Here is a 922,746-nt window from a genome sequence, read left to right on the forward strand (position 1 = left end):
GCTCAGCGCGTCTGCTAACGCATTTTTCGGTTCAGATGATGGAATGAGACTTGGCTACCTAGTTAAACAACCTGAGGAACCTTGGTTCCAAACCGAATGGTCGTTTGCAGAAAAAGCCGGTAAGGATCTCGGCTTTGAAGTGGTTAAGATGGCGGTGCCTGATGGCGAAAAAACCCTTAATGCGATTGATACTCTTGCGGCTCAAGGTGCAAAGGGCTTCGTTATCTGTACGCCAGATCCGAAGTTGGGTCCTGCGATTATGGCCAAAGCAAAAAGCTATGACCTGAAAGTGGTTACCGTGGATGACCAATTCCTAAATGCTAAAGGTGAGCCGATGACAAATGTTCCGCTTGTCATGATGGCGGCGACCGCAATCGGTGAGCGTCAAGGTAACGAATTGTACAAAGAAATGCAGAAACGTAACTGGGATGCTTCTACAACAGGTGTCATGGCAATTACAGCCGATGAGCTTGATACAGCACGTCGCCGTGTAGACGGTTCTATTTCTGCTCTAAAAGCTGCTGGCTTCCCTGAAGGGCAAATCTATCGTGTACCAACCAAAACCAATGATATTCCTGGTGCATTAGATGCAGCAAACTCACTGCTGGTTCAATACCCAGATGTCAAGCAATGGCTTGTGGTTGGCATGAACGATAACACCGTGCTTGGTGGTATTCGTGCGACAGAAGGTCAAGGTTTTGGTGCTGACAACGTAATCGGTATCGGTATTAATGGTGTGGATGCGGTGAACGAGCTAGCGAAATCTCAGCCAACTGGTTTCTACGGTTCATTACTCCCTAGCCCAGATGTACATGGCTACAAGAGTATCGAATCGCTTTACAAGTGGGTGAAAGATGACGTTGAACCAGAGAAATTTGTTGAAGTGACGGACGTGGTTCTTATTACACGTAAAAACTTCAAAGACGAACTGGCGAAAAAAGGGCTGTAAGTTCACCTTGGGTGACGGCTACGTTGGCCGTCACCAATTGATTTAACGGAGAGAATGTCATGGCGAAGTCCCCCTCTTACCTAGAATTTCGAAATATCTCGAAGCACTTTCCAGGTGTTAAAGCTTTGAACAACGTTAGTTTTCGCGCAGATGCGGGCAGTGTTCACGCTTTAATGGGTGAAAACGGTGCGGGTAAATCGACTCTGCTCAAAACGTTAAGTGGCTTTCACCAGCCTACCGAAGGTCACATCGCTATTGATGGTAAAGAAGTGGCTCTAAACTCCACCAATGATGCACTTGATTATGGCATCGCGATTATTTATCAAGAGCTGAACCTTGTGCCAGAACTGACGGTTGCTGAAAATATTTACCTTGGTCAACTACCGACCAAAGGTGGTCGTGTTGATACCGAAACCCTCAACAATAATGCCCGAGTTCAGCTAGAGCGTTTAGGTGAAACCTTTGATCCGTCTTGCCAGTTAAAAGAGCTGTCAATCGGTCAATGGCAAATGGTTGAAATTGCAAAAGCACTTAGCCGTAACGCGCAAATTATCGCTTTTGATGAGCCCACCAGTAGCCTATCCCAGCGTGAAATTCAGAATCTATTCAAGGTCATTCGTGAATTGCGAGACTCTGGAAAGATCATTATGTATGTATCACACCGTATGGAAGAAATATTTGACTTGTGTGATGCCATTACCATTTTTAAGGATGGTCAACATGTTCAGTCGTTCCACGATATGTCGGAACTGACTCATGACCGCTTAGTTGAACTCATGGTTGGTCGTGAAATTAATGATATTTACAACTATCGCTCTCGTAATCTAGGCAAAAGTGGCCTGCGCTTGGACAATTTCGAAGGGCCGGGGCTCACTGCACCAGTCTCTTTGGATATCAAGCAAGGTGAGATACTGGGTCTATTTGGCCTCGTAGGCGCTGGCCGAACAGAGTTAACTCGCTTGATTTTTGGTGCGGACAGAAAAACGGGTGGTGACCTTTACTTGCATGATGTCAAGATTGGCATCAAAACCCCCCAAGATGCGATTCGTGCCGGCATTACACTCTGTTCCGAAGACCGGAAAGCTGACGGTATTGTTCCTATTATGTCGGTACAAGAAAACACCAATATCAGCGCTCGTCCTTGGAATTTAAAACTCAAGAGTTTGATCAATTTTGAGTGGGAAAATGCAAACGCCACTAAACAGAAAAAGGCGTTAAATGTAAAAGCGTCTTCATTAGATCAACCCATTGGCAAGTTATCCGGCGGTAACCAGCAAAAAGTGATTCTTGGACGTTGGTTATCAACGGCAATGAGTGTCATTTTATTGGATGAGCCGACGCGCGGTATCGACGTGGGTGCCAAATCTGAGATTTACGAACTGATTTTTAAGCTGGCAGAAAACGGAGTCACGGTACTCGTCGTTTCCAGCGATTTACCGGAAGTGTTGGGTATCTCTGACCGTGTTCTTGTCATGAAAGAAGGAGAGGTCACTGGTGAACTACAACGCGACGAATTTAATGAACAAACTGCGCTTCGCCTAGCAATGTTAGATAAAGAAGACTCAGCAGCCGCTTAAAACGAAGGAATATCATTATGTCTGTTACAACCTCTACAAAAGTACTAGAAGAAAAGGGCGCTAAGCGTTCGTGGAATTTTGCTGGGATTTGGGACCGATTCGGTATGCTGATGGTGTTCGCGGGTCTGTTTTTATTGTGTGCGTTCTTCGTACCTTACTTTGCTACTTTCATTAACATGAAAGGTCTTGGCTTGGCTATTTCGATGAGCGGGATGGTGGCATGTGCCATGCTATTCTGTTTGGCATGTGGCGACCTTGACTTATCTGTCGCTTCCATCATCGCTTGCTCTGGTGTCGTCACCGCCGTTGCAATCAATGCCACTGGCAGTGTTGTGCTCGGTGTCGGTGCTGGCCTGCTATCTGGTGTTGCTTTTGGTTTGCTTAATGGTTTTGTGATCGCCAAACTGCAAATTAACGCATTAATAACCACTCTGGCGACAATGCAAATTGCGCGTGGCCTTGGCTACATTATCTCCGACGGTAAAGCGGTTGGTATCACAGAAGAAAGCTTTTTCGCTTTAGGTAATTCTTCTTTGCTTGGCATCCCGACACCAATCTGGCTAACGATTATCACTTTTGCGGTGTTTGCTTTTTTGCTGAATCGTACGGTTTATGGCCGCAATACGCTGGCGATCGGCGGTAACGAAGAGGCAGCGCGCTTAGCGGGTGTGAATGTTGTTAAAACTAAGATGATCATTTTCACGGTGTCTGGCTTCATCTCTGCTCTTGCTGGTGTAATCTTAGCTGCGCGTATGACCAGTGGACAGCCAATGACATCGGTCGGTTTTGAGCTGGTGGTTATCTCTGCTTGTGTATTGGGTGGTGTGTCGCTAAAAGGCGGTATCGGTAAAGTCTCTTACGTTATTGCGGGTGTGCTTATTCTGGGAACGGTAGAGAATGCGATGAACTTACTGAATATGTCGCCATTTGCTCAGTATGTTGTACGTGGTGCAATCTTACTAGCCGCGGTAATATTTGACCGTTACAAACAGGGTTCAAAAGCATAATTTTAAATATCGGGAAAATACCTAAATTTATTATTTGGTTCGCTATTTAGTTTCAAAGGCTCCTTTACTTAAGGAGCCTTTTTTTATTATAGAAACAGAGCTAAATAGACATTGCGCTCACAGCTCGAAATCTTAGTTCAAGACCATTTTATAGCAGAAGTTATTTCTTCTTAACCAAGCAAATAGATATTGGAAATAGTGTTTATTTTCGTGTATTCGTTCGAACTAGACCTTGGTTTGATTGAAAATGAATCTATTGGTGAGTGTTTTTAAAATAAATCATTAATTTAATTGCTATTAAAATGGATTTTTTTGCTATCGAAAACTCAATGTGACCAAGATCTAATCTGATCATATAAATGTGTCCTAACCTCTGAATGTATAAGAAATATACATTCATGCAGTACCTTTCCAATAATTAAATGTGAATTATAAATAACAGGTAGAGAACGATTATGCTAAAAAAACTGACCCTAGCAACGGCAATCGGTAGCCTTTGTATGTCTGCTTCCGTATTTGCTAGCTCCCTGACAGTAGGCTTCTCACAAATTGGTTCAGAATCTGGATGGCGAGCAGCAGAAACCGCCGTCTCAAAAACTGAAGCGGAGAAGCGCGGTATTAACTTAAAAATTTCTGACGCTCAGCAGAAACAAGAGAACCAAATCAAAGCGGTTCGCTCCTTCATTGCACAGGGCGTGGATGCCATTTTTATCGCCCCTGTGGTTCAAACTGGTTGGGGACCGGTACTGGAAGAAGCAAAAGATTATGATATACCAGTGTTTTTGCTCGACCGGGGTATTACCGTCGATGACGATTCTCTTTATATGACCGCAGTGACAGCGGATAATGTACTTGAAGGCAAAGTCGCAGGTGAATGGTTACTTAATACCGTCAAAGACAAGCCTTGTAACGTGGTTGAATTGCAGGGTACGGTAGGCGCGAGTGTCGCTATCGATCGTAAAGAAGGCTTTAACGAAGCGATCAGCCATGCTGACAATGTCAAGATTGTACGTACGCAGTCAGGCGAATTTACCCGGAGTAAGGGTAAAGAAGTCATGGAAAGCTTCATTAAAGCAGAAGATGGCGGAAAGAGTATTTGTGCCGTATTTTCGCATAACGACGATATGGCGATAGGTGCAATACAAGCGATTAAAGAAGCCGGTTTAAAACCGGGTGAAGATATTTTAGTTGTCTCTATTGATGCGGTTCCGGATATATTTAAAGCAATGATTGACGGAGAAGCAAATGCAACTGTTGAGCTTACGCCAAATATGGCAGGTCCTGCATTTGACGCGCTTATTTCATTCAAAAATGATGGCGTGACCCCACCGAAAAAAATAGTGACAGAGTCCAAGCTTTATTTACCTAAAGATGCGCAGTCGCAACTTGAAATGAAAAAAGATTTGGGTTACTAAAAATTAGCTAAAAACCTCTCACTGACTATTAGTGGGAGGTTTTGGAGTTTGTATGTCTTCTGCTCAACCTAACGATGACTACGTCTTACGTGCCGAAGGAATTAGTAAACACTTTCCTGGCGTAAAAGCACTGCAAAATGTCGATTTCTCGCTAAAAAGAGGGGAGATTATGGCATTACTTGGAGAAAATGGTGCAGGTAAGTCGACTTTAGTCAAAACGCTCACCGGAGTTTATCATCGCGATGCGGGTGATATTTTCCTAGAGGGGCAATCTATTTCTCCACAAAATACCGCACATGCACAGCAATTAGGTATCGGTACGGTATATCAAGAAGTCAACCTGTTGCCTAATATGTCCGTCATGGACAATTTATTCATCGGTAACGAGCCGAAAAAATGGGGATTTGTTGACCGAAAAGCAATGACGCAACAAGCCACCCAGATCATGTCCAGTTATGGTCTTCACTTAGATGTGACTCAACCCTTAAATAGCTTTTCGGTTGCTATTCAGCAAGTTATTTCCATTGCTAGGGCGGTGTCCCTGTCAGCCAAAATCCTTATTCTTGATGAGCCCACCGCGAGTTTGGATAGTAATGAAGTCGAGATGCTGTTTGGCATCATGCGTGATTTGCGTGAGAAGGGCATTAGTCTGGTATTCATTACGCATTTCCTCGACCAAGTGTATGCAGTGAGTGATCGGATCACGGTTTTACGCAATGGCGAGTTAGTGGGGACTCGTGAAACCAGTGAGCTTCCTCAGATCGAGCTGGTTAAGATGATGCTAGGACGTGAACTCGAAGACAACGCACTTAAGCGGGCGGGTAAAACTCAACTAAGTGTTGAGCCCACGGTTGAGTTTTCTCAATATGGAAAAAAAGGCACGATCGAGCCGTTTGACCTCAAAGTTCATGCAGGTGAAATCGTCGGTCTTGCGGGGCTGCTAGGCTCAGGCCGGACCGAAACGGCAAAAGTGATTTTTGGGATTGATCCCAGTGACAGTGGTAGCTGTAAACTGAAAAGTCGGCCAATCAAAATCACGTCTGCTCGCCAAGCGTCACAACATGGCTTTGGATTTTGTCCTGAAGACCGCAAAACGGATGGCATTGTGGGCGCGGCTTCGGTTAGAGAAAATATCATTTTGGCCTTGCAAGCTCAGCGGGGTTGGTTCCGCCCAATACCTCGATCAGAGCAAGAAGAGATGTCTGAGCGTTTTATCAAGCAACTGGGTATAAAAACCCCGGATATTGAGCAGCCGATAGAGTTTCTTTCTGGAGGTAATCAGCAAAAAGTTCTGCTTGCTCGCTGGTTGTTGACCAAGCCACGTTTTTTAATTTTGGATGAGCCTACTCGGGGCATCGATGTTGGGGCGCATGCGGAAATAATACGTTTAATTGAATCTCTATGTGCGAATGGTCTTGCGTTGTTGGTGATTTCATCTGAGCTGGAAGAGCTGGTGGGCTATGCCGATCGAGTCGTTGTACTCCGAGACCGAAAACAAGTCGCGGAAATCCAGACCGAGGATCTTTCCGTTCCTGCGATCATGCAAGCAATAGCGATGTGAGGCTCCGATGACAACAATTAATCCTTCAACTCAGGGAAGTGCACGACCAAAGTCGAGGTTTAGCCTCCCTAAAGGTGCACCTCAGATATTGGCACTTTTGTGTCTGTTTTTAGTAAACGCGATAATCGCTGATAATTTCTTTTCGATTCATATTCAAGATGGTCGTTTATTTGGCAGTGTTATCGATATTTTTAACCGTGGTGCGCCTGTTGCGCTCTTAACGATTGGAATGACGTTAGTGATCGCGACTGGCGGAATTGACTTATCTGTTGGTGCGGTCATGGCCATTAGTGGGGCAGTGATGGCAAGTATGGCAACACAAGGCTACGCGCCAGAAACCATTTTAGTTTGCGCCTTGTTATCAGGTGTCGCATGCGGTTTGTGGAATGGCTTTTTAGTTGCGGTATTTAAGATCCAGCCAATTGTCGCCACCTTGATATTAATGGTTGCAGGGCGAGGTATTGCACAGTTAATCACGCAAGGACAGATTGTGACCTTTGATAACGACACCTTAGCTTGGTTTGGTAGCGGATCGTTCATGTTGCTGCCGACACCGATCATATTGTTGATTATTGCTATGCTTGGCATCTGGTGTTTAACCAAAAAAACCGCACTCGGGCTGTTCATTGAATCTGTTGGTATCAATATTAAAGCGGCCAAAAACGCGGGGATAAATACCCCGATCATCGTGATGTCTGTGTATGCGTTGAGTGGTTTGATGGCCGCGCTTGCGGGTATTATCGTCGCAGCAGATATTAAAGGTGCAGACGCAAACAATGCGGGCTTATGGCTCGAAATGGATGCGATTCTTGCCGTGGTGATTGGCGGAACGTCTCTGATGGGAGGGCGCTTTAATTTATTCTTAGCATTGATTGGGGCATTTATTATCCAGAGTATTAACACGGGTATCTTGCTTTCTGGCTATCAGCCTCAGTGGAACCACATCGTTAAATCCGTCGTGGTACTGACTGTTCTAGTGATGCAGTCTCCAGCCGTGATTCAAGCTCTCAAGAGGAAATTCCATCATGATTAAACGTAACTTTCCTCTGTTTATTACGATTTGTGTTTTCTGTATTGGTTATGTCTTTTGTGCGCTTGAGTTTCCTGCGTTCATGACGACCCGAGTGATCTGTAATATTCTGACTGATAATGCCTTTTTGGGAATTCTTGCCGTTGGCATGACGTTTGTGATCCTCTCTGGCGGTATTGATTTGTCTGTGGGGTCCGTCGTGGCGTTTACGGGCGTATTCATGGCAACCATGATCGGTGAGTGGGGCTTTGACCCGTTCTTTGCCATGGGCATTGTGCTGATCATGGGTATGCTGTTTGGTGGCTTTATGGGCTGGATCATCGATACATTGAAGATCCCTGCGTTTATCGTCACTCTGGCTGGGATGTTCTTTTTACGTGGGGCTAGCTTTTTGATTTCAGAGCAATCCATTCCTATTCAAGATCCGGTGTTTAAAGAGCTTTCCCGTACCGCTTGGCATATATGGGGCGGGGGACGTTTAAGCCTGATGGCGGTGATCATGCTGGTTGTTGTAGTCGCGGGGATCTTGCTCGCCCACCGCACCCGCTTTGGTAACAATGTCTATGCCGTTGGTGGTAATGCGACCTCGGCTGGATTGATGGGCGTGCCAGTGCGCAGAACAGTCATTGGCATTTATATGCTCTCTACCTTTTTGGCGACTTGTGCTGGTATTGTGTTCTCTATCTATACTTCTGCGGGTTACCCACTCGCTGGGGTTGGGGTTGAACTGGATGCCATTGCCGCGGTTGTAATTGGTGGGACGTTGCTCTCCGGTGGGGTCGGCACGGTGCTAGGCTCGCTGTTCGGCGTGCTCATTCAAGGCTTAATTCAAACCTACATTACCTTTGACGGTACATTGAGCTCTTGGTGGACAAAAATCATTGTCGGCATTTTGCTGTTTGGCTTCATTGGGCTGCAACGTTTACTCCTCGTAATGGGAGAACGACGTAAGCAAGTCGCGAGCTCTGCGGAGTTGAAATCTGTTCCCAGTTAATATGCCTCTGTGAACAGAGCCATGCAGCAAGTGTTTACGCACCCTTGATAATAAAAAACCCCGTGATGACTCAGCGGGGTTTTTATTATCGTTGATTTATCGTGCTGGTATTAGGATAACTTAAATGTCGCTACTTTTGAGTTTAGGCTTTCTGCTTGGGATTTGAGCTCGGAAGATTGGCTCATCGAATCTTCGGCTCCCACGACAAGCTGATCGGTGACATCTTTAATCGATGTCACGTTTTGCGTAATCTCATTGGTCACGTGTGTTTGTTCCTCTGCGGCCGTTGCGATTTGCGTTGCCATATCACTGATCAGTGCGACCGCGGAATTGATTTCATCCAGTGCAAGCGCTGCACGATCGGCATCTTCTACCGAACCTTGGGCCAGTTCAGAGCTCTTTTCCATAATAGTTACGGCTTTTTGTGTGGTTTGTTGCAGTGTCTCGATGGTTGTGCGGATCTCTTCAGTCGACGTATGGGTTCGTTGAGATAGAACGCGAACTTCATCCGCCACAACCGCAAAACCACGTCCTTGTTCCCCTGCGCGGGCCGCTTCGATTGCCGCGTTAAGAGCCAATAAGTTGGTTTGTTCTGCGATGTCTCGAATCGTAGACAGTACGGTAGAAATGTCCTGCGCGTGCTGATTCAGATCGCCAATGACCATGCTGGCTTCATTTACCTCAGACGACAGGTTGTTGATTGATGATTTCGTATTGATCACCAACTCATGACCGTTCTGAGTACTTGATGAGGAATCTTGCGCAGCTTTCGCGGTTTGTTCTGCATGAGACGCTATCTCTTGAGTTGCTGATGCCATTTCTGTTACGGCAGTCGCCACCATCGCAATTTCTTGTTGCTGGTGGTTTAAATCCGTCACCGATTGGTTTGCACGAGTTGTACTATGTTCCGACTGTTGGTTGAGTTCTTCTGCTTGTGTTCGAATATGACCGATCAGTTGATGCAAGCTTTCGACAAACAAGTTAAAGTTTTCTGCCAACTTGCCCACTTCATCATGATTCTCTACCTGAATACGCTGGGTGAGATCCCCACTACCGTTAGCGATTTGAGATAAAGCGTTAGACACGTTGTACAATGGACGGAACAGGATATTACACAACAAGTTAAACAGTGCCACACAGATGATCACTACGATACTGGTTGCGATAATTTGGTCCCAAACGGCATCGTATATTGGCTTCACCAACGAGCTGTGATCGACGACGGTCACCGTTGTTAGTTTTGTTCCCTTGATCGGTTTTGAGTAGATGACGTAGTCTTCCCCATTGATCGTAACTCGGTGACTGATGCCGGCCCCTGACGCCGATTTAAGGTCGTTGCTATTTAAACCAAGCTTGCTCAAAGGTTGGTTAAGCAGTTTAGTATTATTGTGCGTAAAGATATTGCCGTCTTGGTTGGCGATAAACATATAGCCTTTACCAGGAAGGATGACTTGGTTAAGACTGTTGAGGATGTCCGTGATCTCAACGTCAGCACCCAGTACCACGGTTTGACCATGCAACTGCAATGCTTTCCCTAGGGAAACGACATTGGCCCCGGTCGCTGCCGCGACAGTCGGATTATCCATAAACACGGAACTAGGGTCCGCTTTAGCGTTGATGTACCAACCCCACTTACGAGGATCATTGTTTCCTGGCGGTAAAATCACACCGTTAGCGTTTTTTTGTGACCCGTCCGGATAGGCCAAAAATACATTATCAAAGGCGCCAGAATCTCGAACTTGTTTTAAATGGGTCACAAGTGATGAAGGCTCTGCGTCTTGAGAAAGTGCCGTCAGTGCACGTTCTTTAGAGGTTAGCCAATCACTTACATATTGATTGTAAGATGTGCTGGTGCTTTCTAAGCGCTGTGCGACTTCGATATCGAGTCTTTGCAGAGAGTCTCTGAAAGACAACCCTTCAACCAACACTCCCCCGAGGATAATGGCAGCACTGGCGGAGATCGCCAGTTTGTTTTTTAGTGACAAGTTCTTAAACATATATGCCCCATGATTAATCGATGCTTATTGTTGTTCATATTCCCCCTGCGTTGCTTAGTCTATGAGCATGCTCTCTCTGACTGAGCCAACACTGGTAAGGTCGCTATATGAGCTTATTTATTGTTTTTGTTTTTATTGCTTACTTTAGAAGTTTCGACTGATATGACCAAAAACTTGAGTCGATTCTCGTTGCTATGACCAATAAATTTCAGTCACGAAATTAATGCAGGAATCGGACCCTTTTGTCAGAGTATTCTTACTTTTTTATTTATTATTTAAAAACATGGTGTTGGAAGAGGTAGGCAGGTTTAGCGTGCGATCATTGCGGTCTTTCTATCAAATCTTAGCGTGATGATCGCTAAAGAAATCAACACCTAATTGTGGGTAAAGAGGCAGGGAATTGCCGTCTGGTTTTGAGGGGGAAAGTTCGATAACTGTGCCGTTCTCATATTGGCAAGGAATGTTAATTCAGGACTTATCGATTTGCTTGGAAAAAGTTGTGCAATGAGACCAACCATCTTATCGATGAGTATCGCGTCAACAATCATGTATTTGTTCTATACTTTTTCCTAATATAGCGAATCACCTTGGGAAATTAATGCTGTGAGAGTCTCAACTTTAGCACTAAGCCTGTGCACTATCAGCTTTACTGCGTTTGCCTCAAGCCCAGCCAAACCTTCTGCAGACACCATTTATATTGGCGGCGATATTATTACTGTTAACGACTCTGCACCAATGACAGAGGCGTTAGCGGTTAAGAATGGTCGAATTTTGGCTGTGGGTTCAGAGTCAGAATTGATGGGATTACGTGACGACAAGACTCGCGTGATTGATTTAGAAGGTAAGACGATGATCCCTGGTTTTATTGATGGTCATGGACATGTGTTTAACACGGGCATTCAAGCGTTATCGGCTAATTTACTTTCTGCCCCAGATGGTAACGTGAATAGTATTGCTGCATTGCAACAAGAACTTAAAAGCTGGGTGGCTAAGCCGGAAAACAGTCAGCATGGTATTATTTTGGGATTTGGTTACGATGATTCGCAACTCGAAGAGCAACGACATCCAACACGGCAAGAGTTGGATGCGGTCTCTGAAGATGTTCCGGTATTGATTATTCATCAATCCGGTCACTTAGCCACTCTGAATACCAAAGCTTTAGAGTTGGCAGGTTGGACGGCAGAAAGTTCCGATCCTGATGGAGGGAAAGTACGCCGTGAGCTCGATGGTAAAGCGCCAAATGGTGTGTTGGAGGAAACGGCTTTCTTTGGAACATTGATTCCATTATTCTCAAAACTCAACGAGCAAGAAAATGAGGTCATTTTCAAAGCGGGTATGAGCCTCTACTCTAGTTTTGGTTATACCACTGCACAAGAGGGCAGAGCGTCGACTTCGGCAGTAAAAACCATGTATGGTTTGGCACAGCGAGGAAAACTACCCATCGATGTCGTGGCTTACCCTGATATACAGATTGCTCAAGAAGTCATTGCGCCCCCTTATTATTCTGATGACTATACCAATGGGTTTCGGGTGGCGGGTGCGAAACTCAACCTAGATGGCTCTCCACAAGGCAAAACCGCATGGCTAACTGAGCCCTATCTCATCCCTCCTGTTGGGCAAGAGAAAGGTTACAAAGGTTACCCAAGTATGAGTGATGAAAAGGCCGCGGAGTATATTGAGTTAGCCCAAAAAAATGGATGGCAATTGCTTACTCATGTTAATGGTGATGCCGCCATCGATCAGCTCCTCAAAGCGGTAGAAGCGAGTGAGAAAAAGCATGGCATACCTGATCGAGGTTTTATCGCGATTCATGCTCAGACCGCGCGTAAAGATCAGGTGGAAAGCTTCAAACGATTAGGGGTATTTCCCTCATTCTTCCCGATGCACACTTTCTATTGGGGGGATTGGCATATGAATTCTGTTCTAGGCAAAGATCGAGCAGAAAACATCTCACCTACTGGATGGGCTCGAGATTTAGGAATGATATATACCTCTCACCATGATTCTCCGGTTGCTCTGCCTAACTCAATGCGAGTTTACTCTGCGACCGTTAACCGTGTAAGCCGTACTGGTCAGGTTTTGGGACCAAAACAGAGAGTGTCGGCACTTGATGGGTTAAAAGCGCAAACATTATGGGCAGCCACACAATACAAAGAAGAGAAAAATAAAGGTTCGTTGGAAGCCGGAAAACTGGCTGATCTGGCCATCTTGTCTGCCAATCCATTAACGGTAAAACCGGAAGAGTTAGCGGATATCAAGGTATTGGAAACGATAAAAGAAGGCCAAACTGTCTATTCAATTGATCAACACGTGGCCGCTGACAGTTGCGTGAAGTCCTCGCGCTGCCAGGCCATTGCGACAACAGCCATGATTTCTTCGGGTTTATTGCATCATACCCACTAAGTCATGAGGTATAGTAAACCCTGAGTTATAGGTAGGAAGCTGATATGCTTCCTACTTGCTATACACACGTGTTAATCAATACCGTTCAACGCTGTGAATAGCGTCCTCTTCAGTAGGCTAGACTTGAGCCGTCACCCAGTCTATCAGCAATTTCGCAGCTTCGTGGTTACCTGTGCTGGATTCCGCCAAAAAGTAAGCTTTGTCTTCATATTCTACAGTTGGTGTTAGGGCGACGAGTTGGCCAGACTCAAGTAAATCTTGGGCGTGCCACTCTGTTACGAGCGCAATGCCACCATCATTAATAGCCGCTTGCATTACTGCGACTTGGTCTTCCACAAAAAGCACATCATCAGAAATGTTGTATTCAACACCTAATTTTTTGCATAGTGATTCCCAACCCTCCCAGATAGGCAGTTCTTCTTTAAGCATGATCTTGGGTTGCTTAAGGATGTAGCTTAAATCTGAGTTAGTGAGTCGTGAGTTCACAAAGTTGGGGCTGGCGGCTAATAACCCTCGGTCGTGAAACAGCAAATAGTTATCACGATTCGACGTATCGACTTTTGAGTAAAAAAAGGCGACATCATACGCATCATCTGTGTTGGCTTCTGTGCGTTCATTATTAACGATCAGATTTATCTGAATATTCGGATAGTGTTGGCGAAAGCTGTCTAATTTTGGTAGTAACCAAAAGTGAAGGAAGCATAGGCCTACTTCCACGTTTAATACAGAAGTTGCTTCATCTACGTCAACATAGTGATTCGCTTCATTTTCTAATATTTGCAATGCTTTTGATGCTGACTCCAGATAGCGCTCACCTTGGCTTGTCAGTGTGACGCCTGACTTACTTCGGTTAAATAACTGAATATTAATCGCTTCTTCAATGGTTTTTATTTGCTTGCTTATCGCAGCAGTGGTCACACAAAGCTCTTCAGACGCTTTGGCGAAGCTACCAAGCCTAGCGGCTGTTTCAAACATGATCAGGCTGCTTGTATTTGGAATTAACTTGCGATTAAAGGGCATGTTCTTACTCTGCGTTAACTTTTAGTTAAGTATACCTTAACTATTTAACGATTTACGGATGAACCTCAAAGCTTAAGATAAAAGTGATCAATTTGTTAATAGTCAAGGAGACTGAATGAAAGTCGTTAAAGAGATTCACCACGATTGGCTGACTTTACCTGATGGAATTCGTTTGGCGTTTCGAGCGTGGATGCCGGAAGATGCTGAATCAAATCCTGTACCGGCGATTCTGGAATTTTTACCATATCGAAAAAATGACGGAACAGTGATTCGTGATGAAATAACCATGCCTGAAACTGCCGCTCACGGTTACGCGTGTATTCGTGTCGACTTAAGAGGCTGTGGTGAGTCCGACGGTTTATTTGACGATGAGTATTCAGCCCAGGAACTACAAGATGGTTGCGACGTTATTAACTGGATTGCTGAGCAAACTTGGTGTGATGGCAACGTCGGTATGGTTGGCATTTCATGGGGTGGGTTTAACTCGCTACAGGTTGCGGCACTTCAGCCTCCTGCGCTTAAAGCCATTATCACTCAGTGCTCAACCGATGACCGTTACCGAGATGACATTCATTTTTTAGGGGGGTGTCTGCTAAACGACAATATGGATTGGGCCGCTTTCTTTTGGGCATATGCTCAGGCACGCAGTCCGGATGCCAACTTAGTTGGGGAAAACTGGAAAGAAATTTGGCTTGAGCGTCTCAATCAGATGCCATTCTTAGCCAAACCTTGGATCAGTCATCAAACGCGCGGTGACTACTGGAAACATGGTTCGGTGTGTGAAGACCATTCAAAGGTTCAAATTCCTGTCTACGCCATTGGTGGTTGGGCTGATAATTATCGTAATACCGTTTTTTCTCTGCTGAGTAACCTTTCTGGACCGAAGAAGGGCTTGATTGGACCTTGGGCACATAAATATCCGAACATTGCTTATCCGAATCCTAAAATGGATTATGTGACGGAATCCGTTCGCTGGTGGGATCGTTGGTTGAAAGGTATTGAGAACGGCATAGAGAAAGAGCCTGAGCTTCAGTATTACTTGCAAGAGAGCGTATTGCCACGCAGCGACTATGATGCTCGATCAGGAAAGTGGGTCAGTGAGCCAACATGGCCATCGCCTGATACCCAGTATCGTACTTATTATTTAAATGATAAGTCCCTAGCGGATGCACCTGCGGGGAACGCCCCGCTTACGATTCGTTCACCTCAAGATGTCGGTCTTGATGGCGGTCGCTTGTGTGTTGGTATCCGTCTGGAAATGGAGCAGCCTAGTGATCAACGTCATGACGATGCGGGATCACTGTTATTTGAAACCGAAACGTTGAGTGATGATCTGCCGATAGCAGGACAGATCAAAGCTAAACTGTCTCTGGCCAGTTCTGCACCCAATGCTCATGTTGTGGTTCGTGTCTCTGATGTCCACCCAACAGGAGAAGTAACACGCGTAACGCATGGAATTTTGAATTTAGCACACCGTGATAGTCATGAATTCCCAGAAGCGATGGAACCAGGGCAAGACTATGACGTGGAAGTCCCGCTCTATCACATGGCTTATGTTGTTCCTAAAGGACACAAGCTGCGCGTAGCAATATCTACTGCGTACTGGCCTTTGACTTGGCCGTCTGAATATGATGCGACATTGACGCTTAATACAGCACAATGTTCGGTTGAACTGCCACTTAACTACACTCAAACGCCAACAGATCGAGTCCCGGCTTATAGCCGAGCCGTGAGCTTTAATGGTGAGCAACGCAGACCCACGAACAGTCAACGTGTCGTGCATCGTGACTATAAAACCGGAGTGACGACGCTGGAAACGTTTGATGACTTTGGTTGCCAGTACTTCCATTCGGCGCAAAGTGAAATTGATTTTGATATTCATCAGTTCTTATCTATTCACCCAGAAGATCCTCATAGCGCAAAGAATGATATTCGCCTGCGAGTCGACATGGGGCGTGATGGCTGGCGTACAGGCATTGAAGCCCAATATGTTATGACTTGTGATCAGGACAACTTTTATATCAAAGCGCACTGGAAAGCCAAACATGATGATGAGGTGATTTTCGAAAAGAGCTTTGATGAAACCATCAAACGTAATTTCATGTAATTGGATATTCAGGGAAGGAAAATGTTTAAAGCTTTACGACCGTTGGTGTTTTATCCAACCTTTTTGATTCTTGTAAGTGCGCTTATCCTCAGCTTGGTGGATTTAGAACACTTTACTGCCGTTACCAGCGCATTGAATAGCAAGGTATTGGAACTGTTTTCTTGGTTATTTAGCCTCGGCAGTTTTTATCTGCTGGTCTTGGTCGCTATTACTTATTTTTCGAAACTCGGTGATATTCGTATCGGTGGTGAAAACAGCACGCCGCTCATCACCAAACCGCGTTGGTTTATGATCGTACTGTGTACCACGCTTGCGGTAGGGGTTTTGTTCTGGACCACAGCTGAGCCGATTTATCACCTGCATACGCCACCAGAAAGTTTGGGAATCGAAGCGAGTAGCCCAGATGCATCACTGTTTGCACTTTCTGCGATGTTCCTCCATTGGGGACCGACGCCTTACGCTATTTACTGTGTACCTGCGCTGATTTTTGCCTTGGCGTTTTATAACTTAAAGTTACCATTCTCTATCTCAAGTTCGCTTCGTCCTGTGTTTGGTAAAGCGTTAACACCACGCGTTGCAGATATTATCGATGCCTTGGCACTCTATTCACTGGTAGTAGGCATGGCTTCGTCGTTGGGTACTGGCGCTCTAACTTTGCTTGGCGGCGTGAGTCAGTTTATCGATATTGAGCGGAATGCGATCACGTTGGGTGTATTTATATTACTTATCGTCGCGACGTTTGTAATGTCTGCTGCAAGCGGCTTAAACAAAGGTATTGCGCGCTTGTCGAAAGCGAACTTTTGGATGCTGATCGCGCTGTTTGTATTTGTTTTGGTTTGTGGGCCGACGGTGTACATGTTATCGATTGGTGTGGAAGGTTTGGGGTCATATCTACAGAACTTCTTCCGATTGAGCTTATTCACTGGTCAAGCAGCGAATGACCCGTGGCCTCAGTGGTGGAGTGTATTCTATTGGGCTGTTTGGTTTGCGTGGGCTCCGATCACTGCGATGTTCCTTGGTAAAATTGGACGTGGTTATACCGTCAAAGAGTTTATTCAGGTCAATTTGATGTACCCAAGTCTGTTTATCTTGTTTTGGGTATCAGTATTTGCAGGTACAGCGCTATACTTGGATACCACTTCAGGTGGTGCGCTATACGAAGTATTGAATAATGGTGGTGTTGAGCAGCTTCTGTATTACATCATGGATGAAATGCCGTTGAGTGGTGTGACTTCATTTTTCCTGATTTTGGTGGCGTTTATCTCTTATGTGACGGCTGCGGACTCAAGTACGGATGCGATTGGTGACTTATGTACTAAAGATTTCACCTCTGAATCAGACGAAGGCACGGCACTGCCGATTAAAATCCTATGGGGAACCCTGATTGGCTTGGTGGCGTGGATAATGGTCAGTACAGTAGGAATAAATGGTGTTAAGCAGCTCTCCAACTTAGGTGGTTTACCAGCGACACTGATTATTCTAGCCTGTAGTTTGACTTTGATTCGATGGTTAAGAGACCCATCACAACTTAAAAAATAGTCACCAGTAAACGTGACCGATATTTACAGCTGACTTAATTGTCGTTTGATATATCGGTCTCTTTTTATACCCAACATCTTTAGTCGGTATTATTGCTATCTCTGGGGAAGTCGCACTCGCTTATCTACAGGTGTTTTTTCAGCCCGATTCGGCTATGACCTTTGGGAAAATCGTCTAAACGAGCAAACTCTTCAAAGCCCAGTCGTTGGTAAAAAACAGGTGCCTGCCAGCTTTGCGTCCAGAGCCATAAACCGGATAACTCGAGTGTTTTCGCATGCGTCTCTGCTTGAACCATTAACTGTTTCCCCATTCCGGTCCCGCGACAGCTGTCGTCAACCCAAAGCTCATCGATATAAAGCCAATCCCAGAGTAAATCAGCGGTAAGTACCGCAATGAGATTGCCTTGTTCATCCTGAACCGTCCAGTTGAACCGTTCTTTGTGATAAGGAGGCGCGAGTTGGGTTTGGCTATGGGACTCAAAGCCAGCGGTCAATTGATTTTGCTGGTGAGCGGTGAGATTGCCTTTCGAAAACTGTATTGGTGACATGTGCTTCTCGACTCGTTGAACAAGGAGACAAGAATACAGCATATACCCAAACAACCTCAAACCACTCAGCGTTTATACCAATCCGGATGAGATTGGTATTCAACGGGAAGAAGCAAGCGAGTTATCAAACCTCCTCACCGGCTTCATCTTCTTCCACAATGTCGGTTTCTAAACTCGCTTGTTGCAACCACGGTTGCAGCGATGCACTGGTCAACACTTTGCGTTGGTAAGCGCTCGCACTTTCGGAAAGCTCAATACCATAGGTTTGAAAACGCAGTGCTACTGGTGCGTACATGGCATCGGCGATAGACCATTCGCCGAATAGCCATCCTTGCGGATACTGTTTGGCTTGCTCTGACCAAATCGCGTCGATACGAGCAATATCCTTCATCGCGCCTGCACTGAGTGTTACGTTTCTGCGAGCTCGGATATTCATCGGAAGCTCATTCCTGAGGTCGGTAAAGCCGGAATGCATTTCCGATGCTATTGCCCGTGCTTTTGCTCTTTCTGCCGCATGACTTGGCCACGCTTTTCCTTGTAGCAGTTGTTCGTTCACGTACTCCAAAATCGCGAGTGAATCCCATACTGTGATATTGTTATGAACTAGGGTTGGGACTTTAGCGGTTGGTGTGATGCCTTCCAAGGTTCGGTAGAAATCTTCAGTGAACAGTTTCAGCTTGGTCACTTCCACATTTAGATCATATTGAGAGAAGATCAGCCAGGCACGCAGTGACCAGCTTGAGTAGTTTTGATTACCAATAAACAATTGCATTTGAGCCTCCATGCGATGGGTTGTTGCGAAGAATGAAATAACAATATCTGATTGTTTTCCCGGGAACTAACGGATAGTTTTGATGGAATACTTTCACAAAAACGATGGATGAACTTTCGACATGGATATCGATGCATTACGCAGTTATCTTGCTTTCGTAGAGACAGGCAGCTTTACCCGAGCCTCCCGACAAATCAATCGCACCCAGTCTGCGTTTAGCGCTCAAATGCGTAAGTTAGAAGAGGAACTCGGAGTAAGCTTATTTGAGAAAAATGGTCGTAACCTGGTCTTAAGTGAAGCTGGGTTGGCCCTTCGTTCCCATGCGGAGCAACTTGTTAGGTTACACAATCAAGCGCTCAAGCAAGTAAAGCGGTATGAGAATAAACGCCCATTCCGGTTGGGTTGCCCAGAAGATTACAATGATAATATTTTGCCGCATGTGATTCGTGTTCTACAGCAAGCGGAGCCGACATGTTCTATTCATGTGTACAGTGAACCTAGTATCAGCCTGAGAGAGAAACTGGATCAGGGAAAACTGGATGCGGCGATTGTGACTCGAGCGCCGGACAGTGAAGAAGGCTACTGGCTTACCAGCGATAAAGGTGTGTGGATTTGCCATCCCGATTTCACATTCAATGACGCCGAGCCTTTGCCTTTGGCATTATTTCAGACTGACTGCAAGTACCACGCCGCAGCGATTGATAGTTTAACCAAGCGAGGCACGGCCTATCGATTGCTGGCGTGTAGCAATACTGCCTCTGCTCAGCGAGCGATTGTCCGTGCAGGAATGGCTGTCGGAGCGATGGGCAGGATAAGTGTCACTAGCGATCTAAAGATTCTCGATAATATGCCTTCATTGCCTGCCGTCGATATTGTTTTGATTACCGGCATTGAGCCTCATCCGGTGCTTGATACGGAGAGCATAGGAAAATGGTTCGAAGCAATGCCAGAATATAACGTGTGATCACGCGGTGGTTTTCTCACTCAGCATTTTTGTCATAAATCGACTCATGGGATCTTCTGTATATTCGGCAAAAGGCTCGCAATAGTAAAACCCAAACTTTTCGTACAAGTTACGTGCGGGTTTAAAAAAAGCTTGGGAACCTGTTTCTAAGCTCACTTTTCGATAACCATTTTCAATCGCGGTGTTGAGTGCATGAGTTAGGATTGCACTAGCCACACCCGAGCGTCTCGCCAAGGATGACGTTCTCATCGATTTTAACTCTATGTGCTCTGGGGTCAGTTGTTTTATGGCTAGGCAGCCTTGTAATTCACCTCCTATCCAGGCACTAAAAAAGGTAATGTCGGGTGACTTAAGGCTTTCGACATCTAGAGCATGAACACTCTCTGGTGGCGAGTTGGCATACATGTCTGCAAGGTGCTCTTCCAACAAGTGGATCACTTCACCACCGGATAAATCATCAATCACGATGTCCATATCTTCACTTTCCTTTATTCATGTGTATTGAGAGAACCGTTTTTTGTTTTTATACCAATTAGTTTAAATTATAAAAACCTCGAAAAGTGTGTGTTTTCTCCTTCTTCATGATGGAGCCCAATGTCTTTTCGGATATGAGGTGTGAGATTCGTAACCTGATTTCGATTCCGACGAAATAACAATTTTAAGCATATGTTTTTCAGTATATTAAAGAGTTTTCCCTTTTGGGTTAGCCTAAAGTTTAACATTCGTCGAGCCTTGATTCTGGATTAGATACCTTTATTATCAAGACTATGAAGACCAGTTACGAACAACCATTTATTACGGGAAGTATAAGTACAGCTTATGGACAACCGACTTCGTTTCCTTTCGGCACTTCACTATTTTGAATCTGCCTCGCGACTAAAAAGCTATAGTAAAGCAGCTGAAGAGTTACACGTAACCCAAGCTGCGATTAGCCAAAAATTACGTCAGCTTGAAGAGCGTTTAGGGTGCAAATTGTTTATTCGTCGCGGACGAGAAATGCACCTGACTGACAAAGGGAAAATCCTTCAACATCATGTTAATGATGGCTTTAAACACATCATTACTGGGCTGAATAGAATTCAGAATGAACCTTTGGAAGGCATACTCAATGTGAGTGCTCCGCGTTCATTCTCAACGCGTTGGTTGATGCCTAGGTTGTGGAAATTCACGATGGCGTTCCCACACATCCCGATTCGAGTGCAAACCGTCAAGGATATTGATATTCGGCATACTGAAACCGACGTATTAATATGGCAGGGAGATGAGCGTGTCGAACACCTAGATTTAGAGCAAGAGTCATTGTTTGAAGAAGCGATCTATCCTTATTGCTCGCCCCAACTTGCCGAGTCCATCAACTTTGTTCGACCAGAACAATTGCTCAACTGTTGGTTGATTGACTTTCACTCGGCATCGTTTAGCTGGGAGCAATGGTTTCAAAGTGCTAATGTCAGCACGAAAAGAGAAGTGCTTCAATGGATGGAAGTGAGTACCTTTGATATGGCAATCAACGCTGTTGTCGCTGGACATGGGGCTTGCCTAGCGACGGAAAGCATTTCGGCAGATTTTGTCGAGCGCGGCTTGCTAACCAAGCCTTTTGATATCGGGTTGAATCCAGGTATTCGATATACTGTCATTAGCGATCCTGCTTCTTCACGCGCGCTAAGAATTAATGCATTTAAATCTTGGCTTCATAAAGAGCTCAACTTCGACTAATTAACCTCGATTATTACTAACAGGTATTATTGGTTGCGTTGATCCCGTTTCTCACAGTAGAGCCAGCCTTATCTGCGGTATCGCAAATAGAGAAGCCAATTGCGATATTTGGCCCGTTTGTGAAGAAAATATCGGAAGCAGAGCATTTCATTCGATCAGTAAGATCAACTATTTACAGCGTTTGAGATAATGTTTGTAAGACATCGTTTCTGGCTTCGATACAATGCGTGTATATTCAAACACTCGACCATCAGTAAGAATGCCGACTGATGAGATGCACATCAAGGGTTTGTTCTTATCTACTCCTAATATCTCACACATGTGTTGAGTGGGCATAATGGCCTCAAAGTCTTGATATGCACCATCGATTTCAAAACCAAGTTCGTTTTCTAAGTAGGCGTATTTAGACCCTTCTAGAGACATAACCTTCATTTTGGGGTACATCGCCATTGCCATATATGAGTCTTCGTAGACAGAAGGCACGCCATTGATTAGTTTGAAACGACGGATAAAGTAGACTTTTTCACCTCTTTCTAACTGTAAAATCTGTGCTAACTCTTCGTCGGCATCAATAACAGTAAACTCAACGATCTTGTACTCAAGGCTGCTACTTGAATCAGTAAAGTATTCACTTGTACTTTTTAATTCCAACATTGAGCCAACCATCGTTTTACCAATGATGGTTGTTCCGGCCCCTTGGCGCTTTTCTACTAAGCCTAGCTTCACCAGTTCATCAATTGCTTTTCGAATGGTAATACGACTAACTGAGTATTGTTCAACCAAAGCTTTTTCCGTCGGAAGCGTATCACCAATTGCAAATTCATCTGAATCAATACGGTTTTTTATCTCCTGCATGATTTGTTTATACAGCATAAGTTACCTCTCTAATTACTGACGAAATTATCACATCGCAGATAATACAAATCAATGACCTTTGTCGCTCTGTATCGCATTTATGCGGTTTTTAAGTGCATATAAAACCCGTAAAGGTTATTTATAGGTTATGCAATGTGACCTGAATCTCAATGGTTGTTCTTTATTTGTATCAGATCACAAATTAATTGTATTTAATTTGTATTGTTTTGGGCGCGGGAGTAATTTGACAGTGTCGAAAGACGGAACACTGTGAAGATGAATAAATAATAAATTAAGGATCCTGCCATGTTGAGTGCGATACAACGTTTAGGCGGAGCAATGTTTACCCCTGTTTTACTATTTCCGTTTGTCGGGATATTAGTAGGACTAACCATTGTTCTCAAAAACCCGATTTTTGTTGGTGATTTGGCCGATAAAAGCGGCCTTTATTATCAAGTGTTACAAGTGATTGAAGAAGGTGGCTGGACCATCTTCCGTAATATGGCGCTATTGTTTGCGGTTGGATTACCAATTGGTTTAGCAAAAACCGCCCATGCCAGAGCAGTCATGGTGGTGATGGTTTCATACTTAACCTTCAACTACTTTATCGGTGCAATGGGAAGTGTTTGGGGGGAATTTTTTGGTGTCGATTTTTCTCAATCCATTGGTGGAACTTCAGGGTTAACTGAAATTGCAGGTATCAAAACCATCGATACTGGTATTTTTGGCGCAATTATTATTTCCGCTTTGGTGACTTATATACATAACCGCACCTTTGAAAAGCAGCTACCTTCATACTTAGGCATTTTCCAAGGGGCCTCTTTCGTCGCGATGCTTTCGTTCTTCGCTATGCTTCCTTCAGCTTGGTTAACGTTGTTCATTTGGCCTTCAATTCAACATGGGATTCTGAATTTACAATACTTTATGGTTGAGTCTGGCTCGTTTGGAGTTTGGTTATATACATTTCTTGAACGCATCTTAATCCCAACAGGGTTACATCACTTTGTATATGCTCCGTTCGTGTTCGGTAATGTGGCGACGCCAAATGGTATTACCGTTGACTGGTTTACCAATCTAGAAGTGTTCACTCAGTCTAGCCAAGCGATGAAAGACCTTTTCCCAGCAGGTGGATTTGCATTGCACGGTAATTCCAAGATTTTTGGTTGTACAGGTATTGCGCTTGCGATGTACCACACAGCAAAACCAGAAAACCGTAAAAAAGTTGCAGCGTTACTTATCCCGGCCACATTAACCGCAGTGCTGGTTGGTATCACTGAGCCACTCGAGTTCACGTTTCTTTTTATTGCACCTTGGCTATTTGCTATTCACGCATTGCTTGCAGGCACTATGGCAATGGTGATGTACAGCTTTGGTGTGGTAGGCAATATGGGCGGTGGCTTGATTGAAGTTGCAACGGGGAATTGGATTCCATTACTTGGCAATCACACCAGTATGGTGACCACACAAATCGCAATTGGCTTATGTTTTACCGTCCTTTACTACTTCGTATTCAAGTACCTAATCATTCGGTTTGATGTGCCAATTGCAGGTCGAGGCAAAGGCGAAATGAAACTGCATACCAAAGAAGACTTTAATAAAAAGTACGGGATTACCAGTAAAGACAATCAAGGTACTAGCCCACTACAAATCCAAGCATTTGAGACTATTCATGGCTTAGGTGGTGTCGTAAATATTGCAGATTTAAGCAACTGTGCCACTCGCTTACGTGTGACCGTGGAAGATGCAAGCAAAGTCAATCCTGCTGAATATTTTATAGATACTGGCGCGGTGAACTTAGTAAAAAATGGCAATGCTGTACAAGTGATCATCGGCTTGAATGTGCCCCAGCTACGTGAGGAGTGCGAAAAGATTATTAACGAATATAAGTCAGAGCAACGAACGGAAGAATTAACGCTTAGCTCGGCTAATTAGAAGCAAATTAGAAGCAAATAACTTTAAACAATTATTGTAGCGGCGGCGAAAGCGTTGCCCGAAAAAAGAGAGGCATATTATGAAAAAAGAATTCTCAGTTGTTATTGCAGGCGGCGGTTCAACATTTACTCCTGGCATCGTAATGATGCTGCTAGAAAACCAGGAGCGTTTTCCTATTCGCAAACTGAAATTCTACGATAACTTTGCGGCACGCCAGGAAACCGTGGCTGAAGCTTGTAAAATCTTACTTCAAGAACGAGCGCCGCATATCGAATTTTCTTACACAACTGACCCAGAAGAGGCGTTTAGTGACATCGATTTTTGCATGGCTCACATCAGAGCAGGACTTTACGCCATGCGCGAACAAGACGAGAAGATTCCACTTCGTCACGGCTGTGTGGGACAAGAAACATGTGGCGCTGGTGGTATGGCTTATGGCCTGAGATCGATTCCTGCTGTTATGGAATTAATTGATTACATGGAGAAATACTCGCCAAATGCTTGGATGTTGAACTACTCAAACCCAGCCGCGATTGTAGCTGAAGCTTGCCGTGTTATGCGTCCAAACTCAAAAGTACTGAACATCTGTGATATGCCAATTGGTATCGAAACTCGTATTGCAGAGATTTTAGGTTATGACGATCGTAAGCAGTTCGACATCATGTACTACGGTCTTAACCATTTTGGTTGGTGGAAAGAGTTCAAAGACAAGGCAACCGGTGAAGATCTCATGCCGCGTATCAAAGAATATATTAAACAATATGGATATTTGCCACCAAGTGCGATGAATGGTGCTCAGCACACCGATGAATCTTGGAAGGAGACTTTCATTAAAGTACGTGATGTGTATGCACTTGATCCTGAGACTATTCCGAACACATACCTAAAATATTACATGTATCCTGATTACGTCGTAGAACACTCTAACAAAGAGTTCACCCGTGCAAATGAAGTCATGGATGGCCGCGAGAAGGAAGTGTTTACCGAATGTCATCGTATCATCGCCAATGGTACTGCGAGAGATACGACGATCGAAGTGGAAGAGCACGCTTCATATATTGTTGATTTGGCGACAGCCATTGCGTTCAACACCAAAGAACGCATGCTACTTATAGTGCCCAACAATGGTGCGATTAATAACTTTGATCCAACAGCAATGGTTGAAATTCCATGTATCGTTGACAACACGGGCGCTAAGCCGCTGCAAATTGGAGAAATCCCTGAGTTTCAAAAAGGGATGATGAATCAGCAAGTATCGGTAGAAAAACTGGTTGTTCAAGCGCACGTTCAGGGTTCTAAACAAAAACTATGGCAAGCGCTGACGCTGTCCGCAACCATCCCTAGTGCCAAAGTAGCAAAAGAGATTTTGGAGGATTTACTTGAAGCAAACAAAGAGTACTGGGTAGAAATGAAATAATGACTCACAATTGATAATGCCCTGCTCATGCAGGGCATTTTTTTATCGTTGAAACGTATTTTGAGTATGCGAGTTTTGGCTTTAAGCTCTCTCGGTAGTATCAATGAGAACAAACTGTGACTTTGTTTTCTTCATGATTAAACGCATTATAGGCATTTGGCAAAGAATATTAATAGTGAGTTAAATGAGTATAGCGATACATACAGAGCGATTGATATTAAGGCAGCTGTCAGATAATGACTGGAATCTATTTCAACGCCTTCACTCAAACCCTGATGTCATCAGCTTATGTTTTGATGAGCCAAGTGTGGTAGAGATAAAAGATAGGTTTGAGTCTCGGCTGCCACCATGGTCAATCGGCTCGGAGCATTGGTTGTGTTTAACGATCATCGAGATAGAAACAGGCAAGAAGGTAGGAGTAACAGGGTTGCGTCTATCCGATGGAGTTGCGGAGGTTGGTTACCTATTCCTCCCAATGTTTCATGGTAAAGGGTACGCTACTGAGTCACTTCAAGCGGTATTGAGGTGGTCAACTTCTTTTGGCGTAATTTCTCGCTACAAAGCCGTAGTGACAGAAGGCAACGTTGCCTCGGAGAAAGTGCTCGAAAAGTGTGGATTTTGCCTCTCAAAGGTCGTAAAGGACGCTTATGTGATTCGAGGAAGTGTTTTTGACGACCATATCTTTACAAAGTGTATTACGGCACAATGAATTAGGCTAGGTGGCCGGCGTTGCTCACTACATCCGTTAGGCGCAATATATGCCATACATTGACGTAATAAGTGTAATACCACCAATATTATTCTATGCATATCAGGTCTATAATAATTCATACGCACGTCGCAGATATTATTGTCCCATTCCTTTTATAGAACCCACATGTTGAGAAAGTGATTTGGCAAAGAAGAAGCCAGTAACATAACTTACTGGCTTTAATTAAAAGACTTTCAACGTATTTTGGAACGACAAATCCACTGACAAGAGATGGTTCAGCAACAAAAAGTCTCATGACAAACTAAATGATGAAGCTGAATTTTGCCTATCAATTTAGGCCTGAGGCGCTGCCATCAAAGGCTTCTGGATCAATAGGTTATTAATGTATTGTAGAGAGACATAAGTAACCACAATTGTCGCAACAATCAACTCCAACCCTGCTAAACCACGAACTTGGTGGACATAGTCAGCCGATAGACCGTGCGCTTCCATCCAATTGGCCATTTTAAACAGTGCCGTTGCTCCAATGACCATCGGGAAAGTAAACGCTGCATAACCAGGACTAAATGGCAGCCTTAACAATTTGAAGAAGGCTAAGTAGATGATGGCTGTCATCAAGACTGAGATACCAAATAGTAGAGCAAGAATCACGGGAGATGGTGTAGCTGTAACGGTTAAGTAACCAGCCAACGATAGGCTCGCTGGCGCCGCTAAAATTGCCATGGTTGGTTTAGCCTCATCTGGGATCTCATGAGTAAACATAAAGCGGTAAATCATCATTGGTAACATCACCGCGTAAGCGAGCATACCAAACACCAATGCACCATGCGCAATTGGCGCAAGCAACAGATTTCCAGAGAACGAAACATCAGCCACAATAATACCAACAGGGGGTACAAACCAACTTGGTACCATGTGGTGAAGCTCGAAATTTTTCGCACGATGGTACAAAAAAGTCACCAAGAACACTATGTGTAACAACACTGCAAACAACCAAAGTGCATCACCAGCAATCGGGAAAAAGTGTCCTAATGAATTGGATACCACCATAGTTCCCATCACAAAAGTTGGAACAACGCTGCCAACCACAGGATGGGCAAGATCTTGTCTCAACAGATGATTGTGAAAAAGAAATTTAACCGCCAATATGCCTAGCAATACACTGGCAATACCTGCGCTAATCCACTGTCCATAGCCATGTAATTCAGCGAAGTTTTCCCAACTCCAACCTAAGCTCGCAATACCAAGTGCTAAGCCCGCCATTGGCGTTGGTGCACCCATTACTTTTGCTTTTGTTCTTTGAATCATGACGACCTCTAAGTCTGGCTAATTTTCTATGAGGTGTATCTTACGCCTGAGATTCGTTTTAATATATCTAGTTATTTAGAATGTACGTTCAAAATTTCTTAACGAAAAATCATAGCCAGTCATTTATCTCTTGATATATAGGTTACCTCTATCATCAGTTACATGTTTGATGATAGAGCGAACGCATCAAGCCATCAGTATTACTCGCAAGTCACACGTTGTATCACACCACTTCAATTTACATGTTATGCTCTTGAATCGCGGCAGGGAGAGGCTCAAAGTTTCTAGCAGTAGTTAAAACAACACTTGGGATAAAGCACAGTGATACAAGCAGCAATTTTTGATATGGATGGTTTATTGATTGACTCTGAACCACTTTGGCAACTCGCGGAACGAGAGGTATTTTCTTCCCTTGGTGTGAAAGTAACTGACGAGTTAGCTGCGCAAACAGCTAAGATGACAACGAGAGAGGTTACACAGTTCTGGTTTAAACTCTATCCTTGGTCTGATCTGCATCTTGATGACGTGGAGAATGCTGTCATAAATAGGGTCGAAGCTTTAGTTGAAGAAAGGGGGAGCGAGTTACAGGGTGTAAGTAGAACTCTTTCCTTGCTCAGAAGCAAAGGTATGAAGATAGGACTTTCAACAAACTCGCCGTATCAACTTATCCCTGTCATATTGAATAAGTTAGGTATAGCGAGTTTCTTTGATGCAATATCTTCTTCTGACGATGTCAAAAAAGGCAAACCCGAGCCAGATGTCTATTTATCGACAATCAATAAGTTAGGTGTTGAGGCCGCTCACTGTATTGCGTTTGAAGACTCGTACTCAGGAATGCTCGCAGCAACGAGAGCGAATATCAAAACCATCGTTGTCCCCCATCCAGACAGATATCAGCAAGATTTTTCTGAATCACACCTAAAATTACAGAGTTTGTCTGAATTCAATGAGAAACACTTAGCGGCCTTAATGAGCTAGATGATGTAGATAGCTCAAATTTGCCCTATTCGGTGTTACTAACTTCAATTGCTTAGCTTGAATTCCAGATTCACTGACCAAATTTATCTAATACTCAGGATGTGAGTAGCCTATAGAAAAAGAAGGAGCTGTCAGTGATCACCTGTTACGTTAGATACGTTATTGACCCTAAGAAAATCCCTGAATTTGAACATTATGCCCGTATGTGGATTCCACTCGTTGAACAGTTTGGTGGTATACATCATGGGTATTTTTTACCGTCGGAAGGAGCGAATAACATTGCAATGGCATTGTTTTCATTTCCATCTTTATCCGACTATGAAAAATACCGTCATGACTCGGCATCAGACGAAAATTGTAAAGCTGCATTCAAGTATGCAGAAGAAACGGACTGCGTAGTGAGTTATGAACGTAGCTTTTTCCGTCCAATTCTTACTGAGTGATTCTGTGTCAGCACCGATAAGTTCTGACACTAGTTTGCCTATCATTGAGTCAGCCAATAGTGAGCTGACTCATTTATGCCCCATTTCAATTCAGCCCCTTCACTCACCAACACATCTTCAGGATGACGAGGCTTGTAGTCCTTCAGCAAGTTAGGGTATTTTTTCATCCAATGTCGACTATTTATCGTCTTCGTAAAACTACGCTTAGGTTTAACGCGCACTTGTTCGTCACGTAAGTAATCAAAGAGTGCATCTCTACCTAGCTTGATTCCTTCTTCTTGCAGCTTTGGTTTGAGTAAGGAATACAATTTTCTAGTATCTACTCGAGGCATTGATAAAGAAAAAGCCAGTAACATAAGTTACTGGCTTAATTAAAATACGACAATATTCAGTGTATTAACGATTCTTCTCGGTAAAGCCGAGTACAAGTTGGTTAATTTCATCTGGTTTATCAAGCTGCACCCAGTGAGTTGCATCATTCACACGAGCAAATTCAAAGCTGGCTTTTTCACCAATGAAATGCGAAGAGTCCTTCATTTGCTTTTCACCTAAATAGTAGTCATGCTCCGACCAAATACCGAAACAAGGTGCTTGAACTAGGCCAAGGTCTTCCGCTTTCATTGGGCTTTCTAGGTTTAACGCATTGCGATACCAGTTAAGGCCTGGGATGATATCTTTTCCTTCTTTAAAAGCTTCTTTCCAATGTTCCCATTCAGGATGGTTTCGGATCCACTCTTTAAATAGTTTCCAATCTTCAGCAGCGAGCAGGTCTTGCGCCATCGGTAATTGGAAGAAGAAGAAATACCATGACATTTCACGCTGTTGGATATCAGGCATACTAAGTATACCGAGTGGATGACCAGCCGAAATTGCAGTCAGAGATTTTGTCGCTTGTGGGTAAACACCGGCAAAAGCCCAAGACACAACCGAACCCCAGTCATGACCCACAACATGAGCCTTCTCTATATTAAGGTGATCGAGAACAGCTTTCACATCCGAAGCAAGCATCGTGATGTGATAATGTTCTTTTTCCATTGGCTTAGATGTTTTACCGTAGCCACGCATGTCCAAAGTAATGACACGGTAACCAGCACTGACAAATGGGTCAACTTGGTGACGCCAAGCATTCGCTGAGTCAGGGAAACCATGAACGAAAACAATAACCTTTTTCATAAGCCTGAATGGTAATGTCACCATTTATTACTTGGAATTCACGACCTAGATGTGACATATCTGTATTCATATTTTTTCCTTCTTATAATCAGTAGTCGCCAGTGGCGACTACTGAAAAAATGACAACGAATTATTTTTCAGACTGACCAAGCATTTTTGCTAGAGCTTGTAAGCCTTTATCGTTTTTCCAATCATAAATAGGGTCAAATAATCCCATTAGCTGAGAGGCTTTATCGTTACCACCTTGAGTGACTTTAATCTTGCCAGCTTTTAGCAGGTCATCAAAAGTCGCGATGTTATTGTAAATTTCAGCCCAAACTTCTGGTTTCATTTGTACGGTCACATCTGATTCAGCTTTACTCATTTCAGCATTATCAAGGTAATTGACTACCGCTCGGCTGATTTCAAGTCCGTAAACGTGACTGTCACCAAAATCGAATTTGATGGTTGCCTGAGTATCACCTGAACGTTCTGGGTTGATACGAATACGGTAGTAGTCAACGTAATCGTTGATATTTTTCATGATAGCTGCAGGTAATGCTGGAACGTTCTTAATGATATTCACTTGTCCACGAAGTTCAGCCGCTTGTGCCATATAGAAAGAACGAGAGTTAGTTGATGTTGCACGGTAACCCATCTGTTCAAGAGCGTCAGCTTTTAACTCTTTGTTTTCTTTAGTCGGATTGATCTTGACCAGAAAATCAGAAAGTTGCGCCGACCATAAATAGTCGCCGTTATCGAAGGCGGTTTTCGCTAGATTGTAAACTTTCTGTTCGCCGCCCATTGCCGCGATCATACGTGTCGCTTCGTCTTGTGGGTGCAACTTGTTCAAATGTGCTGCATTACGATCAAATTGACCAAATAGTGCAGTGAAAATACGTGGACCCATGATGGATACTTCACCGTAGTTTTGTACAAGAATTGGTGATTCTTCCAAGTATTTAGGTAGTTTTACGCTATAACGAAGCTCGTCCGGACCTTGACCTAATGCAATATGTTTCAATGATTGGTCAAGAACAAACGCTAAACCATCGTGGTAATCTTTCAGGCGCTTATTAATTTTGTCATTACCAACCATTGAAGTTGAATGCGTTGACATGACGATTTCTGGTTTTAGTTCTTTGATTTTCTCTACCGCATTCATCCACTCATTTGGATTGCGGTAACGTCCACCACGAGCACTGTAGATATTCGGGAACCATCCCCAAAGAACGTTGTTCACTACTGCTTTTTTACTTGGAATATAAGACATTAGCTGATTTGCAGTATCAGTAGCGATACCGTCCATGTAGAACACAATGTCTAAGCCTGCAACATTAATGGTTTGACCATCACGAGTTGGCGATAAGTTCACAGGCACGAAACCACTTTGGTCTGGCATGATGGTGTTCTTGTATGCAGCATTGTCACCTTTCTCTGGTGTTGCATAAGCATTAAATTGCTCAATACTACGACCGATTGTTATGCCACTAGTTTCTGGGTGGATGGATGCGGCACCGCCATTTTTAGCGATCGAGGCATTGGTATTATGGTGTCCGATGATTTTGATATTGTTGTTGCCACGGGCTGCTTCTTGTTCAACGAAGTAACGCGCCCCGAAAACATAGTGCTCGTGAGAATATACGATTGCAGCAATAGGCTTATCTGTTTCTTTACGCAGCATGGCATAGAACTCTGCTGCATCATGCCCATTGTCACCAGTATCAAAAACAATCAAACCTTCAGGTGCTTCAATGACACTTACATTCAAAATTGAACGAGTGGCAAAAGTCCAAATACCATCGGCAACGTTTATTGTAATTGGGTCATCGTAAGAAGCACGCTGCGTGCTGTTCACGTCTAAGTTCCAGTATGCGGCAGTTTCTTGATTTACTTTTGCTTTATTACCGTTTTCTGGAAGGTGGGTTAGTGGCGTATCTTTCGCATTCATGTAGGGAGAGTTGAAATCAGCATTATTAGCTGCAAATGATGATGTTGCTGTTAACGCCATGATAGAGGCTAGCGCTAGAGTCAGAGTTTTCACTTTCATATTTATAACCTTAGTGTGGTCAATTTCATATGATAATGCCCTTGTAAAAAACATAGTTAAAGTTAAGATTGACTTGCGTTTTTTGCAAGAAGGTAGCAAAGCATGGAATTACAAAATCGTTATGTAGATTTGCCATTAGAGCTAATGAAAACGATGGTTCTGCTCTATCACAACCCGAGTCTTAAGAAAGTCGGGGACATTCTTAACAAGTCTGAAAGTGCCGTTAGCCGAGATATCACTAAGCTGCGTGAAAAGTTGAATGATCAGATTTTTATTCGAAGTGCTCAGGGTATGGAGCTGACGCCTTTGGTTCAACAACTCGCTCCGCAAGTGGAGCAACATTACAATCAAATAGCGAACGTATTGAAGCAAGCTGCGACTTCCCATACTGATTTTTCGCAATATACCCAGCCTATTGTGATCGCGCTTAATTCTTATATTTATCAGTATGCCGCGGCAAAATTGACAAGAGTTTTGCTTCAACATTTTCCGCAAGCGACAGTTCATATCCAACGTTGGGGGAAGAACTCCCTTGATGGTATTGATTTGGGGGACATAGATATTGGTGTGCACTTTAGCGACTTTGAAACCAATAAAAGCATCACTCAAAGGCATATTTGCAAATACCATGTCTACTTAGCGTGCCATCCCGATGTGCAAATTACTCAATTAGATGATGTGCCTGATAATTTGCTGATTATGTCCAGATTACCTTCCTGGAATGAACATCGTTATCGCCTTTTAGAGAAGCTAAAACTTGAACCTAAAAAAGTGGCATATGTTGATTCGTTATCTACGGCTTACGAAGTTGTTCAAACCGTACCATCGGTTTCATTTTTACCTGACTTTATGTATGACAGTTCAAAAGTGACAGCCGTAAAACTAGGTGACGATATAAGCTATTCTCTCTCATCTTTTTTTAAACAGAGCCACAAGCGGGAGCCATTTACGATGTGTCTACATGAGCTAATACAATCAGTTATTTTGCCGGAACAGTCTGCATTCTAATTTAAGAAGACTGGAGTCTTATTAAGCGTGATTCACCACAATAAGAGTATCGCTATCAATACTGAACACCAAGTTATCCCACTTTCCATGCTTTGGATTAATTATTCTAATACCACTGATATGATATGAAGTTTTTATCTAGTTGGTAGCTGTACAATGTGTGCTTTTGTCATTGCTGGTCTAACTAATCCGAAAACAGCTGAATATCAAAAACTAGCATCTAATATAATTAATAATAAATAGACACACTTAAAAAGAGAGCGATAGGTGAAATAGACTACCTATATCGCTCTCTTTTTTACATTCAAGATAAATACATAACTGTATAAACATCGAGTATGGATTTATAATAACCATGAAGGTGTTAAAAATTATATAGGTAATTTAATTAAAGTTTTAATTTATGAGGTTTCGATATTAATTTTTCAATCCATAATTGATTGGAAATAGTGGGGAATTCGAATCATGAGGTTTAGCTGGATCTTGTGATAAAACTGACTGCATGGTTCTCGGAAGTTCGAATGGAGTTTTAGCGCTATAATTTTCATCTGATGTTAATCGCTTAAATAACATTTCATCGCTCACGCCAAAGTTGGCAATTAAGGCATCGGAATCTTCTATCACGTTGGTCATAATCGCTGGGCGATCAAGGTAAATAGTCACGATAGTCGGTATATGCTTCGACGCTTCTTTAATCGCTAAGTAATCCTTATTATCAGGTTTGAAATCCAAAGCACCTTCATTATGCTTTTTACCGAAGTAGTAATTTTTGTGAGGTCTTTCAAATGGTGTCGTTGCTCTTATAAGCGCAATATCTGCTTCTTGGACTTTATCAACAACGTGAAAACCAGAGTTCTCGGCCACTTCTTTGTTCACACCGTGTAACCAAACTTTAAGGCCAGTTTTAAGTGGTAGAACGTTATCGTTTTTCAACAATACCAGTGACTTAAATTGAGCAATATTGGCTAAAGCAGAAAACTCTTGATTGCCAACGATGTCAACTGCTTTCTTAACATCTACATAAGGGTTTTCAAACAGACCAACCTTAAATTTTTGTTCCAGCAAACGGAGCACAGAATCATCCAAACGTTTTTCTGTTACCTTTTTGTTGTTAAAAGCATTTACGATTATCTGTGAATCAACTACACCGCCGAACTGGTCCACACCAGCGTCGATAGCTCTTACAAAACGCTCTTCTACGGAGAGATCTTCAACGCCCCAAGGCATACCTCTTGGTAGGACTTTTTCTCCTTCTTTGAAACCGTTTATGCAGTCGTCTTTACAGTCTCTTGTTATCAGCCAATCGCTCAAGACAACGCCTTTGAAACCATGAGTATCTCGCAATAGATCTTGCAGGAGATAATGATTATAACCTCCGCCGACTTGTGGGAGCTCTTTTCCATTATGCATAGCCCCCTGCAGTATTGAATATGTAGGCATAATACCTGCTGGATTTGCTTTAAATGCTTCTACAAACGGAGCAATATGTGTTTCTAACGATGTTGATGTGAAATCTGCAAATTTTCCGTAGGAGTTGTGGCTATCCCATCCGTCTTTAGCCGCACCGTATCCAACCCAGTGCTTCAGAATCGTAATAACACTGTCTTTATTAATCCCTTCTGAGCCAGACTGCATACCAGTAATATAACTTCGTGTCATATTACCAACCACTTCAGGATCTTCACCAAAAGTACCACTAATGCGAGGCCAGCGAGGTTCACTGGCAAGATCTGCTTGAGGTGATAAAGCCTCTGTAATACCTACAGCGCGGTATTCTTGACGTACGGTATCTGCGTATTTTTCAGTTAGTGCTTCATCGTTAATCGCTGCAATACCTAGCGTTTCAGGCCATTTACTGAATTTACCAGAAGCGATAGAGGCTCCTTCGAGATATTGGAATGAGTTTCGTGGGTCTGAACTGATGGTAATTGGAATCCCTAAACGAGTCGCTTCCGCGATTTTCTGTAATATGTTGTTTTGCTCAGCCAGATGGCTAGGGACGTCCCCTTTAAGTGGTGTGATGAAATAGGAAACATGATTGTTTTCAATGAGTTTTTTGGCTTTCTCTTGGTCGTAACTTGAACCGCGCCCTAAGATTCCTGAACTCGGTGCAGAACCGTGCATCATCAGTCCAGCTTTTTCCTCTACTGTCATTAACGACACTAGGTTTCTAGACCTTTCTTCTGGAGGAAGACGCCAGTCTTCATACGGCTCCAGCTTGCCATTTTTATTTAAATCTTTAAAAGACTTTCCATCAACATTTAGTATTTTTACACTATCACTACCCAATTTCACATCCTTATTAGCAAATGCAACCATTGGATAAATAGCTAGCACTAAAGAAGAGCTAAGTAAAATCTTATGCTTAAAAATATCCATTTTGTGTATCTCGTGGTTATTAATTTTATGGTTAAATGTATATATAAAATTAATTTTAGAATAGAAATAATTTATTCGTATTATTGAAAATGTGAAGGGTGTTCACTAAAAATAGAGATGTAAAAAATCAATATACAGATTACTAATATTTATATATAACAGATTTTATAATTTAACATTCCTGTATTAATAGTGAGTAGTCACTAAAAATTTGGACTACGACAACCTTGATTTACCCAAAAACATATAGCCTCTATCCAGCAACTTATGTGCGATATATCCCTAAAGGGATAGTAGGTTAATTTATCGGGTAATAATATGGTTGAGGAACACTTGGAAAAGCTCACTGAGGGATGCCACCCGTAATTGAGCATAGATACGCTTACGGTGATTTTTATCCAGATTGGTTTCCAATTTGTTTTCTTCTGCACCTGTCAGATAGATATTCAGTTAAACGGTTTTGCCATACTTGATCATATTCGTATTTTGCTAGATTAATCAGAAACCCTAAAACGCCCTGTGGGACTATGGGCGCATACGTAGAATCAAGTAGCGCAATAAGCGCAGGACTGGAAATGCATTGCCCATTGTTGTTGTGGCACATATCGGATTGCCAATCTGCCTATTCATATTAATCAAGATGCCTAATGCAAGTTGGTGAAGCTCGTGTGGCGTATCTTTAAATATGCATCGCCAAAATCGTATTATTCTATTTTAGAAGGTAAAAACGCGGAAGTATGCGAGAGATGCCATAAACGCGGTGCGCCGCTTGTTCCTTGAAAAACTAAGTAACAATAAGTTAATCCAGTCGTGTTCGTGGTGAAAACAAATCGATTACTAAAGCGCTAGGAGAGATAAAGCACGATACGAGTAGTAGTAAACCGCAACAAACTGACGGTGTTAACACACTAGGTGAAAGCATTTCGTATCAATACAGCCCGTCAGTCGAGAAACCAGTTAGTAGCATAAATCACTAAAACCACTAGAGTGACTAGAAAGACTAGTATCATTGCCATCTTTTTCATGTAGCTTGACCTATCAAATACAACGCCTTCTTCTTCTCTCACTCTCGCCTCTTCATCAAAATGCCATTTAATAGCTAAGTAGCCTCCAATACCCAATACAATAAGCTTAAAAGCTCCAGCAAAGTACGGAAAGAAGTTAGCCCAACTGCCGTTCATTCTCTATCTCCATCAAATTAAATATCGATTTTGCGTTAGCATAATCAAAGGTTCATGTTTAATGTGCACCCAAAGTCAGGCGTTCTAGCTAGCGCAAGCCTAGCTGTCCATAACTTTCTTTGCAATACTTCCAGTTATTGGTGGTCGGCTACATTAGTAAAAGCACGGGTACATTTTTGTCCAGAGACGTGCCAGCACGAGCACCGCTAGCACATTTATGCCCCATTCTGCGTTAACGCAATTACTCAATGGCAGATCGTGACACCGGAATCACCTTACTTTTCTTTATGTCGGCTGTCATGAGGCCGATCTCGAAAACTCCCAACTCCATCCTGTAACAATCCATGCCGTTTCTCATAATTGCATAGGTATCCTGCTGCAACTGATGCGAAACATGGTTAAGAATCGAATTGTCTTCGATAATGTTGGAGTTCAAAGGTGTGCCTAATTGGGTAACTTGATTGTATCGGTTGTACTAATTTTGATAATTTCATGGACTACTACAATTTGGGTTAGCATTGAATTTGATACTGAAGGAGCAAGGATGACGCCTTAGCTTAATATAAGACCTTACTCCTCTCTTACAAATGTCTGCTTGTGCTAAGTGCGTCGATGAGCAAACCAAAATGTTGCAAGAGCGATTGTCCAAAAATTACCTGAGTGAATGAAGATATTTGTCCACGATTAGGTGTTAGAGAATGGGCCGTTTAATGCCGAGATGTAACTAGGAAAATAATGAAATAAAGTGAAATGGAATTTATATGCGAGACGATAAGCAACTTGGTTCGTAAATAACATTAATTATTTCTAAAATCATACTTCCAATGTCAGTCAAGGAAGAAAATATGAACAAAACGTTTCTAATATTATGCGCGATATTGTTCTCAATATCGGCTCATGCAATTGACAAAATAACATGGTCTACTGATTTTCTGGATATCAATATCGGTCAAGGCCAGGCACAACAGATAAAGTTAGAAGTGGCAAATGGGGCTGATGTGGAAGGCATAAAGCTTTATGTTGTCCCAGAGTTGCAGAGGTGGGTGAGTATAACTCCTAGTATTATTGAAGACACACTATAAACTAAATCATATGAAATAACAGTGACCGTCAATGTTCCTTTAGACGCTCCTATGGAACAATTCAAGTTCGAGAGTTAAAAGCTGGTAAGTCTAAAAAGTTCTCCCTTCACCTTTATCGGCAATTCTAACAATTTTGGAAAACCCATTAATCACTCACCTTCCACCAGATCCTGGCCCGGGAAATGATATGACGTTGGCGGGTATCGACTCAGATGGGGACGGAGTGAGAGATGATATTCAAAGATTCATAACCATCAACTATATAGACCAAGAAGCCATGAGATTGGTTTTACTCCAAACAGCTAAAGTTAATCAGTTAAAGCTAACCCAAGCAAATGATAAAAAAGCGTCAAGAAATAATGCACGCCTCTCATTGAGAGCGATTGAGTGCTCTATGTGCATTGGCGGTGAGGAGGCATTTAAGTACACAAATAAAATAACAGCAATGCAAATGAACACTCGTGAGCGTTTAAAAGCTTATGATTTGTTCCATGAGCAGATCGCTGGGGCGATAACAATGGGGCGAAGCTATAAGGAACACCAAAAGTCGTGCAACTTTGAGGTGCAAGCTGTTATGGGAGGGCAATAATGATGAAGAAGCTCTTGATATCAATACTAGCGTTAACTCTACCAGTGAAAGTTATGGCTTTCGATAGAGCGGTGTGTACCCCCCCTGAATTGAAGGTATTTTTGGTAATGGCATGATGAATCCTATAGCCGAATAAGAGGTGACAATTGTAGTTAATAGACACTGTTAGATCTAGCCGAATATAATTTCATCACCAATGTTTATACTTCTTGGGCAATTCCCAATGACATGAACAGTTCCTGGTTGTTCTGGCTCAAGTTGGCCATCAAACTTTATTGTTATATGGCCCAGGTTGGCTAAATTTTGACTCACTGCGCTTCCAACCGCTGTAACAATAAAATCATTTTCAGCAATCAATAAAGTGCTTTGTGTGCTTATAACTCCGGCATCTATTCCTTGATCGTGAATGAAGCAATACTCCTTAACATCTTCTGGCGCACTTTGATTGAACAGAATTAGCATGTTCTCTTCTAATGACTCATTCGCTAAGGTGCCGATATCTATTATGGTGGCTTTAAATTGTAAAGACATTGAGATCACTTAGTGGTAAATGAACATAGAAACGAACCATGCCAACAATACTGTTGGAGCACCAGTGATAAATCTAGAATACAGTACGGAAGGAACCCCAATCTCTATAGTTTCTTGTTTAGCTTCTGCAAGTCCTAATCCTACAGGGATAAAATCGCAGGCTGCTTGTGAGTTAATAGCAAACAATGCAGGTAGTGCCAAATGAGGAGGAATCGCACCTGCTCCTATTTGAACACCTACTATTACGCCAATCACTTGAGCAATAACAGCACCGGGGCCCAAAAAGGGAGAAAATAACGGAAATGAGCAGATCAATGCTAACAAGACTAATCCAACTGGGTTGGTGGACAAAGGACTAAGCAAATTTGCAATGATGTCTCCTAGTCCAGAAGCAATGATCACACCTATTAACATTGAAACAAACGCCATAAAAGGCAGTATAGTCTTGAGCACGGTATCAATGGTGTCTCGCCCAGCTTGATAAAATGTGGACATGATATTGCCCATCGACATACCAACTTGAGCTATCACACCTCCGCTCTGTTCACTGAGTTTTTTAGTCGTATCATAGGATATAGCCTGATTTTTGGATTGCGCCGGTTTGTGCGTTGTATGCTCTTCACTCTCTTTTGCCGACTCATTGTTTACATCAACAAGAGTGACACAAGCTTCGTTAACCGATGACACATAGATGCTTTCATGAATGAATTGAGCAAGTGGTCCCGATTTCCCGGTCGCATGGATATTAAGGGTATATAGGTTTTTCTTCGGGTATAAACCACATCGAAGAGTTCCACCACAATCAATGACGACTAAGGCAACATCTTCATCCGCAATAATATTTTTAAATCCATCAACGGACTCAAGCCCAGTAATTTGGCAGATATAATCTACAACGGTAGGCTTAGACCCTCCAGTGATATAGAGTACTTTTTTTCCGGAAATAATAGGGATGTAAAGTGGGCCACCCCAACCGTTATTTCCTGCAATGACCTTTAACGATTGTTTCATGCCTGATTACCTTTTACAGAAAAATCCACGGTATCCGAAAGAGCCTTACCTTGCTGCTTAGATATCATGGCAGTAGTAAAATCAGTGACCCAGCCTCTAAAAAAATTTGAAACTAAACCAACTAGTAAATACCCCATAGCCAGCGGAGCTAAGGATAAGCCAAGTTGGCTAAGCCCATTAGCCACACCAAGGTAAATGAATAACTCACCAGGATTTACATGAGGAAACATACCATTCATGGTATGGCAGCTAAAGGAAGCAGAAGCATAGTAAGAAGGTTTATAACGTTCAGGAAGAAACTTTCCTAAACTAAGTGTCATTGGGTTACAAAAAACAAATGTTCCCAAAAAAGGAAGAATGAGGTACCGGGTTACTGGATTGCTAGCACATTTCGCAGCCAGTTTTTCAATTCTGTGTTGGCCGATAAAACGTATTAACGAATTCATGGCAACCAACAAACAAATGAGTAGCGGCAGGATGTCGGTCATCATGTCTAAAAGGACTTCCCCGCCTTTGTGAAAAAGCCCGAAAAACCACTCAGCGCTGAGAGTGAAATACTCCATAAAGTTCACACATAAACTTGTACATCATAGGAGCTATTTTGATACAGAATTGCTTTTTAAACAGAAGTAGTGTTTTGAATTGTGATTTCAATCATCAAAGAAATTTTCAAAATAAAAAATATCACACAAGATGAACGGTAATATCTTTATCTTTTAGTCCCAGTAAATGTTCTTCAGACAGTTCATCGTCAGTCACGACAACATCAATCAAATCAATTGGTACAACAATATTCGGACTTTTACGGCCAAATTTTGATGAATCGAGTACGACAATAATTTGATTTGCAGACTTACACATAGCTTGACTGACTTGGTAGGCCTCATTGTAAGTCGTACAACCTTGCATCAAATCAAAACCATCAGCGCCAATAAACAGTTTATCGAATGTAAAATGACTAAAAGCACTTTCAGCTAAAGTGCCGTGAAATGAAGCTGAACGTTTGCGATAAGTTCCGCCGGGCATAATAACAGTATGCTCGGAGTTCAACTCATTCATGGCCTGCACAATATCCATGCTATTTGTCATTAAAGTCAATGACATAATTTTATCGAACTCAGGAACCATTTGTAGAGTGGTACTTCCACAGTCTAAGATAATGGAGTCTCCATCGCGTACTAACTCGGCTGCTTTTTTTGCTATTCGGATTTTTTTGTTCAAATTCAGAGTTTTCTTTTCATCCATAGCAATATCTTCAGAAACACTGACGTTGGAATGATTAGATTTAATCGCTTCTGCACTGCCATACCGCCTTGCAACGATGCCTTTTTCCTCTAAAGATCTTAAATCACTTCTAATGGTTGCCCCTGAGGTCTGAAAGATGGATGCAAGGTCATTTACGGCTGTTTTGCCATGTTGTTGAAGGTATGAAACCAACTGATTTTGTCTGCTATCTATACTCATCATTCTGTCTGCCGATTAGTTTTAAACCATTTTACACTAGAACCTTAACGATTTGAAAGTGATTTGAAAGCTTTTTATTCATTCTGAAAGGCCACGTCAATCGCTTCTATAGTGCCTTGGCTAAGTCCGTGCAACCGTTTTTTATCCAACGGAAAAGCATAACCAATAAGCTCGGGTAGTGCTTTGGGACGGGCAAAGACCGTCATTCCATTGAGTACTCTAGCATCAATAATCGCGCCATCATTTCCTTCCACTAAAACCACAATTGTTCTGGCTTTCCAGCGACTTTTAGTTCGTCCGATCTTAACGTTGCCTTTTTTTGCCATTGATTGAATCATTCTGTTAAAAGCACGAACTTGAAAAAAACTCATACCTATCTGTGCAGCCCAGGCAACAATAGCTACGATGATTAATAAAGAAGTCGGTTCCATAGGTCACCTTTATATTATGGCTGCATGCATTGGTTGATAAAAGTAATGATAGAAAGTCCGTGTCATTACTTTTAGTATGATCAACACATTCTACTGATTATTGATGTGGTTTTCTTTTGTTTTTACCTTCGGCGTGATTCTCATATAGTTTAGAAATAATCTTGTTCCCAAACACATGATGAGTAGAAATCCAACGGTAAGTATTATATTCATGAGGTGAAGGCCCTAAATTACTTAAATGTAAGGAGCTTTCCAGCCCCTTACATACCAATGGGTAGACATTAGAACATTACTTGACCACCGGTAATGTTAATGGACTGCCCAGTGCAGTATTTAGCACCTTCGCTAATGTAGAATTTAAGGACATTTAAAACATCGTCGTATCCACAACCCGCTTTTAGTGGCACTTTATCAATGTAATGTTTCATGACTTCATGTTCTTCAAGTCCGAGCTTTTTCGCGTATTGCGGAATCAGGCTCTGGAACATCGGAGATTCAAGCAAGTTGCCTAACATCAGGCTATTCACCGTTATTTTGTCATCCGCAAGATCAAGTGCAATAGATTGAGTTAAGCCAACCCCACCAAATTTAGCAGAGCTATAACCAGCATTATGTTTGCTGCCCACTTTTCCTGACTTACTATTGATTTGAATAATACGTCCGCCATTTCCTTGCTCTACCATGTAGCGTGCAGCTTCACGTGCACACAAGAAGTAACCGTTTAGATTTACGTTCACATTAAAATTAAAATCTTGAAGTGTAAAATCAGTAATTTTTGTCGCTTTGGCTACACCTGCGCTGTATACCAATACATCGATACTACCAAGTTTGTCTTTAATGGTTTTAAATGCCTCTGCTACGCTTTGTTCGTCAGTGGCGTCAACTTTCACTCCAACAGACATCCCTTCACCTTGCAATGTACAGATATCATCTGCCACTTTTGATGCATTTTGTGCATTGATATCAGCCACACCGACTTTGTATCCTTCTCCAGAAAGACCTTTGCAAAGATATTCACCCAGAGTTTGACCACCACCTATAACGACTGCTGTTTTCATAACGAATCTCCTTAAAAGAGGAGGTGCTAGAGACGCACCTTCCAAAAAATTAATTAAAGCTAATAGTTGAACCAACGCTCAGTGTATTTGGCTGAGCTCCGGCTAAATGAAGGCTGCCAACGAAATCAGCTTGACTCGCTGAATCAAATCGCAACGTAATGTGTCCCAAATTCCCCAGATTTTGATTAACAGCGTCACCGACAGCGGTTATCGGGTAACTTGTGTTATCAATCACAACTTCGCCACCTACAGTGATTTCACCTTTTAATTCATCGTGGGTATGTACAAAGCAAAACTCCGCTGCATCAGCAGGTACAGAGTTGTTAAATAAGATAAGCATATCGTCTTCTAATGCTTCCAAAGCACTGTTACCAACTTGAACAATCTCAACGTTATATAAGCTCATTTTTATATCCCTAGTTGTAAATAAACATTGATGCAAACCATGCTAGTAACACCGTCGGTGCACCTGTTAAGAACCTTCCATAAAGAACAGAGGGAACGCCTACTCGAACAGTTTCTGGTTTTGCTTCAGCAAGGCCTAAACCTACTGGAATGAAGTCGCAAGCGGCCTGAGCATTGATCGCGAACAGTGCTGGTAGTGCGAGGTGTGGCGGAATGTTTCCGAGTCCTATTTGTGTACCGATCAAGACGCCAATAACTTGAGCGATGACTGCGCCAGGCCCTAAAAAAGGAGATAAAAATGGGAACGAACATATCAACGCAAGGATAATCAAACCAACAGGGTTGGTTGCTAGTGGTACGAGTACATGAGCAATGGTATCCCCGATGCCGCTCGCTAAAATTATCCCGATGAGCATAGAAACAAATGCCATGAATGGAATAATGGTTGAAATCACAGTGTCAATAGTGTCGCGGCCTGCCTGAAAAAATACGGCCATGACATTACCCATCGCCATACCGATACGAGCCAGTAAACCATCAGACTGTTCGGTTAACTTTTTATTGGTATCAATAAAATTACCTCCACTGAGGGTCGCGCCGCCGCTCGAATCGATTGAAACCTCACCTGACATTTCAGATGCAGTTTTGGTGGCCGTTTCAGATTCATCTGCAAGGCTGACACAGTCGACATCTACATTAGACACATAGTTGTTTTCGTTGATGTATTTTGCCATGACACCGGACTTACCCGTAGGCATAACATTTAGAGTAGGGACGTTGTTTTTAGGATATAACCCACAACGCATTGAACCGCCGCAATCAATAACCGCTACAGCCATATCTGAGTATTCACAGCCATCTGCAAATCCATCGACAGCTTCGAGTCCAGTTAATTCAACCAAACGGTCAACCAGAGCTGGGCGTGTTCCGCCAACCATGTACATGATTTTTTTGTTTTTTGGAAAGTCGACAATAAGCTCTTTACCCCAGCCGCCTTTCCCTGCTTTAATTTTTAATGTGGTAGTCATTATCATTTCCTCATTAATCGAAATGTACTTCACGGTCTAATTGAATATTCTGCTGTTTTTCAACCATCATGGTTGTAAAGTCTGTTACCCAACCTCTAAAGAAATTCGAGATAACGCCAACAATCAAATAAGCGACAGCCAGAGGTGCCAAGGGCAAACCTAATGTTGTAATTCCGCTAGCGATACCGAGATAAACGAATAGTTCACCTGGGTTTACATGTGGGAAAAGACCATTCATAGAGTGGCAGGAATAAGAACCCGCAGCGTAATAGCTTGGTTTGTAACGCTCAGGCAAAAATTTACCTAATGAAAGCGTCATCGGATTACAAAAAATGAAAGTGCCCACTACCGGTAGAATTAAGTAACGGGAGACAGGGTTGTTCGCACATTTACCGGCCAGTTTTTCTACTCGATGTTCACCAACAAACGCAATAAGCGCATTCATTGCACAAAGCAGTGAAATCAAGAGTGGAAGGATGCCTGTCATCATACCCAGCAATGTTTCTCCACCCTTCTGAAACAGTCCTATAAACCATTCCGCTCCTAAAATTATTGTATCCATTTGTTTCACCTTTTCGTTATTTGGTGACGAGATTATGCACACTAACTTTTACTTTGAAAGTGATGTTGCTCACATAGTGAAAATAAATGAAATCAAAATGAAAGTAATGAAAATTTAAGTTAATTTATTAATCTATTAAAAACAATAAGTTATGATTGTATTTTTTGTGTGAACTAACAATGAAAATTTTTAGGCGATTGAAATAGGAATAAAATGAATATATTTTAAAAAAATAACAGGGGTAAATACAAAAGAGCTTTCAAAGTGAAAGGTTGTTTAAAGAATGGAAGAAATAAATATTACTGAAACAGTACTCTCTACTGCTCTTAACATCATTCGAGAAGAGCTAGACCAAGCAAGTAAACTCATAAACACGGTAGACAATAATTTAGTCACCATTTGTCAAGCGATACTGGATTGTAAAGGTAAAGTCATCATTTCTGGGATCGGGAAGTCGGGGCATATTGGGAAGAAAATCGCAGCTACCTTTGCATCAACCGGAACACCTTCATTTTTTATTCATATGAGCGAAGCTTTGCATGGTGATTTAGGGATGGTTGAATCTTCTGACATGATGATCTTTATGTCGAATTCAGGGGAAGCACAAGAATTCAAAGTAATGTCACCTATCTTGACAAAAAAAGCTGTTGCTACAGTTGCGATAACACAAAACCTCAATAGCTTTTTAGCCAATCAATGTACCTATCGTATATCAACGGCTGTCGATAAAGAGGCTTGTCCATTAGGGCTAGCTCCAAGTGCGAGTACGGTTAACACTTTGATTCTGGGTGATGCTATCGCTCTTACAGTCATGACAATGAGAGGGTTTAGCAAACATGATTTTGCCTTATCACATCCAGCGGGAACTTTAGGTAATACTTTGTTACTCACTATGGATAGATTAATCGGCGATAGGCAGCAACAGTCATTTTGTAGTCTTAATACAAAAATTGCTGATGCGATATCCTTAATGTGTAATACCGGGCTGGGGTTGATCGCAATCGTATCAGAGACCAACGTCGTTGGGGTTTTTACTGATGGTGATTTACGCAGAACGATTCACCTGGGATATGACTTAATGCTGCCAATTAGCGACGTTATGACAGCAAGTTTCAAATATTCTTTCTCTGACCAATTATGCAGTCAAGCCATAGACGATATGCATAAACACTCGATTACCGCGCTACCCGTTATTGAGAGAGATAGTAAAGTCTTTTTAGGTGTTGTGAATATTAGCTCTATTCATCAAGCTGGTATTTATTAGTTATTTAAAACTTATTATACGCTAATACAGGTTCCCCCTTGCTCCTTAACACCTGTATTAGCCTTTTTACATTTAATTGGAGAAATTAAATATGGCTATTTATCTTGATACCAGTAATGTTGAACAGATCAAAACACTATCAGATTTTTTACCTATCTCAGGGGTAACAACTAATCCTACTATCGTGGCGAAATCGGGAGAAAAGATGGCAACACTACTCCCCAAAATTCATGAAGCTTTGAGTGGCAATGGATTGATTTTTGGTCAGGTACTCAGTCAGAACTGTGATGAAATGGTAGAAGAAGCACGTAAGCTTAATCAGATAGTCGACAATTTTGTGGTGAAAGTTCCTGTCACTATGCAGGGAGTAAAAGCGATCAAAGTACTAAAAAAAGAAGGAATTATTACATTAGGTACAGCTATATACTCTTCACAACAAGCGATTATGGCGGCGTTCGCAGGGGCATCATTTGTCGCTCCTTATATTAATAGAATTGATATGCTTTCCGGAAATGCAATCGAAACGGTTAATAGTATTTCTCATTTACTTTCCAATCATGCTCAATTGTGTCAGGTTTTAGGTGCGAGTTTTAAAAATACGAAGCAAGTTATTGATTGTCTGAGTGTTGGCAATTCAAGTGTAACTATTCCTGTTGATATCGCTTATAAAATGATGACTAATTCGTGTGTCGATGAGGCTATCAATCAGTTTCAACAAGATTGGACCGAGTGTTTTGGTTCATTATTACACGAGGTTTGAGTGCTAGCTAAACATAAAAGGTTTATTGGCGAAGATGTTTACTGCTAGTTCAATCCGGTCGGATGTGATTTATTTACTTCACGAGTTGGTACACCAACCTCGAGGCAATATGGAATTATCCGAGGTGAGGAAGAGGCATGTATCATGGCTAACTTCTGATCCTAGAATAGTTTTAATGTATTGTGATAAAAATTCATTTATCAGTTTGGTGCATAATAAGATTCAATTAACAGAGCTAGGTTTAAGTTATTACTTGGCGAATTTTAAGTGTGTGTTCTAACGATATAAAATAACTTTTAATGTTATTCTAATTTATACCTGTTTTTATTGAAGATGCTTGATTTTCGATGAAATCAGAATCATGCTACGCGCCATGAAAATAATACTGATTCCTCAACAGAAGCAGCAACTCGAAGAAGTGCACGAATCGACTGTTGCTCGTCATCTCAGTGATATGTTCTCTCTGAAAAACTTAAACCTGAAAATGGTAATGTTTACCATCAAAACTGCGCACTGAATTAAGCGACTTCCCATACCTGTAGTTATTCATGAATCGCTAATTTAGCAAAGTTGCTGGCAAACTTTTGTTCATCAACGTGTCAGCGAGCTCTCGGCTGGCACGAAACTGTCCCTAAGCTTCTCAGGTCAATCAAGTTACATCTTTGAGCACTTCGGCTTTGAACGAATTAATTTCTAATGTCAGTTATGGTAAAGGGATAGAGTTTTTAAAAGATTATTGTTAGATTAAAGGCATGATATATATTTCAATGACTACATCATTCTTCTTCTGGTGGCGCTCTATTTAGAGCGGCACAGAATTCTTACATTCTTTAGCTGCTGGTAGGTAGCTAAGAATGTAATCTCTTTTGTATCTCCAGTAGCGTTCTGTTTTAACTTGGAGGTATCTTCATGAACACAAAACCAAATACGGATAAGCCAGAAATCATCTTGACCGGTGATAGAGCTACGGGCCCGTTGCATCTAGGTCACTATGTCGGTTCTTTAAAGCAGCGCGTCGCTTTACAGTCCATGCACGAGCAAACGATCCTTGTTGCTGATATGCAAGGTCTAACTGACAATGCTAATGCTCATAATCCTAAAAAAGTATCATCCAACATTCTAAATGTCGTTGCTGATTATCTAGCTGTTGGTATCGATTGCTCTAAAACAACTATTTGCCTTCAGTCACAACTTCCTGCTCTTGCTGAATTGACTATGTATTACAGTAATCTTGTAACCATCAGTCGGTTAGAGCGAAATCCTACAGTAAAAAGTGAAATCCAGAACAAAGGGTTTGAACGATCTATCCCAGCTGGTTTTTTAACATATCCTATATCACAAGCTGCTGATATAACTGGGTTTAACGCCTCCTTGGTTCCCGTTGGAGATGACCAGTTGCCAATGCTTGAGCAAACTAATGAGATAGTGAGAAAAGTTAACTCTCTAGCAGGACGTATTGTTTTAAATGAGTGCAGACCTTTACTAAGTAATGCATCGCGGCTTCCTAGTACTGATGGAAAAAATAAGATGTCTAAGTCGATGGGTAACACCATTAATCTTGGTTCTACTGAAAAAGAAATCTCGGCAGCTGTAAAATCGATGTATACCGATCCTAACCACCTACAGGTTGAAGACCCTGGCAATGTTGAAGGGAATGTTGTGTTCACTTACCTTGATGCCTTTCACCCTGATGAGGACTATATCAACCGGCTAAAAGAGCACTATCGGCGTGGGGGGCTTGGCGATGGTGCAACGAAGAAAGTACTGGAAGAGTGTTTGCAAGAATTGCTACGCCCCATAAGAGAGAGAAGAGTTGAGTTTCTAAATGATAAGGCTCAACTGGTTGATATCTTAGCTAAAGGAAGCAAAATTTCACGGGAGAAGACGGACAAAGTCCTGTTTGATGTGAAAGATATCTTTGGGCTCAATATATTGTGAACGACTTACTTTCAAAATCCAATAAGAGTCAGCGTAATTTCGCTGGCTCACCTTTGCTCCATTGTGTGTCAACCTAAGATTTAGGACACACTTCTTTTGTCAAATTAAGCCTAAGGGAATACAACGCTCAGGTTGGCGAGGCTAACGCAATGGTCAAAGCGTTGAACAAAATCTTGTGGGGCTAAGTATGCCTGAAACTCAGTATGTCGTTTAAGAATTAAGCACTATGGGACTTACAATGAAATTTATTTATCGTTTTCTCAAAGCTTAATTCGATAAACGATTATAAAGGCTGTCACCTATAGACCCAAAAATTGATATAAAAATAAATGATATGTACATCATCAATCAAGGAAGTAATGCTCATCGAAAAAAACAATGTACGTTGGCAAAAGGTATGAATTCATATCTAAGAATAATTACTATTACTCTTCAATATTTGGTAAAAAGCAGGCAATCGATGCGTCTATTTATTTTTTTAGGGGGGATACTCGCTTTCCTTAGTCATGCAAAATAGTTTGATACTGATTATATACCTCCTGAACTCCCAAAACCTGGTGACGGTTGTGGTGGAAGTGCGTTTTGCCAGCTTTTGCGTTCGCTGCATACTTGATTTGTAAAAGCAATTCTGGTGAATAATAAAATATGAATGAGATTAAACTGAACGAAATTAGTCCAAAGACAATACAGAGTAAAGTAAATAGAAATGGTGGATTTTATGTCTCTTTAAGTAGACGTAACTTTAAAAGGACTCGAAAATTGATGGAACTTTTTGGAAGGCTCGGAAGATAAAAAATCAGTTTTATCGTGATTATGACCCGAGTCTTGGAAGGTATATCCAGTCAGACCCAATCGAGCTTCAAGGTGGGTTGCTTCATACCCTGATAGATCGTGAAGCCAAGATCACTTCAGGGCGAGACCACCGTTTTTGTGCAGAGGCTGGTTCAAACCAAATCTAAGATCTTCCTGATGGCGTGGCTGTCGCTTTGAATATGATGTATTGTAAGCCATATCTTTTCAATCAAGTCCCTCGGCGAACCGGGAGATTTCTGCCTTAGAAATGCCGGCCGTGAAGTGTGATCACCAAGCAATCCTGTAGTACTTTAACTACCAACCGACGTTGTCGGATTTTAAAGACATAAACCAACAGGTTTACGCCATTGGTTTGCTGAATTCCCTAAATAAGATACAATCAACCATGTGAGTCAACTTTCCAGTCATTCGATAGGCGCGGAAATTAAAAGCTATTAATATCAGCGCCTTAAAGGTACGAAGAGTCGTTAATCTAGGGTTCAAATCCCTATCTCTCCGCCACTTTTAAAAATTAAACCGCTGTTCTTACAGCGGTTTTTTTCGCCTAAAAAAAGAGCTAAAGTCGGGTTGATGACAAGTAGATGTGTATATTTATGAAGGGTGTTAATGAAGTTATTGTACTTATTAGATGAATGGTTAACCCTGTCCCACAAAAAGCAGCAAATCAGACTACCGATCACTGGCGCAGATCTACTTGATGATGTCTTTGTTAAGTATGAATTCGTCGATCTTACTAAGCCACTAATTTTCACCTTCTCTCCTTCCGGTACTGATATACAGGAACAGGACCTAGATGCGGATTTCAAACCTTGGGGTTATCAGTTAATCCAGTCATTTAACGTCAATATTATCTCCTTCCAACACTTAGGGAAGAACAACTGGTTCCGTAGTCGCAATTTGATTTTCTTTCTAGAGCAGTTATCTGAATTGTTGGGATCTTTTAATTGTCGTCTGGGTTATGGCCAGAGCTTGGGTGGTTTTGCCGTAGGTGCATTTTCCAAGCTACTCAAACTTAACCATATCCTGCTAGTTTCTCCTGTTAGTACTAAGAATAAGACGTTGGTGCCTTGGGATGATAGACCCAGCACAGAGCTGGCGCAAAAGTATGACTGGGAGAGCGATTATAGTGATCGAGCGTTGGGAAATGCGAAGGGCTATATTATCTATGATCCAACCAATCAAATCGATCGTCTGCATGCTGAGCGTTACCCAGAGTTAATTCATCTCAGGGTTATCGGTATGGGACACGGCACACAAACTGTACAAGGAAATAAATCGGATTTTTTTAACCTGGTGGCGGAGGAGTTCATCCGCCATCAACAGATAGATATTGCCCAATTTAATGAGCAAACAACGGCTTTGTTTTTAAAAGAGGATGAGTATCAGGGTTCCTGTTTCAAGGAAATCACACACACTAAAAACTAGATTTTTAACACAATTGCTAGGCGCAATTTAGATGGAGGATAAATGAAGTTACTGTACTGGTTGGATGAATGGTTGACACTTACTCGAGAAGACCAACAAACCAGCTTACCGATGACTGGGGAAGACTTACTTGATGATGTCTTCGTTAAATATGAATTTGTCGATCTCAATAAACCGTTATTGTTTACATTTTCCCCTGCCGGTACGAATTTTCAAGTACAGGACTTACACTCGGATTTCGCGCCTTGGGGCTACAAACTAGCCCAAAAACAGCATGTTAACGTTATATCTTTTCAACATCTTGGTAAAAGCAATTGGTTTCGCAGCCGAAATTTGATTTTCTTCCTTGAACAACTTTCAACATTACTGGAACCTTTCGAGAGCCGTCTGGGCTATGGGTTAAGTCGGGGAGGTTTTGCAGTTGGTGCTTTTGCCAAGCTGCTTAGGCTGGATCAAGTGTTATTGTTTCATCCTGTGAGTACGAAAAATAAAGATATCGTCCCGTGGGATGACCGTTCGAGTACAGAACTGGCGCAGCAGTTTGATTGGAAGGGTAATTACCACGATCTCGACCTTGGTGATGCTAAAGGTTATATCATTTATGATCCAACAAATGATATTGATAAACGTCATGCAAAACGCTATCCAGAGCTAAAGCATCTTAGAGTGTTTGGAATGGGTCATGGTACTCATGCAACGTATTTGAGTAAGTTTGGGTTTTATAAGCAAGTGGCTGTCGACTTCATCCGTCACCAGCAAATAGACATTGCCCAATTCCGCCACCAAACTAAAACACTACGCTTAAAAGAGGATTATTATCAAAGCCTCAACGAAGCGAATGGTTATTCTAAACATCGACTTGGGCTCCTGAGTAAGGCTCACAAGGTGTTGCGTGAAGAGAAAAAAGAGCACGTAAAGGAGCATCAAGCGCAAATTGATATTCAGCCTTTAGTGGATATTGCTATCAAGCATCAGGAAGAAAACCCTAAGGATGCGGTAAAGCTACTGGAAGTCGCGCAACAATTAGCGCCAGGCGATCCTGTTGTAGAGCACAAGCTACAGCAGTTGTCATAAATATTTATGACGGATAAATCACCGTTGGTAGAAGCAATGGTGAGTATTGATGAAGTGCATTGAACACAGTTATTTATACCAATCGTAGTAAATAACTGGTCATTCTAGCTTGTTAAAATACTCGATAACTTCGTTGCCTTTTTCGTTTATAAAGTAGGTTGATTGTAGAATAACTACTTATCGAAAAATAGCGCCTTGTTCTCAAGCATTTTTCCTACGCTATTTCTGATCACTTATTTACTGTGATTGGTATTAGCTAATGAGACAGAAAGCATAGGCATCTCACTTCGGAACTTCGAATACAAAAAAGCCCAAGCGTCACGTAGCTTGGGCTTTCTAATATGCGAGTATAGAACAGTGTTGTTAGAACTCTTTTGGAGCAAACCCTGTCATCACATCTAGACGCAGTTCTTTGCCAACTTTTGTCAGCGGGTGAACAATCACAAGGCCGCGAACGCGCTTCTTGAGCTTACCAATATCCGCCTGTTCTTCTTTGGTTATTTCACGAGAAAATGGCATATCTAACAGGCTCTTACGCTCTTTATTTAGCTCGTAACTCTGCTTATGTTTCAATTGATTAAGCTTTTTCGTTAACTGCTCAACTTCGTCAGTAAACTTAGAAATCATTTCGTGATCACCGCGAGTCCGAGCTGCATCGAGTTTACGTTGGCAGTTATCTACGCGGTTGTGCAGCTTTTGAATATCAGTTTTAATGCTCATGGTAATTTGACTCAATTCTTAAATAGTGGCGGATTATAGCATAGCTAAAATTCTTCGCTCTATTATCCTATATTTAGTTGATCAATTCATTCCCTGAGGTTTGCCCAGAGAAGTACGCTTCTACGTTATTAAGTGTTACAGTCGCGATGTTATGCAAGGCTTCATGTGTTAGGAACGCTTGATGTCCAGTAAACAGGACGTTGTGACAAGCAGATAAACGACGGAATACGTCGTCTACAATGACATCATTGGATTTATCTTGGAAAAAGAGTTCTTTCTCATTGTCGTATACGTCTAAACCGAGTGCCCCTATTTTACCTTGCTTGAGAGCCTCAATGGCTGCCAGTGAATCGAGTAGTTCTCCTCGACTGGTGTTAATGATCATGACACCATCTTTCATCTGTTCAAAGGCTTTAGTATTGAGCAAATGGTAATTTTCCTTACTCATAGGACAATGTAGAGTAATAATGTCGGCATTGGTATACATCTCTTCAAGAGAGCAGTAGCGTACACCTAATTCTTTTGCTTGAGGGTTTTCATAAGGGTCATGGCACAATACCTCCATGCCAAGGCCTTTAAAAATACGAATAGCCGCGACGCCAATTTTCCCGGTACCTATCACACCAACCGTTTTACCGAAGAAGTTAAACCCGACCAAGCCTTCTAGTGAAAAATTGGCATCACGGGTACGTTGATATGCTTTGTGCAGTCGACGGTTTAAGCACATCATTAGCCCGACTGCGTGCTCTGCTACAGCTTCAGGAGAATAGGCTGGAACACGCACAACTTGTATTCCTAGCGCTTTTGCGGCTTGTTGATCAACTTTGTCGAAACCCGCGCATCGCATTGCTATGAGCTTGGTACCTCCCAACGCCAATTGCTTTAACACTTGCTCAGATAAATCATCGTTAACGAAGGCACATACGACTTCACATCCGTGTGCCATCTTGGCGGTTTTTTTGGTCAAGCGGAAGTCGTGATAATGAAATTCAAAATCTCGGTCATTTTTTGCTTTATTAAACGAGTGTTCGTCATAAGACTTAGCACTAAAAAAGGCAATGTTAATCATAACTTTCTCTCTATTTTTATAAATTTATAAACGGATTTACACTGGTTATCGTTCAGCATCTTTGTGCTTCTACACGGAGAAGATAACTCTTTTTACGTTGATTCTTGATAATCAGTTTGCTTTGTTATCACCAACTGACTAGCATAACGACTTCTTGTATTTCCTTTTAGCTTGTTTGATTAGGCGTTCTGACAATGTCGGTAAAATGGTGTTCTTTACTTTTGTGTTGTGCATTTGTATCTGGTGCTCATGCCGCTGTCGATCTCGTAAAAGTTGATAAATCGAAACGCAGAATGTATTTGATGGATAATGGTGTCACTATTAAAGAGTACCGTATCGCATTAGGTGCAAATCCGAAAGGGCACAAACAAGAGCGTGGGGATAATCGCACGCCAGAAGGAAGCTATACACTCGACTACGTGTTCGATGATTCTGCTTACTATCGTTCTGTGCATATTAGCTACCCAGACGCCATCGATCGCCTCGAGGCGCACCGCCAAGGCGTTGACCCTGGTGGAGATATCAAAATTCATGGCCTAAAAAACGGCGAAACTCAAGACCCTAACTTTATTCAAAGCTTTGATTGGACTAACGGTTGTATCGCCATTACTAACGAAGAGATGGATGAATTCATCAAACTCGTCAAAATGGGAACACCAATTGCTATCGAGTGGTGATTGTGTTGCTGACAGCCCCATTAACGTGATGCCCGCTACAGGAATCGATCGGGATAATCGGTAAAAAAGCCATCTAGTTGCGGGAGATGCTTCAGCTTGTTTGGATTGTTAACGGTGTAACACATCACTTTGACCCCTGACTGTTGCAGTTGCTTAATTTGGCGTGCGCGAATCCAATTAATGTTTAAGTTGCAGTACTCGGCACCTACATCTTCTAACAGTCTTTTGTCTTTTCTGGTTAAAAATTCACTAAGCACAGCTAAGCGGTAGTCGTTACAGTGTTCGTGGAGTGCTCTAATCACGTCATGACTAAAGCTCGAAAGAAGAATTTTTTCGTGTGAAAGAGGACCGTCGGCAAGAACTTGCTTGAGGATTTGGGCTACTTCCTCTGTTGGATGGCGATCCACTTTGACTTCAATATTCAAATTGAGGTCATGTTTGGCCGCTAATTCCAGCAGTTCTTTAAGGGTCATAATCCGCTCACCTGAAAACGCACGATCAAACCATTGACCAAAATCGAGAGTGCATAATTCATCCAGCGTAAGTTCATCGACTCGTCCCTTTCCATTACTGCAACGGTCTACGGTATGATCATGGCAAACCACTAAAATCTTATCTTTAGTGGGTTGTACATCGACTTCTACCCACGTTAATCCAAGATCAATGGCTGCTTGAACACTGACTTTGGTGTTTTCTGGGTAGTGCCCTGCGACTCCGCGGTGACCTATCAACAGCGTATTCATTAGACTATTCTTATTCTTTGAATGATGAACAGATTGTACGCCTTATTTTCTCTTTAAATAACCTCAAAATTCATAGTGTAAATGGTTGCTAGCGATACGCCTAAAGCTTGGACTTACGTTAGTATCCATCAGGAAGTGAGGCAGCAAAGTACGCTTGTATGTGATGGGCGCGTATTAAGAATGAGCAGAGTAGGTCACTGGCCTATTATGTCGAATAAAATTTCTGGCTTGGTAAAGAATTCTAAGTAATATAAATGAATTGGACATTTATGCTCTTATTGTTCACTTGTTTGGGTAAAACGGTGAACTGTTTTTCAGGGGCAATGAAATTATCAGGGAGAGGAAAATGAAAATCGGTGTCATTGGTGCTGGAGCGGTAGGTGTCGGCGTGTGTAACTACTTGCTGACATTAGGTAGCCTGAGCGAGTTGGTGTTGTTAGACCAAAATTTAGAACGAGCGGAAGGTGAGGTGTTTGACTTTCGTCATACAACGGCATTAACGTTTTCAAAAAATACCCGTATTGTGCCCTCGAACGACTATCTCGATTTGTTGGGAGCCGACATTGTCGTTATCACCGCTGGGGCTCAAATCAAACAAGGTCAATCGCGTTTAGATATAGCGGAAATTAACGCAAATATTGGCGTAGATATTGCACGTAATATTGAGAGAGTTGCTCCTAAGGCTGTGCTTATCGTTGTCTCCAACCCTTGCGACATTGTGACTCACTTTATCACTGCTAACACAAGCTTTGCATCAAGTAGAGTGATCAGCAGTGGCTGCGTTATAGACACGGCTCGTTTAATGAGCATCGTTGCTAACCGAGTTGACTTGGATCCGAAGAATATTTTCGGTTACGTGTTGGGCGAGCACGGTAGCCATTGCTTTACCCCAAAAAGCTTGATTTCTATCGCTGGACAGCCTGCCGATTATTATTGCGATACGCACAATATCAAACGTATTGACGCTGATGAGCTGTTAGAGTCAGTCAAGCAGGCGGGATTTGAAATATTTCGTCGCAAACAAAATACTGTGCATGGTATTGCGGCGAGTGTATTTAGAATTATTCAAGCGGTGATGATCAACGAACGCTCTGTTTTGCCTGTGGGTACAATGATGTCAGGTAAGTATGGTCTAAGTAATGTCGTGCTAAGTTTGCCGACTGTTGTTGGAAAAAATGGGGCCGAATCGGTTCTTACTCATCCGTTTACGGGGGATGAGCTTAAAACACTCCAATCAATAAGTCAGAATTTGAGACAGGTTGTTGAAGATGTCGCGAAATCAACCGGATTAAGTTGCTAAGCAGGAAATCATTACGAGAGTACAGCAGTACCTAGACATATCTGTTTGCGAGCTCACTCTCGGAATCGCTCAATATTCAGACCCTATCTCTCCATTAAGCTTGGATGAGCGACAGAGAGCGCAAATACGCCAATGTCCTCATCCGATTCCAAGATCCTATTACATGCATCGCACTCATATAAAAAGCATACAATATTTAGTTGTTCAATCTATAAATGAGTAATAAAATGCAAATCGTTTTTATTTGCATTTTGGTTTGTTATGTCGCGAGTTTTGATCATAGATGACAATGCTTCTCTTTGTGAGCTATTGGAAGCCGTTCTTCAGGATGAAGGCTATACCGTACATGCAATGCATTGTGGTGAAAGTGCCTTGCAGTATATGGAAAAAGCCCCAGTAGACTTGGTGTTACTGGATGTCATGCTTCCCAACTTGAGCGGAATGCAGGTTGCACGGCGAATATGTCAGCGGTTCGCTACACCTATTTTAATGCTTACTGCACTCAATGATGAAGATTCGATGCTAGATGGTTATCAGGCGGGAGCGGATCAATATATCGGCAAGCCATTTAACGTTGCAGAGCTATTGATGCGCATCAAAGCAATGCTTCGACGGGTTGGCTTAGAGCGACAAAGGCAAACCATCAGTAATACTGTTCAATGCATGAGTGATAACTTGGATAGTTTACCGTTGACGAGTACCGAAGCGGATTTATTAAGTTATTTAGTCAAAAACCAAGGTATTGTCGTCTCCAAAGCGGAGCTACAAACTGAAGTGCTGAAAAAAGACCTTAGCCCGTTTGATCGCAACTTAGACATGCATATCAGCAACATACGCAGAAAATTAGTCGAAGCCGGCCTGTCTAAACAACGTATTAAAACCTTTAGGGGTAAAGGCTACAGCTATTTAGATGCCGTAAACATCTAATGATTCGATTCTACACGGCTTATATTGCACAGCGAAAAGATCGTTTAGCTTTCAAACTATTTAGTTATATGTCCGTCATTGTGATCAGTATTTTGCTCCTTCAAGCATTGGCTGAGCAAGCAATGGTTAAAGCTATGCTAAAAGTACCGGATAGCCTTAAAATTGAAATGCTCGATCTTGCTCATCAGGCCAATGTTCTCATTCGGTATGGGGACATGGATGAGCTTGCAGATTGGGCACGCGCTCAGAAATTTCGTGTTTTTGTTCTTGATGACCAATTACAGCCACTCACTCACCGCCAAATGCATCCTCACTTTGAGTTTAAGCTTCAATTTAGAAGAAGTCTCGATACACAATTAGAAGGAAGAGTTAGTCAACCTATCATCAGCATTCCCTTAGTAAACAACAATAATTTAGCGATTCAAATTCCTCACCAACTGCATCCTGCAAACGATTTTGTGCTGTACTTTTCTATTATAAAAGTCGTTATTGCTGCCGTTATTTTAGTGCTGTTTTCATTACTGATGGCACGCAACTTACAGCAACCATTGGACCGATTGAGAGAAGCGAGTAAAAAGTTATCCAACGGCGACTTTAATGTCAGCGTAGTGAAGGAGTTGAAGTCGACGACGACTGAGTTCAACGAGCTTGCTCAAGATTTTGATCACATGACAGAACAAATTCGACTTCTGACCAGAAAACAAAGGCTTTTGATTCGTGACGTGTCTCATGAGCTCAGAACGCCACTCGCAAGGCAGAATCTAGTCTTACATTTGCTTAAAAAGCGTGTCGGGTTAGAAGAGCAAGCCTTAGTACATCGACTTGAAGAAGAAGCAGAAGATCTGAATAGTTTGATACGCGAGATCCTTGAGTTCAGTCGGCTTGAAAATACTTGCTACAACAATACCGGAGCAGTGATTGATTTAGAAAACCTTATCACGCCACAAGTCGAGCGTTACAAAGTCGATTTAAAGCCACAGCAAACACTGACCTTAATTTCAGACGTTTGTGATACAAACGTATATTGTGATGAATTATTGGTCGTACGTTGTATGAATAATGTGATTGCTAACGCGATCAAATATTCGGGAGAGCAAGCCGAGATAGTGGTGTCATTAGCCAATCATGTCAACGACGGGCAACATTATGTTGTGTTGTCGGTCTCCGATGATGGACCTGGGATTCCCGAACATAATCTGCGGGATATTTTTGACCCCTTTACGCGTTTAGATCAATCGAGAAACAAAAAGTCAGGTGGTTATGGTTTAGGTATGGCGATTGTTAAGGAATCGATGCGTATTATGGGAGGGCAGGTTTTGGCTCGAAACCGCTCGAAAGGCGGATTATGTATTTCACTTTTATTCAAACAAAAATAGTGAACGACCAACTCTTTTTTGTGATTTATGTCACAGTGAGAGACTCTGTTTATCGAGAGTGCTTTACAAAAGTTGGCAAATGCAAAGAATGTAAATTTAATGCAAATGGTAATAATTATCACTTATATTCACCCGCGAAATAATTGAGCGGATATACATCAAGGGAGATGTGTATTTCGAAAAAATTCGGAGTGAAAGGATATGTTAACTAAGAGCCACCTGGCGTTAGTGATCGGTGCGGTGCTGGCAGCACCTGTAATGGCTGAAGTTCAAACAGATGAACATCTTGTGGTCGAAGGCCGAGAGTTCGGTTACAAGGCGGATACAAACAGTACCGCAATGCGTATGGAGATGACGCAACTTGAAACCCCGGGGCAGGTTGCAGTGATTGATGAAACTGTGATTGATGAACAACGAGCAAGCACACTGGGTGGAGTACTACGCAACGATGCAAGTGTTAGCGCTGGTGGTACAAGTCGAAACCGCGAGCGGTTCTCTTTACGTGGGTTTGAATTGAGCAGCTCGGATGGTTTCTTAAAAGATGGACGTCAACATTGGTCTCATTACCGCCAGCCGATTGAGCTCTTGGAGCGAGTTGAAGTGCTTAAAGGTCCATCTGGATTGCTTTATGGCAAGTCTGAGCCCGGTGGTCTGGTTAACATGGTATCGAAGAAGCCGACCGCGAAAACTCAAGCTAGTTTGAGTCAAGATCTTGGATCTCATGATCGTTCTCGTACTGTATTGGACGTTAGCGGTGCATTAAACCAAGACGAAACCCTAAGAGCTCGCGCTATTTTCGCCAAAGAAAGTTATGGCTCTTCACGCCGATATGGGGATGGTACAGAGCCTGAAACAGACCGTATGGTCGGTGGCGTAATGGTTGACTACGATGTTACCGATACCATTATGGTATCCGCCCATTACGATCGTACTGAAGACAAGGGTAACGTGGATTCGGGCGCTTATGTTATTGGTGACAAAGCGGTTCGCGGTGATAAGTATATTTGGGATGCTCAGTGGTCGAAGATTGACAACGAAGTAGAAAACTATGGCGTTGATATCAATGCGCAAGTCACGGACAACGTAAACGTTAAAGCGGGTGTCAACCGCCAAGATTTTAAGCGCTTTGATGTTGAGTCTTACCCACGTTTTGGCCAATATGAAGAAGCTGGAACAATAACGCATAAAGGCAACGAACGTACTGATAACTGGGTGTTTGATACCGCGTATATTGATGTCACGACAAACTATTCAATTTTGGGGACAGATAACACACTTCTCATTGGTGCTAACTACCTTGATTACAAGTATGACCGTTTTATGGCGTTCCACGATGGTGAAGATGTTGCGGCTGGGCAAACGGTAACGCGACCAGAACCGACCAGTTCGCGTAAGTGGCCGACGAGTGAGTACGATACCTGGGGTATCTACGCACAGAATATGATGACCATCAACGATTACTGGCAGGTATTAGCGGGCGTTCGTTACGACGAAAGAAGCACTGACGAGCTGACTGAAAATCAAGTATCACCAAAGTTTGGTTTGATTTTCCATCCAAGCAATAACGGTTCTGTCTATGTACAGTACTCTGAAAGCTTCATGCCACAGGGTAAAGTCAATGATGATAGATATACAAACGATGGTGAAGAGCTTGATGCTGAACGTGGTATCTCTTATGAAATTGGTACCAAGTGGGAACTGTTCGATCAGCGTTTGTTTGTGTCTGGTGCGCTATTTGATATCACACTAGAGAATATTGCTCTTGACGTAGAAGACGGTTTTGATGTTGCTGGTGACTTAATGTACAACAGAACTCAAGATGGTGAGCAAGTTCATAAAGGCGCTGAGTTTATTGCGCAAGGTTTTGTTACAGAGGCGTTATCGTTAACCGCTTCTGCTATGTACTTGGACGCTGAAATTAAAGAGAGTGCAGAATACAAGGGTAATCGTCCTGCTGACGTTCCTGAGTTTGCCGCAAGTCTTTGGTCTAGCTACAAAGTCCAAGAGAATACCAATGTGAATCTTGGTTTGATTTACGAAGGTGAGCGCTACGGAGACGCAGCGAACACATTTAAGAAAGACGGGTATGCGCGTGTTGATATGGGCGTGTCATACAAACACCAGTACGATGAAAACTTGGATATCGTGACTCGGTTCAATGTTGAGAACCTGTTCGACACCGACTACCTAGCGGGTGGCGGTAGCACGAATAGCCAACAAGATGGAGCAAGCGGTGTAGTGATTGGCGAAAGCCGAAATTACATGGCGACGATTCAGTTTAAGTACTGATAACAAATTGGCTTAGCGAAGGGGAAGGGCATCTTCCCCTTTGATCGTTTTTAGGAAATTACATTAAAACTCGTATGAATCTAATGAAATCAAGTATCGCACTATTGATCTCATCGGTTTTGATTCCTGTTCACGCGGAGAATCTCAACGATGCACAAGCAGTGCAGAGCAAAACTAACCAAGCCTCTGCGGTCAGCCAGAACCGTATTGATGCAAGCGCAGAAAAAGCGTTGACGTTAGAGTCTGAAATTGAGCAATTGCAAGAAGAAGTGAGCAACTTAGAAATCTATCGAGACCATCTTGCAAGTCTCGTAGAAAACCAAAATCAGGAAGTTGAAAACTTAAATGAGCAAATTGATCAGATAGCTCATACGCGTCAGGGTGTTGTACCACTGATGTATCACATGCTTGATGGTTTAAAAACGATTCTGGCGAATGATAAGCCAATTCGAAAAGCGCAACGTGAAGAGCGTATCGCTAAACTCGATGAAATGATGACTCGCGCAGATGTCGCCGATGCAGAAAAATTTCGCCGTATTCTAGAGGCGTACCAAATAGAGATGGACTACGGAACGAAACTTGGTGTGTATCAAGGGAAGATCGAACTCGCGGCCAACGAACGGGTTGAGGCAGACATCTTATATTTAGGTCGTGCAACTTTAGTGGCACGGAGTCTATCAGGAGAAACCTTCTGGAGCTGGTCCCAGCAGCAGCGAGAGTGGCAGCCAGTCTCCACCGATCAAAAAGTGGAATTGGACAAAGCATTTGCGATGGCAAACAAGCAAATTGCGCCTGATATTCTTACCTTACCGGTATCGCTGAGCATTGCGGAGGGCAAATAAATGATGAAAAGACTATTATCGATTGCTTTGATTTCCACCGCAGTAATGACTTCTCATGCATCATTTGCTGATTCGCTAGTACAGAAAGCTCAACAAGAAAGTCGTCAACAACGCACGCACAACGCGGAACGAGAAGCTGGCTTCAAACGAACAGAGCAGGAACTACAAGCGCTTAAAAACCGTCTAGTATCAGAGCGCGCTGCGATTCAAGCTGAAGCAGATTCTTTGAGTACATCTTTCAGTGAGAATGAAGCGCAGCTAGCCCAACTTGAAGAAAAGCTCCGTTTAGAGTCAGGTAGTTTGGGTGAGTTGTTTGGGGTCGTACGTCAAAGTGCCAAGGAGCTAGATTCTGAACTAAAACAATCTGTTACTAGTGTAGACGCAAACTCTTATCAGGACGATATTGACGCAATAGTTACCGCTAAATCTCTACCGACGCTCCCTCAGTTGAAGGCAATGTGGCACAGCATGGAAGAGCAAATTAAAGCCAGTGGTGAACTTGCTCATGTCTCTTTTACTTTGTTAGATGGCGAAGGCAGAGAGCAAACCGTTGATGGTGTGCGTCTAGGTGCGATGGCACTATTGAGTGACAATGGATACGTGAACTGGAACGGACAACGTGGTGATGCAGTGAACTACCTTCGCCAGCCAGACAATGGCCCAACCGCTCAGACATTGAGTTCGGGTGACGTTGATGCGATTGTCATCGACCCATCGCGCGGCACGCTATTAGAGCAATTAGCTCACTCTCCGACATTACAAGATCGCATTAGCGCTGGTGGTGTCGTGGGTAAAATTATCCTTGGTTTGCTTGCTATTGGTTTAGTGATTGCTTTGGTTCGCGGAGCATCGCTAGTTATTGCACGGCAAAAAATTGCAAAACAGTTGAAGACCCCGGAGCAGGCCGGTGATAACCCACTTGGTCGAGTACTGAGCGTTTATCAAAAAGACAAGCACCGCAGTGTTGAAGCGTTAGAATTACGCCTGCTTGAAGCTGTGGTTGATGAGCAAACGCATTTGGAAAAAGGCCTTTCCATGCTCAAGTTGCTTGCTGCGCTTGCGCCAATGCTGGGTTTGCTTGGTACCGTAACGGGTATGATCGAAACGTTCCAAGTGATTACTCAGTTTGGCAACGGGGATCCGAAAGTCATGGCGGGTGGTATTTCAATGGCCTTGGTGACGACAGTGCTTGGTTTGGTGGCTGCGATGCCATTGCTTCTAGCGCACAACGTCTTGAGCTCTCAGGCAGAAAGTATTCGCAATATTCTTGAGAAGCAAGGTATTGGGTTGGTTGCCGAGCAGGCAGAACAGGACCTACCGCAAGACAGAAATAATGCGAACAACAGAGCGGAGCACGCAGCGTAATGGAGCAGATCCTACTCAACACATTGGGTTTGATCAGTCAGGATTGGGCCACGACTTTGATGAGCTTTATGCAGCAAGGTGGCCAAATTCTCTGGTGGTTGGCAGCGGTTGTTGCAGTGTGCTGGTTACTGGTAATGGAGCGTGTGATCTATCTTACCTCCGTATTTCCTAAGGTAAAAAAGCAGCTCCGCGAGCAATGGCAATTGAGATCTGATCACCACTCTTGGTACGCGCATCAAATCCGCGAAGGATGGGTGGCAAAAGCGAAGATTGAACTACGCCAAAATCTGTCAACCATCAAATTACTCGTGGCAATCTGCCCAATGCTTGGCCTACTTGGGACCGTTACCGGAATGATTACCGTTTTTGATGTCATGGCTTCTCAGGGAAGCAGCGATCCCAAATTGATGGCATCGGGTATTTCTCTTGCTACCTTGCCGACAATGGCCGGAATGGTAGCCGCGTTAGCGGGTATGTTTATTCATGCTCGTTTAAGCAAAGTATGTGAGCGCAGAGCTATTCAACTAGAACAATCTTTAAGGAGTCAGAAGTGAGACTCGGACGCAGACCTAATCAACAAGACGAAGCACAAGTCGATTTAACATCCATGTTGGATATCGTCTTTATTATGTTGATTTTCTTTATTGTTACTAGCTCATTTGTGCGTGAATCTGGGGTCGAAGTGAATCGCCCACAAGCATCAAATGTCGTGAGCCAGAAAGAGGCAGGTATCTTTATTGCTGTAACAGCAGCGAATGATATTTATATCGATAAGCGATTGGTGGACGTTGAACGTGTCGAGGCTTCGATTGAACACTTATTGCTTGACCAGCCCGACGCGACATTAGTGATTCAAGCGGATGAGCATGCCTATAATGGTACCGTTGTGAAAGTGATGGATGCGGCAAAAGGCGCGGGTGTGAAAAATATCGCGTTGGCGGCGGAGGCTCCTTAATGGCAAGGCTGTTTATTGCGCTACCACTGTCCTTATTGATTTCAGTGAGTCTGTTTAGCTTCATGGCATGGATGGTCGACAATGGCAACAAACGAGTGCCAGAGGCAACAGAGGCGGTGCGTTTTGACATGGTGATGGTTGAAAATGAAGCCGAACTTCAGCGCCGTCAACGCTCTGTGCCTGAACAGCCCAAGCCGCCACAAGCCCCAGAACCTATGGATCTCTCTCAGGCGCAAACGCAAGTTGAAGCGATGAGTCAGGTTACGCCAATCAGTGCTTTAGGTTTAAACACCGCATTAGATGGCGTCGCAATCAGCGCCCCAAACCTAAAAGGTACGATGAGCAATCAGCAGGCTATGCCTTTGCATCGTGTTGAACCTCGTTACCCGAGCCGGGCATTAAAACGCAAGGTCGAAGGTTATGTTGTGTTGCGCTTTACAATCGACGAGGCTGGACGTCCAAGAGATATCGAAGTGATTGAAGCTGAGCCAAGTCGTATGTTCGAGAGAGAGGCGATACGTGCCGTCAAAAAATGGAAATATCAGCCAAAAGTTGAGAATGGTGTGTCAATTGAGCAGTTCGGACAAACCGCAAAAGTGGAGTTCAAGTTAGCAAAATGATGAAAAAATTCTTAATCGCTGCGCTGTTGATCGTCAGCACTTTTACCTCGGTCGCGGATGAGTTGAGTCAGTATACCGCAGTGCGCGTTCAGCGGGCATACAACATGGCTCAAGAAGACAATCTGAAAGAAGCCATTTCAACACTTGAGGCGCTCGAATTATCGAGAGCTTATGACAAAGCGTACGTTGCGCGTATGCTTGGGATCTTTTATTGGCAAGCGCAGCGGACTCAATCTGCGATTAAGCAATTGCGCCAAGCGGTTGACAGTGAGTTACTGCAAGATGATCAAGCTTGGCAAACGCGCAAAATGTTGGCCGATATTTTGTTGAACGAGCAGGCCTATTCAAAAGCACTGCCACACTACTATGCGTTGAGCCAATCCATACCTAAGGGCCAAAAAGGCGATGACATTTGGTTACGCATTGCTCAGTCTCATTATCAGCTAAGTCAGTGGCAGAAAGTGCTATCTGCCATGGCGCGCTACGACAAATATGGAAAACGAGACGAGTTAGGTCCGCTGTCAATTAAGCTGTCTGCTGAAATGGAACTGAAAAAGTGGAAGCCAGCCATTGGTACCATTAAGCGTTTGATTGCGATTGACCCTGAAAAGCTTGCGTGGTGGCGTCAACTCGTTGCATTAAATATGCGTATTAATGACAACAAGCGTGCACTTGATGCGTTGGCTTTGGCTAAGCTAAAAGGTTTGAACCTAAGTCAAAATGATCTAAAACTGCTTGCTCAATTGTACGGGAATCGTGGGATACCGGAGCGGGCGGCGTTAGTGATGAATGAGCTTGTCGATGTAAACTCCAATAGCGCACTTAAAGCGCAGCAAGCCACGTATTGGCAAATGGCAAAAGAGTGGGAGAAATCGATTGATAGTTGGCAAGTCGCTGCCAAACTTAACTCAAAGTACTACTGGAATTATTCCCAATTGCTAGTGCAAGAAGGGCACTATAAACAGGCGCTTGCTGCATTAGACAATGTTCGTGGCCGTCGAGCTGATGTGGCGTTAGTCAAAGCTCGCGCATACTATAAACTGAAACGCTTTGATGATGCACTCGCAAACGCGAAAAGAGCGCATGAGATTAAACCTTCTGACCAAACACAAAGCTGGGTGAAGTATTTGACCCAACTGCGTAAAGTAGGTGGAACCCAAAATTCGTAATACCTAATATTAAGTCACTGTTTCATCGAGACCTGAGCATTCGCTCGGGTCTTTTTTTTCTAACATTCGAACCTGCATCTCCTCAATGTAAACAATGTAAATTAAATGCCAATACGAATAGTTATCATCTAAATTGGCTTCTAAATTTTTGGCTGATGACTCTTTATGTTGCTAAAAAGCAAAGGTGTCCAGACTTGGGCTAGACGCTTACATATCTATATTTCGATGGCGTTGCTATTAGTCACTCTATTTTTTGCGATAACAGGGATTACTCTAAATCGTTCTGAATTGTTTGAACGGAATGAGCCTATTGTTCAGCAGCATGCATTAGTTATCCCCGCAGCAAGCTTATTTTTATCTTCAACTAGTTTTCAACCGAACCGTTCAGAAGTGATCGCGTACTTAAAGCGAGAAGTGCAACTCAGTGGTATGCCCTCGGCCTTGGATGTCTATACCGAAGTGGAAGCGGGCGAACTGCTCGTGGGTGAACTATCAATGGACTTTAAAGGTCCGGGCTATAACGCAACGGTGTTCGTCGATATGACCACAGGCGAGGCAGAAGTGGAAACGACGCACTACGGTATTGTCGCACTGCTTAATGATCTACACAAAGGACGCAATAGCGGTGATGTATGGAAATGGTTTATTGATGCCACTGCGCTATTGATGGTGTTTTTTGTGTTAACTGGTGTGTGTTTGTTGCTGCCGAAGAAAAAGACATTAAGAACGTCATTGCAATGGATGGGTTTTGGTACGGCTTTGTCGCTCATTGTTTATATTGTCGCTGTTCCATAACAGCTTATGCAGAGAAAAATACTATGTTGATCCAAAAAAACATGTTGATCAAAAAAAACATGTTGCTTACCGGCCACTGTTTTTGTCGTCGTTTTTTACGTACTGCTACTTTGGTGATAGCACTCTCTCCGTTGTCACTGCTGGCCGAACCGTTGCCGGATAATGCGAGAATCGATGTTGAGTTTGAACTGCCTAAAATCGACACATCTATGTATGCACGTCCTTATGTTGCTGTGTGGGTTGAAGATGAAAAGCGCAAACCGATCAAAACGATTGAGTTATGGGTTGGCAAAGACGAATGGCTCAAGGATCTACGCAGTTGGTGGCGCAAAGTTGGTCGTTACGATAGTGAATTGGTGGATGCGGTGACATCGGCCACTCGCCCCGCTGGTCAATACCGATTTGTTTGGGATGGCACCAACGATCAGGGGATTCGCATAGACCAAGGGGATTACACCCTATATATCGAAGTCGTACGTGAGCACGGCGGACGTAACTATTTACGTCAAAAAATGACGTTAGCGGATAGCGAAATGCGCTACGAGATCGAACCAACTCAAGAGACGGGGGCTATCACCGTCAACTACCAAGTGAAGTGATAAAGGACGCAACAATGATAAACAAAGTGAAAGCCACGACGTTAGTCGGTGTGCTAGCTGTGGGGTTAGCTGCAACAACAGTACAAGCACATCCACGCTGGGTTTTACCTTCTCATTTTACGGTATCAAAAGAAGGTGGGGATTGGCTGACGTTCGATGTGACCGCTTCTCATGGCACATTTGTTTTTGATAAGCCAGCAGGGAGTGATCAGGCGTTTGTGATCATGCCGGATGGCAGAAAAGAGCGCCCTAATTTTGTTGTACGTGGTAAACGCCGTTCTATGTTCGACTTCTTTTTTACTGAACAAGGAACGCATAAAGTTGCGATCAATAATCAACCGAGATACTTCACGCAGTACAAAGCGGGTCGTCGCGATACCGTGAAGTGGTCGCCAGCGAATAAGGTCGAACGTGCCGAACTGCTACCAGAACAAGCACGCGATGTGGTCACAATGCTGAGCTACACACGAGCGGAGAGTTACATCACGGTGGGCATGCCGACGGACAAAGCATCCGAGATTGAAGGTAAGTTTCTTGAGATGAAGCCCGTGACGCACCCGTCAGACATTATTGAAGGCGAGCCTGTGACCTTCCAGTTCTACTTCAATGGAAAGCTTCAAAGTGGTGTGACTGCGGAAATTACTCGTGAAGGTACCTTGTATCGTAATCATCAAGAGCAGATTGAGGTTGTGAGTAATAGCAACGGTGAAGTGACGTTTACGCCAGAGGTGGCGGGTCGCTACCTTATGAAAGCGAACTACAAAGGGGACTTAATGGGTGATCCTTTAGCGGATAAAGCAAGCGCTAATGTGCATTTGACGTTTGAAGCTCAACTGAATTGATAAGCCCGTATCACGGATAAACCTCACTAATAAACAAGAGGGCTCGGATACACGAGCCTCTTTGGAATTGCGATGAACAACATTTCTCTCTCAAAAAAAGCCAACCTTTTAACCACCGCGATACTTTGCAGTGGATTTATCCCCTTAAAAGCTTTTGCTCACTTTCCTCTTATGAGTTGCTATTTCGAGCAGAATACTGTGGTTTGTGAGGCCGGTTATTCTGATGGTTCAAAGGCGGTTAGTTATGAAGTAGAAATGTTCGACTACGACGATAACTTGATTGCAAAAGAGACCACCGATAAGCGATCCATCGCCACATTCTCCCACCCTGAGACGGACTTCTATTTGGTGTTTGATGCTGGCCATGAAAGCCCAGTTGAAGTTGATGTTGTTGAGATCAACGAGAAATGACAACCCAAACCGTTCATCCAGACAATGGGAGTCGAGAAGGCAAGTGGGTCGCGTTAATGATCATTGTGATTCTTGCGTTTGCAGCCACATTATTACCTCATCATCAAGTGTCGACCAATGAAACTCAACTAGAGCCTTACCAAGTACATATGTCTGATTTGAATCAAGAGCAGATCGCGTTTATTGCTGATATCAAACTCGCGCATGAAGAAATTAGGGACCTGTACTTGGAATCAGGCGTTTGGCCAGAAATTAAACAGCTGGAAGCGCTTTGGATCGCTCCGTTTGTCAAAGATCAAGGTTGGAAACGGAAAGGCTCGCACCAATGGCAACGACTAAAGGATGGTGTCTATTTAGGTATTAAACACGATGAGCAAGGAGCCAGTTCGGTGCTTTTAGACAGTCATAATGCGGAGGCAGACATCTGGTTTTCTGATCTGGATGATGGGCTAAGCATATCGGACGTAAGTGACCTTACTCAGCGTCAAGGTAATGGCTGGCGGCAGATAGTCACGACTCAATCAACTTCTCATTCTCACGCCCACTAAGTGATCATTTATGATATTGACTAACAAAACCTCGTATCTTCTACGTCGCGTGTTTGCCGTGGCTGCTTTGCTTGTTGTTTCCTCTTCTGGCTATGCAGCGGACAAACTCCGTGTCGGTATTACCCTTCAACCTTATTACAGCTACGTTGAAGCTGTTGTCGGTGATAAGGCGGACATTCTCCCGCTGGTGGATGCAGGCTTTAACCCGCATAACTACTTACCACAACCAAACGATCTCAAACGCCTAAGTGAAATGGATGTCATCGTTGTGAATGGCATTGGTCACGATGATTTCGCTTTAAAAGTCATTCAAGCATCTCAGCGTGAAGATTTGGTTGTGATAGAAGCCAATAAAGATGTCCCTTTATTGCCAGCAATGGGTCAATCTGTGGGGCAAGGGGCGGTGAATCCACATACCTTTGTTGGTTTATCTACGACGGTACAAAAAGTTTATACCATCGCCAGCGAACTGGGTAAGGTTGATCCCGACAATGCGGCTTTTTACCGCCAAAATGCCCGCCAATATGCCAAGAAGTTCCGCTTGATGAAGCGCGATGCCATGATTTCTCTAGGCGAGTTGGACACTGCAGGAATGAAAGTTGCCACGACCCACAATGCTTACGGGTACATTCTGCAAGAATTTGGTGTGGATGTTGCGGCCGTCATTGAGCCCGCTCATGGTGTTGAGCCAAGCGCAAGTCAGTTGCAAGATACGATCGAAAAGATCCGCGAGTCCGGCATTGACGTGTTGTTTTATGAGCTCAATATGCCAAACCGATTTGTGGACACCATTGAAGAAGCGACCGGTGTTCGACTTTACCGTTTTTCGCACATGACTCACGGTGATTACCAAGCCGAAAAGGTCGAATTGGAGATGCGCGAAAATGTAGAAACATTGATTGAAGCCATGAAGTTTGTTGCGCGTAAGCGTTCTCAGGAGGTTACCTAATGACGGGGCCCTCTATCATATTGAACAGCGTCAGTTTACGCTACGGTGAACATGTTATTTTACAAGATATTACTGCTCGGTTTGAGGCGGGAAAGTGTCATGTCGTGATGGGGCCAAATGGTGGAGGAAAGACGTCTGTTCTGAGATCTGTTTTAGGCTTAACACCATTTAAGGGAAGTATTTCTTTGGATTGGGCCGGTGACCAACTAAACGCAAGCCAAATTGGCTATGTGCCGCAAAAAGCCATGTTTGAGTCCAGCTTGCCACTGACCGTAATGGACTTTGTCCTTCTTAATCAGACTCGCGTGCCGTTGTTTTGGCGAAGTAAAACCAAGCAGAGCCAAAAAGCGTTGGCGCTACTAGATCGAGTTGGCATGGCGACGCGTTGTGACCGTCGTATGGGACAACTCTCTGGGGGTGAGCAACAACGCGTACTGCTTGCTCAGGCCTTATTGGATGATCCGCGTTTATTGGTATTAGATGAGCCAGCAACAGGGATGGATGAACAAGGGGTTCGCTATCTTGAAGGGCTCATTCGTGATGTGGTTCGAGAAGGGAAAACGGTTCTGGCGGTGCATCATGATGTAACGGCTGTGCGTCGATTGGATGCGCATGTTCATGTGGTCAATCGTCGAATTATCGACTCTGGTCATCATTCACAGGTACTTCAACCGGATCGTATTGAGTCGCTGTTTAAGCACTATACCGGAGGGGTTGAAGCCGCATGATGGATTGGCTACGTGCGCTAGCAACCAATGGCGTTGAAGCAGGTTGGTTGAGCGACAGTTTTTCATACGCATTTATGGTGAATGCGATTGTTGCGGCATTCATACTAGGACCGTTACTCGGTGGGCTTGGAACCTTGGTGATTGCGAAACGACTGGCCTTTTTCTCAGAGGCCGTGGGGCACGCGGCATTAACGGGCATCGCGATAGGTGTCTTACTCGGTGAATCACCTGAGAATCCCATCATTGGTTTGTTCAGCTTTTGTATGATTTTCGCGCTGCTGCTGCATTTTGTGCGCAACAGAACCAATGTGCCTTATGACACGTTAGTGGGCGTTTTTCTGGCTCTTGCCTTAGCGGTGGGGGCTGCGTTATTGATGTACGTGGCGCGTAAAATCAATATTCACATGCTGGAAAACGTGTTGTTTGGCTCGATTTTGACGGTCACCGACAGAGACATCACCATACTTGCGGTCAGTTGCCTGATTATATTGCTTCTGCTGATCCCAACCTTCAATCGAATATTGCTGACCTGTATCAGCCCTGACATTGCGCGGGTACGAGGGTTTAATACCGGATTCTACGATTACTTGTTTGTCATGATGATCACGCTTGTGACCATCGCGGCGGTAAAAATTATCGGCGCGGTATTGGTTGGGGCACTGTTATTAATTCCTGGTGCAACGGCTAGGTTGCTGACTGAGCGTATGGGTAGTTTTGTTTTGCTTTCATCGCTATTGGCGACGGTTGCGTGTTTGGTTGGCACCGTTCTCCCTATGGAGTTACAGCTGCCAGTACCATCAGGTGCTTCGATCATCATTGTTTCTGCCCTCTTTTTCTTAACCGCTACGGTTTACCGAATTATGCATATACCCAAATAACCCTCTATAAGTCATCAATTTTGAGTCAGCAATTATGAAGAAAAAAATACGGACGATAAGTTTAATGGCGCTGGCCTTATGTGCATCGTTAGCAAACGCGAAAGATATCATTACCAGTACACCCGTAACCTACATGTTGGCAGAACAGCTCATGAAAGGTACGAGTGTGGAAACGCGTTACTTACCGCCAAAGCGTTACGGTATCGAGCGTTTAGTGAATTGGTTTTCGGATAAAGGAGCCACGACGGTTAAAACCGCGGGGCAAGAAGCGACGGTAGCGATAACCCTGAGTGCGATCTGGGAGCAAGATCCGACTTATATTTACGCTCGGCAGGGAAACATTCGTTTAATAGAAATTGATGCGTCACAAGCGCTCTCACCGCGTGCTCAAGGTGTGGCAACATTGACGTTAGGCAACGGAACCCGGTCTAAATACGCTTGGCTAAATCCAACTAACTTGATCCGAATGGCGGGTATTGTTGGTGACGACCTACAAAAAGTATACCCACAACATGCACAAGTGATTGAGCGCAATCAACAACGACTCATGTTGAATGTACGGACGCTCATCAACCAACAGCAGTCGATTATTTTTGATAAGGGGATTGATTCAGTCGTGTTAATGAGTGAAGCCTTAGAAGACTTTGCTTCCGGTAATCAGCTGTTTGTTGTCGGCCGTCAATTCAAGCCAGAATTTGAGTGGACGGAACACGACCAGCGTGCGTTGAAAGCTCAGTTTGAGCAAGATGAAACGCTGTGGTTAGTCACCGATAAACGACCTTCAAAATTACTCACGTCTCTGATTGGCGCTGAACGCATATTGCAAATAGATGCGATTGACCGTTGGGGAAGTCAAGGTGTTGATAGTGAACACCCACTTTCCCGTTGGGGTTTGTAATCTCTGTGCGCTTACTAGGGAGAAAAATACCCGCTAAATCGCGGGTATTTTTTATAGGGACAAGGCTAACCTCATCATTATGTTATTGCGTATTAAGTAAGTCCAAAAAGAATGCATATTCCAACGCGTCTTCTTTTATTCGTTTGAAGCGACCAGAGGCGCCACCGTGGCCGGCTTCCATATCAGTTTTGAAAACGAGGACATTGTTATCCGTCTTCATTTCACGTAATTTCGCCACCAACTTCATTGGTTCAAAATATTGGACCTGTGAATCGTGTAGGCCTGTCGTCACCAACATGTTGGGGTAATCTTGGGCTTTGACATTATCGTAGGGTGAGTAGCTCAGCATATAGTTGTAGTAAGCTTTGTCGTTCGGGTTGCCCCACTCATCATACTCATTAGTGGTTAATGGAATAGATTCATCCAGCATCGTGGTCACTACATCCACAAATGGGACATGAGCGGCGACACCGCGATACAACTCAGGTGCTTGGTTAATCACCGCCCCCATCAGAAGTCCGCCAGCGGAACCGCCAACCGTAAATACTTTGTCTTTGGCTCCGTAACCTTGTTCGACGAGTCCTTCCGTTACGTCAATAAAGTCGTTGAAAGTGTTTTGTTTAGTTAACTTTTTACCATCGTCATACCATGGGCGACCTAGCATTTCCGAACCACGAATATGGGCAATGACATAGACGAAACCACGGTCAAGCAAGCTTAAGCGAGTTGAACCAAAGGTGGGCTCGATAGTTGAACCGTAAGAACCGTACCCATATTGATAAATTGGATTGGTGCCATCTTTGTTAAATAAGTCTTTACGATAAACCAAAGAAACGGGGATTTGCTTGCCGTCGCGTGCTTTGATCATGATTCGTTCAGATTGATAGTTATCAGCACTAAAATCGCCAAGTACGGGCGTTTGCTTCATAATTTCTGCTTTGCCCGTCTTGAGGTCAAAGTCAAAGTAGGTTCCCGGTGTCGTCAAGCTACTGTAGTAGAGACGGACCTTCTTATTATCTAACTCATAGTTCCCCGTTAGATAGGCGGCAAATGCCGTGTCATGAAACTCCAGTGGAAATTCCTTACCCGTAGATAGTTCGCGCACGGTGACCGTTGACAGGCCATTGCTGCGTTGTTCATACACTATATGATCATCGAACAGTTCGAAGTCGACGAGCTGAACATCATCATCCGCAGGAATGACATCTCGCCACTTGGAACGGTCGTGAATGTCTTGCTTGCGCACTTTCATCAGTCGGAAGTTCACCGCTTGTTCATTGGTGTAGATGTAATACCAGTGGTTTAATTTCGCAATGCTGTATTCGACGCCTTCTTTCAATGGCAAAAACAGTGTTGCTTTCGACTTAGGATCGTTGGCATCAATAATGGAAACACCACTGGTTTCGGTACTGGAGTGCCAAATATAGATTTCTTCGCCATCTTTACTCTTACTAATGTGCGTGTAGTAGGCGGTATTCGTCTCTTCATAAATCAGTTCATCTTTACTTTGTGCAGTGCCTAATGTGTGGCGATAAACTTGATAACCTAATAGGGTTTGCGGATCTTTTTTAATGTAGTAAAACGCTTGGTTGTCATTTTGCCAAGCGATGGCACTCGATGCGCCTTCAATCTCATCTTTAAGATAGTTTCCGGAGGTTAAATCTTTAACTTTTATGGTGTAAATACGACGACTTAACGTATCTTCCCCGTACGCCAACAAGTTCTCGTTAGGACTGACATACAACCCACCAATATTGAAGAACTCATGCCCCTTAGCAAGCGCATTTACATCCAAGATGACTGACTTATCAGTGCCAGCGAAATCCCTAGAGCGCAGATGAACTTCGTATTCGTTGTCGCCAGAAACCTCACTCGAATAGAAATAGCTTCCTTTACGAACGGGCACGGAATTATCGTCTTTAGCTATTCGGCTTTTAATTTCTTCAAACAACTCTTTTTGCAATGCTTCGGTGTGTTTAAGCACCGTATCCGCGTATTGGTTTTCTTGTTCGAGGTGCTGCAAGACTTCTGAATCTTTACGCTCATCATCACGCATCCAGTAATAGTTATCGATGCGAGTGTCTCCATGTATGGTCATAGTGTGGGGGATTTTTTTCGCCACAGGAGCCAGCGTTTGTTGGGCAATAGTTTGCAATTGAGACTGATGATTCATGGTCGAATTTCCTTGATGACTGCATCCACTGGCCAGTACTAATGATATGGTTGACATAGTAAGAGTGAAACGCATCGGTGAGTCCTTATATCTGATCACTTCATATCTGATGACTGAACTACTGTGATTAATGGTATTACTTGTAGCAAGCATTAGTCTGAATATGAAATCAACATTACTTGTTATGAGAACAGGATATACGAGGTGGCAAAAAAAAGGGCATACTTTCGCATACCCTGATGTTATTTACGGTGAAACCTAGATCACTTGTGGTATCTCGTTGGTATGGTCTGGCCTACGATTGATCCAACGAAGCCCCAGCATAGCAATGAACGACATCGCCATCATCAGTAACCCTAAAGGCATTTGATTATGCGCTGGGAATAGAGAGGCGAGGAGGGTAGCTACACCCGCTCCTAAGTTTTGCATCCCGCCGAGCGCTGCCCCCGCCGTCCCCGCATGGCATGGGAATGGAGAAATTGCGCCCGTTGTTGCTGCAGGAAACAAGATGCCCGCACCTAAAAAATAGATCGTGGCTCCGCCGACTAAGGTTAAAGCGGTCGTAAGTCCGAACAGGCCAGGTACTAATATCGTCGCGGAACCAATAAAAATGGCCACCAAACCGACGTTCAGCGCGCGGCGCATGGATCGGCGTCGTGCAATATAGCTCGACAACCCCGAGCCAACTAAGTATCCCGGGATCGGTATAATAAACAGTAAGCTTACCGTGGTCGCAGGTAAAGCTAAGACACCACCTAAGAGCACACCAGCTGCAGCCTCGAAGACGCCAACGCCAGCGAACGTCGCGACGAGACAGATCAAAAAGCCTTGGAAACGTCGGTCAGACAATACGTATTTGTAGCTTTGTGTGACGGCTTCATAATGGCGTTTCTCTTTAGGTAGTGTCTCCATCATGCTCGTCATCATGGTGATCACAACTGCCACGCCGAATAATGCTAGGAACAAGTAGCTGGATCGCCAACCAAATGCTTCAGTTAAATAACCGCCTAAAAGTGGCGCCATCAATGGTGAGAACAGTATACACATGCTAATCAAGCTGTTAGCTCGATGGAGTTCGGCACCGTCAAAACAATCGCGGGTTAAGGTTCGTGCCATTGCACCACCGCAACCAATACCAAGCCCCTGGATAAAGCTGCCAACCAAGAACCATTCAAATTGATGGGCAAATAAAGCCACTAACGTACCCGCAAGGTAAATCAACAGACCGGAAACAATGATCGGTTTACGGCCAAGACGATCAGACAATGGACCATAGATGAACTGCGATAAGCCGTATGGGATCAAATAGCACGCCATCACAGCCTGCAAAGATGAAGCAGAAACAAAAAACTCATTTGCCATATGACCAATGGAAGGGACATACATGGTCTGAGTCATTTGACCCACCGCTGTTAATAGAGCAATTAAAAGAGTAAGTTTGACTAATGGAAATGAAGCTGACATTTACGAAAATCTCCAAAAGTTTAAGACGTAAAATAGCTGAGTCCTCCGAATGGAGTACTATTTTTTTTCTAGAAATACTGGGTGGTATGGGCGAGATATTAATTCTTGGCCCAATAATTAGCAATTGAAATAAGCAGCGTTAAGCAAGATAAAAATCTATGATTTGGATTAGTAAAACTAATCCAAAATGGGCGTGGGATGCGTTTAGGGAACTGGGGGAGATGAGCGACTTTGCGCTCACCTGGAGTTAAGATGCCAGTAAGTGAGACTGACTAGGATCGACCAATACTTTGTCTGACATCGCCTGACGCCCTAATAGCATCATGTAGGTCATGTTCTCACGGTTGGTTAGAGTAATGTCGATTGGCCACTGCTGATCTTTCATACGCATCATCGTCGTGATGACGCAACGATGCTCAAACGTGCCATTGGAGGACTTTACTTTGCGATTAGCTTTTAATGGCGCTGTACAGCGTACGATTTGCTCTAGATGGTAAATATCCGGATGCAGATCGAACTCGACATAAAAACGGCCATCTTTCTTAAAGCACTCTATGTTATCGACATGCAGTGAGGACGTTTTTGCGCCCGTATCGATACGTGCTTCTAAGTGAGTAATGCCTAACTCCGGCAAACAAATCGCTTCCGCATTGCCAATGATTATTTTATTGTTCATGTTTTTGTCTTCCTAGCGGAGACCAACGAATGGTCCCCATACTATTTAGGCGTTATCACCCTTTACCACGAGTGCGGTTTGCATTTGGTTTCGCGTTCTTTTCGATAAAATCGAAAATCATTCCGGCCACATTTTTTTTCGTTGCCAGTTCGATTCCTTCAAGACCTGGAGATGAATTGACTTCCATGACCACAGGACCATTTTTCGATTGAAGAATATCCACACCACATAAATTCAGCCCCATAACTTTGGCTGCGTTGATTGCAGTCGCACGCTCTTCCTTGCTCAATCTTACCAGTTGCGCAGAGCCACCGCGGTGAAGGTTAGAACGGAACTCCCCTTCTTTTGCTTGACGCTTCATCGCTGCAATGACTTTATTTCCGACCACGAAACAACGAATGTCAGCCCCTTTTGCTTCTTCGATAAACTCTTGCACCATGATGTTGGCTTTGAGCCCCATAAACGCTTCAATGACACTTTCTGCCGCTTTATTCGTTTCAGCCAGTACTACGCCAATACCTTGTGTTCCTTCAAGCAGTTTGATTACCAGAGGAGCCCCTCCTACATTTTTGATAACGTCTTGGATGTTGTCTGGGTGATGAGCAAACCCTGTACGTGGCAAGCCAACGCCTTTACGCGACAAAAGCTGCAACGAACGAAGTTTGTCACGTGAGCGGCTGATTGCTACAGACTCGTTGACACAAAATGTACCCATCATTTCAAACTGACGGACTACGGCTGCACCGTAAAATGTAATTGATGCGCCAATACGAGGAATGACCGCGTCGTACTCTGGTAACTCTTCACCCTTATAACGAATTTTGGGGTTATTACTCGTAATGTCCATGTAGCAGTGGAGCGTATCAATCACATCAATTTGATGTCCGCGCTCTTCGCCTGCTTCTTTGAGGCGCATGGTTGAATACAAATTCTCATTACGAGAGAGGATAGCAATACGCATGGCAATTCCTTAGTCAGTCAGTACCAAAATAAAAAACATTAAGTTTAAGTATAGAATGTCGTAGGCAGATGATCCTGATATGACAGGATCTACTTACTTTAAATGCTTTATACCCAAGTATTTTTTGAGGATGGTGGGTATAGAAAAGTAGCAGAGTAACCACTTTGTCAGAGGTGCGAACCTTAGGTGGTTTTATAAAGAGAAGAAAGAGAAAAATACGCGTCGTAACGACAAAAAACTTTTATCGATACTCGGCGGCTATTCGTGACGAAAGGTGTTCTCGCTAAAATAAAACCCCGCCTGGTTTCCCAGACGGGGTCTATTCTTTTTCGCAGCAATCCGGCTACTATAGGTGCTCCCTGCATCTATCCTTGATTGTGGCTAATTCCTTTAACCGATTTCCCTGTTCATCGCCTTCCTAGCGGTGTCCATTCTGGCCTGTCATCCTGACGGGCGAACTCTATCCTAGAGCGTGTAACTTCCTTGCTGATAGCTCATCCTAAGCCATCAAATCTTCGTCCTGAAGATACCTAATCCATTAGGCTTTTTCCTGTTCCTGCCAACATCCTGTCGACAACTGCAGTATTGATGCTTTGACGATTTCGCTCAATTACCCTCTGAAAAATATTTTTTAGCCCTGTTTGTGTCTCTGGTGTTAAGTTATTAATTTTCAGTCAGTTAAAATAAAAACAAGCCTGCTTCTTAATCACGTCTGGTCTTTTTGCTTACACTATTTGTAAGAGATCTCGCACAACTTTAGTAGTGAATATATTCATCAATGGCGTTTTACGTTTGGCAAACGTTTGCTTTGGATCACAGTTTAATTGCGGAAAAAATACTGTTGTGAAGAATGAGAAAATAATTACATTTAACGCTAGACTTTTGAATTGTAATTGTGGTAATAGTTTACTTTCACTTCGTAAGTTCTTATGAAGTTTCAATGACAGGGACAGACGGGAACTTGATTGACATTTTTCTGTCATATCTGTTGAGTAGTTTGATCGTGTCTCGCAATCTTTCGTGCATTTGCATAGAAACAAGGACTCAAAAGGCGTCTATTTTGTCGCTGTCCTGTGAAAAAAATCATGGTTAAATTACTGATTCCTATGTAGATTCAATAGGAAAAATAACCTTAGACAATAAGCTCACCAAGAGCGTTACTTATACAAAATGAGGGAGAATCACTATGAAAAAAATGAGAAGAGCTCAGTTACATCGTGTTCGTATCCAATACTGGAAAGATACGAAAGACACACCAGCTAAAAAATCATAACCGTAAAATTCATAGTTCTAAAAATCTTAGTTAAAAAATCAGTGGTTAATAATTAGCGCAATTCGTTAATTATAAGCACGACACAGAGCTGGCAAAGTGAGATCGACTTCCTTGTTCTGCCAGCTCAAGAACGTCCCCGTATACAGTTCCCAACTTTTTAAACAGTTTTTCGAATTAAAACAATTGTCGTGTTTTAATTCGCTCTACTGATCTACAAATGTTTTCTCTGTAATTCACCGGTAAGCTTATTTAGCGCTATTGCCCTCTAACTCTCAACTAAGGGTGCCGTGCCAAATACTGCTTACGCTATAGGGTTGTTTGCACTCATAGATAGTTTGCGTCAACTAAGTCACTTGCTTGTGCGCTTTTCACTTCAGGGCGAGCTTGTAGCCAAGCAACGACTTGAGCTTTTTGCTCTTCTGTGGCGCTACCGTAGCGCTCTGTTGAGCATAGAAAGCCTTCAAACAGCTCTAGTCCACCACCGCCGAAGCATAAGCCCAAACCGTCAATGTAGTCGACAAACTCATCAACGAATACATCATAACGGTCAAAGTCAGTGATGTCGGTTTCACAACTCACCTCAAATCCTAAAATAGCGAATTCTCCCAGAAACAGTTTCTTGCGAATACGGCGACTTTTATTTTCAATTCTATCTAATTTCATGATTATCTCTTTGAGTAGGTAGGTTTGCTGCCCCTTATACATTTAATGCAACCACAACCCAAGTAAAATCCTAATGAACATGCACATGTGATGATTATTTGTTCGAATAAGTTTTAATTAACCGCTAACGCTCTCGAGACTCACAAGCGGCGATGTAATATTTGAGCAATATAACTTTCATTGTTGTCGATCATTTCTGTCATATTTTTTCGCCAAAATTCTCCTCGCTCAATTATTTATAAAAGTCATTATTCATAAAATAAATGATTAAAAACTAAATTTAACATTAGGAAAGTAAAACCATGAGTAAGGAAACCTTTGACGCGACGCGTTATAACCAGAGCAACAACAAACCTTTTGAAGATGTATTAGAAGCGAGCCTATCTCGACGCAGCATTCTTAAAGGTGGTTTAGGTATCAGTGCAATGACGGCATTCGGTGCCTTTGGATTAGCAGGTTGTAACTCATCAAGCTCAGGCTCATCAACAGCGAAAGGTGCAAGTGCTTCAAGAGCCGTACTGAATTTTGATTCAATTCCAGGTTCGTTAACTGACGCGGTTTCTATTCCTTCAGGCTATCAGGCTCAAGTATTGGTACCTTGGGGCACCCCGTTAAATGCTCAAGGTGGCGCATGGAAGAGTGACGGTACAAATACGGGAAATGATCAGTTAAACGCGCTAGGAATGCACCACGACGGCATGCACTTCTTCCCATTAAATGACAGCACAACCGATGGTTTGCTATGTATTAACCATGAATACATCGACCAAGGAGCATTGCATCCAAATGGTCCTACGGTGGAAAATGGTGTTCGCACTATCGTTGATGAAGTGCGTAAAGAGATTAACGCACATGGTGTTTCTGTTGTGCGCATTCAGCTCGAGAATAATCAATGGAAGCTGGTTGATGCTGACCCGCTTAACCGCCGTTATACGGGCGCAACGGTCATGGACTTATCTGGTCCAGTCGCGCATACCGCATTAACCGCGACACGTTTCTCACCAGACGGAAGCCAAGCGCGTGGTACATTGAACAACTGCGGTAATGGATATTCACCTTGGGGGACTTACTTAACCTGTGAAGAAAACTGGCCGGGCTATTTTGTTAATGCAGGGACGCGCACGGAAGATCAAGATCGTATTGGTGTTGATGCTCAAGGCACCCGTTATGGTTGGGATACCTTAGCAGGTAACGCTGAAGAGCGTTTGGAGGAATTCACTCGCTTTAATGTCGCCCCAACTGGCGCATCAGCAACGGATGATTACCGTAACGAAGCGAATGGCCACGGCTACATCGTTGAAATCGATCCTTATACACAAAACTCGCGTGCGAAAAAACGTACAGCGCTTGGCCGCTTCCGTCACGAAGGTTGTGCGTACGGTAAATTGGAAGAGGGCAAGCCAGTGGTATTCTACTCTGGTCACGACTCTCGCTTTGAGTACTTGTACAAGTTTGAATCTGCAGCAGCATGGGATCCAGCGGATGCGAATCCAAGTAACCGCCTTGCGACAGGTGACAAGTACATGGATGAAGGCACACTATACGTGGCGCACTTCAACGAAGATGGCTCAGGCACTTGGTTGCCACTGACGTTGGATAGCGTAACGACAAACGGTGGGACACTTGCGGATCATTTTGATTCATTGGCTGCTATCATCATTAACACCGCTGGCGCTGCTGACCTTGTTGGTGCAACACCAATGGACCGCCCAGAGTGGTGTACCGTAGATCCGTTTACTGGCACGGTATACCTGACATTGACCAACAATACAAAGCGTACTTCAGATACAAACGCGGCAAACCCACGCTTAAACAACAAGTTTGGTCACGTGATTCGTTGGGATGAAGGTGAAACATCAACGGAATTTACTTGGGATATCTTCGTCTTTGGTGCGCCTGCAAATGGTGACGCAGATACCAACCGTTCAAGTTTAACTGAGCTTAACCAGTTTGCGAGCCCTGATGGTTTATCATTTGATTCACGAGGTATTCTCTGGATTCAAACTGATAATGGTGCCGATGAAGTCACTTCGTACACCAACGACCAAATGCTCGCGGTTGTACCTTCGACTTTGACTGACGAAGATGGAAACCCAGCGGTAATTAGTGCCGATAACCAAGCGCAACTCAAACGCTTCTTTGTGGGACCAAATGGCTGTGAAGTCACTGGGTTTACTATCAGTCCAGATCACAAGTCTTTGTTTGTGAACATCCAACACCCAGGCAACTGGCCATACAGTGATGATGCTGCCGAGGAAACGCCTGCTGGAACCACGGTTCGTCCGCGCGCGTCTACGGTGGTGATTCGTCGTGAAGATGGTGGCGAGATCGCGGTGTAATATCTGTCTATCTGCTGTCGATTTCTAGAAACAAGGCCCTGATCACGATCAGGGCCTTTTTACCTCTGTCTCGTTTCCTTACTATGATTCACATACCTATTGATTTTTCGTTAATCGATTACAGAGGCGCTATGAATTCAGTCTATGACTACGTCATCGTTGGAGGCGGCATCGTCGGCGTGTCGACGGCATGGCAATTACAACAACGTTATCCTGACAGTACGATTTTGCTGGTGGAAAAAGAGCCGCGGCTTGCTCAGCATCAAACGGGTCACAACAGCGGTGTGATCCACGCAGGGGTTTACTACGCGCCTGGGAGTTTAAAAGCCGATTTTTGTAAGCGCGGCGTCGACCGTACATTGGCATTTTGTGCCGAACACAATATATCGGTAGAAAACTGTGGCAAACTTCTGGTCGCGACTAACGATCAAGAAGTGGAACGGATGCACGAGCTTTATCAGCGTTGTCAGGTCAATGAGATTGACGTCGAGCTATTAGATCAAACACAGTTGAAACTCGCAGAGCCGAATATAACTGGGTTAGGCGCTATTTACGTAAAATCCACCAGTATTGTCGACTATCAACAAGTGACCAAGCACATGGCGCATGAATTTCAAAATCTTGGTGGAAAAGTTAGCTTGAGAACGAAAGTCTCAGCAGCCAAAGAGCAGGATGAACATGTGTTGCTGACTTGTTATTATGATGGGCAACCCGTGAATATCAATGCCAAGTTCCTGGTCACATGCAGTGGCTTAATGGCCGATCGCATGACCAAAATGATGGGTATTAAGACGGATTTTCAAATCATCCCGTATCGAGGTGAATACTATCGACTGGACAGCAAGCACAATCACGTAGTTAATCACCTTATTTATCCCATTCCCGATCCGGATTTACCGTTTTTGGGTGTTCACTTAACTCGAATGATTGACGGTTCAGTTACCGTTGGGCCAAATGCCGTACAAGGTTGGAAACGCGAGGGTTATGCTAAGATTAATTTCAGTCTTAGAGATACGCTGCAAATGCTCAGTTTCTCGGGATTTTGGAAAGTTACTCACAAGCACCTTCGTACGGGAATCGCTGAGTTTAAAAACTCGTGGTGGAAGCCCGGTTATTTAAAGTTAGTGAATAAATACTGCCCAAGCATTCGAGCTCAGGATCTAAAACCGTATCCTGCAGGCATTCGAGCACAAGCCGTCCTATCTGACGGTACACTGGTTCATGATTTTTTATTTGCTGAAAGCGCAAGAAGTTTGCATGTCTGCAATGCGCCTTCACCTGCCGCCACATCTGCCATGCCTATCGGGGAATACATTTGCAATAAAGTAAGAGATAAATTGGACGCGCAAGTAAATATAGGTGAGGAGGCAGAAACCGCTTGAGCTGAATTGTGCTATAGCAACTATGCTAATTCTAGAGTGATACGCACAAACTGCTCATCTTGGTATTGCACTTCATAGTTAAAAGTACCACTGGCGTAAATGCTGCCTAAGAACAGAGAACGTTGACTCATCGGGCCGCGGAACAGCATCGAAATCGGTGTGATGAGCGCGTTATTATCGTCAAAGTGCTGGTTCAAATTCTCCGACAATACACACAGCAGACAGCCATGCTGGTCGTGTGATAAATCCACATCTTCAGGGCGTGAGAGCATAACGGTTGTGCCAAGTTTCTTCTCGATTTCATTAATCAGCAATAGATAGCTGTCCAAATGTGGTTGAGGGTTACTCGGCTTGTCTGCTCCTACACAGCGTTCAAGTAGGGCTTCGAGATTACCATTTTCCCCTTTCGCCTGTTGAGTGATCGACTTTAACGGCTTTTTAATCAGTTTGTAACGATTGCTTTTCAGCTTAGGCTTAAGCCATTTTTGCAGTAGATCGTTGCGCGCTTTTAAAGGAAGGGCTTGAGAAGAGGCATGGATTTTAAAGTGAAGATGCAGTAATGCATGTACAGCAAGCTCACTTAGAAGCTGGTTAGCATCAGCGGATTGTCTTACCTGCTTAGAACTTTGCATTACACTCAAACGACTTTGAATAAGAAAGGATATGGTGCCGAGAGAGGGACTCGAACCCTCACACCAAAGGCACTAGCACCTCATGCTAGCGTGTCTACCAATTTCACCATCTCGGCATCATGATGCTCTGCATAAGCAGAGGCCTCGTAAGAAGCAATCGAATTGTATAACCAAACTCTATCTTTTGGCGAGTCAAAAATAGCGCATTTTTCGCATTTCGAGTTTGATTGCGTATTTATTGGCCATTTTTACGTGTTAATAAGTAAAAGAGTACTAATATCCTTACTTAAACTGCAGGTAAGAGCCATTTGAATTCACCGCACTATGGCTTATGACCAAACTCTTTCTCTATCAATCCATAAGGCACGGATTTAAACGCTTTTGGGGTGTTTTGGGTTGTGGGTGCTTGGTTAACCCCTTGCCAATCGAGTAGCATAATCGCCAGTACGTTGCGATGTTCACCATATTCCAACTCAAAGTCACCATCGATAGACGGGATCATGCCTTGGTCTGGGTCAATTGCTTTTCTGATAGCTTGTCTCGTTTTCTCGACAACAGGGTCGTTTTCCAAGCCTGCGAGTAAGAATGAGATCCCCACTTCTGCAATCACATCCTCTTTTGCACGCAATAATATGGTGTCGATATTGTTACGAAAGTAGTCGTAAATCCATTGGTGCTGAGTTTCACTGACTGATTTTTGGTAGTACTGAGAGTCAGCAAATATAATGTGCGTCATGCCATAGAGCTTGTTGCCGTATTGTTGAGCTGAGAGTTTTTTGTCTTTTTCATCAGGGTACGTCTCACGGAACGCTTTTGTGAAATCGTCAACCACGTCTTGCTCTCCAAGTTGGCGCAACCAATACACTTGATTGGCTAACTGTGCGGCCCACGCTTCGATCATTTCACGATCGGTGGCATAGCGTGTGAAGTCATAGCGTTGAATTACGCTTCTTAACGTTTTATCGTTTTTATGTTTCAGACCGTATTCATCAGCTCGCGCCATTGCACCCAACAAGTCAATACCAAGGTAGAGATATTCGGGATGATGTTTGGTCACCGTATAGCGGCGCTGACTGCGTTCGTCATCTTTGTTTTGGTATTGTGCAAGTCGCTGAGAAGAATACAAAACCACATCTTCTGGTGTGACGACTTCGTTTGCGATGTAGTTTAAGCGGCTGGCCACTTGTGCCATATCGGTCCAAATGGCAGCAAGATATTGGTCATCAAGCGTTTGTCGATACATACGCAGGCCAAAGTGGCCTTCTTTAAAGGCCGAAAAAGTAAACAGTTCGCGTTCGTAAGTCTCTTTAATTAATTGTGCTGATTGAGAATAGCTTAGGCTAGATGTTTCATTTTGAGCAGCGTGAACATTGAGAGCCAGTGAACAGGAGAGTAATACTGCCAGAGATAGAGGTTTGATTTGCATAGCATATTCCCATAGAGCCATTGAGTAACTTAACGTACCACTAACTTATAAAATCTATGTAAAGCTCCGGTAAAACAATCGACGGATCTTATTAAGAAATATAGCGAAAAGTGAGATTGATGCGCTCACCTTTTGGTTTTGCTGTTTTTGGGACACTGTGCTTCCAATGGTGCTGCAGCTCGCCTGCCATGATCAATAGTGAACCATGAGAAAGTTCATATTCTATCTGCGTTTTACAATGTAAATTTCTTAATAAGAATCGGCGAGTGGCTCCCAAGTTTAAAGAAGCAATAACCGGGTTGGTTCCCAATTCTGGTTCATTGTCTTGATGCCATCCCATCGAATCTTGTCCATTGCGGTATAGATTGGCCAATACGGAGTTGAATGGCACTTGAGCGATAGCCTCACAGCGTTGCTTGAGTTCTTTGAGTTCGGGTGTCCAAGGGGTTGGGGGCATGGTTAGCCCTGAGTATGTGTAGGATGCATCACCATGCCATGCTTGTAGACGAGGTTGCATTACCGAGCGCCCAAACAAGGTGATGGACTTTTGCTGCCAAGGCAAGGTTGCTCGTAGCGTCGTAAAATAATCATCTGCTTCCAATGAGCTCAGAAAGCTTGGATGATAGTATATTTTGCCTTGATCCACTGCTCGCCAATGTGGCTGTTCACATAAATGGTTTTCTTTTTGCACCTAATGTTTCCTAGTTCATAAAAAAACTCAGATTAAGATTACCTTTATTACAATGTTTGAGTATTCTTAAATGACGATTTTAACAATAAATTATAAAAGCTCGCCACAAGAGTGAGTCTGTGAATCAGTAGGACACCAATGCGCTATTCACCCAAAAAGCCGTGTTATTTTGTATCTTTTTTTCTTACTTTTTTCGCTTCGTGTGTAGGGATTATTGAGCTGGTTCACCACGATCAGCAAAACGTTTACCAAAGACGCGATCAAATTGAGGCAAAAGATCAACTGTCAGTCATTCGCTCTAATTTAGAAGCGATTCTCATGGCAGATATTTATAAAGTGAGCACCTTAGCTACATTGATCTCCTTGTTGCCAAACCGTGATGAACGAGATTTGAGAGTGGCTGCCGAGCGAATACAGCGCAAGAGTAAACATATTTCGACTATCGGGATTGCACCAAATGACGTGGTTAGTCACGTTTTTCCGTTGCAAGGAAATGAAAGTGTGCTCGGGTTGGAGTATCGACATTTTCCTAACCAGTGGTCGCAAGTGAAAAAAGCGCGAGAGATACAAGAAATCTTTATTGCTGGACCTACTTCATTGGTTCAAGGCGGACGTGGCTTGATTGCCAGATTACCGGTTTTTAGTGATGCGCCGCTCAACGAGAACTATTGGGGCGTGATCAGCGCTGTCATCAATTTTGACTCGCTACTCCAAGATGCTGGAGTGTTCGACTTTTCTTATCGTTACCCTTTAACCATACGAGGTTATGATAGCAGTGGGGAGTTCGGGGACATTTTTTTTGGTACCGCAAATGACCCAAGCAAATTGTATGCGAAAGAGGTGGTCCATTTTCCTTATGGTGGATGGAGCATGGCTGTGTTTTCTGGGGATAAACTCAAAGAACAGTTACCGTGGTACGAGGTGAACATCGTGAGATTGATTGGTTATCCGATGTTATTGGTGCTAAGCATTGCGATCATCGTGATTTACCGACTGTACATCATCGCTAACCAACGAGCGTTGCACGATGAGCTGACTCGTTTGCCTAATCGTCGGAACTTTATGCATTCATTCAAGCGACAATTTGAAATTGCTCAACGTTACCAACAAGACTATAGCTTTGCTTTGATTAATATCGATCTGGACCGATTTAAAAGCATCAATGACACCTATGGGCACAATGCTGGTGATAAAGTATTGATCGCGGCAGCTGAGCGTATTTTAGGCGGCTTACGAAAGTCTGATATTGTTGCTCGTATGGGGGGGGATGAGTTTTTAGCTATCGTGCATAACCCTCAATCTGAACAAAGTTTGGAAGCGTTAATCTTTAAGCTAAAAGGTGTTTTGAGTAAAACTCCTATCATTTATGACGGGCATCTTATTTATTTAGAGGTCAGCATTGGCTACGCGATGTTTGATCCGAAAATGCTCTCGCCAGAGCAAATGTTAAAAGTGGCAGATGAAAAGATGTATCAACAGAAGCACAAAAGTCGAGCTTAACAAGTTTCACTGCATTGAGTGGCTTATTGGTTTTTTTTTGCATTTTGCATTTGCGTATTGCAAATAAACTGATTGGCAAAGCAACGATATGCACCAATAACCGTTTGAATGACACATTTTAAATGTTGGCACGCATAATGCTAGATGTTAGGTGACCCTTATTAAGCCGAGGGTCACCTAGCCAACTGACGTTGTTAGTGAATACATTTTGTTCACATTTATCTATCGCCAATCACGTTTATTGTGATTGGCGTTTTTTCTTTTAGTATCCGCTATTTTTCTACTGCTAGTGTTACATATCAAGTAAGTTAACTTGATCGCCTAAATTGTCCGCTTGATTGCAATTGCTCTCGCCGCTATGGCTGTAGCAGCTTGGTTGTCTTGGACAGACGGCTCCTCGAGAACAGATTAATCTCGCTTCTGTTTGAATTCCGCGCTCTATCCAGTTGATATTTAAGATCTTCGCGATAGTTGTTAAGTCTTTTTTAATATGTCTAGGGATGACACTGCTCCCTCCAGATGACACGCAGAGTGATTTCAACTCTTCTGCGATGGATATTGCATCACCGCCTTGGGCAGAGATCGCAGGATTCAGATCGATGCCAGCACATAATACGCGGTTGTTACCCGCAGGGTCGGCAACATTAATCGATTCGCAACAGTAAATGCGTGGCTCATTACCCACGTTGAGAATTGAAATTTGTGCGGAACTGGTATCCAACGGTTGTGCTAAGCGTCGGAAAACCGCCCAGTGTTGACAAGGGTCGTTCACTTTACGCATGTTGCCCCAAGGCAGCGGAATGCCATTCCCTCTGTAAACAGCTTTGAGTTTACCTGGTCCATATGCATCGAAATAGTGCCAGTGAGGGTAGGGAGACACGACGGTCATTCTACGCATCGCGACCGACGGGGAAACACCTGCCTTTTTATGGACACTGATCTCGTACCCTGATCGGTCTAGGAGTTGTCGGAACGGAACTTTGGGGCATAACAATGCACCGGCAAAGAAGCTGGATTCGAAATCACGCCAAGCTTGCAAAATGTCTTGCGAATTAAGTTCTGAGTTGGAGAACTGAGTTTCAGTTTGTTCCCAGTTGTGCTGGTGTCCGATAGAAAGCACATTGTTCATTGCGTCACTGCTATGTAAAACTCGATGACCAATGTACACCGCCAAATCGTACTTGAGTCTTGTTGGATAGTCACGCATGCGTGTATTTAGGTAAATAGTATTGGGCGCTTCCATAAAAGACGTCACCAGTTGCTTTGCACTCACTCCAAGTTCATCGATCACATCTTTTGGTGCGCGGTCAATCCAACGAATGTCTAGCCCCATACTTTTGGCAATGTCGATCAAATCTTCTACCGACAGATTTAAGCGCTTTAGACCAATTTCTTCAGCGGCACGTTCTAAATCAGGGAAATGGTTTTGATGGTTTTCTTGATGAGCTCGAATTAACAAGTGGGCAAATTGACGTCCTGTGATACCGGTTTGGGACAGCATTTCCGGAATGGCGATTTGGAGGATGTCGTTGGAAAATAGGAAGCTCGGTTCAAGCGCCATGCCGTTGATTCCGCCTCGATTGCCCTTGTTGGGTGTGATGGCGTCGAGCTCTGGTTCATCATCTAGAAACCAAGCTGGATCTTTCTGAAAAACTTCAGCGATCACTTCTAGCATATCGATGCTTGGCACGCGTTTACCGCGTTCTATCATTGAAAGATAAGACACAGACGGAGCGTACTCTGGGTTGATTCTAACGCAGCGCGCAGACAAGTCTTCCATTGTTAAATGGTTATTCTTCCTCAGGTTACGAATTTTTGTACCTAGAAAGTGAGACTGACGAATAAGGCTTTTTGACACAGACATTTGTAAAATTCACATTGTAAAATTTTTGTTGTGAAATTGTAGTCAATTTTTCGCTAGTCTACATAATAAGCAGGCAAGAAAATTAACCATCAACTTCACAGATTTGCCTGAAACTTAAACGAGAGTATTAAGTTTTTACTCTAAAAGAGTGTTCAAGTACGAGGATATGACGATGAATATGCTGAACTTCGATAATAAAGAAATGACACAACAACAACGCCCATTTATCGCTGAAGCTGTATTTGCCGTCGAAGCGGTAAGTGCATCTCAGCAAAACGAAAAGCAAGGAAAAGCTAAGCAGTTGCTCGACCGTATGTTTCCTTTAGAAAACGGATCCCACCAAGATGTTTCTAGCTATGTTATCGATTACCGTCATGTGTTGGCGTATTTTAAAGATGGCACACATAGCGGTCTGAAAAGCCCAAAACATTTTGTTGCATACACAGGTGAAAAAGAAGATCCGAAATCAATTTTATTTAAAGACGATTCGGGCAACCATGTTGAAGTGCTGTTTGGTTGTCACAAGGGGACAGGTTGTGTTGAATTGATGGACATTGATGACATCCAACTTGAAACTCGGACAACGTTTTCGCCAGAACTCACAGGCAATGCACCTACGGCAATGCGTCACTGGATAAGTTTGGTGAAAGGTGACCAAAAGGGTAAACCGATGGCATGCAGTGAAGATAAAGAATACACCGCGAAAAACGGTGACGACTATACGCTGAGCTACTGTTACCGGGTGGGTTGAGAGGCGTATCATGGACCATTATATTGGTCGCTTACAACCTGTCACTGGACGTGAAAAAAATAAACCCTGTCTCTGTGAGAGCAGGGTTTTTGCTTATCTATCGGCACTAAACTCACGAAAATCGGAATTCATCTCACGACATCAAAGTGGCATCACTCGATTACGACCAAGTTGCTTGGCGTCGTAAAGGTGCTCATCCGCCTTAAATATTAAAGACTCGGCAGTGTCACCGCTCTCGAACTCGGCCACACCAAATGAGGCGGTAATATTGTGGATTTGTGTCCCGGTGCGCTTATCTGTAACACGTAACTTTTCTAGCATACGGCGTAAGGTGTCCGCATATTGGCGTGCAATACGCAACGATTTATTGGGAATGATGAGTGCAAATTCTTCTCCGCCAAAGCGATAAGCACACGCGCCGTCTCGACAACTTTGTTGCAGTCTTTTTGCAATGGCTTTGAGAACATTATCACCAAAAAGATGGCCATAACTGTCGTTAAATTCTTTGAAATGGTCGATATCAAGCATGATGATCGACATGTCTTGATTTGCTTCAATTAGTGTAGTGATGTCTTTGTTGAATGCGCGCCGATTGTAAAGGTTCGTTAAACCATCGAACAATGCTTCTTTTTGTACTTCTTCAAGTTGCTTTTTAAGGCGAGCAATTTCACCACTGGCATTGTTGAGCTGGCGGCTTAGAAAGGCCGTTGAATGACGAATGTCATGTGATTCCGAAACCAGTTGACGAATAACTACCATCACGTCTTCAAGATTTAGGTTGCCATCTTCCACTTTTTCTAGTTTATCAAAGCTTTTATTTACCATCTCGGAGAAGGACGCGGTATCTGAGAGGGTATCGCACATTGTGCTTGAAGCTTCGTTCAGGATGACGCTTATGTTAGCCCGTAGATCGTCAAGACTGGTTTCTGATTTGTTTGCTACGTAGGTACTGTATAGACGCGTTGTCGCTGTTGGTGGGCAAATACCATAATCTTCCAGTACTTTGTCTAGCTCAAAGTTGAGTTCTGGGATGGTGTTATCGACATACGTATACCACAACGCATAGTTGGCTGGCGTTGTCGCTACGTAGTTTTTTATCATTAATGGCACCGCTTTCTTTAAATTCGCGGTCGATTTCTTAAACTCGTCGTTCATTCCTGACATGGCAATAGAATAAAGGGAATGACTTTAGATTAACGGATTTTCATGATAATCGCTTCAATTTTATTACTTTTGTTGAATTTATGCGTGTCTAAAATGAATTTAAGAGGTCTGGTTCAAATTGTTTCAATGTCAGTACGCCATTTTTGTTGAACCAAGCGCGATGAGGTGGTCGAGGCGAGGTTTATCGTATGAAAACACGGTTACATCCTTCGGTTTTGTATTCAAGAAGGCACCTGCAATCGATCGATTTAAAGACCCATTCCGTATATGACCACGTGGAAAGAGAACGATGGGACGAACCGTTGATTGAGATGATGGCAAAGAGAAAACAAGTGGGGAGTGTCGAATGCGTTATAAAACGGTACGATTGATTTTGGGCGATCAACTCAACAGTGATCACTCTTGGTTTCAGTCAGTCGATGATAACGTGATCTACGTGATAGCAGAGCTCAAGCAAGAGAACACCTATGTGACGCATCATATTCAGAAGGTATGCGCTTTCTTTTCTGCGATGGCAACGTTCGCTAAGGAAAAGCAAAGTGAAGGACATCATGTGTTGTATCTTTCGCTAGACGATACTGCTCCCTTCGAGAATCTCGAACACTTACTGAAACATTATGCTCGCGAGGTAGGCGCGATAAAGTTTGAATATCAAAGACCAGATGAATATCGGCTGCTAGAGCAGCTCGCTCAACTGAAAATAAATGATGTCGTCATACGTTGTGTTGATAGTGAACATTTCTTGTTGCCTTTTGAGGAGATAGAAACGCAGTTCCCTCAAGGGAAGCACGTCATGATGGAACATTTTTATCGCCGCATGAGGAAACGGTTTAACATTTTAATGCAGGATGGTAATCCTATCGGTGGTAAGTGGAATTACGATGCAAACAACCGCAATAAGTTAAAGCGCAAAGATATTGAGGAACTACCCGCCCCTTTGATGTTCAGTTCAGATGTGAATGACGTCGTGAAACGATTGCAAAGGCATAACATTCAGACCATTGGTCGGATGGAAGGCGAGCTTCTTTGGCCTATAAGCCGCACGCAAAGCTTGTCACTACTCGCACATTTCTGCCAAGTTTGTTTGCCAAATTTTGGGCGATTTCAAGATGCGATGACGGCGGAGCATGGAGCAAAGTGGAGCCTGTATCATAGTCGTTTATCTTTTTCGCTCAACAGTAAATTACTCCACCCACAAGAAGTCATTAATGCCGCATTGAGCACCTTCAATTCAAACCCGGCTGTAGACATTGCCCAGGTGGAAGGGTTCATACGTCAAATCCTAGGTTGGCGAGAGTTTATCCGCGGCGTGTATTGGGCCAATATGCCACAGTATCCCATAAAGAACGAACTGGGTGCTGCGCGCCAACTTCCGAGCTATTTTTGGACGGGTAAAACCAAGATGGCGTGCATGAAAAATGCGATTGGTCAGTCTCTAGACTACGCCTATGCTCATCACATTCAACGCTTAATGGTGACCGGTAATTTTTGTCTGTTAACCGAAATAGACCCCGACCAAGTAGATGAGTGGTATCTCGGCATTTATGTTGATGCAATTGAATGGGTGGAAATGCCTAACACACGTGGCATGGCGCTGTTTGCTGACGGTGGAATTGTGGGGACAAAGCCTTACGCGGCGAGCGGTTCATACATCCATAAAATGAGCGATTACTGCAAAAACTGCCATTACGATAATAAAGCCCGAAGTGGCGAAGATTCTTGCCCATTCAATAGTTTGTATTGGCGTTTCATGCACAAGCACGAGCAGCGTTTGGCCCACAACCCTCGCATCGGGATGATTTTTCGGGCTTGGGACAATATGGAAACCGCACAACGCAACGCTATTTTACAGACGGCTGAGCACTACATCGCTAATTTGGAGAGCTTATAATGAAAATTTTAATCGTTGGCGGCAATGGGGGGATTGGCTTGGCTATGGTGCAAGAGGCCGTTAAACGTTTCCCTAATGCAGATGTACACGCCACATATCATACAGAAAAACCAGCTTGGCAGGCTCTGCGTGTTGTATGGCATCAATTAGACGCGAGCAACGAATCTCAAGTTCAACTGCTCAGTGAATCGATTGAAGATATCGACTGGGTGATTAATTGTGTTGGTCTGTTGCACACCCCTGAAAAAGGACCAGAAAAAAACCTAGGTGCGTTAGACCCAGACTTTTTCATGCGCAATATCACCGTGAATACTTTGCCCAGTCTATTGTTGGCAAAATATTTCACTCCTCAGTTAAAGCGCAGGCAAGCCCCTAAATTTGCGGTTATATCTGCGAAAGTGGGTAGTATCGCCGACAATCGATTAGGGGGCTGGTACAGTTATCGCGTATCAAAAAGCGCTCTCAATATGTTTCTTAAAACGATGTCGATTGAATGGCAACGAACTGTAAAAAAGGGTGTCGTATTAGCTTTCCACCCCGGGACAACCGATACCGCGCTATCCGAGCCATTTCAGGACAATGTGCCAGTCGGTAAGTTATTCACACCACAACACGTCGCGGAGGATTTGCTTGGCTTGCTGGAAAAAGCTACCCCGCAAGATAGCGGGGCATTTTGGGCGTACGATGGTGAAATACTCCCATGGTAAAACCATGCTTCAAGCCTTAAGGGTAGGCTTCTTTTTCGGCTTGCTGCTTCGGCAGCGTGTAGAGCAGTACACCACATCTTGCCAATTTTTCGCCCACTTCTTTCGCCAAGAGAAGGGGCGCGCACAAACGGGACAGATTTTCGTCGGTAGATGAGTTTTAAAACCTTTCATGCTCAAATCCACTCATCGCCGCCCGGTTTATTTGCCAAAGAGGTACAAGTATTCCTCATAACCTTGTTTCGCCATTTGATCGACGGAGACAAACTTCATAGCAGCGGAGTTCATGCAATAACGTAACCCGGTTGGTTTTGGGCCATCTTCAAACACGTGACCCAAATGAGAGTCGCCAAATTTGCTTCGGACTTCGGTTCTTGGGTACAACAGTTTGTAATCGGTTTTTTCCACGATGTAACCTGGATTTATTGGTCTAGTGAAACTTGGCCAACCTGTCCCTGACTTGTACTTGTCTGTCGAGGAAAATAGCGGCTCACCGGTGACAATATCAACGTAGATACCAGCAGCTTTATTGTCCCAATACGCATTGTCAAAGGGCTTTTCTGTTCCGTCTTCCTGAGTTACGTAATATTGCAATTCGGTGAGATTGGACTTTATTTCCGCTTGTGAAGGCTTTTTGTATGGCTTCACTTTCTTCAGCAGTTTTTTCTCATTAATAAGCTGACGTAATGTTTTAGGATGCTCTTTTCGATCATCGCCAAACACTTGGTCCAGATACTTATCGCGCCCTGATGCATAGCGGTAGTACTTGTACTTCAAGCTGCTCTTTTTGTAATAATCTTGATGGTACTCTTCGGCTGGATAGAAAGTCTCAAATTTGATGAGCTCTGTTTTCAGTGGTTTGGGATAGATCATCGCTTGGTCGATTTCCATCATGAACTGTTCGGCAATGTGTTTTTGCTCAGCATTGTGATAGAAAATTGCTGGACGATATTGCGGTCCTCGGTCAACAAAAGATCCTTTATCGTCGGTTGGGTCGATATGGCGGAAGAAATAATCTAGCACTTGCTCGTAGCTTACGACGCTTGGATCGTATTTGACTTCGACCACTTCGATATGGCCAGATTTTCCTGAGGATACTTGGCGATAGGTTGGATTTTTCACATGTCCTCCAGAATACCCAGAGATGACATCGACAACCCCGTCAAGTTGCTCTAAATCCGACTCTGTACACCAAAAACAGCCTCCTGCGAGTGTCGCGACCTGCAGGTCTTTTTTTGTGTCCATCTTGTCCATCGTGTCAGCACTGCTCGTCTGGCTCACCAGTAGTAATACCGGAAGTACGAGAGAGAGCCCAATCAACAGTTTAGATATTACTTTCATAACTACCTCAAACCTTATCTTCAGTTGTTTGTTTTCCTTTGATATGTAATTAGAAAGGTTGTAGAACGAAAAAATTACACCGAGTCCAAAAATTTGTTTGCCCTTTACTTTGATAAAGCTACAGTATCGGCATAGAACACAATGGCTGATGAGTCACTGTGACGAGTACTCAATGAGGTAAACCATGCAAGCAGAAGTAAAATGGATCGAAGATTTTAAATTCCTAGGTCAGTCTCAATCTGGTCACGCTATCGTAATGGATGGTAATGGTGGTGCAACCGCACCAAGCCCAATGGAAATGGTCTTAATGGCTGCGGGCGGCTGCAGTTCCGTAGATGTCGTAGATGGTTTAAAAACAGCAGATCAAAAAGTTACATCGGTTAGTGCGAAGTTAACCACAGAACGTCGTGAGACAGCACCACGTATTTTTACCCAAGTTAACATTCACTTCGAGGTGTCTGGTGATGATCTGAATCCTGATGTGGTGGCCAAAGTCGCAGCGGATTCCTTGGAGAAGTATTGCTCAGTTTGTTTAATGCTTAGTGAAGCGGTTGAAATGACCCACAGTTGGGAAATTGTTTAAGCCATTGAGGTAAAAGCATCTGTTGTAGAAACGCCTAGAACTCTTGCGGCGTAATATTCAGAAAATAGGAAAGAGAAAAGCGTGTGCTTTTCTCTTTTTTTATTCCCTGGTTCACGTACTGTAGACGTCGTTGAGAGATATAGGGGGTTCCTATGACAGAGTTAGAAAAAATGATGTCAGGTCAATTGTTTAATGGTATGGACGAATCGATTGATTCTATACGCATTCATGCCAAGCATGCACTGCGAGCGTTGAACAATAACTTGGATGAGTGTCAACGTGACGAGCTGCAGAAGGCGCTGTTTGGTAAAGCTGGTTTGTGTATTGTTCAAGCTCCATTTCATTGTGAGTTTGGTAAAACCATTGAAATTGGAGATCAGACCTTTATTAATATGAACGTTGTGATGCTTGATGGTGCCAAAATCACCATTGGCAATCATGTGCTTATCGGTCCGAGTGCGCAATTTTATACCGCGTCTCACTCGCTTGATTATCGTCGTCGCCGTGATTGGGAAACCTTTTGCCAACCAATCACAGTGGAAGACGATGTTTGGATTGGAGGGAATGTCGTCATCAACCAAGGCGTGACTATCGGTGCACGCTCGGTGATTGCCGCGAACTCTGTCGTTAATAGTGATGTTCCACCGGACAGCCTGTATGGCGGTACGCCAGCTAAATTGATTCGTCGATTAAATGAGGAAACATAAACGTATATTCTGAACCAGCTAGCTCGGTTGTGCAGATTCTAGCGGGTCTGCTTGTTAGTGGACAGAACGTGAGCGCTAACAATAGAAATCGCGCATTTTGCAACTCACGTTTTGTCGTCATTTTCACTATTCAAATTAAGACTGAATAATAATTTGATCGCCATCAGCCATGACTAGGCTTGCCTTATTTTGTTTAATAAGTTGTGCTGCGCAAGGAGGCGTGACTGCTTGAATATCACCTTTTATTTTTAGTGTTGATGTTTCCCAAGCTTGATCTCGATATTTGCCCGATTGAGTATATTGAATAAGTACTTTCATATCGTTTTCCTTGATGTATGTTGAGTCTTATACTCAAGTGACTTCAAGAGAATTTCTCGCTGAACAAACACCTTAAGGTTACTTGAGTATATTAACATTAACGGGCTTTTTGCTGTTACGCAGTGGTTAAAAGTGAAACATTAGTTTAACCAAATGGTGCTGTTCTTTATGCTTTATAGGCGGTAAATTCTTTGATTTAGATCAACGTTTTATTTCGGGCTTGTGTCGAGGTTACTTATCATAACGGTCCCAGTAAGGCATGTCTGTCCCTAACTTTTCACTGATAAAGTCAATAAACACTCTGACTTTTAACGGCATGTGTTTTCGTTCTGGAAAGACAGCATAAACCGCGTGTTCTGGGAGGTCATAGCCTTCCAATATCGGCTTGAGGTTGCCAGCAGCAATATCGCGAGAAGCGATAAAAGTAGGAAGTTGAGCAACTCCGGAACTTTTCAGCAGCATCTGGCGGATCGCTTCACTGTTATTGACGACAAAGTTTCCCCGCGGTAGTACCTTGTATTCATTACCATTGTGAATGAATAGCCATTCTACTCCGCCGCGGAAATAAGAATAGAGGAGGCAATTATGCATGACCAAATCACTTGGTTTTTGAGGCGTTCCGTGTTGCTCCAGATATTGTGGTGAGGCACATAGCACACTCTTACATGGCGCAAGACGCTTTGCTACCAAGTTTGAAGAATCTAACTTGCCAATTCGAATCCCCAGATCAAAGCCGTCTTTTACTAAGTCGACCATTTTGTCTTCAAGATGCAAGTCCACTTCAATTTTAGGGTATCGAGCAAGAAACTCGCTGATTAAAGGTGCGATGTGCAAAACACCAAACGACATCGGTACGGTAAGCTTAAGTATGCCTTGCGGAGAGCCTTGTAGCTCCGATACGGCATCGATGCCTTGCTGAGCGAGGTTGACAGCCTGGGAAGCATATTCAAAATATCGTTTCCCCGCTTCGGTCAGACTCAACTTGCGTGTAGTGCGGTTAAGCAATCGGATGCCGAGTTCGTCTTCAAGTTGATTGATGCGTTTGCTGATAGCAGATTTGGTAAGATTGAGCTGTTTTGCGGCAAGCGAAAAACTGCCGCACTCAACCACCGCCACAAATATCGGTAGAGAGGCGAGTGTATTCACACAAATTTCCAGTGATTGTTGAATTTAAAGATACAATTAATTTCCTATTATAGAGATTATCTTCAGGAAGAAAACAATCTAAACTGGGCTCTTATTAACATGGTCTGATATAGAGATGAGAAAATGAAGTACGATTGGATTCTATTTGATGCTGACGAAACCTTGTTTCACTTTGACGCCTTCAAAGGTTTGCAGTTGATGTTCTCACGCAAAGGTGTCGACTTTACCGAACAAGACTTTACTCACTACCAACAAGTGAATAAGCCTCTGTGGGTCGATTATCAAGACGGTAACGTGACCGCGGATGAATTAAAACATCGTCGTTTTACTGAATGGGCAGAAAAGCTCAATACCACCACGGCAGAACTTAACAGTGCATTTTTAGACGCCATGGCTGACATATGCCGTTTATTGCCGGGTGCTAAAGAGCTGATGGAATCGCTCCAAGGTAAGGCTAAAATGGGGATCATCACCAATGGTTTTACAGAGCTTCAAGCTATCCGACTTGAACGCACTGGCATGGCGCACTACTTTGATCACGTGGTTATTTCTGAGCAGGTGGGGGTTGCAAAGCCAGATTTGGGCATATTTGAATACGCGATGCAGCAAATGGGGCAACCGTGTAAAACCCGCGTATTGATGGTCGGGGATAATCTGCATTCTGATATTCTTGGAGGAAATAACTTTGGGATTGAAACGTGTTGGCTCAACACTGCGGGCGCAAGTGTGGATGAAAAAATCACTCCGAGTTATACCGTTAAGTCTCTTTGCGAGTTAAAGAATATTTTGGTCGCGTAGCTCATTCGCAGTACAGTAAGCGTAGTGTACGACGATAAAATATAAGTCTAAAAAAGCAGGGAAAACCATGACAGATATAAAGACGTTAGACAGTAAAGTCGTTTATCAGAATAAATGGATGACCGTTCGTGAGGACAAAATTCAACGTCAAAGCGGTGCCGAAGGTATTTATGGTGTGGTAGACAAGCCAGACTTTGTCGCAATTCTGGCTGTCGATAATGGCATGATTCATTTGGTTCAGCAGTATCGTTACACGATAAGCCAACGTTGTTGGGAAATTCCTCAAGGGTCTTGGGAGTCGAATCCTGATGTTGATCCTCTCGAGCTCGCCAAAGGAGAGCTACGTGAGGAAACGGGTATGCTTGCGGGATCAATGGAGTACGTGGGTGCGCAGTTTACTGCTTATGGTTTCTTAAATCAGACTTGCCATGTTTACTTCGCAACTCATCTTACTGAAGTAGGGAATCAGCTAGACAGCGAAGAAGAGGATCTGATTACTCAGGCGTTTACTGTTAAAGAGTTCGAGCAGATGATGCTAGATGGCACCATTAAAGACAGTGTCACTATCGCCGCCTATGGGTTAGCGAAGCTGAAAGGTTTGATTTAAAAAAAGCCCTAATAAACAGTACTATAAAGAGCTTTACTATTCAGGGCGCTGTACCCAAGCAAGTCTTAACTGCTTGGGTACAGAGGCAAAGCAAGTGCTGAAGGTTATTTGTCTACCTTCTTACCTAGGATTTCGACTTTTGCTTTTTTAGTTACGCCTGCGACTTGCAGCGCAGTATTACCAACCGATTCGTAGCCCAATTCTATCTTGTCGATTTTTGCATCGTCTTTGGTTGGTAGGCTCAGACTTCTTGATGACATACCTTTGGTAAGAACCCCTAGGCTATCGAACGTTTTCTCCTTTCCATTACTCATGATTACCTTGATGCTTTTCAAGTTTACGGTGCCTTGGGTGCACTTTATCTTGATATGGCTAAAACGTGTTTTTGCAAAAGGTGATAGAGGGTTCACGGTATCGGTTTCGGATTTAAAGCTGACGGTTTTATCGGCAATGGTATTCCAATCACTATCACTGGCGATCGATTGAAAAGATGCAACAGCGATCAATAGGCAGAGAGTTATGAGTTTTAACAGTTTCATATGTGTCCCTTAGCTTGATGAAGCGTAATGCGATGACTTTATATTTCGCTTTGTTAACATCGTACGATAATAGCTGAACTTTTGGATTTAAGTGCAATTTATTGCGTAATTGTTTGCGTGTTACTGACGCCGATTCTGCAGTCTATTCAAAAGTCACTTACAAGACACTAGTGGTAATTTACTTATCTTTACGACTCCTCACCTTGTGCCTATACGTTCATTAGCAGTATAAAATAGTAACAACTATTTACTTCTCAATTTCTATGAATCATAAGAAAAAATGGCTATTTTTGTGCGGGATTATTCTCGTTGGTGCGGCTGTTGGCTACTTTTTACAACGTCCCGAACCTGTCGCAGGATATGCGACAGAACCCGTGCGAAAGGGTCATATCGAAAAAGCCGTTCTTGCCAATGGGATGCTCCAAGCATCGAAGCTCGTCAATGTGGGCGCTCAGGTGTCTGGTCAAATCCAGAGTTTAGCGGTCAGTCTGGGTGACGAGGTTGAGCAAGGTGATCTTATTGCCCAAATTGACAGTTTGACGCAACAAAACAGTTTGAAAGAAGCCCAGGCGTCACTCAATAGCCTCAATGCACAATACACAGCCAAGCAGGCTCAAATTAAACAAGCTCATTATGAATATATACGTCAGAAAGGCATGTTAGCCGCAAATGCGAGCTCAAGAGCTGAGTATGAAAAAGCGGAAGCATCCTTAACTATCTACAAAGCGGAATTGGCGCAGCTTGAGGCGGAAATTGAAAAAGCCAAAATAAATGTAGACAGCGCTCAAGTTGATCTTGGTTATACAACGATTAACGCCCCAATGGACGGTACCGTGGTTTATACCGCCGTAGAACAAGGTCAAACGGTCAACGCCAACCAGACCACACCAACTATTATTGAACTGGCAAAGCTCGATACAATGACGGTAAAGGCCGAGATCTCTGAAGCGGATGTCATCTTTGTTCATCCGGGTCAAACTGCCGTGTTTACTATTCTTGGTAAGCCAAGTCAAAAATTTGAAGGCACGTTACGTGCGATTGAGCCGGGTCCAACCATCATGGATGGTGACGACAGTGATTTAGCCATTTCTGATAGCGATGCAATTTATTACAACGCTGTGTTTGATGTCGAGAATCCCAACCGGATCTTGCGCATAGGTATGACTGCTCAAGTCTCAATTGTTTTGCAAGAGTCTCAAGATACATTACTTATCCCAGCACAAGTATTGCAAAAAGCGAGTGGCAAAGAGGCTTACACGGTTCCGGTTCTCGAAAATGGGCAAGTGTTACAAAAGCCAGTCAAAGTCGGTATCAACAATAAAGTGATGGTAGAAGTTCTTTCTGGTTTGAAAGAAGGAGAGCAGGTGGTTCTTGGCTCAACGTTGGATGCTAGCTCATCTGGCCGTGGTGGCCGACCTAGGATGAGGTTCTAGCATGAGTCAGGTGCTATTAAAGGTCGAAGACTTAACGCGAAGCTTTGTTTCTGGTGATGAGTCACTCACTGTGCTTAACCACATCAATTTAGAGATTAAACGCGGTGAAATGGTAGCAATCGTGGGAGCTTCCGGTTCAGGCAAATCGACGCTAATGAATGTGCTGGGTTGCTTAGATAAGCCTACCAGCGGGCGTTACTTCATCAATGGACAAAATGTATCGGCACTCGGTTCGGATGAACTGGCGCAACTAAGACGCGAATATTTTGGTTTTATCTTTCAGAGATACCATCTGCTCAGTGATTTGACCGCGGTGGGTAATGTTGAAGTGCCGGCGGTTTATGCTGGCGTGCCTTATCGTCAACGCACTGAGCGCGCAGAGTTTTTACTTTCACGACTCGGTTTGGGAGAGAGACTAACGCATAAACCGAATCAGTTGAGCGGCGGGCAACAGCAGCGGGTCAGTGTGGCTCGTGCTCTAATGAATGGCGGTGAAGTGATTCTGGCGGATGAACCGACTGGTGCCTTAGACAGCCATAGCGGAGAGGAGATGATGGCTCTGCTTAGAGAACTTCACCAATTGGGCCACACGATCATTTTAGTGACGCATGATATGAGCGTGGCAAATTTTGCTGATCGTATTATCGAAATCAAAGACGGGGAAATCATCTCCGACAAACATAATACCCAAACCAATCACCAGCAGCAGGCGCAAACGGCGCAAACAACCAACAAGCAGAGTCATCAAGACGCCAGTAAGTGGTGGAAATTGGATAGTTTTGTTGATGCGCTAAAGATGGCGTTGCTTGCTATGTCCAGCCATAGAATGCGTACCTTTTTAACTATGTTGGGCATTATTATCGGCATCGCTTCTGTCGTATCTGTGGTTGCATTGGGTAACGGTTCTCAGCAGCAGATTTTATCTAATATTGCTTCCATGGGGACAAATACCATCGATATTCGGCCCGGACAGGGATTCGGTGATCGTCGCTCTGGAAGGGTTAGAACGCTAACGGCGGCCGATGCTGAATCATTAAAGAACCTACCATTTGTTGACAGTGTGACGCCTTCATTATCTAACAGTGTCACGGTACGGTATGGCAATCAGGATGCCTCAGCCTCAGCGGAAGGGGTTGGGGAAGACTACTTCCGTGTACGAGGCTATGAAATCTCACAAGGGCAGTTTTGGGACGAAGACAGTGTTGGCTCACTGGCACAAGAAGCGGTGATAGATGACAATACTAGAAAAGAGCTTTTCGCTGATCGTAGCCCAATAGGCGAAGTGATTTTCCTTGGCTCGCTGCCAGTGCGCATAGTTGGCGTCACGCAGAAGAAAAATGATGCATTTGGGAACAGTGAAGCCCTGAAAGTTTGGGTGCCATACACGACCATGTCTGGGCGCATGATGGGACAGAGATACCTGAATGGAATCACAGTGCGGATTGATGAAAATGCCCCAAGCAGTGCGGCGGAACAAAGTATCATCAAGTTACTCAAAATGCGTCATGGTACGCAAGACTTCTTTACTATTAACACGGATACCATCCGCCAAAATATCGAGAAGACTACGGCAACGATGACGTTGCTTATCTCTGCGATTGCAGTGATTTCTCTTATCGTTGGTGGTATCGGTGTTATGAACATTATGCTGGTTTCGGTTACTGAGCGGACCAAAGAAATTGGTGTGCGAATGGCGGTCGGTGCAAGGCAGGCCGATATTCTACGACAGTTTTTGATAGAAGCAGTGCTGGTCTGTTTATTCGGCGGAGTAACGGGCATTGGCTTAGCGTTTCTGGTTGGTTTTATATTTAGTTCGTCCGGCAGCAGCTTCCAAATGATTTACTCGATGAACTCTATTCTTTGGGCGTTTATCTGTTCAACACTGATTGGTATTGCGTTTGGCTTTTTGCCAGCGCGCAACGCAGCAAAACTCGATCCCATAGAAGCATTAGCGAGAGACTAACATGACTAAGACACTGAAATTTAACGCACGCTGTGTTGCGATGACAATAGTTGCGCTTTTCCTGTCTGGCTGTGGTTCTTTGATGCGCACAGAATACCAGGCTCCAGAAGTTCAAGTGCCGACCCACTGGCAACAGGTTCAGGTTACCAGTGACGTTGCCGTTGATCCTTGGTGGTTGGTGTTTAACGATTCAAATTTGAACCGCTACATCAATCAGGTTCTTGCACAAAACAACGATATGGCGCTGGCGACATTGACCTTAAAGAAAGCGCGTTTGCAGTTAGGGTTAGCGCAAGATGATTTGTTCCCAACCTTCAACTCATCGACATCCGGGCAAGTTGCAAAGTCGTTAGACTCAGGCGAATCAACCGATAGTTACAGTACCAATTTGTCTGTCAGTTATGAGCTTGACCTGTGGGGGAAAATATCTGCTGATATTGATCAGGCGAAATGGACGGCAATGGCAAGTCAACAAGATCGTGAAGCCACTGCTCAAAGTTTGGTGGCTACAACGGCATCGCTCTATTGGCAAATTGGGTACCTGAAGCAGCGTTTGCAGTTAGGTCGACATAACATTGACGATGCGCAGCAAACGCTGAATCTTATTCAGAAACAATATGAGTTGGGGGCGGTTGATCAGCTTGATGTGTTGGAAGCGAAAAGTGCACTGGCGAGCCTTAAAGCCCAGCAAAGCGCGTTTGAGCAAAGCTTGGTAGAAGCCAATAATGCGTTTGCTATCTTGTTCAATCAGCCACCACAGACAATGAGTGACAACATTCGAATGTTACCTGAGGAGCATATTCCATCGTTAAATGTCGGTGTACCAGCCGATTTGTTAATTCGTCGCCCGGATATCAAAGCCGCGATTTATAAAGTGAAATCGGCGTTGGCAAACAAAGATGCTGCTGATCTTGATTATTTACCCGAGTTAACTCTCACGGGAGCTCTAGGAGGGTCTTCGGAAGCTCTGAAAGACTTGCTATCAAACCCGATTGGCAGTTTGGGGGCGGATATTACCCTGCCATTTCTCCGATGGAGTGAGATGGAGAACAACAAAGCGATTTCGGATATTGATTATCAAACTGCGATCGTTAATTACAGAAAAGTGTTATACACCGCATTTCAGGATGTTGAAAATGCTTTGTCGGAACGTGAAAAGTTGATCTATCAGTCAAATCGCTTACAAGAGCAATACGATGCAGCCAGCGCAGCCGAGAAGATTTATGCGGCGAGATACCAGTACGGTTCAACGTCGATTATGGATTACTTGAACGCGCAAGAAAGCACAAGAAACGCACAAGCTTCACTGCTTGAAAATCGATACAACCAATTTATTACCCAGGTAACCCTATATCAATCGCTAGGCGGCACAGACATCGCGCCGAACGATACCTAAACACTGGGATAAAAATAGGCAAAATATTACCAACGAGTTTCGGCAAAATATTCTGATAGATAATCAATCAGTGTACGGACAGTGGGTGACATGTACTTTCTGGAAGAATAGAGAGCATAAATGGTTAGCTCTTCTGGTTTCCAACTTGGCAAAACCTGCTGAAGCTGACCACTTTTGATGTATTGATTTGCGAGATAAGTTGGCTGAATAGCTATACCTGCGCCACACAATGCAGCGTGCAGTAAGGTTGTCGCTTCATTTGCAGTCAGATTGCACTTAACTTCTATTGATTGTTGCGAACCCTCTTTTGTCAAATGCCAGATATGTTGCTGGAAATTTTTATATCCAAGACAAGTATGACGCATTAAATCGAGTGGCCTTGAAATGGTACTGCTAGTGGCCAAATACCCCGGTGAAGCCACTATAACTGACTCACATACTGAGATAGGTTTACCTATTAGGGACGGATCAGGTGCTGAGGCAATTCGGATAGCAAGATCTATCTGCCTTTCAGTCAAGTCGGCGACTGAGTCTTGCAAGTCGATATCGATATTTACATCGGGGTGCTCCGACATAAAGGCTTGAATAGCTGGCACCAATTGAGCATAACCAAATGACATGCTGGTTGCCAACCGAACTGTTCCCGACAATTTACCACTGATGTCTGCCAGCCCGCTTAGGCTTTCTGCTTGCCCAAGCCATTGTTTAACTTCTTCCAGACATGTTTCGCCCGCTGTTGTCAAAGAAACTTTTCGTGTAGTTCTATGTAACAAGCGGGTATTCAGCCAAGATTCCATAGTCTCAATGTATCTCGTTACCATGGGACGAGACATATTCAGTCTGTCTGCTGTAGAGGTAAAACTGCCAGTCGTTGCGACATCAACAAATACAGTTGCAGCTGTTAGCCTATCCATATATTTGATCGTTTTAAGAAATAATAATGTTCAGTTTGGTGTATTTAAATGAACATGTCAATTCCTTATTATCCTTTCCGTCCCCAAACACATTGAATGAGAACGGTATGAAAAAATTAACTTTAATGGCTGCATCTATCTTACTGGCTGCAAACGTAACTGCAGCAGAAAACACACCACTCACTTTTGATATTTATAACGCTGACGAGAACAGCTTCCACATGACCTCAACATTAGTCATCGGTGAGAGTGAGGTTATGGTGGTCGATACAGGCTTCACCAAAGCAGATGCTCTACGTATTGCCGCAAAAGTTCTTGATAGTGGCAAAGAACTCAAGACTATTTTTATTAGTCAGGCTGACCCTGATTATTACTTTGGTGCAGAAGAACTACATGCACTATTCCCGAATGCACAAGTGCTGAGTACGCCAGCAGTTGTAGAGACAATTAAGAGTAAGCTAAAAGGTAAATTAGCTTATTGGACGCCAATAATGGGCACTAATGCGCCCGTTGAACCCTACGTTCCACAAGCTATTGAAAACAACACTTTGACAGTCGACGGACACAAAATCGAAATTCGTGGCACTCAAGGCGAGCAAGCTCATCGTCCTTATTTGTGGATCCCATCTAGCAAAGCTATTCTGGGTAATGTTGCTGTATACGGCAATCTGCACCTATGGATGGCGGACGCACAGTCTGACGAGAGTCAGAAAGCATGGGCTGTACAGTTAAAAGAAATGCAAAGTCTGCACCCAGAGTTGGTCATTCCAGGGCACATGAAAGCGGGAACTAAGCTTGATGCCAGCACGATCAGTTATTCGCTAAATTATCTGGCAGACTTTAAGAAAGTGAAAAAGAATAGTAAGAATAGCATTGAAGTGATAGACAAAATGACCGAACGCTATCCTGATGCAGGGCTGCCGATGGCTCTACAGATTGGTGCGAAAGTACATATGGGAGAAATGAAATGGTAAAAGTACACTACTTTTTCGATCCGATGTGCGGTTGGTGCTATGGGGCGACTTCTCTGTTAGCCGCAATGGCAGCTAACTCTGAAGTTCACTTGGAGTTTCACCCTGGCGGCATGATTGACAACAAGGCTATCGATCCCTCTTTTCGTAAGCATATCCTCGAGCATGACGAACGCATTGCTAAATTGACGGGAGCGACATTTGGAGATGGTTATGTTCAGCGAGTGCAAAGTAACGAAGAAGTGGTTTTGGACTCCTTTATCACAGCACGAGCCATTCTTACGGCAGAACAATTGGGCCTCTCGCCGTTAGAAATGTTGAAAGCCATTCAGCATGCTCATTATGTTGAGGGTAAGCAGGTCAATCATCCTGAAGTGCTCAAGGAACTAGCAGTTAACTTAGGACTAGAAGGTACACAGTGGCATAAAGCGATGAATGCAAATGTAGGTATTGAGCAGGAAGAAATAAATAAAAGCCAACTGCTGATGCAGAAGCTACAGGTTTATGGGTATCCAACGTTGATCCTTGAAGTTAACAATAAGTTGATAAAACTTCCTCACACTGAGTTTTACGGCAAGCCTGATGAGTGGCGACAGCTTGTTGATAGCTATATCCGAAGCAGCTCAATGAATCCCTAGGCAAAAAATTTTGCTGTGCCATAGAACGCAAAAGAGTTGCCATCTGGCAACTCTTTACTAACTGTATATTCAATTTGATCAAATTTTTTTAGTGTTTGATTCGCACTTTTTTAGCTTAAACCAGATCTTCTTTCTACTGTTATTTCTCAAAGTAATTCCTCCAAAACAACACCTGTTTCACCATTGGCAATCCTTTGAAGAAAGCTATTCATTTTTATTCTGTTATTGATTATAGTTTTTTTATTTCGAACAGAATCATTTCTATTAATTCTATTCTGATTTTTAAATGTTTGATTAGGCATATCATGCTCCTTATTAAATTTAAATTAAGGTGCGCTGAACATAAGTATTATTTTAGGATAGCGAATTAAGGGAGATTACAGAGAGAAACTTGCTAGGGATGACGCTGGAAAACTTTCTTATATTTTATCTTGAAACAACTCTTTGTTAGAGCAACTACCTTGCCACAAAATGACAAGGTAGTTTAAATTCAACTTTAAGGCTAAATGGTCGTTACATTTTCAGCTTGAAGACCTTTTGGTCCTTTGCCTACAATAAAAGAAACCTTATCACCTTCAACAAGTTTCTTAAAACCATCGCCTAAAATGCTTCGGAAATGAACAAATAGATCATCACCATTTTCTTGAGAAATAAAACCGAAACCTTTTGTTTCGTTAAACCACTTTACTGTACCAATTACTTGATTAGACATATTATGCCCCTTATGAAATTAAAATTAAGGTGCACTGAACATAGGTATCATTTTAGGATAGCGAATTAAGGGAGATTACAGAGAGAAACTTGCTAGGAATGACGCTGGAAGACTTTCTTTATACTTTATCTTGAAACAACTCTTTGTCAGAGCAAGAGCCACTATACAGACTTATTTAATTAAAGATAGCTTTATTTTCAATTTAGTTCATCCATTCAAGTTTAAAGTTTTTGTAACAATTTAGCTTAGAATCTGTAGATGGAAGAGTATGTCCAATTCCTTCTATCTAAAGTTCTTCAGTTTATCTATGGAGAGCTATCTATGGAGTATGGAGAGGGACGCACCAATTCATTAAGTACGTTTCAACCATTACTCAAATTCATAACCATCTCTAAGTAAGGAGTGAAGTCGGGAGTGGCTTATCTAAAGTCGAATTCATTATTCTTTAAGGGGTGCAGGAATGAATAGGTTCCGTTCCATGAAGCGCATACTTGATGTGATAGGCATCTATATATTGATAGTTCAGAAAAGTATAACTATGACAATCTTCTCATTTTCCGTCGTTCTAATTGACATTAATGCTGGATTGTTTAATTTACCATCATAAAACATGGTAACGATTTCATAGTGTGTATGGCAACGATAAAAGAAGTGGCAAACTCTGCAGGATTATCGGTAACAACCGTTTCCCGCTACCTGAATAATCATCCTTATATTTCGGATGAAAAGAGGCTGAAAATTGAAAAGGCAATGGCGGATCTGGACTATCAACCAAGCGCTGTTGCACAGCAAATGCGTGGGGTAAAGGCTTTTCATATTGGTGTTCTAGTTTCCCGTATTACTAACCAATATTACGCTGGATTAATTGATGCTCTTGAAGTAACCGCGCGCAAGTTTGGCTATTCCATTTTAATTATTCAAAATCACAATAGTGAAGGGGAAGAAAAACGCGCTCTTGAGTTGTTGAAGAAAAAAATTATTGATGGTTTGGTTTTATGCACTGTAGAAAGCGATATAGATACTCTAGAAAATTATGTTAAGCATGGCCCAATAGTCTTATGCAACACTCATTTATATAATACCAATATTCCATCTATCCATATAGATGATGAGCAAGCAACAGAAGAGGCGATAAACTATTTAACCGGAAAAGGGCATAAAAGAATTGCTTACTGTACCGGAGGTGATTTCACATCACAAAGCCATGGTGCTCGTCGGAATAAAGGCTTCAAAACCGCGATGCGAAAAGCAAATCAGAATATTGATTATGACCTAATATTTCGCCATGTTCATACACTTGAAGATGGAGAGAAGATCGGATCACAACTAGCTAGTATGAAAAATGAGCAGCGTCCTTCTGCCGTTTTTACAGGCAGTGATGAAGTGGCCTGTGGGGTTATCAACATACTAACAAAGTCAGGCATTAACGTACCCGATGATATTGCTGTAATGGGGTTTGATAATCAGAAGATTTCATCCCTAATTTCTGTGCCAGTTACCACGGTACATCAGCCTGTAGATGTGCTAGGGAAGTTTACGATGGAATATCTATTAGCGGCAATTGAAGGAAAAAGTTACGTTTATGATACAGGTATGCTTAAAACCAATATGGTTATAAGAAACTCAGCCTAAATGAATTGAGTCCTTTTGCTTAGATGTATGATATCGATATCATGAGCTTTTTCTTGCTTGTGTGGTATCGATATCATATTTAACGTGAAAATATGATATCGATACCATATAGTAATAAGGAATGATAAATGTGTAAAAACGAGACGGAAACATCTGTTTGGTGGAAAGAGGATGTTATTTATCAAATCTATCCTAAGAGTTTTCGAGACAGCAATAATGATGGAATTGGCGATATAACAGGTATCATAGAGAAGCTTGATTACCTTAAAGATCTTGGCATCACTATGCTTTGGGTATCACCTTTTTATCGTTCACCAATGGCGGATAATGGGTACGATATTTCAGACTATTACGATATAAACCCTGATTTTGGAACGATGAGTGACTTTGATGTACTGATCGAGAAGGCAAAATCTAAAGGAATAAAAATCATGGTTGATCTGGTTATCAACCACACTAGTGATGAGCACGAGTGGTTTCAAAAAGCGATCAGTAACCCTTCATCAAAATACCGAGATTACTACATCATTAAACCAAGTAATAATGGGTTACCACCAAATAATTGGCGATCAATTTTTGGTGGAAGTGCTTGGACGAAAATTGAGGGTGAAGATAACTATTACCTGCATGTTTTTGATAAGAAACAACCTGACCTAAATTGGGAGAACCCTGCCCTGCGTCAGGAAATTTATCGTATGGTGAACTGGTGGCTTGATAAAGGTATTGCAGGTTTTCGTATTGATGCCATTACTTTTATCAAGAAAGATCAGGACTTTGCTTCAATACCTGTTGATGGGGCTGATGGTTTGGGCAGCATAAAATATAAGTCAAGAAATCGTCCAGGCATCGAGGAGTTTCTATTAGAGCTTAGAGAGAATACCTTTGATTGTCATCCTTGCGTTACTGTTGGTGAGGCTCCCGGTGTATCAAAAGATGATTACGGCAAGTTCATCGGCCAAGATGGCTTTTTCAATATGATATTCGACTTCCATGCTGCTGATCTTGATGTAGAAAGTGGAACGGAGTGGTTTAAAAGAACTCAGTGGCAAACCAAAGATCTGAGAGAGCATTTGTTTTCTACTCAACATGCGTTTCAAACTCACGGTTGGGGAACAACATTTATCGAAAATCACGACCAACCTCGTGCACTGTCTAAGCTAATAAAAAATGCTAACTATCGTGATCAAACCGGTGCAAAATGTTTGGCTGTTTTATACTTTTTCTTACAAGGCACACCATTTATATATCAGGGACAAGAGATTGGAATGACTAATTTCAAGCGCGAGTCCATCGACGAGTTCGATGATATTTCAAGTATCGATAACTATCATCGCTCAGTACTTGAGGGATATAGTGAAGCAGAAGCGTTAGAGTTTGTTAATCTTCGTTCCCGCGATAACAGCAGAACACCGATTCCTTGGGAAAATACAATTAATGGTGGGTTCAACAAAGGCTACCCAACTTGGCTTGGACTTTCGCATTCAGAATACACCATCAATGTAGAAGACCAAATAAAAGACCCAGAGTCGGTACTTAACTTCTATAAATCGATGATAAAAATTCGTAATCATCAATATCCTGACACATTGATTTATGGAGAGTTCGTGCCTTTGGATACAACAGAAAATATTATTGCTTATAAGCGATTAGGAAGTAAAGAGACATTCTTTATCATTACTAACTTAAGTGACGAAATAGTGCCATTTACCATCCCAGATGGAGATATACTGCTTAATAACTATAAAGAAGTACATTCGAAACTACAACCTTACCAGACTTTACTCATTAAGGGATTATAAAATGAAAGATTATCAAAGTACTGCTGAAGAAATCATACGAGAAATAGGGAAGGATAATATTATTTCAGCTGCACATTGTGCGACCCGACTAAGAATTCAAGTTAAAGATCGAAATATTATTTGTGATGAAAACGTGCAAAAAATTGATCAGGTTAAAGGAGTGTTTTATAACTCCGGACAATATCAGGTTATTTTAGGTACAGGCATCGTAAATAAAGTATACGAAGCGTTTATGGATGTCACACAAACTAAAGAAGTAGATCATAAAACGGTTGCTAACAATGATGCAGGTAAATTAAAAACAGCACTAAGAAACCTTTCTGACGTTTTTGTACCTATTGTTCCAATATTGGGAGCGACAGGTCTCTTCTTAGGACTTAAAGGCGTGTTATTCAACGCTACCGTCTTAGGAATGATGGGAATGAGTCTACAAAATGTCCCTGAAAGTTTTACCACAATAATGACTATTCTCTGCGATACAGCATTTGCCTTTCTCGCGGCATTTATTTGTTGGTCAGCTTTTAGAAAATTCGGAGGTACACCTATTATCGGCTTTCTCATTGGTCTAATGCTAGTTTCGCCAGCTTTACCCAATGCATATGCCGTAGCATACGGTAGCGCAGAGCCTATTTATGTATTCGGATTTATTCCTTTAGTGGGGTATCAAGGGTCTATATTGACAGCCCTCATAACAGGATATATTGGTGCTAAGCTTGAGCTTTACTTCCGCAACATTATGCCACATTCAATGGATCTGATTTTCACCCCTTTTGTCGTTATCATTCTGTCGGTGGCCTCTGCTTTATTAGTGATGGGACCATTAGTTAAAGGGTTTGAAAGTGTTGCAATTGAAGCTATTCAAGGCTTTTTACAATTACCTTTTGGTATCGGTGGTCTTGTGATCGGTTTCCTTTATCCAATTGCAGTGCTGACGGGGATGCACCATATGTTCATCATGATTGAAACTTCTTTAATTGCAGGCACAGGCTTCAATCCGCTAATAACAGTTTGCGCTATGTATGGATTTGCCAATGCTGCGGTTTGTTTAGCTATTTCTCTTAGAACAAAAGATACGGCTTTTAAAACAGCAGGGATCTCTGCAACAGTTACACAGTTGTTAGGGGTATCCGAGCCTGCTTTATTTGGTGTGGTTTTGCGATCCGGTATGACTCCACTGTGCATTATGTTGTGTGGCTCTGCTCTGGGTGGAATGGTCTTATCACTACTTTCGGTTAAGGCTAACTCATATGGTCTTGCGGTACTACTTTCTCCACTCATGTACATTTATGATAGCTATCAAGTACTCGCTTATATTACTGTGGGAATATTGGTGTTTGCGTTCTCATTCTCTGTAACTTATATGGCTGATAAGTTATTTGTCTTCAATAAGAAAAGTAATGGAAAAGTAAATACGGTAATTTGATAGTCAGTTAAAGAAATCTAGTAATCATATTTCATAATTAAAAATTAAGACGTAACAATTAAGGGTTTTATCGAGTATCACCCTTGGCCTCTCTACACCTAAAAAACGTTAATTAATGTTAAAATATAAAATGGAAGAACAATGATGAATATTTTAAATATAACTACAGCTAGTCTTTTAGCTTTATCCTCTATGAATTCATTTGCGGATGTAAAAGTTATAGATAACGAAAAAGGTAACTTTTCAATTGGTGGTAATGTCGAAATTAATGTGAATTTCCAGGACCGAGAATCTAACGAAAATAACGACACTGAATTTAACCAAGATGGTCGTGTTCTCATAGAGTTTTCTGGAGAGAAATATACGAACAAGAATTATTATGTTGGTGTTAAAGCACAACCCCTGTTTGAGAGTACCGGTAATATCGCCTTAGATGATGCTTATTTTGAGTTTGGTAAAAAAGATATTTGGTCCATTAAAGCTGGCCGCTTTGAGACTTACGATATGTTTCCTGTAGGATTGGATGTCTTCTTAGACTATTCAGGGGATACTGCCAATGACTTGTACACAGATGGCTCGGCATATTTATACCAAATGAAAGAAGCACGTGGCCGCGGTTCAGATGGTCAAATAATGTATAACCATAAACTCGGTAACATCTATGTTGAAATCGGTGCAATGCTGGGGGATCGTTCAAACTTATTTGACGGAGGTGTTGGTGGGTACTACCACGGCCAACAGATAGACTCAGCAAAAGATACTATACTACTTCGACCTGTATTAGCTTATCAAATGGGTGATTTTCGTCTGGCAGCTTCATTCGAAAAAAATTTAGTTTCCAATTCAATTATGGCTAATGGCATTGATATCTCAGACCGTACAGGTTATGGCTTAACTGGTAATTGGACTAGCGGCGATTGGGTCGTAAATACAAACATTGCATACTTAGATGCCGTCGATGAAAACAACTTATCATTAGGTGCTAACGTACTTTGGAATGACCTAGGCTTAGGTTATGTATACACAACTAACCAATATGAAAACAAAGATTTCTCAGCTTGGGCTACTGGTGACGTGAACGTGTCCACTGTGTATGCATCCTATGCAATTCGCAACGTGCTAGAAGTAACGGATTTCTCCATTTTAACGGGTACTTACTACTCTATGGTGGATAACAAGTTGTCACAACAAGCAAGTACATCTTCATTTACTGAAAGTGACGATTTCGGTGTGCGTGTTCGGCTGTTCTACGTATTTTAGTGTGCTCGTGTTTTAAAATTATAAAGTGAGTAACGATAAATTTAATACTATCAGACAGGTGATATTATAAAAAACGGTCTGGCGTACCATTGCCGGACCGTGCGCAAAACTCAATGAGCCTTATCCTTGCCATGCAACTTTAGAACTAAGTTAAGAGATTTTTCTATATCTGAGATAATCCATAATATGTTAATTTAGCAAAGTCACTGACACATTACTGTTCCTAGATCTGCCAGCGTGACCAAAGCTAGTGCGTTTTCGTACCCATGGTTCGTTAGAGCTGGGACTCATTAACAAACAATACCAGTGAAATCTTAATATACTTTCTTGAGGTTATTTCTATAACACTTCAGTCAACGTGACTAGAGGTACGCGAGGTGATACAGCATTCAACGCAACTTTATGAATCATCGCGTCAGTAGTTGTACAACAATCTTCAATAATTGAAACTTTATATTTTTCTGCTTTCTTTGATATAGCAGTATGCGTGACACAATTTTGTGTCATCATCCCACATATCAGTAACTCATCAATATCAAACTTTTCCAATGATTCCCCTAAATGAGTTTGATAAAAGCTGTCTGCATGCTGTTTTTGTATGACTTCAGCATTAGGGCATATCGCCACTATTTCTGGGTGAATATTCGCTCCTTCACTACCTTTTTCAAAGAAAGGTGCCATTCCTTTAGGGGCCGAAGATAAATGTTGGATAAGAAAGACCGGAACATCCTGCCGGTTAGCTTTAGCAATTAATTCTTTAATGTTTATCAGGGTTTTATCTGTATTCCATAATGGAAATTTACCTTTAGGGAAGTAATCACTTTGTATATCAATGATAAGTAATGCAGTTTTGTGCATTTTTGATTTCCTGTTGCTTTAACTTTTGGTTAAGGAAAATTATGAGCAACTTGCTGTACTCTTTTTAGAGGTTAAAATGACATAAAAAGGGCAAAAACCGACAAATGTAGAGAGTCGTATGACCAAAATATCCATTGGAATTTGTGAGTATCCTTCAGTATTGAAGTCAGCAGTTTATGGCCTTGAAGAGATGTTTTTGCTTGCAAGTAGAGTTTGTCGGGAACAGGGGGTTGAGGTCCTATTTGAGCCAGTCATTATTCCACATGATGACCTGATAGAAGATAGTTATACGGTTGTTTTGCTACCGCCAGCTTCAATAGATGATTATTACTTAGCCCCTGAAGCCAAACTTATTGACTGGCTTAAAAAGCAGTACTCCAAAGGTACCGTTCTATCATCTGCTTGTGCGGGGGTATTTATTCTGGCCGCAACTAACTTGCTTGGTACGAGAGAAGTGACAACCCATTGGGCGCTAGCAGACACATTTGCCAGAATGTTTACGGAGATTCCTCTTAACAGCAACAAGATATTGATTGATCACGGTGACATAGTGACGGCGGGCGGTATGATGTCGTGGTTAGATCTCGGGTTTGAACTTATCTCTAAATATTCATCTCCTAGGGTTGTAAGCCAACTTGGTAAAACACTTGTTATAGACACCGCGCAGAGAGAACAGAGCTATTATCAACAATTCAAACCATCGTTCGCTCATGGTGATTTGGTGATTGTTTCGGTTCAACAAATCATGCATCAAAGTTATACGGCACCGTTATCGATACATCAGTTAGCGAAGCAAGTAAATCTTACTGAGCGTACTATGCAAAGACGGTTTCTAAAGGCCACGGGATACAACCCAAATCAATATTTGCAGCGTCTCAGAGTGCAGAATGCGTGTGACTACCTGGAAAGTACAAACCGTTCATTTGAATGGATAGCTAATCAAGTCGGTTACGAAGATATCAGTGCATGTCGAAAGGTTTTTATCAATATTGTTGGATTAACTCCACGAGAGTTTCGAAAGAGGTTTTCCTGATTCTTGGTGAATAGAATCTGCTCCTTGCTGATCTTGCGCAACAAAATGGTGAGTAATCTGCGCTAGAAACTGTAACCCTCCCCAAAAACTATCCAACATATATGTCAGGCAATGTCCCAAAGCGCCTTGATTTTTTGTTCATAAACTTGCGCTTCTTCCAGCTCATCCTATGCCATCTTTTACAAGTTCCAGCTTGGGTACTTCGTCTTCGCTACTCACAACAGATTCAATATAGCAGCCTAACTTAGCGTTGAGAAAATCATCAAACGCGCAGTAATACCCCATTGTAATCCAAGTGCTTGGGAGAAGAATTTATTGGGTTCGATTAGAACCATAAAGTGTTTCAGACCTTATGGCTTTAATCGTTTTACCTGTAGATGAAGGCCAATAACTACGAGAGACAAAGCCACTTAAAGCACTAAAAAAGCAGTTTCCCCTACAACAATTTTTGTTGTTGAAGCCCACGAATTTGTTGTGGACACACGAGCCTTCTTAAGCAATTTTCCACATGCGATATGAGGCATTATCTGTGTATTGATTGCCTCAATCTTATACCAGAATTGAGAGGTGTGGTGGTTGGCAAAAAGCTTTTTTTGCAGTTTCGGGCTGTGCTTTTAACCTCATGTTGGCTTCTGCACCTTTCAAGCTTTTCAAAAATTCTTTCATTTTAGTTGTTGGCTTTTTGATTATATATGCACAGGAGTAATAGTTCTGATGTAAATAAGTCATTTTACTCATACATTTATTTCCATGATATTAGTGCGGTTATTTAAGCCCGAAAGTTTTCATATTAAACAGGCTAATGCGCACAAAATCTTGGGTGGTTGGCGCGTTTGATATGAGAATTAATCTATTAGAGGAACAATCTATGACTAAGCTAACCGATGACATCGTATTCCAGTCAGGAGGCAAGCTTCATAACCGAGTCGTCATGGCTCCAATGACCATTCAATCTGCGTTTTTCGATGGTGGTGTAACGGATGAGATGATCAATTACTACGCTGCTCGCTCAGGTGATGCTGGTGCGGTAATCGTCGAAAGTGCGTTTGTTGAAAAATATGGCCGAGCATTCCCTGGTGCACTTGGTATCGATACTGATAGCAAAATAACAGGCTTAGGTAAGCTCGCTGAAGCAATTAAAGCCAAAGGCTCAAAGGCTATTTTGCAGATATACCATGCGGGGCGTATGGCAAACCCAGAGTTCAACGGAGGACATCAACCTATCTCTGCCAGTCCAGTTGCAGCTTTGCGTGATAATGCGGAAACGCCATTGCAAATGACCCAAGAGCAAATCGAAGAGATGATTGAACGCTTTGGTGATGCCGTGAATCGAGCGATTCTTGCTGGTTTTGATGGTGTCGAAATTCATGGCGCAAACACTTATCTAATCCAGCAGTTTTTCTCTCCGCATTCAAACCGCAGAACCGACAAGTGGGGTGGAGATATTGAGAAACGCACGACGTTTCCGTTAGCCGTACTCGCAAAGACAAAAGAAGTTGTTCATGCTCACGGTAACCCCGACTTTATTATTGGTTACCGATTCTCTCCAGAAGAGATTGAACAGCCAGGTATCCGCTTTGATGACACTATGTACCTGTTAGATAAGCTTGCGACATGTGGCTTGGATTATTTGCATTTCTCTATGGGGAGTTGGTCACGTAACTCAATTGTGACCCCAGAAGACCTAGAGACGCTAATCGACAAGTACCGTCATCTGCAATCTGAGACTTTAGCGAAAGTGCCAGTGATTGGTGTTGGTGGAATTGCTCAGCGCAGTGACGCTGACAAAGCCATTGAACAAGGCTATGACATGGTAGCGGTGGGTAAAGGCTTCTTGGTTGAGCCAACTTGGGCAGATAAAGCGCTTAACAACGAGTCGTGTGCCGAGTTTGCAGACATCGCGCAACAAGAAGAGCTGAAAATCCCAACCCCACTATGGGAAATCATGGACTATATGATTGTCGATAGTGCAGCCGAGGCTATTAAGCACCAGCGAATTAAAGAGTTGCAGAGCGTACCTATCAAGTTTAATGCAGGTGAATACACTGCGTATGGCCGTGGTCATAATGATGACTTACCGGTTAAAGTCACCTTCTCTGAAGACAAAATCCTCAATATCTTTGTCGATTCATCAAAAGAATCTGATGGTATTGCAAACCCTGCATTTGAGCGCATCCCTCAACAAATTCTAGATGGTCAAACTCTAAATATTGATGTTATTTCAGGTGCAACAGTTAGTAGCCAAGCTGTGCTTGATGGTGTTGCAAACGCAGTTGATCTCGCTGGTGGTAACTCTGAAGCTTTACGCTGTAAGGCAAGAGAAGCGGTAGAGTGGTCAACAAAGACTATTGAAGAGACGGTTGATATTGTAGTTGTTGGTGGCGGCGGTGCTGGTTTAAGTGCAACATTAACCGCATTGGATAAAGGAAAGTCGGTCATTTTACTTGAGAAGTTTCCTGCTATTGGTGGTAACACAGTACGTACCGGTGGCTGGGTAAATGCTGCTGAGCCAAAGTGGCAAGGTGATTTCGCTGCATTACCAGGTGAAAAAGAGACCTTAATGCAGCTGGCAAATACACCTGAGTCTGAATTTGTTGAAGAATATTTAGCAGACTTTAGAACGTTGAAGTCTCAGTTAGATGACTATTTTACGGATCTAGAGAAAGGTAAACCGTATCTATTCGATTCAGTTGAATTGCACCGTATTCAAACCTATCTGGGCGGTAAACGTACCGATCTAAATGGTGAAGCGATTTATGGTCAATATGATCTTGTAGAGACGTTAACGTCTCGTTCAATGGAATCGATCGATTGGCTAACTGAGAAGGGCATTGATTTTGACCGCAGTGTCGTTGAAATCCCAGTTGGAGCATTATGGCGTCGAGCACATAAACCAAAACGTCCGAAAGGTGTTGAGTTTGTTGACAAGCTATCAAAACGTATTCAGGAGCAGAACGGTCGAATTATCACTGATACTCGTGCGACTGATCTTATCATTGAAGATGGCAAGGTCGTTGGTATAAAAGCGGTACAGGCGGATGGTACAAAGCTTACCCTGCATGTGAATAATGGTGTAGTAATGGCTTCTGGCGGCTTCGGTGCAAATACGCAGATGATCAAGAAGTACAACACATATTGGAAAGACATTGCTGACGACATCAAAACGACTAACTCACCAGCACTAGTAGGTGACGGTATTGAGATTGGCGAAAAAGCGGGGGCAGAGCTAGTCGGTATGGGCTTTGTTCAGTTGATGCCAATTGGTGATCCAAAATCGGGCGCCTTGCTGACGGGCTTGATCGTGCCACCTGAAAACTTTGTGTTTGTTAACCAACAAGGTCAACGTTTCGTTGATGAGTGTGGTAGCCGAGATGTGTTATCTGAAGCCTTCTTCGATAACGGTGGTCTCGTTTATATGATTGCAGATGAAAATATTCGTCAAACTGCAGCAAATACTTCAGATGAAACTATCGAGCGAGAAATCAAAGAGGGAATCATTATTAAAGCGGACACCATTGAAGAGTTAGCAGAAAAAATTGGTGTGCCTGAGGAAGCATTGTCGAACACCATCTCGCAATACAATCATTACGTAGAGCAAGGGAATGACCCTGAGTTTAATAAGAGTGCATTTGGCCTAAAAGTGGCTAAGGCTCCATTTTATGCGACACCACGTCAACCGTCAGTCCACCACACTATGGGTGGCTTGAAGATTGATATGCAGGCGCGTGTAATTGGTAAAGATGGAAATATTATCAAAGGCTTATACGCAGCAGGTGAAGTCGCAGGTGGTATTCATGCTGGTAACCGTTTAGGTGGCAACGCACTGATTGATATCTTCACCTATGGTCGTATTGCTGGTGAAAATGCAGCCAATCTTGTGTAACAGCATATCGGTACATTAGGCCAGACAGAGGGAAGCTTTGCTTCCCTCTTTATTTAACACTCAATGACGATATGACCATGAAAAGCTATAGCGCAAGATTCGAAATGATGGGGACCTTTATTGATTTGGTGGTTCACCATCAAAACGGTGAGCAGCTCATTAAAGATGCGTATATTCAATTAAAGGATTACGCGACTCGATTTACGGTAAATCAAGCAGATTCTGAGTTGATGCGTGTCAATCTTAACGCAGGTATCGCGCCTATCGTTGTTGCCCCCGATCTGTTTGAGCTTATTAAACTAGGTAAACATTATAGCGAAGATGTCAGTACCCCCTTCAATATTGCAATTGGCCCTTTGGTGAAAACGTGGCGTATTGGGTTCCAAGAAGCGACGGTACCGTCGCAAGATGTCATTAACGAAAAGCTGGCCTTAGTCGACCCAACTCAGATCATTTTGAATGAGCAACAGTACTCGGTGTTTCTCAGCCAAAAAGGAATGGAAATAGACTTAGGCTCGATTGCAAAAGGTTATTTTGCTGACCAAGTCATGCAAAGGCTGACAGAAGCTGGTGTGGATAACGGTTATATAAGCTTGGGAGGCAATGTGCTAACGATAGGACATTCACCAAACAACCCTAATAAAGCGTGGAACGTGGGTATTCAGAATCCATTGTCCCAACGGGGGGATGTGATACGTATCGTACCGTTGCAAGGCATGTCGATGGTAACGTCTGGCATCAATGAACGTTTCTTTGAATCCAATGGTCAGCGTTATCACCACTTGCTGGATGGGAAAACGGGAATGCCGATTTCAACGGATATCGCGAGTCTAACGATTGTTTCCAAGAAATCCGTTGATGGAGAGATTTGGAGTACTGCCGGTTTTCTTCCTTCGGCTTCACAATCGATCAGCTATCTAAACACTATTGAAGGTATCGAGGCTGCAGTTGTCTCGACACGAGGGGATGTAATGACGACGGATGGATTAATAGACATACCGATCAACTCCACTCTGCTGTTTGCTGGACAGTAATCAACGCTTACCTCACCGGAAAACGAAAGCGAAGATTTTGGCTTTACGGTGCGGGTGTTTGTTATTTACTTCTACTTAGCCACAGTTTTAATGGGGAAAGTCGATTGTTACGTCTGGTTGATTTGGAAAGCGGGCTTGGCCACGGGCGTTTCCGCTGGCTGGTGTTACCATTGTGCTGGCTCTACTCTTAGATTGGTTACTGGTAAGCCGAATCTCCAAGCTGAAAGTTGCATTCAGTTAAGTGAGCGACCCAGTAAAGAAAGGATATAGGTCAGACTTCGTCTGGCCTTTGTTCGTTCATAATGTAAAGAGATGACTATTTTCTGGATTCCTTACCCAATCATGCTACTTCTTGAGACGTGCTCTGGTCACGAAAGTGTCGTTGGAATGATTGGTGCAGTTGATAGTTGTAACTGTGCAGTACATTTGCTCCTTTAGCAACAACACCCTAATTATTAGCAGTAACCATTTACTGCTTTAGTTCTAGAGTCACATATTTGCTTGTTTTTTTATCTGCTTTCGGATGTGATTTCTAATTTCACTCAAAGCTTCAAAACCGAAAAAGTTTACTGACTGATATACCGTGATGACGCAAGAAACGATTGATGAATATGTGCGAGCATTAAATCTGAAGCTTCGTGGGCCATGCCTTTTAACACAGCTTTGACGATTTCTCCGTGTTCGACATAAGAAGATTTGGCCCTGTCGGCGAGCTTAAATTGTGCTCGGCGATAGGGCGCGACTTTTGCTCGCGCACTGAGCACCGCTTCTTCCACATATCGATTGTGACAGCCGTGAAACAAAGATTCGTGCAGTTTGATGTTTGCTTTGTCGTAGGCATCGATATCTCCTGAGGTTACGTATTTGTGGCTGTCGAGGTGAATCGCGAGCAGAGCTTCACGTTCTTGTTGGGTCATATTGATCGCAGCAAGACGGACACACAACGCTTCCATTTCCGCAACGTATTCGAACATCTCTGCCAACCTAGAAACGGGGACTTCGCTGACAAAAACCCCACGTCTATGGTGATGCTCTGCTAAGCCACTCGCGGCAAGTTGTTTCAGGGCTTCTCGAATCGGTGTGCGCGAAACCTCAAAGCGACTGGCGAGCATGGTTTCGTCCAAGCGAGTGCCAGCAGCGATCACCCCTGCTAGGATGTCATCAGATAGTGCTACTCGGATGCTGTCCGCTAACGGTTGTTCATTCTCGAGCAGCAATAATGTAATGGATTGGTGTTCTGTCATAGTGCGTTTTTTCGATTTCTTTTATACGTTTAGCCTGCGATGCCTGGCATTACAACACTTGGAAGCCATAAACTGATGGCTGGAAAAGCATTGATGAGTACTAAAACAATGAGTGCAAGCCAGACTAGAGGCAGTGAGCCACGTACCGCTTCACCGTAACTGACGTTATCGAGGCTGCTGGCGACAAATAGGTTCATACCAAATGGTGGAGTGAACATACCAATCGCACAGTTCACACACAGAATAACTCCGAGATGAACCAGATCAATACCTGCTGACTGAGCGACTGAAATGATCAACGGCACCAGAATAATCACGATAGAGTTTGGATCAAGGAACATACCAGCAACCAGTACAATGCAGTTAATAATCAGCAATAGTATCAGTGGGTTGTCGCTAAACTGAGACAGTGATGCGGATAGTGAATCGGTCAGACTTGACGTTGTCAAATACCAAGAAAATGCCGCTGCTGCAGAAACAATGATCATGACCTGAGTGGTCACGACGCTACTATCAATACAGACTTTCCAGATGTCTTTCGGTGTAAGATCCCGATAGACAAATAAACCAACGGCGGCTGAATAGATCACCGCAACAGCCGCGGCTTCTGTCGGAGTAAACAGGCCGCTGTATATCCCACCCAGAATGATAACTGGTATCGCTAGCCCCCAAATGGCTTCTCTCAGGGCCACTATTAACTCGGAGCGATTTGGAAACGGCTGTGGTTGCATACCTGCACGATGAGCTCGATAGTAACAATAAGCGAGGAAAACCGTACCATAAACGGCACCGGCTCCAATACCTGCCATGAACAGGGCGCCAATCGAAACACCAGCCATTGCACCGTACACGATCATGAAAATACTGGGGGGAATGATGATGCCAAGCGCGCCCGTTGCCATCAGAAGTCCAACACTGAACTGTCGGTCGTAGCCTTCTTTTATCATTGATGGCAGGATTAAGCGTCCAACCGAGACCACTGTCGCTGGACTGGAGCCTGAAATCGCACCAAAAAACATTGACCCAGTAACTGTGGTCATTGCCAATCCGCCACGGAACGGGCCAACCAGCAATTGTGCGACTTTCAGTATTCTAGCCGAGAGACCACTGGTACTCATAAGGTTGCCGGCCAGGATAAACAGCGGAATGGCCATGAGAGGGAAGCTGTCCAGTCCGGAGAACATCCGTTGGATGATGAGCATTAATGGCGTGCTACCGCTCAGATGTAAGCCAACAAAGACTACAAGGATCAACGCGACAAAGATAGGTAATCCTAATACCAATAGGCCGGAGGTTAATGCAAAAAAACTGTAGCCCATGATTATGCTCCTACGTAGACGGTGTCGGTCTCTGTTTTGGGTTTTCTAAACAGTGCCAATAAAGATTCGCTTATGCGGATAAACATACAGGCTGAACTCACAGGAATGGCGAGATAAAACCAGTACATTGGCAGTTCCATCGCTGACGAGAGTTGGCCAAACATCATCATGCGTGAAGTCAGTTGCCAGCCGAACCAGGTGAGCAAGAAGGTCGTTGTTAGACAGATCAAACAAATAAAAACCTGAAAGGGCTTTTTCAGTGCCTTGGGAATGATCTGCTGGATGACGTCAATGCTGATGTGCGCGTTATTACGAAAGGCGATACTGCTTGCCATGAAGACCATCCAGATAATGGCGTACCGCACGCTTTCTTCTGCCCAGCTAAACGAAGTATTAAACACCGCGCGAGCCATAATTTGGGTGAATAGCATCACGGACGAGTAGATAATGAGTATACCCACCGTCGTGTTTTCGAATAATGCCAGCAGGCGACTGAGTTTATTCCACATAAGCGTTCTCCCGGGATCGCTCCCGGGATCCTTGTCGTCGGTTAAAAGACGGATAGTTGATAATTGGATACCGGTTTATCAATGAATAAATTTACAGTTCCGATAATTCAGAAAGTTCGTTCTGAGCGCGAGCCAACAGGCCTTTGCTTAGCTTGGCGCCAAACTCTTTATATACAGGTGACATCGCATCGCGGAACTCACCTAATTGTTCCGGTGTGAGTGAAGTGACCTGAGTACTACCAGCCTGTTTAATATCGTTCAGGTAGATTTCTTCACGAGCAATTGAGCGTTCACGCTGGTATTTACCTGCTTCTTGTGCGGCTGTTATCAATAATTTTTGATTGTCAGCAGACTGGCTGTCGAACCAGATTTTGCTGAAAACGAAGGCAGTGCCGAGATAGCCGTGGTTGGTTAGCATCAAATCTTTTTGAACTTCATAAAACTTCATTTGTGAAATCGATACCAAAGGGTTTTCCTGACATTCAACAACGCCTTGTTGTAGTGCTGTGTAGGTTTCGCTGAACGCGATTGGCACAGGATTTGAGCCTAGAGCTTTGTACTGAGAAATCAGCAGTGGGCTCTCCATAACACGCACTTTTCGGTCTTTCATATCCGCAGGAGTGGTGACAGGATCATTACAAGTCATTTGTTTAAATCCACTCTCCCAAAACATGGCAGGTTCGAAACCGGAAGATCGCAGGCCGGAAAGTACTTCTTTACCAATTTCGCCATCAAGAAACTCGTAAGCAACCTCGCGGTTTGGGAATAGAAATGGCATATCTATCAACTGTAGGTCCTTATCAAAACCACTCAGCTTCGCGGTCGGAATAGGTGCGGCCTGTACCGCACCGAACTGCATTTGCTGCGCGACTTCAACGTCATTACCAAGCGCATTGTTCGCGTAGATTTTTACTTCATAATCACCGTTGGAGCGTGCTTCAACCAACTCCTTAAAGCGCTCAATCCCTTCTTGTTGCGCGCTATCTTCAGTCATGTCGCTGTGTACTTTAATAAGCGTTGCTGAATAAGCATTCATGCTCATTGCGGATAATGAAATAGCCAGAGTGCTGAACATAAATTTGAATGTCTTTTTCATGTGATTCCTCATACCTGTCCTTGGTTCGTGTCTTGTATACAAAAGCAATATGAGTGCCATTTAAAAAAGTTGAATATATTCAATGATTTGGTTTAGTTGTCGCGTTGGTTTTGCACTGATGATGTGCATGTGTTGTTTTTTGTATACTTATTTTGGGGCGAAAGTGTGTTTATGGTGGACGAGTAGAAGTAGACATCAGAAGTAGAGCAACGTTGAGTTTTAGCTTTTGGTGCGAGACCATAGGGATCAAAAATAACAGTGGATCTGCTCAGTAAGAGTAGGTCAATCACGCTGTTTCAAAGTGACGATGTGACTTCCTGTGAACATTACGATAAGTAGGAAAACTATCAATTACATCCCGAGAAGCGTAAAGACAAAATTCTTTTGCAATCATAGATTTCACTCTATTACAACGATGTTGTTCGAGATTAATATTGTGATTCTTAAAAACGTTACTTGATGGAATAAGGAATCATTATGAACAAGTCACTCATCGCGTTGGGCTTATCTTTGCTGTGCGCAGGTTCTGCGAATGCGGCTCATTGGAGTTATGAAGGCAATCACGGTCCTGAGCATTGGGGAGAGTTCGCGCCAGAGTGTTCTAAGGGAAAAAACCAGAGCCCGATTGATATTCAGTCAACGACAAAAGCGGAGTTAGCAACACTTCAGTTGAATTATCAAGGAAAAGCAGTCTCACTCACAAATAACGGTCATACGTTACAAACCAGTATCGAAGGTGAAAATAGCCTTACGGTAGATGGTAAGCAGTTTGATCTTAAGCAATTCCATTTCCATACACCGTCAGAAAACCATGTAGACGGAAAGTCTTACCCACTGGAAGCGCATTATGTACACGCGGATGAACAGGGAAATCTAGCGGTTGTTGCGGTCTTTTTTAAACGAGGAGAAGCCAACCCGGCCCTTGCCAAGTTGTTAGAAAACGTTCCGGTTAAAGACAGTAACGTGACGATTAAAGCGCCATTTGACGCCAGCGCGTTAATTCCAAGCGGCCAGGACTATTATCGATTTAATGGATCATTAACCACTCCTCCGTGCTCGGAAGGTGTGCGCTGGTTAGTGCTTAAAGACGCGCAATCGATCTCCGCAGACCAAATTCAACAATTTGAAAAAGCGATGGGTGCAAACAACCGTCCAATCCAAGCATTGAACGCTCGTATGATCTTAACCCAGCAATAGTGTTGTTTCAGAAGCAATATGGCTAAAGACCAGATAGCAAAAGCCCACTCACTAAAACAAAAGTGAGTGGGCTTTTTATACGTTACCTAGTCCTTGCTATAACTACGTCAATAAACATTAAAAACCATGGTCGTCTTGATCGGCAGCGTTGGTCATTTGGATAGGGTCCAATTTCAAAGTCTGAGTTGGGAAAGCAATGTCCGCATTATGTGTTTTGATGATATCGATCACTTGCAACAGCACATCTTGTTTAACTTCATGATAGCGAACCCAGTTCACCGTTTTGGTGAAGGTATAAATAAAGAAATTTAAAGATGAAGGCCCAAAGGCATCAAAGTTGACGATAAGGGTTTGGCGTGCGTCGATATCTTTATGATTCTTTAGCATTTCCCTCACCGCCGTGATGATTTCAGGCATCTTTTCTGCGTCGCTGTAGCGAAGCCCTATTTTTTCGTAAATCCGTCTATTCAGCATGCGAGATGGGTTTTCGACAACAATGCTACTGAACACTGAATTGGGGACATACAATGGTCGTCTATCAAACGTGCGGATAATTGTCATACGCCAACCAATGCGCTCCACAGTGCCTTCTATCTCTCGATCCGGCGAACGTACCCAGTCACCGACTTTAAATGGTCGGTCAAAGTAAATCATCATTCCGCCGAAGAAGTTAGACAGTAAGTCTTTGGCGGCAAAACCAACAATTAAACCACCGACTCCGCCAAAAGTGAGTAAGCCTGATAACGAAAGACCAAAGGCTTGCATCACCGTTAATACGCCGAGTGTGACAAAAAATAATCGTGTCACTTTGGCAACTGCTTGTACTGTGGTTTCGTCTCGCTTCTTGTTCTCTAGAACATACTCTTCCACATTGGTGATCAGACCCATGACAATCCAGATTAACACGCTGATGACAAGAATCAGTTTGAGTGTGCTTAACCAGTTGAAATGACTTTTCATTTCACTTTCTAACACTATGCCAAGTGAGACAGTAGCGGGCCAACACCAGATGAGAGTACTGATAGGAGTCTTTAATGCGTCGAGCAACATGTCATCCCAATGGAATGGGGTTCTCTCGACGATTACTTGTAAACGAGAATGGAGCAGCCGCCAGACTATCCAAGCTAAAAAGCTAGCGATGGTGATGAAAAGAACACTGCCACTCCAGTTTTGGCTATGAACGTGGATGAAGCTTTCTAATTCGGTAAACCATTGTGTCATAAGTAAGTTTCATTTGTGACGAATCATGGAAGGAAAGGTAACAGATATTATCGGTTCACCCCAGTTATTTTACTTTATTGTCGCGGTGTTATTTCTGGACGTGAGTCGCAGTGCAGGCATGAAATTTTACTTATACCCAAATGACTTCAAGATACAGGATTCAGAGCATTGTCACTGGCATGAGTTCAAGGAAGATAACGAAGCGGAATAGCGGGCTCTTTCCGAGTTATGTGACGATGAAATCTTGTCAGTGACATGCTCCCGAAGGGCGAGTTGACTTGCCTCACCGCCTTTGTTAACGATTTTTGATTTAGAACCACTAGATCTTCAAATCGTTGCCGCGTCTGTGAACCAAGTCATTCTCGCTGAACCTAGCATCTTGAGGTTATTTGGGTATACAACAAGTAATTATAATTTCTCTGACTTATCGCTAACATTCTCGTAAAGTAAGTGTGAGAGGGTAACGCGACTGATTTTATGGGAGGAAAATATGGAATTTAGTGAGCAGGATAGAAACGCGCTCTATGACATTTGGATGTCACAAAAAGCCAAGATGCATATCACTCAAATGGAAATGGCGAAACGCCTAGGTTTGAGCTTACATGAATTTTCTGGTTTTTTACGCGGCAACTCTCCGCTGACGCTAGGTTTTATTAAACAGCTATGCGAGCAACTCCATGTTCGTCCTAGCCAAGTGATTCCTTCGTTGACAGAGCGAGATTTATCTGTCGCTGGCAGTGTATATTTGCAGAACAGAGTGACCGTGGATGGTGACATCAGCAACGTGTTTGTTGAAGGTAACCAAGTGGTTATTGAGTACGTTCATCAGGTTGCTTAATCACTTACGCTAAACAGAAACCTTACCCAATGCTCTATGTCTTTTCGTTACATGATTTGCGTTACCCTTTTTAGTATTGGATTTAAACGGTAAAAAAACGAGCCAAAAGATGGCTCGTTTTTATTTTTTATCCGTATCAACTTGAGTGTTCGAGTTAATTGAACGCGTTTTTATGATGGTATTTTTACTAGAGACTCTGACGAAAGATCTGAAATACGCTTTGCGCCGGTTAATGTCATCGCGACTCGCATTTCTTTGTCGTATAGATCGAGTAAGTTCTCAACGCCTGCACCGCCTTGAGCCGCCAACGCATAAACAAATGAACGGCCCAGCAGAGTACAGTCAGCACCCAGAGCAAGCATACGAACAACGTCCAATCCGGTGCGAATGCCAGAATCCGCAAAGATCTTTAGATCGCCTTTTACTGCGTCTGCGATACTTGGTAAGGCCTTTGCGGTAGAGAGGACACCGTCTAACTGACGCCCACCGTGGTTGGAAACCACAATGCCGTCGGCCCCAAATCGTACTGCGTCTTTTGCATCTTCTTCATCCAGAATGCCTTTAATGACCATCGGACCGTCCCAAAAGTCACGAATCCACTCTAAATCTTTCCAAGAGATGGAAGGGTCAAAGTTCGCACCTAACCAGCCGATGTAGTCTTCCAACTTGGTCGGTTCACCGCGATACGTTGAAATGTTCCCTAAGTCATGAGGTTTACCCAATACTCCGACATCCAATGCCCAGCTTGGATGAAGCATGGATTGCAATACGCGGCGCATTGCGGCATTCGGCCCACTCATACCAGAATGCATATCACGGTAACGTGCGCCTGGTACGGGCATATCAACAGTGAACACTAGCGTTGTCACTCCGGCGGCTTTGGCACGTTCCAACACGTTTTTCATGAAACCGCGGTCTTTCAATACGTACAGTTGAAACCACATTGGGCGTTCGATAGCTGGCGCGACTTCTTCAATCGGGCACACCGAAACGGTAGACATGGTGAACGGGATGCCTTTTTTCTCAGCGGCCATTGCGGCTTGCACTTCGCCGCGGCGGGCATACATACCTGTTAAGCCAACAGGCGCAAGTGCAATCGGCATCGCCAGTTTCTCACCAAAAATTTCGGTTTCTAGACTCAAGTCTGCCATATCACGCAGAACACGTTGACGCAGTGCGACGTCACCTAAATCATCCGTGTTGCGCTTAAGTGTGCGTTCGTCATACGAGCCACCATCAATATAGTGAAAAAGAAAGGGTGGTAGTTTCGCTTTAGCGGCCGCGCGATAATCGGTAGAAGCGGAAATAATCATAGTAAAGTCCTAGCGTTTGTTCTGAATAAACCAATTGATAAACCGTTTATTCATTTGTTCGTTTATTCACTTGTTCATTGACACAACCATCTCAAGTGAACGATGTATTGTTAACGATGGTTGTGTCTAAATTTGATGCAAAGTGATAATGCTCAGTGTTTGAGTTAATTCAACAGGGTATTAAGACACCATTAAGGCGTCGCTAATTTGGAATCCGTATATCAAGACCATGCCTATAATTCCCGTCATTACAATGTAGTAGAAAGTTGGAATGACCGTTTTGCGTAACGTTGCTCCCTCTCTTCCTAGCAGGCCTACCGTCGCAGATGCGGCAACCACATTGTGAATCGCAATCATGTTGCCAGCCGCTGCGCCTACAGCTTGCAGTGACACGACCATTGCGCTTGAGATAGACAAGGTTTGAGCGACTTCAAACTGGAATTGACTAAACATCATGTTTGATACGGTGTTAGAGCCGGCGATAAATGCGCCCAGTGCTCCCACCGTGGCACTTAATGCAGGAAATGCAGCACCAACAAGATCAGAGGCAAAGTTCGCGGTGGTGACGGGCATGCTGGTAAGGTCTGCTCCATTAATGCCTGAGTTGATGAAGATACGTACCATAGGGATAGTAAATATCAGGACAAAACCTGCGCCAATCAGTGTCTTGCTGGATTCGCCGAAAGCGGCACGCAGCGGCTTAGCACTGCCGTTTTGCAATACAGCGGCAAGAAGAGCGCAGAACACTAAAATGCCACCAGGTAAGTACAAAGGTTGAATAGCGGCGCTTACGCCCATTTCACCGAGAATGTTGTTGAATGAGATGCTGATGCTTTGTAGAAAGCCTTTAAACTCTGGGCTCACACGGCTGGCAACAAGAATGACGGCTAGCATGACATAAGGAATCCACGCTTTCACCAAGCTCATTGGCTTACCAGGGTTATCTTGTATGTCGATTTTGAGCGAGCCTAACCATTCAGCTGGCCACTTATCTTCGCTTTCAAAATTCCAAGTTGATTTTGGAACCAAAAAGCCTTTTTTCGCTGCAGTTACGACAATGGAAAGCCCAATGAGACCACCAATCAACGATGGGAATTCAGGACCGAGCAATACACCGGTCAGTGCGTAAGGCACGGTAAAGGATACGCCAGCAAAGAGGGCAAATGGTAAAATATCCAGACCCTCGCTCCAGCTTCTGTTTTTGCCAAAGAAGCGCGTCAGCATCATCGCCATGAGCACTGGGATCATAGTACCGACTACCGCGTGGATAACGGCGACATTGGCGGTTATCTGTTGTAAATACGCCTCCCACGAAGAGCCTTGCGCAAGTAGGTTCTCAGTAATGTTATGCGAATCCAGCCCTTTGTTTACACCGACGATAATCGGCGTTCCGACCGCTCCGAATGACACGGGCGTCGATTGAATCATCATTCCCATCAAAACTGCGGCAAGCGCCGGAAAGCCAATCGCGACTAACAAAGGTGCCGCGATCGCAGCAGGCGTGCCAAAGCCAGATGCGCCTTCAATGAATGAACCAAAACACCATGCAATAATGATCGCCTGAACGCGACGATCGGCAGAGATATCGGTAAATCCATTGCGGATAGTGGTGATCGCGCCAGTGTGCTTTAAAGTGTTGAGTAAGAAGATGGCTCCAAACACGATCCAGAGTACAGAAACAGTAATACCTAAGCCTTGGAATACGGAAGCCAGCACACGCGTGACTGACATATCCCAAAACAGTAAGGCGATAGCGACGGTAAGACCGAACGCAACTGGCATGGCTTTTTTTGCTGGCCAGTTGAGACCAACCAATAAGATGGCGGCAACAACAATTGGCGAGAATGCCACTAGGGCAAGTAGGGTTTCACTCATTGGTACTTCCTTTGTCCACAGACCTATCAAGCAGAATGAATCTGTTGTAGAGGTGACTTTTGTTGTAATGGTTTTGTTAACGTGGCGTGAATCTACCCCTTTATTTTTTGTTGATATAGGGAAATAATGAAAATAATTAATTCCAAAAGTGACATAATAGTATGCGAGCAGACGACTTAATCCTGTTTTCACAGGTCATCGAACTAGGCAGCTTTAGTAAGGTTGCAGAAGTAAATGATCTTACAAATTCGGTAGTTAGCAAAAGAATTGCAAGATTAGAAGAAGAGATTGGGACTCAGTTATTATATCGAACAACGCGTAAATTGACCTTAACGGAAGCTGGAAAAGCTTTGTTACATAGTGCGAAAAATGTGAAGCAAGCCACTCAGGAAGCCAAAGACGCTGTGGCTGGGTTCGGTGAGAATGTGAGTGGACACATTAAGATGTCTGTCCCAACCATTTCTGGCGATTTGATTCTTGCCGATGCGGTGGCGGAGTTTTGCAACCTGCACCCCGGATTAACAGTGGAAATGTCATTAGACAATCGCTTTGTTGACCTTGTCGCTGATGGCTACGATCTTGTTATTCGAACCGGATACCTCGAAGATTCCAGCTTAATCGCTCGGCATATATTGGACTCGCAATGGGTAGTATGTGCCTCACCTTCTTACATTGCAAAGAATGGTAAGCCGATTAAACCAACGGATTTAACCAGCCATAATTGCTTGCAATACGCTTACCAAACGACGGGCGCATCAGAGTGGGAATTTAAAGGTCGCGAGGGCAATTATATTGTTAGGGTCTCGGGATGTTTTTCTACCGACAATGCAACAGCATTGCGTAAGGCTGCGATGGGAGGACACGGTATCGCTTATGTGCCTCGATGCTTGGTGTATCACGATATTCGGAGTGGGCAGTTGGTGGATATTTTTCCGGAACTGGTCGGTAAAAAACTCGGTGTTTATGCCGTCTATCCATTTACTCGACAGCCTCCGAACAAAGTTAAACTACTGATTGAGCACATTCGTGAGCGCTATTTGACCATCTCTCATTACTTCTAGACAGATCAGATATTTACAAATGTTTCAATCTTTTCGTTGAAAACAAAGAGGTGTCACTTAAAGTATGGGTTGAGAGTGAATCTCAACTAACCTAACTCTTCACTATTAAAAACAAATAACCGGAGTGACACGGACGTTATGCATTACCCAAAAACACGTAAAGATTCTGTTGTGGACACCTATTTTGGCCACGATATTGCCGACCCTTATCGGTGGTTAGAAGACGACAGAAGTGAAGAAACTGCCCATTGGGTTTCGAGCCAAAATGCGGTCACATTTGATTACCTAGGTCAGATCCCATACCGAAGTAAAATTCGTGAACTTGTGGCCAAAAGCCAGAACTATGAAAAATATTCTCAGCCTTTTATTCGCGGAGATTATACCTACTTTTATAAAAACGATGGCTTACAAAACCAGAGCGTACTTTACCGTCGTAAAGGTGAAGACAATAAGGCGCAGGTCTTCCTTGATCCCAACACGTTTTCTGAGGACGGAACCACTTCGCTGGGCGACGTAAGCTTTTCTAAAGACAATCGATACGTTGCCTATTCTATTTCTGAAGGCGGTAGTGATTGGCGAAAGATTTTTGTCATTGATACAGAAACGAAGGCGCAGATCGAACCCGAAATTGTTGATGCAAAGTTTACGGGCATTTCTTGGTTAGGTAACCAAGGCTTTTACTACGCGAGCTACGATAAGCCGAAAGGCAGTGAACTTTCGGCACGTACCGAACAACATAAACTTTATTACCATCAGCTAGGGACACCGCAGTCGGAAGATAAAGTGATTTTTGGTGAGTTGGACTCACAAATTCACCGCTACGTTTCCGGCAGAATCACCACCGATGATCGCTATTTGATCATATCCGGAGCGGAATCTACGTCGGGTAATCGCCTGTTTTGTATCGACCTTGAAGACGCATCTCAAAACATTGTGACACTGAGAGAGACAACGCAAGGGGATACTTTCCTTGTCGACAACCAAGGCAGTTCATTATTGCTATACACCAACCTCGACGCTCCAAATGGTAAAGTTGTGAGTTACGATACTCAAACCTCACAATGGGCAGAGGTTATTTCGGAGCAGGAACAGCCGCTAGAAATCAGTAAAGGTGGTGGCTATCTATTTGCAACTTACATGGTGGATGTCCAGTCAAAAGTACAACAATTTAACTATCAGGGTGAGCTGGTTCGTGAGTTGGCGTTGCCAGGGCAAGGTACGGTATATGGCTTGTCTGGAAAAACTGAAGAAACCACGCTCTACTACACGTTCACCAATTACGTGACGCCACCTACGATATTCTCTTTTGATACCGAAACCGGAAAATCTGAGCTTTATCAGGAGTCCAAAGCGCCCTTTGAACGTAGTGAATATCTGTCTCAACAGGTGTTTTACACCTCCAAAGATGGGACACAAGTCCCGATGATCATCGCTTATAAAAAAGGCATAAAGTTGGATGGTCAAGCGCCAACCATACTCTATGGTTATGGTGGTTTTAACATCAGTTTAACCCCCATGTTTTCTACTAATGTTGCAAATTGGCTAGAGTTGGGCGGTATCTACGCAGTTGCGAATATGCGCGGTGGCGGTGAGTACGGGAAAGAGTGGCACGACGCGGGTACTCAGCAACAAAAGCAGAATGTATTCGATGACTTTATTGCGGCGGCTGAATACTTGATAGACCAGAACTATACCAGCCCCAAGCGTTTAGCCATCCGTGGAGGATCCAATGGTGGCTTGTTAGTTGGCGCATGTATGACTCAACGTCCGGACCTGTTTAAGGTTGCGCTTCCTGCGGTTGGCGTTCTAGATATGCTGCGCTATCACACGTTTACGTCGGGTGAAGGCTGGAAGTATGACTACGGCACGTCTGAGCAAAGTGAAGAAATGTTTCAGTATTTAGTTGGTTATTCGCCACTACATAACGTCAAGGAAGGCGTCACTTATCCGGCGACGTTGATTACTACGGCCGATCATGATGATCGCGTTGTCCCCGCACATTCGTATAAGTTTATCTCCGAGTTGCAAGAGAAACAGCGTGGTGAAAATCCGGTCTTAATTCGGATTGATGTCAATGCCGGGCATGGTGCAGGTATGCCGCTGAGTAAGCAAATTGACCTGACGACGGACATGTATGCGTTCACGCTCCATAACATGGGCGTTCAGTTACTCTGATTGGGCTTCACATCAGCATCTGTTATGGATTGCCGAAATGAAAAATGCCGCGACAGTGTCGCGGCATTTTTCTGGTTGGGGGGAACTCAAGCCCAATCATCTCAACGATGGAGGGAATGTCAGGTTGACTAAGCCTAACTCTTGAACCAACCGTCTCGGCGGCCAAACCGAATGGCAGCTATACCATTTTCGATAATACTTATTAAACTCTAGCTTATGATTGTTAAAATTGGATGAACGTAGGCGCGGTTGACTCGATTTTCATGACTTTCACTCTCAAATCAAATACTAATCACTATTCTATTCAGTTGTAAAACTGAGTGTTGTGCTGTTCTGCAGCACTCATCATTTGCAAATATAAAAATTTTTCGTGCGCACGGGTAACCTGATCCAGCTCGATCATCCACGTTGCATGACGTTGAGCCGCGCAAAATGCCGCCATGTGTGCAAGCAGATCTTCGCTGTGCTTGGCGAGATATTGTTCGGTACGACGAACCAGTTCATGGTTTTCTAACTGCAGGAATTGGAATAAAGCGTACGTTTGATTCAGTGTTGAAAAAGCAGCACGTTTTAGGCCTAACCGGTTGAAGAGATCCGATTGAGCGATGCTTGCATCTCGTAGTCCGCTAATCAGGCAGACAAATTGACATGGCTTGGTATGGTTATCTTCTAAGGCATGATGAACGTGATTGGGTAAGTGCTCAAGGACGTCTTCATACAACCTCTGGGCTTCTGGCCAGTGGCCTTGGTGCATCAATTCCTGTGCTTTTATATATCGCATCCAACACTGCTCAATATCCATGTCCATATCCACTCTTTTGATTTGTTTTAGATGTTAAATGAAATTGATTATCAATTGCAAGTGTATTTTATGGTTACTTTTATACACTGGCATTGGCTATAAATTGTCCAATCAAACTGGGGTGTAAGGTAAATCACTTAAAATTAAACAAATAATCTCTAAACTCAATGGACGACAATAAAAAAAGGAAAATGGATATGGCAATACTAAAATTGGAACGTAGTCAGCTATATTCTGTCGCGGCATTAGACAATATGCCGTGTAAATCGACCAAAGAGTTACCGCCTATCGATGAAATTGTGGGTCAGGAGCGCGCGCAAAAAGCGGTCGAATTTGCAATGTCCATTAAGGAAAAAGGTTACAACATCTACGCTATAGGCCAAAACGGACTCGGCAAGCGTACGATGATATTGCGGTATCTAAATCGTCACAAACATGATGCAAACTCACTGTTTGATTGGTGTTATGTCGCAAACTTTGAAGATATTCGTACCCCCAAAGTTCTCAAACTCCCTTGTGGGGTGGGACACAAGCTCCGGGTTGATATCGAGACCTTGATGGGGAAATTACTTAACGCCTTACCTTTAGCTTTTGATAATGAGATGTACTTTAGTCGTGCAGAGCGATTAAAAAATCAGTTAGCCAGTAAGCAACAGAATGAACTTGAACGTATTAGTCGGGAGGCGAAGGAAAAAGATATCAGCCTGACAATTACCCCTCAAGGCGATTACCAATTTGTCGCGATGAATGGTGATGAACTACACACGGAAGAATCGTTTGATGAGCTCAGCAAAAAGGAGCAAGAACAATTCAGTGACAGCATTGATGAACTCGAAGTCAGTTTGCGCTCTATGGTTCGAGAGCTAACGGAATGGGAAGAGGCATACAGTGACAAAATCAAGAAACTTAATGATGAAGTCACGCTTGATGTGATCACTCACTTTATTAAAAAGCTTAAAGAAGATTACGCTCGTTATCCAGAAATCAAAGCTTATCTTACTGAGTTGCAAAAGGATATTGTCGAAAACGCGGATATTTTTCTCGACGAAACGGGTGAGCAAGGCGAAATTGCTGCCGCGTCATTAGACAAAAAATTACCACGCCGATATAAAGTCAATGTATTGGTCAGTCGTAGTAACAGCGATTTTCCAATCGTTGTAGAAGAAAACCCCAATTATCACTCCTTGTTTGGTTCTATTGAAACGGCGACGTTTAAGGGCACGGTATTTACCGATTTCTCTCTCATTCGTGCAGGCAGTTTACACAAAGCGAATGGCGGAGTTTTACTGATGGATGCGCAGAAAGTACTGGAACAGCCTTATGTGTGGGATGGTTTGAAGCGTGCTATTCGTTCACGCCAACTTAGCCTCACATCGCTTGAGAAAGAAGTCACCTTAACCGGCGCTGTCTCTTTAGATCCTGAGCCGATCCCACTCGATATCAAAATTATCCTATTCGGCGACTACCGAACCTATCAGTTGTTACAGCACTACGACCCGGAGTTCAGTGAGCTGTTTCGCGTCACGGCAGATTTTGAAGATGAAATGAAGCGAACTCCTGAGTCTGAGCTGCATTATGCAAGATTTATTTCTAGTGTTGTTAATGATAACAACATGCTGCACTGCGACAAAAAAGCCATTGCGCGGATTATTGAGTACAGTTCGCGCCTATCCGGCGATCAAACCAAGTTATCACTGCATTCGGCCAATATCGCGAATCTGCTGAGAGAATCCAATTACGTCGCGCGTCAAGCAAACTCTAATATGATTCGTACTGGTCATGTAGAAGAAGCGATGAAGAACCAAGAAATGCGTGTGAGTCGATTACGCGATAACGTGATGGAGACCTTTGTTAATGGCACGACACTGATTCGTACCGAAGGATCAGCGATAGGGCAAGTGAATGCTCTCTCGGTATTGAGTACCAGTGATTATATGTTTGGTGCACCAAACCGGATTACGGCTACTTCGTGCTACGGTGACGGCGATGTTATCGATATTGAGCGCAGCGTTGAACTCGGTGGCAGTATTCACTCCAAAGGGGTCATGATTTTGTCCGCGTACTTATCTGCTGTATTTGGTAAAACCGCTCGGGTTCCACTTACAACGACCATTACGTTTGAACAGTCTTACGGTGGTGTGGATGGCGATAGTGCGAGTATGGCAGAGCTGTGTGCGGTAGTGTCTGCATTTTCAAAGCAACCCAATCGGCAAGATATTGCTATCACGGGGTCTATGAACCAGTTCGGTGAAGCTCAGCCAATTGGTGGGGTGAATGAAAAGATTGAAGGTTTCTTCGACGTTTGTGCCATCAAAGGGCACCATGACGGTCAGGGCGTCATCATTCCGCGATCTAACGTGCATAATTTAATGTTGAGAGCAGACATTCTGAAAGCAGTGGAAAGAGGGGAGTTTCACATTTGGGCGATTGATCATGTTACTGAGGCCATTGAATTATTTACTGGTAAAGTAGCGGGTGAGCCAACGGAAGAAGGTACCTATCCCGTACATAGTATTTTTGGCCTTGCTCAAGCCAAGCTCAATGCATTGAGGAAGTAGTCAATATTGAAGCGTGCCATGGTGCGCGTATACCCCGCTTACTATTTGGTATTGGCGGGGTATTTCTGATATCGCTTTTTTGCAAAGGCTTATGGCTTAAGCATCAGTTATAGCTTGAGCGACAGCTTGGTACCATCGAACTTGAGGTGGCTAAGTAAACTTTTTGCGTTTTCCTTGCCCGCCTCATCAAATTCTACCCCGTACCGTGCGTAGTGTGTTGACTTTTGAAGGTTACAAATACGTCCCCCTATAGGCGCAAATACGAGATTAGTTTTTGGTACTACCAACTCCAATAGCACTTTATCGTCAACTTGAAGCGGGCGGCTCATAGGGTTGGTGACAAAGCGGCAACCACTGCGGGAAACATCACGTAATTCACACTCAACACGGTAGTCGTCGATGTGCGCATAGGCTTGTAAATTGACCTCATAGCGCACTTCTTTTCTCAGTTGATAGACCTGCATTGTCGAAGGTAGGCTGAGTATTAAAATTGGGTAGGGGTCACTCAATCGGTGTTGGAGCTGAGCTCGAAAAGGAATAACTGCACCTTCACCTCTTTGTGAGTATGCTTTAACGGTAATCCAAAATCCTTCCTGAAAATAAAATTTCAAGTCTTCGTCCGATATATTTGGGACTTCTATTAATGCGGTATGATTGGTATGACAGCCGATAAAGGTGCTAGTGGTGATGAACTTTGTGCCTACGGGGGTGGTCACATTTAATGAGACTTCACTGCCGTGTTCCACCATTGCCATTGCATCCGTGCTATTTAGCGTGGTGGCCTGACGTTCCTGAGTCTGCTTGCTGTGCAGTGCTCGTTTACCATCTCTGGTATTGATAATCGTATTTCTCATTATTATTGTCGTTATTTGTTAGTTGACTGATATGACGTCGCATCCTAGCGCCCGATTTATTTTATTCAGTGATATAGTTTGTTTCAATAAATCTCAACAAAAAAGGTGATTGAAGTTATGCAAAAAGTGGCCCATGACGTTAAAAATTACTGCTTTTGGGTTGGACTTAATCCAGAATATAAGGCAAAAGTTGAATACAAAATGGTAAATGGTGTGATGCATATCACATCGACTTATATTCCCGAGCCGATGAGAGGAAAAGGCTGTGGCAAGATCATGATGGAGGCAGTTCTGCCAGAAATTGAGGCGCTAGGGTACAAAATTTATCCAGTTTGTTCTTACGTTGCGCACTATATTGAGAACAATAAACAGTGGGCAGAACTTTTAGCTCCGGAGGCTTGAGGATCCGTTCTTTGTATCAAAATATTGGTGATGAACTAAATCTAGGTAAGTTCATTTGCAGTCAAGTTATTCAGTCACTTTGGGGTGGGTATGGTGAACTGGTTAGGTTACGCTTCTCTAAATGTTCGGTGATTGTGAAACATGTAAAACTACCCAAACCATCTCAACATCCGAAGGGCTGGAATACCAATCGCTCACACCATCGAAAGCTCCATTCTTATCAAGTGGAAGTCAGTTGGTATGAACATTTTAGCCAGCCTATTGACGAGCGCTGTCGAATACCAGTGGGATTGAAATGTTTTCAGACAGACCATGAGTGGTTAATTGTGATGGAAGACTTGGCACAAGCGGGCTATACCAAAGTGATCCAAAACGCGACCCAAACCCATTTACATGCTTGTCTGTATTGGTTGGCGAATTTCCACGCGCGTTATATCGGGGTTCGTGGCGAGTGTTTATGGCAGATTGGTACGTACTGGCATCTCGCTACTCGCCCTGATGAACTAAACGCATTGGAAGATAGGAAGCTAAAAGAGACGGCTGTTTTAATTGATCACACCCTTCAACAGGCGAAATACACCACTATCGTGCACGGTGATGCCAAGTTAGCAAATTTCTGTTTTGACGACGAAGAGACGTCAGTCGCCGCCGTAGATTTTCAATATGTTGGACATGGTTGTGCAATGAAGGATGTTGCACTGTTTATGAGCAGTGCAGTCGCTCCCGAAGCTTGCGCTGAAATGGAAGACTGGGTACTTAATACGTACTTCTCCGAGCTGAACCAAGCACTCCAAATCTATCAACCTCATCTTAATCCGGTAGACGTTGAGAGAGCTTGGCGTCCACTTTTTGCTGTCGCTTGGGCTGACTTTCAACGTTTTATCAAAGGTTGGAGTCCTGAACATTGGAAAGTTAACCCCTACACTGAAGCCTTAACGATGAGAGCGATTGAGAGTTTGACAAAGTAGTATCAGTGAATAGATGAGACAGCCTATCTGCAAGTGGTTGAAATACGTTGGACGTTGCGAGTTTGTTGCATATAGAGCTATCATGATGACTTCATCATTCAAGGAATCAACATGAATACCTCATCTCAAGGTTGGAGAACACCACATAATTTTCTGTTATTGGTTTCTATTATCGTACCGATAGTCTTTTCTACATGGATGGCATTACTCAATAACTTCGTCATTGAAAAAGCCAATTTTGATGGTGCAGATATAGGATTGTTGCAAAGCGTTCGCGAAGTGCCAGGGTTCTTAGCGTTTACTGCTGTGTTTGTTTTGCTGTTTATTCGTGAGCAACGTTTTATGTTAGTCGCGTTGGCGATGCTAACATTGGGGACTGCGATGACGGGGTATTTCCCCACGCTGTACGGATTGCTGTTTACTACATTGCTTATGTCTACGGGCTTTCACTATTTTGAAACGCTTAAGCAGTCACTATCGTTACAATGGCTTTCGAAAGATGAAGCGCCAGAAATGCTCGGTAAGCTGATTTCGGTGGGTGCGCTTGCATCTTTGTTTACCTACGGCGCGCTGTGGGTGATGTTGGAGCAACTCAAGTTTGAGTTTAAAACCGTTTATCTATGTGCTGGTGGATTGGGTTTTGTACTGATTCTGGTTATGGCATTTGCTTTTCCTCAATTTAAAGCGACCGTGCCACAAAATAAGAAGTTGGTACTTCGCAAACGTTATTGGCTTTATTACGCATTGACCTTTATGAGTGGTGCTCGTCGTCAGATATTCACCGTGTTTGCCGGATTTTTAATGGTTGAGAAGTTCGGTTATTCAGCCGCCGATATTACGTTGCTATTTTTGATTAACTATCTATTTAATTTCCTGTTCGCAAAGCGTATCGGCCGTATCATTGGTGTGGTTGGTGAGCGTAAAGCGTTAATGTTTGAATATGTGGGGTTGATTTTTGTCTTTGTCGGCTACGGCTTGGTGCAAACTGCAGAATGGGCTGCGGCACTTTATGTGGTTGATCATCTCTTTTTTGCATTGGCGTTAGCTATCAAAACCTATTTCCAAAAAATCGCTGATCCTGCTGATATGGCATCCACGGCAGGAGTGGCTTTCACCATTAACCATATTGCTGCGGTTGTGATTCCTGTTACTTTTGGTGTCATTTGGTTGGTGTCACCTTCAAGTGTTTTCTATATTGGTGCCGGTATGGCAGCAATAAGTTTGTTGTTCTCGCTCAATATTCCGGCAAAACCAGAGGAAGGCAATGAAACTCGCGTTTTGAAGTGGAGCTAGCCTATACGAGAAGCCGATGACGCCTTAGAGAAGTCGTCTACAGGGATTCGGGTACAAAAAATAGAAGGAGCTGAAAACCGCTCCTTCTATTTTTATGTTTGGATAAACCGTTTTATGGTTGGATAAACAGCCTTAACTAGTGATCGAGGTATAGGTAGTTTTGCCAGCTCTTCATACGAATGAGTACTTTACGCATGATAGCAACGTGATGGAAACTGTCAGAATAAACCGCGACTTCAACAGCGGTACCCAGAGGTAGGTGATACTCGCTTAAATCATCGGTTATTTTTAGTTTGACGAAAACACGTCCACTGGTGCGAAGCGCATCTGTCCCTAACAGGTTTCCTCGAGCCTGGAATTGGCTTTCACCAATCGCAGGAATGACCTCGACTACTTCGCCTTTAAACACCTTGCCAGGAATCGCTCGGAACATGAACTCTGCCTCGAAACCGGCCTTTAAACGCTGCAACGAGTTTTGTCGAAACGCTGCGGTATAAACAATGTCTTCTGTGTGAACAAAGGTCATCGCTGGTGCAAGTGGTAGAGGGACGGCCATGACACCGGGACGTAGAGCAAGTTGAGTAACGTAGCCGTCAGTCGGTGCGCGAACCACCGTCTGTTCTAAGTTAAACTCTGCTTTGCGTAGCTCTGCCAATAATTGAAGAACTTGGGTGTTCTCTCCACCAATTTCTGAGTCAAGTGCAATTTGTGCTTGTTCTTCTCGTTTGTTAGCGACTTCAAGCATCGCCTGTGCTGACTTAAAGGCTTGGCGTCGAGTATCTAAATCTTGTTCAGTAAAGGCACCGCGATCAAATCCACGTTGGTAACGATTGAATTCACGTTGTGCTTTATCTCGGTCTGCAATGGCTTTAATCACGGCAGCTTGAGCCTCTTGTACATCTGACTCCAGTGATAGTGCACCTTGACTCGCCTCTTTCACCTTCGCTTTTAGTCGTTCTACTTCCGCTTCAAAAGGCGTTGGATCAATTTTGAATAGTATATCTCCGGTTTTAAGCGGTTGGTTGGCCTCGACAGGGACCTCGATCACACGCCCGCGAACACCAGAAACAATTGGAGTTGTAGGGTAGACTTGAGTGCCTAACTGAGTGAACGGATGGTTGTAGTTCATCAAAAGAACCAATGTGCCAATCAGCACGACACCGCCTAATACTGCGGTCGGAACTGTCCATTTGTTAAGAGGAATTTTAAAGATTTTAAAAATGGCAATACAGATAGCGGTATAAGTCAGAATGAGTAATAAATCCATTATTCTTCCTCTTTACTCTTTTCAGCATTTAGCTTTTGCTGACTTTGTTGTTTTAACGTCGATACTTCATTTTTTAGCTCGTCAACTTGGTCGATAAGCTCTTCAAGGCGATGATGAATATCGTGCGTTTCTTGTTCTAATTGTTTAAAGCCCCAACCGCGTTCTTTCCGCCATAATGTGGCCCAAATCCAAAGAAAAGGCCAGAGAGCATGAAATGTAAACAAGCTTACCCAACCTGCGTAGTGAATGGCGTCCTGGTGTGGGTGCTCGCGCTCTTTAGCTATTTCATAAGGAATGTCGTGGATAACGATGACACCGTAGAAAATAACTAAAGCAACGAAAATGAGAACGCCAAGTGCAAAATAGTCTAAAAACATCTTTCTTACCTGTGGTGGTTGCTAATTGGAAAAAGTTACGTAAATTAACTATTTAAGTATTTGTGAGAACAAAAGATGAATCAAGTTATTTTCTGATTAAAGTGGTTTGTTGTTTAAGTGGCACGCAATGGTCGACGAGATAGGGGAAAATGGTGGAGTATTTAGGTGAAACAGCAGCCATTGGTGCAGCAGTCGTGTGGTCTATTGCAACTTGGGTGTATAGTCAATTCAGTCATCGTTTCTCTGCCATGCAACTCAATATTGTCAAAGGAATCATCGCTTCAATGATGATGTTGGTTGTTTTGCCAATGCTCCCCAATGACATACCCACCAATATCGAGCCTAATTATCTTATCGTTTTGGCTATCTCGGGCATTGTTGGCATTGCGATAGGAGACTCGGCCTATTTTGCTTCCCTTAAACGCATCGGCCCGAATAAGACGTTATTATTAGAGTCTTTGGCTCCGCCATTGTCAGGTCTATTAGCTCTGGTCTTTCTTGGTTCAGAACTGACGTTGCAAAGTTGGCTCGGTGTTATTGTCACTACCATTGCGGTGACGTACGTCGTATTTCAACCTTCTGATTCAGGTGGTCCTACCAACTGGGCTGGTGTCAGTTTTGGGTTGTTAGCCAGCGTTTGTCAGGCCACCGGTGTTGTTATTTCGCATTATGCGCTAGTGGCTGGAGACCTGCCGCCTCTGCTCGGCGCATTGATTCGTCTTAGCATTGGCGTGATCGCGGTCAGTATTGTGGTCAAAGTCGTTGAACCTAAACCATTTTCAAATATTAAACTGCATCTCAGAGAAATGGGAGGGCGAGCAAGGGGCTGGTTATTGCTGGCAATTTTTCTAGGGACCTTTCTCGCACTTTGGTTGCAGCAAGTTGCGTTAAAGCATGCGAATCCTGCCATTGCTCAAACACTCATCGCGACAAGTCCGCTATTTATTTTAGTTATTTATATTGTTCGAGGTGAGCCAGTTGGTTTCAAAAGTGTACTGGGGACGCTAGTCGCACTTATCGGCATTTCACTGTTTTTTATGTAATATATCGACATTTATCTCACGTTGTCTTAACTTTGCGATAGCAAGTGTTTTACGAAGCGAATTACAATCACGCAGTTTTACATCAATAAGAGTAAGGAAATCGGATGGCTTCGAAAGTGGCTGGAATATCGGCACTGAGTTTATTGGTCGCCCCATTTGCGATGGGAGAACCCGCCAGCGCGTACGAGTTATGTTTGTTAGACGCAATTAAACAGGGCAGTGGAGAAGAAACCATCGCCAACATTCGTGAACAGTGTGAACTGGATGCGATAACAGATACTGTGGCAGTTGAGTCTGAAACCACGATAGCGGAAGCACCTCAAGATAACTTAGCCGAGAAACGGTTGGAAGCGGAAAAACAAACCGCGTTTGAGCCTTTCAGTTTGGTGGCCCATCGGATTAACTATATCCTGCCGATCACATATAGCGATCGCGTCAATAAAAAAGCTTACGAAGATACGAAGTACGGGGACGAAATCCGTAAAGAAGAGGCTGAATTCCAAATCAGTTTTAAAGTACCAATGAACTACAACGATTTATTGTTTGATGGCGATAGCCTTTTCTTTGGTATTACGCTCAAATCTTTTTGGCAGGTGTACACTGGATCGGCATCTCGCCCGTTTCGTGAAACCAACTATCGGCCTGAGATCTTTTATTACACTCCAACCGAATGGAAACCATTTGATGGCTCGACTTGGCTGGGTTTTGGCGTAGAACATGAATCTAATGGTCAGAAGCAAGACTTATCACGTAGTTGGAACCGTGTTTACGCCAACTTCACCTTTGGTAAAGAAAATTTCGTAGCAACGTTTCAGCCTTGGTGGCGTATCCCTGAAGACGAGAAATCATTTGCTGATGATCCAAATGGTGATGATAACCCAGATATTGAAGACTATATGGGGCACTTTGAGTTAACCAGTGCTTACAAATGGAATGGATATGAGTTCACTTTCTTAGGTCGTCAGAACTTTGAAACGCACAAAGGTTTTGCTGAATTAGGTGTGCTTTTCCCGATTTGGGGCAAAGTTCAAGGGTATGCACAATACTCGACGGGTTACGGCAAAAGCTTGATCGACTATAACCATGACCAGCAACGTATTGGTCTTGGTATCGCTATCAGCGGTGTGTTGTAGACACTCGTTCGAAAAACCTCCCGTAACAAGGAGGTTTTTTAATTCATAAAGATGTTGTTAGTTGACGGAGGCTGACTAAGCCGCTGCCATGACGAGTAAAAATATCACCCAATCATTAATAATGTGCGCGCCAGTGGATACCCAGATATTTTTGGTTCTGATGTACGCTAACGAAAGAATTAAACGAGCACTGCCGATCACAACAATACACTGTGCCCAGTTCCAGTTATACGAAGGCAGGTGAACAAGCCCGAACACCAACGAAGACAGGAACCATGCAAGCAGAACGGACATCCTTCTCGACAAGCCAAGCTTGCTATAGCCCACATAAAGGAATGCAAGGAACGGCAGTATCGTCAACACTTCTTCGCCAAACAGCTGCGGAATGCTTTGCAGTAAAAAGAGCAAACGTTGCTGTAAGTCTTGGTCTTTCAACGCCACAAGCGCGGCGTTTGATTCCGCGCCCAACGTATTAAGAAAAATAGCACCAATAGATACGGTCACGACTAAATTTAGCAGTGCAATAAAGAACATTACGCCAACGCTACGCCAAGATAGTTTACGAAAAATAGCGTGAAAAAATGGCTTGGCAACCAAGTGGTAGACTACTAATGGAATTGCGAAGAACAATATTGAACGGATCACCCCGGCAAATTCACCTTTAAGAAGCGGCATGTCAACAGTTAACACGGTGAAGCCGATAGCAACGCCCAGTAATATCACCAGCCAGTTCTTAGTGTCTATGTGAGTCGGAGAGTCGTTGTAAAAAGGAAAATCGTCTCCAGCTCTTTCTAACCACGAAATGTGATGAGAAGTATATTCAGTCTTACTCATTAAGGTTTGCCTCTTAATTCATCTCAAGCGTATGTAACTGGCTCTTTTCAAAATAGTGGACACCGAATGCCATGCCACCACTCTTGGCTTTTCCTGTCGGATCGCCCGGAATTCTAATTGTAAGTGAAGAACCCTTATCGTCGATGATTTGTGCATTGCTATATGCCAAAACATTGGGGCTGACTAAGCCGGAAATTTTACTGCCAACAATAAACAAGCTGCCAACTTTTGCAGAAGTTCCTTTTTTAGGTAATTTCCCACGTATATCTCGGCTGATAATCTCGAGAAGCTCATGAGCGCCGACACGCAACTCTTTTGCCACTGTATCAAGCGTTGCTGGAGAGGGGGCTTGGATATGTTCACTTTGGATCGTCGTCGGTAAATGGTAGTAGTAGCGGCCTATCCAGTCATCTTTTTCCAACTGTAGTGCTAACGATAAACGATAAACGTCATCATAGCACTCTTCGATAAAAACAATCGGGTAGAGCGTATAGCCGAATTTGTTGTCGCCGTTAGCGGCTTGTTGTAAGTCATCATGTGTTGCCAATTCACCCTCCACGATGTCGTAAATGCGCAATGGTTGCATTTGTTTTTCGTATTTTTCCGCAGCGCTGTCTTTCACGTAGTCGACCACCATGTCGGTCACGAATGGAACAGGAACAACTAAGCTGGCGAAGAACTCGGAGGTTTGATCTGCATGCACAAAGAATAAGTGTGAATGGCTAAATTGTGCAGAGCCATCAGGCAACTTTGTAGGAAAATCCTCTGCCACTTCAATCTTGGTGATGTCATTTTGAGGGGGAGGGGTTGGGGTTTGAATTGAGACACAGCCGCTAACGCTCAACACAATAATCATAAGTAGTAACTTCAAGGACGAACTCCATCGTTAAACATACAATGTGAGATGCTCTTTTCCTTTTCACTGACTCGCTGTCCCTAACCATTCCAAGAGTAGTCTCGCAAGGTATTGGTATAAAAGCAGAGTAGTGCTCAATAAGAAATACTCACAGTAATTAAATTTAATAATCATTATTTGTAATTAAATCAATTAGTTGATTTTTATGATGAATGGTTGAACCAAGTATTCTCCGACTTTTAGTCGACAAAAAGCCACTGTAAATATTGTCTTGAATGGCATCAGTGATTAGGCGATCAACCCTGCATCTAGATTGCACCATCATGGTTCGGTTCTGCACCAGTAGTTTTGATTGACGCAAGGTTAAAAATAGTCAAATTAGTCGGCTGTTTAACTAACTATTTGAAAATAAATAATATTTAATTTGCGGCTCGGGTTGGCTCAATCGTTGCAAAGGTTTGATTAAATGTTTCAAACGTTTCATCGTTAAAAGGAGATTTACCATGAAATTTTTCGCAGCGGTATCAAGTGTGGTGATGTCAGCTTGTCTGATGTTCGGTGCCAATACAGCTCATGCTGATCAGTTAGAGTCGATACAACAGAAAGGAGTGCTTAAAGTTGCTGTCCCTCAAGACTTTCCCCCTTTTGGTTCAGTTGGGACCGATCTAAAACCTCAAGGTTACGATATTGATATGGCCAGCTACCTGGCTGAAAAACTGAACACTAAGCTGGAACTGATCCCGGTCACTAGTGCAAACCGTATTCCCTACCTACAAACTGGGAAAGTGGATTTGGTAATTTCGAGTATGGGCAAAAATGCCGAGCGTGAAAAAGTGATTGATTTCAGTTCTGCGTATGCTCCGTTTTATTTAGGTGTCTTTGGTGCCGACGGAGAAGCGGTGAGTAACGCTGAAGACCTCAGCGGTAAAATCGTTGGTGTGACTCGTGGCTCAGTAGAGGACTTGGAGTTAAGCAAAATTGCTCCTAGTGATACGACGATTAAACGCTTTGAAGACAACAACGCTACGTTGTCGTCTTTCTTGTCAGGTCAAGTAAGTTTGATAGCGACGGGCAATTTAGTGGTGACTGAAATTGCAACGCGTTACCCTGCCAAAGCACCACAGACTAAGTTCTTACTCAAGAATTCACCGTGTTACGTCGGTGTCATGAAAGGTGAAGACGCGCTACTGAAAGAAGTGAACCGTCTTATCTCAGAGGCGAAAAACGACGGTGTATTAGAGAAATTCTCTCAAAAATGGCTAAAAGCCCCATTCCCTGCCGACCTCGGCGCTTAACTTAAGGATGAAGAATGAGTTATCAGTTGGACTTTAGCGGTTTGACGCCTTACCTGCCACAATTTATGGCAGGTTTGGGTACCACCGTCGAACTGACCTTGATCTCAACGCTTGGTGGGCTGTTACTCGGAACACTGTGTGCCGGTGCAAAAACCAGTCAGGCAAAGTGGTTGAAGTTTGTATGTACTTGTTACATTGAAGTGATTCGAAATACTCCCTTCATTGTGCAGTTGTTCTTTATTTTCTTTGGATTACCTGCATTGGGAATCAAATTATCGGCATGGCAGGCTGGCGTGATCGCTATGGTGATTAATCTTGGTGCGTACTCAGCAGAAATCATTCGAGCAGGTATTGAGGCAACGCCTAAAGGGCAATGGGAAGCAGGCAGAACGTTGGGGTTAACGCGTATGCAGATTTTTACTCGCATCGTTATTCCACCCGCTTATCAGCGAGTTTATCCAGCAATTGTAAGTCAATGTATTATTGTTATGTTGGGCTCAGCGGTTGTGTCTCAAATCTCGGTAGAAGACCTAACTTTTGCAGCGAACTTCGTTCAATCCCGGAGTTTCTTGAGTTTTGAGTCTTACATGGTAACGGCTGCGATTTATTTAGCTCTCGCCATTATTATGCGCCAGATGTTTGCACTGGTGAAGCGCATCACATTTAAAAACCCTTCATTGTAGGAGCGCAAACTATGGTTCAGTTTACTGATTGGGATATTTTCCGAAGCCTGTTAATGGCCGCACGCTGGACAATAGCGTTATCATTGATTGCCTTTGTCGGTGGTGGGTTATTGGGGCTATTTATCACTCTGCTGAGAAATACACGACACTCCATTTTTACTGGGGTCATAAAACTTTATGTCGAGATATTTCAAGGCACACCGTTGCTGATGCAACTATTCTTAGCGTTTTTTGGCTTGTCATTGTTAGGGATAGAAGTGAGCGCATGGACTGCGGCGGTCTTGTCACTGACTTTGTTTAGTAGCGCATTTTTCCACGATATTTGGCGTGGTTGTATCGAGTCTTTACCAAAAGGTCAATGGGAAGCATGTCGGACGTTGGGTTTAACTTACCTACAAACAATGCGATACATCATAGCCCCACAGGCGGCAAAGTTGGCGATTGCCCCTACCGTTGGTTTTTCTGTTCAGATCGTAAAAGGAACGGCACTCGCATCCATTATCGGTTTTGTTGAGCTTACAAAAGCGGGCACCATGCTCAATAACGCCACCTTCCAGCCGTTCAAAGTGTTCGCGCTGGTTGCTCTACTTTACTTTGCTATTTGCTTTCCTCTTTCTGCGTTAGCCCGATACTTGGAGAATCGAAATAATGTCGCTCGTTAGTGTTGAACAAGTCCATAAATATTATGGTGATAACCACGTACTAAAAGGTGTTGATCTTAAAATCAACCCAGGTGAAGTTGTATCGATCATCGGCCGAAGTGGGTCGGGAAAGAGTACGTTACTACGTTGTATGAATGGTCTCGAAGACTACCAAGAAGGTGTCATCATTGTTGATAGTCAATCCGTCGAAAATGACGATTATAAACTGCGCTTGTTAAGTCGTAGTGTCGGCATGGTGTTTCAGAGTTTTAACTTGTTTCCGCATATGACGGTCGGAGAAAACGTCATGCTTGCGCCGAAACTGGTGTTAAAAAAATCCCCTAAGGAGTGCGAAACGTTAGCGAAAGAGTTGTTGGAAAAAGTCGGATTGGCCGATAAATTTGATGCGTTTCCGACCAATTTGTCCGGTGGTCAACAGCAACGTGTTGCCATAGCTCGTTCTTTGGCAATGAACCCAAAAGTTCTTCTATGTGATGAAATTACCTCCGCGCTCGATCCGGAGCTGGTAGGCGAAGTCCTTAAAGTACTCGAACAACTCAAAGCTGAAGGCATGACACTGATTCTGGTTACACATGAGATGAACTTTGCTCGTGATGTGGGTGATCGAGTGGTGTTCATGAACCAAGGAAAAGTTTGGGAAACTGGTTTAAGCGAAGAAGTATTTGCTGCGCCTCAAACGCCTGAACTAAAGAGTTTTCTCTCTGCGGTTCGTTAGTCTAGCTTGTTTTTATTCCGGTGAGAACAATTCAAAATGGAGTCAGCATGACCAATACTTATCACTTACTGAGTGAGCGTATTACACAGCAGTATTCACGTTTAACCGAGAGTAGTCGACGGGTTGCCGATTATCTGCAGCTTAATCCAGAAAAAATATTGATATTGTCGACTTCGGAGATCGCAGAATCTTGCTCTGTATCTAAAGCCAGTGTTAGCCGCTTTATTCGGCAGCTTGGTTATGATGATTATGTTGCACTCCGTCAAGAGTTGATGCAAGCGCGAGACAAGGGAGTGCCAGTAATGACTTCCAAAATCGAAAACCCGGAAATTCAGCATGACATGAAAGCGATCGAGCAGTTGTGGTCGCAGTTATCCAGTCTAGATATCAGTGAGCTGGTTGACTCCATCGCCAGCGCAAAATGTGTGAAAATTATTGGTTTTCGCAACAGCTACCCGTTGGCGATGCACTTTAGGCAACAGTTGATGCAGTGCCGTGATCATGTTCAGCTCCTGCCTCTGCCGGGTCAAACCCTTGGGGAAGATCTGGTTACGCTATCTGGTGATGACTTCGTCATTATCATCGGCATTCGTCGACGCATTGCGAAGTTTGACAAAATTATTGAGCATTTAAAGGGGAAACGCTGTTTGCTGATTACGGATCAATCAGGACAAAAGTACACAGAATCTGTGACCCATTCTTTGATTTGCCATATGAATAACCAAGTGCCTTTAGACAGTTACGCGGTTCCAATGAGTCTGATTGCGTATTTGGTCAATCATGTCTATCGCTACTTAGGTCCAAGCGCTGCGGCACTTAGCCGCAGCATTTCATTAAGCTACTCAGAAATGAATGAAGTTGAGTAGTAGTTGACGTTGAGTGCTGGTTATACCTTCAACTCAATTGATTGGAGATAGACATCGTTTATTGAACGTTGGACTCCGATACGTTAGTCAACTCCTCATTGACCCAGTATTTTGAACCAGAAACGTTTGCATCAATGAGCAAGCCTTTAGAGTTGAGTTGATAAACTGCGACACCATTATTGAAATGTGCGGCTAGCGATTCTGCTTCTTCACCTGCTACTGCCGATGCTTTGCTCGATGCTTCCCAACCGTCATTAATAAAAGAATCGAAGTCAGCCTTGTTTTCAAACAAAACCACTTGCTGATAAAACTCGCCGCCAGCACCCAGCGCAACACCCATACCAAACATGTTCATGTAGGTCCGTTGGCTGGTCTCTTTGTTGACCGCAACACCGGATCCTGAGTTTGTGTGAAATAACAAAGACAAGGCGCGTGAATCAAACACGGCGTAACCATAGGCGCTGTCGTAAATGGCTTTTGCTTCCGGTTGTTCGTTGAACAGTTTGAAAAGGGTACTGTCTGCCATCAAGTCAACTGCTTGGCGGGCTTCTTCCGGTGTATCGCTCTTCATCAACTGATCTATCTTTTTGTCCGCGATATCGATCCACTCTTTACTTTTTTCAATGCTGGCATCCGTCCACTCACCAGCGGTGTTGATTGCTTCTTCGGACCAGTTCATGAAGTCTTGCCATGCTTGTTTGGAGAACGTCTTCGTGTTGTCCCATGCTTCTTGCGCACCTTCTGCAACCGCTTCACCGAGCTCCGACATTTTTTCAGAAATCTTGTCCCAATCTGCATGAGCAGGAGAGGAGAGTAATATCAGCGTGGTTAAGGCAACGATTGTTTTTTTCATCGACTCAGTCTCTAGTGGAATGGATTTATATTTATTCTAGGTGAAAATAGCAGCGGAAACATGGATTACATTTTCACTATGACAAAAAAATCACGTACTTACGTAGTTTTGACACGTAAAGATAAAACGAAAAAGCCTTCAAACCGAAGTTTGAAGGCTTTGTTTCTATTTGGCTTTTTCTACCAGAGAATTACTTAAGTGATTACTTGCTTACTTTGCCAAGCTGTAGCCATGTATCAATTACGGTATCTGGATTGAGCGACACTGAGCTGATGCCCTGTTCCATTAACCATTCGGCTAAATCTTCGTGGTCAGAAGGACCTTGACCACAAATACCCACGTATTTGCCAGCCTTGGTTGCCGCGTCAATCGCCATTTGCAGCATAACTTTAACCGCAGGGTTGCGCTCATCAAATAGGTGAGCAACATCGCCAGAATCACGATCTAGGCCAAGCGTTAGCTGAGTCATATCGTTTGAGCCGATTGAGAAGCCATCGAAGTACTTCAAGAACTCATCAGCAAGTACTGCGTTTGAAGGCAGCTCGCACATCATGATGACTTTCAGACCTTGGTCGCCACGACGTAAATCGAATTTTGCCAGTAAGTCGATGACCGATGCGGCTTCGCTTGGCGTACGAACAAATGGGATCATGACTTCAACGTTCTTCAGACCCATCTCATTACGAACACGTTTGATGGCTTGAGTTTCTAACTCAAAACAGTCTTCAAACACTGGTGAAATGTAACGAGACGCACCACGGAAGCCCAACATTGGGTTTTCCTCATGCGGTTCGAATGCTTTTCCGCCAACCAAGTTGCTGTACTCGTTCGACTTAAAGTCCGACATACGAACAATCACGCGTTTTGGCCAGAATGCCGACGCGATGGTGGCAATGCCTTCAGTTAGCTTGCTGACGTAGAAATCGATTGGATCGTTGTAGCCACGGATACGCTGCGTGATTTCCGCTTTGAGTTCATCGCTCTGAGCATCAAAGTTCAACAGCGCTTTCGGGTGAATACCGATCATTTTGTTGATGATGAATTCAAGACGTGCAAGACCAACCCCTTCGTTTGGAATTTGTGCAAAGTCGAAAGCGCGATCCGGGTTGCCCACGTTCATCATGACTTTGGTCGGTAGTAGAGGCAGTTCTTCTACCGAAGAACGTTTCACTTCGAAATCCAAGTCGCCTTGATAAACGTAACCTGTTTCTCCTTCAGCACACGATACGGTGACAGTCGTGTTATCGCTCAGCTTGCTGGTAGCATCACCACAACCTACGATTGCTGGGATGCCAAGTTCACGTGCAATGATCGCAGCGTGGCACGTACGACCACCACGGTTGGTTACGATCGCAGAGGCTTTCTTCATGACTGGTTCCCAGTCTGGGTCTGTCATGTCAGTCACTAATACGTCACCGTCTTGAACCAATGACATTTGGTCCAGAGAATCGACTAAACGTACGGGACCTTTACCAATACGTTGACCGATAGCTCGACCTTCAATTAATACGTCTGCTTTGTTATTGAGCTCATAACGTTCAATAACGTTCTTCTCGTTTTGAGAACATACAGTTTCTGGACGAGCCTGCACAATGTACAGCTTGCCATCAATACCATCTTTGGCCCACTCAATATCCATTGGACGTTGGTAGTGCTTCTCGATGATCATCGCTTGTTTTGCCAGCTCTTTGATTTCTTCATCGTTGAGAGAGAACGTATTACGCTCTTCATCCGAAGTATCGATGATGTCGACTTGTTTACCGATCTCTTGATTGGCGGAGTAAATCATTTTGATCTGTTTAGAACCAAAAGTTTTCTTCACTATCGGATGAGCACCGGCTTCCAGCATTGGTTTGTGAACGTAAAACTCATCTGGGTTGACGGCACCTTGAACGACCATTTCACCGAGGCCCCAAGATGACGTAATGAAAACAACTTGATCGAAGCCTGACTCGGTATCTAGCGTAAACATGACGCCCGACGACGCTTTATCAGAGCGGACCATGCGTTGAATACCGGCTGATAGAGAGATACCACGGTGGTCAAACCCTTGGTGTACACGGTAAGAGATAGCACGGTCATTAAACAGAGAAGCGTAAACGTGTTTCGTCGCTTCCATTACCGCATCAATCCCTTGGACGTTTAGGAAGGTTTCTTGCTGACCAGCAAAAGAGGCGTCTGGTAAGTCCTCTGCGGTAGCAGAAGAACGTACAGCAACTGAAAGTTCCGGGTTACCTTCAACCAATTCTTGGTAGTTTTCGCGGATTTCTTGTTCGAGATCCGCAGGGAAAGGCGCGTCTAATACCCATTGACGGATTGTAGCGCCTGTCTTACGCAGAGCGTCCACGTCGTCAACGTCCAGTTCATCGAGTAGTTGGTGAATACGCTCATCCAAACCTTCATAATCAAGGAATTGATTAAACGCATAGGAGGTTGTCGCAAAACCGTTTGGAACCGAAACGCCAACGTTAGCAAGGTTAGATACCATTTCACCAAGCGAAGCGTTCTTACCGCCGACTTTGTCGACATCATTCATGGATAGACCATTGAACCAGAGGGTGTTCTTTTGCATGTCTTTCTCCAGCAACATTGCAGCTTTTGTAGGGGACTTAAAACAACCTAAACACGTACCCGCTCGCTATATAGTTATAAAATTCACAGACAGTGTGACAACAGATTGTGTAACCAGAGTAACGAGTTACAGTAACCCATAATTCACTATGTGCGACTTTTACAGCACAATTTTCGACCAGTCACGTTCCAGGTTGAGTTCAAAGGCAAACGATTACATTCTGGCTAAAAAAATTCGGGGGAATTTTCAAAGCTGTGGGGAACCTAACTGAAAGCCAAATCAATTTATTAATATTATGTTGTCCATCCTACTCAAATGAATTTTAAATATTAAACAAAAATGCAAAAAAATAACCAAAGTCGTGATGTGTTCTATGTTTCTGATGGAACGGCCATAACATGTGAGACATTGGGCCATGTTGTCCTGGGTCAATTTCCGTTTGTTCCGAGTGAAAAAACCTTTCCTTTCGTAGAAACGCCAGACAAAGCGTTGGATGTTATCAAACAAATTGAAACTTCCTATCGCCAAAATGGTGTCAAACCTTTGGTGTTTTTCTCTATTGTGGTTCCACAGGTACGGGAAATGCTGCTGGCTACCCCAGCGTTTAGTTATGATGTATTGGAAAGCATCGTGCAAAAAGTGCAAGACGATATTCAGATGGCACCAAAACCTAAGTTGCAGCGTTCGCGTAGTGTGGGTAAAGATTCCGATACTTATTTCGACCGTATCGCTGCAATCGAATACACTTTGGCGCATGATGACGGCATTACGCTTAAAGGTTTGGAGCAAGCCGATATTATCCTGCTGGGTGTTTCTCGTAGTGGTAAAACGCCAACGAGCTTGTATATGGCGATGCAATTTGGTTTGCGCGTTGTGAACTATCCGTTTATTGCAGAAGACGTGAAGATGCTTCGTCTTTTACCAGAATTTGAAATCTATCGGCACAAGTTGTTTGGATTAACGATTAACCCAGAACGTTTGACTGAAATTCGTGAGAATCGCTTATCAGGCAGTGATTACGCGAGTCAAGAGCAGTGTAAATTGGAGTTGGATACGGTTGAAGCGCTGTTCAGAAGGGAAGCAATCCCTTATATCAATACCTCGTCCTTGTCGGTAGAAGAAATTACCACGCGTATATTAGAAAAGGCAGGCATGAAGCGTCGATTATTTTAACTGTCTCGACAGCCCAATTTTCTCTACAGAGTAAGGGACACAAAAAAAGCGGCTTTACCCCGGAAAAGATAAAAGCCGCTTGCCAACTGACGAGTTAACGTCTTATTGCATAATCACTTATCGCATAATCATTTGTTCGCGGCCTGGGCCGACAGAAACCATTTTCACTGGAACGCCCATTAGCTCTTCAATGCGCAGAACGTATTTCTGCGCAGCTTGCGGTAATTCTTCAAATTGACGACATCCCGTAATATCTTCACTCCAGCTTTCCATTTTTTCGTAGATTGGTGCGAGTGAAGCCGTTTGAGGCCAAATTGGGTTTTCACTGTGATCGCCTTCGTAGCCGACACAGATTTTCAGATCTTTTAGGCCAGTCAGACAGTCAACTTTGGTCAGCGCGATTTCAGTTGCGGCTTGCAGTTCTACGCCGTTCTTCGTTGCTACTGCGTCAAAGTAACCCATGTCACGCGGACGACCTGTGGTTGCGCCAAACTCACCAGCGAGTTCACGGAAAGCGTCTTGCTCTTCCATCGCTGTGATCAACGTGCCAGTGCCAACTGATGAGCTGAATGCTTTTGCTACTGCGATAACACGCTCAGGACGAAGTGCTGGTAAACCGCTACCGATACCAGCATACATAGACACAACGTTTGACGAGGTTGTCCACGGGTATTCACCGTAAACAAGGTCACGACCCGCGCCTAACTGTGCTTCGAACAACAACGTTTTGTCTTGTGCTTGTAGATCTTTTAGTGGCAAGGTCACGTTACAAATAGAGTCGCGCCAAGGTTCAGACACTTCTAACAGCCAGTCAGCGAGTTCTTGGGCTGTTTGTTCGAATTCGAACGTAGGGTAGAGCGCGCGAAGTTGTGGCAGTTTCCAATCCATCATGAATTGAAGACGTTCAACCAACACTTCAGGTTGTTGTAGCCAACCGACAAGGATGCCTTTTTTCATCACACGGTCACCGTATGCAGGTGCAATACCTTGACGAGTAGAACCGTATGCTTTGTCGCCTAAGCGTTGTTCTTCTAGTGTGTCTTCTAGAGAGTGAAGAGGAAGACACAGGGTAGCGCGATCTGAGATACGCATATTTACGCTCACGCCCGCTTCTTGGACTTCTGCGATTTCCTGAGATAGCAGGGCAGGGCTAATCACCATGCCTGGACCTAAAACAGCAATACAATCTGGGTTAAATACGCCGCTAGGGAGTTGGTGCAGTTTGAACGTGCCTAGGTCATTCACCACGGTGTGACCCGCGTTGTTTCCACCTTGGAAACGAATGCTTGCAGAAGCTTGCTCTGCCAAAAAGTCTACGATTCGGCCTTTGCCTTCATCACCCCAGTTTGCACCTACAACAACAATTGACGACATAATTTACCCTCCAAAAACTGATGCAAAAATCTTAAGGTGTTCGCCATGATAAGAGAAATTAATTATACTGATTAAGTTGATAAGGTTTTCATATGAGGAGTGGCAAAACATGTTGGATCTTAATTGGCTACGCACTTTTGTCACCCTAGCTGAGGTGAAGCACTTTGGTAAAACCGCAACAGAGCTGCATATGACTCAGCCTAATGTAAGTCTTCATATCAAGCAGTTAGAGCAGGCGACTCGCACTAAACTGATTGAGCGCAACCCGGTACAATTGACTCAGGCAGGAAAACGACTGCTGTACACTGCGCAAGATATGCTGAATGAACTACAAATTTGTCAGTCTGATATAAACGCAATCAATGATCTGACTCAGGGGACACTGTCTATTGCAGCCAGTGACATTGTTTCGCGCTTGTTATTGATTAAGCCCTTCCAGAAGTTTAAGAATGAGTACCCGGGGATTGATTTAGCCTTGTTTAATACCACGTCTTATCAGGCGGTTGACTTGGTAAAAAGCGCTCGCGCAGATATCGGGTTTGTGATCGCGCAGAAAGAAAGCCAGCCATTGCACTTTACACCCCTCACGCAGATCCATTGGTGTGCCTTTGGCGACAATATTTTTGAGTGGCAGGAAAACAAACAGGAAAACCAGACCTTAATTTTGTTAGGTCATGACACGCGCACTCGAGAGTTGATTGACGCGTCCTTACCTGAGTTAGGTCTGCCGAAGCATCGAGTCATGGAAGTGGGGAGTGTGGAAGCTCAGATCGATTGGGCGGAAGCCGGGTTCGGTACTGCGATCGTTCCAGACTTTTCTCTCGACCCGAGACTTAAACTATCGCGAGTGCTCACACCGTTGCCAAGCTTTCCCAACACAGATTTTGGCTATATTGTTCGTCAGAATCAGGTGCTCTCCAAAGCGGCCAAACAGTTGTTGCTTTGGGTAGGAGAGAATGTCTCGGAAGTCAGCTAGGCGTACTGATTGTTTGGGAATATCTATTGTTTAGAAATGGCCGTTAGTTAGGAATATCGGCGGTTATCTGGGCACTCTGTTCAGATAACCAAGTCGCAAACTTGCCGACCATCGTATTGTCTTCATGTTTGGGGAGTAGCAAATGATAGCTGTTACCTGACGCGACATAACTGTCGAAAGGTCGAACTAATCGTTTGAGTTTTAAGTCTTGTGCGGCGAGGGTGATGTCGCCGATTGCGATGCCAAACCCTTGCTCAGCGGCATTGACGGCTTGGTCTAATGTAGCAAAAGTTTGATTCCCCCTGCCTTGGATATTGTGATGACCGCGAGCTGCCAACCACATCGACCAGTCCGATTGTTCGGTGTTCGCATGTAACCAAGTACAACGCTTAAGAATTGCAATCTCATCTAACCCTTCTTGCTGGGCTTTCTTCGTCATGTTTTCCCACCATTGCGGTGCGCAAACTGGCGCAAGCACTTCATCAAACAGCACGACTTGGTCCATTTTTCTGCTTCGAATGGGCTTGCCGTAGGTAATGAGCAGATCGAAGCTGTCGAAATTAGGAATCACTTGGTGTTTGGTGGTCGACGTTAATTCAATGTTTACGTCGGGATACGCTTGCTGAAAGTTAGCAATATGGGTGAGTAACCATGAAGTGATACAACTTGGGGCGCTGAGTTTGATTCGGTTCGCGCTATCGATAACTTCACGAATCGAGGCTTGTAAGCGTTGAATAATATCTTCAGCTAGTGGAATAAACTTTTCGCCTTCTGGGGTGAGTGCTAGGCCTCGAGCTTGACGATAAAATAGAGTCACACCCATCAAGCTTTCAATCGACTGGATTTGTCTACTGATGGCACCCTGAGTCATATTGAGGGCTTCGGCAGCATGCGTGAAATTCAAGTGTTGTGCCGTGGCTAAGAAGGCTTGCAGATTTTTTGTGGAAGGAAGTCTCGTGTTCATGTTCATACCCATGCATTTTTTGCATGGCTAGTATGCCTTTATTTCGATTTAATCCAAAGTGCTTTTTGACTATTTTATTACTCAAAGAGATATTTAATTTACATTGGTCGCAATGTAATGACTATTTATTCAGTAAGAGGTTGTGGTTATTATGTCATTAGCTGAGAAGCTTGCTCCTGAGAACATAAAAAAATTAATACCATACCAGTCCGCAAGACGTATTGGTGGCACGGGACATTTATGGCTTAACGCGAACGAACTCGAAGAGCCTTTATTGTTTAAACCTCATCAGTCGCCATTGAATCGCTATCCTGACTTTATGCCTCATGATATTGCCTCGGCTTATCAGGCTTACTGTCAAACGCGACAGCCCACGTTGGCGGTGCGTGGTGCCGATGAAGCGATAGATTTACTTGTGCGTACGTTTTGCCAGCCGGGTAACGACGGCATCGTGACGTGCAGCCCGACTTATGCGATGTATGAGTTTTGCGCCGAGTCATTAGCCGTTGAAGTGATCGATTGCCCATTGCTTTTACCCGACTTTGAGCTCGACGTGGATAGTGTGGTTAAAGCCGCTGAGCAAGCGAGTATTGTGTTTTTATGTTCGCCAAACAACCCAACTGGCCAGTTGTTGAGTCGTGAAAAGGTGATAGCAGTGCTGGAACAAACCCAGCAGAGTGCGCTTGTGGTTGTCGATGAGGCGTACATTGAGTTTGAGCTGAGCCAAAGCATCGTTGATCTGGTTGAGCAATATCCAAACTTAGTCGTCATACGTACTTTGTCGAAGGCATTTGGTCTTGCGGCGGTACGATGCGGTTTCATTATCGCTCAACAACCAGTGATGGATTTTGTCAGTAAATTGATACCACCTTATCCAATGCCAGACAGCTCTGCAGAAATCGTTCTGCAAGCTTTAAGTCCAGAGGGGCTGGAGAAGGTAGCGAGCCACACCGCCACCTTAATTGAATCTCGCCAACGCTTTATTGAGAGAATTCAACATCTTGAATGGATAGATACCATTTATCCTTCGGATACTAACTTTGTGTTAATTCGTACTCTGCCGGATGTTGATCTTTTTGAATATTTACGTCAACAAGGCATCGTAACACGTAATCAAACCCATGAACCAAGCTTGCAAAACTGTGTCAGAATTACGATTGGTACTGAACGAAGTATGCAAGAGGTGGCCCATGCAATTTGTCGTTACACCTGCGAACTGACACCATCTACTGAACAATAATAGGGACATTACACATGAACAAACTGCTTAGCGTTTTTGCTTGTACCGCTGCACTTCTTTCTACGCCTTTGATGGCAAAAGAAGTGCGTTTAGCTTCTGATTTTACGTATCCGCCATTTAACTATAAAGATGCGAGCGGGACTCCGGTTGGCTTTGATATTGAAATTGCTGACGCACTTTGTAAAGAAGCAAAGTTAGACTGCACTTGGGTATCACAAGGTTGGGATTCCCTGATCCCGAGTTTGCTTGCGCGTAAATCCGACGTGATCATGGCTTCTATGCGAATTACGGAAGACCGTAAAAAGCGTGTGTTGTTTACTGATAAATACTACCAAACACCAGCACGATTTGTGGCGAAAGCAGACAGCGGTATTGAAATCACCAAAGAGGGCTTGAAAGACAAAGTCATCGGAGTGCAAACCGGTACGATTCATGACATGTACGTGACGGACAAGTTCGGCTCAGTTGCCACTATCAAGCGTTATTCTGGTCAGGATGAAGTCTATCTTGATATGGCGAATGGTCGTTTGGATGTCACGTTTGGCAACTCGGATCAACTTGCACTGGCATTCTTGGACAAAGAGGTGGGTCAGGGCTTTGATTTTGTTGGTGCAGCAGTCACAGATAAGGCCTACATCGGTGAAGGTACAGCGCTAGCACTACGCAAAACAGATAAAGAATTAGCGGAGAAGTTTAATCAAGCGATTAAAGCGATTCGTTCTAATGGCACCTACGATAAGATCGCAGCGAAGTACTTCTCTTTTGATATTTATGGTGAAGAGTTGTAAATACTTACTATCACTGCTTACCTAAAAGATGAATTGAACAAGCCTATCTTGCTTAGCAAGGTAGGCTTTTTTTGCGTCGTTTTTACTCGTATTGATATTACGAAATCGGCTCAACTGATGAAAAATCGAAACGCAGCGTCTAAAATGGTTCTCCATGTTTGTTGGTAGTAAGCCTTCTATGAGTTCAAATACACTAACTATCCCATTGCCTTCATTGATCCACCGTATTGGTGGGGAACACGCCAAGCGAGCGAAAGTCATTGCGCTGGAGAAAGGGTGTGAGTTGAAGCGAATTCGGCGATCCAGAAACTGGCAAATTTCTGGTGAAGCTCTGAATTTGAAGAGGGTGCTTGATCACCTCAGCGTGGAAGAGTCAGAAGCGTTCGGATTTATGATCAGTAAACTGGAAGTTGGCTTGTCAGCGCACCAAGACAAACTGGAACCGCTAGAAGAAAAACTGGTGCGTTTAGTATTGCAGAACTCGAATATTACCCTGGCTGAGTTAATGGCTGAGACCAATTGTACGATTGCTCAAGCTCGTAGCGCGCGTTTTGAAGCAGAATTGCTCTAGTTCTCGAGGCGTTTGCAAATCCATGCCTTATAAATAAACGCACGACTCCAAATGATGAGTTCATCACCGGAGTCGCGGTCAAAATATTTTTCTACGTCACTTTACACAGCTTACTTTTCTAATGCGGGTTTTGACAGTCGGCCTTTTGCCGCGTTATTTTTAGCTTCAGGGTTTTCACTTTCGGCTTCTGGTTTTGGTAGTACTAAAGTCATGACAATCGCTGCAATACCACTGGCGGTGACTGGTGACCCTAATACGCTTTGCATGATCTTAGGCATGCCTTCGAGAATTTCAGGCACTAACATCACGCCAAATCCGATACCGAATGAAACAGCCAAAATCATCAGGTTTCTGCGGTCTAGTTCTTCATTTGAGATGATCTTAATACCGGCTGCCGCTACGGTGCCAAACATGACGAGTGTTGCACCGCCAATGACGGGTTTAGGAATGGTTGTGAGGATTGCTCCGATGAGCGGGAACAAGCCAAGTACACACAAAATCAACGCAACAAAATAGCCTACATAACGGCTCGCAATGCCTGTTAGGTGAATCACGCTGTTGTTCTGACTGAACGTGGTGTTTGGGAAAGTATTAAACACAGCGGCTATCAACGAATTGACGCCATCACCTAAAATGCCAGCTTTGATGCGTTTCAAGTACTGTGGACCAGAAACAGGCTGTTTAGTGATAATACAGTTCGCTGTAATATCGCCAGCTGACTCAATCGCTGTGATGGCATAAATGACAGCGATTGGCACAAAGGCAATCCAGTCAAAGTCGAAGCCATACTTAAATGGTATCGGCACACTGACCAAAGGTTGATTGAATGCACCGTCAAAGTTCACCATCCCCATCGCTGCGGCGATGACGTAACCTAAGACCATTCCAATCAATATGGAAGAAAGCCTCACCATCAGGTTTTTAGAGCGGTTTAAAACAATGATCGTCGTGAGTACGACTGTCCCTAAAGCAAGGTTGTTCCAAGAACCAAAGTCGGGCGCGTTAAAACCACCCGCTAAGTCCGTCATCCCTACTTTAATAAGAGAAATACCGATGGTTGTTACCACGATGCCTGCAACAACGGGTGTGATGATGCGTTTGAGTTTGCTGATAAACTGAGAAAGAATGATTTCGATAAAGGCACCGACAAAGCAAACACCAAATATCATTGCCAAAATCTCTTCCGGTCCACCACCTTGAGATTTAACAATGAAACCTGCGGCCAGTACGGAACTGAGAAAAGCGAAACTGGTCCCCTGAACACACACTAACCCAGCGCCAATCGGGCCGATACGGCGTGCCTGAATAAACGTACCCACGCCCGATACGATTAACGCCATACTAATCAGATACGGGACATGCTCTCCCAGTCCGAGTACCCCACCGATAATTAGAGTAGGGGTGATGATGCCGACAAAGCTTGCGAGAACATGCTGTAAACCTGCATAAAGTGCCGCGCCTGTGTTGGGTTTGTCTTCCAACTCGTAAATAAGGTCGCTGGATTCTTGTTGAGACATACTGACTTCCTTGTATTCATTATTGTGTCCTATTATGAATACAATTGAGCAATCTTTGTGCCACAAGTTTCTTGACTGTCTAGTCAAGTTATTACAGGGGGTTAAGTTGTCCGCTCTCAAATCCTGTGGGCATTTTTGTATCGAAATGGTGCAGTTTCATTCAATATAGTGCACTGATCACCTTAAATATCTAGCTAAGTTAGGTTTCATCCATAAAAAAGCCACCTAGGATATAGGTGGCGATAAGTCTCTGAATGATAGGTCAGTTAGCGTCTGAGGCCGATCAGTTCAGCACCTCTTTTAAACGCTTTCTTTCTTCCTCTGTCATTTCTGTTTTATTCAAAAATGGCATGTCGGCACTTTCAACAGAACGGGCCAGAATCCGGGATTTCCAGCGTTCGATATCTTCCCAGCTATCAAAGACAGCGCCACTCGGTGCAACTTTGAATATATCATCGGTGGGCGTAGAGCTGTGGCATTGGGTACAGCGTTCCGTGATGATTTGCTTTGCGATTTTTTGATCATCAGTCAGCGATGCTTGCGAGGTGGCTACTGCTGAATTCTCCGCAACACTGGCGACCGTCTGTTGTACCACGTTGCGACTTGTTGATTGCCAACTTACAGCAACGGCTAAGACTAACATCGCCGCGGCACCGCTAAGAATGACACTCGGTTTATTTTTTCCAACATGTTTAAGGTTAAAGTAGTGACGAATGTAAGCACTGATGATCAGAACAAAGAAGCCAATTAACCAGTTAAGCGGGTGCTGGTAAATCATGGGGTAATGGTTGCTGATCATCAAAAATATCACGGGTAGGGTGAAGTAGTTATTGTGGATCGAGCGTCGTTTGCCTTCTAAACCCGGCGCCGGATCAACGGTTTCACCTGCGGTCACTTGTGCAACCATTTTACGTTGGCCGGGAATGATTTTGTGGAATACGTTGTTGACCATAATCGAGCCAATTAAAGCACCCATATGGATAAAGGCACCACGCCCACTAAATAATTGGGTAAAACCGTAGAAAAATAGCGCGCCAAACGCGAGTAACGCTGCGCTAAACATCACTGTATTTCGGCTTAGAGGCGAGCGCATTAAGGCTTCATAGACCACCACACCAAGTAGAATTCCGCCCACGCCGACACCGACTGCTTGAAGCGAAGTGAGCTCCATCACTCGCGGATCAATCAAATAAGCTTGCGCGTTAAAATAGTACATCCAAATCATCAACGCGCTACCTGTTAGCCATGTGGCGTAAGCTTCCCATTTAAACCAATGCAGTTTTTCAGGGATTTTTTCCGGCCCTACTTGGTACTTGGCAACTTCGTAAAACCCTCCTCCATGGACTGCCCACAAATCGCCTTTGATACCTTTATCTTTTTTCCATTTGGGTGGTGTTTCTAAGTTGTTATCCAACCAAGTAAAGTAAAAGCTAGCACCGATCCAGGCAATGCCACAGATCACATGAAACCATTTGATAAATAGGGCTAACCATTCGTAGAGTTGTGGCCACATCATAATATTCCTTGTTAACTAAAATCCTTGAACTTCATTCTGCTAATGTTGGGTTGTGCTTTGCGGGCTTAGCTAAAGTAGCCTCACTTAAGAACAAGCCGATCTTCTATTAACTGCCTCTGTAACTCGAATAGGAGAAAGGAGACAACAGAAGAGGGATGTGGTAATTACCATCGTCGTTTACGGTGAAGTTCACGTCGATGAGCGGAAAAAAAGTGCTGCCGAATTGCGCATCGCAATAGGGAGCGACGAGAAAACGTAGGGTGTAGTGTTGCGTTTCTAAAGTGACTTCGGAAAACTTCGCTCGGCCATCTTGGTCTGTCGTTGTTTCACCAAGGCAAGTTTGATCGTTGAGACGAAATAGCTGTACTTGAATACCGGCTGCGGGCTTTCCGTTTGCTGTATCCAAAACGTGGCAACTGAGTTTTTTCATAGTAAGGCTTCCATCCTAATTTGACTGATTTTCTGTTGTTCTAGCGCGGCTTGGTGTAACTCTTCTTCTCGCGAACGATTGATTCTCGCTTTGAGTAAGTCGAGCATCTCTGGGGCCGTCTTGTTGGTGGCACACACGATAAAGATGAATCCAAATTTATCGTGGTATTCTCGGTTGAGGTTCAGCAGTTCTTGCAACACCTCTGTGGAGGCTTGCTGAACATTCTTTTGCTCTTTTTCGCTGAGGTCTTTGCCCTGTGAATATTTTTTTTCTAGGCTTTTAAGATCGCCAATCATTGGGTGGCCAGCGAAGGCTTCCAGCCAGTCGTTTTCTTCTAATTGGGCAAACGCGCTTTCGAAACCCGAGAACACCGCCTGAGCGGAATCAAACGGCATGGCGTCTATCATCGCTTGCTGCCAACGTTGGCTGGTACAAATTCGCTCTAATTGTTCATTACTCAAGCTGATCGCATGGTTCGCTGCACTCATTTATGGCTTTCCTTTATCGTCTTACGTGCTTGGTTGGCTTGCTGCCATTGGTGTTCGTTTGTTTGATCACGATTTTTCGGCAACGGTTTTTGCCGTGTTTTAAATAGCGCCATCAATTCTGCTGTGACAGAGACCGCGACCTCCATGGGTAGCTTGCCTGTAATGTCTGGATGGCCAATAGGGCAAGTGAGTTGGTCGAGTAAGGAAGCGTTGGTCAGTTGCTCTTTAAGGCGGAATCGAAAACGCTGATTTTTACCCTCTGAGCCAATCAGGCCGATATAAGCAAATCGTTGGCTTTCAAGTGTGTGTTGAGTTAGCTCAAAGTCCAAACCATGATCTTGGGTCATGATCAATACAAATGCGTTGTCTTTGATGGCTTCTATCGCATCGATAGGGTGAGCATGTAGCTCGGTTTCGATGCCTTTTTCAGACAGCGGTTCTAACCACTCCGGACGGCTATCAATGACTTTTACATGGCAAGGTAGCGCATGCAGCACAGTGGTCAGCGCTTGGCATACGTGTCCTGCGCCAAAAATCACGACTTGCGGAGTTTGGGTTTGAAAGAACTCAAACATCACCTGCACTGCACCACCGCAGCATTGACCAAGATCGGCAGACAGCGCGAAACGTTCAATCAGTGGTTCATCACGCTGAAGCGTGAGGTTCTCACGTGCTTTGGCAATCACTTGGTATTCCAAATTGCCACCACCTAATGTATCGAATTGTCCCTGAGAAGAAATCACCATTTTCGCACCACTTGAGCGTGGAACTGAGCCAACATAAGTCAGTACAGTGGCAATACAGTATGCTTGGCCCTGCTGTTCAAGCTGTTGGCACGCAGACAACCAATTCATAGAACTATCGGACAAATAGGTATTACTCTTCGACAGCATAAGGTACCTCCTGAGTTACTTGCTCTGCCAGCCACTGTTGCTGGTGCTCACAAGCATTAAGGATTTCTTCGCCAGTCGCAGGCGCATGCAGTGCTGGTGCGCATTGGTGTTCACTGATAGAAGCAACAGCATCATAAATGGCGCACCAAACGCTGTTTGCGTGCATGAACGGTGGTTCACCCACTGCTTTGGAGCGATAAATGCTGTATTCCGGGTTTTCTTGATCGTACAGATCAATAGTCAGTTGTTTCGGGTAATCGCCAATGGTTGGTATCTTGTAGTTCATTGGGCTGTTACTCAGCAGTCGTCCATTATCATCCCAGACTAACTCTTCGGTGGTTACCCAGCCGAGACCTTGAATGAATGCACCTTCAATTTGACCTTTATCTATCGCAGGGTTAAGGCTATTACCGACATCGTGAAGGATATCAACCTTATCTACGCACATTTCTCCGGTTAGTGTGTCGATCGTGACTTCTGAACAGGATGCGCCGAGTGCAAAGTAGAAGAATGGACGCCCGCTTGCACTTTTGCGGTCATAACCGATTTTCGGTGTCTGATAATAACCTGCAGCTGAGAGAGAAATTCGGTTCATATAAGCAAGCTGAACCAATTCCGCCCAAGACACAGGGTGTTGGTAGTGAGGCGAAGATTCGATACCTACGAGTGTGCCGTTGACGATGTCTGCTTCTTCCACCTGATAATGCTGACACGCGAAATTCAGTAGGCGTTGTTTAATTTCCATCGCAGCGTTATGTGCCGCCATACCATTGAGATCGGCACCGGAAGACGCGGCAGTTGGTGAGGTGTTAGGAACTTTGTCGGTACGCGTTGATGTCACTAACACTTTTGCCATATCAATACTGAATGACTGGGCAACAATTTGCTGGATTTTGGTGTGCAAGCCTTGGCCCATTTCCGTACCGCCATGCGATACCTGAAGTGTTCCATCCGTATAAACATGGATCAGTGCGCCTGCTTGGTTAAGGTGAGTGGCGGTAAAAGCGATGCCGAATTTAACGGGAGTCAATGCCAACCCTTTTTTTAGCACTGGATGACGTTGGTTCCAGTCGTTGATGGCTGCACGTCGAGTACGGTAATCACTCTGTTCTTCAAGCTGACGCATAATGTCGAGCATGGCGGCATGTTGTTCCACTTCCATACCATATGGTGTCGTCTTCGCTTCGTCTCGATACAGGTTTTTATAGCGTATATCCAACGAATCTTGATCCGTTTTGATCGCCAATTCTTGCATCGCTTTTTCAATCACGATCATACCTTGAGGACCACCAAAACCACGAAATGCAGTGTGAGATACCATATCGGTTTTGAGTCTGTTACCCACCACACAGGCTTGACCGAGTGAGTAAGCATTGTCTGCATGGAACATGGCTCGGTCGACAATCGCGTCTGAGAGATCAGGTGAGTGACCACACAAACCGTTCACTTCAATATTTGCAGCGGTTATCAAGCCTTGTTCGTCTGCGGCCAGTTGATAACGGTTAAAAAATGGATGACGTTTACCCGTACTTGTCATGTCCACAGAGCGAGGTAGGCGCATTTTTACTGCTCGTTTTGTGTGATGTGCACCAAGTGCGGCCAAACATGCCCACTGAGCGGCTTGGCTTTCCTTCCCCCCAAAACCACCGCCCATACGACGCATATCAACCGTGACGTGGTTGAAACTAATGGCCAGTACTTCGGCGACCAACTTTTGAATCTCAGATGGGTTTTGAGTTGAACAGCGAATGAATATTCCCCCGTCTTCGGTGAGTTCTGCAAGGCTAACTTGACCTTCTAAATAGAAGTGTTCCTGCCCACCCACACGGATGTTGCCCTCGACACAAATAGGTGATTTTTCAAAGACGGTGTGATCAACTTTAGTTCCCATCTGATGAGAGGGTAAAAGGGGATCTTGAACAGCAGATTTCGAATAGCTCATCGCTAAATCATCGCTTTCTTCATACTCGATCTTTGCGAGGTGTGCGGCTTTCCAAGCCAGATCATGACTGGTCGCTAGAATCAAAACAATGGGTTGTCCGAAATACTTAATCTCGTTGTCTATTGTTAATAAAGGGTCGCCTTTAAAGATCGTTCCGATGTCTTTTTCTCCTGGGATGAAAGTCTCAGTTAGCACTTTGATGACGCCTTCAGCACGTTCCACATCCGTGAGATCGAGTTGCGTAATGTGGCCTTTGGCGATTGTGCTGGTAACGACGGCCGCATGTAAGCACCCTTTTGGTGTGGCGTAATCGTCTACATACAATGCTTCGCCACTGACTTGTTTGTCTGCGCTCTCGTGCTTGTACGACTTCCCTACAACTTGTTTGGATTCAGGGAGTAGGGTTTGCCCTGATTCAATCTGAGTTAATTTACGCATCGTGCACCAACCTTGTCTCAATGCTTTGAGACGCTAAGTAAAAACGTTTAAGCAGGTTTTGAACCAACTTGATTCGGTAGGTATTGCTACCTCGAACATCGCTGAGCGGGTTAATAACCTCTGGCACCTTATGTTGCGCATGCTGCACGACAGAAATAGAAAGAGGACGACCAATAAACAGGGCTTCAAGCTCAGTCAGACGAACAGACTTCGCAGCGACACCGCCAGCAGAAATGATGCATTGGCTCACACACTGTTTATCATCAAACGCCATGTTGAGACCTAGAGTGACCGTCGCGATGTCATCTTCATAACGTTTACTGACTTTATAGATCGCATGACGTTCGTTGTTTGCCAGTTGAGGCAAGTGAATGGCACTGATCCATTGGTTGGATTTAAGGGCGGTCTGGCGATAGCCGGTAATGTAGTCTTCTGGCGCCAGCAGTACTTTATCCTCACCATCGTCCAGCTCGATCAGACCATGCAAACTGATAAGCAGAGGAGCAATATCACCAATAGGCGATGCATGACCAAGGCTTCCACCTAATGTTGCTCTGTTACGTATGGTTAAGCTTCCCAAGCGCTCAACCACTTCATCTGCGGTAGGGAAGTGCTGTTTAAAAAACTGATGTACTTGCGTCATCGGAACGGCTGCACCAATACGCCAGCCCGAAGAGGTTTCCGTGATAGTCAACAGATCATCAACGTGAGAGAGATCGATCAGTTGCGCAAGCGATTTATGCTGTTGGGTCACTTCTAGTGATAGGTCGGTACCACCTGCGATGATTTTTGCTTGTGGCATGCTTTTGATGGCTTGCGCAAGTTGTTGTCTATTTTGCGGGCGGGCATAATTCGGTTCGTCTACAGACTTAACGGACTCTAGCCATTGTTTCACTTCGGCTTCATTGGCACTTAACGGGTCGTCAATTTGGCTTTGAGCAATTTCGTCAGCGACAGTAATCAGTGGGCCATAGCCCGTGCAGCGGCACAAGTTGCCTGACAGATACTGTTTAGGGCTCTCTGGTGTTTTTTGTTGCTTCGATAGGGCATACAGCGACATCACAATTCCGGGTGTACAAAAGCCACATTGTGAACCGTGGTGGTTGACCATCGATTGTTGTACTGGGTGGAGTTGCTTGCCTTGTTTTAGATGCTCGACGGTAATGATCTGCTTACCATGTAAAGCGTGAATCGGTGTAATGCAAGCATTGATCTGTCTATAATTCAGTTGTTGTTCGTTGTCGAGATCAACCACAACAACCGTACACGCGCCACAATCGCCGCTCGCACACCCTTCTTTGGAGCCTGTCATGTGCCTTTCGTCACGCAAGTAATTGAGAAGCATCGTGTCTGCTTTTGCTGATGTCACTTGAACGACATCATTGTTAATCATGAGCTCTAGCATAACTTCCTCTGTTCATTATTATTAAAAACCTGTCCATATGGTCAACTCACAATCCTTAAAGTGCTTTTGCTGACGTATCGAAAGCATAAGCTGAGGTGAATCCGGTATTTGTTTAGCCCTTTTACGGCTTAATCCTTTTATGGGATCGAGAACGTCTTGTTGGCAATAGGTTCAATGGCTTGTAATAGGGTTAAAGCAAAAACCTGACCAATTGGTCGTATTTTAAAAAATAACTTTCCATTTTTAGCTTGAAGGCTTATACCTCAAGCATAATAGGCGTGCTAGAAAACCCCAATTTTTGCTAGGCTTTTAGTTGGGAGCTTGGGTTGTGTACAATTTTGGTGCTAACTCTTGTATACATTGCACTCATTTGATGCAGTTAGAGTTTTGTGCCTGACGCGATACCTGTTGCCAGTAAGGAAGGTTATAAAAAAAACAGGGTTGGCGCGCATCTTGTTTAGTGTGTAGGAAAAACGTGAAAAGAGACCAAGGAGTGAACTTGACGGTAGAAGTAGGGCAAACAAAGCGAGCGAATGTTGGAGAAATCAGACGGCGTAATGAAGAGTTAATTCTTCAAGCGGCGGCGGATGAGTTCGTCAAACATGGTTATAAAGGCACATCTGTACAAGCGATTGCGGACAGAGTGAATTTGCCCAAGGCCAATCTGCTATATTACTTTAAGTCAAAAGCAGGCATCTATAAGGCACTGTTAAAAGACATACTCACACTATGGAATGATGGCTTTTCAGAACAAGCCGCCATGCTGCCGCCAGACGTCGTGTTAAGAAATTACATCATTGGAAAGATGCAATACAGCCGTACTCACCCCAAGGAGTCGAAGATCTTTGCTCAAGAGATCATTCAAGGCGCCCCCATTATTGCGGATTCCATCCAGTTCCCGATGGTCAATTGGGCGGCAGGCAAAGCCACCATTATTCAATCCTGGATTGATCAGGGGCTGATTCGCCCAGTAGAGCCGCTACACCTTCTGTTTTTAATCTGGGGAGCAACGCAGTTTTACGCCGACTTTGATACTGAAATCCAATTGATTAAAGGCGCACCAATGTCGGATGAAGAATTCGAAAATGCTAAGGAGTTTGTCGTGGATATGGTATTGCGGGGGTTACAAGTCACGGATGCGCAACGCATCAATTAGGCTATCGGGTCTCGTCTTTAAACACTAATGAGTTAATAACATGAATTTTCTTCATGTTGAACATTACGTAATACCATTGTTATTCATGTATCCAAATCATTATAAATTACTTAACAAATAATGATAATCGGATTCGACCTCAGCTCGGCTTTGCCATCAATCGTGGAATGATACACGCTCATCGTATCAACGCTTAGCTCAGGTTAATCTCAGAAAATGGATATAAAGTCACCATGAATACGGATTTTGCCTTTAAGATTAAGAGTCTTTGTCTCGATGAAAATTATCGACCATCAGACAATACACGCATCACAACCAATTTCGCCAACTTGGCTCGAGGGGAGCATCGTCAAGCCAACCTAAGAAACGCATTAACCATGATTAACGATCGTTTTAATGCATTAGCAACTTGGGATAACCCAACCGGGGACCGTTACGCTGTCGAGTTAGAAATCATTTCGGTGGACATCGATCTTGAAGGACGTGGTGACGCTTTCCCGTCGATTGAAGTGTTAAAAACCAATATTGTTGACCGAAAAACCAATCAGCGTATTGAAGGGATTGTCGGCAACAACTTCTCTTCATACGTTCGTGACTACGATTTTAGTGTGCGCTTGCTTGAGCACAATAAAGGGCAGTCGAATTTCAGTATTCCTGATGACTTTGGTGATTTGCACGGGAAGATTTTTAAGGCTTTTGTTAATTCACAGAGCTACAAAAACAACTTTAGTAAGCCGCCAGTCATTTGTTTAAGCGTATCGGATAGTAAAGTCTATCAACGGACGGAAAACGAGCATCCGGTGTTAGGTTATGAATACACGCCGAACGAATCATCGTTAACGGAGCAGTATTTCAAAAAGATGGGCTTACAGGTTCGTTATTTCATGCCAGAAGGCAGCGTCGCGCCTTTCGCTTTCTACTTCTTTGGTGATTTACTCAACGATTACTCTAACCTTGAGTTGATCAGCACCATTAGCACAATGGAGACATTCCAAAGAATTTACCGACCAGAAATTTATAACGCGCATGAGGTTGCAGGAGAGCGCTACCAACCTAATTTGAAAAACCAAGCGCATTCATTAACTCAAATTGTTTACGACCGTGAAGAACGCAGCAGATTGGCGGTTGATCAGGGTAAGTTTGCTGAAGAGAACTTCATCAAGCCTTATCAATCGGTATTAGAGCAGTGGTCTGCTACCTACGCTTAACCGTTAGCCAAGCTTCATTTTTCCAAACAGCTAACAACTAACAGCTAACAATAAACAGAATTAACGGTCTAAACTATGAAAAAACTATTTCCTACTTCAACGGCAGGCAGCCTGCCTAAGCCAACGTGGCTTGCTCAACCTGAAGTACTTTGGTCTCCTTGGAAACTTGAAGAGCAAGCGCTCATTGACGGCAAACAAGATGCATTACGCGTAGCGTTACAAGAACAACAGCATGCAGGCGTCGATATTGTCAGTGACGGCGAGCAAACCCGCCAGCACTTTGTGACTACGTTTATTGAGCACTTAAACGGCGTTGATTTTGAAAACCGCAAAACAGTGAAAATCCGTGACCGATATGACGCAAGTGTCCCAACGGTTGTGGGGCCTGTTTCTCGCCAAAAATCGGTGTTTGTCGAAGACGCCAAATTTTTACGCCAACAAACTAAGCAACCCATCAAATGGGCATTGCCTGGTCCTATGACAATGATCGACACACTCTACGATGAACACTACCAAAGTCGTGAAAAATTAGCTTGGGAGTTTGCCAAAATCCTCAACCAAGAAGCCAAAGAATTAGAGGCGGCGGGTGTGGACATTATTCAATTTGATGAGCCTGCATTTAACGTGTTCTTTGATGAGGTCAACGATTGGGGCATCGCGACGTTAGAACGAGCGATAGAAGGGCTTAAATGCGAAACCGCAGTACACATTTGTTATGGGTATGGCATAAAAGCGAATACCGATTGGAAGAAAACGTTGGGTACGGAATGGCGTCAGTACGAAGAAGTTTTCCCTAAGCTACAAAAATCGAATATCGATATCATTTCTCTCGAGTGCCACAATTCTCGCGTGCCAATTGAGTTGCTTGAACTGATTCGCGGTAAAAAGGTGATGGTTGGGGCGATTGATGTTGCAACCAACACGATTGAAACGCCAGAGGAAGTGGCCGAAACATTACGAGAAGCCCTTAAGTATGTCGATGCCGATAAGCTTTATCCTTGTACTAACTGTGGTATGGCGCCTTTATCGCGTGATGTCGCAAGAGGAAAGCTCAATGCGCTAAGTGCAGGTGCCGAAATCTTGAGAAAAGAGCTTTCAGCCTAAGACCCTAGGATTTGGGAGTCTCTGAGTGTTGACTCCCAAACGATTTGCTGTACTCGATACGAAAGTAAACCTAAACAACCGCTGGTGGTCTGGACTGCCCGCTTATGCGCCTGAGACGTGACAACGCTTGATCTCTTCAATCAGAGCCTTAGCTAATGGTGAGGCTGAATTGTTTTTCAGTGTAATCAGCATCACAGGGATCTGATAAGTGTATTTTTCAGGCAGGATCGGTTTAAACAATCCCTTTTCGACCCAACTGCTGGCGTAGTGCTCAGGCAGATAACCAATAAATGCGCCTGATAAAATCAAATGTGCAATCCCTTCATCGTGATAGGCGGTGGCGCTGTTTTGATAGTTTAGTGCATCGTTACGGGTCTCTTTATCTCGCATGTAGTTACTGGTGATGACTTCTGCTTGTTGTAACAGTGTTTCCGTCTCTGATGGCTGACAATCAAACAGAGGATGACCTTTACCACAATATAAATAGTTCGTTTCATTATGCAGCGGAAAGTAGTCCAGTCCGCGTAGTTGATGACGACTGACTCCGATCCCCGCCAGCGAGCGCCCATTAACAACCGACGTTTCCACTTCTCGCGCTTCACATACGTTGATATCAAACTGTAAGTTATCGCTTCGGCTTTTTAGTGCTGAAATCACTTGTGGGACATGACAACGCGGGTCATTGACCAGCGTATCAATCATGGCAATGGTTACACGACCTGATAGTTCGTGTTTAGAACTCGCAACGGTGGCAGCAAACGCGTCACACTGTTGAAGCAATTCTAATGATGCTTGATAAGTGACATGTCCCGCCTCTGTCACCTCAAACCCACTTCGACCACGTTTACACAGTTTCAGCCCAAGCCGTAGTTCGAGATCAGACAGGTGCGAGCTGATGGTCGAGCGTCCGATGTTTAAGCGAGATTCTGCCGCCGACAATCCACCACATTCCACAATGGCAACAAAAACCCTCAACATACGTAAATCCACATCTTGAACCTGCATGGTGTGACCTCTTCTCTTTAGTTCGATAAATCCGGAATAAACTACGAACATTATGCTTTTATAAAACTTACAGAGCAAGTTAGCATAGGAACATAATAAGCAGTCTGATAGTCGATTATCAGCAAGTTAGGAGAAAAGTGATGTTTAGATATGGTGTAGACCGACTAAACCTAGATATTGTAAACGGAATTGCTGATGGCAGCATCAAAGCGGAATTGTGTGAAGAAGCATTGGATAAAATCAACGCAAGCCGTCGTAACGTAGAGATCATCGCGTCTTCGGACAAAGCGGTGTACGGCATCAATACGGGATTTGGCCCTCTATGTGATACTCAAATTTCGCCTCAAGAAACGCACCTGCTACAAAAAAACTTGCTGATTACTCACGCAGTTGGTGTTGGGGAGCCGATTGCCAAACCTATTTCCAAGCTTATGCTGATCACCAAAGTTCACGCTTTAAGTCAGGGATACTCAGGTATTCGTCTAGACGTGATTCAACGTATGTTGGCGTTTATCGAACTGGATCTTATTCCTGTTGTTCCTGAGCAAGGCTCAGTGGGCGCATCAGGTGACTTGGCCCCTCTTTCTCACTTGTTTTTGCCATTAATTGGCGAAGGTGAGTTTTGGTTAGGGGACACTATCGTTCCTGCGGCACAAGCGCTGCGTGAAAACGGCTTGGAGCCATTGGAACTGCATGCCAAAGAAGGTTTGGCATTGATCAACGGAACACAGTTTATTCTCTCTCATGCCATTACCGCACTCACCAAAATGCGTTACTTACTTGATTTGGCCGATCTTGCGGGCGCAATGAGTATTGAAGGTATGCAGGGCAGTGGTTCTCCATTTAGAGAAGAGCTCCACTTAACACGTGCATTTGCGGGCAACATTGAAGTTGCAGCGCGCATGAGACGATTCTTTAAAGACTCAGAAAACATGGCTTCTCATGCCGATTGTGTTCGGGTGCAAGACCCATATTCATTGCGCTGTATTCCTCAGGTACATGGTGCCTCTCGCAATGCATTCAACCATTTGAAAGAACTCGCAGAAATCGAGATGAACTCGGTGACCGATAACCCAATAGTGATCAGTGCAGAAGAAGCGATTTCTGGTGGTAGTTTCCATGGTCAACCACTCGCCATGGTGTTGGACTATGCTTCTATTGCCGCTGCCGAGCTTGGCAATATTGCGGATCGTCGTTGTTATTTATTACTTGAAGGTCAGCACGGTTTGCCGCGTCTATTGACATCTTCTGGCGGTCTTAACTCTGGCATGATGATCCCACAATACGCAACGGCCGCATTGGTTACTGAGAACAAATCGCTTTGTTTCCCACCATCTGCGGACAGCGTGCCAACATCGATGGGACAGGAAGATCACGTTTCCATGGGTAGTATCTCTGGGAGAAAACTGAATCAGATCTTGGGCAACCTAGAAAAAATCTTAGCTATCGAATTAATGTATGCCGCACAAGCGCTCGAGTTTAGACGTCCAAATAAATGCTCAGATCTGATTGAAGAAAACTTCCAGATCATTCGTGAAAAAGTGGCGAAGCTCGAAGAAGATCGTCTATTGAAGCCAGACATTGATGCGATGATTACTCTGGTAAAAACACAAGCATTTAACGTTAACTAAGGGAGCCTCGAAATATGGAAACGGTATTGGATTTTCAACAACAAATTAAACAAGGCATTCCTAGTACTTTGCCGGAAGCGAAGCCATATCCGGCAGGAGTAAACCGCGCTCCTAAGCGTAAAGACATTCTAACCGCAGAAGAGAAGCAGTTGGCGATTCGTAATGCGTTGCGATACTTCCCGAAAGAATGGCATCACGAACTGGCAGAAGAATTTGCTCAGGAACTGAAAGACTTCGGTCGCATCTACATGTACCGCTTTAAGCCAAACTACAGCATGAAAGCGCGCTCTATTTCTGACTACCCTGCGAAGTGTGAGCAAGCGGCGGCGATCATGTTAATGATTGACAATAACTTAGACCCAGCGGTTGCTCAGCACCCAGAAGAGCTGATCACCTACGGTGGTAATGGCGCGGTATTCCAGAACTGGGCACAATATCTGCTGACGATGAAATACCTCAGCGAAATGGAAAGTGACCAGACTTTGCATTTGTACTCGGGTCATCCTATGGGGCTGTTTCCATCATCGGAAGATGCCCCTCGCGTTGTGGTCACGAATGGCATGATGATTCCGAATTACTCAAAGCCTGATGATTGGGAAAAATTTAACGCATTAGGTGTGACTCAATACGGCCAGATGACGGCTGGCTCGTTCATGTACATTGGTCCACAAGGTATCGTACACGGCACGACAATCACGGTAATGAACGCATTCCGTAAGGTTCTGGAAAAAGACCAAAGCCCGAAAGGTAAAATCTTCCTGACTGCTGGCCTTGGCGGCATGAGTGGAGCGCAGCCAAAAGCCGGTAATATCGCAAACTGTATTACCGTGTGTGCAGAAGTGAACCCGAAAGCAGCAACCAAGCGTCATCAGCAAGGTTGGGTGGACGAGTTGATCGACAATATGGACGCGTTAGTCGCACGCGTTCGCGAAGCGCAAGCGAACGAAGAAGTCGTATCGATTGCCTTTATTGGTAACGTGGTTGATGTTTGGGAAACGTTCTATGAGCAGGACATCTTCATTCACCTTGGTTCGGATCAAACGTCGCTGCATAACCCTTGGTCAGGCGGCTACTACCCTGTCGATATCAGTTATGAAGAATCGAATCGTCTTATCCGCGAAGAACCTGACTTGTTCAAGACAAAAGTCCAGGACACGTTGAAACGCCACGCTGATGCGGTAAACAAACACACCGCTCGTGGTACTTACTTCTTTGATTACGGTAATGCCTTCTTGCTTGAAGCATCTCGTGCTGGTGGCGATGTGATGGCAGAAAATGGTATCGACTTTAAATACCCATCCTATGTACAAGACATACTTGGTCCTATGTGTTTTGACTATGGTTTTGGTCCTTTCCGTTGGGTATGTACGTCAGGTAAGCCGGAAGACCTTGATAAAACCGATGCGATTGCCGCCGATGTGCTGAAGAAGATCATGGCCGAGTCGCCAGAAGAAATTCAACAGCAGATGCAAGACAATATCACTTGGATCCAAGATGCGAAGCAGAACAAGCTCGTCGTCGGTTCACAAGCGCGAATTCTTTATGCAGATGCGCAAGGTCGTATGGAAATTGCGAAAGCGTTTAACGATGCGATTGAACGTGGTGAAATTGGTCCTGTGGTCCTTGGTCGTGACCACCACGATGTTAGTGGTACCGACTCGCCGTTCCGTGAAACGTCAAACATCTACGATGGCAGTCGCTTTACGGCGGATATGGCGATTCACAACGTGATCGGCGATGGCTTCCGCGGTGCAACCTGGGTGTCAATCCACAACGGTGGCGGTGTTGGTTGGGGTGAAGTGATCAACGGCGGTTTTGGTATGCTACTTGACGGTAGTGAAAGCGCGGAGCGTAGACTCAAGTCGATGTTGCTGTTTGATGTTAACAATGGTATTGCACGTCGTAGTTGGGCACGCAATAAAGAAGCGAACTTTGCTATCCAACGTGAAATGGAGAGAACACCGAAGCTTAAGGTGACGTTAGCGAATCAAGTTGACGATGACATCATCAATGACCTGAAATTCTAAGCCATCCAATCAACAAACCGATGACTCTAACCAAGCAACGTTAGAGTCATCGACTACCTGGTCCTGTGATCGAACCTTTCTATCTAGAAAAGCTGAGGGCCGGAACCAGCTACCGTTTTTTGAACCCGATAGAGTCGCCAGCGTGGATCTCTTGCGTGTTAAACTTCACGCGTAAATGCTCGCCGATTTTTATTGATAGACGACCTTAAAATGCTCTAACACCAACAACATGTCCTCTGTTGGTTCAATATCCAATTCTTCACACTCTTGGCTAAAAAATTGCCAATGTGCTTCTCTCCACCACTTAAGCGACTTATCGCCTTCTCCCTCTTCTGCGGCAAACTCAGCGGTTACTTCGCGAAATTTACATTGGCTCACAGAGGTGATTTCGATAATGCATCTCGGATTGCCGTCCCAGTCCGTCACGACTTGCAGGTGACCGACTTCTGGCATCACTTCCCCTTTATTGCTGTACCAATACGCCATACTGCACGATGCGCGCTTCTCGCCACGTACGATGAGATCGGCACAGACATTTGCGTTGTACTCATCGGCACAAAAATAGTCTGCACTAAAAGAGGTATATTTTTGTGCGATATCAGAAGGTAACGAACCTAAATACTCATTTAAATAAGATTGACTTTTTCCTTCCATGACTCTTCATTTCCACGTTATATGAACCGTTCTTAATTCTATTTCACGTCATTGTACTTGTTGGTAAAGTGGCACGTATACGGTGAGCGACAAATTATCTTAATCTTTGTTGTTGAATGAGACGTTTCCCTGCAAAGATATGAAATGTAGCTGCATTTTAAATCTAAAACGAAATAGAATGACGCTACATTTAGTGGCCAATGGATATGGATAAAACCATGAATAAACAAACCAATACTTATCTTGGCGTGACATTCAATGTTATCGGCTCCGCGCTATTTGCGGCAATGTTTGCTTATGCCTCATTACTGGGAGAAATAGGCAGCCAAGAGGTTTATGGATGGCGTATCCTGTTTACTATTCCCCTGTTGACCATTTTTATTTTAAGTAATGGTTACTGGACTCAGGTCCAAGATATCGTTAGCCGCTTGTTTCGCGAACGCTATTTCTTGCTCACTCGTTTGCTTTCTTCTTTTTTAATTGGCATTCAATTGTGGTTGTTTATGTGGGGCCCCGTTAACGGCTATGGATTAGCGGTGTCATTGGGGTACTTTATAATGCCTATCACCATGGTAGCAGTGGGTTGGGTCGCGTTTAAAGATAAATTGTCACGGTTTCAAAAATTGGCTTGTCTGTTTGCTGTCGTTGGCGTTTTAAATCAGTTGGCGATTTCCCAAACGCTAAGCTGGCCGACACTGGTGGTGTGCTTGGGGTACCCAATTTATTTTTGGTTACGCCATAAAACAGGCACCAATCATATTGGGGGTATCTGGTTTGATATGTTGCTGAGCCTGCCATTTAGCGTCTACTTTATCGTTAACGGTGGCCACGTTCTGTATACGCTTCCAACAAGTTACAACGCACTTTGGCTGGTGTTTGGACTGGGTATCATCAGCGCACTCGCCCTCGCGTTTCAGTCGTTGTCGGCACCACATCTAAACTTAAGCTTATTCGGGCTGTTGGTGTACGTTGAGCCCGTGATGCTGGTGTTGGTGGCCATTTTATTAGGAGAAACCATCGCTCCCGCCGAATGGCCGACATACATTGCAATTTGGTTGGCTGTGATTGTTTTGATCGCTGAAGGATATGTAAGCTTGAAGAGAAGGCCAAGGACAGTGAAGTAACTTCATTTCGGAGCAGTCAAACAAAGTTAAACAAAAAAGCAGCGAATCGCTGCTTTTTATATTTCAGATGATTTCAGACCGTGTAGTCTTTGTTTACCACATCAGATCGTCTGGTACGACGAACTCTGCATATGGGTCGTCTTCTGCTGGAATATCGGCTTCAGGTTCTTTCTGATCAATGATCACAGATTCGTCACGTTGGGCGATTTTGTTTGCTACACCACGAGGAATCACGACGTAGCTCTCACCGACAGCCACGATGGCTAAGATACCTTTGATTAACTGATCTCGAACTACTGAGTCCACGTAAAGTGATTTCACCAGAGTGCCGTCGGTAAAATTGTATTTGATGTCGCCATCTTTCAAATCAATCTTGTTCATATCAATCAGTTGATTAATTTGCGCTCTGAGCTCTTTACTCAAACGTTCGGCGTTTTGTTGCTGGCTCAACTCTTTGTCTCGTTCTAACTGCTGGCGTTTACTTTCTTCAACCGCAGCTTTCACTTCGCGTGCTTGTACGCGGGATTTTTTTGAGCCTTTCTTGGCTTTCTTTAGTTTTTTCTCATTCACTAAGCCAGCTTTCAGCATTTGTTCTTGAAGGGTTAGTTTTGCCATGTTCCATCCAGTTAGTACGCAATTTTGGCTATTTTAACCAGTCCTTATCAGCAAGGAAAGGGCAGGGAAGAGAAGTGATGACAATATCTTATGGAAATACCAGCTTTGAAAGTTAAAGCTGGTATTCTCTGGCTAGATTTTATGTTTACTGTGGTTATTTAGCGTTCCACTGTTTCGACGTGACTAGGTTATCCATCACTTTGTTGATGGCTCGATGTGCTTTATCGATGATGGTATCGACGTCATGACGAGTGGTAATCAGTGGTGGTGCAAAGCCAAGAATGTCACCATGCGGCATAGCTCGCGCAATCAGGCCTACGTCCATACATGCGGCGGAGATCTGCGGTCCGACTTTTAAGTTAGGGTCAAAGTGTGCGCGACTCAGTTTGTCTGGCGAAAACTCCAGTGCGTGCAACAAGCCAATACCACGAGAATCACCAACGAGTGGGTGATCTTCAAAAGTTTCCCTCATGCGTTGTTGCAAGTAAGCGCCCACATCTGCTGCGTTTTGTACTAGGCCTTCGCGCTCAATAATGTCTAAGTTGCAGTTTGCTGCCGCTGCGCCCATCGGGTGACCAGAATAGGTATAACCGTGGCCGATAGCTCCCCATTGGTCGGTGCCGTTTTCAAGTACATTCCATACTTTTTCTCCGACAATCACCCCTGATAGCGGTTGGTAAGCTGAGGTTAACCCTTTAGCTACGGTGATTAAATCGGGTTTCATATCATAGTGAATAGAACCAAAATCCGCACCTAAACGGCCAAAACCACAGACGACTTCGTCCGCGATCAACAGAACATCGTATTTATCGAGGACTTTGCGAATGGCTTGCCAGTAACCTTCAGGAGGTGGCACGATACCACCCGTTCCGAGAACGGGTTCGGCGATCATCGCAGCAACGGTGTCTGGACCTTCTGCCAGGATCATGTCTTCGAGCTGATCCGCACAGTACTGAGAAAACTCAAGCTCTGACATGCTGTCGTCTTCGCGGCGGTAGTAGTAGGGGGCCATTGTGTGTTTGATACGCTCTAGTGGCAAATCAAAATGGGCATGAAAGAGTGGTAGCCCAGTCATGGAGCCCGATGCGATGCTCGAGCCATGGTAGGCGCGATCACGAGAGATGATTTTTTTCTTTTCTGGCAGACCGCGAACATTATTGTAGTACCACACCAGTTTGAGCTGAGTTTCGTTGGCATCGCTGCCGGACATGCCGTAGTACACTTTGCTCATGCCTTCGGGGGCCATTTTTATAATGCGGTCTGACAGTTTCACCAGAGCTTCGTTAGTATGTCCAACATAGGTGTGATAATAAGCCAGTTCCTTTGCTTGTTGGTAAATGGCATCGGCCATCTCTGTTCTGCCATAACCAATATTGACGCAGTATAATCCCGCAAATCCGTCGATCAGTTCAGTACCTTCTGAGTCGGTAATACGTATCCCGCTTGCACTGGAAATTATTCTGCCTGGTAGCTCACCAGCAGCATACTGCTTTAAGTGGGTTGAAGCATGAAATACGCGCTGACGGTCAATCTCTAATAATTGCTGGGTTTTATTACTCATAAGCCTTCTCCTTTCGCATCTTATTTCATTTCAACTGCCACTTGCACTGGGTAAGTTACCCAAGCAGCAGTACTTTATTTCGCTAAATTCTTCAAAGCCGTAGCGGCTGCCTTCTCGCCCAAGTCCGGACTGTTTTACTCCACCAAATGGGATGGGATGCCCAGTCATCTTGACGGAATTGACGCTCACCATGCCAAATTCCAAGCCGCGTAGGCATTGCCAGATCTGATGAATATCATGACCATAAACGTATGCGGCTAATCCATACTCGGTGTCATTACTCATCTCAATTACATGGCTTAAATCTTGGTAGGGAAGCACGCCCGCGACTGGGCAAAAGTTTTCTTCCCGATACACGGCCATATCAGGTGTTACGTCGGCAATGAGAGTGGGGGCGAAGAAGTTTGGCCCTGGCACCAACTCCTGATCGCCTGCTACCAGTGTTGCGCCTTTATCGAGTGCGTCACGCACTAAATCATGGGCTTTTTCGACAGCGGATCGATTGATCAATGGTCCCATGGTGGCTTTTTCGTTCAACCCGTTACCTAGTACAATCTTGTTCATTTCATCGCGAAAGGAATTGAGAAAGTCTTGGTATTTATGCTGGGGGACAAAAATACGATTGGCGGCTAAGCAGTCTTGACCCGCGGTTTGAAACTTAGCCTCTACTGCTGCTTTGGCCGCAAGCTCGACTTCCATATCTGGTAATACAATAAACGGTGCATTGCCACCGAGTTCCATACTGCATTTTTTTACGGTTTGCGCTGCATCTCGCAGGAGCAATTTGCCAACGCGTGTGGATCCCGTAAAAGACAGCGCTTTGACTTTGTCTGAACAGCAAAGTGTTTGCGAAATCATGGCTGCATCGCCTGTGACGACATTGAAAACGCCGGGCGGAACGCCCGCGCGGTCCGCAAGCTCTGCCAAAGCAAGAGAGGAAAAGGGGGTCTCGCTCGCTGGCTTGATGATTACTGGGCACCCAATCGCTAATGCAGCAGCCGCTTTTCGTGTCACCATGGCGTTAGGGAAGTTCCAAGGCGTAATTAGTGCGGCAACACCGATGGGCTCTCGAATTGTAGAGAGTTGCGCGTTCGGTATGTGGCTGGGAATGGTTTCTCCGTAGCTGCGCCTCGCTTCTTCGGCAAACCAACGAATGAATGAGGCTCCGTATTCAATCTCGCCTATTGCATCGTTTAAGGGTTTTCCCTGTTCCATTACCATTAAACGGGCTAGATCGGGTTTGGCATTCAGAATCAGATCATGCCAACGCATCAGTATGCTGGCGCGTTGCTCAGCTTGCATTTTCCGCCATAGCTGAAAAGCACGATCAGCATCATCAATCGTCTGGTATATCTGTTGCTGGGACAGTCGGGTCGTATAACCAATCACGGTATTATCTACGGGATTTGTCACCGGATGGAAACGATTTCCACTTGTCCATTTACCGTTGACGTAAGCAAGCCCTCGGACTAAACGTACATCTTTCATGATAGCCATCATGTCGTGCGATGCTTTCATTTCGTCTTTCGGGTTGAGTTTGTCGCTATTAAAGCGGTGAAGTGCTGCCATAAATCCTTCTCCCTGCGTTATCGTCCATAAATAAACTGTAGTGGAGGAGGGGGAGGATTAATTTCTGATGCATGGCGCTGTATCGTGAAGTTTTTCTGTTTAGTCCGGTGATAGATGGTGATTTTTCTTGTTGAGTGCGCAGGGAGACTTATGTCAATCACAGCGATTATTCAAAACCCGGCGTTCTGCTTAATCTCTAACGAATCTGAATCTCGTTTGATGGTTTTGGTCACGATATAAGTAAAGTAGCGTTCAATGCCCACTTCAGAGTCGAGCCATTTGTCGATAAGTCTTTGGTATTGGTCGATGTCTTCCGATTGAATTTTAAGAATGTAATCCACACCACCACCAGTGGCATAGCATTCAGTCACTTCGGGGGTATGTTTCACCAACTCTTCAAACCGTTTAAACGCTTGTGCATTGTGTTCTTTTAAAGACACTTCGACCATGACCGAGGTTTTCTTAAGTAAAACGTCGGTATTTACCTTGGCACTATATCCTTGGATGATGCCCGCTTGTTCAAGTTTCTTTACGCGCTCCCAGCATGGACTTACCGACAGATTAATTTCTGCTGCTAGGTGAGATTTGGTGATACGACCGTTGTTATGAAGGATCTGTAGAATTTTAACGTCGTAGCGATCAAGGCGCATGGGGCTCTCCGTATTACATCGTTTGGGACAAGTCTAGCGAATTTGTGCTTAACACGTTTAGTTAACGCATCAGCTTTCAGATAATCTAGGTTGTGTAAATCGTGGTTAATGACTCAATGTTTAACGAATAAATGTCGTGGGAAGTCACACAAGGTTTTTGCTCCGAGTCGGGTAATCACAATGCTTTCTGTCGTTTCTAAACCCCAATCTTTAAACCAAAGACCGGGCATGAAGTGGAAGGTCATGCCTTCTTGCAGAACGGTTTTGTCGGTATCTCGAAGGCTCATGGTTCGCTCACCCCAGTCGGGAGGGTAGCTCAGGCCAATTGGATAACCACAACGCGCCCCTTCGCGTGAAAAGCCTGCTTTATCGAGGACTTTGTTTAATGCATTAGCGATATCGGCGCAGGTGTTGCCGGGTTTGGCGACTTCTAACCCAGCCTCTAGGCCGCGTGTTAGTGCTTCATCGGCTCGCTTAAACTTATCATCGGGTTCACCTAAGAAAATGGTACGAGAGAGAGGGCAGTGATAGCGACGGTGCGCTCCTGCGATTTCAAAAAACGTCCCTTCTCCTTTTTTAAACGGCTTATCATCCCAAGTTAAATGGGGCGCGGATGCGTCTGCTCCGGAAGGTAACAAGGGGACGATCGCAGTATAGTCGCCAAAATGATCCTCGTAACCTAGCACTGCCTGACGATTGATTTCCGCAACCAAATGATGCTTAGGCAATCCGGGCTCTATCATGTCGAAGGCGACGCGGTGCATGTTTTCAACGATTCGTGCAGCACGGTACATATAAGCCAGTTCTTGATCTGATTTCACCGCGCGGCACCAATTCACCATCCCTGTAGCATCAAGTAACTGCGCGTTAGGTAGGTGAGTAAGTAGCGATTCATAAGCAGTGGCACTGAAGTAATAGTTGTCTTTTTCGACGCCAATCCGACCGCGATCCCAACAGCGTGGTGTTAGAACGGCCTCAACCAGATAATCCATCGGGTGCAGAGGCGGGTTCATGACGTAATGATCGGGGTAGGACGTGATATTTTCGACAGACATATACGCAGTACGGTATGCCCCATTGGCATCATGATAGCGGCCGAACCAAATCGGCTCACTTTCTGGCCCAACAATGACACATTGTGGTACATAAAAAGACCAGCCATCATACCCGGTCAGCCATGACATGTTGGATGGGTCATGGATAATGAGCACATCTAACTCTTGTTCGAGCATCGATTGTCGAACTTTCGATAAACGTTCCTGGTACTCTTCCAACGTAAAATGCATAGTAATGCCCCGCATACACTCTCCTTGTTGAAACTCGATGCTCTTCGATGAGCGTCTAATCCTGTTAGCAGGTCACTTGGCCTGCATTCGCTTTTAACCCTGAATCCCATAAACCCTTATTTTCGGGCTAAAAACATGGATGCATTGATTGGCTCCTTGCGCTATCCGATCCCACAGATAAAAACAAGTGTGGTTTAATTTTGTACGCTATGCCGCATTTTTTGATAGAAAAATACAAATTAGCTTATTGATACTAGGGTCTGTTGACGTTTCGAGATGATTTTTGCAGCAGTTTGTGGGTTCTTTATACAAGGCAGAGGCTTTGAAATGTAGTTGTCCTACCTGATAAGCCGATAACGCAGTAGAAAGGAGCCACAAACGCTGCCCAAAGGGTTCGAGCTGGGCGCCCCCGCTAAAAGCGTTTTACTCTTTGTTGAGAGGTGTTTTGCTTAGAATGACTAGGCTACAAACCTCTCGCCGCGATTAAAACGCTTTTGACTAGGCGTCCCCATCCGAACAAAATTTAACCGCGAAACGTCAACAGACCCTAGGGGATGTTGGCGTTTCTTACCGGTTTGTGGCATGACTTATGGAGGACGTTATTGGATGTCAGGGAGCTTTGTTACTCTGTAAAGAGGCAATGAAAGGGAAGACGATACCCCGCGTCGATGGCGTACGGCGCGGAGAGTAAGGAGAATTTGAATTGGGTCTGAATGGGTGGGGGCTCAGTTCACTTTTTGAGTAGACTCTTTGACTTGTAAAGCACCTTGATACTGAAAGTGTTTTTCGCCTTTGTCTTGTTCTTTTTCCAGTGTGAGGGCTGCATTGACCGCATCTCTGGTCAACTCAAGGATGGGTAAAACCACAGTGGATAAACGCGGCACTATGTAACTTGCGGTTGGATCGCCATCAATACCGATGACAGAGACGTCATCAGGAACGGTTAATCCTCGGTCATGTAAGGCACGGATAGCGCCAATCGCCATTGAGTCGGTACTAGAAAATATGGCAGTAAAAGGAGCGCCGCTGTCGAGCAGGCTGATTGTCGCCTCATAACCACTTTGCGGCGTACTTTGCCCTTCAAAAATCAGTGACTCGTTCACGTTTATGCCGTGCTCTTGTAAAGTTTGCTTATAAGCGGATAGACGTTTCTGTCCGGTGCTACTCGACAGTGAGGTAGTGATACAAGCGATCTGTTTATGTCCGAGTTCCAAAAGGTAATTTGTGGCGACTTGTGCCACTTGCTCTTGATCAAATCCAAAACTGAATAATTTATCGTCGTCTAACGAGCGGTTAATCACAATGAGCTGTGTTCGGATTTCCTTTTGCAGATCAGAAAGTTGCTGTTCTGATAGGTGACGGCTGTAAATCAAGATAGCATCGCAGTGATGAGCATTAAGGGAGCGGACCGCATCCTCTTCTCCAGCTGCATTGTCACTGCTGTTAAGGACAAACAGTTTCTTGTTGGCTTTTTGCATATCATGCGCGGCTTCTGTCAGCATGGAGCCAAAATAGTGGCTTTCAAAATGAGGTAGAATCAACCCAAACGTATTGTAACTGTTTGTTGCTAAAGCTCGTGCAAAAGCATTGGGCTGATAGCCAAGAGATTTCATCGCTTCTAGTACAGACTGTCGTGTCTGCTCTTTTACAAACTCACTGCCATTTAGCACTCTGGATACCGTTGCTTTAGATACTCCAGCGGCTTTACATACGTCTTTGATTGTCGCCATATTTTTATTCCCCAACACTTTGGCTTGACAGTTTACACTATTTAATTGAGTGAAAGTAAACCGTTGGAGTGTTTCAGTAATGTCAAATAAACCCTATTCAACTATGAGGGTTGAGTTGTTTTTACTCAAAATTTACTTAAAAAACTGTCTTCACTCAAAGTAACCGGTTACATCAGTTGATATACTGCTCAATCAACAAATGCGATCGGAACAAGAGCAGGAAACGATTTTGATAGAAACGATTATTTTTGATATGGATGGTGTACTCGTCGACTCTGAACCTTTTTGGCGTAAAGCAAAAGTGAACGCTGTCGCGAAATTTGGTGGCGAAATTACCGAAGAACTGGCATACCAGAGTACCGGTCTCCGCATCGATGAAATTGCCAATTACTGGATTCGATACTGTGGGTTAGATCCGGCTTGTTCAACGGACCTTGCCGATACCATTTTGAGTGAAGTCATTGCGCAGATTAAGATGCACGGCCAATTGCTTCCTGGAGTAAAAGCTTCTCTAGAATCACTTGCGCAGACAGATCTAAAAATCGGTCTTGCTTCGTCTTCTCCGCTACGATTAATCGAAGCGGTGCTGGAAACGTTTGATATTGGTAAATTCTTTTCTGTTTATGTGTCTGCAGAACACCTTGAATACGGAAAACCGCATCCGCAGGTATATCTTAACGCCGCAGAAAAATTGTCGACCAAGCCTCATAATTGCGTTGCGATTGAAGATTCGGTTAACGGTTTAATCGCCGCCAAATCAGCTCAAATGACGGCAATTTGTGTGCCTGAACCCGGCCAAGAAACCAACCCACGCTTTGGAATTGCAGACATCAAGTTAATTTCTTTAGAAGAATTCTCGACATCGCAAGAGGTGCAAACCCTACTTCAGCGTTAGTGGGTCTCGGCATTGATCTACGGAGAACTCAAGGGCAACAGACCCTAGTTATGTCTGGATTCAATAAAAATACCCCAGTGTTTGAGCACTGGGGTATTTACGTTAACTGGATTCTTTACGTTTCAGACTTGATTACAGCTTTTCGCCATTGCTGTTGATGACGTCTTTGTACCAGTAGAAGCTTTTTTTACGGCTACGATTCATCGTCCCGGTTCCATCGTCATGGCGATCTACGTAAATAAAGCCGTAACGTTTTCGATATTCGCCCGTTCCATAGGACACACAATCAATGCAGCCCCATGGGGTGTAGCCCATTAAATCAACACCATCGTACGAAACCGCTTTCGCCATCTCTTTGATGTGCGCTTTGAGGTAGTCGATACGGTAATCATCGTTGATCTCACCATTCTCTTCGACGTTGTCTATTGCACCGAAGCCGTTTTCGACAATAAATAGTGGTTTATTGTAGCGCTCGTAAAGCTCACACAGAGAATAACGCAAACCGACAGGGTCGATCTGCCAGCCCCATTCTGACGCTTGAACAAATGGATTTTTCACGCTGCCCGTAAAGCCACTCATTGAACCTTCAGTACTTGCTTCAGCATCCGCTTTTACTGCCACAGACATGTAGTAACTAAAACCGATATAGTCGCAGACCCCTTCTTTTAAGATCTCTAGATCGCCCGGCTCCATTTTGATGTTGTAACCTTTGCGTTCCCAATCTTTTAGTGTGTAAGCTGGGTATTCACCACGCATATGCACATCACTAAAGAAGAATCGATTACGCATGGCTTCTTGAGCAAGCATGACATCGTCCGGTGCACATGAGAATGGATAAATAGGCACCCACGCCACCATACAGCCAATTTGGAAGTCTGGATTGATCTCATGACCCAGTTTGACCACTTTTGCGCTGGCGACAAACTCATGGTGAACCACTTGGTACATACATTCTTCCGGGTTGTCTTCTACCGTGTAATCAACACCTGAGTTGGAGTAACCCCACAACGGAAGATGAAGGTCACGCTGGTTATTAATTTCGTTAAACGTCATCCAGTATTTGACTTTGTTCTTGTAACGACGCATCACGGTTTCCGCATAGTGAACAAAGAAATCCACCACGCGACGATCTTTAAAACCGCCGTATGCTTTGGATAAGTGAAGCGGCATTTCAAAGTGAGAAAGCGTAATGACTGGTTCGATACCGTGTTTTAACAGCTCATCAAATAGGTCGTCGTAGTACTGCAAACCAGCTTCATTTGGTACGAGTTCATCACCTTTTGGGAAAATACGCGGCCAGTAGATAGAAGTGCGAAAACATTTGAATCCCATCTCTGCTAAAAGCGCGACATCGCCTTTATAGTGATCGTAGAATGCCGTCGCTTGGTGGTTAGGGTAGTGATACCCCTCTAACACGCCATCGGTAATTTGGCGCTGAGTGTTGACATTGCCACCGGATAGCACGTCCACAATACTTGGCCCCTTACCATCACGGTCCCAAGCACCTTCAACTTGGTGAGCGGCGACGGCACCTCCCCATAAAAAGTTTTTAGGAAAAATACTGCTCATTTTACTTACCCCTAAGCCATCTGGATGACTGGTTGACCTACATTAATTTGGTTATCTTCATGATCTTGAGAGATCACTTCAAATTCGAATTCGTCACTGTTCATGACAATAAATGGTGTGGTTGTGTCGTATCCCGCGGCAGCAATACGCTCTAAGTCAAACTTAATGAGTGGATCGCCCGCTTTTACGTTTTGGTCTAGCGCGACTAAGCAATCGAAAAATTCGCCTTTCAGTTCAACCGTATCAAGCCCGACATGTATTAAGACTTCGGCACCATTCAATGATGTCATACCCACGGCGTGCTTGGTTTCGATGACCGATGAAATCACCGCATCACAAGGAGCACGAACGATGCCTTCTGTCGGTTTAATGGCAACGCCATCACCGAGTAGTTTTTGTGCGAAGCTCTCATCATTAACAGTCTCCAATGGAATGATTTGTCCTTTTAACGGGCTGACGAGAGTGACGGATTTTTTCACCATGGTTGGGGCGGTTTGTGGGGTTGATTTCTGCTGTTTTTTTTCGTTTTTACTGTCAATCTCAACAGGATCGTCGAAGCCAACCAAGTAAACCAACGCGATAGTCAGGACGATAGTGACGCCAGTACCGAGTAATGCACCAGTGAAAGAGGTTGGATTTTCAGCGTTAATCGCATTAACCACGGTAAGGATGCCGGTCAGTCCAGCATAAGCATAATAATAAGTGTTAAATAGGCTTGCGACAGCTGAACCTACCGCGCCACCAATACAGCCACAGATAAATGGCGTTTTCAGTCTGAGAGTGACACCGTAAATCGCTGGCTCGGTGATACCAAAAAATCCAGTAAGACCCGCCGAGTAGCCGGTTGTTTTTAGTTTGGTATTTCGTGATTTCATTGCTACTGCAAACGCAGCCGCCATCTGCGCAACAACCGCAATGCCACAGAATGCTTGGATGGAGTCAAAACCAAAGTTTTCATAGTTTGCGAGTACCACCGGAGTAATGCCCCAGTGAACACCGAAGATAACCAGTACTTGCCAAATTCCGCCGATAAGAGCCGCTGCGACAACAGGGGCGACGTCATACAGCGTGTTGTAGCCGACCGCAATCATACTGGCAACGAAGCTTGTCGCAGGGCCAATCAACACTAAGGTCGCTGGCACCATGATTAACATACAAAGTAGTGGCGTAAATAGCTCACGGACCACATCAGGTAAGATGCCTTTGATGTATTTTTCTACATAACTCAGCGCCCAAACCATGAAAATCGGTGGTAAGACAGACGCGGTATAAACCGTTTTTGCCAGTGGTAGGCCTAAGAAGGTAATCAGCTCGCCGTCTGCAATTCTCTCTGCAATGGCTCCCCAAGACGGGTTGATCAGCGCACAGGCACAAAGAATCGCGATAAGCGGACTACAGTCAAACAGTTTTGACGCGGTAAATGCAATAAAAACTGGCAGAAAGACAAACGGTGTCCATGACATGAAGTTAAGGACTTCAAATGCACCTGTACCAGCAATACTAGGGAACAGGTAATGGGCAAAAATAAGCGCACCTTGCAAAATACCCGCGGCCGCAAGAATGTAAACAAAGGGCGCAAAGATGGCCGACATCGATGCGATGATAGCATCAAAGAGTCGAACTTTTTCTGAACCTGTCGCCATTAGCGAAGAGTCAACTAAAGAGGACATTGCAGCATACACGTCTTGAACTCTTGTGCCGATCACGACCTGGAACTGTCCGCCACTCATAACCACTGTAATCACGCCAGGCATTTCTTTAATTTTTTCTGCCGCGCTTTCCGGGACTTCTTTTAAAACCAAGCGTAGGCGGGTCGCACAGCGCGAAAATCGAGTTAAGTTTTCTTGTCCGCCCACTTCTGAAAGTATGTCTTTCGCAAGCTGAGTATAATCTCTGACCGCAGCCATATATTCACCTTTCCCTTATCCTGTCACTTATTATTAGATTTCTGGAACCGGTTACAAGATTTAGCTGCAAAGACTTTTTTCATCAACAGAGATAAAAAATAATAAAGAAACGGATCACACAAAAGAGCAAGTTTAGAGATAAAAACGTAATCAGGATCGCTTTTTAATGCAGGGATATTCTGATGCGAAAAGTGTTTACTTTATGCCATCAGGAAGTTTTTCCATAACGCGTTGTTACCGGTTCCATCTTGTGTTTAATCGTATAAAAGCGCATTTCACAGCCAAATAAACGACAAAAGTGAAATGTAGAGATAGAAAAAAGTTGGTGGAACACAGTGAATAACAAAGTTTTTCCTGAAGGTTTTTACGGGATAGGAACAGCGTCAACTAAATTCGTTTGCTGACAGCCCCAACCATTCGGTTGGGGCTTGTTTGTTAAGCGTGTTCTGCACACTCTTGAACTAGTGAAGGATAATCCGTGTAGCCACGTTCGTTTCCTCCAAACAGTGTTGAACCATCAAGCTCTGCGAGGGGGTGACGATGTCGTAAGCGAGAAACTAAATCCGGATTTGCTACAAACGGTCGCCCAAATGCGACGAGATCGGCATACCCTTTCGCGATGACTTCTTGTGCACGTTCTTGATCATAGCGGCCCGCCACAATTATCGTGTTGCTAAAGCGTTTTCTTAGCTCAACGCGAAACGCCTCTGGGATGGTTGGCGCATCTGCCCAGTCGGCTTCAGATAAATGTAGGTAAGCGATGTCGCGCGTTTGCAACTGGCGAGATGCTTCTAAAATAGTCGGCACGATATCAGGGCAGTCCATGTCTTTAAAGGTAATAAAGGGTGCCAATCTAACGCCTACTCTGTGTGCACCAACAGTGGCAATAACGGCATCTACGACTTGGATAAGAAAACGAATACGATTTTCTCGAGAGCCTCCGTAGCTGTCGGTACGATGATTTGAGTTGGTTCTTAGAAACTGGTCGATAAGGTATCCATTGCCACCATGAATTTCTACACCATCAAAACCTGCATCGATGGCACGTTTTGCTGCGTTGGCAAAGTCGCTGACAACGCGATCAATATCTTGTTGGGTCATTTCTCGAGGCTCAACACAATCAACCATATTACCGTTGCCTTGCTCATCAGCAATCCAAACTTGAGTTTCTACTGGGGCGAGTGGCGAAGGTGCGATAGGTAACCCACCTTTTTGGAATGTTGGGTGAGAAACTCTACCTACATGCCAAAGTTGGCAAAACATTGCTGCACCATGAGATTTCACCGCTTGTGTAACCGTTTTCCAGCCCTCTACTTGCTGATCAGTGTAAACACCAGGCGTAAATGAATAGCCTTGTGAATCGTCGGAAATTTGTGTCGCTTCGGTAATGATAAGTCCGGCAGAAGCACGCTGTTTATAATACGTTGCCATCATCTCATTAGGGATGTTGCCCGGTTGACTTGTTCGCGCTCTCGTCATTGGGGCCATGACGACCCGGTTTTGTAGTGATAGTCCCTTAAGTGATACAGGTTCAAATAGTTGACTCATAGTTATGCTCCATTGTTGTACTACCACAAGTAGGTATATGCTTCATGTAGTGCGATAGGAACAGTATATGTATTAGACATAAATTGATAATTGGGTAATATCTGAAATTATTATTCCGTTTTTCCAAATAATAAGGATGTGAAGGTGGATAAGTTTTCGGATATGACGCTATTTGTCAGCATCGTTAAACACCAAGGTCTGGCGGCTGCGGGAAGGGAACTGGGTTTATCTCCGGCAACTATCACGGCGAGACTTCAATCGATAGAAGCGCGTTATGGGATCAAACTGCTCAACCGCAGCACACGTCATGTATCACTAACGGATGCGGGGGCCATGTACCATCAGGCTTGTCTCAATATCATTGATAGTGTGAAAGAGACGGAAAATTTGCTGCAAACCGGTGTCACAGAAGTGCGTGGTGCATTGAAGATTTCAGCGCCGCGAGATGTTGGTAAGAAAATGATCTCTCCGATGGTTTCGGCGTTCGCTGAGCGATATCCGGATGTGACACCATATCTTTATCTCAATGACAACTTATCGAATATGGCGGAGTCGGGCCTTGATTTGGTCATTCGATATGGTGAGTTGTCTGACAGCAATCTTATCTCGCGCAAGCTGGCCTCGAGTCAGCGAGTGTTGTGCGCATCTCCAGAGTATTTGGCGAAGCAAGGTGTACCGAGCAGCCCACAAGCACTCGCGCGTCATCGCTGTTTAGCCTTGGTGCGCGGTAATGAAGAATTAAAAACCTGGCACTTTAAAGATGAGAATTCACAGCAAACTATTACTGTCACGCCAACGCGTTTTTCAGATGATGGAGAAGTGATTCGTCAATGGGCATTGGATGGCGCTGGGATTGCGTTGAAATCGATTTTGGATATCCAGCAAGATCTCAAGCAAAAGCGTTTAGTGACTATCTTAGATTCTTACACAAAAAACTTCAGCGCTCTGTCGCAAGGTGCTGAAGCCGATCTCCATGTCATCTATCAAAGCCGTCAGTATCAACCAAAAAGAATTCGTCTGTTTTTGGACTTTTTAATTGAACAATTTTCTAACGACTAAAACCAATCACAGTAAATAAGTGAACAGAAATAGCGTAGGAAAAATGCGTGAGAACGAGGCGAAATTTTTCGATAAGTCGTTATTCTACAATCCAACATTGTAACGAAGTTATCGAGTATTTTATCGAGCTAGAATGACCAGTTATTTACTATGATTGGCCTAATTGATTGCTTAGAAAAACAAAGCCGCTGAGGTACTCAACGGCTTTGCAGTGATAGGTATTGGCTTGGTTAGCCCTTGGCTCAGTTAGTTGGCAGTTTGTGGCCGAGGCTTACGGCGCTGACCTGATGGTTTATTACCCGCAGGCTTCGTGCTGTTTGGTTTGCGGTTACCCGATGGTTGACCACCATTGCCATTTTTATTGCTCGCTGGCTTGTTGTCGTTAGGCTTACGGCCATCTGGTTTGCTGTTTGTGCGACCTTGACCCTCTCGATTGCCTTTAGGCTTGCCCGCTCCGCCTTGGTTTGTACTGCTTTTATTGCTGTTATTACCATCGTTGAAGCGACGTTTAGGCTTGTTCGCACTGTTTGCCGAATTCTTTTCCGCGACTTGATCATTCGATCCTTGTGGCTTTTTGGATTTCTTCGGTTTTTTCGGTTTGATTGGGCGTGTATCCAGTTTTGATTCTGGAACCACGTTGGTTGGTGCATAACCGTCCAACTCTTTGCGTGGTAGCAACTCCTGAATCAAACGCTCGATCGCGAACAATTCAGGCGCTTCAATCGCACATACCAACGAGATAGCTTTACCTACTTCACCTGCACGACCAGTACGACCGATACGGTGAACGTAGTCTTCAGCTACTTTAGGTAGCTCAAAATTCACAACTTGAGGAAGCTGAGGAATGTCGATACCACGAGCGGCAATGTCTGTTGCCACTAACACACGAACCTGACCCGATTTAAAGTCTGCTAATGCTTTTGTTCTCGCGCCTTGGCTTTTGTTACCGTGGATCGCGGCCGCGGGTAGATTTTGCTCGATCAAGAATTTAGTTAAGCGGTTGGCCCCGTGTTTGGTCCGTGTGAACACCAATACCTGCTGCCAATCGCCATCTTTAATGAGCTTGACCAGCATCGCTGGTTTTTTCTTTGAGTCTGATGGGTAGATACATTGTTCTACGGTTCTGGCCGTTGAGTTTTCTGGGTTAACCGAGATTTCAACCGGATGATTGACCAGACCTTTGGCTAATTCACGAATTTCTTTCGAAAATGTTGCTGAGAATAATAGGTTTTGACGCTGCTTTGGCAGTAAATCAATGATCTTGCGGATGTCACGGATAAAGCCCATGTCAAGCATGCGGTCTGCTTCGTCCAAAACCAACACTTCAAGTTGGTCAAATTTCACCGCATTCTGGTTGTAGAGGTCCATCAAGCGACCTGGTGTTGCAACTAGAACATCAGCACCCTTACGCAGACGTTGCATTTGTGGGTTGATCTTCACCCCACCAAATACCACTGCGCTTGTTAACGGTAGATGGCGACTGTACATGAAGACGCTTTCTTGAACTTGAGCGGCCAGTTCACGGGTAGGTGTTAGGATTAACGCTCGAACTTGATTGCTACGAACACGAGGTCCGTTTGACAACTTTTCAAGGATGGGCAGCGTAAAGCCTGCTGTTTTCCCCGTACCAGTCTGTGCTGCTGCCATGACGTCTTTCCCTTCCAATACTGCCGGGATGGCCTGAGCCTGAATTGGCGAAGGGGTGTCATAGCCTTTTTCCTGAATTGCTTGAAGGATTGGAGCAGATAGACCTAACGAGGTAAAACCCATATGTATGATTCTCAATTGTCGAGTTAGATAACAACGCACCGAAAACATATTCGTTGCGAAAAGTGCGACATTCTGAGGCTTTTATCCTTGAGCTTCAACTAATTCTGTCATTGATTTTGAATATCGATGTCGCCAAAAAAAAGGGAAACGAATTAGAACGGTATATTAGCCATTCTTCGTATCAAGCAAACTCACCTCGGCGTGCTAAAAACGCGCTAGTAAGTTGTTGAAATAACGAATCTACTGAGGGCCTCTCGGTTATATGCGCAAACAGCGGCGTGTGAACATCAGGTCTAATATCCCCATCTTGATTGCAAAGTTGATTACATAAGCGTACGGGTTCGACGATGTGATTGACGTCCACGTTAATTAGGATACACGCCTGCGCTAACACGACTTTTCCTCCGCCTTTTTTGAGGAGTATGCGTTGTGCAGTTCCAACAACTTTTTGCCCGGCAATATTTAGGTTGTACTCGCCATCACAATACGAGTGCGGCGTGGCATGCACATTAACATCCACATTAAGTTGTTTGAAAAATGCGCTTAATGTTGTGCATAAATCCAAATATGCTTTCTTGATGTCGTAGGGCTGATCGTCAGGCCAATGGTAGATATGGGAAAGGTTGATAATGCCCGGCACTTGCGGAACGGGGGCGCCACCGGTTTTGCGTGAGAACAATTTCCAGCCAGAGTTTTCGAGTGCGAGTTTTAGTTCATCAGAGGCTGGCCACTTCTTTCCTGCGGGTAGTACTAGTGTTGGGCTTTTGACTTGCCAAAGAAGAAGCGCTTGCGACAGTTGATTGGATTGAACTTGTGTGAGCAGCTCTTGTTCCTTTTTAAACGCATCCGCTACTTCAGTTGCGGCATAGCGAACCAGTTTATTCTTTGAAGCCAAACGTTGCACCTAAAACCCAATTTCATGTCAGATAAATGGTTTTATCTCAGACAAGCAGAGATTGCTGCTTGTCTGCTCACTATTTGAAAATTCTATGCACAAAACCACACTCTTTTAGTTTGTTGTTGCCACAGCAATAGCGTCTGAAAATGACAATGCAAAGGCTTGTTCGGTATCGAGCGCATTGGCAGGAAACTCTAAACTTAACTGGGCATGTGGCGATACTTTTGATGCGACGCTAGTCACAAACTTGCGCGTTTCTCCTGGCATGATAGCAAGACGATCGCCTCCGCTCGAAGAAAGGAGTGCAACCCCCATCGTGGGTACCTTGTGACCTTCTGCATCCGATAACGTGAGTAATGACGTTGGGTTATAGGCGAGGTCACCGCTCGTATTACGGTAGGCACTAAAGGTATTAAACTTGGGTTCCAACGACCCTTCCGCCCCAATGTTGGTGACAGAGAAGGTAATGTTCGAGCCGTCGAAGTCTTCTACTTTGACCAAGACATTTTCACTTTGATAGCTGGCAGCAGTGGCCGCGCCAGCTTGATGCTCGCTACTTTTCTGTTTTTTCTCGTTCTTGGCCTTTTCTTCTAATGCCTGATCACTGCGCTTCATTGCAAGCGCATAAGACTGATCGACGAGGGCTAGCAGTGCTGGAATAGAGTAGAATGAGAGCCCCTCTAAATGATCAAAATCGATTTTTGCATCTTGAGTTGCACGCCGGTTGGGGAATTGACAGTGCCCATCGACGAGGTTGATAAACGCTAACTCAAAGGTACTTTGTAACCTATCTACTTCCAACCAAGCGTTTTTTATATTGTTACGCATTTTGTCTATATCAGCAGGTGTTTGCTTCGGGAAGCGTCCATTTGGTGACACACTATTGGCCACAGCCACCAGTTCTTCGGTCACAAAAGGGTTGTTTTTGGCTGGTATGACGGTGGTAATACGGTTGGATTGAGTAATGTCTTCGCCCAGAAGCGCAATCATCTTCTGAGAAGTCGTGCCTCGATTTGAGGTTAAAATATCACCGCAGTATGGCTTTGTATTGGCGTAGGTGTATGAAGTCATTAAAGACAGTGATAAGAAGATGGACAAGCTGGTGATGACGAGTCGTCCTATCGATGTTCGATCGTTCATCTTGGTAACCCCTCTGTAAATAAGTGCGATTGACTGACGTATTTGTCAACCAACTTGTCTGTAATTCAACTTGGTTGGCATCGCTACATTCAGAATGGTTTGGGTAATAACTCTGAATTATTTCTCTTTGAAAGATAGACGTAACAAGAGAAACCATCAAATGTAAAACTTGGGCTTGGAATTCGTTTTTTGAATTAAATGGCGAATAAAAACAGTGCTTTACTGTATTAATTTGTGTCGGTTAGAAACGGACTATTTTTAAAACTCGATGGAAGTTCTTGGAGTGAGACCAATGCCAACAAGAATGAGGGAATAATGACTGGCATTGGTCTTGATTTTGCTTTTAAAAGGCAAACAGAAATATTAGCTTAACGTCTTCAACACCTGTGCCAATCGAGTGACAGCCACAACGAGTTCTTCGGGTGTTGCGTTGGTAAAGTTAAGGCGTAGCGCGGCTTTTTCTTCTGAGCCTTCCGGATAGAATACAGGGCTAGGCACGACCGCCACTCCGTTTGCTAACAGTGATTTGGCAAGCTCAAACGTGTCGCATTCTGGAATTTCCAACCAAACAAACATTCCGCCATCGATCGGTTTAACAACGCAGCTATCAGGTAACTGTTGGCTTAGCTCTGTGAACATGACGTCATAACGGGATTTGTACAGCTCACGGATTTTTTCGATATGAAGGTCAAAGTTATCATTTTGCAGGAGACCATGAAGCAGCGCTTGCATCGGTACACTTGAGTGCAAATCGGCGCCTTGTTTGATTTTGATTAACGGCTCCAGATAAGTGCTCTTGCCAGTCACGACACCGATACGCAGACCTGGAGATGCAATTTTTGAAAATGAACGCAGTACGATGGAGTGCTGTGGACAAAAGTCTGACACCAACGGCAGTGCCTCTCCAGAAAAACGCAGTTCTCGGTATGGAGCATCTTCAATAAACGCTACATTGTAATGGCTACACAGTTCACCGACTTTTTGACGTGTTTCTAGGCTCCAGCAAACCCCAGTTGGGTTATGAAAGTCGGGAACCGCGTAAAACATTTTAGGGCTCTGTTCTGCAAAACAACGTTCTAACTCTTCAAGGTTTGGGCCGAATTCAGTTTGTGATACGCTCACAATATTCGCTTGCACCAAGCCAAATACTTGCATTGCACCAAGATAACTCGGTGCTTCCATCACGACCTTATCACCTGGGTTGACATAAGCGCGAGCGATCAAATCAAGCCCTTGTTGCGACCCAGTAGTGACCATGGCGATGTGGGATTCAAGTAACTGGAAATAATCGTTTAAGAAGTCAAGCAAAGGACTATAGCCGGCTGTTGCACCGTACTGAAAGACCTCTGGCATGTTCGCGAGCGCTTCTAAAGTTGGCTTCATTAAGTCGATGGGGAAGGTTTTTTCATCCGGCAACCCTCCAGCAAGAGATATAACGTTTTTGTCGCTTGCGGCTGCAAGGATCTCTCGAATATAAGAAGATTTAGTTTGCTGTAATGAACGTGCGATTTCCATGCGTTGTACTTCTCTCTGGCGTTTTATTTTTCTATTTTGGAAGTCAAATAGTACATGGGAATTGCCTAATTAAGTGTGTCTGTTTATGCTGTTAAATATGTCCATTTATGCTATTTAGGCTAATCCTATGAGCCAGCAACAAGTTTCTCGAATCAATGATGTGTTGTTTTATATCCATCAAGATATCAGTCGTGAGTTGTCAGCAAAAACGTTGGCAAACGTAGCGGCTTATTCTGAGCAACATTTTCATCGAATATTTAAAGATGTTGTTGGGGAGTCGATCCATCAATATGTACGCCGTACCCGAATGGAGTACGCCGCGAACCAACTCATGTTTGATACTCAGTCATCGGTATTGGATATTGCAAACAAATCCGGTTTTAACTCGATGTCTTCTTTTAGTCGCGCATTTAAAGCGACGTTTAACATGGCACCGGGAGAATGGCGCAAGCACGATTTGCAAGTGGCGGAGAAACCTTATTTAAAAGACCCAGAAGTTGCAGAAGGCTATCATCGTGTTGCCAATCGACGGTTACCTGAGCCTAAAATTCTCGAAGTGCCTGAGCGATTAGCGGCTTATGTTCGACATGAGGGTTATAATCGTTCAATTCGCCACGCCTGGTTGATTCTCAAAGCATGGGCGAATTCTGAGGGTCGAGATTTTTCCGTACAATATGGTTTGCATCACTCGAATCCAGCCTGGGTTGAACTCGATAAATGTCGTTATGTGGCCTGCATGGCGATTGATCAGCCGCTGAAGCTGCGTGGTGTTGTGAATCAGATGCTCATTCCAGGAGGTTTACATGCTGTGTTTAGATTGACTGGAGTATATGGTGAGTTACTGCCACAGATTAGTCAGGTGTTGGAAAGGTGGTTACCTACGTCAGGCCTTAAATTACGTTCAACACCTGCCTATGTTCATTATCACAAAAACCACTTTCTTAACGAGGAAGAAATGTTTGAATTGGATTTTTATTTGCCAATTAGTTTTTTCTGAACATTGTGGTCAAAAAGTGTGCTCAATTCTACGATGTAACCGCAATTCAAGTGCTATGTTTATGCTTGTGCTGTGCAGAAATCGAACGCAGCGAAACATCAATAATCTAGCCAAGAGGTCTATATGTTAGGTGAAAATCACTCATTAACACATGAATTCCCAGAACATTTGGATACCATCGCTCAATTGAGTGAGAATGATGCATCATTTGCTAAAATCGTTAGAAACTACAACGCGTTAGATAAAGAGATTCGGGTTCTAGAGTTACAAGGGAACCCGATTGATGATCACGAAATGAATGTGCTGAAGCACAATCGCGCGGAACTAAAAGATTGGCTCCACTCTCGAATTATGGGCTCTTAAAGTAATGTTGATTTTTAACTAAGCAATGAATATCGGCTCGTATCCACGAGCCGTTTTTCTATTTAATCAAGCGCTCTGGTTTTTACCCAGAGGACGGTATCTTCATCGACAGGTGGATACGTGCTTTCCAAGCGAGGTAAGCGTAGCCATGAAGATTCAGGATAGTGTCCATTTGAATCTTTAAATCCCCCAGATAAGACAAATATCTCAATACCAGTAGAGTCGTGAGGAGGTTGAAAGCGTTCCCCTTTAGGGCAGAACAGCAGAGAAACGTGTTCGTGAGCGTAGTCGTGTAGATTGACGATATGCGAGCCTCCATTGTTGTCGAACTTATCCAGCGCTTTGGTGTTAATTCTTACCGTGGTGAGATCTTCTTTTTCAAACTGATTCAGTTTCACGAGAATCACGCATCCCTCTAAACTAAACGGAGAGTGGTGGCTGCCCGGAGGATTGCGAAGGTAAGTTCCTGCGGGGTAATCACCATGTTCATCTGAAAACACCCCTTCAAGTACTAAGATTTCTTCACCGAGAGGGTGAGGGTGCTCTGAAAATCGGGAGCCTGGCGCATATCTCACGATACTGGTGGTGTGCCCTGATTCTTTTGCCTCACGCTCTAATGGCTTGCGCCACACACCCTGAGCGGGACTTGCGGTCCACTCCATTTTTGCGGTGTCGACAACCACCCGTTTAGCAAAGTCCATATTTAGCATAATGAGTTAACCTGAGATCATTTGTTTTTTGGATATTGAACGTATAAGTTGAACGAATCAATACCTAGATATTGAATTATTGGTCAGAAGTGTTATGGAAGTAACTCAAATTATGTAAGCTTATGCCTTAAGGGAGTTTACAATAACTAAAGCTTCTAATTAATTGAGAGTGCAGGACTTTTTTTTCATAATTTTGACCTAATATCTGAATTAGAAAACACTTCAAACAAAATAAGGGGTAACCATGACGGAACAATATATACCACCACGAGTTTGGACCAACGAAAATGAAAATGGTGGGCAATGGGCAAGCATCAATCGCCCTGACTCTGGCGCACGCCACGAGCAAGCGTTACCAGTAGGCGAGCATCCATTTCAACTGTATTCAATGGGCACACCGAACGGACAAAAGGTGACCATTATGTTTGAAGAGTTGCTGGCTGCTGGTGTTAAAGAGGCCGAGTATGATGCCTACCTAATTAAAATCGGTGATGGTGATCAGTTTGGTTCGGGGTTTGTGTCGGTAAACCCAAATTCGAAAATTCCTGCGTTAGTCGATCGTTCAGGTGAAGAGCCTATCAATGTCTTTGAATCAGGAAACATCCTTTTTTATCTGGCTGAAAAGTTTGGTTTGTTCCTACCAAAAGAAGGCGCGAAACGTGCAGAGGTGATGAACTGGTTATTCTGGCTACAGGGGTCTGCCCCTTACTTGGGGGGAGGCTTCGGTCACTTCTATGCTTATGCTCCCGAGAAATATGAATATCCGATTAACCGATTTACCATGGAGGCAAAGCGGCAGTTAGATGTGTTGGACAAGCGCTTGGCGAATAACCAATATCTAGCGGGTGATGAATATAGCATTGCAGATATTGCGACTTGGCCTTGGTATGGCAATCTTGTTTTAGGTCGAGCATATGACGCCGCTGAGTTTCTCGATGTAAACAGCTATAAAAACGTTGTTCGCTGGGCGAAAGAAATTGATGAGCGTGAAGCCGTGAAGCGTGGTCGCATAGTGAACCGCGCGTGGGGCGAGGAGTGGGAGCAACTCGCAGAGCGTCATAACGCAGAAGATATTGACAATGTTCTAAAGCTGAAACCATAGCGGTTACATTAAATACAATCACAATAGCGCACTATTTAACCATAGTGCGTTTTTATTTAATGCGTTCCTTTCTAGTAAATAAGTAAATATAAATCAATTCGTAGTATTAAATGATTATTGATTGAAATTTTCTCAGGTAGAAAATGTATTTTATCTTATTTATTATGATTTAAATATAGAAACAAAAACGGGAGCCGTAACTCCCGTTTTTAGTCGAATTTTTTACAGCGCGGCTAGAATCGTTTCCGCTTTGCTGACTTCAAACTCGCTTGGTTGTTCAACATTTAGAGTGGTGACCACACCATTGTCGATGATCATGGCATAACGCTGTGAGCGAATGCCACCGAAACCACCCGTATCCATCTCTAAACCAAGTGCTTTGGTGAAGCTTGCGTCACCGTCACCCAGCATCAGAATCTCTGAAGCATTTTGTGCTTCGCCCCATGCATTCATCACAAATGCATCGTTAACGGCCACACAAGCGATCAGATCAACGCCTTTTGCTTTTAATTGATCAGCATGTACCACATAACCTGGTAGGTGCGCTTCAGAACACGTTGGGGTAAAGGCTCCAGGTACAGCAAATAGCACTACCTTCTTGTTGGCAAACAGTTCAGTGACGTCATGATTTACCATTCCGTCAGCAGTCAATTCGCTTACCGTTGCAGTTGGCAATGCTTGGCCTTGTTGAATCATTATTATCTTCCTTTTTGCTTTGTTTATTTCAATCAGTCTAGCGCTAAAGTTCAACATTAACCACAGATGGTTTGTAGGGATTAGCTGTTAAGAGTATGAGGTAACATATTCTTCGACTTGCATCCGATACGTCGTTTTTAACGCGTCATCAATAAAACTGGCCTCGATGGCATTCAGTGTAAACTGAGCGAGTTCTTGTTTGTCCATTGGGTGCGCTTGGCTCACTGCTAAAAAATTATCTGTCATATAGCCTCCGAAGTAAGACGGATCATCGGAGTTGATCGTCACGGCGACTCCTTTGCGTAGCAAATCAACGATATTGTGTTGTGTCATGTCTTCGAATACGCAGAGCTTAATATTAGACAGTGGGCAAACGGTCAGTGGCATTTTACTTTCAATCAAAGATTTAACCAACGCGTCGTCTTCGACACATCGAACTCCGTGATCGACACGGCTCACTTCTAGCATCTCTATCGCGTCAGAAATATTTTGTGCAGGCCCTTCCTCTCCGGCGTGCGCAACCGTTAAAAAGCCAGCGGCCTTTGCTTGCTGAAAGACGGTTCGGAATTTTGCGGGTGGGTGTCCTTTTTCAGAGGAATCTAAACCAATACCAATAATTTTATCGCGATGCTTAAGTATCGATTGGAAAGTTTCTATTGCACTCTCTTCTGATAAATGTCGGAGGAAACAGGCGATGATTTGTGACGTGATGCCAAGCTTTTCTCTCCCATCGTCCAGAGCCCGTGAAATACCGTTAATAACCGTATCAAAGTCAATGCCTCGCTCTGTGTGCGTCTGAGGATCAAAGAAAATTTCGGTATGAACAACGTTGTCAGCTTTACAGTGCTCTAAGTACTCCCAAGTGAGATCATAAAAATCTTGCTCGGTACGTAATACGTTTGCACCTTGATAATAGAGATCGAGAAAAGACTGCAAGTCTTCGAATTGGTAAGCTTCGCGTAGTTGGCTTGGTGATGAATAAGGGAGTTTGATGCCGTTTCGTTCTGCCAGCTTAAACACGAGCTCAGGCTCAAGTGAGCCTTCAATGTGTAAGTGTAATTCTACTTTGGGAAGACCCTGAATAAATGCGTTCATATTCCACCTTATGATGTTAATTGTGAAGGCAGTTACTCTAAGAATAGGTATAGATGTAAATAAGTCGAACGCTATTACAAAGAGTAAGAGACTTCACGGCACCAATAACTGCAACTGGTACACTCTCAACTCTTCGTAATCAGCACTTTGCGGGAACTGGTAGAGACCCCCAAACCATATCATTGGGGTTATACGAAGCAAACGTCTGTTATTATACACAAAATCATCAATATACCTAAAAGTTCTATATACGAACTGGAATGATTTGGGTGTTTTCTGAGCTGGTGCGAGGGGCGAAATGGTGTATCTAAGGGTGGTAATGGTCAATAAGGACAAACAGAACTGACCACATTGTTGTTGTCGGTGATTGAGTTTATTTAAAAACTCTGTACTTAATGTGTTTTCGGTAGGAAGTAATATTGTATCGCTTTAGCGATATTCATGTGGATGAAAGGTAGGTGGCGTTACCTAACACATCGATATAGAAACACATGAATGCCAAAAAAGGGGCAAGATATAATCAAAGATCGAACAGTTTATCAAACTCTCGCTGCGCCATGATATCTTCAATGCGTCGTCGAGTTTGTTGTTTTATTGCAGCCGTATTTTGTTCGGATTCTTTCTTCTCTTTTTCAATCTGCTTTTTACTTTTTTTAGCCATAAATTACTTTCCGATTATTTATTAAATGAGCCGATCGTATTCTCAGTTTTCATTAATGCATGAAAAGGGTGCTACTTGACAGTGAAACTTCCCAACTTTGAACCTGAGTCACATAGAATGGCGCCAGATTTAGTTATTTCACAATATTTAAAATCAATAAGATAGCAATTTGATTCGAGTTTTGGCAGGACATGACGTCTTAAAACGTCGCTGTTAAGCTGATGTATTTTACTTCGCCAAGTGGCTTCTGGTTGTTCTATAGTAAATTCGATTTCGAGCATTTAGTCTCCTGACTATGGGTATTTTTTACTTTATGGGTCAATTGATACCAGTGCCTTTGACGGCCTGTTCTTTTAGTGGACATGTTTTTTCCTTGAAATAAAAATAAGTAGGTATTGCGAGCATAAATCTAGCAATATCAAATGAAGCCTAGAAATTTGGCTAAACTTAGTGAGAGGATATTAGGGTATAAACAGAAAGGAAGAGAGTTTGGTGCAGCGCGGTTGCGCTACACCAAGAAAAGCAGTCTTATAGAGGAGTAACTTCAGTCGCTTGAGGACCTTTGTTACCTTGCTCTACGTTGAAGCTTACTTTCTGACCTTCAGTTAGAGTTTTGAAGCCGTCAGCAACGATTGCGTTGAAGTGTACGAATACATCTTGACCGCCGTTGTCTTGAGAAAGAAAGCCAAAACCTTTAGTTTCGTTAAACCATTTTACTGAACCAGTTACTTTAGACATAGTAATACCTTTTGAATTAAACATTAAAATTATGTGATGGATCTTTTTTTAAGCTATTGAATGTTCTATCAAGAGGAAGTTTTACGCAGGTGTCTGAATTGGAGATTCAAGATTTTACTGAGAGGGAACTTAAACTAAATGTTGCATTAACAGCTCTTCTCTAAGAGCCAGGCATCACTATACACCTTGTTTTAAAAATAGCTACTTTTATTTTTAATTATTTTCACTATTTGAAGTTTTGCGTGAGCTATCCCTTTCTAGAAAGGTAACTAGGAAGGGGACGGCTCAAGAAGCATGGGCCTATTACAAAGAAGGAATTTTAGCAACGTTCGAAAAAACTGAATAACTGGCTCGAATGTGCACCATCGTCTTTGTTTTTCTCTCTCCTAGAATACCTTTATACATATGACGTTTGTTTTTAAGAGCGCTTCAATGAATGGTCTTATCAAGCTGTTTGGCGTTTCAATAATGGGAGAGTCTCAATGAGTAACATAAGAAGAGAAATTCGTCAGGTAATTGCCTCTCAACCGACATCGGATGGAGACGGTGTGAAAATTAGACGTGTAGCGGGCTTCAATAACGCTAACTTCTCGCCATTTCTGATGGTGGATGAGCTGAAGTCTGACGATCGTGCTGATTATGTTGGAGGCTTTCCTCCTCACCCTCATCGCGGTATTGAAACGCTGACGTATATGATGCAAGGGCATTTCCAACACCGCGACCATATGGACAACGTTGGCGAGCTTCGTTCGGGTGGCGCGCAGTGGATGGCGGCTGGTCGTGGTGTCATTCATAGCGAGATGCCAATCATGGAGGAAGGTTCGTTACACGGCTTCCAGATTTGGATTAACCAGCCTGCAAAAAACAAAATGCAACCAGCGCAATATCATGACTTCCAGCCAGAAACGATTACGGAGTTTGAGAGTAAAGACTCAGGATTGGTGCGTTTGATTGCCGGGGAATTAAATGTTAATGGCGAACGAATTCAAGGCCCATTGATGGAGACCGGTGTTGCTGCAACGGTGGCGGATTGGCGAGCTAACGACGGTGATACATTGAACTTAGCGACAAAACAAGATAAGAACATGATGATTTATGTGTATCAAGGTGGCATAGAGATTCAAGGCCGGGTGATAAAACAAAATGAAATGGCGTTGTTGTCTAAAGGTGACGCCGTAACGGTGTTGGCAAAAGGGCTATCAGGAGCGCTGTTATTTGTTGGTGAGCCAATTAATGAGCCAGTGGTACATTACGGACCTTTTGTCATGAATAGCATCGATGAGATTGAACAAGCAATCCAAGACTATAACTCTGGTGTGTTTGAAACGTACTAATTTTATTTTGAGCTCAGCTTTTTGGGCTCACCGAGAAGCAAAGACGATAATCCACTGCCATCGAATTTGCATTGACCACACCGAGAGGTGTGGTTTTTTTATCTGTTGAATTTAACGAGCACACCAACTTTTTATTGCGTCTTGGCCTGCCTTTAGGCCTAGTTCATAAGCGTGACGCAATGGTTCCGGCGAACGGCTTAACCGTTTTAGCTTAAACGTCTCTGGAGGACAAACTTGAATGATTTCGACATTTTGGGGTGGATGAGCGATCAGCTCTAACGCTTGGTTATAGCGAACCTCTCTCGTTAGCATCGGAGTTATAAGAGCAGGCGTCTCTTTGAGCATACGCTTGATGATTGATGAGAACTTAGATTTGGGCTTACGGTAGCTGGCAGGCCGGCTGCGTAATACCATTATTTTTTTAGCGCCCCGTTTGATGGCTTCTGCTATCGGAATCGCATCAGAAACGCCTCCGTCTACATATCTGGTGCCATTTAGCATCACACCGTTACGATAAAGAATAGGTAAAGCGCTGCTTGCTTTCATAGTTTCGGTAAGCATATCGACGTCTGGCGTTAGATATTCTGCCTTACCATTATCTTGACGAGTCACACCGAGAAAAAATGGCCGAGGATCTGCGGCCAGCACGGATTTATCAATGCCAAGCTCATCAATAGTGACATCCCACATCCAATCTAAGTCCATGACATTGCCGCCGCGAAATAAGCGACTAGGAGTGATGAATTCATTCCGAAGGCTGTAATCAAGATAGATCTTGAGGTTTCTTCCAGGCATTTGCGCTAAGTAAGCTGCGAGGTTACTGGCACCTGCTGAAACGCCCCAAAAACTGTCAAAAGGAGAGAAGTCCTGGTGTAAGAACTGGTCGAGTATGCCGCAAGAAAATACGCCACGCATGGCGCCACCCTCAACAATGAGTGCGTTTGGTCCAATTTGTTTCATCTACCGTTCTCATCCATCATGAATTGAAATTTTTACGTATAAATACCGTCTTATTATTGAGACTCTAAATGGTGTACCTTTTGCTTTTTATGGCTACGCTTAAGAATCAGGCTTTAAAGCGATCTGAATAAATGAAAGCAGTACTAAGTAAGTCAAATTCTGACACGAGGTGACGGTATGAACCTGCAAGCAAAGATTATCGAATATGCTTTAGCAATTATTGGATTACTGATGACAGGCATTGCCCTCTGAATACTCTGATTCAGAGGGGCATGATATTCGATTAGGTTTTTCTCGACGAGTTTTATAACCAGTTAGCGACGAGCGTTATATCGTGCCATAGCAGCATCTTCCGAGGAGACGACTGTTTTACCAATTGGTGCCAGGGAGATCACCGCAAGTTTCAAGTGTTGAAGCGCAAATGGAATACCGATGATTGTGACGAAGCACGCCACAGCGGACGCAATATGACCGATCGCTAACCAGATTCCTGCAAATATAAACCAAATGATATTACCGATGATCCCGAGCGGACTAGTGCCGATGTCCATTTCATTGGTCAGTTCATCGCGTGAAACGGCTTCTTTACCAAATGGGAAAAAGGAAAAATTACCCATAACGATACACGCGCGTCCCCAAGGAATGCCGATAATACTGATGAACGCCAAGATGCCAAAAAACCACCATAGCAATCCCATAAATACGCCACCAAACACAAACCAGATAATGTTACCGAGTGTTCTCATTTTATTTCCTATTGCTAATATACGTTTGAAGATCGACTGCGTAACTTTCTATACTAACTAACCCATGCTATACCAACTAAGCTATGCTATATCGACTAAACTATGTTGTTATCCAGGTTAAGCGACGCTAATCGATTTTAATCATTTCATATTGTTAGGTTAAGTATGTCACATAAATCTTAACAGAGTATGAATAATGTTGAGTAAAGCCACGGTGAGAAAATATAGAAGACTCAACAGTAATCCTCAACAGTAATCAAAGCGGCTTGGGTTTACGAAGCATCGCGAAAGTGGCCTCATAAATCACGCTCAATTTTGTTGCAAATGGCTTCTGCAAGTTGGTGAGTCGCGATATTGCGCTCAATGACATTGCTGGCCATTTTTCCACTTTCAATGACCTTAAACCAATCTAACAGCATTGTGTGGAAGCCTTTGCTTGTTAGCATCGGGGTCCAATCTTTTAAGCTGAGTTTCTGTTCTTGGTTACCTTGCCACAATTTACCTTCGACAAAAGAATCAAACTCGAGCGCCTTGTTTGAAAAACAAGCCTGAACGCGTTCAGAAGTAATGCCAAACTGACGATTCATCGAAGCGTGAAGCAACGTGTCACCGTGTTGCCACTGCACATCTAGGCGTGCCAATTGCTTTTCATCATACTGATGGGTGATGTACACGTCTTTGGGCTCGGTTTTTGCTCCTACGTTGACACTGTCTAATGGATGAATGAAATCATCAAAAATAAATGTACGAACATCACCAGGTTGGTTATACCGATGTTTTTCCCAACGAAGCGATTTGAGTGCTGAGATATCACCACTTTGCACGTTGCCCATGTGTTGATTGTATAGGGGAATGTGTCGACGATTGAATCCTACGTAAAGTGGTTGAACTGCTTGTGCGGCCGTTTCATAGAGTCTTTCGACGTCTGCTGCGTTGTCCGCGAGCGGTTTATCAACAAAAGTCGGAATGCCTTGTTTTAAAAAGTATTCAGAGATTTGGACGTGGATATCTGTTGCTGCGTGAATCATGACGGCATCAACACCAAAGCTGGTTAGTTGTTGATAATTCTGACAGGTTTCTGTGATGCGGTATTGGCTCGCTAATAAGGCTAACGTTTCTGCATTCCTTGTGCACAGTACTAGCTCAACGTTGGCGAACTGAGTAATGATCGGAAGATACGCTTTTTGGGCGATATCTCCCAATCCAATGATGCCTATTTTCATCTTGATCCTTCTCTTTCTCGTTATCAGAAAACAAAAAAGGCGCACAAGTGCGCCTATAGTGCTGATTCTATTTTACTGATATTACGCGGTTTGCTGTGATGTGCAAACGACGCTGTTATCGCTACCGAGTCCGTTTGGTACGTAGGCATCTGCTTGTGGATCATTTTCCCAGTCTGATTCATCAAGTAAGTAACGAAACTGAATGTTTTGTTCCTTCGGTAAGCGTGTTTTGAACTTAAATTGACCGCTAGTCTTGACCAGTTTCATCGGTTCAGGTTGCCAGTCATTAAAATCGCCAGCAATTTTGACTGATTTCCACTGCTGTTTATCGAGTTCAAAGGTGACTTCGACTTCATCTTTGGTTTTGAAAAATCTTTTTTTAAGCATTGGTTATTCCCTTGGTTAGCGCAAAAACTGCTCTAACTATTACTCAGCTTTCATACTGATTTCAAGTTTTATCAGCGTTACGGTAGGTGAATAAGTGGGAATTATTAGCTCTAAGAATGGTTCGCGATCAAAGGCGTTTTAATCTTGAGTTTTATGTCTTACAGGTATATACGGTCTATCGTATTGATATTATTTAAGTCTGGCTCGATTGAGTTTGAGTGGATGGACAATACAAAAAGCCGCACAAGGGTGCGGCTCAGAGAAGCATTAGGGGCGCTTTAGGCCAGCTTCGAATCAAACGCTAGACGGTACGTCACCATATCTTCAATGGTTAAAACCGGCATGTTATGCAGGCGCCCAAAGGCAACGAGCTCTGGGGTTTTCGCCATGGTGCCATCGGGGTTCGTAATTTCACATAATACGCCAGCTGGCTGAAGCCCCGCCATTTGCATTAAATCAACCGTCCCTTCTGTATGGCCTCGACGAGTCATCACACCTCCTGGACGTGCGCGTAGCGGGAATACGTGTCCTGGCCGAGCTAGGTCTTCTGGTCTTGCCTCTGGGTTGGCTGCCGTTTTGATGGTTGTTACGCGATCGGCTGCGGATACCCCAGTCGTGACACCCACTTTCGCTTCGATAGAAACCGTAAACGCGGTTTGATTCGCACTGTTGTTGTCCACTACCATTGGAGGAAGATCCAGTTTATCTGCTTGGATGTCGGTCAGACACAGACAAACGATACCGCTGCATTCGCGGATCATTAAAGCCATTTGTTCGTTGGTTAAGTGTTCAACGGAATAGATGATGTCGCCTTCATTTTCGCGATCTTCATCATCAAGGAGAATGACGCCGCGACCTTCTTGAAGGGCAGTAAGTGCGTTTTCAACACGGGTAACTGGGTTGCCAAATTCGGCAAGTAGAGATGACTGATTCATGGTTAACTCCTAAAAATGACCAGAATCAGGGCGGTATGAGAGATCACGACCTACATACGAGTAGAGCTCATGTACATAATGCGATCAAAAAGAAACACCACAGCATTTCCCTAACCACGTTAGCTTTTCTCTACGTGGAGTGGGATTGCTGGTGCATTCTTATTCTCTTTCATCCGGACTATAACCGTCGGCTCTGGCATCTCACCAGATCTGCTGACCTCGACGAATCGAGCGCTCGCGGGCTCACTCAAAAGAGTATACCGCCGGTGGGGAATTTCGCCCCGCCCTGAGAACAATTAATTGTGATGTCAGATCTTATTAACGCAGATGGCTGACGAGGGCATCTTACAACAGTTTTTTCACTAGGTTGAATAATTCGATAAAAAATTGTGTTGTTGCTATAAAAAGTTGTAGCTACAACACAAAAATTAGTACCAAAAGATTTAACGACGAGCACTAGGGTCTGTTGATGTTTCGAGATGATTTTTGCAGCGAATTGTTGAGGTTTTATACAAGGAAGAGGCTTTGTGGTGTAGCTAGTCTACACGAGAAGCCGATGACGCAGTAGAAAAGCTCAACAAACGCTGCCCTTCGGGTTCGAGCTAGGCGCCCCCACTAAAAGCATTTTATACGGCGTTAAGTTTCATTTACTTAGAATAACTAGGTTTCAATCAACTTGCCTTGTCTAAAATGCTTTTGACTAGGCGTCCCCATCCGAACAAAATTTAACCGCGAAACGTCAACAGACCCTAGCAAACTATCGCAAAAGCTATCGACGAAAAAAGTCAGTGCGGATGAAGTGGTCTATCTGCGCTGGTACAAAGGTGTTGTAGAGTAGACTCGTGTGTGTTTGCTTCGCCTCGATATGATCTTGCATACCGTCTAAGCGGGTTTCTTCCACTGTGACGGTACCATCGGACATAATATTGTCGTCACGGATAAGTAACGGGCGAGCACCAATCGGCAACGTGCCCGCGATACTGCCGAGTTTCTGCGGAAAATCCCATCTGTCCTCGTGTTTATTCAGCCCATGACGTGGCGAATTACCCAAGATTGCTCCTAAACCAAGGTCTTTGATTCGAGTGACGATGGATGCGCCTTTAAGGGGAGAGCCGATGGCGACAACATGTGAAATCAAACTCGTGGCCGGTTTCCTCGAAGCAAGGTAGCGCTTAATCATCAACCCGCCTAAGCTATGCCCTACCAATACGTTACCGGTCAGTGGATTCAGTGCACGGTCAATGGTTTCGAAAAGCGTTTCTTCATTGATTGAAACGGTGTTGTAACTTATAACTTGGGTGTCGTAGCCTAACTTACGTAATTTTTTACTCAGCGGTTGCATGACCAGTCCATGCATGTATAGGCCATGTAGAATGATTATTTTCATGTAATCTCCGGCAACATATTAAGACACATGACTTAAGAAAAATTACAGTCAAAGTGCCTTAGGTATCTTACTCTAAATCGAATATGACTACTTGCAAGTGATTAACAAATCTTGCACTTTTTGTTGAAGAGTATGGCGATCTAAGGATGCAGAGCTCTGTCGTTGACCAATGTTCACCTCAATTTTTGACCAAAATCGAGTTGGCAAACGAGTCAGTGCATGGCCGTTTTTGTGGCTAAAAAAGGACCCCCATAGACCTTTTAAAGCGATTGGAATCACTGGAACAGGCGTGCGCTGTAGGATTTTTTCTACGCCAGGTCGAAATTCACCCATTTCGCCATCTGATGTCAAACGACCTTCAGGAAAAATACAAACAATTTCACCGTTGCTTAGGGCTTGTTCTATCTGTAAAAAGGCGTTCTTGTATGTTGGTGCACATCGACGTGGAGAACAAATTGGAATGACACCTGCGTGGCGGAAAACGTGTTTCAAAAGCGGTAGTTCGCTGATTGATTTATCCATAACAAAACGGACAGGGCGAGTTGAAGCTCCCATTAAAATAAGCGCATCCACGTAGCTCACGTGATTAGCGACAATCAGAGCAGCGCCTCTGTCTGGAATGAACTGCCTACCTTTCACTGTCACGCGGTACATGAAGTGACTGAGTAAATAACTGACAAATCGTTGTGTAAATTCGGGCACTTGGTGATAAACATAAATGGCAACCAAAAAATTACCCAATGCCATCAGGCTAAAAAGCTCAACAATGGATAAACCCAATACGCTCAGTACAAATATTGAGATTAAAGCAGAGGCAACCATAAACAAAGCGTTCATAATGTTGTTAGCAGCAATCGCTTGAGCACATTCTTCTGCGTTTGAGCGAGATTGAATGAACGCATACAGTGGTACGATAAACACGCCACCACTGACCCCAACGAAGAAGAGGTCAAACATAACTCGCAAGTGTTGAGGATCCGCGATAAAGCGGTGTACGTCATAGTACTGACTCGATAAGGGAACATGGTGAGGTATTGCCCACATTAAATCCATACCAAACAAGGTTAAACCAAGGATGCCAAAAGGCAGAATACCAAGCTCGACATGATTGAAAGAGAGTTTCTCACATAGCCATGACCCCGTTGCTATGCCAATAGAAAACAGTGCGAGTAACAAAGATACAACGCTGCTGTCGGCATTTAAATGCACTCGAGCGAAGATTGGGAACTGTGTTAGGTAGGTTGCCCCCATAAACCAAAACCAACTGATAGCAAGAATAGACATCCAAACACCGCGTTGCTTCTGAGCGATATTTAACGTCTTTTTGATCCCCAATATCGCAGAAAATGTGACTTGTTTTTTCGCTTGGCTCGGTAACGGAGGAATATTGACGCTACTTAGAAATCCCATGATAGAGAGAAGTACGACTAAACATGAAGCGATGGAAGGTCCGTTGGGTTGGGTTAACAGCAGTCCCGCCGTTAACGTGCCAATCAGGATAGAAAGAAAAGTCCCCATTTCGACCCAAGCGTTGCCTTTCATTAACTCATTTGCTTTTAAAGCCTGGGGAAGCAACGCGTACTTGACTGGCCCAAAGTAAGCGGACTGTGTGCCAGTCAAAAAGAGCAGGATCAACATGAGAATGGCACTTTGGGTCATGATAGCGATGGCGGCAAAGGTCATGATTATAAGCTCGGAAAGTTTTAAACGACGAATGAGCTTGGCTTTGTCCATGTTGTCTGCGATTGCGCCTGCGTGAGCCGAGAACAAAAAGAAAGGGAGGATAAATAAGCCCGCGGCAAGGTTAACGAAAAGATTCGTTGATAAAGGTGATGCATCCATAAAACCGTACGTCACCATTAACAATAGAATGTTTTTGTAGACGTTATCATTGAGTGCCCCGAAACACTGGGTGAGAAAAAATGGGAAAAAGCGTTTTGAAAAAAACATGTTAGCTCCATCAGAACAAAGTTATTTCGATGTGAGCACTTTATGTGTTGTGAGATGATAATCCAGTTGCACGTTGGAAGTTACAATATAAGTAACTAATGGTGACTTATCATATGGCTTTGGCTTGTTGGGTTATCAATATTATTACTTTATGTCTGGTGTTCGCTCCCATGGTTTAAACAGTGGAAATGTCCATTGGCGCATGGCGATAACTAAAGAAGTACCGTGTTTTTCTGTCATATCCAACTCATTGTCGTTGTCACAAGCTTGATAAAATTCTTCGATCACCTTTTGCAATTTGCGCTGCAGTTTTTTGTTGGTTTGGGTGCTCATTAGCCCCGTGGCCATCGATAGTTTTTCTCCTTCAGAAGAGAAATAACTATTGAAAAATGCTTCCTGAACCTGGCGCTGGAAAAAAAGCTGGATAGGACCACCTACTTGCCATTGAAAATTAGGTGATATTTTTAAACGGATTTTATTGCCGGGTAGTAGCTCAATAATGTTGAGTCGGTCTAACTGAGCCAGTTTTTGTATTAGCTCCGGAGTGCTGAATGTATATTGCTCAATGATTTGATTGAACTGATACCCATTCACAACACAAATTGCGACCAGTAATAATGCTTTGTCTTCGACGAGTTGTTTCTCTTGTTCTAAAGTGAGCGAGTCTAAGCGCTTATCTTGCGAAACTGCGATCATAAACAGCGCCGTCATGTCTATTCCGATCAATTGGCAGATACGCTCCAAGCGCTCGAGACTGATTTGGTGCCCTTCTGCCAGAAGACGTTTTACGCTTCCTTCGCTGAGTTCAAGGTGTTTTGCAACATCGGCATAGTGGATGCCAGAGAGTTTTAGTTGGCGTTTAAGTACTTTAATCAGGGCTTGGCTTTGTGACATTTATCATGTGACCTTTTTGAGCAATTGAAGCAACCATTTTCAGGTTTATTTGCGTATAGACACATAGAATAACGCTTTATTGCTCTAGATACTGATAAAAAAATAGCCAATCGCAATTAGTGCGATTGGCTTATATATTTGTGAACAAAATAGAGTTCACTAACAACGTCAGTTGGCTAGGTGACCCTCGGCTTAAGAAGGGTCAATGTATATAATGCACTAAGTGTGCCAACTTGAGATTTGCTAAAAAGCAAGCCAATAAAGGGATATTCTTTCATAAATCTCATTGTTTTTTGCAATTTGCAAATGCGATATGCAATTACTCTTTATTATGCTAATGATTGATTAATAAACAACACGAAGACATGATCTCGTATTAGTAGATTTTCTTGTTAATTAATTAAAGCATTATCAATCTACAACATGGCTAAACTAAAGCATGACTAAGCTGGCGGTGCCTAAGAAGGCAAAAAAGCCTACGACGTCTGTTACGGTTGTCAAAATTACCGATCCTGCGAGCGCAGGATCTAACTTTAGTTTATCCAAAATGATTGGAATGAGGACGCCGAACAACGCCGCAGTGATGATATTGACGACAATAGCTAAAGCGATCGTGCCTCCCAGTATTGCGGATTGAAACCAAAGTCCAGCTAACCCACCGATAATGATAGCCCAAGCGAGTCCGTTGAGAGAGCCAATGCCGAGCTCATTCTTTAACAGCTTAAATCGGTTACCCGGTGTAATTTGATTCAGTGCCATTGAACGGATCATTAGAGTCAACGTTTGGCTACCTGCTATTCCCCCCATAGAAGCAACGATTGGCATTAACACCGCGAGCGCGACAACTTGGGCGATCACATCTTCAAACAGGCCAATAGTGACGGAGGCTAAAATCGCAGTGAGCAGATTGATCCCTAACCATACCCCACGTTTTTGAGAGCTTTTTAGAACGGGTGCAAACAAGTCATCACCTTCGTCCATACCCGTACCAGCCATGAGTCTCGATTCGTAGATTTCTCGTTGGGTACTTAAGGCAAATTGCCAGTCTACTTCACCAATCAATGTCTGGTCTGAATCCGTCACAGGCAAGGCAGAAAGAGCACTGTGCTCCATTGCTTCGACTGCTTCCGATAACGACATTTTGCTGTCTAGAACTGTCACGGTGTCCAACGCAAGGGTTTTCAAGCGGACTTCAGTATCACTACGCAAAATTTCGTAGTAGTTCACCACACCACGAAACTGCTTATTCCGGTTGATGAGATACACTTGTTGAGGTGTATCGTAGCTGTAACGTTCTATCAACTGCTTTGCTGTTGCAACAGTAATATTAAAAGGCAACGTGATAATCTTTCGTTCAGCCCAGTGGCCGAGCTCTTCATCTTCGTATTCTTGGGCTTGATCGTAGAGTTCGAGCTCGTCTTTTTCGATCAGAGCTAATGCTTCGTTAATGATCGTCTCAGGCAGAGAGTCAGCCCACTCGATCAGAGAAAGGTTATCTAGCTTTGCAAGGGTAAGCTTAAGTTCGATTTCCGATAATGCATTGATGATAGAAAAGCGAACATCTGCACGCATTTCGGTTAGTACATCGATATGGCGTTCTAGCGGCAGGGCTCGCCATAGTCGAACACGGTCCTCAATTGGAAAGGCTTCCAGAACTAAAGCGACGGAACCCGGTTCCAGACCGGCTTCTATCGCTTCATTGAGCTCGGAGGATTGCTCCGCCTCGTCGGCTTGACCAATGTGTTGTATTAGTGAGGAGATATCTTGAAACTTACTCACCGAGTTCCCCAGTAGTTAGTTAATGTGAATACCCAAGCTTTTTTAAAAGTGTTTGGGTATCGGCATTTTGCCGAGTTATAAATGCGATAAGAAGTCCAACCACTCATGCTTAACAAGCTCTGATACCCCGAAGTCGTCGATGTTCGGGATGGTTGTTATTCAAAGTACTCGAAAGTAGCAGAAAAACAATAGTCTATTCGATATTAAGATAAGGAAGAACTAATTGACGGATGTTTACTTTTGCGCCGAGCCTAGCTGCAAGTAAGTACATCCCGGCGATTTTTCGGTGTAAGAAAATGGCATCCGCTGGGGGAGTGTGCCAATAGTTTTGTTCCATGCTAAGAATGGTGCCCGCTTGGCGTAGTCGCTTCGAAAGTCCACTGGCTTTGAAGTCATAGTCATCATCGATGAGCATAGGTTCACAGGCCATTTTGACCAGATCCAATACCGCTTTTCGCTGTTCAGGTTGAATCGCTTGTGCAAAGAAGCCAATTTGTTCCAATGCGTGATTGAGGCTGTGTTCGTCATGGTTCACCACTGAGCGAAATGCTTGACGATACCCAGAACTAAATCGTTGGCTGTATTCACGAGTAGCCCCGAAGTCTAACAGACCAATTTGTCGAGTCTCTTCATTGTACAAATAGTTGGCGAAGTTGGGATCGGTCTGAACCATTCTAAACTCAAACAACTCTCGAAACATAAGGTCAAGCAAATGATGCATTACCATGTCTCGAGTGTATTGGTCGTGATTATCAAGCGTGTCGATAGGACGGCCTTCGATAAAGTCCATCGCTAAGACGGATGACGAAGAACTTTCGTGGTGGATTTTAGGTACAACAAAGTGAGGATCGGTTTTTAAAGCATCGTAATAGTGCTTGACGAATTGGGCTTCGCGCCGATAATCGGCCTCGTCATGAAGTTGCTTTTTGGCTTCTTCCAATAGTCCTTTATAGTCTACGGATTCGGGGATCAGACCAACGACTTTAAGTAATGTGCCAACGTTGTTGACATCACTGTTGATGCTTTTACGGATTCCGGGGTACTGAACTTTGACGGCCAGTTTATCTCCGGCATCACTATAAGCTTGATGCACTTGTCCGATAGAGGCACTCGCCATGGGTTTGAAATTAAAGGCTAAAAAAGCGTGTTTCCAGTGCTCTCCAAGCGCATTTTCCATCACGGCGTTTAATTGCTTTGCTGGCATAGGGTCTGCGTCGGAGCGAAGTCTCGAAAGGATCTCCGCTAACTCTGGCTCTAGAATGTCACCAGCATCCATCGATAACATTTGACCGAGTTTCATTGCCGCACCACGTAGGTGAGCAAGTTGCTCGGTCAGTCTAGTGATGTTTGACGGTGTAAGAAGAAGATCTTTTGCTTTGGGCTTGTTGCCTTTAGCCAGTTGTTTGGTTCCTTCAGCGAGCACATTGCCAGCCACTCGCGTGGCAAGAGAGGCAAATTTACCGAACCTAGAAATGCGATGTGTAGGTAACCCTTTTTCCTTGTCTGACATGGAGACCTTCCCGTTTTATTCAAACCATGTTGAACACCGTTTGTGGTTTATTCATGTTATACGGGAAAATGAAGAGGTTGGATACAATTGGAAGCAGAACCGCCAGCAAGACTAGCGGTTAGCGTGCAGTAACTGAACGTCACTTCCGTACTTAGTCTGGCGCTTTGGTTTCATGCCAGCGACTCGGATAAGCACTGCTGTAATCAGGCTCAACGAATCCTTCATACAATCCATCAGTCGCTTCGAGTGGACCAACGATAGTTCGGTATGGTAATACACCAGCCCACACCGGAATATCCAGGTCTTCAGCGTCATCGTTTACACCAAAGTTACTGATTTTTACCGATGCTTCTTTAAGGGGGATTTTTAAGAGCAACGTCGCGTTCAGTTCTTTTTCGTTGCTTAGTCTTATCTGCTCCGTTCTTCCGGGTGCTATTTGCTCGATAAAGTGATTGAGTAAGCGATCTTTCTCTTTGTTGTCAGGTACGACTTCAAATTGTCCAAACACAACAGCGCTGCGATAGTGAGCGCTATGATGAAAGGCGGAGCGAGCCAGAACCCATCCATCAAACAAAGTGAAAGTAAGACAGGTTTGCTGTCCTTGTTTGAGTGTGCGTAGCAAACGGCTGTTGTTCGCGCCATGGATGTAAACACAATCATCTACACGCCATGCCAGCATGGGAATCACCACAGGTCCAGATTCATTGGTAATGGCAATATGAGCAACCAAGCTTTCGTCTATGATTTCATGCAACTTTTCAATTTCAGTGACCGCTTTATGGGCTCCTTTCTTAATCTCTGTTCTTTTTGTACTTAACAACATGAATGCTCTCCTCAGCTAATCGTAAAAATCGAAATGTTTATTTCGCGTGCCTTGTTGCAATGTACTGTTTAACTGGTAGCTTAAGGAGGGCCAGTTTTAAATAATGGATGGATCCGGTTTGTCGTTGATTGATGTTGGGGATTTGCAGTTAAATACTGAGGCGGAGACGCTTCAGCAGTCGGTATTTCTTTCGATTAGAGATAAGATCGTTAAAGGGTTTTGGGCAAAGAATGGCAAGTTGCCCTCGACGCGTAAGTTAGCCCAAGAACTAAATTTGAGTAGAAATACGGTTATTTTTGCGTATGAGCAGCTAGTGGCAGAGGGCTACTTAAACAGCCGGAAAGGCTCTGGCTTTTATGTTGCAGTGGAGTTACCTGAGCAATATTTACCTAGCATTGAACCAACGGAAGTGCATACTGTTAACCAAAAGGTGCTTGACGTTAACGCGGCATTTGCACCGGGTGTCCCTGATCTAGCGCTCTTTCCTAGTGTTCAGTGGCAAAAGTATCTTAACCGCCACTTAACGCGAACCTCTTTGCTTGGTAATCAAGACATTCAAGGAAGCTGGGCGCTTCGGTGTTCTCTTTCTGATTATTTAGCCTCTAGCCGCTCCGTTCACTGCTCACCGAGTAGAGTCATCATTACCTCAGGCGCTCAGCAGGCTTTAAGCATTGCAACAATGGCAACATTGAAACGCGGTGACAAAATATTAATGGAGCAACCTGGTTACGCCCAGATGCGTAAGTTAATCCAGTTCATGCAGTATCAGTTTGCTCCTTTGTTTGTAAAAGAAAAACTTGGGTTTGACGTGGAATCCGTAACAAACTCAGATGCTGATGCGCTATACATTACTCCGAGTAATCAGTATCCAATGGGCACCACTTTAGATACTGAGCAAAGGGGAAAAATAATCGATTGGGCGGTACAGAATTCTGCTTGGATTTTAGAAGATGATTATGACAGTGAATTTCAATTCGCTCACCGCCCCTATACCAGTCTACAAGGGTTAGCAGCACAATTAGGACGTGGAGAGCGCGTTATCTATATCGGTTCGTTCAGTAAAGTGATGTTTAACGGTTTGAGGATGGGCTATCTTGTCGTGCCTGATTCACTGGTTGAGACATGTTTAATGATTAAAGATGCTCTAAGTGGTGATTCGCCTAGTCACGTGCAAGAGGCAATGGCGGACTTTATTGTTGAAGGGAGTCTGTTACGTCATATCCGGAAAATGCGCCGTATTTACAAAGCAAAGCATGAACAAATGTGCCTTTCAATTAATGAATGCTTTGGAGACAAAGTCAGCGTGATTAGTCAGGCTGCAGGGTTGCACATCACTCTGAAATGGCGCAACGGAATTGATGAGCATACATGGGCGCAACGCGCTGCAAATGAAGGTATTGTACTGCGTCCACTGAGCTACTATGAGCACCCTGAATACATAAATCGAGATTGGAATGGGGCAGTGCTTGGCTATGGAAACACTGCATTATTGGAAATAGACTCGCTTATAAAACGACTCTCGGATTTATTCTAGAACCTTAGATTCATGTTTGCGATTCAGGCGTTTCCAAGGAAGGGACAGCAACGCGAAAATGGAGAGTGCGTAGAACATAGACCAACCTAGGCAGATAAACACGCCGGTGCAGAGTAGCAGAGAAATACCTGCTAATACTTTCCCGACCCCTTTAAGCAACTTAAATGCTGCCAACATTGCTAGCAGGTAAACTAAGACAAAAATACTATTGGCGAGCTTTAGGAAAAACTCCAGGTCGAGACCTGAAAGGGTACCCACGACACAGGAGATCAACAAAATGCCGCCAACCACTAGCGTGGCAGAAGAGGGAACTCCTCGACGGGATATTTTGGCTAGTTTGCTGTCTGAACGGTGTTCGCGAGCCTGAGCCCAAACCATTCTCGCCAAGCTTTGAGTGTAAAGGTTGATGCTGGCAAAGCACGCTGAAAAGCCAATCACACTGATGAGCCACTTGGCGTGTTCACCCAGTAGATGCTCACTTAACCACGGGATAGATGCGTTATCAAACTGTGGACTACCGTAGGCGCCAAACTTTAATATTACTACCGAACAGGCCCAATACGTGAGTCCTGCTACGAGGCAGCCAAAAACAATCGCAATAGGGAAATCACGCTGTGGGTTTTTAAACTCTTCTCCCATATGAGCGAACGCCTCGATACCAACAAAACACCAAAACATCACACCCAGAGCTGCGGTGATTGACCATATGGAGTCTGACGTGATCTCTGGCATAACCAGATCTGCACTGGTAATTTCCCCTTTCCATAAAAATGAGCCGACTAAAGCAAAAACACTTAACGCAATGACAGTTTGTAAACGGCCCGATGATTTTGTTCCCAATAAATTGACGAAAATAAGAAGTAAAATGGTCATGATCTGGGCAAATAGGTTGCTGTTTAGTGATGATGGGAGAAGCTGTTGCAAAAATCCGGCTGCCAGGGCAATCGCTGGTGGAATACCCACGGGGATGATACTGACGAATAGCCAAGCGACACTACTTTCTAGTTTGCTATTAAATGCTTTACGAACAAAGAAAGCAGTGCCACCAGCGTTGGGGTAGCGCTTTCCAAGTTGAGAGAAAGTCAAAGCAATAGGGCATATTGCAATAAACAATAAAATCCATGCCCATAATGAAAAATGACCTGCGATACCCGCAGCAATTGCTGGGATCATAAATAAGCCAGTTCCCATTAACGTTGTGGAAAGTTGAGCGATGCCGGAAATGAGTGAGATGTCTTTTTTAAGCTGTTCCATACTGGTCTCTGACGGTGTCGAACGAAGAAACTCTAAGAATAAATGAGTTGTGAAATACAAAATGCGTTACTGAGCCGACAATATGACGGTTGTTTCAAATAATTCCAACAAAATGTTGGTTTCTTATGCATTTAAAATCGTTGTAAAATAAACGAAATAAGGAATAAGCGGTAAGTTTATGGACAAGTTTGATCACAAGATCATTGATATCCTCCGGCATAATGCTCGACTTTCGGTTACTGAAATTGCTGATAAAGTTAACTTATCTCGCTCAGCGGTAACTGCTCGAATTCGTAAGCTAGAAAATGACAAAGTTATTTTGGGCTATCATGCAGAAATTGCACCGTCGGCAGAGGACTCGATTTGTGCTTATTTTGCGTTAAAGTTTGATACGTCTACCTCAACGTATTATTGCGAATCCTACGCAGATGAGTTGTACAAAATTGATGGCGTCAAGTGGTGTCATGCCATTAGCGGAGAGACCGACATGATGGTTTTTGTTCAAGTGCCCAATATGAATCGTTTGAATGAAATCAGAGATCAAATTCAACGGTATCCAGAACTTCGTCACTTAATGACACATACGGTCTTGACCGAATTTTTTAATACCACAGGGTCACCCTTCGTTAAGTCTGCATGAGAGTCTGTTAAGGAGAGGCATTTATGACACTAACTATTTGGTTATCACTTTTTACCGTCTGTTTATTGGGGGCGATGTCGCCGGGTCCGAGTCTTGCTATTGTTGCGAAACACTCGTTAGCTGGTGGCAGAGTTAATGGCTTGGCAACGGCTTGGGCACATGCTTTTGGGATAGGCATATATGCGTTTATCACATTGATTGGCCTAGCGGTGGTGCTGCAACAAAGTCCGATTCTATTTAAAACAATAAGCTTGCTAGGGGCGGGATATCTCGCCTATTTAGGATTTAATGCGTTGCGTTCGAAAGGGGGCGTGGCGGCAAAGCTAGAATCAGGAAAGGAAACGACGGTCGGTCAATCTGCACGAGAAGGCTTCTTTATTTCCATTCTAAGCCCTAAAATTGCGCTGTTTTTCATTGCACTATTTAGTCAGTTTGTTGCTCTGGGTAATGATCTCAGTAATCAAATGATCATTGTTGCGACACCATTTGTTGTTGATGGCTTGTGGTACACCTTCATTACAATTGTATTATCCAGCTCAAAAGTCGTAGATAAAATTCGCGCAAAGGCGGTGCTTATTGATCGTTTGTCTGGGCTTGTCTTGATCCTACTGGCCTTGCGCGTTGTTTTTACTATTTAGGTCGGGCTAAATAAAAAAATACCCAGTCTAGCTATCAAGACTGGGTATAAAAAGAAGTATCTCAGGAACAGTTGGGGGCTGGAAACACTTCACTTTTAACGGTTCACTTCTTCAAATTCACCTTCAATAGCTTCGGCTTTGCCAGTGTTGAATTTATATTCTTCATTCATTTCTTGTTGCATGCGGTATACGCGCTTCTCGATGCGTTTACCAGTAATCAGGGCTGCAATGGTCAATGGAATCGCAAGGACTAGGCTAAGTAGCAAAGTAAATACGCCAGTAATCAGAGCCAGTGCGGTAACAATAATCCGATTCATATTTGTGACCTCTTTTTTCAATCTATGGGTTCATATTACTCGTGTGAACATGAACAAAACATGAACGTATACTTAAGTGACTTTATTGATGAACAGCCAAAGGGCGAGCTTCTCACTTCGCCGTTGAATTTGGCGCTCTTGAATTTCATGCTCTAGTGCTACGTGACTGCTTTTTTACGTAGAATGACGATGTATTCAAATCAGTGCCTTGCCTAAGAGCGAATAAATTCTCGCCGAACAAGCACTTTGAAATTACTGAGTCTATAAGTGAAAAAAGCACGAGAAAGAAAAAAACGCCTGAGGTTAGTCAGGCGTATAAAAGAGAGTTAAGAGAGTGGTACGCTATGGGATTAACGTTGTGGAGCAATGTTTATCTAGCGTGTTATTGTTATCTTAGGTGTATGTAATTGTTATATAAAGTATAATTATTATCTAGCCTAACGTTGTTTTCTGCGCATATGATGGTTTACTTTGCGTATTGTTATTTACTTTTCTTATTGTTATTTACCGAGCGTGAGGCGGTCTATTTAACGCGGGAAAGTTTGGTAACGAACCCCCATCATTTGTTCCATACAGTGCACGACTTGGCAGCTGTAACCAAATTCGTTGTCATACCAAATGTACAGTACGCAGCGTTTATCTTGTGCGATCGTTGCTTGACCATCCACGACGCCAGCATGGCGCGAGCCAACTAAATCACTGGATACGATTTCAGTCGAATCTGTGTAATCAATTTGTGCGGAAAGCTCAGAGTTTAATGCCATTTCTCGTAGATATTCGTTCAGTGAATCACGATCCACTTCTTCACCTAGGTTCAGGTTTGCAACTGCCATCGATACGTTTGGCGTCGGTACGCGAATTGCGTTACCTGTTAGTTTACCGGCGAGTTCAGGCAGTGCTTTTGCTACTGCTTTGGCTGCGCCAGTTGAAGTCAGAACCATGTTCAGAGAAGCACTGCGTCCACGGCGATCACCGGAATGGAAGTTATCGATCAGGTTTTGGTCATTGGTGTAAGAATGAACCGTTTCAATGTGACCTGACAGAACGCCATATTTGTCGTGCAACGCTTTCAATACTGGTGTGATCGCGTTGGTCGTACAGCTTGCGGCTGAGATGATGCGATCGTCTTCTTGGATAACAGACTCGTTAACACCGAACACAACGTTCTTTATGTCACCTTTGCCTGGCGCTGTTAAAAGAACTTTTTCTGCACCTTTACACGCTAAGTGTTGACCTAAGCCTTCAGAATCACGCCATACCCCCGTGTTATCTACAACAAGCGCATTGTGAATACCGTACACGGAGTAATCGACGTCACTTGGGTTATTTGCATAGATAATTTGGATGTAGTTGCCGTTAACAATCAGTGCTTTTCGCTCTTCATCAATGATAATGCTACCATTGAACTGACCATGTACCGAGTCGCGACGAAGTAAGCTCGCTCGTTTCTCTAAGTCACCTTTCTTGCCGCCGCGCACGACAATAGCGCGTAATCTAAGTGGGTAACCCGGACCGCTCTTTTCGATTAGCAGACGCGTTAACAAGCGCCCAATACGACCAAAGCCGTAAAGAACAACATCACGCGCTTCTAGAGAGGAGTCTGCATCACGCGCGCCAATTAGCGCAGTTTGTAGAAAATCATTTAGAGCATTGGTGTCTTCATGCTCTTTCCAATATTGAGTTGCCAATTGGCCGATATCGACTCGGCAAGATGAAATACTTATCTCACACAGTGCTTGAACGATAGGCATTGTGTGTTCGAGAGAAAGAGGACTTCCAGCATATCTTCTTGCTACACGGTGAGTTTTGAGAATGTCTATGGTTGTTGCATTGATAAGAGTTTTACCAAACAGAACCACTTCGATTCCTTTTTGGCGATAAAGCATACCGATTAGAGGGGAAATAGATTCTGCGATAGTCTGGCTTGTTTGCCAATCTTGGAGATATTTCTCTGGACTCATTGTCGTATTGGACCTTTCACGTTTGAGGGCTAACACTACTCTTAACCGCCATTTAGCTGCGATAAAGAGTAAAGTTTAGGGGTGTGTAAATGGTTTGTAATAATTATGGGTGCGGATTCTAAAGTTGAATGCCTTATTCTGCTAGGAAAAATAAATCTAGATTATAGTCCTGTATAAGGGCGTTCTCGTGGAGAATTGGTGCGTTCAATACCATGGATTCAGAGTATTGACATATTGATAATAGGTGACTTATTTCGTGACAATAACGAGTAACTTCAAATTTAGAACGTAATTTTGCGTTGAATTTCAAGTGTTCGTTGTGATATGTGTCCATAAGACAACGATATTGGTAAACGTAAATGTTAGTAATTAAGCTTTTTAATATTACGCTATTTGTATGCGTGTGATTCCTCCCAATGAGGTTGTCACAAAAGTTGAAAAGTTTGCATGATGTCACGTTTTAATCCTAAGAGTGATGGTGGCTCTGCAGTAACTAAATGATAAAGGGAAAGAGATGTATAAACTTGCGGTAATTGGAACCAACTGGATTTCTGACCAATTTGTATCGGCTGCTATTCAAACCGGACAATTTTGTTTAAAAGCCGTTTACTCGAGAGATCTAGAGAAAGCGCGAGCATTTGGAATCTCTTACAATGCGGAGGCTTTTTACGATCGTTTGGAGAGCTTAGCGAATGATCCCGAAGTTGATGCAGTATATATCGCGAGCCCGAACTCCTTACATGCCCCACAAGCGATGCAAATGCTAACCGCGGGTAAGCATGTTATTTGCGAGAAACCGCTGGCATCTAACTATCCGTTAGCGCAGCAGATGTTTGAATGTGCTGAAGAAAATAATGTGGTGCTTTTTGAGGCTTTCATGACGCCATACACACCTAATTTTAGTGTATTGAAGAGCAGTCTAGAGCGCATCTCTCCACTAAGGCATGCAACGATCAGCTATTGTCAGTATTCTTCGAGATATCAAAAATATTTGAATGGCGAGAACCCCAATACGTTCAATCCGGACTTTTCAAACGGCTCCATTATGGACATCGGCTACTACTGTGTCGGCGCGGCTATTGAATTGTTTGGTGAACCCCACCAAGTAAAAGCCAGCGCTTATCTTTTATCCTCTGGCGTGGATGGATGTGGGAGTGTCACGCTTACGTACAACGGGTTTAATGTCAATTTACTTCATTCTAAAGTGAGTGACTCGCTGATTCCAAGTGAGTTCCAAGGGGAGCAGGGTAGTGTATTGGTCGACATGATTTCCATTGGCCGCTCCGTTGAGCGGGTGTTAAGGGGGCAAGAGAAGGAGACTTTGACCCAACCGCAAGTGGAAAATCCTATGTTTTATGAAGCACAAGCGTTCGCTCAGCAAATCAAGTTGGGTGTAATGGAGAAAGACGCTAAACAGCGTTCTTTGTTAATCGCTAAAGTGTTAACTGAAATCAGAAAACAAACTGGCGTTATTTTTCCTGAGGATAATCCTCACAAAGGCAATATTTCACAAACTCGTTAATTCATTTCAGCGTTAATCTGAGTTCAGAAGCCACAACGCTCTGTACAAACAAAGCCCACAGTTTACGGGGTCACTTCAGTCCTGAGGGCTTTGTTAATTATGGGCTACTTTAGTTGCTACTGTTTAACGTATAACAACACCTGTGAGCATTACGCCACTGACAACTTTGCGATGGTGTTGCGATAGGTAAGATAGGCGGCAAGGCCTGCGAAAAGGTTACCAAGACAAGCGCCGAGCAAAAGGCCTTGAATACCACCTAGTTGAGATCCTATCCATAAACACGGTAGAAAGAACACAAACAGTCGTAGCGCTGATATCGTAAGGGCAGTGTAAGATTTACCTAAAGCATTGCAGACCGATACCATCAGCATACAAACCCCTAGAGATCCTAAACTGAGTGGCACAATCGTTAAGTGCATTTCTAATACATTTTCAACTTGGATATCGCTCGTCATCAAAAGCGCTAGAGGGTTAGCAAGTGCAAAAGTGATTATCGCGATGAGCAATTGGAAGCCCATAATAAATTTAACCGCAATACTTACCAGAGATTGAATGTCTTTGTAATTTTTCGCCCCAAGCAAACGACCCACCATCGGTGGGAGAGACATCGTAAGCGCAAGTACGGATACGATGGCGAAAAACTCATAGCGAGATCCAATTGCCCATGCTGCAACGGCAGCCGTCCCGATTCCTGCGAGGAGTTTGGTTGCTAACATCGATGATAATGGCGGCAATAGCTGGCTTATCATCGCTGGTCCCATGATGTTGCCAATCGAACGAACACTCGCCATCACATCTAAATCTTGCCATTGAGTGGTGGCCCAGTGATTTTTTTTGACTCGCGGAGCCACAACAAGGATGCCGATGCCAAAAGCCAAAATGGTTGCAATTGCGGCGCCGTTGATGCCTAGATCTAAAGTGAAAATAAAAATTGGATCTAAAATGAGGTTGATGACGCTGGTGACCATCATCATGGTGCCGGGTAACATCGTATTCCCGTTTGAGCGACAAATACTGTAATAAAAGTAAAGAACAGCACCGGTCCAAGAGCTCAATAGCCATAACGGCCAGTAGCTATCAATGATTGGTAAAACACTATCTGGAGCGCTCAATAGCGACAAAATCGGGTAGCGCAACAACCAAATCAAAACACCGATAAAGGCGACACCAATCGATCCTATCATCAATACCAGGCCGCCGAGCTGTTTAGCATAGCGAAGGTCATTCGCGCCAAGTGCTTTTGAAATCACCGCTGTCGTGGCAATTCCTAAACCGACCTGGATACCAATAACGACCATCTGAAGCGGTAGGGTAAAACCTTGTGCAGCCAGGGGTAAAACACCCAACTGTCCGATAAATGCACTGTCTACCAGTTGAAAGCTCATCAGTGAAAGTACACCAAAAAGCATTGGCCAGGTCATAGTGAATAGCTGCTTAGCAAGAGAAGCAGTAGAGCTTGATGTATTTGAAGGCATAGAAGCGAAACTAATTTCTAGATGTTGAGGAACGAAAGTAGATGAAATTGTACATCGGCTTTAGAGCGGTGACAAAAAGAAACCCCGAGCAACTGGTTTTTGCTCGGGGTTTTAGCAGGACTTAACCTAGGTTAACCACTTATGGTGATTATTTCTTATTACCTGTTGTCAACTGCTTATCTTCTTCTGTGAGCTCACGAATACGACGGCTGATATCACGACGAGCTTTTGAAATCTCAGCGCTCTTAATGATGTGGTCGTCAACACGATCTTCGTAATCTGCTTTCATGTTCTTGATGATTGCTAGCATTTCATCTTGAGTCATTTCTGGCTTGATGTAGTCTAGTAGGTTTTCTAAAAGGTCGACACGCTTACGGTTGTCACGAACTTTCTTTTCATTATCAATAAGTTCACGCTTTAGCTTGTTTTTACGACGCGCTTGGCTAACGATCTCAAATACGCTACTCATAGTTCCCTTTCCTAATTTATGAATATTTATCACGATTAAAGCACAACATCACGTGGCATAACAGTCTTTAGATCAATCTCAACGTTAAGTTGCACATTTATCAATCAATGATGACGGCGCATCGGACCTTGCCCTTCTTTAGTTGGTTCGAGTCGCTACTGACGGTGTATGCGTAAATCCTCATTAGGAATACATCGTCTCATTGTCATCATAAGATCTTCTCTATATTATCAACATCATTGAATACAAAATGATGAAACGTGATATGGACTCTGGTCATACAGCGGAGCAAATCGATACTCAGAAGAGTGAACCTTCAACTCATCCTCAAGCAGAAAAATTGAAAGATGCGTACATTCAAGAGCGCGCACAACTTGAGATCACAGAAGTTGAACTTAATCGTTCTAAGATCATGATGATAGATGAAAATGGCAAGATGAGGCCAGTACCTATCTTATCAGAGCATTAAGGGCGTTGTTAAAACGTATCCGTGTGGTCAGCCTTTTCTTTTGCCTGACATCGATACCAACCTCCTTTTCGCTCGTGTAATGAGAGAGCAGCGCAAAGCGCTTCAACCCAATTTAGGTATCAATTCAAATACAAAAATAATAAGGAAATGCATTATGAAAGTTGAGCTAACAGCAACAGAAGCACGCGTCATTGGCTGTTTGATAGAAAAAGAAGTGACAACGCCCGAACAGTATCCTCTGAGCCTTAATGCACTGACTAACGCATGCAATCAAAAAAGTAATCGTGATCCTGTGATGACGCTGTCTGAATCTGAGGTGTTGGACGCGGTGGATGCGTTAATTGGACGTCGTTTAGTGAGTGATGAAAGTGCTTTTAATAGCCGAGTGAGTAAATACCAACATCGTTTTTGTAATACTGAATTTGGTGACTTGCAGCTGAGCAAGCAAGAGAAAGGTATCGTGTGTTGTATGTTGTTACGTGGCGCACAAACACCGGGTGAGCTCCGCACGAGAACGAATCGCTTAGCCACATTCCATGATGTAAAAGAAGTTGAAACCGTGTTGGAACACTTAGCAAGTGAAGATAAGGGCCCTCTTGTTGTGAAACTTCCTCGAGAAGCAGGAAAGCGCGAGTCACGTTATATGCACTTGTTCTGTGGGGACGTGGATGTGTCTACCTTCGTTTCCACTGCATCTGCTGCTTCGTCAGATGTTAGTCGCGTAACCCAACTGGAACAGGATGTCGCACAACTTCGTGAAGAACTGAATACCTTGAAAGCGCAAGTTGAATCTTTACTTTTATGAGTGAACAGGCGACTCCTATCTGGAGTGTTTATCTGATTCGAACAAACCGTAATGCGTTGTATTGCGGTGTCACAATTGACGTTGAACGACGGTTTCGACAGCATCAGGAAGGGAAAGGGGCAAAAGCTTTAAAAGGCAAAGGCCCTTTGCATCTAGAGTGGTCAATGAGCTTTGATTCGAAAATGCTGGCCATGAAAGCAGAGTATTTTATCAAACAGCTTACCAAGTCTAAGAAAGAGCGACTGGTTGCATCGAAAGCGTTCATCGAGGTAGCGGAAGATCAGCAGTTGTTGTTCTCTTCAAAAACTTAGTCGTGCAATATATTCATATAGTTATAAAGTGTTACATTGTACTTCAGTCTCGTCAGAAGGTCTCAACATCAATTATAAAGAGCGAGAGATGAAAAAAGCATTATTATTCTCCCTAATTTCACTCACAGGTATGGTTCCGGCTACGCAAGCTGCTCAGGCTTCAAAAGTCTTAAGTGGTTATTGGTCTTATCAACAATTTTTGGATGAGTTTCCGCAACAGAGGCAACTTACCGATGCGCTCACTCAATCCGTGCGAGAAGCCCCAGTACCATTAAAAAAAGAAGATAGACGTCGACTTAAAATCTCAGTGGTCTATCCAGGGCAGCAAATATCAGATTACTGGAGCAGAAACATCACTGCGTTTGAAAAACGTCTAGACGAGCTCCAAGTGGATTACCAGCTTAATCAGGTTTTCACTCGGCCGAACTCTGATGCCAAACAACAAAGTTTATCATTGATGGAGGCGTTAAAAAGTAACTCTGATTACTTAATCTTTACGTTAGACACGACGCGCCATCGTAAATTTGTCGAACACGTTCTAGACTCTCGAAGTACGAAACTGATTTTGCAGAACATCACAACGCCGATAAAAGATTGGGAGACACGTCAACCATTTTTGTACGTTGGCTTTGACCATATCGAAGGAAGCCTCAAATTGGCCGAAGAGTTTGGCAAGCGATTCCCTGAGCATACACGCTACAGTGTTCTCTACTTTTCAGAGGGGTATGTGAGTGACGCGAGAGGCAGCACCTTTATCCAACAAGTCAATCAACATAACAAGTTTGAACTACAATCCGCTTACTATACTAAAGCGACAAAGCGATCCGGCTATGAAGCGGCAAAAGCCAGCCTAGAAAAGTATCCAGACATTCAATTTATCTATGCTTGCTCTACGGATGTTGCGCTAGGTGCATCGAAAGCTTTAGCTGAATTGGGGCGTGATGATGTCATGCTCAACGGTTGGGGAGGCGGCTCTGCCGAACTAGAGGCGATGTCGAAAGGAGAACTAGATATTACGGTGATGCGTATGAATGACGATACTGGTATTGCGATGGCGGAAGCAATTAAAAGGGATTTGGAGGGTAAACCAGTACCGACGGTGTATTCTGGTGATTTTGAAGTCGTCACAAAATCTGACCCTGAAGATAAAATTGAAGCGTTGAGAAAACGCGCCTTTAGATACTCAGATAATTGATGATCAAGTCACCCACGCGAGCAAAACCAACCAAGCGTCGCTCTCTTTCGACGCTGATTACTCGTATCATCGTCTTTGTCCTCGCCCCAATTATTCTAGGCATATTCGTTCAGAGTTATTACTTCTCCAAACAAATCATTTGGCAAGAAGTTGATAGGACGAAGCAACAAACGTCAGCACTGATACTGAATATATTTGACAGCCACTTTGAAGCGCTCGAAATACATCATAACGGCAATGCGAAAAGTGATGTGGTGTTAGGGTTTTATACAAAACATGATGCAGAAGCGTTAAATTATTTTTTTCTCAGCGTTGATAAGAGCGATCCGTCCCATACACCAGAGTTTCGGTTACTCACCGATCACCAAGGCATTGTTTGGGAAGATAACAACGCGCATTTCTATGGAATTAACGAGTCGATACTCGATAGTCTTACTCGTAAAGTGACCTTCAGTAACAACTGGTACTACATCAAAACGCCTACTCCGATGGGGGAGCGGCACCTTTTGATGAGGAAGGTCCCTGTTCTTGAGCCCAAAACGGGTGAGGTTATGGGGCACTTATACAGTACAGTCGTGTTGGATGGTAACTTTGGTCTGATGGAAAAGCTCAAGAACAAAGGAAACATTGACAACGTTGTGCTGGTGGCGGATGACACACCATTAGCGAGCTCTTTAGCCGGTGACGAATCATACAAAATATTTGATGTTCTTCAGCGTAAACAATCTAAACAAAAGTTAGCAGAATTATTGGTGATAAAAGCACCAATAGAAGTGAATGCATCTCAAACGGATCTGGCCTTGTTAACGATCCAGAACAATCAAAATGTCGTCATGCTGCAATTGCAACATGTGTTGGCCATGTTGGCGTCCGTCATTGGAATGATCATTATTGCCTTACTGACTAAAGAATGGATCGAAAACCGCCTAGGAAGAGAGCTTGGAACGTTAATGTCCTACACTCGTGCCGCACGAGAAGACAAGGCTTTTGAACGATTTGGTGGTTCAGATATTGAGGAGTTCGATCATATTGGATTAACACTAGAGAACACGATTGAAGAACTTGAAGCGCAAAAACGATCGTTTAGAGACCTGTTTAACTTCGCGCTGTCTCCAATAATGGTGTGGTCTGAAAATGGTATATTGATACAAATTAACCCAGCCGCGAAAAGAGAACTGGTGGTTGAGGCGGATGTAGAAACGATGCATCCGGTTTTTAATAGCTTTAAAGAGAAGCTGCTTCCGCATCTTAAGATGGCGGCTCAAGGGGCAACACTCACAGGCGTTAATGTACCGATCGATAAAAAAATCTATCGCTGGAACTTGTCGCCAATCCGAGTAGAAGATGACATTAGCGGTATCATTGTTCAGGGGCAAGACATCACCGCGTTAATCGAAGCCGAGAAACAAAGTAATTTAGCAAGACAAGAAGCAGAAAAGTCGGCGCAGACTCGTGCTGATTTTCTTGCAAAAATGAGCCACGAAATACGCACTCCAATCAATGGTATTTTGGGTGGTGCTCAATTGCTGAAGAACTCTGCGACGACGCAAGAACAACGTAATCAAATTGATGTGCTCCGTCACAGTGGTGAACACTTACTTGCGGTTTTAAATGACATTCTGGATTTTTCCAAAATCGAGCAAGGTAAATTTCGGATACGTAAGCATTCATTCTCTTTTGCAGAGACGATTCGCACCTTGGACAATGTCTATCGTCCTACCTGTGAAATAAAAGGGGTCGATTTTATTATTGAGAATCATCTCCCAGCGCATATGGAGATATTTACTGACCAGATACGTTTGAACCAAATCTTGTTCAACCTCATTAGTAACGCAGTAAAATTTACCCCATCTGGAAGTATTCGGTTAACGGCAAATTTAGAACAATTCTCCGGAACAGAAAATAGTGTGCTTTGGGTGGAGGTTGCCGATACCGGTATTGGCATCGAGACTGAGAAAATTGAGCAAATGTTTGAGCCATTTGTGCAAGAGGAAGCGACCACCACACGCGAGTTTGGCGGCAGTGGCTTAGGGCTCACGATAGTCAAAAGCTTAGTTGATATGCTAGAGGGTGATGTTCAGATTACTAGTCAGAAAGGTAAAGGAACGACATTTGTTGTTTCATTACCCGTCAGGGAGAGTGAGAAGGTTCAAACTGAATCAGAAATCGTTGCCACGATCCAGCCCGCAGACTTGTTTGATACGAGCTTAAAAGTCCTGTTGGTGGAAGATAACCATACTAATGCGTTTATATTAAAAGCGTTTTGTCAAAAATATGAAATGCAGGTTGACTGGGCGAAGGATGGTTTAGAAGCGATAACATTACTTGAACAGCATACTTACGACCTTATCCTGATGGACAATCAACTTCCGCACCTTGGCGGGATTGAAACGACAGAAGAAATACGTAAGACACTGAAACTGACAACCCCGATTTACGCCTGTACCGCAGACACATCTCAAGAAACCAGTAACGCTCTGATTGCTGCTGGTGCAAACTATGTGCTGTTTAAACCAATAAAAGAAAAAATGTTCTATGAGGCATTGGTTCACTTCAAACACCACTTTTTACTTGAAAGACGTTAAACGAAACATTGCCTTGTTTCATACGCCTTTGTCTCCTTATTGGTATCTAATTACGTAGTATGGAACCTTATGTTTCACAATTCATTATTGGCATATGCCAATAATGAATTGTATAGTGTTGTTATTCCTCAGACTAAGGAGCACACTATGTTGTTCGCCATTCCCTGCCGCGAGTCTTCACTTTCGAATCACTTTGCTAAAGCCCCTCAGATCATGCTTTGGGATAGCAAAACCGATACCAAACGCATCCTCGATCTTCCCAAGTCTTCAGCTTGTTGTAGTCATAAGAAGTTCTGGAACAAAGTTTTGCAAGACAATCAGGTGGATGCCGTGGTTGTTCGCTCAATTGGTACTAATATGCTGAGCGCACTGTTTAAGCTTAATGTTCGTGTACTGAGTGCGCCACGAGGGTTTGATTTAGATATTTTGGATGAAAAACAATTAACGCCTGTTACTCACATTGAGTTTGCTCGCCCTTCGGCTAAGAAAAGCAGAGAGGGCTGTTCTATGCATAGCCCTACGTCTTCATTATCAGTGAGTATGCGACGGAGCGTAAATAGCGGGGGGACGGTAGGCCGACAAACGTTGGGTAATAAGCTTTCACCAAAAGCAATGAATCATCTTGCTAAAGTTTTCAAATTAACGGTTCAACCAGAGAAAAAGCAATGACGTATGTGATCAGTTTTATGGTGTTTCTAGTCGTTGTGATCTTAATGGCGATAGGCGTGATGCTGAAACGCCAAGCAATACAAGGGAGTTGCGGCGGGCTTGCTAATATTGAAATAGAAAGAGAATGCAACTGTGTCGATACATGCGATGACCACTCGCGCATGCTATATCAAATTCAGGAACCGTAAGCTTCATGCTCTTTGATAAGCGTTATGGTTCGCGACTAAACATGAGTGCCTGACCATGAACCAAGCTTTGTGCCACCTTAGCTCGCGCACGTTTCACGATATTGCCAAATGTCTGTCTGGAGACGCCCATGCTAACTGCTGCTTCTGACTGACTTAGGGCTTCTAAATCGGCCAAGCGAAGGGCTTCGAGTTCGTCTGCCAACAGCTCGATTTTATGGAGTTTAGACAGTGGTACGCCATTGGGCTTAAAACACTCGTATGGCGCACTACTGCATATATTTCGTTCTTTTTTGGGTCTCGCCATTTTGTTTATGCCTTATTAAATTTTTGTCTAGGAGCAATCCTAGTCTTTAACTCTGCGGTATTTTATGTCTATCCAAATCCCAAACAATCACCAGCAGTGTGCGGTTTGCTGTCAGCCCTTTTTCAACCACCATACGGTCATTCACTTTACGTTAATGTCAGATGGCGGGGTTCAGGGCGAAATTGTACCAACAGAAAAAGTGCAAGGCTATCAAGATGTCATGCAGGGTGGTGCAATTAGTGCTTTGCACGATACGGCCATGACACACTGCCTATTTGCTCGCGACGTTTGCGCAATGACGGCGCAACTTGAGGTACGTTTTATTAAGCCCATCCCTCTCAACACCGTTATTCAGGTTGAGGCCCATTGCGTAAAAAGCAAACGGGGTATGTATTTATTGAAAAGTGACATTTATGTCGATGGGCAGTGCTATTCTAAAGCGGAGGCAAAATTTATGCGATGCCACAGTCACAGTGATGTTTGATAGACGAGAGATCACTTTACCGCAACAGATCAGACCGTTTTCGAATCGACTAAACCTGCTTGCTTTATTATCTAAGGGCCCAGTTTTATGGTTCTTAATGAATAGTATCCGAACCATCAACTTCAGCCTCTTCCAATCGACGCACCTTGATCACAACGCTTTTTGACTAAGTGCTCCCATCCGAACAAAGTTTAACTTCGAAAGTACAACATGCCTTGTTTACTTGGCCTAGCGAGTATTTTGAGTTTTGCTTCAAACATCAATTTGCCAGATTCCCACTTCTCGCATGGCAAGCGCTGACACGAGCTTTGCAATAAAAGTAAGCTGAATTGTCGGTTTGGCTTTGAGTCTCCATACTAAAAAATGTGATAGTTATCACTAAAACTATTTACTTAGCAAGCTAAGTACTTTATATTAGTTAGCAAGCTAAGTAATTAATTAGGACTTAAAATGCATGATGCCAATATGTTCAATGAGCTTTCGATAGCAGAAAAGCTATCTCGTGTTGCACGTTTGTGGAAAATGGTCGCGGATCGAGAGTTGGAGCCGCTGAATTTAACCTATCCACGTTGGACTGCTTTATGGAAGTTACATCGATTGGGTGACAACGCCAGTCAGAAGTATCTTGCAGACGCATTGGAAATTGAACTGGCATCCTTAATGCGCACTTTGAAATTGCTTGAAGAGCAAGGTTTGGTGGTTCGTCGTTGTTGTGAACATGACAAGCGAGCTCGCATTGTAAGCCTGACTGAAGAAGGTAAGGCACTAATAAAACAATTAGAAAACCGAATTCTTGTAGTTCGTAAAAAGTTGTTGTCGGATATCGCTGAAGAAGACCTTGAAAAGGTGAATTTGGCACTAGAGCAAATTGCAAACAATGCACTTGAGTCATTGGAATAGTCTAGAAAAATCGTCAATTACTTAGCGAGTAGTTACCAATAACCATAAGGCACCTAAGTCAGCCGCAAGTGCCGTGTGTTTGTTTGGCTATAAGTAAGAAATCCCCAAAAAAGAGAAGTTATTGCTCATGACTCCAGATCAAAAATTTGCGCGTTGGATTAAATATTCGTGCTTCGCGTTTTTATTCGTATTTATCTATTTTCTTGTTGCCGATCTCGCAATGCCATTGACTCCTCAAGCGATGGCGACTCGCGTCGTGACCAAAGTATCCCCTCGCGTTAGCGGACAAATCACGCAATTGTATGTAGAGAACAACCAGGAAATTCATAAAGGTGATCCGCTGTTTCAAATCGACCCGCAACCTTATCAACTGGCGGTAGAGAGAGCGCAGCTAAACCTTGAACAAGTTATACAAACTAATGAACAGTTAGATGCTTCTATCGCGGCTGCAAAAGCCGATGTCGAGGCAAGTAAAATTGTTTCTGAACAGAAAGTTCGTGAAGCAAAACGCTTGAATAAACTGTTTTATCGCAATGGTACCTCACAGCAACAGCTTGATGATGCGCAGAGCAGTGCGACCGCCGCAAAAGCGAACTTATTAGCAGCGCGCGCTCGTCTTAAAGAGTTAGAAGTAAGTCGAGGTGATTTGGGGGCTGCGAATGTGAATATGCGCGTTGCGCAAAATCAGCTCAAGCAAGCGGAATTGGATCTTTCTTATACAAAAGTGATGGCTGAGCACGATGGCATTGTGACTAACCTGCAGTTAGATTCGGGCGCTTATGCTTCCGCAGGAAGTCCGTTGATTGCTCTTGTTGCTAACAAAGTCGATATTATCGCGGATTTTCGTGAGAAAAGCTTACGTCATTTTGAACAAAATAGCCGCGCATTAGTTGCGTTTGATAGCTTACCTGGCAAGGTGTTTGAAGCCCAGATTACCAGTGTGGATGCAGGGGTAAGTTCAGGTCAATTTGACGCCAATGGTCGTCTTGCGACACCGACTAACTCAAATCGCTGGGTAAGGGACGCACAACGTTTACGCTTACACCTTAGCATTGATGGCTCTGAACAATATTCTTTCCCTTCAGGTGCTCGTGCGACAGTACAGTTGCTACCAGATAGCGCAGTTTCTGGCTGGTTGAGCCGCTTGCAGATTCGTTTCTTGAGTACATTACACTACATCTACTAATTAGGAGGTGGTATGAAACTATGGGACCACCCCATGTCAGAGAATGACTTTAGACAGTGTGTTCGCATTGCCACAGGGGCAACAATAGGTTTTACGATATGTAAATTATTCGGTTGGAACTACGGGGTGTTTTATACGGTAACCCCAATGCTTTTATTAGGCATGGTTCCTGTGATGAGCTTACATGCTGCAAGACAGCTGGTTTTTTCAGCGGTGGTTTGTGGTTTGGAAGTGGGAATTCTGGGGGGATTCTTTGGTGGTCACCCAGTGATGATGACGCTCATTGCGTTTGGGTTGTTTGTGTACAAATTTGCTTGTATGTCCAAAGGCAGTTTGTTTTTGTTTGGTGCAAACAGTGTGCTCAGTTTAAGTATCATGCTTCACTTTGCTAGCTACCCAACAACTGACCTAAATGATCTGATCTTTAGTAACTTAGAAGCCAATGTGCTTTCCGTTGTGATTGCTTATTTAGTGACATTTTTGATCCCAGATGCCGAGCCGAGACAGCCGCCACCGAGACCAACGGAACCCAAGAAAAGTCATAGAATGCGTCATGAGGCACTTATGGGCGCAAGTATTGCTACCCTTTCTTTTTTAGTGTTTCAAATATTTGACTTAAGCGACTCTATGTCAGCCCAAGCAACCACGTTGTTATTGTTGTTTCCCATGCATTGGAATGGGGCATTGGGTTATGCGCGTAAGCGGGCGATGGGAACTTTGATGGGTGTTACCTTTGGCATTGCCAGTCAGTTAATACTTTATGATTGGTCAGATATGCTGTTATTTATTGTACCAATGTTGTGGATCGGTGCGATGCTATTTAGTTACATGCATGTGAAAGAATCAACAGGTTCGGGTGCAGGCTTTGGTGGTTTAACGACGCTAGGCATTTTGTTTGGTCAGTACTTGTCTCCAGACAGTGATCTCATATTCAGTGCATTGTACCGTGTAAGCAGTATTTTGTTTGCAATCGTAGCCACATTGCTTGTGACTTATATAGTACATCGTCTTCTTAATAGTTTTGAGGCGACAAGCTTTGGTGAGCAGTAGTCTACTTTCCAAACAAATGTTGCTGGTCAGGGCATCCTGCGCCAGCAACATTTGGCGCTTAGAGAGGGACGGAATTCATATACTATTAACCTGTGAATCATTATTTATGTACAGGGGGTTGATAGCTCTGATTAAGTCCGGTTTTCATAAATATTTGGCTAGCAATTACGCTACCGCACGTGACCAGCACGATAGCCAGCCAAGTGATTAAATCGGGCTGCTCGCCAAAAACGGGTATCGCGATTAATGTGGCCACAACAGGTGTGAGAGAGCCAAAAGCAGCACTTGCCTCTGCGCCAATGACTTTAATCGCATAAATAAACGTATACGATGCGATCAATCCCGCCCCTATGCCTTGTAACATGACATGGCCTAAGATTTCCTTCCAAGGCCAGAATTTCAGCGGTGTAACGGTTAAATAACTCTCTACCCACCCAAAGCCAACCGCAATGATCAGCAATGCTAATGACGCGATGGAGACAAACCCCGCGCAGAGGTATGCATCGAGATTCGCCACTCGTGCACTGATCGTAAATGTTGCCCACATCGCACTTCCTAGCAGAAACAAAAAATGTCCTTGAAGCTGTGACCAGTTATAGGTTGCCCCTGTATTCGAAACAAGAAAAACAAACACGCCTAAAAACACGCAGAGAAGACCGACGAGTCTGTGAGTGCTTAATGTCTGTTGATAGCACAATACTGCAATCGCAGAGACGAAAATAGGGAGAGTTCCTGGCACTAGGGCACTGCCATGAGATACGGGGGCAAAGTGCATTGCGGTACCGACAACGAGCAAGTAGGGCAACCCACTGCCAACCACAACGCCAATGAGGTACTTTTGTGGTACCGAACGCAGTGCTTGTTTGTTTTTTAATACTAAAGGGAACAGTAACAGGCTGGGTATTAAAAAGCGTACGAGCGCGATATCAGCAGGTTGTAGCTGCGATACCGCCCCGCCTTTCAATGAAATGAAAAAGCCTGACCAAAGCAAAAGCGTGATCAGAATTGCCATGTAACCCAGAATCATACCGAGTGAATCCATTAATAAACAATGGGTAAATTGTCGAACAAATTTGATGAATATAGGTGGCAAATATATATATTTATTATTAATAGATTGGTTATAAAATGCGTGTATTCTTAATTTTTTGGTAAAATCTGGCAAGGATAAGAATGATGGATAAAATTGACCGGCAACTACTGACTTGGGTTCAAAAAGATGCAACGCTGACAACCGCGGAACTGGCGGACAAGGTGGGGCTGTCTGCATCACCGTGTGCGCGACGGATTAAGCGTTTAGAGCAAGAAGGCGTGATCAGCGGTTATCGAGCGTTGGTATCTCGAGATTCTATTGGCATTGCGATGACGGTGTTTGTTGATGTCAGTCTTAATAATCACCAAGCTGCTTCTATTGACGATTTTGAGTCTGCTGTCGTCGGAATGGATGAAGTTATCTCCTGCCATGTCGTCTCTGGTGCTTATGACTATTTGTTGGAGGTCGTAAGCCGAGATCTTGCGGGGTACGAGGACTTTACGAGAAAATTGCAAAGACTGGAAAATGTCAAAGACATCCACACACATTTAGCGATACGACAGGTTAAAGGTCATGGCATTTTGCCCGTATACTCGTGAGAGGAACGTTGGGTAGTATAATGAAATGGTTAGATAGATTACGAATTGCGTATTATCACCACAAACGGCATAAGCAGTTTGGTCACGACAAGGCCAGAACGTTAGGCTGGCAAGATAAATACAGCCAAATCAGTCGGTTTGAAGCTTTGTGCAGAGATCTCGACTTGAATGATAAAACAATATTGGATCTCGGATGTGGTTATGGAGACTTACTAGAGTTTATTGAACGCAGGGGACAGCAGCCCAAATCCTACACTGGGATTGACCAATTGCGCTCGTTTCTCTATAACGCTGAACAACGTGACTTCCGTACTCAAACAGAGTTTATTTGTGGAGACTTTTCTCGACTAACGCTACAAGATAGTGACTATGTGTTCGCGTCGGGCTCATTAAATTACCAGTCGAGTAACCCACACCATACGATAGAAATGATTGAGAGAATGTATGCGACGGCTCGAGAGGGTTGTGTATTTAATTTATTGGATGAAGCGAAGTTGCCAAGCATGAAGATGCTCGCTTCACACAACAAAGAAGGAGTCTTGCGCTATTGTCGGATTTTGTGCTCAAGAGTGGAATTAGTGGAAGGGTATTCGGAGCATGATTTTACAATTGTTATGCGCAAGGTCTTATGATCAAAAAAGCGGAGTTACGACACGGACTCCGCTTTTTTGATTAATATATTTTTTATTCAGTAACTTGAGTATAGTTGCAAAGCATATTTAAGTTACTTGAGTATATTGGATGGGTGCTTGTACTGTGAAATTTCACAATTGCCCGTTTGGCGATCCACTTTAAATGAGAAAGCGGCTGAATGGTATTCCCTCCCATCAGTCCAGATAGTTTCTCCGAAAATTTTACACAAGTCTAACTCACTGATAGAGCCAAACTGCTTTACATGCCTAACTACTGACAAAAACTTGGCTTTAGTAGCATTAGGACTCTTCCTTGTACTTAATCGATTGATAACCATTGTGTAGTATCATCTCCAGCCAAAAACTAAATTCATATTAAATTGTGCGCAGAGATAAACTACTCAAAAAGTGGCCATAAGTAAAGAAAAATGTGACCAATGTCTCTAATGTGGCGTGTTTTTGTTTATGGATTACTCAGCTTGCCTTGAGAGTTGGTTTGCATTGAATTGGATAAATGCAGAGAGCTTTCTAGAGCATTTGCTTCATTATCATAGGCTTGGGAGAGCGCACGAAATTGTGAAGCCAGTTGCTTATAGTCGTTAGCGAGTTGGTTTGCGTTATCTTGATACCATTCCGCGCTGATCTGATTTGCTTTTGCATTCGATGCTTTACAGCTTTTGGCGAGTTTTCCCCAGCTATTTTCTACCCATTTCGACTGAGTGCTCAGTTTGGTTAGCTCTACTGCTTTTTGCGTTAATTCCTTCTGGTATTGTTTGGAAGCCTGCAATTGATTTTCAAACTGGGTAGTGTTGACTTTTTTGCGCCACAGCAACGCAAGCTCTTCTATGGAAAACGTCTGAGATAATAAAGGCCGCTGTTTATGTTCGGCTAAAAGTGCATTGAATACATTAACGTATTGATTGTAATTGGACTCTAATTGGTTGAATTGGGTAAGATTGTCATTCCATGAAGACGAATTACACTGGTTATTGGCGTATCCGATACACGGAAAGGTTAATAGTATTAATATCCATTTTAGTTTGATGATCATTGCTGTCTACGTTAGTTAAGCGATTATTTTAAGTATAGTTTTATCGCTTCCTAGTGACGAGATATGTGTCTAAGAAAAGGAAAGACCATGAAGAAAGTTCTCATCGCGGTGGGTTTCATTTTATTGCTTAGTGGTGCGGGTGCCGCCTACTATTTTTTGTATATGCAAGATGAAGATGTAACGAAATCGCAGATAGATAAACCTTCACCTGTATCAAAAGAGGACAGAGCTGCGTCTAAGCCCATAATGGATCTAGAAGCGACTCCCGAGCCCGTCACGGAATACTATGTTATTGAACGACGCCTAAATGTATACAACAAGCCTGATAATAATGCTTTGGTGGTCGATGTTATGTATAAGGGAGAAAAGGTGGCGGTTCTTGAGAAGAAAGAAGGCTGGTATCGCATTTCTGACTATTTAGTTTACGAAGAAGGTGGGGAAGAAACCGCTGAATGGGTCGATGCTAAAGGATTGTCTGATGCTCTTCCTGTTATAGAAGAACAAGAACGTCTTGAAATACTCGATGGTTATTTACAAAAGTCCGATGACTTGGCTGCGCATTTGGATATATTTCGTGATAAAACGCAACAGTTGCTCAATGATGAAACTTGTCATCCCGGAGACTTTGAAGAACTTGGCGGCTGGGTGCGATCTGTCACTTATGATCAACGCAATGTGTATTTCATGTATTGCGGAGGATTGCAGCAGCAGAACAAAATCTATCTCGATGTAGATAGCGGTGAGATTTTTTATCGCTAACCCATCTCTATACGACGAAATTGCGATTCTAATCCAGCGCAAACCTTACCTTTTGCCAAACAACAATTTTGCGTTTTATCACTTTTTAGTTGTGAAGCAAAATAAATAGGAATAGTATCTTGAAGCCGAGTGACTAAACTCGGCTGTTTTTTTAGTGAGTATTTATGCCCTGGATCGATCTTCGAAGAGTTCTTATGCTGCTGGTTGCAATGGTTTTACTACCAATGCAAGCCTTTGCTGCGCTAGGGGAACAAAAGGCTCACTTACCGTACTTTTCCAAGTTGCAGCCCCTTGCTGCAAAAAGTTCATCATCGACGCCTGTTAATTTCTCTGAGATTGAAGAAGAGGGCACATCCTCACCCATTTCTCAGGGTAACATTGATATAGATCCCCCGGCGCTAGTTAACTCTCTGCGTTGGCCATTTTATTTCCAAAATGGTCTGGATGATGAGCACACGGACACTGACGGTAATTTTACTTCTCCTTTCTATGCTGATGCCGGCTATACCTATACCTTGAGTCACATCGGTTGGCTTCAAAGTCAGCGCACTTTTCATCATTTCACGAATGACCATCGCATCTCCGGTTGGAAAGAAACCAATGCAATGTACGTCGCCCTTAATAGCCAATTTTCTGCGTAAACTTTATCTCTATCCCATTTTCAACACGACAATCATGATGCTTTGAGTATTGCTTCCCCTAATTGTATTGGGCGTTTGTCGTGAGGTTATTATTTATTTGAAACTTCACATCCTACGTGGGTGTGAAGGGATGATGTTTACAATGAACAAAACACCAAGAACCCAAAACAGTAAAAAACTGCTGAACCATTATTCAGCATGGAAATACGTCGTTCTCATAGCGACCGTCATCATGCTAACGCTTAGTGCGATTCCAACTTGGTTTGGCGAACAGCCGTCAATCCAAGTCACGTTCGCGGAGAACAGTAGTAAAAATATATCAGTGATACAGCTAAGCCAGTTGTTGAAAACTCATCATATCCCCGCAGACAAAATCACCGAAAAAGACGGCAAAACCACCATCGTTTTTGCCGATGAAGATGATCAAACTAAAGCGCGAGCTTTGCTAAATAAAGAATTGGATCAAAAAGACAGTATCTCTTTCTCCTACGTGTCAATTGCGCCGCAGTGGCTCAATGATATGGGATTCAATCCCATTAAACTGGGTCTTGACCTGCGTGGTGGAGTGCAGTTTTTACTCAACGTTGATGTCAATAAAGCATTTGAAGAACAGCGAGATGCTTTGATTGATGAGATTAAAGCTGACCTGCGCGATCAACGTATTCGTGGCGTGCAAGTCCTTGCTGAGAGCGGTAACCGTATTTCGGTAAATAGTGACAGTGAAAAAGCGTTGGCTGAGGTGAACCAGTTTTTACGCCAAAACTACCCAGGCTGGAATACGAAAACGTCTTCTCGTGGCATCGTTCTTGCGCCAAGCGAGAAAAATGTTCAAGAGTTTCAGTCAACAACGCTTGAACAAAATCTGAAGATCATGCGTGGTCGAATTGAAGAGTTAGGCATTACAGAAGCTCTGGTTCAACGTCAGGGAACAGACAGTATTCGCATTGAACTTCCTGGCGTTCAAGATCCGGCTCAAGCAAAAGACGTTATCGGCGCGACCGCGAGTCTTGCTTTTTACGAGGTAAAAGATCCAAGCGCAGGAAAAAGCAGCGAAGACTTGGTGTTGAAGGATAATGATGGTCGTACAGTCACTTTAGCTAAGCGACCAGTATTAACCGGAGAACATATTGTTAATGCTCGCGCTGGCGTAGACAAAATGGGCATGTCAGAGGTTAATATCGCGCTCGATCATGCTGGTGGGAAAAAAATGAGCGATTTTTCGGCAACACATATCGGAAAATCAATGGCGACGGTCTATCGCGAATATAAAACCAATGAACGTGGTATGACAGAGCGCAGTGAACGCGTCATCAGTGTTGCGACTATTCAATCGCAACTGGGCAGTCAATTCCGTATTACCGGTGCAGGGAGTTCGGATGAAGCGCATCAGTTGGCGTTATTACTGCGCGCAGGTTCGTTGACTGCTCCAGTGACCATTGTCGAAGAGCGTACAATTGGAGCGTCTCTAGGGGCAGAAAACATCCAAAATGGCTTTGCTGCACTCGCACTTGGTTTGGGGTTAACTCTAACCTTTATGGCATTGTGGTACCGACGTTTAGGCTGGATCGCGAACGTTGCACTCTGTACCAATATGCTTTGTTTACTTGGTTTGATTGCTTTGCTTCCTGGGGCAGTACTTACCTTGCCGGGTATTGCAGGATTGGTTCTTACAGTCGGTATGGCGGTCGATACTAACGTTATCATCTTTGAACGTATTAAGGACAAAATGCGAGAAGGGCGAAGCTTTGCTCAAGCGATTGATTTAGGATTTGATAGCGCGTTCGCGACCATTCTTGATGCCAACATCACAACGATGATTACCGCAGTGATTTTATACGCCATTGGTAATGGCCCTATTCAAGGTTTTGCCTTGACCCTAGGGTTAGGTTTATTAACCAGTATGTTTACAGGTGTGTTTGCTTCTCGTGCAATGATCAATTTAATTTGGGGCCGCGATGCCCGTCGTGATGTGAGGGTTTAATCATGGTCCAACTACTCAAATGTAATATTCGCAAAATACGTTACTTTACTGCACTGGTTTCTACGGTATTGACCGTGATTGCCATCGCAGCTTTAGCCATGAAAGGTTTAAACTTTGGCCTTGATTTTACTGGCGGCATGGTCACAGAAGTAAAGCTTGATAAACAGTTAACTAATCGCGATCTTCTCAATGTTTTAGAGCCTCAATTAGGGGAATCTGCATCGGTAACTCGCTCTGGAGAAGAAGGACGTTGGGTCATCCGTTATTCTGCACCTGAAGCGGGTCAATCGCAGCCAAGCGTGGTCGACATTCTGTCGCCAATTTCTCACCATGTCGAAGTTGTCAGCAACAGTATTGTTGGCGCGCAAGTAGGCCAAGATTTGTTTGACCAGGGTGGTATGGCGCTATTGGTCTCTGTGTTAACGATTCTTGGTTATTTATGTTTTCGCTTTGAATGGCGATTGGCGAGTGGTTCTTTATTTGCGTTAGCGCACGATGTCATATTAGTACTCGGCTTTTTTGCTGCAACACAAATGGAGTTTAACTTAACGGTGTTCGCGGCCATTTTGGCGATTCTAGGCTACTCATTGAATGACTCCATCATTATCTCTGACCGTATTCGTGAGCTATTGGTTGCGAAACAGAACTGGAAAACTGAAGAAATTAACGATGAAGCGATTCTCGCGACGTTTTCTCGTACTATGGTGACTTCTGGTACCACGTTGATTACGGTTGGCGCGTTATGGATGATGGGCGGTTCTGCTCTGGCTGGGTTCTCAACGGCAATGTTTATCGGTGTGTTATCAGGGACTTGGTCTTCTATTTCTATTGGCACAGTTCTGCCTGAGAAGCTAAAACTCGAACCGAAACATTACCTACCAATCGAGATCGATACGGCGCCATGAACATTGGACTGAGGCCGAATTTATAATTTCTGGTCGTAGTCAGAATTATCCATTAATGTGATTTGAGTAAAATAAGAAAGCTCCTTAAGAATAAGGAGCTTTCTGCTTTCTGCTTTCTGCTTTAAGGATTAAGGCTAGTTAACCCGCTTTAGTCAATTTCAACCAAAATAGCGAGACCTAAACCGTACGGATCTGAACCCGTTGTCGCTGTTGTTGTGGTAAAAATACCTAAGCTGGCGGTTTCATTAAAGTAGCCTTTCAAAGTTAAGCTTTCATCACCGTCCATCACGGACAGTGTTGTCGCGCCATTTGATGCAACAGTAGTGGTTGCTGTGAGGCTTACAGACTCTTTACTGCTCTCCAATGCTGCTCCAAATGATGGTAACTCAACAATGGCAATAGGACCCTTCACCGTCGCTGAAGATTGAGACTCAAACTCCACGGTGGTATTGAACCCTGAATGCGCGAGCTCGAACGTGTTACCAGACATGGCTGTATTGGCAAAAATAAGTCGATACTTTTTGTTCTCTAAAGCCGGCGCTTCTGATGGGAGTTTCACTGCTAAGGTTGATTCAATGCTCATATCAGTGCCATCAGCACCGGTTGCACCATAGACTGCCATGAAATTGTAATCAGCGTTGACAAAGCCATCTGCAGGTTCGCCACCGACAGAGGCAATATCACCAGTTGCATCGGTCACAATGCTCATGCCCAAAACAGCTTCATCCTCTGCTACCTCAGAAACGTAATCACCTGAGCGAGAAATTCGTTGGTAGTATGGCGCTGAGAAATCCAATGTCGATGCACCAGAAAAAGTGAGTACATTTGTTTCCGTTTCTATTTCAACATAACCGTTGTTGTTAAAACTGCTTCCGAAATAAATGCGTCCAAAGTCGCCTACTAAGTCTGATTGAGACATATTTGACGGTTGTTCAGCAAGCACGAGTATTCCCCTTTCGATTTCTGCACCGCTGTAGGCTTCAGGGTCCAAAGCATCTTTTACACCGTCTCCATCTGTATCAATAGTTTCGTAGCGAATAGAGTTAAACTCACTGAGACTAAACACCAAATTACTGTCTTTCACTTTGTGAAGTTTTACTGTTTGAGGAGGTGAGCGCCAACCGAAGTCACCATCAATTTCTTCTTCAAACTCATTTTCAATGGTGAATATTCTGTTTGAATCGTAAGTGAAGGATAGATTTTCATCTTCACTGACTTCAGGTTCGTAGACCGATGAGTAGGTGTTGCTTACGTCATCACCATGGACATAGCCCCACGCGCCTTCGTTATCTGTCAATAACACCTCAACATTGCCGTCGACGTCACCATCAAAGTTTGCCGAAGAGGAGTACATATTTAACGCGTAGGTTCCGTAGCTCCCGTCATGTAAGCCGATCGTCATATCAATCAAACGGTAATCTCCACTCACTTCAACCGCTGAAGATGAAGCTGTACTGATCGATGCAATCTGCTTATCTACGAAATCACCAAGTTCATTTTCTAGCGCGGCGATCATTGTCGTCATATCGCTGCTGCCAGCGACATTAAACTCTTCGACTTGCCCTTTAAGTTTTACCACCGAATCAGTCGTAAGCTCGGCGAGAGAAGTGTCTGATTGGATAAACTTCTGTAACACAAATTCGGAAATTGGAGAGATGTCTACAGATTCTTCCACGACTTGAGCTCTTAAGTTTATGCCATTATTTCCGGAGATTCTAACAATCAAGTTACCAGCCAATGGAACGCCTTCTGGAACCGTAATCGTATAGTCACCTGTAGTGGAGGTTGATGTTGTTGCGATGACGTCACCAACTTGATTGCCCTCGTCGTCAATACGAATAAGCTCGACCAAAGCCCCTTTAACAGGTTCTAATCCAGTGATCGCAGCATAAGCCGAGGGAAATACGTCATCTAAGATACTTTCGAAAATAGTTTTATGCTTCAGCATCGCGACGGAACCACCAGGAGCGGTAACGGTCCCTTTGACTTCCGTGCTGCCGGTTTGGGAGGACTCGGTTGAGTCGGTAGAATCGGTAGAATCGGATGATGAATCGCTTCCACACGCGACGAGAGCGAAAGGCAATATAACAGCGACCAGCTTAGGGTTTATTAACTTCATACTACATTCCTTTGTTGAATAGAATAGACACAACCTTGTTATGATGATGTAACTAATAAGTTGCATAATAATGATTGCCTAAATGCATTATTGTGTAAAGTGATCTGCCACCCATTTGTATTAACGTTTATTTTCCAGAGCTAATAGTAAAGATGTAGTTGAAAGGGGATATTTTATTTTTGATATATTTATCAAAAAGTAAGAGTGTATTTGGGGATAAATGAAGTTTTAATGATATTTACATTAGCTTACCAATAACCAAACACCGACGCCCATCATTAACGTGCCCGCCACACGGTTCATTAATCGTACATTCTTTGATTGTCCTAATAGGCGTTTAAGCCCTTTACCACCAGTCGCGTACAGAGACATACACAGGAATTCAAACAACAAGATAATGGAAACCAGTAGTGTTAGTTGTGGTGTGAGTGCGGCATTTTGGTTGATAAAAGGCGGAAGAAGGGAAATCATAAATGCCCAACCTTTGGGGTTGGCAATCGCGGTCATGAAGCCTTGAAAGACGAGGTTCCAATTTCCTTGCGGCAGTGTGTCAGTGTTTTCGAGGTTGAGCGCCAATTTACCCCGTGAACGCCACATCTCCACACCGAGATAGAATAGATAGCTACCACCCACCAGTTTCAGCACAACAAAGAGCCAAGGATAATTCAGCATCACAGCAGCAATACCCAAAACCGCGGAAACAGACACCAAGGCTACACCTGCCAGCTCACCAATCATCATCCACAAGGTTCTGCGGTAGCCGATGCTCATTCCTAGCGTTAACGCTAATGTCATGCACATCCCCGGAGTGATGGAAACAAAGAAAAAGGTTGGGACAAACATACTTAGCATGGTGATATTCATATTATTAATCGTTCGTTAATTTATGGATAGTTCACAAAGATAGTGCAAAGTCTTCTTTGGTGCTACTGATAAGTTCAGGTCATTTCACATTATATATTCCTGCATGGCTTTGGCACTTACCGCTATTATTCAATACAGGTCCGTATTAATGGAAAAGCATACCTTGCGATTAACTTAGGTTCTTATCGAGCTTATTTATGTGATTGCAACGCTATTTTTTACCAACACCAAAACCTATATTGAAGATTAATTTTAGCCATAAAATATGTGGGGGGAAGAATGAAACTGGGCGTGATAGGTTTAGGTGGTATTTTTGAGGTTGCGTATTATCCGGCACTACAGCAGATACAGCCATCTGATCTGACGCTGTACGGGTATGACCCTGATCCTCAGCGCCAATTCGCAGGAATGATCCATTGTGAAAGTTTAGAGGAGCTGTTAGCTCTCCCATTAGATACCGTGTTGATCTTAACCCCTCCTGAACTGCACTTGGAAATGATACAAACTTGTTTATCTGAATCCCAGTGCCAACGAATCTTGGTCGAAAAGCCTGTTGTCGCGAGTTTGGCGCAAGTGGCAGAACTGAAACTTCTGCTGAGCTACCCTAAGCGTGCTCAGCGTGTGTTAGCATTAGATCATTGGATGTGCCGCGATGGGGTGCAACGCCTGTTTACCTCTGGCGTCGAGCAACGTGAGAATTCTTCGCAGCTGTGGCAGCCACTGCAGCCTGTTGATGGCTCGATACCGCCGATAAACTTGGCTCAAATTACGAAAGTTGAGGCTTTCTTACTGGAGCAAAGTGGCTTTAACGAGCAAGGTGAGCCAGTCGCACTTAACTTTGCCACCGGTGAAGTGGATAAACGCCAGTTTCAGCACCCAGATGGTGTTATTTTAGACATCGGTACACACGTTCTTGCTATGATGAGGGAGATGCTGGCAGGGTTTGGTGTGACGGATACAACGCTTAGTCTGCAAGTCGAGTTAGCTGAAGATCGCTTAGGTCAAGCCATCGCGGTGGGTGATGTGACTAGCGCGGAAGGTCATGCGAGCCTAAGTGGTTTTTGTGGCGCTATCCCAATCAGCTTGGAACTCAATAAGTACGCGGGCCCGTTAGGTGGCCAAAAAGGCTTAAACCTTTATCTCGATGATGGGCGCGTGATCAGTCTGGATCGCAGTGGTGATGATGATGTTATTACAATCATTAACCATCAGCAACGTCTTCAATGGCAACGTCAAGGCGCATTGTATCTACATTGTGTGAGAGATGTTGTTTTAAACCTAGACTTGACGGGCGATTCGTTCACAGCGATCACACAACGCCGAATAGAAGAAGTGGAAAGTCTCCTTTTACTGCAACAGAGCTTACGTGGCATTCATTAGCCTTACATCAATCATTCGCGTGTAGCGTTGAAAATAAAAGCGGCGCATCTTGATGGCCGCTTTTGATGATTAAGAAAAGCATATAATGCATACGCTTCGTTAAACTATATGTTTTTATCCTTTCCCAGTGACAATAGCCACAGAGAAACTGCAGCAACACCAACAAAACCAGAAAGTATAATCACTGGCATTGCGCTATAGCCAAGGATATGCCAAATCACAGATTCTAATGTACTCACGTGTTGTCTCCTTATTGCCAGCCTTCTACGCCGTGCATGTCAGGCAACTTATGCGCGATACCTTTGTGGCAATCGACACAAGTTTTATCACCTGAAGCCAGCGCAGTCGAATGTTGTTCTGCTGCACGAGAGCCTTGTTGCGAGTAATCCATAAAATCAAACTCGTGGCAGTTACGGCACTCTAAAGAATCGTTTTTCTTCATTCGGGCCCATTCACGCTCTGCTAGATGACCACGGCGTTCTTGGAATTTTTCAGGCGTATCGATGGTCCGTAGCACGTAGTGAGCAAACAACTCTTTTGACGCCTGAACTTTACGAACAATCTTATCAGTCCATTCATGAGGAACGTGGCAGTCTGAACAGATTGCTCGTACACCAGAGCGGTTAGAGTAATGGATGGTCTCTTTGATTTCAGCCACGATTGGCGCGTGACACCCAGAACAGAATTCTTCGGTATTGGTGGCTTCCATTCCCGTGTTAAATGCGCCCCAGAACAATAGGCCGCCAGCGAAACCAAGGAATAAAACCACGCCAGCTGCCGCTTTGCTTGGACTCTTCAGTCGTTTCCAAAACGCTTTAAGTATTTTCATAAGTAACCTCTTAGCACTCGCGTTTCAATTACTGAAGCGAATCGACAGCTTCGAACTTGTTTTCCACTAATGGCGTTGCATTGGTTTGTGGAACATGGCATTGCAAACAGAAGTAGCGACGAGGAGACACATCGGCAAGTACCGCGTCTTGACGGTTTACATAGTGTGTGACGCTAATCTTAGTGGCACCTGATTCTTTGGCGTTTTTCCAACTATGACAAGCAAGACACTTGTTTGCATTTAACGACACTTCATAGTTACGAATACTATGAGGGATCAAAGGAGGTTGATAAACAAAGCTGTCCTCAACGATTTGATCTTTCGGAAAATCTTTGAACTCATCCGCAGGGCGTGTTTCTTCGAGTTGTGACATGCCACGTAAAGATTCTAACCCGCCCGTACCGCCTGGATTATCTAACTCTGCTTGTGCAATGCCTGTCATTAAAGCACCTACAGATAAAAGTGCGACAAGTAATTTTTTCATCATTTCTTCTCCGCCTTTATGGCTTAAATTCTTTTTTAGGCCGCCCTGAGGACGGCCGTTTTATTCGATATTTGAAGAGTTAAGCGACCTTAGTGATTTTGACCGGGCACTTCTTAAAGTCTGTCTGTTTTGACAGTGGGTCAGTCGCATCAAGGATCAACTTGTTAATCAAAATACGAGCATCAAAGAATGGTACGAATACCAAGCCTTTTGGTGGACGGTTGCGTCCGCGAGTTTCAACACGCACTCGGACTTCACCTCGTTTATTGGCAATCAGCACTTCTTCTCCACGGCGAACGTTGCGTGCTTTAGCGTCATCTGGGTGCATGTAACAAACCGCATCTGGTACCGCTTTGTAGAGCTCAGGAACACGACGAGTCATGGTGCCAGTGTGCCAGTGTTCGAGCACCCGGCCTGTACATAGCCATAGGTCGTGCTCAGCATCTGGGGTCTCTGGTGGCGCTTCGTATGGTGCTGAGATAATCTTCGCTTTGCCATCTGCGTTGCCGTAGAAATCCCATCCAGAACCCGCTTTAGCGTATGGATCTGAGCCCTCTTTAAAGCGCCATTGCGTTTCTTTACCATCAACAACTGGCCAGCGAAGACCACGTACGGTATGGTATACATCGTAAGGGGCTAAATCGTGACCATGACCACGGCCAAACGATGCGTATTCTTCAAACAAGCCTTTTTGAACATAGAAGCCGAAGTGGTGAGCATCGTCGTTGAGCTCACGTGCTTCTTCGATTGGGAACTTGTCGACTTGACCGTTCTTAAACAGTACGTCGAACATCGTTTTGCCACGATATTCAGGTGCTTTTTCCAGCAACTCTTCTGGCCATACTTCTTCCATTTTGAAACGTTTTGCGAATTCCATTACCTGCCAAGAGTCCGATTTTGCTTCGCCAAATGTTTTCACTTGTTGGTACCAAGCTTGGGTGCGGCGCTCAGCATTGCCGTAAGCGCCTTCTTTTTCTATCCACATTGCTGTTGGTAGCACTAAGTCCGCTGCTTGCGCAGTCGCGGTAGGGTATGGGTCTGACACCACTATGAAGTTTTCCGGATTACGGTAACCAGGAAGACGCTCAGTGTTGATGTTCGGGCCTGCTTGCATGTTGTTGTTACATTGAACCCAGTAACAGTTCAAAACACCATCATGCAACATGCGGTCTTGCAGTACGGCATGGAAGCCCGGTTTTGGTGGAATCGTTCCTTCTGGCAATTTCCAAATTTTCTCTGCGATCGCACGGTGTTTAGGGTTCGCAACGACCATATCTGCTGGTAGGCGGTGCGAAAAGGTACCTACTTCACGCGCTGTGCCACAAGCCGAAGGTTGACCTGTCAGGGAGAATGGACTGTTACCCGGAGTGGAAATTTTCCCCGTCAGTAAGTGGATGTTGTAAACTAAGTTGTTCATCCACACGCCACGAGTATGCTGGTTCATGCCCATTGTCCAAAGCGACATCACTTTGATGTTTGGATCCGCATACTGTTTCGCTAGTTCGATCAGTTTCTCTGGCTCAACACCTGAAATTTCAGAGGCTTTTTCTACTGTGTAAGGCGCAACTGACTGTTTGTATTCCTCAAAAGAGATAGAAGTCAGTTTGCCCGAATTTGGGTTCTTCGCTGCTTTTTGTAGCGGGTCATCATCACGAAGGCCGTAACCGATGTCAGTATCTGTTTGGGTAAAGTTAGTATGCTTGTTTACGAACTCCCAGTTGACGGCGTCGTTCTCGATAATGTAATTAGCGATGAAGTTAGCAATCGCAAGGTCAGATTGTGGTTTGAAAATGTATCCTGTGTCGGCCAACTCAAACGAACGATGGTAGTAGGTGGATAAAACGTTCACTTTAACATGCGGATGACTTAAGCGACGGTCAGTGACACGAGTCCATAGCACTGGGTGCATCTCTGCCATGTTTGAACCCCACAGCACAAATGCGTCTGCATTTTCAAAGTCGTCGTAACAACCCATCGGTTCGTCAATGCCAAATGCGCGCATAAAACCACCAACTGCTGATGCCATACAGTGGCGCGCGTTCGGATCGATATTGTTTGAGCGGAAGCCCGCCTTCATCAATTTAGAGGCCGCATAACCTTCCATGACGGTCCATTGTCCAGAGCCAAACATTCCAACACTGGTTGGGCCTTTTTTCTCAAGTGATGCTTTCCATTTTTCTGCCATGATGTCGAAAGCGTCATCCCAAGAAATAGGAGTGAACTCACCATCTTTATGGAATTTGCCGTCTTTCATTCGCAGTAAAGGCTGCGTCAAGCGATCTTTACCGTACATGATTTTCGATAAGAAATAGCCTTTTATACAGTTCAGCCCCTTGTTTACAGGCGCTTCTGGATCACCTTGCGTCGCAACCACTTTGCCATTTTGTGTACCAACAAGAACAGAGCAGCCAGTACCGCAAAAACGACAAGGCGCCTTATCCCATGTGATTTTGGTTTGGTCTGAGCTGGCAATCAGGTTGGTAGCCGAGGCCGGTAAGGTAATACCTGCGACAGCCGCAGCTGATGCAGCTGCGTTTGCTTTCACAAACGCACGTCTTGTCATTTTCATACTTCACCCTCTATTTGGGAATGTTTTGTTCCAGTGTCTTTTAGGTTTGCTTCTTCTTGCTCGGATTCGATTTGGTGATAGACCAAAACTGTACTCAAGACATTCGGTAAATTATTAATCGCATCAATGGTGCTGGTGATGAAACCTTGGTTCTTAGTTTCCAGTACCACGACGATTTTTCCTTCTGGGCTGTCACCATAGATCTCTGCGTTTTCATATGCTTCGATCTGGCGCTTCACCTCATCTAGATGTTCCGGCAGTACATGAACTACTAAGCTTGAAATATGCACTTCATTTAGTGACATATGGCTCTCTCATTTATTTTTCTGTGCCTAAGCTTATTGTTTAGGCTTGTGTATTGCTCACATTGATGGACGATGTAGGGCAAACGGAAACGCAGGCGCCGCAGCCGTTGCATTCATCAATATTGATAATTGGTTGTGCTACTTTGCCGAGTTCTAATTTGAACTGGATTGCCATTGGGTCGCACATATCCCCACAACTTCTGCATTCGACATTATTCTGTGCCAGACAGGTTTCATTTATTTCTGCTTTCGCTTGCCAAGGCACTTCAGTTTTGGGTGAAAATAATGACTCTGGGCATGAATCCGCACATTGATAACAAAACGTGCATTCATCGATAGAAAAATCGACCGCAGGAAAGCCACCATCACTTTTGGTGATTATGTTGGTTTCACAGGCATCGATACATCGTCCACAACGAGTGCAGGCGTCCGTAAATTCCGCAGGTCTAACTAACCAAGGCAGGCGCACTGCGCTGTTGGTGGTTTTTATTGCAAACAATCGTCTTCTAGAAAGGTTGACCATTTTGTTCCCTTGACCCGCATGGTTTCCTCTATGTTTGAACTTTAATGAGTATAGACCACGCTTAATTTTCATAAATCCACATGAAACTTAATGAAATTTTAGTTTTTGTCTTATTTGTATAAATACCCCTTAGGAGGTAAATGGCCCGCTATATTGTTTTGGATCAATAAATTCAGATCGATGTGATCACATATTGATAAAGTTTCGAGGTCGTGAGTTCATTACATAAGTAAAGTCACAATGAAAAGAATAGTAGGGAGCTCAGGGTGTTTAGAAATATAAGGAAATCAGTAACGCACACGATAGCGTCAGCAATGGTCGTGATTCTATTCCTCTCCGTCGCGACCGTGGGTTTTGCGATTTTTACTTTGGCATCCAGTCTCAATGACGCTGAGGCGGTGAATGTTTCTGGTTCAATGCGGATGCAAAGCTACCGATTGGCCTATGATATTTACACTCAGTCTGTTGATTACTCTTCACATATTGACACATTTGAACACTCAATTTATTCACCCAGTATGAAGTCCCTTCAACATTGGACAGTCCCTGAGGATATTACTCAGGATTACCACCGTTTAATTGAGCGGTGGCAGGCGTTAAAGCAAGTTCTTAAAGGGGATGACCCAGACCAATATCAGCAATTAGTCGCAGGGTTCGTGGAGCAAATCGATGGGTTTGTTTTTAAATTGCAAAACTACTCAGAGCAAAAGCTAATTAATCTTGCCTGGGTCGGTGGTTTAGGACTTGGCGGGATCTTGTTTGCCAGTTTGTTTGTTGTGCACTTTGTTAGAAGAGAAGTTGTCCGGCCATTAAAAGCGCTGGTGTTTGCCAGTGAGCAAATTCAGAACCGTACATTCAATATTTCGTTAGATGTTCAAAGCGATAACGAAATGGGGATCCTGACCAAAACGTTTAATCGAATGGCCACCGATCTGGGTAAGTTATACCGAGGTCTAGAGCAAGCCGTAGATGAAAAAACGCGGAAGTTACAGCAAGCGAATCAAACTCTTGAAGTTCTATATAACTCATCCACCGAACTCGCCGCATCTCGCATAAGCCAAGATAACTTTCAAGCCATTTTGCAGCACATTGCAAGCCTTGAAGGGATAAAAGCGGTGAAATTAGAAATTGAACAAGTAGGGGAGCCTAACTGGATTCTCACTGAGGGAGAGGAGTGTTGCGCCGAATGTGATGATGAGTGCCATGCAAATCCAATGACATTAGATGGTGAGCATTTAGGTTACCTGTACTGGAAAGCTGGATTACCGTGTCCGGATGAAACGCTAATTGGCAACGTTGTGCAGATTCTGTCTCGGGCGGTGTACTACAATCGAGCGCAGCGGCAAGCTGAGCAGATCTTATTAATGGAAGAGAGGGCGACCATTGCCCGCGAATTACATGACTCGCTTGCGCAAGCGCTCTCTTACTTGAAAATTCAGGTAACTTTGCTTAAAAGAAGCGTGAAGCGATTGCCGGATGGAACCGCAATACAGCAAGCGAATTCAGTCATTGATGAACTGGATACTGGGCTTTCAGCCGCTTACACTCAGCTTCGCGAGTTATTAACGACATTCCGTTTAACCATTAAAGAAGGCAGTTTTGGGCAGGCACTACATGAAATGGTGAACAACCTTAGTGAACAAACGCCCGCGCAAATAGTATTAGACAACCAATTGTCCTCGACCGAGTTAGATGCGCATCAGCAAGTGCATTTATTGCAATTGATCCGTGAGGCCGTCGTCAATGCAATGAAGCATGCCCAAGCCACAAAAATTCAAATACAATGTGTCGATAACAACGGACATGTGAGGGTGAGCATTGAGGATGATGGTATTGGTTTTGCCCATCAAGAGAATAAAATAAATCATTATGGTATGAGCATAATGCAAGAACGTGCAGAGCGATTACAGGCCAACCTAGAGATTGCTGCATCAACAAACAACGGTTGTGTCGTAAAACTTGAATTCATGAATAATAAGGGGCCAAACAGTGACAGTGTGTAAAGTAATGCTAGTAGATGATCATCCTTTGATGCGACGTGGGATCCATCAGCTATTAAGTTTCGAACCTCTGTTTGAAGTCGTCGCAGAAGTGAGCAATGGAGCCGATGCTGTTGCAAAAGCGCACGAGACCGATTTAGACCTGATACTGCTAGATCTTAATATGAAAGGAATGTCCGGTTTGGATACGCTAAAAGCATTGCGAGCAGATGACTGCGATGCACGTATTGTGATTCTCACTGTGTCAGATAGCCCCGCTGATATTGAATCGATCATTCGTAATGGCGCAGATGGTTATTTGCTTAAAGATACCGAGCCGGACGAGCTAGTTGAGTTGCTGGCTAAAATTCATAACGGTGACAAAGCGTATAGCCGCGAAGTGTTAAAATATATGAATGAGCGTTTGGAGCAAGAAGATGTATTTGATGCGCTGACGGAGCGTGAAACACAAATTCTGCAAGAAGTGGCGAAAGGGTTTCGTAACAAGCAAATTGCAGATCGTCTTTTTATCTCTGAATCAACAGTCAAAGTGCATATGAAAAGCTTGTTGAAAAAACTAAAAGTCCCATCGCGCACGGCAGCCACTGTGCTCTATTTAGCGCGTTTTGGAGAGCATAAATAATCTAAAGCGAGGACATAGCGATGGTCAATTTCTTGGAGTGAATATCTGTTTGAGTTCATCGAACAGCCACTGAAAGACGGGGCCATTTGCTCTACCCTTTTTAAACACTAAATCGACAGGTGCATTCCAAGGTTTGTGGTCAAAAGGGACATTCACTTTGTGTAGCTCATTAGTGACGATCAAGTTCTCGACCAAAAATGACGGTAGATAAGCCCAGCCGACTTGTTGTTTGACCAGCTCTAACACACTGTAATGGCTGGAGCTCCACCATACTTTAGGTGCGATGCTAATCAACGCTTGGGACTCGACTTGGGATTTTCCTCTTACGGCCAGTTGACGAAATGGGGTTAAATCAGACTGCAATTGGACACTGATATCGGCTAGAGGGTAGTCGGGGTGGCAAACGGGCAGGAAATCGATACTGCCTACATAGCAAAAGTCGACTTGTTTGATGGCTTCTACTTCCGTGAACATAATGCCGATATCCGCATTACCAGTGGCAACTTCTGCACTGATGTCACCCGATGCGAGGCTGAGAACGTCGATTTGTATGGTTGGAAACTGGGTATCCAAACGCCTGAACAAATTGGCGAGTTGAGCGTTATATACACCATCGTCGATGGCAATCGTTAATTGACTCTCTTCGTTTCTTTCCATGGACTGTGCGATGTCTTCAAACTCATCCGCTTGAGCTAACAGATTTTTAGCACTACGAATCAAACGTTCACCTGCTGGCGTTAACGTTGGGTTTCTCGCTGTGCGATTAAACAGCTCAATACCTAAGTCGATTTCCAACGTATTGATACCATGACTGACCGCAGACTGAACTTTTCCCATCTTTCTAGCGCATGCGGAAAATGACCCTAATTCAGCCGACAGTACGAACATTTTTACTTGTTCCAAACTTAACATATGAAAAAAATCGATAGTTACTAACTTTTATCTATCATAATAATCGATACGATAACGCGCAAATATTTCTTTTTACGCTGATATCACCCCCTTTACATTCATTAGCAGTCATTGGCTAGGGTTGGTATCTTTGTCTATCAAATTTGGAGCAACGTATGAGCTGGTTCTACTTACTGTTAGCAGGTATCACGGAAATCGGATGGCCAGTCGGGTTAAAAGTGGCACAATCTGGAAATAAGGTCTTAGGAATCTCGATGGCGGTTGCGTTTATGGCTATCAGTGGGGCGTTGTTGTTCGCTGCTCAGCGTGAAATCCCAATGGGGACGGCCTATGCGGTTTGGACTGGAATCGGTGCGGCAGGTACATTTCTGGTCGGCGTATTCTTTTATGGCGATCCTACGTCCATGGCTCGGTATATCGGTATTATGTTGATTTTGTTTGGTGTCGTGATGCTAAAGCTGGGGCACTGAACCCTGGACACGTAACATCTCATGCCACTAATAAATGAGCGTGTTTCATCAATCCAAGTTGCGTTGAAATACGCTATAGCTGTGCTGCCTTTGGGGCCCTTAGGCAGCATGTGATCTCATTACTTGTCAGGGCGAATAGAATACAAATCAATGTTGTGTTTCCCACACTCTAAATAATACTGATGAGCCTCGTCTTTGTTTTCAGCTACGACTAGCATGCGATGCATTTTGCCTTGCTCAAAATAACGAACTTCATATTCTACTGTTGTATCTAGTTGCTCTGCGGCGATCATCCTTTGCCTCCTGAAACCATTCGTATAAGTTGTATACTCATATTGGCAGCGTTGTCTCGTGTGCTAAATAGTGCTTTGCCAGAGATATTAGTCCATAAAAAGGTATACAAATGTCACTCTAGCGTAAGTTTGTTGTCATACCTAAATAACCATAAGACACAGGAGCCGTTAGCGTGGCTTGTTTTTCAGATACGGCGATACTCTAAGTCCAGAATCTTGACGTTATTTCGGTAAATATTAATCCATACGAGTATAGAACTTAAACGATAAAAAAGGGAAGGCAGGGAAGTGGCTAAATTACATGATGTAAATAGTAAAGTTCGTAATATCACTTTACTTGTTGTTGCTCTAACGCTGTTTGGATGCTCCAAGCAGTTCTTTTATAAGAATATAGACTGGTTTGTGATGGATTATATCGATGACTATGTGTCATTAAATCAAGAACAGGAAACCATGGTTGAAGAAAGGCTGTTGTTATTAACGGATTGGCACAAAAAAGAAGAGCTACCTTTATATGTTGCGCATTTAAAGGAGCTGGAAGTGATAAAACCAAGCGATATTAGTTTAGCATTTTTGAAAAAAAACAGAGAAAGAGGTGTAGAGCATTATGAACGCCTGCTAGAAAAAATTGCTCCTGATCTCTTTTCTTTAAGCATGCAATTGTCTGAAAAGCAACAGCATGAGTTTTTGGATAATGTATTAGATAGATATAAAGAAAGAAATGACAAGTATATTGGTAAAACAGAACAGGAAGTGCGAAGTGTCATTTTGGAAAATACTCAAGATTGGATAAAGGACTTAATCGGAAAGCTAACCCCAGACCAGCGCGAGTATGCGAAGCAGTTTTCTCAGCAGGTGACACTCAATAGTCCGTTATGGCGGAATTATCGTGCCTCTGTATACCAGGAGCTTGAATATCTGTTCGAGAATAAAGCTGATAGCATCGTTTATCAAAAAGTATTTATGCAGATTTTGTTTGAACCTGAGCTTTATTATAGTGAACAGCTATCGGAAAATATTGAACGTAACTTGGCTTTAGTCGATCAACTTACGTTGCAAATTTCCCAGTCGATGGATGAAAACCAATGGCAACATTTTCATGAGCAGGTTAGAGAGTGGCGCGTATTAGCTGAAGATATGATGGAGTAACTGATAGCAACATTTTTAAACTCATCAATGAACCCTATTTTTTGAGAAAAGAATGATTCAAAGCAAATTCTTACAACTGGAAGGGCGTAGCATAGCGAAAGAGTAAGTCGGTGGTGAGCCATTCAGTCACCGCCTAAAACAACGAGAATAAATATGAAGCATTTAGTTGATAGATTTCTTCGCTACGTCACGTTTGATACCCAATCAAATCCTCAAGTAACAGATTGTCCCAGCAGTCATGGTCAACTTGTATTTGCCGAGCAACTAAAGAAAGAGATGATTGAACTTGGTTTAAGCAATGTGACGCTGAGTGAGCATGGCTATTTAATGGCTAAGTTACCATCCAACGTGGACTATTCAGTTCCCGCAATTGGCTTTATTGCGCATATGGACACCGCGCCAGATGCGTCCGGTAAAAACGTCAAACCTCAATTTATTGAAGACTATCAGGGAGGGGACATTGCGTTAGGCCTAGGTGATGAAGTGTTGTCCCCTGTTCAATATCCAGACTTACATAATCTGCATGGCCATAATCTAATTACCACAGATGGCACAACACTTCTGGGAGCGGATAACAAAGCTGGTATTGCTGAGATTCTGTCTGCGGTGGCGGTGTTGATCGATAACCCAGAGATTCCTCACGGCGATATTTGTATTGGCTTTACACCAGATGAAGAAATTGGGCGTGGTGCCAACTTGTTTGATGTAGATAAATTTGGCGCTGAGTGGGCTTACACTATCGATGGTGGTCCGCAAGGAGAGTTAGAGTACGAAAACTTTAACGCCGCCAATGCAGAAGTCGTTTTCCATGGTGTCAGCGTGCATCCAGGAACCGCCAAAGGCAAAATGGTGAACGCAATGAACCTTGCCGCGAAGTTCCAGGTTCAAATGCCAGCGGATCAAACTCCGGAAACAACAGAAGGTTATGAAGGGTTTTATCACCTTAAATCAGGCGAAATTAGCGTCGCACGCAGTCAATTAGGGTATATCATTCGAGACTTTGACCGCGATGGCCTTGAAAAACGCAAAGCATTTATGAAGAAGCTCGCTGATGAAATGAATAGGGAACTGAAACATGGTTCTGTTGAGTTGAAAATCGCCGATAGCTATTACAACATGCGCGAAATGGTTGAACCACACCCTCATATTATTGAGATCGCAAAACAAGCCATGGAAGCGTGTGATGTTGAACCACTCATAAAGCCTATACGAGGTGGTACTGATGGCGCTAGGTTGTCTTTTATGGGACTACCATGCCCGAATATCTTTACCGGAGGTTTTAACTTTCACGGTATTCATGAGTTTATTTCAGTAGAAATGATGGAAAAGTCAGTACTTGTAATCTGCAAAATCGCTGAACTAACCGCAAAACAGCATCGATAACTTTTTGTGAGAAAGTATCAGAGTAGAGATTGCCGTGCTTACCGCGCAGGTATTAAGTAATTTAATTACCCAAGAAGCGTATTGCTACTTGGGTAATTGCATTGGCAATGCTTAAGGATGTGGCTAACGAACCTCTCCACCTTCAATATTGAGTTCATTCAAAGGAAGCCAATCGACCTCAACACCTGCCTGATCAAACATATCTTGGCTTACCTGAATTTTATCTCCCCAGCGAGATAAAAAATCGTCTGATTGCTCAGGGCAGTGAACGTGGGATATGCCTGTTTGGATAATTTTCGCTGCGCAATTCGGGCACGGAAAGTGGGTCACCCATATATCACAGCCATCTAAGTCTCGTTTCGAAAATAGTATCGCATTTTCTTCTGCATGCAGTGTTTTCAGGTATTTCAACTCTCTTTCATCCGTATCAACACTGTCAGAGACGCCGTGCGGGTAACCATTGAAACCAACCGAAACAATGCGGTTTTGTTTGGTGATGACTGCACCCACTTGTGTCGATGGGTCTTTACTCCATGACGCAACCAATTCTGCCATTTGGTAAAAACGTTTCGCCCATTTAGAAATCATGTTTATCCTCTCGGTCGAAGTCTTTGAACTACCTGAATGATAACCTATTTAATGTTAAAACATAATGCCCTCTGAATTCTGCATCTTGAAGTCATTTGGGTATAGCAATACTCAACTGATGAGAAAAAGCCCAAAGCATGAACTGAACCTCAATAAAGAGACAGTAATGGTTCGGGCTTTCTTACACTTTAATGAGCGAGGTAGCTCTGCTATTTACTGATTAGCACTGGTTTTAAACTCTGCCACAGCTTCGTCCATATCATGGGCTTGTGTAGAAACAGAGTCCACTTCATGCAAGCATTCTTGAGCGGATTGCATGTTGTTTTCTGAAATAACGTTCAACTCGGTAATGGATTCACTGACTTGATTCATGACGATGCCTTGTTCTTCAATTGCTGAAGCAATACGCTCTGAGTTACCTTGAATCGCATTCATGTCGTTGATAATTTGCTGCAAACTCGCATCCAGTTGTTCTGAAGCGCTCAATGTTTGCTGTCCTTGATCGTTACACAAGTCAATATCAGTGACAACCGTCGACATTTGATACTGAATATCAACGACGACTCGAGTAATTTCCTCGGTCGATCGATGGGTACGGCTCGCTAAGGCTCGAACTTCATCGGCAACGACGGCAAAACCTCGACCTTGTTCTCCGGCACGCGCTGCTTCAATAGCGGCATTCAGTGCGAGCAAATTGGTCTGTTCTGCGATCTCTTGGATAATATTCACCGCGCCGCCAATTTTAGCTACGTGCTGATTTAAAGCGCTGATCGATTGCTGACTGTTTGACAGGCGATGGCTCAATTGACCGATGTTTGTCACTGTATCTTCAACCACATTTCGTCCCTGCTGGGCATTGTTTGCGGCGTGATGAACGCCTTCCACTGCGACCGATGTACTTTGTGAAATTTCTGCGATAGTTGCCACCATTTGCTGTACGGCCGTTGCCATTGACGAAGTGTGATCGGTTTGTGCGTGGAACTGCTCTATCACACCCTCAAGTTCTCGATGCATATTGTCAGTGCTTGAGGTCAATTGCGTCGATTTATCTTGAGTATTTTGTATGAGTCGCTCTAGCTTATCGAGAAGATCATTCAAATGATGACTGATATCATACAGCTCGTCTTTACCAGATAGCGTCGATCGCGCGCTGATATCGTTCGTTTCACTGATGTTTTTGATGGTCGTCAGCAAGCGACTCACACGTGTATTGATTGAACGAGAAATCTGCCAAATTAAGGCGATAAGAACAACCAGTACGACAGCGGTGATGGTTTGTTTTATCACCCCTGTTTGGGTCTCACGTTGCTCTAATTCTGAGCTGATTGCGTTAGAAAACGCGTTAAATTGTTCTTCTATTGTGTGTGATAAGTTACGTGTCTCGCCTAGCAAGCCTTGATTATAGGCAAGACCAATGGTTTGTTTTTGCTCGGCAAGCTGTTGACCAATACTCAACAAGTTTGGAGCATTGAGACCATAGATTAAGCTAGCGTCAAACTTACCTTCTTTGATAGCCGAATCAAAGTAAGTCAGCAACGATGTCTGTTCTTGGTTGGCATTCCGTTTGGTTCTTAATAATTGTTTCTCATACTGTCCAAGCAAGCCACTCTTGTTGTTGAGACCGTATTGTTGGTATGCATTTACCAATGTTTGGAAACCCGCTTGATAAGACAGTAAATCTTGTTTGAGTTGTTGGCTTGATGGAAGATCATAGCGAGTCAATATGTCAGCAAGTTCACTTTCAGTATCCGAAAATTTCTCTGTATTACCATTGAATGTATCCAAATATTTCGTGTCTTTGCGAAGTAAAAAATCTTTTTCGTTACGGCGCAAGTTCAGTAAACGAATTTCCAAATCACCGACAAGTTTCACCGCGCGATTCAGTTCTTCCGTTTGGTTGGCAAAATAAGACGAAGTGCCCAAAAGAGTCACAATGCCTAAAATGGCGATAGCTCCAAGGAAATAGAGTTTTTGCCTGATGGTCATACTATTGCTTCCTAAATAAGGGAATGTGTTGCTTACCCAAGTCATAGAACAGATGTGAACCTTGAACTCTGAGGCCGGCATTTTCCTATAACTGCAATTTTTTACGTTGCTGTTTTTTTTCACCTTGCTTGTTTTTATGATCAAGTCTTCGGCGTTGAGAAGCGCGGGTTGGTTTTGTTTTTATACGCTTCTTATGCTGTACAACGGCTGCAACGATGATTTCTCTCAATCGATTCAGTGCGTCTTCTTTGTTTTGTTCTTGCGTTCGGAATTGTTGCGCTTTGATAATAATCACTCCGTCTTTAGATATCCGACTGTCTGACAAAGCGAGTAATCGCTCTTTGTAGAACGCAGGCAAAGTGGAGCGCGAAATGTCAAAGCGCAAGTGTATTGCAGACGCTACTTTATTAACGTTTTGCCCACCATTTCCTTGAGCTCTTATCGGAGATAATTGGATTTCCCATTCGGAAAGTGTGATCGAGTTCGAAATTTTTAGCATAGTAGATGATTGCCGATAAGAACGGATGAAAGAGCTGATAAATTAACACTACAAACGTAGAAAAAGAAGAATAGACATGAGTACGATTGATTTTAGGCCTTACGAAGGATTCATCTTTGATATGGATGGCACTTTACTTGATACCATGCCGGCACATCTTGCGGCTTGGCAAGCGACTGCTGACCGATTCGATTTTCCTTTTTCTCAAGATTGGCTACACAGTTTAGGTGGTATGCCGAGCTTTAAAATTGTTGGTGAAATAAACCGGTTGCACGATCTCTCTCTAGATCCTAAAACTGTCGCAAAATATAAAATGGAAACCTTTGCTGCGATGGAATTGCACGGTGACATCATTGAATGCACACACTCTGTATTGGAAGAATATCTGGGGCAGAAAAAAATCGCGGTGGGGACAGGAAGCCAACGTGATAGTGCTATACGCTTGTTGAGTCACTCTAGGATTTTAGACAAATTGGACGCAGTGGTAACTGCAACCGATGTGAAGAATCATAAACCTTTTCCTGATACGTTTTTGCTGGCCGCAGAGCAGTTGGGTATAGAAGCTTCGGCGTGTTTAGTATTTGAAGACACGGATCTCGGTAAGCGTGCTGCGCATGCTGCAGGTATGGATTGTGTGATGGTTCAGGGGGACGATTTGGTTTTGTATCCTAAGCCATAACATAGCCAAATAATCATCTTCTTCCAGAGTTTTCAACTGACTAATCAGTCATAAAAAAGGGGTGCGATGCACCCCTGAACGTAAAATACTAATTTTTTACTTCGTGCGGATTATGGTTGAACCATTTCCATTGTTTCGTATTCGAACTCAGGAATCACGACTTCAACACGACGGTTTTTCTCACGACCTTCTTTTGTGCTGTTGTCTGCGATTGGGTTTTCTTCACCCATACCAGAAACTGTGAAGCGGTCGCTGCTAATGCCAGAAGCCATTAGGTAATCAGCAACAGATTGAGCACGACGCTCAGACAGTTTTTGGTTGTAAGCTGCTGGGCCAGAAGTATCTGTGTAACCAGTCACTTCAACTTGAGCTTGTGGGTATTCGTTTAGGAACGCAACCACATTGTCAAGACGCTCTTTAACCGTTTCTGTTAGCTTAGCACTGTCAAATTCGAATGTACCTGTGCCGTACTCTTCTTTGTGCGTTTGCATAACCGCAACTGGTTGTGGCTCTGGCTCAACCACTTCTTCTACAACTGGAGCAACAACTGGCGCTGCCGCGAATGTGTAGTTAACACCTAGACCGAAGAAGTTTGCATCCATATCGTCCCAAACGTCATCAGACATGTCTTGGTAACGTTGGTACTCTGCACGCAGACTCCAGTTGTCGTTAAGCGCGTATTCAGCACCTAGTGAGCCTGTGCCAACGAAGTCTTTTTCGCTACCAGACATCATGTAAGCACCACCCAACTTAGCAAACAAGTTGAAAGAGTCAGTTAAATGCAAGTTGAATTTTGGCGCAAGCGTCATCGCCCATAGGTCGCCATCAATAGTATTAGCCGTGTTTGGACCTGATTTGAAATTGGCCTCGTAATCACCTAGGTAATCAACACCGTATTCGAGAGCAATGAAGTCGGTGAAGTTATAACCAACGTGCACACCAGCGGCAAAAGCGTCATCATCACAAGGGCTGTTTAGATAGCAAGCATCATCAAGTGTGCTCATGCCTGCTTTACCCCCGACGTACATTTCAGCCTGAGCAGTATTTAAAAGAACGCTACCACTAGCCACCACTGCTGCTACTGCAATTGCTACTTTGTTCATAATGTTTCCTTGTATTGATTGCATATTAATTTATATGTTTTACAGTCAAAAATTGAGAAAAAACTAGTATTTATAAGAAATTAGTTTAATAGTTGTTTCGCTTAACATCAAGCTGCATTAGTCTTTTACTAAATATCCTCCAGTTTGTCACTAAATATGCTTGCATTCCCTAAACTCCTTACAAACTTCTGATATTTCTTACATTGTAGACAAGATTTTTAAGTGTATAAAAAAATCTCTAATTAATTTGAACTTGTAGCCAATTTTGTAAGTGTAAATTAATATTTACAATGTGCTTAAAAGTTAACGCATGCCGTTTGTTTGCTTTTTTTTGTAAAAAGTGTTTGCAACGCTGCGTGTAAGTCGATAAGTTACACCAATCAATAGAAAAAGATGAACCCAGAGCCCTTGCTGCTGCTTGCTTTATGAACAATATGGCAGTGAATTCAGTTGGCACTTAAAGGACTGGAAAATAACTAGGATGTAGAAGTAATGTTTCAAACTGATGATGTAAGAATTAATAGAGTTAAAGAGTTATTGCCACCTGTTGCCGTATTAGAGAAGTTTCCTGCGACTGAAACCGCTGCTTCAACGACCTTTGATTGCCGTAACGCCATTCACAATATCTTAGAAGGGAAGGACGATAGATTACTTGTTATCGTTGGCCCTTGTTCGATTCATGATCCTGAAGCTGCTGTGGAATACGGAAAAAAGCTGAAAGTATTACGTGACGAACTGGGTGAACAACTCGAAGTTGTCATGCGCGTCTACTTTGAAAAACCGCGTACAACCGTTGGTTGGAAGGGACTTATTAATGACCCTTACTTAAATGACACCTACAAATTAAATGATGGTCTGCGTATAGGTCGTAAGCTTCTGCTAGACCTAACCGACATGGGGTTACCAACCGCGAGCGAATTCCTCGATATGATCACGCCTCAATATGTTGCAGATTTAATTAGCTGGGGGGCGATTGGGGCTCGTACTACCGAATCTCAAGTGCACCGTGAACTGGCGTCTGGTCTATCGTGCCCTGTTGGTTTTAAGAATGGTACTGACGGTAATATCAAAATAGCAAGTGATGCGATTCGTTCTGCGAGCTCATCTCACCATTTCTTATCCGTAACGAAATATGGTCATTCTGCGATTGTAGAAACAGCGGGCAACCCTGACTGTCATATTATTTTGCGCGGTGGTAAAGAACCAAATTACAGCGCCGCCCATGTCGCTAAGATCAAAGATGAGTTAGAAGCTTCTAAGTTACCGAAAAAAGTCATGATCGACTTTAGTCACGCGAACAGCTCGAAGCAATTTAAGCGTCAAATGCTTGTTTCTGATGATGTTTCAGAACAAATTGCTGGTGGTGAAGATGCAATTTTTGGTGTGATGATAGAGTCACATCTAGTGGAAGGTCGACAAGATCTTATTGATGGCAAAGCCTCAACTTACGGTCAGTCTATTACCGACGCGTGTATTAACTGGGAAGATACCGAAACTGTCTTACGCCAGCTCTCAGACGCAGTAAAAGCGCGTCGTAACCGATAACTACTACGATACAGACTGTCATATCTCCCAGTGATAGTAAAAGCCCCCAATAACTTGAAATAAAGTTATTGGGGGCTTTTTTATGCCCTCTAACTAAACATGAAAACTGTCTGTTTTAAAACACACTAGATTTAAAGCCATCTACCGATCAAACAATCCTCCTTTTCTATTAGAGTGAGAGTTAATCAAGTTTACATCTTATTCACAACTTGGTTGTTTTGTGTGTTTCGTCACTCATTTAAATAGCACTTTAGTGTTAAGTGGTTAGATTTATTGTCGATAAAGTATTAACTTCTTCGACGCAATCGTTTACGACCAATGCTGACTATTCGATTGAATGATAAAACTATAACAATTAGAGGCAGTGTTGATGTCAGATAGCTCAATAAATAACACCAATGAAACGCTTGTAGGAGAATTTGAAGAACTCGTTTCTACGACAGATTTGCAAGGCGTGATTACTTACTGTAATGAAGCGTTTTGTCGTGTGGCAGAATACAGCTTTGAAGAGTTAGTCGGTCAAAATCATAACCTCGTTCGTCATAGCGATATGCCTAAAGGCGCATTTGGCGACATGTGGGCGCGCTTGAAACAAGGAAAGGCATGGCGCGGTATGGTGAAAAATAGAACCAAATCGGGTGGCTATTATTGGGTTGACGCTTATGTAACGCCAATTTATGAAAATAACCAAATAGTAGGTTATCAATCGGTGCGCGTTAAGCCGAAGCGAGAGTGGGTAGATATTGCCGAGAAAGTCTACAAAAGAATGAAAACTGCCGAAACAACTGGACGCAGTTGGACTTTTAAAGTAAATGACATGTTACGCTATGTCATTCTAATAGGAGCATTGGCCGCGCCGGCCTTAGCTTATGCATTTGGCATAGAAGGTCCTTTCGCTTGGTTGGCGAATCTTATGCCAGCGGGGATCTTAGCATTGTTGTTTCGTCAAGACTTGATCGATACCCCTAAGCAATTGAAGCGGTTACGAAATCAATATGACAGTGTCAGTCGTACCATTTATTCGGGTAATACTGCATTTTCTGTTGCAGATTTTCATATCAAAATGCTGTCAGCTCGAATCCGAACGGTTTTGGGACGTATGACAGACTCCGCGTTACCATTACAAGCGTGTGCAGAAAGCTTGAGCCAAACGACGTCTGAAGTACACACTGCATTGAATCAGCAAAATGAAGATATACAAAGAGTTCGAGATGCGATGCAAGAAGTAGAGTCTTCAGCAAACTCCGCATCCTCCAGCACCAATGATGCTCACAAACTGATTGATGGTACGCTCAACTCGTGCTTAATGGCGAAAGAAACCATAGAGCAAACCAACAACAACTTGGCTCAGTTATCGCGCCAAGCAGAAAAAGCCAAGGAAACCACTTATCATCTCAGCGATCAGGCTCAGAAAGTGAATCATTTGATGGAGGAAATTGGTGGTATTGCCGAACAAACCAATTTGTTAGCTTTAAACGCCGCGATTGAAGCGGCAAGAGCGGGGGAGCAAGGACGAGGCTTCGCCGTGGTTGCCGATGAAGTGCGTGCTCTGTCAGGTAGAACATCGAATGCCACAGAGCAAATTCAAGCGTCGCTTTCTACTATGCTCTCGACGATTCAGAGTTGGCAAAAAGATATCATCGAAAATAAAGATCAAACAGATGCCTGCACTGAGATTGCTGAACAAAGTACACTCCGCTTGTCAGAAGTCGAACAAATGATGCAATCGATGAGTGGCTTGATGATCAACGTGGCACAGACTGCCGATAATCAGCTAAAACTGGCGAGTGATGTAAACCTGCATATTCAATCTATTGCCTCGACTGCGGAACAAAACTTAGCTGCCACACACTCTGTTGAACAAAGCAGTATTGACCTGAAAGAGCAGGTTAACGATTTTTATCAGCTAGCACTCAGGTTTGAGCACAAGTAGACACAATCCGGTTTATGTCGTGATTATATGAAAACCCCCACTGAAAACAGTAGGGGGTTTATATAAACTGTAGAGTGCAAATCTTAGATTAAGCGAGCAGTTCTTTGGCTGTGTTTACAACATTTTCAGTTGTGAAACCAAACATCTTGAACAGTTCGCCTGCTGGTGCAGATTCACCGAAAGTAGTCATACCAATGATCTTGCCGCCAAAGCCCACGTACTTGTACCAGAAGTCTGCGATGCCCGCTTCAATAGCGATACGTGCAGTGACATCTGATGGTAGTACTGCTTCACGGTAAGCTGCGTCTTGCTTGTCGAATGCATCCGTTGATGGCATTGAAACAACGCGTACTTTCTTACCTTCTGCCGATAGCTGCGCAGCCGCTTCTACTGCAAGCTCAACTTCAGAGCCTGTTGCAATCAGGATAAGCTCTGGTTTGCCTTCGCAATCTTTCAGGATGTAAGCCCCTTTTGCGATATCAGCAACTTGCTCAGCGGTACGCTCTTGTTGTGCTAGGTTCTGACGAGAGAAGATAAGCGCGGTTGGCGCATCTTTACGTTCGATAGCCAGTTTCCAAGCCACTGCAGACTCAACCTGGTCACATGGACGCCAAGTGCTCATATTTGGCGTAAGACGTAGAGAAGCCATTTGCTCAACCGGTTGGTGAGTTGGACCGTCTTCGCCAAGACCGATAGAGTCGTGCGTGTAGACTTGGATGTTCTGAATTTTCATCAGAGCCGCCATACGCATTGCGTTACGTGCATACTCCATGAACATTAGGAATGTTGCACCGTAAGGAACGAAACCACCGTGCAATGCGATACCGTTCATGATCGCAGTCATACCGAATTCACGTACACCGTAATGGATGTAGTTACCCGAGAAGTCGCTTGCTTCTAGAGACTTAGAGCCAGACCACATAGTGAGGTTAGAAGGCGCTAAGTCAGCAGAGCCGCCCATGAACTCAGGCATGATGGCGCCAAATGCTTCTAGTGCATTTTGAGACGCTTTACGTGAGGCAATATTCGCAGGGTTTGCTTGAAGGTCAGCAATGATTTGGCTTGCTTTTTCTTCCCACTGTGCAGGTAGTTCACCATTTACGCGGCGTTTGAACTCAGCTGCCAGCTCAGGGTACGCTGCTTCATAAGCTGCAAATTTCTCGTTCCACGCTGCTTCCTTAGCTGCGCCTGTTTCTTTCGCTGACCATTCTGCGTAGATTTCTTGCGGAATTTCAAAAGGACCGTGCTCCCAACCGAGTTCTTTGCGTGTTGCTGCGATTTCTTCCGCACCTAGAGGTGCACCGTGACAGTCGTGAGAGCCAGACTTGTTAGGAGAGCCAAAGCCAATCACTGTCTTCGTACAGATAAGAGTTGGGCGTGGGTCTGCTTTTGCCGCTTCAATTGCTGCATTGATAGCTTCAGAATTGTGACCGTCTACCGCAGGAATAACGTGCCAGCCGTACGCTTCAAAACGCTTAGGTGTGTCATCAGAGAACCAACCTTCAACGTGACCGTCGATAGAGATGCCGTTGTCATCCCAGAATGCGATCAGTTTGCCTAGACCTAGCGTACCAGCAAGAGAACATGCCTCGTGGGAGATGCCTTCCATCAAACAGCCATCACCCATGAATGCATAAGTGAAGTGATCAACGATGTCGTGGCCTTCTTTGTTAAACTGTGCTGCTAGCGCTTTTTCAGCGATCGCCATACCAACAGCGTTAGTGATGCCTTGGCCTAGCGGACCTGTTGTTGTCTCGATACCTGGTGCATAGCCATACTCTGGGTGGCCTGGCGTTTTTGAGTGAAGTTGACGGAAGTTTTTCAGGTCGTCAATCGACAACTCATAACCTGTAAGGTGTAGAAGAGAGTAAATCAGCATTGAACCATGGCCGTTAGACAATACAAAACGGTCGCGATCCGCCCATTCTGGGTTAGATGGGTTGTGATTTAGATGAGAACGCCAAAGAACTTCAGCGATATCAGCCATACCCATAGGTGCGCCTGGGTGGCCAGAGTTAGCTTGTTGAACACCATCCATGCTTAGCGCACGAATTGCATTTGCTAGATATTTACGATCCATAGTGATTACTTCTCGATAAGGGTTTAAATAGAGGGAACTCGTCGAAACAAGTTCAAATAGAAAATATTGAATAAGCGCTGATGGTAAAAGCGAGTAGACGGGCTACTCGCTTTTGGTAAGCAATTAAAGCTTAGCTTCGATCATCGCTTCTAGTTTGCCTTGGTCAACGGCAAAGTTACGGATACCTTCAGCCAGTTTTTCAACCGCCATAGGGTCTTGGTTGTGTTCCCATAGGAACTCAGAGTGAGTCATTGGTGCAGGACGCTCAGCTGCGCCTTTAGAGTCAACCAACTTCTCAACCACTTCGCCTTCTGCCGCTTCTAGCTCAGCAAGTAGAGCAGGCGCGATAGTTAGACGGTCACAGCCAGCCAGTTCTAGGATCTCACCGATGTTACGGAAGCTTGCGCCCATTACGACAGTTTTGTAGCCGTACTCTTTGTAGTAGTTGTAGATCTTCGTTACAGACAGTACGCCTGGATCTTCTGAAGCTTCGAAGTCGCGGCCTTCTTTCGCTTTGTACCAGTCCATAATACGGCCAACGAATGGTGAAATTAAGAATACGCCAGCTTCAGCACAAGCGCGTGCCTGAGCGAAAGAGAATAGAAGCGTCAGGTTACAGTTGATGCCTTCTTTTTCTAGGATTTCTGCTGCGCGGATACCTTCCCAAGTAGAAGCCAGTTTAATTAGGATACGATCATTAGTGATACCAGCATCATTGTACATTTTCACGAGCTGACGAGCTTTCGCTACGCTGCCTTCCATATCGTAAGAAAGGCGAGCATCAACTTCTGTAGAGATACGACCTGGAATCGTTTTTAGGATTTCTTTACCAATGTTTACAGCAAGCATGTCACAAGTGTCTTGAACTTGTTGTGCTTTGTCGTCGCTTTGTTCTTTTGCGTACGCAATAGAAGCATCGATCAGAGGTGCATACTCAGCAATTTGAGCCGCTTTTAGAATCAGAGAAGGGTTAGTTGTCGCATCTTCTGGTTGGTACTTTTTGATTGCGTCGATTTCACCCGTGTCAGCGACTACAGTGGTTAGTTTACGAAGTTGCTCTAATTTATTGCTCATTACGATCATCCTATTTCATGGGCTCATACTTTGCTAAAAGCATGAAGAGTGCATTTGCAAGCGTGTTAGCCGATATAAATGGGTATTTGTACTATCCGCTAACTTTTAACCTTCCCAGCGTAAGAACATTTGCTGTGAGCATTTGTTCTTTGTCTGAGTAAATGATGGCTCCATAATTATCTTATATAGACCAAATGTCAATTGTTGATAGGGAGGGAAAGTGACATTCATCAACTATTTTTCTCAATGTATAATCAGGTGTACAGAAATAAACGTTTGCCTATATGTGTTATAGCTTGGAGGCATAATAAAAACTCGTTTTATAGTGGTGAGAATTTGTTTTTGTGATGAGCAAATGTTGATGTCGAGTAGGGCTATGACATATGCTAAGTATGTGAGCGCTTGTAAGCGTGCTGAGTATTTGCCCTATTTTTGAGGGCTAACATGAGTGAATCAGATTGAATATGAGTAAATCCAGTACTGAGGTTTCTGCCGAAAACACCGATCTTTTGACCGAAATTTCGGTTGCCTATTATCAGGAAGGGGCAACGCAAGAAGAGATATCAAAAAAATTTGCGGTTTCCCGTGCGAAAGTGGGAAGAATGCTCAAGCAAGCAAGGGATGAAGGGATCGTTGAAATCACAGTAAAATACCATCCAGTATTTAGTGCAAAGATTGAACAGCGCCTTATTGAGCGTTTTGGAATAAAGCGAGCGCTGGTGGCACTGGATCAGCCAAGTGAGGAACAGCAGCGACTACAAGTTGCTGGACTAGTATCAAAATACATGGCCAGTTCTCTGCAGAGCGGAACCGTAGTGACCGTAGGCCAGGGGAGGAATGTGTCTGCAGTTGCGCATCACGTTGGCGTTATTCCCCAAAGAGACGTGAAATTTGTGTGTGGTATCGGTGGTATTCATCCGCGTGGCGGCATGTTTAACGCCGATCACATTTGCCGCCAGTTTGCTAAAAGTTACGGTGGGACTTCGGAAACGTTGTATGCACCTGCGTATGCCGAAAACCGAGAGCAGAAACTCGCCTTTATGCAAAATGCGACCGTTAAGCAGACCCTAGATCTTGCCCGTAAAGCTGATGTCGCACTGGTTGGTATCGGCGATATGAGTGAAAACAGTTATATGGTTGACCTTGGATGGTTTACTGCGGAAGAAGTGGTGCAATCACGCATGATGCAAGGTGTGGTCGGTGATTTCGCTGGCTATGATTTCTTCGATATCAATGGTAAATCGGCGAAGACCGTTATGAGTGATCGAATCATTGGTCTTGGCATTGATGAATTTCGTTCAGTATCGGAAGTGATCGCTATTGCCGCTGAAAACAGTAAGCCACTGGCGTTACTTGGCGCATTAAGGACAGGCGCAATCGATGTGATTGCAACAAGCGTGAGTAATGCGTTAACTGTTCTCAATCTCGATGAGCAGATGAACGGCAAAGCTGAGGCGTAGTGGTGGCCTGTTAAGTTGTTGCTTTCAGCCAATTGCTGACTTTTCTACCGATCCAACCCCAAGGGTTCGAGCTCACCTGCCTCGGCTTAAAGAGTTCGAACCTCTCTTACCGACTCTAAGCTTAGCGCGTTTTCACCCCGGTCTGATGAGTCTATATTCATTTCAATTGTGTTCTTTATTGGACGTTTTGCGTACGAATCTCTCATTTCACTGAACGTACGTTTGCTATTTCTTCTTATGCATATCATAACATTATGGAGCATATCCAAGTCACCTCAATGAGCTTAGTTCAGCGCAAGTGGTTTGTTACACCGGAGTGTTCCGATACGAATTAACGCATTGTTGCTGAAAGAGGTTTATAGAGGTTCGTTCGCTCTAATAATCAATAAGAAAACAATCAATAAGAACAAGGAGTATTTATGTACCAGGCACTAAGGAATGGGCTAATAGCACTTGCTGTCGTGTTTTCAACGTCAACGATGGCTGAGAATTATACGATAGGTACTGGTAGTCAGAGTGGTACTTATTATCCTCTGGGGGGCATGTTGGCCAAGATCTGGAGTGAAAATTTATCTGACTTCAACATGCGAGCTGAGGTGACGGCGGCATCGGTTGAAAATACGATTAAAGTTTCTACTAACAAACAATTGGTTGGTATCGCACAAGGTAATGTTGTTTTACAAGCCTATGAAGGTACAAAGCCTTTTCCACGTAAAATGGACGTGTCAGTATTGTTTGCTTTGTATCCGAATGCGGTTCAATTTATCGTTCCTGCAAATTCTGACATTCAGTCTGTCGCTGATCTAAAAGGCAAGCGCGTTTCGCTAGGCGCTCCTGGGTCAGGTACGCGTGTTAGTGCAATCAATATCCTTAACACCTTGGGCGTGACAGAAGATGATATTAAAGCCCAATCTCTTAACTACACCGCGACTACAAGCGCAATCGCCAACAACCAAATCGATGCTGGTGTTATTGTAGGTAGTGTGGGTGTCGGGGCGATTACCGAGCTTGCGTTGACTCGTGACATTCGCGTTTTGAGCTTCAGTGATGATGAACTAAAACAGATTGCAGCCGCTTACCCATCTTATCTGGAACTCGATGTTCCGGCAGACTCTTACAACAAAGTGCCTGCATTTAAAGTACCAGCCGTTTGGAATGTGCTGGTCGTGAATAAGAACATGAGCGAAGACATGGCCTACCAGCTTACGAAAACAACGTTTGATCATATTGATGACATTCGTCAGGTGTTAGGTGTGACCAAGTTCACCACCATTGAAAACATGGCTAAGCTTGAAGGTGTGCCGCTTCATCCGGGTGCTATGAAATACCTACAGGAACAACAGAAGTAATTCATGTTAAGAAGTAATCATATAAGCGGCTGTATCTAATTATCATCGTTTGTATGGGCATGAATCGTTACATGGAGTAAGCGATGAGTCATATTCATCCGAGTAACCAGAAAATTACTGATGTGATACTTTCGATAGCCGCTATTGCGGCTATCGCTTTATCCGTCTTTCAAATTTGGCAGGGGATTGTTGCTAGTTTATCTGCCCCTGTATTTCGTCCTATCCATGTTAGTTGGGTATTGGCGATTGCGTTCTTAGTCTATCCCACTTTTAAAACCAAAAGTTCGTTCCCTATTTATCTATTGGGCAGAGTTATTGACTTTGCTCTTGTTACTTTGACGTGTTGGGCGTCCTTACAAATCGCGATATTTGATTACGATGACATTACGTTCTTACTGGATGGCTTGGGCACGGTAGATCAAGCCGCTGGTGTTATATTAATCGTAATGTTGCTCGAAGCAACAAGGCGCACTGTTGGGCTCGTCATGGTGGTGATCGCAGCGTCATTTTTGGCTTATGCCATGTTTGGTGATGTGTTGCCAAGTAACGTAGCGAGCAAAGGGTTTTCAATCGAAGAGATCATCCGTTTCCACATTTACTCCACCAATGGGGTTTATGGCGCGCCACTCGCAATAGCGGCGGGTGTGGTCTTTATTTTTGTGTTATTCGGTGCATTTCTTCAGGTCACTGGAGCTGGCCAGTTCTTCATTGATATGGCATTCGCGTTAGCGGGTAAATATCGAGGTGGGCCAGCTAAGGCAAGTGTAGTTGCATCAGCGGCATTAGGCTCTATTTCCGGCTCGGCGATTGCTAACACCGTAACTACTGGGTCATTAACGATACCGATGATGAAAAAGCTCGGCTATAAGCCAGAGCAAGCCGCAGGTATTGAAGCTGCTGCGTCAACGGGTGGGCAGATCATGCCGCCAGTTATGGGAGCGGGAGCTTTTGTGATGGCGCAATTTACCGGGATTCCCTACAGCGATATCTTATTGGTTTCTATCGCGCCGGCAATTTTGTATTTCGCCTGTACATTGCTATATGTCCATTTGATGGCATGTAAGCTGGGACTGCAAGGTATGGCAGTCAAAGAACAAATATCTACGGTGTTAAAAGATGGCTGGCATTATTTAGTTCCGCTCATCTTAATTACTACATTATTGATGATGAGCTATTCGCCCATTCTAGTGGGAGTCATTGGTTGTGTGGCTATTCTTGTCGCAGCGATGACGCGCAAACACAGTCGTATTAACGTGAAGCTATTTTTTGAAGGCCTCAGAGAAGGAGCGTTGCTTGCTATTCCTATTTCTGTTGCCTGTGCAACTGCCGGTATTGTGGTCGGCGTTGTTGGTCAAACTGGAATTGGTTTGCAGTTTACTCAATTTCTTATCGCGATGTCTGGAGGACACCTTTGGTCGGTACTTGCGTTAATTGCAGTAGCGGCTGTGGTTCTCGGTATGGGATTACCCGTCACGGCAGCCTATATCGTTTTATCGATAATGGCGGTTCCTGCGTTGATGGACTTTGGGTTGGGGATCTTAACTGCGCATATGATCGTGTTCTGGTTATCTCAAACTTCAAATGTGACACCGCCTATCGCTTTGGCTGCGTTTGCAGGGGCAGGGATTGCGAACGCCTCTCCAATGCGCTCTGCCGTTCAGGCGTTTAAGTTGGCTCAGGGCTTTTTCTTGATCCCCGCGATGATGGCTTTTTCGGGATTGATCTGGATTGATGGTGAGCCCGTGCATTTTGTGATTGGTATTATTTCGACCATCAGTCTGATTGTCGCGTTTGCGGGAGGCATTGAAGGCCGTCTGTTTGCTCCACTGCAACAGTGGCAGCGAGCCGTGTTACTCGCAATGGCATTGGGTGTTTTATTTATGTCTGATATCTACCGATTGGTTGCCTTGGTGGTGATAATTGCTGTATGTCTGCTTAACTATCGTCAGCCAGACAGCCCAGCTCCAAATGCATCATGAGGATGACGAAGTAAAAATATCAACGCCTTCATTATTGAAGGCGTTTTTACTCGGCGCTTCAAGGCCGAACTAGTGGCCGTTATGGTCAATTGGAAGGGAATCACTTGCCCCCCATTCAGTCCACGAACCGTCATAGACAGAGAGGTTATGCCTGCCTAACTGATAGGCTGCTAACAGTAAAATACAAGCTGTCACTCCTGAACCACAGCTGAAAATAAACGGCTTCTCATTATTCAACTTGAGTGCATTAAACGCTTTGTCTAATTCAGGTATGGACTTTATCCGCCCCTCGGCTAACAGTGTTTGAAAAGGCAAACACACGGAATTAGGGATGTGTCCACTGCGGATGCCTTTGCGCGGTTCTGGGACCTCTGCGTAAAAACGAGCTGTTGAGCGGGCGTCAATGATGTTTGCGCTTTGATTATTAGAATGGGTAAGCACGGCTTGTGCGTCTAAAAATGCGCTGTTATCAAGTTTGCCATTGAAGTTACCCTGTCCGTTTGGGGTGGCCAGTTCTTCTACGGTGGGCAAGCCCGCATCAAGCCATGCTGGTAATCCACCATTCAAAATAGTGACATTGTGATGACCCATGGCTTTAAACATCCACCATGCGCGAGGTGAGGCGAGTGTTCCTGAGTTGTCATAAACAACAATATGATCTTCGTTGTTTAATCCCATTTCCTGTGCGCGAACATTAAACGCTTCTTCGGTTGGCATCATATGAGGAAGAGGTGTGTCTTTAAGACAAAACTCATTGTCATAATCGAAGCGCAGTGAGCCCGGGATCCATTTATTTGATATCTTTTTACCTTCAGAAGGGATTTGAAATCGAATACTCGCGTCCAAGATTTTTACGTTGGGTTGTTCTAAAAGCGTTTGCAGTTGTTGTACGTCTATCAATGGTTGCATGATTGATTCCTTTCAGTGCTTTTTACTCGCAGCTTATCAATGAGAGTGGCTGCTTAATAGCGCTATCTGTTGCCTGCTTAAACGTTGCGGTTGCGCCTTCCGAGCAAGATACGCTGATGGGGACGGAAACGCGCTGTTGCCCCGTCGTGACCGCATCAATCGTCAAGTAACGTCGTTGTCCATCTAAAGACTGGGTTAACGTATTGCTAATCACTGTGGCTGAAACGGTTTTCTCTGTAGAAGGCGGTATCAACAAAAGCAGTAATAACATGGCGCTCAAGCAAGCAAAAACCAAAATGTACGTTTTGGGGTTGTCCAATATGGAACTCCAAGCATTTCGTATAAGTTAGCCACAGACTGGGCAGTTAGGCATTTTCGTTAAGTTCATCTCTCGCCAAGACATACTCAGTGCGTCAAGAATTAACACCTTCCCTTTTTTAGGTTGGCCAAAATTGGCAATCACTTTGATGGCTTCCATTGCTTGTACCGCGCCGACAATACCTACGACTGGCGCCATGATGCCCGCTTCTACACAGCTTAAAGTAGCGCTGCCAAAAAGCGCACTTAAGCACTGATAACAAGGTTGTTTAGGATCTTCGTAGGTGAAAACACTCACTTGTCCTTCCATACGGATAGCTGCGCCGGATATTAACGGTGTTTTAGTAATGAAACACAAACGGTTTAGTTGATTACGAGTGTCGACATTATCAGATGCGTCTACTACCACCGTGTGCTGTTCGATCAATGATTGCAGTTCGAGATCGCCGAGTCGCTTGGCAATGGTATTGACTTTGAGGTGAGGATTTAGCATGTGCAACGCATCCGCGGCAGAGTCAACTTTGTATCTGCCAATATCCGAATCGTGGTGCAACACCTGGCGTTGGAGGTTAGATAATTCGACAATGTCATCATCAATTAACGTCATGCTACCAACGCCAGCGGTGGCTAAATATTGGCTACTCGCGCAACCTAAACCGCCTGCACCTAATATCAGTATAGAGCTCTGCTTGAGCGCTTCTTGCCCATCAAAGTCAAACTGTCGCAGGATGATTTGACGGTTATAACGCAGCATTTCTTGATCAGATAGAATATCCACAACATGTACCTAGTAAAGCGTTGAATTAAACAGTTGGATGTTGACTGTTTCGCCAATTTCGACACGGCCACGCTCACGCTCTAGTACGACAAAACAGTTGGCTAAACTCATTGAACGAAATGCGCCGGAGCTTTGGTTTCCGGTGGTTTCGACTACGAATTGCCCATCTTGTATTGAATAGATGCCGCGTTGGTAGTCGGTTCTTCCTGGCACTTTCTTAAAGGCAGTCTTAGTGGTGGCTGGGATAGACTCTGGTGCTTTCCACTGCGTATGTCCAGCGAGTTTTGCCAGCATTGGCTGAACCAAAACATACATGGTCATGATTGCAGAAACTGGGTTACCTGGCAGGCCACAAAACCAGGCGGTGGAAAGCTTGCCAAACGCGAAAGGTTTACCGGGCTTAATTGCCAATTTCCAAAAGCCAATTTCTCCAAGTTCCTCAAGAATGTCTTTGGTGTAATCTGCTTCACCGACACTGACACCGCCTGAGGTCACCACGACATCGGCCAGCATTTGGGCTTGCTCGAAGGTTGACTTTAATGTTTCTGGACAATCAGGGATGATGCCGAGATCCACCGCTTCACAACCAAAGTTCTCAATTAAAGGCTTAATACCGTAGCGATTGCTATCGTATATTTGTCCTTCACTCAAATTCTCGCCTACTGGCTTGAGTTCATCGCCAGTCGAGAAGAAAGCCACTTTGGGTTTACGAACCACCGTGACATGGCTGATCCCAAGTGAAGCAATCATCGGAATATCGCGTGGCGTTAAACGTACGCCCTGTGCTAATACGAGGTCGTTTTGCTTAATGTCGTCTCCAATAGGGCGAATGTTGTTTTGGGGTTTGATTTCTGCCTGTTTAAAGAGAATGCCGCTTTCTGTGACATCGGTATTCTCTTGCATGATCACCGCGTCAGATCCTTCAGGTATTTTGGCGCCCGTCATAATGCGTATGCAAGTGCCTTGTGGCCAATCCCCTTCAAATGGTTGACCTGCGAACGATTTTCCCGCTAGTGGTAACACCTTGGAAGTCTCAAGGTCTTGACGGCGAATGGCATATCCATCCATTGCTGAGTTGTCGAAGGGCGGAACATCAATAGGAGATAAGACGTCTTCAGCCAATACGTAACCAAGTGCATCCGCGATTGGCAGTGAAAGTGTCGTTTGGATTGGTTTAATTCGCGACAGCATTTTATCCATCGCCTCTTCAATTGGCATCAAGCCAGGAGCGTCACAACAGCCCATTGATATAATCCTATATTCTTATGTTTTAAGATAACTTTACCATAAAAGCGCGTAGTGGATACCCAAGCATCCTGAAGTCATTTGGGTATACAAGTATATCCATCCGTAAAATATGGATGTAATTATTAAAAAATCCGAGTATCCTTGTCACCCATCCTAAGGGGGTAAAATCCTTGTAGGGCGGGAGAAAACAGCCCAGTGCATTCTTAACATATGATGTTTATTCGCGAACACGCTTTACTGCTCGGTTTATGCGATATAAACATAGCACTGAGTGACTGAAACGCTAACGGTGAGCAAACGGCGATTGAATGTCAATCCGTTAGTGGTAGTAATCAAAGAGGAAGTGCCATGTCAGGTCTCAGCGAGTCAGCGAAGTTAGTAAAAGAAGCGCTAGAGGAACGCGGATTAGAAACGCCAATGCGTCCTAATAATGCGAGCCGTGAAGAGAAAAAGGAAAAGATCGAATATCATATGCGTGAGATCTTAGGCCTGCTTCAACTTGACCTAACTGATGACAGTTTGGAAGAAACGCCACACCGTATTGCGAAAATGTATGTCGACGAAATTTTCTCAGGTTTGGACTATTCTAACTTTCCTAAAATCACTGTTATTGAAAACAAGATGAATGTCAGTGAAATGGTACGTGTGAAAGACATTACGGTAACCAGCACTTGTGAACATCACTTAGTGACCATTGATGGTAAAGCTGCGGTCGCCTACATCCCTCGTGGTAAAATTATCGGTTTATCGAAAATTAATCGAATTGTTCGCTTCTTCGCTCAGCGTCCTCAAGTTCAGGAGCGCATGACTCAGCAGATTTTAACTGCTCTGCAAACATTACTTGAATCCGATGATGTTGCGGTTACCATCGATGCAACGCATTATTGCGTCAAATCACGTGGAGTGATGGATGCAACCAGTGAAACGACAACAACGGCACTGGGTGGGATTTTCAAAAGCAACCCAGCAACACGTGCTGAGTTTTTACACGGTTTAAGATAAGCAAAAAATTCGACGAAGAAGAGGATGGCAGTAGTCATCCTCTTTTTTATGTATACATCTAATTAACCTTAAGAACTGTGTTACACACGGTGAGTCTGGTTTTTAAGCGAAGCGATAGTTTAGGGATTATTCTGTCAGTTAGAGCGTTAATCCTTTCGACATTGAGTATCAGACACAAAGCATACAGACACCCTCATTTACCCTTGAACGCCTGCGTTTTTTGTTGTTTAGAAGCAGAAATAGGGTAAGTTGGTTGTAATAAAAAAATTTATACAACTCTGTGTTGACAGTCACAATAGATACTTTTAGTATATGCGCCCAACGAGTGGCTACAGACTTGTAATCATTTGTTTTGAAAGAGATATCCTCTAAGCTCAGCTGATCTCGGTCAGTTGTCTTTCTATTTTTATAATAATAGGAAGACAACAAAATTGAGAATTGGCATGACGACACAAAGCACCATCAAAACTACCTCTATATCCAGTCCCGTAGCAGAAACCAATTGGCAAAATAAAGCCATGCTAAGCGTCGCATTCTTAATGGCGACCACTTCAGTCGGCCCCGGCTTTCTGACGCAAACTGCCGTCTTTACCAATATCTATCAAATAGACATGGCCTTTCCTGTACTCGCATCCATCTTTATTACCTTTGGTATTGTGATGAACCTATGGCGCATTGTTGGTGTTTCTGGCATGCGTATTCAAGATATTGCTAATAAGGTAGCCCCGGGTATGGGCTATGGTGTTGGTATTTTGCTAGCGTTGGGTGCCGTCGCCTTTAACTTTGGTAACGTAAGCGGTGCGGCTCTTGGTATCAATGTACTCACCGGTGTTGATACGACTTGGGGCGCACTTTTTACGGGATTGGTTGGATGTTTGTTGTTTGTGGTTCATAACGCATCGAAGCGAATGGATCAGATGGCCCGTTACCTCGGTTTGTTCATGATCATCTTGATTGCTTATGTGGCGATGACAAGCTTACCACCCATGGGTGAAACCTTAAGTGCTGCCGTGATGCCTTCTGATGTAGGCAGCTTGCTCTTACCAACGTTGACCATTGTTGGTGGTGCGGTAGGGGGTTACTACACAGGCGCTCAGAGACTCGTTGATATTGGCTTAAAGGGCAAGGAGAACGTTCCATCAATCAAAGCGACTGCATGGGCAGGTATCTCAATCGCGGTGGTGATCCGTATCTTGTTGTTCCTTGCTGTCTTTGGCGTGATTGCAACAGGTGCGACGTTAGATGCGTCTAATCCGGCAGCAGATGCTTTCCGTCAGGGAGCCGGGCAATTGGGTTACTTCATTTTTGGGCTGGTACTGTTTGTGGCTTCTATCACCTCTGTAGTCGGTAACTCTTACATGGCAATCTCACTCATTAAGACTTTGTTTCCAGTCGTTGCTCGTCATGAAAAAGCATGGTGTATAGGGTTCATCATTATTACTTCGCTCGGTACCGTAACCATGAACATGCCAATTCTTTTATTGATGCTTGCTGGTTTGGTTAACAGCATTATTCTGCCAATCGTATTAGGCACTGTGCTTGTTGCGACAAAACGAAAAGATATTGTTGGAGACTATCAGCATCCTATGTATCTCACGTTGACTGGCGTTGCCATTGTGGTCGTGATGGCAGCGTCGAGCTTGACTAACATCGGTAACTTCATGGCCAAATTTACTGGATGAACGTAGTTTGGTTCTGAATCAAAAAAATAGGCCTCGATGAGGCCTATTTTTATGCTTGTTTAGACCGATTATGGACTATTTCTGGCCAGTACATTTTTACATACCCCGCCGATACCCAAACGACCAAGACTGTCGCGATGCTAAGTTCGAGAAAGCCAAAATCGTGCAGCCAATGCCACTGTGGGTGAGCTTCCGCGAAAAATGAAGTCAATCGATGCATCGCAATAGCGCTGATCACTGAAGGAAAAGTCACAGCAGCGATAGAGGGCTGAAACTTCAAACGCAACAAGCGAAAATAGCACAGATAAATGAGCAAGGTCATTGTGATGGCGATGCCTGCCAGTGCGCCTGTCAATATTGGATCAGGTTCCGGAAAATTGACCAAATACGCTGCAAGTGACAGGTTTACTGGTGCAGCCATAATTGCAAGGGTTGGTCTTGCTCGTTTAGGGAGCGAACCAAAAAACACTAAGCGATATAAAACCAGCGGTAGCATGAAGAAGTATATGCCGATGCATATCAGGGCAAGGCTCTCCGAAAACAAATTATGGCCTAATTGAGAGCCAGCGAGCGAACTACTAATAAGGCCAACGGGGTAAAGGAACCAACTCGGTACAATGTTCGACATCTTAAAGTTTTTGAGCTGAAAGCCAAAAAATAGCACCATCATTGAAAAATGGAGTAAAACGGCCGCAAACCATATTGGGTAAGCGATGATGGGGGCCACGGAAGCTACGTAGTCGGTCAGGATCAGTACCGCCATGCTCATTGGTGCCATTAAACTGCCAGTAAGTGGGTGACGAATGTCTGCCATAAATAGCCGTGGGCTAGTCGTATATTTGATGAGTACAGGTGCGAGGAGTATCGCTCCCAATAATGATAAGAAAGGCCGTATTGGCTCACCAATACTTGGCACATACAGGGCCCATGCTTGGCCTAAGCCAACTATGCCAAGCGCCAACGCTGCTTGTGACGGTGGTACACTGTAAAACTGTACAAGTCTTCGCCAGTTCAAATCTACTCCGAAAGTCTTTGCCCGAATGAATACAGATGAAACTAAGAGTTATAGTTACTCTACTCTATTTGGCGCGAATACTAACAAGTTTACCCAACGGTTGCTTATAAAAGGTGCAGACGAAGTATCAAAGAATCGTTATTTTGTGAGTTTGGTATCGAACTGGTAGGAAAACCTGCAAAAGTGAAAGCTTTTCAAAATGAAACGTTCACTGTTGCAGTTTTCGCTCAAGTCTCCATCGCTGAACTAAGGCTGTTTAGCGAGTTATGTGTGGGACTAATTGGCTTGGTTTTCTGGCAGATCTTGTTGGCGTAGTTTGTCATTTTTGAGCGTGCGGCGGAGCAGTTGGCTATAGATTGGCTGTCCACCAAGTAGCTGAGCAAAAATAACCGCACCCAAACAAGTAATGATGAGGGGCAAGATTAAGTAATAGTTATTGGTCATTTCAATGACAAGTAAAATACCAGTAATGGGCGCACGTACTGTTGCGGCAAATAAAGCCCCCATGCCTGCAATCGCAAACATACCAGGCTCAATGCTTAGAGACGGCAGTAACACGTCTGCGCTAGCACCAAAGGCGTAACCAAACAATGTGCCTAAGGCGAGCATCGGCGCAAAGATACCACCTGGCGCGCCTGAGCCAAAACACAGCAAAGTTGTTACGACGCGACCTACAAACAGCAAGCCGAGAATCGTGATGGAATAATTGCCATTGGTGATGTCAGGAATAATATCGATACCACCGCCAGTGAGCTGTGGCACGTATAAAAGTAATAACCCAAATGTGCCACCTAGGATAGAGCCCGTGATCAGGTAACGCTTACGATTGTTTTTGTGGATTGCAACAAATGTATCTTGAGCAAGAGTGATGAGCTTGTTGAACACGACCCCAAAAATTCCGAATAAGACGCCTAGCAGCAAGAATAGCCACAATGTCTGAAGCTCTGGTGGCTGGTATTGTGGCATGGTGATCACAGCGCTTTGACCGTTGATCGAACGAAACACAATATTGGCCATAATGGCTGAGATAATCACTGCGCGAATGGAGATCAACGAGTAACGAAATTGAGGTCTCATCTCTTCGACAACAAACATGATGCCTGCCAGCGGTGCATTAAATGCGGCAGCTAAGCCACCTGCCGCACCGGAGGCTAGCAAAGAGTGGCGTGTATCATCATCTTTGACTCGAAATATATCGGTAACCATGCGGCCAACAGCACCGCCCATTTGCACGGTTGGGCCTTCTCGTCCCAGGACCATACCTGAACCCAGAGCACCCATACCGCCAAAAAACTTCACGGGAATCACTCGCCACCAACGTACTGGGCGGATATTGTCCATCGCCCCTTCAATTTCAGGGATTCCTGAGCCTGCGGCTTCTGGCGCAAAACGATGGACAAGAAAATAACCAATAAAAGCTAGCAATGCACTGATAAGAACAGCGGCGAGCCAAAGGGGAAGTGCACTACCAATCTCGCCTCTCAACCATTCGGTTCGGGTCTCGGAGACAAAATGGACTGCATGCTCAAAGTAAGTACCAACCAAGCCAGCAAGTATGCCAACCATAGCTGCCATGATGAGAACGGAGATGGGAGCAGATCCTCGAGAGACAAACTGGTTAATCGCGTCTTTAGGTACGTGCGCTAACACAGATTTAACAATTTTCTCTCGCTTGGTCATTAAAAAGTCTCCGGTATTCCGATATATAGTGGGTTGGGGTACAAAGTATACGCTTCGATCAGTCTAGGCCTAATCAATAAAGATGCAATTTAGCTTTTCAATATTGAATTGTTGTTCATCTATTCAGCTCTTTTATGCTATCGGTTTTATAATGCTAACTCAACGGGACAAATCATAAAACCTTGCTTAGGTCAGACCCTAGTAATGCAGCGAAACGTTTAGCCCTTGTTTAAAAAATAAGATAAAAATTTTGACGATAAAACTTGTTTTTTGGGCAAAATGGACCATTCTTTAAATGTAAAGCAACATAACTGCTGAAGAAGGAGGGATGTGAAGTTTTACTCACAATTTGGAAGGATTCAAACCCTACAGTAATTCCTCGTTTTTTGTTTGGGATGCATCTATAGACTTCCCGATTCGCAGACTCACGATTGAGTAACGAGGCAGAGGCGCACGCACATGTGCGCCTTCTTTATGGTTGTCATTTAGCGATAGAAGTTACTGAACCCATTCAAAGACGCAGACTGCATATTACTAATTTTCTCCTGAATTCCGGTTTTTTCTTGAATTATTCCCACTTGGCGATACTGTCTGTTACTCACTCATTTATTGCTGAGCTCTCAATGCGATTTTATCTCTGTGTTCTCTTTTACACTTGTTGTTTAACCACCTCTTTCTCCGTGCTTTCGTCCGAAAGTTGGTGGCAAGAGATTTTGTCCCCGTTGTCTTATTCTCAATTAAAATCAAACATTGAAAATAAGGGAGTGTGGTATCGATGTGAAGTAGCGTTGTCGGACGCAGACCGTCATTCAGAGGCCTTTTGTTTGGATGACTTTTCGTACTATCAACAGCATTTGTATGGTGAAGCGGTATTAGGTGAACAGAATGCTCAGTTTTCGTTTTTAATTGAGTACCACAGGCAACATTGGAATGATTTGGTTCTAAATTTAAGAAAGGATGGATTCGTGTTACGTAAGTTAACCATCGCAGGTGAGCAACTTGATGTGGTTGAAGCTTTGAAAAGCCAGTCTAGCGAAGCGGTGGATCGAGAGGTCATTATGTTGATGAACCGTTACCCACAAGACGCGTTTCGAATTTTAGAATGGACCCCTGCGAATGAATTTAAGTCGTCATCACCACGTTTACACGTCTCGTTGCATAGCGATGGCGACATGATCCAGTTAAATGTTATTCGTTTTTAGCTTCTTGATGCAGCGACAGAAATGTCGTCATGGCAGATTCATCTAAAAACCCGTCGGCTTTTTTGTGGGCACGTAAGTATTGGTAGCCAGCAATCAGTTTACGGTGTTTCTCTTCATCATTGTTAGAGAGTGGCTCCCCCATCACATGTTGATAGGTGAGTTTATATGCCTCCATGTCTACCACCTCGGCACGGCGATACAGATACCCGCACCCTGTGGCAAGCCATTCGAGTGAGCAATTTGCTCGTAAGGCAATTTGATTAGCTTTGGCTAAACTTGGTTCACTGCCTTTTAAATATTTACGTATCAAAGCTTCAGATATCTCGACACGTCTTGCAAAGCCGCTGATCGTTTCTTCACCAATCAATGAGGCTAACCGCTGCGCAAAAGACATAAATCGTACTCCAGTTCGAATTGCGAAAGTTTACCCGTTGAGTCGATGAAAAAACAAGGCTAGGATGATTTCAGTTTAGCTAAAGGAGAAAACCCATGGTTGCAAAAGTTGTGACTGCACCAAAAGGTCCGGAATTTTCGGAACTGGTCCAAGGATACTGGCGTATCGCAGAGTGGGGAATGACCGCTCAAGAGCGTTTGTCATTCTTAAAGCAACATATTGAGTTAGGTATTACCACTGTTGATCACGCTGATATTTATGGTAACTACGAATGTGAAGCGTTGTTTGGCGAAGCAATTGCTCTCGATACCAGTATACGTGATCAAATTCAGATCGTGACCAAATGCGATATCAATTTATGTGGTGAGAAGACACCAGAGCGTAAAATCAATCACTACGATACGAGCTCTGCGCACATTTACCAATCAGTAAATAACTCTCTACAACGATTAAATGTCAATGAAATTGACGTGTTGCTGATTCATCGCCCGGATTTGCTCATGGATGCAGATGAAGTTGCAGAGGCTTTCAATGAATTGCATAAAGTCGGTAAAGTGAAGCATTTTGGCGTTTCTAATTTCACTCCTCGTCAGTTCGAGCTTTTACAATCTCGCTTAGGTAAACCACTTGTGACCAACCAAGTGGAAATTAACCCACTTAACTTTGAAGTAGCGCATGACGGTACGTTGGATCAAATGCAGATGCTGCGCACTCGTCCAATGGCATGGTCTTGTTTAGGTGGCGGTAGCATTTTTACGGGGGACAGTGAGCAAGCGGTTAGAGTGCGAAACGAACTTGAAGCAATTCGTGAAGAAGTTGGCGCTGAGAGCATTGATCAAGTGATTTACGCTTGGGTACGACGTTTACCATCGAACCCTATACCTATCATTGGTTCTGGTAAGATTGAACGGGTTAAAACGGCAATTAGTGCGCTTGAACTCGAGTTGACCCGCGAGCAATGGTACCGAGTTTGGGTTGCATCAAAAGGTCATGGTGTGCCATAGAAACGAGAAAGAACAGTTAAGATTCGTTAAGGCATTCACGTTGTGGGTGCCTTTCAATTAATTGATGCTTGTTATAAAGCAAGCGCCCCCTTCAGCCGTGTAAAGCCCCTGCCTTCTTTTTTCAAGTTAGTTACTTATTTCACGTTAGTTACTTATTTCACGTTAGTTACTTACACGTAACATGCCCCAAGAATAGAGATCGTTGTCACAGGTATTAATCAAGAAACGATCATAACGCTAAATGTTTTAAGTAGTTTGACGATAAGACGAGGAATAGCTTTAAGCTAAGTGATCTCAAAGGTCTAGTTGTATCTATACATTGAGCCTTGGGTAATATTTTATATAAGTGCTATGAACAGAAATAAGGACATTTCTATGAATCTAACAATAAAAAAACGATTGTACATACTTTCTATCATACCGGTACTAACTATTGCTCTTGGCATGATGTGGTTTACATATATACAAACCAGCGCCTTTAACGAACAACAAATGCAACAAACTCATTCATCGATGATGGAAATGAAAAAAGCAGAGCTGAAAAGTTATGTACAAATCGCGCGCTCAGCAGTTGAACCTCTACTTAATCGAAATGCTTCTTTAGAAGAAGCCATTCCAGTGCTACGAGAGCTCGAATTTGGAGAATCTGGTTACATCTTTGCGTATGACTCGAAAGGTGTTCGTGTCGTCGTAGGTAAAAACGAGAATGGGGTCGGTAAAAACTTCTTCAACTTACAAGATGAAAAGGGTAACTATCTCATTCAAGACTTGTTAAAAAATGCAAAGACGGGTGAATTTACAACGTATTATTTCCCTAAGTTAGGGCAAACGGAAGCGTTACCAAAACTCAGTTATTCAACATTCATACCTGAATGGGATCTAATGATCGGTACCGGCTTTTATACAGACGATGTTGACGCTGTTATTGATGAAATGGAGACTTCCGCCAATGAATCATTGCGCGAAACGCTGGTGGCAATTTTACTTTTCTGCTTATCTATCGCACTTGTTGTCGCTACGTTTGCCGTGTTTGTCAATCGCAGCATTATGCGCCCTCTTGAAATGTTTGATGCTTCTATTCGGACGTTTGCCAAAGGGGATGCAGATTTGACAGAACGTATGGTTGAATCGAACGTTCCTGAATTTAAAGCGTTGAGCAAAAACTTCAACCTATTTGTCGAAAGCCTGCAAGGGATCATAAAGAATGTGAATCAAGTGGGCGTAGAGGTGGTGGATGAGACCAATAATATGTCGCAACGCGCATCGAAGGTTCAAGAGCTCACAGTGGGTCAGCGTGAAGAAACCGAGCAAGTTGCCGCAGCAATGACTGAAATGACAGCGACTGCGCATGAAATTTCGAATAATGCCAATCAAGCTGCAGAGTCTGCCAAACAAGCGGATGACTATGCGATGAAAACAAAAGACATCGTTGATTCTACCGCGCATTCGGTTGAAGAATTAGCCAATGAAGTTTTTGAAGCGAGTAAGGTGATCGGACGCTTAGAAAGTGACGTTCAAAATATTTCTTCTTCCTTAACGGTTATTCAAGATATTGCTGAGCAAACCAATTTACTTGCGCTTAATGCCGCTATTGAGGCAGCGCGCGCTGGCGAACAAGGCCGAGGCTTTGCTGTGGTTGCGGATGAAGTTCGTAAGCTCGCGAGTCGAACTCAGGATAGCACTGGTGATATTCATAAGATGATTGCACAGCTGAAGTCAGGTTCCGACGCAGCCGTCAATGCGATGCAATCAAGCCAAGCACGAGGAGAGGCAACGGTAGAAGAAGCACGTGCGGCCTCTGTTGCGCTGCAAGATATAAAATTGGCGATTGCAAATATCATGGATATGAACACGCTTATTGCAACTGCCACAGAAGAGCAGAGTAATGTAGGACAAGAAATTTCCCAGCGCGTTGAGGTTATTTCTCAACAAAGTAATGAGTCGGCACATTACGCGAATGAGAATAGCTCTGGCAGCGAAAGCCTCAACCACAAAGCTCATGCACTTTACAATTTGGTTGGGAGGTTTAAGGTTTAATTTCGCAGAATTTAAGCTTTAATTACGCAAAGAGGCAGCAAGCCTTAGGATTCTTTTCTCATCAATGGTTCACTCATCTATTACTATTGCGTATGCTTGGGTGCATAACAAAACTCTAACGCTTCGTTAGCGGTGCACTCAAGCGAAACAACGAACCCACTAAAGGTGACTGAATGTCTCTACCTGTACTCATATGTGACGATTCTGCGTTAGCACGCAAGCAGATAGCAAGATCACTGCCTGCTTCATTACATGCTGATATTACCTTTGCCAACCATGGCAAACATGCGCTTGAGGAGCTAGAAAAAAAAGCGTTTCAACTGATGTTTCTTGATCTAACCATGCCGGAAATGGATGGATTTGAAACGTTAGAAAATATCCGGCGTTTAGGTTATGAAATGCCTGTGATTGTTGTCTCGGGGGATATTCAACCGAAAGCGAAAGAACGTGTATTGGCTCTCGGTGCGAAGGCATTTATTCAAAAACCTATTGCGCCAAACGAGTTGAACAACGCACTTAAAGCTTTTGTCGAACCAAAAGGGACAGTGGTAAATACCGCTGTTCCTTCCGTTGAATTACCGACTTTGCGTCGACGCGACATCTACATGGAAGTCGCGAATGTATCCATTGGTCGTGCCGCTGACGCGCTAGCAAGGCATTTCGATGTGTTTGTTGAGCTACCTTTACCTAACGTGAATATCTTTGAAGTTAGTGAACTTCATATGGCGCTTCGAGATATGGCGGTTAACGACGACGTCTCGGGAGTTTGTCAGGGCTTTTGTGGCGAGGGTATCGCGGGAGAAGCTTTAGTTATTTTAAGTGATTCGAGTGTCTCAGATCTTAAAAAGCTGATGAAAATCGGACCAAGCAGTGAAGAGTTAGATGAACTTGAGCTATTGATGGACGCGTCGAACATATTGGTTGGCGCTTTTCTGAATGGATTGGGTGAACAAGCCGAGGTTCGTTTTTTTCAGAGCCCCCCTGTGCTACTAGGGCAACATATCTCTATTGATTCTATCATCGAGTCTACCACTGGTGCCTTCAATCGTACCATGACATTTGAAGTCAGCTACAACATCGAAGGCACATCTATTCAATGCGATATCTTATTCATGTTCGTTGATGAATCCTTACCTTTGCTCGACAATAAACTGTCTTACTTAATGGAGATGTTCTAATGCTAAATTTACCTGCTGAGTTTGAACAATTCCATTGGATGATCGACATGGTACAAAGTGTCGATATGGGGCTGATCGTGGTCGATAAAGACTATAATGTGCAAGTTTGGAACGGATTTATGACCCATCACAGCGGATTACAATCGCACGACGTCATTGGTCGATCACTGTTTGACGTTTTTCCTGAGATCCCGCAAGAGTGGTTCATCTTAAAAGCAAAACCTGTTTATGAACTGGGTTGTCGCAGCTTTATTACTTGGCGTCAGCGTCCTTACTTATTTCGTTGTAGAAATGTTCGTCCTGTTACGCAGCAAGCGGAGTTCATGTACCAAAGTGTGACGTTAAATCCGATGAGGACCCCAACGGGGAAAATCAACTCGATGTTCTTATCAATCCAAGATGCGACGGCGGAAGCGTTACTTACCCAACAGCTCAAAGAGCAAGAAAAATAGTTCTGTACTCAAGTAAGCTCAATATGCGTGTGCGGCGATAACAGATCCGTTATTAACTCACTCACTGATTTGAATACCTCACTGATTTGAATACATAGCCATTCTACTTAGAAAATCGTACCGCGGCATAGGCGAGGCTTTTAGGTATATACTTATGCTACGTGTCGCAAAGGGAACAAGCATGATATGGATTTTAATCTCGCCTTAAAACTCTACACCGCAGAACAAGTTAAACGAGGAGAAGTCCTCGCGGCGCACGCGGCTGGTGTGTCGATGTTTAGCCTAATGCAGCGTGCCGGTATGGCGGTATATGAGCGCTTTCTTCACCTATACCCTAGGGCAAAAAATATATTGGTAGTATGTGGGAAGGGAAACAATGGTGGCGATGGTTATGTCTTTGCATCATTAGTTAAACAAGCGCAACTGAAGGTCAATGTCTTTCAGCTCGGTGAGCCTTCTGATCTGAAAGGCGATGCGCTGTGTGCTTACCAAGAGTGGCAAGCCGTTGATGGCACAAATTGTCGTTGGGATGATTGGAATACCGCGCTTTTAGAAGCCGACGTTATTATTGATGCGATGCTTGGCACAGGCTTAAACGGTGAGGTACGCCATGAGTACCGCCGCTATCTTGAACAAATTAATCAAATCCGTTGCCCTGTCATCTCGGTTGATATCCCATCGGGCTTGTGTGCTAACACAGGTTCAGTCTTGGGCGAAGCCATTCACGCTAATCACACGGTCACTTTTATTGGTGTTAAGCAAGGTTTATGCACCGCACAAGCGAGGGATCATGTCGGCGAATTGCACTTTTGTGGATTAGGCGTGAGTGCCGAGTTTGATGCAATAGAGGATGAGAGCGCTCTGGGTATTGATCATCAAGTTGTGTCCAGACTGATGCCTAATCGCAACGTAACTGCACACAAAGGGGATAGCGGTAAATTACTGTGTGTGGGTGGTAATGTAGGCATGTCGGGCGCGATACGACTGTGTTGTGCCGCTGCTGTCCGTTGTGGTGCGGGCTTAACTGCAAGTATGACGCACACTGACAGTTTGTTGTCTCTGCAAGTGTCTCTTCCAGAAGTGATGAGTCAAAGTGTTACCGAAGACGCACTGCGCGAGGCAGAAAATGCGCTTACCACACGGATCGGTTGGGCAGATGTGCTGGTTTTTGGCCCAGGTTTTGGGAGTGATGAGTGGGCACACCAAGCTTACCAAGCTTTGTCTTCACAGAAAAAACTGAAAGTGGTCGATGCTGACGGCCTAAACATTCTTGCTTTACTCAATCAACAAGGCAGTGCAGCAGTACACGATGATCAACGTGTGATGACCCCGCATCCCGGTGAGGCGGCACGGTTACTGAATGTGACAACACAAGAAGTGGAACGTGATCGGTATGCCGCTGCAAGACAATTACATGAACATTATGGCGGCGTTGTCGTGCTCAAAGGTGCAGGGACACTGATTTACGATGGTATAAGAATGTACGTATGTCTAGCAGGGAACCCAGGTATGGCAACAGGGGGAATGGGAGACGTCTTATCTGGTGTTATCGGTGCGCTGTTAGCTCAAGGGATTCCAATCGCCGTCGCTGCAAGGTTAGGGGTAATGATACATAGCCATGCCGCGGACATGAATGTCCACCAGTTCGGGACCAAAGGGTTATTACCGAGTGATGTTATTGAGTCTCTGCGAGCCGCGATTAATCCCGAACGTTAGATCGTAGCAGCAGTAAGCTTCGCTTTATTCACAATATGACGTAGGGATCACGTAAATAGCGCTTAAGTTTAATGTCATTTTTAAGCGATGAAACGTGCATTTTTAAGTTGGTTGCCTAACTTGTAAACACATTTGAGGTGTATGTCGTGATATCGAAGAGTAAATAGCGCAAAGGTTTGCGCGTTCGGTTGACTGATGTTTTCTTTTAAGTTGTTGAATTCATAAATTAAAAAGAAAAATCAATATGTTGAAGGTTATTTTTGATATGCGATTTTCAAGATGGTAGCACAAAAAAAATTAAATTATCAGACTTGTAGGAAATAAATCACAGCCTATAATGCTGAAAACCGGAGCGTCTGCCAACGCTCCGGTTTTTTTGTGTCCGAAGAACGGTGAACTCGTCTGCCAACGGTTTCACTACGCACTCTGAAATGACACATAGATTTATGAATCAAGGAATTACACAATGCGTATCGAACAAGAACTTAAGTTAGGTTTTAAAGATGTACTGTTTCGCCCGAAACGTTCTACCCTAAAAAGCCGTTCTCAAGTAAATTTAACCCGCGATTTTACATTCAAGCACAGTGGCCGTCAATGGTCTGGCGTGCCGGTAATTGCGGCTAATATGGACTCCGTTGGCAGTTTCGCCATGGCTACCGCGTTAGCTGAGCATGGTGTAATGACCGCAGTGCACAAGCACTACACCGTAGAAGATTGGGCGGAATTCGCGAAATCAGCAGACAAAGCAACGCTAAGCAATGTAATGGTGTCTACGGGTACGTCTGATGCCGACTTCCAAAAAACCAAAGATATTATGGCGCTTTCAGACGAGTTCATTTTTATCTGTATTGATATCGCCAATGGTTATTCCGAACACCTTGTGGAGTACGTTGAACGCGTACGTGCAGAGTTCCCAGATAAAGTCATCTCTGCAGGTAACGTTGTTACAGGCGATATGTGTGAAGAGCTCATTCTTGCTGGTGCAGATATCGTGAAAGTGGGCATTGGCCCTGGTTCTGTCTGTACGACCCGAGTTAAAACTGGCGTTGGTTATCCGCAACTTTCCGCAATTATCGAATGTGGTGACGCAGCCCATGGTCTCGGCGGTATGATCATCGGTGACGGTGGTTGTTCGTGCGCCGGTGATGTGTCAAAAGCCTTCGGCGGTGGAGCGGATTTCGTGATGCTTGGTGGTATGCTAGCTGGTCATGAAGAGTCAGGCGGTGAAGTCATCGAAAAAGATGGCGAAACCTTCATGAAATTCTACGGAATGTCATCCAAGAGCGCGATGGAGAAGCACTCTGGTGGCGTAGCAGGCTACCGCGCAGCTGAAGGAAAAACCGTATTATTGCCATACCGTGGTAGTGTTCACGGCACTATCCAAGACATCCTTGGTGGCGTACGTTCAACCTGTACATATGTAGGTGCATCAAAGCTTAAAGAGCTAACGAAGCGCACGACTTTCATCCGCGTTCAAGAACAAGAGAACAACGTGTTCGGTAGAGAGTAACTCGACTGAATATCGGAATATATTTGTAAAAACAACCATACATTGCAATAAAACAACCATACCTTGCTTCAGTATAAAAAGTGCACCTCACTTTTGAAAGTTTACTACAGGTGTGGTTGTTTTGGCTTTGTTGCGGAAATCGAATGAACTGAATCAGAATATTACGATCAGATCAGGGACATTCATTCACTGACTTTGATTTTATGCCGAAGCCTCGCTACAAAACCACTAACTGGTGCAAGTACAATAACTCCTTGATCAACAGAGGTTCACTCACGTTTTGGATTGACGAAGAGGCCATAACTGAGTGGAAACAATCTAAATAGGATAAACGTGGTAGACCAAGATTGTATAGTGATCTCGCTATCACGACTGCTCTCATAGTAAAGCGCATTTTTCCTTACCATTAAGGGCGCTACAAGGCTTTATCGACTCTGTTTTAGATTGGCGAACGTCCCATTAGTCTGTCCCCACTATACTTGCATCTGTCGCCGAGCCAAGGATGTAGAGATCAATTTCAAAGCCTCAAGGCGCTATCCAACACCTGGCTATTGATGCAACTGGGTTCAAGGTATACGGTGAGGGCGAGCGGAAAGTGAAAAAGCACGAAACCGATGGTAAGCGTCGAGTCTGGCGTAAACTCCATCTTGCTGTTGATACTGACACTCATGAAATTATTGCAGCTGAACTGACACTTTCAGACGTGACAGATGCGGAAGTACTCCCAAATTTACTCAAACAAACACGCCGATCCATCAAGGAAATTTCGGGATATGGCGCATACGATACAAGGGAGTACCACAGGGCGATTAGGGTTAAGAAAGCGATACCTCTAATTCCTCCACGTGAAGGAGCCACCTTCTGGGAAAAGGGGCACCCATGTAATCTGGCGGTTGGTTGCCAAAAAAAAAGCTTTATGGTTCGAACAAAAAGTGGAAACGAAAGTATGGTTACCACAGGCGTTCATCATCGGAGACAGCTATGTATCGCGTAAAACAGCTACTAGGCGCTTCACTCACGCTTCGAAATTACAACGCACAAGTTGGCGAGACATACGCTATGATCAAAGCTCTCAACAAGCTAACAGGGGTAGGTATGCCCGAAACTCAGTATGTCGTTTAAAATGTAAACGATTTAGCTAGTGTTCGCTCTCAAGTTGAATTCCCCAACAAAGCCGTATAAAAGGAAAATCTGCTGACTTTGCTTACAACTTTATGCTGTTATTTATTACAAATAGAGTTTTAACTTATTGATATTAAATATGCGGCTTGAAGTTACCTCAATTTGTTAATCACTTATTGAACTCAAAGAAGTGAAAATGAGTTCAAAAAAAATCCCTCGATTAAGTCGAGGGATTTGTGTTTTAGATTCAGGCCAAAGAACTCAAGGTTTATAAGGCGTTGTAGACTTCCGAGTATAACAAGCCGTTACGGGTCTGCGACACTTTAATCTGGTTGACAGCACTGAGCTCAGAAACTTCCTGGTTGTTGCTATCAAGGAAAGTGACGGTTACTGGGTCGCTTACAGCACCTAGAGAATCTACTTTAGTTATTGCTGAGTTTAGGTCATCAATCGTTTCAATTGATGGGGCCAGCGTAAAAGTACGTTCCTGATAATTTAAACCGAGCAGGTCACCCTTGATCAGACCGCCGTAAACGTTGATTTCAGAGAAGCTGAGTTGTGGTACTACATACCCCGGCACAGTTAAGATCCTTGACGTACTAGTGATCTTAAGCTCAACTCGTCTTATTGCTTGGGCTCCGCCATCTAAGTCAATATCACCGGTTGTCCACTCTGATGGTTCGGTATAAGAGACCTTATCCATGCCCAGGATGTCACCGTTAACCTGTAAAGTATAGGTATCAGTTGCATCAATCTCTTGAATTGGTTGGACGGTATTGACAAAGTAGACAGCACCTAAATCAATACTGAGCATTTGATTAACGTTCTCAGCGTCAAACCCTGCCATGGCAATCGGCGCAGTCTCTATGTCTCCATCAAACATCTCTAAATGGCTCCCATCTGGATCACTACGGTCAAACCTAAGGTCAGTATAGACATTCCGGTAAGTGGAAAGGCTATTGGTTTCCTTGACGGTATAAGTTCTGATGTCACCGTTATCTGCAATAACCTCAAAGGTATCACCATCTACAAGTGCTTGATCAGAAGAAGAAACTCCCCAGTAAGCTCCAAGATCAAGAGTTACCATACCTTTGAGGGTTTCAAACGTCGTATCCTCAGGAAGGTGTGAAACCACATTGTCTATGACTGCACGAGTGTTTTCAGCCGTGAGAACAGCAATGCTGTCACTGTGAATAAGGTTACCTTCATATGGTTTGATATAGCGGTCAAAAGTGTCGCCGTAATTCTGCCCATTTTTAACTCCGGAGACCTCAATATGGTTCGACTGCGCGGCCACAAAGTAACTTTCCAGTTCTTCACTTGTCCACTCGAACACGCCTGCCAGTGCAGGATCGTTGTCACTGCGCTTTTTGCTACCAACTTTCTCTCCGTTGACGGACAGCGTCACCTCATCTAAATTAGAATAAACTTTAACCGCTCTTGAGGTTGTTTCTGCAAGATTTTTGTCGACAAGATGCAGCATAGGAATATCAGACCAGTTTGCCTTGTAGAAATAGAACTGATCTTTTTTGGTAGTGTGATCGAATTTCACCAAGCCTTTATCATTGCGACCAATGGTGTCGCCTTCGTTGCGTCCATCCACAGAGAAGTCAAACATATTCCAGACGTAAGTACCCCACACCCAGTCACGCTCGTTAAAGGCTTTAAGGTTACCCTCGTGGAATAAGTTCCCCCACTGAGAGGAGTGATCCTGCATTACAGGGTTTTCTGCTGCGTATTCAGGTAGTGTACTGACACCTGCACCATACTCACTCATACAGAAAGGCAAGTCTGGGTAAACCTCTTTGAGCTCGTCGATAAAACCGCCGACATCGTCAATTGCGCCATAGTACCATCCGTAGTAGCGATTGTGGCAGGGCATTTCAACTGTATCCCAGTCGGGATCACCAATATCCTCCGCAGTAATGGTTGCTAGCGTGCTCTTACGATATGGTACCGTTTTGCCAAAACGCGCACCGAACTCTTCCTTAACAACAGCGGCAAGCTCGTTCAACCATGCGGTGTTCGCTTCACTGTTTCCCATGGCTGTGCCAGTTTCATTGGCTGTTCCGACCACCGCCATCGATGGAAAGTTAAAGTTCTGTCGTATTAGAGCTCGCATCTGCTCTTTAGCACTTTCTAGGTATTGAGCTCCGGCCTCCCCGTTTGCCTCTTCAGTTAGGTACTTGTTTACAATTGGAAGCTCTAGGTAATTCATAAAGCCCAACTCATTAGAATACTCACTAGTGTCTAACGCATGGGGGTAGTGTGAGAATCGAATGGAGCGTGCGCCCATCTCACGAATCAGATCTAAGTCATCCTCGCGCATTTCTTGAGTCGTCGACCACCCAACAACATCCCTGTCCTGATGCATTGCTACCCCGTTGAGGCGGTATTCATGGCCATTAAGAATGAAGCCTTTATCTTTGTCAAATTCGAAATAACGCAGACCTAACGGTTGTTCAACCTGATCGAGTAGCTTGTCGCCATCAAATACTTGAACAAAAATTTGATATAGGTATGGGTCATTGACTCCGTTCCAGAGATGAATATCGTTTAAGGTAAACTCGTTTTCAACTTCCGTGACAGAGTCAGCATCAACAGTAGCTGACGCAATATGGCTATAGACAATTTTACCTTCAGCATCCAGAACAATTGTGCGTATATGGCCGTTAAATTCTTCTTGAGATTTATTGCGAACTCGGATGTTTGAGTAAATATCCGAAGCATCATCAGTGGTGTGGGTCTGCATAAAATAGACACCTGACGAACCGTAATCTTCGGCGTCGATCCCAACCGCGCTAATCTGGATTAGTTTCACATCGCGGTAAATACCACCGTAGTAAGTATAGTCTTGTCCTGTTTCCATCGGCAGGAATGCATTCTCATGAACCGCTGAATCATAGGGGCGGTTGTCAACCTGAATAACAATGCTATTTTCACCATTAGTGACGAACTCGGTAATATCGATCCTGAAGCGCATGAATCCACCAGTGTGCTCACCGGCTTTTTCACCATTGACATAAACGGTAGTGATCATGGCTGAACCATCGAATTCAAGATACTGACGTTTACCTTCTTCTTTGGTTACGAGCAGAGTCTTCCGGTAGGTATTTATACCCTTGAAGTGTGGGGTCGACAGGTCAACATTCACCACATGTTCAGCATCAACCGAATGAGGGAGGCTGACATCTTCCCACTCCGAGTCATTGAAATCAGGCGATATTGCAGCGTTGTCGTCATAGTCCATCTGGTACTTCCAGCTTTCATTAATACTGATAGCCGTACGGGAAGTCGATTCGAACTCTGGCGAAACGACTTCACTAATTACATCAGTGGTAGAGTCATTACAACCTGCCATTGCGATAGCTACTGCCACTGCAGATAGAGTAAAGAGGTTTCTCATCCTTTTTCCTTTTATTAAATGGTATATGAGAATGCTCAATTTATAATCTTATCTGGATTTTGGCTTACCAATTTTTTGAGAATTAGAGATAGGTCATGAAGATAGTCTACAATATAGCGATTCGTCACACTTTTAACGGAGATACAAACCAGTTTATCACCAAAATTGGTTAACCTAATGGGGCGTTTGGTCGAATTTTATGGGGTTGATATTGACTAAAAATGAGATAACTAGTCATCAGAAACATTTCTATTATCCGTTTTTGTTCAGAACCGCTTTTTATGTACTGACAACTGCGTTATCAGATAACAATAAGATGAGAACGATCCGTCAAATCTATTCAGTCTGGGCATGGGCAAACAGTCAAGATGCTATATTTCAAGAGAGTGTAAACAACAATAGTGATGGTTAAGTCTCTTGGCGGTAGCGCAATGATATCAGCTTAAGGGGAACTTTAGCCTATGTCGTCATTGTGAGTTGCCTAAAAACTTAAACCTAGATGAACACACTATGGTTGCTAATGTGCTTGTTATTTGAACGAAAACCTATGAGAAACTAACAGCAGGGAGCATTAATGAAACCTGCTAAAGATTCGTCTGAAGATATGAGTGCTTTGGGCTGAATCAGAAGCAAGTTAGCGCACAAAAGTAGAGGCCTGGGAGTGCTTTGTTCAACCTAATAAGGCTGTTTTTGTCTCTGTCGTTCAACCAATATACACGGAGTTGGAGAGTAGCAATCCTGAACTCAGTTAGCTGGTTAAATGTATCAAAGATGAGAAGTAGATTACTGTATACCTTTACTATCTGAGGTGTGGTATAGACTTTGCCTTTTAGTAGGTTGACCAATTTTATTTGGTCGCTATTATGGTGAAAACAATTATTGACGTATTGAAAAAGATCATGATGCCTTTTGAACCCAAACGACCTTACCAAGAAATAGGGTTAGAACTAAGAAAACAGCTAATTGATGGCCAATATAAGGTCGGAGATAGGCTTCCTCCTGAACGAGATATTGCTGATCAGCTAGGTGTCAGCAGAACTGTGGTTCGTGAAGCAATCATCATGTTGGAATTGGAGAACTTAGTAGAGGTTAAGAAAGGTTCGGGTGTGTACGTCCTTAATGTTCCAACCGACTCTGGTTCCGGTGAAAATATCATTACTGATGATGCAGGCCCATTTGAGATGTTGCAGGCTCGGCAGTTGTTAGAGAGTAACATTGCTGAGTTTGCTGCTATTCAGGTGACACCAGGAGACATTCTAAGAATGCGCGCAGCGCTCGAACTTGAACGGCAGGAATTTGATAGTGGTGCCGCTGTGAGCGAAGGGGATGCTAAGTTTCATATGTGTATTGCCCAAGCTACGCAGAATTCTGTACTGGTAGACATGTTGAAACATTCGTGGAAGCGTCGTGAAAATAGTCCGATGTGGAATAAGCTCCATACTCGTATTAAAGGCATAGACTATCGCGCGGAATGGATGGAAGATCACGCTAAAATACTTTCTGCTCTCCAAAGGAAAGACCCGATATCTGCCAAAAATGCAATGTGGCAACACCTAGAAAATGTTAAGCAGCGTTTATTAGAGCTATCTGACGTTGATGACCCGAATTTCGACGGCTACTTATTTAGCTCAAACCCAGTAGTATCTTTGGGTAACACAAAACGTTAAATAATTACTACCGAAACGTGGTTCGGTCTGGGAAACATTAGTGATACGTTGTTGTCGCTGATAGTGAACGCGATGACAGACATGTTTATTGACCGTATCTGACATTCACCTTCGCTATAAAGGCTAGGGGCATCAATGGATAGGTGTTGTATCAAACCTTAGGTTTTACTTTGAAATGAAACCTTCGTTTTCTTAGTTCGTCGACTTATACAGGTGTTATACGGACAGGCTAGCGGTATGTTAGCCTGTTTAAACAACGAGTCTATCAAAATTGAGATCGCGGCCTATGGTTGCTCCATAAAAATGAACCCCACTCAAGAAGTGGGGTTCTTCGTCAATCTGCTCACCGCGTAATGCGGGGTTATATTGGTTCAGATAATTAACTGTATAGAGTTCGCTTAAGTGCGAGTTCCACACCACGGATTTCTGCAAGACCTTTAAGGCGGCCAATGCAAGAGTAGCCAGGGTTAGTCTGCTTCTTAAGATCATCAATCATTTGATGGCCGTGGTCAGGGCGCATCGGGATTAAGCGAGTCTCACCTTCGCCTTTACGGCGGTATTCTTCTTTAAGTAGTGCGTTGATAACATTATACATATCAACGTCGCCCTCAAGGTGTGCTGCTTCGTGGAAGCTCATCGGGTTTTCTTCACGTTGAGTTGAGCGGAGATGTGTAAAGTAAATACGATCACCGTAAGTTTCGATCATTTTTACAAGATCATTGTCGCCACGTACACCGTAAGAACCTGTACACATTGTAATACCGTTCATTTTACTCGGCACTGCAGTAGTCAGTGCTTCAATGTCTTCAATGGTGGATACAATTCTAGGCAGACCCAAAATTGGACGCGGTGGATCGTCCGGGTGTACCGCTAGCTTGAGGCCATATTGTTCACATACTGGCATCAGTTCTTTTAAGAACAAGACCATGTGCTCACGTAGCTTTTCTTTATTGATATCTTTGTAAGTATCAAGACGAGCTTGGAATTCCTGGAGAGTGTAACCTTCTTCTGCACCAGGGAGACCAGCTATGATGTTTGCCGTGAGCTTATCGATTTCCGTTTGAGTCATGGATTCGAAGCGAGCTTGCGCCTCTTGTTGCTCGTTTTCTGTATAGTCTGCTTTCGCGTTTGGGCGTTTAAGAATGTGTAATTCAAATGCCGCAAACTCGATTTGATCAAAGCGGAGCGCTTTTGAGCCATCTGCAAGTTGGTATTCTAAGTCAGTACGAGTCCAATCAAGTACTGGCATAAAGTTATAACAAACGGTATCAATTCCGCATTCAGCTAGGTTGATAAGCGATTGCTTGTAGTTTTTGATCCACTGCGCGTAGTTGCCCGAGCGCGTTTTAATTTCTTCATGAACTGGGACGCTTTCTACAACAGACCAGACAAACCCTTTTGCTTCGATAATCTCTTTGCGTTTTAGGATTTCTTCTTTTGTCCAAACTTCACCATTTGGAATATGGTGGAGAGCGTTCACAATGCCAGTTGCACCCGCTTGTTTAATGTCATCTAGTGATACTGGATCGTTAGGACCGTACCAACGCCATGTTTGTTCCATGTAATTTACCTTGTATTAGATGCACTCAGCCCTACTCCAAAATAAGTATAAAGCTAAATACGTTTACTATATTTTAGCTACACAGAGGTATAGCTAGCTATAATTGGAGGTAATGATCAACAGCGACTGGGTTAATTCGCATTCAGCAATATTACTGGATTTGAATTGAATAAATATCCGTCAAAGTTAGGATCATCGACATCAGACAGGGCAAATAAGCGCTGTTTGACATTTTCAAGGTGTTGCCACATGGCACTTTTGGCTCCAATAGGGTCTCGACGTTGAATGGCTGCGAGAATTTTTTCGTGGTCATCCACCCATTCGTTACGATAATCTTGACCATGTATACGGGTGTGGAGTTTTTTCCACATTGGGCTTTTGAAACGCCCTCCCCATGATTGCTTTAAGATATCGACCAATACAGTATTTTGTGTAGCTTCAGCGATACAAACGTGGAACTGCTCATCGCCTTGGCTCTCTGCTGAACCGCTTAATAGCTCTTTTTTCTCTAAAGCGAGAGCCTGACGCATGCGACTAATGTCACTAGGCGTGGCCATCACTGCTGCAAACTCTGCAATATTACTTTCTAGTAACTGACGAGCTTGGAGTAGTTCAAACGGACCTACGTCATCGTCGATTTCATTGTCTACTGTATCGGTTGACGATGGAATATTACAAACATAAACACCAGAGCCTTTTTTAACCTCAACTAAACCCTGAAGCTCCAACATAATAATCGCCTCTCGCACGACTGTACGACTGACATTCATGCGTTCTGCTATATCACGTTCTGGAGGAAGCCTGTCTCCAACTTTGTACAGGCCTTCCTTTAATTCATTTTGTATTATGAACCCAATCTCTTGGTAAGCTCGTTTTGGTGTATTTGACATTTGATGCTGTTCTTAACATATTTCATCTGATTTCTTACTCTATAATAGAGGTAAGAAATAATTGGTCAACCAAAAGATTTCAAAAAGTGGCAACTTCCTATTTTGTGATTACTTAACTGATTTGATTTTATCGATCAGTTTGCTTAGCTCTAGATTCGATGAAGCAATTTCTGAATACATTGGCTGTACAGCTTGTACGAATGCTTTTTTGTCTGGCTCAACGAATGTCACGCCCATTTCTTCAGCTTTCTTGCGTTCTTTCGCTTCAGATTCTGCCCACAGTTTTTTCATGTACTCAGATGAATCCTTAGCTGCCTTCATTAGAGCTTCTTGCTGCTCAGCCGTTAGACGGTCATATGTTTTTGTCGAAACAACAAGAACATCTGGCACCATCGTATGTTCGTCCATGCTGTAGAACTTAGAAACCTCACTATGGCGACTCAGACTAAATGAAGGAATGTTGTTTTCTGCTGCGTCAACAACACCTTGTTGAAGAGCGGTGTAGAGTTCGCCATAAGCAAGTGGTGTTGGGCTACCACCTAGCGCTTTAACCATAGCAATTGCTGATGGGCTTGGCTGTACGCGAACTTTCAGGCCTTTAAGATCTTCTGGCGTATTAATTGGTTTACTTGTGTAGAAGCTACGTGCACCTGCATCGTAGTATGTAACACCAATAAATCCACTGTCTTTAGATGAGTTCAGGATTTCTCTACCAACTTCACCACCAGTTACCGAGTAGTAATGTTCTTTGTCTCTAAATAAATATGGAAGGTTGAAAGCAGAATAGGCTGGAGAAAAGGCTTCAAGCTCAGCTGCATTGCTCTTAACCATATCAAGCGCGCCATTTTGCATCAGTTCCATAGATTCACGCTGAGTACCTAGTTGTGCATCAGGGTAAATACGAATACGAACTTCTCCATCCGTTAGTTCTTTTACTTCTTTTGCCATGTAGTCCATTGCTTTATGAACCGCATGGTCTCTAGGATGGTTGTGGCTTAGTTTTAGTGTTGTCGCTGCGAAAGCTGAAGCTGTAGAGCCAAGTAGCATGGCAGTACCAACTGCTATACCCAATACTGATTTTTTCATATCTATAACCTTTATATTCGTCATTTTGATAGAGCAACTTTTGTTTCGAGCCAATATTGGCATACCAATATTGGCTAATCAAACACAAAAAACTTCTAAATTGTCTTAGATCACATTAATGGCAAACGATTTGGTATGCCAATTGTTGTGTGAGTTAGCTCACGTGACAAGTCTATTGAGCTATTTATAATCCCTCACGAACCGTATGTCTTAATCAAGCACCGAAAGAAAAGAAAGTTCTTATATTGGTAAACCATATTTCGGTGGTTTAAAGGAAATGAAAATGAATAAATTGGTCAACTATATCAATAAGGGGCTTGCAGCATTTACTGTATCCCTATCGACCTTTCTTGTTTTTTGTGTGATTTGGCAGGTCTTATCAAGATATGTAATTGGTAAACCAAGCACTGTTACCGATGAACTTGCTAGATATCTCTTCATGTGGGTCGCTTTAATTGGAGCGGCTTATACGACAGGTCTTAAACGCCACCTGGCCATTGACCTTCTGACGATGACGCTTAAAGGGAAGCGTAAGTTTTTTAATGAAATCATTATTCAGATTGCTATCGCGATTTTTGCTGGGGTTGTACTTGTTTATGGCGGCATTCAATTAGCTGCAAAAACATTAGCAACTGGACAGGTGACGCCAGCACTAGGGTTAGAGATGGGATATATCTATTTTTGTCTTCCAATCAGTGGGGCATTAATGATTTTTTATTCTGTGATTTTTGCTTGTGAACGAGTGAAATCTCTTTTAGGTAATGAAGATTGTACTGTTGAATCACAAGCAGACTAATTAAGGACTCCACTTATGGAAATGCAAGTTCTACTCATATTATTTGGCACGTTTAGTGTGCTGTTGGCCATCGGTGTGCCAGTCTCTTTTGCGATCGGGCTTTCGTCGCTTACCACTATCTTAACAAGTCTTCCGCTTGAACCTGCTATCGCAGTAGTCGCACAAAGGATGGCTGCCGGATTGGATAATTTCGCATTGCTGGCGATTCCGTTTTTTATTCTGGCTGGCAACATTATGAACCAGGGTGGTATTGCTCTTCGTTTAATTAACTTTGCTAAAGTACTAGGTGGTCGATTACCAGGCTCTTTAGCACACGTTAACGTGATGGCGAACATGATGTTCGGCTCAATTTCTGGTTCAGCTGTAGCTTCTGCTGCTGCGGTTGGTGGTACGATGGCGCCACTACAGAAAAAAGACGGTTACGACGAGCATTTTTCTGCAGCAGTAAACATCACTTCATGTCCTACTGGCCTTTTGATTCCACCAAGTAATACTCTGATTGTTTTTTCGCTGGTATCTGGTGGTACATCAATCGCGGCGCTTTTCTTAGCGGGATACATCCCAGGTATTTTGATGGGATTGAGCTTAATGCTTGTTGCTGGTTTCATTGCTAAAAAACGTGGCTATCCTGTTGCAGAAAAGCCTTCTCTATCTGCTGTTTGGGAGACGTTTGTAAAAGCAGCACCTTCGTTAATGCTTATTGTCGTAATCATGGGTGGTATTATCGGCGGTATCTTCACTGCAACAGAAGCGTCAGCCATTGCGGTTGTCTATACCTTTGTTCTTGCGGTACTGATTTACAAAGAAGTGGGTTGGAAGCAGCTACCAAAAATTGTACTTGAATCTGCAGTCACCACTTCTATTGTTCTTCTGTTGGTTGGTGCATCAATGGGTATGTCTTGGGCGATGGCAAATGCAGATATTCCATACATCATTGCTGATGCTCTGCTTGCGATCTCGGAAGATCCTTTAATGATCTTGTTGATTATCAACCTGATTCTTTTGATTGTTGGTATTTTTATGGATATGACACCAGCGATTCTGATTTTCACACCTATTTTCCTGCCGATTGCACTGGATATGGGCATTGATCCGGTTCACTTCGGTATCATGATGACGTTTAACCTGGCGATTGGTATTTGTACTCCTCCTGTAGGCAGCGCGTTATTCATTGGTTGTTCGGTAGCAGATGTGCCGATTAATAAAATTATTAAACCATTGTTGCCATTCTATGCTGCTCTGGTAGCTGCACTTATGGCTGTTACCTTTATTCCTGAGCTGAGCCTGTTCTTACCGAACCTGGTTCTGGGCTACTAACTCTCATTCACAAACTTATAAACTTCTCGCGGGGTTCCCCGCGAGATAGGGATACAGACATGCAAAATATTTCTAATACGGTATTGAATAAACCCGTTCAGCTGAACAATTACGACCGTTCTAAACTGAAGTCTCGAATCGTACATCTAGGGTTTGGCGCGTTTCACCGCGCCCATCAAGGCTTATTCACAGATGAGGTTGCACGTAAATCAGACAGCGATTGGGGCATTTGTGAAATCAACCTGTTTGGTGGAGAAGAACTGATTGAGTCACTGCGTAGCCAGGATCATCTGTATACCGTTGCTGAGAAAGGTGCTGAAACGACCGATGTTAAGATAATCGGGTCGGTAACGGAATCGTTACATCCGGTACTTGATGGTGTTGAGGCTGTTATTGAGAAAATGGCAGAGCCACAAGTGGCTATCGTGTCAATGACTATTACAGAAAAGGGTTACTGTGCCGATCCGGCGACAGGACGATTAGATAAAAATAGTCCATTAGTTATCGCGGACTTAGAAAACCCAACTCAACCTAAGTCAGCATTAGGCTACATCGTCCAAGCCTTAAAGGTTCGTCGTGAACGTGGTGTAACGCCATTTACAGTAATGTCTTGTGACAACGTACAAGAGAATGGTCACGTAGCAAAAGCGGCCATTCTTGAGTTCGCAAAATTACTGGACGCAGAGTTAGGTGAATGGATTGAAGCCAACGTGACTTTCCCATGCACTATGGTTGACCGTATTGTACCTGCAGCGACAGAAGAGACGCTAAATGAAATTACCGCTCTTCTTGGTGTACAAGACCCATGTGGTATTGCATGTGAGCCATTCCGCCAGTGGGTAATCGAAGACAACTTTGTAGCAGGACGTCCAAACTGGGATATCGCAGGTGCAGAATTAGTTGAGGATGTTGTGCCATACGAAGAGATGAAACTGCGCATGTTGAACGGCAGTCACTCTTTCCTTGCGTACCTTGGTTACCTCGGTGGCTATGCGCATATCTCTGACACAATGACCGATGAAGGCTACCGTAAAGCGGCATTAGATATGATGCTAAAAGCGCAAGCTCCTTCGTTAAACATGCCAGAAGGTACTGACTTAGAGGGTTATGCGAAATTGCTTATTGATCGTTTCACTAACCCAAGCCTAAAGCACAAGACGTGGCAAATCGCGATGGATGGTAGCCAGAAGATCCCTCAACGAATGGGCGGCAGTTTACGCTTCCACCTAGAGCAAGGCTCTGATTTCAAATGGCTAGCAGCAGGTATCGCTGGCTGGATGCGTTATGTCTCAGCCGTGGATGAGCAAGGAAACGAAATTGACGTTCGTGACCCTATGGCTGAGCAACTAAAAGCGATATGTGATGAGCACGGCCAGAGCGTAACAGTGGTTCCTGCCTTGTTATCTCTCGAAGCGATTTTTGCTCCGGAAATCGGGCGAAACCCACAAGTGATTGATGCGGTAAGCTCTGCATACCAATCTTTGATTGAAAATGGCGCTCGCGCAACGGTAGCGGCACTTTAAGAGGAAAAACAGATGAAAAACTTTCTATGTGACGACTTCTTATTAAGCAACGAGACTGCTCGTCGTCTTTACCATGAGCATGCCGCAGACAAACCCATTTTTGACTACCACTGCCACCTAAACCCGGCAGAAGTTGCACAAAATCGCCAGTTTGAAAACTTGAGCCAAATTTGGCTTGCAGGCGACCACTATAAATGGCGTGGGATGCGTTCAGCAGGTATCGAGGAACGCTTGATCACTGGTGATGCAACTGAGTACGAAAAGTTCCAGGCGTGGGCTAAAACCGTCCCAATGACGCTGGGTAATCCACTGTTCCACTGGACACATCTAGAGCTTCGTCGCCCGTTTGGTATTACCAATAAGCTATTAAATGCAGAAACTGCAGACAGCATTTGGCACGAATGTAATGAGCTTCTACAAACGCCTGAATTTTCCGCTCGTGGCATCATGAAGCAGATGAATGTCGTCATGGCTGGGACAACGGATGATCCAATCGACTCACTGGAGCATCATGCAGTGATTGCTGCGGATGAAAGCTTTGACGTTGAAGTATTACCAAGCTGGCGCCCAGACAAAGCATTCAAGATCGAACTTGACGGGTTTGCGGAGTACATGACTTTGCTTGGTCAAGCTGCTGATATCGAGATCTCAAGCTTTTCAACGCTTTTAGAGGCTTTAGACAAGCGCCTTGCACATTTTGATGCACATGGTTGTCGCGCAGCAGACCACGGTATTGAAATCGTACGTTATGCTGACATTCCTTCAGAACAAATGCTTGATAGCTTAATTACTCGCCGTTTGAGTGGAGAAGTGTTGTCAGAAACGGAATGCGCTCAATTCTCAACAGCGGTACAAGTGTGGTTAGGTACGCGTTATGCGAAATTGGGTTGGGTAATGCAGCTGCATATTGGTGCTCAGCGCAATAACAACACGCGCATGTTCAAGATACTGGGCGCTGATGCCGGCTTTGATTCTATCAGCGACCGCACATTCGCATTCGAGTTGGCGCATCTGCTTGATGATATGGATAAAACCAACGAACTACCTAAGACGATTCTTTACTGTCTTAACCCTCGTGACAACGAAATGATGGCAACCATGATTGGTAATTTCCAAGGTGGCGGTATCGCAGGTAAGGTTCAGTTCGGTTCTGGTTGGTGGTTCAATGACCAGAAAGATGGCATGCAACGTCAAATGGAGCAGTTGTCACAACTTGGTCTATTAAGCCAGTTCGTTGGTATGCTGACAGATTCACGCAGCTTCTTATCGTACACGCGTCACGAGTACTTTCGCCGAATCTTGTGTGACATGGTTGGCCGCTGGGCTGAAAATGGCGAAGTGCCAAATGACCTGTCTTTACTTGGTCCAATGGTTGAAGATATCTGCTTTAACAACGCTAAGCGTTACTTTGCCTAAGAGCTTGTTATGAAAAATATCGCTATTATCGGAGAGTGCATGATTGAGCTAAACGGTAAGCCGTTTGGCGCTATGCATCAAACCTTTGGTGGAGATACGCTAAATGCCGCGGTTTATCTAAGCCGCGGTTGCGAACTCAATACCGAAGATCAAGCCATTACCGTCTCTTTCGTTTCCGCAATGGGTACCGATCCTCTCAGTGAAGGCATGGTGACTCGCTGGCAAGAGGAAGGCATCAGTACAGATTTAGTGTTGCGGGATGAGAAACGTACTCCCGGGCTTTATCTTATTCAGCTGGACGATCAAGGCGAGCGTACTTTTCTGTACTGGCGCAATCAATCGCCGGCACGCTACCTACTTCAGCATCCGGACTTTACTCGTATCGAAGAATCCTTGTCTCAGATGGACATGGTGTTTGTGAGTGGTATTAGCCTTGCGATCCTGGAAGAGGAAGATCGAATTAAGTTGCTGAACCTTCTGGGTACTTTACGCAGTCAGGGCGTTGAGGTTGCGTTTGACAGTAACTATCGCCCGGCTTTGTGGCCTGATGATGAGCTTAAAACGGTTAAATCAAATTACCAAACCATGTATCAGACCACGGATCTCGCTTTGGTTACCTTCGATGACGAGCAGCTCATTTGGGGGGACAACACTCCTGAAGAAACACTGGCTCGATTGCACAAACTAGGTGTTAACAAAGTCATTGTTAAACTTGGTGAAGAAGGATGTTTGGTCGGAGATAGCATCAATGACCGTTACTATTCGGTTGCTACAACACCAGTTGAAACCGTGGTAGACACAACATCAGCAGGTGACTCATTTAACGGCGGTTTCTTATCTAGTTATCTAGCCGGTGGCTCTTTAGAACAGTCGTGCCAACGTGGTAATACGCTTGCCGGTGTTGTTATCCAGCATCGTGGTGCAATCATTCCAAAATCAGCCACTGATATTGTGACGAAAAAACAGAATTAACAGTAAAGGATTTATAATGTCTACAATCAACGAACAGCTAAAAGCACTTAAAATTATTCCGGTTATCGCTATCGATAAAGCCGAAGACATCATTCCACTAGGTAAAGTGTTAGCAGAAAATGGTCTACCAGTCGCTGAAATCACGTTTCGCTCTGATGCGGCTGTTGAAGCAATTCGACTACTCCGTGAATCTCAGCCTGATATGCTCATTGGTGCTGGTACCGTGCTTAATAAAGAACAAGTGATTGCTGCCAAAGAAGCTGGGGCGACTTTCATTGTATCGCCGGGCTTTAACCCGAATACGGTCAAAGCTTGCCAAGAGATTGGTATTGATATTGTACCTGGTGTCAACAACCCTAGCGCAATCGAGGCAGCGCTGGAAATGGGCTTAACCACGCTTAAGTTTTTCCCAGCTGAAGCATCTGGTGGCGTGAATATGGTAAAAGCCCTTCTTGCTCCATACGGTGACGTACACATCATGCCTACCGGTGGTGTTAATCCGAAGAACATTAAAGACTACCTTGCAGTACCACGCGTACTTGCGTGCGGCGGAACTTGGATGGTTGATAAAAAACTGATTGAAGCTGGTGAATGGGAAGAGCTTGCTCGTCTAACTCGTGATGCGGTGGAGCTCGTTAACGCTTAATAGAAATTTTCGAGTCCAAACCTCTCCCTTTGGAGAGGTTTTTTTATAACGAATAAATAACACTGGACGGTTTGTAATGAATATTTTGTTTCTACATACACTTGATAGCAATACAGAACTTTTTGAACCACTCGCCGCGGTGAAATTTCCTCAACATAATATCAGCCATGATGTTCAAGAAAGTTTCCTCACTGACATTCGTAACAACGGTCAAACTGAGCGCTCAACTCAGATTATTCACCAATATCTTAAAGCCAAGCTCAATAATGGTTTCGACTACATTATCTGCACCTGCTCAACATTAGGTCCTGTGGTTGATAGCTTTCCTAATGACAAAGTATTCAGAGTTGATAAGCCCATGGCGAAGAGCTGTGCACAGTATGAGAGTGTGCTCGTTGCGGTGACCCTGGAAAGTACTATCGAACCGACAGGGGCACTACTAGCGTCTCAAGCACCAGAAACTAACTTCACATTCAAACTGATTGATGACGCATGGGAACTCTATGCGCAAAGCAAATTTGAATCGTTTAATCGCTGCATTGCCAACGAGTTAAACCAAACTTTGCAGAGCGAGCAAAATTATCAAGCCGTTCTGCTCGCTCAAGCTTCAATGATGAATGCAGCTTCGCTAGTCACGGAGGCGATACCGGTATTAACGAGTCCGGATACTTGCCTGGCTTATCTAGCCGCGCACTTAAACGAAGAACCTTAGTTAGGGATTGACACGATGTTAGCTGCGCAAGTTATTGGTGGAATTGCTTTTGTTTGTGGTGTTTTCGCCTTTTTACAGAAAGATGACCTTAAATTTCGCTACGGTATGGTGACTTTCTGTTTCATCATGGCTTTACACTTTTTTATGATGGATGCCATGGTTGCAGCAATTGGCGTAACCATCAATGGTATCCGTGCGTTTGTCTCGATAAAGACCCAATCACGCTGGGTAATGTGGGTGTTTATTAGCTTATTGATCGGTATGACGGTGCCACAGCTCAACACGCCAATTGAGGCACTAACCATCATAGGCTCAGCAGCAGGAACTTGGGCATTATTTTCTCTAAGTGGCATAAAGGTGCGCAGTGTGATTCTATTTAACTCATGCTGTTGGTTCACGCACAACTTGTGGCTTGGCTCGGTAGGCGGCATCTTAGTGGAAGGTACCTTCATCATTGCTAATTTAGTGACGATTTATCGAATGTACCGCTCTCAGGAAGCAGAAGAACAAGGGGCTTAACTTATTGATCTTAAAAGCTGGCATAGCCAGCTTGTTTCACGTCATATTTGGCTCAGAGAACTAGTTATTCTGACTTATCGTTGTTAATTCATTATTGGTTTCTTTCATCAAGGGAATAAGCGCCAAACGATCCATCGACATTTTCTTTCCATCACTTAGCACGATATGATTCACAGCCCATACCACGCAGCCTTCATCAATATTAAATAAACAACGAACTTGAGAATATACATAGCTATCTTCATAAGCGGTTGAGATTGGTTTAGCACTGCCTTGCCAAGCCTCGACGATGGTCTCTATAGAGCAGGGCAAATTAATTGAGAGCAACTCAGGTTCTAGGTCTTTGACGACTTTTAAATGAAGTGTCGCGGTACCGTTTTGATTGCGTTCTACCCATAGTTCATGCGGGATTAAATCATCGTTCCAATTCAAAATGTGCATTTTTATGCCTTAGTTTATCTAGTATAAAAAAGACCTGAATTATCAGGTCTTTTAGAGGTTATTGATTACTTGTCAAAGCCTTCCATACCATATCCAAATGGATATAAAGTATCGGCCTCTGCATAACCAGGTGCATCTGATGCCTGGTCAATAATTGCCTGGGCTTTATTTGCTAGTGCAAATGGAAGTTTGCCAGACGGGGTAAATTTACCTGTCACAACATCCATTAGTGCCGCATCATTAGAACCAAATGTCGCCAAAATCGCACCTGCGCCATTCATTCCGCTTGCTTCATCAAGCACATATGGTTGACGGAAGTAGACAGACAAGACGGTATTTTCAGCCCCGACTTCTTCCATCACGGCTTTGATATCTTCTAGTGACGGTGTGATTTTCCAAGATTGTCCTTCACCATCAACAGTTGATGCCATAGTTGTGAAATCAAGTGATGAAATCTCATTGAAGTTTGGCCCCCCGAAGAACAGCAATGGAGCAGAAGTATTACTTACTCGAACTCGGATTAACGCATAATCACTGCCGGTAGCATCTGCCACTTTTACGCCGTCCTGATTGTCTCCGACGGTGACATTGTAGCCGTGCTCTTCCGCGATGGTTCCATCCATGCCCATAGTGAATAAGCTAACTGGTGCCGATTCTTTTGATTCAGGTAATGGTAGTAAGCTGTCTTTATTATCCAGTAAAACAACAGCTTTGCGTTGAGCTTCATCCGCAAGCGCTTTGGATTCAGGGTTTGCTACGATTTCATTGGCTTTCGATGCATCAACGTATGCATCTTCAAACAAACCAAGTTCAAATTGAACTTTTAGCAGTCGTGCAACGGATTTGTCGACCTGTTCTTCCAGCTCCGGATACTGTGTAACAACCTCTAAGATATTGGCATTTTCGTGGAAACCGGAAAATACATCAGTGCCTGCTTCAATAGCAATTTTAAATAACTCTGCTTGGGTTTTGTCTTGCAGACCCCATGCTCGGTTATTTGCTGGGGCTTGATAATCGCTTAATGGTGCATTTGGTTCACCAATGATGCCCGTGTCAGAGTTGATGACACCTTTAAAGCCAAGCTCTTTGCGTAGTAAATCGTCCAGAATGCCTTTGGAGAAGGCACTACCGACGTTCCCTTTAGGAGTCCCCACGTCTGCGCCGTAAGAGTTATTTGCAACACGCACCGTATCCTTATCGCGATCATTAAGATGATCGCCAAGTAGAACACCACCTACATCTAAGTTTGTTTCATCGGGATCGTTAATCGACCAGTTACCGCCACCGACAATGCCGTAGTAAGGCATGATGGACGCCACACCAGCATCAATTGCAGCTTTAAATGGTTTTACGTGGTAATCAAATTGACCTGCAGGGTAACTTTGATGTTGGCCTGCTTGGTAGTGTGGATCCAGCCCCAAGAATTGTGGGCCGCCACCAGGGAAGTGTTTAAGAGTTAATACAATACTGTCAGAGTCAACGCTGTTACCTTGCAGATTAGTGACTAAGGTATCGATTATATTTGAGGCTAAGTCAGCATCTTCAGTAAAAGTTTCGTGAACACGATACCATCTTGGTTCGGTAGATAAATCAGCCATATAGCCATACATACCGCGCAGACCGATGGCGTTCCATTCTGCTTTCATCACCTCTGCAAATTTCGCGACCATGTCCATATCGTTCATTGCGGCTAATCCGCCTTCTTTCGGGAATGCAGTGAAAGCACCCGCCGCGACGTTAATTCCTGCTCTGGCATCAGGTTCAATATGGTTACGGGCGTTGGATTTATGAAGGGCAGGAATACCGAGTCGAGTTTTCTCCATTTCTTCCTGAACGGCATTCATATACTGCGCCGCTTCCATAGGGCTTATTGGATAGTTTGCGCCAAATGGGCCTGAAGGCGGGTTATCTCGTTCATCATCGGTAAGATTATCGATTTCTTCTTGTGTCAGGATGTTATTACGGAAGATAAATCGGGTCATGTGCTGATCATGAATATAATCTTTATGTAGTGTCCCTATCGTTCCGCGCGCTTCAGCATAGAGAGTATCGATTAGCATCATGCCGACTTTTTCTTCTAACGTCATTCGGTCTAGCAGATCACTAATTCGTTTATCGACAGGTAAACGCCAATCCTCATAAGGCGTTAGCTCTCCATCACCATTAGCATCTCTGAATGTATAGCCATCAATATTCAACACTTCATGCACTTTGGACTGGACGCTTGGCTGAGTGTACGTTTTGTCTTCATCAGAATTACATCCAGCAATCATAACGGCTAAAGCTACAGGGGCGAGGGTAAAAATTTTTTTGCTCATTTTTTGCCTTTTTGCGTGTTATCGGACAATGAAACTATATTTTTTAACCAATTATTGGTAAACCATTATGGGTTTTTTTGGTGATATTGATCTACCAATGTTTGTTTTTGGTGTGTCTTTTTGTGTGATTGGTCATAAGGATGTTGTGCATAGTTAAAAGGGTGAGGAGTAAGAAGAGTGCCTAAAAAATTATTCCTGAGTGAATTAATGCGGGAATTGTCAATCTTTCCGACATTGATCTGCACCAGCAGGACTAGGCACTTCACTAAGCGAATTTCCTAAACCCCAAAGGTAATCCGTATTTTTCTAATTTACGGTATTACTCTAAGAAAGTTTTGTCCGTCTTCGTTCAGCGGTCACGGCCTGCAACAGTGCCCTGTCCGGTATTGTGATCACCAAGCGATTCTGTCGTACGTTAACTACCAACCGATTTTGTCGACTTACATATCACTAGGGGAGTGATGGAACTATTTTCTTGTAAGAAAGTTTCTTACTATGCTTTGGTGCCTTAAATATTGTTGCCACAAAAATATCAACTTATGGTTGTTTTTTAGTTAACGTATTGAAATTTTGGAAACTTGAAATATCACTTTATGGTTTTTTCAACAATATATTTGTAAAAACAACCATACGTTGATTATTACAACGATATCTTGATAGTCAGTACAACCATAAATTGAAATTGCTTCTTCATGGACATGGACTAAACTTCTGTAAGTTTAAGATAAATTCATGAAGCGGCAATTTCATTTTCTTATCTTATTAACGCCTACCGACATTCCTCTTATTGCGCTTTAAAGATGATTAATCTGCTTCAGCCCCATTGTTCTTTCCTCAAAAGTACTGAAAGATGCTTAAGATTAAAGTCGTAGTCTTGGGTGTGAATGAGGCTATGGACCAGATGTTGAGTCGATTGACGTTTGATGAAGGCAGGGTTGACAACGTAGGAGACTGACGTTGCCTTGCGATCATGGCTCGTTTGGAGTGTCGTGAATAAAAACACAGTCTTGGTTGGTTTTTCGTATTAGCCTTTGACACAGTTTAATCTGTTTGTCTGACAAGGCTTGATCACGGTTAAGTTGATCTCGTAAACCTGTAAGTATGTCTCTGTCCAAGTTACTCAGCTTTTCAGAATGTATGAGGAGTGTAGTATTAATGAGTTCTGATAGGTTTCTTGAGCTCACAATCCCCACTCCTTATCCCACTCTTTTTGTTCCTCAAGTTCTTCTATTCGTTTGCGGACATCCATTGTCTTCAACTCTTCTGATATCCGCTTAATTCCTTTCCCTTTTGGGTTAATATCAAATTGTTGCTGCATTTGTGTCGGTTTTGGTCGCTTACTCACATATTGTCCTATTTTTGGCGGGGTCGTTTCTCTCAACTCATGTGTTAGAAACTTACTGGTGTGTTTAAAATCATAACCTTACAACCAAATTAAAATATGGCCGAAGACTCAACTAACTATTTTCAATTTAAGGCTTATACTTAAAGTAGCTCCGCCAATTTGAGTTATTTGTAATTATAAAGCAAGTTTCCTTTCACAGTATTTCTCGAACTTTCTCGTTTAACTTCTGCGTTAGCCATCTTGAGTGACTATGAAATAGCTCTAGTTATCAGAGCTTTACCCTATAGGATTAGTCGAGGTATATATGTCTGACAGAGAAACTGGATCAGTAAAATGGTTTAACGAAAATAAAGGCTTTGGTTTTATCACCAAAGATAGCGATGGTAAGGACATTTTTGTCCATTTCCGTTCGATTTCCTCAGAGGGCTTTAAGACCCTGTTGGAAGGACAAAAAGTAAGTTTTGAAGTTGCGCCTGGTGATAAAGGTCCTCAAGCAACAAATGTGGCGCTCATCTAGGTAGGATTGAAGGCTTAGCAATTACAGCTTCGCCTTCATTTTGTTAAATCGAGTTATTGTTTGATGACATGGGTGCATTCCAACGCCTTCCTTCTTTTAGAATTTCAACTCTGATCCTTTCAGTTTATAGATTTTCAACTTATTAACGCTAATTGGATATGGGAAATATAAACGTGTCCCAGAAAACATCTCCATGACCAGGGGATTGCTTTTACATAGCTCAACCATCATTGAAAGGAAACAAATCATGATACCTACCAACGAAAAAACATGGCGACAAAGATATCAAAGGTCACTGAATGTAAAAGGCACCGATTATAAATACTGGTCATTAAAAAAACTTGCCCAAGATTACCAAGTAAACCTGTCCAAAATTCCAATAACGAAACTTCTGCTTATTGAAAATGTAATGCGACAAACCACGGATTTAAAAGAGTCATCTCGTATTATTGAAGCATTATTCTTTAAAGATAAGATTCTTGACTCACAGAGCAAAGGTCATTCATCAGAATTCAGTTTTTATCCTAGTAGAGTGCTGATGCAGGACTATACCGGAATCCCTGCTTTGGTCGATCTCGCCGCTATTAGAGATGCAATTGCACAAGCTGGCGGAGATCCGAGTTATGTCACACCAAAATGCCCGGTCGATCTTGTCATAGACCATTCGTTAATTGTTGATCAGTCAGGTTCAGAATCCTCAATACATACAAATCGTGTACATGAAATGGCACGTAATAAAGAGCGCTATACATTCTTAAAGTGGGCACAAAAGAATTTCCGTAACTTGACCGTGATACCCCCTGGTAAGGGCATATGCCATCAGGTTAATTTAGAGTATCTATCTCAAGTTGTGCGCGAAGACGAAAATAGAGTGTTAACACCCGATACGGTGATAGGAACCGACAGCCACACCACTATGGTAAACGGGTTAGGCGTGTTAGGTTGGGGAGTAGGAGGTATAGAAGCCGAAGCCGCAATGCTCGGCCAGCCACTTAATATCGCGATTCCGCGAGTCGTCGGAGTGCGTCTTGATGGGCAATTGTGTCCTGGTGTGACTGCAACTGATTTGGTTTTGACGATTACAGAAAGGCTAAGGTCTCATGGCGTGGTTGGTAAATTCGTTGAGTACTATGGTGACGGCTTAGCCGTTCTATCAGTGGCAGACCGAGCAACGCTCGCCAATATGGCGCCAGAGTATGGTGCCACTTGCGGATTTTTCCCGATTGACGAAAATACCATCGCCTATTTAACCCTAACAAACCGCCCCTCTTCACTGGTTGGCAGAGTGCGGGCTTACGCGCACGAGCAACAGCTATGGTGGGATGCAAACCGCCCTTCACCTGAGTATGATGAAAATATTGTAGTGGATTTATCTACCGTTGTTACCTCAATAGCAGGCCCCAAACGACCTCAAGATAGACTTAACCTCAGTGCTATTAAGCAAGCGACTCTTGACCAATGTGCTATTGAAGGTGCTTCAAACTCCGACCAGCCGAGCTCATCCAGACATTTAAATCATGGTGATGTTGTTATTGCAGCCATCACCTCGTGCACGAACACATCAAACCCCGCTGTTATGCTGACTGCGGGTTTGGTGGCTAAGGCAGCCGTTAAAAAAGGGTTAACCGTTCCTAGCTACGTAAAAACTTCTCTCGCACCCGGATCATTAGCTGTCGCGCGATATCTCAATGATACGGGTTTGCAAGACTACCTCGACCGATTGGGATTTCATCGAGTTGGATACGGCTGCACAACATGCATTGGTAACTCCGGCCCACTGAAAAACAATCTTGAAACCGAGATCTCGGAAAACAGCTTGAATGTATCGGCGGTATTATCAGGGAATCGAAATTTTGAAGGCAGAGTACACCCCTCTGTTAGCCTAAACTGGCTTGCCTCGCCCCCATTAGTCGTCGCATTTGCGTTAGCGGGTACGACCTGTATTGACTTAAAAAAAGACCCAATTGCGATTAATAGTAACAATGAGCCAGTCTATCTAAGAGATCTTTGGCCAAGCCAAACCATGCTCAATGAAATGCTGAATCAAGTCCATGAGAGCCACTTTAGGTTGAGCTACAACGACATTACTGAAGGTGATGAAGAATGGGAACAATTGTCGATGAAAGACAGTCCCTGTTACCCGTGGGACAAAGACTCCACTTATATACAGCGCCCTCCGTTTTTGGAAATGCCATCGCCGACTTTTCCTATTGAATCAGCACGTGTATTAGCCATTTTGGGAGATTCGATTACAACCGACCATATTTCACCAGCAGGCCTCATTTCAACAACCAGTCCGGCGGGTCAATATTTGCTATCAAAAAACATCGACCCAGAAGAGTTCAATAGCTATGGAGCACGACGAGGAAACCACCACGTCATGGTTCGTGGGACGTTTTCAAATGTACGTCTGGAAAACAAAATCGCCTCTCCGACTATAGGTGGATTTACGCGCTGCTACGGCGATACCAAGCTGGATGACTGTAACATGTCGACCACAGAGAAAACGCCTCCAGTCATTCCTATTTTTGATGCGAGCAACAGGTCAATCGAACTTCAAGTTCCTTTGGTCATATTTGCCGGTAAAGACTACGGTTCAGGCTCTAGTCGTGACTGGGCAGCAAAAGGATGTTTGTTATTGAATGTCAAAGCAGTCATTGCGGAGTCGTTTGAACGGATTCACCGTAGTAACTTAGTCGGTATGGGCGTATTGCCTCTTCAACTGACGCGACCAGATGAATTAAATTCTCTGACTCTAGAGGGAAATGAGACGGTTTTTATCGCTCCTAACGGCCCTATAAAACCTTTGTTAGCGCTCGACATTATCGTGGTAACCGCTCAAGGTTCTGAACTCACCATACCGGTGATTGCACGTATAGATAACCCTAAGGAGCTGGAGTATTTTAACTCGGGAGGCATTCTTCAGTATGTTCTGAAGCAACTGAAAGCAACCATGCGCCAAATATCATAGCCCTCAAATGTCATAGTGAAAGGCTATCTATCGGGTGACGGGGCAACCGCTTCTCAGGTCGTTTATCATCGCAGACTGCCAACCTATACATTTAAGATTGAGATGTTGTTGTGCTTTTCTGTTACGAAGCAATACCGTAAAAATGTGAGACCGAGCTAGTCACATGTTGCTAACTCGGTCAGTATGTGTAGTTTAATTCATGTAAGGTTTAATTGTCTGAATCTTGCCATTCTCATCATGAATTAGTTCAGTCATTTTAATGCAGCGTAGGTGAGTTTGACCGCCTGATAGTGAACTATCGTGATAGAACAGGTACCATTTTCCTTCGTATTTGGCGATAGAGTGGTGAGTTGTCCAACCAAGTACGGGCTCTAGGATAACGCCTTGATAAGTGAACGGGCCATATGGAGAATCACTCGTTGCGTAAACGATGTTGTGAGTCTCTCCCGTTGAGTACGAGAAGTAGTAAGTGCCTTCGTGTTTGTGCAACCAAGGGCCTTCAAAGTAACGTCGCTCAGTATCACCTGCGGTAAGCTCGTTTCCATTCTCATCTAAGATAATGATGTCTCGAGGTGATTCATCTAGGTCAACCATATTGCTGGCGAGCTTCGCCATTTGAGGCTTTAGTGCTGGCTCGTGTTCTGCGGGGTATACCTCTTCGCCATACTCACCATTGCGCCAATTTTGTAGTTGACCACCCCAGATACCACCGAAATATAGGTAGTATTGATCGTCGTCATCTTGAAATACTGCAGGGTCGATACTAAATGTACCTTCGATATGGGTTTCTTCAGGAGTAAAAGGACCTTCAGGGTTATCTCCGACCGCAACACCAATATGGAAGATACCATCGTGGTTTTTAGCAGGGTAGTAAAGGTAATATTTGCCGTCTTTTTCTGCAGCATCTGGTGCCCACATTTGGCGTTCTGCCCATTTCACGTCTTTTACATCAAGTGCGCTTCCATGGTCTGTGATTTTGCCAAATGGGCGATCCAGAGAGATGACATGATAGTCACGCATATCGAAGTGATCACCATTGTCATTAAGAGGTTGATCTGTTTCGATATCATGTGATGGGTAAATATAAATTTTGCCATTGAATACGTGTGCAGACGGGTCTGCCGTGTACATGTGAGTGACGAGGGGAGAAGAGATTGGCTTTAGGCTACTTGCACGCTCTAGGTCACGTGCTGTAACGGCTTCTGCATCGCTGATTGCGGCTTCTTCTACGATGATGTCTGTCATAATGTTTCTCGTTAAGTTATTAAGTTATAAACCAATTATATTTGGATAACTGAGCGATAAAATTTCCTTTATTTCCGCTTAAGTTACGTTTTTTCACAAGTTTGAAGTAACTCAAGTTTCAAGCCTTAGCCATGAAAGGAGGTTTGACCCGGAGCGATTGGTGTTTGGGGAGGATCACTGGTCGCTATCAAACGGTGTTTTTGTTTGCTAAAGACAAACACAAAGAGGCTAACAAGTGATGGAGTTACCATAATAGCGTCAAGGCTTTTCGTTTGTTTGATAAAGGCATACTGTGTGGCGCTAGGCTGTTTAAGTAAAAAGCCCAACCATCAATGGATGATTGGGCTTATTGGACCGTTGTGGTTTATGTGATTTTATTTGTAAATAAAACCATTAACGATGTTTTCTAAGTATTCTTGACGACCAGACACTTTTTCAGGTTGTAGGTTATTTTCCAGAGCAAACTTCGCGACGCCTTCAAGTGAAATGTCACCCGATAGGATACGTTTACCTAGGTCATCGTTCCAGCCTGCATAACGCTGTGCGATATGTTTTGATAGTACGTCGTTTTCAATCATTGCCGCGGCACGTTCTAGAGCGAGAGCCATAGTATCCATACCGCCAATGTGGCCGTAGAAAAAGTCCTCGAGATCAGTAGAAGGGCGACGGACACGAGCGTCAAAGTTGAAGCCACCTGTTGTGAAGCCACCAGCTTTCAAGATTTCGTACATAACAAGCGTATTTTCTTCAACGCTGTTAGGGAATTGGTCGGTATCCCAACCAAGTTGTGCATCACCGCGGTTCGCATCAATAGAACCGAATATGCCTAAAGATGTTGCGGTTGCTACTTCGTGGTGGAAGCTGTGGCCAGCCAGCGTGGCATGGTTAGCTTCGATATTCACCTTGATTTCGTTTTCAAGACCGTACTGTTTTAGGAAACCATATACCGTTGCTGTGTCGTAATCGTATTGATGTTTTGTTGGTTCTTGAGGCTTCGGTTCAATGAGAATAGAGCCTTTAAAGCCAATTTTATGTTTGTGCTCAACAACCATATGCATGAGTCGAGCAAGCTGATCACGCTCTTGGCGAAGATCAGTGTTCAGTAGCGTTTCATACCCTTCACGGCCGCCCCAAAGAACGTAGTTTTCACCGCCCAGGCGCTTAGTTGCTCCCATAGCATTGAAGATTTGAGTGGCTGCGTAGGCAAATACTTTTGGATCTGGGTTCGTGCCTGCCCCTGCCATGTAGCGAGGGTTAGAAAAGGCATTTGCGGTCCCCCAAAGCAGCTTCATGCCAGTTTCTGCTTGTTTCTGCTCTAGTACATCAACCATCGTTTGGAAGTTATTTGTGTACTCTTTTAATGAGTGACCTTCAGGTGCCACGTCAGTGTCGTGGAAACAGTAGTACGGTGCGCCAAGCTTAGCAAAAAACTCAAAAGCAGCATCTGCTTTTACTCGAGCTTGTTCCATTGGGTCTGCAACTTTTAACCATTCATGATCAAATGTGCCATCGCCAAAGACATCGGCGCCACCCCAACGGAAGTTATGCCAGTAACATGCTGCAAAACGCAGGTGTTCTTTCATGCTTTTGCCAAGGATCATTCGATCTTCATCATAGTGGCGGAAAGCGAGAGGGTTAGTTGTGTTACTTCCTTCAAACTTAACCTTATTAATATTTTTAAAAAATTCAGTCATGCCTTGATTCCATTTATTTATGATTAGACTTATTAAGCTGTCAGGTCATATGTTTTATTTTATTTTCATCATGAGCAATTATGTTTTTTGATTGCAAATTTCTGGTATTTGTTAAATGTGCTCTGTGTCTCATCTTTATGTTTATGAATCAATTTTAATGCGTGATTTTTTATAAGAATCTGATTTTTAATGATTTAAGTGTCATTGGTTGATTCGACACTCGATGGTTATCATGCGCGTGCTCACAGATAACAAATATCGTAATGAGGTTATGATTTTAGGTAAGTTAAATGAAGGCATCCATCAGGTAAAACTGGAGTGAGTGTGCTTGTATAAAGCTAACTTTTAATAAATAAAATTCACTCTATATACCATTAATCAGTAGATTAATTTTAAACAATCCATCGATGCAATATTTAGTTGTAATTGCTGAAACAAAAAATGACTCACACGCTCATCAAGGTTGTACCCCTAAACGCTAGTTGCTCCTGATTAGCCTTTTACCTTAGGGCGTTGGGTTTTTCATTGTTGAAACATTGTTAGAAGGACTTGGAATGACGATTTATAAGGACAGTTCTTATTCTGTAGATGCGAGAGTTAAGGACCTATTGTCTCAAATGACTCGGCAGGAAAAAATCGCACAGTTAGGCGCTCAATGGCTTATGTTGGACGAACACGGAGATCACCAACCTAGAGACCTTGAGCTTTGTCAGTCACAACCAAAACTCAGTATGAAGGAAAAGCTTAAACACGGTCTTGGACAGGTCACGCGCCCATTAGGCACTCACCCTGTTTCTCCGGCACAAGGCGTGAAAGCGCTTAATGCATTTCAGCGATTCCTTGTGGAAGAAACTCGTCTCGGTATCCCTGCCATTGCTCATGAAGAGTGTCTTGTTGGCTTAATGGCCTCGGAAGCCACCTTGTATCCTTCGGCATTAAACTACGGCCATACCTGGAACCCAGACTTGATTAAAAAGGTGGCAAAAGATATTCGGTTGCAGCTTAAAGCCGTTGGAGCACAGCATGGCTTAGCGCCAGTCTTAGATGTATCACGCGATGTACGTTGGGGTCGCACGGAAGAGGTTTTGAGTGAAGATCCATATCATACTGGTGTTATGGCAACAGCCTATGTGAAAGGCTTGCAAGGTGAAGACCGTTCAGTTTTGGCGACCTTAAAACACTTCGTCGGTCATTCGGCAAGCGAGGGGGCGAGAAACCATGCGCCAGTCAATCTGGGCTTTAAGGAGTTAAATGATACCTTCCTGTTACCTTTTGAAATGGCGGTTAAGCTAGGTAATGCGGGTTCGGTTATGCCAGCTTATCATGATATTGATGGTGAACCTTGTCATGCATCCCACCACCTACTTACGGAAGTACTAAGAGAGCAGTGGGGCTTTGACGGACTCGTGGTGGCTGATTATGGCGGGGTAGATTTACTGGCTTCTCATCATGCTATCGCTGAAGATTCGGCCAGCGCGGCCGCAGTAGCGTTCAATGCTGGACTAGATATTGAATTACCCGATGATGCGTGTTCATCTAAGTTAGAAAGTGCCGTTGATAAAGGCTTATTATCTGAAGAAAAGTTAGATCAGATAGTGTCACGTATCCTTAAAACTAAGTTTGAACTCGGGTTGTTTGAGCGACCTTATACTCCCGTTCCTACTCAACCTATTCAAAGTTCGAGCAGCCGAACGCTTGCGTATCAGGTGGCAGCTGAGTCGGTCGTGCTGCTCAAAAATGACGGTACACTGCCATTAAATCGTTCAACCAAATTGTCTGTGATTGGCGCAACGGCGGATGATCCTTTAGCTCTGCTCTGTGGGTACAGTTTTCCGGTGCATTTGATATTGAGTGCGTTAGAAAGCGATAATTTTGTATGCTCAACCCTGCTCGATGAAATCAAACAAGTATTTACTCATGTCGATACCGCGCAAGGATGTAAGATTCTATCGCACCGAGATGCCAGTGCTCCTGTATTTCCAGGTGATGTTAACATGGCAATTTCACAGGATCGCGAGTCGGCAGTCTGTCACGATAACTCGAAGATAGCGGATGCATTAGGTGTCGCCGAGAGCAGTGACGTCGTACTTGCCTGTGTTGGCGATCTTGCGGGGTTGTTCCAGACGGGCACCGTTGGTGAAGGTTCTGATGTTGATAGCCTAAAACTACCTGGCGTGCAGCAAGAGCTGTTAGACCGATTGTTAGATACAGGGAAGAAGGTTATCGTCCTGGTAACTGGCGGACGGCCATACAACCTAGGCCGAGCAGAGCAAGAAGCATCAGCGATTTTATACGGATGGGCGCCCGGTCAAGAAGGTGCCAGAGCCATAGCGGACATTCTTTGTGGTGATATTAATCCAAGCGGCAAGCTAACCGTGTCCATTCCAAAAAGTGCTGGTGCTGTTCCGTACTTCTACAACCACAAGTTAAAAAGTGCAGGAACGCCAATCTGCCACCATTTCGGATCGCCTTATAATTTTGGTCATGGGTTGTCTTACACCAGTTTTGAGTACAGTGATATATCAATTACCAAGCACTCTGTTAGCTTTGAAGAACAGATTGAAATTGCTGCCACAATAACAAACAGTGGGCAAAGAGCCGGTGATGAGATCATTCAGCTCTATATGCGAGACAAACTCTGTTCAGTGGTTCGTCCAATCAAAGAGCTAAAAGGCTTTAAACGAATTCACTTAGAGCCGAAAGCCAGCCAGCGCGTTGTGTTTAAGCTACCAGTCGATATGCTCAATTTTACAGACAAGAATAACCAACGAGTGGTCGAAGGAGGAGAATTTGAGATTATGTTGGCAAGTTCTTCTACGGATATTCGATACCATGATGTTGTTACTGTCTTGGGAGAGAAGCGCGTTTTACCACGTGACTGGCGAATGACTTGCTCAGTTGAGGTTCTTGAATCAGAGCTTTGTATCTAATGGTTCTTGGCGCAAAGAACGTATTTGTGCCAATACGTTCTTTTCGGAAAGCGTGTATTTAAGTCACTAAGGATAAGTAAATAAGGGTAAGCGCAGTGTAACGCGCGCTTACCCTCTATAGAAATGTATACTGATGCACAGAAGTTTCTAAATATCAGACTAAATTAAAGCCGTTAACGCTCAAATTTTTCTTGTCGATATTCTTTAGGCGTCTGAGATAGGTTCTTCTTAAACACCGTGTACATATATTGCAGTGATGGGTAGCCACAAAGCTCGGCTATCTCGACAATGGGCAGTTCGGAGGTTTTTAACAAGTTACATGCTCTTTCGAGTTTAGAGTTGTGGATCTCTTGGTGGAGTGAGTGTCCACGTTCTTCCTTAAAGCGCGTTTCCATATTCGAGCGGGAGATGCCGACATGGTTTAAGACCTGTTCAACCTTGATCCCTTTACAAGCATTGTGACGGATGAAATGCATCGCCTGAATCACATGAGGATCTTTTAACGCTTGATAGTCCGTGCTTTGGCGTTCAAAGATCTTAGTCGGCGGGATTAAAATCGGCGTACTTTTTAGCTTCTCTATTGCGGCATGATCTTGTTTCTCGTGGCATTCAATCAACTTGTGTAGCTTTTTGGCAGCGCGATAACCCATCTCTTTACAGGCTTGTCCAACCGAGCTTAAAGAGACGCGAGTCAGATAGCGAGTGAGCTCCTCATTATCAATACCAATTACTGACACTTTGTCAGGGACGACCAAGTTTACGTGCTCACAAACCTGCAAGATATGACGTGCCCTTGAATCAGTAACAGCGATGATCCCGGTCGGAGTTGACAATCGCTGAATCCAATCTGCGAGACGATTCATATCATATTGCCAAGTATCAGAATTGGTGACATTACCCCGATAGACCGAACCAGAATACCCCTCACGTCTTAGGATTTTATTGAATGCGAGCTCCCTTTCTGAAGCCCAACGGTTGGCGCTATTGTGTGGGAGACCATAAAACGCGAAGTTCTCCAAGCCCTTATTTTTTAAATGTTGAAAGGCCATCTCCACTAACGCTTCATTATCGGTCGCAATATAGGGTACGTCTGGATATTGTGATTTATCGGAATAGGAACCGCCTACAGCAACGACGGGAATGTCGGAGTCTACCAATAGTTGTTGAATCTCGGGATTGTCAAAATCCGCAATAACGCCATCACCACTCCAGTTTTTAAACTTATCTAGGTGAGTGACAAAATCCTCCTCAAGAAAAATGTCCCAAGCACATTGAGATGCTTGTAGATACTCCCCAATACCTTCAATTACTTGGCGGTCATACACTTTGTTCGCATTAAACAGCAAAGTTATTCGAAAACGTTTGTCCATGTTTTATCTATCTGTTTGTCACTAACAATAAATTTGACATGAGTGTAACAGCAAGTCTTTCTCATCGGTGTGATCAAAGGCGCAGTCACTAAATCAGTGAAGTCCACAATGAAATAACGTAATTGAGCATTGGATTGGAACGCTGAATACTAAATGCAGTGTTAATGCACAGGAGGTAGAAACCGATGTGCATTTGATTTTTTTAGTGAGGAGTGTGTATGTATATTGGAATTGACCTCGGAACTTCTGGTGTTAAGTCGATCGTAATGTCTCTAGATGGCGAGATTTTAGCGTCTAAATCGATTGAGTTATCTGTCTCTCGTCCAAAGCCACTATGGTCAGAACAAAATCCGTCAGAGTGGTGGGACGCAACCTGCCAATCGATCCTAGGCTTGGGTGAGCAGACGGATTTGAGTCAGGTCAAAGCGATAGGCCTTTCTGGGCAAATGCACGGTGCAACCTTACTTGATGCTGAAAGCAACGTTATTCGTCCCGCAATCTTATGGAACGACGGCAGATGCGCGGCCGAATGTGAAGAGTTGGAGTCAGCGGTGGCGGAGAGTCGCGCGATTACTGGCAATATTATGATGCCTGGTTTTACTGCACCCAAGCTTAAGTGGGTAAAAAATCACGAACCTGAAAACTTTGAGAAAATCGCTAAGGTACTGCTTCCGAAAGATTATTTACGTTTCAAAATGACGGGAGACTTCGCTTCCGATATGTCTGATTCTGCGGGCACCTGTTGGTTGGACGTGAATGCTAGAGACTGGAGTGATGAACTATTAGCAGCAACGGGACTCACTCGCGACCAAATGCCGAAGTTGTTTGAAGGAAATGAAATTACAGGCGTTCTATCTGAAGAGGTGGCGAAGGAATGGGGGTTAGCTCAAATCCCAGTGATTGCTGGTGGTGGTGACAATGCGGCTGGCGCAGTAGGGGTAGGGATTATTAAGCCTGGCCAAGCTATGCTTTCTTTAGGTACCTCCGGTGTGTACTTTGCTGTCAGTGATGGATTTATTTCTAACCCAGAGTCAGCGTTGCATAGCTTCTGTCATGCGGTACCAAACTGTTGGCACACCATGTCGGTGATTTTAAGTGCAGCATCATGTCTTAAATGGGTCGCATCACTGACAGGCTTTGACGATGTTGGTGAAATGATAGAGCAAGTCGAGCACGGTGCTGACTCTGATTCCAGTGTTGTTTTCCTACCGTATTTGTCTGGTGAGCGTACACCTCACAATAACCCAGATGCCAAAGGTGTGTTTTTCGGTATGACGCACTCAACGACGAAGCTCGAGCTTGCTCAAGCCGTATTAGAAGGCGTAGGTTTCGCATTTGCTGATGGGTTCGATGCCCTTCATGTCACTAAGATGATTCCAGATGAAGTATCGTTAATTGGTGGTGGCGCACGCAGTGAGTACTGGCGTCAGATGCTCGCGGATATTGTTGGATTGCCATTGACTTACCGTAAAGGCGGAGATGTGGGCCCGGCACTTGGAGCAGCAAGATTGGCCGCACTAGCGGTCGAGCCAAATGCCAACATTGATGATATTTGCCCAGTACCGGAGTTAGTTCAACTTCATAAACCGAACCAAGAAAAACAAGCTTACTATCAAGCGAAACGCGAAACTTTCCAGTTACTGTATCCAAGAGTAAGTGACTTGTTCTAATTTGTCTGAGGGGACATTTCATCATTATTGGTGAACCTCAAGCCTTGGGGAGGGCTTGAGGTTTTTTTTGACTTTTTTTCGAGTCATACACCAATGTAAAAAATGAGAGCATCACCTTTAAATAACATTCCGTGTTGCTATTGCCATATACATATTTTGTAACGGCATAGGGCGAAGAGAGTTATCTGACGTGGCTCGACGGAAATTAACTGACATAGCAGAAAATTAGCTAAGTTCCTGATTTATTTATTTCTAATCATGTAATAAAACGACTAATGTGCAGTTCCTCACGTTTAACTCATATGTTAACAAAAACAAGCTGTGATCAGATTCTCAGTCACAAAATACATTAATTCCAGTAACAAAAAACGTAATTGTAACTCTCTTGAGTGGAAGTAAGGATAGAGTCACTTACAACTAATACAGTTAGACTTTTGGGGATAGCATGGCAACGATTCAATTCAAAAATGTCGATAAGATTTATTCGGGCGATGCCCACATTGTAAAGAACTTTAACCTAGATATTGGAGATGGTGAGTTTGTTGTCTTTCTAGGTCCATCTGGTTGTGGCAAGTCGACAACACTTCGCATGCTATCTGGCTTAGAAGATATTTCTGGCGGAGAGATATTGATAGGTGACCAAGTTGTCAATAGCCTTTCTCCAAAGGAAAGGAATATTGCCATGGTGTTCCAAAGTTATGCACTGTATCCCCATATGACGGTCTTCGATAACATCGGCTTTTCTTTAAAGATGGCAGGGCAGTCCAAAGAGGAAATCAATAAACAAGTAAGACACATTGCCGATATGCTACAACTGACTCCTTTACTAGATCGGAAACCAAAAGCGTTGTCTGGTGGTCAACGTCAGCGAGTAGCAATGGGGCGTGCAATGGTTCGCTCTCCAGAAGTCTTTCTTTTCGATGAGCCGCTTTCTAACCTTGATGCCAAGCTGAGAAATGTGATGCGAACGGAAATCAAAGAGCTGCACAAAAAGCACAAAAAGACAACGGTCTATGTTACCCATGATCAAGTAGAGGCAATGACATTGGCTGACAAGGTTGTGATTTTGAGGGATGGTGTTATTGAGCAAGTTGGCACCCCGAAAGAAATCTATCATAAACCCGTCAATAAGTTTGTGGCTGGGTTCATTGGAAGTCCAACGATGAACATGTTGGATATTTCGATGCAGCGTTCTCCATCAGGTGTTGAAGTTAAATTAGGTGAAAAAGTGGTTGATATCGTCTCGGGAGTAAATCTTGAGTTGACGTCTACTGACGGCACCATGGGCATTCGTCCGACCGACATAAGCCTGCATAAAAGCAGTACGTCGATACCAGTCAATGTTGCTATTGAAGCAACGGAATTGTTGGGCACGACTAAACTCGTATACGGAGCCATTCATGGTTCACCAATAACCATCGAAGTGGATGCGAGCACGGAAGTCGTTGATGGCGAAACCATTGAAATGTACATCGACAGTTCACGTGTACACCTGTTTAACGCGGATGGAAACAGTATCATGTAAGTGAAACTAATTGTTTTATTGTGAAGGGATTCTAGTCAACGTTAGGCGATCACTCGTTAATGTTCGTGTGCTGTATATGAGGGATAAGATAACCATGAATCGGGGCGAAAATTTTACGAAATTCAGTCGTTATTGATGCGCGACATAAAAGAACGTATTTACCTCCTTAGCAGTAATGAAAATGATAAATAGTACTTTTAGCTAACATTAATAAATGAAGCAGTACTGATCTATTAAATCAAGTCTAGATTTAATACACCACTTCCTTTGATTTTTGAGGCGTATAATTGCGCCTTATTTTTTTACTTGACTCATTTTAAAGACAGATATCACAAATAGTAAAAGTTGGTAAAAAGAGTAAAGGGAAAATAAGATTCAGTAATTGTTCTAATCAATGAGTTCTCACATTATTTACAATATGACAACTTTCATAAAATATTAGTTTGGTGGAAAAATGGCAGCAGTAACATTTAGCAATTTAGTAAAGAGTTACGGTGAAACTCAGGTAGTTAAAGATATTGATCTCCATATAAACCATGGAGAGTTTGTTGTATTACTTGGTCCATCTGGATGCGGAAAATCAACGACATTGCGTATGTTGGCGGGATTAGAAGATATAACCGATGGTGAAATATATATCGATGACCTATTGGTAAATGATCTGCACCCTATCGAACGAAATATTGCGATGGTATTTCAAAGTTATGCATTGTACCCCCATATGACCGTCGAAGAGAATATAGGGTTTAGCTTAGAAAACCTAAAGGTAGAGAAGGAAGCCGCAAAAAAAATGGTAGCAGAAGTTGCTGAGATATTAGAGCTAACCCCACTTCTTAGCAGAAAACCGAAAGAGCTATCAGGCGGGCAGCGTCAGCGTGTCGCCATGGGGCGAGCGATGGTTCGTAGCCCTAAGGTTTTCTTGTTTGATGAGCCTCTATCTAACCTCGACGCAAAATTGCGAGGCCAAATGCGTAAGGAGATTCGGGCACTTCATGAAAAAGTAAAAACAACCATTATTTACGTTACGCACGACCAAGTTGAAGCGATGACGTTAGCTGACCGAGTGGTGATTTTAAATAATGGAAAAATTGAACAAGTCGGTTCCCCGAAAGAAATTTTTGAAAATCCAAAAACTGAATTTGTTGCTCGATTTATCGGTAGTCCAGAAATTAACATTTTTGATGTAACAACCTCTGATATATCTACATGCATTGCTGATATCCACGAGGGTGTGAGATCTATTGGTATTCGACCGCAAGACTTGAACCTCAACGCCGAAAATATAGAAAAAGAGTTTTGTTGCGAGATTCCTGTACAAGTGAAAAACTCGGAGATTTTAGGTTCAGTCATTCATCTAGATTGTCTATTCAAAGAGAAAAAAGTAGTCGTTGAAACAAAATACATGGAAGAGGAATTTGACAAAAATATTACGCTCTACTTTGACAAGCGAAAAGCACATTTTTTTGATAATAACCAATGTACGACCCTACAATAAAAGGACTAACAATGAAGAAGTCGAATATTAAAGCGATTACATTTGCAATCGCCGCTGCTTTATCCACAAACGCTTTGGCAGAACAAGTTGAAATTACGGTAGCATCATTTCCTAATTTCAACCAAGTTGCTGAAGCGGCAATTCCGTCATTCGAAGCAAAGTATCCTGATATTAAAGTGAAGCTAGTGACACTTGCTTACGGTGACCACCATAATGCGATGACAACAGCTCTTGCGACGGGAGCGAATCTACCAGATGTCATGGGTATCGAGAATTCGTACGTAGGCCGTTTCGTTGAGTCTGGTGGCCTAGAAGACCTCAATGCCGCGCCATACAACGCAGGGACATTTACCGACAAGCTCGTTCCGTTTTCTGTTGCGCAAGGTACCAACTCTAAGGGGAATTTGGCGGCAGTGCCGGCGGATATCGGTCCAGGCGCCACTTTCTACCGAGCTGATATTCTTGAAAAAGCTGGAGTTACAGAAGCTGAGTTGCTAAAAGATTGGGACTCATTTATTGAAGCAGGCATAAAAATTAAAGAAAAAACGGGTAACTATATGCTCGCAAGTGCTGTAGATATCAAAGATATTTACATTCGTGCGAATCTTAAACCTGGAGAGGGCCTGTACTTCGATAGTGAACATAATGTTTTGGTGAACTCGGATCGATTTAAAGAAGCTTTCCGTCTTGCGAAAAAAGCACGTGAAGCCGGTATTGACGCTAAGGTAGGGGCATGGTCGAACGAGTGGACTGAAGGCCTGCGCCGAGGCAATATTTCAGTACAGATGATGGGCGCTTGGCTTGGTGGTCACTTAGAAGATTGGATCGCACCAGAAGCAAAAGGTCTATGGCGTACTTCTGAATTACCAAACAAAGCGCTCGCGAGTTGGGGCGGTTCATTCTACGGCATTCCTAAAAAAGCAGAGCATAAAAAAGAAGCTTGGACTTTCATCGAGTACATGGCGACAAGCCCTGAGATCCAACTGCTTGGCTTTAAAGAAATCAATGCGTTCCCTGCTTTAGTCTCAACGCACAAAGACCCGTTTTTCGAGGAAGAAATCGCCTACCTTGGTGGTCAGAAAGCCCGTCTGATATGGCGAGATGCTGCAGATAAGATCCCAGCAGTTACGGTAGATCGCTATGACGAAGTTGCTCGTCAAGTAGTGAATGATGCGCTTGAAAAAGTGCTGGAGCATGATGCCAATATTGATGAAATCTTGGCAGATGCAGAGAAGAAAATTGAACGCCGTGCCCGTCGTCGTTAATCAGTACAGCGGGCTAAGGAGTTAGCCCGCTTTTTAGTTGGGATGAATATTATGAGTTCTACACTAGCTTCTAACCAAGGCGTAACCCGTAAGGGGCACTTTTGGTTGCGTAAGGGAAATAAGATTGCCCCTTATTTATTTATAAGTCCATTTTTCATTATTTTCGGCGTTTTCGGTCTGTTCCCGTTAGTCTTTTCACTTTACTTATCATTTCATTATTGGGAGCCTGCCGCTGGCCTTTCTGCAATGGAATGGGTAGGGGTTGAAAACTATGTGTTTGCATTGGAAGATGACTGGTTCCGAACGTCTATCTACAACACAGTCGTGATTGCCCTCAAATCTGGTATTCCTCAGCATGCGGTTGCGTTGCCATTGGCTTACTTTATTCATACAAGCTTTAGCCGTATGCGCAACACGGTGATTGGCGTCTATTTCGTACCATACATCACGTCGACGGTTGCTATTTCTTTGGTTTTTACTACTTTGTTCTCTCGCGACTTCGGTATGGTAAACCAGATGCTAACGAGTTTGGGTAATTTTTCGATAGGTGACATCAAAGTACTATCGTGGTTATTCCCGACCGAAAATATTGACTGGAATAGACCTGAGTACACCAAGGATATGATTTCGTTTGTTGTATTCTGGCGCTTTGTTGGTTGGAACACAGTGCTGTATCTATCCGCTTTACAGACTATTCCAAAAGATATTTACGAAGCCGCTACCATTGATGGGGCGAGTCGCTACCAACAGTTCTGGCATATCACATTGCCAATGCTTAAGCCTATGGCCTTCTTTGCGGTCACTCTAACAATCATCGGTAACCTGCAACTGTTTGAAGAACCGTTCATTATCACAGGTGGTACGGGCGGTATTGATCAAGCGGGTAAAACAGCAGCGATGCATATGTATATCACGGCATTCGTAGAAAGTGACTTTGGTACTGCTTCGGCTATTTCTTGGATTCTGTTTATGTTGATCGCCGGGTTAACTTGGGTGAACAACAAGTTGTTAGGGGGAAGTAACCAATGATGAAGAATATGCAAAAAGATAAGCTGATTGCTTATATCATCGTGGCGCTGGGTGCATTGATTATGTTAGCACCGTTCTACTTTATGTTTATCTTCTCATCACACTCCAACTCGGGAATTCTCTCTGTTCCGCCACCAGTTCTATTTGGTGATTACTTAGTAGAGAACTTCAATACTCTGTTGGACTTCTTACCCTACTTTTGGCACAACTTGGGCTTAAGTTTGTATGTGGCGGTTGTGGTGACAGTACTTAACTTATTGTTTTGTTCACTTGCTGGTTATGCTTTTGCGATGTTTGATTTTAAGTTCAAGAACTTATTGTTTGTAAGTATTATCGGCACCATGCTTATTCCTCCTTTTCTAGGGATGATACCTACAGCGATGATCATGTCGACGATTGGCTGGATGAATGAGCCCAAAGCCCTAATAGTGCCAGCAGCTTGTGGAGCCATGGGGATCTTTATGATGCGCCAGTTTATCTCTAGCTCCATTCCTAAAGAGCTGGTGGAAGCTGCTCGTATGGATGGGTGTGGTGAGTTTAAGATTTACTACCGTGTCATTATTCCATTGATTAAACCGGCATTTGGTACCTTGGGCCTGATTACCTTCATTGGTACTTGGAACAACTTCATGGGACCTTTGGTGGTGATGAATGACATGAAGATGTTTACGGTTCCACTGGCACTTCGTGCATTACAAGGAACAGGGCAAGTACCGTGGGGTGCGGTTTCGATTGGTGCGGCAATTGCAGTGCTACCGCTACTCATACTATTTGTCATCGCTTCACGTCGACTCATTGATGGTCTGACATCAGGCGCGGTGAAAGGGTAGATCGCGTCAGATTACTTTTTGAACCCAACGAAATTAAGCAGTGCAAGAATGTACTGCTTATTTTCGTACTCAAATTCGCCGAAAACAAAAAAGAAAAGATACCCATCGCAGAGAATAAATGCTCAGAAGTAGCATCCGAATAATGCTTGAGTGAAAGGCCGGAATATTCGATAAGTTTGTGTTCTATCGACCAAATCGGCAACGTGGTTATTAAGTTTTTAACAAGCTAGAAAAACCAGACAATTGCTACGATGGTATTGTCGATATAAGGACATAACATGAACAAAATACTCTTCTCTACAATGTGCATGTTGATATCAGTTGGCTGTGTAAATGTGACGAATGCGTCAAGCACGGCCGTGACTGCGAAAGATGCGTCAGGGTCTAAAAATACCGTGATGCCACTAAAAGCTTTGGCTGACCAAATTAACTTAGCGGTTGGAGCAGCGGTCGAGACTCGCCACTTAGAAAATGCTGCGCTTAAAGAAACGCTTATCCGAGAGTTCTCTCAAATAACCCCAGAAAATGAAATGAAGTTTATGTACCTCCAGCCAAAGCGAGGACAGTTTGATTTCAGTAAAGCTGATCAGTTAGTGGAGTTTGCTGAGCAACATGACATGGTGGTGAAAGGTCATACTTTGGTGTGGCACATGCAAACCCCTCAATGGCTAGAAGACACCAAATGGAGCAAAAAGGAACTGACCGAAATCTTAGAACAGCATATCAAAACGGTGGTGGGCCATTATAAAGGTAGAGTGCTTTATTGGGATGTGGTCAATGAAGCGTTTGATGACAATGGTGGCTTCAGACATACCTTGTGGTATGACGTATTGGGTGAGGAATACATTGAACTCGCATTCCGTTTTGCCCACGAGGCCGACCCGAACGCTATCTTGTTCTACAACGACTACTCGACAGAAGGGATGAACGCGAAGTCGAATGCGGTTTATCGTCACATGAAAAAGTTAGTTGAAAAAGGTGTGCCCGTTCATGGGGTTGGTACACAGTTACACCTTAATGCTGAAGACCCAATCAGTGATACGGCCATTGCGAGAAACATCGAACGCTTATCAGAGCTTGGCCTGGACACACACTTTACCGAAATTGACGTACGTATACGAGATGGGCAAAGTCCTTCTGCTATCCAAGCACAAACTGCTCGTTATGAGATGTTGATGAAACTCGCAGCCTACTATCCAGAAGTAGACATGTTTACCACCTGGGGTGTCAGTGATCAGTATTCTTGGATCCCCAGTTGGTTTGCTGGCTATGGCAGAGCGTTGATGTTCGACGAAAACTATCAACCAAAGCCAGTTTATGACGCGGTGCAACAAGTGTTGTTGGACGCCGTTACTGGTAATTTCAGTTATCAACCAGTGACCGATCTGAGCCAGGCAAAACGTTATGTATTACCTTTTGACGCGAAGCCTCTCTCCAAAAAACAATTTTCAGCCGACGAAGTCGTATTTTATCCATTTGCTTACAACCAGTTAGGAGATAAAAATCAGATATTGCCACCACCAACGGTAACCAATGGAAAATGGGCGGTAGGCTATCATAAGAATGCTTTGATTGGGCGTGTCATGCGTCAGGATAACAAAACGGTCACCGATCGTGAGCAATCTTGGGAAAACGATAATGTAGAAATTTTCGTTCGTATTGGGGGCAAATTTTGGCAGTTTCGTTCGGTGATCGATCAGGGCTTTGAAGCGCCGAATTTTCCCGGAGAAGCCACTGGTGAGTGGAGCGATGATGGCACAACCTTTAACTTTGTCATTGCATTCGACGGCTATGAAGACCTTGTGGGTGAAACCTTTGGATTTAATATCGCTCTTTCGGACAATGACGGCGATCTTGATTCTGGGTATCGCCACGCTCAACTTTATCCATTAACAGGTTCAAATTTAGGCTGGCAAGGAGAAGAGCTTGGTGAGCTGTTTATGAACGGACAAAATGCCGTCGTTTCAGCAGTGCCGGTCACAATGCCTCCCACTTTCAAGATGGTACCGTTGAGCCAAAAGCCGAAAAGTGCAACAGACCCTGTTTGGGCGCAAGCCTATCAGTATTCATTGGCATTTAACCAACTGAATCAAACCGATATGACGGTTGCGCCAAAGGATAATTTTTCCGGTGATTGGCGTGTTGGTTACTACGATAACTGGATCTACGGTGTCGTCAATCGTGTCGATGATGTAACGGTAACCACAATGGAGCAGAGTTATCAAAACGACAACGTGGAACTCTTTTTACAACAGCACGAAAACATGACTCAGTTCCGAACGGTTGTTGGTCAAGACTTTGAAAAGGTAGACTATGCAAAGTCTTACCGCGCTTCGTGGAGTGACGATGGTTCTCAACTGTTCTTTGCTATCGAGCTTGATAGCAAGCCTAAGCCTGGCGAGAGCGTGATGTGGAATATCGCATTATCAGATAACGATGATGGCAAAGGGCGTAAATATCAAATTTACCCTGTACCGGGTACCAATATTTCTTACCTCGGCGAACAGTTAACTAAGTTAACGCTTAATTAACCATTTATGCAAGCAAGCTAGGTAGCAGGTCATGCCGCCTAGCTTTGCCATGCCTTGCAACTAAGCAATTCTCTCTGAATCGGCATAATTGATAGGGAGTAGGCCACAAAACTGATAAAATCCAAGTCTTCCAGTAATCATGTTGATAGCACTGGATTTACCTAAGACTAGGAACTAATTTGACCAATAATGATATTTTACGCCGTGTACGTTATACATTTGATTTAAAAGACAAGGTAATGACTGAAATCTTCTCTTTAGCAGACTATAACGTGACAGATGAGCAAGTCACTAGCTGGCTGAAAAAAGAAGACGACGACGCTTTTGTCGAACTTAGCGATAAAGAGTTCGCTATATTTCTAAACGGCTTTATCAATTTTAAACGTGGTAAGCGCGACGGTGAGCAGCCAAAGCCAGAAGAGAAGTTAAGTAATAATATCGTATTTCAAAAGTTACGCATTGCGCTGAACTTAAAAGCGGAAGATATTCTCGAGATTCTGCAACTTGCCGATTTTCGTTTAAGCAAACATGAGCTTAGTGCGTTTTTCCGTAAACCTGATAATAAGCATTACCGAGAATGCAAAGACCAAGTTCTTCGAAACTTTTTACTTGGTCTTCAACATCAGCAAGGTCTAAGTGCTAACGAATCTGATTCATAACCGCTACGGCCGTAGTAAACATGATAGCGGTTTCGATACCGATACATCGACCCATCGAATACACTCATTGAGTGATGCTATCCGGTGATACCTAAGCCGCTGGTAAATCAGCGGCTTAGTTGTTTCTAAAAGATAGAATCTTTACAAATACTCAGAATGAACCTTTTGTAGATGATGAAGGAAACCGGACATTCATGACGGATATCAACCTGTTTGTCTGTACAGTCTGATTAAATTAGCGCTCACTACGTAATTAACCTGCATTTAGCCGTTTAATTGTGAACAGCGACACGTGTATTTATACACAATGTCTTTATATTTTAGATGGATAAATGCTAATGTTAATAAATTGTCGTGTGGGAAAGAAGGCAGATTTCGCGCGAGAAAGACGGCAAAAAGCCACATAGAAAGCGTTAGCTAACTATTCAAACATTGAGGATTAATATCATATGACTAAAAGGGACGATTTTTTGGAAAAAACCAAAAAAGCACTTGCATCCAGGGCTGGTTTTAGATGCTCCTTTCCTGGTTGTGATGCGGTCACAGTTGGTCCAAGCGAAGAATCTGATACAGCAATTTCTAATGTAGGGGTTGCTTGCCACATAACAGCCGCTGCAGATGGTCCTGGAGCTAGAAGATTCGACCCTGACTTGTCTCCTGAACAAAGAAGAAGCATTCAAAATGGTATTTGGATGTGCGGTAAGCACTCAATTGAGATAGATAGGGATGAAGTAAGGTTTACTGTTGAAAAACTCAAACATTGGAAAATAATGGCTGAAGAAAAGGCTAAAATTGCGCATAGTCATGGCGCTGATTATTTAGATAAATATTCGCAATTCTTTTTTAAAGAACTGACTCCATCTGATGCAGTTATTGATCTAGAAAAAATATCAGGTGCAAACGAACTAATTGGGAATGCAGTATTTGATAGTTCAATAAGGTCTGTTTGGGGAAAGAAACAAGCAATAGTAGTTCGAGACCTTATTGTTGAGTTATGCCGCAATTGCTTTCAATCTGGTTCCGCAAAAAAGTTTGAGTTAAACATCTCTACAAACATTATTGAAATTACATATGATGGTGATGAATTTAATATATTTTCTTTAATTGGTCATGAAAAAGGACGTGGCGGAGAAGATGTTTTACGTGAAGTTATTGAAGAATTTAGAGATTCTATAGCTGTAAGTTACCACTATGAGCATGCCAATAAAGTCATAGTTCATAGAGTTGCTGATTTTGAAGAATTAGAATGTAAATTACCATGTTCCGTTAACTTAGATCTTGATGATTTAAATTGTACACCTGCAACATTGGGTGTTCATGAAAAATGTGGTGCAATTTATATAATCCTTCCAGAACACTTTGTTCGTTCAGATATAAATGCAATAGAGAGCCAATTGTCTGATATTAAGTTCAATGGGAAACCTGTGTTTATTGTTGGGAGAGACCTATCAAATAGCACTATTAATGCTCTTTCAAGCAAATTACCTCACCTTGAGTTAGTGCATAAAGTTAGCTAACACATATGAGCCTTCTGCCTGTCAATAGACAATACTGTTCCTTTGGCTGCGTTAGCAGCCAACCCTTCTCGAACAACAAAGTTATCTACTTCGCTTTGTCATTTCGGTCATCGAGCATTGCTTACGACAAACACATATAGAGGATCTCTTATTGCGGTCTCTCCGCTGCCTATGGCTTTTCATAGGGTCACTAGACATTTATCGGTTAACCCTGACTGGCGCTATTCAAAAAGAAGGCTAAACAATGCCTTTCCAAGGTCGTTGTTTTCCAGTTATCTTCAGGCTCAGCCTAGGTGTAAGCAACTTTGCTGTTCGTTGGTATATTATGGGTGCGCACCAATGAAGTGGCTAATCAAAGCAAGAGGGCTTGGACTGCCTGACACAACTGACTTGATCGGGCTTAAATCCCACTAAACTTGAGTCAGTAACGTGTTCTCACTCAGCACCAGTTAGACGTTCAGCTCACTTCATTGTGCGACTTATTCAGGTAAAAATCGTTTCTCATCAAACACCGTTTTGTTCCTCAACATGAAGTAGACACATCGACCTAGTTTATGAGCAAGCGCCGACAGCGCTTTGGCTTTGCTCATGCGTTTTTGCAGGCGTTGAATGTATTTCTTCGCGGGTTCATTGCCACGTAAATAGAGAACCGCGGCTTCAGAGAACGCCCATTTTAAATAGGCGTTACCTATCTTGTTGCCATTCGTTCCTTTTTGTTTACCCGCCGATTCGGCTTTGCATTTGACTAATCGTGAGTAAGAAGCGAAGTTCTGTACCGACGGGAAGCGTTCGATATTCCCAATTTCATACAAGATGGTGAGGGCGAGAATGCGGCCAATACCAGGCACGGTTTGAATGAGTTGATAATCTTGAGCGCTATGTTGCTTGGCGGTTTTCTCTATAAAGTGTTCTACACTCGCCAGCTCCTTGGTGTAAAAAGCGATGACATTTAAATCCATGTCGATACTTCGATTGATTGAGGATTCACCGAACTGATTACGCACTTGCTCACGAGCACAAGGATAGCGTAATTGCACATTGGGGTTTTGGAGGTTGTACTGGCTAAATGTATTGGAGACATGGGCTTTCAAATCAGCGCCATGGCGCATGATTTTAGTTCTTCGTCGCAGTAAATCTCGTGTTGCCCGCATTGCTTTGGGGTAAACATACGCAATAGGGAAGTTACCGCCACGAAGCAGAGAAGCAATTTTGTATGAATCAATACGATCGTTCTTAGTTTTACCACCGTGAATCGCTTTCATGTAGAGAGCATGACCGAGTACAAAGTCAAATGCGTAATCGAGGCAAATATCGCTTACCCAATACCAGCAATGCATGCACTCTACACCGATGACGATGTTATCTTGATAAGGCGTAATTAACTCAAGTAGCGCATCGGGATCAGCATCAATCTTCTTGTGCAGAACTTTATTGCCAAGTGAATCGAGAATACAGACGTAAAGTAGGCGAGCATGCAGATCAATGCCACAGTAATAGTTATGCTGCTTGTTATAGAATCTCATAGAGTCTTCTCCGTTTTGGTTTCGTCGCCTTCCAGCTTAGTCGAGAGGCTAAGTTGGAGGAGGAGGCTCAATGAGTATCAATCTGTTTAAGAGTGATTCGCAACGCGTGGCATTTTTACTACGCGTTGGTTTTAGTGGTTAAGGTGGTATGCGACAAAATCGGTATTGCGTTGCTCACATATATGGTCTCCCCCAGTTTTGCAAGTCAGTAGCCTGATTAAAAGCAGGTTAACTACCATATACACGGCCTGTTTTAACGGCTATTGCCTTGGCCAAGATGAGGCAGTCGAACACGAAGTCCTAATCACCTTATCGACTTTAAAAGCCAGTGTGAGCACAAGGTTTTCAACGTGTAGGATTTATCCTGTTATTCATCTCACTACGTACTTTGCAAAGGGTGGTGTGTGTTGTTTTATTCTGGTTGATACTCTTCATTTTTTGTTGTGACGGCCCAAGCGATCCGCATGAGTTTGTTCGCTAATGCTAATGCTACTGCTGCTCGGTTTGGCCCTCGTCGCTCTTGGAGATCTAACATCCATTTACTCAGTTTGTCGGATTTAAATTTGGCTCGTCGTAAGGCGGCTCTAGCCCCATGAACAAGTAAGGACCGAATATAAGTATTGCCTTGTTTCGTTATGCCTAGAAGCATCACGTTGCCGCCTGTTGTGTCTTGCCTTGGAACAAGCCCCATCGCAGCATAGGCATCTCGCCCAGTTTTGAACTGTTGGCCTGAACCTAGCCATACGGCAACTGCTTGGCTAGTGAGTGGTCCAAAGCCAGGAATTGACATCAGTCGCTTGGCATTATCGAATTGTTTGATGGTTTGGTTTAGCTTGTCTTCAAACCATTTGATTTGCTCATCGATATATAAATAGCGCTCATATTGACGTGATACAAGTTCACGTAATATTGGTGATAGTTGGTTGTTGGCGTCTTCCAGTGTTTCGGGAATGGCTTGTCGAAAAGAGGCTTTTCCTTTGGGGAGAATGATACCGTATTCAGCAATGAGTCCTCGAACTTGATTAATCAAACGGGTTCTTTCAGTGACGCATAATCTACGCATTCGAATCAGTGATTGAATATCTTGCTGTTCGATAGAGTTGTGTGGAACGGGGTAATGTCGTTGGTAAAGGGGTCAGCTCAGCAATGGCTTCAGCATCGTTATAGTCATTCTTTTGTTTGCGGCGCTGATTTTTAACATGCTGGGGTGGATATAAAAGTACTTTGTGTCCAAGGTTTTCGAATTCACGAGCCCAGTAATGCGCCCCAGAACAGGCTTCCATCGCGATGATAGATGGAGTTTGATTTGCGACGTAGTTAAGCAGTTTACTTCGTTGAAGTTTTTTACGGCCGAGGTTCTTTCCTTTATGATTGATTTCAAAAATAAAGAAGATATTTTTTGCTAAGTCGATGCCGATGATTTTATGCTGAGTCATGGTCTTCTCCTTTTGCTTCGGGACCTAAACACTCCAAGCATGGCCGATGGACATGCGAAGAGGTAGGGGGAGACCATCTCATCACCTTAATTGGGCGTTGATATGCGAGTTGAACCCACCATCAATAGGTGGGTTTTACATTTTAGTTAAAGCGGTATTTGACTCCCAAGCTAACGCTATCTTCCTTTACGTTAACCTCCCCAGATTTCATCCCAAACAAGTGGTTGTAGTTACTCTGAACTTGAAGTTTTTCATTTACATTGTATCCAATAGACATGCCTACCTCGGGACCAAAATCTGATTTGTGGTATGAGTTATCAGAGTAATCCGCATATGTAATTCCGGCTTCAGGTGAAATGTAGAAATTAGAAGATTGGAGCGGTATTGGCTTCTCTATAGCTAGGGTGTAATAACTATAGTCGATGGAGTCATCTGACTGCGTTGCAGCAGCACCTTTGATATTTCCCCAAGGTAATTCGGCGGACGCTTGGAACCTTGGTCCATTTACGTGAGCGGTAGTGTTACCAACCTTAATGTTACTGAACTCGTAACTTAGCCCAGCAGTACTTGATACTGGTTGAGCATAGGATAGTGTTGGTAGTAGGCAGGTTATAGCAAGTGAAAGTAGAGTTATTTTTCTCATATTTGAGGCTCCTTTATAATGGATTTACCCTATAAAAAAACACTGTTCATATGAAGTTGTATTTTAACAACTTTAGTTGTCAGAATTGTCTGATAGTTTTTGGGAGGCACTCGCATAACACATATGAGCCTTCTGCCTGTCAATAGACAATACTGTTCCTTTGGCTGCGTTAGCAGCCGAACAACAAAGTTATCTACTTCGCTTTGTCATTTCGGGCATCGAGCATTGCTTACGACAAACACATATAGAGGATCTCTTATTGCGGTCTCTCCGCTGCCTATGGCTTTTCTTGGGGTCACTAGACATTTATCGGTTAACCCTGACTGGCGCTATTCAAAAAGTAGGCTATCAGAAAGCAAGGCGCGAATCCGGTTCATTAGAGCAGTACGTTCACGAACCCAATAATGTGCACCGCCACACGCTTCGAGTTCTATACGCATGGGTGGCATATTTGCTATTGTGGTCAGTAGTTTAGAGCGAGTAACCGATTTATGAAGAGTCACTTTACCTTGTGAGTCAACGACATGAATACTAAAGTGGTTTTTAGCTAAATCGATACCGCCAAAATAAGAATAATCAGACATGGTGCCTCCAGTGCTAATAAGTACCACGTAAGTGGTCGATCCTCGGGAGGGGGAATCCATGTCATTCGTTATGTGCCCTCTAGTCCCCCACGTTTAGTAGACACTTTACCAAGTTAGAACTAGGTTTTATTAGCTAGGTGATTTATTCGGATTTGGTGTAATAACGAAAGGGAGGTAGTAATGGAAGGTTTATTGTCGTTTTTTAAAAGCGAGTCATCTTGGTTTTGGCAAATGTGTCAGTTCTTTGTTATTGCGTTTACCTTGATTGTTATCTCAATGCAGCTTAGAACTCAACGAAAAGCTAATATGCTGAAAGCATTACACAAGTGGGATGAAAAGTGGCATTCGAAGTTGATGATTCGTTGCCGAAACCAAATTGGAACAGCTTATTTGGCTAATAACTCAGAGTTGACAGAAGAAGTTGCTCATGTTGCGAATTTTTTTGAAGATTTAGGTGTTCATGTGCAAGACGGAGTCATTGGAAAAAGAGCCGTTTGGGAGTTTTATAGTCACCCTATATGTTTGTACTGGCAACTTATGAAACAAACGGTTGAAAACCGGAGAGCGGAAGATCGTGATGAAACTATTATTAAGAACTTTGAGTGGCTATTTAATGAAATGAATAAAATAAGTAAAAAAAATGGGGCCCCTTGCCAATCTTTAAGTATTCAAGAACTCAACAAACATGCAGATCGAGAAAGTAATCTCAAGTTCTTAGAATAAATGAACAGGCACTTAACACATATGAGCCTTCTGCCTGTCAATTGACAATACTATCCCTTTGACTGCGTTAGCAGCCGAACAACAAAGTTATCTACTTCGCTTTGTCATTTCGAGCATCGAGCATTGCTTACGACAAACACATATAGAGGATCTCTTATTGCGGTCTCTCCGCTGCCTATGGCTTTTCTTGGGGTCACTAGACATTTATCGGTTAACCCTGACTGGCGCTATTCAAAAAGAAGGCTATCAGAAAGCAAGGTGCGAATCCGGTTCATTAGAGCAGTACGTTCACGAACCCAATAATGTGCACCGCCACACGCTTCGAGTCCTATACGCATGGGTGGCATATTTGCTATTGTGGTCAGTAGTTTAGAGCGAGTAACCGATTTATGAAGATTCACTTTACCTTGTGAGTCAACGACATGAATACTAAAGTGGTTTTTAGCTAAATCGATACCGCCAAAATAAGAATAATCAGACATGGTGCCTCCAGTGCTAATAAGTACCACGTAAGTGTGGTCGATCCTCGGGAGGGGGAATCCATGTCATTTGTAATAACACCGTAACAAGTTCTTGCTCATAATTAACAGTAGAACTATTATTTGTACGTTATTTTGTACTAATTGAGGTTCAATATGAGTCGTATTCATTTTGATCAAGATATTCAGCCGCTGTCTGAGTTTCGTGCCGGAGTAGCTTCTTACATCAAACAAATCAATGAGACTCGTCGTCCATTGGTTATTACACAACGCGGTAAAGGTGTTGCTGTTGTTCTTGATGTCGCGGAGTACGAAACAATGCAAGAGAAAATAGAGTTACTGGAAGAAATGCTCACAGCAGAAGCTCAATTAGCTTCAGGTCTTGGTGTTTCAAATGAGGATGCGCGCGCTCAAGTGTTAGGGCGCATTAAGAAATGAAAGTAGTTTGGTCTCCGTTAGCTCTTCAAAAGCTCGGTGATGTGGCTTAGTTTATTTCGTTAGACAACCCGTCTGCTGCTGAAAAGTGGGTGAATGAGGTTTTCGATAAAACTGAATTACTCAGCAGCATGCCTGAAATGGGACGCTGTTCCTGAAATTCCCCATTCAAACTATCGTGAAATTATTTTCGGTCACTATCGTATTATTTACAGTTTAAGCCACGAAATTCGTGTGTTAACAGTTCGTAATTGTCGTCAGATTTTGACGGAAGATGACGTGTAAAACTGTGTTATAACAGTTCAAGAGGGATTCATCACGCGTGGCATTTTTGCTATGCGTTGATTTTGGTGTTGAAGTGCAATGCGGTGGCTTAGTCATTGCTTGCTTCCCCCCTTAACTGGGCAAGATGAATAGGAGGTTCCAGTGAACAAGGCAGTCAAAGATCGGTTCGATGAGTATCCGGATAATGCTCGTGTTAGGTTAGAAGAGTTGCGAAATTTAGTCTTTCAAGTCGCATCTGAGTTGGAACTGGGTGAGGTCGATGAAACTCTCAAATGGGGAGAGCCAAGCTACAGTGTAAAAACGGGCAGTCCGTTAAGAATGGACTGGAAGCTTAAGTCTCCTAATAATTATTACCTATTCTTTAATTGCCAAACTAAGCTGATCGATACATTTCGGGAGTTGTATAGTGATGAACTGCTGGTGTTTCAGGGTAACAGAGCAATAGTTCTGTCGTTATCGAAACCTCTACCAGAAAGGGTAATCAAGTCCTGTTTAGAGCTAGCTTTAACTTACCAGCAGCGTAAACATTTGCCTCTTTTGGGCGTATGAAAAATTCCCATACAAACGCTTTAAGGCGGATTCGCAACGCGTGGCATTCGTAGTTTGCAGTAAATTTAGTGATTTAGGTGGTTTGCAGAAAAATAGTATTGCGTTGCTCACCACTTAAGCGGGTGTTATGCCTTTTATCGAAAATAAACATGGAGGTTCATCATTTTGGGTAAGCAATTTGCAGAATTATCAGATAAACATATAGAGTTTATCGGAAAGCAAAAAATTTACTTTGTCGCTACAGCAGCAGATAGTGGTAGCGTGAATTTGTCACCTAAAGGTGGTGACACCCTGCGAGTTATTAACTCAAAGCAAATAGCTTGGTTAAACCTAACAGGAAGTGGTAATGAGTCTGCTTCACACGTCATTCAAAACCCGAGAATGACAGTCATGTTCTGTGCATTTGAAGGTTCTCCGTTAATTCTTAGAGCGTACGGTAAGGCGATAGTTTTACATTCAAAAGACGAAGATTGGGGCAGGTATGCGAAGATATTTCCGGAAAGTGTTGCCGCTAGACAAATCTTTGTTTTAAATGTCGACTTGGTTCAGTCTTCATGTGGAATGTCAGTTCCTTATTTTAACTATGAGGGTGACCGTGACGACTTAGCTAATTGGTCAGAAAAGCAAGGTTCAGAGGGCATAGAAAAATACTGGCTTAAAAAGAACCAAAAAAGTATTGATGGCTTTGAAACCGAAATTGCGAAACGTTCTGGATTGAACGTAGATTAAGCAGGTTAAATTGCTCAAATCACCCACAGGCATAACACATATGAGCCTTCTGCCTGTCAACAGACAATACTGTTCCTTTGGCTGCGTTAGCAGCCGAACAACAAAGTTATCTACTTCGCTTTGTCATTTCGGGCATCGAGCATTGCTTACGACAAGCACATATAGAGGATCTCTTATTGCGGTCTCTCCGCTGCCTATGGCTTTTCTTGGGGTCACTAGACATTTATCGGTTAACCCTGACTGGCGCTATTCAAAAAGCAAGGCGCGAATCCAGTTCATTAGAGCAGTACGTTCACGAACCCAATAATGTGCACCGCCACACGCTTCGAGTCCTATATGTATGGGTGGCATATTTGGTATTGTAGTCAGTAGTTTAGAGCGAGTAACCGATTTATGAAGATTCACTTTACCTTGTGAGTCAACGACATGAATACTAAAGTGGTTTTTAGCTAAATCGATACCGCCAAAATAAGAATAATCAGACATTGTGCCTCCAGTGCTAATGAGTACCACGTAAGTGTGGTAGATCCTCGGGAGGGAGAGTCCATGTCATTCGTTATGCTCTCTTATGAGTTTCATCACAAAATCAAAGAGCGTTGTGGGCTACGTTCTCTGTAGTAATCGATTCAGGAGGCATTATGAACACTAGGTTTTGCGAAAAATGTGGAAAGGACACTGAACACAAAGAAGCAATGAAGCAAAAGCCATCGAAATACGGCAAGTCCAAAAAAGAACAGTTTAAAGCGTTTTTAGATGGTTTCTTTAGTGGTTCCGCCGCTTCTTTACCTGGAGGTGCTTCTTTAGAGTTAACTGACAGGTATATTGTTTGTACGGTTTGTGGCAAAGCAACCATGGAAAATCATGGTCAAGAGTTTCAATAGCTAATTTTTAACTATATTTTTATCCCACATGACGTCATCTCTTAATATAGAATTTAGTATCACAACCATCTTGCGAACGCAGGCTATGATGGCAACTTTTTTAGGTTTTCCAGTAGCAACAAGACGAGTATAAGTCCCTTTAAATATTGGATTACATTGCATGGCAGACATCATAGCCATGTATAAAACTGTCCGTACTTGTTTTAGTAATTACGGTGGACTAATTTAGTTGTGTGGTAGCGTGGTTCACCTTAATGCGGCATTAGGACTACTACAAAAAATTTGCAAGGATGGCGAAATGGTAAGGTTTTATCTAGTTCTTAGTGTGTTGGGTATATTGTTACCGTACGGAGCGTTTGTTCCTTGGTTAGCCGCAAATGGCGTAGATATCGGTCTTTTATTCAGTGAGGCGGCGGCAAACCCCATTAGTATATTTGCTTGGCTTGATGTCTTGGTTGCGGCGATTGCATTATTAGGTTTTATCGTTGTGGATGGGCAAAGATATAAAGTGAAGTATCGATATTTTGCTGTGTTGGGAACCTTGTTAGTTGGCGTGTCGTTTGGGCTCCCACTGTATCTTTACTTCAAAGAAAAACAGTCATTTAAGCCACAGCCTTAACAAGTAATTCAACCAGATTCGCTACGCTCGGCATTTTTATTTTGAATCAGTTTTAGTGTTTTACGGCACCATGATTTAGGTAGGGCGGTAGCGTTATTCACTTAATTGGGCGTCTATGCTACCAGTTTAAAGCTTCAATAAGGAATACTATGAAACAGAACATTGTCCATATTGCTTTAGTTGTAAAAGATTATGATGAAGCCATTGATTTTTATGTAAATAAACTCAAATTTGAACTTATTGAAGATACTTATCAACCTGAACAAGACAAACGTTGGGTGGTTGTGGCTCCACCAAATTCTCATGGTGTTGCGTTGTTACTTGCCAGAGCCTCGAAGCCAGAGCAGCATGATTTCATTGGAAATCAAGCCGGCGGTCGAGTATTCCTGTTTCTAAGTACCGATGATTTCTGGCGTGACTATAAGCGTATGAAATCGATCGGTATTAACTTCGTCCGCGAGCCAACAGAAGAAGACTATGGAACGGTAGCTGTGTTTGAAGACTTATATGGAAACATGTGGGATCTTCTGCAATTGAATCCAAGCCATCCTATGGCGAAAAGGTAGCATACAAACGCTTTAAGATGGGGTCAGCACGCCCTGCATTTTTTTACTATGCGCTCGTTTTCGTGTTTAAGGTGGTATGCGGAGGCTTCGGTATTTTGTGCCTCACAAATATGGTCTCCGCTTTTGGGCTTTTTGCACAACACCTTGCTTTCGGTGTTAATAACGACCACGTAAGTGTGGCAGATCCCCTCTGGAGAGGGAGTCCATGTTATTCGTTATGTCACTCATTGAAATACCGCGAAAAATTGGTAATCAATTCTCATCTTTTATTGTTCTCTTATCCTAAGCTTTATATGTGTTAATCCAATTAGAGGCACTCGCTATGAGTACAGAACGTCATGGAATCACAATGGGCATTGAGCGTATTGGCTCGGAATCACTTTTAGTGTTTAAAGCCAGAGGCAAACTCACTCATGAAGACTACGAAGCTATTGTACCCGTCTTAGACGCTAGCTTAGAGGGGATTAACTCAAAGCATCTAAAAATGTTGGTCGACATCACTGAGTTTTCTGGCTGGGAACTCCGTGCGGCGTGGGACGATTTTCAGTTGGGGTTAAAGATGGGTTTTACGATTGAGAAAATCGCCATCTACGGTGATAAGAATTGGCAGGAACTCGCGGCCAAAGTCGGAAGTTGGTTTATATCAGGTGATATAGAATCATTTGGTAGTTATGACTCGGCAGTGAAGTGGCTAATAGACTAACATTCCACAGATGAGCCTTCAGCCTGTCAATAGATAACAACATTCTCCAGTGCCAATCGGTACCACATAAGTATGGCGGATCCTCGGGAAGGGGAATCTATCTCATTCGTTATGTTGAAGGAAGAAAAATGGAAGTGCTTAATCAACTTGAAAAGCAAACAACTTTACTGGTTCTCATTCATTGGCAGTTTATACGATAACGGGAAAAGCTGAAGCTCGTCACAGTTCGTAATATTGATAAGAAATTAAAACCAATTAATTAACGTATTGTTTTCTATAAATTAACTTTAGTATGACATTTGTTGGTCCGGTTTGTGGGTGTTTACCTGCTAGAGCCCGCGTGATTATACTTCACGAGCACTAGAAGCTATAAGGAAACCCATGAAAAAACTAAGTATTTTAGCCGTATCAGTGAGTCTTGCTCTTGCTGGTTGTGGCAGTGACAGTGATAGTTCAAGTTCTTCCGAGGTGGAATCGGGAAGCCAACCAAAAACATTCACCGTCTTTGACGGTTATATCGAAAACGCACTTGTATCGGTGTGTGAAACCGAAGCTTTGATCAATTGTGAAGAAATCGGTAATACGGATGTGAATGGCGATATCGATATTCCATCAGATAAAGTCGGTTTCATTAAAGCCGAAGTTATTGCTGGTGTATCTAAAGATTCAGATAGTACTGGCTTTGTGACTTCCGGTTATACCATGGCGGGCGATGTCGACACCCCTGTAGTCAACCCATTTACGACTATTGCTACGCTTGACCCTACAATCAGCCTAGATACCCTTGCTGCAGAAATTGGCGTTAGTACTGAAGCATTAGCGTCCGATTATATTGAGAGTAATGACTCTGGCACTCACCTTCTTGCTCGTACGGTGACCAAGAAACTTGCCGAAAATTCTTCGACGACTGAAATCGTTGCTGTTGCAAAAGCGGCTCAAGGAAAAATCGAAGAGTTGGAAAATGAGGGTGCAGACTTAAGCGAGGTCGATTTAACGGTTGACGTCGCAGAAGACGGTACGGTGACCGTTGAAGAAGCCGAATTTGTCAGCGATGCAAGGTCATTTTTAGAGCGTACTGTGGATGGAAAGCCACTGCAGCTATACTTAACCTCGCTTGATTTACATTATAAGTCAGAAGGTTCATACCCAACGACGTTCAGTAATGGAAGCATGACTGAGGGTGATGAGGTATTTACGTATACCATTGAAGAGAATTCGCTGACGGTTGCTGAAGAGAATTTTACTACTCATTTCTTCTATATCTCTCCTGAGTTGGCTCTTTCTGTAGCTGACTCGGACAATCTCAATGAGCTTTACGCTCACACCACTTCAGCGCTCGATGCTGGACCTGGTAAGTGGGAAGATAGCGCTTGGTTAGATGGATTTACAACTTACTTTATTGCGGATGATTCGGACACGCCTGATGCCGATGCGGTTATGGCGAAATTCGAATTCGGCGCGGAGAATGTTGTGATCTCTGAGGTTGGTGTTGAAGAAACGCAAACACTACCGTATTCGTTGGTGGATGGTGGTATTCTCATTGACTTCCCAGAGTCAGACAATGACTTACACCTATACCCGCTTGTCAGCGATGGTACCGTGGATATCTGGTTTGACGCGGTTAAAGAAAGTTATTCAGTCCAAGTCTCTGAAGAAGGTTTAGCGACAAGCATTCTCGCAGATTGGGTTGGACAAGATGTAGTGGGTCAAACTATGCCTCTCCAAGGTACTTGGGTTATCGATCCTCAGTCAAACAATGAGAATGAAGTCCTCATGTTTAACTTCTTGTCTAATGGACAATATGTCCACACTGAGTTCGATGTCGAGCGAGCTGGTAACGAAGTGTCAGGCATGGAGTGGGGCACTTATGATATCGATGGCGGTTTATTGAAGGTTTCTGGGATTTATGACCAAAACGGTGAAACTGGCTTGAGCGACTTTTACGGTGGTGAAGGGCTTCAATTCAGCCTTCGTCAAGACGGTAAGTGGGTAATCAAAACACCTGATGACGTTGAGATCACCACCTTCGTCAAAGCGGAATCTAATGGCCTTTACGGTACTTGGGGAAATAAAAACCTGACCGTAGACGACGAAGATATAATGCTGTTTACGTTCTTCCCTGATGGTAGCTACATTCACAATGAAGTTTACCAGGATAGCCTAGACGAATCTGGTGCTGAGTGGGGCACGATATCTATCGATCCAGAAACCAATCGCGCAACGGTTTCTATCATCGAGGATCGAAACGGCAGCTCTGGCTTAACTGATTTTGAAGCTGGAGATGACGGCCAGGAGATATACTTTGAAGTTTCTGGAGATACTCTGACTCTAACAGTGACGGAGTTTCAGGACGGCGAGTTAGTGACAGAGTCGTTTGAGCTTTACAGACAATAATCTCGAAGTTGACTAGCTAAATGAAAGGGCGAGGAATGAATTTTTCGCTCTTTTTTTTGTTCAGATAACTCAAGTTACGCCAAAAGTCTTTATCTAGATACAGGTATGCGAATAGATAGACTGTTTTTCTATACTAGTGTTCTGATTCGAATGGATGAGAAAAGAAAAAATCCCGAAAGACCTAAGGCTGTGCGAGGGTCTTTCGGGTAAAGGCAGAGTCTGAGGAATCAAGTACTCTGCGATGGTGTCTGGAAACGAAGTTAGATCGTCTCCGATGGAGAATATTAGGCGATTAGAGTGAGCATTTGTCAGCGAAATGTCACGAGCGTCATATTATACTGAAAGCTTATTTTCTATTTTTGAACAACGGGTTACGAAGGTGTCTTGCTAATTAGAATACGCAGGGAAAGGATGTTTCGAATGTAAAAAAAGCTTGCCATCCAACAGCAAGCTTTGTTCATTTTTTCTCGGAGCCGCGATCAGTGTTTACGCTTAGGCCCCTTTTGAACGAGTTCTTTTCCATTCTCATACACATACTGTGAGACCCAGCGGCCTAAAAGTAGCTGATGTTTCTCGTCCAGTACCGCCACAAATGGTCGACCATCGGCATTGTTAGTCGCCAGCGCAATGCCTGCTGCGCCGTCTAAACCAAGAGCGCCACTTTCTACCATTTGCAGAAATGCTTCGAGTTCGTCGATGGTTTCGATTACCTGATTATCCATGTTCATTGTGTTCAATCTCTCAGAATTGCAGATACGATATTGCGCGTACTCTACCTAAGTTAAGCAGAGAAACCAAGCTACGTTCCCAAACGGAATGGTAACCCAAGCAACTTTAGGTGAACTCAGTACAATTCGTGGTTTAAGACGATTTGCTTAAGACGATTTGTTTAAAACGATAGATGTTATACACGGTAGGTCCAAATGAAAAAAGTCCTAGTCACGTGTTATGCATCGATTCAAGCTGTCATTCGAGTCATTGAAGTTCATCACCCCGATGGTGTAATTACCGATTTACCAATAGCAATGATAAGCAGCGATGGGGTTAAGCCATTAAACCGTTGTGTATTTCTTAATGTCGAGTCAGTGATGAGCACTCTGAGTTATGCAATTCGTAGGCATTTACGTATATACTTTTCGCCAAAGTAGTTAAGCTGGAGAAATACATGCAAGCACGAGTGCCAACCAACATTCTCACTGGGTTCCTCGGTGTCGGGAAAACAACAACCATTTTGAATTTACTAAAGAATAAGCCTGATAACGAAAATTGGGCAGTGTTAGTGAATGAATTTGGTGAGATTGGAATAGATGGTGCTTTGATGACAGATCAAGGTGCCTTTATTAAGGAAGTGCCGGGCGGATGCATGTGTTGCACTGCTGGGGTACCAATGTCTGTTGGGATCACGGCTTTACTTCGTCAAAAGCCAGACCGTTTGTTAATTGAACCTACTGGCCTCGGGCATCCTAAACAAGTGATTGCGACATTAACGTCTGAGCAATATTTGCCGTATGTTGATTTAAAAGCAACAATCGCTTTGGTAGACCCGCGCAATTTGAGCAATGACAAATATCTAAGCAACCAAAACTTTGTTGATCAACTGAGCTGTGCAGACGTGGTCATTGGTAGCAAAGTGGATTTGTGCACCAGCCACGATATTGATGTTTTTAATGATTGGCTGACGGATCAAACCCCTGCCAAAGTGTTCAGTAAACTCATCCACGATGGTGAATTACCTCTTGAAGTGTTGGATATTGAACGCGTTCATGGGACGGCTTCCAGTCATATTGAGTCGCATCATCATCACCATGCTCATGACGAACCTCAATTTCAGTTACCACCAGGTGAAGCATTTATCCGTAAAGAAAATACCGGACAGGGATATTTTAGTTGTGGTTGGTTATTTGGGGCGGAATATAAGTTTAACTTTGAGCAGTTATTCTCGATGCTATCTGATCTTACTGCTGAGCGAGTGAAAGCAGTCGTGAATACGGATCAAGGCTGCTTTGCGTTTAATGTCGCGAACAAAGTCGTGTCTGTGAATGAAATCAGTCTCGAAGGGTTTGAGACGCGTTTAGAAGTGATCGACTCGCAATTGCTACCTTGGGATGATTTAGAGCGCATTCTGCTTAAATTGTGCGGTTTAGTGAAGTAGCGGACGGCAAAGTACACATTCGATAGGCACCTATAATTATGCGGTGTACGCCTCAATGTTTAGAAAAGTGAGATAAAACACTAAAATTGGGGTATAGTGCACGGCTAAAATTTTTACGCTATTTGAAGTAGTTTGTTTAAGGAATACGCTCAATGTCATTTTCATCTCAAGGTTTTTCGCCAGAAGTGGTTAAAGCACTGGCAGAATGTGGTTATGAAAAGTTAACACCAATTCAGCAGAAGGCGATTCCAATGGCCCGAAAAGGCCATGATATTCTCGCGACTGCACAAACGGGTACAGGAAAAACGGCCGCGTTTTCTCTGCCAATGATACAACAGTTAATAGAAAGTGGTCGCAACGCTTCTCGTAAAACTGCCCGCGCTCTGGTTTTGGCGCCGACACGCGAATTGGCCGAGCAAATTGCTGATAACATTAAAGCGTATACCAAGTATACCGATTTATCGGTCGCCGCGGTCTTTGGTGGTCGTAAAATGTCTTCTCAGGTTACGGCATTGGAAAATGGTGTAGATATCCTTGTCGCGACACCTGGACGTTTAGAGGAACACATCGACCAAGGGAATGTCTCTGTCGCACAACTTGAGTTTTTGGTGTTTGATGAAGCAGACCGTATTCTCGATATGGGTTTCATCCATGCGGTGAGAAAGATCATGCTGGATGTGGATACCGACCCACAAATCATGATGTTTTCTGCGACGACCTCTAGCCAACTGAACCTGCTAGCCAAAGACATTTTGCGTAAACCAAAACGCATCGAGGTAGAGCGTGCGAATACGACCGCACAAACGGTCGCTCATGTTCTTTATCCCGTTGATCAAGAGCGTAAAACGGAGTTGCTCTCTGAACTGATTGGGCGTAAGAACTGGCAACAAGTTTTGGTGTTCGTAAACTATAAAGAAACGGCGAACGAAGTCGTCAAAGAGCTCAAACTGGATGGCATTAAAGCAGTTGTCTGTCATGGCGACCGAGCGCAAAGTGCTCGTCGTCGTGCTCTTGAAGAGTTCAAAACTGGTAAGTCTCGAGTTATGGTCGCTACCGATGTGGCGGCACGTGGCCTAGATATCGAAGATCTACCACACGTCGTGAATTACGATATGCCGTTCTTGGCAGAAGATTATGTTCACCGAATCGGCCGCACAGGTCGTGCGGGTAAGCAAGGTCACGCCGTGTCTTTTGTTAACCGAGATGAAGAACTAACTGTTGTACAGGTTGAAAACCTTATCCAGCAGCGTATCCGCCGTGTTGAGCTTGCTGGTTACGAGCCAAAACAACGTGAATCCTACATTGAAAAATTGAATTCAAAACCCGCATTTAAGAACCGCCAGGGGCGTCGTAATAACCCTAACCAGTCGGCAACCGATCAAGGTTCTGCGGAGCGTCGTCTTGCGATGGTGAAGCGACTTAAAGCACGTCGTGCGTCAAAATAGCATTTGTCACTTCTTGAAATGGTCACCTATTAAAAAAGGTGACCTATTAACAAGACCAGTGCAATCGCTACATATGATTGGTATTACCACTAAGCTTAGGATTTGGATAATTTTGCTCGGTAGCACTGGCTTTGCTCATCAAAGATGAACTCCAGTTCATTCTTGATGCTCTCCAAACGGTCTTCCTGATAGTGAGAAACGTACAGCAGTTGGCTTAGATTTTCTCGCGCGATAAGCTCTAATGTATTTTTGACTAAACGACGACCCAAAAAGTCTAACCCTTGGTAAGGCTCGTCCAAAATCAATAAAGTTGGCTGTTTAACAATGGCTCTCGCTATCAACAGCAATCGTTGTTGACCGTACTCCAGTTGGCGGAACGACGTTTTTTTATACTGATTCATGTGCAGAATATCGAGCCACTCTTTTGCGATTTCCACTTCTTTTTTTGTAGGCTGACTATAAACACCAATAGAATCGTAAAATCCAGATATAATGACTTCCAGCGCAGTACAATTAACACGATATTGAAGGTGTAAAGCAGAAGAAACCATGCCGATGTGTTGTTTGATCTCCCAAATGCTTTCGCCCGAGCCCCTTTTTTTACCAAAAATGTGGATGTCATTGCTGTAACACTGCGGATGGTCCCCAAATATCAGCCCAAGCAGAGTGCTTTTACCACAGCCATTTGGCCCTTTCACTTGCCAATGTTGCCCTTTGTCAATGCGCCAGTCTAAACCAGTAAATATCTTTTTGTCTGTGTACTCTACGTTGCCATTCTTGAGTTCAAAGATGGGATTTTCGAAGTGTGAGTCGTGTTGATGTCGGCGTATTAAAGCCATCATCTCGTCACTTTGCTGATTAGATTGAGACGCAATCTGTTCAATAATAGGGTGGGTGTCCCAACTTTTTTTATCCATTGTGCTGTCGAGCTTACCGGCATTAAACAGAGCGACACAGTCAAGCCAGTCGGGAATATCTGATTCACGAGAAAAGGTAATGAGCATTTGTACGGAGCGAGATAGTGTATGCAGATATTGTGCTAAGGCGGCGCGGTGTTCAATGTCTAAACCTGTAAAAGGGTTATCAAGCAAAACTAAGTCGGGTTTTGTTGCGAGAGCACGAGCAAGCATGACTCTCCTGGTTTCTCCCGTTGATAAGACGCGAAAGCCGCTATTTTGAAGGTGAACGAGATCTAACTCGGTGATAAGTGTTTGGGTTATTTCTGCGCACTGACAGCGTTCAAAAATCAGGGAATAGACGGTAGTGCCCTGATCAATGCGATCCATAAAGTCAGTATCATCTTTTGACAGCTCAATATCCAACAGACGTTGCTGTTCTGATAACGATACTTGAGCTATTTTTAATCCATTTCGGTCAAGCGAGCCACTGGAGAGAGCGAGTTCGCCACAAAGCAGGTCTCCAAGTAGTGAGCCAATATCCCCCTCGGCACTGAATATACCCCAAGACGTTTCTTTTTCGATTTCCCAATCGTCGATACAAAGGGTTGATGTCCCACGGGTGGCAACAACGCTGTCAAAACAAATATTCACACTGCTTCCTTTCTTTTCTGTTTTTCTTTTCATCAGTATACCCAGTTGAGTTAAAAAAACAGGTCTAATTTGCGGCAATTTTTGAGGTCGAGAAGCGCATCGGTATATCGAATATAGTGAAGTAATATTTTGTTTTTAAGGATTTTTTATCATTATTATTTTTAATAAAACCCATTCTCTGTGGGGACTGTAAATGGTACGGTGCTTGACCCTATGCCGGACCATGATATGTAGTCGAAAGCGTTGTATGAGCCCCTTCTCGCAAGGGGCTGGTTAGTTGGTTAGCTTATCGCTTGCCGCGAGCGATTTTAATTTCCCCGTCAATATGCACATCGCGTTGAGGGAAGGAAATTTCGATATTGTGCTCTTTGAAAATTTCGTCAATCTCGAAACGTATTTGGCTAGAAACTTGTCGAACTCCCCGATCAAATGATGAACCGCCCTCGATCGACGATTTTAGCCAAAAGTAGCTTTCAAAAATAAGTGCGCTATCACCAAAATCTTGAAAAAAGACCTCCGGCTTAGGGCTATCAAGTACTTGTGGCTGTTTGGAGGTGACTTCTTGCATGAGTTTGGCGACTAACTTAACGTCGCTGCCATAAGCAACACCGACAACAACTGTTGCTCTTACGAGCTTGTCGCATAACGTCCAGTTAATCACCGCATTTTCTATCAGTTGGCTGTTTGGTATTAACATGTGAACCCCGTCTACTCGCCGAATCCGTGTTGAGCGGGTGTTTATCTGTTCGACCGTTCCCTTTGCGCCTTCTACTTCTAAAAAGTCACCAATTCGTATTGGCTTTTCACCAATGAGGATCCAGCCGCTTATAAAGTTGTTAATGATGTTTTGCGCACCAAAACCAAAGCCAATGGCGATAGCACCGGACAAAAATGCAAACGCAGTGATGGGCACATTAATCATCGATAGGGTGGTCAAAAAGATAATGGCCAGCGCGAGTACAAACAGAATTCGCTGAATGAGGTGAATAAGGTTAGGATCTTTACCTGAAGAGGCCATTCTGGATGTCACCGCTTTGATGAGCACTTTGGCTATCCATAGGCTGATAATAATCCAAGCGGGGACCGCAAGAATCGCCCACAATGTAATAGGTTGCCCATTAAAGGTAAACAGTGGCATTTCTAAAAAGGAAATCACTTTTTCGAACATAGAACTCACTTATGATTGATTCGATATTACTGAACTCCGTTTGAAGCTACTCTCGGTTGGCTGGCTTTCATCCTACGGTGAAGTACCAACTCATTACATTGTAAACAACTTGAGGGTGTTAGAAAGAAAGCTGAAGTATTGTTTTATCACATGCCCAATTTTTGAGACGGGTGGGAGGCGCTGCAGTGTGCCCAGAAAGTCAGTCTACCGCTTTTTTAACCAATATTTTTCACATGGTTAAAATTCCAATGTGTTGATTTTAATGGCTTTTAATATTATTAAATTTAATTAGAACATTTCTTCGTCGAGTGCGTATATGATTAAATGGTCGCTACCACCGGTGGAAATGCGGATGTTTATCTTCATGTACCGCCAAAACTGGCTGCTTATAGAAATGGCCTAGTACTCAATGATACTGGTCGCAGCTGTGGTGGTTCACACTTAATTCCCTCAATACTATAAGGAATAAAACATGCGTAAATTAGCACTATCTATCGCTCTACTAGGCGCACTTTCTGCTTCTGCTGTTCAGGCAGCTGATTTACAAACTGCCGAGTTTAAAGGTGCTCTTGTCGACGATATTTCAGGTGTCTTGATGTATGATTTTAAACTTCCTGAAACAGGCGTGAATCAACGTTTCATCATCCGCAAAGACAAGACGGTTGAAGTGTTTGAGTCAGGCGACTCAGAAACCTTTGTTAAGCAATGTAAAGAACAAGACGGTAAGAAGCTGAAGTTGACGATTGCAGGTGAGTCTCCAGACGGTGTTATTCAAGAAATCAAATGTAACACTGGCACTGGTCCAGCAACCACTCGATTGGTTAAGTTCGTAAAACCATCGGGTCAGCCTTCGAAGCAAGCAGTGTTGTATGTGATCAACGCACTTCGTTCTGGTTATGAACTAGACGGCGTTCAGTACCCTGCAAACGGTGATGAAGTGACAAAAGCGTGGGATCAATTTCAGGCACTTAAGTAACGCATTCGCTCAGAACGTTATCGAGACCATAATCTAAGTGCTTAAATTATGGAATTAAGAAGAGGGTAGGTTTTCCTACCCTCTTTTATTATGTCTATCGAGTAGCTTTATTCTGCTTACGCGAATTGGTTAACCTACATCACTCAAGTGGCAGGGTATCCATCGTTAACGTTTCAAGTTGTAGCAATTGATCGGCATGTGAAAGAGTAGTCTATACGCCTACGAAGTACATAGATTGGGTTTCAGTGTATACTAGCGACAATGTTGGTTTTTATTTGACATAAATTCATACAGTTGTATATGCAATGATATGAATCGAATCATAGTTGAGATTAAAATTGAAAAGCTACAGTCAACAGCAATCACTAGGTTATCTTACCGGCCTAGCGAGTCGACTCTTTAACCGATTACTCACGTCTCGCTTTAAGCAGGCTGGTATCGATATGACCGCTGAACAGTGGGGAGTGATTCTAGCACTAAGTACTCATGAACCTATGACTCAAAATCAGATCAGTGAATTGCTGTATTTAGAAAAATCGAGCGTTAGTCGTTCGATAGATTGTTTAGAAAAGCGTGGTTGGATAGAACGTCGACGCTCACCCCATGACAGTCGTAGCAAAATAGTAAGCTTGTCAGAAAAAGCGCTTTGTGTTGTAGAGAAAGGCAAAGAAATAGCTGCAAAGGTGTTGCTGGACGCTCAACAAGGTGTTGATGAATCTCAGCTCCAAACGACTAAGGAAAACTTATCAGAAACCATTGCAAACTTAAGGCAGTTGAACAAGTAAGGCAGTTGAATAAGAAAGACGACTGGTTAATTGAAGTGTTATTTTGCTCAACGCTAGCTGTGCTTTTTGAGTGCCGAACCAGACGTAATGTGTTAGTGCTTTAAGCAATGTTGTTATTCAAGATAATGACAAGTTGATGAGAGCGACTGGTTTTACTTTCTGAGAGAATAGAGAATATTGGAGCGTACTGCGGGAATCGAACCCGCATCATCAGCTTGGAAGGCTGAGGTAATAGCCATTATACGAAGTACGCATTGATATGTTGTCCTTAGGGTGACTTAGACCGTGAACCGAAAGGATGTGTGTAATATGCCACAATGAATCAAAAAGAAAAGTCTTTTCTCATCAATTGTTTGTTGTTTGCATAAAAAACCACCCACTTGCTGTTTAAGTGAACTAAGTGTTGGATGAGAGTTTGATAGTTGCTCACTGTCATACCCAAACAGCCAAGGGATAGTTAAGTAAAGCAGCCCAAAACACAACAAAGGCGCAGAGATTGCGCCGTTTATTGGTACTGAGATTATGTAATTTAAGCGAAGTGGCGAAAGTCTGTTAGGAAACGTACACGTGCTTAACTTAGTACCCAATGTTGTAGAGGTACTCTCCGACCTCTTTACACTGGTTTTGATAGGTTTGCTTTACTTCAGAATCATCTCGTCTGGCGGATTTAAATTCAAGTTCAGAAGAGGAAAGCTGGCTAAAGCTAAAGTTTCTTTCTGACATCAAATAATGTCTGAACATTGCTCTATGTTCGGGAATAGCACTGTGATGATTCGAGACATTTGCACACTCTATCAGTGTGCTGTTGTTCAGCTGTTCTAACTTGACGTCGGCCACCGCCATGCAAGAAAACACTGTAGAGAGTAGGGTTATAGCTGTTACTTGGGCCTTGTTGAGTCTTGGCATAATATCGATCTCGAGTCGCTTTTATTATCTGTGAATGCACGATACTAATGGCAGTGAATCGTAAATAGGAATACTTAGCACTGGCTTAAAGTTCGCATTATTAACACATATTTTCGATCATTTACTATCCGGATTAGTTCAAACGGAAGTTGGAATCTGATCAACGGCACATATTTTAACGAGATGAAAGTGATATGAATAGAGTGCAGTAACGAATATACACAAATCACTGCAAAGTGTAGAAGGAAGAGTGTTGGTAGCAATGCTTTCAAGGGTAGAAGAGAGTCGCCACTGATTAACTTAAAAGCAGGCTTTTTGTCAGAGAGCTAGGGCCTGTTGACCCTAGACGCCCGACAGTTTGAATCAAAAATTTGAATCAGCGAAATGTTTGAAAGGTTAAGCGGCCGCGTAAATCACGCTGCCACCTTTTATCGTGTCGATAATCTCTCTTGAAAGTTGTTTTGGCAAAGCGGGACAGCCCCAACTGCGGCCTAAGTAGCCGTTCTTTTTTATGAAAGACGGGTTGGCGTAGTCTGCACCATGAACCACAATATAACGCTCACGAGCCTTGTCATTAATGCCTGAACTTAATCCGTCTAGACGAAGCGAATAACCGTTCGATCCGTAATAAGTCGTGTCGGTTAAGAAGGTACCCAGTGATGTTTTTCGTGAGTTTACGATATTAGAAAACTTAGTGGCGGTTTTCTTACCACTATTTACACCATGGGAAACATAAGTGTTATAGATGAGCTTTCTTTTATCTAAATCAACAACATAAAATCGCTTTTGCGTAGATGGTTTACTGTAATCAATTATGGTTAGAACCGGCTTCTTCTTTCCCTTTGTTTTCTTATAAGCGAGATAAGCTTCGCGGAATAATTTAAAGTCTAAGACGCCCTCTAATTTGGCTTCTTTGTATTTCTGTTTAACTTGTTGTTCAGAGAAGTGATTCTCAACCTTGTTATTCGAATTATTTGCGAAAGAGAAGGGAGAAAAAGACAACAATGTCCATATCAATAATAAGAATAATTTGTTCATTTTGGTTTAATAAAAAGTCTATGGTGTTACAAACTTATCGACTGCTTCGTGCACCCGTTAATACATCATGTATACCAATGTATCCTTCGCTCCATTTACGCTTATTGTGCGTAATGATGCATACTGTCTAGGATTCATTGTCATACCATCCCATTAAATCACTTGTTGACGAGTTTTCGTCGATAAGTGAGATTTTAAAATACAATATTATGTTTCAACTTAATAACAACTACTTACCTAAATAGTTTTCTTTACCGTCAAGTCATTAACGTTACGTTATGTTGTTTTCTGGCAAAGTTAAAAACCACTGTTAATATGTGCAGTAGATTAAGTCATTGAAATCATTTATTAATTTTAAGTTTTAATTTTATTATTAAAACCTTAAAGACAGATACTATATTATTTAATCGATAGGTAAAACCACTGATTCGTTACCAATAAGTTAAAAAACATTGTTTTTATGATGTTGAAAACAAAATTCTTATTGATTTCAATATGTTTATTTTAGTTGTTAGATAGGTAAAAAAGTTTAAGTTTGTGATTTAAGTCGTAACAATCTATTGCTGCACAATCAATATGCACGGTGTTGTCTATTTACTTTGGAGTCAGTGATTAGAAGTAAGTTATTAGAAGTGAGTTTTTAGGGAGTGAGATACCTACGAGTTTTTAACTCAGTCGTCTCCAAGGAATAACCCGTATCCAACACTATGAGTGAGAAGGTGACTTACTCACAGTATTACCAATCGTAGTAAATAACTGGTCATTTTCCCTGCGTTATTTCTGACCACTTATTTACTGTGATTGGTATACGCCATGTTTAAACTAGGGTGCCAAATTTAGGATCGAAGTTGTTAGGTGAAATATCATCACTTGTTGATTGCCACCACTGCCCAAGTTGTTGTCTGGTCATTGGTTTTGCGAAGAGATAACCCTGCATAAAGTCGCAGTGATAACTTGCTAACCATTCGTGCATGACATCATGTTCAATGCCTTCGGCGGTGACTTTCTTGTTTTGCGCGTGGCACAGGTCGATTATAGGTTTTATGACATGCCCATTATTGCTCTTCATTAATGCCAGCAGAAACTCGCGATCGAATTTGATTTTTTGTACAGGGTATTGAACAAGTTGTGTAAGCGATGTATAGCCAGAACCAAAGTCATCAATCGCAAGTCGATAACCAAGCTTTGATAACTCATCAAGCAGTGCAGTACCTTGTTTGACGGCTGCAAAGGTTTCTGTGATTTCGAGCTCGATACACTCTGGCTTCACATTATTCTCAGTAACATGGGAATGAATATAATTCGCCATGTCGAGTGAATTTAGTTCTGCTGACGAAAGGTTGATCGAGAGGATAATCTCCCGGCCAAAAATGTTTTTCAGTTTGTGATATTCCCGAATAGCGTTAGCAAACACCCATCGGTCTATCTTTTCGAACAGCCCAGCTTGTTCCGCGATAGGAATAAATTCAGCCGGAGGAACAATACCTATCCCTTTTGCCTCCCAGCGCAACAAGACTTCGAGTCCTTCAATTTCATTGTTACTAGTGTTTAAATATGGCTGAAAGACCAGTTGGAACTCTTCTTCAACGTTACTCTTTCTCAAACCTCGCTCTATTTGGCTTCGTCTCTGCGCTTTAATATTCAGTTCGGCTGAGAAATGAGCGAATTGGTTTTTACCCGCGCGCTTCGCTTGGTACATGGCGGCGTCCGCGTTGGATAGTAATTTGGCAATGTCGGTGCCATCTTGAGGGTAACTCGCGATACCAATACTTGCGGTAACAGGGAAAGAGCGACTCCATGAATGCTTTAAATTGTTAATTGGACTTAGGAGCTCTAAAGCGAGTAAATCCGGAATGTTTTCATCACTTTGGTCTGAGCTAAGAAGGATCGCAAACTCATCGCCAGACAGACGTGCACCGAAGCAGGGGCTGTTATAGTCGTAGGAGAACTTCTGACAAATGTTTTTAATATGTGCTGAAAAGGTTTTCAATAACTCGTCACCAAGCTCATGCCCGTATTTATCATTGACGTATTTGAAGTTATCTAAGTCGATATAAATAACCCAAAAGTTTTCAGAAGGCGCGGCGAGTTCGCGGTTTGCCAGTTCTTGAAATCGATGTCGATTGGCAAGCTGCGTTAAATGATCCGTTTCAGCTAAGTGCTTTGTTTTTCTGTATATCGTATCCAGCTCTTTATACATGTCGAAGAAACGGGATGAAAGGCGTCCAATTTCGTCGTCTGTTCCTAGTTTATCGATGTTGTCGCGTTGATTTAATTCTATTTCGCTAAGTTGCTTGTCGAGATGTGAAACCGGATGCAGGACATATCGATAGAGAATTAACACGATGAGCGCTATGGTTAAAAGCGCGGCTACACCAAACGAGAGTGCAAGTTCTAGCCAGACTTTATCGACTTTATTCCACATCAGGTATTCGGCAGGAGATAAGATCGCGAAAAAGTGGGGGAGTAACTCAATGGTTTGAGCTAATGGGATATCCAGGTGGATCGGCTTATCTGCAAAGGTAATTATGCTGTGAGTATCGAATTCGATTTCGTGTTTTATATCACTAAATGCTTCTAAAGACACCGAAACGACGACAAAAAAGGCATTATGAGGGTCGAAACTCAGCGGCTGTTTTCCTGTACGTTTATCGATAACCTCGTAACGAAGCAAAACACTTTGCCCGCTAGAATTATAAATAAAACTTGTATGATCAAACGCTTTGGTCTTTTCGTATTGCGTTGATATGTAATCTAAAACCTTAGGGTCTACCTCACTTGTCGAATCATAAAATTGATTGTCGGTGTAGTACATTAGGTCTTTTTTGCCATTGAGAATGGCCATGCTGGTATCACCATGATAGCCATGACTTAATACATCCGCTGTTTCTTCAAGGCGAGAAAACAGAACTCTTTCTCTATATGGATTGTTGTAGTTGAGTAAAAAGTCCTGCAATACATCACTTTTACCCAACGTGTAAGCGTAGCTATTGAGAAAGATATTTGCTTGTCTAAATTGTCCAGCGAGCTTTTCCATTTGCAGCTGTATGTAGCTATCTTCTCGTTTAATGAGCGTAACTTTTTGGATGCTATAGATGATGTAGCTGGATACAAGCGCGCTCACTAAGATAACTGGCGTGACTAGTAAAATGACTCTATGGCTTAATTTCATTCTGGCTCTTTAAATTCTGTTTGTGTCCTTACAAACGTTGCTTACCGTAAAGGTATGGAACGCGCATAGCGATTCTTTTAACGTAACGAGATTGTAAGGCTTCGCGCAGATAAATAACAATTTTATATGAAAAGTGGGGCGATTTTTAACCTTTATTAACTTATACGTCAGGCTTTTCTCAGCCATTGGACAAAGAGAATGGTTAAAAAAACTCAACCTAGTCGTCTACTGCTTTTTTCATGCATAGCTATCGAAACGTTTCGATGGCAAAGTGTGACTTGGGTGGTTTTTTCGCCTGTCTCATACGTTATAACGCTGATCATTCTCACACCCTAGAAGACTGATGGTAGTCAAATTCATTCATCGATTTTATATTCTATCGAAACGTTTCGATGAGTTTTCTGTTAATAAAGAAAGTCGCTTAGTTCAGAGCCCCATCGTTGTATGAACTTGTAATTGAAGGTCGATGAGAAGATGAAAAAAAGTAGCCTAATTAACGCCGATGTTTCTTATTTAGTGGCCACACTTGGCCATACCGATGAGTTCACCGTTTGTGATGCTGGTTTACCCATTCCGGATCACGTGCAACGAATCGATCTGGCGTTAACTCATGGTGTCCCGAGTTTTTTAGATACCGTTCGAGTGATTTTGTCAGAATCGCAAATTGAAAGCGTCATCTTAGCGGAAGAGTTTTCTCTAGTGAGCCCAGAACTGCATGAAGCGTTATTGACAGAGCTGAACCGAGAAAGTGATAAAGCTGGTAAGCCGATTGAAATCTGTTACGTATCTCACGAGGCATTCAAACAGCGCACTACTCAAAGTCGTGCGGTGGTTCGTACTGGCGAGTGTACACCTTATGCTAACGTCATTTTCCAAGCCGGTGTCGCTTTTTAAGCCAGACTAATTGAGGACAAATTATGACTCAAGCAATCCTACGACTCAGCGAGATTGAAAAAGCATTTCCTGGTGTTAAGGCACTCGATAAAGCCAGTCTGAATGTTTACCCAGGCCGTGTGATGGCTCTAATGGGGGAAAACGGCGCAGGAAAATCCACGTTGATGAAAGTGCTTACCGGTATCTATCACATGGATTCTGGCAGCATTGAATACCAATCTAAGTCAGCGTCATTTAAAGGGCCAAGAGACTCTCAAGAGGCGGGTATTAGTATCATTCACCAAGAGCTTAATTTAATCCCCGAGCTGACGATCGCTGAAAACATTTACTTAGGCCGCGAGTTCACAAGCCCATTGGGGCGAATTCAGTGGAACAAAATGTATCAAGAGGCCGATAAGCTTCTGCAGCGTCTGAATGTTAAACACAGTGCGAAAACGTTACTTGGGGACTTAAGTCTGGGTGAGCAGCAAATGGTGGAAATTGCCAAAGCTCTCTCTTTTGAATCCAAAGTCATCATTATGGATGAGCCAACGGATGCGTTGACCGATACGGAAACTGAGTCGTTGTTTAAGGTGATTAGAGAACTTCGTGCTCAGGGCTGTGGCATTGTTTACATCTCGCATCGTTTAAAAGAGATCTTTGAAATCTGTGACGATATTACTGTGCTTCGCGATGGTAAGTTCATTGGAGAGTGTCAGGTGTCTGATACCAATGAAGATGGTCTTATCGAAATGATGGTTGGGCGTAAATTAGAAGAGCAATACCCACGTATTGCCGCGACACATGGCGAAACTTGTCTTGAAGTTATTGGATTAACGGGGTCAGGAGTCCAGGACGTGAGCTTTACGCTAAAGCGTGGCGAAATCCTAGGAATATCTGGCTTGATGGGCGCTGGGCGAACTGAGTTGATGAAGGTTATCTACGGTGCATTACCAAGTGAGCGCGGTGTGATAAACCTTGAGAACAAAACCATTAACCCCGTCAGCCCGCAAGATGGCCTAGCTAACGGTATTGCGTATATTTCGGAAGACCGAAAAGGTGATGGTTTAGTTTTAGGTCTGTCAGTGAAAGAGAACATGTCATTGTGCTCTTTAGATAAATTAACCAATGGATTCCAGATCCAACATGGCGACGAGGTCATGGCGGTCGAAGACTTTATCAAGCTATTTAATATCAAAACACCAAGCCGCGACCAAATCATTGGCAACCTTTCTGGGGGCAACCAGCAGAAAGTGGCCATTGCAAAAGGTCTAATGACAAAGCCGAAAGTATTGATTCTTGATGAGCCAACCCGCGGAGTCGACGTTGGTGCAAAAAAAGAGATTTATCAGTTAATCAATAAATTTAAAGCCGAAGGCATGAGCATCATCTTAGTGTCGTCAGAGATGCCAGAAGTGCTTGGGATGAGTGATCGCATTCTTGTCATGCATGAAGGTCGTATCACGGGCGAATTTGATGCGAAAGTCGCTGATCAAGAAAAACTACTCGCTTGTGCAGTAGGCAAAAATATTAATGAGGAAGCAGCATGAGTACCAATACCATGAGTAAACCGGCGCAAGCAGAGAGCAGAAAGTTCTTCACTAAAGAGTGGCTGATAGAGCAAAAATCATTGATTGCGCTGATATTCCTAATTGTTGTCGTGTCATTTTTGAACCCGAACTTTTTTACGGTTGACAACATTCTTAATATTCTACGTCAAACATCCGTTAACGCGATCATCGCAGTGGGGATGACGTTGGTGATATTGACCGCTGGCATCGACTTAAGTGTTGGCTCTGTACTGGCGTTATGTGGAGCATTTGCTGCAAGTTTGATTGCAATGGAAGTGCCAGTGTTGATTGCCGTGCCTACAGCGTTACTTGCGGGGGCAGCTTTAGGTGCAATCAGCGGTATTATCATTGCAAAAGGTAAAGTTCAGGCGTTTATTGCAACGCTGGTTACCATGACGTTATTACGCGGTGTCACTATGGTTTACACCGAAGGACGCCCAATTTCGACAGGTTTTACCGATACCGCAGATGCGTTTGCATGGTTCGGTACCGGTTACGCTTTAGGTATTCCAGTGCCAGTATGGTTGATGGTAGTGGTGTTTGCAGCAGCATGGTATTTACTTAATCACACACGCTTCGGCCGTTATGTTTACGCACTAGGCGGTAATGAATCAGCGACTCGACTATCGGGCATCAATGTTGACCGAGTTAAGATGGGTGTATATGCGATTTGCGGTATGTTGGCTGCACTTGCGGGCATTATTGTGACGTCACGTCTTTCTTCTGCGCAACCGACGGCAGGTATGGGGTATGAGCTTGATGCCATCGCAGCCGTTGTATTGGGTGGAACAAGCCTGATGGGCGGTAAAGGACGAATCATGGGAACTCTGATTGGTGCTTTAATCATTGGTTTCTTGAATAACGCGCTCAACCTATTGGATGTCTCTAGCTACTACCAAATGATCGCGAAAGCCGTCGTGATTCTGCTGGCGGTACTTGTCGACAACAAAAATAAGTAATTGAAATTACTCTGATCACTTTGTATTAAATCCTAAATAAAAACCGAGTCAGCTAACTGGCTGACTCCCCCCTACATAAAGGACTAGAACGATGAAAAAATTGGCAACACTTATCTCTGCTGCGCTGCTTTCTTCTACTGTATCTGTGGCTGCTCAGGCACAAGATACAATGGCGATTGTCGTATCCACTTTGAATAACCCTTTCTTTGTTTCGATGAAAGATGGTGCGGAATCAAAAGCGAAGGAACTGGGATACGATCTGATTGTTCTCGACTCGCAAAATGACCCGAGTAAAGAACTGTCTAACGTTGAAGATCTCACGGTTCGCGGGGTGAAGGCCATTCTGATCAATCCAACAGACTCTGATGCAGTATCGAATGCGATCCGTATGGCGAACCGTTCAAATATCCCGGTGCTGACTCTGGATCGTGGTGCGAGTCGTGGTGACGTTGTTAGCCACATCGCTTCAGATAATGTTATTGGTGGTGAAATGGCGGGTCATTACATCATGGAAAAAGTCGGCGAAAAAGCAAAAGTTATTCAGCTAGAAGGCATCGCGGGTACTTCAGCTGCGCGTGAACGTGGTGAAGGCTTTATGACTGCGGTTAAGAGTAGTGATATGGAGCTGCTAGCCAGTCAACCAGCGGACTTCGACCGAACTAAGGGTCTGAATGTAATGGAAAACCTATTAGCAGCCAATCCAGATGTGCAGGCTGTATTTGCACAGAATGATGAAATGGCACTAGGTGCACTGCGTGCGGTTCAGGCTTCAGGCAAGGATGTGACGATTGTTGGTTTTGATGGTACCGACGACGGTATTGCAGCGGTAAACCGAGGCAAACTTGCAGCGACGATTGCACAACAACCTGATCTCATTGGTTCTCTTGGTATCGAAACAGCAGACAAAGTACTCAAAGGCGAAAAAGTTGAGGAGTACATTCCTGTACCGTTGAAAGTCGTTACAAAATAAGCGGAATGATAAATAACGAGTTCTGATTTCTTTGCTCTCTCTTCTGTTTACTTCTGTCGTTTCAGAAGGGAGGGCAAGAATGGATGCCATTGCCTTTTCCTCTATTTCCTTTAGGTGTGAGAAGCCAACGTCATCTATTTTTTCAACAAACAGTTTTCAAACAGGGTTCATTCAGAACTGAGGATAACCGTATGAATAAGTTAGTGGTATTAGGTAGTGTTAACGCTGACCATGTTCTTCAAGTGCCTTCTTTTCCTCGCCCAGGCGAGACGCTTCATGGTCACAACTATCAAGTTATCCCAGGTGGGAAGGGGGCGAATCAAGCTGTCGCCGCTGCACGTTTAGGGGCAGATATTGGTTTTATCGCGTGTGTTGGTGACGATTCATTTGGCATTAATATTCGCGAAAATTTCAAAATGGACGGTATTGATATTTCAGGCGTTAAGATGCAGCCCAACTGTCCTACAGGTATTGCCATGATTCAAGTGTCAGACAGTGGTGAGAACACAATTTGTATTTCAGCCGAGGCAAACGCGAAGTTAACCTCTGACGCCATAGACCCGGATTTAGCGCGTATTCGTCAAGCCAACTATTTGTTGATGCAACTAGAAACGCCAATTTGCGCGATTGAGAAGGCGGCCCGTATTGCAAAAACTGCAAAAACTAATGTGATATTGAATCCTGCGCCAGCCCGTGAATTGTCCGATGAGCTATTAGCGTGTATTGATGTCATCACCCCTAACGAAACCGAGGCAGAAGTACTAACAGGAGTGACCGTTACTGATAACGATAGTGCTCAGGAAGCCGCGAATGTTTTGCATTCAAAAGGCATCGAAATCGTGATGATCACGCTGGGAGCGAAAGGCGTGTGGTTGAGTCAAAATGGTCGTGGAGACATCATTCCGGGTTTTCGTGTAGAAGCCACCGACACTACAGCCGCTGGCGATACCTTCAACGGGGCGCTTGTGACTGGTCTATTGGAGGATTTACCATTAGAATCAGCGATTAAGTTCGCGCATGCAGCAGCGGCGATATCCGTTACTCGCTTTGGTGCACAGACATCGATTCCTACTCGCGAAGAAGTGAATAATTTTCTGGCGAAAGTCCAATAACAAGGAGCAGATAACATGGCTACAATGAAAGACATCGCAAAACTGGCCGGTGTTTCTACGTCAACCGTTAGTCATGTTATTAATAAAACTCGCTTTGTCAGTGAAGAGATTTCTGAACGAGTCAATAACGCGGCTAAGGAACTCAATTATTACGCGCCATCGGCTTTGGCGCGTAGTCTTAAAGTCAACAGAACCAAAACGTTTGGCATGTTGGTCACCACTTCTACTAACCCGTTTTTTGGTGAAGTAGTAAAAGGTGTTGAGCGCAGTTGTTATCTCAAAGGTTACAGTCTTATTTTATGTAACACCGAAGGCGATAACGAACGCATGCGAGAGTCCATTAATACGCTATTGCAAAAACGTGTTGATGGTTTAATTTTGATGTGTTCCTCATTAGAAGGGGAGCGTATAGAAGTATTTGAGCGTTACCCTGATATTCCTGTTGTTGTCATGGACTGGGGCCCGATGTTATTTACCAGTGATAAGATTCAAGATAACTCATTGCGTGGTGGATATATGGCCACAAAATACCTGATTGATAGCGGTCACAAAGAGATTGGGTGTATTACTGGTCCGCTCATTAAGCATCAAGCACAAATGCGCTATGAAGGGTACAAAAGGGCGATGAATGAAGCCGGACTGTCGTTCAATAAAGATTGGATTGTTGAAGCAGACTTCGAATGTGAAGGGGGATATCAGGCGTTTACAAAAATTGTACAGCGTGGAGCGCTGCCCACAGCGGTGTTTGTTTCCAATGACATGATGGCGATGGGCGTTATCAATGCAGCGAATGAGCTTGGCATTAAGATACCTGATGATGTTTCGATCATTGGTTATGATGACATTCACATTGCGAAATTTATGTCTCCCTCGCTGACAACCATTCATCAACCGAAATATCGTCTTGGTCAAGTTGCAGTCGAGACCTTGCTACGTAAACTCGATGATAAATCAGACCAAGCTCAAGTTATCGAGTTAGAGCCGACTTTGGTTGAGCGCGGCAGTGTGAAATCCATTATTTAAATAACCTGGCGAAGTCTGGCAGAGCATCGTGGTATAACGAAACAGTGCGCGTCTCGTCATTTCGTCAGTTCATCCATGATTGGGCAACGACGTTTCCCATCCCCTGGGCATGACGACACCCAACTCTCTAGCTGTTGTTTGATTTCCATTAAGTGCGAAATCTTTAATTCCACCTCTTTCAATTTATCCATGGTGCGTGCTTTTACTTCGCTGCTTTTTCTATTTGGGTCATGAGCGAGGTGAACAAACTCTTTGCACTCTTGCAGCGAGAAGCCAGCTCCCTTCGCTCGTGATACTAAGTTGAGCTCTTGAATGTGATTCTCTGAGTACTCGCGATAGCCAGAATCACTTCGTGCTGGTGGCGAGATAATCCCTTTGTCTTCATACAAGCGAATGGATTTAGATGAAAGCCCTGTAAGCTTAGCAACGGCACCTATATTCATGATTATCTCCTTTAGTCTAAATCTAGATTCAGTATACACAGACCGAGCAATAAACCAATCACTCTTGCGAAGCCTAACTGCTAAGTCTATGAAGACTAAGGTTTTGCTATTGGCTTAAGTAAAAACTCAATTAAATAAAAACTGGCTCAAACAAAAACGGCCTGTCAGCGATATACTGACAGGCCGTTGTAAAATTGTTGTTGATCTAATTTTTACTACGCGTTTTCTGGCTGCAGGTTTTTCTTTTCTTGCTGCATTTTAGCAAGGAAATACACGTTAACACATGCGATGAAACCGTTAGTTAGAACGACGGGCCAAGCGTCAATCATCAGGCCATACGCCGTAAATAGTCCACAACCGATAAAGTTTAAGATACGCAGTTTAACGATATCTTTCATTGTTAGCGAGATCGCAACCATGATTGAAGCAGCGTAACCTAAAAACTCAACCATATTCATTTCCATTATTTGACCCTCTTTAAAATCTGCCGAATTTGTCGGTACCAATTCTTCTCATCTTGAGATTATTGAGGAAGCTCCATGCCTCGAACGGTCTTTGTTTTGAGTTGGCTGTACTATAGCAATGGAAAAAGCGTGATAAAAGGCTCAATTCGGTGTTAAGAGAGAGTTAGCGATTACGCAAACGTTTAATCAGAAAAATTTTATTTATACTTTTGTAAATAATTGGTTTTGGCAATTGAATTGATAGTCCAGCACGGTTGAAAGTCGGAATAAAACACCATAGTATTGCAAATGATAATTATTTTCGTTTGGTCGTGTTTTTATGATTTATTTTGTTACTGGGTTAGCGGTTTTTACAGTGGTAAGTCTAAGGTTAAAGCCAAAAACTTGGTCTTTAGGTATGCATTTGATATTGCATTTGTGGCTAGTTTCAGCGGATCAACCTGATTATCTGGTCCAATACATGCTTGTCATGTTCTTTTCATCTCCATTACTCGTGCATTTCCAAAAGTGCACCAGCATATGCAATATAACCTTTAGCGGAATACCAATACTGGTTGCTATAATTGGTATTATCTCTGTCTAGAAGGCACAGTTGTTTTCTGTAAGCATACTTTTATGAGATTGCTGTCTTGTTTTTGAGAAAGCCTTGATAATTGACATGATTTGACAGAAAAATTCGAATTATTATCGTCTAATTGCAGGGCTGTTTAGTCCTTTCGGCTTGATATGGATCCTATGTGCTATACGAAATACTAGTTTAACGCACTCTGGATTGTCAGTTGTAAAAAATGTTGATCGTTTGCGGGGAAATTGATGAGTACACAAACCGTGTCGCAGAACGCCGTTGTACATGCTGTAACGGGAGAGGTGTTAGTGTTGGATCTTTCAGGAAAGATCCGGGTCGCCACGGTTGGTGATGAGTTGAAAGTGGGTGAGGTGATCATTACAGAAAATGAAGCCTCTCTTGACGTACTAGCGAATAATGAACTCTACATAGTTGACCAAAATTGTGTCGCTTGTTTGCCCGTTCCTACGCCCGAGCAATTAGCTTTGGCGGCGCAATCTCAAACGCCAAAAATCGCTCAAACTCACGTCGAAGGACAAATCTCATTTGATCTTAATGCAGTAGATAACGCTAATTTAAACACAAACGATATCGCTGCCATCCAACAGGCTATTTTGGATGGAGAAGATCCGACAGCAATCCTCCAACCGACTGCTGCAGGTGGTGCGCAGGGTTCGGCAAACGCTGGTTATGTGACGGTTGAATATAATAACCCTGAACTGTTGGCTTCTACCTTTTTTGAAACCTCTCCAACGCAAAATAGCGAACCTGTCTATGGGGGGAGAGAAGGCGCAAACGCAACGATTTTTGCAGATGGCGGTGAATCAATGGAATCGCGCGTCGTCGAAGGATCGGTTTCTCTTTCTACGTATCCGCAAACCACATCGGTTACGGCGCTGATTGAAGCCGGTGATCTTGCTCTCGATCCGACGTCATTCGTTATTTCGCCTTTGTCGTTAACGTCTCTTTTGGCTGAACTGAACACGGATATTACATCAAACGGCCAGCCCGTTACCTTTGTATATGATCAAACCCAAAACTCGATTATTGGTTCACAAAGCGGTAATGAAGTGCTGCGAATTGATATCGAAGCCACCTCTCTCGGTAAAGACCTAGAACTAGAAGTAGAAACAACCATTAGCCAAGGTATTGACCATGTGCCGTCGGTTGCTGGTGGTCAAGTTGACATTGTTGGCGATCAGATCAGCATTGCATTTGAAATTACGGGCACTGATATCATTGGCAACAGCATTCGTTCACCGATTGATGTCGTTACGACTATCGTTGATGGTACCGATCCCAACCCTCAAGATATTTCGTTTGAAAATATTGACTCTTCTGACACTGTAATCAGCGGCCGTTTTGTTGATATTGGCAGTGATGAACTGGCGTCGGTCACTTTCAACTCTGAAGGTTTGAGTCAATTTGACAACCTATTAAGTGATAATCAATCAACGGTGGCTGAACTATCGCAAGACGGTACGACGATTACGCTCTCAATTGAAGGTAGCGGTGAGCCTGTATTGATCATTAGCTTAAATACGGACGGTACCTATGAATTTGTGCAGTTCAAACCATTAGAGCAAACTAATACTCAAGATAATATTGAGCTCTCGTTACCGACGACCATCATCGATTTTGACCAAGACACAGCCAATAGTACGTTTAACCTAACGATTTTGGATGGGAATAATCCGGTCATTGAGAATGTTACAGGCCTCTTTTTGGATGAATCTGGAGTAGAGCAAGGTTCGCAAGAAGGTTCAGTAGTAACAAGTGGTACAGGTTCAATCACGACATCGGTTGGTAGTGACGTTATAGATCATTACGAACTGGAGCCGGCAGAATTTAACCTTTCTGGAGAGTTACAATCGCAAGGACAAATTGTTCAGCTAGAGCTGACTTCAGAATTGAACGGTATGCGCACCTATGAAGGTGTTATTGAGCTTAACGGTGCGCGCGTAACGGTATTTGATATTACCATCGATTCTCCGACTCAAGGAGAATATCAGTTCAACCTTTACGAACCGTTGGATCATACTGGATCAAACGATGATGTTTTGTCCTTTGGCTTGCCAGTCTATGCGGTGGATGCGGACGGTGATCGTTCATCGATTACTGACGGTTCGAACACACCCGAAGCTGCGCAAATCGTTATTCAAGTCGAAGATGATATTCCTAGTATTGACGGTGTTGATGCATTAGCGGTTGATGAAGACAATTTGGCGAATATTGGCTCTGATGGCTCAAATTCTGTTTCTATCGATGGGCATTTCACCACGACTCAGGGCTCTGATCGTGTGGTGAGTTACCAACTCGATACAAACGCAACCCCAGTCGCGAACCTGACATCACAAGGTGTTGCGGTTAACTTAATCGAAACCGCCAACGCAGACGGCAGCTTTACGTACACCGCAACGGCAGATAATGGAACCACGGCTGAACCTGTATTTACCCTAATTGTAAACACGGACGGTACTTATAACTTCACGTTAGAAGGGCCAATCGACCATGCACAGAATGGTGAAGATCAACTGACGCTGAACTTCCCAATTATTGCGACCGATTTTGATGGTGATACATCCACTGAGACGATCCCGGTCACCATCACCGATGATATTCCGACAATAACGGCTGTCGAAGCGATCACCGTTGATGAAGATGACTTAGCTAATTTTGGCTCTGACCAAAGCAATCCGATTTCTATTGATGGCAATTTCACGACCACCCAAGGCGCTGACCATGTAGTGAGCTATCAGTTAGATGCCTCTGCAACACCGGTTGACGGCTTAACATCGCAAGGTGTGGCAGTGACGTTGACAGAAACTCCGAACGGTGATGGCAGCTTTACTTATGAAGCGACGGCGGCTGGCAGCCCAGTGTTTACGCTGACGGTAAATACCGATGGCAGCTACAACTTTACGCTTGAAGGGCCAATCGACCATGTACAGAATGGTGAAGATCAACTGACGCTGAACTTCCCAATCATTGCGACCGATTTCGATGGTGATACATCCACTGAGACGATCCCGGTGACCATTACCGATGATATTCCGACAATAACGGCTGTCGAAGCGATCACCGTTGATGAAGATGACTTGGCGAATATTGGCTCTGATGGTTCAAATTCTGTTTCTATCGATGGGCATTTCACCACGACTCAGGGCTCTGATCGTGTGGTGAGCTACCAACTCGATACAAACGCAACCCCAGTCGCCAACCTGACCTCACAAGGTGTTGCGGTAAACTTAACCGAAACCGCCAACACAGACGGCAGCTTTACGTACACTGCAACGGCAGATAACGGAACCACGGTAGAACCTGTATTTACCCTAATTGTAAACACGGACGGCACTTATAACTTCACGTTAGAAGGGCCAATCGACCATGCACAGAATGGTGAAGATCAACTGACGCTGAACTTCCCAATTATTGCGACCGATTTCGATGGTGATACATCCACTGAGACGATCCCGGTCACCATTACCGATGATATTCCGACAATAACGGCTGTCGAAGCGATCACCGTTGATGAAGATGACTTAGCTAACTTTGGCTCTGACCAAAGCAATCCGATTTCTATTGATGGCAATTTCACGACCACCCAAGGCGCTGACCATGTAGTGAGCTATCAGTTAGATGCCTCTGCAACACCGGTTGACGGCTTAACATCGCAAGGTGTGGCTGTGACGTTGACAGAAACGCCGAACGGTGATGGCAGCTTCACTTATGAAGCGACGGCGGCTGGCAACCCAGTGTTTACGCTGACGGTAAATACCGATGGCAGCTACAACTTTACGCTTGAAGGTCCGATTGACCATGCGCAAGATGGCGAAGATGTACTGACGCTGAACTTCCCGATTATTGCGACCGATTTTGATGGTGATACCGTCACTGAAACCATTCCAGTCATGATTGTTGATGATGTACCGACTATTACAGCGGTTGATGCGCTGAATGTTGATGAGGATGACCTTAACGTTGTAGGTTCCGACCCAGGCGGCGATCTGTTTGTTGAAGGAGCATTTACCACCACCCAAGGCGCTGACAATGTGGTGAGTTACCAAATTGATTCAACAGCCGATCCTGTTGCAGGTTTAACTTCGCAAGGTGAACCAGTTACTCTAGTAGAGACCGCGAATGCTGATGGCAGCTTTACTTACGTTGCTACCGCTGACGGCAACCCTGTCTTCACCATGAATGTGAATGCAGACGGTACATACAACTTCCGTTTGGAAGGGCCAGTTGATCATGCGTTAAATAGTGATGAGTTAGTACTGAACTTCCCAATCATTGCAACAGACTTTGATGGCGATACGACAACCGCGACCATTCCAGTCACTATTACTGATGACGTTCCCACCATCGATAACGTTGTCCCATTGACAGTAAACGAAGATGATCTCGTCTCAACTGGCTCAGACCAAAACGATGATGCCTTTATGTCGGGTGCATTCACCACGACAGAAGGTTCAGACAGTGTCGTTAAATACCAGCTTGATGTAACCGCAGATCCAGTAGCAGGGTTAACCTCTCACGGTGAGCCGATCGTGCTTGCTGAAACTGCAAATGGTGATGACAGCTTTACTTACACCGCCACCGCAGATGGCAACGCCGTATTTGAATTGGTTGTGAAGCCAGACGGTAGCTACACCTTTACTCTGCAAGGTCCACTAGACCATGCGGTGAATAGTGACAGTCTACAAATCGATTTCCCGATTATCGCAACAGACTTTGATGGCGATACGTCGGCAGAAACGCTGCCGGTCACTATCGTTGATGATAAACCAACGATCACTGACGTAGAACCGATCACCGTTGATGAAGACGATTTGGCGAATATTGGCTCTGATGGTTCAGATCCAATTTCAATTGATGGCAATTTCACCACGACTCAGGGTTCTGACGGTGTGGTGAGCTACCAATTGGATGCTTCTGCAACGCCAGTTGATGGCCTGACATCTCAAGGTGTGGCAGTGATCCTAACCGAAACTGCAAACAGTGATGGCAGCTATACCTATGAAGCAACAGCGGGCACTGAAGCCGTCTTTACGCTGACTATCAACACGGATGGCTCATACAATTTCACGCTTCAAGGTCCAATTGACCATGCACAGAATGGTGAAGATCAACTGACGCTGAACTTCCCAATCATTGCCACTGATTTCGATGGTGATACATCCACTGAGACGATCCCGGTCACCATTACCGATGATATTCCGACAATAACGGCTGTCGAATCAATCACCGTTGATGAAGATGACTTGGCGAATATGGGCTCTGATGGCTCAAATTCTGTTTCTATCGATGGGCATTTCACGACGACTGAGGGCTCTGATCGTGTGGTGAGCTACCAACTCGATACGAACGCAAGCCCAGTCGCGAATCTGACCTCACAAGGTGTTGCGGTTAACTTAATCGAAACCGCCAACACAGACGGCAGCTTTACGTACACAGCGACCGCAGATAATGGTACCACGGTAGAACCCGTATTTACCCTAATTGTAAACACGGACGGCACTTATAACTTCACGTTAGAAGGGCCAATCGATCATGCACAGAATGGCGAAGATCAACTGACGCTGAATTTCCCCATCATTGCGACCGATTCTGATGGTGATACATCCACTGAGACTATCCCGGTCACCATTACCGATGATATTCCGACAATAACGGCTGTCGAAGCGATCACCGTTGATGAAGATGACTTGGCGAATATTGGCTCTGATGGTTTAAATTCTGTTTCTATCGATGGGCATTTCACCACGACTCAGGGCTCTGATCGTGTGGTGAGCTACCAACTCGATACAAACGCAACCCCAGTCGCCAACCTGACCTCACAAGGTGTTGCGGTAAACTTAACCGAAACCGCCAACGCAGACGGCAGTTTTACGTACACTGCAACGGCAGATAACGGAACCACGGTAGAACCTGTATTTACCCTAATTGTAAACACGGACGGCACTTATAACTTCACGTTAGAAGGGCCAATCGACCATGCACAGGGTGGCGAAGATCAACTGACGCTGAACTTCCCCATCATTGCGACCGATTTTGATGGTGACACATCCACTGAGACGATCCCGGTCACCATTACCGATGATATTCCGAGTATCACCGCCGTTGATGCGATCACGGTTGATGAAGATGACTTAGCTAACTTTGGCTCTGCCCAAAGCAATCCGATTTCTATCGATGGCAATTTCACGACCACCCAAGGCGCTGACCATGTAGTGAGCTATCAGTTAGATGCCTCTGCAACACCGGTTGACGGCTTAACATCGCAAGGTGTGGCTGTGACGTTGACAGAAACCCCTAACGGTGATGGCAGCTTCACTTATGAAGCGACGGCGGCTGGCAATCCAGTGTTTACGCTGACGGTAAATACCGATGGCAGCTACAACTTTACGCTTGAAGGTCCGATTGACCATGCGCTAGGCAGTGAAGAGCTGACACTAAACTTCCCAATTATCGCGACAGACTTTGATGGTGACACCGTCACTGAAACCATTCCAGTCATGATTGTTGATGATGTACCGACTATTACAGCGGTTGATGCGCTGAGTGTTGATGAAGATGACCTTAGCGGTGTGGGTTCCGACCCAGGCGGCGATCTGTTTGTTGAAGGAGCATTTACCACCACTCAAGGCGCTGACCATGTGGTGAGTTACCAACTTGATTCAACAGCCGATCCAGTTTTGGGTTTAACGTCCCAAGGTGATCCTGTCATTTTGGTAGAGACCGCAAATGCTGATGGCAGCTTTACTTACGTTGCTACCGCAGATGGCAATCCTGTGTTCACTTTAAATGTAGCGAAAGACGGTACGTACGACTTTACGCTGCAAGGCCCAATCGACCATGCTACAAACAGCGACAGCCTAACCATTGATTTCCCAATTATTGCGACCGATTTTGATGGTGATACGACTTCGGCAACCATTCCGGTCACAATCACGGATGATGCGCCAATCATCAATAATGTCGTGCCGCTGGCGGTGGATGAAGATGATTTATCAGGCATTGGGTCAGACCAAAGCGACGCGGTCTTTGTTGAAGGCATGTTTACGACCACTCAAGGCTCAGACAATGTGGTGAGTTACCAAATTGATTCAACAGCCGATCCTGTTGCAGTTTTAACTTCGCAAGGTGAACCAGTTACTCTAGTAGAGACCGCGAATGCTGATGGCAGCTTTACTTACGTTGCTACCGCTGACGGCAACCCTGTCTTCACTATGAATGTGAATGCAGACGGTACATACAACTTCCGTCTGGAAGGGCCAGTTGATCATGCGTTAAATAGTGATGAGTTAGTACTTAACTTCCCAATCATTGCAACAGACTTTGATGGCGATACGACAACCGCGACCATTCCAGTCACTATTACTGATGACGTTCCCACCATCGATAACGTTGTCCCATTGACAGTAAACGAAGATGATCTCGTCTCAACTGGCTCAGACCAAAATGATGATGCCTTTATGTCGGGTGCATTCACCACGACAGAAGGTTCAGACAGTGTCGTTAAATACCAGCTTGATGTCACCGCAGATCCAGTAGCTGGGTTAACCTCTCACGGTGAGCCGATCGTGCTTGCTGAAACTGCAAATGGTGATGACAGCTTTACTTACACCGCCACCGCAGATGGCAACGCCGTATTTGAATTGGTTGTGAAGCCAGACGGTAGCTACACCTTTACTCTGCAAGGTCCACTAGACCATGCGGTGAATAGTGACAGTCTACAAATCGATTTCCCGATTATCGCAACAGACTTTGATGGCGATACGTCGGCAGAAACGCTGCCGGTCACCATCGTTGATGATAAACCAACGATCACTGACGTAGAACCGATCACCGTTGATGAAGACGATTTGGCGAATATTGGCTCTGATGGTTCAGATCCAATTTCAATTGATGGCAATTTCACCACGACTCAGGGTTCTGACGGTGTGGTGAGCTACCAATTGGATGCTTCTGCAACGCCAGTTGATGGTCTGACATCTCAAGGTGTGGCAGTGACCCTAACCGAAACTGCAAACAGTGATGGCAGCTATACCTATGAAGCAACAGCGGGCACTGAAGCCGTCTTTACGCTGACTATCAACACGGATGGCTCATACAATTTCACGCTTCAAGGTCCAATTGACCATGCGACAAATAGTGATGAGCTGACGCTGAACTTCCCAATCATCGCAAGAGATTTTGATGGTGACACCACCATAGAAACGATCCCAATTACCATCGTGGATGATAAGCCAACCATTACTGATGTAAATGCTATTACCGTTGATGAAGATGATTTAGCAACGATTGGTTCGGATCAAAATGATCCAATTTCAATCGATGGTAGTTTCACCACCACACAAGGCTCTGACCGTGTAGTGAGTTATCAACTTAATAGCGCTGCGACACCAGTCGACGGCTTAACATCTCACGGTGTGGCCGTAACGCTGGCTGAGACAGCAAACGGCGATGGTAGTTTCACTTACCAAGCAACAGCAGGCACTGAGTCGGTCTTTACGCTGAAGGTGAATACCGATGGTAGCTATAACTTTACTCTTGAAGGTCCAATCGACCATGCGGTAGGTAGCGATGAACTAACGCTAAATTTCCCAATTATCGCGAGAGACCTTGATGGTGACACCTCAGCTGAGACGATACCTGTCAAGATTGTTGATGACAAACCGACACTCGGTGGCATCGAAGCGACAAGTGTGCAAACGGTTGACGAGGACGATATTCTAACCATAGGCTCTGACGGTGCACAATCGAACAGTATTGAAGGTAACTTCATCGCGACTGATGGCTCTGATGGCATTGTGGAATACGGTGTTTCTGACTTAACGACACCAGTACAAGGCCTGACCTCTGGTGGTCAATCACTGGTTATGGTTGAAGTATCAAACACAGGTGGCGTTTCAGTTTACGAAGCGCGTATTGATGGCTCGACGACACCAGTATTCCGTGTGACTCTTGATGCCACTGATGACAGTTACAAGTTCGATCTGCTTGCTCCATTAGATCACGCTGATGGAGATGGACAGAATGATCTGGTTATCCATTTACCAATCAATGCCACCGACTTTGACGGTGACGTGTCAAGTAACATCTCCTTGCCAATTACGGTTATTGATGATGTTCCAACCATCAACGGTGTTGTCGTAGGCAGCGAGCAAGCCGTTGATGAAAATGATTTACCTACAGGTACAGATACTGCAAGCCCTGAAGACACCGTCATTTCAGGTACCTTCGATATCACCGAAGGTGCTGATCAAGTAGCCTCTATCCAACTTAGTGACCTGACAACTCCTGTTGCTTCATTGACGTCGGATGGCGAAGCGATCACGCTGGTATTGGCTTCTAGCACCACCGATGTGAATGTATACCAAGGTGTGGCGGGTAATCCTGCCGAAGTGGTGTTCGAACTGACGTTGGATGCAACGAACAACACATACAAATTCGACTTACAGAAGCCACTCGACCATCCAGATGGTGATCAGCAAAACGAGATTGTGATTAACCTTCCTGTGACGACGACGGATAACGATGGAGATACGTCTCCATCCTTTACGCTACCTATCACCGTGGTGGACGATGTTCCAGTTGTCACCAATATTGTAAGCCTGCAAGTTGCTGAGGATGACTTACCGCTTGGTTCCGATGACAGTAAAGAACCATTGACTGTCTCTGGTGAGTTTGAAGTCACCAGTGCAGATGGTATTGACTCTTTCAAATTGGATCTGAGCTCGAACCCTATCCCGAATGTGAAATCGGGCGGGGAAGAGGTCACGCTTTCTCAAGACGTTAGTGCTTCGACTACAGATGCATTGGTCTATGTGGGACAAACCCCGGGTGGCGTCACAGTCTTTACTCTGACACTTCATCAAGACGGTAAGTACGACTTTGAGCTATCCGGTCAACTGGATCACGCAGTTAATTCTGATGAAATCTTATTGAATCTACCTGTTACGATCACGGATGGCGATAACGATACCATCACTGCAACGTTGCCAGTGACCATTGTTGATGACAAACCAAACATTGATGCTATTCGACCAGGTAGCACCTTATCTGTGGATGAGGATGATATTCCAAGCCTAGGTTCGGATGACACGCCAGAATCTAATATTATTGATGGCTACTTTGATGTTACCGATGGTGCAGACTCTATTGTTAGCTTCCAGTTGGATAGCTTAACGTCGCCAGTCGCTGGGCTCACTTCAGGTGGAAAAACTCTTGAATTGGTTGAGTTCTCAAATTCAAATGGCGTGATTGAATACCGCGCTTACGTTCAAGGTACAACGGATACCGTCTTTAAACTGACGTTGAATGGTTCGACAGATAGCTATGAATTTGAACTGTTGGGCGCACTCGATCATCCTGCAGGTAATGATGAAAACTCGTTAGTCATTAATTTCCCGGTCAATGCGACCGATTTTGACGGTGACGTGTCAAACAACATCACATTGCCCATTACGGTTGTGGACGATGTTCCTGCGATTGTGAAAGTTACCGACTCTAGCCAACAAACGGTCGATGAAGATGATCTTACTGGCGGTTCTGACACAGCCAGTGGCGATTCAACCGTGTTAACTGGTGGATTTGAGGTAGTAGACGGAGCAGATGAGATAGCCAACTATCAAGTCTCAGATTTGAATTCAGTGGTTTCTGGTTTAACGTCTAACGGGCAAAATGTTGAACTTAACTTAGTGAGTTCAGCGGGCGGTATAACCAGCTATGAAGCGGTGATTACTGGTACCTCAACCAAGATCTTCACGCTGTCTCTTGATGCGAATAATGACAGCTACCAATTTGAGCTGTTGGGACCAATCGACCATGACGTGATTCAGGGTGAAAATAACCTGATCCTTGATATTCCAATTTCCGTTACTGATTATGACGGTGATACGTCTTCTTCATTGAATCTCCCAATCACTATTGTGGATGATATACCGGAAATCATTTCCGCTATACCATTGTCGCTTGATGAAGATGACCTGTTATCTGGCTCAGAACTCGCAAAAGATAGCTTAGAAGCAACGGGTCATTTTGATACCGTGGAAGGGGCCGATACCGTTGTTTCTTATCAACTCGATTTAAGTAGTAATCCAATCACTGGCATCACCTCAGGGGGCGAAGCGGTCACTCTGGTGCAAACTGGTGCAAGCAACAATAACTACACGTATCAGGGCCAAACACCTGATGGTACGCCAGTCTTTACTTTAGTATTAAATGCCGATGGTTCTTACAAGTTTACTCTGGAAGGCGTTTTAGACCACTCTGCGCAAGGTGAAGATAAACTGATACTCGATCTTCCAGTCTTCGCGACTGATGTCGATGGCGATACAGCAGGTATTAATTTACCCGTGACGATCGTCGATGACATACCAACTCTGCATGATGCTTCAATAACGCGTGTCGAGGGTCAGGGGAGTAAAAGCGTTCAGTTGTTTACTGATCCTGTCGAAGGAGATTTGAATTATGGTGCTGACGGTAGTGAGCTAACTTCGTTCAGTGCCGATAACTCAGGGATCTACTTTAAAGTCAATGGAAGCGATGTTAGTGACATTGACCTTAACGGTGTTAAGCAAACCGTAAGTGTCTACAAAGAATTGAATGGCACTGATACTGAAATTGGTCGCTTGGTAGTAAATCCTGACGGTAAGGTAAGCTTTAATCCAAATGATAACCTAGACCACGCTAATCCAGATTCGATCGATTTTACGATACAGGTTACTGCAACCGATGGCGATCTAGATACCAGCACTGCGGTTGTTGATATTTCAATAACCGATAAAAATGCACAAATTAAAACATTGACTGTACTTGCGTTTGAGGACCAAGGTCGCGGTGGTGTAGTCTCAGGCATTGATTCAGCAAATACTCAAGATAACTTATCGACTTTGGATGTGACGCCAGCGAAAGTCGACTTGGTTATTAATTTGAATGATATCGACCGTAACGAGAGTTTAGGCGATATCACCATTCGAGATGCGAGTACGCACAATGGCACCTTCTACTACAAAGATGGCAGCGGTAACTACATTGAATTGACGCCAGTAGGAGATACGGTTGTTCTCGACGCATCAAATGTCGATCAGTCATTCAATGGCGAATTTGTTAGGTTAGATAACTTGTACTTTGTTCCAGACCGTCATTCATCAACGGATGCCTCTGGTATCGATCCTCGTATCCGTATAGAAATTCTTAACAATGGTACGCCAGACCATAATATTAATGGTCGTCTAGATATTGAAGTTGATGCTGTTGCAGATATCGCAACGTGGAATGCTAGCAGTGAATTCAACTACTCCGTTGATGAGGATGGAAGCAATGTCGCACTTAATATCACGGCTGAAACTCAGGATATTAGTAACCCTGAGGGCATAGTGTACGAGCTCGTCTTTACACAAGGAGAAGGTAACGCAGAGTTAGTCTATTCAGATGGTAGTGCGATACCAAAATCTGGTGGTGTTTATCTGGTGGATGAAACCCGAATTGATGAAGTTCAAATCGATCCAATCGATAACTTCTCTGGTGAAATTAAGCTTGAAGTTACAGCGATCACGGAAGAACAAACTAACCCTCTAGCAGGCAAAGAAACGGCGCGCTCTGTAACCGAAGAAATCGTGATTGATGTGAAGCCTGATGCGGACGCTGGTAGTTTTACCGTTAACCGAATCAATGTCTTTGAAGATAACGCTCGTACTCAAGATACCATCGACCCTATCGCTGATCATGATCCACTTCAGTTAAGTGAAGTGATCACCATGAAACCGTCTGCGGATTTAGATGGTTCTGAAGCACTGTTTGTGCGTATTTCTGACTTCTCAATTGATGGTGTTACGTTAGTGTGGCTTGATTCAGCAAACCCAAGCCAAATCTCGGAAGTGACAGATTCAAACGGCAATGTGCTGTATTATGAAATCCCAGAATCAGAGTTAGCTAACGTTGAAGCCCTTCCTCCGTTGCATAGTAATGATGACTTTACTTTCAATGTTGAAGGTATAGTGAAAGATACGGCATCGTTGTCTACCGGGACAGCAGAAGATGTTCTGTCATTGGGCAGCAAAACGGTCATCGTCGGCGTGAAAGGTGTCGCAGACATACCATTTATTGAACTCAACGATAAGTCAGGAATTTGGCACGAGTTTAATGACGGAAACGTCAGGGGTATTGAGACCCATATCGATGAAAATGGTCAGGTCGACCTTGCGTTTAGTGTGATTTCTGGTGAGTTACCGGATAACCCAAATGATCATTCAGAGTCGGTTACCGTTCTGCTGTCGAATATACCTGCAGGTGTCGAGGTGTTCGATAGCGATGGTGCATCCGTCGATCTGACATTTGTAGGTTATGACGCGCAAAATCAGCCAATCTATGAAGCCAACATCACCACGGCGAATATTAATTCTGGAATAGTTATTAAACCGGAAGCTTCATCGACAGAAAACATTCATATTACAGCCACGACGATTGTGACGGAGAATGATGGTCACAGTCGTACGTCGTCGGGTGAGGTTCGAATCATTGTCGCTCCTGTGATTGATGCACAAGATAGCTACACGGTTCAATCACAAGGTGATGAAGATACACGTTTCAATATTGACTGGAAGCCAACACTCGTTCAAGCCCCAGATACCGATGAATTCTTTAGTGATGTGACGATATCAGGCTTCCCTCCTGGTAGTACAGTTTATGTCGATGGCGTCGCACAAACATTGGTTCTTGGAACATTAACACTTTCGCCACTAGCGAACGAGTCGGAGCAAGACTTTTCTGCTCGAATCTCTCAAAGCGGGTATGTCCAGGTGCAATTAGAGCAAGACTCAAGTACTGACTTTGATTTGCATACCACGGTTACGGTGAAAGAGATTGATCATGAGTACGTCAACGTTTCTAACCCTGGACAGGGCATTGCAGAAAAAGTCATCAATGGCATGGTGCATGTCCAAGTTAACCCAATCGTAGAGCTAGAAGATACCACTGGAGCGCTAGACGACCAGACACGTCTGCTTGTTACGGGAAGCACAGGTGTTGCAACTGACATCGTTAAGTCAGACGCTCAAGGTAACATTGATTTTACCATCAATACTTCAGCGGGCGGCGAGTCTGGCGCTAATATCATTAAATATCAAGAGTTTGATGCATCTTCAGATGAGGTCGTGACTCAGCTTGTTATTCAGTTTGACAATGTTGATCCTGAGATCCTAAATCAATTGGTCATCATAGGCGCATTGAACGAAGGCGGAGGTCGCTGGACAGTAATTGATGAAGAAAACTTCTCGATTAAAGCGCCTTCTGGTCTTGATTTAACACCAAACGATGACAGCGATGATGGTGACAACGGTGGTTTATCTCAAATTGGTTTAACCATTTATGCCGAGGTAAACGATTTAGGTGAGGATGCCGTTGAAAAAGATGCAACAGTGGTGAGACAAACTGACGTAACACTTGAGTTTCCGACGGTTCTCACCCCACAAATGAGTATTGCTGCTGAAATTCAGGTGGCTGATGACGTTCAAATAGAAGCATCGGAAGACAATGCTGTCGACCTTGGCAGTCAGTTGACGTCGAAAGTTAATGCGATTAATGCCGATGGTGTGGAAGATGTTTTGACGGTTATCATTGATCCATCCGCCCCCGGTATTCCTCCAGGCTTGGTGATAACAGGCACTGATATCGATTTTGTCAATGGTAAATACGTTTTCCAAGCAGATATCGACGCGAGTGGTAATATCACAGGTTTGGACGGTTTGAACGGTTTAACAATGCACTTGGCAGAAGATTACGCTGGTGATTTCGAGTTGCCTATAAAGTTTGTCACCACAGACACAGACTCTGGCGACGAAAAAGAAAGCAACGTACGCATTCCTGTCCAGGTTTTACCGATTGCAGATGTTCCGAGCTCGACGGGCGATCAACCACTAGATAGTGATGTCACACCAAATGTGACAGTGGATATCACAGGTACTCTCGGTTTAGATGCGAACAAACAACCTGTTAATGACCTAAATAACGATGTACCAACTGCGGATGGTGTTGGTTATGAAGATGGTTTAATCCAGCTTAATCTTAATGTTGATTTTGCCGACCGTTATAACAATATCCAAGGTGGTAAGGAAACGCTAACGAATATCAAGTTAGAGCTCGATGATACAACATTGGGTGAGTTTGTTGACGCCAATGGACAGAGTTTAGGGACAAGTATTGAGTTTAATGAAGCTGAGATTTTAGCGGGTGCGCTTGATAATGTTCTGTTTAAGCCAAAAGAAAATTATCCCGTAGGTGGAGGGCAAAATACCGTCAAGATTAACATCGAAGGAGAGATCACGGACGCGGCTTTGTTTGATCAGTCTACTTTGAACAATCCTGGCGATAATATCGACATAAGAACCTTCACTGATGATGTGACATTTGAAGTTACGCCTGTGGTGGACGATATTACGATTACAGGTGCCGATCCTACGCAGCCAATTACAGTGATTGGTGACGAAGATACCTCAATTTCGTTAAATCAATCGGGAGCTGGGGTATCGATCAGTCTAAACGACAATGACGGCTCTGAGAGTTTCGTTTCACTCAAGTTAACAGGGATTCCTGATGACTTTGTTGTTCAATCTAATTCCTCTGATTATGTTGTTAAGAACAACGGTGGGGGCGAATGGAGTATTCAACTAAAAGACCTCACTCAGAAATCCATTGATCTGAGTGACATCCAAATCAATCCACCGAAAAATTTCAGTGGTGATGCGGAGATTGGTATTACAGTCTTTATCCAAGAAGAATTGTTACAAGTGCCAACCGAGCGAACCAATAACTTTACGCTTGTTGTGAATCCTATTGGCGATGACGTTGATGTAAATCCCGACACTTCAGCCGCAGGTAATGAAGGCGAAGACATTGTGATCAACGTCAATGCGTTGGTGGTTGATAACAAAGAGTCTATCGGGGATGGTGCAACGTATCACGAAAACAATCCAGAGACGCTAAGAGTCGAGATTTCAAATGTGCCAGATGGTGCGAGTTTGTCACTGACGGATGGAACGGCATTTACTGATCAAGGCAATGGCGTTTTCGTATTGGAGGTCAATGCTCAAGATTTGGATCAAGTCGTCTTTAACTCTGGTGACCGCAACGATAACTCATGGGATGAGTTACTGCATTTCAAAGTTCAAGCTGTTGATACAGGGCTCGATGGTAGCCAAAGTTTAGGTTCCGCAGAGGAGTTTGACGTAAACGTTGATGTTGAAGCCGTTAACGACCGTCCAGAGTTTGTCAACACCGTTGATGTAGAAACACCAGAAGATACACCATTGATGCTTGATGGCTTCAGCATTACGGACGTTGACGCTGTGCTGGATGATCCGAACGCTGAGTACTTGCTTAATATTAACGTCGACAGTGGTACCTTGGAACTCAACACGACGCTCGTGACCAACTACAACTTAGCAGTGACCGGTGATGGCACAGACTCTGTTGAACTGAAAGGAACCGTTGCTGATCTTAACAATGCCATTTCAGACGGTTTGGTTGAGTTCAATCCAGATCTTAACTTCTTTGGTAATGTTCAAGTCGATGTGACTGTGGATGACCAAGGCAACGAAGGTATCGTGATTGGTGGAGTTGATGACACCCTAAATACCAACAGCAGCAGCTTCAATATTGAAGTGACAGCGGTGAACGATACCCCAGAAACTACGCCAGTGACGCTACCGAATATTGAGGAAGACAGTGGTGTGTTCTCCATCTCTGAAGCGGATCTTATTGCGAATGCGACAGACGTAGAGAACGATAATCTCACGGTTAGCAATGTTCAGTTAACAGATCCGAATTCGGGCAGCATTACTTTCAACAGTGGCACGGGAGAGTGGGAATTTACCCCAGCACTCGATTACAATGGCGCAGTTGAAATCACGTACATTATTACCGATGACGGTACGACGAATGGAGTATCCGATCCGAAACCTGTCAATGGTAGTGCTTCGTTCAATGTAACCGAAGTGAATGATGCACCAACGACGTCTGAAGTGACGCTCTCTGATATCGTAGAAGACAGTCCGGCGGTTGAAATTACGCAAGCTGATTTATTGGCGAATGCCTCTGATATTGAGAACGACACGTTGACGGTGAGTAATGTTCAGTTGGTCGACTCTAGCAGCGGTATATTAGATTTCGATAACGCGTCCGGTACTTGGTCATTTACGCCTGCGGCGGGTTACAACGGCAAGGTAGATCTGACTTACGACATTACCGATGACGGTACAACGAACGGTGTTTCTGATCCTCAAACGGTATCAGGGACGGCAACCTTTGAAGTCTCTGAGGTTAATGATGCACCGGTGACATCTGAGGTAACGCTAAATAGTATTGATGAAGATGGTGGTGCGGTAACCATTACGGCTACCGATCTGCTAAGCAACGCAAGTGATCCAGAGTCGGACAACTTGATCGTCGATAATGTCGCGTTAGTCGATTCTACTTCTGGCACACTGACTCAAGTGAGCTCAACGGAGTGGACCTTTGAACCCGCCCCTGATTTCAACGGGGATGTAAGCTTTAATTACGACATTACCGATGATGGAACGACTAATGGTGTCTCTGATCCACAATCTGTGGTTGGATCTGCCGTAATGACAGTTAACGCCATCAACGATGCGCCAGAGATTGATGGCTCAATGGTCACAAGTACGATTGCGGAGTCATCGGATCAAAAGATCTCAGGTATCGAAATTACTGATGTGGATTTCTCAGGTGTCCACGCAGATGAAACCATGACGATATCGCTGAGCGTCACAGATGGCGATCTTTCCGCTGTCATACCCCCTGGTGTTCAAGTGTCACAGGGTACGGGTATCGCAGGCAATTTAGAGTTGATGGGAACATTATCAGATCTCAATGCAGTTCTGACTTCGAATGATCCGAAAGTCGGCATTTTTGTTGATGCTAGTGATGTGAATAGCCCAGAAATCACCTTGACAGTGACGGCTGATGATAATGGCGTTTACTACAACAACTCAGGGACATCTCTGCAAACGACAGAACAATTTGATATTAATGTCACGCCCGTAGCCGATGCGCCGACACTATCGCTTGATCCTGACTTTAATCACGTTCAGCGAATTACTGCGGCGAAAACCGCAAGCCGTCAGGGAATCGCTCTGGTTGGCATTGTTGCGGCATTGACTGATGTAAATGAAGTTCTGGCTCTAGAGTTAACGGGCGTACCTAATGGGGCATCAGTTAAAAGTGACTCGTCCTCATCAAATATCAGTTTTGATGGTACGACTTGGACAGTGCCAGCAGATGAAATTGATACGCTGTACATCGATAATGCGCGTCAAGGTCAGCATGACATTACCTTAACCGCTGTCTCTACTGAGTCGAACGGAGACGAGGCTTATTCCGCTCCTATCGATATTAGTTTAACCGTGACATCCAATAGCCAAGACATAGACATCTCTGGTGAAACGCAAGACAGTTTACTGATTGCCGGTCATTTGGGTATTTCGATGACCGGAGGTGATGGCGACGATACTATTCTTGGCGGCAGTGGTAATGACACTCTGTTTGGTGGCAATGGTGATGATACCTTGTTTGGTGGAGATGGTGATGACACCTTGTTTGGTGGGAGTGGTGACGACCTCCTTGATGGCGGTCTAGGCTCCGACATTCTTACTGGCGGGGATGGACATGATGTCTTTAAATGGACGGAAGATACGGTAGATGAGGGGGCAACCGATACGATTACTGACTTTACCGTTACGCATGACACCATCGATTTAAAGGATGTCATCGCGGATTTAAATGACCCCAATGCGCCTATGGATGATTTGTTGGATCACATTCAGGCAAATTACGACGCTAATACGGAAAATGTGTCAATCAACATAACTACTGACTCAAACGTTCATCAAACGATCGTGCTCGAGCACTTAGGTGAGGCAGCCCCATTCGATAATGGTGCGCTTGTTGGATTAAGCTCTGATGCGATTGTGGAGTCGTTGTTAAATAATGGGGTCATTGACCACGGATAATACTGAGATCGGCAAGGACTGACCTTTAAAGAACCAGATTGGCATCATTGCTAATCTGGTTTTTCATAAATACTAGGTTTGATTCGCTGTTTAAATGTAGACAAGATATTCAAATATAAAAATGTTAGACATGAATATCGAGTAGACTGCCAATGACCTCGTTGTTTTTATCAACAACAGAAGCACCAATACGGTTATAACTGGCCGCTTGGGTGAGGTTGAGTAGCGGTTCTGTGAGTGAAGAATGAGAATTGTAAGCGGGTTGAATGCCAGACGATGAAAGGCCTGAGTCTTGCTCGGGCATTGACTCAACTTTATTGAAAGCGAGATCTTGTGAGGGTTTACTGGCGTTATGATTAATCTGTTCTGATGCTTTATCTGCCATTTGCTGCGACAGTTGAATCAGTTGATGTCCAGATTGTAGCCCTGATACTGGCATGTCATTCACTCCGTTGGAATCTAGTTGTTAGAATAGGAAGTGAATGTCGAACATGCAAGTGCTTGATAAAAGCGTGAGTAAAGAAAGAGACGGCCAATTAGGTGTAAATTGATCGCTTGGTAAGAATTAGACAAACAGCTGAGATAGCATTTCTCGTTCTTCAGTGGTTAGCACAGGCTCTTGTTTTTCATTCAACGTTGAGTTGATTTCTCCCTGAAGAGACTTGAGCTGATGAGTGGTGAGCTCGCTCAGTTTGCTCTTAAGTTCATTAAACTGTTGAGTTGTCATCATATCTATTACCCACTTAAGCCAATTGTGGTTGTCGTACTTAGGAAATGACTTCAGATACGCAACCAATCTTATAGAAATAGGATAGTAATTAGACGGTTTTTTAATGTCCGAGCTTTGTCAGCTTATGTTAAATAGCTTGTGAGTTTTCTCCTATGTTTTATTTAACCCTAGAGGCAAACTTGTTCGCCAATGAGTGAAGCTCTGGCAGCATCCGATAAATAAGGTGAAGTTGTTGTAATACCATTCTGGCAGAACTATCGTCTTCCTCTCTCCATTCATTTAAACGCTGTTCCAATCCCGTGTCGTCTATGCTTGATAAATCACAGGTTTCACTATGTTGATGTAATTGTTGATGCAGTACGTCTAAATGTTGGTGGATACAACGGTGTGAGTCCAAAATCAGTTTATGAGTTGACTCATCGTCTAGGCGGGTACGGTGCGCACCAAGTGCCGAGATGTAATTCAACATGGCATGGTTGAGCGTTAAAAAACGGAAGCTTTCATCTATTGCAGCTCGGTATTTGCCCGGCTCGACAAGCATTGTACTGATGGCGGCCGAAAGGCTAGCGTCACTATTGTGGGCCTGACGACGAGCAACTCGATAACTTAGGTCATCCTTTTTCCCAACTCGATATTGAGCAATGATTTGAGCAAGATACTGCTTGTTGGCATCAATCGCGTCGGACATCACTTTATGAAGTCTTCTCGATTGCCAGTCTGGTAAAATAAGTGTCACGGCTGCCACGGCTAATACACAACCAATAAGGGTATCAGCCAGGCGTGGCAGTACCACTGCGTAGCCTTCTCCAAGTTGATTGAATAAGAACAGCACCAATAGGGTGATAAATCCAGTTGCATAAGCGTAATTGTTCATCCTAAAGGCAAAAAACATCACACCGGAAATCACGATAAACACCAGTTGGCTCTCTTGAGAAGGGAAGAACGTCAGCAGCGGTACCCCAACAAGTAAACCGACAATCGTACCAATGACTCTCAACGTCAGTTTTTGACGTGTTGCACTGTAATTTGGCTGACAAACAAACAGCGTCGTTAATAAAATCCAGTAGCCACGGTCAATGTTGAAAAACTGAATGATCCCGTAGCCTAATGTTAATGTGATCGACATACGCAGCGCGTGTCGAAACAGCATTGAGTCCTTATGTAGATTAGCTGAGATACTTTGCCACATCGCCTTTAATGTGTGTGGGTTGTTGTCCGCCAACACATCTTCCTCTAGGCCTTCAGCATCTGGATTGTTGATATTATTGAGCTGTTTTTCAACGGTCGCTAAGTTATTGAATAAATAGGTCAGCTGCATGAGCAGACGCTTCCAGTGCCCTTGGTTTTGTTCTTCTAGATAGGCGAGGGAGTTTTGCAGCTCCGCCAAGGCTAAAATCGACTCTGAGGTATGTGAGTATTCGGTACCAAGTTGAATCGCTTGAGCGATATCTCGGCAGGCTTTGGCCTGTGATTCGAGAAGATCTTTAAAACGAAACAGGACGTCTGACCGTTCAAATTCGGAGGATAAATCTTGATAGCGGTAATGACTGGAGCTGACTCGCTCATGAATGTCCTGCGCAATAAAGTAAATATTGAGAAACCGATCACTCGGGCCATCAACGTGACCTCGTTTGGAACGGTTCACCAGCGTGGCTTTACATGCATTAAGCGCAGTGACAGTCGCAGCATTCAGTTTCGCAGCTTCTATGCGCATCGGTTGTGGTGTTAAGTTTGTCACGGGGTGAAACAGCTTCGCTTTTGCATCCAAATAATTAGCGAGCTGAAAGAATACCGTTGCTAAGCTTTGTTGGACTGGTTGTAAAGGCCAAAACATTTGCCAAATCATCGACATCAAGTAATACCATGCCGCTCCGGTTAACAACAAGACCGGTTGGAACCAAATATTAGTGCTTTCGTGCGCGCCGAGCATGGTGTAAATAGCAATCAGTAGGGAGCCAAACGCAATACTGGCGTATTTAGGGCCTATTGCTCCAAGCATGATAAACCCGAAAGTCGAAATAAACAGCCCAGCAGCAAACAGCCAAGGGGTATTGAACAGTATCTCTATAGAAAATGCCGCGAGTGCGAAACAGAGAAACGTGAGAACCAGTGCTTTGAGCCGTCCGGTGAAGCTGTCATCACTTTCTGCCAGAGCGGCAGCAATAACTCCAAGGATTAGGGGAGTGATAAGCGTATTCTGCCCGTAATACCACGCAGGAATCACAACCCCAAGAAGTGTTATCAGTATGAGAATGCTGTAATTGACGGTTTTATTAGCCCAATAGAGCCTAAATTTGGAAGCTGCTTGCACGTTAAGCCTTTCGTTTTTCACGCGAGTCCGGATGGCGTGTATTTTTAATGAAAACAGACGAATATTAGCAAGCTATTGACGTTGAACCAAATCCTTATAGTCCCAGGGGATTATTCTGTTCACAAAATCAGCAGTAATGTGAATTTTTAAAAAGAATGTATACCGATGCAGATTTTGGGACATTCCATCGCTACAATTTAACGCCTCAAAATGATATAAACCGATAACTTCCAATCAAAAAGGCACACGTTTCATGCAGCTCACTGCCACCAGCAAAGCACAATTTTTTATTCAAAATGAATACCATCATGTCGAGATAAAAGAGAACAGTGTTTTATTAAGCTCTATTGGTAGTGAAGAGCACATACCATTTACGGTGTGGAATGGAAACGTGAAGGTGAAACGCGGACTGGTTTGGAGCGCACTGCAATTTTTCGCTCACGAACAAGAAGGTAAACAGCAAAGTTGGCTAGTTCAAGGTTTACCTTGGCCTCAGTGTCGAAACTTTGCTGTTGAGGCGGTACGTCAATATCAAGAGTGGCACAACAATCAGTGCCGAAAATTGGCGGAGTATTTACCGAAGTGGGAAGCGGACCTTCATCAACTAAAACATGTGCCGACCTACCTTTCGCATTCTCAGGTTTTGTCTTGGGTCGAGCGGGTTAACGACGAATTAGTTGAGATAAAAACCAGTTTAGAAGAAGCCAAAATGCGCATGCCGAATCGTATGGCAGAAATTGAACCTTGGCTGGTGGATACCTCGCAAGCGTTGGATGTACGTAATCAGGAATGGTTAGAAAATGAGCGCCCGAATTGGGAAGTGCTCTTCAATCAAATTGAATCGTCTCCACTCAACGTCTCTCAACAGTACGCGGTTCTACTTAACGATGATCACAACTTGGTTTTGGCTGGCGCGGGATCGGGTAAAACTAGCGTTCTCACTGCGCGCGTGGCGTATTTATTACAAAGTCACCAAGCTCAGGCCGAAGAGTTATTGATGCTAGCGTTTGGGCGTGATGCGGCTGCAGAAATGAAAGAGCGTTTAATCAACAAGGTAGGGATGGCAGCGGATGGTACGCGAATAAATACCTTCCATCAGCTTGGTTTGTACATATTAAATCAAGTTGAATCACAACCAGTTGAAATTACGCCATTGGCGCTGGATGATAATCAACGTTCGGCGTGGTGTATTGATTGGCTGAAAAAACACTGGATGACACCAACTAACTTCAAACGTTGGCAAAAACACCTCGATAAATGGCCAATTGCTTATTTGAAAGGCGACGACGAACTCGGTAGCCATTCTGAAAACCCAAAACTGATTGCGTGGTTAGATTCACAACTATCACAGCTCGCAGCGATAGGTTTAACCAAAAAACAGGTACAAGAAAAGCTGGTCGATCATCCAGACTATACGCGTTTGAATAGTGAGTTGGCACTTTGTTGGCCATGTTTTACTGCGTGGCAAAAAATGCTCAAAGAGAGTAATCACGTTGATTTTCCAACCATGATCAGCCGCGCCACAGAATATGTGGTCAAAGGTAAGTTTATCTCGCCTTGGCGATTTATCATGGTGGATGAATACCAAGATATCTCTCCAGACCGATTAGCGTTGGTTGAAGCTCTGTCTGCTTCTACGCAGAAGCAAAAAGGCGCAACCCTGTTTGCTGTGGGCGATGATTGGCAAGCGATTTATCAGTTTGCAGGGGCTGACGTGGATTTAACCACGGGCTTTAAGCAGCGTTTTGCACACTCGACGGTGCATCATCTTGATACGACCTACCGTTTTAACAATCAGATTGGTGATGTCGCCAATACGTTCGTACAGCAGAACCCTGCTCAGATAGCGAAGACCCTGAATAGCCACAAACAGCGTAAGCAGAAGAGTGTACATACTGCACCAAGCAATCAGGTCGAAAAAATTCTCGATCAGCTTAATCAACAAGCGAAGAAAACCAAGTCAGTGTTGTTGCTGGGACGTAATCATTACCATAAACCGGATCTATACGATGACTGGGTGCGACGCTTCCCTAATCTAGATATTCGATTCATGACTTGCCATGCGAGTAAAGGTCGTGAGGCAGACTTTGTGATTATTCTGTCAGTGGATGAAGGGCAGTTCCCTGCGAAGAAGAAACAAGTTCACATCGATGGCGCGCTAACGGAGTCGAAAGATGAATACCCGCACGCTGAGGAGCGTCGTTTGTTCTATGTCGCCATTACGCGAGCAAAAGAAAAAGTGTGGGTGACTCACACTGGGGCGGGCTCCGCGTTTGTACAAGAGCTGGTGGATGGGGATTATCCCATTGTTACGTCGCGGTAGGGGGAACAAAGCCCCTAGGGAAAAGAAAGGTCCTAGGTGGGGAAAAGGTCCTAGGTTATAGGATCCTAGGTCCTAGAGGAGTTTGCTGATACTTGTGCGTTTAACGTTAGGTTTGTATTTGTATTTGTGTTTTGGATTACGGAGCGCTTCGCTTACTGAATACAGGGAAGGTCCTAGGGGAAAAAGGTCCTAGGTTCTAGGGGTGTTTGTTGAAATTATAGTGCTTGACATCAACATTAACTCGTTGAAAGTATTCCGTATTCCGTATTCCGTATTCCGTATTCCGTATTCCGTATTCCGTATTCCGTATTCCGTATTCCGTATTCCGTATTCCGTATTCCGTATTCCGTATTCCGTATTCCGTATTCCGTATTCCGTATTCCGTATTCCGTATTCCGTATTCCGTATTCCGTAAGCGAAGCGTCCTGTGTTTTCCTGGGACCTAGGATCTTTTTCACCTAGGATCCTAGAAACTTTACTGTTTTATGTTCTTTCCGCTAAGTAGGCTTCGTAATCCGGCACTTCAATATCGACTTCTTGTTGGATCAATGGTGAGTTAAACAAGAACTTGGCGGTTGCGCGGTTAGTTGCGACGGGAATATTCCACACGCTGGCTATACGAAGTAAAGCTTTTACGTCTGGATCATGAGGAACGGCATTGAGTGGATCCCAGAAAAAGATAAGCACGTCAATTTTTCCTTCAGAGATCAGAGCGCCAAGTTGTTGGTCGCCGCCCATTGGACCACTGATCATGCTTTTTATCGCCAAGCCTGTCTCTTTGCTTAGCATGTGACCAGTTGTCCCTGTCGCGTACAAAAAATGCCCCTGAAGCTTTTCTTTGTTTTCTTTCACCCAACGAAGTAGCTCCGGTTTATAGTTGTCGTGGGCGACTAACGCGATGTGTTTATTTGCAGGCATGGTACGAGTTGTTTTTTGCATCAAGTTATTTCCAGTTATTCGTTTTTATCTGAAGTTATCAAACACTTTTTTTCTTCATCAATCAACAGGATTTACGCTGAAAGTTGGTCGATATGCGGATGGAGATAACGATTCTTCAATCGTGTCGGTGTGAAGAGTATTTGGTGTTAGCGGAGAAATCTTGGGGACCGCTTTTTTATCATAGGGTTGGCTGCGCAAATAATGCATCGCCTGAGTTACTACGAGGCGACCTTGTAGAACCATCTTGTCTGTCGCAGCGAAAAGAACTTTTTTTCGCAATAATCCACGGTAAACACCATGACTCAGGTAAACGGACACCAGTCCAAGCTGATTGCTCTTGTTCGCGTGACGAACCTCGCTGATAGCGGCTTCTATAGCAACAGCGCTGCCTACAATATATTGAGCATTGCCTGAATCAATGACGCGTTGGACTAGATTACGTTGTAACTCTTTATCATTGTCTGCCCAGTAGGACTCAACGATATGAACGTCGCTGCCATTTAGTGCGGCATAAAGGCCGGCTGCAACCGGCTTAGTTCCACCGCGAGTTCGAGGGCCGAGGAGTAAAGCGACATTGGTTTCTCCTGAACCTTTTGGGTGTTTATTAGCCAAATACTTTCCAGCTTCAAACCCCATCCAATACCAATCAACGCCTACCGTTCCTTTGAGCAGATGCGCTTGCTTTTCGTCTAGGTTAAGTTGGTTTACTAGCGCAAAAACGGGCGTCTCACCTACCCAATGATCCAAGTTATGCTGATAAGCGTCAGGATCGACCGTACCGAGAATAATAGCATCTGCCCCCCACTCAACACAGGTTGCGAGCTGCTTTTCTTGTCGAGCTTTGTTTGGGTAACCACCAGATTCTAAGACTCTCAAGCTAACATTGTGCTTTTTTGCTTCCGTCACCATTCCATAGTTAACGGATAACCAATATGAGTCTTTTAAGTGAGGATAAATCGCACAGATTCGCTCTTTGTGGCTTGACTCTTCTGCTACGGCTATCGTCGTGAATACGGGGCCGAGTATCAAAGCACATAGCGTCACTCGCTTAACAAAGGAATGCGCGTATAAAAAGAAAGTATTGATAAGCATAGAGTAAAGTTGATTAACCATTACGGCTGTATACTGGGTAGTATATACCCAAATCGCTGTAATATGTAGAAGCTAGAACACCACTAGTCGACACTGGATTTCAACTTCTAAAGACAGGTAGTATGATAGCCCTTGAACATACATTCAGTTGGATAACGGTGATGTCACCCGAGTTCCAGATCCGAAATGAGTACAGAGGGCCCGAGTTTATGGCTAATATTTGCTGGAATGATTTTCGTCAAACGCTGCATCAATTTCCTGAGTTGTCTAATCAAGAGTGTGCAACCGCGCAACGTATCGTTGAGCAATTTTCTCAATTCTCTCCAGATAGGGTGATGACTGGGCTCGGTGGGCATGGTATTGCATTCGTTTATCAAGGCATGAGTCCGGGCCCGACCACATTAATTCGATGTGAGCTTGATGCTTTACCCATCGAAGAAACAAATACTTTCGCTCATCGCTCTGTCCACCAAGGCGTATCACATAAATGTGGGCACGACGGACATATGGCGATTGTATCATCGTTGGGGGAGTTTCTGAGTACGCAGCGACCAGAAAAAGGGCGGGTTGTACTTGCTTTTCAGCCTGCTGAAGAGACTGGTGAAGGGGCAATTAATATGGTGAATGCCCCCGCGTTCTCTGAACTGATGCCTGATTTCGCTTTTGCTCTGCACAATTACCCTAGTTTGCCCTTGGGGCATGTGGCCGTTAAAGCAGGCCCTTTCAATTGCGCTTCTCGTGGACTGATTATTCGTTTGACGGGCAAAACCTCCCACGCTGCACATCCAGAAAACGGCATCAGCCCTGCTATAGCAATGTGCGATATTATTAAGGAATTGAATGTGTTGCCGGGCACTCTTGATGAACGGTGCTGGGTCACCGTCATTCATGCCAAATTGGGTGAAGTGGCGTTTGGTACCGCACCTGGAGAGGCGGTGGTGATGGCAACACTGCGAAGCGAAAGTAACGGTGCAATGGAAACCTTGGTTGAAGCTGCAACCGCTTTAGCGAAAGAAAGCGCAGAACGTCATGGTTTGAGTTGGGATCTTGAGTGGCAGGATGTTTTCCAAGCTAGTGTGAATTCAGAGTTAGGCTGTGAACTGGTTGTACAAGCCTGCCAGGATACTAACACGCCTTGCACGATACTCGATGAGCCGATGCGTTGGTCAGAAGATTTTGGGCAGTTTACCGCTGTGGCGAAGCAAGGCGCGATGTTTGTTCTCGGATCGGGTCAGAATAGCCCGCAGTTACACAACCCGGATTATGATTTTCCTGATGAACTCACTCCGGTAGGGCGAGCAATATTCGCTAGTCTTATTGAAAAGATCAATGGTGTCGTCGATACTTGATTGGCTACTTGGACGATAGAGTTATTGTTAAGAAAGTCGTCAGATTAGTTTTGTTTGTTATACAACTGCATAGTGATAGCGCTGACATAACATTGGGGGCGGCACTGCCCGCAACCATTGCATAATTCATTGTTAATTTCTGGAAGTTCGTCGGTTTGAATCGTAATGGCCGATTGAGGACAGGACTCCGTGCATTGCTGGCATTCCATTTGAAGGTAGTTGTTACAGCTTTGTGCAAAGTGCGGACGCAAATTAATATCCAATTCCACGCATGCGTTAAGGGCATCGGTGGGACAAGCATCAATACATTCACCACATAAACTGCACTCATTATAATCCAGATTGAGTTGGGCTAGATGATCAGACAGCTCAATCACGCTATTCGAGCAAGCTTTGACACATTCGCCACAGCCATCACAAAGGCGAATAAACAGCGCCTCGTCGACCGCATGAGGTGGACGTGCGACTGAGCGAGGCGTCACTTCCTGCTGTTGCAGATCTTTGACTGGTTGTCTAAATCGACCCAAAAAAACGCGTCGACTGCTGTCTATCTGTTCATTCATCTTGTCATTTATCGCTGGGTATAGAGTTTTTTCTCTGTGACGTTAATGCCGTTTTGTTCAACCACGTTTTGTAGCCAAGTTGACGCGTCGTTTGCGAGATGTTGATAAAACGTATTCGGTGCCTGCTGCTGTAACTGTTCAAGATAGGCATTGGCCCAAGGCATCAAATGCTCACCAATCAATTCAAAAGCGGCGTCTTTGTTGCCCTGTTCCAACAAATAAGCACAGGCTAATAGCATGAGCCCAAACTGATCTTCTGGCTCTCTTTGACCTGAGTCTAAACATAAACCATGTGCCTGAAGAAAGAGTCGATATTGAACATTAGATTCCCCAAATAGCACCTGCTCTTTGTCTAAGTAGACCGATCCCCAAGGTGGGACTGGCATGGTTCCGAGCCCTTCGAATAGCACGCTAAAGTCGTGCTCAAGTTGCTCAGGCTCTAAAGAAACTAGAGCGTCAAGTGTGAGCGGGCGAAGGACGTTTTCTTCGGTCAATGCGCTCACAATTTCAATCGATTCTGTTTTGCTTCGTTTTTCGTAAAACAGTGTGCCTAATAATTTTAACGTATGGATAATCATTATCATTTCAATAAATTAGCATTGTCGAATAATAAAATGATTGTTTCATACACGACACAAAATGCATCTAAAAATTGCCGAATTACAACTAAATTTGGTGTTGATTTGATTGGAATCAATAGTGAATTGAGTCGCGATTTTCAAATTGGAGTTTTAACCCTAAAGTGTTATGTGCAAGCAATGTTAAGGCATACAATTATGACAAAGAGCAAACAACAATCGGAGCTATTGAACCTGACTCGTCGTGGTTTCATCAAAGCGAGTTCCTCGGTGGCGAGCGTAGCAGCGTTAGCCAGCGGCATTAGCTTACCATTTAAGTCCAATTCGGTCAGTGCTGCTGAACCTACTCAAAGTGAAGAAAAAGTGATTTGGAGTGCATGTACCGTAAACTGTGGATCTCGCTGTCCACTGCGGATGCATGTACAAAATGGCGAAATCAAATACGTGGAAACCGATAATACTGGTGACGATGTCTTTGGTGACAGTCCACAAGTAAGAGCCTGTCTGCGTGGGCGTTCAATGCGTCGCCGAGTCTATAATCCTGATCGACTAAAATACCCAATGAAGCGAGTAGGTAAACGCGGTGAAGGCAAGTTCAAGCGCATTAGCTGGGATGAAGCGTACGATGAAATCGCAACCACGATGCAGCGTCTTATTAAAGACTATGGTAATGATTCGATCTACCTAAACTACGGTACAGGGACGCTGGGTGGTACAGTGACTAAGTCTTGGCCTCCTGCGTCCACATTGATTGCCCGTATGATGAATTTATGCGGTGGCTACTTAAATCATTACGGGGACTACTCGACAGCGCAAATTGCGGAAGGCTTAAGCCACACGTATGGTGGTTGGGCGCTGAATAACTCTTTCTCCGATCTGGCAAACGCGAAGCTGAATATCCAGTTTGGTAATAACCCAGCGGAAACACGGATGTCGGGTGGTGGCTTGATTCACCATTATGTCGAAAGCAAAAATAAATCCAATGTTCGCACTATCATTATTGATCCTCGTTACACCGACACCGCGGGTGGACGTGAAGATCAATGGATTCCTATTCGTCCATCTACCGACGCTGCGTTGGTCGCGGGTTTGGCACATGTGTTAATCACAGAGGATTATGTAGACCAAGCTTTCTTAGACAAATATTGTGTTGGGTACGATGAAAAAACACTGCCTGCTTCAGCACCTAAAAACAGTGACTATAAGTCTTACATCTTAGGACTTGGCGAAGATGGCGTAGAGAAAACTCCTGCATGGGCATCAAAGATCACTGGTATTCCAGTCGACACGATCATCAAGCTTGGCCGAGAAATGGGCGCGAACAAACCGTGTGCCATTCACCAAGGCTGGGGATTGCAGCGTACGGCAAACGGTGAATTAGCGTCACGTGCAATCGCAATGTTGTCACTGCTCACAGGTTCCGTCGGCGTGTCTGGTGGTTCGACTGGTGCGCGTGAAAGTGATATCAATATTCCGTTCGTGCGCTTTCCCACCGTGCCTAACCCAGTTAAAACCTCGATTTCGATGTTCTTGTGGACAGATGCGATCTATCGCCATCACGAAATGACGGATAAAACTGATGGTGTTCGCGGTGCCGAACGTTTGGCGAATCCAATCAAAATGATTTGGAACTACGCAGGTAACTGTCTGATTAACCAACATGCGCAGATCAACCGCACGCATGAAATCTTACAAGACGATAAAGCGTGTGAAATGATTGTGGTGATCGACAACCACATGACTTCATCAGCGAAATACGCAGACATCATCTTGCCTGATTTGACGACGTCAGAGCAAGAAGACTGGGCAATGGACGGTAAAGCATCTAATGCGCCTTACTTTATCTATGCCCAACAAGCTATCGAGCCACAGTTCGAAGCGAAAAGCATTTATGAAATGTGTTCGCAAATCGCCAAACGAATGGGCGTGGGTGAAGCCTTTACTGAGGGCCGCACGCAACATGAGTGGATAGAACACTTGTATGCGGAGACCCGCAAGCTAGATCCGTCACTACCAACCTTTGAAAAAATGAAAGAGTTAGGGATCTATAAGCGTCAGTATCAACGTGATTATGTTGCTTACGAAGATTTCCGCAAAGACCCAGAAGCTAACCCGCTGACAACACCAAGCGGCAAGATAGAAATCTACTCAGAAGAACTGGCTAGACGGGCGCAAGAGTGGACACTTAAAGAAGATGAAGTGATTCACCCATTACCAGTCTATGTTGATTCGTTTGAAGGACACAATGACCCATTGACCGACAAGTATCCATTACAACTGACGGGCTTCCACTTCAAAGCACGTTGTCACTCAACCTACGGCAATGTTGCTTTGCTTAAAGCTGCGGCACGTCAGGAAGTCTGGATTAACCCGATTGATGCGCAAGCCCGAGGCATTAAAAATGGCGATATGGTGAGCATCTTCAACGATCGTGGGGAAGTGCATATTCCTGCCAAAGTCACGCCACGTATATTACCGCATGTTGTCGCATTAGGAGAGGGAGCATGGTATTCCCCAGATGGTCAGAAAATCGATCATGCAGGGTCTATCAATGTATTAACCACGCAGCGTCCGAGCCCACTAGCGAAAGGCAACCCTCAACACACCAACTTGGTGGAAATTAAACTGGCAAATAAGGCATAAGGTAGGTTGGAATGAAACAATATGGCTTTTACATCGATTCAAGTAAATGCACAGGTTGTAAGACTTGCCAGCTTGCTTGTAAAGATTATCGGGACTTGGATGTGAAGCGAAACTATCGCCGTGTGTATGAATACGCAGGCGGTGGTTTTGTGCAAGATGGCGACACATGGATTCAAAATGATGTGTTCTCTTATTATTTATCCATAGCGTGTAATCACTGCGCTGATCCTGCGTGTGTCAAAGTATGCCCGTCGGGTGCGATGCATAAACGCAAAGAAGACGGTCTTGTTGTGGTTGCGGAAGACGTTTGTATCGGTTGTCAGCACTGCGCTAACGCGTGTCCTTATGGTGCGCCTCAGTTCGATAAGGAAAAAGGGCACATGACAAAATGCGACGGTTGTTATCAACGCGTGGCTGAAGGCAAACAGCCGATGTGTGTGGAATCTTGCCCGTTACGTGCATTGGAATTTGGTGAAATCCACGTTCTACGTGAGAAATATGGTTCGACAGCAGACGTTGCACCGTTGCCATCATCACATCTTACGTTCCCAAATATCGTGATTAAATTGAACAAAAATGCCAAACCAACGGGTGATACCAGTGGTTACTTGGCGAACCCTCAGGAGGTGTAAGATGATTTTTCATGAGTATTCCTTAATCTTCTTCACCGTACTGGCACAAACCGCCGTAGGTGGATATCTGCTCGTAAGTGCACGCTCGCTAGTCATGGGGTTCGATGAAGAGAAAATTAACAGCTATAAAGTGCCGATGTTTGGTTTATGGGCAATCATGGGCATCGGCTTTCTGTTTTCTATTACGCATCTAGGCTCTCCTTTACGCGCATTTAACTCATTTAATCAACTGGGTTCGGCGTGGCTATCCAATGAAGTGTTCTTTGGGGCGGCTTTCTTTGCTGTTGGTGGGTTACAGTGGCTGCTCTCTGTATTGAAAGTGGGCGGGGCTGCTATCCAAAAAGCATTGATGGTTGTAGCGATGATTTTGGGATGTATCTTTATGTATGCGATGGTCAACGTCTACATGATTAATACTGTCCCTACGTGGTTCAATATTTACACACCGTTAAGCTTTGTCATGACAATGGCCGTGTGTGGGTTATTGTTGTCGCAGTTGGTCATTGTTGCTGCAAATGACAGCCGCTTCACGGTAGATCGTAACATCATCATGTTCGCAGTTGTCGCCGTTGCAATCAGCCTGGCGGTGACAGTGGGTAAAATGAACCTTGTTGGTGATATTCAAAGCTCGATCGTTAAAGCCTCTGATTTGGTTGATGGCCTTGGAAGTTATCTCAGTGTTCAAGTGTTGTTGCTGTTGGCGGGGATGCTCATTTGGGTGCTTCCAATGATCAACAAAACTGCTGTCAATCCGATTAACTTAACGGTCGCATTGGTACTGATTATCGCTTCGGAGTTAATTGGTCGTGGATTATTTTATAGTTTGCACATGACGTCTGGTTTATAGCCAAGAGCCGTGTCTCGCTAAGACAAATAGCCAGTTCTAATGTTTTGAACAATCCCTCGACGTTGAAATCGAGGGATTTTTTATGAACGGATGGGTTTATTATCAAAGTTCCTCTGCCTTCTTTGGCATGCCTGTGCACTATTTTTGTGCGTATAGTTAGACCTAGTTATAAGATTCCGCTTCCTTTCTTTCCTCTTTGTGAGCTTAGTCTCAGCATCACGTTATTGATCTTCGTTTTGTCGCAAATGCACAAGTATGTGGCGCAATGCTGCATATGTGTGCATTACTTGAGCGTTATTCTCCGACAGGAAAGCCATACAAAAACACACCAGTTAGTCGCTGTTGGTTTGGTTTAAGTTGCTGTTAAAAAAGATATTCTTTATTTAGCTGAGGATGAGACTTTTTACCACATTAAACCACCATCGTTGATTTGATTGGTCATGGAACCACCAAAACTATAATAAGCCTCAACAAGGAGACGTTATGTCCTACGAAAAATCGAACCGCGCCGTTGTTTACAAAGGCCCGGGCAAAGTTGCTGTCGAGTCTATCCCTTATCCGGAACTGGCGTTGGGCAACCGTAAGTGTGAGCACGGTGTTATTCTGAAAGTACTCACCACAAACATCTGTGGTAGTGATCAGCATATGGTTCGTGGACGTACTACGGCAGAAGAAGGTCTCGTACTCGGCCACGAAATTACGGGCATTATCTTAGAAAAAGGTCGTGACGTTGAATTTGTTGATGTCGGCGATATTGTTTCGGTGCCATTTAACATTGCTTGTGGTCGTTGTCGTAACTGTAAATCTGGTATGACGGGAATTTGCTTGAATGTAAACCCAGCACGTCCAGGTGCCGCATACGGCTATGTCGACATGGGCGGGTGGGTCGGTGGCCAGTCTGAGTACGTGATGGTGCCATACGCAGACTTTAACCTTCTTAAATTCCCAGACCCAGATCAAGCGAGAGAGAAAATACAAGATTTGACTTTGTTGTCAGATATTTTCCCAACTGGATTCCACGGTTGTGTTACCGCAGGCGTTGGCCCCGGTTCAACAGTATACATTGCGGGAGCTGGTCCCGTTGGTTTGGCTGCAGCAGTATCGGCACAGCTTCTAGGCGCAGCGTGTGTCATCGTTGGTGATATGATTCCAGATCGGTTAGAGCAAGCACGTAGTTTTGGTTGTGAAACGATTGACCTACGTGAAGACGGCAGCATGGAAGATAAGATTGAAGCGATTCTAAATGAGCGAGAAGTCGATTGTTTTGTTGATTGTGTTGGTTTTGAAGCGCACGGCTGTGGGTGTGGCGGACACACGAAAGAGGCACCAGCAACCGTACTAAACTCGGCGATGCAAGTAACACGTGCTGGTGGTTCTATCGGTATCCCTGGCCTTTATGTAACCGACGATCCAGGTGCAGAAGATGAAGCAGCGAAAGTCGGTGCTCTGAGCATGCGCTTTGGTCTTGGTTGGGCTAAATCGCACTCCTTCCATACGGGCCAGTGTCCAGTGATGAAGTACCACCGCGGACTGATGCAATCCATCTTGTTTGATAAAGTGAAAATTGCAGATGCGGTTAATGTTCAAATGATTTCGCTTGATCAAGCGCCGCAAGGTTATGCCGACTTTGATGGTGGTGCAGCGAAGAAATTTGTTATTGATCCGCATGGTGAGTTCAAGTCTTAATTGGAATAAAGTACCCAAATGGCCACGTAATACTGGTCATTTGGGTAGAGCCGCAAAATGCTTGCTTCAATTCGCCATTTGAGTATATTTACCCGTCTAACAGAAGCACTTACTTAGGTAACCAATGGATCTTGCGAGTAGACTCGAGCTGTTGCTAGAAGTTTCACAACAGGGCTCTTTTGCTCAAGCAGCGGATAAGCGTGGTATTGACCGCTCTGTACTTTCTAAGCAGATTAGAAAGCTTGAAGAATCGTTGGGTGTTAGATTATTGAATCGCTCAACTCGTTCCTTATCACTGACGCCTGCGGGAGAGGAGATCGTCAAGCAAGCTCAGCACGTAAGAGATGCGTTAGACAAAACACGTCAGTTGGCTGATACTTTCAGCGATACGCCCCGAGGTAACCTTAAAATCTCCTGCACAACACTTTTTGGAAGAAGGTATCTTAAAGATTGTGCTGTTAATTTTCTTAAAAAATACCCGCAAGTTACGGTAGAAATAGTTCTGGAAGGCCGAAACGTCGATTTGATTGGTGAACGCTATGACGTTGCATTTAGGATTGGCAGTCCGAAGGATTCTAATCTAGTCGCAAAAAAACTTGCAAATCATCAGTTACTACTACTCGCATCAAAAGAGTTTGTTGCTAATTACGGTTATCCAGAAACGCCTGAAGATCTCGCTGCATTACCAGCGGTGATTTATTCGAATAGTTCTTATCAAATGAACAAAGTCCGGCTATCACCGATTCATGATAATGAGGATAGGGATGAAGAGACCGTTACGATTACAGCGAAAGGACGTTATCACGTTAACGAAGTTGAACTATTAATGCATGGAGCGCAATCTGGGTTGGGCTATGCTATTGTCGGTCAACTTATGCTCACCAAAAGTATTGATGAAATGGGCTTAATCAGGTTATTGCCTGATTACAAAATTGCTTACTCCGGTGGTCTATATGCGCTCTATCCACATCGCAATCCCCCACCATTAGTCAAGTTGTTTATTGAAACCGTAGAGCAAACTATTGGCAGTCCAGCTATTTGGGAAAGCTATACGACATAAAATGTTGATGAGTATTTTTAAGCGGTGGGTATAGGGGCGATCCATTCCCCCCAGATTTATTCCTTAAAATGCAGATATCTTAGTCGTTAGATCTCATTGCATCAAAGTGGTAATCGACATTCAGAATTGCTCGATATTGAATATCATCACGAGCATAAGCCACTTCTTCAATCACAACGTTGCTATCGTCAATATTGACATCATGAACATTCGTATAGGTAAATAGGCCCAGCTTGGCTCTTAGCTCTGAACTCGACATATTTTGTAGTGATTCTGATAGATTAAAGCCCGCATCTAACGCTTGCTCTTTACTCTGGAATGTACCTAAGTCCACATTTTTTTGCTCTGTAAGTGTGATGTTTGAAGCAAATGCAGACGAAGTCATAATGATGCTTGCAGTCAATAAAGCTAATTTTTTCATAGTAAAACCTTTCTTTCTCTATTTAATTATATCTAGACAGGTGTCTATCTCGTTTTGTTGTGATTATTATGGTTTTTTATTCTGGGTAGATAAAGATAAGAAACAGAATTTCACTATGGGCGATTTGGCACCAATCACCCATAGTGCATAAAGAAAGACAGGCCTTAGAATGGCTATTCGGGCATGTACTATCTATCTCAGCGCATCAAATTGTAGGTAGATAGGTTTTGAAGACACGTTTAGTGAGTTTAATGATGAGCTCGTAAGGGATGGTGTTTATGTGCTTGGCAACCCGCTCAATGGGCAAGTTTTCACCCCAAAACTCGACAGCATCACCGACTTTATCCTGAGCCTCCGGACCTAAGTCTACGGTAATCATATCCATAGAAACCCGACCAGCAATCGGAACCGTTCTCCCATTAATATAAACAGGCGTTCCCTCGGGGGCACTTCTGGGGAAACCGTCACCATAGCCCATCGCGATAACACCGATATAAGTATCTCGTTGTGACGTCCATGCTTCACTATATCCGACGGGTTGGTTTGCCTTATGTTTACGAACCGCTATTAGTTTTGATTTCAGCGTCATGGCAGGCTGCAAACCGTGTTGTTGGCCTGTCTCATTTTCGTTAGGGCAGATGCCGTAGAGTGAGATGCCTGTCCTTACATAATCCAAGTGTGAGTCTGGCCAATACAAAAGACCTGCTGAATTTGCCAACGTTTTGGGACCAGAGTATTTCTCGGTTTGGGTAAGAAATAGATCTATCTGTTTTGGGGTTGAATTAGATGAAAGATCATCCGCATTACTAAAGTGGCTCATAAAACCCACTGGCCCTAATATTTTTCCTGTTGCGTCTAGCTTCGCCACATAGTTTTGAAGCTCTTCTGGCTGAATGCCGATTCGGTGCATACCGGTATCGATCTTTAACCAAACGGCAATCCCTTTGCTAATCTCTGCGTGCTTGAGATCGTCAAGTTGTTCTTCACAATGAATGACAGTATGGAAGCCTTCACGAGCAGCTAGTTCAAGGTCCGACTTACAAAAGCAGCCTTCAAGCAGCAAAATGGGTTGTTGGATGCCTACGTTTTTCAGTTCAAGTGCTTCGTCGATTCGAGCAACCGCAAACATATCCGCTTGAGGGAGTGACTGCGCTGTTTTAACGGCATTGTGGCCGTAAGCATCCCCCTTTATAACAGCAATTACGGATTTATCATTAGACTTGCTTTTAAGTACATCGTAATTCTTGCTTAGAGCATTTAAATTAATCACTGCTTCTGCCGTGATCATAGAATCCTTTCTAGAGTGCTCACAAAGCTGAGATTGACTCGTAAACTGTTGCAAATTTTCCATATTTAGTTTTCCAGATATATGTGTGCTTATTCCCTTCAGCAATATATATACCATATGGAATTTAATAACGGCACTGGATATTTTGCGATGAATTACTTCCAAATATGGTTTAATCTTTTGTTTTGGGTTTCGTAGGTTTGGTCAGGAATACTTTCTTATTTTTGCGAATTTATATTCTAAATATTTTTCTTTTTATAGAATTTTAATCTTCTTTGTTTTTTTGAACTTGGGCTTTGTTACCTGTTTTTCTTCAAAGGCATTAGATTCTCGTTAATATTTTGCACTAAAATGGGGTGTTTTGATTTAAAGTTGTGCAATAAAGGTCGTTGAAATCACTTTTTGATCAAAGTGAGACGAAAACTGGCTAATAAATTTGGTTGAAGTGTAAATGGTGATAATCACTATATAGATGGTTTTTTTTGAAGCAAATGACCAATCTGTCGGCGTGAGAGTGTTTTTGTTAAGGTTTGTAATTACCGATACGGTAACACAATCTATCGAATGTCCTATTTTAGATTTGTTATAAATATTGTAATCCCTGTATTTATTGGACTATTTGACTTTTTTGTCTTATGGCTGATCTGTCGAGTTTTTTAGTTGATTTTAAAGCCTGATGGGCTCAAATTTCGCAAATATAAAGTAATTTTGATTATTCTTTCCATAAAGTGCTAACAAGTTGTCACGAATTTTGCACTGTAATTTAATGTGACGCTAATATTAATAGCTGGATATACATTTAAGGAGTAAAAGCAAGATGGAACTGAGACAGCCATATTTATTATTTTTAGGGGATGCCGCAGACGCTTTAGCAGCAAAAGTTGCGCAAGGTATACAGGCATGGCGTCCCGAATACTGCGTTGGTCAATTGCGCCTTGAAGGTTGTAATGCCGATGTGGGCCTTGATGATTTGAATGTCGCACAAGCGGTCGAAGCAGGTGCTAAAACGTTAGTTATCGGTGTTGCTAACCGAGGTGGTGTTATTTCTGAGCAGTGGGTTTCCGTGCTTATTGAAGCACTAGAATCAGGAATGGATATCGCCGCTGGGTTACATAATAAGCTGAATGACATCCCTGAACTGGTAGAGTGCGCGAACCAACACGGTCGTCGACTTTTTGATGTGCGATATCCAACACAGGTTTATCCTGTCGCTAACGGTGTCAAACGTTCTGGTAAACGATTGTTGACCGTTGGAACGGACTGTTCTGTGGGTAAAATGTATACGTCTCTTGCGATAGAAAAAGAAATGAAAGCGCGCGGGATGGACGTCGACTTTCGTGCAACGGGCCAGACCGGAATTTTAATCACTGGGACGGGGGTTAGCGCGGACTGTGTTGTAGCTGACTTTATTGCTGGGGCAATCGAAACCATTACACCAGAAAACGATCCGCAGCATTGGGATGTAGTTGAAGGCCAAGGTTCTCTTTTTCACGCCTCGTTTGCGGGTGTTACCACGGGTTTGATTCATGGCGCCCAAGCCGATGCGCTAGTTTTATGTCACGAGCCAACCCGCACTCATATGCGCGGCTTACCAAGCTATCCATTGCCCGATCTTAAAACATGTATCGACGCCAATATTGCAACAGCTAAGCTCACCAACCCGAGCGTTCAGTTTGTTGGGGTATCTATAAATACATCTGGCTTAGGCGAAAATGAAGCGATGGAATACATGGATAAAGTCGAGTCAGAGCTCGGTTTACCTGTGGTCGATCCTTTCCGTCAAGGTGTGGCGCGTATTGTCGATAAATTAACGGAGATATAATGAAGGTTAATCTCTATACCAAAAGTTGGCCTATTCGCGGAAGTTTTACGATTTCCCGAGGCAGTAAAACTCACGCTGAGACGATTATCGTGGAAATTGAGCATCATGGCGTTAAAGGACGAGGTGAGTGCGTTCCCTATGGTCGATATGGTGAATCAATAAATAGTGTTTTAGAACAGATTCAAGGTGTTGTGACAGCAATCGAAGTGGGTATAAGCCGGGAGGCTTTACAGTCTTTACTCCCTTCTGGTGCGGCACGGAATGCGGTGGATTGTGCTCTATGGGACCTAGATTGCAAACTAAGTGGTGAATCCATCTGGAACAAAACCGGTTTGGACCCCCAAACCTTAACGACGGCGTATACGCTTTCCCTAGACACGCCAGAAAGCATGGAAAAAGCCGCCATAAAACACTCGCATCGACCACTGCTTAAGTTGAAGTTAGGTGGTCCGGAAGATTTGGCGCGAGTACAGGCAGTGCGTCGTGGCGCACCCAATTCAGAGATTATTCTGGATGCCAATGAGGCGTGGACGGTCGAGACTTATCAGCGGTTAATTCCAGAGCTTTTGACGCTAAACGTCTCTATGATTGAACAGCCTTTCCATGCAGATGAACACCATGTACTTGATGGATTAGAACGGCCAATTACCATTTGTGCCGATGAATCGTGCCATGATCAAGCAAGCCTTAAACATGTGATTGGTCGATACGACATGATTAACATCAAGCTCGATAAAACCGGTGGTTTGACAGAAGCTTTGGCGCTAAAAGCGAAGGCCGAAGCGGCGGGGTTACGTGTTATGGTCGGCTGTATGGTGGCATCTTCATTGAGCATGGCCCCTGCATTTGTTGTGGCTCAAGGGGCCGAGGTTGTGGATTTAGACGGCCCGTTACTTCTGAGTGACGATATTGAGCACGGCTTTGAATTTGACAACAATTCTATGCTGCCTTTCCGCAGTGAATTGTGGGGATAGGGGAACGACAATGGAACGTATCGTATATCTCAATGGAGACTATATTGTTGAAAGTGAAGCGAAAGTTTCAGTATTTGATAGAGGGTTTCTTTTCGCCGATGCAGTGTATGAAGTCACTGCGGTATTAGATGGCAAACAAATCGACCTTGAAGGTCACCTCGCTCGATTAGAGCGTTCTTCTAAGGAACTTGGAATAAAGATGCCAGTCACTTCTGAAGAGCTTATTCATATTCAGCGAGAACTGATTGCGAGAAATGGCTTAGTAGAAGGCGGTATTTATCTTCAGTTAACGCGCGGTGACGAAGGTGACCGAGATTTTTCATACAGTGAAGCGATTGAGCCTACCTTGGTTCTATTTACTCAGTCTCGCAATCTGATCAACAGTCCTAAAACTCAAACGGGCATCAAAGTCATTTCGTTTGAAGACATTCGCTGGGGCAGACGTGATATTAAGACCACCAGTTTGCTACCTGCGTGCATGGCGAAACATGCTGCACACGCCGCGGGTGCCGAGGATGTTTGGCTAATTGAAGATGGCTACGTGACGGAAGGTGGCTCTAGTAATGCTTATATTGTGACTCAAGATGATGTGTTAGTGACTCGTCCTCTGAGCAACGATATTTTGCACGGCATTACGCGTGCATCCTTGATGAAACTAGCCGAAGAGTTGAATTTGTCTATCGAAGAGCGTTACTTCACCATTAATGAAGCTTATCAAGCGAAAGAGGCATTTATTAGCTCTGCCACTACGTTTGTCTGGCCAGTGGTCAGAATTGATGATGAGCCTATTGGAGAAGGGGTTCCGGGTCCATTAGCACTAAAATTACGCGAGATCTACATCAAAACGGCAAGAGAGTTAGCGGTGTAGAGTTCGAATGAAAGGTTAACCATTAAATGGTCACTGTTTTGCGCAGTGACCGTTTTTTGTTGCTCGCTGCAATCCATCGAGATGATGTTTATGAAGAATAGGCGAGCTTACCTGCTACGTAGGTTGCGTGCACATTTCGCTCATCACCCATCATCATAAGTGCGAAAAGTTGGTCTTCCAAGTTTTGTGAATACTGTTGACGCAATACTTGCAAATCTGTTACCGCCCAATCTAAAACGACAAAATCGGCTTCTTTCCCCGCTTCAAAGTTACCGACTTTATCATCAATGCTGAGTGCGTTCGCGCCCCCCAGTGTTGCGAGATACAACCCTTTAAAGACTGAGAGCTTTTTACCTTGCAACTGCATCACCTTATAGGCTTCATTGAGAGTCTGCAGTTGAGAAAAGCTGGTGCCAGCTCCGACATCCGTTCCCAGACCGACGCGTATATCTCGCTTCTCTGCTTCATTAAGGTTGAATAACCCACTACCAAGAAACAGGTTGGAGGTAGGGCAGAATGAAAGGGCGGAATTTGTGCGTTCGACGGCATGCCATTCGCGATCGCTGAGATGAACGCCATGTGCGAAGACAGAGCGCTCACCCGTTAATCCATAATGCTCATACACGTCAAAGTAATCTTTGCGTTCAGGATAAAGCGCCGCAACGTACTCGATTTCATTTTTATTTTCAGACAAATGTGTGTGCACATACACATCAGGGTATTCCGCTTTGAGTTTACCTGCTGCGGCTAATTGCTCTGGTGAGGATGTGGGTGCGAATCGAGGCGTAATGGCGTATTGTAATCTTGCTTGATTATGCCATTTTTCTATCAATGCTTTACTCTCGCAATACCCTGATTCTGGCGTGTCACATAAATCATCGGGCGCATTACGATCCATCAACACTTTACCGGCTATGAGACGCATATTTTTCTTTAATGCCTCTTTAAACAACGCGTCTACGGATTGTGGATGGACGGTGCCAAAGACCATCGCGCTGGTGGTTCCGTTCTTCAATAACTCATTGATAAAGAATTGGGAGATAAACTGAGCGTGAGTTTCGTCTTCAAACTGTTTTTCAGTCGGAAAAGTGTAGGTTTCTAGCCATTCCAGTAGTTGCTCCCCATATGACGCGATCATTTGAGTTTGAGGATAATGGATATGAGTATCGATAAAACCCGGTACAATAAGTTTACCTCGATAGTCGATGATGTCTGAATATTGATGTGCGTCAGTCTCGTTGTACTCACTGATTGATTTGACTAATCCATCTTTGACAACGAGCAAACCATCAGCAAAGTATTGGTATGCGTCGGATGGATCGGAAAGCTTCGCAGGATCGTCAAAAAAGTGCAGCAGGCTTGCACGTATAACTGCATCACCTGTTGAGGTGTTTGGCAAGGTCTGGATGTCGGGATGCGTTACATCACCGATCGAGTCGTTGTTCATAAGTCACTCCATTGAATATGTTTGATACCCATGGTTTTTGACTTATCCGAGTAAGTCCTTGTCAATAGAGTGTATACCCATACACGATATATGAGCATATGTAACAACCGAAAACCATTAAAAGCAGATTAATTATAGCCAGAATCGTGCCAGTTATCTGCAAAGGCCACCAAGCTAAGTTTAAAGCTTCTTTTCCAATGTATCAGAGCGGAAGGTGTCAGATTGTCGTTGCATTGTAAGCGGGCTTAAAGCGTTCGTTGTGGCCAGAATGGTGAGCTAGACATCGATATTGGATCCATATGGTGCAAACTTCGTCCAATATTTCGATATATCGCCTATGAGTTAGACGCTGAGTTTGAGCAAATATTGGGTAGTGAAAAATACCAGATGATGAAATAACTACTAAAGATCTTCTAGTCACGAATTTTTAGTGATTTGTGCCACAATAAATCGTGCAATTGTTACATAGTGTAAAGCTCATCGTTGGGTCACGTGCTGCCTTGTTTTGGTGCATTTTTAGTTTTTATTTCAATGAGTTTAAACAATGAAACTCCTGATTATAAAGATGAAAATTTAACATAAGGTCGATAATTACTAATTAATTCAGTGTGATAAAAGTATCATTATTGAGAATAATTCAACAAATTTGAAACAAAATAGCTATAAATACCTTGAGGCATGGTTATTGCTCTTATACAAATGCTCAACGCGGTGTGCTAGCCAAAAACATAAAAACAGCTAGTGCTTCCGATAAAAATAAATCTCCTTATTACTCTGGAGTTCGCTATGTCAGTTTCAATGAATAAGTTCGGCGGTTCGTCGAACAAGGAAGTAAGCCGAATTGGCTTTTTGCTGCTCGATAATTTTACAATGCTTGCGCTCTCATCGGCTGTTGATCCGATGCGTATGGCAAATCAACTTACCGGAAAAGAGCTGTACGATTGGTACATCATTTCAGAAGACGGAGAAGATGTAACGGCAAGCGACGGAATTACCGTTAAACCAGATTGCTCAATGGCGGATGCGCCACAACTCGACACACTTATTGTGGTCGGTGGGGTAAACATTACTCGCAGTTACACGCGCAGACAAATTTCCTGGTTGCAGTCTTTAGCACGTAAACACATTCGCTTAGGTGGTGTGTGTACGGGCGCTTATGTACTGGCTGAAGCTGGGTTGCTAAATGGTTACCAGTGCTGTGTGCACTGGGAGTGTTTAGCGACGCTTCAAGAACGCCATCCTCGAGTAAACTGTCTCAACCACTTGTTTGTCATCGACCGTGATCGCATGACTTGCAGCGGTGGATCTGTTCCGATGGACATGATGATTACGATGATCCAAAAAGATTACGGCCGTGAGCTGAGTTCAAGTATTTCTGAAATGTTCATTTGCGACAATATTCGCGGTGAAAATGATACTCAACGCATTCCACTCAAACACACCATTGGTACTGCTCAGCCTAAATTGGTTGAGGCGATTATTTTGATGGAAGCGAATATTGAAGAAACCATAGAGTTGGATGAATTGGCGCTATACGTTGGACTATCGCGTCGCCAATTAGAACGCCTGTTCCAAAAATACTTACATTGTTCACCATCGAAATACTACCTCAAGTTGAGACTGAATCGTGCGAGACAATTGTTGAGACAAACATCGATGTCTATCATTGAAATAGCGACAGCATGTGGCTTTGTCTCTTCACCTCACTTTAGTAAATGTTACCGTGTGCACATCGGTATTTCTCCAAAGGCGGAACGATTGGGTACGCATTCCGCTACCGTGACGAATGTAAATGTGACTCCACCATCGATGGAATTAGACAGTGTGGTTGATTTGATGCAATTTGATACACCACTTCGATCTGCGAAGGTGTTATTTGAGGCTCAGCATGAGCCTACCTATGGCTCGGTTTCAATATAAGTCCGCGTGAGCAAAGACGACGCCACCCTCAGTAGGGTGGCGTTTTTGTATGTTTATTTTATCGCTTATCGTTTGTTTATTTTGTCGCGAATAGTTACGTAAAAGGGATTTGGAATGCCGTTTTTAGAACACTTTTGATCGACCTTAATACTTATTCTGGAGGCTAACGAGGAAAGGGAAGAATAGGTATCAAAATGAACGCAACGGACTTGCATGATGATTCAATCGTGATTGACGGCTTGGTTATCGCTAAGTGGGATCGTGAACTGTTTGAAGATATGCGCAAAGGTGGCATTACTGCTGCAAACTGTACGGTTTCGGTTTGGGAAGGCTTTCAGAATACGGTGAATAACATCGTTGAGATGAACAACCTTTTAGAACAAAACAACGACCTGGTGATGAAGGTTCGCACTACAGATGATATCCGTAAAGCGAAACAGCAGGGTAAAACTGGCATCATGATGGGTTTCCAAAACGCCCATGCATTTGAAGATCAACTTGGCTATGTTCAAGTGTTCAAAGACCTTGGCGTTGGTGTTGTTCAAATGTGTTACAACACACAGAACTTGGTTGGTACTGGCTGTTACGAGCGCGATGGCGGTTTGTCTGGCTTTGGTCATGAAATCGTTGCCGAAATGAATAAAGTCGGCATCATGTGTGACTTATCCCATGTTGGCGCAAAAACGTCTAAAGAAGTCATCCTAGCTTCTGAAAAACCGGTTTGTTACTCACACTGCTTACCAAGTGGCTTGAAAGATCACCCTCGCAACAAATCAGATGAAGACATTAAATTTATTGCAGACCATGGCGGCTTTGTTGGCGTAACCATGTTTGCACCATTCCTGAAAAACGGCATCCATTCAACCATTGACGATTACGTAGAAGCGATTGCCTACATCTTCGATCTCGTTGGAGAAGATCAAATTGGTATCGGTACTGATTTCACTCAGGGTCATGGCCAGCCGTTCTTTGAGTGGTTAACGCATGATAAAGGTTACGCACGCCGCCTGACTAACTTTGGTGAAATCATTAATCCTGAAGGTATCCGTAAACTAGGCGATTTCCCTAACTTGACAGAAGCGTTATTAAGACATGGCTTTAGTGAGACTCAAGTTCGAAAAATTATGGGTGAAAACTGGCTTCGCGTACTCGGTGAAGTCTGGGGCGAATAACAGCTGTTCAATATAAAGAACGCTTCAATATAAATATAACGATATAAAAAGTTAATTGTATAAAAGGAAGAATACGATATGAGTACACACGCACCTGAAATGCCAATCTTGGTTGATGACGAAACAGGGGTATGGACAACGGATGCCTTACCAATGTTGTATGTTCCGCGTCACTTCTTCGTTAATAACCACATGGGAATTGAAGAAGAGATCGGTGCTGAACGTTACGCAGACATTCTGTACAAAGCGGGCTACAAATCAGCTTACTACTGGTGTGAAAAGGAAGCAGAAGAACACGGTCTTAGTGGTGATGCTGTCTTTGAACATTACATGAAGCGCTTATCTCAGCGCGGCTGGGGTTTCTTTGTCACTGAGCACCTAGATATTGAAAAAGGTGAAGCTCGAGTACGTCTGGAAAACTCTTGTTTTGTTTACCAGTACGGAAAAGTGAACCGCAAAGTCGATTACATGTTTACTGGCTGGTTCGCTGGCGCAATCGACCAAATTGCTGAAAGTCTTGGACTGTCAGTTAAAACCAAAGCAGTGCAAACGCAAAGCGGTGCTGAGGAAGGGTGCGATTACGGCGTGTTTGAAGTCACACCAATCGATTAAGCACCAACGTCAATCAATTCGTAAGTCAGTCAAGGAAGGCAGCCTTATTTATTCACAAGTAAGGCTGGTACAGGGGTAAATCATGTCTCAGTTCGATATTCTATTCCAACCATTAAAAATCAACAAAACGACCATTCGTAACCGAGTGGTCAGTACCGCGCACGCAGAAGTTTACGCTACCGATGGTGGTATGACGACCGATCGCTACGTGAAGTATTATGAAGAAAAGGCGAAAGGTGGCTGCGGTCTATGTATCTGTGGTGGCTCTAGCGTGGTATCGATTGATAGCCCGCAAAGTTGGTGGAGTTCAGTTAACCTTTCAACAGATCGCATCATTCCTCATTTTCAAAATCTAGCCGATGCTGTGCATAAGCATGGCGGCAAAATCATGATCCAAATCACTCACATGGGACGTCGTTCTCGTTGGGATGGTGAACACTGGCCAAACCTAATGTCCCCGTCTGGTATACGTGAACCTGTTCACCGCGCAACATGTAAGACCATTGAAGAAGAAGAAATCTTGCGCATTATTGATGACTTCGCAAAAGCAGCTGTTCGTGCGAAAGAAGGCGGCTTGGATGGCGTTGAACTATCAGCGGTTCACCAGCATATGATTGACCAATTCTGGTCTCCTCGTGTTAACAAGCGTACGGACAAGTGGGGCGGAAGTTTTGAAAACCGCATGCGCTTTGGTATGGAAGTTTTGAAAGCCGTTCGTGAGGCGGTAGGACCTGACTTTGTTGTAGGTATGCGTATTACTGGTGACGAGTTCCATCCTGATGGCTTGAACCATGATGATATGAAAGAAATCGCGGCGTACTACGATGCAACTAAGATGGTCGATTACTTCGGCGTTGTTGGTTCTGGCTGTGATACGCACAATACACTCGCGAACGTTATCCCTAATATGAGCTACCCGCCCGAGCCATTCCTTCACTTGGCTGCTGGTATTAAAGAAGTGGTTTCGGTACCGGTTATCCACGCGCAAAACATCAAAGATCCAAACCAAGCTAAGCGAATCCTTGAAGCAGGTTACGTTGATTTTGTTGGTATGACTCGCGCACACATTGCGGATCCGCATTTGATCACCAAAATCAAACTGGGCCAAACCGACCAAATTCGCCAATGTGTTGGCGCGAACTACTGTATCGACCGTCAGTACATGGGTCTAGATGTATTGTGTATCCAAAATGCGGCGACATCACGTGAGCACATGGGTATGCCTCACCTGATCGAAAAAACAGCAGGACCTATCCGTAACGTTGTTGTGGTTGGTGGTGGCCCTGGTGGTATGGAGGCCGCTCGTGTTGCAGCTGAACGTGGTCACAAAGTCACATTGATTGAGAAAGGAAGCGAACTCGGTGGACAAATCACCATCGCAGCAAAAGCTCCTCAACGTGACCAGATGGCGGGTATTACTCGCTGGCTAGCGATGGAACTCGATCGTTTAGGTGTCGAGGTTATTCTGGATACTGCTGCTAACGCAGATATGATCCGTGAGCTGAAACCAGAAGTTTGTATCCTTGCGACTGGTGGTACTCCATTCATTGAACAGAACCCAGACTGGGGCGCAGAAGAGGGATTAGTCGTCTCTTCTTGGGATATCCTGAATGGTACGGTTGAACCAGGTAAGAATGTTCTGGTTTACGACACCATCTGTGAATTCTCGGGCATGTCAGCAGCCGACTACTTAACGTCAAAAGGTTCTCAAGTTGAACTTGTTACAGATGACATCAAACCGGGTGTTGGTATCGGCGGTACGACTTTCCCGACTTACTACCGTAGTTTGTATGAGAAAGACGTCATCATGACATCTGATTTGGCATTGCTAAAAGTGTACCGTGAAGGTGACAACCTGATCGCTCTACTAGAGAACGAATATACGGGTGCGAAAGAAGAGCGCGTTGTAGACCAAGTGGTCGTAGAGAACGGTATTCGTCCAAACGAAGCGCTTTACTATGAGCTGAAAGCAGAGTCAGTCAACAAAGGTCAAATCGACGTTGAAACGTTGTTTGCATCACAGGCGCAACCCGTCTTGTCTCAAGACAATGACGGCATGATCCTATGGCGCTTGGGTGACTGTGTTTCACAACGTAATACTCATGCTGCACTCTACGACGCACTACGTCTATGTAAAGATCTTTAAGGGGGGCGTATGTTCCTAGAGTCATTACTTCCTATCCTACTTATAACAGCCGGAGCTCTGGCTGTTATAGGGATGCTCCGCCGCATTATGATGTGGCGGAGAGGGCAAGCCGAAAGTGTTGCCCTCTTTTCAGGGTTAGCGGCGATGCCGCGTCGTTACCTCGTGGACTTGCACCACGTGGTTGCTCGCGACAAAGTTATGTCTAACACGCACGTGGCGACAGCGGGTGGTTTCGTATTGTCTGTTGTCCTTATTTTCGCGGTTCACGTGTTTAACCTACAACCACAGATTTTGTCTTGGGTCTTGCTGGGTTCACTGGGCTTAATGTTTTGCGGTACTTTATTTGTCGTAAAGCGTCGTCTTAATCCGCCATCGCGCCTGTCAAAAGGCCCTTGGATGAGACTGCCGAAAAGCTTAATCATGTTCTCGGTCAGTTTCTTTCTTGTGACATTGCCTGCAACGCAACTCGTTGGTGACGTGTTTAACGTGGTCGCTGCTGTTGTTCTGCTTGCCGCCATTGTTTGGGGTGTCGGTGAGATGTTCCTCGGTATGGGCTGGGGCGGACCAATGAAGCACGCGTTTGCGGGCGCATTACATCTAGCATTTCACCGTCGTCCAGAACGTTTTGGCGGTGGCCGTTCCACAGGGTTAAAACCCATTGACCTTAATGCACAAAAACTGGGTGTAGAAAACCCAAGTGACTTTAAATGGAATCAGCTCTTAGGTTTTGACGCCTGTGTTCAGTGTGGTCGCTGTGAAGCCGTTTGTCCTGCGTTCGCAGCAGGTCAGCCGTTGAACCCGAAAAAACTTATCCAGGATATGGTGGTAGGTCTTGCGGGTACAACGGACAAAAAATACGCGGGTAGCCCTTACCCGGGTAAAGAAACCGGATGTGCAAAAGGCGACCCGCACAAACCTATTGTGGGTGGAGTGTTGAACTCAGAAACACTCTGGTCTTGTACAACTTGTCGAGCTTGTGTTGAAGAGTGTCCGATGATGATCGAGCATGTGGATGCGATTGTCGATATGCGCCGCTTCTTGACGCTTGAAAAGGGTGAAACACCAAATAAAGGCGCGGAAGTTTTAGAGAATATCATCTTCACTGACAACCCGAATGGCCATAACCCGAACAAACGTTCTAACTGGGCTGCTGACCAGGATCTCAAACTGATGTCTGAAGTCAAACGTGCCGACGTATTGTTCTGGGTTTCTGATGGTGCTTTTGATATGCGTAGCCAACGCATTCTTAAGTCGATGGTGAAAATTCTGAAAGCGGCCAAAGTCGACGTGGCTATTTTGGGAGACGAAGAGCTGGATTGTGGTGATGTTGCCCGCCGATTAGGTGACGACGTAACGTACCAACGTTTAGCGAAGCGCAATATCCAAACGTTGATGAAGTACGACTTTGATTGCATCGTGACCACCGACCCTCACGCATTCCATTGTTTAAAAAACGAATATCCAGACTTTTATCCAGAGAACGAAAAGCCTCAATACCAAGTTTGGCACCACACAACCTTTATCAATCAATTGGTAGAAAAAGGGTTGATCGCGCTAAAAGAATTGGCAGTTGGCAAAGTCACATACCACGATCCATGTTACCTAGGACGCTACAACGGTGAATATGAATCGCCTCGTTCTGTTCTTAAACACCTTGGCATTGAGATCGCTGAAATGGATCGCTCTGGTTTCCGTTCACGCTGTTGTGGTGGTGGTGGTGCTGCACCGATTACCGATATCCCAGGCGAACGTCGTATTGCAGACATGCGTATGGATGACATTCGAGAAACAGGTGCCGATTTAGTGGCGGTAGGTTGTCAGCAATGTACTGCGATGCTGGAAGGTGTTGTAGAACCGAGACCAGAAGTGAAAGACATTGCAGAGCTTGTCGCTGATATGTTGGTTGAGGTTAGCGACGAGAAGGTGGACGTATGGACACCTGAGTCTGAAACCGTCGGTGTGTAGGAGAAAAGCATGGGAGATTTTATTTTACGCCGTGACCCTCGTGTCGAATGGATTAGACGTAACCGCCTGCACCCTCAGCATGAAAGCTTGATGGTACAGCCGATTGAAGAAATTGGCCCGAGCGGGTTAACTAGGCGTTATCCGCATCGAGTAGGGTTCATCGGACCAAATGGTATTAAACGCATTGACCGATTAAATCGTAACGCAGCGACATCAATGATGGGCGCACGTCAGAACAGTCAGGCGAGCGTTGAACTGCCACTGCACAAAGTGGAGTCACCAGACTTTTACATCGTTGTGGTACCGGATATGCCGGGTGGCCGTTTAAGCAGTCATGATAAAGATGTCTTAGGACAAGCGCATCAATTGGTTAAACAGTCGGATCAGGAAGGCGCGGTCATGGCCGTTGTCTTTGGAACGCATAAAGAAGAGCAGTTTGGTCTTGCGGGTGTCGACCGTTTACTCGCTGTTCCAGACGAAGTGTTTGATCATTACAGTCCTGAGCAGCGTGTCGAGGTTCTTGCCAGTATCGAAGCTAACTACAAACCGAAGCATTGGCTATTCCCAGATAGCATACAAGGTGGTTTCGAGATTGGCGTCAGACTCTCAGCAGCGATTAAAGAGCGTCCGGCAACTCAAGCTTGGCAAGTGAATAGCGAGCAGGCGGTGTGCCGCGCTTCAGGTGGTCGCCAAGATATCAAACGAGCAACACCACGAGTGCTGTTGCTCGCGGAAGAATGCGCATTGCCGATAGATGAGACGAAGCATGAAGCCTTGAGCGTAGAATTTGCGGGGGATGTGAACACAGACTCTCGCATTCAAGACCTGGGCCCAGTTGCCGTCGATCCTCAGGCAATACCGCTGACTGAAGCCGAGTTTATTTTGTCGGCTGGTAACGGTATTCATGACTGGGATCAGTTCCATACCGCAGCCAATATCTTGGGGGCGACGGAGGGGGCAAGCCGTGTCGCAGTTGATGATGGCTTTATGCCTCGACACCGACAGGTTGGTGCAACCGGCAGCTGGGTGACGGCTCGAGTCTATATCGCAGTTGGTATCTCAGGTGCGATTCAGCACTTACAGGGCATTGGCGGGTGTGACAAAGTCATTGCCGTCAATACGGACGCAGGTTGTGACATGGTCAAACGTGCTGATTTGAGTGTTATTGCGGACAGTAATGAGTTGTTAAAGGAATTGATTTCTTTGATTCAACACCACCAATCAAAGGAGCTGAAGGATGCAGCATAATCAAAGTGACACGCTACGTGTCAGTACTTTAGTTTCCATCGGTGCTCACCCAGATACGGGACGTGCGCGTCGCTCGGCGACTGACGCTCGTGCGGTTGAGTTGGCAATGAACTTAGAAGGCTGTGAACTGGAAGTGTTGCATGCTGGTAATCCACAGGATCCTGCACTGGCCTACTACAGTGGCATGGGTCTTTCGCAAATCCGAGTGTTGTCCCAGGACGAACAAGATGATGCGATTCATACCTTGTCATCTTACTTTCGTGATGAGATGCCAGATATCGTGCTGACGGGGATGCGCAGTGAAAACGGTGAATCCTCGGGCACATTACCTTTCTTTCTCGCTCAAGAGTTGGGGTGTCCCGTAGTGATGGGCATCGCAGAGATTCTTTCAGTGGAAAATGGAACCGCGCGAGTTTTACAAGCGTTACCAAGAGGGCAGCGTAGAGCCCTGAATGTATCTCTTCCGTTTATTGCCAGTGTGGACCTTGCTGCGCAAGAGCCAAGACAGAGTGCATTCGGTCGAGCACGTCGCTGTGATGTTGTTACTGAAGAGGTTGATGGCAAGCAACTTGACCAAGACCGAATGACTTGGGAAGTCAGCATTGCTAAACCTAAAGCAAAACGATTAAAAGTAGTCAAAGCAAAAAGTGCAGCCGATCGCTTTAAAGCTGCGACCGCGAAAGCTGAATCGACAGGCGGCAAAGTGCTTAAGGATCAGCCAGTAAGTGAAATGGCGCAGGTGGTCTTTGATTTGCTTCTAGAGGAAGGAGTAATACAGAAGTAATTGAGGTAATAGGTTTATGACCACATTAGTTACCAAGGTAGCCTTTGACACTCACATTTTAAGGTAATGGTTGATGTCTAGACAAAGTAACTGATGACAAAACGGTTCAGAGAAAGGATTTACTGAAACGGATGATACCCAAATTGGCTCAGCATGCCTGGTTTACTTGAGGCAGTTGGTTAACCAAAACAGACAAGGTGTGCAGTCGTAGTAACACGCTGCATATTCAAGTTGTGTGGGTATATGTTCTACCAATTCCAGCCATGACTTCATCGTTTTTGCTGGTAAAAAATAGCATCAAGCAGGGTGTGGATGTTTCTAACTAAATCGATCAGTTATGGAACATTTCTTCTCGCCAGAAGCCGTTTTTTCTGCGTATTCCTGATAGTTGAATGCCTGGAATTGGTACTAATTTTTAAAGAGGGATCGTATGAAAAGCATAGTCAGTAGTCGACGAAAATATAAACCCGTCAATGATGTAAAATATGAAACAGATTATTGTGCAGGGCAAGACAATGTCAAACTGTGGGGGATGGACATACACAACCCTGTGTTTGGTATCAGTGCTACGTTAATTTTATTATTCATCATTTTGACTCTTTTGTTTCCTGCAGGGTCAAAAGATGCGTTGATGGCGGCAAGAACTTGGTCTATCACCAACTTTGACTGGTTCTTCATCGTTGGCTGTAACATCTTTGTCGTTTTCTGTTTGTTTTTACTGGTCTCACCACTGGGTAAAATACGTTTAGGTGGTGTAGGTGCTGCACCAGAGTTTTCTCGACTTTCATGGTTTAGTATGCTGTTTGCAGCAGGTATGGGCATCGGGCTCATGTTCTGGAGTGTTGCGGAACCTGTTGCTTATTATACCGACTGGTATGGCACGCCTCTTAATGTGGAAGCAAGCACCGAAGAAGCGAGAAAAATGGCGCTAAGTGCGACGATCTATCACTGGGGTCTCCATCCTTGGGCCATCTATGCCGTTGTTGGACTAGCGTTGGCCTTCTTTGCCCATAACAAGGGATTACCATTGACCATTCGCTCCGCCTTTTTCCCTCTTTTGGGTGAACGCTGTTGGGGTACGATTGGTAATTTCATCGATATTCTTGCGGTTCTCGCCACCATTTTTGGTCTTGCCACCTCTTTAGGGTTTGGTGCTCAACAAGCCGCAGCTGGTCTTAGCCATTTATTTGGTGTCTCTAGCGGTATTTCTACCCAAATTGCGTTTGTCGTTGCTGTAACTGGTATCGCCGTGGTATCAGTTGCACGTGGCCTTGATGGTGGTGTGAAAATACTGAGTAACATTAATATGCTGATTGCAGCTGGCTTAGTTGCATTGCTTGTGGTTGTTGGTCCAACGTTATCGATCGCCAATACCTTTGGCGATATTGCTTCGGGCTATGTCGGTAACTTTATTCCGTTATCAAATTGGATCGGTCGAGAAGATTCTGATTGGTTCCATGGCTGGACAGTGTTCTACTGGGCTTGGTGGGTATCTTGGTCACCATTTGTTGGTATGTTTATCGCCAGAGTGTCAAAAGGGCGTACCGTTCGTGAATTTGTGACTGCTGTTTTGCTCATCCCAACACTCGTCACTATGGTGTGGTTAAGTGTTATGGGTGGTACGGCACTGGAACAAACGACAAGTGGTGTAGGTGAGCTTGCAAACGGTATCAGTGATGTATCCCTAGCGATGTTCCAAATGTTTGATAACTTGCCGTTCTCAACACTGTTGTCGGTTGTTGGTATCTTGCTTGTGCTGGTCTTCTTTGTTACATCATCGGACTCTGGTTCTCTAGTAATCGATAGTATCACAGCGGGTGGTAAAGAAGATGTGCCAGTGGGTCAGCGCGTATTTTGGGCTGTGGTTGAAGGTCTGATTGCCATCGCACTGTTACTTGGCGGTGGCTCAGAGGCATTAACGGCATTGCAAGCGGGTGCGATTACGACTGGTTTACCGTTTACTCTTGTATTGGTATTAATGTGCTGGAGCTTATATAAGGGGCTTAAATCAGAAAGCCACCTTTACAGAAAAGCGTAATTGCAACGTTTTCAAAATGAGTAAGTTGCGAACACAATTTTCTTGAAAACAATGTTTTTTAAATGCAATGCTTCTTGAGCACAATACGTTATGAGCGAATATGCGCTGTGACGGAATCTAGGATCACAGCCATATTGTTTTGTTGGGGGGAGGGAATCCCCCCTTATTTAGGTAGGAGAATAGAGTTATGATGCATGTAGATCTAGTCGATATGGATGATTTAATCACTGATCTTGACCAAATTGGGATTGAGTGTACTGGTCATGATGTTGATAGTGTAAAAAATAGCATTGATAAGTGGTTAGAGTCGGTCGATAGCATTCAACGCGATCGTTTTTCGAAGCTCATCTTTTCTATGGAGCAAAAAGGTATTTTGTTACCAGATATTGAAAATGTCGTTCATTGGGGAGCTCAACGCTTACCCCAATGACCAAAACATCGACATATATTATTGAAGGACGGGGGAGAGTCGTTCTATTTACCGTAAAGAATGGTGTCGTACTCTCTGCCCTTATCTCATTCAAATGACCGATTTTTCGCACGTCACTTACAACAAACCTTTCAATCGTCGTTATTTAACCTGACACATATCAAAAACGTTATGTTTTCTAAGTGCCTTTAGAATGCTTTGAATACGCATTATTCACTGCGTGAGAGTAAAACCATTCAATTCAGACACGGTTTTGATTATGTAGACATTTTTACTACTAGAGTATTCGATAAGTTGAGATGTGAAGTCATCGTTCCAGAACCTAGGGCACAACTTAAGGGTCTTATAACTATTAAGCGTCCCTTTGAATACTGAGCTTCCATCAGGCCAACCCTCTGGCTTTATAAAGAGCCCTTTAAGAAAGCGCTTAGTTACAAACCAATAACTTACCGAGTATGGTAGGTCTATGTAAACGAGCGTATCTGCGGCCGCCAGACGTTCATAAAAGGAACTTATGGGACCAAAACCATCGATGATCCAAGCATCTGATCGAATGATTTCGTTGTGGGCAAAATCAAACTCTTCTCGATCTACAAGTTCACCGTTGGGTTTGTAAACGATGGAATCTAGTTGATGAAGCGGTAAACCCATAGTTGACGCTAGTGCTTTGCTTACTGTCGATTTTCCGCTACCCGGTTTTCCAAAAACTGCTACCTTTTTCATTTAAATCCCTCCAAGAGTCTAATTCCCAAAAGGCAGAAAAAGAAAACCCACCTTCTAGGGTGGGGTTGATTTATCCAAAGCACAACACATCCCACCATTCCTAAGGAATGATGATAATTCGTTGGTTAAGTGGCATCGGATTAAATTTCATACAGCTACTTTCATATAATTGCAGTCAGTTGTCAATTTGTCTTCTCATAATGGGTAGTCGCAGGTTAAGGCGTTTGGCCATCTGAAGTTTGCAAAACTAATGTTTGAAATATAAACCGAATAGGGCATACACAGAAATAGCGGTTATTACCAAACTTCCACCATTTCTCCTTCGTCATTGAGTATTCCCATTTTGTGTGGGATGGTGTGGTTTGTTATCTATGAGATGTTACTCTGCGCCAAAGGCAGACGAATTAAGCTGGTCAATACTAACTCGATAGAGGGGATGTATTGCTCTTTCAACAAAGTATGACCACACATGCTTAAATACTGCATGTTGATTGGGAAAAGGCGCAAGTTCTAGAGCTTCTTCAAGAGAGCACCACTTATAGTCGGTATGCTCCTCGTTTAGAACCACTTTTTGGTTTGGAGGGCACATCACGACAAAAACAGGAATAAGCTCTATGACATTCACGTGAGGCTCGAAGAACTGATCGATAAATTGCGCATTGTATAGGTTGGTGACCTGAATTTGAGTTTCTTCGTAAAACTCTCGAACAATCGCTTCGACCCCTGTTTCACCTTGCTCTATTGAGCCTGCTACATGGCACCAATAACCACCTTTCACGCGCTTCATTAGCAGAATCTTTTTTTCACCATCGATTTCAGATAGTGCGACGCCCGAAACAAAGGACGTGTCGACTGGGATCATCTTTACCTCAGAACTCAAAATAGTGCGCCCCCTTATTTGTCTGGATGCGCGATAAGTCTTCCAACATGGATGAGACTGGAGAGCTTGAGTAGTGGTTTAATAATGAGTTGCGCACTCCCAACAATAAATAACCAAGTCCCACTTTCTATTAACGAATCATTTAAAAAGAAAAAACTGCCGATCAAAAACCAAATAGCGATCAATAAATCATTGAATGCGCCCAACGCTTCATAGCGACGTTGCACAACGATGTGCTTTTTTCCTATATCGACGTCTAACTCATTGTCTACAGTATCCATTCGTGGGTCACCTTATTTCTGACTACAGTAAAGTGACCGTAACGAACCGGAATCAATTTTACAACCCCGCGCTACGTATAAGACTTTGTTCTACTATGGTTTTAGTCATGCTAAACAGCGTTGACAGCGTTGACAGCGTTGACAGCGTTGAGAGCAATAGTGTAAGGAAGACAAATGGCGAAATTATAGTTCCGATTTCAGCTACACTATTTCAAATTAGGGAAACAAACTTACTTCTGTTAGAATCCGCACCCTGTTGATTTTCGGTATAAAGTAATACTGAGTTAAGATCAGAATCCCTACAACCCAAGCACTCGGTTAGTTAGCTTATTAGGAACTCGTTATGATGACTGATGAAGAAAGAATAGAATTACAAAAAAATAATCCATTACACGGGCTTGGGCTAGAAACTATGCTGCAAGAGCTGGTTGATTTTTATGGATGGGACATTTTAGATACCGCAATGCGTTTTAACTGCTTTCATACCAATCCATCAATTGCGAGTAGTGTGAAGTATTTGAAGAAAACCGATTGGGCGAGAGAAAAACTGGAGAACTTTTACTTATATCGTTTTAAGCGTATGCCACGCGCCTCTAGCGAAGAGTATGACTTACCACCTCGTGCTCGTACGTTTCCTCATGGTTTAAAACCAAAAGAGCCACTGGAACTGACGGTTGACTCCATCTTGAAGTCACAAGCCAAAGCCGCCTCTGCACATAAAGAACGTTCTTCACGCAATCGTAATTTTCGCCGTTAGTTGCATCGCCGGTCTAAGAATCATTTAAAAACAACCAGTCGTTTAGGTAGAGATATTCAGTAACTTCAAAATGCGTGTTCAGCGAGATTTTATTCGCTCTTAGGCAAGGCTCTGATTTGAATACATTGTCATTCTACGTAGAAAGCAGTAGCACAGCATAAGAGCGCCTAATTGAACTGCGAAGTAAGGAGCTCGCCCTTTGGGAGCTCTTCAGCGAGCCCATTTCTGTACTAAATAATGTTGCAAGGGAATCACCATTCCTACCGTTATTTAGCGCGAACTGAACTCGTTGATGAAGCTCTGAATCTTACATCTCGATGTCACTTGAGTATAAGCATTATCGGCGCTTCATTTGCCTTTACGCTGTCGCATACCTTCCTGAAGCACTTCTAGTATTTCAAGACAATGTGTTACTACAGTATGGCTGTCCCCAGTCATATAGGCCGTTGTAATAGCGCCTTCCTTTAGCACACATATCGACTCCAATAATAAAGGGTCTTTACTACAAAGGTGTTTTTGAATAACTCGACGTACGTGTTGTTTATGTTGGTTACAAAAACGAGAAATTTCGCTATCGGTATCACTAAACTCTGCAGATGTGTTGATGAAAAAACACCCTCTAAAATCGCCCAGCATCGTTTCTTTACTGTTAAACCAGCTCTCTAACCCATTGAATAAATTTTTAATTAAGTCGCTGTCAGACTCAGAACCCAATAACTTACTTTCTAACCAGTCGATAAAATGCGTATGACGTTGATGTAACGCCGCCAAGATCAAGGCCTCTTTACTATCAAAGTCCGTATACAACGTTCTTTTTGCTACTCCCGAAGATTTCAGAATTTCATTAATACCGATGGAATTAATTCCGTTTTGATAAAAAAGCGCTAACGCTGTATCGATTAAAATCTGACGTTTTTTACTCATATGCGTTCTCCTATAAAATTATGTTGACACAAGTAGACCACTCTGTCTACCATTGTAAGGTAGACAGAGTGGTCTACTTTTATGGAGAGAAGAGTAAATATGAATAATATTATTTTGTCGCTTATTGCTGGGGTTGGAGCAAGCATTGCTATTGGGACACTGTCTTACTTAGATCATACTTTTTATGATTTAGCGCTATTGATGGCACCGTTTGGAGCCACGACAGTGCTCGTGTTTGGTGTACCGGATAGTCCACTAGCGCAGCCGAAAAACGTAATACTGGGGCACTTGTTAACGGCTTTCGTTGGCGTATTCTTTGTTCAGTTTATTGGTGTGACGCCTATATATTTAGCCATAGCAACAGGAATCGCCGTTAGCCTGATGCTCGTCACTAAAACGACTCATCCACCCGCAGGCGCAAATCCATTGCTAATCATGCTATCAGGGCAAAGTTGGGGATTTTTGGTTACTCCGGTTCTCCTTGGAGCGGTGGTTATTGTATTACTTGGTAAAAGCGTAGGAGTTGTTAGGCGAAGATGGTGTTTAAATAATGCATCGTTTTGAACGCTAGATGAAAAAAGTGAATAACAACTGAATATGAGGTGGGTAAATTCACCACACAAAAAGTTGGAATGAAGCATAATTCTATATCCTATCTATCCTACGGATGCTACTTTCTCGACGCTTAGATATTTATGCATAACTTGCATAAATAAATTCACTTTTAATCATTTGTGTCACTACATAATCCGCTTTACAGTCTGGATGAATTTGTTACCTGAGGATAACATTTTGTGACTGTTATTAATCTTTGCCTATAACTCTTCAAGGTTATTGGCAATAGTGACAGTGAAGTCTACTACCTGTGGTGGTCTCGAATCCATGAGTGGCAAGGAATGCCATTCTCAGCACCACACTTATTAATAAGAGCGATTTATGATTATTTTTCGATTTCCACTTCTTGTTTGGCTAGGTATTGGTATTTTGATTACCAGTCTAGGGATCAGACAATCCTTTGGTATCTTCATGACACCAATATCCGACTACTTTCAAACCGGACGAGAGTTCTTCAGCTTTGCTATCGCATTGCAAAACTTACTGTTTGGAGCTTTCCAGCCATTTGTCGGTATGGCTGCCGACCGTTGGGGGGCGAAACGTATCATTATTTTAGGGGCTATCTCTTACGCCCTAGGTCTGTACTTAACTTCTATCACCGCTGAGTCGACTATGGTGTACCTTTCGTTAGGTGTGCTGGTTGGTCTTGGCTTAAGTGCTACTAGCTACGTTATCGTACTGGGTGCCGTGGCGAAAGTGGTACCAGCGCAACATGCAGCTAAAGCTTTCGGTTTGACTACGGCCGCGGGGTCATTCGGCATGTTTGCTATGATTCCGGGTGCACAAGCATTGTTGAGTGCTTCTGGTTGGCAAAGTTCAATGCAAATCTTTGCGCTACTGTGCAGTTTTATGGTGTTGTTTGCATTATTCATGAATACGGCAAAGCGGAATTCAAGCACAGCTAACAACCATGTTCATGAAGGCAAACAAACGTTAAAAGAGGCTTTAAAAGAAGCGTTTGCACACAAAGGGTACTGGTTGATTCATGCTGGTTTTTTTGTATGTGGTTTTCATGTGATGTTTATCGCAACTCATCTTCCTAGTTATTTGGCGGACAAAAACCTACCGGCATCAACCGCGGCACTGGCGTTGGCTTACGTTGGTATATTTAACATCCTTGGCTCATATTTCTGGGGTGTAATGGCAGATCGCTTTAGCAAGTGTTACATGATGTTTGCGTTGTATGTGATGCGCACGGTGGTGATCGGCGCGTTTCTCGCACTGCCTATTACCGAGCAAACTGCTCTTATCTTCGGTGCTGCCATCGGTTTTTGCTGGTTAGGAACGGTGCCACTGACATCTGGTTTAGTCCGTCAAATCTTTGGAGCTCGTTACCTGTCGACGCTATATGGTTTGGTGTTTTTCACTCACCAAGTCGGCAGCTTTTTGGGGGCCTGGATTGGTGGTCGTATCTATGATTATTATGGGTCTTATGATCCAATTTGGTGGTCAGCGGCTGTCCTGGCATTTATTGCTGCGTTGATTCATCTTCCAATCAATGACAAGCCAGTGCCACGTTTAACAGTGGCAATAGCATAACGCGTAAGGGCTCCTCACGTAGTTCGTTGGGAGCCTTTCTTTTATGAGTTATATTTATAGCTAAACAATGCCCCATGATGATACCTTTCTGAAACTAATTTACACAGATATGCATGCTGACGGTGGAGAACCTGACCGGATTGAGAGACTAAAAAACAAAATTCCACTTCAGCGCGGAGGCTCGCCTGAAGAGGTCGCCGATGAAATTTATTGGTTAGCTTCTGATAAATCGACATTTTCAACGGGCAGCTATTTGGATTTAACTGGTGGTTTGTAATTCGAAAATACCCCATTGTATGTTTCGAGATTCAAGTAAGTGAATGACTCAAATCAATGGGCCGCTCACACAAAGTATTATTGAACAGACCGGCGGATTGATTCTTAGTGCATTATATGTATTCGTTATTTTATGGATTTTGTTATGTCCCGAAGCCAACGCCTACTAGATTTACTCCAACTACTTCGACGCTATAGATATCCAGTTTCAGCTGAGGAGCTAGCTAATAGGCTAGATGTGAGCGTTAGAACAATCTATCGAGATGTCGCAACTTTGCAAGCACAAGGCGCAGAGATCGAGGGAGAAGCTGGGCTTGGCTATATTTTAAAGCCGAGCTTTGATTTACCACCGATGATGTTTAGCTTAGAAGAGCTTGAAGCCCTTAGATTAGGAGCGGAATGGGTGGTAAAGCAAGCAAACGGAGAGTTTAGTGAAGCCGCTATAAATGCTCTTGCTAAAATTTCAGCCGTTTTGCCTCCTGAGCATGAAGCTAAGCATACTGAGAGTGTCATTAGAGTTGCTTCAGCTTTCAAAGTACCAAAACTGACAGTTAAGCTAGCCGAGTTGAAAACAACGATACAGAAAGGACATAAAGCAGAAATACATTACGAAGATGCAAAAGGACTGATAAGCAAAAGGGTTGTGTGGCCCATACTTATAGGTATGTTTGAGCAACACAATATTTTGGTTGCATGGTGCGAAACACGAAACGATTACCGTAATTTCCGTCTCGATAGAATCCAATCATTTTCGCAACTTGAGTCTAAATACACGCGTTCTCGTCATGCTTTACTTTCTGAGTGGGAATCCCTGGAAGGAATTGAATACAAACGTTTTCGCTACTGACAAAAACTGTCAGTACTTATGGTTACACTTAATTCATCCAATTTGAAAGTGAAGATTTATAACTATGTTAACTATTGATTCCATTGTTCTTTATGTAGAAAACGTTCAACTTAGCATGGCTTTTTATACGCGAGCATTTGAGTGTGAGTCCAAGCTTTTATCGCCGACTTTCGCTGTGGTCGAGTTTGCTAAAAACGTAAAAATTACCCTAAAACAAGCTGACGCGTTAACACCAACTAGCCCAATTCGAGGTGGAGGAACAGAGCTTTCTATTCCTGCAACTAATCGCGTTGATCTGGATAAGCTATTTGAAAAATGGAAACAACAAGGCGTGATCTTTGCTCAAGAGCGCGAAGAGTCTGTATATGGTATCAACTTTGTTGCATTAGATCCTGATGGGCATCGCTTGCGTGTGTTTGCTTAATGCTACTATAAGCAAACGTGACATGCTGGCTTACTTGCATCCAAAAAACCTAACAGCGGGTACATCTGGCTCAGAAGTGCCCCCATTTCTTTTTCAGGATTCTTCAATTAGTTGTTACGCAGTCAAATATTGAGATAGTTAAAGTAATGCGTTCCACCCTCATACGATAGAGCTGAGCGCACTACATTTTCTACTTTATATGCGTTTAATTAAGCAAAAATGCTTCTTACCGCGTTGAATTAACCAGTATTGATCAAATAGTGGGAAACCTAACTGTGAGTTGTCAGGTGCTATTTTTTCACCATTTACACTAATCGCACTATCTTCGATTAGCTCTCTGGCGATGCGTTTTGATTTCGCTAATCCTGATTCGATCAACAATTCTGCAATGTCCTGCTGAGTGCTTTCGATGCTTGGAATACCATCTAACTCTAGCTGTTTGAGTTCATTAGAACTCAGATTGTCGACACTGCCTGTGAACAAAGCTTGCGTAATACGCTCTGCGCTGAGTAGCCCTGATTCGCCATGAACAAAACGAGTCATATTTTGCGCCAAAATTCTTTGTGCCTTGGGTTTACCTTTATTGGTCTTATCCAGAGCTTCTATCTGATCGATTTCCTCACATGACAAGAATGTGTAGTATCGAAGAAGGTTATAAACATCAGAATCCTCTGTAGATAACCAGAACTGATAAAACATATATGGCGATGTTTTTTCCGAATCGAGCCAAACTGCTCCACCTTCTGTTTTACCAAATTTAGTACCGTCAGATTTAGTTATCAAAGGTAGGGTTAAACCAAACACTTGTTCGCCATTCTGACGACGTGTTAAATCAATACCGCTGACGATATTCCCCCATTGGTCATTGCCACCAATTTGTAAGCTGCAACCATGGTTTCGATTAAGCACTGCAAAGTCATAAGACTGGAGTAAACTGTAACTAAACTCTGTAAATGAAATGCCTTGTTCAGTCCTTTGTAATCGTTGCTTTACCGACTCACGATTGATCATATTGTTGACCGAAAAATACTTACCGACATCTCGGAAAAAATCAACGACATTAATATCTTTCATCCAGTCGGCGTTATTGACGATGGTCATGGGGTGGTTTAAATGAGGTTCCAATAATTGCTCAATTTGAACGGTAAGATCTTTGACCCAGCCAGCTACAGTTTCTTCAGTATTCAAACTGCGCTCGACGGCTTTAAAACTGGGGTCGCCAATCATACCCGTCGCGCCCCCAATAAGCGCTAAGGCTTGATGTCCAGCGTCTTGAAAACGTTTGAGCATGATGAGTGGAACTAAATGTCCAATATGAAGGCTGCCTGCGGTAGGATCGAAACCGCAGTAAACCGTTTGAGGCTGGTTAAGTTGTTGCTGTATTTGGTCTAAATCACTGGCTTGTGCAATCAAACCGCGCGCCTGTAGTTCCTGAATGAATGTCATCTATAGCGTCTTATCTGTATGAATAATGTGATATACAGATTAAGAATAGAAACTTATGTGCGATATATCCCTAAAGGGATAATAGGTTAATTTAGTGGGTAATAATATGGTTGAGGAAAATTTGGAAAAGTTCACTGAGGGATGCCACCCGTAGTTGAGCATAGATACGCTTTCGGTGATTTTTTACCGTTCCTTCAGTAATGTTTAACTGTTTGGCTATTTCTTTAGTATCAAGCCCTTGTAAGATTAAACGAACGACTTGCTTTTCTCTAGTTGAAAGCAAATCTCTGCCAAAAGAATCAAGGCTACCCTCTATGAACTCGCGTCTTTTTTCTGAGTAGGATTCAGGAGAAAAGACCGGTTCTGCAAGAAGGAATTCTGTTTGTTTCCAGTGTTGCTGACATAGTGATTGAATGATGGCGAAGTATGATTTTAATGTCTCAACGTTTGATCGCGAAAATGAATTGCTTGTATGGGTGCAACCTAAATAGATAACTACCCAGCGATCTGATTCAACTTTAATCAGAATACTTACTTCATCTTTCCAGCCAGTTTGTAGGTAAAATTGGTTACAGTATGTTTGATAATCCATATCTCGTTTGACTACGTCTTTTAGTGAAAAAACACCTTGTTGCTCATCAATGGTGAGCATTTTGTAGAATGGGTCATCTTGAAATGCGGAAGTGAGGTATCGGTCGAAAAGCAATTCACGGTTATTTTCAATAGAATCGTAAAGGTAAATAGGGTGTTTGCCTTTACGTAGACCGAGGATCACGGAACAGTCATGACTGACTATCGAAGCGAGTAAAGCGATTAACTTAGACGTAAAACTCGGTGATTTCAGAGAGGATATAGATTCTGCGAGTAAATTATTAAATTCCGATTCAACCATATAATATAAGACTATTAATAAAGGCTTAAAGCATAACGCAATTAACTAAATTGCTCAAAACAGTATTAATTGAATTTGGCTAAAAACGAGTTTGTACAACAGGGTGAGGGTTTTAACATCAGAAAGTAACCTAACCTTCCATTACGCAAACCCATACATCACATATTGATGGGTTTTTACCAAAAGGCGTTCGTTGTGTCACGAAACTCTTTACTTCATTTTTGCATCTTTATTCGCACTTCCACCATTGCGCGAAGTGACCCTGTGAAATACGATAACTGAACTGTTAAATTTGGAGATTACTGTGGGTAATACTGTTCGTGACATTAATCAGCATTTTTGGCTCAACAAAGCGCTTCCACATCTGACTATCCGCACCACATATAACAGCGTTCAGGGTTACAAAGCTCACAGCCACACGGAACTGTCAATTGGGATCATTGAGGCGGGCGTGACTTGCTTATCTATGCCAAAGGAGCAGATTGTCCTACATGAGGGGGATATTGTTCTCATCGAGCCTAATATGGTTCATGCCTGCAATCCTGTTGACGGTAAGCCTCGCAGTTATCATATGCTTTATGTCGATAACGAGTGGTGCTGTGAAGTGCTGTCAACCTTATATGGATATAAGGTTACTCAATTTACTTGTGACCAAAACCTGCTCTCTGACGTAGAAAGTGACTCTCATTTATCAGGTTTAATCTGCAGACTAATAGAATGCGGGTCTCAAGAGCTGGCTGCAGAAATAAATAGTCATTTGTTCAATCTGTTGAGTCATTACTGTTCTCCGCAACGCAATCAAGAAAACGACAATGAATTGGCTTATAAGGTGAGAAATCGCTTATTGAGGGACATAGCCCAACCTTCCTCACTAGACATTATTTCTCAAGAATTCGGGCGACCAAAGGAATCACTAATCCGTAACTTCAAGAGCCGTTTTGGTATAACCCCTAAGTCATTTCTAAATAACAATCGTGTTGAAAAGGCAAAGTTTTTATTGAAATGCGGCATGAACATCGTTGATGTTGCCACTGAAGTTGGCTTTTCAGATCAAAGCCAACTTCATCGCGCTTTTGTTAACTATACGGCTTCTACACCAAGACAATATCAGCAGATTACGTCAATTTTCGACAATAATTCGTAAACGGAAAAAACTATAGTCTGAGAACAATTTGATTATAGGTAGCCATTAATGTTGTTCTCAACCCTTTTCCCCGTCGCATTCCCAGTGCTAGCCTTAGCGCATTTCGTTGCGTTATTGAGTCCTGGGCAAGATTTTTTCCTAATTGTAGCTCATTCAATTCGACACAGGTTGTACGGAAGTCGTTATATCTGCCTTGGTGTTGCGTTAGGAAATGCAATCTATATTGCGATAGCGATACTGGGTTGGACGAGTATTCGTGACAATCAAGTCGTCTTTTCAGTGGTTGAGATATTTGGGGCTATTTACCTTTTGTGGATTGGTACAAAGCTATTAAAAAGTAAAAGAAATAACTCTCTTTTGGATGCAGAACAAAAGAAAGTCCCCTCAGCGATGAATCAACTGATATTGGGGCTCAATTCAGCACTGTTGAATCCAAAAAATGCATTGTTTTATATGAGTATTATGGCAGTCATTCTAGGAAATGAAGTTACGCTAACTCAGCAAATATCTTGTGGTGTATGGATGTTCCTTGTCGTTTTGCTTTGGAATTTATTGATTGCTACCACAATTGGACAACCTCGCGTACAAACATACCTAAAGCAAGGTATACACATAATAGAAAGAAGTGCGGGGGTCGTTCTGATTTGTTTCGGTGTCGCTCTGTTGGTAAATTACCTACCTTAGTCAATTTTCGGATTTCGGATAACTCGCATGTTGGCGCACAACTGACTCATTGACAGCTGCAATTTCTAGCGTAATGGCGATAAAGCAAGACCCTGGTTGCTAACGGTTATCTCAAGTAGGGCTAACGTCGTCATTAAACTCACGGCTTAACCAAGATTTTAGAGCGAGAACATTTTTGTTGCGAAGCTTCTCAGGTTTGCACACAAAGAAAAATTCCTGGTGAGGATTTTTAACTGAAGTTCCTAATTCTATTAGCAAGCCATGTTTAATTTCATCGCGAACGAATAGGCGGTGCGTGACAAAAACGCCCAATTTGCGAATTGCTGCCTGAACCGCATGGATTGATGCGGTAAAACTCAAATAATTATGCTGCTTAGGGACTGGGAGTGAGTTGCCCTGACACCAGACATTCCAATCATCTTTTCTGCGAAGGTTTTCCGCATAAATCGCGGGGTAATGTTGTAATAACTTAGCCGCGGAAGGAGCTTCCTGAAAGTCATCCAATAAATCTGGATTGCACACTAGCAACAGTTCATCGTCTCCGAGCTTTTCGCAATAGTAGTCTTCCCATTCGTCAGTTGTCCCGTGAATGATAGCAACGTCTATGCCTTCTTGGTTTAGGTCAAAAGAACCGATTAAGTTTGAGAGACGAATATCCACATCGGGTGCGTAACGTTGGAAGCTATCGACTCTTGGTACCCACCAATGTATTGCCAGTGAATTGACCATATTAAGTGTAATTCGATTTGATTGAGGCTGATGAGTTACGGCTTCAGTTGCAGTGACAATCGTTTTCAATGCAGGGGCAATGTCATTGTAGTACTTTTGGCCAGTGGCGTTTAACTGAACATGTCTGCCAACGCGTTGAAACAATGGTTGGTCGATGAGTGACTCAAGACTTTTTATCGCTTGGCTGATTGCCGAGTGGCTTACGCTAAGTAAGTTGGCGGCTTCGGTCATACTTCCGGTCTCTGCAACAGCGACGAACGCGTAAAGAGACTTCAAAGGTGGTCTTCTGTTCATGTGTAAGCTTTTCTAACAGGTTTGTTTAAATATATTCGTTTTTTTCGTCATTGTCATTGAACTAGTATGAGCCTGCCAATAGGGAGGATATCATCTTGTTTAAGAACCACGCTGTACCTTATATGCTTGCTTCAACGTTCAGTCTGTCGTTGATAGGTCTTCTTTTAAAAAAACTAACTGAAATGATGAGTATGGAGCTTCTTACGTTTCTGCGTTTAATCATTCCAGCACTATTACTGTTTGCGATCGTGCTGGCAGCAAAGCATCCACTACCGTCTCGCAAAGTAGTCAAGCCAATTGTGATTCGAGCACTTTGTATTGCAGCATGCCAACTCTGCTTTATTGCATCATTGAATTCGCTCACACTGGTGGAAAGTTCGGTACTTTTTGCAACGGGACCGATCTTTATTGCCGTTTTAGAAAAGTTACTTTTTAAGGTAAGGATTAAGGTTGAAACGAAATTTAGTTTAGTGGCTACTTTTGTTGGCGTTTTGATGTTAACTGGGGATGTCTCAGGTATTCAGTTTCGGCCGGAACTTTTGATTGGTTTAGCCTCAGGCTTTTTTAGTGCTGGTTCACAAGTGAGTTTGTTTCGCGCCAGCAAAGATGACGTGAAGCCTTCTGTGCTTAATAGTTGGACATTTCTTATCGCCGCTATAAGCGTACTGCCGTTGTTGTTTATCTCAGGCTTGCCTGAACTGGACATGCAGATAATGCTACACCCCAAAGACAACACATTGGTGTGGGTATGTTTGTCAGGACTATCGTTGTGCGTAGTAGCCAATCAACTCTTACGTTCAAAAGCATACACATTGGCAGAAAGCAATTCCCAGCTTGCATCGCTAATATTTACCAATCTGTTGTTTACGGCGGTATGGCAGATCCTGTTTTTTGATGAGAAATTTTCTAACTATCAGCTGATAGGGATTGCACTCATCATTATTGCAGCGTTAATGAACAATCTGACAGCCAAAATAGTAAGGCACATTTTTCATGCAAAAGCTCATCATGTTTAAAAGGGACGTTTACGCTAAGGTCCTGTGCATGAACAAGATTAGGAGGTCTTTTTCGATGCAGTCTGCTTTGCGTTCCGGGCAGTGGCTTAAGATGAATTTTCTTCATGTTGATAATGAGCAAGAATCACTTTTGCTTATTGCAGATTGTGATTCAATAGCAGTCTGATTATTTAGCAGTACAGAAGTCTACAATGGCAAAGGTAATAATTTTGGATGGTGGCATGGGGCGCGAACTCAAACGTATTGGCGCACCTTTTTCTCAACCACTATGGAGTGCTCAGGCACTGATCGAATCTCCTCAGTTTGTGAAGCAAGCTCATCAAGGTTTTATTGATGCTGGCGCACAAATTATCACTGTCAACAGCTACGCCTGTGTCCCTTTTCATTTAGGAGATGAGTTGTATGCTGAGCGTGGGTTCGAACTTGCGCAAAGTGCTGCGAAGATTGCCCGTGAAGTGGCGGCAGAATCTCAGCAAGAAGTCTGGGTCGCAGGTTCGCTTCCTCCAGCCTTTGGCTCATATCGCCCAGATCTGTTTGAAGCCGAAAAAGCGCGTGAAATCAGTGCGGAGTTGTTTGATGCTCAAGACCAATATGTGGATGTCTGGCTTGCCGAAACGGTAGCGAGTCTTGCTGAAGCTGAGGTGATCGCGTCGGTGTTAGATAAAACAGATAAGCCTTGTTATATTTCATTCACTTTAAAAGATGATGCGGAAAGTGCGTCGTGTCTTCGTTCTGGAGAACCGGTGACGAGTGCCGTTGAAGCACTTTTAGATACCAATGCGGCGGGTGTTTTCTTTAACTGTTCGGTCCCTGAGGTGATTGAGCAAGCCATTAAAGATGTAAACCAACTACTTGATCGCACAGGAAAAGCTCTGACTATTGGCGTTTTTGCTAACAGCTTTGCACCTATCAAAAGTGGTCACCAAGCCAATGATACCATTCAAGAGATGAGAACCTTCTCACCACAAGAATATCTAGAGTTTGCAAAAACATGGCATCAACTCGGAGCGTCCATTATTGGTGGGTGCTGTGGTATTGAACCCGCTCACATAAAAGTGTTGGCAGAGTGGGGGAATACGGATGAAGAATCTTAATTTTGGCCTTACTATCCCCGCGATAGTGTTAGTGATCCTTTTATTGTTCTTTTCTTCCATGCTCCCTGAACAATCTCAGGCAATGGCTGGTAATGCAATGGCCTTCGTAAACCATTGGTTTGGTTGGTTAGTGCAGTTAGCGAGTTTAGCTTTAGTGGGCTTTCTATTCTGGCTGGCGTTTTCGAAATACGGTGATATCCGTTTAAGTGATGACGAGCCTGAATACTCAAACTTCTCCTACGGCGGGATGATCTTTACTGCTGGGGTAGGCGCTTCGTTGATCTATTGGGGGATTGGAGAGCCTATGTATTACTTACAGTCTCCTCCCTTATTTGCCGAAGCAAACAGCTATGCTGCCGCAGCATGGTCAGTCACATATTCTATTTTCCATTGGGGCATTACTGGCTGGGCGATTTATTGCTTCCCTGCCATTCCATTTGCTTATGCTTTCTATGTGCAAAAGAAACGGACACTAAAGCTGTCTACGCTCTGTGAGCCTGTGGTAGGGAACAACCCGATACTGGCAAAGTGTATTGATCTGGTTGCTATCTTTGGCACCCTGGCGGCGTTTGCGAGTTCGCTTGCCTTAACGGTAACGTTGTTAAGTACGGGTGTATCTGAGTTATTGGGTATTGAAAATACTTTGATGCTGCAAGGCGGGATTATCTTCCTGTTTGTCGCGGTTTTGTTTGTGGTTACGTTGGTGGGTTTCAATAAAGGGATCAATAAGGTCTCGGACTACACTGTAATTTCGGCGATTGGTTTTGCCTTGTTTGTGTTATTTACGACAAACACACCATTTATTCTGAACAATTTCACGGACTCTTTGGGAGTCATGCTGGATAGCTTTTTCCGTATGTCACTTTGGACTGACCCAGTTCAGCAGAGTGGTTTCCCTCAGGGCTGGACGCAATATTACTGGTTTTGGTACTACGCGTACCTCATCATGATGGGGTTATTTATCACCCGCATATCACGGGGTCGAACGATTCGCGAAGTGATTTTGTACACCATCTCGATGGGCTCTCTGGGTTGCGCGTTCTTTATTTCTATTTTTGGTGGATATGCCATTTGGGCGCAGCTTATTGGTGGATACCCAGTGCAGGAATGGATGAGTGACGGTGGACTGACTTTTGCCGTGGTGTCACTCATTAAAACGCTGCCAGCCAATGGTGTAATTCTTACGGTTTTCTTGGTGATTCAGTTTTTCTTAATGCTGACGACCATGTCGAGTGCAAGTGTGGCGACTTCCATGCTCACAACTAACCAGCTTTCGTTGAGCGGTGATCCCGATAACAAAGTCAAACTATTGTGGGCTGGCGCCATAGCCCTGATCAGTTTCAGTGTCTTTTTGAGTGGCGGCGGCATAAATACCATAAAATCGTTATGTGTTGTCGCGGGACTGCCAATGATGTTCATTTACGCCATTTTGGTGAAGCAGTTAATGATGCAACTAAAAGGCAAAGAAGCACAACAAGAGTCGTCAGAGGTTCAACTGCAAGCGAAAGAAGCAACAGTGTAGAATCGCTACATGGTAATCGATTCGTATTAATAGAGCTCAAGTATGCAAAAAACGAAATGAATTGCGCTGAATGACAGTAAAAGTGTGGTTGTTTGATATTCGTTAGCGCTTTCTTAATTTTCCACTTTTGGGGATAAAACTTACGGTGGTCCCGTTTCACTGCAGAAAGATGAAAAAAAGCCCTATCATCAGAGTGATAGGGCTTTGGTGGGTGTGGAGCATTGCAGATCTGCAGTTTGTTGACGATAGATTGCTAACGATAGATGGTTAGCAATAGATCGTTAACTACAGCTTTTCTTGAATTCGGTCTGAGTACCAGTTAACGAAATCAATGACACCAAACTCGTAAGTTTTCGAATAAGGGCCAGGTTCGTAGCTGAGAGAGTTGATCCCACGTTGGTTCTCTTCACCTAAACGACGGTCTTGTTCGTTAGTTGCATCCCATACACGACGAAGATTTTCAGGATCGTAATCCACGCCTTCAATCGCATCTTTGTGAACGAACCATTTGGTGGTAACCATAGATTCCTGAGCTGAGATCGGCAGCACGCGGAAAACGATAAAATGGTCGCTTTGCATATGGTTCCAAGAATTCGGCAGGTGCAAAATACGTAGTGAACCCAACTTGTCGTTTTTAATGCGACCTAGCATCTTTTTAGAGCTCGGTGCGCCATCGATCGTCATGACCGAGCTACCTTCTTTCAGAGGCATACGCACAAGACGGTTTCTGCTGCCATACTTTTTGTGTTCGTGCGGGATCGACTCTGCGTCCCATTCCGCCGCCATACGTTCGTAGTATTTTAAGAATTCTTCTGTTGCGCGAGGGTCGTTGGTGTCGTCCCATTCCAGAAGCGTATTGAGCAGTTCAGGGTGGCTACCGTTGCAGTGATAACATTCACGGTTGTTTTCAAGAACTAGCTTCCAGTTAGCTTTTTCATACATATTCGACTCGACGGCAATCTTAGTGTTTTCGACGTCGTACGGTTCCATGTACTCTTCTAATGTAGCGAGAAACTCATCAAAGTCTGATTCTGGTGGATTGTCACCAAGGCAAACAAAAATAAAGCCACCAGCGGTCTTACAATGAACTGGTTTGAGTTTATGTTTTTGCATATCAAACTCATCGCCCATTTCAGTACCGGCAAACAATAAGTTACCTTTGGTGTCGTAAGTCCATTGGTGATAAGGACAAACTAAATTGGCCACTTTACCTCTGTGCTCTAAACAAATACGAGAGCCACGGTGACGACAAGCATTGTGAAATGCGTTCACTTGGCCTTCGGCATCGCGGACAATCAACACAGGGTTCTGCGCGATTTCTACCGTAAAGTAATCACCTTTGGTTGGCACTTCACTTGTCATACCGACAAATAGCCACTCTTTCTGGAAGATCTCTTCCACATCAATTTTGAACAGCAGTGGGTCATTGTACAGTGGACGCGGTAGTGAATAATCTGGACGTCGCTCACTGAGCATTTTTTTCATTTCTTCTCGAGCGACTTCGATGCTCGAGTAGCTAATGTTGAGAATATCGTTTTGTGTCATTGTCTATCTTCTTCCAGAAAATGTGGACGATATGCCCGACTAGGGGCTTCCATGCGTTTGGGACAACAGCCTTATTATTAGTTTTGGCTAACAGCCTTACTAATAGTAGGTCGATGGCTGGCTCGGAGATATCCTGCCATTATTGGTAGGTTAAGAAGTGGTCTAAATGCGACACTGACTATGCCTATTTAAGACACCGAATCATATATTTTATTTGAGGTGACTGTTTTGGATAAGGCCGTGTCGTTAATAGACAATTAGCAAGGGTCATTTTAATCAAAATAAGCACAACCCATGGAGGGAACCCAATACTACCAGTGCCAGCAAGAACGACTAGGTCAATGTTGGAAGTGCTTGAAAATGAACCGTTGCGGAGAAGCCGGATATGAATACCCCAACTAACTCTCTAGCCACCAGTGGCTCTTTTATACCTGTAGAAACTCAAATTTGGGATAATGGTCGTCATGCTGTTCGCTGCGTAAAAACCATTCAAGAGACTTGGGACACCAAAACATTTTGTTTCATGGCCGATCAGCCGACGATGTTTTTCTTCAAACCTGGACAATTTGTCACGCTTGAACTGGATATTGAAGGCGAACAAGTGTTCCGTTCTTACACTATCTCTAGCTCACCTTCTGTGCCTTACAGTTTTTCAATCACCGTGAAGCGTGTACCAGGAGGCTTTGTCTCAAACTGGATTCACGACAATTTAGATGAAGGCTCCGAGCTTGCAGTTCATGGACCGGTAGGGAACTTCAATAGTATTGACTTCCCTTCTGAAAAGGTACTTTTGTTGTCAGGAGGAGTCGGCGTCACGCCACTGATGTCAATGGCACGCTGGATTTATGACACCAATAGTGATGTCGATGTAACCTTTGTCCATAGTGCGCGCACACCTCGCGACATCATCTTCCATCGCGAACTGGAGTTCATGTCTTCGCGCATCGCGAACTTCCAACTTCATCTTATCTGTGAGCGTTTGGAATCCGGACAAAATTGGTCCGGATACCGCGGTTATTTAGATGATATTAAGCTTTTGATGATCACCCCAGATTTGCATGAGCGCGAAATTTTCTGTTGTGGACCAACGCCGTATATGCGCGCGGTGAAAAACATCTTGGTGAAACTTGGCTTTAACATGGAACGTTACCATGAGGAAGCGTTCGGTGAAGCACCTGCTGGGGTAGAAGAACAAGCGGTTCAAGATGCAGAAATTGCAGCAGAAGAAGCGGATCTATTACAGGATAGCGATCTTATCGAAGTGATGTTCACGGAAAGTGACAAACAAGTTCAGGTTGCTCCGGGTGAAACCGTCCATGCCGCAGCCGCCAAAGCTGGGCTGACAATACCCAAAGCATGCGGTATGGGTATTTGTGGTACATGTAAAGTGAAGAAAGTAAAAGGTGATGTCGAAATGAGTCATAACGGAGGAATTACCGATGAAGATGTCGCTGAAGGATATATTCTTTCTTGCTGTAGTGTACCGAACGGAAATGTCGTTATTGAGTGTTAAACTTTCCGTCATGTAATTACATTGGAAATATGAACTTCTGTAATATTAATGCATGTAATGCAGAATGATTTGTAATAAATATACCCAAAAACCTTCGTAATATTGATAAGGTTTGGGTATGTCGTTAAATATATTAGACATTGATTTATATCGGGATTTTAGCAGGGTGCAAGCCCTGCTTTTTTTGTTTAATAATAAATTTAATGATGTCGCAAATCCGCAGATTTTGTCGTATTTACGCAAGCGCGATATTGCAAATTAATTACTATTGAGTTGTCGATTAGGTTTCATTCGTAACGATTTAAATTCGTTGTCGTGCCGTAAACCTTCAAGGGAAATAAGTTTCAAGGAGAAGATATGTTTAACAAAAACCAAAATATCGAAACGTACGACAATGAGTTGTGGGCGGCGATTGTAAAAGAAGAAGAGAGACAAGAAGATCACATCGAGTTGATTGCGTCTGAGAACTACACCAGCCCTCGCGTTATGCAAGCGCAAGGCACAAAATTAACCAACAAGTATGCGGAAGGCTACCCAGCAAAACGCTACTACGGCGGCTGTAAATACGTTGATGATGTGGAAGTTCTGGCGATCGAACGAGCAAAACAGCTGTTTGGTGCGGAATATGCCAACGTACAGCCACACTCTGGCTCTCAAGCAAACGCTGCCGTTTACATGGCTTTATGTGAACCGGGTGACACTGTGTTAGGTATGAGTCTTGCTCACGGTGGTCACTTGACGCATGGTTCCCATGTTAACTTTTCAGGAAAAATTTATAACGCGGTTCAGTATGGTCTAAATGCTGAAACGGGTGAAATTGACTACGAGCAAGTAGAACAATTGGCGCTAGAGCACAAACCAAAAATGATTGTCGCTGGTTTCTCGGCATATTCTCGAGTGGTTGATTGGCAACGTTTCCGCGATATCGCCGACAAAGTTGGAGCTTACCTATTTGTTGATATGGCACACGTCGCAGGTTTGGTTGCTGCAGGCGTTTACCCAAGCCCAGTCCCTTTTGCGGATGTCGTCACCACAACGACTCATAAAACTCTACGCGGTCCTCGCGGTGGTTTGATTGTTTCTCGCGACGCAGAGCTAGAGAAAAAGATCAATTCTGCTGTTTTCCCTGGTGGTCAAGGTGGCCCATTGATGCACGTAATTGCAGCAAAAGCAGTGGCGTTTAAAGAGGCGTTAGAGCCAGAATTTGCTGAATATCAGAAACAAGTCGTGGTTAACGCACAAGCAATGGCGAAAGTCTTTATTGAGCGTGGTTTTGATGTTGTCTCTGGCGGTACAGACAACCACCTATTTTTGCTTAGCCTAATTCGCCAAAAACTGACGGGTAAAGCAGCTGATGCAGCACTGGGTTTGGCTGGCATTACCGTGAACAAAAATGCGGTACCGGATGATCCACAATCGCCATTCGTCACTTCAGGCCTACGTATCGGTACGCCCGTAATTACTACACGTAACTTTGGTGAGTCTGAGTGTGAAATGTTAGCTGGTTGGATTGCCGACATTCTTGATGTACTTGATGACCCTCAAGCGCTAGCAAGTACGATTGAACTAGTAGGAGGCAAGGTTAAGTCACTCTGTCGTGATTTCCCTGCATACCAATAACCTGGGTACTAACAATCACCTGCGTACTAAAAATAGCAGAAGATATTTTGTTTTAGCTGAAATGAAGGAACAGACAAATGCAGCATTATTCTGGTTTTGGTCTACTTAAACACTCATTATCTCACCATGAAAACTGGCAAAGTGTTTGGCGCAATCCTACTCCGAAAAAGAAATATGATGTGATCATCATTGGTGGTGGCGGTCACGGTTTGGCGACGGCTTACTATCTAGCGAAAGAGCACGGGATTACTAACGTTGCGGTTATCGAAAAAGGTTATTTAGGTGGCGGTAATACAGCTCGTAATACAACCATCGTTCGTTCTAACTATTTATGGGATGAAGCTGCATTTCTGTATGAACATTCACTGAAGTTGTGGGATGGCTTGTCACAAGACCTCAACTACAACGTGATGTTCTCTCGACGTGGCTGTCTCAACTTAGGCCACACGTTACAAGACATGCGTGACATCGAGCGTCGCGTTGCAGCGAACCGTCTAAATGGCATCCAAGGTGAAGTGCTTGACACACAACAAGTAAAAGAACTGGTTCCGCACATGGACTGTTCTGCGAACACTCGTTACCCAATTCTTGGTGCATCTTGGCAGGCAAACGCAGGGGTCGCTCGACACGATGCGGTAGCGTGGGGCTTCGCTCGTGGCGCTGACAGCATGGGTGTTGACCTTATCCAACAAACTGAAGTGGTCGACATGATCATCGAAGACGGTGCTATTGTTGGTGTGAAAACGAACCGCTACGGTGAAATCAAGGCTGACAAAGTAGGTTGTGTGGTTGCAGGTAACTCTGGCGTGTTAGCAAAAATGGCGGGTTTTGAAATGCCATTGGAATCTCACCCTCTGCAAGCGTTGGTATCTGAGCCAATTAAACCAATTCTAGATACGGTCGTCATGTCAAACCACGTACACGGTTACGTGAGTCAATCAGACAAAGGTGATTTGGTTATTGGTGCTGGTATCGATGGTTATAACGGTTACGGTCAACGTGGCTCTTATTCCACTATCGAACATACGGTACAGGCGATCGTTGAGATGTTCCCAATTTTCTCTCGAGTACGCATGAACCGTCAATGGGGCGGTATCGTTGACACCACTGCTGATGCATGTCCGATTATGACGAAAACACCAGTTGAAAACTTATTCTTCAACTGTGGTTGGGGTACCGGTGGATTTAAAGCAACCCCTGGATCTGGCAATGTATTTGCTGCGAGCTTGGCTAAAGGTGAAATGCACGAACTTGCAGCACCTTTCTCAATGTTCCGTTTCAACAATGGTGCATTGATCGATGAACACGGTGCTGCGGGCGTAGCGCACTAACAGGAGAAGAATTATGTTTCTGATTTATTGCCCTCACTGCTGTGAGTATCGCGAAGAAGAAGAATTTCATGCCAAAGGACAGGCTCACATTACACGTCCGGTAGATGCAGACAGCTGTACTGATGAAGAATGGGGCCAATACTTATTCTTCCGTAAAAACCCACGTGGTCTTCACCATGAGATGTGGGTGCACTCAGCGGGGTGTCGCAAGTTCTTTAATATGACACGCGACACACAGACTTACGAAATTAAAGAAGTCTACAAGATCGGAGAGCAACCTTCACTGGCTGCAGAGTAAGGAGTGTTAAGGATGACACAAGTAAATCGTATTTCATCACAAAGTCGAGTCGATCAGTCCAAGTCGATCACTTTTGAATTCAATGGTAAGTCATACCAAGGTCACACTGGTGACACACTGGCTTCAGCACTACTCGCAAACGGCGTGGATGTTGTTGGTCGTAGTTTTAAATATAGCCGTCCACGGGGCATCATCGCGGCAGGGGCAGAAGAGCCGAATGCAATCTTCCAGCTTGGTGCGACAGAAGCAACTCAAGTTCCTAACATCCGTGCGACTCAACAAGAGCTCTATGACGGGCTAGTGTGTCAATCAACTAACGGCTGGCCGAACGTTGATAACGACTTTATGGGACTGGTCGGTAAAGTCGGTGGTTCGATGATGCCGCCAGGGTTTTACTACAAAACCTTTATGTACCCTAAATCCATGTGGGAAACCTACGAAAAATACATTCGTAGTGCTGCGGGCTTAGGCCGTTCACCATTAGAGAACGACCCAGACCGTTACGAAAACCTTAACCAGCATTGCGATGTACTTGTTGTTGGTGCCGGCCCTGCTGGTTTAATGGCTGCATTGACTGCTGCACGCAGTGGTGCACGCGTTATTCTTGCCGATGAGCAGAGCGAGATGGGTGGTAACCTACTCAACACTAAGGAAAAAGTTGATAATCAGCCTGCAACAGAGTGGGTGAAAGAGGTTCTCACTGAGCTAAAATCATGTCCAGAAGTGATGCTTTTACCACGTTCAACCGTGAACGGTTACCACGATCATAACTTCTTGACGATTCATGAGCGTTGCACTGATCACATTATGGATTTAGCTCCAAAACATACTGCTCGTCAGCGTCTTCACCGAGTTCGAGCTAAGTGGGTTGTATTGGCCTCAGGGTCGCATGAGCGTCCACTTGTCTTTGGTAACAATGATTTGCCAGGCAGCATGCTATGTAGTGCAGTATCTACGTACATTAACCGTTACGCTGTCGTTCCGGGCGAAAAGCTTGCTGTAATGACAACTAATGACAGCGGTTATCAGACAGCGCTGGATTGGCACGAAGCTGGACGTACGGTGAGTGCGGTTGTGGATACACGTGTAAATGCAGACAGCGAACTCATTCAGCGTGTGATTAAAGCAGGGATTCGTGTCATCAAAGGCGCTGCGATTATTGAAGCAACAGGCAGCAAGCGCGTGACTGGTGTACGTATCAATAAGCTTGATGCAACCGGCAAGAAAGTCGAAGGTTCGAGCGAGACATTACAAGTCGATACTGTTGCAACGTCTGGTGGCTACAGCCCAGCCGTGCACCTTTCTTGTCATACAGGCAGCCGCCCAGTATGGAACGAAGAAGTGATTGGTTTTGTTCCTGGCGAAACAAAGCAGAAGCAGCTTATCGCTGGTGCAATCAATGGCAACTTTACAACCAAAGGCGCGATGCAAGAGGGCATTGAAGCGGGCAACAAAGCGATTCAAGAGCTTGGCCTAAGTGCAGTGGATGTTACGTTGCCAACGACTGATGACGTTTCGGTAGCAAAACCAATGGCATTGTTCCATATTCCACATCCGAAAAAGACATCGAAAGCACCAAAACAATTTGTTGATTTCCAAAACGATGTAACCGCTGCAGGTATCGAGTTAGCTTGTCGTGAAGGTTTTGAGTCTATCGAGCATGTTAAGCGTTATACCGCCATGGGCTTTGGTACTGACCAAGGTAAACTGGGCAACATCAACGGTATGGCAATCGCTGCGAACGCGTTGAATAAGTCGATTCCTGAAACAGGCACAACGATCTTCCGTCCGAACTACACGCCGGTTACTTTCGGTGCAATAGCGGGACGTCACTGTCAAGAGCTGTTCGATCCTAAGCGTTACACTGCAATGCACCAGTGGCATTTAGACAATAGCGCAGAGTTTGAAGATGTAGGTCAATGGAAACGTCCATGGTACTTCCCTAAATCTGGCGAAACCATGCAACAGACCCTGGATCGTGAATGTCTGGCGGTACGTAATTCTGTCGGTATTCTTGATGCCTCAACGCTCGGTAAGATTGATATTCAAGGTAAAGACGCTCGTGAATTCTTAGGTCGTATCTACAGTAATGCTTGGGCCAAACTTGCAGTCGGTAAGTGTCGCTACGGCTTAATGTGTGGCGAAGACGGAATGGTATTCGACGATGGCGTAACGTCTTGTCTCGCAGAGAACCACTTCTTGATGACGACCACAACAGGTGGTGCAGCCCGTGTTCTTGAGTGGTTGGAACTGTACCATCAAACAGAGTGGCCAGAGCTTGAAGTGTATTTCACATCTGTGACGGATCACTGGGCAACCGCGACAATTTCTGGACCAAACAGCCGCAAACTGCTTCAAGAGCTGACCGATTGTGACTTAAGCAAAGAAAATTTTGCGTTTATGGATTGGAAACAAGCGACGGTTGCTGGTGTACCAGCTCGTATATTCCGAATTTCATTCACAGGTGAACTGTCTTTCGAAATCAATGTGCAAGCTAACTACGGCTTACATGTTTGGAAAAAACTGTTCGAACATGGCGCTAAATTCGATCTTACGCCGTACGGCACAGAAACGATGCATATATTACGTGCAGAAAAAGGTTTCATCATTGCTGGTCAAGATACCGATGGCAGTGTCCATCCGTACGACCTAGGTATGGGTTGGTGTGTTGCGAACAGCAAACCATTTAGCTTCATTGGTAAGCGAGGTATGGCTCGTGAAGATTGTGTAAGAGAAAACCGTAAACAGCTGGTTGGCCTTAAAACAATTGACCCTAATGTTGTCATCCCAGAAGGCTCACAGGGTGTGATCGATCCGAATGCGCCGATTCCTGTACCAATGGTTGGTCACATTACTTCAAGTTACTGGAGTGCAAACCTAAATCGCAGTATCGCAATGGGCTTTGTTAAAGGTGGCTTGGACCGAATGGGAGAGAAGGTCTTCTATCCACAAGCGGATGGTAGCGTGATTGAAGCGGAAATTTGCAGCACTGTATTTTTGGATCCAAAGGGAGAGCGCCAACATGTCTGATACAACTTTGATTGAACAAGAAAATGCACAACCATTGGTTGATCTGATGAACCAAATCCCTGGTGGTGAGATTTTTGGTGAGTCTCCTTTGCATCACGCTGATCTCGATAAACTGGCAAGCATGCCACCGGATCGCCAAGGTGTGATTTTGAAAGAAGTAAAGCTGATGGGACACCTAACTTTGCGTTGTAATCCAGAAAACAAAGATATTATCGATACGGTGTCTTCTATTCTAGGTTTCTCGCTGCCATTGGAGCCATTAACATCAACGTCAAAAGGTGAGTATACCGCACGTTGGTTATCTCCGGATGAATGGCTTATTACCGTGCCTGGTCTAGCCGCATTTGATGTGGAAACTGCGTTCCGTGAGCAAGTAAAAGGGCATTATTCGTTGGTTAACGGCAGTGGTGGCTCGACAATTTTAGAGTTATCCGGCGCTCATGCTGTTGATGTACTTAAAAAGTCAACACCGATTGATGTTCATCTCGACGAGTTCCCAGTCGGCAAAGTGGTTTCCACTATCTTTGCGAAAAGTGGCGCGATCATTCGTCGCTTGGAAGAAGATAAGTTCGAGCTGGTTGTCCGCCGTAGCTTTGCAGACTACTTATGGCTATGGATTCAAGATGCAAGTTTAGAGTTTGGTTTGTCCATCGCTAAATAGACGTTGCTAAATAGCCAACTGGCTAATGCTAACTGAAAGCAAACTGAACCTAACTAGGTTGTTATCGAGCCGGTACGGTAAGTACCGGCTACACCATGAGTAGAGGGAACTATGGAAAATTCAACTCAAACTTGGATCCTTACCGCACATTGTCCAAGTGTCGCTGGTACGGTAGACGTTGTTACGCGCTATCTGGCGAGTGTTGGTCACTATATCAATGAGATTCAATCATTTGATGATCGCGCTACGGGGCAGTTTTTTATTCGTATTGAGTTTATTCCTGCTGAACCTGATTTTGACCCTCAGCAATTTGATTCAGAGTTTGGTGTCAGAGCGAAAGATTTTGCGATGGAATGGAACCTCACAGCATCCGGACACCGCATGCGCATGGCAATTTTGGTTTCAAAATACGATCACTGTTTGAACGATTTACTTTATCGCTTTCGTACAGGACAGTTGAATGTCGAAGTTCCAGTAATCATCTCAAATCACCCAGATTTAGAAGAGTTGGCCAAGTGGCATGGCATTCCTTACCATCATTTGCCGATTACGCCCGAAACGAAGGCGGATCAAGAAGCAGAAATCGTTCGCCTACTCGAAGAGTATGACATCGAATTGGTTGTTCTTGCTCGTTACATGCAAATTCTGTCTCCGTGGTTATGCGAGCGATTAAGCGGACGTGCGATTAACATTCACCATTCGTTGTTGCCTGGCTTTAAAGGTGCGCGTCCTTATCATCAGGCTTGGGAAAAAGGCGTGAAGATGGTCGGTGCGACGGCTCATTATGTGAACAATGATTTGGATGAAGGACCGATCATTTCACAGGGTCTTCAAGAAGTAGGGCACGCCCACTATCCAGAAGACTTGATTGCAAAAGGCCAAGATGTTGAGCGTATTACCTTGTTTAATGCGGTCAAACACCATGTGGAGAAACGGGTATTTTTATCCGGTACTCGCACTATTATTCTTAGTCATTGATAGGAGTGATAAGGATGTCTATCAGTGTTTTTGATTTGTTTAAAATTGGCGTAGGGCCATCGAGTTCTCATACCGTTGGACCTATGGTCGCAGCTAAACGTTTTTCTGATGAGCTTGATGAGTTAGATCTTATCGATCAAACGCAGCGAGTTGTCGTCAAGTTAATGGGGTCACTGAGCGCGACAGGCGTCGGCCATGGAACTGATTCTGCGGTGATGGTAGGGCTGATGGGAGAGCTCCCTGACACTGTTGATACCACGATGATACCGGTGATCACCAAAGAGTTAAAACAAGGTGGTGACCTGTGGCTAAAACGTAAAAAACTTGTGCACTTCGATTGGGAAAATGACATGAAGTTTTTACGTGAAGTTCATCCTTATCACCCAAATGCGATGGAAATAATAGCCATCGGTGATGCAGGTAAAACGCTATATAGAAATATTTACTTCTCGGTAGGTGGTGGATTCATTCTCGATAAGAAAGAAGCCAATTCGGAGAGTTTAACTTCTGAGGAAGCGTTACTTCCTTATGACTTTAATAGTGGCGAAGAGCTGCTTGAGTTGTGCAAACAACATCAATTAAGTATCAGTGAATTGATGTTGGAGAACGAAAAAGTATGGCGAACAGAGCAAGAAATCAGAGATGGCTTGCTGACTATTTGGCATGCGATGAAGTCTTGTATTTCCAATGGACTGAGTGCTGAAGGCGTATTGCCTGGTGGGCTCAATGTGAAGAGGCGGGCAAAGAAATTATTCGATTCTTTGGTTTATTGCCAAAACCCAAACGTCATCAGCTCGACGTTAAGTGGTATGGATTGGGTGAACTTATACGCACTAGCGGTTAATGAAGAAAATGCCGCTGGTGGTCGTATGGTTACGGCTCCTACAAATGGAGCTGCTGGGATCATTCCAGCGGTATTAATGTATTTTAAAGAATTTACCCCTGATTGTTCTGACGAACAAGTCGTCGACTTTCTGCTGACGGCGGCTGCCATTGGTATTTTGTGTAAGAAAAATGCCTCTATCTCAGGTGCTGAAGTAGGGTGTCAGGGGGAAGTTGGCTCCGCTTGCGCGATGGCGGCAGCGGGTGTTTGTGCTGTGCTTGGTGGTAATCCACTGCAAATCGAAAATGCGGCAGAAATCGGATTGGAACATAACCTTGGATTAACTTGTGACCCAGTTGGTGGGCTAGTACAAGTGCCTTGCATCGAACGTAATGCGATTGCTGCAATGAAAGCCATTAATGCGGCTCAGATGGCGTTGAGAGGTGATGGAGAACATTTCGTCTCTCTTGATAAAGTGATCAAAACCATGCGTGATACTGGTCTTGATATGCAAGACAAATACAAAGAAACATCAACAGGTGGCTTAGCTGTTAATGTGATCGAGTGTTGATATCTTTCTCTCGTCTTAGGGTCTGTTGACGTTTCGAGATGATTTTTGCAGCAGTTTGTGGGTTCTTTATACAAGGCAGAGGCTTTGAAATGTAGTTGCTCTACCTGATAAGCCGATAACGCAGTAGAAAGGAGCCACAAACGCTGCCCGAAGGGTTCGAGCTGGGCGCCCCCGCTAAAAGCGTTTTACTCTTTGTTGAGAGGTGTTTTGCTTAGAATGACTAGGCTACAAACCTCTCGCCGCGATTAAAACGGCTTTTGACTAGGCGTCCCCATCCGAACAAAATTTAACCGCGAAACGTCAACAGACCCTAGATATCAATTCTTTAATCGGGGATAAGCCAAGAAGGCACAGAGTGATCTGTGCCTTCATCTTTTTTGCTCAGCGTTTGTGTTTTACTAACGGCTTGAGCTCTTTTAGCGCGAGTGTTCTTCTGGCGTGAATGTTCTTTTAGCGTGCGTGCTCTTTTAGTGTAACTGCTGTTCTTTTAGCTGCGAGAGAAATGGTGCGCTGGATTATTCTTGATATTTTGACGCAGTTGACTTGGCGTATAACCAAAATAGTCTTTAAAACAGTTGCTAAAGTGGCTGCTGCTGACAAAGCCACAGCTCAGGCCCACCTGGATAATAGGCTCTCTTTTTTCTTCTAATTCGGTATGGGCAAACAGCAGACGCAGCTTCAAATAATACCGTGAAGGTGAAATGTCTAAATGGGTTTGGAACAGCCGCTCTAACTGTCTTCGCGACATATTTAAAAAACGCGCGAGCTCATCTGGAGTCAGGGGTTCTTCAATATTCGCCTCCATCAGAGATATTGCGTCCTCTAACGCTTCTGGCCGAGCCAACGCATCCATTGTTCGCTTGTTACTCGTCTTAGTGTGCAAAATCGCCTGTCTCCCTTCGGAGGCTTGATCGCAGCTTAGAATTTCTCTTACCGCACGTACTAATGTCTTATCAAATTGATCTTCAATAATAGTGAGCATCATTTCCATGGCACTGTTTGGACCCGCGCAACTTGCACTCTGGTTTGTGACCTCATAAGTGTGTGTCGACAGGGACAATGTGGGAAATGTGGTATGGATGAACTGGTGGCTGTTTGGGTGGACGGCACAAGCAGTCTTATCTTCAATTACCTCTGCATGTGCTAAGGCAACTGTTCCGTTCCAAATGCTTCCTAAGCTGACCTGCTGCTTATGGGCAGAAGATAAACAATCGCTCAAGTCTGCAGACGGTGAAGTGCTGCAACGATAACCTCCACAAACAAATAACCAATCTAGCACGCCCCTATTGTGCAGATTCAAAGATGCAACGGTTGCATCGGTTGCGATATCTATTCCGATATCGCTAAGCACCTTACGGGAATCAATACCAAAAGTTTGGATATGAAACAATTCTGTTTCATGCACTAGATTTGCGGTAATCAGTACATCCATCGCCGCAGTGAAAGCCATTAAGGAGAAGTGCGGCTGAAGAATAAAACCGATTCTAATTGGAGGTTGGGTCGATTGTGTGGCTGATGGCGGTGTTGCCTGCATTTACTTTTCACTCATATACAAAGAGGCTGTCCTTTAAAGAGATACGGTATCTCTGGTGTATTTTTAACATACTACAAGCTAGACAACTATACCCAAATAATCTCAATCAGTATGGTCCAATCAGACATAGGGGTGGTTAGCTACGATGTATCGACACGGGAATCCGTCGAGCGCCAAAGTTTTCTTTTGAGCTAGCGAATCGTCCCGGAATTTTATGGCCACAATGTATGCACTGTCCGGCTTCATTCAGGGCATACTCACCAAGCTGATACCAGTCTCTCTCAATAACTTGGCTACCGCAATTTGGGCAGTATGTGGCGTCAGAATCAGGATCATGAACATTACCACAGTACACAAAATGTATGCCGTGCGAGCGTGCTATGTGGCGTGCTCGATGCAATGTGGTTAACGGTGTTCTTTCTTTATTAAGCATTTTGAAGTCAGGATGAAAGGCGCTGAAATGCATAGGAACATCGGGTCCTAAGTTGTCAAATACCCACTGACACATGGCGTTGAGCTCTTCATCACTGTCGTTTTCACCGGGAATGAGCAGAGTGGTGAGCTCCAACCAAACATCCGTTTCATGCTTCACGTACAGTAAGGTATCAAGCACGGGTTGTAAGTGACCATGGCAAATTTTGTGGTAGAAGTGCTCAGTAAACCCTTTTAAGTCGATGTTTGCCGCATCCATATGTCGGTAGAATGCTTCTCTTGGCTCATCACATATATAACCAGCACTCACTGCAACGCTCTTTAGCCCCAGTGCATGGGCCGCGACTGCTGCATCGACAGCGTACTCCATAAATACAACGGGGTCGTTGTAGGTAAAGGCCAAACTTTTACAGCCATATTTGAGTGCTGTATTCGCTAATTCTTCTGGCATGGCAGTGTCACATAAGGTATCAAACTCACGAGATTTACTGATATCCCAGTTTTGGCAGAATTGGCAGCTTAGATTGCACCCTGCAGTACCAAAGCTCAGTACACTGGAGCCAGGGAAAAAATGGTTGAGAGGCTTCTTTTCTATTGGATCAATACAAAAACCCGACGACCGACCGTAGCTGGTGAGTACAATCTCTCCTTCCTTATGCATGCGAACAAAACACGCTCCACGCTTGCCTTCTCGAAGAGTGCATTTGCGTGGGCATACATCGCAGCAAACACGGCCGTCTGCAAGAGCGTGCCAGTACTGAGTTGGAAAATAATCCGGAGGTGTAGTTCGCATAGTGAATTCGTCCTCGAATGACCTACACTGAAAGTATAGTTGGTACTGTAGGTGTGTTATGAAATATCGAGAACCCGCGGTGGCTGGAAAATTTTATCCCGCAACAGATAATGAGCTTAGAAGCCAACTGGCCAGCTATTTTTCTCAGCAATCTCTTTTCTCTGTGACACCAAAGGCACTGATTGTGCCTCACGCAGGCTATTTTTATTCTGGAGAAGTAGCAGCCAAGGCATATCGGATACTAAGCCATAGCCAGCATCGGTGTTCACACGTCGTGTTGCTCGGTCCAAGCCATTGTGTTGCTCTTAATGGTTGTGCCGTTCCAACTAGCGATGTGTTTGTTACCCCGATGGGAGAGGTTGCTATTGATCGTCAGAGTGTGGATGCTCTGGTGTCACTCGGCTTAGTCATCGAGTCGGATCGGGCGCACCATTGGGAGCACTCATTAGAAGTTCAGCTTCCCTTTTTGCAATATTGCCTAGATGATTTCACATTGTTGCCGATCGTAGTCGGGCAAGTTCAGCCCGGTAACGTGAGCCAAATATTCGCAACCATCGTTCAAGATCCCGACACGTTGATTGTGGTTAGCAGCGACCTTAGCCATTACCACCCATATAAAGAGGCAAACAATATTGACGCGGACACCATCAAACATGCTTTAGCGTTTGATAGCCATATTCACCCAAATCAAGCATGTGGTTGCCATGCGATTAATGGGCTGCTTGACTACGCTAAGACGCAACAGTGGCTGATTGATTGTGTAGAGTACACGAATTCCGGAGACGTGATGGCTCACCATGAAAATCGTGCACCTTCACCGTTAGATCAAGTGGTTGGGTATGCCAGTTTTGTCTTGTATTAAGTTAAATGAACAAGCTCGTCGCTCATTGTTAGAAATGGCTTGGCGAGTGCTGGATAACGCGCTGAAAGGCCATGGGCTACAGTTGCCGCCAGAGCCCACAGAGCCAGAGTTACTCGTTCCTGCCGCGTGCTTTGTGACATTACACCAAAATGAGCAACTTCGGGGCTGTATTGGATCCCTGGAGGCAACCGAACCTTTATGGTTAAACGTATGTCATAACACTTACTCGAGTGGATTTCGGGATCGGCGCTTTTTACCCCTCTCTGCGGAGGATCGTGCTGGTTTGAGCTTGGATATTTCTATACTGTCTGATCTTATCCCGATGAAAAATGAGGGTGAACCCGCGTTATTGGCGAAGCTTCGTCCAAGTAAAGATGGACTTTTGCTCGAGGACGAGTTTCACCATGCCGTGTTTTTGCCTTCGGTTTGGGAAGTATTGCCGACAGCAGAGCAATTTGTAACTGCATTAAAGCAAAAGGGTGGATGGCCGCAATCGTATTGGCATAACCATATCAAGCTTTACACCTTCACGACCGAGGTTATCCGTGATTAGCAATACTGCTCGGGAATAGCAATACAGTTCGGGATTAATAATACTGCTCAGGATTAACATTACGCTTCATGACGAAAAACCACTGCCCTTAAGGAACAGGGTAACGGTTTATGACGTTTTCCAATGTCATAATTCCAAACATTATCTTTCTTACAAACGACTCAGAACTGCCAACAAAGTAAAAATGGGGATGTCTCGACCATATTTTTTGCAGCTTTTTATCCAGATTCGCCGCCTCTGCTAACGTCTCGTTTCTAGTTGGGTTATTACTGCTGATGTCTTGCCCAGAAGATGCTGCCGTTTCAAAAAATATCACGGCATCATAGCGTGACATTTCGGTTTCGAAGGTTGAATTGACTTGTTCGAAAAAGTCTTCTTCTGAGTTAGGCCAGTATGCGAGACCGTCTAACGAACCTCGGTCACACACCAGTAACCGATCGGGATATTGAATTCTATGAATGTCTTCTAAATTTTTTTGTAGCTGGAAAATGGTTTTTTGCACCATTTTTGTCGCTGGCTCGGTACCTGACCTCATGACACCACCAGAGAACAGCAAAGTCGCAGCTTCGGGAACGACGACGATTTGGTCTTTGAGCTCTCGACGAAATAAATCCAATGCGGTGGTTTTTCCTCCACCCGGACCACCTGTCACCACAACTTGCAACTGTCTTTGCGCCATGAGTAGACTCCACTATATGGTTTGATACATAAAGTTTAGTCAAAGCAGAAGAGAATGTTGGCATACCCAATTGATCAGTAACATGATTTGCGTACTTTTCTGGTTTACTCCTAACCAGCTAGCGCGATGCCTTGTGATTGATATAACACACAGAAAAGGGCACGTTTAAGCGATGAAATTCTTTTATCCAACGCCACTGATTGTCTTGGAGTTTATCGCCGGGCCCTTTCACTTCAATCCACTCAAATTGCTCATCTTTAAACATAATCAGATCTGGCATTCCATTACGATACAACTTTAGGTCGCTCAATTGTACTTTGAACAGTGACAGTAACAGTGAGATTGGAATAGTCGTGAGTGACATGCTCACTAATTCTTTACTCACATAGGACCATTGAACTAAGGGATTACTGATACCGTATTTGTCGTCATATCGAGTGAGTAGAGTGGTGTGGTCATGAACCAATTGCTGCATTGCTTCATCAATCAATGTCTTGCGTTTATCTACGAAATCCGAGTGGTACAAATCTAGAGGGCGGTGCTGATAAGCATTAATGAAGGCGCCTTCAATAGGGGCAAAAATAGCATCCCATATCGTCAGCCCTAATAGTGCGTTGAGTAATGTATTTTCTGCGTAGAATACTGTCCACCCAAGGCGCTCAAAGTACGTTTTGGTAGCGAGTTCGACCCGCTGGTGGGATAAATCCAGTTCAAGGTGATACTCATTGCATTTTGGCTTGGGTATTCTGGGGACTTTTTCCCCTAGCTTACGTTTAACGCGTTGTTCTAGTTTCTGTCCGACTTCAAACTCAGAAATATTCAATGGCGTGGTGAGTATTTCAGTGACAGTGTCACTAAAGAAATCGTTTTGTTCGAGCTTGTCGTAAATGCGCGCTCGACGTTCTCTGCTAGGTGCTAGCTTGGTTTGTTCAAAAAGGGTGAGTGCAATACTGAGTTCATTGATACGTTCATAGTCTCGAGCGATATCGTTGATGATGTGCTCACGTTTGCGATTGACATAATCATGGTCTGTTGCCGCGGGTAGGGCTGCGATAAGGAGATCGAGATTTGCTTTTTCTTTTCTATCGAACTGCCAATACAAAGCGGATATCTGGCTCAATTCAATGAGGAGATCGACTTGAGAACGAGATTCAAAGAACCGACATTCTTTGCTAAGTTGGTATGTCTCGAACTGATGTAAACCGAGATCATCAAGGACGAACTGACTGAGATCTTGGTGTGTATTGGCAAAAAACAGGGTCAACAATACATCAATCATGTGTGCTGAATTTAGCTTGACGATGTCGAATTGAAGTACCGCGTACTGTTCGAACTCAGTATTTGGTAAGCGTTCTACTAAGTCATTTTTTTTTAAAGATTTTTGCTGTTCAGAAAAGAGAGTTAAGATTTCGGGTTTCGTGAGCAATTGTGCCGCTAACTCTTGGTGAGTCATAGCGGGGTTGAGCTCAATAAACCCAGACGTATTGAGTGTAGAGAGTGCGCGTGTAATAGAAGGGATTTCCGGATAGTTGAGCTTATCACTACGGAACCAGCGTCCTTTCCGACTGAATAAGCGCACCAACAAGCACTGCGACTTCTTGTCTAGCTGACGAAACTCGGAAATCCATTGATGTTCTTCTTCAGAGAGTAAATCACTATACCACGTTGTTGCGTGGTGGATGAGTTTGAAAAAGTTATCCAGATAATAATCCGGAGCGAGGTCGATGGTTTGTTTCATAATCTGATACGTCAAAAATTAAAAAAGCTTACCCTTGTTAGGGTAAGCTTTTTCGTCAACAAATCAACGTGCTTACTGACTAATACTTACGTTCAATCCGTATTCACGTCAACTCAATACGTACGCAGACTAACCTAATACGCTTAGGCGTTTTTCAATTCAGTGACTTTTGCGTCTGAAAGTGGTTTGGTGATCAGCGCGAGTACAATACAAACGGCCATCATTGCTGCTGAAATAGTATAGGCGAGACTGTACGCATTTCCGTTAGTCATGGAGAAGCCAACAACCGCAGCGCCAATCGCACCACCAATTCCCCATGCTGTGTAAAGTACACCATAGTTTGTGCCGTAGTTTTTCAGTCCGTAAAACTCCGCAGTCAGTGTCGGGAAGACGGCAAGCAGGGTACCGTATCCGACCGCTGCGATCGCGGTACCGATGATCAGCGTAAACTCTGAGTCAAAGGTTGCGAACAGAACCATGTTGATTCCTTGTAGAACAAATGCCAGCAACAACGTCCGCACACCGCCAATCTTGTCGGCAAGTATACCAGCAGCCACGCGACCGCCCGAATTGAATACGGCTAAAATAGAGGCGAGATAGACCGCGTTTGGCAGATTCGCTTGCACGCTTGCTATGGTCGTGATGTTACCGATGATCATTAGGCCAACCGACGCAGCAAACGCGTACATGATCCAAAGCGAGTAAAACTGAGGCGTTTTTAGCATGGCTTTCCAGCTCAAATCTTCGCTGCTTTTAACGGCTTGCGGTTCTTGGCCAGGTTTTAATTTTGGCGCTGCTGGAGTGTAGTCAGCAGGTGGGTTATTGATGGTTGCAGCCAGAGGTACCGCAATTGCCAAAATACCAACACCAAGAACTAAGAAGCTGGTTTGTATACCCATACTGTCAATTAAAGACGCTGTGACAGGAGCAAGATAAATAGCCGCCAAGCCAAAGCCTGCGGCAATAATGCCATTGACCATGCCTTTCTTAGAGGAGTGGAACCATTTCATTGCGGAAGGAGATAGACAAGCGTAACCGAAGCCAATGCCCGCACCTGTGATGACGCCAAACGTCACGTTGAGCATCATAGGCGTGCTCACAAAGCTAGAAGCGATCATCCCCAGACCAGTTAATACTGTGCCCAAGATGAGAATTAATCGAGGTCCCATTCGATCTTGGAGAATACCAGCAACAAGAAGGCAAATAGAAAAAGTGATTGTTGCTGTTGCGTAAGGGGCAGAGGCTTCTGCTGCGCTCCATCCGGATTCTGTGACCAAGGCTTTATTGAACACACTCCAAGCGTATAGGATGCCTAGGCAGAGGTTGATGCAGAACCCTGCAATCAGGATGCGCATTGCTTTATCAATCTTGCTCATTTCTATTCTCAATTGTCGCTTTCGATAAGGATAAGTGTGCCTTCTTCGCAAAATGTGCCGCAAAAGTTGGGACGCCTTATCAAAAAGGAAGTTTATTTAAAGACTCATTTATTAAAAATTAGTTTGCGTTTTTCAACATATAACGCAATGGGCGCGGATTATAACCGATAAAGATGTGATTGGAATCTCTTTTTGGCTGCGATTTTAAAAAATAATTGAAGATGTAAACGTAAGTGTTTCTGATAGGGCATTCACTGTTTAATGAATAAGGCTTTTCTATTGCGACTTTGTTTATAGCTTTAGCAACCTCAACTGCAATCCACTACTGGCGAGGGGGGACGTGTCCAATTCACACTTTAAGTAAAAATAATCACGCTATTTTTTGTGTTAACTATCTGTAAATAGATTTATGGAAGTGGCCTATCTGAACGCTAACTACTGGATGCAAAGGAGTTCTTGAATTTGAGATGTTAACTAGTTGTAATTACAGAAAAGGAATGTCGATTTTGGTTACAAAATGAGCAAAAAATGCACTTGAAATTGGACATTAGATAGCGAGAATGGAGTGGAAAATGAGTTTTCATTTATGAAGGGATGCTTTTTTAAATTTGTTGTGAGGTGACTTATGAAAATGTTCTTATTGCTCATGGCTTCTGTATCTGCGGGTGTTGCATCTGCCGATCATTTCCATTCCTTTATGCTCGGTTTATCTGTGGCGTCTTTGGCGGTGGGAAGTTGCTACTTTTTTGCTTTCCGTAGCTCGCGTTTCCCTCAGTTAGCGCTGCTTTTACTGATCTGCGGTATGTTATCCAAGTTGGGCATTACCGTTGCTGGCGTGATGTGGGGGATGTCTGCTGAAGTGATTACGTCTCCGATTGTGTTTGCCTTATCGTACTTCTTTTTCTCTCTGGCGGTCACTTACTTGTGGTTCAGTTACCGTCAAAGCATAACTCCAGTACCTAAATGTATGAAAACAGCATAAATAATCTATAGTGTTTTGGTACTGCCAAGTAAATGTGTAAACACATTTCAGGACGAGACAGGATTCAAAAAAGGCCGATGAGTTTTCACTTATCGGCCTTTTTATTGCGACTTTAAAATCGTAATTTATAGCGTCATTGGTACCAGTACCATTGTGCCGAAGATAACAGTAATCAAACCTGCAATCACAGGAACCGAAGTACGTTTAACCACTTCGAAAGGACTGATGTTTGCCATACCGGATGTTGCCACGATAACGCCAGATACAGGAGAGATTGTACGACCTAAGTTAGATGCTTGTAGCATTGGGATAATCAGGAACGCAGGGTTTAGCCCCATTTTCGCTGCTAGCGATGGAGCGAGTTCTACGAATGCATAGAAAGGCGCGTTACCAGAACCTGTTGCGATAGCTGCAGCAACTGTCAAACCTGTCAACAGCAACATTAGTGCTACACCGCCGGCACCCGCTTGGTCTGCAAGATGAAGTAGGTTATCGATCGCGCCGATAGACATAAGACCTTGAGCAAATACACCAGCTGCGACCAATAGCATAACCACGCCTTTAAACGCGTCTGCCATACCCACATAACATGCATCCAAGTCTTCTAGTGACTTCTTACCATCAAATTTATTCACGACATAGTGAATCAACGCACCAATAAAGATAGAAAGCACAACGATAGTGTAAATATCTAGCGTGATACCAGGAATCGTACGGCCATTGAATAAGAAAACACCGAAGATTGGCAAAAATGGTAGCACGGCGTAGAAAGCGGGTGCGTCGGCTTCAATATCTGAAACGTCGATTTTTTCCATTGGCGTATTTTGTTTCTTATCTAGGTATTTGTTCCAGAAGAAAGCCGCTGCCGCCATGACGATAATTGCGCTAATGGAAACAGGAAGTACGGTTTGTACAGCAAAAACATCCAGAGCAAGACCTGACTTTTCTGCCGCAATAACAACATCTCCCGACGTAGGAGATAGAATGATTGCTGCAGGTGATGCACACACGGCTGCGGCTGCTGGACGAGAAATACCCATGGCTACCATCATAGGGAATAGCGTGGCCATTAAAAGTACACCCAAACCAGTTGCTGAACTTACTGCTAGAGACATCAAACATGCAACAATATAGGCAGCTACTAGTAAAACGTAGGGAGACTTGATCACAGAAAGTGGTTTTGAGAACTGTTTTACGACAACGTTATTTGCACCGATGTGTGTCATGTAAGATGCAAAGCCACATAGCAGCATGATTTGCATACCTAAGCCACCACCGCGATACTGAAGCATGTACTTCACGTATTCTAGTGAATCCGTCACCATACTACCTGTTGAGGTGATCTGTTCAGGTAAAACTTGATGGCCCAAAACGCCAGTTAGTAGTAATAAGGAAATACCAGCAGTTAGCAGAACGCCTGCTGCCTTGTAACCTTTGACAATGAAGTAGCCAACCGCGATGGTTACCACCAAGCCAATTAATAGCTCTAACATAAAGTCTCCAGATGTTATGAAAGAAAAGAAAAAAACTGTTTCAGATTATGACATGGAATGTACAGAATTCTTTCTTGTGGCACGAGACCAATCTGGCACTAGCATGATCTAAAACAAATTATAACTTTTAATAATGGCCTTAATGGTGACTTTTTATCTTGCCAATCGTTTGCGCTAGGGTTTTATATGCTGAAAATTTGGTCTGGTTTCGTATTATGTAACGATTGGATAATGGTGTAGAAAAGTACTCATTTTAGAATCTTGAAGTCATTTTGGTTTTGTCTTTACGTATTGTTGACTTCTATCGGAATATCATTCGGAGGTTTTGCTTTTAATTAAATAATCGGTAGTATTAAACCATGGCTTTGGCGTTAAAAATGGAAAATTAGCCATAAATTTACAGAACATATGGTTTAAAGTGCCAAGACTGTGTAGAGAAGCAGAAGATATAACTAAATAGGAATGCGTAATGGATTTACGACTAGCAGAATATAAGGACTACGAGCGCATCGCGCAGTTGCACTCTGATAATTGGAAGCGAGATTATCGGGGAATTCTTAGCGACGAGTACCTAGATCAGCAGGCCGCTGACGACAAGCAACTAATTTGGCAAACTCGACTAACAAACCCTCCTTTCAATCAACATATCGTGCTTGCCGAAGAGGGTGGGTTGCTGATTGGCTTCGTGTGTGTGTTTGGTAATCACGATTTCGAGCGTGGTACATTCATTGAGTCGCTTCATGTCGACGAAAGCTATCGCGGACGTGGCACTGGCAAACAACTGCTACTTGCGGTTGCTGAGTGGGTACAACATTATTTTAAAGATACTGGGTTGTATCTTGAAGTCGTTTCACAAAACACATCTGCTATTGAATTCTATAGACATATAGGAGGTCAGGAATGCCAAGAACGAATTTGGCATGCTCCTGGCGGTTCAGAGGTCATGGAAAAAGTGTTCCTATGGCCAAATGCAGAATCACTGGTCAGTGGTATCGAAGAGCATGTGATTTATTCGTAGTATACGATTAATTGCACTTTCACCATTCACAAAGAGTAGCGTTAGCTACTCTTTTCGGTTTTTAGAGATCTTAGGTTTTAAACAAGGGTAATGAAGCCCTTAATTGTCAACTCTGCATCTTCACGTTATTTGGGTATATAATCCACCCCAAACAATAAGGTTAATATGATAAGCCGTTGCTCATCAATTCATATGATGGCATGGAGTAAGTGGTAAGTTTTTATGGATGCTATACGCAAAGTCTACCAACATGCAGAGCCAAATCTAACGATTGTCGGCTGGATGGGGTTGGTCGGTTTTCCCTTTTACTATTGGGTATGGGAATTTTTATTCCCCCAAAGCTACGAGAACCTGCCATTACGGTTATTATGCTCAATGCTGTTTGCTGGAATTATCTTCAGGAATCGGTTTCCTACCTGGTTGCGTCGGTATGCGCACATCTACTATTTAGTAACCGTTACTTTGTGTTTGCCTTGTTTCTTCTTTTATATGCTGCTAATGAATGATTGGTCGAACGTTTGGGTCATGTCGTTCATGAGCGCCATTTTTCTCCAGATATTATTGACGCATGTGACTAGGGTGATGTTTGCCCAGACCATCATAGGGTTGTCGTTGGCGACGTTATTTGCATGGTTAGCGAACGGGTTTAAACTCGACATAACGATAGAATGGGCGCATATCCCCATTTTTGTGTTTATCTATATATTCGGCAATTTGTTTTATTTTAGAAACCAGATAGAGCATGAAGCCAAAGTGTCATTGGCAAAGTCGTTTGGTGCAGGAATCGCACATGAAATGCGGAATCCACTCAGTGCGTTATGTACGTCCATCGATGTGATCCAATCCGTGCTGCCGACAACAAAAAACGCGAGTAAAACGTCGGTGATGATGTCGGTTGACGACATTAATTTACTGCGTGAAGTGAGTGAAGACGCGATGAAGCTCATCCATTCAGGAAATGAGACCATTGATCTACTTTTGACGTCCATTGATGAAAACCGCGTATCTCGCTCTACGTTCAAAAGGCACTCTGCTCAATTTGTGGTGGAAGACGCAATTACAAGTTTTTACGCCAATCGGCATACAGACCGAGAGGTGATATCACTGGACGTCCGTCGTGATTTTGAGTTCTTAGGTAGTGCTACGCTACTTAAATATGCATTATACAATTTGTTTAAGAACGCTTATCAACATTGCCGAGCGGATGGACTACATATCCAAGTAACGCTCTACAGCGATGATTTTGTGAATCAAATTGTTGTCACAGATAATGGGTCGGGAATATATCCTGATGTTATCGAAAAGGTCTTTCAAGACTTTTATACTACCGGAAAGCGTGGTCGACATGGGCTCGGTTTACCATTTTGTAAACGAGTGATGCGTTCTTTTGGCGGCGATATCATGTGTCAGTCCGAGCATGGCGCCTGGTCTCAATTTACACTTAGATTCCCACCGATAAACTCTAATACTGTTACGAACATTAAAGCGGAATTAACGAAGTTAAAAACAGTGCTACTCGTTAGCAAGCAAGGTTCTCTGGTTGATAAAATGGTTGAAATGAGCCGTGCAATGGGGTTCTCGTTGACTCTGATTGATGCGCGTGATGTTCTTAAAAAGCAAGAACATGAGTTTGAGTTTGACTTAATTTATCTCGATATTGACGGTTTGGATGATCAAGGTGACGAGCTCGCTCGAATTGTGGTTTTATTCTCGTTTACCGAAGCTCGAATTGTCTATCTATATGACAGTAATACCATCCAAAGTAACCAAAGGGATGGATTTCAACCTATATGGATAAAAAAAAGTCACTGGTTATCAGACGCAGAAAAGGTAATGGATCAACTTCTGTTCAAACCTAATTACTCATTGTATAGCGGTAAGGTGTTACCGTCAGAAATGTCAGATAAACGTCGTATTATGGTGGTGGATGATAATGAGTCTGTACGAAAATATACCGCTATACTGTTAGAAAAATTAGGCTTTGACGTGATTCAGAAAGCAAATGGGCGACAAGCGCTGGACTGGTTAAAATCAGAGTCAGTCGACTTGATACTCATGGATCTGGAGATGCCGGTCATGGATGGACTAGAGGCATCAAAACAGATCAGATACTCTGAAAAGCCATACTCTTGTGTTCCCATCATCGCTCATACGGGAGATTGCTCTTCACCGACTTTGGATAAAGTGAATGCGTCGGGGATGTCTGATTTTATTGTAAAGCCGGCCGATAAGAATCGTCTTTACGACAAAATATCAAATTGGTTATGAATGAATATCAATCATGAACAAACAGGCCTAAAAAGGCGCGAACATTTTTGCCGCGCCTTGGCCGTTTTATCCGTTCCTTTGAGAAAAGACTGGTTAACGTTTATTACGCAAATAACGTTTACGTCGCTCTTCTTTACGCTTGGCTTTTTCTTCTTCTTTACGAGCAGTTTCCACTTCAACCTCGATCAACTCTTGTGTGATCATTTCCGGACGTTCAAGGGTAATTTGACCTAGTGTACCTTGACGAAGCTCGTGCAAAAGAATTTCGGATACTTTGTGTAGGTCGACTCGGCCACCTGCTCGCAATGCACCACGACGACGGCCAATTTCTTCCATAATTTCAATGTCTGATTCTGGCAGCTCTTCAATTTGGTAACGGTCTTTGATCTTTTCTGGATATTCTGCTGCTAAATACTCAATGGTATAGAACGCCACTTCGTCATATTCCATCGCTGTATCTTTTACGGCACCAGTGGCTGCAAGGCGGAAACCACTATGTGGATTTTCTACCTTTGGCCACAAAATTCCAGGCGTATCAGACAATACGATGCCATTTTGCAAGTTGATGCGTTGTTGACGACGTGTGACTGCTGGTTGGTTCCCGGTCACGGCTATCGTGCGACCCGCAAGCGTGTTGATAATGGTTGATTTCCCAACGTTTGGAATGCCCATGATCATGGTACGAATATTTTTACCGATCTCTTCGCGATGCGGCGCAAGTTTACGACAAAGTTCCATGATCTTATGCACTTCTTGAGGCTCTGACGTGGTAATTGCCATTGCTTTGACATGCTGCTCTTGTTCAAGGTGCTCGATCCATAGTTGCGTTAACTCGGGATCAGCTAGGTCACGCTTATTTAATACTTTGACGACGGGCTTATCGCCACGAATTTGAGAGATCAAAGGGTTTTCGCTGCTGAAAGGAATACGTGCATCCAGTACTTCAATGATCACATCCACTTGTGGAATTGCTTCTTCGATCTCTTTACGAGCTTTATGCATGTGACCCGGAAACCACTGGATTGAGTTATTAACCATTTGAAAAATATGCCTTTAGTTTTTATGGTTAAGCTGGTGGGGTATCAAGTGGGGTACCAAAAATTCAAATAGCATCATAGGGTACCAGAGTGTTTTGCTATTCACTTGTTGCCACAGCAGCATCGGTGAGGACATCTTAACATTTTATTGTTGGTACTAAAATGTGATTACCTAGAACGAAACTCCAAATACTTGCATTGTTCTTGATGACCGTTTTCCGACCTCTACATTTGGCAATCGCTACTTAACCGTTTGCATAAAATGCAAAAATAATTGAAAGATTTAAAAAAATTTGAATTAACTTAATAAATAGTGATTTGCATCAAGAAATTGGTGTAAGAATGTACTTACTGTTATACAACGTTGTGGAATGAGATGGGGTCTGGTGGCCCTCTTGGTCTTCAAAACCAAAGTGAGCCGCACAGGCTTTGGTAGGTTCGATTCCTGCCTCTTCCGCCAATTTTGTCACTATATCAATCGCCTTCGTAGTGACCTTGTTGCATTGATAAGATAACAAGGAATCATTTTGAACTCACAATCACCCCAGCCACCGCAGCGTTCAGAGGTGAGTGCTCCTCGCATCAATTACCGTCTTCCTCAAGTCGAACAACTACTACAACTCTCTATTCTTGCCCCTTTTATCGGTCTACTGAGCCGTCCTGTTGTCACCGATATTATTCGAACTGAGCTTGAGAGCATTCGTCGTTCGGAAGATTTTAAGGAAAAAGGGACTCAGGACATTGATGTCAATTTACGCATTATAAAGCGTTGTGAGCGCGTGACATTGCAACGCCAGCATCGAGTCATTAATGCCACCGGCATTGTTCTACACACTAATTTGGGCCGCTCTCCGTTACACACCAACGTATGGGAAGCGGTCTCGGATGTGAATACTGGTTACACCAACTTGGAAATTACGCTGGAAAACGGTAAGCGTGGTGGTCGAAATGGGCTACTGCCTACTTTAGTAAGAAGTTGGCTTGGTGCAGAGAACGTACTATTAGTGAATAACAATGCCGCGTCGGTGTATTTGGTGCTACTGGAGTTAGCGAAAGGCAAAGAGGTGATTGTATCTAGAGGTGAGCAAGTTCAAATCGGTGGCGGCTTTCGTATCCCTGATATTCTGATGTTATCGGGCTGCAAACTGGTTGAAGTGGGAACGACGAACGTTACCACGGCTGATGACTACATTAACGCGATTACCGAAGATACGGCGTTGGTTTTGATGGTGCATCAATCGAACTTTTTTATCGGTGGATTTACAGAATCCCCCGACATTCGCGAGGTGAAACGTCGCTTGCCAAGTCATGTTAGTTTGGTGATTGATCAGGGGTCAGGTATGTCGAACGAAAGCTTTGCGCCGGATGAGACGCAACTGGCGTCCTATTTAGACATGGGTGCGGATTTAGTCTGTTTTTCGGGGGACAAAATTCTGGGCGGTCCACAAGCAGGTCTGATCGCAGGCAGTGACGAACTCATCCAACGTTTGGGTCGTAACCCGATGATGCGGGCATTTCGTTGTGGACGCATCATTTTGTCGCTGATAGAAGAGCTGTTGGTTCGCAAGCTCAATCAAGAAACCTCCGGACAGGGCATCGCAGAGCGTACGCTTGCCAACTTGTCGAATATACGTCAATGGTGTGAGGAGCTTGCGCAGCGTTGGCATCATTGGGTGACATTTGTGGAATTGTCGACCCAAGTTGGCGGTGGAACCATACCAGCTCAAACGTACCCTGGATGCGGCTTGGTGCTCAACACGTCGCTTAAACCGCAAGCGCTGCTTGACCATTTGCGTCTTGGTTCGCCCGCTATTTTAGGTTATCTACACAATAATCAAGTAGTGCTGAATCTCACCACGGTACTTGAGGAAGATCAAGCTGCGTTTGTCGACCGCTTGGATACCTTTTTTCAACAGTTAGAGCGTGGTGACTTTTCATGAGCGGCGTTAATACCTTACCACAGACGGTGATTGGCTTGGCGGGGCACGTCGATCACGGTAAAACCACATTAGTGAAAGCGCTGACTGGCATGATGACCGCTCGCCCGCATGAACAAGAACTGGGTATGACTCAGGATTTGGGCTTTGCACATTTCGAGGACGAGCAAGGTCGCACCATCGGCATCATCGACGTGCCGGGGCATGAGCGTTATGTGCGCAACATGGTGGCCGGTGTTTGGCATATCAATATTCTGTTGTTGGTGATTTCCGCCACTGAAGGATGCATGCCAATGACCTTTGCTCACATGCGATTGGCGCGCGCGATGGGCGTTAAAGACATCGTGGTGTGTATCAATAAAAGCGATCTCGTCAGTGATCAAGTGCTGGCGGAAGTTGAAGAGTCAGCATTAGAAAGCATCATGGACATTACCGGCATCGTGCCCGAAGTGGTGTGCGTCAGCGCGCTAACGGGACACAACGTCGATAAATTGCGCCAAACCTTGCTGGAGATGGTTGCGCGAGTTGAGTTGTCTGATGTGATGCCGGGTGATGCGGCCACGCCGCTGCTGTATGTGGATCGCGTTTTTGTGGCCAATGGCGTCGGCACGATTGTGACCGGAACTCTGGCCCAAGGCACCGTAAGCATTGGCGATAAATTACTGAGCCCTAGTTGTGGCACGGTGGGCGCTATCCGTTCGATTCAGTGTTATCACCAACAAGTGAACGACGTCACGGCGACTTGTCGAGTAGCGCTCAATATCAAAGGCTTAAGCCGAAAACAGGTGCAGCGAGGTGACTTGCTGTGCGCGCCTTCGGCTCCTGTGACGCTCACTGACTCATGCATCGTACGGCTCAACGATCGCTATAGCGATGTGAGTCTATCCCGTGCAACTGAAGTGGAAGTAGCGGTGGGCACCTGGCATGGCCTTGCGCAGTGCATTCCTTTGCCCAACACCCAGTTGGCGCGCTTGCTGTTTCGTGAGCCACGTCCGATGTTCTTTGGTCAGCGTTTGGCGATTATTCAAAGCAGCGGTCATGGATTGCTGGCTCAAGCGGATGCGGTGTGGACATCGTTTATTGCGAAAGCGCGTAAACGTGCGATCTACCAAGCGTTGTCTACCTTGCCCGAGACGCTCACGGCGCATGCGCAACTGGATATGCTGCTGCAGCTGCAAGGCTACTATTCGGTTGAGTTATTGTGTGGTGAATCGGCGACGCAAGGCGTGGTCGAAGGCCAATATGTGTTTGATCCGCAATGGCTGGCTGAGGCACAAGCGCGCGTCATTCAGCTATTGTCTGAAGGTCGTGCGATGGGGCCGGGTGAACTGTCTAGTTCACTGCAAATCGAACCAGAAATCGTGCAGGTGCTGACTCAACAGCTAAAACAGCAAGAACGTATTTTTTACAGTTACGCTAAGTGGCAGTTAGGCAGCGGGCAAAGCGAAGACGAATTACCCGAAGTGGCGCAAACCATTTTGCGTCGTACGCGTGAAGCCGGACAAGCGGGTTTGGAGCTCAATAAAGTTTCGCTTGGTCATGATAAAAAGTGGCTTCGGCAGCTCGCTCATCAGAAATACATTACTGCGATTGATGAGCAAATCTACTTCGATATGGGCGTGTATCGTGCGCTGGTTAACCAAGCTATTGGCGACAATCAACCCTACGAACGCGTTACATTGCAAGAGATAAAACAGCGCGTGAATTTGAGTCGTAAATACCTCATCCCGTTTGTGAATCGAATGGAAAAAGATGGTTGGTTACGCCGAGATGATGAGGTTCGAATAATCCTAAAATCCGCCGAAGAATAAGCTAAATCGTATCATAAAATAACATTAACATGGACAGTAAAACGGCAGAGGTAACCCCTCTGCCGTTTTATTTTTTTGGACGGAAAAATGTGCGTGTCGTCACAAGTGTCGACTGGGAGTGTCGAGGGAGATGTCGACACCAAATAATGCGTTTAAATAGAGAACAATATAAGACTTTGCTTTTAGTTAACCTGTTGTTTTTAAATGGTTTAAATTTGATTTTTTATCCTGGCATATTTTATGCTTAATAGGGGTACTATTAACAACCAGGGTATACTATGAAAAGCTTTGTGGTTGCCGACCCAACAAAATGCATTGGCTGTCAAACGTGCATGGCAGCATGTTCAGATGTGCATAAGAAACAAGGGTTGCAAAGTCATCCTCGTTTAACCGTAGTCAAGCATAACGACGCGACTGCGCCGATTATGTGTCGACATTGTGAAGACGCACCTTGTGCGACGGTTTGTCCGGTTAACGCGATCAAAAAAGAAGAGGATCGCATCCTCTTACAGGAAACATTGTGCATAGGTTGTACCTTATGTGCTGTGGCGTGTCCGTTTGGCGCGATCGCGCTAGATGGCAGCCGCCCCGTTGCGATGTCAAATAGCTACGAAACCTTTATCCCTTCGACGCCGCGTTCCAGTAATCCTTGTACTTCAAATCCAAAAAACTTTGGCCATGATCTTTTGGCTTGGGAACCGGGCGTGAAAAGCATCGCCGTGAAGTGTGACTTGTGCGGATTCCGCGATAAAGGCCCTGCGTGTATAGAAGTGTGTCCAACAGGCGCGATCGTGCTGGTGGACGAAGCGAGTGCTTTGCAAGCGCGTGATGCGAAACGTGAAGCGGCCTCTAGTGTCTCCGCTGTTGTCAAAATGGAGTCGTAACCATGAATCCTCTTGTACTTACCGCGTTATCGCTGTGTGGTTATATCGCTGCGGCGTTTGTGGCCATGTTCTCTCGTAATCATGAGCGGGAAAACCTGCGTTTATCGAGTGTGATCAGTATGTTTGCGGGCATATTGAGTCTGATTTCTGCTGTGGCTGTGATCGTCCATCCGATGGGTCATACGCTCGAATTTAGCTTGTTTTACGATGTATTTGTATTGGATAAATTATCTGCGTTGTTGCTGCTGGTGATTGCGATTGTTTCCATCGCCGCAGCGGGATACGCGATGAATTATCTTGATGAGTACCTAGGCAAAGGTGCTGGTTCCATTACAGTATTATTTAACCTATTTGCTGGTGCGATGACTGCGTTAGTTGCAGCCAATCAAGCGATCGCGTTCTTAATTATTGTTGAAATCATCTCAATCAGCTCGTTTGCTTTGGTGATTCAAGGAAACACTGCTGCACACCGTAAAGCAGGTTTACATTACTTGGTCATGGACCATGTGGCGAACGTGTTTATCGTCGCTACCTTTGCAATTTTGGCTTACCACGCTAACAGCCTAATGTTTAGCGATTGGATTGCCACACCACCTCAAGGTGAATTAGCGTCGCTGACCTTTGTATTGGCGTTAATTGGTTTTGGCATTAAATCCGCTGGCATTTTCTTCCACGAATGGCTGCCTAAAGCGTACCCATTGGCGCCGTCACATTGTGCAACGCTGATGTCATGCGTAATGGTGAAACTGGGCGTTTACGGTTTGTTGAAAGTGGCCATTGTTTTCCTTGGTGCCACTCAATGGTGGTGGGGTTTGGTCGTGCTGATCTTTGGTGCGCTGTCTTCCGTTTTGGGCGTGATGTTTGCGCTGGCTGAACACAACATTAAACAACTGTTGGCGTACCATTCCGTTGAAAATATTGGGATCATCCTGATGGGCGTGGGCGTGAGTATGATGGGCATTGCGACCGATCACATGGTGATAGCAGTGCTGGGCTTGCTGGGCGCGCTGTATCACTTGCTCAACCACGCAGTGTTCAAAGGCTTGTTATGTTTGGGGTCGGGATCGTTGGTTTACCGCCTGCACACCAAAGACATGGAAAAAATGGGCGGTTTGGCGAAACGCATGCCCAAAACCGCGCTGACTTTTTTAATTGGTAGCATGGCGATTTCTGCGCTGCCACCGCTAAACGGCTTTGTCAGTGAATGGTTTATTTACCAATCTTTATTTTCCATCAGCCAAACAGGTAGTGTGGCGCATCTAATCTTTGGTCCGTTTGGTGCAGTGATGCTGGCATTGACCGGCGCACTGGCGTGCATGTGTTTTGTCAAAGTGTACGGCATCTGTTTCGGTGGCGCGCCGAAATCTGAAGTTGCGGAAAATGCTACCGAAGTGGGCAACGCGATGGTGAATGCGACCATTGGCCTATCTGTGCTGTGTGTGGTGTTGGGCATTGCTTCACCATGGATTGCACCGTACATCGCTGATATTGCCAGCGCAACACTACAAACGGGCGAAGTCACTGTAGCGCAGGGTATGTCGTTGTTCCCTGCCAGCAACATGCAGGCGCTCCTATCAACGCCGCTGATTTTGTGCGCACTGACACTGTTGCTGTTGGTGCCAACGGCGATTCTGGCTTTCCACAAACGTGAACGCTTAGCTAACCGACAACAAGGTGACCCTTGGGCGTGTGGTTACCAATACGAACAAAAAATGACGGTCTCTGCGGGTGGCATCACTCAGCCGATGCGTCACATGTTCCGCTATATCTATCAATCTCGACCTAACCGCACTTTGACGGAGCGTTTCTTACGCTCACAACCGACTGTGGGGGAAGAAATCTCGCGTGGGGTGTATCGCAGAACCATGGTGTTCTGGATTGGCCTTGTTGTACTTTGCACGATCTTTTTCCCGTTAATTTCTGGAGTTATTTAAATGTATTCACTAGAAATTCCCAGCTTGAACTGGGTGATCTTTGCAGTGTTCCAAGCGTTGCTGATGTTATGTTTGGCACCGCTGGCGACTGGTTTTTCTCGTGTTATTCGAGCCAGAATTCACTCTCGCCGTGGTCCTGGCATTCTGCAGGACTATCGCGATATCGGTAAGTTGTTACGCCGCCAATCGGTGGCGCCGGCCAACGCCAGCTTTGCGTTTTGGATGATGCCATGGGTGCTACTAACTAGCTTGTTACTGATCTGTATGTCACTACCAACCTTCACCAGCATGTCGCCATTTCCTATGTCGGGCGATCTGATCACCGACATCTACCTGTTGGCGATTGGCCGTTTTTTCTTCTCATTGTCGGGCATTGACTCTAACAGCATGTTTGCCGGTATGGGCAGTAGCCGAGAGTTAACGCTGGGCATTTTGATTGAACCGATCTTTATCCTCGCGATTTTCATAATGGCACTGGGCGCAGGATCGACCGACCTGGGTGTGATCAGCCATGTCGTGCAAAGCGGCGAGTGGGTGCGTCCTGTTACTTACCTGTTTGCAGGCATTGCGTGCGCGTTTGCGGTGTTTGTGGAAATGGGCAAACTGCCGTTTGACAGCGCTGAAGCTGAACAAGAATTGCAAGAGGGTCCTGCAACAGAATATTCCGGTGCGGGTCTGGCGATGGTAAAGCTGGGCTTGGGCTTGAAACAACTGGTCGTGGCGCAGCTGTTTTTGGCCATTTTTATTCCTTGGGGTCGCGCGGCGAATCTAGGTGGTGCTGAGCTATGGAGCGCTGCGTTGCTCCTGTTGGTGAAACTGTTCGTCGTGTTCTTGTTAGCTGGCATCGTCGAAAACTGCATGGCGCGAATTCGCTTTCTCAACATGCATCGAACTGTGTTCCCCGTAATTGTCGGCACCGCTCTTGCGTTGGTCTTTTTTATTTTTGGTTGGTAACAGATGATGATAATGAATACACAAAACGATGCCTTGGTTAAAACAGGCAAACACTATCTGGCGGGGTTGGTGCAAAAGTTCCCGAATGCCATCCTTGAAGAAGAGTGGCAGACCAACACCCAAGTGACCATTACAGTGAAAATGACCTCGTTGGTCGAAGTGATGCAATGGCTTTACTACGATCAAGGCGGCTGGTTGACCGTGTCGTTTGGTAACGACGAACGAAGTATTAATGGACACTTCGCAGTGTACCACGCGCTGTCGATGGAAGGCGTTGAGAAATGCTGGATTACTGTCAAAGTGCTGGTGGATGCCAACAGCCAAGAGTTTATTTCGATCACGCCAACCATTCCCGCAGCGGTATGGGGCGAACGTGAAATTCGCGATATGTATGGTCTTCGCCCGGTAGGCTTGCCTGATGAACGTCGTTTGATCCTCCCCGATGACTGGCCAGAAAATTTGCACCCACTGCGCAAAGATGCGATGGATTACCGTCAGCGTCCACAACCAACGACAGACACTGAAACTTATCCGTTCATCAATGAGCGCGGAGACGATTCAAACCGCATCGTACCAGTTGGCCCAATGCACATTACTTCTGATGAGCCTGGACACTTCCGTCTTTTCGTGGATGGTGAAGATATCGTGGATGCCGATTACCGCATGTTCTACGTTCACCGTGGTATGGAAAAACTGGCGGAAACGCGCATGGGTTATCACGAAGTGGGCTTCTTGGCAGACCGAGTGTGCGGCATTTGTGGTTTCACCCACAGCGTCGGGTATGCCAATACTGTTGAGAACTCACTGAATGTACAAGTGCCACTACGCGCGAAAATGATTCGTACCATTTTGCTGGAAGTGGAACGTCTACACAGTCACCTATTGAACATAGGTTTGTCGAGCCACTTTGTGGGCTTTGACTCGGGCTTCATGCAATTTTTCCGAGTGCGCGAAAAAACCATGGAGCTGGCTGAGCTATTGACCGGTGCACGTAAAACTTACGGCATGAACCTAATCGGTGGTGTGCGTCGTGACTTTTTGAAAACGCAACGCGAAAAAGGCATCGCGATGGTACGTGAAGTACGCCATTCATTCCAAGAGTTGGTGGAAGTGCTGTTATCGACACCGAACATTGATAGCCGTTTGGTAGGCGTGGGCGTGTTGGCAAAAGACATTGCGCGCGATTTCAGCCCAGTTGGTCCGCTGATCCGCGGTAGTGGTTTTGAGCGTGATGTACGGGTTGTGCATGGTCAATCGCTAGAAGCGTACGCGAATGTGCCAATCGAACTGCAACACATGGGCAACGGCGACGTGCAATCCCGTGTGATCGTGCGTATTCGAGAAGTGTTAGATGCTCTTAACATCATTGAATATGGCTTGGATAGCCTGCCAGCTGGCGCAATCCTGACGGAAGATTTCGAATACACACCGAACAAATTTGCGCTGGGCTTTACCGAAGCGCCACGTGGCGAAAATGTTCACTGGAGCATGACTGGCGATAACCAAAAACTATTTCGCTGGCGCTGCCGCGCGGCCACTTACGCCAACTGGCCAACGCTGCGTTACATGTTGCGTGGTAATACCGTAGCCGATGCACCGCTGATCATTGGTAGTTTGGACCCTTGTTACTCTTGTACTGACCGTGTGACCATCGTGGATACCAAGAAAAAACGCAGCCAAACTGTACCCTACAAAGCCATCGAACAATACAGCGTGAGCCGCAAAAATTCACCGCTGAAAGGACTGTGAGGCTCTCATGATTAAACTACTCAAAACCATTCTCAAAACCGGTGACGTTACGGCGAAATATCCCTTTGCGCCCTTTGAGGTTGCCGAGGATTTTCGCGGTAAACCGGAGCTGAATGCGAGCCAATGTATCTCGTGCGGCGCGTGTACGCGCGCCTGTCCGGCAAATGCCTTGATCATGGAAAACGATGAGCAGAACAGCACCCGCTGTTGGGAGTTGTCGCTGGCGCGATGCATTTACTGCGGCCGCTGTGAAGAGGTGTGTCCAACCCACGCGATCGAACTCTCCAAAGCGTTCGAATTGGCCGTGACCAAAAAAGAAGATTTGTACGAAAGGGCAGAATTCGAGTTGGCCAATTGCACGTGCTGCAATCGTCCGTTTGTGGCGAAGAAACTGCTCAACTACGTAGTGGATTCACTGGAACAAGCAGGCTTGCGCGGTGAAGCGTTAGCAATGCGTCGCCGTCAATTAGAAACCTGTCCGGCGTGCCGCCGAGAAGACAACATGTTGGACGGCACCAATCTGGCGACACACCGCTACATGACCAGTCCTAATGATTTAATCCTGATGACCCCGGAGGATATGTGAAAGGTATCAAGCAACTCTCTGGTGAAAAACACACCACCGCCGTGCCAGTCGAAGTTTCTCCGCAGCATGAGAAACTGAAACAAACGCTGATCAACCAAATTAAACGTTCTGCTTACGTTTACCGCGTGGACTGCGGCGGTTGCAACGCTTGCGAAATCGAAATCTTCGCCGCGACCACACCGGTATACGATACTGAACGCTTTGGTATCAAAGTAGTGGCGTCGCCACGTCATGCCGACATTCTGCTGTTTACTGGTGCTGTGACGCGTGCCATGCGCGCTCCTGCGCTACGTGCGTATGAAGCGGCGCCGGATCCAAAAATCGTGGTCTCTTACGGCGCTTGCGGTTGTGACGGCGGTATTTTCCACGACCTGTACTGCGTGTGGGGCGGGACAGACAAAATCGTACCTGTCGATGTTTATATTCCCGGTTGTCCTCCAACGCCTGCGGCGACGCTTTACGGGTTTGCGGTCGCACTTGGTCTTCTTGAGCAAAAAATGCATGCCAAACAACATGATGTGCAATCCACTCCTGCCACATTGCGTCATACTGGCATACCGATGGATATTCGTGTGTTAGTGGAACGTGAAACGCGTCTGTTGGCTGGTTACCGTCAAGGTAAACGCATCGCCAACGAACTGCTGGATGTACTCGCAAAGAGTACGAGCGACAATGTCGACAGCAATGTTAGCCATTACTTGGGTGAACATGACGACCCACGCTTGAGCGACATTGTCAATAGCGTGATGCTTTCGGTGATGCTGCAGATCACCGGAAACGATCAACCGAAAGGGGTTTGCCATGGCTGTCAGTGAATCACGTCATGTGGATAGTCAGGTCTACTTCTACCGTCTGAGCCGTAAATTTGTCGACAACAAATACGATGTACCAGAGGAAGCGAAGCAGATCATGTATTACAGCCTGACCATTGGCCATCATCTCGGCATTGTCGATTGTCTGAAATCTGAAATGCAGTGTTCAGGTCAAGAGTATCTTACTTGGATCTCCGGCCTTGATGAAAGCAGCGAAGCGTACCGCAAGTTGAAAGGTTTTCTGATGTTTGGCGAGATCACTGTGTTCCCCGAGCACATACACATGTTGGCGATTGCGCTTGACCGCATCGATAGTGCTACGCAATCAGAAAAAAGCCAACAATTGACGCAAGGCATGATCGCCATTTTGAACGCGATCTATAACGAGCCTACCATGTACTTGATGATTCGAGGTGGAGCATGAGCCAAAATCTACTATTAACCGTTGGCAACAACATGATGGGGGATGACGGCGCAGGCCCGTTGTTGGCGCAACTGTGTCGTGAGAGCCCGGTGGGATGGAGCGTGATAGAAGGCGGCACCATGCCAGAAGATAGCTTGCATTTGATTCGCAAAATTCAACCTCGACGCGTATTAGTTGTGGATGCCGCCGATTTTGGAGAGAAGGCGGGTGAAGTGCGCATCATTGAGTCCGATACCATCGCTGATATGTTCATGGTATCAACGCACAGCTTACCGCTCAATTTCCTGATTGATGAGCTGAAAACGTTCGTCCCAGAAGTCAAGTTTGTCGGCATTCAGCCTGCAATAGTGGCGTTCTCCTTTCCGATGACCGAGATGGTTACCGATGCCGTGACTGAGTTGCATCGTCGTCTTCCTGAATGGGAAGGAGACGGAGGCTACGAGAGCTGCTAACCGGTGATTTTTCTGAGTGCCGACACTTGTGACGAAAGCTGTCGACACAAGTGTCGGCGTTGTTGAGCTATCAGTTTAATCACCGCAATTATTCAATATCTTTCTTACTGGGTTTGGATTTTTAGTAATTTAAAAACAACAAGTTAAATTATTTTTGTTGTTATTTTTCATATTGGCACATCTTGTGCTTATAAGGAATCGAGTGGTTGACTCGGTTCTATCGACACAGAAGGATATCCCATGAATCGATTTGTCTTTGCGGACGCTAATAAATGTATTGGTTGTCGCACGTGTGAAGTGGCTTGTGCGATTTCACATCAAGATGAAGATATCGGGACACTGCAAGATCGTGAGAGTTTTCTACCTCGATTCGAGGTTATTAAAAATGCTCATGTCACCACGCCGGTGATGTGTCGTCAATGTGACGATGCGCCTTGTGCTCAAGTGTGTCCTAACAACGCGATTGTCCACGAGGACGGTTACATTAAAGTAATTCAATCACGATGTATTGGTTGTAAAACCTGTGCCATTGCCTGTCCTTACGGAGCAATGAATGTTGTTACAACCATGGTTGAAGACACATCACGTAGTGCTTTGTTTGCACGAAAAGTCCCTAAATCACAAGCGATTAAATGTGATTTATGTTCTCACCGCGCCAATGGCCCCGCGTGTGTGGAAGTTTGCCCGACAGGTGCGATTTCTCTGATTGAACCAGAGGAAATTCATCAAACCAGTCAAAGCAAACGTGAAGCGGCTGCCAGTCGTATCGCGATTGTTACTGTCTGATTTCTTGAAATAGTTAAGAAGGTAACTATGAAAAAATCCATTGTAGTTTGTCCGTACTGCGGTACGGGGTGCAAACTAAAGCTACTTGTTGAGAATAACAAAGTAGTGGGTGCAGAACCGGCCGATGGCCGGACTAATGAAGGTCAACTGTGCCTGAAAGGTTATTACGGTTGGGATTTCCTAAACGATACTAATTTGCTGACTCCTCGTCTTAAAAAACCCATGATCCGTCGTACTAAAGACGCGAAATTGGAGGCGGTCTCTTGGGATGAAGCACTAGATTTCGCCGCTGAAAAGCTAATGGAAATTAAAAGTAAATATGGCCCAGATGCCATCATGACAACGGGTTCGGCTCGAGGACCAGGTAACGAAGCTAACTTTGTTATGCAAAAGTTGGCGCGTGCGGTCATTGGGACCAATAACGTCGATCACTGCGCTAGGGTGTGACACGCGCCATCAGTCTCCGGTCTGGAGTCAACAGTAGGTAATGGAGCTATGAGCAATGCCATTCCCGAAATTCAAGAAACAAAATGTTTGCTCATTTTCGGTTACAACGCAGCGGATTCTCACCCAGTTGTAGCAAGACATATTATCAAAGCACGTGCGAATGGTGCCAAAGTCATCGTTTGTGATCCGCGTAAGATCGAATCTGCGCGTATTGCGGATCAGTGGTTACCACTGAAGAACGGTTCGAACATGGCGCTGGTGAACGCACTGGCTTACACCATTATCGAAGAAAACCTGTACGACAAGGCATTTGTTAAACAGTACACAGAAGGGTTCGACGCGTTTTACGACATCGTTAAAAATTATGCGCCAGAAACCGTGGAAACGATTACTGGTCTCGACGCAGCATCGATTCGTTTAGCGGCTCGTACTTATGCTACAGCGCCAGAGTCCATGATTCTTTGGGGCATGGGTGTGACCCAATACGGCCAAGCGGTAGACGTTGTTCGCGGTTTGGCAGGTCTAGCAACCTTAACCGGCAACTGGGGACGTCGTGGAGTGGGTTGTGGTCCGGTACGTGGTCAGAACAACGTACAAGGTACCTGTGACTTAGGTATGTTGCCTCACCAATATCCAGGCTATCAGGATGTGACCGATGATGCGATACGTGCAAAATTTGAAAAAGCGTGGGGCGTGTCACTGTCATCAAAGCCAGGTTATCGCCTGACTGAAGTGGGACACAAAGTAGAAGATGGCGAATGCAAAGCCTTCTACATCTTCGGTGAAGATCCTGCGCAGACAGAAGCGGATCTGAACGCAATGCGTAACACGCTACGTAATATGGAACTGGTGATTGCACAAGACATCTTCATGACCAAAACGGTTGAAATGGCCGATGTGGTCTTCCCAGCCACCAGTTGGGGCGAACATGAAGGTGTGTACTCAAGCGCTGACCGTGGTTTCCAGCGCTTCTACAAAGCGGTAACCCCGCCAGAAGGCGTGAAACCTGACTGGGAAATCTTCAGTCTGTTGGCGACTCGCATGGGTTACCCAATGCACTACAATAATACCCAAGAAATTTGGGATGAGTTGCGTTCATTAGCACCGCTTTACGCCGGGGCAACTTACGAGAAAATGGAGGATCTAAAGTCGGTACAATGGCCTTGTCCAACCGAAGATCACCCAGGTACACCGTTCTTGTTTGAAGGCAATAAATTCTCTACGCCATCAGGTAAAGCGAAGTTTATTGCAGCAGAGTGGCGCGCGCCGCTAGAACAACCGGATAAAGAGTACCCATTGGTACTATCAACCGTGCGTGAAGTTGGCCACTACTCTTGTCGTTCAATGACAGGTAACTGTTCTGCATTGTCAGCGTTGGCTGATGAACCAGGATACGTTCAGATGAACCCGCAAGATGCAGAGAAATTAGGCATAAAAGATCAACAACTTGTTTGGATTTCATCGCGCCGAGGCAAAGTCATTTCTCGTGCAAGTTGTAGTGAGCGTACCAACAAAGGTGTGGTGTACATGACCTACCAATGGTGGATAGGTGCCTGTAACGAGCTGACTATTGAACACGTGGATCCGATCTCAAGCACGCCAGAGTTTAAATATTGCGCCGTGAAAGTTGAAAAGATTGACGATCAAGCTTGGGCTGAAAATTATGTACAAACTGAATATAGCAACATGAAAGCGCGATTAAAGTCGCAAGTTGAGTTTGCTTAATTAGGTAATCAATAGCCCTTCGTCCGAGTTTATAATGATGACAAATACGAAGGGCTATAATTTATTGTTACTATTATGAATAAAACAGCGAAAGAATTAACCGCATTTTCCAAGGCTATGCTGCTAATTCATGGTATATCCGATCTGCTCACTTTTCTCCACGGAAAAGAGTGCGAATTTTTACATGTAGAGAGAATAAATATCATTCTAAATGATGAACGACTAGGTGAAGCAATCGTTTATTTTCTTGATGCAAATCAGCAAATTCAAAGTGATGTGATATACCATCATAATATTGATAACTATCATCAAAGTTACGAAGAGCACGTTTATCGACTTGACGGCGTCGATTTTTACTATTCACACCCTAAACTGGCTCAGCATCCGGCTTACCAGAATGTGCGCAGTTATTACAAGATTCCACTGGATACCTTAGATAAACAACTGGGTGCTATTGAGCTGATTAACCCGAAATTTGATCAATTAGATGGGGGGGAAAATCAATTTAAACTATTTAATAGTATGTTGGTTTCTTTTATTACGCATGTATTGGATCATCAACATGCAAATACATTAACGCGACATATTAGTGATGAGAGAGATAATTACCATATTCTGGTGGATGTCACCAATGCCGTTATTAGTCAGAACAGTAAAGAAAATCTATTAACATCATTACTCAACTGTTTACATCCTTATTTTAAAATCAAAGAGTTGTCTATTATCGATATGGACAATGGTCGCTGTATTCAGCGTGATGGACGAATTGTTGGAAATGATATTCAAACGCAGTGTTTTTTCTTTAATGATATTTCTGGAAGCGTACTCGATATTTATTATCCAGAGACCAAAATTGTCACTGGCCATGATCTAGAACAATTACGCGCGGAACATACAGATTTCAATATTGAAGATGATATTGAATGTTTAATTCTAGTCCCATTAATTTTCCGTCGGGAACTGGTGGGAAGGATCGCTTATATGTTGCGCGATGTAGTGCAGCTGCAAGAGATTGATATTGCGCTGCTGCAACAGATTGCTGCACGTGTAGCGCTCAGCATGCACAGTTTACGCGAAAGTCAGCACAGTGCGCAGATGCTACCAAAGAGCACCGACATCCTCATTGATGATACGTACGAGCATTACCAGATTTTTGACGACATCATAAGCCAAAGTGAAGTGATGAGTCACGTGTTGGATCAGGTCGCTATGGTTGCGAGCTGTGACAGCACCGTGTTAATCGAAGGAGAGACCGGCACAGGTAAAGAGCTGATTGCTCAAGCGATTCACAAGATGAGCCGTCGCTGCAATCGTCAAATGATCAAAATGAACTGTGCGGCGATTCCGGATGGTTTGTTTGAAAGTGAACTATTTGGGCACGAACGAGGAGCGTTTACGGGAGCGATAAAAAATCGAGTGGGTCGCTTTGAATTAGCAGACCAAAGCACGCTGTTTTTGGATGAAATTGGCGATTTGTCGCTGGAGCTGCAACCTAAGCTACTGCGGGTTTTGCAAGAGCATGAAATAGAGCGGGTGGGTCACAATCAGTTGATTCATGTAGACGTGCGTCTGGTGGTGGCCACCAACGTCGATTTGGTCGCACGGGTGGAAGATAAGCAATTTCGTAGCGACCTCTATTACCGCATGAATATTTTCCCAATTCGGTTGCCGCCTCTACGTGAACGAGCGGAAGACATTCCGTTATTGGTAAAACATTTTGCGCGCCTGATTTCGAAAAAAATGGGCAAAGACATCCGCGCGATCAGCCAAGAGTCGATGCGCTGCATGACTGAATATCAATGGCCGGGCAACGTACGTCAGTTGAAAAACTTTATCGAACGCTCAGTGATTTTAACCCGTGGTGAAGTGCTGAATGTCCCTGTGCATGAACTGGTGGGTATGGGACAACCCTTGCCGGGCCACGTGTCGACGCTTGAATCCAGCGCGGCATCGATTAACAAGAACGATGAAACGATCTCTCGCGAAGCGATCATTCAAGCGTTGAAAGAGAGTAATGGCATTGTGGCTGGGCCAAGAGGCGCGGCAGTGAAACTTGGGCTGAAACGGACAACGCTGTTGTCACGTATGCAAAAAATGGAGATTAGCAGTAAGGATTATCTTGCTGCATGCTAAGCCGCGTTTATTGCGGTTGGCTCAATCGACAGACAACAAATAAAGGTATTAACGGTGTACGAAGAACAACATATGGTCTGTCATTCCGAAGTGACAACAAGAAGTATCGTCAAATATCAGCGGGCTCGCGGGCAGTGGAGCCAAGATGATATTTTGATTGAAGAGACGCCGATTGCGCTCGAATACAACGGCATCGCCTATACCGTCATGATGGGCACTCCACGAGATTTGGAAGCGTTCGCGCTGGGGTTCTCGCTCAGCGAAGGCATCATCGCCCATCCTCGCGATGTTCACGACATTGAGGTCACACACAACGAGCAAGGCTGCACAGTGTCGATTGAATTAGCCAATCGCTGCGTTGCACGTTTGAAAGAGCGCCGCCGCTCAATGGCTGGCGTCACTGGATGTGGGATTTGCGGCACGGAACAACTCAATCAGATCACGCGTTGCCTGGTGCCTTTACCTACCACCGCGCAATTTTGCTTTGACTATTTAGATCATTCGCTAGCGTCGCTAAATCGGTACCAACGTTTGAACCAACTCACTGGTACCACGCATGCTGCTTCTTATCTTGATGAACATGGTGAAGTTCAAGCGTTGTTTGAAGATGTCGGTCGCCATATTGCGCTGGATAAACTGCTCGGATGGGCGAGCCGCCAGCAAGTGAAGGGCGGAGCGGTGTTGGTGACCAGTCGCGCTAGCTTTGAAATGGTGCAAAAAGTGGCGGCGTGCGGTTTTGAAATTTTGCTTGCGCTATCGGGCCCCACTTCAATGGCGGTCGAGTTGGCGGACCGTCTTAATGTGACCTTATGTGGCTATTGCCGCGAAGGTCGCCTCAATGTTTACGCGCACGCTGAGCGCGTACGTTATCAGGGTACTGCCCAACGTGATGTTAGTTAACCATGTTGAGTTATTTAGTCGTAAGGCTTATGGCTGCTGGGTTCCCAGCATATCGAGAGTTATGAGTCTCCTTTTTAGTTTTTATTTTCTCGTTCATTTTTTAAGAGCTTTTCGTTATGAGTAAAAAAAATACAGCAATCGTCAGTCTATGCCTTCTTTTCTCACCAATGGTGTTTGCCCACCCGGGTCACCTTGGTAGTCATGGACTTGAAAGCGGCTTTATGCATCCGTTGACGGGCTTGGATCACCTGACTGTCATGATTGGTGTGGGGCTGTTAGCGGCGTTGTTTGGGGGTAAAAACCGCTGGACAATGCCACTAAGTTTTGTCGCCTTTATGGTGATTGGTGGCGTGATGGGTATTTCTAGCTTTGTGGTTCCAGGTGTCGAAACCTTTATCGCGCTGAGTGTGATAATGATGGGCGTCATGCTGTTTCGCGGTACGAACATGCCACAAAAAATGGCGACGACGCTGATCATGGCGTTTGCGGTGTTTCACGGTATGGCGCACGGCGCAGAAATGCCTATCAACAGTCAAGCGATCAGCTACTTCTCTGGCTTTATCGTTGTCACCGCCAGTCTGCACATTGCAGGTATCGTGTTAGGCGAAATGGTAATGCGTTTTGCAGCCAGCAAACGTTTGAATCAACTGGCAGGTGCGGTGATTGCTCTGCTGGGTGGCGCATTCCTGTTTTCATAATGGATAGAAGCGATGATGCGTTGTCTGATTGAAATTAAAGGACAGGTACAAGGGGTTGGTTTTCGGCCCTTTGTGTACGGTCTGGCCATTGAGCACCAGTTGAAAGGCTGGGTGATCAATGATGCTCGGGGCGTACGGATTGACGTCCAAGGTGAACAGCGCCAATTTGACGCATTTTATCGTGAACTATTGATTAAGACACCGCCCTTAGCGCGTGTTGATAATATAGAATTACGTCCATTGGCATTGGCAGATTTTACAGAATTCCGCATTTTACCGAGCCGTGGGGACAATGAAATTAGCGTCAGTGTTCCGCCCGACCAAGCGATTTGTATGGACTGTCGTCGGGAACTGTTTGATCCTAACTCGCGCTTTTATCACTACCCATTTATCAACTGCACTCATTGTGGTCCGCGTTACACCATCATCAAAGCCTTGCCATATGACCGTCATCAAACCTCGATGAAGGGTTTTAAGCTTTGCCCAGATTGCGCGCGCGCGTACCAAAATCCAATGGATCGCCGTTATCATGCACAACCGGTGAGTTGCGCGCACTGCGGCCCATCGGTTGCTCTGTTTAGCCCGCAACAAACACGTATCGCCAAAGAACACCAAGCGATTGAACGTGCAGCCGAGCAACTTATCGCAGGTGGTGTCATTGCGCTTAAAGGCCTTGGCGGATTTCATTTGGTGTGTGATGCCACGTCTTACCAAGCGGTTGCGAGGTTGCGTGAGTTAAAACATCGCGCCAGAAAGCCGTTGGCCGTAATGGTGAGCGATGTGACGCAAGCCAAGCATTACGTTCAGGGTGAAGCGTTGGAGTGGCAAACGCTGAAATCGCAAGCCAGTCCTATAGTATTGATGCGCAAGGCTGAGCGTGCTGATGAGGGCAGAACGTATGTCGCTGACAATGTCGCCCCAAATGTCGATTGCCTGGGTGTGATGCTGGCCTACACGCCACTACACCTATTGTTGATCGAGGCGTTACAATTGCGTGGCTGTTTTGCGCCGTTGGTGATGACCAGCGCTAATGTGTCGGGGTTACCATTAGCGACCGAAGCGCAGCAGGTGTTTGCGATGTTTGGGGCATCCCTCGACAGCGTGCTCGATCACAATCGCCCAATCATTCATGCCTGTGATGACAGCTTAGTGCAGTTGGCCGCTGGCAGCATGCGTGTGCTGCGTATGGCGCGTGGTTATGGACCTCTGAGCTTTCCGTTAGAGAATCACGCACCGGCCACGCTAGCAGTGGGCGCACAACAAAAATCGACCGTTGCATTTGCGGTGCGCAATCAATGGTTTTTGTCGCCTTACCTGGGGGATATCAACGATCTCGATACGCAGCAACGTTTTATCGATGCGACTGGTTATTTTTCTGATCTTTACCAAGCATCGACCGAGCGTTGGGTGTCGGACGCTCATCCGGGTTATTTTTCAACCCAGTGGGTTAATGAGCAAACCGATTCAGCGCTACAAGTACAGCACCATTACGCGCATATTTTAGCCGTGATGGCTGAATCACAACTCAATGGTCCTGTTCTGGGGGTAAGTTTTGACGGCACTGGCGCGGGCGATGACGGGACGGTATGGGGCGGTGAAGTGATGATCGCAGACCGACTCAGTTATGAACGCATCGCGCACCTTCGACCTTTTCGTTTGATTGGGGGCGAACAAGCGATCCGTGAACCTGAACGCGTGCTGTACGCCTTATTGCTTGAAATCATGACGCCAGAACAGATCCAGCAGCTAAATCTGCCAGCGTTTGCGTCGTGGTCTGCGTCGCATTTCCAAAACCTGTTTCACTTGTGGCGCAACGCGGAACGTTCTCCGCTGTGTAGCTCGGTTGGCCGTCTGTTTGATGCGTGGGCATGCCTATTGAGCTTGGTGATGACACCGGATTACGAAGGCGAAAGCGGGCTGCAAATGGAGAATGCCGCGCGTCAAGCTGGCGAGCACCAGTTTGCACTGGCATTGCCTTGGTGTGATCAGCAACTCGATTGGGCACCGGCGTTACAGCAATGTTTGGCGCAACACGAATTATCGTCCGAACGTTGGGCGTGTATATGTAGCGACGCCTTTATCAGCGCGTTGGCACAGGCAGTGGTCGATATTGCACAGCAACACGCTAACTTACCGTTGGTGTTGAGTGGCGGCGTGTTTCAAAATCGCTGCTTGCTGGATGCCATCGACGCGTTGTTCCCCGATTCGGCGTGTCCGTTTATCACCGGAAGTCACATTCCGGTCAATGATTCCGGAATCGCCGCGGGTCAGCTCTGGCATCAATTGGCTTATGACATTTAGTCGAACCTAAAGAATAACGCTACGGCGACGAATGGCGTCGTGGCTTCATTATCAATAAGTGAGAACACCATGTGTTTATGTATTCCTTCCCGCGTGTTGTCTGTCGATGAAGACGGGATGACTGCCAAAGTGGACACCTTGGGTGTATGCAAAGAGATCAGCACACATCTCATCAGTGACCCAGTTGCCGTCGGCGACCATCTGCTTGTTCACGTGGGGTTCGCCATCAGCAAAATTAACCAGCAGGAAGCGGCAACCAACCTAGCGACGTATGAAGCGTTGTTGGCTGAGATGGAACAAGAAGACGTTGCGGTGTTGCTCTCATGAATGCTGCGTCCAATCTGTATCAAACCTATCGTCGTCCGGATGTGGTGGTAGCCTTGGCGGATAAAATTCGCCAACACGCAGAGCAGCTTAACCAGCCGTTATACATCATGGAAGTGTGCGGTGGGCATACTCACACCATCATGAAATATGGCTTGAAACAGTTGTTGCCGGAATCGCTCAGCTTCGTGCATGGCCCGGGGTGTCCGGTGTGTGTGATGCCAAAAGAGCGCATCGACCATGCGATTGCATTGGCACAATTGCCGGATGTAATGCTGGTGTGTTTGGGCGACATGATTCGCGTGCCGGGTTCGCGACAGTCTCTAGCGCAATGCCGAGCCGAAGGTGGACATGTGGTGCCGATTTATGATCCGATGGACGTGTTGAAGATCGCCAGAGAGAACCCAACCAAGCAGGTGGTCTATTTTGCAATTGGATTTGAAACCACCACACCCATGACGGCCGTGTTGGTCGATTTGGCCGAGCGCCAGCAGATCAACAATCTCTACTTTCACATTAATCATGTGTTGGTGCCGCCAGCGATGAATGCGGTGATGGCCGACGAACGCACGCCGGTGAACGCTTTTATTGGCCCGTCACACGTGAGTGCGGTGACCGGGTCACATATTTATCAACCGATTGTCGAACAACACCAAATTCCGGTGGTTGTGGCGGGCTTTGAGCCGGTCGATGTTCTGGAATCGGTATTGATGCTGGTTGAGCAAGCAGTCTCGAATCAGGCGGTGCTGGAAACTCAATATTCTCGCGTCGTGACATCGGAGGGGAACACGGTGGCTCAAGCGTTTGTCGACAAAGTGTTGGCGGTGCGCGACACATTTACGTGGCGCGGGCTGGGCAATATTCCAAGTTCGGCATTGCAACTGCGTGATACGTACGCACATCGCGATGCGGAATTACGTTTTGCGGCGCATCTGCCACACCATCATCAAGACGATCATAAAGCGTGTCGCTGCGGCGACATCTTACGCGGCTTAGCTACACCGCCAGACTGCAAAGTGTTTGGCCGCGCGTGCAAGCCAACGCGCCCAATGGGCAGCTGCATGGTGAGTTCCGAAGGGGCTTGCAATGCGTATTATCGCTACGGCGCCATTGAATCGGTGTCGTTGACCGGGGGGAACGAAAATGAGTGAGATGACTCACGTGCAAATCAGTCATGGTGGCGGCGGTCAAGAGATGGGCCAGTTTATTCGCCAGTTATTTTTCTCGCGCTTTGGCAACGAAATTCTCAAACGCGACGAAGACGCTGCGAGCTTGTCGATCAGCGGCCCGATTGCGATGACCACCGACAGTTTCACCGTTTCACCGCTATTTTTTCCAGGCGGCAATATCGGCTCGCTGGCGATTGCGGGCACCTGTAACGATCTCGCGATGGCTGCGGCGAAACCGACATATCTGAGTTGCGGTTTCATGATTGAAGAGGGGCTGGCGCTGAGTGAGCTGACCGATATTGTCGACACCATGGCCAGGGAGCTCAGTCGCATCGACGCGCAAATTGTGTGTGGCGATACCAAAGTGGTGCCTAAAGGCAGTGTCGATAAAGTTTTTATCAACACCACCGGCATTGGCGCCATCCTGCGTGACGGTGTGTCGGCGCACAACCTGCAACCGGGCGATTGCATTTTAGTGTCACGCGATATTGGTTGTCACGGTGCGTGTGTGCTGGCGCAGCGTGAATCGATGGCGCTAGAGACGCAAATCGAGAGCGATTGTGATCTGTTGTGGCCAGCGGTTAACGCGCTTTTGCACGCCGACATTGAGATTCACGCCATGCGCGATGCCACGCGCGGCGGTTTGTCTGCGGTGCTCAACGAATGGTGTCAAACCAGCCAAGTACAGTTGGTGATTGATGAGCAAAGTGTGCCCGTGACCGACGCTGTGCGCGGGTTGTGTGAACTGTTTGGGTTCGAACCTTACGATTTGGCCAATGAAGGCACTTTTGTGCTGGCCGTGCCCGCCAAAGACTGCGACACCGCACTGGCCGCGCTGCGCCAACATCATACCAACGCCGCGTGTATTGGCACCGTGCAAGCCGGAACGCCAGCGCGTCCCATTTTATGCAACCCTTGGGGAAGTCGTCGTTACCTCGACTTTCCGGCAGGCGAGTTGCTGCCACGAATTTGTTGAGAAGCGCCATGCATGAACTTTCCATTAGCTTGAAAACCATCGATTTGGTTGTCGAGCAAGCTCAAAAGCACCACTACCGCAAGGTCACCAAAATTACGCTCAGCGTTGGGGTGTTGTCGTGCATTGAGCCAGAAGCGTTGCGAACTGGGTTAGAAATGGCCAGCCGCGAAACGATCGCCCAGGACGCCGAAGTGGTGATAGAAACCCTGCCAGCGATTGCCGTGTGCCAAGGGTGTCGTCACCAGTTTGCAATTCAGAATTATCAAGACAGTTGTCCGCAGTGCCACAGTTATCAATTGACTGTGCAGCAAGGCGAGGAACTTCAGGTCAAACACATCGAGGTTGAATAATATGTGTACTGTTTGTGGCTGCGGTGATAGCCAAATTGAGCACGGTCATCAGCATGATCATCCCCATTCTCATGGACATTCACATGAGCACGGGCATTCTCATGACCATGCGCACGATCACGGTGAGTATCACACTCACACCAGCGAACAACCGTTGGTGATTCATCATCATTACTCCCACCAAGGCGATGTTCATCATCACGTTCATTATCATGGTTTTACTCCGGCATCAGCGCCGCAGTACGCCCAGCTTGACCATGCACATCATGAACATAGTCACCATGAACATAGTCACTCTGACCATGCGCACCATGAACACAGTCATGCGGAACAGAGCCACCACGCCCATCATGCTCACTCAGACGATCACGACCACGCAGAGCATCACGCGCAGACGCATACAAATGGTGATATGCATTTTGGTCGCGGCGAAGCGCAGGTGCATGTGGCGGGCGTATCTCAACGTCAATTGCTCACACTGGAACAAGACATTTTGGGCAAAAACAACGAAGTGGCAGAACACAACCGCGCGCATTTCATTGCCGCTGGTCAGTTGGTGCTCAACCTTGTCTCCAGCCCGGGTTCAGGCAAAACCACCTTGTTGGTTGAAACCTTAAATCGTCTGAAAGATCGCTTGCCATGTGCGGTGATTGAAGGGGATCAACAAACCAGCAACGACGCCGACCGTATTCGCGCTACGCGAGTGCCAGCCTTGCAAGTCAACACTGGTAAAGGCTGCCATTTGGATGCCGATATGATTCACCACGCGTATCACCAATTAGCGTTTGATGAGGCCGGTGTGCTTTTCATCGAAAACGTGGGCAACTTGGTGTGTCCTGCCAGCTTTGATCTCGGAGAGCGTTGCAAAGTCGCGATTTTATCGGTCACCGAAGGGGAGGACAAACCTCTGAAATACCCCAACATGTTTGCTGAATCTGAACTGATGATCATCAACAAAACGGATTTACTGCCGTACGTGAATTTCGACGTGGTGAACTGCATTCACAATGCCAAGAAAGTGAACCCAGCGATTCAGGTGATTCAGTTATCAGCGACCACTGGTGAAGGATTCGACGCTTGGCTCAATTGGCTGACCGAGCAGCGCGCGGTGGTGAACTGTTCTATTTCGGGCCTATAACGTCATCGCCATGTAGTTCTGGATGATGGGCGACTCCGCCCATCATGTGTATTTGAAGCAACGTTCGTTAAAAGGTTCGATCATGCGCTTAAGTCAAATGTCTCTTCTTCTCTGCGGCTTCAGCCTTAGCTCTATCGCTGCCGCGGCTACCTTCTCCGATGTCTTGGAGAGCCAACAAGCGCAACAGGATAAGGTGCAAATTGTCGATTGTCGCGACAGTAACTTCTACAACGGCTGGCCAGAAATGGGCCAAACGGCTGGCGGTCATATTCCGGGAGCGGTGAACTTTGATTCGCGCTGGGTCGAAATGATGTCAACCGATGAACTAAAACAGATCATCGAGAATAAGTCGCTGGTTAAAGAGCATCCTACTTTTCTTTATTGCGCCGTTGACAGTGCGGCTCAATTGAAAAAAACATTGTTGAATCATGGTTTTCAATCCGTCGAGATCATTGAACAGCCGCTGGAACAATACCAAGGCGAGTTGGTAGCATTGCCCCGTTACCAAAACTTGGTGCCAGCTTGGTGGTTGGATGACGTGCTCAAAGGTGAGACCGTACAACATGCCCCAAGTAAAGATTACAAAGTGCTGGAAGTGGCATGGGGTCCGGCAACCAAGTACCTGTGGGCACACATTCCGGGCGCTCAGTATGTCAATACCAACGACATCGAATCGAAACCTTGGTGGAACCGCGTGTCTGACCAACAGCTGGAAATTCTGGTTAACAATCTCGGTATCAAATACGACACCACTGTTATTTTGTACGGCCGTGATAACACGGCGGCAGCGCGACTGGCCAACATTCTGATGTATGTGGGTGTGCAAGATGTGCGTCTGCTCAACGGCGGCTGGCAATCTTGGGAAGATGGTGGTTACAAAACAGCAATGACGTCACCAGACGTCTCGGCGACCACATCTTTTGGTAAGACCATTCCAGCCAATAAAAATTACATTATTGACCTGCCAGAAGCGAAAGCATTGCTGACATTACCACAAGACAAGCAATCGCTGGTGAGTATTCGTTCCTTGGCCGAATTTAACGGGGAAACTAGCGGCTACGATTACATTCAGTCCAAAGGTCATATTCCGGGCGCAAAATGGGGTCACGCGGGCAGCGATGCGTACCATCTGGAAGATTTTCGTAACCCAGACCAAACCATGCGCAGCGCGAATGAAATCACTCAGTTCTGGCATGAATCCAACATCGAGCCACAGCAACAAGTATCGTTTTTCTGCGGTACCGGTTGGCGTGCTTCTGAAGCCTTTTTTGATGCTTACGTGATGGGCTGGGAAAATATCAGCGTTTATGACGGCGGTTGGTATCAATGGGCAGGGAAATAAACTCTAACTTTCGCGGTGAATTACATCTATCGTTGCAGCATGAGCGGTAGACATGAAAGAGAATAAAGAGGCGACGTGATGGACTTAAATTTCAGCACGTTGCCTCTTTGTTTATTTGGGCGAGGGAGTTAGAGGAAGTGAATGCGGCACACCTCACCGTTGTGTGCTGAGAATTGACCAACTTTAAACAGAGGCAGGTTACTCTCGGCCAGCAGTGTTTCCAAGTGTTCAACGTGTTGTGGATCAACTGCAATCATCAGGCCACCACTGGTTTGTGGGTCGCATACAATGGCTTTTTGTTGTGCGGTCATTTTTGGCAAGCTGTCACCGTAACTGGCGAAGTTGCGGTGGGTGCCACCCGGTACGCAACCTTGTTGTAGATACGTATCCACTTTGGGAAGCAATGGCAATTCTTCTGTATGAATGGTAGCGTTTAGGTTAGCGCCCCGACACATTTCAAGCAGGTGGCCGGCGAGACCAAACCCTGTCACGTCAGTCATGGCATGCACACCGTCAAGGCGCGCGATTTGTTCACCAATCTTGTTTAGTTGGCACATGGCGTTTACCGCGATGTCGGTGTCGCCTTCGGCAATTTTTTTCTGTTTCTGCGCGGTGGTTAGAATGCCAATCCCTAGCGGTTTGGTGAGGTAAATGACGTCGCCTTCACGCGCGTGATCGTTACGCTTAATGTGGTCTAGCGCCACTTGACCGGTCACCGCCAAGCCAAAAATGGGTTCAGGTGAGTCGATGCTATGACCGCCCGCCAAACAGATGCCGGCATCCGCACATGCTTTACGGCCCCCATCAACCACTTGTTGCGCTACGTCTGCCGACAATTTGTTGATTGGCCAACCAAGAATCGCAATTGCCATAATGGGAGTGCCGCCCATGGCGTAAATGTCACTAATGGCGTTCGTCGCAGCAATACGGCCGAAGGTAAATGGGTCGTCCACGATAGGCATAAAGAAGTCCGTGGTGCTGATAATACCCACTTTGTCATCGAGTTTATAGACTGCCGCGTCGTCGCAGCTTTGGTTGCCAACTAACAGGTTAGGGTCAACAAAATTGGGTTGTTGAGAGGCAAGAATGGTGGCAAGCACTTCGGGGGATATTTTGCAGCCGCATCCCGCGCCATGACTGTATTCAGTCAAGCGAATCGAATCTTCAATCATAATCAATGCTCATGTTCTGATGCTAAAAAATATTTGAATATTTAAAATAATATATGAATGATGACTCGACTCGCTGATCTACATCATGAATCAGTGATGGCAAGAAGACGAATGTTAAAATGGTCGCTAAAAATCCGCGTTTTGATATTGGGTTACATTACTAAAGCAATGGATAACGAGATATACGTCGAATGTTGGGTGTAGTCGTAGGTTTAAAGTAGCGTCAGAACTTTCTTACTTAATTTCGCAAAGTCATTTAAAATCAATTGTTTATTTTATTTATTTGAAGCTGCGTTATTTGACTTTATAGTTTCACAGATTACCCTGATTCCCCAGTCAGAGGAATCGGTTATGTTCGGTACGTTAAAAAAAATCTCCTTATTGAGCGCCGCGTTGATTTGTGTTGCGGTTTCATTCGGCGCATCTGCGAACCAAGATGACAAACAAACTATTGTTGTTGGTGTGATCACTCAACGCGAATCAGCCGATTCCATTTTAGACAGTATTGGCCCTTTTTATGGTATTAACCTTGATTACCTTGCAAATATCACCAAGGTATTAAACCTTAAGCTCGAACTACGTGCTTACAAACACATCGTCCCTCTACTTAATGATGCAGAAAATGGTGTGATCGATGGCGCAGTGGGCTTTAGTAAAACGCCCGAAAGAGAAAAAAACTTCTTGTTTTCTAAGCCCTTCTTCTCGAGCACCATTGCCGTGTGGTATCGCGATGAAAACTCCAAAAATCGAGAAATTCAGAATCTGAAATGGGTCTGTGTCGAGGGGAGTGTTTATTGTGATGGAATTAAAGCTCTGGGTGCATCCGATGTTCACTATGTAAAAACTCGCGTTGAAGCGTTCGATGAAGTACGTAGCGGACGTGCTCATGCTTTAGTTTCTACCTATGTTGCGATCAGTCAGTACTTAGATAAGAATAATGTCATTAACGGTGTGGTGGATATTCCTAACTGGTTGCATCAAGAGGAGGTGAGCTTTATTGCTTCGTTAAAGCAAAATGAACTCATCGACCAAATCAATCGAATCTTAGAGTGGGAGCAATCAGGTCGCAACATCCGTTCAGTGGCCTCGCAAAACCGTTACCATATTACAGACAAAATGTTGATTGATTATCGTAAAACATATGGTAGCGATCACGTCATCACATATAGCAGCAGTGAGCAGGCGTTTCCATTCTTATCCAGTAACCCAGAGTCAGGTGACGTTGACGGTTTTTTGCCTGACTTTATTGAGCTTATTCAAGCTCGAACAGGTTTATCATTTCAGTTTAATAAACCTAAATCCAGCCTAAACAGTGGGTTAACAGAGTTCAATGCAGACTTGGTTCCAGTTGCTTATGTTGACCAAGTTCCTGTGTCTGACTGGTTACTGACTCAACCATTTATGCAGGATAAGTTTGTTGCAGTCCAAGCTAAGAGTCAGGTTGAAACCTTTGAAAAACCGAATGCTGGCATTCTCCTTAGTTTTAATAAACAAGGTGTGGTCCCTCTCGATACTTGGCAGGAAAAACGTTTTAAACGCTACAGTGATCTCAAAGCGTTGCTGTCGGATTTGAAGCAGGGTGCCCTTGACGTGGCATACGTACCCGACGATATCGTTCACAGCATGATTGTGCAGGACAACGTAGACGGATTGACGATCAGTGAAAACAATACGCTTTCGTTTTCTATTGCTTTTGCGGTTGCCAATCATGATGCCCAACTAAAAAATGTGCTTGACAGCGTAATAGCAACGATCGATTCAAATGAAATAGAAAAATTGCTGCGCTCATATAGAAATTTCAATCTGGTTTACGGCTACAACGACAAGCAGATCACAATAATGGCTTTTGTTGGCGCCGCTGTTTTTGCTGTGTTCTTGATTATTGCCTATTTCATATTGGCTCATTTACGCCTTAAGGTGAATTTGGCTGAGTTGAACGCAAATAATGAAGAGAAAGAAAAGCAGTGGTTGATGGATATTATCCAAGAGATCAATAGCCTTGTTTTCATTCATAGCGAAGATAACCACCTTGAAATGAGTAACTGTGCCCGTTATCAAAGTGGTCAATGTAAGCAGTGTTTTCTTCAAAGTGTTAACACAGCACGCCCATTAGTTGATAACGAAGGTGAACTCGCCTGTGTGATTCGCGGCCAGAGAATTTCAGAAGAAACGGCAGCTTCAGGTTGTGTGATGGGGATAAGTTACATTCATCGTGAGCGTAAAACGATTGCAGCTCCAAATGGTAAAAAGAAGTTTGTACTAACGGTAGTCCACGATATTACGCAGCAAAAAGCGCGAGAACAGGCTCTGATGGATGCCCAAAAAGAAGCCCAATCAGCGGTTCGTGCTCGTGAAAACTTTCTAGCGACCATGAGTCACGAGTTAAGAACCCCAATATCAGCCACGCATGGCATACTCGATCTCTTAGAGCACCAAGTACTAGAACCTTCGAGCCGAGAGCTGCTTGCTCAGGCCATGCGTGCACTTCGCCACTTAAATACGTTGGTCGATGAGGTATTGGACTACTCGAAGTTAGAAGCGGGTCAGTTAAATATTGTTCCGGTAAAAACGGATCTACTGCCTGTGCTATGCGATGTATTAAAAGGTTTTGAACCAAAAGCGCGTGATAAAGGATTAGATTTCAAAGTTACGATCAAACCGATAAGCGAATCCGTCTTTGAAGTCGACTCCTTGAGACTGGTTCAGATCATGACGAACTTGCTGTCCAATGCGGTGAAGTTTACTAGTGAGGGTGAAATTGCGACTAGTATCGTTGTACAGAATGAACAACTCACCTTGAAAGTCGCCGATACCGGAATTGGGATGTCAGAAAATCAAGTCAAAGGCGTCTTGAGCCCATTCGTCCAAGCTGACGACACCATTACTCGCAAATTCGGTGGCACAGGGTTAGGGCTTAGTATCGTTGACCGGTTGGTGGATTGTATGGGGGGCAACCTGATGATTGACTCACAATATGGGCTTGGAACCACGATCACCGTTCGACTACCAGTGACAGCTTGTGAAGCACACGCCAAACGTCATTTTAATTGGACTTACAGTGAATCACTGCCATTAAGTATTCGCCAATGGTGCGAAGTGTGGGGAATGGCACCAGCGAGTGTTGACCCAGATTTAGTCGCAGAATTTGACCACAATGAACATTTTATTGGCGTTATGTTTAACGCTGGTGACAGGACAACAACGTCGTTATCTAAGCAGGAGCTGCAATATCCGTGTGCATTGTTCCGTCTGTTCAGTCAAGAGCAATACGTACAACACGGTGACGATTTGCAAGAACTTCAAATAGAAGCGATTCACTGGGCGTCTGGAACGGTATTAGTGGCGGAAGATAACCCAATCAACCAAAGCGTTGTGCATATGCAATTGCAGAAGCTTGGCATACAGCCTGTTATCGTAAATAACGGACGAGAGGCGTGGGAATACATCAATAAAGCAAAAGATGTAGAACTAATTTTGACCGATTTTCATATGCCAGAAATGGATGGTTTTGAGTTGGTTCAAAAAGTGAAAAGCAGTCCACAGTTCCAGTCGATTCCTATTGTTGGTGTTACCGCCGAAGACTCTCGCCTTGCCAATAACAAGGCGAAGGACATTGGTATCGATGATGTGCTGTATAAGCCGTACGATTTAAACGATTTGAGGACCATATTACTCCCTTTTATTGCTAAAGAGCACGTGTCGCATACATCAAAGTGGATAGAAAAATACAACGAAATAGAAGCAATGGAAATTGCAAAAATTTTTAATACCTCAATGGAAATTGATATTAACAACTTAAAAAACCTACCAACAGAGAATGAATTAAAACGAGTTATACACGGCATCAAAGGTGCGGTAGGCGCAGTAGGACTAGATTCATTAGCGGACTTATGTATAAAGGCCGAACAAGCCGCTGGGATGGAATTTGAGAAACGTATCGGGGAATTAATATTACGTATCGAACGGGAGGTCGAGAGCATTAATAAGTGGATATGTATACATGAATAAAACACTCAATGTGATGGTGATTGATGATCACCCTCTTCAAACGACTTTATTGAGCCATGCGCTACGTAAACACGGTGCCAGTGTTATGCGCTTCAATAGTGTTGACCATGCAATTACTTGCGCCAAAGCCGGTGATATCGATGTGATATTTTGCGACATCATGATGCCCGGCAAAGACGGTATTGACATGATGGAATTGCTTCATCAGATCGAATACAAGGGCAAAGTGGTGCTCGTCAGTGCAATGGAGCTCACGATTATTTCTGCATTGCAGGCGATGTGTGCTGAATTTAGTTTTGATGTGATAGGAAAACTGCAAAAGCCTTTCAAAAGCGCAGATATTGCTGAAATTATTCGCCAAATGAAGCAAGAAACAGAAGGAATAGCGTCATCTTCACCTGCTGTTGATATTCAAGACCAAGACTTTTTATTTGCCTTGGGGAAAGACCAAGTAAAAAATTACTATCAACCCCTTGTTAATATGAAAACCGGAGAAACCGAAGGTTATGAAGCTCTTGCAAGGTGGATCCACCCTGATTTTGGAGTATTGACCCCTTATTACTTTTTATCCACGGTTGAACGCTGTCAACTGTCTTCAGAATTATTTGAAGCGGTTTTTAGTGGTGTCATTTCGGATATGCAAAGCCACAGCTCGATCAGTCGAGTGTCTATCAATGTCGATCATAACAACTTAGCGGACCGACATTTTGCTACCCGGTTTCTGCAACGTTGTCGTGACTTTGGCACCGACCCGTCGAGACTCACGATAGAGATAACCGAGCGAGACGCGTTCCAAGCTAATGCGGTTATCTATAAAAATTTGTTAAAGCTCAGGCTGAATAGAGTCACAGTATCTATTGACGACTTCGGAACGGGATTTTCAAGTTTTGAAAAGTTAGCCCAGCTACCCTTTAATGAACTCAAGATCGATCGTTCACTCGTAACTGGCGTGAGCAGTGATCTGAAAAAACAAAATATTGTCATTGCAATTTGTGCACTAGCCAAGAGCTTAGGCATTAAGGTTGTCGCCGAAGGTATCGAGGATGAAATAACGTTAAGAACCCTGCGCGGTTTCGGCATCGACCTTTGCCAAGGTTTTTATTTTGATAAGCCCATGCCATTAGAAGCAATATAAATTGAAATAAGAAGAATACAATGAACTGTTTAATTTTTGATGACCACCCACTTGTTTGTATCGCAATTAAATCACTATTGGAGGGGCTTGACATCACTAAAGAAGTGATTAGCGCTACTTCTGCAAAATCAGCACTGCAGTCGATAAAAGAGCATGATATCGACTTAATTATTTTGGACGTTAACTTAGCGGATTGCGATGGATTTGATTTCTATAAACGAATTAAATCACATGGCTACGACGGTAAGATTATATTCTTTTCTGCTGAGTCTAGCCAAATGTACAGTCAAATGGCGTTTCGCTCTGGTGCGGATGGATACGTGTGTAAATCAGAGGATCACGCCATTCTTAAAGATGCTATTGAAGCAGTCAGTAAAGGGTATACCTTTTTCAAATTTAAACAAGTCACCAGCGAAGTTCGGGATGTCCCGATGCTCTCTAGCCGAGAAACCGCTGTCATGAAGTTTTTAATGCAGGGCAAGTCCAACCGTGATATTGCAGAAATTTTGTCCATTAGTGATAAGACGGTGAGTACCTATAAACGTCGCGTACTAGACAAATACAATGTAAAAAACATCGTTGAGTTAACTAAGGTTGCGGGCGAGGTTAGCGAAGCGGTGTGAGGTTAGCTGCGAAACAAAAGCACGTGAGGAGATGGATTTAACCATGTGTCGTGATGTGAATGGGCGAAAAGTGTAAAGGGGTGGCAGGTGTGAACACCAAGGTTAAAAATATTTCTCTATCGTTGTTTATCGCGACGTTGTTATTCGTTACATCAGTGACGGCTATAGGTGCCGTATTGATTTCGTATGAAGTGAAACAGTTTCATACCTATGTGGAATATCTGTCGCGAGTGAAGCAAAAGGTTATACTGTTAGGCTTGTTGGCAGAGTCTGAGCTCAGACAGAACGGTGACTTGAGCGCAAAAGAGGTGGAATCTAATACCGAATACTCTTTTCAAGATGCAGTGTATTCGTTGAAGCCAAATGATTCTCTGAATTATGTGGAAGCGGTCGCTCGTAAAGTATTTCACCAAGCGGAACAGTATTTGTCCAGCGTCTATCAGCAGGGCTCTTCGGTGCTCTATTTTCGCTCTTATAGTGGCAACAAGTTAATACTGGAATATCCTATTGACGGACTGAAAAACGATAAAGATGCGTTTGATTTGGCATTATGTGCAGAAGAGATGACATGTCTTGTCGCAGCGTGGAAAGGTCAGCTAGTGGATCGCGTCCTCATTTCTTTGCCTTTTAAAAGCAAATCATCCAATGAAATGGCACTTAGCATCATGAGCCCTGTGTACTATAAAGGAGAGTTAGTGGGGGAGTTTGGATCTCAAATTTACCTAGAACAATTGTACGGTGAGGGGAAATCTATCACCACGACAACGACGAACGGCAGTAAACAGATCATTATTTATTTCTCGGACTATCCTTGGGAGAAGTTTGCTTATACTCAGTCGTTTATGGCAGACAATACCAATTTGATCGTGTATCAATATCCGTTTAGCAAAGTGATTATTGATTATAGCTTTCTTTACGTCATCTATTTTATTGTTGCGTTAGCTTATTTTGTCAAAGTTCAGGAGTCGAAACAAAGCCGCCTAAAGCTTGCCACGGCGCTGACTGATGTTACGAAAGATGAGTTAACTGGGTTGTTTAACCGACGAGTCTATAAAGACAAGACTTTTCAAAGTCGCTTGGTCACAGAGAGCTATTCTGTTTTGGCTATAGATGGTGATCGAATTAAACGAATCAACGATCGTTACGGTCATCATGTTGGTGACGAAGTTATTTCTATCATTGCAAATACAATGAAAAAAGTATTTCGCAACAGCGATTATCTTATTCGAACTGGTGGAGATGAGTTTGTGGCTATTCTACCTGGATGCAGTCGCAGTCAGGCTTCTATACTTGCGACTAAGTTACAAGCAGCAGTGAAAGAAAATCGATTAAAAACGCTAGATATTGAAATCAGTATCAGCGTTGGTTTGGCTTCTGGTGAGACTAATGAAAATGTTGAAGATGTCATCGTGCGAGCAGATGAAGCGTTATATAAAATGAAACAGCAACGCGTATGACGGAGGTAACCATATGATTAACTTGACTAAATGTAAGTTATGACCTTATATAGTAAAGCAGCTTGTTTTTATGGCTGCTTTTTTGTAAGACCCTTTTAAAATGGTACCTCGTGTGAAAAAAGAGCTGGATCTCAATCTACTAAAAATATTAGTACTACTAGAAAAACATCGTCAGCTTAAGCCCGTAGCTAAGACGCTGGGGAAAAGTGAAGCTTCGATAAGTAAATATCTTGCTCGCTTGCGTTTCCAACTTAATGACGAGTTATTTATTCGGCATCCTCATCATTTAGAGCCGACTGACTATTTAACTCGCCAGTTACCCAAGATCTCTGCTGCGTTGGATCAATTGGAAATGAGTGTAAATGGTACAGAGTTTGATCCAAAAACCTATGAAAAGGACATCACGATATGCTTGCCCCAAGTTGCGCAATATTCGTTTGGACATCTACTAGCAATGGAACTTATGTCTCTGTTTCCCAAGGCGTATATTACGCTGACAAGTCACTCAGACAATAGTATCGAAGATATATTACTAGGGAAAATTGACGCTCAGTTACACTATTTTAACGATGAGTTGCCTAAGTCTATCCACCAACAGTTTATTGGTTATGCGCGTACTGGTGTTGTGGTTCCTGAAGAGATCGGCGTTACAACTCTGGAACAAGCGGCTCAATTACCGTTTGTGATGCTGAGTATCCTTGGCTGGAAGGATCGTGAGCAATTAGCAAAACAAGTAATGGAAGCGCAAGGTTGGCAAATCAATCGCGTTGCGTCTTTTGACAATGTCAGTGCAGTACTAAAAGTCATTAAAGAGCTTGGAGCGGCAACCGTCCTACATGAATTTCAGTCTCGAATGGACGGCTATCAGTTTATCCCTATCTCTGACTCTTTCTATCCTGATGGCTTGCCCAAAATCGTACTGCAAATGAAACAAAGCCATCGTCATGATGCAATGTACCAATTGTTGACCAGTACAATTACAAAATACATAACAAAGTCGTGATGAGTTATCCACAAACTAGTCGGTCTTCTGAATTTGAAATCGTATGCATTAACTCAATTAACGAAGTGGCATGATATTTTTTCAAAATTCGGGTTTTATAAGTACTGATGGTTTTGGCACTCAATGACAATTGTTCAGAGATGCGCTTGTTAGTGTAGCCTTGCGTTAGGTAGTGGAAGACCATGGCCTCTCGCTTCGATAACGCTACTGCACCTTTTGATTGCTTGTGTTTTAATTTGAATATTGAGTAACCACGAGAAACACTGACAATTGCGTCAAGAATGGTTTGTTTACTTTCACTCTTGTTGATAAAGCCATTTGCGCCAAGTTCGTATGCCGCTTTTGATAGGCTGGAGTAATCGCGCGACGAAACAAACAGTATTTTTCCTTGGTATCCTGTCGCCATAATGTTTTTGGCTAGACGCATACCGTCGCGATCACCGATGACAACGTCTAGAAGAATTAAATCAATCCGTTGATTTCGAACGAAGTCCATTACTTCTGCACAGTTTGTTGATTGATGTACATTTGCTACATTGAGTGCGGTTTTAATCAGGGTTGCTAGTGCCTCACTGTACAAAGGTTGTGCATCAATAATAAGAACGTTATTCATAGTGAACCTCATTTTATTCAATATAATTTGTGATGTCCGACTACCTGTCTTCGGATTTATTTGGATTGTAGGAAAAATCTTGTCCAAGTGAAGGAAAATGACATTTTCTAAAAATGAAATTCACCGGTCTCGCGGGAGACCGAAATTAAATTCTGTTCCAAGACCAACGGTTTGGCGTTCTTTGTAGAGCATCAAAAATCAATCAGTTTGCTGAGTTTAACTTGATATTATTTTTCGCAGACTGATACATAGAATCGTAGTTCATCTGGTGTAATTCTTCGTCGCTGTATAAGCTCCTGACAACGTAATCGCATGATTCTAATTTATTGAAAATATGATAGTTACCTTGGTAATCCAATGGACGCATTGACGCCAACTTAAGAATCGCAAGACAAATTTTTGTGGAATTTGGCAACAGATCATGCAATTGAAAGTAACGGTCAAAGTGAGAGGTTACTTCTGAGGTAGAGATGCTTTTTTTCGTGGAAAGGAACTGTCGTAGTGCGCTGATCTTTTTATGCGATTCATACAAATTTTTTTCTAAATTTTTGAACATGTGCACTTGGCTACGAAGAATACTCGGATGCTGCGTTTTTCCAATAGACTCCCGGGTTTGAGGGAGAAGTGCTTTTACATCTTTAAAGAATGAGCAGTATTCAAGGAGCAGACAGAAGTGATATTGGTCGTAGAAATGTGTCAGGTTATTCGACTTCAGCGCTTGTTGTACGGCAGACATTGCGGTTTTCAAATTTCCCTTGATCAAAGCAATATGTGCTTTAATGAGCAGTGCTTGGGTTTTGAGATGATCGACTTTCTCTATTTCGCTGATCATCGGGTTCAGCCCGTAAAGGATATTTTCGAAATTACTGTTTGAAGGATTGAAAAGCTCGCGATAAAGGAAGCATCGAATGTAGTTGAGTTTCGTGAATACGCCACCTCTGAAGGTGTTTCTATTCTTTTCATAATAACGTTTTATATAAATAACGGCATCTTCAAATGAGGATTCCGCTAACGATAGGTTCGCAATCACCAGTTCCCGCTCTGCACCAGCATCAAGCAGCATTGTCGACTCTTTTAAATGTTCAATAGCCTTGGGTAAGTCTTCGTTAAGTACCGCTAATTTCGCCATTTCATCGTGGTAAAAAGGATTATCTTTTTTACTTTGTAACGTTTCTAATAACTGCTGTGCTTGGCCGAGATCGTTACTCTCTATTAGCGTGTTGGCGAGAGCCGTTTTTATCCAGTCAAAATTGTCTTCTTTGAGTAACAATTCGTATTCGTCACGTGCTTTCGTAAACTGTTTATTCTGTACCAAAGCGTGGGCACGGTATTTTCGGATGAGTTTCGAATACTCTGGATGAAGCGGTTGCAGCTCATCACAAGCATGCACGACTCCTTCGTAGTCAACTGCATGCAACTTTTCAAAAATTTGTAAGAGTGCGCTTCGGCGTCTGATCACAGACAGAACCCGTGCACGAAAAAAGACTTGGCTAAACGGCTTTAATAAATAGTCATCGGGTTCACTGTCAATAATAGAGCGTACAACCCTCATATCATTTTCTCCTGTGAGAAAAATGAACGCGGTTTTTGCAGGGAGGGTTTTGTGATGTCGCAGCTCTTCTAAAATTTGGAATCCATTAAACTGTGTTTGGAAATTATAGTCGCAGATAATGAGGTCATAGTGAGTTTGCTTACATAAACTAACGACTTCCATTGGAGTAAAAGCACATATGATGTCTTTGAATCCAGCTTGTCGCAGGATCAACGTGATACTGCTCGTTACTAGTCTTGAGTCGTCCGCGACCAGGACCTTACACAAATTAGGGGCTATATTCATAGGTTGATACTGTTGTTGTTCAATTTCGCAAGCAAAAGGGAGCGCGATGCTCAACTTTGTATGAGTATAATTTTGTAGATGAATTAGTTTTGGTTGTATTGTTTTTCCAAGTTTTCACGTCAACGATACTTTGTTTGACTTCTTCTATTAGTGACGTCACCGTTTGTTGATAGCTTGATGATCCAGACTTGCTTGCTGCCTCTGCAAATAAAGCGGATCGATGAATAGAATATATCCCTATTTGCGCTGCGCCACCTTTCAAGCGATGTAGTACAGGCAACAAACTTGGTAGGTTTGCTAAGTTTTCCGTTAACAACGCAACGTCGGCTTCCATTGCTTCAATATAGACGTCAGCCATTTGTACTCTTTGGACTTTGGGAAAGTTGAGTAACCATTTGGTATAGCGGGTCGTTATTGAATTCATCAGTTAAAAACCATCTACTGTATACATCAATCAATAGTGTTAAAAACGAATAGTTTGGTCAAGTTTAGAACTGTTTTTGGGAAATGTTAACGTTATGAAATTTAAGGATATTTTTGTTTTGTAGGATTTGTCTGACTCAAAGTTCAGAATGTTGAAGAGCCAACTAATAAGACAATGTAACTAAACGAGTGATTATAAACAGATAAATGCATTGTGTTTTTGTTCACTTTGGTCTTAACTACTCGAGTTAAACTGTAGCAAAATATCATTTATAGGCTTGATGAAGCGGAAATAGCTTTGTTTGTCGACATTGCAACGATCTCATGACTTTGCAAAGAGTGGATACAGTTAAATATCAGCTTGCAGTGTACTTTTTCTTCACACACTTAAAATAAGAATAACGTCAATGGTTCTCGATTACATAAATTTTCTCGCGATCGGGCTGATCTTCCTCGGGTCATTCGTTCAAACTGCGATAGGTTTTGGCTTAGCGGTGGTTGCTGCGCCTTTATTGATGCTTTGGGCTCCAGAGTATGTCCCTGCACCTATTTGCTTGGTCGCATTATTTATCTCTATTTTGAATGCGATGAAACATCGCAGTAGTGTAGAGATTGGTGGTTTAAAAATGGCATTGATTGGTAGAGTGCCAGGCTCAGTGGCTGGGGGACTGATTTTGTCTTTTGTGTCAACGCAAGCGTTGACTTTGTGGATTGGTTTTCTTGTCCTGTTTGCCGTGATCGTGAGTGTTCTGCCTTTTCGTATTGAGCCGACACCAAGGCGCATGACATTTGCAGGTTTTTTCTCGGGCTTATTTGGTACCAGTGCCGCGATTGGGGGACCTCCAATGGCTTTATTACTTCAGCATCAAGATGCAAATAAGTTACGCGGTAATTTGTCGGCATTCTTTGTTGCGAGTTCAATCCTCTCATTGTTGGTACAGATACCCGCCGGTTATTTTAAACTGCACCATATCATTATTACGATTCCGCTATTACCTGCCGCGGCGCTAGGATATTGGTTGGCGATAAAAACAACGCAGTCGTTGCCAAAAGAAAAAGTGCGCCTGAGTGCGTTGCTACTTTGTTTTGTCAGCGGAATTACAGCGGTCGTTCAAGGGCTAAGCTAACTCACTGCCTATGTGCTGTATTACTTGATTATATTCAGTTGCGTTTATCTCGGCTATAGTTAGTGTCACCAACTAAAACTGTAAAAGGAATGATATGATCACAGCATTATATGCTTGTATTTTAGCGTGTTTACTTATCTGGTTAGCGATTCAGGTGATTAAACAACGACGAGCGAACAAGGTGGTTTATGCGGATGGAGGCGTGGACGCACTCATCATCGCGAGAAGTGCGCAAAGTAACGCCAGTGAGTATGTACCGATCACGCTCATTTTAATGGCGTTGCTAGAATACAATGGAGCCGCTCCGGTTTGGATTCACCTAACGGGCGTAATCTTTGTTATTGGGCGGATTATGCATGCTAAAGCTATCCTACAGGATCGCTTAAAAGGGAGAGTAAAAGGCATGCAACTCACCTTTTTGATCATGGCCTCGTTGGTGGTGCTGAACCTGATCTTCCTCCCTTATGATAAAATGTGGTAGCAGATTCTCATTTATTTCGGGCTATAGGTGGCCACAGATTAGAGGTGGCCACCGACCGATTAGATTCGACGACGGACAAATGGACCTGTTATGCGGTGTCCAAAAACGTTAATGAGTGCACCCGTGATAATTAATCCTCCACCAATGTAAGTCCATATCGACGGAATTTCTTCGAAGATGACGACGCCAATAAGTCCAGAGAATACGACTTGTATATACGAATATGCCGACGCTTTACCAGCTTGTTGAGTTTGCATCGCTTTCGTCATTCCCAGTTGCCCGATTTGAGTAAACACGCCGACGAGTATCAGCATGAAGGTCAAATAGAGATCGGGTATTACAAAGTTATTTCCCATCAAAATAATTGAAGCAGGAAGGGCAACCAGTGGAAAGTAGAAGATAATGACCGAGCTGTCTTCTGTTTGACTGAGCTTTCTGACAATGACATAGGCGATAGAGCTACCAAAGGCACCAAGCAGTGCGATCATGACACTAAAAGTCGGAAGCGCATGATCCGCAGATGCCCCGACTTCTGGCCGCAACATGGTATAAAGGCCAAGCAAACAAAATGAGATACATATGAACGTTGCTGGTTGAATACGCTCTTTAAGCAGAAAAAGCGCTAGCATAGCGGTAAATACCGGGTGAGTGTATTGGAAGATGGTTGCTTCTGCCAAAGGTAACGTAGTAACGGAATAGTAGACACACATGAGTGAAAACGTCCCAACCGCACCGCGAGCGAGCAACAATTTCTTATTGTTTCCCCAAATAGAAATACGCTTTCGCTTTACATCTAAGTAACTGATTATCAATGATACCAGAGCTCGAGCCGCGACAATTTCAAATACAGGTATCCCGTATTGACTGACGTGTTTTACTGTCGCCGACATTAGCGCGAAGCCAAAAGCGGAAAGAATCATAAATCGCACACCAATAGGAACCATGGTGCTGAGTGAATTGGACATGCTGTTACTCATTTATTGCGTGAGATCTCATTTTATCATACTAATAATTCAAAATAAGCAACAAAGTGAAAACATACTGGTGTTAAATTAGCCATTTATTGCTTTAACATTGAGTATATTATTGCTGATAGCACGATATAAATTAGACAGCTAAAAATACTTAACTAAACGAGGTCATCATGAAAGAACGTAGTGTGAAATGGCAGTGCCGATGGTGAGCGCGTTGACGCAGTGCTACTCTGTGTCTGAAAGGATTTCAATTGAGCCTTTATCGCGCAGACATGCCAAAGTGCTGCTGGGAGCAGTGAATCAGCATCGTGATAGTTTGTCTGGTTATCTACCCTGGACGGAGTCGGTCACCAACATAAATGGTGCGCTTAGCTATATCTCAGAGCGGATTGGTAGCAAAGCTGTGGATTCTTATTGGTTCGCGATAGTCCTCAATGGTAATTTTACTGGCGTTGTTGGTACAAAAGGTGTGAACCAAACAACCAAGTGTATTGAAGTCGGCTACTGGCTGACCCCTTATGGGCGCGGTCAAAACGTCATTGACCAAATTCTTGAAGTGCTAATTCCTTTCATTAGACAGAAAGGCAATGCCAAGGCAGTACAGTTTCATTGTATGGAAGACAATATCGCAAGTATCAACATTGCTGAGCGAGCTGGTGCAAAGTTAAAAGAGTACGTAGATCATGATTTTGATATGTTGGATCGCGCTCAAAGGCTAGGTATCTATGAGCTGCTTTTGACAGAAGGTTAAGGAATACTGCCATCCTTGGCCGTATTCTTTCGGTTGAATGAGGTCGAGGACTTACCAGAGACCGAGCAGTTTCCACCATGCACCACCCACGAAGACGAACACTGGGATAACAATAAGTGAAAAGATGAAACCAATTTTCCACCAGCTCTGCAAGGTATGATAACCAGCACCAAATAGGATCGGAGCAGGGCCTGAAGAGTAGTGAGTCGTTGACATATATAGGTTACTGAAAATACCGAGTACGATCGCCGCAAGCATTGGTGGTGCGCCGGCAGAAATCGCGATGGCTAAGAACGCTGAATACATTGCACTGATGTGTGCCATTGCACTTGCCATCAAATAATGGCTGTAATAGTACACCAATAGCAATATTACCACGGTGGTGACCCATCCTAATCCCGATAGCGATTCACCAATGGATTGACTGAACCAACCGATGAAGCCAAGACTATTCAATTGTGCCGCCATCATCACTAAAACCGCGAACCAGGTGATGGTGTGCCACGCTTCTTTTTCGCCTAACACAGCGTCCCAAGTAATAGTGCGCGTGAACAGTAGGAAAACTAAACCAAGTAATGCGGTTACGGTAGCATGAATACCTAGAGTTGGACCAAGTACCCATAAAGTCACCATGCCAATGAAGGTGATACAAACCATCAGTTCATCACGAGTCATATTACCCATTTCTGCCAGTTTCTGACGGGCAATACTACGCATTTCAGGTGTCTTCTTTAACTCTGGCGGGAAAAACAAGTACATCACGAGCGGGATAAGGAATAGGCATAACAGTCCAGGTACGATTGCAGCCGCAGCCCATCCTCCCCAGGTTATCTCGACGCCTTGCTCTAATGCGAAGTTTGCCGCTAGAGGGTTACCCGCCATTGAGGTTAAAAACATTGCACAAGTAATCGCGTTGCATTGGAAGATACATTGCACTAAGAATGCACCGATGCGGTTTTCCGTTCCTTTTTCAGGATCTGAATCGTATGCACTTGCTACTGAGCGAAATAGTGGTGAAATGATTCCTCCACAGCGCGCTGTTGTACTTGGCGTCGCAGGAGCGAAGAGCAAGTCAGTGAGTACCAGTCCATAAGCCAAGCCAAGAGAGTTGTGGCCGAGCTTAGCAATAAACCAGTAGCCAACACGTCGTCCAAACCCCGTAGTAATGAAACCACGTGAAATGAAAAACGCAGCTGCGATCATCCAGATGGTTGGGTGGGCGAAGCCACTCAGTGCAGTTTTAATTGGCAGGACACCAAGCAGGGTTGCAAGCGTCAACCCCATTAACGCCATTGCTCCTAACGGTAAAGGCGCGAGAATCAAACTGAGTACCGTTGTGACAAAAATGGCCATCATCTGCCAGGCTTGGTCGGTGAGCCCGTCTGGTGTCGGAATAAACCATAATATACAGCCTATTGCGACCAGTAGGAGCAGCTTCATTTGAGAACTCTTCATACATTTATCTCCAAGTTATTTTGGTCAATCATATAAGGGAGATGTAGGAAAAAACTGCGGCAAATCAATTTCAAGATACTGTGCTTTTTGTTCGTGGTGAGTTTGCCTGTCACCACATAGTTAAATTGAAAATTGTTTGAGATAAAACGCATTAGATTTATAAAAATCATAAAATTCATGACTGAGATCGGGGTCAAATTTCATGCTTGGTATACGTCAATGAGAGTGGCAATTACGTTAAGCTAAGGGCATCCAACCTTAAGGAATCCTATAGTGTCGTTTACTTCCCTTTCGTTTACTAAACAATTAGCGATATTGTTAAGTGCTGTCATGCTTACTGGCATGTTGAGTTGGTGGGGATACAGTGCTTATCAGTTGGATGAAACGTTAACACGCCAAATCAGTTTGCGCGCAAAAGTTCAATCTCAACAATTGTCGCAATTACCGAGCTTGGTGTCAGCGATGCAATCAGGTAATACGAAGGCCGTCCCTCAAATCATCCATTCGGCCCAACGTGTCAGTGACGCAGATTTTATCACGGTCAGCGACAAAGCCGGTGTTCGTTTAGCCCACCCAGTGCATGATCGTATAGGGCTCCCAGTGGTGGGTGGCGATATAGAAAGAGCGCTCAAAGAAGGAGAGTCTTACCTCTCTTATGGTGTTGGTTCGTTAGGCCCTTCTATTCGTTACATTTCTCCTATCTTTGCCGAAAATGGCTCAGTCATTGGCATGATCAAAGTTGGGTATTTAATTGATACCCTCGACTTATGGACAACTGAACGGCTTGCTCCTTTACTCATGCTGGGGGGGCTGGCGATATGTATTTGTATCTGGCTATCGTGGCAGTTTTCACGTTATGTCAGCAAACATATGCAAGAGCTAGAACCATGGCAGCTTAAGCAAGCATTAAATACGCATCAAGGAGTACTGCAAGCAACTTACGAAGGGCTCGTTGCCATTGATTCTGAAGGGCGCTTATATCTGATTAATGATTCGGCTCGAATGATGCTCAACTACCATCAAGATGTTGGCAATGTGTTTGCGGAACATATCGATGACCCAAATAGTTTCACATTAGAGGGCGATGATTTCATTAACAGGTTGATTCGCGCTAATGGTAAAAACCTCGTGGTTAATCGAGTTACCATGCGTACCTCTACGGGCGAGCCGTATGGGGCTGTCTTTAGCTTGCGTGATCAAAATGAAATGCATGTGCTCTCTGAAAAAATTAGCCAAGTGACCCAATATATGGAAAACATGCGCGTTGCTCGGCATGAATACCAAAATAAGCTCTCAACCATTTCCGGTCTGCTTCAGATGAAGGCTTATGATAAAGCACTGTCTACCTGTTTATCACAAGCGAAAGCGAGCCAATCTCAAATCGATTCATTAATTCTACTGGATAGTTTGCCTGCATTATCAGCCTTAGTTTTAGCCAAGGCATCCAAAGCAAGCGAAATGGGAGTCATCTTAAAGATCGACTGCCAAAGTAATTTAAGTTCATTAACCAAACGGTTATCTGAGGAACAACTGTGTGGTTTAGTGGGTAATCTGGTCCAAAATGCCTTAGACGCGGCGCAAGGAGAGGATGGTGGTTGCGTGGATATCCATATATCGGAATCCACGACTGAATATACCCTTAAAGTTGATAATAACGGTCCGGCCGTTGTCGATGAACTTGAGCGGCTATGCGATCTGGGTTTCACCACCAAGTCAGACAAAACCGAACATGGTGTAGGTATGTACTTTGTCCGCTCTATCATTGAACAAGGCCATGGACACATGGAGCTAGACAGTGATGATGCCGGCACTTCATTTTCTGTCTATTTTCCTAAGGAGTTGGCATGATCAAAGTTGTGATCGTTGAAGATGATCCTAATATTGCGGAACTGCATCACCACTTTATTGAACAAGTCGAGATGTATCAGGTTGTTGGGATTGCGGGCAGCGTACATATAGCAAAACAACTTGTCGAGCGTACTCAGCCTGACCTTGTTATTGTGGACAACTTCCTGCCAGATGGACAGGGTGTCGAGTTGGTCTACCAATGGCTAGACGATGAGCATAAGCCTGAATGCATTTTAGTGACGGCCGCTAATGATCCCTCTACCGTTCAAAAAGCACATCGGTTTGGGGCTTTTGATTATTTGGTGAAGCCCGTGGATTACACGCGTTTGACTAAGAGCTTACAGCGTTTTGCAAAAGTAAGAAACCATGTGATGAGCCAAGAAAATTTTCGTCAATCACAACTGGACTCACTCTTTCATCTCGGCAAAGACGCCAATGTGGATCTCGTAGGCTTGGATCCATTTATGTATCAGCAAGTGCTCGAGCTATTTACACATGCTCACATCGAGCAAACGGCTGCTAGTGTTGCGGAAGTTTTAGCCATTAGTAAAAGCACCGCACGTCGTTATTTGGATAAAGCTGTTGAACACGGTGACTTATTCGCCTTCTTAGAGCATGGTAAAGTCGGTCGACCAACACGAGTTTACCGGAATAAGCTAATCTCATAGCCACCATGACGTTATAACCATTTACATTAATCGACAAGGAGCTTACCCAGCGTTGGTAAGCTCCTTCTTCGGTGTCTTAATTCTGTTTCCGTTTTTCTATCATGAAATCTAGTGCAGAACTTCACTACTAAACCTGAAGTATTTACAGTCCTTCATTAACTCTTTAAATGCGTTTCTATCGAGTTTGATCAGGGTTTCATGATCTCCCGCTTCCAAGTAAACATAATCTAAGTCTGTTAGCCGTTCATCACACACGGTCATCATGTGGTAAGGACTGCCAATCGGTGGAATCGCACCATGTTCGCAATCGGTAAAGAGGTGATAAACCATTCTCTCTTTGACCAAGTGGAAGGTAGCGTTAAATTCATCGTTGAGTCGCGACAAACTGATCTTGTTGTTAGCGGGTAGCACCGCCATCATATGACGACCTTCGTGATCCTCAAGGATCACCGCTTTCGCTAAGTTCATGAGTGGAACACCTGCCGAAACTCCGCTTTGCAGTGAGCTGTGACTGTGACTATGGTTCACTGTTTGAAAGTGAATACTGTGCGCAGTCAGGTATTCATCAAATCGGGTTGCAATTGTCATAAAGCCTCCAAACATATGGGACCCATAGAAAGTATATACCTAAATACCCGTATGGGTTCTTTTTCAGGATTTTCAGATTAATTGGAAATGTTTAGAAATACACCAGTAAACCTAAGCAAAGAGCAGAGCATGAACTACGCTGTTATGGGTAGGTATTTTTACTCATTGTAATGAGTAAAAATGAAATTTAGTGACTTCTTCACCAAAACTTCTATACCAAGAGAATAGGGAGTACTACATGAGCGACAAGAGTAGCGGATCGGTGGGTAAATGCCCAGTGATGCACGGTGGGCAAACATCCACAGATAAATCCGTGATGGATTGGTGGCCTAATGCTCTAAATCTGGACATCTTGCATCAACATGACGTTAAAACTAACCCCTTTGGACAGGGCTTTGATTACAAAGAAGAACTAAAGAAGCTAGATGTTGAGGCTCTGAAGAAAGACTTAAAAGCGTTAATGACACAAAGCCAAGACTGGTGGCCAGCGGATTGGGGCCACTACGGTGGTTTGATGATTCGAATGGCTTGGCATGCCGCGGGTAGTTATCGAATCGCAGATGGTCGAGGTGGTGGCTCAACCGGTAATCAACGTTTCGCACCTCTCAACTCTTGGCCTGATAACGCGAACCTCGATAAAGCACGTCGTTTGCTTTGGCCAATTAAGAGAAAGTATGGCAATAAACTCAGTTGGGCCGATCTGATTCTTCTCGCGGGTAATATGGCGTATGAGTCAATGGGCTTTAAAACCTTTGGTTTCGCTTTTGGGCGAGAGGACATCTGGCACCCAGAAAAAGACACTTATTGGGGATCTGAAAAAGAATGGCTTGCGCCAAGTGGCAGTGAAGGGACTCGTTACTCTGGTGAGCGAGATCTCGAAAACCCATTAGCCGCTGTCATGATGGGGCTTATTTACGTTAACCCTGAGGGTGTCGATGGTAATCCAGACCCGCTCAAAACAGCCGCTGATATGCGTGTCACCTTCGCCCGAATGGCAATGAACGATGAAGAAACCGTAGCATTGACCGCTGGTGGCCACACTGTCGGTAAATGTCATGGTAATGGTGATGCGGCAAATATTGGGCCGGAACCTGAAGCTGCGGAACTTGAAGAGCAAGGCCTAGGTTGGATGAACCACAAAACGCGCGGTATTGGGCGTGACGCTGTCACTAGTGGTTTGGAAGGAGCGTGGACCACTCATCCGACACAATGGGATAATGGATACTTCCATCTTTTGTTTAAATACGATTGGGAACAAAAAATGAGTCCGGCGGGAGCCCATCAGTGGGAACCAATCAATATTGATGAACAAGACAAACCGGTTGACGTTGAAGACGATAGTAAACGATATAACCCCATCATGACCGATGCGGATATGGCATTAAAAATGGATCCTGAATATCGTAAGATTGCCGAGCGATTCAAAAATGATCAGGCCGCGTTTGAAGATGCGTTTGCTCGTGCCTGGTTCAAGCTGACACACCGTGATTTAGGACCAAAATCTTGTTACTTTGGCCCTGATGTTCCCAGTGAGGATTTGATTTGGCAAGACCCAACACCAGCCGGAAACACAGGTTATGATGTGGACTCAGTCAAAGCGAAAATAGAAGCGTCTGGCTTATCGATTGGTGACCTAGTTAGTACGGCTTGGGATAGTGCAAGAACTTACCGAGGCTCCGACCGACGCGGTGGCGCAAATGGTGCACGCATTCGTTTAGCGCCTCAAAAAGACTGGCAAGGCAACGAGCCCGATAGATTAAGCCGAGTATTACCTGTGTTAGAGAAGATTTCTTCAGAGGCAGGATGCAGCGTGGCAGATGCGATTGTTCTCGCGGGTAACGTGGGCGTTGAGTTGGCTGCTCGCGCGGCAGGTCATAGTATCTCTGTACCATTTTCGCCAGGTCGTGGTGATGCGACCCAAGAGATGACTGACGTCGACTCTTTTGAAGTCCTCGAACCACTGGCTGACGGGTATAGAAACTGGTTGAAGAAAGATTATGTGGTTAAACCAGAAGAGTTGATGCTGGATCGTACACAGCTAATGGGGCTGACCGCGCCAGAAATGACGGTGTTAGTCGGTGGCATGCGCGTGCTGGGCACCAACTATGGCGGAAGTACTGACGGCGTATTTACCGACCGCGTGGGTACGTTGTCGAATGACTTTTTCGTCAACCTCACCGACATGGCCTACAAATGGGTACCGACCGGTGCCAACCATTATGAAATCCGCGATCGTAAGACTGATACGGTGAAATGGACGGCAACGAGAATTGACCTTGTCTTTGGCTCTAACTCAATTCTACGTTCATACGCAGAAGTGTATGCGCAAGATGACAACCAAGAGAAGTTCATTCATGACTTTGTTGCAGCGTGGGTTAAAGTGATGAATGCCGACCGTTTTGACCTATAGGCTACGTTGATCAAAGTCTATATAGTCGGGAACGGATTTAAATACAAAGGCGGACGAGGTGTCCGCCTTTTTGATCCCAGTTGGTTGACTCTATTACAGATAGATTGAATGTTTAGCTCATTTGAACCATAATAAAAAGGTCAAATGAGCTACTAAGGCATCGTATGGGAAGTGCAGCATTAAAAAGTTTTAAACCAAAGCAGCCAAACAAGAACAGTTTTTGGTTTATGTTGGGCATTGAGGATGCCGATACTGGTCGTACGGATGCGGTTCACAAAGGTTTTGAGCCTCAGGTTTATCGCAACATCGTTGAGCGGTTAAAGCTCTCTCAGAGTGAGTTTCAGCATGTTACCCTTATTCCGGTTAGTACAATTAAACGCCGCTTAAAAAACGATGAGCGTTTCAATACTCAAGAAAGTGACGCTATATACCGCCTAGCTATGCTGTTAAAGCTTGCCACTGAACTGTTTGACGATGAAGCGCGAGCGCAGCAATGGATGAGAGAGAACGTCTACGGCTTAGGCGGACAGAGGCCATTGGACATGGTGTCTACCACTGTCGATTTTGAAATAGTGAAAGATCTTATCGGGCGTCTGGAGCACGGAGTGTTCTCGTAGATGAAGCTCTACCGACTGACGCAAAAGAAGTTCGCCGAATCGCCTTTCAGCCCTATTGGTGCAAGGCTGTTTGGTGGACGGTGGAATTCAAAGGGTACAGAAGCTCTGTATTTTTCTGAATCGGAATCTTTGTGTGCACTAGAGGTTTTTGTTCACGTAAATAATGATCCCGCCATTACTAAGTTGTACGATTTGTATCGCATCGATATCCCTGAATACTTAGTGGCTACATTGGATGAAGACGATCTACCCGTCACTTGGCGTGCCATTCCGGTCAGTGAATCAACCCAATACATTGGCGACCAGTTTCTTAACGATCCCCATCCGGAGTTTGCTGCTTTGCAAGTGCCATCGACCATCTCGCCCCGAGATAAGAATTACGTCATAAACCCGAACCACCCGAAGATGAAAGACATTTTTAAGAAAGCCGAAAAGCTTGAGTTCGCATTTGATCCTCGCATTTTTAAATAACAAGTTTGTCGTCTAGTGGTTAAACATCAAAGAAATCCGCAGCAACGGCGATTAGACTGAGATGATAAGTCAACCATAGTGCTACGTTCATGAGTAAAAATGCTATCCAAGAAAAAATCGCTAGCTTTACTTGCATAGAAGATGCGTTAGCGTACTTCGAAATTGAATTCGATAGCAAGTTTATAGACACCAATCGAAATGAGCTAGTTAAACGCTTTAACGGCTACTTAATCCTTTCCAAACCCGCTGACTGGTTTTCAGCCCGTCGCGCCCTAAAGAACGCGTACTGCAAAGTTCAACGCAGTCTGCTAGATAAAACAACTCGTTCTGCTTGTCGGGGATGCACCTCATGTCAGCGGCGTTAGGTAAAAAATCAGTCTTACTGTATCGCTTTTACTGTAGAGTAGAGATGTATTTTTAGAACTTACCCTGAAGGGTAAATCCATGACTTTTAACGGTAGATGATTCTAAGTTCAAATCTAAGGAGCGGATATGAATAAGTTTGACGAGTTACTGCAAATTGCTACTCGGAAATCAGAGTTTGATATGACAAACACCTGGTTCAAAGGTGTTGATACCTATTTGGATGCGATAGGGAAAGAAGTCGAAGAAGTACGTGAAGAGATTACGGCAGAGCGGCTATGTTATCTCGAAGATGAGTTGGGTGATGTGCTCTGGAACTACCTCAATGTGTTAAAAGCGCTTGAAAGAGAAAAGGGGATTGATCTACACAGCGTTCTTGACAGAGCCTGCAATAAATACCAACAGCGCGTGTCTGCAATTGAGTCGGGAAACAGCTGGGAAGAAACCAAAAAGAAACAAAAACTGGCTCTAAAAGAAGAACATGACGCACGCAATGCGGGAGTGGTAAACTCCTGACATCCGGTGCTAAACTGCGCTTCTGTTTTATATAGTATTTAAAGGTAAAGTGATGAACCCGATTCTAGCAATGTTGAAAGAGAATAATATTAGCGATGAGCAGATCAACGAGCTGTTTCAAACGTTGACTCAAAACCCTCTAGCTGCGATGGCAACACTTAGCCAGCTAGGTTTACCGCAAGATCAACTGCAGGCATTGATGGGGCAAGTCATGCAAAACCCTGGTTTGATAAAAGAAGCGGTGGAAGAGCTTGGTTTAGATTTCTCTAAAGTCGTTGAAGCAAAAGAAAAGCTTCAGCAGTAAGTACCAATCAGCCGTTTAACCCGACCGATACAGCCACTAAATCTACAAATGATTGAGTGGCTTTTTGTTGGAGAACAAACCTCAATTTCACTTTTTAACATTCTGATTTTCACGCTTATTTATTTGTTTCAATACGATATCAGGCTATGCTGAATGGCATGAGTGTCATAATGTATGGGGACGTGAATGAGTAAAACGCAGCATCTTATCGAGGGGCCAATCAATAAAGCGCTGCTGTCTCTCGCCATTCCTATCGTATTTGGTCAATTATTACAGTCTGCTTATCAGCTAACCGATGCCTTTTGGGTCGGGCGCTTAGGCGCAGATGAAGTCGCTGCGGTTTCTGTCAGCATGCCCGTGACATTTTTGGTGATTGCATTAGGTGCAGGCCTAGCCATGGCTGGTGCGACATTAACTGCCCAGTATATGGGCGCAGGACAAATGGATAAGGTAAACCATGTCGCCGGGCAAACCATGCTGATGGTGTTTATTACTTCGGTGGTTCTTGGCGTTATCGGTTATCTGTTGTCACCCTATTTTTTAACGTTATTGGGGGTTGAAAAATCGGTTTACACTAACGCGTTAAGTTTTATGCATATCTCGTTTATTAGTGTGATTTTTGTCTTTGTTTACAATATGTTTCAGGCACTAATGAGGGGGATTGGCCAGGTCAAAATTCCGCTATATATCGTACTCGGAACGGTGTTACTTAACTTTGTATTAGATCCTCTCTTTATCTTCGGTTTGGGGGGATTTGAAGGTCTTGGGGTATCTGGTGCTGCCCTGGCAACGTTGGTGACTCAGGCGCTGGCTGCACTGGCGGGATTTTACATTCTTTCCAAAGGGCGTCACGGCATTCACCTTAAGTGGAAAGACTTATCGCCGGACTGGACATACATCAAGCGAGCGTTTTTCTTGGGAGCTCCAGGATCTGTTGAGTTGTCTGCTCGAGCTCTTGGGCTGATTACTATGTCATTTTTGGTGGCGAGCTTTGGCACGGTAACGATCGCTTCTTATGGTGTCGGCTCGAATATTTTGCAGCTCATTACCATTCCGGCGATGGGGCTGTCTATGGCGGTGTCTACTCTGGTAGGGCAAAACCTTGGGGCAAACCGCGTTGATCGTGCAGCAAAAATAACGGTGATTGGTTCTGTTTGGAGCTTCGTTATGTTAACGATGATCGGTATTTTTGCGTTTTTGATGGCCCCAAGTGTGATTCGATTCTTCATCCCTGATAACCCTCAAGTGATTGAACAAGGTGCTCAGTTCTTAAGAGTAATGTGTTTATCTTGGGGCTTTATTGGTATTCAGCTTTCTATTATGTCTGCGTTTAGAGCATCTGGGAATATGACGAACAGTATGGTGTTGTCTTTGCTGACCCAATGGGTATTCCAGTTCCCTTTAGCGTACATATTATCGAAGCATACTTACTTAGCTGAGCAGGGAATTTGGTGGTCTTTTGCGATAACCAATGTCATGGTTGCGCTCGTCGCAATCGCTTGGTATGCCCGTGGAAGCTGGAAGAAAACTCGGATAATCGAACAGGATGATGTTGAAACGCTGGTCACCTCAGAAGAGGCGCTTATCGAAGTGGGTGAGCGCAGGGCGTGATTTTTCTATGACTATACTTTTTGGTTAAAAGTTGAACAGTTGAGCGTTAATCTGGCATAAATTACTTTGATTTGAATCAAATTGTTATACTATAACAATTATCATTTATGCTGTTGTTCGTGCCGTGCATTACTTTCATCATCTCAAACTGAATAGATTGCTGCTTTTAGCGATGTTGCTTGTTCCCTTGGGGCTAAGCACCGTTTCGCTTGCGCACTCGATGGAGATGGATCAAAGTGTTCACGAACATCACAGTTGCGAAGTCTATGACGCCATTTGTCACGCTTTGCACTCTCAGGTCGCGCCGAAACTCGACACCGACAAATCACAGTGCTATCAGTGCTTCGAACTATTACTCTCAACATTTGTCTCGACAGAGCTTCCTCGAACACGCTCTCCTCCTACGATCCTTTAACGTTTTCTCGTTTCAGAGAATCCTAATTTTACATTTATATACCCACAGTATCTCGATCTGATTGGTTCAGCTAAGGCCAGGCGAGTTTATTCGCCTGTACTCGGTTGATCTTAATTAGGGGGTATAGCATTCAAAAAATACGTTAGGGATTGTTATGACTGACATTTCTTATGCTTCTATCTCACGAAAGAAGAAGCTAGTTCGTGGCCTTATTTTGGCTACTATCGTTGCAGCTGGCGCTGCGATTACATTAAGCAAACAAGACACATCATCAGAACAGGTTGTGCCTAGCAAGGACAATACATTGTCTATTAGTGGTCCTTGGGAAATTTCTAGCTTGGACCCGTCTAAACAGGGTTATATTTTGACCCGAATGCAGGTTATTGAAACCCTACTCAATGTTGATGAAACCGGGACTATAACACCTGGATTGGCGAAAAAATGGCACAGCAGTGAAGACGGACTCACTTGGCATGTGACTTTACGTGACAATGTCACATTTCATGATGGAAGTAAAATGAACGCAGAGTCAGTCGTTCGCAGCCTAGCCAACGCACAGCGTAAACATGGAACGCTGAATAAAGCGGATGTTCGCCGTATTTCTGCCGTGAATAGTAACGAGATAACAATCGAACTCGTTAAACCTTACGCTGCGTTTGCTTCTCTATTAACGAACTACTCGAATGCCATTTTATCTCCGGCGTCGTTTAAATCGAACGGAGCATTAGATGCATTATATGGTACAGGACCGTATCAATTGGCGAGTTTTGCTCCTCCACACAAACTAACGGTTCAGAAGTTTGAACATTACTGGGGTGAAAAAGCGAAGATTCATTTTGCTACCTATTTAACAGGACACCGAGCAGAAAGCCGAATCCTTCAAGCGAAGTCGGGCGAGGCCGATATTGTATTCACCTTGGAGCCCTCAATGTTAGCTCAGCTCCAAAGTCATGATGAGGTGACGGTCCATAGCAACTTAATTCCAAGAACTATGTTCATCAAAGTGAATGCTGGTCACCCATTTCTAAACGATATTAAAGCACGAAGAGCGCTGAGCATGGCTTTAGACCGTTCATCAATCGCGAAAAATGTCCTTGGCTCACCAGGAGCAGAAACGGCTCAGCTTATGCCTAGCTCTATGTCTCAATGGTTTATTGAAGGTGTTACTGCTGATGAGTTTAATGTAGAGCAAGCGCGCTCAATGCTTGCTGACTTAGGGTGGAAGCCTAGGACTAATGGTGTACTTGAACGCGATGGTGTGCCATTCAAACTGACGATGATCACTTACGCCGATCGTCCAGAGTTAACCATAGTTGCTACCGCAATACAGGCGCAATGGGCGAAGATCGGAGTGGATTTAAACGTTGATGTGACGAACTCAAGTATGATCCCCGCTGGTCATCAGGACGGTTCACTAGAACTGGCTTTGATCGCGCGTAACTTTGGTTTTAGTGCCGATCCACTTCCAATTATCAGCTCTGATTTTGCTAATGGTGGAGGTGATTGGGGCACTATGAATTGGGATAATAAGACGGTGAACAAGGCGATAGCGAAGCTGCTTGATAATTCCGACGCGACACGTGCGCTCGAGCTCAGCCAACAAGTCGCTGGGGCTATTTATCGGGAGATGCCTGTGATTCCTGTTTCCAGCTATAGCCAACATACTTCAGTAAATAAACGGGTAAAACACTTTAAGTTTGACCCGTTTGAACGTAATTACTTCATTAACCAGATGGAAATTAACTGATGTTGTGGCGAAACGTTAAACAGCGCCTATACCAGCTTATCTTAGTTGCTTGGGGGGTAGGTACGCTGACCTTCATCCTTATGAGAAGTTTACCTGGTGATATGGCGTATCGAATCGCTGCAGGTCGTTATGGTCAAGATAATGTTGATTCTGCGGCCGCTGCGTTGGTGCGTCAGGAGCTCAACCTTGATCAGGGATGGTTGAACAGCTATCTCAGTTGGCTTGTTGATCTACTGCAACTCAACTTGGGTAAGTCCATGGTGAGTGGACTACCTGTTAGCGAGATGGTAATGCATCAATTAGGTCACTCTCTGCTGTTGGCTGGGTGTGGTATCGCTTTGTCGGTTCTTATTGCGCTTCCACTCGGCACGTTATCTGCGAAAAAAGGCGGGAGCTTCAATGCACTGATGGTGTGGTGTTCCACTTTTACGCGAGCAATGCCGGTGTTTGTTCTTGGCCTAGTCTTGATCTTGATTTTTGCCATGGAATGGAAATGGTTTCCTGTTGCTGGCTTTGGCAGTTGGCAACACTTGGTTCTTCCTAGCCTTACATTGGCAATCAGTCTTGCTGCTGTCTCAAACCGCGTTGTACACATTAGCGTAAAAAACGTGTTGCGCTCTCCTTTCTATACATTTTCACGTGTTAAAGGTCTGAGTGAAAAGCAGACATTCTTCCGCCATGGCTTACGAAACATGGCTGTGCCTATCGTTGCATTTATCGGGATTCAACTGGTCAGTGTCATTGAAGGCATCGTTATGATCGAGTCTCTATTTTCATGGCCAGGCGTGGGTCATGGGTTAGCGCACGCGATTTTTGCTCGTGATATTCCTGTTATTCAAGGCTGTGCACTGACGATGGGAATTCTTTTTGTGCTGCTAAATAGCATTATTGATGTGCTTTGCTATTGGATTGACCCAAGAGGACAGCAAGAAAAATGATGAAACACTTAACATTAAATCAAAAGCTTGGATTGGCTATCCTATTCGGCTTGTTCTCGTTCTCTTTGTTTGTCACCTGGTTGTCTCCTTATACGATCGATGAGCAGGATCTATCCATTCGTTTGCTCGCTCCCAGTCACGCGCATTGGTTCGGAACCGATCATTTTGGACGAGATATGATGACGCGCCTAGCTAGCGCGATTTGTCTCTCCTTTTCCTTAAGTGTGCTTTGCGTCATCAGTGCATCTGTGTTGGGTGTCACGCTTGGAGTGTGCTCTGCATGGGCTGGTGGTCGGGTAGAGCAAGGATTAGAAGTCGTCGTTAATATTCTATTAGCGTTACCCGGCTTAGTACTCGTCCTGTTGCTGTCAGCAATTGCGCCAGGCTCTTTCTTTGTCATGTATTTGGCTATTTCCTTGGTTCAGTGGGTTGAGTATTACCGAGTGACTCGTGCCATTTGCCGTACGGTCATTGACAGCCCTGAGCGACAAGTATCGATGATGATGGGATTTGGCAAGTGGTATCAGTTTAAACGGCATATTTGGCCAGCGATTTCGCCTTCTGTTTTTACGATGGCGGCTTTTGGTGGCGCAAATGCAATTTTGATGATGGCGTCACTCGGTTTTGTGTCGGTCGGAATTCAGCCTCCTTTAGCAGAACTCGGTTTGATGAGCGTTGAATTGTTCCCATTTTATGTTGACGCACCTTGGGTTTTGGTTCAGCCACTAATGGTCGTCGCGCTATTGGTTTTAGGCTTTCATTTATTAGCAGGAGCGAGCCGTGAGTCTCTTAATACAACTGACTGATCTCTCGATCAAACTAAAAGAAGTCGAGCTTCTCGAGCCACTATCGTTGACGCTCTATCAAGATCAACCTGTCACGATCCTAGGTCAGACAGGATCAGGAAAAAGCCTGCTTGCACAAGCAATCGTCGGTCTATTGCCAAGTGAGTTGATACAGAAAGGACAAATTGAAGTATTTGGCAACACCCATGACCGACGATCATTAACCAATTTGTGGGGCAAAGAGCTTGTTATGCTACCTCAAGAGCCTTGGCGTGCACTCGATCCCTTGATGCCTGCCTATCAACAAGTGGCTGAGGTGTATGAGTGTGTTCATGGTTTGAATAATGAGGTAGCTTTCAATCGAGCCATTAGTGAACTGGATAAAATTGGTCTGAAACATAGTGCGTCTAAACGACCAGGGCAATTGTCAGGAGGGATGACGCAGCGTCTGGCGGTAATTTCTGCAACCGCTGGCGGTGCTAAGCTGATACTGGCGGATGAGCCAACAAAAGGGCTGGACGTAAGTCGTCGTGATGACATCATTCAGCTGCTCATCCAATGTTCACAAGGCGGTGGTTTGCTGACTATCACACATGATATCGAAGTCGCACGACAAATTGGCGGTGACATCATTGTTATGAAAGAGGGGAGTGTTGTTGAAAAAGGCTCGGCAGAACAGGTGCTAAATAATCCAGAGCACGCATACACACAGGCTTTAATTAATGCAGATCCGAAACGTTGGCAGGCAAGAGAAAAGGTTTTATCTTTGCAACAACCTGTACTCGAAGTGCGTGACTTAGCGATTGGGAGAAATGGCCACACACTATCGAAAGGGATAAACTTTACCGTTCACAAAGGAGAAGTGATCGGTGTCGTTGGAGACAGCGGCTGCGGAAAAAGTACATTAGGAGATACGTTACTTGGTTTATTGACGCCACTGGATGGAAAAGTGACGAAGACGGCTTCTAATACAAAGCCTTACCAATGGTTGAAGTTATTTCAGGATCCACCAGCCGCATTTTCCTCAAGTGTTACACTCGGTGTTTTGCTCGAAGATTTAATACAACTGCATCTGTTGGACAGAAATCGAATCGCCCCTCTGATGGCAAAGTTAAAACTCTCACCAGAGTTATTAAATAGAAGAAGTACAGAGGTGTCTGGTGGCGAGCTACAGAGATTTGCTATTCTGAGAGCACTGTTATTGGACCCAATATTTTTATTTGCGGATGAACCTACATCCAGACTTGATCCGATCATTGCGAAAGAGGTGACGGAGTTACTGGTCAACCTAGCAAAAGAGCAGGGATGTGCGCTACTTATTGTCAGTCATGATCCTGATTTAATACACAAGACTTGCGATAATGTGGTTAAGTTAAATTAAGCTGCAGTAAGCTATAAAAGTAGCAAGCAATAAAAAAACGCCTTTGTTGCGGAAGTAACAAAGGCGTCAATTATAAATGTTATTCTCGTTAGTCAATAAAGACGATACCTAATCAAGATTCATTGATTCGTTAGCGAGCTTCGCTTATGGCCCATCATTGTTCCATGCAGCGGACTACGTGTTTATCAAGATCGTAGTAACACAAAAAACTGTCGACAAGTATGCGTTCATACACTCGGTCTTTGTATACGTCAATACCAAGAAATGACTTTTGAATCCTGGTGACAATAGGTGACGTTGATGCTTCAAAAACCACCGGTCTGTTTACATCTTCCACTTCTTCAATTTTATTTGTTCGAGCGATCAATAAACCATCTTTATTATAAATGTCGCCATCTAAAGTAAACGTGCTGTATTGCGTATCTTTTTCTACATCAATAATTTTCACAATTGAGGTGTATTTTTGCTCTTCTGATAGAAAATCAGCACTTGTCGTGAGTTTAATCGTGTCCTGATCTTGTGAAAGAATAAATTCGGTTCTCTTGTAATAACCATCAAAGTGAATGTCTTCATTTAAATTTGTTGCAACAAGCAAAATAATTAGGACGACAAACACGAGAAGGTTAATCGGTCTTAAATAACTCATATTTTACAGCCCTTAGTTTTTAAATTGGCAACAATTGCTTCTAGGTCGTTACCGGAGTAAGAAAAAAGCTCTTTATCTTGTAAACAGTCAACAACAACTCCATTGGAAACCGTATTAACAAACACAACGCTTTTATTATCGTGAATGGCTTTCTCGATGATGATTTGTAGCGTGCTGGTGTTAACTGCCACCTTATCGTTATCCGACTCTGTACTAATTAATGATGAAAACGCCTTGTTATCTTTGGTGTAAATTGCAACGTGATGGTCACTGTCGATGACATCAACGACAGCCGGCTTAGGGGTCGTTCTTCCGCCAAAAATAAGCAACATAAGAAGTGCGATGTTAACAATAAGAAGAGGGTAGCCCAAACCTAATAGCGCGATTCGTTTCACACTGCCAAATTGAAACTTTTTTTCTATTGCTGCACTTTGCGCGTCAGTCTGTTTACTCGCCGTATTTTGTTCTGACTCACTGATGGATACACTTTGTGGGACGCTGTCTTTAGCGTCAACCGCAATGCCAGTTTCGGTCAATCGGACTTTGTCCGTTAATACGGTATAGCCTTTATTTTTTTCGTTGGTGATAACGTCTAGATTAGTGTGGGACTTGAAGATTTTTCTGACATTGGCAATCGCAACGGGTACTGAATTTTTTGAAACGAGCTTGTTCGGCCAGCCAATGGTCGCAAGTTCTTCTTTCGTATAGAACTTGCCTTTATTAGCTAATAAATTACTCAATATCGCAGATTCGGAGTAAGAACACTTGTATTTTACTTCATCAACAATGATGAAGTAGCTTCCACCGTCCTCACTGACGCTTACATAAATGCAGTTATCACTCATTTTAATGCTGTCTCTTCTATTTTTATCATGGATTCATGGGCATAAATCAATTAAATCATACTATAAATTTCATAATTTATCCTAGCTTATGATTGTTACCGTAACGTCAAATTCGCGTCGCAAATGATCTGCGACAGGTTAACCGATTAAAATTGACTTGATTGATGGTTTTTTAATCGGGCCAGATAGGGTGGAGGAGATTATTATCGTTTTATCAGGTGGTTAAGAGGTTCTTTGTGCGTAAGACATAGTCGGAAATCTTACATGTACACCTGCTCTCAATGTCGTTTTGGTTAGATTCTTAGATAATTTACCCGCTTATTTTATGTAGATAATTAACAAGGCGTGGTTGCTCTGATGTCTCGTTATCGTTATTAAATTTTATAAATGTACATTTTTATGGATGAGAACTAGCTTTAACGTTCGATAAAAAGCGCAAAATTGTGTGTAAGCGTAAGCTCAGACTTAAGCGACTATCATTGACGCGCAATTTATTCTCGTTGATAAATGAGGAATTAAATGAAAAAGCTACTCGTTTTACTTGCACTTGCAGGCCTAATTGCCCCAGCTTTGGCCAGCACGGGCTTTTATAAGTTTGAGAGCGTGGGCGGTCGTTTTCGGATCTGTCACTATAATGTAATGGCCTCCGATTATGCTGTTACGGTAAAAGTGAGTGAGCAATGCCCGCTGACTATTGACGTCGCGCTGTAGCATAGCGAGATAATGAAGGCTCTACCCGGCATCGTAGCAACCACAATTTTGGGCGTTATTGCGCCAGTTTCCGCAGCTAATGATTCCGTCATGCTGACAAAAGAGATAGTGGTTGAACGGGGTACCCTGTGTGTCTATAGCGATTTTGACAGAGACTACACGATAACAATTGAAGATTACGAATACTGTCCGTTGACGCTGCATGTGGACCAACGACAGAACAAAAAAACACAAGAAATGACGTTATCACACTCAGTTTTGGGTGAATTGTTTTCGCAGTGAATCTTGGTTTTAATCTGTTTTTTTCTAAATTAATTGCACACTGTTTTAATGTAACTTTTTGTTTTAGTTTATTTTTTATATTATTAATTTTAATTAATCTACTTTGTGTGTGGTGATGGGTAGACTTGTAGTCAATCAAATAACAACGTCTCGGCAAACACCGAACTAAAAGTAGCGTTTACGATAAGATATGCAATTACAATACTAGGTCTTACGTAACAAATGAGCTACACTTTACAAACACTTATGGGCTTTTTGTTTATGAGTGTGAGATCTTACTGATAACGGCTTAAGCCACAAAAAGGTGGTGTTACCAGTGGGACAACGAACAAGAGGTAGTGCTTTAGCATCATGTTGACTAAGTGCTGCACTCAACATTATTGATAAATAACAATGGAAAATATTGCTATGAAAAAATTCATTCTCGCGGCGGCAGTGGCTGGTGTTCTAGCTGGTTGTAACTCTGATGATGTAGAGAAAGCTCTGATGACAAGCTTAGATGCAGGTGAAACTGACACAGCAGCAGCTGAAATTGCAGATGCAACTTCAGTGATTGTGAATGACGTTTTAGATCAATGTGGATTTTTAGAAGCTAACGCTGACTTCGGTGATTGCGATATCGCTGGTAAGACTTACTCACCTAAAGCTAGTGCTATTGGCTTTAGTGAAGATCAGACAGTTGAAGGTGAAGAAATCGATGACTTTTCTGAGCTAGAGCTTAAAGTAATGTATGACCAAGCAGCGAAAGTAATCACGCTTAAGACTGCAGTTCCTGGTGCGTACTGGCAGTTTGATAACAACTTGCAAACTTCTTATACCAATGATGATGATTCGCTAAAGCATGAGCTAAAAATTGACGTTGCTGACTTTGCGAATACCAAAGAAGCGAAAGTTACTTTTGATGCACAAAACATCATGGACATCAACGACGTTGAAACATTCCGTTCTTCAGCGACAGATCTAGTGTACTCTTCGGTTTCTCCTGCTGGCTTTAACGCGGGTGGTGTTATCGTGATTACTGACAAAAATGGTGACGAAGACCGCGTAATAAGTAACTAATTACCAGTAAGTTACTAGTAAGATATTTTGAAAGTGGCTTTCTCTTTGTAGAGTCACTTTTTACAGGGTAGGTGATATACCTACCCTGATCAATTTACCTTTAAACTTTATCAACCTTCACGGAACAATAAATATTGGAGTAATACGCACCTCCACTTAGGGATGTCTACTTTTTATTCGCTGGATTTTATTTGCTATTTCCTGACGATGTTTAATCAAGTTTAACCTAAACGAGAGCGCATATTTATGAAATATTTAAAAATTTCGATATTAATTATTTTTGCGGCCATTCAATTACCACTTATTTCCTCCGCTTACGCCAATAGCTTTAATGAGTCAGAAGAATTCCCTCAATATGATGGTTCCACTCATTACAATAACACTCAGCAAAGTACTAATGAGACCTTGCAAGAGTTTTATATTGCCAGTCAACAAGCGATGCGAAAAGGGCTTAAAAGTTTTCACAACTATGCACTAGATATTACCGCTCATTACGTTGCGGAACACGGCACTAAACATCTATTCCAATCGGAATTGAATGTGCTTCATAAGGAACGCCCTTATTTACTGCATGCCAGTGAATTAGCTCACACTGCAAATTTAGTGAAAGTTGCTGATTCGAACGAAATTACCGAAGCGGATTACGAAAGTGCCTTATATTCATGCCACGACATGTGGGTTCGTAGTGATAAATATAAACGCAGCTACATCGAATACGTGAATTCACAGCTGTAATCTGAATCAGTAATTTAAATCTGTAACCTGAGTCTTTAGTGAAGAGAGAGGGGAGTAACAATGATGCAAATTCAAGAAATCCTTGAGATCGATGAGCTTGGCAGCTCAATACTCAGCTATCAATTTAATGGTAATGAACTTTGTCGCTTAATCTGGATTAATATGGCTCAAAGTGTTGGCGCGTTTGCCTTACAGACAGAAGGCTGCTTGTCATCTCGCCGCTTCTTTGATTTATCCAAAGCCCGCCACGCAGCGTATGAATGTTCTTGGCAACTTCTGGTCAAACTGGGTATTTAGCATTGTAGATTTGATAATTCTGTTATGGGGCAGATTTAACGTTCGTCATCGTTAACCTTGTTTTTAACTTCGTTGGTAACAAACTCAAGCTTCTCCCTAACGGAGTGAATTTTTAAGTGGTCTCACTTTGAAAGCGTACCCTTTTGTTGATCGCGCGTACTTCGTTTAATGTTCTATTACGGTTTAATGTTCTATTACGATCTGTTTCGCGCATGATAGACTGCATGTACTATGCAGCGGATATTTGTGAGCGAATGAGCGATGATGCAATACAGAGTGAAAGCTATATTTAGAACATTTTTTGTCTCGGTCGTTGTCTTGATCGTCAATGGTTGTGCCAGTTTAAACAGCTGTGTGGGTTATTGCATATCCGAACAGGACATGGATCAATATTTAGAGTCTAAGGCAGTGATCAAGCAATCCGTTGGGGTTGAGAATGTTATGTCCGCCCAAGTTTCAGTCGATGATCTTGACGTAAAGATTGGTCGTGCTGACGCTGAACGGCTTTCGATATTTGCACACACCAAAGCCAAGGTACAAATGCTAATGGCACCAAGCATGACGTTTGGATTAGCCATTGAATTTAGTGCGATTCCTAAATATTCCCCAAAAACGGGCGAGATCTTCTTGCAATTTGTTCGATTAGAGCAATTTGAGGACGAAAATCACCTTCTACCACCAGAAGTCTTCAATTTACTTCAACCTGCCGCTTCAATGATTGGCTATGCGTTGTCTAATCAACCTGTCTATCAGCTTGATAGCAAAACAGTCCAAGCGATTCTTCAGGAGTCAACCAACCCAAGCCTTGTTATCAAAAACAACCACTTGGTGATCGAAGTATCCAATTAATCAATTCGCGTGAGCGCACGCCACAAACCACATGAAAAGCTGTCGAAGTCACGATATCCTAACAGGTACAAACTTACCTGTGTTCAGGTATCAAAAATTCCATGTTAATGGTAGAAAGTGAATTCGAATGAAGTTTATCCATACCTCAGATTGGCATCTTGGCCGACAATTTCATAATGTCTCCTTGATTGAAGATCAACAAGCCGTCCTAGAGCAGCTTATTCAGTACATCGAGCGCCATCCTGTAGACGCAGTCGTCGTGGCGGGAGATATCTACGACCGCTCTGTACCGCCGACGATCGCGATCGAGTTGCTTAATCGTGTGGTTAAGCGAATCTGTACGGAACTAAACACACCGATGATTCTGATTTCTGGCAACCATGATGGTGCCGAGCGATTGGGTTTCGGCTCTGAGCAAATGAAACGCGCTGGTCTGCATATCATCAGTAATTTTGAAGATATGTTAAACCCTGTCGTGATTGAAACGCCTCAATCCGGCCAAGTTGCTTTCTATGGTATGCCATATAACGATCCCGAGTTAGTCCGTTATGCTTACAAAAAGCCCGTTTCCACACACGACGAAGCGCATAAGCTCCTAGCTGAAAAAATCACCGAGCAGTTCAACACCGAGCAAAAAAATATTCTAATCAGCCATTGCTTCGTTGATGGCGCTATCGAATCCGATTCAGAGCGTCCACTTTCCATTGGCGGCTCAGACCGCGTAAGCCATGAGCACTTTTTACACTTCGATTATGTTGCATTAGGTCATTTACACCAACCACAGAAAAAGGGTGAAGAATACATCCGATATTCTGGTTCCTTGATGAAATACAGCTTTGGTGAGCAAAATCAAAAGAAAGGCTTCACGTTGGTGGAAATCGGGCAAGAAGGGTTTATTCAATCAGAACATGTAGAACTCAGGGCTCCGCACGAAATGCGCATTATTGAAGGCGAACTCGAACAGATCATTGAACAAGGCAAAACAGATCCAAAGAATGAAGATTACTTGCTTGTCCGTTTAATGGATAAACACGCCATATTGAACCCGATGGAAAAGCTTCGCTCCGTTTATCCCAACGTGCTGCATTTGGAAAAACCAGGAATGTTAATTGGAGTTGAGCAAGAGTTAGCTCAAGCAAAACTGGCGCGCAGTGAGATTGACATGTTTAAAGATTTCTTTGTTGAGGCGCAAGATAGCCAATTATCAAAAGAACAAGAGCATGCTATTAGCGACATCATCAAGCAACTTTCACAGCAGTAGGGACCGGTATGAAACCGATTAAACTGACAATGCAGGCCTTTGGTCCGTTTGCGAACACTGAGACCATTGATTTTGACAAGCTTGGGCGTAATCCTCTGTTTTTGATTAATGGTCCAACCGGCTCGGGAAAAACATCCATTTTAGATGCAATTTGTTTTGCTCTGTATGGCGAGACCACGAGCAACGAGCGGCAGGGCATACAAATGCGATGTGACTTAGCGGCTGAAGATTTACCAACGGAAGTCACTTTGGAATTTGCCTTACATGGCAAAGTGTATCGAGTGACACGCTCTCCAGAACAAGAAGCCCCCAAAGCACGCGGAGAAGGAATGACGGTGCGTAAGCACAGCGCTTCACTTTATGAATTGGGTCAAGAAGATAAACTCATCACCAGTAAAACCACGCAAGTTAAAACCGAAGTAGCGAACATTATTGGTCTCAATGAAACCCAGTTTCGCCAAGTGATGGTGTTGCCGCAGGGTAAATTTAGAGAGTTATTGCTCGCCAGTTCCAAAGAGCGAGAAGAAATCTTTGGTCAGCTGTTCCAAACCGACATTTATAAAAAGATTGAGTTTGCGCTCAAGGACAAAGCCAGCGCCATCAGTAAAGCCAAGAACGAATTCGATAACCAGATTCGAGGTGCATTGCAAGTTGCAGGAGTGGCATCAGAAAACGAGTTAACCGCGCAGCGAGAAGCACTAGCTACGCAGTTACATCAAGCGCAGGAACAAGAGCAAAGCTCATTGGCGCAATTGAATGCGGCGAAAAACGACATTCAAAAAGCAGAAGCGTTAAATAATGAATTTAACAAGCGTGAACAAGCGAGCATTGCACTCAATCAGCATTTAAAACAAAAAGAAGCGATTTCTGTTCGTCAACAGCAATTAGAAAATGCCAAAATGGCGAGCCGAATTGAGCTTCCATACGCCACATTACAAAATGCGATCAAACAAGTTCTGGATTTAGATAAAAAGGTCGCCGCACTCACTCAGGATCTAAACACGTCCAAAGCGGCGTTAGAAACGAAAGACGCGGCACTTAAAAATGCAAAAGAGCAGGCTGGACAAGTCCCTAAGCTGACAGAGCAGCAATACCGACTTGAAAGCATGAAAAGTAAGTTGGTTGAAAAGGTTGACCTGGATAAAGCGATCTCTGCTGGGTTGCTACAACACAGCGAATACAAAGAAACGCTCAAAAAATACGTTGCACTGAAAGAAAAGCTTACGCAAGACGCTCAGGAAGGGCAAAAAGCGTTAGATCAAGCGCGAGTTGATGTGGCGAGTGTCGGGAGTGTTGACGCGGAGATCAAACAACAGCAGCGTTTGATGCAAGATCTACAAAAACGAAACAGTTTGAACAAAGAGCTTGCCAAGTTAGATGAGCAAACCTCAGCGAAACAAGCGTTGGTGAGTCAAGCAAAATCAAAGTATGAACAATTACAGCGCGATGCTGATGCTATAGAGCTTAGGTGGCACAATGCGCAGGCTGCAGTACTTGCGTTACGTCTACAAACGGGGGAAATGTGTCCTGTGTGTGGTAGCACAGAACACCCAAATCCGGCTCAATTTGTGGATGAGGAAGTGACGAAAGAGCAGGTTCAGCACGCTCGTCATCAGGAGCGTGAAGCTCAAGTCGCGCTTAATAAGCTAACAAATCAATTTGACCAACATAACCATTCAATTATCCAGTACAAACAACAAATTAAACAAGTGTTAGATGAGCTCGGTGAAAACGCGAACGTGAAAATTGATTCGCTTCAAGCGTCCATCGCAAAGCTCAACGAACGCTTACAACAACTCAATTCAATTAACTTAGCTCAGCTTGAGCAAAACGTGAATGAGTTAAATCAGCGCTGTGTGGTTGGGGAAGGTAAGATCAATGACCTCCAAAATCAGATCGCTGCCAACGAATCAACCCAAAAATCACATCAAGAACAGCGCACAAAATTGCTTGCTTCTCTGGATGACAAATACACTTCATTGGATAAGCTTGAACAGGATATCGCCCAGATAGATAAGCAAATTGCGGACTTGAATAAGGGATTAGAGAGCGCCCAAGCTCAATTACAACAAGCGGTTGTAGATAAGTCGAATGCGGAAAGCAAGCTGACGTCCCACCAACAATGGTTATTAGATGCGAATCAAACTCTGAGCAAGGCGAAATCTGACTGGGAAACTGCATTGCAAGCAAGTGCGTTTGCTGATGAAGAACAGTTCCTTAACAGTAAGGCGACTGAGCAGGACGTTCAGATTTGGCAGCAAGACGTGGACGTCTTTAAGCAAACCCAAATCAAGTTAGAGCAAACCCTAGCAGACTTGAACAACGCATTGAAAGAGGTCAAACAGCCGGACTTACAAGTGCTTAACGTTAAATTAAACACCTCTCAGCAAGCATACTTAGAAGCAAGGAACCAACTGGACTCTGTTCGATCACTGTTTGAACGTTTGGAGAAAGTCCATGCGGACATCGGAAAGTTACATGAGCAAAATACCAAGTTGGAGCAAGAGTATAGAGTCTTCGGCACGCTCTATGATGTTGCCAGTGGTAAAACGGGTAGCCGTGTGAGCTTGCACCGTTTTGTGCTTGGTGTGTTGTTAGACGATGTGTTGATTCAAGCTTCACAACGATTAAGCTTGATGAGTAAAGGGCGCTATGTTCTTGTTCGTAAAACCGATGGTTTTAAAGGTGCTGCTGGTCGCGGACTCGACTTGATGGTCGAAGATGGCTACACCGGAAAAATGCGTGATGTCGCGACTTTATCAGGCGGGGAGTCATTTATGGCGGCCTTGGCACTAGCACTCGGCCTTTCGGATGTTGTGCAATCCTATAGTGGCGGCATTCGATTGGATACCTTATTTATTGACGAGGGCTTTGGCAGCTTAGATCCGGAATCTTTGGATCTTGCGATTCAAACACTGGTGGACTTGCAGCAAACAGGGCGAATGATCGGTGTGATTTCCCATGTGTCGGAACTTAAGGAGCAGATGGCAGTGCGTATCGACGTCGAGCCTTCAAGAGTTGGGTCTAAGGTGTCCGTGAAATCCCAAGAAGTGCTAATAGAATAAGTTAACTGTGTAATGCGAATAGAAGAGAGTTGTATATCGTAAGCATCGGAAAAGCCGCTGAATTTGAAGTGACTCCATAAAGTTGGACATTTCTGTTCAGCGGCTCTTTGTTTTTACTCATTCGGAACGAAACTAACTGGCGACTATATATTTTGTCCGTTACTCTCAATTACGTTTTTGTACCAATCAAAGCTCTTCTTCTTAGAGCGTGAGAAGTCACCACTATTGTCGTCATGACGGTCGACATAGATAAAACCGTAACGCTTTTTGTATTCACCGGTTGTGAACGAAACGCAGTCGATACAGCCCCAAGGCGTATAACCAAGTACTTCGACACCATCTTGCGCTATCGCTTTCTCCACTTCTTTAATGTGCTGTGCTAAGTATTCTATACGGTAGTCATCATTGATTGAGCCATCGCTTTCAACATCGTCGGCTGCACCAAAACCATTTTCGACGATAAATATTGGCAGCTCATAACGTTCGTACAACTCAGAGAGTGCGTAGCGCAATCCGACAGGGTCTATCTGCCAGCCCCATTCAGATGCCTTGAGGTTAGGATTTAGGCGGCTGTTACCAAAAATGTTGAGTTCTTTAGTTTCTGGTGGCACTGCGTCGACAATATTGGTCATGTAATAACTGATGGCGAGATAGTCGGCACAGCCTTGTTTTAGAATGTCGTCATCGCCCGGAAGCATGTCTACGTGAATATTCTTTCTTTCCCATTCACGTAAGATATAACGTGGGTAGTGGCCTCTCACTTGTACATCACTAAAGAAGTACTTTTCTCTCATGGAAATCTGCGCCTGGATCATGTCTTCTGGCTTACATGTTGCTGGGTAAAGAGGCATCATGTGAATCATACTACCAATTTGAAAGTCAGGGTTGATGTCATGGCCTGCTTTCACGGCTAACGCGCTGGCAACAAACTGATGGTGGGCGACTTGATACAGAGTTTGTTCTGGATTTTCATGTTCGCGGTAAATCACTCCGGAATTGCAGTATCCAAATAAGTCGTGTGTCCAGTTACGTTGGTTATTGATTTCGTTGAAGGTAATCCAGTATTTTACTTTCTCTTTATAACGTTCAAATACAACTTTACTGAACGTGACAAAGAAATCGACCACTTGACGATTTGCCCAACCACCATATTGCGTCACCAGATGATTTGGCATTTCGAAGTGAGACAGAGTTATCACGGGCTCGATGTTGTACTTCAACAACTCATCAAATAGATCGTCGTAAAACTTTAGACCAGCTTCATTCGGTTGTGCTTCATCGCCTTTTGGAAATATACGAGTCCATGCAATCGAGGTTCTGAAACATTTGAAACCCATATCTGCAAATAGAGCAATGTCTTGTTTGTAATGATGGTAAAAATCAACGGCTTCATGATTAGGGTACATAACGTTGTCTTGCACGCCGTCGGTAATAATACGATCGACGCCATGTGCGCCTTTAGACAAAACATCAACAATGCTTGGTCCTTTGCCGCCAGCATTCCAGCCACCTTCTACTTGGTGTGCTGCGACAGCACCTCCCCATAAGAAGCCTTTTGGAAATCCTGATTCACTCATAACTGATTCACCCTTTTAATTATAAAACGCACGTCAAGCGATTGCGTAGTGGTTCATAGATAACTCTGTTTAATTTATAATGAGATAAATTAGCTGAACAAACGAAAATTTGTTGCTTATAGATTAGCTGAATTAATGTATAGGAGAGTTATGGATAATAAACAGTCGTTGATTGCTAATCTGTATACGTTTAGTGTTGTCGCGAAATCGCTCAGCTTTACTCAGGCGTCAGAAGAGCTGTTTTTGACGCAAGGGGCGGTAAGCCAGCGGATTAAAAAGCTTGAAGCGGAGTTGGGGTTCAGCTTATTTGTGCGTCTTACTCGCCGACTAGAGTTAACCGAAGAGGGGCGTCGTATTCTGATGACGCTAACGAACTCTTTCGATAATGTCTTTTCCGAAATAGAGGATATACGTTTCAATGAGCTCACCGGAGAGCTTTATATGGGGATTGCACCAACCTTCGCTCATTTATGGTTGATGCCCCGTCTCGCCGATTTTCAAAAGCGATATCCAACGCTGAACGTAAAAATTCGCGTGAAAGCAAGTAAGCTAGACTTCCAGACTGAGCCTGTCGACCTAGCTATTTACTACGGTGACGATGTTCATCCAGACTTTTATCATCAGCGGTTGTTCGATGAGGTATTGCTGCCGGTCTGCAGCAAAGAATATGCCGAACAGTTGGGGTTCTATAAAAGTGATCAGCAATTGAAAGACGCCTGTTTTATCCACTGTACTGAGTCGCTGGAGTTTTTGTCTCCACAAGCCGAGTGGCAACAATGGTTACAGCAGACCAATCGGGATGTGGATATCCTGGGGCATCATTATGTTTTTAATCATGGAGCGCTAGCGATCTCGGCAGCGATAAATTCCATGGGCATGTTGATGGGAAGGTATCATCTCGTCAAACCGCACTTAGAAAGTGGCGAGTTGGTCGCACCTTTTGAATCCATTAATTCGGGGCTAGGCTATGATCTAATCTGTCCAAAAGGACAAGAACAACGGCCGCGTTTTCAAGCTTTTCTTTCATGGATAAATCAACAGATCAAGATGCCCCAATAGCCTCGCCAAGCATCTTAGCGATATTCAATTCTATATAGCCCAATCTTAACGTTCATTATTACTCTTATCTTGGCTTTCAATGAGTTAATGCTGTACTGAATGATAAGTGCTTTGAACCTTTTTAAGGCATAAAGACCAATGCCTTAAAAAGGAAGATTGATTCTGACATTATCTTGATAGGGCGAGGTTAAAAAGGTTATTTATTCGCCGTGCCATCAATATAGCTTTTTAGCCACTCATAAGCTGCCGATCCAATAGGATCACCAATAGATTGACCAGCCGGAATGGAATCGTAAAAGTGGACTCCGGCCCACAAACGACTTAACCCACAGTTATCGGAGAATTCATCCCAGGTATCCCAACCTAGCGTGACTTGACTTCCAGGTGTATTGCCTGGTTCGATGAGAGATGAACCAGGTTGTTTAGACAAAACCTCGAACTGAGGAGGGAGGAATCCAGGCTGCCAGAAGCTTAGGTCATTGGCTTCTAGGGCTGATAGACTCAATTCCTCTTCTAGGTACCGTTTGATAGAGGTAGCGTGAGCACGACAAAAACTGGCGCTTGCAGAAGGGTATTCCGGGTGGTTCGCGGATTGTAGATATGGCCGCCACTCGTTTCCTTTTAAATCAGAGACTGTCCCCATTCCCGGTCCGCCCCATGCGGTAAGGTCATCATTCTTGTACAAATAGCGAATGGCACTAAATGGCCTAACCGCATCATATTTACGTTTATTGTGCCAAACGGTGATGCCCGCATCGAACGCTGCCACATTAACCAAGTAGTCAAGCTGCACGAATTGGTCTAACGATAACTGGTGGTAAAACGTTGCTGCGAGTGTCGAATAGCCCAAACTGATTATCTTATTGTCGTAGAACTCGGCAAATAGCTTTTGCTCATCGGATAAATTGGCTTGTGCTTCTAACACTTGCTGAGCCTGCTCTACATATTCGGGAAAGGGTTTTCCACTTGGGGTGATGGCGTAAGATTTTGTCGGTTTAGGTGCTGTTAAGGTCGGCTTATCGTAACTGAAAGGTTTGGTGTTACCGAGTTGAGGAGTAACAAATTGTTGGGAGTAAAATATGCCGTTACCTGAAGTGAGTGTGTCTGGTTGCCACCTTTTAGGATTGAATAGTTTTTCTGCTGTATTCACCGGATGATAGCCAGTGCAATCTGCATAGGGTTTCGGATAGTATTGATTACAATCCGTACCCAGCTGGTTCATGCCATCTTGTTCACGGGCCGCAACAACGGCCGCGCCCGCTATATTCCCCACACCAATTGGAGAGGTTGGGTCCTCAGAGTTATCATTAGGATCAAGCCCTAGGTTTATGAGCATGTTATCCCAATCCTCAGCAAACTGAGGCATTAAGCTATAGAGCACTTTGTGGCTCGCATACATGATAGCGATGTTTCTATTGGAGTCATCGTCCCCGGGTTCGAGACGATCTAAACTGGAATGTACGCCAACCGCTGTTGCACTGTAAGGAGCGATAGCATCAAACCAAGCTGCGGTGATAAGTGTGGTTGTCCTTAATACAAGGGGAGCGTCGCCAGGAGATACGGTTGACAATAGTCTTGGCACTGTAGATTCGATGACTGCAGCTGGTGCACATATGTTAGGTGCACCTGGAGGGCATTCAAAGGCGTAAGCAATGCCGGGTATGGAGAAGAGTAACGTGCAACCAGTTATCTTTTTAGAAAAAGAGTAAATTTTCATATCTAATATCCTGTATAAGCTAAGCATTAATGAAAAGCTCAAACGTCTACTAATACTTCTAAGTTACAACTTCTTGATGCAGTTTCATTGCGTGTTAATCGACTTATGAGTGCGGTGTACCTTTGGGAAGTCTTTTTGTTGGTCATACCTCCTTAATAAATTAAATAGCGACTCTATTGCCACGAGCGAAAACATAATTAACATAAATGTTAATACAGAAAGGGAAGTACGGATTATTTAATCTCATTTATGGAATAAAAATCATCTATCTTCGATGCGATTCTTGCCATCTCGTCAATATCGATTAGACACGTCTTAACTTTCGGTTGATAGGTTTTACAACAATCTCATCAAACCAGTCATAACCACTGTATTGCAGTTAGTTTCCTATACAAAAATTTATCGACGTAAATTATTATACATTTTTATTGCATAAAACCTTTCAGTGGGTAAAATTACCGCCTAGTGACAATTAATGCGGTATTGCAGCATGAGTATTCAGGTAAGCGGAGTTAATAAATCCTACGGTGACACAAAGGTTCTTCACGATGTCAGTTTTAACTGTGAAAATGGTGAAACACTGGTATTGCTGGGCCCGAGTGGAGCAGGGAAGAGTTCTCTTCTGCGTGTCCTAAACCTTCTAGAAGGTGCCGATAACGGTAAGTTAAACATCACAGGTGACGCTTTTGACTTCTCGAATGAAATTAAAGAGAAACAAGGGTTAGCGTTGCGTCGTAAGGTTGGAATGGTATTCCAGCAGTATAATTTGTGGCCACATATGACTGTGATGGAAAACTTAATCGAAGCACCAGTAAAAGTGGCCGGACTGGATAAAGGTGAAGCAAGACAGCAAGCTATGCAAATTTTGTCAACGTTGCATCTATCAGATAAAGCTGATGCGTGGCCTATGCAGCTTTCTGGTGGTCAGCAACAACGTGTTGCGATTGCACGTGCGTTAATGATGAAACCTGAAGTGCTTCTGTTCGATGAACCCACAGCAGCCCTTGATCCTGAAATTACCAATCAAGTAGTTAAAATCATTAAAGATTTAAGTGAAACTGGTATTACACAAGTTGTGGTCACTCACGAAGTTGAATTTGCTAAGAAGATAGCAAGCCATGTCTTGTACCTTGAAAAAGGCCACATCGTTGAACATGGTACGCACGACGCATTTATTCATCCTCAAACGAATCAATTTGCGGATTACTTAAAACATTAAGTCTGCAATAAATTAATAATAGAAATAACCAACCACAGATGACCGGCTGTCATTGCGAGTGTCAGCCCAAGACATACACATGGAGTTTTGCAATGAAAAAGATTCTACTAGCTTCGCTAATCGGTCTCGTATCAGCGAATGCAGCAGCACAAGACGAAATTAAATTCGCAATGGAAGCCACTTACGCGCCATTTGAATACATGGACGAGAATAACCAAATTCAAGGGTTTGATGTGGATTTGGCCAATGCGCTTTGTAAAGAAATGGAAGCGAAATGTAGTTTTCATAACCAAGCATTCGATAGCTTGATTCCAGCATTAAAATTCAAGCGCTATGATGCGGCTATTTCGGCAATGGACATCACAGATGCTCGTTTGGAACAAGTGAGCTTCACTCACCCTTACTATGAAAACTCTGCTGCGTTTGTATCTGTGAAAGGGAAAGTTGCAGATAAAACTGAGTTGCAAGGTAAGCGAGTAGGTGTACAAAATGGCTCGACACACCAAAGCTACTTGATTGATCAGCTACCAGGTGTCACTGCTGTGCCTTATTCAAGCTACCAAGATGCATTTATCGACATGAAGAATGGTCGTATCGACTCAGTATTTGGTGACACTGCGGTGGTTGCTGAGTGGTTTAAGAAAGAAGATGGCTTAACTTACGTTGGCGATCATGTTACCAACCCTAAATACTTTGGTAATGGGTTTGGTATTGCCGTCAACAAAGACAACCAAGAGCTTGTGAACAAACTGAATGCAGCCCTGAAAGCAGTTAAAGAAAACGGCAATTACGACGTTATCTTTAATAAGTACTTCGGTAAGTAATATGGTTTTAACGGGTTACTCTTTATCACTTGTGCAAGCGAGTTGGATGACTGTCCAGCTTGCCTTTATAAGTCTATTAGTCGGTTTGGTTCTGGCTGTGTTGTTCGCCAGTGGTGAAATGTCACGTCGAGTGTTGGTTAAATGGCCTACGACTGGCATTGTCACGATCATACGCGGTTTGCCAGAACTGTTGGTTGTGTTGTTCATTTATTTTGGTTCAACCCAAGTGCTGTTTCTGGTCACCGGAGACTTTATTGAAGTGAGCCCGTTTTTGTCTGGTGTGATTGCGTTGTCGTTGATCTTCGCTTCGTATGCTTCTCAAACATTACGCGGCGCGTTAAAAGCCGTGGGAAAAGGCCAACGGGAAGCAGCAAGTGCATTGGGGATCAGCCAAGCACATGCTTTTGTACGTATTGTGCTTCCCCAAGCCGTGAGGCACGCTCTACCGGGGTTAATGAACCAATGGTTAGTCCTATTAAAAGACACGGCATTGGTTTCTTTGATTGGTGTAACTGACCTACTCAAGCAAGCGCAGCTAACTTCTGCTGCAACGCACGAAGCGTTTACTTGGTATGCAACTGCAGCGGCGGTTTATCTAGTGATCACGTTAGTGACTCAACGTGCTGTAAAAGTAATTGATAAGAAATTCTCAGTTCAAGGAATCAGCATGGGGCAGGAGACAGCGGCATGAATGAACAACACATTTGGCAACTGCTTGAAGGCCTAGGTACAAGCTTACAATTAACCGCTGCATCGTTGATCGTTGGATGTGTCCTCGCATTAATGATGACACTAACGTTGATTTTACGAACGCCTGTTATGCATTGGCTGAGTCGCGGGCTGATCACTTTATTTACGGGCACGCCTTTATTAGTGCAAATTTTCTTGGTGTATTATGGTCCGGGTCAATTTGATGCCATTAAAGATAGCTTTTTGTGGACGTGGCTAAGTCAACCTTGGTTTTGTGCGATGCTAGCGTTGTCGTTAAACACGGCTGCATACAGCACTCAGTTATTTAAAGGTGCCTTTAACGCGATTCCATCAGGCCAATGGCAAGCATGCCGAGCGCTTGGTATGAATAAAGCGACAACATTAAAAGTATTGCTCCCTTACGCGATACGTCGCGCGATTCCTGCTTATTCCAATGAGGTTATTTTAGTCTTTAAAGGTACCTCTTTGGCAAGCACGATTACCATCATGGATTTAATGGGATATGCACAGCGTATCAACGCTCAAACCTATGACACATTGACGGTATTCGGTGTTGCTGGGGCATTTTACTTGACCGTCAATGGTATTCTTACATTGGTATTCCGCCAGGTGGAAAAGAAAGCGCTGGCGTTTGAAGCCACTTAAACTATTTATATCAGCGTAACCCAAAGATATCAGCGTAACCCAAAGATATCAGGGTAACCCAACTCATTCTGTAAATGCCCCTTTTCGAGCTTGTTTTGAAAAGGGGCATTTTTTAACTAACCGAGTAAATGGTTCCTAAGAGCCTCTACCGTCAAGTTATGATCCTGCTCCGCTGGCAATCCCGATACGGTAATCGCACCAACAAGTCCGCTATCTTTAATTCGTATTGGGAAGGAACCACCGTGTGCACAGTATTCACGTGAATCAATATGCGGAAGAGTGTCAAAATCACGTTGTTTAGAAGCATTGTAATGGCCAAGATAGTAAGAACTGTGTCCAAAGCGCAGAACGGATTGACGCTTACGCTTTGCCCAGTCTTGATTGTCTTTACTGGTGCCAGCCATGGCATAGCTAAATAGCACTTGTTCAAACGCATAGACTTCTATGGTTACTGAAGCAGATAGTGCCTCAGCAGCGGCCTTCAGAGAACAGCCTAATTCCCACGCAATGTCATGATTGAATTGGGTTAACTGTAAGTCAGACTCTTGCTCCAATAATTCAGATAAAATATCGACACTCATTTATTTATCATCCTTTATTACAGGTAGTTTTTGACCTAAGCGACTGCTTTCCATTGCGAGTTCGATCAGCTTGATGTTCCACAGCGCATCTTCAGCTCTAACGGGTGGGGCCGTGTTGTGTCGAATCGCTTCCGCCATTTGCAAGAAATAGTGTTGATAGCCACCTCTTTCTGTGGTGACAACTTCATCATGTTCAGCACCATATAAACACCCATAATTATCTGATGTTTCATCTGCCCAGCTTGGTTCGTTCGGTAATATACCTTCAATTAAGCGTGATTCTTGAGGATCTAAACCTAACTTTTCGTAGCTACCTTTGGTTCCTTTAAGTGTAAAACGTTTATTCGGGCCAGCACTAAATAGATCACCGTGGACAATTGCTACGTGATTCGGGTAGTGCATCACGACATCAAAATAATCCACAGTCGTAGAGCCTTCGCGCATCATTTTGCATACAGCACTGATTGCGTCAGGTACGCCAAAGAGTTCCAGCGCTTGGTCTATTAAGTGGGAGCCTAAATCGAACAAAATGCCACCGCCGTCGGTTGCTTGTTCTCGCCAACGCTGACGCACTTCTGGGCGGAAGCGGTCAAAGTGAGATTCAAAATGCTTGATCTCGCCGATATGTTTCTTATCAATAAGCTTCTTGGCTGTTAAGAAGTCACCATCCCAGCGACGGTTATGATAAACACTTAATACTCGGTTGTTTTCTTTGGCTAGAGTGATAAGCGTTTCGCCATCTTCCACACGCGTAACAAAAGGTTTTTCAATAATGACATGTTTGCCATTTTCGATCGCTTGTTTTGCTAAATTGAAATGCACATCGTTTGGTGCCGTGATGATTACCAATTCGGCGTCTGATTGAGTCAGCAACTCAGATGCTGATACATAGTGCTCAGCACTTGGCCAATCTTTAGAGACTGCCTCACCATTGCTTGTGCTGATGGCTACAAGTTCAAATTCTGCTAGCGAACTGACAAAAGGGATATGAAAGGTTTTTGCTGAAAATCCGTAACCGATAACGGCGGTTTTTATTGGAGGTAACGTCATAAGATTAAACTCTTTATTGGTGTACGAAAGAACACATGTGGTCTGGACTCGCTATCATTAAGAATAGCGGAATATCAACCCACTATCAGTACTTCTCTATTCGGAACACTTACACATCACGTACGCATACTTATATGTACGAACGAGTACTTACTATAAAAACCAAATATTGCACGTGTTTATACGTAGTATCAAGCTTTAAAGCGATACTTTTAGGAGGTTGGCGTGTCTTTTTTAAGTGATAGTACGTGTATGCAAGTGTTTCATCCGTTACACTAGGAGCAATTCAAGTAAGGCGTGATTACCGATGACTCAAGAAGAACGTTTGATAGAGATAGAAGCGCATATTAAAACCCACGGCAAAATTACAATTGACGCGATTTGTCAGCGTTACGATATCTCTTACGATTCTGCGCGGCGCGATCTGGTCAAGCTGTCTGACCATCCTGGAATTTTACGTATTCGAGGCGGGGCTATTTTAGATGATAAAAAGGTGACTCTTTCATTTAGTCAGCGTTCCAAAACCAATCCTATTAAACAAAAGCTTTCTGCATTTGGTGCATCGCTCGTCAAAGAACACGACATCGTATTTTTGGATGCAGGAACCACTTGCGCGGCGCTTGCGGAGCAACTTGACGTTCGGTGTAGCGTAATAACAAATTCTCTGGAAGGGCTAAATGCACTCAGCGAAAGCCCGAACGTTAAGAAGTGCGTGCTTGGTGGAACATTTGATGATTTTTCTCACGCCATACTCGGTGATATTACAACACAGCAGATAAAGAGATATCAGGCAAACAAAGCCTTTATTGGTGTCAGTGCCTTATCTGAATCGGGAATTACGACCGATTTAGAATCTGATGCAAATCTAAAGTTAGCGATGGCCAACCAATCAACGCAGGTGATATGTATCGCGGAAGAGAGTAAGTTCAATACGCAACTGATGTTTCAATCCTGTTTGTGGTCAGATATCGACTTTGTCGTAACAAACCGTCGTCCTCCGGAGAATATCGTAAAACAAATGGAGCATCATGGTGTTGAACTCATTATCGTAAATGTAGGCTAGTGAGCAAGAAACCGCGCTCTTTGGGTTTTAGTGATCTTTTTCTACGAAGTAAAGTTTTGGGAGACTTGCTGTTTAGCCTAGCGTTAAATTCCAGGAACACTTGAGTTAGAATGGACTAACTTGGAAATGTTTGATGTTAATGGCTCTGTACTTACCTTCGAAAAAAGCACCGTCAGGTGCCTTTTTCTACTTGGTTGCTCACATGTTTTAAGTTGAGATGAATTGTTTTGGCGTCGGTTGTGTTCGCCGGTTTAAAAAGTTAAAGGATTGGGAAGTTGGGTTTATCTTTAGCCTCAGTTAGCCAGTTCACCCACAGCTTATTGTCATTTCCTTCGAGAAGTGTAGCGAAATTTCGTGACCGTATGTATTTGTCTGAGCCGAATGGCCTCAACATATCCGTAATAATCTGGTTGTTTTCATCTAAGTGTTCGGTGCGGTCATTTGTGATAGCACAAATGCCTAGCCACTGCATGTAACTTGGCGCTGGATGAACAATTCCAGATGATACAATCTGGTGCACCGGACGGTTGTTCTCACTGCGCTGATCTCGAATCACACCCAAGGCACCAACATGTACGTCGCCGGAAAGAATGACGCTACGTCCTTGGCGTCGATTGCCACTTTCGAGTAAGTGCATAATCAGGCGAGAGCGTTCTCCTTCATGTTCTTTGGCTCGCCAGTGATCTTTCAGGTCGTCGGTCAACTCTTCCTCCCAAGGTGTGGCATCAACAGCGCTCTCGGCAAAAGAAAAGTCTCGATACACGACAGGGACTGCGCTCAATATAAGCAAATTCGGACTCGTATTCTGCGTTAAATAAGAACTCACCGACTGCCATTGCTCTGAGCCCATTACCTTAGACAAGCTGCGCTCTGAACGATTATCCAGCACTAAAATATCGTAGTCGCGAAAGGTTAATGTCGCGCCATAGTGAACAATAGGCTGGGTGTTTAGCTGCATTAGAGAGCGGTTTTGCTTGCCACGAACTTGTAACAGTTCAAAGTGCTTTCGTGCCGAGTGAAAAATTGCTTGGTAAACGTCACAGGTTTGAATATCCTCTGGATAGCTACCCCACCCATCAAAGATGTCATGATCATCCCACATCATAATAGATGGTATGGAGGCTAGCATGCTTGCCATGGGCTCTCTGTTCCAACGGTCTACATACAGTTCACTGTAAAATCGGTCTATCTGCTTGACCATATTTTTTGTGGCGCGGCGTTTTACTTTCTCTTTACGGTCCAGTTCATTCCAACTTTTAAGCAAAGAGATTTTAGTCCAGATTGCGTCAGCATAGACCTGATCACCTCCCATCAAAAGCAGTGAAAACGGTTCGCGCTTGTGCTCGGATGCCATGGTTTTCCAGAGTCTAAAGGGCTCGTCGGTAGTGTTCATTAGAGTGAGATCAGAAAAACCATTACACGATGCATAAGCAAATTTTGGTTTTTCCTTTTCACTGGGCACATAAAAGGACCAACTTTGATTTCCCTGCTGGTCAATCAGCGTCAGTCCATCTTGTTGTAAGGAGTAGTCAATGACATCAGCACCAGACGTATCAATACTGAGTTCCATGCGCCAAACCTTACCATCGCTGATTTCACCTATTAGCTGTGCTGGTACCGGTTGATGGTTTAGGTAGCTAACGTGAACAGAATCGGCTGATTTTTTGGTGACGACCACGACGGTGTAGAGTTGGTCCGACTCCAAACCAAGAATGGGACCAAGGACGAGTTTGTTATGCATTGAATCTTCCTTTGATTTATCTGGACCGGCTCATGATGCCAGATCACGTAGTGATACACGTTTGATTACATATTCTGATAGCTTGGACCACCGCCACCTTCTGGCGTTTTCCAAGTAATGTTCTGAGAAGGATCTTTGATGTCGCAGGTTTTACAGTGGACACAGTTTGTGGCATTGATCTGGAATCTTTTCATACCTTCCTCCTCAACCACTTCATAGACACCTGCAGGGCAGTAACGCTGACTTGGTTCATCATATATCCCTAAGTTGACATCAATTGGAATATGAGGATACGTTAAAACGAGGTGACATGGTTGGTTTTCTTCGTGTTGCGTACCAGACAAAAAGACCGATGACGGTTTATCGAAGCTAATGATGCCATCGGGTTTGGGGTATTCGATCGAGTGGAATTCTTGTATCGACTTTAATTGCTCATGGTCGAGCTTATTGTCGTAAATGGTCCATGGAAGTGGCTTCTTAAACAAAGGTAGCCATACATTATGTTCTAAAGTTGAGAGCGCGCCACCGATAAGATTGCCAAATCGATGGATATTCGAACCAAAGTTGCGGCTTTCTGTTAGCTCTTCATGCAACCATGATGCGTTGAATCTAGAACGATAATCGGGCTCAGAGACGAATTGCGACGCTGTAGATTGCAGTATTGCATCATGGATGGCTTCTGCTGCTATAAGACCCGATTTCATCGCGGTATGACACCCTTTAATTTTGGCTACATTGAGTGTTCCTGCATCACAGCCAATCAAAACGCCCCCTGGGAACTGTTGTTTCGGTAGGGAAGATATTCCGCCTTTGGCAATGGCTCGGGCTCCATAAGCGATACGGTGTGCCCCTTCTAAGTGTTGCTTAATCTCAGGGTGATGTTTAAAGCGCTGAAATTCATCAAATGGACTCAAATATGGGTTTTGGTAATTCAGATCGATGATGAGTCCAACAGAAATTTGGTTATCGTCCATATGGTAGAGGAAGCCTCCACCACTGGTGTTGGTCTCACTGAGTGGCCAACCTGCTGTATGTATGACTCGACCCCCTACGTCCGGGTCGTTCGTGTCTGGTCGTTGCCAAATCTCTTTTATCCCCAGAGCATAATGCTGTGGTTGTCTTCCTTTATCCAAGCCAAATCGTTGAATGAGCTCTTTGCCTAAGTGACCTCGGCACCCTTCAGAAAAGACGGTGTATTTTGCTTTGAGCTGTATACCTGCTTCAAAGTTTGATTTTGGCTTTCCATGTTTATCTAGCCCCATGTCATTGGTATTAACCCCAGTAACAGTGCCTACATCATCGTAATTGATACTTGATGCCGCAAAGCCAGGAAATACTTCTACGCCTAATGATTCGGCCTGTTTTGCCAGCCAGCGGCATAAATTGGCAAGACTCATCACATAGTTGTGGCCATCATTATGCATTGGTTTGGGCGTAAGAAAATGGGGAACAGTTACATGGTTAAGAGAGGTCGTTAAATAGACTAAAGCATTACTTTTCACCTGAGCGGTAAGTGGTGCGTTTTGATTCTTCCAGTCAGGAAATAGCTCATCTAAAGCTCGGGTTTCAAATACAGCACCTGATAGGATATGAGCGCCTACTTCAGCGCCTTTTTCGATCACGCAAATGGAAAGTGGGTCATGCCCATTCTCCTGACGAAGCTGCGCTAACCGACAAGCTGTGCTTAAACCTGCAGGTCCAGCTCCAACGATCACGACGTCAAACTCCATGCATTCTCGTTCCATATACTCACTTCCATTATTCGTAGGTGATAGCTCTGATAGTTTTCTCTGGGTTAAAACGTCACCTCAAAGAAAGCTTAGGCTCAAAGAAATCTTAAACTCAGAGAAAACGATAGCTTAGTTAGTATTGTAGCTCAGTTGACGTAAACGTGAACTAAACTAAGCTGAAATGGCAACATACTGAAAATGCGCTAGTGACGTTGTTCGTATTACAAACTTTCAGTTTGTGAGGAGGAAATGTGAAGGTACTGGTTGCGGTTAAAAGAGTCATTGATCCTTACGTAAAAGTAAGAGTTAAATCAGATGGCTCTGGTGTGGAACGCACTAATGTCAAAATGTCGATGAATCCTTTCTGTGAAATCGCAGTAGAGGAGGCCGTTCGGATGAAAGAAGCCGGAGGGGTAGAAGAAATAATAGTCGTCTCTATTGGCGATACTTCCTGCCAAGAGCAGTTGAGAACCGCCTTAGCACTCGGGGCGGACAGGGCAATCCATATTGATGTCGAAGAGCCTCCGGAGCCGCTTGCTGTTGCCAAATTATTAAAAGCGGTCATGGAGCAGGAATCGGTTCAACTCGTGTTGTTAGGTAAGCAATCGATTGATACTGATAATAATCAAGTCGCTCAAATGCTCGCTGCTTTAACTCATCGCCCTCAGGCTACATTTGCTTCTAAAGTTCTCATGGAAGGGGATTCGGTAATTGTTACAAGAGAAGTCGACGGCGGCTTAGAGACGTTAAAGCTAAATCTTCCTGCTGTGATTAGTACCGATTTACGGCTGAACGAGCCTCGTTATGCATCATTACCTAACATTATGAAAGCTAAGAAGAAGCCGTTGTCTGTGATGACGCCCGAAATGATTGGGGTGAATGTGCAATGCTCTCAACGAATTCTTGAAGTTATGGTGCCACCAGCTCGCAAAGCCGGAGAAATCGTGGGCAGTGTCGATGAGCTGGTGGACAAGTTAAAAAACGAAGCCAAGGTCATTTAGGGGGCATGATGGATAATCAATCGTTAGCAACACTGGTTGTCGCCGAGCATAATAACACCGAACTTAGTGTCGATACCTTACGTACTATCCAAGCTGCGATGCAAATTGTGGATAACCAGAACGCGCTTCCTATCACCGTTTTACTGGCTGGTTATCAGTGTTCGTCAGTTCTTGAAGCGTTGAAATGTGCAGAGGGTGTCGATGAAATTTTGTGGGTGGACGATAAAGTGTATGAACATCCATTAGCGGAAAACCTTTCTGAATTAACTGTGCAAATCGGAGGAAACTTTTCCCATATCCTAGCCCCGGCGAGTACGTTCGGTAAAAACCTGATGCCACGTGTAGCCGCGCTACTGGACGTCGGTCAGCTATCTGATGTCATGATGATAGAATCTCTTGATACGGTAATACGTCCCATTTATGCGGGGAATGCATTAGCACGGGTTTGTTCTGATGACCGTGTGAAAGTCATGACGGTGCGCGGTACAGCGTTTGATTCAGTGACATTGTCACCTTCTCCAATTGTGAATAAAGTCAATCAGATAGATGCTGTGTGCAAAGCAGAAAATACGGTATTTGTCTGTCAGCAGAAACCAGAAACGGAGCGTCCAGATTTACTCTCTGCACGCGTTGTAGTATCCGGTGGACGTGGTCTTGGTAGCAAGGAAAACTTCGCGTTGGTTGAGCAACTGGCAGACAAACTGGGCGGTGCGATTGGTGCGTCTCGCGCAGCAGTTGATGCCGGGTATGTTTCCAATGATTTGCAAGTTGGTCAGACGGGGAAAATTGTTGCACCGGAGTTGTATATCGCCTTGGGAATATCTGGGGCAATACAGCATTTGGCGGGTATGAAAGATTCCAAAGTGATTGTGGCAATAAATAATGACCCAGACGCAGCAATTTTTGAAGTGGCGGACTATGGCTTAGTTGGAGATTTATTTGAACTTATGCCGGAACTGTTGGAAAAAGTGTGACTAGTGGCCATACCTGAAAATCGTTGACGCAGAAAGGCTTCCTCATGGGAAGCCTTTTGCTTGTATCGGACTTAATTGTATTGAACTTTATTGTATAAAGCTTTGATGTACAAAACGTTAATGTATAAAACGTTGATGTCTCGAACGTTGCTATACACTGGGTCTTTGTAAGTGCTGTACCAAAACTTTAGTGAACCGAGCAGCTTCACCCCCTGTGCAAGCGCGGTGGTCGAAAGTAATCGATAACGGCATCACTTTTACCGAGGTGGCGGCGCCATCTTTGATCATCACTCTTTCAACGATACGGCCAGCGCCCACAATCGCAACTTGAGGAGGAGAGACTACCGGTGTCGCAAAAATTCCGGCTATAGCGCCGAAGTTAGACAATGTAATGGTCGCATGTTGAAGTTGCTCACGACCAATCTTTCTATCTCTGATGCCTTTGACTGTTTGATCAATCCAGCGGCGAACATCTTGAGGTTCGTATTCATCTGCATGACGAAGAACAGGCACATATAATCCATGACGACTGTCTACCGCGATACCAAGGTTGACCGTATTGTGTACACAACGAGTCATGGTTTCAGCGTCAAACCACGCATTGAGTGCCGGTTCCTGTTGACATGCGAGGACAATCGCTTGAACAAGGCGAATGCTGATATCTTCGTCTGAACGCCAATTTTCCAACGTTGCTTCTTCTGTGATTGTGACAGCCGCAACATTGTGGTGCGACTCCGACATGTTGGAGACCATGGTTCGACGCGCTCCTTTTAACACCTCCGTTCCGGGGCGTTGTTTTCCAGCTTCGTCGTATATGTCCGCATCGATGATCAAACCATTGGGTCCACTACCTGAAAGGGTATGGAGATCCACACCGAGTTTTTTTGCCAGTAAACGCGCGGATGGTAATGCGGTCACAAGTTTGTCTGCGGAGTTATTGTGGTCACCGCCAACCCAGAAGTCATCAACATTGACATTGTGATCTTGATGGGAGACTGATCCAACGACGGTGGCAGCATCTGCCTTCTTCTTACTGACTTCTTCGGATTGTTGTCCACTTCCGGTTTCGTCAATTTCCATAAGCAGCGAGCCAATATCAATAATATCGCCTTCTTCACCGTGACGGCTGATTACCTTACCTGAATAGGGCGCAGGTACATCGACCGTCGCCTTTGCGGTTTCCACGGTTAGGATAACTTGATCGAGCTGAACGTTATCTCCAACCTCCACATGCCACTTAACGATTTCTGACTCAGCGAGACCCTCGCCAAGATCGGGTAGATTAAATGTCTTCATTTCCAATCCTCCACGAGTTCGCGCGCAGCGAGTACGATGTCTTGTTCCTGTATCATGAAATACTCTTCATTTCGGTAATAAGGCATGATGGTATCCATGCCGGTAACGCGTTTGGGCGGGGCTTTTAACAAACACATCGCGTGTTCTGCAGTACGGGCCAAAAGCTCAGAGCCCACACCACAGGTTCTACTTGCTTCATGGACCACTAACAACCGCCCGGTTCTTTCAAGAGAACGGAAAATGGTGGTGGTATCGATAGGTTTGATACTGGCTAAGTCGATGACTTCTACCTCAATCCCTTGGCTCGAAAGCGTTTGGGCGGCTTGCAGTGACTCAACCACACAAGCTCCCCAAGTAACGAGTGTGATGTCGCGACCTTTACGCAGCGTAAAGCACGTGTCCAGTGGTAAGGCTTGACCGTTATCGTTAACTTCGGATTTGACGGTTCTGTATATACGCTTTGGTTCAAAAAACATGACGGGATCATTACTGCGAATGGCGGCAAGCAGTAACCCGTATGCCCTTTGAGGGGAAGAAGGGATGACGACTTTAAATCCAGGAGTATGAGCAAACAGGGCTTCGACACTTTCTGAGTGATGTTCTGGCGCATGAATACCGCCACCGAAAGGAGCGCGGAACACCGCTGGGCAAGTGAGGCGGCCTCGGGTTCGGTTTCGCATGCGTGCTGCATGACACATCAAATGCTCCATAGCAGGGAAAACAAACCCTTGGAATTGAAATTCTGCTACAGGACGTAACCCTTGTGTTGCCATACCAACGGCAACACCACCAATAAGCGCTTCAGCTAATGGTGTGTCAATGACTCGTTTTAAGCCGTACTTTTGTTTTAACCCAACCGTGGCGCGGAAAACGCCACCGTTATCACCCACATCCTCGCCAAGTACAACAACATTCCTGTCGTGTTCCATCTCATGATGCAAAGCGAGGTTTACTGCTTCAACTAACGTTAATTCAGCCATTTTTTCCTCCCTGCATCCGCATCGCTTTGTTGATGAGCTCATCTCTTTGAGTTCGTAGCTCTTGAGGAAGTGATTCGTATAGGTAATCGAAACCGCTTTCAGGGGCTTGTACTGACAGACCGACATAGCGTTCCACGGCTAATTCTACGTCTTCTTTACAGTGTTCTAACCATTGCAGTTCTTGTTGTTCACTCCAAGCGCCTTGATTGATCAAAAAGGTCTTGAGTCGAGCTATTGGCTCAAATTGCCACGCAGTTTGTACGTCGTCTTCGCTGCGATAACGAGTCGCATCATCCGCAGTGGTATGATCGCTGAGTCGATAACTGACGGCTTCGATGAGTGTAGCGCCTTTCCCTTTCCTTGCTCGTTCAAGTGCTGTGATGGTCGCATCGTAAACGGCCACGACGTCATTACCATCAACCGTCACTCCAGGAATACCTGCTCCTTGGGCTTTTTCTGACAAGAAGTCCGCAGCACACTGTAGGCGGCGGGGAACAGAAATCGCCCATTGGTTGTTATTCACCACAAAAACCAGAGGGATGCTCCAAGCTCCAGCACAGTTAATGGATTCTAGAAAGTCTCCTTTCGATGTACCACCATCACCACACATCACCAGAGCCGCTTCATGGTTACCTTGGATTTTGAGCGCAGAAGCCACGCCTACTGCGTGGGTACATTGTGTTGCGATAGGTACACAAAAGGGGAGATCGCGGCTGGAAACCGGACTGCCTTCAGGCGCGAAGTCGCTACCACGTTCATCGCCTCCCCAGTATTGTAGGTTTTTCTCCATACCGATACCGCGGCACCACATCGCAGGCATGTCCCGATAGTAAGGTATGAAGACATCACTTGCTTTGAGCGCCCGCCCGACCGCAATTCCGATCGCTTCCGCGCCAAGATGAGAGGGGTAAGTCCCCAATTTCCCTGTCCGCTGCAGGGCAACGGCTTTGCTGTCATAGGTCCGGGTTAATACCATATCACGGTAAAAACCAAGTATCGTTTCGATGTCTGCCCAATTGGGTAGCGGGGAGACTAGGTTCCCATGATGGTCGATAAACCTGTGCATGGGTAATGCTTGAACGTTCATCTCAAGCTCCTTTTGTCGCTGCTGGTCTTTTGGACTGCAGCTGCTCATTATCAAAACAAAGCTCGTATGGGTACTCAAACTTTGTCGTTAACTTAAAAAGCTTTTTAAACGTAAAAACGCTACAGTCAAAAGCAGTTAACACAGTGAACATGTTGTTAGCGCATAGGGTGTCATACTCAACCTGTTGATTGATTTTTATTGTCACTCGCTAAAGTAAGTGTAAACAAAATGTTAAAGTGTGCTGTAATTATCCAATAAGCCATTAGTAAAGTTTTGCTTACACCCTGATGAAGCAGTGTAATATTCTGAATTTTTACGAACGACTTTAAAGTGCATGAATGTAATCACTAGACTTTGCTTAATAAGCGTAATTAAATTGCGAGTGAGGTTTAGTGTTTTGATTGTGAAGAGAGGCAAAAAGCAAATGTCTTCCCATGAGAAAAGAATCAAGGTAGTGTAACCGCGCGCTATGTTCGCAAATAAGTCCAAACCAACGTACTAGAAAAATATTGCGAGTTTGTTGGGTATTGGAACGTTTTACCCCTGAGTTGAGTTAGGTTTGTATGGAGAAGTTATGTATCACGCTCACGTTTATTTCCCTTTAAGACAGCAAGAGAAAGCACAGGCGATCAATGAGATCATTCGTCAAGAGCGCCAAGATGTATTGCGTGTGTATCCATTGGTTGGACGATTGGTTGGACCACATAAGATGCCGATGTTTGAAATTCATTTCGAATCACTCAGTGAAGAGTTTTTGGCCTGGTTAGATAACATTCGTGGAGACTTTTCCGTTCTAATTCATCCTGCTACCGAAGAAGAGTTACTCGACCACACTGATAGAGCTATCTGGCTGGGGCGAGAGTTGGGCATTTTTGAAGATAAACTGGATACCGGGAAATAGTAATCTAAACTTCTAAAATAAAAGCGCCTAACCGAAACTCAAGGCAAGAGCTTAACTAGGCTTTCCAAGGCTGTTTGGGCCAAGAAGGAAAAGGGTATGTTAACGATACTCCTAGTTGGATTAGCACTGTATATATTTTGGCTACTATTTAATAATACGCCTGTACTTGCTGAGGGGTATCCACAAAGCATACGCCCGTCGATAGGGCCCACACAAGATCACGAGGAATGGCGGGATTACTATGTTACAGTATTCAAACCATTCAGCTCGCAAACCACTTTCTACGCCATCGCTTATTTTGCGCACTTTGTTGCCGCTGCCAACGGCATTTCGTGGGCCACAGTTTATGAAGGCGATTATCCACTCATAATCAGTAGGTATGGCAGTTACTTTATACTCAACACCTATGATACGTTACTCGCGTCCGGTTTTATCGCACTCGCTTTGTTTATTATTAACTGGCAAATAGCGATACATTGTACTGAGTTCATTAGCCAATATTTAGTTCGGTTTGTCATCATCACTCGTGTCCGCTTTGTAGCAATGAGCTTGGTGTTATGTAGTTATTTATCTTATCTGCTTACCATCAGTATTTTTTGGCTTTTTCAGGAAAGCTATTCGTTTTGGTATGGGTTGACGTTTTCACCATTGTTTTTATTGGTAGCCTTGTTGGTTATGGCTGTTTTACCTTCTGCCTCAAAGAGTAAGGTAAAAAAGAATCAGTAACCAAAGGCGTTGCTGTGTATACATTTTGTGGACATTGGGTTAGCATTGCCGCCTTTTTTTCGTGAGTAGGAAGGATTATGTACATCGGCTTTGACTATGGCACCGCAAACTGTTCAGTGGCAAAAATGGAATCTGGTGAGCCTAAATTGCTCAACCTTGAAGAGGCTTACACATACATTCCTTCTACTCTCGTGGCACCGACCCGTGAGTCAGTCTCCGAGCACTTATTTCGTCATCGTGACATCAAACCAATTGATCAGGTTGGTGAACAGGTGTTGCGTCGAGCCATAAACTTAAATCGAGAAGAAAGCATCGAACTTGCACCTGAAGATATTGTCTTTGGGCAGGCAGCTCTCGATCGGTACTTAGAAGATCCTCGCGATATTTATTACGTCAAATCACCTAAATCTTTCTTGGGCGCATCTGGTTTGCGTGATGTTCAGTTAAGCTTTTTTGAAGATTTGGTGTGCGCAATGATGGATAACATTAAAGCGCAAGCGGAAAAGGATGCACAAGAAATCATAACCGATGCAGTCATTGGTCGTCCGGTTAACTTTCATGGTCGCGGTGGTGAAATCGCAAACCGACAAGCTGAAGGTATTTTATTAAACGCTGCCAAACGTGCTGGCTTTAGAAACATAGAATTTCAATATGAACCGGTGGCTGCGGGCCTAGAATACGAAGCGACGCTTAGCGAAGATAGGACGGTTCTTGTTGTCGATATTGGGGGCGGTACGACGGACTGCTCGTTAATACAAATGGGACCATCTTGGCGAGGGAAATCAGACAGAACCGCAAGCCTACTTGCGCACAGTGGTCAGCGTGTAGGTGGCAATGATCTCGATATTGCATTGGCATTTAAACAACTCATGTTCCCATTTGGAATGGAAAGTAAAATGGAGTCGGGCATTGTTATGCCCAAGACCCAGTTCTGGAATCCCATCGCTATTAATAATGTCGAAGCGCAAAATGATTTCTACTCGCGTGACAACTTGTTCGCTTTGAAACTGCTTCAAAAGCAGGCGCAAGAGCCAGACAAGCTCACGCGTTTGCTTGAGGTTTACCACGAATCCTTGGGCTATAACATTGTTCGACGCGCAGAAGAGGCAAAAGTGGCGCTCTCAGATCAGGCATCATACCGAACAGGGATTAACCTACTGTCAGAGTTAATCGAAGTGGATGTTGAGCGTGACGAAATGATTGCTGCTATCGAGTCACCGAAGAACAAGATGATTGCATTGGTCACGGAAGCGGTTGAGCAGGCCGGTGTAAAACCGGATGCTATATTCATGACGGGCGGGTCAGCTCGATCGTCAATTCTGCGTGATGCAGTGCAGAGCGTATTGCCAGATATTCCTGTCGTGAGCGGTAATTACTTTGGTTCGGTGACCGCTGGCTTAGCGCGTTGGGCTGAAGTCTGCTTTAAGTAAATATTTAAGTGACGCCGTCACTTAAATATTGTCAGCTTTACTAAAAAAACAGCCCGACTAAATGATCGGGCTGTATAAATTATGTATGTTTATTGAAGCATATTTAATGGTTCATATGTTTTTCCATATGGCCTTTATTTTCTACCGCGACTTCAACGTCCACTTTGCCTGCATGCTTAAACGTCAGTGTCATAGGGAAGCGATCGCCTTCTTTTAGTGATTTTTTCGGGTTGAAAATCATCAAATGAAAGCTTCCTGGCTCGAGTGACACACTACCGTTTGCAGGCACCGGGATTTCGTCAACCTTAACCATTTTCATTACACCATCTTCACTTATGTGATTATGCAGTTCTACATGTCCGGCAATCGGGCTCTCTGCTGCAATCAGAGCATCGTTTGAATCACTGTGGTTATTTAGTTGAAGGAAGCCGCCAATCACAGGCGCGTTCGGTGGCGCTTCACGACTCCATGGGTGACCAATGTGAATTCCGTCTGATTCGTATTCGTGAGCAACGCCAACTGAACTGGCCATGAGTGCGACAAGAGTGATAGCAACAGTTTTAATATGTTTAAGCATGTTTTTTCCTTTTGAATGATTTTATTACCCTTGAGCAAAGCTCTGAGGTAGGTTTTGATTATTTATGTACCTGACTTTGCAAAAAGTCGCTAGGCAGGAAAAACAAAAGGTGGAGAGTGCTTTGGCGCAACAAACTTGTAAGTTGACTGATTACTTTGAGTAAAGTGGTAGGGTGTCGGTCTGTCTTTGGCGCGTTGTATCCAATGGATGGAGCCAAGATAGAGTCCTAGGGCGACAAATATAAAAAATTGAACCGCTTGCAACAACGGACACTTAAATTGAATTGTGTCATGCAAATGCAGATTCTCAATAAAACTTGAGGACGCGTGAGTATTAGCGACAATAAGGGTGTTGATATCTACCCATTTAAAACCGTCGGCAGTACATAACAACACCTTTTCATTTTGGACGTCGTTGAGCCAGTTTGTGCTGTGTACTTGTGTTGGGTTAAGTGCTGCAGTGGAAGCAAGGTACAACTGAAACAACACCGCGATAATGATCGCTAAAGCGGTTACGCGTTGCTTTGTATGTTGTATAGGATTGTTTTCCATATGTTGGCACTTGGTTAGATTCGCCGAAGGATATTAACAGATGCACATCTCAAATGTAACGGCGAGATATAAAGATGGTGACAAAAGTGTATTCTACTTTGTTGTTAGGTTTGAATGATAGTCGTCAGCCGCATCAAAGCTACGATGATAATACCTTGTGTTTCGTGCATCGGGCAAAGGTGAATGATGATTTTACATCCTAGATTTGCAGAATCTCAGTACAAAGTGGCCATCTATTCTTCACTTGTTTTGCATTAACGGAATTATGACAGAAATTTAATACAGGATACGGTATTCTCACGCTCCTTTTTATACCCCTGAGCGCCTGTCGGGTTGCCAAATCTAAAGTAATTTCTCACATGAAATACCAACAACAAATTGGATATCGTTACCCAAAAGGTCGATTTGCCATGGTGAGCGTTTATACATTCACTGGGGCAGCGATTTTAGCTTCGACCATATTTTCTCTTCTGCTATTTTTGTCTATTGATGAAGATCCAATGATGCGAACTTTATTTGGTGGATTGGCCGTCATCTTCGAAGCGGGTAAGTTTTACGCTTGGTATGAGTATGGTGAGCGTCGAGCGCACCGAAACTACTCCGGTGCGATTACCGCTTTAGTGTTTTACATGGTACTGGCGATCATCTCAATCGGAGGAAGTATTGGTGGTATCAATAGCGCAACCAATAGCGCACAGAGCCATATTTCTGTAGAACAGGCAAAAGTAGAAGCATTTAATCGTCAGATTGCAGCGATAGATAAACAGATCGAGCTAAACAACAAGGCCGCGCAGAAATACATCGAGATGGAACGTATCGCTACGGGCGTAAGCCGAATCCAGGACCAAAACAAAAAGCTTCGTGAGGAACAGCAAAGCTTGGCAATGAAGCGCGATAGCTTACCTCCGGTGACGCAAGGTTCCGTCATTGGACTCATTGACAGTTTGGCAAACGCGTTTGGTATTAGTTCTCAAAAAGCGCAATTATGGTTGGTGGTCTTTTTATCCATTTTACTCGATTTTTTTGCCGCATTTTTTGTTGGCCTGATAGGGGAAGAACAACGTTTTCGTCACTTTTATCGACGCCAGGAAGGCATCACAATCGATACCAGGCGGGACTTAGAGCCAGTACCCGCTGGGTATCTTCCTCATATCACGGAGGATATCAAAGAGCAGGTAGAACAAGTCGAGCTAGAATCATCAAACCCCGAACCGCCCAAAAGTATGTTGGAGCAAGTAAGTGACGCGCTCAAAACTAAACAAATCACGTGTACTAAAAAGGCTGTGGCTCAACACTTTAAGTTATCTGCTGAAGAAGTCGACAATGTATTTGGACAATTAGCAGAGCAAGGGTTAGTTGGGAAGAAAGCTAATCACCACTATCATTGGATTGGTAACGCCGAGCTGGCATAGAGAAAAATAATAGCAACGTCATCAGTTTGGCACAGCCTCTGAGAATTGGACGAGCAACTATTGGGCGAGCGATTATTGGGGACTGTTCATGTCATCCGATCTCTATGTGTATTAAATGTTTGTGATTAAACATAAGCGTTCATCAAATTGATATCGAGTTGTAATATTCTTGTAATATTTATGTGATTGCTTAAAAAACGGGGTTCTGGCATAGTGACAGCGAAGCTTTGAAAATGGTTCTTAGCTTTAAATTTGGAGGTTACTTATGCACAATGAAATGATTCAGCATTCACGCTTTGGCATTATTGGCCGTTCTTTTATCGTATCAGCACTGATGATTGCAGGGGTGTTCATACTAATATAAAGACTGCTAAGGGTCGTTCCTGACTCGCATAAAGCAACGTTAACTTCAGGGAATTACCTTATTCTTATAAGGTATTCCCCGGAGAATCTTCCCCAAGTTGTCATTTCTCTTTTCTAGTCCTAATAAAACAACCTTAACCTTAGTCGCCGTCATTCAAACAAAGGCTTACTCCAGGCAGCTGCTACAAATCTCCCTCACTATTATGAATGCACTTTGCCTCGGTTGGGTTTACTGTCTATTTGCTTTATATTGCAAGAAAGTCACATATTGCAAGAAAGTCACAGAACAAAGGAGCAGTGAATTGATCACCATTCAGCCCGCAACGAAAGACGATTTATTTGCCGTTTTTACTCTAGAAAATACCTTGTTTGGCGAACATGCCTATCCTCAATTTTTCTTTAGACAAGCATTTGATTGTTGGGGAGAAAGCTTGTTAGTTGCGAAAGATTGCGATCAAGTCGCAGGCTACCTTCTTTTGACGACCAGTTCTGACCATAACCAATATTGGATAATGTCACTTGCCGTGAGTACTCAGCATCAAGGTAAAGGCGTTGCAAGGTCGTTAATCCGTCGTGCTATTGAGCCACTTCCAAAAGGCGCTAAAGTAAGCCTTACCGTTGAGCCTAACAACCAAGCTGCGCGAACTTTGTATCTATCGTTAGGATTTGAGATCGTATCGGAAGAGGTGAATTACTTCGGTGACGAAGAGTCGAGACTAGTGATGGAACTTATTAAGTAACACTGCACGATAAAGAGTAGTGTTTGCACTTTGACAGTGCAGTGAATACCAATAATATTATTTTGTAGCAACTTAAGCCATTGTAAAAAGGTGTTTTAAAAAGTTGGCCCCCAATTTGCTTTGTTACGATTGTCCATCGTTAACTCGATGTGCCGCTCTTCATAGCAGGCGAAGAGCGGGTAGGGTATTACTTACTTTGATTGTACTAACAGCGTTTAAGGCTTTTAAGCAGTGCAACCTCTCTCGGTTCGAGAGAGGTTTTTTTTTGTCTACGCATTTCCAAAACTTAGCGTTGATTGTGTTGGGATAAGTTGTCAAACTGCGTTAATAACATACCTAAAGGAATACACGGAAATATGAGCAGCATTTTGGATTGTATCAGAACAGTTGGTCGTGGAGAGCGAGGTAGGAAGCCACTCAATTTTGAACAAGCTTATCGAGTGATGGATGAATACCTAAACGGCGAGTTTGACGACGATCAAATGGCGATGTTGCTGATGTTAATTCGTGTTCAGAATGAAACACAACAAGAGATTGCGGGTTTCGTTAAAGCATTTCAATCGCGTATGCCAGCGATAGGCGCAGATATTGATTGGCCATGCTATGCAGGGAAGCGTAAATCAGCAGGACACCCTTGGCACGTACTTGCTGCAAAGATTTTAGCCGACAACGGTCATAAAGTACTCATGCATGGCTACCATGATCGTCAATCTGGTCGATTGCATGCAGAAGATTATCTCGATGAGTTTGGTATCGTAACAGCTAAGTCGGCAGAGGAAGCAAAACGTCTTTTGGCGGAGAAAAATATAGTATATCTGCCTTTAAGTGGATTTGCGCCCCAAGCCGAAACGATGATTAGCTGGAAAAACCGTTACGGATTAAGAACGCCTATCAATACGGTGGTGCGAGCGCTAAACCCCGGGCAAGCAACGATAGGTATTCGTGGTAGTTTTCATCCTGGTTTTCAACAGTTACACGCAGAAGTGGAGCATGAGATCGGAAAAACACGTCACGCTGTGGTGTCGTTTAAAGGCCAGTCTGGTGAATCCGAATACAACCCGAAGGTCAGCCAAACAGTATGGTTAAGTCAGACTAATGGTGTCTCCTCTCACTATTGGACAGAACAAATGTTATCCGAAGTGCCCGTGCCGAAGCGATGCCCGTTTGACACCCCTGAAGAAGACCTTAATCAAATGGTGAACACCGTTCTTGCTACAATGACAGTGGTTTTATTCGCCAAAATCCAAGATCGAGATAAGGCATTTGAGCAGGCTTTCTCTTATTGGCAGGCTTATTGTTCTTAGGAGGCTGTTGGGATAAATAACTATCCTTTAAATTGAATCTAAGAAAGTAGATGGTTTATCGTTATTTTGGTCTACGGATGTTTTTCAATAGGTTATTTTATCTTAAGTTCAGAGTAACCCGTTGATTCATCCATTTCACGATAAAATGACAGACCTGGGTAGTGATGGATGATTAATTCGGCTGTGGTATCAATTATCGTACCCTCCATCAAATGTCCTCCCCAAACTTTGCCATTGTGGTCAGAGACAGAAATGTGTACATGCTGATGGTCAGGTGTAAGCGTCGCCATCATTGATACAATTTCAAATAACTCAACTTTGTGCAGTTCAGTTTCGGCACCAGCCAAGCGCATTTTGAGCTCGGATATACACCCCACGCAAGACGCGACGCTACCTGCTTGAATATCACAGTCCGATACGATTTTTGCGAGACTCTGTTTTAGGTCTGCGCCTTTTGTTAGTCTTATTGCTATCACGTTTATTGACATATGCTCAAGTCACTTCCTGATTAATATAAGCAAACATGCTAAAGCTGCGTCGATATCTTCAAAACGTTTCGCTTTGCCTAGTACACGCATGCCTTGCATATTGTTCAAAATAAATTGCGCCAAATCACGCGGCTTCAATGTTCTAGGGATAAGGGTCTCTGTTTGGGCATTTTGAATAGCCTCTGTAATGATATGTATTAGGTGATCAAACAAGAAGTGCCCTTTACGTAATACATCACTGTCTTCTCCTGCATGTTCAACCAACGCGTTTTGTACAAAGCAGCCACAACTACGTTGATGTTGTAGTTCGGCGAACGATTTCAAAAAACCTTCAAGCTCTGGCAGTGAAGCTCCATCCTTTTCTAGGTTTTTTAGAGATGGTAACGAAACGTGTTTTAGGTAAGTGTCTAGGGCTTCATGATAGAGCTGTTGTTTATCGCCGTAAGTATTGTAAAGGCTGAAACGGTTTATATTCAGCTCGTCTGTAAGATCGGATATTGAAGTATTGGCAAAACCTTTACGCCAAAACACGTCCATTGCGACGAGCAGTTTTTCATCTCGGTTGAAGTTGGCTTTTCTCGCCATAGCGTACCTACCTAGAACGACTCATTTGAAACAAGCGATTCCTGACAGAATTGATCAGATGTTTGAGGGTTAAATTCTTGACTGATCGTTTATAAACTCGTTACATTATAACCTAACCAATCGGTTAGTTAAAGAAAAAGGAATTGACATGAAACTGTATGAAACCGCCGCGACGCCGAGTTGCAGACGAGTAAGCATTTTTTTAAATGAAATTGGCGGTGAGGTTGAACGTATCGCGCTAAACGTTCGTGAAGGGGACAATCTTTCGGAAGATTTCAGGAAAAAGAGTGTGAATGGAAAAGTTCCCATGTTGGAACTAAAGGACGGTACAACAATTTGTGAAAGCGTCGCAATTTGTCGTTTTCTTGATGAAGAGTTCAGTAATAACCTAAACCTTTTCGGTAAAAATCAGCTAGAAAGGGCACAGGTTGAAATGTGGCACCGTGTCGTCGAGTTTCAAGGGCTGTACACCGCTTTTCAGGCGTTTAGAAACATTACCGAAATTTATAAAGATAGAGAAACGTGCGTTAAAGAGTGGGGTGAAGAGTCGAAACAACGAGTACTCGCTTTCCTACCAGTATTAGAAAAACGCTTAGAAGAAAGCAAATTTATTGCGTCCGACAGGTATACCATCGTCGATATCACCGCTTTCATCTTCATAGGGTTTGCTATCAATGCGCTTAAGATTGATGTATTGACGACAACGCCAAATATCTCTCGATGGTACGAGCAAGTTTCGGCTAGAGATGCAATGCAGGCATAAATCAAGGCAAGCAGTCGTTGATTGATCGTGTCATGTACTGCTTGTGCTCATCCCTTTGAGTAAACTTAAGGATGTTCGACGTACTAAATCAAACTCCTTCCAAGTCATACTATTTGTTTATAGCTGTTCTATACTCGTATTATCTCAATGGCCTCTGTGTATGTGTCGTTCGTTGTAACACGGAATGTGCAATTCAAGGACAAGGGGAATACTATGAGCTTAAAAGCCAAAGTTATTAATAATGTACTCGTCGCTTTATTAGTTGTCGCGACATTTGGATTGGTCGCGATGTATGAGGACATTGTTCAACAAAAACACCAAATACAGTCTTTAACCGAAAAGCTTCTTGAGAAAGAAAATCAGATCGTGGTTTCTAATGAGGCACTATCATACACTCGATACCAGCATCAATTGTTAGCGGAAGATTACAGCAGATTTCGGGATGAACAGTCGATGAAAAGCGTATTGAGTCAGTAAGAATGTTGTGATGAACAGAAAATCGCAGTTCACCAGTCAATGATTACACCTCGTACGAACTGCCGTCAGTAGCGAGATTAGTTTACTTAGATTCTTTCACAGAGGATTGATGTTATTTTTATTTTGGACTTTCTACCGGAGCAAGTAGCGCGTCCAACTCTTCCCGAGTGAGTAAGTCGTTGGTAACTAGCATCGAAGCTTCGTCATCAAGTGACATTTTAGTTTGATTTAACAAATAGCGTTTTTGCACCGCAGTTAAATCTGGCAGAGAATCTATAAGTTCTCGAAAATTATCATTATTCATTATTACGATCCCCCGTTATAAAACGGTTTGTTAAGCCTGGTTATCTAAATAAGCGAAAATTTGTTGATTGATAGTGAGAAGTTCTCGACTCACTATCTTTATGTCTTTGTTATCCGGCTCTATGTTGTTTCGAGCGTGATTTTCAATTCCTTGCAGTGCAACAACGGCAGTATCTTCACCGAAGCTCTCCAACTCGTTTTTCAATTCACGCACGAGTATATGTAATTCTGGCCAGTTTTGTTCTGAATTTAATCGAGCAATACGTTCTGAACCATCTCCATGATTCTCTAAATAAGTAGACAAAACACTTATCAGCTTATCGACATCATTGTCCATGTATTCACTGAGCACTGTAAAGTTAATCATCTGTGTCTCCTTACCTTAGTAGAGCACACAAGCGCGATTAAGTTCCAAACAACGCTAGTGACCAGCCTCTATCCGAAGTCACTAGAGTTAAGTAAACGATGTAGTGGAAAAGCGGTTTGTATCGGCGCAATACTTTCTATTCTCTCTTGCAACGATCCAACACTTGCCTTAACAAATACAATAATATTAAAAATAGTCATTTGAATGCATAAAGACAAGGCGTTTTACGTGAAAATGAGGTTTGTATTGTTGTTGAAAATTCATTTTAGCAATATAAACAAACCCTGCTCTAATAAATGGCAGAGAGGATTGTACAGTTTGTTGCTCCAACTAAGGCTGTGTTGGAGCAATCAAACAATAAATCGAGGGGTATGGCTCAATTATTAGAGGGGCGCAATAACTGGACTCGCCATTAGCGTTTCGCGATTGAATATGGGTTAGTCACTTTTGTTGACCTGTTGTAAGATCTAGTTCGTCTCAGGTACTGGTTCTACAAACGCTTTTGTCCCCCATAGTGGGACTGTCGAAAGGCTGTGTTTGAAGCTACCTGATGTTTCTTTTGTAGAATAAGACAAATACATTAACGTTTGATTCTCAGGGTCGTAAATGCGTCGAATTTTCATTGATTTGAAGAAAATACTCTTGGATTTCTTAAAAACGATTTCCCCCGATTTGCTCTTATCAACGTTTGCGATCATCTCTGGGGTAATTTCGCCTGTTTGGCGGCATGAAATTGAACTGTCACTTGGGTCTGACAGGCTGAAGTCAGCTTCAATACTCGCGACATGACAAGTCACGCCTGGAACTTCTGGGTCAACGAGCGTATTTAATTTAATGTCTTTCATGGTAAACATACCCAATGACACATCACCCACTTCATTATCAGAACAACCAGTAAGTAGTGTCACTAAACCTAAAGCCACCAAGCTTTTTTTCATTGTTTTATCCTTAACTAAAACCGCGATTAGCGTCAATCTATCAGACGTTGTCTATTAAAACAAAGTTTGCCCCTTCTTCGAATGATGTATAGCAGTAAAAAAAATTCGATACGTTTCGATACACCGAGCAAGACGAAAAGCTTAAACGACTGTTTATCGCGAAATCCGTTGGTTCAGTACCTAACTGTATCGGGAATCGCTAGGTTTGTGATCGGCTTCGTGCTAATGTATGCCCCAAAACAGGTGACAGCAAATGATTGAAAAGACATTCAATCTGTTTTACGCCCGTCATAACAAGGTACTCAAATGAATACACAACAGTTAGCCTGTATAGAGCGCAAGAATGCGTGGCTCTATAATTTGGTTGAAGTAGAATTCCCAACCCAAGAAAGTCTGAAAGGGCGCGACATCTACTTTAATAGTTTGAATGGACAGGCTTACCACTCTGTTGATAAATCAAGTTTACTCTCTGAGCTGTCAATATTTTCAGAAAACGACATTTTTCTCGTCGATTTTCACCGCCTTACGATTATGTTTTCAATTCTCCAATCAAACCGTTGGGAGCAGCAATCAGATAAAGACATGATCATTGAGTATCTGACGCAAATTATTCTTACGCCAGAATTTGAACTCTACGTGGTATTTGCAGAAGGTAACCCAATAGGTGCCGCAGTTGCGAGCCATTTTGAAGGTAATACGTTGATTTCCGATTTAGCAGTGGTACCTGAAGTTAATCAACAAGATATTGTTGTTTCGCTTGCTCACAAGCTGAGCAGTGAAGGAAAACTTTTAGAAACGGTCATTTTAGAAAGCTAGCCCAGCTCAGTAACCCGCTCCAATAGAGCGGGAAGTTACTCCTTGTACTCATTTCCCCCCCCGTTTACAGATACGTTTTAGTTATTCGCCCCATTCACACTCAGTTTATTCTCAATTGATATCCCGCCTTTATAACTCAGAGCTGTTGTATTGCTTTCAAGAAACTCGGGACTCATGCGGTTTAGTTTATTTGGCTATAAATATGGAAGTAATCGGTGATCTTGATTAGAAAAACTGTAATTGCTCAAGGTTATTTATACAAAATGCCAAGCTGGTCGTTTAAACAATCCCAAACTCAAATACTATTGCTGAAGACAATAATTAATAATTTGCATTTGAAATGCTGTTAGGGTGGGAGATGGCTGTGGCGGTTACCGGTGTGAAATGTGTGATTTTTGATTGCGATGGTACCTTAGTAGACACTGAGCGCTTATGTTGCCAAGCATTAGTTAAGGTGTTTAATCAATACGGTTTTTCGCTTACCTTTGAGGAGTGCATCGCTCATTTCAGAGGAGGCAAGCTAGCCGATATTCTACTCGATATCAGAGAGTTTCTTAACGTTAGCATTCCTATCGACGTTTTAGAGCCTATATATCGTGAAGAAGTTCAAACGCTTTTTTCCCAGCATTTAAACCCTATGGATGGCGCAAAAACGTTGATTCAATTTTTGGACTCAAATGACATTCAATACTGTGTCGTTTCGAATGGACCAAAAGATAAAATGGAATACGTACTGAAACAAGCTGGATTGCTTGATGTGTTTGAAGGAAAAATCTTTTCTGCTTTTGATGCGAACAGTTGGAAGCCAGAACCTGATTTGCTGATGTATAGTGCAATGAATATGGGTTTTCTACCAAGTGAATGCTTGTACATTGATGATACACCCAAAGGTATTGAAGCTGGTTTAAGTGCAGGGATTAAAACTGTGCAACTGTTTAATGGAGAATCGATCAATCGGGTTGATGATGAACGAGTAGTGCTGATTGAGCACCTTGATGAGTTAAAAGAACAGTTACTCAAATATGACAGTTATTCATCTCGAGCTTTACGTTGTTAGTCGTTGCCCTTACCGTCGTCGCTAACACCGTAAGAGTTAGCGACGAAACTATTCAGTGACATACTCTACTTAACGTATGTATATGTTTGAACTTGCTTTGTAGGTAGGGGGTTTGGTGTAAACATTGGATAGATGTGAAGTGTTTGGTGTGGAACCCACATGATACGCATGTGAACTTTTCTCCGTCTGATGAGATCAAATATTCATCACACTGACAAAGTGGGCAGGTAAGGTTTTCATTATCTTTTGTTTCTTTGGAATTATTCATAGTATTTTCCAGCAGCAAATTGGAATGAATATCTCGGTAAAGTAGGGTATTCAGTGTGTTAAAAGTTTGAGAATTTGGGGGAGCTCTGTTTTTAAAGCAGTTGTTCTTAAATTACTTGTTTTTAAGAATTTGTTCTTAAACCACATGTTTTAAGTTACGACTTCGCAAGCGACACCGTTCTATAAGCAAACTCATTTATAATAATGTTGTTTCTGACCCGTTATTTACTTGGAACAGTATCAGCATAGCGAAACAATTGGCTATTTCACATAATTTCAGCAGATATAAAGATAAGTTGGGATTCACTTCAAAATAAATCATCTTTTGCAATCACTATACCCAAATAACCTCAAGGTGCTAGGGTCTGCGAGAATGACTTGGTTCACAGGCGCGGCAACGATTTGAAGAGCTAGTGGTTCTAAATCCTGCATCTTGAAGTCATTTGGGTAAACCAACGTTGGTTCCGTAAATCACGCTATGACACTCAAGCCTACGCATGACGATGATAATGTCTATCTGGAATCGCATGACCGTATAACCAATTAATGATTTTTTCCTATTCCTTGATTGATTTTTCTGTCATAAATGTGTCATATAAAAGCGATACAAAGGGACTACTGTGGCAACGCGTGATATCGTGCCGCAGTAAAAAAGAAGCAAGAACGCTTCGTTATATAACTGTTTCAGTTGTACAAAAGGAGGTCTTTTATGAGCGACCAGTACCAAAACGACGAGAACCTAGAGTTGCTTGATGCACTTGAAATTGGTTTAAATTTGTCGGAATACGTGTCGTCTAGCAACGACAATGAACAATGAATGGCGATATCAATCGTCATACAATTCTCGTAACTGCCCGTCAAACGTTATACTAGGTTCATGTTACATGTAGCCCTAAGGCAAACATAACGAAAATGAACTTTCTAGCCCACCTTCATATTGCTGATCACTGCAATAGTAGTTTGTTAGGTAACTTGCTTGGAGACTTCGTAAAAGGAGATCCAAGCAAACAATATCAAACCGATATTTCAGACGGTGTACGATTACACCGTTTTGTTGACAAGACGACCGACCAACATCCTATCGTTACTGAGTGCAAACGCCACTTTGCTGGTAAATCGCGTCGCTTTGCGCCGATTGCTCTAGATATGTTTTGGGATCATTGTTTAGCAAAGCATTGGGGTACCTTTCATCAGGATTCGCTTGAGCAGTTCGTGAATAATGCGCACTTAGTCGTAGATAGGGATGTGGATGAAACCTTGCCAGAACGCTATCTTTTGTTACACCGCCGTATGTGGAGTGACGGTTGGCTTCAGTCTTATCGAGAGCTGCCGAACATTGAATTTGCATTACATAGAATGTCACAACGTAGCTCTCGAATGGCTGATCTCATGACTACGTTTGAAGTATTGGAACGGGAATATTTACTATTAGAAGCAAAGTTTCCACGGCTATACATCGACGTTTTAAGTCAATCCCTTCAATACCATAAATACCTTACTCAAACATCCTGAATCTATGATCAAAGGTAGTATGGGCAAGTGTGCTCTGTTAAACTCTGCGCTCCAAAAATTAAGAGGTTTATGATGACCGTTAACTTTGCTGAGCTTGGTATTAAACCGGCGTTGATCGAAACATTAAGTCGTTTAAATATAAAGCATCCAACGCCTGTTCAAGAAAAGTCTATTCCACATGTGTTGGAAGGAAAAAACCTGCTTGCTGCTGCTCAAACTGGGACGGGTAAAACTGCAGCGTTTGGCTTGCCCATTATTCAGTTGGTGCAGCAAAAAAAGTTAAACGGTACGCCACAAGCATTGATATTAGTTCCTACTCGTGAACTGGCACAACAGGTGTTCGAGCACGTAGTTCAGTATGCGACACATAGTGAACTACGTATTGTCTGCGTTTACGGGGGCACAAGCATTGGTGTACAGACGAAAAGTCTTGAACAAGGGGCGGATATTTTAATTGCTACACCTGGGCGCCTTTTAGATCATCTGTTTAATGGCAATGTAAACATTTCAAAAACAGGCATTCTCGTTTTGGATGAAGCTGACCGTATGTTAGACATGGGCTTCTGGCCTGACCTGCAACGCATTTTGCGACGTTTGCCCGCTGAGCGTCAGACCATGCTTTTTTCTGCGACCTTTGAAAGTCGTATCAAGACAATAGCGTATAAGTTAATGGACTCGCCGGTGGAGGTGGAAGTCTCACCCGCTAACACCACCGCGGATACTGTCAAACAGTTTGTATATCCAGTAGATAAAAAACGTAAGCAAGAACTGCTTGCCTATCTTATTGGCTCTCGTAACTGGCAACAGGTTCTTGTTTTTACAAAGACAAAACAGGGCAGTGATGAACTTGCTAAAGAACTAAAACTGGATGGGATTAAGGCGGTTTCAATTAATGGTGATAAATCGCAAGGCGCTCGTCAACGCGCCCTTGATGACTTTAAACAAGGAAAAGTTCGCGCTTTAATTGCTACGGATGTAGCGGCTCGCGGACTAGACATCCAACAGTTAGAACAGGTTGTTAACTTCGACATGCCTTTTAAAGCTGAAGATTATGTTCACCGGATAGGTAGAACCGGACGTGCTGGTCAGTCGGGCCTGGCTGTATCGTTGATGAGTCGTGATGAAGAATACCTATTACATGCGATTGAAAATTTACTGGATCAACGTTTGCCGCAAGAGTGGTTGGCAGGCTTTGAGCCGAGCTTAGTCGAGGAAGTTGAGACAGAGCATAGTGGAGGAGGTCGACGTAAGAGTCGTTCTTCGGAAAAACGCAAACTAAAAGCAAAGCTTGCGATCCACAAGAACCGGGGTAAGCAACGCCGCTAAACCTATCGTATCAGGTAGGGTCACGCTATTTTTGCGGGGTCATATCGTTCTAGCGTTTGTGGTAGCGCAAGTAGGTACCCTTGATACATATCGAAACCGAGTGTTTTCATTAAATTTAGTTGATATTCGGTTTCAATTCCTTCGATAACGGTTTGTGCTCCCAATTTGCGCGATAGCTGTAAAGCGTCAATTAATGCGGATTGGTTACCATCCTCGTACATAAGCAATAAAGACCTATCCATTTTTATAATATCTGGTCTAACAGACTTGACGCGCTCAATCGTAGACGCGTTCACGCCATAATCATCGATGGCTAGCTGGAAACCATTGTTACTCAAATATTCTGTGGCTTTATAGAGAAAGGTTTCATTGCCCGATCCTAATTCTGTTAGCTCCATCACAACTTGCTTTTGCTTCAGCCCACTGAAAGAAAACGTTTTTTGGATTACATGACCGAACTTAGGCACTTTCACTATCATTTCAGCCGCGACAGGCAAAATATTTAAAAACAGCTTGTTATTTCTAAATCGAGATTGCGCGAAGTTTTTGATATGAATAATGCTACTGAGTCTCTCGACGTCCAATTTATCTGAAATGTTGATTGTTTTTGAATGAAAAAACAGATCCGGACGGATCTCAGTGCCATCAGGTAGATTGATACGAACCAAGGCTTCTAAGCCAACAATAGAGATGTCTTTTTTGTAAATCGGTTGAAATACGCTACGAATGGTAAAGTTATCGTATTGTGCGGTGTACTGTCCGTCTTCTTGTCTAGAAATACAGCTGAGTAGCCGCTCGTTTGTCATCATATAGCAACCTAGATCCATCCTGCTCTTTGGTGCGGTTACACCAATGTAAATTCAGTATTCGAGAATCTAAGGGGGCTGTGCTTTCGTCGCAAGGGCTGGTTACTGATATAACAGTATTTATCGACCAGCCTCAAACAAATAGATGAACCGTTTGTAATCGCGGTGACTATCTTTGAGCTACCACTGTAATACAGAGTAGAGCTGTAGGTACTTTCGTACAGGAACTTTCTTGCCTGAACGACGTAATGGGTGACCATATTTAAGGTAGCAAGGGCTGATTCCAAATCGAGAGTTGAGAGACTGTGTTAACAGAGATTCACTCTTATAAAGAGTAATACCTTGTTCGGTGTATTCATCGATAGGTTCAGGAAGCTCGCCCATCCACCAATGCAATAGTTCGCGACTTGTTTTACTCCGACTGATCCAATGATCACAGACGAGAAAAAGAAGATCGTTTGGTTGCAGCGCATATCCGTACTCAGTTTGCCATTCCGTGATTGAGTTAAGAAGATTATCTCGACACGATTTACCAGCACTGACCATATGATGGCTTAGCACCCACACCGTTCCTATTTCAGATGAAATACGATAGTGGTGAGGCAAATCAGGTGCATTCAGTACTTCTAATGGTTTAATCGTACATAAATGACCAAAATGTTGAAATGTATGTTGCATTCGCCTCGAAAATGCAAGACCTAGGTGGTGTTCACTCATTCCCTGATTGTGAACAGCAGGATAATTCTTTTCACAGAGTTTAAGACAATCCTCTTGAAAATCATTGACACTTTGAATGACTAAGTCGAGCAGCAAAGAAATATCCCTTAACGGTTAACAAAACGTTCGGCGAAAGATTAGCATAGTCTGTTTAATATAGACTAATGATGATCGGCAACTTCTTGATCTACACACCAAAAGCAATTTATAAACGACGAACTATTTTTTAGGAGGCACGTATGATTAAGTTAGAACGTAACCAAAAAGAACAGTTAGCAACTGCCGTTCAAGATTACCTTCAAGATGAATTGAATATTGATATCGGACAATTCGATTGCGAATTTTTAATTGACTTTATCACCGAAAAATTAGGCGCAGTTTACTACAACCAAGGCGTTGCGGATGCAAAGTCGGTGATGGAAAGACGAATGTTAGAAATGACGGATGAACTTTACGAGATAGAGCAAGAAGTGAAACTGTAATTCTGTAAATTTAGTCTCGTTGACACGTTCAACCTTTTCGAACATGTTGATAGAGAGTGCAACATTGTAGAGTTGTAAGAAATGGTAAAAAATCTGTTTCATATAGGCTAAATACGTTAATGTTGCGTAGTCAAAATAAAAGAGTTTAAAGACAGTTAGGAACATGAGATGGGTAAACTGGTTAAGAACTACAATTTTCCTGCGCGTTTAATGCATTGGCTTTCTGCCTTATGCATCATAGGTTTGTTTGCCGTCGGCTTATGGATGGTAGACCTAGGTTACTATAGTGAATGGTACCGCGTTGCCCCTCATTATCATCGCTCTACCGGTATTGTGCTTGCTCTCTTGACTGTGATACGTCTGTTCTGGAAATTCATGGCTGCATCGCCAGAGGTAGAGGGCAAGTCTTACGAAGTCGTTGCAGCAAAAGCAGCGCACGGTTTGATGTATTTGTTGCTGGTAATAATTTTTATTTCTGGTTATTTGATTTCAACATCAGATGGTAGAGGTATAGAGGTTTTTAACTGGTTCACGGTTCCGGGAGCGGGTGAGTTGTTTGCTCATCAGTCTGATATTGCTGGTGAAGTGCACTTTTACGCGGCTTGGGCATTGATACTGCTCGCTGGTTTGCACGCAATCGCAGCACTTAAACATCATTTCATAGATAAAGACGACACCTTACGTAAGATGCTTGGCCGACACAGATAGAGTCCAAGCATTCATTGAATGGAAAACACACTAAAAACAAATGTTAGGAGCTCAACAATGAAAAAGTCACTTTTTGCAACTGGTCTAGCGATGGCAATGGCTTTGCCGATTGGCGCACAAGCCGCAGACTATGTTATCGACACGAAAGGCGCTCATGCTTCAGTTAACTTTAAAGTTAGCCATCTAGGTTACAGTTTTATCAAAGGCCGTTTTAACACATTTTCTGGTGACTTTTCTTATGATGAAAACAATATCGCTGCATCTAAAGTAAATGTCGTTGTGGATACGACTAGCTTGGATTCAAATCATGCTGAGCGTGATAAACACATCCGAAGTGGTGACTTCATCGACGCTGGTAAGTTTGGTCAGGCAACATTTACCAGCACGAAAGTTGTTGATAAAGGCGACGGCAAATTGGATGTGATTGGTGACCTGACATTGCATGGTGTTACTAAGCCAATTACGATTTCCGCAGAATTTGTTGGTGCTGGTAGTGACCCATGGGGTGGGGAACGTGCTGGTTTTGTTGGTCACACTCGTCTTGAGTTGGCTGACTTTGATATTCCAGTAATGGGCAGCTCAAGCTACGTTGATATGGAACTCCATGTTGAAGGTGTGAAAAAATAAGCGATTGTAGTTAGGTAAGAAAAGCGCTCTATCTTATGATAAGAGCGCTTTTTTGTTTTAAGCCAACTGTCGTTTGTTATTTTGATCAGTCGTTAGTGTTTAAGCTGTTTTTAGTTCTTCTTGCTCAATCAGGTTAACTCTCTCACCGTAAATAGCGCGCAAGGCTTTTAACACTTCGTTGCGAGTTATTACGCCAACCATAACGCCATTTTCAAGTACAGGAAGCACCTGAGGCTTGTTCACTTTCATGCTTTTTGCTCGTTCTTCGAGCGAAAGGGAAGTGAAGCGAGTAGCGATGCCCATGTTACTCGTTGGGAAAAGTTGCTCTTTATCAATACAAAGGAACTCCACAACATCAACTAGACGATCATTTGCATCAATAGCGACCACTTCTCTGCTCATTAGATCGACCACTTTCTGACCTTCCTCTGGGATGTAATCTTGGCACCAAAGCTCTACCATCACATCGTGCGCGGAGAAAAAGCCCACTAAACGATTATCTAGGTCAACAACAGGAGCACTGTTAATCGAACTATCAAGTAGAGTATCAAGTGCGACAGAGACCGGAGTTTCGACACTAAGCGTTGTCGGTGCAGGGTTCATGATGTCTTTTACAAGTGTTCCAATTTTCATATTGATATCCTTAATTGACGTAAGATTTGTTGTATTTGTAATTGAAGTGATTTTTGCGGCTTTTAACTCTGGACGGCGGAAAATACACCAGTTCGATAAACCGACGAGTACGGCGCCACCAACGATATTGCCAAGTGTTACAGGAATTAAGTTTGCGGTTAGGAAATGACTGATGTTTAAATCAGCATATTGTGCTGCAGAGACGCCAACTGATGTCCAAAATGATTCTGGTGCGAAGTTTGCAATCACAATGCCTAGTGGGACCATAAACATGTTTGCCACACAGTGTTCAAAACCACTACTGACGAACATCGCAACGGGTAAAATGGTCATCACGGCTTTTGTCATTGCATTCGCCGAACTAAAAGTTAGCCAAATTGCGAGACAAACTAATAAGTTACAAAGTATCCCCAGCGCAAAGGCTTGAATAAGAGTATGGTGAAGTTTGTGCTGCGCAATGTTCAGCGCGTTTAACCCCCACTGGCCATGGTCCATTTGGTATAAGCCTGCAGCAGTCACAAGTGCCAATAAGAACATTGCACCGATAAAGTTGCCAACATACACTTTGCCCCAAATAGACAGCATTTTGCCGAAAGAAATTTGTTTGTTCGCCCAAGAAATGCTGGATAGCACGGAGCTGGTAAACAGCTCGCCACCGCAGATGACGATAAGGATAAGCCCCATACTGAACGCTAATCCACCAGCTAAGCGGCTTAAGCCCCAACCTGTACCTGCACTTCCTGTCGTAACGGTAATATAGAATAAAAAAGCTAAGCCAATAAAAGCACCGGCCATGGTTGCCAGCCCTAGTGTCATACCACTGGTCTTATGTGCTTTGCTTAGAGCAAATTTTTCAGCCTCGGCCATCATCTCCTTGGGAGAGAAGTACTGGTGATTCTCAGAAGTATTCACCGCCATGCCAACTCCTTAGTTTTAATTTTCATATGAACTCCTTGCTGCTAGTTTTCGTTGTTCGTCTCTTTTGTGTTTGGTTCACATCGATATGTTTAAATAAACAAAGCTCTGATTGATGGTAGAGCGATGCATAGCAACGTATCGGTTTTGTTATGAATCTATTTAGATGTAGACGTTCCCTGTATCGCCAAACCAGATTAGGGCGAATTTATGTACATAGGAAATTGATAATATTTACCAGGTGAATCAAATTAATTGATAAGTTTTACGTAGCAGGTAGAATGAACCTCATTGCTTATAGGAGCATTAGTGAGAGTACGAAAAACTCTTCAATCAGGGAGGACACTTTGCGCTATTCACTCAAGCAGTTAGCGGTTTTTAACGCCGTTGCAGATACCGGCAGCGTAAGCCAGGCCGCAGACAAACTGTCTTTAACTCAATCCGCGACAAGTATGTCGCTCGCGCAATTAGAAAAAATGCTTGGTAGACCTTTGTTTGAAAGACAAGGTAAACAGATGGCATTAACGCATTGGGGAATGTGGTTAAGGCCCAAAGCCAAACGTTTGTTACAAGATGCATTGCAAATTGAAATGGGGTTTTATGAACAACATTTACTAAGCGGTGAGGTTCGTTTGTGTGCAAGTCAAACGCCTGCTGAGCACCTGGTTCCAGACCTTATCAGTATTATTGATAACGACTTTCCTGAAATGCGAATTACGCTCGACGTTAAAAGTACTCAGTGTGTTATCGATGAAGTATTAGATTACAAATACGATCTGGGCATTATCGAAGGTCGTTGCGATGACAACCGATTGCATCAAGAGGTATGGTGTCGAGACCATTTAACTGTCGTGGCGGCTTCGCATCATCCTTTTGCCAAAAGTTCGGTGGTCAGTTTAGCGCAATTAGAGCAAGCAAAATGGGTGTTACGCGAACATGGTTCAGGAACACGCAAAATTTTTGATAGTTCTATCCATCATTTAATTGAAGATCTCGATGTTTGGCGCGAATACGAACACGTGCCTGTATTGAGAAGTCTTGTTGCGAATGGGCAATACTTAACCTGCTTACCATATCTGGATGTTGAACGTTACATTGAGTCCGGTCAGCTTGTCGCACTGAATGTATCAGAACTGAAGATGGAGCGTACACTCTCATTCATTTGGCGAGCTGATATGGAAGAAAACCCTTTGGTCGACAGTATAAAACGCGAAGGTTTACGTATGATGAAAGGGAGACCTTCAGTCCTATGATCTTTTGATTCTTTTGTCGTTGCGTAATCATTACCGTCTATTTGGCTCTGCTATATGCAGGGCCTTTTTCATTTTTATTTGCCCAATGCCTGTTATCTAAATATGTTGATTTATCGGTTACGTCATGTTTTTGGTGTAATTGATGATATTAATGTTTATATTAGTGTGATTTGTATCACCGAATGTAGTGGCTGATGTGCCTAATATCGGTTTCTGATTTTCATGTACAAAGACTGTTGCAATCGTATAAGTGCGATAACAGTGAGCGGGCTCGAATACCATGACAACACTTTTAGCGATATCTATCACAACCGGAATTTTATCTGGAGTATGGGGATGGGTTGCAATTTCTTTAGGACTTTTATCTTGGGCAGGCTTTTTAGGTTGCACAAGTTATTTTGCTTCACCTACTAGTGGGCTGAAAGGACTATTGATCAGTTTAATCACTAACTTAACTGGTGTGTTTTGGGCGATAGTAATCATCCATGGATCCACTTACGCCGGGTTAGACATTTTGGGTTACGTCATCACGGCTATCGTGGCATTTTTCATGTGTATTCAAGCTAAACAAACTTGGCTCGCTTACATTCCTGGGACGTTTATCGGATCATGTGCGACCTTTGCGGCTGACGGCAATTGGCAAATTGTTGTTCCATCTTTGCTATTGGGTGGTGTGTTTGGTTACTTGATGAAAGCAACAGGGCTATGGTTACATGCAAGATCATCCACTGCATCAGCTTCTCTTTCAGAGCAAGTACAGTAGTGACCCCCGATCTTATTAGTATCAGCAAATGATGACCATTTATTTTATAAATACGGTTTACCAAAAGTATTGATACAAGCACGCTGCAAAGCGTGCTTTTTTTGTGGGAGCTTATTTAAGTAGCGATGAATGGCTTGAGAGTGTTTAAGTATTGCCATTAGCCATCGTAACAATACGTTTCAATGTCCAACGTATTAACACTGGAATAGCTTCGACGCCTTCGTTTTCACAATGGGAAACAATGGCGAGTGCTAAGTCGGGTTTCGCATGTTTTTTCAACACACGATTAACCACTTTTTTTGCTGGAATCTGATGATCATGAGGCACTTTGATCATATCTTTAAAAAACACTTCAAAACCGTGATTATAAAGGAAGTGTTCAATATCGAGATCAGGCAACTCCGTTAACCGATGTCTTTCCTGATCGTTGCCTAATTGGGTACGGACTGTATGCGCATATTTTTTCCCTGCGGCGTCTCCGTCAGTAACAACATGCCAGTCAATACCGAACTCCTTCGCGACTTTTATCAGAGATTTTAATCCAGATTGGGCAAACTCGACGATTTGTACCCCTTCTGCCGCTAAATCGTATCCACATTGTCTTGCTAGTTCATTAAACAACCAGACTTCCGTTTCACCTTCGACCAATAACCAGCAGCGAGCAAACAGTGCACCAACTCGATGAAATCGAATATGAAAACCAATTCGCCTTAATTCATCACGGCCAAACTTTGATGAGTTTAGGCAGGTTGCTACGGTTCGGTCTGATAAACGAATCAAACGCCGAATTGAATACAAAGGTACTGCACCGAGTAAGCTACCACTATTGGTCGTCAGGATCTTTTGCATGGGTAACAGCTGTAATAACGACCAGGCTCGTGCAAGGTGAGTAGGATGCAAGCGTCCTTCCGGATCTTCAATGATTAAGATCGGCCTTGCACAACGTCTTAAGTCTGTTGGGCCTTTCGCTTGTAGATAGGCGTTGAGCAGCCCCATTAACAGCAAGCGACTTTGTTTATCATTGGTTTCTTTAAGAAACTGACTTAATCCCTTATCAGATGAGTGACTCGCATAAAACAACCCATCTCTCGGTTTTCTCGGATTGGGTTTAGTAACACTACGAAAAGCAAAATAATGTTCGACTAACGTATGCATGGAATCGAGGCTACTGCGTATCTCGCCTTTGTTTACATGACCCGGCATGGCCAATAGGCGACGGCAAGTATTGTTAATTCGTTTTTCAATGCGTGCGTTTTTACCGTCACCATTCACAAACTGTGGTTGAGGGAAGCGACGAGAGTCTCGCAAGCGGATCACTGGGTGTAGCGTCATTAACTCAATCGCAAGTTTTTCTGAATGATGTAGTTGCTTTGGTTTACCGTCACGATCCAAAAATGCATATTGAGTCGTGATGTCATGTCCAATCCGAGAGGCACTAATACGGTAATAGATCAGGTGTTCCCCTTCATGGCTTGTGATCCAAGCGGGTTTAATACGCCTGTAACGTCCTGAGTGTACCTCGTGTTTATCGAAAGTTTTAAACACAATAATGATTTCAATATGCTGAGATTGGGGATGTGAGATAGCGTAATCGACGTGAAAATCGGTTAACTCAAATTGGTACAGCTTGCCATTTGTCGGTAAAGCGATGGAAAGGGCATCAAGTAAGGAAGACTTACCCCAAGTGTTTTCGCCAATGAGCGTAGTTAAGTCATCAAAAGAGAGCGATAGGCGTCTTATACCCCGAAAACCGGCGATTTCGATGCGTTCTAATCTCATCTAAATCCTCCTTACAATTATTTGAATTATGGAGAGATTTGAGCATATACCCAAATAACCTCAAGATGCTAGGTTCAGCGAGAATGACTTGGTTTTCAGACGCGGCAACGATTTGAAGATCTAGTAGTTCTAAATCAAAAATCGTTAACAAAGGCTGTGAGCCAAGTCAACTCGCCCTTCGGGAGCATGTCACTGACAAGATTTCATCGTCACATAACTCGGAAAGAGCCTGCTATTCCGCTTCGTTATCTTCCTTGAACTCATGCCAGTGACAATGCTCTGAATCCAACATCTTGAAGTCATTTGGGTATATATTAATTGTAAACCATTGCGTTTACTTAAGTTCACAAAACGAGGATAAATTCACATAGGATGGTGATATAACGAAATGTTCTCGTTGATACTGGCTTTTTCAGCATGACTATCACACATAAGTGAAACAAAAACTTCACTGTTTCAATAAATTCATGATTCTGTCATCATTCAATTCTTATTATAATAAGGAATGAAAAGAGAGAAGATGACAATGGATAAAAATCATAAGCCAGTCAGAATCAAACTGGCGCACATCAATGACACTCATTCCTACTTTGAACCAACATCACTGCAGCTAAAACTCGATATTCAAGGCGAGCACAATTTAGAACCTTACGTTAGTGCGGGTGGGTTTTCACGCATTGCCACACGAGTGGAACAGTTACGAGATGATGCGAAGCGTCAGGGGCAAGGGATGTTGTTTCTTCATGCAGGCGACTGTTTCCAAGGCACACTTTATTTTTCCCTATTTAAAGGCAAGGCGAATGCGGATTTGCTAAATGCGTTAAACATTGATGCGATGGCGTTGGGGAATCATGAACTTGATATGGGAAATGAGCCAGTTGCTTTGTTTTGTAAAAGAACAAACTTTCCTCTATTAGCGGGAAATTGGGACTTGTCCAACGAGTTACAAGCAAAAACTCATCGCATCAGTACCTGCGATAATGTGCTGAGTTACAAACCTGAGACCAAAAGCGCACAATATGTTGTGAAAGAATTTGATGGCGAAAAAGTCGCTATCTTTGGTTTGTCGTTGGATAAAATGAGTGAAATCGCTAATCCAGACGCTGATACCCCGTTTATATCGGCAATTGAAACTGCGAAAGCGACGGTAGAACAAATTCATGATTCCGGTATTAGAAATATTATTCTACTCAGCCACCTCGGTTATGAGGGGGATTTAGAATTAGCAAAACAGATAAGCGGCATTGGTATCATCGTCGGTGGGCATAGTCACCGTTTGCAAGGGGACTTCTCATCAATTGGGTTAGGTGTGGATGATCCGTATGGCGTTAAGGTCAATGACACGTATGTCGTTCAAGCGGGATATCACGCTTTGACGATGGGGCACTGTGTCCTTGAATTTGATCATAACGGAAAAGCGACCATGCTCAGTGGTCAAAACGAACTACTGTTAGGGCGTCGTATTTTTTGGGACTCTACACTTAACCAACAATTAGACCAAGGTGTGTTTGAAAAGGCGTGTGATTTCATCCATGGTCAACCGAATGTTGTCGTATGTAAAAAGCACCCTGAAACGCAGACTATTCTAAACAACAAGTACATTCCTCGTGTCCGCGCTTTACAGTCTCAAGTGATTGCAACGGTGGAAAGTAAAAAGCGTCACGTGCGTATACCGGATGAATTTGGCAGTAGTGAACTCGCATCTTCGGTCGCGCAATCGTTTTTGTATAGTTTGAACCAAAGGGGACATGGCGTACAGTTTGCGATCCATAATGCTGGCGGAGTGAGAACGTCCTTGAATGCTGGCAATATTACCGTTGCCGATATTGCCGGACGATTATTGCCATTTGCCGTACCCATTGGTTTTTATGACGTTCAAGGTAAAGTGATAAGAAAAACGCTAGAAGGTGCGATTAATAATGCGTTAAACAATGGAGTAGAAGGAACAGGCTCGGGAAGCTATCCATACACACATAATTTACACTTTGAATATCAAGTAGACGCCCCCAAAGGGCAGAGAATCCGCCAATTAGAAATCTTTAACGGTCAGCGGTGGGTGAACGTTGAGAATGACGTTTGGTATCGTGGTACTTCTTCAGCGTACACGATGAAGGGCAAAGAAGGATATGAAGCATTGCTCGATATGAAGGGTGAGGGAAGTGTTACCAATTTATCGATGGCGGATTGCTTTATTGAGCTTCTAACCGATTACCCACAATGTTTAAATCAAACGAGAAAATTAAACTCACTGCAAAACGGTTAGGGATGTAACCATCTGAAGCCATTTGTTAAATTTGTTTATTTATAATCTGGTGAGAGCTTCTATCGCGATATGGTTCGGATTTTGCTTTCTTTTACGGTACTACGCATCTAAGAGGGTAGTATTATGTGGAAGAAAGACTGGGCCGATGCAGCAGCTATCGCAGCTTGGGTTGGTGTTTGGTCTATGTTGGTCTATTTTGTGCCACTAGGCGGAATGTAAAAACTAATCAGATCGAGGGGCACATTCGTGCTCCTTATTTCTTCCAGTAATAGTAAGCCCACAACCAGTAGGTTTAGGCTAATATAACTAATCGAACGTAGCAGGGTTCAACTTCAATTTCCTCAAAGTTCAAAAAACTAAGAGTTAAATATTTGTTATTATTGAGCATCGAAATGCCAGCTTTTGAGTGGTTTATTCATTATTAAGCTAAGTTTTTGCGTAGATATGCGCAATAAGCTTAAGTTCTATCCATCCCATTTGTAAACGCTTTGTTTTATTAGAAAATCTTATCCGAATGCAAAAGAATTGTCATTTTTTATACTGGAAAAATGTAGATTAATATACAACCAACAAGACGTTATACAGCTTTTATTTTTATAGAGAGGCAATCATGGCACAAGCAATGCAAATGACTAATGTAGCTTTACCAACCTCTATGGATAAGAAAACCTACTCGGTTAACTTCAAAGGATTGATTGCACACTTACTGGACATACTTTTCGTCGACAATGCTGCTCCACGCAGTTATTACGCCGAAGACATGTCAGCGCATATTCAGAAAGACATTGGTATGTATCGTTAAGATATCCGAACTGTTAAGGGATTTTTTAATCCTCTAGCAGGTGTCTTGAGTATGTGAATAAACTGAAAAAGCCAGCATTCAAGCTGGCTTTGTTGTATCTGGCCCCATTGAATATAAAAAAGCAGGGCTCCTATTCAAGGAACCCTGCTTTAAATAACAGGTAGCCCAGTTATTTTTTACGGCAGTACTCTGCAATTACGTACATTGATTGGCCGCCGTTGGCTTTACCCGAAACCAGTTTAGGGTCATCACCAAGGCTGATGCCACGAATAACCGTACCTTGTTTAATCACTTGGTTCGTTCCTTTTACTGGAAGGTCTTTGATTACTGTTACGTCGTCACCTTTTTTCAGTTCGGTACCGTTGCAATCCAGAGTTTTGTCATCATCAGACATGCCCTTCATCGCCCAGTTCATTTGCTCTTCTTCCATGTACATCATGTCAAGTGCATCTTGAGCCCAGCTTTCAGTGTTCAGGCGAGTCAGCTGTCGCCATGCAGTTACTTGTACTGCTGGCACTTGACTCCACATGCTGTCGTTTAGGCAACGCCAGTGGTTAATGTCTTGTGGCTCTTCGATCTCACCTAGACACTTGTCACACACCATAATTGCAGTGTCTACAGTTACATTGCCATGAGGAGGAACAGCGTATGCCGTTAATGGAGATTCAGAAGCGCACAGTTCACATTTAGACTCGCAACGAGCAAGCAGAGTTGATTCGATAGACATAAGGACTCACTTTAGTAGTGTTATTTTGGGGCGATATTATCCACTTTATCCTGACAATTAAAAGGGGATTAGGGCATTTAAGCCGATATTTTACAATATACCAACCTGAATAAGTGAAACGTGAAAACAAAAGGCATAGTCAAGAAACGTAGAGATAGCTAAGTAACGTCGAGATGGTCCGTAGGTGGTTAGTTTAAATTCCATAAAAAAGCCCAGCGAGTGAAGCTGGGCCTAGTTGAGGTTTTCGGATTAGTGGCTTATTTCAGCACGGTTGTGTCGGATACCCCTGATAACGCGTTATCCAGCAAAAAGTCCGCGTTTTCGGCTTGCATTTCGGCATGATGGCCAATATCCGAAAGCGTGCCGTTTGGTGCAGCAAAGGTACTGTGCGATGCAACATCATTAAATTGCACGAAGCTACTGCCTGGAGGCACGGAAGTGGTGGTGCTATTTACCTTCGTTAGCCCAAGTTTTTCTGCCAAAGGCTCAGAGCCAGCGAATTTCGCACTATCTACCTTATTTGGTACCGTATCATCACCATCAACTTCTGTCATCAGGAATGGTGTTGATAAAGACCCCGAAGCGACGAGATCACTCGCGTTAGTGAACGGATCTACCGTATCCAATGTGGTTTGCGCCGCATAGATAAACTGGGAGAAACCGGAGCTTAATTCGGTGAGTTGCTCAGCCGTTGCATTTTTTTCAAAATCTGAGTAGCAAGCTCCATCATCTAAATTTGTACACTGAACATCGGCATAACCTGCGTACTGAGCAGAGGCTGAATAAGCAATGTTATGCTTGATTTGGGGGCCAAATTTTTCTGAACCTAGAAGCAAATTGCCGATCTGACCACCCGAGTTTTGAATGGACGCTGCGCTAAATGTGTAGAGCGCATCAGCACTGACACTTCCCAATGTGTTGTTAGCCGCTGCAACCGCAGAGGTCGCGACGATGCCTCCAAGCGAGTGTCCCAATACTTTAACTTCAGAACCTGTCATCGGATTAAATGCTTGTAGTGGACTGTTCATCAACAACCCGCCTTGAGCAGAAACCACAAGACTGGCGCGAAGTCCCAATACATCCAGCACACTTTGACGCAAGTTATCACGAGCGACCGCTAAGTTAGACAGATTCAAATACGCAAGCACGTTTGCATTCGCAGAGCGTTGCTCATCGAGACTACGGGTTCCATGCAGCGGTAGATCAATCGCCAAAACCGCTACACCAGCTTTCACCATGTTAAACGCGAACGCGTAGGCGTTTTCTTTGGCGGAAGTTATGCCATGCTGATAAATCACAACATCTGTGGCGTTGCCAGACTGAGGAGTGAATAATAAAACCTCGACTTCTTCCAGAGATTTCACTTGCGGGACAGGTGAGTAGCGCGTGATGATACGTTCACTGTCGAGTTGTTCTCCGTTTGATAGGTATAACTTCGCTCCTACCAGCTTTAATTGTTCCGTAGGATCCGTTGCCAGTTTAGACACATCAACCGGATTATCGGCGAATACCCCCGTAGAAAGCTGCTGAACCATGTTTGCTTGCTCGTCAGGATCCGCAAGTGCAGCGCTGATTTTCGCTAAGCTTGGCATCGCTGATACCATGGGTTGCATGTTCCAATTTGCGTCTTTTTCTAGGTAGTAAGGTAATTTTACTGTGCCTTGAGTGACATTGACGCTCGCGCCAGACGCATTGTAAAGGCCTTTAATTGCTGTCTTAGCCGCGTCGCTATCACTGATGTATTTGCTAAAGTCATCGTCAGAATCCAGCGCCGTAATAAAGTCTTGCGGTGGATCGAGTTTCATTGTGTAGGCAGTTGATAAATCGACTGAACCTTCATTTTCATCGTTTTTGTAAACGGTATTAAGTGTGTTGGCACCCGTCGAAAAACCTGTCGCGGTGACACCTTTAACGGACGCCAAAGTATCGCCAACAGACTGAGTGCTAAACCATGAAGAATAAACAATATCGGCAGGGTTAACTTGAGCGAGACCAAAAATGCCTTCAACCGCTTTAGTGACTGCTTGAACAGACGCAAGGTCACCATTTTCGTAAGTAACCTCTTGCGACTTGCCTGTCGCGTAGCTTGCTGATGTGCCAATTGGCTCGCCATTCACGTCGGTGATATCTTGTGTTACGGCAAAAATGTACTCGCTCGATTCGTCAAGGGCGTCCATGAACTGAATATATAGAGAGTTCCCCATCGCTTGAACCATATAGTCTTGATTTTGAACAAGAACTTCTTCAATCGGGTTTGACTGTCCATCCCAATCAGTTAAGCGTTGGTTAATTTTGATGACTTTAATACCAGATGCGAGCAAACCAGTAGCAAAACCATCACCGTTGAAATTCAGAACGATTGGCATCGTCGTTGACCAACCATCCATTGTGTTCATTGAAGCTCTAGGGTTTGTTAAGGCACTGTCGCCGTTAGTCGGAAGCCCAAGTGTGCCGTCTGTGGAATCCATGAGTAAGTAAGACGGTGCAGGGACATCCGCATTCGCACCTTGAAGCGTAAAGCTGATAGAGGTTTCACGATCCAGAAGCGCTTGTACTTCATCTTCAAACTGTACTTTGTCAGAAGTGCCAGAGCTTGATGTATTGTCACCACAGCCAGCTAAAAGGATTGCAGAACAAAGTATTGATAGTTTAAACGTATGTTTCATTGGTTGACTCCGTAATCCCATTATTTGAAGGTGTAGTTCATCTGTACCGCACTGATGTAAGCCGTTGCCTCAGATTCAAACTTAATCACATCACCTGAAGCACTCTTTTCAGTGAAAGTAGTCGATTCACTCTTAACCAGTGCGAAGCCTGCATCTAATGTCAAATTCTCATTCATCGCGTAAGTCAAACCTGCGCTGTACCACAAACGATCACTGTCTGGGATGCTCAGTGTTGTCTTACCTGCCTGCTCGTCGTAAGCAAACCCTGCGCGGAATGTCCAGCTAGTATTTAAGGTATAGGTCGCACCAATCGAGTAGCGATTGTTGTCTTCGTATTTTTCTGGTTTGAAGAAACATTGGCCCGCGGTGCCATTGTTACACTCGGAGCTTGTCGCTTTCAGTTCTTTGAAAGTACTCCAATCCGTTTGTTGCCAACCATAATGTACGGCCCACTGATCGTTCAGCTGATGAAATGCCGATAATTCGATAATAGAGGGGAGTGATATTTTTAAACGTCCATCCACTTTTGCTGATGTTGCGATGCCTGAGTCATAGCTGCTAAATTCACCATCATCGAAATCAAGATCAACTTCAGAGCGGTAACCAAAACCAAAACGGTTGTTTTCATTGAGTTCAAACAACGCGCCAACATTCCAACCCCAAGCAAACGTTTCGCCCTCCATGCCAACGAGATTATCTGATTTGTTACCGCCAAATATTCCCGCAAGTTTACCTTTGTGGCGGGTTAATTCAGCTTCTGCGTAGACCAAGTTGATGCCGCCACCAACGCTGAAAGAGTCGTTAATTCGATACGCTATATTTGGGTTAACGTTCACAGAAATTAGAGAAGTGTCACCTGCGGTGTCGCCAGCAGAGATGTCGTCTGGGTAATCTGTTGCGACGCCGTATGTTGTGAACATGCCAATACCCCAAGCCCATTTATCATTAATTGGGCTGATGTAATAGCCAGCAGGGACAACCTGCAAGGGGGCAACGTCTTTTGCATGTTCGTTATTGAGTGTGTCGTACACGTCAACTTCAGGATCGACGATAGATAACGCACCAGAGAATTGCGCTTCTTTGAAAAGCGTCATTGCTGCTGGGTTGCGAGCCAGTACACTCGCATTATCTGCAACGGCGCCTTCACCTGAAAATGCTCGACCAAGACCAGATGCCGAATGTTCAGCGACTTGGAAGCCCGCTGAGTGGGCATTACACGCGAACAATATTGATATTGTTAGCAGAGAGCAGTGCTTCTTGTTCATCCTTGACCCTCCTAGGGTGTCATTATTCAGACCGAAGTCCTTGTTATTTTCTTGTTTGGTTTAAATGTTATCTGGATTGTGTTTATGTAAACCAAATGTTAAACGTGCGTTTGATAGTTTGTCAAAGCTTCAGTAGCTTTTGTTGTTTAAATTTGATGCACAGGTCAAATCATACCCACTAAGGTGTTGTGATTAAGAGGAAATAAACGGGTAGATGGTATGACCAGAATGTTTTTGTGCAATTTAGAGGGAAATAAAGACCTGATGCAAATAAATGCAGTTATTCGGTTTAGTTTTAATCGGTTGGCGGTTCAATTTAAACATATTGAGCCGTCAACCGAGTTAATTTGGTCGTAATGGCAATCTATACTCCAGTATCTTAACGTTACTTGAGTATCATTAGCTGCATTTTGGGGTAGGGGTGTTATAGTTCGGTAGTCGCTTAATCGTTGCTTGTAGATCTCGAATACGCGTGCTGTGTGAAGGGTGAGTTGAGAAAAACTCAGGCGGTTGAGCCCCTCCTGAAGCGGCGCTCATATTTTTCCATAACTCGACACTTTGGTTGGGATCAAACCCTGCTTTTGCCATGTAATCCAACCCAACGATGTCCGCTTCGGACTCTTGCGTTCTGCCGTAAGGAAGCATGACACCATATTGGACTCCCACTCCCAGAGCGGCCATCGTCAGTTGTTGATATTGTTTATATTCTGATGCACCAATCGCGACATTCGCTAAAGACAACCCTGCATTCGTCAGTTGGCTCTGAGAAAGACGTTCGTTACTATGATCTGCCAAAACGTGTGCGACCTCATGACCAATAACCGTTGCCAACTGATGCTGATTTTTCGCGACATCCAATAGGCCTGTATACACTCCGATCTTTCCTCCTGGCAAGGCAAATGCGTTGACTTGTTTACTGTCGAACACGACAACTTCCCAGTTATCAAACCCACCTTGCTTGGGTATGGACTTTGTTACGTGTTTAGCCACACACTGAACGTACGCATTCGTTTTTTTATTCTTACTGATGGGTATCTCTTTCTTCATTTGAGCAAAAGATTGCGCGCCCAGTGATGACATCTGTTGATCGGAAAACATCAACAACTGATTTCGACCTGTAGGGGATGCGCTACAAGCTATAAGTCCAGCAACACTGATAAGCGCTGAAGCTTTGATCCACACCTTCATAGTTAGCTCCATGTATATTTTTTTGTTGTACAACAGTAGTATATACCCAAATGATCTCAAAATGCATGGCTCACTCCTTTGTCACTAGCGTGAGATGCATGGAGATCACCTAGCGGAATGACGGGCGTTGTTCCGATTTACTTGACAATAAAAAGCCATCGTTATGTCATTACGATAAAATAAAACACTAAAAGACGAGTAAACCATGAGTATTTGGAAAAAGCCGATCAGCCTCGATATTCTCAACGAGACATCAAAGAACACCATGATAGAACACCTCAATATTGAGTACACTGCTTTATCTGACGATTCCATTTCTGCCACAATGCCAGTATGCAGCTACACTCATCAGCCATTAGGGATGCTCCATGGGGGCGCGTCCGTTGTATTGGCTGAAACGCTTGGATCGATTGCGGCTAACTGTTGTGTGGATGAAAACAGCTACTGTGTGGGTTTAGATATCAATGCGAACCATATTCGAGCGATGCGCAGCGGATACGTAATTGGAACCGCAAAGCCACAGCATATCGGGGTTTCAACGCAAGTTTGGCAGATAAATATTACTGATGAGCGTGAACGACTTGTCTGTACAAGCCGTTTAACTATCGCGGTTAAACAAAAAAATCACAATAGGTAAGTAGACATGGTGATTGAGTTTTCTGAGGGAAAAATCATCGCAACTCAGCATGAGGTGGTTGTGAAGCTAGCGGGAAGTTCGATGGCGACGCTTCAAGCCCAGTCAGAATCGATTCAACTGCTTGGCAGAGGAGCTAATGTTATCGTCGCTCACGGCTCAGAATGCAAATGGTCAATTAAACTGGACGATGAAGAACAACTGATTCAGCTTGCTAAAGAAGTAGGAGTGGACATTCAATAAACTTACTATCAGGATTTGCACTTCTGACTAAAAATGAGGAAACTTAGTGCACCGATAACAGAATAAGTTTTTCCTCTTTATGAGCAGCCCTCGTTTACGTGTTCAATTTGAAACACTGTTTGAAAAATTCTCTGGTAATGAAACTGACGTTCAACTAGAGGACATTACAGACGCGCTTTTTTGCACGCGTCGTAATGCTCGTATCGTCCTCAATAAGCTAGAAGAAGAGGGCTGGATTGAGTGGCATCCTGCCGCAGGGCGCGGCAAACTCTCTAAGTTGGTGTTTAAACGTAACCGAAGTGATGTTAGTGAGAACCTCGCCAAACGTTATTTAGAAGAAGGTAAAATAGGGCAAGCTCTTGAGGCCCTCGACAACGATGCAGCCCGTTTAACGCAAGTCATTCAAGGGTACCTTGGCTTGCAGCACCGGCAAGGTGAACAGGTCATACGGTTGCCTTATTACCGACCTTTGGCAATGCTTAACCCACAGAAACCGATGCGACGCTCTGAACTGCATATCGCGAGGCAAATCTTTAGTGGGCTCACGCGTTTAGATGAAAACGAACAACTTCAGCCGGATCTTGCTCATACTTGGGAAGCATTATCAGACAAACATTGGCGATTTTACCTTCGACGTGGGATTCGTTTTCATAATGGCGAACCGCTCACAACTGACAGTGTATTAGAAAGCTTGCGCTCGCTGTCCAACTGGAACTTGTTCTCGCACATTGAGAGTGTCTCTTCGCCACAAGCATGGATTATCGACATCAAGTTAGTTCGTCCAGATCGGTATTTGCCCTTAGCTTTGAGTGAGTCTCAAGCAAAAATACTACTTCCCCAAGCTTTACGCTCGGAAGACTTTGATACCAAGCCTATCGGCTCTGGACCATTTCAAGTAAAAGTGAATGATGATAAGCGTCTTATTCTCACCGCTTTTGATGGCTATTTTGGTTTGCGTCCTTTGTTAGATCAGGTAGAGGTATGGGTGATTGATGAAGCGTACTCGTCTATCGTTTACCCAAGTTTATCGAAACCAGAAATGGGTAAACACTTATCTTCGGACGAAGTGGAATTGGATCCTGGCTGTACTTTTCTGTTATTGAACAAGAATACGGGTATAGCAAAAGATCCACGCTGGGCTAACTTCTTGAGTCAGGCGTTGAATAGTCACCAGATATACTCGCATATACCACAAGATAAAGTGATTGAGTTAGGCGTATTACAAGCGTTTGGTTTAAAGCCAGGCTGGATAGATCTTAGGCCATCGAGCGCGACATCTGCACCGCAGCAAGATAAAACAATTTCTGTAGCGTATCAAAAAAATCACCCTATGTTTCCTGTGATCGCCAAAATCATCAAAAACCTCCTTAAACTACATGGCATTGAAGTCACGTTTGTACGTTATGATAGCCAACCTCCGTTCCCAAAAGATGTCGATATTTGGTTAAAGGCTATGGGGATCGCCACCAATAGAAATGATGCTCTGGCCGGCTGGTTGCTTGATTATAGTGACATCGACAAATTTAGCTCGAGTTATGATTTTGCTGAATGGGTGGCATTAGTCGATAAGTGGCGTGCTGGGGTTTACTCCGATTTTCCAGCGAGAGAATTAGGGAAACAATTAGTCCGAAGCCGTCAAGTCATACCGATGTTTCACTGTTGGCTTGGGGTAAACAAGGACCATAGTGGTGCGTTACAAAATGCCAAATGTAATGCTTTGGGTTGGTTCGACTTTAATAACGTATGGGTAAAACCAGATGGCCAAACCGAATAAGAAACAACCAACCAAAACCGTCGATATTTTCTGTTCAAAATGCAAAACGCAGTTGTTCAAATATCGCAAAGGCGGAAAGGGTGCACTAGTCAAATGCTTCAAGGAGCGTATTGTTGAGGATTTCACCGAGCAGCCATGTCAGTGTCCTGGGTGTGGGCTAGAGTTTGCTCGAGACATGTTAGTAAGAGGGACGCCCGCATACAAAATGATTGGCGGCAAAGTCACAATGAAATAAGGATGAGTGATGAAAAAGCATGACTACTGCGTCGTACTGAGTACAACCAACACAGAAAAAAATCGCGATCAAATAATCAAAGGTTTGTTAGAAGCAAAATTGGCGGCTTGCATCCAAACGATCCCAATCGAAAGCCACTACGTTTGGCAAGAGGAGCTGTGTACCGATCATGAATGGTTACTGGTGATAAAAACGCGTCGGGATCTCTATGAATTGGTAGAAGAGAAGATCGATAACCTGCACGACTATGATGTTGCCCAGATCGTGCAGGTGCCTATCGTCGATGGTTTGAACCCATATTTAGAATGGATTCGTGAATCGACGTTGAGCAGACATTAATAGCAATGATATGACTGCGCCTGCTGTATCACAAAGCATGTCTTTTTGGGCGTCCCAAATATCGCCTTGTGACCCCAGAAAGGCAATGCCTTCATCGCCTCCAGCGATCTCTGCGTACCCCCATTCTATGATCTCATAGCCAGCCGCGAGTGACATGATGGCAAACAGAGCAAACCAACATGAGAAAGTCACACTCACCTTTTTGTATCGAATCAAATATTCCGCGATGGGATAAGCGTATAAACCAATCGCAAAGTGGGCGATTCTATCAAAGTTGTTTCTCTCCGAGCCGATTAGATCGTTAAACCAATCAAATGGGACTTCTGCAAACGTATATTTAGCGCCAACGGTGTGCAGACAAAGCCAGATGAACATCAACAGATAAGCCGTATTGCTAAACTGATGCCGGATAGAGGCTCCCCATATCGCAATAAGTATCGCTATCGCAGGGATAATTTCAGCGAACCATACCGCGCGAGAGTTTGGTTCTAATGCAGAAAAAAGAAAAACAACGGCGTAGAAAATAGTCAATCCCAATAATGTCGAAGTACTTTTCATAGAGGTATTTGATCCTTCACTAAGACAGTTTTACGTCTGGCTTTTATCATTACATTGAATCGAACGGTGTGCAATTATAATTTTTTGACTTCACGGAACCAGGCATTTGCTTTTCAGAAAATAGCTGATGTCACGCGTGTATCTATAACTACAGGAGCATGAGTACACTAATTACCACTGTAATGTGAATGTTCTAGCATAGTGGTGTAAGCGACTTAAAAACTATAGTGGCGACTTAACCACATGATCATAGGTGGGCTAACACATTAAATTCGTATGTTACTTCAGCACTATCGGCATATTTACGAATATGGTACAACATCATTATACCCTCCAGTTTAAATTCAAGAGGATGCATGGAGCCCCGATTTGATCTAGACCACGTTGAACAGGATTCGATGGAAAACCCTTTACTGTGGTCAATTCTAGAGATTCTCAGAAAACAGCCATCCAGCTGGAAAGTGCATACCTTAGCCAGTGAGTTGAGTCATAAGGGGTATATAAAACAATTCGATGCTCAACCAGACAAAGACCTATTTAAAAGAAACTTTCTAATCATGAACGCCTTGTATCAACTGCAAGAAACGCTTTACCCCGAGAGTTGGTTGCAAGTACAAGCGATGGATATACAGTTAATGTCTACCAGTAAGGTGACTAATAAAGGTATCGATTTTGAAGATCCTTTACGGGAGTATTACCTAGACTGGAAAAATTACGATGCAAGCGCTGATGAGGTGCGTCGTTTACTGAATGAGTTCTGGACGACGTATCAACGGTTCATTGGCAAGAATTCGACGCTTAGCCTTAATCGAGCGAAAGCACTGATGTTATTCGAACTTGATAAAGATGCAACGCGAACTCAAATTAGAAAACGGTGGAGAAAGCTCGCACTGCGATGGCATCCAGATAGGGAAAATGGCAATGCTGAACAATTCCGAACGCTGTGTGAAGCATGGAATCTACTACGCAATGAAGTGTATTAATGGCAACAGATGTTGTTGCCATTAATAAGGTTTGTGTTTTATGCCCACGTTCTCTCACTAACTGCACTCAAGCCAAAGAGTACGAATAGGGGAAACTGCACAAACGTGTTGGTTTACGTTTAACTTGTTGATTTAAATTGAGACTTACGCATGCGGTTCAGTGCAGCCATCACATCTAAGGTTCTTGGTTTCGCGAGGTCCCCTTGCTTTGGCAATAAAGCATACCAGTCGTTTGAGAGCATTTCTTCGATCTCTTTTGCAGGGTTCGTACACCAGCCAGGTTGTTGGGCTAACTGGAACCAAAGCCAGCCAATGGTATTGACCTCATCCGCTGACTCTAACTGCTCTAATGCACTTAGGTCTGTAAACTCTTTACCAAACCTAAGGGATTGTTTTCCTTTCGCATTAACCCGAAACTTACCATCCATCAAAATTTTCATCAAAGCTTCGCGACTTAATGCGCGAGGAGGGAATGTTTGTAGTGCCTCTTCCGACTCGTTATGTCGTTGTGTTGGATGTTGGGCAATGACTTGCTGCGCTTTCTCTGTCACATCTACCGCTTGGTAGTCATGCATTTGTATTACGGTATCGGCGACGTCAAGGTAATCCCCGGATCCACCCATAACAATGATCGTTGATATGGCAAGATCATCACGTAACTGCCCGATACGATCGACTAGCGGTGTTATCGGTTCATCACCTTTTGACACCAATGCTTGCATTCTTTCATCACGAATCATGAAGTTAGTGGCGGACGTATCTTCATCAATAAGTAGCGATGTGGCGCCAGATTCGATCGATTCTTGTAACCATGCAGCTTGAGACGTAGACCCGGACGCATCTTGAGTAGAGAAATCCGCAGTATCTTTCCCCATTGGTAGGTGATTAATGTAGTTCGCAAGATTTAAATGGTGAACACAACGTCCGTCTTCAGCGCGGATTTTCATCGCTTTGTTGTCAGTGACAATATATTCACGTCCATCACCAGGGGTGTGATCATAAATCGAGCGCTCAATCGCGTTTAGCAAGGTTGACTTACCGTGGAACCCGCCACCTACAATTAATGTGATACCTTTGGGAATACCAAGACCAGTGACATAGCCTTTGTTTGGAGCATGTAATGTCACCTGCAATGACTCTGGCGCTTTAAATTGTACTGCATCTTTCATCGGGAAGTCACAGTTCCCCGCAATACGAGGAAGGGTGCTGCCATTGGCAACAAATGCGACTAAGTCATTCGCTTCCAGTTGTGCTCGCAAAGCATCTTGATCTTCTACCACTTGACAGTGTTTAAGCATCGCATCTTTGTCCAGCTCACGTTCTAATGTGGCTTTACGAATAAACTTTGGCAAATGAAAAGTAATAATATTATTCGCTTTCTTGCCCAATACTGAGCGGCCTTCTGCGGGCAGATCGACCCGAAAACGTAGCTCGATTCCTTCTTCTGTGAATAGAACGGCAGTGTTATCCAGTACGGTTTGACCATTGAGTGCAATGGAGACACTGTTTTCCTGCTTTGCAAATTGGTCAAAACTTCGGGCAATGAAGTCACGTGCTGCCCGCTGAAAGGCGGGAGATTCATCTTTCAGCCACTCTAATCCTGTCAAAGACCATGCACGTGTTGCACGAAAGCGAGATGCAGAAGCATAAGGGTCGCCTTGTACGTGATCGATAAACAGAGTGAAATCGGTGAAGTCGTATTGACCTTTTATTTGCTGATAAGCGCGATAGTTCTGTTTTTCAATTTTTTTTAGCGTGGCGATTAACTGGTCCATGAAGATGCTGGCCTTTTTATTAGATGCGGGCGGCGATTATAGGAACCACCGCGAAGAGAGTAAAGCAATAGGTTACGAGGTGAAGGTGTATTGCCCATTTACTGAACGTCGTTGATAAAAGCTCTGTTCAAATTCATTGCTAGGCATTGGCTTTCCATACAAGAAGCCTTGACCGACATCACAGCCTTCCTGAATTAAAAATTGCTCTTGTTGTATCGATTCAACGCCTTCAATAATGACTTGTAAATCGAGCTTTTTGGCAATATGAATGATCGAGCAGATAATCTCTCGATCATCCTCTGAGCTATCCATTTGATGCACGAAGCTTTTATCAATTTTTATGCTATCGAAAGGGTATTTCTTCAAATAGCTGAACGAGGCATAACCTGTTCCAAAATCGTCTAGTGACAGCGTCACTCCTAAGTTGTGGAGTTTGTCTAACGTTGCGCTCGCGATAATTTCATCAGCGATTAACGCGCTTTCTGTGACTTCTAGCTCCAGAAAATGTGCAGGGAGGTGAAAAGTGTCGAGTAGGTGTTCAACTTGTTCTGCGAAATTCACATTCTGCAATTGCACTGGTGAAACATTTACTGCGATTTTAAAGTTATCCACTACCTCGGACCATTGTTTCGCTTTATCTATGGCGGTACGAAGAACAAACTGACCGACTTCGAAAATCAAACCATTCTGCTCAGCCATATGAATGAGAGCCTCGTTTGACACATCTCCGAGTACTGGGTGGCGCCATCTTAGTAGTGCTTCTGCACCAATCCATTGGTGGGTATGAGGGTGAACCTTCGGCTGGAAATAGAGCATAAGATCATCATTTCTCACTGCTTGTAACAAGTAGCCCTCCAATTGATTGTGGTTGTTGAGTTCAGTGTCATGACTCTCACTGAAATAGCGATATGTCTCACCAGAATCCTTACACAACAGCATGGCATAACTTGCGTGTTGTAGTAATTGTTTAGGATTACTTGTCTTGTAAGCTTCAACGACACCGATATGAGCATTTAAATGAACTTCAGTACCATTAACGTAAAAGCTTTCTAAGCTGATAAGCGCTAACTCTTCAAGCAGTTTTTGCAACTTAATTTCGATATCAGAGCCCCAAATCAGGAAAACGAGATCATTAGAGCTAGGGCGGCCAGTGATGAAGCGATCTGATTCTACATGGTTGAGACTTAAGCGAAAATCTTTAAGAATTTCATCGAACTCTTTGTACCCATAACGAGTTTGAATGCTTCGAGCATTGGTAAAGCCAACATTAATAACGAGTAATGATTGCTCATTGTTATCAAAGGACTCCAATGTCTGTTCAATCACCATTTCTAAGGCGCTACGATTCAAAAATCCCGTTCCGGAGTCGTGATTTTTTTGATAATCAACCTGTCGCTCGGCTTCTTCACGAAGGTCTTTTTCTTTTGCTAGTGAATAACTCAGTTGGGCAAGATCACTTGTTCTATCTTCAACTCGCGACTTAAGTTCATCGTTGAGTCGCATCAACTTGTGCTGCTGTAAAACCACAGAGAGCTGCGCCTCTATTGAATCTTTTAACGTAAAGAGCAATTGACGATAGGTTTCATCAAAGTGATGGGTTTTTGAGTCCAGGACGCAGATGGTTCCGAATGCTTCACCGTTGGGCCAAGATAGTGGTAGACCACAGTAAGACACCATACCCAGTTTGATGTCGGGATTATCACACCACGCTTTATCTAATAGCGCATTTTCTACGGCCAAAGCTTTATTGTTGTTAATGACGTATTCACAATATAAGCCATTACCCAGTCGTTCTGCATCGCCAACCTGATAGGGGTTGTGCATCGTTGTACTGCGATTGTGAACTTCAATATGATTGGGATGTACGCGCATAATTAAAGCGGCAGGAACATCTCCCACTTCTGCAAGTAAGTTGACGATATCTTGCCAACTTTTTTGCATTGAATCCGGAATTTTATAATCCAACGTGTGATAATGTCCCATTTAAGCCATCCCTTTTTTTGTCATATTTCTTTGTTATTTTTTGTCTTAATGAACGCAACAATTGTTTATACGTTGTTTGGCGCTTCCTTGGTTTAAATTCGGACACGACGTTTAAAGCTCACCTTCTTAAAATGGTTTAATTCTCATTCAATTATAGGTTCAGACTAAAAATCAGAATAAAAAAAGGCCCTGAAAAAAATTCAGAGCCTTGCAAAGACTTGGTTAATTCTTAAATATAAGACATGAATAAGTTATGGTTTAAGCGCCGTTAAATTCTCAAACGGTATATCTTCCGCGTAATCAACATTGTCAAAGTTGAAACCATTGAGTTTCATAAACTCCTCTTTGAAGCCTTGATAATCTCCAATGTCTTTAAAGTTATCAGCGTTCATTTGTGCAAGAAGTACTGTTACTTGCTGTTGTACCTTTGGATCGAGTTCGAGGTCATCAATACGAATCAATCTCTCACCATCAACCGGTACCTTGTCTTGGTCATACAGTTTAGTGGTGAATAGGCGTTGCATCTGCTCAATACAACGTTCATGTGTCCCTTGTTCCTTCATAACACGATACAGTGCGAGTAGGTAAGGGCTTAACGCGGGAATGAATACGCTTGCTTTGGTCACAAGTGCTTTACAAACGGTGACGTAAGCGCCACCATCAAAGTTCGCAAGCTTGAGGTTCAATGCATGACTGGTTTGGTGTAAATCAACCTTAGCTCGACCGAGCGTGCCATCGAGATAAATAGGGTGTGTGGCTTCTGGACCTACGTATGAAAAGGCAATGGTTTTACAGCCTTCGGCAAGGGATTCTGAATTAATTAGCGTATCTATCCAGCTTTCCCAATCTTCTCCTCCCATCACTTTGATGGTGGCTTCAGCTTCTTCTTCTGTTGCTGGTTCCAATGTCGTTTCGACCCATTGGTCGTTTTCCAACAAAATCGAAGCACCCGTAACCGGCTCTCCGATAGGTTTTATTACACTTCGCCATAGATCATCACTGTTCGGTTTAGGACGAACGCCAGTTGCTAAACTGTAAATGACCAGATCAACTTCACCTTCAAAGTAAGTTTCAATCGCTTCGATAACTTGTTCGCGTATGGTCTCGGAGAATGCATCACCAACGATATTGATAGCGGTATGACCTGACTTTTCGGCCTGTTGCTTGAAGAAGACGTTATTGTACCAGCCAGCGCTACCCACCCCTTTTTCTGACGGCCCACGCTCAAATGAAACACCAATCGTACTCGCGTTTGCACCGCCGAAAGTGAGAGCGATTCTTGCTGCTAAGCCAAAACCAGAAGAGGCGCCTATGATCAAAACCCTTTTTGGGCCTTGCTGGATCTGTGGCGCTTGTTTTACATAATCAATTTGCTCTTTTATAGATGCCTCACACCCATATGGATGTGCAGAACGAGCAACAACACCTTGAATTATTGGCTCTATTCGCATTGTTGTGTCTACCCCCGATGTATGGAATTAGGAATACCATAACGTAAACTAAGGGAAAACTTATTGAGCTAGACCATTAAAGTTACAAATGCTTAATCAATTCTTGGGCGACAAACTCAGCAATCCAAGGTTGAGCTTCAGGCTTAGGGTGAAGACCGTCATCCATCATCCACTCAGGTTTGGTAACGACATGTTCTAGAAAAAAAGGAAGCAATGTAACTTGTTGATGTTCTGCGAGTTTGGGGTAAATATCATAAAACATGTCACTATAACGTTTACCATAATTTGGCGGCACTCGAATTTGCATCATGAATACCTTAGCACCAGAATTTTTGATCATAGTAATCATTTTGGACAAATTCGCCGTAATAAGTTTAGGAGGAAAGCCGCGTAATCCATCATTGGCGCCGAGTTCAAGAATAACGAAGTCTGGTGTATGTTGATCAAGAAGCTGGGGCAGACGAGCAAGACCGTTTCCTGTTGTGTCTCCAGATATACTGCCATTAATAACTGTTACATCTTGGTCATGTTCTAACAAGGCGTTAGAGAGTAAGCTAGGCCAACTCTTCTCGATCGGCATTTGATAGCCTGCACTTAGGCTATCGCCTAACACAAGAAGCTTTTCATTGGCATGTGCCAAAGTGGAAAGGCTGAAAAAGAGAAATAAGGAAAGTAAACGAATCATGGACACACCTGTACTAAAAGCACCTATTGTTCAAGCAAGCTTTGTTTCTAAACAAGTTTCTACTAATCAAGAACAATTAACAATCCTTAAAGATGTAAATGTTGATATCAGGAAAGGTGAAAAAATCGCAATTATCGGCACTTCAGGTGCAGGTAAGTCGACGCTGATGACACTACTTTCTGGCTTGGATACACCAACATCGGGCGAAATCACATTGCTTGGACATGAGCTTTCTAAGTTAGACGATGAGCAGCGAGCGAAAATTCGAGCAGATTCATTAGGGTTTGTGTTCCAAAGCTTCCTACTCATTCCCAGTTTAAGTGCGTTGCGAAATGTTACTTTACCGTGTCTTTTACGTGGTGAAGCGGAAGATGAACTCAGAGCGAGAGAACTGTTAAAAGCGGTGGGATTAGAAAAGCGCATCGATCATTTACCAAGTCAGCTCTCTGGTGGCGAACAACAACGTGTTGCGCTGGCGCGTGCGTTTATGACTCAACCTGAACTACTCTTTGCAGACGAACCGACCGGAAACCTAGATCATCATACTGCTGACAAAGTTATTGAACTGCTGTTTGAGCTTAATGAAAAGCATGGCACCACACTCGTGCTTGTGACACACGATGGACACCTTGCAAGACGCTGCGATCGCGTCTATCGAATGGAGGCGGGCGAAATGAAGGAGGAGTCATAATGTCTGAACTATCTTCAAGTGAAGCCAGCGCAATGGAGCAGGGCAGTATTAAGCAACATTCGCCAAACAAAAGTTTGGTACGTTGGAGTTTAGGAGAAATCAAGCAAGGAAACCTTTGGCCGATTAGTGTTGCATTAGTCTTGGTTATCGCGAGCATATTTGCGCTCTCTGCCTTAGCATCACGTATGGAGCAAGTCATCGTCAAGCAGGGCAAAGATGCATTGACTGCCGATGCGGTGTTTGTATCGGCAAACCCAATACCTGACACCTTAATGGCTGCTACCAGCAAGCTAGAACGTTCTACAATGACGCGTTTTGCAACGATGGCATTTAGTGAATCAGGAATGCAGTTGATCACAGTAAGAGCGGTAGATGACCATTATCCACTGTTGGGCGAATTAGTGTTGGAGGGCAACGCTAGCGGGCACGTGAAGAGCAATCAACTTTGGTTAGATGAACGCATTATGGCTCAGTTAGGCGTCAAAAAGGGTGACAGCGTCACGATTGGCGACGCGAATTTCACGGTTTCCGGCTCTGTGCTTACGGAGCCTGGTTTAAGTTTCAATCCTTTTCGACAAATGCCTTCCGCCTATATTCATCAAAGCGACGTGGAAAAAACGGGGGCGATTCAGGTAGGCAGTCGGGTTCAATATCGGTTGTTTTTGAAAGCAGATAATACCACGCTGACGCAGCTACAGGATGATACCGAACTTTCTCCAAGTGATCGCTGGAGGACGCAAGATACTGAGAGCCGAAGTAACGAAATATTTGAAAGAACAACACAGTACTTGTCACTTACCGTTGCCATCGTCATTATCATGGCGGCAACGACTTTGGTGCTCACTTGCCAAAACTATGTCAACAGTCGAACGCAAACGATAGCGATGTTGAAAAGTTTAGGTGCCAGCCGTCGTTGGATAGAGAGATGGCTATTTATTCAAGTCGCTATCCTATTCGCTACTGCAAGTGTCGCGGGTGTGCTTTTAGGGAGTGGACTCGAATATCTATTACGCATTCCGTTGGACGGTTTACTGCCTAACCCCCTCCCAAGTTACGGCGTAACTCCATTGCTGATATCAATTGCTTCTGCGGTTCTTATCACCGTGCCTGCACTTGGTATTCCTTTACTCGGCCTAATAAAAACACCTGCACTTGAAGTTATGCAACAGGGAACCACACAACGGTCCTGGAAGCGCATGTGGCTCATCTTAGTACCAGTGATTCCGTTACTCGCACTTTACGCAAACAATATGTTGGTATGGATTGTCCTTGTGGGTATCGCGATATTGTTTGTCTTTCTTGCGTTAATAAGCGTTATGCTGACCAAGTTGTTCGCTCGTATTTCAACGCGCCCTGCAATGAAGTTAGCGCTTAGTAGAATTAACCGAACCCCAGTGACCAGTGGGCTACAGTTTGGTGCGTTGTCGTTATCCCTAATGTTACTCTCGATAATTTGGCTAGTAAGGAGCGATATACTCGCTGATTGGGACAGAACATTACCTGCTGACGCACCCAACGTGTTTGCTTTAAATATTGGTGACTATGAATTAAAAGATTATCTGGACGTGCTTGATGCCAATCAAGTGACTAGGTCGAAAGCCTTTCCAATTATTCGCGGTCGTCTTACTGAAATTAACGGTCAAAGCGTTAAAGACATTGAGTACGACGGAGAAGGCTCTGATGCGATACGCCGAGAGCTTAACCTAACCTGGGGAGATGCTCTACCAGAATATAATGATATTCTATCTGGTGAATGGACGAATAAGGGCAGTGTTTCTGTCGAATCAGATGTTGCGAATGATTTAGGCATTGAACTTGGAGACCAGTTAAGGTTTGTCATCAACAGTCAAAATTTCGATGCGACAGTGGATTCCATTCGTCATGTCGAATGGCGTGATATGAAGCCTAACTTTTACTTTATATTTTCTTCCGATGTAATGGAGAGCTTACCGGGTTCGTATTTGATCAGTTATCGCATCGAAGACGACAAACAAACTCTATTGACTTCTATGTCACGTTCTTTCCCAACGGTATCTGTACTCGATATACGAGCAATGGGAGAGAAAATTCAGGTTTTGATTCAAAACATTGTCTCTGCAATTACCATACTTGCATTACTCGGTGTTGTTGCTGGGTTGCTGCTGATATTTACCTTGCTACGTTTAAGCTTGTCGCAACGTCAGCAGGAAATACGTTTATATCGAACGCTCGGTTCGAGTAAAAAGCGGATCAATACAACGCTGTGGTTTGAGTATGGCATTATGGCAATCATCGCGAGCGTTGTTGCTGCGTTTGCTGCTGAAGTTTGTGTTGCTGCTGTAATGCAGTTTGGTTTTGAGCTCACTCCTCAAATACATCCAGAACTGTGGGTAGCATTACCGTTAGCCACCTTTGTGACACTTGCTTTGGTCGTCATGAGTTTAATTAGAAGATTGTTAACACCAGTAAGGACTTAACCCATGTCGTTGGCATGGGTCGAACATGCCGATGACACTTTTATTTTAGTTATCCACAAAAACGGTGGATAACTTTTTGGATAAGTAAAACTGGTACAAAGTGGGGTATTTGTGCAGGCTTTACACCGTGGGTCTTACAGCTAAATTATTATTCACATTGCGATAAAAAAGGCGTTAGCGAACAAGGTCGTCAAGTATTTTTTTCGCTATTTTACTTCTTAGATATAAATCTTAAGCGATCGTAATCCCATGTGTTTTTTGTGATTTTAATCTGGCTTAAACACGAGTAGAATCAACCGTTAGTAAAGAATTTTCCTTATTAAACTGTCAGTGAAGCAATGAATTCAGAGTTTCCAAATTACAAAGATAAACACATCGCAGTGATTGGCGGTGGTGTGTCAGGCGCAACGGCGGCAATTCATTTTGCCGAACTTGGATTTAAGGTCTCTGTGATTGAAAAAGGGGTATCCTTAGTAAATGGTCCTCCTATTTGCCATTTACATGCGGGGGGGAACTTATACCGTGAGATCTCTGAACAACAGTGTCTAGACTTGCTTGCGCAGTCTATAGATACAATACGCTTGTATCCACGCTCACTGAATATCCGTCCGACTGTCATCGCGGTTCCGCATTCAGACGGTGGGGATCCCGAAGTCTTAATTCCTCGTTTAGAGGTTATCAAACATGCTTATAACGAATTAGTTAACCAAGACGAACGTAACAAGGTATTGGGAGAACCGGAGCAATACTACAAGCTCTACTCAAAAGAGGAGTTAGTAGCGCTTGCAAAATGCACACAGCCAGATAACCCACTATCGATTGACGATTGGTGTATTCCCTTTGCTCAACATACTGATTTAGAACAGCTTAAATACCCTGTTGTTGCCGTGCAGGAATACGGCTGGAGTGTGTTTCGGCTTGCTGCTATCGCTAACTTAACATTGGATCAATTACCCAACGCCAACGTGCTGACTCAGGCAAACCTGAAACATGCGGAGCACGTAGATGATCAATGGCAACTGACTTACGAACATAACGGTGTCGATAATCAGTTAACTTGCGACTATTTGGTGAACGCTTGTGGGTTTGAAACTGGAACAGTGGACAATGCAGTTGGCGTAAACCGACAGAGGTTGGTTGAATTCAAAGCGGCTTACGTAACAAAATGGCATGAATGCAATCAACAATGGCCTGAGGTTATTTTCCATGGCCCTCGTGGTACAGATAAAGGAATGGCACAACTAACACCATACAGTGACGGTTACTTCCAATTGCATGGAATGACAAAGGCGATTACGTTATTTGAAGATGGGCTAGTGGGAAGCACAAGTGAATCAGCTCAGCCAATCTTGCCGCAGGGTTTAATGTCTAAGATCACTCAAGGTTGGCGTCAAGATGCGCTGATAGAACGAACTGAAAAGGCCATTTCTCACATGGCACAATTCATCCCCGACTATCACTCTGCAATCAAAGGCGGTAAAGCGTTATTTGGCGCTCAGCAAATTCCCGGAGCAGATCCGGTATTGCGAGCTGCTGACGTGAGTTTTGAAGAAAATCACTATGCTCGAATTGAAGTCGTAAAGGCCTCTTCTACGTTACTTGCGGCTCAAAAAGTGCTGCAACATTGGTTTGGGATTTCACCTAATAGAGATGTCGAAATGGAACATCCTACAGCCGTGCATTGGAGCGAACAAGAGGTTGAAGAGTACGCCATTCGCCTAACTCAGCAGCGCGATTATCCCAAAGCGTTAGCTGAAAGGTATGGAATGTAAGCGATAGTTTTGGGCTCAGTAACCAAAAAACTGTGCCCATTCACACCAAGCTTTTTGAAGTACGGCACGATCGCCTTTTATAAAGCTGACTTTCTGGCCGGGTTTTCCTTGCGCTAACCGTGGTAAATCCATTCTCGCTACACATCCTAATTTAGGATAGCCGCCAATCGTCTGATGGTCGTTAAGGAGGATGATAGGGTTACCATCATTGGGTACTTGAATCGATCCAAGTGCTATGCCTTCCGACAACACGCCACCAAAAGGAGGGGTCACCGTATTCCCTTCAAGCCGATAGCCCATACGGTTAGAGTTTGTAGAAATCGTAAACTCTGATTCATAGAAGCACGCTATAGCCTCCTCATCAAAGTCATTATATTGATAACCTTCAATAACTCTTAGCTTAATTGGTAAGTTATAGTCGGGTTTGAAACGAAATGTCATTTGTTTCGGTTTAGTTTGAGGTAGCCGATGAGGGATAAATGGCAGCTTATCTCCGCTTTTTAACGTACTTCCGTTACGTTCAAAACCACCGAGACTCTCTCTAACCACCGTGGAGGCACTGTTTAAGTGAAGAGGGACGTCAAAACCACCATGTACAGCAAGGTATGAACGCAACCCATTTTTGGCCATACCAAATTGGAGTTTTTGACCTTTGTGCAATGAAAACTCTGACCAATTATCAATAGGCTTCCCATCTACGGTCGCGTTAAGGTCACCACCACATATCGCCAGGTGACAGTTATGCAGGGCAACAAAACTGGCATTACCAAAAGTGATTTCAATCGCGGCACAATTAACAGGATTTCCAAGTAGATGGTTTGCCCAACTGTACGCATAATCATCAACGGGTCCACCTTGAGTAATACCAATATGACCCAGTCCAAAACGACCAAAGTCTTGAATCAAAGAGAGCGGTCCTGGCTTTTCTACCATCAGTCCTGAAAAGCTCATAATTTTCCTCCTTGATCGATAAATTCTTGCTTAGAAATGGCCAAAAACGTGACGCTGTCACCCACATTGAAAGGGATAAACGGTGGTCGATCGGTAAACAAATGCATAGGACTCCGACCGATAATGTTCCACCCCCCTGGGCTTTCTGCGGGATAAACTGCGGTCTTGTTATCCGCAATACCGACACTACCAGCAGGAACGTGTGTTCTTGGTGTTTCCAGCCTTGGCATGCTTAGTTCGTCTTCCACATCAGAAAGAAAAGCAAAACCAGGAGCAAAGCCAATAGCAGACACGGTATAAATGGAACGAGTATGCGCATCAACGAGGGACTCTAATGACAGTCCACGCTGTTTGAAACGCGGCAAGTCCAAGGCGGTTTCTTCTGAATAATAAACAGGAATTACGATTGATTTGGTCGGATGATGACTCGCTTGTTTAGGGTCAAATAGCGTGATGATTTGGTTTAATGTGCTAAGCAGTTCTTTCTCAGTAATTCTAAAAGGTAAGTAGTCGATTAAAATCGTGCGATATGAGGGGATAACATTCATGACGATAGTCGAGAGGTTCTCGCGCATCATACGAGCTAATTCACCAATATGCTCTTCACAGATGTGTTCATCAAACGAGACAAAAACGCTACACTCAGAAACGCAAGAGAGACAAAAATGTTCTTGTCGCATTAATTTCCCCCTGTATACAAGCTTTGACGGATCTTTTGGATTAGGGCAATAGACTCATCGTTGTCGCCATGAACACAAATGGTGTCCGCTTCGAGAAGAATATAGCTACCAGAGGCGGTTTTTACGCGACCGGATTCAGCCAAGGTACGAACTTGCTCTAAAATGGCTTGTTCATTTTTTAATACCGCGTTCGGTTGTGTTCGTGGTGTTAGCATCCCATCATCTTGGTAAAGACGATCAGCAAAGGCTTCAAACAGTAGGGGAACATCGAAATCATCCGCAATTTCGAGATATTTTTCATTTTCTTGTGAGGCAAGGATCATCAGCGGAACTTTAAAAAGTGCCGCCGCTTTTACTACGGATCGAAAGGTTGAATCATTGCTCATCATATCGTTATAGAGCGCACCATGAGGTTTGATATAACTGATGTTTGTATGCTGTGCTCGACAAAGTGCTTGGAGTGCCCCCACTTGATACACGACCATATTGGTGATTTCATCTCCCGTCATGGCTAGCGTGCGTCTCCCAAAACCCTGAATATCGGGATAACCTGGGTGTGCGCCAATCTCCACATCGTTCATATTAGCGAGTGTGATAGTGGACTGCATAACGTTGGGATCCGATGCATGGAACCCGCAAGCGATATTTGCCATATCAACATACGGCATCACTTCTTCGTCGTCACCCATTTGCCAAGGACCATAACTTTCGCCCATATCACAGTTCAATGTGAGTTGCTGTTTATTCAATGTCATACGTTTTACTTTTGTCCGCGTAATACCTTCACCTTGAAGGAAAATGGTCCTCTGTTCAGTGACTCAGTTCATCATTCTCTTATTTACATCCAACCCACTTCAATGGGCTAATTTCAAAGGGAATGGGTTGGCTTCCCACACTCGATGAAAGGTGCACCGTCTCATTATTTGGGTATAACAAGCATGTTGTGAATTAGCTAGCTATTTATTTGAATTCGGCCGAATTTCTACTTGTTTCTTTCATTTTTAAGCCCATTCTTGTCTATTTCACGTTAATGTAATTTAACCAGGATGTTAATATTGTCGCCATTTTTTCATGTCGACAGACTGCACACCAGTACTGATTAACTGTGCGTATCGGGAAAGTAATATGTCACTGCGAACAAAGCTCATCTTGTCTACTTTGCTTTTCACGACCGTTGTTTTCGGAGTTTCAGCGGTTTTCATTATGGATGTCATATTCCCAAACTCGACGAGTAATTTAAGTGAAACAAGTCCAAAGGCCACTTTTGACCAAATCCACACACTATGGATGAAAGATAGCTTGGTTTTACTTATGGTGCTAATTGCCATCGGCGTTTCTCTAAACGTGATGATAGAGCGTTTCGTTATACGTCCTTTAAGCGGTCTCCAACAAGCCATCAACGACTTTAATCACGGTGATAGGTCAGAAAAAGAGGTTGTTTGTCATTCGAATGATGAAGTTGGCGAATTGGTTGATGACTTCAATGTGATGTTGACCAAGCTTAAAACGCGTGAGAAGCAAAGACAGTATTCGCTTAAAACGTCAGAGTCTGAGCGAGCTCTGTTCAAAAACATCCTAGATACGACAGAGTGCGCTCATCTTGTTACGGATCAGTATGGAGACATCATTTATTGCAGTCGTGCTGTTTTTCAAGTGTTCGGGAAACCCGTTGAGGACATCTTAGGTAGGAAAATAAACAGTTTGATCAGAACGAAAACACAGTATCGGCTGAAAGACGTCATAGAGAAAGGTTTGACGCTCACAGATATCGACGTCCATAGCCTCGTACGAGACGAAAAGCTCAAGTTGACGACCCGCCACTTAAGCCAACAGAAATGCGTTCTATTTTCTCTCCACAATATGACCGATATGGAACAAGCTCTGTACCGGAATCGGATTGCAGCTCGAGTGTTTGAAAGCAGTCAGGACGGACTTCTGGTTCTTGATCACGACGGAAAGGTGAGCATGATGAACCCCGCCGTCAGCACCTTACTTGGGATAGAACCACAGCAATATGTTGGGCGTTCGTTTGTGTACATGCTCAAACGACGAAGTCTCCGCAACTTTATGCCAAGCATTACGGAGTCAATTGAGCACTACGGAATGTGGCAAGGTGAAGTTGTTGAACACAATGCTCAAGGTGACATAGTACCTATGTTTGTACGAGTAAACCGGATTACTCAATGCGAACAAAACGAGCGTTATGATTGGGTTATTATTTTAACGGATATGTCGAAAGTTAAAGAAATGGAACGACTTGAACACCTTGCATTGCATGACGCACTAACCGGGCTAGCAAATCGTTCTAAATTCAGTATGGAGCTAGAAAAACTGGTCCAAAGATCAGGATATCAGCGTACCGAATTTGCCATAATTTATCTCGACTTGGATGGTTTTAAAACGGTGAATGATACCTATGGCCACGATGCCGGAGACGAAGTGCTAAAAATAGTAGCCAACCGTTTAACTTCTGTTACGCGCCATAGTGATGTTATTGCAAGGCTTGCTGGTGATGAGTTTGTGATATTGATAAACCCTGCGAACCAAATGATCGTTACACGTATTTCTAATCAATTATTAGAAAGCATTTGTATGCCTATAGAACATAAAGGGGAAACGCTTAAGGTTGGTGTAAGCATTGGTGTTAAGTTGGTTGGAGTCAATGAGAAAGACGCAACGAAAGTACTTAAAAGCGCAGATACGGCGATGTATCAAGCGAAAAAAGCAGGGAAAGGGCAAGCTATACTAGCAGATTGCGAATAACCGCGTTGCCGTTAAAGTCATTTGAGAATCGTAGTTTTAATTGTGCATCGAAAGTTTTAAACTAGCGCAATTCGCGTCAGAAGGAACAATAACATGAAAGTACTTGTTACAGGTGGTATGGGTTATATTGGAAGCCATACATGCATTCAAATGATCGAAGCTGGGATGACACCAGTGATATTAGATAACCTGTACAATAGCAAACCAACCGTTTTGGAACGCATCGAAAAAGTCTGCGGTGTAAAGCCTCACTTCATTGAAGCTGACATTCGTGATAAAGCGGCACTGGTTGACGCCTTGCAGTCACACCAAATTGAAGCGGTTATCCATTTTGCAGGGCTGAAAGCCGTTGGTGAGTCAGTCGCTAAGCCGTTAGAGTATTACGATAATAACGTTAACGGCACGCTCGTTTTAGTCGATGCCATGCGTGAAGCAGGCGTTAAATCGATCGTTTTCAGCTCTTCAGCAACGGTTTATGGCGATCCTGCATCAGTGCCAATTACAGAAGACTTTCCAACCAGTGCAACTAACCCATATGGACGCAGTAAATTGATGGTTGAGGAGTGTTTAACCGATTTTCAAAAGGCAAACCCTGATTGGAGTATCACGCTACTTCGCTACTTTAATCCTGTAGGCTCACATCCAACTGGCGAGTTAGGGGAAGACCCTCAAGGCATCCCGAACAACTTAATGCCGTTTATTTCTCAAGTTGCCGTCGGCCGTCGAGAGTTTTTATCCGTCTTCGGTAGTGACTACCCAACTAAAGATGGTACGGGCGTTCGTGATTATATTCACGTAATGGATCTGTCAGATGGGCATGTTGCAGCGTTAGACAAAGTAGGTAGCAAAGCAGGCTTGCATGTATATAACCTAGGTACAGGGAACGGTTATAGTGTTCTCGAGATGGTTAAAGCATTTGAAACCGCATGTGGCAAAAATGTCCCATACCAACTTGTTGAGCGTCGTCCGGGAGATATCGCTGAATGTTGGGCAGATCCAACAAAAGCAATGCAGGAATTAAACTGGAAAGCATCTAGAACGCTAGAAGAAATGACTGGCGACACCTGGCGTTGGCAATCAAACAATCCTGAAGGTTACCCTGACGCAAAATCGTAGTAACGAGATATTAGAACCGTATAAACGACGCATGATAAGGAAGTTATTGTTAGAAAAAGGCGCATGAGTGCGCCTTTTTTGATCTGAATCGGAAAAAGTGTAAATCTTTGGTTAAAAAGTGGCAACTATATTTAGAACTGTTAAACTACAGCCGACTAAAAATTTAGAGTCATTAATCAATAAACCAATGGGGTAGTTCATGGAACTTGGTCTAATCATCACTTTTATCATCGTTGCTGCTGTAATGGTGAAAAAAGAGATGGCGCAACAGTAAGCTTTTGTTTTACAAACTTTTCTTTCCTCTCTTGAAACGAAAGCGATTAAGAAGCCAGCGTAACTGCTGGCTTTTGTGTATCTAGCTCAATATTCTTCAACACTTTTAAAAAGCAACCATTCCTACCGACTAAAGTCACCATCTACACGTTATTTGTGTATACAATCTAAGTCAGCCAAAAAAGTACCAATACCATTAATTTAAATGAGATAATGAGCGAAATAGGCATAAGAGAGGGAGTACAATGTGCAAAGCCCAATAACACTTGAAGCGCTACACATATTGGATGCGATCGATCGACGAGGAAGTTTCGCTGCTGCAGCCAACGAACTGGACAGGGCGCCTTCATCACTCAGTTACCAAATTCAAAAGTTAGAGCAAGATTTAGACATTACGATCTTTGATCGTTCAGGACACAAAGCCAATTTTACAGAAGCGGGCAAATTGATTCTTGAGCGTGGCCGGACAATCTTGCAGGCGAGTGAGAAACTGGTAAATGATGCGACGTTATTAGCAAATGGCTGGGAGCTAGATATCACCGTTGCCTTCGACGGTATCATCCCTGTTTCCAACTTTTTCCCTATGGTTAATGCTCTATCCGATGTCAGCTCGACGCGGGTGAGATTACAAGAAGAAATACTCGCTGGCAGCTGGGAGTCTCTTAATTCAGGCCGTGCAGATCTTCTGATTTGTCCGTCGGTATCGACATTACCGCAAGAAGTAAAATCAGAAAAATTAGGTAACATGTCGATGCTATGGGTCGCGTCAAAAGACCACTATGTCCATAAACGCAGTGGCATTTTTGATGAGGTTGCGAGGGAAAAGTACCGTATTATCGCCATCGCAGATACAGCGCGAGAGCAGCCTGCATTGTCGATGAATATTATTCAAAAACAACCAAGACTCACCGTGACCAACTTTACCGCTAAAGTTGATGCACTCTCTGCAGGGTTAGGTATTGGAACATTACCAAGTCAAGTCGCTCAACCTCTTATCGAACGCGGCGTGCTAAAGCGTATCGAAGGTACAGAACAACAACCGTTAGAAATTATTCTAGCTTGGCGAAGAAACACCATGGGTGAGGCCAAATCCTGGTGTATCCAATATTTGAAAAAAAATTGGAAATTAACATAGGAAGGTCGGAGTAGATCTTTAACCAGTGCTTAGAGCGTGATCAACATAAGCACTGGTTTTTTTAGCCTTAAAGGTTTAATTTAGTGGCAAAACCATATCCGCAGTACCGTCGGCAAACTGAACATCTACATCAAAGCCAAGGCTTTGCGCCAACATTAACATCCCTCTATTGGTTGGCATTGTCATACCAGAAATTTGCTTTGTGCCTTTGCTCTTACAGTAGCTAATTATTTTTTGCATCAACACTTTACCAAGCCCCTTACCTTTAAGATCTGAACGGATCAAAATCGCGAACTCAGCATCGCTATTGTCGGGCGTAATGAGCGCTCGAGCGACACCAATAATCGAAGGGCCATTTTCATTAAATGCAACCGCCACAAACGCCATTTCACGGTCATAATCTATCTGTGTAAAGTTGGCTAATGCTTCATGGTTGAACTCTCCAACTTCAGAGAAAAACCGTTTATACAGATCTTCTTTAGACACACTCTGAATGAACTGTGCATGTAATGGTTCATCTTCAGGTAGGATAGGCCGGAGCAGTACCGGCTGCCCATCTCGAAGAGTGACCGTTTCAACAAACTCTGCGGGAAATGGGCGAATAGCCAACCTTGTTTGCGGTTCACCATGATATTTGGTGAGTGTGAGATCCGCATCAATGATGGTGAGATCATTTCCAGATACAAGTACTGGATGGATATCCAAGCTATGTATTTCTGGGATTTCGACAGCCATTTGTGAAATTCGAACTAAGAACTTAGAAAGCTCGTTAATGTCGATGGCATCTTTGTGTTTTTGTGGACGAATCTTTCCAGATTTAAGAGCAATAACTACCAAATATCTTGCCAGCGTCATATTCAATGGCGGTAGCGCAGCCACTGCATCTTGCGAAATGTTCCACTCAGATCCTCCTTGACCGAGCAAGATGACTGGACCAAAAACCTCGTCAACTGCAATACTGATTCGTAGTTCTTCAGCGCTGCCTAATTTCGCCATACCTTGAACTAATAGGCCGTGAACATTGGCAGCAGGATAACTGAGCTTCACCTCATCGAGAATAGATTGAGCGGCGTTCGACACTTCTGAACGGTTTCTGAGGTTTAGTGCGACGCCATGCACATCCGATTTATGAGGAATATCTGGAGAACGTAATTTAACCGCGACGGGGTAACCAATGTTTTCTGCCATATGTACGGCTTCAATTTCGTCAGAAGCAATCCAGGTAGGAAGCACATTAAAGCCAAAGAGCTTGAAAAATGGACTCGTTTGATGAGTGTCTAATGAGACTGTGTTTTTATCCAGTAACTTTTCATTTACCCATTCAATGGCGGCATTTACACTTCCGGAATGGAGCGGCTCTGCCGTTGTTGGTGTCTCCATAAGTTGTTTTTGGTTACGCCTGTATTCCACAAGGTGCATATAGGCAACGACGGCACTCTCTGGGGTACGATAAGTGGGGATACCCGCTTGTGTAAATGCTAATCTCGCTTCACGCGAAGTTTGTTCTCCTGACCAATTGGTGAGAATGTTGAAATGTTTGTGTCTTGGATGAGCTTTAATGGTTTCAATCAATGCATGTGCTGTTTCTAATGGGTCTGAGACCGCCGATGGGCTATGCATAATTAATATTGCGTCAGCGCAATCGTGATTCAGTAGGGCGTTAATAGTATCTTGATAACGCCGTTTGGTTGCGTCACCAGAGAGGTCAATCGGGTTCACCTCACGCCATTTATCTGGAAGTACAGATTTGAGCTGTTCAATGGTTGCTTCATCGAGTGTTGCCAACTTCCCCCCGCGTTCAAATAGCGTATCAACAGCCATCACTGCTGGTCCGCCTCCATTAGTTATTATAGCCAAGCGTTCTCCACGAAGAGGAACGGAATGTGTCAACGTTTCTACGGCTGCGAATAACTCATGGGTGTTATTTACGCGCAGCATACCGGTTCTTCGTATCGCAGAGTCATAGATAATATCAAGCGTGTCGTTGCCTTGCTGTTCAGTGTGGTGAACCTCTTTAGAACGACCGGCTTTTAGCACCAGAATACGTCGATTACGAGAAGCAGCACGCGCTGCGGATAAGAATCGACGAGCATCTCGAATGGAATCCACATACAACAAGATCGCTTCTGTATGTCCGTCCATACTCAAATGATCAAGCAGATCTGAGAAATCGATATCTTGACCGCGTCCAATGGATATAAATGATGAAAAACCAATATTTTTATCGTTTGCCCAATCAAGAACGGTTGTACAAACGGCCGCAGACTGAGACAAAAAAGCGATTTTTCCTGGCTTAGCCGCAACAGGTGAGAAAGTACAATTGAAGTTATGCCAAGGTAAAATAATTCCCAAACTGTTCGACCCCAATACACGAATATTCATCCCAGACAGATCCAAAGGTTGAACATCGTCTGAAATAACAATCGCAAATGGGGTGCCACGCTCATCCAACTCCTTTAGTAATTGCTCGTTTCGAGAAGCGTTAGTACATAAAATAGCGATGTCGGGAGTATAGGGCAACGATGAAACATCTCTGTAGGCTATGACACCGGAAACCGCCTTGTACTTTGGCGTCACAGGCATAATCGCCCCACTAAACCCACTTTGTAGCAGGTTTTTCATTACAACGTGGCCAGCGCGCAATGCCTTTTGAGAGGCACCAATAACAGCAACAGAATCAGGCTTAAATAGTTTGTGTAATTTGTTCATACGAAGTCCTTGGCCCTAAACGCATGGCTCATGAAGCGAGCTCTTAATACCCAAATGACGTCAGGATGCAATTTGAAGCGCACTATCGCAGGTACCTATACAAGGAAAAACGACAGGGAAAGAACGCACGGAAATAGTCAGCGATTTCTATGCCACTTCCGCTCAATCAAACATCTTGAGTTTTTTGGGACATAACAAATAATAAACGATTAATTGAATGAGAAAACACGGTGAGAAGGGACAATGGAGAAAATATGCACTATGCATGAACAGTTTGTGTTACTCATCACATCAATTTCATCGATTATTGTATTTGATGCTTGATAAAATAGCCTGCTATCGGCATGATTTATTTTAGTATTTATCCAGAGCTTCGTTACTTCATGAAAAAAATCACAATCATCGGTTTAGCCGTTCTTCTGTCTGCGTGTGCATCTGAAACATACGTTACCAATGTAGACTCTGAAAGCTATCAAGAGGATTACAGTGCCGATACGGTTACTAAGCCTATTATGTCACCTGAGAGTTCAGTCGTTGAAAAAGACGTAGAACCTAGAGTGGTAAAAATGACGGCAAAACCAGAAGAAAAACGAGTGGTTAAATTGACACCTAAAGAGCAAGTCAAACCAGTTAAAATTGTGCCACCAAGCGGAAACCAAAAAGGAACACAACGTTTTGGTTACACAATTCAGGTGGTTGCTGTCGGCAGCCCAGCAAAAGCGAACGAATTTGCACATCAATTGCCACAGAATAGAGAGCCGATTTGGGAAAACTATAAAGTTGTCAATGGCACGAAATGGTACTCTATTTTATATGGAGATTACGCAACGAGAAATGAGGCTCAACAGGCAGTATCAACTCTTCCTGCTCAATTCAAACAGCTGAAACCTTTTGTTAAAAGTATAGATAGTATCAAAAACTCAGCTTACCCATCTCTGAACAAGCTAAACTAAAAGTGATAGGGGGCTACGTGCTCCCTTTTGTTCAAATCCTATTCGAACAATTATCCTCACACTAAAATAACTGTACGTCATACCTCAAAGGGTTATCATAACTATAAGTATCTCTAGTAGGTCACGGAAAGATTGATTCATGATTAAAAATATTCTTCTATTATGCGGTGGCGGGTCGTCTGAACACGAAATTTCTTTGTTGTCAGCTAACTACGTTGAGCAACAGCTAAATCTTATCGAAAACGTCAACGTTACTCGTGTAGAAATAAAGCAAGAAGGCTGGACAACCAGCCAAGGAACGTTAGTTTATTTAGACCTCAATACTAAACAATTGTGCTCGGCGCACTCCTCTCATGCCGTTGACTTCATCGTTCCTTGTATTCATGGATTTCCGGGAGAAACTGGAGATATTCAATCCCTGTTTGAAATTGCTGGAATTCCTTATCTTGGATGCGGGCCAGAAGCGAGCAGCAACAGCTTCAACAAAATCACCTCAAAGCTCTGGTATGACGCACTAAATATACCGAACACACCTTACTTATTCTTAACACGCAATAATGACCAAGCTCATGAGAAAGTTACCCAAGCTTTTGAAAAGTGGGGAAAAGTTTTTGTTAAGGCTGCAAGGCAAGGGTCATCAGTTGGATGTTACAGCGTCACAAAAAAGGAAGCCATATCTAAGGCAATCAACGATGCATTCGGCTTCTCTGATCAGGTTTTGGTAGAAAAAGCGGTTAAACCAAGAGAGCTGGAAGTGGCTGCATATGAAATGAATGGCCAACTTCATATAACCAAGCCAGGTGAAGTGATTGCACCAGATGGCGCCTTCTATTCATACGACGAAAAGTACAGTAGCGACAGTCATTCACTCACGGAAATTGAAGCAAAAAATTTAACTCAAGAGCAGCTTGAGAAAATTCGTTCCGCTTCTGAAACCGTCTTTAAACAAATGAACCTTCGTCATTTGTCCCGTATCGACTTTTTCTTAACAGAAGACGGAGAGATATACCTCAATGAGGTGAATACATTCCCGGGTATGACGCCGATCTCTATGTTTCCTAAAATGCTACAGAACAACGGACATAGCTTTAGCGAATTCTTAGCGGACTGTATTCAAAGAACCAAATGAAGAAACTTATCATAAGTCCATATAGCCATAAGATGTGATTTCAATATTTGAATTATCTTTCACGATAAGTATTATTAGAAATAAGCTCATATATGATGGATCAATGGTATGGCAGTATCGAATTACCGAGGTTTTAATCTGAAATCAAGCCCAGATCGGACTGTATGGCAGGTTAAAATCAAGAACCAAGTATTACAAGGCAGTTTAACTGCAGTCAAAAAAAGCATAGATTGGTGGTGTGAAACCGCTTCTATCATTGACCCAAAAGAATTTTCTTCGCTGAATGCCAAACAAGCGAATGTAGGTAAAGTGCAAACCGAAGTATTCAATGGTTACACATTAAAAAACGATACAGGCGAGACTAACGCTTGGTATTGCATGTTCAATGGTAAATTAATCAAAGGTGGTAAGGTCGCCATCCAACGACATATCGAAGCTTACCTACTTGCCAAACAAAAAGCGATGCAAGCACAACAATTGAAGAAATAGCAATATGACACTGGTATATTCAACAGAAACTGGCCGAATAAAGCCGGAAGAAGAAAAAGCAACTCGTCCTAAAGGGGATGGTGTTGTGCGAATCCAACGCCAAACCAAAGGTAGAAAAGGCAAAGGCGTTTGTATTGTCACAGGCCTAGATCTTGATGACGGTCCGCTAAAGTTACTCGCAGCAGAGCTAAAAAAAGTATGTGGCTGTGGTGGCTCAGTAAAAGATGGCAACATAGAAATTCAAGGTGATGCGCGAGATAAGATTAAAGCACACCTAGAAAAGAAAGGAATGACTGTTAAATTGGCAGGCGGCTAATTTTCCTCTCCCTAAAAACAATTAAGCCCCTTGATAAAGGGGCTTAATTCGTTTTAATAGCCAGTAACATACCGAGAGTAGGGCTTGTTTCTCAATGTTGCTTTAACCAAAACAACGATTGACACACTCGCGACTAAAGTAAAAAGCAGCGTTACAAAGAAAAGTAAAACGTTAGTATCTGAGGCTCCTGCATACTCATAGACTGGTGTTCTCTTAAGTACGGTCAAAACCCAAGGATGGATAAAGAATACACCGAAGCTTGTTTTTGCCAATAAAGACAGTAATTTATTTTTAAATTGATACAGTTCGAATGCATAGAACAGAGCAAGAACCATGCAAACCTTTTGAATAAACATTGTATCTATGCCCTCAAATGCCAACATCTCCTTAATATAATTACCTCTATGTCCGATGTAAGCTTCGTAAACACAAAGCGCCAACAATATAACAACTAATACCATCATCTTAAGCTTTGCATTCACCAGCAAGTAATCTCGATGCTTGGAAAAGCTACAGCCAAGTAAGTATATCGGTGTGAAGTATACGAGCATTTGGATAGGATTAGTGTTCTCATAAGATCTGTGAACAAAAAGGGAAAGCACGCATAAAAGAACAATTATAATGGCTTGGGATTGGCCTTTTAGTTGGACAAATTTTAGATGCAAAGGCGCCATAGCAAACAAAAGAAATGCAAATGGAATGTACCAATAGGCCGTTAACATTCTTCCCGTCGCCAGGTATTTAAGGGTCGTGACTAAAGTAGAGTCATCGGCATCGAAGAGTAATCGACTATCTATAATTATGCCGTTTTCATAAAAACCCGTCCGGGTTACATAGAGTAAACACGTCGCAAACGTTCCAAGAAATAGGTACGGTAAAATCACAGCTTTAAATTTAGACGAATAGAAATCTTTGACTGCAGCTTTGCGCGTACAAAAAACATGATGAAACATGTAACCCGAAATGAAGACAAATAGAGCTGTTGAGCCATAAAAAAAATTCTGGAACGCAAGCCAAAAACCGGAAGTCGCAGTCATTCCATAATCAAAGCAATGGACCGCAACAATACAAACTATCGCAAAACCTCGGTAGTTTTCTATTGACTGCAAGTGTTGACGCATATCGTTGTCCTAGTAGAGAAAACACTAAAATACCATTGCAGTACAAGTTCCAATATAGCGCGATACTATTATCAGAATTTATTCAATTGTTGAGTATCATACTTTTCTCATAGTTTCGACGTTGTGGGTCATTTGGGGTATTTGAAGTATGATTTTTATTTGGTTCCACACCAATCCAGATACCCAACATGGATCTCTTTGGCTGCGTAGCAAAAGCTTGAACCTTAAGCATCTGAGAAAAAAGCAACCGGCGCTGCTGGTATGAATGGCTTTGTATCAAAGCCTGTCAGACGACAAGATATTTATGACACCATACCGTTGTTTTTAGATCGTTAATATAGGTCTTAACAATCGAAGATTATTAAGACCTATATTAAGTATTTTATGGTAAATAGCCATTATGTTTAATAGCACGCTTTAAATTGAAATCTGAGTGGGATAGGAGGGAGAGCAAGTTAACATTTCAAATAGACCCACATTCTATTTAACATAACACATATAATGCGTAGTAGAGCTTTTGCTCTAATCCTATAGCTAAGGCTCCGCAAGCCATTGATATACTGGTTAAACCTAGCCCGTTAAACTTTTTTCCAATGCTGTGCCATAGTGTCTGCGCTTCATGCGTTTTTGCTTTATCCATAGCTAAACCAATCAGTGCCTTTTCTTTATCTTCTCCGACCGCATCAGCAAGGATAAGTATTTGTTTTTCAGTTAGATATGAGCGTCCTTTTCTTACCTCTGTAATCATTTGCGGGCTTACACCTAGGTCATGTGCAATTTGCTTGTATTGCACGTATTTCATCTTGCTTTTGTAGGCGTCTAGTAGCTGGTTTGTATACATTTTAATTTTTCCTTAAATCACGTTATTAACTTGATTTTAGCCGTTTGCTCAAGATTTTGCTGTATTGACGTTACAGGCTTTCCTGTATTTAATCAGTACAGAAATTACTTTATTTGACCGCCTCGGCTTGGGGCGTTTGCCTTGACTCTTACGTCAAGAGCCTTGGCGGTCACTCTCACTCAACTAGTCAAGGTGGTTGTCATGCCAGTATCAAAAAACTTTATTCAAGCTCACGCGATTGTCATTGAAACGAGTTCTGGTCTTCGTTACTTCAGTGGTTTTGGTAAATCAAAACGAATTCAAACTGCTTGGTCACTGGCTGGTGCTAAGTTGTTCATGGTTGATATGCCTCTCATGTCTCATTTGGTTGGTCATTCTTTAGAAGTGAATGAAATAGCTGAATTACTCGAATCAAAGAAAAAGAAATTTCAAATCGTGACTGTAAAGTCAGAGGCTTAATCATGCGTCTTTCGAGTTTCCTCCAAAAACACACTAAATATCAGTACATTCACGCCTCTATTGGCTTTATGAAATGTGTTCCATTCTTTTTTTGTGTTTATGTTATTTATGCCGCTATAAGTCACCTTTGGGATAAATTTGAGATTTCATACGAAGATTATGACCAATATTCAGCTTACTTGGACCATGAGTTTTGCGGCAACATGGCTATTGATTACGCCTCCGATGGTCGCGTTGATTTTATCGAAAAAATCAAAGTCGAAGATTGCATTCGTCAAGGCCAAAAGCGTGATTTCTACTCTAAATTGGAGTCGAAATAATGGACTCTGTTTATTTCGACCATGAACCCCAAATAGGCATCAACGCTTATTTCGTGTGGGGCCATCACTTCTTTAAGAATGAATTCGAGTTTCATCAGTTCTTAGCGGTTACGTATGGGAATGATGAATATGAATTGGTCGAAATAACAGATGAAAACTATCAAGAATTGGTATTAAAGGGAGTCTTTGCCTGTGCGTTATGACATTGATTTCCAACTTGAAGCTGAGAGACGTCAACCGCTTATTGTTGATCACTTGGCGTTTAGCTTCCCTATTCGTGACTTGCGTCACTTGGCTAAATATAGCAAGCGTTACCCGTTTCATTTGCCTGTGTATCCAGTGAAAAGCCCTGCTCTTTCTACTCATGAGCATAATCAACGTGTGCGCGATTATGAAATTGATGTGTACAACACGTTTGAGGCGCTATTCGAAAATTTCATTTATCACGATTTTGGAATGACGCTTTCACCGCCTCGCGGTCGCGGTCTTCATGGTTACGCTGACTCGTTCGTCTTGTTGGATAAGAATGGAACGCATGAACTCGGCTTGGTTGGCTTCGGTGGCAACAATGACACTATTTATATTCAGGTGTCAGGATTGGGTTGTAAGTACCTGTTTGACTTTACCACGCCTAAAAAGCTGTATCAGGCACTTAATGTCGGTTTGGGTGTGACTTCGTTAGCGCGGATTGATTTAGCGATGGACGACTTTAACGGGAACTTTGGTATTGATTACGCGTCAACGGCTTTTTTTGATGGTGCGTTTCGTACCAGCTCGCGTGGTAACTATCCCAAAATGCGCCCGTTCGTTGAATATGACGGTAACGGAAAAGAGAACATTACGGGTATTACTGTTGGTTCTCGTCAGTCAAAAGTGTTCTGGCGTATTTATGACAAAAAGCAAGAGCAGAAAATTAAAGACGATTCGATTGTTTGGATTCGTACCGAAGTCGAATTGAAGAAATGTAGCATTGATGTTTTATTTGCTCCGGCTGCGTTCTTCGCTGGCCTGTGTGATTTCTCCGCCAGTATGGAAGTAACGGACGGTATTTCATTAGGCTTAAAAGCCAAAAAAACTGTTTTAGACATTAAAGGTAAAACAGCGTGGGCGCGTCAACAAGTCGGTAAAACACTTGCTGAATTATATTCATTCTATGATGGAGACTTACAACAATTGTTTGGTCTCTTAATACCTCAAAAGCATCGGGATAGAGAAATTGATATTCCTGATACTGATTTGCAATTACTTAAACAATATTTAGGAGTCAAGGTATGTCCGTTTTAGTGGCTAATGTGGTTCGTCGTCGTTTTCCTAACGGTGGTCAAGGTTTTGAGGCATTTTTAAAAGTAATGCACCCTACCTCACCTGTTAAAAATGACAAGATTGAAATCGAAGTAACAGGTTTAACAACTGACCTTCCTTTCGGTAAAGACGAAATTCGTTTAAATGACGACTATGCAAAATTGTTAATTGAAAAACGTGCGCTTGTTCCTTTGCGTGAATACGAGCTTGTGCCGTGGTTCAACCCTGACAAATTACAAAACGAAATCAAGGAACTTAAACCAGTCGATGATGATGTCAAAAAATTCATGGCTGAGTCGTTGAAATAATTATGGCTTTATCGGTTTGTGCGGAAATTAAGACGGACGGAACAATTACGGCTTTTCCGTATGAGCCGCTAGATAATTGTACCTTTGTAATTTCAAGTCATGATGATTATTTGTTAATGACTGAAAGCGCAAATTTACAGTTTGATATTGACGCTGCATTTTATGCGGAAATTACCGGATATTTGTTGTTGTCTTTTGTGTCTGGGCATGTGCTTGGACGAATCGTTAAAGGCCTCGGTCGAGGCTAATTTTTAAAAACCTTTTGGAGAGAAATACTATGAAAAAATTACTTGCAGGTACTACAGCGGCTCTAGCTTCTGGCGCAACTTTCGCGGCTGACCATTCTGAAGCTATCAATACGGCTGTAAATGAAGGCCAAGCTAACTATACGCTAGTTGTCGTCGGTCTTATCGGCCTAGCGGCTATCGGTTTCGGCCTTCGCATGATGATTGGTTCAATGCGTTCGTAATTATGCAAGATTTGTATACCACGACAATCACGCTTTTATTCGCTCTCTCGATGTTTGGCGGCTTTGTCGGGGGATTTAAATCTGGTGTTAACGCCTCCTAGTGGGGCGTTTTTTTTGAGGCTTATTTATGAGTATTAAACAAAGCATTACGTTACTTTTTATTTTATTGAGTGTTTCGTTTAGTGCTTTTGCTTCTACAACGTCTGGCCCTATTTTTTTTGCTGAACGCAGTTGTGGTGGGGACACTCCGTCATCTGGAACGTTACAGGGTTTGCTTGGGGTTTGGGCTGCTACTACAGCATGTGTCCATCCGGGGCTGTTGCCGCTTTCGTCTCCATCTATTTCTGGTTCTCGTATGTGTGGCACTTATAAGTATATGGGCAAGGATGAGCAGTATTGTGATGGGTGGACTCAGTCCACTAAAACGTGTCGTGCACCTGAGGCCTATGACCCTGTTACGGGTGGTTGTATTGAAGCGCCGCCAATTCCGTTCTGTTCCCAAGAATCAACACAGCAACAGATGAGGGACTATGAGTCATCTTGTCTTGCTGATGGTGGCTCTCCAACAATTATTTGTAATGACCAAGTTGACCCGCCTGACTTTCGAATGTCTTGCGATATTGCTCCACCTCCACCTGAGGGCTGTGAGCCGGGTTCCCCTTCATTTCCTGCATGTTTGGATGATGAAAATAAATGTGATGAAAATCATCCTGATTGGGATCCAAGATACGGCATGTGTTGTTCTCCTGAGAATGATTACTGTGATGTTCCACAAGAAGAGCCTTGTACTATGTTCTCGCCAAACTGGGATGAGTGTCGTTCAGATTCTGACGTCAATCCTCCTTCCGGTGGTGATTTGTCAGACCCTACTTTTCCCGATGGTGGCGGTTCTGGTTCTCCAAGTCCTGATAAAGAGCAACCAGAAGTTGAAGGTGCTGAAAACGTACGAGACTCCATTTATAAAATGAATGATGACTTGAACGGCATGCTTACTGCAATGAATAACGACATGAACAAAAATCATGCTGAATCTAAGTCTGCTCTCGATGCTCTAAAGGCTTCTACTGATACCAATACACAAAGTGTTATTGATGGAGCTAATCATGTTGCGGGGGCTGTTAATGCTCAATCCGATATGATTTCTCAAATAGGCAATACTACCAATAGCTTGTTGAGCTCCAACAATAACCTTTTAAACAATGGCTTTGGTGAGCTAACTAAAGGTTTGAACTCATTGGGTGATGGTGTTGCGGGCGTCGCTTCTGGTCTTTCTGGTTTGAATGATACCAATGAAAAAGGGTTTGGTGATGTCGTTACGGGTATTGGTGGTTTAACAGATAAGTTAGGACAAATAACAGATAGACCACTGAATGGCTCTAACAATCCAGCTATTCCTCTTTATTCTAGTGAAAAGATAAATGATTTACTTGATGAGGTTGCAGCGTTAGAAACTGAATATACAGAAACGTTAAACAGCTTTAAGGATTATTTCTATTCTGGTGAGGTTAATTCTGGTGACTATGTTGCTCATTCAATTGAGTTGAATTGGCATGGTGTTGCCATATCTCAAAATAATGTTGCCTTAGATACTCTCAGAGATAACGCTGCAATTATTGGCGCAATAGTTATTTTCTTGGCGGGCTTGGCGGGTATTCGTGCTATTGGAGGGTCTTTTTAATGTTTGAATTCTTTGATTATCTGGTGACCTTTGGCTCTACTGTTTTGAACTATTTCGACAATATTGATAGTTATTTTGACGCCTTTTTTGTCTGGTTACAGTATTGGTGGCTTAAAATGAAATTTTGGGCGGCTATTAAATTTTTGAAAATTTCTTTTTTGTTGGCTACTACTTTGCTTGATGAAATTGGATTTAAAACTTTATTTACTGATTTATTTAATATGCTTCCCTCTGAGCTTCGTTATTGGGGGATATTATTTAAAGTCCCTGACGGTGTTGCTATTTATATGAACTGTGTAACAACGTCAATCATTATGCGCATGTCAAGGTGATAATATGGCAATTACTATAAGAACGGGCGGCAATGGCTCTTATAAATCCGCCTATGCTGCATGGTTTGTTATTCTTCCTGCACTAAAGGCGGGTCGAGTTGTAGTAACGAATTTTGAGGGTATGCAGCCACTAGAAGAAATTGAAAAGCGTTTAAATATCAAGTTTCCATCTTCAACACGATTAATTCGCATATTTTCTCGCTCTGAAATTGGCATTGATTTATGGCAACACTTTTTTTGTTGGTGCCCTCTAAATGCTTTGATTGTTATTGATGAGTGTCAGGATATCTTTTCAAAGAATATTGGTTTTGATGGTCGTAAGATAAAATACAAACCACTTGAACATTTCTTGCCAAACCTGCCTAAAGGTTACAAAGAGCTATTTGATTCTCGTCATGTTCCCGTTGATATGAACACTTTGCAATCTTGTGAGGTTGACGATTTGGGCGTGGCTGAGTATGACGAAAACGGGCGCATTATCTACCCTCTAACATACAATGAGGGTTTTATGAGGCACCGTAAATATAACTGGGATATTGAGTTGTTGTCTCCCGACTGGCAACAAATTGATAGCTCAATAAAGGCGTGTGCTGAACAAGCATTCTTTCACAAAAACCGTGATGGTTTCTTTTTTGCTAAACGCAAGCCTTTTATTTATAAGCACCCTACCAACACGGCTAAACCTGTTATCCCTCAAAAAAAGGATCCAAACCTTTTTACTGAGAAAATCCCAATTGAGGCCCACTTGCTTTATAAGTCCACGGGAACGGGAGCCGCTACAAAATCCGGTGGTATGAATACTTTGTTTCGTTCACCTAAATTCTTTATGGCTTTAGCGTTAATTATTATCTGTCCGATTTGGTTTGTTTGGGGTGTGTATGACTTATATTTTAATGATGAAAGTGAGGTTTCAACAATTGAACCTCAAGCGACGAATAATAGCGTTCACGTTGAACCTGTTTCGACTAACCAAGCTCCGTCCAATTCTAAAGGGGCTGATGTTTTACATCCTAGTGGGTCTGGCGATTCGGCTAGTAACAAAGTGGATTCTGGTTTTGTTCCTGTAAATCAAGTTCTATATTTTGAGGGTTTGAAAAAGGCTTATTTATCTGGGTTTCATCGTTCTATTGAGCTCGATAAGGTTGGTGATAAGTTCACTCGTAAGAGCAAGCTTGATGTTGTCATCAATGCTTATACCGATGATGGGCTTTATTCGTTGAATCGTCGTTATCTTGATGCGGTTGACGTTAGTTTCGAACTTATAGATGAATGCTTGATGGTGTTAAAACAAGGTGAGCTTAAAAGTATGATCACTTGTGAGCCCTGGGATATGGCCAAACCTAAAGAACGTGACAGTTTAGATTCTGGTCTTTCAAGTGTTGGCGCTCTTCGTGCCGATGCCATGAAAGATAACTCTTTTATAATGTGAGGCTTTCAAATGGAAATGATAACGATAGCACCTAGTGATTTTGCGGATTTGGCGTTGTTTTTTTTCTGGTATACTTTTGGCGGTACTTTTGCGGCCTTATTTGCTTATGAGTTGCTTCAATTTGGTATCTCTGTCTTATTCAGTGCGCCCCGGAGGGATAACGAGTTGTGAAAATTAGATTCATAAAAAAATATTAAATTCAAGTCTTGACATTTTTAATGTGTTATTTGTGTCACGTTAAATTATTTTAATTACATTAAATTACATGTTGACAAAGTAAAATAATCTCTATGCGCTTGTGTGGGTGTTTTTTGATTCGGTTAATACTATTGTTAAGGGTTTATAAAAACACTCTTAAATCGCTTTATATTTAATTTAACTGATTTGTTATATTTTGCGCCATTGGCGCACTTGCTTCACTTTCAGCAATTGCAAATCAAAACCCCGTAGGGAAAAGCAACGCACGAAGTGCAAGCGAAGCACCAAGCCGCCCACTTAACTCAAATGATCTCTATATTTAAACGGCGCGGTTAGCTTTCTAGATTCAATTGACAAGCTGCCGCCCCTCGCCCTGCTAAGCCTTGTTTTGGGTTCAGGGCACTGCCAGCCCTCGTTTCTTGCTCCTATCAATCATAGTTCTCCAAATCAATCGAGTGTCGAGATTGATTTACCTTTGCTCTTTATTCGATTTAAGATTTTTTGTTTGTCCGACAATAAGCGACAACGACGAAAACTGAGGAGGCGGAGCGCAGCGGAGGACGAACCCCCGTCCTGTATTACGGGGGTAAATTCCACCAAACTATCAGGCTTTCACTTAACCCCTTGTATTTCCAAGCGTAGCTCGGCAGTGTTTGAGCGTTAGCGAGTTCTGATGTATAAACGCTTCTGATATATTTTTTGGAGTTTATAATGACTGCTTTTGGTATTGTTTCTATTTTACTCAGTGTCTTAGGTGTAATGACCCCTATCCTTGGTTTTTTATTGTCAGCATTGTCCGGTTTCTTTTCTATACTGGCGTTTAGGCGTACGGACCCTCTAGCCAATGCAGCTCTTATAATTAATATCTTGAACCTTACAGTTTTATCTCCGCATACTGTACTTGTTATGATCCAACCAACACCTTTCTTGGGGATAGATAGTAAGTTTTTATTTATTTATATCGTTTCGCTACTGATTCAGTTCGTAGGAATAGCCTTGTGGTACTTCAATCATAGGAACGCTAAGGTTTAGGCTCCTCCATGAGCCTTTAAACCTTTTAGGTATTATTCTTAATCTTGGTTAATGCTCTAACGTATTTCATGATCTCTTTTGCGATCATCAAATCTGGTTCTGCCCCTAGTTCTAGTAGTGCTATGCCTGTGAGGATTTGTTGCGCTGTAACAAATTGACCTGTTGGTAGCTCTAATTTGTTTTTATGCATTTTGAAAAATTCCCAGTCTTCTGAGGCGGCTAGTTCCCTCCCACTGTTCATCCTCATCAGGCGTTTACACTCTGGCGGTATGCTCTTTCCCTTGTCCCATTTCTTGACAGTTGTCACACTTTTAAAACAAAGTTTTGCTGTCTCTTCTATGGTTAATCCGCATTCGAATTCACGAAAAATGTAATTCTTGTTCATTTTTCGAAAGTTTGTCATATACGCCTCGTTTATTAAACGAATTGGTATATAACGTAAGTTGATGATTATTCAACATAAGCAGATATAATGCGCACCAAGGGTGTAGGAGCTATTTAGAAATGTCCGGTATGAGCTATTTCAAAATGTCCTCTTATACTTATGGAAATCCATTCGTTTGAGGACATCAACCGATGCTGATTGCTATGAGTGAACGTGATATTCAGCGATTTAAAGTGCTTAGTGATTTACGTGACCATCGATTAAGCCAAATGGATGCCGCTGACATCCTACATCTTTCAACTAGACAAGTTCGTAGGCTCTTGTCCTTGCTAAATGAACAAGGTGCCTCTGCATTAGCGCACGCCGCCAGAGGTCGTCCCAGTAACCGATGTTATTCAAGTCAGTTTAAGGCTACTGTCCTAGAGATCATTCGAGAACACTACAGTGATTTTTCTCCTACGTTTGCCTTAGAAAAATTGACTGAGCAGCATAATCTCGCCGTCTGTAAAGAAACCCTCCGTCAATGGATGATTGCCGATGGTCTCTGGGTGCCACATTCACAGCGTAAGCCCCGTGTGTATCAACCTCGCTATCGTCGTGACTGCTTAGGCGAACTCATCCAAATTGATGGCTCTCATCATGACTGGTTTGAAGGACGTAGCGACAAGTGCTGCCTGCTGGTTTTCATCGATGATGCGACCGGTCGGCTGATGAACCTGCGTTTTAGCGAGACCGAATCCGCCTTCGACTATATGATTGCAACCCGAGAATACCTCAATGAGCATGGGAAACCGGTGGCGTTCTATAGTGATAAGCACTCGATATTTCGGGTTAACCAAGAAAAACACAAGCAAGTTGGCCAGACTCAGTATGGGCGTATATTACGCGAACTGGGTATAGAGCTGATTTGTGCCAACAGCTCGCAGGCCAAAGGCCGTGTCGAGAGAGCCAATCAAACGTTACAGGATCGCTTAGTGAAAGAAATGCGTCTGCAAGGTATTGATAATATGGAACACGCCAATGCCTGGCTTCCCTACTTCATCGCTGATTTTAACCGACGCTTCGCCAAACCGGCGCACTATCCAAAAGACATGCACCGCAAAGTTCGGGAAACCCCGCAGGAACTTGACGATATTTTCAGTTGGCAGGAAATTCGTAAGCTCTCCAACGCGTTGACCTTTCAGTACGATAAAGTGGTTTACTTAATTGAAAATACGGAAGAAAACGCCCGACTGGTGCATGAGAACGTCAAAGTATTGGACTACCCAAACGGCGACATCGCCATTCTTTACGGCCATCGCAAGCTACCTTTCAAAACCTTTGATAAGCTTGAGCACGTTCAACAGACTCAAATCGTCGACAACAAACGGTTAGGACAAGTTTTAAAATTTGCCCAACAGCAACAAGATGAATTCGAGCAACAACAGAAACGTTCACGCAGCAAAAGTGCCCCAAAACGACGGGCTCAACAACGGGCGATCCAGGAGCAGTTACGAATCATCAACCCGGTATTAATCAACCCTGAGACCTTCAAAGCCAGTACCAATAAACGTTGACTCTCCTACTTGCTCAACTTATCTAACCGGACATTTCTACTTTGCTGACAATAGGACATTTTAAAGTGGGAATAACAAAGGGTGTAAGAGCAAAGTTGTAATGTCACTTTTTAGCAAAGTTAAAATGTCTCTTTTTTTGGTTCTGCGGCTAGCCTCATTCTTATGTGAACTTATTTAAGGGACATTGGGATGCTGGTAACTATGAGTGACAAAGACCTTTCACGTTACAAAGTGATCAATGATTGATATTCGTTGGTCTGGATTTCGAATCTGTGAGGAACGCGAGATACTCATTACACCGTCCGGTCGTGAGTTCAGCCCCAAGGAATTGGAAAGTTTCGTGTTCTGGCGTGATGAGCATCGCCAGTTTGTAGAAATGTACGGGCACTTTGACTATCCCAAGGTTTACCCCGCTAAAGAAAATGCATTACCGTTTCGTGGCGGACGCTGGATGAAAGCCGCTGAGTGGATTCCTTCTAGAAGTCGGAAAAATAGTGTTCCCATGTTTTACAGACTGGGATTCTATAAGTTATTACCTATCACTAGATATATCGATTACAACCATACTTATCGCATCTTTAGATTGTTTAAAAATAATACGTGGTTTTCCGTCCTCAGTGATGTTGATTTTTTTCTCACTAATGTCCGCAAACAAAAAGCAATCACTTCGAATGTTTTCGTCGTCTTCAGTATAAAAAACGACACTTAAGTCAGGCTCGTATTGCGCTAATTTATCTTGTAACTCTTTTACTGTAGTCATACTCATTAACACTTTAGTGATTTAAAAGTGAATATTATTCTGATTGGAATGAAGAGTAATTCGCTTTAGTTCCTAAAAGGTCGATAGAAAAACTAATCCCACCTCTATCACCAAACCAAGCCCTCTTGGGTCTAGGAATAAGCTCTAGAAGAAGAGATTTATCGCAAATTTGCTTTGCTATGTTTTTGGGTATATAGCCAATGTGAAATGAACTTGAGAAAAACCAACCCTTTTTAATCGCTATGACCTTGATGGCATTGGAGTCATACGGATTAGTTGGCTCTGGCTCTAATACAAACTTTACAGTCTTAGCTCTCATCACGTGAATTATTTCATTTTTTTTGTGGTGCGCTCCTGCAATATCTATGGCTTTAAAGTAAATTCGATATCCTTTAGGTATAGCCACCTTATATTGTTTAGCTTCCAAAATACTTCACTCCATCTCTATTGTAGTTGATGATTTAATTGCCTATGGTTATCTGTGCATAAAAAATAACTATGGGTACGACAACGCCCCCCCAAATCCATTGCCAATAACGTAAATAAAACTCTACAATTACTCTAGCCCATTCAGCCGTCCAATGGCGCTCAGTATAAACATGAAAAGTATTTGAATCGTTGAGAGTCTTAAGCGTTCCCTTGTACCAATTTTTTATTTTATCAATCATATAACTTTGCTTATGGAACAAATTACAATGCTTTTAGCTTAGTAGATTTTACATAAAAAAGCCGAAACCCATCGCTAGTAAGGTTCGGCTTTGTTCTGGCTTCGATTTTGGAAAGAAAATGTCAATTTGACGGTGAAGCCCGTCGAGGTCAATCGACACGCTCACGGTATCGGCTCCCTACTCGCTGTGTAAATCGTCATTAATGGCGTTTCGACGCTGTTCGCAGTTATTAGCGTCATGTTTCATCGTTTCTTTGGCGGTGCAAAGCGGAGAATAATGTTACTTACTGGTCTACATCGATGATGTCACTGACCATCCCATGAAACTCATATTTAAAGCCAAACAACAACATTCGGCTTCCACCTATTAATCAGCAAGATATACGATCAAAAGATCGGCTTCAACAGCGTTGGCGACTTTGGGAATTGATGAAAATATGCGGCTCAACAAGCTATGGTGATGGCCACAAACGACCAGATCTATTTCTTGTTCCTTAACTAGACCAGACAGTTTCATATGCAGATCCCCTATTACGATTTGGCAATCAGAAACCGGATAATCAGCTTGGTCAGCTAGTAATTGCAGTCTTTGGGATAGTTTTTGTTCGACTTCATGCTCGAGAACGACGCTATCAACATCCACATAGACAAATGAGAGTTTACAGTTTGAGTCTTTTGCTTGAGCAATCGCTTTATTAATGACAACTTGACTGGCTTCGGATAAATCAACCGCGACTAATATATGCTTGTAGCTCATTACATGTCTCCAATTCGTTTTCAGATACTTCCCACAAATAAGTCTAGTCTACCGAGAACAATTACGTTGATTTTCAAGTAAAAAAGTTGCTTTAACTCTGGCATTTTCCTGCCTAACGCTTCGATACGAAGCCTCAAAATGTGTATTCATCCCTCACGAACGTCACACTGTCACTTGTGGAATTACCAATGACCAGTACGTTTTGGTGGTAATGGGTAACGCTAGCTCAATGAAAACTACCACCTTAATGCACCGCAAATTTCTGACCACTTGCTAAAAGCGTCAAGTCTGAATCGACTGGCGACTATTTGGGCTATCTCATTAGTCATGTCTAACTGTACTTCTTAGTTGTATGCCAGCACTTACTGTCTTTGAAGCCTAGTAATTTAGCTAGGTTATAATCTAAAAACAAATGTGACACTGTATCTTTTGTCAAAATGCAGCATATTACACTGCCTGAAATTCACATTAAAACTCACCCTGTAATTTAATTACATGTAAAAGTGTATGCAGGAAACTTTCAGCATTAAAATCCAAATTAACACATTGTAAATAAAGAGATTTTTCCGGTTTAGGGTCTGTTGTCGCTTAATTTATGGCTAGGCAATTTAAGAGCAAAAACTATATTAGTAAAATTTTACCAAAAGGGTTGCGATAAAAACTATCGTCGCTCCCCAACCAAAACCATAATGATTGTGACGGGGTAACGAATTTAAGTTAACAAGTTTGGCGTGGCTGGAGATTTTGTGGAGGGCATAAAAAAAGCAGGTGTCCCCTGCTCTTTGAATCGGTTGTTTTAATTATCTTGTTGTTTAGCAGCGTACTCAGCACGAATTTTCTCAGCCACAGTTTTGATGGCTTCTGCGGTACTCGTTCCTTTCGCCATCAACTCTTGAATTTGCTCTACGGCTTGTTGTTGCTCTTGATGTGATAGAGGCGGTAAATCGTCAAACATAAAAAAGCTCCTCTGAATGAGGAGCTGACTATAACGATTCACTTAATATGTAGCAAGGAATTAGTAGGTAGCAAGGAAATTAATGGAAGCGCCCATCGCGTTTTCATTCGTATATCGCGCTGCAATATCAAGCTCGATCAAGTTGAGCGGTGATAACCCAATACCTGCGGTAATGGTGCCATCATCATCACTACGCGATAGGTTTTTCATGTAACCAGCTCGCAGTGCCATTTGCCTTAAGATGTCCAGTTCAACCCCTGCTCTCAGCATCTGGGTGTTGTCATCAAAATCAGAGAAGCGTTTTTCTTCATTTAAGTCGTAATCAACACTCATCGTAAAGTAATCAGCTACGATACCTGCACCTACGGTGTAGACTGGTCTCATACTGTATTTATAAGATTGGATATTGTTGGTGTTGTATTGAAACGCTTTTGTTTCTACGTCTCTGCCGATCAAGTTTTTGGCTGAAATACCAAGTCTGTATTGACCAAAAAACCAAAGGGCACCGGCATCAAGGTTAAACATTGTTTCTGCGGTTTCATTCTCTCTGAGGTCTTTCGTATCAAAATTGCTAAGACTCGTTGCGTAAGAATAGGTGTATATGCGCTGAAGTTTAGGTGTAATACCAAACGATAAATGTTGGTTCAGATAATTGGTATATTTGGCTAATGATACCCCAGCCTCCGCGACACCAATACTCACACCTTGAACATAGCTGTCATTGCGCGGGTCCATACCCGTTGTGTTTATCGTTGGTTGTACAAATGATTCGGTATATAGTTTTCCATACGCAGTTGCAGACAAAAACTTGTTTGGGATACCAATTGCGATCACGCCCCCAAGATTAAAGTCCGCTTTCTTGTTATTAATCTCATTTAACGAATTTATAATTTCCGTGCTATCCGTCAGTTTGCTGATACGGTCTATTTCATCAATGAGATCGTACTGGTCGTCGTAATTGAAACCAAAACTTGGAACTATCATTCCTGCGTCATCATTGCGACGATAAATCGCGGTTAGCGCAGGGTTAAAGAAAGGGGCAGTAAGATATGATGCTGACACCGTACCTACACCACCCATCGCATCACTGCGAGCTTCAATTGCGTAGGTCGCGGCACATGCAACGTTGGTAATAAGGGCTGCTGTAACCGAGGTGGCAATAACTTTAAATGGAATGTTCATAGTACACTTGCAATGTTGTTCGTCCTAAGACTTATATCGGCACAAACGTACTTTCTTTAGCTATTTATAGTTCTTTTCCTTGAGTTATTTATCACTTCTTTCACTATTCATCTTGAGAGAAATCATAAGTACGGCTAATTGTCTGAGCTTGCTCAACAATAATATCTCCCTGCCAACGTCGACTATTGATACTTACCGCAAGAACGTAACGGTCGTTTGGAACATCGGCGAGTTCAAGCGAACTTGGATAGTTAGACTCGTAGGTTTTTTTCCAAATCTGTTCATATTGCCCTTCTATGTAATCGTAGAGCCCGACTTCCAATTGAGGTAAAGGACAGTGAGGATTTCTGAGCGCGCTTTTTTCTACTTTCCAGTCTTCTTTCGATGTCCACCTTACATATTGGGCTGAATTAGAGTCACCTAAAATAACCCATGTTGCGTAGGTTTTTTTGTTTTTGGCTGTAATAGATAAATGATACAAGCCCGCTTCAAGACGGCCTGTTAAATTGTAACGTTTTAAATAGCTTCGTTCGTTTGCGATCTCGGCACTTTCAGTGTGTGGTTCCACATTTAATGAACTGTCTGCTGAGATTGTGTCGTCGACCCAACGATGAAACGTGATATCTTCGATATCTGTTGTTGCTCTTAGTCTCACCACTAAACGAAACGTATCACGACCTGGGCTTTGAATCGTTTGACGAATAACGTTGATGCCACTAATCCAGTCAGGCAAAGTCACATCTGTTAGCGCTTTGCCACAATCTTTTGAAAGAGATTGTGCTAACAGTTTATTCAAATGTGGAGTAAGGTTTTTTGTCGGTTCGCTTTGCCATAATTCAACTAACGAATTAAACATACCAGCAAGATCATCTTCTAATAAATGCTGATGTGCTTGTGTGAGCGGCGTGTTAGTTTGAAACCAGTCCTCTGCAAGGACTGGTTTTACTAGTGCTAGTGACAGAGCAACAGAAATAAGTGCTTTCATTATGCTCTAAGCTTTCATCTTGTATCCAACACCACGCAATGTTTCTATCTCAAGCCCTGGTAGTTTTTGGCGAAGTTGGAGCACATGTGTATCGACTGTGCGGGTGGTTGGGAAGTGATTATAACCCCATACGTGATCAAGTAATTCATCACGTGTGAATACTCGTCCAAGGTTTGATGCCAAAAACAGCAGCAAATCAAACTCTGTACGTGTTAACGTAATAAATTCATCTTTATATTTTACTTCACGCGTCGCACGGTCAATTTCCAAGTCTTTTGTTAGTACTTTATCGGTACTTTCCTGTTCAGAGGCGTCAGGAGCACGCAATTGAGCTCGAATACGGGCAAACAGTTCCGCTTCAGCGAAAGGTTTAGTCAAATAATCGTTCGCCCCAGAATCCAATCCCGCAACTTTATCTTTTACTGTTACTAGCGCTGTTAACAAGATAACAGGTACATCTTTAATTTTTTTCCATTCTGCAAGGCTTTGAACAGAATCACCATCTGGCAGTTGGCGATCTAGAATCACTAAGTCCGCTTTTTTCCATTGCGGTTCAACGTCTGCAATACGCTCGACATGTAAACACTCATATCCTGCTTGTTCCAGGCTCACTAACAGGCCATCAGCCAAGTTTTTATCGTCCTCAACGAGAAGCAGTGTCTGTTTCACAAGGTATCTCCAATATAAAGGTTGTCGGTGGTCCCATCAGGGAAAGTTTGCCGCCCATGCGCCCCACCATAGATTCAACAATGGTTAATCCAAGTCCCAATCCGCTTTTACTTACGAATGGTTTTCTCAAGTTTGCCCAATCTTTAGACGTCAGGTTGCCAGAATCTCGGACTTGGAAGATGATTTTTCCTACACTGGTTTGTATGTTCAACTCAACTGGTGGTTCACCATATTTCAGTGCATTTCGAAGTAAGTTGTCAATACATGTACCGAGCCAGTACACATTAACTTTAGCAGCCACATCTTCATTTATGTTGAGGTGGACTTCATTTTCGAATTCTTCTTCAATTTTATATTCTAACCATTCTGCAACCGATGGTACCCAGTCTGTTGCAAGCATTTGGTTATCAGATTGCAAATAATCCTTGCTTGCCTCCGCAAGTTGACGTAACCGTCTTGTATCTTCGCATAATCTTCTAAATTCGTCATACACACTTTCAGGTAAATGCTCAAACTCTCGACGAAACCCTTCAACGGTCATTGAAAGTGAAGCGATCGGAGTTCTTAGTTCATGAGTTAATATCTGCAAAACGAGCATGCGGCTGCGTAATTCTTCACGTTTGCTATTCCAACGATACACCGCCCAACCAATAACTAATAAGATGTTCGCTATTACCAGTATGATCATGCTGATACGTAGAATTTGTGAGTGATCTTCTACGTCCCAACAAATGTTGCCGCGCTTTACAAAACAACTCTGACTTTGTGCTGCTAGCGTATATGAGAGCCCTGCTGTTTCGACATTTTTATGCCAAATATCTTTTGAAAAAACAAAGTAACGATCACCACGACGTAACCAGATTTCGTCCTCTTCAATAAACATGCTCGCTCCAGCGATTAGCGCGTTAATCGCATCATCTGTCATGTTTTGTAAACTAGCGAGAAGCTCGTCTCCATCGACGTTATCACGCTCTTTGATGTGCATATATTGAGAGAGTTTAGACTTAAGATCCGGATATTTTGCAACATAACGAGCCGCGTAAGTGCCACCGCCGGGGTGGATCAATCCACTACGAGAAAACCAACGTGAGGTCAGTTGGGTTCCTTTACAAATTGCACGTGTAAACACTAAAGGCTCAGTAATCAAGGGGCTGAGTGGCAGTTTTCCCCGACATGTTAGTGCAAGACTGTACAGCTGTTGAATATCTTTCAGTGGGTAGTCTGATGTTTGTGGCAGCAGCGAGTCCGGTGCAAGCAACTTTGTAGGGTAATTTGATTGCAGAATGCGAATATCGTACGACTTAAGAGCCGATTCATAATTAAATAGCTCAGTAAACGTATCTATTCTTTCTGGTAGCGAATCGGCAAACGCAGTTGCTGAAAAAAGCGACAGCATCGATGCGAAAGCAAGCAAAATCTGTTTAATCAAACTCTTACCGTTACTTGTGATATTAAATGAGACTATACCTCATTCAACAAACAAATAACATCCGTCCGTTTTAGGATTTGCATTACTATTACATTGATGATTTCGAAACGATGAGCATGCACTGAGAGCAAAACCCGCAATACTAACAAACGCAATACAAACGTGAAGGGATTACAAAAAAGGCCAGCGATTGGCTGACCTTTTATAATTTTAAATCAAAAGCTTATTACAACGCTTTATAGATGCTCTCGACACTTTCTTTCGCGTCGCCAAATAGCATTGAGGTGTTTTCTTTAAAGAACAATGGGTTCTGAACGCCAGCATATCCCGTATTCATTGAGCGCTTGAATACAATAACATTTTTCGCGTTCCAAACTTCCAATACAGGCATACCTGCAATTGGGCTGTTTGGATCTTCAAGTGCCGCTGGGTTTACGGTGTCGTTTGCACCGATAACAAGAACCGTGTCGGTTTCTGAGAAATCATCGTTGATCTCATCCATTTCCAAAACGATGTCATAAGGCACTTTTGCTTCCGCGAGCAATACATTCATATGGCCAGGCAAGCGCCCTGCTACTGGGTGGATACCAAAGCGAACTTCGATACCTTGAGCACGGAGTGCATCAGTGATTTCATGGACTGGGTATTGTGCTTGCGCTACTGCCATACCGTATCCTGGAGTGATTATCACCGATTTAGAGTTCTTCAGCATTTCTGCCACTTCTTCCGCCGTAGTTTCACGGTGCTCACCCTGCTCTTCATCACTTGAAATCACCACTTCTTGACCAAAGCCACCGGCAATAACACTAATGAACGAACGGTTCATTGCTTTACACATGATGTAAGACAGAATGGCACCTGAAGAACCCACCAACGCACCTGTTATGATCAGCAGATCGTTTGCGAGCATGAAACCTGCCGCTGCTGCCGCCCAACCAGAGTACGAGTTAAGCATCGAAACAACTACTGGCATATCCGCACCACCGATGGATGCCACGAGGTGGTAGCCGAATACGAATGCAATCAACGTCATTACAATCAGAGCGAACATGCTGCCGTCTGCTTTTACGAAATAAATCATTAGAAGCGTAGAAACAACAATCGCTGCCAGGTTCATTTTGTGTTTATGAGGAAGGTTAAGCGGAGAGGATGAAATCACGCCACGCAGTTTTCCAAATGCAACGATAGAGCCCGTGAAGGTTACAGCACCGATAAACACACCAAGGAAAACTTCCACAAGGTGAATAACGTGCTCGGCATGAGTCGCAGCTTGAGGAGCATCTAGATAGCTATTGTAACCAACCAGAACCGCAGCCAGACCAACAAAACTGTGTAGAATGGCAACCAGTTCAGGCATCTCGGTCATTTCTACTTTCTTAGCGTAGAAAATACCGATCGCACCACCGACCGCCATCGCAACAATGATCCAGCCAAAGCCTTGAGCATCCGGGCTAAAGATCGTCGCGATCAGCGCGATCGCCATACCCGCGATACCGTAGTAGTTACCATTACGCGCAGACTCTTGTTTAGAAAGTCCCTTTAAACTCATGATGAAAAATAATGCAGCTACAATGTAAGCTGCTTGTACTAATCCTGCAGACATCGTAACCCCTTATTTATCTTTACGGAACATTTCAAGCATACGCTTGGTGACGGTGAAACCACCGAAGATGTTGATACTCGCAATCAACACAGCGATAAAAGACAGGAATGAAACCACACCATTACCTTGCCCTATTTGTAATAATGCGCCCACAACAATAATTCCTGAGATGGCGTTAGTAACCGACATCAACGGTGTATGCAGAGCATGGGTTACGTTCCAAACGACATAGTAACCAACGACACAAGCTAGAACGAATACCGTAAAGTGGGTCAGGAATGCTGCAGGTGCCACAGATGCAATCCAAGCAAAAGCACCAACACCGATGACCAAAGCTGCAAGCTTTTTGGTTGGCGAAGTCGGCTCTTCAACTTTTGGCTCTTTTTTAGGCGCAGGCTCTTGTTTAGCCTGAGGTTGAGCAGACACTTGAATTGGTGGTGCAGGCCAAGTGATTTCACCTTCTTTCACGACGGTAACGCCACGTAAAACCACATCTTCAAAGTCAATATTGATGTTGCCATCTTTCTCTTTGCATAGAAGTTTTAGAAGGTTAACAAGGTTTGTTGCATAGAGTTGAGAAGATTGAGTTGGCAAACGACCGACCATGTCAGTGTAGCCGACGATTTTCACACCATTTTTAGTTGTAATAACTTGATCTTTCACGGTGTATTCACAGTTACCACCGTTAGCAGCAGCCAAGTCAACAATCACACTGCCCGCTTTCATGCTGTCGACCATTTCTTTGGTGATCAATGTCGGAGCTGGTTTACCTGGGATCAATGCTGTTGTCACAATGATATCAACGTCTTTTGCTTGCTCAGCATAAAGCTCAGCCGCTTTCTTGTTGAAATCATCTGACATTTCTTTCGCGTAACCATCACCTGAGCCTGAGTCTTCTTGGAAATCCACTGTTAGGAATTCTGCCCCCATCGACTCAACTTGCTCTTTTACTTCCGGACGTACGTCAAATGCACGAACGATTGCACCTAAACTGCCCGCAGCGCCAATTGCCGCTAGACCAGCAACACCAGCGCCAGCGACAAGTACTTTAGCTGGTGGAACTTTACCAGCAGCGGTAATTTGGCCGGTAAAGAAACGCCCGAATTCGTGAGCCGCTTCCACTACAGCACGGTAACCTGCGATATTGGCCATCGAAGACAGTGCATCCAATGCTTGAGCACGTGAAATTCGTGGGACAGAATCCATTGCAAGTACGTTAATATTTTTGCTTGAAAGCTGCTTCATCAACTCTTCATTTTGCGCTGGCCAGATAAAACTAATTAGCGTCGCGCCATCTTGTAGCAATGCAATTTCGTCAATGCCCTTCTTTTCATCCACGTGTGGTGCATTTACTTTCAGGATCAGGCCTGATAACCAGACTTCTTCACTAGAAACGACCTTCGCACCTGCTGCTTCATAAGCGGCATCATCGAAACTCGCTAGCACCCCAGCGTGAGTTTCGATGGCGACATCGAAACCCAACTTAATCAACTGCTCAACCGATTTTGGTGATGCAGCCACTCGCGTTTCTCCCGCAAGTATCTCTCTAGGTACACCTATTTGCAAAACGCATACTCCTTGTATACATATCTATAATTAGTCCCAAATAAGCGTAAAGCGTAAACCCTTGACGCTCACTCTTCTATTTTTATCTGGTCAACACTCAAGGTGAGTGAAAACATCTGTCGACGGCGCTTGGGACCACCTACTTAACATTGACACCTTTGACATACCGTGCCTCTTGTTATTCTGTTTTAATCTAACGAGCACTTCGAACACAAGTTTTTTGTCATATAAATACTAACTTTCATTACTTATAACGTTAGGTAATGAAAATGACGCTATTTGCCCCTCGAAAGCTTTACCTTGAGAAAAAAACAGCACATAGGCTCCATGCTCGAGGTCCAACCAGTGGCCATTAATCACTTCATTAACAGTCAGTTAAGCCAAGAGTCTTTAAAAATAGTAAAAGCCATCAGCATATACACTAATGGCTCTAATTTAGATGATTCGAATCAAATTGTCGTGATTTGTTAATCAAAGATTTTGTCGCCCATTTGGTCAATGAACATTTGCGATTTTTTGAGCATCAATTCGTTAGCGTCTTGTTCTGAGCCAAGTACGTCAGAACGAATAAAGCGGTGTGACTTTACTTCACCATCGATCTCTTTTTCAATGCGGCCAGCAATACGATATTGGCCGCCCTCAGCAATGCTTTCCTGATAAATGAGAAAACCATTATATTCTACGGGATCAACCGTTTTTACTTCAGCAGTATTTTGACTGCCGCCAAACAAGCGCGAAAAAAAGCCCACAGTTCCTCCTAAGGTTTGCCTAAGTTCAAATCGCCATCCCAAGACAGTAATGTTGCCGACATTAGCCTGCAGTTGAGTTATGTTTCGTGATATTTAAGATTGGCTTCTCAAACCATTCCAATTGGCTGTCTCCATCATAACGGGTATGAGAAAGAATAACAGGCACATCACGGTTACGGTCTTGACGTCTGTCATCTTGTATCATAACTGCGGCGTTTTCTACTGCTATTTCAGCACTTTGCTTAAATTGAGAGAGTTTTTCTTCGGGAAGCGATGATAAAAAGTCGATGTCATGACGAATGTATACCGGCTTTAGTTGGATCAAAGCTAAACAAGCAATATCGGCCAGTTGTTCATGGTCAAACTGAACGATGTACTTGTCTAAGTTCAACACTTGACCGACCAAGGTTTCCATATAATTGTGTACTTCAGAGCTGATGTGCATTGCAGATTATCCCCATAATACTGTTGTATGGCTAACGCGACTCCGACAGACATGATTCAGAGCGATACCAAACCTGAAACTCGGAAGCGTTCGCTAGACCGAACGTTCTGAGTTAACTTGAATATAATTATAGCAACTAGTTGCTATTAACAACTCCTTGATTGCTCTTAATTTAATCAATCTATGTGTTTTTATTGGGATACAGACTAAAAAGCTTGGGTTAATGACAAGTTACACTTATTCTTGAGTGTCGTTGACGCCTTGTGTGCTGTTAACGCTTAAACGATTGTTGACTCACTAATATTTCGTACTCTGCAATGTAGCACTCTACACTAACAATATGAGCAACAAGCTGAATAACATTCATAGACATAATTAACAAGTTACAGGTTACGGATAAACATGTCCCCATCTTTAATGACGTCATCTGGTTTCAAGTTTTTCTTTCCAATAATGCTTTTGGGATTAGTGATCGCCAGTATGAAAAGCATCATACAAATGACGGAGTCAAATTGGGGTATAGCGATCAACTTACCTTACATATTGTTCTGCGGAGCACTTATTCTGTGCTATGCATTTAAGCAAGGGCGAGAGTCAATGGTGTGTTTGGCGATGCTCGTAGCTTATTTTGTCATTCAACACCGGCTTCAGGTACCGCTTCAATCTGGTACAACACTCATCGAACTCAGTATTTTAACGACATTATTGCCTGTATCTTTTCTTGCAGTATTTCTATTCAATAAAGACGGTGGCGATTCAAAATCTTTACTCGTCTACATTTTAATGTTGTCGTTGTTTTTTATCTGGTCGTATATCACGCTGACATTTCATATTGAGGGTGGGTTTCGGGAGTGGACTAGCGGTATCTTATTTATCGAGCCCAGTATATCTAAGCTTCCTCTGATATTAGTTTTATATTGTATTGGCATTGTTTGCTTTCTTGGCATTCTGGTTCTTAAAACCAATCAGATTATTCATGGCATGACGTATTCGGCGATGATACTTGCGTCAGCAACATTCATTTTTTTTGATGTTCAATATATATCAAGCACGATGTTCACTTTAGCCGGTTTACTTATGATCATCTATTCTATGACTGCCAGTCATCAACTGGCATTTACCGACAGCTTAACGCAGCTCCCTAGTCGTCGAGCCCTTGATATTGATCTCAAACACTTAGGAACCAAATACACTATCGCCATGTTGGATGTCGACCATTTCAAGAAGTTCAACGACAAATATGGTCATGATACTGGCGACGATGTCCTTAAAATGGTCGCCTCTCGCCTGAATAAGGTTCATGGTGGTGCAAAGGTATACCGCTTTGGCGGCGAAGAGTTCACCATTATCTACAAGGGAAAATATATTGATGAATGTCATGACTCGTTAGAGGCACTGCGAGAATCGATTGCAAACTATCAAATGGTCCTGCGAAATGACGCTTCTCGACCTGATGATCATAAACAAGGGCAATTGCAACGTGGTAAACAAGACAACCCAAAAAGAAAAACAGTATCGGTGACAGTAAGCTTCGGCGTAGCGGATAGTCACAGTATTTTAGACCCTGAGGAAGTCATTGCTTTAGCGGATGAAGCGCTCTATAAAGCGAAAAAAGCCGGTCGAAACTGTATCAAGTACAATCATTAACCGTTCTGACTCACTGTTGATTAAAAAACAAAGAAATACTCCCTCCTTTGAGTGCACTGCCGTAATTTATAGTCAGACCGATGCCTACGTTATCGATCCAATCACTGTCGAATGGAGGCGTCATCAGCCATCCTAAGCTTGCTTCATAATAATTGGTTGCATTGATTGGCTCACGAGTATCAGCACCTATATCAACCCGGTTTATACTGGCGTAAAGAGTCTGTATGGTATTTTCAAAGTTTGCAAAATCATAAAAGGCTTTAATGCCATTAACCCAATACCACCCTTCCGGTTCACCCAATTCTCCATAGTTCGCGTCCCCCCATGATGTACCATAAAAGTAATGTGGCGAAGACCAGACATACCATCTCCCCCAGTTCTTATCTTGTTGATATTTAAACGTAGCGTTAACTTCACCAACAAGCGCCCAAGCGTCCGTATTAAAATAGACACCTTCAAATAAGTCACGATACTCGTCAAGCGCATCACTTCGGTAGGAATAGTTATTCTTGTAGTAAATTAAGTGGGTACCGATGGCTCCCGACAAGGAAATTCGTTCCGTAATCTGCTGCTCTTGCTCGATTTCAACATAACCTCCATATACTTGCTCTTTATTTTTATCCGGCGTTTTTGTTGGATCGAGAGAGACTTCTTGTTCATTACCAAGTAGGTAAAATCGACCATTGAAGTAATAACTCGCTTGACCATCTTCCAGTTCTGTCAGGTCGATGCTGTACGGTAAAATATAAGCTGTCACTCGTTTTCTAAGATCGATTGAGTCTCTAGAGCCAATATCTTCATTCTCTATATTGAATGCTTCGTTCGGGTCAAAATGATTAAAACCAAGAGTCAATACATCACTATCCGACAGAACAATCGAGCTAGCAAAACTTTGTTCAAACTCTTTTTTCAGTTGCTGCCTGACTGACTCTGCGTTAGTGATAAACGACGGTAGTGACAGCGTAACCAAGGCAAGAATTGATTTAATACATTTATTTTTCATTAAGTTAACTCCTCCTCCCTTACATAGATATATGGAGTCATAAACAGGCTCTAAGTAAGCTCTAAGTAAAAAGAGAAAAGTTGCAATTCACGTCGTTGGTTCATTACGATAATCCATTTCCATCCGTTTACTTGGCGACTAATGAGTGACACCGTCACCTAGGTAAGGATGTGTCCCTACTCTTTAATCATATATCAGGCCTAGCCAGACGCCCGAATAACATCACAGTCAAAATACGAAGCGTGCTTTTCCTGAACGTCGTCAATACCCGATGGGACAATGAAAGTAACGAGGATACGGCTATCAGGAAGTAGCACAAGACTTAGAAATACGCGTGGTTTCATTGGTCTAATGTTACTAAAAATAAAGTCGTAGTATAGATATTTGCTAAGTTTGGTATTACTATGCCCGGCTTTTGTTACCAGCAACACAATGTCACTGTCGCGTTGTATGCATTTAATCCAAACTCGGGTTACTATGATGCGTCGGAAGTACAAGGCAAAGAACGGCCCGATCTAAGAAGAGATACTCTATGTCAGAAGCAATGACCAACGAAAGTAAAAAAATCGATCTTGATACTATTTCTCCAGAATTGCGTAAAGTCATCGAATTTGATGAAGTTCCAGAGCAAATGTTTGAAATGGTCATCTCGATCCACGAAGTGTCTGAAGAAGCGGTCCGCGAATCTTGGGATGAAATGCCAGCAAGCGCACAAAACATTCTGGATAACTTCGAGCAATTTCATGCTCTAGTCTCTGTCGGTCAAGCATTTGCGGGAATTAATGTTATGGAAGAGTTTCCTACGTTAGACCTTCCAGCCAGCATGACAGATGAAGACAAAGAAGAATATCGTGCTCAGTTGCTTGATAATGTCCTTCACAACTGTGTTAAAGATATGGTCAAGCAAATGAAAAAAGCACGTCGTGACCCACTGTTAAAACGTGAATTCAAAGAAGTGTTTTTAAAATAACAGTATTCTTTTAACGTTTTAGAGACGTAAACGCGTAAAAAGGCCACGAATGTGGCCTTTTTGTTTAATTTTTAATGCGGTGCAGACACGATATCGCGCTGCGTTACACTGACGCCTTTGATTTGTGCGAATACTCGATCCCCTACTTTTAAGTCGAGATCATCCAACGCCCAGGGGGTTATCGTCGCCCACAAATAGCACTGCTCATCGAGTTTTAATGACAATGTAATGCTGTGTTTATCTTCGCCAGCTTTAAATTCTTCGATCGATGCAATAGTTGCTGGCAGAACGTTACGAATTGACGACAATACAGGCTGCTCTAAAACGATCGAAACATCATTAGCACGAACCTGCAAGCGAACGGGTGTATCGGGCTCCCCAGCTATCTTCTGCACCCATAAATGGGATTTGGGCGCAAGCCTAACATTCGTTAAGGCGTACTTAGTGTGATGATGAGTGATTCTACCCTCAAACAAACTGCTATGATCTGAAAAAGATTGCCATGGTCTCATCGCATGCGATGCCCAGACTTCTTCAAGTTTACCAGACGTGATAACTCTCCCTCGATCAATAATAGTTAGGTGCTGGGCAAGTCGTAAAATCTCTTGCAAACTGTGTGTTACGTACACAATAGGAATATTAACCTTGCTTGAAAGCTCCTCAAGAAACGGCATTACTTCACGCTTACGTGGCATATCAAGTGACGCCAGCGGCTCATCCATCAGCAAGAGCTGAGGCTTGGAGAGTAAGGCCCTTGCTATCGCTACTCGCTGTTTCTCTCCGCCAGATAATGAATTAGGGTAACGGTTTAACAAAGATTGAATTGATAGTAGTTCGATCACTTTATTAAAGTAGTCGTTGTCTTTTTTCGTTACACCGTAGAGCAAGTTTCCACGCACAGAATAATGTGGGAACAAGCGTGCATCTTGAAACACGTAGCCAATTTTTCTTTGGTAAACCGGTAAATTAATCCCTTTGAGACTATCAAACAAAACATGTTCACCAATAGACACTCTGCCTTGCTTAGGGGTGAGCAGGCCACTGATTATATTGATCAGAGTTGTTTTCCCTGCACCAGAGCGGCCAAATAACGCACTAATTCCGTGACGTGGTAACTCCAGATCAATATCAAAGTCTGTGTCCCCAAGCGTCTGTTTTATATTTATTTTTATACTCATTACTTCGTCCCCAACCGATGTGAGGATTTGCGATTAAGCCACTCCGAGATCATTAATGTCGATAGCGCAAGTACGATAGAAATAATACAAAGACGCGCTGCCTCCATTTCTGCACCGGGCGTTTCAATGAAGTTAAACATGGCTAAAGGGATCGTTTGCGTCTCACCGGGTATGTTTGATACAAAGCTGATTGTTGCACCAAACTCCCCTAAACTGCGGGCAAATGACAACATAGTTCCCGTAATAATACCTGGGATAGTAAGCGGCAATGTTATGGTTAAAAAGACTTTAAGTGGTGAGGCACCCAGTGTCGATGCTGCATGTTCTAATTTAGGATCGACATTATCTAAACTTAAACGAATTGAGCGAACCATGAGTGGAAGCGCGACCACAACGCAAGCCACAACTGCGCCTTTCCAGTTGAAACTGAAGACTAAACCAAGGTGTTCATATAACCAGCGACCTAAAAAGCCCTGACGCCCAAGACTTATAAGGAGTAAATAGCCAATCACAACGGGCGGTAAAACCAAAGGTAGGTGAATCAGACTGTCTAGTATCGATTTACCAAAGAACTCTTTTCGCGATAGTAGCCAAGCGAGGCTCACACCTAACGGAATAAGCCAAAGCACCGCATAAGCACCGACTTTAAGACTTAATATTAGCGCTTGATACTCAAGTTCTGTCACATACTTCCCTTATTATTGAAAACCATACTGTACAAATACTTTGTTGGCTTCTCTCGACTGTAAATATTCTAGAAATTGTCGCGAGTTAGGAGAATCTTTTACGAGTGCAACTGGATAGACAATATCAGTGTGCATTTCGTTGGAAAATTCGCCGACAATTCTAACTTTAGCGCTGAGTAGTGCATCTGTCTTATAGACGACACCGAGTGGCGACTCTCCGCGCTCAACAAATGCCAAAGCGAGTCGAACGTTCTTAGCTGGAGCCACCTTTCTCTTCAGCTTATCCCAGAGACCAAGTGTCGTTAATGACTCTTTGGCATACATCCCTGCGGGAACGGATGCAGGGTTCCCCAAAGACAAACGGCTATCATCTAAAATTGAGTTCCACGCGTTGAGATCTGATATGTCTAAACGTGGAATTTTGGAATCCTTTGGCGCAATGATAACGAGGCTATTTCGCACCAAATCAGTGACACTGTCACCATCAACTTGTTTAGAGTCGACGAGATATTTCATCCATTTCGTATTCGCTGATATAAATACATCGGCAGGTGCGCCATTTATGATTTGTCGCGCAATCGACGAGGAGCCACCATAGACCGGCGTCACAGCAATACCGTACTTATCTTCAAATGCTTGTGCTATGTCATCGATAGCATTGGTCATTGAAGATGCCGCATATACTTTAATATCGGCTGCCGCAGTAGCTGAAAATACAAGCGTTAAAATTGCCATAAGGCAAGCATGTGTTTTCCATGCTTTCATAGTTTGCTCCGTCGCAATGCATTTGTTATTTGTTATTTGTTATTTGTTATTTGTTATTTGTTAAAAGTTATTTTCGCGAAACAGAAAATCAAGGTTTAGATGTTGCTCGATTGCATCTGCAATACGATTAATCCCCTGTTCTTTTTGGGCCGCATAGTCTTGCTGTTTTACTTGGGTGCCGTTTACCCATTCGGTAATTAGATTCAACCCTTCAGTTTCATCGAGAAAACCATGCAAATAGGTACCAAGAATCTGGCCACATTCGCTCAAGGCACCATCATGTTCACCTGAACTAAGCGTAATCGGCTGCTTTTCATAGACATCGGTTCGACCTACGTGAATCTCATAACCTTTCACTTTGGCGTTTTGATCATTGAGATTAAGGACGGCTTCTTCGATGGTGAGTTGCTTACTATTGGTTAATACCGTATGTATATCAAGCAAGCCCAATCCGGTACTTTCTCCTGGCTTACCTTCAACGCCGTCGGGGTCATTAATGGTTTTGCCCAACATCTGATAACCGCCGCAAATACCAATGACTTTTCCTCCGAGGCGTAAATGCCGCAGAATATCCTTGTCCCACCCTTGGCTGCGCAAATAGGCAAGATCGTCTCTGACAGATTTGGTACCAGGTAAAATTACCAAATCTGCTTTATCGATTTTCTCTCCTTGACCAACATATCGGAGGTTGATATCTGGATTCAGTCGCAGCGCATCAAAGTCGGTATGATTACTAATACGAGTTAAGACAGGGACGACAATGTTTAGCTTAACGTCGTTATTCAATTCTTGCTGCGTGGTGATAGCATCTTCTGCTTCTAAATTAAATCCATGGAGATATGGCAACACACCCAAGACCGGTTTACCCGTTTTTTCTTCCAACCAGTCTAAACCAGACTGTAGCAAGCGGATATCACCACGAAATCGATTAATAACAAAGCCTTGTACACGCGCTTGTTCTGACTCAGAGAGCAAGGCTAAAGTTCCGAACAAGTGAGCAAACACGCCACCACGGTCGATATCAGCAACGATGATGACCGGAACATCAGCCGCCTCGGCAAATCCCATATTCGCAATATCGCCCTCACGCAAATTAATCTCCGCGGGACTGCCTGCACCTTCAATCATGATGGATTGATATTCTTGGCTTAAACGAGAAAAAGAGTCTAAGACCGTGTCCATCGCGACCTTTTTATAGTCATGAAACCCTGCCGCGTCCATATCGCTAATTGCTTTGCCTTGTAAGATGATCTGAGCACCGGTATCACTATTTGGCTTAATCAGCACTGGATTCGTGTGCACAGTTGGCTCTATACCGCAGGCTTGAGCCTGTACCGCTTGCGCACGGCCTATCTCACCACCATCTTTTGTGACCGCGCTATTCAACGCCATATTTTGCGGCTTAAATGGCGCAACATGAATCCCTTGTCTTTGTAAGACGCGGCAAAGGCCAGCCACAAGTACACTCTTGCCGGCATCCGATGTGGTGCCTTGAACCATTAAAGATGGGATTGCTGATTTCATGATGTTACGTATGACAAAAAATAAGATGACCAATCATAACGTTATCGTCATACCTATGCCAAGGAGAATAGCTATTGCCAGGAGCTTCAATTCCCCCGCTGAGACGAACACCTTGTGGCGTTTGGCAATACTGAATGATTAGAGAGATAAAAAAATGGCTTCCTATTGGGAAGCCATTAAATGAAAATATCTGTAGCTAGCTTTGATTACTTCTTGCTTGGCTTATTTTGAATGTATTTTTTGGATACATCCACGACGGCAATGTCTCGGAAAAAACTGCGTCCTAACAAAACAGGAAATGTCATATGCCCACGTTCAGCCAGTGTGAATTCTGTTTTTTCTTTGTAATCCCCCACTTGGATATACGCTAAAACCACTGGCCGTTTATCCACGTCGTCTGAAGACGATTGTTTTACCTTAGCCCAACGTGCTACGGGTACTTTGAACTCTTTGCTCGTTTTACCATCAAAGTCGATTTTAAACTGTACCCAATCTTTACCATCACGTTCAAACGGAACAATGTCCGTTGCACTAATAGATGACGTTGTGGCACCAGTGTCTACCCGAGCTTTAAACGTTTGATCAATGTCAGGAATATATACCCATTCTTCAGATCCTAATACCAACATTCCGTCAGGTGTTTTCTGAACCTTCGCTGGCTTTTCCGGTTTCGGTTTCGGCTTTTCCTCTGATTTTTTCTTTGGCTTTGGTTCCGGTTTCGTCTCAGGTTTAACGACTGGCTCAACCTTTGGCGTGACGTCTACTGCCACTTCAGGCTTCTCCGGCACTGGTTCCTTGACTTCTGGAGTCGTAGGTTCAACCGTTTCGGTTGCGGTTTGTGTTGAGGTACAAGCCATCAGAGTACCGCTCAGTACAAGCGGTAGAATCAGTTTCCAGTTGCTCATCTACACTCCGAGTTAAAGTTTAGACACTTTTTTAATTGCATCCGCGACATACGGGATATGGTTCTCGGTCAGTCCTGCGATGTTAATTCGTCCATCACCGACACCGTAAATACCATAATCTTCACGAAGTTGCGTCATTTGGTTTTCACTAAATCCTAGCACAGTAAACATACCTTTGTGGCTTTCAATGAAATTGAATTGATCAGTATTATGGTTATTTCTCAATTCGTTACATAAGCTTTGACGTAGGTTTAATAAACGTTGTTGCATTTCACTGAGCTCTTGCTTCCAGATAGAAGTCAACGCTGTGTCCTGTAGGATCGTTTTGACCAATGCAGCACCGTGATCTGGCGGCATCGTATACGTCGCCCGAGCCAGTGTCAGTAGTTTGCCTTTTGCATTGGCAACATCTTGTGCGTTTTTGCCCACAACAATCGCTGCACCTGTGCGCTCACGGTACAAACCAAAGTTCTTTGAGCATGACGTCGTAATAAGCATCTCATCGACATTATTCGCCATAAAACGCAGACCTTTCGCGTCTTCTTCAAGGCCATCACCGAATCCTTGGTAAGCAATATCAACAAACGGCGTAAACCCATTCTTCTGTGCAAGTTCTGTTATCGCTTGCCAAGCAGAATAATCAATATCGGCACCCGTCGGGTTATGGCAACAACCATGAAGTAACACCACATCTGAAGGTCCAGCTTTTGACAAGTCGTCAAGCATTTTGGCTGTATCCACTTGCTTCGTTTCTGGAGAGAAATAATGATAATACTTGACCGTGAGTCCAGCCGCTTCCATTACTGGTTTATGATTGACATAGCTTGGGTTTGATATCCAAACTGTCGTATCTGGTTGAGCGACTTTCATTAAGTCACCCAACATACGCAGCGCGCCACTCGCACCTGGCGTTTGAATAGCAGCCACACGGCCGATAGCAGACGTACCTGAAAGTAAAAGGTCAACCATGCTTTGGTTAAACTCTTCACACCCCGCCAGGCCAACATAAGCTTTTGTTTTTTGTGTATTTACAACAACATCTTGGGCCATTTGAACGGCTTTCATGATGGGCGTTTCGCCTGCGCTGTTTTTGTATACGCCAATACCAAGGTCTACCTTGTTTGGACGTTCATCGTTACGGTAAGCAACGGATAAAGATAAAATAGGATCTAATACAGGAGTTGGTAGATTAGAAAACATGAAAGTCATAACCCTTTGAAATTCAAGTGTTGAGCCTCAAGGTAACATTTCCACCTAAAATGGCGAAATGATTTTTGATGTAATCGCTTAATTATATACTCAATGTGTACCAATACACTGGCTTTAGTCTACTTTAAGGGCAAAGTCACACTACTTGTGTAGCGTAACTACCGCGATCACTTTTAAGTTTGAGTTTGGAGAAGTTTCGGTTAAAAGGTATTGAATCGATGGATAACTTGGTTGGAGCTACCACGCCATTCCAAATTCAGATCTTTTTTGTCTTGCTCAAACTTACCGTCAATCAGAACGTCAATATACTCGATAATTTCCTTTTGTGGTGCGTTCAGCTCTGCCAAGGTGTACCCCGTCCAAACCCAAATGTCTTTGTTCGGACACTCTTCTCTGACACGTTTTACCAATTTAAGTATCTGAGGCACGTTAGCCGGATGAAGTGGATCACCGCCAGACAAAGATAACCCTCGACGTTTGATTCGAGTATCGTTTAAATCAGCAATGATCTTGTCTTCTGCTTCTTGAGTAAAGAACACGCCTGAATCTAAGCGTTGCGTGGATTGATTGTAGCAGCCACGACATTGATGAACACAACCCGACACAAACAGTGTACAGCGTGTCCCTGGTCCGTTAACGACATCGATTGGATAGTATTGATGATAGTTCATGGTCACATCGCTTGGCTTTTGAGAAAAACGAAAATCAACCCATCATGAGTTGATTTTCGATATATGGATTTATGCTATGTTTAGAGGTGCTTCACTCGGCGTTTAACTTCTTCTTGCTTACCGAAGTTAAACGGACGTGCATCAGGACTGCCAAGGTAACCACATACACGTCGCGTTACCGATACTTTCGTTGAGTCGTGGTTGCCGCAACTTGGGCAAGTGAATCCTTTACTCGTACATTCAAATTCACCGGTGTAGCCACATTCATAACACTCATCGATTGGCGTATTTGTTCCATAATACGGCACGCGTGTGTAGCTGTAGTCCCACACGTTCTCCAGTGCTTCAATATTGCGTTGCATATTCGGAAATTCACCGTAGCAGATAAAACCGCCACTTGAGATTTCAGGGTATGGCATCTCAAAATCGATTTTATCGTATGGGTTAACCGTCTTCTCTACATCAAGGTGAAAGCTGTTCGTGTAGTAACCTTTATCCGTCACGCCTTCGATGATGCCAAACTCTTTCGTATCGATGCGACAGAAACGACTGCATAGGTTTTCACTTGGCGTTGCATACAAGCTAAACCCGTAACCGGTATCCTCTGCCCATTGCTCTATCGCTCGTTTAAGGTGCTTAACGATCTTAACCGCTTTTTCTCGCAGTACAGCATCATCATAAACATGAACTTCATTGCCAAACAGTGCGTTCACCGTCTCATGCACACCAATGTATCCAAGTGATATCGAAGCACGTCCGTTTTTGAAAATCTCAGCGATAGCGTCATCAGCTTTAAGACGAACGCCACATGCGCCTTCCATATATAAGATTGGCGCAACACGGGCCTTGACGTTTTCGAGTCGAGTAATACGCGTTTCCAACGCTCTACGAGCGAGACGTAGTCGATCATCTAACAATTCGTAGAACTTCGCTTCACTGCCTTTCGCGCGAATCGCGATACGAGGAAGATTTAAGCTCACCACGCCAAGGTTGTTACGGCCTTCATGAACCAGTTCACCGTTTTCTTCATATGTCCCTAAGAAGCTGCGACAGCCCATCGGGGTTTTAAATGAGCCTGTAACTTCCACGACTTTGTCGTAGTTAAGAATGTCTGGATACATTCGCTTGGAAGCACACTCCAACGCGAGCTGCTTTATGTCATAATTTGGATCATCAGATTTGTGGTTGAGGCCATCTTTAATACCAAATACCAGCTTTGGAAATACTGCCGTTTTGCGGTTCTTACCCAAGCCAGCGATACGATTCTTCAAAATGGATTGCTGGATAAGGCGAGATGCCCAACTCGTGCCTAGGCCGAAACCAAAAGTAACGAACGGCGTTTGCCCATTCGCAGTGTGTAGCGTGTTTACTTCGTACTCTAGCGACTGAAAAGCGTCATAACATTCTTTTTCTGTACGGGCTTTTGCGAACGCTTCAGGTTCCGCAATATCCCACTCCTTCGCAATCTCGAGGTGCTTTTCATAGCTTGTCATGACATAAGGAGCCAGCACCTCGTCGATACGGTTGATGGTTGTGCCCCCGTATATATGACTGGCAACCTGTGCGATAATTTGTGCAGTGACAGCGGTGGCTGTCGAGATGGATTTTGGCGTATCGATCTCTGCATTGCCCATTTTAAACCCATGAGTAAGCATGCCTTTTAAGTCGATCAGCATACAGTTAAACATTGGGAAAAAGGGGGCGTAGTCCAAATCGTGGTAGTGAATGTCCCCGACTTCATGCGCCTGAACAACATCACGCGGTAAGATGTGTGTCTTCGCGTAATGCTTAGCAACAATACCCGCCAACAAGTCGCGTTGCGTTGGAATTACTTTGCCATCTTTATTCGCATTTTCGTTGATAAGGTCAAGATTGCTTTCTTCAATCAAGCCTTCAATTTCGCGAGTCAGTGCACTTTGCTTTTCACGTGCAATATCTCGATCATGACGATACTCAATGTAGGAACGCGCAAGGGATTTGTATGGTCCTTGCATCAATTCATTCTCGACACGATCCTGAATCTCATGGATGTGAACTTCATCGTGATCTTTAAGCTGTAATTCGACCGCGAGTGCAACGTTAAGTGCGTAGATAGCGACATCTTTGTCTTTGTTTTCTGCTGCAGCTTCGACTGCCGCCTGAATGCGATCCCGATTAAACGGAGCTCTCGAGCCGTCACGCTTGATTACGATTGGTTTCACTTTTTCTCCTTACCCCAACATACTCACAGAGTTATCCACAAACACACTATATGGGGTTGTTTTTTATTCTGATGACACAATATATTGTGGCGTATTTAACGAAAAGCACCAATTGAAAACATTGACCTCGATCAATAAAGATCGGCTGTAGAACAATAAGAAATCGATATTCAAGGGATGATCAAACTTATTAAGAAAACAATGAAAACTCGAAATTTTCATTTAAATAGACTTGCTTTTTTCTCAAGTCTTGTAGAATAAAGGTTGGAAGGGAATACGATAAAATAACGGAGTGAGAGCAACCAAAATGCGATCTTTTTTTGCTATACCATTGTTACTGTTTTGTTCAGCGTCATTTGCTCAAGATTCAGTCAAACTTACCAGCTGGAACATCGAGTGGCTTTCATCCGATGGCGGAAAAATATCCCGAAATCGGGACGATTTTAAAAAACTCCACGACTATGTGGATAACTTCCAAGCTGATGTGTTGGCTTTTCAAGAAGTCGATAGTAAAGACGCAATTCAAAAGGTCGTCGGCAATGACTATGTGATTTATATGTCTGACCGCTCCGCGTCACACAACAAGTCTTTGCAATTCTCAGATACCAACCAATATACTGGTTTTGCGGTCCGCAAAGGGATTAAAGTGTCTGATCCTACCGACTTCGCGATCACGCCAAACAGTAGCAAACTGCGTTTCGCTAGCTACATTGTTATGAATCCCAATACCAAAAATGAAACCCACCTTCTCTCAGTTCACCTTAAAGCCGGGTGCAGCGGCGCATACAAAAACAGCCGAGAATGCAAGACGCTTACAAAGCAGGGACAAGCGTTAGCCAAATGGATGAATGCGCGTGAAGCCAATCAACAACACTATGTGGTGTTAGGGGATTTTAATCATAATTTGGCCTATCAAGGTGATTGGCTGTGGGAAGTAATGACAAACGGCAATCGAGCTCGACTTGCCACACACAAAACACAAGCAGAGTGTAAAGTTCGCTCTAATCGAAATGCCAACAAGACCCATCAGTTCCGCTCTTTGATTGATCACATTGTGGTTAGCTCAAACTTAGACGCAGCTTTGGTTAAACAAACCGTCTTCACATCGCAAGATGTATTAAATTACAAGCTGAGTGATCATTGCCCGATCAATGCTGAAATTAGTATTCATTAACTAACGCTTTGTTATTAACTAACGCTTTGCTAAATGCAGCCTTAGAATTAATGACTAAGGCTGCACGTTCAAAGCGATAATACATCTCTTGGATCTAACAGAACCACGTCGCCCTGTTTTAAGCCGGTTCTGACTCTCCCATCATCCCCGAGCTGAATTAACCGCGTTTCCACGTTTCCGCTTTCTTGAACAACCTTGACGTAATCCAACTGCCCGACTTTGTACACCGCGTTTGCTGGAATTCTTAATACCACATCTTCAGTCAGTGCCAATGCCACTTTCGCGAATGAGCCCGGATACACTTTACCCGGTGAATCAAACTGCAACTTGACCTTGTAACTGCGAGAGTTTGCGTCAGCTGAAGGCGTAACTTCCTTGATTTTGGCTACAGCACTTAAGTCATACGACGGCAAAGTCACTTGGACGGTTTTATCGTAACTGACATAAGGCATCACAGACTCAGCAAAGTTAACTTCTATTTCAAGTGACTCGGGGTTATACATGGAAAAGAGCAACGCGCCTGGTGTTGCGGTATCGCCTTTATTTATCGGCTTTTGAGTAACCAGCCCGTCAAAGGGCGCAGTGATGATACTATAGCCAAACGTTGTCTCAGCCTCAGAAACGGCCGCCTGTGCCCGGTTAAAGTTTGCTTGGGCCGTTTTGAGTGAGCTTTCTGCTTGGTCAAATTGAGACTGAGGAATCAGTTTTCGATTTAACAACGTTCGAACGCGGGTGAACTCTTTTCTTGCTGCATTGAGTTGGGCTTGAGCAGAAGACAGCGCTTCTTCACTCTGACGAACACGTGCATCAAGGTCATCACTTTCTAATCGCGCCAATACATCGCCTTTCTTTACCTTGTCACCAACGTTGACCAACACTTCCATGACCGATGCCGTGAGCCGAGCCGCAATGTTTGCATGCTGTTCAGCAACCACCACTCCAGGAAATTCGCGTACAACCGGCTCACTTGTCAGTATCAATTCATGAGTTTTTACGACGCTATCATCCAGTGAATTGATGTTAGCCGAGCGCTCAGTCGGCAGTTTTTCCGTAAAAAAGCCAGCCATGTAAAGGAAAAGAAGTACAAGTACGACAAATAAAATGACGCCTAACCATTTACTATCTAATTTCATTGTTCTTCCTCCACTTGAGGCAATCCATGTCCTTGAGTATTTTGATAAGCCAAGTTGTAAACCACTGGAACGACAAGCAGAGTAAACACCGTTGATGCGGTAATGCCAAAGATGATAGCCCACGCTAAACCGTTAAAAATCGGGTCGAGCGTGATAATGACGTTACCCAGTAACGTTGTTCCTGCTGTTAGTAAAATTGGCCTCATACGCACCACACCCGATTCAATCAGCGCGTCATGTAAACTGCTACCCGCTTGCAAAGATTGTTGAACAAACTCAATAAGAACCAGAGAGTTACGCACGACGATTCCGGCCAGCGCTATCATGCCAATCATCGCTGTTGCCGTGAACAAAGCAGGATTCGGATAGCTCCCAATATCACTGCTCAATACGTTCAATAGCCAGAACCCTGGCATAATCCCGATCACGGTAAGTGGAATGGCTAACATAATAATGCCGGATACCGCAGGTAAACCCGTTTGAAGCAACATAACAACAAATACCCCGAGCAAAGCAGCACCATAAGCAATACCAAGGTCACGAAATACATCGACCGTGATCTTCCACTCGCCCTCACCGCTCCAGACGACGTTGACACTCTCCGGCACACTCCAAGAGACACCCGCACCATTGTTCAAGTATGAACGCTCTTGCCAGTGAAGTTGTGTATCTTCATTCTCGCTCGTTGTCGTCCTATTTTGATCTGCGAGGATGTCGGCTACAATCTCCCCAGGTACTCGACCAACGACTTCAGCATAAACATAAACGACCGGTTGAAGGTTTTTGTGGAATATTGGTTTATCTGCTGGTCGCTTTACAAAATGTCCAATCTCAGACAGTTGAACCATCGGCTGCGGAGCATCCACAACGGCTCCACCAACCTCGACTTTTGCAATGCCTACTCGTCCACGTACATAGAGCTGTTTGAGTTGGTTGAGATCATCCCGGTTTTCTCGTCGAAGTTGAACTTCAATTGGTAGCGGCTCCACTTCTCTTGGATCCGCAAGATGGCCTAGTACTTTCGCACTCCCAGCAGTGATTAGCGTATTGTTGATGTCTGCAACGGAGACACCAGACAGAGCCGCTTTTTCTTGATCAACGACAAACTGCCATGTTTCCAGTGGACCTTGAATACTGGTGTCGACTTCCGAAACCAACTGCTCTTGTCGTAATCGATTTGCAACAGTTTCAGCATGATACATTAACTCATCATAGGAGGTGGTTTCATCACCGTATACTTCCGCGGTTATAGTAGCAATAACAGGAGGGCCCGGCGGCACCTCTACAAGCTGAATATCCGCATGATAGTGCTGCGCTATTTTTTCCAAATCACCCCGTAATCGAGTCACGATTTCGTGGGATTGCATCGAACGTTGATGTTTCTCAGCAAGGACTATGCGTAGTTCCCCTTGATAAGGTTCATTTCTCATAAAATAGTGGCGCACCATGCCATTAAAATCCATTGGTGATGCCGTACCAGCAAAACCGGAAACACTCGTAACTTCAGGGACAGTCATTAGATAATCAGCAAAGTTGGATAGTGCATTAGACGTCTCCACAAAACTTGATGATTCTGGCATATTCAATACGAGTTGGAACTCGTTCTTGTTGTCGTACGGTAAGAGTTTAAGTGGCACCAATCGCAAAACAGGTAACAACGCGGCGAGCACAAACAACAACGCGACCAAGCCTAAGAATAGCTTCGATTTTCGACGGTTTTCCAATAGAGGGGTCAGGATTCTGCGGTATAGTCGATACATGGTCGAAGATTGAAGATCATAATGATCATTGTCTGCAGCACTTTTCAGAATTTTTTTTGCTAGCCACGGTGTGATCATAAAAGCAACGACTGTACTAAAAACCACACTGATCGGAACGTTAAATGCTAATGGTGCCATATATGGCCCCATCATACCGGTAATGAAAAACATCGGTGTAAAGACAATCACGATCGCGACAGTCGACATCAGTAACGCACTGCGTATCTCCGCCATTGCCAATACAATAGCCTTAGTTCTGCCTAATTCTTTTCGCTTTAAATATCGCTCGATGTTATCGATACTCGCAATAGGATCATCAACGATCAGACCCAATGCTAAAATAAGGGCAAATAGTGTCACGCGATTAATCGAATAACCGAACAGTAAGTCCATCCCCAGCGCGGCACCATAGCTGATTGGAATAGCAATTCCGACGACTAATGCACTTCTCCAGTTCAAGAACAACCCAACAAATACGACAACGGTTAAAATAGAGACCCCAAGGCTAGAAACTAAACTCGTCACTTTGGCATTAGCGGTTTCGCCATAGTCACGAATAATGGCTACCTGAACTTGAGGTGGAAACTGCGCTGACTGAAGTTGTGCGAGTTTCGCTCTTACGGCTTGTGCGACGTTGACAGCGTTTGACCCTTTCTGTTTGGCAACAGAGATAAAAACCGCTGGAAACGCTTGTCCACTCGTTTTGTCTCGATACCAAGTGTCCGACGTTGCTTCCGATGCGCCGTCATAAATATGAGCGACATCTTTTAAGTAAACAGGTTTACCATTCAACACCGCAATGACAAGGTCCCCGACCTCTTGTGCTGTTTTTAGTAACTGACCAGACTCTAACGTATAGTTTTGCCCCGAAACTCGTACATTTCCCCCTTGAGTTTTGTTATGACTGAGCTGGATTGCCTGCTCTAAGTCATCGATGGTCACTTTAAAGTTAGCCATCGCGACCGAGTCGAGTTCAATTTGAATTTTTCTTGGCTCACCACCAATAACGCCAACTTTGTTTGTCGCGTCAAGTGACTTGATGCCTAACGTAGCTTGATCCGCAATGCGGCGAAGCTGGTGGCGATCAAGCAAATCGGGGTTGTTTGTATAGATGGCAGCGACAACGATAGGAACATCGTCAATCTCAACCGGCTTAACAAGCCAACTGGTGACGGAAGGTGGGACTTTGTCTTGGTTGGAATACAGTTTATTGTAGAGTTTGACTAACGCATCTTCACGGTTTTCACCCACAAAAAATCGGACGATAACCTGCGCTGCGCCCTCCAGCGAAGAAGAGTACACGTACTCAACACCATCAATTTGGCTAACGAGTTTTTCGAGCGGCTCTGTAATTTGATTTTCGACTTGTGACGCACTAAGCCCAGGCGCAGTGATTAAAACGTCCGCCATCGGTACAACGATTTGCGGGTCTTCCTCTTTGGGTGTTAGCCACAATGCGGCTGCCCCGACTAGAATAGCGAGAATGATCATGATAGGAGGGAAAAAACTGTTCATTACAGACTGAACAATGCTGCGTTTTTGTATGTCGGGCATCCTTCCCCTCCTAATCTTACTCACATGAGTCTAAACTTTAGCCGTTCTCATCTTACTTGCATCTTGATTGCTCAAAACAATTTTCATGAGCAAAGAACCCGCTAACATAGAAAGAAAAAACAGTACGATAGAAACATTACCCAACGCCAAACTTGCTAACGCTGGTCCCGGGCAAATACCTGCGAGTCCCCATCCTAATCCAAAAATCGCAGCGCCAGACAACAACCGAACGTCAATATTCGACTTAGACGGAATACAATACTCCCCACCGCTAACCGATTGTTTTCTTGGCTTGATAACAAAAAAATAGCTTGGCATAAACACCGCAAGTGCGCCGCCCATCACAAAAGCCAAGCTTGGATCCCATTGACCAGTAATATCTAAAAAGCCAATGACTTTGGCGGGATCAATCATACCTGAAACCGCCATACCCATACCGAATAGCACACCGCTCAGTAACGCGGACATACGAAAAACTGTTTTGTTCATGTTCTCTCTCTTATGATAGTTCTTATACCAAGTGAAGTCGGACAAACACGGTGAAACCTGCAACCATCATAAATACACAGGTTGCAACGATTGAACGTTTCGACAAGCGTCCAATACCACAAATACCGTGTCCGCTGGTACATCCGTTACCTAACCGTGTCCCCATCCCCACCAGTAAACCGGCAGCTAACACTAACCCCATCGAAAGGTTCGCAGTGCTAGGTACTACAACACCGAGCATTAAAACGCTGATTAAACCACCAAAGAGCATTCCAACAACAAACAAAAGTCGCCATGAGTAGTCTCCTTTTCTAGGTGACATCATGCCATTCAAAATTCCACTAATTCCGGCAATTTTTCCGTTAACAAATAACAACACCGTGGCGGAGATTCCTAATAAGGCTCCCCCGAACAACGATCCCCAAGGAACAACGTCTACCATTCTTTACCTCGTTCTTATTAACTTAATTCTTACTAACTTAAACACGTTTTTTTATTGACAAAACACGCCATGAAGCGCTTTTATCAATGACTCAACTCTTGGTTCTGATAAAGAGTAGAAAACCTGTTGCGATGCCTTCCGAGCACGGATCAAGTGATGCTTTCTCAACACAGTTAAATGTTGAGAGAACGCAGATTGACTTAAAAAAGAGTGCTTCTGTAATTCTCCAACGCCTACCTCACCTTGCGTGAGTTGGCACAAGACCATTAACCGTTCAGGATGCGCCATAATTTTAAGCAGGTCCGCAGCTTCATTCGCATTCCCTTTCATTTCTGCTACATCTTTTGCTGAATAGCTCATCGGTCACCTCTGTGAAAAAAACAACTACATTAGATATTACTAAAACACATTTATTAGTCAACACTAATTTAGTTTCATTAACTTTAGACAATTTAATATTAGACAAACCTAAATTAGTTAATTATAGTAATCTCATCGATAGAGTTGTTCTGAATTCAAAAGGAGAAGAACGATGACATTAGAAAACGCAGTTAGAGTGTTTGCTGGCACTATGATATTGATTTCTGTTTTACTCACTGTCTTCGTCCACAGCAATTTCATTTGGTTTACTGTCTTCATAGGCGCTAATCTTATTCAGAGTGCCTATACAGGAATCTGTCCCGCCGCTTATATATTAAAAAAACTTGGTTTTAGCTAGTCGATGACAAAACGTCGACTTGCACAATCTTTAAAAATGACATGCAGGCGGTACTCTACTATTGCCTGCAAAACAAATCTTGGAGTGAATAATGACTAAAATCCTAATCGTCGGTGGTGTAGCAGGTGGTGCATCTGCAGCTGCACGTGCTCGTCGTCTTAGTGAAGATGCGGAAATCATCATGTTTGAGCGCGGCCCTTTCGTCTCATTTGCCAACTGCGGCTTGCCATATCATATTGGTGGCGACATCACCGAGCGCAGTAAGTTGTTATTACAAACACCAGAAAGTTTTTTAGCGCGTTTCAACGTAGACGTACGCGTGATGAACGAAGTGGTATCGATAAACCGACAAGACAAAACAGTGACAGTAAAGAATCTTCTTGATGGCTCTGAATACGAAGAAACATACGACTTCCTGTTACTTAGCCCAGGTGCAGGCCCGATCGTTCCACCGATCCCTGGACTAGATAATCCGTTGACTCACTCACTGCGTAATATCCCTGACATGGATCGAATTATTGAAACGATCCAGATGAACAAGCCAGAGCACGCCACCGTTGTCGGCGGTGGTTTTATTGGCTTAGAAATGATGGAAGCTTTCCATCAGCTAGGCATCAAGACTTCGCTCATTGAAATGGCTGACCAAGTCATGACGCCTGTTGACCGCGAAATGGCCGGTTTTGCTCACGCCGAAATCCGTGATAAAGGCATTGACCTGAAATTGGGCGTTGCTCTTGAGTCTGTCCAATTTGTTCCAAATGAACATGTGGCCAGCGTAGACGCAGGTGAGAGTGAAAAACATCAACACTTAGAAGGTGAATTGGCGCTTACGCTTAACAATGGTGAAAAACTAACCACCGATATCCTGATTATGGCTATTGGTGTTCGCCCAGAAACCAAATTAGCAAAAGAAGCGGGATTAGAAATTGGTTCTCTTGGTGGTATTTATACCAATGAATACATGCAAACCAGCGATCCTTCCATTTACGCTGTGGGTGATGCCGTTGAAGAAAAAGATTTTGTGACTGGCGAGCCAACATTAGTCCCACTAGCGGGCCCTGCCAACCGTCAAGGTCGTATGGCTGCCGATAACATGCTTGGTCGCAGAGAAACTTACCAAGGTACACAAGGTACGGCGATTTGTAAGATATTCGACCTTGCTGTGGCTTCAACAGGCAAAAATGAGAAACAGCTAAAACGCGCGGGCATGGACTACGAAAAAGTCTACGTCCACACCGCAAGCCATGCAAGCTACTATCCTGGCGCTGAAGTCGTGTCATTCAAGATGTTGTTCGATCCAAAGACTGGCAAAATCTTAGGCGCACAAGCGGTTGGTAAAGACGGTATTGATAAGCGAATCGACGTAATGGCTGTCGCACAACGTGCTGGCATGACGGTCGAACAACTACAACATCTGGAATTGACTTACGCGCCTCCTTACGGCAGTGCAAAAGACGTAATAAACCAAGCGGCATTTGTCGCCAACAACATCATCAAAGGTGATGCTACAGCAATTCACTATGATGAAATGGATTCCTTAACCGAAGACCAAGTGCTACTCGATGTACGTAACCCAGGTGAGCTTGAAAATGTTGGCTTTATAAAGGATGCGATCAACATCCCTGTCGATCAATTGCGTCATCGTATGGACGAGCTGCCAAAAGACAAAGAGATCATTATCTATTGCCAAGTTGGGTTACGCGGTAACGTTGCCTATCGTCAGCTTGTAAACAATGGCTTTAAAGCACGTAACCTCATTGGTGGTTATCGTACTTACAAGTTTGCCAAAGCGTGAATTTACTAGCGGACTAGCTCTTAGAAACCAAAAACGGCTGATAGCAGCCGTTTTTTAATGATTATGCGTTCGATTCAACTAACGCTATCTTGTCCGATGTCGACTTTTCCAACTTAATCGCGATGAACTTAGAAGTTGGCGTAAAGGTCCGGTCTCCATAACTGTCCAACGGTACCAGTGGATTGGTTTCTGGATAATAAGCGGCAGCTTGCCCTGAAGGAACGTCATACGCCACCAGAGTAAAACCGCTCACTCTGCGCTCTACACCGTCTTCCCACAAAGAAACCATATCCACTTTATCGCCTGGCTCGAAGCCGAGTTTTCGGATGTCTGCCTCATTGATAAACAGCACTTCACGCATACCAAATACGCCTCGATAACGGTCATTTAGACCATATAACGTGGTATTGTACTGATCGTGTGAACGCATTGTCTGCAGGATTAAATCTGGTTTGTCACCTTTGGCTAATAAAGCCTCACTGATGAGCTGCTTAGGCAGTTCACTTGAACTAAACTGTGCCTTACCGCTTGAGGTATTCCATCTTCTTTCCGCAGCAGGGTTAATGAGATGGAAACCACCCGGATTTTTTAACTTTTGGTTAAAGTCAGTGAAACCAGGAATGGTATCGGCTATCAAGTCACGTATGCGATCGTAATCCTCAATGGCCCAATTCCAGTCGATAGGATGAGCGCCAAGTGTCGCGTTTGCCATACCCGCGATAATGGCTGGCTCTGAACGTAAATGTTCAGAGCGAGGTTCTAGTTGACCATAAGAAATATGCACCATACTGAAGGTATCTTCTACTGTGACACCCTGAGGACCATTTGTTTGAACGTCTACCTCAGTGCGCCCCAAGCATGGCAAAATCAGCGCATCTTTGCCGGTGACTAAATGCGATCGGTTTAGTTTCGTTGAAATGTGCACGGTCAGTTGGCAATTGCGCATCGCCTCGTGTGTGCGTTCTGTGTCCGGCGTCGCTTGGGCAAAGTTACCGCCTAAACCGATAAACACTTTCGATTGCCCTTCTTCCATCGCTTTAATCGCTTGGACAGTGTTGTGCCCAACACCACGAGGCACTTCAAATTGGAACCGACGCTCAATGCTGTCTAATAACATATCAGTTGGCTTTTCATCGATCCCCATCGTTCGGTCGCCTTGGACATTGCTATGCCCACGTACTGGCGAAAGCCCAGCACCTGGCTTACCTACGTTACCTCGTAACATCTGCACATTGGCCACTTCTTTGATTGTTGGCACCGAATGACGATGCTGGGTCAAGCCCATCGCCCAACACATGATCACTCGTTCAGCACGCAGGTACATGCGAGCAACCGTTTCTATTTCGCTCAATGGTAACCCTGACTGCTCTTCAATGTGTTCCCATGATGTGTTATCTAACTCTGAGAGGTAATCATCAACTCCGATTGTGTGCTGCTGAATAAACTCGCGATCGAACACCGCTTTACCGCCTGTCTTTAATGCTTCACGCTCCCACTGTAATAGGTACTTGGCGATACCACGAAATACCGCCATGTCCCCGCCAAGCGCAGGGCGTAAATACGCGGTATTGGTTGGCTCAGAACCATTACTGAGCATTTCAATTGGCATCTGCGGATTTTGAAAACGCTCCAATCCGCGCTCTTTTAAAGGATTAAAGCATATGACCTGCGCCCCACGTTTAACCGCTTCGCGCAAAGGTTCAAGCATACGCGGGTGATTCGTCCCCGGGTTTTGACCGATGACAAAAATCGCATCGGCTTCTTCAAAGTCATCAAAAATTACCGTTCCTTTCCCGACACCAATCGTATCTTTCATGCCAATTGCACTGGCCTCATGACACATGTTTGAACAATCTGGAAAATTATTCGTACCAAATGCACGAACGAACAATTGATAGAGAAAAGCCGCTTCATTACTCGCTCTGCCCGATGTGTAAAATTCGGCTTGATGAGGAGAATCAAGTTGGTTGAGGTGTTTTGCAACCAGTTCAAAAGCCTCGTCCCACGAGACAGGAACATAATGATCCGACGTGGAGTCATATTTCATTGGGTGGGTGATTCGGCCTTGGTATTCTAGCCAGTAGTCTGTTTGATTAGATAATGAAGAAACGCTATGGCGAGAGAAAAATTCAGGGTCGACTAATCGATTTGTTGCTTCCCAGTTGACCGCTTTCGCACCGTTCTCACAAAAGTTCACTTTCCCCGGCTTCGGAGACTCACCCCACGCACACCCCGGGCAATCGAAACCACCGTTTTGGTTGGTCTTCATCATGGTGCGAATATTCTTAACCGCGTTCTCACTTCCCCACCAGCTTCTGGTGACAGATTTGAGCGCTCCCCAGCCTCCCGCAGGTCCGTTGTATTTTTTTATTTGTTCTTTTTGGCTCACGTCTTTACTCCTCGATACTCAGTCTAGTCAACAGATCGAGTTAATCTAAATAAGTAAAGACTCTACGACGTGCCGAGTATTTACTTGTCGAGATTAAAATCTTCCCTGCTCACTATTTACAGATTAAGCGCCCGTCACAATAGTCACCGCTGCATCTTGATCTAAATCAAGGTTAAGTCGTTATTTTGCCCTCGTCTAATTGATATGCCTTACCGAGCAATAAACAAAATCTATCACCAACTTTAATTCTGACATTGATCACAATTTTGATAGTAGATTCCTATCATTGATATCCGTTTTATCTACTCGAAAGCGTCAAAATCGATGACGACCTGTTACCAGGCCAAAGCATTACGCTAATAGACAATATCTATCACACTATAGATAGTTTGAATTTGACCCTAATGAAAATCAGGAATAGCCTTGATTTGGATCAATTTAATGCGAGTTTTAATATTTGACTCTCGCGGGCAATTAACCGCGGACCGTTAACGAGGCAACGATGAGTTGTTCATTAACAGCCCAGTGACTTTTGTAATCAAGGTGGAAGACACACCAGCATGGATATCAAGCAGCTTAAATACCTCATCGCTCTCGAACAAACCAAACACTTTGGTCAAGCTGCGGCACTATGCAACATTACCCAGCCGACACTTTCCATGCGTATTCGAGGTTTAGAAGAAGAGTTAGACCTAGAGTTAATCCACAGAAGTCAGCGCTTTGAAGGATTTACTGAAGCGGGTGAACGAATTTTAGCGTGGGCAAAAACGGTATTGGCCGCACATGATGGTTTACAAGCTGAAGCCGCAAATTGCAGAGGTCAACTTGTGGGTTCTCTGCGACTCGGTATCGTGCCGCTCGCCAGTCAAAACCCGATGGAACTGCTTAAACCACTCGCTCAAGCTTTCCCCGAACTTAGATTTCAAGTTTTGTCGATGACGACAGAACAGATCATCGACCAGCTCAATCGAAATCAGCTCGATTTAGGAATGTGTTACGTCGACCAAGTGAGTACCGCATATTTTGATGTCATAGAGCTGAATCCAACCAAACTTGGGGTGCTTTTTGATGAACGCCACTTTGACTTTGCGGAATCAAAAGTCACATGGTCATCACTCGATGACATACCGCTTGGTTTACTTTCTAAAGGCATGCATTACCGACATTCCATCGATGTCAGTTTTATTAGCAAAGGACTGGTACCTCAAACCATCATAGAAAGCAATTCCACCTTTCACTTGGTTCAAGCAGTAACCAGCGGGCTATGCTGCGCCGTTATGCCTCTAAACTCTGGGCTTGAAGAAATGAATACAACGTTGCGCATTGTCCCTATCGAAGATGCATCAGTTAATGCCCCACTAGGCTTGCTAAAACGTAAGCAAGCACCCTTCTCAGCGTTGACGGATCAATGTTTCGCTGAAGCCAAAAGCATATTCAGTCCAAATGCCACGCTGGCCTAGTCTGGTACAAATAAGGGATAACAGGTGATTTCATGAGATGTACAACTCAATCTTATTTTGAATCAACAGATTTTAACCAAGCCCCACCCCAGCCTAAAACATTTACGTTCCGAGAACTTGATGGGGAGCGAATGCAAAAGCAAACGTCCCTAGCGAGTGAGTCAGCGATTGCCATTAGCTACAACGGTATTAGCCAAGCCGTTATGATGGTGACACCAGGGCATCTTGATGATTTTGTTCGGGGATTTAGCTTAAGTACTGGCATTGTGAATCATTTTAAAGAAATCAAAAACATCGAGATCGGGGGTGACCTCGATGCCTATTACGCTGAGGTTGAAATCACCAACCGAGCGTTTTGGGCATTAAAAACGCAAAGAAGAAACCTAACAGGAACCACCGGTTGCGGAATATGCGGCGTTGAAGCTCTGGAGCAAGCATTGCCAGAACTCACAGCTCTAACGCCAACGATACCTCCACGAGCAGAAGCGTTTGTTGGGTTAAGAGAAAAAGTCTCGCAACAGCAAGAGGCCGCTCGTGAGTCCGGAGCTCTTCATGCGGCACTGTTTTCCGACTTAGAAGGAAACATCGTCGCATGCAGAGAAGATATTGGACGGCACAATGCACTAGACAAACTCATTGGCGCATTAGCCAACAGTCAGATTAACCCGCAGCATGGTTTTGCTATCGTTACCAGCCGTTGTAGCCTTGAACTTATTCACAAAACCGTTCGCGCCTCTATCCCTACTCTTGTTTGCTTATCTGCCCCAACCGCGCTCACTGTTGAATGGGCAATCAAACATCACCTTAATCTGATTCATCTACCCAAAAACGGGATACCTAGGCTGTATAGCCCCGCTTAGTTATGAATTGTTCCATTTAGCTAACACTTATAAAAGAAATGCCCAACTCGGAAAAAGAGCAAAAGTGGTTAAGAAAATAGGCGCGAGCCAGACAATCCAGCTACATAAGCGAGACTATTTGTTGCAAAACGTATAATGGTCATTGTAATCAAAGCCACAATCACTACAATCTCTGATTCGATTTTTCAGTGACTGTTTTTATGCCGAAATTAAACCTAGATAATACCGCTCAAAACTCTACCTTATCCGATAGTGAGGCCAGCAATAAGTTACAATCGGCATTAGAACCCAAATTTCACCAACCAGATTCGCGCCTTTGCTTGAGCCCTGGGCTGAGTGATAAGCACCTAGCCAAACGATGGGAAGTGTTGGAGAAAGTCACAGATAAAGATCTGTTGCTTGATCCTTTTACTCAGTCTCATTGCCAATCCTATACCAACAATATTGAGCACTTTATTGGTACCGTAAATGTCCCGGTTGGCATTGCTGGGCCTCTTCGTGTCAACGGATTGCACGCCAACAACGATTACTTCGTTCCACTCGCAACCACAGAAGCCGCTTTGGTCGCGTCATACAATCGAGGCGCAAACCTGATTACTGCCGCAGGTGGTGCCAGTGCTTTGTTGTTGAGTGAAGGAGTCAGCCGTACTCCCGTGTTTGCTTTTAATAATTTGGCGGAAGCAGGACAGTTTGTCAGTTGGGTTGTCACTCAGTTTGAGTCTTTTCGCCATATTGCTGAATCCACGACATCACATGGCAAGCTCAAAGACATCAATGTCAATATTGAAGGCAACCATGTTTATCTCGTATTTGAATATGTCACAGGCGATGCTTCTGGCCAAAACATGGTGACTATCGCGACACATAAAGTGTTTCACCATATCTTAGCGATAAGTCCAATAAAACCAACAGAAGCATTTTTGGATGGCAACCTGTCTGGAGATAAGAAAGCCAACGCTCATGCACTGCGCTCGGTACGTGGCAAGAAGGTGTCTGCAGAGGTCACGATCCCCAAGCAGTTAGTTGAAAAATACCTCCATACGACACCTGAATCCATGATGCAGTTTACCAACATGTCAACGGTTGGCGGCCTACTCAGTGGCACCATCGGTGTGAATGCACATTATGCTAACGCACTTGCAGCGCTGTACATTGCCTGTGGTCAGGATGCAGCATGTGTGGCGGAATCAGCCGTCGGTGTGACTCGTATTGAGGTCAATAACGATGGCGATCTTTACGCATCGGTCACCTTACCAAATATCATGGTTGGTACTGTGGGTGGCGGTACTGGATTACCCACTCAAAAAGCCTGTTTAGATATCCTTGGTCTGCATGGGAACGGTAATGCAAAAGCACTTTCAGAAGTCGCTGCTTCGCTATGTTTAGCTGGCGAGCTTTCTATTATTGGGGCATTTTGTGCTGATCACTTCTCTCGTGCTCACCATAAATTGGCGAGAAAGTAGCGTCATTTAAACAGATACCATACCAGTCTATTTATTCTGAGGAGAGTTGTTCCAAGGTCAGCACAAGGACAACTCACCTCTCTCATCCTCATGCAAATTACCCAAAATAGTACCAATTTTGTGAACTACGTTTTCTGTGGCACGTACCTAACCTTTATACTCGCCATACAATTAACATTTTTGAAGCTCATACTTCTATACTCACAGTGACCTCAAGAAGCAGGATTCAAAGCTGCAGCAACGAGTTCAGTTCAAGATAAATAACGGTAGGAATGGGATTCCCTTTCGACGTTATTTAGAACAGAAATGGGCTCGTTGATGAGCTCCATAGGGGCAAGTTTTATTCGCTTTTGAGCTTCGTTACTGCTTTTTACGTAGAATAACTATGTATTCAAATCAGCGACGTGGTTAAGAGCAAATACATTCTCGCTGAACAAGCATCTTGAAGTTACTTGAGTATATTAAATGGATTTAAGTCCCTTCTTTGGATAAGCGAGTCAACAATGAGACATGAGATACAGAGCCGAGTTTTTTATCGGATTTTAGGAGTATTCGTCATATTACTGTGGCATATAAAGCCATCTTTTGCGGATGACGACGTCGCTCGCCTTCTTTATCAAACGACATTTGGCCCCACCCCTACGCTGATTAATCAAGTTGAAAAAGTCGGCAAAACGAAATGGATAAACCAACAAATTCTTCTCACTCCAACTTACCATCAGCCTCTTTACAACACGCCCTTTTCTAAAGGTGACCAAGCCAATCGAGAGAACGCTTGGTACCAAATCGCCATGACAGCGGATGACCAACTTAGACAGCGCATGGCGTATGCCTTAAGTCAAATCGTTGTGGTTTCTCAATACGGAGGTTCACTGTCAGGGAAAGCGGCAGGATTAGCAAATTATTACGATATGTTGGTTAAAAATGCGTTTGGGAATTACAAAGATTTGCTTTATGACGTGACAACGCATCCTGTTATGGGCAACTACTTATCAATGATGGGAAGTGCAAAAGCAGATTCTGACACAGGCGCATTGCCCGATGAGAACTTTGCGCGCGAAGTGATGCAACTGTTTACTTTAGGTCTTTATCAACTCAATATCGATGGCAGTAAAATACTTGATGATGCAACTGGTAAACCGATGCCGACGTACACACAAAATGATGTTCAAGAGTTGGCACGAGCATTAACTGGATGGGTCAAGTCAGATAATGACTTCGTAACGCCAATGACTGCGGTAGCTGAACTTCACGATTCTGGGGAGAAAACGATCCTAGGTTCGACAATTCCTGCTGGGCTTACTGCACAAGAAGAGCTTTCACGCGTAATCGATATTTTTATGTCGCACCCGAATATGGCTCCTTTCATATCAAAGCGTTTAATACAGCGATTCGTCACATCAAATCCAAGTCCGGGTTATATCTCCAGAGTTGCCAAAGTGTTCAATAACAACGGTAAAGGCAAAAAAGGCGATTTAAGTGCTGTAATCAAAGCCGTATTACTTGATGCAGAAGCTCGCGGACGCACTGATACTAAACCGATAAAAGTCAAAGAGCCGATTCTGGTGTTGACTAACTTCCACCGAGCCGCTGGCTTTTCTTTAAATGGGACTCGCTTTGATGCTGCAGTGACAGCATTTAATACGGCCAATCAGGGACCACTGCGATCTCCTTCGGTGTTCAATTTCTATTCTCCGAATTATCAACCTTCCAATGCCTTTATGGATGAAAATATGGTGTCGCCAGAATACCAAATTTTAAATTGGGCAGTTTATACGGAGTTGGTCAATTATATGCTCAATAGTACTCGCCGAGGCGGCGACGATACGTACAATCTCGATTTTAACGAGTTCTATGCGCAACTTGATAACCACCAAGCTCTAGTAAACCTCGTCGATCAACATTTTTTTGCTGGTACGGCGTCAGAGACACTTAAGCAAACCATGTTGGATGTATTAGATGACTACAAAACCAATTATGTACCTACCACAAAACTGTCATTAGTTATTTTTGCAGCCATCTCAGATGATGAGTTTTACATCCAAGATTAGGAGTGAAGAATGGATATCTCACGACGCGACTTTCTAAAAAGTTCACTTTCATTGGGAGCCGTTACGTCCCTCGGCCTTCCTGGTTATACTCTCGCAGCACCCTCGAACGATTTTCGAGCGTTAATCTGTGTCTATCTCGAAGGTGGCAACGACGCGCTTAACACGGTGCTTCCAATGTCAAACGCACACTATAATCAGTATGCCAATGTTAGAAGAGAGTTGGCGGTTGCGAAAGACGAGATCGTGCCTACTGGACTAAAAGCCGTCGATGGCCAAAATAAGACAGTCCCCCTCGGTTTACACCCTCAACTTGAACCACTACTGCCCTTATTTCAACAAGGCAACGCAAACATCGTGCTAAACAGTGGCATATTGGATCAACCGTTAACCAAAAAAGATATTGAGCAGGAAAAACTTCCCCTCCCAGAGCAACTGTTTTCACACAATTCTCAAACGGAGTCTTGGCTACGCGGAGGAATGGAAGAAAGTAAAAACCTAGGCTGGGCAGGAAGGATGCTTGATGTACTGTCATCAAACGCAGAGATCACACCGCTTTATAGCGTGCACGGTGAGTCGCTCTGGTTAAGAGCAATGGAGTACCGACAAACCATACTGAAAAAAGACCGAGCCGTGCAATTGAGCGCACTAAACAACAACATGTATAACGATGTTTATGCAAAACTTCTGGAGAATAAAAAAGACAGCTTGTTTAGCGGGCATTTCCATTTGATGGTCAATGAGTCGATGACCATGAGTCATATTCTGTCGGAGCAATTGGAACAAATTAAGGATGCAGAGTCATTTACTTCTTCAACACTTGGGCAGCAACTACAAACTGTGTACAAGCTCATCGCCAGCCAAAGTAATTTGAACCAGCAGCGTCAAGTATTCTTTGTCAAGCACACGGGTTATGACTTACATGATGCTCAACTAGCCAGACACCCGGGGTTGCTTGAAGATTTAGCAACCAACTTATCAGCTTTGTATCGTGAACTGGATACCATCAACATGATGAACCAAGTTACAACGTTTACGATGTCTGATTTTGGTCGAAGAATGATCAGTAATGGCAATGGCACCGATCATGGATGGGGAGGACATCAACTGTTGTTAGGAGGAGCGTTATCTGGCGATACGCCGATTGGTCGCTGGCCGCAATTGGTGTTAGATGGGGATGACGATTATTCTAAAGGTCGATTGATTCCACAAATTGGCGCTGATCAAGTGGGGGCAACGTTAGCCCAGTGGATGGGGGTAAGTAATAACGCTGCACTTGAATACGTTTTCCCCAATATTCGTAACTTTCCTGTGTCTAACCTAGGTTTTATTTCTTAACGTAGACTTCATGGCCAATTAAAACAGGGAGCAACAAATGCTCCCTGTTTTGACTACTTTTCTGATTCACTTAACTCTGTTGGCGACGTTGATTACATATTATTACGTTGATTACATAGTATTACGTTGATTACATAGGGTAATTGCACGTTCCAAGAGCACCAAAGCAGAGTGCTCACATTCAGGCAGTGTGGCGTCACTTTCTCCGATTGGCGTAATGCGCTCTCCCCACTTAAGTACAGCAGCCCCCCAAGTTAACCCAGCACCAAATGCTGCAAGTAGCATATTATCGCCAGGGTTAACGCGGCCTTGCTCTAACGCTTCACACAGAGCGATAGGAACCGTGGCCGCAGAGGTATTGCCGTAATTTTGTATGTTCACAAACGCTTTTTCTTGAGGTATACCAGAAAGATCACACAAGGTCTGGATGATTCGGATATTCGCTTGATGTGGAATCACAACATCAATTTGCTCTGTACTTAATTGGGAGTCTTTCAGCACAGTTTTAGCTGCGAGCCCCATTCCTTTAACCGCACGTTTGAATATTTCTTGTCCGACGAAATTGAAGTCCCAAAAGCCATTGTCTTCTGCAAAGCGATCCATGCTGCTACCAAACGCAGGCACAGCCAGAATATCTCGACCTTTTGCATCACAACCGATTTGCGACTGAATTAACCCGGTTTCTTTCTCAGTTTTTGATAGCACGACGGCACCTGCTCCATCTCCAAACAGAACCGCGGTATCCCGCATCGCCCAGTCAATATAAAAAGAAAGGCGTTCTGCGCCGATAATAATGGCATGACGGTAGTTGCCCGACTGAATCAAACGCGTTCCCGTTTCTAATCCATAAACAAATCCCGTGCAGGCAGCGTTTAAATCAAAGGCCGCCGCAGAGCGAATCCCTAAGTTTTGTTGTACCTTCGACGCAATGTTTGGAATCAGCGAATCAGGAGAACAGGTCGCAACAATAATAAGGTCAATCTCACTCGCTTCGATTCCTGCCCTTGCAAGCGCATGTTTTGCTGCAACGGTTGCCAAATCAGACGTATCGACATGGCTAATACGACGATTTTCTATTCCAGTACGGGTACGAATCCATTCATCAGAAGTATCAAGGAACGTGCTAAGATCATGGTTAGAAAGCTCAGCTGGGGGTAAACATTTCCCCCAACCAGTAATTTCAGCGTAGTAATTTGTCATCTTAGACCTATTTATTGTTGTATTTTAATAAGATATCTTAAGGGCTAGGTTTGCCGCTAAGAAAAACTTGTGTTGAGAGCACTAGCGCAAAACAACGCAAGTAAAAACAAATTATACGCATTATGAGGCTGACTGGTAAGTCCAGTTTTCATCAGTTCGTCACAAAGGAAGAAATCATGTCGTCGTTTAAAACTCGCTGCCCATCATGTGGCAGTTTAAATCGAATCCCAAATGAGCGAGTCGCAGAAACCGCTACCTGTGGTAAGTGCAAAAGCGCCCTGCTCGATGGAGCCCCTATTGAAGGCACCCTTGATAATTTCTCAACGTTATTACAAAGCGATACGCCCGTTGTCGTCGATTTTTGGGCCCCATGGTGCAATCCTTGCGTTGGGTTTGCGCCCGTTTTTGCTGACGTGGCGCAGGAACAAGCTGGCAACGTTCGTTTTATAAAAGTCGATACCGAAGCCCAACAACAACTGGCTGCACAATTTGCGATTCGTAGTATCCCTACTGTCATGGTGTTCAAAGATGGTCAACGTGTCGACATGATCAACGGGGCGCTGCCTAAAAGCCAATTTGATCAGTGGTTAAAACAAGCGATTCATAAATAATAACGTGTCGCCAGCCTCAATGTAGGGCTGGCTATCTCACCGTCTTTTTTGATTATTTTCCTCTCCAGCCCACTCGCTAATTCGCTCTAATTAACGATAAATAGTATTTGTCGTAACGACAGGTTTAATTCGTTTTACTTGCTTCGTTATTGGCTGCATATTCGCGCCAAAATACCTAAGAACACTCCCATACAACTTCAAGAAACGTGTTGCGAATGCAAAAATGACGTAGAAAGTGCCTGCTAAGCTACTTCGTCGTTTTTCAACAATTCGCGCCAGTAACTATGCTCGTTATCGAGCTTCTTGTCGTTGTATCAGAGTTACTAAAATATCAAATGATCGATAGGCACAAACAGTGGACACTAACGTATTACAACGCACATTACCGCAAGTCAAAGTACCCGTCATCGCGCTATCATTGTACGCGGTGGCTTCGGGTTATTTAATGAGCCTGATCCCGCTGATGCTAAGCGAATATGGTATACCGTCTGAATTTGCCAGTTGGTTAGCAAGTAGCTTTTATGCTGGGTTATTGATTGGTGCACTGTTTATTGAGCGTATGGTGCGTCAAATGGGGCACCGAAAAGCGTTTGTCACTTGTCTGAGTGCGTTTACTCTGACCATTCTTGTCATGCCTGCATTTGCTGATGGGTTCGTATGGCTCATCGCTCGATTTATCGCAGGTATCACGGTGGCTGGCATCTTTGTGATCGTTGAATCTTGGTTAATGTCAGGAGATGAAGCATCTCGTGCAAAACGTCTTAGCTTTTACATGCTGTCGTTATACGGTGGTTCTGCTCTAGGACAATTAGGGATTGGAGTGATTGGTATCAGCGGTGCAGTCCCGTTTATTGCGATCACAACGTTGATCTTAATGGCGGTGCTTGTGTTGATGTTTATCGATTGTGAACAACCAAATAGTCACGAGTCGACCGCTTTGTCATTCAAACAAATCATGCGATTAAACCACGCTGCTATTATTGGCTGCATGGTCTCGGGATTAACACTAGGTGCAATTTACGGACTGATGCCTGTTGAGTTAACTAACCGAAAAATAAACCATCAGGATATTGGAACTTTGATGGCATTGGTTATTTTGGGCGGTATGTTGGTGCAACCAACGGTAACGGCACTCAATCGTTACATGAGCCGCACCGTACTAATGGCACTATTCTGTATTGTAGGCATGTTCGCTATCGGCATGACTTTTGTTTCGACATCTGCAGTGGTATTAGCCGCTTCGCTCTGTCTTTTGGGCGCTGCTACTTTTGCGTTATACCCTATTGCTATTAACCTAGGATGCGATGGGCTTGATGAGCGTTTTATCGTCTCAGCGACGCAAGTAATGCTTTTTAGTTACAGTGTTGGGTCAGTATTTGGTCCTGTGGTTGCCGACCGATTTATGGGGCAAGAGCATGGATTGCTGGGCTACCTATTCGCCGCTTTGGTTGCAACTGGCATCTACATGCTGTTGGCCGCGAGTAAATCAAAGCAACAGATTGCAACGGGTATGTAATCTGTCATTATTCAGTAGACTAACGAGGGCAATTCGCCCTCGTTTCTGCACACCAGAATGTTATGCACTTTTGCGTTTATGGCGGTTAGAAGCATTCTCGGTTGGCTTCTCGGGGATCTCACCCCGTTCATGAATTAAATGGCGCACAGCCAATATAGGATGCTTGAGTAACATCCTCGGACCAGAATATCGCATCACAAAGCGCATTTGTTCTTTTTGCTCGGGTTTATAACAGTGAATAGGACATTTATTGCAGGTTGGCTTTTCCTCACCGTAAGGGCAACGATCAAGCCTCATTTGTGCATACCTCACCAAAGTTCGACATTCCGAGCATATCTCAGATTGACTGCCGTGGTGAGCTCGGCAATATACTTCAACCATTGCTTTGACGGTTTTGAATTCAGTGGCAAGTTTGCCAATTAACACTTCGCTCATTCTCACGCTCAACTTTTCGGCTTATACACATTCAATTCTGAGTAATACCGTATCACTCGTTCTGCCGTCGCCGCACGACTCTTTTAGAGTAAGGTTACATCCACTCACATAAAGTTGTAAGTTAGCAAAAAAGACACTATTCTGCCCAGCTAAATGAAAGGACGTGTCCCATGAATCGCAAAAAAAAGATCAATCAAATCCTAAAATCAAAGCAGAAAAAGCAAAACGCGAAACTGCACAAGAGCAACAAACCGCGCTACATTTCTAAAGCAGAGCGGGCTAAAATGGAAGCGGAAGAGCAAAACGCTGAGCGCTTTGATGCATCAGCGAATAATGAAGACGGGATTCAAGCAGAATAATCAGCCGCAAAGTACTCAGCCGTAAAGCGGTACTTATCGGTGGTTTCGCCTTCTCATAGGTACTCGTTTATGCCAATTGGAGCATTACAACTCATACTCGCTTCGACATGATTTCACGGTTTTTATTCAGTCTTGGGCAATCTTGACATAGTTTGCCCTGTTCTCGTTTATACACTAAACAACAACTTTTCCTTACCAATTGAACAGGTTGATCGATCTGCATCTGGTATAGAGAGCTAACGTTGTCTTGCTCTAGGTCCATCGCTTGCAACCACAGCGACGCATGTTCTTTGATTATCGAGCTATTTAGATTGGGAAAGAAATTTTGTAATCGTACTAGCCCCGCTAACATACCATCAGACATCAATTGCTGCGTAAATCCTGGACGAATACGCGTCCATTCATTCATCTCATTCTGATAGAAATCGAATAGCGCTCGGAGCTGCGGTCCCGCTTCTCTGATCAACGTTGTCTCATCACCGACAGTACATTGCTTATTAGCAAAACGATACCCGGTTACAAAGCAAGGTTTCACGTATTGCGCCATCTGGTATAGATTCGGCAACGTTTGAAAACCATAAATTGATATAAACGCGATATAAACAGGCTGCCAGCAGAGCAGATCCCACGTTCTTGTTAACCAATAGGCTCGCCCTGCTTCTGGATAGGTTTCTTCGAGCTGACGGTATAAGCCTTTAATGATCGGGTTAATATTGTTGTCAATGTGAATCGCATCTTGGCTTATCTCGCCAATATCTCCGTGAAGATAGGCTGTCATTGACCTTGATGACTGAAACAGTTTGTAAAAAAATGAGTCGGACATAGCTGCGCGTATTAATGTTTTCGCTTTCTTGTCTTTATACGCAAGCAGAAACAGTAATGCAAACTATTATCTTTTAGATTTTTAAATGACTACCATTACTTCATAAGACTCGATAACAAGCAACTACTCTCATCACTTTGATTGCGTTTTACCCTATCGACGTAGACCGTGTAAATGAACAAAACGTTAAGTCCACCAGAACCTGTCGATACTTTCTTATAAACACGCCACACTCTAAAAACACCTTGATAATCCTCTGTTAACACATCCCAGATATAACGTGAGTTATTGCTAAATATTGCATATTGCTTTTTGACCTCAACCAAAGTGTGACCAAGCCAAGATATTTTTCTCATGAATATCGGAACAATGTAACTAGTTGTATCAAATAAGGAAATTATCATGTTGTATCTAGAGTTTCTGTTCTTACTCATGATGCTCTACATCGGTTCACGCTATGGTGGTATCGGCTTAGGTGTCGTTTCTGGCATCGGCTTAGTTATCGAAGTATTTGTATTCAAAATGCCACCGACTTCACCACCCGTCACGGTAATGTTGATCATTCTTGCTGTGGTGACTTGCGCGTCGATCTTAGAAGCCGCTGGTGGACTGAAATACATGTTGCAAGTTGCAGAGCGATTGCTGCGTAAGAATCCCAAACGCGTTACATTGATTGCCCCATTTGTGACGTATTTTATGACCTTTTTGCTTGGTACAGGCCATGCGGTTTACTCCATCATGCCAATCATTGGCGATGTGGCATTGAAAAATGGCATCCGTCCTGAGCGTCCGATGGCGGCGGCGTCCGTTGCTTCGCAAATCGGTATTACTGCGTCGCCTATTTCTGCCGCCGTTGTGTACTACCTTGCTCAGTTGTCTGACATCCAACATGAAATCACGCTGCTATCAATTTTACTGGTTACTGTTCCAGCAACGTTATTTGGTACATTGCTTATGTCCCTTTACAGCTTAAAACGTGGTAAAGAGCTCGAAGACGATGAAGAGTACCAAACGCGCTTAAAAGACCCAGTTTGGCGTGAAAAAATCCTTTCTACTACCGCAACCTCTCTCGATGAAAAACTACCAACCAGTGCTCGCAACTCGGTACTCATGTTCATTTCATCCATTTTAATCATTGTTGTGATTGCGATGTGGCCAGACATTCGTACCATTGTGGATGGTGAAAAACCAATCAGCATGGCTGTGGTCATTCAGATGATGATGCTCTGTTTTGGCGGTATCATTCTGCTTGCAACCAAAACGGACCCACGAAACGTGCCTAATGGTGTGGTATTCAAATCCGGTATGGTGGCTGCAATTGCGATCTTTGGTATTGCGTGGATGTCAGATACTTACTTCCAATACGCCATGCCACAGTTTCGATCTGGCATCGTAGAAATGGTAACCAACTACCCATGGACATTCGCGCTGGCATTGTTCATTGTGTCTGTCGTGGTCAACTCACAAGCCGCTACCGCACGTATGATGTTACCTGTTGGTCTGGGGCTTGGGCTAGATCCTGCGTTACTGATTGGTTTGATGCCAGCGGTCTACGGGTACTTCTTTATTCCGAATTATCCATCAGATATCGCAACCGTAAACTTTGATACCTCAGGTACAACGAAGATTGGTAAGTGGTACTTCAACCACTCATTTATGTCGGTCGGTTTGATTGGTGTGATTGGTGCTTGCTGCATGGGTTATGTCCTCGCACAAATGATCATACCTTCGTAGCAAATCGGAGCACAACGTCACTAGACGTATGTGACATTTCGTTTAGGGAGAGTCACTTGGTACATTGTCGTACTGCCTGAAGTGATTCTCCCTTTTTATAAGATTGTCGATATCTAAAGTAAGAAATGGTCATCAATGGCGACAAAAATATCGGCACAATCGATCAAGGTTTGGGACGTTAAACGCGGTACGCCATAAACAATGACTTTCTTGTTATAACGCTGCTGAATTCGCTCAACTAACACGCTGAAATCTCCATCGCCCGAGACCAACACTACCTCGTCCACGTCTGGTGCTATTTCTATGGCATCCAAGGTAATACCCACATCCCAGTCCCCTTTTGCGCTGCCGTCACGACGTTGAATATAAGGCTTGAGCATCACCTCAAAACCAACACCACGCAAAATATGATGAAACTGACGCTGTTTCGGATCATTACTTGCGATGGCGTAAGCTCTTGCGCTAACAACCTCTTTGCCTTGCGTGGCAACGTACCAGAATTGGTTGTAATCAAAGTTGCTACGGTACGCTTCTCGACAGGTGTAATACACATTCTGCACATCAACTAGGATTGCGATTTTTTGATTGCTTTCTGAAGTCATCGATTTCTACGTTTTGTTCGTTTGATGCTTACCCTAAGCCAGTTTGCTCCAAAGCACAATCTTTACCCCAAAGCATAATCTTTACCGCGAAGCATATTGAACCAATTCCACTAAACTTAGCGTATAAACAGTTATTGTCGTTTTCAGGGGTCTAATTATGACTAAACTACTCTTCATAGCATTGCTTTGCTGGCTTTTATCGCCTATCGCAATGAGTTACCCCACTTACGCACAATACTGGCCTCATAGAAGCGTTCTTTATTTTGCACCTGAGAATGACGCCCACGTAAAACAATTCTTACTAGAGACACTAATGAATGAGTGTGAACTGGAAGATCGAGATATGGTGATTCTTGTCATGACCGAGGACGGTTTCACCTACCCGGACTGGTTAAAAGAGGAAATAGACCCTCAGCAGTTAGCAGAACAGTACCGAGTCATTAAAGGTGAGCACACCGCAATTCTACTTGGCAAAGATGGTCAAGAAAAGTACCGTTGGGGAGCAGAGACGGATTGGCAATTCATCAATGAGTTGATTGACGGCATGCCAATGCGCAGACAAGAAATGCAGAGACAGCGAAGTCCTTGCACGATTTAATTAACAACATTTAAGTCATAACAGCCGAGTTAACAGACCGCAACCTAGCCAACAAACCAGTCGAGCTTTTGATGTAACTGTGTGACACTGCCCACGACAATAATAGAGGGGCTGAAGGCGTTCTGTGCCATATCTGCTAGCTCGACGAGCTTACCCTGCAAAACACGTTGCTCAGGGCGCGTACCGTTTTCAATGATGGCGCATGGCATGTCTCGGTCAAGCCCATGACTTATCAGCTTGTCCATTATATGACCGCTCTGTTTTAACCCCATATAGAACACTAAGGTGTTATTCGATTGTGCCAATGATTGCCACTCAATATCGCGCCCATCTTTTTGCACATGACCAGTAATAAATTGGACACTTTGCGCGTGATCTCGATGCGTTAGCGGAATACCGGCATAAGCCGTAGCTCCCGCTGCGGCAGTAATGCCAGGCACCACTTCGTAGTTAACCCCAGACTCTGCCAACGTCTCCAACTCTTCACCACCACGCCCAAACATGAACGGGTCTCCGCCTTTCAAGCGCACAACACGCTTACCTTCTTGCGCCTTTTGAACCAAAATTTGATTAATTTGCTCTTGAGGAACACAGTGGAAGTCGAGCTTTTTGCCTACATAAATCATCTCAGCAGTTTCAGCCGCCAAAGCCAAAATGGCTCTCGAAACTAATCGGTCATATACCACCACTTCTGCGGCTTGAATGGCTTTAAAGCCCTTAACAGTCAGTAAGTCAGGGTCACCTGGCCCCGCTCCAACCAAAGATACGAAACCGGTGTTTAAAGAAGTGTTATTGGTCATCATAGCAATGCCTATTAGGAAATTTAGAGATAAAAAGTCACACTCACAAGGTCTCATAGCGTGAAAAACTGTACACAAACAAGTAGCTACTTTTTATCGCCAAACCGCTAGCTGTTAGCTAAATAAATTATGTGGTCCCAGTATTACAACGTGAGACCACATCGTACCGTTTATTTAGCGATTGCAGGTTTAGCTTCTATGCCTGATTCTGCATTCAAAGACGGCGCTGTTTTCGCATGAGTAATGTAAAGCGGCAAGGTCGCCATGACTAAACCGCCAACAATATTACCAAGAATCGTTGGGATAAGGTTAAAGTTCAACCATGTTGCAACGCCAAAATCCGCGCCTAACATCATGCCTAATGGGAAGAGGAACATGTTTACTACCGTGTGCTCGAATACAAGTGCAAAGAAGATGAAGATCGGAAACCACATCATCGCTACACGACCAGAGACTGAACGCGCCGTCATGTTGCCGATAACACCTAGACACACCATGAGGTTACAGAAAATACCACGTACAAAACACGTAATCCATCCGTCCATACCCATGTTTTCAAAACCAAGGCTACGCGCCGTAGAAACTGCCACAAACTTCTTCGCGACGGCATTGAGATCTAACGAAAAGTTACCCGTCAATGATATTGCAACCAAGTAAGCAACCAGCAAAGAACCAATGAGGTTCCCTAATCCAACGATTCCCCAGCAGCGCATCACTCGTCCCCAAGTAATACCAGGACGATTAGCCAACTTGGCCAAAGGTGCAACACCAAATACCCCCGTTACGAGGTCATAACCCATTACACTCAGAATCACAAAGCCCACTGGGAAAACCAGTGCGCCCACAACGCCAATGCCGGTTTGAACAATCGCTGTAATCGCCACGACAACCGCTAAAGAAAGAATAACCCCCGCCATCGTACTGCGAATAAGCAGGTCTCGAGTGCTAGTATTTACCTTTGCTTCACCAACATTAATCATGGTTTGCACGAACTCAGCCGGTTTATAATCTGTAGACATGAATAAGTCCTTATTCAAAAATGAAAGTTAAAAGTTAAAAGTTAAAAGTTAAAGATTGAATAGAGAAAAGCTCCCTAAAGCACTACCCGTGGGCGTTTGAGTCATTTCCTACTAAAGGCCTTGGAAAGAAACTAGCCTTGGAAAAATACGGACCGCGGTCATAATGGTCAGAAAGCGTTTACCTATTAAATCTAAAGACATTCCCTCCCCCTATTAGAGGAGGGAACAAGACTTAAGCTGAGATCTCAACCTCGCCGTTTATCACACGCGCAGCGTAAGCTTTGACGTTAAATTGCTCATTTTCCATACAGACCCCAGTCTTTAAGTTAAAACGCTGTTTTTTAAGCGGACTGGCGACCCAAAGCTCACCTTGGTGCTCACAAATCAAACCACGAGATAATACGTTTGATTGAAAAAACGGGTCGGTATTGCTGATCGCCAGAACCTCTTCGTCTTCGGTTGGACGAAATACCGCGATCTGCTGGCCACCAACAAGAGCGCAAACGCCTGTACCAGGGATGATATCGTTAATTTGGCAGATTTTTTCAAATGACATAGTCGACCTTCCCTTATGCTTCTGTGAGTGCTACGTGTAGGATGTCGCCTTTTGCTTCCGGATGTTTCTCCGTAAAGGTCGCCGGGCGATGTTGTTCACGTTCAGGTACAAACTGCACATTTTCATCACGTTTGTCTGAGTTAATGAAATGCGCAAAACGCGTTAGCTGTGATTCATCATTGATGGTTGTCGTCCACTCACACTCGTACTCATCAACAAGTTTCGCAACATCAGTTTCTAGTTGAGCGTTAATGCCGAGCTTGTCATTGACGATGACTTCACGTAGGTAGTCCACACCACCTTCCAGATTTTCCATCCATACTGAAGTGCGTTGCAGTGGTGCCGCCGTACGGATGTAGAACATCATGAATCGGTCGATATATTTGATCAGAGTTTCTTTGTCTAAGTCGCTCGCTAACAAATCGGCGTGACGAGGTTTCATACCGCCGTTGCCGCATACGTACATGTTCCAGCCCGCATCAGTGGCAATGATACCAAGATCTTTACCTTGTGCTTCTGCACATTCACGCGTGCAGCCCGATACACCAAACTTCATCTTATGCGGGGTACGGATGCCTTTGTAGCGATTCTCGATAAATGAACCAAGACCAACCGAATCTTGAACACCGTAGCGACACCAAGTCGAACCAACACAAGTCTTCGCCATGCGCAGTGCTTTAGCGTACGCTTGGCCTGTTTCAAAACCAGCATCAATCAGTTTGCCCCAGATGACCGGAAGGTCGTCTTTTTGTGCACCAAACAGGCCGATACGCTGAGCGCCAGTCACTTTGGTATATAGGTTATATTCTTCCGCAACCGCAGCTAACGCACCAAGCGCTTGAGGCGTAACTTCCCCACCCGCCATTCGTGGAATTACCGAGTAAGTCCCATCTTTCTGAATGTTGCCCAAGAAGTTGTCATTGGTGTCATGCAGCTTCACCAATTGCGGCTTAAGGATGTGCTCACCCCAGCATGATGCCAATATGGAACCAACCAGCGGTTTACACACTTCGCAGCCATAGCCTTTGCCGTACTTTTGTAGCAGCTCATCGAAGCTTTTTATTTCTTCAATACGAATTAGGTGGAAGAGCTCTTGACGAGAGTAAGCGAAATGCTCACAAACATCGTTTTTCACTTCGATACCGGACTTGGCAAGCTCTGCGTTCAAAACTGAAGTGACAAGAGGAATACAGCCACCACAGCCTGTGCCCGCTCCTGTGACAGCTTTGATGTCACCCAGTGTATGATGACCATCAGCGACGGCTTGTGCGATCTTACCTTTTGTCACATCAAAGCAAGAACAGATAACGGCACTTTCTGGCAGAGCATCCGCGCCTAACGCTGGCTTTTCCGCGCCTGCATGAGCAGGAAGGATCAAAGCATCAGGGTTGTCTGGAAGATCGATTTCATTCAACATGAGCTGAAGCAGATCGCCGTAATCAGAGGTATCACCGACCATCACCGCACCAAGCAGTTTCTTATTGTCTTTTGATACGATCAGACGTTTGTAAACTTCTTGCTCTTCATTTTGATAGACATAGCTCTTACATCCCTCGGAGCGGCCGTTTGCGTCGCCGATGGAACCTACTTTTACGCCAAGCAGTTTCAGTTTCGCCGACATATCAGCGCCCTGGAATTTACTTTCTGTGTTACCCAGTAGGTGATCAACGGCAACCGTCGCCATCTTGTAACCAGGAGCGACTAGACCATAGAACATGTTGTTCCAAGAAGCGCACTCCCCGATGGCATAAATATCTTTATCAGACGTCTGACAATGGTCATTGATTGCTACGCCACCTCGAACACCAATTTCGAGATCCATTTGACGAGCTAATTTATCCTGAGGACGTATGCCCGCAGAGAACACAATAAAGTCCGTTTCTAGCTCAGTCTCGTCGGCAAAACGCATGACATTACGTGCATTTTTACCTTCTGGCGCAATCTCAAGGGTGTTTTTACTGGTATGAACGTTAACACCCATGCGCTCGATTTTTTGACGAAGTTGGTTACCACCAGCGAGATCCAGTTGCTCTGCCATCAGTTTTGGCGCGAACTCAACAACATGCGTTTCTACCCCTAATGCTTTGAGCGCACCAGCGGCTTCAAGACCAAGTAAACCTCCGCCAACAACCACACCTGATTTGCTGTTCTTTGCGCATGCTTCGATAGATTTAAGATCTTCGATTGTCCGATAAACAAAGCAATCTTTGCTTTCATGCCCTTTAATAGGAGGAACAAATGGGTATGAGCCAGTAGCCAGAATCAGTTTGTCATAATGAACTTCACGACCGGTACTTGAATAAACAATACGATTTTCACGATTGATGTTGATCGCGCGCTCGCCAATCAACATGTTGATGCCGTTTTTCTCGTAAAAACCTTGTTTAACCAACGACAGTTCGTCGGCAGTATGGTGAGAAAAGTAAGAGGAAAGATGCACACGATCGTACGCAACACGAGGTTCTTCGCAGAAAACGGTGATATCCAGTTCAGAGACATCCGTTTTATCAACTAAGTCTTCAATGTAGCGGTGACCGACCATTCCGTTACCGATGACTACTAGCTTCAACTTGCTCATTATAATTCCTAAGGGTTAGGTTCTTATCACTGAGCTCATTGTTATTTGTGAAAGAAAATTAATACATGATGTAAATCAATTACAGTTTCAAACTACCCTAAAGGGGTAGAAGCCAAAGAGTGCAGCCTAATTATGTAATTAAATACCAACTCTGCTTGTCTAGTTTTAACATTCATTCATGTCTACCCCCGTCTCAACATTGGTGGTGAAGGAAAGACGACTTTAAATGAAATAAATTACTGCGACGATAGAAACATTTTACTGGAAGGTCACGCCAATAAAGGCTAATATCAGCCCTTAAATATGGAACTAAACCCATATAAAAAATCAAAGAGCAATCAATAAAATACCGCCCATTTTTATGTGGCGGTCTTTTTTTTGGAGTCAATAAATGCAAAACAACGACCCTATCTATATTTCCAATATCGATATAAATCGAATCACAGCAATGCTTGAGAAGCTGCCGAGTGTTTCAGAAGAACTGATGAAGCTTGAAGAAGAGCTTGATCGAGCTACGGTGTTAGAACCGGAAGACGTGCCAGAGAACGTGGTAAGAATGAACTCAATCGTAGAGTTTCAGTTCTTAGGCGAAGACAAAGTTTTAACCAGACGATTGGTTTATCCTCAAGACTTAAAAAACAGTGATGATATCTCGATTTTTGCTCCAGTTGGCAGCGCGCTGATTGGTCTGTCTGTTGGGCAAAAGCTTGAGTGGCCGTTGCCAAATAAGCGCGTTAAAACGATTGAAATTATCAATGTTACTTATCAAGCTGAAAGTAATACCGAACTAAACTAGCCTCAATAGTCCCGGTGCAAAGCACACCATAGTACTTTGCACCAGGAGCGTTGTTTTATCTAATTCGACCCCACCTAAGCAGCCCCATAAAAAGCCCTCAACTCTTATTTAAACGCTAAGCACTATTCATTCACTTTTTATCCTGAGCACGTGAAACTGGATAGAAGTTTAGTGAGATGTTTCGTATAGTTACCTGACTAAGGTATCGAGTGTTTAGAAAATGGAAGAGCTTTTAAAGCGACTAAAGCAGCTAGAAAAAGACAATGAAGAACTCACACGTCAAAATACTCGCCTGCAAGAAAAACTGAACGCAGCACTTGATAACAATGGCCTTTGCCTGTGGGAACAACATATCCCATCTGGTACATTGACGATATTCAACATGCAGTGGGGAAAAATGCTGGGCTATCAGTCTCACGAACTCACTGCAACCGTCGAGACATGGAAAAATAACCTTCATCCAGATGATTACGACCTTGCTGTTAGCGCATTTGAAGACCACCTAGCAGGCAAAACCGATCTTTATCAAGTCGTCCATCGCATGCTTCACAAAGACGGAACGGATAGTTGGGTATCTGATCGGGGTCGAATTGTAGAGTATGCACCTGACGGTACCCCATTACGGATGATGGGAACCCACATCGACATCACTCAAGAAAAACGCTATGAACAGCAACTGGCTAAACTGGCCAACAGTGATGCTCTTACTGGTTTGCTCAATAGAAATGCAATTGAACATCGATTCAATTGCATGAGTAACAACCCCCAGTCACAAAAGTTAGCTCTAATATTTTTTGACGTGGATAATTTCAAAACCGTTAACGATGAATTAGGGCACCATGCTGGTGATCGTTTACTGATTCGTATTTCAAACGACTTGATTAAGCTCACGCCTCACGATGCGCAAGTTGCTCGAATTGGGGGTGATGAGTTTGTCGTCTTATGTAAAGAAAAATCACCTGAAGAATTATCTGAGCTCTGTGACAAACTGTTAACCAGCATCCCTCCAAGTATTCAAACTTCGCTAAAGACGGAACATAAGCAGAACTTCAACATTGGATTAAGTATTGGCGTATGTATTTTCAACAGTGGTGCAAACAACTTTGCAGACATTTATCAAAAAGCCGATGCCGCTATGTATGAGATAAAGAAGAATGGCAAGAATGGTGCTGCATTTATCGAGCTCGCCTGATTTATCAGGAGCCTAAACGCTTATAACACACCAAAGACTGGTCATCGGATATAAGCAACCGCCATAACGAGTACTTATAGAGAGTTGGCTGATTCCCCCCATATTCTAATTTCCTATATTAGATGATAAAACACCCTTGGCCCTGAACTTAATTATCAGTTTTTGTATATCCTTTGGGGCTAAACGCAAGACTTTCACACATTCAACAATGCAGGCCTAACTAGTCCGACCTACACAAATTAAACACGTTTATAAACCTGTAAACCAACTGTACACCTGTCCACTTCAGTACACCTACTTTTTGTAATGCTTTAGCTCTACCCCAACCTCATGATCTTGCATGGTATTGTTGTTCTTTTATCAATAACAACCACAACACCTGGTTAACAAGGTGTTCACCCATTCGTAAGAATACACTTCAAAAAAATATACATATCATTATATTTCAACAACTTATCATCTGGTTTAATTCTTGCTTTGTAACTTGCAAACGACAGATGTTTCCAGATGTAACATGTACCACTCGGGAACAGTGTCTAAGGACGGGGGCACAAAAACTTGGGTGTCCAATGGTGCCGGATCCAGTGTTGGCATCATTGGGTATCCACAACCCCCTTTATCAACTTTCGAAAATAAAAAGAAGGTAGATGATGGAACATTTAATACATAGCCGACATAAAAGATTGCTCAGCGCCCTGCTCATAAGCGCCGCAACTCTTTATGGGCCAGCAGCATTGGCTCAAGATCCTGGCATACAAGACTCTTGTATGGAGGATCTATACGGTAAAAATTTAAACTGTACAGCAAACGATATTAATATTGCAGAAGCGAATAATATTGTGGTTACTGAAATCGATGGTCAACCTGTTGGCCCTGGTACAGATGTCTGTGTAGCCGGTAAGGAGGTTACTTTTGAAGCAGACTTTAACGTAGTATCTACTGCTAGTGATCGTTATGACATCGGGCTATATTTCCAGAACAATGGAGGCCCAGACGCACTTAATGGTAGTTGTAATATTTATACGTTAAGTGATGAATATTCTGTAAACGCGAATAACACCGATGGTGACTCTTGTTGGGATGTAGAACAAGCACAAGTCGTTGTTCACTCAGCAGAAATTACCACACTTTGTCAAGATACTGATGGCGATGGACAACTCAACCTGCCAAACTGTGTAAGCTGGCGTCAACCGGGTAAAAATGAAGTGTGTGGTTACCCAACCGATGCATTTCCAGGCGCTCCATCAAAATGTAATTGTGACGATGACTATAATATTCCAATCTTTATTCAACCAGAACCGCCAATTACAGAAAAATCTGTAACTCCTTTAACAGGTTCAGAGCCGTATCAAGAGTTCCTTTACACCATAACTATCACCCCTGCGCCTAGCACAGGTAGTTTTGTTAAAGTTACTTATATCGAAGATGAGGTATCATCAAGCACCAATATTGGTGATTCTCCAGAAACCTTCATATTGAATGGTGGACCAGGGGTTAATGACATCGGTGTTACTAAAGGTAAATTCACACTGTTGAGCAGTGGACAATTAAACGCTTGTGAAACTGTAGAGCTACCTTATGTAATCCCACCAGAATCCGTTGGTCTTGAATGTACGTATAAAATTCGGATTGATGACGAAGACTTACCAAATGTCCCTGATCCGGAACTATTTGAAAACTACGTTCGTTCAACCATTGTTGATGAATATGATGATCCAGTAGGTGATAATACCTGTGTAACACCTAGTACCGCTGGCACACCAAATCCAAACTGTAGTAATGAGGTCGTTGTAGAACTTCACAACGTACCACCAACTATTTCTGTTACAAAATCAGCTAATCCAACTACAGTAGTGGAAAGTATCACCGGTGAGCCTGTTGAATATACCGTTGTCATAACGAATACATCTTCAGTGGATGCCGTTACAATAACATCGATTACTGATGATCAATATGATATCACCACTGAGGCTGCAGCATGTCTGAATGAAGTCTTAGGTCTTGGTGAGACTTGTCAATTTAGTTATACAAGAAATGTCGTTGGTAACCTTGGTGATGCGCCATTTGTCAACAATGCAACCGCCGTGGCTTTTGACAATGAAAACGACTCCGACGACGATACCGGTCAAGCGAGTGTTTCTTTCAGTAACAGCCCAGGTGATATTGACTTAGTTAAAACTCCAAACGCATTAGATGAACCTCCATATTCAGTAACCGAGTCTGGTGCTGATGTAGACTTCACGTTTGAAATTACCAATACATCCCCTGTGGATAGTATCACTCTAACAGCGTTGGTTGACGACGAGCTAGGTGTGATATTTGATGAATTTGACTATCAAGGAGACTGTGCCTTCTACGGTGACTTCTTAGCACCTGGAGACAGCAGGTTCTGTACAGTCACTGTATTCCTATCTGGTGAACCTGATACACCTCATATGAATACGGCTATGGTAACAGGTAAAACAGATGATGCGACACCTGAAATACTCACAGATACAGATAATGGTAAAGTTGTATTTATCGATGAGCCAGCTGATGTCAACCTAGCAGTTGATCTTGAAATTACTGTGTTCTTGGATATTGCAAACGCGTCTAGCTATGAGCCAGTTAACTTGAACTCCGTCAAACTTGGTGGGGCAGTCGTTGCAACTGGATTAGCTACTGCAAACTATGAAATCATCGCAAACAACTGTTTCAATGATTCTATTGAACCTAGCGAAACATTATCATGTTCATTTACCGTGGATATCCTAACGTTTGCCGGATTGAGTGATCTCGGAACTGCACTACAAATTTCGGTAACAGACGGAGATGGAGGTGTAGCAGCCGAACCAATTGTTACGGTCAAAGCACAGTTAGCAGAGAGTCTTTAAATTGGAGGTAATACGATAAGGATATGAAATTACTTCATATATAACGAGAAGGTGCAATGGTTTAACCATTGCACCTTTTTATTGTTAACAGGATAAGAGCTTACGAAGATTATTTCCTACCTTTTCCCTTATTACTTCCTGTTCCAGAAGAACTCGTCATACCAATATTCACTGACGCAGACGCAGTTAGATCACCATCACTGATGGTATAACCAAAACTGTCACTACCTTTGAAGTTTTTCGCTGGTGTATAAATTAACTGACCATCACCTGAAATTTGAACCTTACCCTTAGCACCTTGTGTTACAGAGATAATCGTTAAGGTATCCCCTTCAGGATCCCTGTCATTCGCCAGTACATTGAACACAACTGGGTCTTTCGCTGCCAGAGTAACAGTATCATCCGAAGCTATAGGCGCACTGTTTGGTTCAACCAGAGCGGCAATCACAACGCTCTCCACCTCACTAGCACTCAAGCTTGAATCTAGCGTATGTTGCACAGAAAACGTTACATTGTAACTGCCATCTGATGCATCTGAACTCGCTATTGTGTCTAGCGTTACCGATTGACTTTCACCTGGCGCCAAAGTGACTGTTCCATTGTCTCCGTTCCAACCATTAGGAACGCTTAGCTCTATATTGAAAACAGCAGAATCACAATTCACACTGTCCTGATTGGTTACTGTCGCTGTGTAACTGATTGTACTACCCGGCTCAAGTTCACCACTTTGGTTTGGTACCACGGTCAACAGCGGAGTACCAATTTCACAGGCTTCGACTGGCGTTTCGACTACATAGTTCGACGTTGTACTCGTGTTGTAACTGCTATCAGCATTATTTAATACATTGAACGTAATTGTATAAGTTCCATCCGTAGCTAATTCATCCGAAGTGACATTAAGCGTTACCGTATCGCTTGCACCAGGCGCTAAATCTATAGTGGCTGCCGTTGTAGTCCAACCTGCTGGCGCTTCCGCTTCAATTGAGAAATTAGAAGATGAACAGCTATCGCTATCGTTATTGGTCACAGATACCGTGTAACTCTGTAGGCTACCAGGAACCATAGCGGTACTCTGGTTAGAAGTCACAGATATAGCTGGCTCACTCTGAGTACATGCCGGCTCTGCGAAACTAACATGAACGCTTGCACCTGTGCTATCGGCCCACTCGGTAGTGATTGTGATGCCTGCATCGGCGTCGGTATAGCTAGAGCCTACAGATAATGCTGAGTCATTCCAATCTGTAATTTGGCTTGCAGGCGTTAAGTCGATAAGTTGGCTACTGCTCATGTCAGACTCTGTACCTAATCGCATTGTTACACCGGATGTAAGTGCTGGGTAACTGCCAAGATAACTATCAAAGCCTGTAGGCTGACGGTACTCAAGATAATACCAAAGCTTTTGACCACTCGTCGCGTCAACGCCACGTTGGATTTTAATCGCTTTAGCTTCACCTGCTGGCGTAACTTCATAAGGCTCAAGTACATAGCTGCCATCTGTCGTTGCTTCAACAATTTTGCCTGCAACTGATGATGAGTCTATAGAGAACCAACCTAAGCTGTCTTTATTAAAGGCATTGAAATGGCCAGTAAACCCAGGTGTTCCCATAATTTCTAGACTGTCACCATATTCAATCGTATAGCAATCTCCATCAATGACATCCGCACCACATTCAAGCTTTTTTGCGTGATGTAACCCTAAGTTATGCCCTAATTCGTGCGCAACCGTTCTTAACGTCAAAGAACCATTTACCCAAGTTCTGGAAGGTGAGCCTCCAACCGTTCCTTTACCTGTCCATCCACAATCGGAAATTTGAGGGAATACAAACACTAAACGACTGTAACTATCTATATCCAAGTTGTTAGAAGCCGCAATTTCTTTAGTGGCTGTATAGATTTGAGTGGTATCACAGACAGAATTAATAGGTAATGTGTAATAGCCTTGCACATCACCAGCAAACCAAGTCTGGTCGTTAGAGTTCTCTCTGTAAAAATCATTAACAGAGCCAAAGACTAAGTCGGTCACTTCTTCAACCGTCCAAGGTTCTTGTACATCATTTTGGAAATTTACAAGCATGACCAAAGTAGACTGTTCGCCAAGCGTGTTAGGTAATGTTAATGAAGTGGAGCTTGCCGTTGTGGTCGAAACACTGCTTCCATCTGCCATTATAGTGAGACTTTGCTGAGAATCTTCAAGCACTAATGACTCAAAACCCTTACCTATCTCTTCAAACTTCCATCCTTTGGCACGCACTTTCATACCAGATTGCAGTGAGTTTAGTTTTGCAAGGTTTGAGATATGCAGCTCTACACTTCCATCGGCTGTTTTAAGCACATGATGTAAACGACTCTTGCTGTGATCTTCATAGTCTTCATAAAAGACTTCCAGTTCACCTTCGAGCACTTGCTTTTGTTCTAGTAAAGCCTGAACCTCAGTTGGAATACCTTGGCGATCTTGCTCTGAAATAACCAAGCTCGCTACAGAAGCAGGATCAGATTGTACAAGTTCAGACAGTAAAACCTGACGCTCTTCCGCTAAATTGAATAACTCAACCAGATGATTCGCTTTATTTTTTTTACTAGCACTTCGATAGTTGGACATCGCTTTGAGCAAGGCATTGGTGCTATTCTTCGCATTCTGGCGCTTAGATGACACCTCACCTGATATCGCCTGTGCTGTACTGGGATTTTCGCTCAATTCGTGTTGAGTGCTGCGCATCAGCAGTGTTTTAGCCTGAGATAACGCTGCCGCACTGAACAAAACTGATGAAGTTCCGATCAAAGCCAAGGTCGTAATTTTTAAAGCGTTATTGGTTAATTTATTAGAGTTAAGAGAGATATTAAACATATGTAATATTCTATATTCCATTTACTTTCAAATTAAATACTGTGTTAGATAACAAACACGTAGATAATTCCAGTGCTAAATTTTAACACCAGATTATTAATCGTATTGATATTCGACGCTTTAAAACAACATGGAGTTATTTCTCACGACAAAATAGAATTAGTGTTATGGCAATATAAAAACACTAATTAAATATATAAATTTTCAGTGACTTTAAAAATCAGTTTTTAAATGAAAAAACGGCCAAAGGATATATAAGTCAAGAATTACACATCAACCATTTAAGTTTATAAAACCATTTTCATACAATCAGGCCAATATCCTCCGTTGATAACTTAGCTTAAGTACGAACATATTTTTGAAAGAAAGATACTAGCAAATAGATAGATTAATTTTCAATCAAATTTATAAATAAAAATAAAATATATGAATAAGTGTATTGAAATCATGAATGTATGATGCAAGTGTGTCTAATATTCAAACACCTTTAATTATATGAAATTATAATAATATAATTGACTATATTTTGATTAAAACAAAAATTAAAACCATAAATATCATTAAGTTGTCATAATGGTGACCGTTTAATTACCCGGACATTACATTTCTCATACAACCATCATAAATAAACAAATCATTAACCAAAAAAGATCAATACCATTACAAATTGAGCGTAGGTATAGCGTAGGTATAAAGTAAACAAATATCGGATTTTTCTTTAAGTTTATAAACATCAAATCCAACAAAATATTTAAGAAATAAATCTTCGGAAAATAAAAAAGCAACCGGTAAGATTGCTTTTTGGGAAGGGTTATTCAGACGACTATTTAGCTTCTTTACCTTTTTCTAAATCATTAAGTATCGATTCAAAAACGGGATAGCGTTGAGCACCCACTACGATTTGGGGTTCAATAAGTTCACCGTTTTCGACTCGACCAATAAGAAAGCTTGGTGTACCTCTCACGCCGAGCGATTTACCCAATGCTAAATCCCCTTCAACTTTATCGGCGACCGATTGATCTTTTAGACAGTCAGCAAAGGCTTGCATGTCTAAAGATAAATCTGTGGCGGCTTTTTGATAAAGCTCATCTCCCAATTGTTTTGGGTTGCTGAATAGTACATCACGCATTGGCCAGTAGGAGTCTTGTTTTAAACTGCATGTTGCTGCGATTGCAGCCGGCATTGCTTGAGGGTGAAAGTTAAGTGGGAAGTCTCGCGCGACATACTGCACTTTCCCTGTATCAATATAGTTTTCCTTAATCTGTTTAAAGGCGTTATCCGTAAAACGTTTACAATACGGACATTGAAAATCAGAAAACTCAATGATCGCGATTGTGGCGTCTTTACTGCCTAGTACTGGAAGCGTACCATCTTCAGTAAAGTTGGGCTGATTGGGTAACACCCTGGGCTCTTTCTTCGGTGGTTTGAACGCCAACTCCTTCATATCTTCAAGTTGAGTTTGAATCTTGCCCATATCGTCAGAAAGTTTACTCACCTCCTGCTTCAATGCTGCTACTTCAGATTTCAACTGATCATTATCTTCTGACTGGCAACCTGACAAAATTTGCAATAAAACTAACGGAGCTACGATCTTAATTGTGCGTGCTAACATGTTTGTCCCCCACTATTTGCCTCTCGCTAAGAGGTGGGATGGATATTATGTATCTCGTGGAACATAAGCCACTGTGGGCATTTATACCTATAAAAATTAATCGATTAAACAGTAAGTTAAAACACCGAGTTTACTTTGGCTGACCAAAGAAACGAATAGCTTCACCGAACAGACCACAACTCATGTCGTTCATTCTTCCACATTAAAATAAAGTATTGTAATGAACTTGTTACAAGTCAATTTATCAGACTTGAATACGAGCGACTATTTTATCGTTTGTCAGTTTATTGGACTTCCAACACAAGTTTTTATCATCGTAGATCTAACCTTTATTCCGACAAATTTGCCTTGATTACACATGATTTAAACAACTTATCCCTTCAAACATCAATTATGCAACCAATTGATTTATGGTGTTTAAAAAATCAACCATAACTGTATATTTATTAGGATATGAACATCATATTGTGCTAATGTTCACCCTATATCTAACTTTTGCCCTTCTTACGCAACTCGACACTCATGACAAAACCAGCAACAAGGACATACTTACCAAATAAATCATTGATACAAATGATAATGTGGCTGCTTTTCGTTATGGTTGTTACCGTTTTCTGCTGCCTGGCGTACTTTCTGAGTTCACTGGATAGCCTCGCCGCTGATCAACTTTCGCATCGAGTGTTTTTAGCAAAAGACTTAGAAACTCGTTCGAGTAAGGACCTACTTGAAGAATATACCTTTTGGGATGAGGCCTACGAACATGTCGTTACGAAAACTGATAAGGAATGGATAAAAGGTAACTCAGGCGATTACTTACTAAGCAAGAGGGATTTTGATTTTAGTGTTGCCGTTGTCAATGGCGATCAAAAAGCCTATTTAGTGACACACCCAGACGCCAAAAACTTACAATATGAAGACCTTAAGGCCCCCCTTTTAGAATTAATACAAGCGTCAGAACACTTGACCACAGTCACCAAACTTGCCCATGGTATATTTAAGATCAATGGCGATATTTATTATATTGTTGGTGGTCCGTTTGTCGATGAAGTGTCAGAACTTCCTCATGAAGGCACTTATTTAGCACTAGGGAAAAAATTTGACCCTGAGTACCTAGTTCAATTAGCGAGTGACTACCAGTTATACGATCTAAGACTGTCAGATACATCTCAAGGACTCGAATACTTCATGGCCTTACATACAGCGTCAGGAGAAACGGTAGGATTTCTGTCTTGGCAACCTGAGGTTCCAAGTAAAGCGATTATTCCTACCATTACGCTGATCATCATTATTTTTTCAGTAATCATCGCGAGCATCATTACTTATATTTTGAAAAAACAACAACTCAGTCGTGATGAGTACGAAAGCCGGTTATTTCAAGAGGCAACTACAGATTCTCTAACTAAAGTAAAAAATAGACGCTACGTGATGATGATGGGCAACTCGGAATATAACACGTTCAGTCAATTAGAAAGCCAACTTCTCTCCATATTAGTTATAGATATTGATCACTTTAAAGCAATTAATGATAAATACGGTCATAAGGTTGGTGATAAAGCCTTGGTACACTTTACGGAACTGTGTCTTGCAGGGCTGCGTAAAACCGATATTTTAGGCCGAATCGGTGGCGAGGAGTTCGCGATCATTCTACCTAATACTGATGAAAAAAAAGCTCAGGATATCGCTAACCGTATACGAATCTTGGTTTCAGAAACACCATTTTACTCTGACGGTATCATTATCAATCTAACTATTAGTGTAGGCGTATCGGTACTCCACACCCAAGAGAGCTTTGAGACCTTGTTAGAGGAAGCCGACAAAGCCTTGTATGAGGCCAAGCGAAGTGGCAGAAATAAAGTAATGCTTTATAATCAATCTAACCACAATGATGTTTAAGGGACGACATTCGCAAGCTCAACATCCTACAGTAATAGCTCGTTGAAGCCATTGTAAGATCCCTCTCTACTCTGTTTGCGAGGTGCTCAGTGCTTGATAAATCTACGTCTCACCTTTCGCTATACCGTGACTCTGATTTACATCAGGTCTTTACTCAGTTTCTTATTGCTCAATTTGAGTTTGCAACATCATTAGAAGCCGGGCTGATTATCGGTAATGATCCCGAATACACCCATCAGTATCGAGTCACAATAAGGCGCACCCGATCTTTGTGTCTGTTACTTCACGATCTCATACCAAAGTCAGAACTATCTCTGATCAAACCAAAGCTAAGAGTCTTAATGAAGAAGACAAATCGCTTGAGAGATTTAGATGTATTCATTATTGATAAAGCAAAATATTTCAACTTATTACCTGCAGAGCATTCGTCGCTTGAAGAACTCTTCGCAATTATTGAAATGCATCAGATTGCCCAACAAAACATTGTCTCGACATGGTTGTTATCTAATGAATATACTCAAACCAAGACGTTAGTAAAAAACAGCCTTAAGCGTGCAGCACTGTATGAGCCCAAATTTGAGCCTATAATACCCACTCGGTTTGCGAATACCCAAATATTAGCACAGTTAAAAAAAGTCAAAAAAGCAAGTCGTAATATATCAGAACAAAGCCAAGATAATGTTATTCACTCATTGCGAATAAAATGTAAAGCACTGCGTTATCTACTCGAATGCTTTTCGACACTCTATTCATCACCACAACATAGAGAAAACATAAAACAGATCAAGCACCTGCAGGATAAACTCGGTGATTTCAACGACACATCCAACCAAATTACATTTTTTAATACAATGAGAAAAAAAGAAGTAAAGAATAAAAAGGGCCAAAAGGCACTCAAGCAACTCATTAAAATAATAAAACAACAACATGAATTGTCTCGTTATTCAGTTTGCTCTCATTTACGCCAAATAAATGATGGCCTGTTGACCAACCAATCAGCGCTAGAAACTTATTATCAGTAACGGCAAGTGTCTAAGCAAACTTTCATTTATTCGTCATACTTTGTTTCTAAAGTGTTGTGTGGACAACAGTAAGTAGAATAACGTGAAACCATTAAAACGATACCAGTATGAGCGCTACGCTGTGCTGTGTAACCTCGCCTACCCTAGGGTCTTTAAGCAAACTCGTTACGGATTTGATCCTAATGGCCAGCGAGTGATAAAAAATAAACACGGCAAAATCATGATACGAGTCCTATGGAGTGAAAAGCATGAAGAAGCTGTTGTTGTGATTAAAGGTTCTCATAGCCTTACTGATTGGCTATCAAACTTTGCAATGTGGACGAGAAGCTGCCGTCAGTTGGGTCTTAACTATCGTATCCATGCAGGGTTTTACCATCTCCTTTTCCAAGAGAGCCAACCAAGCCGAAATGAAGACCGCTTGGGTCAGACCGTGCTAGAGCGTTTAGAAACCACCGTCGTACCACTAATATTACAGGGAAAGCGCATTACCGTTACCGGGCATTCATCAGGCGGTGCTATTGGTAGTGTATTTGCGGATTATATAGAAAAGAAACATCCCAAAAGCATTAAGCGCATTGTAACATTTGGGCAACCCGCCATTGGTGACTGGTCATTTAAAAGGAACTACGGCTTGGCTCACAAAACCTATCGGATATGTTGTGACATCGATATTGTCACATTTATGCCACCAGTACCGTTTCTTTATTGGCATGTGGGTAAAATGCTGTGGCTATACAACGGTCGAATTTACGAAAACACTCCCACGTTTATCCGTTTAGGTCGCTCTCTACTAAGCTGGCTTATCCGCCCCTTTTCTTATCATTTGATGAGCAAGTACATAAGAGATAAAGACTTTTTTGATGAAAGATAGCGCAGAAACAAAAAAACCAGCCGATTGGGCTGGTTTTAAGATAATGGAGGCGCCTCCCGGAGTCGAACCGAGGTCCACGGATTTGCAATCCGCTGCATAGCCACTCTGCCAAGGCGCCTTAATTTTTAGTTCTCTAAAGAGAAAATAGATGGTGCCCCGGGCCGGACTTGAACCGGCACAGCGCGAACGCCGAGGGATTTTAAATCCCTTGTGTCTACCAATTCCACCACCAGGGCACGCAATACTTTGCGATGCCGTTTAGTACGATAAACACCATCTTTGATATCGCTTGCTGCGTTATCATTTAATTCTATTCATGGGGCGAAACGTTCATCCCCGTGTTCTTACTGGACTTCTCCGTGAGAACGAGGCGTACTTTACCGCATAGAAAAATATCGTCAATAAAAAATTTCAATTTTATCAATCAGATGACCAAAAACGCGCCACAACGTATATATGAGCAGCAATCTGCCTATTCTGCGACCATGAAAAAGTAGAAATAAAGCACTGCTTCATGAGGACATAAGATACTATCTATGGCCCAAAAATGACCAACACAGCCCGAAATTATATATTGAACCCAAAACCAATATTCACATTCAGGTGCTCTGCATCTTGGTAGTCTATCGAGTCACTTGCTACACCTAATGTTAGGCCGTACCACTGAGCTTTTAACCCAATCGCATCCGATTGAATGTTATATGTCACTTGAGTAAATAACTGATTGCTCCAACGTGCAAACCACTCCGCGTCAACTAGCCATAAGTCATCGACATATAAGCTTTTTAAGCCAAACGCATTTTGATGAGCGATGTAAGACACGCGACTATGATATTTCGTAGGCAAGTGTTGTGTATAATCCGTGTCGTCTTCTCGCCCTGTTACCGTAGGCCGAATAGAAACAAATCCATCTTCATCCGTTTCTGCGGTGGCGGTATCCGCTGTTGCGCGTGTACGGGGCACTCCTCGCCATTTGATGGCATTAAGTACGTCTTGCGCCCATAGGCTTACAAACCATTTATCCGTTGGCATCCAGTTCAAACCAACGTCAGAGCTATATCCGAAATGGCTTTTCTGATCTCCGCTCAATTCTCTATCAAGTAACACATCTTCACTGTAGACATAATTCAAGTTGAGCAACCCATCATAATTCTGTCCTTGAAGATGCTGCACGTGACCATTCAGTCGGCCACTCATCACTTCCCGGGCTTCTAGATAGCTGACTGATACGTATGAACTGAATGATTCACTCCAATCGTGACTCCAACCCAACTTCAACCCATTACTGACAAGATGCTCAACATTAAGGTCAATGTCATACGCTTTCCCAGCTTGCATGTCTTGTCCATTCACTGACTCTCCATAGAGTAACATTGCGTCGGGACTGTAGTTTAAGTACCACTCGTAGCGGCTAAACAAAGACACTGAAAACTCTCCCATTCTGACACCAATTTCCGCCTGATTTAGGGTATATGCGTGTTCAGAGGTTGAGTAATGCCCAGGGTGGCCTTTAATTAGGGGGTAAATTTCGTTGTTTTCCGCGTAACCGGAGACATGAATATCGGTAAATATTTGCGTACTGTCATTAGGTAGTGACAGAGGAATAAAGCTTAATAATGGTGTGATTAAAGCAGTGCTAACAGTCATAATCGAATAGGCTCAAATAGAAATAAGAAAGAGCTCAGGATAGAGCTCTTTCATTAAAGGTCGGAATTTCAGTTACTTAGAATAGTGTTTCAAAGTCACCGTTGGTGTAACGAACGACAACCGCAGTGTCGGTATCGTCAATGTTCGCTACAACGCTGCCATTAACCTTGATTTGGCCAGAAAACTCACCTTGCTCATTTTCTGTCAGCTCTGCGCTAGCAGTACTGTTACTCAGAACAACAACAGGTGCTTCGTCCGATTCTGTATCGATCGTACTGTCGATGTTCAGTTGGTCTTCGTTATAAACTACATGACCATCTAGTACGACTGTGTTTACGCTAGGACGAGTAACTTGAAGGCTAACCTCGCCTTGCTGAGGGTTTTCAGGGTTGAGTTCAGTATTTACTTCTAACAGTACAGAGCCACGGATGAACTTAGACTCGGTTTCTTCTTCAGTTAAGCCTTCGTCTTCAGATTGAGTATTGTTTGAAGTCCCCCACGCCGAATCTGAAAAATCATCGCTATAGCTCCAAACTTCATCTACGTCGTTGAACGCGATGAAACCATCTGGGTTGTCAACACGAATATCAACCAAAGCTCCAACAGTTTGTTGGTTGTACTCAATCTCACCGCTTAGAGTAAATATAAGGTTCTCGAAGGTTGCGTTTTCATCAAACTGGTAAGTGTTGCTGTTCTCATACACATCACCTTCTTGCGTTTCGACGAAGCTGTCTGATTCTTCAAAATTGTATACCAATCCGTTTACGGTTGCAGTCACAGAACCAGACAATGATACAGGATTGCTTTGCGCGTCCTGACCAGCAATCTCTAGATTTGTTAGTACGAAGCTTAGTTGATCAGCAGAAGAAGAACCGGTTTCTAACTCGTCCTCATTACCATCTTGATATGAGCCAGAGTATTGGTTTTCTTCTTTGAAGTTATCAACAATCACTTGGCCAGATTCAGCACTTAGCGTCGCTGCGCCATTTTTAACCATCAGCTCAGTGATTTCTAGGTTGATATTAGCGTTCGAACTGAAGCTATCTTCACATACATAGGCATTTTCAGTTTCTGTACATGGTTCTTCTGATTCCGTTTCATCGATCTCAATTGAACCAACAACCGTCAACTTTACGCTTTCAGTATTGATCACATAAGTCTTAGTTGCTTCGTTTACAGTAACGTTATAGTCGCCTTGCTCATCGAAAACTTCGCTGTTGATATGGTAAGCAATGGAAGAAAATGCTGTTGCCAGCAGATCAAATGCGCCATTCACATCTTCTTCAAGAAGGGCTGGAATAGGCTCTAGACTTTCTTCCAAATTTGCGAAACTGACACGTAAGTCACCGTCTTCCGCTGTTGCTGAGTCGTATACGGTACGCACTTGCTTAACTAAGTTTTTCCCTGCCGTAATATCATCGGTGGCTTCAGGTTCTGAAACGGTCGGCTTTTCAGTTTTCTCTACTTCGATCTCTTGCTCAACAGAAGTCAGTAGAGCTTCATCTTCAGCATTCTTACCAACCTCATCAATAACATCCGTCGCTTTGCTTAAAATAGCCGTACGCAAGGTATCGTCATAATCGGTTGTATTGGCTTGATTCGACCATAAGTTTTCAACGGGTTGACCAGCGTCTGCGATGGCAGCAGATAACGTGGCAGCTTTAATAGAAGCTAAGTCACCATTTTCAACCGCAGCTTTCACTGCTTCAGCATCGGTTAAGTCCACAGCACCAATTTCAGACAGTTTCTGTGGGTCTACGCCAAGGACTTCGGCAACGTATTGCTTACCGGCATTGACACTTTCAATGGAAATTTCGCTACCTGCACCGATTTCAATCGCACGTTTTGCCGCTGCATCAGTAAGGTTGGTCATGTGTGAAGTCAAAGAACTAGATGTAGGAGCAACGAGTGAAATCAGCTTGAAATCATCGGCCACATTGAACCAATCGCCAAACGCCACATCACCTGTTGCACAGCCAGCATAATCACATTTCATGCGAGTTTGCAGCTCTGGGTTATTCTGCAAAACAAACAACAATGCTTTGTTTTGAGGGAGATCAGAAACAGAGTAAGCCCCTGTGTCGTCGGTCACTGCGGTGGCGATCAGCTCATCATCCGGACAGGATTTCCCTGCCACATTAGCAGCTGTTGCCAAACACACAGTTACTAAACCGTTTTCAACAATACCTTTATTCACAACACCTGAAACAGATGATTGTGCACTTTCGTTAGTGCTAGAAGACGAACCACTGCTGTCGCTTCCACAGCCAGCCAAAAGCCCTGTAGCCATGATCGCCACAGCGAGTACTGATTTTTTCATGAATAAACAATCCTATTGTAATTTTTCTAGTCATTTAGAGTGATGAAATTATCTTTTTTTAAACCAATTTATCATCGACGCCGAATATATATTAGCTACAAATCATTATCAATATGAATAATTCAAACATGATTAGTCGATTAAATATGGTTAAATTACACTCATGTTTTTAGACCTATGATCACAATACTTGCCAATTTTAGAGGAGAACTCATTTTAAAGTTTTTGCTATTCACAGAAGCAATATTTGAAAGAAAACGTGATTAATGTTAGAGATATAGTTCTCAAAATTATAACAATTGCTTAATATTAGCGTTTCACGTCTGCTAGGTGCTCCATGACAGAAAATCAAAAACACCTCCACTACCCTTCGAGTGGATTGCACGAATTCACCCATACGGATGTTTGGAATGGATTTACACAACTTGTCCCCCTTTCCTTTTTCGTTGTGATATTCGGTCTCGCTTTTGGCGTGGCTGCAGCACAAACAGGTTTAGATGCCTTTCCTACATTGCTGATGAGTGGCCTTGTCTTTGCTGGCGCGTCCCAGTTCGCAACGTTAGACATGTGGGGTGAACAGGTTCCTTTAGTCCCAGTATTAATCACGGTTTTCGCGATCAATGCTCGCCATCTTTTAATGGGCGCGACCCTCTACCCATGGTTAAGACAATTGCCACCCTTTAAACGTTACGGTGTCATGCTAGTGGCGTCAGACGCGAACTGGGCGATGGCGATGAATGCCTTTAGTAAAAAAGAACCCGGAATGGGCTTGTTGGTTGGAGGTGGGCTGGCGCTCTGGGGCTTCTGGATGATAGGGACGTGGATAGGCATATATTTCGGAAGCGCGATCAATGATCCTGTAAGCCTTGGTCTCGATATGGTTATGGGCTGTTTTCTACTCTCTATGGCAATTGCGGGTCCTACCAACTTAAGAGTATTCGCTATTTGGTTAATTGCGGCGGCATCGTCAATGCTGGCTTATTGGTATTTACCTGAAAATAGCCATGTGGTGGTTGGTGCCCTCACTGGCGGAATATTTGGTGCGTGTTGGAAGGAGAAAAGCGAATGAGTATTGAAACCAGTTTTATCGGCACGCTCATCATTATATTGGCAATGGCGGTGGTCACATTAATGACCCGTTGGGGTGGTGTATTTGTCATGTCACTGATACCGATCAGTGAACGAGTTCAGCGATTTATAACGGCCATGTCTGGATCGGTATTAATCGCGTTGTTAGCGCCCCTCGCAGTAGAAGGCGATAGTGGCGCGAGAGCGGCGCTTTTGTCCACCGCCGTCGTCATGTTTATCATTAAAAAGCCACTACCCGCCATCGCTGCGGGGATTGTTGCTGCGGCTTTAGTACGAGCAATATAAATTAAGCCCAAACTATTTGGGCTTAATTTACGAAATCATATAAGTTCAAATCATGCGAGCAGACTCGCAACCGTTAGGCGCAGCAATTACAGTTACGTTTGTATTTGTCCATTTTACCAATACCTGGGTTAAACGTATTGGTCGGGTCCAGCTCATGATAGAACGTTTGTAGCGAATTCTCTGCTTCGTATAAGTGCCCCACATTGTGTTCTGCGGGGTACTTTGCTCCTCGACTGTTCAAGTGCTCAAGCATGAGTCTTTTCATTAACTTGGTATCTGTGCCTTTTTTAAACACATAATCCTGATGGAACACATAGCACATAAAGTGACCATAATAGAGCGACTCCACAAGATTCTTGCTCACTTCTTCGGGTAAGCTTTCAATCCACTCTTCATCATTCCGACGCAAAGCAATATCCAAAGCAACAATATCTTCTACTTCGTTTCTATGAATCGTTTCATAGCGAATCGCTGCACCCGCTGCCGCAAAGCGGTGTAAAAAGGCTTTTTTACCTTCATCCGGAGTACACTCGAAAAAATCGCAATCACTTTCAATCGCCCACTCTTCCCGCAGGTATTTCCTCGCTTCATCAATACCACCATCACTCATTTTTAGAATAAGGTGATGCTCATACTTATTTCGAAACTCCAACATTCGCTCAGGCAGATGCTGAGGGAATAATTTGCTGGCATAGTATAAGATAGTATCCGGAAGGAATTTACTGACGAACGGCACACGTTCTAAGAAATTCTCCACCTTGGCCTTCATTGCAAACATTTTCGGTAGGCGGTCGGTTCCCAACTTATCAATGGATAGAAAGACATCTTTGCCGTACTTTTCTGCCATGTTAAAGATATCTCGATGCAGATACTCTCCCATTTCAGGCAAGTTTTCGAACTTGGATAGGATGTCTTGTCTGAGCTTGGTTAATTTGGCTGGATTATTAGTGCCGAGGTAAAAGACCTGCTCTTTTTCCGGGACCGGGTAGCTATCGACACGAACCGCAAAGACACCTAACTTACCCGCGCAACCACTCGCTTCAAACAGTCGACGTTCATCAGCATTAAAACGAGAAGGAATATCAGAAGTCACATCACGGACACGTTGGTCGTACTCTTTATCAGATGCCATGCGATCATCATGAATGATTTTCTCAGCGTCAAAATTACCGTCTTGTAAGTTTTGTAAAATCTCTTCTGGCGTTTCGCCTAATCCATCAATCCCTAAATGATTCACTAAGTGTAGATTGCCTTGCTTATCCACTTGGGCGTAAATCGCAAGCTCAGTATAAGCTGGCCCACGTTTAACAAGCGCCCCACCCGAGTTGTTTGCAATGCCTCCAACCACAGTTGCGCCGAGAGAAGAAGAACCGATAATAGAGTGCGGTGCGCGGTTTACGGTTTTGAGCGCTTTTTCGAGCGAGTGCAAGCTGGCTCCGGGTAGACAGACTGCTTGTTTACCACCATCGATTAAGTGAATACGTTTTATCTTAGTGATATTGATAACCACAACATCACGATCATAATCGTTACCGCTTGGCGCTGATCCTTCTGTAAGTCCCGTTTTTGCTGCTTGCATAATAATAATGCAATTAGCCTCAACACACTGTTTAATAACGTTCCACTGTTCCAACAAAGTATTAGGGAATATAACTGCGAGCGCGGTACCACTTCCTGAGCGAAAACCAGAGCGGTAATATTTCGTTTTCACTTGTTCGGTGAGGACGTTTTCTTCTCCAACGACGGCTTTAAATTGTTCTATCAACTGCTTTTGTTTCATTTCCCGTTCTCTATTTTTATAAGACCTCTTTCGGCAAAGATTGATAAACCGTAGCGGGTCACTGTGTTAACGAGCGAAACAATAGCAAAACTATTTTTTAACAGCTGTGCGCGATCACGTGTTATTAAAAAGAGGCGGATACGATATGCGGTTTATGTGTGGTGTGTTGGCCGCGGTACGACGTTTGGAAATCAGGGAACAAGCGTAAAATAGAATAGCGTTGAAAATATCGATGAATAGAGAATGGAGGCGCCTCCCGGAATCGAACCGAGGTCCACGGATTTGCAATCCGCTGCATAGCCACTCTGCCAAGGCGCCTGATTTGAAAACGCAACACGGTATGTTGCGTTGCCGTGTACTTTACGGATTCCCAAAACATAGTCAAACAAAAACCTATCAATTACGGTTTGTTTGCTTCGTTTTACGTCAATCCGATGAAAGTTCAATCGAGTTGCTTAATTATTGTTTTCCGGAATTGTTGCGTTATGCGGTTATAGTGTTAGGTAATGAGTGCTTTACACAATAAAACCAGCGTTCACATTTTTAGCGTGCAAGCTAAGCGCGTTTTAACAAGCGACCAACCACATTAGGATGATAAGACCAGGTGTGATCAAACATCGCCATCAACGCGGGGTTACCGTACTTAGACAAACTAATCGCATGGAATCGATTTTTCTTCGCTTTTAGAGCGTCGACTTTCGCCAGCAATTCATCTTGTTGCTTCGGTGCAATGAAATCGGAAATCACCACCATGTCGGCATTTTTGTATTTATCACCACTCATCAAGTCGATCGCTTTATTCAGAGTTGGTTCTAAATCCGTACCGCCATGAAAGCTGTACGTTAAGAAGTCCGCCGCTTCACGCAATCCATCCTGCTTAGTCAACTCATACGTAATGTGTTCCGTAGAAAAGATGATCACATAGCAATCTCGTTGCTCTGCTAGAGCGATTTGCATCAGTGCATACGCCATGGCTTTCGCACATTGTTCAGGGAAGCCGCTCATTGAACCAGACGCATCGACACAAACAATAAACGGTCCTTTCTCAATATCAACCGCTTTATGATCAGGACGATGCGCTTTTACCTTACGCAAGGTGCGTGATTTGCCCTGAGTGCGGTAATTCATCAAACGCTTATCAACCAGGTGCTTGTAGAACACCACTTCCAACTCAGGATAAGCTAAAAACATGGTTTCATTCGGAAGCAGCTTGTTTAGGTCGTCACTTTCGTGGATGCCCACAATGTCATCGGTCGCTTCATCGCTTTTTTCCTCGACCATCTGCAGCTCTTCCATCGGTGCGCGGTTGAGGTCTGGATCGTTGACTTGCCCTGCCATTCGACCCAGCTTTTCAGCGATTTCTTGAAGTCCTTTGTGTTTTTTCAAAAACTCGGCATGACGTTTCATTACGGTTAGATCCGTTTTGCTGAGCTTGGCAGATGCCATATCCCATAAACGTCCTACACTCTCCGCATCTCCGGACTCAGTGACCTTGTCCATATTACGCATGGTTTCCATACGTTGATAAAGATCATTCAACACTTTCTCTTTATTGACTTCGAGCTCACTCAACTGCGCCTGTTTAATTGCATCAGCAAGGCTTTGGTACCATTGGTCGCAGAAATAATGCGGGAACATTGGGTTATTTACCCCTTTGTTCTTCTCCATCATCCGACGCGCTTGCATGTAAAACGCAGAGTGCCACTCTAATTGCTTAATGATGCCTTCGATACGTTCAAAAAACTCATCTTCATCCCAGTGAATCACCTCCTGGTACAGAGACAACTCTTGCTGGAAGCGCTCCGTTTCACACACTTTGGTGATGCGCTTTTTGACATTCCCCCGCCATTTCAGCAGATGATTTTTAACCGAGGATTTCATTCCTCTATTTTCCGCCATCATCATCACTTGAGAACGTGCCATGAGGTCGTTTACAGCGCCGTCGATGATACCCGAATCCGCGATCATCAAAGCTAAGTTGAAACCGTCTGCCCCTAACATATGGTCTCCTTATGAGAAAAACTCTGGTAAGTTTTTGAAGCGCTGTATGATTTTTTCGCTTTCACGTTGTATCGACTCAAGTTGCTGGCTGACCTGCTGTAAACTCGATTCCATCATTCGTGGTAACTCGGGATCGACAAAGCTGTGCGGCAATGCATCATGGAAGTTCGCTTTGACCTTGCGCATATGGTGTTCGGCTTCACGCAGTTGGCTAACCGCTTTTTCGCTCAACGTCAGCCATTTCTGATACTGTTCGATATCTAAGCCTTGCTGAGTCACTAAGCCCACTAAAATACCTCGGTTGGCGATATCACGAATCACTAAGTTGTTCGCAGCATCGACATCCAGCCTCAAACGGCACATATTGGTGTTCTGATTGACGTAGCCGTATACATCACCATTGCCGTCTTTAATCACACGGTCTAGTTCATCCTTAGGTAGATAAACCCATCGGCTATCGCCTTTTTCAGATTCAGACACTGACATATTGCTTTGCAATATAACGAGCTTAACCAAATTAACCGCTGCGCCCACTTTGTACGTTTTCGCTTTAGATGTATCAAAACGCATGGTTTCTTTACGCAGAATACCGGTCGAAGTTTCCGAGGTAAGAGACATGCGGTAGGCATCTTCAAGTTCATGTTGAACGTCGACGAGCGTCTCACGGCAATAATCGATTTCCTGCTCTGCGTCTTGCTGATCAAAAGCGTGCTTTAACGCAAACTCCTGTACCACACTACGCACGACATCACGGGATTCAGGACTGTTCCACAAACAATCTTGTAACAGAAGTAAATCAAGCGGGTTAATTTCGTCACGACCATTAAAGAATGCACTTGCTTTTAGCAATTTTACCGCTTTTTTCCAACGACGATCCGACACATACATGTCAGTTTGAGCCACATCGCCAAACTCCGCTTCCACCTTCTGCTCTAACATGGTTTTGAGTTGGAAAAGCTTTTCGAACGCATTGTCTGTAAGCGTCAATTTATCCAATTGTTGCTGCCACTGATGATACTCTTCATCAGTGATTGCTAGGCCTTCTGGCACTTGCGCTTCTTGCGCGGTACCAACAGTCAGCATAGATTTGAAATTCTGTTTATTTTGAATACGATTGACGAACACTCGCACAAGCATACGGTCATAAAGTGCGTCTAATCCACTATCTTCATCTGGCAGTTCATTCGAGGCTGAAACCAGCAGACGCATCGGCACACGCTCGATGTCACTGCCGTTTTTGAATGTTTTTTCGTTCACCACGGTTAGCAGCGTGTTCAAGATAGCGGGACCCGCTTTCCAAATTTCATCTAGGAAGACGACTTGTGCCGTCGGTAAGTAGCCTTTGGTCAAACGAACATAACGACCATTATCTTTTAGCTCTTGAATGCTCAACGGACCAAAAACTTCCTCTGGCGTTGAAAAGCGAGTCATTAAATATTCGAAGTAGCTACTATTATCAAAAGCTTGTATAAGGCGTTTGGCAATTAAGCTTTTGGCGATCCCCGGAGGACCAAGAAGGAAAACACTTTCACCAGCAAGTGCAGCTAAAAGACAGAGTTTTATCGTATGTTCACGTTCATAGACCCCATCAGTCAACGCTTTAGCTAGCTTATTGATACGCTCTGAAAGAAGCGCTTTCTCAGCGTTTGACGTAGTAATGGAAGGTTGAATCATACGTGCTCCGACTGCTGGACTAATGCGTTGTATTTAGCGTAGTAATTAGCTTTATACATATGTTGCCACTTTGTTACAAGTGTATTTTATTCTAGCTCCCCTTATAGCAGACGCACGGCGTTCTCTTTTGTCAGTAATCATAGTTTTCATTTATGGGACTCCAATCACGAACAACGCAAACGTTTGTTCTCTTTTAGGTCAGTTTTTTCTTTTTTTTCTGCGTATTTATCGTTACTGTTCGAGCTAGCCTTACTAGCTAGGATTCACATTCCATGAGTAAAACAATTCATAAATGGAAGCAGATTTCTTTGGTTGAAGAAGCTATCGCCCTTCCAACAGGTCAAACGATTACTCACACCACAATCCATCATCCGGGAGCTGCGGTGATTTTACCTATCACAGACAAAGGCGATATCGTACTGGTTCATCAGTTTCGGCCATCTTTAAAAAAGTGGCTATTAGAACTGCCGGCTGGTACACGTGAACCTGAAGAAGACCCGCTGTCTTGTGCCAAAAGAGAACTCGAAGAAGAAACCGGATTCAGCGCAGAAAAATACACATCATTAGGTCAAGTTACCCCTCTTGCTGGTTTTTGCGATGAAATACAATATTTATTTGTAGCGGAACATTTAACCGCAACTCATCGTTACGAACCTGACGACGATGAGGTCATCGAAGTAGTGACACTGTCACCTAAAGAGATTGACCAACGAATCATTGAGGGTTTGATAACCGATGCCAAAACGATTGCTTGCCTTTGCAAAGCACGCCTTTGTGGCTATCTATGATTTACGACTAAGCTATAATTTACGACCAAGGAGATAAAGATGGACTTTCGCTCGGATACCGTCACCCAACCCACGCAATCAATGCGAGAAGCTATGTTTACGGCTCCCGTCGGTGACGACGTTTACGGTGATGATCCCACGGTGAATGAACTAGAACTGTTTGCCGCTGAACTTGCTGGTTTTGAAGCAGCACTTTTCACTACATCCGGCACCCAGGCGAACCTGTTAGGATTGATGGCTCACTGTGGTCGCGGCGACGAATACTTGTGTGGTCAACAAGCACATAATTATCGCTATGAAGCCGGTGGCGCAGCGGTTCTCGGTTCAATCCAACCACAACCTGTTGAAAACAATCCTGATGGCTCCCTGCCTTTTGATAAGCTCGAAGCGGCGATCAAACCTGATGACAGCCATTTTGCTCGCACTCGTTTACTCAGTTTAGAAAACACGATTAATGGCAAAGTGCTTCCACTGTCATATTTGTCGGAAGCAAGACAGTTTGTAGATAAACATAACCTTCAGCTACATCTCGACGGTGCTCGCGTATTTAACGCAGCAGTTGCATTAGGTGTGCCTGTTAAAGCAATCGGTCAATATTTTGATTCTATGACCATTTGTCTTTCTAAAGGTCTTGCCGCGCCTGTTGGATCGCTGCTGTTAGGTAGCCACGACTACATCGCTAAAGCGCGACGTCTGCGAAAAATGGTTGGTGGTGGCATGCGTCAAGCAGGTATTTTAGCCGCAGCGGGTAAACTGGCATTGACGGAGCAGGTTGATCAACTGAAGCAAGATCATGTCAACGCGAAAAACTTAGCTCAAGGATTGTCTGAATTGCCTGGCTTCTCTGTTAATCCTGATTTCGTTCAAACCAATATCGTGTTTGCTAAGATAGAGCCGCACATAGATATCAACCGTATTGCTGAGGAGCTAGCAAAACAGAATATAGTTATCACGCCAGGGAACCCTGTACGCTTTGTTACCCACAAAGACATCTCTAGCCAAGATATCGACCTGTTCCTATCTAGTTTGAAAGCCCTACTGTAGGACATACGTTCGCTTCCCCATCACGGGGAAGCGGTATTTTCTAGACACCCTTACTGCTGCTCAACCATGATCAGCCCATCAACATCGAAACCGTTTTGTTTCGCCACACGTTTAAAACGCTCTACCAAAGCGTCATCTACCGTCGGTGTTCTTGAAAGTAGCCAAAGGTATTCGTGGTTATATCCAGAAACAAATGCATAGTCATACTCATCTCCGAGTTCGAAGATAATATAGGACGAGTAAAACGGACCAAAAAACGACACTTTAAGGTGCCCTGTATTTTCATCTTCAACGAAATACGCTTTGCCTTTCGCTTGATTCCACTCCCCCTTTTGAGCAGAGTACCCACGGTTTATCACATCGATACCGCCATCTGAGCGAACCTTATATTCCGCAGAAACTTGCGATAATCCAGCCTCAAATGAGTGGTCTAATCTAGCAATTTCATACCATTTACCGAGATAGGGATTAAGGTCAAAATTATTGACTGGTTCTATTCCATCAGGTTTAGATGTGCAGCCGAACAGCGCAAACAATACAACGGTTAACAATATCTTTAGTTTTTTCATGCAGCTCTTTACCATATGCAACACAATTAAATGGGTTATTTTACGATTCACTGTGAATTTCGATCACTAAAGGTAGTGCTATTGAAATTCCTCCACCAATGAATGTAGGTTAAAACCTACACACTTGTACATCGATTCCTTCAATTTAACTGTTTATATATCAAAAGTTTGCATGATATAGACATTTCTTTTCACGCGACACGGATATAATATGTGTCGAAATCAAGTGAGGTCGTTGTTATGAATTTAAAATTAGTGTCAGCTTGCGCCGTGTTAACTTTGGTTATGGGTTGTCAACCACAAGACAAAAGTGACACGGTAAATGTCATTACCTCGACAGATATATGTGACTCACAAGATAAGATGCTAGGTGGGTGGGAAAGGTTCGACGCGACTCCAGATGTACAAAAAGCGATGGCGTTTGTTCTGACAAAAATGGACACACCGGCAACGTTCAAGCAGATTACTGACGTTCACGCGCAAATCGTTAGTGGCGTCAATTACGCGATAGAGTATGAACTGGATGATGCCTCGGTGTGGAATACCATTGTTTACCGAAATCTGGAAGGTCAATACGCGTTAGCACAATCCCCACGAAAAGGACGTTTCTGCAAGCAGTAATATCAACATAAACAGCAGCTCAAAGAATCCGATAAGTGCAGAACGTTTATTGAATTGACTGACGGTATAGGTAAGTACACTGCCACGGACGTTTAATTACATAGAACTATGCCAATATGTTACAAGTGGCACCATCAACGTCTTATAGACCCCAAACACTGTTTGGCACCGAGGGTAAGAACAGTACAAATATTACCAACCTCATAAATTTACCTGCAACTTGAAAATATATTACATATTTTTGTGATACAATCCCGGCCTATTTTTTCTCACTCACATACAAGTATGAAGTTTCCTGGTCAGCGCAAATCAAAACACTACTTCCCGACCCATGCTCGAGATCCGTTAGTCAACCAAATTCGACAAGCACCAAAGCTCTATCGTCCAACGATCGTTGGTGTTGGTCAAACCATCGTGGATATTGAAGCGCGTGTCGATGATGCGTTTTTAGAAAGATACGACTTAAGTAAGGGACATTCACTTGTCCTTGAAGAAAGCAAAGCAGACGCTCTCTACGAAGAATTAGTTGAACAAGGATTGATTACACATCAATATCCGGGTGACACGATAGGCAATACACTTCATAACTATTCTGTCCTTGCTGATAGTAAGTCCGTACTGCTGGGAGTGATGTCAAAAAACATTCAAGTCGGTTCATTTGCATACCGTTATCTATGCCGTACCTCTTCACGTATGAACCTTAACCATCTACAAACCGTCGATGGTCCTATTGGACGTTGCTATACACTGATAACTCAAGATGGCGAACGCACTTTCGCTATCAATGAAGGTCATATGAACCAGCTTCTTCCTGAAAGTATCCCAGAAGAAGTCTTTGATAAGGCGTCTGCACTTGTGGTCTCTTCTTATCTAATGCGTGGAAAAAAAGACGACCCGATGCCGCAAGCGGTGCAAAAAGCCATTGAATTTGCTAAGCAGCATGATGTTCCAGTCGTCCTAACGCTTGGGACAAAATATGTGATCGAGGGTAATGAAGCTTGGTGGCAAGATTATATCCGTGAGCACGTATCGGTCGTCGCGATGAATGAAGAAGAAGGGGCTGCGCTTACTGGCGAAACCGATCCGTTGAAAGCCGCGAATGCCGCACTGGAATGGGTTGATCTCGTCCTGTGTACAGCGGGTCCTAACGGTCTTTATATGGCCGGATATGCCGATGATAAAGTGAAGCGCGAAACAAGCCATGAAACACTTGAAGGGTCTATCGATAACTTCAATAAATACGAATTCAGCCGCGCTATGCGCAAAAGCGACTGCGAGAATCCAATAAAAGTGTATTCACACATCGGTCCATATTTAGGTGGCCCTCTTAAGATCAAGAACACCAATGGTGCGGGTGATGCGGCTCTATCAGCACTTCTTCATGATATGGCGGCGAACTCATTCCACCAAAAAGAAGTACCAAACTCTGAAAAACATGCCGTTCGTTGTCTTACTTATTCATCACTATCGCAGATTTGTAAGTATGCAAACCGTGTCAGCTACGAAGTCTTAACCCAGCACTCTCCCCGCTTGTCACGCGCATTGCCAGAACGTGAAGACAGCTTAGAAGAAACCTACTGGGATAGGTAAAACACCCACTCTGAACACAATGCATACATAAGGCCACCATCGGGTGGCCTTTCGTTTTGATCTAGAGCACTAATTAGTTTTATTAGTTAGAATGAAGCACGATCATTGGCGAATAATTCTTTACACTAACGCCTCAGCCAGTATTATTCTCGCGCAAACGGTTGCGCAACTCTAGAGTCTGATTTGATTATTTGACACTAAACGGCACGTGTTAGTCATTTTTTGGGAGTATCCATGCAGTCTGATATTGAAATTTGTCGAAACACCCAGTTATCTTCCATTGAACGTATCGCCAAGCAAGCGGGTTTACTGCCTGATGAATATGATACTCATGGTAAACATAAAGCTAAAGTTAACCCCAAGTGCCTTCAACGACTTCGTGATAATAAAGATGGCAAATTGGTGCTCGTCACTGCGATCACCCCAACTCCGCTTGGTGAAGGCAAAACGGTAACGACCATTGGATTAGCTCAGGGACTGGCGAAACTCAACCAACAAGTCATGGCATGTATTAGGCAACCCTCAATGGGACCTGTTTTCGGTATCAAAGGAGGCGCTGCAGGCGGTGGCTATTCACAAGTCGCACCAATGGAAGAGCTTAACCTACATTTGACTGGTGATATTCATGCCGTCACAGCAGCGCATAACTTAGCATCAGCCGCACTGGACGCCCGTTTATACCACGAGCAACGCGAAGGATATGACGTATTCGAAGCTCGCACTGGCCTTAAAGCTTTGAAGATTGATACCAACCGTATTACGTGGAAAAGAGTCATGGATCATAATGATCGAGCGTTACGCTTGGTCAAAATCGGGCTCAATGAGCCTGGTAAAACCATAAACGGTTACGAGCGAAATGAAGGGTTTGACATCTCCGCAGCCTCAGAATTAATGGCGATACTAGCACTCGCCAAAGACTTAAAAGATCTTAGACTGCGTATAGGAAAAATCGTCGTCGCTTATGACTTAGAAGGACATCCTGTTACGACAGAAGACTTGCAAGTTGCTGGTGCAATGACGGTGACCCTGAAAGAAGCCATTGCACCGACCATGATGCAAACGCTTGAAGGTGTCCCTACCCTCATTCATGCAGGTCCATTCGCCAATATCGCGCATGGTAACTCGTCAATCATCGCAGATGAGATAGCATTGAAACTGTCCAGTTACACGGTGACTGAAGCAGGTTTTGGCTCGGATATGGGGTTTGAGAAAGCGTGTAACATCAAAGCGGCCGCCTCTAAGAACGCCCCAGATTGCGTGGTTATTGTCGCTACTCTCAGAGGCTTAAAGGCCAATTCAGGCCATTATGAATTACGCCCAGGAACTCCGATTCCCGAGTCAATTTTTGAGACCGATGAGGCTGCTTTACAAGCGGGCTTTGAGAACTTGAAATGGCACATTAAAAACGTTAAAAAATATGGTATTCCCGTTGTTGTCGCACTAAATCAGTTCCCTCAAGACTGTGAAACAGAAGTGGCACAACTGAAGCAGCTTGTTCATGAGTTTGATCCACAGGTCAGCGTCGCGATTAGTACCGCTTTCTCACAAGGTGGTGAAGGCACCATTGACCTTGCCCAACTTGTGGTCAACGCATGCGAGCAGCCAACCGCTTTTAGACCGCTCTATCAATCGGATCAAACTCTCAAAGAAAAGTTAATGGCAGTATGCGAAACCGGATATGGCGCATCTCAAGTGGACATGAGCGACCTTGCTAAGCAGCAGCTCTCTCAATTTGAGCGTTTAGGTTTTAATCACCTAGCGGTATGTATTGCCAAAACGCCACTGTCCATCACTACCGACGCCACTGTTAAAGGTGCACCAACCGGCTTCTCGGTACCCATTAGGGAGTTGCGTTTATGTGCAGGCGCAGGATTCGTCTATGCTCTTTCAGGCAATGTCATGACCATGCCTGGCTTGCCGGACAAACCTGCATTTATGAACCTCGACATCGACGAAGACGGCCATATAATCGGGCTTTCGTAACGATTCAGTCTTTCAAATCGAATCATGTATGGGAGCACATACGAGCTCCCTCTATCTCCTTGATGCCACACCACTTTACATTGTAAATCACCAAATTAGAACAGACTTACCCGCACACCCCGCTATGGTGCAATGCTTAATTCAATTTTCACTAATATGGTGCAAACAATAACATTGTTACGACTAAAACCATTGATTTAAGTAAGGTAATTTCTATGGCCCGATTCTTGTACTAAAGTTGATGATAGAACATAAATACACCATAACGTGCTATTCAAAACTTTATTTTTCGTCAACCAACTCCCCTTGGTTAGTATTGTTTTTAGGCTCGTACAATAGGGAAAGAGAAAACTATGCAAGACGCACTCGCTGTAATTTTAGCTGGAGGTGTGGGCTCCAGACTTAGCCCACTCACCGATGACAGAGCCAAACCTGCGGTTCCATTTGGCGGTAAATACCGCATCATCGACTTCACGCTAACCAACTGCCTTAACTCAGGTCTCAGAAAAATCCTCGTCTTAACACAATATAAATCCCACTCACTTCAAAAACACCTAAGAGATGGTTGGTCGATATTTAATCCAGAACTGGGTGAATACATTACCGCTGTTCCTCCACAAATGCGCAAAGGTGGTGCATGGTACGAAGGTACAGCCGATGCGATTTACCACAATATGTGGTTGTTGTCCCGTAATGATGCAAAATACGTTGTGGTTCTATCTGGTGATCACATCTACCGCATGGACTACGCCGCGATGCTTGAAGAGCATAAAGAAAAAGGGGCAAAATTGACCGTAGCGTGTATGGATGTACCTGTTGAAGAAGCGTCTGCATTTGGTGTAATGGGAACGGATGAAAATGGGTTAGTGAATTCTTTTATCGAAAAGCCAGATTGCCCCCCTACTTTACCCGAAGACAAAACAAAGAGCTTAGTATCGATGGGCATCTACATCTTTGATATGGATGTGCTCCAAGAAGTACTCGCACAAGACGCCAAAATAGAAACGTCGAGCCATGACTTTGGCAAAGATATTATCCCGAGGTTAATCGACAGTGAATCGGTCTATGCTTACCAGTTTTGTGGAAGCAAAGGACGTGTAGACAAAGATTGCTACTGGCGTGATGTCGGTACGATAGATTCATTCTACGAAGCAAACATGGACTTGCTTGAACCCGTTCCCCCAATGAACCTCTACCAATCAAACTGGGCCATTCGTACCTATGAACCTCAATTCCCACCAGCCAGAACCGTTTCTTCCGCAACAGGGAACGAAGGGATCTTTATAAACTCTATCATTGCGAATGGTGTGGTTAACTCCGGTGGCTCGGTCCAACACTCAATTATTGCGTGTAATGTGCGCATACACGATAGCGCAACGGTGATGAATAGTATTCTGTTTGATGATGTTGAAGTCGGTGAAGGTTGCCAATTGGAAAATTGCATTATCGATAAACACGTACGAATTCCACCCAACACTCAAATCGGTGTCAATAAAGTGGAAGACGCAAAGCGATTCCGTATATCTGAAAAAGGCATTGTCGTTATTCCAGAAAGCTACGAGTTCTAGTTATACCCGCGTATATTCTGGCGTCGCGAGCAAATGAAAATATGAAAAAAGCGCACGATTCACATCGTGCGCTTTTGGTCTATATCTAGTTTACAAACTAAAGGTTACATACGGTTGACCAACTACCGTCGCTACCTGGCTCAGATGAAGTCCACCAGTTTGCTTTGTAAATCACACCATTATGAATGACTTGGTCACCTTGATTTGCATGACTTGGGTTACCCGCCCAGTCTGTTTGTGGGAAGTCTGGGTAAGTCACGAGTCCACTTGCGTCACAAGTACCTGGCTCTGTTGAACCACCGTCACCTGTGCCAGCCCCTGCGCTCAGTTCACCAATTGGAAGATCTGGCTGCTCAAACTTGAACGCAAACTCTTTACCACCAGAGATCACGGTGTAGTTTGCTGGACCAGAAATTGGTAGGTAGTAAACCATATCTAGTTCATAGGTACCGCCCGCTGGTAACTCTTTCCATGCCGGTAGTGAGAAAGACACACGATGCATCACGCCGTCCAAACCACCAATGTTATCTCCACGTGTATGACCCGATGAAATCACACTCAAGCCACCACCAGACTGGTCTTTTGCGTTATCCGGAGCAGATACAGGAATATCAAACTGGAATTCTGTACCGCCAGGAATTGCTTGGCCAGTATTGTTGGTAAAGGTAATTTTCGGATTAATTGGGTAGTTTTGGTCACCAACTTTAAAACCACCAACACTCACAGCGATGTCTACCGCTTCCGTTGGGATCGCACCAGTTGCAACTGTATTTCCATAAGGCGTTGCAGACTTAAATTTGTCGTAAATGGCCTTGGTCATCGTGTTACCCATGTGGTACTCACCATTACCAGCCGCACACGCTTGTTCGGTCGCATCAACCGTCGTACGGTTACCATTCTCATCTAGTACGTAACAGTTATAGTCACCAGCTAGTTCCCAGAACATGATGCCACCGATCTCTTTGTCGATAACGTAGTCCGCTTTCACTTCGATCGATGCTTTATCTTCGGTAGACAGGAAGACACTCTTCTCTGCGTTCCATAACCATGGAGCAACCGCAACATCATCGTAGTGACGAGTGTACGTACCAACAAGTTGGTCAGACGGATCATTAACCGGATCTAAGCCATACGCTTGCGCATAAGACCCCCAAATGCCTTTCTCTAGGTTCTTAGCATGCCACATTGGGTTAGAGCCTGCGCCCATTTCGTTGCCTGCTGGGTCTAGATCGTGCCACATATTGTCGATACCCATTGCACCGTGACCACAGTTATTACTCTCTCCTTCACCCGTACCAGCGGCACACTCAGACTGATTTGGAAGTGCTGCGCGTCCCCACAGACCATTTTCACCGCCTGTTACGCCTTGCCAACCACGAGTGTAATATGGAACACCAATGTTAATACGACCTGCTGGCATTGAGCCGCGGAAGTAATGATATGCCCAGTCTGTATTCAAGTAACCGATACCACCGTAAGCAGCTGTACCGTACACATTCCACTGCGCTAGCTCAGAGTCTTTACCTGTGTCGAACAATGCTGCGTTGTGACCAACGTGATCGTTCCAAGCACCGTGAAGGTCATACGACATGATATTGACATAGTCTAAGTACTTGGTGACATCAAATGTTTCCATACCACGCAGTAAGTAGCCAGATGACGGAGCAGCAATGGTAAGCATGTAGTGAATACCATCTTGAGCCGACGCTACATCAAGCTTCTCACGTAATACTTTCATTAACTCTTGGTAAGACGCCCATAAATACTGACGACGTGGTTCCATAAAGTCTGCATCGTATGGGTTACCTGCACCTGCCATTGAAGTTGGGTATTCGTAGTCAATATCCAAACCATCGAATTTATAGGTACGCATCATTTCAACAGCAGACGCTGCGAACTTTTCTATGCCAGCATGGTTAATCGAACCATCGGCATTGGTTGTCATCGTATAGAAGCCGCCATCAGCAACACGGTCGCCATTTGTATCGAAATGACCGCCAGTCTCTGCCCAACCGCCGATAGAGATTAGCGTCTTAACATCGTGTTTCTGTTTGTAAGTGGCTAGCGCACCAAAGTGACCTTTAAAGCCCAAAGCAGGATCCACGTCTACGCCCGGCCAAGTTTTACCCGTTGCAGGGTTGTTTGGATCGTTGACATCACCAACATTCACTTTACCGTCAGAACCAATGCTAACAAATGCGTAATTGATGTGCGTAAGTTGTTCCCAAGGAATATCTTTTACAAGGTAAGTGGCTTGTGGATCATCGCCACTGCGCCAACTCGTGAAGTAACCAATCACACGACGTGGATGGTCAGCCCCCATTTTCTCACGACCTTCTTCGTCGTAAACGGTACAGTAAGGGACGTCGACACTAGGTGTTTGATATAAGCCGTCAGGGCGACAGTTAGACGCAACCTCACCACCGCTTACCGTCAGTGTAACCAGTGAAGAGTCTGTCGCCGCACCTGCATCATCCGTTGCTTTTGCATATACAGCAAGAGAGCCCGCTTGAGAAGGCGTAACATCTAAAGAGTAAGGCGCGCTTGTTGCTGTTCCGGCTAAAGAACCCGCTACGTAAAAGTCCACTTTCTCGACTGTACCATCAACGTCAGCGGCGTTTGCCGTTAGCGTAACCGTACCTCCGAGTTCCACTGAAGAAGCAGAAAGCGTAACGTCGACTGTCGGAGCTTCATTACCTGGCTGAGAAGTGCCAACGGTTAAAGAGACAACACTTGCCGTACTCACTGCACCAACATCATCATAAGCAATGGTCGAGAAGACATGCTGACCTTCAGTAGCCGTCCATGATGCAGTGTAAGGAGCGGAAGTTGACTGACCAACTACAACACCATCAACGAGGAACTCAACGTTGCTAACCGTACCGTCAGAATCGGCCGCATCTGCCGCTAGCGTAACAATATCGCCCGCTGCAATGGTTGCTGATGCCGAAGGGGATGTGAGTGTTACCGTCGGCGCTTCATTTTGCGGTGGTATAACAGGATCTGTGCTATCACAAGCACCTAGATTTTCCCATTCTCCCCACTGAACAGACTGTGAAGGGTTATTATTTTGAGTCCAGTAACGCGCCTTATATGCGTTACCTTCGTGCTCAACTTGGGCGCCACCGGTGTAGACTTTCGATGAATCCCACGTTTCCAAAGGGGCGCAGTCAACAGCAGCGTAGCTGTTAAAGGCCATAAGACAAGATGCAGTCAGTGTACTTAGCGTAAAGACACTTTTTACTGCTTTCCCGTTTTTAAGGTGCATAATTGCTCTTCCTTAAGTTATTGTTAAAACAATAATAAGCACGTCTATAAGGACGTACTTACACTTTTATTTCGACGTAAAATAACTTAAGTACAAGTTGAAAATTTCACACTCCCCACTTGTTCGTTTTCAAGAGCACCTCTCAAGAATCCACTACATCGTTGCAATAAAAATCTTAATAAATGGCACCAATCGCTAATTTTATAGAGCGAATAAATAACTCCGTCGCAAATTAATAAAACTTACAAAAAAAGTAACCATTCTTGAATGTATATCACTAACCTTTTGTTGACCTTGGGGTTTGGTTAAAGTGTCGCTTGTACTCCCGACTAAACTGTGATGGGCTACTGTACCCGACCAAACGAGCGGCGTCATTCACGCGACGTCCTTCGATCTGGATCAACTCACGAGCTTTATTCAGTCTTACTTTTTTAATGTACTGCAGAGGAGATTCGAGTGTGACATTACGAAAAGCATGATGAAATGCAGAAACGCTCATATTCGCCTCTTCGGCGAGCATCTGCACATTAAGCTGTTCATGATATCCCTCGTGCACTCGCGAAAGCGCTTTTGCCACCCTTGCGTATGATCCTTCCTGACGGGCTAGTTCAAACAACACATAGCCTTCCTTGCTAACCAGCGTTCGATATACAATTTCCTCAAGAATCAAATCGCCTAACATAGCGACATCCAAGTCATTGCAGAGTGCGTTCATCAATCGTTTACAGACGTCAAGCATACCCTCGCTCATGCTTACCGATTTCAGTCCACATAAAGAATCTGAGCAGGTGTTACTAAACTTTTGCTCATCTAACTTTTGAACCAGTTTATGTAATAAAGCAGGAGCGATATCAATAGTTATCCCTAACAAGGGCTTATCTTCGTTGGCAATTGCCTCACACTCTAATGGCATTGGCACTCCAACGACAAGGTATTCTTCAGGCCCGTACTTTACTGGAGTCGTCCCGATATGGATGTTTTTATGCCCCTGCCCCAGAATGATGATCCCTGACTGATAAACAAAAGGCTGACGGTGATTTCCCTTGCTACTGCGATAAAACCATACGCCCTCGACGGCCGTTTTTTGAATACCTTCTAAATTATGCAAAGCGTGTTTTTCGACATATTGCTGCATGTGTTCGGCAAGTGAACTCATCCTATCTACTCCATAATGACCATAACGTCAGCTTCTTCGAACCATTGATATACTATACTTTCGTTTCCACTAAGATTCATAGCAAACTTTGTTAATTTTTGTAGAAATAGGCAAGTTATTTGCAGAATCACACCTACCGAAGCGACTAAACAAGTATTAATATGCATGTCAGAAATTTCCTCATAAAAGAAATAAGGGGTCTGTAATGAACTTTTCATACGTTAATCCAACCAAAATTTACTTTGGTCAAAATCAAATTTCTTCAATCAAAGAAGCCATTCCAGCTGACCAAAAAGTAATGGTGATCTACGGTGGTGGCTCGATTAAAAAGAATGGTGTCTATGACGAAGTAGCGAGCGCGTTAGAAGGCCGTGATTGGTTAGAGTTTTCTGGTGTTGAACCAAATCCAACCAAAGAAACCTTAGATAAGGCAGTTAAAATCGTAAAAGAGCAGAATGTCGATTTTATCCTTGCAGTAGGCGGCGGTTCAGTGATTGATGGTTCAAAGTATGTCGCTGCGGCCTCCAAATACGACGGTGATGGTTGGGATATAATGACAGGTAAGCATTCTGTCTCAGAAGCAACGCCATTGGCTGCTATTTTGACCCTACCAGCAACTGGTTCTGAGTCTAATATGGGCGCAGTAATCACCAAAGCAGAAACGCAGGACAAACTCCCGTTCATGTCTCCTGCCGTACAGCCAAAGTTTGCTGTTCTTGACCCTGACGTCATGAAAACACTGCCAGAACGTCAACTAATCAATGGTATTGTCGATGCATGGGTTCACGTTTGTGAGCAGTACTTGACCCTACCAACAGGAGCGATGGTACAAGACGGCTATGCAGAAACCCTGTTGAAAACGCTAAAAGCACTGGGTGATCAATTTGCTGATCGTGATAATGACATGTGGCGTGCGAACCTTATGTGGTCAGCGAACCAGGCCTTAAACGGCTTAATCGGTAGCGGTGTACCTCAAGACTGGGCTACTCATATGCTTGGCCACGAATTAACGGCGCTTTGGGGTGTTGACCATGCGCGTTCACTTGCCATCATCCAGCCGTCTCTTCTTCGTAACCAAATGCAATATAAACGCGCGAAACTGGAGCAAATGGGACGTAATGTCTTTGCTCTTGAAGCTGGAGACGACCTAGCCGAACGTACTGTGCAGGCAATTGAAGCTTTCTACCACCAATTGAATGTAGCAACCCAGCTTGAGAACTACGGTGAGGATCGTGAACAGGCAATCAATGCAGTGATCGGGCAATTAGACAAACACGGTATGAAGGTTCTGGGTGAAAACCAAGCTATCGATCTTGCGGTTAGCCGTGAAATTCTTGAGCTTGCTGTCGCCTAAACTATTCCACTAAATAAAACGATATCCGCAAAATAAATTTAAATCCGACTCGTAAGTTACGTCAGCGGATAAACGAAGTTAAATTTGCGGTATCCCCGCTGAAACGCGCATGTTCGTTTCAGCGGGGTGTGTTGGTTCGTAGGTAAGTCAACGGTGAGAATAGCCAGTTTTTCTAGAGCAAAAATCATTAACAAAGACAGTGAGCCAAGCGACTTCCCATTGGGGAACGTTCATCGAGACTTATAATCCCCTTTCTCAATGCCATGCTTTTTCATTCTTAGATACAGTTTTTTACGCGGAATTTGTAGATGATTTGCAGCGTCCGTTACTCGCCCTGAATGTAAAAAAAGCGCATCCTCAATCAACTGCTTTTCAAAATCGTCAACGAGTTCATCAAGTGGTAACTGGATGTCATTCTGTGAGTAAATTCGCTCTTTACCAGTCAGTTTTACAATACCGATAGCATAGAGCTCAGCAATATTTCTCAATTCACGAATATTGCCAGGCCACGGGTAATTCCGTAATAACGCGAGATAGCTAGAATCGACACTGGGCAGTGTTTTGCCAAGCTTTTTACAACTCAACTTCAGAAAGTAATGGAAGATTGTCACAATATCATCAGGACGTTGGCGCAAAGGAGGTACGTGTATTACGCCTTGGTTAAGCAAGTAGTAAAGTTCGGGTAGTAGCTGATGCTTAGTGATGTATTCTTCTGGTTCAGAGTCAAAGATAGTGATAACTCGGAGGTTCTTTTTGCCATTGCGTTCACGAGCCAGAAGTAACTGGGCCAAATGTCGTTGCCCCTCTTCCGGTAGCTCAGGTAAATTTTCGAGTACAAGTACACAAGACTCGTCAATATTCGTGGCTTCATCAATACACGCTGTCGCTGTCGCTTGACTGAGTGAAAGAGAGTTTAATTGCATCTCCTTACTTTGAGACATCATGTCTTTGACCAGTTTCGCAGCACTATGGCGCCCAGTCCCAGACTCTCCGTAGATCACAATATGAGTATCTAAAAGCGCATACTGAGCCACCAGCTTACGGATTTGATCCATGTGTGCGGATTTGCCTATCAATGAGCGTGAAATCGACTTTTCTGCTTGAGATTGCAGTTCGATTTGGCTATTACGAAGATCTAACTGCTGTTTAACGAGCGTAAGCAATTCCGCAGGATTAATTGGCTTTTCAAGAAATTCACACGCGCCTTTCTTCACCGCATCCACTGCCATTGGAATATCACCGTGTCCCGTAATGACAATCACCGGAATACGTTCATCGACATTTTTTATCATCCGAAGCAGTTCCAGACCATGCATTTGTGGCATATACATATCGAGAATCACCACACCAGCCCACTCTGGAGAAATATACCGTAACGCTTGTGTTGGATCGTTAATGGCTTTTGACTTTATTAATGAGATATCCATTAAATGTGAGTACGAGTCTAATACGTCCTGATCATCATCCACCAATAAGACAGAGTATAAGTTATTGCGCATTCGGTAACTCCAACACAACCATTGCACCTTTATCTAATGAGGAAGCCAGGTAGATACTTCCGTTATGCTTTTCTATTAATGACTTACAAATATTCATACCCAAACCGAGCCCTACTTCTTTTGTTGAGACAAAAGGCTGGAAAATACGCTGAACGATCGCTTGTCCGAAACCAGAACCGTTGTCACTGATGGCAATCATCGAAGATTGACTTGATTGATCCAGTAACAACATTTGGATTCGTTTTTGCTCACCTCTTGTGACCTCCATCAACGCGTCACAACTGTTTACCAATACATTGATGAAAATTTGTTCTAGCGCCAGCGTGTCTCCCATGACCATCACGTCATTTGGTAAGTGATTTTCAATGACAATTTGCTGTCGCTTCGCCCGAGTATTCACAATCGTCATTGCTTGCTCGGCCACTTCATGAATGCATACACGCTCCGCTGTCTTTTCACCATCAGGCTTGCGTGCAAACTGGCGTAAGCTGTTTATGATTTTACTCATCCTTGCCGCCAGCCCTTCTATGTGAGTGAGCGATTCTTCCACCTTTTCCGGTGACTTCTGCTCTAGGAACATACGCGCACTGTAAAAATAAGTCGACATTGCATTTAACGGCTGGTTAAGCTCATGAGCCAAGCTCGTCATTGTTTGACCGACTACCGCCATTTTTGCGGCTTGAATGAGTTCATCCTGCGTCTTCTTCAGGTTCTCTTCCGTCCGGATCCGTTCCTCTATTTCAGTTTCAAGTAACTGGTTTTTAAGCACTAAATCTTGAGTTTTTTCCAGAACACGACTTTCTAAGGTTCGGGTGGTGATCTCTTGGTGAGTAATATCCGTGATGGTCATGATCAACTTATAATCCGCACCGTGTGCGAAAGGTCTGATGTCAAAACGCACGTATTTTGGCTTTTCACCACCGAGCGCCAAAGTAACATTAACTTTGCCGAGTTCTAGCCATAAATGTGAACCATCAAAGACCTTTCTTAATTGCTCACGACAACTTTCCGGAAAATATTCCCAAATCGGGTAGTTTTCTGCCACATCACCCAGCTTTAAGAGTTTACGCGCGCTTAAGTTGGCAGACTCAACCACCCCATGAACATCGGTCGTGATCAAACTCGCTGTCGTATTATTAATTAAACTCAGCGCGTTGGTACGCTGTATCTCCTGAACTTTTTCACCATATTCAATCAGCTTTTCACTCAATCGACCAATCTCGTCATTTCCATCGACCACCACGGGATGGCTCATATCGTTTTCAATGATGGCATCAATGCTGTCCCCTAAGCTAATCAGACGCGCGACAATACGACGATTGATAAAGTAGTAGGTCAAAAACATACTGGTCAGAATAGACAGGCTAAAGCAGACGATCAGAACATGGTTACCGTAAGATACACGCTCGGTCGTTTCACTTTTTACGTGTTTAAATGTTTTGTCGGCTTTGAAGACCAGCTCGCCAATCTGCTCATAGATTGCATCCACTCTGGTAGAGATCTGCGTTTGCATACGCTGCATATCACCATTTAAGGTCACCAAAGACATCAATTGTTCATTGAATGCACCATCAGGGCTAAGAACCATCACAAGCTCTTGCAATAACTGCTCATAAGCAATCGAAGTCGGCTGATTGAGCAATGTCACGCTACTTTCCTGAAGATCCATCAAGCGAAAGTGAATCACTTTCATACCGTTATCAACTTGTTCAGGTATCGAAGCCGCTGCAATGTCAATCGCCAGGTCGTAGACTGCTGATTCAATGTCGATCACTCGTTGCAAAGTGCTGAGTTGAGCAAGAAGTTGCTGGATTTCTTTAGAGTCATTCACCCGCTCAATTTGCCAATAGACTTCTTGACGTACTGGTTTAAGCTCAGAACGAATGTCTTGGTGCAACCAATCAATTTGTTCCATTAACTGGTCCACTCGGCGCGTTTGATTAATTTTGGTAGAAATGAGCTCAACGTACCTTGCTAATAAAGACGTGAGGCCAGCGTCCGATTCCAATAAATCAAAAAACTCTGAGCTCATATTACTGCTTTTCAGGACACGAGACATCTCGCTAAGCTGCTCATTAATCAGCATCGCTTGCTCAGTGAGTTGTACTTTATTATCTACTGCCTCTAGTGCCTCTACTCTTCGCTTTATCTCACTCGTTTTACTCTCAAGAAAGTAGCTCGCATTATATTTTGGGACACTGTCTTCCAACAGTATACGTACTTGATTATCCAAACTATTCCATGTTGTCCAAGCAACGACGCACACAACGGTGAGTAGCAATGTACTACAAGCAAAAGCAGCGATTAGGCGAGCTCCGATCGTTTTATATTTCGGGTATATCACTATTTGTCTTTCCCTCTCCACTCCGCCAGTTGCCTTTCGATATCGAGTAACTTATCCGACATTGCTCTTCCCAAGTCGTGTGAAAACTCAGCAAGAAGGGCCTGATGATGTGTCAGCCCTACTTCCGAGTCTTTATCCAACGTTGCTAGCTTGCGAGCAATCTGCATGACTTGAGCTTCGTCGATTGGTAACTCAAACAGGCGTTTCTCTATCGCGTTGAGCTCACGTAATTTATTTGGACTTTCTTCCGCACGTTGCTTCAACTTGATCAATGTCAGCCAAGCGTCCTGCAATTCCGGAAGACGTTTGGTAATAACCGTATCGAAGATCTGGTTTATCAACACTTCTCTTGGCATCGTCAATGACAGATCAAGCACCGGATTGTCTCCTCCGAATCGAGCGGTATCATTCAATGCGGTTTTTGAAAACGTACTGGCCGCCATTTGTTGTTGCACTTTCCTTGACAGTAAATGAGATATGAAAGACTCAGCAAGTCGATCTCTTTTCCCTCTATTGATTTGTGCAATGTAAGTCGGCATGAGGGTAAAATCCTCATCATAAGCGAACCCAATATAGTTCAAGTTGCGCTGCGTAATGAGAGCGTAACTGTCAATCGTTGGTCCCAAGCCAAACTTTCCTTTGGCAATATGATCTGCGACCCCAAAGCTGCGCGAAGAAATCGTCGCTAGGTTTGCACCGACATTCAGCAAGATGCGCCATCCTTCTTGCCAGCCATATCGATTAAGTACACTTTCGACCATCAGTTGTGTCGTCCCAGAACGACTTGGCGTGCTCATCGTGACATGACCAAAATAAACTGGATTGGTGAGATCTTTAAACCGCTGAGGTTTAGGTAGAGCGTTTGCAGTTAAATAATCATTGTTCCACACGACCCCAGCACCGGAGTAGCCAAACGCAACGACATGTTCTTTATTTGGTAATAAATAGGGCGATAACCATTCTGGTACTTTAATCCGTGATGGGATATCCGCCAGTCGATTCTGTTCCGAAAGTTCCTGCATCACAAACGGAGAGGAACTCAAGACTAAATCGATATCCTGTATATAGCTCTTAGTCAGCAGTTGTAGGCTTGACTGAGTTCGCCGATGGATCACTCTCACTTCGGCATCAGGGTAATGCTGCGTAAAGTCGTCGACCAGCGCTGTGATTGGTGCTTGTGAAAACGTTGTGAGTATCACCAATTCATTATCAGCTGCTAACGTGAACGGTGTATTGAGGGCTACGCCAAAAATAAACAAGCGCGCTAAATTACGAATACTAACCATCAAAATAACCAAAACCTTAAAAAATGTGCGTCAACTCATATCTACGAAAGATCATGTAAAAATACTGTCTTGCCTTGTTGGGTCATAATTGACGCACCAGATTCATGACCCTGCTAATTCTATCAGTAAGCCACATCACACTTATGTGCCAGTTTCCCGTTTTTGACTCATGAGAAAGAGCAATATGTGTCAATTACGTCCCAAATCCACGCTTTTGTACTGATCGTTCTATCGCTCCAAGATGGTCCTGCAACAAAACATTTGTAATTAAAACTTGGAGTGCAAGATGTTTAACTTCTTTAAAACACGCCCAGATCTCCCGCTTTCGGATGGGTCTAAAGGCGAAATGCAAGCGCGTTTCAAACGCTACCAGTGGCAAGTATTCTTAGGCTTAGTATTTGGTTATGCCGTGTTCTACGTTGTTCGTATGAGCCTCGGTGTCGTCAAGAAGCCGATGTTGGATGCGGGCATCGTAAGCATCGAAGAACTCGGTATCATGGGTTCCGCTTTCTTCTTTACTTATGCGATTGGTAAATTCTCGAACGGCTTCCTTTCTGACTATGCCAACATTGGCCGATTTATGTCGTTCTCCCTATTGCTATCCGGTATTACAGCAGTCTTCATGGGACTCAATACCACAGCGTTCTTCTTCGTTCTACTATGGGGTCTGAACGGTTGGTTCCAATCGGTTGGTTCTGCACCATCTTGTGTATCGTTGTTCCAATGGTTCTCACCAAAACAGCGTGGTAGCCGTTACTCTATCTGGGGTGGTTCGCGTAACATCGGTGAAGGTATCACTTGGATCCTAACGGCGACACTTGTGAGCTACTTTGGTTGGCGAGCAGGCTTCATCGGTGCAGGTATTGCAGCCGTTGCCGCCGCTCTATGTATGTTCTTCGTCTTAAAAGACCGTCCTCAAACATATGGTCTGCCAGATGCAGCTACCGCATTCGATGAAGAGCCGGAAATCAAGAAAAAGAATGATCCGAAAGAAACACGTCGTGCTCAAATGTTCATTCTAAAACAACCTGTTGTTTGGTTAATCGCAGCCGCGTGTGCAGCAATGTACATCTCTCGCTACGCGATGTCGTCTTGGGCCGTACTTTACCTTCAAGAAGCGAAAGGTTACTCACTGATTGATGCTGGTTTTGCCATGTCTACTTACCCAATCGCGGGTCTTGCAGGCGCAATCCTATCAGGAATTATTTCAGACAAACTGTTTAACGCTAACCGCCATATCCCAACGCTGCTTTACGGTATCGCAAACATCGCTGGGATGTGTCTGATGTTCTTTGGCCCTGACAACCGCATTATTGATGCAGTTGCACTAGGTCTGATTGGTTTTGCTATCGGTGGTCTGGTTGTCTTCCTTGCGGGTCTGACAGCTTGTGACTTAATGCCTAAAAACGCAGTAGGCGCAGTAAAAGGCTTCATCGGTTTGTTCTCTTACATTGCCGCATCTGGTCAAGAACTGGCTTCTGCAGCACTGATTAAAATCACTGAGGTAGATGGCGTTACTAAATACGACTTCACGCAAGCCCAGTACTTCTGGTTAGCTGCCAGTGTTGTTTCTCTGCTTCTTGCACTGACCGTTTGGAATGCCAAGAAAGTTGTGGATATCGAACCAGAGCAAAAAGAACTTGAAGTGAGCCCTAGCAACTAATAACTCCTTTGCGGGAGGTAACCCTCCCGCCTTTTAAATAAAAGTTTTAAGTTCGATGCCATAAGCGTACTGATGAAGTGTCCTTATGAGATTGAAATTCCCCCCTTTATTTATTTTAAGTGTCGAATGAGGTGATAAATGTGTAAAACAAAAATAGTGGCAACCTTAGGGCCAGCAAGCGAAAGCCGCGAAATATTGACTAAGCTGATTCGTGCAGGTGCGAACGTTGTCAGACTCAACTTTTCTCACGGCACAGCAGAAGAGCACATCGCAAGAGCGAATCTTGTTCGTGAAATTGCAACAGAGCTTAATACTCATGTAGGCGTACTGGTCGACTTACAAGGTCCTAAGATTCGTATTTCGTGTTTCGAGCAAGGCGCAGTGTTGCTGAATCAAGGTGACGACTTCACTCTAAGTGGCACTTTAGATGCGTTATCTGGCAATCAAGAAATGGTTGGTCTTGATTACCCTGAGCTGATTAAAGACGTTACCGAAGGTGACACGTTGTTGCTTGATGACGGTCGTATCCAACTCAAAGTGACACAAGTTAACCGTAACGAACAATGGATTAAAACCACGGTACTGAACAGTGGCAAACTGTCCAACCGCAAAGGTATTAACTTGTTAGGTGGTGGTTTGTCTGCTCCAGCGCTAACAGAAAAAGACATCAATGACATCGACACTGCTGCGAAGCTGAGTGCGGATTTCCTCGCCATCTCCTTCCCTCGCAACGCGAAAGACATTGAGTACGCTCGCACCCTTGCCCAGAAAGCAGGCTGCAATGCAAAAATCGTCGCGAAAGTCGAACGTGCAGAAGTGGTGGCAAGCAAAGAGTCGATGGACGATGTTATCCAAGCATCGGACATTATCATGGTTGCACGCGGTGACCTTGGTGTAGAAATCGGTGACGCACGATTACCTGCCGTACAGAAGTCGCTAATCCATCGCTCCAAACACTGGGGTAAGCCTGTGATTACGGCCACACAGATGTTGGAGTCGATGATTGAAAATCCACTTCCAACAAGAGCCGAAGTCCTCGACGTGGCTAACGCTATCATTGATGGTACCGATGCGGTAATGCTATCCGCAGAATCTGCAGCGGGTAAATACCCCATCGAAGCGATAGAAGCGATGGTACGTATTGCAGAAGGCGCTGAACTTGAATTGGAGTGCAATCACAACTGTTGGGATAAATTACAGCACCTGTGCTCCAATCCAGGTAAGAGTTTTGCGTTGTCTTCAATGATTTCTGCATCACGCGTACACCGTGATCTCGGTGTGGCCATTTTAACTCAACATGGTGAAACACCATTATTAATGTCTCGCTGTCAAAGCAAAACCAAAATTTGGGCTTTGAGTGATAACCCAAGCTTGCTCGCTCAAATGACGATATTACGTGGTGTGGAGCCTCTGTACTTTAAAGCCAAAGAAAAGTGCTGTGACCTTGCTCCACAAATCATCGACTGCTTAAGCAACAAAGCTAACGAAATGAATATCTCGTCAATACTGATGACCCAACTCGATTCTATCGAAGGGATGGGTGACATCAATGCTTGCCGACTACTCAGCTTGAAATCGAGTATAAGCGAAGCAAAACGTGCCGAGATAGCTGCGTAGCGCAACCGTATCTTGCTCCCTATTTTCAAGCTGAAACTTGAATTTATCCCTCTCCCCCCAAAACTTGCTCCACAGGGATTTGGCCTGCCGAATGGCAGGTCTTTTTTCTCACTTCCAAAGCAATTTTCTGAATGTGTCCCGACACTTAATGAAATCGTACTCATAAATTGATATGGTTTAAAGACTGTTGTTTTATGTAGAATCCATTGTTGAAGAATCGAATTCCGATCGTCGAATTTCACGACGTAAACAAGTGGTACGGTGAATACCATGCGTTAAAAGACATTAACCTTTCCGTGCATTCCGGAGAAATCGTGGTGGTATGTGGTCCGTCTGGCTCTGGGAAGTCGACACTGATCCGTTGCATCAATGGATTAGAAGCCATTCAAGACGGTCAGTTAAACGCATTTGGATTACCAGCACATACCAGAGAGCGCAAGCCTGGCCAAATTGGTATGGTCTTCCAACACTTCCACCTCTTTCCGCATCTCACCGTTCTAGAAAACCTAACGCTCGCTCCGATCCGAACCCTAAAGCTGTCAAAGCAAGAGGCAACTAAGCGTGCCAGACATTACCTAAAGCGAGTCAATATTGAAGAACAAGCGGATAAGTACCCGATTCAGTTATCAGGCGGTCAACAACAACGGGTCGCCATTGCGCGCTCACTCTGCATGGAGCCCGATCTACTACTATTTGATGAACCCACCTCGGCACTTGATCCAGAAATGATCAACGAGGTACTTGATGTCATGGTCGAACTTGCCCAAAGCGGCATGACCATGATTTGTGTAACGCATGAGATGGGGTTTGCTAAAAAAGTCGCGCATCGAGTGGTATTTATGGATGAAGGCGAAATTGTTGAAGTGAACTCACCGACAGCATTGTTCGATACGCCGCAACATCCAAGGACTCAAACATTTTTAAACCAAATACTAAGTTATTGATGATTTATCGTGTACTGAAACCTGTCTTACAAGCCGTACTGCAAATCGTGATTCTATTTGCCGTCATCGCTTGGGTACTCAACTCTGGCGCACAGGCTATGGGGTATCAATGGCAATGGGATCGCGTACCCGACTATCTGTTTTTTTACGAAGATGGGGAATGGTGGTCAGCCGAACTCATTGATGGCTTAATCGTGACACTCAAAATCTCCGCCATCAGTTTATTCTTCACCTTAGTGTTTGGATTGGTGACGGCTCTACTTCGGCTCAGTGATTCTAAAGTGGGGAACGCTATCGGCACGGCCTACGTGGAATTGATCCGTAATACTCCATTATTGGTACAAATTTATCTGCTGTATTTTGTCTTTGGACCAGTAATTGGATTAGACCGATTCAGCACCGCTGTTTTGGCCTTATCACTTTTTCAAGGTGCCTATACCGCTGAGATATTTCGCGCGGGCTTAAACAGCATTCCTAGAGGTCAGTTTGAAGCTGCAAAAACACTAGGCCTATCTCCGGTTTATACTTATCAAGATGTCATTTTGCCGCAAGTGTTACAACGTACGCTACCACCACTAACAAACGAAATGGTGTCACTGATTAAAAACTCGTCTATCGTCAGTGTCATGGCGATATTTGATCTCACAACAGAAGGACGCAATATTGTGTCAGAAACGGCCATGCCGTTTGAAATTTGGTTTACCGTGGCAGCAATTTACCTTGCTCTCACGCTCTCATTATCCGGCTTATCTGCTTGGTTGGAATACAAGCTTGGAGCCAGTTGGCGCAAATTATAAGGAGATAACATGAAGTTATTCAAAGCGACCATTACTGCATTACTGGGGCTTGCTATTGCGATGCCATCCATCGCAAACGAGCAAACGGCGACGCCAAATTTGGATAAGATAAAAGAAAGAGGAACGTTACGTGTTGGCATGTCCACCTTTGTTCCTTGGGCAATGCGGAATAAACAAGGCGAATTGATTGGCTTTGAAATTGATGTAGCGAAGCGTTTAGCGCAAGACTCTGGCCTTAAAGTGGAATTTGTACCGACAGCTTGGGATGGCATTATCCCTGCACTTCTGGCCAAAAAGTTTGACGTGATTATCGGGGGGATGTCCATTACACCCGAACGAGCGAAAAGCGTTCTCTTCACCAAGCCATATTCGCACTCAGGCGTACAAGTGGCGGCAAACAAAGCGCTGGCAGAAGGGTTTACAGAATTTTCCGACTTTAATTCTCGTCGCGTGAATATTGCCGTTCGCCGTGGCGCTTTTACGGTGCAAGTGGCGCGTGAAACATTCCCTAAAGCGAAACTACTTCAATTCGATGATGATGCGCAAGCCTTCCAAGAAGTGTTAAATGGTAATGCTCATGCTGTGATAGCGTCTAGCCCGAAACCTGAGCATGAAACGGTAAAACACCCAGATAAATTATTTCTTCCTTTCACCGAGCGTCTTTCTAAGGGGAATGAAGCCTTTGCCGTACGTTTGGGAGAAACCGATAAAGAAGCCTTCTTTAATCAGTGGATTGACGCGCGCACCCAAGATGGCTGGTTAGAAGAACGCTATGAATACTGGTTTTCTACACTAGATTGGCAAGACCAAGTCGCGCAAGGCCAATAATCCAGTAAGGCTCGCAAATAGAGCGAGCCTTTATCTTCTTCTTAATCGATAAAACGGAGTCACCTTTTTGAGCGGAGAAACTCATCATCCCGTTGCCCCAAACAAACCACAGCCGAAATCATACTTGATGCGCTTTAACCGTACCGATTGGGTCCTACTCAGCCTTTGTCTGGTAGCGGGCATTTGGCTGTACTACCGTTCTACCATTGGCGTCCACTATATCTGGCGATGGTCCGATGCCTTAGCGCTGCTGTTTACCCCCAGAGCGGACGGAAGCTTCCCCTATTTTTTTCAAGGTTTACTCTCCACCCTTAGACTGAGCTTATGGGGTATCGCTTTTGCATTGGTGTTGGGGTCACTACTTGGGTTAGCGCGTTTTTCAGACTCTAGCTGGTTGCGCGTGCCTGCCAACGCGTTTATTCAATTGGTACGTAACATTCCGCCTTTAGTGTTTGTGTTTATTTTCTATTTTTTCATTTCCAACCAGTTGATTCCTTTACTGGGACTCGACGACCTATTAAGAAATTACCAAGGCGACGTCAATCCAGTACAACAGTTTTTATTCGGCCCCGCTAATCTATGGGAGAATCTCGCTTCCGGGGTGTTGTGCGTGGGATTACTCTCCTCAGCTTACATCGCAGAAGTGGTCCGTGCAGGGTTACAAGGCATCGATCAGGGACAGTGGGAAGCCGCGGATTCGTTGGGGCTCTCACGATGGGTCAAGTATCGGTTTGTCATTGCGCCACAGGTATTACGGGCAATAACGCCCCCACTGGCTGGACAAACCATTTCCTTAGTTAAAGACACCTCCATCGTTTCACTAATTTCAATCCAAGAGATGACCTTTGTCGGTACAGAGATGGCCAATTCGTCAGGTTATATTTTCGAAATCTGGCTAATTGTAGGCTTGGCCTATTTCGTGATTTGTTTCGGACTCTCGCTACTATTCCGCCATATAGAAAAGAAAACGAAGTCTTATTCTTACTAAATAGGTAGTTTACATGGGCAGGTTTTCTCTTTGACCGATAGACCTATAAGACTGATAGTTCCCTAAGATAGTTATCTAAAATCGAAAATTAGCTGAAATAGAAGACTATCGAACTCTCAACGATGAACAAAACCAAAGGCAAAAAAAAGCGCCGAACCCAAACGTCGACGCTCCGTATTGTCATTTACACATGATTCACATCAGAAGAAATCGATTGAATTACGGCCACTGTTTGGATCACGCGTTGGCTTTGGCTTGTCTTTTGTCGCGTTTTTCTTGCTATTTTTAGCGGGAGCAGATTGAGCTTTACTCGACTTATTCGCTGGTTTTTGCTTCTTAGAAGCATGTGAAGCTTTATTTTTTGGTTTCTGCTGTGCTTTTGGCTTCTGTTTGGCTTCTTTCGCCTCTGGCTCAGTCACAGGCGCATCACATACCACGACATAGTACTCTTGGTTGAATTCAAAAAAGTCACCATCGTACATTTTTCTGCGCTTACGAGTTTCTAGCTCACCATTGACCGCCACATAGCCCTCATCAATGATGTGCTTCGCTTCACCACCGCCGCTCACTAAATTGGCAATTTTAAAAAGTTTGTACAGTTCAATTGGGTGTGAATCGACATCGATACCTATCGCTTCGATTTCAATTTCTTCACCTTCAAACTCGGCGTCTGCTAGGTACGCATCATCGTCGTAATCTTGGGTCATGCTGTATACTCGCTTATCTTGATGATCGGGAGTGTAAACCTTATACCTAAAAATGGAAACCTCTCCGGTTGTTCTTATATACTCGCTAGTAAATAATCCAACGAGTGTTCATTTTGTATCAAGCTGACCGAATCACCTTTGCCACCGCCAATCTATTTAATTTCGTCGCACCACCCGACGCCTATTATGACTTTGAGAACATCTATTCAGTGAAAGACTGGCAAGACAAACTCGCTTGGACACAAAATCAAATCGAAAAGTTGGAACCGGACATTATTGGCTTGCAAGAGGTGTTCAGTATTGACGAAGCAAAAGCATTCTTTATGTCGATCGGCTACCCACATTTTGTCACGGTTGATACCCCACACGTTGAAGGCGACTACATTTACTCTCGCCCTGTGGTGGCGATTGCCTCGCGCTTGCCTCTAGTGAATGTAAAACCAGTCATGTTTGACACACAATCACTCATACCTTTTGGCGTCAAAGAAGAGCCAGAGTTCAGCCGCATCCCAGTATATGCAGAGGCTATCCACCCAACTCTTGGCCATATCGCCATCTATGTGGTGCATTTAAAGTCTCAACGTCCAGCAGACACGGAAACCAAGGAAGAATCAAGCCCTATCATCGCGCGATGGCTTTCGACTCAGCAGCGAGGTTGGGAAGCGGCTATGCTGCGTGAGACAATGCAAAAACAGTACAGGGTGAAGCCTATCCCAGCCGTGCTCATGGGCGATATGAACCAACCTGTGGCACCGCTCAGCGTGAACAGCATATTAGTAGAATCATTTAGTGACAGCGTCACTGAATTACAATTGAGAGATGGATGGGATCTACAGATAAATCCTATTTCGCCGCTCCGCCCAGCAACGCATTACCATTTTTCCCAAGGCAATGTGCTTGACTACATCTTATTGTCGCAAGAATTTGACGTGCATTCCGATCTGTCCATTGGTGAAGTCGTCGATTATCAAGTGTTTGATGGTCACCTGATCAATCCATCCTTCGACAAAGACAAAAATGCCAGCGATCATGCGTTTGTGGCACTAACGGTCGACATAAAGCTATAACTTCACTACTTTGACAATGATGTCGTTATCTAGCGACGCTTCACAATCTTGCGCGGAATCAACTCTACCCCTGTCTTATGACGTTTCGCCGAAGCGTTTAAAGCAAGCTCCATGGCACTATCTGCGATGACTTCGAACTGTTGAGGTAACGAATTAATTTTTATTGGCAGAAAATCCAATAGTCGGTTATCACCAAACGTCGCAAGTCGCGTCGTGCTCATCAGTTCCGGCTTTTCAAACATCACATCCAATACCCCTTCCAACAATGTATAAGAAGTGGTGACTATGGCCTGTGGAAGATTATCTTCCGCTAACCAACGTTCTAAGACTTTCTTTCCTTCTTCACGGGAAAATTGATGACCGTAACCCACGGTGATGGAACATGCTTGCTGCTGACATGCAGACCGAAAGCCTAACTCACGTTCTCTAGAAATTTGTAGCTCTTGCAACGCACCGATTAATCCAATGGATTGTATCTCTGGCGAGAGCACCGATTCAGTCAACTCAAGTGCCGCATCAAAATCCTCACTGATCACACAACAGAAATGCTCATCATCTAATGGACGGTCAAGCGCAATTACGGGAGTCCCGCTGTTTTGAACTTTTAGGTAGAACTCATTCGCAGATGGCATACCACTCGCGACAAATAAGGCATCAATTCTCCGGCTGACCAAAGCTTCTGCTACTTTTTGCTCGGTGTCAGGATCGTCGTCAGAACAACCAATCAAAATCTGATAGCCCGCCTTACGCGAGTTGAGTTCAAGCAATTTCGCCAAACGGGCATAACTGGTGTTTTCCAAGTCAGGAATGATCAAGCCAAAAGAGCGGGAGTTCCCCGCGCGCAAAGCTGATGCGGCGTGGTCTGGCTTATAATTATACTCTTCAACCACTGCCATGACGCGCTTTTGCGTCTTCTCGCTAATTCGGTATTTCTGCGCTTTACCATTAATGACATAGCTTGCCGTGGTTTTAGATACGCCAGCCAATTTGGCCACTTCATCCAGTGTCATATTCTTCACCTTAATCTGTGCGCGCGATCATAATAATAGATTAATGATCCTTTGATAGGTTGAATTATATGCTGAACCGATTCAGTATAAAAGCTGAAAGGATTCAGCAAAACGTAAAAATTGATGTAAATCACGAAAATACTGACGTTATTCAATTTATCGTCTACGATTGATAAAAGTAACACTTCATCATGACGAACATCATACTTTAAGCCGTTTTGCTGAGTGTTTTAAAAAATTTTGCTCATTTGCTGAATCGATTCAGTTGATCATAAAAAATAGAACCGAGCAATTTTTAACTAGGGATGTAGGCATGTTGGTTTAAACAAAGGTCGACATTCAACAACACAACCGCCATGAATTTTAAATTGATACCTTAAGGCTGGAGAAGCACCATGCTTAAGCTAAGTAAGAACGACATTACTCTTTCACAATCTGCTACCGATAAATTCGAAGCGATCAAAAACATCGCAAAGAGCCTGACCGAAAAAGGTTTGGTTGAACAAGGTTATGTGGACGGCATGCTAAACCGCGAAAACCAAAACTCGACGTTTTTAGGTAACGGTATTGCGATTCCTCACGGTACAACCGATACACGCGACATGGTTAAATCCACTGGCGTAGCCGTTCATCACTTCCCTAAAGGTGTGGAATGGGGCGACGGAAATACAGTGTTTGTTGCGATCGGCATCGCGGCTAAATCTGATGAGCACCTTGGGATTCTAAAGCAATTGACTAAAGTGCTTGGTGCGGATGGTGTAGAAGAACGCCTACGCAATGCAAAAAATGAAGATGAAATCATCGCCCTGCTCCACGGAGATGTTCAACTCGAAGCTGATTTCGATGCTTCTCTGATTCAACTTCAATTTCCAGCAAGCGACATGATCCAAATGAGCGCGGTTGCAGGAGGCTTGTTAAAAAACACTGGTTGTGCAGGCAGTGAGTTTGTCGCAGACCTAGTAACAAAAGCACCAACCAACCTTGGTAACGGTTTATGGTTAGTTGGTAGTAATAAGCAAGTATCACGCACTGGCGTTTCTTTCGTATCAACCGCTAATGACTGTGAATATGAAGGTCAAAAGGTTCGCGCACTTGTCGCTTTTGCGGCTTGCAATAACGCTCACCAGTCTATTCTAAATACGCTATCTACTTTGGTGTTTAACAACGAGCACAATAAACTGTTGGATGGTTCTGCTGAACAAATTCTTGGTTTGTTTAAGGGTGAAGAAATTTCTACCGCCTCAGCGGAAGACGGGAACGTTGCGGTCTTCAAAATCAAAAACTCTCACGGTCTACATGCTCGCCCTGGCGCGATGCTGGTCGCTGAAGCGAAAAAGTTCGAGTCTAAGATTCAAGTATCTAACCTCGATGGCGATGGCAAAGTCGTGAACGCGAAAAGCCTAATGAAAGTCATTGCGCTTGGCGTGAAACACGGCCACCAGCTTCAGTTCTCTGCTGAAGGTCCGGATGCAGCGCAAGCACTTGAATCGATAGGTAACGCTATCGCGTCTGGCCTTGGCGAAGGTTAAGGAGCGTTTATGACTGTTACACAGACAAACCAAGTTACAAAAACAAATAAAGTCGTCACGATCACGCTCAACCCTGCCTTGGACTTAACGGGGTCAGTAGAGTCGTTAAATGTTGGCTCGGTCAGTCTTGTCCAACAAAGCGACCTGCACGCTGCGGGTAAAGGGGTGAACGTTGCTAAGGTACTCAGTGATTTAGGTGCAGACGTAACGGTGACTGGCTTTTTAGGCAAAGACAACCCTGAGCTGTTTCATCAATTGTTTGAAGAAATCGGCGTACAAGACGAATTTATTGAAGTCGTCGGGTCGACCCGCATCAATGTCAAACTGGTTGAGTCAACGGGTGAAGTGAGCGACATCAACTTCCCTGGTGTTCAGGTAACGAACGAAGATATTGCGCGCTTTGAAGAAACACTATTTCGCCTAGCTGAAACCCATGACTACTTTGTATTGGCTGGCAGCCTTCCGGGCGGTGTCTCTTCCGATCTCTGCGCAGAATGGATTCAAAAGCTTCACCAACTCGGTAAAAAAGTGTTGTTTGATAGTAGCAAAGCCGCCTTAAAAGCTGGCATTGACGCTAACCCATGGCTGATCAAACCCAATGATGAAGAACTGAGTGACTTCGTTGGTGAACATCTTGAAACCCCTGAGCAATGTCAAGCCGCTGCTCAAACACTGAGCGATAAAGGTATTGAAAATATCGTTGTCTCAATGGGCGCAGATGGTGTGATGTGGTTAAACCAAGGGGAATGGCTGCGTGCACAACCACCAAGAATGCAAGTGGTCAGTACTGTTGGTGCTGGTGACACCCTCGTAGCTGGCCTTTGTTGGGGTCACATGCAAGTGATGCCAAAACACGATTTATTGCGCTTCGCAACCGCACTGTCTGCACTTGCAGTCAGTCAGGTTGGCGTTGGGCTAACCAGTCAGGAAGAACTGGAGAACATCAAGCTCCAAACGCAAGTGAGCGAGCTTTACCCTAATACAAGCTTAGATAAAAACTAAGGAACAGAAGGTTATCAGTATGAATATTGCCATTATTACTGCCTGTCCAAGTGGTGTTGCAAACAGCATCCTAGCGGCTGGTCTCCTAGAAAAAGCGGCAGCAAAACTGGGCTGGAATGCAAACATTGAATGCCAATCGAGTGTTGTTGAGCCAACCCTATTAACGGACGCCGATATCGAGCAAGCAGAAGTTATCGTTATTGCGGCTAACACGCCTGTTGATACTTCTCGTTTCGTTGGTAAAAAAGTGTATCAAGCAGAAATTAGTGAAGCGGCAAAAGACGCAACGGCATTCCTTGAAACCGCCGTTGAGAAAGCTTCAACGCTTGAAACAGCAACCACCGTTTCAGCGCCAGTTGAAAGCACATCAGGCGTGAAAAAAATTGTCGCGATTACTGCATGTCCGACTGGTGTTGCCCATACATTTATGGCAGCAGAAGCTCTCGATGAAGAAGGCAAGCGTCGTGGTCACCAAATCAAAGTAGAGACGCGTGGCTCCGTAGGTGCGAAGAATCAGCTTACTGCGCAAGAAATTGCCGACGCAGACTTGGTTATCATTGCCGCTGACATTGAAGTGCCGCTTGATCGCTTTAACGGTAAGAAACTGTACCGTACTAAAACAGGACCTGCTCTGAAGAAAACCGCAGAAGAGATGGATAAAGCATTTGAACAAGCAACGGTGTACCAACACTCTGGTTCTTCGAATGCGTCAGCAGACACGGAAGAGAAAAAAGGCGTCTACAAACACCTTATGACAGGTGTCTCCCACATGCTTCCAGTTGTTGTGGCTGGTGGTTTGATCATCGCCCTATCTTTCGTTTTCGGCATCGAAGCGTTTAAAGAAGAAGGCACTATGGCCGCTGCACTGATGAACATCGGTGGTGGCTCAGCCTTTGCTCTGATGATACCGGTCCTTGCTGGTTTCATTGCATTCTCTATCGCTGACCGCCCTGGCCTAGCTCCTGGTTTAGTCGGTGGTATGCTCGCAAGCTCGATCGGTTCTGGTTTCCTTGGGGGGATCGCAGCAGGTTTCATTGCTGGTTACTCAGCAAAACTCCTTGCGGATAAAGTATCACTTCCACAATCAATGGAAGCACTAAAACCGATCCTAATCATTCCTTTCGTTGCCACCTTATTTACTGGCCTAGTGATGATTTACATCGTCGGTGGACCTGTTGCTGGCATCATGACCGCTCTGACTGAATTCTTGAACAACATGGGCTCTGACCGCGCGGTACTGCTAGGTATTATTCTTGGCGCAATGATGTGTTTCGACTTAGGTGGTCCAGTAAACAAAGCGGCATACGCGTTTGGTGTAGGTCTATTGGCTTCTCAAACTTATGCGCCAATGGCAGCAATCATGGCTGCGGGCATGGTTCCAGCACTCGGCATGGGCTTGGCAACGTTTATTGCTAAGAGCAAATTTGCTGAAAGTGAACGTGAAGCGGGTAAAGCATCATTCGTGCTAGGTTTGTGTTTCATCTCTGAAGGTGCTATTCCATTCGCAGCCAAAGATCCAATGCGTGTTATCCCTTCATGTATGGCAGGTGGCGCATTAACGGGTGCTCTATCTATGCTGTTTGGTGCGAAGCTAATGGCTCCACACGGTGGTCTGTTTGTTCTGCTTATCCCTAATGCAATTACACCTGTAGTAATGTACTTAGTCGCTATTGCAGCTGGTACAGCAGTAACAGGCTTTACCTACGCATTCCTAAAAAGCAAAGCAGAAACCAAACAAGAAGCAACTGCATAAGCCACTGATAATAAGTTAACAATGCCACCCTCGACTTGGCATCTGGTACCCCTCCTAACCAATGGTTAAGAGGGGTATTTTTTTACTTAGGATAAGGCTCTGACACAATATCCACTTCCCCAGTTTTTATATCAACCGTTGCACGGTAGATGCTATAAGGATCAGCATGATGTTTAAACGTAAAGTAATATTCATTATAGGGGGTCCATAATTGCTGGCTAACTGCTGGTCGAATATCGTAGCCATCTTTTTGATACACCTCTGTCGCCATCACGTTTGCGATCGCGGCTTGTCTATCCTCATCGCGTTCAACTTTCGGTTCAAGTGACGGATTACTCGGATAAGACGCGCCATCATAAGACATCAATCGGTATGAACCGTTGCTCCAAACAATAAAGTCTTGCCACCCATTGGTCGACGATTCCGCTAATACGACGGGGGTTTTAACTACCGTCATCGTATTGATGATTTTCCCATCGTTATCAAAAATGTACCCTGTACAGCCCCCGCTGCCACAAAAATAACGGCTTTGCATCAATATCATGTGCTCTGCACTACCATCTTTGTTTAAGTCAACACTGCCGGCAAGATATTGAATATCATCTTGCTCAAGAGATAAACCAACGGGCTTAAGAACTTGACTATCAACCCACGATGCAATTGTCGCTTTACTGGCACTGTTGACTGCCGCTGTCTGTTGCTGTGGAGCATCGATGGATGAGCAACCAATTAGTGTTAATGATCCAAAAAGGAAAATTCCGTGTAGTACGCGAGTATTCATACAGCCTCTCTTTATTGTGTGCTTTGTTGAGTATACGCGTTAACGCCCTACTATTGGTAAGAAAAACAGAGAATCCAAGTTCGAATTCACTCCAATGGCACTTATGTTAGATCGAAAAAAAACCCTGAGGAGTTCCCTCAGGGTTGGGCAGGAATCTAACTTGCTTAAAGTCAGGGAGTCCCTTACGCAGTGGTTGGTTTTATCCTAAACAGAATTGCAAACATCACTGGCACAACAATCAGTGTCAGTATTGTGGCAAAACCAAGACCTGCCATAATCGTAATCACCATGGAATCAAAGAAAGCATCAAATATCAGCGCCACCAAACCGAGAATCGTTGTCATTGCAGCCATACTCAGGGACGAATACGGTGGAGCGCACGGTATTCAGATCCAAGATACGGATTCGGCCTAACACAGAGCGCATAAAGGTGACAGCCAACGTGCTGCAGTCGCTAGAGTTTGAGAGGCGTCTTTATTCCTGATGACCTGAAACACCTTTACATACGGGTATAAAACAACACCATCAAAAAACGCGAGTTATATCGTATGTTTGTCTACAAACAACTTATTACACACCCGTGCAGTATAATTAAAAATTGACACCAATCAAGTTATTTTCCATATGTATAATAAATAGAAAGGGAAATATGAATTTGATTAGTCAAAGCACGCGGTTTCTGGTACAAGTAACCAGCAATGCCATATAAAGGAAAATTCAAACTATGAATGAAAGAAAGCAGGGACGAAGAAGTGCCGAGACAGCAGAACAAACCAAATGCCTTATTCTTAAAGTGGCTGCAGATATGTTTTGTGAACTGGGTTACGAACGCGTTTCACTGCGTAACATCAGTGAAAAAGCTGGAGTTTCACATAGTTTGATTCGTCATCATTTTGGCAGTAAAGAGAAGATTTGGCAGGCAGTCACTGACGCTATGGATAAGTTCATGCAAGACTATATGGCCGAGCTCATCAATAAAATGCCTGAAGATACCCCTTCAAATAAAAAAATTTATCTGTTTATGGTTCAGATGCTTGCCTTCTGCTTGATGAAACCCCACCCAGTTCAGATGATTGCCGATTCAATAAGACAAGATGACAATGCGCTATTTGAATATTTCTTAAAGTCTAAAAGAGGCTTCTCGTCAATCTTCACAAGTACCTTTTGTCAGTACAATAAAGAATACCCAGACGCACCATTCAATCCATGGGAAGCCAAATGGCAAATGCTTATTTTTGCACATGGGGCCAACTCGCTGTCCCCGATGATGCAAGAAACATGGCCAGACAGTGCAAATCAGCGCGACCAGCTTTTAAAGAATCACTGGGAACTGTTCAACTCCATCATGGCGAGTAAATGTGGCATCACCCAACAAGACATGCTCCATCCGGATAAACTGGACGATATCGTCATTGATATGTGTTGTGATATCGAAAGTGCGCTTGTTTGACGCTGTATACGCAGTACGTAGCAAAAAGAATCATTAAAAATGCCGAGCTAATTTGCTCGGCATTTTTGTTCCAATACTTTTTAATGTGGCTCAACCGCGGCTATGACTTATTCGCGTATAACTTGTTCGCATATGACTTGTTCGCGTATGGATTATCCACGTATAACTTATCCACGATAGTAACGCTGAGGTACAAATGGCATCTTCTCAACCGTCATTGGCAGCATTTTACCACGAACTTCAGCAAACAATTCATTACCAATCGCAGCCAAATCAGCTCGGACGTACCCCATAGAAACAGGCTTACCTGCATTCGGACCCGCTGTACCACTGGTCACGATACCAACTTTAACACCCTCAGAATCAAACAGTTCAACGCCTTCACGAACCGGCGCTTTTGTCTGACCGACAAGGCCAACACGTTTACGTACAACATCTTTCGTTTCGATTTGCTGCAAGATGATATCGGCACCAGGGAACCCACCTTCTCGCTCCCCGCCAGTGCGACGAACTTTTTGAATCGCCCACAACAAACTGGCTTCAACTGGCGTCGTTGTTGTATCCAAATCATGGCCATACAAACACAAGCCACACTCTAAACGCAGAGAGTCACGTGCGCCTAGGCCAATCCATTCGACTTCATCTTCGGCAGTCAGTTTTCGCGCTAGCGCTTCGGCGCTGCCTGCAGGAACTGAAATTTCGTAACCATCCTCACCCGTATAACCACTGCGTGAAACGATGCACTCGATACCTGCAATATCAACGATGCGAATATCCATAAACAACATGTCTGCAACTTCTGGAGCAAGACGAGACAATACTTGCGCCGCTTTCGGACCTTGAATAGCCAGAAGAGCACGATCTTCAATCACTTCTAACTCAACACCAGCCGGTAGATTTGCGTTCAGATGCGCGATGTCCTGCTCTTTGCATGCTGCGTTAACCACGACAAAAAGATGATCACCTAGATTAGCAACCATCAGGTCATCCATAATCCCGCCATCGTCATTGGTAAAGAATGCATAACGCTGCTTTCCTTTATCAAGGTCAATAATGTCGACAGGAACTAAAGTTTCTAAAAATGCAGCAGCACCTTGACCAGTCAAACGAAGTTGCCCCATGTGAGAAACGTCAAACAGGCCTGCAGCATCGCGAGTATGTAGATGCTCCTTCTTTACGCCAAGTGGGTACTGAACAGGCATGTCATAACCAGCGAACGGAACCATTTTTGCGCCAACTTCTATGTGAAGAGCATGCAGTGGTGTTTTAAGAAGTTCTTGAGTCATTTTCGTCTCCATTTAGATAGACCCGCAGATGCGATTGCATTTATGTTTCCAATAATAAACACGCTTCACTCTATTTTGCACGAACAAGAAGATCATTGACGCTAAAAATGTGACTTTTAACATTTTATAAACAACAAAGCGATTTAAAATTGAACGTAATTACGTCAATCACCATCAATATACACGTTATTTTACCCCTGCCAGCACCAATAGCAATCGTTTGCATTCACTATAGGAAATATAGGCCATTTAACACTACTTAGCCGTAACCCATAGTATATGGGCATCTTCATCACTGACACTGGTCAACATATGACCCATGTTAGCGTCATAGTAAACACTGTCGCCTTCATTCAAAATGACTGGCTCATAGAACTCAGAATAGAATTTCACTTCTCCAGATAAGATCAGCAAAAATTCCTCACCATCGTGACGAATCCAGTCTTTATACTCTTCAAAGCTTCGAGCTCTTATCTGACTCTTAAACGGCATCATTTTTTTATTCGAAAGTTGTGTCGCTAACAGTTCATGCTCATAGGTCTGAGTGGGATGCGGCTTGCCTTGGTTTTTCTTGGTAATATCTCTACGACCAGCAGCAGCTTTTTTCCTAGGCGGTTCAAACAGTTGCGGCATATCTATTTGCAAACCAGACGCCAGCTTTTGCATTGCTTGGAAGGTTGGTGAAATCTGCTCATTTTCGATTTTACTTAGCGTGGAACGAGCAAGGCCTGTGCGCTGGCTCGCCTCTTCCAAAGTAATACCTAGTTTTGCGCGAATATCCTTAATGCGTTGACCCAATTTCAACGGGTCAACATTTTGCTGCTTTTGCTCTTTCGTCAGCGTCATCGATGGGTATTCATCGTAAATGTTGTCTGCCATAAATCCCTCTAACAATATCCCTAATTGTGTCTTCCCTGCATTGTGCATGAACCCTATAGTGGATAAAAGTCCACCAGGAACATTAAAGCGTGCTCTTGTTAACAAATCAAGAAATCATGTTTCCTATACGAAATTTTGGTTGAATGTTTTTGTCGCAAACGTTATGTTATCGACTTGTTAGATGTAGAGATGCAGTTTTTCCGTTAGAGATTGAAGCAGGAAGCGTGAATCCAACGGAGTTTTTGCCCATTTTTTAGGGCTGGATGTTCGCCCTGTCTTGCAATGCGAGTTAAGTGTCGCAGCTACGTAGGACAGCTGTTTTGAGGACAAATGAACCGAACCGCAAACCAATAATTCATTCGATGCGGGTTCATTTTCAAATTTGGAAGGTCAACCACCATGAACAAGAGTTACCCTAACCACAGCTTGGAAAACTTTTTCTCTACCAATCTCTCTGCGACTGATGACGCTGTATTTGCAGGTATCCAAGCGGAGTTTGCTCGCCAAAATGAACAGATTGAACTGATCGCTTCCGAGAACATTGTTTCTAAAGCGGTCATGCAAGCCCAAGGCACTTGCCTAACAAATAAATACGCTGAAGGTTACCCAGGTCGTCGTTATTACGGTGGTTGTGAGCATGTTGATACCGTTGAGGCTATCGCTATCGAACGAGCGAAAAAGCTTTTTAGTTGCGAATACGCAAACGTTCAACCTCACTCTGGCGCTCAGGCCAACGGCGCAGTTAAACTCGCCCTTCTTCAACCAGGCGACACCATTTTAGGCATGTCTTTGGATGCAGGCGGTCACTTAACTCACGGTGCGCGCCCTGCTCTATCAGGTAAATGGTTTAACGCGGTACAGTACGGTGTTGACCGCGATACACTAGAAATCAATTATGAAGATGTTCGTGCTCTGGCTGTCGAGCACAAACCAAAGATGATCATCGCAGGTGGTAGTGCGATTCCACGCGTTATCAATTTCGCGAAATTCCGTGAAATCGCAGATGAAGTTGGCGCGATCCTGATGGTAGACATGGCTCATATTGCCGGTCTTATCGCAACAGGCGCTCACCCTAGCCCATTGCCACACGCACACGTCGTAACAACAACCACGCACAAAACACTTCGCGGTCCACGTGGCGGTATGATCCTGACTAACCACGAAGACATCATTAAGAAAATCAACTCAGCCGTCTTCCCTGGCCTTCAAGGTGGCCCACTGATGCACGTTATTGCGGCAAAAGCGGTGGCGTTTGGCGAAGCCCTTGGTCCTGAGTTTAAAACTTATATCAATTCAGTGATCAACAACGCAAAAGTATTAGCTGAAGTATTGCAGACTCGCGGTTGCGATATTGTGACAGGCGGAACAGATACTCATCTTATGCTGGTTGACCTTCGTCCTAAAGGTTTGAAAGGTAACAAAGCAGAAGAGGCACTTGAACGTGCAGGAATCACGTGTAACAAAAATGGCATCCCATTTGATTCAGAGAAGCCTATGATTACATCGGGGATCCGTTTGGGTACTCCGGCTGGCACAAGCCGCGGCTTTGGCGCAGAAGAATTCAAACTCATTGGTAATTGGATTGGCGATGTACTGGATGGGTTAGTTGACAGCCCAGAAGGTAACACAGAAGTAGAACAACGCGTTCGCAAAGAAGTGAAAGCGCTGTGTGAACGCTTCCCTCTTTACCGATAAACAATTTTAACGCAGTTATTTTTTGGAGATTAAGCAATGGACAACACATTGAAGTTTGCAGATAGCCACGAGTGGGTACGCGATAATGGTGATGGTACAGTGACTATCGGAATTTCTGAACATGCGCAGGAAATGCTAGGTGACGTGGTATTCGTCGACCTGCCAGAAGTGGAAGACGAAATTGAAGCTGGTGATAGCTTCTCACTCGTTGAATCGGTAAAAGCAGCATCAGATATCTACGCACCAATCAGCGGTGAAGTGGTAGAAATCAATGAAGAGTTGGAAGATAGCCCAGAGCTTATCAACGAAGAACCATACGAAGGCGGCTGGATTGTGAAAGTGAAGATGTCTGACCCATCAGAACTCGACAATCTGAAAGACGCAGAAGAATACCTAAACTCTATTGAAGAAGAGTAATTAGGAAGATTTTCAAAGCTGTCTCCTTATGGAAGGCAGCTTTTTTCAATGTTCGGAAATATAGACCTTATCGTTGACGACACATCCGAACGATGGAGTAGGTAAAGGACAATGACTGAATTACTTCAAAGCCTCAGCACGCAAAATGAGTTCGTTGCTCGCCACAACGGCCCAAACAAATCTGACCAACAAAAAATGTTGGACGCGATCAACGTCGCTAACCTTGATGCACTTATCGAAGAAACGGTTCCAGCACAAATTCGTTTGGAAAAACCGTTATCGTTAGCAGAAGCGAAAAGCGAAGCAGACATGCTTGTCGCAATGCGTAAGTTTGCCGATCAAAACCAAATCAAACGCACATTCATTGGTCAAGGTTACTACAACACCTTCACGCCAAACGTGATTCTACGTAATGTACTAGAAAACCCAGGTTGGTACACTGCGTACACACCTTATCAGCCAGAAATCTCTCAAGGTCGTCTAGAAGCGCTACTGAACTACCAGCAAATGGTCATGGACCTAACGGGGATGGAAATCGCGAACGCTTCTCTATTAGACGAAGCAACGGCAGCCGCCGAAGCGATGACACTATGTAAGCGCGCTGGTAAGAGTAAAAGTAACGTATTCTTTGTCGCTGACGATGTTCACCCACAAACGCTAGAAGTAGTAAAAACTCGTGCGAAATACATCGGCTTTGACGTTCAAGTAGGTTCACTGGAGTCGCTACCAGAACAAGACGTTTTTGGTGCACTCGTTCAATACCCAGGCACAACCGGTGAAGTTCGCGACTTGACGGACATCATCGCTAAAGCCCAAGCAAACAAAACTCTCGTCACGGTTGCAACTGACCTACTCGCTTCAACTCTGCTTAAACCAGCAGGTGAAATGGGTGCGGATGTTGTTATCGGTTCAGCGCAACGCTTCGGCGTGCCAATGGGCTACGGTGGTCCACACGCTGCATTTATGGCAACGCGTGACAAACACAAGCGTACTATGCCTGGTCGTGTTATCGGTGTCTCTATCGATGTTAACGGCAATCAAGCTCTACGTATGGCCATGCAAACACGTGAGCAGCACATCCGCCGTGAAAAAGCGACCTCGAATATCTGTACTGCGCAAGCATTGCTAGCAAATATGGCGTCTTTCTACGCGGTATTCCACGGCGCAGAAGGTCTACGTACGATTGCTCGTCGCACTCACCACATGACTGCGATTCTCGCTGCCGGTCTGACTAAATCTGGATATGAGCTAACACACCATAGCTTCTTCGACACCATTACTATCAATACAGATAGCAAAACAGAAGAACTGTATGCGAAAGCGCAAGCAGCAGACATCAACCTACGCAAGCTCGATGGCAAGCTAGGTATTAGCTTCGACGAAACAACAACAACGGCTGACATCGATGCGCTATTTGCTGTGTTTAACGTACAACTAGATGTTAACGCCCTGTCTTCTGAAATCGCAAGTAATGAGTTTGCCGCCATTCCAGAAGCACTGCGTCGTACTTCAGAGTTTCTCACTCACCCAGTGTTCAACACGCACCACAGCGAAACGCAAATGATGCGTTACCTAAAACAGCTTGAGAACAAAGATTTCTCATTGACGCACGGCATGATTCCACTGGGCAGCTGTACAATGAAACTGAACGCGGCCGCAGAAATGATTCCTGTAACTTGGCCTGAGTTTGGTTCAATTCACCCGTTCGCACCTCTTGAGCAAGCGGCTGGTTACACTGCCCTTGCTAAAGATTTAAAAGAGAAGCTATGTGAAATCACTGGCTACGACGATTTCTCGCTACAGCCAAACTCTGGTGCATCAGGTGAATACGCAGGTCTTATCGCGATTCAACGCTACCACGATAGCCGTGGCGAAGGTCACCGTAACGTATGTTTGATCCCAAGTTCAGCACACGGTACTAACCCGGCGACAGCGTCAATGGTATCAATGAAAGTGGTTGTGGTTAAATGTGACCAAGACGGCAACATCGACATGGGTGATCTTGCTGATAAGATCGAAAAACACAAAGACAACCTATCAAGCATTATGATCACTTACCCTTCTACGCACGGCGTTTATGAAGAGCAAGTGAAAGAAGTGTGCGAAATGGTGCACGCAGCTGGCGGTCAGGTATACCTAGACGGTGCCAACATGAACGCTCAGGTTGGCCTAACCTCTCCGGGCTTCATCGGCTCTGACGTATCTCATCTGAACTTACACAAAACTTTCTGTATTCCACACGGTGGTGGCGGTCCGGGTATGGGTCCTATCGGTGTGAAATCTCACCTGGCTCCTTTCCTACCTGGTCACATTGAAAATGGCGTGGAAGGCAAAGAGTTAGCGGTTTCTGCTGCTGATATGGGTAGTGCATCTATCTTGCCTATTTCTTGGGCGTACATCGCGATGATGGGTGAAGCAGGTCTGCTAGACGCGACTAAAGTGGCCATTCTTAATGCCAACTACGTGATGGAACGTCTACGTCCTCACTACCCGATTCTTTTCCGTGGTAAGAACGGCCGCGTCGCGCACGAATGTATTGTCGATATTCGCCCGCTAAAAGAAGAGACAGGCATCAGCGAAGAAGACATCGCAAAACGTTTGATGGACTACGGTTTCCACGCGCCAACGATGTCATTCCCAGTTGCTGGCACATTGATGATAGAACCTACTGAATCTGAAGATTTAGAAGAACTTGACCGTTTCTGTGAAGCTATGATCGCAATCCGTGAAGAGATGACGAAAGTGAAAAACGGTGAGTGGCCACTTGAGAACAACCCTCTTGTGAACGCACCTCACACTCAAGTGGATCTCGCATCGGACTCTTGGGATCGCCCTTACTCTCGCGAGCTAGGTTGTTTCCCATCGAAGGCGACGAAGTCTTGGAAATACTGGCCAACAGTAAACCGTGTAGATAACGTTTACGGCGACCGTAATCTAATCTGCTCGTGCCCAAGCATCGAAAACTACGAAGATTAATTCCGTATGTGATCACAGCATATCAGGTTGGATACAGGCTTGATAAACATAGAAGTACAAAAGCGAACCGGAAGGTTCGCTTTTTTATTTGAGTACATTCGTCTTGGATTTAGGTAAGTAAAATCATCATTGGACAGAAATGAGTTAGAGTTGGCGATCCAAGTCAGACAATCTGAATTTGGGCAAATCTGGCTTAAAAATAAGAGCCTTAAATGGAGAATTTTTACCTTTGAATCAGTCTTTCAACCCTGACGGTCTGGAAATCCCCAAACTTTGCAACGGAGCCGCTTTTTGTCGACACAGACTTTCCACTACTGAGCTAATTTCCGCTGGCATAACACCAAGTTTGTTCCCAACCTCTAGCCTATCGTCAAAAACCAAATTAAAAAAATAACGGTAAATATCTTGCCATTGGTGGAGACGTTTCAGGCTTATTCTGCGTGCATACTCAGGGCTTAACCAGCCGTTGAACTCATGCCAAAAATATTGGTTCCAATTGGGATGAGATGGGAATAACTGTTCGACTCTAAACTGCTTATTGGTTAACACGCCTATGCCAACATGCCAGTAGCTTTGCGCATAATCAATGAACAATCGATACCATTTTTCATTCCACCAGCTCATGGTTTTTGTCATCGCAGTTGATTTTGAATTTGGCATTTGTTTTTGTACATGGCAATAGAACAGAGCTGTTTGATCACGGCTGACTTCCTCACAGAAAGCGGTAATCGCAGCTCCACGCAAAAAACTTTCATGTTCAAGAACAATAGCTTGAGGAGGAAAGCTAATCACCTTCTGTCGTAGATTCTGGAAGTGAGCATGAGCAGCATATACTGGGCGAAAAATGAGCGCCTCTTTAGACAAAGCGTGACGATGCTCGGCATAGGCAAGCATATCAAACTGACTGCGAGCCATGATTTTGCTGTAAGTTTTCTCAGCTTTACTCAAGACATCCTCATCATCTTCGACCTTTTGCTCAACTGCATCCAACTTATAAATGCCAGACGGTAAAGCTTCTGACAGCAATGAGGATTGGCTGGATAGTGCATTGTCATTGATAAGTAACATATAACCAGAACGAGCATCAGCGCTTGAGACAGTCCAAAGATAGGTTTCACGCTGCTGACTTTGATGGTGCTGGAAACCTGATCGGCAGGTTTGCACGCATGTTCTGGTTTGAATCAACGGCAAACTAAAATTAGCCTCCCACTGACGACTGGCGTAAGTAAGCAAATTCGCTAGCATGGTAATGCGCTGTGAAAACGCTTTATTACTCAGCTTACAGACCTTTTGAAGATTATCAGGAGTCACGCCTTTAATGAGCGCATCCATTATTGGCTGAAGTTGTTTGCTTAGCTTCTCAACATTCGGCAGCGTGACGACTTGCTGACATTGAGCACACTTAACTCGCTGGCTGCCAGAGGCAGTGAAACCGTATCGGTGAAGTTGTGGTTGCAAGCAACCACAACTATCAAAAAATTCCAGATCAAATTGGTCTCGTTTAATCTGTTGAGCGAGTTCGATTATCGGTTGGTTGGATAATACTGGAGGGAATGCCCCGCATTCGGGGCAATGCCATGCATCATAGCCAAGCCGATTAGAGCGAGTATAAATGCTAAGATCTTGCTGGCCACAATTGGGACAACCGTAAGTCTTACACCCATTATATTCTACTCTAAATGGCATCCGCTCTCCTGTTACCGTTGCTTATTCAGATACATCTACTTGACGACCTAACGCAGGCACTTTGACATGTTTCTTAGCTTTAAACTGGTTAATTAACGTCTGTGTAATAGAGCTACTTTCAGATAACAGTTTGCCATCTGCAAAGACTTTATAGCCGTCACCACCGCTTGCAGCATAAGAGTATGTTGCTACTTTATAGGTTTGAGTATCTTTTACTGCCTTACCTTGAATTTTCAACGTCAGTAAACGTTGCCCCTCAGGCCTTTTACCATCGTATTTTGCTTCAATACCAGAGAATTGAGCTAATCCGTAAGGCAACTTGTAGCTATATTCTAGTAGCTCTTTAACTTGCTTACCCGTCAACTCAACCACTGACAACTTATCAGTGAATGGGAACAGGTCCATAACGTTTTCCATCGTGACCGGACCTTTGTTTAAGTCCACACGAATACTGCCTGAACTAATCATACTTATATCCGCATTACCAGCTTCACGCATCATGTCCGCAACTAAGTTTCCGACATTAGATTCACGGTAATATCGACGGAATGCCGTTTTATCAATTGTCGCTATCTCTTGATTCAGCTCTGGATATTTAGCTCGCGCATCGTCGATTAACTGCCCTGTTTTAGCATCTCTTGCTAACTTGTCAGATTCGACAGGTATCAGTTTCCCTTCTAGCAAGTTTACACTGTGTTTATCTGTATCAACGGCAAACTTAGTGTAACCAAGGTATTTTCCTTGTCCGAAAGTTAACCCAATAACGGTACCTGTTTTGGGGTGAACAACGGGTTTCCACAAACCATGGTCAGAGTGACCGCCAAAGATAACATCAACCCCCTTTAGCTTTCCTGCCATTTCATAGTCTTCATCGAAGCCACGTTGCACTTCGGGATCCGCTTCTTTATCCGTCTGCATAGGCGCAGTTTTGTTTTGGTGCGTTAATACGACCACCATATCGACTTCATCACGAATTTTATCAACCCAGAACTGAGTCACTTCCGCAGGGTCATCAACGGTTAAGCCTTTGCGGTTTCCTTTCCACATGGTGTTATAAAAGGCATCAACACCCATCACACCAATAACCCCGATACGAATGCCGTTGCGTTCAATGATTGTGTATGGCTGTGCAAAAGGTGCGTTGTTTTGTTCAAATTTAATGTTTGCATTCAATACTGGGTAAGCCGCTCTTGGCATATTTTGTTTGAGTGTTTCCCAACCATATTCAAACTCATGATTACCTAGTGTTATTGCGTCGTATCCCATTGCACTGTACAGGTCAAACGAGAGTTTCCCTTTTGTTTTTTTAGCCAGCGATCCAGTAAAAATATCACCCGCATCGAGCAGGAAACTGGTGTCTTCTTTTGCTCGCACTTCCTTGATTAATGTGGCTAAGTAAGGAATGCCACCAATACGTGCTATATCAGGGTTCCAGAACGCATCTACAGGTTCGTAAACACTCTCAATATCATTGGTATGGAGTAAGGTTACATTACGAATTTCTGCAACCGCGCTGTTCGAAACACCAATCATAGTTGCAATCAATGACAACATTATTGGCGAGGCAATTTTCTTTTTCATAGTCTGTTCCGTGTAAAATGAAAAGCAAAATGTGACATGGTTAGTGTCGGATTGATTATGCTTAGCTCAATACACGTAATATTTGAATCAGCTCACATCAGCCATATAGAAAACAGAAATGGAACTCCGGAGTTTCTTTTTGTGTTGGTCGCAAGGCATGCAAAGAGTTATATGCAAAAAGCGAACACGTAGCAAAGCTAGGGAATTCCAGATAGTCTGAGCTGAATAACGGATTAAAAGATAAGTGTGCCTTTCTGTCAGCCACACTTATCCTGACATATAAATACAGTATTTGTAGTGGCTTAATGATCCCGGACAGAACTAACAGCATATTTAACCTGAACTCGGGATAACCTAAGCCTCTCAGTACTACTCTTTTAGCGCCTAACCTATTTAAAATCAACGCAATAGACCAGCTATTGTCGTAGAATGCTACCTAGTTATGCATCTAAAATTACAGTACTAAGTAATGAAAAAGTATCTATGTTTTTAAATCAAAGGGTTATAGCCTTTCTTGTCCCGAATTCAGGTTATTTAGTCATTAGAAAAAATAGGTCAAATAATGAGAAATGTGTCCCAAATCTTTGGCTGAAACACTTTGGGGCAGAGGTGTGTTTGCCATAGCCAGTTAAATAACCCATGACAAAAGCTCTGATAGAGGAAACGTGGCAAACTGTATTATCTTCTGACTCTATAAACCTAATTTATGGGCATTCTAATCAGAGCTGGGGGTTAGCTCTGATGCAACCAATGAATCCACCCAATGGCTTCGAGCTTGCTCATACATATCACAGATCACCTGCTCGGTAACGAGGAGAGATACCTCCTCGGCCTTTGCGAGTGTTTTCTCGATGTGCTTCATATCGCTACGTTGCTGCGCATGGGCATTTAAGATATGGCAATACATTACCAATTGGCCGCGGTAGAACCCACTGCGCTGCCACAATGCTAACCCCTCCTCCGCTCGCTCAATGGCTTGTTGATACTCACACTTAAGCAAGTGCTTACGGGCAAGACCATTTAGACAATCGGTGTAGGAGTGGTGCAGATCATTTTGCGCTGCGATTGCCTTGGTTTGGCGTAGCAATTCAATCGACTCATCGATCTGGCCTAGATACTCCATCGCCGTACTCATTGATAGATTGATGTAGATGGTTTCAGCGGTATTATCTAACGCTTTGGCGATTACCAGTGCCTCTTGATAATCTTGATAGCTCTTTTGGAAATACTCGCTGTCTTGAGTTTCTAAACCTAACGAAAGGTAGCAAAGCCCACGTTGCGTCATGGCGCGGCAGCGGATCATTTCAAGGTGAGAACGGTGCGCCTCTTCAATGAGGGGCTCGATGATGGTAAGGGCTTTTGACGTCTGGCCATGTTGCCTTAGCGTCATAGCAATCTGCACCTTCGCCTCCCCAATTGTCTCTGGAGAGCTGCCGATAGCGGCAAGGTCTTCAAACACGGATAGCGCCTCATCCATACGACACTGCTGTTGGTACAGCTTACCGCTCAGGTGCAGGAAGTCCTCTCGGTCTTTCTCCGAGATCTGCGCACTTTCAAGGTAGTGCTGGGCTTCGATGAAGTTTTTGTAGCCTAGCTGAGCCTCACCATTGATGCCGTTGATCTGGTCGGCATAATAGTAAAATAGGCACGTCAGTGCGGTGTTTTTTGATTCATCAGACTGATGGTCGAGCAAGGCCCGCTTCATCAATGGATTGATCGAAAATGCCTGTCCGGGTAAGGTCTGGATAAACGAGTGCTGAGTCAACCTATCCAGTTCGGTAGCTGGGTATCCGGTATTGTATTGCCGGATCATATATTGAAAAAGTTGGCTATCGAAGTGCCGACAGTTTGCCAGTACTTTCAGGGTTGCACTCTCCGCTCGGTCTAGGTAGCGGATAAATCTATCTAAGATCTCTCTCTGAGTCTTGCCCTGAAAATCATCCGGCGTTGGGGTTCGTAATAGAGTGAACTTAATTTTTTGATAGGTATCAACAGAGACATCAAGGTAAAAGGGAACCCCCTTGCTGTTCTCGACGATAACATCAATGATTTCAGAGTCTTGGATATCACAGCTTTCCAAAAAATAGCGTGCATCGGTTTCAGAGAGTGACTCGAGGATGTGCGAATCCAACACCTCTGCCCAATCGGACTGGTACTCTGACCATCTCAGCTTGTCTCGACCAGCAATCACAAACAGCACGTTGGGATGATGGGTAATCCACTCACGCACCCACTCATCGACTGAAAAAAAGTGCCCCTCACGATAAGCGTTGTCCCACATGGCCTCGTATGAGTCGATAAAGACACACAGCTTTTGTGCATCATCCTTATCTAACGCAGCATTCAAGTCTTCAGCCAGCATCATAGGCAGGCGCTCTGCGATTTGCTGTGGAGTTAGACTTGGTAGCTCTTTGAAGATACGGCTGCCCGCCGAACTCCACCAGCGTTCTAGGACGTTCACGCCTTTTTTGCCCAATACGGCTAGCTTAGTCACTACGCTGGCAACTGGTAGCGCCTCTAGTGTCTCGACCAAGGCTTGAGCGATGTCCGTCATCAGATCAGAGGTTTGCAGGTACTCTAGGCTAGGGTCGTTGATGGTGATATCGGGGTTTACCTTTTGCAGATAGATCAGGTAGGCAAAATCAAAGGAGCGAAAGCTCGGCTTGGGCTTAAACTGTTGGGCTAAGGTTTGGCGCAATGAGCGGAGGCAAAAAGCGCAATCTTGATAAGCGGGGTCCTCCATGTCGATACGTACATGGCACCAGTCACTGGTTAGAGATTCACTTTTCGAGAGCTCTTTAAGCAATCGAGATTTGCCAATACCGCCAAAACCATAAAAATTAATGACGCTATGCTCAGTGGAGTCAAAGTTATGGATTGCCTTTCTGAATGTCTCCCTCGGAAGCTCTCGGTCGGTGAAGATGCGTTGAGCCTTAATTGGGGCACTATTGAATGTGTGTTTAGGTTTAAGAGCCATCGAATTCCTTTCTCGACTATGCCGGTACGTTTAGGGAGGATATCGCCTCGGACAAATGTGTGCCCTAGACCTTGCCCCAATCATAAATGATTCTTGCGGGAAGTCATGGTTAGCTAGAATATATCAACTAAACATTTGATCTGAATCGATTTGGGCGGCAGCTATGTATTATTACCCACGCTGTCTAGAATGATGTTTAATGCGGGGTATCGCTCGACTTTATAAGTGAAAAGCTAGCATCCTTATTTTCGGTCCATATGATTTCGTCACCTTGCTACCAATTGAGATCCTTTAGATAATCGTCAGGGATCTCGAAGTAGTGCTCGCCTTTCTCGGTTATTTTTATCGGTACTCTCATAGGTTGACCTTTTCTTAAACAAGTATTCGACAATCAGCACTATAGAATCATAATGAAAACTAAGTCAAATTATGCATATTAGGCTTGACGTAAACAATAGGTTTCAGCACGGAATGGGGCATTTCTGAGCTAGAAGTGCTCACAGTGAACTTGTGATCACCGTGAACAAAAAACTATTAGCAAATAAGCAGTTAATTGCCTCTTCTCATACTGATGATGTACCCCCTCTGTCCAAAACGCGACGATTTTCGTCAACTTCTATTCAGATATCATTCACATAGTCTTCTAGCATGAGCTTTTCTCAACAAAGAAAGGACAAATTAATAATGTTAGAAATACCATCAGAAAAATACCGAGCAGCTCCTATTATCAGCTTTCCACAGCGAACCTGGCCATCAAAGATATTAGACAAAGCCCCTCGCTGGCTCTCAACCGATTTACGAGATGGCAATCAGGCTTTATCTAACCCAATGAATATTGATAAAAAACTGAAGCTCTTTAACCACTTAGTTGAATGTGGATTCAAGGAGATTGAGGTAGCATTTCCTTCAGCATCGCAAACGGATTTTGACTTTGTTCGATGTCTGATCGAAAACGAGTTAATTCCAGGTGATGTTACTATTCAGGTGATTACGCAATCCAGATCGGACTTGATTGAGCGAACTATTGATTCTCTAATCGGGGCGTCTAAGGCCATAGTCCATTTGTACAATGCTACAGCTCCGTCTTTTAGAGATATTGTTTTTTCTCAGGATAAAAAGTCTACTCTAGAACTTGCTGTAAATGGGGCTAAACAGATTAAAGCCTTGTGTGAAAAACATCCTGAAACTGTATGGACTTTTGAGTATTCACCAGAAACATTCAATTTTACGGAACCCGAGTTTGCACTTGAAATCTGTGAAGCAGTAGCGTCCGTTTGGCAGCCAAGTAAGACACGACAGCTTATCATTAACCTGCCAACAACTGTTGAATGTAATACTCCTAACGTTTTTGCAGACCAGATTGAACACTTCATAAATACATTTAGTTCATTAGAGCACGTTACTATTAGTGTTCATCCTCATAATGATCGAGGTACAGGTGTTGCTAGTGCTGAACTTGCCATACTGGCAGGAGCAACTCGGATCGAAGGTTGTTTATTCGGGAACGGTGAACGTACAGGTAATGTTGACTTGGTCACACTCGCACTAAACCTTTATTCACAAGGCATTGATCCTAAATTGCGCTTTTCTGACATTCGGCATACGGTTGAACTCGTCGAGCAGTGTAACGAAATACCTGTTCATCCTCGTCACCCATATGCTGGAAGTTTTGTTTTCACCGCCTTTTCGGGGTCTCACCAAGATGCAATTAAAAAAGGATTTTCTTCGCATAGCTCTAAGTTGCAGAGCTTCTGGGATATCCCTTACTTGCCGATAGACCCTATGGATTTGGGGTGTAACTATGAAGAAGTGATTCGTGTAAATAGTCAGTCAGGTAAGAGTGGTGCTGCTTGGTTACTCCAAGAAAACCACGGATTGTTACTGCCTAAAATGCTCCAGGCCGATTTGAGTAAGAAAGTGAAAAGTCATACCGATAGATCGGGATGTGAAATTAATCTTTCGGAACTATGGCAACTATTCAGACAGTCTTATGGTTTAGTGAATAACCCGACCATAAGCTTGCAGAGCTATCACAGCCAAACAACAGAGCTTGGCCAAAAAATTCAAGCCAAAATTCATCACAACAACAAAATGATAAGATGTGTTGGCTCTGGGAATGGTCTAATGTCTGCGTTGCTAAAAGGGTTAATGGAACAATATGGTTTGCAGGTGAATATCGTTGACTATCACGAGCATACACTCGGTTCACAAACCCAAAGCAAAGCGGCCTGTTATGTACAGCTACAGTCTACGATTTCTAATGTGAGCTTTTTTGGTGTCGCAATTGAAGAAGATGCAACAAAAGCGTCTCTACAAGCACTGTTGAATGCCTACTCTAATGTACTACAGGCTAACTTAGCGCTTTAATCGTGTTCTAATGGATTAACCATCGGACAATATTCCCTCGGAGACAGCCCTGTTCGACTTTTAAACATCGAGCTAAATGCACTAGGGCTGTCATATCCAATCGCCAATGCAGTATCTAACACACTACACCCGCTGGCTAGAAGTTCAGACGCATGGAGTAATCGCTTCTGACGTAGCCATTCTGTGAACGTAAGACCTAGCTCTTGCTGAAACCGACGAGAAACAGTTCTTTCACTTTGGCCCAAATACTTGGCAGCATCTGAAGCTGTCCATGGGTGTGAAAGACGCTCAGATACGTTATTACAGAGCATATCCAATGCCTCTGTTCTTGGATTGGGGAGGTAAAAATCAATGGGGTTTAGCAAACGCAATTCATCAAGTATCAGTTCAAATATTCGTTCTTCTCGCGTTCCCGCTATCCGAATATCAGGTAGAGATACGGCCTCAACAATTAAACTGGTCAGCAACGACGAAACTTTCGATAGTACACAGCTATTGGGAAGGTCTGCCCTGGCCATAGGATCAACAAAAAGCGTACGGACTCGAACGTCCCCCGTCATTCTAAGACTATGTAAGGTGCCAGCAGGTATCCATAGCCCTTGATTCGTTGTCACAACCCATGACTCTGATTGTGTATCCACTCGAATAACACCGTTTAAAGCATGTAAAAACTGAGCACACTGATGAGTATGAGGTGGTTCTACATCCCCATGAGAATAGTTGTGCGCATATGCAAGTATTGAAGGGCCCAACCTTTCGTCACAAAACTTCATAAATACTCGAGTAATCCTTACAATATATGCAGCATGAAAAAATAAGATCGATAAACTGAGCTTGCCCGCCATCTCGGTATGGAGGCACAACCATTTTCCTTGCTGCTCGATTCGCAATCGTACTGCTGTAGTATTTTCGGAAAACATACAAACAGTAATCAATGCCTGCGACAGTACCTGCTGAGGTAATAACTCAACTATCTTCAACATACAAGGCATTCGTATCGAGTGAAACTTCAGGAAAGCGTTGGCTAAAATCCAACTCTAATTCCCAGTGTGTCGCTGCTCGCTTTCCTGCTAGTAAACCAGCATAGGCGAGAACATAACCACCAAGGCAAAGACCAACAACCAATGCGCCTCGAGCGTGAGCACGACAGAGAGCGTTTAGCAGCTTTTCATTCGGGCGTTCGTCAATGGTTCTCCAATAAGGCACAATGATGATGTCGCAATACTCTAGTACAACTCTTTCAGTGGCAAAGTCCACTTTTAGGCATCTAAAAATGTGAACGATATTAAGCGTATGTTAATTCTGGAGTTAGAAAACTCGTCACCACATTATAAACACACTTGCACTTGCACTTGCACTTGCACTTGCACTTGCACACCAAATAAACCATATTGATACAAATAATATCATTATAGGAATAAACATGTATCCAATAGAAAGTGTCGTATGTCAGATTGGCGAGTCACCTATTTGGTTACCAGAGAGCAGAGAACTGGTTTGGATAGACGCCGCGGGTAAATCCATTTACAAATTGAACATGCGTTGGCGCACTACTGAAACCTTCAGCGTGCCATTTGATATAACCGCTATCGCTCGATGTGATAACAACGGTTGGCTGTGTGCAAGCAAACAAGGGCTTTTCTATTGTTCTTCGTTATTTGATGAACTCATTCCCATTATCGATCCGTGCTCTAAGACTGCCAACCTTCATCTTAACGACGCGGTTACCGCTCCGAATGGAAAGCTGTGGTTTGGCTCAATGAATGGCGTAGAGCTGGCGTCTCCCGACGGAAAGCTCTTCCAGTTAGATAACTGCCTTGCCATTGAAATGGACGACAATTTCAGTGTTGCTAACGGAATAGCATTCAATCCAGAGTTAAAGCGTGCATACTGCTCAAACATGTTTCAAAGAAAAGTTATTGAGTATCAGCTCAATGACTCAATGACGCGAATAACCAATAAAGCGGTCTTTGTAGAGCTCACCCTACAACAAGGTTATCCTGACGGGCTAACCATGGATAGTTCAGGTAACTTATTTGTGTGTCATTGGGATTGCGGCATTATTTCATACTACGCCCCCAATCAAACAAAGATCGGAAAGCCGTCAAAACTCGGTGAAATAGATTTACCAGTAAAACACGCAACTCGTTGTACCTTTGGTGGTCATGACTTTAAGACTCTTTTTGTCACAACGGCAAGTTATGAGTTAACCCCGGAGGAAAAAGATGGATACCCTCAATCAGGAAAGCTGTTCATTTTAGACGCTCCGACACAAGGCCGAGCAGAAGCTCTGGTTGATAGTTCGAGCATTTCAACACTTAGTCATGTCAATGAATCACACGACTTATTGAAAGTTGGGAAATAGTTTGGGAATATAACTTGTTGCGGTTTGCAACTAGCCATTTACTTAAGCGCAGTTTTCAGGAGCTACAAGGTGTCGGAAAAAATAAACTCGGTAGATCGCCTCATTACTGTTATCGAAAAAGTTGGACAGTCTAAAAGCCCTATTTCCGCTTCAGACATCATTTTTGAATCAGGTATCCCGAAACCTACCTGCCACCGGCTGTTACAACAGTTAGAAGAAGCGCAGTATGTCCAAACAGATGAGCGAGGGCATTTCTACCCTAGTACGGAATTAGTTTCTATCGCTTTAGATGTAAACTGGACAAATCAGCATAAACTCCAGCGCCAGGCCATACTGCATGGATTATCGAGAAAGTTAAAAGAGACGTGTGGACTTGCGTTAGCTAACGATACGCCAAATGACCACATGGTGTACTACGATCGAATCCAAACGAACTGGCCGCTACAAGTTGTTATTCCTGTCGGTTTTCCTATTCCCTTATGGGCGTCAGCAAGTGGAAAATTGTTTTTAAGTACCCTGTCTACAACACAGTTGCGCCGTGTATTAAGCAAAATGGAACTCATCCAACACGCCAAAAACACCATTACCGATATACAAACACTTAAGAAAGAGCTGAGCTTAATTAAAAAACGAGGCTACAGCATTGATGATGAAGAGTTCATTGATGGAATGGTAGCTGTCGCTCTCCCCCTCTATGATCAGGAAGGCAATTTTCTAGCCGCGCTGTTTTGTCATTGCCCTAAAAGTCGTAAGAGTGTATCAGACTTAGAAAACTATCTCCCTATTCTACGTTCAGCACAGTTAAATCTAGAGATGGTTTACCGAGATATGTTGGCGCAGTTTCCAAAACATTAAATAACAAGCTTTGAATTAGCTCAATCCTACTTCTTCAATCGTAAATTTCAATATTTCATCGGCTGCAGATTGCATGTCAGGAATATAGGTTTTTAACTTTTCAAGTGAAGTTCGAAAGCTTGGAGCGTGACAAAACAGATATCCAAAATCTACTCCGTTAGATCGAATCGGAACTGATATGGCCACCATTCCGTCAATAAACTCTTCATTATCTTCTCCGAACCCTTGAGCATGAATCCTGCGTAACTCTTCCAGAAATAAACTTTCATTCGTAATAGTCTGCGGGGTGTATTCCGTTAGCCCCATATGTTGGATGACTTTTTCTCTGATATTCTCATCAAGTGTCGAAAGGTAGAGTTTTCCGGACGCACTGGCAGCGATAGGCGCACGACTGCCTTCTGCCAGGTTTATTTGTAAAGGCCAATTACAGTTTACGCGTTCAAAATAAATCATCTCAATCCCATTCGGAACCGAGATGCCACAAGTTTCCTCTATCTTATCGGAAAGCTTGCGCAGCACCGATATACGCATTTCAGAGAAACGTTGGTTCTTAAGGATATCGTGCGCCAACGATTTTAGCTTTGGTCCTGCTATCACGTGGCGAACAATATTTTCTTGCAGATAACCAAGCGAGACGAGCTGGTTGATTAACTTATTTGCTGACGCAATGGGCATTGAAAGCTGCTCTGCAATTGATACTCTGTTCATTTGTCCGCGGCTTTTGGCGACAATCAGCAAAACCTGAAGTACACGATCAAGAGTCGAGCCTTTGGTTGAATTTGGCGATTGAGTGATGGACATAGAACGTCTGGCTTCCTAAAAGTGTAATGCGGCTAAACGTAGCCTATTGCTTTTAGCCGGTAAGCGCAACTGCACGAGATGAAATATATAAAGACAAGGGCTTACTTTGCAGTAAGCCCATTAAGTAGGGGGAGTCTATATTGTCCCTCTTACTTCTAACTCCGAATGACATAACGAACTATGACTTAGTTACTTTCCGGATCTTCAGTCATAAACAAGTTTCCTGTTCCATTGTCTGACGGATGAACCCAGTTCGTGCCGCCATCTGGATCATAAGCAAACGCAAATCCGGTATGGGCACCACTACCACCGTTGCCGTTACTTAATCTGAGTTCGAACTGATGCCATCCTGGTGACAAATTGAGATTAGCGGTAGACACACGGTCACTCCATAAATCACTACTTAATACAAGCTGACCATCAATCCAAAGGCGCGTCTTATCGTCATTGTTTTCACTGAACGAAATCTGCCCATCGGCGTCATAGATATAGCCTGTGTAAACTTCCGTAGTATTACCCGCTATCGAATCTTCCGTTTCGCTCAAGCTCGTCGTGATCGACGTTTTAGGGTTTGGATCTGTCACGTTAATATCTCCAGAAAGGGTTCCGTAGAATAACCCAGGGACCGCAGCAGAACCTCCCTGACTTGGCGTGCGAAGTTTTGCATCACCCCAAGAACCATGGTCATTACCAACGCCATCACCGCCATCAGTTACGACTAGTTTGAGCTCTTGCACAGTGTCACTAATATTGACCGAGACATACTCCGCCACATCATTTCCTACTAACGTTCCGCTCTGATACGCCATAACACCATCTAACCAAACCTCAAACACCACAGATCCGGCACTGCCAGTTTCGTCATCGACACCGATGAACGCGGTAAATTGGTCATAGTTTCCACCAGCTAAGTCATAAATCACTTCGGAATAAGCATGAACACCGAGCCCCTTGCTGAACTCACTCCCGCCAATAGAGATAGTAACTCCGTCGCCGGCAGCGCTTTCACCTACACTGGTATCTTTCTCAATAGGTCCCCAACCATTGCTAGAATAGGTTTCACTCATGTCACTGAGGTGAGTGTAACTTGTTGCTTGTGGCGGATCGGCTACCACAATTGCAGGTCCTTCATACTCAATTTGCTCAAGATAAGCCACCAATGCAGCTCTTTCGGTACTGCTAGACACCGTATGCTGCGAACCAGTTTGCAACACGTCATCTAACGTAGTGGCTTGGCCATTATGGAAGTACGGCGCACTTGCCCACAGACCAATCAGACTTGGTGTATCGAACCCTATACCAGATAAAGACGTTCCGCTACCAAGGCCAGAAGTTGCATCCATCGTTCCGACATCATGTCTCTGCATGTCAGTGTAATAAACTCCCGAATGACATGAATCACATCCTTTGGCAGCAAACAGAGCCTGACCCGTTTGAGCTTCCGCAGTTAGAGATCCCGTGTTGTCTCGATTTGGACTTCGTGGAAACTTGTTCAGACTACTTACATAGAATGCAAGATTATCCAGGTCCTCACTTTTTCCAAATTTAGCCGTGCCTAATGGATTCTCAGTCAGATTGAACAGAGCATCGACCATAAAGCCTCGACCACCAAATGCATAACGAATATCGTTTTCGAAATCCTGAATTTCATCGAAATTTGCCGTCCAATGAACTCGGCCGTTTCCTGTTCCTGTTTTGCCCAATAATGAAATCGTATTTCTCAGCCCTTCACCACGGTCACTAAAGTCCCAAACTCGGTGATCACTGTCTCCGTCAGCATGACAGCTGGCACACGATATATAGCCGTCTTGAGTCATTCTGGCGTCAGCTGCGTTGTAGAATATCTGCTTTCCTTTCAACACCCTCGGATGAAGTACTTCATTCGCGACAACTCCAATTTGCGCCACCGTAGAAATATTGCCCCTACTCTGTAAGAACTCATCGACATCATGAACAGAAATCGTTCGGGACATAAAATTGTGCACAAAGAGCGTATTGCCCGACAACACTAAGCCGCGAGGTGCTAAACCTGTATCAAAAATTTCTCCCGCTCGATTTGAAGTGTAAGTACTTCGAATCTCGATGCTGTTTTGTCCTTCTAATGCAATGAATGCTAAGTCGCCAATATCACTAAACACGACCGCTTTAGGTTGCGCACGATTATCAATATCTAAAGCGTTTGACTGAACTGCTTGAGCATTCAAATCTAACCGATTAACTACCGCCCGGATTGTAGTTTCAAAGGTTAGCTTTTGTGCGTCATCACCCTCTAAGTAAGAACCGCGGTCCACGTTGGCCTTGTTTGATGGCACCCAAGCGCTGTACCCATCGGGAGAAATAACAACTGAGCTTAAGTAGTTCGCCACTCCGCGACTGCGGTCTGGCCCATCAAGAGTTATCGTATCCTTAGCAATTTGGTAGGTGGTATCGATGGCCATACTACTGGCATCAACTGCGACGACTTCAGCATAGGATTGAGGAGAAATAAATCGGGTCACCAGTACTTGTGATGAAGAACTGTCTATCGCTAGGCCGCGAGCGCTGTACCCGACATTGGTTGTCGCCACAATATTTCGCGAGCCAGGATCAATTTTCACCAGTTGACCACTCGCCTGCAATGAAACGAACACATCATTTCCATCAGGAGAAAACGCGATTCCATAGGGCTGCGAAGCTCTTGGAAGATAAATTGTCTCGACCAATTGTCCTACGCTGGAGAGAATCGAAATGGTAGAGTCAACCTGATTCACAACCCACACATTTCCATCTGGAGCTGCGGCCAAGGTTCTGGGCTGATCACCTACTGCAGTTTCCCAAAGTTTGCTGTATGGCGCGCTATTACTGATAGCACTGACTGAATCGTTGTCTTCATTAACTACTATTACTTGACCGCCGGATTCAATGATTGTTGAAGATGCTGTCGGCGCGACGGCCGTAGGTTGTCTATATACCGTTATTGGCATCGACTTACTACTTTCAAACACACCATCTATTGTTGTTTCGCGTACTGTAACAACGGCGGACCAATTGTTAGGTTCACTGTAGGAGTGACTTGCAGCGCCATTAGATGAAAAAGGCGTTGAACCACTGCCATCACCGAAGTTCCAAGAGTACTCCATTATGCCGCCTAACATTGGAGAGCTAGTCGCACTAACGTTAATACTGCTGCCCAATATAACTTTATTACTTGCGGTCACATTGATGTCATGCCCTGTTTGAGAACCAGTGGCAAATCGATACTCCGTTCGAGCCATTGAGTTTCCAGCGAAGTCCTCAATCCCCTCTAATACCACTTTATAAATACTGTCTGCTTCAAGATCTTGAACAGGTGTGAAATGGATAAATCCTAGATTCACACTGTACTCCCCTTGAAGTGGCGTACTGCTTCCCAATTTAGTAACCGTAAATGTAGTGCTGTTCACAGACTCCATCAACACACTGTCAGAAAGTGCAATACCAACACGTGTAGACAGCGGCTGTAACGTAGATTCTATCGCAGGGTCAGTTGCAGAAATGTAAGGTGGTACCATATCCGGACTACTTTGGTGTGCAATAAGACCACTGCCTGAACCGTGGTCATTACCCACCCAGACCAAGTTGCCGAATGGGAAAACCTGACCATGATCAGTATTGGTACTGGTCGTGTTAAGAGAGCTTCTGCCTATCTCTTGAATATTGTTAATATCGCTTATATCTAACACTGCGATATCGTCTTGGTTTCCAAGAAAGAGTTTATTGTCTTGAACGTTACAATATAGGTTCTCAAAACCTGTTAACGACTCATTAACCAGCATCATTGGCGTGGTCGTTGTATCGTATATCCGCAAGGAATCTGTGGTACTTCGCGCGCCAAAATAGGCATATTTTCCGTCCCAACATGACGCGTAGTATTTCTCCTGTAGGCTATTAACTGTTTTGACGAGAGTCGGGTTGGTCGGGTTATCAATATTGAGGATTGAAAAACCTGCCGTACCTTCCATGCTAGATATAAACATGCGATTTCCGAGCGCAAATATCGGTCCTACGTTGAACCCGCCTAGCTCTGAATTCGGAACCGTTTTAACCAAAGTAGGGTTACTTATATCACTGGTGTCGACAATGGATAAACCTGCATTACCTCTTGCAACATACAAGTAAGGAGCTTGCCAAAAAAGTTGCCAGGAGACATTGTTATAATCACCGAAATCAACGCCGGAAATAGCGAGCTTAGACAAACGAACTGGATTGTTAACATCGGACCAATCCCAGATTTCAATGCCCTTACCTGTCTGAATTGCGATGGTATTATTCTCACCAAGACCAAACGAATGCGGCTCCCTGAACTCAGACGTTCTCAAACCATCACCTGTCCGATTGGTATTCGACAGATCTGGCTCATAAACTGTTTTAACAAGTTGCATCGCTCTAGGATTAGATACATCGACAGCAATCCATCCACCGGGGCCTCCCCCACTATCAGGCGCAAAAACACCTACCATATAACCATTTAGCATGGTCATTACATTTACGCCGTAATGTTTCGTGCTAGGGTAATCAGGAGGTAAGAAATTGGTTGAATCATCAATCAGGGGGCTGGATACATGAGTAAACGCTTCGCTCGAACTATAACTCAGGTTACCCAGGCCAGGGCCTTGCGCGGCATACGCAGTAGTACTCAGCGACACTCCATACATTCCCGCTAGAATACTATTAACAACAGGGCGACGCCAAGTCTCTAAGGACTGTGTTAGGCTGGTGGCTATCATCGCCTTCTCCTTGTTTTTTGTGGTAATGAAAAGCTCACTCCTCAGAGAGAAGTGAACCATTAAAAAACATGAAGAGGACAGGATCGCGTATCCAATTAGTCCCTACGCTAAATGAACAAACATCAAAAGCAAACCTACCACTTACCTCCTCACGTCAATGCATTATTTCATTGTTGGCATGACGAATTCGGCCTGTGATTGTTCACTTTCTCTATTATCAACTTTCACTTTGGATTCAGGCCAGCGCGTTGTGATGGTTTTCATTCTGGTAAAGAAACGCACGCCATCTGGGCCATGCATGTGAAGAGGTCCGAACAGTGAACGCTTCCAGCCACCAAAGCTGTGGAATGCCATTGGTACTGGAATAGGCACATTAACCCCGACCATTCCGATTTGAACATTGGTTGTGAAATCACGGGCGGTATCGCCATCAGCGGTAAAAATAGCAGTGCCATTGCCATATTCATGTTCGTTAATGATGTTTAGCGCTTGCTGGTAGCTATCTACCCTTACAATACACAGTACAGGGCCAAAGATTTCCTCTTTATAAATGGTCATGTCGGTTGTAACGTGGTCGAACAGAGTCGCACCGACAAAATAGCCATTGCTCGACGTAGCCAGTTCTAACTCTCTACCGTCGACTAACAGAACTGCACCTTGCTCAACACCTTTCTCGATGTAGCCACAGACCTTTTGTTTGTGCTCTTTTGTAATCAACGGCCCCATATCGTTTTCAACCGTCTGACCGTAACCTTGTCCAACTTTTAATGTAGCTAATTTGTCTTGAAGCTGACGGGAAAGAGCATCCGCCGTCTCATCACCTACAGCAACCGCAACAGAGATCGCCATACAACGTTCTCCTGCCGCACCATAGGCAGCGCCCATCAACGCATTGACCGCACCATCAAGATCAGCATCTGGCATGACAACCATGTGGTTTTTAGCGCCACCAAGCGCCTGAACACGCTTACCATATTTAGCGCCTTCTGAATAAATGTACTCCGCAATAGGGGTTGAGCCGACAAAACTCACCGCTTGAACTCTATCGTCCTGCAGCAAGGTATCTACCGCTTCTTTATCCCCCTGTACAATATTAAACACACCGTCAGGTAGCCCAGATTGTTTGAGTAAATCGGCAACAAACAGAGAAGCGGATGGGTTCTTTTCTGATGGTTTGAGAATGAACGTATTACCCGTCGCAATGGCAATTGGGAACATCCACATTGGAACCATGACTGGAAAGTTGAATGGAGAAATTCCCACGACCACACCCAATGGCATCATTTGTGAGTGAGAATCCACGCCAGATCCGACATTTAAGCTATGCTCGCCTTTCTGCAAATGCGGAATACCACAAGCAAATTCGACAACTTCTAGCCCTCGCGTTATTTCTCCTAACGCGTCACTAAACACTTTGCCATGTTCGCGACTGATAAGTTCGGCGAGTTCATTACGATTTTCTTCCAGTAGCGATTTGAATTTAAATAAAACGCGTGAACGATTCAGAGGTGTTGTTGCAGCCCAAGCTGGAAATGCGATCTGAGCACATTCAATTGCCCTCTCGACTTCCGATCGTGTCGAAAGGGTTACGTGATTTTGGATCTCGCCTGTCGCAGGATCATAAACGGCTTGTTGCTTTTCAGAGCTACTTTCCACGACTTCATTATTGATAAAATTACTGATCATACTGGCTTCCTTGGATTAGTTTCAGGGCTGAATTTTTAGCTACGTTTTGGGTTATCGTTACCAAGCGGCTTTATAAAGCTCAATCATGGTTTCCTTATCCGGTACCCGAGGGTTATTGTTAGGCGAACCTGATGCAAGGGCTTGTTCGGACATGACCTCCAAATTTGACCAGAAGGCTTGTTTATCAATACCAAATTCGCTCATTGAAGGGACTGACAGGTCTTTGTTGATTTGCTTTAGTTCCTCAAGCAGTAATGCTACGGCAGCATCATCCGTCATGGACTCATCTGCAACGCCCATCGCACGAGCACAATCTGCATATCTCTCCTTGGCCGCAGGTATTGAGTATTCGGTAACCGTCGGTAAAAGCATCGCATTGCTCATTCCATGAGGAACGTGAAAGTGAGCACCAATTGGGCGACTCATTCCGTGGACTAGGGCTACGGAAGCATTGGAAAACGCCATCCCTGCTAATGTTGCGCCAAGCATCATCTGCTCTTTCGCTTGTTTATTTTCGGGATTGTTTACCGCGTCGCGAAGATTTGGGGCGATAAGTTTCATTGCCAGCAGAGCTTGCTGATCCGTGAAAAGCCCTGATTTGCCGCTTACATAGGCTTCAATAGCATGCGTGAGTGCATCAATACCTGTGTCAGCAGTAATGCGTTCAGGAGCAGTCATCGATAAGGAAAAATCAATGATGGCAGCCGACGGGATCAACCCAGGGCCCATACATAATAACTTTTCATCGTTAGATTCATCAGTGATGATGGTGACCTTAGTCACTTCAGAGCCAGTGCCCGCTGTAGTTGGAATCGCGATAAGTGGCATAATTGGTAAGGTAACAATGTTAGGAACGGAGTAATCGCGGATACGGCCTCGATATTGCGCCAATAATGCGATCGCTTTCGCACTATCAATCACGCTCCCGCCACCGAGCGCAATAATGCCGTCATAGTTACCATCTAGCGCGAGTCTCACCGCAGGAAGAATAGAGGCCTCTGTTGGCTCCGGCATGGTGTCAGTGTACACATCCGCTTCTAATCCTGCGCGAATGATGATATCCCTGAGAATCTGAACCTGACCAAGAGACGCCATCACGGCATCCGATACTATCAATATTCGATCGCAACCAAGCTGAATGGCAATATCCCCTGCACGTTTGATAGCACCTTCCCCAACTTCTAAAAATTTCGGCAACACAATTGATTGACTCATAATCCACCTCATTGCTTATATCGATACCATTTGTATCAATATATAAATTAATTATTTTTGTGCGCAGCTATCCAACCACAGTTGTTAAGTGGCCAAACAAAAATGAAACAAACGGGTTAAATAGTGTTTAGAGCATCCCTGACTGCGCAATATTTTTGGAAACGCTGGCTGTAGTAAACTCTTCGTTCACCTATAGGATTAAATATTCTTTTGTTAACACATAGGCCTTGTTCAGTGTCTGTTTCCCTCGTCACCGCTTCCCACGCCAACATCGCTACACCTTTTGCGCCCACTTCTTTGCAGTTCATCGCGATGACTTTGACATCAAGCACATCTGCAAACAGCTGACACCAATAGTCACTTCTCGAAGCGCCGCCACTAATAGAGATGGCCTCGACCTTGTACCCAGCCTCGCGCAAGCGTTGGACATGCTCTAAGTGAGCGAACACAATTCCTTCATAAAACGCATAAACAATATGAATGTCCTCATGCCAGCTTTTGAGGCCAAAGAGGTTTGCCGCCGTTGCAGTTCGGTCAGTAGAACCATAAAGATAAGGAAGAAACACCGGCAGAGCCTCTTGCTGTTCTACGTCTTCAAGCTTGCGGTTAAAGCGCTCAAATATACTGCCCCCCTGCTTAGTCTCAATCTCCCTTTCCGCAGAAAAAAAACGTTGTACTAGCCATTCAAGGTTAGATGCCGAGCAAGTGCTGGATTCGATCGCCAGATAGCTCTGCCTAGAGAGTTTACACGCCATAAACACTTTTTCTGACGGGAGTGAATCCGTTACCACTTGGTTGATATTCCATGTACCTGCCACAATAGATACATCGCCAAGATTCGTCGCTTCAGAACCATACGCACCCGCCACAACATCAAACAAGCCTGCGATAACCGGCGTCCCTGTAGCCAGTCCGGTCAACCTTGATGCTGCATCAGTTATTCCACCAATGATCTGGCTACCTTCAACGATCGCAGGCAGCTTGTGTTGAATATCTGTTAAGTCATAGTGACGAAGCAGCGCCTCTGATACCTTGTCCTGTTCAAAATCAAACAGCCCAGAAGCCGTCAGATCACTCCACTCGGTCACACACTCTCCCGTTAGCTGATAGTTGATGTAGTCCTTACAAAACAGAACCTGACCAATTCGTTCATAAGTTTGAGGGCTATTCCGTTTGAGCCACATAAGTAAAACTGCGCTTTGAGATGACCAAACGCCTTGTCGATTTCTGCGCTTGAGATCCAAATACCCATCTGATGATTCCAGTGCTTGTACTTCACAAGTCGCGCGATTATCAAGCGACTTGATAGCCAACAGAGGCGAACGCTTTTCATCAAGTAGATACAAGCCGTTACCATGCCCACTGACACCGATAGCTTTAATTCTCAAACTATCAACGTTGGTTCTTTCGACGAGACGTTTGATTACATCAGCGCATAACTGCCAGCATTCATTCATGTCTGCTTCGGTATGTTCAGGTTTAGGAATATGCGTCGGGAAATTAATCGCAACGGTATCAATTTCAGATCCATGACTATCAAACAAAGCAGCTTTTATTGCCGTATTGCCGCAGTCAATGCCAAGTGCGTATGACGTCATACTCCCTCCCTGTTTTTTAACTTTCACCAAAGTAGATATTCATCGCGTCAGACGTAGACGCACCGTTATGAATCATCGCCATTAAAGCATCGACCACACGGCTTGGATTCGGGTGCTGATAAATATTACGACCATAGACCATACCTAAAGCGCCTTGATCTAACAGTGCCCGAGCTTTGTTAAATACGGATTCAATATCTTCACGTCCGCCGCCGCGTACCAACACGGGGCACCGCGCCGCTTCCACGACTTTGTGGAAATCTTCTGCATCTGCGGTTGGGTCGGCTTTGATTATGTCAGCACCCAGCTCACGAGCCATGCGAACCAGTGTAACGATTTTCTGGCAATCCCCATCGACCATATACGCCTGTCCCTGAGTATTCGGTTGCATCACTAATGGTTCGATCATCAATGGCATACCGTACTTTTCACACTCGGCTTTTACTTTGCTAATATTGGCCACACACTGCTTAAACAGTTCTGGTTCATCCGGCAACATAAACAGGTTCACCACCACACATGCAGCGTCCATTTGCAATGCTTGAATCAAAGGTTGGTCAGCGTTTTGCAACAATGACCACATATGACGATGCCGTTCTGCATTGTAGGGATTGCCTAAATCTATTCGCATAACCAGTGCAGGCTTATCTTTACCGTCTACGGTTTGTAGAAGATCGGCTTGCCCTGCATTCATCTGAATGGCGTCAGGTTTGGCTTGTACAAGTTGATTCACTACCGAAGCCATATCCTCCAGCCCATCTAGAAACATAGGTTCATTGCAAACCCCGTGGTCGATAGCAACATCGAGGCATCGACCCTGTTTAAACAGGCGGTTCATCCTGACTTTACTGGTTAAATACATACTCTTCTCCATTTAATGATTGGCTTTTATTCGTAATCGTTGAGGTGCGCTTTGGTTGCTTAACTTGCGGCGCAATATCGAGTTCCACACCATGGAAACGCGCTAGGAATTGTTTGGTATTCATTCGGTCTGTTGCCTGCTCTAAGTCACTCCACTTAAAATGTTGAGCAACCAACGTCGATATCTCGTCAAAAACAGAGTTGTTAAGTTTGCCTTCGATCGCGATAGAGGTACGACGCAATAAAATATCCAGTGTGGTCTCGACGTATTCATGATTCAGGATGTAGTCCAACTCGCCTTTGGTGTAATCGCTAAGTGATGAGAGTTCTGAATCGTGATAATCCACCAGCCATTTAAGTAACGCTTCGCATTGCGTACCGTAGCGCGTAAACCAAGCTTCTATTTGTGCCTTTGAGTACGACTGGTATTGATGAGCTAACTTATCGATATGAGCTTGTCGAGCTGCTTTGTTCGCGGGATACCCCACACCACCACCTATCGGTTTCTGCTTAGTGCTGCAAATTCTTTCCTTGCCAAGAGAAACCAGTATTTCGTCAGCCACTTCTTCGCCGAAGGCGCGAAACGTCGTCCACTTTCCACCAATTAGTGAATAGATGTCCGTAGACTCAACTCGATTTCGTTTAATTGAATGACTACGAGGTATCTGACCTGTTGTCGACGTACGGGCGGAAGGTAAAGGCCTTACCCCGCAAAACTGATACACAATTTGGTCTTCGCTAATATCGAGCCCCGGCAATATTCCTCTGAGGGATTCCAACAGGTATTGGATCTCTTCGTCCGTACAACAAACCGTGTCAGGATCACTCACAGGAATATCCGTTGAACCAATCAGCACCTTACCAAAGTACGGAAACAGTATGCAGACCCGCCCTTCACTGTTCTCATAAAACAGCATGTTGCCATCTAACTCTGACAACAATTGCGCATTTTCAACAATGATGTGTGAACCTTTAGTTCCTTGCATGTATTGGCTTGGTGCCGTTAATAAACCATTAGTGAAATCGACCCAGGCTCCCGTCGCATTGACGATATGCTGAGTTTTAATCCTTACTTCTTGCTCACTTAATTGGCTAGCTAAGACCAGCTCCCCACGTTCAAGGTGAGTGACTTTGGTGTAATTCAAAGCCACACCACCAGCGTTTACTCCCTCTTGAATCAACTCCATCGCTAAACGTTCCGGAGAACTGATCCACGCATCAAAATAGGTTGCGCTGTGTCGAACTTGCTTTCCCATCAAAGGCCACCGCTGATGCGTATCATGAGCTGAGTGCATCTTATGCTTTGGCATCATTTGGTCACGCTTTGTAAACCAGTCGTACAGGCTAAGACCAAGTTTTATCACCACAGAGCCACGCTGAGACGGACGATCTTTGAGGCCTAGAAACTTAAACATGCCGTCGAAAAGCCCAGACCACGTGGAGAAAATCGGAATCGTCGTTTCAAGGGGTGCCACCAGGTGTGGCGCATTACTTAATAAACGATTTCGCTCAAAAAGCGCTTCTTTTACTAACCCAAACTCACCATTTTCTAAGTAACGTAATCCGCCATGAATCATGCGCGAAGGCGCTGCACTTGCTTTAGAGCAAAAATCGTCCTTATCGATCAAGAGGACGTCCACACCTTGAAGTGCAAGCTCCCGAAAAACGCTAATACCATTGATTCCGCCACCAATAACGACGACTTCAAAATCGTTTTGATCCTTTAGGTGACCAAACCGTGTGGTGTGATTATCCATCATTGCTCCCTGCTGGCCAGTTAACGCCTTCTTAAGATCACGGTTTATGCCAACTCTAATTGGCCAAAAAACTCACGAGACTTAGCATCAATAAAAGCGATATCTTCTTGTGATAACTGAACATTGCCTGCCGCAGCATTTTCAATCGCTTGTTCACTATTACGTGCTCCGCAAAGCGCATAGGTAATTCCGGGCTGCTGCAAGGTAGCAGCGATGACTAGCTGAGCAACCGTTATACCTTTTTGCTCTGCAACTGGTGCGATTGATTGGCAAAACTTCTGAACCCACTGGCGATTTTTAACCGTAAACATAGGGTCACTAATTCGCTGGTCGTCGCCAGTGAAGACACGCTCTGGGCTCACTCTTCCGCTTAGCAAGCCCATCGCCAATGATGAATAACTCAAACAGGATATATTTGATGCAATCGTCGCTGGCAGCAAAGTTTGCTCCAATTGACGCTCAATCAAGTTGTATTTTTCCTGTACCGCATCGACCGTCCCAACAGCCAGATACTGTGCCAGTTCCTCTTTGCTCGCATTACTGATGCCTATTGCCCGGATTTTCCCTGCCTGTTTTAACGACTCCAGCGCTTGCATGGTTTCGCTAATCGATGTGGTCGGATCTTGCCAATGCGTGATATACAAATCGATATAGTCGGTTTGTAGTCGCTTTAAGCTTTGCTCAACTTCGTATTCAATCGCGTCTGCGCCCAAGTAGCGGTGTACTGGTTTTCCGTTTTCGTCGAAAAAATGATTACCCTTACTGGTATGCCAAACTAATCCGCACTTAGTTGCGAGTACCACTTTGTCTCGCTTACCTTTTATCGCTTTTCCTACAATCTCTTCTGAGACACCCAAGCCATACGCTGGGGCGGTATCAATAAGAGAAACGCCACTATCCAATGACGCATGGATGGCTTCAATAGAGGCTTTTTCATCTGTCCCTCCCCACATCCAACCACCCATTGCCCAAGTTCCTAACCCGATAACAGACGCCTGAATACCTGAGTTACCAATTTCTCTTGTTTGCATAATTGTTCCCTATTCTGCTTGTTCCAAAATACTTGCCACTGTGTCTTCATCTGAGACTAAGCCATTAATGAGTCCACCACGCAGCGCAGCCAGCATCGCGGACACTTTTGAGTGAGTTGCCGCAACGCCAATACTGTGTTCAACGTTGCCAAGTTCTTTTAGGTTCAATCCAATCAGCTTGCGGTTTAAATGATCCGCACACGTTCTGCCGTAGTCGTCGTAAAGATGAGCAAGGATTTCCCCTTGGCATTGCGTACTCGTCAACGCTTCCGTTTGATGACCACTAAGCGTTCGTAAGTCGTAATAGCTGTCACTTTCTCTCGCTACAGAGCCAATACCCACCAACGCAATATCTGCATTTCTTGCCAGATCAAGTACCTCTTTAATGCTGCGCATTTCCATTAATAGAGCGCGTTGCTCATCTGTATCTACAAAAAGTGGTGCGTGCAGTTGTGTGCTTGTTCCACCTAGTTTCTCTGCCAGTTTCGATGCTAAATAATTAACGTCAGTAAAATGATGCCCCTGAATACCACCTGTCGCGGGCACCACACGTATTTTAGGAAAACTCATCGGTTTAATTTGCTCTACAATCTGAGCCATGGTTTTTCCACCACTAATACAGATGATGCTGTCAGGTTTAACGGTTTCGATTAATAGTTCACTTGTGGCTTGCGCGACTTGCTGGGTTACCACGGCATCATCTTTACTTAGGCTAGGCTGAATGACAGCGGTCTTTAAACCGAACATTTTGATTAGACGCTGTTCAAAGGTATGCATTCTCTCTTGAGGTAACTTTAGTGTGATCTCAACCAAGCCGTCATCGTGAGCTTGTCTAATCACCCGATTGACCTTTGCCGTAGACAATCCAAGCTGTTTAGCGATATCTGACTGACTGCGGTTCTCCATATAACGTAGGGTTAGGATCTTCGCTGTTTGTCTCACTATGTCGTCGCGCTCGTTCATCGTCATAAATCTACCTTCATCCGTTGCACCAGATTTTTATTTTTAGCTCTACCACATGAATTTCGATCAGCACTTACACGCTATCAAATTGTGAAATTTATTTCACACAAGTAAAAATTAAGCACAAAAAAACACACTATCAAGTAAAAATGATACCAAACGTATCATTTTAATCATTTAGGTGCGCAAGATCACAATTAAACAACAAAGTGATACAAATCGTATCGGTATAACATTGACCAGTTACATTTTGTTCACTAATTTTTAACACGTGAAATATATTTCAGTGCTGTGAAAGATAATTCACTCCAACAAGAAGGACGTGTTGTACTGCTTTTACCCGCTAACAAAGAATGTGAATTCTCGTAAGAAAAGCAGCTGTTAAAGACGACGAGTTAATAGAAAATGGAGAATATTATGAAGTCAGTGACTTTAAAGAATCTGTTTAACAAAGGACTTATTGCTACGAGTATTATTGTCGCTTCAAGCCTCGCTGCCACTGTACAAGCAAATGAAAGGATTGCGTTTTTCGTTTCAGACTTGTCTAACGTTTTTCACCAGTCGCAAGCGACTGAAGCAAAACGGTATGCAAAAGAGAAGTATGGTGCCGAGGTCGTCATTTTTGACGGCAAAGCTGACTCAGCAGTTATGACACAAAACGTTGACCAAGTAGCGGCGGGCGCATTTGATGGTGCATCTCTACATATTTGGGATGGTGAAGCAGCAACGCCAGGCGTCGAGGAAGCGCTAGAAGAGAACATCGCGATGACCTCCTTCTTTAGCCCTATCACCGATACTGGGATCCCAACCGCCAGAAGCGATGAAGCAACCGTATCATTTGAGATGGGCGCACAAATGGCGAAAGAGTGGATGGCAGCAAATCCAAACAAACCGATTGTTATGGTGCAACTAGGCTGGCCAAACCACACTGAAGTAACTTCTGGCCGTACTAACCCATTTGCTAAAGGCGTTCTTTCAGTCGCACCAAATGCTAAAAACTTGGGCGCACTGGATGCCAGTGGTGGTCAAGAAGCGGCGAAACAAATCATTGTAGACCTTCTTACTCAGCAGCCTGAAGTGAACCTAATATACTCAGAGGCTTCAAACCTGACCGTTGGTACGATGGCTGGTTTAAATCAACTTGGTCGTGGCAAGTTTAAAGATGGCAAACCTGTCACTGAGATTGTTGCCAGCGTGGACTTTGACTCGGTTGAATTTGGTCAGATTTACGATCCTGAATCGAGTCTGAAAGTATCGATGGGTCTACCGCCAATAGAGACCGCGCGCGGACGTATCGATTTAGTGATGGATGTGATCAATAAGAAAGTCGCACCGAAAAGTGATCAAGCACAAGAGTTTTTCTACGATGCTTACACGATTTCTTACTGGTCAATGCCTAAGCCTGATGCAGAGCAGTGGCTAAAAAACCAATTCAGCAACTAAGTCTATGCGAGGTCAGCATAATTGTCGCTGACCTTTCCTCCTAAGCAACACATTCATAATCTCAGTGATTAGGAGAGATCATCTTGAATAGTCAGAATATAACACCTGTCCTTTCCATTGAGGGGCTTATCAAAGATTACCCGGGCGTCAGAGCCGTTAATGACGTCAGCTTTTCAATCCAACCCGGTACCGTCCATTGTTTAATAGGCGAAAATGGGGCGGGAAAATCAACATTAGTGAAAATGATTACCGGCGCTATCCAACCGACGCAAGGGACGATGAAAGTTAATGGCAAGGTGTACACCCCAAATGGCACCCAGTCTGCGCGTGAGTCGGGTATCGCAACCCTTTTTCAGGAACTACACGTCGTCGATGAACTGACTGTTCTTGAAAACTTAACGCTGGGTATGGAGAAGAGCTGGTTCGGTTTTTTAGTAGGCTCCGATTTAGAAGAAAGAGCAATGAATACACTTGCGACCATTGAGCCGTCTATCAATCCTCACGCCAGAGTATCGACACTGGGTGTAGCGCAAAAACAGATTGTCGAAATTGCCCGGGCAGCCTCCTCCGGTGCGAATGTCATCATCATGGATGAACCAACCGCTGCGCTGTCAGAGCGAGAAGTCGAACGACTATTTACCGTCATTCGCCGATTACAAGAGCAAAACGTTACCGTAATCTATATCTCACATAAACTTGATGAAATTCTTTCGTTAGGTGATCGCGTTACCGTAATGCGTGATGGTAAACACATTGCAACCAAACCAATGTCAGAGGTCGGTGGTCGAGCTGAGCTTATTAACATGATGATTGGACGCAGTATTAAGCATGATTACTCTCCTCGCGATGCAATTACTGACGAAGTCTTTTTGTCGGTTCAACGCTTGAGTAACCATCAGCTTAAAAACGTTTCCTTCGATATTAAGAAAGGCGAAATCGTGGGCTTCTATGGCCTGGTTGGCGCAGGAAAAACCGAGATCGCTCGAGCTATTTTCGGGGCCGATAAAGCATCAGGCACTATTCGGCTCAACGGAAAAGATGTCGGTAAGTCTCCACGAAAAGCCATCGCCGCAGGCATTGCTTTGGTACCTGAAGAACGCCGAACTCAAGGCCTGTTTACCAACCTGACGATACGAGAAAATATTCCGGTAATGAACCTACCTAGAATGTCCGATTTCGGTGTGTTCAGAGAAAAAGATGAACTCAATGCCGCTATCGACTACGTTGAAAAACTCTCGATTGCGACCAGTTCTATCGAAAAGCACACGGAAAAGTTGTCTGGCGGAAACCAACAAAAAATCGTGATTGCTAAATGTTTGTTCTCTCAAGCCAAACTTCTCCTTCTAGATGAACCGACTCGCGGTGTCGATGTCGGGGCAAAAAAAGAGATATACGACCTGGTTAAAAACTTAGCTAACGAAGGGAACTCAGTGGCCGTTTTCTCTACCGAACTCGAGGAGATACTAGGAGTCTGTGACCGTATTTTCTTACTTTATGACGGCTCGCTAGTATCTGAAATTATTAACGGCTCCGATGTTGATACCAGCTTTATTTTGAACGCCGCTACGGGTGGCCTAGAGGAAGTAGTATGATGAATACGTCAATCAAATCCAATCACTCACCAGTCGAACACCGACGCATTAGTGATCAAATGTACATCACATCACTGGTTGCCATCGTTGCTATCGGGTTGTTTTTGGTGGCTTCGGTTTTCGTACCTAACTTTTTTCAAGTACAAAACATGATGAACCTGGTTACCAACAACTGGGCAGTCATCTCATTAGGTATTGGGGTTTCGTTCCTGCTTATCTCCGGCAATTTTGATCTTTCCGTCGGCGGTATTGTTGCCTTGTCTGGCGTTTTATCCGTGTGGTTTGCTCAAGCTGCAACAGGATCCAGCTCACTTTCCAGTGGTCTTGGGTTACCGTATTGGATGGCCATTGCTGGTGCACTCATGGGCGCGCTTGCTATCGGTGGTCTGAATGCGTTGTTCGTCGTTAAATTTCGGATTCCATCAATCATAGTTACACTCGGCACCATGATGGTTGCGCGCGGTATTGCTCAAGTTATCACTGAAGGCTCACAACGAAACACGAATCTGCCCGAAGAGTTTGGCATTTTAGGTAACCTAAAAGTGTTTGGCACTTCAATGCAGTTTCCAGTGTTGTTCATGTTGATCCTTTTATTTATTGCCATTTTTATTGAACGTAAAACCGTGTTTGGGCGAGTCACCTACTGGATCGGTGCTAACCCAGAAGCCGCTAAATTATCTGGCATAGATAACGCCAAGCACATTACCTATCTCTATTTATTCAGCGCGTTAGTGGCAGGTATTGTAGGCATTCTTCTTTCTTCCGAATTTAAGTCTGGTTTCTCGAATCGTGGCCTTTTGATGGAGTTCGATGCGTTAGTTATAGCTCTGCTAGGCGGTATTGCCATCGCGGGCGGATTCGGTTCGGTCATTGGGATGTTCTTCGGAGCCATTATCCTAGCTGTCGTGACATCTGCTGCTACGGGTTTAACCCTCTCTCCGGATTGGCAATTCATTCTCAGAGCGGTGGCTGTGTTCTTAGCTATTACCGCTCAAACGTGGGCGCTGTCCCTACGAAGTAAATAATGAAGGTGTAAGTTATGTCTGAAACCACTAAATCACTCACCCCATCACCGACATTCGGTAACCAAGCCGCAGAGTTTATTCGCAACTATTACATCTACTTTGTGCTTGCAGCAATCGTCGTACTTCTAAGTAGCGTCAACTTAGATCAGTATGCACTTTTCGAGCGCGGTAACTTTCTTTATAAGAAAAATATCATCAATATCCTGCGAGTCTCTGCTCCTATACTCGTTTTAGCTGGGGCATTCACGTTACTGATGGTATCCGGATACATCGATCTTTCAGTCGGTAGTACCATGGGGTTAACCGCGGTGATTTATGCCATGCTCGCGATCAACGGCATACCGTTCTGGGCTGCGTTTTCTATTACTGTGTTCTGCGGCGTACTGTTAGGCGCACTCAACGGACTTTTGGTGGTTAAGTTTAACATTACCCCCGTTATTGCAACCTTGATTACGTTGAGCCTTTATAAAGGTGTTGCCCTTCTTTTAGTGCAAGATGGCGTATCTGCAATCAAATCTATGGGCGAACTGAAAATGCCGGGTTGGTTTAATGACTATGGTCGCGATGCTGTACTTCTTGGCTTGCCAATGGCTTTTTGGGTAGCGGTCGGAGTCACGGCATTACTCATCATCCTGCAAAACCGTTCCTTGTTGGGTAAGTACGCGGCCGCAACGGGTGGTAACCCTACCGCTGCGAAACTATCGGGAATTAAAACAGGTTTAGTGGTATTTACTCTGTACGCGATTGTTGGAGCAACAGCAGCACTTGCTGGAATCGCACGTTCCAGCTTTATGTCCCTTGGTGATCCTCTCTCTGGGGATGGTATGGAGCTAACCGCTATTCTTGTCGTACTGATTGGTGGCACAGCATTCAGCGGCGGAGAAGGAAAAGTACTGCGATCATTCATCGGTGCCTTAATCATCATGACTCTGACAGTGGGCATGCTAACGCTTGTTCCGGCGTACTATCAAACTTTAGTGATTGGCGCGGCGCTTTTGGCCGCTGCTGCGTCTAACCATCTGGTGAGCAGACGATAACGAAGTCAATAACATTGATATTCGCAACTTTCTTTTTGAAAGACTGCGAATATCAGTACCTATTAATCCGCTTACTTTTGCCATTTGACGCTGCAACGTATTTATGGAAAAAAGCTTCTTAGCTCAAATCATTTAGTGGCATCATTTCAGATAAGAAAAAATATCTTGAAACCTTAAACGTTTGTTATGTTTGGGCTTAACGTGAGCGCATGACTCTATTTTAAAATAAGTTACCTGTAGAAGACGATAGTTATGACCCCTATTTCAGAGATTACTTATTCGTCGTTTTCTTATTCTCAAGCATTAAATCGTATAACTTAAAAGCTATACAGTAGCTAAGATATTGTACTGGCCACAATTCTAGCCCTAAAATATTTGTTGGATAGTTAGCTAACTCCCTAAACTTCACATATAAAACCGCAGGCCACCAAATTATTCCCGCAGCTATCATTTCAAACCTGTAATACCACTCAAGTTCTATAGCTCCATCACTAGCCATCCCAGCATGAAGGAAAAGAAAATACCCCATAACAGAAAGCAAAGTAATCAAAACCAATCGCTTTATCCAAATCACGTATTTCCTCCGAAAACATAACGCTTTCTATACGGCTTTTAGCCGTCTTTTATCGTTCAATAATGCGGTCTTTCTTATCGTAGTTCAATTGATAATCAGCATGTTGGCTAGAAGTATGGGAGATTAAACTGCAAAATGGCGCACAATTTTAGAAAGGCTAACATTCAGACTTCGACGAATAAATTTTAGTAAGCCAAACGCACATTCGCAAAATGTGTATTGGATTCGACGCTACAACAGAAAGGGGCACAGGCTTTTCAGAGGCAAGAAAAGCCTGTATCAGTACTTCAGCACTCCGTTTGCTCTGAGCGTCTCAGAGCATCTTCCAGTTCCACTCCTAAGTATCGAACAGTGTTATCTAGTTTCGAATGCCCAAGTAAGATTTGTACCGCCCTAATATTTTTTGTTCTGGCATCGATCAAAGTAGCTTTGGTTCGACGCATGGAATGTGTACCATAATAGTCGCATTTAAACCGAGCTTTACCGCCCAGCTCCTTATAATAGAACGATAAAATGAGTAGCTGATAGGTTGCCCTATACGGCGATAGCTTGGAAACAAAAAACTGTTTGCCTGTAAGTGCGCTGAGTAGATCCATCGGCTAATACTTTGTTGCGTTCTCGGAGTAATTTCATAGTGTACATCGGTGCCCGTTTTTTGCTGGATGCATTGAACCCTTTCATAAATCACTCCTTGCGAAGAAACATCGTGCACATGTAACCTTAGTAAATCACTCGCTCTTAACTTGCTATCGATGGCTAGGTTCAATAGTGCAAGCTGCATCAACTCCTGTGATAGCTCTAGACGAGTTCTTATTCGCCAGATCTCTTCTAATTTGAATGGCCTTTTAATGCCACTACGCCTTCCTGAAGATAACTTTTTCACGTTGACCTCCTATCGTGTGTTATTCATCAATAGAAAGTGTGGTAGTGTTTAATTATGTTTTCACTCCATTATTAGAACGATGAATATTGGTGAATTAGCAAAAAAAACCGGCTTAGCTCCTTCTAAGATCCGGTTTTATGAAAAGATTGGTCTGTTAAAAACCGTCAAACGTAAAGCTAACGGTTATCGTACCTATCCTCCTGAAGCAGTAGCTGTTTTAGAAATGATTACCACAGGGCAGCAAGCAGGGTTCAGTCTCGATGAGTTAAGCTCATTGCTTCCTTCTGACTTTTCTCAATGGAATCATGACCATTTGCTACAAACGCTAAAACAAAAGGTTGCGGATTTGGAAGAGATTGAACGCAGAATTGCGAGCAATAAAGCTCGGCTGATAGAGGTTCTGAAAGAGATTGAAGCTAAACCAGAAAATATGGACTGTGCAACCAATGCCGAACGAGTCATGTCTCAATTTGGCTGGGATATTTTGCCTCACCAATCCTCTACGAATGAAGATCAGTAAGGTTAAGCCTTCATAAGTTAGTCAGACTACAGATTATCTAATAAACTAGAGATACGTTTAGCTGTCGCTTTGGCTGATTGCGGATTTTGTCCGGTCACCAGTCTGCCATCTTCAATGACATAGGGCATAAATGGCAATATCGCTTTTCGATAAACAGCACCTCGCTCTTTCATTTCTTGCTGTGCATTGTACGGCATCTTCTTAGCAACGCCCGCCAGTACTTCTTCTGTCCAAGAAAAGCCGGTTACATTCCGCCCCTCGACCAACAATGTCCCATCAGACAAACGAGTGTTGAGCAGACCACAGTAACCATGACAAACGGAGCCAACAATACCTCTTTGCTCAAATACTGTACTTGTTATTTCCTGTATCTCGTTGTTATCGGGAAAGTCCCACATGACTGCGTGGCCGCCTGTAAAGTAAATAACATCAAACTCTTCAGCATTAATTTGCTCGGGTCTTAACGTATTCTCTAATCGATCCATTTTTCTCTCGTCTGAGAGCCACGCTCGAGCACTTTGATCAAAGTTTGGCCATTTTAGAGAACGAGGGTCTAACGGACACTTTCCACCGAGAGGGCTCACTATCAATTGTGTGTAGCCGCGTTTTTCAAACTCATCGTATGCATGCGAAAGCTCCGATAGCCAAAGCCCCGTTGGTGTCACTGAACCATCGTACGTGGATACGTTAGTTACGACATGTAAAATTCGTTTAGTCATTGGCGGCTACTCTCTACGTGTTTTCAACTTTAGCAAAAACAGGATGGTTGTATTGCCATCGACGAAGGGGAATTAGGTCTCTCCATTGTCGATGAAACTTTGGAAATACAAGCATAAGCTTAAACATAACTTTAATGTCAATGCTGAAAATCTGCATAATTTCTGATTGACTTTAAACTAAACTTTAACCTTAGGATGTTTCGTATAGAAAGAGCGAAAAGTCAGGAGAAATAATCTATGCAAACTATTCTTGGTGCAAACGGGCAGATTGGTCGGGAGCTAGCGAACAGCCTCAAACAAAATTACACCAGCGACATTCGCTTAGTCAGCCGTCGTCCCCAACAAGTAAACGACACCGATGAGCTATATCAAGCAGACCTTCTCGATCCACAGCAAACTTTAGATGCTGTACAAGGCTCAGAAATAGTTTACCTAACAGCAGGGTTACCTATGGATACCAAACTATGGGTTGAACAGTGGCCAACATTAATGCGAAATGTTATCGCTGCATGCGAAACTCACGGTGCTAAGTTAGTCTACTTTGACAATACCTATATGTATCCACAAACCGATGCGCCTCAATTAGAGAATGCGCCATTTGCTCCTCAAGGTGGTAAAGGTCAAGTTCGCGCACAAATCACCAACATGTTACTTGATGCAATGGAGCGAGGCTCTATCGAAGCGGTTATTTGTCGTGCGCCTGAATTTTATGGCCCGGGTAAGACGCAAAGCATCACAAATTCGACCATCATCGACTCTCTAGCTACCGGTAAGGCTGCCAAAGTCTTTTTGCGTGATGATGTAAAACGCAGCCTCATTTACACGCCAGATGCTAGCCGGGCAATGGCCCTTATCGGTAACACTCCGGATACGTACGGCCAAACCTGGCACTTGCCATGTGACGATAACAGGCTTAATTACCGTCAGTTTATCGAGCTAGCGGCAGAGGTATTTCAAGTCCAACCCAAATATCGTGTGCTTAAACGCTGGCAATTATGGCTTGCAGGTAAAGTGAGTCAGACCGTTCGTGATGCGGCAGAACTCCTGCCTCGCTATGACACTGAAAATATTTTTGTCTCTGATAAATTTAAGGCTCGTTTCCCGGAGTTTAAAGTCACGACCTTCAAAGAGGGACTGCAAGCAATTTGGAATGAAAGACAGCAATAGCAAAAAGCCAGCCCCCGGGCTGGCTTATTATTTTCTTAAATCACTCAGCAGAAGAAAGTGATGCAAGCGGTTTAGGTGCATAAAGCGCACTCTGAAAATCGGGTACATACTCGTATTTTAGCATTGAACCAATATCTAGTGACTTGATGAAAGACGACAGTTTCCCCTCTCCCAAAGTTAATCGAACCGCATGTTCATCTGTTGTTGAGGCATGGCTCATAAGACGAGAAACAGCATAACCATAAGTAAGCTCACCATCTCGGTTGATGTTAGTGAAACTATTAGTCACCAGTTCACCTTCCTGAGATAAATTGGTGAGTTTATCTGCGCTAAAAGTAAGATCAGGCTTTCCCGTCTGGTTATCTGTTACGGTATATGTTACCGAAGTTGCATCACCCTGATAATCAATCTTAGTTAGCCATTTAGGCAGGTTGTAACCTACGACACCACGGACTCGAGCCAACTCCGTATCCACAGGTAGCTTCAGAACATAGCCCCAGTAATCGTCTGATATTGACTGTCCAATTAGCGTCACTGGCCCCCAGTTTGACTCTCCGGGTTTGTTGGTCACGATTGATAAAGCAATCTCGTTATATTGGTCATTGTCACAATAGTGATAGGCATACGCGGTGAGTACAACAAGCCCACGGTCAGGCCAAATCTGAAGTGGCTGAACTTGATTAAAGACTTGCGCGGGGATCAATGACTCAAGTTTGGAAAAGTCGGCAGTAAACACCGCGGTGATTCGCTCATTTTTGTAATAGAAATTAGGTGAGTAAGATTCAAAACCGATATCAACTTTGGTTTTCTCCAATGTTTTAAACCAGCTCAAGTCAATATCCGGTTGCGCATTAGCAATCACAGAAAGTGGTGGGTTCGAGTGGTAACGATCGTATAGGCCACCCGATTTTACGGGCACGAGATAACCGCCGATATTAATCTCTGTCATTTGGCTATGACCTTCTGACTCGGCCATTGCTGGCAAACTAACGCCAGCTACCAATAGAGCAAAGACGGTGAGTTTTATTCTCATGTTGAATACCTTTATTTAAATGCTGATTTCTTTCTCCCCCAGAAGATGACGATTAATAATGACTATCATCACCTTCCGGGTTGAAAAACTCTAAGGTTAAATAAAGGTTTAAGGTCAATACTGAACAGAGAAATTACTAAATATTCTGCGTGTCCAGTTTGGAATCAGGCATAAATTAATATTGAGGTTGACCTTAAACTTATCTTTAAGGTTATTGTGGCGTAACAATACGTTGTTTTTACTCTCTTGAGAAGAAATAGGAATCACCGCGATGGCACAAACTGAACAACCAGCAAAGCTAACTCATTGGATGATTTATGGCGCTTATGGATACACTGGTGAGCTAATTGCGCGAGAAGCAGTGAAACGGGGACTTAGCCCAATTCTCGGCGGAAGAGATAAGTATAAAACTCAAGAATTGGCTGATGAACTAGGTTTGCGTGCCGTTGCTTTTGATCTAGATAATCCAGAACGTACGGCAAGTCACCTCTCCGATGTTTCACTAGTACTAAATTGCGCCGGACCTTTTTCTTCCACGGCTAGGGTTATGATGCCGGCTTGTATTAATGCAGGCACGCACTATCTCGATATCACTGGCGAAATATCGGTATTTGAATTTGCTCAATCTTTAAAAGAAAGCGCTTTGAATGCAAATGTCGTACTTTGCCCTGGCGTTGGTTTTGATGTCATTCCGACGGATTGCGTCGCTGCAACCCTCAGCTCCGCCTTACCGGATGCAACTCATCTGGCGTTAGGTTTTGACTCTCGTTCTGCGTTTTCGCCGGGCACCGCAAAGACTTCGGTTGAGGGGCTAGCACAAGGAGGCAAGATACGTCGTGATGGTGACATCATTACAGTACCACTTGCTTATAAAGTACGCCAAATTGACTTTGGTGATAACGAAAAGCTGGCAATGACTATTCCATGGGGAGATGTATCAACAGCCTATCACACGACTGGAATACCTAATATTGAAGTCTATATTCCGAGTTCAGAGAAGATGGTCAAAAATGTCAAAAGAGCCAATCTAATCCGGCCGTTACTAGGCTCACAGTGGGTTCAGAGTCTGCTTAAATCTCATATAGGTAAGAAAATAAAAGGACCTGACGAAGCCCAACGTAGAGAGACAAAAACTTATGTATGGGGAGAAGCAACAAATGCAGAGGGAATGAAGAAAACCGTACGTATCCTTACAACGAATGGTTACGACCTGACCGTTACAGGCTCGCTCGCCATTGCTGCACACCTATTAAAATCTCATTCAGCAGCAGGAGTATACACACCGTCAAAGTTGATGGGTGCTGACTTCGTAACTCAATTACCAGGGTGCTCAACTTTTCAATTCGAAAAGTGAGTGTCAATTGATTTCATCGGAACAATCAGATAAGCGTCCTAATAGTCACTTACTAGAGAATACATTAGATAAATTTATTCAAATATGAGTTTTTTGAGGCCCTAATAGCACTTGTTCTAACTAAGTTTGGGGCATTTTCGTGTTTCATGCCCCATTAATCCACCTGTAGAAAAAAGCGATTCAACGAACAGCAAATCTCTGCCAGCTTACGCTAACATCGTTTGATATTAGTCGCTAAGGGAAGTCAACCACTGAGACCCATGCTGGATTAGCGCCACAAGGCGCGCGGTCTAGCTCATTGAGCTGGCCAGTCTGGGCATCAATTTGATACAAGGCTAAATGATCGGAGAGTTCACCGCTAGCCAGTAAGTATTGCCCATCATGGGTCAGCGCAAAACTGCGTGGCTGAGTGACAACATGATCATACCCCGAGTAACGTGGGACGGGATCATTGGCCGTAATTTCCAAGCGGCTAATGATGCTGGTAGTACGCTCTGAGACATATAAATAACGGCCGTCAGCCGATAACTGAATATCCGCCGCCCAGGTGCGTGGCACATCAGGCACGACGCGTTTTTCTGGTGGCAATCCTTTTTCCAAGCCAAGCATTTCAAGGGGCGCAGCTTCCACTTCATCAATCAGCGTCATCGCTCCGGTTTCGCTATCAAAAGCGAACACATTCACCGATGCGATCATTTCACACAACACGTAAATAAACTGACCACAAGCGGAAAACACCAAATGACGTGGCCCTGACTCTCGCGCAAAAGAGTATTGATGAACCAAAGCTGCTTGATGATCACTATCATCGACATGCCGATAGACGTTGACGCGATCTTGCCCAAATTCGGTGGCCACCAACCACTGGTTATCCGGGCTAACATTAAAAGCGTGGCAGTGTCCTTCTAATGGGATGGTGATGTTTTTCGCTCCCAGACTGCCGTCGTCTTCAAGACGATTTAACGTGGCCATATTGTGATCAAATGAGGCGCTCAGTAACCAGTGACTATTGTGATCAACATCCAAATTGACCATGCTTACTGCCTGCGGCGTCCGGTCCAATTCAGTCAGGTCCCCACTCTTTGGATCAATCGCTAGGCGCACAATGCAATAAGGTGCTTGGTGCAAAGCGGCATACAGATAGTGTCCATCTCGACTCACCACCATCGGCATCACCAAATTGCCAACGTCAGTATTTCCCAAATGAATGAGTTGCTTCCCTTGTTGTTGGTAGCGAGAGATGGTGCCAGACTCCGCGTTGGAGAGGTAGATAAAGCGTTTCATGTAAGCCTCTTGTTTTGGTTAGTCGTGCCTTGGTCAGTTATCTTTAAGCTTGAGAAGCGCAATTGGTACATTACAACACGCCATAGATGAGATAACCGTTGTATCCCAAATAACACGCTAACAGCACAACACCTTCGATGCGCGTGATCGTTTGGGACTTGCCAAAACGGGCGGCAGTCAACAACAGTAATCCCGTAACAAAAAGCATTGATGTCCAGTCACGCCAGAAGACTTCAGCACCAATATTCGCAATAGGTTCGATAGTACCAGCAATACCGATGACGGCTAAAGAGTTAAACATGTTCGAGCCAACTACGTTACCTACGGCAATATCATGTTCCCCTTTACGCGCTGCCACGATCGATGCTGCTAATTCTGGTAACGAAGTTCCTAAGGCCACAATGGTAAGCCCAATTAATAGATCACTAACACCTAATTCTTGCGCAATTTCTACCGCTCCCCACACTAAGATTCGGGAGCTGACAATCAATAAAATGAGACCAGTGATGAGCCAGAAAATCGATGACTTCATTGACATGCTTTGACTCGACAGTTCATCGCCCATTTCTTGTTCTAAATGGTCTCCCTTTGAGCGCAATGCGCTCCAGATTGACCAGCCAATCAAAAGCATAAAACCGCCAATCAAAGCCCACGCTTCTAGCGTACTAACATGGTGATTCCATAGCATCGCCCCGATCACAAGTGTTACGAGCAGCAGAATGGGAAGCTCTTTTCGTATGATACTTGAATGAACAGCAATTGGCGCAATGATAGCCGTCACACCGAGTATTAAGGTAATATTGACAATGTTCGAGCCAACCGCGTTTCCAAGCGCAAGAGCAGGGTTTCCGTCCATAGCGGCCATGGCCGAAACCACCATTTCAGGGGCTGATGTACCAAATCCGACGACCAGCATACCGATCAATAACGGAGGCATTCCCGCGTAGTTGGCACTAGCGGCAGCACCTTCAACAAACTTATCTGCGCTCCACACAAGTAATGCAAAACCAGCGATGATCGCGAGAGTGGCTAGTAACATGTTTTATCCTTATTAAATAACGTAAAAGTATAGAGTAACGGCCAGAGCGAAACGGTCATCAATTCGCTCAAAAAAACAACCTATAGAAAGCCGCAGGAAACATTGTCCACAAAATCATCCAAGTTGGACGAAGGTGGAAGCTGGAGCATTGAAGATGGGGATTCGACGTCACCAATCAAGGTGGATCTTGAATACAAATGAAAACAACTGGAAATAGGGATAAACTCGATCATTCCGCGCACAACCCCTAAGAACAAAGCGTACCATGCATTCATAGCAGGTTTCCTTTTGTCATTTAGGGTAGGCAAAAAAGACAGAAGCATTACACCAATCCTACCCGCACTGATGTTTTACTTAAGTCTTGCCAGAACAAATCGAACGTGAATACCACAAGCATGAGGCTTGGAGACTGTTGATATTCACTCCTCTATTCATTCATAGAGGAAGGCTACTCCCTTAAACGAGCTGAATTGTAACGAATATATGCAATTAATATCAAACATTAAATGACGAGGTGAGTATAATTATCGCCTTTACTTTAGAAGCACTTGCTCAAAATAGTCGATGGCTTGTATCACGATAATGAGCGAGATACTTCCTGGCCCTGCTGAATTCGGGGTTTATCGTGTTGATGCAACTCTGCCGCGTTATAAAAACTTCACCCGCTCATCAATACACTCATCCGAACCCATTTCAAATTCGCGGCATATCCAAGGACGATTTTCATAAATGGAGCACATGAAAGTATCTCGATCTAACGCTGCGCACCAACCGTCACTTAATCGCATCATGGTTTCACCACCGTACTGGTCACGTGCGATAAATTCTTCTGGCACGCCAGTATCTGAAATGATCATCACTTCAAGACGACAGCAGCATGCTTTACAGTTTGAGCAGGATACGTTTGAGGAAGATGGGGATTTAGTTGGTATAATCATGAATCGCTACAATTTGGTCAATTGGGTATGATAACGCAAATATTAGACTGACGACCGTACTTTCTGGTTTCATTAGCCTTGCTTGTCCATAAATATCCCTCAACCGATAACAAGTTACCTATCCCAAATAGCACTATTTGAAGTCAGCGTTATATTGTCCATTGTGCTCTTTAAATCGCTGTTTTATTTCTAGAATTTTAGGCAACTGCTGTATAAACAGTGGGACAAGATTTGGGTCGAAATGCTTTCCTGCTTGCTCTTCAATAAACGCCAACGCGTCCTCAATAGCCCACGCTTTTTTATACGGACGCACACTGGTGAGAGCATCAAACACATCGGCAATGGCAGAAATGCGCCCTTCAAGTGGGATTTCTTCGCCGGATAATCCATTCGGATAACCAGTACCATCCCATTTTTCATGATGTGTCATAGCGATAGTTCTTGCCAGTGCAATCAGAGGTGATTTAGAGTTTGAGAGGATTTCGCCGCCTATTTCTGCATGCTTTTTCATCTCGTCATACTCATTGTCGTCAAGCTTACCTGGCTTAAGTAGAATCGAGTCCGGAATGGCTATCTTTCCAAGATCATGCATGGTGGCCGCCATTTTAAGTTCTTCGGCTTGCTGTTTGTTCATCCCAGCCGCCAGCGCTAATGTTTGAGTATAGTGACTCATGCGCTGAACGTGCATACCTGTTTCATTGTCTTTATATTCCGCAGCTCTTCCCAAACGTTGAATGAGATCGACTTGCGTTTCGCGCAGCGCGTCAATTTGAACAAGCGATAAATGCGTTTTTACTCGAGCTCGGACAATCGCCGGTACAATAGGTTTGGTAATGTAATCAACGCCCCCCAATTCAAATCCTTTTTCTTCATCAATAGAATCACGTAGAGCGGTCACGAAAATCACTGGAATAAAGGAAGTTTCTGAGCTCGCTTTCAAACGTTCGCACACTTCAAACCCTGTCATTTCAGGCATCATGATATCAAGCAGAACTAAATCAACACTCTCTTGCTCGATTCGGGCTAATGCTTCTTGACCAGAGCGCGCGAACGTCAAACGGTAGTCGTCCTGTAGCACCTGACGCAGTACCTTGAGGTTCGCTGGTTCATCGTCAACAATTAAAATTCGGGGTAATTGCTGAGTAAACAAGGTCATACGGTTTCCTTTTGTTGAAGTGTTTCGATCGCATTGTTTATGTATCTTTCCGCCGACTCAAAATCAAAGTCGTCAAGCGCATTGACGGTATCGCTGATCAGCTTTTTCACAGAGCTAGGCGCACCATTTGATAGCTGCTGAGCGAGCTCATCGCTTACCTCACCAGATCGCGTAACCATCAACCACTCTTGCAGTAAAGGAAGGACATTGGTGGACTCTACGGTGTGAACGATCATTTCTGGCGCGTCAGTCGAACAATTCGACTCTAGCTGCTCAATATCTTTAAACAGATCGCTCCAGTGCTTTTGTGCTCGGTTTAATGCAACTAAAGCTTGTTCCTGCAAATGTTCATCTGCCGCCTTTTCAAGTGATGCGAAAGCGTGATACATAGGAATCAAAGCTAAATTCCCACTTATTCCCTTGAGGGCATGAGCTCGTTCGATGATATTTGGCCAATGGTTATCGTTGATTAACTGATTGAAAATACGATCAACAAGATCTGAATTTTTCTCTATGAGCGTTTTTAGCTCGTTCACATAGAGTTGCTCATCACCCCATAACTTCATCGCTTTTGCCATATTTACGACATGGAATTGATCAGCCCCCATTGGCGATTCAAGCGTTAGTGAGATTTCATCTCGAAACGCTACATTGATATTGAGTACGCTCGCCATTTCTTGGGTTAATTGGGCTAAGTCCACGGGTTTATTGGCAAAACCATTCATGCCCGCCTGTTTAGCTTGGATACGGTCTTCTACGAGCACGTTCGCAGTCAACGCGATAATAGGCACGGTTTTAACGCCTTGCTTTTGCTCCCAATCACGAATGTGTTTACAGGCTCCTAGTCCGTCCAAGAGTGGCATTTGAATATCCATCAATACGATGTCTGGCTTCACTTTTTTATATTGAGCAACAGCCTCAATACCATCTTGGGCGGTGAAAATAACATGTCCTTGCCGTTCGAGAAGAATGCGCAGCAAATTGATGTTTTGTTCAATGTCATCACAAACTAATATCCGCAACTGAGGCAGAGTTACAACCTGCGTTGACCGACTTTGACTGGTCAACTCACTCCTTGGTAATGGTAACTCAACGGTAAAACAACTGCCTTTACCAGATTGGCTTGTTGCCGTGATACTCCCGCCCATTAGTTCGACTAATTGCTGAGATATCGTGGTACCAAGACCAGTACCGCCAAATCGACGGCTCATTGAGGCGTCTGCTTGAGTAAAAGGTTCAAAAATGGCCTTTAGGCGTTCTGGTTTTATTCCAATACCCGTATCAATGACGTCAAAACGAATCCAATCCGGTTTACTTTCTATTGGGGAAATTGACAGCGTAACTCCCCCTTTTTCAGTGAATTTTATTCCGTTTCCTACCAAATTCATCAATACCTGACGAATACGATCTTCAGCACCATCAACCACCTTGGGCAGTTCATCCGACATGGTTAACGTTAATTCGATTCCTTTATGCTTAGCACTCAACCATAGCGTCGAAATCACAGAGTCCACACAAGCAGATAATTCAAATGGGATGCTCTCAAGCTCAAGCTTGTTTTTTTCTAGCTTTGCACTGTCAAGAATATCATTGAGCAAATGCAATAGTGAACGTGAAGCACGAGATACGGCTTCTAAATGTTTACGATCACTACCTTTAATATCTGAATCCATCAAAATATCGGTAAAACCAATGATTGCATTCATAGGCGTGCGAATTTCGTGGCTCATATTAGCGAGGAATGTCGACTTAATCTCTGAGGCGTGTTCTGCTCTTTGTTTGGCTTCGAGCAGCTCTTGCTCCATGACTTTGCGGCTTGAAATATCGACCATGATACCGTCCGTCCATACCGCTTCATTTTTAGCGTTGCGAACGAGCATGCCATTTTCTAGAACCCAAACGGTATGACCGTCTTTATGAATTAAGCGATATTCAATCTCATAAGCACCGCGATCATCAATATTCGCCCGTATATTACTGCACAAATCACGGTCTTGGCCCTCATACACACACGAAGCAAAATCGGCTTTTCCTGAAAGAAAATCTTCTGCTAAATAACCTGTAAACTTGAAAATCCCCTCACTTAAAAATACGGGAGTCCAGTTATGGTCAAGCAATCGCCGAAAAGACGCTCCAGGGGTGTTTTGCATCAGAGAACTTAAACGCTGTTCACTTTCTCTTAGCTTTTCTTCCATCACTTTACGTTCAGAAATATCTGCGATGAATCCGACGAACAGGGTTTGACCACCTTCCAGATCAACACGGCCAACGGCCACGCGAACTGGAATGAGTTCTCCCATTCGATGCCTAGCATACAGTTCTCTTGGCGGACTGGTTCTTTTTCCGTGATCTAAAAACTGTTGTAAAAAACGTTTATATTGCGGTTGATACTTTGACGGCATCAACATGGAGACATTCCTCCCGATGACCTCGTCCTCTTTCCAACCAAATATTTTTCGAGCCGCACTATTAATGCCTTGTACTACGCCCAGCGAGTCTGTCGTCACAACCCCATCAGCTGCCGTCTCCAGAATGGCTTGAAGTCGCGCTTCTCCTTCGGTTTTTTCCTTCAGTAATTGACGATAGCGCAATTGAGAACTGACGTTGACCGCGAGCGTTGAAATTAATAAAGCAAAAATAGAGACAACGACCGCCAATTCTATGTGATCGGATTCACTTACTAAATGGTTGCCGTGTGTGTCATGCACAATGAAACGAGCGGCTTCCATTCCTGTGTAGTGCATACCTGAAATAGCACACCCCATGATAAGCGAGGTAATTAACTTCAGGTGGATAGAACTCAGTGTAGGAAAGAAGAGCAGAAGTTTCGATCGAGACATCAGCGCCACGGTGGCTAAACTCACTGAGACCAGAATAGACAACACAAACCAAAAAGGATCATAGCGTAGCTCTACATGCATCTGCATCGCTTCCATTCCGATGTAATGCATCATCCCAATCCCCAGCCCGACAATCACACCATTGCGCAGATTGTGAACAAAAGAGTCCCGGAGGTTGATGAGCGAGCTGAGTACGATATAGCTGGAAAAAACGGCAGGCAGCAATGATACAGCGGTGAGAAAATAGTCGTACTGCATTTGGTGTGGCATTTGAAATGCGAGCATGCCAACGAAATGCATACTCCAGATACCACCAGCCATAATAAATGCGCCGGAGAACAGCGCAATTTGGCGCTGGTTTTCTGCTTCTATGTGTCGAGCCGTTTCGGCTAAGCGCAATGCGAAAAATGATGACATTGAGGCTAGAAATACCGAAACCGCCACTAGCCATGGTTCATAAGTCCCAGTGATGAGTTTGTTTGGGTCGACATCAAGGACAAAAAACTGCTCAAGCATAGCTATAAACTCAACATTAGTGACGATTCAATCAATAGTAAAATGTGTACGAAGGCGACACCCTACTATTGATTAAATTGAATGTTAAGTGAATTGTTACCGCTTTCAGTATTCACATCACAAATCAGTTCAAAATCTAACGAAAAGGGCGTTAACAGCATATCTAACGAGCATTCCGCATTTAATTTTGCGCGTATTTGGTCGGTGTTAATCAGGAACACCCGCCTTTTGGGCTAGTTAAACAATAGCGTTTATAGGTTTTTCAATGCCACCATTTTTTAAGCAACGCATAACCATGTCCACTAACTGAACCAAACGTGCTTCGGACGGTTTTGTGCTCGCAAACGATCTTAAGCCGTAAATACTCATCACCAAAAAGTCACTTAACAGATCACAATCTGCTTCTTCGGAAATTTCACCATTTTTACGCGCTAACTCCAGTTTCATCTGAATATTATTTTTCCATTGCGCAAGCATATTGCAGATGATTTGCTCAACTTCTTCGTCTTGATGATTCAGTTCACTCAGCGATTTTTGTAATAAACAACCCTGGCCATAATCACATTCGTTGAATTCGATCATATCGCGAAGATAACGCTCGAAACCGGATAAGATACGTTGCGGATCATCAAAAAACTGCTCGAATGCTTGTGATTTTGTCTCTGCATAATGCGCTAGAGCTGCCAGCAACAAACCTCGCTTGTTTTCAAATGCACAATAGATAGAGCCAGGATGGAGTCCTGTCACCCGCTTTAAGTCCTGCATGCTGGTTTTATTGTAGCCTTTAGCAATGAACTCATTCATCGCTGAGCGTAAAACATGTTCTCTATCGAATTCGGCACTTCTCATCTAACGCAACTCTTATACTGGTAACTCCCCTTAAGTTTACGGGGCTGAGACAGGTTTAACAAGCTATTTGAATGAACGTTCAAAAAACTTCTTGAATGATCATTCAATAAAGAGTTAGCATGTTTGAACAGTCTCCCAATACGAAGAGCATAAACATGACTACGACATTATTTGAAGCCTATAAGCTTAACGAAACAATTACACTCAAGAATAAAATCGCAATGGCACCACTAACCCGCTGTATGGCGGATGACGATTTGGTCCCTACCGATACTATGGTTGATTACTACGCCAAACGTGCGGATGCTGGTTTGATCATTTCTGAGGCAACCATCATTCGAGCCGATGGTCAAGGCTACCCAAATACTCCAGGGCTCTTTACACAAGCTCAGATAAAAGGATGGAAAAAAGTTACCGATGCCGTTCATGCCAATGGCGGTAAGATTTTTGCGCAACTCTGGCATACCGGTCGTGTGGCACACCCACATTTCTTTGGTGGTGATTACGTACTGGCCCCATCAGCTGTCGCTTTTGATGGCACCGTTCCGCGTATGCGAGAGTTAGTTTATACCGTGCCTAAAGCCGCAACGCATGAAGAAATCACTCAATTGGTTGAAGATTACGCTCAAGCGGCACAAAACGCGATTGAAGCGGGCTTTGATGGCGTGGAAATCCACGGTGCAAATGGTTACTTGATCGATCAGTTTTTGCATTTTGATACGAATCACCGTACAGACGAGTATGGCGAAACACCAGAAAACATGGCTCGTTTTCCTCTGGCGATTATTGACGCTGTTGTCGATCGTATCGGTGCTGATCGCACAGGGCTGCGTGTTTCTCCTGCTGGTTATGCGCACATGGAAGCCGACGAGCGCGATCGTCAGGTATTCGATTACTTCCTTCCTGAAGTTGAAAAGCGCAACCTTGCCTATCTACACGAAGGGATGTTCGATGACAGCATGGAGTTTGACTTCCTAGGTGGCCGGGTATCAGAGTATATGCGCAAAACGTATTCAAAAACGCTCATGGGTGTTGGTGGTTACACTGCACAAACTGGTGCCGAAGCCATTGAAGCGAATAAGTTTGATTTGATTGCGATTGGTCGTCCATTTATCGCCAACCCTGATTACGTAAGTCGAGTTCAGGAAAACAAAGAATTGGTTGAATACGACGCAGCAATGCTAGAGACACTGGTGTAACTTAACTCTAGTCAATGTTAAATATAAAGCCCCTGTTCGTTTCGTTCGACCAGGGGCTTTCTTCAAAACAACTCAAACATCCTTGCAGTAAGAAGCTGTCACGCTCAGTCCTGACAGGAAACTAGAACTCATACTTAGCGGTAAGAGAAAAGTTGCGTTTCGCTTGAGACAAGTCTTTGTCTTCGGCCGCTAAATCACGCACGTCATTCCAGTTGTAGTACTCTTCGTCAGTTACGTTAAAAATACCCGCGCGCAACGTCAAATCACGAACTGGCTTATAATAAGCCGTAATGTCAACGACCGTCGAAGCAGACATTGGTAAGTAATCGCCATCTATATCACTGGCCTTCTTCTTGGCAGTGTAATTTAAGTTAACCGAAGTTCCCCATTGATTGTCAGAATCATAATTTACACCTAGCACGGCATTCCAAGGGTTTACACTGTTTAATGGCGTTCCGTCTGCATCTTCTCCTTCAGTGTATGCAGCAACAATACGTGAACTAAAGCCGTCGATCGGCATGAACTCATCCCAAGATAAACGGTTCGAAACTTCAACACCTTGAATGGTCGCTTTATTTATATTGATCGACTGATAAACAGCATCTCGAGTTGCGAAACTTCCTGACACAAGCTGGTTATCAATAAAGTCATCATAATCGCTATAGAACAGGGCAATTTCACTGCTCATAAGCTCGCTATTGTAACGCCACCCCGCTTCATAGGAGATACTCTCTTCCGCTTTTAGATCAGAGTTAGGCTTGTTTACATAGCCATACATAGGGTTACCGTATGAATAGTAAAGCTCTTGGAAGTCAGGTACGCGGAAGCCTTGACTAACCTGAGCAAATAGTCGGTGCTCCTCAGTTAGCTTGTACACCGTTCCTAAACGTGCTGTGACAGCAGAGTCAGAATAGTTTTTGTACTCACTGGTGTCATTTTGGCTTGGGTTAGCACTGGTATCTCCCGGTTTTGTCTCGAACGAATCGAAACGCAATCCTGGTGTCACGATAAAATCATTAAATACGATTTCGTCCTGAACAAATACGCCATAACGCGTTTCTTCTGCTTCAGGAATGTAAAAGATCACTTGATCATTACCGACGGAGTTAAACTCTTTGTTGATATTAGCAATATCTTTGTTCGAGTAAGACGCGCCGTAAATCAAGTTATGTTCGGCGTCCCCAGTCATAAAGAACTTATCAAACTGAGCATCGAACTGAATGCCTTCATCCGAATAGAGGTAATCTTTTTTCTGCACATTACCATTGGAAACTGACGTACGATCCGTGACACCCGTTTCTTCTTTACTCATCCAATCTAACTGCCAAGTAATTCGATCCGCTAATGTCGTTTCTGCATTCCAGATGTGCTTGAAGCCTAGTTGATATTGTTCAGTTTCGTCATAGCCCGATGCATTTTCGTATGGCGCCCTACCCGTACTGTAATCAAGCGCAGGCAGTTCGTTCTTGTTACGAATATAGTTACCAGAAAACTCTAAACGGTGAGCAGGATTTAATTGGTACTGTAGCTTCACCAATAAGTTGTTGGCACTGCTGTCTTGCTCATCTGGCTTACCAAAGTTGTCGACTTCTTGTCCGTCACGACGGGTGTAGGCGACCAGAGATTCAAGATCGCCGACTTTGTTTGCTAATGCAATGGTTTCACTAAATGTGTCATCAGAAGAGGAATAATTGAATTTTGCATAACCACCAAAGTTTCGGTCTTTCAATAAATCTGCTGGGTCTTTAGTCTGGAAGGCTACAACGCCACCGATTGCGTCAGAACCTTGCAAGGAAGAAGCCGCACCTTTGACAATTTCTACCGATTTAAGCATATCGGTATCGACCTCGACACGTGAGGAGTTAACAAATTCCGCGCCAGACTCAAACTGGTTTGGCTGAGAAACGCCATCAACGATGACTTTAATTCGGTTACCTTCAATCCCTCGAATGTTAATACTCTGTACACCCTGGCGAGAGTTACTCTGTAAATTAACCCCTGGGGTGTACTTAAATAGTTCGTCAATATCCTCAACCATATTGTTTTCGATGGTTTCTTCATCGATGACGGTTACTGTTGCAGCGGTGTCGATGGTTTGAGTATTAAGGCGGGTTGCCGATACGACAACTTCATCAAATGAGTAGGTATTTTCTTCAGCCATGACTGGTGCTGAAAGTACTGCGCCGATAATAATGGCGAGTGGCGTTGGCTTAAACATGATTGTATCCGTATTAAAATGTTAATTCGACTCAATCGATTTCCACAAATTTGACACGCAAAAGACCGAGCGACATTCGCATGCGAGTCGCTTTTTAGTATCAAATAAGGGGTATTCGTTGAGCTAAGGCTTTAGGCTACGTATTTGCGTTCTTCTATTCAGTTATTCATAAGTTGGTTCTTGCGTTACGTATCACTGTGAGACTAAGCACTCTTTTCCGTTCTGACGTGACCTTCTGTTAGGTGAATAAAATCGAGCATATCATCACCAGAAATCACAAACGCCTGACCAAATCCTTTGACGTAGCGCCCCGAATCGGGAACCAGACAATAAAGGTTGAAGTCTCCAAGTTGGCTTAAGTTATCAACCATCTCGCCAAAACGCGTCTTAAGTGCGCTAATACCTTGTTGCCATTGTTGCGTGTGTCGTTCAACCAATTCCGCACGTGTATCGAATGTCAGTCTTTTACGAGCGTAAATATTCTTGCACTCACTTTCGTCCTCAATCATTAAAATTGAAACATTACGATTGGTTTTGAGGTTTTTCCCATGAGCCGCAATATCACTGACTAAGATATAATAACCGTTACTATCAAACGCAAACGGTGCGTATGTGGCATTGGGAATACCGGCAGCATTAATCGTGGCTAACTGTAATGTTTTACGGGAATCTCGAAACTCGCGAACTTCAGGCTCTAGCCGTCCCTGCAATCGCTCACTGCGAACGTCTTCTCGTTGAGCATTATCTTGCGGCTGACTTGTTTTATTCATGCGGCAAACTCCTTTTTCATTTTTACAAATGCTTCTACCTGATGAGGAAAAAGCTGACGTTTTTCATCTCGGCCCAAATACACTTTAAACACACAATGTCCTGCTGCATCGAAGAAACCAATATAATGGCTTTCTGCACCACGAAACGGCTTACTGACTAACGCGATGTTCTCAACAAAATCTAAGCGGAGATGACCATGTAATTCACCGTCTCTCCCCATCAAGTTATAGTATCCGTGTGCTTCTTTGCCTTTAGGAAAGTTAGCTTTCACTTCAAAGATTGACCCGAATGAGTGAACAATTGTTGTCACTTTCCCCCACTCAGATAATAGCTCTAGAACCCGTTTGGCATACGAGCCACCCACATGCGTGACCATTTCATCTGGCAACGCAAAGGTTATTGCTCCTTCATTTAAGCCAAGAGTTTCAGACATACCGGAGACAGGTATCGCATCATCTTCAGCCAGTGCAGCGGCAACTTTTTGTTTTACCTCTTCTTTAGAGAAAACATTATACATTTTCACTCCTTTATGATGAGCGGACATAAGACCGTTTGTTATCACATTGTATTCAATATTTTGTTCGTTATAATACCGACCATTAACAACAATGCAAATGATATTTGATATCATTATCATTTGTATTATTATGTTTGCGTAATTTAACATTTGAATGGACAAGTGAATAAGATGGCCCGACTTCGTTACCTCACCGCTGGCGCGATTGCATGCCTATTACATGGCCTTGCGTTGTCGTATGCGCCCCAAAAAAACACGGTAACGATGTCGACAGAGAAAGGTGCTCAGTCTCTGCAAGTTCAGCTCATGACGTTTTCCTCGAGTCAACCTGACAACATCCAAACCGAAACTCAGACGGTCAATCAACCTAAACCGACTTCTCCGACAGAACCTAAAAAACAGCAGGCAGACCCTAAAAGATCAATCAAACCCAAACCGGCCCAAAACCAAAATTTAGATGATGCCGTCAAAAAAGAAATCCCTGCGATACCCCAAAAAGAGAAAAAAGAGAAAACAGCGTCTAATCCAAGATCATCAAAACAAGACCCCGTAAAACAGAGAGCCAGCGAAAAAATCGCGCACCATGAAAAACTTGCAGAGCGGAAACCCTCACAACCAAAAAAGGCCGTGACGCCAACACCAACCATCGCAACTGAGAAAGAAAGAACGAATGAAAACAACAAGAAACAACCTGCATCACAACCCAAAGATAGCCAACCAAAACTGGTGAAAAAGCCTCAGTTCAGAGCAAAACCAACGCCTGTAAGCTACCCAAGAGCGGCGAGAAAACGAGGCTTAGAGGGCAAGGTATTGATTGAAGTCTGGATCGATAAACGTGGTCAGCAAATTAAACAGCTATTGCTCGAATCCAGCGGACATCGAATGCTCGACGAACGCGCTCTTAAGACCGTAAGAGAGTGGCGTTTTTCATACCAATCAGAACAAGGTCAAGCCATTGCTCATCGCGTGCAAATTCCTATTAATTTCCAACTAAAGTAATCGCCAATATGCAAACACTAACTCATATTCACAGCCAACTCGGCATCATGACATGGCCGCTTATCACCATGTCCTTCTTAACCGTTGCGATCCTGATAGAGCGAACGTTTTATATGTTGCTCAACAGCCGCACTCACACCACCGCCATACTCAAAAGTATCCATAAACTCGACTTTTCTCGTCCACACGAGGTGGATGCGTTTATTCAAAAGGAATTGCAGGGCCGCCGTTTGATGTTCCAATCGATGCGCATGTTGTTAGGTCATCGCCACTTTAGCAAGCCCTTAAGAGAAGAAGCGGTTGGTATTTGGTTGTTTAAAAAGCGTCAGCAGTTCCGTTCTGGTATCCGCTTACTTTCAATGATAGGCGTGATCAGCCCTCTTATTGGTTTGCTGGGTACGGTGTTGGGACTCATGGAAATGTTTAATGGTATGACAGATAGCACTGCAACGATTTCACCCGCAACGTTGGCTGATGGGCTGGGGCTTGCGATGACCACCACCGCCGCTGGATTGTTTATCGCCTTACCTGCAATCACGGGCGCCCAGTTACTTGGAATGTGGGTGGAGAAAACGTTAGCAAAAATTGAGTACACCCTAAATCACAGTAATCTGCATATTGAAGGTATTGTGGTCGATCCATTCTCGGATAAACAAAATACGCCGACTGTGACGACAGAGGAGGTTGTATAATGATCCAGTCACACTCACGCTTGCTCGAAGAGGACTTTAAACCTGATCTTACACCGATGATCGACATCATCTTTATTGTGATGGTTTTTCTACTGCTTACTGCAAATGTCAGCGTACAAACACTCAATGTGGATATTCCTAAAACTCAAGAAGCAAGCCAGCTTACCTCTCCAGACAAACCCGTTATCTCCATCGGGATATTAAACAGCGAAGAACAAAAATGGGCATTAGACGGTGAAAAATTCTCTGACTGGAGCGATTTTACTGCCGCATTACTCAAGCTGAGAAAAGACTTTCCGGACAAACCCTTCGTTGTTGCAGCGGATAAGAAAGCGGAAATCGAATCCATGCTCAAGTTATTCGCATTCATGCAAAAACACCAAATTTCCGCCACCAACATCGTTATGGAAGAACAACAATGAAAAAGCTAATTTTGGCATTCGGTCTGCTGTTATCAGCCACCACTACTCACGCTCAACAAGATACAGATTCTAACCATCGCATTATCAGTGCTGGCTCAAGCATTACAGAGTTAATCATTGCTCTTGGTGCTAAAGAGCAACTTATCGCGGTTGATGTCACCAGCAAAAAATACAACGCTGATGGCGCATTACCTCAGGTCGGTTATCACCGCCAGTTGTCAGCAGAAGGTTTAATGGCCTTATCTCCGACTCATCTGATTGGATCGCATGAAATGGGACCAGAAAGTACGCTCACGCTACTCAAAAACGGCGGTATTCAGGTTGAGACCGTGCCATCGGGTGACTCAGAAAGCGATCTTTTTCGTCGTATTGATCAAATCGCGCAGATAACAGGGACACAAGCCAAAGCTGAAGCATTGAAGGACTCAATTGATGCAAAACTAAACAGCATAAAGTCACGCAAGCTGAAGCATTCACCTAAAGTCCTATTCGCCATGCTGACCAAAGGTCGTCCGGCAACCATCGCCGGTGATAAAACAACGATCGATGTGATCATTTCACTCGCGGGCGGTCAAAACCCGGCTAAAACAGAAATGAGTTCATACAAACCTTTATCACCAGAAGCTATCGTTCAAATGCAACCCGACATTCTTCTGGTTAGTTCACGAGCATGGGAAGCGTTAGGTGGACATGACGGCATTTTGCAAGCGTTCCCCCTACTCGCGGCTACCCCCGTTGCAGGAAAGAATCGAATCATTCCAATTAGTGGCAGTGCAATCATCGGCGGGTTTGGTCTAGAAAGCATAGAGCTTACGGATCGGCTATACCGAACGTTTGCAACATTAGACTAAACAACTTTGCGTAACTATTAATAAGTAAATAATGATGACAGATTTAAGAATGGTGTCAGCCAAGTCATTGTGCATTATAGCGGCTATTGCACTTTATTTTGCTACAGTGGCATCAATCAGTTTAGGAGCAATGAACATCAGTCTATCCGACAGTTTGCAATCATTACTCCCAGTGGGAAACGCGAACATTCCCGACCATGTAACGATGATCATACAACAAGTGCGTTTGCCTCGAACGCTGTTAGCTATTGCCGTCGGCGGAATTTTAGCTATCAGTGGTGCAGTAATGCAAGGACTGTTTAGGAACCCGTTAGCTGACCCCGGCATCATCGGTGTTTCGTCTGGAGCGGCGCTAGGCGCAGCACTTGCCATCGTGGTGTTTGGCGAACTCTCCAGTCAATACCCAAATATATTACTGTTTGGCACTGTACCGATGTTTGCTTGTATTGGCGGTGCTTTGACTACCTTTGCTGTCTATCGTCTAGGAACAAGCAATACCGGAACGTCCGTTACTATGATGCTGCTCTCTGGGGTGGCAATATCAGCATTGGCTGGGGCAGCGTTGGGGTTGTTAAACTATTACGCAGACGACCAAGCACTGAGAGACCTTTCACTGTGGACCATGGGCTCGTTAGCTGGGGCCAACCCAAAAGGACTATGGCTTGCCTTTACAACCTTGATTGTGCTGCTTGTGGCTTACTATAAGGACGCTGACAAACTCAATGCCATGTTGCTGGGGGAAGCAGAAGCACGTCATATGGGCATCAACGTACAAGCGTTAAAACGTCGTCTGATTATTCTGGCTGCATTTGGGGTTGGTGTGACGGTCGCATTAAGCGGCATGATCGGCTTTGTTGGCCTTATTGTGCCTCATTTAGCAAGGATGATTATCGGCCCGAATTACCGCTCTTTATTGCCAGCGACTTTGTTTATGGGCGCGTTATTGCTTTTGATTTCCGACATGTTAGCGAGAATCGTCGTCGCGCCATTAGACATGCCTGTTGGGATCGTGACAGCGTTACTTGGTGCACCCTTTTTTGTCTGGCTATTGATTAAACAAAAGGGACGAATCTAATGTTATTGGACTTACCTTTTAAATTTTCTCCCTCACAAATCATGCCCGGGCCAATCAACTATTCTGGCCAAAAGACTGTAGAGGTACGCAATCTGTCAGTAACCTTGGGGAGCCAGTCTATTCTGAATGATATCCATCTGACATTAAACCGTGGCGAGTTCACCGTTCTTCTTGGCCCAAATGGTACAGGTAAAAGCACATTGCTGAAGGCGATAACAGGCGAGATCAACGCAACAGGTCACTGTCGTATATTTGGACAAGAGAAAGCGCATTGGCCTGCGCCTTTATTGGCCAAGCACTTAGGCGTGCTGCCGCAAAGTAGCTCGCTGTCATTTAACTTTATGGCGAAAGAAGTGATTGAACTGGGGGGAATAGGATTAACCATGTCCAAGCGTCAACTGGAGGGTGTGGTCAGCAAATATATGAACGCGACGGATGTAAAACATCTGACTTCACGTGCCTACCCCACTTTGTCCGGCGGAGAAAAACAACGTGTTCACTTGGCACGTGTGCTAACCCAACTAGAGCAAAGCGGTGACAATAAGGTTTTATTGTTGGATGAACCGACATCGGCATTAGATATTCATCACCAGCACACGACTCTAGATCTGGCTCGCAAACTTGCCAATAATGGTGCAACGGTGGTGGCCGTGTTGCACGATCTCAATCTCGCGGCGCAGTATGCGGATAGAATCATTATTCTCAACCACGGTACGATCGTCACTGACGGTTCTCCTCGTGATGCGCTCCAACCAAAAATCATAAATGAAGTGTACCACCATAAGGTGGATGTCATTACACACCCAACCTACGGTCACCCTGTCGTTATCACGAGTTAGGCGTTCAGTGATTGAATTCGAATGGTACAAAGGACGCAAGTCATTTTGCGTCCTTTATTCGTTGATTCAAAAAGGTTATGCCTGCTCCGTTGCCCTGCGGCGGTTTCGATTTTTGTGCACCACGCAAAAGTTACCGCGCTTGGTGCGACATTTTGAGCAGCGCTCACAATCAACAGGAGCTCGATTCCCCTCTTTCCAACGCTTAACCAATTGTGGCTCGGCTAGCAGTGGACGAGATAACGCAAAAAATTGAATGTTGGTATTCTCGGCAATGTTCTCTATCGCATCGAAAGCACTTAAACCACCGACAGTGATCACGGGTATGTTCACATCTTGGCTAATCACATGCCCAAATTCGTGGAAATAGCCTTCTTCTTGTAATGTGTGCCCATCAAAGGTTTCGCCGACAAGTTCGTTGGCTTTGCCATGAATGTTACCAGAGACAATGATGGCATCGACACCGATTTCTTCGAGCTTCTTACACACATGACGCGTTTCATCAAAGGTTAAACCACCATCAAAAAATTCCGTTGCGGTGAGTTTGACAAGAATTGGAAAATCATGGCCGACTAACTTTCTGGTCTCCGCATAAATTTCGATAAGAAAACGCATGCGGTTTTCTAAACTCCCACCGTATTCATCTTCACGGCGGTTGTAATACGGGCTTAAAAACTGGTTGATTAAGTAGGTGTGTGCAGCGTGAATTTCTACCCCATCAAAGCCAGAGTCTTGAGCACGCTTGCTTGCTAACGCAAAAGCTTGGACGATATCGTGGATATCCTCTTTCGTCATTGCTGTACCTTGCGTATTCGTGCCACGCTCAGGCACCTCACTCGGAGCAAAAATTACCCGCTCACCGACGTTATAAGTGGTTTTGGTACCACCATACGCAATTTGCATGACGATCTTCGAGTCGTACTGATGTACAAGATCCGTAAGCGTTTTGTATTCTTCAATGAAAGAGTCGTTGTAGATTCCCATCATCCCTGCGTTGGGTTTCTCTTCTTCTACAATATTGGCGTAACCCGTAACGATGAGGCCTACATCACCTTTCGCCAGCTCTTCATAAATATTGTAAAGCTTCTCAGTCATATGACCATCTTCGGTCGCCATATTTTCCCACGTTGCGCTGCGTACAAAGCGGTTCTTTAGGGTCATGTTGCCAATGCGGGCTTCGGAAAACAAAATGCTCAAAAGCTGTCCTCTTAAATTTGTTTTTATCTTTCTCTGCTTACAAGCCAGTGAGAACGAAAAAGGAACAGCATTGCACAATGCAAGGCTGTTCCTTCTCTGAATCCTTGAGACTTACAATCAACACACGCACCTTAATGCCTAGTCGAGGACAAAACTTTAATCTGGATTAAGGTTTAGTGAGTTGTGTCTGCTTATTAAGAAAAATAACGTATTAGTTTGGCGATCAAAACATGCACCAAACTAAATGGGCTTAAACGTATTACAAAGACAGAGCAAGTGGAATTAACTCAACGCCGAGTACACCGCTTATTCCCATGACAACAAGTAATGAGACTTTAAACACCGACTTCGACCAAGTGACGTAGTTGCTGTCATCAATGCTGCGGAACGTTACTTTGGTCCACATAAAGCATACAACCGCTGCGACCGCTAAGTACTCATACCCTGCGTCACCGAGTAAAAACAGGCCGAAAGAAACGGCACTAAAGGCAGAAACATAAGCTTTCATATGGCGATGCGCTTTATGAATGCCCTCTTTAACAGGCAAAACCGGAATACCCGCTTCACGGTAATCCTGCATTCGGAACATCGCGATCGCATACGAATGCGGCATTTGCCACAAACAGAACATAGTAAACAATAGGATGGCTTCTAAACTAATGAAGTTTGTGACCGCCAAGTAGCCAACCAATGGCGGCACTGCACCCGAAATACTGCCCACTAAGGTTCCATATACAGAATTGCGCTTGTACCACATGGTGTAGAAAAACACGTAATACACATAACCAAGCAAGACGACAACAGCAGAAAGCGGATTTGCAAGTTGGTACAGTAAAGCCGTTCCAACCAGTAACAATACCAACGCATAAACAAACGCAACGTCGATATTGATATTGCCTTTCACTGTCTCGCGATTTTGCGTACGTGCCATCTTTTGGTCGATGTCGCGATCAAAAATATTATTCACTACACAACCTGAAGCAATCACCAGCCCCACACCAGCCAACGTTGTAAAAAACAACGTCAGACTAGCAGGTTCCGTTTTTGCGGCGAGGAAGAACCCCGCCGCAACAGAAATCAGGTTGCCGAAAATAATGCCCGGTTTGGTAATAGACAAATAACTTTTCAGCATACTGAGGCCTACAACTTCATATTGACGTTCATGTTGTAGATGATCCACACCGAACCGGCGATGAGGATAAACACAACAATGGCGGTGAACATCAAAGACACCAAGTTCCAACGTCCGTCTGACGTTTTTGCTTCCATGTGCAAGAAGTATTTGAAATGAACAAATATCTGCACAATCGCACAAGTAAACAGAATCGCGTAAGTCGTTGTATCAGGCAGTGACTTTGTCCATACGAAGTAGAACGGGATCACCGTTAGGATCAGCGCTGCGACAAACCCTTTAACGTAATCAGACGCACTGGTTTCAACATGTTGACCCATTACATCACCCCCAATAGATAAACAATGGTAAAGACGCAAATCCAGACGATATCTAAGAAGTGCCAGAACAAGCTCAAGCAGTTAAAGCGCATGGCCATGTTGTCGTTCAGCCCTTTGGTCGAAAGCTGATGATACGCAATCGCCAACCAAATTAGACCAAAGGTCACGTGCAGACCGTGCGTTCCAACTAACGTAAAGAAAGCGGATAGAAAAGCGCTGGTTTGAGGGCCGTAACCTTCTTCGATCAAATGATGAAATTCGTAGACTTCCATGCAGATGAACCCTAGACCAAGCAAGAATGTCACTTGCATCCAGCGTTTTAGTCCAGAAACATCTTTGCGCTTCATCGCGATCATGCCAAAACCGAAGGTAATACTACTCACTAGCAGCAACATGGTTTCAACGAAGACAAATGGCAATTCGAAAATCTCTTTTCCCGTAGGGCCAGAGATGGAATTACTTTCTAGCACTGCGTACGTCGCAAATAACGTTGCAAACAGCACGCAGTCACTCATTAAGTAAACCCAGAAGCCAAACAGCTTGTTGCCATTGGTATCGTGATGATGATCATGATCGTGGTGCGCGGCGATACTAGTTTGCATAGGTCACCTCCAGATCATCGTTACTTTCATTATCTTTCACTGAATTTTTCTTCGCTTGTTCAAACTCTGCACGACGTGCCGCTTCAATCGCTTTAATTTCTTCGACTTCCACGTAGTAATCCACGTCATCGTTGTAGCTATGTTTGATACAAGTAACAACAATGGCTACGAAACTGAATGCCGCTAACCACCAGATGTACCAAATCATGCCAAAGCCAAATACCAATGACCAAGCCGATACATACATACCCGTTGGGGTATTTTTTGGCATGTGGATACGTTCATATTCCACTTCCTTCGTTGGATCAAACTCACCGCTTTGCTTCTGATACCAGAATGCATCTAGGACATCACCTTTTGGCAGGTGAGCAAAGTTGTAGAATGGCGGAGGTGAAGACGTTGCCCATTCCAGAGTACGTCCGCCCCAAGGGTCACCAGTAAGATCGCGGTTTTGCTCGCGGTCACGGATACTCACGTAAATCTGGATGAATTGAGACAGAACGCCCAATGCAATCACGACCGTACCTGCTGCTGCAACAGCCAGCAGAGGGAAGAACTCAGGGTTGATATCTTGGCTAAGTCGACGGGTCATCCCCATAAAACCTAACGCGTATAGCGGTAAGAACGCCATCAAGAAACCAATGATCCATAGATAGAATGCGCGCTTGCCCCAAGTCTCATTCATCGTGAAACCCGTTGCTTTCGGGAACCAGTAAGTGATAGCAGCGAAACATCCAAATACGACACCACCGATAATCACGTTATGGAAGTGCGCGATCAGGAATACTGAGTTATGCAAAACAAAATCAGCGCCTGGTACCGCCATCAATACCCCCGTCATACCACCTACGGTAAAGGTTATCAGGAAGCCGACGGTCCACAACATAGGCGTGGTAAATTGGATGCGACCTTTGTACATGGTGAATAGCCAGTTAAAGATCTTAACCCCTGTTGGGATAGAAATGATCATCGTGGCAATACCAAAGAACGCGTTTACATTCGCGCCCGAACCCATGGTAAAGAAGTGATGCAACCAAACCACAAACGCCAGGATAGTGATGACAATGGTAGCCCAAACCAATGATGTGTAGCCAAATAGCTTCTTGCGAGAGAAAGTCGCCGTGACTTCTGAGAACACACCGAAGATCGGTAGAATCAGAATGTACACTTCTGGGTGACCCCACGCCCAAATCAGGTTGACGTACATCATTACGTTGCCGCCAAGATCATTGGTAAAGAAGTGCATGCCCAAATATCTATCCAGCGTCAACAAAGCAATCGTGACGGTCAGAATTGGGAAGGAAATAATGATCAGGATATTTGCACACAGTGATGCCCAGGTGAAAACGGGCATTTTCATCATTGGCATGGATGGCGTACGCATACGCAGAATAGTCGCGAAAAAGTTCACGCCCGTTAACGTAGTACCCACACCGGAGATCTGCAACGCCCAAATCCAATAGTCGACCCCGACTCCCGGACTGGCCTTAATCCCTGAAAGCGGCGGGTAAGCCAACCAACCTGTTTGACCAAACTCACCTAAACCGAGAGACATGTTCGTCAAAATCACACCAACAACAAACAGCCAAAAGCTCAAGTTGTTCAGGTATGGAAACGCAACATCTCGCGCACCAATTTGCAGCGGAACAATGATGTTCATCAGGCCAATCACTAATGGCATGGCAACGAAGAAAATCATGATCACGCCGTGGGCGGTAAAGATTTGGTCATAGTGATGTGGCGGCAGATAACCCGCCTCACCTGCTGAAGAAAGGAGTTGCTGACTACGCATCATTACGGCGTCAGCAAAACCACGAACAAGCATCACCATCGCAACTGCGATATACATGAAGCCCAATTTTTTATGGTCTACAGAGGTAAACCATTCGTTCCATAAATACTGCCATTTACCCGCTTTTGTCACTGCGTAAACGACGGCTAAACCCACTAGTGCTACGATCGCTAGAGTGATAACGATAATGGGCTCGTGGAATGGAATTGAATCAAGAGTTAATCTTCCAAACATAGCGATTATCCTAGGTTTTCAGGCAAACAGTTCATTGAACCAGGATGCTGAGTCACAACGTCAGTAAACAAAAACGGTGGAACACTTGAGAACAGTGTCACCGGTTCCGCGATACTCGGCTCAGCCAGCTTGCTGTACTGATCCCAGTCTTCTATGCGGTTCGGGCTTGCTTTCACTTCCTGCACCCAATCTTGGAATGCTGAACGATCTGGCAATGCCGATGCTGTAAACTTCATTTGAGAGAATCCCTTACCGCTAAAGCTCGATGCGAATCCCTTAAAATCACCTTCGTGGTTCGCAATCAAATTAAGCTTGGTCACCATTCCTGGCATCGCATAGATCTGGCTACCTAAGCGTGGAATAAAGAATGCGTTCATGATGTTGTCTGACGTGAGCTTAAACTTGACAGGCACATCTTTAGGGAATGCCACATAGTTTACCGTCGCGATGTTTTGCTCTGGGTAGATGAACAACCATTTCCAATCAAGTGATACCACTTCGATCGTGATTGGTTTTTCTGAACTAACCAAAGGCTTAGACGGCTCTAAAGCGTGGGTTGAACGCCAGGTGATGGCGGCAAGAATCGCAATAATGATGATCGGAATCGTCCATACCACTATCTCGATTTTGGTCGAGTGTGACCACTCAGGTGCATATTCTTCTTCGGTGTTAGAAGCGCGGTATCGATAAGCGAAATAAATCGTCATTAAAATCACGGGGATGACGACGATTAACATCAGTAAAAGAGCAGTGATAATGAGCTCTTTTTCTTGGACACCGATAGCACCTTTGGGGTCAAGCAAAGCTGAATTACATCCTGAGAGCAGAAGCATGGCGAATGCCAAACTCCCCCTCGATAAGATGCGTTTATATCTTGAGGCTTCCATTAACTTTCTCGATGGTTGTCTGGTTTCTTGGCAAATACCCGAAACCCGTAGTTATAGTCATTAGAATGTTTATGTGTTGAGCATGTGCGACATTGAACATCAAAATGCACCGTCCCAAGTCAAAACCATCGGTTATTTGCTCTGCTTGGTTAAACCCACATTTTTAGTGTGAGTTTATTGTTACACTTTGAAACACAATGTTACAACTGGCGCATTATGAAGAGTAGAGAATGAAAGCTCATCAGCGATTATCAGAATATTAGATTTCATTTTTGATGAAACAAGATTGGAAGGAAAAGTAAAGACAAGCTTAATGATTAATAAAAAAATTATTTTAAATCAAAAGTATAATAGAAAAAACTAGCGAAAAACCAAACCACATCAGCAATCAATAAAGCTATATACAACGCATTATACGCGTATGATGCAAAATGCAAAAAAGTGATCTAGATCAAATTATTAAAATCACTTAACTTTCATATGGTTTATTAAAAAAAACACTTTAAAAAACAATTAGTTTTAAGTTTCAATGAGATTATCCTAATTGAAACTCGTTGATAACGCTGACCGCAAACTGCGATGAGTTACTGTCAGTCAGGTACTTCTACAAAAACGAACAACTGCGACACAAAAAAGAGTAACGAGCAGCTTTATGTTGTTACATCCGGATACCGCCATCTACCTCTAATACTCGCCCGGTAAAATAGTCATTTTCGAGAATGTACTTAACGGCATGGGCGATTTCGCTTGTCTCTCCCATTCTGCCTAAAGGAATCATTTTTTCTAGCCGTTCAATCGCTTCCGGCTTCATTTGCTCTGCCATCGCGGTATGGACCACACCGGGTGCAATCGCTGCTGCTCGAATTCCATACCTCGCTAGCTCACGAGCCCATGTGGTTGCCATGGTCGCAACCGCAGCTTTGGACGCTGAATAGTTAGTTTGCCCGATATTACCCGCGCGAGATACACTGGATATGTTGATGATGACACCGGTAGAACCTGTTTCAATCATTTTTACCGCCGCTTCCCGACCGCAAAGAAATGTCCCAGTGACATTCACATTCATGACATGATTGAATTGTTGTAGCGACATCTTGTTTACGACACCGTCTTTGACTTTCACCAGTAAGCCATCTCTTAATACACCAGCATTATTGATAAGGCCATTCAATTGACCAAAGTCTTGAATAATGTCATCAAACGCCCTTTCAACGTCGACTTCATTTGTGACATCCAGTAAATAAGTGATCGCTTTGGCGCTGAGCATATGGCATTGATCTTGGGTATCTTTCAGCCCACTCTCATTGACATCGATCAAAGCCAGATCGGCACCTGCTTGAGCGAGGATAATCGCCATCATTTGTCCAAGCCCTTGCCCTGCGCCAGTTATCGCAATCACACTGTTATTTATATCCATTGATTTATCGTCCTTGATGCTGTTACATCCAAAAGCTTTTCGTCACTTCTGAGTTTTATAAAACTCAAACAAGCTGGAAAAATCTCGCTCCCCATGACCACTCGCGTTATGCAGGGAGTAAAGGTTACGAGCCAATGATCCCATCGGTACCGAAGAGTTGGTTTGAAGTGCAGCATCCAATCCCAAACCGAGATCTTTGAGCATCAGCTTACTCATAAAACCCGGTTTATATTGGTGGCTCGATGGCACATTGTCCATGACGCCAGGACAAGGATTGTAAAGCTCTAATGCCCAGTTTCTGCCCGAACTTTGCAACATAATGTTGGATAACACCTTAGGATCAAGGCCATGATCAATGCCTAAATTGAGTGCTTCGCAGGTCCCAGACATAAGAATACCAAGCATCAAGTTATTACAGATCTTCGCCATTTGACCATCGCCCGCTTTGCCAGCATGAAATACATTTTTTCCCATGTACTGCAATATAGCGTTGGCTTTGGCAAATGCCTGATCAGAACCACCGACAATAAATGTTAACGTCGCCGCTTTCGCACCTACCACGCCACCAGAAACTGGCGCATCGACAAATAACAGCTTGTGATTACCCGCTTCGTTAGCTACTAATCGGGCAGAATCCGGGTCAATGGTGGAGCAATCAATCAGCAAAGTATTCGACTCAACAAGGTTAAGGACCCCAACTCCACCACGAAGATCACCTAGATAAACAGCACGTACATGTTTCCCTGTCGGTAACATCGTGATCACGGTACTCGCCCCATCGACCACCTCTTCTAATGAGTCAGCAACGATAGCCCCAAAAGGCTCGAGTTGTTTTGCTGCGACAGTATCCACATCGAATACTTGAACATTAAAGCCCGACGCGAGTAAGTTTTGCGCCATTGGGTTTCCCATTCGACCTATGCCGATGAATGCAATCGTACTCATGATAATTCCCCTTTGTTAGTTAAACTGAACTCGGGTTGAGTCCTAATTGTGCGAGCGGATGTTCATCTTCCGTCCATAACGGTATGAACAGCGCATCAATGAAGTCCTCATCCACCTCGGTGACACTTTTAAATATCCAGTTAGGAACCCCATCTCGATCAATGAGCTTCGCTCTCACTCCCTCTTCAAACTCACCCAATATAGAACTTCGTACCGAAAGAGTTAGCTCTAACCTAAAGCAGTCTGCAAGTGGTAAGCTGTGATACTCTTTCACCTGACGAAAGCAAATATGAGCGGTAATTGGACTACCTGAAGACAGTGTTTTCTTAGCAGCATCAAGCCACTGACTACTTCCTTCTATACTCAAGATTCGTTGGGTAATTAAATTAAGATCCAGCCCCTTACAGGCTTGTTTGATTTGATCTAAATAGGGACTGAGTTGCGAGGTCGGCTTGCTGTCGATGACTTGCTCTTCGAGCAGTTGCAGCAACGCAGTGACCAAGTCTTCAGCATGGTGTTTATCCCAATTGATCGCTTTGAGCTCACTTAGAAACACTTGATACTGCTCTTCCAATAACAACCAATCCGCCAAGCCAATTGTGACAGCGTCACTTGAATTCACCAGCGAACCGGTTAACCCCAAAAACAATCCCACTTCCGGATCAATTTGACTCAAAAACCAAGTTCCACCGACATCAGGGTAAAGGCCTATGTTTATTTCTGGCATCGCTAAACGAGATTTCGTCGTGACCACTTTATGACTCGTTGCCATAAACAATCCCATTCCACCACCCATTACGATTCCCTTACCCCAGCCGATAATAGGTTTGTTGTAGGTATGAATTAAATAGTCGCAGGCGTACTCAAGTGAAAAGTAATCCGTACAAAACTCGACGGTTTTGTCTTTACTCTCATTGTGCATAACGTGATACATGGCCCGCACATCCCCACCTGCACAAAAGGCTTTATCACCAGCCCCCGTGAGTACCACACAGACTAAATGTGGATCGTCTTGCCATTTAAGAAGCTGATTATTGAGTGACTCCAACATGTTATAAGTCAGCGCATTGAGCGAAGACTCGTTGTCCAATGTTGCGATACCGATACGATGAATGCCGTCAGAGCACTCTATTTCAGTAATGGTTACCTTTCCGCCCATTTGACCTCCTAACGGTTTTTCCATTTGGGGTGACGTTTTTCAAGAAAGGCTTGAACGCCTTCTGTCTGGTCTTCGGTATCAAATAAGCGGAGAAACAATTCACGTTCTTTGATTAAACCGTGTTTGAGTGGTGCTGAGCGCGTATTTTGAATCAAGGTTTTGCAGGCAGTGACAGAAGAAGGTGACTGGTGAGCGACGTTGGCGGCTAATTCTAGCGCTTTATTTAGCGCTTCACCTTGGGGGGCTAACTCTTCCACCAAACCGATTTCTACTGCTTTTTCAGCCTTTATTTGCTCACCACAAAGAATCATACGTTTTGCCCAGCCTTCTCCAACCAAGGCGGTCAGGTTTTGTGTGCCACCAGCACAAGGTAACAACCCGACTTTTGCTTCCGGTAGAGCAAGCACCACTTCACTTTCTGCAACTCGAATGTCACAAGCTAATGCCACTTCTAATCCTCCTCCCATGGCATAGCCATTAATTGCAGCAATGGAGACGCCCCGGAAGTCCGTCAGCGTTTCGAACGCCTCACCAAACACTTGCGACATTTCTAGTGCTATGGACTTATCGCCATCCGCAAACAATTTAAGATCAGCGCCAGCGGAAAAAAATTTGTCGCCGCTCCCCGTTAATACAAGTGCATACACTTCTTTGTCTTGATTGAGAGTTAGGACCAGTTCTTTTAGTGCTTTAAGACTGGCAGCCGTCCACGTGTTCGCAGGAGGGTTATTCATCGTCACCACCGCAACATGGTTTTTAATCGAGTGCTGAATGGCTTGCTGTGTTGCTGACATATCCAAATCCTTGTTAAACCAGGGTTACAAAAATCACATTAGCGCTGACTCTTCTGCCAATAACCGACGGGCGATGATCAAACGCATAATTTCGTTTGTTCCTTCCAATATTTGATGCACACGAACATCTCTAAAATAGCGTTCCATCGGATACTCTTTGATGTATCCATATCCGCCATACAACTGTAATGCTTCATCGCAGACACGAAAACCAACGTCGGTCGCGAAACGCTTTGCCATTGCACAAAAAGTGGTCGCATCTGGATCGTTTTTATCGAGCTTGCTGGCGGCATACCGTACAAGCTGTCTAGCCGCCACTAACTCCGTCGCCATATCAGCCAACTTAAACTGTAATCCTTGAAATTGAGCGATGGGTTGACCGAACTGTTTGCGCTCTTGTATGTAGCGTGTTGCATGGTTGAGTGCTTGTTGCGCGGTTCCAACCGAACATGTCGCGATGTTGATTCTTCCACCATCGAGCCCCTTCATCGCGAACACAAAGCCTTGTCCTTCTTCTCCTAATAAATAGCTAGCGGGGATACGTACCTGCTCAAAAGTCACGGCTCGAGTCGGCTGACTGTTCCAGCCCAACTTGGGCTCCTTACGGCCATAGCTAATGCCTTCAGCATCGGCAGGGACCACAAACGCAGAGATCCCTTTAGCGCCCGCCTCACCTGTTCTTGCCATGACGACAAGGACTTCTGTCTCTCCTGCACCAGAAATAAAGGTTTTGCCACCATTAATAACGTATTGATCACCTTGTTTGGTCGCGGAAGTGCGCAAAGACGCAGCATCAGAACCCGCATTTGGCTCCGTGAGGCAATAAGAGCCAAGCCACTCACCCGTGACGAGCTTTGGACAAAACTCGACTTTCGCTTCGTCGGTAGCAAAGCTTGCTACCATCCAAGTCACCATGTTGTGTATGGTCATAAAAGCGGTTGTTGAGGTGCATCCCATCGATAACTGCTCAAACACAATGGAAGCATCCAAACGACTTAACGCGAGTCCACCTTGCTCTTCGGGAGTGTATAAGCTTAGAAAACCTAGCTCACCCGCTTTACGCAACACGTCTTTTGGAAAGATCTTTTTCTCATCCCACTCACCGGCCATCGGCGCTAAACATTCTGCCGCAAACTGTTGAGCAGTATCCGCAAATGCACGTTGATCATCATTTAGTTCAAAATCCATTTGAGCTCCTCATTATTAAATCAGCGCAACTGAATGGTCAGATTTGGTTTGGTCAAAATATCGTCATCGAACCAACGGGCGGTCACGGTTTTTGTTTCGGTATAAAATCGCACGGCTTGCTTGCCATAAGCATGTAAGTCACCGTAAAAACTGCCACGCCATCCCGTAAACGAGAAAAACGGTAACGGTACAGGGATAGGCACATTGATGCCGACCTGTCCGACTTGAATTTCATGCTGATATTTTCGCGCGGCAGCGCCATTGGCAGTAAAGATGGACGTCCCGTTGCCGTATGGGTTGCGATTAACGAGCTCAATAGCGTCTTGCAAGGTATCGACCTCAAGGCAAATCAGCACAGGGCCAAATATCTCTTGTGTATACAGGGACATGTCGGTAGTGACACCACTAAATAACGTCGGCCCAACCCAATTTCCATCAGGAAACCCATCCACGGTGCATTGACTTCCATCCAGCTCACACGTCGCACCTTGTTGTTTCCCTTCTTCGATTAAATGCAACACGCGTTGTTTGGCCTGCTCACTGATCAAGGGACCATACGCTGCATCCTCATCGTCCCACGCTCCGGGATGGACATCTGCCATTGCGTGTTTGAGATCCGTTATCCACTCTTTTGAACTGCCCACGAATACCGCAACAGAAATGGCCATACAACGTTGCCCTGCCGCCCCTACCGAAGACCCGACAAGGTGATTAATCACTTGTTCTTTGTTGGCATCGGGCATCACGACCATATGGTTTTTCGCGCCGGCAAACGCTTGAACCCGTTTAAAGTGCCTTGTTCCGGCGGTATAGATGTATTGTGCCACGGGTACAGAGCCAACAAACGACACCGCACGAATATCGGGATGCACGAGTAGGAAGTCCACTTCCTCTTTACGCCCATGCACAATCTGTAATACCCCTTTCGGTGCACCGGCTTCCGCAAACAGCTCGGCGAGGCGCATAGAGGTTAAGGGAACTTGTTCTGAAGGTTTTAGAATAAACGTGTTGCCACTGGCGATAGCAATAGGGAACATCCACAACGGGATCATGGCCGGAAAGTTAAATGGCGTAATACCGCAACACACTCCCAACGGTTGAATAAGCGAATAACTATCGATATCGGTTGCAACGTTTTCGACCGTTTCACCCATCATGTTGCTGGCGATATTCGCAGCTTGCTCGACCACTTCAATGCCTCTCCACACATCACCTTTGGCATCTGCCAAAATTTTTCCCGTTTCGTGTGAGAGCAACGTAGCCAGTTCATCATGGTGCTCTTTCAGTAATTGCTGATACCGCAACATCAGTCTGGCGCGTTCAGAGACAGCTACTTCTTTCCAGGATTGAAACGTCTCTTTGGCATGCTCTATCGCCGTTTGCATTTCATCTGTCGTAGCACACGGAACATAGGCGATAACGTCATTGGTGGCAGGATTGGTCACTTCCACCCATTCCGTCGTTTGTGATTCACAAAATTCACCTTTGATAAATAAGGGAACCAAACCCGTCATCATGTACTCCTTCGTTAATATTAAATCCGTTATTATTGAGTCGTAATTGACTATGGTTGATATGAGCGTGGTATCTCGATACCGATAGCGGTTGCCTCTCCACCGCCAATGCAAAGTGATGCAACACCTCGCACTACCTTTCTATTGCTTGACTCACCATCTAATGCTTGTAGTTGACGTAAACTGTGAATAAGCGTCACTAAGATACGTGCTCCGCTCGCGCCAATCGGGTGCCCGAGTGCACAAGCGCCCCCTTTAACGTTGACTTTAAAAGGATCGATACCAAGTTCCGCTGCCGCAATTTGTGTCACCACCGCAAACGCCTCATTAATTTCCCACAAATCGACCTCGCTCACCGACCAATCTAACTGGGAGAGCAATTGTTCAATGGCATAGACAGGTGCCAAGGTAAATTCCGACGGGGTTCTAGCGTGGGTAGCATGCGACTTAATTATCGCAAGTGGCGACAATCCTTGGTGGCGGGCGACGTCTGAATTCATCAATATCAGTGCCGCTGCGCCATCAGAAATCGCGCTGGAATTGGCGGCGGTAACAGTACCCGTTTTACTGAACGCGGGCCTAAGGTGAGGAATTTTATCGAGTTGAATAGTTTCAGGAAGCTCATCGTCCCGCATCATTTTCGTCGACGATCGATGCTGGCATTCTATTGATATTGGCGAAATTTCGTCATCAAATAGCCGCAGTTTTTGTGCCTCTAATGCTCGCGTTGCCGACATGATTGCCCATTCATCCATCTTTTTGCGGCTAAATTTGAGCTTGTCAGCGATTTGTTGAGCATATACCCCCATAAGGTGCCCTTCATAAGCATCTTCCAATCCATCGATAAACATATGGTCATGCATTGTCTGATGCCCCATACGCACACCTGCTCTCATACTATTCAGAAGGTACGGGGCGTTGGTCATACTTTCCATGCCTCCCGCCAGAGCGGAGCGAATCGAGCCCGATTTGATAAGATCGTGGGCTAACATAACGCTCTTCATCCCTGAGCCACAGACTTTATTGATGGTGGTACACGGGGTGGTATGAGGAAGGTTGGCGCCAAGAGCAGCTTGTCTTGCTGGCGCCTGCCCACAACCCGCAGGTAAAACACACCCCATCAAAACCTCATCGACAGAGTGAATCCCAGCGTCTTCAGCCACAGCCTTAATAGCCAATGCCCCCAGCTCTGGTGCGGAATACGATTGCAGTTGACCTTGAAACCGTCCGATTGGCGTTCTTTTGGCACTGACAATCCAAATGTCGTTTTCCATGCTTCTCGTTCCTTGTCCGTTTATCACTACCAGGAATTCCACACCTAGCACACTCTTTGGCGTGCTTTTATCTGGTCGCGGCTTCCAGTCCCCCTCTAGGGTGAACTTTCACGGTGTAATTTCTTGACGTTTACGTAAGCATAGCACTAGCCTTTACGGTAAGGTGAAGTAACGCAAATTTTTCTATGTTTCTCTTAACGGAAACTCAGAAGTTAAGGTCTGTAGAAGCAAGAGTTTTGAGGTAAGCATCTGATGGAACAGTATAAAATAAGTGACCTAGCGAAAGAGTTCGATATCACCACTCGCAGTATTCGGTTTTATGAAGACGTGGGTCTTATCGAACCCGAGCGCAAAGGAAACATGCGCGTCTATCAACGTAGAGATAAGATCCGCCTAAAACTGATTTTGCGAGGAAAACGACTTGGCTTCTCTCTCGCAGAGATTCGCGAACTGTTTGAATTGTATGACCTGCACCAAACCGATGAGCAATTATTGAAAATGCTCAATATCATTGAAGAAAAGCAGGCCCACCTTCAACAACAGCTTAATGATATAAAAATTGTAATGGGTGAATTAAACGCGGCGAAAGAGCGTTGCTTACTCGCCCTAAAAAGTAAACAAAAATAATCAATGACATTTGCTTAACGAGCATCAACTGCCCTTAATAACCATAACCATCGCTATAACCATAACGCTAAACAACCGACCACCGTACGCACATTTGATTCTGCCATTGGGAGACGTTATGAATACCCGCTACACTCCACTCAATTTTGGTCTCGGTGAAACCATTGATATGCTCCGCGAACACGTCAACGCGTTTGCAAAAGAACACATCGCTCCCATTGCTGCCGATATCGATCGTGATAATCAATTCCCAAACCATTTATGGAAAAAGTTTGGTGACATGGGGCTACTTGGCGTGACCGTAAGTGACGAATATGGAGGCGCAGGTATGGGCTATCTCGCCCACGTAGTCGCGATGGAAGAAATCAGTCGTGCTTCTGCCTCCGTTGCACTCAGTTATGGGGCTCATTCCAACCTGTGTGTCAATCAAATCTTCCGCAATGGCTCGGCGGAACAACAACAGAAATACCTACCAAAATTAATCGACGGCTCACACATCGGTGCTTTGGCAATGAGTGAGCCTAACTCAGGCTCAGACGTCGTCAGCATGCAACTGAAAGCGGAAAACAAAGGGAATTACTTCTTACTTAACGGAACGAAGATGTGGATAACAAACGGTCCAGACGCAGACGTTTTTGTTGTCTACGCAAAAACCGATGTCAGTGCAGGGGCCAAAGGAATCACCGCTTTTATTGTAGAACGATGTTTTGAAGGATTCAGTGACGCACAAAAGCTCGACAAACTTGGTATGCGTGGCTCCAATACCTCTGAACTGGTGTTTAACAACTGCGTCGTCCCCAAAGCCAATATACTCGGCAAACTGAACCAAGGCATTGCAGTTTTAATGAGTGGGTTAGATTATGAACGAGTGGTCCTCGCTGCAGGGCCTATCGGTATTATGCAAGCTTGCATGGATATCGTGATTCCTTACATCCATGAAAGGAAACAATTTGGTCAACCTATTGGCGAATTCCAATTGGTGCAAGGCAAACTCGCTGATATGTATTCTCGCATGAACGCAGCAAAAGCTTACGTGTATACCGTTGCTCGTGCGTGTGACAGAGGCGAATGCACGCGAAAAGATGCTGCTGGCGTGATCTTATATAGCGCAGAACTTGCAACGCAAATGGCATTGGATGCTATTCAGTTACTAGGAGGTAACGGATATATCAATGAGTTCGCCACTGGGCGTCTACTCCGAGACGCCAAATTGTATGAAATCGGGGCTGGCACATCGGAAATCCGTCGTATGTTAATCGGAAGAGAATTATTCACGGAATCGAAATAGCCATGAGAAGAGGAATTCATAATGGCCATCATCAAGAGTAAAACAAAGTCTACTGACGCACTATTTCTCTCGAATAAAGCCGCCATGGAAACTTTGGTCGATCAACTCCGTACTGACATACAAACCATCAAACTAGGCGGTGGAGAGAAAGCCCTAGAACACCAGAAAAGCAAAGGTAAATTACCCGTACGCGAACGCGTCGAACACTTACTCGACAAAAACGCCACCTTTCTCGAGATCGGCCAGTTTGCCGCGTGGCAAGTCTATGACGATGCCATTCCTTGTGCGGGTGTCGTGGCGGGCATTGGCAAGATAGAAGGCGTACATTGTATGATCATCGCTAATGATCCTTCGGTTAAAGGCGGCACTTACTACCCTCTCACAGTAAAAAAACACTTGCGAGCTCAAGAGATCGCTAAACGGTGCCGACTTCCCTGCATTTATCTTGTCGATTCAGGTGGCGCCAACTTGCTCCACCAAGCTGAAGTGTTTCCTGATAAAGAGCATTTTGGACGCATTTTTTTTAATCAAGCTCGGATGTCAGCTCAAGGCATTCCTCAAATCGCGGTGGTGATGGGTCTGTGCACCGCAGGTGGCGCTTATGTGCCAGCCATGGCAGATGTATCGATTATGGTGAAAGAGCAAGCCACTATATTTTTAGCAGGACCACCACTGGTCAAAGCCGCAACAGGAGAAATCGTCACAGGCGAGGAGTTGGGCGGCGCTGACGTACACTGTCGGAAATCTGGTGTCGCAGATTACTACGCTAACAATGATGAACATGCCCTACTACTGGCGAGAGAAGCCATTTCCAACCTCAACCAGAAAACACGCAATAATTCAAACCATGCCATTCTCCCTCCCCGCTACAAAGCAGAAGAAATTTATGGCATCGTCAACGCGAACCTTAGGTTGTCCTTTGATGTCAGAGAGATCATCGCACGAATTGTCGATGATTCGGACTTTGATGAATTCAAAGCGCTCTATGGCCGGACCTTGGTGTGCGGTTTCGCTCGACTAGAAGGTCACTTAATAGGTATCGTAGCAAATAATGGCATTCTATTTTCTGAGTCGTCCCAAAAAGGCGCGCACTTCATAGAACTTTGTGCAAAACGCAAGATTCCGCTACTTTTTTTACAGAACATCACCGGATTCATGGTAGGTAAAAAAGTGGAAGAGGAAGGCATAGCCAAGCATGGTGCAAAATTAGTGATGGCGGTTGCGTGTGCCGAGGTTCCTAAATTTACCGTTATTATTGGTGGTTCCTATGGTGCGGGAAACTACGGAATGTGTGGTCGTGCATACGATCCAACCATGATGTGGATGTGGCCTAATGCACGAATATCAGTCATGGGTGGTGAACAAGCTGCTGGTGTTCTAACTCAAGTAAGAAAAGAAGTGAATAAACGTCACAACAAGCAATGGGCCGAGCAAGAAGAACAGACATTTAAAGAATCGATCATAGATTTGTATAACGCCCAAGGGCACCCGTACTACGCCAGCGCTCGACTTTGGGATGATGGCATTATTGACCCCAAACAGACACGAAATGTATTGGCTCAAGCACTAGAAGCGACCCTAAACGCTCCCGTGGCTGATAGTACATTTGGTATATTTAGAATGTGATGAACCTGAATCTGGAGTAAGTATGATGGAAATGCAAGCGAGCATAATTCCCAACGCCAAAAGACAAGACGATGTGCTCTGGCAGGTCGATAAGTATGGAGTGGCCACCATAACCCTCAATAGGACGGCAAAACACAACGCCTTTGATGCCTGTATGATTGATCTACTGATACACAGACTCGACTATCTTGCTTTGCGTAATGATGTTCGTTGTTTAGTTTTGCGAAGTAATGGTGAACACTTCTCCTCTGGCGCAGATTTAAGCTGGATGAAATCAATGGCGAACAGTACACGCCAACAAAACTTCGCGGATGCGCAAAACCTTGCACGTCTGATGGAAACTCTTGATACGTTTCCGCAACCCACGATCGCAGTGGTTCAAGGTTCCGCGTTCGGCGGTGCTTTGGGTTTAATTTGTTGCAGCGATATTGCTATCGCGAGTACAAATGCCAACTTCTGTTTAAGCGAAGTTAAACTAGGCATCGTACCCGCGACTATCTCTCCCTATGTAATGAGAGCAATGGGTAATAGGCAAGCACGTCGTTATATTTTAAGCGGCGAAGTCATTTCTTCCTCAGACGCAGAACGGTTTGGTATTGTGCACGAGGTCCATCCTCCCAAAACGCTGGACGAAGCGGTAAAAAATATCGTCAATACTCTGCTGGTTAACAGTCCAGATGCCATGCGACAAGCCAAAACTCTGTGCCATCAATGCCATCAAAACCCAATTGATTCTCAACTGATCAATTACACCAGTCGCCTAATCGCCGACATTCGTGTTTCTCCTCAAGGTCAGGATGGGCTGCAAGCTTTCCTTGAAAAACGTCCTCCGAATTGGATCAACACACCACTTCCGGAGAAAAAATGAGACTGCTTGAGCGAGTCAATATTGTCGAAGTGGGCCCTAGGGACGGACTACAAAATGAGTCTCCCATTACCACGAAAGCAAAAATCCGTCTGATCGATTTATTGTCCGATACCGGGTTAACGCATATCGAAGCTGGCTCGTTTGTCTCTCCCAAATGGGTGCCACAAATGGCAGATTCAAAGCAGGTGCTCAGTACTATTACACGGCGTAATCAAGTCATATATTCCGCCCTCACTCCAAATACGCAAGGGTTCGAACAAGCTTTGGAAGCAGGCGCCAATCAGGTTGCTATCTTTACTTCTTGTTCGGAAGGTTTCTGCCGACATAACATTAACTGTTCTATCTCAGAAAGCTTAGCCCGGTTTGAGCCTCTGATGGCGATGGCAGCAAAACACGCGATTCCAGTTCGAGGTTATCTCTCTTGCGTTGTCGATTGTCCATACGATGGGCCAACCAAGCCTTTACAGGTCGCAAAAGTGGCTCGTGAACTTATCAACTTAGGTTGTTATCAGGTATCACTGGGCGACACGATTGGCACTGGTACACCAAACCGTATCCGTGACATGTTAGAAGCGGTGATGAGGGTGAATAATGCAGCGACACAGCAACTCGCCGTTCACTTTCATGACACTTGGGGACAAGCACTCGCCAATATCTACCAAGCTCTCACCATGGGTATTAATACTGTGGATAGCAGTGTTGCTGGGCTCGGAGGCTGCCCTTATGCCAAGGGCGCGTCGGGCAATGTCGCGACCGAAGACGTTATTTATCTTTGCCAAGGCTTGGGAATCGAAACGGGTGTAGATTTGAATCTGTTAGCTAAAGCGGGTTGGATGATCAGTGATGAACTGCGACGCCAACCAACCTCTAAAGTGTCACTGGCATTGAGGTATTTATCCGAACGTTAAAAGTTTAGAATCATTCCAATCACACCTTGCGCAGTGGGAAGCGTAACCGTCCTCCCGTACGATAGATGACAAGGGAAAACAGGATAAGCAAACAACCGAACAGCTTGTTTGTCGTGAGTACTTCGCCATACCACAGAATGCTCAGCACCACGGTCCAAACTGGCTCTAAAATCATAATTAGCGCAGCGTTCCCTGCTTGGACAAACTTTTGCCCCATGGTCTGCATAACGTAACGCAAACTCGTCGCAAGCAGTGTACTCAATGCAAACCACCACCATATTGATGAATCAACCTGACGTGGAAAAGACTCCGTGAAATAGGAAACCACCAAACCAAGGCAGCCGGCAGAAAACAATTGCAAACACGTCAGTAATAAAACCGGAAGTTTCTGCGAGTATTTGCTGTTGACATTAAAGTGTAGCGCTAAAATCAGCGCCGCAGCGAGAAACCAAAACTGACTGGCAGATTGTTTCCAACCATCGGCCAGAGAAAGACAGGCAAGCCCAATAGCAGCAATAGGCAAAGAGACCCAAAATATACGTTGTGGGCGCTGACGAAACATTATCCAAGCGACAATGGGCACAAACAACATCGACAAGCTCATAATAAATGCCCCTTCCCCCAAGGTATCGCTGACAGAAATGGCGTATATCCAGGTCATAACAGCGCTACCAAGCAACAAGCCTACACCGCTGGCTGACAATAGATCACCGAACTTGACCGAACGCAGTGAGCGAAAACACAACGGCAATAGACACAGCGATGCGATAGTAAATCTCGAACCAATAAAACCAAATGGAGGCAGTCCTTGTATGGCTTCTTTAGAAAAGATCCAACCGAGCGCTGCAAGGATCGTGGTGATGACGAGAATAAGGGTCGCTTTATGTTCTGAGTTAAGCATAAATACTCACAAAACAGCCGATGACAAAGTCATTAGACGTTAATTAGGACAGCAAAAGAGAAGGTGTAGGCAAGGAAAAATGAACTAACGTTGATCGCTAACCTTGATAAAGAGTAATTATACTCAAATACTCTCACGATACGAGATTAAGATTCTATTAGTCGATTACCAAGCAAAGACGCCATGTTGCTTGGTAAGCTCATTAAATAACAGCGAGATTGAGGTATCAAAGCTTCCGGTTAAACTCAGCAACCACATCGACGACACGACTCGCTCCAACCTGGATGTCATTCATCACGTCACCAGCCGCTACTGATAGCTCCAACGTTTGAAGTGCTTCTTTCTGACATTGAGAAATTAACTCAACAGCATTAGTCGTGCGTAATAAGTTTTCATCGACCATAGATACAATTTCACCCGTTGTCGCATTGGTTCTTGTCGCGAGTTGTCTGACTTCGTCAGCAACGACCGCAAAGCCTCGGCCGTGCTCACCAGCACGTGCGGCCTCAATGGCGGCATTGAGCGCAAGTAAATTGGTCTGATCAGCAATCCCGCTAATGCTACTGACTAATTCGCTAATTTTTGCGGAGTGAGCTTTAAGCTCATCTATCGCAGCACTGGCTTGTGACATCTGCTCTGAGAGCATTTGCATCTTTTCAACCGTTGAGCCAATAACTTGCTGCCCCTGAACCGTTTGGGTGCCCGTCTCTTTTGACACGTCACTGGCCAATTGCGCTGCTTGCGCCATGGATTGTTCTTGCTGCACTTGAGCGGTAATATCAGTGGCGAACTTCACGACTTTATAGAGCTCACCTCTGTCGTTATGGATAGGGTTATAAGACGCTTCTAACCATACTACAGAGCCGTCACGGCTTAGGCGCTTGAACCGCTCCGATACAAAATGACCATCAGAGAGTTTTTTCCAAAAATCAATGTAGGACTGTGAATCAACTTCTTCTCGTTCACAAAATATTCTATGGTGCTTACCGACGATTTCATCAGCTTTGTAGCCCATGGTATTCAAAAAATTAGCATTTGCAGTAAGCACATAGCCATCAAGTGTAAATTCGATCACAGCCATAGAGCGACTCAACGCCTTGAGCATATCATCCTGTTCTCGGGAGTTTTTAATCGTTCGAGTCAGCTCTGAAGCATAAACGACAATATTGGTGACTTGTTTTGATGAGTCAACAATAGGTTGAATCAACGCGCGCAACCATGCTTCTTCACCATTACCTTTAGAAATTTGCAGCGCACCATGCCAAAATTTATTTGACTGAACGCACTGCTTCATACGCTTAAAGTGTTCTGTCTGTTGAGCTTTATCTGGAACCAAATCGCAAAGATGAGTCCCCAACAAACTGCCCTCACTGAACAACAACTGTGTTTCAACGTTCTGGTTTGCTGATGTAATACAACCTTGGCAGTCCAATGACAAGCGCAACATGTCTTGATCTAAACTTTCATGTGCTTGCTTGAGGCTGAACAACTCCTCTTTTAGTTGTTGATTCTCTTGCTGAAGCGATTTACTAAAAAACATAGCGTTCTCTTGATTGAAAAGTACTTTATTATTAACTGGTTACTTTTTTGTGACCGAGCAAATCGGTTAGCAGACCACTCTAGCGAACCATAATACTCTGTAATACTGACATAACTCACATATAATTTCATTTTATTTGACAATATCAATTGTTAAATTTGTTATGCGCGATGTTTATTTTTCCATCTGAAGTAAGATCACAAAAGCCCTTTCCTAAGGGGAAAGGGCTTGAGGTTTTTGGGTATTTTTCTGGCTTTCCGTCGTTACAACAGCGTAAGCGAGGTACGGAGTTACCTCGCGTTGAACGATTTACAGATCCAGTTTCGGCTGAATAAAATCGATAAAAGCAGAAATCCGCTTGGCAACCGAAGAAGACTTATAGTAAACCGCATTAATTTGCTCCCTGCCTGAGTTTCCGATTTTTTCACCTTCTAACAACGCAATTAATCTCCCTTCCGCAATATCATTTTTCACCATAAAGCCCGATAGACAGGCTATTCCATTTCCCATCAACGCGAGCTGTCTCACCGTTTCACCGTTACTTGAGGTCAGCGTTGGCGTAAGCCCTGAAAATCCTTTAAGAGGCCATTCATTGAGTGTTTTTGGTGTTGAAAATCCGATGGTATCGTGATGTTCCAAATCACTACTCTTACTCGGAAAGCCGCGCTTTGATAAATAATCAGGTGAAGCAACAATGTAAAGTAAACTTCGGCCAAGAGGCCTTGCATGTAAGGTTGAATCATTTAATGCACCGATACGAATAGCGATATCGGTTTTCTTTTCTAGTAAATCAACAAAACCTTCATTGGAGGTCAACTCCAACTCAATATCAGGATAGGCTTGATTAAATGGCTGCACCAAGGGGACTAACTGGTGAAACACAAACGGACTAGCGGCATCAACACGTAACCGCCCTTTGGGTAACTCCCCACGGGATATGATCTCATCTTCCGCTTGCTGTAATTGCATAAGCCCTATTCGCACCGACTCAACAAATTGCCGACCCTCATCGGTTAATTCAATCCGTCTTGTGGTTCGGTTTAATATCGTCACGCCAAGCTGGCTTTCCACCTTACTCACCGCTCGTGATACGCGTGCCACCTGTATGTCTAAGCTTTCTGCTGCCGCAGTAAACCCGCCAGCATCAACGACAGTAAGTAGAATTTCTAAATCGTCCGATTTCGTGCGCATGCTGCCTACCGTTTAATTAAGAGTTTCTTTTTAATTATTGCATTTATAACAAATATCATTTGTTAAATAACCTATTTTTTACAACGACATTTCCACGCAAAATCCCTCCATCGAATCCCGGCAGCGCGACACGTTGATAAGCACATTCGCTGCTGTGTACTAGAACCTAACAAAAGAGAGTAAATGACATGCCATTAGCACTTCTCGCATTGACGCTAAGCGCCTTTGCTATCGGAACGACGGAGTTTGTGATCGTGGGATTGATCCCGACCATGGCTTCTGACTTAAATGTCTCACTACCATCCGCAGGACTGCTGGTAAGCCTTTACGCACTAGGTGTAGCGATTGGCGCACCTGTTTTAACCGCGCTAACGGGAAAGTGGAACCGTAAGCACGTCCTCATTGCTATTATGTCACTGTTTGTGATTGGCAACTTACTAGCATGGCAAGCACCTGGTTACAACACCCTTATCGTTGCTCGCATTTTGACAGGTTTAGCCCATGGTGTGTTCTTCTCAATTGGCTCCACAATTGCGACTGGCCTAGTACCTAAAGAAAAAGCAGCCAGCGCGATTGCGATTATGTTCACGGGATTAACCGTGGCATTAGTCACAGGCGTGCCGCTTGGTACTTACATCGGCCAAACCTTTGGTTGGCAATCGACGTTTTTGATTGTAGCGCTACTGGGACTGATTGCCTTGATTGGTAGTGCTTTCTTGGTGCCAACCAACCTGAAACAACCAGCCGCAGCTAAACTATCATCGCAGCTAAAAGTGCTCACTCAACCAAGGTTACTTCTGGTGTATGCGATTACAGCACTCGGCTACGGCGGTACATTTACCGCTTTCACTTTCCTTGCGCCGATTTTGCAGCAGGAAACAGGATTTAGCGCGAATGCAATCAGCCTAATCATGCTGGTATATGGTGTATCAGTGGCGATTGGTAATATTTGGGGCGGAAAAATGGCCGATAAGATGGGGCCAATTAAAGCGCTGACGATTATTTTTGCGGGACTCGCCACCGTATTAGTTGTATTTAACTTTACGGCTATTAACCCTATAGCAGCGGTAGCGACCATTTTAGTTTGGGGGGCCTTTGCATTCGGTAATGTTCCTGGTTTACAAGTCTATGTGGTTAAACTGGCTGAAAAATACACTCCTGATGCGGTAGATGTTGCCTCTGGTCTCAACATTGCGGCGTTTAACGTGGGTATTGCGCTTGGCTCTTGGGGAGGCGGTATGATTGTGTCAGAGATGGGCTTAATGCATACCCCTTGGGTGGGTGCAATGATAGTTCTCGTTGCGCTTGTCCTTACGCGAATGAGTGGACGCCTAGATAGACCAACAGAAAGTCAGTGGGAACAAGAAAGCGTACTTGTAAAGTAAGCATCACGACAATGGTTACTGGCTGGGTAAAACCGATATGGGCGGAAAGGAAGGTAAGGTAAGGTAACAGCAGAAGAGAGTGTCAAAGGCATGCTTAATGTTATCAACAATTTAAAACTTAAGTATTCAGGTTCATTTTTTGTCTACGATGGCACTCAATTGCCATGGTAAGCCTAGTAGTTACGTCACATCCAAGCTCTAAGGGTAGGATATGCTTTTAACCTTTATAGTTTTAATCCCTTTCTATTGTCGCTTTGCTTGGCTGGTATTTACACAAAATCTCCCGTGATATTTCCTAAATTGACTGAGATTGGGGGTGACGATGAAATCCTATAAATTGATATTGCCTGCATCTATGGCTAGTCAGATTACATATTCTAGGGAAACTGCGAGATTTCTCTGATACTGAGTAAATACTTTAACGCGAAATTGGACATAAATGAGTCAATCATTTTGCTAAATTAGCTTTTCACAGATTGGCTGAGGTATTGCTAAACTTCTAATCGGGTGACCAAATTCACCCAGCCACTACAATGCGCTTCTGCTATGTAACTTCGAACACTAGCAAATCGCCCCGCAGGTTCATGAGGCGGATACTGACAATCGAGATACTAATTACTTCTTAAAGATAAAAGCGGCTTTCCCAGGAAAGCCGCGATGAACCAAAAGCAGTTACACAAAATTATTTACAAGGTTCTTAAACCACCAAGAGCACCAATCTCACGTCGGCCACTTTAAAGAGAACATTAAACAAACTATAAAAACAGAAAAACCAATCGAAAAATAACCACAAGCCTTAGCTAACTTCAGATAGCTCGGATTATCTCTTATATCACGTCTATCCAACACACCAGTGCGCCCCCAATGCAAAAACTTCAACCCGCCATAAAAAAAAACAGCCGCAACCAAAAGCACACCAAGGCTGTCTTTCAACCACACCATCAAATTATCAATGCTCAATTGATCTCCCTCTCTCACTATCTACACGACTAGTGCGACCTTCGCGCTCGTTATATTCATCTCTACGATTTCCATCCCCGCGCTCCGACTCATCACTTGAAGTCCGCGTTGTATATACAACAGTACTCTATGTAACAGAAAGATCTACATCAATAGCGCTTCCAAAGCCAACACTCATCTCCCCTCCAATCAACTCATTATTTGAGTTATAACTTAGCGTCCCACCAATATTCACTACACTGCCAAGCTCCCCACTCACCGTAGTAGAGGTTCTAGAAGTAACACTTTCCAATGAATCTGAATGGCTACCAATATAGTAGCCACTTCTAGTATGATCAAAAGTATGTCAAATCACCGCTAGGTGAAATAATATATCAACTAGGCGTAACTCCGAATGGGGCAAAGACGCGTTTCAAGTTGGCCTAGTGCATATCCGGAAATAGCACAGACTTTCGCCTTTAGCAACTAAACCTCTACTACGTTATCCCCTGGTAGTGATAAAATCTCTGCACCAGAATTACTGAGAAACTCTATGTTTATCCATCATGTTAACGGCATCGACTGGCTGGTGATTACAGCTTTTGAAGAACTGAAAACTATATTTATCGAAGAAGCCGGTGCGATCCCCTCTTACTTCTCTGCCGCCAGCGAATTGAACCTGATTGCTCAAGCCAAGCGCACTTATGGATATTTGCCTACACTCAGCGGCGTAATTACTGATACCGGAACGTTTCAAAGCCAAGCTAACGAAGAAGATTTGAACCCACAGCTTGCCTGCCTCGTTGAGGGACGTGGTCGGGTGTTTATCTATCACGGCGGCTTTGTGGCTTTTGTGGATGACGAGCAAACCTTTATTACCCGAATGGACTGAAGTTTATTCAGTAACTTGAAATCGGAGACTTGGCATCCTTAGCCGTTGATCCGCAAGCGCTTCGTTTATTAACTGGGGGCGAATTGAGCGGATCCGGATGCAAGCCTCAATAGGAGAAGAAATGTTGCAGTTAACTGACGAGCTGTTTCCCTAGCAAAGAATGGAGCATAAACAAGTCAATACGCACCTTGTTGGCTCGGGAGCGACGAAAGTCAGTTGCAAAAGTTAATTTAGTGAATGATGCTTACATCGCTATACGCGTGATTAGCAATGGCCAATCCAACATAAAAATCGAAAAAGCGAGCACGAGGCTCGCTTTTAAATATCTGTTGTTGTTATATATTACAACAACTCAACCGATTGTTGAGCAATCACCCACTCTTCATTGGTTGGAATAACCAGTGCTTTCGCTCCTAGCAACTCAGATGTTGCAATAAGACCTGCGTTACCAAATCTTGCGTCTTCGTTACCTTTCTCATCTTCAACAAACCCTAACAGTTTTAGGTTTTTCAAGATTTCACGACGAATTGGTAGCGAGTTTTCACCAATACCGCCAGTGAAGATGATGCCATCGAGTGAATCAAGTGCAGCAAGGTAAGAAGTAATGTATTTCGCAACGCGGTAAGTGAAGATATCAAACGCCAATTTCGCACGTGAGTTGCCCGCTTCCATCTCTTCTAGTACACCTCGCGCGTCACTTGTCACACCTGATACTCCGAGGAAGCCAGACTTCTTGTTCATCATTTCGAACACTTCGTCTTTTTCCCAACCTTTACGGAAAAGGAACTCGATTACACTTGGGTCGAGATCACCACAACGAGTACCCATCATTAAGCCAGCTAATGGAGTCAACCCCATACTGGTATCAACACATTCGCCATTTTTTACCGCACTCACTGATGCACCGTTACCCAAGTGCACGGTGATAAAACTGCTTTTTTCAAGCGGTTTATCTAACATTTTCGCAGCTTCGCGGCTTACGTAATAATGACTTGTACCATGAGCACCGTAACGACGCACTTTATGATCTTCGTAAAGTTCGTAAGGAAGCGCGTACATAAACGCTTTCGCTGGCATGGTTTGGTGGAAAGCAGTATCAAAAACTGCAAATTGAGGTAGTGAAGGGAATGCTTTCATCGCAGCTCGCATACCTTCTGCGTTTGCTTTGTTGTGTAGAGGGGCCAGTTCAGCAAGGCGTTCGACTTCTTGAATAACGTTTTCGTCTACTTTCACGGTGCCTTTAAAAGTTTCACCACCAGCAACAATACGGTGACCGACGGCTACAAATTTTGAACTCAAGCCTAAAGTCTCGAGTAGTTTTACCACTCGCTCAACAGCGTACTGATGATGGTTACCGCCAGCAGGGATCGCTTCAACGGTTTTTTCTCCCTGATATTTCCAACTGATTTCAGCTTCAGGTAGGCCAAAACATTCTCCGATACCTGAGACCAAAGCTTCACCAGTTTCAGAATCAATAACAGCAAATTTTAAAGAAGAGCTACCAGAGTTGATCACCAGTACAAACGAATTAGACATGAATAGTTATCCTGTTGTAGAGCAGAGGTTGTAATAGCGCTTGCGCGCTGCGTATTCCTTATTTACCCATTATTCAATAATTTTTGAATCTTTCAACATTTTTTAAGTAAAAGCGTTTTAATCGAACAGTTTTTATTGATCTAGCACATTTCTTGATTTTATTTGAGTACTAAAAAAAACATATTGATAAGCTTGCGTTATGATTAACCTAACTTGCACAAAATTGAAAATATAAGCTAAGTTGTGTATTGGATGGATAAAAATAACAAACTAAACAATCAGCCGGGGTAAACGCGTGCCCACAGTAACTTCTCTATTGATAATTTTTGGCTTAGTTTTCCTATGTTGGGGATGGCGGATAACAAAAAATATCTGTTCAAAGACACAGGTTGCTGGATGGCCATGGCTTCTGTTGCTTATAACCAGCTTTATAATCGCGTATTCCGTTTTCCTGTACGCAATACAGCAAAAGTCGATTACGTCTCATCTAGACACTGGCGTCGCCGTTCTACTATTTGGTGGCAGTGTTTTTGTCGTTTTAGTGGTGAAGTGGAGTAACGAATCGATTCAGGAACTACATAGTATTGCGGAAAGAGAGAAACAAAATGCCATTCATGATTCTTTAACCAACCTGCCTAACCGTAAATACTGTTATGAATTGATCGCAGAACGTATTCGCTCGGGTGATCCGTTCTCTGTTATCCTTTTTGATGTAGTGAACTTTAAACAGATTAACGATGCAATGGGGCACTTTTGTGGTGATCAACTCCTCATTCAGATCGGAGAAAGACTTCGAAAAACCCTCGATGGCAATGACAAACTTTTTCGCTTTGGTGGTGATGAATTCGTCATTCTTACGTCTTCAGCATGTGAGCAAGATGGAAAAACACTAATAGATAAACTCGACAACGCCATGTCGACTCGCTTTCATCTTGACGAATTTCAGGTATCTTCACGCGTTGTATTCGGTATCAGTACTTACCCAAAACATGCCGAATCCAATGACCTATTGATCAAACATGCAGACATTGCAATGTACCACGCCAAACGTAACGGCAACTTGTTTGCATTTTACAACGACAACATGAATATAGGTGCAAAATATCAGCTTGAAATAGCTAACCGGATCGACAGCGCACTTGAACACGATGAGTTTCGTCTCAACTACCAGCCTCTTATTGATGCTCGAACCAATTTGGTCGTAGGCTTTGAAGCCGTCATTCGTTGGCATGATAAAAATGGAGAAACCATTTCACCTAATGACTTCATTCCAATAGCAGAGCGCAGTAACCAAGTGACCAACATTACGATGTGGGTTCTAGGCCAAGTAGAGAAAGATCTAACCGTGTTTATTCAAAATGGTATTAGACTACCTGTTCACGTTAACTTGTCGACAAAGGATCTGTCGTCGAACTTACTGCTAAGTCGTTTAGAAAAGCTAGTTGAAACAACCCCTCACTTTTCTAATCTCCTCAGTTTAGAAATCACTGAAACCATGGCAATAAATAGAGTGGCAGAACTCAAGCCACTCATTACACAAATTAAAAACCTCGGTATAAAAATCAGTTTGGATGATTTTGGTACTGGGTACTCTTCACTTTCTTTGTTGAGAGATCTACCTGTTGATCAAATTAAAATTGATCAATCATTCCTGAGTACAGCAAACCGAACCGAAGATTCTCGGTCAATTGTCGAAAATACAATAGCGCTCGCACATGGCTTGGGGTATTCCGTCGTTGCTGAGGGTGTTCAAGATATGGATACATTAAGGTTCTTACGTCATCGAGGCTGTGACATTATACAAGGGTATTTATTCTGCCCTGCTCTACCGATCAGTACAGTGATCACTTGGGTTAACGAGCACAACGAAAAACAGAGCTGTATACGCAGTGCATAAAAAAGCCGAGGCATCGCTCGGCTTTAGAATATCTGTATCACAATAGGATGTGATTATGCGTCCGGTGTACGGCGACCACGTCCATGGCCACGTTCGCCACGATAGTTACCACGGTGATCACCACCACGGTTACGATCAAAGCGACGTTCACCACCTTCACGGTTACCTTCGCGATTACCACGGAAACCACCCTCACGACGGCCGCCACCTTCGCGATTTCCTTCACGGTTACCACGATAGCCACCACCGTCACGACGACCACCATCACGGCGACCACCACGAGATTCGCGGAAATCATCAAAATCACATACAACAGCACCAACATCTTGTTGACGAATACGCAGTTTGCTTAGCTTGCTTGCTGCATCAGACGTCATTGCTTTAGGTAGCTGAACAAAAGTATGACCTTGGGCTAGCTTAATCGCACCGATAGATCCTTTACCCAATCCAAGTTCGTTTGCTAGAGCACCAACGATGTCTTTAACTTGAACACCTTGCTCACGACCAACTTGTAACTGGTAAGTATCCCAATCTTGGTTGTTGAAGTTACGACCACCGTCACGGCCGCCGTCACGACCACCTTCACGGCGTTCTTTACGACGTTGCTTATCACGCTCAATAGCTTCAACCATTGGATCTTCACCAACGTAGAACAGAGGGCGTTTGCCTTGTTGACGTTTAAGCAGCATTGCCGCCAACGTCGTTGGATCGATATCTAAAGACGTTTGGAGCTTCTCTACTAGATCAGAAAACTTATCTAACGCTTTATGCTCTTTTTCAGCTTCAAGCTCTGAGCCAAGTTTTGCCAGACGAGCTTCAGCTACTTTATCTCGTAGCGGAAGTTGAATTTCTTCCATTGAAGACTTAGTAACACGCTCGATAGTGCGCAGCATACGAATCTGGTTGGTGCGAACTAGAAGGATCGCTTTACCTTTACGTCCAGCACGGCCAGTACGACCGATACGGTGGATGTAAGACTCAACATCGAACGGGATGTCATAGTTAAATACATGCGTAATACGTGGAACATCAAGACCACGAGCAACAACGTCAGTTGCAACTAGGATGTCAATAACACCTTGTTTGATGTGATCAACAGTACGCTCACGTAGAGACTGAGGGATGTCACCGTGCAGTGCCGCCGCTTTAAAGCCACGTGCAGATAGCCAATCAGCCAAACGCTCAGTGTCTTGACGTGTACGTACGAAAACGATAGACGCATCGGTTTCTTCAGTTTCAAGAAGACGAGACATTGCTTCATCTTTCTCTACACCTTTCACTACCCAGAACTGCTGTTGAACTTTATCTACAGTATGGTTCTTACCAGCAACGTCAACCATTACAGGTTCACGTAGGAAGCGCTCGACAATTTTCTTCAGCATTGGAGGCATGGTTGCAGAGAACAGTACGCGCTGCGCAGACTCTGGAGCGTGCTCCATGATCGCAGTTACGTCATCCACAAAACCCATGTTTAGCATTTCGTCCGCTTCATCTAGTACGAATGTGTTTACTTCGTCCAGGTGTAAACGATCACGGTTGATCAGGTCTTGAACACGGCCAGGAGTACCAACAATAACATGCGCACCGTTTTTAAGTGCACGCATTTGATCGACGATAGATGCACCACCGTAGATTTCTAGAACTTTAAGACCCTTGATATTTTTACCAAGGTTTTTCATTTCTGCAGCAACCTGAATCGCCAACTCACGAGTTGGAGCAAGCACGATCGCTTGTGGTTTGCGCTGGTTAAGATCTAGTTTGTTGAGAAGAGGCAGTGAGAATGCTGCCGTTTTACCTGTGCCCGTCTGTGCTTTACCTAGCGCATCAGCCCCTTCCAAAAGGTGTGGAATTGCCGCAGCCTGAATTGGAGTTGGTGATACGAAACCCATTCCGTCTAGAGCAGAAAGGATAGAATCATTCAGAGATAAATCACTGAATTGAATTACAGAATCTTGCATTGGGATCCTACTTAATTAAACAAAAATACAGTCCCATATGCTCTTCCAATCAATACTGATTTATCCAGTAACTAACTTCATTGAGATAGAAATTAGCACAGTACACAACCGCGATAAGCCATTAGGGACGACTAAGGGAGGCGGATTATTCCTTAAAAGCATAAAAAAATCCAGAAAAAATTGAATTACATCACAATTTATTCCTATTTGTGACATTTATAGAATAATTTTAAACCACTTCACCTTTCGTACGTACATACACATTCGAACTTAAAGCCATTTATACGCTCTGAAACGGACTTAGACCCGCTTGATGGCTGACATTTTCTAGTTCGAAAACTGTTGAAAAAATCATCTCGAAAAGTAACACGCCCTAGTAATCATAGTCCGCAATGATTATAGTGTGGACAATTCCATTGGTAAGTTAATAAAAGATGTTTCAAGATAACCCACTACTCGCCCAGCTCAAGCAACAAATCCAAGAAAACCTGCCTAAAAAAGAAGGTTCCGTCAAAGCGACCGATAGAGGCTTTGGCTTCTTGGAAGTGGACAATAAAACCAGCTTCTTTATTCCACCGACGTACATGAAAAAGTGCATGCACGGTGATAAGATCGTGGCCATTATTCGTACAGAAAATGATCGCGAAGTAGCTGAGCCACAAGAACTAATAGAGCAGGCTGTGACACGCTTTATTGGTCGTGTAAAAATGTTCAAAGGTAAACTGAATGTTGTACCTGACCATCCGCAGCTAAAAAAGTTATCTCTAAAAGCGAAGTTAAAGAAAGGCCTAAAACCGGATTTATTCGCTGAAGGTGACTGGGTAGTCGCGCATCTTATTCGTCACCCGCTAAAAGGTGATAACGGCTTTTTTGTTGAGGTATCGGAAAAGATTACGGACGCTGACGACAAGATAGCACCTTGGTGGGTAACTCTTGCTCAAAACGATTTGCCAAATTCAGAGCCTAAAGGCATAGAAAACTGGGAACTAAAAGACGATGCCGATCTAGAACGCGTCGATATGACCCATGTTCCTTTTGTCACGATCGATGGCGAATCAACCAAAGATATGGACGACGCTCTGTACGCAAAAAAAACGGCATCGGGTGACTTTGAGCTGACCATCGCTATTGCCGATCCAACGGCGTATATTACGCCTGAAGACGAAATGGATAAAGTGGCTCGTGAACGTGGCTACACGATTTATCTCCCGGGGCGCAATATTCCTATGCTACCTCGTGATCTTGCGGACAACCTTTGCTCTCTAATCGAAGGGGAAATCCGTCCTGCCCTTTGCTGTAAGGTTACTGTGAACAAAGATGGGGTAATTGGAGATGACATCCAATTCTTTGCCGCAAATATTAAGTCTCACGCCCGCCTTGTTTACGATCATGTTTCTGACTGGCTTGAAAACGGTCATTCAGATGTTTGGCAACCATCAGAAGACATCGCGGCTATCGTTCGCGATCTTTATGAGTTCTCACTTGCCCGCGCAACCTGGCGAGAGAACAATGCCGTTGTTTTCCCTGATCGTCCAGATTACCGCTTCGAACTAAGTGAAGATAACGACGTTGTAGCCATTCATGCGGATATGCGCCGCAGTGCGAATCGACTTGTCGAAGAGTCGATGATTACCGCTAATATCTGTGCAGGACGTACGCTACGCGACAAATTCCAAACGGGTGTGTTCAACACGCATTCAGGTTTAAAAGCCGACAAAATTGAAGACGTTTTACAGCTCATTAATCCTGAAGGAACGCTCGAATTCAACGCAGAATCCATCACTACTCTAGAGGGCTTCGCTGCGCTTCGCCGTTGGTTAGGTGGTCAAGAAAGCTCATACTTGGACAATCGTATTCGTAAATACCAAGCGTACAGTGAAGTTGGCAACCAGCCTCTGCCACATTTCGCAATGGGACTAGATATTTACGCGACTTGGACATCACCAATACGTAAATACGGCGATATGATTAATCACCGCATGCTAAAAGCCGCTATTCTTGGTAAAGAGCCGGTTCAACAGCCAGATGATGCTGTCGGTGAAGAACTTGCACTTCATCGTAAACACCATAAAATCGCGGAACGAAACGTCTCAGATTGGCTTTACGCGCGAACGCTTGCTGATGAGCCAAGTAAAGGAACCCGCTTTACAGGGGAGATTTTTGATATTAATCGCGCAGGCGCACGTGTCAGACTTCTTGAAAATGGTGCTGCAGCCTTTATTCCTGGCACGCTAATTCTGGATAATAAAGAAAGAATTGAGTGCAATGGCGAAAACGGAACCATCTCAATCGACAAAGAAGTGGTTTACCGACTCGGCGACAAACTGGAAATCACCTTAGCTGACGTTAACCAAGAAAATCGCAGTCTGGTTGCAAAACCAACTCAAGTTTTTGCTGACGCCCCTGCTCCACAACCAGAGCAAACGGTAAGCGAGTAATCACGTATAACATCGTTTACCCGTCCTGATATGGGTTTGACACATTTTAAGTTAAGAAGCGCTTCTAGGAGCGCTTTTTTATTTCCTTCTAGTCTGTTTTGGCCTAAGTCCAAAAACAGGCTAGCGGATCATTTTCAAGCTCAGCAATCAGGTCTTCGAGTGACTCGCTAAATGGTAGTGCTTCATACGGCACCCAACCCAACTCGGTCCCAAAGTAGCTTGGGACATAGAATTGCCATCTTTGCATTTGAACATCGAATAGGATCTTAGCCACTGGCGAGGTGTACTCACTATGTTGAGAATCTAGAAGGAAGTGCGCATGGTAAAGTTCAACTCCGCCTTCAATAAACTCGCATAAGCACTTGCCCTGCTCGACTGGCAAGTTGGCATTGCGTTTCACACACAGAGACTGAACTAACTTATGTAAACGGCTGGTCGCCATTTGAGAGACGGACATGAATAACCTCCTAGAATGCTGAGGTTAGTATATACCTAAACGACACCTAGGTGCAGAATTCAAAGTATTATCGCAAATCATATTGCCGACGATGATTTGGCAACAAGTCACAAAAATGTAACCTTAACGCAATACCATACACTCTGCTTTAAACCTTAAACGGAGTTTAATATGTTACGTTTTACTGTGGCAACACTACTCGCCATGGCTATCTCCCTTCCCAACGCGATAGCAAAAGAAGTGAACATCTCGGGTTCAACCTCTGTTGCTAATGTAATGGACGTCCTAGCTGAAAAGTACAATCAAACCCACCCGGATGACTATATTGCCGTTCAGGGAATTGGCTCTAGTGCTGGTATTACTATGGTGAATAAAGATATCGTCGAGTTAGGCATGAGCTCTCGCTATCTAACGGAACACGAAAAAGTCGAGAACCTGAACGTCGTCACGATTGCCTTTGATGGGCTTGCAGTCGTCGTTAATCGTGCCAACTCCGTCACAAACTTGTCTCAGCAGCAACTATTCGATATCTACAAAGGTAAAATAAAGAACTGGAAAGAAGTCGGCGGCATAGATCAGCCAATTGCTGTTGTTACTCGTGAGGCATCATCAGGCTCACGCTATAGTTTTGAAAGCTTAATGGGGCTTACGACAATCGTGAATGATCACTTGGTGTCTGACATAGATCCAAACAATTTGGTTGTTAACAGCAACAGCATGGTGAAAACCATCGTAAACCACAACACGCGAGCGATTGGATTTGTCTCTATAGGTTCCGTTGATAAATCGATTAAAGCGATTGCATTAGAAGGCGTGGAGCCGAGCAGTGAAAACATTGCGAATCACAAATATAAATTGGCGCGTCCTTTCTTGGTGGTTTACAAAGTCGATAGAATAAGCGAACCAGCGAAACGATTCGTCGCTTTCTTAAAGTCTGAACCTGGTCAAAAAGTTATCGCAGACTACGGATACACACAAGTCAAAGATTTCGAGTGAATAGAATGAAAAAAGAGAGCACCTTGGTGCTCTCTTTTTAAAATGTATGCGCTTAAAATCAAAAATGCAATTGGATGACCGATACAACTACAGCCCCAGGTCTACGAACACCTTCAATCTCAACCTTAATTTCGCGTTCAATTTCCAAACCTTTTTTGATTGGCGTAACTTTAGACAACGTGCTCACAGCACGAACGTTATTGCCTGCCTTTACCGGATAAGGAAAGCGAACTTGGTTGAGCCCCAAGTTAACCACTAATTTTGCGGTTGGGAACTGTGCTTTGTCAGGATCAACAGAATCCGTAAGCTTCGGTAACAAAGCCAGAGTCAAAAAGCCGTGAGCAATGGTTGTTTTGAATGGTGATTCAACAGAAGCGCGTTCTGGATCAGTATGAATCCATTGCATATCTTCCGTCACAGCACCAAACTGGTTGATTCGTTCTTGAGATACATTTACCCATTCGCCAACGTGAATCACCTCACCAATTTGCTCACTTAGCTCAGCAAACAACTTTTGTGCTTCCGGCATCATGATCAACGGCTCAGGCTGAGGAGCGACTTCTTCATTAATGGCAGGCTGTTGGTAATCTCGAACTTTAGAAAATAAAACGCTGTGCTGAGCTCGATCCAAAAAGTCACTCCAATAATCGCGGAGCGTTGGAGACATCCAATTCATAAACTCGGATTGATGAGCTGAAATCGCATCAACTTTGTCTTTAAATAAATTAGTGACTTTCATAAACACCCTTAAAATTCTAAGCACAACTGGCTATACCAGTTAATTTTGAATTACTTCACATAGTGATGCAAATACTTTCGGGCGAACACATGTATTCTCAAACCCATTTATTTATTATTTTTCATAAAGTTAACAATAAAACACCATTTTATTGGTGATTCGCAATTAGAGTTAATACTCTACAAAAATCGCTCATTTAAAGGTTTTTACGCACTGTCGCTGCCTTAACAAGCGTAATCACATCGGCAGAATGATCAAGTTATCTTATCGCTCATCCAACTCAGAGAAATAACCTTCAAAAATGTGGCAAATTATGGTTAAGAAAAACGCCAGTCAGCCGATAGTAATAAAAGTCAGTTTATGATGTTAAGGAAGACAACTATCACTGTGTAGAGATATGTGCACATTTCTTGCTTAATTTCCCTTATTAACAAAAACAATATTTACAACTTTAGTGTCGGAGTAATGTTGAAATGAGGTTTAGTCAAAAAATAGTCGCTGTATCTTCAGCGTTGTTGATATGTGCTATCGGTACATTATCTATCTATCAGTTAAGTACCATCAGAACAGAATTGGAAGAAGTCATTGAAGATAGTTTGCATGAGCTTTCGCAAAGTGTGGCTCTTCGTGTAAGTGGGGAAATGAAAGCCAAACAAGATTTGGCGTTAGCGACAACAGAAAGCTTAGAGTTAGATCCAAACAACCGTGAATATGTTAATAATGTGTTGTACAGACCAACCTTAAAAGGGTCTTTCTTAGCGATCGGCTTTGGATATGAAAGTGATGGTGCTGTTGTCGAAAATGACGACGCTTGGGAACCTGACAGCAGTTATAATCCTCGCCTACGGCCTTGGTATGTTGACGCTAAGCGTGAAAAAGAACTTGTCGTCACAGCACCTTATGTTGATGTGTCGACTAAAAAAGTCATCATTTCTATTGGAACACCCGTTCAGCAAAACGGCCGTTTTATCGGTGCCATGTTCTATGATATGACACTAGAGCCTTTGTCAGAGTTGGTCAACCAAGTTAACTTGTTTGATGCAGGTGAAATGTTGATCGTCGCTTCAGACGGCACCACAATAGCTCACACAAACAACGAGCTAAATGGTAAAAAGCTAGATTCCTATTTACCACAAGCCAAGTTGAAAGAAGGCTACGATAAATTCGCGATTGACGGCACCCCATACATTGCGGTTTATAAATACCTGCCTGAACAAAAGTGGTACGTCGTGGCGTTAGTTGACGAGAATAAAGCGTATCACGTAATCAGTGAAATTCGGAATAGCTCGATAGTAGGAGCGATTCTCGCTCTATTAGTCAGCGTTGTTTTACTAACCCTTGTAATCAAATACTTAATGCGCCCTCTTGATACATTGAGTTCAGCCATCGATGACATCGCCTCTGGTGAAGGTGATTTAACACATCGCCTCGATACCAATTCCGACGCAGAGTTCGCCCGACTGGCATCAGGATTTAATGTATTCACTGAGAAGCTTCAAGGTCAAATCAAACAATCAATTCAACTGGGGGATGACATTAAGCATAATGCAGCCATTGCATCTCAAGATTTAGTGGTCTCATCCAAAGCCATTGAAGAACAGTTGAGTGAAGTTGAACAGTTAGCAACGGCAATGAATGAAATGTCTGCAACGGCGACAGATGTAGCGAACAATGCTCAAGGCGCAGCGCAGGCAGCTTCGGACGCAGACAATGAAACACAACACGGTGTCTCTGTAGTTTCTGAAACAACCGAAGCCATCAATCAACTTTCTTTACGCATTGAATCCGCTGTCGAAGAAGTCCGTGAGCTAGAATCCGCCACAAACAGTATTGAAACCATCTTACAAGTTATTAATGAAATAGCCGATCAGACTAACTTACTTGCCTTGAATGCGGCAATCGAGGCGGCAAGAGCCGGTGAGTCTGGGAGAGGTTTTGCCGTTGTTGCCGATGAAGTCCGTACACTGGCAAGTCGAACTCAAGCATCAACAACAGAAATTCGTAGCATGATTGAAAAACTACAGAGTGGCGCCCACTCCGTAGCCGCTGTAATGGGAGAAAGTAAGACGACAGCAGAAAACGTCGTTAGCAAAGCACAGTTTGCCAATGATGCCTTGCACAAGATTCGCGCGGCAATTCAACATATTAATGATTTAAACATGCAGATCGCATCTGCGGCAGAGGAACAAAGCTTGGTTGCCGAAGAGATCAATAGCAATACCTTTAAAATTCGAGATTTGTCATCTCAAGTGTCAGGTACGGCTAAAGATGCCACTGAATCAATGGCAAAAACCAACCAACATGTTCAGTCACAACATGAGATTTTAAGTCAGTTTAAAGTCTAATAGATTGTCCATTTAAGGTATCCCCCCTAGTCAAAGTCAATTCTGGCTAGGGGTTTTATTCCAACGAAGTTTGTAAACAGCATCACAGCACGGAATTTTTTAATACTATCTTCGTCACGACCCCCTCCCTGTACCACACACAATGTTCGTTAAACCACGATATTCGTAACAACGTCTGTCTTGACTGAGTTAGCGATAAAACAGTTTTCATGTGCCATATGGTGCATCTTTTCTAACTGTTCAAATGTTGGATTTTTATCACCAGAGAATACAATCTTCGGGTTTAGCGTGACCTTTGAAACCCACTCCTTGCCATTTTCTCCTAAAGTTAATTCTCCTTGTGCATCATCGTCATATGAGTCAATGACATAACGTCTTTTAGCTGCAATAGACAAAAATACCAGCATATGACAACTCGAAAGTGACGCGATGAACGCCTCCTCTGGGTCAATGTGTTCTTCTACGGACAATGGCAGCGGCACGACATAGGGTGATGGTGAAGCAGGCACAGTCAACCCACCATCAAACTCCCATCTATGTGCGCGACTGTATTGATTGTCCTTAAAGCACTCATCAGGCTGACGTTGCCAATGAATACTAGCGGTGTGTTTACTCATCTACATTCCTGTTAGTTTGTGACGTGAATAATCGTTTTTAATGTGGATGTTAGCTTGTGGCATAAATGTTAGCTGTTAGTTCGTCGCAAGCTTGTTAGCTAAACGACCCTAACAACCGTTCAAGCCACGTGATTTCACCATATGCGATCAAATCAAAGATAGTGAAAAAAATGACACAAATAATGACTAACTTAAGTATGCGTAAAAGAATAAGCATGGTTGTTTCCGTTTATTTTTGTTGATTATCAACATACTGTATTTTTTGTATAGCGGTAAAGCCATGATATTTCGTCTAGTGACGCATCTTGGCGTTAATTGCGTATACTTAAATAAGGTTTTTCGTACGTGCCAGTCATCGCACAAGGAGGGTCGTATAAAACAAGTATGGAAATGGCTTCTAGCGCTTCTCATGTTTACCACTCCGGCAATGGCAGACACTATTTGGGTCGTGCCCATAAAAGGCGCAATAGGCCCTGCAACCAGTGACTACCTTACCCGTGAGCTAGAGCAAGCTCAAGCTGAAGGCGTCAGTCTCATTATTTTAAAAATGGACACACCAGGTGGCTTGGATAGCTCAATGAGAGATATTATCCACGCCATCACAACCTCGACCTCCCCCGTAGCGACTTGGGTTGGTCCTTCCGGGTCAAGGGCTGCCAGCGCTGGGACTTATATTCTCCTCGCCAGTCACATCGCGGCAATGGCAGAAGCAACCAACCTCGGCGCTGCCACACCTGTCGCACTAGGTGGTGGCTCCCCCACCTCGCCCATGCCTTCTTCCGATGATAAACAAGAAGCGGATACGGAAGAAAAACAAGATAATCAAGACAACAAAGAAAGCTCTGAAACAGTGCCTGCAAATACAGCGATGGAGAAAAAAGTCATTAATGATGCCAAAGCATACATTAAAGGACTAGCAAAGCTGCATGACCGAAATGCCGAATGGGCGGAAAAAGCGGTCAGTGAAGCGGCAAGCCTTGACGCTCAAACTGCATTAGAGCTCAACGTTATAGACTATATAGCTAACTCTCCGGAAGAGCTGGTTCAACTTATCAACGGCAAGAGCGTAAAAATAAACAACCAGACCGTGACATTGTCACTAAACAATCCGATCTGGGTTGAACGAATTCCTGATTGGCGGGCAGAAATGTTAGCTGTCATCACCAATCCGAATGTGGCATACATTCTGATCCTAATCGGTATTTACGGACTGTTATTAGAATTCTACAACCCTGGCGTAGGTTTGCCTGGAGTATTAGGTGGGATTTGTCTATTGCTTGCGATGTACGCGCTGCAAATGATGCCAGTCAACTACGCAGGGTTGGGACTTTTGTTACTCGGTATCGCTCTCATGATTGCAGAAGCATTCAGCCCAAGCTTTGGGGTGTTAGGGTTAGGTGGCGTGGTGGCGTTCATCCTGGGATCAATATTCTTGATGGATAGCGATTTGCCCGGTTTTCAGATCGCCCTGCCATTAATTTTTGGTATTGCTATCTTTTCTGTTGCTTTAATTGTGCTCACCGTCGGATTACTGGTAAAAATCCGTCGAAGACGTGTCACCACCGGGCTTGAAACATATCCGGGAAAAACCGCATTAGTCAGCGATGATTTTATTGATGGCGAAGGACGCGTGCAGATGAATGGCGCATTGTGGAAGGCAAAAACAGAGAAAGAACATGACGTAAAACAAGGTGAGCACGTCATCATTGTCGATGTTAAAGGACTGACTTTAACCGTCAAACCCAAAGACACCTTAAAACAATAGGAGGCATTTATGATGCTCTATACTGTCGGTGTTGTGTTAGTGCTGCTCTTTGCACTTGCGACACAAGTGTTCAAAGTGCTGCGAGAATATGAACGTGGTGTCGTGTTTTTTCTCGGTCGATTCCAAGAAGTGAAAGGACCAGGTTTGATTATTCTCATTCCTTTTATCCAACAAATGGTGCGAGTAGATTTACGTACTGTGGTGTTAGACGTTCCGACACAAGACCTGATAACCAAAGATAACGTATCCGTTCGAGTAAATGCGGTAGTCTACTTCCGTGTCGTCGACCCTCAAATGGCAATCAACAACATAGAAAGCTACAGCGATGCAACCAGCCAGCTGTCGCAAACTACATTGCGTTCTGTATTAGGCCAGCATGAATTGGATGAGCTACTTTCCGAACGAGAGCGGCTCAACAAAGATTTGCAAGCTATCTTAGATCAACAAACCGATGACTGGGGCATAAAAATCGCGACAGTCGAAGTCAAACATGTTGATCTCAATGATAACATGGTACGGGCGCTGGCAAGACAAGCGGAAGCGGAGCGGAACCGTCGCGCAAAAGTAATTCATGCTACTGGTGAATTAGAAGCATCAAAGAAATTGAAAGAAGCCGCGCACATGCTTAATCAAGCACCGAATGCTTTGCAATTACGCTACATGCAAACATTAACCGAAATAACCACCGATAAAACGTCAACCATCATTTTCCCAATGCCGATCAATTTAGTGGAAGCGGTGCAAGACATTGCCAAGGCGGTAAAAACTGACAAAACACCTAAAGAGTCAGGGCAAGAATGACGATAAACTGATTTAGATTGGAATAACCTCAAGATACCGAGTTATATCCAGTATCTTGAGGCTATAGATCATGCTTTGTTATGCGACTTGCTTAGACTTAAAGTTACCCAGCAAAGCGTCGTAAAGTTCGTTGTCACTTAGAATGCCGACTAATTGGTTATTTTCTACCATTAATAGTGGGTAGTTACTGCGTTGTTTAAGCTCAATCGCATCGCGCATACTGATATCCGGGCTCGTTTGAACTATTGTATTCGCCTTTACATCGCTTAAGTTAGAGGACCCCGTCACCCACTCTACTAAAGATTTGTCTGAATCAACTAAACTCAGTCCATTCATGTCTTGGTTTAACCAAATATTCTCAACTGGGCAGACACAAACGCATTGTGCTTTCTTCTCTAGACTCTCGCTTGATTGCATTAAAGAACGACCTTTTAACACATTAAGCGGGTTAGTATGAGCAACAAAATCTGCGACATATTCCGTTTCTGGAGCAAGAATGATTTGTTCTGGCTTCCCATGCTGGATAAGTTTTCCCGACTCCATAATGGCAATGTTATTACCAATTTTCAGTGCTTCGTCTAAATCATGGCTCACAAATAGAATCGTTTTGTTAAGTTTCTTCTGTAGTAAGATCAATTCATCTTGAAGCTGCGCACGAATGAGAGGGTCAAGCGCTGAAAATGGTTCATCCATAAGTAAGATATCCGTATCCATCGCAAAGGCACGGGCCAAACCGACGCGTTGTTGCATACCACCGGACAACTCATGAGGGAACTTCGACTCCCAATCAGACAAACCGACCATTTCTAACTGTTCGCGGGCCTTTTGACGACGTTCTGTTTTGCTAATCCCCTGCATTTCCAATCCAAATGCCACGTTATCCAAAACAGTTAGCCAAGGCATTAAGGCAAATTTTTGAAATACCATCGAAACTCGGTGAGTGCGTAGGTGGCGCAATAGCTGCTCATCACAGTTGGCTAACTCTACCATATCCTCACCGTCTTTAATTTTTAACGAGCCACGAGAGATCTCATTAAGCCCATTTACGGTGCGCAATAGACTAGACTTACCAGAACCAGACAGTCCCATCAGAACACAAATTTCGCCTTGTTCAACGGTTAAAGACACATTGTCAACACCGACAACTTGTCCTGCTTCGTCAATAATTTGTTGTCGTGACTTACCCTGATCAAGTAACGCCAGCGCTTGTGCTGGTTTCTGCCCAAACACGACATCCAAATTTTCAATCGTAATAGCGTCCATGATTATGCTTCCTTCTGATTTGGTGCTTTACACAAGCGGTCAAGAATGATTGCAACGAGAACGATAGCCAGTCCAGCTTCAAAACCTTGCGAAATGTTTACGGTGTTCAATGCGCGCACGACTGGCTTACCTAATCCATCTGCACCGACAAGCGCCGCAACCACAACCATAGAAAGAGACAGCATAATACATTGAGTGACGCCAGCCATGATACTTGGTAACGCAGCAGGTAACTCCACCTTAAACAGTAATTTCATGCGGCTTGCGCCAAACGCTTTACCTGCTTCTAATAACTCTTCTGGAACTTTAATAATCCCTAGATAAGTCAATCGAATAGGCGCGGCAATGGCGAAAATAATCGTAGAGATAAGACCCGGCACAATACCTAAACCAAACAGAACCAGTGTTGGAATGAGATAGACAAACGTTGGTACGGTTTGCATTAAATCTAAGATAGGCCGTAACAAAGTATACAACCAAGGACGATGCGCGGCCATAATGCCTAATGGTACGCCAATTAATACGGAAATCGTTGTCGCTGCAAAAACAAGGACAAAGGTTTCCAGCATCTCTTGCCAATAACCCAGGTTAAGAATCGCTAACAGCGCGAAAACGATGAATGCAACCAGCGGGAGACTTCGATGTAAAAACCAAGCAATCGCTGCAGTGAGAATAATTGGCGCTGCTGGCGGCATCCATTTAAAGATATCCACCACGAACATTATCACCGTTTCAAGTGTAATCGAGATGGTATCGAAAAATCCCGCAGCATTAAGTGTTAACCAATCAACACCAGTTTCCATCCACTGGCCTAATGGTAGTTTGTTTTCTGTAATAAAATTCACAATAGAGCCTTTGTGTTAATGAAGTGGGCATGTAACGCCCACTTAAGGAAAGTCAATTAAGCGTTAGTGTCTAAATACGCAGCGATGGCCGTTGGTGCATCTTGACCATCAACGGTTTTCACGTCTTTAAGCCACACTTTGATCTGCTCTTGATGCTCGCTCAACCATGCTTGCGCCGCTTTTGATGGCTTCTGTTTCTGGTTAAGAATGGCTTCCATCAACTCATTTTCCATCTCTAGACTGAACTCTAGATTTTTCACTAGCTGGCCAACATTCGGACACTCAGAAAGGTAGTTTTTGCGTACATTGGTATAGACACTTGCACCACCATAATTTGGGCCAAAGTAATCATCACCACCCTCTAAGTATTCCATTTCAACATTGCTGTTCATTGGGTGTGGTGCCCAGCCTAAGTAAACAATCCATTGATTACGACGAACCGCTCGAGATACTTGTGACACCATGCCGGCTTCACTTGACTCGACAAGGCTAAAGTTTTTCAGTCCGAACGCATCACTGTCGATCATTGACTGAATGAGTCGGTTGCCGTCGTTGCCTGGCTCAATGCCATAAATGCGGTCTTTAAACTTGTCGGCATGTTTAACTAGATCGGCAAAGCTGGTAACGCCCGCATCATAAACATATTTGGGTACAGCTAAGGTGTACTTAGCACCTTCAAGATTTGCTCTGACTGTTTCTACCGTGCCTGCTTCTCGATATTTTGCAATATCGCCTTCCATCGTCGGCATCCAGTTGCCCAGGAAAATATCAATATCACCATTTGCCATTGAAGAATAAGTAACAGGTACGGAAAGCAGATCCGTTTTAGTCTGGTACCCTAACCCTTTCAAAATTTCTGAAGTTACCGCAGTCGTTGCTGTGATATCGGTCCAGCCAACATCTGCAAATCGAACGGTTTCACACTGATTTGCGTAGGCGCCTGTAGCTAGTGTACTTAGCGCGATGGATGAAATAGCTTTGGTCATCTTAGACATATTGAATTCCTTATAATGAGTGCTGACTTTTTATTTGTTTTTAAGTTTTAAGCGATGGAGTCTAAAGATCGCTTAGGTGCTTGTATTCGCTGTTTTTCTTGCCAATTTGGAGCTATCCAGACTGGTGTGTTGTTTGCTTTTTCCAATGCATTACCCAAAATCATGTCCGCTGCACGTTCTGCAACCATGATGGTCGGTGCGTTTAAGTTGCCATTTGGAATGGTTGGGAAAATCGATGAATCTACGACACGCAGACCTTGGATACCACGTACCTGACATTGTTCATTTAGTACAGCCAATGGGTCACTCTCCGCCCCCATTTTGCAGGTACACGAAGGGTGATAAGCACTTTCAACATTTTGTTTCACCCACTCATCAATTTGAGCATCGGTCGTGACATCAAGACCCGGTTGAATTTCTTCTCCACGAAACTCATCCATCGCAGGTTGATTGAGGATTTCTCGCGTTAGGCGAATACAATCACGCCAGTCTTGTTTATCTTGTTGTGTTGAAATGTAATTAAACTCGATTTTAGGCTTGTCGTTTGGATTCGCAGATAAAACCTCTACCGTGCCTCGGCTTTCTGGCTTATTCGGCCCTACATGCACTTGGAAGCCATGGCCATCAAATGCAGCTTGCCCGTCATAACGCATTGCTGCAGGCAAAAAGTGATACTGAATATTTGGCCACTTCAACCCTTCACGCGAGCGGATAAACGCACATGATTCAAAGTGATTGGTTGCGCCAAGTCCTTTGCGAGTCAAGATCCATTCTGTACCAATCAATCCCTTACTCACCAAGCCTAATTTACTGTTCAGCGTGATCGGCTGTTTACAATGATATTGGAAATACACTTCCAAATGGTCTTGAAGGTTTCTACCTACACCTTCCAGTTCGTGTTTCACCTCAATGCCAGCGTTTTCCAATACCGATTTAGGCCCAATACCTGATAGTTGCAGGAGCTGTACCGAACCAATTGACCCCGCACTTGAAATCACTTCTTTGTTTGCGAAGCACTGTTTGACCTGACCTGATTGCTCAAATTCGATCCCCACAGCTTTTTGACCTTCAACTGACTGATCTTCTTGAAGCAGTACACGATGAGCCGTCACTCTTTTCATTAGGGTGAAATTCTTGCGCTTTCTTGCACGGCTTAAGTAGGCATTAGATGTTGAAGCTCGTACACCTTTATCGACCGTCATATGCATCGGGCCGAATCCTTCTTGCTGGTATCCGTTGTAATCGTCAGTCTCTGGGTAGCCCGCGTCTTTGCCCGCTTCAATAAAGGCGTTATACAGTGGGTTGAGTTTCATGTCGTTGCCGTTGCAGGTTCCAACTGGGCCACGGTCACCGCGGTATTCATCTGCGCCTCCAACCCATGATTCTGCTTTACGGAAATACGGTAAACATGATTGATAGTTCCACCCTTTTGCGCCTTCTTCTTCCCATTGGTCGAAGTCACACGCATGACCGCGAACATAAACCATGCCATTAATCGAAGAGCTACCACCCAGAACTTTACCGCGAGGACAGTGCAGTTGTCGGCCGTCAAGGCCATCTTCTTTGACGGTTTCAAACTGCCAAGCATACTTCTCAGTATTCATCGGGTATGACAGCGCCGTCGGCATTTGAATGAAAATACTCTTGTCAGTGCCTCCTGCCTCAAGTAACAAAACGGTATTTTCTCCGCTTTCACTTAAACGATCTGCTAGAACACAGCCGGCCGAACCCGCACCGACGATGATATAATCGTAGTGTTGTTGCATCTTGATTCTCCTGAAAAGGTTTAAGCGTAGGGGCTTTCGAAGTCGCTTAACTGAACCAGCACACTCTTCGTTTGCGTGTAATGTTTCAGTGTTTCGACACCGTTTTCACGGCCAATACCGGATTGCTTGTAGCCGCCGACGGGCATTTCTGCCGGTGAATCACCCCATGCATTCACCCAGCAGATACCCGCTTGAATTTGATGAATGACTCGGTGTGCTCGAGAAAGGTTTTGTGTGAAAACGCCAGCAGCCAAGCCATATTCGGTGTCGTTCGCACGCTCGATAACCTCTGATTCATCGCTAAACTTCAGCACTGACATAACAGGGCCAAAAATCTCGTGCTGTACAACACTCATGTTATCGTCACAATCGATAAATACCGTTGGCGCAACGAAATTGCCGTTTTCTAATCCACTATTGGTGACTTTGTAACCGCCAGTCAGTAGGGTGGCACCTGCTGCTTTGGCTTCTTCAATCGCAGACAGCACTTTGCCTTCATGCTCTTTTGAAATCAGCGCACCGATTTGAGTATTTTCATCACACGGGTCGCCAATAACCAGTTTCTCGGTACGCACTTTCAACTGCTCAATGAACTCATCATAAATCGACTCATGCACAAAGACTCGAGTCCCATTTGTGCACACTTCACCTTGCGTATAGAAGTTCGCCACCATAGCTGCTGAGACCGCGTCATTTAGCTTCGCATCATCAAAGATGATCAGAGGTGATTTACCACCCAGCTCCATGGTGACTTGCTTAAGCGTTTTCGCACTGTCACCCATTACGATTTTGCCAGTGCCAACTTCTCCCGTGAATGAGACTTTCGCAATATCAGGATGTGCTGTGAGCATTTGACCAACACGGTAATCACCCTGAATAACGTTAAAAACACCGTCAGGCATGCCTGCTTCTGAGTAGATTTCCGCTAATTTTAATGCGGTAAGTGGCGTTTCTTCTGATGGCTTAAAAATCATTACGTTACCTGCCGCCAATGCTGGGGCAGATTTCCACATCGCAATCTGAATTGGGTAATTCCACGCACCAATACCTGCGCAAATACCGAGAGGTTCGCGGCGCGTATAGAAAAACTGATGCTCGTTGAGTGGCTGCTGCTCACCTTGCAAGCTAGGGGCCAAGCCAGCATAGTATTCAATAACATCCGCACCCGTGACCACATCGACAGCAATCGCTTCTTGAATTGGTTTGCCGGTATCCGCAACTTCCAGCTTGGCAAGTTCTTCGTTGCGCTCTCGTAAAATTGCCACCGCTTTATTCAGAATACGGCTACGTTCAATCGCAGTCATTGCAGACCACTTGGCAAAACCTCTCTTTGCAGATTCGATCGCCGCATCCATATCGCGTTGGTTCGCTTGTTTAACATTGGCTAAAGGCTCACCATTCGCTGGGTTGTACGTGGTGAAATGTTCCTCGGAACTTCCTAAATACATAGAGCCATCAATGTAGTGCGTTTTCATTTCCATGTTGAAGACCTGACTTTTCGTTATTTTGTGACTACTTGATTACTTTTTTGCGTAATAAGTTAATTGTTTATCGAGATAGTCATTGATGATGATGGTTGCTTTTTCAGCGTCGATGCCTTGCGGGTTGAGCGTTCCGCGTAGCCAAATACCATCGATAAGAGACGCGATGCCGTGAGCAACTAACTCAGCTTGTTCCACATTCAGTAACGCTTTTAATTCTTTTCGAAGATGGGATAAAAGGCGTCTTTCGTTCACACGCTGCAAGCGCTTAAGCTGCTCGTCATGCATAGAGTAAGACCAAAACGCCAGCCAAGTTTTCGCGACTTTGTTTTCTGCCTGATAACCGACAAAGTTGCCGTCAATAATGGCGTTAATCCTTTGATGGTGTGCATCGTCAGGCAGTTCACGCAACTTGTTCGTTATGGTGGACGAAAGCTGTCGAAGGATCTCGCGCATCGTTTCTTCCAATAATCCGTGCTTACCACCAAAGTAATGATTGATGATCCCCGTAGATACACCAGCTTCTTTGCTGATCAACGAGATACTCGCTGCGTGTAAGCCTACTCTGTCAATCACTGACATTGTCGCTTTCACCAGCTGTGGCTTCCTAATTTCAGGCATTCCCACCTTTGGCATTTCGTCCCCTTTCATTTTTAATTGAACGATTAGTTAAATATAAAATGCACCAAAACTCATTCGAACTCAAATTATTTTTTGTTAAATATTTTCGCAATCAACGTAAAATCATTGAGACAGAATGCAAGATTAAGTTGTGCTTAGTAACAAACAAGACGTTGTAAAACTCGACAATATGACGAGTCTTTTAATTAAAAATCAACAACTTAATAAATAGTGACAGTAGAAAACACAGAAGACTCATGTTCACTACCCAACACTAGAAATTAATCACATAAAATAAATTGTATCGTGCACTAACCATTGCACCACGATGTGTTTGTCTGCATGAACATTAACCAGATGATGTAACAACAGTTTCATAGCACAACTTATTTTATTTGTACGCAGATGAGGCATAGTGAATCATTACGCCACAGGACATACCCAAAAAACGAAATCAAAGGTAGAGCTTAAACAATGAACAGGTAATGTTAGAGATATGAATGGGGGATTACACCTACCCAAATAAGCGCTTGATCACTTACTTATCCAGATTGGTATGAGTAGGCTGGAGACTAAGCATCTTAAATCAAATGGCTTCAAGATGCTGATGAGGTTTATGGCTCAATTTCAGTGCGGTTTCTTCCGTTGTATTTCGCGTTGTAAAGCGCTTTATCTGCCGCCTTAATCGCAATATCTATCGGCTGCTGACTTCCCTTCCAAGAAGAGACGCCAATCGATACGGAGAGCGTATCAACATCAGTGAAGGTTTTAGTATTGATCGATTTTCTTATTCGCTCTGCAACTTCAAAAGCAATGTCGAGGTTTGTATTAACAAGCAACACCAAAAACTCCTCTCCACCATGCCGGCATAGCACGTCATGGTTTCTCGCCTCATCCGCCATATGTTTAGCCACTTCTTTGATCACGGTATCGCCAACATCGTGGCCGTACGTGTCATTAATCTTTTTAAAATGGTCAATATCTATCGCAAGTAGAGAAAACGACGTATACCGTTCACTCAGGTGCACCAGGGCTTGTTCCCAACCACGTCGATTTAACAAGCCAGTCATTGTGTCCGTCAAACTATCGACATGAAGCTTTTCAATTCTATCGGAAACACTACTAAACGCCCTCACAAGACTTTGCTTTAAGTTTGCGGCCTCAAAATACCATGGGTTGACCTTATCAAGCTCATTCATCTTAGGGCTTTCTGAATCATACTTCCTCACAGTGCTTGCCAACTGCCATAACGGTTTGGAGATAAGAAAAGAAAAGATCCAAATACATAAAAACGTCATCGCGATAATGGGAATTGATTGCATAACTACTTTCCACATATGCTTGTTAAGATTGGACAAAGTCAATTGCTTCGCTTTTTGTGTAACGATTCCCCATCCTGAACTATCAACAATGGCGTAACCCGCTAGCATATCGACACCTTGTGAATTAGTAACGATTCGCCCGCCTTCAACACCATTAACAAGATCTTCAATCGCAGCGTTATTGAGGATTTTTTCTCCGACTCTAGCCGAATCAGGATGGGCAATTAATGTCGAGTTCTTGTTAACCACGTAAAGGTAAGAGCCGTCTTCATGCGCGTGCTTACCAAGCAACGTTGATAATGCGTTATCTTCTTCCAGATAAATGGTGCCGATGATATAACCTAAGTATTGACGAGACTCGGAAAATATAGGCGCAGAAACCCCGAGCAGATAATTTCCCGCAGGAGAAACAAAAGGTTCGACGATATAAGGGGTTCTAATATTCAAAGGCTCAAGAGAGTTTGGACTAGTGAGTTTGGCACCTTTGACTTCTATGGTTGGGGGGGAAATTGCACGAATGATTCCTTCGGTGTTTACGACCGCCACAGAGTTAAATGCGTTACTTTGCGCTCTTACTCGTTCAACCTCCTCATCCAACAGAACTTGATTGTCAATGTCAGTGCCGAGTTCAGTGGCACTAAATTTTAGTTGGGACAAGGATTCTGACAGAAAGGCGTCCGTCATATACGCCATTTTTTCTGCATACACACGGTTTGACTCTATTGCGTTGGACAGCATGTCGTCACGATTTACTCGATAAACTGAGTAAAAAGCATTGAGCAGCGTCACCACGACACTAAATATACACAGAATGAGAATAAGCCGTCTTAGATTTAACGGTGTTTTTATTTTTTTATTCATTACAACACTAGCCACTACATTTTATTGTGCGCCCATTTTAACATTCACAATCAAACTCGCTATTGTCGTTTCTATATTTTCCATTCCCATTCGGTGTTCTTTTAGCTTGTAATGTATTTCTCTATATCCACTTCGTCGATTTGGTCCTGAGCTAGATAAGTCTCAGCATATTGAAGATGCAGTTCATGACTTAACATGAGCTTAAAGAGGTCTTTGTCCAAATGTCCGTCTTCTACCATAAAGCTGAGTATTTTAATCGCTTCACTTAAAGGCTTCGCTTTTTTGTATGGACGATCCGAAGCCGTCAACGCTTCGAATACATCAGCGATAGCCAAAATTCGAGTCGCCGTCGGTAGTTCATTCGCCCCCAACTGTTTCGGATACCCATTGCCAGTTAAGGTTTCATGGTGTCCACCCGCATATTCGGGCACCCGTTTTAATTCTTCAGGTAGAGGCAAGGCTTCAAGCATACGAATTGTAGAAACAATATGCTCGTTAATTCGATATCGATCCTCTAGGGTTAGCGTCCCTTTCTCGATAGTTAAGTTATATATTTCCCCTAAATTCGCCTGATATTTCGGGGCTTTCAATTTGATATCCTCACTGTTTTTTGTATTGGGGTCCTGTGGCCATTCGATCAGATGTTCTGCTTTATCAGACAACAAATTCTCGACACAAGGAAGACGTACTGCAGCAAACTTTTCCATCCGTCGCTCTTCTTCCGGTGATAGGCCTAACCGATCATCTAAATGGCGCAACCAAGTTTGAGTTGCGATACGTTTCACACGCTCCACATGTTCTTCAGACATAAACTCGCCCCCCACATTGCATTGGGCGACAAATTCAAAATCATCTTTAATCTGTGCTTGTCGCTGTACCAATGTGCTCTTGAGTACATTAGCATCTTGTCCTGAGCTTATTCCTTGCCAATACTCTATCTCTGCATCTCTTAACAACACTTCGAAGCGCATTCTTATTAGGTGGATCCGATTGCAAATCGCTTCTAGTTTGGAGCCTTTATCGACAATATGTTCGGGTGTCGTTACCTTGCCACAATCATGTAGCCAAGCTGCGATTTCGAACTCTCGCCATTCCTCTTCCGTTTTTAAATTAAAGTTGTCAAACGCCGGAAGATCGCTATTGCTGGCAATTTTGGCTAGGTCAATAGCTAATATCGGCACCCTTTCGCAATGACCAGCCGTATAAGGCGACTTATCATCTATCGCCTGCGCAATCAGTTTGACGAACGAATCCATGAGCTCTTGTTGATTCTTTTGATACTGTTCTATGGAGCAGGACATGGAGTAAATCGAATCAGACAGTGCAGAAAGCTCTGCAATCCGGCTTGGTACTTTTTGCACCTTGGTAAATTCACGTTTCTTTATTTTCTCACTTTCAGCGAACAGCAGCCGAACAGGATGAACAATGATGTTAGCGAAGAATAACAAGACAGGAACAAGTAAAAGCATCGCGGAGAACGTAATCAGTGTGGACTGATTCACCTTCTCCATATACGGCGCTTGGACTTGCTTGGCTGGAATGATAAAACCGACGTACTCTTTTTTGCCAAGATCTGCTTCAACACGTTGCACGTAAAGCATCAATTTTCGTCCCTGGGCGTCGACAGTCTGTATTGTGCTTCCTTGAATTTCACTTTGCTTTGCCATTTCAACAAATTGACGTAGAGGAACAACGCCTAACGAATTAGGATATTGCGGGTCTTCTACCATGAGTTCCTCGGGGTCTACCGATGTAGTGACTCTATTATCATGAAGCTCAAATGAATGTGCATGAACTCGTCCATCCGCATCAAATAACATCGACTCGCCACCAGGGTTATTCTTGGTCAAAAACGTTGAGAGTGACGACAAAGAAATATCTGCAGCGATGACAGTTTGCGTATTCTGGATACGTTTCGCGTAGGTCACGCCAGGACTTTGAAGATGATGGAATACATAAGGGGTGGTTTTGATTACATTAGAATCATTCATCGCTTCACGGTACCATGGGCGTTTATTTGCGAAATAGTTTGAGGGGACGACTTTTTGATGATTCAAATTGAACTTATCATCGAAATACAGTGACACTCTGTCTCTGCCACTTGACGTTTCATATACTCTGACCACTAGCCAACTGTCGTTTGCTTCAGCATCATGCCCCTCTCTCAGGGTGTCGCTGATACTTAAATTAATTAATTGATACATGTCGCCATTCGCATAGCCAATATACACGCCGTACAAACTGGGATTTTTCAACATCGCTTGAGAAATAACCTCAGTGGCTGGGTGCAACACCTCTTTACTGATATGTTGGTCTACCTCTGGATAATGGGAAAGGATATTGACGAGGTTACTGGTTTGAATATTAAGTGAATCGATTTTTTCGCTGAAGTTATTAGCCGTTCTATGAAAAGAATCCGCAGCTGCATTCTTTGCAAGACTCAGGCTGAAGTAATATTGTAGAGAGAGAGCTACGATAACGATAAGTGAAGATAAAGCGATGAACACGGATACAACCGTCACTTTCATACTAAAAGTACTGAGTTTAAACATGTTGACCATGCCCTAGCCTCCCTGGCCAGCCAATGCTCAATTGGCAGTTTTTTGTAGTGAGTTAATATAGACTAGGACAATATCCTTAAAAAACAAGGGATTATTTTCGTCGTTAAAATTAATTTAAACACTCACTTGGATATGCTTACAGGTTTTTGCAAACTTACTGCACCGATGACACTGCTTTGCGCCTCGCTTTAAACCAGCGCTGACCAAACACGTTAATCACCAATCCCAATCCAATCACTATCACCCCGACAACCTGCTGCAGACCAAGAGTTTCGTCTAATAATATCCACGCACTCAATAAACCGAATACGGGCACCAATAGAGACAAGGGGGCGACCAAAGCGGTGGCATAGCGACTCAGCAGATAACTCCACCCACCATAGCCAATAATCGTGGCAAATAACGACAGATAAACGATCGAAAATAGGTTATGCCATTGAATATGCAGCAATGATCGTTGGATGACATCCTGCCCTTCAATAAGTAGTGAAGTAACGGAAAATGCGACTGTGGGCACAATCGCACTCCACACGATGAGAGACATCGTTGGCACCGTATACTTCTTCATGATGATTTTATTGGTGATGTTCCCTAAAGCCCAGCAACTTGCCGCCCCTAGGATCAAAATTAGAGTAAATCCGGTCAAAGATACAACGCCGCCACTTTGCGCAGCGGCAAGTAAGTAAATTCCACTCCCAGCTATGATGACTGCCATCACATTGTGGCGGTGTATTTTTTCTTTTAGTAAAAGGATTCCGAAACCTAAGGTAATGAATGCCTGAGCCTGCAATAGCAGTGAGGCCAATCCAGCAGCCAACCCAACATTTAGCGCCCAGAATAACAACGCGAACTGCCCGAAGCTGATGGTCAAACCGTAAGCCAATAGCCATTTGAATGGCAATTTAGGGCGAGGGACAAAGAGTAAGGCAGGAAATGCCACCAGCGCAAAACGTAACCCAGCCAATAGCAGAGGTGGGACTCCCTCTAAACCGACTTTAATTACTACAAAGTTCACGCCCCAGACCAAAACGATGGTGAGTGCGAGCAGTCTGTCACGCATTAGCATTTAAGTATCCTTACAAACTCAGGTCAGTTTCGCCACAAGCAATTTCACCAAAAGCAAATTCACCTAAAGCAATTTGACCACTATCAATGTCGCCAAAACAATGTGAAAAGAAGTGAGGTCTGTAACATGCGTGCGACAAGCTGGAGCGAAGAGTTTAGATTGCCTCAAACAAGAAGCGAAAACAAGAAACTCTTTACCTAAGACATCGCGTGTGAGTGACTGTTTTTGTATACACTCACACATTGATAAATGATCACCAGAAGAATACATAGCGCGAGAGCAATACGGGTTGCATCGAGAATACCTTGCCATCCCCAGCCTTGGTAAAATGGTTCCAAAAAGAATACGCCTAAGCTAGCACCAGAATAGTAAAATAAACTGTATAATGCTTGCGCACTTCCCTTTGATTTTGTCACTTTCATACCAATTAACGTGCTGGCTTGAGCATGGCAAAAGAAGAATCCTACCGACACCATAACCATACCGACAACCATAGTGTAAAGGTTAGACCAACTCATCAGGAAGTTTGCAGCCAGCATGATCGTTGCACCAAACGCCACACCTGCTATCGGAGAATGCTTTTTAGCAAACTTTCCTGCCAAAGAAGAACTGGTGGTCCCTCCGAGTAATGTTAAAAACATCAAACTACGAATATCACTCGGAAGGTTGTAAGGGAAGTCACTCAAAACCATCATTAGGTAATTCGATAAGTTAACAAAGGTACCGAACGCCAAGCCAATCAGCAGATACAGTATGACCAACTGCGGATTTTTCAAGTGATGGCCATAAGCCTTGAGGCATTTTCCTACTTTTAAGGGAGCAGGTTTAAAGTGACGTTGAACGGGTATTAAGTAATAGATGATAGCGTAGAGAATCACGCTGATCCCTGCAATCACATAACCTGCGTAGGCCCAATCACCGAGATGTTCGGCGCTCAATCCACCCAGTAGACGACTGCAAATCCCACCCAGCGTATTTGAAGCAACATAAAAACCAACGGCACCGGCTAACCAACTTTTTCTCAGCTCTTCCCCCATCAACGGAACCGCCAACGCTGGGCAAACCGCTAGGAACATACCTTGGAGAAAACGTAGAGATAAAAATAAGTGGTAATTTTCTACCATAGGAAGGGCCACAGACACAGCTATACCCGCTGCTGTTCCTGCCAACAACACTTTGCAGCGGCCAATTGCATCTGACAAGCTCGCAAAGACCAGCAGCCCCAAACCCATACCAAGTAGCGGTGCTGACATAGATAGGTTTGCGGCGAGAGAACTCACCTGAAACTCTTTCTGAATAATTGGCAACAAAGGTTGCAGCCAATAAATATTGGAAAAAGTGACGATGGAGAATAAACATACACAGATGACTACTCTGCTGTAATGGGCTGATTTTTTCACTGCTTTACTACTTAATCATTTTCTAATGATGAAACGGGTTACAGAGCTAGATTAACGTTCAGCTATGGATAAAAAAAATATTTTGTATTTATCTAATCCATAGATAATATTTATACCAATCAAGCGTTAGATAAGAGAAAGCGAGTTGTCATGGAATTAAGGCAGTTAAAACATTTTGTTGCTGCGGTAGAACAAGGCTCGATCTCCGGAGCAGCCAGAGTTCTGAATTTGGCGCAGCCCGCAATCAGTAGCAGCATTAAAAAGCTGGAACAAGAACTGAAAATGCCGCTCTTCAATCGCCGAGATCGTGGTATTGACTTAACCAAAGAAGGCAACGAGTTCCTCTACCATGCGAGACAAATTTTATCTCAGGCAGAAGATGCCAAACTAGCGATGCAGGCGATGGAAGGGTTAGACCAAGGGCTAGTTGATGTCGCAGTCCCCAGTATGTTGGGATCGTACTATTTCCCTCCACTGCTGATGGCTTTTCGGCACCAGTACCCAAACATTGATATCAATATACTTGATACAGGGACACGTAATATTCGACAACTATTGCTACAAGGAGAAATTGAGCTTGGGGTCATCGCAAGCAAAGATATCACTCCAGAACTAGAACATGGCCCGCTTATCCGTGAAGAAATGGTGGTATGCATGGCAGTCGACCATCCCCTAGCGGAAAAGGAGGTGATCGAATACGAAGACTTTCTTGCTCATGATTTAGTCCTGTTTCAAAAAGGCTACTATCACCACACCTTGATAGACAGAATATCTCAACAGGTAAACATTAAACCTAAGGTCGCATTCAGCAGTAACTTGTTACCGCTAATCAAATCGGTCATTCGTCAAGGATATGCGATCTCCCCGATGTGGAAAGTCGCGATCAATGACGAAGAGGAAATCATCTCTCGCCCATTTGCCGAAACGTTCGAAATCGATCTCAGTCTCGCTTGGCGCAAAGACAGTTATCTATCTCGAGCCAACCAAGCATTTCGCGACTTTATTTTGAATGAGGTCAATGGTAACTGTTGACCTCATTTTGCTGAAGTGAATACGCAAATTACTGGCAGGTTATCGAGCGACAGGATACAACTCGAGTCACTAATTAATACACGGGCAGTTTGGCGGGAGTACCAGAGCGATGCTTTTTTGCATGACGTCAAAACGTACATTTTTGGAACGGTATGGTTCACCATCCAAATTGAGAGGTAGCTTATTGGGAAAATCGATTTCTAGCCAGCTTGATCTTGTATGTTTCACAAACTCGCCATCGACACTTGGCGTGTTAATTTCTTCAATAACCTTTGGAAGTTGATGGGCTAAAAACGGGCGCACCAATGTTAGATCCATTAATCCGTCGTTGATTAAAGCCTTGGGTGCTAATTCTTGCCCGCCCCCCGCTAAGCGGCCATTACAAAACGCCCCAACCAACATTTCACCTTGATACGTTCCCGATTCGGTTGTAATGGTGCCATCATAAGGTTTGAAGCCTAACGCTTTAACAACGCCCGTCAGCGTATACGCGCCACCACCTAAGAAGTTTTTTAACTCAACGGGGGTTTCCGCTGTAATTTCAGCCCCGAAACCCGCAGCAGCAACGTTAATAAAAAAGCGATCATTAGCTTTTACGCAATCAACCAACGCCGCATCTCCGTTAACCGCTAACGCGAGCGCATCGCCTATGGTATTTGGAATACGATTGGCAGTCGCAAAGTCATTTGCCGTACCCAGTGGAATAATCGCAAGCTCTGGCCGTTGCTCCTCATCAACTTCTGCCAGGGCCGAAACCGCTTCATTCACAGTTCCATCCCCTCCAGCAACGGCAATGCGAGTGATCCCTTCACTGACAGCCTCTTTAACTAGGCGCTTCATATCTTGTGACTCCCAAGTAACACGTACTTGCACGTCGACACCCTGTTCTCTCATTTTGATGATTTCATCTCTTAGCTCAGGCATTCCGGCTTTTTTACCGTTAAGAATGGTACGTATCACGTTCATCATAGGTTTCCTTTAGATAGAGGTATCAACACTTCCTAGTTACTTTGGTCGCCTTTACTCTACATCGTCTGTTTCAGTTACGCTATTCGTATCACCGCAACTAAGTTCCCTGTCGTTTATTCCGCTGATTTATCACTCGAACTTTGGTATTTCTTTGTTTAATTTGCTTTAATCAATACAAATACCATTTACTCAAAATAACTCGATGAATTTTCGCCTTATTTTTCTTGTTGCTATTGTCAGTTTATTTGCAGGCTGTGCTACTTATGCAGGCCTTAACTTCGACCAACTTTTTGGCCCGCAGCTCGTTCGTGAGCGCACGGTAGGTGTCGAAACCAAACAAGCTAATTTCTTTCAAAAAGAAGTCAAACCCATCATAGACAACCGCTGTGTGGTATGCCATGCGTGCTACGATGCGCCATGTCAGTTGAAGCTTTCGTCCGTCGAAGGGATTGACCGTGGGGCATCAAAAGCCTTGGTTTATGAAGGTACACGCCTTATTGCAGCCGCTCCCACTCGTTTGTTTGAAGATGCCCAAACCACTCAAGAATGGCGAGACGCTGGCTTTCACCCGGTGTTAAATGAACGTGAACAAAGCATGGCTGCGAACCTCGACGCCGGTTTGATTGCTCGTTTATTACAACAAAAAGAGCGCCACCCCCTACCAGAACAAGTGCAGTTAGAGGGGTTTGATTTTTCCATAGACCGTGAGCAAACCTGTCCGACCATGGAAGAGTACGAACAGTACGAAAAGGACAACCCGACATGGGGAATGCCATTTGGTATGCCCAATCTAACCAACAGCGAATACCATACTTTAATGAATTGGTTAGAGAATGGCGCTCTGATGAATGTCCACAACCCAATCAGCGACCACCAGCAAACGCTTATCGACAAATATGAAACGTTGCTTAATAACTCTGAACTCAAACATCAGTTAATGGCACGCTATATCTATGAGCACTTATTCCTTTCACATCTGTATTTCTCGGAACTAAACGAGCAGCCGCGTTTCTTTACCCTGGTCCGCTCTTCAACACCACCTGGGCAACCTGTTCAGCGTATCGCTACACGTCGACCATATGATGAGCCAGGTGTTGAACGCGTGTATTACCGCATCATTCCTGAGCAAGGCACTATCGTTGATAAAACACACATGCCGTATGCGTTAAATAAGCAACGTTTCAACAACTGGCGTCAATGGTTTATCGACTCAGAATATAGCGTATCTAAACTCCCAAGCTATGAGCCAGAAGTTGCCGCAAATCCAATGACGGCCTTTATCGATCTTCCCGTAAAATCGCGCTTTAGGTTCATGCTGGATAATGCCCAAAATACAATCATGGCTTATATAAAAGGGCCAGTGTGCCGAGGCCAACTTGCGCTCAATGTGATTAACGATCGTTTTTGGGTACTTTTCCTCGATCCTGATACAAGCAACATTCCGGAAGTGAACGAGTTTTACCGCTCTCAGGCAGCAAATCTCAAACTCCCTGGAGAGCTTGAGAGTAATACTCTTCCGATCACCAATTGGGTAAAATACGCCAGTCAGCAAGCCCGCTATCTCGAAGCGAAATCTGCGTTTTCAAACGAATGGTTCAAAGAGCACGAAAACCTGTCAATGAATATTATTTGGGATGGTGATGGAAACAACCCAAATGCTGCGCTGACGGTATTTCGCCATTTTGATAGTGCGTCCGTCGTACAAGGCTTAGTTGGCGAGCAGCCCAAAACAGTATGGGTACTTGATTACGCACTACTAGAGAGAATTCATTATCTGTTAGTGGCAGGGTTTGATGTCTACGGCAACTTTGGTCATCAATTAATCACGCGCATGTTTATGGACTTTTTGCGCCTTGAAGGTGAAAGTAATTTTGTATCCTTGCTCCCAGCAGATATGCGTCATCAACTGCAATCGAGTTGGTATCAAAACCAAAGCCCTCAATTGAGCGACTTCTTACAACGCAACGTGAAGCCATTCAACCAACCAACAAGTATCGTCTATGAAACGGATGACCCGATGAAAGAGCTATTGGATAAGCTCCGTCAGCGTTTGTCTCCGATATTGAACACGCGATATGAAATCGTCAATACCGCCCTCTCTTCAGAGAGTGAAACCCAGCTCAAACGTATAGGGACGCTTCGTGGTGAAGGGCTGAAAACTATCCCACAAATCACCATGTTAATGGTACAAAGTCAGTCAGGCAAAGATGAACTGTTTACTTTGCTGCACAATAACGCTCATACCAATATCTCGAGTTTGTTTGATGAAGAGAGTAACCGAGATTTCGCGAACGATGACATGACCATCGTACGCGGTGTCGTCGGAAGTTACCCGGCTGCGTTTTTCTCGATAAAAGAGGCGCAAGTCACAGGTTTTGTCGATCAATTCAGCGCAATCAAAAATGAAGCTGATTACGTTAACTTATTGGATCGTTTTGCGATTCGCCGTAGTTCAGACAAATTCTGGTCATTCAGTGATCGCCTACATAAATGGTACCGTGCAAAACAACCGATCGAATTTGGATTACTTGACTATAATCGTGTTGAGAATCGATGATGATTTAAGGGGGTTCTCATGGGTATCCGAGACAATATTGCCGCTCTTGAACAACAAATCTACATCGCTTGTTCAGAGGGAGACTACGACACGGTCAACATGCTTGAGCATCAACTCGAATACTTGCGTGGCAAAGTGGAGCATCCTTTAGACGATGATCCCTATGCTTTAGACACTCGGTTCGAGTGGGAAGATGATTTGACCAAATAGAAAAAACCTCCGGCGCAACCGGAGGTTTTTGTTTCACTTAGCGCCAAGCAGCACTAACCAACAGGGTTAAGAGGCGAATCAAAGATGACCTATCGCAGCCAATAGCTCTGTCATACGCGTTCGCATCCACTAATCAAGATACGCCTGCAAAGAAGCCGTATCATCAACACGCGTACTGAACAATTCGCTTAGCGCTTCCACCTCATTTGAGCCTAGCTCTTGTGAGGTCAGTTTATAGATAGAGGTAATGCGCTCCTCTGCTATCGAGATGACTCCTTTTGTATTCGGTTCATCTTTCGACAGCACTTTTCCAACCGATTGGATACACGGCAACCGAGCCTCTACTTCTTGCTGTAAAAGTAGAATATCCATAGGAGTACGGATCCGATACAAATACCCGCCATCCACTTTCTGCCTCGCAACATAACCAACATTCTCAAAAACAATCGACTGTGTAACCAAAACAGTGGCACAGGTTTGATACTCGTAAGGCATGATGTCAACAGGCGTGTATTTGAATTCTGGTTGTCCAGACAACCGATCAGTACGGGCATCCACTAAAGAACATGGCTTACTTAACGGACCGGTGATGTCATTCCAGTGAATCGGAACAAATAATTCTCCGTGTTTCATGGTCTCGCTAAGGACCGTCTTAACCACACACTCACCGTTGGCATTGAACACAGTGACCATGTCTCCATCACTGAGATCATATTGCATTGCAGTTTCAGGATGGATTAATACGTATGGCTCCTTTGCATGCTCCGCCAAACGACTCGATAGACCGGTTCGTGTCATTGTATGCCAGTGGTCTCGGCTTCTGCCCGTATTCAGCACGAGTGGAAAGCGTTTCGTTGTAGATGTCAGTGGAGCACTATGTTTTACCGGGATAAAATTAGCACGATGATCCTCAGTAAAGTATTGGTTATCTGTAAACATTCTCTGATTCACAACTTCGTTCTGTTTCTGTTCGACCGGCCATTGCTGCGGATCAAGTGAGTTGTACTCAGAGTCGGTTAGTCCTACCAGTCCCGCTAAATTGAGATCCCGCTGTTTATCGTTGTTCCCCAATGTCGTGAGTTCCGCATATTCCTTGAAGATCTGCCCTTCATGCAAGTAATCAAACGAGTCTTTAAAGCCTAATTTTTGTGCGACCTGAGAGACGATCCACCAATCTGGTTTCGCTAAGCCAGGACTGGCTAATAACCTGCGTTGACGTGAAATTCGACGTTCAGAATTGGTAACAGTGCCCGATTTTTCGCTCCAGCCTTGCGCTGGCAATAAAATATCGGCATAAGCTGTTGTTGCCGTCTGCTCAATGCAATCCGACACTACAACCAAAGGACATTGGTTTAACGCCTGCTTAATCTTCTCACTGTCAGGAAGGCTAACGACAGGGTTTGTCGCCATAATCCAAATCGCTTTAATCTCGCCCTTGTGAATAGCATCAAACATATCGATCGCCTTTAAACCGGGCTTTTTCGCCAGATTATCGGTTCGCCAGAACGCTTCGAGCTGCTCAATGTCGTCAGGGCGATTAAATTCCATATGCCCAGCGAGCGTGTTCGCTAACGCCCCTACCTCTCTGCCCCCCATTGCGTTGGGTTGCCCTGTCACAGAAAATGGGCCAGTCCCTTCTTTGCCGATTTTTCCAGTCGCTAAATGACAATTAATAATGCTATTTACTTTGTCGGATCCTTGAGAGGACTGATTCACGCCCTGCGAATATATCGTGATTACCTTTTCGGTATTGGTGAAAAAATCATAAAACTGTTGGAGTGCCGATGCATCAATTCCGGTCACTTCACTCACATCTGCATCATTGAGTGCTGCTTGGTACGCGTCACTAAAGCCATTTGTCGCAGAACCAATAAAAGCGTGATCAACCCGACTATGTTCGCCTAGATGGACCAACAAGCCGTTAAATAGTGAAACATCCGAACCCGGATTTATCGCTAAATGAAGATCGGCTAACTCGCAGGATTCATTACGGCGCGGATCGATCACAATGACGTTCAGGTTAGGATTGGTGTGCTTTGCAGCTCTCAGACGTTGAAATAAGACGGGGTGACACCAAGCCAGATTAGAACCGACAAGTATGACTAAGTCTGTTTTCTCAAGATCTTCATAGCAGACAGGTACCGTATCCATACCAAAGGCTCGCTTATGACCAACTACGGTAGACGCCATACACAAGCGGGAATTGCTATCTATATTAGCGGTTCCGAGATAACCTTTGATGAGTTTATTTGCGACATAGTAATCTTCTGTTAGTAGTTGCCCAGACACATAGAAAGCCACCGCATCCGGACCAAACTTTTCTATTGTATCAGCGAAACCTTTCGCTATTCGAGACAGAGCCTCGTCCCATTCGGAGTCACGCCACTCACCGCTTTCTGTTTTCAGCTTTGGAGTGAGTAAACGGCCGTCATGTATAACCGTGTCACCAAGAGCGATACCTTTAGTACAGAGTTTACCGTAATTTGAGGGGTGCGCTTTGTCACCACGTACTTCTAGCTGCCCATTTGACATTGGTCTTGCTTCGATGCCACATCCTACACCACAATAAGCACATGTTGATTTTATCCATCCTTCGCTCATATCACCCGTCTCCAATATTCCTTTTAAATACTGAGAAGCAAAAAACATTCCAAACACAAAAAACTGAACATTAACTTAATATTATTTATATTAATCAACAAGATAAAACAACAAATACCCCTAAAGTAGTAGATGATATTACTTTATAAAACTACCACCTTTTATGTATATTTACCCTTATTGATGCATTCATAACCATAAAAACCCAACATCTACCCCTTTTGGCAATACTGCCTACCCTCCTATTTTTTGTACGAAAACTCACTCAACAAAACATAACCAATTGTATTTTAAAAGATTAATTCTATTTTTTAGGAAAAAATACATTCATGGCACCCATGTTGCTATGTGAGATACATCTAGCAAAATCACATTCGAGGCAATGGCAATGATGATGAATAAAGAACATACCGTTATTGGAAGCGTATCACTGGTAGGTGCAGGCCCTGGCGATCCAGACTTACTTACCGTCAAAGCAATGAAAGCTATCAAGGGTGCCGACGTCATCGTGTACGACAACCTTGTCAGTGAAGGCATCCGCGCTTTGTTTCCTGCTCATTGCCAACGCGTTTACGTCGGAAAAGCCAAAGGCTGCCATAGCTATAAACAAGAAGAGATCAACCAGTTGATCGCGAACTTTGCTTTAGATGGACAGACTGTATGTCGTGTGAAAGGCGGTGACTCCTTTGTATTCGGGCGTGGTGGAGAGGAGATGCTGTTTCTTGCGAAATTGGGGGTTGATGTGAATGTTGTTCCTGGTATTACCGCAGCATCTGGGTGTACGACCTATTCCAACATTCCACTTACCCATCGCGGGCTTGCTCAGGGGTGCACGTTTATTACCGCACATGCTGATAAGCGCTTAGAAATAAATTGGAATGCATTAGCTCAACTTAACCAAACATTGGTTATTTATATGGGGCTAACCAAAGCCCCACAAATACAGCAACAGTTGACCAGTGCTGGTATGGAAACCGATAAACCAGTGGCCATTATTGAAAATGGCTGTACTCCACAGCAAAGAACCATCATTGGCCAGCTATCTGAGCTTGCTGAATTGACATCACGTCACGCAATCAAGTCGCCAGCACTCATCGTCATAGGTGATGTTGTGAATGTTGCAAGCCAAATGGAATGGTTGCAGCAGCTTAACGACAAGAATACCACGCCTCTTTCCGAGCCCAGCTTACTTAAAAGCGCTTAATCACACGGTCAAGAATTTCAGAATCACTAAGGGAAATAAGATTATGAGCAAACAAAAAATCATTGTGGTCGGTAACGGAATGGTCGGCCACAAATTCATCGATACTCTGATTCAATCTGAACAGGATGATATTGAAGTCCTCACATTTTCTGAAGAGCCTCGATTAGCGTACGATCGCGTGCAATTGACCTCTTACTTTACTGGCAAGACTGTCGATGACCTTTCGTTAACAAGCGAAGGTTACTATCAGTCAAACGGCATAAAATATTTGCTGAATGAAAAAGTCAGCAACGTAAACCCAGACACTAAAGAGATCGTTACCTCATCAGGCCGTGTTGAGAGTTACGACAAATTAGTGCTCGCCACAGGCTCATACCCTTTTGTTCCACCGATCCCAGGTAATGAAAAAGAATTCTGTCATGTGTACCGCACCATTGAGGACTTAGATGAAATCGAACGTTCGAGTAAAGACAGTAAAATTGGCGTTGTTATTGGGGGCGGTCTTCTGGGTTTAGAAGCAGCGAATGCCATTAAGAACCTAGGGTTAGAAACACACGTTGTTGAGTTTGCACCTCGCTTGATGGCGGTTCAGCTCGATCAAGATGGTGGTGATTTACTTCGCCGCAAGATTGAAGCGCTTGGTGTGACTGTTCATACCGAGAAAGCGACAACTGAAATCGTCGACGGAAGCGAATGTCGCTACAGAATGAATTTTTCTGATGGTACGCATATTGATACGGACATGATCGTATTCTCAGCAGGCATTCGCCCTCAAGACGAACTTGCCCACAATAGCAGTATAGAAATTGGCGAGCGCGGCGGTATCGTCATCAACAACCAATGCCAAACCAACTATGAAGATATCTATGCGATTGGTGAATGTGCCTTGTGGGAACAACGTATCTTTGGTTTAGTCGCACCGGGCTACCAAATGGCGAAAGTAGCCGCTCAGCATATCCTTGGTTCTGTGCAGGCAACCCAGTTTACTGGCGCGGACATGAGCACCAAATTGAAATTAATGGGTGTGGATGTCGCGAGTATCGGCGACGTGCATGGTCAAACATCCGGCGCACTATCATACACATACAAAGACGAAATTGAGCAAGTTTATAAACGTCTCATCGTTTCTGAAGATAAGAAAAAGATTGTCGGTGCGGTACTCGTGGGCGATGCCTCAGCTTACGGTAATCTATTACAGATTCGTCAAAATGATCTTCCGCTACCGGAAAATCCATCCGTATTAATTCTGCCTAACGTCGCTGAAGATGAATCTGCAGGACTGGGTATTGATGCGTTACCAGACAGCGCAGTTATCTGTTCATGCTTTGATGTCACAAAAGGTTCTATCAAACAAGCGGTAGCGGCTGGGTGTACTTCTATGACGGCGTTAAAAGAAACCACCAACGCATCAACAGGTTGTGGTGGGTGTAGTGCGCTCGCAAAACAAGTGCTCGATAGCGAGTTAGAAAAGCTGGGAGTCGAAGTCAATAACCATGTTTGCCAACACTTTGCTTACTCTCGTCAAGAACTGAGCGATATTATTCGCGTTAATAAAATCAAAACCTTTGATGAGCTGCTAGAGAAGCATGGCCAAGGCTTAGGTTGTGAGATCTGTAAGCCGACTGCGGGTTCGATTTTAGCATCCTACTGGAATGACTATATTTTGCAGGATGAACATATCGAACTGCAGGATACCAATGACATCTATCTCGGCAATATGCAAAAAGATGGCACTTACTCCGTAGTTCCACGCGTTGCTGGCGGAGAAATTACACCAGAAAAACTCATTGTTATTGGCGAAGTGGCCCGTGATTACGATCTCTACACCAAGGTCACTGGTGGACAGCGAATCGACCTCTTTGGTGCTCAGCTTAATGACCTCCCTGCTATCTGGACACGCCTTGTTGATGCGGGCTTTGAAACTGGTCATGCCTACGGTAAGTCCGTTCGTACCGTCAAGTCTTGTGTGGGTAGCACTTGGTGCCGCTACGGTGTTGGTGACAGCATAGGTTTCGCTATCGATTTAGAGAACCGTTATAAAGGCCTTCGCTCTCCTCACAAACTCAAGTTTGCCGTATCTGGTTGTACGCGCGAATGTGCCGAAGCTCAGTCAAAAGATATTGGCGTTATCGCAACAGATAAAGGTTGGAACTTATATGTATGTGGTAATGGCGGTATGCGCCCACGCCACGCTGACTTGCTCGCAACCGATCTCGACGATGAAACCTTGATTAAGTATGTCGATCGCTTGCTCATGTTCTACATCCGTACCGCGGACAGATTGCAACGCACTTCTGTATGGCTGGAGAACCTTGAGGGTGGCCTGGATTACCTAAAAGAAGTCGTAATCGAAGACAAACTTGGATTAGCAGAAGAACTGGAAAAATCCATGCTCGACAACATTGCTAACTACCAGTGTGAATGGAAAACAACATTGGAGTCGCCTGAAAAATTGCGCCGATTCAGCCACTTTATTAACAGCCCCGACCGCGATGAAGCGCTACAGTTCGTGACTCTCAGAGATCAGAAATTCCCAAAAGATCGAACGGTTTCTAAACAGACAGCAGACGACCTAGCCATTGAAGTGGTCGAAGTCAGCTAAAACACTGATTAAATCATTAATTTTAGGAGAAGAGACATGGAAAACTGGATATCAATCTGTGAGTCTGATGCTATCGCACCAAACACCGGCGTTTGTGCCAAAGTCGAAGATAAGCAAATCGCTATTTTCTTTAGCAAGCGTACGAATTCGTTGCACGCTATTTCCAATTACGACCCCATTGGCAAAGCCAATATTTTGTCGAGAGGCATTCTCGGCTGCATGGACGATAAACTGTGTGTGTCATCACCGTTGTACAAACAACACTTTTGCCTAGAAACCGGACACTGTATTGAAGACCCAGAATACAACGTGCCGATTTATCAAGTAAGAAATAACAACGGCACTATTGAAGTAAAGCAGTAACGAGAAGTATTCGACATCAATGCGTGGCATTGCCTACAGAACATAATTAGGGAATGCCACAGAGAAAACGCTTACAAGGATTAATGAACATGGAAAGCTCTAAATTCAACCTTCTTTCCTTCACTGGAAAAATGAAAATCCTCCACTTAAGCTGGATGGCATTTTTTATCACTTTTGTTGTTTGGTTTAACTTTGCGCCAATGCTGCAGATGGTGAAAGAATCACTTGGCCTATCAAGCCAGGAAATCAAAACGCTACTGATTTTGAACGTAGCACTGACCATACCAGCACGTGTACTCATTGGTATGTTTACCGACCGTTTTGGCCCACGTATCGTCTACTCAACGTTGCTGGCTATCTGCTCTATCCCATGTTTCATGTTCGCCTTTGCAGATTCCTTTATTCAGGCGGCTATTGCACGCTTTCTACTTGGCTTTATCGGTGCAGGCTTCGTTATTGGTATTCGTCTTGTGTCTGAGTGGTTTCCACACCATCAACTCGGGACAGCAGAGGGCATTTATGGCGGTTGGGGTAACTTTGGCTCTGCTGCTGCAGCGTTTACCCTACCAACACTCGCACTGATGTTCGGAGGTGACGATGGTTGGCGCTATGCGACCGCGATAACGGGTGTGATGAGTCTGCTCTTCTCGGTTATTTTCTACAAAAATGTGTCCGACACTCCGAAGGGTGCAACCTATTTCCGTCCAAAACATCTGTCAGCAATGGAAGTAACATCAAAAGGCGACTTCTTTTTCCTATTGGCAATGAAAGTTCCGATGTATGCAGTACTGGCTTTGCTTGCATGGAAACTGTCACCAACTAACATCAACATGCTCGACCAATGGATGGTTAACGCGATCTACGCTGGTCTTGCCATTCTTTACATCGTCGATGCGAACCAAGTATGGAAAGTCAACAAAACGATTTTCCAAAAGCCAGTCGAGCCTATCCATCAGTACAAATTCAAGCAGGTTGCAGTATTAAACGTTCTGTACTTTGCGACGTTTGGCTCTGAGCTTGCGGTGATTTCCATGCTACCGCTGTTCTTCTCTGAAACATTCGAGTTAACACCAGTTGTAGCGGGTATGGTCGCTTCTGCTTATGCGTTCATGAACCTGATGTCTCGCCCTGGTGGTGGTTTAATCTCAGATAAATTTGGCCGTAAGCTAACGCTTCTGATACTGACTGCTGGTCTTGCCGTAGGCTATTTCTTAATGGGTCAGGTGAACGAAAGCTGGCCAGTATGGGTAGCAGTAGCTGCTGCAATGGCGTGTTCATTCTTCGTCCAAGCAGGTGAAGGCGCGGTGTTTGCTACTGTCCCGCTAATCAAACGTCGAATGACTGGACAAATCGCTGGTATGACCGGTGCTTACGGTAACGTTGGTGCTGTGACTTATCTAACGATTCTATCTTTTGTCTCTTACCAAACGTTCTTCTTTGTCATCGCTGCGACCGCTGTTGTCGGCTTTATTGCGCTAATGTTTATGGAAGAGCCAGCAGGGAAAATTGCAGAAGTTAACGAAGATGGTAGCGTCACATTAATCGATGTATCACATTGATACTCATCGTAAGTACTTCATATAGAGACTTAACGTAGAGATAGTGAACGTAAATAGTTTTATCGGGAGGTATTGAGCTTTGCTTGCCAAGATAGGATTCACTACCTTGGTACAAAGCATCAATATCGTTCAGAAGCTCAACCATCTCCGGTTGGGCTTTTGTTCTTGATAACCATTTACTCTCGATAACCATTTGTTCTTGATAAACAAGTGATGGCAAGATACGGGATTCAAGGGAAGCATGAATGTCAGATCAAAAACATATTGAATATTCTGGTTGCTCTTTAACAGGAAAAAGAGCAGAAAACCAAGATGCTTTTATCGTGAAATACCCCACGACACGGGATGAGCTAACCTATAAAGGGGTTGTGGCCTGTATCGCCGATGGCGTGAGCTGTAGTAATCAAGCTCAACAAGCCAGCCAGACTACGACCACTCAATTTGTAACAGACTACTATGCTACCCCGCTAAGCTGGAGTATTAAGCGTTCCGCAAGTGAACTACTCACCAGTTTAAACTCTTGGCTGTACAATCAAGGCAAAGATCACCTCTATCACAACGGTATGGTGACCACGTTCAGTGCGGTAGTAATTAAATCCAATACCGCTTATATCTTCCATGTCGGTGATAGTCGAGTATATCTATTCCGTGACAACAAGCTGACCCTTCTCACCCGTGATCATCAGCGCACTAACTTCGGCCACCAGCATTATTTGACGCGTGCGCTTGGTATAGATGAAAAGGTTGAAATAGATTTTCAAACCTTGGCACTAACAGAAAACGATAAATTAATTTTAACCACGGACGGCGTACATGAGACGTTAACAAACGAGGAAATGAAACAGCACGCGCTCAGCATAGAGGGTTGCGAAGAGCTCTCTCAAGCATTATGTGACGCGGCGTTGTCGCAAGGCAGTTCCGATAATACAAGCTGCATCGTCTTAAAGGTTAATCAATTGCCGAGCTATGACTTGATTGAGCATCAAAACGCCTTACTCGCAAACAGCATTCCACCAGCATTGGAAAAAGGTCAGGTCCTCGATCATTTTGAGATTTTAAAAACCCTTTACGATGGAGCTCGCAGTCATGTTTATCTCGCTCGTGATAAACAAAGTCTCCGTAATATCATTATTAAAGCCCCCTCCTTGAATGACAGCGAAAACCCACAAACGCTAAAGCGGTTTGCCAATGAATATTGGATTGCCACTCAATTAGACAGTCACCGAGTGATGAAAATGTTTCCTCGGCCAAGTGAATCAAAGTTCATCTATCAGGTATGCGAATACATTGAAGGAGTCACTCTGCGTCAATGGATGCATGATCACCCTAACCCGCCTCTCGATATCGTTCGGGAGATATTGGATAGCATCGTCAAAGCGGTACGCGTGTTTCAGCGCGCAGACATGATTCATCGTGACCTCAAGCCTGAAAACATTATGGTCACAGGCAATCGCGAAGTAAAAATCATCGACTTTGGCGCAGTGGAAGTCAAAGGTCTGAGTGAAATGCAAAGTGAAGAAAAAGCGTCTTTCCCTCTTGGTTCCGTCAATTATACCGCTCCTGAGTACATTAACACTGGGGACGCAAGCACACTCTCTGATCTGTTTTCTATCGGTATCATCGGTTACGAAATGCTGACTGGCCACCTTCCTTACAAGGAACAGTCACAGCAAACATTGCAGCAAGCCAGACACATCAAATGGCAATACCATTCACTGAAAGAATACCGTGATGATATTCCACTCTGGGTTGACTTGGCATTTCAAAAAGCGACCTCAGAGCTACCGAGTAAACGTTATCAGGCCCTAGGTGATTTTATTGCCGACCTTTTCACACCGAATGTCCAATTACTCAATGACGTTGGAAACAAGCCATTACTAAAACGCAACCCGATTTTATTCTGGAAGTCCCTTGCGGTCGTCGCGTGTATCGTTGCCGTCGTTGAAGGTTTGTTATTATTTCGGTGAGCAACGATACATAAACGATTAAAAGGTATGTCCGTTATAAATCATGATAAAATACAAATCTTGTTAAAGTTAAAAGGAGTTAACTTTGAGCTCAAGAGAAGCAACGATAATGCTGGTCGATGACCACCCACTGTTTCGCAGTGGTTTAAGACAATTGCTTACTTTGGAAGAAGGTTTGCAAGTGATCTGCGAATATAGCAATGGCGCTGAAGCGATTGAAGGCGCAATTCAACACGACCCGGATTTGATTATCCTCGACCTCAACATGCAAGGTATGAGTGGTTTGGAGACGGTTCGTAATATGCGAGAACAAGGCGTCACGGCTCGTGTCGTCATGCTCACCGTGTCTGACAATGAAGAAGATGTTCTGGAAGCCATATCGAGCGGCGCTGATGGTTATTTATTAAAAGACATGGAGCCAGAAGATATTGTCACCAACATTAAACAAGCGGTATTAGGACAACTCGCCTTGTCTGACCGACTGACCAAAGTACTTCTCGAATCAAGTTCTAAGCCCCAAAAGCAGCCCCGAGATAACCCACTCAAAACACTCACCAATCGCGAACTGGAAATTTTGTCACTCATCTCAAAAGGCATGAGTAATAAACTCATCGCCAATGAGCTAAACATCACAGACTCTACGGTCAAGGTTCATGTGAAGAACTTACTCAAAAAAATAAATGTAAGTTCACGTTTGGAAGCGGCTGTTTGGATGATGGAACATCAGTAGTAACGTATAGGTGCGCGAAAACCTGCGTTGCTACTGGTGCATTTAAAAAGCATTACCACAGAGGAAAGCCACTACTTTTCTAACCTGATCGAGTACATCGTCGGCGTTTATGGCATTGCGTCTCATGATAAAAGGCCACATAGCTATAACTTAAGCCAATCTTAAGTTTCGTTTTGCATACTCCTTCCATGTTCCAAATTGCAACCACGTTGTCATGCCTGATTTAAAAAGCTTTTCGTTTCCTCGTATTAACATGAATATGACCTCTCTTGTCATCCTATGCGCAATCTACTTTGGTACGGTAATGAACTACCCCGTACTAAATGCCATTTTTGATTTGAGCTCAGATGTCACTAATCCTATATTTGCTTATACCGCTCCAGTGTTACTAATTTGTGCTTTTGTGATTATCTTTTCCATGTTTGCATGGCCGTACGTATTCAAGCCCTTCATGGCGTTTGTCGTGTTGACGTCTGCCGCTGCGCTCTATGCAGAGGTAAACTTCCACGTGCTATTTGATACATCAATGATGGAAAGCGTCTTTGAAACCAATGCATCTGAAGTCTCGTTCTACTTCAACACAGAAAGCGTTATCTACTTGCTGTGTTTTGGGGTCCTGCCCTGCGTGTTTCTCGCGATGGTTCGTGTGACGCCATCTCGTACCTGGACGGTAGCCATCATCTCCCGCCTTGGTGTCGTACTACTTGCTGTCGCTGGTATTGGTCTCGTCGCCGCTACCAGCTATAAGGATTACGCTTCGGTTGGCCGTAACAACCACTATCTCAACCGAATGATCATCCCTGCGCATATTTTTAACGGTGCAAAATACTTAAGCAAAACTTATTTTGAAACCGAGCTTGTTTATAAAGACCAAGGTACTGACGCCAAGGTCGCAGTCTCACCTAACGGCAAACCAACGTTGATGGTGGTGGTACTAGGTGAAACGGCCCGAGCAATGAATTTTGCCTACAATGGTTATGATCGTGATACAAACCCTTATACTAAAGGGATGGGCTTAATCTCATTTCAGAATGTGTCCTCGTGCGGCACCTATACGGCACTGTCGGTACCGTGTATGTTCTCCAACATGACTCGTAAGAGTTACGACAAACCCCGCGCAGCCGCGCAAGATAATGCACTAAACGTACTGCAACATGCGGGCGTCGACGTATTGTGGATCGACAACGATGGTGGCGACAAAGGTGTCGCGAAAAAACTACCATATGATCCTATCAATACGTCCCTGAAGGATCAGAACTGTAATGGCACAACTTGTTTTGATGTTGCTATGATGGCAAACGCAAAAAAATTCATTGAGGGAGCATCAAGCAACAAGCTGTTGGTACTTCACACAATAGGCAGTCATGGTCCGACATACTGGCAACGATATCCTGATGCTCAAGCTCCATTCCAGCCAGCTTGTAACCGCAGTGATATCGAAAATTGTAATGACCAAGAAATAACGAACGTATACGATAATACCTTGGTATATACCGACTACGTTTTAGCCCAAGTGATCAATGAGCTCAAAAATGTGTCTAGCGATTACAATGTGATGATGACGTACATTTCCGATCACGGTGAATCTCTAGGAGAGAGTGGACTCTATCTACACGGCACACCCTACATGATTGCGCCTAAGGAACAAACGCACGTGCCTTGGTTAGTTTGGATGCCAGAGCAGTACGCCCAACAAAAAGGAATCAGCACACAATGTATTCGAGAAAAAGCGAACGATAGTGTGCTATCTCACGACAACTTGTTCCACACCCTGCTTGGTTTATATGGCGTGCACTCACAAGTCATAGATCCTAAGTTTGATATAACGCACGACTGCCAAAAAGCCGTGTAAACCTGTTAATTGAGGTCGTCATTCGTCCTCAACTTATCAACACACTCGAGAACGCTACTCATACAAGAAATACAAGAACGCCTCTTCCATCAGGAGGAGGCGTACATAACTCCTGCGTCATCTATGATGATTGCTGTTGTTGCTGTTGTTGCTGTAGATAAACTGGCACATTTTCCCTATAACAGCCAGTTCGTGTTTTTAAGTGACACATTGATATCGCCAAACCAGCATAAATACCCCATACTCATAGTGTTAAGCATTGAGTTATCGTGAACTATCCACTGTTTGTTGATGCTAATACCGAGACGCTAACGCGAATTATGAAGAAACGAGGCCAATCATGTTAATCACTTTCCGCTGTAAAGCTTACGCCAACGTTATGATGTTTGGTGATGTCGCGTTACACATGCTGCAACTGATGGGCGTCAGCCAGACCGTACCTAGCTCTATTTCTCCCACAGAAGCGGCCACGGCTCTCAGCAACTTAAAAGCCGCTATTGAACAGGAAAAAGAACGAGCTCAAGATGAAGATAAACAAGACGAAGACAACGATGATGAGTGGGCTCCGACGCCAGTGAGTCTCTCATCTAGAGCAATACCACTGATTGAATTACTGAGTGCTGCGGTAGCAGATGACTGTGATGTGATGTGGGATTCAAACTAATTGTAGTGACGTTTTTTTGGGGGAGACAAGTCAGCGCCGTCTCCCTACTCCACAGCCCTTCACGTTACGTGCTTTTATGCACGTTTCTTACTGGCAGTTTTTCTTACTGACATGCAAGTATGCCATACCCACTAGTAGTCCCCAAAGGGTGGCACTAATCCCTAAAAAGCTTATACCGGAAAGGGTGATCAGAAACGTAAAGAGTGCCGGCTCGCGATACCCTTCATCTTTAAAAGCCGATTGTAGGCACATCAGCAACGTTCCCAACAACGCAAAGCCAGCTAAAATCGACGTCACTTCGGGTGGAAGAGACAAAAATAACTTCACCACGCTTGTCGCGAATAGACCCGCGATAAGGTAAAACACCCCAGCCCAAATGACAGCACGGTATCTCTGAGTTCGATCAGAATCCACTTCAGGCGTCATGCAGATTGCGGCAGAAATGGCCGCTAAATTAACACTAAAGCCACCAAAAGGCGCTGAAACTATATTCACCAAACCAGTACCAATCAAAACCGGTTTGACGGGCGGTTTGTAGCGATAACTGTTCATCATCGCAATGCCCGGTAAATTCTGTGAGAGCATAGTAATAAGGTACAACGGTATCGCTAAGTTCAAAATGGCAGTGATATCCAGTTCAGGCGTGACCCATACCGGTTGTGTTAATGAAAATTCCGAAAGTTGCAGGGTATGTTCATCAGCTACAAAGGTATACAGAAGCCCAACCACCAATAGTATCAACATGGCATATCTAGGCATAAAATGTTTCGCCAACAAAAAGCTCACGAACATGACCAGAAATATCGTTGGTGTGCTTGTTACCGTTTCAAACCCGCCTAAGCAAAAAGGCAACAAAATAGCGCCTAACATTGCCGTACCTAATTGGGATGGTATTCGTTCAAGTGCCCGACTCAGTGGACTGATTAAACCTGTTAAGAAAATTAACAGTCCCGACACCACAAAAGCCCCTATCACTTGACTCAATTCATAGTGAAGCGTGGCAGCCACCAACATAGCGGCGCCGGGCGTCGACCATGCCGTTAATATTGGTGTTTTATAAAGCCACGAATACCCTATAGAAGTTAGCCCCATTATTACGCCCAACGCCAACAACCAGCTCTCTATTTGGGGCTGTGTTGCACCAGCTGAGGTTGCGGCCTGAATGATTATGACAACCGAACTGGTATAACCCACAAGGACAGCGGTAAAGCCAGCAGAAATGTGACTTAAGTTGAATAGGCTTTTCATCGGTGATTTTCCCGTTTATATGTTAAAATCCTTTTTCGTGCGTTATTACGCACACACCAAACCATAACACTGTGCGCTATAACGCACAACGGGATATTTTGTTGTGAAGGAATCGATTTTTAAATCTGAAATCGCTCAGCACTTAAAAGCGGAGCGCAAAAGACAAGGCTTAAGCTTGGATGCGACATCCAAGTTAACTGGCGTATCTAAAGCCATGCTTGGGCAAATAGAAAGGGAAGAATCCAACCCAACTATTGCGACACTGTGGAAGATCGCTAGCGGGTTAAATACCTCTTTTTCGGCCTTTTTTGCTCATGTACCAGACTTGCGTTCTGGAGAAAGAACGTTTCCTGATGACTCAAAAATGAAAGTCAGTACATTGTTTCCCTACCAGTCAGATTCTGGTTTGGAAATGTTCGAGATCACACTAACGGAACATCACAAACAAATGTCTTCGCCTCATGGCATCGGAGTTATCGAACATGTCCACGTACTGAGTGGAGAACTAAATGTGTTTTTTAATAATGAATGGCATTGCGTAAAGGAAGGAGAAAGCCTGCGCTTTTTCAGTGATCAGCCACACGGATATGAAGCGGCTACCGAATCAACAACGTTCCAAAATATCGTTTGTTATCCGAAATAGTTGCGAACTAAAGACATGAAAAAGCCCCTCTCTTCAGAGAGGGGCTTTGATAAGCAATATTAATTTTTAAAGGTATCGTTTATTTAAACGCAAGTTTGTTGGTGCCGTATTGACCACAAGACGCATTGTCGAACGCAGGTACCTTACCTTCATTGTAAGAGTCCATAACCACTTGAGGGTCTTTTGGCTCTTCAAGCTTCGCTTTAAGTAGTGTTTTTGTTGTTACACGAGCAAGATCAGAATCACTTTCCATAATTTTCATCATTTCATCGATAAAAGCATCACCACGAACAGCCCAGTCTGCACTGTCGTCGATGTCGTATTTATCAATCGTGTACGCCAACGAACCACACATCGCTACTGCGCCTTTTGCATCTAAATCCGCGACTAAGTCATCCCAGTTAGATAGAACTTGAGCTTGAGCACCAACACTAACAAAACCCAATACAGCTGCGATTAGAACTTTTTTCATTTTGTAATACCTTATTCAAATAGTATTTCAACTACAGAAATTGTCTCTTGCTCTGGCGTGTTTTTACGCGAAACTTGTTTGCAAAAAGACAATGCGATTGTGTGCTCACGTCTTATTTGTTGTCAGAGTTTAAAACATCTGTACATCCAAATTTGACGTCAACACGTGGAGTAGCAGTAATGTCCATTCCATTTGTTTAGCAACTGCTTATGTGCTTGGCCTTAGTGACCAACAGGCTATTAATCCATAGGGCTTTGCCCTCGCCCTTGTTAGCGCACACAAAACAGTGTAGTTACTTTCATCACAAAGAGTGAATAATTAAAATTAATAATCATTAAAATCAAACTAATCAACAACTTAATAAAAAACACCGTTTTATATATCAGGTGTTAAATCAGTAAGTGTTAAGCGAAATGATTGGTCTTTAGCTCGACAAACTTCACGCAGGATCCAAATTCAAGGGACTAATCGAGGTTAACATGCCTAAATGACACTGAAATGAATACGTTATCGTGTGCTTTTTAAAGTAGGTGCCCTGTTTTAATGCAAATTTTCACTGACTTAGTGCATTCCCTCTAAACCATGCTACTTAAAAAAACAAAAATACAATAAAATCAACAAGATGAATTTTTGGCACGCAAGCTGCAATAGTTATAATGCAAATGCATGGCAGCGTTTGTGCTTCTCGTTCTTTGTACCTGTATCAACAGGCACGTCCTTTGAATTGGTAATGTCGCCTCCCTCGGGAGGCTTTTTTTTTATCAAAAATACGGTTTGCTGAAAGAAAAGTATCATCCCTACGTTCATATATAATATGAACATTTCAGCGATAATGAATGAGGAAAACGTATGCTTCAACCGATCAAACTGACGCTTTACCCTTGGGCTGGCAGTTGGGGGCCCTTTAAGGTAAACATTCCCTGCGGTGAATGCACGTTGACAAAAGACATACTGGCGGATGCTCTCGAGAATGAACTCGCAGGTATTCCTGTCCAAATTGAAACGAAAGATTGGTTGTCACACTGGTGGGAGCCACTCAAAGTCGGCGCCTGGCACGCCCCTATTGTTATCGTCGAAGGAAAACTGGTTAGTCAAGGCGAAGCACTCAATAGAGGAGCACTGATTCAAGCTGTCATTTCAGAATGGGTGAAACGAGACCAACTAAAGGGTAACGTCGTTTTTGGTAAAGCAAAATGCCCATACTGCATTAAAGCCAAACAGCTTCTTGATGACGCTGGAGTGCAATATCAGTATTACGATGTGGTTAAAGATAGTGCAGCGCTGTACCGTATGATACCTGAAGTTAAAGCGATAATTGGTGAAAAAACGCCTGTCACTGTCCCTCAAATCTGGTTGGAAAGTCAATACGTTGGAGGAATGGTTGATTTAGAAAAATGGTTAGAGAAAAAGGGATTAGATAAAATGCCTGATAATGTTATCGATATCCCAAACCAATCAGGTTGACACGAACTAAAATGTTTGGCTGGAAAAACTGTGTTTTCGGTGAGTATTTTTTGTTTATAGATTGCTGTTTGTCTAATGAATAGTCGCTTGTTTAACGAATAGTAGTGATTAATATCAACATTCTAAAAGTAAAACGCCCTGCTCAATTGAACAGGGCGTTTTGGTATTAGTTCGTATTAGTGCGAGAGCTTTTTAACTATACGAGCAAACACTGAAACTTTTTTCTTTTTTGATTTACCGTAGAGTGCTTTGTGCATTACATCCTTAGCAATCATTTGGCCAATATAAGCGCCACCTATTTCGTGATTCATGACCTTCTCCTGTTTATTAACCAAGTCGTTTATGTAGTAAGTTTACTCCACAAAAGCAAAAAAACAAGATATACATCACAAAATTTTGTAATTTAATTTCAGCAATAGTTTGAGCTAGCGTACCGTCCCCTATTAACGCTTAGGCTGATGATACGTTTTCCCCGCCGCAACATAAGTATCTTTCTGTTTGATTTCAAAGAAAGTTTCAAAAAACCAAGCGGCAAATTTCACTAAGTGATCGCCTTCGTTCATTACATGTTCCACGTATTCCTGCTCAACGCCTGCATCATCCGTTTGAGTCGTAACATGGTAAATACGTTTTTCACCTTCTACCTCAGCAAGAGCAAATTGACCAGTCAGAGACTGCGCAACCTCGGCTATTTCCTGCTCGTCACAGGTTTTAAGCAATTCAAGTGCCTGAGGCATAGTATCCTGCTGGACCAGTTGTTTGACTAAAATTTCAAATTCATTTTGTTGCATTCTTTCACCTAAAAATTAAGAGACCAAGCAATGCTTGGTCTCTTGTCTTGAAGCCTATTGAGTATAGCCCGTTACAGCACTGCTTTTTCTTTCTCTTTAAGCAGTCTATTCATTTCATCTCTGTTAGCAATAAACGTCGCCATTTCTTTCTTAGGGACGGAGCTCGCCATTGGAATGTTTGCTCTCATTGCGTTGACAGGACGTCCATATTCAATCAACTCATAATGTAAGTGAGGCCCTGTGACACGACCTGTTTTGCCTGATAGACCAATACGCTGACCTCGAGAGACCTTCTGACCTTTCTTCACCAAAATTTTACTCAGGTGTAGGTAACGTGTTTTGTATTTGCTGCCGTGCTCAATCACCACATAATTCCCCGCATATGGGTGCTTACGCGTCATAATCACTTTACCATCACCGGTCGATACCACTGGTGTACCAATTGGCGTAGCGAAGTCCGTACCGTTGTGAGGAGCAATACGTCCGGTTACAGGGTGGTGACGGTTTGGATTAAAACCAGAACTGATTCGCCAGCCACGGCTAACAGGGTAACGCTGGAAGGCTCTCTGTAGACTCTCACCTTTCGCGTTGTAGAACTGACCATCTGTATGCAGATAGGCAGAGATTTCTCGACCACGGTTAAAAATTTTGATCGCTTCGATCTCATTCTTACCTGTCGAGATGCCATCAATGTTTTGAGCACGTCGAACGACTTCAAAACGGTCACCTGCACGTAAATCTCGTCCAAAGTTCACCTGCTCTTTGAGCAAACTAACAACTTGGCTAATTTCTGCAGATGTTAAACCGATACGACTCGCAGAAGAAGAAAAACTTCCTCGGATGACACCAACTAGCGGTTCTTGAACCCATACACCGGGGATTGAAATATCACTGAAGTCGTAGCCACCATCACTATTGAGTTGATAAACCACTTTATCTGCAATTGAAAATTGCAGTTCCATTTTTTCCAACTCGCCGGCGTTTTCATTACGCCAAAAGCGCAATACGTTCCCAGGCTTCAACGTATCCAAAGCGAGGTAGTTTAAATCGGTTTCCATTACTTTCATCAATGAACTGTAACCGAAACCTAACTGGCTAAAAATGGTGCTTAAATTGTCACCAGCTTGGATTTGATATTCAAAATTAGGTGGCGTAACGACTTCAGCAGTCGTTGCGTCAAGAATTCTTTCAACAACCTGCGATTCTGGCAGGTTTAAGGCGATGGTTTTTGTTAAAGACGACTCTTTGAGAGAGTGAGAAATACCTATCGCGGCTAAAACTGGCAAGGAGTACAACAGTAGCGCTCTACGACTTGTCAGATTCGGCAACCGTTTTGTGTTTTCTTTTGTGGACACGGGAATCACTAGCTCCTTTCAAACAAGTGTTATATCTTATGCAATCCCGTATAAGAAATCACTAGTAAATTTCGCGATCTAGCGCAGAAAACTCCTACTTTTTACATTAATCAAAATAAATTCATCCTTGTTGCATATGTAAGGAATTTCCTACATGAATGAATATGGCCGAATTCAATTGATCAGGTTGCTCTGCCATTGCTTGAGTATCGCTGTGCGAATAATACGACACACTGATTTTTTCGTCGTCATTCCACACCAACTGAGTGATGTTTACTCTGTCACCAATGTATTGGCTGTCGAGTAACACCACACGACTAGGAATGGGATCAAACTTGAACAGACCAATATAGTAGAATGCACCTGTCCCTTGAGTCGTGACAATCATAGGCGCGACAACCCATGGAACATCCTCTATATCGCGTTTAACGATAAACTCGGTTAACACCTTTACTTGGCCCTTTGTCGCACCAGCATCATATTGACCGATCAAATACCCTGACTCTTTATCCCATTCATCTAAAAAAGTGACCGCGCTTTGCTCAGGCACCTGTATTGTCCAAGGGTTTCGAGATGATATGCCTAAGGTATCCTTCACTATAGAATTGATTTGTGTCTTGGCTTGCGGAAATTTCGCCATGATCTCTTCGTCTGACAAACTAAAACGATAAATACCCGCGATGCTCACCACGACCAACAAAACAATCGGAATCAAAAGAATAAGAGGAATGGGCAAGATTTTCTTACCAGTCATAGGGGCTTCCTTATCAAAAGAGTTATCGATGTCTTCCGCCCGGATTATAACCTCAAATCACTTCAAGGTGCAGGACTCAGAGCCTAACTAAGAACCACTTCGAAGATCGCTTTACGATATATTGGTATAGGCTGCCAACCAGGCGCTGTTGTCAGTAGTAAAACATGAGCGTTATAATCCCCGCTTAATATCAGTTGGGGCACTATTTTGATTTCCAAACTTCCTCGTTGGGTAGAATATGGCGCATTTCTGTTAGCCCTTTTAGCAGGCTGCGTCAATGCTGTCGGTCTGCTCGGCTTTCACCATCAAGCGATTACACATATTTCGGGTACTGTGACCCAACTAGGGAGCAGTTTACTGACAGATATCGACAGCCCAATTCACCTGTTTCTTATCGTATTTAGCTTTTTAATTGGTGCAGCATTTAGCGGTTTCTTCATTGAAAGCAGCGCCTTAAAACTCGGGCGTCGTTATGGCGTCGCACTTTGTATTGAAGGTAGCTTGCTTTTACTCAGTTTTGGCTTTTTAGTTCAAGGCAACGTATATGGCCAATATCTCGCTTCGGCAGCCTGTGGTTTGCAGAACGCGATGATCACCACCTTTAGCGGCGCCGTTATTAGAACCACACACATGACGGGAATCATTACAGACTTGGGGATCATGATTGGGGAAAGTTTACGAGGAAGACAATTTGACCGGCGCAAAGCTAAACTGTTCTTTTTTATCTTTTCTGGGTTCTTGTTAGGTGGAATCGTCGGCGCTGCGCTTTTCGATATATTTGGGTTACGTACACTGCTCTTTCCCGCCTTGCTATCATTCGGTATCGCGTTTATTTACTGGGCATACCTATATTTCCATGCTCATAAAGAATAACGAAATGCGGATTATTATCCATAGCATGATGCCTTAGTGTGTGAATCCGTCATGGCAAACTCAGTGAATATGTCACAAAGACACTGAAACATTTCCCAACTCAAATGCTCGCCTTTCACCTTCACAACACGTTCACAAAAAGCTTACAAACTAAAGATTCCAATTAAAATCCACACAAATTAGAGTGATGCGGTTCTCATTTATAATGCTTTTTAATATTTCTATCACACTGTAAGTCATTGCTAATCATCACGAGCCCTCAAAATGATACAATGCACTAACATTAACAACATATTTACATACATTGTCTTATTTTTTAGACAAAAAGCCACAGCTTACTCTGAATATATAGATAATTTTAATGAATAGTATTGCATCAAAAATGGTTTACAGGTAGGCTCACTTCCTGCGGCTGAATACGGATGTTTAGTGAATATTTATGTCATGGAATATGACAAGTGTATTGACTAGTAGTAACAAGAGACGCTTATGCATAACAACATTAATGCGGTAGAAGCCCCAAAACGCAACTTTTGGATGTTTTTCATCCCATCCTTTATCGGTCTTCTGCTCTTCATGGCACCCATCTCTTACGATGGCGGTCTCACCATCCCTGTTGCGGTCCTAGCACAAGTCATTCCAGCCGTTCTTGGTGATGCACTTATCGCGATTATTACGGGTATTATCGCTCTAATGGCTGTTGCCTCTCTTCTTTGCAAGATTTTTCAACCATCTGCTGTGATTCGTAATAGCTTTCTCAACGGTCTGTTTAATCCATCACCATTGTGGTTACTTGTTCGTCTTATCGGTGGTGTAGCCGTCGTGATGACGTTTTTTCAAGTCGGTCCAGAAGCGATTTGGGAAGAAAACACGGGAGGTTTGGTATTAACTGGTTTATTGCCGACCTTGTTCGCTGTCTTTATCTTCGCGGGCCTATTGCTCCCACTATTACTTAATTTCGGTCTATTGGAGCTGATTGGAGCGCTACTCAGTAAAGTGATGCGTCCTGTATTTAATTTGCCTGGTCGTAGTGCCATTGACTGTATGGCTTCTTGGCTGGGTGATGGCAGTGTTGGCATACTTCTCACTAGCAAACAGTACGAAAATAAATTTTATACTCAGCGTGAAGCGGCTGTCGTTGGTACTACGTTCTCTGCGGTATCAATCACATTCAGTTTGGTGGTCATTGCTCAAGTTCAGTTGGAACACCTATTCCTACCGTTTTATGGCGCAGTTTGCTTAGCAGGAATCGTCGCCGCAATCATTATTCCGCGCCTACCACCATTGAGCTTGAAGACAGATCGTTACATTGATGGGAGTGAGCCAAACGCCAATAGTGATGCATTGCCAGAAGGTCATACGGCCTGGTCTTGGGGTATGGATTTAGCTCTACAGCGCGCCTCACAAGTAACATCTGTACGTTCAGTATTTAAAGAAGGCGTACACAATGCGGTTGATATGGTATTCGGCGTACTACCTGTGGTTATGGGCCTTGGAACCGTTGCCCTCATGATTGCTGAGTATACTTCGGTATTTGAAGTGCTAGGCCAACCGTTTATCCCATATTTGGAGCTTCTGCACATTCCAGAAGCAGTTGCTGCGTCACAAACCATCGTTGTTGGCTTTGCTGATATGTTTATTCCAGCTATTCTCGCTGCGTCTATCGACAATGAAATGACTCGATTTGTTATTGCTGCGATGTCAGTCACTCAGCTTATCTACATGTCTGAAGTTGGTGCCCTACTACTCGGGAGCAAAATTCCTGTTAACATCGTTGAGCTGTTCGTTATTTTTATCCTTCGTACACTGATCACACTTCCAGTCATTGCGGGTGTGGCACACCTGATTTTCTAACCTGAACAGAGCAAAGAAAAAGGCTTCGCATTGCGAAGCCTTTTTTGTACCCAAAGTTAACTACAATTTAAGACCAACATGGATATAGCGATCATTTGAACGACGGTAATAATGATCATCCACTTTTAAGTAAGTCAGATTCCCTATTTGAATGAAAACACTATCCCTTGGTATCCGATCTCGGTAGTAGTATCGATGCCTAGGAGGTCTTGAATCAATCACAACTACGTCTCGATGTCTGTGTTTATGCTTATGTTTGCGTTTGTGATGATGTCGGTCATCATAATAGTGATCGTGATGATGATGAGCACGCTTATGGCCATGCTTATGTTTTGGATCCGCTATCGCGTCGGCACTAAACATACCGAGAGAAAGCAAAGCGCCAGCCATGGCAACAGATATTTGTTTTGACACAACCGTTCTCCTTTTAAAAAGTAACCGTCTCAATAATAGGAATCAACGCAGTAACCCATGTCAGGCTTTGGCTAAGGTTTATTACTAAATCGTCAGAGTTTTGGTTGTGTATCAGCGTTACGTCAGAGCCATTTTCAGCCAATTTGCATTCATATACATAGAGTTATTTGATAAATAAAGAAAAAGCCGCACAGATAAACTGTGCGGCTTTCAAATAATTCAGATTAGTCTTTAGACTGCTTGGGCAAGCAACAGGAAGCAGCCAAATAGGAACATCATGCTCATTCCCATCGTGCCACCACCCGCTTCATAAATAGTGTCGTCTTCAACCGATACTCGGCGTACTTTCATCGTCATCGAAAGCGGAACAAACACCGCAAGGAATACGAGAATAATTCCAGCATAGCTTAAAATCGCTAAGAAATGTTCTGGCGCGAACACCGCCCCCAGTAACGGCAAAACAAAAGTGGCAATAAAGACTACTGGCTTATTGGATTTAAGTAAGTCTGCGTTTTGATCATAAAGTGCCATGGCAACACCTAAGAAAGAAGTCAACAACGCAAGGCCAGTGAACAAAGAGAGAATAAACGCCAATCCAGAATATTTTTGACCAAGAACAGCAATTAACTCCGTTACATTTGCGTATTGCACCAACTCTTGAGGAGGCAAGTTACCCACCACAGCAAGCAGCCACAATAAGTAGCAGACTAGAGGAATCGTTGAACCAATGATGATCATATTACGTAACTGGTTCTTACTCGCTTCTTTGTTGTAACTCACGAGTGACGGAATAACCACCATAAACCCAAAACTGGTAAACAGGACTGAACTGGTTTTTATCAACGCGATCTTGTCGTCACTAACAACCTGATCCAATCCTTCGAAACTAGCGCTTGGCATAAGAGCAAAAAGCGTAAGAATAAGCGCAACAATCATACCTACAAAAAGACCACGATTAAGCTTATCGACAACCCCTGTGCCAGCAGAAACAATAATGCCGACCAAGAGCGTAAAGCCTACTTGACTCGAGACGGTAGAAATAGGCAGTCCAACCGAGGCTGTGACTTTCTGAACCAAATCACCCGCGCCAATAATGTAAGCCATCAACAAGCATACTAACAACGCGTAAAGCAGTCCGTTCGTAACCAATTGACCACCTTTACCCAGCGTTTCGCGCGCAATAGCGTTCATGCTGACGCCACCGCCGACTTTACAACTTGCTTCCAAAAGAAGCAGAGCAGCATAAGTCGTCCCAGCCCAAATAAAGAGCATGAGAAGTGTACCCCATAAAAGGCCAAATTGTGCAAGCACCATAGGTATAGCAAGCATACCGGCGCCAAGTGCAGTTCCTGCGACGATCAGAGAACTGCCGATTAGTTTTAGATTCACGGTTAATACCTCAACATTCAATCCGTTTTGTTTTCACCGACGCACAAGGAAATGAGCACGGATGCAGAAGCTATCCCCACCTAAACATGAACGCAAAAGTACACTTTTGAGGCGAAAAAGATACAGGCCAAATAGAGACTGACTCTACGGCGAACATATCTATCCGTTTTTCCGGTCGATGCTTGGTTGATGAAGCGTCACCATTTTGGGTTCGAAGCAAAATGAGTCCTTTCACCAACCATCCCCCCACTCACTATTGAATGGACGAAATTCGCATGGATTGTAAGCCATAATTAGCAGAATTAACAATGAAAAGACCTATCACATGGTGATATATTTCAATAGACTCACCTAGATTGCACATAGACATCTACCAACCGTTCAGTTACCAGCGATAAAGTCCCCAAAAAATTATCGAGTGATTTAATCGCGAAATAACAACTTGGTATGTACAAAAAAATTTACAGAACCTCAGTAAGCATTTGAGCGCAGTGACGTAGCCTAGCGATGCCATTATCGCTATTATCCACCACGTACCAACACGCTTTGGTACGAATACCTCAACACACTGATTTACGGTTCGAAAATTTTGGTAAATCGGTGTCTGAATGCTGGGTTTCACTCCCCAGCATTTACATCTTGCCTTTACTACTCATCGCCCTTGAATCTTTAGGTTGGCAATCAGCCGAATGAATGGCAGGCTGCTCCGCTCACATACGCCAGGCTACGATATACTTAGAAGTACTAAAAGCCGACAAATGAAGTAGACAATGAAAAACCTTTCTTTGACCCAATGTGTGATAGCGGCCTTTCTGATGCTGCTTGTCGGCACTGCACCTTTGTCAGCAAAAACCGATAACCAACATTCGGTGAGACCAATCACTCAACCGGGTAACAAACATCACACTCGTCTATTAAAGCGCCCGCATCAACCAGTCAAGCCACCCCATAGTCACAGGCCGCCCCATCATTATCGACCACATCACCATAGGCCGCCTTATATCGTTAGGCCACCGAGGCATCACGCAAGCCATTTTTATGTTCGCCATGCGCACTGGTATCCACCTTATCGTGGTCGATATTACTACTATCATAACGATCTTGTAGGCATTGCAACGTTCGCGGTATTTGCCGGGATCACCTACGCAATCGTTCACGATGCCTATTATCAGCAACGCGGTAACCGTTATGTTTATGTAGAGAGTCCACCCGTAGGCAACTACACGATTATTGATGACATACCGAACCGATCGTTATCCAACACCTCAGAGTTAAGACAAACTGATTTGCCCGAGGTAGCCCGTTCGACAAATTCTGCAAACCAAGCTAAACAGATATTGTCGACCAAACGAACCATTAAACCAAGTAGGTATAAACTTGGTCAGATTATCGATACCCTTCCGCACACCAAAAAAACCGTGGTTGTGGATGGTCAAAGTTACTTTAAATATCAGGACACGTGGTTTATTCCTTTACGAGAGCAACGCAAATACAAAGTCGTCAGATCACCTTTGGAGTAACGTAAGTCCTTCTCTGTACCACAACCTACTTTCCTTGCGTAAAACACACGCAGCGAGTAAGATCCATCGCAATTCGACGATTAGCTATCAAAAGCCAAACATGAGTAATAAGTGCACAACAGATTGCCAAGCCGTTTTCAACACGACGCAACAGCAATTAAACAATGAAAAAGAAGTTGCCGCACAAGCGAAAGCCTTGGCGCATCCCGCACGCCTCCGAATTCTGCATATTCTCCATACCTTGGAAAAAATGGATGGCTGCTTGAATAGTGATCTCGTCACTGAACTAGGACTCGCACAATCAACGGTATCGGAACACCTTCGCATTCTTAAGCAGGCGGGTTTCATAACGGCAGAGCCAAATCCACCAAAAGTTTGCTATCGCATACAAAGAGACGCTCTCAATAAATTTAGCGCGCTTTTTTCAGAGTTATTTTAGCGTCTGTTGATCCTCATCACTCAATTCCGATGTATACCCAAATAAGTGCCGAAATTTGAATCGTTCAATCATTATTCGGCGACAGAGGTATCAGGAACCAACCGTGATCATTTGTCTGATAGTTATTGGCCCTCTTACTGAGTTTTCATTCCTAATCGCTTTAGTGAACATAACACTGAGAATGAGAGTGAACGACATCAAACACGACACATAGGCACTTTTTTCTACTTGAAAGTTTCGAGCTAAATTTCTTATTCTCTCAATAATGTTTGGTTTATGCTAACTCACTGCTCAGAGAATAAGGAAGACAGAATGGAACTGGATATTTACGTCGTTGACGCGTTTACTGACTCACAATTTAAAGGCAACTCTGCCGCCGTTGTTCCTCTTACAGAATGGTTGGCACCTGAGCTCATGCAAAACATTGCCTCAGAAAATAATCTCTCTGAGACGGCATTTATTAAAAAAACCGCTCCGAATCAGTATGAGATCCGTTGGTTTTCTCCCCTCACAGAAATCGACTTTTGTGGTCATGCAACGTTAGCGTCTTCGCTGGTATTATTCGAGGAGCTTGGTGTTGAAGGCAGTATCGAATTTCACACGCTGCAAGTTGGCCAACTGTCCGTAGTGAAAAATTCACTCGGCAAGATAGAAATGAGTTTCCCGGCGTTACCACCGCAACCCGTTACGGAGATCCCTACTGCACTGATTGAGGGTCTCAGTAGTCAGGTTGATCGTGTCCTGCTGAGCCAGCAAGCTTATTTCGTGATATTAGGAAGCCAACAAGCAGTGGAGTCGATTGAATACCAATCATTGGAGCTGAAAAAACTCGCGCCATACGATGTTGTCGTCACGGCAAAAGGGTCTGAGTATGATTTTGTTTCGCGTTATTTTTGGCCAGCTAATGGCGGAGATGAGGACCCTGTGACTGGCTCTATTCACGCAGGGCTGGCACCATTTTGGGCAAAAGAGCTTGGCAAAACATCACTTATCGCCTACCAAGCTTCAAAGCGCGGTGGGATTTTACACTGCGACGTGAGCGAAGGTAACGTTAAGGTTTCTGGTGATGGTGTGCTGTATATGAAAGGGAAAATTTTCGTTTAACACGATCAACGACTTCAAGCGAAGCCCAACGTTCGGTTGGGCTATCATGATAAACAGGTCATCAATGGTCCTTAACTCATTCGCTACCGTAACGACAATCCAAGCTATCCTCTGTGAACCAAATATTTTGTTGTGACTTGAATATAAGTCTCTCTATTTAAAAAGAATCGCATCCAGATAACATGCTAAAATGTATCTATTAGGGGTCGGCCGACCTTATAAGGAAGCATGCATTATGAAGAGAATTCTATTCAATACTTTTATCATCGCCCTTCTCGCAGCATGCTCACCAGACAACACACCTCAAGCTCTTGGCACATTAGAACGTGACCGTGTCACTTTTACAGCCACATCGAACGAGATTATTCGAGCCCTCCCCGTCAAAGAAGGTAGCCTAGTGAGTGAAGGGGACGTACTGGTGCAACTGGATAGTACCAGCCAACAAGCGTTGCTCGCTCATGCGGTAGCAGAACAAGCAAAAGCAGATGCCTACTTATTGAAACTGACGAACGGGGAACGACCAGAAGATATCGCGGCCGCCTCTGCAAAAGTAGCAAGAGCCGAGGCACAACTGACTGAAGCACAAAAGAACTTCCAACGCAAAGCCGAATTGGTGCGCAAAAAACTCATCAGTCAATCGGAGAGAGACTCCGCCCTCGCAGCAAGAGACTCTGCCCGAGCAGAGCTAAATTCGACCAAAGAAGAGTTCAGCAAACTTACTGCTGGCTCACGACTAGAGGACATCGAACAAGCTAAAGCTGCGCTAATGGCGGCAAAAGCCGATGTTGCCCTGCAAGAGCAAAAGTTATCAGAGCTGACGATTACGGCAACACGAGAAGGGAAACTGGACAACCTACCGTACAACCTTGGCGAGCGTGTACCTGTTAATGGCATTGTTGCGGTGATTCAGGCTAGCCGCGTGCCCTATGCGCGAGTGTACGTTCCCGCAGACTATCGCATCAACTTCGTACCAGGCAAATCCGTTACGGTGAACGTTGATGGCTTAGACAACCCATTGCAAGGCACGGTGCGCTGGGTGGCGAGTGAACCATCTTTTACTCCTTATTTTGCTCTGACCGAAGAGGAACGTTCTCGGTTGATGTATTTGGCTGAAGTCGACTTGCCCGAGTCGGCAGTATCGTTGCCTTCCGGCATCCCTGCGCAAGTCGATTTGGTGGAATAGCCCATGACCGAATACGCGATTCAGGCCCACAATGTGGTGAAAAGATTCGGTGATTTTACTGCGATCAACGATATCACGTTAAACGTGCCCAAAGGTTCGATTTACGGTTTTCTAGGGCCTAATGGATGCGGTAAATCCACGACTATTCGCGTGCTTACTGGCTTACTCAGCCCCAGTGAAGGCAGCGTCGATGTGCTCGGTCTAGAGATCCCCAAACAAGCAGAGCAGTTGAGACTTAAGATCGGCTATATGACACAGAAGTTCTCCTTGTACGACGATCTTTCTGTACAGGAAAATCTTGAGTTTATTGGCCAAATCTACAGCTTGCCCAAAAAACACCTCACAGCCAAAATCGAAGATCAACTTCACATATACGGTTTAGGTCAGTTACGAAAACAACGAGTCAATAGCTTGAGTGGCGGTCAGAAACAACGCCTGTCCCTTGCTGCAGCGACGATGCATGAGCCAGAACTTTTGTTCTTAGATGAGCCAACGTCCGCGGTGGACCCAGAAAATCGGCGTGAATTTTGGGAACAACTGTTTGACCTGTGCGACAAAGGCACGACAATCCTTGTGACCACCCATTACATGGACGAAGCTGAACGCTGCCACCGTCTCGCAATCATGGAGTCAGGAGAAATTCGCGCGGATGGTGAACCGGAACAATTAATGCAAAACATGAGGGTGAACATTGTCGAAGTCAAAGCGAACAAACTAAGGGAACTGAAAGAAAAGCTCATTCAGCGTGAAGAAGTTCGTTCTGCTGCACAACTCGGGATCCGATTAAGAATTCTCATTCACCAACATATTGAACAGCCAATAGAATGGTTGAGAAATACTTTTCCAGAACTAAAACATGCTGAAATGAGCGACGCACGTCCTAGTTTAGAAGACGTGTTTGTCAGCGTAACAGGAAAAGGCCGACAATAATGAGTACCATCACCCGCATGAAAGCGGTAATGATAAAAGAGATACGCCAACTGTCTCGTGACCGCATTACATTTGGCATGGTGGTGATGATCCCGCTCATTCAACTGTTACTGTTCGGATTTGCAATCAACACAGATATCCGCAATATCCCTGTTGGCGTTGTAGACCAAAGTGGCAGTACTGCAGGGCGTATCATTACTCAGTCTGTAAAAGTGACTCAGGTCGTGGATATCAAAGCAACCTATGCCACACCTCAAGAAGCAGAACAAGCGATTCAGGATGGTCTCGTGCGTGCGGCACTCATTTTACCCAGCGATCTGACCCAACGAATGATGCAAGGACGTGTTCTTGGGCAATGGATTGTCGATGGTTCTGACACCATGATCAGTTCTGCGATTCTGTCACTGCAAACCATGCCACTCACGGATTTTGACTTCGACATCAGATCAGCCCCCATTAAAACCTTTGAAGTCGCGCTCTATTACAATCCGAGTCGGCGCTCAGCAGTCAACATTGTTCCTGGCCTACTAGGAATTATTCTTACTATGACGATGATTTTGTTTACTAGCGCGGCCATTGTTCGAGAGCGTGAGCGTGGCAATCTCGAGCTACTCATCACCACACCGATTCACTCAATCGAGTTGATGATTGCTAAGATCGTTCCGTATATATTTGTTGGATTAATTCAAGTCTTCATCATCTTGGGATTAGGACACTGGATTTTCGACGTACCAATAAACGGCGCTCTGAGTCAGGTTTTGTTAGGCACATTGTTATTTATCGCGGCCAGTTTGACACTTGGATTAGTGATCTCCACCGTCGCCTCGACTCAACTTCAAGCGATGCAGATGACGGTATTTATTCTTCTTCCTTCCATCCTGCTTTCAGGATTTATGTTTCCTTATGAAGGCATGCCCATCGCGGCCCAGTGGATCTCTGAAGTCCTGCCAGCAACGCATTTTATGCGCATGATTCGAGGCATTGTCTTACGTGGTGCAGACTTAGTCGATTTGTGGCGAGATACACTTTGGTTGGTGGGCTTTACCTTACTTGGCTTGCTCGTCGCTTCATTAAGATTTAAGAAATCGCTGGATTAATAACCTGGTACTCAATAGTACTCACCGTACGAGCAATCTCTTAAATGGGATATTGTGTAGTTTTTCAGCGAGTCTATTTTGAAATAGAACAGAACCTCTTTGCACACGACACCTTCTCGATCGGTATAAGTAATAAGGCCTTCACTGTAAGCCCGGTTGCCGTCTGACGACTTAATGCGTGCATCTAGCTCAAGGTGTCCTTTATGCGATTTGACCTTATTCTTAACGTCAAATGCATCAATCCACTCTTCCCGATTCGCCATCTGAATCAGCATAGATTCAGCCTGCGTTTCCAACTGCTTAGGATACACATACATTCGGTTGTATCCGAAATAGGCGCACATAAGTAATAAGACCAAGGTCAATGAGGTTGTTCTTGTCATACAAGTTTCCTCTTTTTTGTTATTCGTATATCTAAGTAACCTAAAGTTGTTCGATTCAGCGAGAATAGCTGAGCGCTTAGCCGCGGCAACATATGAATCTTGTTTCACTAATTAACTTGGGTATAAGCATAGTGGATATGAAAAGTTTAGGTTATAAAACTTACCTAAATAACAAGGAATGGTCAGAAATGGTCAATTCTATGACAAGCTCTAACAGCACTTGAACAAAAAACAGTCAACATGTCTGAAAACGTTAAAATAACGAGAATGATCAAGTCAAAAAGCTGAAGAACTGAAGGACTGAAGAACTGAAGAACTGAAGAACTGAAGAACTGAAGAACTGAAGAACTGATAAAAACTCAAACAAGTGAGAACCCATGTCGAGCTCTCACCTGCCTATTTTATCTAACCCGTGTGAACGAGCGTTGAAGATTTAGCCGGTACGTCCTCCGTTACGCTCACCTCAATTTTTACTGCAGCGACTTTAAACTCTGGGATTTTCGCATGCGGATCGGTTGCCGTTGTGGTTAAACGGTTTACCGGTGATTCAACAAAGTGGAATGGAATAAATACCACCCCTTGCTGCATTCGTTTGGTGACAAAAGCATCTATTTCCATGTTGCCACGGCGGGTAGAGATTTTCAGCCTCTGCCCATTACTGATGCCCAGTATTTCTGCATCCTCAACACTGATCATCGCCCTCGGGCCAGCCAAATTATCTAACCCTTTGGTTTTTCGCGTCATCGTTCCCGTATGGAATTGCTCTAAAACACGCCCCGTGGTCAGTACTAAAGGAAACTCCTCATCCGGAAGCTCAGCAGCATAGCGGAATGGAATTCCCACCATTTGCCCTTTGCCACGCGTAAACTGCGTCTGGTGCATAATGCGCGTACCGTGCGGATTGTTCTTATTGCTCGGCCATTGCACACCATTTGGCGTAATCGTCTCCCAACGTAATCCTGCGTATTGTGGTGTGACGCGAGCGATCTCATTGGTGATCTCAGAAACGCAGTGATAGTGCCAATCGCCACCCATCGCGTTGGCAATGTCTTGAATGATCTTCCAGTCTTCTCTCGCCTCACCCGGTGCCGACACCACTTGATTAATCCGCTGTACACGGCGCTCAGTATTAGTGAAATGCCCGGTCTTCTCTGCAAAGGAACAAGAAGGAAGAACGACATCCGCATACTGTGCGGTTTCGGTTAGGAAAATGTCTTGCACCACCAAGAAATCTAATGCTTCCAAACCTTCAATCACATGGGCTTGGTTTGGATCACTGAGCACTGGGTTTTCACCCATAATGTACATACCGCGCACATCGCGTTTACACGCTGCGTCGATAATCTCGGTCAGTGTCAACCCCTGCTCAGCAGACAAGTCCGGTGCGTTCCACTCTATAGAAAAGTGTTGACGTACCATTGGGTTATATACTTTTTGATATCCTGGATAGCAGTTTGGCAGCGCTCCCATATCACACGCGCCTTGCACATTCGATTGACCGCGTAGCGGATTAATACCACCACCTTCGATGCCGATGTTGCCGCACAACAACTGCAAATTTGCAATCGAGCGCACATTGTCGTGTCCAGTGGTATGCTGGGTAATCCCCATCGAGTAGTAAACTGCGGTGCGCTGAGCAGTCCCTATCATGCGCGCCATCGCGAAAATATCTTGCGATTTCACGCCCGTAACAAGCTCAACTTTATCGAGATTATACGCTGGCGACATTACCTCTTGTAATAAGGTATCAAAGCCATCAACACGCTCTTCAACGTACTCTGAGTCATACCAACCATTTTTGATGATTTGCTGCATCACCCCGTTGAGTAGCATGACATCAGTACCGGGGCGATGTGCTAAGTAAAGTTCGGCATGATCGACCATATCCACACGTTTAGGATCGGCAACGATCAAACGAGCACCGTTATGTCGAATCGCTTGTTTAATATGCGAGGCGATGATTGGGTGTGCGGATGTGGTATCCGAACCGATAATAAAGATAACATCAGAATGCTGAATACTTGGAATATCGTTGGTCATCGCACCACTGCCCAGAGAGGCCTCTAGCCCCGTAACCGTTGAAGCGTGACACAAGCGCGCACAGTGGTCGACATTGTTGGTGCCTAATTCACGACGAATAAACTTTTGGAACAGGTAGTTATCTTCATTAGTCGTTTTAGCAGAAGAGAAACCTGCCAGCGCATTTCCTCCAAAATCCTGCTTGATTGCGGAGAACTTGGACGCCACTAACTGGATCGCCTCTTCCCAACTAGCCGGTTGTAGCCAGCCGTCTTTTCGAATCAAAGGGGTAGTTAAACGCTCTTCGCTGGCAATGAAGTCAAAACCAAATCGCCCTTTCACACACAACATACCTTGGTTAACTGGCGAGTCTGCCCCTTCTACATAACGGACTTTATTTTCGGCTTCATCAACATACATGGTCAACTTACAACCCACACCACAGTAGGTGCAGATCGTATCCACAGCTTTCAAGTGCTCGGTACGACCTTGAGAGCGATCACGACTGTCTACCATGGCACCGGTTGGGCACGCTTGTACGCAGGCACCACACTGAACACAGTTAGAATCCCCCATCAAGGTTGCAGCGTTAACGTTTGAACCTTTTTCTGCACTGCGAAATCTCGGACGGTCATCTGGTCGTAATGCCGGACGTCCATTTTCGTCACTGACAAAACTCAATACCCCGTGTACCGCTTTTTCGCGGCAGGCTTGAATACATTGGCCACAGCTAATACAACGGTTGGCATCAAATTCGATAAACTCCGAACTACGGTCAACTGGGTACTTATGACGAAGATCTTTTGCTCGCAAGTCGAGCCAATCTTGATGCCCAACAACTTTCGTTGGCGAGAGTTTTAGTGACGATTCAAAAGACTGTGTCACCTCATATTCCGTCGCATAATCACGTAAATCACAATCTGTATTTGCCTGACAACCACACTCCAAACATCGAGCCGCTTCTTGCATGGCTTCTTCATTGTTAAAGCCTAATTCCACTTCAGCAAAACTTTGTTCACGTTGTTCAGGTGTTAACTCAGGCATGATTGAACGCGCCACTTTTTGAATGTTCTCAAAGTGCAGCGGATCAACTTGCGATAACGTCTTCTCTTTACGAGAGTTAAACGCCACAGTTGGCATATCCGCCATGTCGCCATTGAGGAATAAATCTATCGCTTTTGCAACGACACGACCATCTCCCACCGCTTCAACCGCCGTTGCAGGGCCTCGTCGAAAGTCGCCGATACTAAAAATATTCCCGGTACCGGTGTGCATAGTTTTGTCGTCCGTTTCAGACGTGTTCCATCGAGTCACAGGGATAGAAACGCTGTCATTATCTAAAAAGCTCAGATCAGGCTTTTGAGAAACGGCCGCAATGACGGTATCGAACTCTTCCGTGAAAAACTCACCAGTTGGTTTCGGACTGCGGCGACCTGAAGAGTCTGGCGCGCCTAAGGCCATGCGCTCTAGACGAATCGCCTTCACAGCCCCTTTATCGTCTGAGACATTTTCTGCTGGATTGGTAAGAAAATGGAATTTTACGCCTTCATGCTCGGCTTCCACGATTTCGTAGTCTTCAGCAGGCATCTCTTCTCGAGTTCGACGATAGATAATTGTGGTATCCGCTCCCGCACGACGGGCGGTCCGGGCACAGTCAATCGCCGTGTTACCACCACCAATCACCGCCACTTTTTTACCCGTGACGTATGTTTGCTCAGTCACATAGTCTTTCAGGTAATCGACCCCCAAATAGCAACCTTGCAAGTCGCTACCCGGATAATTCATTTCTACCGCTTGCGATGCCCCAACCGCTAAACACACTGCGTCGTAATCGTCACTTAATTGGGAAAGCGTGAAATCAACCCCGAGCTTTTTATCGGTCTCGATCCGCATGCCATTGCGACACATTAATTCGATTTCTTTATCCAGAATGTCCTTTGGCAAACGGTATTCTGGTATACCGTAACGTAACCATCCCCCCGCTTTTGGCATAGACTCAAAAACGGTGACGTTATAGCCTTCATTCGTTAAGTAGTACCCAGCCGTTAAACCACCGGGGCCGCTGCCCACAATCGCGATGTTTAAGTTTTTAGCGGTTTTCTGTTCAGGAACAAAAGACTCATAGCTTGCTAAGTCCGCATCCGCAGCGTGTCGTTTAAGTTGACGAATTGCAATTGGCTCATCCACCAAAGCACGACGACATTCACTTTCACAAAATGCAGGACAGACTCGACCAATTGACAGCGGCATAGGCAACGTACGCTTAATCACTTCAATTGCTTTTTGATGATCGTTTTGTGCGATGTGATATAGGTACGATTGGATGTCTACGCCAGCTGGGCAGGCAGTTTTACATGGCGCCTCGCAGTCAGCGTAATGATCTTTCATGATGCGGTTCAAGGCTTTCCGGCGACGTTCGGTTAAATCTTCAGACTGTGTAAGAACATTCAAACCATGGTGCACTTCGAGTTCACAAGCGCGCTTGATACCACCGCTTTCGACTTCAACCACACACAAGTCACACGGAATTTTCTCATTACTTTTATTCGAGCCGCATAATGAGGGAATCTCTACCCCACACACTTTTGCGGCTTCTAGAAGGGTTAGCCCTTCTTCGACTATTCTATATTTTCCGTCAATGACAATTTCGATCATATTTCCCCCGAGGCTAGCCAATTGACCTCATTATTTTTAAGGATAAATCCTACTACGCTGCACGCTTGTGACAAAACACTCAATAAGAGAATTTTATTGTAGATTCTTAAGTATTGACCTTCCCCCTAGGGTAACCTTTATAATGTAAGGGTTATTAACATCATCACTCTTATTTTGGATACGGTATGCGTCTCAAATCACTGCATACAATTTGGCTTACGTTACTCACCACACTGGTACTTGTTGTATCGAGTGTCGCGAACAGTGCGTCGCTAATGAGTTTAAGAATGATGTCGAATAACAACTCCATGTCGTCTCACGCTATGGCTAACACACAGCCAATGCTTAATAGGCAGAAAACCGAACACTGTGGTTCTCACGTAATGGAGAGAGTGGTAGATACTCACGCTTCGCATTCTCCCGATCAAGCTTCGCTCTCCTTGTCTGAAAACGCCTTAGCTGAAAACGTGATGGCAGATTGTGTGGACAACACAGGCTCAATTCATAACTGCTGTTCAGCGTCCTGTTCAGCCATGTTCGTGTATTTACCAACACCAAGTAATCATACTTTACCGCAGGCCTATCGTGCTCCAATGTTGTTCGATACAAGTGCACCTGTTGTACAAGTCAACAACAACCTCTATCGACCTCCCATCGTTTAACTTCCCCCAACCATATTCGATCCTGCTAACTCGCAGGTTGTTTAACTACACCCAATTTTTGAACTAAAACTCTCTCCTACTTTGTGCTTACTGACATGAGTACATGGCAACACATGAACAGGTTTTAGCTCATAGAATTGGTGAACTCCCTTCATATGCTCTGGACATACGAGTTCGATCGTACCTCAGCTCTTGAAGAGAAACATTTTGGATGTAAACGATGAAATTCCACCCCAATCGTTTAGTGAGCACTATTTGCTCACTGACCTTTGTTGCCTTACCCGCCTTTAATGTCATGGCGCAGTCCTCATCTGACATTTCGGCAAATGAGTCAACACAAGTTCAATCAGCCCAAGAACTTGAAAAACTAATTAACCTTGCATTGAGTAATGACGGAACTCGAAAGCAGTTCTTTGCACAGTCCGAAGCCATACGCGAATCTGGTGTGGCAAGCGCAACGCTCATGGATCCAAAATTGAAAGTTGGTTTTGGCGGCTTACCTGTCGACAGTTTTCAATTTGATGACGATCCAATGACCAATATTTCCGTTGGCCTAATGCAGCAGTTTGAACGCGGTTCCACCCTTGGTCTGCAGCAAAAGAAAGCGAATCAACAAGCTGATGGTGTCGAACTCCAAGTACATGCGCGTGAATTGGAGATTGCCAACAGCATGACCCAACTCTGGCTTGAGCTTGGGTATCAACAACGAGCGGAACAGATCATGTTGGAAAACCGCCGTTTAATGAAAGAAATGGAAAACTTTATTCAAACCAATTATTCGATTGGTAAGAGTGAGGCTCAGGATTTACTCAATGCACAACTCCAAGTCAGCAAATTAGACGAAAAGCTACAGGCCAACGCACAGATGCAGCGTCGTTTGGTTGCTCAGCTGTCTGAATGGTTAGGAGCAGATTGGATTCACAACGATGCACAGCACAATCAAATCTCTATTAAAGCCAGTAACCAATTGAACTGGAGCCATTTAACGCGAATACTCGCCGCAAATACCGATACCAGTAAGCATTATGAACAGTTGAGCTTCCACCCTATGGTGAAAATGGCGGATATCAGTGTTTCAACTAATGAAACTCAGGTAGAAATCGCCGAGCAAGCTTATACACCACAGTTTGGGGTCGAAGTGGCTTATGCTTATCGTCAGGCAAACAACATGAAAGGTGAACCAGCATCCGATTTAGTCAGTGCTTATCTCACCATGGATATTCCTCTGTTTACGGGCAATCGCCAAGACCGAAACCTCGCAGCAGCCCAATATCAGGTTGGGGCAGCTCGCTCTCAGAAAGACACATTACTCACCCAAATGAATGCCAAGGTAAACACCTTGCTAGTCGATCGTACCAATCTAACTCAACGTTTGGAACGGTATCAATCCACCCTACTTCCTCAAGTCAAAGCTCGTATTCGCGCGGTAGAGCGAGGTTACCAAAATAACACCGCTCAGTTTAACGATGTGCTCATGGCAAGTACTGATGAGCTGGCCCTAAAGCTAGAACAACAGCGCTTGCTCACCGATTTAAACATCGTAAACAGCAATTTATCAGCGCTGTTGGGCGGGTTTGAATATCAGGTATCAACACCCGTTATTACGCCTGAAAAGAATACGAACTGAATCACGAAAAACTCGAAACCTCTCGACGCAGTCCGAAATACAAAAAATACATCGACTGTTGAATGAAATGAGGAAATAAGGAATTAAGAATGACGTCAAACTCAATCAAAATTGCCACGATCGCTCTGCTTATCGGTGGAGTACTCGGATTTGGAGCAAACCAATTTAGCTCTGGCACGAAGCACGAGACCGCCAACATAGGCGAGAACACATCAAGCAGTTCAGATGAACCGTTATATTGGGTCGCTCCGATGGACCCTAATTACCAGCGAGATAAGCCCGGAAAGTCTCCAATGGGAATGGATTTAGTCCCTGTTTATGCAGGCGATCTCGCCGGTGAACAGGATAAGCCGGGAACGGTAACGATTGATCCATCGGTGGAAAATAACCTCGGAGTGAAAACGGCTGCCGTCACCTTAGAGAAACTCGCCCCTCGTATTGAAACGGTCGGTTATATTGCTTTTGATGAAAGTCATCTTTGGCAAACCAACGTCAGAGTCGCTGGTTGGGTTGAACAACTGTACATCAATGCTGTAGGTGAGCAGGTTAAAAAAGGCGATGTATTGTTCACGCTATATTCGCCGGAGCTCGTTAAAGCACAAGAAGAGCTTCTGAATGCTTACCGCACGGGTCGCAATGGCTTAGTAAAAGGCGCAACCGAGCGCTTGGTGACTTTGGGCGTTGATCGCTCGCAAATCAAAACGATAACCCAACGCGGAAAAGCGTCACAAACCATTGAAATTAAAGCCCCTGCCGACGGAATCATAGCGAGTTTAAACGTTCGAGAAGGCGGGTATCTATCACCGGCTCAAGTCGTGGTCAGTGCGGGGCCACTTGATAATGTTTGGGTAGACGCAGAAGTGTTCGAACGTCAAGCCCATTGGATGAAAGCGGGTAGTAACGCCTCTATGACACTGGATGCGATTCCTGGCAAGGAGTGGCAAGGCCTGGTGGATTATGTTTACCCCATTTTGGATCCGAAAACCCGAACATTGCGTGTGCGCTTAAAATTCCCCAACCCAAATGGCGAACTTAAGCCTAATATGTTTGCCAACATTGCCCTACAACCGGTTAGTGACGAAGCTGTGATGACGATTCCAAAGTCTGCGGTTATTCGCTCTGGCGGAATGGCTCGGGTGGTATTGGCAGAAGGCAACGGAAAATATCGTTCAACACGCATTAAGGTTGGACGTGAAGCCGACGACAAGACGGAAGTGCTGGAAGGTCTAACCCAAGATGATCACATCGTCACATCAGCGCACTTCATGCTTGACTCAGAATCCAGTCAGTCTGCAGACCTATCAAGAATCTCGAAGGCAAAACAAACGCCTGCCCCAACCGCATGGGCAAAAGGTGAAATTACCGATGTAATGAACGATCATCGGATGCTGACCATCAACCACCAACCAGTACCGGAATGGGACTGGCCAGGCATGGTGATGAATTTTACCTTAGGTGAAGGGGTAGAAATGAATGGCCTGAACAAAGGGCAAGCCATTGAGTTCGAAATCCAAAAAACACCATCGGGCCAGTATGAGATTTTGGACTACAAAGCCAATGATAGTGTAGTGGTCACTGACGTTTGGCTAACAGGTGACATCAGCATGCTAATGGCCGACTTTGGCATGATTACTCTCAACCATATGCCAGTTGCAGAATGGAATTGGGAGGCTGGGGAAATGAACTTCTCAGTGGGCAACGATGTTGATTTATCCGGCTTTGAAGAAGGGCAAAAAGTTCGGTTTCTAATCGAAAAGCAAGGCTCTGATTATGTGCTCAAGCAACTTGAAGCGGTCGAGGGATAATTATGATTAGCGCAATTATTCGTTGGTCCATCAATAACCGCTTTATGGTACTGATCGCGACGATCGTGCTGGTATTAGCCGGACTTTATAGTGTAAAAAACACACCTGTCGATGCTATTCCAGACTTGTCTGATGTACAGGTCATCATAAAAACAAGCTACCCGGGACAAGCCCCTCAAGTCGTAGAAGATCAAGTCACCTATCCGCTCACAACGGCAATGTTAGCGGTTCCGGGCGCAGAAACCGTTCGTGGCTATTCATTCTTTGGCGACTCATACGTTTATATCATTTTTAACGATGATACCGATATGTACTGGGCTCGTTCTCGTGTTTTGGAATACTTAAGCCAAGTTGCACCGAAATTGCCACCCAGTGCGAAGCCAACATTGGGGCCTGATGCAACGGGTGTCGGCTGGGTCTACAGTTATGTCCTACAAGACAAAACGGGTCAACACGACCTTGCTGAACTGCGCAGCTTCCAAGATTGGTTTTTAAAATACGAACTGCAAACCGTTGATGGCGTATCTGAAGTCGCAACCGTTGGCGGCATGGTGAAGCAATATCAGGTTCAAATCGACCCAGCTAAATTACGTGCCTATAACCTCACCTTGCAGCAAGTCAACATGGCCATCCAAAATGGTAACCAAGAGACTGGCGCCTCGGTTGTCGAAGTGGCAGAAGCTGAGCACATGGTTCGAACCACCGGCTATTTGACGAGCATCGAAGACATTGAATCCTTGCCTTTAAAAGTGACCGAGAAAGGTACACCGCTGCTGTTAGGCGACATTGCCGACATCAACTTAGGGCCACAAATGCGCCGTGGTATCTCAGAGTTGAATGGCGAAGGTGAGGCGGTTGGTGGTGTTATCGTCATGCGTTATGGAGAAAACGCGAGCGCAGTCATCCACAAGGTCAAAGAAAAGCTTAATGATTTACAGGCCAGCTTGCCTGATGGTGTGGAAATCGTTCCAACTTACGATCGTTCAACTCTGATCAATGCTGCGGTGGACAACTTATGGAAAAAGCTTGCCGAAGAATTCATCGTCGTCGCGGTCGTTTGTGCGTTGTTCCTGTTCCACATCCGTTCATCCTTGGTCATCGCTCTGAGCTTGCCTGTCGGCATTTTATCTGCCTTCATCATCATGCATTCGCAAGGCATTAACGCCAACATCATGTCACTGGGTGGGATAGCCATTGCCATCGGAGCCATGGTTGACGGAGCGATTGTCATGATCGAGAACGTCCACAAACACATCGAGCGAACACCGTTAACGGATGAAAACCGCTGGCAGGTGATTAGCAAAGCGGCAGAAGAAGTCGGTGCACCGCTGTTCTTCTCACTGCTTATCATCACGTTAAGTTTTGTTCCGGTGTTTGCGCTCGAAGGACAAGAAGGCAAAATGTTCTCGCCTCTCGCCTTTACGAAAACCTACGCCATGGCATCAGCCGCCGCGCTTGCGATCACACTTGTACCCGTTTTAATGGGTTACTTTATTCGGGGAAAAGTGCTTCCTGAACACAAAAACCCAGTGAACCGTAGTTTGGTTGCGCTTTATCGCCCATTGTTAAACCTAAGCCTAAAGTATCCCAAAGCGATGATCGTCCTCGCACTTGGGCTCATGGCGTCAGCATACTACCCAACGAGTCAATTGGGCAGTGAGTTCATACCACCGCTGGATGAAGGCGATTTGATGTACATGCCAACCACTTATCCAGGAATTTCTATTGGTAAAGCGCGTGAATTACTGCAACAAACCAACAAGTTGATCAAAACGGTACCTGAAGTAAAAACCGTTTGGGGCAAAATTGGTCGTGCAGAAACCGCGACAGATCCCGCTCCATTGACGATGATCGAAACCGTGATTCAGTTTAAACCAAGAGAAGAATGGCGCGAGGGGGTAACCACAGAGTCACTGCGCAAAGAGTTCGATGCGCTGATCCAGTTCCCTGGGTTGACGAATGCTTGGGTTATGCCCATTAAGACTCGTATCGATATGCTAGCGACCGGTATTAAAACCCCTATCGGGATCAAAATTGCGGGGCCAGATCTCAAGGAAATTGAAAAAATTGGCGCTCAGTTGGAGCCCATTTTAAATGGTGTTGATGGCACGTCATCGGTTTATGCTGAGCGTGTAGCTGGGGGCCGCTATGTCACAATAGACATCAAGCGTCGCGTTGCCGCTCGTTATGGACTCAATATCAAAGATGTTCAGCAAGTCATTTCTACTGCGGTTGGTGGGATGAACGTAGGTGAAACAATCGAAGGCCTAGAACGGTACCCGATTAACGTTCGCTACCCACAAGATTATCGGGATTCTGTCGTCAAACTGCAAAATTTACCACTCGTTACGCCAAACGGTGCTCGCATTGCTCTCGCTGATGTGGCCGACATTCGCTACGAAGATGGACCACCGATGATTAAGACCGAAAATGCACGTCCTAACGGTTGGGTATTCGTCGATATTGACGGACGCGATCTCGGCTCATATGTCGTCGAAGCACAACAAGCTGTCGCTGATCAACTGGTCCTGCCGACTGGCTATTCGATCGCATGGTCGGGTCAGTATGAATATATGGAGCGAGCCAAAGACCGTTTGAGCATCGTGGTCCCTATCACCATCGTGATCATCATGATGCTGCTTTATTTCAGCTTCCGCCGGATAGGTGAAGTCCTGATCATCATGCTGACACTGCCTTTAGCGATGGTGGGAGGTTTGTGGCTCATGCATTACCTTGGCTACAACTTCTCCATTGCTGTGGGAGTCGGATTTATCGCACTGGCAGGTGTCGCCGTCGAAATTGGGGTCATCATGCTTGTCTACCTTAACCAAGCCTGGCACCACAAAAAGCTCGACGCTCAAGAGAAAAAAGAATCACTAAACCTGAACGATCTGACCAACGCGATTCGTGAAGGTGCGGGCTTACGTGTGCGTCCAGTAATGATGACCGTACTCACCGTAATCATTGGTCTCATACCAATCATGTACGGTGAAGGAACCGGATCTCAAGTGATGCAGCGTATTGCCGCACCAATGATTGGTGGTATGGCGTCAGCGCTTCTGCTCACCCTGCTGGTGTTGCCAGCGATCTTCAAGCTGTGGAAACAGCGCGAAGTGAAAAATCAATCACACCCTAAATAACTAAACAATCAGCGCCATTGTGTTGGTATCAATGGCGCATTACTGATGAAATGTAAGGACATTACGATGAAAAAGACACTAATCGCACTTACTCTGACTATAGCTTCTGGTAGCGTCTTGGCTGAAATGGATCACTCAAATATGAACCATGACGCTATGTCTGTAGAAGGTATGTCTGTAGAAAACATGCCTATGGAGAATATGCAAAGTGAAAGCATGCCTATGGATCATTCAAAAATGGATCACTCAAGTATGGGCGGAATGCCAGGCATGTCTGCGGTAGGCATGCCAGCTACTGGGGCCAAGCCCGACAAGGTGATCCACGTTATCTTGAGTGATGACATGAAAATTACATTCAAAAAAGAGGTAAAAATCGAACCGAACGACGTGGTCCAATTCGTGGTTATGAATACAGGCAAGATCAACCATGAGTTCACTATTGGTTCAGCGCAAGAACAACGTGAACATCGAGAAATGATGAAAACTATGGCTGGTGATCATATGCATGACACTGGTAATGCTGTCACCGTCGCGCCAGGCAAAGCGAAACAGTTGCTGTGGCACTTCCACGGTGACAATAATGTTGAGTTTGCTTGCAACATTCCTGGCCACGCAGAGGCAGGAATGATCAAAAAAGTGAAATTGTAAGCACGCTGTCCTTGTACCTGAACGAGAACGCAAATAGGAGCACTTCGCTGCTCCTACTTCTTTCGGGAAGTCGCATCCTCTGTCGGAAAGTAACCAGACCTCATATCGAGTCATGGAACCTTGAACGATTTCTTCGGTAAACCACTAATCGTCCTTCGCTCTCAGCCCCCGACTGATTATCGCAAGGGTGATATGTCACCAACGGTGTTTTGATAACGTTATCATTCCAATACGCATCGAAACGGAAATTAGAATGACGAAACGTCACGAAGCACAACAACAATTTGAAGAAAGTAATGCCAATTTGATTGTTGGTAACAAGGCTCACTGCCCCATATCGCCAAAACAACTCGCCTTAACCACGAGTCACTCACCTTATGTCATTCAAAGATTCAAAAGTGGGCTTACGGCAGAAGTCTATCGTGTTCGCTTTAACGGAAAGGACTACACGTTAAAGAAAAAGCGCCCGATACCTCTCGTACAAAACCTTGATGGTCAGTTCTCTTTTCTTAATGAGGTGCAACGCCGCTCTGACTTTCAAAAGCTTAAAGATGATCCCAAAACATCTCAAGCATTCAGGTGCATCGTGGAGACAGTGTATGCAGATTATCGCCTGGGTATTATCTTGTCCGAATGGATTGAAGGAGAGCCTATCAGTGAGCTTACCCCTTCGCTGCTATCGCAACTTTTTTCTACCTTGATTGAGAGCGAAAAAGTCGGCTTGTTCGAATGGGATTTAAGTTCTGGTAATTTATTAGTCGATAGTAACCAGAAATTATGGCTATTTGATTTCGGCTATATGTATCCATTTGATCCGCTGACTGAGTTTAACAGTGATGGTACCCAGAGTTCACTGTTTCAATTTTGTGAACGCTTTGAAACCCGGTTTTTATCTGGTTGGATTCTGGACTATGATTGTTCACGACATCAGTCTTTAACGATATTCCATCACGTCAAACACGCAGCCGTAGGTGCACTGGAGAACAAGATTGCATGGTTGCGAGCAAATCATGCAGATAGAGCCATCATTGACGTCACTCAGTCGTTGAAAGCACGATACCTTCTCGCACTTGAAAACCATGACGAACTGGAAAGGCTGTTTACTGTTGAGATGTTTCGCTCCAATGTACTGGATATTGAGGATGATCTGAGTGGCAAAAGCTGTACGCCCACGACCGTTAAGCGAGTGAATACGGTTCTTGAGATGATAGAAAACGACTATCCACTACTCAAAGAGCAAGGTGCGCTGCATTTTCACAATAAAGATAAAAGCAAACAAGAGTTGATTGAGTCGTATCAGAAAAAGTGGCACTTAGTAAAACAGTATCAGCTTTAGCTGAATAAAGTTTCAGATGACTGACTAAGTGGGTAAATTCCCCAAGGTGAAGGATAACCTTTTTATTCCAACTCCAAAATCAAGCTACGCTATGATACGAAGTCGTAGCTTGATCAAAGCCAAAGAGTGACCAAGACATTGCTTCCGTTGCGCAGCCCTTTCACCGCATCACAAACAGCTCTTCATGGTAATGATGCTCAGTATCAAATTGATACGCTTTCAACTGCGCTTTCAATGTTTGTGAGAATGATTCTGGACCGCAAAAAACCAGTTCATAACCTGTTAAGTCTCCGCAACGTTTTACGATCCGTTCCGCATTAAGTCTTGGTGACGACTGGGTATCAATCACGCTCAAATCCACCCTTGCTTGGTGCGCAGCGTGCCAAAGCTCATCCAGCAACTGGCTATCAAGTCCGCGACAACAATAAAATAAGTGCGCTGGCTGATGTGAGCTCCGCTCTTTTAATGTCGCGAGAATTGCGAAGAAAGCCGCAACCCCTACCCCACCAGCGACCCAAATCTGAGGTTTGCTGACGTCGAATTCCAAACGTCCATAAGGCCCTTCCAAAGTGACGTTATCACCGGGTTTTACTCGTTGGTATAAACCAGTCGAAAAATCCCCTAGCTCTTTGATTAAGAACTTCAAATCAGGGTCGGAGCTTGCCGAAGCAATCGTAAATGGGTGGGGGTCTTCATCACCAAAGCGCACATAGGCAAATTGCCCTGCTTTATGCCCTTGCCAACTTTCTGTCGGCGTGAGAACTAATTCCATCACCCCGGCTTGGGAGAAAAAGCGCGTTGACTTAACCCGCATGGGATGACGATTCGCACGGCCGACGAACCCAAGCAAACTGTAAACCGCAGCCGCAGACCCTAGCAAGGCAAATGCCCAAACAACAACATAAATAGGCTCACCCCAATATGCGCGCTTAATCATTAGTACCGAGTGAACCACTAGCATCAAGTAAGCTACGGCCATCAATCGGTGGGATAGTTTGAAGGGTCTATACTTTACGACGGTCCAAAGTGAAATACCAACCAAGACCAATAATAAGTAGAAGCCCCACTCCCCAAAATTCATCGCAACATCACGCAAATCTGCTATCCAGGCTTCCCACCCTTGAAGGTTATGACCCGCAGGCCCAGCACCGGTAAACTTGACAGGTTTCTCCAAAAATTCTGACTCAATCAACCATGTGGGTATTTGATACAACGCCCAATGTAGAACCGCTACGCTAACGCCTGAAATGCCCAACCATTTATGGAGTCTATACGCTTTGTCTAGGCCACGAGTCCATCGTTCAATCGCGGGCAATCGCAATGCCAAAACCATCGCTACCGACATTAAAACCAATGCAACCATGCCTGAATATTGGGTTAGCGCTGAACGCCAACGGAAGAATTGAGTCGATGATAGGAGCTGC

777 protein-coding genes, 6 tRNA genes, 16 pseudogenes and 2 riboswitches (2 of these 801 running past the window's edge) are annotated in these 922,746 nt (G+C 44.1%); of the genes and pseudogenes, 441 read left to right on the forward strand and 358 right to left on the reverse strand.

What is annotated here, in order from left to right:
* The 7 genes from ONE56_RS13930 to yjfF form a co-directional block, all read left to right on the forward strand.
* A protein-coding gene (locus ONE56_RS13930) for an arabinose ABC transporter substrate-binding protein (RefSeq protein ID WP_331437916.1) crosses the window boundary here: on the forward strand, positions 1-949 show its 3' portion. The gene continues 50 nt to the left of window position 1, outside the view; 949 of the gene's 999 nt are visible here — the last part of the coding sequence; its start codon lies beyond the left edge, outside the window; the stop codon is at positions 947-949.
* Positions 950-1,008: 59 nt separating this feature from the next.
* Positions 1,009-2,526 carry an L-arabinose ABC transporter ATP-binding protein AraG gene (gene araG, locus ONE56_RS13935; RefSeq protein WP_423840840.1) on the forward strand — a complete coding sequence of 506 codons (1,518 nt, stop codon included), beginning with the start codon at positions 1,009-1,011 and terminating at the stop codon, positions 2,524-2,526.
* 17 nt (positions 2,527-2,543) lie between these two features.
* Positions 2,544-3,533, forward strand: a complete 990-nt coding sequence (araH, locus tag ONE56_RS13940) for an L-arabinose ABC transporter permease AraH (RefSeq protein ID WP_041155116.1) — start codon at positions 2,544-2,546, stop codon at positions 3,531-3,533.
* A 455-nt stretch (positions 3,534-3,988) separates the two neighbouring features.
* Positions 3,989-4,948 (forward strand): galactofuranose ABC transporter, galactofuranose-binding protein YtfQ, encoded by a 960-nt coding sequence (ytfQ, locus tag ONE56_RS13945; RefSeq protein ID WP_331437914.1) that lies wholly within the window; start codon positions 3,989-3,991, stop codon positions 4,946-4,948.
* 52 nt (positions 4,949-5,000) lie between these two features.
* Complete coding sequence (gene ytfR, locus ONE56_RS13950; RefSeq protein ID WP_423840841.1) at positions 5,001-6,509, forward strand: galactofuranose ABC transporter, ATP-binding protein YtfR; 1,509 nt, start codon at positions 5,001-5,003, stop codon at positions 6,507-6,509.
* Between the two features lie 7 nt (positions 6,510-6,516).
* A complete protein-coding gene (ytfT, locus tag ONE56_RS13955; protein WP_423840842.1) occupies positions 6,517-7,542 on the forward strand; it encodes a galactofuranose ABC transporter, ATP-binding protein YtfT in 1,026 nt (341 codons plus the stop codon).
* Positions 7,535-8,533, forward strand: coding sequence for a galactofuranose ABC transporter, permease protein YjfF (gene yjfF / locus ONE56_RS13960; RefSeq protein ID WP_041155113.1), 999 nt, complete (start codon positions 7,535-7,537; stop codon positions 8,531-8,533). The genes ytfT and yjfF overlap by 8 nt, the downstream gene beginning before the upstream one ends.
* 110 nt (positions 8,534-8,643) lie before the next feature.
* On the opposite strand, the gene ONE56_RS13965 is transcribed toward yjfF, so the two are convergent.
* Positions 8,644-10,530: a methyl-accepting chemotaxis protein gene (locus ONE56_RS13965; RefSeq protein WP_041155112.1), complete on the reverse strand. Its 1,887-nt coding sequence runs from the start codon at positions 10,528-10,530 to the stop codon at positions 8,644-8,646.
* A gap of 603 nt (positions 10,531-11,133) precedes the next feature.
* On the opposite strand from ONE56_RS13965, the gene ONE56_RS13970 reads away from it, so the two are divergent.
* The gene (locus tag ONE56_RS13970) at positions 11,134-12,933 is read left to right on the forward strand and encodes an amidohydrolase (RefSeq protein ID WP_331437912.1); all 1,800 of its coding nucleotides are present in this window, start codon (positions 11,134-11,136) and stop codon (positions 12,931-12,933) included.
* A 117-nt stretch (positions 12,934-13,050) separates the two neighbouring features.
* Here the strand turns inward: ONE56_RS13970 and ONE56_RS13975 are convergent, their stop codons facing one another.
* The gene (locus ONE56_RS13975; RefSeq protein ID WP_423840843.1) at positions 13,051-13,908 is read right to left on the reverse strand and encodes a LysR family transcriptional regulator; all 858 of its coding nucleotides are present in this window, start codon (positions 13,906-13,908) and stop codon (positions 13,051-13,053) included.
* Between the two features lie 160 nt (positions 13,909-14,068).
* Between ONE56_RS13975 and ONE56_RS13980 the strand changes: the two genes are divergently transcribed.
* Both ONE56_RS13980 and ONE56_RS13985 read left to right on the forward strand, forming a co-directional pair.
* The gene (locus tag ONE56_RS13980) at positions 14,069-16,060 is read left to right on the forward strand and encodes a CocE/NonD family hydrolase (protein ID WP_423840844.1); all 1,992 of its coding nucleotides are present in this window, start codon (positions 14,069-14,071) and stop codon (positions 16,058-16,060) included.
* 21 nt (positions 16,061-16,081) lie between these two features.
* A complete protein-coding gene (locus ONE56_RS13985) occupies positions 16,082-17,599 on the forward strand; it encodes a BCCT family transporter (protein WP_423840845.1) in 1,518 nt (505 codons plus the stop codon).
* A gap of 124 nt (positions 17,600-17,723) precedes the next feature.
* Here ONE56_RS13985 and ONE56_RS13990 read toward each other — a convergent pair whose 3' ends face one another.
* Together ONE56_RS13990 and ONE56_RS13995 are read right to left on the reverse strand one after the other, a co-directional pair.
* Positions 17,724-18,146, reverse strand: a complete 423-nt coding sequence (locus ONE56_RS13990) for a GNAT family N-acetyltransferase (RefSeq protein ID WP_423840846.1) — start codon at positions 18,144-18,146, stop codon at positions 17,724-17,726.
* Between the two features lie 124 nt (positions 18,147-18,270).
* Positions 18,271-18,918 carry a glutathione S-transferase family protein gene (locus ONE56_RS13995; protein ID WP_423840847.1) on the reverse strand — a complete coding sequence of 216 codons (648 nt, stop codon included), beginning with the start codon at positions 18,916-18,918 and terminating at the stop codon, positions 18,271-18,273.
* Between the two features lie 121 nt (positions 18,919-19,039).
* Between ONE56_RS13995 and ONE56_RS14000 the strand changes: the two genes are divergently transcribed.
* On the forward strand, positions 19,040-19,882 hold the full coding sequence (locus ONE56_RS14000; RefSeq protein WP_423840848.1) for a LysR family transcriptional regulator: 843 nt from the start codon (positions 19,040-19,042) through the stop codon (positions 19,880-19,882).
* On the opposite strand, the gene ONE56_RS14005 is transcribed toward ONE56_RS14000, so the two are convergent.
* Positions 19,883-20,356 carry a GNAT family N-acetyltransferase gene (locus ONE56_RS14005; protein WP_423840849.1) on the reverse strand — a complete coding sequence of 158 codons (474 nt, stop codon included), beginning with the start codon at positions 20,354-20,356 and terminating at the stop codon, positions 19,883-19,885.
* Between the two features lie 345 nt (positions 20,357-20,701).
* Between ONE56_RS14005 and ONE56_RS14010 the strand changes: the two genes are divergently transcribed.
* Entirely contained in the window at positions 20,702-21,595 is an 894-nt protein-coding gene (locus ONE56_RS14010; protein ID WP_041155107.1) for a LysR substrate-binding domain-containing protein, read from the forward strand.
* 168 nt (positions 21,596-21,763) lie between these two features.
* Here ONE56_RS14010 and ONE56_RS14015 read toward each other — a convergent pair whose 3' ends face one another.
* Complete coding sequence (locus ONE56_RS14015; RefSeq protein ID WP_041155106.1) at positions 21,764-22,468, reverse strand: GntR family transcriptional regulator; 705 nt, start codon at positions 22,466-22,468, stop codon at positions 21,764-21,766.
* A gap of 288 nt (positions 22,469-22,756) precedes the next feature.
* Between ONE56_RS14015 and ONE56_RS14020 the strand changes: the two genes are divergently transcribed.
* From ONE56_RS14020 to ONE56_RS14030, 3 genes are all read left to right on the forward strand, one after another.
* Positions 22,757-24,382 carry an alpha-glucoside-specific PTS transporter subunit IIBC gene (locus ONE56_RS14020; RefSeq protein WP_331437904.1) on the forward strand — a complete coding sequence of 542 codons (1,626 nt, stop codon included), beginning with the start codon at positions 22,757-22,759 and terminating at the stop codon, positions 24,380-24,382.
* A 79-nt stretch (positions 24,383-24,461) separates the two neighbouring features.
* Complete coding sequence (locus tag ONE56_RS14025) at positions 24,462-25,799, forward strand: 6-phospho-alpha-glucosidase (RefSeq protein ID WP_041155104.1); 1,338 nt, start codon at positions 24,462-24,464, stop codon at positions 25,797-25,799.
* A gap of 184 nt (positions 25,800-25,983) precedes the next feature.
* Positions 25,984-26,508, forward strand: coding sequence for a GNAT family N-acetyltransferase (locus tag ONE56_RS14030; RefSeq protein WP_423840850.1), 525 nt, complete (start codon positions 25,984-25,986; stop codon positions 26,506-26,508).
* Between the two features lie 336 nt (positions 26,509-26,844).
* On the opposite strand, the gene ONE56_RS14035 is transcribed toward ONE56_RS14030, so the two are convergent.
* On the reverse strand, positions 26,845-27,819 hold the full coding sequence (locus tag ONE56_RS14035) for a TDT family transporter (RefSeq protein WP_041155103.1): 975 nt from the start codon (positions 27,817-27,819) through the stop codon (positions 26,845-26,847).
* A 321-nt stretch (positions 27,820-28,140) separates the two neighbouring features.
* Between ONE56_RS14035 and hxpB (ONE56_RS14040) the strand changes: the two genes are divergently transcribed.
* Positions 28,141-28,797: a hexitol phosphatase HxpB gene (gene hxpB / locus ONE56_RS14040; protein WP_041155102.1), complete on the forward strand. Its 657-nt coding sequence runs from the start codon at positions 28,141-28,143 to the stop codon at positions 28,795-28,797.
* Between the two features lie 134 nt (positions 28,798-28,931).
* On the forward strand, positions 28,932-29,240 hold the full coding sequence (locus tag ONE56_RS14045) for an NIPSNAP family protein (protein WP_331437901.1): 309 nt from the start codon (positions 28,932-28,934) through the stop codon (positions 29,238-29,240).
* 98 nt (positions 29,241-29,338) lie between these two features.
* Here ONE56_RS14045 and ONE56_RS14050 read toward each other — a convergent pair.
* The 3 genes and pseudogenes from ONE56_RS14050 to ONE56_RS14060 form a co-directional block, all read right to left on the reverse strand.
* Positions 29,339-29,575 (reverse strand): annotated as a pseudogene (locus ONE56_RS14050) (IS3 family transposase); the annotation flags it as partial.
* Between the two features lie 61 nt (positions 29,576-29,636).
* On the reverse strand, positions 29,637-30,413 hold the full coding sequence (locus ONE56_RS14055) for an alpha/beta fold hydrolase (RefSeq protein ID WP_423840851.1): 777 nt from the start codon (positions 30,411-30,413) through the stop codon (positions 29,637-29,639).
* A gap of 130 nt (positions 30,414-30,543) precedes the next feature.
* Positions 30,544-32,442, reverse strand: a complete 1,899-nt coding sequence (locus ONE56_RS14060; protein WP_423840852.1) for an alkyl sulfatase dimerization domain-containing protein — start codon at positions 32,440-32,442, stop codon at positions 30,544-30,546.
* 102 nt (positions 32,443-32,544) lie between these two features.
* On the opposite strand from ONE56_RS14060, the gene ONE56_RS14065 reads away from it, so the two are divergent.
* Positions 32,545-33,450 carry a LysR family transcriptional regulator gene (locus ONE56_RS14065; protein ID WP_423840853.1) on the forward strand — a complete coding sequence of 302 codons (906 nt, stop codon included), beginning with the start codon at positions 32,545-32,547 and terminating at the stop codon, positions 33,448-33,450.
* A gap of 417 nt (positions 33,451-33,867) precedes the next feature.
* Here ONE56_RS14065 and ONE56_RS14070 read toward each other — a convergent pair whose 3' ends face one another.
* From ONE56_RS14070 to ONE56_RS14080, 3 genes and pseudogenes are all read right to left on the reverse strand, one after another.
* Positions 33,868-35,829, reverse strand: a complete 1,962-nt coding sequence (locus tag ONE56_RS14070) for a glycoside hydrolase family 3 protein (protein ID WP_423840854.1) — start codon at positions 35,827-35,829, stop codon at positions 33,868-33,870.
* Positions 35,830-36,132: 303 nt separating this feature from the next.
* A pseudogene (locus ONE56_RS14075) lies at positions 36,133-36,225 on the reverse strand (LuxR family transcriptional regulator); the annotation flags it as partial.
* A 545-nt stretch (positions 36,226-36,770) separates the two neighbouring features.
* Positions 36,771-37,010: a hypothetical protein gene (locus tag ONE56_RS14080; RefSeq protein WP_423840855.1), complete on the reverse strand. Its 240-nt coding sequence runs from the start codon at positions 37,008-37,010 to the stop codon at positions 36,771-36,773.
* A gap of 845 nt (positions 37,011-37,855) precedes the next feature.
* Between ONE56_RS14080 and ONE56_RS14085 the strand changes: the two genes are divergently transcribed.
* Positions 37,856-38,092, forward strand: coding sequence for a hypothetical protein (locus tag ONE56_RS14085; protein WP_423840856.1), 237 nt, complete (start codon positions 37,856-37,858; stop codon positions 38,090-38,092).
* A gap of 187 nt (positions 38,093-38,279) precedes the next feature.
* Positions 38,280-38,681 (forward strand): hypothetical protein, encoded by a 402-nt coding sequence (locus tag ONE56_RS14090; RefSeq protein ID WP_423840857.1) that lies wholly within the window; start codon positions 38,280-38,282, stop codon positions 38,679-38,681.
* Between the two features lie 171 nt (positions 38,682-38,852).
* On the opposite strand, the gene ONE56_RS14095 is transcribed toward ONE56_RS14090, so the two are convergent.
* From ONE56_RS14095 to srlA (ONE56_RS14135), 9 genes are all read right to left on the reverse strand, one after another.
* Positions 38,853-39,212, reverse strand: a complete 360-nt coding sequence (locus ONE56_RS14095) for a PTS glucitol/sorbitol transporter subunit IIA (protein WP_423840858.1) — start codon at positions 39,210-39,212, stop codon at positions 38,853-38,855.
* Between the two features lie 9 nt (positions 39,213-39,221).
* On the reverse strand, positions 39,222-40,223 hold the full coding sequence (gene srlE / locus ONE56_RS14100; protein ID WP_423840859.1) for a PTS glucitol/sorbitol transporter subunit IIB: 1,002 nt from the start codon (positions 40,221-40,223) through the stop codon (positions 39,222-39,224).
* Positions 40,220-40,786: a PTS glucitol/sorbitol transporter subunit IIC gene (gene srlA, locus ONE56_RS14105; RefSeq protein WP_423840860.1), complete on the reverse strand. Its 567-nt coding sequence runs from the start codon at positions 40,784-40,786 to the stop codon at positions 40,220-40,222. The genes srlE (ONE56_RS14100) and srlA (ONE56_RS14105) overlap by 4 nt, the downstream gene beginning before the upstream one ends.
* 121 nt (positions 40,787-40,907) lie before the next feature.
* The gene (gene srlR / locus ONE56_RS14110; protein ID WP_423840861.1) at positions 40,908-41,690 is read right to left on the reverse strand and encodes a glucitol operon DNA-binding transcriptional repressor SrlR; all 783 of its coding nucleotides are present in this window, start codon (positions 41,688-41,690) and stop codon (positions 40,908-40,910) included.
* 71 nt (positions 41,691-41,761) lie between these two features.
* On the reverse strand, positions 41,762-42,118 hold the full coding sequence (locus tag ONE56_RS14115; protein WP_423840862.1) for a transcriptional regulator GutM: 357 nt from the start codon (positions 42,116-42,118) through the stop codon (positions 41,762-41,764).
* 281 nt (positions 42,119-42,399) lie between these two features.
* The gene (gene srlD / locus ONE56_RS14120) at positions 42,400-43,176 is read right to left on the reverse strand and encodes a sorbitol-6-phosphate dehydrogenase (protein WP_423840863.1); all 777 of its coding nucleotides are present in this window, start codon (positions 43,174-43,176) and stop codon (positions 42,400-42,402) included.
* A 49-nt stretch (positions 43,177-43,225) separates the two neighbouring features.
* Positions 43,226-43,582: a PTS glucitol/sorbitol transporter subunit IIA gene (locus ONE56_RS14125; RefSeq protein ID WP_423840864.1), complete on the reverse strand. Its 357-nt coding sequence runs from the start codon at positions 43,580-43,582 to the stop codon at positions 43,226-43,228.
* A 10-nt stretch (positions 43,583-43,592) separates the two neighbouring features.
* Positions 43,593-44,609, reverse strand: a complete 1,017-nt coding sequence (gene srlE / locus ONE56_RS14130; RefSeq protein WP_423840865.1) for a PTS glucitol/sorbitol transporter subunit IIB — start codon at positions 44,607-44,609, stop codon at positions 43,593-43,595.
* A gap of 13 nt (positions 44,610-44,622) precedes the next feature.
* On the reverse strand, positions 44,623-45,171 hold the full coding sequence (gene srlA, locus ONE56_RS14135) for a PTS glucitol/sorbitol transporter subunit IIC (RefSeq protein WP_423840866.1): 549 nt from the start codon (positions 45,169-45,171) through the stop codon (positions 44,623-44,625).
* Positions 45,172-45,454: 283 nt separating this feature from the next.
* On the opposite strand from srlA (ONE56_RS14135), the gene ONE56_RS14140 reads away from it, so the two are divergent.
* From ONE56_RS14140 to ONE56_RS14170, 7 genes and pseudogenes are all read left to right on the forward strand, one after another.
* Positions 45,455-46,435 (forward strand): KpsF/GutQ family sugar-phosphate isomerase, encoded by a 981-nt coding sequence (locus tag ONE56_RS14140; RefSeq protein ID WP_423840867.1) that lies wholly within the window; start codon positions 45,455-45,457, stop codon positions 46,433-46,435.
* Positions 46,436-46,526: 91 nt separating this feature from the next.
* Entirely contained in the window at positions 46,527-47,195 is a 669-nt protein-coding gene (locus ONE56_RS14145) for a transaldolase family protein (RefSeq protein WP_423840868.1), read from the forward strand.
* Between the two features lie 373 nt (positions 47,196-47,568).
* On the forward strand, positions 47,569-47,712 hold the full coding sequence (locus ONE56_RS14150; protein ID WP_331437596.1) for a hypothetical protein: 144 nt from the start codon (positions 47,569-47,571) through the stop codon (positions 47,710-47,712).
* A gap of 392 nt (positions 47,713-48,104) precedes the next feature.
* A complete protein-coding gene (gene trpS, locus ONE56_RS14155; protein ID WP_423840869.1) occupies positions 48,105-49,133 on the forward strand; it encodes a tryptophan--tRNA ligase in 1,029 nt (342 codons plus the stop codon).
* A 101-nt stretch (positions 49,134-49,234) separates the two neighbouring features.
* Positions 49,235-49,347, forward strand: a pseudogene (locus ONE56_RS14160) (IS5/IS1182 family transposase); the annotation flags it as partial.
* A 1,205-nt stretch (positions 49,348-50,552) separates the two neighbouring features.
* Complete coding sequence (locus ONE56_RS14165; protein WP_423840870.1) at positions 50,553-51,371, forward strand: cytosolic protein; 819 nt, start codon at positions 50,553-50,555, stop codon at positions 51,369-51,371.
* A gap of 42 nt (positions 51,372-51,413) precedes the next feature.
* Positions 51,414-52,445 (forward strand): cytosolic protein, encoded by a 1,032-nt coding sequence (locus tag ONE56_RS14170; RefSeq protein WP_331438333.1) that lies wholly within the window; start codon positions 51,414-51,416, stop codon positions 52,443-52,445.
* Between the two features lie 363 nt (positions 52,446-52,808).
* Here the strand turns inward: ONE56_RS14170 and ONE56_RS14175 are convergent, their stop codons facing one another.
* Positions 52,809-53,165: a YibL family ribosome-associated protein gene (locus ONE56_RS14175; protein ID WP_041156286.1), complete on the reverse strand. Its 357-nt coding sequence runs from the start codon at positions 53,163-53,165 to the stop codon at positions 52,809-52,811.
* Between the two features lie 73 nt (positions 53,166-53,238).
* The gene (locus tag ONE56_RS14180) at positions 53,239-54,234 is read right to left on the reverse strand and encodes a 2-hydroxyacid dehydrogenase (protein WP_331438332.1); all 996 of its coding nucleotides are present in this window, start codon (positions 54,232-54,234) and stop codon (positions 53,239-53,241) included.
* 194 nt (positions 54,235-54,428) lie between these two features.
* Here ONE56_RS14180 and ONE56_RS14185 point away from each other — a divergent pair, with 194 nt between their 5' ends.
* The gene (locus tag ONE56_RS14185) at positions 54,429-54,911 is read left to right on the forward strand and encodes a L,D-transpeptidase family protein (RefSeq protein ID WP_041156288.1); all 483 of its coding nucleotides are present in this window, start codon (positions 54,429-54,431) and stop codon (positions 54,909-54,911) included.
* 35 nt (positions 54,912-54,946) lie between these two features.
* Here ONE56_RS14185 and ONE56_RS14190 read toward each other — a convergent pair whose 3' ends face one another.
* Positions 54,947-55,654 carry a glycerophosphodiester phosphodiesterase family protein gene (locus tag ONE56_RS14190; RefSeq protein WP_423840871.1) on the reverse strand — a complete coding sequence of 236 codons (708 nt, stop codon included), beginning with the start codon at positions 55,652-55,654 and terminating at the stop codon, positions 54,947-54,949.
* Between the two features lie 346 nt (positions 55,655-56,000).
* Between ONE56_RS14190 and ONE56_RS14195 the strand changes: the two genes are divergently transcribed.
* The 19 genes from ONE56_RS14195 (at position 56,001) to ONE56_RS14285 (ending at position 73,145) form a co-directional block, all read left to right on the forward strand.
* Positions 56,001-56,954, forward strand: coding sequence for a lactate/malate family dehydrogenase (locus ONE56_RS14195; protein ID WP_423840872.1), 954 nt, complete (start codon positions 56,001-56,003; stop codon positions 56,952-56,954).
* Between the two features lie 261 nt (positions 56,955-57,215).
* Positions 57,216-57,881 carry a response regulator transcription factor gene (locus ONE56_RS14200; RefSeq protein WP_423840873.1) on the forward strand — a complete coding sequence of 222 codons (666 nt, stop codon included), beginning with the start codon at positions 57,216-57,218 and terminating at the stop codon, positions 57,879-57,881.
* A complete protein-coding gene (locus tag ONE56_RS14205) occupies positions 57,881-59,257 on the forward strand; it encodes a histidine kinase sensor domain-containing protein (RefSeq protein ID WP_423840874.1) in 1,377 nt (458 codons plus the stop codon). The genes ONE56_RS14200 and ONE56_RS14205 overlap by 1 nt, the downstream gene beginning before the upstream one ends.
* Before the next feature lie 201 nt (positions 59,258-59,458).
* Entirely contained in the window at positions 59,459-61,546 is a 2,088-nt protein-coding gene (locus ONE56_RS14210; protein WP_423840875.1) for a TonB-dependent siderophore receptor, read from the forward strand.
* A gap of 74 nt (positions 61,547-61,620) precedes the next feature.
* Positions 61,621-62,388, forward strand: a complete 768-nt coding sequence (locus ONE56_RS14215; protein ID WP_423840876.1) for a DUF3450 domain-containing protein — start codon at positions 61,621-61,623, stop codon at positions 62,386-62,388.
* The gene (locus ONE56_RS14220) at positions 62,389-63,753 is read left to right on the forward strand and encodes a MotA/TolQ/ExbB proton channel family protein (RefSeq protein ID WP_423840877.1); all 1,365 of its coding nucleotides are present in this window, start codon (positions 62,389-62,391) and stop codon (positions 63,751-63,753) included.
* Positions 63,753-64,307 carry a MotA/TolQ/ExbB proton channel family protein gene (locus ONE56_RS14225; protein ID WP_041156295.1) on the forward strand — a complete coding sequence of 185 codons (555 nt, stop codon included), beginning with the start codon at positions 63,753-63,755 and terminating at the stop codon, positions 64,305-64,307. The genes ONE56_RS14220 and ONE56_RS14225 overlap by 1 nt, the downstream gene beginning before the upstream one ends.
* A complete protein-coding gene (locus ONE56_RS14230) occupies positions 64,304-64,708 on the forward strand; it encodes an ExbD/TolR family protein (RefSeq protein WP_423840878.1) in 405 nt (134 codons plus the stop codon). The genes ONE56_RS14225 and ONE56_RS14230 overlap by 4 nt, the downstream gene beginning before the upstream one ends.
* Positions 64,708-65,328, forward strand: a complete 621-nt coding sequence (locus ONE56_RS14235) for an energy transducer TonB (RefSeq protein WP_041156297.1) — start codon at positions 64,708-64,710, stop codon at positions 65,326-65,328. Before ONE56_RS14230 ends, ONE56_RS14235 begins: the two co-directional genes overlap by 1 nt.
* Positions 65,325-66,497 (forward strand): hypothetical protein, encoded by a 1,173-nt coding sequence (locus tag ONE56_RS14240; protein ID WP_423840879.1) that lies wholly within the window; start codon positions 65,325-65,327, stop codon positions 66,495-66,497. Before ONE56_RS14235 ends, ONE56_RS14240 begins: the two co-directional genes overlap by 4 nt.
* A 165-nt stretch (positions 66,498-66,662) precedes the next feature.
* Positions 66,663-67,292, forward strand: a complete 630-nt coding sequence (locus ONE56_RS14245) for a PepSY-associated TM helix domain-containing protein (RefSeq protein ID WP_423840880.1) — start codon at positions 66,663-66,665, stop codon at positions 67,290-67,292.
* A 59-nt stretch (positions 67,293-67,351) separates the two neighbouring features.
* Positions 67,352-67,891 (forward strand): DUF2271 domain-containing protein, encoded by a 540-nt coding sequence (locus tag ONE56_RS14250; protein WP_423841162.1) that lies wholly within the window; start codon positions 67,352-67,354, stop codon positions 67,889-67,891.
* Positions 67,892-67,905: 14 nt separating this feature from the next.
* A complete protein-coding gene (locus tag ONE56_RS14255; protein ID WP_423840881.1) occupies positions 67,906-68,733 on the forward strand; it encodes a DUF4198 domain-containing protein in 828 nt (275 codons plus the stop codon).
* A 72-nt stretch (positions 68,734-68,805) separates the two neighbouring features.
* Complete coding sequence (locus ONE56_RS14260; protein WP_331438323.1) at positions 68,806-69,144, forward strand: hypothetical protein; 339 nt, start codon at positions 68,806-68,808, stop codon at positions 69,142-69,144.
* Positions 69,141-69,692 (forward strand): DUF6162 family protein, encoded by a 552-nt coding sequence (locus tag ONE56_RS14265; protein WP_423840882.1) that lies wholly within the window; start codon positions 69,141-69,143, stop codon positions 69,690-69,692. The genes ONE56_RS14260 and ONE56_RS14265 overlap by 4 nt, the downstream gene beginning before the upstream one ends.
* A 10-nt stretch (positions 69,693-69,702) precedes the next feature.
* On the forward strand, positions 69,703-70,641 hold the full coding sequence (locus ONE56_RS14270) for a metal ABC transporter solute-binding protein, Zn/Mn family (protein ID WP_041156303.1): 939 nt from the start codon (positions 69,703-69,705) through the stop codon (positions 70,639-70,641).
* Positions 70,641-71,369, forward strand: a complete 729-nt coding sequence (locus ONE56_RS14275) for a metal ABC transporter ATP-binding protein (RefSeq protein ID WP_331438320.1) — start codon at positions 70,641-70,643, stop codon at positions 71,367-71,369. The genes ONE56_RS14270 and ONE56_RS14275 overlap by 1 nt, the downstream gene beginning before the upstream one ends.
* Positions 71,369-72,247, forward strand: a complete 879-nt coding sequence (locus ONE56_RS14280) for a metal ABC transporter permease (RefSeq protein ID WP_423841163.1) — start codon at positions 71,369-71,371, stop codon at positions 72,245-72,247. The genes ONE56_RS14275 and ONE56_RS14280 overlap by 1 nt, the downstream gene beginning before the upstream one ends.
* 34 nt (positions 72,248-72,281) lie before the next feature.
* Complete coding sequence (locus ONE56_RS14285) at positions 72,282-73,145, forward strand: ABC transporter substrate-binding protein (protein WP_423840883.1); 864 nt, start codon at positions 72,282-72,284, stop codon at positions 73,143-73,145.
* 82 nt (positions 73,146-73,227) lie between these two features.
* Here ONE56_RS14285 and ONE56_RS14290 read toward each other — a convergent pair whose 3' ends face one another.
* The 5 genes from ONE56_RS14290 to ONE56_RS14310 form a co-directional block, all read right to left on the reverse strand.
* Positions 73,228-75,393 carry a S9 family peptidase gene (locus ONE56_RS14290; RefSeq protein WP_423840884.1) on the reverse strand — a complete coding sequence of 722 codons (2,166 nt, stop codon included), beginning with the start codon at positions 75,391-75,393 and terminating at the stop codon, positions 73,228-73,230.
* A 183-nt stretch (positions 75,394-75,576) separates the two neighbouring features.
* A complete protein-coding gene (emrD, locus tag ONE56_RS14295; RefSeq protein WP_423840885.1) occupies positions 75,577-76,782 on the reverse strand; it encodes a multidrug efflux MFS transporter EmrD in 1,206 nt (401 codons plus the stop codon).
* Between the two features lie 247 nt (positions 76,783-77,029).
* The gene (locus ONE56_RS14300; RefSeq protein WP_423840886.1) at positions 77,030-77,458 is read right to left on the reverse strand and encodes an ATP-dependent zinc protease; all 429 of its coding nucleotides are present in this window, start codon (positions 77,456-77,458) and stop codon (positions 77,030-77,032) included.
* A gap of 55 nt (positions 77,459-77,513) precedes the next feature.
* Positions 77,514-78,419: a 30S ribosomal protein S6--L-glutamate ligase gene (gene rimK / locus ONE56_RS14305; protein WP_041156307.1), complete on the reverse strand. Its 906-nt coding sequence runs from the start codon at positions 78,417-78,419 to the stop codon at positions 77,514-77,516.
* A 1,597-nt stretch (positions 78,420-80,016) separates the two neighbouring features.
* A complete protein-coding gene (locus ONE56_RS14310; protein ID WP_041156308.1) occupies positions 80,017-80,355 on the reverse strand; it encodes a YggL family protein in 339 nt (112 codons plus the stop codon).
* Between the two features lie 302 nt (positions 80,356-80,657).
* On the opposite strand from ONE56_RS14310, the gene ONE56_RS14315 reads away from it, so the two are divergent.
* Complete coding sequence (locus ONE56_RS14315; RefSeq protein ID WP_423840887.1) at positions 80,658-82,694, forward strand: PhoX family protein; 2,037 nt, start codon at positions 80,658-80,660, stop codon at positions 82,692-82,694.
* 131 nt (positions 82,695-82,825) lie between these two features.
* On the forward strand, positions 82,826-84,076 hold the full coding sequence (gene lhgO, locus ONE56_RS14320; protein WP_423840888.1) for an L-2-hydroxyglutarate oxidase: 1,251 nt from the start codon (positions 82,826-82,828) through the stop codon (positions 84,074-84,076).
* 20 nt (positions 84,077-84,096) lie between these two features.
* On the opposite strand, the gene ONE56_RS14325 is transcribed toward lhgO, so the two are convergent.
* From ONE56_RS14325 to ONE56_RS14340, 4 genes are all read right to left on the reverse strand, one after another.
* On the reverse strand, positions 84,097-84,708 hold the full coding sequence (locus tag ONE56_RS14325) for a DUF2913 family protein (protein ID WP_423840889.1): 612 nt from the start codon (positions 84,706-84,708) through the stop codon (positions 84,097-84,099).
* Between the two features lie 32 nt (positions 84,709-84,740).
* Positions 84,741-84,824, reverse strand: a tRNA-Leu gene (locus ONE56_RS14330).
* A 206-nt stretch (positions 84,825-85,030) separates the two neighbouring features.
* Positions 85,031-86,134: a DUF3541 domain-containing protein gene (locus ONE56_RS14335; protein WP_423840890.1), complete on the reverse strand. Its 1,104-nt coding sequence runs from the start codon at positions 86,132-86,134 to the stop codon at positions 85,031-85,033.
* A gap of 91 nt (positions 86,135-86,225) precedes the next feature.
* Positions 86,226-86,825 carry an alpha-ketoglutarate-dependent dioxygenase AlkB family protein gene (locus ONE56_RS14340; RefSeq protein ID WP_423840891.1) on the reverse strand — a complete coding sequence of 200 codons (600 nt, stop codon included), beginning with the start codon at positions 86,823-86,825 and terminating at the stop codon, positions 86,226-86,228.
* Positions 86,826-86,963: 138 nt separating this feature from the next.
* Here ONE56_RS14340 and ONE56_RS14345 point away from each other — a divergent pair, with 138 nt between their 5' ends.
* Positions 86,964-88,325 (forward strand): diguanylate cyclase, encoded by a 1,362-nt coding sequence (locus tag ONE56_RS14345; RefSeq protein ID WP_423840892.1) that lies wholly within the window; start codon positions 86,964-86,966, stop codon positions 88,323-88,325.
* Between the two features lie 292 nt (positions 88,326-88,617).
* On the opposite strand, the gene ONE56_RS14350 is transcribed toward ONE56_RS14345, so the two are convergent.
* Entirely contained in the window at positions 88,618-90,189 is a 1,572-nt protein-coding gene (locus tag ONE56_RS14350; RefSeq protein ID WP_423840893.1) for a DUF3612 domain-containing protein, read from the reverse strand.
* A gap of 172 nt (positions 90,190-90,361) precedes the next feature.
* Here ONE56_RS14350 and ONE56_RS14355 point away from each other — a divergent pair, with 172 nt between their 5' ends.
* Entirely contained in the window at positions 90,362-90,940 is a 579-nt protein-coding gene (locus ONE56_RS14355) for a malate synthase (protein ID WP_041156315.1), read from the forward strand.
* 141 nt (positions 90,941-91,081) lie between these two features.
* Here the strand turns inward: ONE56_RS14355 and ONE56_RS14360 are convergent, their stop codons facing one another.
* A complete protein-coding gene (locus tag ONE56_RS14360; protein ID WP_423841164.1) occupies positions 91,082-92,095 on the reverse strand; it encodes a GGDEF domain-containing protein in 1,014 nt (337 codons plus the stop codon).
* A gap of 355 nt (positions 92,096-92,450) precedes the next feature.
* Between ONE56_RS14360 and ONE56_RS14365 the strand changes: the two genes are divergently transcribed.
* Positions 92,451-93,995, forward strand: coding sequence for a cryptochrome/photolyase family protein (locus ONE56_RS14365; protein WP_423840894.1), 1,545 nt, complete (start codon positions 92,451-92,453; stop codon positions 93,993-93,995).
* Positions 93,995-94,702: an SDR family oxidoreductase gene (locus ONE56_RS14370; RefSeq protein WP_423840895.1), complete on the forward strand. Its 708-nt coding sequence runs from the start codon at positions 93,995-93,997 to the stop codon at positions 94,700-94,702. The genes ONE56_RS14365 and ONE56_RS14370 overlap by 1 nt, the downstream gene beginning before the upstream one ends.
* 9 nt (positions 94,703-94,711) lie before the next feature.
* Here the strand turns inward: ONE56_RS14370 and ONE56_RS14375 are convergent, their stop codons facing one another.
* Positions 94,712-94,873, reverse strand: a complete 162-nt coding sequence (locus tag ONE56_RS14375; protein WP_084735899.1) for a DUF2256 domain-containing protein — start codon at positions 94,871-94,873, stop codon at positions 94,712-94,714.
* A 27-nt stretch (positions 94,874-94,900) separates the two neighbouring features.
* The gene (gene msrB / locus ONE56_RS14380) at positions 94,901-96,040 is read right to left on the reverse strand and encodes a peptide-methionine (R)-S-oxide reductase MsrB (protein ID WP_041156319.1); all 1,140 of its coding nucleotides are present in this window, start codon (positions 96,038-96,040) and stop codon (positions 94,901-94,903) included.
* A 184-nt stretch (positions 96,041-96,224) separates the two neighbouring features.
* Between msrB and ONE56_RS14385 the strand changes: the two genes are divergently transcribed.
* The gene (locus tag ONE56_RS14385) at positions 96,225-96,623 is read left to right on the forward strand and encodes an OsmC family protein (RefSeq protein WP_041156320.1); all 399 of its coding nucleotides are present in this window, start codon (positions 96,225-96,227) and stop codon (positions 96,621-96,623) included.
* A 152-nt stretch (positions 96,624-96,775) separates the two neighbouring features.
* Complete coding sequence (locus ONE56_RS14390; RefSeq protein WP_041156321.1) at positions 96,776-97,330, forward strand: sugar O-acetyltransferase; 555 nt, start codon at positions 96,776-96,778, stop codon at positions 97,328-97,330.
* A 135-nt stretch (positions 97,331-97,465) separates the two neighbouring features.
* Here ONE56_RS14390 and ONE56_RS14395 read toward each other — a convergent pair whose 3' ends face one another.
* Both ONE56_RS14395 and ONE56_RS14400 read right to left on the reverse strand, forming a co-directional pair.
* Entirely contained in the window at positions 97,466-97,648 is a 183-nt protein-coding gene (locus tag ONE56_RS14395; protein ID WP_041156322.1) for a hypothetical protein, read from the reverse strand.
* Between the two features lie 231 nt (positions 97,649-97,879).
* A complete protein-coding gene (locus ONE56_RS14400; protein WP_041156323.1) occupies positions 97,880-98,794 on the reverse strand; it encodes a LysR family transcriptional regulator in 915 nt (304 codons plus the stop codon).
* Between the two features lie 123 nt (positions 98,795-98,917).
* Here ONE56_RS14400 and yjjG point away from each other — a divergent pair, with 123 nt between their 5' ends.
* Positions 98,918-99,592, forward strand: coding sequence for a pyrimidine 5'-nucleotidase (gene yjjG, locus ONE56_RS14405; protein WP_423840896.1), 675 nt, complete (start codon positions 98,918-98,920; stop codon positions 99,590-99,592).
* 67 nt (positions 99,593-99,659) lie between these two features.
* Positions 99,660-100,199, forward strand: coding sequence for an NUDIX domain-containing protein (locus tag ONE56_RS14410; RefSeq protein ID WP_041156325.1), 540 nt, complete (start codon positions 99,660-99,662; stop codon positions 100,197-100,199).
* Between the two features lie 104 nt (positions 100,200-100,303).
* On the opposite strand, the gene ONE56_RS14415 is transcribed toward ONE56_RS14410, so the two are convergent.
* Positions 100,304-100,738, reverse strand: a complete 435-nt coding sequence (locus ONE56_RS14415) for a hypothetical protein (RefSeq protein ID WP_423840897.1) — start codon at positions 100,736-100,738, stop codon at positions 100,304-100,306.
* Positions 100,739-101,001: 263 nt separating this feature from the next.
* Here ONE56_RS14415 and ONE56_RS14420 point away from each other — a divergent pair, with 263 nt between their 5' ends.
* The 3 genes from ONE56_RS14420 to ONE56_RS14430 are packed head-to-tail and all read left to right on the forward strand — an operon-like array spanning position 101,002 to position 105,530.
* Positions 101,002-102,171, forward strand: a complete 1,170-nt coding sequence (locus tag ONE56_RS14420) for an efflux RND transporter periplasmic adaptor subunit (RefSeq protein ID WP_331438306.1) — start codon at positions 101,002-101,004, stop codon at positions 102,169-102,171.
* A gap of 1 nt (position 102,172) precedes the next feature.
* On the forward strand, positions 102,173-104,134 hold the full coding sequence (locus ONE56_RS14425; protein ID WP_041156327.1) for a MacB family efflux pump subunit: 1,962 nt from the start codon (positions 102,173-102,175) through the stop codon (positions 104,132-104,134).
* 1 nt (position 104,135) lies between these two features.
* Positions 104,136-105,530: an efflux transporter outer membrane subunit gene (locus tag ONE56_RS14430; protein ID WP_423840898.1), complete on the forward strand. Its 1,395-nt coding sequence runs from the start codon at positions 104,136-104,138 to the stop codon at positions 105,528-105,530.
* Between the two features lie 26 nt (positions 105,531-105,556).
* On the opposite strand, the gene ONE56_RS14435 is transcribed toward ONE56_RS14430, so the two are convergent.
* A complete protein-coding gene (locus ONE56_RS14435) occupies positions 105,557-106,444 on the reverse strand; it encodes a LysR family transcriptional regulator (RefSeq protein ID WP_041155830.1) in 888 nt (295 codons plus the stop codon).
* A gap of 107 nt (positions 106,445-106,551) precedes the next feature.
* On the opposite strand from ONE56_RS14435, the gene ONE56_RS14440 reads away from it, so the two are divergent.
* Both ONE56_RS14440 and ONE56_RS14445 read left to right on the forward strand, forming a co-directional pair.
* Positions 106,552-107,418 (forward strand): MBL fold metallo-hydrolase, encoded by an 867-nt coding sequence (locus ONE56_RS14440; protein ID WP_041155831.1) that lies wholly within the window; start codon positions 106,552-106,554, stop codon positions 107,416-107,418.
* Complete coding sequence (locus ONE56_RS14445; RefSeq protein ID WP_423840899.1) at positions 107,412-108,053, forward strand: DsbA family protein; 642 nt, start codon at positions 107,412-107,414, stop codon at positions 108,051-108,053. The genes ONE56_RS14440 and ONE56_RS14445 overlap by 7 nt, the downstream gene beginning before the upstream one ends.
* Before the next feature lie 146 nt (positions 108,054-108,199).
* Here the strand turns inward: ONE56_RS14445 and ONE56_RS14450 are convergent, their stop codons facing one another.
* Entirely contained in the window at positions 108,200-108,355 is a 156-nt protein-coding gene (locus ONE56_RS14450; protein ID WP_423840900.1) for a hypothetical protein, read from the reverse strand.
* Between the two features lie 200 nt (positions 108,356-108,555).
* Positions 108,556-108,765: a cold-shock protein gene (locus ONE56_RS14455; protein WP_041155833.1), complete on the reverse strand. Its 210-nt coding sequence runs from the start codon at positions 108,763-108,765 to the stop codon at positions 108,556-108,558.
* Between the two features lie 633 nt (positions 108,766-109,398).
* On the opposite strand from ONE56_RS14455, the gene ONE56_RS14460 reads away from it, so the two are divergent.
* From ONE56_RS14460 to ONE56_RS14475, 4 genes are all read left to right on the forward strand, one after another.
* Complete coding sequence (locus ONE56_RS14460) at positions 109,399-110,397, forward strand: LacI family DNA-binding transcriptional regulator (RefSeq protein WP_041155834.1); 999 nt, start codon at positions 109,399-109,401, stop codon at positions 110,395-110,397.
* Positions 110,398-110,525: 128 nt separating this feature from the next.
* Positions 110,526-112,196 carry an alpha-glucosidase gene (locus tag ONE56_RS14465; RefSeq protein ID WP_423840901.1) on the forward strand — a complete coding sequence of 557 codons (1,671 nt, stop codon included), beginning with the start codon at positions 110,526-110,528 and terminating at the stop codon, positions 112,194-112,196.
* A 1-nt stretch (position 112,197) separates the two neighbouring features.
* Positions 112,198-113,619: a PTS transporter subunit EIIC gene (locus ONE56_RS14470; protein WP_415679274.1), complete on the forward strand. Its 1,422-nt coding sequence runs from the start codon at positions 112,198-112,200 to the stop codon at positions 113,617-113,619.
* 141 nt (positions 113,620-113,760) lie between these two features.
* Positions 113,761-114,879, forward strand: a complete 1,119-nt coding sequence (locus ONE56_RS14475; protein ID WP_041155836.1) for a carbohydrate porin — start codon at positions 113,761-113,763, stop codon at positions 114,877-114,879.
* Between the two features lie 339 nt (positions 114,880-115,218).
* Here ONE56_RS14475 and ONE56_RS14480 read toward each other — a convergent pair whose 3' ends face one another.
* Entirely contained in the window at positions 115,219-115,737 is a 519-nt protein-coding gene (locus ONE56_RS14480; RefSeq protein WP_423840902.1) for a cysteine hydrolase family protein, read from the reverse strand.
* 118 nt (positions 115,738-115,855) lie between these two features.
* On the opposite strand from ONE56_RS14480, the gene ONE56_RS14485 reads away from it, so the two are divergent.
* Positions 115,856-116,770, forward strand: a complete 915-nt coding sequence (locus tag ONE56_RS14485; protein ID WP_423840903.1) for a GlxA family transcriptional regulator — start codon at positions 115,856-115,858, stop codon at positions 116,768-116,770.
* Between the two features lie 549 nt (positions 116,771-117,319).
* Here ONE56_RS14485 and ONE56_RS14490 read toward each other — a convergent pair.
* Entirely contained in the window at positions 117,320-117,508 is a 189-nt protein-coding gene (locus ONE56_RS14490) for a hypothetical protein (protein ID WP_423840904.1), read from the reverse strand.
* A 130-nt stretch (positions 117,509-117,638) separates the two neighbouring features.
* Here ONE56_RS14490 and ONE56_RS14495 point away from each other — a divergent pair, with 130 nt between their 5' ends.
* Complete coding sequence (locus tag ONE56_RS14495; RefSeq protein ID WP_423840905.1) at positions 117,639-120,653, forward strand: flavocytochrome c; 3,015 nt, start codon at positions 117,639-117,641, stop codon at positions 120,651-120,653.
* 71 nt (positions 120,654-120,724) lie between these two features.
* Positions 120,725-121,687 (forward strand): FAD:protein FMN transferase, encoded by a 963-nt coding sequence (locus ONE56_RS14500; protein ID WP_052481533.1) that lies wholly within the window; start codon positions 120,725-120,727, stop codon positions 121,685-121,687.
* Between the two features lie 566 nt (positions 121,688-122,253).
* Here the strand turns inward: ONE56_RS14500 and ONE56_RS14505 are convergent.
* The 4 genes from ONE56_RS14505 to ONE56_RS14520 all read right to left on the reverse strand — a co-directional run bounded on the left by ONE56_RS14505 (position 122,254) and on the right by ONE56_RS14520 (position 125,855).
* Complete coding sequence (locus ONE56_RS14505) at positions 122,254-122,931, reverse strand: GntR family transcriptional regulator (RefSeq protein ID WP_423840906.1); 678 nt, start codon at positions 122,929-122,931, stop codon at positions 122,254-122,256.
* Between the two features lie 29 nt (positions 122,932-122,960).
* Positions 122,961-124,250: a TRAP transporter large permease gene (locus ONE56_RS14510; RefSeq protein WP_423840907.1), complete on the reverse strand. Its 1,290-nt coding sequence runs from the start codon at positions 124,248-124,250 to the stop codon at positions 122,961-122,963.
* Positions 124,251-124,252: 2 nt separating this feature from the next.
* A complete protein-coding gene (locus ONE56_RS14515; protein ID WP_423840908.1) occupies positions 124,253-124,759 on the reverse strand; it encodes a TRAP transporter small permease in 507 nt (168 codons plus the stop codon).
* Between the two features lie 91 nt (positions 124,760-124,850).
* The gene (locus ONE56_RS14520) at positions 124,851-125,855 is read right to left on the reverse strand and encodes a TRAP transporter substrate-binding protein (protein ID WP_423840909.1); all 1,005 of its coding nucleotides are present in this window, start codon (positions 125,853-125,855) and stop codon (positions 124,851-124,853) included.
* 477 nt (positions 125,856-126,332) lie between these two features.
* Between ONE56_RS14520 and ONE56_RS14525 the strand changes: the two genes are divergently transcribed.
* Complete coding sequence (locus ONE56_RS14525; protein ID WP_423840910.1) at positions 126,333-127,052, forward strand: carbonic anhydrase; 720 nt, start codon at positions 126,333-126,335, stop codon at positions 127,050-127,052.
* Between the two features lie 117 nt (positions 127,053-127,169).
* Here the strand turns inward: ONE56_RS14525 and ONE56_RS14530 are convergent, their stop codons facing one another.
* Entirely contained in the window at positions 127,170-128,273 is a 1,104-nt protein-coding gene (locus ONE56_RS14530; protein ID WP_331438692.1) for a mechanosensitive ion channel family protein, read from the reverse strand.
* 490 nt (positions 128,274-128,763) lie between these two features.
* On the opposite strand from ONE56_RS14530, the gene ONE56_RS14535 reads away from it, so the two are divergent.
* Positions 128,764-129,111 (forward strand): helix-turn-helix domain-containing protein, encoded by a 348-nt coding sequence (locus tag ONE56_RS14535; protein ID WP_041155842.1) that lies wholly within the window; start codon positions 128,764-128,766, stop codon positions 129,109-129,111.
* A 170-nt stretch (positions 129,112-129,281) separates the two neighbouring features.
* Here ONE56_RS14535 and lldD read toward each other — a convergent pair whose 3' ends face one another.
* On the reverse strand, positions 129,282-130,424 hold the full coding sequence (gene lldD, locus ONE56_RS14540; RefSeq protein WP_041155843.1) for an FMN-dependent L-lactate dehydrogenase LldD: 1,143 nt from the start codon (positions 130,422-130,424) through the stop codon (positions 129,282-129,284).
* 180 nt (positions 130,425-130,604) lie between these two features.
* Positions 130,605-132,299 carry an L-lactate permease gene (locus tag ONE56_RS14545; protein WP_415679272.1) on the reverse strand — a complete coding sequence of 565 codons (1,695 nt, stop codon included), beginning with the start codon at positions 132,297-132,299 and terminating at the stop codon, positions 130,605-130,607.
* A gap of 161 nt (positions 132,300-132,460) precedes the next feature.
* Between ONE56_RS14545 and ONE56_RS14550 the strand changes: the two genes are divergently transcribed.
* Both ONE56_RS14550 and ONE56_RS14555 read left to right on the forward strand, forming a co-directional pair.
* Positions 132,461-133,360 carry a LysR family transcriptional regulator gene (locus ONE56_RS14550; protein WP_041155844.1) on the forward strand — a complete coding sequence of 300 codons (900 nt, stop codon included), beginning with the start codon at positions 132,461-132,463 and terminating at the stop codon, positions 133,358-133,360.
* A gap of 138 nt (positions 133,361-133,498) precedes the next feature.
* Positions 133,499-135,535, forward strand: a complete 2,037-nt coding sequence (locus ONE56_RS14555) for a prolyl oligopeptidase family serine peptidase (protein ID WP_423840911.1) — start codon at positions 133,499-133,501, stop codon at positions 135,533-135,535.
* 304 nt (positions 135,536-135,839) lie between these two features.
* Here ONE56_RS14555 and ONE56_RS14560 read toward each other — a convergent pair whose 3' ends face one another.
* The gene (locus tag ONE56_RS14560) at positions 135,840-136,337 is read right to left on the reverse strand and encodes a hypothetical protein (RefSeq protein ID WP_423841165.1); all 498 of its coding nucleotides are present in this window, start codon (positions 136,335-136,337) and stop codon (positions 135,840-135,842) included.
* A gap of 197 nt (positions 136,338-136,534) precedes the next feature.
* Between ONE56_RS14560 and ONE56_RS14565 the strand changes: the two genes are divergently transcribed.
* Positions 136,535-138,895 carry a Lon protease family protein gene (locus ONE56_RS14565; RefSeq protein WP_423840912.1) on the forward strand — a complete coding sequence of 787 codons (2,361 nt, stop codon included), beginning with the start codon at positions 136,535-136,537 and terminating at the stop codon, positions 138,893-138,895.
* A gap of 107 nt (positions 138,896-139,002) precedes the next feature.
* Here ONE56_RS14565 and ONE56_RS14570 read toward each other — a convergent pair whose 3' ends face one another.
* Positions 139,003-139,749, reverse strand: a complete 747-nt coding sequence (locus tag ONE56_RS14570) for a flagellar brake protein (RefSeq protein WP_331438699.1) — start codon at positions 139,747-139,749, stop codon at positions 139,003-139,005.
* A 117-nt stretch (positions 139,750-139,866) separates the two neighbouring features.
* Here ONE56_RS14570 and ONE56_RS14575 point away from each other — a divergent pair, with 117 nt between their 5' ends.
* The 3 genes from ONE56_RS14575 to ONE56_RS14585 all read left to right on the forward strand — a co-directional run bounded on the left by ONE56_RS14575 (position 139,867) and on the right by ONE56_RS14585 (position 142,412).
* Positions 139,867-140,151, forward strand: a complete 285-nt coding sequence (locus tag ONE56_RS14575) for a GNAT family N-acetyltransferase (RefSeq protein ID WP_415679270.1) — start codon at positions 139,867-139,869, stop codon at positions 140,149-140,151.
* Between the two features lie 2 nt (positions 140,152-140,153).
* Complete coding sequence (locus ONE56_RS14580; RefSeq protein ID WP_423841166.1) at positions 140,154-141,119, forward strand: phosphotransferase; 966 nt, start codon at positions 140,154-140,156, stop codon at positions 141,117-141,119.
* Positions 141,120-141,230: 111 nt separating this feature from the next.
* Positions 141,231-142,412: an MFS transporter gene (locus tag ONE56_RS14585; protein ID WP_041155848.1), complete on the forward strand. Its 1,182-nt coding sequence runs from the start codon at positions 141,231-141,233 to the stop codon at positions 142,410-142,412.
* A 136-nt stretch (positions 142,413-142,548) separates the two neighbouring features.
* On the opposite strand, the gene ONE56_RS14590 is transcribed toward ONE56_RS14585, so the two are convergent.
* Both ONE56_RS14590 and ONE56_RS14595 read right to left on the reverse strand, forming a co-directional pair.
* A complete protein-coding gene (locus ONE56_RS14590) occupies positions 142,549-143,679 on the reverse strand; it encodes an HlyD family secretion protein (RefSeq protein WP_041155849.1) in 1,131 nt (376 codons plus the stop codon).
* Entirely contained in the window at positions 143,679-144,056 is a 378-nt protein-coding gene (locus ONE56_RS14595; RefSeq protein ID WP_041155850.1) for a DUF3302 domain-containing protein, read from the reverse strand. Before ONE56_RS14595 ends, ONE56_RS14590 begins: the two co-directional genes overlap by 1 nt.
* A 152-nt stretch (positions 144,057-144,208) precedes the next feature.
* On the opposite strand from ONE56_RS14595, the gene ONE56_RS14600 reads away from it, so the two are divergent.
* Both ONE56_RS14600 and ONE56_RS14605 read left to right on the forward strand, forming a co-directional pair.
* Complete coding sequence (locus tag ONE56_RS14600) at positions 144,209-145,099, forward strand: DMT family transporter (protein ID WP_041155973.1); 891 nt, start codon at positions 144,209-144,211, stop codon at positions 145,097-145,099.
* Between the two features lie 104 nt (positions 145,100-145,203).
* Positions 145,204-146,232, forward strand: coding sequence for a phospholipase A (locus ONE56_RS14605; protein WP_041155851.1), 1,029 nt, complete (start codon positions 145,204-145,206; stop codon positions 146,230-146,232).
* A 75-nt stretch (positions 146,233-146,307) separates the two neighbouring features.
* On the opposite strand, the gene ONE56_RS14610 is transcribed toward ONE56_RS14605, so the two are convergent.
* Both ONE56_RS14610 and ONE56_RS14615 read right to left on the reverse strand, forming a co-directional pair.
* Complete coding sequence (locus ONE56_RS14610; RefSeq protein WP_331438703.1) at positions 146,308-147,066, reverse strand: type II CAAX endopeptidase family protein; 759 nt, start codon at positions 147,064-147,066, stop codon at positions 146,308-146,310.
* Positions 147,067-147,079: 13 nt separating this feature from the next.
* Positions 147,080-147,937, reverse strand: a complete 858-nt coding sequence (locus ONE56_RS14615; protein ID WP_423840913.1) for a hypothetical protein — start codon at positions 147,935-147,937, stop codon at positions 147,080-147,082.
* 488 nt (positions 147,938-148,425) lie between these two features.
* Here ONE56_RS14615 and ONE56_RS14620 point away from each other — a divergent pair, with 488 nt between their 5' ends.
* The 5 genes from ONE56_RS14620 to ONE56_RS14640 are packed head-to-tail and all read left to right on the forward strand — an operon-like array spanning position 148,426 to position 152,143.
* Entirely contained in the window at positions 148,426-149,217 is a 792-nt protein-coding gene (locus ONE56_RS14620) for a transporter substrate-binding domain-containing protein (protein WP_041155854.1), read from the forward strand.
* A 14-nt stretch (positions 149,218-149,231) separates the two neighbouring features.
* Positions 149,232-149,900: an amino acid ABC transporter permease gene (locus tag ONE56_RS14625; protein WP_423840914.1), complete on the forward strand. Its 669-nt coding sequence runs from the start codon at positions 149,232-149,234 to the stop codon at positions 149,898-149,900.
* 11 nt (positions 149,901-149,911) lie between these two features.
* Positions 149,912-150,562 (forward strand): amino acid ABC transporter permease, encoded by a 651-nt coding sequence (locus ONE56_RS14630; RefSeq protein ID WP_041155856.1) that lies wholly within the window; start codon positions 149,912-149,914, stop codon positions 150,560-150,562.
* Positions 150,549-151,277, forward strand: a complete 729-nt coding sequence (locus ONE56_RS14635; RefSeq protein ID WP_041155857.1) for an amino acid ABC transporter ATP-binding protein — start codon at positions 150,549-150,551, stop codon at positions 151,275-151,277. The genes ONE56_RS14630 and ONE56_RS14635 overlap by 14 nt, the downstream gene beginning before the upstream one ends.
* A 47-nt stretch (positions 151,278-151,324) precedes the next feature.
* The gene (locus tag ONE56_RS14640) at positions 151,325-152,143 is read left to right on the forward strand and encodes a MurR/RpiR family transcriptional regulator (RefSeq protein WP_331438706.1); all 819 of its coding nucleotides are present in this window, start codon (positions 151,325-151,327) and stop codon (positions 152,141-152,143) included.
* A gap of 58 nt (positions 152,144-152,201) precedes the next feature.
* On the opposite strand, the gene ONE56_RS14645 is transcribed toward ONE56_RS14640, so the two are convergent.
* The gene (locus tag ONE56_RS14645; protein WP_041155859.1) at positions 152,202-152,996 is read right to left on the reverse strand and encodes a YSC84-related protein; all 795 of its coding nucleotides are present in this window, start codon (positions 152,994-152,996) and stop codon (positions 152,202-152,204) included.
* Between the two features lie 202 nt (positions 152,997-153,198).
* Positions 153,199-155,568, reverse strand: a complete 2,370-nt coding sequence (gene ppsA / locus ONE56_RS14650; protein ID WP_041155860.1) for a phosphoenolpyruvate synthase — start codon at positions 155,566-155,568, stop codon at positions 153,199-153,201.
* A gap of 339 nt (positions 155,569-155,907) precedes the next feature.
* Here ppsA and ppsR point away from each other — a divergent pair, with 339 nt between their 5' ends.
* On the forward strand, positions 155,908-156,741 hold the full coding sequence (ppsR, locus tag ONE56_RS14655; protein WP_041155861.1) for a posphoenolpyruvate synthetase regulatory kinase/phosphorylase PpsR: 834 nt from the start codon (positions 155,908-155,910) through the stop codon (positions 156,739-156,741).
* A 117-nt stretch (positions 156,742-156,858) separates the two neighbouring features.
* Here ppsR and ONE56_RS14660 read toward each other — a convergent pair whose 3' ends face one another.
* Entirely contained in the window at positions 156,859-158,115 is a 1,257-nt protein-coding gene (locus tag ONE56_RS14660; RefSeq protein ID WP_415679269.1) for an adenylosuccinate synthase, read from the reverse strand.
* A 109-nt stretch (positions 158,116-158,224) separates the two neighbouring features.
* Here ONE56_RS14660 and ONE56_RS14665 point away from each other — a divergent pair, with 109 nt between their 5' ends.
* Positions 158,225-159,091 (forward strand): LysR family transcriptional regulator, encoded by an 867-nt coding sequence (locus ONE56_RS14665; protein WP_041155862.1) that lies wholly within the window; start codon positions 158,225-158,227, stop codon positions 159,089-159,091.
* A 43-nt stretch (positions 159,092-159,134) separates the two neighbouring features.
* On the opposite strand, the gene ONE56_RS14670 is transcribed toward ONE56_RS14665, so the two are convergent.
* Positions 159,135-160,055, reverse strand: a complete 921-nt coding sequence (locus tag ONE56_RS14670; protein WP_041155974.1) for a LysR substrate-binding domain-containing protein — start codon at positions 160,053-160,055, stop codon at positions 159,135-159,137.
* A 148-nt stretch (positions 160,056-160,203) separates the two neighbouring features.
* Between ONE56_RS14670 and hisC the strand changes: the two genes are divergently transcribed.
* The 3 genes from hisC to ONE56_RS14685 all read left to right on the forward strand — a co-directional run bounded on the left by hisC (position 160,204) and on the right by ONE56_RS14685 (position 162,654).
* Positions 160,204-161,295: a histidinol-phosphate transaminase gene (gene hisC, locus ONE56_RS14675; RefSeq protein WP_331438731.1), complete on the forward strand. Its 1,092-nt coding sequence runs from the start codon at positions 160,204-160,206 to the stop codon at positions 161,293-161,295.
* A 14-nt stretch (positions 161,296-161,309) separates the two neighbouring features.
* Positions 161,310-162,083 (forward strand): ABC transporter substrate-binding protein, encoded by a 774-nt coding sequence (locus tag ONE56_RS14680; protein ID WP_041155863.1) that lies wholly within the window; start codon positions 161,310-161,312, stop codon positions 162,081-162,083.
* Between the two features lie 178 nt (positions 162,084-162,261).
* Positions 162,262-162,654 carry a ribosome recycling factor family protein gene (locus ONE56_RS14685; protein ID WP_423840915.1) on the forward strand — a complete coding sequence of 131 codons (393 nt, stop codon included), beginning with the start codon at positions 162,262-162,264 and terminating at the stop codon, positions 162,652-162,654.
* Between the two features lie 110 nt (positions 162,655-162,764).
* On the opposite strand, the gene ONE56_RS14690 is transcribed toward ONE56_RS14685, so the two are convergent.
* The 7 genes from ONE56_RS14690 to xdhA all read right to left on the reverse strand — a co-directional run bounded on the left by ONE56_RS14690 (position 162,765) and on the right by xdhA (position 171,283).
* Complete coding sequence (locus tag ONE56_RS14690) at positions 162,765-164,171, reverse strand: nucleobase:cation symporter-2 family protein (protein ID WP_331438713.1); 1,407 nt, start codon at positions 164,169-164,171, stop codon at positions 162,765-162,767.
* 283 nt (positions 164,172-164,454) lie between these two features.
* Positions 164,455-165,687, reverse strand: coding sequence for a urate hydroxylase PuuD (locus tag ONE56_RS14695; protein ID WP_423840916.1), 1,233 nt, complete (start codon positions 165,685-165,687; stop codon positions 164,455-164,457).
* 106 nt (positions 165,688-165,793) lie between these two features.
* Entirely contained in the window at positions 165,794-166,117 is a 324-nt protein-coding gene (gene uraH, locus ONE56_RS14700; protein ID WP_423840917.1) for a hydroxyisourate hydrolase, read from the reverse strand.
* Complete coding sequence (gene uraD / locus ONE56_RS14705) at positions 166,114-166,605, reverse strand: 2-oxo-4-hydroxy-4-carboxy-5-ureidoimidazoline decarboxylase (RefSeq protein WP_415679268.1); 492 nt, start codon at positions 166,603-166,605, stop codon at positions 166,114-166,116. Before uraD ends, uraH begins: the two co-directional genes overlap by 4 nt.
* Positions 166,602-167,498 (reverse strand): xanthine dehydrogenase accessory protein XdhC, encoded by an 897-nt coding sequence (gene xdhC, locus ONE56_RS14710; RefSeq protein WP_423840918.1) that lies wholly within the window; start codon positions 167,496-167,498, stop codon positions 166,602-166,604. Before xdhC ends, uraD begins: the two co-directional genes overlap by 4 nt.
* Positions 167,482-169,878: a xanthine dehydrogenase molybdopterin binding subunit gene (gene xdhB, locus ONE56_RS14715; protein ID WP_423840919.1), complete on the reverse strand. Its 2,397-nt coding sequence runs from the start codon at positions 169,876-169,878 to the stop codon at positions 167,482-167,484. The genes xdhC and xdhB overlap by 17 nt, the downstream gene beginning before the upstream one ends.
* The gene (gene xdhA, locus ONE56_RS14720; protein ID WP_041155869.1) at positions 169,871-171,283 is read right to left on the reverse strand and encodes a xanthine dehydrogenase small subunit; all 1,413 of its coding nucleotides are present in this window, start codon (positions 171,281-171,283) and stop codon (positions 169,871-169,873) included. Before xdhA ends, xdhB begins: the two co-directional genes overlap by 8 nt.
* A gap of 475 nt (positions 171,284-171,758) precedes the next feature.
* Between xdhA and ONE56_RS14725 the strand changes: the two genes are divergently transcribed.
* The 3 genes from ONE56_RS14725 (at position 171,759) to ONE56_RS14735 (ending at position 174,751) form a co-directional block, all read left to right on the forward strand.
* Complete coding sequence (locus ONE56_RS14725) at positions 171,759-172,439, forward strand: TetR family transcriptional regulator C-terminal domain-containing protein (RefSeq protein ID WP_423840920.1); 681 nt, start codon at positions 171,759-171,761, stop codon at positions 172,437-172,439.
* 233 nt (positions 172,440-172,672) lie between these two features.
* Positions 172,673-173,647, forward strand: coding sequence for a DUF1852 domain-containing protein (locus tag ONE56_RS14730; RefSeq protein WP_423840921.1), 975 nt, complete (start codon positions 172,673-172,675; stop codon positions 173,645-173,647).
* Between the two features lie 75 nt (positions 173,648-173,722).
* Positions 173,723-174,751: a methionine synthase gene (locus ONE56_RS14735; RefSeq protein ID WP_423840922.1), complete on the forward strand. Its 1,029-nt coding sequence runs from the start codon at positions 173,723-173,725 to the stop codon at positions 174,749-174,751.
* Positions 174,752-174,853: 102 nt separating this feature from the next.
* Here the strand turns inward: ONE56_RS14735 and ONE56_RS14740 are convergent, their stop codons facing one another.
* Positions 174,854-175,756 (reverse strand): LysR family transcriptional regulator, encoded by a 903-nt coding sequence (locus ONE56_RS14740; RefSeq protein WP_423840923.1) that lies wholly within the window; start codon positions 175,754-175,756, stop codon positions 174,854-174,856.
* A 140-nt stretch (positions 175,757-175,896) separates the two neighbouring features.
* On the opposite strand from ONE56_RS14740, the gene hutH reads away from it, so the two are divergent.
* Both hutH and ONE56_RS14750 read left to right on the forward strand, forming a co-directional pair.
* Positions 175,897-177,387, forward strand: coding sequence for a histidine ammonia-lyase (gene hutH, locus ONE56_RS14745; protein WP_245228405.1), 1,491 nt, complete (start codon positions 175,897-175,899; stop codon positions 177,385-177,387).
* A 14-nt stretch (positions 177,388-177,401) separates the two neighbouring features.
* Positions 177,402-179,414 carry a urocanate hydratase gene (locus ONE56_RS14750; RefSeq protein ID WP_423840924.1) on the forward strand — a complete coding sequence of 671 codons (2,013 nt, stop codon included), beginning with the start codon at positions 177,402-177,404 and terminating at the stop codon, positions 179,412-179,414.
* A 189-nt stretch (positions 179,415-179,603) separates the two neighbouring features.
* On the opposite strand, the gene ONE56_RS14755 is transcribed toward ONE56_RS14750, so the two are convergent.
* Complete coding sequence (locus tag ONE56_RS14755) at positions 179,604-180,068, reverse strand: ASCH domain-containing protein (RefSeq protein ID WP_331438724.1); 465 nt, start codon at positions 180,066-180,068, stop codon at positions 179,604-179,606.
* A 218-nt stretch (positions 180,069-180,286) separates the two neighbouring features.
* On the opposite strand from ONE56_RS14755, the gene rarD reads away from it, so the two are divergent.
* A complete protein-coding gene (gene rarD, locus ONE56_RS14760; protein ID WP_423840925.1) occupies positions 180,287-181,192 on the forward strand; it encodes an EamA family transporter RarD in 906 nt (301 codons plus the stop codon).
* Positions 181,193-181,285: 93 nt separating this feature from the next.
* On the opposite strand, the gene ONE56_RS14765 is transcribed toward rarD, so the two are convergent.
* From ONE56_RS14765 to ONE56_RS14790, 6 genes are all read right to left on the reverse strand, one after another.
* Positions 181,286-181,807, reverse strand: a complete 522-nt coding sequence (locus ONE56_RS14765) for a DUF2058 domain-containing protein (protein ID WP_331438726.1) — start codon at positions 181,805-181,807, stop codon at positions 181,286-181,288.
* A gap of 154 nt (positions 181,808-181,961) precedes the next feature.
* On the reverse strand, positions 181,962-183,368 hold the full coding sequence (locus tag ONE56_RS14770; RefSeq protein WP_423840926.1) for an aspartate aminotransferase family protein: 1,407 nt from the start codon (positions 183,366-183,368) through the stop codon (positions 181,962-181,964).
* A 30-nt stretch (positions 183,369-183,398) separates the two neighbouring features.
* Complete coding sequence (locus ONE56_RS14775; RefSeq protein WP_423840927.1) at positions 183,399-184,937, reverse strand: NAD-dependent succinate-semialdehyde dehydrogenase; 1,539 nt, start codon at positions 184,935-184,937, stop codon at positions 183,399-183,401.
* Between the two features lie 170 nt (positions 184,938-185,107).
* On the reverse strand, positions 185,108-185,587 hold the full coding sequence (locus tag ONE56_RS14780) for an Lrp/AsnC family transcriptional regulator (protein WP_423840928.1): 480 nt from the start codon (positions 185,585-185,587) through the stop codon (positions 185,108-185,110).
* A gap of 113 nt (positions 185,588-185,700) precedes the next feature.
* Positions 185,701-186,888, reverse strand: a complete 1,188-nt coding sequence (doeA, locus tag ONE56_RS14785) for an ectoine hydrolase DoeA (RefSeq protein WP_423840929.1) — start codon at positions 186,886-186,888, stop codon at positions 185,701-185,703.
* A 710-nt stretch (positions 186,889-187,598) separates the two neighbouring features.
* Positions 187,599-188,603, reverse strand: coding sequence for a LacI family DNA-binding transcriptional regulator (locus tag ONE56_RS14790; protein WP_423840930.1), 1,005 nt, complete (start codon positions 188,601-188,603; stop codon positions 187,599-187,601).
* A gap of 229 nt (positions 188,604-188,832) precedes the next feature.
* Between ONE56_RS14790 and hxpB (ONE56_RS14795) the strand changes: the two genes are divergently transcribed.
* Positions 188,833-189,498 (forward strand): hexitol phosphatase HxpB, encoded by a 666-nt coding sequence (gene hxpB / locus ONE56_RS14795; RefSeq protein WP_041155883.1) that lies wholly within the window; start codon positions 188,833-188,835, stop codon positions 189,496-189,498.
* 132 nt (positions 189,499-189,630) lie between these two features.
* Here hxpB (ONE56_RS14795) and ONE56_RS14800 read toward each other — a convergent pair whose 3' ends face one another.
* From ONE56_RS14800 to ONE56_RS14810, 3 genes are all read right to left on the reverse strand, one after another.
* Positions 189,631-191,067: a 6-phospho-beta-glucosidase gene (locus tag ONE56_RS14800; protein ID WP_423840931.1), complete on the reverse strand. Its 1,437-nt coding sequence runs from the start codon at positions 191,065-191,067 to the stop codon at positions 189,631-189,633.
* An 11-nt stretch (positions 191,068-191,078) separates the two neighbouring features.
* On the reverse strand, positions 191,079-192,974 hold the full coding sequence (locus ONE56_RS14805; protein ID WP_423840932.1) for a beta-glucoside-specific PTS transporter subunit IIABC: 1,896 nt from the start codon (positions 192,972-192,974) through the stop codon (positions 191,079-191,081).
* A gap of 435 nt (positions 192,975-193,409) precedes the next feature.
* Entirely contained in the window at positions 193,410-194,522 is a 1,113-nt protein-coding gene (locus ONE56_RS14810) for an alkene reductase (protein WP_423840933.1), read from the reverse strand.
* 144 nt (positions 194,523-194,666) lie between these two features.
* Here ONE56_RS14810 and ONE56_RS14815 point away from each other — a divergent pair, with 144 nt between their 5' ends.
* On the forward strand, positions 194,667-195,581 hold the full coding sequence (locus ONE56_RS14815; RefSeq protein ID WP_423840934.1) for a LysR family transcriptional regulator: 915 nt from the start codon (positions 194,667-194,669) through the stop codon (positions 195,579-195,581).
* A 246-nt stretch (positions 195,582-195,827) separates the two neighbouring features.
* On the opposite strand, the gene ONE56_RS14820 is transcribed toward ONE56_RS14815, so the two are convergent.
* The 4 genes from ONE56_RS14820 to ONE56_RS14835 all read right to left on the reverse strand — a co-directional run bounded on the left by ONE56_RS14820 (position 195,828) and on the right by ONE56_RS14835 (position 200,904).
* Positions 195,828-197,351 carry a DEAD/DEAH box helicase gene (locus ONE56_RS14820; RefSeq protein ID WP_423840935.1) on the reverse strand — a complete coding sequence of 508 codons (1,524 nt, stop codon included), beginning with the start codon at positions 197,349-197,351 and terminating at the stop codon, positions 195,828-195,830.
* A gap of 181 nt (positions 197,352-197,532) precedes the next feature.
* Entirely contained in the window at positions 197,533-198,246 is a 714-nt protein-coding gene (locus ONE56_RS14825; protein ID WP_423840936.1) for a lipoate--protein ligase family protein, read from the reverse strand.
* Between the two features lie 114 nt (positions 198,247-198,360).
* Positions 198,361-199,389 (reverse strand): hypothetical protein, encoded by a 1,029-nt coding sequence (locus tag ONE56_RS14830; protein ID WP_423840937.1) that lies wholly within the window; start codon positions 199,387-199,389, stop codon positions 198,361-198,363.
* A gap of 363 nt (positions 199,390-199,752) precedes the next feature.
* The gene (locus tag ONE56_RS14835) at positions 199,753-200,904 is read right to left on the reverse strand and encodes a PLP-dependent aminotransferase family protein (RefSeq protein WP_331438631.1); all 1,152 of its coding nucleotides are present in this window, start codon (positions 200,902-200,904) and stop codon (positions 199,753-199,755) included.
* Between the two features lie 127 nt (positions 200,905-201,031).
* Here ONE56_RS14835 and ONE56_RS14840 point away from each other — a divergent pair, with 127 nt between their 5' ends.
* The gene (locus tag ONE56_RS14840; protein ID WP_041155891.1) at positions 201,032-201,901 is read left to right on the forward strand and encodes an AraC family transcriptional regulator; all 870 of its coding nucleotides are present in this window, start codon (positions 201,032-201,034) and stop codon (positions 201,899-201,901) included.
* Between the two features lie 123 nt (positions 201,902-202,024).
* Positions 202,025-202,264 carry a YdcH family protein gene (locus ONE56_RS14845; RefSeq protein WP_041155892.1) on the forward strand — a complete coding sequence of 80 codons (240 nt, stop codon included), beginning with the start codon at positions 202,025-202,027 and terminating at the stop codon, positions 202,262-202,264.
* A gap of 62 nt (positions 202,265-202,326) precedes the next feature.
* Here ONE56_RS14845 and ONE56_RS14850 read toward each other — a convergent pair whose 3' ends face one another.
* Positions 202,327-202,974, reverse strand: coding sequence for a cupin domain-containing protein (locus ONE56_RS14850; RefSeq protein WP_331438630.1), 648 nt, complete (start codon positions 202,972-202,974; stop codon positions 202,327-202,329).
* Positions 202,975-203,218: 244 nt separating this feature from the next.
* On the opposite strand from ONE56_RS14850, the gene yghU reads away from it, so the two are divergent.
* Positions 203,219-204,076 carry a glutathione-dependent disulfide-bond oxidoreductase gene (gene yghU / locus ONE56_RS14855; protein WP_423840938.1) on the forward strand — a complete coding sequence of 286 codons (858 nt, stop codon included), beginning with the start codon at positions 203,219-203,221 and terminating at the stop codon, positions 204,074-204,076.
* Between the two features lie 222 nt (positions 204,077-204,298).
* On the opposite strand, the gene ONE56_RS14860 is transcribed toward yghU, so the two are convergent.
* The 4 genes from ONE56_RS14860 to cspE all read right to left on the reverse strand — a co-directional run bounded on the left by ONE56_RS14860 (position 204,299) and on the right by cspE (position 207,266).
* Complete coding sequence (locus ONE56_RS14860) at positions 204,299-204,772, reverse strand: peroxiredoxin (protein WP_331438627.1); 474 nt, start codon at positions 204,770-204,772, stop codon at positions 204,299-204,301.
* A gap of 87 nt (positions 204,773-204,859) precedes the next feature.
* Positions 204,860-205,867 (reverse strand): adenosine deaminase, encoded by a 1,008-nt coding sequence (locus tag ONE56_RS14865; RefSeq protein WP_423840939.1) that lies wholly within the window; start codon positions 205,865-205,867, stop codon positions 204,860-204,862.
* Between the two features lie 116 nt (positions 205,868-205,983).
* A riboswitch (purine riboswitch) is annotated at positions 205,984-206,083 on the reverse strand.
* Positions 206,084-206,387: 304 nt separating this feature from the next.
* A complete protein-coding gene (locus tag ONE56_RS14870; protein ID WP_041155909.1) occupies positions 206,388-206,528 on the reverse strand; it encodes a hypothetical protein in 141 nt (46 codons plus the stop codon).
* 528 nt (positions 206,529-207,056) lie between these two features.
* Positions 207,057-207,266 (reverse strand): transcription antiterminator/RNA stability regulator CspE, encoded by a 210-nt coding sequence (cspE, locus tag ONE56_RS14875; protein ID WP_041155911.1) that lies wholly within the window; start codon positions 207,264-207,266, stop codon positions 207,057-207,059.
* A gap of 482 nt (positions 207,267-207,748) precedes the next feature.
* Here cspE and ONE56_RS14880 point away from each other — a divergent pair, with 482 nt between their 5' ends.
* Positions 207,749-208,600, forward strand: a complete 852-nt coding sequence (locus ONE56_RS14880; protein WP_415679259.1) for a pirin family protein — start codon at positions 207,749-207,751, stop codon at positions 208,598-208,600.
* A gap of 111 nt (positions 208,601-208,711) precedes the next feature.
* Here ONE56_RS14880 and ONE56_RS14885 read toward each other — a convergent pair whose 3' ends face one another.
* The 11 genes from ONE56_RS14885 to ONE56_RS14935 all read right to left on the reverse strand — a co-directional run bounded on the left by ONE56_RS14885 (position 208,712) and on the right by ONE56_RS14935 (position 221,194).
* A complete protein-coding gene (locus ONE56_RS14885) occupies positions 208,712-209,560 on the reverse strand; it encodes a patatin-like phospholipase family protein (RefSeq protein WP_423840940.1) in 849 nt (282 codons plus the stop codon).
* Between the two features lie 314 nt (positions 209,561-209,874).
* A complete protein-coding gene (locus tag ONE56_RS14890; protein ID WP_423840941.1) occupies positions 209,875-210,306 on the reverse strand; it encodes a YccF domain-containing protein in 432 nt (143 codons plus the stop codon).
* A 296-nt stretch (positions 210,307-210,602) separates the two neighbouring features.
* Positions 210,603-211,529: a Gfo/Idh/MocA family protein gene (locus tag ONE56_RS14895; RefSeq protein WP_423840942.1), complete on the reverse strand. Its 927-nt coding sequence runs from the start codon at positions 211,527-211,529 to the stop codon at positions 210,603-210,605.
* A gap of 81 nt (positions 211,530-211,610) precedes the next feature.
* Positions 211,611-211,916 carry an isoamylase early set domain-containing protein gene (locus ONE56_RS14900; RefSeq protein WP_041155915.1) on the reverse strand — a complete coding sequence of 102 codons (306 nt, stop codon included), beginning with the start codon at positions 211,914-211,916 and terminating at the stop codon, positions 211,611-211,613.
* Between the two features lie 278 nt (positions 211,917-212,194).
* Positions 212,195-212,851: a 3,4-dihydroxy-2-butanone-4-phosphate synthase gene (gene ribB, locus ONE56_RS14905; RefSeq protein WP_041155916.1), complete on the reverse strand. Its 657-nt coding sequence runs from the start codon at positions 212,849-212,851 to the stop codon at positions 212,195-212,197.
* A 157-nt stretch (positions 212,852-213,008) separates the two neighbouring features.
* A riboswitch (FMN riboswitch) is annotated at positions 213,009-213,149 on the reverse strand.
* Positions 213,150-213,620: 471 nt separating this feature from the next.
* Positions 213,621-214,238 (reverse strand): cob(I)alamin adenolsyltransferase/cobinamide ATP-dependent adenolsyltransferase, encoded by a 618-nt coding sequence (locus ONE56_RS14910; protein ID WP_041155918.1) that lies wholly within the window; start codon positions 214,236-214,238, stop codon positions 213,621-213,623.
* An 87-nt stretch (positions 214,239-214,325) separates the two neighbouring features.
* Positions 214,326-216,188, reverse strand: coding sequence for an MFS transporter (locus tag ONE56_RS14915; RefSeq protein ID WP_423840943.1), 1,863 nt, complete (start codon positions 216,186-216,188; stop codon positions 214,326-214,328).
* A 144-nt stretch (positions 216,189-216,332) separates the two neighbouring features.
* The gene (locus tag ONE56_RS14920; protein ID WP_041155920.1) at positions 216,333-217,082 is read right to left on the reverse strand and encodes a helix-turn-helix domain-containing protein; all 750 of its coding nucleotides are present in this window, start codon (positions 217,080-217,082) and stop codon (positions 216,333-216,335) included.
* A 432-nt stretch (positions 217,083-217,514) separates the two neighbouring features.
* Complete coding sequence (locus tag ONE56_RS14925; protein ID WP_331438619.1) at positions 217,515-218,861, reverse strand: magnesium transporter; 1,347 nt, start codon at positions 218,859-218,861, stop codon at positions 217,515-217,517.
* Between the two features lie 193 nt (positions 218,862-219,054).
* Positions 219,055-220,371, reverse strand: a complete 1,317-nt coding sequence (locus ONE56_RS14930) for an ABC1 kinase family protein (RefSeq protein WP_423840944.1) — start codon at positions 220,369-220,371, stop codon at positions 219,055-219,057.
* A 151-nt stretch (positions 220,372-220,522) separates the two neighbouring features.
* Entirely contained in the window at positions 220,523-221,194 is a 672-nt protein-coding gene (locus ONE56_RS14935) for a pyridoxamine 5'-phosphate oxidase family protein (RefSeq protein WP_331438617.1), read from the reverse strand.
* A gap of 103 nt (positions 221,195-221,297) precedes the next feature.
* On the opposite strand from ONE56_RS14935, the gene ONE56_RS14940 reads away from it, so the two are divergent.
* Entirely contained in the window at positions 221,298-222,728 is a 1,431-nt protein-coding gene (locus ONE56_RS14940; RefSeq protein WP_423840945.1) for a PLP-dependent aminotransferase family protein, read from the forward strand.
* Here the strand turns inward: ONE56_RS14940 and yjeH are convergent.
* Positions 222,720-223,982 carry an L-methionine/branched-chain amino acid transporter gene (gene yjeH / locus ONE56_RS14945; RefSeq protein ID WP_423840946.1) on the reverse strand — a complete coding sequence of 421 codons (1,263 nt, stop codon included), beginning with the start codon at positions 223,980-223,982 and terminating at the stop codon, positions 222,720-222,722. The genes ONE56_RS14940 and yjeH overlap by 9 nt on opposite strands.
* 178 nt (positions 223,983-224,160) lie before the next feature.
* Between yjeH and ONE56_RS14950 the strand changes: the two genes are divergently transcribed.
* Complete coding sequence (locus tag ONE56_RS14950; protein ID WP_041155925.1) at positions 224,161-224,622, forward strand: Lrp/AsnC family transcriptional regulator; 462 nt, start codon at positions 224,161-224,163, stop codon at positions 224,620-224,622.
* Between the two features lie 23 nt (positions 224,623-224,645).
* Complete coding sequence (locus ONE56_RS14955) at positions 224,646-225,260, forward strand: LysE family translocator (protein ID WP_041155926.1); 615 nt, start codon at positions 224,646-224,648, stop codon at positions 225,258-225,260.
* 95 nt (positions 225,261-225,355) lie between these two features.
* On the opposite strand, the gene ONE56_RS14960 is transcribed toward ONE56_RS14955, so the two are convergent.
* Together ONE56_RS14960 and ONE56_RS14965 are read right to left on the reverse strand one after the other, a co-directional pair.
* Positions 225,356-225,577 (reverse strand): hypothetical protein, encoded by a 222-nt coding sequence (locus ONE56_RS14960; RefSeq protein ID WP_041155927.1) that lies wholly within the window; start codon positions 225,575-225,577, stop codon positions 225,356-225,358.
* Positions 225,578-226,104: 527 nt separating this feature from the next.
* A complete protein-coding gene (locus ONE56_RS14965) occupies positions 226,105-227,538 on the reverse strand; it encodes a glyceraldehyde-3-phosphate dehydrogenase (RefSeq protein ID WP_423840947.1) in 1,434 nt (477 codons plus the stop codon).
* Between the two features lie 514 nt (positions 227,539-228,052).
* Between ONE56_RS14965 and ONE56_RS14970 the strand changes: the two genes are divergently transcribed.
* Positions 228,053-229,060 carry a Gfo/Idh/MocA family protein gene (locus tag ONE56_RS14970; RefSeq protein WP_423840948.1) on the forward strand — a complete coding sequence of 336 codons (1,008 nt, stop codon included), beginning with the start codon at positions 228,053-228,055 and terminating at the stop codon, positions 229,058-229,060.
* 149 nt (positions 229,061-229,209) lie between these two features.
* On the opposite strand, the gene ONE56_RS14975 is transcribed toward ONE56_RS14970, so the two are convergent.
* On the reverse strand, positions 229,210-230,535 hold the full coding sequence (locus ONE56_RS14975) for an MATE family efflux transporter (protein ID WP_423840949.1): 1,326 nt from the start codon (positions 230,533-230,535) through the stop codon (positions 229,210-229,212).
* A 148-nt stretch (positions 230,536-230,683) separates the two neighbouring features.
* On the reverse strand, positions 230,684-231,004 hold the full coding sequence (locus tag ONE56_RS14980) for a DUF496 family protein (RefSeq protein ID WP_041155931.1): 321 nt from the start codon (positions 231,002-231,004) through the stop codon (positions 230,684-230,686).
* Between the two features lie 253 nt (positions 231,005-231,257).
* On the opposite strand from ONE56_RS14980, the gene ONE56_RS14985 reads away from it, so the two are divergent.
* The 7 genes from ONE56_RS14985 to nqrM all read left to right on the forward strand — a co-directional run bounded on the left by ONE56_RS14985 (position 231,258) and on the right by nqrM (position 237,226).
* Positions 231,258-231,473, forward strand: coding sequence for a hypothetical protein (locus tag ONE56_RS14985; RefSeq protein WP_052481540.1), 216 nt, complete (start codon positions 231,258-231,260; stop codon positions 231,471-231,473).
* A 154-nt stretch (positions 231,474-231,627) separates the two neighbouring features.
* Positions 231,628-232,278 (forward strand): YceH family protein, encoded by a 651-nt coding sequence (locus ONE56_RS14990; protein WP_041155932.1) that lies wholly within the window; start codon positions 231,628-231,630, stop codon positions 232,276-232,278.
* Positions 232,275-232,589, forward strand: a complete 315-nt coding sequence (locus ONE56_RS14995; protein WP_423840950.1) for a GIY-YIG nuclease family protein — start codon at positions 232,275-232,277, stop codon at positions 232,587-232,589. The genes ONE56_RS14990 and ONE56_RS14995 overlap by 4 nt, the downstream gene beginning before the upstream one ends.
* Positions 232,590-232,677: 88 nt before the next feature.
* On the forward strand, positions 232,678-233,784 hold the full coding sequence (locus ONE56_RS15000) for an autoinducer 2-binding periplasmic protein LuxP (RefSeq protein WP_041155934.1): 1,107 nt from the start codon (positions 232,678-232,680) through the stop codon (positions 233,782-233,784).
* Entirely contained in the window at positions 233,784-236,369 is a 2,586-nt protein-coding gene (gene luxQ, locus ONE56_RS15005; RefSeq protein ID WP_423840951.1) for a quorum-sensing autoinducer 2 sensor kinase/phosphatase LuxQ, read from the forward strand. The genes ONE56_RS15000 and luxQ overlap by 1 nt, the downstream gene beginning before the upstream one ends.
* A 147-nt stretch (positions 236,370-236,516) precedes the next feature.
* Positions 236,517-237,038 carry a NifB/NifX family molybdenum-iron cluster-binding protein gene (locus ONE56_RS15010; RefSeq protein ID WP_423840952.1) on the forward strand — a complete coding sequence of 174 codons (522 nt, stop codon included), beginning with the start codon at positions 236,517-236,519 and terminating at the stop codon, positions 237,036-237,038.
* Positions 237,035-237,226, forward strand: a complete 192-nt coding sequence (gene nqrM, locus ONE56_RS15015) for a (Na+)-NQR maturation NqrM (RefSeq protein WP_331438608.1) — start codon at positions 237,035-237,037, stop codon at positions 237,224-237,226. The genes ONE56_RS15010 and nqrM overlap by 4 nt, the downstream gene beginning before the upstream one ends.
* 22 nt (positions 237,227-237,248) lie before the next feature.
* Here the strand turns inward: nqrM and ONE56_RS15020 are convergent, their stop codons facing one another.
* Entirely contained in the window at positions 237,249-237,530 is a 282-nt protein-coding gene (locus tag ONE56_RS15020; protein ID WP_041155937.1) for a DUF134 domain-containing protein, read from the reverse strand.
* Between the two features lie 64 nt (positions 237,531-237,594).
* On the opposite strand from ONE56_RS15020, the gene ONE56_RS15025 reads away from it, so the two are divergent.
* The 4 genes from ONE56_RS15025 (at position 237,595) to ONE56_RS15040 (ending at position 241,150) form a co-directional block, all read left to right on the forward strand.
* Positions 237,595-238,014 carry a PaaI family thioesterase gene (locus tag ONE56_RS15025; RefSeq protein WP_041155938.1) on the forward strand — a complete coding sequence of 140 codons (420 nt, stop codon included), beginning with the start codon at positions 237,595-237,597 and terminating at the stop codon, positions 238,012-238,014.
* A 450-nt stretch (positions 238,015-238,464) separates the two neighbouring features.
* Entirely contained in the window at positions 238,465-238,914 is a 450-nt protein-coding gene (locus ONE56_RS15030; protein WP_041155939.1) for a MarR family transcriptional regulator, read from the forward strand.
* Positions 238,915-239,041: 127 nt separating this feature from the next.
* Positions 239,042-240,100 (forward strand): HlyD family secretion protein, encoded by a 1,059-nt coding sequence (locus tag ONE56_RS15035; RefSeq protein WP_423840953.1) that lies wholly within the window; start codon positions 239,042-239,044, stop codon positions 240,098-240,100.
* Between the two features lie 12 nt (positions 240,101-240,112).
* Complete coding sequence (locus tag ONE56_RS15040) at positions 240,113-241,150, forward strand: DUF2955 domain-containing protein (protein ID WP_041155941.1); 1,038 nt, start codon at positions 240,113-240,115, stop codon at positions 241,148-241,150.
* 100 nt (positions 241,151-241,250) lie between these two features.
* On the opposite strand, the gene ONE56_RS15045 is transcribed toward ONE56_RS15040, so the two are convergent.
* A complete protein-coding gene (locus ONE56_RS15045; protein ID WP_041155986.1) occupies positions 241,251-242,177 on the reverse strand; it encodes a DMT family transporter in 927 nt (308 codons plus the stop codon).
* Positions 242,178-242,326: 149 nt separating this feature from the next.
* Between ONE56_RS15045 and ONE56_RS15050 the strand changes: the two genes are divergently transcribed.
* Positions 242,327-242,782: an Lrp/AsnC family transcriptional regulator gene (locus ONE56_RS15050; RefSeq protein WP_041155942.1), complete on the forward strand. Its 456-nt coding sequence runs from the start codon at positions 242,327-242,329 to the stop codon at positions 242,780-242,782.
* A 20-nt stretch (positions 242,783-242,802) separates the two neighbouring features.
* Positions 242,803-243,414, forward strand: a complete 612-nt coding sequence (locus tag ONE56_RS15055) for a class I SAM-dependent methyltransferase (RefSeq protein ID WP_423840954.1) — start codon at positions 242,803-242,805, stop codon at positions 243,412-243,414.
* A gap of 463 nt (positions 243,415-243,877) precedes the next feature.
* Here the strand turns inward: ONE56_RS15055 and ONE56_RS15060 are convergent, their stop codons facing one another.
* The gene (locus tag ONE56_RS15060) at positions 243,878-244,465 is read right to left on the reverse strand and encodes an ATPase (RefSeq protein ID WP_423840955.1); all 588 of its coding nucleotides are present in this window, start codon (positions 244,463-244,465) and stop codon (positions 243,878-243,880) included.
* Positions 244,466-244,552: 87 nt separating this feature from the next.
* Here ONE56_RS15060 and ONE56_RS15065 point away from each other — a divergent pair, with 87 nt between their 5' ends.
* From ONE56_RS15065 to secF, 4 genes are all read left to right on the forward strand, one after another.
* Positions 244,553-245,224, forward strand: a complete 672-nt coding sequence (locus ONE56_RS15065) for an SH3 domain-containing protein (protein ID WP_423840956.1) — start codon at positions 244,553-244,555, stop codon at positions 245,222-245,224.
* Between the two features lie 164 nt (positions 245,225-245,388).
* Complete coding sequence (locus tag ONE56_RS15070; protein WP_423840957.1) at positions 245,389-245,865, forward strand: hypothetical protein; 477 nt, start codon at positions 245,389-245,391, stop codon at positions 245,863-245,865.
* 142 nt (positions 245,866-246,007) lie between these two features.
* Positions 246,008-247,846 carry a protein translocase subunit SecD gene (gene secD, locus ONE56_RS15075; RefSeq protein ID WP_041155947.1) on the forward strand — a complete coding sequence of 613 codons (1,839 nt, stop codon included), beginning with the start codon at positions 246,008-246,010 and terminating at the stop codon, positions 247,844-247,846.
* A gap of 2 nt (positions 247,847-247,848) precedes the next feature.
* Positions 247,849-248,751, forward strand: coding sequence for a protein translocase subunit SecF (gene secF, locus ONE56_RS15080; RefSeq protein ID WP_331438604.1), 903 nt, complete (start codon positions 247,849-247,851; stop codon positions 248,749-248,751).
* 148 nt (positions 248,752-248,899) lie between these two features.
* Here secF and ONE56_RS15085 read toward each other — a convergent pair whose 3' ends face one another.
* Together ONE56_RS15085 and ONE56_RS15090 are read right to left on the reverse strand one after the other, a co-directional pair.
* Positions 248,900-250,870, reverse strand: coding sequence for a hypothetical protein (locus ONE56_RS15085; protein ID WP_423840958.1), 1,971 nt, complete (start codon positions 250,868-250,870; stop codon positions 248,900-248,902).
* Between the two features lie 243 nt (positions 250,871-251,113).
* Positions 251,114-251,734 carry a LysE family translocator gene (locus tag ONE56_RS15090; protein WP_415679257.1) on the reverse strand — a complete coding sequence of 207 codons (621 nt, stop codon included), beginning with the start codon at positions 251,732-251,734 and terminating at the stop codon, positions 251,114-251,116.
* Between the two features lie 279 nt (positions 251,735-252,013).
* On the opposite strand from ONE56_RS15090, the gene ONE56_RS15095 reads away from it, so the two are divergent.
* Entirely contained in the window at positions 252,014-253,114 is a 1,101-nt protein-coding gene (locus ONE56_RS15095; protein WP_423840959.1) for a Gfo/Idh/MocA family protein, read from the forward strand.
* 104 nt (positions 253,115-253,218) lie between these two features.
* Here the strand turns inward: ONE56_RS15095 and ONE56_RS15100 are convergent, their stop codons facing one another.
* From ONE56_RS15100 to napF (ONE56_RS15125), 6 genes are all read right to left on the reverse strand, one after another.
* Entirely contained in the window at positions 253,219-253,353 is a 135-nt protein-coding gene (locus ONE56_RS15100; RefSeq protein ID WP_084735817.1) for a TIGR02808 family protein, read from the reverse strand.
* Between the two features lie 11 nt (positions 253,354-253,364).
* Positions 253,365-253,943, reverse strand: coding sequence for a NapC/NirT family cytochrome c (locus ONE56_RS15105; RefSeq protein WP_041155951.1), 579 nt, complete (start codon positions 253,941-253,943; stop codon positions 253,365-253,367).
* A gap of 28 nt (positions 253,944-253,971) precedes the next feature.
* The gene (locus ONE56_RS15110) at positions 253,972-254,427 is read right to left on the reverse strand and encodes a nitrate reductase cytochrome c-type subunit (protein ID WP_041155987.1); all 456 of its coding nucleotides are present in this window, start codon (positions 254,425-254,427) and stop codon (positions 253,972-253,974) included.
* A 79-nt stretch (positions 254,428-254,506) separates the two neighbouring features.
* Entirely contained in the window at positions 254,507-256,996 is a 2,490-nt protein-coding gene (gene napA, locus ONE56_RS15115; RefSeq protein WP_041155952.1) for a periplasmic nitrate reductase subunit alpha, read from the reverse strand.
* Positions 256,993-257,301, reverse strand: a complete 309-nt coding sequence (locus tag ONE56_RS15120) for a chaperone NapD (RefSeq protein WP_041155953.1) — start codon at positions 257,299-257,301, stop codon at positions 256,993-256,995. The genes napA and ONE56_RS15120 overlap by 4 nt, the downstream gene beginning before the upstream one ends.
* A gap of 40 nt (positions 257,302-257,341) precedes the next feature.
* Complete coding sequence (gene napF / locus ONE56_RS15125) at positions 257,342-257,824, reverse strand: ferredoxin-type protein NapF (protein WP_041155988.1); 483 nt, start codon at positions 257,822-257,824, stop codon at positions 257,342-257,344.
* A gap of 266 nt (positions 257,825-258,090) precedes the next feature.
* Here napF (ONE56_RS15125) and narQ point away from each other — a divergent pair, with 266 nt between their 5' ends.
* Together narQ and ONE56_RS15135 are read left to right on the forward strand one after the other, a co-directional pair.
* Positions 258,091-259,827, forward strand: coding sequence for a nitrate/nitrite two-component system sensor histidine kinase NarQ (narQ, locus tag ONE56_RS15130; protein WP_423840960.1), 1,737 nt, complete (start codon positions 258,091-258,093; stop codon positions 259,825-259,827).
* A gap of 4 nt (positions 259,828-259,831) precedes the next feature.
* The gene (locus ONE56_RS15135; protein ID WP_331438639.1) at positions 259,832-260,446 is read left to right on the forward strand and encodes a response regulator; all 615 of its coding nucleotides are present in this window, start codon (positions 259,832-259,834) and stop codon (positions 260,444-260,446) included.
* A gap of 24 nt (positions 260,447-260,470) precedes the next feature.
* On the opposite strand, the gene ONE56_RS15140 is transcribed toward ONE56_RS15135, so the two are convergent.
* The gene (locus ONE56_RS15140) at positions 260,471-261,358 is read right to left on the reverse strand and encodes a LysR family transcriptional regulator (protein WP_423840961.1); all 888 of its coding nucleotides are present in this window, start codon (positions 261,356-261,358) and stop codon (positions 260,471-260,473) included.
* Positions 261,359-261,513: 155 nt separating this feature from the next.
* On the opposite strand from ONE56_RS15140, the gene ONE56_RS15145 reads away from it, so the two are divergent.
* A complete protein-coding gene (locus ONE56_RS15145; RefSeq protein WP_041155956.1) occupies positions 261,514-261,828 on the forward strand; it encodes a DMT family transporter in 315 nt (104 codons plus the stop codon).
* A 119-nt stretch (positions 261,829-261,947) separates the two neighbouring features.
* Here ONE56_RS15145 and ONE56_RS15150 read toward each other — a convergent pair whose 3' ends face one another.
* Positions 261,948-262,121: a hypothetical protein gene (locus ONE56_RS15150; RefSeq protein ID WP_041155957.1), complete on the reverse strand. Its 174-nt coding sequence runs from the start codon at positions 262,119-262,121 to the stop codon at positions 261,948-261,950.
* A gap of 288 nt (positions 262,122-262,409) precedes the next feature.
* Between ONE56_RS15150 and ONE56_RS15155 the strand changes: the two genes are divergently transcribed.
* Together ONE56_RS15155 and pepT are read left to right on the forward strand one after the other, a co-directional pair.
* The gene (locus ONE56_RS15155) at positions 262,410-263,270 is read left to right on the forward strand and encodes a DUF6279 family lipoprotein (protein ID WP_423840962.1); all 861 of its coding nucleotides are present in this window, start codon (positions 262,410-262,412) and stop codon (positions 263,268-263,270) included.
* Between the two features lie 153 nt (positions 263,271-263,423).
* On the forward strand, positions 263,424-264,653 hold the full coding sequence (pepT, locus tag ONE56_RS15160; RefSeq protein ID WP_423840963.1) for a peptidase T: 1,230 nt from the start codon (positions 263,424-263,426) through the stop codon (positions 264,651-264,653).
* Positions 264,654-264,776: 123 nt separating this feature from the next.
* On the opposite strand, the gene ONE56_RS15165 is transcribed toward pepT, so the two are convergent.
* The 3 genes from ONE56_RS15165 to arfB all read right to left on the reverse strand — a co-directional run bounded on the left by ONE56_RS15165 (position 264,777) and on the right by arfB (position 267,726).
* Positions 264,777-265,241 carry a dCMP deaminase family protein gene (locus ONE56_RS15165; RefSeq protein WP_041155960.1) on the reverse strand — a complete coding sequence of 155 codons (465 nt, stop codon included), beginning with the start codon at positions 265,239-265,241 and terminating at the stop codon, positions 264,777-264,779.
* Positions 265,242-265,454: 213 nt separating this feature from the next.
* Positions 265,455-267,227, reverse strand: a complete 1,773-nt coding sequence (locus ONE56_RS15170; RefSeq protein ID WP_423840964.1) for a methyl-accepting chemotaxis protein — start codon at positions 267,225-267,227, stop codon at positions 265,455-265,457.
* 85 nt (positions 267,228-267,312) lie between these two features.
* Positions 267,313-267,726, reverse strand: a complete 414-nt coding sequence (arfB, locus tag ONE56_RS15175; RefSeq protein ID WP_041155962.1) for an alternative ribosome rescue aminoacyl-tRNA hydrolase ArfB — start codon at positions 267,724-267,726, stop codon at positions 267,313-267,315.
* Between the two features lie 76 nt (positions 267,727-267,802).
* On the opposite strand from arfB, the gene ONE56_RS15180 reads away from it, so the two are divergent.
* Entirely contained in the window at positions 267,803-268,405 is a 603-nt protein-coding gene (locus tag ONE56_RS15180) for a beta-phosphoglucomutase family hydrolase (RefSeq protein WP_041155963.1), read from the forward strand.
* 110 nt (positions 268,406-268,515) lie between these two features.
* Here the strand turns inward: ONE56_RS15180 and ONE56_RS15185 are convergent, their stop codons facing one another.
* A complete protein-coding gene (locus tag ONE56_RS15185) occupies positions 268,516-269,508 on the reverse strand; it encodes an OmpA family protein (protein ID WP_041155964.1) in 993 nt (330 codons plus the stop codon).
* A gap of 492 nt (positions 269,509-270,000) precedes the next feature.
* On the opposite strand from ONE56_RS15185, the gene aroG reads away from it, so the two are divergent.
* Positions 270,001-271,053, forward strand: coding sequence for a 3-deoxy-7-phosphoheptulonate synthase AroG (gene aroG / locus ONE56_RS15190; protein WP_331438595.1), 1,053 nt, complete (start codon positions 270,001-270,003; stop codon positions 271,051-271,053).
* Positions 271,054-271,423: 370 nt separating this feature from the next.
* Positions 271,424-272,986: a methyl-accepting chemotaxis protein gene (locus tag ONE56_RS15195; protein ID WP_423840965.1), complete on the forward strand. Its 1,563-nt coding sequence runs from the start codon at positions 271,424-271,426 to the stop codon at positions 272,984-272,986.
* An 88-nt stretch (positions 272,987-273,074) separates the two neighbouring features.
* Here ONE56_RS15195 and tkt read toward each other — a convergent pair whose 3' ends face one another.
* Both tkt and tal read right to left on the reverse strand, forming a co-directional pair.
* A complete protein-coding gene (tkt, locus tag ONE56_RS15200; RefSeq protein ID WP_423840966.1) occupies positions 273,075-275,066 on the reverse strand; it encodes a transketolase in 1,992 nt (663 codons plus the stop codon).
* A gap of 123 nt (positions 275,067-275,189) precedes the next feature.
* Positions 275,190-276,140, reverse strand: coding sequence for a transaldolase (gene tal, locus ONE56_RS15205; protein WP_041153819.1), 951 nt, complete (start codon positions 276,138-276,140; stop codon positions 275,190-275,192).
* Between the two features lie 464 nt (positions 276,141-276,604).
* Here tal and ONE56_RS15210 point away from each other — a divergent pair, with 464 nt between their 5' ends.
* The 3 genes from ONE56_RS15210 to ONE56_RS15220 all read left to right on the forward strand — a co-directional run bounded on the left by ONE56_RS15210 (position 276,605) and on the right by ONE56_RS15220 (position 280,928).
* Positions 276,605-277,600 carry a sugar-binding transcriptional regulator gene (locus tag ONE56_RS15210; protein ID WP_331439042.1) on the forward strand — a complete coding sequence of 332 codons (996 nt, stop codon included), beginning with the start codon at positions 276,605-276,607 and terminating at the stop codon, positions 277,598-277,600.
* 419 nt (positions 277,601-278,019) lie between these two features.
* Positions 278,020-278,949: a TAXI family TRAP transporter solute-binding subunit gene (locus ONE56_RS15215; protein ID WP_041153817.1), complete on the forward strand. Its 930-nt coding sequence runs from the start codon at positions 278,020-278,022 to the stop codon at positions 278,947-278,949.
* A gap of 83 nt (positions 278,950-279,032) precedes the next feature.
* Positions 279,033-280,928 (forward strand): TRAP transporter permease, encoded by a 1,896-nt coding sequence (locus ONE56_RS15220; RefSeq protein WP_423840967.1) that lies wholly within the window; start codon positions 279,033-279,035, stop codon positions 280,926-280,928.
* 69 nt (positions 280,929-280,997) lie between these two features.
* On the opposite strand, the gene ONE56_RS15225 is transcribed toward ONE56_RS15220, so the two are convergent.
* From ONE56_RS15225 to moeA, 4 genes are read right to left on the reverse strand one after another with little or no spacing between them, the layout of a single operon-like run.
* The gene (locus tag ONE56_RS15225; RefSeq protein ID WP_423840968.1) at positions 280,998-281,837 is read right to left on the reverse strand and encodes a sulfurtransferase; all 840 of its coding nucleotides are present in this window, start codon (positions 281,835-281,837) and stop codon (positions 280,998-281,000) included.
* Positions 281,838-281,859: 22 nt separating this feature from the next.
* The gene (locus ONE56_RS15230; protein ID WP_041153814.1) at positions 281,860-282,156 is read right to left on the reverse strand and encodes a hypothetical protein; all 297 of its coding nucleotides are present in this window, start codon (positions 282,154-282,156) and stop codon (positions 281,860-281,862) included.
* Between the two features lie 27 nt (positions 282,157-282,183).
* A complete protein-coding gene (moeB, locus tag ONE56_RS15235; protein ID WP_423840969.1) occupies positions 282,184-282,933 on the reverse strand; it encodes a molybdopterin-synthase adenylyltransferase MoeB in 750 nt (249 codons plus the stop codon).
* A gap of 9 nt (positions 282,934-282,942) precedes the next feature.
* On the reverse strand, positions 282,943-284,178 hold the full coding sequence (gene moeA / locus ONE56_RS15240; protein WP_041153812.1) for a molybdopterin molybdotransferase MoeA: 1,236 nt from the start codon (positions 284,176-284,178) through the stop codon (positions 282,943-282,945).
* Positions 284,179-284,529: 351 nt separating this feature from the next.
* Between moeA and folE the strand changes: the two genes are divergently transcribed.
* Complete coding sequence (gene folE, locus ONE56_RS15245; protein WP_041153811.1) at positions 284,530-285,183, forward strand: GTP cyclohydrolase I FolE; 654 nt, start codon at positions 284,530-284,532, stop codon at positions 285,181-285,183.
* A 443-nt stretch (positions 285,184-285,626) separates the two neighbouring features.
* A complete protein-coding gene (locus ONE56_RS15250) occupies positions 285,627-286,865 on the forward strand; it encodes an NRAMP family divalent metal transporter (protein ID WP_041153810.1) in 1,239 nt (412 codons plus the stop codon).
* 49 nt (positions 286,866-286,914) lie between these two features.
* Here the strand turns inward: ONE56_RS15250 and ONE56_RS15255 are convergent, their stop codons facing one another.
* Both ONE56_RS15255 and clcA read right to left on the reverse strand, forming a co-directional pair.
* Positions 286,915-287,880 carry a TDT family transporter gene (locus ONE56_RS15255; protein WP_423840970.1) on the reverse strand — a complete coding sequence of 322 codons (966 nt, stop codon included), beginning with the start codon at positions 287,878-287,880 and terminating at the stop codon, positions 286,915-286,917.
* A 276-nt stretch (positions 287,881-288,156) separates the two neighbouring features.
* A complete protein-coding gene (gene clcA, locus ONE56_RS15260) occupies positions 288,157-289,560 on the reverse strand; it encodes a H(+)/Cl(-) exchange transporter ClcA (protein ID WP_331439036.1) in 1,404 nt (467 codons plus the stop codon).
* Between the two features lie 764 nt (positions 289,561-290,324).
* Between clcA and ONE56_RS15265 the strand changes: the two genes are divergently transcribed.
* Entirely contained in the window at positions 290,325-290,762 is a 438-nt protein-coding gene (locus ONE56_RS15265; protein WP_423840971.1) for a hypothetical protein, read from the forward strand.
* Here the strand turns inward: ONE56_RS15265 and ONE56_RS15270 are convergent.
* Complete coding sequence (locus ONE56_RS15270; protein ID WP_041153808.1) at positions 290,749-291,156, reverse strand: transcriptional regulator; 408 nt, start codon at positions 291,154-291,156, stop codon at positions 290,749-290,751. The two genes, ONE56_RS15265 and ONE56_RS15270, sit on opposite strands and share 14 nt — an antisense overlap.
* A gap of 95 nt (positions 291,157-291,251) precedes the next feature.
* Between ONE56_RS15270 and ONE56_RS15275 the strand changes: the two genes are divergently transcribed.
* From ONE56_RS15275 to ONE56_RS15305, 7 genes and pseudogenes are all read left to right on the forward strand, one after another.
* Positions 291,252-292,160, forward strand: a complete 909-nt coding sequence (locus ONE56_RS15275; protein ID WP_423840972.1) for an aldo/keto reductase — start codon at positions 291,252-291,254, stop codon at positions 292,158-292,160.
* Positions 292,161-292,535: 375 nt separating this feature from the next.
* Positions 292,536-294,197, forward strand: coding sequence for a methyl-accepting chemotaxis protein (locus ONE56_RS15280; RefSeq protein ID WP_041153806.1), 1,662 nt, complete (start codon positions 292,536-292,538; stop codon positions 294,195-294,197).
* 173 nt (positions 294,198-294,370) lie between these two features.
* A complete protein-coding gene (locus ONE56_RS15285) occupies positions 294,371-295,375 on the forward strand; it encodes a response regulator (RefSeq protein ID WP_331439035.1) in 1,005 nt (334 codons plus the stop codon).
* Positions 295,375-295,827 (forward strand): PAS domain-containing protein, encoded by a 453-nt coding sequence (locus ONE56_RS15290; protein WP_041153804.1) that lies wholly within the window; start codon positions 295,375-295,377, stop codon positions 295,825-295,827. The genes ONE56_RS15285 and ONE56_RS15290 overlap by 1 nt, the downstream gene beginning before the upstream one ends.
* A 186-nt stretch (positions 295,828-296,013) precedes the next feature.
* The gene (locus tag ONE56_RS15295; protein ID WP_423840973.1) at positions 296,014-297,543 is read left to right on the forward strand and encodes an NAD(P)H-hydrate dehydratase; all 1,530 of its coding nucleotides are present in this window, start codon (positions 296,014-296,016) and stop codon (positions 297,541-297,543) included.
* Positions 297,544-298,009: 466 nt separating this feature from the next.
* Positions 298,010-299,053 (forward strand): GMP reductase, encoded by a 1,044-nt coding sequence (locus tag ONE56_RS15300; protein ID WP_423840974.1) that lies wholly within the window; start codon positions 298,010-298,012, stop codon positions 299,051-299,053.
* Positions 299,054-299,256: 203 nt separating this feature from the next.
* A pseudogene (locus tag ONE56_RS15305) lies at positions 299,257-300,175 on the forward strand (IS5 family transposase).
* Positions 300,176-300,443: 268 nt separating this feature from the next.
* Here ONE56_RS15305 and ONE56_RS15310 read toward each other — a convergent pair.
* Complete coding sequence (locus ONE56_RS15310) at positions 300,444-303,581, reverse strand: sugar-binding domain-containing protein (RefSeq protein WP_423840975.1); 3,138 nt, start codon at positions 303,579-303,581, stop codon at positions 300,444-300,446.
* Positions 303,582-304,031: 450 nt separating this feature from the next.
* Here ONE56_RS15310 and ONE56_RS15315 point away from each other — a divergent pair.
* Both ONE56_RS15315 and ONE56_RS15320 read left to right on the forward strand, forming a co-directional pair.
* Positions 304,032-304,333: pseudogene (locus ONE56_RS15315) on the forward strand (TRAP transporter substrate-binding protein); the annotation flags it as partial.
* A 111-nt stretch (positions 304,334-304,444) separates the two neighbouring features.
* On the forward strand, positions 304,445-305,248 hold the full coding sequence (locus tag ONE56_RS15320) for an FCD domain-containing protein (protein WP_423840976.1): 804 nt from the start codon (positions 304,445-304,447) through the stop codon (positions 305,246-305,248).
* Positions 305,249-305,627: 379 nt separating this feature from the next.
* On the opposite strand, the gene uxuA is transcribed toward ONE56_RS15320, so the two are convergent.
* The 3 genes from uxuA to ONE56_RS15335 form a co-directional block, all read right to left on the reverse strand.
* Positions 305,628-306,809: a mannonate dehydratase gene (uxuA, locus tag ONE56_RS15325; RefSeq protein ID WP_423840977.1), complete on the reverse strand. Its 1,182-nt coding sequence runs from the start codon at positions 306,807-306,809 to the stop codon at positions 305,628-305,630.
* Between the two features lie 131 nt (positions 306,810-306,940).
* Positions 306,941-307,699, reverse strand: coding sequence for an FCD domain-containing protein (locus ONE56_RS15330; protein ID WP_423840978.1), 759 nt, complete (start codon positions 307,697-307,699; stop codon positions 306,941-306,943).
* Between the two features lie 108 nt (positions 307,700-307,807).
* A complete protein-coding gene (locus tag ONE56_RS15335; RefSeq protein ID WP_423840979.1) occupies positions 307,808-308,785 on the reverse strand; it encodes a TRAP transporter substrate-binding protein in 978 nt (325 codons plus the stop codon).
* A gap of 283 nt (positions 308,786-309,068) precedes the next feature.
* Between ONE56_RS15335 and ONE56_RS15340 the strand changes: the two genes are divergently transcribed.
* The 8 genes from ONE56_RS15340 to ONE56_RS15375 all read left to right on the forward strand — a co-directional run bounded on the left by ONE56_RS15340 (position 309,069) and on the right by ONE56_RS15375 (position 316,686).
* Positions 309,069-309,581 (forward strand): TRAP transporter small permease, encoded by a 513-nt coding sequence (locus ONE56_RS15340; RefSeq protein ID WP_423840980.1) that lies wholly within the window; start codon positions 309,069-309,071, stop codon positions 309,579-309,581.
* 15 nt (positions 309,582-309,596) lie between these two features.
* Positions 309,597-310,898: a TRAP transporter large permease gene (locus tag ONE56_RS15345; RefSeq protein WP_423840981.1), complete on the forward strand. Its 1,302-nt coding sequence runs from the start codon at positions 309,597-309,599 to the stop codon at positions 310,896-310,898.
* 59 nt (positions 310,899-310,957) lie between these two features.
* Positions 310,958-312,421, forward strand: a complete 1,464-nt coding sequence (locus ONE56_RS15350) for a fructuronate reductase (RefSeq protein WP_423840982.1) — start codon at positions 310,958-310,960, stop codon at positions 312,419-312,421.
* 12 nt (positions 312,422-312,433) lie between these two features.
* Positions 312,434-313,837: a glucuronate isomerase gene (uxaC, locus tag ONE56_RS15355; protein ID WP_423840983.1), complete on the forward strand. Its 1,404-nt coding sequence runs from the start codon at positions 312,434-312,436 to the stop codon at positions 313,835-313,837.
* A gap of 9 nt (positions 313,838-313,846) precedes the next feature.
* On the forward strand, positions 313,847-314,809 hold the full coding sequence (locus ONE56_RS15360; protein ID WP_423840984.1) for a sugar kinase: 963 nt from the start codon (positions 313,847-313,849) through the stop codon (positions 314,807-314,809).
* 16 nt (positions 314,810-314,825) lie between these two features.
* Positions 314,826-315,455, forward strand: coding sequence for a bifunctional 4-hydroxy-2-oxoglutarate aldolase/2-dehydro-3-deoxy-phosphogluconate aldolase (locus tag ONE56_RS15365; protein WP_423840985.1), 630 nt, complete (start codon positions 314,826-314,828; stop codon positions 315,453-315,455).
* 76 nt (positions 315,456-315,531) lie between these two features.
* Complete coding sequence (locus tag ONE56_RS15370; protein WP_423840986.1) at positions 315,532-316,167, forward strand: hypothetical protein; 636 nt, start codon at positions 315,532-315,534, stop codon at positions 316,165-316,167.
* Between the two features lie 15 nt (positions 316,168-316,182).
* Positions 316,183-316,686, forward strand: coding sequence for a YgjV family protein (locus ONE56_RS15375; RefSeq protein ID WP_423840987.1), 504 nt, complete (start codon positions 316,183-316,185; stop codon positions 316,684-316,686).
* A gap of 60 nt (positions 316,687-316,746) precedes the next feature.
* On the opposite strand, the gene ONE56_RS15380 is transcribed toward ONE56_RS15375, so the two are convergent.
* From ONE56_RS15380 to ONE56_RS15390, 3 genes are all read right to left on the reverse strand, one after another.
* Positions 316,747-317,127, reverse strand: a complete 381-nt coding sequence (locus ONE56_RS15380; protein ID WP_423840988.1) for a hypothetical protein — start codon at positions 317,125-317,127, stop codon at positions 316,747-316,749.
* A gap of 65 nt (positions 317,128-317,192) precedes the next feature.
* The gene (locus ONE56_RS15385; RefSeq protein WP_423840989.1) at positions 317,193-319,445 is read right to left on the reverse strand and encodes a glycoside hydrolase family 3 N-terminal domain-containing protein; all 2,253 of its coding nucleotides are present in this window, start codon (positions 319,443-319,445) and stop codon (positions 317,193-317,195) included.
* A 1,180-nt stretch (positions 319,446-320,625) separates the two neighbouring features.
* Positions 320,626-320,790 carry a hypothetical protein gene (locus tag ONE56_RS15390; RefSeq protein WP_331439032.1) on the reverse strand — a complete coding sequence of 55 codons (165 nt, stop codon included), beginning with the start codon at positions 320,788-320,790 and terminating at the stop codon, positions 320,626-320,628.
* A 304-nt stretch (positions 320,791-321,094) separates the two neighbouring features.
* Between ONE56_RS15390 and ONE56_RS15395 the strand changes: the two genes are divergently transcribed.
* Together ONE56_RS15395 and acnA are read left to right on the forward strand one after the other, a co-directional pair.
* Positions 321,095-321,307 (forward strand): cold-shock protein, encoded by a 213-nt coding sequence (locus ONE56_RS15395; RefSeq protein WP_041153802.1) that lies wholly within the window; start codon positions 321,095-321,097, stop codon positions 321,305-321,307.
* Positions 321,308-321,554: 247 nt separating this feature from the next.
* Entirely contained in the window at positions 321,555-324,278 is a 2,724-nt protein-coding gene (gene acnA / locus ONE56_RS15400) for an aconitate hydratase AcnA (RefSeq protein WP_423840990.1), read from the forward strand.
* Positions 324,279-324,470: 192 nt separating this feature from the next.
* On the opposite strand, the gene ONE56_RS15405 is transcribed toward acnA, so the two are convergent.
* Entirely contained in the window at positions 324,471-325,523 is a 1,053-nt protein-coding gene (locus tag ONE56_RS15405; protein WP_423840991.1) for a glycoside hydrolase family 43 protein, read from the reverse strand.
* 374 nt (positions 325,524-325,897) lie between these two features.
* On the reverse strand, positions 325,898-327,217 hold the full coding sequence (xylA, locus tag ONE56_RS15410; protein WP_041153800.1) for a xylose isomerase: 1,320 nt from the start codon (positions 327,215-327,217) through the stop codon (positions 325,898-325,900).
* A gap of 554 nt (positions 327,218-327,771) precedes the next feature.
* Here xylA and ONE56_RS15415 point away from each other — a divergent pair.
* Complete coding sequence (locus tag ONE56_RS15415) at positions 327,772-330,147, forward strand: glycoside hydrolase family 3 N-terminal domain-containing protein (RefSeq protein WP_423840992.1); 2,376 nt, start codon at positions 327,772-327,774, stop codon at positions 330,145-330,147.
* Between the two features lie 173 nt (positions 330,148-330,320).
* On the opposite strand, the gene ONE56_RS15420 is transcribed toward ONE56_RS15415, so the two are convergent.
* Positions 330,321-331,517, reverse strand: a complete 1,197-nt coding sequence (locus ONE56_RS15420) for a XylR family transcriptional regulator (protein ID WP_041153798.1) — start codon at positions 331,515-331,517, stop codon at positions 330,321-330,323.
* 218 nt (positions 331,518-331,735) lie between these two features.
* Here ONE56_RS15420 and xylB point away from each other — a divergent pair, with 218 nt between their 5' ends.
* From xylB to ONE56_RS15465, 9 genes are all read left to right on the forward strand, one after another.
* Positions 331,736-333,187 carry a xylulokinase gene (xylB, locus tag ONE56_RS15425; RefSeq protein WP_331439027.1) on the forward strand — a complete coding sequence of 484 codons (1,452 nt, stop codon included), beginning with the start codon at positions 331,736-331,738 and terminating at the stop codon, positions 333,185-333,187.
* Positions 333,188-333,632: 445 nt separating this feature from the next.
* Positions 333,633-334,712: an ABC transporter ATP-binding protein gene (locus ONE56_RS15430; RefSeq protein ID WP_423840993.1), complete on the forward strand. Its 1,080-nt coding sequence runs from the start codon at positions 333,633-333,635 to the stop codon at positions 334,710-334,712.
* A gap of 454 nt (positions 334,713-335,166) precedes the next feature.
* The gene (locus tag ONE56_RS15435; RefSeq protein WP_041157218.1) at positions 335,167-336,207 is read left to right on the forward strand and encodes an ABC transporter ATP-binding protein; all 1,041 of its coding nucleotides are present in this window, start codon (positions 335,167-335,169) and stop codon (positions 336,205-336,207) included.
* Positions 336,208-336,218: 11 nt separating this feature from the next.
* Entirely contained in the window at positions 336,219-337,472 is a 1,254-nt protein-coding gene (locus ONE56_RS15440; protein WP_041157217.1) for an ABC transporter substrate-binding protein, read from the forward strand.
* 51 nt (positions 337,473-337,523) lie between these two features.
* Positions 337,524-338,501, forward strand: a complete 978-nt coding sequence (locus ONE56_RS15445; protein ID WP_041157220.1) for a carbohydrate ABC transporter permease — start codon at positions 337,524-337,526, stop codon at positions 338,499-338,501.
* Complete coding sequence (locus tag ONE56_RS15450; protein WP_331438967.1) at positions 338,498-339,331, forward strand: carbohydrate ABC transporter permease; 834 nt, start codon at positions 338,498-338,500, stop codon at positions 339,329-339,331. Before ONE56_RS15445 ends, ONE56_RS15450 begins: the two co-directional genes overlap by 4 nt.
* Positions 339,332-339,609: 278 nt before the next feature.
* Positions 339,610-341,862 (forward strand): endo-1,4-beta-xylanase, encoded by a 2,253-nt coding sequence (locus ONE56_RS15455; protein ID WP_423840994.1) that lies wholly within the window; start codon positions 339,610-339,612, stop codon positions 341,860-341,862.
* Between the two features lie 179 nt (positions 341,863-342,041).
* Positions 342,042-342,521 carry a DUF1456 family protein gene (locus ONE56_RS15460; RefSeq protein ID WP_041157216.1) on the forward strand — a complete coding sequence of 160 codons (480 nt, stop codon included), beginning with the start codon at positions 342,042-342,044 and terminating at the stop codon, positions 342,519-342,521.
* Between the two features lie 470 nt (positions 342,522-342,991).
* The gene (locus tag ONE56_RS15465; RefSeq protein WP_423840995.1) at positions 342,992-344,038 is read left to right on the forward strand and encodes a hypothetical protein; all 1,047 of its coding nucleotides are present in this window, start codon (positions 342,992-342,994) and stop codon (positions 344,036-344,038) included.
* Positions 344,039-344,517: 479 nt separating this feature from the next.
* Here the strand turns inward: ONE56_RS15465 and ONE56_RS15470 are convergent, their stop codons facing one another.
* The 4 genes and pseudogenes from ONE56_RS15470 to ONE56_RS15485 form a co-directional block, all read right to left on the reverse strand.
* Complete coding sequence (locus ONE56_RS15470) at positions 344,518-345,561, reverse strand: IS110 family transposase (protein WP_423839535.1); 1,044 nt, start codon at positions 345,559-345,561, stop codon at positions 344,518-344,520.
* A gap of 412 nt (positions 345,562-345,973) precedes the next feature.
* Positions 345,974-346,997: pseudogene (locus ONE56_RS15475) on the reverse strand (IS110 family transposase).
* Between the two features lie 142 nt (positions 346,998-347,139).
* On the reverse strand, positions 347,140-347,640 hold the full coding sequence (locus ONE56_RS15480; RefSeq protein WP_423840996.1) for an outer membrane beta-barrel protein: 501 nt from the start codon (positions 347,638-347,640) through the stop codon (positions 347,140-347,142).
* A gap of 356 nt (positions 347,641-347,996) precedes the next feature.
* Positions 347,997-348,224 (reverse strand): annotated as a pseudogene (locus ONE56_RS15485) (IS110 family transposase); the annotation flags it as partial.
* A gap of 180 nt (positions 348,225-348,404) precedes the next feature.
* On the opposite strand from ONE56_RS15485, the gene ONE56_RS15490 reads away from it, so the two are divergent.
* Positions 348,405-348,947, forward strand: coding sequence for a DUF4760 domain-containing protein (locus ONE56_RS15490; protein ID WP_423840997.1), 543 nt, complete (start codon positions 348,405-348,407; stop codon positions 348,945-348,947).
* A gap of 254 nt (positions 348,948-349,201) precedes the next feature.
* Here the strand turns inward: ONE56_RS15490 and ONE56_RS15495 are convergent.
* A pseudogene (locus ONE56_RS15495) lies at positions 349,202-349,429 on the reverse strand (IS110 family transposase); the annotation flags it as partial.
* A gap of 153 nt (positions 349,430-349,582) precedes the next feature.
* Here ONE56_RS15495 and ONE56_RS15500 point away from each other — a divergent pair.
* From ONE56_RS15500 to ONE56_RS15515, 4 genes and pseudogenes are all read left to right on the forward strand, one after another.
* Positions 349,583-349,864 carry a type II toxin-antitoxin system Phd/YefM family antitoxin gene (locus ONE56_RS15500; protein WP_423840998.1) on the forward strand — a complete coding sequence of 94 codons (282 nt, stop codon included), beginning with the start codon at positions 349,583-349,585 and terminating at the stop codon, positions 349,862-349,864.
* 53 nt (positions 349,865-349,917) lie between these two features.
* Positions 349,918-350,146, forward strand: a pseudogene (locus tag ONE56_RS15505) (type II toxin-antitoxin system RelE/ParE family toxin).
* A 141-nt stretch (positions 350,147-350,287) separates the two neighbouring features.
* Positions 350,288-350,695: a DUF1801 domain-containing protein gene (locus ONE56_RS15510; protein WP_041155242.1), complete on the forward strand. Its 408-nt coding sequence runs from the start codon at positions 350,288-350,290 to the stop codon at positions 350,693-350,695.
* Positions 350,696-350,860: 165 nt separating this feature from the next.
* Positions 350,861-351,424 carry a pyridoxamine 5'-phosphate oxidase family protein gene (locus ONE56_RS15515; protein WP_423840999.1) on the forward strand — a complete coding sequence of 188 codons (564 nt, stop codon included), beginning with the start codon at positions 350,861-350,863 and terminating at the stop codon, positions 351,422-351,424.
* Positions 351,425-351,718: 294 nt separating this feature from the next.
* Here the strand turns inward: ONE56_RS15515 and ONE56_RS15520 are convergent.
* A pseudogene (locus ONE56_RS15520) lies at positions 351,719-351,910 on the reverse strand (IS110 family transposase); the annotation flags it as partial.
* 152 nt (positions 351,911-352,062) lie between these two features.
* Here ONE56_RS15520 and ONE56_RS15525 point away from each other — a divergent pair.
* Entirely contained in the window at positions 352,063-352,305 is a 243-nt protein-coding gene (locus ONE56_RS15525; RefSeq protein ID WP_423841000.1) for a hypothetical protein, read from the forward strand.
* Here ONE56_RS15525 and ONE56_RS15530 read toward each other — a convergent pair.
* Positions 352,306-352,506 (reverse strand): annotated as a pseudogene (locus tag ONE56_RS15530) (IS110 family transposase); the annotation flags it as partial.
* 97 nt (positions 352,507-352,603) lie between these two features.
* Between ONE56_RS15530 and ONE56_RS15535 the strand changes: the two are divergent.
* From ONE56_RS15535 to ONE56_RS15550, 4 genes are all read left to right on the forward strand, one after another.
* Positions 352,604-352,924: a DUF2834 domain-containing protein gene (locus ONE56_RS15535; protein ID WP_041155244.1), complete on the forward strand. Its 321-nt coding sequence runs from the start codon at positions 352,604-352,606 to the stop codon at positions 352,922-352,924.
* A gap of 149 nt (positions 352,925-353,073) precedes the next feature.
* Entirely contained in the window at positions 353,074-353,490 is a 417-nt protein-coding gene (locus tag ONE56_RS15540; RefSeq protein WP_423841001.1) for a VOC family protein, read from the forward strand.
* Between the two features lie 322 nt (positions 353,491-353,812).
* Positions 353,813-354,193: an STAS/SEC14 domain-containing protein gene (locus ONE56_RS15545; protein ID WP_423841002.1), complete on the forward strand. Its 381-nt coding sequence runs from the start codon at positions 353,813-353,815 to the stop codon at positions 354,191-354,193.
* 381 nt (positions 354,194-354,574) lie between these two features.
* Positions 354,575-356,587 carry a hypothetical protein gene (locus ONE56_RS15550; RefSeq protein WP_423841003.1) on the forward strand — a complete coding sequence of 671 codons (2,013 nt, stop codon included), beginning with the start codon at positions 354,575-354,577 and terminating at the stop codon, positions 356,585-356,587.
* Between the two features lie 479 nt (positions 356,588-357,066).
* Here the strand turns inward: ONE56_RS15550 and ONE56_RS15555 are convergent, their stop codons facing one another.
* A complete protein-coding gene (locus ONE56_RS15555; RefSeq protein ID WP_041155248.1) occupies positions 357,067-357,315 on the reverse strand; it encodes a hypothetical protein in 249 nt (82 codons plus the stop codon).
* A gap of 195 nt (positions 357,316-357,510) precedes the next feature.
* On the opposite strand from ONE56_RS15555, the gene ONE56_RS15560 reads away from it, so the two are divergent.
* From ONE56_RS15560 to ONE56_RS15570, 3 genes are all read left to right on the forward strand, one after another.
* Positions 357,511-357,735 (forward strand): hypothetical protein, encoded by a 225-nt coding sequence (locus ONE56_RS15560; RefSeq protein ID WP_423841004.1) that lies wholly within the window; start codon positions 357,511-357,513, stop codon positions 357,733-357,735.
* 17 nt (positions 357,736-357,752) lie between these two features.
* Positions 357,753-358,739 (forward strand): CobW family GTP-binding protein, encoded by a 987-nt coding sequence (locus ONE56_RS15565; RefSeq protein WP_041155249.1) that lies wholly within the window; start codon positions 357,753-357,755, stop codon positions 358,737-358,739.
* Between the two features lie 152 nt (positions 358,740-358,891).
* Positions 358,892-360,184 carry a DEAD/DEAH box helicase gene (locus ONE56_RS15570; RefSeq protein WP_423841005.1) on the forward strand — a complete coding sequence of 431 codons (1,293 nt, stop codon included), beginning with the start codon at positions 358,892-358,894 and terminating at the stop codon, positions 360,182-360,184.
* Positions 360,185-360,279: 95 nt separating this feature from the next.
* Here the strand turns inward: ONE56_RS15570 and modF are convergent, their stop codons facing one another.
* Together modF and ONE56_RS15580 are read right to left on the reverse strand one after the other, a co-directional pair.
* Positions 360,280-361,767 carry a molybdate ABC transporter ATP-binding protein ModF gene (gene modF, locus ONE56_RS15575; protein WP_423841006.1) on the reverse strand — a complete coding sequence of 496 codons (1,488 nt, stop codon included), beginning with the start codon at positions 361,765-361,767 and terminating at the stop codon, positions 360,280-360,282.
* 253 nt (positions 361,768-362,020) lie between these two features.
* Complete coding sequence (locus ONE56_RS15580; RefSeq protein WP_041155252.1) at positions 362,021-362,902, reverse strand: mechanosensitive ion channel family protein; 882 nt, start codon at positions 362,900-362,902, stop codon at positions 362,021-362,023.
* A gap of 472 nt (positions 362,903-363,374) precedes the next feature.
* Here ONE56_RS15580 and ONE56_RS15585 point away from each other — a divergent pair, with 472 nt between their 5' ends.
* The gene (locus ONE56_RS15585) at positions 363,375-363,878 is read left to right on the forward strand and encodes a hypothetical protein (RefSeq protein ID WP_041155253.1); all 504 of its coding nucleotides are present in this window, start codon (positions 363,375-363,377) and stop codon (positions 363,876-363,878) included.
* 338 nt (positions 363,879-364,216) lie between these two features.
* Positions 364,217-364,663: a MarR family winged helix-turn-helix transcriptional regulator gene (locus ONE56_RS15590; RefSeq protein ID WP_041155254.1), complete on the forward strand. Its 447-nt coding sequence runs from the start codon at positions 364,217-364,219 to the stop codon at positions 364,661-364,663.
* A gap of 178 nt (positions 364,664-364,841) precedes the next feature.
* Here ONE56_RS15590 and ONE56_RS15595 read toward each other — a convergent pair.
* The 4 genes from ONE56_RS15595 to ONE56_RS15610 all read right to left on the reverse strand — a co-directional run bounded on the left by ONE56_RS15595 (position 364,842) and on the right by ONE56_RS15610 (position 369,779).
* Positions 364,842-364,916: transfer RNA gene (locus ONE56_RS15595), tRNA-Gly, on the reverse strand.
* 323 nt (positions 364,917-365,239) lie between these two features.
* Positions 365,240-365,569 carry a hypothetical protein gene (locus ONE56_RS15600; protein WP_041155255.1) on the reverse strand — a complete coding sequence of 110 codons (330 nt, stop codon included), beginning with the start codon at positions 365,567-365,569 and terminating at the stop codon, positions 365,240-365,242.
* 396 nt (positions 365,570-365,965) lie between these two features.
* Positions 365,966-366,607: a murein L,D-transpeptidase catalytic domain family protein gene (locus ONE56_RS15605; protein WP_423841007.1), complete on the reverse strand. Its 642-nt coding sequence runs from the start codon at positions 366,605-366,607 to the stop codon at positions 365,966-365,968.
* Positions 366,608-367,424: 817 nt separating this feature from the next.
* Positions 367,425-369,779, reverse strand: coding sequence for a putative bifunctional diguanylate cyclase/phosphodiesterase (locus ONE56_RS15610; RefSeq protein WP_423841008.1), 2,355 nt, complete (start codon positions 369,777-369,779; stop codon positions 367,425-367,427).
* Positions 369,780-370,253: 474 nt separating this feature from the next.
* On the opposite strand from ONE56_RS15610, the gene rbsD reads away from it, so the two are divergent.
* The 6 genes from rbsD (at position 370,254) to ONE56_RS15640 (ending at position 376,287) form a co-directional block, all read left to right on the forward strand.
* Complete coding sequence (rbsD, locus tag ONE56_RS15615) at positions 370,254-370,673, forward strand: D-ribose pyranase (RefSeq protein WP_423841009.1); 420 nt, start codon at positions 370,254-370,256, stop codon at positions 370,671-370,673.
* 23 nt (positions 370,674-370,696) lie between these two features.
* The gene (gene rbsA / locus ONE56_RS15620; RefSeq protein WP_331438987.1) at positions 370,697-372,202 is read left to right on the forward strand and encodes a ribose ABC transporter ATP-binding protein RbsA; all 1,506 of its coding nucleotides are present in this window, start codon (positions 370,697-370,699) and stop codon (positions 372,200-372,202) included.
* Entirely contained in the window at positions 372,199-373,182 is a 984-nt protein-coding gene (rbsC, locus tag ONE56_RS15625; protein ID WP_041155570.1) for a ribose ABC transporter permease, read from the forward strand. The genes rbsA and rbsC overlap by 4 nt, the downstream gene beginning before the upstream one ends.
* A 91-nt stretch (positions 373,183-373,273) precedes the next feature.
* Positions 373,274-374,152 carry a ribose ABC transporter substrate-binding protein RbsB gene (gene rbsB / locus ONE56_RS15630; RefSeq protein ID WP_041155571.1) on the forward strand — a complete coding sequence of 293 codons (879 nt, stop codon included), beginning with the start codon at positions 373,274-373,276 and terminating at the stop codon, positions 374,150-374,152.
* A 191-nt stretch (positions 374,153-374,343) separates the two neighbouring features.
* Positions 374,344-375,264, forward strand: a complete 921-nt coding sequence (gene rbsK / locus ONE56_RS15635) for a ribokinase (protein WP_423841010.1) — start codon at positions 374,344-374,346, stop codon at positions 375,262-375,264.
* A 15-nt stretch (positions 375,265-375,279) separates the two neighbouring features.
* Positions 375,280-376,287 (forward strand): substrate-binding domain-containing protein, encoded by a 1,008-nt coding sequence (locus tag ONE56_RS15640; protein ID WP_423841011.1) that lies wholly within the window; start codon positions 375,280-375,282, stop codon positions 376,285-376,287.
* Positions 376,288-376,343: 56 nt separating this feature from the next.
* Here the strand turns inward: ONE56_RS15640 and cueR are convergent, their stop codons facing one another.
* Complete coding sequence (gene cueR / locus ONE56_RS15645; RefSeq protein ID WP_423841012.1) at positions 376,344-376,730, reverse strand: Cu(I)-responsive transcriptional regulator; 387 nt, start codon at positions 376,728-376,730, stop codon at positions 376,344-376,346.
* A gap of 215 nt (positions 376,731-376,945) precedes the next feature.
* Positions 376,946-377,194 carry a YgjV family protein gene (locus tag ONE56_RS15650; protein WP_041155574.1) on the reverse strand — a complete coding sequence of 83 codons (249 nt, stop codon included), beginning with the start codon at positions 377,192-377,194 and terminating at the stop codon, positions 376,946-376,948.
* An 813-nt stretch (positions 377,195-378,007) separates the two neighbouring features.
* On the opposite strand from ONE56_RS15650, the gene ONE56_RS15655 reads away from it, so the two are divergent.
* A complete protein-coding gene (locus ONE56_RS15655) occupies positions 378,008-396,793 on the forward strand; it encodes a retention module-containing protein (RefSeq protein ID WP_423841013.1) in 18,786 nt (6,261 codons plus the stop codon).
* A gap of 124 nt (positions 396,794-396,917) precedes the next feature.
* On the opposite strand, the gene ONE56_RS15660 is transcribed toward ONE56_RS15655, so the two are convergent.
* From ONE56_RS15660 to yccS, 3 genes are all read right to left on the reverse strand, one after another.
* Positions 396,918-397,232 (reverse strand): hypothetical protein, encoded by a 315-nt coding sequence (locus ONE56_RS15660; RefSeq protein ID WP_423841014.1) that lies wholly within the window; start codon positions 397,230-397,232, stop codon positions 396,918-396,920.
* Between the two features lie 126 nt (positions 397,233-397,358).
* Positions 397,359-397,523 (reverse strand): hypothetical protein, encoded by a 165-nt coding sequence (locus tag ONE56_RS15665; RefSeq protein ID WP_331438849.1) that lies wholly within the window; start codon positions 397,521-397,523, stop codon positions 397,359-397,361.
* A 157-nt stretch (positions 397,524-397,680) separates the two neighbouring features.
* Positions 397,681-399,834 (reverse strand): YccS family putative transporter, encoded by a 2,154-nt coding sequence (gene yccS, locus ONE56_RS15670; RefSeq protein ID WP_423841015.1) that lies wholly within the window; start codon positions 399,832-399,834, stop codon positions 397,681-397,683.
* A 253-nt stretch (positions 399,835-400,087) separates the two neighbouring features.
* Here yccS and helD point away from each other — a divergent pair, with 253 nt between their 5' ends.
* Together helD and ONE56_RS15680 are read left to right on the forward strand one after the other, a co-directional pair.
* On the forward strand, positions 400,088-402,157 hold the full coding sequence (helD, locus tag ONE56_RS15675; RefSeq protein ID WP_041154514.1) for a DNA helicase IV: 2,070 nt from the start codon (positions 400,088-400,090) through the stop codon (positions 402,155-402,157).
* A gap of 202 nt (positions 402,158-402,359) precedes the next feature.
* Positions 402,360-402,572 (forward strand): hypothetical protein, encoded by a 213-nt coding sequence (locus ONE56_RS15680; RefSeq protein ID WP_423841016.1) that lies wholly within the window; start codon positions 402,360-402,362, stop codon positions 402,570-402,572.
* Between the two features lie 68 nt (positions 402,573-402,640).
* Here the strand turns inward: ONE56_RS15680 and ONE56_RS15685 are convergent, their stop codons facing one another.
* On the reverse strand, positions 402,641-403,096 hold the full coding sequence (locus tag ONE56_RS15685; protein WP_041154519.1) for a methylglyoxal synthase: 456 nt from the start codon (positions 403,094-403,096) through the stop codon (positions 402,641-402,643).
* Between the two features lie 57 nt (positions 403,097-403,153).
* Positions 403,154-404,188, reverse strand: coding sequence for a TMAO reductase system periplasmic protein TorT (gene torT / locus ONE56_RS15690; protein WP_423841141.1), 1,035 nt, complete (start codon positions 404,186-404,188; stop codon positions 403,154-403,156).
* Between the two features lie 209 nt (positions 404,189-404,397).
* Between torT and ONE56_RS15695 the strand changes: the two genes are divergently transcribed.
* Positions 404,398-405,537, forward strand: a complete 1,140-nt coding sequence (locus ONE56_RS15695; protein ID WP_423841017.1) for an amidohydrolase — start codon at positions 404,398-404,400, stop codon at positions 405,535-405,537.
* A 44-nt stretch (positions 405,538-405,581) separates the two neighbouring features.
* Here ONE56_RS15695 and napF (ONE56_RS15700) read toward each other — a convergent pair whose 3' ends face one another.
* Both napF (ONE56_RS15700) and ONE56_RS15705 read right to left on the reverse strand, forming a co-directional pair.
* Positions 405,582-406,100 (reverse strand): ferredoxin-type protein NapF, encoded by a 519-nt coding sequence (napF, locus tag ONE56_RS15700; RefSeq protein WP_423841018.1) that lies wholly within the window; start codon positions 406,098-406,100, stop codon positions 405,582-405,584.
* 8 nt (positions 406,101-406,108) lie between these two features.
* Positions 406,109-406,678 (reverse strand): molecular chaperone TorD family protein, encoded by a 570-nt coding sequence (locus ONE56_RS15705; protein ID WP_423841019.1) that lies wholly within the window; start codon positions 406,676-406,678, stop codon positions 406,109-406,111.
* A 198-nt stretch (positions 406,679-406,876) separates the two neighbouring features.
* Between ONE56_RS15705 and ONE56_RS15710 the strand changes: the two genes are divergently transcribed.
* The 5 genes from ONE56_RS15710 to ONE56_RS15730 all read left to right on the forward strand — a co-directional run bounded on the left by ONE56_RS15710 (position 406,877) and on the right by ONE56_RS15730 (position 413,546).
* Entirely contained in the window at positions 406,877-409,321 is a 2,445-nt protein-coding gene (locus ONE56_RS15710; RefSeq protein ID WP_041154523.1) for a DmsA/YnfE/YnfF family dimethyl sulfoxide reductase, read from the forward strand.
* Positions 409,322-409,332: 11 nt separating this feature from the next.
* Entirely contained in the window at positions 409,333-409,953 is a 621-nt protein-coding gene (locus ONE56_RS15715; RefSeq protein ID WP_041154524.1) for a DMSO/selenate family reductase complex B subunit, read from the forward strand.
* 1 nt (position 409,954) lies between these two features.
* Positions 409,955-410,800, forward strand: coding sequence for a dimethyl sulfoxide reductase anchor subunit family protein (locus ONE56_RS15720; protein WP_423841020.1), 846 nt, complete (start codon positions 409,955-409,957; stop codon positions 410,798-410,800).
* Between the two features lie 483 nt (positions 410,801-411,283).
* Positions 411,284-412,486, forward strand: a complete 1,203-nt coding sequence (gene fdhA, locus ONE56_RS15725) for a formaldehyde dehydrogenase, glutathione-independent (protein WP_041154526.1) — start codon at positions 411,284-411,286, stop codon at positions 412,484-412,486.
* A gap of 124 nt (positions 412,487-412,610) precedes the next feature.
* Positions 412,611-413,546 carry a LysR family transcriptional regulator gene (locus tag ONE56_RS15730; RefSeq protein ID WP_041154527.1) on the forward strand — a complete coding sequence of 312 codons (936 nt, stop codon included), beginning with the start codon at positions 412,611-412,613 and terminating at the stop codon, positions 413,544-413,546.
* Positions 413,547-413,625: 79 nt separating this feature from the next.
* Here the strand turns inward: ONE56_RS15730 and ONE56_RS15735 are convergent, their stop codons facing one another.
* On the reverse strand, positions 413,626-413,967 hold the full coding sequence (locus ONE56_RS15735) for a DUF3316 domain-containing protein (RefSeq protein ID WP_041154528.1): 342 nt from the start codon (positions 413,965-413,967) through the stop codon (positions 413,626-413,628).
* Positions 413,968-414,172: 205 nt separating this feature from the next.
* Positions 414,173-415,255 carry an alanine racemase gene (gene alr / locus ONE56_RS15740; RefSeq protein WP_423841142.1) on the reverse strand — a complete coding sequence of 361 codons (1,083 nt, stop codon included), beginning with the start codon at positions 415,253-415,255 and terminating at the stop codon, positions 414,173-414,175.
* An 817-nt stretch (positions 415,256-416,072) separates the two neighbouring features.
* Between alr and dgcN the strand changes: the two genes are divergently transcribed.
* The 3 genes from dgcN to ONE56_RS15755 are packed head-to-tail and all read left to right on the forward strand — an operon-like array spanning position 416,073 to position 418,919.
* On the forward strand, positions 416,073-417,077 hold the full coding sequence (dgcN, locus tag ONE56_RS15745) for an N-acetyltransferase DgcN (protein ID WP_423841021.1): 1,005 nt from the start codon (positions 416,073-416,075) through the stop codon (positions 417,075-417,077).
* Positions 417,077-418,051: an N-acetyl-D-Glu racemase DgcA gene (gene dgcA, locus ONE56_RS15750; protein ID WP_423841022.1), complete on the forward strand. Its 975-nt coding sequence runs from the start codon at positions 417,077-417,079 to the stop codon at positions 418,049-418,051. The genes dgcN and dgcA (ONE56_RS15750) overlap by 1 nt, the downstream gene beginning before the upstream one ends.
* A gap of 10 nt (positions 418,052-418,061) precedes the next feature.
* Positions 418,062-418,919, forward strand: a complete 858-nt coding sequence (locus ONE56_RS15755) for a D-amino-acid transaminase (protein WP_331438824.1) — start codon at positions 418,062-418,064, stop codon at positions 418,917-418,919.
* A gap of 88 nt (positions 418,920-419,007) precedes the next feature.
* On the opposite strand, the gene guaD is transcribed toward ONE56_RS15755, so the two are convergent.
* Entirely contained in the window at positions 419,008-420,366 is a 1,359-nt protein-coding gene (guaD, locus tag ONE56_RS15760; RefSeq protein WP_331438825.1) for a guanine deaminase, read from the reverse strand.
* 786 nt (positions 420,367-421,152) lie between these two features.
* On the opposite strand from guaD, the gene ONE56_RS15765 reads away from it, so the two are divergent.
* The 9 genes from ONE56_RS15765 (at position 421,153) to ONE56_RS15805 (ending at position 432,681) form a co-directional block, all read left to right on the forward strand.
* Positions 421,153-422,286 carry a GlxA family transcriptional regulator gene (locus ONE56_RS15765; RefSeq protein WP_331438826.1) on the forward strand — a complete coding sequence of 378 codons (1,134 nt, stop codon included), beginning with the start codon at positions 421,153-421,155 and terminating at the stop codon, positions 422,284-422,286.
* A 194-nt stretch (positions 422,287-422,480) separates the two neighbouring features.
* A complete protein-coding gene (locus tag ONE56_RS15770) occupies positions 422,481-423,458 on the forward strand; it encodes a dipeptidase (protein WP_041154534.1) in 978 nt (325 codons plus the stop codon).
* A gap of 78 nt (positions 423,459-423,536) precedes the next feature.
* The gene (locus tag ONE56_RS15775) at positions 423,537-424,070 is read left to right on the forward strand and encodes a DUF5943 domain-containing protein (protein ID WP_041154535.1); all 534 of its coding nucleotides are present in this window, start codon (positions 423,537-423,539) and stop codon (positions 424,068-424,070) included.
* A gap of 82 nt (positions 424,071-424,152) precedes the next feature.
* Positions 424,153-426,216: a dimethylglycine demethylation protein DgcA gene (gene dgcA / locus ONE56_RS15780; RefSeq protein ID WP_041154536.1), complete on the forward strand. Its 2,064-nt coding sequence runs from the start codon at positions 424,153-424,155 to the stop codon at positions 426,214-426,216.
* 9 nt (positions 426,217-426,225) lie between these two features.
* On the forward strand, positions 426,226-428,181 hold the full coding sequence (locus ONE56_RS15785; RefSeq protein WP_423841023.1) for a (Fe-S)-binding protein: 1,956 nt from the start codon (positions 426,226-426,228) through the stop codon (positions 428,179-428,181).
* Positions 428,182-428,190: 9 nt separating this feature from the next.
* A complete protein-coding gene (locus ONE56_RS15790; RefSeq protein ID WP_423841024.1) occupies positions 428,191-429,429 on the forward strand; it encodes an electron transfer flavoprotein subunit alpha/FixB family protein in 1,239 nt (412 codons plus the stop codon).
* Positions 429,419-430,213, forward strand: coding sequence for an electron transfer flavoprotein subunit beta (locus tag ONE56_RS15795; protein WP_423841025.1), 795 nt, complete (start codon positions 429,419-429,421; stop codon positions 430,211-430,213). Before ONE56_RS15790 ends, ONE56_RS15795 begins: the two co-directional genes overlap by 11 nt.
* A gap of 430 nt (positions 430,214-430,643) precedes the next feature.
* Positions 430,644-432,251 (forward strand): BCCT family transporter, encoded by a 1,608-nt coding sequence (locus ONE56_RS15800; RefSeq protein WP_041154539.1) that lies wholly within the window; start codon positions 430,644-430,646, stop codon positions 432,249-432,251.
* 187 nt (positions 432,252-432,438) lie between these two features.
* On the forward strand, positions 432,439-432,681 hold the full coding sequence (locus ONE56_RS15805) for a hypothetical protein (protein WP_041154540.1): 243 nt from the start codon (positions 432,439-432,441) through the stop codon (positions 432,679-432,681).
* A 213-nt stretch (positions 432,682-432,894) separates the two neighbouring features.
* On the opposite strand, the gene ONE56_RS15810 is transcribed toward ONE56_RS15805, so the two are convergent.
* The 3 genes from ONE56_RS15810 to ONE56_RS15820 all read right to left on the reverse strand — a co-directional run bounded on the left by ONE56_RS15810 (position 432,895) and on the right by ONE56_RS15820 (position 434,565).
* On the reverse strand, positions 432,895-433,404 hold the full coding sequence (locus ONE56_RS15810; protein WP_423841026.1) for an adenylate kinase: 510 nt from the start codon (positions 433,402-433,404) through the stop codon (positions 432,895-432,897).
* A gap of 379 nt (positions 433,405-433,783) precedes the next feature.
* Entirely contained in the window at positions 433,784-434,266 is a 483-nt protein-coding gene (locus ONE56_RS15815; RefSeq protein WP_331438833.1) for an NUDIX hydrolase, read from the reverse strand.
* Positions 434,267-434,298: 32 nt separating this feature from the next.
* The gene (locus ONE56_RS15820; protein WP_041154543.1) at positions 434,299-434,565 is read right to left on the reverse strand and encodes a YrhK family protein; all 267 of its coding nucleotides are present in this window, start codon (positions 434,563-434,565) and stop codon (positions 434,299-434,301) included.
* Between the two features lie 343 nt (positions 434,566-434,908).
* Between ONE56_RS15820 and ONE56_RS15825 the strand changes: the two genes are divergently transcribed.
* Positions 434,909-435,322 carry a VF530 family DNA-binding protein gene (locus ONE56_RS15825; RefSeq protein WP_041154544.1) on the forward strand — a complete coding sequence of 138 codons (414 nt, stop codon included), beginning with the start codon at positions 434,909-434,911 and terminating at the stop codon, positions 435,320-435,322.
* A gap of 348 nt (positions 435,323-435,670) precedes the next feature.
* Here ONE56_RS15825 and ONE56_RS15830 read toward each other — a convergent pair whose 3' ends face one another.
* Positions 435,671-436,246 carry a TetR/AcrR family transcriptional regulator gene (locus ONE56_RS15830; RefSeq protein ID WP_423841027.1) on the reverse strand — a complete coding sequence of 192 codons (576 nt, stop codon included), beginning with the start codon at positions 436,244-436,246 and terminating at the stop codon, positions 435,671-435,673.
* 99 nt (positions 436,247-436,345) lie between these two features.
* Between ONE56_RS15830 and ONE56_RS15835 the strand changes: the two genes are divergently transcribed.
* The 5 genes and pseudogenes from ONE56_RS15835 to ONE56_RS15855 all read left to right on the forward strand — a co-directional run bounded on the left by ONE56_RS15835 (position 436,346) and on the right by ONE56_RS15855 (position 439,947).
* A complete protein-coding gene (locus ONE56_RS15835; protein WP_331438835.1) occupies positions 436,346-436,810 on the forward strand; it encodes an HPP family protein in 465 nt (154 codons plus the stop codon).
* Positions 436,811-437,182: 372 nt separating this feature from the next.
* A complete protein-coding gene (locus tag ONE56_RS15840) occupies positions 437,183-438,400 on the forward strand; it encodes an MFS transporter (protein WP_423841028.1) in 1,218 nt (405 codons plus the stop codon).
* Between the two features lie 94 nt (positions 438,401-438,494).
* A pseudogene (locus ONE56_RS15845) lies at positions 438,495-438,677 on the forward strand (SDR family oxidoreductase); the annotation flags it as partial.
* 144 nt (positions 438,678-438,821) lie between these two features.
* Entirely contained in the window at positions 438,822-439,523 is a 702-nt protein-coding gene (locus ONE56_RS15850) for a helix-turn-helix transcriptional regulator (protein WP_423841029.1), read from the forward strand.
* Positions 439,524-439,587: 64 nt separating this feature from the next.
* Positions 439,588-439,947 (forward strand): VOC family protein, encoded by a 360-nt coding sequence (locus ONE56_RS15855; RefSeq protein WP_331438838.1) that lies wholly within the window; start codon positions 439,588-439,590, stop codon positions 439,945-439,947.
* Between the two features lie 195 nt (positions 439,948-440,142).
* Here the strand turns inward: ONE56_RS15855 and tyrS are convergent, their stop codons facing one another.
* Together tyrS and ONE56_RS15865 are read right to left on the reverse strand one after the other, a co-directional pair.
* Positions 440,143-441,393, reverse strand: a complete 1,251-nt coding sequence (gene tyrS / locus ONE56_RS15860; protein WP_423841030.1) for a tyrosine--tRNA ligase — start codon at positions 441,391-441,393, stop codon at positions 440,143-440,145.
* 91 nt (positions 441,394-441,484) lie between these two features.
* Positions 441,485-442,285, reverse strand: a complete 801-nt coding sequence (locus ONE56_RS15865) for a response regulator transcription factor (RefSeq protein WP_423841031.1) — start codon at positions 442,283-442,285, stop codon at positions 441,485-441,487.
* Between the two features lie 304 nt (positions 442,286-442,589).
* Here ONE56_RS15865 and ONE56_RS15870 point away from each other — a divergent pair, with 304 nt between their 5' ends.
* Both ONE56_RS15870 and ONE56_RS15875 read left to right on the forward strand, forming a co-directional pair.
* Positions 442,590-443,429, forward strand: a complete 840-nt coding sequence (locus ONE56_RS15870; RefSeq protein ID WP_423841032.1) for an AraC family transcriptional regulator — start codon at positions 442,590-442,592, stop codon at positions 443,427-443,429.
* A 48-nt stretch (positions 443,430-443,477) separates the two neighbouring features.
* A complete protein-coding gene (locus ONE56_RS15875; RefSeq protein ID WP_041154552.1) occupies positions 443,478-444,113 on the forward strand; it encodes a LysE family translocator in 636 nt (211 codons plus the stop codon).
* Between the two features lie 111 nt (positions 444,114-444,224).
* On the opposite strand, the gene ONE56_RS15880 is transcribed toward ONE56_RS15875, so the two are convergent.
* A complete protein-coding gene (locus tag ONE56_RS15880) occupies positions 444,225-445,136 on the reverse strand; it encodes a LysR substrate-binding domain-containing protein (protein ID WP_041154553.1) in 912 nt (303 codons plus the stop codon).
* Between the two features lie 95 nt (positions 445,137-445,231).
* Here ONE56_RS15880 and ONE56_RS15885 point away from each other — a divergent pair, with 95 nt between their 5' ends.
* The 3 genes from ONE56_RS15885 to ONE56_RS15895 all read left to right on the forward strand — a co-directional run bounded on the left by ONE56_RS15885 (position 445,232) and on the right by ONE56_RS15895 (position 448,768).
* Entirely contained in the window at positions 445,232-446,152 is a 921-nt protein-coding gene (locus ONE56_RS15885; RefSeq protein ID WP_331438842.1) for a DMT family transporter, read from the forward strand.
* Positions 446,153-446,343: 191 nt separating this feature from the next.
* Positions 446,344-447,246, forward strand: a complete 903-nt coding sequence (locus ONE56_RS15890) for a homocysteine S-methyltransferase family protein (RefSeq protein WP_423841033.1) — start codon at positions 446,344-446,346, stop codon at positions 447,244-447,246.
* Positions 447,233-448,768, forward strand: coding sequence for a BCCT family transporter (locus ONE56_RS15895; RefSeq protein ID WP_423841034.1), 1,536 nt, complete (start codon positions 447,233-447,235; stop codon positions 448,766-448,768). Before ONE56_RS15890 ends, ONE56_RS15895 begins: the two co-directional genes overlap by 14 nt.
* 285 nt (positions 448,769-449,053) lie before the next feature.
* Here ONE56_RS15895 and ONE56_RS15900 read toward each other — a convergent pair whose 3' ends face one another.
* The gene (locus tag ONE56_RS15900; RefSeq protein ID WP_041154556.1) at positions 449,054-450,313 is read right to left on the reverse strand and encodes an aromatic ring-hydroxylating oxygenase subunit alpha; all 1,260 of its coding nucleotides are present in this window, start codon (positions 450,311-450,313) and stop codon (positions 449,054-449,056) included.
* Between the two features lie 385 nt (positions 450,314-450,698).
* On the opposite strand from ONE56_RS15900, the gene ONE56_RS15905 reads away from it, so the two are divergent.
* The 8 genes from ONE56_RS15905 (at position 450,699) to ONE56_RS15940 (ending at position 461,138) form a co-directional block, all read left to right on the forward strand.
* Positions 450,699-451,826, forward strand: a complete 1,128-nt coding sequence (locus ONE56_RS15905; protein ID WP_041154557.1) for a hybrid-cluster NAD(P)-dependent oxidoreductase — start codon at positions 450,699-450,701, stop codon at positions 451,824-451,826.
* A 357-nt stretch (positions 451,827-452,183) separates the two neighbouring features.
* Entirely contained in the window at positions 452,184-453,446 is a 1,263-nt protein-coding gene (glyA, locus tag ONE56_RS15910; protein WP_331438846.1) for a serine hydroxymethyltransferase, read from the forward strand.
* A gap of 77 nt (positions 453,447-453,523) precedes the next feature.
* On the forward strand, positions 453,524-454,777 hold the full coding sequence (locus tag ONE56_RS15915; RefSeq protein WP_041154558.1) for a sarcosine oxidase subunit beta family protein: 1,254 nt from the start codon (positions 453,524-453,526) through the stop codon (positions 454,775-454,777).
* A 13-nt stretch (positions 454,778-454,790) separates the two neighbouring features.
* A complete protein-coding gene (locus ONE56_RS15920) occupies positions 454,791-455,075 on the forward strand; it encodes a sarcosine oxidase subunit delta (protein WP_041154559.1) in 285 nt (94 codons plus the stop codon).
* 12 nt (positions 455,076-455,087) lie between these two features.
* Positions 455,088-458,105 (forward strand): sarcosine oxidase subunit alpha, encoded by a 3,018-nt coding sequence (locus ONE56_RS15925; protein ID WP_331438847.1) that lies wholly within the window; start codon positions 455,088-455,090, stop codon positions 458,103-458,105.
* Complete coding sequence (locus ONE56_RS15930; protein ID WP_041154561.1) at positions 458,098-458,766, forward strand: sarcosine oxidase subunit gamma; 669 nt, start codon at positions 458,098-458,100, stop codon at positions 458,764-458,766. Before ONE56_RS15925 ends, ONE56_RS15930 begins: the two co-directional genes overlap by 8 nt.
* Positions 458,767-458,877: 111 nt before the next feature.
* On the forward strand, positions 458,878-459,744 hold the full coding sequence (gene purU, locus ONE56_RS15935) for a formyltetrahydrofolate deformylase (RefSeq protein ID WP_041154562.1): 867 nt from the start codon (positions 458,878-458,880) through the stop codon (positions 459,742-459,744).
* Between the two features lie 14 nt (positions 459,745-459,758).
* Positions 459,759-461,138: an L-serine ammonia-lyase gene (locus tag ONE56_RS15940; protein ID WP_331438848.1), complete on the forward strand. Its 1,380-nt coding sequence runs from the start codon at positions 459,759-459,761 to the stop codon at positions 461,136-461,138.
* A gap of 487 nt (positions 461,139-461,625) precedes the next feature.
* On the opposite strand, the gene ONE56_RS15945 is transcribed toward ONE56_RS15940, so the two are convergent.
* Together ONE56_RS15945 and amrS are read right to left on the reverse strand one after the other, a co-directional pair.
* The gene (locus ONE56_RS15945) at positions 461,626-462,672 is read right to left on the reverse strand and encodes a GlxA family transcriptional regulator (protein WP_423841035.1); all 1,047 of its coding nucleotides are present in this window, start codon (positions 462,670-462,672) and stop codon (positions 461,626-461,628) included.
* A 136-nt stretch (positions 462,673-462,808) separates the two neighbouring features.
* Positions 462,809-463,897: an AmmeMemoRadiSam system radical SAM enzyme gene (amrS, locus tag ONE56_RS15950; RefSeq protein WP_423841036.1), complete on the reverse strand. Its 1,089-nt coding sequence runs from the start codon at positions 463,895-463,897 to the stop codon at positions 462,809-462,811.
* Between the two features lie 58 nt (positions 463,898-463,955).
* Between amrS and amrB the strand changes: the two genes are divergently transcribed.
* Both amrB and amrA read left to right on the forward strand, forming a co-directional pair.
* Positions 463,956-464,759, forward strand: a complete 804-nt coding sequence (amrB, locus tag ONE56_RS15955; protein ID WP_041154565.1) for an AmmeMemoRadiSam system protein B — start codon at positions 463,956-463,958, stop codon at positions 464,757-464,759.
* Entirely contained in the window at positions 464,737-465,312 is a 576-nt protein-coding gene (gene amrA / locus ONE56_RS15960) for an AmmeMemoRadiSam system protein A (RefSeq protein ID WP_423841037.1), read from the forward strand. Before amrB ends, amrA begins: the two co-directional genes overlap by 23 nt.
* A gap of 88 nt (positions 465,313-465,400) precedes the next feature.
* On the opposite strand, the gene ONE56_RS15965 is transcribed toward amrA, so the two are convergent.
* The 3 genes from ONE56_RS15965 to ONE56_RS15975 all read right to left on the reverse strand — a co-directional run bounded on the left by ONE56_RS15965 (position 465,401) and on the right by ONE56_RS15975 (position 469,105).
* Positions 465,401-465,991, reverse strand: coding sequence for an AAA family ATPase (locus tag ONE56_RS15965; protein ID WP_331438922.1), 591 nt, complete (start codon positions 465,989-465,991; stop codon positions 465,401-465,403).
* Between the two features lie 118 nt (positions 465,992-466,109).
* Positions 466,110-467,729, reverse strand: coding sequence for a VRR-NUC domain-containing protein (locus ONE56_RS15970; RefSeq protein WP_423841038.1), 1,620 nt, complete (start codon positions 467,727-467,729; stop codon positions 466,110-466,112).
* A gap of 143 nt (positions 467,730-467,872) precedes the next feature.
* A complete protein-coding gene (locus ONE56_RS15975) occupies positions 467,873-469,105 on the reverse strand; it encodes an L-lactate MFS transporter (protein WP_423841039.1) in 1,233 nt (410 codons plus the stop codon).
* A gap of 625 nt (positions 469,106-469,730) precedes the next feature.
* Here ONE56_RS15975 and ONE56_RS15980 point away from each other — a divergent pair.
* Positions 469,731-470,087, forward strand: coding sequence for a hypothetical protein (locus tag ONE56_RS15980; RefSeq protein WP_041154570.1), 357 nt, complete (start codon positions 469,731-469,733; stop codon positions 470,085-470,087).
* A gap of 125 nt (positions 470,088-470,212) precedes the next feature.
* Here the strand turns inward: ONE56_RS15980 and dcuC are convergent, their stop codons facing one another.
* Positions 470,213-471,580, reverse strand: a complete 1,368-nt coding sequence (gene dcuC, locus ONE56_RS15985; protein WP_041154571.1) for an anaerobic C4-dicarboxylate transporter DcuC — start codon at positions 471,578-471,580, stop codon at positions 470,213-470,215.
* 469 nt (positions 471,581-472,049) lie between these two features.
* On the opposite strand from dcuC, the gene ONE56_RS15990 reads away from it, so the two are divergent.
* Positions 472,050-472,598, forward strand: coding sequence for a GNAT family N-acetyltransferase (locus ONE56_RS15990; protein ID WP_041154572.1), 549 nt, complete (start codon positions 472,050-472,052; stop codon positions 472,596-472,598).
* A gap of 222 nt (positions 472,599-472,820) precedes the next feature.
* Positions 472,821-474,866, forward strand: a complete 2,046-nt coding sequence (locus ONE56_RS15995; RefSeq protein ID WP_423841040.1) for a response regulator — start codon at positions 472,821-472,823, stop codon at positions 474,864-474,866.
* Between the two features lie 93 nt (positions 474,867-474,959).
* On the opposite strand, the gene ylqF is transcribed toward ONE56_RS15995, so the two are convergent.
* Positions 474,960-475,904, reverse strand: coding sequence for a ribosome biogenesis GTPase YlqF (ylqF, locus tag ONE56_RS16000; RefSeq protein ID WP_041154574.1), 945 nt, complete (start codon positions 475,902-475,904; stop codon positions 474,960-474,962).
* 367 nt (positions 475,905-476,271) lie between these two features.
* Between ylqF and ONE56_RS16005 the strand changes: the two genes are divergently transcribed.
* The 23 genes from ONE56_RS16005 to ONE56_RS16115 all read left to right on the forward strand — a co-directional run bounded on the left by ONE56_RS16005 (position 476,272) and on the right by ONE56_RS16115 (position 501,735).
* Positions 476,272-476,363: transfer RNA gene (locus tag ONE56_RS16005), tRNA-Sec, on the forward strand.
* A gap of 67 nt (positions 476,364-476,430) precedes the next feature.
* Entirely contained in the window at positions 476,431-477,843 is a 1,413-nt protein-coding gene (gene selA / locus ONE56_RS16010; protein WP_423841041.1) for an L-seryl-tRNA(Sec) selenium transferase, read from the forward strand.
* Positions 477,840-479,651, forward strand: a complete 1,812-nt coding sequence (gene selB / locus ONE56_RS16015) for a selenocysteine-specific translation elongation factor (RefSeq protein WP_423841042.1) — start codon at positions 477,840-477,842, stop codon at positions 479,649-479,651. The genes selA and selB overlap by 4 nt, the downstream gene beginning before the upstream one ends.
* A gap of 278 nt (positions 479,652-479,929) precedes the next feature.
* Entirely contained in the window at positions 479,930-480,535 is a 606-nt protein-coding gene (locus ONE56_RS16020; RefSeq protein WP_041154576.1) for a 4Fe-4S dicluster domain-containing protein, read from the forward strand.
* 2 nt (positions 480,536-480,537) lie between these two features.
* A complete protein-coding gene (locus tag ONE56_RS16025; RefSeq protein WP_423841043.1) occupies positions 480,538-482,469 on the forward strand; it encodes a proton-conducting transporter membrane subunit in 1,932 nt (643 codons plus the stop codon).
* Positions 482,470-483,423, forward strand: a complete 954-nt coding sequence (locus ONE56_RS16030; protein WP_423841044.1) for a respiratory chain complex I subunit 1 family protein — start codon at positions 482,470-482,472, stop codon at positions 483,421-483,423.
* A 3-nt stretch (positions 483,424-483,426) separates the two neighbouring features.
* Entirely contained in the window at positions 483,427-485,172 is a 1,746-nt protein-coding gene (locus tag ONE56_RS16035) for an NADH-quinone oxidoreductase subunit C (RefSeq protein WP_423841045.1), read from the forward strand.
* 7 nt (positions 485,173-485,179) lie between these two features.
* Positions 485,180-485,758 (forward strand): formate hydrogenlyase complex iron-sulfur subunit, encoded by a 579-nt coding sequence (locus tag ONE56_RS16040; RefSeq protein ID WP_423841046.1) that lies wholly within the window; start codon positions 485,180-485,182, stop codon positions 485,756-485,758.
* 41 nt (positions 485,759-485,799) lie between these two features.
* A complete protein-coding gene (locus ONE56_RS16045) occupies positions 485,800-486,573 on the forward strand; it encodes an NADH-quinone oxidoreductase subunit B family protein (protein ID WP_423841143.1) in 774 nt (257 codons plus the stop codon).
* Complete coding sequence (locus tag ONE56_RS16050; protein WP_041154581.1) at positions 486,560-486,994, forward strand: formate hydrogenlyase maturation HycH family protein; 435 nt, start codon at positions 486,560-486,562, stop codon at positions 486,992-486,994. Before ONE56_RS16045 ends, ONE56_RS16050 begins: the two co-directional genes overlap by 14 nt.
* On the forward strand, positions 486,991-487,446 hold the full coding sequence (gene hycI / locus ONE56_RS16055) for a hydrogenase maturation peptidase HycI (protein WP_423841047.1): 456 nt from the start codon (positions 486,991-486,993) through the stop codon (positions 487,444-487,446). The genes ONE56_RS16050 and hycI overlap by 4 nt, the downstream gene beginning before the upstream one ends.
* Before the next feature lie 240 nt (positions 487,447-487,686).
* Positions 487,687-488,232, forward strand: coding sequence for a 4Fe-4S dicluster domain-containing protein (locus ONE56_RS16060; RefSeq protein WP_041154582.1), 546 nt, complete (start codon positions 487,687-487,689; stop codon positions 488,230-488,232).
* A 27-nt stretch (positions 488,233-488,259) separates the two neighbouring features.
* Positions 488,260-490,404, forward strand: a complete 2,145-nt coding sequence (fdhF, locus tag ONE56_RS16065) for a formate dehydrogenase subunit alpha (protein WP_423841048.1) — start codon at positions 488,260-488,262, stop codon at positions 490,402-490,404.
* Positions 490,405-490,479: 75 nt separating this feature from the next.
* Positions 490,480-492,537, forward strand: a complete 2,058-nt coding sequence (locus tag ONE56_RS16070) for a sigma 54-interacting transcriptional regulator (protein WP_423841049.1) — start codon at positions 490,480-490,482, stop codon at positions 492,535-492,537.
* Positions 492,538-492,591: 54 nt separating this feature from the next.
* On the forward strand, positions 492,592-493,437 hold the full coding sequence (fdhD, locus tag ONE56_RS16075) for a formate dehydrogenase accessory sulfurtransferase FdhD (RefSeq protein ID WP_423841050.1): 846 nt from the start codon (positions 492,592-492,594) through the stop codon (positions 493,435-493,437).
* A 116-nt stretch (positions 493,438-493,553) separates the two neighbouring features.
* Positions 493,554-494,135: a HupE/UreJ family protein gene (locus ONE56_RS16080; protein ID WP_423841051.1), complete on the forward strand. Its 582-nt coding sequence runs from the start codon at positions 493,554-493,556 to the stop codon at positions 494,133-494,135.
* Positions 494,136-494,147: 12 nt separating this feature from the next.
* Complete coding sequence (gene hypF, locus ONE56_RS16085; RefSeq protein ID WP_423841052.1) at positions 494,148-496,436, forward strand: carbamoyltransferase HypF; 2,289 nt, start codon at positions 494,148-494,150, stop codon at positions 496,434-496,436.
* 39 nt (positions 496,437-496,475) lie between these two features.
* Positions 496,476-496,763, forward strand: coding sequence for a HypC/HybG/HupF family hydrogenase formation chaperone (locus ONE56_RS16090; RefSeq protein ID WP_415679286.1), 288 nt, complete (start codon positions 496,476-496,478; stop codon positions 496,761-496,763).
* Positions 496,760-497,911, forward strand: coding sequence for a hydrogenase formation protein HypD (hypD, locus tag ONE56_RS16095; RefSeq protein WP_041154586.1), 1,152 nt, complete (start codon positions 496,760-496,762; stop codon positions 497,909-497,911). The genes ONE56_RS16090 and hypD overlap by 4 nt, the downstream gene beginning before the upstream one ends.
* A gap of 1 nt (position 497,912) precedes the next feature.
* A complete protein-coding gene (hypE, locus tag ONE56_RS16100) occupies positions 497,913-498,905 on the forward strand; it encodes a hydrogenase expression/formation protein HypE (RefSeq protein WP_041154587.1) in 993 nt (330 codons plus the stop codon).
* A gap of 8 nt (positions 498,906-498,913) precedes the next feature.
* Positions 498,914-499,255, forward strand: coding sequence for a hydrogenase maturation nickel metallochaperone HypA (hypA, locus tag ONE56_RS16105; RefSeq protein WP_041154588.1), 342 nt, complete (start codon positions 498,914-498,916; stop codon positions 499,253-499,255).
* Position 499,256: 1 nt separating this feature from the next.
* On the forward strand, positions 499,257-500,393 hold the full coding sequence (hypB, locus tag ONE56_RS16110) for a hydrogenase nickel incorporation protein HypB (protein ID WP_423841053.1): 1,137 nt from the start codon (positions 499,257-499,259) through the stop codon (positions 500,391-500,393).
* A gap of 82 nt (positions 500,394-500,475) precedes the next feature.
* Positions 500,476-501,735, forward strand: coding sequence for a sulfurtransferase (locus tag ONE56_RS16115; RefSeq protein WP_423841054.1), 1,260 nt, complete (start codon positions 500,476-500,478; stop codon positions 501,733-501,735).
* Positions 501,736-501,863: 128 nt separating this feature from the next.
* Here the strand turns inward: ONE56_RS16115 and selD are convergent, their stop codons facing one another.
* Positions 501,864-502,904 (reverse strand): selenide, water dikinase SelD, encoded by a 1,041-nt coding sequence (gene selD, locus ONE56_RS16120; protein WP_423841144.1) that lies wholly within the window; start codon positions 502,902-502,904, stop codon positions 501,864-501,866.
* 354 nt (positions 502,905-503,258) lie between these two features.
* On the opposite strand from selD, the gene ONE56_RS16125 reads away from it, so the two are divergent.
* The 5 genes from ONE56_RS16125 (at position 503,259) to ONE56_RS16145 (ending at position 511,133) form a co-directional block, all read left to right on the forward strand.
* Positions 503,259-506,915 carry an ATP-binding protein gene (locus tag ONE56_RS16125; protein WP_423841055.1) on the forward strand — a complete coding sequence of 1,219 codons (3,657 nt, stop codon included), beginning with the start codon at positions 503,259-503,261 and terminating at the stop codon, positions 506,913-506,915.
* Positions 506,908-508,050 (forward strand): EAL domain-containing response regulator, encoded by a 1,143-nt coding sequence (locus tag ONE56_RS16130; RefSeq protein WP_331438905.1) that lies wholly within the window; start codon positions 506,908-506,910, stop codon positions 508,048-508,050. The genes ONE56_RS16125 and ONE56_RS16130 overlap by 8 nt, the downstream gene beginning before the upstream one ends.
* A 20-nt stretch (positions 508,051-508,070) precedes the next feature.
* The gene (locus tag ONE56_RS16135; RefSeq protein ID WP_423841056.1) at positions 508,071-508,673 is read left to right on the forward strand and encodes a response regulator; all 603 of its coding nucleotides are present in this window, start codon (positions 508,071-508,073) and stop codon (positions 508,671-508,673) included.
* Between the two features lie 89 nt (positions 508,674-508,762).
* Positions 508,763-510,130: a GGDEF domain-containing protein gene (locus tag ONE56_RS16140; RefSeq protein ID WP_423841057.1), complete on the forward strand. Its 1,368-nt coding sequence runs from the start codon at positions 508,763-508,765 to the stop codon at positions 510,128-510,130.
* 112 nt (positions 510,131-510,242) lie between these two features.
* A complete protein-coding gene (locus ONE56_RS16145; RefSeq protein ID WP_331438488.1) occupies positions 510,243-511,133 on the forward strand; it encodes a LysR family transcriptional regulator in 891 nt (296 codons plus the stop codon).
* 4 nt (positions 511,134-511,137) lie between these two features.
* Here ONE56_RS16145 and ONE56_RS16150 read toward each other — a convergent pair whose 3' ends face one another.
* From ONE56_RS16150 to ONE56_RS16160, 3 genes are all read right to left on the reverse strand, one after another.
* The gene (locus tag ONE56_RS16150; protein ID WP_041154591.1) at positions 511,138-511,746 is read right to left on the reverse strand and encodes a response regulator transcription factor; all 609 of its coding nucleotides are present in this window, start codon (positions 511,744-511,746) and stop codon (positions 511,138-511,140) included.
* A 202-nt stretch (positions 511,747-511,948) separates the two neighbouring features.
* Complete coding sequence (locus ONE56_RS16155) at positions 511,949-513,583, reverse strand: response regulator (RefSeq protein WP_423841058.1); 1,635 nt, start codon at positions 513,581-513,583, stop codon at positions 511,949-511,951.
* Between the two features lie 19 nt (positions 513,584-513,602).
* Positions 513,603-513,941 carry an Hpt domain-containing protein gene (locus ONE56_RS16160; RefSeq protein ID WP_423841059.1) on the reverse strand — a complete coding sequence of 113 codons (339 nt, stop codon included), beginning with the start codon at positions 513,939-513,941 and terminating at the stop codon, positions 513,603-513,605.
* 472 nt (positions 513,942-514,413) lie between these two features.
* On the opposite strand from ONE56_RS16160, the gene ONE56_RS16165 reads away from it, so the two are divergent.
* Both ONE56_RS16165 and ONE56_RS16170 read left to right on the forward strand, forming a co-directional pair.
* Positions 514,414-515,133, forward strand: a complete 720-nt coding sequence (locus tag ONE56_RS16165) for a sulfite exporter TauE/SafE family protein (protein ID WP_423841060.1) — start codon at positions 514,414-514,416, stop codon at positions 515,131-515,133.
* A 94-nt stretch (positions 515,134-515,227) separates the two neighbouring features.
* Positions 515,228-515,614, forward strand: coding sequence for an MAPEG family protein (locus ONE56_RS16170; protein WP_041154593.1), 387 nt, complete (start codon positions 515,228-515,230; stop codon positions 515,612-515,614).
* Positions 515,615-515,673: 59 nt separating this feature from the next.
* Here the strand turns inward: ONE56_RS16170 and ONE56_RS16175 are convergent, their stop codons facing one another.
* A complete protein-coding gene (locus tag ONE56_RS16175; protein WP_423841061.1) occupies positions 515,674-516,579 on the reverse strand; it encodes a DMT family transporter in 906 nt (301 codons plus the stop codon).
* Positions 516,580-516,778: 199 nt separating this feature from the next.
* Here ONE56_RS16175 and ONE56_RS16180 point away from each other — a divergent pair, with 199 nt between their 5' ends.
* Positions 516,779-517,339, forward strand: a complete 561-nt coding sequence (locus ONE56_RS16180) for a GNAT family protein (protein WP_331438494.1) — start codon at positions 516,779-516,781, stop codon at positions 517,337-517,339.
* Positions 517,340-517,390: 51 nt separating this feature from the next.
* Here the strand turns inward: ONE56_RS16180 and ONE56_RS16185 are convergent, their stop codons facing one another.
* The gene (locus tag ONE56_RS16185; protein ID WP_423841062.1) at positions 517,391-518,794 is read right to left on the reverse strand and encodes an anion permease; all 1,404 of its coding nucleotides are present in this window, start codon (positions 518,792-518,794) and stop codon (positions 517,391-517,393) included.
* 273 nt (positions 518,795-519,067) lie between these two features.
* Here ONE56_RS16185 and ONE56_RS16190 point away from each other — a divergent pair, with 273 nt between their 5' ends.
* Both ONE56_RS16190 and ONE56_RS16195 read left to right on the forward strand, forming a co-directional pair.
* Complete coding sequence (locus tag ONE56_RS16190; RefSeq protein ID WP_423841063.1) at positions 519,068-520,642, forward strand: ATP-binding protein; 1,575 nt, start codon at positions 519,068-519,070, stop codon at positions 520,640-520,642.
* Complete coding sequence (locus ONE56_RS16195) at positions 520,639-521,310, forward strand: response regulator (protein WP_423841064.1); 672 nt, start codon at positions 520,639-520,641, stop codon at positions 521,308-521,310. The genes ONE56_RS16190 and ONE56_RS16195 overlap by 4 nt, the downstream gene beginning before the upstream one ends.
* Positions 521,311-521,418: 108 nt before the next feature.
* Here ONE56_RS16195 and ONE56_RS16200 read toward each other — a convergent pair whose 3' ends face one another.
* Positions 521,419-521,898: an aminoacyl-tRNA deacylase gene (locus tag ONE56_RS16200; protein WP_041154594.1), complete on the reverse strand. Its 480-nt coding sequence runs from the start codon at positions 521,896-521,898 to the stop codon at positions 521,419-521,421.
* A 238-nt stretch (positions 521,899-522,136) separates the two neighbouring features.
* Between ONE56_RS16200 and katG the strand changes: the two genes are divergently transcribed.
* The 11 genes from katG to ONE56_RS16255 all read left to right on the forward strand — a co-directional run bounded on the left by katG (position 522,137) and on the right by ONE56_RS16255 (position 533,456).
* Positions 522,137-524,308 carry a catalase/peroxidase HPI gene (katG, locus tag ONE56_RS16205; RefSeq protein WP_423841065.1) on the forward strand — a complete coding sequence of 724 codons (2,172 nt, stop codon included), beginning with the start codon at positions 522,137-522,139 and terminating at the stop codon, positions 524,306-524,308.
* A gap of 164 nt (positions 524,309-524,472) precedes the next feature.
* The gene (gene parS / locus ONE56_RS16210; protein WP_331438496.1) at positions 524,473-524,925 is read left to right on the forward strand and encodes a type II RES/Xre toxin-antitoxin system antitoxin; all 453 of its coding nucleotides are present in this window, start codon (positions 524,473-524,475) and stop codon (positions 524,923-524,925) included.
* Positions 524,926-525,396 (forward strand): RES family NAD+ phosphorylase, encoded by a 471-nt coding sequence (locus ONE56_RS16215; protein ID WP_041154596.1) that lies wholly within the window; start codon positions 524,926-524,928, stop codon positions 525,394-525,396.
* Positions 525,397-525,485: 89 nt separating this feature from the next.
* The gene (locus ONE56_RS16220) at positions 525,486-525,761 is read left to right on the forward strand and encodes a nitrogenase-stabilizing/protective protein NifW (protein WP_423841066.1); all 276 of its coding nucleotides are present in this window, start codon (positions 525,486-525,488) and stop codon (positions 525,759-525,761) included.
* 127 nt (positions 525,762-525,888) lie between these two features.
* Positions 525,889-526,275 carry a MazG nucleotide pyrophosphohydrolase domain-containing protein gene (locus ONE56_RS16225; RefSeq protein WP_041154598.1) on the forward strand — a complete coding sequence of 129 codons (387 nt, stop codon included), beginning with the start codon at positions 525,889-525,891 and terminating at the stop codon, positions 526,273-526,275.
* 52 nt (positions 526,276-526,327) lie between these two features.
* Positions 526,328-526,579, forward strand: a complete 252-nt coding sequence (locus tag ONE56_RS16230; protein WP_041154599.1) for a DUF2999 family protein — start codon at positions 526,328-526,330, stop codon at positions 526,577-526,579.
* A gap of 186 nt (positions 526,580-526,765) precedes the next feature.
* Positions 526,766-528,190, forward strand: a complete 1,425-nt coding sequence (locus ONE56_RS16235; protein ID WP_423841067.1) for an MATE family efflux transporter — start codon at positions 526,766-526,768, stop codon at positions 528,188-528,190.
* A gap of 569 nt (positions 528,191-528,759) precedes the next feature.
* Complete coding sequence (locus ONE56_RS16240) at positions 528,760-530,352, forward strand: ABC transporter substrate-binding protein (protein WP_423841068.1); 1,593 nt, start codon at positions 528,760-528,762, stop codon at positions 530,350-530,352.
* Positions 530,352-531,290 carry an ABC transporter permease gene (locus ONE56_RS16245; RefSeq protein WP_423841069.1) on the forward strand — a complete coding sequence of 313 codons (939 nt, stop codon included), beginning with the start codon at positions 530,352-530,354 and terminating at the stop codon, positions 531,288-531,290. Before ONE56_RS16240 ends, ONE56_RS16245 begins: the two co-directional genes overlap by 1 nt.
* A complete protein-coding gene (locus ONE56_RS16250; RefSeq protein WP_423841070.1) occupies positions 531,287-532,096 on the forward strand; it encodes an ABC transporter permease in 810 nt (269 codons plus the stop codon). The genes ONE56_RS16245 and ONE56_RS16250 overlap by 4 nt, the downstream gene beginning before the upstream one ends.
* Positions 532,071-533,456: an ABC transporter ATP-binding protein gene (locus ONE56_RS16255; RefSeq protein WP_423841071.1), complete on the forward strand. Its 1,386-nt coding sequence runs from the start codon at positions 532,071-532,073 to the stop codon at positions 533,454-533,456. Before ONE56_RS16250 ends, ONE56_RS16255 begins: the two co-directional genes overlap by 26 nt.
* 154 nt (positions 533,457-533,610) lie before the next feature.
* Here the strand turns inward: ONE56_RS16255 and ONE56_RS16260 are convergent, their stop codons facing one another.
* Entirely contained in the window at positions 533,611-534,102 is a 492-nt protein-coding gene (locus ONE56_RS16260; protein ID WP_423841072.1) for a hypothetical protein, read from the reverse strand.
* Positions 534,099-534,947 carry a winged helix-turn-helix domain-containing protein gene (locus ONE56_RS16265; protein WP_423841073.1) on the reverse strand — a complete coding sequence of 283 codons (849 nt, stop codon included), beginning with the start codon at positions 534,945-534,947 and terminating at the stop codon, positions 534,099-534,101. The genes ONE56_RS16260 and ONE56_RS16265 overlap by 4 nt, the downstream gene beginning before the upstream one ends.
* Before the next feature lie 519 nt (positions 534,948-535,466).
* Here ONE56_RS16265 and ONE56_RS16270 point away from each other — a divergent pair.
* The 8 genes from ONE56_RS16270 (at position 535,467) to ONE56_RS16305 (ending at position 543,206) form a co-directional block, all read left to right on the forward strand.
* Positions 535,467-535,658 (forward strand): hypothetical protein, encoded by a 192-nt coding sequence (locus ONE56_RS16270; protein WP_423841074.1) that lies wholly within the window; start codon positions 535,467-535,469, stop codon positions 535,656-535,658.
* Positions 535,659-535,670: 12 nt separating this feature from the next.
* Positions 535,671-535,940: a hypothetical protein gene (locus ONE56_RS16275; RefSeq protein WP_423841075.1), complete on the forward strand. Its 270-nt coding sequence runs from the start codon at positions 535,671-535,673 to the stop codon at positions 535,938-535,940.
* A 408-nt stretch (positions 535,941-536,348) separates the two neighbouring features.
* Positions 536,349-536,999 carry a hypothetical protein gene (locus ONE56_RS16280; protein WP_423841076.1) on the forward strand — a complete coding sequence of 217 codons (651 nt, stop codon included), beginning with the start codon at positions 536,349-536,351 and terminating at the stop codon, positions 536,997-536,999.
* A gap of 246 nt (positions 537,000-537,245) precedes the next feature.
* Positions 537,246-537,734: a hypothetical protein gene (locus ONE56_RS16285; RefSeq protein WP_423841077.1), complete on the forward strand. Its 489-nt coding sequence runs from the start codon at positions 537,246-537,248 to the stop codon at positions 537,732-537,734.
* 60 nt (positions 537,735-537,794) lie between these two features.
* On the forward strand, positions 537,795-538,031 hold the full coding sequence (locus ONE56_RS16290; RefSeq protein WP_041154609.1) for a hypothetical protein: 237 nt from the start codon (positions 537,795-537,797) through the stop codon (positions 538,029-538,031).
* A gap of 264 nt (positions 538,032-538,295) precedes the next feature.
* On the forward strand, positions 538,296-538,880 hold the full coding sequence (locus ONE56_RS16295) for a DUF1439 domain-containing protein (protein WP_331438548.1): 585 nt from the start codon (positions 538,296-538,298) through the stop codon (positions 538,878-538,880).
* Positions 538,881-539,007: 127 nt separating this feature from the next.
* Entirely contained in the window at positions 539,008-540,141 is a 1,134-nt protein-coding gene (locus ONE56_RS16300) for an exonuclease SbcCD subunit D (protein ID WP_423841078.1), read from the forward strand.
* An 8-nt stretch (positions 540,142-540,149) separates the two neighbouring features.
* Positions 540,150-543,206 carry an AAA family ATPase gene (locus tag ONE56_RS16305; RefSeq protein WP_423841079.1) on the forward strand — a complete coding sequence of 1,019 codons (3,057 nt, stop codon included), beginning with the start codon at positions 540,150-540,152 and terminating at the stop codon, positions 543,204-543,206.
* A 143-nt stretch (positions 543,207-543,349) separates the two neighbouring features.
* On the opposite strand, the gene ONE56_RS16310 is transcribed toward ONE56_RS16305, so the two are convergent.
* Complete coding sequence (locus ONE56_RS16310) at positions 543,350-544,783, reverse strand: 6-phospho-beta-glucosidase (protein ID WP_423841080.1); 1,434 nt, start codon at positions 544,781-544,783, stop codon at positions 543,350-543,352.
* 150 nt (positions 544,784-544,933) lie between these two features.
* Here ONE56_RS16310 and ONE56_RS16315 point away from each other — a divergent pair, with 150 nt between their 5' ends.
* Positions 544,934-545,842: a LysR substrate-binding domain-containing protein gene (locus tag ONE56_RS16315; protein ID WP_423841081.1), complete on the forward strand. Its 909-nt coding sequence runs from the start codon at positions 544,934-544,936 to the stop codon at positions 545,840-545,842.
* Between the two features lie 196 nt (positions 545,843-546,038).
* On the opposite strand, the gene ONE56_RS16320 is transcribed toward ONE56_RS16315, so the two are convergent.
* Positions 546,039-547,559, reverse strand: coding sequence for a vanadium-dependent haloperoxidase (locus ONE56_RS16320; RefSeq protein ID WP_423841082.1), 1,521 nt, complete (start codon positions 547,557-547,559; stop codon positions 546,039-546,041).
* 490 nt (positions 547,560-548,049) lie between these two features.
* On the opposite strand from ONE56_RS16320, the gene artP reads away from it, so the two are divergent.
* The 4 genes from artP to artM all read left to right on the forward strand — a co-directional run bounded on the left by artP (position 548,050) and on the right by artM (position 550,958).
* Positions 548,050-548,778, forward strand: coding sequence for an arginine ABC transporter ATP-binding protein ArtP (gene artP, locus ONE56_RS16325; RefSeq protein WP_128814613.1), 729 nt, complete (start codon positions 548,050-548,052; stop codon positions 548,776-548,778).
* Positions 548,779-548,870: 92 nt separating this feature from the next.
* Complete coding sequence (locus ONE56_RS16330; RefSeq protein ID WP_415679293.1) at positions 548,871-549,602, forward strand: arginine ABC transporter substrate-binding protein; 732 nt, start codon at positions 548,871-548,873, stop codon at positions 549,600-549,602.
* A 1-nt stretch (position 549,603) separates the two neighbouring features.
* A complete protein-coding gene (artQ, locus tag ONE56_RS16335) occupies positions 549,604-550,293 on the forward strand; it encodes an arginine ABC transporter permease ArtQ (RefSeq protein WP_423841083.1) in 690 nt (229 codons plus the stop codon).
* The gene (gene artM, locus ONE56_RS16340; RefSeq protein WP_423841084.1) at positions 550,290-550,958 is read left to right on the forward strand and encodes an arginine ABC transporter permease ArtM; all 669 of its coding nucleotides are present in this window, start codon (positions 550,290-550,292) and stop codon (positions 550,956-550,958) included. Before artQ ends, artM begins: the two co-directional genes overlap by 4 nt.
* Positions 550,959-551,074: 116 nt before the next feature.
* On the opposite strand, the gene ONE56_RS16345 is transcribed toward artM, so the two are convergent.
* Both ONE56_RS16345 and ONE56_RS16350 read right to left on the reverse strand, forming a co-directional pair.
* A complete protein-coding gene (locus ONE56_RS16345; RefSeq protein WP_041154616.1) occupies positions 551,075-551,539 on the reverse strand; it encodes a heme-degrading domain-containing protein in 465 nt (154 codons plus the stop codon).
* On the reverse strand, positions 551,540-552,589 hold the full coding sequence (locus ONE56_RS16350) for an oxidoreductase (protein WP_423841085.1): 1,050 nt from the start codon (positions 552,587-552,589) through the stop codon (positions 551,540-551,542).
* Between the two features lie 307 nt (positions 552,590-552,896).
* Here ONE56_RS16350 and ONE56_RS16355 point away from each other — a divergent pair, with 307 nt between their 5' ends.
* Positions 552,897-553,652, forward strand: a complete 756-nt coding sequence (locus tag ONE56_RS16355; RefSeq protein ID WP_041154618.1) for a DeoR/GlpR family DNA-binding transcription regulator — start codon at positions 552,897-552,899, stop codon at positions 553,650-553,652.
* Positions 553,653-553,911: 259 nt separating this feature from the next.
* Here ONE56_RS16355 and ONE56_RS16360 read toward each other — a convergent pair whose 3' ends face one another.
* The gene (locus ONE56_RS16360; RefSeq protein ID WP_423841086.1) at positions 553,912-555,393 is read right to left on the reverse strand and encodes an alkaline phosphatase D family protein; all 1,482 of its coding nucleotides are present in this window, start codon (positions 555,391-555,393) and stop codon (positions 553,912-553,914) included.
* Positions 555,394-555,458: 65 nt separating this feature from the next.
* A complete protein-coding gene (locus ONE56_RS16365; protein WP_423841087.1) occupies positions 555,459-557,138 on the reverse strand; it encodes an electron transfer flavoprotein-ubiquinone oxidoreductase in 1,680 nt (559 codons plus the stop codon).
* A 236-nt stretch (positions 557,139-557,374) separates the two neighbouring features.
* Here ONE56_RS16365 and ONE56_RS16370 point away from each other — a divergent pair, with 236 nt between their 5' ends.
* Complete coding sequence (locus tag ONE56_RS16370) at positions 557,375-558,124, forward strand: electron transfer flavoprotein subunit beta/FixA family protein (protein ID WP_423841088.1); 750 nt, start codon at positions 557,375-557,377, stop codon at positions 558,122-558,124.
* Positions 558,125-558,132: 8 nt separating this feature from the next.
* Positions 558,133-559,098, forward strand: a complete 966-nt coding sequence (locus ONE56_RS16375; RefSeq protein WP_423841089.1) for an FAD-binding protein — start codon at positions 558,133-558,135, stop codon at positions 559,096-559,098.
* Positions 559,099-559,248: 150 nt separating this feature from the next.
* On the opposite strand, the gene ONE56_RS16380 is transcribed toward ONE56_RS16375, so the two are convergent.
* Genes ONE56_RS16380 through pdhA form a run of 3 tightly spaced genes read right to left on the reverse strand, consistent with a single transcriptional unit; the run spans position 559,249 to position 562,461 of the window.
* Positions 559,249-560,394: a dihydrolipoamide acetyltransferase family protein gene (locus ONE56_RS16380; protein ID WP_423841090.1), complete on the reverse strand. Its 1,146-nt coding sequence runs from the start codon at positions 560,392-560,394 to the stop codon at positions 559,249-559,251.
* On the reverse strand, positions 560,391-561,374 hold the full coding sequence (locus ONE56_RS16385; RefSeq protein WP_041154624.1) for an alpha-ketoacid dehydrogenase subunit beta: 984 nt from the start codon (positions 561,372-561,374) through the stop codon (positions 560,391-560,393). Before ONE56_RS16385 ends, ONE56_RS16380 begins: the two co-directional genes overlap by 4 nt.
* Positions 561,367-562,461: a pyruvate dehydrogenase (acetyl-transferring) E1 component subunit alpha gene (pdhA, locus tag ONE56_RS16390; RefSeq protein WP_423841091.1), complete on the reverse strand. Its 1,095-nt coding sequence runs from the start codon at positions 562,459-562,461 to the stop codon at positions 561,367-561,369. Before pdhA ends, ONE56_RS16385 begins: the two co-directional genes overlap by 8 nt.
* A 574-nt stretch (positions 562,462-563,035) precedes the next feature.
* Here pdhA and ONE56_RS16395 point away from each other — a divergent pair.
* The 3 genes from ONE56_RS16395 to yegD all read left to right on the forward strand — a co-directional run bounded on the left by ONE56_RS16395 (position 563,036) and on the right by yegD (position 565,518).
* Entirely contained in the window at positions 563,036-563,362 is a 327-nt protein-coding gene (locus ONE56_RS16395; protein ID WP_423841092.1) for a DOPA 4,5-dioxygenase family protein, read from the forward strand.
* 96 nt (positions 563,363-563,458) lie between these two features.
* A complete protein-coding gene (locus ONE56_RS16400; RefSeq protein WP_423841093.1) occupies positions 563,459-564,088 on the forward strand; it encodes a hypothetical protein in 630 nt (209 codons plus the stop codon).
* 77 nt (positions 564,089-564,165) lie between these two features.
* A complete protein-coding gene (yegD, locus tag ONE56_RS16405) occupies positions 564,166-565,518 on the forward strand; it encodes a molecular chaperone (protein ID WP_423841094.1) in 1,353 nt (450 codons plus the stop codon).
* Positions 565,519-565,621: 103 nt separating this feature from the next.
* Here yegD and ONE56_RS16410 read toward each other — a convergent pair whose 3' ends face one another.
* Together ONE56_RS16410 and ONE56_RS16415 are read right to left on the reverse strand one after the other, a co-directional pair.
* On the reverse strand, positions 565,622-566,095 hold the full coding sequence (locus tag ONE56_RS16410; protein ID WP_423841095.1) for a copper chaperone PCu(A)C: 474 nt from the start codon (positions 566,093-566,095) through the stop codon (positions 565,622-565,624).
* Positions 566,096-566,184: 89 nt separating this feature from the next.
* Positions 566,185-566,646: a hypothetical protein gene (locus ONE56_RS16415; protein WP_041154630.1), complete on the reverse strand. Its 462-nt coding sequence runs from the start codon at positions 566,644-566,646 to the stop codon at positions 566,185-566,187.
* 359 nt (positions 566,647-567,005) lie between these two features.
* On the opposite strand from ONE56_RS16415, the gene ONE56_RS16420 reads away from it, so the two are divergent.
* The 3 genes from ONE56_RS16420 to ONE56_RS16430 all read left to right on the forward strand — a co-directional run bounded on the left by ONE56_RS16420 (position 567,006) and on the right by ONE56_RS16430 (position 570,465).
* Positions 567,006-568,058, forward strand: coding sequence for a Preprotein translocase subunit SecY (locus ONE56_RS16420; protein WP_331438523.1), 1,053 nt, complete (start codon positions 567,006-567,008; stop codon positions 568,056-568,058).
* A gap of 668 nt (positions 568,059-568,726) precedes the next feature.
* Positions 568,727-569,161, forward strand: a complete 435-nt coding sequence (locus ONE56_RS16425; RefSeq protein WP_041154683.1) for a GNAT family N-acetyltransferase — start codon at positions 568,727-568,729, stop codon at positions 569,159-569,161.
* Between the two features lie 356 nt (positions 569,162-569,517).
* The gene (locus ONE56_RS16430) at positions 569,518-570,465 is read left to right on the forward strand and encodes a glycosyl transferase family protein (protein ID WP_041154632.1); all 948 of its coding nucleotides are present in this window, start codon (positions 569,518-569,520) and stop codon (positions 570,463-570,465) included.
* Positions 570,466-570,557: 92 nt separating this feature from the next.
* On the opposite strand, the gene ONE56_RS16435 is transcribed toward ONE56_RS16430, so the two are convergent.
* Both ONE56_RS16435 and ONE56_RS16440 read right to left on the reverse strand, forming a co-directional pair.
* Positions 570,558-570,953 (reverse strand): PPC domain-containing DNA-binding protein, encoded by a 396-nt coding sequence (locus ONE56_RS16435; RefSeq protein ID WP_423841096.1) that lies wholly within the window; start codon positions 570,951-570,953, stop codon positions 570,558-570,560.
* Between the two features lie 9 nt (positions 570,954-570,962).
* Positions 570,963-571,538, reverse strand: a complete 576-nt coding sequence (locus tag ONE56_RS16440; protein WP_423841097.1) for a TetR/AcrR family transcriptional regulator — start codon at positions 571,536-571,538, stop codon at positions 570,963-570,965.
* A gap of 148 nt (positions 571,539-571,686) precedes the next feature.
* Here ONE56_RS16440 and ONE56_RS16445 point away from each other — a divergent pair, with 148 nt between their 5' ends.
* Both ONE56_RS16445 and ONE56_RS16450 read left to right on the forward strand, forming a co-directional pair.
* Complete coding sequence (locus tag ONE56_RS16445) at positions 571,687-572,301, forward strand: glutathione S-transferase (protein ID WP_423841098.1); 615 nt, start codon at positions 571,687-571,689, stop codon at positions 572,299-572,301.
* Between the two features lie 213 nt (positions 572,302-572,514).
* On the forward strand, positions 572,515-572,778 hold the full coding sequence (locus tag ONE56_RS16450; protein ID WP_041154636.1) for a hypothetical protein: 264 nt from the start codon (positions 572,515-572,517) through the stop codon (positions 572,776-572,778).
* A 118-nt stretch (positions 572,779-572,896) separates the two neighbouring features.
* On the opposite strand, the gene ONE56_RS16455 is transcribed toward ONE56_RS16450, so the two are convergent.
* The 3 genes from ONE56_RS16455 to ONE56_RS16465 form a co-directional block, all read right to left on the reverse strand.
* Complete coding sequence (locus ONE56_RS16455) at positions 572,897-573,082, reverse strand: hypothetical protein (RefSeq protein ID WP_041154637.1); 186 nt, start codon at positions 573,080-573,082, stop codon at positions 572,897-572,899.
* Between the two features lie 30 nt (positions 573,083-573,112).
* Entirely contained in the window at positions 573,113-573,448 is a 336-nt protein-coding gene (locus tag ONE56_RS16460) for a hypothetical protein (protein WP_041154638.1), read from the reverse strand.
* Between the two features lie 467 nt (positions 573,449-573,915).
* Complete coding sequence (locus tag ONE56_RS16465; RefSeq protein WP_423841099.1) at positions 573,916-574,386, reverse strand: CreA family protein; 471 nt, start codon at positions 574,384-574,386, stop codon at positions 573,916-573,918.
* Between the two features lie 306 nt (positions 574,387-574,692).
* On the opposite strand from ONE56_RS16465, the gene ONE56_RS16470 reads away from it, so the two are divergent.
* The 4 genes from ONE56_RS16470 to ONE56_RS16485 all read left to right on the forward strand — a co-directional run bounded on the left by ONE56_RS16470 (position 574,693) and on the right by ONE56_RS16485 (position 579,364).
* Positions 574,693-575,202 (forward strand): flavodoxin, encoded by a 510-nt coding sequence (locus ONE56_RS16470; RefSeq protein ID WP_423841100.1) that lies wholly within the window; start codon positions 574,693-574,695, stop codon positions 575,200-575,202.
* 358 nt (positions 575,203-575,560) lie between these two features.
* On the forward strand, positions 575,561-576,259 hold the full coding sequence (locus ONE56_RS16475) for an HAD-IA family hydrolase (RefSeq protein WP_423841101.1): 699 nt from the start codon (positions 575,561-575,563) through the stop codon (positions 576,257-576,259).
* Between the two features lie 1,179 nt (positions 576,260-577,438).
* Positions 577,439-578,038: an ACP phosphodiesterase gene (locus ONE56_RS16480; RefSeq protein ID WP_423841102.1), complete on the forward strand. Its 600-nt coding sequence runs from the start codon at positions 577,439-577,441 to the stop codon at positions 578,036-578,038.
* A gap of 72 nt (positions 578,039-578,110) precedes the next feature.
* Positions 578,111-579,364, forward strand: coding sequence for a DEAD/DEAH box helicase (locus ONE56_RS16485; protein ID WP_423841145.1), 1,254 nt, complete (start codon positions 578,111-578,113; stop codon positions 579,362-579,364).
* A 20-nt stretch (positions 579,365-579,384) separates the two neighbouring features.
* Here ONE56_RS16485 and ONE56_RS16490 read toward each other — a convergent pair whose 3' ends face one another.
* Together ONE56_RS16490 and ONE56_RS16495 are read right to left on the reverse strand one after the other, a co-directional pair.
* Positions 579,385-580,173: an EAL domain-containing protein gene (locus ONE56_RS16490; protein ID WP_423841103.1), complete on the reverse strand. Its 789-nt coding sequence runs from the start codon at positions 580,171-580,173 to the stop codon at positions 579,385-579,387.
* A gap of 177 nt (positions 580,174-580,350) precedes the next feature.
* Positions 580,351-580,983 carry a hypothetical protein gene (locus ONE56_RS16495; protein WP_041154643.1) on the reverse strand — a complete coding sequence of 211 codons (633 nt, stop codon included), beginning with the start codon at positions 580,981-580,983 and terminating at the stop codon, positions 580,351-580,353.
* Positions 580,984-581,126: 143 nt separating this feature from the next.
* On the opposite strand from ONE56_RS16495, the gene ONE56_RS16500 reads away from it, so the two are divergent.
* The 3 genes from ONE56_RS16500 (at position 581,127) to ONE56_RS16510 (ending at position 582,704) form a co-directional block, all read left to right on the forward strand.
* A complete protein-coding gene (locus ONE56_RS16500; protein ID WP_041154644.1) occupies positions 581,127-581,369 on the forward strand; it encodes a DUF2164 domain-containing protein in 243 nt (80 codons plus the stop codon).
* Between the two features lie 168 nt (positions 581,370-581,537).
* Positions 581,538-582,077 (forward strand): cytochrome b, encoded by a 540-nt coding sequence (locus tag ONE56_RS16505; RefSeq protein WP_423841104.1) that lies wholly within the window; start codon positions 581,538-581,540, stop codon positions 582,075-582,077.
* Between the two features lie 57 nt (positions 582,078-582,134).
* The gene (locus tag ONE56_RS16510; protein ID WP_041154645.1) at positions 582,135-582,704 is read left to right on the forward strand and encodes a YceI family protein; all 570 of its coding nucleotides are present in this window, start codon (positions 582,135-582,137) and stop codon (positions 582,702-582,704) included.
* A 99-nt stretch (positions 582,705-582,803) separates the two neighbouring features.
* Here ONE56_RS16510 and focA read toward each other — a convergent pair whose 3' ends face one another.
* Entirely contained in the window at positions 582,804-584,255 is a 1,452-nt protein-coding gene (focA, locus tag ONE56_RS16515; RefSeq protein WP_423841105.1) for a formate transporter FocA, read from the reverse strand.
* A 344-nt stretch (positions 584,256-584,599) separates the two neighbouring features.
* Between focA and ONE56_RS16520 the strand changes: the two genes are divergently transcribed.
* A complete protein-coding gene (locus ONE56_RS16520; protein WP_041154647.1) occupies positions 584,600-585,505 on the forward strand; it encodes a LysR substrate-binding domain-containing protein in 906 nt (301 codons plus the stop codon).
* Between the two features lie 280 nt (positions 585,506-585,785).
* Positions 585,786-586,268, forward strand: a complete 483-nt coding sequence (locus ONE56_RS16525) for a DUF1097 domain-containing protein (RefSeq protein ID WP_041154648.1) — start codon at positions 585,786-585,788, stop codon at positions 586,266-586,268.
* A 144-nt stretch (positions 586,269-586,412) separates the two neighbouring features.
* On the opposite strand, the gene ONE56_RS16530 is transcribed toward ONE56_RS16525, so the two are convergent.
* On the reverse strand, positions 586,413-588,047 hold the full coding sequence (locus ONE56_RS16530) for an ATP-dependent endonuclease (protein WP_423841106.1): 1,635 nt from the start codon (positions 588,045-588,047) through the stop codon (positions 586,413-586,415).
* A gap of 520 nt (positions 588,048-588,567) precedes the next feature.
* Here ONE56_RS16530 and ONE56_RS16535 point away from each other — a divergent pair.
* Positions 588,568-590,310: a bifunctional UDP-sugar hydrolase/5'-nucleotidase gene (locus tag ONE56_RS16535; RefSeq protein ID WP_331438534.1), complete on the forward strand. Its 1,743-nt coding sequence runs from the start codon at positions 588,568-588,570 to the stop codon at positions 590,308-590,310.
* A gap of 610 nt (positions 590,311-590,920) precedes the next feature.
* On the forward strand, positions 590,921-591,112 hold the full coding sequence (locus ONE56_RS16540) for a hypothetical protein (protein ID WP_041154650.1): 192 nt from the start codon (positions 590,921-590,923) through the stop codon (positions 591,110-591,112).
* A gap of 169 nt (positions 591,113-591,281) precedes the next feature.
* On the opposite strand, the gene ONE56_RS16545 is transcribed toward ONE56_RS16540, so the two are convergent.
* From ONE56_RS16545 to ONE56_RS16560, 4 genes are all read right to left on the reverse strand, one after another.
* Positions 591,282-591,839: an alkylphosphonate utilization protein gene (locus tag ONE56_RS16545; RefSeq protein WP_331438535.1), complete on the reverse strand. Its 558-nt coding sequence runs from the start codon at positions 591,837-591,839 to the stop codon at positions 591,282-591,284.
* Positions 591,840-592,096: 257 nt separating this feature from the next.
* Positions 592,097-594,505 (reverse strand): VolA/Pla-1 family phospholipase, encoded by a 2,409-nt coding sequence (locus ONE56_RS16550; RefSeq protein ID WP_423841107.1) that lies wholly within the window; start codon positions 594,503-594,505, stop codon positions 592,097-592,099.
* Positions 594,506-594,525: 20 nt separating this feature from the next.
* On the reverse strand, positions 594,526-595,770 hold the full coding sequence (locus tag ONE56_RS16555; RefSeq protein ID WP_423841108.1) for an outer membrane protein transport protein: 1,245 nt from the start codon (positions 595,768-595,770) through the stop codon (positions 594,526-594,528).
* 399 nt (positions 595,771-596,169) lie between these two features.
* Entirely contained in the window at positions 596,170-596,958 is a 789-nt protein-coding gene (locus ONE56_RS16560; protein WP_128814616.1) for a M48 family metallopeptidase, read from the reverse strand.
* A gap of 205 nt (positions 596,959-597,163) precedes the next feature.
* Here ONE56_RS16560 and ONE56_RS16565 point away from each other — a divergent pair, with 205 nt between their 5' ends.
* From ONE56_RS16565 to cutA, 5 genes are all read left to right on the forward strand, one after another.
* Complete coding sequence (locus ONE56_RS16565) at positions 597,164-597,595, forward strand: hotdog fold thioesterase (protein WP_423841109.1); 432 nt, start codon at positions 597,164-597,166, stop codon at positions 597,593-597,595.
* Between the two features lie 6 nt (positions 597,596-597,601).
* Positions 597,602-597,835, forward strand: coding sequence for a DUF3389 domain-containing protein (locus ONE56_RS16570; RefSeq protein WP_423841110.1), 234 nt, complete (start codon positions 597,602-597,604; stop codon positions 597,833-597,835).
* A gap of 79 nt (positions 597,836-597,914) precedes the next feature.
* Positions 597,915-599,609, forward strand: a complete 1,695-nt coding sequence (locus ONE56_RS16575; RefSeq protein ID WP_423841111.1) for an SgrR family transcriptional regulator — start codon at positions 597,915-597,917, stop codon at positions 599,607-599,609.
* Positions 599,593-599,844: a hypothetical protein gene (locus ONE56_RS16580; RefSeq protein ID WP_423841112.1), complete on the forward strand. Its 252-nt coding sequence runs from the start codon at positions 599,593-599,595 to the stop codon at positions 599,842-599,844. The genes ONE56_RS16575 and ONE56_RS16580 overlap by 17 nt, the downstream gene beginning before the upstream one ends.
* A gap of 9 nt (positions 599,845-599,853) precedes the next feature.
* Positions 599,854-600,183 (forward strand): divalent-cation tolerance protein CutA, encoded by a 330-nt coding sequence (cutA, locus tag ONE56_RS16585; RefSeq protein ID WP_041154659.1) that lies wholly within the window; start codon positions 599,854-599,856, stop codon positions 600,181-600,183.
* Here cutA and ONE56_RS16590 read toward each other — a convergent pair.
* Positions 600,145-600,741, reverse strand: a complete 597-nt coding sequence (locus ONE56_RS16590) for a DUF2238 domain-containing protein (RefSeq protein ID WP_423841113.1) — start codon at positions 600,739-600,741, stop codon at positions 600,145-600,147. The two genes, cutA and ONE56_RS16590, sit on opposite strands and share 39 nt — an antisense overlap.
* 356 nt (positions 600,742-601,097) lie before the next feature.
* Here ONE56_RS16590 and ONE56_RS16595 point away from each other — a divergent pair, with 356 nt between their 5' ends.
* Complete coding sequence (locus ONE56_RS16595; RefSeq protein ID WP_331438542.1) at positions 601,098-601,724, forward strand: DNA-J related domain-containing protein; 627 nt, start codon at positions 601,098-601,100, stop codon at positions 601,722-601,724.
* A gap of 119 nt (positions 601,725-601,843) precedes the next feature.
* Here the strand turns inward: ONE56_RS16595 and ONE56_RS16600 are convergent, their stop codons facing one another.
* The 4 genes from ONE56_RS16600 to ONE56_RS16615 all read right to left on the reverse strand — a co-directional run bounded on the left by ONE56_RS16600 (position 601,844) and on the right by ONE56_RS16615 (position 607,618).
* Positions 601,844-603,499, reverse strand: a complete 1,656-nt coding sequence (locus ONE56_RS16600) for a P-loop domain-containing protein (protein ID WP_423841114.1) — start codon at positions 603,497-603,499, stop codon at positions 601,844-601,846.
* 72 nt (positions 603,500-603,571) lie between these two features.
* Positions 603,572-605,482 (reverse strand): bifunctional diguanylate cyclase/phosphodiesterase, encoded by a 1,911-nt coding sequence (locus ONE56_RS16605; protein WP_423841115.1) that lies wholly within the window; start codon positions 605,480-605,482, stop codon positions 603,572-603,574.
* A 251-nt stretch (positions 605,483-605,733) separates the two neighbouring features.
* The gene (fabV, locus tag ONE56_RS16610) at positions 605,734-606,933 is read right to left on the reverse strand and encodes an enoyl-ACP reductase FabV (protein WP_423841116.1); all 1,200 of its coding nucleotides are present in this window, start codon (positions 606,931-606,933) and stop codon (positions 605,734-605,736) included.
* A gap of 82 nt (positions 606,934-607,015) precedes the next feature.
* Positions 607,016-607,618 carry an arylesterase gene (locus ONE56_RS16615; protein WP_041154664.1) on the reverse strand — a complete coding sequence of 201 codons (603 nt, stop codon included), beginning with the start codon at positions 607,616-607,618 and terminating at the stop codon, positions 607,016-607,018.
* Here ONE56_RS16615 and ONE56_RS16620 point away from each other — a divergent pair.
* The 3 genes from ONE56_RS16620 (at position 607,617) to ONE56_RS16630 (ending at position 612,537) form a co-directional block, all read left to right on the forward strand.
* Positions 607,617-608,309 carry an ABC transporter ATP-binding protein gene (locus ONE56_RS16620; protein ID WP_041154665.1) on the forward strand — a complete coding sequence of 231 codons (693 nt, stop codon included), beginning with the start codon at positions 607,617-607,619 and terminating at the stop codon, positions 608,307-608,309. The two genes, ONE56_RS16615 and ONE56_RS16620, sit on opposite strands and share 2 nt — an antisense overlap.
* Entirely contained in the window at positions 608,309-610,765 is a 2,457-nt protein-coding gene (locus ONE56_RS16625; protein ID WP_423841117.1) for an ABC transporter permease, read from the forward strand. The genes ONE56_RS16620 and ONE56_RS16625 overlap by 1 nt, the downstream gene beginning before the upstream one ends.
* 338 nt (positions 610,766-611,103) lie before the next feature.
* On the forward strand, positions 611,104-612,537 hold the full coding sequence (locus ONE56_RS16630) for an FAD-dependent oxidoreductase (protein WP_423841118.1): 1,434 nt from the start codon (positions 611,104-611,106) through the stop codon (positions 612,535-612,537).
* Positions 612,538-612,552: 15 nt separating this feature from the next.
* Here the strand turns inward: ONE56_RS16630 and ONE56_RS16635 are convergent, their stop codons facing one another.
* The 4 genes from ONE56_RS16635 to ONE56_RS16650 all read right to left on the reverse strand — a co-directional run bounded on the left by ONE56_RS16635 (position 612,553) and on the right by ONE56_RS16650 (position 615,370).
* A complete protein-coding gene (locus tag ONE56_RS16635; protein ID WP_041154666.1) occupies positions 612,553-613,488 on the reverse strand; it encodes a biotin-dependent carboxyltransferase family protein in 936 nt (311 codons plus the stop codon).
* On the reverse strand, positions 613,485-614,168 hold the full coding sequence (locus tag ONE56_RS16640; protein WP_423841119.1) for a 5-oxoprolinase subunit B family protein: 684 nt from the start codon (positions 614,166-614,168) through the stop codon (positions 613,485-613,487). The genes ONE56_RS16635 and ONE56_RS16640 overlap by 4 nt, the downstream gene beginning before the upstream one ends.
* Positions 614,168-614,923: a 5-oxoprolinase subunit PxpA gene (locus tag ONE56_RS16645; RefSeq protein ID WP_423841120.1), complete on the reverse strand. Its 756-nt coding sequence runs from the start codon at positions 614,921-614,923 to the stop codon at positions 614,168-614,170. Before ONE56_RS16645 ends, ONE56_RS16640 begins: the two co-directional genes overlap by 1 nt.
* 294 nt (positions 614,924-615,217) lie before the next feature.
* Positions 615,218-615,370 carry a hypothetical protein gene (locus ONE56_RS16650; RefSeq protein ID WP_423841121.1) on the reverse strand — a complete coding sequence of 51 codons (153 nt, stop codon included), beginning with the start codon at positions 615,368-615,370 and terminating at the stop codon, positions 615,218-615,220.
* A 1-nt stretch (position 615,371) separates the two neighbouring features.
* On the opposite strand from ONE56_RS16650, the gene ONE56_RS16655 reads away from it, so the two are divergent.
* From ONE56_RS16655 to ONE56_RS16665, 3 genes are all read left to right on the forward strand, one after another.
* A complete protein-coding gene (locus tag ONE56_RS16655; RefSeq protein WP_423841122.1) occupies positions 615,372-616,931 on the forward strand; it encodes a diguanylate cyclase domain-containing protein in 1,560 nt (519 codons plus the stop codon).
* A 93-nt stretch (positions 616,932-617,024) separates the two neighbouring features.
* Positions 617,025-618,047: a UDP-glucose 4-epimerase GalE gene (gene galE / locus ONE56_RS16660; RefSeq protein WP_331439332.1), complete on the forward strand. Its 1,023-nt coding sequence runs from the start codon at positions 617,025-617,027 to the stop codon at positions 618,045-618,047.
* Between the two features lie 520 nt (positions 618,048-618,567).
* A complete protein-coding gene (locus tag ONE56_RS16665; protein ID WP_041154670.1) occupies positions 618,568-619,455 on the forward strand; it encodes a LysR family transcriptional regulator in 888 nt (295 codons plus the stop codon).
* Between the two features lie 75 nt (positions 619,456-619,530).
* Here ONE56_RS16665 and ONE56_RS16670 read toward each other — a convergent pair whose 3' ends face one another.
* On the reverse strand, positions 619,531-622,164 hold the full coding sequence (locus ONE56_RS16670) for a GNAT family N-acetyltransferase (protein WP_423841123.1): 2,634 nt from the start codon (positions 622,162-622,164) through the stop codon (positions 619,531-619,533).
* Positions 622,165-622,547: 383 nt separating this feature from the next.
* Here ONE56_RS16670 and ONE56_RS16675 point away from each other — a divergent pair, with 383 nt between their 5' ends.
* From ONE56_RS16675 to yciH, 4 genes are all read left to right on the forward strand, one after another.
* Entirely contained in the window at positions 622,548-623,117 is a 570-nt protein-coding gene (locus ONE56_RS16675) for an SPOR domain-containing protein (RefSeq protein ID WP_331439334.1), read from the forward strand.
* 139 nt (positions 623,118-623,256) lie between these two features.
* Complete coding sequence (locus ONE56_RS16680; RefSeq protein ID WP_423841124.1) at positions 623,257-624,246, forward strand: D-alanine--D-alanine ligase; 990 nt, start codon at positions 623,257-623,259, stop codon at positions 624,244-624,246.
* Between the two features lie 108 nt (positions 624,247-624,354).
* Positions 624,355-624,735: a DUF3319 domain-containing protein gene (locus ONE56_RS16685; protein WP_331439336.1), complete on the forward strand. Its 381-nt coding sequence runs from the start codon at positions 624,355-624,357 to the stop codon at positions 624,733-624,735.
* A gap of 4 nt (positions 624,736-624,739) precedes the next feature.
* On the forward strand, positions 624,740-625,051 hold the full coding sequence (gene yciH / locus ONE56_RS16690; RefSeq protein ID WP_331439337.1) for a stress response translation initiation inhibitor YciH: 312 nt from the start codon (positions 624,740-624,742) through the stop codon (positions 625,049-625,051).
* A 53-nt stretch (positions 625,052-625,104) separates the two neighbouring features.
* On the opposite strand, the gene ONE56_RS16695 is transcribed toward yciH, so the two are convergent.
* The gene (locus ONE56_RS16695) at positions 625,105-626,172 is read right to left on the reverse strand and encodes an acyltransferase family protein (RefSeq protein ID WP_041154673.1); all 1,068 of its coding nucleotides are present in this window, start codon (positions 626,170-626,172) and stop codon (positions 625,105-625,107) included.
* Between the two features lie 484 nt (positions 626,173-626,656).
* Positions 626,657-627,013, reverse strand: coding sequence for a DUF3693 domain-containing protein (locus tag ONE56_RS16700; protein ID WP_423841125.1), 357 nt, complete (start codon positions 627,011-627,013; stop codon positions 626,657-626,659).
* Positions 627,014-627,214: 201 nt separating this feature from the next.
* On the opposite strand from ONE56_RS16700, the gene ONE56_RS16705 reads away from it, so the two are divergent.
* From ONE56_RS16705 to ONE56_RS16755, 11 genes are all read left to right on the forward strand, one after another.
* Complete coding sequence (locus ONE56_RS16705) at positions 627,215-627,472, forward strand: hypothetical protein (protein WP_423841126.1); 258 nt, start codon at positions 627,215-627,217, stop codon at positions 627,470-627,472.
* Between the two features lie 2 nt (positions 627,473-627,474).
* Complete coding sequence (locus tag ONE56_RS16710; RefSeq protein WP_423841127.1) at positions 627,475-627,792, forward strand: hypothetical protein; 318 nt, start codon at positions 627,475-627,477, stop codon at positions 627,790-627,792.
* Positions 627,792-627,995 carry a hypothetical protein gene (locus ONE56_RS16715; RefSeq protein WP_423841128.1) on the forward strand — a complete coding sequence of 68 codons (204 nt, stop codon included), beginning with the start codon at positions 627,792-627,794 and terminating at the stop codon, positions 627,993-627,995. Before ONE56_RS16710 ends, ONE56_RS16715 begins: the two co-directional genes overlap by 1 nt.
* Positions 627,985-629,076, forward strand: coding sequence for a replication initiation factor domain-containing protein (locus tag ONE56_RS16720; protein ID WP_423841129.1), 1,092 nt, complete (start codon positions 627,985-627,987; stop codon positions 629,074-629,076). The genes ONE56_RS16715 and ONE56_RS16720 overlap by 11 nt, the downstream gene beginning before the upstream one ends.
* Complete coding sequence (locus tag ONE56_RS16725; protein WP_423841130.1) at positions 629,064-629,402, forward strand: DUF1293 family protein; 339 nt, start codon at positions 629,064-629,066, stop codon at positions 629,400-629,402. Before ONE56_RS16720 ends, ONE56_RS16725 begins: the two co-directional genes overlap by 13 nt.
* A gap of 2 nt (positions 629,403-629,404) precedes the next feature.
* Complete coding sequence (locus ONE56_RS16730) at positions 629,405-629,650, forward strand: hypothetical protein (protein WP_423841131.1); 246 nt, start codon at positions 629,405-629,407, stop codon at positions 629,648-629,650.
* A 29-nt stretch (positions 629,651-629,679) separates the two neighbouring features.
* Entirely contained in the window at positions 629,680-629,871 is a 192-nt protein-coding gene (locus tag ONE56_RS16735) for a hypothetical protein (RefSeq protein ID WP_423841132.1), read from the forward strand.
* Between the two features lie 127 nt (positions 629,872-629,998).
* Positions 629,999-631,549, forward strand: coding sequence for a chemotaxis protein (locus ONE56_RS16740; protein WP_423841133.1), 1,551 nt, complete (start codon positions 629,999-630,001; stop codon positions 631,547-631,549).
* A complete protein-coding gene (locus tag ONE56_RS16745; protein WP_423841134.1) occupies positions 631,549-631,881 on the forward strand; it encodes a DUF2523 family protein in 333 nt (110 codons plus the stop codon). Before ONE56_RS16740 ends, ONE56_RS16745 begins: the two co-directional genes overlap by 1 nt.
* Before the next feature lie 4 nt (positions 631,882-631,885).
* Positions 631,886-633,310 (forward strand): zonular occludens toxin domain-containing protein, encoded by a 1,425-nt coding sequence (locus tag ONE56_RS16750; protein ID WP_423841135.1) that lies wholly within the window; start codon positions 631,886-631,888, stop codon positions 633,308-633,310.
* 909 nt (positions 633,311-634,219) lie between these two features.
* A complete protein-coding gene (locus tag ONE56_RS16755) occupies positions 634,220-634,540 on the forward strand; it encodes a hypothetical protein (RefSeq protein ID WP_423841136.1) in 321 nt (106 codons plus the stop codon).
* A 25-nt stretch (positions 634,541-634,565) separates the two neighbouring features.
* Here ONE56_RS16755 and ONE56_RS16760 read toward each other — a convergent pair whose 3' ends face one another.
* Entirely contained in the window at positions 634,566-634,943 is a 378-nt protein-coding gene (locus ONE56_RS16760) for a regulator (protein ID WP_423841137.1), read from the reverse strand.
* Positions 634,944-635,128: 185 nt separating this feature from the next.
* On the opposite strand from ONE56_RS16760, the gene ONE56_RS16765 reads away from it, so the two are divergent.
* Together ONE56_RS16765 and ONE56_RS16770 are read left to right on the forward strand one after the other, a co-directional pair.
* Entirely contained in the window at positions 635,129-636,481 is a 1,353-nt protein-coding gene (locus ONE56_RS16765; protein WP_423841146.1) for an ISNCY family transposase, read from the forward strand.
* Positions 636,482-636,725: 244 nt separating this feature from the next.
* Positions 636,726-636,968: pseudogene (locus tag ONE56_RS16770) on the forward strand (phage protein); the annotation flags it as partial.
* 307 nt (positions 636,969-637,275) lie between these two features.
* On the opposite strand, the gene ONE56_RS16775 reads toward ONE56_RS16770, so the two are convergent.
* The 11 genes from ONE56_RS16775 to ONE56_RS16825 form a co-directional block, all read right to left on the reverse strand.
* Positions 637,276-637,668, reverse strand: a complete 393-nt coding sequence (locus tag ONE56_RS16775; protein WP_423841138.1) for an HIRAN domain-containing protein — start codon at positions 637,666-637,668, stop codon at positions 637,276-637,278.
* Between the two features lie 607 nt (positions 637,669-638,275).
* Positions 638,276-638,665, reverse strand: a complete 390-nt coding sequence (locus tag ONE56_RS16780) for a universal stress protein (protein ID WP_041154503.1) — start codon at positions 638,663-638,665, stop codon at positions 638,276-638,278.
* Between the two features lie 796 nt (positions 638,666-639,461).
* On the reverse strand, positions 639,462-639,620 hold the full coding sequence (locus ONE56_RS16785; protein WP_423841139.1) for a YoaH family protein: 159 nt from the start codon (positions 639,618-639,620) through the stop codon (positions 639,462-639,464).
* A gap of 60 nt (positions 639,621-639,680) precedes the next feature.
* Positions 639,681-640,802 carry a conjugal transfer protein TraF gene (locus ONE56_RS16790; RefSeq protein WP_423841140.1) on the reverse strand — a complete coding sequence of 374 codons (1,122 nt, stop codon included), beginning with the start codon at positions 640,800-640,802 and terminating at the stop codon, positions 639,681-639,683.
* A gap of 103 nt (positions 640,803-640,905) precedes the next feature.
* A complete protein-coding gene (locus ONE56_RS16795) occupies positions 640,906-641,787 on the reverse strand; it encodes a DUF2861 family protein (protein WP_084735598.1) in 882 nt (293 codons plus the stop codon).
* Between the two features lie 6 nt (positions 641,788-641,793).
* On the reverse strand, positions 641,794-642,456 hold the full coding sequence (gene vxrB / locus ONE56_RS16800; RefSeq protein WP_041154500.1) for a response regulator transcription factor VxrB: 663 nt from the start codon (positions 642,454-642,456) through the stop codon (positions 641,794-641,796).
* Positions 642,431-643,852: a sensor histidine kinase VxrA gene (gene vxrA, locus ONE56_RS16805; protein ID WP_331438965.1), complete on the reverse strand. Its 1,422-nt coding sequence runs from the start codon at positions 643,850-643,852 to the stop codon at positions 642,431-642,433. The genes vxrB and vxrA overlap by 26 nt, the downstream gene beginning before the upstream one ends.
* Before the next feature lie 259 nt (positions 643,853-644,111).
* A complete protein-coding gene (gene pntB, locus ONE56_RS16810) occupies positions 644,112-645,488 on the reverse strand; it encodes a Re/Si-specific NAD(P)(+) transhydrogenase subunit beta (RefSeq protein WP_423840515.1) in 1,377 nt (458 codons plus the stop codon).
* A 9-nt stretch (positions 645,489-645,497) separates the two neighbouring features.
* Entirely contained in the window at positions 645,498-647,054 is a 1,557-nt protein-coding gene (locus ONE56_RS16815) for a Re/Si-specific NAD(P)(+) transhydrogenase subunit alpha (protein WP_423840516.1), read from the reverse strand.
* 467 nt (positions 647,055-647,521) lie between these two features.
* Positions 647,522-647,803, reverse strand: coding sequence for an HlyU family transcriptional regulator (locus ONE56_RS16820; RefSeq protein ID WP_041154498.1), 282 nt, complete (start codon positions 647,801-647,803; stop codon positions 647,522-647,524).
* Between the two features lie 61 nt (positions 647,804-647,864).
* Positions 647,865-648,248, reverse strand: coding sequence for a late competence development ComFB family protein (locus ONE56_RS16825; protein WP_041154497.1), 384 nt, complete (start codon positions 648,246-648,248; stop codon positions 647,865-647,867).
* Between the two features lie 402 nt (positions 648,249-648,650).
* Between ONE56_RS16825 and ONE56_RS16830 the strand changes: the two genes are divergently transcribed.
* The gene (locus ONE56_RS16830; RefSeq protein WP_423840517.1) at positions 648,651-649,895 is read left to right on the forward strand and encodes a GGDEF domain-containing protein; all 1,245 of its coding nucleotides are present in this window, start codon (positions 648,651-648,653) and stop codon (positions 649,893-649,895) included.
* A 10-nt stretch (positions 649,896-649,905) separates the two neighbouring features.
* Here ONE56_RS16830 and ONE56_RS16835 read toward each other — a convergent pair whose 3' ends face one another.
* A complete protein-coding gene (locus tag ONE56_RS16835) occupies positions 649,906-650,898 on the reverse strand; it encodes a Solitary outer membrane autotransporter beta-barrel domain (protein WP_052481484.1) in 993 nt (330 codons plus the stop codon).
* Positions 650,899-651,430: 532 nt separating this feature from the next.
* On the opposite strand from ONE56_RS16835, the gene ONE56_RS16840 reads away from it, so the two are divergent.
* Positions 651,431-651,868, forward strand: coding sequence for a DUF3069 domain-containing protein (locus ONE56_RS16840; RefSeq protein ID WP_041154495.1), 438 nt, complete (start codon positions 651,431-651,433; stop codon positions 651,866-651,868).
* Between the two features lie 71 nt (positions 651,869-651,939).
* On the opposite strand, the gene modC is transcribed toward ONE56_RS16840, so the two are convergent.
* The 8 genes from modC to nrdD all read right to left on the reverse strand — a co-directional run bounded on the left by modC (position 651,940) and on the right by nrdD (position 661,007).
* Positions 651,940-653,046, reverse strand: coding sequence for a molybdenum ABC transporter ATP-binding protein ModC (gene modC / locus ONE56_RS16845; protein ID WP_423840518.1), 1,107 nt, complete (start codon positions 653,044-653,046; stop codon positions 651,940-651,942).
* The gene (gene modB, locus ONE56_RS16850) at positions 653,046-653,732 is read right to left on the reverse strand and encodes a molybdate ABC transporter permease subunit (protein WP_423840519.1); all 687 of its coding nucleotides are present in this window, start codon (positions 653,730-653,732) and stop codon (positions 653,046-653,048) included. Before modB ends, modC begins: the two co-directional genes overlap by 1 nt.
* Before the next feature lie 12 nt (positions 653,733-653,744).
* A complete protein-coding gene (modA, locus tag ONE56_RS16855; protein WP_331438950.1) occupies positions 653,745-654,497 on the reverse strand; it encodes a molybdate ABC transporter substrate-binding protein in 753 nt (250 codons plus the stop codon).
* 60 nt (positions 654,498-654,557) lie between these two features.
* On the reverse strand, positions 654,558-656,021 hold the full coding sequence (locus ONE56_RS16860; protein WP_423840520.1) for a cobyric acid synthase: 1,464 nt from the start codon (positions 656,019-656,021) through the stop codon (positions 654,558-654,560).
* Between the two features lie 206 nt (positions 656,022-656,227).
* Complete coding sequence (locus tag ONE56_RS16865) at positions 656,228-656,926, reverse strand: ATP-dependent zinc protease (RefSeq protein WP_423840521.1); 699 nt, start codon at positions 656,924-656,926, stop codon at positions 656,228-656,230.
* 12 nt (positions 656,927-656,938) lie between these two features.
* The gene (locus tag ONE56_RS16870) at positions 656,939-658,126 is read right to left on the reverse strand and encodes an amino acid aminotransferase (protein WP_041154490.1); all 1,188 of its coding nucleotides are present in this window, start codon (positions 658,124-658,126) and stop codon (positions 656,939-656,941) included.
* Positions 658,127-658,335: 209 nt separating this feature from the next.
* A complete protein-coding gene (gene nrdG / locus ONE56_RS16875; protein WP_041154489.1) occupies positions 658,336-658,806 on the reverse strand; it encodes an anaerobic ribonucleoside-triphosphate reductase-activating protein in 471 nt (156 codons plus the stop codon).
* A gap of 80 nt (positions 658,807-658,886) precedes the next feature.
* Positions 658,887-661,007, reverse strand: a complete 2,121-nt coding sequence (nrdD, locus tag ONE56_RS16880; RefSeq protein ID WP_041154488.1) for an anaerobic ribonucleoside-triphosphate reductase — start codon at positions 661,005-661,007, stop codon at positions 658,887-658,889.
* A gap of 307 nt (positions 661,008-661,314) precedes the next feature.
* Between nrdD and ONE56_RS16885 the strand changes: the two genes are divergently transcribed.
* Complete coding sequence (locus ONE56_RS16885; protein ID WP_423840522.1) at positions 661,315-662,181, forward strand: endonuclease/exonuclease/phosphatase family protein; 867 nt, start codon at positions 661,315-661,317, stop codon at positions 662,179-662,181.
* 68 nt (positions 662,182-662,249) lie between these two features.
* Here the strand turns inward: ONE56_RS16885 and ONE56_RS16890 are convergent, their stop codons facing one another.
* The 5 genes from ONE56_RS16890 to ONE56_RS16910 are packed head-to-tail and all read right to left on the reverse strand — an operon-like array spanning position 662,250 to position 667,919.
* The gene (locus ONE56_RS16890; RefSeq protein ID WP_331438956.1) at positions 662,250-663,314 is read right to left on the reverse strand and encodes an efflux RND transporter periplasmic adaptor subunit; all 1,065 of its coding nucleotides are present in this window, start codon (positions 663,312-663,314) and stop codon (positions 662,250-662,252) included.
* Positions 663,311-666,628, reverse strand: coding sequence for an efflux RND transporter permease subunit (locus ONE56_RS16895; protein WP_423840523.1), 3,318 nt, complete (start codon positions 666,626-666,628; stop codon positions 663,311-663,313). Before ONE56_RS16895 ends, ONE56_RS16890 begins: the two co-directional genes overlap by 4 nt.
* A gap of 30 nt (positions 666,629-666,658) precedes the next feature.
* A complete protein-coding gene (locus ONE56_RS16900) occupies positions 666,659-667,117 on the reverse strand; it encodes a DUF6691 family protein (protein ID WP_423840524.1) in 459 nt (152 codons plus the stop codon).
* Between the two features lie 22 nt (positions 667,118-667,139).
* A complete protein-coding gene (locus ONE56_RS16905) occupies positions 667,140-667,559 on the reverse strand; it encodes a YeeE/YedE family protein (RefSeq protein ID WP_423840525.1) in 420 nt (139 codons plus the stop codon).
* A gap of 51 nt (positions 667,560-667,610) precedes the next feature.
* Positions 667,611-667,919, reverse strand: a complete 309-nt coding sequence (locus ONE56_RS16910; RefSeq protein ID WP_041154482.1) for an ArsR/SmtB family transcription factor — start codon at positions 667,917-667,919, stop codon at positions 667,611-667,613.
* Between the two features lie 172 nt (positions 667,920-668,091).
* Between ONE56_RS16910 and ONE56_RS16915 the strand changes: the two genes are divergently transcribed.
* Positions 668,092-668,277 carry a YgaP family membrane protein gene (locus ONE56_RS16915; RefSeq protein WP_041154481.1) on the forward strand — a complete coding sequence of 62 codons (186 nt, stop codon included), beginning with the start codon at positions 668,092-668,094 and terminating at the stop codon, positions 668,275-668,277.
* Positions 668,278-668,368: 91 nt separating this feature from the next.
* Positions 668,369-670,072, forward strand: a complete 1,704-nt coding sequence (locus tag ONE56_RS16920) for an FAD-dependent oxidoreductase (protein WP_423840526.1) — start codon at positions 668,369-668,371, stop codon at positions 670,070-670,072.
* Positions 670,073-670,133: 61 nt separating this feature from the next.
* Here ONE56_RS16920 and ONE56_RS16925 read toward each other — a convergent pair whose 3' ends face one another.
* Complete coding sequence (locus tag ONE56_RS16925) at positions 670,134-672,461, reverse strand: FdhF/YdeP family oxidoreductase (protein ID WP_423840527.1); 2,328 nt, start codon at positions 672,459-672,461, stop codon at positions 670,134-670,136.
* A 560-nt stretch (positions 672,462-673,021) separates the two neighbouring features.
* Here ONE56_RS16925 and ONE56_RS16930 point away from each other — a divergent pair.
* The 5 genes from ONE56_RS16930 to ONE56_RS16950 all read left to right on the forward strand — a co-directional run bounded on the left by ONE56_RS16930 (position 673,022) and on the right by ONE56_RS16950 (position 679,630).
* On the forward strand, positions 673,022-673,921 hold the full coding sequence (locus ONE56_RS16930) for a LysR family transcriptional regulator (RefSeq protein ID WP_331438960.1): 900 nt from the start codon (positions 673,022-673,024) through the stop codon (positions 673,919-673,921).
* Between the two features lie 32 nt (positions 673,922-673,953).
* Positions 673,954-674,781 (forward strand): formate dehydrogenase accessory sulfurtransferase FdhD, encoded by an 828-nt coding sequence (gene fdhD, locus ONE56_RS16935; protein WP_423840528.1) that lies wholly within the window; start codon positions 673,954-673,956, stop codon positions 674,779-674,781.
* A gap of 200 nt (positions 674,782-674,981) precedes the next feature.
* Complete coding sequence (locus ONE56_RS16940) at positions 674,982-676,244, forward strand: hydroxymethylglutaryl-CoA reductase (RefSeq protein ID WP_041154476.1); 1,263 nt, start codon at positions 674,982-674,984, stop codon at positions 676,242-676,244.
* A gap of 503 nt (positions 676,245-676,747) precedes the next feature.
* Entirely contained in the window at positions 676,748-678,295 is a 1,548-nt protein-coding gene (locus ONE56_RS16945) for a DUF1800 domain-containing protein (protein ID WP_423840529.1), read from the forward strand.
* Positions 678,296-678,304: 9 nt separating this feature from the next.
* Entirely contained in the window at positions 678,305-679,630 is a 1,326-nt protein-coding gene (locus ONE56_RS16950) for a DUF1501 domain-containing protein (protein WP_423840530.1), read from the forward strand.
* A 111-nt stretch (positions 679,631-679,741) separates the two neighbouring features.
* Here ONE56_RS16950 and ONE56_RS16955 read toward each other — a convergent pair whose 3' ends face one another.
* Positions 679,742-680,830, reverse strand: coding sequence for a ketoacyl-ACP synthase III (locus ONE56_RS16955; protein ID WP_423840531.1), 1,089 nt, complete (start codon positions 680,828-680,830; stop codon positions 679,742-679,744).
* A gap of 176 nt (positions 680,831-681,006) precedes the next feature.
* Here ONE56_RS16955 and trxC point away from each other — a divergent pair, with 176 nt between their 5' ends.
* Both trxC and ONE56_RS16965 read left to right on the forward strand, forming a co-directional pair.
* Positions 681,007-681,441, forward strand: a complete 435-nt coding sequence (trxC, locus tag ONE56_RS16960; protein ID WP_423840532.1) for a thioredoxin TrxC — start codon at positions 681,007-681,009, stop codon at positions 681,439-681,441.
* Between the two features lie 355 nt (positions 681,442-681,796).
* Complete coding sequence (locus tag ONE56_RS16965) at positions 681,797-682,957, forward strand: MFS transporter (RefSeq protein WP_423840533.1); 1,161 nt, start codon at positions 681,797-681,799, stop codon at positions 682,955-682,957.
* 60 nt (positions 682,958-683,017) lie between these two features.
* Here the strand turns inward: ONE56_RS16965 and ONE56_RS16970 are convergent, their stop codons facing one another.
* Complete coding sequence (locus tag ONE56_RS16970) at positions 683,018-683,392, reverse strand: nitrous oxide-stimulated promoter family protein (protein WP_423840534.1); 375 nt, start codon at positions 683,390-683,392, stop codon at positions 683,018-683,020.
* A 170-nt stretch (positions 683,393-683,562) separates the two neighbouring features.
* On the opposite strand from ONE56_RS16970, the gene ONE56_RS16975 reads away from it, so the two are divergent.
* On the forward strand, positions 683,563-683,751 hold the full coding sequence (locus tag ONE56_RS16975; RefSeq protein WP_331439077.1) for a DUF2986 domain-containing protein: 189 nt from the start codon (positions 683,563-683,565) through the stop codon (positions 683,749-683,751).
* 91 nt (positions 683,752-683,842) lie between these two features.
* Here ONE56_RS16975 and ONE56_RS16980 read toward each other — a convergent pair whose 3' ends face one another.
* Positions 683,843-684,574 (reverse strand): siderophore ferric iron reductase, encoded by a 732-nt coding sequence (locus ONE56_RS16980; RefSeq protein ID WP_423840535.1) that lies wholly within the window; start codon positions 684,572-684,574, stop codon positions 683,843-683,845.
* A 402-nt stretch (positions 684,575-684,976) separates the two neighbouring features.
* Between ONE56_RS16980 and ONE56_RS16985 the strand changes: the two genes are divergently transcribed.
* On the forward strand, positions 684,977-686,308 hold the full coding sequence (locus tag ONE56_RS16985) for an anaerobic C4-dicarboxylate transporter (RefSeq protein ID WP_041154458.1): 1,332 nt from the start codon (positions 684,977-684,979) through the stop codon (positions 686,306-686,308).
* Positions 686,309-686,421: 113 nt separating this feature from the next.
* Here ONE56_RS16985 and ONE56_RS16990 read toward each other — a convergent pair whose 3' ends face one another.
* Positions 686,422-686,910: an NYN domain-containing protein gene (locus tag ONE56_RS16990; RefSeq protein ID WP_041154457.1), complete on the reverse strand. Its 489-nt coding sequence runs from the start codon at positions 686,908-686,910 to the stop codon at positions 686,422-686,424.
* A gap of 157 nt (positions 686,911-687,067) precedes the next feature.
* On the opposite strand from ONE56_RS16990, the gene ONE56_RS16995 reads away from it, so the two are divergent.
* Positions 687,068-687,508 carry a DUF4174 domain-containing protein gene (locus ONE56_RS16995; protein ID WP_423840536.1) on the forward strand — a complete coding sequence of 147 codons (441 nt, stop codon included), beginning with the start codon at positions 687,068-687,070 and terminating at the stop codon, positions 687,506-687,508.
* A 44-nt stretch (positions 687,509-687,552) separates the two neighbouring features.
* On the opposite strand, the gene cobA (ONE56_RS17000) is transcribed toward ONE56_RS16995, so the two are convergent.
* From cobA (ONE56_RS17000) to nirB (ONE56_RS17015), 4 genes are all read right to left on the reverse strand, one after another.
* On the reverse strand, positions 687,553-688,311 hold the full coding sequence (cobA, locus tag ONE56_RS17000) for a uroporphyrinogen-III C-methyltransferase (RefSeq protein ID WP_423840537.1): 759 nt from the start codon (positions 688,309-688,311) through the stop codon (positions 687,553-687,555).
* A 167-nt stretch (positions 688,312-688,478) separates the two neighbouring features.
* Positions 688,479-689,327 (reverse strand): formate/nitrite transporter family protein, encoded by an 849-nt coding sequence (locus ONE56_RS17005; protein ID WP_041154454.1) that lies wholly within the window; start codon positions 689,325-689,327, stop codon positions 688,479-688,481.
* Between the two features lie 232 nt (positions 689,328-689,559).
* Entirely contained in the window at positions 689,560-689,883 is a 324-nt protein-coding gene (gene nirD / locus ONE56_RS17010) for a nitrite reductase small subunit NirD (RefSeq protein WP_041154453.1), read from the reverse strand.
* A 13-nt stretch (positions 689,884-689,896) separates the two neighbouring features.
* Positions 689,897-692,461 carry a nitrite reductase large subunit NirB gene (gene nirB, locus ONE56_RS17015; protein ID WP_423840538.1) on the reverse strand — a complete coding sequence of 855 codons (2,565 nt, stop codon included), beginning with the start codon at positions 692,459-692,461 and terminating at the stop codon, positions 689,897-689,899.
* A 391-nt stretch (positions 692,462-692,852) separates the two neighbouring features.
* On the opposite strand from nirB (ONE56_RS17015), the gene rnk reads away from it, so the two are divergent.
* The 3 genes from rnk (at position 692,853) to ONE56_RS17030 (ending at position 697,322) form a co-directional block, all read left to right on the forward strand.
* On the forward strand, positions 692,853-693,257 hold the full coding sequence (gene rnk, locus ONE56_RS17020) for a nucleoside diphosphate kinase regulator (RefSeq protein ID WP_423840539.1): 405 nt from the start codon (positions 692,853-692,855) through the stop codon (positions 693,255-693,257).
* A gap of 220 nt (positions 693,258-693,477) precedes the next feature.
* Positions 693,478-694,449: a GGDEF domain-containing protein gene (locus tag ONE56_RS17025; protein ID WP_423840540.1), complete on the forward strand. Its 972-nt coding sequence runs from the start codon at positions 693,478-693,480 to the stop codon at positions 694,447-694,449.
* 647 nt (positions 694,450-695,096) lie between these two features.
* Positions 695,097-697,322 carry a hypothetical protein gene (locus ONE56_RS17030; RefSeq protein ID WP_423840541.1) on the forward strand — a complete coding sequence of 742 codons (2,226 nt, stop codon included), beginning with the start codon at positions 695,097-695,099 and terminating at the stop codon, positions 697,320-697,322.
* A 109-nt stretch (positions 697,323-697,431) separates the two neighbouring features.
* Here ONE56_RS17030 and ONE56_RS17035 read toward each other — a convergent pair whose 3' ends face one another.
* Positions 697,432-700,167, reverse strand: a complete 2,736-nt coding sequence (locus ONE56_RS17035; protein ID WP_423840542.1) for an Ig-like domain-containing protein — start codon at positions 700,165-700,167, stop codon at positions 697,432-697,434.
* Positions 700,168-700,990: 823 nt separating this feature from the next.
* The gene (locus ONE56_RS17040) at positions 700,991-701,779 is read right to left on the reverse strand and encodes a DsbA family protein (protein WP_423840543.1); all 789 of its coding nucleotides are present in this window, start codon (positions 701,777-701,779) and stop codon (positions 700,991-700,993) included.
* A 522-nt stretch (positions 701,780-702,301) separates the two neighbouring features.
* Between ONE56_RS17040 and ONE56_RS17045 the strand changes: the two genes are divergently transcribed.
* The 3 genes from ONE56_RS17045 to ONE56_RS17055 all read left to right on the forward strand — a co-directional run bounded on the left by ONE56_RS17045 (position 702,302) and on the right by ONE56_RS17055 (position 705,565).
* Positions 702,302-703,672, forward strand: a complete 1,371-nt coding sequence (locus tag ONE56_RS17045; RefSeq protein WP_423840544.1) for a sensor domain-containing diguanylate cyclase — start codon at positions 702,302-702,304, stop codon at positions 703,670-703,672.
* An 89-nt stretch (positions 703,673-703,761) separates the two neighbouring features.
* Positions 703,762-704,694, forward strand: a complete 933-nt coding sequence (locus ONE56_RS17050; protein WP_423840545.1) for a CHAD domain-containing protein — start codon at positions 703,762-703,764, stop codon at positions 704,692-704,694.
* Positions 704,695-704,776: 82 nt separating this feature from the next.
* Positions 704,777-705,565 (forward strand): lipase family protein, encoded by a 789-nt coding sequence (locus ONE56_RS17055; protein WP_331439354.1) that lies wholly within the window; start codon positions 704,777-704,779, stop codon positions 705,563-705,565.
* 44 nt (positions 705,566-705,609) lie between these two features.
* On the opposite strand, the gene ONE56_RS17060 is transcribed toward ONE56_RS17055, so the two are convergent.
* The 4 genes from ONE56_RS17060 to ONE56_RS17075 all read right to left on the reverse strand — a co-directional run bounded on the left by ONE56_RS17060 (position 705,610) and on the right by ONE56_RS17075 (position 709,532).
* Positions 705,610-705,683, reverse strand: a tRNA-Cys gene (locus ONE56_RS17060).
* A gap of 31 nt (positions 705,684-705,714) precedes the next feature.
* A tRNA-Leu gene (locus tag ONE56_RS17065) sits at positions 705,715-705,801 on the reverse strand.
* Between the two features lie 331 nt (positions 705,802-706,132).
* Positions 706,133-707,212 (reverse strand): hypothetical protein, encoded by a 1,080-nt coding sequence (locus ONE56_RS17070; RefSeq protein WP_423840546.1) that lies wholly within the window; start codon positions 707,210-707,212, stop codon positions 706,133-706,135.
* Between the two features lie 76 nt (positions 707,213-707,288).
* Positions 707,289-709,532, reverse strand: a complete 2,244-nt coding sequence (locus tag ONE56_RS17075; RefSeq protein ID WP_423840547.1) for a hypothetical protein — start codon at positions 709,530-709,532, stop codon at positions 707,289-707,291.
* A 337-nt stretch (positions 709,533-709,869) separates the two neighbouring features.
* On the opposite strand from ONE56_RS17075, the gene ONE56_RS17080 reads away from it, so the two are divergent.
* Both ONE56_RS17080 and ONE56_RS17085 read left to right on the forward strand, forming a co-directional pair.
* A complete protein-coding gene (locus ONE56_RS17080) occupies positions 709,870-710,601 on the forward strand; it encodes an AzlC family ABC transporter permease (RefSeq protein WP_041153856.1) in 732 nt (243 codons plus the stop codon).
* Positions 710,598-710,906 (forward strand): AzlD family protein, encoded by a 309-nt coding sequence (locus ONE56_RS17085; protein ID WP_331439357.1) that lies wholly within the window; start codon positions 710,598-710,600, stop codon positions 710,904-710,906. The genes ONE56_RS17080 and ONE56_RS17085 overlap by 4 nt, the downstream gene beginning before the upstream one ends.
* A gap of 73 nt (positions 710,907-710,979) precedes the next feature.
* On the opposite strand, the gene dld is transcribed toward ONE56_RS17085, so the two are convergent.
* The 4 genes from dld to ONE56_RS17105 form a co-directional block, all read right to left on the reverse strand.
* Complete coding sequence (gene dld, locus ONE56_RS17090) at positions 710,980-712,686, reverse strand: D-lactate dehydrogenase (RefSeq protein WP_423840548.1); 1,707 nt, start codon at positions 712,684-712,686, stop codon at positions 710,980-710,982.
* A 244-nt stretch (positions 712,687-712,930) separates the two neighbouring features.
* Positions 712,931-713,004, reverse strand: a tRNA-Cys gene (locus tag ONE56_RS17095).
* Between the two features lie 237 nt (positions 713,005-713,241).
* On the reverse strand, positions 713,242-714,687 hold the full coding sequence (gene viaA / locus ONE56_RS17100) for an ATPase RavA stimulator ViaA (RefSeq protein ID WP_423840549.1): 1,446 nt from the start codon (positions 714,685-714,687) through the stop codon (positions 713,242-713,244).
* Between the two features lie 9 nt (positions 714,688-714,696).
* Positions 714,697-716,361 carry an ATPase RavA domain-containing protein gene (locus tag ONE56_RS17105; RefSeq protein ID WP_331439360.1) on the reverse strand — a complete coding sequence of 555 codons (1,665 nt, stop codon included), beginning with the start codon at positions 716,359-716,361 and terminating at the stop codon, positions 714,697-714,699.
* A 272-nt stretch (positions 716,362-716,633) separates the two neighbouring features.
* Between ONE56_RS17105 and ONE56_RS17110 the strand changes: the two genes are divergently transcribed.
* Positions 716,634-717,149 (forward strand): NUDIX hydrolase, encoded by a 516-nt coding sequence (locus ONE56_RS17110; RefSeq protein ID WP_423840550.1) that lies wholly within the window; start codon positions 716,634-716,636, stop codon positions 717,147-717,149.
* Between the two features lie 39 nt (positions 717,150-717,188).
* Complete coding sequence (gene ltaE / locus ONE56_RS17115) at positions 717,189-718,193, forward strand: low-specificity L-threonine aldolase (RefSeq protein WP_041153863.1); 1,005 nt, start codon at positions 717,189-717,191, stop codon at positions 718,191-718,193.
* Between the two features lie 50 nt (positions 718,194-718,243).
* On the opposite strand, the gene ONE56_RS17120 is transcribed toward ltaE, so the two are convergent.
* A complete protein-coding gene (locus ONE56_RS17120) occupies positions 718,244-718,762 on the reverse strand; it encodes a lipocalin family protein (RefSeq protein WP_041153864.1) in 519 nt (172 codons plus the stop codon).
* 240 nt (positions 718,763-719,002) lie between these two features.
* Between ONE56_RS17120 and ONE56_RS17125 the strand changes: the two genes are divergently transcribed.
* The 4 genes from ONE56_RS17125 to glgC all read left to right on the forward strand — a co-directional run bounded on the left by ONE56_RS17125 (position 719,003) and on the right by glgC (position 724,524).
* Positions 719,003-719,383, forward strand: a complete 381-nt coding sequence (locus tag ONE56_RS17125) for a cystatin domain-containing protein (RefSeq protein WP_041154096.1) — start codon at positions 719,003-719,005, stop codon at positions 719,381-719,383.
* Positions 719,384-719,668: 285 nt separating this feature from the next.
* Positions 719,669-720,973, forward strand: coding sequence for an inosine/guanosine kinase (locus ONE56_RS17130; protein ID WP_423840551.1), 1,305 nt, complete (start codon positions 719,669-719,671; stop codon positions 720,971-720,973).
* Positions 720,974-721,207: 234 nt separating this feature from the next.
* Positions 721,208-722,956, forward strand: a complete 1,749-nt coding sequence (locus ONE56_RS17135) for a formate--tetrahydrofolate ligase (protein WP_423840552.1) — start codon at positions 721,208-721,210, stop codon at positions 722,954-722,956.
* 353 nt (positions 722,957-723,309) lie between these two features.
* Positions 723,310-724,524, forward strand: a complete 1,215-nt coding sequence (gene glgC / locus ONE56_RS17140; protein ID WP_423840553.1) for a glucose-1-phosphate adenylyltransferase — start codon at positions 723,310-723,312, stop codon at positions 724,522-724,524.
* Positions 724,525-724,621: 97 nt separating this feature from the next.
* Here glgC and ONE56_RS17145 read toward each other — a convergent pair whose 3' ends face one another.
* Together ONE56_RS17145 and ONE56_RS17150 are read right to left on the reverse strand one after the other, a co-directional pair.
* Positions 724,622-727,792: a chitinase C-terminal domain-containing protein gene (locus ONE56_RS17145; RefSeq protein ID WP_423840554.1), complete on the reverse strand. Its 3,171-nt coding sequence runs from the start codon at positions 727,790-727,792 to the stop codon at positions 724,622-724,624.
* 277 nt (positions 727,793-728,069) lie between these two features.
* Positions 728,070-728,948 (reverse strand): AraC family transcriptional regulator, encoded by an 879-nt coding sequence (locus ONE56_RS17150; protein WP_041153868.1) that lies wholly within the window; start codon positions 728,946-728,948, stop codon positions 728,070-728,072.
* A gap of 205 nt (positions 728,949-729,153) precedes the next feature.
* On the opposite strand from ONE56_RS17150, the gene ONE56_RS17155 reads away from it, so the two are divergent.
* Positions 729,154-730,302, forward strand: coding sequence for an iron-containing alcohol dehydrogenase (locus ONE56_RS17155; protein ID WP_423840555.1), 1,149 nt, complete (start codon positions 729,154-729,156; stop codon positions 730,300-730,302).
* A gap of 230 nt (positions 730,303-730,532) precedes the next feature.
* On the opposite strand, the gene ONE56_RS17160 is transcribed toward ONE56_RS17155, so the two are convergent.
* The 3 genes from ONE56_RS17160 to ONE56_RS17170 are packed head-to-tail and all read right to left on the reverse strand — an operon-like array spanning position 730,533 to position 735,431.
* Entirely contained in the window at positions 730,533-731,801 is a 1,269-nt protein-coding gene (locus ONE56_RS17160) for a sigma-54-dependent transcriptional regulator (RefSeq protein WP_423840556.1), read from the reverse strand.
* Positions 731,791-734,145: an ATP-binding protein gene (locus ONE56_RS17165; RefSeq protein WP_423840557.1), complete on the reverse strand. Its 2,355-nt coding sequence runs from the start codon at positions 734,143-734,145 to the stop codon at positions 731,791-731,793. Before ONE56_RS17165 ends, ONE56_RS17160 begins: the two co-directional genes overlap by 11 nt.
* Entirely contained in the window at positions 734,145-735,431 is a 1,287-nt protein-coding gene (locus ONE56_RS17170) for an ABC transporter substrate-binding protein (protein WP_041153873.1), read from the reverse strand. Before ONE56_RS17170 ends, ONE56_RS17165 begins: the two co-directional genes overlap by 1 nt.
* A gap of 286 nt (positions 735,432-735,717) precedes the next feature.
* Between ONE56_RS17170 and ONE56_RS17175 the strand changes: the two genes are divergently transcribed.
* The 6 genes from ONE56_RS17175 to ONE56_RS17200 all read left to right on the forward strand — a co-directional run bounded on the left by ONE56_RS17175 (position 735,718) and on the right by ONE56_RS17200 (position 742,268).
* Complete coding sequence (locus tag ONE56_RS17175; RefSeq protein ID WP_041153874.1) at positions 735,718-737,094, forward strand: MFS transporter; 1,377 nt, start codon at positions 735,718-735,720, stop codon at positions 737,092-737,094.
* A 138-nt stretch (positions 737,095-737,232) separates the two neighbouring features.
* Positions 737,233-738,711 carry a pyruvate kinase gene (pyk, locus tag ONE56_RS17180; RefSeq protein WP_423840558.1) on the forward strand — a complete coding sequence of 493 codons (1,479 nt, stop codon included), beginning with the start codon at positions 737,233-737,235 and terminating at the stop codon, positions 738,709-738,711.
* A gap of 209 nt (positions 738,712-738,920) precedes the next feature.
* Entirely contained in the window at positions 738,921-739,655 is a 735-nt protein-coding gene (locus tag ONE56_RS17185) for an amino acid ABC transporter ATP-binding protein (RefSeq protein WP_041153875.1), read from the forward strand.
* Complete coding sequence (locus ONE56_RS17190) at positions 739,655-740,452, forward strand: amino acid ABC transporter permease (RefSeq protein WP_331437586.1); 798 nt, start codon at positions 739,655-739,657, stop codon at positions 740,450-740,452. The genes ONE56_RS17185 and ONE56_RS17190 overlap by 1 nt, the downstream gene beginning before the upstream one ends.
* 9 nt (positions 740,453-740,461) lie before the next feature.
* Complete coding sequence (locus ONE56_RS17195) at positions 740,462-741,280, forward strand: transporter substrate-binding domain-containing protein (protein WP_041153876.1); 819 nt, start codon at positions 740,462-740,464, stop codon at positions 741,278-741,280.
* A gap of 67 nt (positions 741,281-741,347) precedes the next feature.
* Positions 741,348-742,268, forward strand: coding sequence for an amino acid ABC transporter permease (locus tag ONE56_RS17200; protein ID WP_423840559.1), 921 nt, complete (start codon positions 741,348-741,350; stop codon positions 742,266-742,268).
* A 200-nt stretch (positions 742,269-742,468) separates the two neighbouring features.
* Here the strand turns inward: ONE56_RS17200 and ONE56_RS17205 are convergent, their stop codons facing one another.
* Positions 742,469-742,975 (reverse strand): RNA-binding S4 domain-containing protein, encoded by a 507-nt coding sequence (locus ONE56_RS17205; protein ID WP_041153878.1) that lies wholly within the window; start codon positions 742,973-742,975, stop codon positions 742,469-742,471.
* Between the two features lie 113 nt (positions 742,976-743,088).
* Here ONE56_RS17205 and ONE56_RS17210 point away from each other — a divergent pair, with 113 nt between their 5' ends.
* Complete coding sequence (locus ONE56_RS17210; protein WP_423840560.1) at positions 743,089-744,042, forward strand: endonuclease/exonuclease/phosphatase family protein; 954 nt, start codon at positions 743,089-743,091, stop codon at positions 744,040-744,042.
* Positions 744,043-744,071: 29 nt separating this feature from the next.
* On the opposite strand, the gene cra is transcribed toward ONE56_RS17210, so the two are convergent.
* Positions 744,072-745,052: a catabolite repressor/activator gene (cra, locus tag ONE56_RS17215; protein ID WP_331437589.1), complete on the reverse strand. Its 981-nt coding sequence runs from the start codon at positions 745,050-745,052 to the stop codon at positions 744,072-744,074.
* A 395-nt stretch (positions 745,053-745,447) separates the two neighbouring features.
* Between cra and fruB the strand changes: the two genes are divergently transcribed.
* From fruB to fruA, 3 genes are read left to right on the forward strand one after another with little or no spacing between them, the layout of a single operon-like run.
* Positions 745,448-746,581, forward strand: a complete 1,134-nt coding sequence (gene fruB / locus ONE56_RS17220) for a fused PTS fructose transporter subunit IIA/HPr protein (protein ID WP_041153881.1) — start codon at positions 745,448-745,450, stop codon at positions 746,579-746,581.
* A gap of 9 nt (positions 746,582-746,590) precedes the next feature.
* Positions 746,591-747,583 carry a 1-phosphofructokinase gene (pfkB, locus tag ONE56_RS17225; RefSeq protein WP_423840561.1) on the forward strand — a complete coding sequence of 331 codons (993 nt, stop codon included), beginning with the start codon at positions 746,591-746,593 and terminating at the stop codon, positions 747,581-747,583.
* 19 nt (positions 747,584-747,602) lie between these two features.
* Positions 747,603-749,336, forward strand: a complete 1,734-nt coding sequence (fruA, locus tag ONE56_RS17230; RefSeq protein ID WP_041153882.1) for a PTS fructose transporter subunit IIBC — start codon at positions 747,603-747,605, stop codon at positions 749,334-749,336.
* An 82-nt stretch (positions 749,337-749,418) separates the two neighbouring features.
* Here the strand turns inward: fruA and ONE56_RS17235 are convergent, their stop codons facing one another.
* Positions 749,419-750,117 carry a hypothetical protein gene (locus ONE56_RS17235; RefSeq protein ID WP_423840562.1) on the reverse strand — a complete coding sequence of 233 codons (699 nt, stop codon included), beginning with the start codon at positions 750,115-750,117 and terminating at the stop codon, positions 749,419-749,421.
* Between the two features lie 182 nt (positions 750,118-750,299).
* Positions 750,300-750,490 (reverse strand): annotated as a pseudogene (locus tag ONE56_RS17240) (AcrB/AcrD/AcrF family protein); the annotation flags it as partial.
* Between the two features lie 351 nt (positions 750,491-750,841).
* Here ONE56_RS17240 and ONE56_RS17245 point away from each other — a divergent pair.
* Positions 750,842-751,567, forward strand: a complete 726-nt coding sequence (locus tag ONE56_RS17245) for a TetR/AcrR family transcriptional regulator (RefSeq protein ID WP_041153885.1) — start codon at positions 750,842-750,844, stop codon at positions 751,565-751,567.
* A gap of 167 nt (positions 751,568-751,734) precedes the next feature.
* On the opposite strand, the gene gcvT is transcribed toward ONE56_RS17245, so the two are convergent.
* Both gcvT and ONE56_RS17255 read right to left on the reverse strand, forming a co-directional pair.
* A complete protein-coding gene (gcvT, locus tag ONE56_RS17250; protein ID WP_041153886.1) occupies positions 751,735-752,853 on the reverse strand; it encodes a glycine cleavage system aminomethyltransferase GcvT in 1,119 nt (372 codons plus the stop codon).
* Between the two features lie 255 nt (positions 752,854-753,108).
* Positions 753,109-753,732: an XRE family transcriptional regulator gene (locus ONE56_RS17255; protein WP_331437593.1), complete on the reverse strand. Its 624-nt coding sequence runs from the start codon at positions 753,730-753,732 to the stop codon at positions 753,109-753,111.
* A gap of 399 nt (positions 753,733-754,131) precedes the next feature.
* Here ONE56_RS17255 and ONE56_RS17260 point away from each other — a divergent pair, with 399 nt between their 5' ends.
* The 3 genes from ONE56_RS17260 (at position 754,132) to gcvP (ending at position 758,820) form a co-directional block, all read left to right on the forward strand.
* A complete protein-coding gene (locus tag ONE56_RS17260) occupies positions 754,132-755,427 on the forward strand; it encodes a serine hydroxymethyltransferase (protein ID WP_041153888.1) in 1,296 nt (431 codons plus the stop codon).
* A gap of 36 nt (positions 755,428-755,463) precedes the next feature.
* Positions 755,464-755,844, forward strand: a complete 381-nt coding sequence (gene gcvH, locus ONE56_RS17265) for a glycine cleavage system protein GcvH (protein ID WP_041153889.1) — start codon at positions 755,464-755,466, stop codon at positions 755,842-755,844.
* 111 nt (positions 755,845-755,955) lie between these two features.
* On the forward strand, positions 755,956-758,820 hold the full coding sequence (gene gcvP, locus ONE56_RS17270; RefSeq protein WP_423840563.1) for an aminomethyl-transferring glycine dehydrogenase: 2,865 nt from the start codon (positions 755,956-755,958) through the stop codon (positions 758,818-758,820).
* A 234-nt stretch (positions 758,821-759,054) separates the two neighbouring features.
* Here gcvP and ONE56_RS17275 read toward each other — a convergent pair whose 3' ends face one another.
* The 3 genes from ONE56_RS17275 to ONE56_RS17285 form a co-directional block, all read right to left on the reverse strand.
* The gene (locus ONE56_RS17275) at positions 759,055-760,506 is read right to left on the reverse strand and encodes a hypothetical protein (RefSeq protein ID WP_423840564.1); all 1,452 of its coding nucleotides are present in this window, start codon (positions 760,504-760,506) and stop codon (positions 759,055-759,057) included.
* A 21-nt stretch (positions 760,507-760,527) separates the two neighbouring features.
* Positions 760,528-762,087 (reverse strand): bifunctional metallophosphatase/5'-nucleotidase, encoded by a 1,560-nt coding sequence (locus tag ONE56_RS17280; RefSeq protein WP_423840565.1) that lies wholly within the window; start codon positions 762,085-762,087, stop codon positions 760,528-760,530.
* Between the two features lie 715 nt (positions 762,088-762,802).
* Positions 762,803-765,064, reverse strand: coding sequence for a hypothetical protein (locus tag ONE56_RS17285; RefSeq protein ID WP_423840566.1), 2,262 nt, complete (start codon positions 765,062-765,064; stop codon positions 762,803-762,805).
* Positions 765,065-765,712: 648 nt separating this feature from the next.
* Here ONE56_RS17285 and leuA point away from each other — a divergent pair.
* A complete protein-coding gene (gene leuA, locus ONE56_RS17290) occupies positions 765,713-767,431 on the forward strand; it encodes a 2-isopropylmalate synthase (protein ID WP_423840567.1) in 1,719 nt (572 codons plus the stop codon).
* Here leuA and ONE56_RS17295 read toward each other — a convergent pair.
* Positions 767,428-768,414 carry an AraC family transcriptional regulator gene (locus tag ONE56_RS17295; RefSeq protein ID WP_423840568.1) on the reverse strand — a complete coding sequence of 329 codons (987 nt, stop codon included), beginning with the start codon at positions 768,412-768,414 and terminating at the stop codon, positions 767,428-767,430. The genes leuA and ONE56_RS17295 overlap by 4 nt on opposite strands.
* Entirely contained in the window at positions 768,398-768,688 is a 291-nt protein-coding gene (locus ONE56_RS17300; RefSeq protein ID WP_423840569.1) for a hypothetical protein, read from the reverse strand. Before ONE56_RS17300 ends, ONE56_RS17295 begins: the two co-directional genes overlap by 17 nt.
* 166 nt (positions 768,689-768,854) lie before the next feature.
* Here ONE56_RS17300 and ONE56_RS17305 point away from each other — a divergent pair, with 166 nt between their 5' ends.
* Positions 768,855-769,796 (forward strand): SMP-30/gluconolactonase/LRE family protein, encoded by a 942-nt coding sequence (locus ONE56_RS17305; RefSeq protein ID WP_423840570.1) that lies wholly within the window; start codon positions 768,855-768,857, stop codon positions 769,794-769,796.
* Between the two features lie 69 nt (positions 769,797-769,865).
* The gene (locus tag ONE56_RS17310) at positions 769,866-770,651 is read left to right on the forward strand and encodes an IclR family transcriptional regulator (RefSeq protein ID WP_423840571.1); all 786 of its coding nucleotides are present in this window, start codon (positions 769,866-769,868) and stop codon (positions 770,649-770,651) included.
* A 15-nt stretch (positions 770,652-770,666) separates the two neighbouring features.
* On the opposite strand, the gene ONE56_RS17315 is transcribed toward ONE56_RS17310, so the two are convergent.
* From ONE56_RS17315 to ONE56_RS17355, 9 genes are all read right to left on the reverse strand, one after another.
* A complete protein-coding gene (locus ONE56_RS17315; protein WP_331437609.1) occupies positions 770,667-771,452 on the reverse strand; it encodes an IclR family transcriptional regulator in 786 nt (261 codons plus the stop codon).
* 185 nt (positions 771,453-771,637) lie between these two features.
* A complete protein-coding gene (locus ONE56_RS17320; RefSeq protein WP_423840572.1) occupies positions 771,638-776,197 on the reverse strand; it encodes an NPCBM/NEW2 domain-containing protein in 4,560 nt (1,519 codons plus the stop codon).
* Positions 776,198-776,359: 162 nt separating this feature from the next.
* Positions 776,360-777,883 carry a CoA-acylating methylmalonate-semialdehyde dehydrogenase gene (locus ONE56_RS17325; protein ID WP_423840573.1) on the reverse strand — a complete coding sequence of 508 codons (1,524 nt, stop codon included), beginning with the start codon at positions 777,881-777,883 and terminating at the stop codon, positions 776,360-776,362.
* A gap of 57 nt (positions 777,884-777,940) precedes the next feature.
* Positions 777,941-779,098 carry an iron-containing alcohol dehydrogenase gene (locus ONE56_RS17330; RefSeq protein ID WP_423840574.1) on the reverse strand — a complete coding sequence of 386 codons (1,158 nt, stop codon included), beginning with the start codon at positions 779,096-779,098 and terminating at the stop codon, positions 777,941-777,943.
* 116 nt (positions 779,099-779,214) lie between these two features.
* Positions 779,215-780,696, reverse strand: coding sequence for an FGGY-family carbohydrate kinase (locus ONE56_RS17335; RefSeq protein ID WP_423840575.1), 1,482 nt, complete (start codon positions 780,694-780,696; stop codon positions 779,215-779,217).
* Positions 780,697-780,712: 16 nt separating this feature from the next.
* On the reverse strand, positions 780,713-781,558 hold the full coding sequence (locus tag ONE56_RS17340) for a class I fructose-bisphosphate aldolase (protein ID WP_331437613.1): 846 nt from the start codon (positions 781,556-781,558) through the stop codon (positions 780,713-780,715).
* A complete protein-coding gene (locus tag ONE56_RS17345; protein WP_423840576.1) occupies positions 781,542-783,314 on the reverse strand; it encodes an FAD-dependent oxidoreductase in 1,773 nt (590 codons plus the stop codon). Before ONE56_RS17345 ends, ONE56_RS17340 begins: the two co-directional genes overlap by 17 nt.
* Before the next feature lie 44 nt (positions 783,315-783,358).
* The gene (locus tag ONE56_RS17350) at positions 783,359-784,345 is read right to left on the reverse strand and encodes an aldo/keto reductase (protein ID WP_331437615.1); all 987 of its coding nucleotides are present in this window, start codon (positions 784,343-784,345) and stop codon (positions 783,359-783,361) included.
* A gap of 9 nt (positions 784,346-784,354) precedes the next feature.
* The gene (locus ONE56_RS17355; RefSeq protein ID WP_331437616.1) at positions 784,355-785,314 is read right to left on the reverse strand and encodes a sugar-binding transcriptional regulator; all 960 of its coding nucleotides are present in this window, start codon (positions 785,312-785,314) and stop codon (positions 784,355-784,357) included.
* A gap of 411 nt (positions 785,315-785,725) precedes the next feature.
* On the opposite strand from ONE56_RS17355, the gene ONE56_RS17360 reads away from it, so the two are divergent.
* The 4 genes from ONE56_RS17360 to ONE56_RS17375 all read left to right on the forward strand — a co-directional run bounded on the left by ONE56_RS17360 (position 785,726) and on the right by ONE56_RS17375 (position 790,405).
* Positions 785,726-786,751 carry a substrate-binding domain-containing protein gene (locus ONE56_RS17360; RefSeq protein ID WP_331437617.1) on the forward strand — a complete coding sequence of 342 codons (1,026 nt, stop codon included), beginning with the start codon at positions 785,726-785,728 and terminating at the stop codon, positions 786,749-786,751.
* A gap of 83 nt (positions 786,752-786,834) precedes the next feature.
* Entirely contained in the window at positions 786,835-788,343 is a 1,509-nt protein-coding gene (locus tag ONE56_RS17365) for a sugar ABC transporter ATP-binding protein (protein WP_423840577.1), read from the forward strand.
* The gene (locus tag ONE56_RS17370; RefSeq protein WP_331437619.1) at positions 788,340-789,368 is read left to right on the forward strand and encodes an ABC transporter permease; all 1,029 of its coding nucleotides are present in this window, start codon (positions 788,340-788,342) and stop codon (positions 789,366-789,368) included. The genes ONE56_RS17365 and ONE56_RS17370 overlap by 4 nt, the downstream gene beginning before the upstream one ends.
* A 14-nt stretch (positions 789,369-789,382) precedes the next feature.
* Positions 789,383-790,405 carry an ABC transporter permease gene (locus tag ONE56_RS17375; RefSeq protein ID WP_423840578.1) on the forward strand — a complete coding sequence of 341 codons (1,023 nt, stop codon included), beginning with the start codon at positions 789,383-789,385 and terminating at the stop codon, positions 790,403-790,405.
* 271 nt (positions 790,406-790,676) lie between these two features.
* Here ONE56_RS17375 and ONE56_RS17380 read toward each other — a convergent pair whose 3' ends face one another.
* Both ONE56_RS17380 and ONE56_RS17385 read right to left on the reverse strand, forming a co-directional pair.
* Positions 790,677-790,979 (reverse strand): hypothetical protein, encoded by a 303-nt coding sequence (locus ONE56_RS17380; RefSeq protein WP_331437621.1) that lies wholly within the window; start codon positions 790,977-790,979, stop codon positions 790,677-790,679.
* Between the two features lie 287 nt (positions 790,980-791,266).
* A pseudogene (locus tag ONE56_RS17385) lies at positions 791,267-791,862 on the reverse strand (tyrosine-type recombinase/integrase).
* 79 nt (positions 791,863-791,941) lie between these two features.
* Between ONE56_RS17385 and ONE56_RS17390 the strand changes: the two are divergent.
* Positions 791,942-792,382: a MerR family transcriptional regulator gene (locus ONE56_RS17390; RefSeq protein WP_331437622.1), complete on the forward strand. Its 441-nt coding sequence runs from the start codon at positions 791,942-791,944 to the stop codon at positions 792,380-792,382.
* Positions 792,383-792,408: 26 nt separating this feature from the next.
* On the opposite strand, the gene ONE56_RS17395 is transcribed toward ONE56_RS17390, so the two are convergent.
* The gene (locus ONE56_RS17395; protein WP_423840579.1) at positions 792,409-793,101 is read right to left on the reverse strand and encodes a type 1 glutamine amidotransferase domain-containing protein; all 693 of its coding nucleotides are present in this window, start codon (positions 793,099-793,101) and stop codon (positions 792,409-792,411) included.
* A gap of 237 nt (positions 793,102-793,338) precedes the next feature.
* Here ONE56_RS17395 and ONE56_RS17400 point away from each other — a divergent pair, with 237 nt between their 5' ends.
* Positions 793,339-794,268 (forward strand): SDR family oxidoreductase, encoded by a 930-nt coding sequence (locus tag ONE56_RS17400; RefSeq protein WP_331437624.1) that lies wholly within the window; start codon positions 793,339-793,341, stop codon positions 794,266-794,268.
* 40 nt (positions 794,269-794,308) lie between these two features.
* Here ONE56_RS17400 and ONE56_RS17405 read toward each other — a convergent pair whose 3' ends face one another.
* Positions 794,309-795,301: a hypothetical protein gene (locus ONE56_RS17405; protein ID WP_423840580.1), complete on the reverse strand. Its 993-nt coding sequence runs from the start codon at positions 795,299-795,301 to the stop codon at positions 794,309-794,311.
* A gap of 271 nt (positions 795,302-795,572) precedes the next feature.
* Here ONE56_RS17405 and ONE56_RS17410 point away from each other — a divergent pair, with 271 nt between their 5' ends.
* Positions 795,573-796,655, forward strand: a complete 1,083-nt coding sequence (locus tag ONE56_RS17410) for a saccharopine dehydrogenase family protein (protein ID WP_423840581.1) — start codon at positions 795,573-795,575, stop codon at positions 796,653-796,655.
* A 234-nt stretch (positions 796,656-796,889) separates the two neighbouring features.
* Here ONE56_RS17410 and ONE56_RS17415 read toward each other — a convergent pair whose 3' ends face one another.
* From ONE56_RS17415 to ONE56_RS17440, 6 genes are all read right to left on the reverse strand, one after another.
* Positions 796,890-797,939 carry a lactonase family protein gene (locus ONE56_RS17415; RefSeq protein WP_423840582.1) on the reverse strand — a complete coding sequence of 350 codons (1,050 nt, stop codon included), beginning with the start codon at positions 797,937-797,939 and terminating at the stop codon, positions 796,890-796,892.
* A 70-nt stretch (positions 797,940-798,009) separates the two neighbouring features.
* Complete coding sequence (locus tag ONE56_RS17420) at positions 798,010-798,978, reverse strand: calcium/sodium antiporter (protein WP_423840583.1); 969 nt, start codon at positions 798,976-798,978, stop codon at positions 798,010-798,012.
* 647 nt (positions 798,979-799,625) lie between these two features.
* Positions 799,626-799,916 carry a YkgJ family cysteine cluster protein gene (locus ONE56_RS17425; protein WP_423840584.1) on the reverse strand — a complete coding sequence of 97 codons (291 nt, stop codon included), beginning with the start codon at positions 799,914-799,916 and terminating at the stop codon, positions 799,626-799,628.
* A 133-nt stretch (positions 799,917-800,049) separates the two neighbouring features.
* Positions 800,050-801,072 carry a response regulator gene (locus tag ONE56_RS17430; RefSeq protein ID WP_041153898.1) on the reverse strand — a complete coding sequence of 341 codons (1,023 nt, stop codon included), beginning with the start codon at positions 801,070-801,072 and terminating at the stop codon, positions 800,050-800,052.
* On the reverse strand, positions 801,069-804,428 hold the full coding sequence (locus ONE56_RS17435) for an MHYT domain-containing protein (RefSeq protein WP_423840585.1): 3,360 nt from the start codon (positions 804,426-804,428) through the stop codon (positions 801,069-801,071). The genes ONE56_RS17430 and ONE56_RS17435 overlap by 4 nt, the downstream gene beginning before the upstream one ends.
* Before the next feature lie 237 nt (positions 804,429-804,665).
* Positions 804,666-805,277, reverse strand: a complete 612-nt coding sequence (locus tag ONE56_RS17440; protein ID WP_041153900.1) for a TetR/AcrR family transcriptional regulator — start codon at positions 805,275-805,277, stop codon at positions 804,666-804,668.
* Between the two features lie 155 nt (positions 805,278-805,432).
* Here ONE56_RS17440 and ONE56_RS17445 point away from each other — a divergent pair, with 155 nt between their 5' ends.
* Positions 805,433-806,476 (forward strand): alkene reductase, encoded by a 1,044-nt coding sequence (locus ONE56_RS17445; protein ID WP_331437632.1) that lies wholly within the window; start codon positions 805,433-805,435, stop codon positions 806,474-806,476.
* A 121-nt stretch (positions 806,477-806,597) separates the two neighbouring features.
* Here the strand turns inward: ONE56_RS17445 and ONE56_RS17450 are convergent, their stop codons facing one another.
* From ONE56_RS17450 to hutX, 3 genes are all read right to left on the reverse strand, one after another.
* On the reverse strand, positions 806,598-808,637 hold the full coding sequence (locus ONE56_RS17450; protein WP_423841147.1) for a TonB-dependent hemoglobin/transferrin/lactoferrin family receptor: 2,040 nt from the start codon (positions 808,635-808,637) through the stop codon (positions 806,598-806,600).
* Between the two features lie 260 nt (positions 808,638-808,897).
* Positions 808,898-809,464 (reverse strand): heme utilization protein HutZ, encoded by a 567-nt coding sequence (hutZ, locus tag ONE56_RS17455; protein ID WP_423840586.1) that lies wholly within the window; start codon positions 809,462-809,464, stop codon positions 808,898-808,900.
* Positions 809,461-809,982, reverse strand: coding sequence for a heme utilization cystosolic carrier protein HutX (hutX, locus tag ONE56_RS17460; RefSeq protein WP_423840587.1), 522 nt, complete (start codon positions 809,980-809,982; stop codon positions 809,461-809,463). Before hutX ends, hutZ begins: the two co-directional genes overlap by 4 nt.
* 171 nt (positions 809,983-810,153) lie before the next feature.
* Between hutX and ONE56_RS17465 the strand changes: the two genes are divergently transcribed.
* Genes ONE56_RS17465 through ONE56_RS17490 form a run of 6 tightly spaced genes read left to right on the forward strand, consistent with a single transcriptional unit; the run spans position 810,154 to position 814,860 of the window.
* Positions 810,154-810,981, forward strand: a complete 828-nt coding sequence (locus tag ONE56_RS17465; protein ID WP_423840588.1) for an energy transducer TonB — start codon at positions 810,154-810,156, stop codon at positions 810,979-810,981.
* Between the two features lie 8 nt (positions 810,982-810,989).
* Positions 810,990-811,673: a MotA/TolQ/ExbB proton channel family protein gene (locus tag ONE56_RS17470; RefSeq protein WP_423840589.1), complete on the forward strand. Its 684-nt coding sequence runs from the start codon at positions 810,990-810,992 to the stop codon at positions 811,671-811,673.
* Positions 811,673-812,095 carry an ExbD/TolR family protein gene (locus ONE56_RS17475; RefSeq protein ID WP_041153903.1) on the forward strand — a complete coding sequence of 141 codons (423 nt, stop codon included), beginning with the start codon at positions 811,673-811,675 and terminating at the stop codon, positions 812,093-812,095. The genes ONE56_RS17470 and ONE56_RS17475 overlap by 1 nt, the downstream gene beginning before the upstream one ends.
* Positions 812,092-812,946, forward strand: a complete 855-nt coding sequence (locus ONE56_RS17480) for a heme/hemin ABC transporter substrate-binding protein (protein WP_041153904.1) — start codon at positions 812,092-812,094, stop codon at positions 812,944-812,946. The genes ONE56_RS17475 and ONE56_RS17480 overlap by 4 nt, the downstream gene beginning before the upstream one ends.
* A gap of 34 nt (positions 812,947-812,980) precedes the next feature.
* Entirely contained in the window at positions 812,981-814,021 is a 1,041-nt protein-coding gene (locus ONE56_RS17485; protein WP_423840590.1) for a FecCD family ABC transporter permease, read from the forward strand.
* A complete protein-coding gene (locus tag ONE56_RS17490) occupies positions 814,021-814,860 on the forward strand; it encodes a heme ABC transporter ATP-binding protein (RefSeq protein WP_423840591.1) in 840 nt (279 codons plus the stop codon). Before ONE56_RS17485 ends, ONE56_RS17490 begins: the two co-directional genes overlap by 1 nt.
* A 75-nt stretch (positions 814,861-814,935) precedes the next feature.
* Here ONE56_RS17490 and ONE56_RS17495 read toward each other — a convergent pair whose 3' ends face one another.
* From ONE56_RS17495 to ONE56_RS17555, 13 genes are all read right to left on the reverse strand, one after another.
* Positions 814,936-816,054, reverse strand: coding sequence for an NADH:flavin oxidoreductase (locus tag ONE56_RS17495; protein WP_423840592.1), 1,119 nt, complete (start codon positions 816,052-816,054; stop codon positions 814,936-814,938).
* Positions 816,055-816,313: 259 nt separating this feature from the next.
* Positions 816,314-817,234, reverse strand: coding sequence for a heme o synthase (gene cyoE, locus ONE56_RS17500; RefSeq protein ID WP_423840593.1), 921 nt, complete (start codon positions 817,232-817,234; stop codon positions 816,314-816,316).
* Positions 817,195-817,506 (reverse strand): cytochrome o ubiquinol oxidase subunit IV, encoded by a 312-nt coding sequence (gene cyoD, locus ONE56_RS17505; protein ID WP_041153907.1) that lies wholly within the window; start codon positions 817,504-817,506, stop codon positions 817,195-817,197. Before cyoD ends, cyoE begins: the two co-directional genes overlap by 40 nt.
* Positions 817,506-818,108, reverse strand: a complete 603-nt coding sequence (gene cyoC, locus ONE56_RS17510) for a cytochrome o ubiquinol oxidase subunit III (protein ID WP_041153908.1) — start codon at positions 818,106-818,108, stop codon at positions 817,506-817,508. Before cyoC ends, cyoD begins: the two co-directional genes overlap by 1 nt.
* Positions 818,098-820,134 (reverse strand): cytochrome o ubiquinol oxidase subunit I, encoded by a 2,037-nt coding sequence (cyoB, locus tag ONE56_RS17515; protein ID WP_423840594.1) that lies wholly within the window; start codon positions 820,132-820,134, stop codon positions 818,098-818,100. The genes cyoC and cyoB overlap by 11 nt, the downstream gene beginning before the upstream one ends.
* Positions 820,135-820,139: 5 nt before the next feature.
* A complete protein-coding gene (cyoA, locus tag ONE56_RS17520) occupies positions 820,140-821,021 on the reverse strand; it encodes a ubiquinol oxidase subunit II (protein WP_331437643.1) in 882 nt (293 codons plus the stop codon).
* Between the two features lie 658 nt (positions 821,022-821,679).
* Entirely contained in the window at positions 821,680-822,438 is a 759-nt protein-coding gene (locus ONE56_RS17525; protein WP_423840595.1) for an SDR family oxidoreductase, read from the reverse strand.
* Between the two features lie 42 nt (positions 822,439-822,480).
* Positions 822,481-823,383 carry a 3-hydroxyisobutyrate dehydrogenase gene (gene mmsB, locus ONE56_RS17530; RefSeq protein ID WP_331437645.1) on the reverse strand — a complete coding sequence of 301 codons (903 nt, stop codon included), beginning with the start codon at positions 823,381-823,383 and terminating at the stop codon, positions 822,481-822,483.
* Between the two features lie 19 nt (positions 823,384-823,402).
* The gene (locus ONE56_RS17535) at positions 823,403-824,542 is read right to left on the reverse strand and encodes an enoyl-CoA hydratase/isomerase family protein (RefSeq protein WP_423840596.1); all 1,140 of its coding nucleotides are present in this window, start codon (positions 824,540-824,542) and stop codon (positions 823,403-823,405) included.
* An 8-nt stretch (positions 824,543-824,550) separates the two neighbouring features.
* Positions 824,551-825,336 carry an enoyl-CoA hydratase gene (locus ONE56_RS17540; protein ID WP_423840597.1) on the reverse strand — a complete coding sequence of 262 codons (786 nt, stop codon included), beginning with the start codon at positions 825,334-825,336 and terminating at the stop codon, positions 824,551-824,553.
* 33 nt (positions 825,337-825,369) lie between these two features.
* On the reverse strand, positions 825,370-826,524 hold the full coding sequence (locus tag ONE56_RS17545; RefSeq protein WP_423840598.1) for an acyl-CoA dehydrogenase family protein: 1,155 nt from the start codon (positions 826,522-826,524) through the stop codon (positions 825,370-825,372).
* Between the two features lie 20 nt (positions 826,525-826,544).
* Complete coding sequence (locus ONE56_RS17550) at positions 826,545-828,038, reverse strand: CoA-acylating methylmalonate-semialdehyde dehydrogenase (RefSeq protein WP_423840599.1); 1,494 nt, start codon at positions 828,036-828,038, stop codon at positions 826,545-826,547.
* 50 nt (positions 828,039-828,088) lie between these two features.
* Complete coding sequence (locus ONE56_RS17555; protein ID WP_331437650.1) at positions 828,089-829,312, reverse strand: thiolase family protein; 1,224 nt, start codon at positions 829,310-829,312, stop codon at positions 828,089-828,091.
* Between the two features lie 252 nt (positions 829,313-829,564).
* Here ONE56_RS17555 and ONE56_RS17560 point away from each other — a divergent pair, with 252 nt between their 5' ends.
* From ONE56_RS17560 to ONE56_RS17580, 5 genes are all read left to right on the forward strand, one after another.
* The gene (locus ONE56_RS17560) at positions 829,565-829,939 is read left to right on the forward strand and encodes a MerR family transcriptional regulator (RefSeq protein ID WP_041153914.1); all 375 of its coding nucleotides are present in this window, start codon (positions 829,565-829,567) and stop codon (positions 829,937-829,939) included.
* Positions 829,940-830,057: 118 nt separating this feature from the next.
* Positions 830,058-831,227 (forward strand): isovaleryl-CoA dehydrogenase, encoded by a 1,170-nt coding sequence (locus tag ONE56_RS17565; protein WP_423840600.1) that lies wholly within the window; start codon positions 830,058-830,060, stop codon positions 831,225-831,227.
* Between the two features lie 21 nt (positions 831,228-831,248).
* Entirely contained in the window at positions 831,249-832,853 is a 1,605-nt protein-coding gene (locus ONE56_RS17570; RefSeq protein WP_423840601.1) for a carboxyl transferase domain-containing protein, read from the forward strand.
* 22 nt (positions 832,854-832,875) lie between these two features.
* Positions 832,876-833,721 carry an enoyl-CoA hydratase-related protein gene (locus ONE56_RS17575; protein WP_423840602.1) on the forward strand — a complete coding sequence of 282 codons (846 nt, stop codon included), beginning with the start codon at positions 832,876-832,878 and terminating at the stop codon, positions 833,719-833,721.
* Entirely contained in the window at positions 833,718-834,629 is a 912-nt protein-coding gene (locus ONE56_RS17580; protein ID WP_423840603.1) for a hydroxymethylglutaryl-CoA lyase, read from the forward strand. Before ONE56_RS17575 ends, ONE56_RS17580 begins: the two co-directional genes overlap by 4 nt.
* Before the next feature lie 19 nt (positions 834,630-834,648).
* Here the strand turns inward: ONE56_RS17580 and ONE56_RS17585 are convergent, their stop codons facing one another.
* The 4 genes and pseudogenes from ONE56_RS17585 to ONE56_RS17600 all read right to left on the reverse strand — a co-directional run bounded on the left by ONE56_RS17585 (position 834,649) and on the right by ONE56_RS17600 (position 838,261).
* Positions 834,649-835,530 carry a DMT family transporter gene (locus tag ONE56_RS17585; protein WP_423840604.1) on the reverse strand — a complete coding sequence of 294 codons (882 nt, stop codon included), beginning with the start codon at positions 835,528-835,530 and terminating at the stop codon, positions 834,649-834,651.
* Positions 835,531-835,756: 226 nt separating this feature from the next.
* The gene (locus ONE56_RS17590) at positions 835,757-836,278 is read right to left on the reverse strand and encodes a methyl-accepting chemotaxis protein (RefSeq protein WP_245228336.1); all 522 of its coding nucleotides are present in this window, start codon (positions 836,276-836,278) and stop codon (positions 835,757-835,759) included.
* A gap of 15 nt (positions 836,279-836,293) precedes the next feature.
* A pseudogene (locus ONE56_RS17595) lies at positions 836,294-837,070 on the reverse strand (PAS domain-containing protein); the annotation flags it as partial.
* Positions 837,071-837,379: 309 nt separating this feature from the next.
* On the reverse strand, positions 837,380-838,261 hold the full coding sequence (locus ONE56_RS17600; RefSeq protein WP_423840605.1) for a LysR substrate-binding domain-containing protein: 882 nt from the start codon (positions 838,259-838,261) through the stop codon (positions 837,380-837,382).
* Between the two features lie 188 nt (positions 838,262-838,449).
* Between ONE56_RS17600 and ONE56_RS17605 the strand changes: the two genes are divergently transcribed.
* Positions 838,450-839,646 carry an MFS transporter gene (locus tag ONE56_RS17605; protein WP_423840606.1) on the forward strand — a complete coding sequence of 399 codons (1,197 nt, stop codon included), beginning with the start codon at positions 838,450-838,452 and terminating at the stop codon, positions 839,644-839,646.
* Between the two features lie 720 nt (positions 839,647-840,366).
* Here ONE56_RS17605 and ONE56_RS17610 read toward each other — a convergent pair.
* The gene (locus ONE56_RS17610; RefSeq protein ID WP_245228387.1) at positions 840,367-840,606 is read right to left on the reverse strand and encodes a hypothetical protein; all 240 of its coding nucleotides are present in this window, start codon (positions 840,604-840,606) and stop codon (positions 840,367-840,369) included.
* A 532-nt stretch (positions 840,607-841,138) separates the two neighbouring features.
* Here ONE56_RS17610 and ONE56_RS17615 point away from each other — a divergent pair.
* A complete protein-coding gene (locus ONE56_RS17615) occupies positions 841,139-841,477 on the forward strand; it encodes a cytosolic protein (RefSeq protein ID WP_423840607.1) in 339 nt (112 codons plus the stop codon).
* A 342-nt stretch (positions 841,478-841,819) separates the two neighbouring features.
* Here ONE56_RS17615 and ONE56_RS17620 read toward each other — a convergent pair whose 3' ends face one another.
* The gene (locus ONE56_RS17620; RefSeq protein WP_423840608.1) at positions 841,820-843,013 is read right to left on the reverse strand and encodes an acetate/propionate family kinase; all 1,194 of its coding nucleotides are present in this window, start codon (positions 843,011-843,013) and stop codon (positions 841,820-841,822) included.
* A gap of 358 nt (positions 843,014-843,371) precedes the next feature.
* Here ONE56_RS17620 and ONE56_RS17625 point away from each other — a divergent pair, with 358 nt between their 5' ends.
* Positions 843,372-844,910, forward strand: coding sequence for a putative bifunctional diguanylate cyclase/phosphodiesterase (locus ONE56_RS17625; RefSeq protein ID WP_423841148.1), 1,539 nt, complete (start codon positions 843,372-843,374; stop codon positions 844,908-844,910).
* Positions 844,911-844,963: 53 nt separating this feature from the next.
* Here the strand turns inward: ONE56_RS17625 and ONE56_RS17630 are convergent, their stop codons facing one another.
* On the reverse strand, positions 844,964-846,868 hold the full coding sequence (locus ONE56_RS17630) for a DEAD/DEAH box helicase (RefSeq protein ID WP_041153927.1): 1,905 nt from the start codon (positions 846,866-846,868) through the stop codon (positions 844,964-844,966).
* Positions 846,869-847,302: 434 nt separating this feature from the next.
* Between ONE56_RS17630 and rnb the strand changes: the two genes are divergently transcribed.
* A complete protein-coding gene (gene rnb / locus ONE56_RS17635; RefSeq protein ID WP_423840609.1) occupies positions 847,303-849,306 on the forward strand; it encodes an exoribonuclease II in 2,004 nt (667 codons plus the stop codon).
* 103 nt (positions 849,307-849,409) lie between these two features.
* Here the strand turns inward: rnb and ONE56_RS17640 are convergent, their stop codons facing one another.
* Positions 849,410-849,763: a DUF3024 domain-containing protein gene (locus ONE56_RS17640; protein ID WP_423840610.1), complete on the reverse strand. Its 354-nt coding sequence runs from the start codon at positions 849,761-849,763 to the stop codon at positions 849,410-849,412.
* 171 nt (positions 849,764-849,934) lie between these two features.
* Between ONE56_RS17640 and ONE56_RS17645 the strand changes: the two genes are divergently transcribed.
* Entirely contained in the window at positions 849,935-850,759 is an 825-nt protein-coding gene (locus ONE56_RS17645; RefSeq protein ID WP_423840611.1) for a phosphate ABC transporter substrate-binding protein, read from the forward strand.
* Between the two features lie 58 nt (positions 850,760-850,817).
* On the opposite strand, the gene ONE56_RS17650 is transcribed toward ONE56_RS17645, so the two are convergent.
* Positions 850,818-851,498, reverse strand: a complete 681-nt coding sequence (locus ONE56_RS17650) for a MaoC family dehydratase (protein WP_041153930.1) — start codon at positions 851,496-851,498, stop codon at positions 850,818-850,820.
* Between the two features lie 473 nt (positions 851,499-851,971).
* Here ONE56_RS17650 and ONE56_RS17655 point away from each other — a divergent pair, with 473 nt between their 5' ends.
* Positions 851,972-853,843 carry a methyl-accepting chemotaxis protein gene (locus tag ONE56_RS17655; RefSeq protein WP_331437660.1) on the forward strand — a complete coding sequence of 624 codons (1,872 nt, stop codon included), beginning with the start codon at positions 851,972-851,974 and terminating at the stop codon, positions 853,841-853,843.
* Positions 853,844-853,992: 149 nt separating this feature from the next.
* Here the strand turns inward: ONE56_RS17655 and ONE56_RS17660 are convergent, their stop codons facing one another.
* Positions 853,993-854,460 (reverse strand): OsmC family protein, encoded by a 468-nt coding sequence (locus ONE56_RS17660; RefSeq protein ID WP_041153931.1) that lies wholly within the window; start codon positions 854,458-854,460, stop codon positions 853,993-853,995.
* A 373-nt stretch (positions 854,461-854,833) separates the two neighbouring features.
* Here ONE56_RS17660 and ONE56_RS17665 point away from each other — a divergent pair, with 373 nt between their 5' ends.
* Together ONE56_RS17665 and ONE56_RS17670 are read left to right on the forward strand one after the other, a co-directional pair.
* Positions 854,834-856,225, forward strand: a complete 1,392-nt coding sequence (locus ONE56_RS17665; protein WP_423841149.1) for an NfeD family protein — start codon at positions 854,834-854,836, stop codon at positions 856,223-856,225.
* Between the two features lie 9 nt (positions 856,226-856,234).
* A complete protein-coding gene (locus tag ONE56_RS17670) occupies positions 856,235-857,026 on the forward strand; it encodes a slipin family protein (protein ID WP_331437663.1) in 792 nt (263 codons plus the stop codon).
* Between the two features lie 78 nt (positions 857,027-857,104).
* Here ONE56_RS17670 and choV read toward each other — a convergent pair whose 3' ends face one another.
* From choV to ONE56_RS17720, 10 genes are all read right to left on the reverse strand, one after another.
* Positions 857,105-858,289: a choline ABC transporter ATP-binding protein gene (gene choV, locus ONE56_RS17675; protein WP_041153933.1), complete on the reverse strand. Its 1,185-nt coding sequence runs from the start codon at positions 858,287-858,289 to the stop codon at positions 857,105-857,107.
* 2 nt (positions 858,290-858,291) lie between these two features.
* Positions 858,292-859,134 (reverse strand): choline ABC transporter permease subunit, encoded by an 843-nt coding sequence (choW, locus tag ONE56_RS17680; RefSeq protein ID WP_041153934.1) that lies wholly within the window; start codon positions 859,132-859,134, stop codon positions 858,292-858,294.
* Positions 859,135-859,190: 56 nt separating this feature from the next.
* Positions 859,191-860,129, reverse strand: coding sequence for a choline ABC transporter substrate-binding protein (locus ONE56_RS17685; protein WP_423840612.1), 939 nt, complete (start codon positions 860,127-860,129; stop codon positions 859,191-859,193).
* A gap of 47 nt (positions 860,130-860,176) precedes the next feature.
* Positions 860,177-861,895, reverse strand: coding sequence for a choline dehydrogenase (gene betA, locus ONE56_RS17690; protein WP_423840613.1), 1,719 nt, complete (start codon positions 861,893-861,895; stop codon positions 860,177-860,179).
* Between the two features lie 20 nt (positions 861,896-861,915).
* Positions 861,916-863,376 (reverse strand): betaine-aldehyde dehydrogenase, encoded by a 1,461-nt coding sequence (betB, locus tag ONE56_RS17695; RefSeq protein WP_423840614.1) that lies wholly within the window; start codon positions 863,374-863,376, stop codon positions 861,916-861,918.
* A 39-nt stretch (positions 863,377-863,415) separates the two neighbouring features.
* Complete coding sequence (betI, locus tag ONE56_RS17700; protein WP_423840615.1) at positions 863,416-864,012, reverse strand: transcriptional regulator BetI; 597 nt, start codon at positions 864,010-864,012, stop codon at positions 863,416-863,418.
* 599 nt (positions 864,013-864,611) lie between these two features.
* The gene (locus ONE56_RS17705; RefSeq protein ID WP_331437668.1) at positions 864,612-866,180 is read right to left on the reverse strand and encodes a sensor domain-containing diguanylate cyclase; all 1,569 of its coding nucleotides are present in this window, start codon (positions 866,178-866,180) and stop codon (positions 864,612-864,614) included.
* Between the two features lie 101 nt (positions 866,181-866,281).
* Positions 866,282-868,741 (reverse strand): HD domain-containing phosphohydrolase, encoded by a 2,460-nt coding sequence (locus tag ONE56_RS17710; protein ID WP_423840616.1) that lies wholly within the window; start codon positions 868,739-868,741, stop codon positions 866,282-866,284.
* A gap of 154 nt (positions 868,742-868,895) precedes the next feature.
* Positions 868,896-869,807: an EamA family transporter gene (locus ONE56_RS17715; RefSeq protein WP_423840617.1), complete on the reverse strand. Its 912-nt coding sequence runs from the start codon at positions 869,805-869,807 to the stop codon at positions 868,896-868,898.
* A gap of 197 nt (positions 869,808-870,004) precedes the next feature.
* Positions 870,005-871,207 (reverse strand): MFS transporter, encoded by a 1,203-nt coding sequence (locus ONE56_RS17720; RefSeq protein ID WP_331437670.1) that lies wholly within the window; start codon positions 871,205-871,207, stop codon positions 870,005-870,007.
* Positions 871,208-871,357: 150 nt separating this feature from the next.
* Between ONE56_RS17720 and ONE56_RS17725 the strand changes: the two genes are divergently transcribed.
* Positions 871,358-872,239 (forward strand): LysR family transcriptional regulator, encoded by an 882-nt coding sequence (locus tag ONE56_RS17725; RefSeq protein ID WP_423840618.1) that lies wholly within the window; start codon positions 871,358-871,360, stop codon positions 872,237-872,239.
* Between the two features lie 69 nt (positions 872,240-872,308).
* Here the strand turns inward: ONE56_RS17725 and yegS are convergent, their stop codons facing one another.
* On the reverse strand, positions 872,309-873,205 hold the full coding sequence (gene yegS, locus ONE56_RS17730; RefSeq protein WP_423841150.1) for a lipid kinase YegS: 897 nt from the start codon (positions 873,203-873,205) through the stop codon (positions 872,309-872,311).
* 205 nt (positions 873,206-873,410) lie between these two features.
* Between yegS and ONE56_RS17735 the strand changes: the two genes are divergently transcribed.
* Positions 873,411-875,765: a fatty acid cis/trans isomerase gene (locus ONE56_RS17735; protein ID WP_423840619.1), complete on the forward strand. Its 2,355-nt coding sequence runs from the start codon at positions 873,411-873,413 to the stop codon at positions 875,763-875,765.
* A gap of 18 nt (positions 875,766-875,783) precedes the next feature.
* Positions 875,784-875,975, forward strand: coding sequence for a hypothetical protein (locus ONE56_RS17740; protein WP_041153943.1), 192 nt, complete (start codon positions 875,784-875,786; stop codon positions 875,973-875,975).
* Between the two features lie 129 nt (positions 875,976-876,104).
* Here the strand turns inward: ONE56_RS17740 and ONE56_RS17745 are convergent, their stop codons facing one another.
* Positions 876,105-878,576: a molybdopterin oxidoreductase family protein gene (locus tag ONE56_RS17745; RefSeq protein ID WP_423840620.1), complete on the reverse strand. Its 2,472-nt coding sequence runs from the start codon at positions 878,574-878,576 to the stop codon at positions 876,105-876,107.
* A gap of 394 nt (positions 878,577-878,970) precedes the next feature.
* Between ONE56_RS17745 and cobA (ONE56_RS17750) the strand changes: the two genes are divergently transcribed.
* The 8 genes from cobA (ONE56_RS17750) to ONE56_RS17785 all read left to right on the forward strand — a co-directional run bounded on the left by cobA (ONE56_RS17750) (position 878,971) and on the right by ONE56_RS17785 (position 889,517).
* Positions 878,971-879,780 carry a uroporphyrinogen-III C-methyltransferase gene (cobA, locus tag ONE56_RS17750; RefSeq protein WP_423841151.1) on the forward strand — a complete coding sequence of 270 codons (810 nt, stop codon included), beginning with the start codon at positions 878,971-878,973 and terminating at the stop codon, positions 879,778-879,780.
* 43 nt (positions 879,781-879,823) lie between these two features.
* Positions 879,824-882,382 (forward strand): nitrite reductase large subunit NirB, encoded by a 2,559-nt coding sequence (nirB, locus tag ONE56_RS17755; protein ID WP_423840621.1) that lies wholly within the window; start codon positions 879,824-879,826, stop codon positions 882,380-882,382.
* Positions 882,383-882,418: 36 nt separating this feature from the next.
* On the forward strand, positions 882,419-882,745 hold the full coding sequence (nirD, locus tag ONE56_RS17760; protein WP_041153945.1) for a nitrite reductase small subunit NirD: 327 nt from the start codon (positions 882,419-882,421) through the stop codon (positions 882,743-882,745).
* A gap of 89 nt (positions 882,746-882,834) precedes the next feature.
* Positions 882,835-884,304, forward strand: coding sequence for a NarK family nitrate/nitrite MFS transporter (locus ONE56_RS17765; protein ID WP_041153946.1), 1,470 nt, complete (start codon positions 882,835-882,837; stop codon positions 884,302-884,304).
* A 245-nt stretch (positions 884,305-884,549) separates the two neighbouring features.
* Positions 884,550-886,271 carry a protein kinase domain-containing protein gene (locus ONE56_RS17770; protein ID WP_423840622.1) on the forward strand — a complete coding sequence of 574 codons (1,722 nt, stop codon included), beginning with the start codon at positions 884,550-884,552 and terminating at the stop codon, positions 886,269-886,271.
* 85 nt (positions 886,272-886,356) lie between these two features.
* Positions 886,357-887,001, forward strand: a complete 645-nt coding sequence (gene narL / locus ONE56_RS17775) for a two-component system response regulator NarL (RefSeq protein WP_041153948.1) — start codon at positions 886,357-886,359, stop codon at positions 886,999-887,001.
* 259 nt (positions 887,002-887,260) lie between these two features.
* Entirely contained in the window at positions 887,261-888,853 is a 1,593-nt protein-coding gene (locus ONE56_RS17780; protein ID WP_423841152.1) for a phosphoethanolamine transferase, read from the forward strand.
* Positions 888,854-889,193: 340 nt separating this feature from the next.
* On the forward strand, positions 889,194-889,517 hold the full coding sequence (locus ONE56_RS17785) for a DUF1840 domain-containing protein (protein ID WP_331437677.1): 324 nt from the start codon (positions 889,194-889,196) through the stop codon (positions 889,515-889,517).
* An 87-nt stretch (positions 889,518-889,604) separates the two neighbouring features.
* On the opposite strand, the gene ONE56_RS17790 is transcribed toward ONE56_RS17785, so the two are convergent.
* Positions 889,605-890,765 (reverse strand): benzoate/H(+) symporter BenE family transporter, encoded by a 1,161-nt coding sequence (locus ONE56_RS17790; RefSeq protein WP_331437678.1) that lies wholly within the window; start codon positions 890,763-890,765, stop codon positions 889,605-889,607.
* A 103-nt stretch (positions 890,766-890,868) separates the two neighbouring features.
* On the opposite strand from ONE56_RS17790, the gene ONE56_RS17795 reads away from it, so the two are divergent.
* Positions 890,869-891,408 (forward strand): helix-turn-helix domain-containing protein, encoded by a 540-nt coding sequence (locus ONE56_RS17795; RefSeq protein WP_041153950.1) that lies wholly within the window; start codon positions 890,869-890,871, stop codon positions 891,406-891,408.
* 79 nt (positions 891,409-891,487) lie between these two features.
* Here the strand turns inward: ONE56_RS17795 and ONE56_RS17800 are convergent, their stop codons facing one another.
* Positions 891,488-891,880: a hypothetical protein gene (locus ONE56_RS17800; protein ID WP_041153951.1), complete on the reverse strand. Its 393-nt coding sequence runs from the start codon at positions 891,878-891,880 to the stop codon at positions 891,488-891,490.
* 849 nt (positions 891,881-892,729) lie between these two features.
* Here ONE56_RS17800 and ONE56_RS17805 point away from each other — a divergent pair.
* Positions 892,730-893,344, forward strand: a complete 615-nt coding sequence (locus ONE56_RS17805; RefSeq protein ID WP_041153952.1) for a glutaredoxin domain-containing protein — start codon at positions 892,730-892,732, stop codon at positions 893,342-893,344.
* Between the two features lie 176 nt (positions 893,345-893,520).
* On the opposite strand, the gene ONE56_RS17810 is transcribed toward ONE56_RS17805, so the two are convergent.
* The 4 genes from ONE56_RS17810 to ONE56_RS17825 form a co-directional block, all read right to left on the reverse strand.
* The gene (locus tag ONE56_RS17810; RefSeq protein ID WP_128814582.1) at positions 893,521-893,655 is read right to left on the reverse strand and encodes a hypothetical protein; all 135 of its coding nucleotides are present in this window, start codon (positions 893,653-893,655) and stop codon (positions 893,521-893,523) included.
* A gap of 132 nt (positions 893,656-893,787) precedes the next feature.
* Positions 893,788-894,135 carry a hypothetical protein gene (locus tag ONE56_RS17815; protein WP_041153953.1) on the reverse strand — a complete coding sequence of 116 codons (348 nt, stop codon included), beginning with the start codon at positions 894,133-894,135 and terminating at the stop codon, positions 893,788-893,790.
* A 71-nt stretch (positions 894,136-894,206) separates the two neighbouring features.
* Entirely contained in the window at positions 894,207-895,490 is a 1,284-nt protein-coding gene (locus ONE56_RS17820; RefSeq protein WP_331437681.1) for a peptidoglycan DD-metalloendopeptidase family protein, read from the reverse strand.
* Positions 895,491-895,611: 121 nt separating this feature from the next.
* Entirely contained in the window at positions 895,612-896,244 is a 633-nt protein-coding gene (locus ONE56_RS17825) for a hypothetical protein (protein ID WP_331437682.1), read from the reverse strand.
* 207 nt (positions 896,245-896,451) lie between these two features.
* Here ONE56_RS17825 and ONE56_RS17830 point away from each other — a divergent pair, with 207 nt between their 5' ends.
* Both ONE56_RS17830 and ONE56_RS17835 read left to right on the forward strand, forming a co-directional pair.
* On the forward strand, positions 896,452-897,117 hold the full coding sequence (locus ONE56_RS17830) for a YoaK family protein (RefSeq protein ID WP_041153955.1): 666 nt from the start codon (positions 896,452-896,454) through the stop codon (positions 897,115-897,117).
* Between the two features lie 489 nt (positions 897,118-897,606).
* Positions 897,607-898,971, forward strand: a complete 1,365-nt coding sequence (locus tag ONE56_RS17835; protein ID WP_423840623.1) for a YjiH family protein — start codon at positions 897,607-897,609, stop codon at positions 898,969-898,971.
* Positions 898,972-899,031: 60 nt separating this feature from the next.
* Here ONE56_RS17835 and ONE56_RS17840 read toward each other — a convergent pair whose 3' ends face one another.
* Together ONE56_RS17840 and ONE56_RS17845 are read right to left on the reverse strand one after the other, a co-directional pair.
* The gene (locus ONE56_RS17840) at positions 899,032-899,385 is read right to left on the reverse strand and encodes a hypothetical protein (RefSeq protein WP_423840624.1); all 354 of its coding nucleotides are present in this window, start codon (positions 899,383-899,385) and stop codon (positions 899,032-899,034) included.
* 231 nt (positions 899,386-899,616) lie between these two features.
* Positions 899,617-900,774 carry an amino acid permease gene (locus tag ONE56_RS17845; RefSeq protein WP_423840625.1) on the reverse strand — a complete coding sequence of 386 codons (1,158 nt, stop codon included), beginning with the start codon at positions 900,772-900,774 and terminating at the stop codon, positions 899,617-899,619.
* A gap of 770 nt (positions 900,775-901,544) precedes the next feature.
* Between ONE56_RS17845 and ONE56_RS17850 the strand changes: the two genes are divergently transcribed.
* The 6 genes from ONE56_RS17850 to ONE56_RS17875 all read left to right on the forward strand — a co-directional run bounded on the left by ONE56_RS17850 (position 901,545) and on the right by ONE56_RS17875 (position 907,047).
* Positions 901,545-902,294: a hypothetical protein gene (locus tag ONE56_RS17850; protein ID WP_423840626.1), complete on the forward strand. Its 750-nt coding sequence runs from the start codon at positions 901,545-901,547 to the stop codon at positions 902,292-902,294.
* A gap of 100 nt (positions 902,295-902,394) precedes the next feature.
* Positions 902,395-902,733, forward strand: coding sequence for an ArsR/SmtB family transcription factor (locus ONE56_RS17855; protein ID WP_423840627.1), 339 nt, complete (start codon positions 902,395-902,397; stop codon positions 902,731-902,733).
* A gap of 312 nt (positions 902,734-903,045) precedes the next feature.
* Positions 903,046-903,837 carry a PhzF family phenazine biosynthesis protein gene (locus tag ONE56_RS17860; protein ID WP_423840628.1) on the forward strand — a complete coding sequence of 264 codons (792 nt, stop codon included), beginning with the start codon at positions 903,046-903,048 and terminating at the stop codon, positions 903,835-903,837.
* A gap of 235 nt (positions 903,838-904,072) precedes the next feature.
* Entirely contained in the window at positions 904,073-905,020 is a 948-nt protein-coding gene (locus tag ONE56_RS17865) for an HlyD family secretion protein (protein ID WP_423840629.1), read from the forward strand.
* A gap of 3 nt (positions 905,021-905,023) precedes the next feature.
* Positions 905,024-905,950 carry an ABC transporter ATP-binding protein gene (locus ONE56_RS17870; protein ID WP_041153962.1) on the forward strand — a complete coding sequence of 309 codons (927 nt, stop codon included), beginning with the start codon at positions 905,024-905,026 and terminating at the stop codon, positions 905,948-905,950.
* The gene (locus tag ONE56_RS17875) at positions 905,950-907,047 is read left to right on the forward strand and encodes an ABC transporter permease (protein ID WP_331437686.1); all 1,098 of its coding nucleotides are present in this window, start codon (positions 905,950-905,952) and stop codon (positions 907,045-907,047) included. Before ONE56_RS17870 ends, ONE56_RS17875 begins: the two co-directional genes overlap by 1 nt.
* 11 nt (positions 907,048-907,058) lie before the next feature.
* Here the strand turns inward: ONE56_RS17875 and ONE56_RS17880 are convergent, their stop codons facing one another.
* Together ONE56_RS17880 and fdhF (ONE56_RS17885) are read right to left on the reverse strand one after the other, a co-directional pair.
* Positions 907,059-907,430, reverse strand: a complete 372-nt coding sequence (locus ONE56_RS17880; RefSeq protein WP_423840630.1) for a hypothetical protein — start codon at positions 907,428-907,430, stop codon at positions 907,059-907,061.
* Positions 907,431-907,835: 405 nt separating this feature from the next.
* A complete protein-coding gene (fdhF, locus tag ONE56_RS17885; protein WP_423840631.1) occupies positions 907,836-912,104 on the reverse strand; it encodes a formate dehydrogenase subunit alpha in 4,269 nt (1,422 codons plus the stop codon).
* A gap of 185 nt (positions 912,105-912,289) precedes the next feature.
* Here fdhF (ONE56_RS17885) and ONE56_RS17890 point away from each other — a divergent pair, with 185 nt between their 5' ends.
* From ONE56_RS17890 to ONE56_RS17915, 6 genes are all read left to right on the forward strand, one after another.
* Positions 912,290-912,766 (forward strand): hypothetical protein, encoded by a 477-nt coding sequence (locus ONE56_RS17890; RefSeq protein WP_423840632.1) that lies wholly within the window; start codon positions 912,290-912,292, stop codon positions 912,764-912,766.
* Positions 912,767-912,986: 220 nt separating this feature from the next.
* Positions 912,987-914,393 carry a TolC family protein gene (locus ONE56_RS17895; RefSeq protein WP_423840633.1) on the forward strand — a complete coding sequence of 469 codons (1,407 nt, stop codon included), beginning with the start codon at positions 912,987-912,989 and terminating at the stop codon, positions 914,391-914,393.
* Between the two features lie 89 nt (positions 914,394-914,482).
* Positions 914,483-916,198: an efflux RND transporter periplasmic adaptor subunit gene (locus ONE56_RS17900; RefSeq protein ID WP_423840634.1), complete on the forward strand. Its 1,716-nt coding sequence runs from the start codon at positions 914,483-914,485 to the stop codon at positions 916,196-916,198.
* A gap of 2 nt (positions 916,199-916,200) precedes the next feature.
* Complete coding sequence (locus ONE56_RS17905) at positions 916,201-919,338, forward strand: efflux RND transporter permease subunit (RefSeq protein ID WP_423840635.1); 3,138 nt, start codon at positions 916,201-916,203, stop codon at positions 919,336-919,338.
* 66 nt (positions 919,339-919,404) lie between these two features.
* Positions 919,405-919,986, forward strand: coding sequence for a copper-resistant cuproprotein CopI (copI, locus tag ONE56_RS17910; protein WP_041153966.1), 582 nt, complete (start codon positions 919,405-919,407; stop codon positions 919,984-919,986).
* Positions 919,987-920,239: 253 nt separating this feature from the next.
* Positions 920,240-921,322 carry an AarF/UbiB family protein gene (locus ONE56_RS17915; RefSeq protein ID WP_423840636.1) on the forward strand — a complete coding sequence of 361 codons (1,083 nt, stop codon included), beginning with the start codon at positions 920,240-920,242 and terminating at the stop codon, positions 921,320-921,322.
* 160 nt (positions 921,323-921,482) lie between these two features.
* Here the strand turns inward: ONE56_RS17915 and ONE56_RS17920 are convergent, their stop codons facing one another.
* Positions 921,483-922,746, reverse strand: partial view of a ferredoxin reductase family protein gene (locus ONE56_RS17920; protein WP_423840637.1) — the 3' portion only. It continues 71 nt past the right edge of the window; 1,264 of the gene's 1,335 nt are visible here — the last part of the coding sequence; the start codon falls outside the window, past its right edge; the stop codon is at positions 921,483-921,485.

Source organism: Vibrio mytili, from assembly GCF_049563345.1.
GTDB lineage: Bacteria > Pseudomonadota > Gammaproteobacteria > Enterobacterales > Vibrionaceae > Vibrio > Vibrio mytili.

Bases quoted from the DNA above. Each gene is read 5' to 3' on its own strand.
- ONE56_RS15435 (WP_041157218.1), top strand. From the start codon at position 335,167: ATGGCAGCAGTAACATTTAGCAATTTAGTAAAGAGTTACGGTGAAACT.
- ONE56_RS17080 (WP_041153856.1), top strand. From the start codon at position 709,870: ATGACAGAAAATCAAAAACACCTCCACTACCCTTCGAGTGGATTGCAC.
- ONE56_RS15045 (WP_041155986.1), bottom strand. From the start codon at position 242,177: ATGATTCTGGGTTACATGGCAATTCTGATCACGCTTTTGCTTTGGTCA.
- ONE56_RS14360 (WP_423841164.1), bottom strand. From the start codon at position 92,095: ATGAACGACGAGTTTAAGAAATCGACCGCGAATTTAAAGAAAGCGGTG.
- ONE56_RS14810 (WP_423840933.1), bottom strand. From the start codon at position 194,522: ATGAGTCAACTATTTGAACCTGTATCACTTAAGGGACTATCACTACAA.
- ONE56_RS15560 (WP_423841004.1), top strand. From the start codon at position 357,511: ATGAAAAAAGTCCTAGTCACGTGTTATGCATCGATTCAAGCTGTCATT.
- ONE56_RS16285 (WP_423841077.1), top strand. From the start codon at position 537,246: ATGAAATATTTAAAAATTTCGATATTAATTATTTTTGCGGCCATTCAA.
- ONE56_RS17605 (WP_423840606.1), top strand. From the start codon at position 838,450: ATGCCATTAGCACTTCTCGCATTGACGCTAAGCGCCTTTGCTATCGGA.
- ONE56_RS16175 (WP_423841061.1), bottom strand. From the start codon at position 516,579: ATGTCCAATTCACTCAGCACCATGGTTCCTATTGGTGTGCGATTTATG.
- modA (WP_331438950.1), bottom strand. From the start codon at position 654,497: ATGAAAGCATGGAAAACACATGCTTGCCTTATGGCAATTTTAACGCTT.
- ONE56_RS17790 (WP_331437678.1), bottom strand. From the start codon at position 890,765: ATGAAAAGCCTATTCAACTTAAGTCACATTTCTGCTGGCTTTACCGCT.
- ONE56_RS17875 (WP_331437686.1), top strand. From the start codon at position 905,950: ATGAGTACCATCACCCGCATGAAAGCGGTAATGATAAAAGAGATACGC.
- ppsA (WP_041155860.1), bottom strand. From the start codon at position 155,568: ATGCAAAAGAACACCCTCTGGTTCAATGGTCTATCCATGAATGATGTC.
- ONE56_RS14420 (WP_331438306.1), top strand. From the start codon at position 101,002: ATGAATCATAAGAAAAAATGGCTATTTTTGTGCGGGATTATTCTCGTT.
- tkt (WP_423840966.1), bottom strand. From the start codon at position 275,066: ATGGATCGTAAATATCTAGCAAATGCAATTCGTGCGCTAAGCATGGAT.
- ONE56_RS14415 (WP_423840897.1), bottom strand. From the start codon at position 100,738: ATGAAACTGTTAAAACTCATAACTCTCTGCCTATTGATCGCTGTTGCA.
- guaD (WP_331438825.1), bottom strand. From the start codon at position 420,366: ATGAACAACGACTCGATCGGTGATGTAACGCATCCCGACATCCAGACC.
- nqrM (WP_331438608.1), top strand. From the start codon at position 237,035: ATGACGTATGTGATCAGTTTTATGGTGTTTCTAGTCGTTGTGATCTTA.
- ONE56_RS15790 (WP_423841024.1), top strand. From the start codon at position 428,191: ATGGGAGATTTTATTTTACGCCGTGACCCTCGTGTCGAATGGATTAGA.
- nirB (WP_423840538.1), bottom strand. From the start codon at position 692,461: ATGAGCAAGTTGAAGCTAGTAGTCATCGGTAACGGAATGGTCGGTCAC.
- hutZ (WP_423840586.1), bottom strand. From the start codon at position 809,464: ATGAATAAAACAAGTCAGCCGCAAGATAATGCTCAACGAGAAGACGTT.
- ONE56_RS14545 (WP_415679272.1), bottom strand. From the start codon at position 132,299: ATGAGTGAAACCCTACTTGCCCTAGTGGCATTCTCGCCAATTGTTGTT.
- helD (WP_041154514.1), top strand. From the start codon at position 400,088: ATGCAGCTCACTGCCACCAGCAAAGCACAATTTTTTATTCAAAATGAA.
- ONE56_RS15405 (WP_423840991.1), bottom strand. From the start codon at position 325,523: ATGACAGACATCATCGTAGAAGAAGCCGCAATCAGCGATGCAGAAGCC.
- ONE56_RS14325 (WP_423840889.1), bottom strand. From the start codon at position 84,708: ATGCAAAGTTCTAAGCAGGTAAGACAATCCGCTGATGCTAACCAGCTT.
- ONE56_RS16330 (WP_415679293.1), top strand. From the start codon at position 548,871: ATGAAAAAGATTCTACTAGCTTCGCTAATCGGTCTCGTATCAGCGAAT.
- ONE56_RS16275 (WP_423841075.1), top strand. From the start codon at position 535,671: ATGAAGGCTCTACCCGGCATCGTAGCAACCACAATTTTGGGCGTTATT.
- ONE56_RS15930 (WP_041154561.1), top strand. From the start codon at position 458,098: ATGTCTGATACAACTTTGATTGAACAAGAAAATGCACAACCATTGGTT.
- ONE56_RS14270 (WP_041156303.1), top strand. From the start codon at position 69,703: ATGATATTGACTAACAAAACCTCGTATCTTCTACGTCGCGTGTTTGCC.
- ONE56_RS15360 (WP_423840984.1), top strand. From the start codon at position 313,847: ATGAAAAATATCGCTATTATCGGAGAGTGCATGATTGAGCTAAACGGT.
- ONE56_RS15330 (WP_423840978.1), bottom strand. From the start codon at position 307,699: ATGTCAAATACACCAAAACGAGCTTACCAAGAGATTGGGTTCATAATA.
- ONE56_RS16345 (WP_041154616.1), bottom strand. From the start codon at position 551,539: ATGAGTGTCGATATTTTATCTGAATTATTGGAGCAAGAGTCTGACTTA.
- ONE56_RS14235 (WP_041156297.1), top strand. From the start codon at position 64,708: ATGGCAAGGCTGTTTATTGCGCTACCACTGTCCTTATTGATTTCAGTG.
- ONE56_RS14755 (WP_331438724.1), bottom strand. From the start codon at position 180,068: ATGGAAGGAAAAAGTCAATCTTATTTAAATGAGTATTTAGGTTCGTTA.
- ONE56_RS16675 (WP_331439334.1), top strand. From the start codon at position 622,548: ATGAAAAAAATCACAATCATCGGTTTAGCCGTTCTTCTGTCTGCGTGT.
- ONE56_RS16165 (WP_423841060.1), top strand. From the start codon at position 514,414: ATGGTTCTCGATTACATAAATTTTCTCGCGATCGGGCTGATCTTCCTC.
- ONE56_RS16215 (WP_041154596.1), top strand. From the start codon at position 524,926: ATGAAGCTCTACCGACTGACGCAAAAGAAGTTCGCCGAATCGCCTTTC.
- ONE56_RS13990 (WP_423840846.1), bottom strand. From the start codon at position 18,146: ATGTCACCAATACAGTTTTCGAAAGGCAATCTCACCGCTCACCAGCAA.
- ONE56_RS14460 (WP_041155834.1), top strand. From the start codon at position 109,399: ATGGCAACGATAAAAGAAGTGGCAAACTCTGCAGGATTATCGGTAACA.
- ONE56_RS17275 (WP_423840564.1), bottom strand. From the start codon at position 760,506: ATGCCATTTAGAGTAGAATATAATGGGTGTAAGACTTACGGTTGTCCC.
- ONE56_RS16320 (WP_423841082.1), bottom strand. From the start codon at position 547,559: ATGAAAATTTACTCTTTTTCTAAAAAGATAACTGGTTGCACGTTACTC.
- ONE56_RS14970 (WP_423840948.1), top strand. From the start codon at position 228,053: ATGTATAAACTTGCGGTAATTGGAACCAACTGGATTTCTGACCAATTT.
- ONE56_RS16400 (WP_423841093.1), top strand. From the start codon at position 563,459: ATGTTAACGATACTCCTAGTTGGATTAGCACTGTATATATTTTGGCTA.
- uraH (WP_423840917.1), bottom strand. From the start codon at position 166,117: ATGAAAAAACTCAGTTGCCACGTTTTGGATACAGCAAACGGAAAGCCC.
- ONE56_RS14095 (WP_423840858.1), bottom strand. From the start codon at position 39,212: ATGTCTTTACAATTTAAAGCCACCATAATAGATATCGGCACCTTAGCG.
- ONE56_RS14495 (WP_423840905.1), top strand. From the start codon at position 117,639: ATGACTAAGCTAACCGATGACATCGTATTCCAGTCAGGAGGCAAGCTT.
- ONE56_RS17710 (WP_423840616.1), bottom strand. From the start codon at position 868,741: ATGGTCAACATGTTTAAACTCAGTACTTTTAGTATGAAAGTGACGGTT.
- ONE56_RS17025 (WP_423840540.1), top strand. From the start codon at position 693,478: ATGGAAGAGCTTTTAAAGCGACTAAAGCAGCTAGAAAAAGACAATGAA.
- ylqF (WP_041154574.1), bottom strand. From the start codon at position 475,904: ATGGTTAATAACTCAATCCAGTGGTTTCCGGGTCACATGCATAAAGCT.
- ONE56_RS17590 (WP_245228336.1), bottom strand. From the start codon at position 836,278: ATGGCGCAAGCAGCGCAATTGGCCAGTGACGTGTCAAAAGAGACGGGC.
- ONE56_RS17900 (WP_423840634.1), top strand. From the start codon at position 914,483: ATGACGTCAAACTCAATCAAAATTGCCACGATCGCTCTGCTTATCGGT.
- ONE56_RS16595 (WP_331438542.1), top strand. From the start codon at position 601,098: ATGGAGCCCCGATTTGATCTAGACCACGTTGAACAGGATTCGATGGAA.
- luxQ (WP_423840951.1), top strand. From the start codon at position 233,784: ATGATCAAGTCACCCACGCGAGCAAAACCAACCAAGCGTCGCTCTCTT.
- ONE56_RS14865 (WP_423840939.1), bottom strand. From the start codon at position 205,867: ATGAACGCATTTATTCAGGGTCTTCCCAAAGTAGAATTACACTTACAC.
- ONE56_RS15500 (WP_423840998.1), top strand. From the start codon at position 349,583: ATGAGTCGTATTCATTTTGATCAAGATATTCAGCCGCTGTCTGAGTTT.
- betI (WP_423840615.1), bottom strand. From the start codon at position 864,012: ATGCCAAAGGTGGGAATGCCTGAAATTAGGAAGCCACAGCTGGTGAAA.
- mmsB (WP_331437645.1), bottom strand. From the start codon at position 823,383: ATGAGTACGATTGCATTCATCGGCATAGGTCGAATGGGAAACCCAATG.
- ONE56_RS16305 (WP_423841079.1), top strand. From the start codon at position 540,150: ATGAAACCGATTAAACTGACAATGCAGGCCTTTGGTCCGTTTGCGAAC.
- rbsD (WP_423841009.1), top strand. From the start codon at position 370,254: ATGAAAAAAAGTAGCCTAATTAACGCCGATGTTTCTTATTTAGTGGCC.
- hypA (WP_041154588.1), top strand. From the start codon at position 498,914: ATGCATGAACTTTCCATTAGCTTGAAAACCATCGATTTGGTTGTCGAG.
- hypF (WP_423841052.1), top strand. From the start codon at position 494,148: ATGATGCGTTGTCTGATTGAAATTAAAGGACAGGTACAAGGGGTTGGT.
- ONE56_RS17660 (WP_041153931.1), bottom strand. From the start codon at position 854,460: ATGAGTAAACACACCGCTAGTATTCATTGGCAACGTCAGCCTGATGAG.
- ONE56_RS16485 (WP_423841145.1), top strand. From the start codon at position 578,111: ATGACCGTTAACTTTGCTGAGCTTGGTATTAAACCGGCGTTGATCGAA.
- ONE56_RS14890 (WP_423840941.1), bottom strand. From the start codon at position 210,306: ATGAGAACACTCGGTAACATTATCTGGTTTGTGTTTGGTGGCGTATTT.
- ONE56_RS17325 (WP_423840573.1), bottom strand. From the start codon at position 777,883: ATGATCAGTAATTTTATCAATAATGAAGTCGTGGAAAGTAGCTCTGAA.
- ONE56_RS16645 (WP_423841120.1), bottom strand. From the start codon at position 614,923: ATGACATTGAATAAACAGCAACTCACATTGAACTGTGATATGGGCGAA.
- ONE56_RS15655 (WP_423841013.1), top strand. From the start codon at position 378,008: ATGAGTACACAAACCGTGTCGCAGAACGCCGTTGTACATGCTGTAACG.
- ONE56_RS15450 (WP_331438967.1), top strand. From the start codon at position 338,498: ATGATGAAGAATATGCAAAAAGATAAGCTGATTGCTTATATCATCGTG.
- ONE56_RS14335 (WP_423840890.1), bottom strand. From the start codon at position 86,134: ATGCAAATCAAACCTCTATCTCTGGCAGTATTACTCTCCTGTTCACTG.
- ONE56_RS14880 (WP_415679259.1), top strand. From the start codon at position 207,749: ATGAGTAACATAAGAAGAGAAATTCGTCAGGTAATTGCCTCTCAACCG.
- betA (WP_423840613.1), bottom strand. From the start codon at position 861,895: ATGCAACAACACTACGATTATATCATCGTCGGTGCGGGTTCGGCCGGC.
- ONE56_RS16430 (WP_041154632.1), top strand. From the start codon at position 569,518: ATGAGCAGCATTTTGGATTGTATCAGAACAGTTGGTCGTGGAGAGCGA.
- copI (WP_041153966.1), top strand. From the start codon at position 919,405: ATGAAAAAGACACTAATCGCACTTACTCTGACTATAGCTTCTGGTAGC.
- ONE56_RS17825 (WP_331437682.1), bottom strand. From the start codon at position 896,244: ATGACTGGTAAGAAAATCTTGCCCATTCCTCTTATTCTTTTGATTCCG.
- ONE56_RS14840 (WP_041155891.1), top strand. From the start codon at position 201,032: ATGAGCCAGCAACAAGTTTCTCGAATCAATGATGTGTTGTTTTATATC.
- ONE56_RS14575 (WP_415679270.1), top strand. From the start codon at position 139,867: ATGCAAAAAGTGGCCCATGACGTTAAAAATTACTGCTTTTGGGTTGGA.
- ONE56_RS17540 (WP_423840597.1), bottom strand. From the start codon at position 825,336: ATGTCAGCAACACAGCAAGCCATTCAGCACTCGATTAAAAACCATGTT.
- glyA (WP_331438846.1), top strand. From the start codon at position 452,184: ATGTTTAACAAAAACCAAAATATCGAAACGTACGACAATGAGTTGTGG.
- ONE56_RS16525 (WP_041154648.1), top strand. From the start codon at position 585,786: ATGACAACACTTTTAGCGATATCTATCACAACCGGAATTTTATCTGGA.
- ONE56_RS14915 (WP_423840943.1), bottom strand. From the start codon at position 216,188: ATGTTTTTTTCAAAACGCTTTTTCCCATTTTTTCTCACCCAGTGTTTC.
- ONE56_RS14910 (WP_041155918.1), bottom strand. From the start codon at position 214,238: ATGAAAATAATCATTCTACATGGCCTATACATGCATGGACTGGTCATG.
- ONE56_RS15545 (WP_423841002.1), top strand. From the start codon at position 353,813: ATGAGTACAGAACGTCATGGAATCACAATGGGCATTGAGCGTATTGGC.
- ONE56_RS14265 (WP_423840882.1), top strand. From the start codon at position 69,141: ATGACAACCCAAACCGTTCATCCAGACAATGGGAGTCGAGAAGGCAAG.
- folE (WP_041153811.1), top strand. From the start codon at position 284,530: ATGTCAGGTCTCAGCGAGTCAGCGAAGTTAGTAAAAGAAGCGCTAGAG.
- ONE56_RS14490 (WP_423840904.1), bottom strand. From the start codon at position 117,508: ATGAGTAAAATGACTTATTTACATCAGAACTATTACTCCTGTGCATAT.
- ONE56_RS17815 (WP_041153953.1), bottom strand. From the start codon at position 894,135: ATGCAACAAAATGAATTTGAAATTTTAGTCAAACAACTGGTCCAGCAG.
- ONE56_RS17570 (WP_423840601.1), top strand. From the start codon at position 831,249: ATGGCCATCATCAAGAGTAAAACAAAGTCTACTGACGCACTATTTCTC.
- ONE56_RS14030 (WP_423840850.1), top strand. From the start codon at position 25,984: ATGAGTATAGCGATACATACAGAGCGATTGATATTAAGGCAGCTGTCA.
- ONE56_RS14860 (WP_331438627.1), bottom strand. From the start codon at position 204,772: ATGATTCAACAAGGCCAAGCATTGCCAACTGCAACGGTAAGCGAATTG.
- ONE56_RS15420 (WP_041153798.1), bottom strand. From the start codon at position 331,517: ATGGACAAACGTTTTCGAATAACTTTGCTGTTTAATGCGAACAAAGTG.
- ONE56_RS17860 (WP_423840628.1), top strand. From the start codon at position 903,046: ATGGAACTGGATATTTACGTCGTTGACGCGTTTACTGACTCACAATTT.
- ONE56_RS14375 (WP_084735899.1), bottom strand. From the start codon at position 94,873: ATGAAAGGTTTTAAAACTCATCTACCGACGAAAATCTGTCCCGTTTGT.
- ONE56_RS14630 (WP_041155856.1), top strand. From the start codon at position 149,912: ATGGTTCAGTTTACTGATTGGGATATTTTCCGAAGCCTGTTAATGGCC.
- ONE56_RS17255 (WP_331437593.1), bottom strand. From the start codon at position 753,732: ATGGCAGACAACATTTACGATGAATACCCATCGATGACGCTGACGAAA.
- ONE56_RS17545 (WP_423840598.1), bottom strand. From the start codon at position 826,524: ATGGATTTTGAACTAAATGATGATCAACGTGCATTTGCGGATACTGCT.
- modF (WP_423841006.1), bottom strand. From the start codon at position 361,767: ATGAAAAGAAAAACAGAAAAGAAAGGAAGCAGTGTGAATATTTGTTTT.
- ONE56_RS16150 (WP_041154591.1), bottom strand. From the start codon at position 511,746: ATGAATAACGTTCTTATTATTGATGCACAACCTTTGTACAGTGAGGCA.
- fruB (WP_041153881.1), top strand. From the start codon at position 745,448: ATGCTTAAGCTAAGTAAGAACGACATTACTCTTTCACAATCTGCTACC.
- ONE56_RS14035 (WP_041155103.1), bottom strand. From the start codon at position 27,819: ATGATTCAAAGAACAAAAGCAAAAGTAATGGGTGCACCAACGCCAATG.
- choV (WP_041153933.1), bottom strand. From the start codon at position 858,289: ATGGACGCTATTACGATTGAAAATTTGGATGTCGTGTTTGGGCAGAAA.
- ONE56_RS16940 (WP_041154476.1), top strand. From the start codon at position 674,982: ATGCCGAAATTAAACCTAGATAATACCGCTCAAAACTCTACCTTATCC.
- ONE56_RS15815 (WP_331438833.1), bottom strand. From the start codon at position 434,266: ATGATCCCAGTCGACACGTCCTTTGTTTCGGGCGTCGCACTATCTGAA.
- ONE56_RS17600 (WP_423840605.1), bottom strand. From the start codon at position 838,261: ATGCGCACGAAATCGGACGATTTAGAAATTCTACTTACTGTCGTTGAT.
- xylA (WP_041153800.1), bottom strand. From the start codon at position 327,217: ATGACTGAATTTTTTAAAAATATTAATAAGGTTAAGTTTGAAGGAAGT.
- yghU (WP_423840938.1), top strand. From the start codon at position 203,219: ATGACGGAACAATATATACCACCACGAGTTTGGACCAACGAAAATGAA.
- ONE56_RS14845 (WP_041155892.1), top strand. From the start codon at position 202,025: ATGTTAGGTGAAAATCACTCATTAACACATGAATTCCCAGAACATTTG.
- aroG (WP_331438595.1), top strand. From the start codon at position 270,001: ATGTTTCAAACTGATGATGTAAGAATTAATAGAGTTAAAGAGTTATTG.
- ONE56_RS14440 (WP_041155831.1), top strand. From the start codon at position 106,552: ATGAAAAAATTAACTTTAATGGCTGCATCTATCTTACTGGCTGCAAAC.
- ONE56_RS14560 (WP_423841165.1), bottom strand. From the start codon at position 136,337: ATGGATATTGAGCAGTGTTGGATGCGATATATAAAAGCACAGGAATTG.
- ONE56_RS16130 (WP_331438905.1), top strand. From the start codon at position 506,908: ATGAATAAAACACTCAATGTGATGGTGATTGATGATCACCCTCTTCAA.
- ONE56_RS15980 (WP_041154570.1), top strand. From the start codon at position 469,731: ATGAAAATGTTCTTATTGCTCATGGCTTCTGTATCTGCGGGTGTTGCA.
- ONE56_RS15280 (WP_041153806.1), top strand. From the start codon at position 292,536: ATGAATCTAACAATAAAAAAACGATTGTACATACTTTCTATCATACCG.
- ONE56_RS14680 (WP_041155863.1), top strand. From the start codon at position 161,310: ATGAACAAACTGCTTAGCGTTTTTGCTTGTACCGCTGCACTTCTTTCT.
- ONE56_RS17405 (WP_423840580.1), bottom strand. From the start codon at position 795,301: ATGAGAATAAAACTCACCGTCTTTGCTCTATTGGTAGCTGGCGTTAGT.
- dgcA (WP_423841022.1), top strand. From the start codon at position 417,077: ATGAAGGTTAATCTCTATACCAAAAGTTGGCCTATTCGCGGAAGTTTT.
- ONE56_RS16715 (WP_423841128.1), top strand. From the start codon at position 627,792: ATGGACTCTGTTTATTTCGACCATGAACCCCAAATAGGCATCAACGCT.
- ONE56_RS14385 (WP_041156320.1), top strand. From the start codon at position 96,225: ATGCAAGCAGAAGTAAAATGGATCGAAGATTTTAAATTCCTAGGTCAG.
- ONE56_RS15020 (WP_041155937.1), bottom strand. From the start codon at position 237,530: ATGGCGAGACCCAAAAAAGAACGAAATATATGCAGTAGTGCGCCATAC.
- ONE56_RS15380 (WP_423840988.1), bottom strand. From the start codon at position 317,127: ATGCACATTTTGAATTGGAACGATGATTTAATCCCGCATGAACTATGG.
- ONE56_RS15900 (WP_041154556.1), bottom strand. From the start codon at position 450,313: ATGACACAAAACGATATTCTCAACATTAGCTACTCGAGCATCGAAGTC.
- ONE56_RS14300 (WP_423840886.1), bottom strand. From the start codon at position 77,458: ATGAACAATAAAATAATCATTGGCAATGCGGAAGCGATTTGTTTGCCG.
- ONE56_RS16650 (WP_423841121.1), bottom strand. From the start codon at position 615,370: ATGAAAACCGCTGAAACTCCGAAAACAACGGTCGTGAAAAGCAAAGTA.
- ONE56_RS16750 (WP_423841135.1), top strand. From the start codon at position 631,886: ATGGCAATTACTATAAGAACGGGCGGCAATGGCTCTTATAAATCCGCC.
- ONE56_RS16195 (WP_423841064.1), top strand. From the start codon at position 520,639: ATGATCAAAGTTGTGATCGTTGAAGATGATCCTAATATTGCGGAACTG.
- ONE56_RS15925 (WP_331438847.1), top strand. From the start codon at position 455,088: ATGACACAAGTAAATCGTATTTCATCACAAAGTCGAGTCGATCAGTCC.
- ONE56_RS14750 (WP_423840924.1), top strand. From the start codon at position 177,402: ATGGAAACGGTATTGGATTTTCAACAACAAATTAAACAAGGCATTCCT.
- ONE56_RS14635 (WP_041155857.1), top strand. From the start codon at position 150,549: ATGTCGCTCGTTAGTGTTGAACAAGTCCATAAATATTATGGTGATAAC.
- srlA (WP_423840860.1), bottom strand. From the start codon at position 40,786: ATGGAGTATTTCACTCTCAGCGCTGAGTGGTTTTTCGGGCTTTTTCAC.
- ONE56_RS15195 (WP_423840965.1), top strand. From the start codon at position 271,424: ATGTCAGATAGCTCAATAAATAACACCAATGAAACGCTTGTAGGAGAA.
- ONE56_RS14410 (WP_041156325.1), top strand. From the start codon at position 99,660: ATGACAGATATAAAGACGTTAGACAGTAAAGTCGTTTATCAGAATAAA.
- ONE56_RS17360 (WP_331437617.1), top strand. From the start codon at position 785,726: ATGAAGTCAGTGACTTTAAAGAATCTGTTTAACAAAGGACTTATTGCT.
- dgcN (WP_423841021.1), top strand. From the start codon at position 416,073: ATGGAACTGAGACAGCCATATTTATTATTTTTAGGGGATGCCGCAGAC.
- ONE56_RS14175 (WP_041156286.1), bottom strand. From the start codon at position 53,165: ATGAGCATTAAAACTGATATTCAAAAGCTGCACAACCGCGTAGATAAC.
- ONE56_RS15165 (WP_041155960.1), bottom strand. From the start codon at position 265,241: ATGATTTCTAAATGGGCGAAACGTTTTTACCAAATGGCAGAATTGGTT.
- ONE56_RS16620 (WP_041154665.1), top strand. From the start codon at position 607,617: ATGGACACACCTGTACTAAAAGCACCTATTGTTCAAGCAAGCTTTGTT.
- ONE56_RS16695 (WP_041154673.1), bottom strand. From the start codon at position 626,172: ATGCGTCAACACTTGCAGTCAATAGAAAACTACCGAGGTTTTGCGATA.
- ONE56_RS14670 (WP_041155974.1), bottom strand. From the start codon at position 160,055: ATGAACACGAGACTTCCTTCCACAAAAAATCTGCAAGCCTTCTTAGCC.
- ONE56_RS14180 (WP_331438332.1), bottom strand. From the start codon at position 54,234: ATGATTAACATTGCCTTTTTTAGTGCTAAGTCTTATGACGAACACTCG.
- betB (WP_423840614.1), bottom strand. From the start codon at position 863,376: ATGGAAATGAAAACGCACTACATTGATGGCTCTATGTATTTAGGAAGT.
- ONE56_RS17105 (WP_331439360.1), bottom strand. From the start codon at position 716,361: ATGATTCAACCTTCCATTACTACGTCAAACGCTGAGAAAGCGCTTCTT.
- cyoC (WP_041153908.1), bottom strand. From the start codon at position 818,108: ATGCAAACTAGTATCGCCGCGCACCACGATCATGATCATCATCACGAT.
- ONE56_RS14605 (WP_041155851.1), top strand. From the start codon at position 145,204: ATGGCTTCGAAAGTGGCTGGAATATCGGCACTGAGTTTATTGGTCGCC.
- srlA (WP_423840866.1), bottom strand. From the start codon at position 45,171: ATGGATACAATAATTTTAGGAGCGGAATGGTTTATAGGACTGTTTCAG.
- araH (WP_041155116.1), top strand. From the start codon at position 2,544: ATGTCTGTTACAACCTCTACAAAAGTACTAGAAGAAAAGGGCGCTAAG.
- ONE56_RS16280 (WP_423841076.1), top strand. From the start codon at position 536,349: ATGAAAAAATTCATTCTCGCGGCGGCAGTGGCTGGTGTTCTAGCTGGT.
- ONE56_RS14365 (WP_423840894.1), top strand. From the start codon at position 92,451: ATGCGTTATAAAACGGTACGATTGATTTTGGGCGATCAACTCAACAGT.
- ONE56_RS14215 (WP_423840876.1), top strand. From the start codon at position 61,621: ATGAATCTAATGAAATCAAGTATCGCACTATTGATCTCATCGGTTTTG.
- ONE56_RS16765 (WP_423841146.1), top strand. From the start codon at position 635,129: ATGAGTGAACGTGATATTCAGCGATTTAAAGTGCTTAGTGATTTACGT.
- ONE56_RS16300 (WP_423841078.1), top strand. From the start codon at position 539,008: ATGAAGTTTATCCATACCTCAGATTGGCATCTTGGCCGACAATTTCAT.
- ONE56_RS14525 (WP_423840910.1), top strand. From the start codon at position 126,333: ATGAACAAGTCACTCATCGCGTTGGGCTTATCTTTGCTGTGCGCAGGT.
- ONE56_RS14775 (WP_423840927.1), bottom strand. From the start codon at position 184,937: ATGGCAGCACTTCACCGCTTTAATAGCGACAAACTCAACCCGAAAGAC.
- ONE56_RS16790 (WP_423841140.1), bottom strand. From the start codon at position 640,802: ATGAACATTCCATTTAAAGTTATTGCCACCTCGGTTACAGCAGCCCTT.
- ONE56_RS16380 (WP_423841090.1), bottom strand. From the start codon at position 560,394: ATGAAGACATTTAATCTACCCGATCTTGGCGAGGGTCTCGCTGAGTCA.
- nirD (WP_041153945.1), top strand. From the start codon at position 882,419: ATGGAAAACTGGATATCAATCTGTGAGTCTGATGCTATCGCACCAAAC.
- ONE56_RS16315 (WP_423841081.1), top strand. From the start codon at position 544,934: ATGGATAATAAACAGTCGTTGATTGCTAATCTGTATACGTTTAGTGTT.
- ONE56_RS16680 (WP_423841124.1), top strand. From the start codon at position 623,257: ATGATTAAAAATATTCTTCTATTATGCGGTGGCGGGTCGTCTGAACAC.
- yciH (WP_331439337.1), top strand. From the start codon at position 624,740: ATGACACTGGTATATTCAACAGAAACTGGCCGAATAAAGCCGGAAGAA.
- ONE56_RS16415 (WP_041154630.1), bottom strand. From the start codon at position 566,646: ATGGAAAACAATCCTATACAACATACAAAGCAACGCGTAACCGCTTTA.
- ONE56_RS17170 (WP_041153873.1), bottom strand. From the start codon at position 735,431: ATGGTTAGTATTCGTAATTTAGCGCGCTTGTTTATTTTTGGCGTAGCC.
- ONE56_RS15715 (WP_041154524.1), top strand. From the start codon at position 409,333: ATGAAACAATATGGCTTTTACATCGATTCAAGTAAATGCACAGGTTGT.
- ONE56_RS14285 (WP_423840883.1), top strand. From the start codon at position 72,282: ATGAAGAAAAAAATACGGACGATAAGTTTAATGGCGCTGGCCTTATGT.
- ONE56_RS16160 (WP_423841059.1), bottom strand. From the start codon at position 513,941: ATGGCTGACGTCTATATTGAAGCAATGGAAGCCGACGTTGCGTTGTTA.
- ONE56_RS15770 (WP_041154534.1), top strand. From the start codon at position 422,481: ATGAACGCAACGGACTTGCATGATGATTCAATCGTGATTGACGGCTTG.
- ONE56_RS14435 (WP_041155830.1), bottom strand. From the start codon at position 106,444: ATGGATAGGCTAACAGCTGCAACTGTATTTGTTGATGTCGCAACGACT.
- ONE56_RS17120 (WP_041153864.1), bottom strand. From the start codon at position 718,762: ATGAAAAAACTAAAGATATTGTTAACCGTTGTATTGTTTGCGCTGTTC.
- yjjG (WP_423840896.1), top strand. From the start codon at position 98,918: ATGAAGTACGATTGGATTCTATTTGATGCTGACGAAACCTTGTTTCAC.
- ONE56_RS17915 (WP_423840636.1), top strand. From the start codon at position 920,240: ATGACGAAACGTCACGAAGCACAACAACAATTTGAAGAAAGTAATGCC.
- ONE56_RS17035 (WP_423840542.1), bottom strand. From the start codon at position 700,167: ATGTTTAATATCTCTCTTAACTCTAATAAATTAACCAATAACGCTTTA.
- ONE56_RS17130 (WP_423840551.1), top strand. From the start codon at position 719,669: ATGAAGTTTCCTGGTCAGCGCAAATCAAAACACTACTTCCCGACCCAT.
- ONE56_RS16555 (WP_423841108.1), bottom strand. From the start codon at position 595,770: ATGAACAAGAAGCACTGCTCTCTGCTAACAATATCAATATTGTTCGCG.
- ONE56_RS14455 (WP_041155833.1), bottom strand. From the start codon at position 108,765: ATGTCTAATCAAGTAATTGGTACAGTAAAGTGGTTTAACGAAACAAAA.
- ONE56_RS17470 (WP_423840589.1), top strand. From the start codon at position 810,990: ATGCAAACACTAACTCATATTCACAGCCAACTCGGCATCATGACATGG.
- ONE56_RS16455 (WP_041154637.1), bottom strand. From the start codon at position 573,082: ATGAATAATGATAATTTTCGAGAACTTATAGATTCTCTGCCAGATTTA.
- ONE56_RS14210 (WP_423840875.1), top strand. From the start codon at position 59,459: ATGTTAACTAAGAGCCACCTGGCGTTAGTGATCGGTGCGGTGCTGGCA.
- ONE56_RS15225 (WP_423840968.1), bottom strand. From the start codon at position 281,837: ATGCAACCATTGATAGACGTACAACAACTGCAAACGCTTTTAGAACAA.
- ONE56_RS14205 (WP_423840874.1), top strand. From the start codon at position 57,881: ATGATTCGATTCTACACGGCTTATATTGCACAGCGAAAAGATCGTTTA.
- ONE56_RS15880 (WP_041154553.1), bottom strand. From the start codon at position 445,136: ATGAACAGAAGACCACCTTTGAAGTCTCTTTACGCGTTCGTCGCTGTT.
- ONE56_RS17745 (WP_423840620.1), bottom strand. From the start codon at position 878,576: ATGAGCGAAGGATGGATAAAATCAACATGTGCTTATTGTGGTGTAGGA.
- ppsR (WP_041155861.1), top strand. From the start codon at position 155,908: ATGCAAAAAAATAACCAAAGTCGTGATGTGTTCTATGTTTCTGATGGA.
- ONE56_RS17375 (WP_423840578.1), top strand. From the start codon at position 789,383: ATGTCTGAAACCACTAAATCACTCACCCCATCACCGACATTCGGTAAC.
- srlE (WP_423840859.1), bottom strand. From the start codon at position 40,223: ATGAAACAATCGTTAAAGGTCATTGCAGGAAATAACGGTTGGGGTGGC.
- ONE56_RS16200 (WP_041154594.1), bottom strand. From the start codon at position 521,898: ATGACAATTGCAACCCGATTTGATGAATACCTGACTGCGCACAGTATT.
- ONE56_RS14150 (WP_331437596.1), top strand. From the start codon at position 47,569: ATGAAAATAATACTGATTCCTCAACAGAAGCAGCAACTCGAAGAAGTG.
- ONE56_RS14000 (WP_423840848.1), top strand. From the start codon at position 19,040: ATGGATATCGATGCATTACGCAGTTATCTTGCTTTCGTAGAGACAGGC.
- ONE56_RS15455 (WP_423840994.1), top strand. From the start codon at position 339,610: ATGAACAAAATACTCTTCTCTACAATGTGCATGTTGATATCAGTTGGC.
- tal (WP_041153819.1), bottom strand. From the start codon at position 276,140: ATGAGCAATAAATTAGAGCAACTTCGTAAACTAACCACTGTAGTCGCT.
- ONE56_RS16060 (WP_041154582.1), top strand. From the start codon at position 487,687: ATGAATCGATTTGTCTTTGCGGACGCTAATAAATGTATTGGTTGTCGC.
- ONE56_RS14125 (WP_423840864.1), bottom strand. From the start codon at position 43,582: ATGAGCTTATATAACGTTGAGATTGTTCAAGTTGGTAACAGTGCTTTG.
- ONE56_RS17160 (WP_423840556.1), bottom strand. From the start codon at position 731,801: ATGCGCAATAACTTATACTCTGTCTTATTGGTGGATGATGATCAGGAC.
- napA (WP_041155952.1), bottom strand. From the start codon at position 256,996: ATGAAAATGACAAGACGTGCGTTTGTGAAAGCAAACGCAGCTGCATCA.
- ONE56_RS16225 (WP_041154598.1), top strand. From the start codon at position 525,889: ATGAATAAGTTTGACGAGTTACTGCAAATTGCTACTCGGAAATCAGAG.
- ONE56_RS15920 (WP_041154559.1), top strand. From the start codon at position 454,791: ATGTTTCTGATTTATTGCCCTCACTGCTGTGAGTATCGCGAAGAAGAA.
- ONE56_RS14450 (WP_423840900.1), bottom strand. From the start codon at position 108,355: ATGCCTAATCAAACATTTAAAAATCAGAATAGAATTAATAGAAATGAT.
- ONE56_RS15000 (WP_041155934.1), top strand. From the start codon at position 232,678: ATGAAAAAAGCATTATTATTCTCCCTAATTTCACTCACAGGTATGGTT.
- ONE56_RS15995 (WP_423841040.1), top strand. From the start codon at position 472,821: ATGGATGCTATACGCAAAGTCTACCAACATGCAGAGCCAAATCTAACG.
- amrS (WP_423841036.1), bottom strand. From the start codon at position 463,897: ATGCGAACTACACCTCCGGATTATTTTCCAACTCAGTACTGGCACGCT.
- ONE56_RS15540 (WP_423841001.1), top strand. From the start codon at position 353,074: ATGAAACAGAACATTGTCCATATTGCTTTAGTTGTAAAAGATTATGAT.
- ONE56_RS15145 (WP_041155956.1), top strand. From the start codon at position 261,514: ATGAGCTGGTTCTACTTACTGTTAGCAGGTATCACGGAAATCGGATGG.
- ONE56_RS14735 (WP_423840922.1), top strand. From the start codon at position 173,723: ATGAAAAAACTATTTCCTACTTCAACGGCAGGCAGCCTGCCTAAGCCA.
- ONE56_RS14625 (WP_423840914.1), top strand. From the start codon at position 149,232: ATGAGTTATCAGTTGGACTTTAGCGGTTTGACGCCTTACCTGCCACAA.
- cueR (WP_423841012.1), bottom strand. From the start codon at position 376,730: ATGAATATAGGTGCCGTTGCTAAGCTTACAGGGCTTTCATCTAAATCC.
- ONE56_RS15705 (WP_423841019.1), bottom strand. From the start codon at position 406,678: ATGATTATCCATACGTTAAAATTATTAGGCACACTGTTTTACGAAAAA.
- hypB (WP_423841053.1), top strand. From the start codon at position 499,257: ATGTGTACTGTTTGTGGCTGCGGTGATAGCCAAATTGAGCACGGTCAT.
- ONE56_RS17585 (WP_423840604.1), bottom strand. From the start codon at position 835,530: ATGCTTAACTCAGAACATAAAGCGACCCTTATTCTCGTCATCACCACG.
- ONE56_RS17615 (WP_423840607.1), top strand. From the start codon at position 841,139: ATGTTTATCCATCATGTTAACGGCATCGACTGGCTGGTGATTACAGCT.
- ONE56_RS16465 (WP_423841099.1), bottom strand. From the start codon at position 574,386: ATGAAAAAAAGCTTGGTGGCTTTAGGTTTAGTGACACTACTTACTGGT.
- ONE56_RS16505 (WP_423841104.1), top strand. From the start codon at position 581,538: ATGGGTAAACTGGTTAAGAACTACAATTTTCCTGCGCGTTTAATGCAT.
- ONE56_RS15605 (WP_423841007.1), bottom strand. From the start codon at position 366,607: ATGAACAAATTATTCTTATTATTGATATGGACATTGTTGTCTTTTTCT.
- ONE56_RS13965 (WP_041155112.1), bottom strand. From the start codon at position 10,530: ATGTTTAAGAACTTGTCACTAAAAAACAAACTGGCGATCTCCGCCAGT.
- yegD (WP_423841094.1), top strand. From the start codon at position 564,166: ATGTACATCGGCTTTGACTATGGCACCGCAAACTGTTCAGTGGCAAAA.
- ONE56_RS17295 (WP_423840568.1), bottom strand. From the start codon at position 768,414: ATGTTGAAGATAGTTGAGTTATTACCTCAGCAGGTACTGTCGCAGGCA.
- ONE56_RS15640 (WP_423841011.1), top strand. From the start codon at position 375,280: ATGGCTACAATGAAAGACATCGCAAAACTGGCCGGTGTTTCTACGTCA.
- ONE56_RS14250 (WP_423841162.1), top strand. From the start codon at position 67,352: ATGTTGCTTACCGGCCACTGTTTTTGTCGTCGTTTTTTACGTACTGCT.
- ONE56_RS14165 (WP_423840870.1), top strand. From the start codon at position 50,553: ATGAAGTTATTGTACTTATTAGATGAATGGTTAACCCTGTCCCACAAA.
- ONE56_RS17765 (WP_041153946.1), top strand. From the start codon at position 882,835: ATGGAAAGCTCTAAATTCAACCTTCTTTCCTTCACTGGAAAAATGAAA.
- napF (WP_041155988.1), bottom strand. From the start codon at position 257,824: ATGGTCAACCTTTCTAGAAGACGATTGTTTGCAATAAAAACCACCAAC.
- ONE56_RS14015 (WP_041155106.1), bottom strand. From the start codon at position 22,468: ATGCTGTATAAACAAATCATGCAGGAGATAAAAAACCGTATTGATTCA.
- ONE56_RS14470 (WP_415679274.1), top strand. From the start codon at position 112,198: ATGAAAGATTATCAAAGTACTGCTGAAGAAATCATACGAGAAATAGGG.
- ONE56_RS17640 (WP_423840610.1), bottom strand. From the start codon at position 849,763: ATGTCCGTCTCTCAAATGGCGACCAGCCGTTTACATAAGTTAGTTCAG.
- ONE56_RS16435 (WP_423841096.1), bottom strand. From the start codon at position 570,953: ATGTCAATAAACGTGATAGCAATAAGACTAACAAAAGGCGCAGACCTA.
- ONE56_RS14900 (WP_041155915.1), bottom strand. From the start codon at position 211,916: ATGCTTAAAAAAAGATTTTTCAAAACCAAAGATGAAGTCGAAGTCACC.
- ONE56_RS16250 (WP_423841070.1), top strand. From the start codon at position 531,287: ATGATGAAACACTTAACATTAAATCAAAAGCTTGGATTGGCTATCCTA.
- acnA (WP_423840990.1), top strand. From the start codon at position 321,555: ATGATACCTACCAACGAAAAAACATGGCGACAAAGATATCAAAGGTCA.
- ONE56_RS17135 (WP_423840552.1), top strand. From the start codon at position 721,208: ATGCAGTCTGATATTGAAATTTGTCGAAACACCCAGTTATCTTCCATT.
- ONE56_RS16155 (WP_423841058.1), bottom strand. From the start codon at position 513,583: ATGAATATAGCCCCTAATTTGTGTAAGGTCCTGGTCGCGGACGACTCA.
- ONE56_RS17650 (WP_041153930.1), bottom strand. From the start codon at position 851,498: ATGAAAGTCACTAATTTATTTAAAGACAAAGTTGATGCGATTTCAGCT.
- ONE56_RS16860 (WP_423840520.1), bottom strand. From the start codon at position 656,021: ATGAAATCAGCAATCCCATCTTTAATGGTTCAAGGCACCACATCGGAT.
- hypE (WP_041154587.1), top strand. From the start codon at position 497,913: ATGACTCACGTGCAAATCAGTCATGGTGGCGGCGGTCAAGAGATGGGC.
- ONE56_RS17400 (WP_331437624.1), top strand. From the start codon at position 793,339: ATGCAAACTATTCTTGGTGCAAACGGGCAGATTGGTCGGGAGCTAGCG.
- ONE56_RS17865 (WP_423840629.1), top strand. From the start codon at position 904,073: ATGAAGAGAATTCTATTCAATACTTTTATCATCGCCCTTCTCGCAGCA.
- ONE56_RS16560 (WP_128814616.1), bottom strand. From the start codon at position 596,958: ATGAAGGTGTGGATCAAAGCTTCAGCGCTTATCAGTGTTGCTGGACTT.
- artP (WP_128814613.1), top strand. From the start codon at position 548,050: ATGAGTATTCAGGTAAGCGGAGTTAATAAATCCTACGGTGACACAAAG.
- ONE56_RS17235 (WP_423840562.1), bottom strand. From the start codon at position 750,117: ATGAATACTCGCGTACTACACGGAATTTTCCTTTTTGGATCATTAACA.
- ONE56_RS16530 (WP_423841106.1), bottom strand. From the start codon at position 588,047: ATGAGATTAGAACGCATCGAAATCGCCGGTTTTCGGGGTATAAGACGC.
- ONE56_RS16755 (WP_423841136.1), top strand. From the start codon at position 634,220: ATGACTGCTTTTGGTATTGTTTCTATTTTACTCAGTGTCTTAGGTGTA.
- ONE56_RS16395 (WP_423841092.1), top strand. From the start codon at position 563,036: ATGTATCACGCTCACGTTTATTTCCCTTTAAGACAGCAAGAGAAAGCA.
- ONE56_RS16240 (WP_423841068.1), top strand. From the start codon at position 528,760: ATGACTGACATTTCTTATGCTTCTATCTCACGAAAGAAGAAGCTAGTT.
- ONE56_RS14770 (WP_423840926.1), bottom strand. From the start codon at position 183,368: ATGAGTAATAAAACCCAGCAATTATTAGAGATTGACCGTCAGCGCGTA.
- ONE56_RS16840 (WP_041154495.1), top strand. From the start codon at position 651,431: ATGTCAGAAGCAATGACCAACGAAAGTAAAAAAATCGATCTTGATACT.
- ONE56_RS15105 (WP_041155951.1), bottom strand. From the start codon at position 253,943: ATGAAAATACTTAAAGCGTTTTGGAAACGACTGAAGAGTCCAAGCAAA.
- ONE56_RS16600 (WP_423841114.1), bottom strand. From the start codon at position 603,499: ATGGACCAGTTAATCGCCACGCTAAAAAAAATTGAAAAACAGAACTAT.
- ONE56_RS14185 (WP_041156288.1), top strand. From the start codon at position 54,429: ATGTCGGTAAAATGGTGTTCTTTACTTTTGTGTTGTGCATTTGTATCT.
- ONE56_RS15915 (WP_041154558.1), top strand. From the start codon at position 453,524: ATGCAGCATTATTCTGGTTTTGGTCTACTTAAACACTCATTATCTCAC.
- ONE56_RS15445 (WP_041157220.1), top strand. From the start codon at position 337,524: ATGAGTTCTACACTAGCTTCTAACCAAGGCGTAACCCGTAAGGGGCAC.
- ONE56_RS14510 (WP_423840907.1), bottom strand. From the start codon at position 124,250: ATGGGCTACAGTTTTTTTGCATTAACCTCCGGCCTATTGGTATTAGGA.
- ONE56_RS16310 (WP_423841080.1), bottom strand. From the start codon at position 544,783: ATGAGTGAATCAGGATTTCCAAAAGGCTTCTTATGGGGAGGTGCTGTC.
- ONE56_RS16260 (WP_423841072.1), bottom strand. From the start codon at position 534,102: ATGAGTTATTTAAGACCGATTAACCTTCTCGTGTTTGTCGTCCTAATT.
- pdhA (WP_423841091.1), bottom strand. From the start codon at position 562,461: ATGAACGTTCAAGCATTACCCATGCACAGGTTTATCGACCATCATGGG.
- ONE56_RS14390 (WP_041156321.1), top strand. From the start codon at position 96,776: ATGACAGAGTTAGAAAAAATGATGTCAGGTCAATTGTTTAATGGTATG.
- ONE56_RS16540 (WP_041154650.1), top strand. From the start codon at position 590,921: ATGGCACAAGCAATGCAAATGACTAATGTAGCTTTACCAACCTCTATG.
- trxC (WP_423840532.1), top strand. From the start codon at position 681,007: ATGTCGTCGTTTAAAACTCGCTGCCCATCATGTGGCAGTTTAAATCGA.
- ONE56_RS16990 (WP_041154457.1), bottom strand. From the start codon at position 686,910: ATGACTTCAGAAAGCAATCAAAAAATCGCAATCCTAGTTGATGTGCAG.
- ONE56_RS15850 (WP_423841029.1), top strand. From the start codon at position 438,822: ATGTCCCGAAGCCAACGCCTACTAGATTTACTCCAACTACTTCGACGC.
- ONE56_RS14520 (WP_423840909.1), bottom strand. From the start codon at position 125,855: ATGAAAAAGACATTCAAATTTATGTTCAGCACTCTGGCTATTTCATTA.
- ONE56_RS16125 (WP_423841055.1), top strand. From the start codon at position 503,259: ATGTTCGGTACGTTAAAAAAAATCTCCTTATTGAGCGCCGCGTTGATT.
- ONE56_RS16180 (WP_331438494.1), top strand. From the start codon at position 516,779: ATGGCAGTGCCGATGGTGAGCGCGTTGACGCAGTGCTACTCTGTGTCT.
- ONE56_RS17685 (WP_423840612.1), bottom strand. From the start codon at position 860,129: ATGTCTAAGATGACCAAAGCTATTTCATCCATCGCGCTAAGTACACTA.
- ONE56_RS14190 (WP_423840871.1), bottom strand. From the start codon at position 55,654: ATGAATACGCTGTTGATAGGTCACCGCGGAGTCGCAGGGCACTACCCA.
- ONE56_RS15570 (WP_423841005.1), top strand. From the start codon at position 358,892: ATGTCATTTTCATCTCAAGGTTTTTCGCCAGAAGTGGTTAAAGCACTG.
- ONE56_RS16655 (WP_423841122.1), top strand. From the start codon at position 615,372: ATGGATGTCATATTCCCAAACTCGACGAGTAATTTAAGTGAAACAAGT.
- ONE56_RS14090 (WP_423840857.1), top strand. From the start codon at position 38,280: ATGACGTTGGCGGGTATCGACTCAGATGGGGACGGAGTGAGAGATGAT.
- ONE56_RS14080 (WP_423840855.1), bottom strand. From the start codon at position 37,010: ATGAACGGCAGTTGGGCTAACTTCTTTCCGTACTTTGCTGGAGCTTTT.
- cyoA (WP_331437643.1), bottom strand. From the start codon at position 821,021: ATGGAAGCCTCAAGATATAAACGCATCTTATCGAGGGGGAGTTTGGCA.
- ONE56_RS14965 (WP_423840947.1), bottom strand. From the start codon at position 227,538: ATGAGTCCAGAGAAATATCTCCAAGATTGGCAAACAAGCCAGACTATC.
- fabV (WP_423841116.1), bottom strand. From the start codon at position 606,933: ATGCGAATAGAGCCAATAATTCAAGGTGTTGTTGCTCGTTCTGCACAT.
- ONE56_RS16355 (WP_041154618.1), top strand. From the start codon at position 552,897: ATGACTCAAGAAGAACGTTTGATAGAGATAGAAGCGCATATTAAAACC.
- xdhB (WP_423840919.1), bottom strand. From the start codon at position 169,878: ATGCGTAAATTAACTCAGATTGAATCAGGGCAAACCCTACTCCCTGAA.
- ONE56_RS14790 (WP_423840930.1), bottom strand. From the start codon at position 188,603: ATGGCGACAATCAAAGACGTATGTAAAGCCGCTGGAGTATCTAAAGCA.
- ONE56_RS14835 (WP_331438631.1), bottom strand. From the start codon at position 200,904: ATGGAAATCGCACGTTCATTACAGCAAACTAAATCTTCTTATATTCGA.
- ONE56_RS14610 (WP_331438703.1), bottom strand. From the start codon at position 147,066: ATGAGTAAGACTGAATATACTTCTCATCACATTTCGTGGTTAGAAAGA.
- uraD (WP_415679268.1), bottom strand. From the start codon at position 166,605: ATGAGTGCAGCGAACCATGCGATCAGCTTGAGTAATGAACAATTAGAG.
- glgC (WP_423840553.1), top strand. From the start codon at position 723,310: ATGCAAGACGCACTCGCTGTAATTTTAGCTGGAGGTGTGGGCTCCAGA.
- ONE56_RS14260 (WP_331438323.1), top strand. From the start codon at position 68,806: ATGAACAACATTTCTCTCTCAAAAAAAGCCAACCTTTTAACCACCGCG.
- ONE56_RS14505 (WP_423840906.1), bottom strand. From the start codon at position 122,931: ATGACAGAACACCAATCCATTACATTATTGCTGCTCGAGAATGAACAA.
- ONE56_RS14025 (WP_041155104.1), top strand. From the start codon at position 24,462: ATGAAAAAAGAATTCTCAGTTGTTATTGCAGGCGGCGGTTCAACATTT.
- ONE56_RS16440 (WP_423841097.1), bottom strand. From the start codon at position 571,538: ATGGCGAGAAAAGCCAACTTCAACCGAGATGAAAAACTGCTCGTCGCA.
- ONE56_RS16865 (WP_423840521.1), bottom strand. From the start codon at position 656,926: ATGAGCAACTGGAAACTGATTCTACCGCTTGTACTGAGCGGTACTCTG.
- ONE56_RS15135 (WP_331438639.1), top strand. From the start codon at position 259,832: ATGCTAGTAGATGATCATCCTTTGATGCGACGTGGGATCCATCAGCTA.
- ONE56_RS15185 (WP_041155964.1), bottom strand. From the start codon at position 269,508: ATGAACAAAGTAGCAATTGCAGTAGCAGCAGTGGTGGCTAGTGGTAGC.
- ONE56_RS14480 (WP_423840902.1), bottom strand. From the start codon at position 115,737: ATGCACAAAACTGCATTACTTATCATTGATATACAAAGTGATTACTTC.
- ONE56_RS15720 (WP_423841020.1), top strand. From the start codon at position 409,955: ATGATTTTTCATGAGTATTCCTTAATCTTCTTCACCGTACTGGCACAA.
- parS (WP_331438496.1), top strand. From the start codon at position 524,473: ATGGGAAGTGCAGCATTAAAAAGTTTTAAACCAAAGCAGCCAAACAAG.
- ONE56_RS14535 (WP_041155842.1), top strand. From the start codon at position 128,764: ATGGAATTTAGTGAGCAGGATAGAAACGCGCTCTATGACATTTGGATG.
- ONE56_RS14920 (WP_041155920.1), bottom strand. From the start codon at position 217,082: ATGTCACAAAGCCAAGCCCTGATTAAAGTACTTAAACGCCAACTAAAA.
- ONE56_RS16780 (WP_041154503.1), bottom strand. From the start codon at position 638,665: ATGAGCTACAAGCATATATTAGTCGCGGTTGATTTATCCGAAGCCAGT.
- ONE56_RS17195 (WP_041153876.1), top strand. From the start codon at position 740,462: ATGAAGTTATTCAAAGCGACCATTACTGCATTACTGGGGCTTGCTATT.
- ONE56_RS14445 (WP_423840899.1), top strand. From the start codon at position 107,412: ATGGTAAAAGTACACTACTTTTTCGATCCGATGTGCGGTTGGTGCTAT.
- ONE56_RS14590 (WP_041155849.1), bottom strand. From the start codon at position 143,679: ATGGATTTATTACTCATTCTGACTTATACCGCTATCTGTATTGCCATT.
- ONE56_RS16480 (WP_423841102.1), top strand. From the start codon at position 577,439: ATGAACTTTCTAGCCCACCTTCATATTGCTGATCACTGCAATAGTAGT.
- ONE56_RS14145 (WP_423840868.1), top strand. From the start codon at position 46,527: ATGGCTATTTATCTTGATACCAGTAATGTTGAACAGATCAAAACACTA.
- ONE56_RS15875 (WP_041154552.1), top strand. From the start codon at position 443,478: ATGTTGTTCTCAACCCTTTTCCCCGTCGCATTCCCAGTGCTAGCCTTA.
- ONE56_RS17575 (WP_423840602.1), top strand. From the start codon at position 832,876: ATGATGGAAATGCAAGCGAGCATAATTCCCAACGCCAAAAGACAAGAC.
- ONE56_RS15300 (WP_423840974.1), top strand. From the start codon at position 298,010: ATGCGTATCGAACAAGAACTTAAGTTAGGTTTTAAAGATGTACTGTTT.
- fdhF (WP_423840631.1), bottom strand. From the start codon at position 912,104: ATGATCGAAATTGTCATTGACGGAAAATATAGAATAGTCGAAGAAGGG.
- ONE56_RS17315 (WP_331437609.1), bottom strand. From the start codon at position 771,452: ATGTCCATCACTCAATCGCCAAATTCAACCAAAGGCTCGACTCTTGAT.
- xylB (WP_331439027.1), top strand. From the start codon at position 331,736: ATGTATATTGGAATTGACCTCGGAACTTCTGGTGTTAAGTCGATCGTA.
- ONE56_RS17125 (WP_041154096.1), top strand. From the start codon at position 719,003: ATGAATTTAAAATTAGTGTCAGCTTGCGCCGTGTTAACTTTGGTTATG.
- ONE56_RS17205 (WP_041153878.1), bottom strand. From the start codon at position 742,975: ATGACCCAAGATTACGACGATGATGCGTACCTAGCAGACGCCGAGTTT.
- tyrS (WP_423841030.1), bottom strand. From the start codon at position 441,393: ATGACATTCATTCAGGAACTACAGGCGCGCGGTTTGATTGCACAAGCC.
- ONE56_RS14140 (WP_423840867.1), top strand. From the start codon at position 45,455: ATGGAAGAAATAAATATTACTGAAACAGTACTCTCTACTGCTCTTAAC.
- uxaC (WP_423840983.1), top strand. From the start codon at position 312,434: ATGAAAAACTTTCTATGTGACGACTTCTTATTAAGCAACGAGACTGCT.
- ONE56_RS14995 (WP_423840950.1), top strand. From the start codon at position 232,275: ATGAGTGAACAGGCGACTCCTATCTGGAGTGTTTATCTGATTCGAACA.
- ONE56_RS16185 (WP_423841062.1), bottom strand. From the start codon at position 518,794: ATGAAGAGTTCTCAAATGAAGCTGCTCCTACTGGTCGCAATAGGCTGT.
- ONE56_RS17805 (WP_041153952.1), top strand. From the start codon at position 892,730: ATGCTTCAACCGATCAAACTGACGCTTTACCCTTGGGCTGGCAGTTGG.
- ONE56_RS16760 (WP_423841137.1), bottom strand. From the start codon at position 634,943: ATGACAAACTTTCGAAAAATGAACAAGAATTACATTTTTCGTGAATTC.
- katG (WP_423841065.1), top strand. From the start codon at position 522,137: ATGAGCGACAAGAGTAGCGGATCGGTGGGTAAATGCCCAGTGATGCAC.
- ONE56_RS17620 (WP_423840608.1), bottom strand. From the start codon at position 843,013: ATGTCTAATTCGTTTGTACTGGTGATCAACTCTGGTAGCTCTTCTTTA.
- ONE56_RS17175 (WP_041153874.1), top strand. From the start codon at position 735,718: ATGTTTAACTTCTTTAAAACACGCCCAGATCTCCCGCTTTCGGATGGG.
- ONE56_RS17740 (WP_041153943.1), top strand. From the start codon at position 875,784: ATGGGTATCCGAGACAATATTGCCGCTCTTGAACAACAAATCTACATC.
- ytfR (WP_423840841.1), top strand. From the start codon at position 5,001: ATGTCTTCTGCTCAACCTAACGATGACTACGTCTTACGTGCCGAAGGA.
- ONE56_RS16890 (WP_331438956.1), bottom strand. From the start codon at position 663,314: ATGAAATTAGATAGTAAATGGTTAGGCGTCATTTTATTTGTCGTACTT.
- ONE56_RS14005 (WP_423840849.1), bottom strand. From the start codon at position 20,356: ATGGACATCGTGATTGATGATTTATCCGGTGGTGAAGTGATCCACTTG.
- gcvP (WP_423840563.1), top strand. From the start codon at position 755,956: ATGACTGAATTACTTCAAAGCCTCAGCACGCAAAATGAGTTCGTTGCT.
- ONE56_RS17550 (WP_423840599.1), bottom strand. From the start codon at position 828,038: ATGACGGGTTTGGTTCCCTTATTTATCAAAGGTGAATTTTGTGAATCA.
- ONE56_RS15835 (WP_331438835.1), top strand. From the start codon at position 436,346: ATGAATAATATTATTTTGTCGCTTATTGCTGGGGTTGGAGCAAGCATT.
- pfkB (WP_423840561.1), top strand. From the start codon at position 746,591: ATGACTGTTACACAGACAAACCAAGTTACAAAAACAAATAAAGTCGTC.
- secF (WP_331438604.1), top strand. From the start codon at position 247,849: ATGGTCCAACTACTCAAATGTAATATTCGCAAAATACGTTACTTTACT.
- cobA (WP_423841151.1), top strand. From the start codon at position 878,971: ATGAATAAAGAACATACCGTTATTGGAAGCGTATCACTGGTAGGTGCA.
- ONE56_RS16070 (WP_423841049.1), top strand. From the start codon at position 490,480: ATGAATAAAACAGCGAAAGAATTAACCGCATTTTCCAAGGCTATGCTG.
- ONE56_RS15660 (WP_423841014.1), bottom strand. From the start codon at position 397,232: ATGCCAGTATCAGGGCTACAATCTGGACATCAACTGATTCAACTGTCG.
- ONE56_RS16265 (WP_423841073.1), bottom strand. From the start codon at position 534,947: ATGAGTGATAACTGCATTTATGTAAGCGTCAGTGAGGACGGTGGAAGC.
- ONE56_RS16745 (WP_423841134.1), top strand. From the start codon at position 631,549: ATGTTTGAATTCTTTGATTATCTGGTGACCTTTGGCTCTACTGTTTTG.
- ONE56_RS16025 (WP_423841043.1), top strand. From the start codon at position 480,538: ATGAATCCTCTTGTACTTACCGCGTTATCGCTGTGTGGTTATATCGCT.
- ONE56_RS15170 (WP_423840964.1), bottom strand. From the start codon at position 267,227: ATGACCATCAGGCAAAAACTCTATTTCCTTGGAGCTATCGCCATTTTA.
- ONE56_RS16900 (WP_423840524.1), bottom strand. From the start codon at position 667,117: ATGAACAAAACAGTTTTTCGTATGTCCGCGTTACTGAGCGGTGTGCTA.
- ONE56_RS16910 (WP_041154482.1), bottom strand. From the start codon at position 667,919: ATGAGCTATTCAGCAAAAGATGTAGCAGAAATGAAAGGGAATGCGAAT.
- ONE56_RS14690 (WP_331438713.1), bottom strand. From the start codon at position 164,171: ATGTCTCAACAAGAATCCAGCGACCTTATTTACGAGTTGGAAGACAAA.
- ONE56_RS16930 (WP_331438960.1), top strand. From the start codon at position 673,022: ATGGATATCAAGCAGCTTAAATACCTCATCGCTCTCGAACAAACCAAA.
- ONE56_RS14695 (WP_423840916.1), bottom strand. From the start codon at position 165,687: ATGATGTGGCCACAACTCTACGAATGGTTAGCCCTATTTATCAAATGG.
- xdhA (WP_041155869.1), bottom strand. From the start codon at position 171,283: ATGCTAGAGCTCATGATTAACAATGATGTCGTTCAAGTGACATCAGCA.
- hutX (WP_423840587.1), bottom strand. From the start codon at position 809,982: ATGTATAATGTTTTCTCTAAAGAAGAGGTAAAACAAAAAGTTGCCGCT.
- ONE56_RS14065 (WP_423840853.1), top strand. From the start codon at position 32,545: ATGGAATTACAAAATCGTTATGTAGATTTGCCATTAGAGCTAATGAAA.
- ONE56_RS14595 (WP_041155850.1), bottom strand. From the start codon at position 144,056: ATGTTTTTAGACTATTTTGCACTTGGCGTTCTCATTTTCGTTGCTTTA.
- ONE56_RS14530 (WP_331438692.1), bottom strand. From the start codon at position 128,273: ATGACACAATGGTTTACCGAATTAGAAAGCTTCATCCACGTTCATAGC.
- ONE56_RS17880 (WP_423840630.1), bottom strand. From the start codon at position 907,430: ATGACAAGAACAACCTCATTGACCTTGGTCTTATTACTTATGTGCGCC.
- ONE56_RS15275 (WP_423840972.1), top strand. From the start codon at position 291,252: ATGGTTGCAAAAGTTGTGACTGCACCAAAAGGTCCGGAATTTTCGGAA.
- ONE56_RS14895 (WP_423840942.1), bottom strand. From the start codon at position 211,529: ATGAAAATAGGCATCATTGGATTGGGAGATATCGCCCAAAAAGCGTAT.
- ONE56_RS13975 (WP_423840843.1), bottom strand. From the start codon at position 13,908: ATGTTTGAAACAGCCGCTAGGCTTGGTAGCTTCGCCAAAGCGTCTGAA.
- ONE56_RS16795 (WP_084735598.1), bottom strand. From the start codon at position 641,787: ATGAAAGCACTTATTTCTGTTGCTCTGTCACTAGCACTAGTAAAACCA.
- ONE56_RS15820 (WP_041154543.1), bottom strand. From the start codon at position 434,565: ATGGATACTGTAGACAATGAGTTAGACGTCGATATAGGAAAAAAGCAC.
- ONE56_RS16470 (WP_423841100.1), top strand. From the start codon at position 574,693: ATGAATACACAACAGTTAGCCTGTATAGAGCGCAAGAATGCGTGGCTC.
- ONE56_RS17565 (WP_423840600.1), top strand. From the start codon at position 830,058: ATGAATACCCGCTACACTCCACTCAATTTTGGTCTCGGTGAAACCATT.
- ONE56_RS14355 (WP_041156315.1), top strand. From the start codon at position 90,362: ATGAATATGCTGAACTTCGATAATAAAGAAATGACACAACAACAACGC.
- napF (WP_423841018.1), bottom strand. From the start codon at position 406,100: ATGAATGAACAGATAGACAGCAGTCGACGCGTTTTTTTGGGTCGATTT.
- ONE56_RS17770 (WP_423840622.1), top strand. From the start codon at position 884,550: ATGTCAGATCAAAAACATATTGAATATTCTGGTTGCTCTTTAACAGGA.
- ONE56_RS14465 (WP_423840901.1), top strand. From the start codon at position 110,526: ATGTGTAAAAACGAGACGGAAACATCTGTTTGGTGGAAAGAGGATGTT.
- ONE56_RS16360 (WP_423841086.1), bottom strand. From the start codon at position 555,393: ATGCATAACAAACTCGTCCTTGGTCCCATTCTTGGTTTGGAGTCGGAC.
- ONE56_RS14620 (WP_041155854.1), top strand. From the start codon at position 148,426: ATGAAATTTTTCGCAGCGGTATCAAGTGTGGTGATGTCAGCTTGTCTG.
- secD (WP_041155947.1), top strand. From the start codon at position 246,008: ATGAACAAAACACCAAGAACCCAAAACAGTAAAAAACTGCTGAACCAT.
- ONE56_RS14780 (WP_423840928.1), bottom strand. From the start codon at position 185,587: ATGCGCCTTGATCGCTACGACGTTAAAATTCTACAGATCCTTCATAAC.
- ONE56_RS14935 (WP_331438617.1), bottom strand. From the start codon at position 221,194: ATGTTGTTAAGTACAAAAAGAACAGAGATTAAGAAAGGAGCCCATAAA.
- nirD (WP_041154453.1), bottom strand. From the start codon at position 689,883: ATGTCATTTGAAAAAATCTGCCAAATTAACGATATCATCCCTGGTACA.
- ONE56_RS17190 (WP_331437586.1), top strand. From the start codon at position 739,655: ATGATTTATCGTGTACTGAAACCTGTCTTACAAGCCGTACTGCAAATC.
- ONE56_RS15755 (WP_331438824.1), top strand. From the start codon at position 418,062: ATGGAACGTATCGTATATCTCAATGGAGACTATATTGTTGAAAGTGAA.
- ONE56_RS17435 (WP_423840585.1), bottom strand. From the start codon at position 804,428: ATGCTTGAGCAGTTTTTTGTCCTTGATGTCGACCCAAACAAACTCATC.
- ONE56_RS17155 (WP_423840555.1), top strand. From the start codon at position 729,154: ATGAACTTTTCATACGTTAATCCAACCAAAATTTACTTTGGTCAAAAT.
- ONE56_RS14085 (WP_423840856.1), top strand. From the start codon at position 37,856: ATGAACAAAACGTTTCTAATATTATGCGCGATATTGTTCTCAATATCG.
- ONE56_RS16550 (WP_423841107.1), bottom strand. From the start codon at position 594,505: ATGAAACATACGTTTAAACTATCAATACTTTGTTCTGCAATCCTTTTA.
- ONE56_RS15600 (WP_041155255.1), bottom strand. From the start codon at position 365,569: ATGCCAAGACTCAACAAGGCCCAAGTAACAGCTATAACCCTACTCTCT.
- yegS (WP_423841150.1), bottom strand. From the start codon at position 873,205: ATGAACGTGATACGTACCATTCTTAACGGTAAAAAAGCCGGAATGCCT.
- ONE56_RS14290 (WP_423840884.1), bottom strand. From the start codon at position 75,393: ATGCGTTTCACTCTTACTATGTCAACCATATCATTAGTACTGGCCAGT.
- ONE56_RS17580 (WP_423840603.1), top strand. From the start codon at position 833,718: ATGAGACTGCTTGAGCGAGTCAATATTGTCGAAGTGGGCCCTAGGGAC.
- ONE56_RS15290 (WP_041153804.1), top strand. From the start codon at position 295,375: ATGCTAAATTTACCTGCTGAGTTTGAACAATTCCATTGGATGATCGAC.
- ONE56_RS14955 (WP_041155926.1), top strand. From the start codon at position 224,646: ATGACACTAACTATTTGGTTATCACTTTTTACCGTCTGTTTATTGGGG.
- artM (WP_423841084.1), top strand. From the start codon at position 550,290: ATGAATGAACAACACATTTGGCAACTGCTTGAAGGCCTAGGTACAAGC.
- ONE56_RS16735 (WP_423841132.1), top strand. From the start codon at position 629,680: ATGAAAAAATTACTTGCAGGTACTACAGCGGCTCTAGCTTCTGGCGCA.
- ONE56_RS16245 (WP_423841069.1), top strand. From the start codon at position 530,352: ATGTTGTGGCGAAACGTTAAACAGCGCCTATACCAGCTTATCTTAGTT.
- ONE56_RS14195 (WP_423840872.1), top strand. From the start codon at position 56,001: ATGAAAATCGGTGTCATTGGTGCTGGAGCGGTAGGTGTCGGCGTGTGT.
- ONE56_RS17475 (WP_041153903.1), top strand. From the start codon at position 811,673: ATGATCCAGTCACACTCACGCTTGCTCGAAGAGGACTTTAAACCTGAT.
- ONE56_RS16290 (WP_041154609.1), top strand. From the start codon at position 537,795: ATGATGCAAATTCAAGAAATCCTTGAGATCGATGAGCTTGGCAGCTCA.
- ONE56_RS15025 (WP_041155938.1), top strand. From the start codon at position 237,595: ATGTCTATCCAAATCCCAAACAATCACCAGCAGTGTGCGGTTTGCTGT.
- ONE56_RS15805 (WP_041154540.1), top strand. From the start codon at position 432,439: ATGATGCATGTAGATCTAGTCGATATGGATGATTTAATCACTGATCTT.
- hycI (WP_423841047.1), top strand. From the start codon at position 486,991: ATGAGCCAAAATCTACTATTAACCGTTGGCAACAACATGATGGGGGAT.
- ONE56_RS15110 (WP_041155987.1), bottom strand. From the start codon at position 254,427: ATGAAAAAATTACTTGTCGCACTTTTATCTGTAGGTGCTTTAATGACA.
- ONE56_RS14555 (WP_423840911.1), top strand. From the start codon at position 133,499: ATGCATTACCCAAAAACACGTAAAGATTCTGTTGTGGACACCTATTTT.
- ONE56_RS15685 (WP_041154519.1), bottom strand. From the start codon at position 403,096: ATGCAAAAAACAACTCGTACCATGCCTGCAAATAAACACATCGCGTTA.
- ONE56_RS15975 (WP_423841039.1), bottom strand. From the start codon at position 469,105: ATGAGCAAGATTGATAAAGCAATGCGCATCCTGATTGCAGGGTTCTGC.
- ONE56_RS16475 (WP_423841101.1), top strand. From the start codon at position 575,561: ATGGCTGTGGCGGTTACCGGTGTGAAATGTGTGATTTTTGATTGCGAT.
- ONE56_RS16375 (WP_423841089.1), top strand. From the start codon at position 558,133: ATGGATAATCAATCGTTAGCAACACTGGTTGTCGCCGAGCATAATAAC.
- ONE56_RS14565 (WP_423840912.1), top strand. From the start codon at position 136,535: ATGGCAATACTAAAATTGGAACGTAGTCAGCTATATTCTGTCGCGGCA.
- ONE56_RS14060 (WP_423840852.1), bottom strand. From the start codon at position 32,442: ATGAAAGTGAAAACTCTGACTCTAGCGCTAGCCTCTATCATGGCGTTA.
- ONE56_RS15525 (WP_423841000.1), top strand. From the start codon at position 352,063: ATGAACACTAGGTTTTGCGAAAAATGTGGAAAGGACACTGAACACAAA.
- ONE56_RS14990 (WP_041155932.1), top strand. From the start codon at position 231,628: ATGAAAGTTGAGCTAACAGCAACAGAAGCACGCGTCATTGGCTGTTTG.
- ONE56_RS14245 (WP_423840880.1), top strand. From the start codon at position 66,663: ATGTTGCTAAAAAGCAAAGGTGTCCAGACTTGGGCTAGACGCTTACAT.
- ONE56_RS16030 (WP_423841044.1), top strand. From the start codon at position 482,470: ATGTATTCACTAGAAATTCCCAGCTTGAACTGGGTGATCTTTGCAGTG.
- torT (WP_423841141.1), bottom strand. From the start codon at position 404,188: ATGCTTATCAATACTTTCTTTTTATACGCGCATTCCTTTGTTAAGCGA.
- ONE56_RS17330 (WP_423840574.1), bottom strand. From the start codon at position 779,098: ATGAGTCAATCAATTGTGTTGCCGAAATTTTTAGAAGTTGGGGAAGGT.
- ONE56_RS15855 (WP_331438838.1), top strand. From the start codon at position 439,588: ATGTTAACTATTGATTCCATTGTTCTTTATGTAGAAAACGTTCAACTT.
- ONE56_RS17430 (WP_041153898.1), bottom strand. From the start codon at position 801,072: ATGACCTTGTTTACTCAGCAATTACCCCGAATTTTAATTGTTGACGAT.
- ONE56_RS15800 (WP_041154539.1), top strand. From the start codon at position 430,644: ATGAAAAGCATAGTCAGTAGTCGACGAAAATATAAACCCGTCAATGAT.
- ONE56_RS16970 (WP_423840534.1), bottom strand. From the start codon at position 683,392: ATGAGCGAAGTGTTAATTGGCAAACTTGCCACTGAATTCAAAACCGTC.
- ONE56_RS15350 (WP_423840982.1), top strand. From the start codon at position 310,958: ATGCAAAATATTTCTAATACGGTATTGAATAAACCCGTTCAGCTGAAC.
- ONE56_RS16365 (WP_423841087.1), bottom strand. From the start codon at position 557,138: ATGGAACGAGAATGCATGGAGTTTGACGTCGTGATCGTTGGAGCTGGA.
- ONE56_RS17670 (WP_331437663.1), top strand. From the start codon at position 856,235: ATGATGCTCTATACTGTCGGTGTTGTGTTAGTGCTGCTCTTTGCACTT.
- ONE56_RS14640 (WP_331438706.1), top strand. From the start codon at position 151,325: ATGACCAATACTTATCACTTACTGAGTGAGCGTATTACACAGCAGTAT.
- ONE56_RS15945 (WP_423841035.1), bottom strand. From the start codon at position 462,672: ATGCAGGCAACACCGCCATCAGCCACACAATCGACCCAACCTCCAATT.
- ONE56_RS15040 (WP_041155941.1), top strand. From the start codon at position 240,113: ATGAAACTATGGGACCACCCCATGTCAGAGAATGACTTTAGACAGTGT.
- ONE56_RS14430 (WP_423840898.1), top strand. From the start codon at position 104,136: ATGACTAAGACACTGAAATTTAACGCACGCTGTGTTGCGATGACAATA.
- nrdG (WP_041154489.1), bottom strand. From the start codon at position 658,806: ATGAACTATCATCAATACTATCCAATCGATGTCGTTAACGGACCAGGG.
- ONE56_RS17780 (WP_423841152.1), top strand. From the start codon at position 887,261: ATGACCTCTCTTGTCATCCTATGCGCAATCTACTTTGGTACGGTAATG.
- ONE56_RS14200 (WP_423840873.1), top strand. From the start codon at position 57,216: ATGTCGCGAGTTTTGATCATAGATGACAATGCTTCTCTTTGTGAGCTA.
- ONE56_RS17535 (WP_423840596.1), bottom strand. From the start codon at position 824,542: ATGGGCGGAAAGGTAACCATTACTGAAATAGAGTGCTCTGACGGCATT.
- ONE56_RS17835 (WP_423840623.1), top strand. From the start codon at position 897,607: ATGCATAACAACATTAATGCGGTAGAAGCCCCAAAACGCAACTTTTGG.
- ONE56_RS14645 (WP_041155859.1), bottom strand. From the start codon at position 152,996: ATGAAAAAAACAATCGTTGCCTTAACCACGCTGATATTACTCTCCTCT.
- ONE56_RS17245 (WP_041153885.1), top strand. From the start codon at position 750,842: ATGAATGAAAGAAAGCAGGGACGAAGAAGTGCCGAGACAGCAGAACAA.
- ONE56_RS15365 (WP_423840985.1), top strand. From the start codon at position 314,826: ATGTCTACAATCAACGAACAGCTAAAAGCACTTAAAATTATTCCGGTT.
- ONE56_RS17445 (WP_331437632.1), top strand. From the start codon at position 805,433: ATGACTACGACATTATTTGAAGCCTATAAGCTTAACGAAACAATTACA.
- ONE56_RS15905 (WP_041154557.1), top strand. From the start codon at position 450,699: ATGAATACCCCAACTAACTCTCTAGCCACCAGTGGCTCTTTTATACCT.
- ONE56_RS15095 (WP_423840959.1), top strand. From the start codon at position 252,014: ATGAAACTGGGCGTGATAGGTTTAGGTGGTATTTTTGAGGTTGCGTAT.
- ONE56_RS17715 (WP_423840617.1), bottom strand. From the start codon at position 869,807: ATGCTAATGCGTGACAGACTGCTCGCACTCACCATCGTTTTGGTCTGG.
- ONE56_RS17480 (WP_041153904.1), top strand. From the start codon at position 812,092: ATGAAAAAGCTAATTTTGGCATTCGGTCTGCTGTTATCAGCCACCACT.
- ONE56_RS16040 (WP_423841046.1), top strand. From the start codon at position 485,180: ATGATTAAACTACTCAAAACCATTCTCAAAACCGGTGACGTTACGGCG.
- ONE56_RS17905 (WP_423840635.1), top strand. From the start codon at position 916,201: ATGATTAGCGCAATTATTCGTTGGTCCATCAATAACCGCTTTATGGTA.
- ONE56_RS16725 (WP_423841130.1), top strand. From the start codon at position 629,064: ATGTCCGTTTTAGTGGCTAATGTGGTTCGTCGTCGTTTTCCTAACGGT.
- ONE56_RS16905 (WP_423840525.1), bottom strand. From the start codon at position 667,559: ATGGTAGACGTTGTTCCTTGGGGATCGTTGTTCGGGGGAGCCTTATTA.
- ONE56_RS16630 (WP_423841118.1), top strand. From the start codon at position 611,104: ATGAATTCAGAGTTTCCAAATTACAAAGATAAACACATCGCAGTGATT.
- ONE56_RS16545 (WP_331438535.1), bottom strand. From the start codon at position 591,839: ATGTCTATCGAATCAACTCTGCTTGCTCGTTGCGAGTCTAAATGTGAA.
- ONE56_RS16640 (WP_423841119.1), bottom strand. From the start codon at position 614,168: ATGCGACAAGAACATTTTTGTCTCTCTTGCGTTTCTGAGTGTAGCGTT.
- doeA (WP_423840929.1), bottom strand. From the start codon at position 186,888: ATGCGGGGCATTACTATGCATTTTACGTTGGAAGAGTACCAGGAACGT.
- ONE56_RS15470 (WP_423839535.1), bottom strand. From the start codon at position 345,561: ATGAGATTCTATAACAAGCAGCATAACTATTACTGTGGCATTGATCTG.
- ONE56_RS15785 (WP_423841023.1), top strand. From the start codon at position 426,226: ATGTTCCTAGAGTCATTACTTCCTATCCTACTTATAACAGCCGGAGCT.
- gcvT (WP_041153886.1), bottom strand. From the start codon at position 752,853: ATGACTCAAGAACTTCTTAAAACACCACTGCATGCTCTTCACATAGAA.
- ONE56_RS14370 (WP_423840895.1), top strand. From the start codon at position 93,995: ATGAAAATTTTAATCGTTGGCGGCAATGGGGGGATTGGCTTGGCTATG.
- ONE56_RS14665 (WP_041155862.1), top strand. From the start codon at position 158,225: ATGTTGGATCTTAATTGGCTACGCACTTTTGTCACCCTAGCTGAGGTG.
- ONE56_RS17705 (WP_331437668.1), bottom strand. From the start codon at position 866,180: ATGAATAAAAAAATAAAAACACCGTTAAATCTAAGACGGCTTATTCTC.
- ONE56_RS15730 (WP_041154527.1), top strand. From the start codon at position 412,611: ATGGATCTTGCGAGTAGACTCGAGCTGTTGCTAGAAGTTTCACAACAG.
- galE (WP_331439332.1), top strand. From the start codon at position 617,025: ATGAAAGTACTTGTTACAGGTGGTATGGGTTATATTGGAAGCCATACA.
- ONE56_RS15965 (WP_331438922.1), bottom strand. From the start codon at position 465,991: ATGGCGCAAAGACAGTTGCAAGTTGTGGTGACAGGTGGTCCGGGTGGA.
- amrA (WP_423841037.1), top strand. From the start codon at position 464,737: ATGCCAGTTTTGTCTTGTATTAAGTTAAATGAACAAGCTCGTCGCTCA.
- yjfF (WP_041155113.1), top strand. From the start codon at position 7,535: ATGATTAAACGTAACTTTCCTCTGTTTATTACGATTTGTGTTTTCTGT.
- amrB (WP_041154565.1), top strand. From the start codon at position 463,956: ATGAAATATCGAGAACCCGCGGTGGCTGGAAAATTTTATCCCGCAACA.
- artQ (WP_423841083.1), top strand. From the start codon at position 549,604: ATGGTTTTAACGGGTTACTCTTTATCACTTGTGCAAGCGAGTTGGATG.
- ONE56_RS16945 (WP_423840529.1), top strand. From the start codon at position 676,748: ATGAGACATGAGATACAGAGCCGAGTTTTTTATCGGATTTTAGGAGTA.
- ONE56_RS15810 (WP_423841026.1), bottom strand. From the start codon at position 433,404: ATGAAAAAGGTAGCAGTTTTTGGAAAACCGGGTAGCGGAAAATCGACA.
- ONE56_RS14275 (WP_331438320.1), top strand. From the start codon at position 70,641: ATGACGGGGCCCTCTATCATATTGAACAGCGTCAGTTTACGCTACGGT.
- ONE56_RS16020 (WP_041154576.1), top strand. From the start codon at position 479,930: ATGAAAAGCTTTGTGGTTGCCGACCCAACAAAATGCATTGGCTGTCAA.
- ONE56_RS17305 (WP_423840570.1), top strand. From the start codon at position 768,855: ATGTATCCAATAGAAAGTGTCGTATGTCAGATTGGCGAGTCACCTATT.
- ONE56_RS17335 (WP_423840575.1), bottom strand. From the start codon at position 780,696: ATGACGTCATACGCACTTGGCATTGACTGCGGCAATACGGCAATAAAA.
- ONE56_RS13995 (WP_423840847.1), bottom strand. From the start codon at position 18,918: ATGCAATTGTTTATTGGTAATCAAAACTACTCAAGCTGGTCACTGCGT.
- ONE56_RS17150 (WP_041153868.1), bottom strand. From the start codon at position 728,948: ATGAGTTCACTTGCCGAACACATGCAGCAATATGTCGAAAAACACGCT.
- lldD (WP_041155843.1), bottom strand. From the start codon at position 130,424: ATGATTATTTCCGCTTCTACCGATTATCGCGCGGCCGCTAAAGCGAAA.
- ONE56_RS15250 (WP_041153810.1), top strand. From the start codon at position 285,627: ATGACGACACAAAGCACCATCAAAACTACCTCTATATCCAGTCCCGTA.
- ONE56_RS15120 (WP_041155953.1), bottom strand. From the start codon at position 257,301: ATGTCACTAAATGAAGTGCATATTTCAAGCTTAGTAGTTCATGTACTG.
- ONE56_RS14170 (WP_331438333.1), top strand. From the start codon at position 51,414: ATGAAGTTACTGTACTGGTTGGATGAATGGTTGACACTTACTCGAGAA.
- ONE56_RS16825 (WP_041154497.1), bottom strand. From the start codon at position 648,248: ATGCACATCAGCTCTGAAGTACACAATTATATGGAAACCTTGGTCGGT.
- ONE56_RS15215 (WP_041153817.1), top strand. From the start codon at position 278,020: ATGTACCAGGCACTAAGGAATGGGCTAATAGCACTTGCTGTCGTGTTT.
- ONE56_RS15480 (WP_423840996.1), bottom strand. From the start codon at position 347,640: ATGAGAAAAATAACTCTACTTTCACTTGCTATAACCTGCCTACTACCA.
- ONE56_RS15650 (WP_041155574.1), bottom strand. From the start codon at position 377,194: ATGGAAATGAATATGGTTGAGTTTTTAGGTTACGCTGCTTCAATCATG.
- yjeH (WP_423840946.1), bottom strand. From the start codon at position 223,982: ATGGAACAGCTTAAAAAAGACATCTCACTCATTTCCGGCATCGCTCAA.
- vxrA (WP_331438965.1), bottom strand. From the start codon at position 643,852: ATGCTGTCGCTTTTTTCAGCAACTGCGTTTGCCGATTCGCTACCAGAA.
- ONE56_RS16710 (WP_423841127.1), top strand. From the start codon at position 627,475: ATGCGTCTTTCGAGTTTCCTCCAAAAACACACTAAATATCAGTACATT.
- ONE56_RS17370 (WP_331437619.1), top strand. From the start codon at position 788,340: ATGATGAATACGTCAATCAAATCCAATCACTCACCAGTCGAACACCGA.
- ONE56_RS16115 (WP_423841054.1), top strand. From the start codon at position 500,476: ATGCGCTTAAGTCAAATGTCTCTTCTTCTCTGCGGCTTCAGCCTTAGC.
- ONE56_RS16220 (WP_423841066.1), top strand. From the start codon at position 525,486: ATGAGTAAAAATGCTATCCAAGAAAAAATCGCTAGCTTTACTTGCATA.
- ONE56_RS17465 (WP_423840588.1), top strand. From the start codon at position 810,154: ATGGCCCGACTTCGTTACCTCACCGCTGGCGCGATTGCATGCCTATTA.
- ONE56_RS17395 (WP_423840579.1), bottom strand. From the start codon at position 793,101: ATGACTAAACGAATTTTACATGTCGTAACTAACGTATCCACGTACGAT.
- ONE56_RS15765 (WP_331438826.1), top strand. From the start codon at position 421,153: ATGTCAGTTTCAATGAATAAGTTCGGCGGTTCGTCGAACAAGGAAGTA.
- ONE56_RS15035 (WP_423840953.1), top strand. From the start codon at position 239,042: ATGACTCCAGATCAAAAATTTGCGCGTTGGATTAAATATTCGTGCTTC.
- ONE56_RS15140 (WP_423840961.1), bottom strand. From the start codon at position 261,358: ATGTTAAGTTTGGAACAAGTAAAAATGTTCGTACTGTCGGCTGAATTA.
- ONE56_RS15085 (WP_423840958.1), bottom strand. From the start codon at position 250,870: ATGAAGTTAATAAACCCTAAGCTGGTCGCTGTTATATTGCCTTTCGCT.
- ONE56_RS16510 (WP_041154645.1), top strand. From the start codon at position 582,135: ATGAAAAAGTCACTTTTTGCAACTGGTCTAGCGATGGCAATGGCTTTG.
- ONE56_RS17645 (WP_423840611.1), top strand. From the start codon at position 849,935: ATGTTACGTTTTACTGTGGCAACACTACTCGCCATGGCTATCTCCCTT.
- ONE56_RS14685 (WP_423840915.1), top strand. From the start codon at position 162,262: ATGAGTTCAAATACACTAACTATCCCATTGCCTTCATTGATCCACCGT.
- ONE56_RS16170 (WP_041154593.1), top strand. From the start codon at position 515,228: ATGATCACAGCATTATATGCTTGTATTTTAGCGTGTTTACTTATCTGG.
- ONE56_RS14960 (WP_041155927.1), bottom strand. From the start codon at position 225,577: ATGAATCGGATTATTGTTACCGCACTGGCTCTGATTACTGGCGTATTT.
- ONE56_RS15285 (WP_331439035.1), top strand. From the start codon at position 294,371: ATGTCTCTACCTGTACTCATATGTGACGATTCTGCGTTAGCACGCAAG.
- ONE56_RS14115 (WP_423840862.1), bottom strand. From the start codon at position 42,118: ATGGAACCGACTTCTTTATTAATCATCGTAGCTATTGTTGCCTGGGCT.
- cspE (WP_041155911.1), bottom strand. From the start codon at position 207,266: ATGTCTAAAGTAACTGGTTCAGTAAAATGGTTTAACGAAACTAAAGGT.
- ONE56_RS16420 (WP_331438523.1), top strand. From the start codon at position 567,006: ATGAAATACCAACAACAAATTGGATATCGTTACCCAAAAGGTCGATTT.
- ONE56_RS16670 (WP_423841123.1), bottom strand. From the start codon at position 622,164: ATGAACAAATTACACAAACTATTTAAGCCTGATTCTGTTGCTGTTATT.
- ONE56_RS14010 (WP_041155107.1), top strand. From the start codon at position 20,702: ATGGACAACCGACTTCGTTTCCTTTCGGCACTTCACTATTTTGAATCT.
- srlE (WP_423840865.1), bottom strand. From the start codon at position 44,609: ATGACTACCACATTAAAAATTAAAGCAGGGAAAGGCGGCTGGGGTAAA.
- ONE56_RS16785 (WP_423841139.1), bottom strand. From the start codon at position 639,620: ATGTTTGACGATTTACCGCCTCTATCACATCAAGAGCAACAACAAGCC.
- ONE56_RS17390 (WP_331437622.1), top strand. From the start codon at position 791,942: ATGAATATTGGTGAATTAGCAAAAAAAACCGGCTTAGCTCCTTCTAAG.
- ONE56_RS17340 (WP_331437613.1), bottom strand. From the start codon at position 781,558: ATGTATTTAACCAGTAAAGTCAGGATGAACCGCCTGTTTAAACAGGGT.
- ONE56_RS17420 (WP_423840583.1), bottom strand. From the start codon at position 798,978: ATGTTACTAGCCACTCTCGCGATCATCGCTGGTTTTGCATTACTTGTG.
- trpS (WP_423840869.1), top strand. From the start codon at position 48,105: ATGAACACAAAACCAAATACGGATAAGCCAGAAATCATCTTGACCGGT.
- ONE56_RS17415 (WP_423840582.1), bottom strand. From the start codon at position 797,939: ATGAAACGCTTTATCTACCTCTCCAACGCGGAGTCTGGCACCATCTCT.
- clcA (WP_331439036.1), bottom strand. From the start codon at position 289,560: ATGACCAAGCGAGAGAAAATTGTTAAATCTGTGTTAGCGCACGTACCT.
- ONE56_RS17070 (WP_423840546.1), bottom strand. From the start codon at position 707,212: ATGACTGTTAGCACTGCTTTAATCACACCATTATTAAGCTTTATTCCT.
- ONE56_RS17260 (WP_041153888.1), top strand. From the start codon at position 754,132: ATGAACAAGAGTTACCCTAACCACAGCTTGGAAAACTTTTTCTCTACC.
- ONE56_RS14350 (WP_423840893.1), bottom strand. From the start codon at position 90,189: ATGTCTGTGTCAAAAAGCCTTATTCGTCAGTCTCACTTTCTAGGTACA.
- ONE56_RS14930 (WP_423840944.1), bottom strand. From the start codon at position 220,371: ATGTCAGACAAGGAAAAAGGGTTACCTACACATCGCATTTCTAGGTTC.
- ONE56_RS15340 (WP_423840980.1), top strand. From the start codon at position 309,069: ATGAATAAATTGGTCAACTATATCAATAAGGGGCTTGCAGCATTTACT.
- ONE56_RS17085 (WP_331439357.1), top strand. From the start codon at position 710,598: ATGAGTATTGAAACCAGTTTTATCGGCACGCTCATCATTATATTGGCA.
- ONE56_RS15865 (WP_423841031.1), bottom strand. From the start codon at position 442,285: ATGGTTGAATCGGAATTTAATAATTTACTCGCAGAATCTATATCCTCT.
- ONE56_RS14830 (WP_423840937.1), bottom strand. From the start codon at position 199,389: ATGAACGATCGAACATCGATAGGACGACTCGTCATCACCAGCTTGTCC.
- dgcA (WP_041154536.1), top strand. From the start codon at position 424,153: ATGTCTCAGTTCGATATTCTATTCCAACCATTAAAAATCAACAAAACG.
- ONE56_RS16730 (WP_423841131.1), top strand. From the start codon at position 629,405: ATGGCTTTATCGGTTTGTGCGGAAATTAAGACGGACGGAACAATTACG.
- rbsK (WP_423841010.1), top strand. From the start codon at position 374,344: ATGAATAAGTTAGTGGTATTAGGTAGTGTTAACGCTGACCATGTTCTT.
- ONE56_RS14980 (WP_041155931.1), bottom strand. From the start codon at position 231,004: ATGAGTAGCGTATTTGAGATCGTTAGCCAAGCGCGTCGTAAAAACAAG.
- ONE56_RS14345 (WP_423840892.1), top strand. From the start codon at position 86,964: ATGCGCTATTCACCCAAAAAGCCGTGTTATTTTGTATCTTTTTTTCTT.
- ONE56_RS17555 (WP_331437650.1), bottom strand. From the start codon at position 829,312: ATGGAAAACGACATTTGGATTGTCAGTGCCAAAAGAACGCCAATCGGA.
- ONE56_RS17320 (WP_423840572.1), bottom strand. From the start codon at position 776,197: ATGATAGCCACCAGCCTAACACAGTCCTTAGAGACTTGGCGTCGCCCT.
- modC (WP_423840518.1), bottom strand. From the start codon at position 653,046: ATGAGTATAAAAATAAATATAAAACAGACGCTTGGGGACACAGACTTT.
- rbsB (WP_041155571.1), top strand. From the start codon at position 373,274: ATGAAAAAATTGGCAACACTTATCTCTGCTGCGCTGCTTTCTTCTACT.
- ONE56_RS15375 (WP_423840987.1), top strand. From the start codon at position 316,183: ATGTTAGCTGCGCAAGTTATTGGTGGAATTGCTTTTGTTTGTGGTGTT.
- purU (WP_041154562.1), top strand. From the start codon at position 458,878: ATGGAAAATTCAACTCAAACTTGGATCCTTACCGCACATTGTCCAAGT.
- ONE56_RS14475 (WP_041155836.1), top strand. From the start codon at position 113,761: ATGATGAATATTTTAAATATAACTACAGCTAGTCTTTTAGCTTTATCC.
- ONE56_RS15735 (WP_041154528.1), bottom strand. From the start codon at position 413,967: ATGAAAAAATTAGCTTTATTGACTGCAAGCATCATTATGACTTCGTCT.
- ytfT (WP_423840842.1), top strand. From the start codon at position 6,517: ATGACAACAATTAATCCTTCAACTCAGGGAAGTGCACGACCAAAGTCG.
- srlD (WP_423840863.1), bottom strand. From the start codon at position 43,176: ATGAAAACAGCAGTCGTTATAGGTGGTGGTCAAACTCTGGGTGAATAT.
- ONE56_RS15940 (WP_331438848.1), top strand. From the start codon at position 459,759: ATGTCTATCAGTGTTTTTGATTTGTTTAAAATTGGCGTAGGGCCATCG.
- ONE56_RS15550 (WP_423841003.1), top strand. From the start codon at position 354,575: ATGAAAAAACTAAGTATTTTAGCCGTATCAGTGAGTCTTGCTCTTGCT.
- ONE56_RS15295 (WP_423840973.1), top strand. From the start codon at position 296,014: ATGGATTTTAATCTCGCCTTAAAACTCTACACCGCAGAACAAGTTAAA.
- ONE56_RS15490 (WP_423840997.1), top strand. From the start codon at position 348,405: ATGGAAGGTTTATTGTCGTTTTTTAAAAGCGAGTCATCTTGGTTTTGG.
- ONE56_RS16450 (WP_041154636.1), top strand. From the start codon at position 572,515: ATGAGCTTAAAAGCCAAAGTTATTAATAATGTACTCGTCGCTTTATTA.
- ONE56_RS16235 (WP_423841067.1), top strand. From the start codon at position 526,766: ATGAGTAAAACGCAGCATCTTATCGAGGGGCCAATCAATAAAGCGCTG.
- arfB (WP_041155962.1), bottom strand. From the start codon at position 267,726: ATGCTAAAAATTTCGAACTCGATCACACTTTCCGAATGGGAAATCCAA.
- ONE56_RS17030 (WP_423840541.1), top strand. From the start codon at position 695,097: ATGATGGAACATTTAATACATAGCCGACATAAAAGATTGCTCAGCGCC.
- ONE56_RS16895 (WP_423840523.1), bottom strand. From the start codon at position 666,628: ATGCCCGACATACAAAAACGCAGCATTGTTCAGTCTGTAATGAACAGT.
- ONE56_RS15385 (WP_423840989.1), bottom strand. From the start codon at position 319,445: ATGAGCAAAAAAATTTTTACCCTCGCCCCTGTAGCTTTAGCCGTTATG.
- ONE56_RS15055 (WP_423840954.1), top strand. From the start codon at position 242,803: ATGAAATGGTTAGATAGATTACGAATTGCGTATTATCACCACAAACGG.
- xdhC (WP_423840918.1), bottom strand. From the start codon at position 167,498: ATGCTGTCGAAGAGTAATACCTATTTGTCCGATAGTTCTATGAATTGG.
- ONE56_RS14985 (WP_052481540.1), top strand. From the start codon at position 231,258: ATGAAACGTGATATGGACTCTGGTCATACAGCGGAGCAAATCGATACT.
- ONE56_RS17110 (WP_423840550.1), top strand. From the start codon at position 716,634: ATGAGTAAAACAATTCATAAATGGAAGCAGATTTCTTTGGTTGAAGAA.
- ONE56_RS16955 (WP_423840531.1), bottom strand. From the start codon at position 680,830: ATGACAAATTACTACGCTGAAATTACTGGTTGGGGGAAATGTTTACCC.
- alr (WP_423841142.1), bottom strand. From the start codon at position 415,255: ATGATCACGGCAGAAGCAGTGATTAATTTAAATGCTCTAAGCAAGAAT.
- srlR (WP_423840861.1), bottom strand. From the start codon at position 41,690: ATGATGAGTATAGATAGCAGACAAAATCAGTTGGTTTCATACCTTCAA.
- ONE56_RS13985 (WP_423840845.1), top strand. From the start codon at position 16,082: ATGTTTAAAGCTTTACGACCGTTGGTGTTTTATCCAACCTTTTTGATT.
- ONE56_RS14870 (WP_041155909.1), bottom strand. From the start codon at position 206,528: ATGGCTAAAAAAAGTAAAAAGCAGATTGAAAAAGAGAAGAAAGAATCC.
- ONE56_RS16635 (WP_041154666.1), bottom strand. From the start codon at position 613,488: ATGAGCTTTTCAGGACTGATGGTAGAAAAGCCAGGACCGCTCTCTTTG.
- ltaE (WP_041153863.1), top strand. From the start codon at position 717,189: ATGGACTTTCGCTCGGATACCGTCACCCAACCCACGCAATCAATGCGA.
- ONE56_RS16385 (WP_041154624.1), bottom strand. From the start codon at position 561,374: ATGGCTGAATTAACGTTAGTTGAAGCAGTAAACCTCGCTTTGCATCAT.
- pyk (WP_423840558.1), top strand. From the start codon at position 737,233: ATGTGTAAAACAAAAATAGTGGCAACCTTAGGGCCAGCAAGCGAAAGC.
- ONE56_RS16975 (WP_331439077.1), top strand. From the start codon at position 683,563: ATGAATCGCAAAAAAAAGATCAATCAAATCCTAAAATCAAAGCAGAAA.
- ONE56_RS14940 (WP_423840945.1), top strand. From the start codon at position 221,298: ATGGATGGATCCGGTTTGTCGTTGATTGATGTTGGGGATTTGCAGTTA.
- cutA (WP_041154659.1), top strand. From the start codon at position 599,854: ATGAAAAAGCATGACTACTGCGTCGTACTGAGTACAACCAACACAGAA.
- ONE56_RS16920 (WP_423840526.1), top strand. From the start codon at position 668,369: ATGACTAAAATCCTAATCGTCGGTGGTGTAGCAGGTGGTGCATCTGCA.
- ONE56_RS17855 (WP_423840627.1), top strand. From the start codon at position 902,395: ATGAGTAATAAGTGCACAACAGATTGCCAAGCCGTTTTCAACACGACG.
- ONE56_RS15220 (WP_423840967.1), top strand. From the start codon at position 279,033: ATGAGTCATATTCATCCGAGTAACCAGAAAATTACTGATGTGATACTT.
- ONE56_RS14765 (WP_331438726.1), bottom strand. From the start codon at position 181,807: ATGGCAAAACTAACCCTTCAAGAACAAATGCTGAAAGCTGGCTTAGTG.
- ONE56_RS17490 (WP_423840591.1), top strand. From the start codon at position 814,021: ATGTTATTGGACTTACCTTTTAAATTTTCTCCCTCACAAATCATGCCC.
- selB (WP_423841042.1), top strand. From the start codon at position 477,840: ATGAGCGGCGTTAATACCTTACCACAGACGGTGATTGGCTTGGCGGGG.
- ONE56_RS14485 (WP_423840903.1), top strand. From the start codon at position 115,856: ATGACCAAAATATCCATTGGAATTTGTGAGTATCCTTCAGTATTGAAG.
- ONE56_RS15370 (WP_423840986.1), top strand. From the start codon at position 315,532: ATGAATATTTTGTTTCTACATACACTTGATAGCAATACAGAACTTTTT.
- hypD (WP_041154586.1), top strand. From the start codon at position 496,760: ATGAATGCTGCGTCCAATCTGTATCAAACCTATCGTCGTCCGGATGTG.
- ONE56_RS15065 (WP_423840956.1), top strand. From the start codon at position 244,553: ATGAAGAAAGTTCTCATCGCGGTGGGTTTCATTTTATTGCTTAGTGGT.
- rarD (WP_423840925.1), top strand. From the start codon at position 180,287: ATGAATAAACAAACCAATACTTATCTTGGCGTGACATTCAATGTTATC.
- ONE56_RS14570 (WP_331438699.1), bottom strand. From the start codon at position 139,749: ATGAGAAATACGATTATCAATACCAGAGATGGTAAACGAGCACTGCAC.
- fdhD (WP_423840528.1), top strand. From the start codon at position 673,954: ATGAGATGTACAACTCAATCTTATTTTGAATCAACAGATTTTAACCAA.
- ONE56_RS16445 (WP_423841098.1), top strand. From the start codon at position 571,687: ATGAAACTGTATGAAACCGCCGCGACGCCGAGTTGCAGACGAGTAAGC.
- ONE56_RS14740 (WP_423840923.1), bottom strand. From the start codon at position 175,756: ATGCAGGTTCAAGATGTGGATTTACGTATGTTGAGGGTTTTTGTTGCC.
- ONE56_RS15795 (WP_423841025.1), top strand. From the start codon at position 429,419: ATGCAGCATAATCAAAGTGACACGCTACGTGTCAGTACTTTAGTTTCC.
- ONE56_RS15050 (WP_041155942.1), top strand. From the start codon at position 242,327: ATGGATAAAATTGACCGGCAACTACTGACTTGGGTTCAAAAAGATGCA.
- viaA (WP_423840549.1), bottom strand. From the start codon at position 714,687: ATGTTAGGGGCAGACGGTTTCAACTTAGCTTTGATGATCGCGGATTCG.
- ONE56_RS14515 (WP_423840908.1), bottom strand. From the start codon at position 124,759: ATGTGGAATAAACTCAGTCGCCTGCTGGCATTATTCGAAAACACGACG.
- ONE56_RS14070 (WP_423840854.1), bottom strand. From the start codon at position 35,829: ATGGATATTTTTAAGCATAAGATTTTACTTAGCTCTTCTTTAGTGCTA.
- ONE56_RS16350 (WP_423841085.1), bottom strand. From the start codon at position 552,589: ATGACGTTACCTCCAATAAAAACCGCCGTTATCGGTTACGGATTTTCA.
- ONE56_RS16035 (WP_423841045.1), top strand. From the start codon at position 483,427: ATGATGATAATGAATACACAAAACGATGCCTTGGTTAAAACAGGCAAA.
- ytfQ (WP_331437914.1), top strand. From the start codon at position 3,989: ATGCTAAAAAAACTGACCCTAGCAACGGCAATCGGTAGCCTTTGTATG.
- fdhA (WP_041154526.1), top strand. From the start codon at position 411,284: ATGTCCTACGAAAAATCGAACCGCGCCGTTGTTTACAAAGGCCCGGGC.
- ONE56_RS17810 (WP_128814582.1), bottom strand. From the start codon at position 893,655: ATGAATCACGAAATAGGTGGCGCTTATATTGGCCAAATGATTGCTAAG.
- ONE56_RS14315 (WP_423840887.1), top strand. From the start codon at position 80,658: ATGAGTAAGGAAACCTTTGACGCGACGCGTTATAACCAGAGCAACAAC.
- cyoD (WP_041153907.1), bottom strand. From the start codon at position 817,506: ATGGGTCAACATGTTGAAACCAGTGCGTCTGATTACGTTAAAGGGTTT.
- gcvH (WP_041153889.1), top strand. From the start codon at position 755,464: ATGGACAACACATTGAAGTTTGCAGATAGCCACGAGTGGGTACGCGAT.
- ONE56_RS14800 (WP_423840931.1), bottom strand. From the start codon at position 191,067: ATGAGCAGTATTTTTCCTAAAAACTTTTTATGGGGAGGTGCCGTCGCC.
- ONE56_RS16605 (WP_423841115.1), bottom strand. From the start codon at position 605,482: ATGGGACATTATCACACGTTGGATTATAAAATTCCGGATTCAATGCAA.
- ONE56_RS16410 (WP_423841095.1), bottom strand. From the start codon at position 566,095: ATGCTTAAACATATTAAAACTGTTGCTATCACTCTTGTCGCACTCATG.
- moeA (WP_041153812.1), bottom strand. From the start codon at position 284,178: ATGGGCTGTTGTGACGCTCCTGGCTTGATGCCAATTGAAGAGGCGATG.
- ONE56_RS16535 (WP_331438534.1), top strand. From the start codon at position 588,568: ATGACAATGGATAAAAATCATAAGCCAGTCAGAATCAAACTGGCGCAC.
- ONE56_RS16985 (WP_041154458.1), top strand. From the start codon at position 684,977: ATGTTGTATCTAGAGTTTCTGTTCTTACTCATGATGCTCTACATCGGT.
- ONE56_RS16500 (WP_041154644.1), top strand. From the start codon at position 581,127: ATGATTAAGTTAGAACGTAACCAAAAAGAACAGTTAGCAACTGCCGTT.
- ONE56_RS17075 (WP_423840547.1), bottom strand. From the start codon at position 709,532: ATGAAAAAATCAGTACTCGCTGTGGCGATCATGGCTACAGGGCTTTTG.
- ONE56_RS14425 (WP_041156327.1), top strand. From the start codon at position 102,173: ATGAGTCAGGTGCTATTAAAGGTCGAAGACTTAACGCGAAGCTTTGTT.
- ONE56_RS14280 (WP_423841163.1), top strand. From the start codon at position 71,369: ATGGATTGGCTACGTGCGCTAGCAACCAATGGCGTTGAAGCAGGTTGG.
- ONE56_RS17410 (WP_423840581.1), top strand. From the start codon at position 795,573: ATGGCACAAACTGAACAACCAGCAAAGCTAACTCATTGGATGATTTAT.
- ONE56_RS16580 (WP_423841112.1), top strand. From the start codon at position 599,593: ATGGCCAAACCGAATAAGAAACAACCAACCAAAACCGTCGATATTTTC.
- ONE56_RS15610 (WP_423841008.1), bottom strand. From the start codon at position 369,779: ATGAAATTAAGCCATAGAGTCATTTTACTAGTCACGCCAGTTATCTTA.
- ONE56_RS17870 (WP_041153962.1), top strand. From the start codon at position 905,024: ATGACCGAATACGCGATTCAGGCCCACAATGTGGTGAAAAGATTCGGT.
- ONE56_RS14550 (WP_041155844.1), top strand. From the start codon at position 132,461: ATGCGAGCAGACGACTTAATCCTGTTTTCACAGGTCATCGAACTAGGC.
- ONE56_RS15310 (WP_423840975.1), bottom strand. From the start codon at position 303,581: ATGAGAAACCTCTTTACTCTATCTGCAGTGGCAGTAGCTATCGCAATG.
- ONE56_RS15895 (WP_423841034.1), top strand. From the start codon at position 447,233: ATGAAGAATCTTAATTTTGGCCTTACTATCCCCGCGATAGTGTTAGTG.
- ONE56_RS14805 (WP_423840932.1), bottom strand. From the start codon at position 192,974: ATGGCTGCGGTCAGAGATTATACTCAGCTTGCGAAAGACATACTTTCA.
- ONE56_RS17890 (WP_423840632.1), top strand. From the start codon at position 912,290: ATGCGTCTCAAATCACTGCATACAATTTGGCTTACGTTACTCACCACA.
- ONE56_RS16950 (WP_423840530.1), top strand. From the start codon at position 678,305: ATGGATATCTCACGACGCGACTTTCTAAAAAGTTCACTTTCATTGGGA.
- ONE56_RS16565 (WP_423841109.1), top strand. From the start codon at position 597,164: ATGAGTATTTGGAAAAAGCCGATCAGCCTCGATATTCTCAACGAGACA.
- fruA (WP_041153882.1), top strand. From the start codon at position 747,603: ATGAATATTGCCATTATTACTGCCTGTCCAAGTGGTGTTGCAAACAGC.
- ONE56_RS17145 (WP_423840554.1), bottom strand. From the start codon at position 727,792: ATGCACCTTAAAAACGGGAAAGCAGTAAAAAGTGTCTTTACGCTAAGT.
- ONE56_RS16625 (WP_423841117.1), top strand. From the start codon at position 608,309: ATGTCTGAACTATCTTCAAGTGAAGCCAGCGCAATGGAGCAGGGCAGT.
- ONE56_RS15150 (WP_041155957.1), bottom strand. From the start codon at position 262,121: ATGATCGCCGCAGAGCAACTAGATACAACAGTAGAATATGAAGTTCGT.
- ONE56_RS15830 (WP_423841027.1), bottom strand. From the start codon at position 436,246: ATGAGTAAAAAACGTCAGATTTTAATCGATACAGCGTTAGCGCTTTTT.
- ONE56_RS17345 (WP_423840576.1), bottom strand. From the start codon at position 783,314: ATGGATAATCACACCACACGGTTTGGTCACCTAAAGGATCAAAACGAT.
- ONE56_RS15070 (WP_423840957.1), top strand. From the start codon at position 245,389: ATGCCCTGGATCGATCTTCGAAGAGTTCTTATGCTGCTGGTTGCAATG.
- ONE56_RS16835 (WP_052481484.1), bottom strand. From the start codon at position 650,898: ATGAAAAATAAATGTATTAAATCAATTCTTGCCTTGGTTACGCTGTCA.
- rimK (WP_041156307.1), bottom strand. From the start codon at position 78,419: ATGCGTATTGCTATCCTCTCTCGTAATGAGAATTTGTATTCAACCATG.
- ONE56_RS17785 (WP_331437677.1), top strand. From the start codon at position 889,194: ATGTTAATCACTTTCCGCTGTAAAGCTTACGCCAACGTTATGATGTTT.
- ONE56_RS16135 (WP_423841056.1), top strand. From the start codon at position 508,071: ATGAACTGTTTAATTTTTGATGACCACCCACTTGTTTGTATCGCAATT.
- ONE56_RS15010 (WP_423840952.1), top strand. From the start codon at position 236,517: ATGTTGTTCGCCATTCCCTGCCGCGAGTCTTCACTTTCGAATCACTTT.
- ONE56_RS14950 (WP_041155925.1), top strand. From the start codon at position 224,161: ATGGACAAGTTTGATCACAAGATCATTGATATCCTCCGGCATAATGCT.
- ONE56_RS15270 (WP_041153808.1), bottom strand. From the start codon at position 291,156: ATGTCTTTTGCGCAGCGGTTAGCCTCATTGATTGGTGAAGAAACGATC.
- rnk (WP_423840539.1), top strand. From the start codon at position 692,853: ATGCAAAACAACGACCCTATCTATATTTCCAATATCGATATAAATCGA.
- ONE56_RS16685 (WP_331439336.1), top strand. From the start codon at position 624,355: ATGGCAGTATCGAATTACCGAGGTTTTAATCTGAAATCAAGCCCAGAT.
- ONE56_RS17525 (WP_423840595.1), bottom strand. From the start codon at position 822,438: ATGGATATAAATAACAGTGTGATTGCGATAACTGGCGCAGGGCAAGGG.
- ONE56_RS15415 (WP_423840992.1), top strand. From the start codon at position 327,772: ATGACGATTTATAAGGACAGTTCTTATTCTGTAGATGCGAGAGTTAAG.
- ONE56_RS17655 (WP_331437660.1), top strand. From the start codon at position 851,972: ATGAGGTTTAGTCAAAAAATAGTCGCTGTATCTTCAGCGTTGTTGATA.
- ONE56_RS14240 (WP_423840879.1), top strand. From the start codon at position 65,325: ATGATGAAAAAATTCTTAATCGCTGCGCTGTTGATCGTCAGCACTTTT.
- ONE56_RS14395 (WP_041156322.1), bottom strand. From the start codon at position 97,648: ATGAAAGTACTTATTCAATATACTCAATCGGGCAAATATCGAGATCAA.
- ONE56_RS16590 (WP_423841113.1), bottom strand. From the start codon at position 600,741: ATGAAAAGTACTTCGACATTATTGGGATTGACTATTTTCTACGCCGTT.
- ONE56_RS16915 (WP_041154481.1), top strand. From the start codon at position 668,092: ATGACATTAGAAAACGCAGTTAGAGTGTTTGCTGGCACTATGATATTG.
- ONE56_RS14885 (WP_423840940.1), bottom strand. From the start codon at position 209,560: ATGAAACAAATTGGACCAAACGCACTCATTGTTGAGGGTGGCGCCATG.
- ONE56_RS17725 (WP_423840618.1), top strand. From the start codon at position 871,358: ATGGAATTAAGGCAGTTAAAACATTTTGTTGCTGCGGTAGAACAAGGC.
- ONE56_RS16615 (WP_041154664.1), bottom strand. From the start codon at position 607,618: ATGATTCGTTTACTTTCCTTATTTCTCTTTTTCAGCCTTTCCACTTTG.
- ONE56_RS13980 (WP_423840844.1), top strand. From the start codon at position 14,069: ATGAAAGTCGTTAAAGAGATTCACCACGATTGGCTGACTTTACCTGAT.
- ONE56_RS17850 (WP_423840626.1), top strand. From the start codon at position 901,545: ATGAAAAACCTTTCTTTGACCCAATGTGTGATAGCGGCCTTTCTGATG.
- ONE56_RS16270 (WP_423841074.1), top strand. From the start codon at position 535,467: ATGAAAAAGCTACTCGTTTTACTTGCACTTGCAGGCCTAATTGCCCCA.
- ONE56_RS14055 (WP_423840851.1), bottom strand. From the start codon at position 30,413: ATGAAAAAGGTTATTGTTTTCGTTCATGGTTTCCCTGACTCAGCGAAT.
- ONE56_RS14820 (WP_423840935.1), bottom strand. From the start codon at position 197,351: ATGGGTTTTACCTCGTTAGGTCTATCTGCTCCAATCCTTCAAGCAATT.
- ONE56_RS17350 (WP_331437615.1), bottom strand. From the start codon at position 784,345: ATGCAAACAAGAGAAATTGGTAACTCAGGTATTCAGGCGTCTGTTATC.
- ONE56_RS15440 (WP_041157217.1), top strand. From the start codon at position 336,219: ATGAAGAAGTCGAATATTAAAGCGATTACATTTGCAATCGCCGCTGCT.
- rnb (WP_423840609.1), top strand. From the start codon at position 847,303: ATGTTTCAAGATAACCCACTACTCGCCCAGCTCAAGCAACAAATCCAA.
- ONE56_RS15695 (WP_423841017.1), top strand. From the start codon at position 404,398: ATGGCTAATATTTGCTGGAATGATTTTCGTCAAACGCTGCATCAATTT.
- ONE56_RS16700 (WP_423841125.1), bottom strand. From the start codon at position 627,013: ATGTATACAAACCAGCTACTAGACGCCTACAAAAGCAAGATGAAATAC.
- araG (WP_423840840.1), top strand. From the start codon at position 1,009: ATGGCGAAGTCCCCCTCTTACCTAGAATTTCGAAATATCTCGAAGCAC.
- ONE56_RS14310 (WP_041156308.1), bottom strand. From the start codon at position 80,355: ATGAAATTAGATAGAATTGAAAATAAAAGTCGCCGTATTCGCAAGAAA.
- pepT (WP_423840963.1), top strand. From the start codon at position 263,424: ATGAAGCATTTAGTTGATAGATTTCTTCGCTACGTCACGTTTGATACC.
- ONE56_RS17450 (WP_423841147.1), bottom strand. From the start codon at position 808,637: ATGGCTGAAGAAAATACCTACTCATTTGATGAAGTTGTCGTATCGGCA.
- ONE56_RS17280 (WP_423840565.1), bottom strand. From the start codon at position 762,087: ATGAAAAAGAAAATTGCCTCGCCAATAATGTTGTCATTGATTGCAACT.
- ONE56_RS15180 (WP_041155963.1), top strand. From the start codon at position 267,803: ATGAGTACGATTGATTTTAGGCCTTACGAAGGATTCATCTTTGATATG.
- ribB (WP_041155916.1), bottom strand. From the start codon at position 212,851: ATGAATCAGTCATCTCTACTTGCCGAATTTGGCAACCCAGTTACCCGT.
- ONE56_RS14850 (WP_331438630.1), bottom strand. From the start codon at position 202,974: ATGCTAAATATGGACTTTGCTAAACGGGTGGTTGTCGACACCGCAAAA.
- ONE56_RS14255 (WP_423840881.1), top strand. From the start codon at position 67,906: ATGATAAACAAAGTGAAAGCCACGACGTTAGTCGGTGTGCTAGCTGTG.
- uxuA (WP_423840977.1), bottom strand. From the start codon at position 306,809: ATGGAACAAACATGGCGTTGGTACGGTCCTAACGATCCAGTATCACTA.
- ONE56_RS16980 (WP_423840535.1), bottom strand. From the start codon at position 684,574: ATGTCCGACTCATTTTTTTACAAACTGTTTCAGTCATCAAGGTCAATG.
- ONE56_RS14020 (WP_331437904.1), top strand. From the start codon at position 22,757: ATGTTGAGTGCGATACAACGTTTAGGCGGAGCAATGTTTACCCCTGTT.
- ONE56_RS15890 (WP_423841033.1), top strand. From the start codon at position 446,344: ATGGCAAAGGTAATAATTTTGGATGGTGGCATGGGGCGCGAACTCAAA.
- ONE56_RS17040 (WP_423840543.1), bottom strand. From the start codon at position 701,779: ATGTTAGCACGCACAATTAAGATCGTAGCTCCGTTAGTTTTATTGCAA.
- ONE56_RS17285 (WP_423840566.1), bottom strand. From the start codon at position 765,064: ATGGCTCTTAAACCTAAACACACATTCAATAGTGCCCCAATTAAGGCT.
- ONE56_RS15210 (WP_331439042.1), top strand. From the start codon at position 276,605: ATGAGTAAATCCAGTACTGAGGTTTCTGCCGAAAACACCGATCTTTTG.
- ONE56_RS16885 (WP_423840522.1), top strand. From the start codon at position 661,315: ATGCGATCTTTTTTTGCTATACCATTGTTACTGTTTTGTTCAGCGTCA.
- cra (WP_331437589.1), bottom strand. From the start codon at position 745,052: ATGACACTGGATGAAGTGGCCAAATTGGCTGGCGTATCTAAAACCACG.
- ONE56_RS15320 (WP_423840976.1), top strand. From the start codon at position 304,445: ATGGTGAAAACAATTATTGACGTATTGAAAAAGATCATGATGCCTTTT.
- pntB (WP_423840515.1), bottom strand. From the start codon at position 645,488: ATGTCTGCAGGATTAGTACAAGCAGCTTACATTGTAGCTGCATTATTT.
- ONE56_RS15395 (WP_041153802.1), top strand. From the start codon at position 321,095: ATGTCTGACAGAGAAACTGGATCAGTAAAATGGTTTAACGAAAATAAA.
- ONE56_RS15430 (WP_423840993.1), top strand. From the start codon at position 333,633: ATGGCAACGATTCAATTCAAAAATGTCGATAAGATTTATTCGGGCGAT.
- ONE56_RS15565 (WP_041155249.1), top strand. From the start codon at position 357,753: ATGCAAGCACGAGTGCCAACCAACATTCTCACTGGGTTCCTCGGTGTC.
- leuA (WP_423840567.1), top strand. From the start codon at position 765,713: ATGAGCTTTTCTCAACAAAGAAAGGACAAATTAATAATGTTAGAAATA.
- ONE56_RS14220 (WP_423840877.1), top strand. From the start codon at position 62,389: ATGATGAAAAGACTATTATCGATTGCTTTGATTTCCACCGCAGTAATG.
- ONE56_RS16570 (WP_423841110.1), top strand. From the start codon at position 597,602: ATGGTGATTGAGTTTTCTGAGGGAAAAATCATCGCAACTCAGCATGAG.
- ONE56_RS16705 (WP_423841126.1), top strand. From the start codon at position 627,215: ATGCCAGTATCAAAAAACTTTATTCAAGCTCACGCGATTGTCATTGAA.
- ONE56_RS14225 (WP_041156295.1), top strand. From the start codon at position 63,753: ATGGAGCAGATCCTACTCAACACATTGGGTTTGATCAGTCAGGATTGG.
- ONE56_RS17045 (WP_423840544.1), top strand. From the start codon at position 702,302: ATGACAAAACCAGCAACAAGGACATACTTACCAAATAAATCATTGATA.
- ONE56_RS15580 (WP_041155252.1), bottom strand. From the start codon at position 362,902: ATGTTCGAAAAAGTGATTTCCTTTTTAGAAATGCCACTGTTTACCTTT.
- ONE56_RS17800 (WP_041153951.1), bottom strand. From the start codon at position 891,880: ATGAAAAAAGTTCTAATCGCAGCTGTATTGGGTTTTGTTAGTGTTGGT.
- ONE56_RS15060 (WP_423840955.1), bottom strand. From the start codon at position 244,465: ATGATCATCAAACTAAAATGGATATTAATACTATTAACCTTTCCGTGT.
- ONE56_RS15840 (WP_423841028.1), top strand. From the start codon at position 437,183: ATGATTATTTTTCGATTTCCACTTCTTGTTTGGCTAGGTATTGGTATT.
- ONE56_RS16740 (WP_423841133.1), top strand. From the start codon at position 629,999: ATGAGTATTAAACAAAGCATTACGTTACTTTTTATTTTATTGAGTGTT.
- ONE56_RS17735 (WP_423840619.1), top strand. From the start codon at position 873,411: ATGAATTTTCGCCTTATTTTTCTTGTTGCTATTGTCAGTTTATTTGCA.
- ONE56_RS15585 (WP_041155253.1), top strand. From the start codon at position 363,375: ATGCGTAAATTAGCACTATCTATCGCTCTACTAGGCGCACTTTCTGCT.
- ONE56_RS14660 (WP_415679269.1), bottom strand. From the start codon at position 158,115: ATGTCGTCAATTGTTGTTGTAGGTGCAAACTGGGGTGATGAAGGCAAA.
- ONE56_RS14730 (WP_423840921.1), top strand. From the start codon at position 172,673: ATGAATACGGATTTTGCCTTTAAGATTAAGAGTCTTTGTCTCGATGAA.
- dcuC (WP_041154571.1), bottom strand. From the start codon at position 471,580: ATGTTAGAGCTATTAATTGGCTTGGTGGTAACCATCGCGGTTGGCTAC.
- dld (WP_423840548.1), bottom strand. From the start codon at position 712,686: ATGAAACAAAAGCAGTTGATAGAACAATTTAAAGCCGTCGTTGGAGAA.
- ONE56_RS16870 (WP_041154490.1), bottom strand. From the start codon at position 658,126: ATGTTTTCTAATCTACCAACTCCTGTATTAGATCCTATTTTATCTTTA.
- ONE56_RS16080 (WP_423841051.1), top strand. From the start codon at position 493,554: ATGAGTAAAAAAAATACAGCAATCGTCAGTCTATGCCTTCTTTTCTCA.
- ONE56_RS15990 (WP_041154572.1), top strand. From the start codon at position 472,050: ATGGATTTACGACTAGCAGAATATAAGGACTACGAGCGCATCGCGCAG.
- ONE56_RS17005 (WP_041154454.1), bottom strand. From the start codon at position 689,327: ATGTCTACAGATTATAAACCGGCTGAGTTCGTGCAAACCATGATTAAT.
- ONE56_RS16295 (WP_331438548.1), top strand. From the start codon at position 538,296: ATGCAATACAGAGTGAAAGCTATATTTAGAACATTTTTTGTCTCGGTC.
- rbsA (WP_331438987.1), top strand. From the start codon at position 370,697: ATGACTCAAGCAATCCTACGACTCAGCGAGATTGAAAAAGCATTTCCT.
- nirB (WP_423840621.1), top strand. From the start codon at position 879,824: ATGAGCAAACAAAAAATCATTGTGGTCGGTAACGGAATGGTCGGCCAC.
- ONE56_RS17485 (WP_423840590.1), top strand. From the start codon at position 812,981: ATGACAGATTTAAGAATGGTGTCAGCCAAGTCATTGTGCATTATAGCG.
- ONE56_RS17355 (WP_331437616.1), bottom strand. From the start codon at position 785,314: ATGACGATGAACGAGCGCGACGACATAGTGAGACAAACAGCGAAGATC.
- ONE56_RS17425 (WP_423840584.1), bottom strand. From the start codon at position 799,916: ATGATTATACCAACTAAATCCCCATCTTCCTCAAACGTATCCTGCTCA.
- ONE56_RS16230 (WP_041154599.1), top strand. From the start codon at position 526,328: ATGAACCCGATTCTAGCAATGTTGAAAGAGAATAATATTAGCGATGAG.
- ONE56_RS15775 (WP_041154535.1), top strand. From the start codon at position 423,537: ATGAGTACACACGCACCTGAAATGCCAATCTTGGTTGATGACGAAACA.
- ONE56_RS15970 (WP_423841038.1), bottom strand. From the start codon at position 467,729: ATGAAACAAACCATCGACCTCGCTCCGGATTATTATCTGGATAACTTT.
- ONE56_RS15030 (WP_041155939.1), top strand. From the start codon at position 238,465: ATGCATGATGCCAATATGTTCAATGAGCTTTCGATAGCAGAAAAGCTA.
- lhgO (WP_423840888.1), top strand. From the start codon at position 82,826: ATGAATTCAGTCTATGACTACGTCATCGTTGGAGGCGGCATCGTCGGC.
- ONE56_RS14975 (WP_423840949.1), bottom strand. From the start codon at position 230,535: ATGCCTTCAAATACATCAAGCTCTACTGCTTCTCTTGCTAAGCAGCTA.
- ONE56_RS15335 (WP_423840979.1), bottom strand. From the start codon at position 308,785: ATGAAAAAATCAGTATTGGGTATAGCAGTTGGTACTGCCATGCTACTT.
- ONE56_RS16490 (WP_423841103.1), bottom strand. From the start codon at position 580,173: ATGATGACAAACGAGCGGCTACTCAGCTGTATTTCTAGACAAGAAGAC.
- msrB (WP_041156319.1), bottom strand. From the start codon at position 96,040: ATGAAAGTAATATCTAAACTGTTGATTGGGCTCTCTCTCGTACTTCCG.
- ONE56_RS14500 (WP_052481533.1), top strand. From the start codon at position 120,725: ATGACCATGAAAAGCTATAGCGCAAGATTCGAAATGATGGGGACCTTT.
- ONE56_RS15345 (WP_423840981.1), top strand. From the start codon at position 309,597: ATGGAAATGCAAGTTCTACTCATATTATTTGGCACGTTTAGTGTGCTG.
- ONE56_RS15710 (WP_041154523.1), top strand. From the start codon at position 406,877: ATGACAAAGAGCAAACAACAATCGGAGCTATTGAACCTGACTCGTCGT.
- ONE56_RS16830 (WP_423840517.1), top strand. From the start codon at position 648,651: ATGTCCCCATCTTTAATGACGTCATCTGGTTTCAAGTTTTTCTTTCCA.
- ONE56_RS17440 (WP_041153900.1), bottom strand. From the start codon at position 805,277: ATGAGAAGTGCCGAATTCGATAGAGAACATGTTTTACGCTCAGCGATG.
- ONE56_RS17560 (WP_041153914.1), top strand. From the start codon at position 829,565: ATGGAACAGTATAAAATAAGTGACCTAGCGAAAGAGTTCGATATCACC.
- ONE56_RS16050 (WP_041154581.1), top strand. From the start codon at position 486,560: ATGGCTGTCAGTGAATCACGTCATGTGGATAGTCAGGTCTACTTCTAC.
- ONE56_RS16995 (WP_423840536.1), top strand. From the start codon at position 687,068: ATGACTAAACTACTCTTCATAGCATTGCTTTGCTGGCTTTTATCGCCT.
- ONE56_RS16575 (WP_423841111.1), top strand. From the start codon at position 597,915: ATGAGCAGCCCTCGTTTACGTGTTCAATTTGAAACACTGTTTGAAAAA.
- cyoB (WP_423840594.1), bottom strand. From the start codon at position 820,134: ATGTTTGGAAGATTAACTCTTGATTCAATTCCATTCCACGAGCCCATT.
- rbsC (WP_041155570.1), top strand. From the start codon at position 372,199: ATGAGTACCAATACCATGAGTAAACCGGCGCAAGCAGAGAGCAGAAAG.
- ONE56_RS15665 (WP_331438849.1), bottom strand. From the start codon at position 397,523: ATGATGACAACTCAACAGTTTAATGAACTTAAGAGCAAACTGAGCGAG.
- ONE56_RS15535 (WP_041155244.1), top strand. From the start codon at position 352,604: ATGGTAAGGTTTTATCTAGTTCTTAGTGTGTTGGGTATATTGTTACCG.
- focA (WP_423841105.1), bottom strand. From the start codon at position 584,255: ATGGCGGTGAATACTTCTGAGAATCACCAGTACTTCTCTCCCAAGGAG.
- ONE56_RS16460 (WP_041154638.1), bottom strand. From the start codon at position 573,448: ATGATTAACTTTACAGTGCTCAGTGAATACATGGACAATGATGTCGAT.
- ONE56_RS15555 (WP_041155248.1), bottom strand. From the start codon at position 357,315: ATGAACATGGATAATCAGGTAATCGAAACCATCGACGAACTCGAAGCA.
- hutH (WP_245228405.1), top strand. From the start codon at position 175,897: ATGTTTAGATATGGTGTAGACCGACTAAACCTAGATATTGTAAACGGA.
- cobA (WP_423840537.1), bottom strand. From the start codon at position 688,311: ATGATGACCAATAACACTTCTTTAAACACCGGTTTCGTATCTTTGGTT.
- emrD (WP_423840885.1), bottom strand. From the start codon at position 76,782: ATGTCAGCTTCATTTCCATTAGTCAAACTTACTCTTTTAATTGCTCTA.
- ONE56_RS17895 (WP_423840633.1), top strand. From the start codon at position 912,987: ATGAAATTCCACCCCAATCGTTTAGTGAGCACTATTTGCTCACTGACC.
- ONE56_RS14585 (WP_041155848.1), top strand. From the start codon at position 141,231: ATGAATACCTCATCTCAAGGTTGGAGAACACCACATAATTTTCTGTTA.
- ONE56_RS15090 (WP_415679257.1), bottom strand. From the start codon at position 251,734: ATGAATATCACCATGCTAAGTATGTTTGTCCCAACCTTTTTCTTTGTT.
- ONE56_RS17630 (WP_041153927.1), bottom strand. From the start codon at position 846,868: ATGCAAGATTCTGTAATTCAATTCAGTGATTTATCTCTGAATGATTCT.
- ONE56_RS15825 (WP_041154544.1), top strand. From the start codon at position 434,909: ATGATGACTGATGAAGAAAGAATAGAATTACAAAAAAATAATCCATTA.